General features: G+C 65.6%; 847 protein-coding genes, 6 tRNA genes, 3 rRNA genes, 15 pseudogenes and 2 riboswitches (2 of these 873 cut by a window edge). Of the genes and pseudogenes, 401 read left to right on the forward strand and 470 right to left on the reverse strand.

What is annotated here, in order from left to right; translation table 11 throughout:
* The 4 genes from MJO58_RS19585 to MJO58_RS19600 all read left to right on the forward strand — a co-directional run.
* Positions 1-1015, forward strand: partial view of an acyl-CoA dehydrogenase family protein gene (locus MJO58_RS19585; protein ID WP_090604818.1) — the 3' portion only. 134 nt of this gene lie to the left of the window's left edge; the window shows 1015 of its 1149 coding nt (coding positions 135-1149); its start codon lies beyond the left edge, outside the window; it ends in the stop codon at positions 1013-1015.
* Positions 1012-1953: an acyl-CoA dehydrogenase family protein gene (locus MJO58_RS19590; RefSeq protein WP_239720643.1), complete on the forward strand. Its 942-nt coding sequence runs from the start codon at positions 1012-1014 to the stop codon at positions 1951-1953. Before MJO58_RS19585 ends, MJO58_RS19590 begins: the two co-directional genes overlap by 4 nt.
* Positions 1950-3449: a class I adenylate-forming enzyme family protein gene (locus MJO58_RS19595; RefSeq protein WP_239720645.1), complete on the forward strand. Its 1500-nt coding sequence runs from the start codon at positions 1950-1952 to the stop codon at positions 3447-3449. Before MJO58_RS19590 ends, MJO58_RS19595 begins: the two co-directional genes overlap by 4 nt.
* Before the next feature lie 167 nt (positions 3450-3616).
* Positions 3617-5056 (forward strand): HNH endonuclease signature motif containing protein, encoded by a 1440-nt coding sequence (locus MJO58_RS19600; protein WP_239720648.1) that lies wholly within the window; start codon positions 3617-3619, stop codon positions 5054-5056.
* Here the strand turns inward: MJO58_RS19600 and MJO58_RS19605 are convergent.
* Entirely contained in the window at positions 5053-5565 is a 513-nt protein-coding gene (locus tag MJO58_RS19605; RefSeq protein ID WP_239720651.1) for a hypothetical protein, read from the reverse strand. The genes MJO58_RS19600 and MJO58_RS19605 overlap by 4 nt on opposite strands.
* Before the next feature lie 27 nt (positions 5566-5592).
* Positions 5593-10029, reverse strand: coding sequence for a cation-translocating P-type ATPase (locus tag MJO58_RS19610; RefSeq protein ID WP_239720652.1), 4437 nt, complete (start codon positions 10027-10029; stop codon positions 5593-5595).
* 194 nt (positions 10030-10223) lie between these two features.
* Here MJO58_RS19610 and MJO58_RS19615 point away from each other — a divergent pair, with 194 nt between their 5' ends.
* The 5 genes from MJO58_RS19615 (at position 10224) to MJO58_RS19635 (ending at position 15713) form a co-directional block, all read left to right on the forward strand.
* On the forward strand, positions 10224-10556 hold the full coding sequence (locus MJO58_RS19615; RefSeq protein ID WP_090604834.1) for a hypothetical protein: 333 nt from the start codon (positions 10224-10226) through the stop codon (positions 10554-10556).
* A gap of 120 nt (positions 10557-10676) precedes the next feature.
* On the forward strand, positions 10677-11705 hold the full coding sequence (locus tag MJO58_RS19620) for a hotdog fold thioesterase (RefSeq protein WP_090604837.1): 1029 nt from the start codon (positions 10677-10679) through the stop codon (positions 11703-11705).
* Positions 11706-11781: 76 nt separating this feature from the next.
* Positions 11782-12987, forward strand: coding sequence for an amidohydrolase family protein (locus MJO58_RS19625; RefSeq protein WP_090604841.1), 1206 nt, complete (start codon positions 11782-11784; stop codon positions 12985-12987).
* Positions 12988-13156: 169 nt separating this feature from the next.
* Positions 13157-13588, forward strand: coding sequence for an anti-sigma factor antagonist (locus tag MJO58_RS19630; RefSeq protein ID WP_239720655.1), 432 nt, complete (start codon positions 13157-13159; stop codon positions 13586-13588).
* A 160-nt stretch (positions 13589-13748) separates the two neighbouring features.
* Positions 13749-15713, forward strand: a complete 1965-nt coding sequence (locus tag MJO58_RS19635) for a SpoIIE family protein phosphatase (protein WP_239720658.1) — start codon at positions 13749-13751, stop codon at positions 15711-15713.
* On the opposite strand, the gene MJO58_RS19640 is transcribed toward MJO58_RS19635, so the two are convergent.
* The 6 genes from MJO58_RS19640 to MJO58_RS19665 form a co-directional block, all read right to left on the reverse strand.
* Positions 15710-16951, reverse strand: a complete 1242-nt coding sequence (locus MJO58_RS19640) for an acyl-CoA dehydrogenase family protein (protein WP_239720660.1) — start codon at positions 16949-16951, stop codon at positions 15710-15712. The genes MJO58_RS19635 and MJO58_RS19640 overlap by 4 nt on opposite strands.
* Positions 16948-18099, reverse strand: a complete 1152-nt coding sequence (locus MJO58_RS19645) for an acyl-CoA dehydrogenase family protein (RefSeq protein ID WP_239720663.1) — start codon at positions 18097-18099, stop codon at positions 16948-16950. Before MJO58_RS19645 ends, MJO58_RS19640 begins: the two co-directional genes overlap by 4 nt.
* A 120-nt stretch (positions 18100-18219) precedes the next feature.
* Positions 18220-19185 carry an alpha/beta hydrolase gene (locus MJO58_RS19650; protein ID WP_239720665.1) on the reverse strand — a complete coding sequence of 322 codons (966 nt, stop codon included), beginning with the start codon at positions 19183-19185 and terminating at the stop codon, positions 18220-18222.
* A 198-nt stretch (positions 19186-19383) separates the two neighbouring features.
* Complete coding sequence (locus MJO58_RS19655; protein ID WP_239720668.1) at positions 19384-20547, reverse strand: amidohydrolase family protein; 1164 nt, start codon at positions 20545-20547, stop codon at positions 19384-19386.
* Positions 20544-21590 carry an amidohydrolase family protein gene (locus MJO58_RS19660; RefSeq protein ID WP_239720670.1) on the reverse strand — a complete coding sequence of 349 codons (1047 nt, stop codon included), beginning with the start codon at positions 21588-21590 and terminating at the stop codon, positions 20544-20546. The genes MJO58_RS19655 and MJO58_RS19660 overlap by 4 nt, the downstream gene beginning before the upstream one ends.
* Entirely contained in the window at positions 21587-21946 is a 360-nt protein-coding gene (locus MJO58_RS19665; protein WP_090604861.1) for a Rieske (2Fe-2S) protein, read from the reverse strand. Before MJO58_RS19665 ends, MJO58_RS19660 begins: the two co-directional genes overlap by 4 nt.
* Before the next feature lie 183 nt (positions 21947-22129).
* On the opposite strand from MJO58_RS19665, the gene MJO58_RS19670 reads away from it, so the two are divergent.
* Both MJO58_RS19670 and MJO58_RS19675 read left to right on the forward strand, forming a co-directional pair.
* Positions 22130-23356, forward strand: coding sequence for a cytochrome P450 (locus tag MJO58_RS19670; RefSeq protein WP_239720673.1), 1227 nt, complete (start codon positions 22130-22132; stop codon positions 23354-23356).
* Positions 23353-24510 (forward strand): Zn-dependent alcohol dehydrogenase, encoded by a 1158-nt coding sequence (locus MJO58_RS19675; protein ID WP_090604867.1) that lies wholly within the window; start codon positions 23353-23355, stop codon positions 24508-24510. The genes MJO58_RS19670 and MJO58_RS19675 overlap by 4 nt, the downstream gene beginning before the upstream one ends.
* A 3-nt stretch (positions 24511-24513) precedes the next feature.
* Here MJO58_RS19675 and MJO58_RS19680 read toward each other — a convergent pair whose 3' ends face one another.
* Genes MJO58_RS19680 through MJO58_RS19695 form a run of 4 tightly spaced genes read right to left on the reverse strand, consistent with a single transcriptional unit; the run spans position 24514 to position 27960 of the window.
* On the reverse strand, positions 24514-25248 hold the full coding sequence (locus MJO58_RS19680) for an SDR family NAD(P)-dependent oxidoreductase (protein ID WP_239720675.1): 735 nt from the start codon (positions 25246-25248) through the stop codon (positions 24514-24516).
* Entirely contained in the window at positions 25245-25685 is a 441-nt protein-coding gene (locus MJO58_RS19685) for a VOC family protein (protein WP_090604873.1), read from the reverse strand. Before MJO58_RS19685 ends, MJO58_RS19680 begins: the two co-directional genes overlap by 4 nt.
* A 23-nt stretch (positions 25686-25708) precedes the next feature.
* Positions 25709-26929: a cytochrome P450 gene (locus MJO58_RS19690; protein WP_239723357.1), complete on the reverse strand. Its 1221-nt coding sequence runs from the start codon at positions 26927-26929 to the stop codon at positions 25709-25711.
* 11 nt (positions 26930-26940) lie between these two features.
* A complete protein-coding gene (locus MJO58_RS19695; RefSeq protein ID WP_239720677.1) occupies positions 26941-27960 on the reverse strand; it encodes an LLM class F420-dependent oxidoreductase in 1020 nt (339 codons plus the stop codon).
* Between the two features lie 142 nt (positions 27961-28102).
* On the opposite strand from MJO58_RS19695, the gene MJO58_RS19700 reads away from it, so the two are divergent.
* Positions 28103-29599 carry an acyl-CoA carboxylase subunit beta gene (locus MJO58_RS19700; RefSeq protein ID WP_239720679.1) on the forward strand — a complete coding sequence of 499 codons (1497 nt, stop codon included), beginning with the start codon at positions 28103-28105 and terminating at the stop codon, positions 29597-29599.
* 6 nt (positions 29600-29605) lie between these two features.
* Here MJO58_RS19700 and MJO58_RS19705 read toward each other — a convergent pair whose 3' ends face one another.
* Genes MJO58_RS19705 through MJO58_RS19720 form a run of 4 tightly spaced genes read right to left on the reverse strand, consistent with a single transcriptional unit; the run spans position 29606 to position 33824 of the window.
* Positions 29606-30649 (reverse strand): TIGR03857 family LLM class F420-dependent oxidoreductase, encoded by a 1044-nt coding sequence (locus MJO58_RS19705; protein WP_239720680.1) that lies wholly within the window; start codon positions 30647-30649, stop codon positions 29606-29608.
* The gene (locus MJO58_RS19710; RefSeq protein WP_090604887.1) at positions 30646-31023 is read right to left on the reverse strand and encodes a nuclear transport factor 2 family protein; all 378 of its coding nucleotides are present in this window, start codon (positions 31021-31023) and stop codon (positions 30646-30648) included. Before MJO58_RS19710 ends, MJO58_RS19705 begins: the two co-directional genes overlap by 4 nt.
* Complete coding sequence (locus MJO58_RS19715; RefSeq protein WP_239720681.1) at positions 31023-32171, reverse strand: PHB depolymerase family esterase; 1149 nt, start codon at positions 32169-32171, stop codon at positions 31023-31025. Before MJO58_RS19715 ends, MJO58_RS19710 begins: the two co-directional genes overlap by 1 nt.
* A 30-nt stretch (positions 32172-32201) precedes the next feature.
* Positions 32202-33824 carry a flavin-containing monooxygenase gene (locus MJO58_RS19720; protein ID WP_239720682.1) on the reverse strand — a complete coding sequence of 541 codons (1623 nt, stop codon included), beginning with the start codon at positions 33822-33824 and terminating at the stop codon, positions 32202-32204.
* A gap of 217 nt (positions 33825-34041) precedes the next feature.
* On the opposite strand from MJO58_RS19720, the gene MJO58_RS19725 reads away from it, so the two are divergent.
* Genes MJO58_RS19725 through MJO58_RS19745 form a run of 5 tightly spaced genes read left to right on the forward strand, consistent with a single transcriptional unit; the run spans position 34042 to position 38794 of the window.
* A complete protein-coding gene (locus MJO58_RS19725) occupies positions 34042-35034 on the forward strand; it encodes a Rieske 2Fe-2S domain-containing protein (protein WP_239720683.1) in 993 nt (330 codons plus the stop codon).
* Positions 35031-35669, forward strand: coding sequence for a cysteine hydrolase family protein (locus tag MJO58_RS19730; RefSeq protein ID WP_239720684.1), 639 nt, complete (start codon positions 35031-35033; stop codon positions 35667-35669). The genes MJO58_RS19725 and MJO58_RS19730 overlap by 4 nt, the downstream gene beginning before the upstream one ends.
* Entirely contained in the window at positions 35666-36286 is a 621-nt protein-coding gene (locus tag MJO58_RS19735) for a PaaI family thioesterase (protein WP_239720685.1), read from the forward strand. Before MJO58_RS19730 ends, MJO58_RS19735 begins: the two co-directional genes overlap by 4 nt.
* A gap of 19 nt (positions 36287-36305) precedes the next feature.
* Positions 36306-37970: an acyl-CoA synthetase gene (locus tag MJO58_RS19740; RefSeq protein ID WP_239720686.1), complete on the forward strand. Its 1665-nt coding sequence runs from the start codon at positions 36306-36308 to the stop codon at positions 37968-37970.
* Positions 37967-38794: an SDR family NAD(P)-dependent oxidoreductase gene (locus MJO58_RS19745; protein WP_239720687.1), complete on the forward strand. Its 828-nt coding sequence runs from the start codon at positions 37967-37969 to the stop codon at positions 38792-38794. The genes MJO58_RS19740 and MJO58_RS19745 overlap by 4 nt, the downstream gene beginning before the upstream one ends.
* Here MJO58_RS19745 and MJO58_RS19750 read toward each other — a convergent pair.
* Entirely contained in the window at positions 38791-40290 is a 1500-nt protein-coding gene (locus MJO58_RS19750; RefSeq protein ID WP_259608715.1) for a coniferyl aldehyde dehydrogenase, read from the reverse strand. The genes MJO58_RS19745 and MJO58_RS19750 overlap by 4 nt on opposite strands.
* Before the next feature lie 107 nt (positions 40291-40397).
* On the opposite strand from MJO58_RS19750, the gene MJO58_RS19755 reads away from it, so the two are divergent.
* From MJO58_RS19755 to MJO58_RS19770, 4 genes are all read left to right on the forward strand, one after another.
* Complete coding sequence (locus tag MJO58_RS19755; RefSeq protein WP_239720688.1) at positions 40398-41609, forward strand: cytochrome P450; 1212 nt, start codon at positions 40398-40400, stop codon at positions 41607-41609.
* 62 nt (positions 41610-41671) lie between these two features.
* Positions 41672-42889 (forward strand): CaiB/BaiF CoA transferase family protein, encoded by a 1218-nt coding sequence (locus tag MJO58_RS19760; protein WP_239723359.1) that lies wholly within the window; start codon positions 41672-41674, stop codon positions 42887-42889.
* Positions 42886-44034, forward strand: a complete 1149-nt coding sequence (locus MJO58_RS19765; RefSeq protein WP_239720689.1) for a thiolase family protein — start codon at positions 42886-42888, stop codon at positions 44032-44034. The genes MJO58_RS19760 and MJO58_RS19765 overlap by 4 nt, the downstream gene beginning before the upstream one ends.
* A 14-nt stretch (positions 44035-44048) precedes the next feature.
* Positions 44049-45278, forward strand: a complete 1230-nt coding sequence (locus tag MJO58_RS19770; RefSeq protein WP_239720690.1) for an amidohydrolase family protein — start codon at positions 44049-44051, stop codon at positions 45276-45278.
* Positions 45279-45285: 7 nt separating this feature from the next.
* Here MJO58_RS19770 and MJO58_RS19775 read toward each other — a convergent pair whose 3' ends face one another.
* The 11 genes from MJO58_RS19775 to MJO58_RS19825 all read right to left on the reverse strand — a co-directional run bounded on the left by MJO58_RS19775 (position 45286) and on the right by MJO58_RS19825 (position 57015).
* Positions 45286-45648, reverse strand: a complete 363-nt coding sequence (locus MJO58_RS19775) for a carboxymuconolactone decarboxylase family protein (RefSeq protein WP_239720692.1) — start codon at positions 45646-45648, stop codon at positions 45286-45288.
* A 55-nt stretch (positions 45649-45703) separates the two neighbouring features.
* Entirely contained in the window at positions 45704-46060 is a 357-nt protein-coding gene (locus MJO58_RS19780) for a hypothetical protein (protein ID WP_239720694.1), read from the reverse strand.
* Positions 46050-49043, reverse strand: a complete 2994-nt coding sequence (locus MJO58_RS19785) for an MMPL/RND family transporter (protein ID WP_239720695.1) — start codon at positions 49041-49043, stop codon at positions 46050-46052. The genes MJO58_RS19780 and MJO58_RS19785 overlap by 11 nt, the downstream gene beginning before the upstream one ends.
* A complete protein-coding gene (locus MJO58_RS19790; RefSeq protein ID WP_239720697.1) occupies positions 49040-49471 on the reverse strand; it encodes an MmpS family transport accessory protein in 432 nt (143 codons plus the stop codon). The genes MJO58_RS19785 and MJO58_RS19790 overlap by 4 nt, the downstream gene beginning before the upstream one ends.
* A gap of 201 nt (positions 49472-49672) precedes the next feature.
* On the reverse strand, positions 49673-49942 hold the full coding sequence (locus MJO58_RS19795) for a metal-sensitive transcriptional regulator (RefSeq protein ID WP_090604920.1): 270 nt from the start codon (positions 49940-49942) through the stop codon (positions 49673-49675).
* A gap of 212 nt (positions 49943-50154) precedes the next feature.
* Positions 50155-51348 (reverse strand): acyl-CoA dehydrogenase family protein, encoded by a 1194-nt coding sequence (locus tag MJO58_RS19800; RefSeq protein ID WP_239720699.1) that lies wholly within the window; start codon positions 51346-51348, stop codon positions 50155-50157.
* A 14-nt stretch (positions 51349-51362) separates the two neighbouring features.
* The gene (locus MJO58_RS19805) at positions 51363-52421 is read right to left on the reverse strand and encodes an acyl-CoA dehydrogenase family protein (protein WP_239720700.1); all 1059 of its coding nucleotides are present in this window, start codon (positions 52419-52421) and stop codon (positions 51363-51365) included.
* Between the two features lie 20 nt (positions 52422-52441).
* Positions 52442-53272: an amidohydrolase family protein gene (locus tag MJO58_RS19810; protein ID WP_239720702.1), complete on the reverse strand. Its 831-nt coding sequence runs from the start codon at positions 53270-53272 to the stop codon at positions 52442-52444.
* The gene (locus tag MJO58_RS19815; RefSeq protein ID WP_239720704.1) at positions 53269-54924 is read right to left on the reverse strand and encodes an acyl-CoA synthetase; all 1656 of its coding nucleotides are present in this window, start codon (positions 54922-54924) and stop codon (positions 53269-53271) included. The genes MJO58_RS19810 and MJO58_RS19815 overlap by 4 nt, the downstream gene beginning before the upstream one ends.
* Positions 54925-54936: 12 nt before the next feature.
* Positions 54937-56139, reverse strand: coding sequence for an amidohydrolase family protein (locus MJO58_RS19820; RefSeq protein ID WP_239720706.1), 1203 nt, complete (start codon positions 56137-56139; stop codon positions 54937-54939).
* A gap of 18 nt (positions 56140-56157) precedes the next feature.
* Positions 56158-57015 (reverse strand): enoyl-CoA hydratase, encoded by an 858-nt coding sequence (locus MJO58_RS19825; RefSeq protein WP_239720708.1) that lies wholly within the window; start codon positions 57013-57015, stop codon positions 56158-56160.
* Between the two features lie 293 nt (positions 57016-57308).
* On the opposite strand from MJO58_RS19825, the gene MJO58_RS19830 reads away from it, so the two are divergent.
* Positions 57309-57590, forward strand: coding sequence for a hypothetical protein (locus MJO58_RS19830; RefSeq protein ID WP_239720709.1), 282 nt, complete (start codon positions 57309-57311; stop codon positions 57588-57590).
* A gap of 98 nt (positions 57591-57688) precedes the next feature.
* The gene (gene mbp1 / locus MJO58_RS19835; protein ID WP_239720711.1) at positions 57689-57907 is read left to right on the forward strand and encodes a microaggregate-binding protein 1; all 219 of its coding nucleotides are present in this window, start codon (positions 57689-57691) and stop codon (positions 57905-57907) included.
* A gap of 90 nt (positions 57908-57997) precedes the next feature.
* On the opposite strand, the gene MJO58_RS19840 is transcribed toward mbp1, so the two are convergent.
* Positions 57998-59002 carry a dihydrodipicolinate synthase family protein gene (locus tag MJO58_RS19840; RefSeq protein ID WP_090604938.1) on the reverse strand — a complete coding sequence of 335 codons (1005 nt, stop codon included), beginning with the start codon at positions 59000-59002 and terminating at the stop codon, positions 57998-58000.
* Positions 59003-59036: 34 nt separating this feature from the next.
* Entirely contained in the window at positions 59037-59498 is a 462-nt protein-coding gene (locus MJO58_RS19845; protein WP_239720713.1) for an SDR family NAD(P)-dependent oxidoreductase, read from the reverse strand.
* A gap of 252 nt (positions 59499-59750) precedes the next feature.
* Between MJO58_RS19845 and MJO58_RS19850 the strand changes: the two genes are divergently transcribed.
* Positions 59751-60551, forward strand: a complete 801-nt coding sequence (locus MJO58_RS19850; protein WP_090604941.1) for a TetR/AcrR family transcriptional regulator — start codon at positions 59751-59753, stop codon at positions 60549-60551.
* Between the two features lie 15 nt (positions 60552-60566).
* Here the strand turns inward: MJO58_RS19850 and MJO58_RS19855 are convergent, their stop codons facing one another.
* From MJO58_RS19855 to MJO58_RS28980, 3 genes and pseudogenes are all read right to left on the reverse strand, one after another.
* On the reverse strand, positions 60567-61457 hold the full coding sequence (locus MJO58_RS19855) for an enoyl-CoA hydratase/isomerase family protein (protein ID WP_090604944.1): 891 nt from the start codon (positions 61455-61457) through the stop codon (positions 60567-60569).
* Positions 61454-62131 (reverse strand): hotdog family protein, encoded by a 678-nt coding sequence (locus MJO58_RS19860; protein ID WP_090604946.1) that lies wholly within the window; start codon positions 62129-62131, stop codon positions 61454-61456. The genes MJO58_RS19855 and MJO58_RS19860 overlap by 4 nt, the downstream gene beginning before the upstream one ends.
* A pseudogene (locus MJO58_RS28980) lies at positions 62131-62226 on the reverse strand (hypothetical protein); the annotation flags it as partial. The gene MJO58_RS19860 and the pseudogene MJO58_RS28980, both read right to left, overlap by 1 nt.
* A gap of 135 nt (positions 62227-62361) precedes the next feature.
* On the opposite strand from MJO58_RS28980, the gene MJO58_RS19865 reads away from it, so the two are divergent.
* From MJO58_RS19865 to MJO58_RS19890, 6 genes are read left to right on the forward strand one after another with little or no spacing between them, the layout of a single operon-like run.
* Positions 62362-63177: an enoyl-CoA hydratase/isomerase family protein gene (locus tag MJO58_RS19865; RefSeq protein WP_239720715.1), complete on the forward strand. Its 816-nt coding sequence runs from the start codon at positions 62362-62364 to the stop codon at positions 63175-63177.
* A 10-nt stretch (positions 63178-63187) separates the two neighbouring features.
* Complete coding sequence (locus MJO58_RS19870) at positions 63188-63994, forward strand: enoyl-CoA hydratase/isomerase family protein (protein ID WP_090604952.1); 807 nt, start codon at positions 63188-63190, stop codon at positions 63992-63994.
* A complete protein-coding gene (locus MJO58_RS19875) occupies positions 63985-64794 on the forward strand; it encodes an enoyl-CoA hydratase/isomerase family protein (RefSeq protein ID WP_090604955.1) in 810 nt (269 codons plus the stop codon). Before MJO58_RS19870 ends, MJO58_RS19875 begins: the two co-directional genes overlap by 10 nt.
* A complete protein-coding gene (locus tag MJO58_RS19880; RefSeq protein WP_239720717.1) occupies positions 64794-66269 on the forward strand; it encodes an AMP-binding protein in 1476 nt (491 codons plus the stop codon). The genes MJO58_RS19875 and MJO58_RS19880 overlap by 1 nt, the downstream gene beginning before the upstream one ends.
* Positions 66259-67824: a class I adenylate-forming enzyme family protein gene (locus MJO58_RS19885; RefSeq protein ID WP_239720719.1), complete on the forward strand. Its 1566-nt coding sequence runs from the start codon at positions 66259-66261 to the stop codon at positions 67822-67824. The genes MJO58_RS19880 and MJO58_RS19885 overlap by 11 nt, the downstream gene beginning before the upstream one ends.
* A complete protein-coding gene (locus MJO58_RS19890) occupies positions 67817-69343 on the forward strand; it encodes a class I adenylate-forming enzyme family protein (RefSeq protein WP_239720720.1) in 1527 nt (508 codons plus the stop codon). Before MJO58_RS19885 ends, MJO58_RS19890 begins: the two co-directional genes overlap by 8 nt.
* On the opposite strand, the gene MJO58_RS19895 is transcribed toward MJO58_RS19890, so the two are convergent.
* From MJO58_RS19895 to MJO58_RS19905, 3 genes are all read right to left on the reverse strand, one after another.
* Entirely contained in the window at positions 69340-69702 is a 363-nt protein-coding gene (locus MJO58_RS19895; RefSeq protein ID WP_239720721.1) for an Rv1352/Rv1906c domain-containing protein, read from the reverse strand. The genes MJO58_RS19890 and MJO58_RS19895 overlap by 4 nt on opposite strands.
* 76 nt (positions 69703-69778) lie before the next feature.
* Positions 69779-70087 carry a hypothetical protein gene (locus tag MJO58_RS19900; RefSeq protein ID WP_239720722.1) on the reverse strand — a complete coding sequence of 103 codons (309 nt, stop codon included), beginning with the start codon at positions 70085-70087 and terminating at the stop codon, positions 69779-69781.
* 1 nt (position 70088) lies between these two features.
* The gene (locus tag MJO58_RS19905) at positions 70089-70745 is read right to left on the reverse strand and encodes a DJ-1/PfpI family protein (RefSeq protein WP_090609485.1); all 657 of its coding nucleotides are present in this window, start codon (positions 70743-70745) and stop codon (positions 70089-70091) included.
* A 75-nt stretch (positions 70746-70820) separates the two neighbouring features.
* On the opposite strand from MJO58_RS19905, the gene MJO58_RS19910 reads away from it, so the two are divergent.
* Complete coding sequence (locus MJO58_RS19910) at positions 70821-71765, forward strand: GlxA family transcriptional regulator (RefSeq protein WP_239720723.1); 945 nt, start codon at positions 70821-70823, stop codon at positions 71763-71765.
* On the opposite strand, the gene MJO58_RS19915 is transcribed toward MJO58_RS19910, so the two are convergent.
* From MJO58_RS19915 to fabG, 5 genes are read right to left on the reverse strand one after another with little or no spacing between them, the layout of a single operon-like run.
* On the reverse strand, positions 71762-72466 hold the full coding sequence (locus MJO58_RS19915) for a GntR family transcriptional regulator (protein WP_090604974.1): 705 nt from the start codon (positions 72464-72466) through the stop codon (positions 71762-71764). The genes MJO58_RS19910 and MJO58_RS19915 overlap by 4 nt on opposite strands.
* Before the next feature lie 4 nt (positions 72467-72470).
* Entirely contained in the window at positions 72471-73664 is a 1194-nt protein-coding gene (locus tag MJO58_RS19920) for an acyl-CoA dehydrogenase family protein (RefSeq protein ID WP_090604977.1), read from the reverse strand.
* 20 nt (positions 73665-73684) lie between these two features.
* On the reverse strand, positions 73685-74884 hold the full coding sequence (locus MJO58_RS19925) for a CoA transferase (protein WP_239720724.1): 1200 nt from the start codon (positions 74882-74884) through the stop codon (positions 73685-73687).
* Positions 74881-76098 carry an acetyl-CoA C-acetyltransferase gene (locus tag MJO58_RS19930; RefSeq protein WP_239720725.1) on the reverse strand — a complete coding sequence of 406 codons (1218 nt, stop codon included), beginning with the start codon at positions 76096-76098 and terminating at the stop codon, positions 74881-74883. Before MJO58_RS19930 ends, MJO58_RS19925 begins: the two co-directional genes overlap by 4 nt.
* Positions 76095-76835 carry a 3-oxoacyl-ACP reductase FabG gene (gene fabG, locus MJO58_RS19935; protein WP_090609488.1) on the reverse strand — a complete coding sequence of 247 codons (741 nt, stop codon included), beginning with the start codon at positions 76833-76835 and terminating at the stop codon, positions 76095-76097. Before fabG ends, MJO58_RS19930 begins: the two co-directional genes overlap by 4 nt.
* 120 nt (positions 76836-76955) lie before the next feature.
* Between fabG and MJO58_RS19940 the strand changes: the two genes are divergently transcribed.
* The 3 genes from MJO58_RS19940 to MJO58_RS19950 all read left to right on the forward strand — a co-directional run bounded on the left by MJO58_RS19940 (position 76956) and on the right by MJO58_RS19950 (position 81016).
* The gene (locus tag MJO58_RS19940) at positions 76956-78146 is read left to right on the forward strand and encodes an acyl-CoA dehydrogenase family protein (protein WP_239720726.1); all 1191 of its coding nucleotides are present in this window, start codon (positions 76956-76958) and stop codon (positions 78144-78146) included.
* Entirely contained in the window at positions 78146-78967 is an 822-nt protein-coding gene (locus MJO58_RS19945) for a mycofactocin-coupled SDR family oxidoreductase (protein ID WP_090604998.1), read from the forward strand. The genes MJO58_RS19940 and MJO58_RS19945 overlap by 1 nt, the downstream gene beginning before the upstream one ends.
* 198 nt (positions 78968-79165) lie before the next feature.
* Positions 79166-81016, forward strand: a complete 1851-nt coding sequence (locus tag MJO58_RS19950; RefSeq protein ID WP_090605000.1) for a fatty acyl-AMP ligase — start codon at positions 79166-79168, stop codon at positions 81014-81016.
* A 6-nt stretch (positions 81017-81022) separates the two neighbouring features.
* Here the strand turns inward: MJO58_RS19950 and MJO58_RS19955 are convergent, their stop codons facing one another.
* From MJO58_RS19955 to MJO58_RS19980, 6 genes are all read right to left on the reverse strand, one after another.
* A complete protein-coding gene (locus MJO58_RS19955; protein WP_239720727.1) occupies positions 81023-82099 on the reverse strand; it encodes a phosphotransferase family protein in 1077 nt (358 codons plus the stop codon).
* 104 nt (positions 82100-82203) lie between these two features.
* Positions 82204-83943 carry an ABC transporter ATP-binding protein gene (locus MJO58_RS19960; protein WP_239720728.1) on the reverse strand — a complete coding sequence of 580 codons (1740 nt, stop codon included), beginning with the start codon at positions 83941-83943 and terminating at the stop codon, positions 82204-82206.
* Positions 83940-86555: an ABC transporter ATP-binding protein/permease gene (locus MJO58_RS19965; protein WP_239720729.1), complete on the reverse strand. Its 2616-nt coding sequence runs from the start codon at positions 86553-86555 to the stop codon at positions 83940-83942. The genes MJO58_RS19960 and MJO58_RS19965 overlap by 4 nt, the downstream gene beginning before the upstream one ends.
* Before the next feature lie 121 nt (positions 86556-86676).
* Positions 86677-87909: a fatty acid desaturase family protein gene (locus MJO58_RS19970; protein WP_090605025.1), complete on the reverse strand. Its 1233-nt coding sequence runs from the start codon at positions 87907-87909 to the stop codon at positions 86677-86679.
* Positions 87910-87920: 11 nt separating this feature from the next.
* Positions 87921-89048, reverse strand: coding sequence for a ferredoxin reductase (locus MJO58_RS19975; protein ID WP_239723360.1), 1128 nt, complete (start codon positions 89046-89048; stop codon positions 87921-87923).
* 147 nt (positions 89049-89195) lie between these two features.
* Positions 89196-89277, reverse strand: a tRNA-Leu gene (locus tag MJO58_RS19980).
* A 134-nt stretch (positions 89278-89411) separates the two neighbouring features.
* Here MJO58_RS19980 and MJO58_RS19985 point away from each other — a divergent pair.
* Positions 89412-90044 carry a GNAT family N-acetyltransferase gene (locus MJO58_RS19985; protein ID WP_090605031.1) on the forward strand — a complete coding sequence of 211 codons (633 nt, stop codon included), beginning with the start codon at positions 89412-89414 and terminating at the stop codon, positions 90042-90044.
* Here MJO58_RS19985 and mbtN read toward each other — a convergent pair.
* From mbtN to mbtL, 3 genes are read right to left on the reverse strand one after another with little or no spacing between them, the layout of a single operon-like run.
* Positions 90011-91180 carry a mycobactin biosynthesis acyl-ACP dehydrogenase MbtN gene (gene mbtN, locus MJO58_RS19990; RefSeq protein ID WP_239720730.1) on the reverse strand — a complete coding sequence of 390 codons (1170 nt, stop codon included), beginning with the start codon at positions 91178-91180 and terminating at the stop codon, positions 90011-90013. The two genes, MJO58_RS19985 and mbtN, sit on opposite strands and share 34 nt — an antisense overlap.
* A 1-nt stretch (position 91181) precedes the next feature.
* Positions 91182-92756, reverse strand: a complete 1575-nt coding sequence (gene mbtM / locus MJO58_RS19995) for a long-chain-fatty acid--ACP ligase MbtM (protein ID WP_239720732.1) — start codon at positions 92754-92756, stop codon at positions 91182-91184.
* Positions 92756-93004, reverse strand: a complete 249-nt coding sequence (mbtL, locus tag MJO58_RS20000; protein ID WP_090605040.1) for a mycobactin biosynthesis acyl carrier protein MbtL — start codon at positions 93002-93004, stop codon at positions 92756-92758. The genes mbtM and mbtL overlap by 1 nt, the downstream gene beginning before the upstream one ends.
* Before the next feature lie 136 nt (positions 93005-93140).
* Between mbtL and MJO58_RS20005 the strand changes: the two genes are divergently transcribed.
* On the forward strand, positions 93141-93536 hold the full coding sequence (locus tag MJO58_RS20005; protein WP_090609491.1) for a hypothetical protein: 396 nt from the start codon (positions 93141-93143) through the stop codon (positions 93534-93536).
* Positions 93533-93877, forward strand: coding sequence for a DUF3817 domain-containing protein (locus MJO58_RS20010; RefSeq protein ID WP_090605043.1), 345 nt, complete (start codon positions 93533-93535; stop codon positions 93875-93877). The genes MJO58_RS20005 and MJO58_RS20010 overlap by 4 nt, the downstream gene beginning before the upstream one ends.
* Before the next feature lie 11 nt (positions 93878-93888).
* On the opposite strand, the gene rdgB is transcribed toward MJO58_RS20010, so the two are convergent.
* The 8 genes from rdgB to clpS all read right to left on the reverse strand — a co-directional run bounded on the left by rdgB (position 93889) and on the right by clpS (position 99927).
* Positions 93889-94494, reverse strand: coding sequence for an RdgB/HAM1 family non-canonical purine NTP pyrophosphatase (rdgB, locus tag MJO58_RS20015; protein ID WP_090609494.1), 606 nt, complete (start codon positions 94492-94494; stop codon positions 93889-93891).
* 44 nt (positions 94495-94538) lie between these two features.
* Positions 94539-95318, reverse strand: a complete 780-nt coding sequence (gene rph, locus MJO58_RS20020) for a ribonuclease PH (protein ID WP_090605046.1) — start codon at positions 95316-95318, stop codon at positions 94539-94541.
* A 56-nt stretch (positions 95319-95374) separates the two neighbouring features.
* A complete protein-coding gene (locus MJO58_RS20025; protein WP_090605048.1) occupies positions 95375-96160 on the reverse strand; it encodes a cyclic nucleotide-degrading phosphodiesterase in 786 nt (261 codons plus the stop codon).
* Positions 96161-96229: 69 nt separating this feature from the next.
* Complete coding sequence (murI, locus tag MJO58_RS20030; RefSeq protein WP_090605051.1) at positions 96230-97045, reverse strand: glutamate racemase; 816 nt, start codon at positions 97043-97045, stop codon at positions 96230-96232.
* Positions 97042-97707: a rhomboid family intramembrane serine protease gene (locus MJO58_RS20035; RefSeq protein ID WP_239720733.1), complete on the reverse strand. Its 666-nt coding sequence runs from the start codon at positions 97705-97707 to the stop codon at positions 97042-97044. Before MJO58_RS20035 ends, murI begins: the two co-directional genes overlap by 4 nt.
* Before the next feature lie 260 nt (positions 97708-97967).
* Complete coding sequence (locus MJO58_RS20040) at positions 97968-98996, reverse strand: P1 family peptidase (protein ID WP_239720734.1); 1029 nt, start codon at positions 98994-98996, stop codon at positions 97968-97970.
* An 11-nt stretch (positions 98997-99007) separates the two neighbouring features.
* Entirely contained in the window at positions 99008-99595 is a 588-nt protein-coding gene (aosR, locus tag MJO58_RS20045) for an oxidative stress transcriptional regulator AosR (protein ID WP_239720735.1), read from the reverse strand.
* A gap of 26 nt (positions 99596-99621) precedes the next feature.
* Positions 99622-99927, reverse strand: coding sequence for an ATP-dependent Clp protease adapter ClpS (gene clpS / locus MJO58_RS20050; RefSeq protein ID WP_239720736.1), 306 nt, complete (start codon positions 99925-99927; stop codon positions 99622-99624).
* A 56-nt stretch (positions 99928-99983) separates the two neighbouring features.
* Between clpS and MJO58_RS20055 the strand changes: the two genes are divergently transcribed.
* Both MJO58_RS20055 and MJO58_RS20060 read left to right on the forward strand, forming a co-directional pair.
* On the forward strand, positions 99984-101291 hold the full coding sequence (locus tag MJO58_RS20055; RefSeq protein ID WP_239720737.1) for a nicotinate phosphoribosyltransferase: 1308 nt from the start codon (positions 99984-99986) through the stop codon (positions 101289-101291).
* Between the two features lie 45 nt (positions 101292-101336).
* Positions 101337-103352, forward strand: coding sequence for an ATP-dependent DNA helicase (locus MJO58_RS20060; RefSeq protein ID WP_239723361.1), 2016 nt, complete (start codon positions 101337-101339; stop codon positions 103350-103352).
* On the opposite strand, the gene glgP is transcribed toward MJO58_RS20060, so the two are convergent.
* Positions 103349-105964, reverse strand: coding sequence for an alpha-glucan family phosphorylase (gene glgP / locus MJO58_RS20065; RefSeq protein WP_239720738.1), 2616 nt, complete (start codon positions 105962-105964; stop codon positions 103349-103351). The two genes, MJO58_RS20060 and glgP, sit on opposite strands and share 4 nt — an antisense overlap.
* A gap of 234 nt (positions 105965-106198) precedes the next feature.
* Between glgP and MJO58_RS20070 the strand changes: the two genes are divergently transcribed.
* Both MJO58_RS20070 and glgB read left to right on the forward strand, forming a co-directional pair.
* Positions 106199-108289 (forward strand): alpha-1,4-glucan--maltose-1-phosphate maltosyltransferase, encoded by a 2091-nt coding sequence (locus MJO58_RS20070; protein WP_217493141.1) that lies wholly within the window; start codon positions 106199-106201, stop codon positions 108287-108289.
* A 24-nt stretch (positions 108290-108313) separates the two neighbouring features.
* Entirely contained in the window at positions 108314-110509 is a 2196-nt protein-coding gene (glgB, locus tag MJO58_RS20075) for a 1,4-alpha-glucan branching protein GlgB (RefSeq protein WP_239720739.1), read from the forward strand.
* Here the strand turns inward: glgB and MJO58_RS20080 are convergent, their stop codons facing one another.
* Both MJO58_RS20080 and MJO58_RS20085 read right to left on the reverse strand, forming a co-directional pair.
* On the reverse strand, positions 110510-111424 hold the full coding sequence (locus tag MJO58_RS20080) for a tetratricopeptide repeat protein (RefSeq protein WP_239720740.1): 915 nt from the start codon (positions 111422-111424) through the stop codon (positions 110510-110512).
* Positions 111425-111603: 179 nt separating this feature from the next.
* Positions 111604-112785, reverse strand: coding sequence for an acetyl-CoA C-acetyltransferase (locus tag MJO58_RS20085; protein WP_090605084.1), 1182 nt, complete (start codon positions 112783-112785; stop codon positions 111604-111606).
* Between the two features lie 78 nt (positions 112786-112863).
* Here MJO58_RS20085 and mce point away from each other — a divergent pair, with 78 nt between their 5' ends.
* Complete coding sequence (mce, locus tag MJO58_RS20090; RefSeq protein ID WP_090605087.1) at positions 112864-113331, forward strand: methylmalonyl-CoA epimerase; 468 nt, start codon at positions 112864-112866, stop codon at positions 113329-113331.
* A 16-nt stretch (positions 113332-113347) separates the two neighbouring features.
* Here the strand turns inward: mce and MJO58_RS20095 are convergent, their stop codons facing one another.
* A complete protein-coding gene (locus tag MJO58_RS20095; protein WP_090605090.1) occupies positions 113348-113644 on the reverse strand; it encodes an Rv1322 family protein in 297 nt (98 codons plus the stop codon).
* A 23-nt stretch (positions 113645-113667) separates the two neighbouring features.
* Positions 113668-114339, reverse strand: coding sequence for an endonuclease NucS (gene nucS / locus MJO58_RS20100; protein ID WP_239720741.1), 672 nt, complete (start codon positions 114337-114339; stop codon positions 113668-113670).
* A 117-nt stretch (positions 114340-114456) separates the two neighbouring features.
* Here nucS and MJO58_RS20105 point away from each other — a divergent pair, with 117 nt between their 5' ends.
* Together MJO58_RS20105 and MJO58_RS20110 are read left to right on the forward strand one after the other, a co-directional pair.
* Complete coding sequence (locus MJO58_RS20105) at positions 114457-116052, forward strand: adenylate/guanylate cyclase domain-containing protein (protein ID WP_239720742.1); 1596 nt, start codon at positions 114457-114459, stop codon at positions 116050-116052.
* Between the two features lie 12 nt (positions 116053-116064).
* Entirely contained in the window at positions 116065-116841 is a 777-nt protein-coding gene (locus tag MJO58_RS20110; protein WP_239720743.1) for a PIG-L deacetylase family protein, read from the forward strand.
* Here the strand turns inward: MJO58_RS20110 and MJO58_RS20115 are convergent.
* The gene (locus tag MJO58_RS20115; RefSeq protein ID WP_239720744.1) at positions 116838-118052 is read right to left on the reverse strand and encodes an MFS transporter; all 1215 of its coding nucleotides are present in this window, start codon (positions 118050-118052) and stop codon (positions 116838-116840) included. The genes MJO58_RS20110 and MJO58_RS20115 overlap by 4 nt on opposite strands.
* Before the next feature lie 90 nt (positions 118053-118142).
* Between MJO58_RS20115 and MJO58_RS20120 the strand changes: the two genes are divergently transcribed.
* A complete protein-coding gene (locus tag MJO58_RS20120) occupies positions 118143-119012 on the forward strand; it encodes a LysR family transcriptional regulator (protein ID WP_175364508.1) in 870 nt (289 codons plus the stop codon).
* Here the strand turns inward: MJO58_RS20120 and MJO58_RS20125 are convergent.
* A complete protein-coding gene (locus MJO58_RS20125) occupies positions 119009-119485 on the reverse strand; it encodes a VOC family protein (protein WP_090605102.1) in 477 nt (158 codons plus the stop codon). The genes MJO58_RS20120 and MJO58_RS20125 overlap by 4 nt on opposite strands.
* A gap of 262 nt (positions 119486-119747) precedes the next feature.
* On the opposite strand from MJO58_RS20125, the gene MJO58_RS20130 reads away from it, so the two are divergent.
* Both MJO58_RS20130 and MJO58_RS20135 read left to right on the forward strand, forming a co-directional pair.
* On the forward strand, positions 119748-121244 hold the full coding sequence (locus tag MJO58_RS20130) for a DNA-3-methyladenine glycosylase 2 family protein (RefSeq protein ID WP_239720745.1): 1497 nt from the start codon (positions 119748-119750) through the stop codon (positions 121242-121244).
* A complete protein-coding gene (locus MJO58_RS20135) occupies positions 121241-121732 on the forward strand; it encodes a methylated-DNA--[protein]-cysteine S-methyltransferase (RefSeq protein ID WP_239720746.1) in 492 nt (163 codons plus the stop codon). The genes MJO58_RS20130 and MJO58_RS20135 overlap by 4 nt, the downstream gene beginning before the upstream one ends.
* 46 nt (positions 121733-121778) lie before the next feature.
* Here the strand turns inward: MJO58_RS20135 and rrf are convergent.
* The 4 genes from rrf to murA form a co-directional block, all read right to left on the reverse strand.
* A 5S ribosomal RNA gene (gene rrf, locus MJO58_RS20140) occupies positions 121779-121891 on the reverse strand.
* An 89-nt stretch (positions 121892-121980) separates the two neighbouring features.
* A 23S ribosomal RNA gene (locus MJO58_RS20145) occupies positions 121981-125064 on the reverse strand.
* A 285-nt stretch (positions 125065-125349) separates the two neighbouring features.
* Positions 125350-126868, reverse strand: a 16S ribosomal RNA gene (locus MJO58_RS20150).
* The 16S, 23S and 5S rRNA genes sit together here, the layout of an rRNA operon.
* 380 nt (positions 126869-127248) lie before the next feature.
* On the reverse strand, positions 127249-128502 hold the full coding sequence (gene murA / locus MJO58_RS20155; protein WP_090605110.1) for a UDP-N-acetylglucosamine 1-carboxyvinyltransferase: 1254 nt from the start codon (positions 128500-128502) through the stop codon (positions 127249-127251).
* Positions 128503-128572: 70 nt separating this feature from the next.
* On the opposite strand from murA, the gene MJO58_RS20160 reads away from it, so the two are divergent.
* Positions 128573-129157: a cob(I)yrinic acid a,c-diamide adenosyltransferase gene (locus MJO58_RS20160; protein WP_239720747.1), complete on the forward strand. Its 585-nt coding sequence runs from the start codon at positions 128573-128575 to the stop codon at positions 129155-129157.
* Between the two features lie 20 nt (positions 129158-129177).
* Here MJO58_RS20160 and MJO58_RS20165 read toward each other — a convergent pair whose 3' ends face one another.
* The 21 genes from MJO58_RS20165 to argS all read right to left on the reverse strand — a co-directional run bounded on the left by MJO58_RS20165 (position 129178) and on the right by argS (position 150881).
* A complete protein-coding gene (locus tag MJO58_RS20165; protein WP_090605112.1) occupies positions 129178-129621 on the reverse strand; it encodes a DUF2550 domain-containing protein in 444 nt (147 codons plus the stop codon).
* A gap of 16 nt (positions 129622-129637) precedes the next feature.
* A complete protein-coding gene (locus MJO58_RS20170) occupies positions 129638-130003 on the reverse strand; it encodes a F0F1 ATP synthase subunit epsilon (RefSeq protein ID WP_090605115.1) in 366 nt (121 codons plus the stop codon).
* 29 nt (positions 130004-130032) lie between these two features.
* Positions 130033-131484 carry a F0F1 ATP synthase subunit beta gene (gene atpD / locus MJO58_RS20175; protein ID WP_090605117.1) on the reverse strand — a complete coding sequence of 484 codons (1452 nt, stop codon included), beginning with the start codon at positions 131482-131484 and terminating at the stop codon, positions 130033-130035.
* A gap of 23 nt (positions 131485-131507) precedes the next feature.
* Positions 131508-132428 (reverse strand): F0F1 ATP synthase subunit gamma, encoded by a 921-nt coding sequence (locus MJO58_RS20180; protein ID WP_090605120.1) that lies wholly within the window; start codon positions 132426-132428, stop codon positions 131508-131510.
* Positions 132429-132434: 6 nt separating this feature from the next.
* Positions 132435-134108, reverse strand: coding sequence for a F0F1 ATP synthase subunit alpha (atpA, locus tag MJO58_RS20185; protein WP_239720748.1), 1674 nt, complete (start codon positions 134106-134108; stop codon positions 132435-132437).
* 44 nt (positions 134109-134152) lie between these two features.
* Positions 134153-135493, reverse strand: coding sequence for a F0F1 ATP synthase subunit B/delta (locus MJO58_RS20190; protein WP_239720749.1), 1341 nt, complete (start codon positions 135491-135493; stop codon positions 134153-134155).
* Between the two features lie 7 nt (positions 135494-135500).
* On the reverse strand, positions 135501-136010 hold the full coding sequence (locus MJO58_RS20195; protein WP_090605129.1) for a F0F1 ATP synthase subunit B: 510 nt from the start codon (positions 136008-136010) through the stop codon (positions 135501-135503).
* A gap of 9 nt (positions 136011-136019) precedes the next feature.
* On the reverse strand, positions 136020-136265 hold the full coding sequence (locus MJO58_RS20200) for a F0F1 ATP synthase subunit C (protein WP_090609504.1): 246 nt from the start codon (positions 136263-136265) through the stop codon (positions 136020-136022).
* A gap of 83 nt (positions 136266-136348) precedes the next feature.
* Entirely contained in the window at positions 136349-137107 is a 759-nt protein-coding gene (gene atpB, locus MJO58_RS20205; RefSeq protein WP_090605132.1) for a F0F1 ATP synthase subunit A, read from the reverse strand.
* The gene (locus MJO58_RS20210) at positions 137100-137564 is read right to left on the reverse strand and encodes an ATP synthase subunit I (RefSeq protein WP_090605135.1); all 465 of its coding nucleotides are present in this window, start codon (positions 137562-137564) and stop codon (positions 137100-137102) included. Before MJO58_RS20210 ends, atpB begins: the two co-directional genes overlap by 8 nt.
* A 224-nt stretch (positions 137565-137788) precedes the next feature.
* On the reverse strand, positions 137789-139021 hold the full coding sequence (locus MJO58_RS20215; protein WP_090605137.1) for a glycosyltransferase family 4 protein: 1233 nt from the start codon (positions 139019-139021) through the stop codon (positions 137789-137791).
* Positions 139022-139062: 41 nt separating this feature from the next.
* The gene (locus MJO58_RS20220) at positions 139063-139716 is read right to left on the reverse strand and encodes an L-threonylcarbamoyladenylate synthase (RefSeq protein ID WP_090605140.1); all 654 of its coding nucleotides are present in this window, start codon (positions 139714-139716) and stop codon (positions 139063-139065) included.
* A complete protein-coding gene (gene prmC / locus MJO58_RS20225) occupies positions 139709-140554 on the reverse strand; it encodes a peptide chain release factor N(5)-glutamine methyltransferase (RefSeq protein WP_090605143.1) in 846 nt (281 codons plus the stop codon). Before prmC ends, MJO58_RS20220 begins: the two co-directional genes overlap by 8 nt.
* Entirely contained in the window at positions 140551-141624 is a 1074-nt protein-coding gene (gene prfA, locus MJO58_RS20230) for a peptide chain release factor 1 (protein WP_090609505.1), read from the reverse strand. Before prfA ends, prmC begins: the two co-directional genes overlap by 4 nt.
* 90 nt (positions 141625-141714) lie before the next feature.
* A complete protein-coding gene (rpmE, locus tag MJO58_RS20235) occupies positions 141715-141954 on the reverse strand; it encodes a 50S ribosomal protein L31 (RefSeq protein WP_085220951.1) in 240 nt (79 codons plus the stop codon).
* A gap of 258 nt (positions 141955-142212) precedes the next feature.
* On the reverse strand, positions 142213-144090 hold the full coding sequence (gene rho / locus MJO58_RS20240) for a transcription termination factor Rho (RefSeq protein WP_239720750.1): 1878 nt from the start codon (positions 144088-144090) through the stop codon (positions 142213-142215).
* Positions 144091-144358: 268 nt separating this feature from the next.
* The gene (gene thrB, locus MJO58_RS20245; RefSeq protein WP_090609506.1) at positions 144359-145294 is read right to left on the reverse strand and encodes a homoserine kinase; all 936 of its coding nucleotides are present in this window, start codon (positions 145292-145294) and stop codon (positions 144359-144361) included.
* A 97-nt stretch (positions 145295-145391) separates the two neighbouring features.
* On the reverse strand, positions 145392-146477 hold the full coding sequence (gene thrC, locus MJO58_RS20250; protein ID WP_090605149.1) for a threonine synthase: 1086 nt from the start codon (positions 146475-146477) through the stop codon (positions 145392-145394).
* Complete coding sequence (locus tag MJO58_RS20255; RefSeq protein ID WP_239723362.1) at positions 146474-147799, reverse strand: homoserine dehydrogenase; 1326 nt, start codon at positions 147797-147799, stop codon at positions 146474-146476. The genes thrC and MJO58_RS20255 overlap by 4 nt, the downstream gene beginning before the upstream one ends.
* 2 nt (positions 147800-147801) lie before the next feature.
* Positions 147802-149220 carry a diaminopimelate decarboxylase gene (gene lysA, locus MJO58_RS20260; RefSeq protein WP_239720751.1) on the reverse strand — a complete coding sequence of 473 codons (1419 nt, stop codon included), beginning with the start codon at positions 149218-149220 and terminating at the stop codon, positions 147802-147804.
* Positions 149217-150881: an arginine--tRNA ligase gene (gene argS, locus MJO58_RS20265; protein ID WP_090605158.1), complete on the reverse strand. Its 1665-nt coding sequence runs from the start codon at positions 150879-150881 to the stop codon at positions 149217-149219. The genes lysA (MJO58_RS20260) and argS overlap by 4 nt, the downstream gene beginning before the upstream one ends.
* A gap of 125 nt (positions 150882-151006) precedes the next feature.
* On the opposite strand from argS, the gene MJO58_RS20270 reads away from it, so the two are divergent.
* A tRNA-Arg gene (locus MJO58_RS20270) sits at positions 151007-151082 on the forward strand.
* A gap of 104 nt (positions 151083-151186) precedes the next feature.
* Here the strand turns inward: MJO58_RS20270 and MJO58_RS20275 are convergent.
* The 3 genes from MJO58_RS20275 to MJO58_RS20285 all read right to left on the reverse strand — a co-directional run bounded on the left by MJO58_RS20275 (position 151187) and on the right by MJO58_RS20285 (position 154870).
* Positions 151187-151831, reverse strand: coding sequence for a hypothetical protein (locus MJO58_RS20275; RefSeq protein ID WP_090605161.1), 645 nt, complete (start codon positions 151829-151831; stop codon positions 151187-151189).
* Between the two features lie 106 nt (positions 151832-151937).
* Positions 151938-154202 carry an arylsulfatase gene (locus MJO58_RS20280; protein WP_239720752.1) on the reverse strand — a complete coding sequence of 755 codons (2265 nt, stop codon included), beginning with the start codon at positions 154200-154202 and terminating at the stop codon, positions 151938-151940.
* The gene (locus tag MJO58_RS20285; RefSeq protein WP_139043323.1) at positions 154199-154870 is read right to left on the reverse strand and encodes a TetR/AcrR family transcriptional regulator; all 672 of its coding nucleotides are present in this window, start codon (positions 154868-154870) and stop codon (positions 154199-154201) included. Before MJO58_RS20285 ends, MJO58_RS20280 begins: the two co-directional genes overlap by 4 nt.
* A gap of 79 nt (positions 154871-154949) precedes the next feature.
* Between MJO58_RS20285 and MJO58_RS20290 the strand changes: the two genes are divergently transcribed.
* A complete protein-coding gene (locus tag MJO58_RS20290; RefSeq protein WP_239720753.1) occupies positions 154950-155684 on the forward strand; it encodes a hypothetical protein in 735 nt (244 codons plus the stop codon).
* A gap of 52 nt (positions 155685-155736) precedes the next feature.
* On the opposite strand, the gene MJO58_RS20295 is transcribed toward MJO58_RS20290, so the two are convergent.
* Together MJO58_RS20295 and MJO58_RS20300 are read right to left on the reverse strand one after the other, a co-directional pair.
* A complete protein-coding gene (locus tag MJO58_RS20295) occupies positions 155737-156717 on the reverse strand; it encodes a fatty acid desaturase (RefSeq protein WP_239720754.1) in 981 nt (326 codons plus the stop codon).
* Between the two features lie 113 nt (positions 156718-156830).
* On the reverse strand, positions 156831-157238 hold the full coding sequence (locus MJO58_RS20300; protein WP_090605172.1) for a hypothetical protein: 408 nt from the start codon (positions 157236-157238) through the stop codon (positions 156831-156833).
* 588 nt (positions 157239-157826) lie between these two features.
* On the opposite strand from MJO58_RS20300, the gene MJO58_RS20305 reads away from it, so the two are divergent.
* Together MJO58_RS20305 and MJO58_RS20310 are read left to right on the forward strand one after the other, a co-directional pair.
* Positions 157827-158603, forward strand: coding sequence for an aspartyl/asparaginyl beta-hydroxylase domain-containing protein (locus MJO58_RS20305; RefSeq protein WP_239720755.1), 777 nt, complete (start codon positions 157827-157829; stop codon positions 158601-158603).
* Between the two features lie 18 nt (positions 158604-158621).
* On the forward strand, positions 158622-159392 hold the full coding sequence (locus tag MJO58_RS20310) for an aspartyl/asparaginyl beta-hydroxylase domain-containing protein (protein ID WP_239720756.1): 771 nt from the start codon (positions 158622-158624) through the stop codon (positions 159390-159392).
* Here the strand turns inward: MJO58_RS20310 and MJO58_RS20315 are convergent.
* Positions 159389-159868: a hypothetical protein gene (locus MJO58_RS20315; RefSeq protein WP_239720758.1), complete on the reverse strand. Its 480-nt coding sequence runs from the start codon at positions 159866-159868 to the stop codon at positions 159389-159391. The two genes, MJO58_RS20310 and MJO58_RS20315, sit on opposite strands and share 4 nt — an antisense overlap.
* A 212-nt stretch (positions 159869-160080) precedes the next feature.
* Here MJO58_RS20315 and MJO58_RS20320 point away from each other — a divergent pair, with 212 nt between their 5' ends.
* Complete coding sequence (locus tag MJO58_RS20320) at positions 160081-160800, forward strand: metallophosphoesterase family protein (RefSeq protein ID WP_090605181.1); 720 nt, start codon at positions 160081-160083, stop codon at positions 160798-160800.
* Between the two features lie 9 nt (positions 160801-160809).
* Here the strand turns inward: MJO58_RS20320 and MJO58_RS20325 are convergent, their stop codons facing one another.
* The gene (locus MJO58_RS20325) at positions 160810-161286 is read right to left on the reverse strand and encodes a cyclic nucleotide-binding domain-containing protein (protein ID WP_175364511.1); all 477 of its coding nucleotides are present in this window, start codon (positions 161284-161286) and stop codon (positions 160810-160812) included.
* A 105-nt stretch (positions 161287-161391) separates the two neighbouring features.
* Positions 161392-161958 (reverse strand): carboxymuconolactone decarboxylase family protein, encoded by a 567-nt coding sequence (locus MJO58_RS20330; RefSeq protein ID WP_239720760.1) that lies wholly within the window; start codon positions 161956-161958, stop codon positions 161392-161394.
* A 45-nt stretch (positions 161959-162003) separates the two neighbouring features.
* Between MJO58_RS20330 and MJO58_RS20335 the strand changes: the two genes are divergently transcribed.
* Positions 162004-162792 (forward strand): SDR family NAD(P)-dependent oxidoreductase, encoded by a 789-nt coding sequence (locus tag MJO58_RS20335; protein WP_090605189.1) that lies wholly within the window; start codon positions 162004-162006, stop codon positions 162790-162792.
* 61 nt (positions 162793-162853) lie between these two features.
* Here MJO58_RS20335 and MJO58_RS20340 read toward each other — a convergent pair whose 3' ends face one another.
* Complete coding sequence (locus MJO58_RS20340; RefSeq protein WP_090605191.1) at positions 162854-163666, reverse strand: SDR family NAD(P)-dependent oxidoreductase; 813 nt, start codon at positions 163664-163666, stop codon at positions 162854-162856.
* A gap of 87 nt (positions 163667-163753) precedes the next feature.
* On the opposite strand from MJO58_RS20340, the gene MJO58_RS20345 reads away from it, so the two are divergent.
* The 4 genes from MJO58_RS20345 (at position 163754) to MJO58_RS20360 (ending at position 166357) form a co-directional block, all read left to right on the forward strand.
* Positions 163754-164743 carry an NAD-dependent epimerase/dehydratase family protein gene (locus tag MJO58_RS20345; RefSeq protein WP_090605194.1) on the forward strand — a complete coding sequence of 330 codons (990 nt, stop codon included), beginning with the start codon at positions 163754-163756 and terminating at the stop codon, positions 164741-164743.
* A gap of 11 nt (positions 164744-164754) precedes the next feature.
* Positions 164755-165330 (forward strand): TetR/AcrR family transcriptional regulator, encoded by a 576-nt coding sequence (locus MJO58_RS20350; RefSeq protein WP_090605196.1) that lies wholly within the window; start codon positions 164755-164757, stop codon positions 165328-165330.
* Between the two features lie 68 nt (positions 165331-165398).
* The gene (locus tag MJO58_RS20355) at positions 165399-165746 is read left to right on the forward strand and encodes a DUF732 domain-containing protein (RefSeq protein WP_239720761.1); all 348 of its coding nucleotides are present in this window, start codon (positions 165399-165401) and stop codon (positions 165744-165746) included.
* Between the two features lie 176 nt (positions 165747-165922).
* Entirely contained in the window at positions 165923-166357 is a 435-nt protein-coding gene (locus MJO58_RS20360; protein ID WP_239720762.1) for a hypothetical protein, read from the forward strand.
* A gap of 16 nt (positions 166358-166373) precedes the next feature.
* Here the strand turns inward: MJO58_RS20360 and MJO58_RS20365 are convergent, their stop codons facing one another.
* Complete coding sequence (locus MJO58_RS20365; RefSeq protein ID WP_090609510.1) at positions 166374-166979, reverse strand: DUF1345 domain-containing protein; 606 nt, start codon at positions 166977-166979, stop codon at positions 166374-166376.
* 406 nt (positions 166980-167385) lie between these two features.
* Here MJO58_RS20365 and MJO58_RS20370 point away from each other — a divergent pair, with 406 nt between their 5' ends.
* A complete protein-coding gene (locus MJO58_RS20370) occupies positions 167386-167685 on the forward strand; it encodes a DUF732 domain-containing protein (RefSeq protein ID WP_239720763.1) in 300 nt (99 codons plus the stop codon).
* Between the two features lie 19 nt (positions 167686-167704).
* Here the strand turns inward: MJO58_RS20370 and MJO58_RS20375 are convergent, their stop codons facing one another.
* From MJO58_RS20375 to MJO58_RS20385, 3 genes are read right to left on the reverse strand one after another with little or no spacing between them, the layout of a single operon-like run.
* On the reverse strand, positions 167705-168214 hold the full coding sequence (locus MJO58_RS20375) for an Rv2253 family sensor-like surface protein (RefSeq protein WP_217493142.1): 510 nt from the start codon (positions 168212-168214) through the stop codon (positions 167705-167707).
* 58 nt (positions 168215-168272) lie between these two features.
* The gene (locus MJO58_RS20380) at positions 168273-168803 is read right to left on the reverse strand and encodes a pyridoxamine 5'-phosphate oxidase family protein (protein ID WP_239720764.1); all 531 of its coding nucleotides are present in this window, start codon (positions 168801-168803) and stop codon (positions 168273-168275) included.
* Positions 168804-168833: 30 nt separating this feature from the next.
* Positions 168834-169430 (reverse strand): NUDIX domain-containing protein, encoded by a 597-nt coding sequence (locus MJO58_RS20385; protein ID WP_434086252.1) that lies wholly within the window; start codon positions 169428-169430, stop codon positions 168834-168836.
* Here MJO58_RS20385 and MJO58_RS20390 point away from each other — a divergent pair.
* Both MJO58_RS20390 and MJO58_RS20395 read left to right on the forward strand, forming a co-directional pair.
* Positions 169429-169800 carry a nuclear transport factor 2 family protein gene (locus tag MJO58_RS20390; protein ID WP_090605208.1) on the forward strand — a complete coding sequence of 124 codons (372 nt, stop codon included), beginning with the start codon at positions 169429-169431 and terminating at the stop codon, positions 169798-169800. The two genes, MJO58_RS20385 and MJO58_RS20390, sit on opposite strands and share 2 nt — an antisense overlap.
* Positions 169801-169936: 136 nt before the next feature.
* Positions 169937-171667 carry an NAD-binding protein gene (locus MJO58_RS20395; protein WP_090609513.1) on the forward strand — a complete coding sequence of 577 codons (1731 nt, stop codon included), beginning with the start codon at positions 169937-169939 and terminating at the stop codon, positions 171665-171667.
* On the opposite strand, the gene MJO58_RS20400 is transcribed toward MJO58_RS20395, so the two are convergent.
* Positions 171664-172542 carry an LLM class flavin-dependent oxidoreductase gene (locus MJO58_RS20400; protein WP_239723363.1) on the reverse strand — a complete coding sequence of 293 codons (879 nt, stop codon included), beginning with the start codon at positions 172540-172542 and terminating at the stop codon, positions 171664-171666. The two genes, MJO58_RS20395 and MJO58_RS20400, sit on opposite strands and share 4 nt — an antisense overlap.
* 68 nt (positions 172543-172610) lie before the next feature.
* Between MJO58_RS20400 and MJO58_RS20405 the strand changes: the two genes are divergently transcribed.
* Together MJO58_RS20405 and MJO58_RS20410 are read left to right on the forward strand one after the other, a co-directional pair.
* Positions 172611-173024, forward strand: a complete 414-nt coding sequence (locus MJO58_RS20405; protein ID WP_090605215.1) for a VOC family protein — start codon at positions 172611-172613, stop codon at positions 173022-173024.
* Between the two features lie 19 nt (positions 173025-173043).
* Positions 173044-173433 (forward strand): VOC family protein, encoded by a 390-nt coding sequence (locus tag MJO58_RS20410; RefSeq protein ID WP_239720766.1) that lies wholly within the window; start codon positions 173044-173046, stop codon positions 173431-173433.
* 10 nt (positions 173434-173443) lie between these two features.
* Here the strand turns inward: MJO58_RS20410 and MJO58_RS20415 are convergent, their stop codons facing one another.
* From MJO58_RS20415 to cysD (MJO58_RS20425), 3 genes are read right to left on the reverse strand one after another with little or no spacing between them, the layout of a single operon-like run.
* On the reverse strand, positions 173444-173926 hold the full coding sequence (locus MJO58_RS20415; RefSeq protein WP_090605221.1) for an Rrf2 family transcriptional regulator: 483 nt from the start codon (positions 173924-173926) through the stop codon (positions 173444-173446).
* A 55-nt stretch (positions 173927-173981) separates the two neighbouring features.
* A complete protein-coding gene (gene cysC, locus MJO58_RS20420) occupies positions 173982-175835 on the reverse strand; it encodes an adenylyl-sulfate kinase (protein WP_090605224.1) in 1854 nt (617 codons plus the stop codon).
* Positions 175835-176815 carry a sulfate adenylyltransferase subunit CysD gene (cysD, locus tag MJO58_RS20425; protein WP_239720767.1) on the reverse strand — a complete coding sequence of 327 codons (981 nt, stop codon included), beginning with the start codon at positions 176813-176815 and terminating at the stop codon, positions 175835-175837. Before cysD (MJO58_RS20425) ends, cysC (MJO58_RS20420) begins: the two co-directional genes overlap by 1 nt.
* A 190-nt stretch (positions 176816-177005) precedes the next feature.
* Between cysD (MJO58_RS20425) and MJO58_RS20430 the strand changes: the two genes are divergently transcribed.
* Positions 177006-177395, forward strand: a complete 390-nt coding sequence (locus tag MJO58_RS20430; protein ID WP_175364658.1) for a PaaI family thioesterase — start codon at positions 177006-177008, stop codon at positions 177393-177395.
* A gap of 35 nt (positions 177396-177430) precedes the next feature.
* On the opposite strand, the gene MJO58_RS20435 is transcribed toward MJO58_RS20430, so the two are convergent.
* The 8 genes from MJO58_RS20435 to MJO58_RS20470 all read right to left on the reverse strand — a co-directional run bounded on the left by MJO58_RS20435 (position 177431) and on the right by MJO58_RS20470 (position 185425).
* Positions 177431-177922: a beta-class carbonic anhydrase gene (locus tag MJO58_RS20435; protein ID WP_090605229.1), complete on the reverse strand. Its 492-nt coding sequence runs from the start codon at positions 177920-177922 to the stop codon at positions 177431-177433.
* Positions 177923-178053: 131 nt separating this feature from the next.
* Entirely contained in the window at positions 178054-179529 is a 1476-nt protein-coding gene (locus tag MJO58_RS20440) for a hydrogenase large subunit (protein ID WP_259608716.1), read from the reverse strand.
* The gene (locus MJO58_RS20445; RefSeq protein ID WP_239720769.1) at positions 179526-180998 is read right to left on the reverse strand and encodes a proton-conducting transporter transmembrane domain-containing protein; all 1473 of its coding nucleotides are present in this window, start codon (positions 180996-180998) and stop codon (positions 179526-179528) included. The genes MJO58_RS20440 and MJO58_RS20445 overlap by 4 nt, the downstream gene beginning before the upstream one ends.
* On the reverse strand, positions 180998-181660 hold the full coding sequence (locus MJO58_RS20450; RefSeq protein ID WP_090605238.1) for a hypothetical protein: 663 nt from the start codon (positions 181658-181660) through the stop codon (positions 180998-181000). The genes MJO58_RS20445 and MJO58_RS20450 overlap by 1 nt, the downstream gene beginning before the upstream one ends.
* Positions 181661-181670: 10 nt before the next feature.
* Positions 181671-182621, reverse strand: a complete 951-nt coding sequence (locus tag MJO58_RS20455) for a respiratory chain complex I subunit 1 family protein (protein WP_239720770.1) — start codon at positions 182619-182621, stop codon at positions 181671-181673.
* Positions 182622-182626: 5 nt separating this feature from the next.
* On the reverse strand, positions 182627-184573 hold the full coding sequence (locus MJO58_RS20460; RefSeq protein ID WP_239723364.1) for a proton-conducting transporter transmembrane domain-containing protein: 1947 nt from the start codon (positions 184571-184573) through the stop codon (positions 182627-182629).
* A 23-nt stretch (positions 184574-184596) separates the two neighbouring features.
* A complete protein-coding gene (locus tag MJO58_RS20465) occupies positions 184597-185076 on the reverse strand; it encodes an NADH-quinone oxidoreductase subunit B family protein (protein ID WP_090605241.1) in 480 nt (159 codons plus the stop codon).
* A gap of 4 nt (positions 185077-185080) precedes the next feature.
* A complete protein-coding gene (locus tag MJO58_RS20470) occupies positions 185081-185425 on the reverse strand; it encodes a lsr2/espR transcriptional regulator (protein ID WP_090605244.1) in 345 nt (114 codons plus the stop codon).
* Positions 185426-185654: 229 nt separating this feature from the next.
* Between MJO58_RS20470 and MJO58_RS20475 the strand changes: the two genes are divergently transcribed.
* From MJO58_RS20475 to MJO58_RS20490, 4 genes are all read left to right on the forward strand, one after another.
* Positions 185655-186632, forward strand: coding sequence for an ABC transporter permease (locus MJO58_RS20475; RefSeq protein WP_090605247.1), 978 nt, complete (start codon positions 185655-185657; stop codon positions 186630-186632).
* Complete coding sequence (locus MJO58_RS20480; RefSeq protein WP_239720771.1) at positions 186629-187576, forward strand: ABC transporter permease; 948 nt, start codon at positions 186629-186631, stop codon at positions 187574-187576. Before MJO58_RS20475 ends, MJO58_RS20480 begins: the two co-directional genes overlap by 4 nt.
* Entirely contained in the window at positions 187573-189423 is a 1851-nt protein-coding gene (locus tag MJO58_RS20485; RefSeq protein WP_239720773.1) for a dipeptide ABC transporter ATP-binding protein, read from the forward strand. Before MJO58_RS20480 ends, MJO58_RS20485 begins: the two co-directional genes overlap by 4 nt.
* A 61-nt stretch (positions 189424-189484) precedes the next feature.
* Positions 189485-191107, forward strand: coding sequence for an ABC transporter family substrate-binding protein (locus MJO58_RS20490; RefSeq protein ID WP_239723365.1), 1623 nt, complete (start codon positions 189485-189487; stop codon positions 191105-191107).
* On the opposite strand, the gene MJO58_RS20495 is transcribed toward MJO58_RS20490, so the two are convergent.
* The 3 genes from MJO58_RS20495 to MJO58_RS20505 are packed head-to-tail and all read right to left on the reverse strand — an operon-like array spanning position 191094 to position 196175.
* Entirely contained in the window at positions 191094-192344 is a 1251-nt protein-coding gene (locus MJO58_RS20495; protein WP_090605255.1) for an alpha/beta hydrolase, read from the reverse strand. The genes MJO58_RS20490 and MJO58_RS20495 overlap by 14 nt on opposite strands.
* A 46-nt stretch (positions 192345-192390) precedes the next feature.
* Positions 192391-195012: an AAA family ATPase gene (locus MJO58_RS20500; protein WP_239720774.1), complete on the reverse strand. Its 2622-nt coding sequence runs from the start codon at positions 195010-195012 to the stop codon at positions 192391-192393.
* Positions 195009-196175, reverse strand: coding sequence for a metallophosphoesterase family protein (locus tag MJO58_RS20505; RefSeq protein WP_239720776.1), 1167 nt, complete (start codon positions 196173-196175; stop codon positions 195009-195011). The genes MJO58_RS20500 and MJO58_RS20505 overlap by 4 nt, the downstream gene beginning before the upstream one ends.
* Positions 196176-196528: 353 nt before the next feature.
* Here MJO58_RS20505 and MJO58_RS20510 point away from each other — a divergent pair.
* Both MJO58_RS20510 and MJO58_RS20515 read left to right on the forward strand, forming a co-directional pair.
* A pseudogene (locus MJO58_RS20510) lies at positions 196529-197912 on the forward strand (HNH endonuclease signature motif containing protein).
* Between the two features lie 61 nt (positions 197913-197973).
* Positions 197974-198450, forward strand: coding sequence for a SixA phosphatase family protein (locus MJO58_RS20515; RefSeq protein ID WP_090609518.1), 477 nt, complete (start codon positions 197974-197976; stop codon positions 198448-198450).
* A 23-nt stretch (positions 198451-198473) separates the two neighbouring features.
* Here the strand turns inward: MJO58_RS20515 and MJO58_RS20520 are convergent, their stop codons facing one another.
* Positions 198474-198995 (reverse strand): DUF3558 domain-containing protein, encoded by a 522-nt coding sequence (locus MJO58_RS20520; protein ID WP_175364659.1) that lies wholly within the window; start codon positions 198993-198995, stop codon positions 198474-198476.
* A gap of 23 nt (positions 198996-199018) precedes the next feature.
* Complete coding sequence (locus MJO58_RS20525) at positions 199019-199528, reverse strand: DUF3558 domain-containing protein (RefSeq protein ID WP_090605272.1); 510 nt, start codon at positions 199526-199528, stop codon at positions 199019-199021.
* A 227-nt stretch (positions 199529-199755) separates the two neighbouring features.
* Here MJO58_RS20525 and MJO58_RS20530 point away from each other — a divergent pair, with 227 nt between their 5' ends.
* The 10 genes from MJO58_RS20530 (at position 199756) to MJO58_RS20575 (ending at position 212775) form a co-directional block, all read left to right on the forward strand.
* Positions 199756-201504: an ABC transporter ATP-binding protein gene (locus MJO58_RS20530; RefSeq protein WP_239720779.1), complete on the forward strand. Its 1749-nt coding sequence runs from the start codon at positions 199756-199758 to the stop codon at positions 201502-201504.
* Positions 201501-203405 carry an ABC transporter ATP-binding protein gene (locus MJO58_RS20535; RefSeq protein ID WP_239720781.1) on the forward strand — a complete coding sequence of 635 codons (1905 nt, stop codon included), beginning with the start codon at positions 201501-201503 and terminating at the stop codon, positions 203403-203405. Before MJO58_RS20530 ends, MJO58_RS20535 begins: the two co-directional genes overlap by 4 nt.
* 131 nt (positions 203406-203536) lie before the next feature.
* Positions 203537-203872, forward strand: a complete 336-nt coding sequence (locus tag MJO58_RS20540; protein WP_090605278.1) for a DUF732 domain-containing protein — start codon at positions 203537-203539, stop codon at positions 203870-203872.
* A gap of 161 nt (positions 203873-204033) precedes the next feature.
* Entirely contained in the window at positions 204034-204369 is a 336-nt protein-coding gene (locus MJO58_RS20545) for a DUF732 domain-containing protein (protein ID WP_090605280.1), read from the forward strand.
* Between the two features lie 340 nt (positions 204370-204709).
* Positions 204710-205444 (forward strand): LppX_LprAFG lipoprotein, encoded by a 735-nt coding sequence (locus MJO58_RS20550; RefSeq protein ID WP_239720782.1) that lies wholly within the window; start codon positions 204710-204712, stop codon positions 205442-205444.
* A gap of 90 nt (positions 205445-205534) precedes the next feature.
* Positions 205535-205891, forward strand: coding sequence for a DUF4189 domain-containing protein (locus tag MJO58_RS20555; protein WP_239723366.1), 357 nt, complete (start codon positions 205535-205537; stop codon positions 205889-205891).
* 159 nt (positions 205892-206050) lie between these two features.
* A complete protein-coding gene (locus tag MJO58_RS20560; protein ID WP_239720783.1) occupies positions 206051-206758 on the forward strand; it encodes a C39 family peptidase in 708 nt (235 codons plus the stop codon).
* A gap of 281 nt (positions 206759-207039) precedes the next feature.
* Positions 207040-208194 (forward strand): BTAD domain-containing putative transcriptional regulator, encoded by a 1155-nt coding sequence (locus MJO58_RS20565; protein WP_090605285.1) that lies wholly within the window; start codon positions 207040-207042, stop codon positions 208192-208194.
* Positions 208195-208437: 243 nt separating this feature from the next.
* Positions 208438-210252 (forward strand): serine/threonine-protein kinase, encoded by a 1815-nt coding sequence (locus MJO58_RS20570; RefSeq protein WP_090605288.1) that lies wholly within the window; start codon positions 208438-208440, stop codon positions 210250-210252.
* Between the two features lie 153 nt (positions 210253-210405).
* The gene (locus MJO58_RS20575) at positions 210406-212775 is read left to right on the forward strand and encodes an FHA domain-containing protein (protein WP_434086253.1); all 2370 of its coding nucleotides are present in this window, start codon (positions 210406-210408) and stop codon (positions 212773-212775) included.
* Between the two features lie 21 nt (positions 212776-212796).
* Here MJO58_RS20575 and MJO58_RS20580 read toward each other — a convergent pair whose 3' ends face one another.
* Positions 212797-212931, reverse strand: a complete 135-nt coding sequence (locus MJO58_RS20580) for a hypothetical protein (RefSeq protein WP_259608717.1) — start codon at positions 212929-212931, stop codon at positions 212797-212799.
* Positions 212932-213184: 253 nt separating this feature from the next.
* On the opposite strand from MJO58_RS20580, the gene MJO58_RS20585 reads away from it, so the two are divergent.
* The gene (locus tag MJO58_RS20585) at positions 213185-215074 is read left to right on the forward strand and encodes a serine/threonine-protein kinase PknH/PknJ (RefSeq protein WP_239720784.1); all 1890 of its coding nucleotides are present in this window, start codon (positions 213185-213187) and stop codon (positions 215072-215074) included.
* Positions 215075-215109: 35 nt separating this feature from the next.
* Here MJO58_RS20585 and abmR read toward each other — a convergent pair whose 3' ends face one another.
* Together abmR and MJO58_RS20595 are read right to left on the reverse strand one after the other, a co-directional pair.
* Positions 215110-215670, reverse strand: a complete 561-nt coding sequence (abmR, locus tag MJO58_RS20590; RefSeq protein ID WP_239720785.1) for an ATP-binding transcription factor AbmR — start codon at positions 215668-215670, stop codon at positions 215110-215112.
* A gap of 254 nt (positions 215671-215924) precedes the next feature.
* On the reverse strand, positions 215925-217115 hold the full coding sequence (locus MJO58_RS20595) for an adenylate/guanylate cyclase domain-containing protein (RefSeq protein ID WP_434086254.1): 1191 nt from the start codon (positions 217113-217115) through the stop codon (positions 215925-215927).
* Here MJO58_RS20595 and MJO58_RS20600 point away from each other — a divergent pair.
* Complete coding sequence (locus MJO58_RS20600) at positions 217095-217631, forward strand: DNA-deoxyinosine glycosylase (protein WP_239723368.1); 537 nt, start codon at positions 217095-217097, stop codon at positions 217629-217631. The genes MJO58_RS20595 and MJO58_RS20600 overlap by 21 nt on opposite strands.
* Before the next feature lie 6 nt (positions 217632-217637).
* On the opposite strand, the gene MJO58_RS20605 is transcribed toward MJO58_RS20600, so the two are convergent.
* Positions 217638-219026 (reverse strand): amidase, encoded by a 1389-nt coding sequence (locus MJO58_RS20605; protein ID WP_239720787.1) that lies wholly within the window; start codon positions 219024-219026, stop codon positions 217638-217640.
* A gap of 46 nt (positions 219027-219072) precedes the next feature.
* Between MJO58_RS20605 and MJO58_RS20610 the strand changes: the two genes are divergently transcribed.
* The 3 genes from MJO58_RS20610 to MJO58_RS20620 all read left to right on the forward strand — a co-directional run bounded on the left by MJO58_RS20610 (position 219073) and on the right by MJO58_RS20620 (position 224055).
* On the forward strand, positions 219073-219501 hold the full coding sequence (locus MJO58_RS20610) for an HIT family protein (protein WP_239720788.1): 429 nt from the start codon (positions 219073-219075) through the stop codon (positions 219499-219501).
* Positions 219502-219511: 10 nt separating this feature from the next.
* A complete protein-coding gene (locus tag MJO58_RS20615) occupies positions 219512-219964 on the forward strand; it encodes a nitroreductase family deazaflavin-dependent oxidoreductase (protein ID WP_239720789.1) in 453 nt (150 codons plus the stop codon).
* A 113-nt stretch (positions 219965-220077) separates the two neighbouring features.
* Positions 220078-224055 (forward strand): bifunctional diguanylate cyclase/phosphodiesterase, encoded by a 3978-nt coding sequence (locus MJO58_RS20620; RefSeq protein ID WP_239720790.1) that lies wholly within the window; start codon positions 220078-220080, stop codon positions 224053-224055.
* Here the strand turns inward: MJO58_RS20620 and MJO58_RS20625 are convergent.
* The 3 genes from MJO58_RS20625 to MJO58_RS20635 are packed head-to-tail and all read right to left on the reverse strand — an operon-like array spanning position 224052 to position 227097.
* Positions 224052-225095, reverse strand: a complete 1044-nt coding sequence (locus MJO58_RS20625; protein WP_239720791.1) for an LLM class flavin-dependent oxidoreductase — start codon at positions 225093-225095, stop codon at positions 224052-224054. The genes MJO58_RS20620 and MJO58_RS20625 overlap by 4 nt on opposite strands.
* Positions 225096-225133: 38 nt before the next feature.
* Positions 225134-226264: an FAD-binding protein gene (locus tag MJO58_RS20630; RefSeq protein ID WP_239720793.1), complete on the reverse strand. Its 1131-nt coding sequence runs from the start codon at positions 226262-226264 to the stop codon at positions 225134-225136.
* The gene (locus MJO58_RS20635) at positions 226261-227097 is read right to left on the reverse strand and encodes a uracil-DNA glycosylase (protein WP_239723369.1); all 837 of its coding nucleotides are present in this window, start codon (positions 227095-227097) and stop codon (positions 226261-226263) included. The genes MJO58_RS20630 and MJO58_RS20635 overlap by 4 nt, the downstream gene beginning before the upstream one ends.
* 72 nt (positions 227098-227169) lie before the next feature.
* Between MJO58_RS20635 and tap the strand changes: the two genes are divergently transcribed.
* The 4 genes from tap to MJO58_RS20655 all read left to right on the forward strand — a co-directional run bounded on the left by tap (position 227170) and on the right by MJO58_RS20655 (position 231699).
* The gene (gene tap, locus MJO58_RS20640) at positions 227170-228417 is read left to right on the forward strand and encodes a multidrug efflux MFS transporter Tap (RefSeq protein ID WP_239720794.1); all 1248 of its coding nucleotides are present in this window, start codon (positions 227170-227172) and stop codon (positions 228415-228417) included.
* 69 nt (positions 228418-228486) lie between these two features.
* Entirely contained in the window at positions 228487-229806 is a 1320-nt protein-coding gene (locus tag MJO58_RS20645; RefSeq protein ID WP_239723370.1) for an FAD-binding oxidoreductase, read from the forward strand.
* A 73-nt stretch (positions 229807-229879) separates the two neighbouring features.
* Entirely contained in the window at positions 229880-231121 is a 1242-nt protein-coding gene (locus MJO58_RS20650; protein ID WP_239720795.1) for a cytochrome P450, read from the forward strand.
* A complete protein-coding gene (locus MJO58_RS20655; protein ID WP_239720796.1) occupies positions 231121-231699 on the forward strand; it encodes a TetR/AcrR family transcriptional regulator in 579 nt (192 codons plus the stop codon). Before MJO58_RS20650 ends, MJO58_RS20655 begins: the two co-directional genes overlap by 1 nt.
* On the opposite strand, the gene MJO58_RS20660 is transcribed toward MJO58_RS20655, so the two are convergent.
* Together MJO58_RS20660 and MJO58_RS20665 are read right to left on the reverse strand one after the other, a co-directional pair.
* Positions 231696-232835 (reverse strand): acyltransferase family protein, encoded by a 1140-nt coding sequence (locus MJO58_RS20660; protein WP_090605352.1) that lies wholly within the window; start codon positions 232833-232835, stop codon positions 231696-231698. The two genes, MJO58_RS20655 and MJO58_RS20660, sit on opposite strands and share 4 nt — an antisense overlap.
* Entirely contained in the window at positions 232832-234550 is a 1719-nt protein-coding gene (locus MJO58_RS20665) for a DEAD/DEAH box helicase (RefSeq protein ID WP_090605354.1), read from the reverse strand. The genes MJO58_RS20660 and MJO58_RS20665 overlap by 4 nt, the downstream gene beginning before the upstream one ends.
* Before the next feature lie 123 nt (positions 234551-234673).
* Between MJO58_RS20665 and MJO58_RS20670 the strand changes: the two genes are divergently transcribed.
* Both MJO58_RS20670 and MJO58_RS20675 read left to right on the forward strand, forming a co-directional pair.
* Entirely contained in the window at positions 234674-235258 is a 585-nt protein-coding gene (locus tag MJO58_RS20670; protein ID WP_239723371.1) for an LppP/LprE family lipoprotein, read from the forward strand.
* Between the two features lie 58 nt (positions 235259-235316).
* Positions 235317-238721, forward strand: a complete 3405-nt coding sequence (locus MJO58_RS20675) for a TM0106 family RecB-like putative nuclease (protein ID WP_239720797.1) — start codon at positions 235317-235319, stop codon at positions 238719-238721.
* A gap of 1 nt (position 238722) precedes the next feature.
* Here the strand turns inward: MJO58_RS20675 and MJO58_RS20680 are convergent, their stop codons facing one another.
* Positions 238723-240654, reverse strand: a complete 1932-nt coding sequence (locus tag MJO58_RS20680; protein ID WP_239723372.1) for an MFS transporter — start codon at positions 240652-240654, stop codon at positions 238723-238725.
* 328 nt (positions 240655-240982) lie between these two features.
* Between MJO58_RS20680 and MJO58_RS20685 the strand changes: the two genes are divergently transcribed.
* The 4 genes from MJO58_RS20685 (at position 240983) to MJO58_RS20700 (ending at position 247526) form a co-directional block, all read left to right on the forward strand.
* On the forward strand, positions 240983-241771 hold the full coding sequence (locus tag MJO58_RS20685; protein ID WP_239720798.1) for a hypothetical protein: 789 nt from the start codon (positions 240983-240985) through the stop codon (positions 241769-241771).
* Positions 241772-241952: 181 nt separating this feature from the next.
* A complete protein-coding gene (locus MJO58_RS20690) occupies positions 241953-245669 on the forward strand; it encodes a multifunctional oxoglutarate decarboxylase/oxoglutarate dehydrogenase thiamine pyrophosphate-binding subunit/dihydrolipoyllysine-residue succinyltransferase subunit (RefSeq protein WP_239720799.1) in 3717 nt (1238 codons plus the stop codon).
* A 78-nt stretch (positions 245670-245747) separates the two neighbouring features.
* A complete protein-coding gene (locus MJO58_RS20695) occupies positions 245748-246614 on the forward strand; it encodes an SDR family NAD(P)-dependent oxidoreductase (protein ID WP_090609526.1) in 867 nt (288 codons plus the stop codon).
* 78 nt (positions 246615-246692) lie between these two features.
* Positions 246693-247526 (forward strand): SDR family NAD(P)-dependent oxidoreductase, encoded by an 834-nt coding sequence (locus MJO58_RS20700; protein WP_239720800.1) that lies wholly within the window; start codon positions 246693-246695, stop codon positions 247524-247526.
* A gap of 4 nt (positions 247527-247530) precedes the next feature.
* On the opposite strand, the gene MJO58_RS20705 is transcribed toward MJO58_RS20700, so the two are convergent.
* The 3 genes from MJO58_RS20705 to MJO58_RS20715 all read right to left on the reverse strand — a co-directional run bounded on the left by MJO58_RS20705 (position 247531) and on the right by MJO58_RS20715 (position 250777).
* The gene (locus MJO58_RS20705; protein ID WP_239720801.1) at positions 247531-248409 is read right to left on the reverse strand and encodes a glycine betaine ABC transporter substrate-binding protein; all 879 of its coding nucleotides are present in this window, start codon (positions 248407-248409) and stop codon (positions 247531-247533) included.
* The gene (locus tag MJO58_RS20710) at positions 248406-249602 is read right to left on the reverse strand and encodes an NAD(P)-dependent malic enzyme (RefSeq protein WP_090605371.1); all 1197 of its coding nucleotides are present in this window, start codon (positions 249600-249602) and stop codon (positions 248406-248408) included. Before MJO58_RS20710 ends, MJO58_RS20705 begins: the two co-directional genes overlap by 4 nt.
* 185 nt (positions 249603-249787) lie before the next feature.
* Positions 249788-250777 carry a malate dehydrogenase gene (locus MJO58_RS20715; RefSeq protein ID WP_090605374.1) on the reverse strand — a complete coding sequence of 330 codons (990 nt, stop codon included), beginning with the start codon at positions 250775-250777 and terminating at the stop codon, positions 249788-249790.
* Positions 250778-250993: 216 nt separating this feature from the next.
* Between MJO58_RS20715 and corA the strand changes: the two genes are divergently transcribed.
* Positions 250994-252088, forward strand: coding sequence for a magnesium/cobalt transporter CorA (corA, locus tag MJO58_RS20720; protein WP_090605378.1), 1095 nt, complete (start codon positions 250994-250996; stop codon positions 252086-252088).
* Between the two features lie 76 nt (positions 252089-252164).
* On the opposite strand, the gene MJO58_RS20725 is transcribed toward corA, so the two are convergent.
* The 6 genes from MJO58_RS20725 to MJO58_RS20750 are packed head-to-tail and all read right to left on the reverse strand — an operon-like array spanning position 252165 to position 257627.
* Positions 252165-252770, reverse strand: coding sequence for a suppressor of fused domain protein (locus tag MJO58_RS20725; RefSeq protein WP_090605381.1), 606 nt, complete (start codon positions 252768-252770; stop codon positions 252165-252167).
* Positions 252767-253948: an ABC transporter ATP-binding protein gene (locus tag MJO58_RS20730; RefSeq protein WP_239720802.1), complete on the reverse strand. Its 1182-nt coding sequence runs from the start codon at positions 253946-253948 to the stop codon at positions 252767-252769. The genes MJO58_RS20725 and MJO58_RS20730 overlap by 4 nt, the downstream gene beginning before the upstream one ends.
* A 4-nt stretch (positions 253949-253952) precedes the next feature.
* Entirely contained in the window at positions 253953-254792 is an 840-nt protein-coding gene (locus tag MJO58_RS20735; RefSeq protein ID WP_239720804.1) for a carbohydrate ABC transporter permease, read from the reverse strand.
* A complete protein-coding gene (locus tag MJO58_RS20740) occupies positions 254782-255624 on the reverse strand; it encodes a carbohydrate ABC transporter permease (protein ID WP_239723373.1) in 843 nt (280 codons plus the stop codon). The genes MJO58_RS20735 and MJO58_RS20740 overlap by 11 nt, the downstream gene beginning before the upstream one ends.
* Before the next feature lie 50 nt (positions 255625-255674).
* Positions 255675-257084, reverse strand: a complete 1410-nt coding sequence (locus MJO58_RS20745; protein WP_239723374.1) for an extracellular solute-binding protein — start codon at positions 257082-257084, stop codon at positions 255675-255677.
* Positions 257085-257099: 15 nt separating this feature from the next.
* A complete protein-coding gene (locus MJO58_RS20750) occupies positions 257100-257627 on the reverse strand; it encodes a YflT domain-containing protein (protein ID WP_090605392.1) in 528 nt (175 codons plus the stop codon).
* Positions 257628-257713: 86 nt separating this feature from the next.
* On the opposite strand from MJO58_RS20750, the gene MJO58_RS20755 reads away from it, so the two are divergent.
* The 5 genes and pseudogenes from MJO58_RS20755 to MJO58_RS20775 all read left to right on the forward strand — a co-directional run bounded on the left by MJO58_RS20755 (position 257714) and on the right by MJO58_RS20775 (position 262905).
* On the forward strand, positions 257714-258277 hold the full coding sequence (locus tag MJO58_RS20755; protein WP_090605395.1) for a DUF4190 domain-containing protein: 564 nt from the start codon (positions 257714-257716) through the stop codon (positions 258275-258277).
* Positions 258278-258336: 59 nt separating this feature from the next.
* A pseudogene (locus MJO58_RS20760) lies at positions 258337-259645 on the forward strand (magnesium transporter MgtE N-terminal domain-containing protein); the annotation flags it as partial.
* Complete coding sequence (locus tag MJO58_RS20765) at positions 259644-260153, forward strand: DUF1003 domain-containing protein (protein ID WP_239723375.1); 510 nt, start codon at positions 259644-259646, stop codon at positions 260151-260153. The pseudogene MJO58_RS20760 and the gene MJO58_RS20765, both read left to right, overlap by 2 nt.
* Before the next feature lie 183 nt (positions 260154-260336).
* The gene (locus tag MJO58_RS20770; protein WP_239720805.1) at positions 260337-261692 is read left to right on the forward strand and encodes a lytic transglycosylase domain-containing protein; all 1356 of its coding nucleotides are present in this window, start codon (positions 260337-260339) and stop codon (positions 261690-261692) included.
* Between the two features lie 46 nt (positions 261693-261738).
* The gene (locus MJO58_RS20775; RefSeq protein WP_239720806.1) at positions 261739-262905 is read left to right on the forward strand and encodes an Mrp/NBP35 family ATP-binding protein; all 1167 of its coding nucleotides are present in this window, start codon (positions 261739-261741) and stop codon (positions 262903-262905) included.
* Here MJO58_RS20775 and tatB read toward each other — a convergent pair.
* The 4 genes from tatB to sigE form a co-directional block, all read right to left on the reverse strand.
* Positions 262902-263306, reverse strand: a complete 405-nt coding sequence (tatB, locus tag MJO58_RS20780) for a Sec-independent protein translocase protein TatB (RefSeq protein WP_239720807.1) — start codon at positions 263304-263306, stop codon at positions 262902-262904. The two genes, MJO58_RS20775 and tatB, sit on opposite strands and share 4 nt — an antisense overlap.
* Entirely contained in the window at positions 263306-264832 is a 1527-nt protein-coding gene (gene htrA, locus MJO58_RS20785) for a serine protease HtrA (protein WP_090605409.1), read from the reverse strand. The genes tatB and htrA overlap by 1 nt, the downstream gene beginning before the upstream one ends.
* A gap of 147 nt (positions 264833-264979) precedes the next feature.
* A complete protein-coding gene (gene rseA / locus MJO58_RS20790) occupies positions 264980-265375 on the reverse strand; it encodes an anti-sigma E factor RseA (protein ID WP_090605412.1) in 396 nt (131 codons plus the stop codon).
* 129 nt (positions 265376-265504) lie between these two features.
* On the reverse strand, positions 265505-266257 hold the full coding sequence (gene sigE / locus MJO58_RS20795) for an RNA polymerase sigma factor SigE (RefSeq protein ID WP_090605415.1): 753 nt from the start codon (positions 266255-266257) through the stop codon (positions 265505-265507).
* 203 nt (positions 266258-266460) lie between these two features.
* On the opposite strand from sigE, the gene MJO58_RS20800 reads away from it, so the two are divergent.
* The 5 genes from MJO58_RS20800 (at position 266461) to MJO58_RS20820 (ending at position 271228) form a co-directional block, all read left to right on the forward strand.
* Positions 266461-267129, forward strand: a complete 669-nt coding sequence (locus MJO58_RS20800) for an O-methyltransferase (RefSeq protein ID WP_090609529.1) — start codon at positions 266461-266463, stop codon at positions 267127-267129.
* 239 nt (positions 267130-267368) lie between these two features.
* Positions 267369-268007: a TetR/AcrR family transcriptional regulator gene (locus MJO58_RS20805; protein ID WP_239720808.1), complete on the forward strand. Its 639-nt coding sequence runs from the start codon at positions 267369-267371 to the stop codon at positions 268005-268007.
* Positions 267997-268917 (forward strand): ABC transporter ATP-binding protein, encoded by a 921-nt coding sequence (locus MJO58_RS20810; protein ID WP_090605421.1) that lies wholly within the window; start codon positions 267997-267999, stop codon positions 268915-268917. Before MJO58_RS20805 ends, MJO58_RS20810 begins: the two co-directional genes overlap by 11 nt.
* A complete protein-coding gene (locus MJO58_RS20815) occupies positions 268917-270548 on the forward strand; it encodes an ABC transporter permease (protein WP_239720809.1) in 1632 nt (543 codons plus the stop codon). The genes MJO58_RS20810 and MJO58_RS20815 overlap by 1 nt, the downstream gene beginning before the upstream one ends.
* 5 nt (positions 270549-270553) lie before the next feature.
* Positions 270554-271228, forward strand: coding sequence for a methyltransferase family protein (locus MJO58_RS20820; RefSeq protein ID WP_090605425.1), 675 nt, complete (start codon positions 270554-270556; stop codon positions 271226-271228).
* A 9-nt stretch (positions 271229-271237) separates the two neighbouring features.
* On the opposite strand, the gene glgC is transcribed toward MJO58_RS20820, so the two are convergent.
* Positions 271238-272452 (reverse strand): glucose-1-phosphate adenylyltransferase, encoded by a 1215-nt coding sequence (gene glgC, locus MJO58_RS20825; RefSeq protein ID WP_239720810.1) that lies wholly within the window; start codon positions 272450-272452, stop codon positions 271238-271240.
* A gap of 216 nt (positions 272453-272668) precedes the next feature.
* Here glgC and glgA point away from each other — a divergent pair, with 216 nt between their 5' ends.
* Positions 272669-273832, forward strand: coding sequence for a glycogen synthase (gene glgA, locus MJO58_RS20830; protein ID WP_239720811.1), 1164 nt, complete (start codon positions 272669-272671; stop codon positions 273830-273832).
* A gap of 23 nt (positions 273833-273855) precedes the next feature.
* Here the strand turns inward: glgA and MJO58_RS20835 are convergent, their stop codons facing one another.
* The 7 genes from MJO58_RS20835 to log all read right to left on the reverse strand — a co-directional run bounded on the left by MJO58_RS20835 (position 273856) and on the right by log (position 279621).
* Complete coding sequence (locus tag MJO58_RS20835; RefSeq protein WP_003406247.1) at positions 273856-274023, reverse strand: DUF3117 domain-containing protein; 168 nt, start codon at positions 274021-274023, stop codon at positions 273856-273858.
* A gap of 213 nt (positions 274024-274236) precedes the next feature.
* Positions 274237-274752: a DNA-3-methyladenine glycosylase I gene (locus MJO58_RS20840; RefSeq protein ID WP_434086383.1), complete on the reverse strand. Its 516-nt coding sequence runs from the start codon at positions 274750-274752 to the stop codon at positions 274237-274239.
* A 59-nt stretch (positions 274753-274811) separates the two neighbouring features.
* Positions 274812-275168, reverse strand: coding sequence for a DivIVA domain-containing protein (locus MJO58_RS20845; protein WP_090605436.1), 357 nt, complete (start codon positions 275166-275168; stop codon positions 274812-274814).
* Positions 275169-275215: 47 nt separating this feature from the next.
* Positions 275216-276202, reverse strand: coding sequence for a glucosyl-3-phosphoglycerate synthase (locus tag MJO58_RS20850; protein ID WP_239720814.1), 987 nt, complete (start codon positions 276200-276202; stop codon positions 275216-275218).
* Positions 276199-277023 (reverse strand): dihydropteroate synthase, encoded by an 825-nt coding sequence (gene folP, locus MJO58_RS20855; protein WP_090609530.1) that lies wholly within the window; start codon positions 277021-277023, stop codon positions 276199-276201. Before folP ends, MJO58_RS20850 begins: the two co-directional genes overlap by 4 nt.
* 216 nt (positions 277024-277239) lie before the next feature.
* The gene (gene fadD6, locus MJO58_RS20860; RefSeq protein WP_239720816.1) at positions 277240-279024 is read right to left on the reverse strand and encodes a long-chain-acyl-CoA synthetase FadD6; all 1785 of its coding nucleotides are present in this window, start codon (positions 279022-279024) and stop codon (positions 277240-277242) included.
* A 33-nt stretch (positions 279025-279057) separates the two neighbouring features.
* Positions 279058-279621: a cytokinin riboside 5'-monophosphate phosphoribohydrolase gene (gene log, locus MJO58_RS20865; RefSeq protein ID WP_090605444.1), complete on the reverse strand. Its 564-nt coding sequence runs from the start codon at positions 279619-279621 to the stop codon at positions 279058-279060.
* Positions 279622-279720: 99 nt separating this feature from the next.
* Here log and MJO58_RS20870 point away from each other — a divergent pair, with 99 nt between their 5' ends.
* Positions 279721-281892 (forward strand): AAA family ATPase, encoded by a 2172-nt coding sequence (locus MJO58_RS20870; protein WP_239720817.1) that lies wholly within the window; start codon positions 279721-279723, stop codon positions 281890-281892.
* Here MJO58_RS20870 and dapE read toward each other — a convergent pair.
* Positions 281889-282965 carry a succinyl-diaminopimelate desuccinylase gene (gene dapE / locus MJO58_RS20875; protein ID WP_239720819.1) on the reverse strand — a complete coding sequence of 359 codons (1077 nt, stop codon included), beginning with the start codon at positions 282963-282965 and terminating at the stop codon, positions 281889-281891. The two genes, MJO58_RS20870 and dapE, sit on opposite strands and share 4 nt — an antisense overlap.
* Positions 282966-283003: 38 nt before the next feature.
* On the opposite strand from dapE, the gene dapD reads away from it, so the two are divergent.
* Complete coding sequence (dapD, locus tag MJO58_RS20880) at positions 283004-283957, forward strand: 2,3,4,5-tetrahydropyridine-2,6-dicarboxylate N-succinyltransferase (RefSeq protein ID WP_090609531.1); 954 nt, start codon at positions 283004-283006, stop codon at positions 283955-283957.
* Position 283958: 1 nt separating this feature from the next.
* Here the strand turns inward: dapD and MJO58_RS20885 are convergent, their stop codons facing one another.
* The 3 genes from MJO58_RS20885 to MJO58_RS20895 form a co-directional block, all read right to left on the reverse strand.
* A complete protein-coding gene (locus MJO58_RS20885; RefSeq protein WP_090609532.1) occupies positions 283959-285215 on the reverse strand; it encodes an MFS transporter in 1257 nt (418 codons plus the stop codon).
* Between the two features lie 114 nt (positions 285216-285329).
* The gene (locus MJO58_RS20890) at positions 285330-286754 is read right to left on the reverse strand and encodes an acyl-CoA synthetase (RefSeq protein ID WP_239720820.1); all 1425 of its coding nucleotides are present in this window, start codon (positions 286752-286754) and stop codon (positions 285330-285332) included.
* Positions 286755-286790: 36 nt separating this feature from the next.
* A complete protein-coding gene (locus tag MJO58_RS20895) occupies positions 286791-287699 on the reverse strand; it encodes an alpha/beta fold hydrolase (protein ID WP_090605455.1) in 909 nt (302 codons plus the stop codon).
* A 100-nt stretch (positions 287700-287799) separates the two neighbouring features.
* Between MJO58_RS20895 and MJO58_RS20900 the strand changes: the two genes are divergently transcribed.
* Complete coding sequence (locus MJO58_RS20900; protein WP_239720822.1) at positions 287800-288972, forward strand: cytochrome P450; 1173 nt, start codon at positions 287800-287802, stop codon at positions 288970-288972.
* Here the strand turns inward: MJO58_RS20900 and MJO58_RS20905 are convergent.
* Both MJO58_RS20905 and MJO58_RS20910 read right to left on the reverse strand, forming a co-directional pair.
* The gene (locus tag MJO58_RS20905) at positions 288969-291257 is read right to left on the reverse strand and encodes a CaiB/BaiF CoA transferase family protein (RefSeq protein WP_239720824.1); all 2289 of its coding nucleotides are present in this window, start codon (positions 291255-291257) and stop codon (positions 288969-288971) included. The two genes, MJO58_RS20900 and MJO58_RS20905, sit on opposite strands and share 4 nt — an antisense overlap.
* Positions 291254-292723, reverse strand: a complete 1470-nt coding sequence (locus MJO58_RS20910) for an aldehyde dehydrogenase family protein (protein ID WP_434086384.1) — start codon at positions 292721-292723, stop codon at positions 291254-291256. Before MJO58_RS20910 ends, MJO58_RS20905 begins: the two co-directional genes overlap by 4 nt.
* Positions 292724-292936: 213 nt before the next feature.
* On the opposite strand from MJO58_RS20910, the gene MJO58_RS20915 reads away from it, so the two are divergent.
* The 11 genes from MJO58_RS20915 to MJO58_RS20965 all read left to right on the forward strand — a co-directional run bounded on the left by MJO58_RS20915 (position 292937) and on the right by MJO58_RS20965 (position 301776).
* Positions 292937-294157 (forward strand): cytochrome P450, encoded by a 1221-nt coding sequence (locus tag MJO58_RS20915; protein WP_239720826.1) that lies wholly within the window; start codon positions 292937-292939, stop codon positions 294155-294157.
* 3 nt (positions 294158-294160) lie between these two features.
* A complete protein-coding gene (locus MJO58_RS20920; protein WP_239720827.1) occupies positions 294161-295378 on the forward strand; it encodes an acyl-CoA dehydrogenase family protein in 1218 nt (405 codons plus the stop codon).
* Positions 295375-295926, forward strand: a complete 552-nt coding sequence (locus tag MJO58_RS20925) for a MaoC family dehydratase (RefSeq protein ID WP_175364517.1) — start codon at positions 295375-295377, stop codon at positions 295924-295926. The genes MJO58_RS20920 and MJO58_RS20925 overlap by 4 nt, the downstream gene beginning before the upstream one ends.
* Positions 295923-296345, forward strand: a complete 423-nt coding sequence (locus MJO58_RS20930) for a Zn-ribbon domain-containing OB-fold protein (RefSeq protein WP_090605467.1) — start codon at positions 295923-295925, stop codon at positions 296343-296345. The genes MJO58_RS20925 and MJO58_RS20930 overlap by 4 nt, the downstream gene beginning before the upstream one ends.
* The gene (locus MJO58_RS20935; protein WP_239720828.1) at positions 296345-297445 is read left to right on the forward strand and encodes an acyl-CoA dehydrogenase family protein; all 1101 of its coding nucleotides are present in this window, start codon (positions 296345-296347) and stop codon (positions 297443-297445) included. Before MJO58_RS20930 ends, MJO58_RS20935 begins: the two co-directional genes overlap by 1 nt.
* Positions 297446-297456: 11 nt before the next feature.
* Positions 297457-297924, forward strand: a complete 468-nt coding sequence (locus MJO58_RS20940; RefSeq protein WP_090605472.1) for a MaoC family dehydratase — start codon at positions 297457-297459, stop codon at positions 297922-297924.
* Positions 297921-299087, forward strand: a complete 1167-nt coding sequence (locus MJO58_RS20945) for a lipid-transfer protein (protein ID WP_239720829.1) — start codon at positions 297921-297923, stop codon at positions 299085-299087. Before MJO58_RS20940 ends, MJO58_RS20945 begins: the two co-directional genes overlap by 4 nt.
* Positions 299088-299113: 26 nt before the next feature.
* On the forward strand, positions 299114-300184 hold the full coding sequence (locus MJO58_RS20950; protein ID WP_090605476.1) for a zinc-binding dehydrogenase: 1071 nt from the start codon (positions 299114-299116) through the stop codon (positions 300182-300184).
* A complete protein-coding gene (locus tag MJO58_RS20955) occupies positions 300181-300804 on the forward strand; it encodes a TetR/AcrR family transcriptional regulator (protein WP_090605479.1) in 624 nt (207 codons plus the stop codon). Before MJO58_RS20950 ends, MJO58_RS20955 begins: the two co-directional genes overlap by 4 nt.
* Before the next feature lie 242 nt (positions 300805-301046).
* Positions 301047-301520: a DUF5709 domain-containing protein gene (locus tag MJO58_RS20960; protein ID WP_090605481.1), complete on the forward strand. Its 474-nt coding sequence runs from the start codon at positions 301047-301049 to the stop codon at positions 301518-301520.
* A gap of 34 nt (positions 301521-301554) precedes the next feature.
* Positions 301555-301776 carry a hypothetical protein gene (locus tag MJO58_RS20965; RefSeq protein WP_090605482.1) on the forward strand — a complete coding sequence of 74 codons (222 nt, stop codon included), beginning with the start codon at positions 301555-301557 and terminating at the stop codon, positions 301774-301776.
* Between the two features lie 13 nt (positions 301777-301789).
* Here the strand turns inward: MJO58_RS20965 and MJO58_RS20970 are convergent, their stop codons facing one another.
* The 3 genes from MJO58_RS20970 to pruA are packed head-to-tail and all read right to left on the reverse strand — an operon-like array spanning position 301790 to position 305104.
* The gene (locus MJO58_RS20970) at positions 301790-302467 is read right to left on the reverse strand and encodes a DNA-3-methyladenine glycosylase family protein (RefSeq protein WP_090605484.1); all 678 of its coding nucleotides are present in this window, start codon (positions 302465-302467) and stop codon (positions 301790-301792) included.
* A 40-nt stretch (positions 302468-302507) separates the two neighbouring features.
* Positions 302508-303473 (reverse strand): proline dehydrogenase family protein, encoded by a 966-nt coding sequence (locus MJO58_RS20975; protein ID WP_239720830.1) that lies wholly within the window; start codon positions 303471-303473, stop codon positions 302508-302510.
* A complete protein-coding gene (gene pruA / locus MJO58_RS20980; protein WP_239720831.1) occupies positions 303473-305104 on the reverse strand; it encodes an L-glutamate gamma-semialdehyde dehydrogenase in 1632 nt (543 codons plus the stop codon). The genes MJO58_RS20975 and pruA overlap by 1 nt, the downstream gene beginning before the upstream one ends.
* Positions 305105-305188: 84 nt before the next feature.
* Between pruA and MJO58_RS20985 the strand changes: the two genes are divergently transcribed.
* The 8 genes from MJO58_RS20985 to MJO58_RS21020 all read left to right on the forward strand — a co-directional run bounded on the left by MJO58_RS20985 (position 305189) and on the right by MJO58_RS21020 (position 314896).
* The gene (locus MJO58_RS20985) at positions 305189-306799 is read left to right on the forward strand and encodes a PucR family transcriptional regulator (protein ID WP_239720833.1); all 1611 of its coding nucleotides are present in this window, start codon (positions 305189-305191) and stop codon (positions 306797-306799) included.
* 140 nt (positions 306800-306939) lie between these two features.
* Positions 306940-308418 carry an HNH endonuclease signature motif containing protein gene (locus MJO58_RS20990; protein ID WP_239720834.1) on the forward strand — a complete coding sequence of 493 codons (1479 nt, stop codon included), beginning with the start codon at positions 306940-306942 and terminating at the stop codon, positions 308416-308418.
* Between the two features lie 177 nt (positions 308419-308595).
* Complete coding sequence (locus MJO58_RS20995) at positions 308596-308952, forward strand: hypothetical protein (protein WP_139043327.1); 357 nt, start codon at positions 308596-308598, stop codon at positions 308950-308952.
* Between the two features lie 137 nt (positions 308953-309089).
* Positions 309090-309893, forward strand: coding sequence for a trehalose 2-sulfotransferase (gene stf0 / locus MJO58_RS21000; protein WP_090609536.1), 804 nt, complete (start codon positions 309090-309092; stop codon positions 309891-309893).
* The gene (cysD, locus tag MJO58_RS21005) at positions 309890-310804 is read left to right on the forward strand and encodes a sulfate adenylyltransferase subunit CysD (RefSeq protein ID WP_090605496.1); all 915 of its coding nucleotides are present in this window, start codon (positions 309890-309892) and stop codon (positions 310802-310804) included. Before stf0 ends, cysD (MJO58_RS21005) begins: the two co-directional genes overlap by 4 nt.
* Complete coding sequence (gene cysC / locus MJO58_RS21010) at positions 310804-312738, forward strand: adenylyl-sulfate kinase (protein WP_090605499.1); 1935 nt, start codon at positions 310804-310806, stop codon at positions 312736-312738. Before cysD (MJO58_RS21005) ends, cysC (MJO58_RS21010) begins: the two co-directional genes overlap by 1 nt.
* A gap of 146 nt (positions 312739-312884) precedes the next feature.
* Positions 312885-314033: a YeiH family protein gene (locus MJO58_RS21015; protein WP_239720836.1), complete on the forward strand. Its 1149-nt coding sequence runs from the start codon at positions 312885-312887 to the stop codon at positions 314031-314033.
* A gap of 170 nt (positions 314034-314203) precedes the next feature.
* Complete coding sequence (locus MJO58_RS21020) at positions 314204-314896, forward strand: GAP family protein (RefSeq protein WP_090605504.1); 693 nt, start codon at positions 314204-314206, stop codon at positions 314894-314896.
* Positions 314897-314906: 10 nt separating this feature from the next.
* Here MJO58_RS21020 and MJO58_RS21025 read toward each other — a convergent pair whose 3' ends face one another.
* The 4 genes from MJO58_RS21025 to fdxA (MJO58_RS21040) form a co-directional block, all read right to left on the reverse strand.
* The gene (locus MJO58_RS21025) at positions 314907-316154 is read right to left on the reverse strand and encodes an alpha/beta hydrolase (RefSeq protein ID WP_090605506.1); all 1248 of its coding nucleotides are present in this window, start codon (positions 316152-316154) and stop codon (positions 314907-314909) included.
* An 83-nt stretch (positions 316155-316237) separates the two neighbouring features.
* Positions 316238-318598, reverse strand: coding sequence for an amino acid permease (locus MJO58_RS21030; RefSeq protein ID WP_239720838.1), 2361 nt, complete (start codon positions 318596-318598; stop codon positions 316238-316240).
* Positions 318599-318698: 100 nt separating this feature from the next.
* Positions 318699-319799, reverse strand: coding sequence for a succinyldiaminopimelate transaminase (dapC, locus tag MJO58_RS21035; RefSeq protein WP_239720839.1), 1101 nt, complete (start codon positions 319797-319799; stop codon positions 318699-318701).
* Positions 319800-319841: 42 nt separating this feature from the next.
* Positions 319842-320168: a ferredoxin gene (gene fdxA / locus MJO58_RS21040; protein WP_090605518.1), complete on the reverse strand. Its 327-nt coding sequence runs from the start codon at positions 320166-320168 to the stop codon at positions 319842-319844.
* 438 nt (positions 320169-320606) lie between these two features.
* On the opposite strand from fdxA (MJO58_RS21040), the gene MJO58_RS21045 reads away from it, so the two are divergent.
* On the forward strand, positions 320607-320939 hold the full coding sequence (locus tag MJO58_RS21045; protein WP_090609537.1) for a hemophore-related protein: 333 nt from the start codon (positions 320607-320609) through the stop codon (positions 320937-320939).
* A gap of 158 nt (positions 320940-321097) precedes the next feature.
* Here the strand turns inward: MJO58_RS21045 and MJO58_RS21050 are convergent, their stop codons facing one another.
* The 3 genes from MJO58_RS21050 to mshB form a co-directional block, all read right to left on the reverse strand.
* A complete protein-coding gene (locus tag MJO58_RS21050) occupies positions 321098-323680 on the reverse strand; it encodes a bifunctional FO biosynthesis protein CofGH (RefSeq protein ID WP_420845372.1) in 2583 nt (860 codons plus the stop codon).
* A 117-nt stretch (positions 323681-323797) separates the two neighbouring features.
* Positions 323798-324262: a hypothetical protein gene (locus tag MJO58_RS21055; protein ID WP_090605525.1), complete on the reverse strand. Its 465-nt coding sequence runs from the start codon at positions 324260-324262 to the stop codon at positions 323798-323800.
* Between the two features lie 92 nt (positions 324263-324354).
* Positions 324355-325257, reverse strand: coding sequence for an N-acetyl-1-D-myo-inositol-2-amino-2-deoxy-alpha-D-glucopyranoside deacetylase (mshB, locus tag MJO58_RS21060; RefSeq protein WP_090605528.1), 903 nt, complete (start codon positions 325255-325257; stop codon positions 324355-324357).
* Positions 325258-325350: 93 nt separating this feature from the next.
* Between mshB and MJO58_RS21065 the strand changes: the two genes are divergently transcribed.
* On the forward strand, positions 325351-325968 hold the full coding sequence (locus tag MJO58_RS21065) for a TetR/AcrR family transcriptional regulator (protein WP_239720841.1): 618 nt from the start codon (positions 325351-325353) through the stop codon (positions 325966-325968).
* Positions 325969-325994: 26 nt separating this feature from the next.
* On the opposite strand, the gene MJO58_RS21070 is transcribed toward MJO58_RS21065, so the two are convergent.
* The 6 genes from MJO58_RS21070 to MJO58_RS21095 form a co-directional block, all read right to left on the reverse strand.
* Positions 325995-327809, reverse strand: a complete 1815-nt coding sequence (locus tag MJO58_RS21070; protein ID WP_434086385.1) for an ABC transporter family substrate-binding protein — start codon at positions 327807-327809, stop codon at positions 325995-325997.
* 121 nt (positions 327810-327930) lie between these two features.
* Complete coding sequence (gene typA, locus MJO58_RS21075) at positions 327931-329820, reverse strand: translational GTPase TypA (protein ID WP_239720842.1); 1890 nt, start codon at positions 329818-329820, stop codon at positions 327931-327933.
* A 138-nt stretch (positions 329821-329958) separates the two neighbouring features.
* Positions 329959-330351, reverse strand: coding sequence for a (deoxy)nucleoside triphosphate pyrophosphohydrolase (locus MJO58_RS21080; protein WP_090609538.1), 393 nt, complete (start codon positions 330349-330351; stop codon positions 329959-329961).
* 7 nt (positions 330352-330358) lie between these two features.
* The gene (locus tag MJO58_RS21085; RefSeq protein ID WP_090605538.1) at positions 330359-331291 is read right to left on the reverse strand and encodes a TIGR03619 family F420-dependent LLM class oxidoreductase; all 933 of its coding nucleotides are present in this window, start codon (positions 331289-331291) and stop codon (positions 330359-330361) included.
* 149 nt (positions 331292-331440) lie between these two features.
* Complete coding sequence (locus tag MJO58_RS21090; protein WP_139043328.1) at positions 331441-331638, reverse strand: hypothetical protein; 198 nt, start codon at positions 331636-331638, stop codon at positions 331441-331443.
* Between the two features lie 135 nt (positions 331639-331773).
* The gene (locus tag MJO58_RS21095) at positions 331774-332640 is read right to left on the reverse strand and encodes a cyclopropane mycolic acid synthase family methyltransferase (RefSeq protein ID WP_090605544.1); all 867 of its coding nucleotides are present in this window, start codon (positions 332638-332640) and stop codon (positions 331774-331776) included.
* A gap of 162 nt (positions 332641-332802) precedes the next feature.
* On the opposite strand from MJO58_RS21095, the gene MJO58_RS21100 reads away from it, so the two are divergent.
* On the forward strand, positions 332803-333087 hold the full coding sequence (locus MJO58_RS21100) for a 4a-hydroxytetrahydrobiopterin dehydratase (RefSeq protein ID WP_090609539.1): 285 nt from the start codon (positions 332803-332805) through the stop codon (positions 333085-333087).
* On the opposite strand, the gene MJO58_RS21105 is transcribed toward MJO58_RS21100, so the two are convergent.
* Positions 333084-334415, reverse strand: a complete 1332-nt coding sequence (locus tag MJO58_RS21105; RefSeq protein WP_434086255.1) for a mannosyltransferase — start codon at positions 334413-334415, stop codon at positions 333084-333086. The two genes, MJO58_RS21100 and MJO58_RS21105, sit on opposite strands and share 4 nt — an antisense overlap.
* 107 nt (positions 334416-334522) lie before the next feature.
* On the opposite strand from MJO58_RS21105, the gene MJO58_RS21110 reads away from it, so the two are divergent.
* On the forward strand, positions 334523-335209 hold the full coding sequence (locus MJO58_RS21110; RefSeq protein ID WP_239720846.1) for a hypothetical protein: 687 nt from the start codon (positions 334523-334525) through the stop codon (positions 335207-335209).
* A gap of 47 nt (positions 335210-335256) precedes the next feature.
* Positions 335257-336279 (forward strand): Rv1157c family protein, encoded by a 1023-nt coding sequence (locus MJO58_RS21115; protein ID WP_239720848.1) that lies wholly within the window; start codon positions 335257-335259, stop codon positions 336277-336279.
* Between the two features lie 25 nt (positions 336280-336304).
* Here the strand turns inward: MJO58_RS21115 and MJO58_RS21120 are convergent, their stop codons facing one another.
* Together MJO58_RS21120 and MJO58_RS21125 are read right to left on the reverse strand one after the other, a co-directional pair.
* Entirely contained in the window at positions 336305-336451 is a 147-nt protein-coding gene (locus MJO58_RS21120; RefSeq protein ID WP_084163488.1) for a DUF1059 domain-containing protein, read from the reverse strand.
* A 28-nt stretch (positions 336452-336479) separates the two neighbouring features.
* On the reverse strand, positions 336480-337061 hold the full coding sequence (locus MJO58_RS21125; RefSeq protein WP_090605555.1) for an HhH-GPD-type base excision DNA repair protein: 582 nt from the start codon (positions 337059-337061) through the stop codon (positions 336480-336482).
* A gap of 38 nt (positions 337062-337099) precedes the next feature.
* Here MJO58_RS21125 and MJO58_RS21130 point away from each other — a divergent pair, with 38 nt between their 5' ends.
* The gene (locus MJO58_RS21130) at positions 337100-337708 is read left to right on the forward strand and encodes a nuclear transport factor 2 family protein (protein WP_090605557.1); all 609 of its coding nucleotides are present in this window, start codon (positions 337100-337102) and stop codon (positions 337706-337708) included.
* A 35-nt stretch (positions 337709-337743) separates the two neighbouring features.
* Here the strand turns inward: MJO58_RS21130 and MJO58_RS21135 are convergent, their stop codons facing one another.
* Complete coding sequence (locus MJO58_RS21135; RefSeq protein ID WP_239720850.1) at positions 337744-337947, reverse strand: DUF5302 domain-containing protein; 204 nt, start codon at positions 337945-337947, stop codon at positions 337744-337746.
* 18 nt (positions 337948-337965) lie between these two features.
* Positions 337966-338409: a PPOX class F420-dependent oxidoreductase gene (locus MJO58_RS21140; protein WP_090605563.1), complete on the reverse strand. Its 444-nt coding sequence runs from the start codon at positions 338407-338409 to the stop codon at positions 337966-337968.
* Between the two features lie 35 nt (positions 338410-338444).
* Here MJO58_RS21140 and MJO58_RS21145 point away from each other — a divergent pair, with 35 nt between their 5' ends.
* Together MJO58_RS21145 and MJO58_RS21150 are read left to right on the forward strand one after the other, a co-directional pair.
* The gene (locus tag MJO58_RS21145) at positions 338445-338966 is read left to right on the forward strand and encodes a DUF1697 domain-containing protein (protein ID WP_239720851.1); all 522 of its coding nucleotides are present in this window, start codon (positions 338445-338447) and stop codon (positions 338964-338966) included.
* 33 nt (positions 338967-338999) lie between these two features.
* Entirely contained in the window at positions 339000-339836 is an 837-nt protein-coding gene (locus tag MJO58_RS21150) for a class I SAM-dependent methyltransferase (protein WP_239720852.1), read from the forward strand.
* Here the strand turns inward: MJO58_RS21150 and MJO58_RS21155 are convergent.
* Positions 339833-340201: an Rv1152 family transcriptional regulator gene (locus tag MJO58_RS21155; protein WP_239720853.1), complete on the reverse strand. Its 369-nt coding sequence runs from the start codon at positions 340199-340201 to the stop codon at positions 339833-339835. The genes MJO58_RS21150 and MJO58_RS21155 overlap by 4 nt on opposite strands.
* Positions 340202-340240: 39 nt before the next feature.
* Here MJO58_RS21155 and MJO58_RS21160 point away from each other — a divergent pair, with 39 nt between their 5' ends.
* Positions 340241-340957 (forward strand): SIR2 family NAD-dependent protein deacylase, encoded by a 717-nt coding sequence (locus MJO58_RS21160; protein WP_090609540.1) that lies wholly within the window; start codon positions 340241-340243, stop codon positions 340955-340957.
* Here MJO58_RS21160 and MJO58_RS21165 read toward each other — a convergent pair whose 3' ends face one another.
* Together MJO58_RS21165 and MJO58_RS21170 are read right to left on the reverse strand one after the other, a co-directional pair.
* Positions 340958-341602, reverse strand: a complete 645-nt coding sequence (locus MJO58_RS21165) for a class I SAM-dependent methyltransferase (protein ID WP_239720854.1) — start codon at positions 341600-341602, stop codon at positions 340958-340960.
* Positions 341603-341708: 106 nt separating this feature from the next.
* Entirely contained in the window at positions 341709-344033 is a 2325-nt protein-coding gene (locus MJO58_RS21170; RefSeq protein ID WP_239720855.1) for an MMPL family transporter, read from the reverse strand.
* Between the two features lie 302 nt (positions 344034-344335).
* Here MJO58_RS21170 and MJO58_RS21175 point away from each other — a divergent pair, with 302 nt between their 5' ends.
* On the forward strand, positions 344336-344467 hold the full coding sequence (locus MJO58_RS21175) for a hypothetical protein (protein WP_090605576.1): 132 nt from the start codon (positions 344336-344338) through the stop codon (positions 344465-344467).
* Between the two features lie 155 nt (positions 344468-344622).
* Here the strand turns inward: MJO58_RS21175 and MJO58_RS21180 are convergent, their stop codons facing one another.
* The gene (locus MJO58_RS21180; protein WP_090605579.1) at positions 344623-345387 is read right to left on the reverse strand and encodes a 3-hydroxyacyl-CoA dehydrogenase; all 765 of its coding nucleotides are present in this window, start codon (positions 345385-345387) and stop codon (positions 344623-344625) included.
* Positions 345388-345431: 44 nt separating this feature from the next.
* On the reverse strand, positions 345432-346523 hold the full coding sequence (locus tag MJO58_RS21185; RefSeq protein WP_090609542.1) for a CaiB/BaiF CoA transferase family protein: 1092 nt from the start codon (positions 346521-346523) through the stop codon (positions 345432-345434).
* Positions 346524-346644: 121 nt separating this feature from the next.
* On the opposite strand from MJO58_RS21185, the gene MJO58_RS21190 reads away from it, so the two are divergent.
* Together MJO58_RS21190 and MJO58_RS21195 are read left to right on the forward strand one after the other, a co-directional pair.
* Complete coding sequence (locus MJO58_RS21190) at positions 346645-347457, forward strand: enoyl-CoA hydratase (RefSeq protein ID WP_090605581.1); 813 nt, start codon at positions 346645-346647, stop codon at positions 347455-347457.
* 75 nt (positions 347458-347532) lie between these two features.
* Positions 347533-348852, forward strand: a complete 1320-nt coding sequence (locus tag MJO58_RS21195) for a DUF2867 domain-containing protein (RefSeq protein WP_239720856.1) — start codon at positions 347533-347535, stop codon at positions 348850-348852.
* Here the strand turns inward: MJO58_RS21195 and MJO58_RS21200 are convergent.
* Entirely contained in the window at positions 348849-349571 is a 723-nt protein-coding gene (locus tag MJO58_RS21200; protein WP_090605585.1) for a CPBP family intramembrane glutamic endopeptidase, read from the reverse strand. The genes MJO58_RS21195 and MJO58_RS21200 overlap by 4 nt on opposite strands.
* Entirely contained in the window at positions 349568-350710 is a 1143-nt protein-coding gene (locus MJO58_RS21205) for an NAD(P)H-binding protein (protein ID WP_239720857.1), read from the reverse strand. Before MJO58_RS21205 ends, MJO58_RS21200 begins: the two co-directional genes overlap by 4 nt.
* Positions 350711-350833: 123 nt before the next feature.
* On the opposite strand from MJO58_RS21205, the gene MJO58_RS21210 reads away from it, so the two are divergent.
* From MJO58_RS21210 to MJO58_RS21220, 3 genes are all read left to right on the forward strand, one after another.
* Positions 350834-351970: a type III polyketide synthase gene (locus tag MJO58_RS21210; RefSeq protein WP_434086386.1), complete on the forward strand. Its 1137-nt coding sequence runs from the start codon at positions 350834-350836 to the stop codon at positions 351968-351970.
* A gap of 24 nt (positions 351971-351994) precedes the next feature.
* Entirely contained in the window at positions 351995-352495 is a 501-nt protein-coding gene (locus MJO58_RS21215; RefSeq protein ID WP_090605591.1) for an isoprenylcysteine carboxyl methyltransferase family protein, read from the forward strand.
* Positions 352496-352568: 73 nt separating this feature from the next.
* On the forward strand, positions 352569-353585 hold the full coding sequence (locus tag MJO58_RS21220) for an NAD(P)/FAD-dependent oxidoreductase (RefSeq protein WP_239723378.1): 1017 nt from the start codon (positions 352569-352571) through the stop codon (positions 353583-353585).
* Here MJO58_RS21220 and MJO58_RS21225 read toward each other — a convergent pair.
* The 9 genes from MJO58_RS21225 to MJO58_RS21265 form a co-directional block, all read right to left on the reverse strand.
* Positions 353582-354385 carry a crotonase/enoyl-CoA hydratase family protein gene (locus tag MJO58_RS21225; RefSeq protein ID WP_090605595.1) on the reverse strand — a complete coding sequence of 268 codons (804 nt, stop codon included), beginning with the start codon at positions 354383-354385 and terminating at the stop codon, positions 353582-353584. The genes MJO58_RS21220 and MJO58_RS21225 overlap by 4 nt on opposite strands.
* Positions 354382-355530: a thiolase family protein gene (locus tag MJO58_RS21230; protein WP_096289731.1), complete on the reverse strand. Its 1149-nt coding sequence runs from the start codon at positions 355528-355530 to the stop codon at positions 354382-354384. The genes MJO58_RS21225 and MJO58_RS21230 overlap by 4 nt, the downstream gene beginning before the upstream one ends.
* Before the next feature lie 279 nt (positions 355531-355809).
* A complete protein-coding gene (locus MJO58_RS21235; protein ID WP_090605600.1) occupies positions 355810-357294 on the reverse strand; it encodes an aldehyde dehydrogenase family protein in 1485 nt (494 codons plus the stop codon).
* Positions 357295-357439: 145 nt separating this feature from the next.
* A complete protein-coding gene (locus tag MJO58_RS21240) occupies positions 357440-358660 on the reverse strand; it encodes a cytochrome P450 (protein WP_090605603.1) in 1221 nt (406 codons plus the stop codon).
* Positions 358661-358662: 2 nt separating this feature from the next.
* Positions 358663-359661 carry an SDR family oxidoreductase gene (locus MJO58_RS21245; RefSeq protein WP_239720860.1) on the reverse strand — a complete coding sequence of 333 codons (999 nt, stop codon included), beginning with the start codon at positions 359659-359661 and terminating at the stop codon, positions 358663-358665.
* Entirely contained in the window at positions 359654-360793 is a 1140-nt protein-coding gene (locus MJO58_RS21250; protein ID WP_239720861.1) for a spirocyclase AveC family protein, read from the reverse strand. Before MJO58_RS21250 ends, MJO58_RS21245 begins: the two co-directional genes overlap by 8 nt.
* Entirely contained in the window at positions 360793-361911 is a 1119-nt protein-coding gene (locus MJO58_RS21255) for an ABC transporter substrate-binding protein (protein ID WP_239720862.1), read from the reverse strand. The genes MJO58_RS21250 and MJO58_RS21255 overlap by 1 nt, the downstream gene beginning before the upstream one ends.
* 94 nt (positions 361912-362005) lie before the next feature.
* Positions 362006-362857 carry a CbbQ/NirQ/NorQ/GpvN family protein gene (locus MJO58_RS21260; protein WP_090605613.1) on the reverse strand — a complete coding sequence of 284 codons (852 nt, stop codon included), beginning with the start codon at positions 362855-362857 and terminating at the stop codon, positions 362006-362008.
* A 135-nt stretch (positions 362858-362992) separates the two neighbouring features.
* Entirely contained in the window at positions 362993-364657 is a 1665-nt protein-coding gene (locus MJO58_RS21265) for a nitric oxide reductase activation protein NorD (RefSeq protein WP_434086387.1), read from the reverse strand.
* A 231-nt stretch (positions 364658-364888) separates the two neighbouring features.
* Here MJO58_RS21265 and MJO58_RS21270 point away from each other — a divergent pair, with 231 nt between their 5' ends.
* The 7 genes from MJO58_RS21270 to metE all read left to right on the forward strand — a co-directional run bounded on the left by MJO58_RS21270 (position 364889) and on the right by metE (position 373785).
* Positions 364889-366043 carry an acyl-CoA dehydrogenase family protein gene (locus MJO58_RS21270; RefSeq protein ID WP_239720864.1) on the forward strand — a complete coding sequence of 385 codons (1155 nt, stop codon included), beginning with the start codon at positions 364889-364891 and terminating at the stop codon, positions 366041-366043.
* On the forward strand, positions 366040-367134 hold the full coding sequence (locus MJO58_RS21275) for an acyl-CoA dehydrogenase family protein (protein WP_239720865.1): 1095 nt from the start codon (positions 366040-366042) through the stop codon (positions 367132-367134). The genes MJO58_RS21270 and MJO58_RS21275 overlap by 4 nt, the downstream gene beginning before the upstream one ends.
* Positions 367134-367781: a nitroreductase family protein gene (locus tag MJO58_RS21280; protein WP_239720866.1), complete on the forward strand. Its 648-nt coding sequence runs from the start codon at positions 367134-367136 to the stop codon at positions 367779-367781. Before MJO58_RS21275 ends, MJO58_RS21280 begins: the two co-directional genes overlap by 1 nt.
* A 153-nt stretch (positions 367782-367934) precedes the next feature.
* Positions 367935-369236: a TetR/AcrR family transcriptional regulator gene (locus tag MJO58_RS21285; RefSeq protein ID WP_239720867.1), complete on the forward strand. Its 1302-nt coding sequence runs from the start codon at positions 367935-367937 to the stop codon at positions 369234-369236.
* 106 nt (positions 369237-369342) lie between these two features.
* Positions 369343-370185 carry an SDR family oxidoreductase gene (locus MJO58_RS21290; protein WP_090605631.1) on the forward strand — a complete coding sequence of 281 codons (843 nt, stop codon included), beginning with the start codon at positions 369343-369345 and terminating at the stop codon, positions 370183-370185.
* Positions 370186-370483: 298 nt separating this feature from the next.
* Entirely contained in the window at positions 370484-371122 is a 639-nt protein-coding gene (locus tag MJO58_RS21295; protein WP_239720868.1) for an SDR family oxidoreductase, read from the forward strand.
* A 2-nt stretch (positions 371123-371124) separates the two neighbouring features.
* Positions 371125-371366, forward strand: a riboswitch (cobalamin riboswitch).
* 148 nt (positions 371367-371514) lie between these two features.
* Positions 371515-373785 carry a 5-methyltetrahydropteroyltriglutamate--homocysteine S-methyltransferase gene (gene metE / locus MJO58_RS21300; protein WP_239720869.1) on the forward strand — a complete coding sequence of 757 codons (2271 nt, stop codon included), beginning with the start codon at positions 371515-371517 and terminating at the stop codon, positions 373783-373785.
* Positions 373786-373984: 199 nt separating this feature from the next.
* Here metE and MJO58_RS21305 read toward each other — a convergent pair.
* Positions 373985-375697, reverse strand: a pseudogene (locus MJO58_RS21305) (DUF3556 domain-containing protein); the annotation flags it as partial.
* A 121-nt stretch (positions 375698-375818) separates the two neighbouring features.
* Between MJO58_RS21305 and MJO58_RS21310 the strand changes: the two are divergent.
* On the forward strand, positions 375819-376034 hold the full coding sequence (locus MJO58_RS21310) for a hypothetical protein (RefSeq protein WP_090609544.1): 216 nt from the start codon (positions 375819-375821) through the stop codon (positions 376032-376034).
* 4 nt (positions 376035-376038) lie between these two features.
* Here the strand turns inward: MJO58_RS21310 and MJO58_RS21315 are convergent, their stop codons facing one another.
* The 3 genes from MJO58_RS21315 to prpD are packed head-to-tail and all read right to left on the reverse strand — an operon-like array spanning position 376039 to position 379564.
* Positions 376039-377157, reverse strand: coding sequence for a bifunctional 2-methylcitrate synthase/citrate synthase (locus MJO58_RS21315; protein WP_090605639.1), 1119 nt, complete (start codon positions 377155-377157; stop codon positions 376039-376041).
* On the reverse strand, positions 377154-378062 hold the full coding sequence (prpB, locus tag MJO58_RS21320) for a methylisocitrate lyase (RefSeq protein ID WP_239720871.1): 909 nt from the start codon (positions 378060-378062) through the stop codon (positions 377154-377156). The genes MJO58_RS21315 and prpB overlap by 4 nt, the downstream gene beginning before the upstream one ends.
* On the reverse strand, positions 378059-379564 hold the full coding sequence (gene prpD / locus MJO58_RS21325) for a 2-methylcitrate dehydratase PrpD (RefSeq protein WP_239720872.1): 1506 nt from the start codon (positions 379562-379564) through the stop codon (positions 378059-378061). The genes prpB and prpD overlap by 4 nt, the downstream gene beginning before the upstream one ends.
* Positions 379565-379683: 119 nt before the next feature.
* Between prpD and MJO58_RS21330 the strand changes: the two genes are divergently transcribed.
* The 3 genes from MJO58_RS21330 to MJO58_RS21340 all read left to right on the forward strand — a co-directional run bounded on the left by MJO58_RS21330 (position 379684) and on the right by MJO58_RS21340 (position 383767).
* Positions 379684-381099, forward strand: a complete 1416-nt coding sequence (locus tag MJO58_RS21330; RefSeq protein WP_239720874.1) for a short-chain fatty acyl-CoA regulator family protein — start codon at positions 379684-379686, stop codon at positions 381097-381099.
* Positions 381100-381264: 165 nt separating this feature from the next.
* The gene (locus MJO58_RS21335; RefSeq protein WP_239720876.1) at positions 381265-382629 is read left to right on the forward strand and encodes a flavin monoamine oxidase family protein; all 1365 of its coding nucleotides are present in this window, start codon (positions 381265-381267) and stop codon (positions 382627-382629) included.
* A 160-nt stretch (positions 382630-382789) separates the two neighbouring features.
* Positions 382790-383767, forward strand: coding sequence for a GGDEF domain-containing protein (locus MJO58_RS21340; RefSeq protein WP_239723379.1), 978 nt, complete (start codon positions 382790-382792; stop codon positions 383765-383767).
* On the opposite strand, the gene MJO58_RS21345 is transcribed toward MJO58_RS21340, so the two are convergent.
* Positions 383764-384276 carry a DoxX family protein gene (locus MJO58_RS21345; protein ID WP_090605649.1) on the reverse strand — a complete coding sequence of 171 codons (513 nt, stop codon included), beginning with the start codon at positions 384274-384276 and terminating at the stop codon, positions 383764-383766. The genes MJO58_RS21340 and MJO58_RS21345 overlap by 4 nt on opposite strands.
* A gap of 169 nt (positions 384277-384445) precedes the next feature.
* On the opposite strand from MJO58_RS21345, the gene MJO58_RS21350 reads away from it, so the two are divergent.
* Entirely contained in the window at positions 384446-386056 is a 1611-nt protein-coding gene (locus MJO58_RS21350; protein WP_239723380.1) for a pyruvate, phosphate dikinase, read from the forward strand.
* On the forward strand, positions 386053-386658 hold the full coding sequence (locus MJO58_RS21355) for a MarR family transcriptional regulator (RefSeq protein ID WP_090605652.1): 606 nt from the start codon (positions 386053-386055) through the stop codon (positions 386656-386658). The genes MJO58_RS21350 and MJO58_RS21355 overlap by 4 nt, the downstream gene beginning before the upstream one ends.
* Before the next feature lie 6 nt (positions 386659-386664).
* Here MJO58_RS21355 and MJO58_RS21360 read toward each other — a convergent pair whose 3' ends face one another.
* The 3 genes from MJO58_RS21360 to MJO58_RS21370 form a co-directional block, all read right to left on the reverse strand.
* Entirely contained in the window at positions 386665-387906 is a 1242-nt protein-coding gene (locus MJO58_RS21360; RefSeq protein ID WP_239720878.1) for a WS/DGAT domain-containing protein, read from the reverse strand.
* Positions 387907-388809, reverse strand: coding sequence for an alpha/beta fold hydrolase (locus MJO58_RS21365; protein WP_239720880.1), 903 nt, complete (start codon positions 388807-388809; stop codon positions 387907-387909).
* A 123-nt stretch (positions 388810-388932) separates the two neighbouring features.
* Complete coding sequence (locus tag MJO58_RS21370; RefSeq protein WP_239720881.1) at positions 388933-389412, reverse strand: VOC family protein; 480 nt, start codon at positions 389410-389412, stop codon at positions 388933-388935.
* 89 nt (positions 389413-389501) lie between these two features.
* Between MJO58_RS21370 and MJO58_RS21375 the strand changes: the two genes are divergently transcribed.
* Complete coding sequence (locus MJO58_RS21375) at positions 389502-390371, forward strand: alpha/beta fold hydrolase (RefSeq protein ID WP_090605665.1); 870 nt, start codon at positions 389502-389504, stop codon at positions 390369-390371.
* 8 nt (positions 390372-390379) lie between these two features.
* Here the strand turns inward: MJO58_RS21375 and gnd are convergent, their stop codons facing one another.
* Positions 390380-391408, reverse strand: a complete 1029-nt coding sequence (gene gnd / locus MJO58_RS21380) for a phosphogluconate dehydrogenase (NAD(+)-dependent, decarboxylating) (protein WP_090605667.1) — start codon at positions 391406-391408, stop codon at positions 390380-390382.
* A gap of 23 nt (positions 391409-391431) precedes the next feature.
* Positions 391432-392829 (reverse strand): glucose-6-phosphate dehydrogenase, encoded by a 1398-nt coding sequence (locus MJO58_RS21385; protein ID WP_239720883.1) that lies wholly within the window; start codon positions 392827-392829, stop codon positions 391432-391434.
* A gap of 123 nt (positions 392830-392952) precedes the next feature.
* Here MJO58_RS21385 and MJO58_RS21390 point away from each other — a divergent pair, with 123 nt between their 5' ends.
* Positions 392953-393771: an adenylate/guanylate cyclase domain-containing protein gene (locus MJO58_RS21390; protein WP_090605673.1), complete on the forward strand. Its 819-nt coding sequence runs from the start codon at positions 392953-392955 to the stop codon at positions 393769-393771.
* On the opposite strand, the gene MJO58_RS21395 is transcribed toward MJO58_RS21390, so the two are convergent.
* Entirely contained in the window at positions 393738-393923 is a 186-nt protein-coding gene (locus MJO58_RS21395; RefSeq protein ID WP_090605676.1) for a hypothetical protein, read from the reverse strand. The genes MJO58_RS21390 and MJO58_RS21395 overlap by 34 nt on opposite strands.
* Positions 393924-393944: 21 nt before the next feature.
* Between MJO58_RS21395 and MJO58_RS21400 the strand changes: the two genes are divergently transcribed.
* Genes MJO58_RS21400 through MJO58_RS21410 form a run of 3 tightly spaced genes read left to right on the forward strand, consistent with a single transcriptional unit; the run spans position 393945 to position 395806 of the window.
* Complete coding sequence (locus tag MJO58_RS21400; protein WP_239720884.1) at positions 393945-394736, forward strand: SDR family oxidoreductase; 792 nt, start codon at positions 393945-393947, stop codon at positions 394734-394736.
* Positions 394737-394750: 14 nt separating this feature from the next.
* On the forward strand, positions 394751-395122 hold the full coding sequence (locus MJO58_RS21405) for a carboxymuconolactone decarboxylase family protein (protein WP_090609548.1): 372 nt from the start codon (positions 394751-394753) through the stop codon (positions 395120-395122).
* 3 nt (positions 395123-395125) lie between these two features.
* Entirely contained in the window at positions 395126-395806 is a 681-nt protein-coding gene (locus MJO58_RS21410; protein ID WP_239720885.1) for a guanylate cyclase, read from the forward strand.
* Here the strand turns inward: MJO58_RS21410 and MJO58_RS21415 are convergent.
* From MJO58_RS21415 to MJO58_RS21435, 5 genes are all read right to left on the reverse strand, one after another.
* Positions 395803-396126: a putative quinol monooxygenase gene (locus MJO58_RS21415; protein ID WP_239720886.1), complete on the reverse strand. Its 324-nt coding sequence runs from the start codon at positions 396124-396126 to the stop codon at positions 395803-395805. The two genes, MJO58_RS21410 and MJO58_RS21415, sit on opposite strands and share 4 nt — an antisense overlap.
* A gap of 368 nt (positions 396127-396494) precedes the next feature.
* A complete protein-coding gene (locus tag MJO58_RS21420; protein WP_239723382.1) occupies positions 396495-397037 on the reverse strand; it encodes a C40 family peptidase in 543 nt (180 codons plus the stop codon).
* Between the two features lie 213 nt (positions 397038-397250).
* The gene (locus MJO58_RS21425) at positions 397251-397751 is read right to left on the reverse strand and encodes a nitroreductase/quinone reductase family protein (protein WP_239720887.1); all 501 of its coding nucleotides are present in this window, start codon (positions 397749-397751) and stop codon (positions 397251-397253) included.
* 160 nt (positions 397752-397911) lie between these two features.
* Positions 397912-398067, reverse strand: a complete 156-nt coding sequence (locus MJO58_RS21430; RefSeq protein WP_239720888.1) for a hypothetical protein — start codon at positions 398065-398067, stop codon at positions 397912-397914.
* A gap of 37 nt (positions 398068-398104) precedes the next feature.
* Positions 398105-398467, reverse strand: coding sequence for an Mtp family mycobacterial-type pilin (locus MJO58_RS21435; protein ID WP_090605693.1), 363 nt, complete (start codon positions 398465-398467; stop codon positions 398105-398107).
* 150 nt (positions 398468-398617) lie between these two features.
* Between MJO58_RS21435 and arr the strand changes: the two genes are divergently transcribed.
* Positions 398618-399028 (forward strand): NAD(+)--rifampin ADP-ribosyltransferase, encoded by a 411-nt coding sequence (arr, locus tag MJO58_RS21440; RefSeq protein ID WP_090605695.1) that lies wholly within the window; start codon positions 398618-398620, stop codon positions 399026-399028.
* 12 nt (positions 399029-399040) lie between these two features.
* On the opposite strand, the gene MJO58_RS21445 is transcribed toward arr, so the two are convergent.
* The 3 genes from MJO58_RS21445 to ychF form a co-directional block, all read right to left on the reverse strand.
* Positions 399041-399439 (reverse strand): VOC family protein, encoded by a 399-nt coding sequence (locus MJO58_RS21445; protein ID WP_090605698.1) that lies wholly within the window; start codon positions 399437-399439, stop codon positions 399041-399043.
* A 110-nt stretch (positions 399440-399549) separates the two neighbouring features.
* Positions 399550-399930, reverse strand: a complete 381-nt coding sequence (locus MJO58_RS21450) for a hypothetical protein (RefSeq protein WP_239720889.1) — start codon at positions 399928-399930, stop codon at positions 399550-399552.
* A 158-nt stretch (positions 399931-400088) separates the two neighbouring features.
* Positions 400089-401186, reverse strand: a complete 1098-nt coding sequence (ychF, locus tag MJO58_RS21455; protein WP_239720890.1) for a redox-regulated ATPase YchF — start codon at positions 401184-401186, stop codon at positions 400089-400091.
* A 132-nt stretch (positions 401187-401318) separates the two neighbouring features.
* On the opposite strand from ychF, the gene MJO58_RS21460 reads away from it, so the two are divergent.
* On the forward strand, positions 401319-402530 hold the full coding sequence (locus tag MJO58_RS21460; RefSeq protein ID WP_239720891.1) for a DUF6542 domain-containing protein: 1212 nt from the start codon (positions 401319-401321) through the stop codon (positions 402528-402530).
* 22 nt (positions 402531-402552) lie between these two features.
* On the opposite strand, the gene MJO58_RS21465 is transcribed toward MJO58_RS21460, so the two are convergent.
* Positions 402553-403551: a 4-hydroxy-3-methylbut-2-enyl diphosphate reductase gene (locus tag MJO58_RS21465; RefSeq protein WP_239720893.1), complete on the reverse strand. Its 999-nt coding sequence runs from the start codon at positions 403549-403551 to the stop codon at positions 402553-402555.
* Between the two features lie 89 nt (positions 403552-403640).
* Between MJO58_RS21465 and MJO58_RS21470 the strand changes: the two genes are divergently transcribed.
* The 5 genes from MJO58_RS21470 (at position 403641) to MJO58_RS21490 (ending at position 408149) form a co-directional block, all read left to right on the forward strand.
* Positions 403641-404246: a lipid droplet-associated protein gene (locus MJO58_RS21470; RefSeq protein WP_239720894.1), complete on the forward strand. Its 606-nt coding sequence runs from the start codon at positions 403641-403643 to the stop codon at positions 404244-404246.
* Positions 404243-405511: an exodeoxyribonuclease VII large subunit gene (gene xseA / locus MJO58_RS21475; RefSeq protein ID WP_090605713.1), complete on the forward strand. Its 1269-nt coding sequence runs from the start codon at positions 404243-404245 to the stop codon at positions 405509-405511. The genes MJO58_RS21470 and xseA overlap by 4 nt, the downstream gene beginning before the upstream one ends.
* A gap of 13 nt (positions 405512-405524) precedes the next feature.
* A complete protein-coding gene (locus MJO58_RS21480; protein WP_090609549.1) occupies positions 405525-405761 on the forward strand; it encodes an exodeoxyribonuclease VII small subunit in 237 nt (78 codons plus the stop codon).
* 61 nt (positions 405762-405822) lie between these two features.
* A complete protein-coding gene (locus tag MJO58_RS21485) occupies positions 405823-406929 on the forward strand; it encodes a 3-beta-hydroxysteroid dehydrogenase (protein WP_090609550.1) in 1107 nt (368 codons plus the stop codon).
* A gap of 68 nt (positions 406930-406997) precedes the next feature.
* The gene (locus MJO58_RS21490; RefSeq protein ID WP_239720895.1) at positions 406998-408149 is read left to right on the forward strand and encodes an AI-2E family transporter; all 1152 of its coding nucleotides are present in this window, start codon (positions 406998-407000) and stop codon (positions 408147-408149) included.
* Here MJO58_RS21490 and MJO58_RS21495 read toward each other — a convergent pair.
* Complete coding sequence (locus MJO58_RS21495) at positions 408130-408927, reverse strand: dienelactone hydrolase family protein (protein ID WP_090605719.1); 798 nt, start codon at positions 408925-408927, stop codon at positions 408130-408132. The two genes, MJO58_RS21490 and MJO58_RS21495, sit on opposite strands and share 20 nt — an antisense overlap.
* 11 nt (positions 408928-408938) lie before the next feature.
* A complete protein-coding gene (locus MJO58_RS21500; protein ID WP_090605723.1) occupies positions 408939-409610 on the reverse strand; it encodes a DUF4245 domain-containing protein in 672 nt (223 codons plus the stop codon).
* A gap of 80 nt (positions 409611-409690) precedes the next feature.
* On the opposite strand from MJO58_RS21500, the gene glpX reads away from it, so the two are divergent.
* From glpX to MJO58_RS21515, 3 genes are read left to right on the forward strand one after another with little or no spacing between them, the layout of a single operon-like run.
* Positions 409691-410776 (forward strand): class II fructose-bisphosphatase, encoded by a 1086-nt coding sequence (gene glpX, locus MJO58_RS21505; RefSeq protein WP_239720896.1) that lies wholly within the window; start codon positions 409691-409693, stop codon positions 410774-410776.
* Positions 410777-410811: 35 nt separating this feature from the next.
* Complete coding sequence (locus tag MJO58_RS21510) at positions 410812-412215, forward strand: class II fumarate hydratase (RefSeq protein WP_090605726.1); 1404 nt, start codon at positions 410812-410814, stop codon at positions 412213-412215.
* Between the two features lie 18 nt (positions 412216-412233).
* Entirely contained in the window at positions 412234-413253 is a 1020-nt protein-coding gene (locus tag MJO58_RS21515) for a hypothetical protein (RefSeq protein WP_090605728.1), read from the forward strand.
* A gap of 7 nt (positions 413254-413260) precedes the next feature.
* Here MJO58_RS21515 and MJO58_RS21520 read toward each other — a convergent pair whose 3' ends face one another.
* From MJO58_RS21520 to MJO58_RS21540, 5 genes are all read right to left on the reverse strand, one after another.
* Positions 413261-414721 carry an adenylate/guanylate cyclase domain-containing protein gene (locus MJO58_RS21520; protein WP_239723383.1) on the reverse strand — a complete coding sequence of 487 codons (1461 nt, stop codon included), beginning with the start codon at positions 414719-414721 and terminating at the stop codon, positions 413261-413263.
* Positions 414722-414835: 114 nt separating this feature from the next.
* Entirely contained in the window at positions 414836-415720 is an 885-nt protein-coding gene (locus MJO58_RS21525) for a polysaccharide deacetylase family protein (protein ID WP_090605731.1), read from the reverse strand.
* Positions 415721-415848: 128 nt separating this feature from the next.
* Positions 415849-417150 carry an RNA 5'-3' helicase PhoH2 gene (gene phoH2 / locus MJO58_RS21530; RefSeq protein WP_239720897.1) on the reverse strand — a complete coding sequence of 434 codons (1302 nt, stop codon included), beginning with the start codon at positions 417148-417150 and terminating at the stop codon, positions 415849-415851.
* Between the two features lie 243 nt (positions 417151-417393).
* Positions 417394-418221, reverse strand: a complete 828-nt coding sequence (locus MJO58_RS21535) for an acyl-ACP desaturase (protein WP_090605736.1) — start codon at positions 418219-418221, stop codon at positions 417394-417396.
* Between the two features lie 71 nt (positions 418222-418292).
* Positions 418293-419762, reverse strand: a complete 1470-nt coding sequence (locus MJO58_RS21540) for a glycine hydroxymethyltransferase (protein WP_090605741.1) — start codon at positions 419760-419762, stop codon at positions 418293-418295.
* A 129-nt stretch (positions 419763-419891) separates the two neighbouring features.
* On the opposite strand from MJO58_RS21540, the gene coaA reads away from it, so the two are divergent.
* A complete protein-coding gene (coaA, locus tag MJO58_RS21545) occupies positions 419892-420830 on the forward strand; it encodes a type I pantothenate kinase (RefSeq protein WP_090605744.1) in 939 nt (312 codons plus the stop codon).
* Positions 420831-420864: 34 nt separating this feature from the next.
* On the opposite strand, the gene MJO58_RS21550 is transcribed toward coaA, so the two are convergent.
* The 3 genes from MJO58_RS21550 to MJO58_RS21560 all read right to left on the reverse strand — a co-directional run bounded on the left by MJO58_RS21550 (position 420865) and on the right by MJO58_RS21560 (position 423903).
* Entirely contained in the window at positions 420865-421257 is a 393-nt protein-coding gene (locus MJO58_RS21550; protein WP_090605747.1) for a hypothetical protein, read from the reverse strand.
* 439 nt (positions 421258-421696) lie between these two features.
* Positions 421697-423067 carry a hypothetical protein gene (locus MJO58_RS21555; protein WP_239720898.1) on the reverse strand — a complete coding sequence of 457 codons (1371 nt, stop codon included), beginning with the start codon at positions 423065-423067 and terminating at the stop codon, positions 421697-421699.
* Between the two features lie 47 nt (positions 423068-423114).
* Complete coding sequence (locus MJO58_RS21560; RefSeq protein ID WP_090605751.1) at positions 423115-423903, reverse strand: (2Z,6E)-farnesyl diphosphate synthase; 789 nt, start codon at positions 423901-423903, stop codon at positions 423115-423117.
* Between the two features lie 108 nt (positions 423904-424011).
* On the opposite strand from MJO58_RS21560, the gene trhA reads away from it, so the two are divergent.
* Entirely contained in the window at positions 424012-424749 is a 738-nt protein-coding gene (gene trhA / locus MJO58_RS21565) for a PAQR family membrane homeostasis protein TrhA (protein WP_090605753.1), read from the forward strand.
* On the opposite strand, the gene MJO58_RS21570 is transcribed toward trhA, so the two are convergent.
* The 3 genes from MJO58_RS21570 to mca are packed head-to-tail and all read right to left on the reverse strand — an operon-like array spanning position 424746 to position 427922.
* Complete coding sequence (locus MJO58_RS21570) at positions 424746-426770, reverse strand: thioredoxin domain-containing protein (RefSeq protein ID WP_239720899.1); 2025 nt, start codon at positions 426768-426770, stop codon at positions 424746-424748. The two genes, trhA and MJO58_RS21570, sit on opposite strands and share 4 nt — an antisense overlap.
* Positions 426757-427053: a hypothetical protein gene (locus tag MJO58_RS21575; RefSeq protein ID WP_090605758.1), complete on the reverse strand. Its 297-nt coding sequence runs from the start codon at positions 427051-427053 to the stop codon at positions 426757-426759. The genes MJO58_RS21570 and MJO58_RS21575 overlap by 14 nt, the downstream gene beginning before the upstream one ends.
* Positions 427050-427922, reverse strand: a complete 873-nt coding sequence (gene mca, locus MJO58_RS21580) for a mycothiol conjugate amidase Mca (RefSeq protein WP_239720900.1) — start codon at positions 427920-427922, stop codon at positions 427050-427052. The genes MJO58_RS21575 and mca overlap by 4 nt, the downstream gene beginning before the upstream one ends.
* Before the next feature lie 123 nt (positions 427923-428045).
* Between mca and MJO58_RS21585 the strand changes: the two genes are divergently transcribed.
* Both MJO58_RS21585 and greA read left to right on the forward strand, forming a co-directional pair.
* Positions 428046-428480, forward strand: coding sequence for a DUF4307 domain-containing protein (locus MJO58_RS21585; protein WP_090605764.1), 435 nt, complete (start codon positions 428046-428048; stop codon positions 428478-428480).
* A gap of 214 nt (positions 428481-428694) precedes the next feature.
* Positions 428695-429189 (forward strand): transcription elongation factor GreA, encoded by a 495-nt coding sequence (gene greA, locus MJO58_RS21590; protein ID WP_090605766.1) that lies wholly within the window; start codon positions 428695-428697, stop codon positions 429187-429189.
* 12 nt (positions 429190-429201) lie between these two features.
* Here the strand turns inward: greA and MJO58_RS21595 are convergent, their stop codons facing one another.
* From MJO58_RS21595 to MJO58_RS21610, 4 genes are all read right to left on the reverse strand, one after another.
* The gene (locus tag MJO58_RS21595; protein WP_239720901.1) at positions 429202-430368 is read right to left on the reverse strand and encodes a cystathionine gamma-synthase; all 1167 of its coding nucleotides are present in this window, start codon (positions 430366-430368) and stop codon (positions 429202-429204) included.
* Between the two features lie 39 nt (positions 430369-430407).
* Positions 430408-431088 (reverse strand): RDD family protein, encoded by a 681-nt coding sequence (locus MJO58_RS21600; protein ID WP_239720902.1) that lies wholly within the window; start codon positions 431086-431088, stop codon positions 430408-430410.
* An 87-nt stretch (positions 431089-431175) separates the two neighbouring features.
* On the reverse strand, positions 431176-432594 hold the full coding sequence (locus MJO58_RS21605; protein WP_090605772.1) for a cystathionine beta-synthase: 1419 nt from the start codon (positions 432592-432594) through the stop codon (positions 431176-431178).
* Positions 432595-432673: 79 nt separating this feature from the next.
* Positions 432674-433741 carry an alpha/beta hydrolase gene (locus MJO58_RS21610; RefSeq protein ID WP_239720903.1) on the reverse strand — a complete coding sequence of 356 codons (1068 nt, stop codon included), beginning with the start codon at positions 433739-433741 and terminating at the stop codon, positions 432674-432676.
* A gap of 242 nt (positions 433742-433983) precedes the next feature.
* On the opposite strand from MJO58_RS21610, the gene MJO58_RS21615 reads away from it, so the two are divergent.
* Both MJO58_RS21615 and MJO58_RS21620 read left to right on the forward strand, forming a co-directional pair.
* Complete coding sequence (locus tag MJO58_RS21615; RefSeq protein WP_239723385.1) at positions 433984-434931, forward strand: SGNH/GDSL hydrolase family protein; 948 nt, start codon at positions 433984-433986, stop codon at positions 434929-434931.
* 93 nt (positions 434932-435024) lie between these two features.
* Positions 435025-436242 carry an acetyl-CoA C-acetyltransferase gene (locus tag MJO58_RS21620; RefSeq protein WP_239720904.1) on the forward strand — a complete coding sequence of 406 codons (1218 nt, stop codon included), beginning with the start codon at positions 435025-435027 and terminating at the stop codon, positions 436240-436242.
* Positions 436243-436430: 188 nt separating this feature from the next.
* Here the strand turns inward: MJO58_RS21620 and MJO58_RS21625 are convergent, their stop codons facing one another.
* The gene (locus MJO58_RS21625; protein WP_090605780.1) at positions 436431-437276 is read right to left on the reverse strand and encodes a Bax inhibitor-1/YccA family protein; all 846 of its coding nucleotides are present in this window, start codon (positions 437274-437276) and stop codon (positions 436431-436433) included.
* Positions 437277-437536: 260 nt separating this feature from the next.
* Between MJO58_RS21625 and MJO58_RS21630 the strand changes: the two genes are divergently transcribed.
* From MJO58_RS21630 to MJO58_RS21640, 3 genes are read left to right on the forward strand one after another with little or no spacing between them, the layout of a single operon-like run.
* Complete coding sequence (locus MJO58_RS21630; RefSeq protein WP_090605783.1) at positions 437537-438586, forward strand: enoyl-CoA hydratase/isomerase family protein; 1050 nt, start codon at positions 437537-437539, stop codon at positions 438584-438586.
* Between the two features lie 13 nt (positions 438587-438599).
* Positions 438600-439385 (forward strand): enoyl-CoA hydratase, encoded by a 786-nt coding sequence (locus MJO58_RS21635; RefSeq protein ID WP_239720905.1) that lies wholly within the window; start codon positions 438600-438602, stop codon positions 439383-439385.
* A 9-nt stretch (positions 439386-439394) separates the two neighbouring features.
* Positions 439395-441179 (forward strand): alpha/beta hydrolase, encoded by a 1785-nt coding sequence (locus MJO58_RS21640; RefSeq protein ID WP_434086257.1) that lies wholly within the window; start codon positions 439395-439397, stop codon positions 441177-441179.
* Here MJO58_RS21640 and MJO58_RS21645 read toward each other — a convergent pair.
* Both MJO58_RS21645 and MJO58_RS21650 read right to left on the reverse strand, forming a co-directional pair.
* Positions 441176-441616 carry a rhodanese-like domain-containing protein gene (locus tag MJO58_RS21645; RefSeq protein WP_090605788.1) on the reverse strand — a complete coding sequence of 147 codons (441 nt, stop codon included), beginning with the start codon at positions 441614-441616 and terminating at the stop codon, positions 441176-441178. The genes MJO58_RS21640 and MJO58_RS21645 overlap by 4 nt on opposite strands.
* Complete coding sequence (locus MJO58_RS21650; RefSeq protein WP_239720906.1) at positions 441613-442209, reverse strand: cysteine dioxygenase; 597 nt, start codon at positions 442207-442209, stop codon at positions 441613-441615. The genes MJO58_RS21645 and MJO58_RS21650 overlap by 4 nt, the downstream gene beginning before the upstream one ends.
* 113 nt (positions 442210-442322) lie before the next feature.
* Here MJO58_RS21650 and MJO58_RS21655 point away from each other — a divergent pair, with 113 nt between their 5' ends.
* Positions 442323-442778 (forward strand): lipoprotein LpqV, encoded by a 456-nt coding sequence (locus tag MJO58_RS21655; RefSeq protein WP_239720907.1) that lies wholly within the window; start codon positions 442323-442325, stop codon positions 442776-442778.
* A 102-nt stretch (positions 442779-442880) separates the two neighbouring features.
* Positions 442881-443912: a patatin-like phospholipase family protein gene (locus MJO58_RS21660; RefSeq protein WP_090605796.1), complete on the forward strand. Its 1032-nt coding sequence runs from the start codon at positions 442881-442883 to the stop codon at positions 443910-443912.
* A 48-nt stretch (positions 443913-443960) separates the two neighbouring features.
* Here MJO58_RS21660 and MJO58_RS21665 read toward each other — a convergent pair whose 3' ends face one another.
* The 9 genes from MJO58_RS21665 to MJO58_RS21705 form a co-directional block, all read right to left on the reverse strand.
* Entirely contained in the window at positions 443961-444830 is an 870-nt protein-coding gene (locus MJO58_RS21665; protein WP_239720909.1) for a patatin-like phospholipase family protein, read from the reverse strand.
* Between the two features lies 1 nt (position 444831).
* Positions 444832-445722: a class II glutamine amidotransferase gene (locus MJO58_RS21670; RefSeq protein WP_239720910.1), complete on the reverse strand. Its 891-nt coding sequence runs from the start codon at positions 445720-445722 to the stop codon at positions 444832-444834.
* A gap of 86 nt (positions 445723-445808) precedes the next feature.
* Complete coding sequence (locus tag MJO58_RS21675) at positions 445809-447443, reverse strand: long-chain fatty acid--CoA ligase (RefSeq protein WP_239720911.1); 1635 nt, start codon at positions 447441-447443, stop codon at positions 445809-445811.
* A gap of 134 nt (positions 447444-447577) precedes the next feature.
* Complete coding sequence (locus MJO58_RS21680) at positions 447578-448726, reverse strand: YncE family protein (RefSeq protein WP_090609556.1); 1149 nt, start codon at positions 448724-448726, stop codon at positions 447578-447580.
* Between the two features lie 389 nt (positions 448727-449115).
* On the reverse strand, positions 449116-449883 hold the full coding sequence (locus MJO58_RS21685) for a DUF427 domain-containing protein (protein WP_239720912.1): 768 nt from the start codon (positions 449881-449883) through the stop codon (positions 449116-449118).
* A 7-nt stretch (positions 449884-449890) separates the two neighbouring features.
* On the reverse strand, positions 449891-450163 hold the full coding sequence (locus MJO58_RS21690) for a DUF6295 family protein (protein ID WP_090605810.1): 273 nt from the start codon (positions 450161-450163) through the stop codon (positions 449891-449893).
* 12 nt (positions 450164-450175) lie between these two features.
* Complete coding sequence (locus MJO58_RS21695) at positions 450176-450943, reverse strand: dienelactone hydrolase family protein (RefSeq protein WP_090605813.1); 768 nt, start codon at positions 450941-450943, stop codon at positions 450176-450178.
* A gap of 108 nt (positions 450944-451051) precedes the next feature.
* Positions 451052-452635, reverse strand: a complete 1584-nt coding sequence (locus tag MJO58_RS21700) for an esterase-like activity of phytase family protein (RefSeq protein ID WP_090605816.1) — start codon at positions 452633-452635, stop codon at positions 451052-451054.
* Between the two features lie 65 nt (positions 452636-452700).
* Positions 452701-453495 (reverse strand): hypothetical protein, encoded by a 795-nt coding sequence (locus MJO58_RS21705; protein WP_239720913.1) that lies wholly within the window; start codon positions 453493-453495, stop codon positions 452701-452703.
* A 106-nt stretch (positions 453496-453601) separates the two neighbouring features.
* On the opposite strand from MJO58_RS21705, the gene MJO58_RS21710 reads away from it, so the two are divergent.
* The 3 genes from MJO58_RS21710 to MJO58_RS21720 all read left to right on the forward strand — a co-directional run bounded on the left by MJO58_RS21710 (position 453602) and on the right by MJO58_RS21720 (position 456324).
* The gene (locus MJO58_RS21710) at positions 453602-454822 is read left to right on the forward strand and encodes a class I SAM-dependent methyltransferase (RefSeq protein ID WP_090605818.1); all 1221 of its coding nucleotides are present in this window, start codon (positions 453602-453604) and stop codon (positions 454820-454822) included.
* A 129-nt stretch (positions 454823-454951) separates the two neighbouring features.
* Positions 454952-455281 (forward strand): DUF732 domain-containing protein, encoded by a 330-nt coding sequence (locus MJO58_RS21715; protein ID WP_090605820.1) that lies wholly within the window; start codon positions 454952-454954, stop codon positions 455279-455281.
* Between the two features lie 65 nt (positions 455282-455346).
* Positions 455347-456324 (forward strand): class I SAM-dependent methyltransferase, encoded by a 978-nt coding sequence (locus MJO58_RS21720; RefSeq protein ID WP_239720914.1) that lies wholly within the window; start codon positions 455347-455349, stop codon positions 456322-456324.
* A gap of 87 nt (positions 456325-456411) precedes the next feature.
* Here MJO58_RS21720 and MJO58_RS21725 read toward each other — a convergent pair.
* Positions 456412-456485, reverse strand: a tRNA-Leu gene (locus tag MJO58_RS21725).
* 357 nt (positions 456486-456842) lie between these two features.
* On the opposite strand from MJO58_RS21725, the gene MJO58_RS21730 reads away from it, so the two are divergent.
* The 6 genes from MJO58_RS21730 to MJO58_RS21755 all read left to right on the forward strand — a co-directional run bounded on the left by MJO58_RS21730 (position 456843) and on the right by MJO58_RS21755 (position 462315).
* Positions 456843-457775 carry a PE family protein gene (locus MJO58_RS21730; protein WP_090605824.1) on the forward strand — a complete coding sequence of 311 codons (933 nt, stop codon included), beginning with the start codon at positions 456843-456845 and terminating at the stop codon, positions 457773-457775.
* 53 nt (positions 457776-457828) lie between these two features.
* A complete protein-coding gene (locus tag MJO58_RS21735; RefSeq protein WP_090605827.1) occupies positions 457829-459004 on the forward strand; it encodes a PPE family protein, SVP subgroup in 1176 nt (391 codons plus the stop codon).
* A 141-nt stretch (positions 459005-459145) separates the two neighbouring features.
* On the forward strand, positions 459146-459442 hold the full coding sequence (locus MJO58_RS21740; RefSeq protein WP_090602180.1) for a WXG100 family type VII secretion target: 297 nt from the start codon (positions 459146-459148) through the stop codon (positions 459440-459442).
* Positions 459443-459490: 48 nt separating this feature from the next.
* Positions 459491-459775, forward strand: coding sequence for a WXG100 family type VII secretion target (locus MJO58_RS21745; protein ID WP_036469090.1), 285 nt, complete (start codon positions 459491-459493; stop codon positions 459773-459775).
* Between the two features lie 261 nt (positions 459776-460036).
* Positions 460037-460813: a response regulator transcription factor gene (locus tag MJO58_RS21750; protein WP_090605832.1), complete on the forward strand. Its 777-nt coding sequence runs from the start codon at positions 460037-460039 to the stop codon at positions 460811-460813.
* Complete coding sequence (locus tag MJO58_RS21755) at positions 460810-462315, forward strand: sensor histidine kinase (RefSeq protein ID WP_239720915.1); 1506 nt, start codon at positions 460810-460812, stop codon at positions 462313-462315. The genes MJO58_RS21750 and MJO58_RS21755 overlap by 4 nt, the downstream gene beginning before the upstream one ends.
* A gap of 136 nt (positions 462316-462451) precedes the next feature.
* Here the strand turns inward: MJO58_RS21755 and MJO58_RS21760 are convergent, their stop codons facing one another.
* Entirely contained in the window at positions 462452-463021 is a 570-nt protein-coding gene (locus MJO58_RS21760) for a DUF6611 family protein (RefSeq protein WP_239720916.1), read from the reverse strand.
* Between MJO58_RS21760 and MJO58_RS21765 the strand changes: the two genes are divergently transcribed.
* The 7 genes from MJO58_RS21765 to MJO58_RS21795 all read left to right on the forward strand — a co-directional run bounded on the left by MJO58_RS21765 (position 462992) and on the right by MJO58_RS21795 (position 473119).
* Complete coding sequence (locus MJO58_RS21765; RefSeq protein ID WP_239720918.1) at positions 462992-464581, forward strand: DUF2254 domain-containing protein; 1590 nt, start codon at positions 462992-462994, stop codon at positions 464579-464581. The two genes, MJO58_RS21760 and MJO58_RS21765, sit on opposite strands and share 30 nt — an antisense overlap.
* 232 nt (positions 464582-464813) lie before the next feature.
* Complete coding sequence (locus MJO58_RS21770) at positions 464814-464957, forward strand: hypothetical protein (protein WP_175364301.1); 144 nt, start codon at positions 464814-464816, stop codon at positions 464955-464957.
* An 85-nt stretch (positions 464958-465042) separates the two neighbouring features.
* Positions 465043-466713 carry a potassium-transporting ATPase subunit KdpA gene (gene kdpA, locus MJO58_RS21775; protein ID WP_090605840.1) on the forward strand — a complete coding sequence of 557 codons (1671 nt, stop codon included), beginning with the start codon at positions 465043-465045 and terminating at the stop codon, positions 466711-466713.
* Positions 466713-468860 (forward strand): potassium-transporting ATPase subunit KdpB, encoded by a 2148-nt coding sequence (gene kdpB, locus MJO58_RS21780; RefSeq protein ID WP_090605843.1) that lies wholly within the window; start codon positions 466713-466715, stop codon positions 468858-468860. Before kdpA ends, kdpB begins: the two co-directional genes overlap by 1 nt.
* 1 nt (position 468861) lies before the next feature.
* Positions 468862-469785, forward strand: a complete 924-nt coding sequence (locus MJO58_RS21785) for a potassium-transporting ATPase subunit C (RefSeq protein WP_090605845.1) — start codon at positions 468862-468864, stop codon at positions 469783-469785.
* Between the two features lie 12 nt (positions 469786-469797).
* The gene (locus MJO58_RS21790) at positions 469798-472377 is read left to right on the forward strand and encodes a sensor histidine kinase (RefSeq protein ID WP_090605847.1); all 2580 of its coding nucleotides are present in this window, start codon (positions 469798-469800) and stop codon (positions 472375-472377) included.
* Positions 472378-472438: 61 nt separating this feature from the next.
* The gene (locus MJO58_RS21795) at positions 472439-473119 is read left to right on the forward strand and encodes a response regulator (RefSeq protein ID WP_090605850.1); all 681 of its coding nucleotides are present in this window, start codon (positions 472439-472441) and stop codon (positions 473117-473119) included.
* A 111-nt stretch (positions 473120-473230) separates the two neighbouring features.
* Here the strand turns inward: MJO58_RS21795 and MJO58_RS21800 are convergent, their stop codons facing one another.
* The 7 genes from MJO58_RS21800 to mfd form a co-directional block, all read right to left on the reverse strand.
* Complete coding sequence (locus MJO58_RS21800) at positions 473231-474172, reverse strand: Ppx/GppA phosphatase family protein (RefSeq protein ID WP_090605853.1); 942 nt, start codon at positions 474170-474172, stop codon at positions 473231-473233.
* Positions 474163-474654, reverse strand: coding sequence for a DUF501 domain-containing protein (locus MJO58_RS21805; RefSeq protein WP_090605856.1), 492 nt, complete (start codon positions 474652-474654; stop codon positions 474163-474165). The genes MJO58_RS21800 and MJO58_RS21805 overlap by 10 nt, the downstream gene beginning before the upstream one ends.
* Positions 474647-475345, reverse strand: a complete 699-nt coding sequence (locus MJO58_RS21810; protein ID WP_090605858.1) for an FtsB family cell division protein — start codon at positions 475343-475345, stop codon at positions 474647-474649. Before MJO58_RS21810 ends, MJO58_RS21805 begins: the two co-directional genes overlap by 8 nt.
* A gap of 35 nt (positions 475346-475380) precedes the next feature.
* Positions 475381-476670, reverse strand: a complete 1290-nt coding sequence (gene eno, locus MJO58_RS21815; RefSeq protein ID WP_239720919.1) for a phosphopyruvate hydratase — start codon at positions 476668-476670, stop codon at positions 475381-475383.
* An 88-nt stretch (positions 476671-476758) separates the two neighbouring features.
* Positions 476759-477490 (reverse strand): lytic transglycosylase domain-containing protein, encoded by a 732-nt coding sequence (locus MJO58_RS21820; RefSeq protein WP_090609559.1) that lies wholly within the window; start codon positions 477488-477490, stop codon positions 476759-476761.
* Positions 477491-477759: 269 nt separating this feature from the next.
* On the reverse strand, positions 477760-478929 hold the full coding sequence (locus tag MJO58_RS21825; RefSeq protein WP_090605865.1) for a nucleoside triphosphate pyrophosphohydrolase: 1170 nt from the start codon (positions 478927-478929) through the stop codon (positions 477760-477762).
* 49 nt (positions 478930-478978) lie between these two features.
* On the reverse strand, positions 478979-482683 hold the full coding sequence (gene mfd, locus MJO58_RS21830; RefSeq protein WP_239720920.1) for a transcription-repair coupling factor: 3705 nt from the start codon (positions 482681-482683) through the stop codon (positions 478979-478981).
* A 120-nt stretch (positions 482684-482803) separates the two neighbouring features.
* Between mfd and lysA (MJO58_RS21835) the strand changes: the two genes are divergently transcribed.
* Both lysA (MJO58_RS21835) and MJO58_RS21840 read left to right on the forward strand, forming a co-directional pair.
* Positions 482804-484156 carry a diaminopimelate decarboxylase gene (gene lysA, locus MJO58_RS21835; protein WP_239720921.1) on the forward strand — a complete coding sequence of 451 codons (1353 nt, stop codon included), beginning with the start codon at positions 482804-482806 and terminating at the stop codon, positions 484154-484156.
* 130 nt (positions 484157-484286) lie between these two features.
* Complete coding sequence (locus MJO58_RS21840; RefSeq protein ID WP_239720922.1) at positions 484287-484946, forward strand: DUF1295 domain-containing protein; 660 nt, start codon at positions 484287-484289, stop codon at positions 484944-484946.
* Positions 484947-484980: 34 nt separating this feature from the next.
* Here MJO58_RS21840 and MJO58_RS21845 read toward each other — a convergent pair whose 3' ends face one another.
* Positions 484981-485574, reverse strand: a complete 594-nt coding sequence (locus MJO58_RS21845; protein WP_036472997.1) for a TetR/AcrR family transcriptional regulator — start codon at positions 485572-485574, stop codon at positions 484981-484983.
* A 228-nt stretch (positions 485575-485802) separates the two neighbouring features.
* Here MJO58_RS21845 and MJO58_RS21850 point away from each other — a divergent pair.
* The 8 genes from MJO58_RS21850 (at position 485803) to pth (ending at position 491874) form a co-directional block, all read left to right on the forward strand.
* Positions 485803-485874: transfer RNA gene (locus MJO58_RS21850), tRNA-Gln, on the forward strand.
* A 130-nt stretch (positions 485875-486004) separates the two neighbouring features.
* A complete protein-coding gene (gene glmU, locus MJO58_RS21855) occupies positions 486005-487492 on the forward strand; it encodes a bifunctional UDP-N-acetylglucosamine diphosphorylase/glucosamine-1-phosphate N-acetyltransferase GlmU (RefSeq protein ID WP_239720923.1) in 1488 nt (495 codons plus the stop codon).
* A gap of 102 nt (positions 487493-487594) precedes the next feature.
* Positions 487595-488575 (forward strand): ribose-phosphate diphosphokinase, encoded by a 981-nt coding sequence (locus tag MJO58_RS21860; protein ID WP_090605872.1) that lies wholly within the window; start codon positions 487595-487597, stop codon positions 488573-488575.
* Positions 488576-488923, forward strand: coding sequence for an arsenate reductase (glutaredoxin) (gene arsC, locus MJO58_RS21865; protein WP_239720924.1), 348 nt, complete (start codon positions 488576-488578; stop codon positions 488921-488923).
* Positions 488920-489570 (forward strand): LpqN/LpqT family lipoprotein, encoded by a 651-nt coding sequence (locus tag MJO58_RS21870; protein WP_239720925.1) that lies wholly within the window; start codon positions 488920-488922, stop codon positions 489568-489570. Before arsC ends, MJO58_RS21870 begins: the two co-directional genes overlap by 4 nt.
* 44 nt (positions 489571-489614) lie before the next feature.
* The gene (locus MJO58_RS21875; RefSeq protein WP_239720927.1) at positions 489615-490484 is read left to right on the forward strand and encodes an oxidoreductase; all 870 of its coding nucleotides are present in this window, start codon (positions 489615-489617) and stop codon (positions 490482-490484) included.
* 142 nt (positions 490485-490626) lie between these two features.
* Positions 490627-491286 (forward strand): 50S ribosomal protein L25/general stress protein Ctc, encoded by a 660-nt coding sequence (locus MJO58_RS21880; protein WP_090605880.1) that lies wholly within the window; start codon positions 490627-490629, stop codon positions 491284-491286.
* Between the two features lie 12 nt (positions 491287-491298).
* The gene (gene pth, locus MJO58_RS21885; protein WP_090605883.1) at positions 491299-491874 is read left to right on the forward strand and encodes an aminoacyl-tRNA hydrolase; all 576 of its coding nucleotides are present in this window, start codon (positions 491299-491301) and stop codon (positions 491872-491874) included.
* A 95-nt stretch (positions 491875-491969) separates the two neighbouring features.
* On the opposite strand, the gene MJO58_RS21890 is transcribed toward pth, so the two are convergent.
* The 5 genes from MJO58_RS21890 to MJO58_RS21910 form a co-directional block, all read right to left on the reverse strand.
* On the reverse strand, positions 491970-493607 hold the full coding sequence (locus MJO58_RS21890) for a fatty acyl-AMP ligase (RefSeq protein ID WP_090605886.1): 1638 nt from the start codon (positions 493605-493607) through the stop codon (positions 491970-491972).
* 339 nt (positions 493608-493946) lie between these two features.
* Positions 493947-494900, reverse strand: coding sequence for a 4-(cytidine 5'-diphospho)-2-C-methyl-D-erythritol kinase (locus MJO58_RS21895; protein ID WP_420845374.1), 954 nt, complete (start codon positions 494898-494900; stop codon positions 493947-493949).
* A 107-nt stretch (positions 494901-495007) separates the two neighbouring features.
* Positions 495008-495937, reverse strand: a complete 930-nt coding sequence (gene rsmA, locus MJO58_RS21900; protein ID WP_090605888.1) for a 16S rRNA (adenine(1518)-N(6)/adenine(1519)-N(6))-dimethyltransferase RsmA — start codon at positions 495935-495937, stop codon at positions 495008-495010.
* The gene (locus MJO58_RS21905; RefSeq protein ID WP_217493146.1) at positions 495901-497028 is read right to left on the reverse strand and encodes a resuscitation-promoting factor; all 1128 of its coding nucleotides are present in this window, start codon (positions 497026-497028) and stop codon (positions 495901-495903) included. Before MJO58_RS21905 ends, rsmA begins: the two co-directional genes overlap by 37 nt.
* Before the next feature lie 143 nt (positions 497029-497171).
* Positions 497172-498032 carry a TatD family hydrolase gene (locus MJO58_RS21910; protein WP_239720928.1) on the reverse strand — a complete coding sequence of 287 codons (861 nt, stop codon included), beginning with the start codon at positions 498030-498032 and terminating at the stop codon, positions 497172-497174.
* 18 nt (positions 498033-498050) lie between these two features.
* On the opposite strand from MJO58_RS21910, the gene metG reads away from it, so the two are divergent.
* Positions 498051-499613: a methionine--tRNA ligase gene (metG, locus tag MJO58_RS21915; protein ID WP_239720930.1), complete on the forward strand. Its 1563-nt coding sequence runs from the start codon at positions 498051-498053 to the stop codon at positions 499611-499613.
* A 121-nt stretch (positions 499614-499734) separates the two neighbouring features.
* Positions 499735-500100 (forward strand): PAS domain S-box protein, encoded by a 366-nt coding sequence (locus MJO58_RS21920; RefSeq protein ID WP_090605896.1) that lies wholly within the window; start codon positions 499735-499737, stop codon positions 500098-500100.
* Between the two features lie 24 nt (positions 500101-500124).
* On the opposite strand, the gene MJO58_RS21925 is transcribed toward MJO58_RS21920, so the two are convergent.
* On the reverse strand, positions 500125-500820 hold the full coding sequence (locus tag MJO58_RS21925) for a TetR/AcrR family transcriptional regulator (protein ID WP_239720931.1): 696 nt from the start codon (positions 500818-500820) through the stop codon (positions 500125-500127).
* Between the two features lie 126 nt (positions 500821-500946).
* The gene (locus MJO58_RS21930) at positions 500947-501627 is read right to left on the reverse strand and encodes a TetR/AcrR family transcriptional regulator (RefSeq protein ID WP_090605902.1); all 681 of its coding nucleotides are present in this window, start codon (positions 501625-501627) and stop codon (positions 500947-500949) included.
* Between the two features lie 494 nt (positions 501628-502121).
* Between MJO58_RS21930 and MJO58_RS21935 the strand changes: the two genes are divergently transcribed.
* The 9 genes from MJO58_RS21935 to MJO58_RS21975 all read left to right on the forward strand — a co-directional run bounded on the left by MJO58_RS21935 (position 502122) and on the right by MJO58_RS21975 (position 515365).
* A complete protein-coding gene (locus tag MJO58_RS21935) occupies positions 502122-503315 on the forward strand; it encodes a PPE family protein (RefSeq protein ID WP_090605905.1) in 1194 nt (397 codons plus the stop codon).
* Between the two features lie 81 nt (positions 503316-503396).
* Positions 503397-504113: a dTDP-4-dehydrorhamnose 3,5-epimerase family protein gene (locus tag MJO58_RS21940; protein ID WP_239720932.1), complete on the forward strand. Its 717-nt coding sequence runs from the start codon at positions 503397-503399 to the stop codon at positions 504111-504113.
* A gap of 29 nt (positions 504114-504142) precedes the next feature.
* Complete coding sequence (locus MJO58_RS21945; protein WP_175364302.1) at positions 504143-505615, forward strand: sugar transferase; 1473 nt, start codon at positions 504143-504145, stop codon at positions 505613-505615.
* 10 nt (positions 505616-505625) lie between these two features.
* Complete coding sequence (locus MJO58_RS21950) at positions 505626-507089, forward strand: flippase (protein ID WP_090605911.1); 1464 nt, start codon at positions 505626-505628, stop codon at positions 507087-507089.
* Positions 507086-509095 (forward strand): glycosyltransferase, encoded by a 2010-nt coding sequence (locus tag MJO58_RS21955; RefSeq protein WP_239720933.1) that lies wholly within the window; start codon positions 507086-507088, stop codon positions 509093-509095. The genes MJO58_RS21950 and MJO58_RS21955 overlap by 4 nt, the downstream gene beginning before the upstream one ends.
* A 255-nt stretch (positions 509096-509350) precedes the next feature.
* Positions 509351-511303: a hypothetical protein gene (locus MJO58_RS21960; RefSeq protein ID WP_239720934.1), complete on the forward strand. Its 1953-nt coding sequence runs from the start codon at positions 509351-509353 to the stop codon at positions 511301-511303.
* Between the two features lie 56 nt (positions 511304-511359).
* A complete protein-coding gene (locus tag MJO58_RS21965) occupies positions 511360-512763 on the forward strand; it encodes a tyrosine-protein kinase domain-containing protein (protein WP_090605920.1) in 1404 nt (467 codons plus the stop codon).
* A 2-nt stretch (positions 512764-512765) separates the two neighbouring features.
* A complete protein-coding gene (locus tag MJO58_RS21970; protein ID WP_239720935.1) occupies positions 512766-514337 on the forward strand; it encodes an O-antigen ligase family protein in 1572 nt (523 codons plus the stop codon).
* A gap of 128 nt (positions 514338-514465) precedes the next feature.
* On the forward strand, positions 514466-515365 hold the full coding sequence (locus MJO58_RS21975) for a WecB/TagA/CpsF family glycosyltransferase (protein WP_239720936.1): 900 nt from the start codon (positions 514466-514468) through the stop codon (positions 515363-515365).
* Positions 515366-515398: 33 nt separating this feature from the next.
* On the opposite strand, the gene MJO58_RS21980 is transcribed toward MJO58_RS21975, so the two are convergent.
* The 4 genes from MJO58_RS21980 to MJO58_RS21995 all read right to left on the reverse strand — a co-directional run bounded on the left by MJO58_RS21980 (position 515399) and on the right by MJO58_RS21995 (position 521721).
* Positions 515399-516442 carry a glycosyltransferase family 4 protein gene (locus MJO58_RS21980; RefSeq protein WP_239723388.1) on the reverse strand — a complete coding sequence of 348 codons (1044 nt, stop codon included), beginning with the start codon at positions 516440-516442 and terminating at the stop codon, positions 515399-515401.
* A 31-nt stretch (positions 516443-516473) separates the two neighbouring features.
* Positions 516474-518159: a hypothetical protein gene (locus tag MJO58_RS21985; protein WP_239720937.1), complete on the reverse strand. Its 1686-nt coding sequence runs from the start codon at positions 518157-518159 to the stop codon at positions 516474-516476.
* 12 nt (positions 518160-518171) lie between these two features.
* Positions 518172-520031 (reverse strand): putative bifunctional diguanylate cyclase/phosphodiesterase, encoded by a 1860-nt coding sequence (locus tag MJO58_RS21990; RefSeq protein ID WP_239720938.1) that lies wholly within the window; start codon positions 520029-520031, stop codon positions 518172-518174.
* Positions 520032-520164: 133 nt separating this feature from the next.
* Complete coding sequence (locus MJO58_RS21995) at positions 520165-521721, reverse strand: copper resistance CopC family protein (RefSeq protein WP_434086258.1); 1557 nt, start codon at positions 521719-521721, stop codon at positions 520165-520167.
* A 207-nt stretch (positions 521722-521928) separates the two neighbouring features.
* On the opposite strand from MJO58_RS21995, the gene MJO58_RS22000 reads away from it, so the two are divergent.
* From MJO58_RS22000 to MJO58_RS22015, 4 genes are all read left to right on the forward strand, one after another.
* Complete coding sequence (locus tag MJO58_RS22000) at positions 521929-522723, forward strand: FkbM family methyltransferase (protein WP_239720939.1); 795 nt, start codon at positions 521929-521931, stop codon at positions 522721-522723.
* Between the two features lie 126 nt (positions 522724-522849).
* Positions 522850-524040: an NAD(P)/FAD-dependent oxidoreductase gene (locus MJO58_RS22005; protein ID WP_239720940.1), complete on the forward strand. Its 1191-nt coding sequence runs from the start codon at positions 522850-522852 to the stop codon at positions 524038-524040.
* A complete protein-coding gene (locus MJO58_RS22010; protein WP_090605943.1) occupies positions 524037-524930 on the forward strand; it encodes an RNA polymerase sigma-70 factor in 894 nt (297 codons plus the stop codon). The genes MJO58_RS22005 and MJO58_RS22010 overlap by 4 nt, the downstream gene beginning before the upstream one ends.
* Before the next feature lie 48 nt (positions 524931-524978).
* Complete coding sequence (locus MJO58_RS22015; RefSeq protein WP_090605946.1) at positions 524979-526232, forward strand: aminodeoxychorismate synthase component I; 1254 nt, start codon at positions 524979-524981, stop codon at positions 526230-526232.
* Here the strand turns inward: MJO58_RS22015 and rsmI are convergent.
* Positions 526229-527068, reverse strand: a complete 840-nt coding sequence (gene rsmI / locus MJO58_RS22020; RefSeq protein WP_239720941.1) for a 16S rRNA (cytidine(1402)-2'-O)-methyltransferase — start codon at positions 527066-527068, stop codon at positions 526229-526231. The genes MJO58_RS22015 and rsmI overlap by 4 nt on opposite strands.
* Positions 527069-527093: 25 nt before the next feature.
* Between rsmI and MJO58_RS22025 the strand changes: the two genes are divergently transcribed.
* Positions 527094-528650: a dolichyl-phosphate-mannose--protein mannosyltransferase gene (locus MJO58_RS22025; protein ID WP_239720942.1), complete on the forward strand. Its 1557-nt coding sequence runs from the start codon at positions 527094-527096 to the stop codon at positions 528648-528650.
* 79 nt (positions 528651-528729) lie between these two features.
* On the opposite strand, the gene arcA is transcribed toward MJO58_RS22025, so the two are convergent.
* The gene (gene arcA / locus MJO58_RS22030) at positions 528730-529941 is read right to left on the reverse strand and encodes an arginine deiminase (RefSeq protein ID WP_239720943.1); all 1212 of its coding nucleotides are present in this window, start codon (positions 529939-529941) and stop codon (positions 528730-528732) included.
* Positions 529942-530027: 86 nt separating this feature from the next.
* On the opposite strand from arcA, the gene MJO58_RS22035 reads away from it, so the two are divergent.
* Entirely contained in the window at positions 530028-530666 is a 639-nt protein-coding gene (locus tag MJO58_RS22035; RefSeq protein WP_090605957.1) for an alpha-ketoglutarate-dependent dioxygenase AlkB, read from the forward strand.
* On the opposite strand, the gene MJO58_RS22040 is transcribed toward MJO58_RS22035, so the two are convergent.
* On the reverse strand, positions 530663-531316 hold the full coding sequence (locus tag MJO58_RS22040; RefSeq protein ID WP_239720945.1) for a DUF5642 family protein: 654 nt from the start codon (positions 531314-531316) through the stop codon (positions 530663-530665). The genes MJO58_RS22035 and MJO58_RS22040 overlap by 4 nt on opposite strands.
* A gap of 28 nt (positions 531317-531344) precedes the next feature.
* Positions 531345-532013 carry a DUF5642 family protein gene (locus MJO58_RS22045; RefSeq protein WP_239720946.1) on the reverse strand — a complete coding sequence of 223 codons (669 nt, stop codon included), beginning with the start codon at positions 532011-532013 and terminating at the stop codon, positions 531345-531347.
* A gap of 37 nt (positions 532014-532050) precedes the next feature.
* Between MJO58_RS22045 and MJO58_RS22050 the strand changes: the two genes are divergently transcribed.
* Positions 532051-533022, forward strand: a complete 972-nt coding sequence (locus MJO58_RS22050; protein ID WP_090605962.1) for a linear amide C-N hydrolase — start codon at positions 532051-532053, stop codon at positions 533020-533022.
* A 1-nt stretch (position 533023) separates the two neighbouring features.
* On the opposite strand, the gene pat is transcribed toward MJO58_RS22050, so the two are convergent.
* The 3 genes from pat to MJO58_RS22065 all read right to left on the reverse strand — a co-directional run bounded on the left by pat (position 533024) and on the right by MJO58_RS22065 (position 535941).
* Complete coding sequence (gene pat / locus MJO58_RS22055; RefSeq protein ID WP_239723390.1) at positions 533024-533974, reverse strand: acetyltransferase Pat; 951 nt, start codon at positions 533972-533974, stop codon at positions 533024-533026.
* 264 nt (positions 533975-534238) lie between these two features.
* On the reverse strand, positions 534239-534940 hold the full coding sequence (locus MJO58_RS22060; RefSeq protein WP_239720947.1) for a TIGR03943 family putative permease subunit: 702 nt from the start codon (positions 534938-534940) through the stop codon (positions 534239-534241).
* Positions 534937-535941, reverse strand: coding sequence for a permease (locus MJO58_RS22065; protein WP_434086259.1), 1005 nt, complete (start codon positions 535939-535941; stop codon positions 534937-534939). Before MJO58_RS22065 ends, MJO58_RS22060 begins: the two co-directional genes overlap by 4 nt.
* Positions 535942-536041: 100 nt before the next feature.
* Here MJO58_RS22065 and MJO58_RS22070 point away from each other — a divergent pair, with 100 nt between their 5' ends.
* Positions 536042-536791, forward strand: a complete 750-nt coding sequence (locus MJO58_RS22070) for a class I SAM-dependent methyltransferase (RefSeq protein ID WP_239720949.1) — start codon at positions 536042-536044, stop codon at positions 536789-536791.
* Here the strand turns inward: MJO58_RS22070 and MJO58_RS22075 are convergent.
* Both MJO58_RS22075 and MJO58_RS22080 read right to left on the reverse strand, forming a co-directional pair.
* The gene (locus MJO58_RS22075; protein WP_090609570.1) at positions 536788-537039 is read right to left on the reverse strand and encodes a hypothetical protein; all 252 of its coding nucleotides are present in this window, start codon (positions 537037-537039) and stop codon (positions 536788-536790) included. The genes MJO58_RS22070 and MJO58_RS22075 overlap by 4 nt on opposite strands.
* Before the next feature lie 284 nt (positions 537040-537323).
* On the reverse strand, positions 537324-537686 hold the full coding sequence (locus MJO58_RS22080; RefSeq protein WP_239720950.1) for an ArsR/SmtB family transcription factor: 363 nt from the start codon (positions 537684-537686) through the stop codon (positions 537324-537326).
* Between the two features lie 299 nt (positions 537687-537985).
* Between MJO58_RS22080 and mrf the strand changes: the two genes are divergently transcribed.
* The 11 genes from mrf (at position 537986) to MJO58_RS22135 (ending at position 547971) form a co-directional block, all read left to right on the forward strand.
* Entirely contained in the window at positions 537986-539185 is a 1200-nt protein-coding gene (gene mrf, locus MJO58_RS22085; RefSeq protein ID WP_350355900.1) for a ribosome hibernation factor-recruiting GTPase MRF, read from the forward strand.
* A gap of 181 nt (positions 539186-539366) precedes the next feature.
* Entirely contained in the window at positions 539367-540566 is a 1200-nt protein-coding gene (locus tag MJO58_RS22090) for a PPE family protein (protein WP_276553178.1), read from the forward strand.
* 21 nt (positions 540567-540587) lie between these two features.
* The gene (locus MJO58_RS22095) at positions 540588-541784 is read left to right on the forward strand and encodes a PPE family protein (RefSeq protein ID WP_239720951.1); all 1197 of its coding nucleotides are present in this window, start codon (positions 540588-540590) and stop codon (positions 541782-541784) included.
* Positions 541785-541790: 6 nt separating this feature from the next.
* A complete protein-coding gene (locus MJO58_RS22100; protein WP_239720952.1) occupies positions 541791-542141 on the forward strand; it encodes a DUF732 domain-containing protein in 351 nt (116 codons plus the stop codon).
* 179 nt (positions 542142-542320) lie between these two features.
* Entirely contained in the window at positions 542321-543319 is a 999-nt protein-coding gene (locus tag MJO58_RS22105; protein WP_090605970.1) for a metal ABC transporter solute-binding protein, Zn/Mn family, read from the forward strand.
* On the forward strand, positions 543319-544203 hold the full coding sequence (locus tag MJO58_RS22110) for a metal ABC transporter ATP-binding protein (protein ID WP_239720954.1): 885 nt from the start codon (positions 543319-543321) through the stop codon (positions 544201-544203). Before MJO58_RS22105 ends, MJO58_RS22110 begins: the two co-directional genes overlap by 1 nt.
* Entirely contained in the window at positions 544200-545117 is a 918-nt protein-coding gene (locus MJO58_RS22115) for a metal ABC transporter permease (protein ID WP_239720956.1), read from the forward strand. Before MJO58_RS22110 ends, MJO58_RS22115 begins: the two co-directional genes overlap by 4 nt.
* On the forward strand, positions 545114-546004 hold the full coding sequence (locus MJO58_RS22120; protein ID WP_090605979.1) for a metal ABC transporter permease: 891 nt from the start codon (positions 545114-545116) through the stop codon (positions 546002-546004). The genes MJO58_RS22115 and MJO58_RS22120 overlap by 4 nt, the downstream gene beginning before the upstream one ends.
* 25 nt (positions 546005-546029) lie before the next feature.
* Entirely contained in the window at positions 546030-546443 is a 414-nt protein-coding gene (locus MJO58_RS22125; RefSeq protein ID WP_239720958.1) for a Fur family transcriptional regulator, read from the forward strand.
* A gap of 115 nt (positions 546444-546558) precedes the next feature.
* Positions 546559-547701, forward strand: coding sequence for a GTP-binding protein (locus tag MJO58_RS22130; protein ID WP_239720959.1), 1143 nt, complete (start codon positions 546559-546561; stop codon positions 547699-547701).
* Between the two features lie 9 nt (positions 547702-547710).
* Positions 547711-547971 carry an ANTAR domain-containing protein gene (locus MJO58_RS22135; RefSeq protein WP_239720960.1) on the forward strand — a complete coding sequence of 87 codons (261 nt, stop codon included), beginning with the start codon at positions 547711-547713 and terminating at the stop codon, positions 547969-547971.
* Positions 547972-547980: 9 nt separating this feature from the next.
* Here the strand turns inward: MJO58_RS22135 and MJO58_RS22140 are convergent, their stop codons facing one another.
* Positions 547981-548238, reverse strand: coding sequence for a type B 50S ribosomal protein L31 (locus MJO58_RS22140; protein WP_239723393.1), 258 nt, complete (start codon positions 548236-548238; stop codon positions 547981-547983).
* Between the two features lie 169 nt (positions 548239-548407).
* Positions 548408-548761 carry an ArsR/SmtB family transcription factor gene (locus tag MJO58_RS22145; protein ID WP_090605987.1) on the reverse strand — a complete coding sequence of 118 codons (354 nt, stop codon included), beginning with the start codon at positions 548759-548761 and terminating at the stop codon, positions 548408-548410.
* A gap of 66 nt (positions 548762-548827) precedes the next feature.
* Between MJO58_RS22145 and MJO58_RS22150 the strand changes: the two genes are divergently transcribed.
* The 7 genes from MJO58_RS22150 (at position 548828) to MJO58_RS22180 (ending at position 556488) form a co-directional block, all read left to right on the forward strand.
* Positions 548828-550789, forward strand: a complete 1962-nt coding sequence (locus MJO58_RS22150) for a heavy metal translocating P-type ATPase (protein ID WP_239720961.1) — start codon at positions 548828-548830, stop codon at positions 550787-550789.
* Positions 550790-550850: 61 nt separating this feature from the next.
* Positions 550851-551357, forward strand: a complete 507-nt coding sequence (locus MJO58_RS22155) for a DUF732 domain-containing protein (RefSeq protein ID WP_239720962.1) — start codon at positions 550851-550853, stop codon at positions 551355-551357.
* A 95-nt stretch (positions 551358-551452) separates the two neighbouring features.
* Positions 551453-552298 (forward strand): mycofactocin-coupled SDR family oxidoreductase, encoded by an 846-nt coding sequence (locus MJO58_RS22160; RefSeq protein ID WP_090605996.1) that lies wholly within the window; start codon positions 551453-551455, stop codon positions 552296-552298.
* Positions 552299-552361: 63 nt separating this feature from the next.
* Positions 552362-552760 (forward strand): ArsR/SmtB family transcription factor, encoded by a 399-nt coding sequence (locus MJO58_RS22165; RefSeq protein ID WP_239720963.1) that lies wholly within the window; start codon positions 552362-552364, stop codon positions 552758-552760.
* A complete protein-coding gene (locus MJO58_RS22170) occupies positions 552757-553785 on the forward strand; it encodes a cation diffusion facilitator family transporter (RefSeq protein ID WP_239720964.1) in 1029 nt (342 codons plus the stop codon). Before MJO58_RS22165 ends, MJO58_RS22170 begins: the two co-directional genes overlap by 4 nt.
* A gap of 19 nt (positions 553786-553804) precedes the next feature.
* Complete coding sequence (locus MJO58_RS22175; RefSeq protein WP_239720965.1) at positions 553805-554887, forward strand: NAD(P)H-dependent amine dehydrogenase family protein; 1083 nt, start codon at positions 553805-553807, stop codon at positions 554885-554887.
* A 59-nt stretch (positions 554888-554946) separates the two neighbouring features.
* A complete protein-coding gene (locus MJO58_RS22180; protein WP_239720966.1) occupies positions 554947-556488 on the forward strand; it encodes a molybdopterin-dependent oxidoreductase in 1542 nt (513 codons plus the stop codon).
* A 4-nt stretch (positions 556489-556492) separates the two neighbouring features.
* Here MJO58_RS22180 and MJO58_RS22185 read toward each other — a convergent pair whose 3' ends face one another.
* The 3 genes from MJO58_RS22185 to MJO58_RS22195 form a co-directional block, all read right to left on the reverse strand.
* On the reverse strand, positions 556493-556693 hold the full coding sequence (locus tag MJO58_RS22185) for a hypothetical protein (protein WP_090606030.1): 201 nt from the start codon (positions 556691-556693) through the stop codon (positions 556493-556495).
* A gap of 102 nt (positions 556694-556795) precedes the next feature.
* Positions 556796-557260 carry a nuclear transport factor 2 family protein gene (locus MJO58_RS22190; protein WP_239720967.1) on the reverse strand — a complete coding sequence of 155 codons (465 nt, stop codon included), beginning with the start codon at positions 557258-557260 and terminating at the stop codon, positions 556796-556798.
* Positions 557257-558471 (reverse strand): cytochrome P450, encoded by a 1215-nt coding sequence (locus tag MJO58_RS22195; RefSeq protein ID WP_239720969.1) that lies wholly within the window; start codon positions 558469-558471, stop codon positions 557257-557259. Before MJO58_RS22195 ends, MJO58_RS22190 begins: the two co-directional genes overlap by 4 nt.
* A 193-nt stretch (positions 558472-558664) precedes the next feature.
* Here MJO58_RS22195 and MJO58_RS22200 point away from each other — a divergent pair, with 193 nt between their 5' ends.
* Positions 558665-559249, forward strand: a complete 585-nt coding sequence (locus MJO58_RS22200) for a TetR/AcrR family transcriptional regulator (RefSeq protein ID WP_090606040.1) — start codon at positions 558665-558667, stop codon at positions 559247-559249.
* Between the two features lie 120 nt (positions 559250-559369).
* Here the strand turns inward: MJO58_RS22200 and MJO58_RS22205 are convergent, their stop codons facing one another.
* On the reverse strand, positions 559370-560014 hold the full coding sequence (locus MJO58_RS22205) for a S1 family peptidase (protein WP_090606042.1): 645 nt from the start codon (positions 560012-560014) through the stop codon (positions 559370-559372).
* 600 nt (positions 560015-560614) lie between these two features.
* Between MJO58_RS22205 and MJO58_RS22210 the strand changes: the two genes are divergently transcribed.
* The 5 genes from MJO58_RS22210 to MJO58_RS22230 all read left to right on the forward strand — a co-directional run bounded on the left by MJO58_RS22210 (position 560615) and on the right by MJO58_RS22230 (position 565292).
* Complete coding sequence (locus MJO58_RS22210) at positions 560615-561310, forward strand: methyltransferase domain-containing protein (protein ID WP_239720970.1); 696 nt, start codon at positions 560615-560617, stop codon at positions 561308-561310.
* Between the two features lie 106 nt (positions 561311-561416).
* Positions 561417-562094, forward strand: a complete 678-nt coding sequence (locus MJO58_RS22215; RefSeq protein ID WP_420845437.1) for a TetR/AcrR family transcriptional regulator — start codon at positions 561417-561419, stop codon at positions 562092-562094.
* 174 nt (positions 562095-562268) lie between these two features.
* Complete coding sequence (locus tag MJO58_RS22220; protein WP_090606044.1) at positions 562269-563195, forward strand: haloalkane dehalogenase; 927 nt, start codon at positions 562269-562271, stop codon at positions 563193-563195.
* Between the two features lie 250 nt (positions 563196-563445).
* The gene (locus MJO58_RS22225; protein ID WP_420845438.1) at positions 563446-564720 is read left to right on the forward strand and encodes a molybdopterin-dependent oxidoreductase; all 1275 of its coding nucleotides are present in this window, start codon (positions 563446-563448) and stop codon (positions 564718-564720) included.
* Positions 564687-565292 (forward strand): hypothetical protein, encoded by a 606-nt coding sequence (locus tag MJO58_RS22230; protein WP_239720971.1) that lies wholly within the window; start codon positions 564687-564689, stop codon positions 565290-565292. Before MJO58_RS22225 ends, MJO58_RS22230 begins: the two co-directional genes overlap by 34 nt.
* A 50-nt stretch (positions 565293-565342) precedes the next feature.
* Here MJO58_RS22230 and MJO58_RS22235 read toward each other — a convergent pair whose 3' ends face one another.
* Complete coding sequence (locus MJO58_RS22235; protein WP_239723396.1) at positions 565343-566233, reverse strand: haloalkane dehalogenase; 891 nt, start codon at positions 566231-566233, stop codon at positions 565343-565345.
* Between the two features lie 133 nt (positions 566234-566366).
* On the opposite strand from MJO58_RS22235, the gene MJO58_RS22240 reads away from it, so the two are divergent.
* The 3 genes from MJO58_RS22240 (at position 566367) to MJO58_RS22250 (ending at position 568582) form a co-directional block, all read left to right on the forward strand.
* A complete protein-coding gene (locus tag MJO58_RS22240) occupies positions 566367-566942 on the forward strand; it encodes a TetR/AcrR family transcriptional regulator (protein WP_239720972.1) in 576 nt (191 codons plus the stop codon).
* 96 nt (positions 566943-567038) lie between these two features.
* A complete protein-coding gene (locus tag MJO58_RS22245; protein WP_239720973.1) occupies positions 567039-567923 on the forward strand; it encodes an alpha/beta fold hydrolase in 885 nt (294 codons plus the stop codon).
* A 77-nt stretch (positions 567924-568000) separates the two neighbouring features.
* Positions 568001-568582, forward strand: a complete 582-nt coding sequence (locus MJO58_RS22250; protein ID WP_239720974.1) for a DUF1330 domain-containing protein — start codon at positions 568001-568003, stop codon at positions 568580-568582.
* 609 nt (positions 568583-569191) lie between these two features.
* Here MJO58_RS22250 and MJO58_RS22255 read toward each other — a convergent pair.
* The 5 genes from MJO58_RS22255 to MJO58_RS22275 form a co-directional block, all read right to left on the reverse strand.
* On the reverse strand, positions 569192-569551 hold the full coding sequence (locus tag MJO58_RS22255; protein WP_239720975.1) for a hypothetical protein: 360 nt from the start codon (positions 569549-569551) through the stop codon (positions 569192-569194).
* Between the two features lie 166 nt (positions 569552-569717).
* Positions 569718-569996 (reverse strand): Lrp/AsnC family transcriptional regulator, encoded by a 279-nt coding sequence (locus MJO58_RS22260; RefSeq protein WP_239720976.1) that lies wholly within the window; start codon positions 569994-569996, stop codon positions 569718-569720.
* 308 nt (positions 569997-570304) lie between these two features.
* Positions 570305-571210, reverse strand: a complete 906-nt coding sequence (locus MJO58_RS22265; protein ID WP_239720977.1) for a 3-hydroxyacyl-CoA dehydrogenase family protein — start codon at positions 571208-571210, stop codon at positions 570305-570307.
* A gap of 8 nt (positions 571211-571218) precedes the next feature.
* The gene (locus MJO58_RS22270) at positions 571219-571992 is read right to left on the reverse strand and encodes an enoyl-CoA hydratase/isomerase family protein (RefSeq protein ID WP_239720978.1); all 774 of its coding nucleotides are present in this window, start codon (positions 571990-571992) and stop codon (positions 571219-571221) included.
* A 16-nt stretch (positions 571993-572008) separates the two neighbouring features.
* The gene (locus tag MJO58_RS22275) at positions 572009-573208 is read right to left on the reverse strand and encodes a 3-oxoadipyl-CoA thiolase (protein ID WP_239720979.1); all 1200 of its coding nucleotides are present in this window, start codon (positions 573206-573208) and stop codon (positions 572009-572011) included.
* Between the two features lie 87 nt (positions 573209-573295).
* On the opposite strand from MJO58_RS22275, the gene MJO58_RS22280 reads away from it, so the two are divergent.
* The 7 genes from MJO58_RS22280 (at position 573296) to MJO58_RS22310 (ending at position 581822) form a co-directional block, all read left to right on the forward strand.
* The gene (locus MJO58_RS22280; protein WP_239720981.1) at positions 573296-574039 is read left to right on the forward strand and encodes an SDR family NAD(P)-dependent oxidoreductase; all 744 of its coding nucleotides are present in this window, start codon (positions 573296-573298) and stop codon (positions 574037-574039) included.
* Between the two features lie 28 nt (positions 574040-574067).
* On the forward strand, positions 574068-574466 hold the full coding sequence (locus MJO58_RS22285; RefSeq protein WP_239720982.1) for a RidA family protein: 399 nt from the start codon (positions 574068-574070) through the stop codon (positions 574464-574466).
* Between the two features lie 143 nt (positions 574467-574609).
* On the forward strand, positions 574610-576190 hold the full coding sequence (locus MJO58_RS22290) for an AMP-binding protein (RefSeq protein WP_239720984.1): 1581 nt from the start codon (positions 574610-574612) through the stop codon (positions 576188-576190).
* A 148-nt stretch (positions 576191-576338) separates the two neighbouring features.
* Complete coding sequence (locus tag MJO58_RS22295; protein WP_239720985.1) at positions 576339-578693, forward strand: bifunctional salicylyl-CoA 5-hydroxylase/oxidoreductase; 2355 nt, start codon at positions 576339-576341, stop codon at positions 578691-578693.
* A gap of 2 nt (positions 578694-578695) precedes the next feature.
* On the forward strand, positions 578696-579841 hold the full coding sequence (locus tag MJO58_RS22300) for an acyl-CoA dehydrogenase family protein (RefSeq protein WP_239720986.1): 1146 nt from the start codon (positions 578696-578698) through the stop codon (positions 579839-579841).
* Between the two features lie 77 nt (positions 579842-579918).
* Positions 579919-580665, forward strand: coding sequence for an enoyl-CoA hydratase family protein (locus MJO58_RS22305; RefSeq protein ID WP_239720987.1), 747 nt, complete (start codon positions 579919-579921; stop codon positions 580663-580665).
* The gene (locus tag MJO58_RS22310) at positions 580665-581822 is read left to right on the forward strand and encodes an acyl-CoA dehydrogenase family protein (protein WP_239720988.1); all 1158 of its coding nucleotides are present in this window, start codon (positions 580665-580667) and stop codon (positions 581820-581822) included. Before MJO58_RS22305 ends, MJO58_RS22310 begins: the two co-directional genes overlap by 1 nt.
* An 11-nt stretch (positions 581823-581833) precedes the next feature.
* Here the strand turns inward: MJO58_RS22310 and MJO58_RS22315 are convergent, their stop codons facing one another.
* Together MJO58_RS22315 and MJO58_RS22320 are read right to left on the reverse strand one after the other, a co-directional pair.
* Positions 581834-582733: a PaaX family transcriptional regulator gene (locus tag MJO58_RS22315; protein ID WP_239720989.1), complete on the reverse strand. Its 900-nt coding sequence runs from the start codon at positions 582731-582733 to the stop codon at positions 581834-581836.
* 234 nt (positions 582734-582967) lie between these two features.
* A complete protein-coding gene (locus MJO58_RS22320) occupies positions 582968-583774 on the reverse strand; it encodes an alpha/beta fold hydrolase (RefSeq protein WP_239720990.1) in 807 nt (268 codons plus the stop codon).
* Between the two features lie 579 nt (positions 583775-584353).
* Here MJO58_RS22320 and MJO58_RS22325 point away from each other — a divergent pair.
* On the forward strand, positions 584354-585970 hold the full coding sequence (locus MJO58_RS22325) for a sigma-54-dependent Fis family transcriptional regulator (protein WP_239720991.1): 1617 nt from the start codon (positions 584354-584356) through the stop codon (positions 585968-585970).
* Between the two features lie 202 nt (positions 585971-586172).
* On the opposite strand, the gene MJO58_RS22330 is transcribed toward MJO58_RS22325, so the two are convergent.
* From MJO58_RS22330 to MJO58_RS22395, 14 genes are all read right to left on the reverse strand, one after another.
* On the reverse strand, positions 586173-587798 hold the full coding sequence (locus MJO58_RS22330) for an AMP-binding protein (protein WP_239720992.1): 1626 nt from the start codon (positions 587796-587798) through the stop codon (positions 586173-586175).
* Positions 587788-587916, reverse strand: coding sequence for a hypothetical protein (locus MJO58_RS22335; RefSeq protein ID WP_259608720.1), 129 nt, complete (start codon positions 587914-587916; stop codon positions 587788-587790). Before MJO58_RS22335 ends, MJO58_RS22330 begins: the two co-directional genes overlap by 11 nt.
* A 509-nt stretch (positions 587917-588425) precedes the next feature.
* Positions 588426-589073: a CAP domain-containing protein gene (locus tag MJO58_RS22340; protein WP_239720993.1), complete on the reverse strand. Its 648-nt coding sequence runs from the start codon at positions 589071-589073 to the stop codon at positions 588426-588428.
* A 16-nt stretch (positions 589074-589089) separates the two neighbouring features.
* A complete protein-coding gene (locus tag MJO58_RS22345) occupies positions 589090-589428 on the reverse strand; it encodes a DUF732 domain-containing protein (RefSeq protein WP_434086260.1) in 339 nt (112 codons plus the stop codon).
* Between the two features lie 56 nt (positions 589429-589484).
* Positions 589485-590138, reverse strand: a complete 654-nt coding sequence (locus tag MJO58_RS22350; RefSeq protein ID WP_239720994.1) for an Rv1363c family protein — start codon at positions 590136-590138, stop codon at positions 589485-589487.
* Positions 590135-590791: an Rv1363c family protein gene (locus MJO58_RS22355; RefSeq protein ID WP_239720995.1), complete on the reverse strand. Its 657-nt coding sequence runs from the start codon at positions 590789-590791 to the stop codon at positions 590135-590137. Before MJO58_RS22355 ends, MJO58_RS22350 begins: the two co-directional genes overlap by 4 nt.
* Positions 590755-592218 (reverse strand): MCE family protein, encoded by a 1464-nt coding sequence (locus MJO58_RS22360; RefSeq protein WP_239720997.1) that lies wholly within the window; start codon positions 592216-592218, stop codon positions 590755-590757. The genes MJO58_RS22355 and MJO58_RS22360 overlap by 37 nt, the downstream gene beginning before the upstream one ends.
* Position 592219: 1 nt before the next feature.
* The gene (locus MJO58_RS22365; protein ID WP_239723398.1) at positions 592220-593305 is read right to left on the reverse strand and encodes an MCE family protein; all 1086 of its coding nucleotides are present in this window, start codon (positions 593303-593305) and stop codon (positions 592220-592222) included.
* A gap of 50 nt (positions 593306-593355) precedes the next feature.
* On the reverse strand, positions 593356-594717 hold the full coding sequence (locus MJO58_RS22370; RefSeq protein WP_239720999.1) for a virulence factor Mce family protein: 1362 nt from the start codon (positions 594715-594717) through the stop codon (positions 593356-593358).
* On the reverse strand, positions 594714-596072 hold the full coding sequence (locus MJO58_RS22375) for an MCE family protein (RefSeq protein ID WP_239721000.1): 1359 nt from the start codon (positions 596070-596072) through the stop codon (positions 594714-594716). Before MJO58_RS22375 ends, MJO58_RS22370 begins: the two co-directional genes overlap by 4 nt.
* On the reverse strand, positions 596069-597097 hold the full coding sequence (locus MJO58_RS22380) for an MCE family protein (protein ID WP_239721001.1): 1029 nt from the start codon (positions 597095-597097) through the stop codon (positions 596069-596071). The genes MJO58_RS22375 and MJO58_RS22380 overlap by 4 nt, the downstream gene beginning before the upstream one ends.
* 54 nt (positions 597098-597151) lie before the next feature.
* Positions 597152-598648: an MCE family protein gene (locus MJO58_RS22385; RefSeq protein WP_259608721.1), complete on the reverse strand. Its 1497-nt coding sequence runs from the start codon at positions 598646-598648 to the stop codon at positions 597152-597154.
* A gap of 4 nt (positions 598649-598652) precedes the next feature.
* Complete coding sequence (locus MJO58_RS22390) at positions 598653-599510, reverse strand: ABC transporter permease (RefSeq protein ID WP_239721002.1); 858 nt, start codon at positions 599508-599510, stop codon at positions 598653-598655.
* The gene (locus MJO58_RS22395) at positions 599507-600316 is read right to left on the reverse strand and encodes an MlaE family ABC transporter permease (protein ID WP_239721003.1); all 810 of its coding nucleotides are present in this window, start codon (positions 600314-600316) and stop codon (positions 599507-599509) included. The genes MJO58_RS22390 and MJO58_RS22395 overlap by 4 nt, the downstream gene beginning before the upstream one ends.
* A 1196-nt stretch (positions 600317-601512) precedes the next feature.
* Here MJO58_RS22395 and MJO58_RS22400 point away from each other — a divergent pair.
* The 5 genes from MJO58_RS22400 (at position 601513) to MJO58_RS22420 (ending at position 607146) form a co-directional block, all read left to right on the forward strand.
* Complete coding sequence (locus MJO58_RS22400) at positions 601513-602622, forward strand: NDMA-dependent alcohol dehydrogenase (protein WP_239721004.1); 1110 nt, start codon at positions 601513-601515, stop codon at positions 602620-602622.
* Between the two features lie 67 nt (positions 602623-602689).
* Positions 602690-604138, forward strand: coding sequence for an aldehyde dehydrogenase (locus tag MJO58_RS22405; RefSeq protein ID WP_434086261.1), 1449 nt, complete (start codon positions 602690-602692; stop codon positions 604136-604138).
* Between the two features lie 145 nt (positions 604139-604283).
* Complete coding sequence (locus tag MJO58_RS22410; protein ID WP_239721006.1) at positions 604284-605195, forward strand: esterase family protein; 912 nt, start codon at positions 604284-604286, stop codon at positions 605193-605195.
* A gap of 125 nt (positions 605196-605320) precedes the next feature.
* The gene (locus MJO58_RS22415; protein WP_239721007.1) at positions 605321-605485 is read left to right on the forward strand and encodes a hypothetical protein; all 165 of its coding nucleotides are present in this window, start codon (positions 605321-605323) and stop codon (positions 605483-605485) included.
* Between the two features lie 248 nt (positions 605486-605733).
* Positions 605734-607146 carry an aldehyde dehydrogenase family protein gene (locus MJO58_RS22420; RefSeq protein WP_239721008.1) on the forward strand — a complete coding sequence of 471 codons (1413 nt, stop codon included), beginning with the start codon at positions 605734-605736 and terminating at the stop codon, positions 607144-607146.
* A gap of 180 nt (positions 607147-607326) precedes the next feature.
* Here the strand turns inward: MJO58_RS22420 and MJO58_RS22425 are convergent, their stop codons facing one another.
* The 11 genes and pseudogenes from MJO58_RS22425 to MJO58_RS22475 form a co-directional block, all read right to left on the reverse strand.
* Positions 607327-608925 (reverse strand): benzoate-CoA ligase family protein, encoded by a 1599-nt coding sequence (locus MJO58_RS22425; protein ID WP_239721009.1) that lies wholly within the window; start codon positions 608923-608925, stop codon positions 607327-607329.
* A 514-nt stretch (positions 608926-609439) separates the two neighbouring features.
* A pseudogene (gene paaZ / locus MJO58_RS22430) lies at positions 609440-610987 on the reverse strand (phenylacetic acid degradation bifunctional protein PaaZ); the annotation flags it as partial.
* Positions 610988-611149: 162 nt separating this feature from the next.
* On the reverse strand, positions 611150-611995 hold the full coding sequence (locus tag MJO58_RS22435; protein ID WP_259608771.1) for a 3-hydroxyacyl-CoA dehydrogenase family protein: 846 nt from the start codon (positions 611993-611995) through the stop codon (positions 611150-611152).
* A 26-nt stretch (positions 611996-612021) separates the two neighbouring features.
* On the reverse strand, positions 612022-612162 hold the full coding sequence (locus MJO58_RS22440; protein WP_239721010.1) for a hypothetical protein: 141 nt from the start codon (positions 612160-612162) through the stop codon (positions 612022-612024).
* Between the two features lie 237 nt (positions 612163-612399).
* Entirely contained in the window at positions 612400-612741 is a 342-nt protein-coding gene (gene fdxA / locus MJO58_RS22445; protein WP_239721011.1) for a ferredoxin, read from the reverse strand.
* Positions 612742-612761: 20 nt separating this feature from the next.
* Positions 612762-613790 carry an NAD(P)/FAD-dependent oxidoreductase gene (locus tag MJO58_RS22450; RefSeq protein WP_239721012.1) on the reverse strand — a complete coding sequence of 343 codons (1029 nt, stop codon included), beginning with the start codon at positions 613788-613790 and terminating at the stop codon, positions 612762-612764.
* 90 nt (positions 613791-613880) lie between these two features.
* A complete protein-coding gene (boxB, locus tag MJO58_RS22455; protein WP_239721013.1) occupies positions 613881-615302 on the reverse strand; it encodes a benzoyl-CoA 2,3-epoxidase subunit BoxB in 1422 nt (473 codons plus the stop codon).
* 4 nt (positions 615303-615306) lie between these two features.
* Positions 615307-617031, reverse strand: coding sequence for a 2,3-epoxybenzoyl-CoA dihydrolase (gene boxC, locus MJO58_RS22460; RefSeq protein ID WP_239721014.1), 1725 nt, complete (start codon positions 617029-617031; stop codon positions 615307-615309).
* A gap of 549 nt (positions 617032-617580) precedes the next feature.
* Positions 617581-618459 carry a PaaX family transcriptional regulator gene (locus MJO58_RS22465; protein ID WP_259608722.1) on the reverse strand — a complete coding sequence of 293 codons (879 nt, stop codon included), beginning with the start codon at positions 618457-618459 and terminating at the stop codon, positions 617581-617583.
* A gap of 52 nt (positions 618460-618511) precedes the next feature.
* Complete coding sequence (locus MJO58_RS22470) at positions 618512-619297, reverse strand: enoyl-CoA hydratase/isomerase family protein (RefSeq protein ID WP_239721016.1); 786 nt, start codon at positions 619295-619297, stop codon at positions 618512-618514.
* Between the two features lie 68 nt (positions 619298-619365).
* On the reverse strand, positions 619366-621885 hold the full coding sequence (locus tag MJO58_RS22475) for a DUF3376 domain-containing protein (protein ID WP_239721017.1): 2520 nt from the start codon (positions 621883-621885) through the stop codon (positions 619366-619368).
* 1032 nt (positions 621886-622917) lie between these two features.
* Between MJO58_RS22475 and MJO58_RS22480 the strand changes: the two genes are divergently transcribed.
* The 3 genes and pseudogenes from MJO58_RS22480 to MJO58_RS22490 all read left to right on the forward strand — a co-directional run.
* Positions 622918-623367, forward strand: coding sequence for a tyrosine-type recombinase/integrase (locus MJO58_RS22480; protein WP_239721018.1), 450 nt, complete (start codon positions 622918-622920; stop codon positions 623365-623367).
* Between the two features lie 919 nt (positions 623368-624286).
* A pseudogene (gene istA / locus MJO58_RS22485) lies at positions 624287-625505 on the forward strand (IS21 family transposase).
* Positions 625505-625669 (forward strand): annotated as a pseudogene (locus tag MJO58_RS22490) (AAA family ATPase); the annotation flags it as partial. The pseudogenes istA and MJO58_RS22490, both read left to right, overlap by 1 nt.
* A gap of 419 nt (positions 625670-626088) precedes the next feature.
* Here the strand turns inward: MJO58_RS22490 and MJO58_RS22495 are convergent.
* Together MJO58_RS22495 and MJO58_RS22500 are read right to left on the reverse strand one after the other, a co-directional pair.
* Positions 626089-627063, reverse strand: coding sequence for an amidohydrolase family protein (locus MJO58_RS22495; protein WP_239721019.1), 975 nt, complete (start codon positions 627061-627063; stop codon positions 626089-626091).
* 498 nt (positions 627064-627561) lie between these two features.
* On the reverse strand, positions 627562-628428 hold the full coding sequence (locus MJO58_RS22500) for a TrmB family transcriptional regulator (RefSeq protein WP_239721021.1): 867 nt from the start codon (positions 628426-628428) through the stop codon (positions 627562-627564).
* A 242-nt stretch (positions 628429-628670) separates the two neighbouring features.
* Between MJO58_RS22500 and MJO58_RS22505 the strand changes: the two genes are divergently transcribed.
* The 5 genes from MJO58_RS22505 to MJO58_RS22525 all read left to right on the forward strand — a co-directional run bounded on the left by MJO58_RS22505 (position 628671) and on the right by MJO58_RS22525 (position 634080).
* Positions 628671-629681 (forward strand): LLM class flavin-dependent oxidoreductase, encoded by a 1011-nt coding sequence (locus MJO58_RS22505; protein WP_239721022.1) that lies wholly within the window; start codon positions 628671-628673, stop codon positions 629679-629681.
* Between the two features lie 237 nt (positions 629682-629918).
* Positions 629919-631070, forward strand: coding sequence for an acyl-CoA dehydrogenase family protein (locus MJO58_RS22510; protein WP_239723401.1), 1152 nt, complete (start codon positions 629919-629921; stop codon positions 631068-631070).
* A gap of 38 nt (positions 631071-631108) precedes the next feature.
* Positions 631109-632224, forward strand: a complete 1116-nt coding sequence (locus MJO58_RS22515) for an acyl-CoA dehydrogenase family protein (protein ID WP_239723402.1) — start codon at positions 631109-631111, stop codon at positions 632222-632224.
* Between the two features lie 218 nt (positions 632225-632442).
* Entirely contained in the window at positions 632443-633285 is an 843-nt protein-coding gene (locus MJO58_RS22520) for an amidohydrolase family protein (RefSeq protein WP_239721024.1), read from the forward strand.
* A gap of 21 nt (positions 633286-633306) precedes the next feature.
* On the forward strand, positions 633307-634080 hold the full coding sequence (locus MJO58_RS22525) for an enoyl-CoA hydratase (protein WP_434086263.1): 774 nt from the start codon (positions 633307-633309) through the stop codon (positions 634078-634080).
* A gap of 193 nt (positions 634081-634273) precedes the next feature.
* Here the strand turns inward: MJO58_RS22525 and MJO58_RS22530 are convergent, their stop codons facing one another.
* Entirely contained in the window at positions 634274-634873 is a 600-nt protein-coding gene (locus tag MJO58_RS22530) for a hypothetical protein (protein WP_259608723.1), read from the reverse strand.
* Positions 634874-635070: 197 nt separating this feature from the next.
* On the opposite strand from MJO58_RS22530, the gene MJO58_RS22535 reads away from it, so the two are divergent.
* From MJO58_RS22535 to MJO58_RS22555, 5 genes are read left to right on the forward strand one after another with little or no spacing between them, the layout of a single operon-like run.
* On the forward strand, positions 635071-636462 hold the full coding sequence (locus MJO58_RS22535; RefSeq protein WP_239721028.1) for an aromatic ring-hydroxylating oxygenase subunit alpha: 1392 nt from the start codon (positions 635071-635073) through the stop codon (positions 636460-636462).
* The gene (locus MJO58_RS22540; RefSeq protein ID WP_239721029.1) at positions 636459-636980 is read left to right on the forward strand and encodes an aromatic-ring-hydroxylating dioxygenase subunit beta; all 522 of its coding nucleotides are present in this window, start codon (positions 636459-636461) and stop codon (positions 636978-636980) included. Before MJO58_RS22535 ends, MJO58_RS22540 begins: the two co-directional genes overlap by 4 nt.
* A complete protein-coding gene (locus MJO58_RS22545) occupies positions 636977-637204 on the forward strand; it encodes a ferredoxin (RefSeq protein WP_239721030.1) in 228 nt (75 codons plus the stop codon). The genes MJO58_RS22540 and MJO58_RS22545 overlap by 4 nt, the downstream gene beginning before the upstream one ends.
* A gap of 2 nt (positions 637205-637206) precedes the next feature.
* Positions 637207-638418, forward strand: coding sequence for an NAD(P)/FAD-dependent oxidoreductase (locus MJO58_RS22550; protein WP_239721031.1), 1212 nt, complete (start codon positions 637207-637209; stop codon positions 638416-638418).
* Between the two features lie 40 nt (positions 638419-638458).
* Positions 638459-639265, forward strand: a complete 807-nt coding sequence (locus MJO58_RS22555; RefSeq protein ID WP_239723404.1) for an SDR family oxidoreductase — start codon at positions 638459-638461, stop codon at positions 639263-639265.
* A 31-nt stretch (positions 639266-639296) separates the two neighbouring features.
* Here the strand turns inward: MJO58_RS22555 and MJO58_RS22560 are convergent, their stop codons facing one another.
* The 19 genes and pseudogenes from MJO58_RS22560 to MJO58_RS22650 form a co-directional block, all read right to left on the reverse strand.
* Positions 639297-640259 (reverse strand): LysR family transcriptional regulator, encoded by a 963-nt coding sequence (locus MJO58_RS22560; protein WP_239721032.1) that lies wholly within the window; start codon positions 640257-640259, stop codon positions 639297-639299.
* A 308-nt stretch (positions 640260-640567) separates the two neighbouring features.
* Positions 640568-641181, reverse strand: a pseudogene (locus MJO58_RS22565) (CAP domain-containing protein).
* Positions 641182-641243: 62 nt separating this feature from the next.
* The gene (locus MJO58_RS22570; RefSeq protein ID WP_259608724.1) at positions 641244-641621 is read right to left on the reverse strand and encodes a DUF732 domain-containing protein; all 378 of its coding nucleotides are present in this window, start codon (positions 641619-641621) and stop codon (positions 641244-641246) included.
* A 19-nt stretch (positions 641622-641640) separates the two neighbouring features.
* Positions 641641-642252 (reverse strand): hypothetical protein, encoded by a 612-nt coding sequence (locus MJO58_RS22575; protein ID WP_239721034.1) that lies wholly within the window; start codon positions 642250-642252, stop codon positions 641641-641643.
* A 50-nt stretch (positions 642253-642302) separates the two neighbouring features.
* Positions 642303-642893 (reverse strand): Rv1363c family protein, encoded by a 591-nt coding sequence (locus MJO58_RS22580; protein WP_239721035.1) that lies wholly within the window; start codon positions 642891-642893, stop codon positions 642303-642305.
* Positions 642857-644320 carry an MCE family protein gene (locus MJO58_RS22585; RefSeq protein WP_239721037.1) on the reverse strand — a complete coding sequence of 488 codons (1464 nt, stop codon included), beginning with the start codon at positions 644318-644320 and terminating at the stop codon, positions 642857-642859. The genes MJO58_RS22580 and MJO58_RS22585 overlap by 37 nt, the downstream gene beginning before the upstream one ends.
* A gap of 1 nt (position 644321) precedes the next feature.
* The gene (locus MJO58_RS22590; protein WP_239721039.1) at positions 644322-645461 is read right to left on the reverse strand and encodes an MCE family protein; all 1140 of its coding nucleotides are present in this window, start codon (positions 645459-645461) and stop codon (positions 644322-644324) included.
* A complete protein-coding gene (locus MJO58_RS22595; protein WP_239721041.1) occupies positions 645458-646792 on the reverse strand; it encodes a virulence factor Mce family protein in 1335 nt (444 codons plus the stop codon). The genes MJO58_RS22590 and MJO58_RS22595 overlap by 4 nt, the downstream gene beginning before the upstream one ends.
* Before the next feature lies 1 nt (position 646793).
* Positions 646794-648122, reverse strand: coding sequence for an MCE family protein (locus tag MJO58_RS22600; protein WP_239721043.1), 1329 nt, complete (start codon positions 648120-648122; stop codon positions 646794-646796).
* Positions 648119-649147, reverse strand: a complete 1029-nt coding sequence (locus MJO58_RS22605; RefSeq protein ID WP_239721044.1) for an MCE family protein — start codon at positions 649145-649147, stop codon at positions 648119-648121. Before MJO58_RS22605 ends, MJO58_RS22600 begins: the two co-directional genes overlap by 4 nt.
* A gap of 22 nt (positions 649148-649169) precedes the next feature.
* Positions 649170-650552 (reverse strand): MCE family protein, encoded by a 1383-nt coding sequence (locus tag MJO58_RS22610; protein ID WP_239721045.1) that lies wholly within the window; start codon positions 650550-650552, stop codon positions 649170-649172.
* A gap of 3 nt (positions 650553-650555) precedes the next feature.
* On the reverse strand, positions 650556-651404 hold the full coding sequence (locus MJO58_RS22615) for an ABC transporter permease (protein ID WP_434086264.1): 849 nt from the start codon (positions 651402-651404) through the stop codon (positions 650556-650558).
* Entirely contained in the window at positions 651401-652111 is a 711-nt protein-coding gene (locus MJO58_RS22620) for an MlaE family ABC transporter permease (protein ID WP_239723408.1), read from the reverse strand. The genes MJO58_RS22615 and MJO58_RS22620 overlap by 4 nt, the downstream gene beginning before the upstream one ends.
* A gap of 797 nt (positions 652112-652908) precedes the next feature.
* Positions 652909-654855 carry an acetoacetate--CoA ligase gene (locus MJO58_RS22625; protein ID WP_239721046.1) on the reverse strand — a complete coding sequence of 649 codons (1947 nt, stop codon included), beginning with the start codon at positions 654853-654855 and terminating at the stop codon, positions 652909-652911.
* A gap of 20 nt (positions 654856-654875) precedes the next feature.
* Positions 654876-655826, reverse strand: coding sequence for a beta-keto acid cleavage family enzyme (locus tag MJO58_RS22630; RefSeq protein ID WP_239721047.1), 951 nt, complete (start codon positions 655824-655826; stop codon positions 654876-654878).
* Complete coding sequence (locus MJO58_RS22635; protein WP_239721048.1) at positions 655819-658083, reverse strand: hydantoinase B/oxoprolinase family protein; 2265 nt, start codon at positions 658081-658083, stop codon at positions 655819-655821. Before MJO58_RS22635 ends, MJO58_RS22630 begins: the two co-directional genes overlap by 8 nt.
* Positions 658080-660218 (reverse strand): hydantoinase/oxoprolinase family protein, encoded by a 2139-nt coding sequence (locus tag MJO58_RS22640; RefSeq protein WP_239721049.1) that lies wholly within the window; start codon positions 660216-660218, stop codon positions 658080-658082. The genes MJO58_RS22635 and MJO58_RS22640 overlap by 4 nt, the downstream gene beginning before the upstream one ends.
* A 64-nt stretch (positions 660219-660282) precedes the next feature.
* Complete coding sequence (locus MJO58_RS22645; protein ID WP_239721050.1) at positions 660283-661425, reverse strand: alpha/beta hydrolase family protein; 1143 nt, start codon at positions 661423-661425, stop codon at positions 660283-660285.
* Positions 661426-661452: 27 nt separating this feature from the next.
* A complete protein-coding gene (locus MJO58_RS22650) occupies positions 661453-662343 on the reverse strand; it encodes a VOC family protein (protein WP_239721051.1) in 891 nt (296 codons plus the stop codon).
* A 189-nt stretch (positions 662344-662532) separates the two neighbouring features.
* Here MJO58_RS22650 and MJO58_RS28840 point away from each other — a divergent pair.
* A pseudogene (locus MJO58_RS28840) lies at positions 662533-662706 on the forward strand (LysR family transcriptional regulator); the annotation flags it as partial.
* A 3-nt stretch (positions 662707-662709) separates the two neighbouring features.
* A complete protein-coding gene (locus MJO58_RS22655; protein WP_239721052.1) occupies positions 662710-663432 on the forward strand; it encodes a LysR substrate-binding domain-containing protein in 723 nt (240 codons plus the stop codon).
* Positions 663433-664004: 572 nt separating this feature from the next.
* Here MJO58_RS22655 and MJO58_RS22660 read toward each other — a convergent pair.
* Genes MJO58_RS22660 through MJO58_RS22675 form a run of 4 tightly spaced genes read right to left on the reverse strand, consistent with a single transcriptional unit; the run spans position 664005 to position 668990 of the window.
* Positions 664005-665684 carry an amidohydrolase family protein gene (locus MJO58_RS22660; protein WP_239721054.1) on the reverse strand — a complete coding sequence of 560 codons (1680 nt, stop codon included), beginning with the start codon at positions 665682-665684 and terminating at the stop codon, positions 664005-664007.
* A 14-nt stretch (positions 665685-665698) separates the two neighbouring features.
* The gene (locus MJO58_RS22665) at positions 665699-666910 is read right to left on the reverse strand and encodes an amidohydrolase family protein (protein WP_239721055.1); all 1212 of its coding nucleotides are present in this window, start codon (positions 666908-666910) and stop codon (positions 665699-665701) included.
* 20 nt (positions 666911-666930) lie between these two features.
* Positions 666931-667401 (reverse strand): nuclear transport factor 2 family protein, encoded by a 471-nt coding sequence (locus MJO58_RS22670; protein WP_239721056.1) that lies wholly within the window; start codon positions 667399-667401, stop codon positions 666931-666933.
* Entirely contained in the window at positions 667398-668990 is a 1593-nt protein-coding gene (locus tag MJO58_RS22675; RefSeq protein WP_239721057.1) for an FAD-dependent monooxygenase, read from the reverse strand. Before MJO58_RS22675 ends, MJO58_RS22670 begins: the two co-directional genes overlap by 4 nt.
* An 83-nt stretch (positions 668991-669073) precedes the next feature.
* Between MJO58_RS22675 and MJO58_RS22680 the strand changes: the two genes are divergently transcribed.
* Positions 669074-669658 (forward strand): TetR/AcrR family transcriptional regulator, encoded by a 585-nt coding sequence (locus MJO58_RS22680; RefSeq protein ID WP_239721058.1) that lies wholly within the window; start codon positions 669074-669076, stop codon positions 669656-669658.
* A 183-nt stretch (positions 669659-669841) separates the two neighbouring features.
* Here MJO58_RS22680 and MJO58_RS22685 read toward each other — a convergent pair whose 3' ends face one another.
* The 9 genes from MJO58_RS22685 to MJO58_RS22720 form a co-directional block, all read right to left on the reverse strand.
* Positions 669842-669994: a helix-turn-helix domain-containing protein gene (locus MJO58_RS22685; RefSeq protein WP_239721059.1), complete on the reverse strand. Its 153-nt coding sequence runs from the start codon at positions 669992-669994 to the stop codon at positions 669842-669844.
* A 401-nt stretch (positions 669995-670395) separates the two neighbouring features.
* Entirely contained in the window at positions 670396-671277 is an 882-nt protein-coding gene (locus MJO58_RS28845; protein WP_350355901.1) for a protein rep, read from the reverse strand.
* Between the two features lie 251 nt (positions 671278-671528).
* A complete protein-coding gene (locus MJO58_RS22690; protein ID WP_239723409.1) occupies positions 671529-671888 on the reverse strand; it encodes a tyrosine-type recombinase/integrase in 360 nt (119 codons plus the stop codon).
* 54 nt (positions 671889-671942) lie between these two features.
* Positions 671943-672632, reverse strand: a complete 690-nt coding sequence (locus MJO58_RS22695) for a tyrosine-type recombinase/integrase (protein ID WP_239721060.1) — start codon at positions 672630-672632, stop codon at positions 671943-671945.
* Positions 672633-672722: 90 nt separating this feature from the next.
* A tRNA-Ala gene (locus tag MJO58_RS22700) sits at positions 672723-672795 on the reverse strand.
* A gap of 50 nt (positions 672796-672845) precedes the next feature.
* A complete protein-coding gene (sepX, locus tag MJO58_RS22705) occupies positions 672846-673871 on the reverse strand; it encodes a divisome protein SepX/GlpR (RefSeq protein ID WP_239721061.1) in 1026 nt (341 codons plus the stop codon).
* A 202-nt stretch (positions 673872-674073) separates the two neighbouring features.
* Positions 674074-674727 carry a GNAT family N-acetyltransferase gene (locus MJO58_RS22710; protein ID WP_217493147.1) on the reverse strand — a complete coding sequence of 218 codons (654 nt, stop codon included), beginning with the start codon at positions 674725-674727 and terminating at the stop codon, positions 674074-674076.
* A gap of 17 nt (positions 674728-674744) precedes the next feature.
* Complete coding sequence (gene glp / locus MJO58_RS22715) at positions 674745-676037, reverse strand: molybdotransferase-like divisome protein Glp (protein WP_090606066.1); 1293 nt, start codon at positions 676035-676037, stop codon at positions 674745-674747.
* 116 nt (positions 676038-676153) lie between these two features.
* A complete protein-coding gene (locus MJO58_RS22720) occupies positions 676154-677068 on the reverse strand; it encodes a UTP--glucose-1-phosphate uridylyltransferase (RefSeq protein ID WP_239721062.1) in 915 nt (304 codons plus the stop codon).
* Between the two features lie 76 nt (positions 677069-677144).
* On the opposite strand from MJO58_RS22720, the gene MJO58_RS22725 reads away from it, so the two are divergent.
* The 4 genes from MJO58_RS22725 to mscL all read left to right on the forward strand — a co-directional run bounded on the left by MJO58_RS22725 (position 677145) and on the right by mscL (position 679435).
* Entirely contained in the window at positions 677145-677750 is a 606-nt protein-coding gene (locus tag MJO58_RS22725; RefSeq protein WP_239721063.1) for a 5-formyltetrahydrofolate cyclo-ligase, read from the forward strand.
* A gap of 73 nt (positions 677751-677823) precedes the next feature.
* Positions 677824-678165 (forward strand): FmdB family zinc ribbon protein, encoded by a 342-nt coding sequence (locus MJO58_RS22730; RefSeq protein ID WP_090606076.1) that lies wholly within the window; start codon positions 677824-677826, stop codon positions 678163-678165.
* 66 nt (positions 678166-678231) lie between these two features.
* Entirely contained in the window at positions 678232-678909 is a 678-nt protein-coding gene (locus MJO58_RS22735) for an SAF domain-containing protein (protein ID WP_239721064.1), read from the forward strand.
* Positions 678910-678973: 64 nt separating this feature from the next.
* On the forward strand, positions 678974-679435 hold the full coding sequence (mscL, locus tag MJO58_RS22740; protein WP_239721066.1) for a large-conductance mechanosensitive channel protein MscL: 462 nt from the start codon (positions 678974-678976) through the stop codon (positions 679433-679435).
* Positions 679436-679468: 33 nt separating this feature from the next.
* Here the strand turns inward: mscL and MJO58_RS22745 are convergent, their stop codons facing one another.
* From MJO58_RS22745 to rpmF, 5 genes are all read right to left on the reverse strand, one after another.
* Entirely contained in the window at positions 679469-680029 is a 561-nt protein-coding gene (locus MJO58_RS22745) for a MogA/MoaB family molybdenum cofactor biosynthesis protein (protein WP_090606087.1), read from the reverse strand.
* Complete coding sequence (locus MJO58_RS22750; protein ID WP_090606090.1) at positions 680029-681588, reverse strand: S1C family serine protease; 1560 nt, start codon at positions 681586-681588, stop codon at positions 680029-680031. Before MJO58_RS22750 ends, MJO58_RS22745 begins: the two co-directional genes overlap by 1 nt.
* A 73-nt stretch (positions 681589-681661) precedes the next feature.
* Complete coding sequence (locus tag MJO58_RS22755) at positions 681662-683221, reverse strand: HAMP domain-containing sensor histidine kinase (RefSeq protein ID WP_090606093.1); 1560 nt, start codon at positions 683219-683221, stop codon at positions 681662-681664.
* Entirely contained in the window at positions 683221-683904 is a 684-nt protein-coding gene (locus tag MJO58_RS22760; protein WP_090609576.1) for a response regulator transcription factor, read from the reverse strand. The genes MJO58_RS22755 and MJO58_RS22760 overlap by 1 nt, the downstream gene beginning before the upstream one ends.
* A gap of 123 nt (positions 683905-684027) precedes the next feature.
* Positions 684028-684201, reverse strand: coding sequence for a 50S ribosomal protein L32 (gene rpmF, locus MJO58_RS22765; RefSeq protein WP_090606095.1), 174 nt, complete (start codon positions 684199-684201; stop codon positions 684028-684030).
* A 247-nt stretch (positions 684202-684448) separates the two neighbouring features.
* Between rpmF and MJO58_RS22770 the strand changes: the two genes are divergently transcribed.
* The 9 genes from MJO58_RS22770 (at position 684449) to MJO58_RS22810 (ending at position 696807) form a co-directional block, all read left to right on the forward strand.
* The gene (locus tag MJO58_RS22770) at positions 684449-686161 is read left to right on the forward strand and encodes an acyclic terpene utilization AtuA family protein (RefSeq protein ID WP_239721067.1); all 1713 of its coding nucleotides are present in this window, start codon (positions 684449-684451) and stop codon (positions 686159-686161) included.
* The gene (locus MJO58_RS22775) at positions 686158-687306 is read left to right on the forward strand and encodes an acyl-CoA dehydrogenase family protein (protein ID WP_090606100.1); all 1149 of its coding nucleotides are present in this window, start codon (positions 686158-686160) and stop codon (positions 687304-687306) included. The genes MJO58_RS22770 and MJO58_RS22775 overlap by 4 nt, the downstream gene beginning before the upstream one ends.
* 55 nt (positions 687307-687361) lie before the next feature.
* Positions 687362-688951, forward strand: coding sequence for an acyl-CoA carboxylase subunit beta (locus tag MJO58_RS22780; protein ID WP_239723410.1), 1590 nt, complete (start codon positions 687362-687364; stop codon positions 688949-688951).
* 5 nt (positions 688952-688956) lie between these two features.
* A complete protein-coding gene (locus MJO58_RS22785; protein WP_239721068.1) occupies positions 688957-690954 on the forward strand; it encodes an ATP-binding protein in 1998 nt (665 codons plus the stop codon).
* Positions 690955-692121, forward strand: coding sequence for an acyl-CoA dehydrogenase family protein (locus tag MJO58_RS22790; RefSeq protein ID WP_090606106.1), 1167 nt, complete (start codon positions 690955-690957; stop codon positions 692119-692121).
* A complete protein-coding gene (locus MJO58_RS22795; RefSeq protein WP_239721069.1) occupies positions 692121-692918 on the forward strand; it encodes an enoyl-CoA hydratase family protein in 798 nt (265 codons plus the stop codon). Before MJO58_RS22790 ends, MJO58_RS22795 begins: the two co-directional genes overlap by 1 nt.
* Positions 692919-692992: 74 nt before the next feature.
* A complete protein-coding gene (locus MJO58_RS22800) occupies positions 692993-693595 on the forward strand; it encodes a DUF1707 SHOCT-like domain-containing protein (protein ID WP_090609578.1) in 603 nt (200 codons plus the stop codon).
* A 362-nt stretch (positions 693596-693957) separates the two neighbouring features.
* A complete protein-coding gene (locus MJO58_RS22805) occupies positions 693958-695436 on the forward strand; it encodes a condensation domain-containing protein (protein WP_239721070.1) in 1479 nt (492 codons plus the stop codon).
* A gap of 3 nt (positions 695437-695439) precedes the next feature.
* Positions 695440-696807 (forward strand): WS/DGAT/MGAT family O-acyltransferase, encoded by a 1368-nt coding sequence (locus MJO58_RS22810; RefSeq protein ID WP_239721071.1) that lies wholly within the window; start codon positions 695440-695442, stop codon positions 696805-696807.
* Here MJO58_RS22810 and MJO58_RS22815 read toward each other — a convergent pair.
* The 6 genes from MJO58_RS22815 to MJO58_RS22840 all read right to left on the reverse strand — a co-directional run bounded on the left by MJO58_RS22815 (position 696784) and on the right by MJO58_RS22840 (position 704820).
* Positions 696784-698778, reverse strand: coding sequence for a vWA domain-containing protein (locus MJO58_RS22815; protein ID WP_239721072.1), 1995 nt, complete (start codon positions 698776-698778; stop codon positions 696784-696786). The genes MJO58_RS22810 and MJO58_RS22815 overlap by 24 nt on opposite strands.
* Entirely contained in the window at positions 698771-700156 is a 1386-nt protein-coding gene (locus MJO58_RS22820) for a sigma 54-interacting transcriptional regulator (protein ID WP_090606119.1), read from the reverse strand. Before MJO58_RS22820 ends, MJO58_RS22815 begins: the two co-directional genes overlap by 8 nt.
* A 53-nt stretch (positions 700157-700209) precedes the next feature.
* Positions 700210-701793: a bifunctional phosphoribosylaminoimidazolecarboxamide formyltransferase/IMP cyclohydrolase gene (gene purH, locus MJO58_RS22825; RefSeq protein ID WP_239721073.1), complete on the reverse strand. Its 1584-nt coding sequence runs from the start codon at positions 701791-701793 to the stop codon at positions 700210-700212.
* A 7-nt stretch (positions 701794-701800) separates the two neighbouring features.
* On the reverse strand, positions 701801-702430 hold the full coding sequence (gene purN, locus MJO58_RS22830; RefSeq protein WP_239721074.1) for a phosphoribosylglycinamide formyltransferase: 630 nt from the start codon (positions 702428-702430) through the stop codon (positions 701801-701803).
* Positions 702431-702501: 71 nt separating this feature from the next.
* Positions 702502-703929, reverse strand: a complete 1428-nt coding sequence (locus MJO58_RS22835) for a cell division protein PerM (protein WP_239721075.1) — start codon at positions 703927-703929, stop codon at positions 702502-702504.
* A 39-nt stretch (positions 703930-703968) separates the two neighbouring features.
* A complete protein-coding gene (locus MJO58_RS22840; protein ID WP_434086265.1) occupies positions 703969-704820 on the reverse strand; it encodes a DUF5336 domain-containing protein in 852 nt (283 codons plus the stop codon).
* Positions 704821-705100: 280 nt separating this feature from the next.
* Between MJO58_RS22840 and MJO58_RS22845 the strand changes: the two genes are divergently transcribed.
* Entirely contained in the window at positions 705101-705949 is an 849-nt protein-coding gene (locus MJO58_RS22845; RefSeq protein WP_090606134.1) for an LLM class F420-dependent oxidoreductase, read from the forward strand.
* A 22-nt stretch (positions 705950-705971) separates the two neighbouring features.
* Here the strand turns inward: MJO58_RS22845 and MJO58_RS22850 are convergent, their stop codons facing one another.
* From MJO58_RS22850 to sucC, 3 genes are all read right to left on the reverse strand, one after another.
* The gene (locus MJO58_RS22850; RefSeq protein ID WP_239721077.1) at positions 705972-707507 is read right to left on the reverse strand and encodes an acetyl-CoA acetyltransferase; all 1536 of its coding nucleotides are present in this window, start codon (positions 707505-707507) and stop codon (positions 705972-705974) included.
* Between the two features lie 141 nt (positions 707508-707648).
* Complete coding sequence (gene sucD / locus MJO58_RS22855) at positions 707649-708551, reverse strand: succinate--CoA ligase subunit alpha (protein ID WP_239721078.1); 903 nt, start codon at positions 708549-708551, stop codon at positions 707649-707651.
* A gap of 12 nt (positions 708552-708563) precedes the next feature.
* A complete protein-coding gene (gene sucC / locus MJO58_RS22860; RefSeq protein ID WP_239721080.1) occupies positions 708564-709727 on the reverse strand; it encodes an ADP-forming succinate--CoA ligase subunit beta in 1164 nt (387 codons plus the stop codon).
* Positions 709728-709991: 264 nt separating this feature from the next.
* Here sucC and MJO58_RS22865 point away from each other — a divergent pair, with 264 nt between their 5' ends.
* Both MJO58_RS22865 and MJO58_RS22870 read left to right on the forward strand, forming a co-directional pair.
* Positions 709992-711080 (forward strand): M23 family metallopeptidase, encoded by a 1089-nt coding sequence (locus tag MJO58_RS22865; protein ID WP_239721082.1) that lies wholly within the window; start codon positions 709992-709994, stop codon positions 711078-711080.
* Position 711081: 1 nt separating this feature from the next.
* Entirely contained in the window at positions 711082-711645 is a 564-nt protein-coding gene (locus MJO58_RS22870) for a hypothetical protein (RefSeq protein WP_420845377.1), read from the forward strand.
* Between the two features lie 75 nt (positions 711646-711720).
* On the opposite strand, the gene pcrA is transcribed toward MJO58_RS22870, so the two are convergent.
* On the reverse strand, positions 711721-714057 hold the full coding sequence (gene pcrA / locus MJO58_RS22875; RefSeq protein WP_239721084.1) for a DNA helicase PcrA: 2337 nt from the start codon (positions 714055-714057) through the stop codon (positions 711721-711723).
* 299 nt (positions 714058-714356) lie between these two features.
* On the opposite strand from pcrA, the gene MJO58_RS22880 reads away from it, so the two are divergent.
* Together MJO58_RS22880 and pgi are read left to right on the forward strand one after the other, a co-directional pair.
* A complete protein-coding gene (locus MJO58_RS22880) occupies positions 714357-714680 on the forward strand; it encodes a chorismate mutase (RefSeq protein WP_259608772.1) in 324 nt (107 codons plus the stop codon).
* 109 nt (positions 714681-714789) lie between these two features.
* Positions 714790-716454 carry a glucose-6-phosphate isomerase gene (gene pgi / locus MJO58_RS22885; protein WP_239721085.1) on the forward strand — a complete coding sequence of 555 codons (1665 nt, stop codon included), beginning with the start codon at positions 714790-714792 and terminating at the stop codon, positions 716452-716454.
* A 5-nt stretch (positions 716455-716459) separates the two neighbouring features.
* On the opposite strand, the gene MJO58_RS22890 is transcribed toward pgi, so the two are convergent.
* Positions 716460-717035 carry a TetR/AcrR family transcriptional regulator gene (locus MJO58_RS22890; protein ID WP_239723413.1) on the reverse strand — a complete coding sequence of 192 codons (576 nt, stop codon included), beginning with the start codon at positions 717033-717035 and terminating at the stop codon, positions 716460-716462.
* A gap of 85 nt (positions 717036-717120) precedes the next feature.
* Between MJO58_RS22890 and MJO58_RS22895 the strand changes: the two genes are divergently transcribed.
* Entirely contained in the window at positions 717121-718440 is a 1320-nt protein-coding gene (locus MJO58_RS22895) for an oxygenase MpaB family protein (protein WP_090606158.1), read from the forward strand.
* Positions 718441-718442: 2 nt separating this feature from the next.
* Here MJO58_RS22895 and MJO58_RS22900 read toward each other — a convergent pair whose 3' ends face one another.
* The 4 genes and pseudogenes from MJO58_RS22900 to cobF all read right to left on the reverse strand — a co-directional run bounded on the left by MJO58_RS22900 (position 718443) and on the right by cobF (position 720902).
* On the reverse strand, positions 718443-719192 hold the full coding sequence (locus tag MJO58_RS22900; protein ID WP_090606162.1) for an SDR family oxidoreductase: 750 nt from the start codon (positions 719190-719192) through the stop codon (positions 718443-718445).
* Positions 719193-719233: 41 nt separating this feature from the next.
* Positions 719234-719704: a zinc finger domain-containing protein gene (locus tag MJO58_RS22905; protein WP_239723414.1), complete on the reverse strand. Its 471-nt coding sequence runs from the start codon at positions 719702-719704 to the stop codon at positions 719234-719236.
* A gap of 150 nt (positions 719705-719854) precedes the next feature.
* Positions 719855-720097, reverse strand: a pseudogene (locus tag MJO58_RS22910) (DNA-formamidopyrimidine glycosylase family protein); the annotation flags it as partial.
* A 43-nt stretch (positions 720098-720140) separates the two neighbouring features.
* The gene (gene cobF, locus MJO58_RS22915; protein ID WP_175364525.1) at positions 720141-720902 is read right to left on the reverse strand and encodes a precorrin-6A synthase (deacetylating); all 762 of its coding nucleotides are present in this window, start codon (positions 720900-720902) and stop codon (positions 720141-720143) included.
* 198 nt (positions 720903-721100) lie between these two features.
* On the opposite strand from cobF, the gene MJO58_RS22920 reads away from it, so the two are divergent.
* The 4 genes from MJO58_RS22920 to MJO58_RS22935 all read left to right on the forward strand — a co-directional run bounded on the left by MJO58_RS22920 (position 721101) and on the right by MJO58_RS22935 (position 725225).
* Positions 721101-722006 carry an AurF N-oxygenase family protein gene (locus tag MJO58_RS22920; protein WP_239721086.1) on the forward strand — a complete coding sequence of 302 codons (906 nt, stop codon included), beginning with the start codon at positions 721101-721103 and terminating at the stop codon, positions 722004-722006.
* Positions 722003-723217 (forward strand): DUF4873 domain-containing protein, encoded by a 1215-nt coding sequence (locus MJO58_RS22925; protein WP_239721087.1) that lies wholly within the window; start codon positions 722003-722005, stop codon positions 723215-723217. Before MJO58_RS22920 ends, MJO58_RS22925 begins: the two co-directional genes overlap by 4 nt.
* Before the next feature lie 279 nt (positions 723218-723496).
* On the forward strand, positions 723497-724261 hold the full coding sequence (locus MJO58_RS22930) for an STAS domain-containing protein (protein ID WP_090606173.1): 765 nt from the start codon (positions 723497-723499) through the stop codon (positions 724259-724261).
* A gap of 97 nt (positions 724262-724358) precedes the next feature.
* Positions 724359-725225, forward strand: coding sequence for an LLM class flavin-dependent oxidoreductase (locus tag MJO58_RS22935; protein WP_239721091.1), 867 nt, complete (start codon positions 724359-724361; stop codon positions 725223-725225).
* A gap of 58 nt (positions 725226-725283) precedes the next feature.
* Here MJO58_RS22935 and MJO58_RS22940 read toward each other — a convergent pair whose 3' ends face one another.
* The 3 genes from MJO58_RS22940 to MJO58_RS22950 form a co-directional block, all read right to left on the reverse strand.
* On the reverse strand, positions 725284-726084 hold the full coding sequence (locus MJO58_RS22940) for an enoyl-CoA hydratase/isomerase family protein (RefSeq protein WP_239723415.1): 801 nt from the start codon (positions 726082-726084) through the stop codon (positions 725284-725286).
* A gap of 198 nt (positions 726085-726282) precedes the next feature.
* On the reverse strand, positions 726283-728223 hold the full coding sequence (locus MJO58_RS22945; protein WP_239721092.1) for a fumarylacetoacetate hydrolase family protein: 1941 nt from the start codon (positions 728221-728223) through the stop codon (positions 726283-726285).
* Positions 728220-730478 carry an ATP-dependent DNA ligase gene (locus MJO58_RS22950; protein WP_239721093.1) on the reverse strand — a complete coding sequence of 753 codons (2259 nt, stop codon included), beginning with the start codon at positions 730476-730478 and terminating at the stop codon, positions 728220-728222. Before MJO58_RS22950 ends, MJO58_RS22945 begins: the two co-directional genes overlap by 4 nt.
* 75 nt (positions 730479-730553) lie before the next feature.
* Here MJO58_RS22950 and MJO58_RS22955 point away from each other — a divergent pair, with 75 nt between their 5' ends.
* From MJO58_RS22955 to ku, 6 genes are all read left to right on the forward strand, one after another.
* Positions 730554-730847, forward strand: a complete 294-nt coding sequence (locus tag MJO58_RS22955; protein WP_239721094.1) for a hypothetical protein — start codon at positions 730554-730556, stop codon at positions 730845-730847.
* Positions 730844-731701, forward strand: coding sequence for an HAD-IA family hydrolase (locus MJO58_RS22960; RefSeq protein ID WP_239721095.1), 858 nt, complete (start codon positions 730844-730846; stop codon positions 731699-731701). The genes MJO58_RS22955 and MJO58_RS22960 overlap by 4 nt, the downstream gene beginning before the upstream one ends.
* A 59-nt stretch (positions 731702-731760) precedes the next feature.
* Positions 731761-733170: a mannitol dehydrogenase family protein gene (locus MJO58_RS22965; protein ID WP_239721096.1), complete on the forward strand. Its 1410-nt coding sequence runs from the start codon at positions 731761-731763 to the stop codon at positions 733168-733170.
* Complete coding sequence (locus tag MJO58_RS22970) at positions 733167-734069, forward strand: carbohydrate kinase family protein (RefSeq protein WP_239721097.1); 903 nt, start codon at positions 733167-733169, stop codon at positions 734067-734069. Before MJO58_RS22965 ends, MJO58_RS22970 begins: the two co-directional genes overlap by 4 nt.
* 147 nt (positions 734070-734216) lie before the next feature.
* Positions 734217-735299, forward strand: a complete 1083-nt coding sequence (locus MJO58_RS22975) for a GGDEF domain-containing protein (RefSeq protein WP_239721098.1) — start codon at positions 734217-734219, stop codon at positions 735297-735299.
* 160 nt (positions 735300-735459) lie between these two features.
* Positions 735460-736365, forward strand: a complete 906-nt coding sequence (gene ku, locus MJO58_RS22980; RefSeq protein ID WP_090609581.1) for a non-homologous end joining protein Ku — start codon at positions 735460-735462, stop codon at positions 736363-736365.
* Positions 736366-736381: 16 nt separating this feature from the next.
* Here ku and pstA read toward each other — a convergent pair whose 3' ends face one another.
* From pstA to pstS (MJO58_RS23000), 4 genes are all read right to left on the reverse strand, one after another.
* Positions 736382-737305, reverse strand: a complete 924-nt coding sequence (gene pstA / locus MJO58_RS22985) for a phosphate ABC transporter permease PstA (protein WP_090606200.1) — start codon at positions 737303-737305, stop codon at positions 736382-736384.
* Positions 737302-738273, reverse strand: a complete 972-nt coding sequence (gene pstC, locus MJO58_RS22990; RefSeq protein ID WP_090609582.1) for a phosphate ABC transporter permease subunit PstC — start codon at positions 738271-738273, stop codon at positions 737302-737304. The genes pstA and pstC overlap by 4 nt, the downstream gene beginning before the upstream one ends.
* A gap of 30 nt (positions 738274-738303) precedes the next feature.
* A complete protein-coding gene (gene pstS, locus MJO58_RS22995; protein WP_239721099.1) occupies positions 738304-739419 on the reverse strand; it encodes a phosphate ABC transporter substrate-binding protein PstS in 1116 nt (371 codons plus the stop codon).
* A gap of 185 nt (positions 739420-739604) precedes the next feature.
* Positions 739605-740717 carry a phosphate ABC transporter substrate-binding protein PstS gene (pstS, locus tag MJO58_RS23000; protein WP_090606205.1) on the reverse strand — a complete coding sequence of 371 codons (1113 nt, stop codon included), beginning with the start codon at positions 740715-740717 and terminating at the stop codon, positions 739605-739607.
* A gap of 235 nt (positions 740718-740952) precedes the next feature.
* Here pstS (MJO58_RS23000) and MJO58_RS23005 point away from each other — a divergent pair, with 235 nt between their 5' ends.
* From MJO58_RS23005 to MJO58_RS23040, 8 genes are all read left to right on the forward strand, one after another.
* Positions 740953-741744 (forward strand): SDR family oxidoreductase, encoded by a 792-nt coding sequence (locus MJO58_RS23005; RefSeq protein WP_239721100.1) that lies wholly within the window; start codon positions 740953-740955, stop codon positions 741742-741744.
* 43 nt (positions 741745-741787) lie between these two features.
* Positions 741788-742864 (forward strand): NAD(P)H-dependent amine dehydrogenase family protein, encoded by a 1077-nt coding sequence (locus MJO58_RS23010; RefSeq protein ID WP_239721101.1) that lies wholly within the window; start codon positions 741788-741790, stop codon positions 742862-742864.
* A 154-nt stretch (positions 742865-743018) separates the two neighbouring features.
* Positions 743019-744248, forward strand: a complete 1230-nt coding sequence (locus MJO58_RS23015; RefSeq protein ID WP_090606212.1) for an Nramp family divalent metal transporter — start codon at positions 743019-743021, stop codon at positions 744246-744248.
* A 128-nt stretch (positions 744249-744376) separates the two neighbouring features.
* Positions 744377-744697: a DUF732 domain-containing protein gene (locus MJO58_RS23020; protein WP_090606215.1), complete on the forward strand. Its 321-nt coding sequence runs from the start codon at positions 744377-744379 to the stop codon at positions 744695-744697.
* Between the two features lie 93 nt (positions 744698-744790).
* Positions 744791-745855, forward strand: coding sequence for a poly-gamma-glutamate hydrolase family protein (locus MJO58_RS23025; RefSeq protein WP_090606218.1), 1065 nt, complete (start codon positions 744791-744793; stop codon positions 745853-745855).
* A 19-nt stretch (positions 745856-745874) separates the two neighbouring features.
* A complete protein-coding gene (locus MJO58_RS23030; protein WP_090606221.1) occupies positions 745875-746699 on the forward strand; it encodes an LLM class F420-dependent oxidoreductase in 825 nt (274 codons plus the stop codon).
* 56 nt (positions 746700-746755) lie between these two features.
* Positions 746756-746828: transfer RNA gene (locus MJO58_RS23035), tRNA-Arg, on the forward strand.
* A gap of 173 nt (positions 746829-747001) precedes the next feature.
* Positions 747002-748270, forward strand: coding sequence for an HNH endonuclease signature motif containing protein (locus tag MJO58_RS23040; protein WP_239721102.1), 1269 nt, complete (start codon positions 747002-747004; stop codon positions 748268-748270).
* A gap of 238 nt (positions 748271-748508) precedes the next feature.
* Here MJO58_RS23040 and MJO58_RS23045 read toward each other — a convergent pair whose 3' ends face one another.
* The 4 genes and pseudogenes from MJO58_RS23045 to MJO58_RS23060 form a co-directional block, all read right to left on the reverse strand.
* The gene (locus MJO58_RS23045) at positions 748509-748970 is read right to left on the reverse strand and encodes a nuclear transport factor 2 family protein (protein ID WP_239721103.1); all 462 of its coding nucleotides are present in this window, start codon (positions 748968-748970) and stop codon (positions 748509-748511) included.
* Positions 748971-749157: 187 nt separating this feature from the next.
* A pseudogene (locus tag MJO58_RS23050) lies at positions 749158-749517 on the reverse strand (transposase); the annotation flags it as partial.
* A 62-nt stretch (positions 749518-749579) separates the two neighbouring features.
* A complete protein-coding gene (locus MJO58_RS23055) occupies positions 749580-750608 on the reverse strand; it encodes a fused (3R)-hydroxyacyl-ACP dehydratase subunits HadA/HadB (RefSeq protein WP_239721104.1) in 1029 nt (342 codons plus the stop codon).
* 221 nt (positions 750609-750829) lie between these two features.
* Positions 750830-751468, reverse strand: coding sequence for a TIGR03086 family metal-binding protein (locus MJO58_RS23060; protein ID WP_239721105.1), 639 nt, complete (start codon positions 751466-751468; stop codon positions 750830-750832).
* Between the two features lie 93 nt (positions 751469-751561).
* Between MJO58_RS23060 and MJO58_RS23065 the strand changes: the two genes are divergently transcribed.
* Together MJO58_RS23065 and MJO58_RS23070 are read left to right on the forward strand one after the other, a co-directional pair.
* Positions 751562-751957, forward strand: coding sequence for a MarR family winged helix-turn-helix transcriptional regulator (locus MJO58_RS23065; protein ID WP_239723416.1), 396 nt, complete (start codon positions 751562-751564; stop codon positions 751955-751957).
* Between the two features lie 247 nt (positions 751958-752204).
* Complete coding sequence (locus MJO58_RS23070; RefSeq protein ID WP_239721106.1) at positions 752205-752537, forward strand: hypothetical protein; 333 nt, start codon at positions 752205-752207, stop codon at positions 752535-752537.
* On the opposite strand, the gene MJO58_RS23075 is transcribed toward MJO58_RS23070, so the two are convergent.
* Positions 752504-753580, reverse strand: coding sequence for a GGDEF domain-containing protein (locus tag MJO58_RS23075; protein WP_239721107.1), 1077 nt, complete (start codon positions 753578-753580; stop codon positions 752504-752506). The two genes, MJO58_RS23070 and MJO58_RS23075, sit on opposite strands and share 34 nt — an antisense overlap.
* Positions 753581-753914: 334 nt before the next feature.
* Here MJO58_RS23075 and MJO58_RS23080 point away from each other — a divergent pair, with 334 nt between their 5' ends.
* Complete coding sequence (locus MJO58_RS23080) at positions 753915-755147, forward strand: EAL domain-containing protein (protein ID WP_239721108.1); 1233 nt, start codon at positions 753915-753917, stop codon at positions 755145-755147.
* Positions 755148-755152: 5 nt separating this feature from the next.
* Here the strand turns inward: MJO58_RS23080 and MJO58_RS23085 are convergent, their stop codons facing one another.
* A complete protein-coding gene (locus tag MJO58_RS23085) occupies positions 755153-757894 on the reverse strand; it encodes a winged helix-turn-helix domain-containing protein (RefSeq protein ID WP_239721109.1) in 2742 nt (913 codons plus the stop codon).
* Positions 757895-758532: 638 nt separating this feature from the next.
* Here MJO58_RS23085 and MJO58_RS23090 point away from each other — a divergent pair.
* Both MJO58_RS23090 and MJO58_RS23095 read left to right on the forward strand, forming a co-directional pair.
* Positions 758533-759756, forward strand: coding sequence for a sensor histidine kinase (locus tag MJO58_RS23090; RefSeq protein WP_239721110.1), 1224 nt, complete (start codon positions 758533-758535; stop codon positions 759754-759756).
* The gene (locus tag MJO58_RS23095) at positions 759753-760421 is read left to right on the forward strand and encodes a response regulator (RefSeq protein WP_090609584.1); all 669 of its coding nucleotides are present in this window, start codon (positions 759753-759755) and stop codon (positions 760419-760421) included. Before MJO58_RS23090 ends, MJO58_RS23095 begins: the two co-directional genes overlap by 4 nt.
* Positions 760422-760431: 10 nt before the next feature.
* On the opposite strand, the gene MJO58_RS23100 is transcribed toward MJO58_RS23095, so the two are convergent.
* A complete protein-coding gene (locus MJO58_RS23100) occupies positions 760432-761916 on the reverse strand; it encodes a glycoside hydrolase family 183 protein (protein ID WP_420845378.1) in 1485 nt (494 codons plus the stop codon).
* A gap of 367 nt (positions 761917-762283) precedes the next feature.
* On the opposite strand from MJO58_RS23100, the gene MJO58_RS23105 reads away from it, so the two are divergent.
* From MJO58_RS23105 to MJO58_RS23125, 5 genes are all read left to right on the forward strand, one after another.
* Complete coding sequence (locus MJO58_RS23105) at positions 762284-763699, forward strand: MFS transporter (RefSeq protein ID WP_276327225.1); 1416 nt, start codon at positions 762284-762286, stop codon at positions 763697-763699.
* 396 nt (positions 763700-764095) lie between these two features.
* Positions 764096-765355, forward strand: a complete 1260-nt coding sequence (locus MJO58_RS23110) for a PPE family protein (RefSeq protein ID WP_239723417.1) — start codon at positions 764096-764098, stop codon at positions 765353-765355.
* 145 nt (positions 765356-765500) lie between these two features.
* The gene (locus tag MJO58_RS23115; RefSeq protein ID WP_239721112.1) at positions 765501-766733 is read left to right on the forward strand and encodes an acetyl-CoA acetyltransferase; all 1233 of its coding nucleotides are present in this window, start codon (positions 765501-765503) and stop codon (positions 766731-766733) included.
* 1 nt (position 766734) lies between these two features.
* A complete protein-coding gene (locus MJO58_RS23120) occupies positions 766735-768261 on the forward strand; it encodes a carotenoid oxygenase family protein (RefSeq protein ID WP_239721114.1) in 1527 nt (508 codons plus the stop codon).
* Between the two features lie 37 nt (positions 768262-768298).
* Entirely contained in the window at positions 768299-768784 is a 486-nt protein-coding gene (locus MJO58_RS23125; RefSeq protein ID WP_090606260.1) for a VOC family protein, read from the forward strand.
* A 4-nt stretch (positions 768785-768788) separates the two neighbouring features.
* Here MJO58_RS23125 and MJO58_RS23130 read toward each other — a convergent pair whose 3' ends face one another.
* From MJO58_RS23130 to MJO58_RS23155, 6 genes are all read right to left on the reverse strand, one after another.
* Positions 768789-769223, reverse strand: coding sequence for a hypothetical protein (locus MJO58_RS23130; RefSeq protein ID WP_090606263.1), 435 nt, complete (start codon positions 769221-769223; stop codon positions 768789-768791).
* Between the two features lie 55 nt (positions 769224-769278).
* Positions 769279-770517, reverse strand: a complete 1239-nt coding sequence (locus MJO58_RS23135) for an SAM-dependent methyltransferase (RefSeq protein ID WP_239721116.1) — start codon at positions 770515-770517, stop codon at positions 769279-769281.
* A complete protein-coding gene (locus MJO58_RS23140) occupies positions 770498-770971 on the reverse strand; it encodes a type II toxin-antitoxin system Rv0910 family toxin (RefSeq protein ID WP_090606268.1) in 474 nt (157 codons plus the stop codon). Before MJO58_RS23140 ends, MJO58_RS23135 begins: the two co-directional genes overlap by 20 nt.
* Before the next feature lie 3 nt (positions 770972-770974).
* Positions 770975-771163, reverse strand: a complete 189-nt coding sequence (locus MJO58_RS23145; RefSeq protein WP_239721117.1) for an antitoxin — start codon at positions 771161-771163, stop codon at positions 770975-770977.
* Positions 771164-771305: 142 nt separating this feature from the next.
* Positions 771306-773690 carry a cation-translocating P-type ATPase gene (locus MJO58_RS23150; protein WP_239721118.1) on the reverse strand — a complete coding sequence of 795 codons (2385 nt, stop codon included), beginning with the start codon at positions 773688-773690 and terminating at the stop codon, positions 771306-771308.
* Complete coding sequence (locus MJO58_RS23155) at positions 773687-775267, reverse strand: serine hydrolase (protein WP_239721119.1); 1581 nt, start codon at positions 775265-775267, stop codon at positions 773687-773689. The genes MJO58_RS23150 and MJO58_RS23155 overlap by 4 nt, the downstream gene beginning before the upstream one ends.
* A gap of 44 nt (positions 775268-775311) precedes the next feature.
* Between MJO58_RS23155 and mug the strand changes: the two genes are divergently transcribed.
* Complete coding sequence (mug, locus tag MJO58_RS23160) at positions 775312-775842, forward strand: G/U mismatch-specific DNA glycosylase (RefSeq protein ID WP_259608725.1); 531 nt, start codon at positions 775312-775314, stop codon at positions 775840-775842.
* On the opposite strand, the gene MJO58_RS23165 is transcribed toward mug, so the two are convergent.
* Positions 775820-776938 (reverse strand): MBL fold metallo-hydrolase, encoded by a 1119-nt coding sequence (locus tag MJO58_RS23165; RefSeq protein WP_239721121.1) that lies wholly within the window; start codon positions 776936-776938, stop codon positions 775820-775822. The two genes, mug and MJO58_RS23165, sit on opposite strands and share 23 nt — an antisense overlap.
* Before the next feature lie 5 nt (positions 776939-776943).
* On the reverse strand, positions 776944-777675 hold the full coding sequence (locus MJO58_RS23170; RefSeq protein ID WP_090606285.1) for an enoyl-CoA hydratase: 732 nt from the start codon (positions 777673-777675) through the stop codon (positions 776944-776946).
* A 27-nt stretch (positions 777676-777702) separates the two neighbouring features.
* Between MJO58_RS23170 and MJO58_RS23175 the strand changes: the two genes are divergently transcribed.
* Entirely contained in the window at positions 777703-779220 is a 1518-nt protein-coding gene (locus tag MJO58_RS23175; protein WP_239721122.1) for an acetyl-coenzyme A carboxylase carboxyl transferase subunits beta/alpha, read from the forward strand.
* Between the two features lie 43 nt (positions 779221-779263).
* On the opposite strand, the pseudogene MJO58_RS23180 reads toward MJO58_RS23175, so the two are convergent.
* Positions 779264-780181, reverse strand: a pseudogene (locus MJO58_RS23180) (ATP-binding cassette domain-containing protein); the annotation flags it as partial.
* 228 nt (positions 780182-780409) lie between these two features.
* On the opposite strand from MJO58_RS23180, the gene prrA reads away from it, so the two are divergent.
* The 4 genes from prrA to MJO58_RS23200 all read left to right on the forward strand — a co-directional run bounded on the left by prrA (position 780410) and on the right by MJO58_RS23200 (position 784453).
* Positions 780410-781120 carry a two-component system response regulator PrrA gene (gene prrA, locus MJO58_RS23185; RefSeq protein ID WP_090609587.1) on the forward strand — a complete coding sequence of 237 codons (711 nt, stop codon included), beginning with the start codon at positions 780410-780412 and terminating at the stop codon, positions 781118-781120.
* A gap of 22 nt (positions 781121-781142) precedes the next feature.
* Complete coding sequence (locus tag MJO58_RS23190) at positions 781143-782483, forward strand: sensor histidine kinase (RefSeq protein ID WP_090606293.1); 1341 nt, start codon at positions 781143-781145, stop codon at positions 782481-782483.
* 132 nt (positions 782484-782615) lie between these two features.
* Positions 782616-782873, forward strand: coding sequence for a DUF2630 family protein (locus tag MJO58_RS23195; RefSeq protein ID WP_239721123.1), 258 nt, complete (start codon positions 782616-782618; stop codon positions 782871-782873).
* 2 nt (positions 782874-782875) lie between these two features.
* On the forward strand, positions 782876-784453 hold the full coding sequence (locus tag MJO58_RS23200) for a phytoene desaturase family protein (protein WP_239721124.1): 1578 nt from the start codon (positions 782876-782878) through the stop codon (positions 784451-784453).
* Here the strand turns inward: MJO58_RS23200 and MJO58_RS23205 are convergent.
* A complete protein-coding gene (locus MJO58_RS23205; RefSeq protein WP_090606301.1) occupies positions 784450-785742 on the reverse strand; it encodes a citrate synthase in 1293 nt (430 codons plus the stop codon). The two genes, MJO58_RS23200 and MJO58_RS23205, sit on opposite strands and share 4 nt — an antisense overlap.
* 182 nt (positions 785743-785924) lie before the next feature.
* Entirely contained in the window at positions 785925-786551 is a 627-nt protein-coding gene (pdxH, locus tag MJO58_RS23210; RefSeq protein ID WP_239723419.1) for a pyridoxamine 5'-phosphate oxidase, read from the reverse strand.
* A 115-nt stretch (positions 786552-786666) separates the two neighbouring features.
* Here pdxH and MJO58_RS23215 point away from each other — a divergent pair, with 115 nt between their 5' ends.
* Both MJO58_RS23215 and MJO58_RS23220 read left to right on the forward strand, forming a co-directional pair.
* Entirely contained in the window at positions 786667-787788 is a 1122-nt protein-coding gene (locus MJO58_RS23215) for a citrate synthase 2 (RefSeq protein WP_090606304.1), read from the forward strand.
* Positions 787789-787916: 128 nt separating this feature from the next.
* The gene (locus tag MJO58_RS23220; RefSeq protein ID WP_090606306.1) at positions 787917-788366 is read left to right on the forward strand and encodes a VOC family protein; all 450 of its coding nucleotides are present in this window, start codon (positions 787917-787919) and stop codon (positions 788364-788366) included.
* Here the strand turns inward: MJO58_RS23220 and MJO58_RS23225 are convergent.
* Positions 788363-790045: an FAD-dependent oxidoreductase gene (locus tag MJO58_RS23225; RefSeq protein ID WP_239721125.1), complete on the reverse strand. Its 1683-nt coding sequence runs from the start codon at positions 790043-790045 to the stop codon at positions 788363-788365. The genes MJO58_RS23220 and MJO58_RS23225 overlap by 4 nt on opposite strands.
* 17 nt (positions 790046-790062) lie before the next feature.
* Positions 790063-791088 (reverse strand): AurF N-oxygenase family protein, encoded by a 1026-nt coding sequence (locus MJO58_RS23230; RefSeq protein ID WP_090606311.1) that lies wholly within the window; start codon positions 791086-791088, stop codon positions 790063-790065.
* A 227-nt stretch (positions 791089-791315) separates the two neighbouring features.
* Between MJO58_RS23230 and serC the strand changes: the two genes are divergently transcribed.
* Positions 791316-792440 carry a phosphoserine transaminase gene (gene serC / locus MJO58_RS23235; RefSeq protein WP_434086266.1) on the forward strand — a complete coding sequence of 375 codons (1125 nt, stop codon included), beginning with the start codon at positions 791316-791318 and terminating at the stop codon, positions 792438-792440.
* Between the two features lie 207 nt (positions 792441-792647).
* Positions 792648-793397, forward strand: a complete 750-nt coding sequence (gene sepH / locus MJO58_RS23240; RefSeq protein WP_239721128.1) for a septation protein SepH — start codon at positions 792648-792650, stop codon at positions 793395-793397.
* Here the strand turns inward: sepH and MJO58_RS23245 are convergent, their stop codons facing one another.
* From MJO58_RS23245 to MJO58_RS23255, 3 genes are read right to left on the reverse strand one after another with little or no spacing between them, the layout of a single operon-like run.
* Positions 793398-793688: a DUF2537 domain-containing protein gene (locus tag MJO58_RS23245; RefSeq protein WP_239721129.1), complete on the reverse strand. Its 291-nt coding sequence runs from the start codon at positions 793686-793688 to the stop codon at positions 793398-793400.
* Between the two features lie 58 nt (positions 793689-793746).
* The gene (locus tag MJO58_RS23250; RefSeq protein ID WP_239721131.1) at positions 793747-794565 is read right to left on the reverse strand and encodes a TrmH family RNA methyltransferase; all 819 of its coding nucleotides are present in this window, start codon (positions 794563-794565) and stop codon (positions 793747-793749) included.
* Positions 794562-794993, reverse strand: coding sequence for an Rv0880 family HTH-type transcriptional regulator (locus MJO58_RS23255; protein WP_090606326.1), 432 nt, complete (start codon positions 794991-794993; stop codon positions 794562-794564). The genes MJO58_RS23250 and MJO58_RS23255 overlap by 4 nt, the downstream gene beginning before the upstream one ends.
* A gap of 130 nt (positions 794994-795123) precedes the next feature.
* On the opposite strand from MJO58_RS23255, the gene MJO58_RS23260 reads away from it, so the two are divergent.
* Together MJO58_RS23260 and MJO58_RS23265 are read left to right on the forward strand one after the other, a co-directional pair.
* The gene (locus MJO58_RS23260) at positions 795124-795399 is read left to right on the forward strand and encodes a DUF2530 domain-containing protein (protein WP_090606332.1); all 276 of its coding nucleotides are present in this window, start codon (positions 795124-795126) and stop codon (positions 795397-795399) included.
* Positions 795400-795420: 21 nt separating this feature from the next.
* A complete protein-coding gene (locus tag MJO58_RS23265; protein WP_239721133.1) occupies positions 795421-795876 on the forward strand; it encodes an SRPBCC family protein in 456 nt (151 codons plus the stop codon).
* Positions 795877-796082: 206 nt separating this feature from the next.
* Here the strand turns inward: MJO58_RS23265 and MJO58_RS23270 are convergent.
* Positions 796083-796865 (reverse strand): annotated as a pseudogene (locus tag MJO58_RS23270) (DUF3027 domain-containing protein); the annotation flags it as partial.
* 209 nt (positions 796866-797074) lie between these two features.
* On the opposite strand from MJO58_RS23270, the gene MJO58_RS23275 reads away from it, so the two are divergent.
* On the forward strand, positions 797075-798670 hold the full coding sequence (locus MJO58_RS23275; RefSeq protein ID WP_239723420.1) for an MFS transporter: 1596 nt from the start codon (positions 797075-797077) through the stop codon (positions 798668-798670).
* Positions 798667-799155 carry a DUF2771 domain-containing protein gene (locus MJO58_RS23280; protein ID WP_239721135.1) on the forward strand — a complete coding sequence of 163 codons (489 nt, stop codon included), beginning with the start codon at positions 798667-798669 and terminating at the stop codon, positions 799153-799155. The genes MJO58_RS23275 and MJO58_RS23280 overlap by 4 nt, the downstream gene beginning before the upstream one ends.
* 9 nt (positions 799156-799164) lie before the next feature.
* Here MJO58_RS23280 and MJO58_RS23285 read toward each other — a convergent pair whose 3' ends face one another.
* On the reverse strand, positions 799165-800169 hold the full coding sequence (locus MJO58_RS23285; RefSeq protein WP_090606356.1) for a glutathione S-transferase family protein: 1005 nt from the start codon (positions 800167-800169) through the stop codon (positions 799165-799167).
* Between the two features lie 265 nt (positions 800170-800434).
* Positions 800435-800842 carry a cold-shock protein gene (locus MJO58_RS23290; protein ID WP_090606362.1) on the reverse strand — a complete coding sequence of 136 codons (408 nt, stop codon included), beginning with the start codon at positions 800840-800842 and terminating at the stop codon, positions 800435-800437.
* Positions 800843-801007: 165 nt separating this feature from the next.
* Between MJO58_RS23290 and MJO58_RS23295 the strand changes: the two genes are divergently transcribed.
* From MJO58_RS23295 to MJO58_RS23310, 4 genes are all read left to right on the forward strand, one after another.
* On the forward strand, positions 801008-801412 hold the full coding sequence (locus MJO58_RS23295; protein ID WP_090606368.1) for a YccF domain-containing protein: 405 nt from the start codon (positions 801008-801010) through the stop codon (positions 801410-801412).
* Positions 801409-802488, forward strand: coding sequence for a GTP 3',8-cyclase MoaA (moaA, locus tag MJO58_RS23300; protein ID WP_239721137.1), 1080 nt, complete (start codon positions 801409-801411; stop codon positions 802486-802488). The genes MJO58_RS23295 and moaA overlap by 4 nt, the downstream gene beginning before the upstream one ends.
* Positions 802481-802768: a MoaD/ThiS family protein gene (locus tag MJO58_RS23305; protein ID WP_276327226.1), complete on the forward strand. Its 288-nt coding sequence runs from the start codon at positions 802481-802483 to the stop codon at positions 802766-802768. The genes moaA and MJO58_RS23305 overlap by 8 nt, the downstream gene beginning before the upstream one ends.
* Before the next feature lie 237 nt (positions 802769-803005).
* A riboswitch (cyclic di-AMP (ydaO/yuaA leader) is annotated at positions 803006-803182 on the forward strand.
* Between the two features lie 11 nt (positions 803183-803193).
* Entirely contained in the window at positions 803194-804021 is an 828-nt protein-coding gene (locus MJO58_RS23310) for a transglycosylase family protein (protein WP_239721139.1), read from the forward strand.
* A 30-nt stretch (positions 804022-804051) separates the two neighbouring features.
* Here MJO58_RS23310 and MJO58_RS23315 read toward each other — a convergent pair whose 3' ends face one another.
* Genes MJO58_RS23315 through MJO58_RS23330 form a run of 4 tightly spaced genes read right to left on the reverse strand, consistent with a single transcriptional unit; the run spans position 804052 to position 805697 of the window.
* The gene (locus MJO58_RS23315) at positions 804052-804477 is read right to left on the reverse strand and encodes a molybdenum cofactor biosynthesis protein MoaE (protein ID WP_090606384.1); all 426 of its coding nucleotides are present in this window, start codon (positions 804475-804477) and stop codon (positions 804052-804054) included.
* Complete coding sequence (locus MJO58_RS23320; protein ID WP_090606388.1) at positions 804474-804956, reverse strand: MogA/MoaB family molybdenum cofactor biosynthesis protein; 483 nt, start codon at positions 804954-804956, stop codon at positions 804474-804476. Before MJO58_RS23320 ends, MJO58_RS23315 begins: the two co-directional genes overlap by 4 nt.
* Positions 804956-805483 carry a cyclic pyranopterin monophosphate synthase MoaC gene (moaC, locus tag MJO58_RS23325; RefSeq protein ID WP_259608726.1) on the reverse strand — a complete coding sequence of 176 codons (528 nt, stop codon included), beginning with the start codon at positions 805481-805483 and terminating at the stop codon, positions 804956-804958. The genes MJO58_RS23320 and moaC overlap by 1 nt, the downstream gene beginning before the upstream one ends.
* A 13-nt stretch (positions 805484-805496) precedes the next feature.
* Complete coding sequence (locus MJO58_RS23330) at positions 805497-805697, reverse strand: hypothetical protein (RefSeq protein ID WP_175364529.1); 201 nt, start codon at positions 805695-805697, stop codon at positions 805497-805499.
* A gap of 82 nt (positions 805698-805779) precedes the next feature.
* On the opposite strand from MJO58_RS23330, the gene MJO58_RS23335 reads away from it, so the two are divergent.
* The 3 genes from MJO58_RS23335 to MJO58_RS23345 all read left to right on the forward strand — a co-directional run bounded on the left by MJO58_RS23335 (position 805780) and on the right by MJO58_RS23345 (position 811176).
* Entirely contained in the window at positions 805780-808032 is a 2253-nt protein-coding gene (locus tag MJO58_RS23335; RefSeq protein ID WP_239721140.1) for a helicase-associated domain-containing protein, read from the forward strand.
* Between the two features lie 92 nt (positions 808033-808124).
* A complete protein-coding gene (locus MJO58_RS23340) occupies positions 808125-809774 on the forward strand; it encodes a DNA repair helicase XPB (RefSeq protein ID WP_239721141.1) in 1650 nt (549 codons plus the stop codon).
* A 217-nt stretch (positions 809775-809991) separates the two neighbouring features.
* Positions 809992-811176 carry an FAD-binding domain gene (locus MJO58_RS23345; RefSeq protein ID WP_239721142.1) on the forward strand — a complete coding sequence of 395 codons (1185 nt, stop codon included), beginning with the start codon at positions 809992-809994 and terminating at the stop codon, positions 811174-811176.
* 140 nt (positions 811177-811316) lie between these two features.
* Here the strand turns inward: MJO58_RS23345 and MJO58_RS23350 are convergent, their stop codons facing one another.
* Together MJO58_RS23350 and MJO58_RS23355 are read right to left on the reverse strand one after the other, a co-directional pair.
* Entirely contained in the window at positions 811317-812462 is a 1146-nt protein-coding gene (locus MJO58_RS23350) for a thiolase family protein (RefSeq protein WP_239721143.1), read from the reverse strand.
* Positions 812463-812479: 17 nt separating this feature from the next.
* Complete coding sequence (locus MJO58_RS23355; protein ID WP_090606406.1) at positions 812480-812905, reverse strand: Zn-ribbon domain-containing OB-fold protein; 426 nt, start codon at positions 812903-812905, stop codon at positions 812480-812482.
* A gap of 212 nt (positions 812906-813117) precedes the next feature.
* Here MJO58_RS23355 and MJO58_RS23360 point away from each other — a divergent pair, with 212 nt between their 5' ends.
* On the forward strand, positions 813118-813411 hold the full coding sequence (locus tag MJO58_RS23360; protein ID WP_239721144.1) for a putative quinol monooxygenase: 294 nt from the start codon (positions 813118-813120) through the stop codon (positions 813409-813411).
* 5 nt (positions 813412-813416) lie between these two features.
* On the opposite strand, the gene MJO58_RS23365 is transcribed toward MJO58_RS23360, so the two are convergent.
* Complete coding sequence (locus MJO58_RS23365) at positions 813417-814400, reverse strand: LLM class F420-dependent oxidoreductase (RefSeq protein WP_239721145.1); 984 nt, start codon at positions 814398-814400, stop codon at positions 813417-813419.
* 120 nt (positions 814401-814520) lie between these two features.
* Between MJO58_RS23365 and MJO58_RS23370 the strand changes: the two genes are divergently transcribed.
* Positions 814521-814730, forward strand: coding sequence for a hypothetical protein (locus MJO58_RS23370; RefSeq protein WP_239721146.1), 210 nt, complete (start codon positions 814521-814523; stop codon positions 814728-814730).
* A gap of 48 nt (positions 814731-814778) precedes the next feature.
* Here the strand turns inward: MJO58_RS23370 and MJO58_RS23375 are convergent, their stop codons facing one another.
* Positions 814779-815315, reverse strand: a complete 537-nt coding sequence (locus MJO58_RS23375) for a TetR/AcrR family transcriptional regulator (RefSeq protein WP_239721147.1) — start codon at positions 815313-815315, stop codon at positions 814779-814781.
* 70 nt (positions 815316-815385) lie between these two features.
* Between MJO58_RS23375 and MJO58_RS23380 the strand changes: the two genes are divergently transcribed.
* Entirely contained in the window at positions 815386-816594 is a 1209-nt protein-coding gene (locus MJO58_RS23380) for an FAD-dependent monooxygenase (protein WP_239721149.1), read from the forward strand.
* Positions 816595-816647: 53 nt separating this feature from the next.
* On the forward strand, positions 816648-817505 hold the full coding sequence (locus MJO58_RS23385; protein ID WP_239721150.1) for an LLM class F420-dependent oxidoreductase: 858 nt from the start codon (positions 816648-816650) through the stop codon (positions 817503-817505).
* Between the two features lie 247 nt (positions 817506-817752).
* On the opposite strand, the gene MJO58_RS23390 is transcribed toward MJO58_RS23385, so the two are convergent.
* Together MJO58_RS23390 and MJO58_RS23395 are read right to left on the reverse strand one after the other, a co-directional pair.
* Positions 817753-819897: a 3-hydroxyacyl-CoA dehydrogenase NAD-binding domain-containing protein gene (locus MJO58_RS23390; protein ID WP_239721151.1), complete on the reverse strand. Its 2145-nt coding sequence runs from the start codon at positions 819895-819897 to the stop codon at positions 817753-817755.
* A 4-nt stretch (positions 819898-819901) separates the two neighbouring features.
* Positions 819902-821113, reverse strand: a complete 1212-nt coding sequence (locus MJO58_RS23395) for an acetyl-CoA C-acetyltransferase (RefSeq protein ID WP_239721152.1) — start codon at positions 821111-821113, stop codon at positions 819902-819904.
* 257 nt (positions 821114-821370) lie between these two features.
* On the opposite strand from MJO58_RS23395, the gene MJO58_RS23400 reads away from it, so the two are divergent.
* Positions 821371-822543: a pyridoxal phosphate-dependent aminotransferase gene (locus tag MJO58_RS23400; RefSeq protein WP_239721153.1), complete on the forward strand. Its 1173-nt coding sequence runs from the start codon at positions 821371-821373 to the stop codon at positions 822541-822543.
* Here MJO58_RS23400 and MJO58_RS23405 read toward each other — a convergent pair.
* From MJO58_RS23405 to MJO58_RS23420, 4 genes are read right to left on the reverse strand one after another with little or no spacing between them, the layout of a single operon-like run.
* Positions 822530-822982 (reverse strand): SRPBCC family protein, encoded by a 453-nt coding sequence (locus MJO58_RS23405; protein WP_090606426.1) that lies wholly within the window; start codon positions 822980-822982, stop codon positions 822530-822532. The two genes, MJO58_RS23400 and MJO58_RS23405, sit on opposite strands and share 14 nt — an antisense overlap.
* Positions 822983-823011: 29 nt before the next feature.
* Entirely contained in the window at positions 823012-823464 is a 453-nt protein-coding gene (locus tag MJO58_RS23410) for an SRPBCC family protein (RefSeq protein WP_090606428.1), read from the reverse strand.
* A 57-nt stretch (positions 823465-823521) separates the two neighbouring features.
* The gene (locus MJO58_RS23415) at positions 823522-824649 is read right to left on the reverse strand and encodes a CaiB/BaiF CoA transferase family protein (protein WP_090606430.1); all 1128 of its coding nucleotides are present in this window, start codon (positions 824647-824649) and stop codon (positions 823522-823524) included.
* A 5-nt stretch (positions 824650-824654) separates the two neighbouring features.
* Complete coding sequence (locus tag MJO58_RS23420) at positions 824655-825098, reverse strand: SRPBCC family protein (protein WP_239721154.1); 444 nt, start codon at positions 825096-825098, stop codon at positions 824655-824657.
* A gap of 64 nt (positions 825099-825162) precedes the next feature.
* Here MJO58_RS23420 and MJO58_RS23425 point away from each other — a divergent pair, with 64 nt between their 5' ends.
* A complete protein-coding gene (locus tag MJO58_RS23425; protein WP_239721155.1) occupies positions 825163-826878 on the forward strand; it encodes an alpha-keto acid decarboxylase family protein in 1716 nt (571 codons plus the stop codon).
* Positions 826879-826880: 2 nt separating this feature from the next.
* Here the strand turns inward: MJO58_RS23425 and MJO58_RS23430 are convergent, their stop codons facing one another.
* From MJO58_RS23430 to MJO58_RS23450, 5 genes are all read right to left on the reverse strand, one after another.
* Positions 826881-827057, reverse strand: coding sequence for a (2Fe-2S)-binding protein (locus tag MJO58_RS23430; protein WP_090606436.1), 177 nt, complete (start codon positions 827055-827057; stop codon positions 826881-826883).
* Positions 827058-827073: 16 nt separating this feature from the next.
* Complete coding sequence (locus tag MJO58_RS23435) at positions 827074-827697, reverse strand: fatty-acid--CoA ligase (RefSeq protein ID WP_090606439.1); 624 nt, start codon at positions 827695-827697, stop codon at positions 827074-827076.
* Entirely contained in the window at positions 827694-829202 is a 1509-nt protein-coding gene (locus MJO58_RS23440) for a FadD3 family acyl-CoA ligase (RefSeq protein WP_276553179.1), read from the reverse strand. The genes MJO58_RS23435 and MJO58_RS23440 overlap by 4 nt, the downstream gene beginning before the upstream one ends.
* 42 nt (positions 829203-829244) lie before the next feature.
* A complete protein-coding gene (locus MJO58_RS23445; RefSeq protein ID WP_239721157.1) occupies positions 829245-830435 on the reverse strand; it encodes an amidohydrolase family protein in 1191 nt (396 codons plus the stop codon).
* 90 nt (positions 830436-830525) lie between these two features.
* On the reverse strand, positions 830526-830948 hold the full coding sequence (locus MJO58_RS23450) for a lipoprotein LpqH (RefSeq protein ID WP_239721158.1): 423 nt from the start codon (positions 830946-830948) through the stop codon (positions 830526-830528).
* Positions 830949-831059: 111 nt separating this feature from the next.
* Here MJO58_RS23450 and MJO58_RS23455 point away from each other — a divergent pair, with 111 nt between their 5' ends.
* Positions 831060-831806: an enoyl-CoA hydratase/isomerase family protein gene (locus MJO58_RS23455; protein ID WP_090606450.1), complete on the forward strand. Its 747-nt coding sequence runs from the start codon at positions 831060-831062 to the stop codon at positions 831804-831806.
* A 38-nt stretch (positions 831807-831844) separates the two neighbouring features.
* Positions 831845-832249 (forward strand): Rv2576c family protein, encoded by a 405-nt coding sequence (locus MJO58_RS23460; protein WP_239721159.1) that lies wholly within the window; start codon positions 831845-831847, stop codon positions 832247-832249.
* Here the strand turns inward: MJO58_RS23460 and MJO58_RS23465 are convergent.
* Complete coding sequence (locus MJO58_RS23465; RefSeq protein ID WP_090606453.1) at positions 832165-832866, reverse strand: TetR/AcrR family transcriptional regulator; 702 nt, start codon at positions 832864-832866, stop codon at positions 832165-832167. The two genes, MJO58_RS23460 and MJO58_RS23465, sit on opposite strands and share 85 nt — an antisense overlap.
* A gap of 184 nt (positions 832867-833050) precedes the next feature.
* On the opposite strand from MJO58_RS23465, the gene MJO58_RS23470 reads away from it, so the two are divergent.
* Positions 833051-834346 carry a cytochrome P450 gene (locus MJO58_RS23470; RefSeq protein ID WP_090606456.1) on the forward strand — a complete coding sequence of 432 codons (1296 nt, stop codon included), beginning with the start codon at positions 833051-833053 and terminating at the stop codon, positions 834344-834346.
* A gap of 18 nt (positions 834347-834364) precedes the next feature.
* Here the strand turns inward: MJO58_RS23470 and MJO58_RS23475 are convergent, their stop codons facing one another.
* Genes MJO58_RS23475 through MJO58_RS23490 form a run of 4 tightly spaced genes read right to left on the reverse strand, consistent with a single transcriptional unit; the run spans position 834365 to position 836842 of the window.
* A complete protein-coding gene (locus MJO58_RS23475) occupies positions 834365-834661 on the reverse strand; it encodes a cytochrome C oxidase subunit IV family protein (protein WP_090606458.1) in 297 nt (98 codons plus the stop codon).
* The gene (locus MJO58_RS23480; RefSeq protein WP_239721160.1) at positions 834658-835257 is read right to left on the reverse strand and encodes a cytochrome c oxidase subunit 3 family protein; all 600 of its coding nucleotides are present in this window, start codon (positions 835255-835257) and stop codon (positions 834658-834660) included. The genes MJO58_RS23475 and MJO58_RS23480 overlap by 4 nt, the downstream gene beginning before the upstream one ends.
* The gene (locus tag MJO58_RS23485; RefSeq protein ID WP_239721161.1) at positions 835254-836069 is read right to left on the reverse strand and encodes a hypothetical protein; all 816 of its coding nucleotides are present in this window, start codon (positions 836067-836069) and stop codon (positions 835254-835256) included. The genes MJO58_RS23480 and MJO58_RS23485 overlap by 4 nt, the downstream gene beginning before the upstream one ends.
* A complete protein-coding gene (locus MJO58_RS23490; protein WP_239721162.1) occupies positions 836066-836842 on the reverse strand; it encodes a hypothetical protein in 777 nt (258 codons plus the stop codon). The genes MJO58_RS23485 and MJO58_RS23490 overlap by 4 nt, the downstream gene beginning before the upstream one ends.
* Positions 836843-836947: 105 nt before the next feature.
* On the opposite strand from MJO58_RS23490, the gene MJO58_RS23495 reads away from it, so the two are divergent.
* Positions 836948-837550, forward strand: a complete 603-nt coding sequence (locus MJO58_RS23495; protein ID WP_090606469.1) for a TetR/AcrR family transcriptional regulator — start codon at positions 836948-836950, stop codon at positions 837548-837550.
* A gap of 38 nt (positions 837551-837588) precedes the next feature.
* Here the strand turns inward: MJO58_RS23495 and MJO58_RS23500 are convergent, their stop codons facing one another.
* Positions 837589-837978 (reverse strand): hypothetical protein, encoded by a 390-nt coding sequence (locus tag MJO58_RS23500; RefSeq protein ID WP_239723424.1) that lies wholly within the window; start codon positions 837976-837978, stop codon positions 837589-837591.
* 211 nt (positions 837979-838189) lie between these two features.
* Between MJO58_RS23500 and MJO58_RS23505 the strand changes: the two genes are divergently transcribed.
* The 3 genes from MJO58_RS23505 to MJO58_RS23515 all read left to right on the forward strand — a co-directional run bounded on the left by MJO58_RS23505 (position 838190) and on the right by MJO58_RS23515 (position 840130).
* On the forward strand, positions 838190-838927 hold the full coding sequence (locus MJO58_RS23505) for an Rv1363c family protein (RefSeq protein WP_239721163.1): 738 nt from the start codon (positions 838190-838192) through the stop codon (positions 838925-838927).
* Entirely contained in the window at positions 838924-839529 is a 606-nt protein-coding gene (locus MJO58_RS23510; RefSeq protein ID WP_090606479.1) for an Rv1363c family protein, read from the forward strand. Before MJO58_RS23505 ends, MJO58_RS23510 begins: the two co-directional genes overlap by 4 nt.
* Before the next feature lie 79 nt (positions 839530-839608).
* A complete protein-coding gene (locus tag MJO58_RS23515; protein ID WP_239721164.1) occupies positions 839609-840130 on the forward strand; it encodes an Rv2253/PknI dimerization domain-containing protein in 522 nt (173 codons plus the stop codon).
* A gap of 55 nt (positions 840131-840185) precedes the next feature.
* Here MJO58_RS23515 and MJO58_RS23520 read toward each other — a convergent pair whose 3' ends face one another.
* From MJO58_RS23520 to MJO58_RS23565, 10 genes are all read right to left on the reverse strand, one after another.
* Positions 840186-841925 (reverse strand): MlaD family protein, encoded by a 1740-nt coding sequence (locus MJO58_RS23520; RefSeq protein WP_239721166.1) that lies wholly within the window; start codon positions 841923-841925, stop codon positions 840186-840188.
* Entirely contained in the window at positions 841926-843197 is a 1272-nt protein-coding gene (locus tag MJO58_RS23525; protein ID WP_239721167.1) for an MCE family protein, read from the reverse strand.
* On the reverse strand, positions 843194-844612 hold the full coding sequence (locus MJO58_RS23530) for an MCE family protein (RefSeq protein ID WP_239721169.1): 1419 nt from the start codon (positions 844610-844612) through the stop codon (positions 843194-843196). The genes MJO58_RS23525 and MJO58_RS23530 overlap by 4 nt, the downstream gene beginning before the upstream one ends.
* A complete protein-coding gene (locus MJO58_RS23535; protein ID WP_239721171.1) occupies positions 844609-845727 on the reverse strand; it encodes an MCE family protein in 1119 nt (372 codons plus the stop codon). The genes MJO58_RS23530 and MJO58_RS23535 overlap by 4 nt, the downstream gene beginning before the upstream one ends.
* Entirely contained in the window at positions 845727-846749 is a 1023-nt protein-coding gene (locus tag MJO58_RS23540; RefSeq protein ID WP_239721172.1) for an MCE family protein, read from the reverse strand. The genes MJO58_RS23535 and MJO58_RS23540 overlap by 1 nt, the downstream gene beginning before the upstream one ends.
* Positions 846746-847909, reverse strand: coding sequence for an MCE family protein (locus MJO58_RS23545; protein WP_239723425.1), 1164 nt, complete (start codon positions 847907-847909; stop codon positions 846746-846748). The genes MJO58_RS23540 and MJO58_RS23545 overlap by 4 nt, the downstream gene beginning before the upstream one ends.
* A gap of 123 nt (positions 847910-848032) precedes the next feature.
* Positions 848033-848878, reverse strand: coding sequence for an ABC transporter permease (locus tag MJO58_RS23550; RefSeq protein ID WP_090606499.1), 846 nt, complete (start codon positions 848876-848878; stop codon positions 848033-848035).
* Positions 848879-848888: 10 nt separating this feature from the next.
* Positions 848889-849707: an MlaE family ABC transporter permease gene (locus tag MJO58_RS23555; RefSeq protein WP_090606502.1), complete on the reverse strand. Its 819-nt coding sequence runs from the start codon at positions 849705-849707 to the stop codon at positions 848889-848891.
* 273 nt (positions 849708-849980) lie between these two features.
* Positions 849981-851186: a CaiB/BaiF CoA transferase family protein gene (locus MJO58_RS23560; RefSeq protein WP_239721174.1), complete on the reverse strand. Its 1206-nt coding sequence runs from the start codon at positions 851184-851186 to the stop codon at positions 849981-849983.
* Positions 851183-851380 (reverse strand): hypothetical protein, encoded by a 198-nt coding sequence (locus MJO58_RS23565; protein ID WP_434086267.1) that lies wholly within the window; start codon positions 851378-851380, stop codon positions 851183-851185. Before MJO58_RS23565 ends, MJO58_RS23560 begins: the two co-directional genes overlap by 4 nt.
* A gap of 278 nt (positions 851381-851658) precedes the next feature.
* On the opposite strand from MJO58_RS23565, the gene MJO58_RS23570 reads away from it, so the two are divergent.
* The 6 genes from MJO58_RS23570 to MJO58_RS23595 all read left to right on the forward strand — a co-directional run bounded on the left by MJO58_RS23570 (position 851659) and on the right by MJO58_RS23595 (position 856105).
* Complete coding sequence (locus MJO58_RS23570) at positions 851659-852360, forward strand: SDR family NAD(P)-dependent oxidoreductase (protein ID WP_239721176.1); 702 nt, start codon at positions 851659-851661, stop codon at positions 852358-852360.
* Between the two features lie 62 nt (positions 852361-852422).
* Positions 852423-852623, forward strand: a complete 201-nt coding sequence (locus tag MJO58_RS23575) for a ferredoxin (protein ID WP_090606517.1) — start codon at positions 852423-852425, stop codon at positions 852621-852623.
* Between the two features lie 14 nt (positions 852624-852637).
* A complete protein-coding gene (locus MJO58_RS23580) occupies positions 852638-854002 on the forward strand; it encodes a cytochrome P450 (protein ID WP_239721178.1) in 1365 nt (454 codons plus the stop codon).
* A 98-nt stretch (positions 854003-854100) separates the two neighbouring features.
* Positions 854101-854544: a hypothetical protein gene (locus MJO58_RS23585; RefSeq protein WP_239721179.1), complete on the forward strand. Its 444-nt coding sequence runs from the start codon at positions 854101-854103 to the stop codon at positions 854542-854544.
* 35 nt (positions 854545-854579) lie between these two features.
* Positions 854580-855536, forward strand: coding sequence for a DNA polymerase V family protein (locus tag MJO58_RS23590; protein WP_239721180.1), 957 nt, complete (start codon positions 854580-854582; stop codon positions 855534-855536).
* The gene (locus MJO58_RS23595) at positions 855533-856105 is read left to right on the forward strand and encodes a hypothetical protein (RefSeq protein WP_239721181.1); all 573 of its coding nucleotides are present in this window, start codon (positions 855533-855535) and stop codon (positions 856103-856105) included. Before MJO58_RS23590 ends, MJO58_RS23595 begins: the two co-directional genes overlap by 4 nt.
* A gap of 57 nt (positions 856106-856162) precedes the next feature.
* Here MJO58_RS23595 and MJO58_RS23600 read toward each other — a convergent pair whose 3' ends face one another.
* The 4 genes from MJO58_RS23600 to MJO58_RS23615 all read right to left on the reverse strand — a co-directional run bounded on the left by MJO58_RS23600 (position 856163) and on the right by MJO58_RS23615 (position 859924).
* Positions 856163-857347, reverse strand: a complete 1185-nt coding sequence (locus tag MJO58_RS23600) for an acyl-CoA dehydrogenase family protein (protein ID WP_239721182.1) — start codon at positions 857345-857347, stop codon at positions 856163-856165.
* On the reverse strand, positions 857331-858329 hold the full coding sequence (locus tag MJO58_RS23605) for an acyl-CoA dehydrogenase family protein (protein WP_090606530.1): 999 nt from the start codon (positions 858327-858329) through the stop codon (positions 857331-857333). Before MJO58_RS23605 ends, MJO58_RS23600 begins: the two co-directional genes overlap by 17 nt.
* A gap of 205 nt (positions 858330-858534) precedes the next feature.
* The gene (locus tag MJO58_RS23610; RefSeq protein ID WP_239721183.1) at positions 858535-859272 is read right to left on the reverse strand and encodes an alpha/beta fold hydrolase; all 738 of its coding nucleotides are present in this window, start codon (positions 859270-859272) and stop codon (positions 858535-858537) included.
* A gap of 7 nt (positions 859273-859279) precedes the next feature.
* Positions 859280-859924: a TetR/AcrR family transcriptional regulator gene (locus tag MJO58_RS23615; protein WP_350355902.1), complete on the reverse strand. Its 645-nt coding sequence runs from the start codon at positions 859922-859924 to the stop codon at positions 859280-859282.
* 52 nt (positions 859925-859976) lie between these two features.
* On the opposite strand from MJO58_RS23615, the gene MJO58_RS23620 reads away from it, so the two are divergent.
* The 6 genes from MJO58_RS23620 to MJO58_RS23645 all read left to right on the forward strand — a co-directional run bounded on the left by MJO58_RS23620 (position 859977) and on the right by MJO58_RS23645 (position 865110).
* The gene (locus MJO58_RS23620; RefSeq protein ID WP_239721185.1) at positions 859977-860363 is read left to right on the forward strand and encodes a carboxymuconolactone decarboxylase family protein; all 387 of its coding nucleotides are present in this window, start codon (positions 859977-859979) and stop codon (positions 860361-860363) included.
* Positions 860360-861268, forward strand: a complete 909-nt coding sequence (locus MJO58_RS23625) for an NAD(P)-dependent oxidoreductase (RefSeq protein WP_259608727.1) — start codon at positions 860360-860362, stop codon at positions 861266-861268. The genes MJO58_RS23620 and MJO58_RS23625 overlap by 4 nt, the downstream gene beginning before the upstream one ends.
* Positions 861269-861550: 282 nt before the next feature.
* Positions 861551-862642: an amidohydrolase family protein gene (locus tag MJO58_RS23630; RefSeq protein ID WP_239721186.1), complete on the forward strand. Its 1092-nt coding sequence runs from the start codon at positions 861551-861553 to the stop codon at positions 862640-862642.
* A 40-nt stretch (positions 862643-862682) separates the two neighbouring features.
* Positions 862683-863828, forward strand: a complete 1146-nt coding sequence (locus MJO58_RS23635) for an amidohydrolase family protein (protein WP_090606539.1) — start codon at positions 862683-862685, stop codon at positions 863826-863828.
* A 1-nt stretch (position 863829) separates the two neighbouring features.
* Positions 863830-864228: a Rieske (2Fe-2S) protein gene (locus tag MJO58_RS23640; protein WP_090606541.1), complete on the forward strand. Its 399-nt coding sequence runs from the start codon at positions 863830-863832 to the stop codon at positions 864226-864228.
* Positions 864229-864243: 15 nt separating this feature from the next.
* Positions 864244-865110, forward strand: a complete 867-nt coding sequence (locus MJO58_RS23645) for an alpha/beta fold hydrolase (RefSeq protein ID WP_090606545.1) — start codon at positions 864244-864246, stop codon at positions 865108-865110.
* A gap of 17 nt (positions 865111-865127) precedes the next feature.
* On the opposite strand, the gene MJO58_RS23650 is transcribed toward MJO58_RS23645, so the two are convergent.
* Positions 865128-865601, reverse strand: a complete 474-nt coding sequence (locus tag MJO58_RS23650) for a hypothetical protein (protein ID WP_239721187.1) — start codon at positions 865599-865601, stop codon at positions 865128-865130.
* 36 nt (positions 865602-865637) lie between these two features.
* Between MJO58_RS23650 and MJO58_RS23655 the strand changes: the two genes are divergently transcribed.
* From MJO58_RS23655 to MJO58_RS23695, 9 genes are all read left to right on the forward strand, one after another.
* Positions 865638-866939 carry an NADH-ubiquinone oxidoreductase-F iron-sulfur binding region domain-containing protein gene (locus tag MJO58_RS23655; protein WP_239721188.1) on the forward strand — a complete coding sequence of 434 codons (1302 nt, stop codon included), beginning with the start codon at positions 865638-865640 and terminating at the stop codon, positions 866937-866939.
* Positions 866936-867232, forward strand: a complete 297-nt coding sequence (locus tag MJO58_RS23660; RefSeq protein ID WP_090606554.1) for a ferredoxin — start codon at positions 866936-866938, stop codon at positions 867230-867232. Before MJO58_RS23655 ends, MJO58_RS23660 begins: the two co-directional genes overlap by 4 nt.
* Positions 867233-867418: 186 nt before the next feature.
* Positions 867419-867739 (forward strand): hypothetical protein, encoded by a 321-nt coding sequence (locus MJO58_RS23665; RefSeq protein WP_090606558.1) that lies wholly within the window; start codon positions 867419-867421, stop codon positions 867737-867739.
* A gap of 165 nt (positions 867740-867904) precedes the next feature.
* A complete protein-coding gene (locus tag MJO58_RS23670; RefSeq protein WP_239723428.1) occupies positions 867905-869530 on the forward strand; it encodes a thiolase C-terminal domain-containing protein in 1626 nt (541 codons plus the stop codon).
* The gene (locus tag MJO58_RS23675) at positions 869527-870417 is read left to right on the forward strand and encodes an alpha/beta hydrolase (RefSeq protein WP_239721189.1); all 891 of its coding nucleotides are present in this window, start codon (positions 869527-869529) and stop codon (positions 870415-870417) included. Before MJO58_RS23670 ends, MJO58_RS23675 begins: the two co-directional genes overlap by 4 nt.
* The gene (locus tag MJO58_RS23680) at positions 870414-871229 is read left to right on the forward strand and encodes an NAD(P)-dependent oxidoreductase (RefSeq protein ID WP_239721190.1); all 816 of its coding nucleotides are present in this window, start codon (positions 870414-870416) and stop codon (positions 871227-871229) included. The genes MJO58_RS23675 and MJO58_RS23680 overlap by 4 nt, the downstream gene beginning before the upstream one ends.
* Entirely contained in the window at positions 871226-872047 is an 822-nt protein-coding gene (locus MJO58_RS23685; protein WP_259608728.1) for an NAD(P)-dependent oxidoreductase, read from the forward strand. The genes MJO58_RS23680 and MJO58_RS23685 overlap by 4 nt, the downstream gene beginning before the upstream one ends.
* A gap of 120 nt (positions 872048-872167) precedes the next feature.
* Positions 872168-873373 (forward strand): cytochrome P450, encoded by a 1206-nt coding sequence (locus tag MJO58_RS23690; protein ID WP_090609595.1) that lies wholly within the window; start codon positions 872168-872170, stop codon positions 873371-873373.
* A gap of 10 nt (positions 873374-873383) precedes the next feature.
* Positions 873384-873584, forward strand: a complete 201-nt coding sequence (locus tag MJO58_RS23695) for a ferredoxin (RefSeq protein WP_090606577.1) — start codon at positions 873384-873386, stop codon at positions 873582-873584.
* 3 nt (positions 873585-873587) lie between these two features.
* On the opposite strand, the gene MJO58_RS23700 is transcribed toward MJO58_RS23695, so the two are convergent.
* The 10 genes from MJO58_RS23700 to MJO58_RS23745 form a co-directional block, all read right to left on the reverse strand.
* Positions 873588-873881 (reverse strand): DUF1330 domain-containing protein, encoded by a 294-nt coding sequence (locus tag MJO58_RS23700; RefSeq protein WP_239721191.1) that lies wholly within the window; start codon positions 873879-873881, stop codon positions 873588-873590.
* A 30-nt stretch (positions 873882-873911) separates the two neighbouring features.
* A complete protein-coding gene (locus MJO58_RS23705) occupies positions 873912-874100 on the reverse strand; it encodes a ferredoxin (protein WP_239721192.1) in 189 nt (62 codons plus the stop codon).
* Complete coding sequence (locus MJO58_RS23710) at positions 874097-875380, reverse strand: cytochrome P450 (RefSeq protein ID WP_239721193.1); 1284 nt, start codon at positions 875378-875380, stop codon at positions 874097-874099. The genes MJO58_RS23705 and MJO58_RS23710 overlap by 4 nt, the downstream gene beginning before the upstream one ends.
* A gap of 167 nt (positions 875381-875547) precedes the next feature.
* Complete coding sequence (locus MJO58_RS23715; protein WP_090606586.1) at positions 875548-876063, reverse strand: hypothetical protein; 516 nt, start codon at positions 876061-876063, stop codon at positions 875548-875550.
* A 32-nt stretch (positions 876064-876095) separates the two neighbouring features.
* Positions 876096-876689 carry a TetR/AcrR family transcriptional regulator gene (locus MJO58_RS23720; protein WP_090606589.1) on the reverse strand — a complete coding sequence of 198 codons (594 nt, stop codon included), beginning with the start codon at positions 876687-876689 and terminating at the stop codon, positions 876096-876098.
* A gap of 149 nt (positions 876690-876838) precedes the next feature.
* Positions 876839-878227, reverse strand: a complete 1389-nt coding sequence (locus MJO58_RS23725) for a mercuric reductase (RefSeq protein WP_239721194.1) — start codon at positions 878225-878227, stop codon at positions 876839-876841.
* A gap of 160 nt (positions 878228-878387) precedes the next feature.
* Positions 878388-879536: a thiolase family protein gene (locus MJO58_RS23730; protein WP_090606594.1), complete on the reverse strand. Its 1149-nt coding sequence runs from the start codon at positions 879534-879536 to the stop codon at positions 878388-878390.
* Positions 879537-879540: 4 nt separating this feature from the next.
* Complete coding sequence (locus MJO58_RS23735; protein WP_239721195.1) at positions 879541-880350, reverse strand: enoyl-CoA hydratase/isomerase family protein; 810 nt, start codon at positions 880348-880350, stop codon at positions 879541-879543.
* Positions 880347-881513, reverse strand: a complete 1167-nt coding sequence (locus MJO58_RS23740) for an acyl-CoA dehydrogenase family protein (RefSeq protein ID WP_090606599.1) — start codon at positions 881511-881513, stop codon at positions 880347-880349. Before MJO58_RS23740 ends, MJO58_RS23735 begins: the two co-directional genes overlap by 4 nt.
* A 117-nt stretch (positions 881514-881630) precedes the next feature.
* Positions 881631-882929, reverse strand: a complete 1299-nt coding sequence (locus tag MJO58_RS23745; protein WP_239721196.1) for an amidohydrolase family protein — start codon at positions 882927-882929, stop codon at positions 881631-881633.
* Positions 882930-883348: 419 nt separating this feature from the next.
* Between MJO58_RS23745 and MJO58_RS23750 the strand changes: the two genes are divergently transcribed.
* The 8 genes from MJO58_RS23750 to MJO58_RS23785 are packed head-to-tail and all read left to right on the forward strand — an operon-like array spanning position 883349 to position 889414.
* Positions 883349-883879 carry a carboxymuconolactone decarboxylase family protein gene (locus MJO58_RS23750; RefSeq protein WP_239721197.1) on the forward strand — a complete coding sequence of 177 codons (531 nt, stop codon included), beginning with the start codon at positions 883349-883351 and terminating at the stop codon, positions 883877-883879.
* Positions 883880-883897: 18 nt separating this feature from the next.
* On the forward strand, positions 883898-885175 hold the full coding sequence (locus tag MJO58_RS23755) for an aromatic ring-hydroxylating oxygenase subunit alpha (RefSeq protein WP_090606607.1): 1278 nt from the start codon (positions 883898-883900) through the stop codon (positions 885173-885175).
* Complete coding sequence (locus MJO58_RS23760; protein WP_090606610.1) at positions 885159-885482, forward strand: hypothetical protein; 324 nt, start codon at positions 885159-885161, stop codon at positions 885480-885482. Before MJO58_RS23755 ends, MJO58_RS23760 begins: the two co-directional genes overlap by 17 nt.
* Before the next feature lie 3 nt (positions 885483-885485).
* Positions 885486-886709, forward strand: a complete 1224-nt coding sequence (locus tag MJO58_RS23765; RefSeq protein WP_239721198.1) for a metal-dependent hydrolase family protein — start codon at positions 885486-885488, stop codon at positions 886707-886709.
* A complete protein-coding gene (locus MJO58_RS23770; RefSeq protein ID WP_090606616.1) occupies positions 886684-887115 on the forward strand; it encodes a nuclear transport factor 2 family protein in 432 nt (143 codons plus the stop codon). The genes MJO58_RS23765 and MJO58_RS23770 overlap by 26 nt, the downstream gene beginning before the upstream one ends.
* A gap of 10 nt (positions 887116-887125) precedes the next feature.
* Positions 887126-888232: an acyl-CoA dehydrogenase family protein gene (locus tag MJO58_RS23775; protein ID WP_090606619.1), complete on the forward strand. Its 1107-nt coding sequence runs from the start codon at positions 887126-887128 to the stop codon at positions 888230-888232.
* Positions 888233-888291: 59 nt separating this feature from the next.
* Positions 888292-889053, forward strand: coding sequence for an acyl-CoA dehydrogenase family protein (locus MJO58_RS23780; RefSeq protein WP_239723430.1), 762 nt, complete (start codon positions 888292-888294; stop codon positions 889051-889053).
* A gap of 46 nt (positions 889054-889099) precedes the next feature.
* Complete coding sequence (locus MJO58_RS23785) at positions 889100-889414, forward strand: DUF4190 domain-containing protein (RefSeq protein ID WP_239721199.1); 315 nt, start codon at positions 889100-889102, stop codon at positions 889412-889414.
* Here the strand turns inward: MJO58_RS23785 and MJO58_RS28985 are convergent.
* Both MJO58_RS28985 and MJO58_RS28990 read right to left on the reverse strand, forming a co-directional pair.
* Entirely contained in the window at positions 889411-889920 is a 510-nt protein-coding gene (locus MJO58_RS28985) for an acyl-CoA dehydrogenase family protein (RefSeq protein ID WP_434086388.1), read from the reverse strand. The genes MJO58_RS23785 and MJO58_RS28985 overlap by 4 nt on opposite strands.
* A 9-nt stretch (positions 889921-889929) precedes the next feature.
* Positions 889930-890586, reverse strand: a pseudogene (locus MJO58_RS28990) (acyl-CoA dehydrogenase family protein); the annotation flags it as partial.
* Positions 890587-890826: 240 nt separating this feature from the next.
* Here MJO58_RS28990 and MJO58_RS23795 point away from each other — a divergent pair.
* From MJO58_RS23795 to MJO58_RS23805, 3 genes and pseudogenes are all read left to right on the forward strand, one after another.
* The gene (locus MJO58_RS23795) at positions 890827-891477 is read left to right on the forward strand and encodes a TetR/AcrR family transcriptional regulator (RefSeq protein ID WP_090606627.1); all 651 of its coding nucleotides are present in this window, start codon (positions 890827-890829) and stop codon (positions 891475-891477) included.
* Positions 891478-891696: 219 nt separating this feature from the next.
* Positions 891697-891999 (forward strand): annotated as a pseudogene (locus MJO58_RS23800) (cytochrome P450); the annotation flags it as partial.
* 132 nt (positions 892000-892131) lie between these two features.
* Positions 892132-892971: a mycofactocin-coupled SDR family oxidoreductase gene (locus MJO58_RS23805; RefSeq protein ID WP_239721201.1), complete on the forward strand. Its 840-nt coding sequence runs from the start codon at positions 892132-892134 to the stop codon at positions 892969-892971.
* Positions 892972-892974: 3 nt separating this feature from the next.
* Here MJO58_RS23805 and MJO58_RS23810 read toward each other — a convergent pair whose 3' ends face one another.
* Both MJO58_RS23810 and MJO58_RS23815 read right to left on the reverse strand, forming a co-directional pair.
* Positions 892975-893391 carry a DUF5313 domain-containing protein gene (locus MJO58_RS23810; protein WP_090606633.1) on the reverse strand — a complete coding sequence of 139 codons (417 nt, stop codon included), beginning with the start codon at positions 893389-893391 and terminating at the stop codon, positions 892975-892977.
* Positions 893392-893400: 9 nt separating this feature from the next.
* The gene (locus MJO58_RS23815; protein ID WP_090606636.1) at positions 893401-893886 is read right to left on the reverse strand and encodes a MarR family winged helix-turn-helix transcriptional regulator; all 486 of its coding nucleotides are present in this window, start codon (positions 893884-893886) and stop codon (positions 893401-893403) included.
* A 106-nt stretch (positions 893887-893992) separates the two neighbouring features.
* Here MJO58_RS23815 and MJO58_RS23820 point away from each other — a divergent pair, with 106 nt between their 5' ends.
* Positions 893993-894832 (forward strand): SDR family NAD(P)-dependent oxidoreductase, encoded by an 840-nt coding sequence (locus tag MJO58_RS23820; RefSeq protein WP_090606638.1) that lies wholly within the window; start codon positions 893993-893995, stop codon positions 894830-894832.
* Here MJO58_RS23820 and MJO58_RS23825 read toward each other — a convergent pair.
* From MJO58_RS23825 to MJO58_RS23865, 9 genes are all read right to left on the reverse strand, one after another.
* Complete coding sequence (locus tag MJO58_RS23825; protein WP_239721202.1) at positions 894829-897240, reverse strand: CaiB/BaiF CoA transferase family protein; 2412 nt, start codon at positions 897238-897240, stop codon at positions 894829-894831. The two genes, MJO58_RS23820 and MJO58_RS23825, sit on opposite strands and share 4 nt — an antisense overlap.
* On the reverse strand, positions 897240-898247 hold the full coding sequence (locus MJO58_RS23830; protein WP_090606641.1) for an enoyl-CoA hydratase/isomerase family protein: 1008 nt from the start codon (positions 898245-898247) through the stop codon (positions 897240-897242). Before MJO58_RS23830 ends, MJO58_RS23825 begins: the two co-directional genes overlap by 1 nt.
* A 2-nt stretch (positions 898248-898249) precedes the next feature.
* Complete coding sequence (locus MJO58_RS23835; RefSeq protein WP_239721203.1) at positions 898250-899389, reverse strand: M24 family metallopeptidase; 1140 nt, start codon at positions 899387-899389, stop codon at positions 898250-898252.
* Positions 899379-900623 (reverse strand): M24 family metallopeptidase, encoded by a 1245-nt coding sequence (locus MJO58_RS23840; RefSeq protein ID WP_239721204.1) that lies wholly within the window; start codon positions 900621-900623, stop codon positions 899379-899381. Before MJO58_RS23840 ends, MJO58_RS23835 begins: the two co-directional genes overlap by 11 nt.
* On the reverse strand, positions 900620-901795 hold the full coding sequence (locus MJO58_RS23845) for an amidohydrolase family protein (RefSeq protein ID WP_090606649.1): 1176 nt from the start codon (positions 901793-901795) through the stop codon (positions 900620-900622). The genes MJO58_RS23840 and MJO58_RS23845 overlap by 4 nt, the downstream gene beginning before the upstream one ends.
* Before the next feature lie 65 nt (positions 901796-901860).
* A complete protein-coding gene (locus tag MJO58_RS23850) occupies positions 901861-903105 on the reverse strand; it encodes a cytochrome P450 (protein ID WP_239721205.1) in 1245 nt (414 codons plus the stop codon).
* 1 nt (position 903106) lies between these two features.
* A complete protein-coding gene (locus MJO58_RS23855; protein ID WP_239721206.1) occupies positions 903107-903301 on the reverse strand; it encodes a ferredoxin in 195 nt (64 codons plus the stop codon).
* Between the two features lie 11 nt (positions 903302-903312).
* Positions 903313-903978: a TetR/AcrR family transcriptional regulator gene (locus tag MJO58_RS23860; RefSeq protein WP_090609599.1), complete on the reverse strand. Its 666-nt coding sequence runs from the start codon at positions 903976-903978 to the stop codon at positions 903313-903315.
* 140 nt (positions 903979-904118) lie between these two features.
* Entirely contained in the window at positions 904119-904928 is an 810-nt protein-coding gene (locus MJO58_RS23865) for an SDR family NAD(P)-dependent oxidoreductase (protein ID WP_239721207.1), read from the reverse strand.
* Between the two features lie 150 nt (positions 904929-905078).
* On the opposite strand from MJO58_RS23865, the gene MJO58_RS23870 reads away from it, so the two are divergent.
* From MJO58_RS23870 to MJO58_RS23880, 3 genes are all read left to right on the forward strand, one after another.
* On the forward strand, positions 905079-905963 hold the full coding sequence (locus MJO58_RS23870; protein ID WP_239721208.1) for a hypothetical protein: 885 nt from the start codon (positions 905079-905081) through the stop codon (positions 905961-905963).
* A 64-nt stretch (positions 905964-906027) separates the two neighbouring features.
* On the forward strand, positions 906028-906786 hold the full coding sequence (locus MJO58_RS23875; protein ID WP_239721209.1) for an SDR family oxidoreductase: 759 nt from the start codon (positions 906028-906030) through the stop codon (positions 906784-906786).
* Positions 906787-906885: 99 nt separating this feature from the next.
* On the forward strand, positions 906886-908520 hold the full coding sequence (locus MJO58_RS23880; protein ID WP_239721210.1) for a multicopper oxidase family protein: 1635 nt from the start codon (positions 906886-906888) through the stop codon (positions 908518-908520).
* On the opposite strand, the gene MJO58_RS23885 is transcribed toward MJO58_RS23880, so the two are convergent.
* The 7 genes in view from MJO58_RS23885 to MJO58_RS23915 are tightly spaced (at most 20 nt apart) and all read right to left on the reverse strand, a layout consistent with a single transcriptional unit that may run on beyond the window.
* Complete coding sequence (locus tag MJO58_RS23885) at positions 908517-909335, reverse strand: alpha/beta fold hydrolase (protein WP_239721211.1); 819 nt, start codon at positions 909333-909335, stop codon at positions 908517-908519. The two genes, MJO58_RS23880 and MJO58_RS23885, sit on opposite strands and share 4 nt — an antisense overlap.
* Entirely contained in the window at positions 909335-910333 is a 999-nt protein-coding gene (locus tag MJO58_RS23890; RefSeq protein ID WP_239721212.1) for a cyclase family protein, read from the reverse strand. The genes MJO58_RS23885 and MJO58_RS23890 overlap by 1 nt, the downstream gene beginning before the upstream one ends.
* Positions 910311-911159 carry a coniferyl-alcohol dehydrogenase gene (locus MJO58_RS23895; protein ID WP_090606670.1) on the reverse strand — a complete coding sequence of 283 codons (849 nt, stop codon included), beginning with the start codon at positions 911157-911159 and terminating at the stop codon, positions 910311-910313. Before MJO58_RS23895 ends, MJO58_RS23890 begins: the two co-directional genes overlap by 23 nt.
* 20 nt (positions 911160-911179) lie before the next feature.
* A complete protein-coding gene (locus tag MJO58_RS23900) occupies positions 911180-912484 on the reverse strand; it encodes an LLM class flavin-dependent oxidoreductase (protein ID WP_090606673.1) in 1305 nt (434 codons plus the stop codon).
* Positions 912485-912502: 18 nt separating this feature from the next.
* The gene (locus MJO58_RS23905; RefSeq protein ID WP_239723431.1) at positions 912503-914212 is read right to left on the reverse strand and encodes an FAD-binding protein; all 1710 of its coding nucleotides are present in this window, start codon (positions 914210-914212) and stop codon (positions 912503-912505) included.
* An 11-nt stretch (positions 914213-914223) separates the two neighbouring features.
* Complete coding sequence (locus MJO58_RS23910) at positions 914224-915141, reverse strand: 3-carboxyethylcatechol 2,3-dioxygenase (protein WP_239721213.1); 918 nt, start codon at positions 915139-915141, stop codon at positions 914224-914226.
* Positions 915089-916441: the 3' portion of a bifunctional 3-(3-hydroxy-phenyl)propionate/3-hydroxycinnamic acid hydroxylase gene (locus MJO58_RS23915; protein ID WP_239721214.1), read on the reverse strand. It continues 372 nt past the right edge of the window; the window shows 1353 of its 1725 coding nt (coding positions 373-1725); its start codon lies off the right edge, out of view; the stop codon is at positions 915089-915091. Before MJO58_RS23915 ends, MJO58_RS23910 begins: the two co-directional genes overlap by 53 nt.

Below are 916441 nucleotides of genomic sequence, written 5' to 3' on the forward strand. Positions count from 1 at the left end.
CTGCAAGCTGCTGGCCGTCGAGGGGCTGTTGGCGCTGGCCTGGCCGAAAGAGCATGGCGGCGGGGGTGGTTCGGTCTGGCAGCAGACCGTGCTACGCGAAGAGATGTGGGCCCAGCACGAGCCCCGCGGTCCGCAATACATGGGCATCAACTGGGTCGGCCCGGCACTGATGCGCTATGGCACCGAAGAGCAGAAGACCAAACACCTGGCGGCCATCGCCTCCGGCGATGTGATTTGGTGCCAGGGCTTTTCCGAACCGGAGGCCGGATCCGACCTGGTCTCGTTGCGTACCCGCGCCGTGCCCGACGGCGACGGGTGGCGCATCACCGGCCAGAAGGTGTGGACGTCGTACGCTCAGATGGCGTCGTGGTGCGTACTGGCGACCTGCACCGACCCCGACGCGCCAAAGCACAAGCGGCTCACCCTTTTTCTGATACCGATGGATCGGCCCGGTTTGACGGTGCGGCCGATCCCGTCGATGTTGGGCCCGCATCACCTCAATGAGATGTTCCTCGACGATGTGCCGGCGTATCCCGGTGACGTGCTCGGTGAGCCCGGTGACGGCTGGCGGGTGATGCGCGAAGCGCTCGCGTTCGAGCGCGTCGGCATCGCACGCTACGCACGCTGCGAGTCGCTGCTGCACCGCATGCAACGCGAGCTCGGCGATGACTGGGACCGGCTGCCCGAATCACTTCGGGCCCGGTGGGTCCGGGCACTTGTCGACTTGCGAGTGGCCCGGCTGCTGGCATACCGCGCGGTGTCGCTGCAGGACGACCCATCGGCCGGGGCGGCGGCCAGCGCCGCTCGCATCGCGACCACCACCTGCGATCAACAGGTCGCCGAGCTGCTGTTCGACGTGCTCGGGCCGGTCGCGCTGGACAGCGGGGCGTCGTCGGCACTGCACGGGGCGATTGAAGACCATTGGCGCTACGCACAAGCAGCCACCGTGGCATCGGGCACCATCGAGGTGCAGCGCATGTTGGTGGCACGAGACGCTCTCGGAGAACGCCGGTGAAAACCACACTGCCACAAGATATTAGCGACTTCGCGGCGGTCGCCGCCAAACGGTTCGACCGGCTGGGCGGGCCACCGGCCGCCCTGCGGGCCGAGCAAGACGACAGCGTCCGGGACGCGGCGCGCGGTGCCCTGAGCGAGCTAGGCGCGTTCGAACTCGACGTGCGGTCCGGTCCCGACGACGTGTTGGCCGCGGCGGTGCTGTGCCAAACCGCCGGCGCGCACGCGCTGCCCTATCCCCTCGTCGAGGAGCTGCTGGCGATCGACGGTGCCCGGCTGGCCCTGGTCAACCCCGAGGCGCCGCGCATCGACCACGGCGACCTGCCCGGCGACTGGATCGCCGCCGACCTGGACGGCAATCGCTACCGGGTGCAGATCGCGTCGCGGACCAGCGCCAAATTGGGGCCGTTCCTGGTGCCGGCCACAATCAACGCAGCCGACGGGACAGTTCCGGCCGCCGACGTTAATCTTCATCTCGTGCTGGGATCATGGCGGATTCTGGGAGCGATGCAGCGCTCGCTGCAGATCGTCACCGACCACGTGCAGGCCCGCATCCAGTTCGGCAAGCCGCTGGCGGACTTCCAGGCCGTCCGGTTCGCCGTCGCGGATGCCTCCGTCGCGGTACGCGGTCTGCACGAATTGGCGAAGTACACCATTTGCCGGCCCGAATCGCTGCCGGTGCAGGTGCATTCCGCCGACGCGCTGGTGCTGCGGTTCAAGGCCACCGACACGGCACGGCAAGTGCTGCGCACCTCGCACCAGCTGCTTGGCGCCCTGGGCTTCTGCGACGAGTCCGATGTCAGCGTGCTAGACCGGCACACCCAGCCGCTGATCCGCCTTCCCCTGGGCGCCGAGGCGCTCGGGCTGCGCCTGATCGCCGACGTCCGCGACGGCTCGCTGGAGACCCTGTTCAGCGAACCGGTTTCGGAGCCCATATGACGACGGAGTCAGCCACGGCCGGGGTGACGCCGAACCCGTTCGAAGACGGAGTCCCGTTCGGCACCAAACTGGCCGAGCTCGCCGAGGAGCGGGGTGACCAGCCGGCGGTGACGACTGTCGCGCTGGACGGCACCGCCCAGACGCTGAGTTTTCGCGAGCTCGGCGCCCGCGCCAACCAGTGGGGGCGGGCCCTGGCCGCCCGCGGGGCCGAAACGGGTTCACTTGTCGCGCTTGCCATCCCAAACTCACAACATCTGGTGCTGGCCACGCTGGGGTGTTGGAAAATCGGCGCGGTCCCGATTCCCATGCACTGGGATCTGCCCGAATGGGAGCGGGATCGGGTGCGCGCGGTGATCGACCCCGCCGTCGTCGTCGACGAAGACACCCGATGGGAGTTGGATGCCCGGGCCGCCGGGGAATCGACCAGTCCCCTGCCCGAGGCCGTTTCCCCTCACGCCAACGGAATCTGTAGCAGCGGGTCGACGGGCGTACCCAAGGTGATCCTCAGTTTGGCTCCGTCGCTGTGGATACCGCAGCACGGCGAACCGTTTCTGTCCAACTGGACGCCGGTGGCCAAGCCACAGACCATCCTGGTGCCCGCGCCGATGTATCACACCAACGGCTTCGCGACCTTCCTGATGCTGCTCAGCGGCGACCATCTGGTGATCCTCGAAAAGTTCGATGCGGCAGTGTTTGTCGATGCGATCGAGCGCTATCGGATCACCAACTTTACGGCCACGCCGACGATGCTGGCGCGCATCGCGGCGCTGCCCGACATTCGGCAGCGCGACCTGTCCAGCGTCGTGTTCATCCTGCAGGGCGCCGCGGTGATGCCACCGTCGCTGCTGCACACCTGGTTCGATCTGCTCAGCCCCGAGCAGATCGTGACGGCCTACGGCATGACCGAGAATCTCGGCCTCACCGCGTTGCGCGGCGACGAGTGGCTGGCGCATCCCGGCAGCGTCGGTCGCGGTTTCCGCGACACCGAGATCCGGATCCTGGATGCCGACAAGAACCCGCTGGGCCCCGGCGAACACGGTGAGGTCTACCTGCGCTCGGTGATGAGCGCGGGCTACCGCTATCTGGGTGGGGCGCCGCCGCTGCCGTCGACCGACGACGGATTCCGGTCCGCCGGAGACATCGGGCATTTGGACGAGGACGGCTTCCTCTACATCGTCGACCGCCGGGTCGACATGATCGTCAGCGGCGGGGCGAACGTCTTTCCCGCCGAGGTCGAGTCGGCGCTCGCGGGGCACCCCGACATCGCCGACGTCGTGGTCATCGGACTGGCCGACGAACGGTGGGGACGCCGCGTGCACGCGGTGGTGCAGGCCGCCGAGGGCGTGGAGCTCACCGAGCAACATGTGATCGAGTACGCCAAAAACCGGCTGGCGCCCTACAAGGCGCCCAAGACGGTCGAGTTCGTCGACGCGATACCTCGGACCGCAGCGACGAAGGTCAATCGCTCGGCGATGATCAAGGCCCGGGAGGGCTGAGTTCGGATATGCCCCGCGGCGCGACGGCTGTCTCGACGGTGATCGCCGCATGGTCGGCGCGACTTCCGGCGATCATCATGAACCCGGCGACCGCGATCCCACCGATTACCGGAACGATCAGCAACCACCACCAAAGTTTGTCGGACCCGACTCGTATATTCAAACTTATGTTCGAGAGTTCCGAGGATGCCGCAGCCGTGATCGATCGGATCTGCGCGGCGTCGCTTGCGGAGAACCGGGCGGCCGGTGCGCGGCTTAAAGCGATCGGAGAACTCGACGTGCTGCGGCTGCGCGAGTGCGGGGAGCGGGAGTCCTGGGTGAGTGACACCTGGGACGCGATTTCGGCGGAGGTCGCGGCGGCGCTGAATATCAGTCAAGCGCTCGCCTCGAGTTATCTCAACTATTCACGCGCCATGCGAAATCGGCTGCCCCGCATCGGCGCCGCGTTGATCGCCGGAGAGATCAGCTATTCGACGTTCCAGACGATCGTGTATCGCACGGACTTGATCGCCGACTCCGACGTCCTGGCAGCAGTCGACGCGGAGCTCGCGAGGCGGGTACAACGATGGCCGTCGATGACTCGCGGCCGACTAAGCGCGGCGGTGGATCGAGTCGTCGCGCGGGCGGACCGCGACGCGGTGCGCCGCGTTCGCGAGCAGCAGACGGATCGCGAGTTCTCCCTCTGGGACGGCGGCAACGGCTTGACCGAGGTGTTCGGCCGACTCGTCACCACTGACGCCCGCGTGGTGGATGCACGGTTAAATGCATTGGTGCACAGCGTGTGTGACGGAGATACGCGCACTGTAAAGCAGCGCCGCGCCGATGCCTTGGCGGCGTTGGCGGCCGGTGCGGAAAGACTGCAATGCCGATGCGGGCAACCGACATGTCCGTCCGCCGCGTCACCCGCGCCGCCCAGTCCGGTGGTGATCCACGTCGTCGCCAACCAGTCCACCGTCGACGGCACTGCGCCTGAACCCGGCGCGGTCATCGGCACTGACACTCTGATCCCGGCCGAGCTGATTACGCAATTGGCCGAGTCGGCCAGGCTGCGGCCGCTGGTGCATCCCGGAACTGCACCGCCCGAACGCGGGTACGTCCCGTCGCGGGCACTGGCCGATTTCGTGCGCTGCCGCGATCTGACCTGCCGGTTCCCCGGCTGCGAGAAGCCGGCCACCGAGACCGATCTCGACCACACCATCCCGCATGCGCAAGGCGGCGCCACCCACGCATCGAACCTGAAATGCCTTTGCCGCCAACATCATTTGATGAAAACCTTCTGGGGGTGGCGCGATCGACAATTTTCCGACGGCACGGTGATCTGGACGTCGCCATCCGGGCGCACCTATGTGACCGCGCCGGGCAGCGCGTTGCTGTTTCCCGACTTGTGCGCACCCACCGCGGAGGTAACTGCGCACATTCGGCCCGGCCCCTGCACCGATCGCGACGCCATGATGCCGCGCCGGCGGCGCACCCGGGCCGAGAACCGCGCCGACTACGTCACCGCCGAACGACGCCGTAACCGGCGAATCCGGGACAAAAATAGTTCGGCCGCAACACAACTCATCTCACAGTGTCGCCCGCCCGACGGCGAGCCACCGCCCTTTTAGATGTGGTGGCCGAAGACGTCTTCCATGACTTCACCGACCGCCGCCAGCGAACGGCTGGAGTGCTGCTTGACGAGTACATGGCCACCCAGTACGACGAGCGCGATCGGCAGCTCGACGGCCCCAAATGCCAGCAGCGCAGTCAGTCCCGCGACGTAGACGATATCGTGCTTGTCGGGCCGGTGGAACTTTCCGATGGTTGGCAAGTCGATCGCCCGTGACTCCAGCTCCCGCAGGGTGCGCAGGCTCCGGGCACGCTTGGAGTTCGGGTGCGCCTCGGCGTAGGCCGCCCACCGCTGCGCGAAACTGGGTCCGAAACGGAGCTCTTCTTGCAGCTCTTCCTGTAGCTCTTCGTGCAACTCGTCGTGGAGCTCATCATGCAGCTCGTCGTGCAGCTCTTCGTGCAACTCGTCGTGCAGTTCGTCATGTAACTTGTCTGAGTCGGAATCCGTTGCAGCCGAGTTGATTTCGTCGGCGTCGTTGTCCTTTTTGTCTTCGTCCAGCGTGGTCATGTCAGTCTCTCTTCGTTGTGTCGTCGGTCAACCGGCTGGTGTGAGTTCCAGTTGGGGTGCCCGGTCACCCTTGGCGCCATTGCCGCTGTCCATACCCGGGAGCTCCTGGGCCCACGTCGTGAGCGAGCCCACCATGTTGTTCAAGACGTTGTCGGCCTCCCCGCCGTACTTCGAGACGCGTTTCCCGATCATCGACGCCATCCGGATCAACAGGTCCGGCTTGGCGGCCGTGAGCACGGTCAGCGCCGCGGCCGGGGCCACACCTTCGATCCACCCGAGCGGACCCAGCGGCACGCAACCGACGAGTTGGCTCAGACCCGGGGTAGTGATCAGTGCGGCCATCGCAACGAAAGTGCCTGCGACAGTGCTGACCACGAGCGGATCGCGCGAATCCAGCAACGTCTGCCCGAGCTGCGTGGTGACCAGGCCCACCAGACCGACCGTCGCCGCACGCTGCGGGGCGGCGCGGGTAAAGGTGGCCAGGCTCCACGAGGCGCTTGCTCCAATCGTGGTGGCGGCACCCCGGATAGCGACCGTCTCCATCAGATCGTCCATGTTGATCCCGCGCTCCGACGGCGGTCGCATGTTGCGCACCGCGCTCACCGCGACGGCCGTCGTGGGGAACACGTCGGTCAGGATGTTCACCAGCAGGATCTGCCGTGCGGTCAGCGGCGCCATGCCCCGGACCATCGTCCCGTACATGTTGAAAGCCACTTCACCGGCATTGCCGCCCAACAACATTCCAACCGCGGCCTGCGCCTGCTGCCACAGCCGGTGTCCCTCCTCGATCGCCTCGAGAAGGCTTCCGACGCGACCCTCGGTCAGCACCACGTCCGCGGCGCCGCGCGCCGGGTCGCTGCCGTGCGAGGACACACCCACGCCCACGGCCGCTGCACGGATGGCCGCGGCGTCATTCGCGCCGTCGCCCACCATCGCGGTCACGATCCCGGAATTGCTGATCTGCTGGACGATCTGGACCTTCTGCTCGGGCGACATACGCGCATAGATCACGTTGGTCTTGACGACCTCGGCCCGCTCGGCGATCGACAACCGCTCCCAGCGCGCCCCGGTGATGATGCAGTCCTCGGGGACGTCGAGCCCGATCTCGCGGGCGATGGCGCGGGCGGTGGCCGGGTGGTCACCGGTGATCACGCGCACACCGATGTCCCGCTTAGCCAACCCGAGCAGGAGCTCCCGGGCGTCGGACCGCGGTGTGTCGGTGATCCCGAGGAAGCCCAGCAGGCGAAGTCCGCTGCGGCACAACGGTTCCAGCCCCTTCTCCTGCGCGACCTCGAGCTCATCCTCCGTCAGCGTCTTGTCGGCGACCGCGATCACCCGAAGGCCCTGCGTCGCCATCCCGTGGACGTGTGCCAACAGCTCCTCGCGAAGGTCGTCGTCTTGACCCTCGACGCATGCCGAGAGGACGATTTCCGGTCCACCCTTGACCGCCAGGGTGTCACCGTCCAGTCCTGCCGCGTAGGCCCGGCCGGCGCGGAACGGCAATTCGCGGTCGCGCTTCGGCTGGCTTCCGGCCCGGTTTACCACCGCGGCGTCCGTCGCCTGCAGCGGAGCGTGCTCGGTCAGCGCCACCGGGGTCGCCAGCGCCGCTCGCTCGAGAATCACGTCCTCGTCGAAACCCGGCTGTGCGGAGATATTCGTTACCACCAACCGGTTTTCGCTGAGCGTTCCGGTCTTGTCGAAGCAGACCACCTCGACGCGACCCAGCGTCTCGACCGACCGCGGCGCGCGGACCAGAACGTTGCGCTCGGTCAATCGCCTGGCCGCCTCGCGCTGAGCCAACGTCGCCACCAACGGGAGGCCTTCCGGCACCGCGGCAACCGCGCAGTACACCCCGCTGGTAACGGCCTCCTTGATGCCCGATCCTCGCAGCAATGCGGTGGCGATCACGCCCACACCACCGGTGAGGGTCCACGGCAGCACTTTCGCGGTGACCGCGGCCAGTTGCGCGTGCAGCCCCACCTCGTCGCGCCGCCGCGGAGCCAGCGCCATGGCCCGGCCCGCCGCGGTCGCGTCGCCGACCGCGACGACCACCGCGCGACACACGCCGCTGAGTACGGTCGAGCCCTCATAGATCATGCAGGCGCGTTCGGCCAGCGGACGACCCGGCGTCGGTGCGGGGTGCTTGGTCACCGGCAACGACTCACCGGTCAGCGACGATTCGTCGACCTCGACCGCAACCGCGCTCAGCACCCGGGCATCGGCGGGGACCAGCTCGCCGGACCGGACCTCGATGATGGTTCCCGGCGTCAATTGCTCGGTGGGTATCAACTCGAACTGGTCGGCGCCGGTAACGATGCGCGCCGGCGGCGTCTGGGCACTGAGCATCCTGTTCAGCTGACGATCCGAGCTGAGGCGCTGCGCCGCGGCAATCGCGGCGCTACCAACGAGCACGATCCCGACGAGCACACCGTCCATCGGCGAACCGACGAGCGCGCTCGCCATGGCACCGGTGGCAAGGATCGGGGTGAGCGGATCCTGCATCTCGTGCCACATCGCGTCCACGACTTCTCTACCGCTGTCCGCGAATCTGGCGGCCAGCGCCTGCATCCCGGTCTTCGGCAGCTGTGCCACCGCAGCGACGGGACCGGTGGAGTCGGCGAGTTCAGGCCACAGCACCCGAATCTGTTCCTGCGCCTGGTCGGCATCCAGCGCATGCCATTCGGTGTCAGAGGCGGCGGCCGGATCGGGCTGCATCGCCACACCCCGCCCGATCACGTATCCGGGGATGAGCGCGATGGCGGCCGCCGCGATGCTGGGGCGCACGCCCGCTGCCCGAACCCCGGGCAACAGCGTCAGCGAACCCAGAAGCGTTCCGGCGGCCGCCAACTCGACGCCTCGCCGCGCGGCCGATTTGGCCGCGGGGATCGCATCGATAATTCGGCAGGCAACCTTCAGATTCGGGATCAGGACGTCGGCCGTCCACGCGGGTGCCGCCCGCCCAGCGGGCCAAACCCCCAGCGCGAGGTCCGCGGCCGCGAAGGCAAGCCGAAGGTCACGCCCGATCACGGCGACGATCTTCCCGTCGGCCTGCAATTGCCGGACCGCCCCGAAGATGGTGAGGTCGACGTCGTCGCTGTCGAACGGCAGCAGTTCGTCGAATGTCCCGCGCAGATGGCCAGCATCGGCCTGATCAACCGAGATGAGCCGGAGATCGGCGGCACGCGCCGCGGCCATCAGCGGTTCGGCGTACGGGTCGGCGTTGCGCGCCACCACGACCTCGAGGTCCTCCAGCTCGGGCAGCTGATGCGCGGGCGACAACGAGCAGCCGGTGTGCACGCCCGGGCCGAGCAGGCCGTCGTTGACATCCGTTTGGGCGCACTGCCATACCTTCGTGCGCAGTTCGCCGTCGACGCCGCTGATCTCGGCGACGCGCATGGTCTCACCGATCAGCACCGCGGGCTCGACGATCAGCACATCGACACCGTCGAGGCGGCGGATCGCGTCGGGTCGCATCACCAGGGTGTGGTGGTAGCGGTTCAGGCCGGCGCAGAACGTGGTGGCGAACGACTCACGGGCGTAGTTCAGGGCGCGCGGCGCGGCGACGATGACCGCCTCGCTGGCCAGCATCGCGCCGCCGCTGACGGTCAGGGCGATGGCGCCGGCAAGGCCCGCCGCGGTTGCTGCACGGGCGTAGTTCTCCGACGAGGTGTCCGGCACCGGGCGGGGCCGTGACGTTTCCGGGTGCGGGTCACACTGCGCGCTGAGCGCCAGGTGGGGTTCGTGCTCGTTCCAGGCTTCCACGGCCGACAGCGCCTCAATGAGGCGCAGGCTACGAAGGCACATGTCGGCGGCGATCACCGACGGGGTGTGGCCGAGCGACTGGGTGACGGCGGTGCCCAACGCGAGCAGTGCATCGGCGCGCCCGCGCCCGAGGGCCCGCTCGAACACCCGTCGGACGTCGGGCTGCGCCTCGGCGAAAGTGGTCGCGGCGGCGAAGGCCCGCGGCAATCTCGGCATCCGCGTCACCTGCAAGAACGTGGTCACGCCGAGCGAGATGGCCTTGGCCCCCAGCAGGCTCATCCGGTTGACGACCTCCGCGCCGTCCCCGGGGATATCGATCACCGGCAACCGGTCAGGAGTCCGTGGGGGCTCGTCAGCCGGCATGTTTCGATCGGCTTTGGCGGTGAAGGCCCGCTCGATTGCCTCCACCATCAGCGCCAAATCGTCTACGGTAGGCCCATTTTCGTCAATGTCGACGATCAGGCGCGACAGCGGCCAGTTCACCTGGGTGCGTGCGACACCGATGGTGCTGCCGATCGTCCTCTGCAGGACGGTCTCGTACTCGGACGAGCGGGCACCCTCAGGCATACGCAGCTCGATCCACCCCCGGCCATTGCCGGACCAGCGGCGGCGGGGACGGTCCCCGCCCAACAACTCAGCTGCCGCGGCTGCGCCGCCTGCGACCACCATTCGAAGCCCCGAGACGATCGGCTCGATGACCATAGTGCGCTTTACGCCCTCTCGCGATAGTTAGCTTTGACATTGCAGATTCACGCAGCAGACTCGTCGAAGTAGTACGTGCGTGCTACACCGTAAGGACTAAGAGGATCTAAGAGCGCGACTTAGAGCTTCCGAAAAGCAAACGGACGACAAATTATTGGCCACGCGCGCAACAATTCGAATCTTGGGAGGTCACAGTGACGCTCATCGAACGAGCCACGAAATCGGCGAACTCGGTTGCCGACCAAACGGTTTCAACAGTTAGCCAGATCGGGACCGCGGTCGCCGAGGGCGTCGTTGTTACGACGAGGGACATTCGCGCCGGAATGCGGGAGGGCCACATCCGCCCCCGGACCGCCGTCGTCGCCGCGGCCGTCGGCCTGATCGCCGTCGTCGAATGGCCCATTCTGCTCGCTGCCGGCGGTGTCGCGCTGCTCGCCAGCAAACTGAAGAAGCGGTCTCCCGAGCCCGAAACCGAGGGCGCAACCGTGATCGAGACGATCGACATCGAGACCGAAACCCCCGAATAGGCGTCCGCCCTCCCCCGGCGGCCGGGCACCCCGGCGGCCGACACCTCACGACGCCCTGGCCCGCGCGGTAACCTCATTCTCGACGCGCACGCATGCGCGACGGAAGGGGACCTAGCGCACATGACCGCCCCCAGCGATGAAGCCGAGGTGACGCGCGGCGACCGCTTCATCAAGACGGCCGTGGAGATCCTGCGTGAGACCGGGCGCACCGACTTCACCGTCCAGGAGATCGTCGCCCGCTCCAAGACCTCGCTACGGGCCTTCTACCAGCATTTCAGCAGCAAGGACGAGCTGCTGCTCGCGCTTTTCGACAGGACCATTTCGCAATCGGTTCAGACCTGGCGTGCCGAGACCGACGGGCTGGACAGCACATCCGCGCTGAAGCTGTTGCTCGACCGCATTAGCCAGCAACCGGAATCGAGCACGCAGGACAGCCTCAACCGGGCGTTGGGCCTGTATAACCAACATCTGGCGGAAACCCGTCCCCGCGAATACGCGCGCGTGCTATCCCCCTTACACCAACTGATTCGCGACATCGTCGGGCAAGGCATCACCGAGGGGGTGTTCAACCCGGGGCTCGATGTCGGCGCGTCGGCGGCCATCGTCATGCAGGCGATGGTGGGAGGGCAGCGGTTGCATTGGCTGGGCACCGAGTTGAACGGAACCCCGGTCGACGCCGGCCAGCTGTACGACTTCATCAGCCGCGCGCTCGGCATCCGCGACACCGACGACGAAACCGGCCCGCCCACCCTGGCCGAGCTGTTCGCCCAAATCGGCCTGCGGGCGGGCTCCCGCAACGGCGAATTCGCGATGACAATGCCGGTAAGTCCGAACGTGGTCAACACTTCTGGGGCGCTGCAGGGTGGGCTGATCGCCACCCTCGTCGACGTCGCGGGCGGCCAGTATGGGCTGGATTTTCTGGAGCCGGGCACCACCATGACGACCGCGGATCTGTTCGTCCGCTACCTGCGCCCGATCCGCCAAGGCGCCGCGTTCGCGGTGCCCCGGATGCTGCGCGCCGGCCGGCGGGCGATGGTCATGCAGGTCGACATCTACGGCGACGGTGACGACGAGGTGGCCGCGACGGCGACGGTGAATTTCGCCATCATCAACGGCGCGACACCCAAGGGTCTGCGGGCGGACACCTAACGCCGGTACACGGTATTGCGCAAGAGTGGTAACGTCATTACCACCCAACGAGAATCCAGCCCTCAAGGAGATCGCTATGCCGTCTCGCGAGCTTCCCTTCCCCGTATTCGACGCCGATAACCACATGTACGAGCCGCAGGAGGCGCTGACCAAGTTCCTGCCGGAGAAGCGCAAAAACGTCATCGACTACGTGCAGGTTCGCGGTCGCACCAAGATCGTGGTGCGCGGACACATCAGTGACTACATCCCCAACCCCACCTTCGAGGTGGTGGCCCGTCCGGGCGCCCAGGAGGACTACTTCCGCAACGGCTCGCAGGGCAAGAGCTACCGCGAGATCCTCGGCGAACCGATGAAGGCCATCCCCGCGTTCCGCGAGCCCGGCGCGCGCCTCGAGGTGATGGACGAGCTGGGTATCGACTACGCGCTGATGTTCCCGACGCTGGCCAGCCTGGTCGAAGAACGCATGAAAGACGACCCGGAGATGACCCACGACGTCATCCACGCGCTCAACGAGTGGATGCACGAGCAGTGGTCGTTCAACTACAAGGACCGCATCTTCGCCACTCCGGTCATCACCCTGCCGATCGTCGACCGCGCGCTCGAAGAGCTGGAATGGTGCCTGGAGCGCGGCGCCCGCACCGTTCTGGTCCGCCCGGCGCCGGTGCCCGGCTATCGCGGCAGCCGGTCATTCGGTCTGGAGGAATTCGATCCGTTCTGGCAGGCCTGCGTGCGTGCCGAGATCCCGGTCTCGATGCACGCCTCCGACAGCGGCTACTCCGAGCTGCTCAACATCTGGGAGCCCGGCGACGAGTTCCTGCCGTTCAAGCCGACCGCCTTCCGTAGCCTGGCGATGGGCCACCGTCCGATCGAGGACGCGTTCGGTGCCCTGATCTGCCACGGCGCCCTTTCGCGCAACCCCGACCTGCGGATCCTGTCCATCGAGAACGGCGCCGACTGGGTGCCGACGCTGTTCCGAGGCCTCAAGGGCGTCTACAAGAAGATGCCGCAGGCGTTCACCGAGGACCCGATCGAGACGTTCAAGCGGTGCGTCTACGTCAGCCCGTTCTGGGAGGACCGGTTCGCCGAGATCGTCAACATGGTCGGCACCGACCGGGTGGTCTTCGGATCGGACTGGCCGCACCCCGAGGGCCTGAAAGACCCGATCACTTTCGTCGACGAGCTCGCCGACTTCAGCGACGAGGACAAGGCGAAGATCATGGGCGGCAACCTGATGGAGCTGATGAAGGTCTCCCAGCCGGCCAAGAAACCCGTCAACGCCTGATCGGGGCCTGATCCCGTAACCACACGCAGCGCCCGCCTCCGAGCGACATCCCGTCCACGTTGTCGCTCGGAGGTGGGCACTTTTTTGTGTCCCGTCAAAAGCGGGACTATAGACGCGGCCTTCGACCTTGCTATAGAAAAGAATCTTCACTCCGGGTAAGGAGCGCACGATGAATCTGGCTCCGGTCGAATCATCAGTGACCAGAGTGACGCTAAGCCCCCGGCTGGTTTCCGAACTGGGCGATCCGCACAGCACGCTACGGGCGGCAACCCAGCGCAGCGGCGCGGTGGTGATCATCCGCGCCGGCGGCGAGGTCGACGCCTCCAACGAGCACACCTGGCGGGGGCTGGTCGAGGAGGCGGCCGCGGTGGCCACGGCACCGGGCCCCTTCATCGTCGACATCAGCGGCCTTGATTTCATGGGGTGCTGCGCGTTCGCCGTCCTGGCCGCCGAATCCGAACGATGCCGGGCTCGCGGCCTCGCATTACGGCTGGTCAGCTGCGACCCCGGCGTTGCGCGCGTCATCCAGGCGTGCAATCTCGGCGGCGTATTGCCCCTCCATCCGACCATCGACACCGCGCTGGCCACGTCGGTGGCCTGAGAGCGAGTTATCGAGGTCGCCGCCCGTTAGCAAACTGATGCGCTAGGTAGCCCCCAGCAATTGCTAATCTGATTACTTGCTTGTGTCGAATAGGACCGCGCATTGTTGGATTTCTCGGTCCAGAGAACGGCCCGCAGGCAGGCTCAGGAGGGACGGCCATATGGTGGCCGAAAAAGACTGGGACAAGATTGTTGGTGCGGCTGACGACGTGCGTCGCATCTTCGAAAAGGTCCCCGCGATGCTGATCGGTCTGGAAGGGCCGGAACATCGCTTTGTCGCGGCCAACGCCGCCTACCGCGCCCTGAATCCGGCGCTCAACCCGGTAGGCATGCTGGCTCGCGACGTGTATCCCGAGCTGGAGAGCCAGCAAATCTTCCAGATGCTCGATCGGGTCTACGAGACCGGCGAGCCGCAATCCGGGGCGGAGTGGCGGCTGCAGGCCGACTTCGAAGGAACCGGAGTCGAGGAGCGCTACTTCGACTTCCTCGTGACGCCGCGCCGCCGCAAGGGCGGAGCGATCGAGGGCGTGCAGATCATCTTCGACGACGTCACGGATCGCGTGCGGGCGCGGTTGGCCACCGAGGCCCGCATCGAGGAACTCTCCGAGCGCTATCGCAACGTCCGCGATTCCGCCATCGTCATGCAGCAGGCCCTGCTGGCCTCGTCGGTCCCGGTGGTCCCATTCGCCGACATCACCGCGCAGTACCTTGTCGCCACCGAAGACACCGCGGCCGGCGGCGACTGGTTTGACGCGATACCCCTCGGGGACCGGCTGGTGCTCGTCGTCGGCGATGTGGTCGGGCACGGCGTCGAAGCCGCGGCGGTCATGTCGCAGTTGCGCACCGCGCTGCGGATGCAGATATCGCAGGGCTACGGCATCACCGAAGCGCTCGAAGCCGTCGACCGCTTCCACGAGCACGTGCCGGGGTCGAGGTCGGCCACGTTGTGCGTGGGCTCGCTCGATTACGCCACCGGTGAATTCCAGTACTGCACCGCCGGGCATCCGCCGCCACTGGTGGTGAGCGCCGCCTCGGCCGCACGCTACGTGGAACCGTCGGGCGCCGGTCCGCTTGGCAGCCGCGTCGGTTTTCCGGTGCGCAGCGAAATGCTGGACATCGGCGATTCGATCCTGCTGTATTCCGATGGCCTGATCGAGCGGCCCGGGCGCCCATTGGGCGCCAGCACCGCGGAGTTCGCCGACTTGGCCGCCAACATCTCCGCCGGTGTCGGCGGGTTCGTCATCGATGCGCCGACACGAACCATCGACCGCATCTGTTCGGAGACGCTCGAATTGCTGCTCCGGTCAACCGGCTACAGCGACGACGTCACACTGCTTGCCGCGCAGCGCCGCACTCCCCCGGCTCCGCTGCACATGACGCTGGACGCGACGATCCACGCCGCACGTACCGTGCGCTCCCGGCTTCGCGGCTGGCTCTCCGAGGTCGGTGCCGACGCCGACGACATCTCCGACGTCGTGCACGCGATCTCCGAGTTCGTCGAGAACGCGGTCGAACATGGTTACGGCACCGAGGTTTCCGACGGCATCGTCGTCGAGGCATCGCTGTCCGGCGATGGCAACATGCATGCCTCGGTGATCGACCGCGGACAGTGGAAGGATCACCGTGAAGGTGAACACGGGCGCGGGCGCGGGCTCGCGATGGCCGAGGCGTTGGTTTCCGAGGCCCTCATCACCCGCAGCGACGCTGGGACGACCGCCAGCGTGACACACCGTCTATCCCGACCGGCCAACTTCGTCACCGACACGATCGTCAGCCGGGCCGCCTACCGCCGGGCCACCGACAACGAATTCGTCTCGACCGTGCGCGAGTCCGGCCACATCGTCGTCAGCGGTGACGTCGACTCCAACACCGCGTCCACTCTCGACCGCCTGATTGCCGTCGAAAGTCGTTCGGGCATAGCACCTTTGACGATCGACCTCAGCGCCGTCACCCACCTGGGGTCCGCCGGCGTCAGCGCGCTGGCAGCCGCCCGTGACCGGGCGTTGCGGCAGGGTGGCGACTGCGTGGTGATCGCCCCGCCCGGCAGCCCCGCGCATCACATCTTGTCGATGGTCCAGATACCCGTCAGCAGCGGCGACAGCGAGAACGTCTTCGCCGAAGACTAGTTCTTCCCGTGCCGCACCTGATTGAACGGCACCCCTCGGTCGGCGGCGTATTCGCGCGGAAAGCCCAGCACCCGCTCCCCGATCACGTTGCGCGCCATCTCGGTTGTGCCGCCTCCGATGGCGACGCTTTGGCGCACCAAATACCGCAGCCCGGTCTCTAGACCGTCGCCGATCTCCCCGACCACACCGGCTGCTCCCGCGACCGCCATCGCGGTGTCGAGGTCCACCTGTACGGTCTCGGCGTGGAACAGCCGAATCAGCGTGCCGGCCGCCGGTGGCAGCACACCGTCGCGGACATTGCGCGACACGTGATCGATCAGCTGCTCGGCCACCGTCCGGTGCACCAACGCCCGGCCGGCCATCTCCCGCACGCGTTCGTTGTCGGCCTGACCGGTCTTCTCTAAAAGCCCAACGTAGTCAACGGGATTGGCGTTGCCGCCCTCGCTGCCGCTGCCGCTGGCGAACTCCGAACCCTGGCCGACCGCCCGCCGCTCGTGGTACAGCTGACGTGAGGCCACCGTCCAGCCGCCGTTGACCTCCCCCACCACCGCGTCGTCGCCGACGTCCACGCCGTCGAAGAACTCCTCGCAAAACTCCGTGGAGCCGCTGAGCATTGTGATGCGGCGCAACGTGATTCCCGGGTGATCGATCGGCACCAGGAACATGGTCAAGCCTTCGTGTTTGGGCACATCCCAGTTGGTGCGGGCCAGGCACAGGCCGTAGTCGGCGGCGAACGCACTGGTGCTCCAGGTCTTGGCGCCGTTGATCACCCATCGGTCACCCTGGCGTTCGGCCCGGGTGATGACGCCGGCCAGATCCGATCCGCCGCTGGGTTCGCTCAGCAGCTGCACCAGCACCTCGTCACCGCGCAGCGCCGCGGCGATGTGCTGCCTCTTCTGCTCTTCGCTGCCGGTGTCGAGAAGGGTGGCGCAGCAGATGGTGAACGTCGGTATGTTGAGGATCAACGGCAGCTCGTAGCAAAGGGATTCGTCGTCGAACGCCTTCTGGTAGGCGTAATCCAGACCCAGGCCGCCGTATTCTCGCGGGAAGCAGATGCCGGCGAATCCGCCTTCGTAGAGCCGCTTTTGCAGTTCCCGGGCACGTTTCCAGGCGTCCTCGTCGTCGCGCGGCGCCGGCGGCGGTGAATCGGGGTCAATGCGCGGCATGTTGTCCGCCAACCACACGCGGGCGCGGGCGGCGAACTCTGCGACGGATTCGGTGATCTGGTCTTGCGTCATTTCGCGGTACGGCCGGCTTTCTCTGACTCATACACCCGCAAGTTATGTTCTTCCGGGGTGCCGAACAAGGAGCGGTACAACGTAACTCGCCTCAGGTAGAGGTGCAGATCGTGTTCCCAGGTGACCCCGATGCCGCCATGCATCTGCACGCAGCCCTGGACGATCCGCCCCGCCATCTCTGAGACGTAGGACTTCGCGACGCTGGCCGACAGGCTCGCGGCGGGTGAGCGGGCCGCGATGTCGGCAACCGCCGCGGCCGTGGTGGCGCGACATGCTTCCAGCCACAGCTTCATGTCGGCGAAGCCGTGTTTGAGCGCTTGGTAGGACGCCAGCGGACGGCCGAACGTGTGCCGGTCCAGCGCCCACTGAACGGTGAAGTCGAACACCGTTTGCACGACGCCGACCACCTCGGCGCATTGCAGCACCTGAGCGATCTGGCTCTGCCGGTCGATCAACGCCGCGGTCTCGGCGGCGCTGCCGATGCTCGCGGACGAGTCCACGACCACCCCGTCGAGATGCACACGCGCGTATTGCTTGACCAGATCGACCGACTGCTGCGGCTCGACCCGAACCCCGGGCGCGTCCGTCGGGACCAGGAACTGACGAACTTCGCCGCCGCAGCGCGCCACCACGAGCAGAAGGCCGCTCTGGGCGCCCGCCTCGACGCGGTCCTTGGTGCCATCAAGACGGTACGTGCGACAGCCCGCGTCGGTCTGGGTCGCGGTCACCGACGGGTCCAGCGGCTCCCAGCCGCGGCCGGGTTCCGAGACCGCCCAGGACGCAACGGTTTCGCCGGAGATCAGCGCCTCGATGACCGCCGCGTGCGACTGCGCATCGGCGCATTCGGCCAGCGCGGTGAGCACGACGCTGACCGGGTACAGCGGGCCGGGCGCGACGGTCTTGCCGAGCAATTCGGCGACCGAGGCCAAATCCTCGACACCGCTGTCCGAGGCGCTGCCGCCGCCCAACTCCTCCGGAACCAGCAGGCCGGTCCAGCCGAGCTCCGCGGCGCGCCGCCACCAGGCCGGGTCGAAGGAAGCCCCCGCCGCGTGCAGCTCCCGGACGCGAGACAGCGGCGCTTCCTTCTGCAGAAACGATTGGGTCGTCGAGACGAAGAGTGCCTTCTCAGGCGAGTCCACGGCCGTCATGACACCGACCGACCCTTCCACAGCGTTCGGTAGCCGTCGCCAAGAATCACGTTCTCGATATTAGCAAATGCCAATACCGTAAGCGCTACCGGAGTTCAGCCGTTACACGCGATCGAGCAGCTACATCGCGAACACGCGGCGCACCGACTGGGCGTGCAGGGCCCGGTTCTCTTCGGAGACGACCCAATCGGGCACCAGCGAATCGAATCCGTTGAATGTCGCCGCGATGACGTGCAATTCGGTGTGCACGAAGGCATGCAGCAGCCGGTTGGCGTAGTCGATGGCTTCGTCGCGGCATGGGTCGATCTCCGAGCAGCTGATGAACGTGGGCGGCAGGCCCTCCAGATTCGCCCGGTGCGCCGGAACATATTGACCACTGGCGCTGGCCGGACCCAGGTAGTGACCCCACGCCCGGCTCACCGCCGGACCGTTGAGCCCCGGCGTGCGCTGAAACTCGCGCCGCGACGGCGTGGCATCGCTGTCCAGCATCGGCTGGTGCAGGATCTGCATCCGGATCTGTGGCCCCTCGGCGTCGAACATCCGCTGCGCCAGGCTCGCGACCAGGGCGGCACCCGCATCCCGGCCCATCACGGCCAGCCGGCGGGAGTCGATGTTCAGCTCCGCGCAATTCCGGATGGCGTAGTACATACCCGCCTCGACGTCGTCGAGTGCCGCCGGAGCCGGATTCTCCGGGGCCAGCCGGTAGTCGACCGAAACCACCAGACAACCGCCCTCCCGAGCGAGCTCCACGCACGCCGCGTGGTCGGTGTCGAGGTTGCCGGACACGAAGCCGCCGCCGTGCGCGTAGACCAGCAACGGCGCTCCCGAGTCACCCTCGATGTGGCCTCGGTAGAAGCGGAGGTTCAGCTGCTGGCCGCCGGGTCCGGAGATCGAGCGGGTTTCGACGGCGACGCCCTCGGTGTCGACTGCCGCGGCACGCTCGGCCGCCGCCCGGTCGGCCTGCTCTCGTTCGGCGGCCAGTGTCTCGGCACGGAATTCGACGATGCCCACCTGGCTCGCGGCGTCGCGCAGTACCGGGTCGAGGCGGTTAATGCCTTGCGGGCGGGTCAGATCCGTTTGCGTCATACCCTCTCAACTTCCGGGTTCATGGTGCGGGCCGCCGTCCAGGCCTGGCGGGAGGCCATGTCGGAAACCATATTCAAGGTAGACCTGGTCAGCCACGAGCCGTCACACTGCCGCAGCCGCGTGCGGCCGGCGGCTTCGAGCGACGGGGACTTCTGGTGATATTCGCTGATCAGAGCCTGCGGAGCGGCCCGGCGCGGCTCAGCTCCGCGGCGCGGCGGGCTCGCCGGGGAGCGCCTGGACGGTCGCCGGCAACCCGTACAAAGCCGTTGCGTTGTCGCGCATGATCCGCTCCCGCTGGTCGGCGGGGAACCTGTTGATCGCGTACGTCGGCGAGTCATAGCTCCAATGCGGATAGTCCGTCGAGAACATGAGATTGTCGCCCAGGTCCATCATTTCCAGGTACTCGCGGAACTCTACGGTGTCGACGTCTTCCAAGGGCTGGGTGGTGAAGCGGACATGCTCGCGCACGTAGTCCGACGGACGGCGTCGTACCTGCGGCAAGTCGGCGCGGCGAGCCTCCCAGATCCGGTCCATCCGTGACATCACCGGCATCGCCCAGGTGAAGCCACCCTCGATGAAGACCACCCGCAGGTCGGGGTGCCGATCGAAGGCGCCGTCGAAAACCAGGCTCATCAGGTGCGAGACGTACAGCAGCGGCCAGGATGCGAAGAAGTCGTGCCAGTGCGCGGGATTGCCGACGGGATACAGCGGGATCAATTCGAACGGCGTCTGACCCATCAGATGCGTTGAGATCGGTAGCCCGTTGCGGGATGCGGCCTCGTACAGCGGATCGAAATGCGGGTTGCCGAACGGGATTCCGCGGGTCTGGGGTGTCATCAGCACCTGGGCCATGTAGGGGTGGCCGGCCCATCGCTCGACCTCGCGCGCCGCCTGCTCCGGGGTCTGCGCGCTGACGCTGATCGACCCGCGCCAGCGGCCGTGCGCGTTGTGCTTGTCCAGCCACACGTCGGCGAGCCAGTCGTTGTAGGTGGATTTGAGCACGTGCTCGGCCTGGGGTAGCTGGGCGTCGCACATCGGCTCCAGCGACGCGATGCTGACGCCCGCATCGACCAGCAGTTGCTTGGCGGCGTAGTCCGGGTCGCTGCCGGCGACCCCGCCGCCCGGCGGCCACGAGTCCATGCGCAGCGACGACGTCTTGAACGCATCCGGGGTGTCGTAGAAATACGACACCGGGCTCACCGCATTGCCGCTCGGCCAGATCTTGTCCACCCATTCGGCCGGCGCGTAGGACTTGAGCACATCGGTCGACACCGGCAACGGGTGGACGTCGGTGTCGACGATGGTGACCGCGATGTGGTCGTCGCGGCGGGTCTGCGATTCGACTCGTTCGATGGTGGTCATTGCGCTCGCTCCTTTGCTCCAAGCCCGTAAAGCTCACTGGCGTTTCGCCACAACACCTGCTCGCGCTGCGCTGCGTCGAGCCCCTGGGCCGCCACCTCGGGCGACGACGTCGACCAGTGCGGGTAGCTCGATCCGTACATCAGCAGGTCGGTCTTGCCACTGAATTCCATCCAGCGCTGCATGTGGGCCGCCTCGACAGGCCCGTCGAATGCCGATGAGCAGAACCGGACATGGTCGGGCAGGTATTCGCTGGGATACCGGTCGACCCATGGGGTTTGGTCGCGCATCGACAACCAGAAGGTGTCCAGCCGCCACATCAACGGGGTGAGGATGTCGTAGCCGCCGTCGGCGAAAACGAACTTGAGGCCGGGAAGCCGGCCGAACACGCCCTCGATGATCAGGGTGGCCAGATGCACGAAATAATTCAGCGGCATGAACGACGCATAGCCAGGGTAGGTGTGCGCGTGACCGGCGAACGTCGGGGCATGGTCGACGCCGTTGCCACCGTTGATATGCACCGCGACCGGCAGCCCATGCGCGGCCGCTGCCTCCCAGATCGGTTCGAACATCGGCTTGCCGTACGGCTCGCGGGACTGCATCGGAATGCCGACCTGCACCAGCTTCGGATGGCCGGCCAGGCGTTCGATCTCCGCGACGGCGCCACGGGGGTCTTCGGGGTTGACCCTGATCGTGCCCCGGAACCGGTCGGAGGTGTCGGGTTCGATCCATCGGTCCAGCAGCCAGTCGTTGACGGCGGCGCAGATGCCGGTGTTGAGCAGGTAGTCGGCGATGTTGCCGCGAGTCAACGGATTCAGGATGGCGTAGTCGACTCCGGCGTCTTCGAACAAGTGCCGACTGACGGTGTCGGGATCCGAGCCCGGGTAGTGCTCTGCGTAGAGGTCTTGGCGGTAGTCGCCCCCGGGCGCTTGGTACCACTGCTGTTCGACGTCGGGGACCGCGCGCAGTTGGTAGGCGTCCGGGAGGTAGCGCCGGATCTCGGCGTTGTAGCGGAAGTGCGGTTGCACATTGGTGTCGACAATCATGCGGTCACATACACCTGCCCATCGGTGACGTCGACTTCGTAGGTACGGATACGACGACGCGGATCGGCGACGCTTTGACCCGTAGTGACGTCGAATTCCCAGTTGTGCCAAGGGCATCGAACGATCTGCCCGTCGCGCACTCGACGGATCCCGCCGGGCTGCCCGGGCGCCGCTTCGGTAGTGCCTCCGAGCAGGCCCAGGCATAAGGGGGCGCCCTCGTGGGAGCAGTAATTCACGATCGCGTACAGCGCGCCCTGCACGTTGTACACGCCCACGCCGAACTTGCCGACATCGACGAGCTTCATCCCGCCGGGCGGGAGTTCGTCGACCGAGCACACGAATCGCCGCTGGGCCACCTGAGAATCACCGCCTCGTTGAACCAACCCGGATCAATACTGAGCCCGTTACGGTAACCATCACAAGCCTTGCTATTTATACTATGATAGCGAAAATCCGCTCGGAACACCCGCCGAAGACGCCGGGGCGGTCAGGACCCGGCCCGCGTCAACGGCCTTACCGGTTGCTCAGGAGGAGCGCTGATGCCCTTAAGCACCGACAACGTCGGCCCGCCCGTCACCCTCGATTACACCGGTGAAACCAGCCCCTATCCGTTCTACGAATACATGCGGCGCACCGACCCGGTCTGGCACGGCGCGCTCGGGGACCACTCCCAGATGCCCGAGGAGCTGCGGCCGAACGACGAGTGGGTGCTGTTCGGCTACGACGGTGTGTTCCAAGCCTTCCGCGACGACCGGATCTTCACGTCGGCCGCCTACGAGAAAACCATCGGATTGGTCATGGGGCACACCATTCTGGCGATGGGCGGCAAGGAACATCACGACCACCGCAGCCTGGTGGCCAAGGCATTTCGGGCTACGGCGCTAGAACGGTGGGAGCCGTCGGTCATCGGGCCGGTGTGCGATCAGCTGATCGACGAAATCAAAAACGACTGTCACGCCGACCTGGTCAAGGCGCTGACGTTCGAGTTCCCCACTCGGATCATCTCGGTGCTGCTCGGGCTTCCCCCGGAGGATCTCGACATGTTCCGACGGCTGTCGCTTGACCTCATCTCGATTCCGACCGACATCATGGCGGGGCTCAACGCCGCGACCGAGTTGCACGGCTACTTCCTCGAGCAGGTCGAGCAGCGGCGTCGAAAGCTCACCAACGACATCATCGGCGACCTGGTCGCCGCCGAGATCAACGGCGAGAAGCTCACCGACGACGCGATCATCGCATTCCTGCGCTTGCTGCTGCCCGCCGGACTGGAGACGACCTACCGTTCGTCGGGCAACCTGTTGTACCTACTGCTGACCCACCCCGAACAACTGGAGATGGTCCGGCAGGACCGGTCGCTGATCCCCGCCGCCATCGAAGAAGGTCTGCGGGTCGAGACGCCACTGACCATGGTCATGCGCACCACCACCGAAGAAGTCGAAATCGGCGGCAAGACAATCCCCGCCGATGCTCAGATCGACATGTGCATGGGCTCGGCCAACCGCGACGAAAGCCGTTGGCCCGACCCCGATCGCTTCGACATCCATCGGCCGCGCCAAGCCCACATCGCGTTCGCGGGCGGCATCCACATGTGTCTCGGAATGCACTTGGCCCGGTTGGAAACCCGGGTCATGTTGAACAGCCTGCTCGACCGGGTTTCGAACCTCAGCTTTGTTCACGACGACGGCACCGGCGAGGAGTCCAGGATCATCGGCCTGACCTTCCGGTCGCCGAACAAGCTTCCCGTCACCTTCACCCCCGCCGCATGAAAAGCCGCGCGGCGATCCTGCACGATGTCGGCGGGCCGTGGTCCGTCGAGGATTTCGAACTGGACGCACCGCGGGCCGGGGAGGTGCTGGTCGAAATGGCCGCGGCCGGGATGTGTCACTCCGACGATCACATCCTCAAGGGCGACATGTCGGCGCCCAACGAGATGCTGCGCTCGCTGGGATTGCCCACCATGTTCCCGATGATCGGCGGTCACGAGGGTTCCGGTGTGGTACGCGAAGTCGGGCCCGGCGTAACGGAATTCGTGCCCGGCGACCACGTGGTGATGTCGTTCGTCGCCGTGTGCGGACAGTGCCGCTGGTGCGCAAGTGGCATGGAGTACATCTGCGACATGGGTGCCGGCGTGCTGACGCCGGGCATGCCCACCGACGGCACCTACCGCCATCACACCGCCGAAGGCAAGCCGCTGGGTCATCTGGCCAAGGTGGGCGCGTTTGCCAAACACACTGTGGTGTCGACGAACTCGCTGGTGAAGATCGAGCCGCACCTGCCGTTGGTACCCAGCGCGCTGTTGTCCTGCGCGATACCGACCGGATTCGGCTCGGTGGCCAACCGCTCCAATATGCGACCGGGTGACACCGTCGTCGTGATCGGTGTCGGCGGAATCGGCACGGGTGCGATTCAGGGCGCCCGGGTCGGCGGCGCCGCGCAGATCGTCGCGGTCGATCCGGTGGAGTTCAAACAGAAGTCGGCGTTGCAGTTCGGCGCCACCCACACCGCCGCAGCCGCGGTCGAGGCCATGGATCTGGTGCGAGAACTGACCTACGGAGTCATGGCGGACGCCGTGGTGGTCTCGCCATCGCTGATCACACCCGACGACGTCCGCGACGCGGTGCGGCTCACCCGCAAAGGCGGAACCTGTGTGCTGACCGGGATGACCTCGCAGCTGACCAGCTCAGTCAAGATCGATCTGCAGGATTTCATCCTGTCCAACAAATCGCTCGCCGGTACCGTATTCGGTTCGTGCAACCCGAAAGCCGACGTCTTTCGGCTGGCCCGGCTGTACCAGTCCGGGCAGCTACAGCTCGACGAGATGATCACCCGGCGTTATCGACTCGATGACATCAACGACGCTTACGACGACCTGCTGAACGGCAAAATCGTCCGGGGCGTCATCGATTTCGGGATCGAATAGCTGCTACTTTCGGCGGCCTATCACTCGCTGCATCTGGCCATAGGAGTCGATCGGGCTGTGCAGGGAGAGGCCGCCGTCGGCATGCACGACCTGGCCTGTCACCCAAGGCAATTCGAGCACACCCACGATGGCCCCGGCCACGTCCTCGGCTTGGCCCAGGCCGCCTAGTGCGGTGCGTTCGGTCAACCCTTCGACCCAGCCGGGTAGTGCTTCCGGATTGGGCAGCATCGGCGTCCGGGTGACACCGGGCCCGACCGCATTCACCCGGATGCCGTGTGTCCCCCACTCCACGGCGGCGACCTTGACCAACATGTCCACGCCGGCCTTCGATACGCAATAGGCGCCCATGTCGCGATCGGCGATCGAACCGCTGATGCTGGACACCGCGACAATCGAACCGCTCTCCCCGGCATCGATCATGGCCTGGGCCGCCGCGCGGATCGTCAACCAGGTGCCGGTCAGATTGACCCCGATCACCCGCTCCCACTCCGCGGGTGACTGTTCGAGCAACACACCCGCCGCGCCGATCGCGGCGCAGGTAACCACGCGGGTGGGCACGCCATGTTCTTGCACGGTTCGTTCCATCGCCGCCGAGACTGCGATGGGATCGCTGATGTCGCAATCGATGTCGCCGTCGACCAAGTCCCACACCACGACGTCGTGGCCCAAGTCGTGCAGCCGCTTTGCGACTTCACGTCCGATGCCGGACGCGCCACCGGTGACCAGTGCGGTGCTCACTTCGCGCGTCCGATCAACTCGACGAGCACGCCGTCCGGCGCGGTGATCACCGCCATCGCGACCGTCCTTCCGTCCGGGGCCACGACATCGATGCGACGGACGCCATCGGTGAAACCCAAGGTCGCCAAGGTCTCGAGCGTCTCATCGACCTCGCGCTGCAACGAGAGCAACATGAAGCCGTGCCGCAGCGCAGTGGATTCCGGTAGTGCCGCGTCGGCGCCCGCCAATTCCACGAGTTCGACGCTCCCGCTGCCCGGTTTGTCCGGATCGCCGAGAAAGATCGACCGCAGCCGATCGGACGTAGCGCCGAACAGCTCCGGCCAATCGCCGGTGAACTCGTAGTCCATCAACTGGGTCAAGCCGAGGCCGTCGCACCAGAACCGAAGCGAGAGTTCGACATTGGAGGTGCAGATCGCCGAATGGTGGACACCGAGCACAAGTTACCTCCTGCGTTTGAACCTCAAACCAGCGAGTATCGTACCGGCAGGTGCTTGAGGCCGCCGACGAATGTCGTCGCAACCAGTTCGGGATCACCGGTCAGCTCAATCGATTTGAGCCTGGGCAGCAGCTCGGAGAAGAAGCTGTTGACTTCCATTCGGGCCAGCGCCGCGCCCATGCAGAAGTGCACGCCGTAGCCGAAGGCCAGGTGCTTGTTGGGATCGCGCGATATGTCGAAGCGGAACGGGTCGTCGAAGACATCCTCGTCACGATTACCCGACACATAGGACAGCAGCAGGGAATCCCCGGCGGCAATCGGCACTCCGCGAACCGTGGTGTCCGCGTTGGCGGTCCGCATGAATTCCTTGACCGGGGTGACCCAACGGATCATCTCCTCGGTGGCCAACGGCATCAGGTCGAGATTGTTGCGCAAGCGGTCGAGCTGGGCGGGATTCTCGATCAGTGCCTGCATGCCACCGGAAATGGTCGCGCTGGTGGTGTCGTGACCCGCGGTGGCCACGATCAGGTAGTAGGACACGGTGTCGATGTCGGACAGCGGCTCGCCGTCGACGCGGGCGTTGGCGATCGCCGAGGCAAGATCCTCGGTCGGGTTCTCCCGGCGCGACGCCGTCACGTCGTTGAAGTAGCCGAACATGTCGAGCAGTGCCGGGATCTGGTCCTCATTCGAGGTGCCGCGCTTGAATTCGCTGTCTTCGCTCCCGAACAGCTCCTGAGTGAGCTTGAGCATGCGGGCGAAGTCGGCCTCCGGGATGCCGAGCAAGGACATGATCACATAGAGCGGATAGTTCACCGCGACCTGCTGGACGAAGTCGCATTCCGGTCCGACGGCCAGCATCTTGTCGACGTAGATCCTGGCGAGTTCGTCGACGCGCATCTTCATCGCGCGCATGGCCTTTGGCCGAAACCAGTCCGAGCCGATCGCGCGTACCACCCGGTGCTGCGGGTCGTCCATGTGAATCAGCGTGCGCACCCCGGCGTTGGCTTGCAGCTCGTCGCCCACGGTGGTGGTCAGCACCGGGCGCGGCCAGTTGGTGAACTTCATATTCTCGCGCTCGATGTCCATGATGTCGGCGTGTTTGGTGATAGCCCAGAACGGCTTGTAGTCCGGCACCTCCACCCACGACACCGGCGCGGTGGCACGCAAGTGAGTCAGCGCCGCGTGCAGCCGCTTCTCGTCGGTGTACGCCAACGGATCTGCCAGAGACTTTCCGGCGTCGTCCATCGTCGTTGTGCTCACTGGCGAAACTCCTTCATTGCGGCGGTAATACAGGATTGAGAAGCGTCGTAGAAGATCGGCAGCACGCGATCGACGCCCGCACACCGGCTACGCAGCGCGGCTCCGACTCTGTCGACGGGACCGACGACGGCGAAAGCACCCAGCATTTCGTCGTCGATCAGCGCTCCCATCGCGTCCCATTCGCCTTGCTTGGAAAGATGATTCAGCTCGGTGTGCAGCTCGCCCCAGCCGTGCAATTCGAGCACTTTGCGGTATGCCGGCGTGGAGCCGTAGAACGCGATCTGCTTGCGGGCAGCCGTCATGGCCGTTTCCAGTTCGGCGTCGTTTTCGCCGGTCGCGACCATGACCTCGGCGCAGACTTCGAAATCCGAACGACCCCGTCCGGCACGCTGCGCCCCGCGCAACAGCGCCGGGACTGTCACCTCGTTGAGGTAGCGCTGCGAAACCATCGGGTGGCCGAGGTGACCGTCGGCGACCTCGCCGCACATCTCGGTCATCACTTCACCGACCGCCGCAATGAACACCTTCGGCACCGGGTACGGGTGCGGTTCCGGCGTGAACATCGGCGTCATGATCTTGTGGGTATAGAAGTCGCCCTCGAAAGTCAGCTTGGCTTCGCCGTTCCACGCCGACCAGATGGCGCGCAACGCGGAGACGAACTCGCGCATCCGGCGGGCCGGATGACTCCACGGCATGCTGAATCGCTTCTCGATGTGCGGCTGGATCTGGGTGCCCAAACCGAGAATGAAGCGGCCCCGCGAGTACGCCTGCAAGTCCCACGCGACGTTGGCGACGGTCATCGGATTGCGCGCGAACGCCACCGCGATGTTGGTGCCCAGTTCGAGCCCCGACGTGTGCTCGGCGGCCAGCAGCAACGGCAGAAACGGGTCGTGACTGGTCTCGGCCGTCCAGCCACCGTCGTAACCGCTCTGTTCCAGGTTGCCCACTGCTTCCACCACGCGGTCGAGGCGATTGGGGATGCCGCCGTCGATCTTGAGCCGGGAGCCGTCAGGCATGCGGGTAACTTTACAGTAAGCAATCCAGTATGTGACCCTGCAGATCTAGGGACGATCGTAAGCGCGGCGTAGCCGGGTGCAGCGGGTCGTCACCATTGGACTAGGCGCGCGCGATCGCATCCGCGAGAGGTAGGACTGACGCATGACAAAACCCCCGGATTGGGAGGAAACGCTCGAAGACCTCGCCCGTCGGCGTCAGCGCGCGCGGGGCATGGGCGGCCCGGAGCGGCTCGACAAGCACCGCGGCAAGGGCAAGCTCGACGCCCGCGCGCGCATCGAGCGACTCCTCGACCCGGGCACCTTCCGCGAAATCGGCACACTGGTCGGCGGCGAGGTCGCGGCCGACGCGCTGATCGTGGGTTCGGGCTCGATCAACGGCTCACCGGTGATGCTGGGCGCCGAGGACTTCACCACGATGGCCGGCAGCATCGGACCCGGCGGCAACTCGAAGCGCTACCGCATCGCCGAATTGGCGCTGCGCGACAAGACTCCGCTGGTGATGCTGCTCGAAGGCGCCGGCTTCCGCCCCGGCGGGGGACACTACGGGCGCGCCCCCACCGACCTGCTCGCGCAGGCGCAGTGCTCGGGCAAGGTGCCGACGGTCGCCGCGGTGTTGGGCCCCTCGGCCGGACATGGCGCGCTGGTGGCACCGGTGTGCGACTTCCGGATCATGAGCCGCCAGGGCGCGATCTTCACGGCCGGGCCTCCGGTCGTGAAAGAGTCGACGGGAGAAGATATTTCGAAGGAGGACCTGGGCGGACCCGGCACCGCGTTGCCCAGCGGAGTGATCCACAATGTGGCCGACGACGACGAGGCCGTCATCGCCGACATCCGGCGCTACCTGTCGTACTTCCCGCCGAGCGCATGGTCTTACCCCACCCCGCTGCCCCGCGACGAAGACAGCGAGCCACGGCCCACGCCGGAACTACTCGACATCGTGTCGCGCGACAACCGCCGCGTCTACGACATGCGCGCGGTGCTCGACGTGGTCTTCGACCGGCCGGACTGGTTCGAGGTGCAGCCGCAGTACGGCAAGGCGATCATCTGCGCGCTGGCCCATCTCGGTGGTCATCCGGTCGCGGTCGTCGCGAACCAGCCCAACGTGCTGGCCGGCTCCATCGACGCCGACGCCGCGGACAAGGCGGCGCATTTCATCATGGTGGCCGACTCATTCCACCTGCCACTCATCTTCTTTGCGGACAATCCCGGCATGCTGCCCGGAAGCCGGTCCGAGCGCAGCGGCGTGCTGCGCGCCGGGGCCCGGATGTTCGCCGCCCAGACGGCGGCCACCACCGTCAAGCTGCATGTGACGCTGCGCAAGGCATACGGGTTCGGCTCGATGGTCATGTCGCTGCTGGGTTTCGACAGCCAGTCGGCGACCTTCGCCTACCCCGGCGCGACGATGGGCGCCATGAGCGCGGCGGCGCTGGGCCGGGCTACGCACGCCGGCGAGGACGTCACCGCGAAGTTGCGTGACGCCGAGTTGCAGGCGTCGTTTCGCTCGGCCGAAAGCATGGGATTCGACGAACTCATCGATCCCCGCGAGACTCGCGACGCCTTGCTGGCTTCCCTGCTTCGGGGTCTGTCGGCCCGCCAGGCCGCCGCCCAGCCGGTGAGCCGGACCGTCATCATGCCGTAAGTGGTACTAGCCCCCCGCCCGGTAGGCGGCGACGACGGGCTCCAGCTCGTCAGGTGTCGCGCCGTGCATGATCAGCGCGTCGGCCCCGTATTCGAACTCCTTGCGGATGCGATCCGCACACTGTCGAGCTGAACCGGTCGCCGACGGCTGCAGCCACTCGTCGGGAATCAACGTCGCGATGTGCTCGATCTGCTCCGCCGTGGCCTTGTGGTCGATCCCGCCGGCGATCGAGGTGACGACGGAGTCGGCCCGGAAGCGTTCCAGCACAGCCGGATCCCAGTCGTTGGTCTGCACCATTAAGTCGCCGTACCCCTGCAGGTAGGTGGCCAGCCGGGCCACGGTTTTCTTCAGCCGCAGCTCTTCGGGAAGATGGTCACCGACCGTCGCGAAACACGACCACACCCGCACGCTATCGGGGTCGCGGCCCGCCTTCTCCGCCGCGGTCTTGACGGTTTTGACGCAGCGCTGCAACGTCTCCGGCGTGAAGTAGGTGTGCAGGATGACATCGTCGAACGCTCGTCCGCCCAGCGCGAGGGTGTTGGGCCCGAACGCCACCAGCGCGAGTCGGATGTTCTCGTCGAAGTCCGGATCGAGAAACAGGATCGGATATTTGCCCATCGGGCCTTCGTGGTTGAAGATCAGCTCGCCGCGGAACAGTCGGCGCATCACCTGGGCCCAGTCCTCCATCTGTGCCGTCGTGACCGCCGGGATGCCGAAGGCGCCGTAGATCGCGCCGATGCCACGGCCGATGCCCAGCGTGAACCGTCCGCGGGACAGCCGGTGCATCGTGGTCGCCCACGACCCGGTGATCAGCGGATGGCGGGTGTTGTGATTGGTTGCAGCAGTGGCGATCTGCATCCGGTTGGTCACCGCGCAGGCCGCCCCGACCAGTGACGACGCTTCCTTGACGTTCCAGCGCTCGGAGATGAACGCGGTGCCGAAGCCGAGCTCCTCCCCGCGGCGCGCTTCGTCCATCAAAGTCGCCGGGCCCTCACCTCCGGCGCCGGCCAGCAGGTAATAGCCCAATTCGTCGAGCACGCGATCAGTCAATTCCAAACTCCTTGGTGGTAGCCGCAATTCCAGACTTCGGTGATCCGGCCGGCAACAACGCGGAACACCTCGATGCTGGCGATGTGGGTTTCGTTGCCGTCGTTGGTGGTGATGGTCGAGTCGTAGACGATCGCGACGTGCTCGCCGTCCTCGTTGGCGATAACGACGTTGAGGTCAAAGTGCAATGACTCGACTTGCGCCCACATGTCGGTGACCCGGGCAACGGCCTCGGCATGAGTGAGTGTTCGTGCCGTACCAACCTCGTGCCGGATGACAGTGTCCCCCAACAACTCCTCGGCCAGTTCGATGTCGCATTCGTTCCAGACCACGAGGTTGTAGAGTTCGACGACTTCGCGCGCCGTCCGAACCGCCATCACCGCTGGGACACCGGTTCTGGCCCGTTTTGCGAGACCACCTCGCGCAGGAATCGATCGGAAACCTTTTGCACGCGCCGGGAGAAGATGTGACCCACGTGGCTGCCCTCGTACCAGTACAGCTGACCACCCCAGCGTTCCTGCAACGCGTCGGTGGGCTCACGCATCGCCATGCGGTCATGCCACGCCCCGACGATCAGCCGGCGCCGCGGCGGCGGTGCCGGATCGACCGCCAGCGGATCGATTACCGATGTCAGCTGCGCGACCACCGGGGACCCCAGCAGGTCCCGGAATCCGTCGCGCGCCGATCCCCAGCGCGAGAGGTGCCGGGCGATCATCGCGTTAAGCCCCAGAATCGGGGTGTACAGCGCCACCGCATCGATTTGGCGCTCCAGGTGCGAAACCAGTGCGGCGACCGGGGTACCCATCGAAATACCGGACACCACAACGGTACTGGCCTGCGGTTGGACCCAGCGCACCACGGCGCGTACCTCCGACACCGAGCGCATCATGCCCGCGACGTTGCCGAGTGGATCCATGTCGGGGTAGGCCGGCCATTCGCGGCGCCGGCACCCGTGGCCGGGCTGCACTGGCATCGCGACATTGAACCCTAACGTGTGGTGAATATGGCCGATGCGGGACAGCAACAAATCCTCGGTGCCGCCCTGACCGGCTCCGTGCACCCAGATCAGCCACGGCCGCGGCCGGTCGCGGTGACGGCACAAGTGCACCACCGCGCGCGCCGGACCACTGAGGCCCTCGGCCGCCAACGTCTCCGGGAGCTGCGGGTCGTGCTCGAACGTCATCCGTTCGTACGCCAATCCGCCCATCCGGTGTCGTCGTATCGACTTCACCTGCAACGGTTTTGGTGCGGTATGGGCACCGTCGATACCCAGCGTCGACAACTCCTCGGCCGCCGGTGCGCACGCGCTGAGCGGCCGGACCTCTTTGGTCAGGTTTGCGCCCAGCAACGTAAAGCCACTTAAGACAAGTTCGTCCAACATGACCTCGCCGAACTGGCGCACTCCTCGCCGCGAAGCCGGTACCCAGCCCGTCGATTCGTTGAGACCGGCGACAGTGCGGGGCAGCACCATGCCCAGTTCGCGGCCGATGTCGAAGGAACGTTTCACCAGCGAAAATCCAGCCATGCCGCTCACCTTAAACCAGCCCCGAATCAATCACGCCAACTTGAAACCGGCATATCCGGCGGCGGCGATTTCGTCGCAGCGGCGCCGATATTCGGGGATCCCACCGGTGTAACCCATGTACATCCGCTTCTTGCCGGGCACGTTGCCGCCGTTGTACCAGGAGTTGCAGGACGGGTGAACCAACACCGTGGGCTCGACGAGCGCGGTGGCGTGGTCGATCCATTCCTGTTGCGCGGTAGTCAGCGCCTCGATCGTGCGTATTCCGTTGTCGCGCAGATGCGCGATGCAATCACCGATCCACTCCACATGTTGCTCCAGTGCCGCGACGAAGTTCGTGGCGGCGCTCGGACTGCCCGGGCCCTGGATGGTGAACAGATTCGGGAAGCCGGCGACCGCCAGCCCGAGGTAGGACAGCGGCCCCTCGGTGGCCCAGAATTCGCCGAGCGACATCGCGTCGCGGCCCCGGATGTCGATGCGGGACAGCGCCCCGGTCATCGCGTCGAATCCGGTGGCGTAGATGATCACGTCGAGCTCGTACTCATCGGTTTCGGTGCGGATGCCGTTCGCGGTTACTTCGCGCATCGGTGACTTGCGCAGGTCGACGAGCGTGACGTTGTCGCGGTTGTAGGTCTGGTAGTAGCCCTGGTCGATGATGGGCCGCTTACACGCGAACGGATGCACCGGCACCAGCGACGCCGCCGTCTGCGGGTCCTTGACGATACGGGCCACCGCTTCGCCGTAGAGCCGGGCGGCCATCCGGTTGGCTTCGATGTCGAAGAAGATGTCGCTCCAGTTGAGCGCACCCATCACGCCGTTTTCCTCGATGGCGCGCAGTTGCTCTTCGCGCGATGCCGACTTGATCGCCGGGCTGCTCAGCATTTCCAGCAGGACGGAAAAGGCGCTCAGCCGCGCCGCCCCGATCGGGTGGGCCCGCTGGGCTTCGCGGATCTCGTCGTAGCGCCCCTTCAGCTCGTCGAGCTCGCCAGGCTCGAACCGGTGCACCCGCCAGGGCAGCGTGTAGGCGGGTGAACGCTGAAACACGCAGAGTTTCAAGGCTTGTTGAGCCACCACGGGGATCAGCTGAACTCCGGTCGAGCCGGTGCCGATCACGCCGACCCGTTTTCCGGTGAGGTCGAATCCTTCCTTGGGCCAGCGGCTGGTGAACAGCGAGGTTCCGGCGAATGTCCCCATTCCGGGGATATCGGGCTCCAGCGGCACCGAGAGGATGCCGGAGGCGGCGACGACGAACGGTGCCACGAAGGTCTCGCCGGATTCGGTGCGTACCAGCCACACCGCCGCGTCTTCGTCGAACTCCATCGCGACGACCTTGGTATGGAACGCAATATCGCGACGCAGGTCCAACCGGTCGGCGACGAAATTCAGGTACGCCTCGATCTCCGGCTGGGCCGGCATCGACTCGGTCCAGACCCATTCCTGCTGAATGTCTTCGGAGAAGCTGTAGGAGTACTCGATGCTTTCGATGTCGCATCGCGCTCCGGGGTAGCGGTTGAACAGCCAGGTACCCCCGACGTTGTCGGCCATCTCGAGCACTCGGGTGCGGATTCCGAGCTGCCGCAACCGATGCAGCATGTACAGGCCGGAGAACCCGGCGCCGATCACCAGGACGTCGACGGATCGATCCGCCTCAGGCATCGTCACCTCCGCTGATCCGCCGGGATCCGGCATCTTTGGTCTCCAGTGAACGGCCGCACCGCGCCGTGGATTTCCGGGGCTCTGCCAGCTCATCAGCCACCGAGACAACCGCCCGCGTCATCACGCTCCCTGCCGCGCCCTGGACGAACTTCTGAGGACCTGCTGAAATCTATACTGTAACGGGCTTAGTATCTAGCAGAACGTGGGAGGAGCCGCCGTGAAAGTCCCGTTTACCTGGAAGGTCACCGGGTGGTTTATGGTCGGGTGGTCCCCAGAGTTCCCCGCCGGCGAGGTTCGGCCGCTGCAGTACTTCGGCGAGGAGCTGGTCGCCTATCGAGACGAGTCGGGCGAGCTGCACGTGCTGGAAGGACATTGCAAACACCTCGGCGCCCACATCGGCCACGGCGGCAAGGTGGTCGGCGACTGCGTCGAGTGCCCCTTCCACGGCTGGCGCTGGGGCCCGGACGGCACCAACCGCTACATCCCCTATCAGCCGGACCGTCCGAACAAGGCGCTGCGGCTCAAGTCCTATCCCGTCCAGGAACAATACGACTGCGTATTCGTCTGGCATCACCCCGACGGCAAGGAACCGCAGTGGGAAATGCCGGACATCTTCCGCAAGTTCCCGCAGTTCGAGACGGATCCGGCCGGCTACTACCGGGCGTATCCGGAGTTCTCCCGGCGTGCCGAGCGCGAACCGGTGCATCCGCAGATCGTCGCGGAGAATGCACCCGACAGCGCCCATTTCGAGTACGTCCACCACGCGACGGTGACTCCGCGGGTGCTGGACTGGAAGATCGTCGACCAAGAATGGCAATTCATCGCGGGCTGGCCTGATGCGCGCAGCGACAACCCGGACGACCTCGCATTGCGGTTCCACAGCCACCTGTTCGGTCTCGGCGGGGCGATCAGCGTTTTCGAGGGCGCGCAGAACCATCGCCTGATCTTCACCTGCACGCCGGTCGACGACGAGTGCTCGGACCTGTTCTATTCGATCTGGTGGCCGCGCATCCCCGGTGATGACTCCGATGTACCCGAGGCCAAACTGCGCGACCTGATCGAAAAGCAATTCCTGTCCACCGTCTTCGACGACCTGCAAATCTGGCGCTACCAGAAGTACGTCGAAAATCCGGCACTGTCCAAGGTCGACGCGAAAGGCTATATGGCACTGCGAAAATGGGCGACCCAGTTCTACGACGTCCCGGCATGAAGCCACACCTCGCCGACCTCGTTGCTCCCGCACACACCGCGATCGTCGCCCAGGAGTGTCAGGGCGCCGTGATGGGCCCGGACGCGGGGCTGGCCATGCTCGCCGAGGAAGCACGCCGCGAGGCACTGCCCAACATCGTGCGGCTGTTGCCGGCGGCCCGGGCGGCCGGCGTGCATGTGGTGCACTGCCTGGTGCAGCGCCGCCCCGACGGGCTCGGGTCCAACCACAACGCCAAGATCTTCGCAATGAGCGGCGGCGACCAGGTGGACATCACTCCCGGTACGCCAGGCGCCGAAGTGTTGCCCGAATTAGGGCCCGATCCAACGGATTTGGTGCTGCGCCGCTGGCACGGGGTGGGACCGATGGGCGGCACCGACCTGGACGCGGTGCTGCGCAACCTCGAGGTGTCCACGATCGTCGTGGTCGGCGTTTCGCTGAACATCGCGATACCCAACGTCGTGATGGATGCGGTCAACGCCGCCTACCGCGTGGTCGTTCCCCGCGACGCCGTCGCCGGCATTCCCACCGAGTACGGTGCTGCGATGATCGCCAACACGCTGTCGCTGCTGGCAACGATCACCACGACCGACGACCTGCTCCAGATATGGCAGCAGCAGACGCAAGGATCCCCATGACCGACACGGCACCCACCACCCGCGGCGGGTTTCCCGACGTCAAGCCCGTCGCGGGTGCGCCCTCCGAGCTCGGCCCGTTCGTCGCGGCGCTGCGGCGACTGCAAGACCTGACCGTGTCCACCAACCCGGAACCAGCGCTGTGGGCCGCCGCGACCACCCACCTGCAGAACGCCTGTGCCTTGCTGGACGGTAACCAGGTTCCGGAGACCGAGGCGGTGGCCGGCCGGGTGCTGAGCCTGCCCGGGCTGGCCCACCCCTTGATGCCGCCCTGGCTGGTGACCGAATCCGGGCCCGACGGCGTGACGATGCAAGGACACTTCACCCAATCCCACGTGGGTGGCAACAATGCCGTGCACGGTGGCATGATCCCGCTGTTCTACGACTGGATGTTCGGCATGGTGGTCTCCACCGCGGGCATTCACCCGACCCGCACCGCCTACCTGCACGTCGACTACCGCAAGATCACCCCGATCGACGAACCGTTGATCGCCAAAGGACGAATCGGCAATACCGAAGGCAGGAAGGTCTTCATCTCCTCGACGATGACGTCGGCCGACGGGTCGCTGCTCAGTGAAGCCAACGGCCTGATGGTCCGCCTGCTACCCCACCAGCCCTGAGAGGCACTTGAAGGAAAAGATGTCAGACACCGCAACACAATTCACGGTCCCCGCCGTCGCCCGGGCGGTCGCGGGCGCGATCGGCGACCGCGAGCTGCTGATCCAGGGCGATCGGCGACTCAGCTACGCGCAGACCATCGAGCGGTCCAACCGTCTCGCGTCGTATCTGCACTCCCGGGGCCTGGGTGCTCACACCGAGCGCTCCGCGCTGGCCGGCCATGAGGTCGGCCAGGACCTGCTCGGCCTATACGCCTACAACGGAAACGAATTCGTCGAGTCGTTGCTCGGCGCCTTCGGAGCCCGCGTGGCACCGTTCAACGTCAACTTCCGCTACGTCAAAAGCGAGCTGCAGTATCTGCTCGCGGATTCGGGCGCGACAGCGCTGGTCTACCACGCCGCGTTCGCGCCACGGGTGGCCGAGGTCCTGCCCGACCTGCCGAAGCTACGCGTGCTGATCCAGATCGCCGACGACTCCGGCAACGACTTGGTGCACGGCGCAGTCGATTACGACACCATCATCAGATCGAGCCCGTCGACGCCGCCGCCGGTGCAGCACTCCCCAGACGACCTGTACGTCCTCTACACCGGCGGCACCACGGGGATGCCCAAGGGGGTGTTGTGGCGCCAGCACGACATCTTCATGACTTCTTTCGGCGGCCGCAATCTGATGACCGGCGAACCCGCCGGCTCGGTCGACGAGATCGTGCAACGAGCCGCCGGCGCCCCTGCAACCAAATTGATGATCTTGCCGCCGCTGATCCACGGCGCGGCGCAGTGGAGCGTGATGACCGCCCTGACCACCGGGCAGTCCGTCGTCTTCCCTTCGGTCGTAGACCATTTGGACGCCGACGACGTGGTCCGCACGATCGAGCGCGAACGGGTCTCGGTGGTGACGGTGGTCGGGGACGCGATGGCCAGGCCGTTGCTCGCCGCCCTGGAGAAGGGCCTGGAAAACGGGACAGCGGACGTGTCGTCGCTGGGCGTGATCGCCAACGGCGGTGCCGTGCTGACGCCGTATGTCAAGGAGCGCTTGATCGAAGCGCTGCCGAATGTCGTTGTGGTGGACGGTGTCGGATCCTCGGAGACCGGTGCGCAGATGCATCACATGTCGGCGTCCGGCGCGGTGTCCACCGGCACCTTCAACGCCGGACCCGATGCCTTCGTGGCGGCCGAGGATCTGTCGTCGATACTGCCGCCGGGACACGACGGAATCGGTTGGCTGGCCCAACGCGGTTACATTCCACTCGGTTACAAGGGCGATGCGGCCAAGACCGCCGCGACCTTCCCGGTGATCGGTGGTGTGCGGTATGCGATTCCGGGCGATCGGGCCCGCCACCGCGAGGACGCCAGCATCGAGTTGCTGGGCCGCGATTCGGTGACGATCAACTCCGGCGGCGAGAAGATCTTCGTCGAGGAGGTCGAAACCGCGATCGCGTCGCATCCCGCGGTGGCCGACGTGGTGGTCGCGGGACGGCCCAGCGAACGGTGGGGTCAAGAGGTGGTCGCCGTAGTCGCGCTGGCCGAAGGGGCGCACGCCGATGCCCAGGATCTGGTGACGCACGCCGCGCAATCGCTGGCTCGCTACAAGCTTCCCAAGGCGGTCGTCTTTCGCCCCGTCATCGAGCGCAGCCCATCGGGCAAGGCCGATTACCGCTGGGCCCGCGAGCAAGCGGCACAGGCATGAGGTATCGGGATCGTGTCGCCGTCGTCACCGGTGCCGGGTCGGGAATCGGGCGCGCCTTGACCTACGCCCTCACTCAAGACGGGGCGCACGTGGCGGCATCCGACATCGACACTGCGAATCTTGCTGAAACACAGGCTATCTGCCCATCCGGGCACGTCACCACGTATCAGGTCGACGTCGCCGACCGCGACGCGGTGTGTGCGCACGCGCAAGACGTCCGCCGCGACCTCGGGCCGGCGTCGATGCTGTTCAACAACGCCGGGGTCGACCTGTTCGCCAGCGTGGCAGACATGTCCTGGAAGGACTTCGACTGGCTCGTCGGGATCAACATCGGTGGCGTGGTCAGCGGGACCAAAGCCTTTCTGCCGCAGCTGATCGAATCCGCAACTACCCAGCGGCCCGCACGATTGGTCAACCTGTCCAGCGCGTTCGGCCTGATCGCGGTGCCCTACCAAGGTGCTTACAGCACTTCGAAATTCGCGGTCCGGGGATTCACCGAGGCACTGCGCCAGGAGATGATCATCGGGCGCCACCCGGTGACCGTGCATTGCGTGCACCCGGGCGTCGTTCGCACCAACTTTGGGACGAACATGCGCACCGCGCAGACCGAGGATCCCGAGCAGGCGGCGAAGTACTTTGGCCGGATGGCACTGACGTCGCCGGAGAAGGCCGCTCGGGCCATCCTGCGCGGAGCCGAGAAGAACCGCGCCCGAATCCTGATCGGACCCGACGGACGGGTGATGGCGGCGATGCCGCGGCTGCTGGGTGTCCGATACGCCGACCTGATGGCGTACGCCGCGAGGCTGAATCCCAACGCGCGCTAGGCGCGCGGGCTGCCCTGGAGACGGCGACGGGTGCGGGCCCGCGTCATGCGCATCATGGCGTCGGCATACATCCGCATCGACTTCCCGAAGGGCGGCGCGGCACTGCCGGTGACGCTGAACGGCAGATCGCTTCCCACCACCGACCGGTGGTGGCTGAATGCGTCGAAGCCGGCCTTGCCGTGATAGGCGCCCATCCCGCTGCGGCCCACGCCGCCGAACGGCGCGGCCGACGGAATCATCTGCGCGGCAAAGTCATTGCGAGCGACGCCGCCGCTGCGGGTGTTGCGAACGAAGTTGCGGAAATCGTCGTCGTCGGGCCCATACCAGTACGCCACCAGCGGCGCGGGTCGCGCATTGATGTAGTCGATGGCCTCGCCCAGGCGCGAATATCCCTTCACCACAAGGACCGGGCCGAAGATCTCTTCGGTGGCGATCTTCATCGTGTCGTCGATGTCGCGCACAATGGTGGGTGCGATCTTGCGGGAGCTGCGGTCGGGCAATAGCTCCCCCTCCGGCGCAACGGTTTCCACGGTAGCGCCGTTGGCGCGTGCGTCTTCGATCAGGCCGACGACCCGGTCGAAGTTGGCCTCATTGACACTCGAGCAGTAGTCGCCGTTGGCGACGATCTCGGGGAACATGCCGCGTAGCGTGTCGGAAGCGACGCCGACGAACGCGTCGATCTGTGCGTCGGGGACGAAGACGTAGTCGGGGCACACGCACACCTGTCCCCCGTTGACCATGCGGCCTTGCGCGATCCGGGCGGCGGACCGACGAATGTTGGCCGCGGGTGCGACGACGACCGGGTTCTTGCCGCCGAGCTCGAGGGTCACCGGGACCAGATTCTGCGCGGCCGCCCGTTGCACCAAGGCGCCGACCGAGGGCGAACCGGTGAAGAACAGGTGATCGAACGGCAGCGTCGAGAACATCGCCGCGACTTGCGCGCCTCCGGTGACGATGGCGAGTTCATCGGAATCGAAGTAGTTCGGCGCGGTCGCCGCCATCAATTCGGCGGTGTGGGAGGTGACCTCCGACATCTTGATCATCACTCGGTTGCCGGCGGCGAACGCGGTCGCGGCGGGCAGGATCACGAGATTGAGCGGGAAGTTCCACGGACCGATGATGCCGACCACGCCCAGCGGCGACGGCTGCACCTCGGCGCGCAGCCCGAACAGTGCCGCCGCGCGCATCAGCTTGGTCGCCCGCATCCATTGCCCAACATGGGATCTCGTGTGCTCAATCACCGATATCATCCCGATGACCTCGGTGAACAACGTCGCCGCCTTGGACCGGGTGCCGAAATCGGTGGCCATCGCGTCGACGAACGCGTCGGTGTTGTCGAGGACGAGGGCCATCAGTCGGTCGATCCGGTTGCGTCGCAGCGCCGGCGACGGCGGTCCGTCGGCGATGAATGCTCGGCGCTGCCCGGCCAGGATCGCGCCCAGATCCGCCCGCTGCTGATCGACAGTGCGGTCAGCGCGTTCATCGAGTGTGCTCATGCTGCTGCCGATCCTATGCCCATATTGTCTACTGTAATAATTACAGTACGATCTTACGTAACGACTGCCCGTTCGTGCTGAGACGGAAGAAGATGCTGGAGAGTTAGGTGACGACAAACGTTCACAACGCCGGCACCGGCGAGGAAACCGTCGATCTACGTGACCCCTATCCCTACTTCGCGCACCGGCGGCGTCAGTCGGGTGTCTTCCGCGGGACGGTCATGGATTACACCAGGACGCCCGAGTCCATGCTGCCCAAGAACGAGTACTCCGCGGTCTCGTTCAACGCGGTCAACACGGTGTTCCGGGAGGGGCGGGTGTTCAGCTCCAAGCCCTACGACAAAACGATCGGCCTGTTCATGGGCCCGACCATCCTGGCGATGGAGGGCAAGAAGCATCGCGAACACCGGAACTTGGTGTCGGCGGCGTTCAAGTCTCGCGCGCTCGCGCAGTGGGAACCGACGATCGTGCGGCCGATCTGCAACGCGTTGATCGACGAATTCATCGAAACCGGCAACGCCGACCTCATCCGTAACTACACGTTCGAGTTCCCCACCCGCGTCATCGCCCGGCTGCTGGGCCTACCGGACGAAGACCTCCCGATGTTCCGTAAGCGCGCCGTGCAATTGATCAGCTACCACGTCAATTACGAGAAGGCGTTCGAGGCGTCGGCGGCACTGAAGGATTACTTCGTCGAGCAGATCGAGCTGCGCAAGTCCACCCCCAGACCAACCCAAGACATCATCGGCGATCTGGTCACCGCCGAGATCGACGGCGAAAAGCTAAGCGACGAGGCCATCTATTCGTTCCTGCGGCTGCTGCTGCCCGCCGGACTGGAAACCACGTACCGGTCCTCGGGAAACCTGCTGTATCTGTTGCTCACCCATCCCGAACAGTTCACCGCGGTACAAGCCGACCACGCGCTGATCGGCCAGGCGATCGAGGAAGGCCTGCGCTACGAAACACCGCTGACCACCGTACAGCGGTTCACTACCGAGGACACCGAACTGGAAGGCGTGACGATTCCGGCGCGCGCGGTGATCGGAGTGTGCATCGGCTCGGCCAATCGCGACGAAACGCGCTGGGAGCGGGCCGAAGAATTCGACATCTTCCGTAAGGCCATCCCGCACATCTCGTTTGCCGCCGGCGAGCACACCTGCCTGGGTCTGCACCTGGCGCGGCTGGAGACGCGGGTAGCCGTCGAATGCCTACTGAGCCGGTTGACCAACTTCAAGGTACTCACCGACGACGACCCGCACATCCACGGCCAGCCTTTCCGATCGCCGACGGCGCTTCCCGTGACGTTCGACGCCAAGTAGCGTCCGCGGTTAAGAACGTACGGCCTGACGACGACGGAGTGGTGGGAGAAATGGTCAAGGTAATGCAGGGCATTCGTGTCCTCGAGGTTGCGCAGTTCACCTTCGTCCCGGCGGCGGGAGCGATCCTCGCTGACTGGGGCGCGGACGTGATCAAGGTTGAGCACCCGCTACGGGGCGATACGCAGCGTGGCTTCCTCAACATGGGAGGCATTCAGGTCAACCCCGAACGGCATCCGCTGATGGAGCATCCCAACCGAGGCAAGCGCAGCGTCGGGATCGACGTGTCCACACCCGGTGGCCAGGAAGTGATCTACGAGCTGGCCAAGACCTCCGATGTTTTTCTGACCAACTACAAGCCGTCTCAGCGACAACAGCACAAGTTCGACCTCGAGCACATTCGCGCGGTCAACCCGAACATCGTCTATGCCCGGGGTTCGGCCTACGGCGATAAGGGTGCCGAGCGCAACGTCGGTGGCTACGACGGAACGGCGTTCTGGACGCGCAGCGGTATCGGCTACGCGCTGACTCCAGAGGAGCTGGGAGGCGCACTGGGACAAGGCATCCCAGCGTTCGGCGATTCCATCGGAGGCATGTTCATCGCCGGCGGTATCTCGGCTGCGCTACTGCATCGCGAACGCACCGGTGAGGCGGTCGAACTGGACGTGTCGCTGTTGAGCACGGCGTGGTGGGCCGCCGGCGCCAGCATGACGCAGGGCATGGAGACCGGAGAGGTCATGCGCACACCCATGCCCGGTTCCGCCGGCGCGATGTCGGTGAATCCGTTCATGGGCAACTACGAAACATCCGATGGCGGCACGATCAACCTGTGCATCATCAGTCCGACGGGCCTTATCCGTGACACGTTCGAGCACCTCGGCATCCCCGAGGCCGCCGACGATGAGCGCTTCTCTGAGGTTCTCCCGTTGATTCAGAACGCCAGCGCGGCCGCCGAATTGATCGCGAAAGCTTTCGCCGCCAAGCCCTTCGAGTACTGGCGCCAGCACCTGAAGACGATGAAGGGCCAGTGGGCGCCGTTCCAGAGCCTGCTCGACCTTGCCAACGACGAGCAGGCGATCGCCAACGACATGATCGCCGAGGTGGAAGTCGCAGCCGGCGGAGCGCCGTTCAAGGTCGTCCGCGGGCCCGTCCAGTTCAACCACGAACCACTGGAAACCACCCGGGCGCCGCAGGCCTCCGAGCACACCGAGATCGTTTTGATGGAGATCGGGATGGATTGGGACCGCATCGAGGAACTCAAGAACGCAGGAGCCATTGCATGACGAATGACGTGGCGATCATCGGAGTGGGCCTGCACCCGTTCGGCCGATTCGAGGGCAAGTCGGCGATGCAGATGGGGGTAGACGCCATCCTCGCCGCGGTCGCCGACGCCGGCATCGCCTGGCAGGATGTCCAATTCGCCACCGGCGGCAGCTGGACCGTCGCCAATCCGGACGCGATCGTCGGCATGGTCGGGCTCACCGGCATCCCGTTCACCAACGTGTTCAACGCGTGCGCGACAGCGGCCAGCGCGGTCAAGGTCTGCGCCGACGGAATCCGGTTGGGCGACTACGACATCGGCATCGCGATCGGCTTGGACAAGCACCCGCGCGGGGCCTTCACCGAAGACCCGGCACTGGTGGGCATGCCGAGCTGGTATGCCCAGAACGGGCAATATCTGACCACCCAGTTCTTCGGCATGAAGGCCAATCGCTATCTGCACGAACATCACATCTCCCAGCAGACGCTGGCCAAGGTCGCGGCCAAGAACTTCCGCAATGGAGCCTTGAACCCCAATGCGTTTCGCCGTAAGCCGATCTCCGAAGAGGACATCCTCAACTCGACGATGCTCAATTATCCGCTGACCCAATATATGTTCTGCGCACCGGACGAAGGCGCCGCCGCGGCGGTGATGTGTCGGGCCGACGTCGCCCACCGCTATACCTCCAAGCCCGTGTACCTGAAGGCCGTGGAAGTCCGCACCCGCCGCTACGGCGCATACGAGGTCAACACCACCTGCGCGCCAGTCGAAGAAGACGTCGCACCAACGGTTTACGCGGCCCGCGCCGCGTTCGAGAAGGCCGCCGTGGCACCCGGCGATGTCGACGTGATCCAGTTGCAGGACACCGACGCCGGCGCCGAGATCATCCACCTGGCCGAGTGCGGGTTCTGCGAGCACGGCGACCAGGAAAAGCTGCTGGCCGACGGCGCCACCGAGATCAGTGGCCCGATGCCGGTCAACACCGACGGCGGGCTGATCGCCAACGGCGAGCCTATCGGCGCCTCCGGGCTACGACAGATCCACGAAATCGTCCGCCAACTCCGCGGTGAAGCGGGCGACCGCCAGGTGCCCGGGAATCCGAAGGTGGGTTTCACCCAGTTGTACGGCGCTCCCGGCACCGCCGCGGCGACCATCCTGACGACCTGACGGGGGACGATTCGATGGCTCAGTTCACCCAGGCGCCGATTTTCGACGCCGATCAACACATGTACGAAACTCCGGAATCGTTGACGAAGTATCTTCCGGAGCGCTACGCGCGGGCCGTTCAGTTCGCCCAGATCGGGCGTCAGACCCGAATCGTCATCAACAACAAGGTCACTGACTTCATCCCGAACCCGACGTTCGAACGTGTCGCGGCACCGGGCGCGCACGAAAAGTTCTTCGCCGGACAGAACGCCGACGGTCTCACGCTGCGCGAGATGCAGGGACCGGCGATCGCGGCGCCCGCCGCGACCCGCAATCCCGACGACCGGATCGCCGAACTCGACCGACAGGGCGTCGTCGAGGCCCTCAACTACCCCACGCTGGCCAGCCTGGTCGAGCACTCGTCGGCCGACGATCCCGAGTTGACGCTCGCGATCATCCACGCATTGAACCAGTGGATGCTCGAACACTGGACGTACAACTACCAAAACCGGTTGTTCTCCACGCCGATCATCAATCTGTCCGAAGTCGAGGCAGCCCAGCGCGAACTGGAGTACTTGCTGGACAACGGCGTTCGTGCCGCGTTGGTCAAACCGGGGCCGGTGAACGGGATTCACGGCTGGCGCTCACCGGCGCTGCCCGAGTTCGATCCCTTCTGGCGTGACGTCCAGGCCGCCGGGCTGCCGATCGTGCTGCACGCCAGCTACCCACCGTTAGACGACTACGTCGCCAAGTGGGAACCGCCACACACGCAGAACTTCATGGCGCAGAGCGCATTTCGCTGGATGACATTGGGCCACCGTGAGATCGCCGACATGATCACCAGCCTGATTTGTCACGGCACGCTGACCCGATTCCCCAAGCTGCGCATCGCCAGCGTCGAGAACGGCAGCTCGTGGATCTTCCCGCTGTTCGCTGACTTCGACGACCTGCAGCGCAAGATGCCGCAGAATTTCCCCGAGCACCCGCATGAGGTGTTCCGGCGCAACGTCTGGGTCAGCCCGTTCTGGGAGGGAAGCGTGGCCGATGTCGTCGACACGGTGGGCTGGGACCGGGTGCTGTTCGGCTCGGACTACCCGCATCCCGAAGGCCTGGCCGAGCCGAAGGGTTTCTGGAAGTACGCCGACGACATGGACCAAAGGCGCACCTACGACTTCATGGGCGACAATGCGCGGCGTTTCATGGGCCTGCCGATCGCCAATCCCGACCCGAACGCCACCAGGCCCCCGACATTCGCCAGCGCCTGAGCCGACTTCAGTTCACCGTCTGCGCATCGATGAATTCGCAGAACGCGTCATACGCACGTGCGCCGTAGATCGTCGCCGGTCCGCCGTGCATGAGAATGCTCACGCCAATAGCCTCTGCGGCTTCCGCTTTGGAAGCTCCGGCACGAACGGCTCCCTGCGCGTGCGAGGCGATGCAGCCGTCACACTCCGCCACCACCCCGATTGCCAACGCAATGAGTTCCTTCGTCTTGGTATCCAAAGCACCGGAAGTCAGCGCCGCCTTGCTCATTTCGCCAAATCCCCGGTACACATCCGGGATCATCTTGCGCAGCGCGCGGTGTTGCGGATTCAGGTCGTCCAACACTGCGTGATAGTGATTGTGATCGCTCATATACTCTACAATTCCCATACCCGCTGGGGTATTCCCGAAGGTTACCGCCGCCGCATTACGGGCGCGGCGGAATCGACGGCCCTGGCGTCTGGGACGGGCTGGGGCCTGCTGGGCTCATCATGCCACCGGGGCTCATCATGCCGCCGGTGCCCATCATTGGGCACCCGGTCATGCCGGGATGCATGCGGCCACCCGGCCAACCATCTCGATCCCAACCATGCCCATGACCCGAAGACCAGCCCAACATAAGTCCCGAGAAGAAGATCACCGCAACGACGAACACGATTCCGGCGACGATGACCACCCAGGCGGCGGCTTGACCTAGCCGGCTCGGCCGGTCGCGCGATTCGGCAACAGCGGGCTGCCCGGCCGTGGTGGCGCGAGGAGCCGCCAATTCAGATTCATCCGTCATGATTCGAATGATGTCCCATATCTGCCGCCGCCCGGTAGGGACCATCGGCCCCAATAGCGCCCGCCATCGCCGGCGCCGCAAACGTCTGCGAACCAAAAGGACGCTTGACCGCGGCCACCTCCTCGCCCAATAGAAGGGAGCGAACCAGCCGGCGCGGCCCGAAAGGCCGCAGCATCGAGCTGGCGGGTCGCGGACGCACGCGGATCGGCCACCAAAACCAGCGTCCCAGCAATGCCGCGATGGACGGCGTCATGAGCGAGCGCACGATCAGGGTGTCGAACAGCAGACCCAGACCAATTGTGGTGCCGGCCTGTCCAATAGAGCTCAGATCGCTGGCAGCCATTGACATCATGGTGAAGGCGAAGACCAGGCCCGCCGAGGTGACCACCCCACCCGTCTCGCCCATCGAGCGAACAATGCCGGTTTTCAGCCCGGCTCCGATCTCCTCTTGAAAGCGGGACACCAGCAGCAGGTTGTAGTCGGAGCCGACCGCGAGCAGGATGATCAACCCGAACACGGGCGCGATCCAGTTCAAATCCAGGCCTAAGAGATGCTGCCACACCAAGACCGAGAGGCCGAAGGCCGCGCCCAGCGACAACAGCACCGTACCGACGATCACCAGAGACGCGACCAGCGCCCGGGTGATGATCACCATGACCGCGAAAATTAGTGTCAGAGCGGCGATTCCGACGATCAACAGATCGTAGGAGGAACCCGACTGGATGTCACGGTAGATAGCCGCCGTCCCGGCGAGGTAGAACTTGGCATCGGTCAGGGCCGTGCCCTTCACCGCTTGATGCGCGGCGGCCAGTTCCGGCTTGACCGCAGAAATGCCTGCCGGGGTGGCCGGGTCGGCGTCATGAGTGATGATGAAGCGCGCGGCCTTGCCGTCCGGTGACAGGAAAAGCCGCAGGCCCCGCTGGAAGTCAGGATTCTGGAACGCTTCCGGCGGCAGGTAGAAGTAGTCGCCACTGCGAGATGCGTCGAAGGCCTGACCCATCGCGCTGGCGGTATCGGTCATCTGAGCCATTTGCGTGACCAGACCCGAGAAGCTGCTGTGCATGGTGAGCAGGGTCGCTTGCATCGATTTCGCGACCGCGATGATCGGTGGGAACTGGGCGAGCATCTGGGGCATGATCGCGTCGACGTTGCCCATGTCCTTGATCAGCGCGCTCATGGTCTCGCTGAACTTGTCCACACCATCGATCGCCTCGAACACCGACCTCGACGCCCAGCACACGGGGATGTTGAAACAGTGTTGTTCCCAATATAAGTAGCTGCGGAACGGTCTTGCGAAGTCGTCGAAATCCGCCAGATGGTCGCGCATCTCGTTCAGCGTGGCTTGCATCTCGCCCATGTCGCCGACCATGTGGTGCGTCGTGCTGCTCATCTGCCCGAGCAAACCCTGCATCCGCTCCATCGAGCCGACCATCGCGCCGAGGTCGTCGCTCATCGTGAGCATGTCGGCCGTGCGGTCCCTCATGAATTGGAGGTTCTGCTGGATCGGGATCGACTGGGCACTGATCTGGAACGGTATCGACGTGTGCTCAATCGGGCCACCCAACGGTCGGGTAATGCTTTGCACCATCGCGATCCCCGGGGAGCGAAAGACATCGTTGGCAATTCTGTCCAAAATGATCATGTCGCCGCTGTTCCGCATGTCGTGGTCGCCCTCGACCATCAGGACATCGGGATTCATGGTGGCGGCGCTGAAATGGCGCTCTGCGGCGGCATATCCGACGTTCGATGGCAGCGTGCCGGGTATATAGAAGCGGTCGTTATAGCTGACCTTCATGCTCGGCATGATCAGGATGCCAACGATCGCGATGATCAGCGAGGCGGCGAACACGGGGCCTGGCCAGCGGACCGTCGCGGTCCCAATGCGCCGCCACCCACGCGTCTTGATCATCCGTCTCGGGTCGAGCAAACCGAATCGAGTCGCGACCGCGACCACGGCCGGGGCCGCGGTGAGCGCACCCGCGACCACCACGAGCAATCCCAGAGCCGACGGAATCCCCAACGCCTTGAAGTACGACAGTCGCGCCAGGTGGAGGCAGAAGGTGGCGCCGGCGATCGTCAACCCCGAGCCCAAGATGATGTGAAAGGTCCCGCGAAACATCGTGTAGTAAGCGGTCTCTCGATCCTGACCGGCTTGGCGGGCCTCCTGATAGCGACCGATCAGAAATATCGCATAGTCGGTTCCCGCTGCGATCGCCAGCGAGGACAACATCGCGACGACGAACGTCGAGAAGCCCAACAGCCCGTAGTTGCCGAGTAGCGCGATAAGCCCTCTGGCCGTGCCCATTTCGAAACCGACCATGACGAGGACCAGCAGCACTGTGCTGACCGAACGATAGGCAATGAACAGCATGATCATGATGACCAGGCCCGTCACACCCATCATTTTGAGCATGCTCTTGTCGGCGGCCTCATTCATGTCGGTGGTGAGCGGTGCCGGACCCGTCACGTAGACCTTGATCCCGTCGGGCGGTGCTGACTTGTCGACGGTCTCGCGCACGGCTTTGACGGACTCGTTGCCCTGGGTGCTGCCCTGGTTGCCGGCCAAATTGAGTTGGACGTAAGCGGCTTTGCCGTCCCGGCTCTGCACGCCGGCGGCGGTGAGCGGGTCTCCCCACACGTTGTGCACGTGCTGCACGTGCCTGGGGTCGGCCAGCAGTTTGTTCACCAATCCGTCGTAATAGCGGTGCGCCTCATCTGCGAGAGGCTTGTCGCTTTCCACGACGATCATCGCGGTGCTGTCGGAATCGGATTCGTGAAAGGTTGCGCCGATCCGTTTCGCAGCGATCATCGCCGGCGCATCTTGTGGCGACATCGTCACCGCGTGGTTGCGCGCTACCGATTCGATCGGCGGCACAAGCACGTTCAGGGCAACGGTCAACAGCAGCCAAGCTATGAGGATCGGCACCGCGAACCTGCGGACAAACCGCATGAATTTCGGACGGGCATCGCGATCGGTGCTCATGCGGCTTTCACCAAACAGGAGGCTTGCGCGTCGCGTCCGGCCGAGGATTTCTCGTCTTTGACCTCGCCGTTGACCGTAATGCGGCACCCGATGCTATCGCTATTGCCCTGTGCCACCACGCTTGCGATTACCGCCGGCACCGTCGTGGTGACCGTCACTGTCCAGGGCAAGCCGGTGAAATTCGCCCATTCCGGCTGAGCCTTCTTATCGAGGTAACTCACGCTTCCCGCCGTGTCGCTGGGTCCGTACACCTCATAGGTCACCCGCTTGACATACGAAGGCTCAAGCGGTTCGGCGCTACTTCCGGTCGCCGTGAAGATCGCGTCGGAGCCGAAGACGCTGCGCAGCCGTGCGACGGCGACACCACCGACGGCAACCGCCACCACGACCACGATCGGCACCCATGTTCGTTTCAAGAAGGTCAACATCGGTGTGTTCTCTTCCGCCTCGTGTCGTCGGTTTCGCGCCAGGGCTCCCCCGCCCAGCCCCGAGCGCGAATCGGTACGTTATATACCCTACCCAGTATGGTATAGGAATAGACAAATGGAGATACTTTGCCCAGCTCAGGGCGCTACTGGTGGTTTCTCAAAATGCAGCCATGCGGTGGCTGCGCCAAAGAATCGACTGGGTCAGGCCAACGCGAGGAAGAGCTTCTCCAGCTCGTCTTCCGTCAACGGCTTCTTGCCCTTTGCGGCTTTTCCGGTTGTGCATTCGCGCATGCCCGTGGCCACGATTTTGAATCCGGCGCGATCGAGCGCGCGCGACACGGCGGCGAGCTGCGTGACCACGTCCTTGCAGTCGCGGCCCTGCTCTATCATCGAGATCACGCCCGCCAGCTGTCCTTGTGCCCGGCGCAACCGATTCAACACGGCAGCGATGCTGTCTTCGTCTCCAACCATCACGGTCCCCTCGCTTGTTATATGCCAATATAAGCCATCATCCCCCGGGGGGTATTCCGCAGTGCCGTGCAATGCCGTGCAGTGTCGTGCAGTGCCGTGCCGGGCGGCGCGCATACCTCCTCGCCCGCTCGAGTGTGACGTGGTGGCGGCGACACGCCGCCAAACAGCGCCGCCAGTTCACACTCGACGCGGGGTTGGTGTGTGGCGCGGGGTCAGGAAACCTTCTTGATCGGCGGTGAGTAGTTGGGCTTGCCCAGCCCGAGCGTGTACTGGCCGATCATGTTGCGGAACACCTCGAGGGTGCCACCGTAGATCCCGACCAGCGGCGCGAAGCGGTAGACGTATTCGGCGCTGCCGTCATCGGCGGCCCCGTCGGTGCCGAACGGCAGGGTCGACGCCGCGCCGTGGATGTCCATCAGGTCCGGGGAGATGTCACGCATCGTCTGCGCAATCGCGACTCGCCCGTAGATGTTCGGGGATGACAATGCCGCCTCCAAGCGGGCGACGCTGCGGCCCAACCGGTATGCGACCGATTGGTCGTCAACGAGCTTGCGCCCATTGGGATCCGGCCGCGCCACGGCCTGCACGGCGTTGTCGACCGCCAGGGCCATCGAACCGGCCTGGTGCATCATGATCGACGTGTCCTGCAAGCCGTCGGGCGCGGCCGCGACCGCGCCGTGCTCGGTGTTGAGCGGCTCGCGCAGCACCGTCCAGCCCGCGTTGACGTCGCCCAGCCGGTACTTGTCGTCGACGCGGACATCGCTGTAGTAGACGATGTTGGTCCGGTCGCCGTCCACGGTGCGGATGCCCTGGATCTCGATGCCCGGGGAGTCCAATGGCACCAGAAACATGGTCAGGCTCTTGTGCTTTGGCGCATCCGGGGCGGTGTTGGTGATCAGGAAGACGTACTGGCAGTTGTGCGCGCCCGTGGTGAACATCTTCGAACCGTTGATCACCCAGTTGTCGCCGTCGCGTACGGCGCGGGTTTTGCAGGTCGCGATGTCGGAACCGCCCTCAGGCTCGGTGTAACCGAGGCAGAGCCTGACCTCGCCGCTAAAGACACGCGGCATGACCTCGTCCTGCAGTTCGGCCGAGCCGAACCTCGCGACCGACCGGGCGACCATGGCGGTGGTCCCCCAAGTCACCCAAGGAACGTGGGCGCGGCGTTTCTCCAGCTCGTAGATGCGCCGGCGCACCCGACTGAATCCGCCCTCGGATTCCGGCTTCCATTCCCGCGCCAGATACCCCGCAGCCCCGAGTGCCAGATGCACACCCTCGTCGAAGTTGTCACCGGTCTCGCGGTCGCGCCGCAGAACTTCGTCAGTTACCTGGGTTTTCAGGAAGCTGCGCAATTCCTCGCGAAAAGCCTTGTCCTCGTCGGATAGCTCGACCCGGGAGAAGTCCATGTCTTGCTCCTGTCCTAGACGGCTGCCGCGGCGCTCTCGCGAGCGGTCACAATCTCGGCGACGCGTTTCGCGGTGGCACCCGGATCTCCGGCCGCCAGCGGCCATCCCCGGGCACGCACCAGGTAGGCCGTCGCCGCGGCTTCGGACGAAACACCAAGTCCACCTTGGATATGGACAGCCATGGTCGCCGCCTTGGCGGCCTCCTCCGCCATGAACACGAAAGCCGACGGCGCCAGCTCCGCCCGTTCCCGCGGTTCGTGGTCCAGGAACCAGGCCGCCCGCCGGGCCAGGTTGCGTCCGCCCGCAACGGTGATGGCCATGTTAGCCAGCGGATGCGAAATGGCCTGCAGCGTCGAGATCGGGACACCCAATGTGTAACGGGTCTTGGCGAATTCGGCCGCGATGGTCATCGTCTCCTCGACCAGGCCTACCAGGGCAGCCGCGGTCAGCAGTCGCCATTCGTCCAGTGCCAGTTCGTAGTTCGCCAGCGCTTCGGGCCCCTGCGCCACAACCGTGCGGGTGTCGGCGCCGGCCGGGTCGACCCAGGCCATCGGCAGCCGGCCGAGGTTGTCGACCTTGGCGGGCCGGGTCCCGAAGGTCAGGCGCACCACCTGATCGCCGTCGCGGACGATGATGTGGTCGGCGATCGATCCGGTCGGGATCAGCCGCAAGCCCGGTGCGCTGTCGATCCGCGCGTCGATGCCCACGAGCTGCTCACCGTCGGTGATACCGGCGGTATCTTCGCCCAGGCCGCCGAGCCGGCCCAGCAGCCGCGCCGCGCAGACGTGATCGACCCACGGAACAGGCGCCAGCGAGCGCCCGATCTCCTCGGCCACCAGCGTAAGGTCGACGAGCGTCGCCCCGTCGCCGCCGCAGGACTCGGGCAACGCCATCGTCGTCGCGCCCATCGCGCACAAACGCTCCCACAGGTTCTTGTCGAATCCAAAAGGTTCTGCGGCGCGGACCGTTTCGATGGAACAGTGGGTCTTGAAGAACTGCTTGTAGGCATTCTGCAGATCCACATGGTGATCGGACAGGCTGTAGTCCAGTCTGCGCAGCTCGAAGCGGTCCATCTCTGTGCTCCTGTCGTATCTCAGGCTCGGTCGCCGAAGAAAAACTCCTGTGCGTTGTTGTACAGGTAGTTGTCCAGTACCTCGGCGGGCAGGTCCAGCGCGCGGGCTTCGGGGATCACCCGGTGCATCCGCAGAACCGGCCAGTCGGATGCGTAGATCACCTTGTTCGGGCCGCGGGTCCGCATGTAGTGCAACAGGCTTTCCGGCAACCGCTTGGGCGACCACGCCGAGGTCATCAGGCGCAGGTTTTCATACTTGAGCATCAGCCTGATCGCGACATCCCACCATGGATCGGCGCCGTGGATCATGCACAGCTTGAGCTCGGGAAACCGCACGCACACCCGGTCGAGGTGAATGGGGTTCTGCACCTCGCCGGGAATCGGCGGCCCCGGAATACCGGTGTTGACGCATAGCGGCAGGTTGAGTTCCGCGCACTTGGCGTACAGCGGGTAGTAGACGGCGTCGCTGGGCGGGTACTGGCCGTCGGCCCAAAAGCTCGGTCCCACTACGGCATACGCGACCGGCAGGTCGCGCATGACAGCGGTCAATTCGCGCAACGGCCCCACCGGGCGCAACAGGTTCACACCACCCATGGCCAGCGCAAAACGGTCCGGCTTGGCTTCGACGAATTTGCGCGCGGTGGTCGACGGGCTGGCGAGGTTATCCATCAGGACGGCCTTGCGCACCCCGTGGGCATCCATTTCGTCGAGTAGCTCGGCCAAGTCGACCGGCGCGAACATCGACTGCGGGCCCTTGAAGTAGTCGTCGCGGACCTTGAGCATCCAGGTGGGCTGAGAGTCGACCTCTCCGAAATGCACGTTGACCAGGCAGTCGATCGCTTTGTCGTTCACGGTGACCCTTCTGCCTCGGCGCCGGCCAATGCTGTGACCGGAAGCTGTTCTGCGGCAGCCTGTTTAGCCCACCGGTAGTTTGGCTTGCCATTGCCGAGTCGCAGAACCTGCTCGACGAACAGAATGGCCTTGGGCGCTTTGAAGTGCGCCAGCTGCGACTTGCACAACGCTGCCAGCTCGGCTCCTTCGACGGTGGCGGCGCCCGGCGCCAGCGCGACCAGCGCGACGACTTCCTGGCCCCAGCGATCGCTGGGGCGCCCCACCACCAGCGCGTCGGCGACGCCGGGATGGGTACGCAGCACCTCTTCGACCTCTTCGACGAAAACCTTTTCACCGCCGGTGTTCACCACCAGCGAATCGCGCCCGTACAGGCGCAGGGTGCCGTCGGATTCGATACTGGCCCGGTCGCCGGGTATCACCACCCTGGTGCCTTCGATCACCGGGAAGGTGCGCTCGGTGGCCTCGGCGTCGTCGAAGTAGCCCAACGGAATCCGGCCGCTTCGTGCCACCCAGCCGATCTCGGGATCGCCGGGCGCCAAGAACCTGCTGCGATCCTCCGACACCACCGCTCCGCCCTCGCGGAGGTGAAAGGTCTCGCTCTGCGTGCCGCGCTGACTGTGCCCGAATCCCATGTTGCCGGATTCCGACGAGCCGTAACCATCGATGATGGTGACCTGCGGCAGCTTTTCCATCAACGCACGCTTGAACTTGGGATTCGTTGCGGCCCCGCCGGTGCCGATGCCATTCAGCGTCGACAGGTTGTAGGAACCTCGTTGCAGCTCGGCGACCAGCGGGCCGGCATACGCGTCACCCACCATGGTCATCATGCCGACCCCTTCGCGCTCGGCGGTCTTCCACACCGCGCGCGCGTCGAGTTTGCCCCGGCCGTCGTAGAGCACGGCGGTGAACCCGCCCATGATCGCCGCGAAGGCGGTCCACATGCCGGCGGCATGCATCAGCGGCGAGACCGCGAACCACGGCTGACCGCCGCCGCGTACCTTGGCATGGATCTCGTCGACGCTGGCGTGGTCGGCCCCGACCATCGATGCCACGTACATGTCGCTTTGGCGCCACAGGACGCCTTTGGGACGGCCGGTCGTTCCGCCGGTGCACATCATGATCAAATCGTCGGGTGATCCCGGCGCCGGATTGCCCGAACCGCCTTGTGCCAGTGCATCTTCCAGCGATACCGCACCGGGCAACTCGGCGGCGCCGCTGCCGTCGTCGATGGAGATCAGCAGCTCGGCACCGGGTGACGGCAGCACCTCGGCGCACCGCGCGCCCAGGGATCGGTGATAGATGATGCCGCGCGGCCGGACGTAGGAGAGTAAGTCGGCGATCTCCCGCGGCGAATAGCTGTAGTTCACGTTGACCGGAACCACGCGGGCTTTCAGGCACGCGATCACCGCGTCCGGGTACAGATCGTTGTACATCAGCAGCGCGACCCGGTCTTGGCCGCATTCCCAGCGGTTCAGCGTGTCCCGCTCACGGTGCGCCCCGAAACCGTTGGCGCTCAGGAAGTTCGCCAATCGACTGGTTCGTTCTGCCGACTCCGCGAAGGTGCTGCGGCGCGATCCGCACACCGTCATCACACGGTTGGGGATGACGTCGGCGATGGCATCGAGAACCGCCCCGACGGTCCATTCACTCACTGCCCGGGCCGCCTAGGCCGCCACGGTGGCTTTGACGCCGAGCAGATCTAACGCGTTGTCGCGCATAATCTTTCGGATATCCGACTCGCTGAAGGCGGTGAGTTCCTCGGCGAACGAAACCGGCGACTCGAGGCCTTCGCCGTGCGGCCAATCGGAGCCGAACAGGATCTTGTCGACGCCGATGACTTCGGCCAGCTCCGGTAGGTCGTCCTCGTAGTACGGGGCGATCCATACGTTGTTGCGCAACTGCTCCACCGGATCCTCGGGGAAGTCGCGCGGCTGGGTGTTGGCCGCCTTCTTCAGTCGCTTGACGAGCCGATGCACAAAGTACGAACCGTTTTCGATGCTGACCGCCTTCAGTTTCGGGTGGCGGGTGAACACACCGTGCACGATCATCGAGGCCATCGTGTCGTGAATGGCACGGTCGTCGAGGAGCACATTGTCCAACGGATCCTTGGCGCCAAACCCTTCGAACGTCGCCTTTCCGCCCCAGGCCGCCGCGATGTGCAGATAGCCGCTGTCGCTGAGATGGAATCCCACCGGCACTCCCGCCTCGGCCAGCCGGGCCCACACCGGGTCGTGGCTGGGATGCCCCAGCGACCGCGGCTTGACCAAGCCGGGCACCGGCGCCGGACGAACCAGCACCAGCTTGGCGCCGCGCGCCAACACGAAGTCGACTTCCTCGAGCGCCTTGACCGAGTCGGCCAACGAGATGATCGGGGCGGCAATGATTCGGCGATCCGGCCGGTCGAAGCCCCAGTCCTCGTCGAGCCACAGGTTGAACGCGTGCACCGATGCCATCGTCGCGTCGATGTCGTGCTTGAGCGCTTCTTCGACTCCGCACCCGAATGTCGGCAACATGAAGACGGTGTCGATGTCCTGGGTGTCCATCACCGTGATGCGAGCGTCGCGATTCTGGTACTCGGGGTGTTCGCCGAGCCGCTCGACCTTCATCAGCGACGCCGGATCGACACCCTCGGGAATCTCACCGCGGAACAACAGGTCAAGGCAACCGGGCACGATGATCGGGTCGAACGTGGGGTTGGGAATGAAGTGATTGACCTGGCCTCCGATGATGGCCAAGGTGCGCTTGCCCTGGGTGACCATCTGCACGCCGCGGCTCTTGAACGCCTTGTCCAGGTGGCGGGTGAACGCGTCCAGCGGTTCGTAGTAGTGGTTGTCGACATCAATCGCCTTGTAGCTCAAGCTATGCATGACCTTCCTTCCCGGGAACTACGCGTCTGTTGGGCTCAGCGAAGGAAACTTCGGGGGCCGCTTCTCGAGGAAACTCGTGATTCCTTCGATGACGTCCGGCCGCGACATCGCCTCGTGCACCAAGACTTCGGAACGGGCATTCGCGTCCACGACGTCGCGGATGTCGTCGCCGTAGACCTGCCGTTTGATAACGGCCATCGATGCCGGTGAACAGTGCTCGGCCATGTCCTCGGCGTACTGCACAGCCCGCTTCATCAGGTCGTCGGCCGCCACGACCTCTTTGACCAGACCCAGCTCGGCGGCCTCCTCGGCAAGAAAGGTACGCGCACTCAGCAACAGATCGAGCGCGATTCCCATGCTGGTCAGGCGCGGCAGAATCCAGGAGATGCCGAATTCGGCGATCAGTCCCCGGCGAGCGAACACGGCGCCGAATTTGGCCCCGGCAGCGGCGAACCGCACGTCGCACATCAGCGCCTGGGTCAGACCGATGCCGACACAGGCACCGTTGATGGCCGCGATGACGGGCTTACGCAGCGTGGTCACAAAGTGCGGCGGTCGTTCACCAACCAATTCGGCCAGGTTCGTCTCACCGGCCTTCTCCATCGATTCGCCGACCTTGGTCGCCTCGCTCGGCGCGCCCAGATAGGCGCCGGCGCAGAACCCTCTGCCCCGACCGGTCAGCACTGTCGCCCTGATCGCGGGGTCGGATTCGGCGCGGTCGACGGCGGCATAGAACCCGGCCGCAATGTCAGGACCCCACGCGTTGAGGCGGTCCGGCCGATTGAACGTCAGGATGGCGACGCCGCTGTCAGTGGTCTCGTACAACACCGCGTCGTCGGCTTGAGAGTCCTGGGAGGCGCCGTTGCTTGCGGACATCTTCCGCGGCACCTCCTCATGGGCTTGACGACGGATTTCAGTGGGCTTTGTACCCATACTGTATACCTATCGGTACCGCATTCCACAACTATCCCTGCGGTCCCGCGAACCCACGCCAAACAGCGGATTCGCGATGGGCGATCACGGTCCGGAAGGTCGCGGAGAGCGGGTCCGCGGAGGCGACGGGAAGCCGAAATCTTCGGCAACAAAGCGCACCGCGTTGTTTGGGATCGCGACTCGCCGGGTTACCGGCACGGAAGGACGTGAACATCTGGCAGCTAGGGGGACCAGTCGTGAAATCGACGATCAGGGCGGTCGTGCATCGGTTGAAGCAGGCGCGGTCCGCGCTGTTGAAGGTCGAAGCGGCGTGGGCGGGCACGCAATTCCTGCTTGGGTTGGGGCCGCTGGGCGTGCTGATCGCGCTCGTCTTGTGGGCACGACGGCGCCGAAACAACAACGAGCCGGCGCAGCCGGACACCCGAGCGCCGAACGCCACGGACGCCGAAGTCGAAGCCGACGGCAACGTACCGGTCACCGCGGCTTCGGCAGCTGCCGGAGATGGGCTGGCGCACTGACACTGTGGCGAGTGCCACGTACCGACAGTGTTTTCGCCCGTCCGGCGGTTGGGAAGAGGAAGTAATGGCACCCACTAGGCAGGAGGAGGGAATCGCCAATGGTTGACGTCATCAGGGGCGTCGTGGAAGACGTTGTCGGCAAGGCCAAGGAGGTAGTCGGTACGGTCGCGGGTCGCAACGACTGGATCACGGAAGGCCAGGCGCAGCAAGACAAAGCAGAAGCGCTGCGCAATGCCTCGAAGAAGGCGGCTGAGGCCGACAAGGCGCGCGCCGAAGCGAAAGTTCACAAGGCGCGTCAACGCGCCGAACAGAACTAGCCAACGTCCGCGTTCGCAAGGCCCGGTCACCCCCTCGGTGGCCGGGCCTTCGCATGGGCTTGGGGCACAACGGCTTTAGGCGCTCGGTTGTTAGTTGATCAGCCCGAGCTTGCGATACGCCGTCTCCATTTGGGCTTTGGCCCCGGGCGGCAGCTCGGCCTGCGGAGGCCGGGAATGCGGATAGGAGCCTATCGGCAGGCCCAATAGCGAAGCGGCGTACTTGAACGCCCCTCCCCAGTGGGTGAAGTAGTCCGATCGTCCCGGATAGCAGGTCCACCACGGACCAATGTCGAGATCGAACTGGTCCAGACCGGACTCGCGGCCGTAATCCATTGCTTCGAGCAGCTTGTCGGACATCACCAGATCCCAATACTCGGAAAACAGTCGCCGCTGTGGGGTCTCGAACAGGTATCCGGCGGTACCCAATTGAGCCGGGCAGACGATTCCGTCGCGCAGCCATCCGGCCCGATACACCGTCTTGTCGCATTCCCACACCGCCAGACCGGGCGCCAGTTCATGCAGCATCCTGCTGGCCGACGGTCGGAACGCGCCCTCCTTGGTGGCGCACACCGCGGGCACCTCGGCGTAAATGCGGGCGCTCTCGGCCGGGCTCAACACATAACCCGAGGACGGGGAATTGAACATGCCTAACGCGATATCCGTGCGGGCCGCAACGTATTTGAAGAAGCGCAGCACGCCCTCGCCGCCGTGTGCCTCCATCATCGGTGTTTGAATGTAGACGATGTCCGCGCCCGCCTCCTGGGCGTGCAGCGTCAAATCCAGACAGTCCTTCGCCGACATGGCCGCGGTGCAGGACTGCACCACCACATCGGGATTGATGCGACGCGCCTCCTCGATCGCCACTTCCAGCAGGCGCTTGCGCTCGCCGTTGGTCAGCGACCAGAACTCGGAAAGTCCGCTGGTGCACCACAACATCGGGTGCCCGAGATCACCGACGCAGTACCGCACCAGCGTCCGGTAGGCATCCCAATCGATGTCGTCGCCGTCGGGACCGCAAAACGGCGTGTAGAGGGAGTCTCCGATTCCCCGCAACGCTCCGCGCGCCCAGGTGCGCGCCTCAGTAGCTGTTGCCACGATCCACTCCTTTTGTCGGACAAGCGATTTGAGTTCAGGTGAAGTCGCAACCACCGTCGACGTTGACCTTGACGTTGGCGCTGGTAGGAGTTGCGCCGGATGCGAGAAATGCGACGACGGGCACACGGCGCAGCATTCCCATCGCGCCGTCTTCGACGGCCGCACGCCACTGGTCGTCGGTCAGATCTTCCAAGCCGCCCGGCGCTCCCGGCCCGACCGTATTGATCAGAACGTTGAGTTCGCCGTTGCATCGGGCGCACATCGCGGCGAATACCTTGTCGACCTCCGCGGCGTCACCGATGTCGACCGCAAACCCAACGGCGTCCGGACTGCCGTGTTCAGTGAGATCCGCCACTGCGCTGTCGATGCGGGCTTGAGTTCGACCGACCAGCGCCACCCGGGCGCCGTCGGAGGCCAGGCAACGGGACGCGGCCAATCCCGTGCCCCGGCTACCATCGACAACTACTGCTGTCGCATTCGCCAGACCTAGATCCATGGCGATTTCCGCGGCTCGTGCGCTGCGGCAGCCGATGGCTTGCGTCCGGTCATCTTTGCCGTCCAGCCTTGTATACCAAAAAGCCTACGATAGGTATTACAGTAGCAGATGGAAAAGCGCACGAGAGCCCGGTTGACGGTCATACCCGAATGGCGACACGCCTACATATACGCAGGTGGGAGTACATCTGCGGAGTAGATTTGGTGCAATCGGTGGCACGGTTTCCAGACCGTACGCGCAGGATACAGTTTGATGGAGGTGCCCGTAGTGGCAAAGCAAGCAACCGCTGATAAGCGTCAACGACGCGAACGCGGGTCCATCAACCCCGACGACATCATCAGCGGCGCATTCGAACTCGCCGAGCAAGTCTCAATCGACAACTTGAGCATGCCGCTGCTCGGCAAACACCTCGGCGTGGGAGTTACCAGCATCTACTGGTATTTCCGCAAGAAGGACGACTTGCTCAACGCGATGACCGACCGCGCATTGAGCAAATACGTGTTCGCCACGCCCTATGTCGAAGCCAGCGATTGGCGCGAAACCCTGCGTAACCATGCGCGCTCAATGCGTAAGACGTTTATGGGCAACCCAATTCTGTGCGACCTGATTTTGATTCGCGCGGCGCTGAGCCCCAAGGCGGCCCGACTGGGCGCCCTCGAGATGGAAAAGGCGATCTCCAATCTGGTCGAGGCCGGTCTCACGCCCGAAGACGCCTTCGATACCTATTCGGCGGTTTCGGTACACGTCCGCGGCTCGGTAGTACTGCAGCGGCTCTACGAAAAGAACCAGTCCTCCGACGTCGGCCCGCGCGCCATCGAGGACGCCGTCGCGATCGACCCCGAAAAGACTCCGCTGCTCGCCCAGGTAAGCCGGATAGGTCACCGGATCGGGGCGCCCGATGAAACCAATTTCGAGTACGGCCTCACCTGCATCCTCGACCACGCCAACCGGTTGATCGACGAGGGGTCAAAAGCCGCCAAGTCGACCGCATCGCGGCCGCGCAAGGCGACGAAGTCCGCCTCTCCGCGTGCCCGGGCAACTGCCGACCGCTAGGCGCGAATTCCGTTATTAGGCTTCGGGTTCCGGCACATGGAAGTGCTCGTCGCGTAGCCGGAACGCTTCCTTGGTGCCGTGCTGGGCGCGGGTTTTGACGAAGTTGAATTCGTCCGGCCCGAATTGCAGGTTGGTGCCGTAGGCGTGGAACAGATAGCTTGCGACTTCCTCACCGTTGTACGCCTGGGACTGCTCGACGAGGCGGAAGGCTTCCTTGGCGATCACAACTCCGTCGGCGGGCATCTTCGCGGCCTTCTCCGCCCAATACCGGGCGCGTGCGGTCACCGCGCCGGGATCGCATGTGTCGGTGAATATTCCGAGATGCTCGAGCTCGACCGCTTCGATCACGTCACCGGTCAATAGCAGGCGGCGGGCCAGGACCGGCCCCAACCGGTGGAAGAACATGTGCAAGCTGCCCAGCGCGGGTCCCAGGAAGCGCGTCGCCGGCATGCCGATCTTCGTGTCGCGCGCGATCACCGAGATGTCGGTCATCAGCGCCATCTCGAAGCCACCGCCCAACGCGTAGCCGGAGATCTCTCCCACCGTCACCTTCGGGAAGCCCATGAAGTTGTGGTAGAAGCTAAACGACTTGCGGTCCACCGCAAGTCGCCTACGCTGACTGGGCCGGCGCTTGGCCGCGGCCTCGTCGGGCGCCTTGGACTTGTCGCCATACCAGCCGTATGCGTTGTTCATGTCTGCCCCGGTGGAGAAGACTCCCTGCGCTCCGCGCAGCAACACCACGGTCAAATCGTCGTCGTCGGCCACCTGATCCAGGCAGCGGCCGACGGCTTCGCGCATGGTGGCGTCATAGGAGTTGCGCTGCTTGGGATTGTTCAGTGTGATCGTCGCGATCCGCTTGCCGGGATCGACCTCGAAAAGCACGCGATCGTCGTGCGGGGCGGTCATGTCGCGGATTCCTTTCGCCGCCTGCCGAATCTGTAGCCGGTCAGCTTGTCCGGTTGCGACGCCAGGGTGTTGACCTGGCCACTGCACAGCACATCGTCGCCGAGCAGCAGCCGTGCGGTCGACTCGATTCCCCGCTCGACCTGCGACCGGGCGATGTCGAACCGCAGCTCGGTCAGCAGCGGCGTCGGCCGCCGGAAGCTCACGTGCAGCGATCGCGTCTTGCCGGACAGTCCCATGACGCAACTGTGGTGCTGGATCACGCAGTCGAAGAACACCGACAGAAAGCCGCCGTGCACCAGTCCCGGCGGCCCTTCGTAGACGACCGGGAAAGAAACGCGACCCTCGGCGTTGTCGGCGTCGAGGTAGTCGAAGGAGTACTCGGGAAAGGACGGGTTGTAGGCGCCGATGTCGGTGGCGTGGTTGAGATAAACCCGCCGCCGATCGTCGTCGACCTCACCGATCCGGGGCGCGTAATCCACCGGCGCGGCGCTGGCGAGCTCGCCTTCCCATTCGACGAACTTCGCCAGCATCGCATCGACCGTCGGGTGCGGATGTTCCAGGGAGAGCAGCAGTGAGCTCAGCCGTCGCATCGCGCCGGCGGCCGCCACGGTTTGAGTAAGCGGCATCTCGCCGAATTTTGCGTCGTCGGCGCGTACCGGTGTCGCTTCGCCCATTAACGCCGCTCCTCTTCATCGCTCGGTGCTCCGCAAGCGGGTGGGGGTACCTCCCGCTTGCGGGGGCGTGCCCCCACTGCATCGTCGTCGGCGCGGCCCATGCGACCTTCTCCCACCGGGTGTGACCCGGTTGTTCCGTCGGCAGCGTTTCCTTGATAACTTATACAGCGTACCAATCGTATTGCCTACTGTATGGGTAACCGTATCGCTGAGAAAGGCCGGATCCGACGGTGAGTCACGACGCCGATGCGGCCGACGCCGAGGGGTCGGTGATCCCCCGCCGGGACGGCGCGATTCTGCGGCTGACTCTTGACCGTCCGCAGCGGCGTAATTCGTTGACCCACTTAATGATCGAAGCTTTGGTTCGCGCGCTGACCGAAGCCGCCACCGACGACTCGCTGCGCGCGATCCACCTGCGCGGCGCCGGGGAAGACTTCTGTTCGGGCGCCGACTGGGTCGCCACCAACAACGGACAGCGGCCGCGCACCGGGGACCTGGTGCGCCGGATTCCGCACGCCGCACACCGGCTGATCGAGCTGGTACAAACCATCCAGCTCCCGGTGGTCTGCACCGTTCGGGGCTGGGCGGTGGGTATGGGCTGCAATCTTGCTCTGGCCGCCGACTTCGCCGTGGCGGCCAACGACGCCGTGTTCTGGGAGCCGTTCATCGAACGGGGATTCAGCCCGGATTCCGGTGCAACCTGGCTGCTGCCCCGCCTGGTTGGGGTGGCGCGGGCCCGGCGCATGCTGCTGCTCGGCGAGAAGGTGAGCGGAGCCACGGCGGCCGACTGGGGGTTGATCCACCAAGCCGCCGACCCGGCCGACCTCGACGACAGCGTCGAGCAGCTGCTCGTGCGTCTTGCCGACGGGCCAACCGTCGCGCTCGGGCTGGCCAAGCAAGCCCTCAACTACGGCCAGCACGCGTCGCTGAGCCAGTCCATGACACAGGAGCTGTTCAACCTGGAACTGTCTTGTCGTACAAGAGATTTTAAAGAAGGCCTGGAAGCCTTTCGGCAACGACGCACGCCGAAATTCGATGGACGCTGAAGGGAACACTATGCCTGCGTTCGACACCATCAAATACGAGGTCGACGGGCACACCGCAACGATCACACTCAACCGGCCGGAAGCGCTCAACGCGCTGAGCCCGCACATGGTCTCCGAGCTGCGGGCCGCCTACCACGAGGCCGAAAACGACGACAACGTCTGGCTAACCATCGTGACGGGCACCGGTCGCGCGTTCTGCAGCGGCGCGGACGTCAGGGAGATTCCCGAAGACGGCAAGGTGATTTACGAGCGACCGTATCTGTCGACCTACGACCAATGGGAGGCCCCGCAGGAAGGTACTCCCCCGTTTCGCACAATGGCCAAGCCCGTGATCACCGCGGTGAACGGAATCTGTTGTGGCGCAGGCATGGATTGGGTCACCACGACCGACATTGTCATCGCATCCGAACAGGCGACGTTTTTCGATCCGCACGTCAGCATCGGGCTGGTGGCCGGCCGTGAATTGGTACGGATCTCCCGGGTGCTGCCCCGTACGATCGCCCTGCGAATGGCCTTGATGGGCAAGCACGAGCGGATGAGCGCTGGGCGCGCCTACGAGCTGGGATTGATCAGTGAGGTCGTCGAGCACGACCAGCTTTTGGACCGGGCCCGTGAGATCGCCGATATCGTCAACTCCAATGCACCACTGGCGGTTCGGGGCACCCGCATGGCGATCCTGAAGGGTCTGAACGTGCCGCTGCACGAGGCCGAGATCATGGCCGAAACCTTCCGCGAGCGGGTGTTGCGCACCGAGGACGCCGCCGAAGGCCCCAAAGCCTTTGTGGAAAAGCGCAAACCAAATTGGCAGTGCCGTTGAGTACCCCACGTTTCGAAACCATTCTCCTCGACGTCGACGCGAGCGACCACGTCGCGACCATCACGCTGAATCGTCCCGAGCAGCTGAATGCGTTCAACCGCCAGATGTGTGAGGAGATGGCCGAGGCATGGCGCACCGTCAAACTCGACGAGTCGGTGCACGCAGTGGTGCTGCGCGCCGCCGGCAACCGGGCCTTCAGCGCGGGGCTGGATATCAAGACACCCTACGGGCAACCCGAAAACGTATGGAATCATGAGGATCCCGGCGAACTGCTCAGCCCCAAGTGGCAGAAGTTGTGGAAGCCGGTGGTGTGCGCCGTCCAGGGCATGTGCACGGCGGGCGCGTTCTACTTCATCAACGAGTCTGATGTGGTCATCTGCGCAGAAGAAGCAACGTTTTTCGACTCGCACGTCTCGGCCGGCCTGGTCTGCGCGCTGGAGCCGATCGGGCTGATGCGCCGCATCGGCCTGGGCGAGACGCTGCGCATCGCCTTGATGGGCAATGACGAGCGGGTGAGCGCCGACACCGCGTTGCGGATCGGCCTGGTGTCCGAGGTCGTCGCGACCGGCCGGCTCTGGAGCCGAGCCCACGAGATCGCCGCGGCCATCGCGGCCAAGCCGCCGTCGGCGACGCAGGGCACCGTCAAGGCGATCTGGGAATCGCTGGACAAGCCCTACCGCGCCGCCTTGGAGCAGGGGTTGATCTACACCCGGCTGGGCAACCCGCTGGGCATCGCCGAACTGGCGGCGCAGCAGGATGCGGGCGGCAAGGCCGTCGGCAGCGATCCAAAGATTCGCTGATGGGCCAGCACCCGCTGAGTCGACGCATCGCCGACGTGCTGGATCTGCAGCCGAGCGCGCCCGCGATCGAGTACGACGGTCGATGGCTGTCGTGGGGCCAGATCGGCGATGCGGCGCGGCGCATGGCGTCGGTGACGGCCGAACACCGCGACAACCCCGCGATCGGGATGCTGCTGCGCAACCGGCCGGGCCAGGTGGCGGCGTTCCTCGGTGTGCTGGTCGGTGGTGGCACCGTGGTCACCATCAATCCGTCGCGCGGCGACGAGCGCACCCGAGCCGATATCGCCGCACTCCAACTGCCCCTGGTGGTCGGCGAGCCCGACGACCTGGCCACACTGGTCGCCCCCGGCACGCCGACCATGCCGATCTCCGGACGCCTCGCCGATCCGGGCGAATCGGTAGGGCACCACGACGGTCCCACTGCCGCAACACCAATCGCGGTGCGGATGCTGACCAGCGGAACGACGGGTCCGCCCAAGCGAATCGACCTCAGCTACGACATGCTGGCGCGCAGCGTGATGGGTACGGACCCCGATCAGGCGCCGCAGGAACTGCGCCGCGGTGTCGCGATCATGAACTCACCGCTGGTGCACATCGGCGGAGTGTTCCGGGTGCTGCAATGCGTCACCGAAGCGAGATCCTTTGTGTTGCTGGAACGCTTCGAACTCAACGCGTGGGCGCAGGCGGTGCGCACCCACCGGCCCCGCGCGGTGTCGCTGGTGCCGGCCGCGTTGCGGACGGTGCTGCATTCCGACCTCTCGCGCGCCGATCTGGACGGTATCCGCGCGGTCACCTGTGGCACCGCCCCGCTGTCGGCCGACGACGCCGACGCCTTCACCGAGAAATACGGCATACCCGTTTTAACTTCCTACGCTGCAACAGAATTCGGCGGCGGCGTGGCCGGCTGGACCCTGGCCGACCACCAGAAGCATTGGATCGCCAAACGCGGCAGCGTCGGGCGGGCCAACCCGGGCGCCCAGCTGCGGGTGGTCGACGATGCCGGCACGCCGCTGGGAGCCGACCAGGTCGGGCTGCTCGAGGTCAAGCCGGCACAGCTAGGGTGCTCGGTGCTGTGGATGCGGACCACGGATTTGGCGCGCATCGACGCCGACGGCTTCCTCTGGATCGTCGGGCGGGCCGATCAGGCGATCATCCGCGGCGGCTTCAAGGTGATGCCCGACGACGTCCGTGTCGCACTGGAGAGCCATCCGGCGGTGGCGGGCGCGGCCGTGATCGGGCGACCCGACGCCCGCCTCGGCGAGACGCCGGTCGCGATGGTGGAGCTGCGCGACTCCCCGGACACCGATACCGACGCATTGGTCGACTATCTGCGAACGCGGTTGGCCCGCTACGAAATTCCGACCAAGATCGCGATCGTCGGCGCGATTCCGCGCACCCCCTCGGGTAAAGCCGACCTGAGCGAGATCCGGCGCTACTTCGACGAATCCGCGGCGCAGCGCGATCATGCCCGGTGATTGGACGGTCGCCGAAGTCCTGCGACAGCAAGCCGGCGCGCGCGACAACCACACGCTTCTGGTGTGCGACGCAGAGCGCCTCAGCTATGCCGAAGCTGACGTCGCGTCGGCGGAGCTCGCTCGTGGGCTGATCGCCCTCGGCGCGGGCAAGGGGACACATGTGGGACTGCTCTACCCCAACGGCACCGAGTTCGTGGTCGCGATGCTGGCCGCCGCCCGGATCGGTGCGGTAGTGGTCCCGCTCTCGACTTTCGTCACAGCTCGCGAGATGCGCGAGCAGCTGGTCGACAGCGACGTCGAAATACTGTTGACCGCGCGGTCTTTTCGCTCCCACGACTACGCGCAACGATTGGCCGAGGTCCTCTCGGACGCCGATCTCGATTCCCGGTTGTTTTCACCCGCCGCCCCGCAACTGCGCCACGTCGCGATCGCTCAGGAGACGGTGTTCCGACGAGCCGGCACCGTCGACTCCGAGCTGCTGCGGGCGATGGAGGCCGACGTCTACGGCTGCGATCCGCTGGCGATCGTCTACACGTCGGGATCGACCAGTGCTCCCAAGGGCGTGGTGCACACCCATGCCGGACTGCTCGGACATCAGCGAAACCTCAACACGATTCGCGGGTTGACCGCGGCGGACAAACTGTTCTGCAATTCGCCGTTCTTCTGGATCGGGGGGTTCGCGTTCGGTCTGCTCGCCACCCTGGTGGCCGGTTCGACCTTGGTGTGCTCCAACGCCGTCGACGCTGGGGCGATGCTGGACTTGCTGGAAGCCGAAAAGCCAACGATGACCAACGGATTCGCGGCCGGCATCGCTGCCCTGGCCGACCACCCGAGCTACCCCGGGCGTGATCTGTCGTCGATGCGGCGCGGCAACCTCTACCCGATCATGGCCCCCGACACCAGGCCGGCCGACCCCGAGCTGCGGCACAACATGCTGGGAATGACCGAGGCAGGCAGTGTCGTGCTGATCTCCGGCGACGAATCCGATCAGCCCGAAGCCCGGCGCGGGTCATTCGGCAAGCCCGCACCCGGATTTGAGACGATGCTGATCAACCCCGACACGATGGAACACGTCGCCGTGGGAGAGGTCGGCGAACTCTGCATCCGCGGGCCGTATGTGATGCAAGGCTATTACAAGCGCGCGCGAGAAGAGTGCTTCGACGCCGACGGCTGGCTGCACACCGGCGATTTGGTGCGCACGGATCCCGACGGCTTCGTTTATTTCGTCGGACGCCTGGGCGCGATGATCAAAACGGCCGGCGCCAATGTCTCGGCGGCAGAGGTGGAGAAGGCCATCACCAAGGTCACCGGCGGGGCGCCGGCCTACGTCTTCGGCCTACCCGACCCGCGGCGCGGTCAACTCGTGGCCGCGGTGGTGGTCCGGCCGGACGGCGCCACGGCGTCCGACGACGCAGCGTTAAGCGAACAACTCAAATCCGAACTGTCCGTGTACAAGATCCCCAAACGGTTCATCAGCCTGCCGCGCGCCGACGTGCCGCTGCTGTCCAGCGGCAAGGTCGACCTGCCGCAACTCAGGAAGCTCTTCGATGCCTAGCACCATCGACCGGCTGGTCCGGCTTCGAGCCGACCACGACGGGGACACGCCGATGGTGATCGATCCCACGTCTCGGATTGGCTACCGCGAACTCGAGTCGACCACACGCGATTTGGCTGCAGCGTTCGTCGAAGCCGGCGTGGGCAAGGGCACCCGGGTCGGATTGATCATGCCCAACAGCGCCCGTTGGGTGCAGATCTCCATCGCGTTGACCCGCATTGGCGCGGTGCTGGTTCCGTTGAGTACCTTGCTGCAGGCCCGGGAACTCGTTGCGCAGCTGCGCGCCGCGGCGGTGCAGTTCCTGGTGAGCGTCCGCGAATTCCGGGGCCACCGGTATCTCGACGACCTGAAGGCGGTACCGCAGTCCGAACTGCCCGCGCTACGCCAGGTTTGGTCGACCGGGCAGCTTGACGACGCAACCGCGACCGCTCGCGCGCGCCAGATCATCGACGCCATGACCGCAACGGTCACCCCCGCCGACCCGCTGGTCATCATGTTCACCTCCGGCAGCAGCGGACCACCCAAGGGAGTCGTGCACTCCCATGGCAACGCGTTGGGCGCCGTACAGTCGGGTCTTGCGGCACGGTGCATCACTTCGCAAACCCGCCTGTATCTGCCGATGCCGTTCTTCTGGGTGGGCGGTTTCGGCAGCGGAATACTGTCCGCACTGCTGGCCGGCGCCACCCTGGTGACCGAAGAAATCCCTCGGCCCGAAACCACGCTGCGACTGCTGGAGCGCGAGCGCGTCAACCTGTTTCGCGGCTGGCCCGATCAGGCCGAAGCACTGGCCCGGCACGCGAGTGCGGCCGGCGTTGACCTCTCGGCACTGCGGCCGGGCAGCCTGGCAGCCCTGCTGCCCCCCGAGCAGCGGGCGCAGCCGGGAGCACGGGCCACGCTGTTCGGGATGACCGAGGCTTTCGGGCCGTACTGCGGCTACCCCGCCGACACCGACATGCCGAGGACGGCATGGGGCAGCTGCGGAAAACCGTTCGATGGCATGGAAGTTCGCACCGTCGACATCGATAGCGGCGAGCCCGTCGCGGCGGGAACCGCCGGCATGATCCAGCTTCGTGGAGCGCACACGATGCGCGGCATCTGCGGTCGCAGTCGCGAAGAGCTGTTCACCGCCGACGGCTTCTACCCAACCGGCGACCTCGGCCATCTCGACAAGGACGGATTCCTGTTCTACCACGGCAGATCCGACGACATGTTCAAAGTCAGCGGCGCCACGGTGTATCCGAGTGAAGTCGAGCGAGCGTTGCGCATGATCGATGGCATCGACAACGCCTTCGTCACCAATGTGCCAGGCACCGCGGGTGAGCGGGTGGGCGCGGCGGTGGTGCGCGGCGACCCGGGGGTGGACACCGAACAGTTGCGCGGCCAGGCACGCACGCTGCTGAGTTCCTTCAAGGTTCCGACGGTATGGCTGCTGCTGGACTCCAACGACGACGTTCCGCGTGGCGGCACCGGCAAGGTCGACATCCACCGGCTGCGCGAGATGCTGACCGACGGGTCTTAGGGCACCCGCGTCCAGGGTTGACAGTTCAGCGACTCGAAGGCCTTCACCGAAGTGTTGATATTCGCGAACATCGGGCCGATCGAGGTGTTCGTCTGCAGCACATGGTCCTTGTTCGCATCGGGCGTGCTGTAGGTGAACCATGAGCACATCGAGTCCTGGGTCGGCACGTTGTTGATCCACACGCCAAACGCCGAGCCCGACCCGCCCGTGTGGTAGAGACCCGGCGCGATGTCGGGCCCGACGACAAAGACACCATTGCCGGGGATCGGGTCGAGCAAATCCGCATGCGCCGGTGCCGCGCACGCGATCGCCGCCGCGGTGGCAACGAAGAGAGCCGATACCCGAAGCGTTGGAGTCATCTTCTTCTCTCCATTCGTTGCCCACCCTGATGGCAGCGTATGCCCGCCCCGCCCGAGCAACAAGAGATGGCGACGGCTACCGGCGAACCCCGGATACCGTCGAGCGTGGCAACCGGCCCGCGCGCGAGTGTCCGCTCAGGACATCACCGTGGACCAGCACGTCGAAAGCCAGATTCAGCCGCATGGGCCTGGTCACCGACTGACGCCAGGTGAGCCGAGTGCCACCATCCGTCGGCTCGCTCGTAACATCTTGCAACGCAACGGTTTCATCTTTGTAGGTCGCCGTTCCGGCGAGCCCATCGCGCAGCTGCGTGAACGCGTAGAGCACCGCCAGTGTCCCGATCGGGGTCTTGATCGTCACGTCCCAGTCCCCTTCGATGCTCAACCTAAACCTCCACTGGTTCTCGTCCCACGGGCCGCCATACGGTGCCCCGCCGCTCGTATTCGAAGAGTTCCTCCACGGCGTGGGCGATTCGAGGACCGTAGCAGCGATCGAGCAGATGCAGGGCCAGGTCGAGCCCGGACGTCACGCCGCCGGCGGTCACCAGATCTCCGTCGTCAACGACGCGGGCGGCAACCGGGTACACACCGGCAGCCTCGAGCAGACCCAGGCCCAAACGATGCGTGACGGCGTGCCGTCCTTCGATCAGGCCTGACATCGCCATCACCACCGAACCACCACACACCGCCGCCATGGTCACCTCGGGATTGGCAAATGCCTTGTGCAGCAGCGGAGTCAGTTCGGTCTGAGCCGCCCGTGCCAACAACACCGGGATGGTCTCGACGCCGTCATCGGGATCGCCGGCGATGGGTCCACTGGCACCGGGCACGATCACATACCCGGGTTCGGACGGATCGAGCACGGCGGTGGCGGTCAGCGCCAAACCGCGGGTGCCGCTCGTCACGCGGCGAGGGCCTTCCGCCGCCACCAATGTCACCCACAGCTCGCCCGCGACCATATCCGAGCCGGCGGAAAGAACTTCGAACGGCGCGATCACGTCCAACGGGTCAAACCCGTCGTACAACACAATTTGCGCATGCACCCGGCTATGTTCGCCGGTAGCGGTAACCGAGGCCAGTGGCTGGATTGCCACGTTGCGACGGTATATTGCCAAACCATGCATTCCGTCGCTGTGCTGGCCGAGCCCGACGCCATCGCGTTCGACCTCGCGATCGCGGTCGAGGTCTTCGGCCGGGTCTGGCTCGACAACGCAGCGCCGGGCTACCGGGTTCGAGTATGTGGCTGCGAGCCCCTGGTTGCAGCGGGGCCGATCCGGATCGCGACGGACTTCGGCCTAGCCGAGCTCGCCAACGCCGACACCATCATCGTGCCGGGCCGCAATGATGCCGCTGCTGCAGTCCGCGCCGACGTGATCGCAGCATTGAAGTCCGCTTACCACAAGGGAATTCGAATCGCATCGATCTGTAGCGGAGCTTTTACCGTCGCCGCGGCGGGCATCCTCGACGGCAAACGGGCGACCACGCACTGGCTTGCGGCGGAACTGTTTTCGGCGACCTACCCGGATGTCAGGCTCGATGCCGATGCGCTCTACGTCGACGAAGGCCAAGTCCTCAGCTCGGCCGGAGCATCGGCCGGACTGGATCTGTGCCTGCACATGGTCGCCCGCGATTACGGCTCTGCCGCCGCCGCTGACGCCGCCCGCCTGGCCGTCGCCCCGCTGCACCGCAGCGGCGGCCAAGCACAATTCATCATCCGCAATCGCCGCATATCCAACACCGAACTCGACGGCCTATTGATCTGGATCGAGAACAATGCGCACCTACCACTGACGCTGCGCGACATTGCCCGCCAGGCAGCCAGCAGCGAACGGACGATCAATCGCCGGTTCAAGCTCGAGACCGGTCAGACGCCCATGCAGTGGGTCAACAACGTTCGGGTCCGGCATGCGCAGCAGCTGCTGGAGAGAACTGCCGACAGCGTCGAAACGATTTCGCGTCGAGTAGGTTTCGCGTCAGCGACGAATTTCCGCGAGCAATTCCGTCGGCTGTCCGGAGTATCGCCGCAGAGTTATCGACAGACGTTTCGCGACCAAAGCAGCTAAGCCGTGCCGCTTCGATCTTGCTGAGGACGCGGGCCACTCACCACACCGCGCGCGACGAGGTGGTCGATCAACGGAACAGCACCGGCGGCAAGATGTTCCGACATCGCCGCGCGGGCACGTTTGTCGTCGTGAATCTCAAGCGCGGTCAAGATCTCCCGATGGTCCTTGATCGACTGGCTGGGCCAGCCCTCGATCGAGGGAAACACCGATTCGGGCGCGTATCTGGTGATCTGCGACATCAACTGAGCGAGTTTCGGCGAGTCCGCCGCGACGTTGATGGCCCGGTGAAACTCGTGGTTCAGCCGGACCGTTCGCTCGTGGTCATCGCCGGCATAGGCCTGTTCCAGCTGAGCCTGCAGCTGCTTAAGTTCATGCAGCTGCTCGGAAGTGATGTTGACCGCGGCCCGCGCGGCCAGCTCCCCACCGACATGTGCCTGCACGTTCGCGACGTCGGTGACGTCTCGGCCGGTGACCGGCAATACCACGAAGCCGCGGCGGGGCTGCTGGGCGATCAGCCCCTCGGCGCGCAGTGCGAACAGTGCCTCACGGACCGGCGTGACACTGATCCCCAACTCGGCCGCCAGTTGGTCCAGACGAATATAAGAACCCGCGGTATAGCCGCCGTCGAATATCCGCCCACGGATAATCCGCGCGACGTCCTCGGAAAGTTGAGGCCGCGCAGCGAAATCCGGAACGCTCATCTGCCTACACCTGGTATTCCGTCAGCAATCGCTTGCTGATGATGTTCTTCTGGATCTCGCTGGTTCCCTCGCCGATCAGCAAAAACGGCGCGTCGCGCATCAACCGCTCGATCTCGTATTCCTTGGAATAGCCGTAGCCACCGTGGATCCGGAAGCTTTGCTGGGTAACCTCGGTGCAGTACTCACTGCACAGGTACTTGGCCATGCCGGCAGCGACGTCGTTGCGCTCGCCCGAATCCTTCAGTCGCGCCGCGTTGACCATCATCAGGTGTGCCGCTTCGACTTTGGTCGCCATCTCGGCAAGCTGAAACGCGATGGCCTGGTGCTCGGCGATCGGCTTTCCAAACGTCTGGCGCTGTTGCGCGTAGCGCACCGCGAGCTCGAAGGCACGCAATCCGACGCCACACGCGCGTGCCGACACGTTGACCCGGCCGACCTCGATGCCGTCCATCATCTGGAAGAAGCCCTGCCCGGTGGTGCCCCCGAGCACATCGTCGGCGCTGGCCCGGTAACCGTCGAAAATCATCTCGGTGGTTTCGATGCCCTTGTAACCAAGCTTGTCTATCTTGCCCGGAATATGCAGGCCTGCAACGACTTCGCCGAATCCGACCGGCTTCTCGACCAGGAACGCGGTCAGGTTGCGGTGCGGTTTGTCCGAGCCTTCGTCGGTGCGCACCAGGACCGCCACCAGTGTGGAGGTGGCGCCGTTGGTCAGCCACATCTTCTGGCCGTTGATGGTGTACGTGCCGTCGGCATCGCGGCGGGCCCGGGTGCGGATCGCCGCCACATCAGAACCCAGCTCCGGCTCCGACATCGAAAACGCACCCCGGGTCTCGCCGGCCGCCATCCGGGGCAGGAACCGCCGCTTCTGCTCGTCGGTACCGTGCTGGCGCAGCATGTACGCCACGATGAAGTGGGTGTTGAGCACCCCGGATACACTCATCCAGCCCCGCGCCAGCTCCTCGACGCACAGCGCGTAGGTCAGCAGCGACTCCCCCAGGCCGCCGTACTCTTGCGGAATCATCAGTCCGAACAGGCCCATCTCGCGCATCTGGTCGACGATGTGCTGCGGGTAGGTGTCGGCGCGTTCGAGTTCGGCCGCGCTGGGGATGACTTCTTTCTCGACGAATTGGCGCACCGCGGCGATGATCTCGCTCTGGAATTCGGTGAGCCCGAGGGTTTGGGCGAGCTTGGTCATGAGCTGTATTTCCTTCCTGCTCAGCAGGCGACGGTGTTCGCGTTGGTGAGACGCTCGATGTCGGCGGTGGTCAGGCCCAGGCCCCGCAGGATGTCGGCGGTGTCTTGCCCCAGGGCGGGTGCGGGTGCGGGGCCCGGATGCGCACCGTCGAACGCGGCCGGCAGGCCCGGTGCCAGGTAGTCGCCCAGACCGGGTTGCCGCAGAGGCGAAAATAAGGGATTGGCAGTGACTTTCGGTCCGGAGGCAACCTCGGCGAAGGTGCGGTAGCGCTCGAACAACACCGTGGTGTCCGACAGCGCGGCGGTGATTTCGTCGGCGGTATGTTCGGCGAACCAGGTGGCGAACAGGCCGGAAAGCGCGTCTCGGTATCGGTAGCGATCACCCTCAGACCCGAAATCCACCCCCAGCGCCTCGGCGAGCGCAGACACCGCGGCGCCCGTGCCCGTCACCTTGAGCAAGTCGCGAAAGTGCTTGCCGGTCAACAGGACAACCATGAACCGGGCCCCGTCACAGCTGGTGAAGTCCTGCCCGTACTGACCATAGATGGCATTGCCCAGCCGCGCGCGCTGTGTCCCGTTGACTTGAGGTTCGGTCAACAAGCCGAGATTGGCGGCGGTGGCCAGCGCGACATCCTCCAACGCCAGGCTGATCTGCGCCCCGGCCCCGGACTGCTCGCGACGACGGACGGCGGTGACGACCGCCAACGCGGCGTACAGTCCGCAGCACACATCCCAGGCCGGCAACACGTGATTGATCGGACCGGCCTGATCGGCCGGGCCCGTGACGAGCGGATAGCCGATGCCCGCGTTCACCGTATAATCCACCCCGGTGGAGCCGTCACCGCGCCCGAGCAACTGGGCGTGGATCACGTCGGATCGCTTGGCTGCCAGCACATCATGGCTCAGCCAGGACAGGCCGGCGGCATTGGTCACCACAATCCCGTCGCCCTCGGTGATCAGCCGGACAACCAGTTCCTGACCCTCGGGCGAACGCATATCGATGGTGGCCGAACGCTTTCCCTTGTTCAGGCCTGTCCAATAGATCGAGGTGCCGTCCGCCGACAGTGGCCAGCGCTGGACGTCGGAAGCGCCGCCGATCGGATCGACGCGGATGACCTCCGCGCCAAGCTGACTCAGGGTCATGCCACACAGTGGTGCGGCGACGAAACTGGACACCTCGACCACGGTGAGACCAGCCAGTGGCAACCCGGGGGCGCTCATCGATGGCTGACCCGTTCGAAGATCGCGGCCAGCCCTTGGCCGCCGCCGATGCACATGGTCTCCAGCCCGTAGCGCGCCTGGCGACGGTCGAGTTCACGCGCCAAGGTGGCGAGCATCCGCCCGCCGGTCGCGCCGACCGGGTGGCCCAGTGAGATTCCCGAGCCGTGCACATTGGTTCGGTCGAAATCGGCGGCGCCGAACTTCCATTCTCGCGTCACCGCAAGGGCTTGGGCGGCAAAGGCTTCGTTGAGTTCGATGAGATCGATGTCGCACAGTTGCAAGCCGGCCTTGGCCAGCGCGGCCTCGGTAGCAGGCACCGGACCGATACCCATGACGTTGGGCGCCACCCCCGCCAGGCCCCACGACACCATGCGGACCAGGGGTGTCAGGCCATACTCGTCCGCCTTCTCGCGCGTGGTCACCACACACATGGCTGCGGCGTCGTTCTGCCCGCTGGCGTTGCCGGCCGTGACCGTCGCCTCCGGATCATCCTTCCGCAGAACCGGTTTGAGCTTGCTCAGCGACTCGACCGAGGTGTCGGCGCGGGGATGCTCGTCGGTGTCGACGACTTCCTCGACGCCGCGGGTGGCTACCGCGACCGGGATAATCTCATCGACCAGCACGCCGTCCTTCTGCGCGGCGACGGCGCGCTGATGCGACCGCACCGCGAGCTCGTCCTGCTCCTGGCGTGAAATGCCGTATTGGCGGCGCAGGTTCTCCGCGGTCTCGAGCATCCCACCCGCAACCGGGTAGCGACGGCCACCGGCGGTCGTGCGCCCGCGCGCCAGCCCGTCATGCACCTGGACGCCGTTGCGGGCGCCCCAACGCATGTCGGTGGAGTAGAAGGCGACGTTGCTCATGCTTTCGCATCCTCCGGCGACGACGAGGTCATGGTCGCCGGCGCCCACCTGCAGGCAGGCCTGAATGACGGCCTGCAGGCCCGACCCACAGCGACGGTCCACCTGCATGCCGGGCACCGTCACCGGCAAACCGGCGTCCAAGGCCACCACCCGTCCGATCGCGGGCGCATCGCTGTTGGGATAGCAGTGACCAAGGATCACGTCCTGCACGGCATCGGGAGCCAGCCCGGTCCGCTCCAGCAGACCTTTGAGCGCGGTGACCCCGAGGTCAACGGCGCTGAGAGACTTGAACATTCCGCCGTAGCGGCCGATCGGCGTGCGGACGGGCTCGCAGATGACGACCTCGGCACTCATAGGTGCCGGCCACCGGTGATTTCCATGACGGTGCCGGTCATGTACGACGACAGGTCGGATGCCAGGAACAGCGCCACGCTCGCGACCTCACTGGGCTCGCCGGCCCGGCCCATCGGCACCTCGGCGACCTTCGAGTCCCAAATCCGTTGCGGCATAGCCTCTGTCATGGCGGAACGGATCAAACCCGGCGCGATGGCGTTCACCCGCACGCCCAGGTAGGCCAACTCCTTGGCGGCCGCCTTGGTCATGCCGACGATGCCGGCCTTGGCCGCCGAGTAGTTGGTCTGACCGACCATGCCGACCTTCCCCGACACCGAGGACATGTTGATGATCGCGCCCCGCTTGTTTTCCCGCATGATCGCCGCGGCCAGCCGGGTGCCGTTCCAGGTTCCCTTCAAATGGACGTTGATGACCTGATCGAACTGCTCCTCGGTCATCTTGCGCATGGTGGCGTCGCGGGTGATACCGGCGTTGTTGACCATGATGTCCAGGCCACCGAAATGTTGCACCGCGGTCTGAATCAGGGCCTCGACGTCGGACGATTGCGTGACATCGCATCGCACCGCGACGGCGACGTCGTCACCGCCCAGCTGCTTGGCCACGACTTGGGTTTCCTCGAGGTTGACGTCGCCGAGCACCACGCGCGCGCCCTCGGCCACAAACCGCTCCGCGATGGCCAGACCCAGCCCCTGCGCTCCGCCTGTGATTACCGCCGTCTGACCTGTCAACAACGACATCTGGATCCACATCCTTCACTGTTCTCACCACCACCGGGCACGTTCCAGGCAAATATCATATTTGATATAGGATCCTGCCCTGGACCGGGGTGTCCGGCCCGGGAGAGGAGTGTGAAGCCAATGTCCATCGCCGAATCCGCGGAAGTCAGCGACGAGGACTTTCGCGAGATCCTGGCTCAGACAAGGCAATTCGTGCGCACCGCCGTCGTTCCCCGGGAACAGGAGATCCTCGACGAGGATCGCGTCCCCGACGACCTGCGCGATGAGGCCAAGAAGATGGGGCTGTTCGGCTACGCGATTCCCCAGGAGTGGGGCGGTCTTGGCCTCAACCTGATGCAAGACGTCGAGCTCGCGATGGAGCTGGGCTACACATCGCTGGCCCTGCGTTCGATGTTCGGCACCAACAACGGCATCGCCGGGCAAGTGTTGGTTGGGTTCGGCACCGAAGAACAGAAATCCCGCTGGCTGGCATCGATAGCCTCCGGCGACGTCGTCGCCTCGTTCGCACTGACCGAACCCGGCGCCGGATCCAACCCGGCCGGCTTGCGCACCAAAGCCGGTCGAGCCAACGAGGATTGGATAATCTCGGGCCAGAAGCGCTTCATCACCAATGCGCCCGTCGCCGATCTGTTCGTGGTGTTCGCGCGCACCCGCCCGGCCGACGAGCAGGGCCCGGGGATCGCGGTCTTCTTGGTTCCCGCGGACGCCGCGGGCGTCGAGGTGGGCGTCAAGGACGCCAAGATGGGTCAGGAAGGCGCGTGGACGGCCGACGTCAACTTCACCGACGTCCGCGTCGGACCCGATGCCCTCGTCGGTGGCAGCGAAGACGTGGGTTATCGGGCCGCGATGACTTCGCTGGCGCGGGGCCGAGTCCACATCGCCGCGCTGGCGGTCGGCGCCGCGACGCGCGCGCTCGACGAGTCCGTCGCCTACGCAGCCACCGCGACGCAGGGCGGTGAGCCGATCGGCAGCTTCCAGTTGGTGCAGGCGATGCTGGCCGACCAACAGACCGAGGTGATGGCCGGCCGCGCGTTGGTCCGCGAGGCCGCCCGGCTGTGGGTGACCGACGAGGACCGCCGGGTGGCACCGTCGTCGGCAAAGCTCTTCTGCACCGAAATGGCCGGCAGAGTAGCCGATCTCGCGGTGCAGATTCACGGTGGGAGTGGTTACATGCGTGGCGTTGCCGTCGAACGCATCTACCGCGACGTGCGCCTGCTGCGGCTGTACGAGGGCACCAGTGAGATTCAGCGTCTGATCATCGGTTCGAACCTGGTCAAGGCGGCCGGACGAGCGACGAAGAAGGAGCGCTAATGGCAGGCAAGCTCGAGGGGCGAGTCGCCTTCATCACCGGAGCCGCGCGCGGCCAGGGCCGCGCCCATGCGGTGCGCATGGCCGCCGAAGGCGCCGACATCATCGCCGTCGATATCGCCGGCAAGCTGCCGTCCTGCGTTCCCTACGACCCGGCGACAGAAGAGGACCTGGCCGAAACCGTGCGCCTGGTCGAAGAAACCAACCGTCGCATCCTCGCCTCGGTCGTCGACACTCGCGACCTGCAAGCGCTGCGCGAGGCCGTCGACGACGGCGTCGCCGCATTCGGACGCCTGGACATCATCGTGGCCAACGCCGGAGTGGCGGCCCCGCAGCCGTGGAACGAGATCACGCCCGAAGACTTCGGCCACGTGCTGGACATCAACGTGACGGGCACCTGGAACACCGTGATGGCCGGCGCGGACAAGATCATCGAAGGCGGACGCGGCGGCTCGATCATTCTGATCAGCTCGGCGGCCGGGGCAAAGCAGCAGCCGTTCATGGTGCATTACACCGCCAGTAAGCACGCCGTCACGGGGCTGGCCCGGGCCTTCGCGGCCGAATTGGGCAAGCACTCGATCCGCGTCAACAGCGTCCACCCCGGCCCGGTGAACACGCCGATGGGCTCCGGCGACATGGTCGAGGCGGTGGCCCGGGCGATGGAAACCAACCCCCAGCTGGCGCACGTCCTGACGCCGTTTCTGCCCGACTGGGTCGCCGAACCCGAAGAGATCGCCGACGCCGTCTGCTGGCTGGCCAGCGACGAGTCGCGCAAGGTCACCGCGGCCCAGATTCGCGTGGATCAGGGGTCCAGCCAATACTGACGCGTAACCCATTCCGAGCTGCGAAACGCGCCAACATATTTCACGCCGACAGCGGCGGATACCGCGACTCATTTCCGACTGAATCCGCTGATCATTACGGCTCCGTGATGTGATGTAGATCACATCGTTATGGAACGTCGCGGGCGACACACCCACCCGGTGGAGCAAAAGACTAAGAGGGTTACTTATTCTCTCAACATGGGACGGCCCCATTTGTCGATTGATGCTGTTGAGCCACCAGCAGCTGACATAAACGATTACGTCCGCGCCGACGGCACGATTGTCCTGCCCGACGGGTTGACGCTCACAGCGTTCTTCGATCAAAACCGGGCAGCATTCGGTGACCGTCCGTCATACCGGTTCGTCGACTACGCGAAAGAGCAGGACGGGCGCGTCCTCGAGCTGAGCTGGAACGACCTGTGGACCCAGGTCCGTTCGATCGGCGCTCGCCTGCAGCAAGTCGCCAAGCCCGGCGACCGGGTCGCGATCCTGGCTCCGCAGGGCCTGGAGTACGTGGCCTCTTTCTTCGCCGCGGTCCACGCGGGCAATATCGCGGTCCCGCTGTTTGCGCCGACGCTCGCCGGCCATACCGAGCGGTTGACCGCGGTGTTGGCCGACGCCCGGCCCGCCGTGGTGCTGACGACCACGGCGGCCGCGGAGTCCGTGCGCGAATCGCTGCGGACGCACCCGGTGGCCGGGCGGCCGCGCTTGATCGCGGTCGACGCGATCCCGTCGTCGCTGGCCTCGATGTTCGTCGAGCCGACGATCGGCACGGACGACATTGCCTATCTGCAATACACGTCGGGGTCGACGCGCAGCCCGGCCGGCGTCGAAGTCACGCATCGCGCCGTCTGCACGAACGTGCTGCAGATGATCCTGGCCGGTGACCTGCACCGAAACACCCACAGCGTGAGCTGGCTGCCGCTGTATCACGACATGGGACTGATCATGATCATGTTCCCGGCGCTGTGCGGTGGCGAATACCTGACGCTGCTGGATCCCATGGCCTTCGTGCGCCGGCCGTTCCGATGGATCAAGGAACTGAGCGCCGAGGCGGCCAACGGCCCGACGTTCGCCGCGGCACCCAATTTCGCCTTCGAGTTGGCCGCCGAGCGCGGGCTGCCGCCCGAGGGCGTGGAGATCGACCTGCACAACGTGGTCGGCCTGCTCAACGGGTCCGAGCCGGTGACCATCGCCGCCATCGAGAAGTTCACCAACGCGTTCGCGCCCTACGGCCTGCCCGCGACGGCGGTCAAACCGTCCTACGGCATGGCGGAGGCGACACTGGGGGTTGCCAGTACCCCACCGCATTCGGGATACAAAGCGGTCTACGTCGACCGTGCCGAGCTCGCCGCGGGGCGCGCGGTGGTCGTCGAGCCGGACGCCGAGGGTGCGGTCGCCTACGTGTCCTGCGGCCACCCGTTCCGTGACCTCTGGGCGGTGATCGCCAGCCCGGACGGCGGCGAGGTGCCGGATAGCTCGGTCGGGGAGATCTGGCTGCACGGCAACAACATCGCCCGTGGCTACTTCGGACGCGAGGAAGAATCGCAGCGCACGTTCGGCAACAAGCTGCAATCCCGGCTGGAGCGGGGCAGCCACGCCGAAGGCGCACCGGACAACTGTTACTGGCTGGCCACCGGCGATCTCGGCGTGTACATCGACGGCGAGATCTACCTGACCGGCCGGATCAAAGACCTCATCATCATCGACGGTCGCAACCACTACCCGCACGACATCGAGACCACGGTCAGCAATTCGTCGCGGGCCATCAGGACCGGCTACGTGGCCGCGTTCTCGGTGCCGGCCGACGCCGCCGACGGCGGCTCGGCCGAGCAACTTGTCATCGTCGCCGAACGCGCCGCGGGTGTCGGACGCGCGGATCCCGAGGCGATTGCCGCGGCCGTGCGGGCAGCGGTGGCACGCGAGCATCAGGTTCGGGTGGCCGACCTGCGACTCGTTGCCGCCGGCGCGATTCCGCGCACCACCAGCGGTAAACTCGCCCGCAACGCGTGCCGGGCCGAGTATCTCGACGGTCGATTCAACCGCTAACCGGGTTCAGCCGAGCAGTTCCAGCGTCCCCAGATCCCGCACCGCCCGGCAGCCGCGGCTGAGCATGGCCAGCACCATGTCGTCACCGCGTTCGGTGGAGGCGGCGAACGCGAACCCGAGCGCGGAGATCAGCAGGGCCTGCGGCATCCCGAGTCGGTAATCCCGCCAACATGTTTCGCGGTCGTAGCCGGTGACGCCATAGCCCAACAGCGCTTGATGATAGTCGTCGACGAGATCCTTCTCGATTTCCGACCGCAGCTCCGAATTCAAACTCGTTGCAGTGAAATACGCCAGATCGCGCGCGGGAAGACCCACGCCGAGCGTCTGCCAGTCGACCACGCTGACCCAGGTGTGCGCGGGGTCGAACAGCAGATTGTCGAGCCGGTAGTCACCGTGCAGTAGCGCGAAACGGTCCCGCTCGGCGGACAGCCATGGAGTCACCAACCCCATTGTCGCGGTGAAGGTCTCGCGGTCTTCCGCACTCATCCGGTCACCCAGCTTTTCCAGGGTGATGTCGGCGCTCATCTTCGCCACGTCGCCCAGGCCCTGCGCCCCAGCATCGTCGGGGCGGGGAAACGCCAGCCCGGGCAGATCCAGCCAGAACGGGTCGCACCAGCTGGGCCCGTGTAGGCCGGCGAGCGCCAGCACCGAGAGCCGCGCCTCCTGCTCGCCGCAGCCCGCGATCTGGTCTCCCTGCACGGCGGGCGCCTGGTCGGCCAGCAACAGCGCGTATTCCATGGCGTCGTCGGTGATCTGGCAGTAAAAGCAGCTCGGAGTCGGCACCTGGACACGGTCGGCCACCGTGGTATAGAACGCGCACTCGCTGCGGTAGCCGATGACGACGCGGTCGCGCACGGTGTCGTCTTGAGCGGGTAGCTTGATCACGAAAGTCTGTGGCAGCTCGCCCGCAGCGGCGGCGTATTGGACCGTCACGCGATAGGTCGCTCCGGTCTGGCCGGTGCCGATGGCCACCACGTCGACGTGAGACACCTCGACCGGTGCGTGGCGTTCGCTCAGTGCTGCGGATAGCCATGCGGGTGTCACATCGCCGGGGTACCGCGGAATCGACACCACAGCACTCATAAGCAACCATGCCTCCAGGACCGAACCAGCTGACTGACTGATCTACTGTAAGGCATTCGGCAAGTGCCACCCGCCCTGGTCTAATCGGCGACTTACTCAGCGACTTACTCAGAAACGATGTGCCAGTCGGCGGCCTCGTGCTGCTGGCGCCAGAATTCGCTGAATCGGCCACCCGCAGCGAGCAATTCGTCGATCGAACCGTCCTCGGCGACCCGCCCGTTGTCGACGAACAGCACACGATCGGCGTGGCGGATGCTCGCCAGCCGATGAGCGACGATCACGCGGGTGCGCGCCCGGGGGTCGGCGGTGAGCGCGTCGACCACGGCAACCTCGTTCTCGGTGTCCAGGGCGCTGGTCGCCTCGTCGACCAGCAGCACGGGAGCGGCCTTCAGCAGCGCCCGCGCGATGCTGACCCGTTGCCGCTCGCCGCCGGACAAGGCCGAGCCGGCCTCGCCGACGACGGTGTCGGCGCCGTCGGGCAACCGGTCGATCAGCTCGTCGACCCGGGCCAGTGCGACGGCGCGGTCGAACTGCTCCTCGCCCGCGGTCGGGTTGCCGGCGAGGATGTTGTCGCGGATCGTCCCGTGGAATAGGTACGGGTGCTGGAACACGACACTGCTGACCGCGCGGCGCGCCGGCGCGTTCAGCGTGGCGGCGTCGATGCCGTCGATGACGACGCGGCCGCGGGCCGGTTGGTGCAGCCCGGCGATCAGCGCCAGAATCGTGCTCTTTCCGGAACCCGACGGCCCGACGATCGCGGTCGTCGTTGCGGGCTCTAAGGCGAAGCTGACCCCGTCGAGCACCGGCGTGCTGGCGCCGTCGTAGCCGAAGGCGACGTCATCGAGCCGGATGCGCGGGGCGACCACAGCGTCCGGCAGGTCGGCGGCGCCTGCCGCCACGGCCGGTGCGGTGAGCACGCGACGGATGCGGTCGAGGGTGGCGCGGGTGCTCTCCAGCGCCGGTGCCAGCTCGCTGACGGTGGTGAACGGCTCCAGGTAGCGGGCGATCACGACGATCAGGGCCACCGCCTCCGCCGCGGTGAGCGTGCCGTTCATGGTCAGCGCCGTGGTGGCGCCGGCCAGCGCGATCAGGGCCAGCTGGCTGGCGACGCTGAACAGCAGCTGGCCCGGGATTTGCATGCCGAGCAGCCGCATCGTCGCGCTGTGTTGCTCGGCGAGCGCGGAACCCACCAGGCTGCGGGCCGGCTCGACCCGCCGCGCGGCCCGCAGCGCCTGCTGGGTCCGCGCGAACTCGATGATCCGTTCGGTGAGTGCGGTATTGGCGTCGCCGGCGGCCGCGTCGGCGCGGCGCGTCAACCGAAGCGACGCCCACAGCGCGCCGAGCAGCAGCGGCACACCGGCCAGCGCCGCCACACCGAGCGGCCACGAGATCGCCAACAGCGCCAGGCCGATGACCGCGGGCAGCAGAATCGACGTCGTCAGCGGCGTCAGCAGGTTGACCACCAAACCGACCAGTTCCGGGCCGGTTGCCGCGATCGCCTGACGGGCCGTCGCGGTGTTGTCTGCGGTGAACCAGTCCAGCCGAACCCCGGGAAGCCGGTCGGCCACGTCGTGCTGCGAATGGTCGAGCACCGCGAAACCCAAGTCGAAGCTGGTGCGCGCGGTCATGGTGTCGACGATCCATCCGGTGACGGTCGCGGCGGTCAGCCAGCCCAGCCACGCCAGTGCACGCTGCGGTGTGTCACTGAACAGTGCGCCCACCAGCGGGACGAGCAGGACGGCGCCGACAGCGCGCACCACGACCGAGATGAGCGCGAGTAGCCCGTAGGCGGTCACCTTCGCGCGGCTGTGCGCCGGCACGAGGCTTATCCAGGTGCGAATCATCGCGCGCCCTCCTGTGCCGCGCCGGTCGCGGCCACGGCAGTGCCCTGACCGGTATCCCACAACCGGCGATACCGGCCGTCGGCGCCGAGCAACTGCTCGTGGGTGCCGCGTTCGGCGACCTGCCCGTGGTCGAGCACGATGATCTGGTCGGCCCGGGTGATGGTGTGCAGCCGGTGCGCGATCACCAACACGGTCCGGTCGTGGGTCAGCCGGTTAAGTGCTTGCTGCACAAGGTATTCCGACTCAGGATCGGCGAAAGCGGTGGCCTCGTCCAGAATCAGGACTCCGGTGTCGGCGAGCATCGCGCGGGCGATGGTGAGGCGTTGGCGCTCACCGCCCGAGAGTGCGGCATTCGCGCTCAGCATGGTGTCGTAGCCCTGCGGCAGCCGCAGTATCCGGTCGTGGATCTGCGCCTCGCGGGCAGCGGCCTGGATCTGTTCGAGGGTGGCGTCCGGGACGGCCAGCGCGATGTTCTGCGCGACGGTGCCCTGCACCAGCTGAGTTTCCTGCAGCACGAACCCGACCCGGGTGTAGAGCTCATCGGCGGTCAACGACCGGATGTCTTGTCCCCCAACACGTATCGCGCCGTGATCGACGTCGTGGAACCGGGCCAGCAGAGCCGCCAGCGTCGACTTGCCGGATCCGGACGGCCCGACGAGCGCGGTCACCGTTCCCGGGCGAAGTTCCAACGAAACGTCCTGGATCACCGGAACCCCGGGGCGATAACTGAAGCCGACGCGGTCGAACACCACGGTGTCCACCATGTCGCCGGCCACCGCACCCGGCTGCTCCTGCACCCCGAGGTCTTGCTCGTCGAGCGCGATTTGCAGGCGTCGGGCGGCGAGCATTCCGGTGCGAATGCCGCCGAGCCCGTATGCGACGCCGAGCAGCCGGACACCGAAAGTGGTGCCCAGCAACAAGAACGGCAGCAGGTTGACCGGATCCATCCGGTGCGTGACGACCAGCAGCGTGCCGATCGCCGAGATCAGCCACAGGAAGGTGGACGGGCGGGTGGCCAGATCCATCGCGGTTTTCTTGCCGGCCAGCGGGCGCTGCCAGGCCACCAGGAATCCGACGTACTCGTCCAGCCGGCGCCGGAAGCTCGACGCGGCCGCGCCACCGAATACGCGGATCACCGGCTGACCCTCGAGGTAAGCACCGGCCTCGGAGGTCATCCGTTCGGCCCAGCGCGCCGACTGCGCGATCTTCGGGCCGGATTGGATCGACAGTGCCGACGCCATCACGAGATAGACCAGCACCGGTCCGAACAAGACCAGCGCCACTTGCCAGTCGACGGCAAACAAATACACCAGCACCGCCACCGGCGCGACGATCGCATTGACCGCGTCCGGGATCGCGTGCGTGACCAGATAGTGCAGCGACAGGGTGTCGTCGGTAACCAGCTGCTTGATCGAGCCCGACCCACGGGAGGTGAACCAGCCCAGCGGCAGCCGCGACATCTTGGCCAGCAATCGCGAGCGCAGTTCGCTGGCGAACCGGGCGTCGATCACGTGCAGCCATAGGGTGAGGGCGGCGCCCAGCAGCGTGCCCAAACCGAGCAGGAAGACGGCGGCAATTCCCACCTCCCACAACCGCGACGCCGCGGCGCCGGTCACCAGGAGACGGGCGAGCTCGACCAGCAGCACGAACGGCGTGAGCTGCACCAGCGTGATCACGGCCTGTAGCACGCCCGAGAGGATCAGCGCCGAACGCAGCGGCGCGAGTAACCGGCCGGCGGCCCGAGCGCGCCAGTTGCCGGGGTTCGCCGGGACGGCATCAACGGCGGTCGGTGCCGTGTCAGGCGGTGCCGCAACGCTTTTCGGCGTGGAGTCGTCGGCGGACGCCGAGTTGGTCGCCGCGTCGCCACCGCGGGTGGTGCCCATTTCGCGCCCGGCGCTCCAGTACGCCTGCGCGTGAACCTCGGACTTGGGAAAGCCGAAGGCTTCCTTCAGCCGCTTACGCACGTTCTTCAGGGTGGTGGCCTCGGGTGTCGCCCAGGCATACCAGTTCGACCAGTCGCGATCCTCGATGGCGTCGGCCAGCGATTTCTCGTCCCTGCGCGGCACCCAGTGCACCCGCAGCCGGGGATGCCGCGTGATCGGGATCGCCGTGTCGTGATCGTCGTGCTGCTCGAGGTACATCTCGATCGGTACGTCGTCGGGAATCGTGGCGACGATGCCGTTCATCCCGGGGATCGACGCCGAGTCGCCGATCAGCAGGTAACCGGCCGGCTGCTCTTCGGGCGGGTCGAACCGCGACGAGCCCATCAGCGACATCACCGCGATCGTGGTGCCGGGCTCGACGGTGCGGGCCCACGTCGAGGCCGGGCCAGCGGGTTCGTGCAACACGACGTCGACCGCGAAGCGGCCGGTCGGGGCATCGGCCTCGGAGATCGTGTAGCCGCGCTGGAACTCGGTGTCCGATCCGGCCGGGTCGGGGAACCAGAACCGCAGCCACGCGGCGGGCTCGGCCTCGACGTCGTCGAACAGGGTTGCCGACTCCATCCGGACCCGTACGAAATGCGGTGCGATGTAAACGGTTTCGAGCACGGTTGCGACGTGATCGCGCGCACCGAATCCGCGCAATATCGCGCCCTGGAACCCGCGGGCCATCAGCGGTCCTCTCCACCCTGGTCGTGATTCGCCTCAAACTAAGGGTTGCCTTACCATAGCTGAAGCCAGGAGAGCGGTCGAGGCACGGTCGTCCGGTACGCCGCGGGAGCGTCGCCGCGCGTCAGGGGGCGACTGGGGCCGCCTGCAGTTCGCGCAGGGCGGTGCGCAGGCCCCGCCGTTTGCCGGTCGCGGGGTCGACGAAGCTGTCCCTGAGCCCCTCGCGTACGCGGAACTTCAACTCGGAGTGAGTCTCCGGGGCATCGTCGGGCGTGCCCTTGAGCAGTTTGTCGGGCAGGGCGAGCTTGAGGATCGTCCAGAACGACTGCCAGTACTGCCGGCCAAGCGATCCGGTGGTGTAGGGCAGGTCGTACTTCTCACACAGCTCGCGCACCCGTACAGAGATCTCGGCATAGCGATTGCTCGGCAGATCCGGGAAGAGGTGATGCTCGATTTGATAGCACAGGTTGCCGCTGATGAAAGCCATCACCGGACCGGCGTGGAAGTTCGCCGAACCGAGCATCTGGCGCAGGTACCACTGCGCTTGCGTCTCGTTCTCGAACTCTTCTTTGGTGAACTTCTCTGCGCCGTCGGGGAAGTGACCGCAGAAGATGACCATGTAGGACCAGTAGTTGCGAATCAGGTTGGCGACCGCGTTGGCCCGCAGCGTGTGCTTCCAGTTACGTCCGGCCAACGCCGGAAACACGATGTAGTCCTTGCCGACCTGCCTACCGACCTTCTTGGCGATGATGCGCAGATCCTTGCGGACTTCGGCCCACGTCTTCTCGTGTCTGCGGACCCGGGAAAGCTCCAGCCCGTGCGCCGCCACACCCCATTCGAACAGGGTGCCCAGCAGCAGGTTGTAGATCGGGTTGCCGATCATCCACCGCGCCCAGGGCTCGTCGCGGGTGACCCGCATGATGCCGTAACCGACATCGTCGTCCATGCCGACGATGTTGGTGTACTTGTGGTGGATGAAGTTGTGCGACTTCTTCCAGTGCACGCTCGGTGAGGTTGTGTCCCATTCCCATTCGGTCGAATGGATTTCCGGATCATTCATCCAGTCCCACTGACCGTGAGTGATGTTGTGGCCCAGTTCCATGTTCTCGATGATCTTGCCGGTACCCAACATCGCCGTCCCGGCAACCCAGGCTAACCGATTGTTGCTGGCCATCAACAAGATTCGGGCACCGACGACCAATGTTCGTTGGAGGTGCACGGCTCGCCGGATGTAGCGGGCATCGCGTTCGCCGCGCGACTCCTCGATATCGGCGCGGATCGCGTCGAGTTCGCGTCCGAGCGCCTCGACGTCCTCGTCGCTGAGATGTGCGTATTGTGTCACGTCGGTAATTGCCATCGGATTCCTCCTCAGATCTTGAGAGTGCAGTCGCCGGATGCCGTCGAGATGCACGTCTGGATGCGGTCGCCCTCGCCGTGTTCGGTCCCGGACCGCAAGTCGCGGACGTGCCCTGCCTCTAGTGGGAGCACACAGGTTTGACAAATGCCCATTCGGCAGCCGAACGGCATCTGGATGCCAACTTTCTCGCCTGCCTCCAAAAGTGATGTGGCACCATCGATTTCGATCGACTTGTCGGATATCGCGAAGTTGACGGTGCCGCCTTCGCCGCCTTTGTCAGTGGCGGCGATGGTGAAACGCTCCATATGCAGCTGGTCGCTGTGACCCGCGTCCTTCCAGACCCGTTCGACGGTGTCGAGTAGGGCGGGCGGCCCACATGCCCACGTAGGGCGTTGTTTCCAGTCACCCACGATGCCGGTCAGGTCGCTGAAATCGAGGTGACCCGCAGTCTCGGTGAGCTGCAAGTGAAGTCGGTACCGGGGCTCACTGTTCTCGAGCTCGCGCAGTTCGTCGTGAAAAATCACATCGTCGGGCGTCGGTGCGGAGTGAATGTGCACAATGTCGGCGCTGTGTCCCCTCGACTTCAGGGTGCGCAACATCGCCATCACCGGTGTGATCCCGCTGCCGGCCGTGACGAACAGGATTTTCGCCGGTGGCGGGTCGGGCAGTGCGAACTCTCCCTTCGGAGTCGCCAACCGCACGATGGTGCCCGGTTCCACGCCGTTGACCAGGTGCGTGGACAGGAAGCCCTCGGGCGTCGCCTTGACGGTGATCGTGATGTTCTTGTTGTCGCGCTGCGGAATTGAGGTCAGCGAGTATGAGCGCCAATGCCACCGTCCGTCGATTCGCAGTCCGATGCCGACGTACTGGCCCGGCCGATATCTCCCGGAGAAGCCCCACCCGGGCTTGATGGTCACGGTCGCGGAATCCGCGGTCTCCGGGTGCACGTCGACGATGAGGCCGCGCAGCTCGCGCGCCGACCACAAGGGATTAAGCATCTTGAGGTAGTCGTCCGGTAGCAATGGGGTGGTCGCGCGGGCGGCCAATCCGCGGGGCACGTTGACCCAGGACTTGGCGGCGGTGACGCCCTTGGCGGGCGCCTTGCTCCATCGAGTCAGGCTGTGCAGCGTAGAACCCATACGTCGTCCCAACGTCTTGGTCGGATCACCGTGGATCGGCTGAGGCACGGTTCTCCCTCGGCTACCCGCTGTGATGTTCACTAAACACTTGTTCGCTGAATGACGCGGCTGCGATCGGATCCGGGCACGACGGCCGAACGCCGGGAGTGCGCAAGGGGGGACTCGAACCCCCACGTCCTAAGACACTGGAACCTAAATCCAGCGCGTCTACCAATTCCGCCACTCGCGCCCGGGCGTAGCGATAATACCGCTCCGGCGCCCGTACGGACGGAAGTCCGACCGCGGCCTGGCCGATCAACTCGAGCACGTATTTGGCATGCCTAACCTAACTCCGAAAGCCGGGTCGGGTAAGGTCAGCAAACGATGAACGGAGCCTCAAACACCCAGACCGATGATTCGTCGACCCAGGTGCTGAAGCGTGAGCGCAAGGATCTCTCCCAAGAGGTCCAGCGCGTTGGCCCGCTTCCGGTCCCCGCACTGGACTCGCCATACGGGATGCGCGCCGCGGTCAGCGGTGACGCAGAAATGGTGTCGGAGTGGATGAATCGCCCTCATCTCGCCGAGACCTGGGAGTACGCCTGGCCGGTGTCGCGCTGGCGCCAGCACCTTGATGCACAGCTCGAGGGGACCTACTCGCTGCCGCTGATCGCCGCCCTGCGCGGCGAAGAGTGCGCCTACCTCGAGATCTATTGGGCAGCAAAGGACATGATCTCGCGTCACTACGATGCTCATCCCTACGACATTGGGCTCCATGCGGCCATCGCGGATCTGAGGTTGGTCAATCGCGGCTTCGGCCCGCGGGTGCTACCGCGAATCGTGGCCAGCGTGTTCGTACAAGAACCGCGCTGCGAGCGGATCATGTTCGATCCGGATCACCGCAACACCACCGTGCGCCGGCTGTGCGAGTTCGTCGGATGCCGGTCGCTGGGTGAGCACGACGCGCCGAACCGGCGGATGGTGCTCTACGCGTTGGACCGTACAACCCAATCCTGGTAGCCGACGTGGTCGGCCTTCATGCCGGCCGCGACCAATTCCCAGAGCACTTCGTCGGTGCCGCCGCCGACCCGGGCCAGCTTCATGTCCCGCCAAACCCGGCCCAGCGGTGTTTCGTCGACGAGATAGCCGGACCCGCCGAAAATGTGCATACACTCGCCGATGACTTCTTCGCCGAGGCGAGCCGCGGTGACCTTGATGCCCGCGGCCGCCCGCAGATCCAGCCGCCCCGCAGCGGCGATGCCGTGCAGCGCGAAGCGCAGCTGGTCGACCCGCGCCTGCAGGTCGGCCATCCGCAGCCGCAACGCCTGATGCTCGAACAGCGTGTTGCCGAATTGGCGCCGATTCATCATGCGGGCCAACGTAATTCCGATCACCCGCTGGCACGACGCCGCGATCTGGCCGGCGATCGACATGCGCTCGTGCGCCAATCCCCAACTGATGGCCGCCAGCCCGGTGCCGGCCCGCGCGACCATCGCGTCGGCCGGGACCCAGGTATCGATGTGGACCGCCGCGGTGTCCAGCGGCCCGGCGCCCACTTTGTTGTAGGGCCGCTGCACGTCGACGTGTGTGGTCGGCACCGCCACCACGACGACGTTGCCGTGCCGGCTGGACGAGTCGTGGTCGACGCTGCGCGCCACGACCATGATGTGGTCGGCGATCGGAGACAGCGAGACGAACTTCTTGATGCCACGGACCGCGAAACCGCCGTCGTGCGAGCGAACCTCGGTTTCAACTATCTGCAGATCCGATCCGCCGGATTCTTCCGAGGCGCCGATGCAGAGCACGGCCTCGCCGCGAATCGCCTTCTCACAGATGTCCTTCAGGTAGTCCGATTTGCCGAACCGGCGCAGCACGGCAATGGCCGAGTCGTGCAGGCTGACGCCCACTCCGATACCGGCCGACGCCAGGTGGCCCAGCGCCAGGGCGAGTTCGATGAGCTTGCCGACGTCGGGTTGGACCTGGTCGGTCCACTTCGCGCTGAAGACATCGCTTGCTCCCAGATGCTCGATCAGCTTGCGCGGAAAGCGTTGCTGCGCTTCGGCTTCGGACGTCCAAACGATGACGCGGTCGTCGAACGCCTCGGCGAGCAGCGCGCGGTAGTCGGCATCGAAAACCGTCTGGCCTGTCGCGGTCACGTCAGTCCACCAGCTCGAGGGTGCGCCGCACTTCCAGCCGGCGCAGTTTGCCCGACGAGGTGCGCGGCAGGGAACCCGGCGACATGAAAACCACGTCGGCCGGCACGATGCCGCACACCGACGCGATGCGCTGAATCACTTCGGTGCGGGCCCGCGTCTGGTCATCACCTTTGAACTCGGCCGCGACGACCAGCCCGGGGCGAGCGGACCGCTCGCCGGTGCCCAGGGCGACTACGCAGCCTTCCCGTACCCCGGTGACCTGGGCGGCGATCAGTTCGATCTCCGTCGGGAAGATGTTGCGTCCCGCGATCGAGATGATTTCCTTGGCCCGGCCACACACGACCAGGCCACCGTCGTCGAAGAAGCCCAAATCGCCGGTGGGAAACCAGCCTTCGCGATCGATGGTCGGGTGCCCCAGGTAGCCATCCATCATCGACGAGCCGCGAATCTCGATCTCACCGATCTCGCGGTCCGCCGTGTCGGTGTAGCGATCGCTGGATACGACCCGGATTTCCATGCCCGCAAGCGCCTGTCCCAGGACGGCGTACTTGCGCGGACCGCGCTCGTCCGAGACGGTGGCGAAGGTCAATCCGGTACCGGGTGCGGGCAAGGCGACCGCGCAGGTGGACTCGGCAAGGCCGTACGACGGCGCCAGCGCACCGGCGTCAAATCCGAACGGCGCCATGGCTTCTGCGAACCGCGCAAAGCCGTCACAGTCCACCGGTTCGCCACCGTTGATGGCGACCCGCATGGCGCTGAGATCGACGCCGGACACCAGCGTCGCGTACTTGCCGAGGATGTTGTAGGCGAGGTTGGGTGCGGCGGTGAGCGTCGCACGGCTTTCCGAGAGCCACTTCAGCCAGTTGAACGGCGACGCGGAGAACGCCGTGGGAGAAGACAGCCACAGCGGCAGCCCGGCCATCATCGAGGCGAGCACGCAGGTAAGCCCCATGTCGTGAAACAGCGGCAGCCAAGAGCACACAACGTCGCGCGACGCATCGAAGCTGAATCGTTGATCGAGACCGCGCATGTTACTGAGCACCGCGCCCGGCGAAAGCATCGCGGTTTTGGGCGATCCGGTCGATCCCGCCGTTCCCTGCAGAATGGCCGGGCCAATCGGGTCGGCATGCGGGATACCCGACGCCGAGCGGTCGGTGCGCGCCGCAGTGGCGAGGTCTTCGGTGACAATGCCCGCGCGCGCAACCGCTCGCAGGCTTTCCAAGTGCGAGCCGTGGCTTAGCACCGCGCCCACCCCGATGCCGGCAAACCGGTGCAGCGTCGACTCCGCCCAGTACTGAGCGTCCGCACCTCGCACCGGTCCCGGCAGGATCGAGATGGCCGCGCCGGTTAGCCATGAACCCTGGATCGCCGCGATGAACTCCACGGTTGGCTCGCCGACGAGACCGACCGCGGCGGGTCGGTCATGGTCAAGGAGCCAGGCCGCAACCCCTTCGGCTAACCCGTGCACGTCCGGCCACGGGAGCCGTTTCCAGTCCGAGGTCTCCTTGTCGAAGACAGCCAATTCGGAGGTAGCGGTCCGCATTGACCGCGTGATCGCCGCCGCAAGTTGGCTCATTACGGTGTTTTCGCCGCGATCGCCGCGTCCAGATCGCCGACTGTGTCACAGGTCAGTAGTTCTTCCTCGGACAGCGCGACGCCGAGCCGCTCTTCGATGGCAACCATGCCTACAGCAAAGGCCACCGAATCCAAACCGACATCGTCGACCAACCTGGCGTCGGGCGTAACCCGGGCCATGTCGACGTTGAGGTCGTCACGCAGAATGCTTTGCAGCGCAGCGGTCACCGCGGCGGAAGAGGAGGCCATGGCGACGGACCTTACACGCCTAAGTAAGGCAAGCCTAGCCTTTTATTGAGCGTTGAGAGTTTCGCCACACCGGGTGCCCAGCGAACCCACCGCGCTGTTGTCACTGGGCGTCAAGAGCGCGCGGTACCGTCGAGGGGTGTCCAGTGAGGCCCGTCCGAAGCGCCATCACCGGCCCGCACTGATTGTTTTGGCGATCGTCGCGGCCGGTGGCTGCCTGGCCTTGGGCTGGTGGCAATGGACACGGTTTGAGTCGCCGTCGGGCACCTTCCAAAACCTCGGCTACGCATTGCAGTGGCCGTTATTCGCGTGGTTCTGCGTCTATGCGTACCGCAATTTCGTCCGCTACGAACAGGCACCGCCGCGGCCGCGCGACCACGGCGCGGTCACCGAGATCCCGGCCGGGCTGCTACCCGAGCGGCCCGCGCCCGCGCAGCAACCACCCGACGACGACCCCGCCTTGCGGGAGTACAACGCTTATCTGGCCCAGCTCGCAGCCCAAGATGCCGAAAAGCAGAACAGGACCACCGCATGACCACGCCCGAGACACCCTCCGAAACAAGCGTCTCCGCCGATCGCATCCGCCCAGCCCTGCTCGGCTACCGGATCATGACGTGGACGACGGGTCTGTGGCTGATCGCACTGTGCTACGAGATCGTCTCGCATCTGGTGTTCGGCCACGAGATCCGGTGGATCGGGATCGTGCACGGCTGGGTGTATTTCGCTTACGTGCTAACGGCTTTCAATCTAGCGATCAAGGTCCGCTGGCCGATCGGCAAGACGATTGGTGTGCTGCTGGCCGGCACCATCCCGCTGCTGGGCATCATCGTTGAGCACTTCCAGACCAAGGACATCAAGGCCCGCTTCGGGCTGTAGGCCGACCGCGCTCAGGCCAACGCGCGCAACGCCGGCAGCAGCAGCGCCAGCGCGCGACCACGATGCGAGGCCGCGTCCTTCTCCGCGGGGCTCAACTCCGCCGCGGAGCGCTCGGAGCCGCCCGGAATGAAGACCGGATCGTAGCCGAACCCGCCGTTGCCACGCGGCTCGCGGGCGATCGTGCCGGGCCACTCGCCGCGCACGACGACTTCGCCGCCGTCCGACACCAGCGCGCAGGCGGACACAAATGCCGCGGAACGCCGTTCGTCGGGCACATCACGCAACTGGGCAAGCAACAGCGCGGTATTGGCGGCGTCGTCGCCGTGAGTGCCCGCCCAGCGGGCCGACAGCACGCCAGGCATGCCACGCAACGCCGCGACCTCCAGACCGGAATCGTCGGCGACGGTCGCCAACCCGGTGGCCGCGAACGCATCCCGCGCCTTGGCCAACGCGTTGTCCTCGAACGTCGCACCGGTTTCCGGCGCCTCGTCGAAGGGCGCCACGTCGTTGAGCGACACCAGCGTCAGCCCCGAGAGCCCGGCGCCGTCCAGCACCCGGCGCAGTTCGGCCAGCTTCTTGGGGTTGCGGCTGGCCACCAGCAGCCGTGACGATCGCAAGGGCGGCGAAGCCGGGCGCGGCGGGTCGTCACCATCCGGCACGGTCAGCTGCCGAACGCCTTCGGCGCGTTCGGGCCTTCGGGCAGCACGCCCGGGTACGGCAACTCCAGCGCCTCGCGCTGGGCGGCGAACAACGTGTCGCAGGCCCCGAGCGCCATATCAAGCAGCTTGTCCAGCGTCGAGCGCGGGAAGGTCGCACCCTCGCCGGTGCCCTGAATCTCGACCAGGGTTCCGGTATCGGTGGCGACGACGTTCATGTCGACCTCGGCGCGCGAATCCTCCTCGTAGGGTAGGTCGACGCGGATCCTGCCGTCGACCACACCGACGCTGACCGCCGCGATCGCGCACGACAACGGCCGCGGATCCGACAGCTTGCCCGCCGCCGACAGGTAGGTCACTGCGTCGGCCAGCGCCACGTAGGCACCCGTGATCGCCGCCGTGCGGGTACCGCCGTCGGCCTGCAGCACATCGCAATCGACGGCGATCGTGTTCTCCCCCAACGCCGCCAGATCGATGCACGCGCGCAGCGATCGACCGATCAGCCGACTGATTTCCTGGGTGCGCCCGGACAGCCGGCCCTTCACCGATTCCCGGTCGGAGCGAGTGTGGGTGGCGGACGGCAGCATGGCGTACTCCGCGGTCAGCCAACCCAGGCCAGTCCCCTTGCGCCAGCGCGGTACTCCCTCGGTGACACTCGCCGTGCACAGGACTTTGGTCCCACCGAATCCGATCAGGACCGAACCCGCGGGATTCTCGGTGAAGCCGCGCGTGATGACCACTGGGCGAAGCTCGTCGTCATTGCGACCGTCTTCTCGTTTTGACACCCAATCACCCTAGCCACCCTGGGCCGCCGGTGCGTCACGCAGGCAGGTCGGCTGAATCAGACTCGTTCGGAGTGCCGAACGTCAAATGTCTCGTTGCACACCACGGCGTGCACGGGACCGTCGAACTCGGCCTTGGCCTCGCTGATCACGTCCTCCCGCGAGGTCCACGGCGGGATGTGGGTCAGCAGCAGCTCGCGGACGCCGGCCTGCGCCGCGACCCGGCCGGCTTCGGTGCCCGACAAGTGCAGGGCGGGCGGACGATCCGGGGCGTGCGTCCAGGACGCCTCGCACAGGAACACGTCGGCGTCGCGAGCCAGCTCGACGAGCTGATCGCAGACTCCGGTGTCCCCGCTGTAAACGAACGACGCTCCGCTGGGATCGGTGATTCGCAACCCGTAGGACTCGGTGGGATGTGCGACTATGCGCGGTGTCACGGACAGTGCCCCGACCTCGACCGGCTCGCCGTCGACCCAGTGATGGACGTCGAATATGTCCGAGCAGTCGTCGATTTCACCGCCGTACGGCGACGACGCGGCGCCCAACCGCGACCAGGTGTCGCTCGGGCCGTACAACATCGCCTTGCCGAGCGGACGCGACGACGGGTGGTAGCGGCGCCACACGAACAGCCCCGGCATATCCAGACAATGGTCGGCATGCAGGTGGGACAACAGCACGTGCACGGAAGCCGGGTCGGCGTGGCGCTGCAAGGCGCCGAGCACACCCCCGCCAAAGTCCAGGACCAGCGGCGGAGTGTCCGGAGCCCGAAGCAAATAACCCGACGCTGGCGAGTCCGGACCGACCACGCTGCCCGAGCAGCCGAGCACGGTTATTCGCACAGGCACTACTGTGCCATGCCCGGAAGCACCATGAGAAAAACATCGCGCGATTGATGTGATGAGAATCTCGGCGAGCTAGCCAATCGGCGAGTGGTGCACTGGCCGGACGCCGCTGACGGCTGGCCCCAGGAATCGCGCCGCCAGTTTGGTGAAGGCCTCGGGGTCGCCGGTGGCTTCGAAGTGTCGCGTCGCCGGCGCCGCGTCGTGCGGGCGCAGCAAATCCTGTTCGGTGAGCATCCGGAGCACTTCCTTCGCGGTTTCCTCGGCGCTGGAAACCAGCGTCACGTTTTCGCCCATGGCCAGCTGAATCAACCCCGACAGCAGTGGGTAGTGCGTGCAGCCCAGCACCAGCGTGTCGATTTGGGCCCGTTGCAGCGGCTCCAGGTATCCCTCGGCCAGGCCCAAGACTTGACGCCCGCTCGTCACGCCCCGCTCGACGAAGTCGACGAAGCGCGGGCAGGCCACCGCGGTGATCTCGGTGTCACGGGCGGCGGCGAACGCGTCCTGGTAGGCGTGCGACGTGATGGTTGCCTGGGTGCCGATCACGCCGATGCGGCCGTTGCGGGTGGTGGCCACGGCGCGGCGCACGGCCGGCAGGATCACCTCGACGACGGGCACGTCGTAGCGCTCGCGGGCATCGCGCAGGCAGGCCGCCGACGCGGTGTTGCAGGCGATCACCAACGCCTTCACGCCGCGGCCCACCAGATCGTCACCGATGGCCAGCGCGTGAGCGCGCACCTCGGGAATGGTGAGCGGGCCGTAGGGGCCGTTGCCGGTGTCGCCGACGTAGACGATGTCCTCGTCCGGCAATTGGTCGATGATCGCGCGAGCGACCGTCAGTCCCCCGACGCCGGAGTCGAAGACCCCGACGGGCGCCAAAGGTGAGCTCACGTCTTCAGCCGCGGCGCGTTGCCGGCTTTTCGCTTAGCCCGGGCCTTGCGCTCAGGAGCGGACAACAGATACGCGGCGACGACGCCTGCGATGGCGCCACATAGGTGACCCTGCCAGGACACCCCGCCGCATTGACCGAGCACCGGCATCGCGCCGAGCAGCACGCCACCGTAGATGAACAGCACCACCAGGCCGATGACGATGTCGACGAACCGGCGCACGAATATTCCGAAGACCAGCAGAAAGGCCAGCCAGCCGAAGATCAGCCCGGAGGCCCCGATATGGTCCGTCGGCCCGCAGTTGCTGCCCCAGTTGCCGATCAGCCAGGTGCCGAAGCCGCCCACGATCCACACGATCGCGGTCGCCCACACGAAGCGGGACAAACCGGCCAGCGTCATCAAAAATCCGAGCACTAGCAGGGGGACCGTATTGGCCATCAGGTGCTGCCAGTTGGCATGCAGCACGGGCGCGAAGACGATCCCCCACAGGCCGTCGGTTTCCAGCGGCCTGATGCCGTTTGCGTCCAGGGAATGCCGCGACAGTTGGTCGAACAGTTCGATCAGGTAGAGCAGCGCGACAAAGGTGAGGATCGTGGCCCCGCCCACCACCCACTCGGGCCGCTTTTTCCGTGTAGCGGGTACGCGTTGCTGTGCACTATTCATGCGCGCCGCTCCTCCTCATCGCTACGCTCTGCATCGTCGCCGGCCGGGCTCATGCGCGCCGCTCCTCCTCATCGCTACGCTCTGCATCGTCGCCGGCGCGGCTCATACCCATAACTGCACTTCTAGAGCGTCCTCGGCATCATCCAGGCTACCGGCCCAGGGGCCGGTCGTTGACCATCGCGGGAGATGGCGCTGCGGACGATCGGAGCCCTCGGCTGCGACGGACCGCCTCCACCACATCGGAGCGGATCACCAACACGTCAGCTCCCCGCCCGGAATGCACCGGGCAAGGTGTCGCGGTAGGTCGGTATTCCGGCGACCGACTCGGCCGACAACACCCCGACCAGCACCGCACGCGCCAGACAATCGGCCGCGGCCGCGCCCACCTCGGTGACCAGCCGCGTCTCCGGCGACATCGCCGCGGGCGCATCGGCCGGCGGGGGCACCTCAACCGCCCCGGTCGCCAGCGCGAACACGGTGTCGCCGTCCAGCGGGGTGTGCGCCGGGCGGATGGTGCGGGCCAGGCCGTCATGGGCGGCGATCGCGACGCGCCGGCACGCCGCGGAGCTCAGCGCCGCGTCGGTTGCGACCACCGCGATCGTCGTGTTGAGCGGTTCCAGCGGCGAAGGAAGCCGCGCGAGCGCCTCAATCTGGTCGGCCGGCGGCGGCGTCAACGCCAACTCCTTGATCGCATCCGCCATCCACGGCAGGCCGGTGGTCCGGTCGACGACCTCGCCGGCGGAATTGACCGCGACGACCGCGCCGACGGTGACGCCCGACGGCAGCATCGTCGACGCCGTGCCGATGCCGCCCTTGAGCACGCCGGCCCGAGCCCCCACCCCGGCGCCGACCGTGCCGACGGCCACCGTCGCGCCGGCGGCCTCGCAGGCGGCGTGGCCGAACTCCGCCGTCGGCCGGCAATCCCAGCCGCCGACCGGTAGGTCGAAGATCACCGCACTCGGGACGATGGGCACCAATCCGCCCTTCATCGCCACGCCACGCTCGTGTTCTTCCAGCCAGCGCATCACGCCGTCGGCGGCCGCCAAACCGTAGGCGCTGCCGCCAGCCAGCAGGACCGCGTCGACGAACCGCACCGAATTGGCCGGGTCCAGCAGTTCGGTCTCCCGGGTGCCGGGCGCGCCGCCGCGGCAATCGACCGCGCCGACCGTCCCCGGCGGGGTCAACACCACGGTGACGCCGGTGGCCCACCCGGCGCCCAACGCCGCGTCCGGATCCAGGCGCTGATAGTGGCCGATGCGGATGCCGCCGACATCGGTGAGCGCGTTCATCGGCCCCCGCGTCAAGATGACCGGGGCCCCATCAGCACCAACACCAGGTACTCCTGCAGCACGGTCAGCCACTGGTAGACGTCGAAATGGGTGGCCATCGGATGGTCGGCCGGCAGCCGTTCCGGCCCGTCCGGCCCGATTTCGAGCATGACTCCCAGCGCCAGCCGAATGTCGTTGACGGCTGAGATCCAGGCGTTGGCCTGGTCCTCGCTCAGCTCGAACCGTCCGCCACTATCCGGAATTGTGCGTAACAACTGCTGTGCCGCAGCACGTTTGGCGTCGATAATCTCCGGCTCGTGCAGACTGCGCAGCGCGGAGTTCAGGGGTGCTTGCGACCCGGTGCTCGACGAGTCCTCGTCGTCGGGCCGGAAGAAGTCCGGCAGCAGCCGGCGCAGCGTCGGGTCTTCAGGCGGTTCGGCATTTCCGGTCTTGATGCCGGTGATCTCCTCGAGTTCATCTGATGGCGAAGAGGATTCGCGCTCGTCGAGCAAGCCGATCAACGCGCCGACCAGATTCCTCAGCAGCTCCGCCTCGTGCGGAGCCAAGGAGGACCGGAAACGGGGACCCTCGGCGGTCTCAACCCGCTTCCATTTGCGCACTGGAAATCCCGGATGCCCCTCGGATCTCAGCGGTCCTGCTGCAGCGTCGCCCACAAACCGGCGGCGTGCAGCTTGGACACGTCAATTTCCATCGACTCACGGCTACCCGCCGACACCACTGCCTTGCCTTCGTTGTGCACCTGCAGCATAAGTTTGGTGGCGTGCGGCTCGCTGTAGCCGAACAACTTCTGGAACACATACGTCACGTAGGTCATCAAATTGACGGGGTCGTCCCACACGATGGTGACCCACGGACTGGCGGTCACCTCGACCGGAGCGGACTCGCGTTGCCCGGTGGTGCCGGGCTTGGTGGGCGCTGACGCAGCAACCATGGCCTCCAGGATACCGAGAGACCGGCCGCCCGCCGCCAGCCGTTACCGTTGGGAGAATGAACGAGCCGGCCTTAGCTGGGCTGTTAACCGATAAGTACGAGTTGACGATGCTGGCAGCGGCGCTGCGCGACGGCACGGCAGCGCGCCGGACCACGTTCGAACTGTTCGCCCGCCGCCTTCCCGCGGGTCGGCGCTACGGCGTGGTCGCCGGCACCGGCCGTTTGCTGGAGCTCTTGCCGCAGTTCAGGTTCGACGACGACGCGTGCCGGCTGATGGCGCAGTTCCTCGAGCCGGACACCTTGCGTTATCTCCGCGACTTCCGGTTCACCGGTGATATCGACGGCTACGCCGAAGGTGAGCTCTACTTTCCGGGCTCACCGGTGCTGTCGGTGCGCGGCAGCTTCGCCGAATGCGTGCTACTTGAAACGCTGGCGCTGTCGATCTTCAACCACGACACGGCGATCGCCTCCGCGGCGGCACGCATGGTCAGTGCGGCCGCCGGGCGCCCGCTGATCGAAATGGGATCGCGGCGAACCCACGAACAGTCCGCCGTCGCCGCGGCCCGCGCGGCCTATATCGCCGGATTCGCCGCGTCCTCGAACCTCGAAGCCGGGCGTCGCTACGGCGTACCGACCGAGGGCACCGCCGCGCACGCGTTCACCATGCTGCACACCGATGCGAACGGCCCCGACGAGCTCGCCGCGTTCCGGGCCCAGGTCGACGCGCTGGGCCCCGACACCACGCTGCTGGTGGATACCTACGACGTGACAACCGGCGTGACCAACGCCGTGGCCGCCGTCGGGGCGAGGCTCGGCGCGGTGCGACTGGACTCCGGCGAGCTCGGCGTGCTGGCTCGCCAGGTGCGCGAGCAGCTCGACCGGCTGGGCGCCACCCGCACCCGCATCGTGGTGTCCGGCGATCTCGACGAGTTCTCCATCGCCGCGCTGCGGGCCGAGCCGGTGGACAGCTACGGCGCCGGCACCTCGGTGGTGACCGGCTCGGGCGCCCCGACCGCGGGCATGGTCTACAAGCTGGTCGAAGTCGAAGGCATACCGGTGCAAAAACGCAGCAGCCACAAGGAATCCCAGGGTGGCCACAAAGAAGCGCTGCGGCTGTCCCGCCCGACCGGCACGATCACCGAAGAGATCGTGCATCCCGCGGGCCGGCCGCCGGCGACCACGGAGCCGTTCCGGGTACTGACCGTCCCGCTCGTCCGCGGCGGCGAGGCGCTTGCGAGCACCGGCCACGCGGCCCTGGCCGCCGCCCGGGACCTGGTGGCATCCGGGTTGCACAGCCTGCCCTGGGAGGGCCTGAAATTGGCGCACGGTGAACCGGCGATTCCGACGACGCGCATCCCGGTCTGATCGATACCGTCGAGCTAGCCGAATCCGCGGGCAACCAAGGGAGTTATCACGCCGGACCTCTCCGTGCCCGAGCTGCTGGCCATCGCCGTGGCCGCACTCGGCGGCAGCGACCGCAGCGGCCAGCTGGAGATGGCCGTTGCGGTCGCGCGCGCATTCGAAACCGGTGAGCACCTGGCCGTGCAGGCGGGCACCGGGACCGGCAAGTCGCTGGCGTACTTGATTCCGGCGATAGTGCGCGCGATCGCCGACGAGGAACCGGTCGTGGTGTCGACGGCCACGATCGCCCTGCAGCGCCAACTTGTCGACCGCGACCTGCCGCGGCTGGCCGAGTCGCTTGCCGACGCGCTGCCGCATCCGCCGCAATTCGCGCTGCTCAAGGGACGGCGAAATTATCTGTGCCTGAACAAAATTCACAACGACTCCACCGAAGAACCCGACGGCGAAGAGGGTCGGCCGCAGGAGGAGCTGTTCAATCCGATGGCGGCCAGTGCCCTGGGCCGCGACGTTCAGCGGCTCACCGCCTGGGCCTCGACGACGGATTCTGGTGACCGCGACGACCTCAAACCCGGTGTGCCGGAACGATCCTGGTCGCAGGTCAGCGTCTCGGCGCGCGAATGCCTCGGGGTGGCTCGTTGCCCGTTCGGCTCGGAGTGCTTCTCCGAACGTGCCCGCGCGCGCGCCGGTGTGGCCGACGTCGTAGTCACCAATCACGCCCTGCTGGCCATCGACGCGGTCTCGGAATCGACAGTGCTGCCCGAACATTCGCTGCTGGTGGTCGACGAGGCGCACGAGTTGGTCGACCGGGTGACGTCGGTGGCGACCGCGGAGTTGACGTCCGCCGCCCTCGGGGTCGCCGCGCGGCGGATCACCCGATTGGTGAACCCGGAACTGGTCGGACGCCTGGAGGCGACAACCGCGACCTTCGCCGCGGCGATCCACGACGCCATGCCGGGGCGCATCGATCACCTCGACGACGAGCTGGCGACATACCTGCGGGCACTGCGCGACGTGGCCAGCGCGGCACGCGCCGACATCGACACCACCAGCGACGCCAAGGCGGCCGCTGCGCGCGCCGAAGCCGTTGCGGCACTGAGCGAGATCTCCGATACCGTGTCGCGGATCCTGACGGCGTTCGGGCCCGCGATCCCCGATCGCACCGAGGTGGTGTGGCTGGATCACGAGGACAACCGCGGCTCGACGCGCCCCGTGCTGCGGGTGGCACCGCTGACGGTGGCCGGCTTGCTGCGCAACCATGTGTTCTCGCGGTCGACGACCGTGCTGACCTCCGCGACGCTGACGATCGGCGGATCCTTCGATGCGATGGCCTCGGCGTGGGGCCTCACAGGAACCGAGACCGGACCCGACGACGCGACGGACCGCCTGCCCTGGCGGGGCCTCGACGTCGGATCGCCTTTCGAGCACGCGAAGGCCGGAATCCTTTACGTGGCAAAACATCTGCCGCCGCCCGGCCGCGACGGCACCGGCTCGGCCGAGCAGCTGAACGAGATCGCCGAACTGATCACCGCGGCCGGCGGTCGCACCCTGGGCCTGTTTTCGTCGATGCGCGCCGCCCGGGCCGCCGCCGATGCCATGCGCGAACGGCTGTCCACGCCGGTGTTGTGCCAGGGCGACGACAGCACCTCGGCGTTGGTCGAGCAATTCAGTGCCGACCCGGAGACCTCGCTGTTCGGCACGCTGTCGCTATGGCAGGGCGTCGACGTGCCCGGGCCGTCGCTGTCGCTGGTGCTGATCGACCGCATCCCCTTCCCGCGTCCCGACGACCCGCTGCTGGGAGCGCGGCAGCGCGCGGTGGCCGCTCGCGGCGGCAACGGATTCATGGCCGTCGCGGCCAATCATGCCGCGCTGCTGCTCGCGCAGGGCTCGGGACGGCTGCTGCGCCGCGACACCGACCGCGGAGTGGTGGCGGTGCTCGACTCGCGGATGGTCACCGCCGGCTACGGCGGCTACCTGCGGGCGTCGCTGCCGCCGTTTTGGCAGACCACCAACGCCGAGCAGGTCCGCGGCGCCTTGCAGCGCCTACGCGACGCGTCCGACACCTAACCGGCGAGCGCGACCAGGCCGAGCTCGTTACCGGCGGCGAGCATCGGGTGATACGGCAGCACCCGAACGGTGTATCCGACCGCTCCCGCCACCGGCAACGAGGTCGTCGTCGTGAAGACCTGGTTGCCGCCTTCGGCCGTTCCGGTGTAGGACATTTCGACGGTGACCGGGTCCAGCAGCGCATCGCCGGAATCGACCCGGCCCACCACCGCCTCCACGGTGACCTCGTCGGGCGCCAGACCGGCCAGCTGCACGGTCGCGGTCAGCGTCAGCTTCGAGCCGAGCACCGGAGTATCGGGCAGACCGGTGGAGTCGACGTCGGTGATCGCGACCTTCGGCCACGCCTGCACCGCGCGCCGCCGGTAGTCGGCCAGCTCACGTGCGGCGCCGAAAGCGCCCTCGCCGGTGTCGGCAACGGCCGTGCGCAGCGACTGCGCCGCCGGCGTGTAGTACTGCTCGACGTAGTCGCGCACCATCCGGGAAGCCAGCACCTTGGGCCCGAGCGTTTGCAAGGTGTGCCGGACCATTTCGATCCAGCGCGGCGGCACCCCGTGCTCATCGCGCTCGTAGAACTTCGGCGCCACTGCTTGTTCGAGCAGGCCGTACAGGGCGCTGGATTCCAGCTCGTCGCGGCGCTCCTCGTCGCTCACGCCGTCTGCCGACGGTATCTCCCAACCGTTTTCGCCGTCGTACCATTCGTCCCACCAGCCGTCGCGGATGGACAGGTTCAACCCGCCGTTGAGCGCGCTCTTCATTCCCGAAGTGCCGCAAGCCTCCAGAGGCCGCAGCGGGTTGTTCAGCCAGACGTCGCAGCCCCAGTACAGCAGCCGGGCCATGGACATGTCGTAGTCGGGCAGGAACGCGATGCGGTGGCGCACCTCGGGACGATCGGCGAAGCGCACGACCTGCTGAATCAGGGCCTTGCCCCCGTCGTCGGCCGGGTGTGACTTCCCGGCGACGATCAACTGGATCGGGCGATCCTCATTGAGCAGCAGGCGTTCGAGTCGGTCGGGGTCGCTCAGCATCAGCGTCAGCCGTTTGTACGTCGGCACCCGGCGAGCGAAGCCGACGGTGAGCACGTCTGGATCGAAAGCCTTTGTGATCCAACCCAATTCAGCATACGGCGCGCCGCGCTCCAACCACGAGCGGCGCAACCGGCGCCGGACGTCATCGACCAGCAGCGCACGCAGTTGGGAGCGGATCCACCACAGATGGCCGGCGTCGACTTCCCGCAGCCGCAACCACACACCCGGATCGCTGAATGCCGCGTCGTCCGGCCCGGCCAGCTCGCGGCCGAGCTGCAGCCATTGCGGCGCCGCCCACGTGCGGGCGTGCACGCCGTTGGTGATCGACCCGATCGGCACCTCGGCGCGGTCGAATCCCGGCCAGAGTTCGTTGAACATGCCCCGGCTGACGCGACCGTGCAGCAGCGAGACACCGTTGGCGCGTTGCGCGAGCCGCAGCCCCATGTGCGCCATGTTGAACTTGGTCTCATCGTCTTCGGCGCCGAGCGCGAGCACCCGATCGGTTGGCACGCCCGGCAGCAACGCGGGCGTCCGATCGCCGGCAGCCTCGTCGCAGTGGTCGTCGAAGTACAGCTGCACCATCTCGACCGGGAAGCGGTCGATACCCGCGGGCACCGGCGTGTGGGTGGTGAACACGGTGGCCGACCGCACCACCGTCAGGGCGGTGTCGAAGTCCAGCCCCTGATCGGCGATCAGCTCGCGAATGCGCTCCACGCCGAGGAACCCGGCGTGCCCCTCGTTCATGTGGAACACCTCGGGAGCGGGCAGGCCTTCGATCGCGGTGAACGCGCGAATCGCTCGCACGCCGCCGATCCCGGCCAGGATCTCCTGGCGCATCCGGTGTTCCTGGTCGCCGCCGTACAGCCGGTCGGTGACGCTGCGCAGGTCGTGCTCGTTCTCGGGGACGTCGGAATCCAGCAGCAGCAGCGGAACCCGGCCTACCTGTGCCACCCAGATCCGCGCGGAAAGGCGCGCCGAGTCGGGCAGCGCCAGTTCCACCAGCGCGGGATCCCCGGCGGCGTCGGTGAGTAGCCGCAGCGGAAGCCCGTGCGGATCCAGCGACGGGTAGGTCTCGTTCTGCCAGCCTTCCGCGCTCAGCGACTGCCGGAAGTACCCCGAGCGGTAGTACAGGCCGACGGCGATCAGCGGCACGCCAAGATCGGACGCGGACTTAAGGTGATCGCCGGCCAGGATGCCCAGGCCACCCGAGTAATTGGGCAGCACCTCGGCGACGCCGAACTCCATCGAGAAATACGCGATACCGGTCGGCATCGCGATGCCGGCCTCCTGCTGTTGCTGATACCACCGCGGGCGGCTCAGGTAGTCGTTCAAGTCGGCGGACAGCTCGTCGAGCCACCGCAAAAAGCCCTCGTCGAGCGCCAATTCGTCGAGACGGGCGGGGTTGACCGCGCCGAGCAGCGCTACCGGATCGCTGCCGCAGTTCGCCCACAGTGTCGGATCGATGCTTGCGAACAAGTCTTGCGTTGCCTTGTCCCAGGACCATCGCAGATTGATGGACAACTCTTCGAGTGCGGCGAGCCGCTCGGGCAGGTGGGCGCGGACCGTAAAGCGGCGGAGAGCTTTCACGCAAGACAACCTTACTAAGGATTGGCGGGCTCGCAGGGTCAGTCTTCGACGGTCCCCCACCGGTCGTGTGTGACCAGACACTAGGGTGGGTACGGGTAGTAATTGGGGCCGCAAAGACGCCTCCCCAGTACACGAACTTTCCCCACGAGACGATGTTTCTTCAGCCGGCAGGCATACCGCGCCGCAGCACAATCCGCGGTTGGCCCGCAAACAATCGGACGGAACGGAGTGGTGGTGCCCGGTCGCGTCGAGATCGATAACGTCGCACCCGTAGTTTCTTGCGGCGCATACCCCGCCAAAGCGGTGGTCGGAGAGACGGTCCCAGTCAGCGCCGCGGTGTGGCGAGAAGGCCACGACGCAGTCGCGGCCACCCTGGTAGTCCGCTACCTGGGGCCGCGCTACCCGCAGGTCACCGAGACGCGCCGGGTTACCGCGGTCCAGGCCCCCGAGAAGCCACTGCCTGCGTTGGATGCCGAGCCCCGCGAGCGGGTCAAGCCACTTCAGCTGCCGATGACGATGGGCCTCGAACCGTTCGTGTTTCATGGTCAGTTCACGCCCGACCGGGTCGGGCTGTGGACCTATCGCGTGGACGGCTGGGGTGACCCCATCCACACCTGGCGGCACGGTCTGCTGGCCAAGCTGGATGCCGGCCAGGGCGAGAAGGAACTGTCCAACGACCTGCTGGTGGGCGCCGGTTTGCTCGAGCGCGCCGCCACCGGAGTACCGCGCGCCGATCGTGAGCCGCTGCTGGCCGCCGCCGCGGCGTTGCGTGCCGCGGGAGACCCGGTGACACGCAGTGCGCTGGCGCTGGCGCCTGACATCGAGGAAATCCTCGACACCTATCCGCTGCGGGAGATCGTCACCCGCGGCGAGCAGTACGGCATCTGGGTGGACCGGCCGCTGGCCCGCTTCGGCTCCTGGTACGAGATGTTTCCGCGGTCGACCGGCGGCTGGGACGCCAACGGAAAGCCGGTGCACGGCACGTTCTCGACAGCTGCCGCGGACCTTCCGCGCATCGCCGAGATGGGCTTCGACGTCGTGTATCTGCCGCCGATCCATCCGATCGGCAAGGTACATCGCAAGGGGCGCAACAACTCCCCCACCGCCGCTCCCGGGGACGTGGGATCGCCGTGGGCGATCGGTAGCGACGAGGGCGGCCACGACGCGATTCACCCCGAGCTGGGCACGATCGAGGACTTCGACAATTTCGTCGCCGCGGCCCGCGATCTGGGCATGGAAGTCGCCCTGGACCTGGCGCTGCAGTGCGCCCCGGATCACCCGTGGGCGCGCGAACACCGGCAGTGGTTCACCGAGTTGCCGGACGGCACCATCGCGTACGCGGAGAACCCGCCGAAGAAGTACCAGGACATCTATCCGATCAACTTCGACAATGATCCCGCGGGGCTATACGACGAAGTGCTGCGGGTGGTTCGGCACTGGGTTGACCACGGCATCAAGTTCTTTCGGGTCGACAACCCGCACACCAAGCCGCCCAACTTCTGGGCCTGGCTGATCGGTCAGGTCAAAGACTCCGATCCCGACGTGCTGTTCCTATCCGAGGCCTTCACCCCGCCGGCCCGGCAGTACGGCCTGGCCAAGCTCGGCTTCACCCAGTCCTACAGCTACTTCACCTGGCGCACCGCCAAATGGGAGCTGACCGAATTCGGCAACGACATCGCCGCTCTCGCGGACTTCCGGCGGCCGAATCTGTTCGTGAACACTCCCGACATCCTGCACGCGATACTGCAGCACAACGGCCCGGGCATGTTCGCAATCCGCGCGGTGCTGGCCGCGACCATGAGTCCGGCCTGGGGCGTCTACTCCGGATACGAGCTGTTCGAGCACCGAGCGGTACGCGAGGGCAGCGAGGAGTACCTCGACTCGGAGAAATACGAACTGCGCCCCCGCGACTACGCGGCGGCGCGCGCAGAGGGCCGGTCGCTGGAACCATTTCTGAAGCAGCTCAACGCGATTCGCCGGGTCCATCCTGCGCTTGAGCAGCTGCGCACCATCTACTTCCACGGGGTGGACAACGACGCGTTGCTGGCCTACAGCAAGTTCGACCCGGCCACCGGCGACTGCGTGCTCGTGGTGGTGACGCTCAACGCGTTCGGGCCTGAAGAGGGCACGCTGTGGTTAGACATGGCGGCATTGGGTATGGAGCCCTATGAGCGGTTTTGGGTACGCGATGAGATAACCGGCCAGGAATTCCAGTGGGGGCAGTCCAATTACATTCGCATCGATCCCGGACAGGCGGTCGCCCACATCATCAATATGCCGATCATCCCGCAGGAGTCTCGAAACACGTTGCTGCGCAGGAGGTAAGAGGGCCCGAAAGGGGATACCAGCATGAGTCGAACCGAGAGCCGAACCGATAGAACGCACCTGGCGCCTGACCCGGGCGATTTGGCCCGGCTGGTGAGCGGCACCCACCACAACCCGCACGGCATCCTGGGCGCGCACGAGTACGGCGACCACACCGTGATCCGGGCCTTTCGCCCGCATGCGCAGCAAGTCGTCGCGCTGGTCGGTGCCGACGAGTTCGCCATGGAGCACCTCGAAGCCGGATTGTTCGCCGTCGCGTTGCCGTTCACGAACCTGATCGATTACCGGCTGAAGGTCGACTACGGTTCCGGCGCGCACGTCACCGCCGACCCTTACCGCTTCCTGCCCACGCTCGGCGAGGTCGACCTGCACCTGTTCTCCGAGGGCCGGCACGAGCGACTCTGGGAAGTTCTCGGTGCCCACCCCCGCTCCTTCACCACGGCCGACGGCGTCGTCGACGGTGTGTCGTTCGCGGTGTGGGCGCCTAACGCCAAGGGCATCAGCCTGATTGGGGAGTTCAACGGCTGGACCGGTACCGAGGCTCCGATGCGGGTGCTGGGCTCCACTGGGGTCTGGGAGCTGTTCTGGCCCGGGTTCGCGACGGACGGCCTGTACAAGTTCCGGGTGCACGGTGCCGACGGTGTGGTCACCGAACGGGCCGACCCGTTCGCCTTCGCCACCGAGGTGCCGCCACACACCGCGTCGCGGGTGACGACGAGCGAGTTCACCTGGACCGACGCGGACTGGATGACGCAACGCGCCCAGCGCAATCCGGTGTTCGAACCGATGAGCACCTACGAGGTGCATCTCGGCTCGTGGCGGCCCGGACTCAGCTACCGCCAACTCGCCACTGAGTTGACGGATTACGTTGTGGAGCATGGTTTTACCCACGTAGAACTGCTGCCGGTGGCCGAGCACCCCTTCGCCGGATCGTGGGGATATCAGGTGACGTCGTACTACGCGCCGACATCGCGATTCGGCACCCCCGACGATTTCCGGGCGCTCGTCGATGCCCTGCACCAGGCCGGCATCGGCGTGATCGTGGACTGGGTCCCGGCGCACTTCCCCAAGGACGCATGGGCGCTGGGCCGCTTCGACGGCACTCCCCTCTACGAGCACTCCGACCCCAAGCGCGGTGAGCAACTCGACTGGGGCACCTACGTTTTCGACTTCGGTCGCCGCGAGGTACGAAACTTCCTGGTCGCCAACGCGCTGTACTGGCTCGAGGAATACCACATCGACGGTCTGCGGGTGGACGCGGTGGCCTCGATGCTCTACCTCGACTACTCGCGGCCCGAGGGCGGCTGGACCCCCAACATCTACGGCGGGCGAGAAAATCTCGAAGCGGTGCAGTTCCTGCAGGAGATGAACGCCACTGCGCACAAGGCCGCGCCGGGGATCGTCACGATCGCCGAGGAGTCGACGTCGTGGCCGGGCGTGACGCGGCCGACCAACCTTGGCGGCCTGGGCTTTTCGATGAAGTGGAACATGGGCTGGATGCACGACACGCTCGACTACATCAGCCGCGACCCGATCCACCGCAGTTACCACCACCACGAGATGACCTTCTCGATGCTATATGCGTTCAGCGAGAACTACGTGCTGCCGCTCAGCCACGACGAGGTGGTGCACGGAAAGGGCACGCTGTGGGGCCGGATGCCGGGAAACAACCACGTCAAGGCCGCCGGGCTGCGCAGCCTGCTCGCCTACCAGTGGGCCCATCCCGGCAAGCAATTGTTGTTCATGGGCCAGGAATTCGGCCAGCGCGCCGAGTGGTCCGAGCAAAACGGTTTGGATTGGTGGCAGCTCGACGAGCAGGGATTCTCCAACGGTGTACTGCGTTTCGTGCGCGACATCAACGCCATTTACCGCGGCCGTCCGGCGCTGTGGAGTCGCGACACGACGCCGGATGGCTATTCCTGGATCGACGCCAACGATTCCGGCAACAACGTGTTGAGCTTCCTGCGCTACGGCAAGGACGGCTCGGTCATGGCGTGCGTGTTCAATTTCGCGGGCGCCGAACATAGCGGCTATCGACTCGGCCTGCCCAGCGCCGGTCGCTGGCGCGAGGTGCTCAACACCGACGCGACGGACTACCACGGTTCCGGCATCGGCAATCTCGGCGGTGTCGACGCCACCGAGGATCCCTGGCATGGTCGGCCGGCCTCGGCGCTGCTGGTGCTGCCGCCCACGTCGGCGCTGTGGCTGGAACCCGAGTAATCAGTAGAGCGCGTTGGCGAGGTTTCGACGACCGACGATGACCTCGGGGTCGGCGGGATCGAACAGCTCGAACAACTCGATCAGCCGGGTTCGGACCCGGGTGCGCTCATCGCCAGATGTGGTGCGCACCAACGCCGTCAAGCGCTGGAATGCCGCAGTCACGTCCTGATTGAGGATCTGCACATCCGCGGCCGCGAAGGCCGCGTCGATGTCATCCGGGGCGGCATCCGCGACGGTCACCGCGTCGGGACGCTGTGCGGTTGCGCGGGTGAGGAAGTCGATCTGACGGATCGCACCCTTGGCCTCGACACTGTCCGGATTGGTGTTCAGCAACGCCTCGTAGGACTGCTTGGCCGCCTCGAAGTCACCGGCCTCCAGCTGCTGGCGAGCCTGGGCCAAGGCCGGGTCGACCTCGGCGTCGTCCTCGGAACCGGTTGTGCCCTTCAGCTTTCCGGCCGTCGCAGACAGCAGTTGGTCCAGCCACCGGCGCAACTGATCGGCGGGCTGCGAACCTTGGAAGCTGGACAGCGGCTGGCCGGCCGCCAGGGCGACGACGGTCGGCACGGCTTCGACGCCGAAGATCTGAGCCACCCGTGGCGCCACGTCGACATTGACGGTCGCCAGCGCCCATTTGCCGCCGTCCTGGGCGACCAGACCGGACAGCGTGTCGACCAGCTCGACGCAGGCCTCGCTGCGCGGCGACCACAGGGCGACCACCACCGGCACTTCGTCCGAGCGGATCAGCACCTCGGCTTCGAAATTGGTCTCATTGACCTCGGTGGTCCCGGGCCCCGCCGGCGTCGGCCGACCCGCGGCACCAGCGGCAGAAGGGCTCTGCTGAGCACGTTGCTTTAGACCGGACAGGTCGACCGCACCAGCAAGGGCGGGCCCGATCGAGGATCTCGGACGCGTCACGCCGTCAAGTCTGTCATGCGCGCCGACCCCCGATCCACCCGGTCGCGTGCGGGCTCAAGCATGGGCAATTCCAGCCGAAAGTCGGCCCCACCGAGGTCCCGGGTCGGCTCATGAGAGCAACATCACAACGCGCACCGGACCCGAGTTTCCAGCAACGCTGACCGGTGGTCAGCGTTGGGTTAGCCAGCCCGCAGAATCAGTGCGTCGCCCTGGCCCCCGGCGCCGCACAGCGCCGCGACGCCATAACCCGAACCGCGCCGCGCCAATTCCAGGGCCACATGCAGCGTGATCCGGGCGCCTGACATCCCGATCGGATGTCCCACCGCGATCGCACCGCCGTTGACGTTGACGATCTCGGGGTCGATTCCCAGCTCGCGCGTGGAGGCCAGAGCTACCGCCGAGAACGCCTCGTTGATCTCGACCACATCGAGCTGGTCAGCCGTGATGCCCTCGCGGCCGAGTGCCTTCTTGATCGCATTGGCGGGCTGGGACTGCAGCGTCGAATCGGGCCCTGCCACGACTCCGTGAGCACCGATCTCCGCCAGCCACGACAGACCCATTTCCTGCGCCTTGTGCTTGCTCATCACCACGACCGCGGCGGCCCCGTCCGAGATCTGCGACGCCGAGCCGGCGGTGATGGTGCCGTCGCTGCGGAAGGCCGGTTTCAGGCCGGCCAACGACTCGACCGTAGTGTTTGCCCGAATGCCCTCGTCCTCGGTGAACTGCAACGGATCGCCTTTGCGCTGCGGGATGTTCACCGGCACCACTTCGTCGGTGAAGACGCCGTCCTTCCACGCCGCGGCCGCCTTTTGATGCGACCGCGCAGCGAACTCGTCCTGCTCGGCGCGGGTGAACTTGTCGACGTCGTTGCGCTGCTCGGTCAGCGCGCCCATCGGCTGGTCGGTGAACACGTCATGCAGGCCGTCGTAGGCCATGTGGTCGAGCACCGTCACGTCGCCGTACTTGTAGCCCGCACGGCTGTCCATCAGCAGGTGCGGGGCCTTGGTCATCGACTCCTGGCCACCAGCCACCACGACGTCGAACTCCCCGGCGCGAATCAACTGATCAGCCAGTGCAATGGCGTCGATACCGGACAGGCACATCTTGTTGATGCTCAGCGCCGGGACGTCCCAGCCGATGCCGGCAGCGACCGCGGCCTGGCGGGCGGGCATCTGGCCGGCGCCGGCCGTGAGCACCTGGCCCATGATCACGTACTGCACCGCCGAGGCGGGCACGTTGGCCTTCTCCAGCGCACCGGCGATCGCGATCGCACCCAAATCGCTGGCCGAGAAATCCTTCAGCGAACCCATCAACTTGCCGATCGGGGTCCGTGCTCCAGCAACGATCACCGATGTCGTCATAACAACCTCCTAGCGGCGCATGGACGGCCCCTTCGGCCTCCCGGAGAAGCGCAATCTTTGCCGCCAGGTTACCGTTATGTGATGACGACCGATCAAGTTGACGCCCGTCAGATCTTGGCTACCTCGCTGGTGACTGCGATCGATCACGTCGGCATCGCCGTCGCCGACCTCGATGCGGCCATCGCCTGGTACCACGACACCCTCGGCATGGTCTTGGTGCACGAGGAAGTCAACGATGACCAGGGAATCCGCGAAGCCATGATCGCCGTGCAGGACGGCGAACCCGGCACGGCGCAGATCCAGTTGATGGCCCCGATCGACGAGTCCTCGACGATCGCCAAGTTCCTGGACAAGCGCGGGCCGGGCATCCAGCAGATGGCGGTCCGAGTCAGCGATTTGGACGCTCTCTGCGAGCACCTGCGGTCGCAGGGTGTTCGGCTGGTCTACGAGGCCCCGCGTCGCGGCACAGCGAACTCGCGGATCAACTTCATCCACCCCAAGGACGCCGGCGGCGTGCTGATGGAGTTGGTCGAGCCGGCTTCCTAGCCGCTCCTAATTTGTTTCACGACCACTTTCTGGTCGGGCTGCGCTTTGCCCGATTCGTCCAGCACGGCGTGTGCCAGTGCCGTCGGTCGTCCACCCCGCCCAGCGGTGAGTCCGTCGGCCACACCACCAGATGCGCTGTGCCGGAACGGATTTCGTGATCGCAGCCGGGGCAGCGATAGGTCTTGAGCGCACGCGCGGCCGCAATCGGGCGCACTTCGTAGTCGTCACCGTCGGGCCCGGTTTCCACCCGCCGCAGGGCCGGCGACAGCGAAGGCAGCTGTTGCCGACGGGGCGGGGTGCGGCGCCGAGCCATGCCGTCAAGTCTAATCGGGCAAATCAGAACAGCCGGTACTCGTCGCTGTCCATTCCCCGCATTTTGTCGTAATCCAATGTCAGACAACGGATCCCGCGGTCGATGGCTAAAGTTCGCGCCTGAGGCTTAATCTGCTGCGCGGCGAACACGCCCTTGACCGGCGCCAGCACGGTGTCGCGATTCAGCAATTCGAGGTAGCGGGTGAGCTGCTCCACACCGTCGATCTCGCCGCGCCGTTTGATCTCCACCGCCACCGAGCCACCGCGCTCGTCGCGGCACAGCAAATCGACGGGACCGATCGCCGTCATGTATTCGCGGCGCACCAACGTGTATCCCTCACCCAGCAGCTGGACGTGTTCGGCGAGCAGCGCTTGCAGATGCGCCTCGACGCCGTCCTTGACCAGCCCGGGGTCGACACCCAGATCGTGGCTGGAGTCGTGCTCGACCTCCTCGATGGTGATGCGCAGCTGTTCGCCCGCCTTGTTCTCCACCACCCATACCGGCGTCTCGCCGACGACCTCTTCGGTCAACCAGCACGGCGGACTCATCCAGTTCAACGGCTTGTAGGCGCGGTCGTCGGCGTGCACGCTGACCGAGCCATCCGCCTTGAAGAGCAACAACCTGCGCGCCGACGGCAGATGCGCGGTGAGCCGGCCAACGTAGTCCACGGTGCACTGGGCGATCACTAGACGCACCCGACTCACCTTAGAGCGTCGTCAACGAATTAGGCTGACGCCACCATGTCGGCCAAAAAGAGCATGTCGGCCAAAAAGAGGACGTCGGCCAGAAAGAGGACGTCGGCGAACAAGAGCATGGCGCAACGCCTGGGACGGGTGCTCGAAAGGGTCACCCGTCAGAGCGGCCGGTTGCAGGAGACACCCGCCTACGGTTCCTTGCTGCTCGGCCGGGTGAGCGAGAGCCAGGCCCGCCGGCGGGTCCGCATTCAGCTCATCCTGACCACCTTCATCCTGATCGCCAATCTGATCGGGATCGGCGTGGCCGTACTGCTGTTGGCGGTCGCGTTGCCGTCGCCCAGCATCTTTACCGACGCGCCGGCGTGGATCACCTGGGCCGTCGGACCCGGATACGTCGCCGTCGCGCTGGCGCTCGGCACCTTCTGGATCACCCACCGGACGACGGCCGCGCTGCGGTGGGCGATCGAGGAGCGCGCGCCCACCCTCAACGACGAACGCAACACCTTCCTGGTCCCGTTCTGGCTGGCGATGGGGGTGCTGGTGCTGTGGGGCGTAGGGACCGCGTTGCTGACGACGCTCTACGGACTGGTCAACAGCCTGTTCATCCCGATCGTGGGCTTCTCGGTGAGCTTCTGCGGCATCTTGGTGGCCACCGCGTGCTACCTGTTCACCGAGTTCGCCTTGCGACCGGTGGCCGCCCAGGCGCTGGAGGCCGGCCGCGTACCGCAGCGGCTGGCGCCGGGCATCATGGGCCGCACGCTGACGGTGTGGCTGCTCGGTTCCGGCGTGCCGGTGCTCGGCATCGCGCTGATCGCGTTCTTCGCGCTGGTGCTGCGCAATCTGACCGAGACGCAACTCAGCGTCGCGGTGCTGATCGTTTCGACCGCGGCGCTGATCTTCGGCTTCATCCTGATGTGGATCCTGTCCTGGCTGACGGCGACACCGGTGCGGGTGGTGCGCGCGGCCCTCAAGCGCGTCGAGCAGGGTGATCTGCGGGGCGACCTGGTGGTGTTCGACGGCACCGAACTCGGCGAGCTGCAACGCGGCTTCAACTCCATGGTCGACGGCCTGCGCGAGCGCGAGCGGGTGCGAGACCTGTTCGGCCGGCATGTCGGTCGGGAAGTCGCTCTGGCCGCCGAACGTGACAAACCCAAACTCGGCGGCGAAGAGCGCCACGTCGCGGTCGTGTTCATCGACATCGTCGGCTCCACGCAATTGGTGACCAGTCAGCCCCCGACCGAGGTCGTGCAGCTGCTCAACCGGTTCTTCGCGATCGTCGTCGAGGAGGTCGATCGGCACCACGGCCTGGTCAACAAGTTCGAAGGCGACGCGTCGCTGGCCATCTTCGGCGCTCCGAACCACCTCGACCGTCCAGAAGACGAGGCCCTGGCCGCGGCGCGCGCCATCTGTAGCCGGATGACCCACGAAATGCCCGAGCTCGAGGCGGGCATCGGCGTAGCGGCCGGACAGGTCGTCGCCGGGAACGTCGGCGCCAAGGAACGGTTTGAATACACCGTGATCGGCGAACCGGTCAACGAAGCGGCCCGGCTGTGCGAGCTGGCCAAGTCGCACCCGGGTCGATTGTTGGCGACCGCGGACACTGTCCAGGGTGCGAGTGAAAGTGAAAGTGCCCGTTGGTCTTTGGGTGAGACTGTGACACTGCGTGGACACGATCACCCCACCCGGCTGGCTTCGCCCGAACGCGGCGAGTAGCGGAGCTGTTCAGTGGCAACCCTGGTCGCCTTTCATGCGCATCCGGACGACGAGGTAGTCCTCACCGGCGGCACGCTTGCCGCAGCCGTGGCGGCGGGGCACCGCGTAGTCCTGGTGACCGCGACCGACGGACGGGTGAACGATGAGGACGATGACACCCGAATGGATGAATTGCTGACGAGCGCAAGCGTTCTCGGTGTGCATCGAGTCGAGTGCCTCGGCTACGCCGACAGTGGCTACGGGCCGATCTTCTACCCCGATCCCCCCGGCCGGATCAGGTTCGCGAGGGCCGGGGTCGAAGCGACGGCGCAGCGACTGGCCCCCATCCTGCGCGACGAGAACGCACAGCTGCTGCTGAGCTATCAGCCCAACGGCGGATACGGACACCGGGATCATGTGCAGGTCCATCACGTCGGCAAGCGTGCCGCCGAGTTGGCCGCGACCCCGCGGGTCCTCGAAGTGACGATGCCGCGCGAACTGCTGCGCCGCGTCTCCAATCTGCTTCGCTTGTTGCGACTTCCGGCACCCTACGATGCCGACACCCTACGCACGGCGTACGCGCCGCAAGCCACCATCACGCACCGGATCGACATCCGGCGGTTCGCCCGGGAAAAGCGGGATGCCTTTGCCGCCCATCGCTCGCAGATCGGCGGCGGACTCAACGCGTGTTTGTTCGGGTTGGTGATGCTATTGCCGCCGCAGGTCTTCGGATTGGTGTTCAGCCACGAATGGTTCGTTGATCCGGGCGCCCAACCGGGGACGGTGCGCCGCAATATCTTCGACCACTAGGACACCCGCACCGGCACAGCCGCTCTCACCAACGACGCCACCAGTAGCAGGGCAAGGATCAGCAGCGTTCCCACAGACCAGACGGTGGCCCGCCAGCCGCCCACGCCGTAGGCCAGGCCGCCCAAGCCGCCGGCCACCGATCCGCCCAGGTAGTAGCTGAACAGGTAGAGCGCGGAGGCCTCGGCGCGATCGCTGCGTGCCACGGCCCCCACCCAACCGCTGGCCACCGCGTGCGCGGCGAAGAAACCGCCGGTGAACACGCCGGTCCCGACGACGATCACCGGCAACGCGTCCGGCAGCGTCATCAGCAGCCCCGTCACGGTGATCGGCATCGCGCCACCCAGCACGAGCATGCGCCCCCGTCGGTCGGCGAGCCGTCCCGCCACGACCGACGTCCAGGTGCCCACCAGGTACAGCAGGAACAGCAGGCCCACCACCGACGGCTTCAACTCGAACGGCGCGGCGGCCAGCCGGTAGCCGAGGTAGTTGTATACGGTGACGAATCCGCCCATCAGCGTGAAAGCCAGGACAAAAAGCTTCAGCAACAACGGGTTTCGCAGATGCGTCAGCAAACGCTGGGTGGTCGCGCGGAGGCTCACCGGCTTCGGGGCGAAGAACTGAGACTTCGGCACCAGCAGGGCGAATACCACCGTCGCGGCCAACGTCGTCAACGAACACACCAACAGCGCGACCCGCCAGCTGCTGACCTCGAGCACCAGCGCCGGCACGATCCGTCCCGCGCAGCCACCGATCGTCGTCCCGGCGATGTAGCGCCCCATCGCCGATCCCAACGATGACGCGTGCACCTCCTCGGCCAGAAACGCCATCGCGACCGCAGGAATCCCGGCGAGCGCAACGCCCTGGGCCGCCCGCCCGACCAGCAGCACACCCAGCGTGGGGCTGAGCGGCAGCAGCAACCCGATCACGCTGGAGGCGACGCCCGAACTCAGCATCACGGTGATTCGCCCGTACCGCTCGGAGAGCACGCTGGCCGGGACGATGGACAAGGCCAGCATTCCGGTGGTGAGCGAGACCGTCAGCGCCGACGTGGCCGGGGAGATCCGGTAGTACACGGACAACGCGGGAAGCAACGCCTGCGTGCAGTACATGGCGGCGAAACTGGCCAGACCGGCGCCCACCAGCGCCGCGGTGATACGCCGGTATCCGCGGCTGCCGGCTTGGTGCGCGCTGGGAGTTGGGAGTTGGAGCATAGCCATGATGGTCCGCGCCGCCCGGGCCAATCGGAAATGAATTATTTCGGACATTATGATGCAATAGCAACATAAGCAGAGGTGGCAGGCATGGCCGATGGGGACTACGAGTGGTTCCTCACACTCGCCGAGCTGCAGCACGTCACGGCGGCGGCCCAACAACTGCACATCGCGCAGCCGACGCTCACGCGGATGCTGGCGCGCCTGGAACGGCGGCTCGGGGTGCGGCTATTCGATCGCCACGGCCGCCGACTCTCGCTGAGCACCTACGGCCGGATCTTCTACGAGCACGCGCGCCGGGCGCAGTTGGAGCTCGATTCGGCCCGACGCGAAATCGCGGATCTGAGCAACCCCGCGGCCGGTGAGATCCGGCTGGGCTTCTTGAGGTCGTTCGGATCCATCGTCGTGCCCCGTTTGATCGCGGCGTTCACGCAGACGTCGCCGCGTGTGACCTTCACGCTCGAGGAGGGGGCTGCCGAGCTGATCAACGACCGCGTCCTGGCCGGGATGATCGACGTCGGAGTGGTGTCGCCGCGGCCGAAAACGGCAACCATCGCTTGGCGCAGCCTGTTTCGTCAGCGCCTCGGCGTCGCGGTGCCCCACGACCACCGGCTCACCGACGCGCCAACGGTGTCCATGGCGGACCTCGCCGACGAGCCCTTCGTCGCCATGCATCCCGGATACGGCATGCGACAACTACTCGACGAGCTTTGTGCCGCAGCACAATTCCAGCCGCGCATCGTCCTGGAATCGGCGAATCTGAGCACCACCGCGGGGCTGGTGGCCGCGGGCCTGGGCATCAGCCTGACGCCGATCGATGGCAGTGAGCGTGCGCCCGGCGTCAGCGTGCTGCGCCTGGTCGACGCCGACGCCTACCGCGACATCGGAATGATCTGGGATTCGGCTCGACCGTTGTCCCGCGCCGCCCGGGACTTCGTCGCTTCCGCCGCGACGTCCTAGCCGCCGGGCCGCCAGAGCTCGACCGTGCTGCGCGCGCCGCCGGGCAGCTCGAGTATCTCGATGGGCGTGTCATCGGGGTCGTAAACGAAAAACATTCGCACACCACCGATATCGACGATTGGCTCGGTGCGCACAGCCGGATGCTGATGCAGCACCGCCTGGTAGGTGTCGTCGAGATCGGCGACGCGAAACGAGATGTTGGTATAGCCACGGTGCGGGCCGGCCGGGCTGGCCGGTACATCGCCGAGAAACAGCAGCTCGACCATGGCTCCCCCGATCAATCCGCCAACCATTCGGCCTTTCTGAGCCGCGCCACCGGTTACGGCATCGAGTCCGCCGCCCTCGAGTTCGACATCGAAGACGACGTCGATGCCCAGCACGTCGGTGTAGAACGCCAGCGACCTATCCATGTCCGAGACGCCGATGCAGACATGGGAGAAGTTCTCGACGGCGATGGGTTTCGGCTCGGTCATGCGGACTCCTTCGGGTACTTGCGGCGGTGCACGAACTGGGCTGCACGGAACTCATCGCAATCTGCGCGGATCCTCGTCATCATGGGCAGGGTCGACAACCCCACACCCCAGCGCGTCGTCGTTGCTGATCGCGCGGTAGCCCTGAATCAGGTCCATCGGCGGCTGGTCGATTATGACGCGGCACTGACCCGTTGGCCCGCCGGTCCACGATCATGTCGCTTTTCCGCCAGTCTTGTCGGCCCTCGGGTGTAACTGTGGAAGCGTGCACGACGATTTCGAACGCTGTTACCGGGCGGTCCAGTCGAAGGACGCCCGGTTCGACGGCTGGTTCGTCACCGCGGTGCTTACCACCCGCATCTACTGCCGCCCCAGCTGCCCGGTGCGTCCGCCGTTCGCCCGCAACGTGCGTTTTTATCCGACCGCGGCGGCCGCGCAGCGGGCGGGTTTCCGCGCGTGCAAACGATGCCGTCCCGACGCCTCGCCGGGGTCGCCCGAATGGAACGTGCGCGGCGACATCGTGGCGCGGGCCATGCGGCTCATCGCCGACGGAACGGTGGACCGCGACGGGGTGGGCGGTCTGGCCGCACACCTCGGGTACACGACGCGGCAGCTAGAGCGGCTGTTGCAGGCCGAAGTCGGCGCCGGTCCCCTCGCACTGGCGCGCGCGCAACGAAGCCAGACCGCCCGGCTGCTGATCGAGACGACCGACCTACCGTTGGGCGACGTCGCGTTCGCCGCGGGATTTTCCAGCATCCGCCAGTTCAACGACACCGTGCGCCTGGTCTTCGAAAGCACGCCGACCGACTTGCGCAAGCGCGCGGCGGCCCGGTCCGGGTCCTTGAGAGCCGGAGTGACTTCGCCTGGGACCGTGTGCCTTCGGCTGCCGGTGCGCACACCCTTCGCCTACGAGGGCGTCTTCGGACATCTGGCCGCAGGCGCCGTTACCGGTTGCGAGGAAGTGCGCGACGGCGCCTACCGGCGCAGCCTTCGGCTTCCGGCCGGCAACGCGGTGGTCGCGCTGACGCCGGCCGTCGATCACGTCCGCTGCCTGCTCGTGCTCGACGACTTCCGCGATCTCACGACCGCGATCGCCCGCTGCCGGCGGCTGCTCGACCTCGACGCCGATCCGGAAGCGATCGTGGACACCCTGAGTCGCGACCCGCTGCTGGCTCCTGTCGTGGCCAAGGCGCCGGGACAACGCATTCCGCGCGCGGTCGACGAGGCCGAACTCGCGGTGCGCGCGGTGCTCGGTCAGCAGGTCTCCACGAAGGCCGCACGCACCCACGTCGGCCGATTGGTCAGGGCCTACGGGCCAGAAGTCCACGACCCCGAAGGCGCACTGACACATGCCTTCCCGTCGATCGAGCAGCTCGCCGAGATCGATCCCATCCATCTGGCGGTGCCCAAGTCGCGGCAACGGACGATGACTGCGCTGGTCGCCGGGCTGCTCGATGGCAGTGTGGTGCTGGACGCCGGAAGCGATTGGGACGGCGCGCGCAGTCAGCTGCTGGCCCTGCCGGGGGTGGGCCCCTGGACCGCCGAGGTGATAGCGATGCGTGGTCTTGGCGACCCGGACGCGTTTCCCGTCAGCGACCTTGGGCTCCAACTCGCCGCAAAGGAGCTGGGCCTGCCGACGAATCAACGCAAACTCATTGAGCACAGCGCACATTGGCGCCCCTGGCGTTCGTACGCCACCCAGCATTTGTGGACCACGCTCGAGCACCCGGTGAACCACTGGCCGCCACAGGAGGCCGCATGATCCAGTACCGCACCATCGACAGCCCCATCGGGCTGCTGACCCTGGCCGGCCGCGGCTCGGTGCTGACCAATCTGCGGATGGTCGACCAGACCTACGAACCGAGTCGCGCCGGCTGGTCGCCCGATCCGGGAGCGTTCGGCGCGGCCGTCGAACAATTAATGTCGTACTTCGCCGGCGACCTCACGACTTTCGACATTGAACTCGAGCTGCGGGGCACCGAATTTCAGCGACGCGTCTGGACAGCGCTGCTGACGATTCCATATGGAGAGACCCGATCTTATGGAGAAATCGCCGAACAGATCGGGGCCCCGGGCGCCGCACGTGCGGTCGGACTGGCCAACGGTCACAATCCGATCGCGATCGTCGTGCCCTGCCATCGCGTCATCGGCGCTAATGGCAGCCTCACCGGCTTCGGCGGCGGACTCGGCCGCAAGCGCACATTGCTCGAATTGGAAAATCAGCGATCGACTTTAACGCTATTCGACTAAAAGAGAATGCAAAAATGCCCCCTTTGCAGGGGGCATTTTTGTGTATGTTCGGCGGTGTCCTACTTTTCCACCCGATAGGGCAGTATCATTGGCGCTGACAGGCTTAGCTTCCGGGTTCGGAATGGGACCGGGCGTTTCCCTGTCGCTGTGGCCGCCGTAACTCTATTTATTTTTCATTCAAGTGTTCTGGTGGGGGGTGTGGTATTCGGCGCGACTAAAAGTCACGAAAGAATAGTGGTTGCGATTGTGTTGGTAAGTTTTCGGCCGGTTAGTGCCAGTTCCCTGCACTCATTGCTGAGCTTCTAGGTCTGGCCTATCAATCCCGTGGTCTGCGGGGGGCCTTATCCCTCTAAAAGGGTGAGAAACCTGATCTTGGAGAAGGTTTCCCGCTTAGATGCTTTCAGCGGTTATCCTGTCCGAACGTAGCTATCCAGCAGTGCCTCTGGTGAGACAACTGGTGCACTAGAGGTTCGTCCGTCCCGGTCCTCTCGTACTAGGGACAGGTTTCCTCAAGTTTCTGACGCGCGCGGCGGATAGAGACCGAACTGTCTCACGACGTTCTAAACCCAGCTCGCGTGCCGCTTTAATGGGCGAACAGCCCAACCCTTGGGACCTGCTCCAGCCCCAGGATGCGACGAGCCGACATCGAGGTGCCAAACCATCCCGTCGATATGGACTCTTGGGGAAGATCAGCCTGTTATCCCCGGGGTACCTTTTATCCGTTGAGCGACACCCCTTCCACTCGGGGGTGCCGGATCACTAGTCCCGACTTTCGTCCCTGCTTGACGTGTAGGTCTCGCAGTCAAGCTCCCTTGTGCACTTACACTCAACACCTGATTGCCGTCCAGGTTGAGGGAACCTTTGGGCGCCTCCGTTACATTTTAGGAGGCAACCGCCCCAGTTAAACTACCCGCCAGGCACTGTCCCTGAACCCGATTAGGGTTCGAAGTTAGGTGTCCAATACGGTCAGAGTGGTATTTCAACAACGACTCCGCTCTAACTGGCGTTAGAGTTTCACAGTCTCCCACCTATCCTACACAAACAGTACCGAACACCAATACCAAGTTGTAGTGAAGGTCCCGGGGTCTTTTCGTCCTGCCGCGCGTAACGAGCATCTTTACTCGTAGTGCAATTTCGCCGAGTCTATGGTTGAGACAGTTGGGAAGTCGTTACGCCATTCGTGCAGGTCGGAACTTACCCGACAAGGAATTTCGCTACCTTAGGATGGTTATAGTTACCACCGCCGTTTACTGGGGCTTAAATTCTCCGCTTCACCTTACGATTAACGGGTCCTCTTAACCTTCCAGCACCGGGCAGGCGTCAGTCCGTATACATCGTCTTGCGACTTCGCACGGACCTGTGTTTTTAGTAAACAGTCGCTTCCCACTGGTTTCTGCGGCCGGTTCCCGCTCCCAGCGCAAGGCTGTTCACGGTAAGCCGGCCCCCCTTCTCCCGAAGTTACGGGGGCATTTTGCCGAGTTCCTTAACCATAGTTATCTCGTACGCCTTGGTATTCTCTACCTGACCACCTGTGTTGGTTTGGGGTACGGGCCATGTATGCGCTCGCTAGAGGCTTTTCTTGGCAGCTGAGGATCACCGAATTCGCCTCAATCGGCTATGCATCACCTCTCAGGAATATGAACGACGGATTTGCCTATCGTTCTCCCTACAGGCTTGCCCCAGTATTACCACTGACTGGTACGGCTACCTTCCTGCGTCACCCCATTGCTTGACTACTACCCACCCGGGTCCCACGCAGCCGGCGGTCTTCGCACCCCGAAGGGATTGATAGACCACCATTTGGGTGGTTAGCAGAATGGATTCGTCAGGGACGCTCATACACGGGTACGGGAATATCAACCCGTTGTCCATCGACTACGCCTGTCGGCCTCGCCTTAGGTCCCGACTCACCCTGGGCGGACTGGCCTGGCCCAGGAACCCTTGGTCTTTCGGCGGGCAAGGTTCTCACTTGCCTAATCGCTACTCATGCCTGCATTCTCACTCCCCCAAACTCCACCATCGGTCACCCGACAGCTTCTCTGCATGGGGGACGCTCCCCTACCCAACCTTGCGGTTGCCGCGGCTTCGGCGGTGTGCTTGAGCCCCGCTACATTATCGGCGCACAATCACTTGACCAGTGAGCTATTACGCACTCTTTCAAGGGTGGCTGCTTCTAAGCCAACCTCCTGGTTGTCTCTGCGACTGCACATCCTTTTCCACTTAGCACACGCTTAGGGGCCTTAGCCGGCGATCTGGGCTGTTTCCCTCTCGACGTACGGAGCTTATCCCCCGCCGTCTCACTGCCACGCTATACACCACGGCATTCGGAGTTTGGCTGACGTCAGTAACCTAGTAGGGCCCATCGGCCATCCAGTAGCTCTACCTCCGTGGTGAAACACGTAACGCTGCACCTAAATGCATTTCGGGGAGAACCAGCTATCACGGAGTTTGATTGGCCTTTCACCCCTACCCACAGCTCATCCCCTCAGTCTTCAACCTAAGTGGGTTCGGGCCTCCACGCGGTCTTACCCGCGCTTCACCCTGGCCATGGGTAGATCACTCCGCTTCGGGTCCAGAACATGCCACTCAAGCGCCCTATTCAGACTCGCTTTCGCTGCGGCTACCCCACACGGGTTAACCTTGCGACATGTCCCTGACTCGCAGGCTCATTCTTCAAAAGGCACGCCATCACTCCACAAGGAAGCTCTGACGGATTGTAGGCACACGGTTTCAGGTACTATTTCACTCCCCTCCCGGGGTACTTTTCACCATTCCCTCACGGTACTAATCCGCTATCGGTCATCGAGAAGTATTTAGGCTTACCGAGTGGTCTCGGCAGATTCACAGCAGATTTCACGGGCCCGCTGCTACTCGGGAGTTGATACAAGGCAGGTGCCGGGTTTTCGCGTACCGGGCTCTCACCGTCTGCGGCGGACCATCCCAGGCCACTTCCGCTAACCACGACACTTTCTGACTGCCTCCCAGCTAGGTAGAGCTGAGAAATATCAATCCCACAACCCCGCACACACAACCCCTACCCGGTTACACATGCATGCGGTTTAGCCTGTTCCGCTTTCGCTCGCCACTACTCGCGGAATCACTTTTGTTTTCTTTTCCTACGGGTACTGAGATGTTTCACTTCCCCGCGTTACCTCCCGCACCCTATATATTCAGATACGGGTAACACGACATAACTCGTGCTGGGTTTCCCCATTCGGAAATCCTCGGATCAACGCTCGGTTGACAGCTCCCCGAGGCATATCGCAGCCTCCCACGTCCTTCGTCGGCTCTCGATGCCAAGGCATCCACCATGTGCCCTTAAACACTTACGAACACAAAAACCAAAAGAAAAATTACACATTTTTGACGAACACGCAGCCCGAGGGCGTCGCATCCGTCTAGATGCTCGCAACCACTATTCAATGCTCAAACACCACACCCCACCACCAAGATGGAGGGACACCACGTCGACCAAAGTCGGCCGAGTGTTGTCTCAGGGCCCAATAGTGTGTCTGGCGATTGCCTGTTGTTGTGCACCCGGCCCTCGTCCACTACAGACGAGAACCCCTCACGGCTCACACTCCACCAATTGGAGTGTTTCTCGTGGTGCTCCTTAGAAAGGAGGTGATCCAGCCGCACCTTCCGGTACGGCTACCTTGTTACGACTTCGTCCCAATCGCCGATCCCACCTTCGACAGCTCCCTCCAAAAGGTTAGGCCACTGGCTTCGGGTGTTACCGACTTTCATGACGTGACGGGCGGTGTGTACAAGGCCCGGGAACGTATTCACCGCAGCGTTGCTGATCTGCGATTACTAGCGACTCCGACTTCACGGGGTCGAGTTGCAGACCCCGATCCGAACTGAGACCGGCTTTAAAAGGATTCGCTTAACCTTACGGCATCGCAGCCCTTTGTACCGGCCATTGTAGCATGTGTGAAGCCCTGGACATAAGGGGCATGATGACTTGACGTCATCCCCACCTTCCTCCGAGTTGACCCCGGCAGTCTCTCACGAGTCCCCGGCATTACCCGCTGGCAACATGAGACAAGGGTTGCGCTCGTTGCGGGACTTAACCCAACATCTCACGACACGAGCTGACGACAGCCATGCACCACCTGCACACAGGCCACAAGGGAACCGACATCTCTGCCGGCGTCCTGTGCATGTCAAACCCAGGTAAGGTTCTTCGCGTTGCATCGAATTAATCCACATGCTCCGCCGCTTGTGCGGGCCCCCGTCAATTCCTTTGAGTTTTAGCCTTGCGGCCGTACTCCCCAGGCGGGGTACTTAATGCGTTAGCTACGGCACGGATTCCAAGGAAGGAAACCCACACCTAGTACCCACCGTTTACGGCGTGGACTACCAGGGTATCTAATCCTGTTCGCTCCCCACGCTTTCGCTCCTCAGCGTCAGTTACTGCCCAGAGACCCGCCTTCGCCACCGGTGTTCCTCCTGATATCTGCGCATTCCACCGCTACACCAGGAATTCCAGTCTCCCCTGCAGTACTCCAGTCTGCCCGTATCGCCCGCACGCCGAGGGTTAAGCCCCCGGTTTTCACGAACAACGCGACAAACCACCTACGAGCTCTTTACGCCCAGTAATTCCGGACAACGCTCGCACCCTACGTATTACCGCGGCTGCTGGCACGTAGTTGGCCGGTGCTTCTTCTGCAGGTACCGTCACTTGCGCTTCGTCCCTGCTGAAAGAGGTTTACAACCCGAAGGCCGTCATCCCCCACGCGGCGTCGCTGCATCAGGCTTGCGCCCATTGTGCAATATTCCCCACTGCTGCCTCCCGTAGGAGTCTGGGCCGTATCTCAGTCCCAGTGTGGCCGGACACCCTCTCAGGCCGGCTACCCGTCGTCGCCTTGGTAGGCCGTCACCCCACCAACAAGCTGATAGGCCGCGGGCCCATCCCACACCGCAAAAGCTTTCCACCAAAAGGCATGCGCCAAAAGGTCCTATCCGGTATTAGACCCAGTTTCCCAGGCTTATCCCGAAGTGCAGGGCAGATTACCCACGTGTTACTCACCCGTTCGCCACTCGAGTACCTCCGAAGAGGCCTTTCCGTTCGACTTGCATGTGTTAAGCACGCCGCCAGCGTTCGTCCTGAGCCAGGATCAAACTCTCCAAACAAAAACTCCTCGATAGACGAGGTGTATTTCGAATCAGAGAAAATCTGACCTAACAAAAAGACACCATACTTACTGGCATCAAAAAACGACCATACCCACACACGGGGAGTGTTAAAAGTATGGTCAAAAAAACAACAACAAACAAAAACACCAAACACACTATTGAGTTCTCAAACAACACTCTTGCTTATTTCGCCCGCTTCGGGGCAACCCTGCCAGCTTAATACAGATCCGGCAGAGGCGTCAACCCCCAAATTTCTTGCGATCGTGGTGATCGCTGCGAGGGCAGCCGTGCCAGGTTAGTACCAATCCGGCGAGGGAGTCAAGCCCCGGTCTCGGTCTCCTTCGGGGGTGACCGCGCCTGTGGGGCACTGACTTTGGTTACTGTACCCGCTCGATCTCCGCTCCCAAAATCGCCAGGTTTTCGACGAACAGTGGGTAGCCGCGATCGATGTGAAAGACGTCGTGGACCTCGGTGTCGCCGTCGGCGACAAGCCCGGCTAGCACCAGGCCGGCGCCGGCCCGAATATCCGAACACCAGACCGGTGCGCTGGAAAGTTGCGGCAGGCCCCGCACCACGGCGTGGTGGCCGTCGGTGCGCGCGTCGGCGCCCAGCCGGATCATTTCTTCGACGAATCGAAAGCGCGCCTCGAAGACGTTTTCCGTGATCATCGAGGTGCCGTCGGCGATCGATGCCAGCGCAATCGCCATCGGTTGCAGGTCCGTCGGAAAACCGGGAAACGGCAACGTCGCAACGTTCATCGCCTTCGGACGCTCGTACTGCGTCACGCGAAAACTATTGTCTGTCTGGGTGACGGTGGCACCCGCGTCGTGCAATTTGTGCAGCACCACCTGAAGATGCGCCGGATCGATACCGCTGATCGAGATGTCGCCGCGAGTGATGGCAGCGGCGATCCCCCAGGTGGCCGCGACGATGCGGTCACCGATCACTCGGTGCTCGGTCGGGTACAGCCGCGGGACCCCGGTAATCGTCATGGTCGGCGAACCCGCGCCCACGATCTGCGCGCCCATCTGGTTGAGCATCGTGCACAGGTCGACGACGTCGGGTTCCCGCGCGGCATTGTGGATCGTGGTGACGCCCTCGGCGACCACGGCGGCCATCAGGATGTTCTCGGTGGCACCCACCGAGGGGAATTCCAATTGAATCTCCGCGCCGCGCAACGCATCTGCGTGAGCGACGACGCACCCGTGCTCGATGTTGCACGTCGCACCCAGTTGCCGCAGACCCGCCTGATGCATATCCAGCGGGCGCGAGCCGATCGCATCGCCACCGGGCAGCGCCACTTTGGCCCGCTTGCACCGGCCGACCAGCGGACCCAGCACGCACACCGAGGCGCGGAACTGCCGCACCGCGGCGAAGTCCGCGTCGTACTTGGGCTCGTCGGGTGAGGTGATGCGGGCGACGTCACCGTCGAGTTCGACGGTGGCGCCCAGGCCGCGCAGGACCTCGGCCATCAGCGGCACATCGAGAATGTCGGGGCAGTTGGTGATGGTGCTGGTGCCTTCGGCCAGCAGGGTCGCGGCCATCAGCTTGAGCACGCTGTTCTTGGCGCCCCCTACTGCGACTTCGCCGGACAACCGGTTGCCGCCGGTTACCACGAATCGCTCAGCCACCCGCGTCAGTCTAGTGAAGCGGTATCGGCTTGTCAGTCGGCTAACTCACTTCGCCGAGTACGGTTTGTTCATGGCAGTCCATCTGACCCGCATCTATACCCGGACCGGCGACGACGGCACGACGGGATTGAGCGACTTCTCCCGCGTGTCGAAAAACGATCCCCGCCTGGTGGCATACGCGGACTGCGACGAGGCCAACAGCGCGATCGGCGCCGCCATCGCGCTGGGTCGGCCCGACGCCGAACTCGCGGACGTGCTGACCCAGATCCAAAACGATTTGTTCGACGCAGGCGCCGATCTGTCCACTCCGGTGGTGGAGAACCCGAAATATCCTCCGTTGCGCGTCGCCCAGTCCTACATCGACCGGCTCGAAGAATGGTGTGACAAATACAACGAGCGGCTGCCGGCGCTGAATTCCTTTGTGCTGCCCGGCGGTTCGCCTTTGTCGGCGCTGTTGCACGTCGCCCGCACCGTGGTGCGGCGCGCCGAGCGATCCGCTTGGGCCGCAGTCGATTCGGCACCGAACGACGTCAACGTGCTGCCGGCGAAATACCTGAATCGGCTCTCGGACCTACTCTTCATCCTGTCGCGGGTAGCCAACGCCGGCGGCGAGGTGCTTTGGAAACCAGCAGGGAAGCCGGGCGGCGGCGCCTAAACCGGTTGAGCCACTTTTCATTAGATGCTGCGACGCCGTGCGCGCGGGGACGGACGGGACTCCAGCCACGACAAGAACGCGGTCAACGCGCCCTGATCGAGCGCGATTTCGTAACCCGACCGGCGTTCCTGCGTCGTATCGCGTAGTTCCAGCACCACGATCTTGTCGGTCATGATGTCGAACTCGTCGCCGCGCGGCGCGCGCCGAGCCACGATCTCGACGCCTCGCCGGCTCAGCCGGCGATCCGGCCAGAGCCGGACACTGGAGAGCCGGTAAAACGCGGCTTCACCTCCGCGATAACGGATTACGCCGTGCCGCCAGCCGTGACCCCCGACCGCCGGGATGTCGCGCATGATGCCGGCCGTTCCGCCCTGCCGGAGTTTCAGCAGCCGATAACTCAGCGCCAGTACCGCAGCTCCCAACACGACGACGAGCACGACCATGCCAACCATGGGCGCGCTCATCGCCTTGTCCTAACGGCTAGTCGATCGCGCCGACGGCGCGCAACCTCGCGCGGCCCCGGGCGGCAACACGAGGATCGTCGGACTCGGAGTCTTGCTTGGCGGAAGCCTCGTCGATCTCCGACTCGAATTCGGCGGATTCGGCGAGAATGGTCACGCTCTCCTCGGTCACCGACAAGAACCCGCCATCCACCGCGACCCGTAGATCGTCTTCGCCCTCGCGCTCGACGCGCACCATTGCGTCATCGACCAATTGGGCCACCAACGGGATATGGCGGGGCAGGATACCGATCTCGCCGGCGGTGGTTCGGGTGAATAGGAACGACGCCTCCCCCGACCAGATCTTGCGGTCGACGGCGACGATCTCAACGTTCAATTCAGCCACCTCACACCACCTTTCGACTCGGCCAGCTGCTAGAGCTTGGCACCGAGAGTCTCGGCCTTCTTCGCCAAGTCGTCCAGGCCTCCGATCAAGAAGAACGCCTGCTCGGGCACGTGGTCGAAATCGCCCTTGCTCAGCCGGTCGAACGCCTCGATGGTCTCCTTGACCGGGACCGTCGAACCCGGCTGGCCGGTGAACTGCTCGGCCGCCATCATGTTCTGCGACAGGAACCGCTCGATGCGCCGTGCCCGGTTGACCAGCTGCTTGTCTTCTTCCGACAGTTCGTCGATACCGAGGATCGCGATGATGTCCTGAAGGTCCTTGTACCGCTGCAGGATTCGAATGACTTCCTGCGCAACACGGTAGTGCTCGTCACCGACGACGCTCGGGTCGAGGATGGTGGAGCTCGATGCCAACGGGTCCACGGCGGGGAAGATGCCCTTGGAGAACACCGATCGGGAGAGCTCGGTGGTGGCGTCCAGGTGGGCGAACGTCGTCGCCGGCGCCGGGTCGGTGTAGTCGTCGGCCGGCACGTAGACCGCCTGCATCGACGTAATCGACTTGCCCCGCGTCGAGGTGATGCGCTCCTGCAGCTCACCCATCTCGTCGGCCAGCGTGGGCTGGTAGCCCACCGCCGACGGCATCCGGCCGAGCAGGGTCGACACCTCCGAGCCGGCCTGCGTGAACCGGAAGATGTTGTCGATGAACAGCAGCACGTCCTTGCCCGCCTCGTCGCGGAACCACTCCGCCATCGTCAGCGCGGACAGCGCCACTCGCATACGAGTACCGGGCGGCTCGTCCATCTGACCGAAGACCAGCGCGGTGTCCTTGAGCACGTTGGCTTCCTTGAGCTCGACCCAGAGGTCGTTGCCCTCGCGGGTGCGCTCCCCCACGCCGGCGAACACCGAAGTACCGGAGAAGTTACGGGCGATGCGGTTGATCATCTCCTGGATCAACACCGTCTTGCCCACGCCGGCGCCGCCGAACAGTGCGATCTTGCCGCCACGCACGTACGGAGTGAGGAGGTCCACCACCTTCAGTCCGGTCTCGAGCATCTCGGTGCGGGGTTCGAGGTCCTCGAACGCCGGCGGCTTGCGGTGAATCGACCAGTGCTCGAAGTCTTCTCCGTATCCTGGTTCGTCCAAGCAGTATCCCAGCGCGTTGAAAACGTGACCCTTGACGTCCTCACCGACCGGCACGGTGATCGAGTTGCCGGTGTCGGTCACCTCGACGCCGCGCACGAGGCCGTCGGTGGGCTGCATCGAGATGGTGCGGACCAGATTGTCACCGAGGTGGTTCGCGACCTCCAGCGTGAGGGTTTTCTTCAGCTCCTCGAAGGTGATCTCCGCGTGCAGTGCGTTGAACAGTTCGGGGACCGAACCCCGCGGGAACTCGACGTCGACGACCGGCCCGGTCACCCGTACCACGCGGCCGCTGGTGTCCGATTTCGTCGGCTTGTCGGTCTTCTCGGCAGTAGCGCTCATATCTTTTTCGCTTCCTTGGGGGGCTACTTAGCGGCGTCGGCGAGCGCATTTGCGCCACCGACGATTTCGCTGATTTCCTGGGTGATCTGGGCCTGCCGCTCGCGGTTGGCCTCTAACGTCAGAGCCTTGATGAGGTCGTCGGCGTTGTCGGTGGCCGATTTCATCGCCCGCTGACGCGATGCCAGCTCGGAGGCCGCGGACTCGAGCATGGACGCGTAAACCCGTGTGGTCAGGTACCGCGGGAGCAGCGCCTCGAACAGAGTCGTCGCGTCCGGTTCGAACGAGTACAGGGTGCGCGGTCCAGTGTCTTCCTCGACATACTCCACGACCAAGGGCGCCATCCGGTGGGCCACCGGGGTCTGCGACATCATCGACTTGAACTCCGAATACACGATGTGCAGTTCGTCGACGCCCGGGCCGTCACCGGCCTGCTGATCGTCGTCACCCCCGGCGCCCTTCATGAACGCCCCCACCAACGTCGAACCGATCTCCGCGGCGTTCTCGTACTGGGGTTGCTCAGAGAAGCCCGACCACGACTCGACGATGTCCCAGTTCCGGAAGGTGTAGTAGTTCTGCGCCTTTCGGCCCACGGTGTAGAGGACCGGTTCCTTTCCCTCGTCTCGAAGCTGGGCGAAAAGCTGCTCGGAGCGACGGAAGATGCCGGAGTTGTAGGCGCCGCACAAACCACGGTCGGAGGACACCACCAAAACACCGGCCCGCGTCGGGTCCGGGCGCTCGACGAGCAACGGATGGTCCAGAGCGGCTTCGCTGGCCAGGGTGGTGAGCATCCGGGTGATCTCGAAGGCGTAGGGCCGGGCGGATTCGAGCCGATTCTGCGCCTTGGGAAGGCGCGATGTCGCGATCAGCTCCTGGGCTTTGGTGATCTTCTTGATCGAGCCCGCGGAGCGGATCCGCCCGCGTAGTTCGCGAAGTGTGGCAGCCATGGTTAGCTACTTCTTGTCCTTCTTGGGCTCTTTCTTCGCGTCCTTCTCCTTGGGCTCCGCCTTTTTGACCTTCACGGATTCCTTGTCGTCGTCTTCCTTGGCCTCGGCGTGCTCGTCGGGCACCACCGAACCACCGCCGGTTGCCGCGAAGCCCTTCTTGAAGTGATTGATGGCGTCGGTGAGGGTCTTCTCGTTTTCCTCAGTGAGCTTCTTGCTGGTGCGGATCTCTTCGAGGATCTTGTCCTCGGAGCCCCGGATGTGGTCCAGCAGTTCGGCTTCGAATCGCCTGACATCCTCGACCGGCACCGAGTCCACATGCCCACTGGTGCCTAGGAACATCGAAACCACCTGCTCCTCGACCGGCAGCGGCTGGTTTTGCGGTTGCTTGAGCAGCTCGACCAAGCGCGCGCCACGCTCCAACTGCGCCTTCGATGTGGCGTCCAAATCCGAGGCGAAGGCGGCGAAGGATTCCAATTCGCGGTACTGCGACAGGTCCAAACGCAGACTTCCTGCCACCTCTTTCATGGCCTTGATCTGCGCCGCGCCACCGACTCGGGACACCGAGACGCCGACGTTGATGGCGGGCCGGACGCCCTGGTTGAACAGGTCGGTCTCTAAGAAGCACTGTCCGTCGGTGATCGAGATGACGTTGGTGGGGATGTAGGCCGAGATGTCGTTGGCCTTGGTCTCGATGATCGGCAAACCGGTGAGCGAACCGGCGCCGAGCTCGTCGGAGAGCTTCCCGCATCGCTCCAACAGCCGCGAGTGCAGATAAAAGACGTCACCGGGGTAGGCCTCGCGGCCCGGCGGGCGGCGCAGCAGCAGCGAGATCGCACGGTACGCCTCAGCCTGCTTGGTCAAGTCGTCGAACACGATGAGCACGTGCTTGCCCTGATACATCCAGTGCTGAGCGATTGCCGAACCGGCGTACGGCGCAAGCCATTTGAAGCCCGCCGCATCGGAGGCGGGTGCCGCGACGATGGTGGTGTAGTCCATCGCACCGCCCTCTTCGAGCGTGCGGCGCACGGACGCGATCGTGGTGCCCTTCTGCCCGATCGCCACGTAGACGCAGCGCACCTGCATCTTCTCGTCGCCGGTCTCCCAGTTCTGCCGCTGGTTGAGGATGGTGTCGACGCAGACCGTGGTCTTGCCGGTCTTGCGGTCACCGATGATCAGCTGACGCTGGCCACGCCCGATCGGCGTCATCGCGTCGATGGCCTTGATCCCGGTCTGCAGCGGCTCACTGACGCTCTGCCGTTGCACCACCGAGGGCGCCTGCAACTCCAGCGCGCGACGAGTCTCGGCTTCGATGTCGCCGCCGCCGTCGATCGGTTGGCCCAGCGGGTTGACCACCCGCCCGAGAAAAGCGTCGCCGACGGGGACAGACAGGACTTCGTTGGTGCGCTTGACTTGCTGGCCTTCTTCGACCTTCTCGAAGTCACCGAGGATCACCGCGCCGACACTGTGCTCATCGAGGTTGAGGGCGACCCCGAGGACGCCGCCTGGGAACTCGAGCAGCTCCTGGGTCATCACCGACGGCAGACCCTCGACGTGCGCGATGCCGTCTCCGGCATCGATGACGGTGCCGACCTCCTCGCGAGAGGTGTCGGAGGTGAAGGAATCTACATACTCTTCGATCGCGCTCTGGATGTCAGCAGCGGATATCGTCAACTCGGCCATAGCTTTTCGTCTTCCTACTTCGGTTATTGCTGACTAGTTCGTGTTCACTCGGGCAGTTGAGCCTCGGCCGCGGTCAGGCGAGACGAGAGCGTCCCGTCGATCACTTCGTCGCCCACGGAGATCAGGAGCCCACCCAGCAGTGCGGCGTCGGTCTGCAGCTGCACAGCCACCGGGTGCCCGTAGATGCGGCTGAGCACCTCGGTCAGCCGGGTCCGCTGAGCAGCGCTGGGCTCGGCCGCCGCAGTCACCTGCGCGACGACTTCGTTGCGGCGTGCCACCGCCGCTTCGGCCAAGAACATCACGGCGTCGTCGGCGGATTGACCTCTCAACAGCTCGATAGTCTGGGACAGCAGTGCATTCGTGATCCGATTGCTCTGGCCGGTCGCGCTTTGGAGCACACTGCGCAGCAACCTGACTCGGCCTTCCGCCGGAGCCCCGTACTCACCAAGCAGGACCGCTAGGCGCGGCTGCGCCTCAAGGATCCGGGCAAACCGGAACAACTGGTCTTCGACCTCGTCGACCCGATCCTCGCGCGCGGCGACTTCCAACAGCGCTTGGCGCGCCACATGTTCGACGGCGTCGATCAGATCTGCATTGGCAGACCACCGCTCCGAAACGGCCGTCCGCAACAACTCCAGAGTGGGATCGCCGACCTTGCCGGACAGCAGGCGCTCGAGCAACCTGACCCTGGGCGCGGCGTCTTCGGAAGGCAGGGTGAGATACCGGGTGACGACGATTTCGCCGTTCAGCATCTTGGCTACCGAAACCAGTTCAGCGGCCAGCTTTTCCAATCCGCGAGTGTCGAGATCCTTTGCGATGGCGTCGAACCGATCCGTGACGCTCTTGAGCGCACGCCGACTCGCCGAGCGCATCTTCGCCATCAAGGGGTACTTGACATCAGTCGCCGCGGGGGCCATGGCATCGAGCTCGTCCAGGAAGCGATCGACCGTGGACGATTGCTGCTGGGCGTCGGCCACGTAGCTGCGCACCAATTCCTCTGCCTGGCGCACAGATTCGTGCCCGAGCTCCAGCCGTAGTTGACGGCTCACCTGGGCCCGCAACAGCTCAGCCTGGCGCGCACCCTGTGCCTTGATCCGCTCCGCATCGATCTCGGCCTGGGCCTGTAGCTGCTCGGTAATCCGTTCCGCATCTACCTTGGCCTCTTCGACGACCCGCTCGGCGTCCGACTTGGCCTCTTCCACGGCCTTGCTATGGGCCGTGGTCGACTCGGTCAGCCGCTCGGCGGCCGCCGCCGAATCTTCCAATTGCTGGCGCACCGTGTTCTGACGTGCGGCCATCAAATTGCGCACTGGCGGAACGACATAACGCACCACCAGGAAAACGATGGCGGCGAACCCGATCAGCTGTCCAATAAACGTCGACATTGATTAGTTACCTTGTCGCAGCGGAAGTTGTGACGTCGACGCCGAGAATGCGACTGGCCAGCGTGGCCGACATGGTAGCCACGTTGGCACGCAAATCCAGTTCCACAGCGTCCCTTTCCCGCTTCAATTGCTCGCCAGCCTGCTGCAAAGTCGTTAACACCTGCTGCTCGGCGTTTGCGCGCGCCTCGTCAACGACCTTGCGGCCGTCGGCGCGGGCTTTGTCGCGGAACGACGACGCCTGCACTCGGGCTTCTTTCATCGCCTTCTCGTAGTCGGCCTGCGCGGCCTCGAACTGCTCGTTCGCCTTCTTGTTGTCGGTGGCGGTCTTGGCGACCATCGCGTCGCGTTCGCGCAACACCTTCATGACCGGCGGCACGACGAATGTGCCGATGACGGCCAGCACGATCAAGAAGATCGCCAGCACGAAAAAGAACGTGCCGTTAGGGACGAGGAAGTTGTTGCCTCCCTCGGCTACTAACTGGCTGGACGCCAGAACGCTGCGGCTCGCGTCACCCATCACTGCGAACTAGCCGACGGGGGTGGCGAAGACGAACAGCGCCATGAAGGCCAGGTTGATGAAGTACGCCGCCTCAACCAGACCGACGGTGATGAAGAACGGCGTGAACAACCGGCCTTGCGCTTCCGGCTGACGGGCAATACCCGCAACCAGTGCGTTACCGGCAATACCATCACCGATACCGGCACCGATTGCGCCGCCGCCCATGATAATTCCACCGCCGATGAGAGCAGCGGCAGCGACTTGGGGGTCCAGGGCCATTCTTATCCTCCTTATAACTGGTAGTTCTCTACCAGGCTTCTGTAATCGTGTGTGGCTCAGGCCAATTCAAGTTGGTCTCAGTCATGGTGATCCTCGATCTCCATGGCTTGGCTGAAGTACAGGATGGTCAGGATCGAGAAGATGAACGCCTGGATCGCGCCGACGAACAGGTCGAACGCTTTCCAGATCGCGTTGGGCGCCCACATGATGTAGGGCGGGAAGAGCGCGATCAGCGCGACCAAAATGCCGCCGGCAAATATGTTGCCGAAAAGTCGCAGCGACAACGAGATCGGCTTGGCGAGTTCCTCGACGAGGTTGATCGGCGCCAGGAACGCCACGTGGCCCTTGAGCACCGCAAGCGGGTGTCCCACGATGCCGCGACGCCAGATACCGGCCACGTGGTAGCAGACGAATACGAAAAGAGCCAGCGCGAGTACGTAATTGATGTCCGCGGCCGCCGAACTGAGTAACTCGGTGGTGCGCCCGGATTTGTCGGTGTACTGCAGCGGCAGCACCGACAGCCAGTTGGAGATCAGGATGAACACGAAGATGGTGACCGCCAGCGGCAGGACGAAAGGTGCGATCCGCATCCCGACGGCGGCCTCGATCTGGTCGCGCATCTGGACGGTGATCGCCTCCCAGAACAACTGAACTCCGCTGGGCACCCCGGTCGAGGTGATCTTCGCGCGCAGATAGAAGGCGAGTGCCAGGACGATCAGGGCAGCGATCCCGGTCGACAGGATCGTGTCGGTGTTGACGGTCAGCCCGAGCCAGGTGGCGTGGGTGTGCTCGCCGACCTCGATTGCGCCTTCGGCCAGGAACCTCGACTCACTCATCGCTGGTGTTACCTCTTTCGGTACCTTCGGATGCCGGCTCCGCCCAGTCGCCGGCGCGCAGCTTCTTCCATACCGGCAGGGCGGTCGACAGCACCAACACCACCTGGAAAAGGGCCAAGCCGAACACCACGCCCAAGCCGGCGGGCCGGAAAATGTAGGCAATGATCAGGCCGATGACGGTGATGATCGCCAGCCGAGTCGCTGAATTCAGCGCCATCGAGCTTTTCATCGGATGTTCTTTCGCCGTTATCGACGCAACGGAGCGACGCACCAGCAGCGCGTTGAGCAAACCCAGGAGCAGTCCGACGCCGAAGAACACGCCGACCATCAGATGACCGGAGAAAGCGGCGCCAGCTACCGCAACAGCGGTGATCGCTGCGCAAACCACCAGGAGCCGAGACGGATTGAATGCAACGGACGGAAACACCAACGGCGCGTCCTGCGCTGGTGTCGTCACTGCAGCACCTCAATCCGGCTTGGTGAAGCGGAAAACTTCCGACCGACTGATCGGTAGCCCGCCGAGCGTATCGCACGTCACAGAGGATTCACTCAAGGGGTATCTCCCTTAGTCGGTCGTCGATCGGCGCGGCCGGAAAACGGTCCGGCGGCCCGATTGGCCGGCAACCCTCACGATTCTTTTTGGGGTTCTACCAGCACCGTACCACAAGGTCAGCGGTACTACTACTGCCCGTCGTAGTCCTCGTCTGCGTAGTCGTCGCGGCGACGCAAGAGCGGGATCACCGTCGCGACGCCGGCAACCACGATGGCGCCCAGCATCACCGCGCCGGTATCGCGTGGGTTGAAAAAGATCGTGCTGGCGGCGCCGAACGCGACGATGCCGACCCACAAATAGATGAGCAGTACCACCCGACGATGCGAATGGCCGATCTGCAACAACCGATGGTGTAGATGCATCTTGTCCGGGCTGAATGCGCTGCGGCCCGCGCGGGTGCGCCGCACGATGGCCAGCAACAGGTCGAGCATCGGCACGAACATCACCGCGACCACCAGCAGGAACGGTGACAGCAGAGCAAAGACGTCACGGGCGCCGTAGGCATTTTGCGAGATCGGTCCGGCCGCGGTGGTGGACGCGGCAGCAAGCATCAAGCCGATCAGCATCGAGCCGGAGTCGCCCATGAAGATCTTGGCTTTGTGGAAGTTGTGTGGCAGAAAGCCCAGACAGGCCCCCGCCAGCACGACCGAGATGACGGCGGGCGGATAGAACAGTACGTCGCCGCCATGGTCGCGCAGCAGACCGACCGAGAATATGCAGATCGCCAGCGCGGTGATCAGCCCGAGCCCGGCCGCCAGCCCGTCGAGCCCGTCGACGAAGTTCATCGCGTTGACAATCGACACCGTCAGCGCCAGCGTCAGCAGGATCGACGACGCCTGGTCCAGCACGATGGTGCCGACGCCCCCGAACGGGATGTACAGCACGCTCCATGCGACACCCATCGTGACCAGCACGCTGGCGGCGGTGATCTGGCCGGCGAATTTCGTCAGGGCGTCCAGACCCCAGCGGTCGTCGATGAGTCCGATGCCCATGATCACCGCGCCGGCCACCAACACCGCCGGCATACCGGTGGAATAGACGAAACCGCGGGTGAGCGCCGGGAGCTCGGATGCCAAGAACACCGCGCAGAGAACACCGACGAACATCGCCAGCCCGCCCATGCGGGGGGTCGGCGTGACGTGCACATCGCGTTCGCGCGGATAGGCGACCGCTCCCAAACGAGTGGCCAGCACCCGCACCGGTCCGGTCACGAAGTAGGTGATGATCGCGGCCGTCAGTCCGACCAACGCCAACTCGCGCAGCGGGACCCCGGCGCCGCGGTCGGACAGGGCGTGCAGACCAGCGGCAATGCTGACGAGATTGCTGGCCGGGTCGCTAGACACCACGAGACCGTACGCCACCTTCCTGAGACCTGAGGTCTCGCTCCATCACCGTTGCGCCGCTAGGCGATTAGCCGTCCCGGGTCCATTCCAAGCACTTCCGCGATGCGCTCGACGCTGACCGGTCCGGCGCGCAACAGGCGCGGAGTCTCGCCGGTGAGGTCGACGATCGTCGAGGCGGCCTGCTGCTGCGAGGGTCCCGCGTCGAGATAGACATCGACGGAATCGCCGAGTTGGTCCCGCGCCTCGGCGGCGTTTACCGCAGGCGGGCGACCGGAGACATTGGCGCTGGATACCGCCATCGGCCCGACCTCGCGCAACAGCTCGATCGCCACCGGGTGCAAGGGCATCCGCAGCATGACCGTGCCACGCGCGTCTCCGAGATCCCACTGCAGCGACGGCGCTTGCGCCACAACCAGACTCAGCGCACCGGGCCAGAACGCGCGGATAAGTTCGCGAGCGCCGTCCGGCATGGTGTAGACCAGGCCCTCGATGGTGTGCCAGGAGCCCACCAGCACGCCGACCGGCATGTCGCGCCCGCGGCCCTTTGCTGCCAACAGCGCGGCCACAGCGCGGTTGTCGAAGGCGTCGGCGCCGATGCCGTACACGGTGTCCGTCGGCATCACGACCAGCCGGCCACCCTTGAGCGCCCCGACCGCCGATTCGATTCCAGCCGAACGCTGTTCGGGCTCAGCACAATTGAACAACTCAGCCACGAGCGCTCCTACAGGCAGTCACGAATCTTGGCCGGCCGGTGAGATCTTTCCGCGCCCGGATGTCTTCGAAAATCCCTGTGCACTGGATCAATTCGACAGTCCGCGACGAGGTGGTGTCATCGTGCTCGACGGCGAAAAGGCCACCGGGGCGCAGCCAGCGTCCGGCGAGGTCCACCACCGCGCCGATCACCGTCATGCCGTCCGGGCCGCCGAACACCGCGTGCGCCGGATCATGCTGGGCGACTTCGAGATCCAGCTCGACACCATCGGGCACGTAGGGCGGGTTAGCCACCACCAGGTCGACTCGTCCGTCCAGCTCGGGCAGCAGGCCTTGCGTGGTGACGTCGGCGCGAACCAGCTCCACCGCGGTGCCCTCCACATTGCGGCGCGCGTAGTCCAGCGCCGCCTCGGAGTCATCGACGGCGATCACCCGCGCCGCCGGCCAATGCCCGGACAGTGTCAGGGCCAACGCACCGGATCCCGTACACAAATCGACGATCACCGGCGCCGCGGCGAGGCACTGTGCGGTGGCCCACTCCAAGATGGCCTCGGTCTCCGGGCGCGGGATGAAGACACCGGGGCCGACGTGCAGCACAACCGGCCCGAATGCCGCGGTCCCGGTGAGATGCTGCAACGGCACTCGCCGCGAGCGGGCGGCGACGACGTCGTGGTATCGCACCAGGAACTCGTCGTCGATGGATTCGATCAAGGTCAGCCGACCGCGCTCGGCACCCGCCACATGAGCGGCCAACTCCTCGGCATCCCAACGCGCAGAATCGATTCCGGCCTCGGCGAGCACCGCCGCAGCAGAGTCGATTGCGCGCCGCAGGACGGTCATGCCTGTTGCAACCGGGCCTGTTTGTCGGCGGCACTCAATGCGTCGAACAGCGCATCCAGGTCACCGTCGAGAACCTGGTCCAGATTGTGTGACTTGAAACCGATTCGGTGATCGGTGATCCGGTTCTCCGGGAAGTTGTAGGTGCGAATCCGTTCGCTGCGATCCACGGTGCGGATTTGGCTGGCCCGGTCCGCCGACGCGTCGGCCTGCGCCTGCTCCTCGGCAAGTGCCTGCAAGCGGGCGGCGAGCACCTGCATCGCCCGGATCTTGTTCTGCAGCTGCGATCGTTCGTTTTGGCAAGTGACGACGATTCCGGTGGGCAGGTGGGTGATTCGCACCGCCGAGTCGGTGGTGTTGACGCCCTGCCCACCCTTGCCCGACGAGCGGTAGACGTCGATGCGCAGATCCGACTCATCGATCTGCACCTCGCCGACTTCCTCGGGTTCGGGGTAGACCAGCACGCCGGCCGCCGAAGTGTGCACGCGGCCTTGGGATTCCGTCACGGGCACGCGTTGTACGCGGTGCACTCCACCCTCGAACTTCAGGCGCGACCACACCCCGTCGACCGAGTCGCCCTTGCTGGCGATCGTCAGCGTCGCGTCCTTGTAGCCACCCAGATCGGAGGTGGTTTCGCCCAGCATCGTCACCGTCCAGCCATGCCGCTCGGCGTAGCGGATGTACATCCTGGCCAAGTCGGCGGCGAACAACGCCGATTCCTCGCCGCCTTCACCGGATTTGACCTCGAGCACGACGTCGTCGGCGTCATGGGGATCGCGCGGCGCCAGCATGTCGGTCAGTTGAGTGTCCAGCTCGGCCACCCGCGCTTGGAGCTCGACGACCTCGTCGGCGAACGAGTCGTCGTCGGCGGCCAGTTCGCGGGCGGTCTCCAGGTCGTCGCGCGCCGACTCCAGCTTGCGATGCGTGGCGACGATCGGGGCCAGCCGGGCGAACCGACGGCCGGCCTTGCGCGCCTCGTCGGGATTGCTGTGCAGTTCGGGGTCTGCCAGCCGCCGCTCGAGTTCGGCGTGCTCGGCAAGCAGCACGTCAATCGTCTGTACCGGCTGCGCCATCACACACCTCCTCCCCCGCCGTTTACCGCGAACGCAAACCGACGCCCGGCCTGCGCAAGTTGGTGCGCAGTTCGGGCGTCGGTAAGGCAGCTATTTGTCGGCCGATTCCTTGTCAGCTCCGGCCTTGCGCTTTCCGTAGCGCTTTTCGAAGCGCGCCACGCGGCCACCGCTGTCCAGGATCTTCTGCTTGCCGGTGTAGAACGGGTGGCACTGCGAGCAAACCTCGACAGTGATGTGACCGCCGTCCTTGGTGCTACGCGTCTGGAACGTGTTACCGCAACCGCAGAGCACGGTGGTCTCCCCGTAGGCGGGATGAATGTCAGCTTTCATGATGTCCTCTTCGATCGTTGTCGCCCTGGTCCCCGCAGGGATCCGGCCGTCGGGCGTAACCTCGGAACCGCAAGGCGGCCCCGGGCAGTCGACGCTCGATTATGCCAGGTCAACTACCTTCTCCCCAAACACCGAGATCCACCCGCACATTCCCGGCCGGATTAGTCGCGGCTCTTGCACCGAGACCGTAACCACCCGGACACCCGGGTGTCGGCTGCGTGGTTACCGGGAGCGCCTCGCGCGTGCAGCGTTGGGACGCTAGTCGTTGTCCATGTTCCCCGGTGTCGTCTTGGACACCTGGACCAGGAATTCGTAGTTGGTCTTCGTCTTGCGCAGCTGGCTCATCAGCAGGTCGATAGCCTGGTGCGAGTCCAGACCCGACAGCACGCGGCGCAGCTTGTGCACAATGCCGAACTCGTCGGGCGACAGCAACAGCTCGTCCTTACGAGTACCGGACGGGTTGACGTCGACCGCCGGGAACACCCGGCGCTCGGAGATCTTGCGGTCCAGCTTGAGCTCGGCGTTACCGGTGCCCTTGAACTCCTCGAAGATGACCGTGTCACCGGTGGAGCCGGTCTCGACCATCGCCGTGGCGATGATGGTCAGCGATCCGCCTTCTTCGATGTTGCGCGCCGCACCGAGGAAACGTTTCGGCGGGTACAGCGCGGTGGAGTCGACACCACCGGACAGGATCCGGCCCGATGCGGGCGACGCGTTGTTGTACGCGCGGCCCAGGCGGGTGATCGAGTCGAGCAGCACCACGACGTCCTTGCCCTGCTCGACCAGCCGCTTGGCGCGTTCGATGGCCAGCTCGGCGACGGACGTGTGGTCCGACGGCGGCCGGTCGAAGGTGGAGGCGATGACCTCGCCCTTCACCGAACGCGTCATGTCGGTGACCTCTTCAGGACGCTCGTCGACGAGGACGACCATCAGGTGGCATTCCGGGTTGTTCTTGGTGATCGCGTTGGCGATGTCCTGCAGGATCGTGGTCTTACCGGCCTTGGGGGGCGACACGATCAGGGCCCGCTGGCCCTTACCGATCGGCATGATCAGATCGATGACCCGCGTGGTCAGCCGGTCGGGAGTCGTTTCCAGGCGAAGGCGCTGGTTGGGGTAGAGCGGCGTCAACTTCTGGAAATCGGGACGCTTCTTGACGTCTTCGACCGGTCCACCGTTGACGCTGTCCAGGCGAACCAGCGGATTGAACTTCTGCCGCTGGTTGGGCTGCTCGCCCTCTTTGGGCACCCGCACCGCGCCGGTCACGGCGTCGCCGCGGCGCAGGCCATTCTTGCGCACCATATTCATGGACACGTAGACGTCGTGCGGGCCGGCCAGATACCCGGAAGTACGCACGAACGCGTAATTGTCGAGGACGTCAAGAATGCCGGCTACCGGTTGGACGACGTCGTCCTCGCGCAGTTCGGCCTCGCCGCCGCCCTCGCCCGAGCGCTCACCGCGACGCCGGCGGTCACGGAACCGGCGGCCGCGACGGCCCCCACGGCCGTCGCCGTCGTCGTCCTGTTGGTTCGAGCCGCCGCGGTTTTGCTGGCCGCCGGAGCCTTGCTGATCGCCGGAATCGGATCCGCGGTCGTCGTTCTTGGATTCCTTTTGGCCTTGGCCCTGGCCGCCGTCGCGCCGGTCGGCTTGGCCGCCGTCGCGCTTGTCGGCCTCGCGAGTGGCCGTGCCGTTGCGGCTCTGCGAGCCCTCGCCGTCGGCCTCATCGGCGGGGGTGGCCGATCCCGCGTCGCGGGAGGCGCCGCGCCGTTCCCGGCGTTGGCTGCCCTCGTTCGCCGAATCCTTCTGTTCCCCTTGGGCAGTCGGTTCTTCGGCGGCAGTTTTCTCTTGGTTCTTGTCCTGTTCGGACTTGCCGGTGTTCTCGGCCGGGGCGGCGGCGGATGTACCGTTGGCCTGTCCCCTGATTTCCTTGATCGCGGCGATGAGTTCGTTCTTACGCATCCCCGACGTCCCCTTGACGCCGGCCTGATTAGCCAGCGCACGCAACTCGGGCAGCACCATGGTGGACAGGGAGCCGGCCGAGACATTGGGTTTCACGTCCGGAGTGTCGGTGGTCACGGCGTTCGGCAGCTGATTGCTGTCGGTACTTTCCCCAGCCGTGAACAGGTCCGTATCAGTCACGGATTTCCTTTCTTCCCTCGATGATCACGTCATACGAGGGGTTCGTTGCATTCAGCTAAATTGCCGAGTGCGCCCAAAAATCGACTCTGCAACGGTGATCGCCTGGATGGGCGGAGAAAACGGCGAACCTCGTCCACGAGAAGAATTGGTGTTATCCCAGCGGCAAGGCAGTATGTATGCAGATGCAGATGACTGCGATTGCTGGACGATGCCGAGGATAGCCCGCATCTGTGCTTGAAGCAAGCAAACCCTCCGGTGAGCCTGTGGATTAACCAGCGACTGTGACACCCGGGCTCCAGCGAGCCCCTTCGCCGGCCGTCATCTCGGTGATGGTGAATCCGTTGGCAACGCCGCAGTCCAGCGCCTCAGGCGGCAACTCCGACTCGGTGGTCAATGCAATAACTGAGGGGCCCGCCCCCGAAAGCGTCGCTGACACATTAAGACGCCGCAGCAGCCGCAGATATTCCGCCGACGCCGGCATGGCGGGAGCCCGTTGCGGCTGATGAAGCACGTCTTCGGTGGCCGCCATCAGCAGATCCGGGCGTTGGGTCAGCGCCACCACCAGCAAGGCGGCGCGGCTGACGTTGAATCGTGCGTCCTCGTGGCTGACCTGGGCGGGCAGCAGCACCCGCGTCTCGGCGGTCGACGAACGCTCCTCCGGAATCGCGCAGAACAGCCGGATGTCGGGGTGCAGCGCCAGCGGGACGGCCGAGTAGGCCGGCGCATCGGCGGCCTCCTCGGTCCACGAAACCACCGCGCCGCCCAGCACCGCGGCCGCGGCGTTGTCCGGGTGACCCTCGAACTCCGAGGCCAACTGGATCAGCTGAGCCTCGCTGAAGGGGGTGGAATCCGTTTGCGCGACAAGGCCATTGACCGCGGCAAGACCGCTGACCACAGCCGCCGCGGACGAACCGAGGCCGCGGGAATGCGGGATGGCATTGCGGCAGTGCACCACCAGGCCGGGCGCACGGACGCCGGCGGCCTGCAGCCCGCGCTCGACGGCGCGCACCACCAGGTGCTCGGGGCCCAGCGGCACTTGTCCCGCGCCCTCGCCCTCGACCTCCACGACCAAGCCGGAATCGGTTGTCTCCAGGACGATCTCGTCGTACAGACTCAACGCGAGACCGATGCTGTCGAAACCCGGTCCAAGATTGGCGCTGGACGCCGATACCACAGCGCTGGCCACCAGTCCGGCGGGCAGCAGCTGATTCACCGGCACGGGCTCAGACCTGAAGCGTGCCGACCCGTCCCCCGCAAGCGGGTGGTAACCCCAGCGCCCGGCTTCGCCGCGCTTGCGATCGTCACGACGCGAGTCCCAACTTCTCGACGACGAGGACCGGATCCACCGGCAGCGGGGAAACGCTGGGCATATCCTTCAGCGCCGTATCGGGATCCTTGAGGCCGTTACCAGTGACCGTGCACACCACCGTCGACCCGCGGGGCACCCACCCGTCTTCGACAGATTTGAGCAGGCCCGCGATGCTGGCCGCAGAGGCAGGCTCGACGAACACGCCCTCGGATTCGGCCACCAGGTGGTAGGCCGCCAGGATCTCCTCGTCGGTCGCCGCCAGGAAGCGTCCATTGGATTGCTCCTGAGCCGCAACGGCGGCCGTCCACGACGCCGGCGAACCGATCCGGATCGCGGTGGCGATGGTCTCGGGGTTCTTCACGGGTTTGCCGGACACCAGGGGCGCGGCTCCGGCCGCCTGGGTGCCCAGCATGCGGGGCAGCTTCTCGAACACGCCGTCCTGGTGGTACTCGGTGTAGCCCTTCCAGTACGCGGTGATGTTCCCGGCGTTGCCGACGGGCAGCGAGTGGATGTCCGGCGCGGTACCCAGCGCGTCCACGATTTCGAACGCCGCCGTCTTCTGGCCCTCGATCCGCACGGGGTTGACCGAGTTGACCAACGAGATCGTCGGGAAGTCGGCGGCCATCTTGCGGGCCAGTTCCAGGCAGTCGTCGAAGTTGCCGTCGATCTGAATGATTCTGGCGCCGTGCATCACCGCCTGCGCGAGCTTTCCCATCGCGATCTTGCCCTGGGGTATCAGGACCGCACAGGTGATGCCGGCGCGCGCCGCGTAGGCCGCCGCCGACGCCGAGGTGTTTCCCGTCGATGCGCACAACACGGCCTGCTGTCCGCGGGCCACGGCGTCGGTGACCGCCATCGTCATGCCCCGGTCTTTGAACGAGCCGGTGGGGTTAAGCCCCTCGACCTTCAGGTGGACCGTGCAGCCGGTCTGCTCCGACAGCCGGGTCGCCGGGATCAGCGGGGTGCCACCCTCGAGCAACGTGATCGCCGTCCAGTCGGCGCCGACCGGCAACCGGTCGCGGTACGCGGCGATCAGACCCGGCCAGGGTTTGTGGACCGCGGTTCGTGGCGTGCTCATATGCTGGTTCCTTCCAATCTCAGCACGCTTGCCACACTCTGCACGACATCCAAATCGGCCAGCGCATCAACGGTTTCCGAGAGTGCGGCATCGGTCGCGCTGTGCGTGACCACCACGATACGGGCCCCCACCCGTCGCCCGCCCTCGTCCGCGACGCCTTCCTGACGAACCTCGGCGATGCTGACCTCACGTTTGGCGAATTCGGCTGCCACCGAGGACAACACACCGGGCTTGTCCGCGACGTTCATGCTGACGTAGTAGCGGGTGGAAATGAAACCCATTGGCGCAACCGGTAATTGGGCGTATTTCGATTCTTTCGGTCCGCGACTGCCCAGCACCCGGTTGCGAGCGGCCATCACCAGGTCACCGGTCACCGCGGATGCGGTCGGCGCGCCGCCGGCGCCCTGGCCGTAAAACATCAGCCGGCCCGCCGCCTCGGCTTCCACCACCACGGCGTTGAACGCGCCGTTGACGGTGGCCAGCGGATGCTCCAGCGGCACCAGGGCGGGGTAGACGCGCGCCGAGACCCGTTGCTGGCCATCGTCGGTCGTGATGCGCTCGCAGACGGACAGCAGTTTGATCGTGCAGCCCAACGCGTGCGCGGATGCGAAGTCGGCCGGCGTGATCTTGGTGATGCCTTCGCGGTAGACGTCGTCGGCGGTCACCCGGGTGTGGAAGGCGATGGACGCCAGGATCGCGGCCTTGGCCGCGGCGTCGAAGCCCTCGACGTCGGCGGTGGGATCGGCCTCGGCGTAGCCCAGCGCACTCGCGTCGGCCAGGGCGCTGGCGTAGTCGGTGCCGGTGCTGTCCATCGCGGACAGGATGTAGTTGGTGGTGCCGTTGACGATGCCGGCCACCCGGACCACCGTGTCCCCGGCCAACGACTGGGTGAGCGGGCGGATCACCGGGATTGCGCCCGCAACCGCCGCCTCGAAATACAAGTCGACATGCGCGTTTTCAGCTGCCTGAGCCAGTTCGCCGGTCGAGGTGGCCAACAGTGCCTTGTTGGCGGTGACGACCGACTTGCCGTGCTCGAGCGCGGCCAGGATGGCCTTGCGCGACGGCTCGACCGGCCCCATCAACTCAACGACGATGTCGACGTCTTCCCGCGAGACCAGCTCTTCGACGTTGTCGGTGAGCAGTTCGACGGGCACACCGCGGTCGTCCGCGACGCGCCGAACCCCGATGCCGCGCAGCGCAAGAGGGGCGCCGACCCGGGCCGCGAGATCGTCCGCGCTCGCCTCGATGATGCGGACCACTTCGCTGCCGACGTTGCCCAACCCGAGTACCGCTACGCCGACTGGTTTTCCATTCCCGGACACAGTCACCTCACTTCCAGACTCAGCAGATCGTCGACCGTCTCGCGGCGCAGGATCAGTCGGGCCCGTCCATCGCGAACCGCGACCACGGCAGGCCGGCAGATCATGTTGTAGCGGCTCGACAGCGAATAGCAGTAGGCGCCGGTCGCGGCCACCCCGAGCAGGTCGCCCGGTCCCAGATCGCCGGGCACCCAGGTATCGCGCACAACGATATCGCCGCTCTCGCAGTGCTTTCCGACGATGCGGGCCAGCGCCGCCGGTGCGTCGGTGACCCGGGACACCAGCCGGGCGTCGTACTGCGCGTCGTAGAGCGCGGTACGGATGTTGTCGCTCATGCCGCCGTCGACGCTGACGTAGCGCCGGATTGCCGTCGTGCTGACCTCGACGTCCTTGACGGTGCCAACCTCGTAGAGCGTGATGGTCCCCGGTCCGGCGATGGCCCGTCCGGGTTCGACCACCAGGCGGGGCGTGGGCAGACCAACGGCCGCGGCCTCATTGCTGATGATCGCGCTCAGCTTGGCCGCGAGTTCGGCCATCGGGGGCGGGTCGTCGGATGCCAGGTACGAGATGCCAAGGCCGCCACCGAGATCGACGGTCGAGATCTGTGCAGTCTTGTCCACTCCGAACGCAGCGACGACCTCCTGCAGCAGGCCGAGCACACGGCGCGCGGCCAGCTCGAAGCCGGCGACGTCGAAGATCTGCGAACCGATGTGGCTGTGCAGGCCGACCAGCCGCAGGTGATCGGTCGCGAATACCCGTTCCACCGCCGCCATCGCCGCGCCGCCGGCGACTGACAGGCCGAACTTCTGGTCCTCGTGCGCGGTGGAGATGAACTCGTGAGTGTGGGCCTCGACGCCGACGGTGAGTCGCACGAAGACGTCCTGGACGACGCCGGCCTCCCCCGCGATCGTTTCGAGGCGCTCGATTTCGGTCATCGAGTCCACGACGATATGGCCAACCCCGGCTTTGACCGCGGTCGTCAACTCCGTGACAGATTTGTTGTTGCCGTGCAGGGTAATTCGCTCCGGCGGGAAGTTGGCGTGCAGCGCGACGGCCAGTTCCCCGCCGGTGCACACGTCGAGGCAGAGGCCCTCTTCGTCGATCCAGCGCGCAATCTCGGTGCACAGGAACGCCTTAGCGGCGTAGTGGACATTAGCACCGCCGCCGAACGCCGCCGCGATCTCTCGGCAGCGGGAGCGCAAGTCGTCCTCGTCGACGACGAAGAGCGGAGTTCCATACTCCTGGGCGAGATCGGTCACCGGGACTCCGGCGATGACGGCCACCCCGGCGTCGTTGCGAACCATGTTGTGCGGCCAGACATTCGGCGCCAAGCCCAGCAGCTCCTCCGGCGACTGCGGCCGGGGTGGGCTGTCCGCATGACGGATTTCCTCGGCGTGCCGGGGACCGGCGGGATGGACGTTCACATTCTCTCCGGGGCGCTGACGCCGAGTATCGCCAATCCGTTGGCGATGACCTGCCGGGTGGCCTGGCACAACGCCAGCCGGGCGATGTGCAGGTCGCCGGGTTGTTCGTCGCCCTGGGGCAATACGCGGCACGAGTCGTAGAACCGGTGGTAGTCACCGGCAAGGTCTTCCAGGTAACGGCAGATCCGGTGCGGCTCGCGCAGCGACGCCGCGGTGTCGAGCACCCGCGGGAACTCGCCGATGGTGCGCAGCAGCGCACCTTCTTTGTCGTGGCTGAGCAACTCGAGATGGCCTTCAAAACCGGCACCGTCGGGAATCAGGCCGAGCTCCGCGGCGTTGCGGGCCAGCGCCGAGAGCCGGGCATGCGCGTATTGCACGTAATACACCGGGTTTTCATTCGACGCCGACGACCACAGCGCCAAATCGATGTCGATCGCCGTATCCACCGACGAACGGGTCAGGCTGTAGCGGGCGGCGTCGACACCGAGCGCGTCCACCAGGTCGTCGAGCGTGATCACGGTGCCGGCCCGTTTACTCATCCGCACCGGCTGGCCGTCGCGGACCAGGTTGACCATCTGCCCGATCAGCACCTCCACGGTCGCGGGGTCGTCACCGAACGCGGCCGCCGCGGCCTTGAGCCGCGCGATGTAGCCGTGGTGGTCGGCACCAAGCATGTAGATGCACAAGTCGAAGCCGCGTTGTCGCTTATCCAGGTAGTACGCGATGTCCCCGGCGATGTAGGCGGGTTTGCCGTCGCTCTTGATCACGACGCGGTCCTTGTCGTCACCAAAAGCGCTGCTGCGCAACCAACTTGCGCCATCCTTGTCGTAGATGTTGCCGGCCTCGCGCAGCCGCGCTATAGCTTCGTCGACGCGTCCGCTGGTGTGCATCGAGTCTTCGTGGGTGTACACGTCGAAGTCGGTACCGAATTCGTGCAGCGTCTCCTTGATGTGGGTGAACATCAGGTCGACGCCGATCTCGCGGAAGGTCTCGTGCATCTCGGTTTCGGGCAGGCTCAACACATCGGGTGCCTTCTGCAACACCTGGGCGGCGATGTCGTTGATGTAGGTGCCGGCGTAGCCGTCCTGCGGGGTGGGTTCGCCCCTGGCCGCGGCGATCAGCGAGTTGGCGAAGCGGTCGATCTGCGCGCCGTGGTCGTTGAAGTAGTACTCGCGCGTGACGTCGGCACCCTGCGTCGATAGCAGTCGACCCAGCGCATCGCCGACGGCGGCCCAGCGAGTACCGCCGATGTGGATCGGTCCGGTCGGGTTGGCCGAGACGAATTCCAGATTGATCTTGGTGCCGGACAGCGTGTCGGAGTATCCGTAGCGGTCGCCGGCGTCGATCACGTCGTTGACGACCTTGGCTTGGGCCGACGCCTCGAGGCGCAGGTTGATGAAGCCCGGTCCGGCCACTTCCGCCGACGAGATACCGTCGGCCGCGACCAGCGCCTCGGCCAGCCATCCGGCCAGTTGACGCGGGTTGGCGCCGACCTTCTTGCCCAGCTGCATCGCCAGGTTGCTCGCGTAATCGCCGTGTTCGGGATTGCGCGGTCGTTCCACCGTGACCGTCGCCGGCAGCACCGACGCGTCGAGGCCATGCTCGGCCAGCACCGCGGATGCGGTGACCTTGAGCAGCTCAGCCAGGTCAGCGGGGGTCACGAGCGTCCATCCTATTGGTTAGCGTGCCTACGCCTCGAATCCATTGCGATGTCAGCGCTGCCACCCGGATGCGTTAGTCTGTCCCGGATAGTTTGAAGCCCATTGGCGCAGTATCTATATCGTGCGCCCCCGTAGCTCAGGGGATAGAGCGTCTGCCTCCGGAGCAGAAGGCCGCAGGTTCGAATCCTGCCGGGGGCACCATCTGACCAGGCGATTCACCTTCCCCCAACCCCGGCGGCGGCAAACTACCCCTAGCAGTTCCCGGGCGACAGTCGAAACCTTCTACTTCCAGACCACTCGAGTGTTCACCCACCGCCCCCGTGGATGGCAATGATGGCCAATTGTGCGAGCGCGGCGGCCAGGGCGAGGATCAGGAACACCGAGACTCGCGGGCTGACATAAGCGCGCAGGAAGGGCTGGGTCGGGAAGGAGAAGGTCTCCGCGACGCCGAGCGGCTTGTATTTGTGAGCGGCCTCGAAGGCGGGATTGAGCACCATCTTGAGCATGTCACGGCGCGACCGGTAGCGCATAAAGCCGACGATGCTCCAGCCCGGATCGGGGCCGACCATCCAGGAATCGATGTAGCCGCCGACTTTGCGCGTCGCCAGCGCCGGATGGCCGCCGTGTCGTAGCAGCAGCGGCATGAAGGCCTTGGAATAGGCCCGCATCATCGCGTTCGCCGGCACCTCGGCCCCGGTGTCCGGATCGGTGACCGTGGTATCGGGCACGCGCACCAGATTGACCATGACGAATTCGCGGCCGTCGTCCTCTTCGAGGAAGGTGCGCACCACCGCGAGATCAGTCGCGCCGCCAGAGCCCCGCGCCTCGATTTGGGCCAGCATGGTGTCGATCTCGCCCTGCCGCAGCTTGCCGCGCCAATTGTCGTAGAACAGTCGAAAACCACCGTAGAGCGCGGCCGCCACCAGCCATACCCACCACCCGGGCATCATGGACGATCTCCCTTCGGGCGTTCAGCACCGTCCAATGCGCACGACCCTGCGGAGTCGGCTTGCGCAACACGTCGCCGGACACCAGACCGGCCAGCCGGGCAGCCGGTCATTGCCGGCTCATTTCGGCTGCCGCCTCGGCTCCAGTTGTGGCGAGATCCTGGTCATCGACGAGCTGGATGTCGAGTTCGTGGAGTTTCCCCGCGAATGCGAAAGGTGCCTGGTACCGGCCGGACACGGCCGATCCGTGGTTGTAGCCGATGCTGGCGCCGACCGACGAGATCATCATCATGACCAGCGGCAGCTCGACCGAGCCCGCCGCGTGGCCGTTGACCTGCACAGTGATCGACCCCGTCCGGCCCGCGCCCCGGCGCAGCCGCACAACCAGCGTCGAATCGCCGGCGGGGACGTCGACGGCCGATTCGACGATCGAGTGGTCATCGAACGCGTTGTAGTCGACCACGAGCTTGTCGTTCTGCACGAATACCGCGATGCCCGAGTTCTCGGTGCCGGTGGCGAACAGCACGCCGTCCTGACCCTGGCTTCGGGTTATCCGCGCGGTGAGGTCGAAGCTACGGCCTCCGATGGCGGCGGCCGCTTGTCCGGGCTGCGGGGACATCGGTGGCCGGTAGACGTAGTGCTGGTCGACGGGGTGGGGTGAGTTCGGCCGGAATCGGGCGCCGAACAGCTCAATGGTGCGGTCGTCGAGCGGGAGCACACCGTGCTTTTCGGCCTCCGCCCACCACAGCCGGATCAGTTCGCTGAGCCGCTCGGGCTGTTCGGCTGCCAGGTCGGTGCACTCGGACCAGTCTGTGCCGAGGTGATAGAGCTCCCAGCGTTCGGTGTCGAAATCGGCACCCGGGGTGTGCTTGCACACGGCTTTCCAGTCGCCGGCGATGATCGCGCGGCTGCCCATCATCTCGAAGTACTGGACGGTGTTGGCGGCTGGCGCGTCCGGGTCGTCGATGAGGCCGGCGAAAGAGTGGCCGGTGACCGGGAGCTGTTCGATGCCGCGGTAGTTATGTGGTGGTGTAACTCCGAGGAGGTCGTAGACCGTCGCGGCGATGTCGGAGACGTAGACGAACTGATCGCGTTTTGTTCCACGCTGATCCACGGCGATCCGGTCGGGGTAATGCACGATCATCGGCACGTGCACGCCGCCTTCGTGAGTGTTCTGCTTGTACCACTTGAACGGGGTGTTTCCGCACTGCGCCCAGCCCCACGGATAGTTGGTGTGGCTGTGCGGGCCACCGATGTCATCGAGGCGATGCATCACCGTCTCGGGCGTGTCGAAGATGCCGTTGAAGAATTTCATCTCGTGGAGAACGCCGTACGGTCCGCCCTCCTGGGACGCGCCGTTGTCAGCAAGTACCAGCAGCAGCGTGTTGTCGAGTTGGCCCAGATCGCGTAGGCCCGCGACCAGGCGGCCGATCTGGTCATCGGTGTGATCGAGGAACGCCGCGAACGCCTCCTGGAGCCGGCAGGCAAGCTTACGTTGGTCGTCGCCGAGATCGGCCCAGGCGTCCACGCCGGGGTTGCGCGGGGCCAGTTCGGTTTTAGCCGGCACGACGTCCGATTCGAGCTGGCGGTCAAACCACCTTTGCCGCAAGAGGTCCCATCCTTCGTCATATCTGCCGCGGTACTTGGCCAGGTAAGCCTCGGGCGCCTGATGCGGGGCGTGGGTCGCACCGAAGGGCAGGTAGAGAAAGAACGGCCGGTCGGGTCGCACACCGCGTGAATCCGACACCATTTTCAGAGCCTGATCGACTAGGTCTTGGGACAGGTGGTAGCCGTCTTCGGGCCGGGCGGGCGGTTCGATCGGGTGGTTGTCGCAGACCAGTTGAGGATGGAACTGGTCGGTTTCGCCCTCGAGGAAACCGTAGAAGCGATCGAAGCCGCGGGCCAGCGGCCACTGGTCGAAGGGGCCGGCCGCCGAGCACTGTTCCAACGGGGCGAGGTGCCATTTGCCGACGCAGAACGTCGCGTACCCCTGCTCGCGGAGTACCTCGGCCATAGTCGCCGCGTCGTTGGCGATGTGGCCCAATTGGTGCGGGAACCCGGTGCGGAAGTTCGACACCGACCGCATACCGACGGCGTGTTGGGATCGGCCGGTCAGTAGCGCCGCCCTTGTCGGCGAACACAGCGGTGTCACGTGAAAGTTGGTGAACTGCAGGCCATTTGCGGCCAGCGCATCGACGTGCGGGGTGTCGATGTCGGAGCCGTAACACCCGAACTGCGCGAACCCGGTGTCGTCGAGCAACACCACCACCACGTTCGGGGCGTCAACCCCAGGATGGGGTGGCTCATCGAACCACGGCTGCGAGTCGGCCACGGTGCGGCCGATGGTTCCTTCGAATCGGGACGCTCGGGTCATTCGGGGATGGTCCTTTCCTCGGAAGTTGGTAGCGGTGGCCACCCTGAGATCAAGACGCGTAGCCCCGACCGCCATGACCGGGCGATCTGTCGCGCAGACCGGCCGTGGGTCCTGGCCAACAGTTCGAACGCTTCCGGGGACGTCAGCGCGTCCAGCAGGGACACCAGATCTGAGGCGTCCGTCGTTGTCCGCCCTACGGTTTCGGGCTGGAAGCACTCCCGCGTCTGGGCCGCGAGCGCGGCACGGTTGTAGGCGACCGCCGCGGCCATCGTCTCGTAGTCCAGTGCGCGGATCCGTGCCAGCATCAACAGCGGTCCGGCTTGCTCGTAAAGGCTCACGCGATGGTGCACGAAGAACCGTATCCGTGCGTCGAGATCGGCACCCGGCGCCGGCCTGGCGGCGACCAAATGCGAATAGCGGGAACGGAATCGGTCCAAGGCCTGAACCTGCAGGTCGGCCAGGCCGTCGAAGTTGCGGAACACCGACGAGACCGATACACCGGCCCGCTCGGCGACATCGTGCGCCGACGGGGGGATCTTGCCTTCCAGGATCAGCGCGAAGGCCGCGTCGACCACCGCCTGCCGGCCGCGCTCGCGGCGCGCCCGCCGTCCGTCCGCTTGCGCGCCGCCCACATCACCGGGTTGGACGTCAACAGGTTCTGCCCTCACCTTGGCCAGACTAGATCGCGACCGGAGATATTGCTAGTCGCACTCGCAAAACATCACCGACGGTGCTTTACTTGCCGCCATGACGTCTCACCGACACCGGGTCGCCGCAACCCTGGGGATTTTCGGGGTGATCCTCATCGCAGTGGCCTGCGGCACCGGGCCGACAACCGCCCCGGCGGCATCGGTCACCGCCCGAGTTGTGGCGACCCACCTGCGGGGCAAACGGTACTGCGAGGTCCTTCTCGTCCGCGCGGGCCTGGCCGGGTTATCGGCTGATGTGTACAACTCCTATGGGCTCAACGACTGCCCGCAATCGCGTTGGGCGACACTGGATGCCGACAAGATCGCCGACGACAACGGCGCGCTGACCGCGGTACTCAGCGGACCGCGGTACTGGCTGGTGGACTCCATCGCCAAGGACGGTGCGGCAGGCCAAACCACGACCTTCGGCGGGATCGCGATGCGCAAGGATGCCACCGTCGACATCGGCAATCCGGTGACGGCCGCGCGGCCTTACACCCCGCACCTGGTGAATCGCGGGACTGAGTTCAACTTCGACGCTGGGCGGCAAGTCTACGAACTGGTGGAACCGAACGGGACGCGCTGGGTCATGCAGAGTTGGAGCCAGAAGACCGACCCCACACTCTCACCGGCCGATCTACCGGGTCTGGCATCCCGGCTGACGCCTCCGGCCGGATGGAAATACGACGTCCGGACCCTATCCGTACCGCTGCATGTCCTCACCACCACGACCAGCGCGTACGTCCTGCAGGACAACCTCAACAACAGCTACTCACGGCAGAACTCCACCTGACGCGGATTGGGTTTCGCCCCGACGTTGTCAACGCCCTTGTCTCCCTTTGGGTTTAGCGTTGCTCGGTGGAGTGCTCGACAACGTTGGGTTGACGAAGACCGGGCGCATCAGCCGAGATCGGGCCACGCAGTTGCCGCGCGGTGGCCGTGAACCAGCCGAGATGGAATTCGTCGCCGTCGGCCAAAAACGCCGAGCGGAGTTCGTACCACGGCAGGCCCGGATGCCGGTGATGCACGCCATGCAAATTGAATGCGAGGAGCAACCGTTCCAGGAGTCCGGGCAGCCGGAGGTTCAGCGCCTCCAACCGCGCGTCCAGGCGGGTGCCGTAGTGGTAGGCGTTGTCCGCGATGGAGATCAGCACCGCGCGGGCGACGAGCGCGGCGACGAGCATCCAGACGTGCCGACCGTAGGCGAAGCCCGCCGCCACGTACACCAGGACCACCGAAACCGCATCCGCACGGAACTCGCGGAGGTGCCGTCGGCTGATGCCCTCGAGCAACATGCCGGCGAACGTGTCGGGCGAATCGAGCAGGCGCGCCAGGTAGCGCCAGAGCCGGCGCGGCGCGGCGACGAGTAACACCGAAGCGGCCTCGATGACGTAAAGCCCACCGAGAAGATGCAGGTAGTAACCAGGAGCCGCGGCCGCCCAACTCGAGGTTGCCGGATCATAGATCTCGGTCCGTTCCCGGCGGGTCCGGTTGTAGCGGTGATGCAGGAGATGAGCGGACTTGAGCAGCACGAAAGGTGCACCATAGCCGATGGCAAGTACCCGCCCGAACCGGTCGTTCCATGGCCTGTGGCCGATCAAAGTGCCGTGGATGGCTTCGTGGATCAGCGACCAGAACGGCATTGAGAGCAGCGCGATCGGTACTAGCAGCCATCCGAAGGCCGCATCTGCCGGCAGCATCCAGAGCGGCAGGACCACCAGCTGGAGGACGAGGCCGGCCAGTGTCGCCACCACCACGCACGAGGTGACGCTGCCAGACCCACCGTCTTGGGTGGCCCGCCAGACCGACGAGTGGACTAGTGCCATTATCGCCTGCTCCCCTGTTCAGGATCTGTTGACGCGTGACGGAGCTGATTCGGTTCACCGTTGAACCGCTTGGTCTGACCTCGGCCTCGGTACGCATGGCTGCGGCCGCGCACTCAGCGAACGGATGCCCCGTGGGTGCCTGCGCCGCGCCTGGCTAGCACGAGCAGTGCACCGGCATAGAGGAAGTCGGACGCGGTGCCAATGATCACGGGCGGTGCAATAGTCACCACGATGTTCGGGGTGCCCGCCAGCGCATGGCCCAGATAGAGCCAAACCGCACTCAGTGTCGAAGTTCCGAGCGCGGCCAACCAGAAGCCGCGCACGGGATTCGACGGCCAGCGGAAAAGCCGTTCCAGGATCAGCGCCGCCACCAGGGTCGCGATCACGCTCAGTGCTAGCTGCGCGAAGCCCGCGTGCATCTCCGCGGCCAAGCCGAGCCGGTGGTGAGTAAACGCCGCCCAGCAACCGTATGCCACGCCCCCGATCAGCGCGGCCAACACTGGCCGGGCATGCTCGCTCATGCGCACCCGGCGACTGGCCCGTGCCCGATCGGCCTGAGCACTTTTGTGACAAGCAATTTGATGGAAGGTGTATTTACGGTACAAGAATTTATCGCGCCGAAAACTGCGGTACGCATGACAACCCTTTTTCTCGGGTACGTTAAGCATTGATTCAGCTTGCCGCTATTGCTTTCTTCGCGGATATCCTCGCACCGCCCCGGGTTATCCGCAACGACCTTGGCCTCCAAATCTTGCGTTTCGGGCGAGTGGTAGCCACCGGTGGGTAAGACAACCTGTCAGTCTCGTTGCCATTGCGTGGCCAGTCAGTGACGAAACGTGTTGGCATGTAAGTGTGTTGAGCGGCGGCCCAGGTTGCGGTTAGGGTTGGTGCGCAGCCTTCGAGGGTTGGCCATAACCGGCCCCTATGCATTTCGCTCGACGGTGTGTGCCGTTGACGTGATCGACCCACGCGACTAGCGTTTGGCCGTTCGACGATATGTAATGCGTGATAGTGGCGACAGAAAGGCTGAATTCATGGCACGTTCGGTCCGGCGCACCGCGGGTGTCGAAGACACTTTGAGCCGGCCTGGACTCGTGAATCGAGCGTTGATGGGTGTCGCCGAATGGGCTCAGGAGCTCAACGAGAAGTACTCGAAACTCGGTAATCGACCCGTGTATAACGTCGGCGACTTTCCGTGGGCGATGGACGTCGAGCGCGAGTGGCACCACATCCGCACCGAACTCGACAGCCTGCTTACCCGCAAGGAGGAATTGCCCGGCTGCCACGAGATCTTGAGTGAGCTGCGCTCGATCAGCACCGACCGCGACTGGAAAACGTTTGTCTTCGCCTGCTATGGCGCCAAGTCGGATGAGGCCATTCGTCGGTGTCCGCAAACCTGGCGCATCCTGCAGACGATCCCCGGCATGAAGACGGCGATGTTCTCGGTGCTCGAGCCAGGAAAGCACCTCAAGCCGCATCGCGGACCCTACAACGGCGTGCTGCGCCTGCACCTCGGCCTGCTCGTGCCGGACGCGCCGCCCCGCACGGTCGCGATCAGGGTGGACGACACAGTCTGCGAGTGGGACGAAGGCAAGGTCCTGATCTTCGACGACTCCTACGAGCACGAGGCGTGGAACCGTTCCGACGATACCCGCGTCGTGCTGTTCGTGGACTTCGTTAAGCCGCTGCGTTTCCCGGCCTCCTTCGTCAATTGGCTGCTCCTCAACATCGCAGCCTTCACCCCATTCATCAGGGAGGGGAAGAAGGCTCATAAGGAATGGGAGAAGGGCTTTTACCGAAACGGGGACTCGTTGGAGACTGGCGCGCCGTCAGCGCCCGCCAGTCTCCAACGAGTCCCGACGCACCGCTCGAGCCGCACGGTATAAGGCGTACGAGCGATCGGAATGTTCTCGAGGACAGTCGAATACAAGATGGTAAGGCTCAAGTCCGGCCGCGAACTGATCATCACCTTCGGCCTCTGGCTGTTACCGATCGTCGACCGGATCATGATGCGGTTCGCCGCAACTGAGGAATACCAGGTCTTCCCGAACGAGGTTTTCGCCTGGACGACCGACCTCGCCGAGAACTGGACCGCCATCCGTGACGAGGCGCAGGAGTTGATGCGCGACCCGATGGCCGTACCCGCGTTGCGCGACGTTTCGGTCGATCACGAAAAGATCGCGGTCGATGGCCGCTGGCGCTCCTTTTTCCTGTGGGGCTACGGGATCCGCAGCGACGTGAACTGCGCCCGCTGTCCAGAGACGGCGCGGGCCCTCGAGCGCATCCCGGGCCTATTGACCGCTATGTACTCGGTGATGCTGCCCGGCGCGCATGTGCCGCGCCACACCGGGCCGACCAAGGCCATCGTCACCGCCCACCTGGGCCTCATGGTGCCGCGCGACCGCCAGAAATGTCGGATGGCAATCGGCGACCATGAGGTGGTATGGCAAGAGGGCCAAATCTCGATCTTCGACGACATGTTCCCGCACGAGGTGTGGAACAACACCGAGGATCACCGCGTCATCTTGCTACTCCACGTGAAGCGCCCGCTGCGCTTCCCCGGCTCGCTGGTGCGCGACGCCTTGTTCGCGCTGTTGCGGGCGAGCCCGTTCGTGCGCGACGGGGTGCGCAACATCGAGCAGTGGCACGAGACGCAAACTGCCGCAACGGATTAACGGTGCGTCTTAGTCGTGACCGTCGACTGCCAGATTGTCACCGCCAGCAGCGTGATGAAGGCGACGGCGCCGAGCAACGCCGACAGGGCATGTGCAATCTCCCATGTCTGCCGAAAAGAAGTCCAGTCTGCAGGTAGCGTGCCCGGTGTCCAGCCGGCCACTTCGGCGTTCACCGGCCGGTTTCCGAAGTAGTAGCTGACTAGCGTGCCGAACAGGCACAGCGAGGAAAAGGCGGGCGCGATGGCGCCGCAGGGCCGCCGCCGCGACAACATGGCATCGCCCCCGCTGGCCACCAGGCCGACGATTTCGGCGGCGCCGCCGACGACGGCGAAGCCCCCGTAAAAAGTGTGCTGCACAATCAGCCAAGTCGGACCATCTAGCCCGCGGCTGCCCGGCGATTGCAAGACATGCGCCAGGGTCAGGCCGAAGACGAGCGAGCTGGCCAACAGACCGGTGAATCGAAGTGCTCTGTGCATTGGGGTCACGAAGCCGAGGTACCCGTTTGTGCTCGATTGCACGGCGCTCGCTGACATGCCAGCCGTAAGGACGGCGTCAGGCGAGTTGTAATCGGCTGTGCAGCAATGCCATTGTTAGCAGCTCTATCGGTCAGCGCAAATCCATCCGGCGGTCGGTTCGACTTCGCCACCCGCTAACCCGGCCGCCGCACCAGGACGCGTAGCCTGACGCCGTGCGGATTCTTGCCGCGTCCGATTTGCACTACCGCCTGGCTCACTACGACTGGCTCGTCGCGCAGGCACCCTCAGCGGACATTGTCGCGATCGTCGGTGATCTCGCTGACGCGGTCAGTGCCGTGCCGCTCGAGGTGCAGATCGTCGTGCTCGAACGCTATCTGGATCGGTTGGCAGACGTCGCCGCGGTTCTGGTTGTTTCCGGCAATCACGACCTGGACGGCCCTGGTGAACACGGCGAGCAAGTCGCCTCGTGGCTGCGCCGATCGCGGGCCGGGCGCTTCTTCTCCGACGGCCAAAGCGTCGATATCGACCGATACCGCTTCACCATGTGCCCATGGTGGGACGGCGAAATCACCAAGAAGGCGGTGGCGCAGCAGCTAGCGACGGCCGCCGTCGAGCGGCCCGAGTGCTGGGTCTGGCTACACCACGCGCCGCCTGCCGGCACAGTGCTGTGTAACGACGGGCGGCGGGTCTTCGCCGATGCGGATCTGGCGGCCTGGATTGCCCAGTACGAACCCGATATGGTCCTCAGCGGCCACATTCACCAGGCGCCATGGGTCAAGGGCGGGTCCTGGCACGATCGTCTCGGCCAGACCCTGGTCTTCAATGCCGGCAAGCAGGCGGGCATGGTTCCGCCGCACATCATGATCGACACCGAAGCCGGTACCGCCGACTGGTTCGGGGTGTTCGGCGGCGAATCGATCTGCCTCAAATAGCGGCGATCATCAGCCGTCGGGGTCGCGAACCGAGCCGGGCCGGACCGCCGCGTGGTGGTGCACCAACGTGTCGACGATCTGTCCGAGCATGCCCAGGTGGCCCACTTCGTCGGCCAACTGCTCCTTGACGTCGACGAGATAGCGGGTCAGGCCGTCCAGCCGCGACGCGGTCAAGCGCAGTACTGCCAGGGCGGCGCCGGGCCGTTCAGTAAGAAAGGTTTCCGGATCGTCGATGACGTGGCACTGCGTCTCGGAGCTCGCCCGAACGCTTGCCGTGGCCGGTTGACCGAGCACCAGCGCCATCTCGCCGAACACCGCGCCGGGAGTGTCAATCCGCGCGAAGGGCACATCGTCACGCTCGACCGTCACCGATCCGGATGTCAGGACGTAGAGGCGAGACGCCAGCCGGCCGGCTTCGATGATGAGTTCACCGGGTTGCCACGACTCTCGAGGGAGATCGGCGCACAAGGCCAGCAGGTCGCTCACTGCTGCAGTATGGATCATGCGCCGGGCTCACGCCCAGACAAATGTGGAACCATCCGCGTCGCACGAGGAAATACGTTGGCGTCGTTGCATTTTCGGCCCGCCGCCTCACACCGGCTTAGCGCTGTCGACCTGATCCCGGTCGTATGCGATGACCGGTGGCGAGTCGCCGTACACGTTGAGGGTGTGGATGAAGCGGTGCAACCCCATCACACCGGCACAGGTGAACCCAAGCTCGATGATCTGTGCGGCGGTGAAATGCTCGCCCAACCGCTTGTAGAACTCGTCGTCCATGGCGTGATGGTCGGCCGACAGCAGGTCGAGGAACTCGACCGCCATCTGCTCCTGCGGGGTGAGGTCGCCGTGGCCCGGTGCCAGCAGGCAGACGACGTCCTCGTCGGTGATCGACTCGTGCTTGCGCGATTGGCTGCAGGGTTCGCACTCACCGAGCTGCGCGCTGCGGATGCGCAATAACTCCAGGATCCGGCCGCCCAGCAGGGTGCCGGCGCCGAGGTGCGTTCGCGCCATGTTCACCTGTTCGAGCTGCGCGCTGCGATAGGCGAAGATCTGCAACGGCACCGGCGTCGCGTAGAGCCCGGCGGCAACGCCGGCATCGACGATTTCGCGGGAGTGCGCGCTGAGTTCTTCCATCGGGATTGGTGCAATACGCGGCATTAATTCAGGCTATCTTTTTTGTGCGGCACTGAAAAGGAGAACGCGATGTCCAGACTTGCCGGAAAGGTCGCAATAGTTACCGGAGGTGCCGGCGGGATTGGTGCGGCGACCGCGGCCGAATTGGCCCGCGAAGGCGCCGCCGTTGCGGTCGTCGATATCGACGAGGCCAAGGCCGATGGGGTAGCCGAGGGGATGCGGCGAACCGGCGCTCGAGCAATCGCCCTGGGCGGTGACCTCGCCGAGGAAGACGTGGCGAGGTCCGTGGTGCGGGCCACGGTGGCCGAGTTCGGCCGGGTCGATGTCCTGCACAACAACGCGGCGCTGACCGCCAGCAGCTTCTTGTCTCGCGACACCACGGTCTGCGAGATCTCGCTCGATGTCTGGCAGCGCTCGTTGCAGGTCAACCTCGGAAGTCAGCTGCTGATGTGCAAGTACGCCGTTCCCGAAATGCGCAGGGGCGGTGGAGGTTCGATCGTCAACATGTCGTCGGGCGCGGCGCTGTCGGGTGACCGCACCCGCTTGGCCTACGGCGTCTCGAAGGCGGGCGTGCACGCGCTGACGATGTATGTGGCCACCAGCGAGGGCAAGGGCGGCATCCGGGCGAACACCGTCGTGCCCGGCTTGATCATGACCGACGCCGTGCGCGCACACCTGTCCCCCGACATCGTCGACGGTCTGGGCCGAGCCACCCTGACGCCGTACGTCGGACAACCAAAAGACGTCGCAGAACTCGTTGTTTTTCTGGCTTCCGAGCAGTCCCGCTACATCACCGGACAAATGATTTCGATTGACGGCGGAATGTCAGCACATGTCGCAATGAATACCAGCGATTAATTAATCGCAGCATTTATCAACACAACCGCCATTGTGACCGGCGGACGTGAATTAACGAATTTTATTGAGTTGTCGGCCCGAGCGCGTATACACCGGTCTCCGGGTGGTGATACCAGCCGCTGGCGGCCTGCGTGCCACCGTCGACATGGATCGTTTGGCCGGTGATGTAGCTGGACATCTCAGACGCGAGAAATACTGCCGCGCCGGCCATTTCGTCCACGTGACCCGCGCGCCCCATCGGAACCGTGAGTCCGAAGCGCTGCTCGGAGCCCGGCGGCGCGATCGCCTTGATGCCCTCGGTCAGCGTGATATCGGGGGCCAGCGCGTTGACGCGGATGCCGTGCGGAGCGAGTTCGAGCGCGGCGGTCTTGGTGTAGTTGATGACGCCCGCTTTGGCGGCCGCATACGTCGCGTAACCCGGGGCGGCACGCACTCCCTCGATCGAGGTGACGCTGATGATGCTGCCGGGCAGTTTCTGCTCGACGAGGATGCGGGCCACCCGTTGGGTGCACAGGTACACATGGCGCAGATTCGACTTGTAGAGGGCGTCCCACCCGTTTTCGGTGGTCTCGAGGATCCCCGACCAGAAAACGCCGCCGGCATTGTTGACCAGGATCGTCACCGTGCCGAGCTGGCCCGACGTCTGCTCCAGCGCGGCGTCCACCGCGGCGCTGTCGCGCACATCGACGGGGATCCCGAGAGCACCGATCTGCTCGGCGGCGGACGCACACGTATCGGGGTTGCGCTCCCAAATCGCGACCCGTGCGCCAAATGCCTTCAGCCCGGCCGCGATGCCACGGCCGATGCCGGCGCCACCACCGGTGACGACGGCCACGCGATCGGTCAGGAGCACGCTGGTGGGATCGAGTGCCATGGCCTCGACTATAGAACATTCCCATTTCACGGTTTACAGTTCTCACTAAATATGTTCGATATGTAACGCAGTCCGAGGGAGGCCGCGATGGCCAGCACGATCTTCGTCACCGGCGCCACCGGTCAAACCGGCGGCAACGTCTGCCAGCAGCTGATCGAGCGTGGCGACCACGTCCGCGCCCTGGTACGCGATCCCGGCGCGGCCACCGCGCTGGCCGACATCGGCGTCGAATTGGTCAAGGGCGATATCAGCGACGCCGACGATGTGCGGGGCGCCGCCAAGGGCGCCGAGGCGGCGATCCACTGTGCCGCGCTGCTGGGCGGCGCGAGCCAGGACCTGGAGGATTTCCAGGCCGTCAACTTGGTCGGCACCACGAACGTCCTGGATGCGGCGAAGGCCCACGGGATGCGCCGGGTCGTCGCGCTGAGCACGGCCACCTTCCTCGATCTGAGCACGGGCGTCGATTTCGAAGAGGCGCCGGTGCTGAAGAACCCGCCCGGCGATCCCTACACCGTCACCAAGCTCGCCGCCTTCGAGGAGGCCCACCGGCGCGCGGCTGCCGGCGATGACGTGCTGACGTGTCACCCGGGCGCCATCTTCGGGCCCGGCCTGGTGGTGGAACGGGCATTGCACCGCACCAGTTTCAACCGGGTGCTATTGGCGGGTATGCGCGGAAAGATCAAGCGCTACTTAGCCTTTCCGGTGACCTGGGTAGCCGGAGCGGATGTCGCGAAGGGCTCGATCGCCGCTCTGGACGACGGGGTGGCCGGCGAGCGCTACCTGTTGGTCGGCCGGCCCGAGGACACCTTCAGCACAGCGGGCGGCATCAACCGCGCTTGCGAGGTCGCCGGAATCGACCACCGCGTCGAGGACCTCGACTACCGCACCGACCCCGAGGCGCTGACCGCCGAATTCGGGCCCACTTTGATGGCCATCGCGGAAGCCGCGGCGCGCAGCGAGCGCAAGCCCCGAACCACGACCAACCTGACCGCCCGTCGCCTCGGATACGCGCCGATGTCGTTTGACGATGGGTTGCGGCTGTTGATCTCGTGGCTACGCAAACTCGGCAAACTGTAGGGGCCGCCACGGTGTCGACCGCCGAATCACGCAGACCCCGTTCAGATCACGGAGATCTGTCCGACCGAATCCTGGACGCGGCGGAGCGGCTGATCTTCCGGACCGGCGCCCGCAAATTGTCGCTGTCGGACGTCGCGACGCTGGCCGGAGTGTCACGGCCCACCATCTACCGGTACTTCGTGTCCAAAGAAGAGCTCATCGACGCGATGGGAAAGCGCGAACGCCGTCGATTCAGTACAGCGATGGACGACGCGATGTCCGGAGTCGTCGGTGTCGCGCGCTTGGCGGCGGCGGTCGACGTCGTCGCGGGGTTCCTCGAAGCTCAGCCGCCCGGGCGGCTGCTCGACCTCGAGCCGGGTTTCGCGCACGACCAGATGGCCGCGGCACTACCCATGATCACCGAGGGGCTGGTTCGGGTTTTGCAGCGCTGCGCCCGCGAGGGGGCGCTGGCCGCGGCGGTGGATCCCCGCGACCTTGCCGGCGCTATCGCACGGACTGCCTTGAGCCACTACATATTTCCCGAAACTGATCGGGCCGCGGCTCGTCGACAGATCCGGGCCGCCGCGGGTCTCGCCGGGCGCCCATGATTGCCAAGGGAACTCAACGGCTATCCCGACTTTCTTTGTTCTTCATACGTTTGGCGCACAATGACTCCATGTCCACACCCGCCTGGCTGGTCAGAATTACCGCCCCCGCACTGGTTGGTGCCGCCCTGGTTGCGAGCGCACCGATGGCGACTGCCGATCCCGTCAATGACGGATACCTTGCTCAACTGCGCGCCGCCGGCCTGTCTTGGCCGCCGGGACACGAGGAAGCCCTGATCGGGATGGCCCAGCTCATCTGTGACGATCTCGGCTGGGGCTGGACGGCAGACCAGATATCCCGGGACGTGCACGCCAACTTGGACCCGAGAGGCATCGCGGTCGGTGACGTCGCAGCCATGGTCGGCATCGCGCACGCGACCTATTGCCCTAACCAGAGGTGCTGGGCGCCGCACTGCTGAGTGCCGCGGCCCGGCAGCGACGCATGTCGATTTCATAGAACCTTTCGGTACAGCCGACCAATTTGTCTTTCAATTCGATATGCGTTTCAGCGCAGAGCGATCCTCGCTATTAGTTTGCTGATACGTTCTCGTCAGGTGGCCGCGCGACGGTAAAACCACGACATGAGGGCATAAAGATGAGGATCAGCATATTCATCGCGGCGACTGCATTCTTTGCTGGCGTGGCCACGTTGCCGGTACCCCCAGCCAAGGCCGAGCCACTGGCCGCGGCCGACGACACGAGAATGAACGGCGTCTACCGCTACGCCGACGAGGACGGCGACACCGGAATGTGGACCATCAACACCACCTGCAAGCAGGTCTGCGTCGCGCACGTGACGACCGCGCCGGATCAAGGGTTCAACGCCCCGTTCATTGACGGCGAGTACAGCGTGACCCGCACCATCCCGGAGGCCGCGATCTGTGCGAACGACAACAGCTTGCATCCGGTCACCGTTCACCAATCATGGGACCCGCTGACGCTCACCGGCCTTGCCGTCTTCCTGGATAGCACCGCGCCCTGCGGCCTCACCGACCCGCACGACACCTTTACCCTCACGAGAATCGGCTAGCTGCACCAGGTTTCGATCACACCTTGGAGCCCAGCCCTGCGATCAAATTGATCGTGACCGCCAGGACCACCGCGCCCAGCAGGTAGGACACCAGGGCTTGTCGCAACACCGTCGCCCGGATGGACGTCAGGTTGATCTCGGTGTCTGACACCTGGTACGTCATGCCGACGGTGAAGGCGACATACGCGAAGTCCTGAAACCGCGGCGGCTCCGGATCATGGAAGTCGATGCCGCCGGGAACGCCGGAATAGTAGAGGCGCGCGTAGTGCACGGTGAATAGCGTGTGCACGGCGAACCAGGACGCCGCGACGCTCAAAACGCCGACGATGGCCGCTTGGAGGGCCTCGGCGCCGGAACGCGACCCGGCGGCCACCACATACCCGACACCGCCCAGGCTGGCCACGCTTGCGGTCAGGATGATCGCGTCGGCGAGCCAGCGGGTTGGGTCTTCTCGCGTCGCCCACACGCGGGTTTGGTCAGCGTCCATTCCGCGCAGGATGAGCTGCGTCCACACCACATACACTCCGGCGGCGGTGATCCAACCGACCAACGCATACCGCGAACCGAGGGCATGTCCCACCAGGAAGGCGACGACAACACCGAGCACCACGACCACGGCCATCCGAACCGCGACGGTGTCGCGGAACAACTTCACCAGGGACGTCACATTCCCGACCTAACCATTATCCGGTAGCGGCACTCGGGAGAAACTCCGAAAAAGATATGATTGCCGCCGGGCACTATTTCGCGAGTATGCGAAAGTTCCGGCATTTCATGTCGCAGCCTGGCCATTTGCTGAGAACCAGCATCGCGCGTCACCAATGGCCGCCCCCGCTTTGGCCTCGCAAGGCCCCGTAGACGCCGCGCCCAGCGAAGTATCCGTCACGGACATGGGGAGCCGGTTCGCGCCCGCGCGGCGGCAAGCATGGCGCGAGCCTTTGCCCGCTTCGTCAATTCGCCGCGCAGACCCGCGTCACGAACCGCATAATGATGCCGTTGCACCGCCCCTCCCAAACAAGGAGCCGACCATGATTTCTGCTCGCAAACTGTGCTTGTTGACGGTCCCCGCAATTGCTGCTGCCGCGTTGACCGTGGGCACCGGGATTGCGGTCGCCGACGATGACGCCTACCTCGCACAGATCAAGAAGATCGGCCTCACCGGGGACCCCACCGGGTTGATCCAGCTCGGGCACTTGATCTGCGTCGACCGCGCCGCCGGCGAGACCCCAGATCAGCTGGCCCAGGTGGTGCAGAGTAAGAACCCGGGGATCAGCCTCAGCGACGCAACCGGCGTTGTGAGCGCCGCGGAATCCAACTACTGCCCGTAACCAGGTGAGCGCGCCGCGGCTATTGCGGGCCCGCTGAAAACGCTGCCACCGGCATCTCCACCGTCCCGCGGCATGGGCCGCTGGCGATGTCGGTGTGCCAGGCGCCTCGCAGCGTCCCGTCCGGTTGCGGCGTGTAGAACGCCCACGACTTCGCGGGTGCCCAGACTTTCGGAACCCCTTCGCCCAGGTAGCAATCCCACTGAAAATCGAAGTGCTCCACCCAGCGGGCGCCATCCCATGTGTAGTGAGACGGCTGGGGCAACGTCGGGTTTTTCGGGACAGGCCCGTTCGTGGCGGTGGCGACGCACTTGCCCGACGCGCACGACGTCACGAAGACGTAGTCCGCGCTGAAGGTCGGTTCGGCTTGACCGGCTGCCACGCTGGTGCCGGTCTTGTTCACGGCGTACCTCACCAACGAGTACTTGCCGTTCCAGACCGGTGTCGCCGCGTGCACCGAGATCGCGGGTACCCCAAGGATCGCGACGATGCCGAGCACCACGGCCAGGTAACGCGAACACACCGTGCCCATGGTGCGGACTCGATGACGCGACGCGGTATCGGCGCGGACACGATCGGGCGGTAATGCCTCAGTCCAGGCGAAACTTCGTCGCGCCGAACGGTTCCGATGTGCCCATCGCGAACACGGCCGACGGCTGCGCGCGATAGACATGCCAGGGCGGCGGACCCGCCGACGGCGCACTGTACTCGGCCGTGAGCGCATCGCCGTCGACCCGGGCGGGCCACCCGGATTGAACGAAAGCCTCTGCAACAGAGGCTAATTCGTCGCCGTCGGTGATCTTTTCGGCGGTGCCCTCGAAGACGAGGTCGAATTGATCGGTGGCGATGCTGACCACACATCTGCGGTCGCGGGCCAGGTTACGAGACTTCCGGGTCGCGGATCCGGACGTGAAATACCAGCTGCCGTGGTGCGTGATCACCCCCACCGGCCGTACGTGCGGACTGCCGTCGGGATTGATCGTCGTGAGCCACGCCGTATGGCGTTGCGGACCACCGCTACCCGGCGCCTGCGTCAGTTGGGTGTCCAGCACCGCTTCCACCCGGGCCCACTCGATGGTCGGCGCTGCGTAGCCGTCGAGATTGCGCGCTCTGATCGTCATAACCTACTTGACCGGCACCGGCACCGAAACTCATCGCCCGTGCAGCAGGAACAGCCCGTAGGCCGCCACGGATTGCGAATCGGCGATCACGGCCGAGCGGATCATCTCCTCGACGTCTTCGCGGGCGAACCATGCGCTGCGCATGTCCTGCTCCTCGTGCTCGAGGGCGGCTTGACCCTCGGAGATCCCGGTGGCCAGGAACACCCAGCCCCGCTGACTGGTCATACCGGGAGCGACGTCGAGCAGGCCGAGTGCCTCGAACGACGTCGCGCTCAACCCGGTTTCCTCGCGCAGCTCGCGCGCTGCCAGCTCGGCGGGCTCGGTTTCGGTCAGATCGGGCGCCGTGCCCTGCGGGAACTCCCAGCGGCGCGCGCCCACCGGATAGCGGAACTGCTCGACGAGCCGGAATCGGCGTCCGTCATAGGGAATCACCAGCGCATACGTCGGCTTGTCCACCACGGCGTAGATGCCGGGGCTGCCATCGGGGCGGCGAATCTCGTCCTCCCGGAAGATCAGCCACGGATTCCGGTAGATCTCGCGCGATGCGACGCGTTCGATGAAAGCCACGTTGCAAGTATCACCAACCCGAAGCGACCGCCAGGGCGAACAGGTAGCGTCCGAAGCCATGCCTTCCCAAGAAGCCATCACCGAGACCGTCAACAGCTACCTCGCACACGTCGCCAGCGGCGCGACCGACGAGATTGTGAACCTCTACTCCGCCGACGCCACCATCGAGGATCCGGCCGGATCGGAAGTCCGGCGCGGCCAAGACGCGGTACGTGAGTTCTACACGGCGTTCCAAGATGCCAAGAAAGATACCGAACTCGCCGAAATACGGGTTGGCGGCAACGAAGCGGCGTTCTACTGGCACCTGACGCTCGATGCCGGTGACACCCGCACCCGAATCTCGCCCATTTCGCTGATGACATTCGACGACGACGCGAAGATCACGTCGATGCGGGCGTTCTGGGGACCTTCCGACGTTCGTGTGCTGTAGCGCAAAACCATTACAGCCCAAGAAAATACGGACCCAGCGCCGGGCTGGCCGTCGCCCCGACCGGTGTTGCGCTGGCAGAAATCGGCACAGTAGCCGATAGTCATAGCAATGCGACGTTCCGGGAGGCGGGGTGAGCATGCACGGCCACATCATCGTCAGCGGTGACGACGCGCTGGCGACGACGATCGCCGAGGAGCTGGAGAACGCCGGCGCCACCGTCGTCAAGCTCGTCGATGACGCGGTCGCCGACACCAAGGACGACCTCGTCGAGGCCGGGATCGTGCGCGCGGCCGCCGTGGTCTGCGCCGGGGATGACGACGCGATAAATCTCGAAATCGCTTTACTGGCAAGGCAAGCCAACCCGAATGTGCGCGTGGTCGCCCGGCTGGCCAACGATGTGCTGCGCGAGGCGGTTGGCGACGACAACGGTCCCGGCGCGATCCTCGATGTCGCCGAACTGGCGGCGCCGTCGGTCGTCGAGGCCTGCCTCGCGCACACCGCGCACCCTTTCGAGGCGGCGGGCATCGAGTTCCTCGTCGCGAACGGTCAGGCGCCCTACGACGCCACGCTGCGCGAGATCTACGCCGACCTGGCGCCGGTCGCGGTGATCCACGGCAAGAACTCGCCCGCGCCCGGGCTGCTGGAGGCATGTCCGGGCCGCGACCTGCGCGTCCGCACCGGCGACTGGGCCGCGATGATCGGCACCGTCGACGAACTGGCCGGGCGCGGTGTCAAGGCCCCGCGGCCCAACACGACCCGCACCCGCCAGCGCCGGCTTCGGCGGGCCATCGACGTCGCGCGCGGGCTGGCCAACGACGTCAACCCGATGTTCATGCGTGCGGTGGCCGCGGTGTTGACCGTGCTGGTTGGCTCGACGGTGTTGTTGCGCTACAGCTATCAGCCTCACGCGAAAATGAACTGGGTGGACGCGCTGTACTTCAGCACCGAGACGATCGCGACCGTGGGGTACGGCGACTTCAGCTTCCTCTCGCAACCGACGTGGCTGCGACTGTTCAGCATCGGTTTGATGTTCGGCGGCTTGATGACGACCGCCGTGCTGGTCTCGTTCATCGCCGACCTATTGATCTCCCGGCGATTCGAGCACACGGCCGGCCGACGGCGGGCCCGCCGCATGCGCAACCACATCGTCGTCGTCGGGCTCGGCTCGTTCGGCAGTCGGGTCACCGCCGACCTGCACGCGGCCGGATATGACGTCGTGGTGATCGAGCTGGACGAGAACAACCGCTACCTGTCGACCGCCACCGAACTCGAGGTGCCGGTGATCTTCGGCGACGCGACGCTGCGCCAGACGCTGGCGGCGGCCCGGGTCGAGACCGCGCGTGCGATCGCGGTGCTGACCCACGACGACATGACCAATATCGAGACCGGGATCGTGCTGCGCGAGATGCTGGGTCCACGGGTGATGCCGCACGTCATCCGGCCTGATGTTCCGATCGTGCTGCGGATCTACGACCGGTCGCTGGGCAACGCGGTGGCCGACCGGTTCGGCTTCAATACCGTGCGCTCGACCGTCGAACTGGCCGCGCCGTGGTTCATCGGCGCCGCGATGGGCCTGCAGGTGCTGGGGACGTTCTCGGTCGGTCAGCGCTACTTCATGATCGGCGGCATGCACGTGGCCGCGGGCAGCGAGCTCGATGGGATGCGGATGTTCGAAATGTCCACCCAGACCCGCGTCATCGCGATCACCCGCGACGACACCCCGGTCCAGCTGCATCCGCGCCGCGACGCCCGGCTGCGCGCCGGCGACACCGTCTACCTCGTCGGCCCCTACCGCGAGCTGGTCGCGACGCTGCAAAAGGGCCAACCCCCGCAGCCGGAGGTCGGCCGCGAGCGGCTACCGGCCTAGAGCCGCGCGGCCACGTCGGCGGCCCGGCGCACCTGGTCGACGTCGGAACTGGTCGGAATCAGCTGAACCTCGTCGGTGCCGATCTCCTCGAACTTGCGCAGCACCGCGGCCAGCTCGTCTTCATCGCCGGCCCAGCCGGTCATCGGGGCCATCGCGTCGACGTACTCCGCCGGGATCCAGTTCATGTAGCGGCGCAGGTGCCGATGCACCTGGGCGCGCGACTCGTCGGGCGTGCCGAAGGCGAACCAGAACGAGGTCAGCAGATGGGGTTTGGGCTTGCCGGCCCGCGCCCACGCTTCCCGCGTGACGTCGAAGAGCTCATTTTGCTTGTCGACATCCAGGTCCAGGGTGGTGCCGGCCAGCCCGTCGGCCCAGGCGGCCGCGCTGCGGATGGTCTTCGGCCCGATGCTGCCGACGAGCAGCGGCGGGCCACCGGGCTGAACGGTTGCGGGCCCGACCGGCAGCACCGACTCGGTGATCTTTTCGCCGGCCCATACCCGCTTCATCACCGCGACCCGCTCGGCCATGTCGCGCATGGTCTGCGATGCGGGGTCGGCGCCGACCGCGTGGTAGTCCTCGTGCCTGCCGCCCACGCCGACGCCCACGGTCAACCGCCCGCCGGACAGCATGTCGCCGGTCGCCAGGCCCTTCGCCAACATCACCGGATCGTGCAGCTGCGGCACGATCACCGTCGTCATCAGCCGCACTCGCGTCGTCCAGGCCGCGAGCGCACCGAGCAGCGTGAGGTTGTCCGGGTTTTCGAACGCGATGCGCTCGCCCCAGCACAGCGACGAGAAGGGGCCCTCGTCGATCGCGCGCGCCCAAGTCTCGAGCACCGTGGCATCCAAATCCGGCTCCATCACCGGCATCGTCATTGCTATCCGCACGACGGCATTCTGGCATGCCCTCAACATGTGGCCCCGGGAGTGGCAGCATGGGGTAAGTGACCTTAGCCAGTACCTCCATCGCACATGTTCGACTGACCGTCACTGATATCGAGCGATCGCGGCGGTTCTACGAGAGCGTGTTCGGTTGGCCGGTGTTGCTGGAACTTCCCGAAAATGTCGACGAGGCAACCCGCAACCAGTTCTCCTTCTTGTACGGCGGCGTCATCTACGACCTCGGCGGCACGCTGCTCGGACTGCGGCCGGTCGCATCCGATCGCTTTCACGAAGACCGTTGCGGTCTTGATCACATCGCTTTCCGGCTCGCCAGTTTGGACGAATTAGACTCTGCGGCAGCACATCTCGACGAAGTGGGGGTCGAGCACGAGCCGGTCAAAGATATCGGGCCGTCCTACATTCTGGAATTCCGCGACCCGGACAACATCGCGCTGGAGCTGACCGCGCCCAAGTAGGGGAATACTGGAAAGAACTATGTCCATCAGTTTCAACCACACCATCGTCGCCGCACGCGACAAAAACGAATCCGCGGAATTTCTCGCCGAGCTCTTCGAGCTGCCGAGCCCGAAGCCATTCGGCCCCTTCATGGTCGTCGCACTAGAGCACGGGGTGAGCCTCGATTACGCGGACGCCCCCGAGGGCGAGGAGATCCGGCGCCAGCACTACGCCTTCCTCGTCTCCGAGCCGGAGTTCGACACGATCTACGGCAAGATCCAATCGCGCGGCCTGCCGCATTGGGCCGATCCGCGGCAAAGCCGGCCCGGCGAGATCAACCACAGCGACGGCGGGCGCGGGGTCTACTTCCTGGATCCCGCCGGGCACGCCATGGAGATCTTGACCCGGCCCTACGGATCGGGCGGCTGAGCCGACCGGGCTAGTCGGCGCGTGGAGCGCCATGCCGCAGGCTCTCCTGGCCGCGATAGTCGTCGGCGAGCTTCGCGACGTGCTTGGGCAGGGTGCCCGACGCCACGTCGGCCAGCGTCGTCTCCTCCAGGACCGAGCGCATGCTGGCGCGCAGCGCACGCCACACATCGGCCAGGGGTGCCGTCGGTCCCGAATACGGCAGGTCACCCAGGCCGATGTCACGGACACTGGCCAGCGGCCCGTCGATGCAGCGCAGCACGTCGGCAATGCTGATCTCGCTACCCGGACGGGCCAGCTCGTAACCGCCGTCGCGGCCGCGGTGGCTACGCACCAAACGATCGGTACGCAGGTTGGTCAGGATGTCGACCAGAAACTGCGGCGGTATGCCCTGCGCTTGCGCCAAATCGTCGGTCTTGACCAGCGTGCCGCTGTCCGCGGTGGCGAGCTGAATCATCGCCCGCACCGCGTACTCCGCTTTTGCCGACATCCGCACGTTGAGGATTGTGCCACCATCGGCCCAATGCGATGCGCACGCTTGGGTCTGCTGGCTAGGAGCGCAACTCCAGCATGTCGATGACGCGCTGGGCCATCTCCTCGAGCGAACAGTCCGGAATCAACCGCAGATCCGGATTCTTGGGCCGCTGATACGGACTGTCGATACCGGTGAAATGCGTGATTTCGCCCGCGCGGGCTTTGGCATACAGCCCCTTGGGATCACGTGCTTCACACTCCGAAAGCGGGGTATCGCAGAACACTTCGAAGAACTCAAATCCCGCGTCGTCGTGCACTTTACGAGCCATCTCGCGATGCTCTGCCAGCGGACTGATCGCGGGCACCAGCACGGTCTGGCCGGAATCGGCGAGCAGCGTCGCGACATGAGCCAGCCGGCGCAGGTTCTCCGCGCGGTCGGCCATCGAAAAGCCCAGGTCGGCGTTGAGGCCGTGGCGCAGGTTGTCGCCGTCGAGAACATAAGCGGGAGTGCCCTTTTCGAGCAGCTTCTGCTCGACCAGCATCGCCACCGACGATTTACCCGCACCCGACAGGCCGGTGAGCCATACCGTCCGGCCACGAGCCGCCCGGTCTTCGGCAGTGACCAGTGACTTGTGCCGCACGGTGTTGGGGCTGGCCTTCTGCGCCGCGACGTCGCGCAACACCATGCCCGCCGCCACCGTGCCGTTGGTGTTCGGGTCGATCAGGATGAACGAACCTGTGCTGGCGTTGCGGGTGTACTCGTCGAGCAGCAACGGCACCTGCGTGCGCAGCGTTATGCGGCCAAGTTCGTTGAGCTTCAACGCCGTAGCACTCTTGTCCCGATGCAGGGTGTTGACATCGAGCCGGTAGTCCAGGGCGGTGACCCGCGCGCGTGTGGTCCGGGTGGTGTGCTTGATGACGTAATCGCGGCCCGGCTCGAGCGACGCGCCGTCGGCCATCCAGCACACGGTCGCGTCGAATTCCTGGGTGACCCTGGGCTGATTGTTGGTGCGGGCAATCATGTCGCCACGCGAAATGTCGATGTCGTCGGCCAGGCTCATCGAGACGGCCATCGGCGGAAATGCTTCTCCCACAGGGCCATTCGGGCCTTCGATCTCGGTGATACGGGTGGTCTTGCCGATCGGCAGCACCACCACCTCGTCACCGGGACGCATCACGCCGCTGGCCACCGTTCCGGCGTAGCTGCGGTGGTCGCGATGCTCGTGGGTTTGCGGCCGGATCACGTACTGGACCGGGAAGCGCACGTCGACCAGATTGCGGTCACCGGCGACGTAAACCTCCTCCAGGTGTGAGAGCAACGCGGGACCCTCATACCAGGGCGTCTTGTCCGATTTGGTCACCACGTTGTCGCCGTGCAGCGCCGACATCGGGATGGTCGCCACGTCCTGCACGTCCAAACGTGCGGCGAAGGCGTGGAATTCATCCTTGATCGCTTCGAATTTCGCTCTGTCCCAGTCGATCAGGTCCATCTTGTTGACCGCCAGCACAATGTGCTGGATGCCCAGCAGCGAGGCCAGGAAGGCGTGTCGTCGGGACTGCTCGAGCAGACCTTGGCGGGCGTCGACGAGCACGATGACCAGCGCGGCGGTCGACGCACCGGTGACCATGTTGCGGGTGTACTGAATGTGGCCCGGGGTGTCGGCGATGATGAATTTGCGTCGGGGAGTGGCGAAGTAGCGGTAGGCGACGTCGATCGTGATGCCCTGTTCCCGCTCGGCCCGCAGGCCGTCGGTGACCAGTGCCAGATCGGTGTAGTCGTGGCCGCGCTCTTTCGAGGTCTTTTCGACCGCGGCCCACTGGTCTTCCATCACGGCCTTGGAGTCGTACAGCAGCCGTCCGATCAGGGTGGACTTGCCGTCGTCGACCGAGCCGGCGGTTGCGATGCGGAGCAGCGTCGTCGGTGCAGCCATCAGAAGTAACCCTGCCGTTTCCGGTCTTCCATTCCAGCCTCTGAGATGCGGTCGTCCGCCCTGGTGGCGCCGCGTTCGGTCAGGCGGGACACCGCGGTCTCGGCGATCACCTCCGACACCGTCGCGGCCTCCGATTCGACGCAGCCGGTGCAGGTGACATCGCCGACCGTGCGGAACCGCACCGTCTTCTCCACCACCTGCTCGTCGGCGCGCGGTTGCATGTGGCGATGCACGGCCAGCAGCATCCCGTCGCGCTCGAAAACCTTGCGCCGGTGCGCGTAATAGATCGACGGCAGCTTGATTTTCTCGGCGCCGATGTAGGACCAGATGTCGAACTCGGTCCAGTTGGACAGCGGGAAGACGCGGATGTGCTCGCCCTTGTGGTGCCGGCCGTTGTAGAGGTTCCACAGCTCGGGACGCTGGGCCTTGGGGTCCCACTGGCCGAATTCGTCGCGGAAGCTGAACACCCGCTCCTTGGCGCGGGCCTTCTCCTCGTCGCGACGGGCCCCGCCGAACGCGGCGTCGAACTTGTTCTCGCGAATGGCACGCAGCAGCGTCACGGTCTGAATCGGGTTGCGCGACGGGATGGTCTCGACGACCCGGCCGGCGTCGATGTCCTCTTGCACCGACGCCACCACCAAGCGCACCCCGAACTCGTCGACGAGTTCGTCGCGGGTCGAGATCACTTCGTCGAAGTTGTGGCCGGTGTCGACATGCATGACCGGGAACGGCAGCCGCCCCGGGCGGAACGCCTTAAGCGCCAGGTAGAGCATCACGATGGAGTCCTTGCCGCCGGAGAACAGCAGCACCGGCCGCTCGAACTCCGCGGCCACCTCACGGATGATGTGGATGGCCTCCGCCTCCAACGAGCGCAGGTGGCTCAATTCGTACTGACCGGCCGCGGGGCCCGCCGTCACACCACTGGTCATGGCTTCCTTGTCCCAACCGGATATCCGGATAATCTTGGTAGAACTGACCATGTTTACGGTCATTGACGTTCATAGAACCAGCCCGGCCCGGCCGTGTCAATGTGCGGATCGGGCCGTGTGGCGCATCGGCCGAGCACCGGACACATCGCGCCAGGTTGCGGCCGCGGCCCTGTTGCCGGGCTCGGCGGTGCGACAGCATGAACGAATGACCACCTCCTCGGCTCCCCCCAGCGGGCGCGACGTGATCGCGCAGTTTCTGCCCCAATCGCCGTTCGTCGCCAAGCTGGGCATCGTTGCCGACGAGCTCGGCGACGAGGAAGTACGGCTACGGCTGCCGTGGGATCCCTCCAACGTCACCCTCGGCGACATGGTGCACGGCGGCGCCATCGCCACGCTCGCCGATCTCACCGTGATGGCGGCGGCCTGGTGCGGCCGGGAAGCACCGCCGGAATTCCGCGGCGTAACCGTGTCGATGGCGCTGGACTTCATGGCGCCGGCCCGGGCAACCGACGTGATCGGAGTGGGCCGGGTGCTGCGCAGGGGCCGGTCGCTGACCAACTGCGAGGCCGAGGTCGTCGATCCCGAGGGCCGGCTGATCGCCAAGGCCCTCGCTACTTACAAAGTCGGTTAGCGGGGTCGGTTAGCGGGGTCGGTTAGCGGGGTCAGCTAGCGGGTTATCTCCTCGAGCTTGCCGGTCGCCACGTCGAAGATGAAGCCGCGCAAGGACACCTGCTTGGTGACGAACGGGCTGTTTTCGATGCGGCGCAACGACTGCCGCACGTCCTCGGCCAGGTCTCCGAACGCCTCGGCCGCCCACGGCGGCTTCACGCCCGTCTCTTCTTGGATGGCGCGCTTGAAGTCGTCGTCGGTGAAGGTGAGCATCCCGCAGTCGGTGTGGTGAATCAGGATGACCTCCCGAGTCCCCAGCAGCCGCTGGCTGATGGCCAGTGAGCGAATGACGTCATCGGTGACGACCCCGCCGGCGTTGCGGATGACGTGGGCTTCGCCCTCGTTCAGGCCGAGGACGCGGTAGACGTCGAGCCGGGCATCCATGCACGCGACGACCGCGACGTGCTTGCTCGGCGGCAGCGGCAGTGGTCCGTTGAATGCGCTCGCGTATCCGGCGTTGTTCGCCAAGTAGTCATCGGTAACCGTCACGCAAGTCTCCTCGGATGGAATTTGCCAGGCAATCGGTGCCGCAGCATATCTCCGGCAATAGGCTCGGGGCTCTAGTTTTGCTCAGCGTTTTCTGAATGTCGTGGCGGCGGCCGGTGACGAGTCCGGGTCGGCTACAGGTCGTTGCCCGCGTAGGACTGGTTGAAGCTCTTGTTGGCCAGCGGGAAATCGGGAACGATCGTGTCGGCCATCGCCACGGGCAGCGCGGGCCAGTTGAACCAGGACGGGTCGACGATTTTGGAACGGGTGATGCGGTTTGTCGCGTCGATTTCGACGCGGTGCACGATGGTGCCGCGCCAACCCTCGACTATGCCGACACCACTACCGGGCGTGCCCACTGCCTCGGTGCCGGCACTGTATTCGATTGGGCCGCTGTGTGACTCGACAATGCAGCGGGCGAGGACAGCGGCCGCGGCGAACTCGTCGCGCCGCACGGTGTAGCGGGCCAGGACATCGCCTGCCGTCGCGCCAATTTCCACGACGGGCAGATCGACGGTGGGGTGCTCGACCCGGGCGTCGGTGCGAAGGCCGCTGGCACGGGCGACGTACCCCAGACAGCCCAGGGCGGAAGCGTCTTCGCCGCGAAGGACCGCGGTGCCGGCGAATCGGTCGTAGGCGACCGCGTTCGTCAGTGTCAGCGACGCGACCTCGGCCACGTCGGAGGCGAGTCGGTGAAGTTCCTCGGTGTCGGGAAGGCCTTGCAGCACAATGCCGCCCGGGCGAATGGCACCCCGTAGCAGCCGGTGGCCGGTGACCGAGGCGTTGAGCCGCAGCAGTCTTTCCCGGATGCGTTGAGCGTGCGCGTTGGCGATGGAGTAGCCGATGTCATTGGCCAGGGCGCCGAGATCGGCGGCGTGGTTATAGAGCCGCTCGAGTTCAACGATGAGCGCACGCAACCGGTGCACGTCGTCGGGTAGCTCGATGCCGAGGGCGTCTTCGACGGCGAGGCTGTGGGCCAGGGCGTGGGCGGCCGACGTATCGCCGCTGATGCGTTCGGCGAGATCGACTGCCCCATCGGCGGTCCGGCCGTGGAACAACTTCTCGATGCCGCGGTGGACGAACCACAGCCGAACTTTCAACCGCACGACGGTCTCGCCCGCCACCGAGAAGCGAAAGTGGCCGGGTTCGATCAGGCCGGCGTGAACCGGGCCGACCGGGATCTCGTACACCCCGGGTCCTTCGACGTTGAGGAACGGGAACGCCCCGGTGTCAGCGAATTCGGGCACGGGCCCCGGGTCGGTGCGCATCGGATGCCAGTCGGGCCAGTGCGCGTGACTGACCAGGCGGCGAAGCTTGGGGTGGCCGACGGGGCGGATTCCGTACAGATCCGCCATCTCCCGCTCGAATCGACTCGCCGGAAACGATACATAGGCCAGCGATTGGACGATTGGATCGTGCACGGGTACAACGCATTCAAGCTCGACGCGACGATCGGGGCGGCCGGCCAGGAACAGGTAGACGACACGCAGACTGTCTCCGTCGTCGTGTGCGGCGACCAAAGCCAGCCTGAAGGAATCGTCCAGCAGTTGTTCGGCCATTTCGGTGAGACCGCGCTGCGAAACCCTGTGCCGCAACCATGTTCGCCTCACCGTGCGGCTCCGACGTTGGTGCTGGCGGCGACTGTGAACAGGTCGGTGAGCGGGCCGGCCGTGACGCCCAGGGCGGCAGAGGCGGTGATGCCGAGGATCAAGACCGTTGCGGCCGTGGCCGGCACGGCAATCGATGGCGCACCCACCGCGGGCGCACCGAGTAGTAGTCGCCCGCAATTGCGGGCCAGAGCGGCGAAGGCGATCGCGATCAACAGGATCGCGACGCCCAGCACCCAGGCCAGCCGCGCGCCGGCCAGCGACCGCGCGATCGCCAGCTCGCTGGCGAACATCGCGAAAGGTGGCAGGCCCAGCAGCGCGATCAGGCCGGTGGCGAACGACAGGCCGATCAGCCGTGACCGGTGCATGACTCCGGTGATATCGGCGATCGCCGTCGAGTTGTGCGCGGCCTGCAAATGACCACCCGACAGAAACAACACTGTCTTGGCGATCCCGTGCGCGAGCACATGCAGCAGCAGAGCGGAGATCGCCAACGTGGTGCCGGCGGCCGCTGCGATCGCGATCAGGCCCATGTTCTCCATCGAGGAGTACGCCAGCATCCGCTTGATATCGCCGGTGACGGTTAGCATCAGCGCGGCGACCAGCAGCGTCGTCAACCCGACCACCAGCAGTCCGGTGCGCAGAAATGCGGGCCCGGTGGCGGCATCGATGATCGGCCGCAGTCGGATGAGCACCGAGAACGCGACCGACAACAGCACGCCACTCATCAGCGCGGACACCGGCGCGGGGGCTTGGCTGTGGGCGTCGGCCAGCCAGGTGTGGAACGGAAAGAGCCCGGCCTTGGCGCCGTAGCCGATCAGGAGTAGTCCCCCGGCCAGCCGCGCGACAGCGGGATTCAGGCCGCGGGCGTGTGCAGCCAGGACATCGAGGTTCAATGCGTGGGCGGCGGGCAGCCCGGCGTACCGGGCGGCGAAGTACAGCAGCACGGTTCCCAGGAACGCGACGGCGATACCAACCGAGCAGATCACGACGTACTTCCAGGTCGCTTCCAGCGCGGTGCGCGTGCGCCGATGCCCCACCAGGAAGGCAGTGATCACGGTGGTGGCCTCGATCGCCACCCACACCACGCCAATATTGTTGGCGCACACCGCGAGAACCATCGCCGCCAAGAACGCCGGTGTCAGTACACCGAACAAACGGGCGCCCCGCTCGTCGGTGTGGGCACCCGCCAGCTCGCCGTCGATATAAGAAACGCTCGCCCAGGTGGCCAGTGTGCCGACGATCCCGATGACGATGAGCATCGTCACCGTGAGCGCGTCGGTGCGCAGCAGGCCGCCGAGCGCGAACCGGGTACCGGATCCGACCCTGAATCCCATTGCGGCGCCGCACACCAGCACGGTGACTGCGGACAGGACAGTCAGTGCCGCAGTCACCCGCCGCCATCCACCGACCAGGGTGGCGATTGACGCGGCAAGTGGCGCGAGGATCGCGGTGAGCAGCAAGGTGGTCATCAGTCGTGCAGTTCCTGCAGCTTGTCCAGGTCGGCGTCGCCAAAGGTGTGTCGCAGCCGGCCGGTCAGCACGCCGATCACGATGACGGCCAAGAGCACGTCCAATGAGGCTCCGAGTTCGACGATCAACGGCACTCCCGCCGTAAGCAGGAAAGCCGTCGCGGCAATCCCGTTGTCTAGCATCAGGAATCCGACGGCTTGCGAGATCGCGTGCAGCCGGGTGGTCAACACGAAGAGCGCGATCAGCACCACCGCGAACGCGGCGGGCACGGCGTTGGTGCTCGGACCCGGTGCCAGGTCCACCACCGGTTGGGTGATCGCGAAGGCGGCGACGGTCAATCCGCCGGTAATCAGCAGCGAACCGGTGGTATTGATCAGCGGGGTGGCCTCGCGTCGCGACGCGACTTCGGCACCCACCACGCGGGCGAGCAGCCACGGCAACACCACCACGCGCAGCACCAGCACGACGACGGCGACCGCGATCAGTGCGACATCGTGGTCATGGAGGCCGCGCAACGCCGGAATCGCGGTCAGTGCCAGGCCCTGCCAGGCCAGCAGATGCACGATGGCGGGCAGATCGCGGCGCCAGACGATCAAGACCGCGGCCAGCACCAGCCCGCCCGCGGCGAAGTCAACCAAGGTCGAGAAGTTCGCGTCGGTCATGGCCGGGCCCTCATGTGCGCACCGTGAAGAAGTTGGCGGCAGTGACCGCGAGCAAGGCCAGCAGGAACGAACCCGCCAACAGTTCGGGCACCCGGAACAACCGGAGTTTGGCGATGAACACCTCGAATGTCGCGAGCAGCGCGGCCAGCACCGCGACTTTGACCACTATGGCCGCCATGGCAACCAGCACCTGAAGGGCGGTGGGCGCGGTGCCGGCAATCCCCCACGGCAAGAACAGGTTTGCCAGCAGCGCCAGCAGCACCGTGAGTCGCATCCCCGACGCCCACTCGATGAGCGCCAACCGGGGTCCGGCATACTCGAGGACCATCGCCTCGTGCACCATCGTCAGTTCGAGATGGGTCGCTGGGTTGTCGACCGGCAGCCGCCCGGTCTCGGCGACGATGACGATCACCAGCGCGACAAAGGCGAGCACGGCGGTCAAGGACATGACATGGTCGGGGTGCGCAATCGTATTCGTCACCAGCGCACCGAGATTGGACGATCCGGCCGGGATGGACAGCGCGAACACAGCCAGCAGGATCGTCGGCTCGACCAGAGCGGCGATGGTGATCTCGCGGCTTGCGCCCATACCGCCGAACGAGGTGCCGGTGTCGATGCCGGCAAGGGCGAGCGCCACCGTGCCCAGAAACAGTAAGCCAACCACGGCGAACAAATCGGCGCTGGAGTCCAGGGGCGACCCCGTGGCGACGATCGGTGCGATCGCCGCGATCAAAAGCGTGGTCCCGGCGACGATCGCGGGCGCGGCGATGAACACGATCGTCGTTCCCACCGGCGTGATCTGTTGCTTACCAAGTTGTTTGATCAGATCCCGCCAGGGTTGCAACAATCCGCCGCCCGCCCGGCCCTCCCAGCGGGCCCGCACTTGCCGCGTCACCCCGACCACCAGCGGCGCACCGAGCGTGATCAGGCCGAGCTGAGCCGCCCCCGCGACGTAGGACATCGCGTTCACTTGGCGGCCACCAACACGACCAGCACACCCAGCGCCCCGTAGGCCAGGTAGAGGTGCACGCTGCCGGTGTGGGCACGGCGCATCAGCCCGGCGGCGGCGGCGACCGCCTCGGCGATCGGGGTGTACAGACGCTGTTCAACGGCGTCGGTGATCGCGGTCCGGTAGGTGATCCGGTCGGCCATGAACCGTGACTCGGCCGTCTGGGTGACCTCGATGTCGGTATCGGGGCGCAGCACCTCACCGAAGACTCGCTGCAGCGGCTCGGCGAACGACGTTGCCGTGTATTGCATGCGCTCGGTGAGATCGTCTGCGCCGCAGGCCCATAACGGCAGGACGGCGGGCGCGGGGCGGCGCCGGAAACGCAACCGACCCAGCGCGGACGCCACCAGCGCGGTGGCAAGCACACCGGCGGCGATCACACCGGGTGCGATCGAACCGGGCATCCCTGGCAATCGAACCACGGTGCCGAAGTCGGTGAATCCCCCGTGGGCGAACGGCAGGCTCGCGACGATCCGCTGCACTATCGGCGCGACGAGCCCCGGCGCGACCGCAAGGATCAGGCAGGCGCCCGCCGCGGTCGCCATGCCGGCGCGCATGCTGGCCGGCGCCTCGCCCGCGCCGGCGGCCTGGCTCGAGCGGGGACGGGCGAAGAAACCGATCCCGAACGCTTTGACCATCGCGGCCACACTCAGGCCGGTAGCCAGTGCGACCACACCGACCGCCAACGGAGTGGTCAGCGCCACCGTCGGATCGTGTCCGGGAGCGGCGTGGATCAGGGACTGGACCAACAGCCACTCACCGACGAAACCGGCACCGAGCGGGAGTCCACACGCGCCCAGCGCGGCCAACCCGAAGAACACGGTGGTGGCCGGCATCCGGCGGGCCAGTCCGCCGAGCAGATCGAGATCTCGCACACCCGTGGCGACCAGCACCGATCCGGCCGACAGGAACCCGAGGCTCTTGAACGCCGCGTGCGCCATCAGATGCACCACCGCAGCGGCCGTGGCAATCATCGCCGGACCGTAGGCACCGGTGTCCACGAAAAGCTCGGCCGCACCGAGTGCCAACGTGACCAGGCCCATGTTCTCAGTCGTCGAATAGGCCAACAGCCGTTTGATGTCGGTCGCCACCGAGGCCTGCAACACACCGTAGAGCGCGGATACGGCACCGACGGCCATCAGCGCCAGACCCCACCAGCGGGGACCCGGCCCGAGTAACTGCAGGTCGAAGCGAACGATGCCGTAGATGCCCAGATTGACCATCGCCGCGCTCATCAACGCCGACACCGGGCTGGGCGCCTCGGGATGGGCGCGCGGTAACCAGGCGTGCAGCGGCACCAACCCCGCCTTCGACCCGAAGCCGACGAATGTCAGCACGAACACCGCCGTGCGCACCCCGCCGGACACGCCCTTCAGGTCGGCGAGCCGGTCGGATGCGCCGGCTGCCGACAACACCATGAGCCCGACCAGGATTGCGGCGAATCCCAGCTGGGTCATCACCGCGTACGACAGCCCCGCCGCGCGGACCTGAGGGCGGGTGTCGTCGGACAGCACCAGCATCAGCGACGTGATCGCCATCAGCTCCCACGCCAGCAGAAAGGTCGTCACCGACCCCGCGGCTGGCACCAGCGCCATCGTCGCGACGAACATCGGCAGCATCGCAACTGTGGCCCTGCTCAGCTGCTCACGCCGCGCGTACCCGATCGCGTAACAACCCACCGGGACCGCAACCGCGCCCGTGAGCGCCATGAAGAATCCGCCCAGCGGGTCAAGCTCGATCCGTACGCCGGACAGCGGAAGAAGCCAGTCGATATCTACCGCGCGGACCGATCCGAACATGCCAATTAAGCCCAGCCATACTCCGACGATGCCCATACCAGACGTGAGAATCCCACCGACCGCCGGACCAAAATCGTTGCGTGGCAGTGCTTTTGGCGTCGCCATCGCGGCAATGGTCGACGTGGCCGTCATTTCCCGGTCACCGACCGCAGGGCTGCAACGATTTCGGCCGGTGTCGGGGGGCAGCCCGCAATCTCGACATCGACTCCCACCACCTCACCGACCGCACCAGCAACGGCATAGGCATCCTTGAACACTCCTGTGTTCACGGCGCAGTCTCCGCACGCGATCACCACCCGCGGGCGTGGCGTCGCCTCAAGGGTGTTGCGCAGCGGGTCGGCCATGTTGCGCGTCACCACCCCGGTCACCAGCAGCGCATCGGCATGCCGGGGCGAGGCGACCAGTCGTGCCCCGAACCGCTCGGCGTCGTACACCGGCCCGAACGCGCCCGAAATCTCCACCTCGCATCCGTTGCACGAACCCGCGTCGACATGCCGGATCTGCAGCGAACCTCGCACTCCCGTCGGTGGTTCTATGGCCGGCGGCGGCGGCGCGCCCGCGGGCTCGACGACCCGGCCGACGCGAAGGATTTTGGCGAACCAACCCATGGTGCTAATTCGCCGAGCGGTCGGCGCGCAGATCCTCCAGCACCGCGACCCGGTCGGTGAGCACGCGGGCGAGTACCTCGCGCGCAACCGCGAGCAACTCGGCGATATCGGGCGAGGCGATCGAATAGGTCACGACATTGCCGTCGCGGTCGGCGACGACAACTCCTGCCCGACGCAACACCGCCAGCTGCTGGGACAGGTTCGACGCCTCCAGCCCGACGTCGGACACCAACAACTCCCCGACGGAGCGGTCCCGCTCCACCAGGAGCTCGAGAATCCTGATGCGCGCGGGGTGCCCAAGCGTCTTGAAGAAATCGGCTTTGAGCTTGTAGAGGGGCTTTGCTTCCACTCTTGCTCCTGAAGGCTTTGTCAATGCTGCAGTTCATCAATTGAAGAATTCATCATACGTGTATGTGCAGGTGCTGTCGCACGGTGGTCACCCCGCAGGACAAGCGGACAGCGCGTCGGCGGGTGCCTCCGCGCGAACCACCTCGGCGCGGCCGGCGCCCCGCGAGCCAAGCCGGGTGACGGCTCTCTCGCTAACCTGTCCCAATGCGATGCAAGCAGGCCCGCAGGACATGATCCGGTACCTCGCGCGGCGGTTCCTCAACTACGTCGTCCTGCTCGTGCTGGCGTCTTTCCTGACCTTCCTGCTGACCTCGCAGACGTTTCATCCGCTCGACAGCTTTATGCAGCGCCACCCGACGCCGCCGCCGGAGGCGATTCACGCCAAGGCCGTTGCGCTGGGCTTGGACAAACCGGTGGCAATCCGCTACGCGAAGTGGGTTTCCGGTGTGGTCCACGGTGACTTCGGGGTGACGGTGAGTGGTCACCCCGTCTCTCAGGAACTGTGGCGCCGGGTCGGGGTGAGCCTGCGACTCGTGGTGACCGGTTCGGTGCTGGGCACGCTGATCGGCGTCATCGTGGGCGCCTGGGGCGCGGTCCGGCAGTACCGGCTCAGCGATCGGGTGATCACCGTGCTGTCGCTGATCATCTTGAGCATCCCGTCCTTCGTCCTGGCAAGCCTGCTGATTCTGGGTGCACTGCGGATCAACATGCTCGCCGGTGTGGGAATCTTTCAGTACACCGGGGAGACGTCGCCGCTTGCGCCCACTGGAACCGTCGACGCGGTCATCGAACGCTTGCAACACATCGTGCTGCCGACCCTGACCCTGGCCCTGGGCGCAATCGCGGGTTTCAGCCGCTACCAACGGAATGCGATGCTCGACGTGCTCGGCGAAGACTTCATCCGGACCGCGCGGGCGAAGGGTCTGACCCGACGGCGGGCGCTGTTCAAACACGGTTTGCGCACCGCACTCATTCCGATGGCCACCCTGTTCGCCTACGGAGTGAGCGGGCTGGTCGTCGGCGCGGTGTTCGTCGAAAAGATCTTCGGCTGGCACGGCATGGGCGAATGGGTGGTGTCCGGAATCGCCACCCAGGACGCCAACGTCGTCGCGGCGATCACGCTTTTCTCCGGCGCGGCCGTCCTGCTGGCGGGGCTGTTGTCCGACGTCATTTATGCGGCACTCGATCCGAGGGTGCGGGTGTCATGACCCAAGAGACCGATCAAAACGTTGCTGGGCGCCCCGGCGTCCACCCGGTCGCCACCTTTACCTCGCGCCGAAACCTGTTGATTCGACGGTTTTTTCGCAACAAACCTGCGGCGGTGGCGCTGGTTCTGCTGGCGCTGGCATTCGTCGGTTGCTACGCAGTGCCGCCGCTATTGCCGTATAGCTATACCGATCTCGATCTGCACTCACTGCTGCAGCCGCCGTCGCTGCGACACTGGTTGGGCACCAACGCGCTGGGCCAGGACCTACTGGCCCGGACGCTGACCGGCATGCAGAAGTCGCTATTGATCGGTGTTTGTGTGGCGGTGATCTCGACCACCATCGCCGCCACCGTCGGATCGATCGCCGGCTATTTCGGCGGCTGGCGCGACCGAACACTGATGTGGGTGGTGGACCTGCTGTTGGTGGTGCCCAGCTTCCTGCTGATTGCCATCGTCACGCCGCGCACCAAGCATTCAAACAGCGTTCTGTGGCTCATCGTGCTGCTCGCGGCGTTCGGCTGGATGGTCAGCTCGCGGATGGTGCGCGGCCTGACTATGAGCCTGCGGGAACGCGAATTCGTCCGTGCGGCAAGGTATATGGGAGTGTCGAGCCGACGGGTGATCATGCATCACATCGTGCCGAACGTCGCCTCGATCCTGATCATCGACGCGACGCTCAACGTGGGTTTCGCGATCCTGGCCGAAACCGGCTTGAGCTTCCTGGGATTCGGTGTTCAGCCACCGGACGTATCGCTGGGCACGCTGATTGCCGAAGGCACTCCGTCTGCGACCACCTTCCCCTGGGTCTTCCTGGTCCCAGGCTCGGCGTTGATATTGATTGTGTTGTGCGCGAACCTCGCCGGTGACGGTCTGCGCGACGCGATCGATCCGGGTGTGCGGCCGTTCCGCCGCCGGAAGCGCGAGCCAATCGGGCGGCCGCAATGACGGCGCTGCTGGAGGTGACCGATCTCAGCGTCACGTTCGACACCGGGGCCGCGCGGGTGCCCGCGGTGCGCGGGGCGACCTACCACATCGATCCGGGTGAAGTGCTCGCGATCGTCGGCGAATCGGGCTCGGGCAAAAGTACCGCCGCCATGGCGGTCGTCGGGCTGCTGCCCGGATACGCCGAGGTCTCGGGTTCGGTCCGGTTGCACGGCCAGGAGTTGCTCGGGCTAGCCGACCAGGCGATGTCACGGATCCGCGGCAAGACGATCGGCACGGTGTTCCAAGACCCGATGTCGGCACTGACTCCCGTCTACACCGTCGGGGACCAGATCGCCGAAGCCATCCGGGTCCACCATCGCGACGTCAACCGGGCAACCGCGCGGGCCCGGGCCATGGAGCTGCTCGAGCTGGTGGGTATCGCGCAGCCAGATCGCCGGGCAAAAGCGTTCCCGCACGAGTTATCCGGCGGCGAGCGCCAGCGGGTGGTGATCGCGATCGCGATCGCCAACGATCCTGACCTGCTCATCTGTGACGAGCCCACCACCGCGCTGGACGTCACCGTGCAGGCTCAAATCCTCGATGTGCTGCGGACCGCTCGCGATGTCACCGGCGCGGCGGTGTTGATCATCACCCACGACCTGGGAGTCGTGTCGGAGTTCGCCGACCGGGCAATGGTCATGTACGCCGGACGTGAGGTCGAGATCGCCGCCGTCGACGATCTCTACCGGGACCGCCGCATGCCCTACACGGCCGGGTTGCTCGGTTCGGTGCCGCGGCTGGACGCCGCGCAGGGCACTCGGCTGGTTCCGATTCCCGGGGCACCGCCGAACTTGGCCACGCTAACCCCCGATGCTTGTCCATTCGCGCCCCGCTGTCCGCTGGTCATCGACGAATGTCGTTCGGCCGAACCAGCTCTGGTCAAGTTGTCCGAAGGTCACCGAGCGGCCTGCGTCCGCACCGACGACGTCGCCGGCCGCGCTGCCTCCGAGATCTTCGACGTGACAACTGCCCCGCCGGTCGTCGATATCGCGACAGACCAAGGCACAACCGTGCTGCGGGTCGCCGACCTCAGCAAGACCTACCCGCTCACCAAGGGCGTGGTATTTCGCCGGCGGGTGGGTGAGGTGCGAGCGCTCGCCGGCGTCAGCTTCACCCTGCGACAGGGCCGTACGCTCGCGATCGTCGGAGAGTCCGGGTCGGGCAAATCGACTGCTCTGCAACAGATCTTGGAGTTGAACGCGCCGCAGTCGGGATCGATCGAGGTTCTCGGCGCCGACGTCGCCGGGTTGAATCCGGAGAGCCGGCGCGCGCTGCGGCACGACATTCAGGTGGTGTTCCAAGATCCGGTGGCATCCCTGGACCCCCGGCTCCCCGTATCCGAAGTCATAGCCGAACCTTTGCAGGCCAATGGATTCCGGAAGGCTGACGCCGATGCACGGGTAGCCGAACTGCTCGACATCGTCGGTCTGCGTTACGCGGACGCCGCTCGCTATCCGGCCGAGTTCTCCGGTGGACAAAAGCAACGCATCGGCATCGCGCGAGCGCTGGCGTTGCAGCCGAAGATATTGGCGCTCGACGAGCCGGTGTCGGCGCTGGACGTCTCGATCCAAGCTGGGATCATCAACTTGCTACTCGACCTGCAGGAACGCTTCGGTCTGTCGTATCTGTTTGTCTCCCATGATCTTTCCGTCGTCAAGCACCTGGCGCACCAGGTGGTGGTGTTGTACCGGGGCGCCATCGTCGAGCAGGGCGACGGCGATGCCGTTTTCACCAACCCGCAGCACGAATACACCCGGCGACTGCTGGCCGCCGTTCCACGGGCGCAACCCGAAGGCGGCGCCGATTAGCATCTTGCGCGTGACACACCTACCGAGAGCCCGCAAGCTCGCGGCGCTGGCGTCGGCGTTCATGGTGATGGTTACCGGCTGCTCGAGTGGCTACCAGGACCTGCCGGCGACCCGGGCGGCTCAGGTCGGCGCTACCAGCGACATGAATCCGCAGGACCCCGCAACGCTGCAAGACGGTGGCAACCTGCGACTACCGCTGACGGAGTTCCCGGACAACTTCAACCAGTTGAACATCGACGGCAATACGTCTGACACCGGTGCGGTGCTGGCGGCCACGCTGCCCGGTGCCTTCATGACCCAGGCGGATGGCAGGCTGCAGCTCAACACCGACTACTTCACCGGTGCCGAGCTGACCGGGACCAACCCCCAAACCGTCACGTACACCATCAATCCCAAGGCAACGTGGAGCGACGGCACACCGATCACGTGGGAAGACCTCAGGTCGGAGGTCGACGCGTGCAACGGCCGCGACAAGAAGTACTTGATCGCCAGCCGGGCCGGGTTCGAACGGGTGAAGTCGGTGACCAGAGGGGTGAACGACCGGCAGGCGGTGGTCACCTTCTCCGATCCGTACGCCGAATGGCGCGGAATGTTCGCCGGCGGCATTCAGCCCCGCAGCATGACCGCCAACCCGGAGGTCTTCAACAAGGGCCAGCTGGAAGCTCCCGGGCCGTCGGCCGGCCCCTTCATCGTGTCCACGATCGACCGGACCGGGCAGCGCATTCAGCTGACCCGTAATCCGCGCTGGTGGGGCCGCAAGCCACGGCTGGATTCGATCACCTTCCTGGTGCTCGACGTCTCCGCCATCATCCCGGCGCTGCAGAACAAGGCGATCGACGCTGCCGGCATCACCACGCTCGACGATATGGTGACCGCCCAGCGAACGCCCGGCATCGTGATCCGCCGCGCGCCGTCACCAACCTGGTTCCACTTCACGTTCAACGGCGCCGCGGGTTCGATCATGGCCGACGAGCGGCTGCGACTGGCGATCTGCCAGGGCATCGATCGCCAAGCCATCGTCGACGTCGTCCAGCACGGCCTGAGCACTCATCCCGTGCCGCTGAACAACCACGTCTACGTGGCCGGACAGGTTGGCTACCAAGACAACAGCGCGCCAGGCGGTTTCAACCCGGACAAGGCCCGAAGAGACCTCGATGCCATGGGGTGGAAACTCAACGGCGCGGTGCGGGAGAAGGACGGCAAACAGCTCGTCGTTCGCGACGTACTTTTCGACGCGGCATCCAACCGGCAGATTGCCATGGTCGCGCAGAACAGCCTGGCGCAGATCGGTGTGAAGCTGGTACTCGACCTCAAAGCCGGCAGCGGCTTTTTCAGCCAGTACGTAGGCGTCGGCGATTTCGATATCGCCCAATTCGGTTGGGAAGGAAACGCTTTCCCGTTGTCCGCGCTGGCGCAGATTTACACCTCGGACGGTGACAGCAACTTCGGCAGGATCGGCAATGCCGCGATCGATGCGAAGATCGCCGAAACGTTGTCGGAGCTGGACCAGCACAAGGCGCGTGCTCTCGCCAACCAGGTCGATCAGATGATCTGGCAGGAGGGCTTCAACCTGCCGCTGTTCCAGTCGCCCGGGAACCGAGCGGTACGAAAGGATTTGGCCAATTACGGCGCGGCCGGACTGGCCGATGTGGACTACACCGCGGTCGGGTTTATGCGGACCTGAGCCGCCGCCACGGCGGTGTCACCACCGGCAGCGCACCCTCGGCGATCGCGGCGACCTCGACGGCCTTCCACAGCAGGCGCATCGCGGGACGGGCCGGCAGCGTGTCCAGCGCCGGTCCCCGGCCGGCAAGCTGGTCGACTTCGCCGCGGCACACCGCCTCGGCGATGATCAGTGCGGCGGGCTCACGAAAGTCCACGGCGCTGTGCGCCATCGTCGGCAACGCCAATAGCAGAGCATTCGGCACCAGCGATGCCACCTGCTCTGCCACCGCCCGCGGTGTCACCAGATCACGCCCGCCGGAGACCACGACCGTGGGCCAGGTGAACTTAGGCATCTCAGCCACCAGATCGTACGGCTCTGCTTCGAAAGTAGCTGTCTCGCTGATGATTTCACGCAGTGCTACGGCCGGATCGAGCGGCAGGCCGTCGGGCTGAGCCCCGTAGTCGAGTTCGCGGAACGCGATGCGGCTCACCAGATCGATTTCGTGACGGTACGCGACATTGAGACTCACGACGGCGGAGAAGCGAGACAGCATCCGCCACACCGTCGTTCGGCCGCTGAGCAACAGGTCGAGTTCTCGATCCAGCAGTCCTGGCCCGCCGTAGGCGTAGATGGTGGTGGCAATCTCCCCCGCCGTCCCGGCCATCACCCCGGCGTCGATCAGCTTGCGGACCTTGGGGGCCAGTGCGGCGGTTTCGGGAGTATCGCCGTCGAACAACAGACCGCGGACGGCGCGGCGGACGACCGCGATGTCGTGTCGTGACAGCAGGGGCGAATCCAGAATCATCGCGTGCACCCGGCCAGGATGGCGTACGCCGAAGCCTGCCGAAATATAACTGCCGTACGACGTGCCGTACATGACGGCGGAGTCCACATGGGCGTCGTCGAGCACCGCGGCGATGTCGTCGACTACCTGATCGACGGTGATCGCTTCCGGCGGCAGATCCGTGCCGGCGTCGTCGTGCCGCGACATGCCGATCCCCCGGTGCTCGATCATGATGATGTCCAGACCGGCGAGGGCGGCGCGACGCCGGAGCCCCTTGTAGACCTGCAGCGACGCCACTCCCGGTCCGCCCGGGATGACGACGAGCGGGTGGGCGGACTTGCGGCCGGTGCGCACGTAGTACAGATCGAACTCGTCGGCGCTGCCTGGGGATACCGGCCTGCGCACCGGTCGCACGCCGGGCATTCCCGCAAGCTTTTCGTGCATTCGGCGCCGTTTCGCGTTCATGGTCATCGCCGCCCATTCTGCCGGGGTTATTGGCGATCAGCAGCGCGGCGGGCTACACATTGAGGTCGATGCGGTGCGCACCTTTCACGCTGTCGTAACGATCGGGACTACATGTCAACACGATCACTTGGCCCTGCGCGCCGACGGTATCGAACACCTCGCCCATCTTGGCCAGCCGCTCGGGGTCGGTAAACCCGAGTGCATCGTCGACGACGACCGGAACGGCGTCCTCCTTGGCGACCAGCGCGGCACCGGCCAACCGCGCCAGGATCCCGAGTTGCTCCTTGGCCCCGCCGGATAGGGAGTCGTACGGCACCGTGATGCCGTCGAGTGTTCGGCTGCGGATACACAAGTCGGTGTCGACGTCGACCTCGAAGCTGGGCCCGAACACCGGGCGGCCGAGGCGTTGCAATTCGGTGCGGTAGGGCTCGACATAGCCCAGCCGGGTGGTGTCGCGATGGCGGGCCATCACCGAACGCAACAGCTCTGCGGCGCGGGCGCGGCCGCCGATCCGGGTGTGCTGATTGGCCGCGTGCTCACGCTCGACCTCCGCGGCGTCGAGCTTGCCCTGCCGGCCCTCGCTGCCGAATACCGAGAGTTCGATGGTGAGCTCGCGCAACGAGCGGGCCGCTTGTTCGTAGCTCGCCCCAAGCGACGTCGCGGCCTCGGTGGCCGCGGCCAATTCGGCGGTCACCGCATCGGGCGCCGCTGCGGCCAACGCTTCGGCGAGCTCGACAGCCTGACGCTCGGCGATCGCAGCGGCCCGCTGTCCGGCAGCTGCCGACGAAGCCAGGTCCTCGTCAGCCACCGAGGTACGCTCGACCGCCAGCTGATCGGTCGCCCGAGCGAGTTCGGCTCGTTGGATTGTCACTTCGTTGAGCAAAAGTGTTGCCCGGGTTGACGTTTCAGCGAGTTGTGCATCGGCGTCCGCGGCCGTCCGGCGACTGGCCTCGAATGCGGTTTCCGCGGCCAGACGAGCGGCCTGCGCGGCGTCGAGTTCGGCGCGAGCAGAGGCGGCATCGGTGGCGAACAGATCGGGCTCGGCCGGCTGGCCGGCGCGCAGTTGCTCCAGTCGCTCCCGGAGCACATCGATATCGTCGTCACCGCACAGTCCGGACAGCGTCGCGCTCAATTGGTCGCGGCTGCTTTGCAATTCGCGGCGGTGCTGGTCGGCCAGTCTCGCCGAGGCGAGGTCGGCGACCTTACCTTCGGCAAGCGCTTCCGTCAGCTCTTGTTGTGCCGCAGCATATTTGGCCTGTATGTCAAGTGTGGTCGCACCGGGAGTGATCCGCGCGGTCAGGACACCGGGAACCTCGACTTCGGTCGAGCCGGTGACCGTCGTCGACCAGGTGTGCCCTGCCGACAACGAGAGGCGTTCTCCCCCGACCGCGAGCTGGATGTCGGCCATGGCGGTGAACTCGACCGCCGCCGAGATCAACGCCAACTGGTCACCGGCGCGATCGACCGCCGCTGCGGCACTTTCGATTCGGCGCAGCACCTGTTCGGTGAGTACGACCTCGCAGAGCTCGGCACCGATCCGGTCACGGTCACGGTGGATGGCGTCGATCTTGGCCAGCCGGGTGCTCAACCGGTCGATCTCCTCGCGCTCGGCCAGCTGGTCGACGGCCCGGCGCGCCGATTCGACGCGGCTCTGCAGATCGGCCAGGACCTGCGTGGCCTGCTGCAACGCGGTACCGGCCGCCTCGGCGCCGACCTGCGCGACCGTCAGCGCATCGGCGGCTTGTTGGGCTTGCGCCTCGACCGCCGCGACGGCCGCAGTGCGGGTTTCGATCTCGGTGACCAAGCGCAACCGGCCCTGGTGCGCGGCGTCGGCCGCGGCGCTGGTCGCCGCGGCGGCGGCCGCCACCAGCTTGGCTTCCCGCGCTTGGCGGGTGAGTTCCGCGGCCTTGTCCGCGGCGGCCTGCGCGACGGCCAACCGCGGACCGGCCGCAAGCCGCAGCTGCGAGAGTTCGGCCACTTGTTCGGTCAGCACGGCATGGCGGCGCACCCGGTCGTCGACTTCGGCGACCGCCGCAGTGCACTCCGCAACCGCGGCGTCGGCGTCGGACAGTCGGGCGATGGCCGCGGCCCACTCACCGGTGGGCCGTCCGGTGGGGGTGAAATAGCGCGCGTACTCGGCGTCGATCCGCTCGATCAGCAGCGGCTCGTTGCCGGACAGGGCGGCCTGGTCACCGGCCGCGACGTCGAGTGCACGCGAAAGGGCATCGCAGCCGGAAAGATCCACCGCGGCCGTCGACGTGGACTGCAGCACGCGCTGGGCGTGCCACAGGTCGTTGTCCACCGTCTCGGCGAGCATGCTGCGGACCCGTTCGTGGGCTTCGTCGCCGGTCAGCTGCTCGCGGCGCGGCGCCAGCACGGTCAACTCCGTCTCGCACTTCTTGTGAAAGCGCTTGCGATAGACGAAACGGTAAGCGCCGCTGCTGATTTCGGCGGCTACCTCGGAGCCGACATCGCTGTTGGTAGGCTTGACCTGCTTGACCTCCTTCTTCGTCGACCGGTCCCGGGACTCCAGCAGCAGGTCGAGCGCCTCGATCATCGAGGACTTGCCAATCTCGTTGGCACCGCTGACCACGACCACGCCGTGGTCGGGAAACTCGATCTCGCGATGGCGGATTCCGCGATAGTTCGTCAGGACCAACCGGTGTAACTTCATGCCGACCTCCGGTCGGCATGCCGCACTTCTGTCGATGAGGTGAGGCGCAGCAAGAGCGCCAGTGCGCCCTGGGCGTCGGCCGCGGAGTCGGTGTCGTCTCCGCGCGCCGTGGCCACCAGCTCTTCTACGGCCGCAGCGGCGAATCCGCCGATTCCGAGATCGGTGAACTCGCCGTCGGCGGGTATCACCGCGAGGTCGGTGTGGCGTTCCCAGGTGCGCAAGTCGGCGAACAGCCGCGCGAATCTGTCCAGGCAGCCGTCCAGCGTGGCGCGGTCGGTGACCGTCAACGAACCCGTCAGTGCCAGGCGCACCACGGTGCGGTCCTTTTCGGTCATCAGATCGAGATTCATGTCCAGGTCGGCGATGTCGCGGCTGCTGTCGACCTGACGGTGCAAGGTGACAAACCGCCACTGGCCCACGTGCCGCGGCGTCACCGATACTTGGTTGCTTTCGTCGATGTCGACGACCAGGACGTGTCCGGGGTTGGATTCGACGTCATCGAAATTCGTGACTTCCGGCGACCCGGAGTACCAGACCCGGCCACTCTCGCCGACCTGGGTGAGCGAGTGCTTATCGCCCAGCGCCGCATAGTGAATCGCGCCGCGGGTCAGCGCCTCTTCGAGCCCGGCCAGCCGGATCAGCGACGGCTTTTCGCGATCGGGATCGAGCACGTCCACGCCGCCGTGGGCCACGAGCACCCGGGTGACGGGGCCGGCGTCTAGTCCCTCGGTGACCTCGGCGACCAGATCGGTGGTCGGCGACTTGGACCGCCATGGCGCGGCGACGATCTCGAGGCCCGGCCGCACTTGATGCGTGCCAGCCCGATCAAGCACGATCACGTTGTCCGGGCATTCCCGGGTGAACAACGCGCTGGTGAATACCGACGACGCGTCGAGCGGATCGTGGTTGCCGGGCAACAGGTAGACCGGAATACCGATGGCGCGCATGGCTTCCAGCGACTGCCCGATCACCTTCGGGTCGAGCTGATTGTGTTCGAAGACGTCACCCGCGACCACGACGAACTCGGCGCCCACCTCGGTCGCGAGGGCGCCCAGGCCGGCCACCGCGTCGCGTCGCGCCGCGGAATATCGCGGCTGGGCGTCTCCGGCCAGGAAGTGGCGGGTCATGCCCAGCTGCCAGTCGGCAGTGTGCAGGAATCGCATCCCGTCCCCCTTCGAAAGTGACATGGCTATCGAGGCACCGCGAGTCTAAGTGGGTTCACCGACAACTCTTGGGATGTGCACCGGCATGCCTTGGTCCATGTGACTTTTTGCCCGCCTCCGAGCGACAATGCTGCCGACTGGGGCCCGCGAAACCTCGTGTGTCACTTTGGTTTCTGCTCGAGGGTTTTTGGTGGAAGGCAGGTGGCCGACGGCGGCGGCGGCCCGTGTGTCGTTTTGCCTGCCTTTGAGCGCCAGTCGCCGTGTGTGCACACTGGTGAATTCTCTTGCGCCACTGTGGTTTCTGTAGTCACACCGCGCCGTTTTTTGTCGGTGGGCGGGTCTAGTTTCGGGGTATGAGTGCAGCGGTGGTGATCGATGGGGACGTCGTCACGGCGGCCTTCGACACGCTGGATGCCGCCCTGGACCAGGTCTTGGGCCTAGACACCGAGATGCTGTGCACCCGGGAGCGACTAGTGCTGCTGGGCCGCTACGAGAAGATCCGACGGCGCCATATGCGCGGGTGAGCATCCCCTGATCAACCAGCTCCAGCAGGAAGCGACCCCGGCGGAGTTGGGCGGCAAACTCTCCCACGCGATCGCGGAGTGGACGTTGATCAGCCGCGCCGAAGCCGGCCGGCGGGTGCGCGAGGCCGCTGATCTCGGTGAGCGCCGCGCCCTGACCGGTGAGCCGCTGGCGCCGGTGCTGGCCGCCACCGCCGCCGCCCAACGTGCCGGACAGCTGGGTTCTGGGCAGGTCGCGGTGATCCGGCGGTTCTACCACCAGTTGCCCGGCTGGATCGACGTCGAGACCCGCAGCCACGTCGAGGCGAAGCTGGCCCACGAGGGCACCCAATATCGTCCCGAGCAGTTGGCCGGGCTGGCCGACACGCTGGCCGATTGCCTCAACCCCGACGGCAACTACACCGACGACGACCGCGCCCGGCGCCGCGGGGTGACCCTGGGCCGCCAGCAACCCGACGGCATGTCGCCGCTGACCGGCTGGATCACCCCCGAAGCCCGCGCCACCCTGGAAGCCGTGCTGGCGAAACTGGCCGCCCCCGGCATGTGCAACCCCGACGACCACACCCCCTGCGTCGACGGCGCCCCGACACAGGATGCGATCGACCACGACCCCCGCTCACCCGCGCAACGCCACCACGATGGGTTGAACGCCGCCCTGCGCGCCCTGCTCGCGTCCGGCGAGCTCGGTCAACACCATGGGCTGCCGACCTCGATCATCGTCTCGACCACCCTGACCGAGTTGGAAGCCGCCGCCGGAAACGGCCGCACCGGCGGCGGCACCCGGCTACCCATCAGCGACGTCATCCGCCTAGCCCGCCACGCCCACCACTACCTGGCCGTCTTCGACCACAGCAAACCCCTCGCGCTCTACCACAGCAAACGCCTGGCCTCACCCGGCCAACGAATTGTCTTGTACGCCAAGGACCGCGGCTGCACCGCTCCCGGCTGTGACGTGGGCGGCTACTACTGCGAAGTCCACCACATCACCGACTACGCGACATGCCACAGCACCGACATCGACAACCTCACCCTGGCCTGCGGCCCCCACCACCGACTGCTGCGACCAACAGGCTGGACCACCAGAAAACACCCCAACGGCGACACCCAATGGATCCCGCCCCCGCACCTCGACCACGGCCAACCGCGCACCAACACCTACCACCACCCCAACAAACTGCTACGCGATGACCCCGACCCCGACGACGACGCGGCGTGACGGCCCTGGGGCGGGATTGATTAGCGTGAGTCGCGTGACTAGTGAGCGCACCCTGCTGCTGATGCGGCACGCGAAATCTGGATACCCGCCCGGCGTCGCGGACCACGACCGGCCGTTGGCACCCCGCGGCATCCGGGAAGCGGGGCTGGGCGGGGACTGGCTGCGGGGCCATCAACCCGCCATCGACGCCGTACTGTGCTCCACAGCTACCCGTGCCCGCGAGACCCTAGCCAACACCGGCATCGACGCTGCGGTGCAATACCTCGAGCGCCTCTACGACACCACCGCCGGCACGATCATCGACGAGATCAACAAAGTTCCCGACTCCGTCGACACCCTGCTGGTCGTCGGACACGAACCGACCATGTCGTCGCTGGCGCTCGGCCTGGCGAGTGACGAGGGCACGAATGAGGATGCAGTGCAGCGCATTTCAGAGAAGTACGCGACATCGGGGATCGCGGTGCTCAAGGTCGCCGGCGACTGGAAAGATCTGCAACGAGGCGGAGCCGCGTTGACCGACTTCCACATTCCGCGCTGACGCCCCGGGCCCGCTCCGACGAGCTAGGAATTCGTCGAGAGCGTCAGCTCCATCAGCTTGAGGGCCTGGCCGCAGGCATCGATGCCGGGTGCTTGCGGGTTGACCCACCAGCCGACGACACCGGCGGCGTCGCTGGCCACACCGCAGGCACCGTTCGGGTCGTCCGGGCGCATCACGATCGAACTCACACCGGCGATCGTCCGGGTTTCCACCTTGTACTTGAGGAAGTCGGCGACCTTTCGCTCTTCGCTCAGGCTGCCCTGCTCGAACCAGAACCGGGTGATGTCGATCAGGCCGGCCGGGTTGGCCGCCTGCCACCGGCAGATCGCGCCGACGAACGTGCTCTGAATGTCGAGCGGGTCGGCACCCACTGTCTTGGCCAGGATGTCGCTGGTGAGGACCTCACATTCCTTGAGCAGGTTCGGGTACTGCTGCTGGGAATTGTTGTTGCGCGGTACGCCGCCGGCGCCCGCCTTAACGGCGTTGCCCCCGATCGACCGCGAACAGCCGGTCAGGATCATCAGCGCGGCGGTCAAGATGACCATCGCCGTCCGGACACGTCTTGTCATCATTTCGAGTTCGCAATCGATTGACGAGTCAGTTCTTTGGCGATGTCACACGGCGGCGGGAAGGGCTTTTGGCTGAAGCTGATCGACCACTCGATGAAGTCGTCCTGGAACTGAATGCCGACCTCGCACAGCGAGTCGCCCAGGTTCGGCTCATTACCGACGGCGATGAAGCCGCCGTGGCCGTTGATATTGATGTCGTCAACGCTGGCGCGCGACAGCTCCTCGGTCTTGCGCTCACGCCCGATCGGGCTGCCGCGGTACCACGAGAAAGAGAAGTGCGGACCGAGGATGCCGCCGCCGGCCAGCCACTGGCAGCCCACGGAATTGCGCGCCGTGTTGATCAGCCCGCTGACCTTGGTCAGCTCGGCCACCTGCTGGTCGTTGATGCCTCCGCATTGCGGAAACATCGGTCCGTGGTGACCCTCGGCGTTGCCCGGCGTCGACGAGGACGTCCCACCTGGCTTGTTGTCGCCGGAACCCGAGCAGCCCGCAATCGCCGGGACGAACATCGTGATGGCCGCAAGGGCTAGCGCCGTGAGGTTACGACGCACCGCTACCCTGCTTCTGCTCAGCCTGCTGCTGGTCCACACGATGCACTGTAGCGGCAGCCCAGCGGGTCAACCACCGACGCGCCACCTGAACAGGCATTTCGAACTGTTTGCCGGACGTGGCGCGCGCACCCAACCGCCCGGGGTTCCTGCGCCCCACGACGTGTGCCGTATGCGACAGTTACCAAATGCTTCTGGCACTGCTGCGCCAGTACATCCGGCCGTACCGCCGGCTGGTGGCGGTGCTGATGGTGCTCCAACTGATCAGCACGATGGCGACGCTGTACCTGCCGACGGTCAACGCCGCGATCATCGATGACGGCGTCGCTAAAGGCGACACCGCGACGATCGTCCGGCTCGGCATGGTGATGCTGGCGGCCACCGGGCTGCAGGTGCTGTGCTCGGTCGGGGCCACCTACTTCGGCTCACGGGCCGGGATGGGGTTTGGCCGCGACTTGCGCCTGGCGATGTTCGAACACGTCACCACCTTCTCCGAGCCCGAGACTGCCCGATTCGGTGCGCCGACGCTGCTCACCCGCAGCACCAACGACGTCCGGCAGATCCAGTACCTGGTTCAGATGACGGGCACGGTATTGATCACCGCGCCGATCATGTGCATCGGCGGCATCTTCATGGCCATCCACCAAGAGGCCTCGCTGACCTGGCTGTTGCTGGTCAGCGTCCCGGTCCTGGCCGTGGCCAACTACTGGATCATGGCCCACATGCTGCCGCTGTTCCGCAGCATGCAAGCCCTGATCGACGGCATCAACCGGGTGCTGCGCGACCAGCTGTCCGGCGTGCGGGTAGTCCGAGCCTTCACCCGCGAAAGCTTTGAGCGCGAACGCTTTTCCCGCGCCAACAGCGCGCTGTCGAATGCATCCCTGACCGCTGGCAACTGGCAAGCCCTGATGCTGCCGGTGACCACGCTGACCATCAACGTGTCCAGCGTCGCGCTGATCTGGTTCGGCGGGCTGCGCATCGATCACGGCCAGATGCAGGTCGGCACGCTGACTGCCTTTCTGGCCTACTTCACGCAGATCCTGATGGCCGTGTTGATGGCGACGATGACGCTGGTGGTGCTGCCGCGAGCGTCGGTCTGCGCCGAGCGGATCACCGCGGTGCTGTCCACTCGTCCCGCCATCGCCAGCCCGCCACACCCCCGGCTTCCGAACGCGGGCAGGATCACCGGCGTTATCCGCCTGGACGGTGCGACCTTCACCTATCCGGGCGCCGACCACCCTGTGCTGCAAGATATCTCGTTGACCGCATTACCCGGCACCACCACCGCGGTCGTCGGCAGCACCGGTTCGGGTAAGTCGACGCTGGTGTCGCTGATCTGCCGGCTCTACGACGCGACCGACGGGGCGGTCCTGCTCGACGACCTCGACGTCCGCGACTACGACACCGAGCGGCTCTGGTCGGCGATCGGCCTGGTCCCGCAGCGCGGCTATCTCTTCTCCGGCACGGTCGCGCAGAACCTCCGCCTCGGAAAGGCCGACGCCACCGACGAGGAGATGTGGGAAGCGTTGCGAATCGCGGCGGCCGACGAATTCGTGCGGGAGCACGCCGACGGGCTGCGGATGCGCGTCGCCCAGGCCGGAACGAATTTCTCCGGCGGACAACGGCAACGGCTGGCGATCGCCCGGGCAGTCATCCGTCGCCCGGCCATCTACTTGTTCGACGACGCGTTCTCCGCGCTCGACGTGCACACCGACGCACAGGTCCGGTCCGCACTGCGGGAGATCTCCGGCGACGCCACCATGATCGTTGTCACACAGCGTATTTCGACCGCATCGCAGGCCGACCACATCGTCGTCGTGGATGACGGGAGAATAGTCGGCTCGGGCACCCACGAGTCGCTGTTGGGTGATTGCGCCACCTACGCGGAATTCGCCGACTCGCAGTCGGTTGGCGCCGGAGTAGGAGGAACGCAGTGACCACGGCGACGAACCGGGTCGCCCGGGAAACCGCTGTCCGCACCCGATCTCGCGACTTCTGGGGCACCGCGGCCCGGCTGGTGAAACGGCTTGCGCCCCAACGAACGCTGAGCATCGCGGTGATCGTCCTGGGCCTGACCGGCACGGTGATCGGCGTCATCGTTCCCCGAATCCTCGGTCACGCCACCGACTTGCTCTTCGACGGCGTGATCGGGCGTGGCCTCCCCGCGGGCATCAGCAAGGCACAGGCCATCGCCCAAGCGCGCGAGCGCGGGGACGCGACGTTCGCCGACCTGCTGTCGGGAATGAACGTGGTGCCCGGCCACGGCGTGGACTTCGGCGCGGTGGCGCAAACGCTGGCAGTTGCCCTGGTCCTGTACATCGTTGCCGCGCTCTTGATTTGGGCACAAGCCCGGCTGCTCAACGTCACCCTGCAGCGCACCATGGTCGCGCTGCGCGGCGAGGTCGAAGACAAGATCCACCGACTGCCACTGTCCTACTTCGACGGACGGCTGCGCGGCGAGCTGCTGAGCCGGGTGACCAACGACATCGACAACGTTCAATCCTCACTGTCGATGACGATCAGCCAGCTGCTGACGTCGATCCTGACCGTGGTCACCGTGCTGGTGATGATGCTGTCGATTTCGCCGCTGTTGACGCTGATCACGGTGCTGACCGTGCCGCTGTCGCTGCTGGCGTCCCGGGCGATCGCGCGTCGCTCGCACCGCCTGTTCGTGGCGCAGTGGACCAGCATCGGAGCGCTCAATGCCCACATCGAGGAGACCTACAGCGGGTTCACGGTGGTCAAGACCTTCGGTCACCGGGATGCGGCGCGCGAACAGTTCCGCCGCCTCAACGACGACGTCTACCACGCCAGCTTCGGCTCCCAGTTCTTCTCCGGTTTGGTGGCACCGGCCACGACATTCATCGGCAACCTTGGCTACGTCGCGGTCGCGGTGATCGGCGGCCTGCAGGTGGCCACCGGGCACATCACCCTCGGCAACATCCAGGCGTTCATCCAATACGTCCGGCAGTTCAACACGCCGCTGAGTCAGGTGGCCGGGATGTACAACACCCTGCAATCCGGCGTGGCCAGCGCCGAGCGGGTGTTCGAGCTGCTCGACGAGCCCGAGGAAGCGCCGGACCCCGCGCCGATGCCGCCCAATGGCCACGTCTCGCCGCCGCGCGGACGCGTCGAGTTCCAGCACGTGAGCTTTGCCTACCGCGCTGGCACGCCGGTGATCGAAGACCTGTCGATGACGGCCGAGCCGGGCAGCACCGTGGCGATCGTCGGACCGACGGGAGCGGGCAAAACCACGCTGGTGAACCTGCTGATGCGGTTCTACGATGCCGATTCCGGACGCATTTCCATCGACGGCATCGACATCACCACGATGAGCAGGCAAGCCCTACGGTCGCGAATCGGCATGGTGCTGCAAGACACCTGGCTGTTCGACGGGACCATCGCGGAGAACATCGCCTATGGACGCCCCGAGGCCGGCGCGGACGAGGTGGTCGAAGCCGCCCGGGCCGCCTATGTCGACCGCTTTGTCCAGACCCTGCCGGCCGGGTACCAGACCCGGGTCACCGGCGACGGCGCCAACATCAGCGCGGGCGAGAAGCAGCTCATCACGATCGCCCGCGCTTTTCTGGCCCGTCCACGGTTGCTGATCCTGGACGAGGCAACCAGCTCGGTGGACACCCGCACCGAGGCGCTTATTCAGCGGGCCATGCATGAGCTTCGCCGCGACCGAACGAGTTTCGTTATCGCACACCGGCTTTCGACGATCCGTGGCGCCGACCGCATCGTGGTGGTCGAGGCCGGGCGCGTCGTCGAACAGGGCAATCACGCCGAATTGATGGCCCGCCGCGGCGCCTACTACGCGATGACCAGGGCCTGAGTTGTCGGCCGGAGCGCGAACCTGAGACGTAACTGAAACGACGCCAAGAAGTTATAGAGGATCCCTTTAGAAGTGCGGCTGACGCTAGTCCCATCAGCACCCCAACCGCACACCTGAAAGGGATCACAGCAATGTTCACTCGCCGCATCAACACCATCGCCAGCACCATCATCGGCGCCGCCGCCATCGGGATCGTCGCGGTCGGCACCGCCGGCACCGCCGGAGCCACCACCACCGAAGACGCGTTCCTCGCTCAGATGGACAAGCTCGGCATCTCCTTCAGCTCGCCGGCGGACGCCATCAAGGACGGCCACAAGGTCTGCCAGGAACTCGCCGCCGGGAAAACGGGGACCGACATCGCCGCCGAGATCCTGCAGCAGACGGACCTGACCAGCCACCAGGCGGCCTACTTCGTCGTCGACGCGACCCACGCCTTCTGCCCGGCACTCGCCCCGCAGCTCACCTAACGCACCCACCCACTGGATGGGGGGTCCCGGGTCAACCGGGATCCCCCATTCGCCGTTTACGGGTCGGCCGGCGCCGGCCAAGCCTTTGAGAATCCTTTTAGGGGTGGGCGCGACGCTGTGTTCATCAGCACCCAGACCACACACCCGAAAGGACCACAGCAATGTTCGCTCACCGTATCCGCACAATTGCCGGCACCGCGATCGGCGCCGCCGCCATCGGGATCGCTGCGCTCGCCGGCGCCGGCGTTGCCGGCGCCACCACAGTCGACGACGCCTTCGTCACGCAGATGAGCAAGGTGGGGGTCACCTTCACCTCGCCCGGGGAGGCTGTCAACAACGGCCAGAAGGTGTGCCAGGCGCTGGCCTCCGGCGAAAGTGGCGTCGACATCGCCAACGAGGTCGTCGGCCAGACGAACCTGACCAGCAGCCAGGCCGCCCACCTCGTCGTCAACGCGGCCATGGCGTACTGCCCGCAGTTCGGCGGTTCGCTCAGCTGATCGCACCACCCGCAATGGGGGGATCTCGGTAACCGGGATCCCCCCATTTGCCGTTCGCGGGCACCCCGGCGGGCACCCATGCGCGCCGGAGGCGCACCGCGTTCGACGACATTGCCGCGTTCGCGACACCGAAGCCGCATTGGAACGCTTTGTCAATCAAGGTAATCCACGCCTGCGGTTGCGCATGTCCGGCTGCGCTGACTCATGGAGGCCCCGCGAACCGATTGGGACCTTCCGAACCCGACATCGGGCTCGCTAAGCTTCCAGGCCGGCTGTTGATTTGCTGCGCGGCGGTTGCTATGCAGTAAGCAGCTGTGGCCAATACTTCAAGGAGATGTCGATGAAGCTCTCGTCTCGCACTGTTACCGCCGCCGCTGCCGCCGCGCTCGCCCTCGTCCTCGCCATCGGTGGCTGCTCGAGCAACTCGAGCACCGGCAAATCACCCGGGACCACCGCCACCACCTCCAGCAGCGAGGCGGCCACCCTGCTCAAGCAGGCCTCCGACGCGATGACCAAGGTCACCGGGATGCATGTCAGCGTGACGGTCCAGGGGGACGTGCCCAACCTGCGGGTGACCAAGCTCGACGGCGACATCTCCAACACCCCGCAGACGGTTGCCACCGGTAGCGCGACGCTGCTGGTCGGCAAATCCCCGCAAGACGCGAAATTCGTCTACGTCGACGGCCACCTCTACTCCGACCTCGGGCAGCCCGGCACCTACACCGACTTCGGTAACGGCGCCTCGATCTACAACGTGTCGGTACTGCTGGACCCCAGCAAGGGGTTGGCCAACCTGTTGTCGAAACTGCAGGGTGGCGCGGTGACCGGCACCGAGCAGGTCAACGGCGTTGCGACCACCAAGATCACCGGCAACTCGTCGGCTGACGACGTCGCCACGCTGGCCGGCTCCAAGCTGACCGCCCAGGGCGTGACGACGGTGCCCACCTCGGTCTGGATCGCCTCGGACGGCTCCTCACACCTGGTCCAGCTTCAGGTCCATCCCACGAATGACACCTCGGTGACGCTGACGATGTCCGACTGGGGCAAGACGGTCACCGCCACCAAGCCCGTGTAGGCGCGTCTGGCCAAACGCGTGGAATCGCAACCCCCGGAAGACGTGGAAACCGCCGGACCGCCGGCATTCGGAAAGGAATCACCAATGAGGATGATTACTCGTCGCCGGCGGTTCACGGTGGCCGGTATGGCCGCTGCCGCCGCAATCAGCGTCGCGCTTGCTCCCGCGGCCGGTGCCGCCGATCAATACGGCGCGATTGCCTACTCCAGCAACGGTTCCTGGGGCCGCAGCTGGGACTACCCAACCCGGCCGGCCGCGGAGGCCACCGCGGTCAAAAACTGCGCCTACCCGGACTGCAAGGTGCTCACCAGCTTCACTGATTGCGGCGCCGTCGCGACCAACGGCAAGGCATTCCAGGGTGGGGTCGGCTCCACCCTGGCCGCCGCGATGAAGGACGCGCTGACCAAACTCGGTGGCGGCTCCATCGACACGTGGGCCTGCAACTAGCCCGAAACACCGTCTGAGCACGGTCTTTATCGCTGCGCGTACGCCGTTCGGCGGGGCGCGCGCGCACACCAAGAATTCGTGGAGATAACAAATAGGCCACGATCAGAGCCTTTTCTCAACCACCCCGCACTACCGCGGACGAGAAAAGGGGACACACCAATGAAGACCGCCAAGACCAACAAGATCAACAAGATCGCCAAGACCGCCACCCTGGCAGTCATCACCGGTGCCGTCGCGCTGGGATTGGCCGGACCCGCCGACGCGGCCGCCGGCACGATGTACGGCGATCCGGTGGCCGCCGCCAAGTACTGGCGCTACCAGAAATACGACGACTGCGTCCTGATGTCGAGCGCCGACGTGATCGGCCAGATCACCGGTAGCGAGCCCTCGGAGCGCGCCATCATCAAGCTGGCGCAAGCCACGCCGAGCGTCGTGCACCCGGGCTCGATCTACACCACGCCGGCCAACACCAAGAACCCGAATTCCGGTATGGGCACCAGCTTCGCGGACATCCCGACATTGCTGGCGCTGTACAAGATCGACGCGACTATCACCAACAAGGAGCACGCCGCCAAAGACGGCATCCTCGGCGGGATCGAAGGGCTCGAAGAGCAACTCGGCGAGGGCCACCAGGTCATCGTCAGCGTCAACGGAGAACTCATCTGGGGCCAGGCCGTCGAAAACAAGGACGACAACGGGAATCCCCGGGGCGACCACGCGGTGGTGGTCACCGGTATCGACACCGCCAACAACGTGGTGCACCTCAACGACAGCGGCACCAAGGACGGCCGCGACGAGCAGATCCCGATGGCGCTCTTCATGAAAGCCTGGGAGGCCAGCAAGCAGCTCATGGTATTCACCAGCTAGCCGGTCACGGTCGTCAAACCGGCGGGCAACCCCCCGAAGCACCCGCATCGGGTCGGCTGCCCGCCTTTTGCGTTGTCGGGGAATGCCAACCGGATTCGGGCGAGCCGTCGATGATCATGCTGTCAGGGAACGCATTTCAGCCGATGGCAAAGCCGAAGCCGCGGCACACCAATCGCCACCGGTATTACCGAATTCGGAGGGTTCGTATCACAATGTCAAGGAATGACACCGTATAGGCAGGTGACGCCGCGCAGAGATCCCGGAAGGGCTGGTTAGCGACGATGGTAGACAAAAGTCTCGAATTCGGCCTGCTCGGGCCGTTGGAGATGACTGTTGACGGCGCGATGGTGCCGTTGGGCACGCCCAAACAGCGGGCGGTGCTGGCCATGCTGCTGATGAACCGGAACAGCCCGGTCGGCGTCGAAAGGCTGATCACCGCCCTCTGGGCGGACGAGCCCCCGTCCGGCGCGCGGGCCAGCATCCACTCGTATGTTTCCAATCTGCGCAAACTGCTCACCGGCGCCGGTATCGACCCGCGGGTGGTGCTGGCCGCCGCGCCGCCGGGCTACCGGCTCGCCGTCGACGAAAACAGTTGCGATCTGGGACGGTTCATCACCGAGAAGACCGCGGGCGTGCAGGCCGCCGCGCTCAGCAGGTTCGAGCAGGCAAGCCAGCACCTGTCGACGGCATTAGCGCAATGGCGGGGACCGGTGCTCGAGGACCTGCGCGACTTTCAGTTCGTCGACACCTTCGCCACCTCGCTCGTGGAGGAAAAAATCCTCGTCCACACCGCCAAGGCAGAGGCCGAAATCGCTTGCGGACGTGGCGCCTCCGTGGTCAGTGACCTCGAAGTCCTGATCACCGAGCACCCCTATCGCGAGCCGCTGTGGGCCCAGTTGATCACGGCTTACTATCTGACCGACCGCCAATCGGACGCCCTGGCTGCGTACCGCCGGGTGAAAACGACACTCGCCGACGAGCTCGGGATCGACCCCGGCCCGACCTTGCGTGACCTGAACGAAAAGATCCTGCGCCAAGAGCCGCTGGACGCCAAGAAATCGGCCAGGACCACAGCGGTCGGCACCATCACCCTGCTGGACCAGCGCACCAAGGTCCCTGCCGGCAAGCCCGCCGCCTACCTGCACGAAGCATCGGGTCGCAGTTACCCACTGCGCATGGCAGAGACCCGGATCGGGCGTCTCAGCGACAACGACATCGTCCTGGCCAGCGCCAATGTGAGCCGCCATCACGCCGTCATCGTCGACACCGGCACCAGCTACGTCATCAACGACCTGCGGTCGTCCAATGGCGTACACGTGCAACACCAACGCATCCGCTCGGCGGCCACGCTGAAGGACGGTGACCACGTCCGGATCTGCGACCACGAATTCACGTTCGAGATCCCCCGGGGTTACAACAGCGACGCGTCGGACTGAATAGCGTTGTCACACAGCGCTTTTCATAGAAAAAGCCAGCATGGTCAATCACCACAAGGCTTTTCGCCGGACCCCGTCGATGAACGGTACGCGACCCGTCCGCGCGGGGATCTCGCGATTTGTCCCGCGGTCGAGTTCGCGACGGCCTACCGTGATGGTTGCTAGTCGCGGTGGTTAGGCGCGAGGATCTGCCCGTAATTGTTGATATCGTCGGCGGTCTGCGGTCGGTTTGGAGGATCAGCGATGAGCGAGGAGCAGAACTCGCGGGTCGGGACGATGTTCGGGCCCTACCACCTAAAGCGGCTGCTGGGCCGCGGTGGGATGGGCGAGGTCTACGAAGCCGAGCACACCGTCAAAGAGTGGACGGTCGCGGTCAAGGTAATGACCGCGGAGTTCAGCCGGGACCCCGTCTTTCGTGAGCGGATGCGGCGCGAGGCGCGCACCGCGGGCCGTTTGCAGGAACCGCACGTCGTACCCATCCACGACTACGGCGAAATCGACGGCCAGATGTTCATGGAAATGCACCTCATCGAGGGCATCGACCTGGACGACATGCTCAAGCGATTCGGCCCGTTGACCGCACCGCGCGCGGTCGCGATCATCACTCAAATCGCCTCGGCCCTCGACGCGGCCCACGCCGCCGGCGTCATGCACCGCGACATCAAGCCGCCCAACATCCTGATCACCCGCGACGACTTCGCCTACCTGGTCGACTTCGGCATCGCCAGCGCCACCACCGACGAGAAGCTCACCCAGCTCGGCACCGCGGTCGGCACCTGGAAATACATGGCGCCCGAACGGTTTTCCAACGGCAAGGTGACCTACCGCGCCGACATTTACGCGTTGGCGTGCGTGCTGTACGAATGCCTGACGGGCACGCCGCCGTATCGCGCGGCCACCGCGGGCGAGCTGGTCCGGGCTCACACGACCGACGCCATCCCGCAGGCCAGCGCGGTGCGCTCGGGCATCCCCAAGGCTTTCGACGCGGTGATCGCACGCGGGATGGCCAAAAAGCCCGAGGACCGCTACGCCAGCGCCGGCGATCTGGCGCTGGCCGCCCACGAGGCGCTCAGCAACCCCGACCAAGACCACGCCGACGACATTCTGCGCCGCAGCGTCGAGGCCACCCTGGCCGCCGAGATCAAGAGCGACCCTCCCCCGACCGCTCCCGCCACGGCACAACCGCCGCTGAGCACGCCGCCGGCACCGTATCCAGGCCGGAACTCCGGGCCGGTGCCGCCACACCACGCTCCGAGCCCGCGCCCCTGGGCACCCGAGAGCGGCCCGGTCCCGACTCCGAGCCAGCACGCCTCGGCCGGTGCGCAGTATTACCAAGGCACCAGCGGCAACTGGGGTCAAACGCCGCCGGGCGCACCCCCGCCTGCCGGCCCCACGAGCTGGGCGCTGGGACAGCAACCCCCACCCAAGCCGAAACGCAACCCCTGGCCGATCGTGATCGGAGCCGTTGCCCTGGTCTTGGTCCTGGTGCTCGCGGCGATCGGCGTCTACATCGCCACGAAGAACGACGACAACCCGCCACACCCCACCCCGACCCACACCACAACCCCGCCGAGAACCACGACGTCGACAACGACCACCACCACCACGACCACCCCGGCCGGCGACGTCGAAAGCCAGCTGCTCACCATGGTGCCCCCGGGCTACCCGAGCGGAGTGTGCACACCGGCCACTCCGAAACCCGACACCGTATGGTCGGATGCGCTGGCGGTAGTCGACTGCGACCAGAACACCAACCCGGGCGGCCCGTCTAAAGCCCGCTACGGACTCTTTCCGAATCCGGGCGTCCTCAAAAACGCAACGGACGCCGACATCAAGCTCCTGACGCTGGCGACCTGTCCCGGAGAAGCCAACAACCCGGAAACCTGGCAGCACCCGAATGACCCGAAGGTCGACGTCGGCGTGGTCGCCTGCGGCACCTACAACAATCACCCCAACATGGTGTGGAGCAACCAGGTCAAGTTGCTGCTGTGCGACGTCTTCGGCGACCCCCCGACCATCGAGGAGCTGCACACCTGGTGGACCAAATACGGTGGCTGACCCTGGCAGCTAAAGCTCAACCAGCCCAACGGCATTGCCAGCAAACTGCGCCCGAGGGGCCGAATAGCGCGAGGACCCCCCTGGATCAGCTATACAAGTGGTGGACGTGCTGACCGTTCTCGAGGCGGCCAGCTAACACAGCGGAGGCAATGCGTGGACGACAGGACCGACATGGTCACCACCATTCCCGGGCTGCAGCTGCGGGCGGGTGGGCGTACCTGGCAGGCCACCGGTGGCCGGTCCTGGAGCATTGGCCGGGCGCACGAGGCCGATATCCAGCTGGAGAACCCGAGGGTGTCGCGCCAGCACGCGGTGTTGCGGCCGACACCCGCGGGCTGGGTTCTGGTCAACCGCAGCAACAACGGAATGTTCATCAACGGGCGGCGAGTCGAGAGCCTGCCGATAACCCAGCCGATCACCGTCGTGCTGGGGTCGGCGTCCTCCGGGCAGGCGCTCGAGCTCAACCCGATCGCCCCACCGCCCAGCCCCGCTCGGACGCAAACCGTTGCGCCGACGACGGGGTCGGTCGGCGAGACCACGGTGGCCCGGCCGCCGACCGCGGTTTACCCGATGGACCAGATAACGATCGGGATTGGCCGGGGAACCGACAACGACGTCGTCCTGGACGACTTGCTGGTCTCGCGCCACCATGCGGTGTTGCGCCGCTCCGGAAATCAGTGGGAGCTCGTAGACAGCAACAGCGCCAACGGAACTTACGTCAATGGCAACCGGATCGCACGCGCGATCATCGGGCCCCACGACATCGTCGGCATCGGCCATCGGCTGCTGCACCTGTCCGGCGACCAACTCGTCGAATACACCGACACCGGCGACGTGTCCTACGAGGCGTCGAACCTGCGCGTGGTGTCCAACAAGGGCAAGGTGTTGTTGGCCAACGTCAGTTTCGCGCTACCGCAACGCTGCTTCATGGCGGTGGTGGGGCCAAGCGGGGCAGGCAAATCCACGTTGTTGAGCGCGTTGACCGGATTCCGCCCGGCCGGTAGCGGCGAGGTCCGATACGACAATCGCGATCTCTACCAGAACTACGCCGAGCTGCGGCACCGGATCGGCTTCGTGCCGCAGGACGACATCCTGCACACTCAGTTGACGGTGCGACGAGCGCTCAATTACGCTGCGCAGCTTCGCTTTCCGCAGGACGTCTCCACCCGGGAACGAAAGCAGCGCATCGAGGAGGTGCTGGGCGAGCTCGGGCTGGCCGCACACGCCAATCAACGGATCGACAGCTTGTCGGGCGGTCAGCGTAAGCGCACCAGCGTCGCGCTGGAACTGCTGACCAAACCATCCCTGCTGTTCCTCGACGAGCCCACCTCGGGCCTCGATCCGGGCTACGAGAAATCCGTCATGCAGACGCTGCGCGCCCTGGCCGACGACGGCCGATCCGTCGTGGTGGTCACCCACAACACCGCGCAGCTGAATCTCTGCGACCGGCTGCTCATCCTGGCGCCGGGCGGCCGGCTGGCCTACTTCGGTCCGCCGCAACAAGCGCTGAATTACTTCGGTTGCAACGACTTCGCCGATCTGTTCAACCTCCTCGAACACGACACCACGACCGACTGGACCGGCCGCTACGTCGCATCGCCCATTCATGGAGCCTTGACCGGACCGCACGCCGCGCTGAAGGCCCCGGCACCTGCCGCCCGTCCCGCGAAGCCGGTCGCTCAGCAGAGTGCCGTCGCCCAGTTCGCCACGCTGTGCCGTAGGTATCTGGCGGTCATCGCCGCGGATCGCCAGTACGCGGTGACGCTGCTGGTCCTGCCGCTGCTGCTGAGTCTTTTCGCGCACGCGGTCCCTGGCGAGGCCGGGCTGTCGCTGACCAAGGCCATCGAGACGAAGTCCACCCAGCCCTCGCAATTGTTGGTGCTGCTGATCATCGGCGGCGCCCTCATGGGCTGCGCTGCCTCCATCCGCGAGATCGTCAAGGAACGAGCCATCTATCAACGCGAGCACGGCATCGGGTTGTCGCGCGGCGCCTATCTGGCCTCCAAGGTGGTAGTCCTGACCGCGTTGACCACCGTGCAAGGGCTGATTCTGGGCTTCCTCGGGGTGGCCGGACTGCCGGCGCCGGATCAGGCCGTGGTCCTGCCTTGGCCCAGAGTCGAAGTGGCGGTGGCGGTCGTCGCCGTCACCGTGGTCTCGATGCTGATCGGCCTGCTGATTTCGGCGATGATCGGCAACGCCGACCGCGGCATGCCGCTGCTGGTGCTCGTGGTGATGGCCGAACTGGTGCTCTGCGGCGGCATGTTTGGGGTGAAGGGCCGCATCCCGCTGGAGCAACTGGCGTGGCTATCGCCGTCGCGCTGGGCCTATGCGATGGCCGCCTCGACCATCGATCTCGACGATCTGCGCCGCACCGCGGCCGGCGACGAAGACCCGCTGTGGGAGTACGACCCCGGCAATTGGTGGATGGCCGTGGCTGCCTGCGCCATCCAGGCGGTCGTGTTGATCGTCCTGATCGCGCTGCGACTCAGACAGCTTGACCCCCAACGCAAAGCGGCCAAGTGAGGCTTGGCCTACCCGTGTTGCCTACCCGTGTTTGGCCGCCAGGGCTAGCGCGCTGACCGCCCACCAGCCACACGTCAGCTGCACCGATAGCAGCCGATACCCGACGTAGTACACGCCGTACGACCAGAGTCGCTCGGTCCCGGTGCTGCTGAGCATCGACATCCCTTCGCTGTAACGCGCGTTCGTATGGAGAAAGGGTCCGGCGAGGTACTGCGGGGATCCTTGACGAATCCTTGGAACGCAACCCACATTTGGGGCTCCGATCGCGTCGGCGGCAGCACGCCGCCGTTTGCCGTCGTCGAGGGCCACGCCTACCGTCATGGGTGCTTGCCGGGCATTGCGGCCGCCGGGTTTGCGGGGATTTTGTTGATATGGTCGGCGGGTCTGCGGTTGGTTTGGAGGATCAGCGATGAGCGAGGGGCAGGCCTCACGCGAGGGCTCGACGTTTGGGCCCTACCACCTGAAACGGCTGCTGGGCCGGGGCGGGATGGGCGAGGTCTACGAGGCCGAGCACACCGTCAAAGAGTGGACGGTCGCGGTCAAGCTGATGTCGGACCAGTTCAGCTCGGACCCCGTCTTTCGCGAGCGGATGAAGCGCGAGGCGCGCACCGCGGGCCGTTTGCAGGAACCGCACGTCGTTCCGATCCACGACTACGGCGAAATCGACGGAAAAATGTTCATGGAGATGCGCCTCGTCGAGGGCACCGACCTGGACAGCTTGCTCAAACGCTACGGCCCGCTGACGCCGCCGCGCGCGGTCGCGATCATCACCCAGATCGCGTCGGCTCTGGATGCCGCCCACGCCGCCGGCGTCATGCACCGCGACGTGAAGCCGCCCAACATCCTGGTCACCCGCGATGATTTCGCCTATCTGGTCGACTTCGGTATCGCCAGCGCCACCACCGACGAGAAGCTCACCCAGCTCGGCACCGCGGTCGGCACCTGGAAATACATGGCCCCGGAGAGATTCACCAACGACGAGGTGACCTACCGCGCCGACATCTACGCGTTGGCGTGTGTGCTGCACGAATGCCTCACCGGAGCCCCGCCCTACCGCGCCGACAGCGCCGGTGTGCTGGTCAAGGCCCACATGAGCGATCCGGTTCCGCTGCCCAGCGCGGTGCGCGCGGGTATTCCCAAGGCTTTCGACGCGGTGATCGCACGCGGGATGGCCAAAAAGCCCGAGGACCGCTACGCCAGCGCCGGCGATCTGGCGCTGGCCGCCCACGAGGCGCTCAGCAACCCCGATCAAGACCACGCCGACGACATTCTGCGCCGCAGCCAGGAAGCGACCCTGCCCGGCAAGGAGAAACTCGAGCAGCCACCGACGATCGCGGGCACCGTGGCCGCGCCGCCCGCGCAGCGGCCCAGCACACCCCCGCCACCGGCGCCGTATCCGCGACCGAGTTCCACTCCGGTACCACCGCACCACGCCCCGAGCCCGCGGCCGTGGACGCCCGACAGCGGGCCGGTGCCCACCCCGGGTCCGCCCGTCTCAGGCCCGCAGTATTACCAAGGCAGCAGCGGCAACTGGGGTGGCCCGCCGTCGGGCGCCCACCCGCACGCGCAGCCCGTCGGCCCCACCCAGTGGAACCTGGGCCAGCCGCCCAAACCCAAGCGCAATCCCTGGCCGATCATCGCCGCGGCCGCCGTGGTGCTCGTGGTCGTGGTCAGCGCGGTGGCGATTTGGCTGATCATTCCCGATCCCAAGCCGCCACCGGAACCGATCGCGTCCACGCGGCTCAACTCGCTGCTGCTGAGCGCCTCGGATATCAACGCCATCATGGGCGCGACGAACATCCAGCCCGGCAAGCCCATTACGACGATGGGCACTTCGTCGATGACGGTCTCGATACCGGACTGCGAGGGCGCGCTCTACACGACGCAGGATCCGGTGTACGCCGGCAGCGGTTGGACGGGCATCTACGGATTGGTGTCCGCCGAGCCGGGCGACAACAACGACCATTGGGTCAACCAGGCGGTGGTGGCGTTTCCGACCGCCGACAAGGCCAAGGCGTTTCTGCAGGGCTCGCTGGACAAGTGGAAGAAGTGCGTCGGCCAGACGGTGACGGTGGACAATTCGGGCAAGACCTATCGCTGGACTTTCGCCCCCGTCCAAGGCAATTCGCCGAAGATATCGGTGCTGCAGACTCAGGAAGGGGCCGACGGCTGGCAGTGCGAGCACGCGATGAGCGTGGCGAACAATGTGATCGTCGACGTCAACGCCTGCGGATACCACATCAGCGATCAGTCCAGTCAGATCGCCGAAAAGATCGTCGATAAGGTGAACAACGCCTAGTGGCGCCAATACCTAAGCGGCACAGCGGTATTGGCCTAATCGGGTAGGTCTGGCCCCTGGGCTCGCAGATCGTCGACCGCCGACATCGCGTCGCGTAGCTTGGCCAACCATTCCTCGGTGTGTTCGCCGACGAGCTTGACCGACCACGCCAGCGCGTCGGCGCGCGACCTGGCGACACCGGCGTCCACCAACGTGTCGAGCACCTGGCGTTCCGGTTGTTTCAAACGTGTCATTACCGGAACTGCGATGTGGGTGAACAGGATTCGTTCGCCGCCGACCTCGAGTCCCCAGGAAACCTTGCGGCCGTAGCGATCCTGCGCCTCGTCGGCGATGCGCATCCGCTCGGAGCGGGTCTCCTCGCGGAACCGTGAGGCCCGGCCCTCGGCGCGCGCCTCGCTCTCCTCCGCCGTGTCCGCGAGCTTGCCGATGACGGTGATCTCTTCGCGGTCGACGACGACCGTCGGGTCGCCGTCGAACCAGCCTTCGGGCAGGCGTCCGGCGAACCATTCCGCCGCGCCGGTGGCATCGGGTTGCTGGGCTTGCTGCCAGCCCCCGGGGCGGCCGTACCGCCTGGAACTGTGATGATGCGATTTCATAATTACATGATTACACCGTTACACCGGTAATGGGCATCTGGTTCGCTCGCGGCGAACGCCAGCTGGCCGCGGAAGCCGGGTGGCCGTGGACCGGAAAACCGTTGATATGGCCCGCTCACAGGCGTATTTTTAACGACGAAGCAGGCCCGGAAGCGGCCGAGTCAAAGCGCCGGCAGAGGGGAAGGAGCCGGCCGCGTCGGACCGTGTCAGACGCCCCCCAGCGCCGCCCGGGCCTGCCTAAACGTGTAGCGAATTCAGTCGTCGTCGTGGGCGTCGCCGCGGCGCACCCGGAACAGCTTGACGTCGTTCTTGACGCCCTTCAGGCGCCGCGCGCCGGCAAAAGACGCGGAGAACTCCAGGGTTTCGCCGACGGCCTGCCATACCGAATCGGCGACCAGAACGGTGCCGGGCCGGGCCACGCCGGTGACCCGGCTGGCGACGTTGACCGGGCGGCCGAACCAGTCGCCGGCCCGGCTCACCGCCATCCCGGCGGCCACCCCCGCTCGCAGCCGGGGAAAGGAGTCGTCGGTATCGACGGTTTCGACAAGCTTCAGCACGACGTCGAGCAACGGCGCGGGCTCGGGACTGACGAACATCACCGCGTCCCCGATCGTTTTGATGAACCGCACCGGGGGGGCCGTCGCGTCGCGGGCCAGCCCGGCCAGCCGGCTGGCGAGTTGACTCAGCTCCTCGGGGGAGACCACCTCGCCGAGCCGGGTGAACCCGACCAGGTCGGCGAACGCGACGGTGACCTCGCGCGCGCCGGGCAACGGCTTGCCGGCGGCGCGCTCGGCGGCATTGATCGCCTCGGTCTCCATCATGTGGCGCAGCTGCATGAACAGCATCTGCTCGATCATCGGGCCGAGCTGCGGCCCGACCTGACTCACCAGCGCCTGGGACGCCTTGGCGATCTCCAGCTCGCTGGATCCCGGGCGCATGATCGCGGCCAGCGCGGCGTACCGCATCACCTCGGCGGCGTGGGACAGGCCTTCGGCGAGCACCCGAACCACCAGCACCACCTGGTCGGGATTGAGCCCCAGCTCCACGAAGCGCTGAGCGTAGGCGGCCGCTTCGCCGTCGGCACGCATGTGGATCGCCGCGTCCGGATCGTCCACCCGGGCCAGCCCGATCGCACGCTGCACGCGCTGCAGCAGCGTCAGGTCGATGTTGTGTTGGTTGCTGATCTCGCGTGCCGACACATAGGTCCCGTCGTCTCCGATCAGGCGACGGCTGGCCAGCAGCAGCGGCGGATTGGTGGCCCGAATCTCGTCGGTGGTGACGCCCTGTTCGAGTAGCCAGGCCACCAGCTCGGCGCGTTCGGTGCGCGCGTCGCCGTCGAGTCCGTCGAGCAGATCGTCAATGTTGGCACCGACCTCGTCGTCCACGTGGCCAACGTACAACGCGGACGGGCGATGATGGCAGTGATGCCCCCGCCGCTGCTGCATGGTTTTCCGCCCGTCGTCGACGAGCGCGCCCGGATGCTGATTCTGGGCTCGTTTCCCAGTGCCCAGTCACTGGCGGCACACCAGTACTACGCCAATCCGCGAAATGCGTTCTGGCCCATCGCCGGTGAGCTTTTCGGATTCGACGCGAACGCGCCGTACGAATCCCGCCTGGCCGCGTTGCAATCGCACGCGGTGGCGCTGTGGGACGTGCTGCGCAGCTGCCGCCGAGTCGGTAGCGCGGACTCCGCGATCGACCCGGAAGGCTTGGTGGTCAACGACTTTGCCGGGTTGTTCACCGACTACCCGGGGATCACCCGGGTTTACTTCAACGGCGCCAAGGCGGCCGAGATGTACCGCAGGCTGGCGCAGCCCGACGAGCGGCTCGAGTTCCAGCGGCTGCCGTCCAGCAGCCCGGCCCACGCCACGCGGCCGGGCGTCAAGCTGGCGGCCTGGCGGGCGTTGCTGGCGCCGACCGGGAGCACGTCGAGCCCGGACGAACCGGGTCGGCGCGATTAGACGCTGTCATGACACCGGCGGGCGGCGGTGCGCCCACGGTCGCGCCGCTTCGATCTGCGCGGACAGCGACAGCAGCGTCGCCTCATCGAACGGCCGGCCCACCAGCTGTACTGACAACGGCAGGCCGTCGCCGTCGAAGTCCCACGGCACCACCGCGGCGGGCTGACCGGTCGCATTCCAGGGCGCGAAGTACGGCACCTGCTGGGCGACCACCAGCAGCGTCGACAGGGCGCCGCGACGCCGATACGCACCGATGCGCGACGGACCGTCCGCGGTGCCCGGCGTGACCACCACGTCGACATCGTCGAAGATCGCCTGAATCTTGGCGTTCATGCCTTCCTCGGCGGCCCGCACGGCTTCCATCCTGCGGTCCGAGAAGAACGACCCCAGCCGCGCCAGCGTGCGGGTGCGGGCCTCGAGCCGCTCCGGGTGAGCCTGCGCGTCGGCGTCGTCGCAGATGCCGCGCAGATAGCGCGGTAGGAAGTTCGTGTAGAGCTGGGCCAGTGGATAGTCGGGATCGGCGGTGATGACCTCGTGCCCGAGGTCTCGAAGCAGCGCACCCGCCTGGTCGACCGCCGTCAGCTCTTCGCGCCCGACCCGCTGTGGGAAGGTAGGGATCTTGGTGCTCAACGCAATTCGCAGTTTGCCGGGATCACGCGACGCGGCGGCGGCGAACTCGCCCTCGGGTCCCGGGACCGTCGAGGTGGCATCGAGAAACAGCGCCGCATCGGCCACCGTGCGTGCGATCGGGCCGTTGACGGAGAGCCCGTACCAGGCGTTGTCGTGCGGTTCCAGCGAGACGCGATCGCGTTGCGGCTTCAGACCGAACAAGCCACACCAGGACGACGGGACACGAATCGAGCCGCCGCCATCGGATCCCAGCGCCATTGGGGCCAGCCCGGCGGCGACCGCGGCGGCGCTACCGCCGCTGCTACCGCCCGGGCTGCGCCCGAGGTTCCACGGGTTGCGGGTCGCGCCGAACGTCAGCGACTCGGTGAACGGAAAGATCATCAGCTCGGGCACATTGGTCTTTCCGATGATGATCGCCCCGGCCGCGCGCAACCGGCGGACCGCTTCCGCGTCGGAGGTCACCGGCGGACCGTGGCCGCCACTGCCGCACGCCGTCACCTCGCCGGCGACGTCGACGTCGTCCTTGATCGCGATCGGCACGCCCAGCAGCGGCAGCCGCTCGCCGGCGTCGAGGAGCTCCTGGGCGGCATGGGCGTCCTCCCGCGCGCTGTCGGCCAGCACGACGCGGTAACAGCGCAGGTCGCTGTCCAGACGAGAGATCCGTTCCAGGTAGACCTCGAGCAGGTCGACAGCGCTGATTTCACCGTCGGCGAGCATCCGTGCCAGTGCGCCCGCACCGGCGAATGCGACATCGCGAGCGTCCACTGCGGCAGCGTAACTCCCGGGTCGGCCCAGCCAGTACGGTGGCGACATGTCCTGCGTGTTCTGTGCCATCGTCGCCGGGGAGGCTCCGGCCATCCGGATTTACGAAGACGACGACTACCTGGCGATCCTCGACATCCGCCCGTTCACGCGCGGGCACACCCTGGTGATTCCCAAACGGCACACCGTCGATCTGACCGACACCCCGCCGCAGACGCTGGCCGAGATGATCACCATCGGCCAGCGAATCGCCCGCGCGGCCAAAGACACCGAATTGGCCGACGCAACCAACATCGGGATCAACGACGGCAGCGCGGCCTTCCAGACGGTGTTCCACATCCACCTGCACGTACTGCCCCGCCGCAACGGCGACAAGCTCTCGGTGGCCAAGGGGATGTTGCTGCGCCGGGACCCGGACCGCGAGACCACCGGGCAGATCCTGCGCGACGCGCTGGCACGCATCGACGCCAGTCAGTAGAACTGAGTTCATGAGCAACCTCACCACCCTGGAACGAATCTTTCTGGCTCCGCTGCTGCGCGTTCACGACTCGCTCTACCGGAAGACCGACGGCCGGATCGGCCACCACGTGCCGGGGATGCCGGACAGCCTGCTGTTGCACACGATCGGCGCCAAGAGCGGTCAGCAGCGCTCCTCCACCCTGACCTACGCCAAGGACGGTGAGTCGTATCTGGTCGTCGCGTCGTACGGCGGTAGCGACTCGGCGCCCGGCTGGTACCACAACCTGCGCAAGCGCCCGGAGTGTGAAATCAATGTCGGCCCACAGCGATTCGGAGTCACCGCGCGCAGCATCGGGCCGGATGACCCCGACTACGCGCGGCTGTGGCAGATCGTCAACAAGAACAACGCCAACCGGTACGAGGGCTATCAGAGCCGGACGTCGCGGCCGATCCCGATCGTCGCGTTAACGCCCACCAAATAGCACTAACCTGCACAAAAGCACCAGCTAACCCGGCTGGGGCGTTTATTCTGCCCTAGCAGTGGTGAAGCCTCCATGCGTTCACCCCGGGGAGGGACAGATCGGCTGGAGCGGCAATGAAGCGCTGGACGGGGATTCCGTGGCAGCGAATAGGGCTGTCCGCGCGCGTCGGTTGGCTCGTCGTCGCGGGATACGGCTTCGCCGGGGTACTGATCGTCATCGCGGACGTCCGGAACTTGGAAGGCGCCTACGCGACTCGTCCGGTCGACGAAATCGCCTTGGCGGCGAGTCTGCTGTTCGGTTCGGCATGTGGTCTGCGCGCGGCGCGCTTCGCCGACGGGCGTCGCAGACTCGGCTGGCTGGCCATGGTGACGGCCCAGCTGGGGTGGGCGATCGGCGAGCTCATCTGGGCGTTCTACGACGTGCGCTCACAGCTGGATCATGCGTCGCACCCGGCCGCGGCGGAGATCGTGCTGCTGTTGTGGCCGTTCGGCGCCTTGACGTCCTTGGTGGCGCTGTCCAACGTGTCTCGGCACAGCTCGCGGCGGCTGGTGCTCGACGGCCTGATCCTGGTCACCTCGCTGCTTGTCGTGTCGTGGGTTTTCGTGCTGGAAAAGCAGCTGCGCGACACCACCGGCTCCCGGACCGCGACGGTCGCACAGGTGGTCAATGACGGCATCCTGCTGACGACAGCGATCCTGATGCTGTCCCGGGGTCGCCCCGGTGAGCGACCAAGCCGCAGCCTGGCGGCCGCCGGCATCGCGGTGATCAGCATTGCGGACATCACGATGGTGTTCGACACCGGGATAGGCAGCTATCACGTCAGTGACCTGGGTGACCTGGGCCGAGTGGCCGGATTGTGCATGATCACGCTCGGCGCCTTGGCCAGCGTCGATGAGACCACCCAAGTCTCGGCGTCGCGCAGCGAGGTGTTGTCGCGCGCCCTGCTGTGGTTGCCGTACCTGCCGCTGGCGCTGGCCGCGGTCGTCGGCTTCGGCTCCATCGTCCGTGCCCAGCACGGGGTTTTGACAGCTCTGCTGGGCATCCTGGTCGGCGCGGTGCTCGTCCGGCAATTCATCGCGCTCACCGAAAACCAGGACCTGCTGTCGGCGGTCGCGCGGGAAGCGTTTCGGGACAGTCTGACCGGCCTGGCGAATCGGCCGCATTTCCTGCATCGCCTGGAAGACGCGGTCGCCGCCCGAAATGAAAACGGCGCACCGATTGCGGTGCTGTGCCTCGACCTCGACAACTTCAAAGCGGTCAATGACGGGTTGGGACACCCCGCCGGCGACGAACTTCTGATCCGGGTAGCCGGGCGACTCACCGCTGCCCTGCATGAAAACGGCCTCATCGCCCGCCTTGGCGGCGACGAATTCGCGGTGCTGCTCGAAGCATCGGTCGAGGAGGCCGAGGCCGCCGCGCACGATGTGCTCGAGGCGTTCAGCGCCCCGATCGTGATCGACGGCGTGCCCGTAGCGGTGCGACCCAGCATCGGCTTCACCGTGGCCACGGCCGCGTCGACGTGCACCGTCGACCAGCTGCTGCGGCACGCCGACCTGGCCATGTACACCGCGAAACGTGAAGGCGGCCAATGCGTCCGTAGCTTTGTGCCGGACATTCCGTTCTCCTATACGTTCCCGCGGTCGCCCGAGTCGGCGGTCTCGGCGGTCTCGGCGGTCTCGGCGTTGCCGGCCAAGCTGGCGGAGTGGGTGCCCGTTTCGGCCGCCGCCTCGGGCACATCCGGCTCGCCACGCACCGCGCGGGCAGACCCAAAGGCATCGAAGCCTGCCGTGACACCGGATCCGACCGACGGCCTCGGCTGGGCGCCGACGCCGATCCGGGTCGCCATGGCAATACTGGCGATTGGCGTGATCACGTTCACCGCCACCAGCCTCGCCGGTCTCAATACCAAGGACACCTTCTTCACCAATTTTCTGTATGCGGCGTTGAACCTGTTGGCGGCCGGGCTGATTGCGGTGCGTGCCTACCGTGTCGCGACCGACCGGCTGGCCTGGTTGCTGATCGCGCTCGGCATGACCAGTTCCGCGATCGGTGACGTCGTCTACCTGTTTCGGGTGCCTGACGGCCAGTCCCCCTCGGTGGCCGACGCCGAGTATCTAGCGTTCTACCCATTCGTCTATCTCGGGCTGCTGCTGCTGGTCCGGGCACGGCTTGCCGCCGTACCGATCCCGATCCGGCTCGATCCGCTGGTATGCGGTTTAGCCATGGCCGCACTGGGCGTGGCGCTGCGGGCCGGACCCTTCCACGCGGCGGCGATCCGGGCACCGGACACCGTCTTGGTGGGGCTGCTGTATCCGTGGGGAGATCTGGTGTTAGCGGCCCTGGCCGCCGCCATGCTGCCAATGGTGGGTTGGCGCAACGAATTCCGCTGGCTTCTTCTCGTGGCCGGGCTGGTTGGGTTCGCGCTCGCGGACACGGTCTACCTCTTCGAGACCGCCGCGAGCACCTACCGGGTCGGCACCACGCTGGATGCCGCCTGGCCCGCGGCATCGCTACTGGTGGCCATGGCAAGCTGGGCGTCCACGCCATCGACGCTGCCCACACTGAAACGCGGATTCGGCTCCTACACCGTGCCGGTAGTCTGTACGGCCGTCGCGCTGTCGGTGATCGTATTGGACGAAAACTCACGTCTCGCAACGGCTTTGGCGGCGCTGAGCCTCATTACGGCCGCCGTGCGGTTTTCGCTGACGTTGCGTGACGTCAGCATGATGGCCGAAAGCTACAAGCACGCCATGACCGACGAGCTGACGACGTTGCCCAACCGGCGTTCGCTGGCCACCGCGCTGACCTCGATGTCCGATTCGCCGTCGACTGAGCTCGACGCGGCGCTCAAGACGCCGTCCCGCAAGGCGCTGCTGTTGGTGAAGCTCTACGAGATCGACGAGATCAGCGACTCGCTCGGCCGCCGTTTCGGTGACGAGCTATTGCGCCACATCGCGGATCGACTGGCGAACACCGTGCGCCGCGAGGATCTCCTGGCGCGGGTGACCGATGACGAATTCGCGATCCTGTTGACGGAGGGATCCGACCTGATCGGCGCCCGAGCCCAAGCGGGTCGCCTGCTCGAGTCCCTGGGCGAGCCGTTCGCCCTGGACCCGCTTACCGTGCGGGTCGACGCGCGCATCGCTATTGCGTTGTGTCCCGACCACTGTGAGCATCCGCAGGAGCTGCTGAGCCGCGCCGAGGCAGCGATGCCGCACGCCAAATCCGCGATGGGCAAGATCGCGGTCTACGACTCCGCGTTCGAGGTGTACCGCGACACCGATCCCAACCTCATCGAGGAATTGCGCACCGCGCTGTTCGACGGTGCGGAACCGACGCTGTATTACCAGCCCAAGATCAACACCAGTGACGGCAGCGTGCACAGCGTCGAGGCACTACTGCGGTGGAATCACCCCATTCGCGGAGTGCTGCTCCCCGAGGAATTCCTGCCCGCCGCCGAACGGGCCGGGCTGATGCGCAAGATCGCTGATCGCACCCTCAAACTCGCTCTCACACAGATCCATTACTGGCGGGAAAAGGGCGTCACCTCGTCCGTCGCGGTGAACCTGGCAACGACCAACCTGCTCGACCTGGAACTCGTCGGTTCGATCGAAAGGCTGCTGTGGGCACGCAGTTTGCCCGCGGACGCCCTGATCGTCGAGATCACCGAAAGTGCGTTGGTCGACTCGGTGCGCTCGCGCAATACCGTGGCCGAGCTGCAGCGCCTCGGTGTTCGGATCTCGCTGGACGATTACGGCACCGGCTGGTCGTCACTGGCCCGCTTGCAGGATGTCTCGGTCGACGAGTTGAAACTCGACCGAATTTTCGTGGCGCGGCTGGCTCAGGACGCTCGATCGGTCGCCATCGTGCGATCCACCGTCGCGCTGGCCGACAGTCTGGGCGCGGACCTGGTGGCCGAGGGAGTCGAGGACGAGGTCACGCTGAGCGCACTGCAACGATTCGGCTGCATGATTACGCAGGGGTTCGTGCACACCCCGCCATTGCCGCCCGCCGAGCTCGAAGAGTGGATCAGGCACCATGTGCCCCAACGGAATCCGAGAAAGTCGGAGCAGGCCGGCGTAGCCGACTAGAACAGTTCCTTGGCCAGCAACTCCAGCGTTGCCACCCGCCCCGGCGCGGTGCGGGGGTCGGTGCCGCGACGAGCCGACGCGACGGGGTGCACCATCACCTCGTCGACCCCGAACCGCCCGGCCAGTGCGCGCACCTGTTCGGCGGCCTCGACCGGAGTACCGAGGACGGCACGCTGTAGCCCACTGTCGACGATGTGCTGCTGTTGCGCCGTCAGTTCGGCCACTTGGGCCTCTTCCACCAGCGGGACCGGGCCCAGCGGCTGTCCGGTCCGCAGCCGCGCCATCATCTGCAAGTTGGGCAACATCAATGCCGTTGCCTCTTCCCGTGTTTCGGCCACCGCGGCGTTCACCGTCAAGAATGTCACGGGTTCGGCGGTCAACGTGCTGGGCACAAACCGCGAGCGATAAATCTCGAGTGCCTCTTCGGTTCCTTGGCCGGAGAAGTGATGTGCGAACACATACGGCAACCCCTTGGCCGCCGCCAGATGCGCCGAGTACATCGACGAGCCCAACAGCCATAGCCGTGGTTCACTGGCCGCGGCCGGCGTGGCCTTGAGCCGGTAGTCGCCCGAGCGCAGCGGAACCAGCACGCCGCGCGCACTCATCAACGCCGCGACGTCGTCGAGGTATTCGGGAAAGTTCTCGATATCGCGATCTTGCTCGGCCGCTGAGCGGGCACCCCGCAACGCATACGACGTGACCGGGTCGGAGCCGGGCGCCCGTCCGATGCCCAGGTCGATTCGGCCGGGCGCGGCCGCTTCCAGCAGGGCGAACTGCTCGGCGACAGCCAGCGGCGCGTGGTTGGGCAGCATGACGCCGCCGGATCCCAGCCGCACCCGCGAGGTCTGGGCGGCCAGGTAGGCGAGCAGCACCGGCGGGCTGGTCGCGCCGACCGATGGCATGTTGTGGTGCTCGGCGACCCAGTAGCGGGTAAAGCCCAGCCGGTCGGCGATCTGCGCCAGCGCCACGGTGGCAGCCAGCGCGTCGCCGGTCGACTGGTCGGTGCGTACCGGGACGAGATCGAGGACGGAAAGACGCACGATGGCCTTAACGCATTCGGCGCGGGGTTCGTTCCCGGCTAGTAGTTGCTCGGCGTAATCGAATTCACGACGGCGTCGAACTGCTCCTGCGATATCGGGGCCCCGCCGGGAATGTTGTCGGTGGCCAGGAACTGGGTGCGTTCGGCATAGCCGTGAAAGCGCTTGAAGTAGTTGGTGAATGCGACCCCGTGGTCGACCCAGTCGCCCTGGGTGACGCGCTTGAGCTCGCCGGCCAGGATATAGGCGCCCAGCAGCGCCACGCTGGTCCCCTGCCCCGCCAGCGGGGAGCAGCAGTACGCGGCGTCGCCCACCAGGGCCACCCGACCGATCGACCAGTGGTCCATCACGATCTGCGCCATCTCGTCGAAGTAGAAATCCGGTGCGTCGCGCATGAACTTCAGCAGCTGCGGCCGGACCCAGCCGTCGCCGGACATCCGCCGCTCGATCTCGGCGAATTGGGCTTCGACGTCGGTGTAGTCCAGCCGCAGTTCGGTATCCATGAAACCCAACATGGCGCGCGCCTCGGTGTTGTCGCGGGCGCTGTAAACCCCGGCCATCGTGGTGTCGCCGTAGTGCCAAATCTGCCAGAAGTCCAGGTCCAGGAAATTGGGCACGGTGAAGATCGCGGCGTGCGTGCCCAGCCGCTTGATGAATCGCTCCTCGGGACCGAAAACCAACCCACGCACATTGGAGTGCAACCCGTCGGCGCCGATCAGCAGGTCGAAGCTGCGCGCGGGCGCACGTTCGAACGTCACATCGACGTTCTGGCCACGGTTCTGGACACCAGTGATGCTGTCGTCGAAGAGGTATTCGGTCGCGGGCTGCGTTGCCTCGTAAAGCAACTCGACCAAATCGTCGCGCAGCAGCTCGATGTCCGGGTTGTCGATCGGGCCACCGGTCGGCGTCGATTCGGTGTCACGGGACAGCTCGTTGCCGTCGCGGTCGACGACCGAAGAGCCGCGGATGCCGGTCTTGCGATCCGCCGCGGCGGCCAACAGACCCATGCGGTCCAGCACCGTCAGCGCCGGACCTCGCACATCGATGGCCTGCCCGCCCGGGCGCAGGCCTGGATGGCGCTCCACAACGGTCACCGAATAGCCATGTCGCCCAAGCCAATACGCCAACGTTGTACCGGCGACGCTGGCCCCGGAAATCAGAACTTCGGTCACTTAATCCCCGCCAGCTTCTTGGCTTCAATGAAGATATCGTCGAGCATTGCCGGAGTCAGCCTACCGGTGAACATGTTTTGCTGGCTCGGGTGGTAGCACCCCAGCAAACGCACGCCCGACGGTAACTCGGCGACGGCACCGTGGCCGAAGCGCGGCTTGGGCGTTGCGCGCGGCGCGGTGGCGCCCGGCAGCCGCAGCGCGATCTGCCAGCCGAACCCGCCGAGGGCGACGATGGTGCGCACGTGCTCGGACACCAGCCGCCATTCGGCTTCCAGCCAGGGCCAACAAGTGTCACGCTCAGCCGGGGTCGGGGCGTTGGCCGGTGGCGCGCATCGCACCGGCGCGGAAATGCGAATCTGCTTGGTTGCCAACCCGTCTGCGGCATCCACGCTGATCGGCTGGTTCACCAGTCCAGTCCGATACAGGGCGGCGTACAGCTGGTCGCCGGACCGGTCGCCGGTGAACATCCGCCCAGTTCGGTTGGCGCCGTGCGCGGCCGGCGCCAGCCCGACGATGAAGATTCGCGGCCGAAGCGATCCCCATCCCGGCACCGGCCGGCCCCAATAAGGCTGGTCGGCGAACGCGCGCCGTTTGACCACAGCGACGTCCTCACGCCAGGCGACCAGACGCGGGCAGGCGCGACAAACGCTGACCACGGCGTCCAGCTCGGGGATCGAGCCGACCGCACCGGCAAGCGCCCGAACCTGCGCCGCGTCGGCGGCCTGCGGGGTACTCGGCTCGGCCGGATCGCCGGGCCATCCGGTGCCGGGCTGCACCGGCGAATCGAACGCCAATCCGGTATTCGGATGAACAAGCACATGAACATCCTGCAGTCAGCCGGCGGTCAGCCCGAAATTCGGTGGCTGCCGCGATCGCTTTGGGGTTAGATTCTCCCGGCGATATTTATGACAAATTCCAGCCGCGGTCCGGCGCTTCTGATTCTGTTCGCCACGCTGGTGGCGACCGCGGGTACCGGCATTTCGTTGGTCGCTTTCCCCTGGCTGGCGTTGCAACATCGCGAGAGCGCGCGCGACGCGTCGGTCGTGGCCGCGGCGATGACGGTGCCCCTGGTGCTCTCCACACTGGTCGCCGGTACCGCGGTGGACTTTTTCGGGCGCCGCCGCATTTCGCTGGTCTCCGATTGGTTGTCCGGCATGGCGGTGGCCGCGGTTCCGGTGATCGCGTGGCTATTCGGGGCGAAAGCACTCAATGTCGCCGAGCTGGCCGTGTTGGCGTTCCTTTCGGCCGGATTCGACCCGGCCGGGACGACGGCGCGCCAGTCGATGCTGCCCGAGGCCGCCGCGCGGGCCGGCTGGTCGCTGGACCGCACCAACAGCGTGTACGAAGCGATTCTCAATCTGGCTTACATCGTGGGCCCGGGGATCGGCGGTTTGATGATCGCCACGGTCGGCGGCGTCAACACGATGTGGATCACGGCGGGCTGTTTTGGCTTGTCGTTCCTCGCAATTGGGGCACTGCGGCTCGAGGGCATCGGCAAGCCGCACCACGCCACCCGGCCCGACGGGTTGGTGTCCGGCGTCGCCGAGGGTTTGCGGTTCGTCTGGAACATGCGCGTGCTACGCACACTCGCCTTGGTCGATCTGGTGGTCACGGCGCTGTATCTGCCGATGGAAAGCGTGCTCTTTCCCAAGTACTTCAGCGATCGTCACGAACCCGCGGAGTTGGGCTGGGCGCTGATGGCACTCGGGGCCGGCGGCGTGACGGGCGCGCTCGGCTATGCCGTGCTGTCGAAATACGTGCGGCGGCGCACGGCCGTGCTGACCGCGACGCTGACATTCGGTGCCGCGTCGGTCGGGATCGCGTTCCTGCCGCCGTTGCCGGTGATCCTGGTGCTGTGCGGGCTGACCGGCTTGGTCTACGGGCCGATCCAGCCGATCTACAACTACGTGATGCAGACCCGGGCACCGCACCATCTGCGCGGTCGGGTGGTCGGGGTGATGACGGGACTGACCTTCGCCGCGGGTCCGCTGGGCTTGCTGGTGGCCGGTCCGCTGGCCGACACCGCCGGGCTGCGGGTCACGTTCTTGACGTTGGCGGTGCCCATCGTGGTGGTCGGCCTGATCGCGTGCGTGCTGCCGTCACTGCGCGAACTCGATCGCGCGCCGGAGTTTGCTGAGGATACCGGGCCGTAAAATCAGCACGTGAGCGCCACAGTCAATGAAGACACCCTGGCCGGCCTGATCGCCGACCTGCCCGACGGGATGGTGGTCACCGACCCGACCATCACCGAGGGCTACCGTCACGACCGCGCCTTCGACCCGGCGGCCGGCACACCGCTGGCCGTGGTCCGGCCGCGCTGCACCGAAGACGTGCAGGCGGTGCTGCGCTGGGCCACCGCCCACCGGGTGCCCGTCGTCCCGCGCGGGGCCGGCACCGGCTTGTCGGGCGGGGCGACGGCACTGGCGAATGGAATCGTGTTGTCGACGGAGAAGATGCGCGACATCACCGTCGACCCGGTCACCCGGACCGCGGTATGCCAGCCCGGGCTGCTCAACGCCGAGGTGAAGAGGGCCGTCGCCCAGCACGGCCTGTGGTATCCGCCGGACCCGTCGTCGTACGAAATCTGCAGCATCGGCGGCAATATCGCCACCAACGCCGGCGGCCTGTGCTGCGTGAAATACGGCGTCACCACCGACTACGTGCTGGGCATGCAGGTGGTGCTGGCCGACGGCACCGCGGTGCGGCTGGGTGGTCCGCGGTTGAAGGACGTCGCGGGGCTGTCGCTGACCAAGCTCTTCGTCGGCAGTGAAGGCACGCTGGGCGTCGTCACGGAGGTGACGCTGCGGCTGCTGCCCGCGCAGCACACGTCGAGCGTCGTGGTGGCCACCTTCTCCTCCGTCGAGTCGGCGGTCGACGCCGTGCTGGGGGTGGCGTCACGGATCCGGCCCGCGATGCTGGAGTTCATGGACGCGGCGGCGATCAACGCCGTCGAGGACATCTTGCACATGGACCTGGACCGTGGGGCCGCCGCGATGCTGGTGGCCGGCTCCGACGAGCGCGGCCGCGCCAGCGGTGAGGACGCCGAACTCATCGCCTCGATATTCGCCGAGAACAATGCAACGGACGTTTTCACTACCGACGACCCGGCCGAGGGCGAGGCCTTCGTCGCGGCGCGCCGGTTCTGTATCCCCGCCGTGGAGGCCAAGGGTTCGCTGCTGCTCGAAGACGTCGGGGTGCCGCTTCCGGCGCTGGGCAAGCTGGTGACCGGGATTGCCCGCATCGCCGCGGAGCGTGACCTGATGATCTCGGTGATCGCCCACGCCGGCGACGGCAACACCCATCCGTTGATCGTGTACGACCCCGCCGACGCCGCGATGGCGCAGCGCGCGCAGCTCGCGTTCGGCGAAATCATGGATCTGGCAATCGGATTGGGCGGCACCATCACCGGCGAGCACGGGGTGGGCCGGCTGAAGCGGCCCTGGCTGGACGGCTACCTCGGACCCGAGGTGATGGCGCTCAATCAGCGCATCAAGCAGGCACTCGACCCACTGGGCATTCTCAACCCCGGCGCGGCGATCTAGTTCTGGGCCGTGCGCTCGTGTCCCCCGCCGGCCGACAGTTGACATCTGACCGTCTGTGTCGTACGAATGAGACATGAGTGTGGTTATGTCTCACAACACACCGGTCAGGTTCGAGCTCGCCAACGCCGACACCTGGCCGAATCCGTGGCCGATGTACCGCGCGCTGCGCGACCACGACCCGGTGCACCATGTCGTTCCGCCCAAGCACCCCGAGCAGGACTACTACGTGCTGTCCCGGCATGCCGATGTGTGGGCGGCGGCGCGCGACCACGAGACCTTCTCCTCGGCCCACGGCCTGACCGTCAACTACGGTGACCTGGAAATGATTGGGCTGCAAGATAACCCGCCGTTTGTGATGCAGGATCCACCGGTCCACACCGAGTTTCGCAAGCTGGTGTCGCGCGGGTTCACGCCTCGCCAGGTGGATGCCGTCGAGCCCAAGGTTCGACACTTCGTCGTGGAGCGCATCGAGGGGTTGCGCTCGCACGGCGGCGGCGACATCGTCACCGAGCTGTTCAAGCCGCTGCCGTCGATGGTGGTCGCACATTACCTCGGTGTGCCCGAAGAGGATTGGACTCAATTCGACGGCTGGACGCAGGCCATCGTCGCGGCGAATACCGCCGAGGGCGGTGTCGCGGGCGCGCTGGAGACGGTCGGCGACGCGGTCGGATCGATGATGGCCTACTTCACCGGGCTGATCGAACGCCGGCGGACCGAGCCGGAGGACGACACCATCTCGCATCTGGTCACCGCGGGAATCGGTGCTGACGGTGACATCTCGGGCACCCTGTCGATCCTGGCGTTCACCTTTACGATGGTCACCGGCGGCAACGACACCGTGACCGGTATGCTCGGCGGTTCGATGCCGCTACTGCACCAGCGGCCCGATCAGCGAAAGCTGTTGGTGGACAACCCTGAACTAATCACCGATGCCGTCGAGGAGCTGTTGCGGGTGACCTCGCCGGTGCAAGGGTTGGCACGCACGACCACTCGCGACGTCGCGATCGGCGACACCACCATCCCGGCCGGTCGCCGGGTGCTGCTGCTGTACGGCTCGGCCAACCGCGACGAACGTCAATACGGGCCGGACGCCGGCGAGCTCGACGTCACCCGCTGCCCGCGCAACATCCTGACCTTCAGCCACGGTGCCCACCATTGCCTGGGCGCGGCGGCGGCCAGGATGCAATCGCGGGTCGCACTGACCGAATTGCTATCCCGCTGCCCGGATTTCGACGTCGATGACAATTCGATCGAGTGGGCGGGCGGCAGCTACGTGCGGCGTCCGCTGTCGGTGCCGATCACCGTGAAGTCCTGATGCCCGGCAACGACTGGCTTGCCTCGAGCCGCAGCGAGGCGGCGGTAGACCGCATCCTCGACGCGGCCGAGCAGCTCTATACCGAGCGCGACTCGGACTCGATCGGCATGAACGAAATCGCCAGGGCCGCAGGCTGTTCCCGCGCGACGCTGTACCGGTACTTCGACAACCGGGAGGCGCTGCGAACCGCGTACATCCACCGCGAGACGCACCGGCTGGGCCGCGACATCATTGAGCGAACCGGCGGCATCGAGGATCCCCGGGAAAAGCTGGTGGTGAGCATTCTCGTCACGTTGAGGATGGTTCGCGAAAGCCCGGCACTGGCGTCGTGGTTTGCCACCACCCGTCCGCCGATCGGTGGCGAGCTGGCCGGACAATCCGACGTAATCGCGGCCCTGGCGGCGGCGTTCCTGCATTCGCTGGGACCCGACGATCCCGGCGCCATCGAACGCCGAGCCCGCTGGGTGGTCCGGGTGATCGTCTCGCTGCTGACCTACCCGGGACGCGATGTCCACGAGGAGCGGGCGATGATCGAGGAGTTTGTCGTCCCGATCATCGCCCCGATCGGCACCCGCTAGGCGGGTACCCGGGTGAAGCGGTGCAGCAGCCACGCCAACGGGATCGTCACCACCAGCGTCGCGACGAACAGATAGAGCATCGGCCCGGTGTACACGTGGGCGCGGACGATGTAGACCATCGTGAATTCCATGGTCACCAGGTGGATCAGGAAGATCTCGTAGGAGATCTCGCCGAGCCACACCATCGGCCGGCTGGCCAGCAGCTGCGAGTACAGTCCCTCGTCGCCCAGGGCGAGCGGCGCCACCGCGAGCGTGGCGATCACCGCGTAGAAGACGGTCTTGACCACCGCCTCCCATGCCGATGCCGGGGACGTGGTGGGCGCGCCCCCGATCGGCGTGGACACGATGAAGTAGCAGACAACGGCCAGCGGGATGGCGGCGAACGCAAAGCACCGCACCCCCATCGCCTGTAACACCGTCAGCAACATGCCGCCCAGAAACCAGGCCAGGTAGGTCGGCAGCCAGAGCCTCGCGCCGTCGGGAAACCAGTGATCGACATGTACCAGGGCCACCCAGGCCGGGCTGATCAACGCCATGGCCAGCAAGGTGCCCACCAGCAGCCGCGGGCGCCAGGTGCGCCGACAGATGACCACCAGCAGCAGGTAGGCCAGAAACGGCAGCAGCGCATAGAAGGACGCCTCGACCGCAAGGCTCCACATCTGGGTGAGGCCCTGATGCAGGTACTTGCCCAGGTAGCCGTCGGTGTAGATCTGCGTCAACGTCAGGTTGCGGACCAGTCCCAGCCAGGAATGCCCTGGGTTCGGTCCGGCCTCGCGAAAGTGATACAGCACATAGGCGATCAGCACGGTGACGACGTAGGCCGGCATGATGCGCCGCACCCGGTGCCGCGCATAGCGACTCACCGACGGCGGTGCCCCGCCGTCGACGGCCGACTTCACCCAGGGACGGAACAGCAGGAAGCCGGACAGCACGAAGAAGATCGGCACGCCGATCTCCATCCGGGCGCCGACCAGGCCCCAATAGCCGTGCGTGTACTTGCCGGTGGTGTAGGCGGCGTGGGTGCCGACGACCAGGATCGCGGCGACCGCGCGGATACCGGTCAGGGAGGCGACCCGGTCGACGTGCGCGACCTGCTCGAGTCCGCCTTGGGCGTCCCGTTCGTCGGACAGGGTCATCCAGCGTCTTTTCTGCGCGGCTTGGGCCCACCGCGCCGGGGCTTATCCGAGGATATGCCGGACGAGCGGTCCGGCTTGAGATCGATCAACACACCCGAGATACGAGTTTTCTCAAGCTTTTTCAGCGTTGCCGCCGACAGCTTGACGGGCAACTCCACCAACGAGAAGTCGGGCCCGATGGCGATGTGGCCGAAATCGCTGCGGTGCAGCCCACCTTCGTTGGCGATGGCGCCGACGATCGCCCCCGGCCCGACCTTGTGCCGCTTGCCGACGGCGATCCGGTAGGTCTGGAACGAACGCATGCCCCTTGACTTTTCGGGACGTTCGCGACGCTCACCGTCACGCTCGGGCCGCTCGCGCCGCTGCCGCGGCGGTTCGGGCGACATCAAGAACTCTTCGCCGTCGCGGGACTGCACTGCCAACGCCGCGGCGATGTCGGCCATCGGGACATCGTGCTCGCGTTCGTAGTCCTGCACCAGCTTGCGGAACAGCTCGAGCCCCGGATTGCCCAGCGCGCCGGTGATCGAGTCGGCGAATTTCGCCACCCGTTGCGCGTTGACGTCCTCGACGGTGGGCAGTTCGGACTCGGTGAGGGTTTGGCGCGTTGCCTTCTCAATTGACTTGAGCAAATGGCGTTCTCGCGGCGAAACAAACAGCAACGCGGAGCCCGACCGCCCGGCCCGGCCGGTGCGTCCGATCCGGTGGACGTAGGACTCGGTGTCGTGCGGAATGTCGTAGTTCAGCACGTGCGAGATGCGCTCCACGTCCAAGCCTCTGGCCGCCACATCGGTGGCGACCAGGATGTCGATGGTGCCGTCCTTCAGTGCGGCGACGGTCCGTTCGCGCTGGGCCTGGGCGATATCGCCGTTGATTGCGGCCGCGGAAAACCCTCGGGCCCGCAGCTTTTCGGCCACCTCTTCGGTCGCCTGCTTGGTGCGCACGAAGATGATCATCGCCTCGAACGGCTCGACTTCCAGAATGCGGGTCAGCGCGTCCATCTTGCGTGGCCCGGCGACCTGAATGTAGCGCTGCGAAATATTCTCGGCGGTAGCGGTTTTCGCCTTCGAGGTGACTTCGAACGGGTCGTGCAGGTACTTGGTGGTGATCTTACGGATCGCCGGTGGCATGGTCGCCGAGAACAGGGCAACCTGCTTGTATTCCGGAGTTTCGCTCAGGATGCGGTCGACTTCCTCAGCGAAACCCATCGTCAGCATCTCGTCGGCCTCGTCGAGCACCAGGTAGTCCACCCGGGACAGGTCCAGCGTCGCGCGTTCGAGGTGGTCGATGACGCGGCCGGGGGTGCCGACCACTACCTGCGCACCCCGTCGCAGCCCGGCCAGCTGCACGCCGTAGGACGCCCCGCCATAGATCGGGAGCACGTTGAGCTGCGGCAGATGGGCACCGTATCGGCTGAACGCCTCGGCCACCTGCAGCGCCAGTTCGCGGGTGGGCGCCAGGACAAGGGCCTGGGTTGCTTTGTTGGTGACGTCGATTTTGGAAAGGATCGGCGTCGCAAAGGCCGCCGTTTTGCCGGTGCCGGTCTGCGCCAGGCCGACCACGTCCGAACCCGCCATCAGTGCCGGGATCGTCGCGGCCTGGATTCCGGTCGGCGACTCGTAGCCGACATCGGCGAGCGCCCGCACGACGTCGGGATGAATCTGCAGGTCGGCGAACGAAGTAGGGGCCGCTTCAGGCGTGCCGTCGGGGACTGTCATCGTGCAAGAAGTTTAGTGGTGACGGCGAGCACAGCGCAGCTGGGCGTGCGGGGCCCGTTGATTCGCGCGGCCGACACGGCCCGCGGCATGCCTGCCACACCGGCGCACGCGATGCCGGTACGGTTGCGCGATGTGTGGTGCCTACCGTGCCGTGTCGAGCCACTGACCGTCGGCGTCCTGCTCGCCGTGACGTTGTCCGGCTGCGGTTCGGGAGATTCGACGGTCGCCAAGACGCCGCAGGCCACCACGTCGACCGCGTCGATCACCGCACCCGCCACACCCAAGCCGACCGAAATCGCGTCACCGGGTTCGAGCGCGCCGGCCGACCCTTGCGCGGTCAATCTGGCGTCGCCCACGATCGCGAAGGTGGTCTCCGACTTACCCCGCGATCCGCGCAGTCAGCAGGCCTGGAACCCGGAGCCGATAGCCGGTAACTACAACCAGTGCGCACAGCTTTCCGCGGTGATCATCAAGGCCAACACGAACGCGGTCAACGCGACGACCCGGGCGGTCCTGTTTCATCTCGGACAGTTCATCCCGCAAGGAGTGCCGGACACCTACGGGTTCAACGGCATCGACGCGGCGCAGACCACCGGCGACACCGTCGCGTTGACCTATCCCAGCGGTATCAACGGCCTGAACACCGACGTCCGATTCCGTTGGAACGGCAACACCGTCGAGCTGATCGGCAACGGCCCCGGGCACTGACCCGGCATACCTTCGCAGAACCGCATCGCTGTCGGCCGCCTCACCTACAGTGGCTGCTGTGTTCGTCACCGACGGCAACATCGTGTACAGCGCGTCGGACCTGGCCGCGGCCGCCCGATGCGAGTATGCGCTGCTCCGGAATTTCGACGCGAAGCTGGGCTGGGGTCCCGTCGTCGACGTCGAGGACGAGCTGCTGGCGCGCACCGCCGCCCTCGGTGACGACCACGAGCGACGCGAACTCGACCGGCTGCGCGCCGAGTTCGCCGACGGCGTCGCTGTCATCGGACGTCCGGCCTACACGCTGGCCGGTCTGACCGCTGCCGCCGAGGCGACCCGGCGCGCGATCGCCAACCACGCCCCGGTGGTGTACCAGGCGGCGATGTTCGACGGCCGCTTCGTCGGGTTCGCCGACTTCCTGGTTGCCGAGGGCGAGCAGTATCGCCTCGTCGATACCAAGCTGGCCCGCTCCCCCAAGGTCACCGCGTTACTGCAGCTGGCGGCCTACGCCGACGCGCTGACCGGGATGGGCGTCGCGGTCGCGGACGAGGCAGAACTGCGGCTGGGCGACGGCTCGGTCGTGCGGTATCGCGTATGCGATCTGATCCCGGTCTTTCGGTCCCAGCGCGCGCAGTTGCAGCGCCTGCTCGACGAGCATCACGCCGGTGGCACCGCGGTGCGCTGGGAGGACGAGGGCGTGCGGGCATGTTTTCGCTGTGCGCTGTGTGTCGAGCAGGTGCGGGCGACCGACGATCTGCTGTTGGTTGCCGGCATGCGAATCAGCCAGCGGGACAGGCTGATTGATGCCGGGATCACCACGGTCGCCGAACTGGCCCGGCACTGTGGGCCGGTGCCCGACCTGGCGCCCGGCGCGGTGGCCAAGTTGACTGCCCAAGCGACAATACAAGTGCGCCAACGTGATACCGGTATTGCGCAGTTCGAGGTCGTCGATCCGCAGCCGCTGACGCTGTTGCCGGAGCCCGACCCCGGCGATCTGTTCTTCGACTTCGAGGGCGATCCGCTGTGGACCGCCGACGGGCACGACTGGGGCCTGGAGTACCTGTTCGGCGTGCTGGACGCCGCGGGGAAATTCAGCCCGCTGTGGGCGCACGATCGGGTCGGCGAGCGCAGAGCCCTGATCGAATTCCTGGCGATGGTGAAAAAGCGCCGCAAACGCCGGCCCAACATGCACATCTACCACTACGCGCCGTACGAGAAGACCGCGCTGTTGCGGCTTGCCGGACGCTACGGCGTCGGCGAGGACGAGGTCGACGACCTGTTGCGCAGCGGGACATTGGTTGACCTGTATCCGTTGGTGCGCAAGAGCATTCGATCTGGCGCCGAGTCGTTCAGCCTGAAGGCCCTCGAGCCGCTGTACATGGGGACACTGCTGCGTTCGGGCGACGTGACCACGGCCGCCGACTCGATCACCTCCTACGCCAAGTCCTGCGAACTGCGCGACAATGGTCGCGCTGACGAGGCCGAGACCGTGCTCAAGGAGATCGAGGACTACAACCTCTACGACTGCCGCTCGACGCAGCAGCTGCGCAACTGGCTGCTGGTGCGTGCCTGGGAATCGGGCGTCACACCGGTTGGCGCCCAACCGGTTTCCGGCGGCAACACTGTCGGGGACCACGACGAGCTGGCGGCCACACTGGCCGCGTTCACCGGGGACGCCGCCGTCGGCGACCGCACGCCGGAGCAGATCGCCGTCGCACTGGTCGGCGCGGCGCGCGGCTACCATCGGCGCGAGGACAAACCGTTCTGGTGGTCGCATTTCGACCGGCTGAACTTCCCGGTCGACGAATGGGCCGACAACACCGACGTATTCATTGCCGATCCGGCCAGCGTATCGGTCAGCGTGGACTGGCATACCCCGCCGAAGGCCCGCAAGCCACAGCGACGGGTGACGCTGCGCGGCGAGCTGGCCCGCGGTGACCTGATGCGCGACGTCTTCGCACTCTACGAGGCGCCGGCCCCGCCGAGCATGACCGACAATCCCGACCGGCGCGCGGCCGGACGGGCCACCGTCGTCGAGGTCGACGATCCGGCAGTGCCCACCGAAGTCGTCATCCTCGAGCGAATAGGTAGCGATGGCAATGCCTTTCACCAACTCCCCTTTGCGCTGACGCCGGGTCCGCCGCTGCCCACGGCCGCGCTGCGCGAATCGATCGAGTCTACCGCGATCGCGGTCGCCGCCGGGCTGCCACACCTGCCCCGCACCGCGATGATCGACGTCCTGCTGCGCTCGGCCCCCCGCACGAAAAGCCCACTGCCGCGCAGCACCGACACGATCACCGATATCACCGCGGCGGCACTGGATCTCGAGTCGTCCTACCTGGCGGTGCACGGGCCGCCCGGGACCGGAAAGACCTACACCGCCGCGGCCGTGATCACCCGCCTGGTCACCGAGCACGGCTGGCGCGTCGGCGTGGTCGCACAATCGCACGCCACGGTGGAGAACCTGCTCGACGCCGTGATCGATGCCGGGCTGGAACCCAGCCGGGTCGCGAAGAAGAAGTACGACCGCGACTGCCCGCGCTGGCAGGAGATCGACGGCAGCGAGTACGGCGCCTTCATCTCGGCGCAGGCCGGATGCGTGATCGGTGGTACGGCTTGGGATTTCGCCAACGCCAATCGGGTGCTGCCGGGCAGCCTGGATCTACTCGCCATCGACGAGGCGGGCCAGTTCTGCCTGGCCAACACGATCGCCGTAGCGCCGGCGGCGCGTAACCTGCTGTTGCTGGGCGATCCCCAGCAGCTGCCCCAGGTCAGCCAGGGCACGCATCCCGAACCCGTCGACACGTCCGCCCTCGATTGGCTGGTCGACGGTCAGCGCACGTTGCCCGATGAGCGCGGCTACTTCCTCGACCTCTCCTACCGGATGCACCCGTCGGTCTGCGCCGCGGTCTCCGAGCTGTCGTATGAAGGCCGACTTCATTCGGTCACCGAGCGTACCGCCAACCGCCGCCTCGACGGCTGCACGCCAGGCGTGCGCGTGATTTCGGTTCACCACCAGGGCAATTCAAACGAAAGCCCGGAGGAGGCCGACGTGATCGTCGCCGAGATCGGGCGCCTACTCGGGTCGCCGTGGACCGACGAGCACGGCAGGCGCGCGCTGACCGCCTCGGACGTGCTGGTGCTGGCGCCGTACAACGCTCAGGTGTCGCTGGTGCGTCAGCGGTTGGCCTCCGCGGGTCTGGACGGCGTGCGGGTCGGAACCGTCGACAAGTTCCAGGGCGGACAGGCGCCGGTGGTCTTCATCTCGATGACAGCATCGTCGGTCGACGAGGTGCCACGCGGAATCTCGTTCCTGCTCAACAGGAATCGGCTCAACGTCGCGGTCAGCCGGGCACAGTACGCGGCGGTGATCGTGCGTTCGGAGCTGCTGACCGAGTACCTGCCCGGCACACCGGCCGGCCTGCTGGAGTTGGGCGGCTTTCTGGCGTTGACGGCGACCGGGTGAGCTACCTACCCGAAGAATTCCGGCCGCGGCCGGTGGGATCGTCGTCCGGGCCGTAGCGCTGGCCCCGCGGTGCCCGAAGGGAGCCGTTCACGCGACGACCCGGCGACGGGGCGCTGCGATCGCTGCGCGTGGCCGGGCCGTGCCATTGCGGCGGCAGCTCGACGACTGGCCGGAACCGCTTGTCGCGATCGACGTGAGATCCATTGTGGGCGAAGCCAATCGGTTCGGATCGCGACCGCGGGTCATCGCGACGGCGGCGTCGCGGCTCGGCGGGATCGCTGTGCAGCTCCTCGGGTGGTGCTGCAGCGGCCCCGGGCGGTGCGGTGCGGTGCGGTGCGCTCGCGGCACGGGGCGCAGGCTCGCGGCCCTGCTCGCGGCGCAGGATGAGTTCGACATAGTCGTCGTCGTCATCGCGATCGTCGTCGTGGGACGGCGCGGCGGCCCTGCCCGCACGGGACATCATCGAGGACGCGAAGCCGACCAGGAACAGCGCGGCGCCGATCCCGAACAACGCAATGAACGCGGGCAGCAGCAGCGACTGCGACATCGCCGCCGCGAAGGGCTCGCGCACGAATTCCGGCAGTTGCAACGGACTAGCGCCATCGGCCGCATCGTGTTCGGACACGTCGGGCGGCATCTCGGCACCGGTACGCCACGCCATGAACGCCGCCATCGCGGCGCTGCCGAGTACCGCCCCGAGCTGGCGGACCGAGTTGTAGACCGCGGAACCGGTTCCGGCCAGTTCGGGTGGCAGATTGCGAGTCGCGGTGGCCGTCAGCGGCGACCATACAAACGCCATCCCGACACCGATCATGAAGAACGCCAACAGCATCCGCCAGATCGGCGTGTAGGGGGTCATCTCGAACGACAGCCAGGTCAATGAGATCGCCAGCACCGAAAAGCCGAACCCCAGCACGGGCCGCGGGTGGTATCGGTCGACGATCAGGCCGACAAACGGCGCGAGGCCGCCGTTGGCAATCGCCAACGGGGCGATCAGCAGGGCCGACAGGGTCGGCGACAGCCCGCACACCAGCTGCGTATAGAAGGTCAGCGGCAGCATCATCGCGGTCGCGGTGAACGAAGTGATGCCCACACCGAGACTGCACAGACTGAAATCGCGGTCGGTGAACACGTCCAGCGGGATCAGTGGCTCCCGGGTGTTCACCGACTGCCAGTAGACGAACGCCGAGACGAATCCGACGCCGGCCACGACCGTCGCCCAGATCCACGGCTGCCAATGAGCCGACTGGCCCTGCTGCAGACCGAACACGATCAGGAAGATGCCCACCCCGGACAGAGCGACGCCGACCAGATCGAACCGATGCGCCTGGGTGGGCAGCTCGGGAACCAGCCACACCGCCAGCGCCAGCCCGACGACGCCGATCGGGAGGTTGACGAAGAAGATCCATTCCCAGCCCAGCCCGTCCACCAGCAGGCCCCCGGCCAACGGGCCCACCAGGCTGGCGACGCCGGCGGTGGCGCCCCACAGGCTGACCGCGACCCCGCGCCGCTGTGGCGGGAAGATCCGCGTGATCGTCGACAACGTCTGCGGGGTGAGCACGCCGGCCCCGATGCCCTGCACCACCCGGGCGGCGATGAGCATGCCGGCGCTCCCGGCCAGTCCACACCACATCGAGGCGGCGGTGAACACCACCAGGCCGATCAGGTAGAGGTTCTTCGGGCCGTACCGATCCCCCAGCCGGCCGGCCACCGGCAACACCACCGCACATCCGAGCAGGTAGGCGCTGGTCACCCAGATGACCGCGGCGTAGCCGATATGCAAGTCGGCCATGATGGTCGGGTTGGCGATCGCGACGATGGTCGAGTCGACCATGATCATGAAGAACCCGATCATCATCGCGCAGAGGGCAAGCCACGGGTTTTCGCTGCTGCGCGGCCCCGAGGGGGCGAGGAATTTGCGCTCCGGCGCCATGTCGGCACGACTGGGCCCCGCGCGCCGGGTTCCCCCGGACGAGCCGGACGTGGCCCCGGAAGTGGCCCCGGTCATGCACTCACCTCGCTATAGCGCCCGACGACCGGTTCACCGCCGTGAGCAGGTGTGATAATGCCCGCACGCAGCGATCCCCAGCTGCAGCGGACAAACTGCCCGCATCGCCGCCGAGCTGTGTCCCGCCTGCATTATTCCGGGTCGGCCGGCCATCCGCCGTCCGCGGTCGGGTTGACGCGCATGAATGGCGGCTGGCGCCACGTTCAGCAAACTCGCGTTAGCCTGAAGAGACGCCATTCGCAGGAGATGCACTATGAGCACGCGACGCAATAGGTCAGGGCCCAGGTCCCTGAGACGAACCGAGCAGCTGCCGGCGGACGCCCCGTCCGGCCGCTCCGGCCGCCCGAAGGCTTCGACGCGCGCATTGGCGCAGGTCATCGAGCGCAGTTCGCGGGCCCAGGGCCCCGCCGCCGAAGCTCTGGTGGCCCGGCTGCGGCGGGCACACCCCGGCGCGAGCCCCGCCGAGATCGTCACCAAGCTGGAAAACCGCTACCTGACCGCGTTGATGGCCAGCGGTGCGGCGGTGGGTTCGGCGGCGACCTTCCCCGGGGTCGGGACGTTGACGGCGATGTCGGCGGGCGCCGGTGAAACCGTGTTTTTCCTGGAAGCGACCGCCATCTTCGTGCTGTCGACCGCCCTGGTCTACGGCATTCCCGCCGATCATTACGAACGGCGCCGCGCGCTGGTGCTGTCGGTCCTGGTCGGCGACGACAGCAAGCGGGCCGTCGGCGAGCTGATCGGTCCGGCGCGCACCAACGGCGGCTGGCTGGCCGAAGGCATGGCCTCGCTGCCGCTGTCGAGCTTGGGCCGGCTCAACACGCGCATGTTCAGGTACTTCGTCAAGCGGTACGCGTTGCGGCGCGGCGCTTTGATGTTCGGCAAGATGCTGCCGGTCGGCATCGGCGCCGTGGTCGGTGGCGGCGGCAATCGCATCGTCGGCAAGAAGATCATCCGCAATGCCCGCCAGGCGTTCGGCCCCCCGCCGGTCCGCTGGCCTAACCCCTTGCACGTGTTGCCGCCAGTGCGCGAGGCGAGCCGCTAGCCCTGCGCACCCCGGTTCCCAAGGTGTCGCTGGCGAATCAGCGGCGAAGGGTTAGCCTTTATGAGGCGGAAACGTACCAGTCCGCCGCGGGTGTGAGGTACCTCGTCAACCGAGGTGCGCAGAGTCGCAGGCGCCGGGGCAATGGGCTTGCAGAGCAAAGGAATTGAGGCGAACAGCGGCCGTGAGCAATAGCAGTTCACCATTCGGGCAAAACGAATGGCTGGTCGAGGAGATGTACCGCAAGTTCCGCGATGACCCCTCGTCAGTGGATCCCAGCTGGCACGAGTTCCTGGTGGACTACAACCCGGAGTCCCCCGCCGCAGCCGCCCAGGACGCGCCGAGCCAGGCTGACACGCAGCCCGCCGTGGCACCCAAGCCGGTTGCCGTCGCGGAGCCGGCCACCGCGGCGGCACCCAAGCCGGCCACCGCTGCGGCCGGCAACGGCGCCGCGACCCCGGCGCCCGCCGCTGCTCCTAGGCCCGCCCCGCCGCCGCCGGCCGAAGGCGACGAGGTGCAGGTGCTGCGCGGCGCCGCCGCGGCCGTCGTCAAGAACATGTCCGCATCACTGGACGTACCGACGGCGACCAGCGTCCGTGCCGTCCCGGCGAAGCTGATGATCGACAACCGGATCGTCATCAACAACCAACTCAAGCGCACTCGCGGCGGCAAGATCTCCTTCACCCACTTGCTGGGCTACGCGCTGGTGCAGGCCGTCAAGAAGTTCCCCAACATGAACCGGCACTACGCCGAGGTCGACGGCAAGCCCAACGCGGTCACCCCGGCGCACACCAACCTCGGTCTGGCCATCGACCTGCAGGGCAAGGACGGCAAGCGTTCGCTGGTGGTGGCCGGCATCAGGGGCTGCGAGACCATGCGCTTCGCGGAGTTCGTCTCCGCCTACGAAGACATCGTGCGCCGCGCCCGCGACGGCAAGCTGACCGCCGAAGACTTTGCCGGAGTGACGATTTCGCTAACCAACCCGGGCACCATCGGCACCGTGCACTCGGTGCCGCGACTGATGGCCGGACAGGGCGCCATCATCGGTGTGGGCGCGATGGAATACCCCGCCGAATTCCAGGGCGCCAGCGAGGAGCGCATCGCCGAACTCGGTATCGGCAAGCTGATCACCCTCACCTCGACGTACGACCACCGCATCATCCAGGGTGCGGAATCGGGCGACTTCCTGCGCACCATCCACGAGATGCTGCTCTCGGATGCGTTCTGGGACGACATCTTCCGTGAGCTGGGCAACCCGTACCTGCCGGTGCGATGGAGCACCGACAACCCGGATTCAATCGTCGACAAGAACGCCCGGGTGATGGAATTGATTGCGGCCTATCGCAATCGCGGACATCTGATGGCCGACATCGACCCACTGCGGTTGGACACCGGCCGGTTCCGCAGCCACCCCGACCTGGAAATCCTCAATCACGGCCTGACACTGTGGGATCTGGACCGGGTGTTCAAGGTCAACGGATTCGGCGGTCGCGAATATTCGAAGCTGCGCGACGTGCTGGGCCTGCTGCGCGATGCCTACTGCCGCCATATCGGCGTGGAATACACCCACATCCTCGAGCCCGAGCAACAGCGATGGCTGGAAGAGCGGGTCGAGACCAAGCACGTCAAACCGACGGTGGGCGAACAGAAGTACATCTTGAGCAAGCTCAACGCCGCCGAGGCTTTCGAAACCTTCCTGCAGACCAAATACGTTGGACAGAAACGATTCTCGTTGGAAGGCGCCGAAAGCCAGATCCCGCTGATGGACGCGGTGATCGACCAGTGCGCCGGGCACGGCCTGGACGAGGTGGTCATCGCGATGCCGCACCGGGGCCGGCTCAACGTGCTGGCCAACATCGTCGGCAAGCCCTACTCGCAGATCTTCAGCGAGTTCGAGGGCAACCTCAACCCGTCGCAGGCGCACGGTTCCGGTGACGTGAAATACCACCTCGGTGCCACCGGCATATATCTACAGATGTTCGGCGACAACGACATTGCGGTGTCGCTGACCGCCAACCCGTCGCACCTGGAGGCCGTCGATCCGGTGCTGGAGGGCCTGGTCCGGGCCAAGCAGGACCTGCTGGAACTGGGGCACGTCGACGGCGAAGAAGAACGGGCCTTCTCGGTGATGCCGCTGATGCTGCACGGCGACGCCGCCTTCGCCGGCCAGGGCGTGGTGGCCGAGACGCTGAACCTGGCGCTGCTGCCGGGCTATCGCGTCGGTGGCACCATCCACGTGATCGTCAACAACCAGATCGGCTTCACCACCGCGCCGGAGTTCTCGCGGTCCAGCGAGTACTGCACCGACGTGGCGAAAATGATTGGCGCGCCGATCTTTCACGTCAACGGCGACGACCCGGAGGCGTGCGTGTGGGTGGCGCGGCTGGCCGTGGACTTCCGCCAGAAGTTCCGCAAGGACGTCATCATCGACATGCTGTGCTACCGCCGCCGCGGGCACAACGAGGGCGACGACCCGTCGATGACCAACCCGTACATGTACGACGTCGTCGACACCAAGCGCGGGGCGCGCAAGAGCTACACCGAAGCACTGATCGGCCGCGGCGACATCTCGATGAAGGAAGCCGAGGACGCCCTGCGCGACTACCAGGGCCAGCTGGAGCAGGTGTTCAACGAGGTCCGCGAGGTGGAAAAGCACGGCGTGCAACCGAGCGAATCGGTGGAGGCCGACCAGCTGGTGCCCGCCGGGCTGGCCACCGCGGTGGACAAATCTTTGCTGGCCCGCATCGGTGACGCGTTTTTGGCCGTGCCGGAGGGATTCACCGTGCACCCGCGCGTGCGACCGGTGCTGGAGAAGCGCCGTGAGATGGCCTACGAGGGCAAAATCGACTGGGCCTTCGGCGAACTCCTTGCCCTGGGATCCCTTGTCGCAGAAGGCAAGCTGATCCGGCTGTCCGGTCAGGACACCCGCCGCGGCACCTTCTCCCAGCGGCATGCGGTGATCATCGATCGGCACACCTGCGCGGAGTTCACCCCGCTGCAACTGCTGGCGACCAACAAAGACGGCACCCCGACCGGCGGCAAGTTCCTGGTCTACGACTCCCCGCTGTCCGAGTACGCCGCCGTCGGCTTCGAATACGGCTACACCGTCGGCAACCCGGACGCACTGGTGTTGTGGGAGGGCCAGTTCGGCGACTTCGTCAACGGCGCGCAGTCGATCATCGACGAATTCATCAGCTCCGGTGAGGCCAAGTGGGGGCAGCTGTCCAACGTGGTATTGCTGCTGCCACACGGCCACGAGGGCCAGGGTCCCGATCACACCTCCGGCCGCATCGAACGTTTCCTGCAGCTCTGGGCCGAGGGTTCGATGACGATCGCGGTGCCGTCGACGCCGTCGAACTACTTCCACCTGCTGCGCCGGCACGCACTGGACGGCATTGCGCGCCCGCTGATCGTATTCACCCCGAAGTCGATGCTGCGCAACAAGGCGGCCGTCAGCGACATCCGGGACTTCACCGAGATCAAGTTCCGCTCGGTGCTCGAGGAACCGACCTACGAAGAAGGGATCGGCGATCGCAGCAAGGTCCGCCGGATCCTGCTGACCAGTGGCAAGATCTACTACGAGCTGGCGGCACGCAAGGCCAAGGACAACCGCGACGACATCGCGATAGTGCGGATCGAGCAGCTCGCGCCGCTTCCGAAGCGGCGGCTGAACGAAACGCTGGACCGCTACCCCGAGGTCAGCGAGTACTTCTGGGTGCAGGAAGAGCCGGCCAACCAGGGTGCCTGGCCGCGCTTCGGTCTGGAGCTGCCCGAGCTACTGCCGGACAAACTGACCGGAATCAAGCGCATCTCGCGCCGGGCGATGTCGGCGCCGTCCTCGGGGTCGTCCAAGGTGCACGCGGTCGAGCAACAGGAGATACTCGACACCGCATTCGGCTGAGAATCCTCAGTCACCGGCTGGACCTTCGCAGACACCGGTTAACCTCGACGCATGGGGCGGACTTTGGAAAGGGTGTACATGCAGAAGTTCGCCGGCAAGGTCGCCGTCGTGACTGGCGCGGGTTCGGGCATCGGTCAGGCGCTGGCCGTCGAGCTCGGCCGCGCGGGTGCGAGTCTTGCGATCAGTGATGTCAACACCGAAGGACTGGCGCAGACCGAAGAGCAGCTGAAGGCGATCGGTGCCCCGGTCAAGACCGACCGGCTCGACGTCACCGAGCGCGAGGCCTTCCTGGCCTACGCCGACGAGGTCAAGGATCACTTCGGCAAGGTCAACCAGATCTACAACAACGCGGGACTCACCCACATCGGCACCCTCGAGGTCACCGACTTCAAGGACATCGAACGGGTGATGGACGTCGACTTCTGGGGAGTCGTCAACGGCACCAAAGCCTTTCTCCCCCATGTGATCGCGTCCGGGGACGGCCACATCATCAACATCTCCAGCGTGCTCGGGGTGATGGCGCTGCCCGGTCAGGTCGCCTACGTCTCGGCCAAGTTCGCCGTCCGCGGATTCACCGAGGCGCTGCGCCAGGAGATGGCGGTGGCCGGCCATCCGGTGGGGGTGACCGTGGTACACCCGGGCGGCGTCAAGACCTCGTTCGGCACCAACGCCGTCGTTGCTGAGGGCATGGGCATCGACCACGACAAGATGCTGGAAAACTTCGATCAGCAGGTGGCCAAGACCACGCCGCAACAGGCCGCTCAAACCATCATCGCCGCGGTGGGCAAGAACAAGGCCCGGGTGCTGATCGGTGCCGACGCGAAATCCGCGGACCTGTTGGTCCGCGTGGCCGGTACGCGATACCACGAACTGCTGTTCGGTGGGCCGGGGCTGCTGGGCCGGCTGACGACCTTCGGGCGCCGGCTGCTGGCGCGCAAGCGCTGACAATCGGCAACCCGTCACTACCTGCGACCGCTGGTACCGGTAATCTCGAGGCAATCGTGGACAAGACGGAGGGTGCACATGCAGGGGTTTGCCGGCAAGGTCGCGGTGGTCACGGGCGCGGGTTCGGGTATCGGTCAAGCACTGGCCGTCGAGCTCGGCCGTTCGGGCGCCAGCCTGGCGATCAGTGACGTCAACGCCGAAGGACTGGCGCAGACCGAAGAACAGCTGAAGGCCATCGGCGCCCCGGTCAAGACCGACCGGCTCGACGTGAGCGAGCGCGAGGCCTTCCTGGCCTACGCCGACGCGATCAACGAACACTTCGGCAAGGTCAATCAGATCTACAACAACGCCGGCATCGCTTTCACCGGCGACATCGAGGTCACCCAGTTCAAGGACATCGAACGGGTGATGGACGTCGACTTCTGGGGAGTCGTCAACGGCACCAAGGCTTTTCTCCCCCACCTGATCGCCTCCGGGGACGGCCACGTCGTCAACATCTCCAGCGTGTTCGGGCTGTTCGCAGTGCCCAGCCAGGCCGCCTACAACGCGGCCAAGTTCGCGGTGCGGGGCTTCACCGAGGCGCTACGCCAGGAGATGTGGGTGGCCGGGCATCCGGTGAAGGTGACCACGGTGCACCCGGGCGGCATCAAGACCGGGATCGCGCGCAACGCCACCGCCGCCGAAGGAATCGACGCGGCCGAACTGGCCAAGGTGTTCGACAAGCGGATGGCCAGCACCAGCCCGGAGAAGGCCGCGAAGATCATCCTGGAGGGCGTTCGCAAGAACAAGCCCCGGGTACTGGTCGGCACGGACGCCAAGGTGCTCGATGCCCTGGTGCGGCTGACCGGCCCGGGCTATCAGCGGCTGTTCGGGCCCGTCACGCACCGGTTCCTGCCGAGCGGCAAGCGGTAGGTCCTCAGCGCCCCAACGGGTGTTCGCCGAGCCAGCCGCCGGCGACCGCCACCGCATCGGCACCCCCGGCGACTTGGCGGCGCATGTCGGCCAGCGCCGCGGTGTCGAGCACGCCCGCGACCTCGTTGATCGCCAGCACCTGCCGATCGGTCAGCGCGTTGCGGCGGTAAAGCGGCACCACGTTCTCCGCCCGGATCAGCGCCGGTTTGCCGTCGGCCAGTGGCACCAGGTCGCCCGGAATCGCGGGGTCGGCGGTGGTGGTCCACCCCGCGGTCAATTGCCCGGCCAAGATCGCCGCGAACATCGTTGTGCCATCCCGGAATTCACGGGGAGTGGGTAGCCGGCAGCTGCCGATCGCCGACGGCGCCGGACGGCCGGCCACGATCCCGACAACCAGCCCGTCGCAGTGCTTGGGCAGCGCGGAAAGATCCGCGCTGCGGTCCTGCCCACCCCAGGCCTTGGCGGTCGGTTGGGTCACCAGCAGCACGGGCTTGTCCTCGGCGGCGGTGGTGTAGTCGCCGGCGGCGATCCCCTCGGGCAGCGCCGACACCATTGCGCGGTAGACCTGAGCGTCGGAGGTCGCCGTGGCCCCGGGCTGCAGGATCTGCAGCGTCTGACCGGTGAAGGCGGGCGTGACGGTGAAGGCGCCGGAGTCCAGTCCCGCCATCGGATCGTCGGTGGTCTGAGCTTCCGCGGCGAAACCGTAGGACCGCAGTGCCGCCAGGTAGACGCCGGCCAGCAGCCTCGACATCGGATCGTTGCGGGACCCGACCACCAGAGCAGACGCATCGCGGTGGTCGCCGGGACCGGCCGAACAGCCGGCACAGGGCGAGGCGGCGAGCACGGCGGCAATCAGCAGCGCCGCGAGCTTGCCGATTCTCACGCCGAGGAGTCTGCCGCCCGCGCCACGGCTTGCGCCACTGCCTCGCCGACAGCGGGGTCCAGTGGGCTCGGCACGATCCGGTCGGCCGACAGGTCGTCGCTCACGACGGAGAAGATCGCCTCGGCCGCGGCCACCATCATCTTTTCGGTGATCCGCCGCGCCCCGGCGTCCAGCGCGCCGCGGAACACCCCGGGGAACGCCAGCACGTTGTTGATCTGGTTCGGAAAGTCGCTGCGGCCGGTGGCCACCACGGCGGCGTACTTGGCCGCGATGTCGGGATGGATCTCCGGGTCGGGATTCGACAGTGCGAACACGACGCAATCGGACGCCATCGTGGCGATGAGCTCCTCGGGCACCACACCGGCCGACACCCCCAGAAACACGTCGGCTTCCTTGAGCGCTTCCACCATGCCGCCGGCCAGACCGCGGGGATTACTGTTGCGCGCCAGGTCGGTCTTGACGACGTTCATGTCGTCGCGACCGGTGTGCAGGATACCGCGCGAGTCGAGCACGGTGATGTCCGAAACGCCCATGGCGAGAAGGAGTTTCGAGCACGCGACGCCCGCTGCCCCGGCGCCGGAGACCACCACCCGCATCGAGCCCATGTCGCGGCCGAGCGTCTTGGCCGCGCCCATCAGCGCGGCCAGCACGACGATCGCGGTGCCGTGCTGGTCGTCGTGCATGACCGGGCAGTCCAGCGCCTCGATGGCCCGTCGTTCGATCTCGAAGCAGCGCGGCGCCGAGATGTCCTCGAGGTTCACCGCACCGAACGTCGGCCGCAGCCGCACCAGCGTTTCGACGATCTCGTCGGGATCCTTGGTGTCCAGCACGATCGGGATCGCGTCCAGACCGGCGAACTGCTTGAACAGCGCGCTTTTGCCCTCCATCACCGGTAGCGCCGCCGCCGGCCCGATATCGCCGAGACCGAGTACCGCGCTGCCGTCGCTGACGACGGCCACCAGCCGGTTCGCCCACGTGTAGCGATCGGCCAGGGTGCGGTCGGCGGCGATCGCCCGACTGACCTGTGCGACGCCCGGCGTGTAGGCGATCGACAACGCGCGCTGCGTGTCCAGCGGGGCCTTCATCTCGACCGAAAGCTTCCCACCTACGTGGGCGTCGAAGATCTCGTCGTCCCCGATGGCGATCTGTGACGGCACGATTTCGGACACGCGCTCAGGGTACTGACTACCCATTAGTAGGCCTAATCGACTGGGTACTTGAGTGACGACCCGCCGCGCCCGGCTGCGCCGCGCTTGCGATCGTCACCGCCTCCCATTGACGACGACCCGCCGCGCCCGGCTGCGCCGCGCTTGCGGTCGTCACCGCGTTGCACTGGCGACGACCCGCCGCGCCCGGCTTCGCCGCGCTTGCGATCGTCTCAGATCAGCTTCAGCTCGGTGACCGCCGCGCGCTCGTCGACCAGCTCGGCGGTGGTCTTGTCGATGCGGCCGCGGGAGAACTCATCGATCTCCAGCCCCTGCACGATGGACCAGTTGCCGTCCTTGGTGGTCACCGGGAACGACGACACAATGCCCTCGGGCACGCCGTAGGAGCCGTCGGAGAAGACCGCCATCGACACCCAGTCACCATCCGGGCTGCCCAGCAGCCAGGAGCGGGCGGCGTCGACGGTGGCCGAGGCGGCCGACGCGGCCGAGGAGGCGCCGCGCGCGTCGATGATCGCCGCACCACGCTTGGCGACGGTCGGGATGAAGTCGTTCTCGATCCAGTTCTGATCGCCCACGACCTCGGCGGCGTTCTTCCCGCCGACCTCGGCGTGGAAGATGTCCGGATATTGGGTGGCCGAGTGGTTGCCCCAGATGGTCACCTTCTTGATGTCGGTGACGGCGGCACCGGTCTTTTTGGCCAGCTGCGAGATCGCGCGGTTGTGGTCGAGGCGGGTCAGCGCGGAGAACCGCTCCTTGGGAATGTCGGGGGCGTTGCTGAGCGCGATCAGTGCGTTGGTGTTGGCCGGGTTACCGGTCACGCCGATGCGGATGTCGTCGGCGGCAACCGAGTTCAGCGCCTTGCCCTGCGCGGTGAAGATCGCGCCGTTTGCTTCCAGCAGGTCGCTGCGCTCCATGCCGGGGCCGCGCGGCCGCGCGCCGACCAGCAGCGCCAGGTTCACGCCGTCGAAGATCTTGTTGGCGTCCGCGCCGATCTCGACGCCGGACAGCAACGGGAACGCGCAGTCGTCGAGTTCCATCACGACGCCCTCGAGCGCCTTGAGCGCGGGCTCGATCTCGAGCAGCCGCAGTTCGATCGGGCGGTCGGGCCCCAACAGGGAGCCGCTGGCCAGGCGGAACAACAGGCTGTAGCCGATCTGGCCGGCGGCACCGGTGACGGCGACCTTCAGAGGAGTTGCGCTCACGTCGTTGGCTCCTTATGGAGAAATTTCGGTCGTTTGGCTTCGGGTCGAAACTAGCGCACCCTTGCTGGCCGGAAATCTCCGGTCCGATGCCACGCGGAATTCACCGCGGCCCGTCCGGCAACCGATCCCGCGGCGCGCCTTGTCATTCGGTGTTTTACCAGTACGCGTACCATGGAGCACCGCTCTGCCGGACCTGCGGCGCGTTAGGAGGTTGAGGTGTTCGAGGGTTTCGACGCATTACCGGAAGCGCTTCGCACGATCGCGCACGAGCCGCGTCCGGAGCCCGTTCCGCAACCGCACCCCTCGGCCTTGGTCGACTGCGCGGTGTACGCCGAAGGCCACCGGCTGCCCGGCAAATTCGCCTACGCCGCCGCGTGCGCGAAGGTGCGCCAAATCGAAATGCTCGGGCACGAAGCGTTCGTGTGGGTTGGCTTGCACGAGCCGGACGAGGCCGAGATGCAGGAGGTCGCGGACGTTTTCGGGCTGCACCCGTTGGCCGTGGAGGACGCGGTGTGCGCGCATCAGCGGCCCAAGCTGGAGCTGTACGACGACACGCTGTTCCTGGTACTCAAGACCGTCAAGTACGTCCCGCACGAGTCGGTGGCGCTGGCCCGTCAGATCGTGGAGACCGGCGAGATCATGGTCTTTGTCGGCAGGGACTTCGTGGTCACCGTGCGCCACGGTGACCACGGCGGCCTGTCCGATGTGCGCAAGCGCATGGAGGCCGACAGGGAGCAGACGCGCCTGGGACCATACGCCGTGATGCACGCCATCGCCGACGAAGTGGTCGACCATTACCTCGAGGTGAGCAGTCTGGTCGAAGCGGACATCGACAGCATCGAGGAGGTGGCGTTCGCCCCAGGACGCACGCTCGACGTCGAACCGATCTATCTCCTCAAACGCGAGGTCGTCGAACTACGCCGGTGCGTGAACCCGCTGTCCAACGCGTTCCATCGCATCCAGGTGGAATACAAGGAGCTGATCTCCAAAGAAGTCCGGCGCTACCTGCGCGACGTCGCCGACCACCAGTCCGAGGCCGCGGACCAGATCAACAGCTACGACGACATGCTCAACTCGCTGATACAGGCGGCACTGGCCCGGGTAGGCATGCAGCAGAACTCCGATATGCGCAAGATATCGGCCTGGGCCGGTATCGTCGCGGTGCCGACGATGATTGCCGGCATCTACGGCATGAACTTCGAGTTCATGCCTGAACTGAAGTGGCACTGGAGCTACCCGGTGGTGGTCGGCATAATGACCCTCGCGTGCCTGTTCCTGTACTTCAGCTTCCGAAGGGTCAAGTGGCTCTGACGCGTCGGGTTCGCCGAGGGCGCCTCAGCCGCACAGTCGAAACCATCGACGAACACGCAACCGGGCGGGTGATCACTCAGTTTGGTTGTGCCGCACGCCGATTCGGATCCAGCACGTCGACCCCGTCACTCTGCCACGCCTGCCGCATGGCCTCGGCGCCTTTGAGCCGTACCCAAGCCGCCTCGGTCGCGGTGATCGGCGTCGCCGCGAGAAACGTCACCGGGTCGCGCGGCGGCTCCAGCGGTAGATCCGCAATGTCGCTGCGGCCCAACAGAACAGCCGTGAAGGGAACCCGCCGCGACGGCAATGACCACAGCGGCGAACCGAGATCGATCAGCGCATCAGCGACGAGCACCACGCCGTCGACGGCGGGCGAGGCCGCCAGTATCGCCAGGCTGCGGGCAATTCCAGTGGCCGGCCCCGGATCCCGCAGACAGAGCACGATCTCGGCGCGCGGGCCGCGCTGCGGGTCGACGACGATTTCGGTGGGATCGCCCATCGGGTGGCGCGAGCATCCCAGCGACACGTACTGCACCAAGCCGTCTTTCGCGCGGAACCGCAGCACCTCCGTCGGCTCGGCACCCAGGAACGTCACGCTCGCCGAGTCCGGCTCACCCCACCGTCCCGCCTTGGCGAAGTGATCGCACAGGTGAGCCCGTACCTGGTCCAGAATCTGGGTCACGTGGCGGGCACGGTCAGGTTCGCGCCGGAATCGGCGTCGAACACGGCGAGTTTCGCGGTGTCGAAGGCCAATTCGAACGTCTGGCCGATGACGGCCTTGGACTCGGCGGGAACCCTTGCCACGAACTGGTTTTCGACGACCTTCGACTCGGCGGCCAGCTCGTCGAGCTGCGCCGAATGCACGTCGCATCCGGTGGTGGTGAAGTACACATACTTGTCGGCGCCCAGCGATTCGACCAGATCCACCTTTGCCTCGAAGGTCGTCGCCGTGATGCGCTGGTAGCCGTCGATCAACGTGGCGTCCAGCAGGTGCTCGGGCCGCACCCCCACGATGACACCGCCAGGTTTGGGGTCCGGTTTCGGGTGCCCGGCAATCACATCCTGGACCTCCGGAGCCAGCACCACGTCACCGAAGGGCAAGGTCAGTCCGGACGACGTCAGCGTGGCGGGAAAGAAGTTCATCGGCGGCGAGCCGATGAAGCCGGCGACGAACAGATTCGCGGGACGCTCGTAGAGCTCCTCGGGCGTGCCGACCTGCTGGGCGACACCGCTGTGCATCACCACCACGCGATCTCCCAACGTCATCGCCTCAGTCTGGTCGTGGGTGACATAGACGGTGGTGGTGCCCAGCCGGCGCTGCAGCCGGGCGATCTCGCCGCGCATCTGCACCCGCAGCTTGGCGTCGAGGTTGGACAACGGCTCGTCCATCAAGAAGGCCTTCGGCTGGCGCACGATGGCCCGACCCATCGCGACGCGCTGCCGTTGCCCACCCGACAACTGGGACGGCTTGCGATCCAGAAGTTCGCTCAGGTCAAGGGTTTTCGCTGTTTCCTCGACCTTCTGCGCGATGTCGGCCTTTTTCATCTTCGCCAGGGTCAGCGGGAAGGCAATGTTCTGGCGAACCGTCATGTGCGGATACAGCGCGTAGGACTGGAACACCATCGCGATGTCGCGGTCCTTCGGCGCCTTCTCGTTGACGCGTTCGCCGCCGATGCGCAGCTCGCCCGACGAGATATCTTCAAGACCGGCAATCATATTCAGCGTGGTGGTCTTGCCACAGCCGGACGGCCCGACCAGGATCAGGAATTCGCCGTCGGCGATGGTGAGACTCAGATCGGCCACCGCGGTGTGCCCGTCCGGGTAACTCTTGTTGACGTGCTCCAGCACGATCTCGGCCATCGCGTTATCCCTTCACGGCGCCTGAGGTCAACCCGGCGACAATCCGTCGTTGGAAGATTAGAACAAACACGATGATCGGCACCGTAATCACGATGGCACCGGCCGCGATTGATCCGGTTGGTTCCTCGAATTGGGAGCTGCCGGGGAAATTCGCGATCGCCACCGGTGCGGTGATCGCCGCCTTGGTGGCGGTCAGCGACAACGCCAGCAACAGGTCGTTCCAGGCGAAGATGAAGACCAGAATCGCCGCGGTCACCAGCCCGGGTGCGGTCAGCGGGACGATGATCTTGCGCAAGACCTGGCCCGGCGTGGCACCGTCCATCTTGGCCGCCTTCTCCAGATCCCACGGGATCTCGCGGAAGAAGGCCGACAGGGTGTAGATGGAAAGCGGTAACGCGAAGGTGATGTAGGGCAGAATCAGTCCCGGCCAGGTGTCGAAAAGCCCTACCCAGCGCTCGATTTCGAACAGCGGCGTGACCAACGAGATGGCCGGGAACATCGTGATCAGCAAGGTGGAGCCGATCAGCAGCCGCTTGCCGGGAAAGTTCAGCCGGGCGATCGCATAGGCCGCCATCGCACCCAGCAACACCGCGATCGCCGTGGCGATCAACGCGATTCCGATCGAGTTGACCAGCGCCGAGGTGAAGACGTCGCCGCGAAAGATTCCGCGATAGTTCTCCAGCGTCACCGACGACGGAATCAGCTTGCCGTCCCGGACAGTCGACGTCGGCTTCAGGGACAGGCTGAGAATCCAGAGCACCGGCACCAGCGCGTACACCACGACCACCATATTGATCACGACCCACATCGCGGTGCGCCGCGCGCCCGCCGACTCAGCGCCCATCGACCTCACCACCCGGAGTCGCGGCGCCGAACACCTTGATAAAGATCAGCGCGATGACGCCGACGCAGACGAAGATCAGCACGCTGATCGCCGAGCCGAGGCCGACGTCGAAGCCCTCAAACAGGTTGTCGTAACCCAGGATTGACACCGAACCGGTGTTGTTGTTGCCCTCGGTCAGCACGTAGATGTTGTCGAAGATACGAAAGGCGTCCAGGGTCCGGAACAGCAGCGCGACCACGACCGCCGGTTTCATGATCGGCAGCATGATCCTGGTCAGCCGCCGCCAGGCGCCGGCGCCGTCGACCTGCCCGGCCTTCAGCAAATCCTCTGGCACCAGCGCCAGCCCGGCCAGCAGCAGCAGCGACATGAACGGCGTCGTCTTCCAGACCTCGGCGATCACGACGATGCCCAGCGAAGGGATTTGCTGGGTCAGCGGCGCGCTGCCATGCGGTAGCAAGTCGGCCAGATAGCCGGTGCCCGGCGTCCAGGCGTAGTACCAGCTGTAGGCGGCGACCACGGTCACGATGCCGTACGGCACCAGCACCGCGGTGCGAACGACGCCCCTGCCGATCAGGGTGTGATGCATCACCAGCGCAAGCGCCAGGCCGAGCACGAACTCGAGCGACACCGACACCACCGTGATCGCCAGCGTCACCGCCAGCGCCGTCCACCAATACCGGTCGGTGAGGATCGTCTGGTAGTTGCCCAATCCGATGAACCTGGTGTCGTTCGGGGTGGCCAGATTGTTGTGCTGCAGGCTCAGCCAGACCGCGTAACCGATCGGGTAGGCCGTCACCGCCAGCATCAGCGTCGCCGCGGGCGCAACGAGCATCAAGGCCAGTCGCTGCTCGGGTGGGCGATTCCAAAGTCGGGGCACCTGATTCACGGCAACAGGCCCTTACCGTCGATCGCCTTGCGCACCTGGATGGCGAGCTCGTCGGCGGTGCGCTCCGGGTCGATCTCGGTGATCGGGCTCAGCGCCGCCGCCAGCCGGATGGACACCGCCTGGTAGGCCGGCGTCGCGGGGCGCACCGCGGCGTCGGTCAATTGCTGGCGAATGATCGCGTACATCGGGTATTTGGTCTGGAATTGCGGATCGGTGTACACCGATGTCCGCACGGCCGGCAGGCCGCCGCTGATCGAAATGTACTTCTGGTTCTGCAGGTTGCGCAGGCACCGGATCGCCTCGAAGGCCTCGGCCTTGTGCCGGGTGGTGCTGGCCACCGCCAGGTTCAGCCCGCCGATCGTCACCTTGGCCGGCCGGCCCGCCGCCACACCGGGGTAGGGCGCGAAGCCGAACACCTTTTGGCTGGCCTGATACGCGATCTGGTATTGCTCGTCGCTGGGCACGAAAGTGCCGAACTGGTTGATGCTGCCGGCCAGCGCAGGATTCTGGTTGAGCGGAAGGAAGTTCACGCCGCCCTTGACCGCGTTCTCCAGCATCGACGCCATGACGTAGGGCCAGTTGACTTCCAACGCGGCGTTGCCCTGTTCGAGCGCCAGCCGCGCCGTGCTTGCGTCGGTACGATTGATCGACGGGTCGGCTCCCGGCGCGGTGGCCACCGCCTTGAGGATGCGCAGCGCGCCGACGGTGGCGGCGCGGTGTGCCGGGGTGTCAGTCAGGGTCACCTGCCGACCGTCGTCGGAGAGCACCTGCCCGCCGCCGCTGACCAGCAGCGTGTTGAACCACACCACCAGGCCCTCGTCCTGGTGGGCCTGCACGGCGATCCAGCTGGGTAACCCGGCAGCGTGCAATCGGGTCGCCTCGGCGACCATGTCGTTCCAATCGCGCGGTGGTTGATGCACCAAATCTGGTCGATACCATAACAATTGGGTGTTGGTCGTGATGGGCGCGGCGTACAGCCGGTGTTTCCAGCCAGCCGTGGCGAGCGGGCCCGGCAGCGTGTCGACGGTCGCGTCGGCCTCGGCCCGACCGGCCGGGTCCTCGGACAGCGGCAGCACCCAGCCCGCTTCGGCGAACTCCGCGGTCCAGATCACGTCCAGCGACATCACGTCCATCGTGCGGTCATGGCCGGCCAGCCGTCGGGCGTATTGCAACCGTTGCGCGCCAGGGGCTCTGGGGAGGCTGATGTGCGAAACGGTGTACCGGCCGCCGGCCTCCTGGCTGCAGCGCCGCGCGACTTCGTCGAACGTCGCGCCGTCGGCGGCCGGGGTGTAGAAGGTGACCACCAGGCCGCCGTGGCCGGACCCGCAGGCGGGCAACAGCGACACGGTCAGTGTCGCCAGCACGATTGCGCTCCATCGGCGCACCCGCCCGTGGCGACTCACCAGCAAGTTATCCGACCGTCAAATCGCCAGTCGGGCAAGCAAATCCCGGGCCCGCTCGGCGTTCTGCGGATCACAGAGTACGTCGTAGCGGCCGGCGACCAATTGCATCGTCGAACTGAAATCCCTGGTGCCACGGGCCATTGCGTACGGAACAGCGGAAGTGATCAAACCGAAGAACACCCCGGCGACCAAACCCGTCGCCAGCGCGCCCCACGGGTTGGGGCTGAAGAAGCCGAGCACCAACCCGATGAACAGCCCGAGCCAGGCCCCGCTGAGCACACCACCACCGAGCACCTTGGGCCACGAAAGGCGGCCGGTGACCCGCTCGACCTGCATCAGGTCCACGCCGACGATGGTCACCTGCTGCACCGGGAACTGCTGCTCGGACAGGTAGTCGACGGCGCGCTGCGCCTCGGCATAGGTGGGATAGGAGCCCACCGGCCAGCCCTTGGGGGGAGTCGGCAGCTGCGGCACACTGCGCCGGCCCGCGGCCGCGCCAGTGGGCGTTGCACCAGGGACTTGGCCAGGCTGGAAAGGACTAGTCATTGCGGCTCATTCTCCTACGCCGGGGCGGTAGTTTCACCTCGGCCCTCACACCCTATCGAGGCAGCCTGCACGCTAGGTTGAACACCATGACAGCTCCGGGCGGTGCCAGCGGAGAAGACGCCGCAAATCCGCACGCGGCGGGCGGGCAGCGTCCTGACCAGCCGGGATGGGCAGCACCCTGGAATCCCCCGGGCGCACCGCCACCAGCGAACTATCCGCCGCCGCCCTACCCCCCGCCCGGCTACATCCTCGACTACCCGCAGTTCACCCCGCCGTTCGGCTACCAGCAGCCGCCCGGCGCGCCGTCCTACCCGCCCGGCCCCGCGCAATTCGGCGCCCCACCACCCGGGTACGGTCCGTATCCCGGCGGCTATTACCCGGCGCCGGATCATCCGGGCGACTACTGGTCGCACGAGGGCGTCCAGTCCGGTACGAACGGGATGGCGATCGCGGCGCTGATCACGTCGTTTACCGGCTTGTTCTGCTGCGTTGGCGGGATCGTGGCGATCGTGCTCGGCACGATTGCGCTCGACCAGATCAAGCGGACCCGCCAAGACGGCTACGGCATGGCCGTCGCCGGCATCGTGATCGGCATCGCCACCCTGGTCGTGGCGCTGATCGTGATGATTTTCGCGGTGCATTCCCATTAGCAGGGCTCGCCAGAGCCGGTTCACTGCCATCGCGCGACTGGCTGCCTAGGCTCTCTCCCATGGCATCGGTCAACAGGGTGTACGTGGCGCGGCTGGCGCGGATGTTGGTGTTGGGCCCGATGGGCGAAAACTTCGGCCGCATCCGCGATGTCGTGATCAGCATCAGCATCGTCCGCCAGCAGCCGCGCGTGCTCGGCCTGGTCGTGGATCTGGCCACCCGCCGCAGCATCTTCATCCCGATTCTGCGCGTCGCCGCGATCGAGCCGCACGCCGTGACCCTGAACACCGGCAGCGTGTCCCTGCGCCACTTCGAGCAGCGTCCGGGCGAGGTGCTGGCGATCGGTCAGATCCTCGACACTCCCGTCACGGTCAACGACCCCGAACTGCCGGAATTGGTCGGGCGCGACGTCGTGATCACCGACTTGGGCATCGAGCAGTCCCGGACCCGCGATTGGCTGGTGACCAGAATCGCGGTGCGAAGCCAGCGACGGCTCGGCCGGCGTGGACCGGCACACGTCGTCGACTGGCAAAGCGTGCACGGATTGACACCGTCGGCGTTGGCGATGCCGGGTCAGGCGGTGGCGCAACTGCTCAACCAGTTCGAGGGACGCCGCGCGGTCGACGTGGCCGACGCCATCCGCGGGCTGCCGGTCAAACGGCGCACCGAGGTGTTCCAGGCCCTCACCGACGAGCGGTTGGCCGACATCCTGCAGGAGTTGCCCGAGTCGGAGCAGGCGGACGCGCTGTCGCACCTGGGCACCGAACGCGCGGCCGACGTGCTCGAGGAGATGGATCCCGACGACGCCGCCGACCTGCTCGGCGAGCTGAATCCGACGGATGCCGAGCTGCTGCTGGCCCGGATGGACCCCGACGAATCCGCCCCGGTGCGAAGGCTTTTGAAACACTCGCCCGACACCGCTGGTGGGTTGATGACGTCGGATCCGGTGGTGCTGACCGCCGACACCACGGTGGCCGAGGCGCTGGCCCTGGTCCGCGATCCCGACCTCACCCCCGCGCTGTCCTCGATGGTGTTCGTGACGCGCCCACCGACTGCCACGCCCACCGGGAAGTACCTGGGCTGCGTCCCGCTGCAGAAGCTGCTTCGCGAACCGCCGAGCGAGCTGGTCGGCGGAATCGTCGACAGTGATCTGCTCACCCTGACCCCGGAGACCACACTGGCCTCCGTGACCCGCTACTTCGCCGCCTACAACCTGGTGTGTGGACCCGTGGTCGACGACCAACGCCACCTGCTGGGGGCGGTCACCGTCGACGACCTGCTCGATCACCTGCTGCCGCACGACTGGCGCGCGCAAGCCCACGAGTTGACCGCCGCCGTCCGCGGCGCCGAAGCAACCGAGGGGGCCTCGTGAGCAAGTCGGCGCCGGTACGGCGGCTGTACACCCCGCGGACGTCGCGCGGGCTCTCACTGCGCGTGGATCCCGAGGCGGTGGGACAGAGCACCGAGGCCATCGCGCGCTTCTTCGGCACCGGCCGCTACCTGCTGATCCAGACCCTCATCGTGATCGTGTGGATCGCGATCAACCTGGCCGCGGTGAGTTTGCGCTTCGACCCGTACCCGTTCATCCTGCTGAACCTGGCCTTCTCCACCCAGGCCGCCTACGCCGCACCGCTGATCCTGCTGGCCCAGAACCGTCAGGAGAACCGGGACCGGGTGGCCCTCGACGAGGATCGGCGCCGCGCCGCCCAGACCAAGGCCGACACCGAATACCTGTCGCGCGAGCTGGCCGCCCTGCGGCTGGCGATCGGGGAGGTGGTGACCCGCGAATACCTGCGCGATGAGCTGGATGAACTACGCGCCCTGCTGGCCGGACGGGACGCGCAGATCCCGGCCGAGGAGCCCCCCACGCGCCGGTGATCACCTGGTCCGAACCAGGCACGAACCAAATCCGGACCACTAAGAGATCCCCTTGAATACCGAATCCACCATTGCGCCACTCCCGTCACAAGAGTTATGTATGGTGATCTAGTTCACGAGGCTAAGAACAGGTTTCCGGCAGCTCACAGGGTCTCCGGCGACCCACGTATCTAGGACGGTGGAGTGCGCATAGGGGGTCGCTTGGGTGCCCACCCGGCCGTCGCGGCGGTGCGGAAGTCGAGGCTTCCGGTAACCCGGGCTCAGGCCTTCAGCGTGGCGGTGATCAGTCCGTTGGTGTTCGCGGGTGCCGTCGGCGCCGCGCCTGAGCCGTTACACGGACACACGAAGAGCCCCATCCCGTCGGTGCATGCCGTCATCGCCCCGGTCGCCGCGGTCTCCCCGGCCGTCCCCGATCTGTCCGGACCGGTTCTCATCGCCATCGACCGGGCGCCGACGGCCTTCCACGTCGCGGCCGGCGCCTCCTCGGCACCGCCGCCGCCCAGGGTGGTGAATGCGCCTGGCGCGCTGGGCATTCCGATGATGGCGCTGACCGCATACCGCAACGCCGAACAGAAGATGTCGGTGTCCGACCCGGCCTGCGGCGTCAGCTGGAATCTGCTGGCCGGCATCGGGCGCATCGAATCCGGGCATGCCGGCGGCGGCGCCGTCGACGCCCGCGGCACCGCGGTCACCCCGATCTACGGCCCCTCGTTGGACGGCACCCTGCCCGGCAACGAGGTGATCGTCTCCAGCAGCGTCGGCAACCGCGTCACCTATGCCCGCGCGATGGGACCCATGCAATTCCTGCCGGGCACCTGGGCACGGTATGCCGCCGACGGCGACGGTGACGGCATCGCCGACCCGCAGAATTTGTTCGACTCCACGCTGACGGCCGCGCGCTACCTGTGCAGTGGCGCGCTGAACCTGCGCGACCCGGCCCAGGTCATGGCCGCGATCCTGCGGTACAACAACTCGACCGCCTACGCCCAGAACGTGCTGGGCTGGGCCGCGGCGTACGCCACCGGCGTGGTTCCGGTCGACCTGCCGCCGATCACTGGGCCGCCGCCCCCGCTTGGCAACGCTCACGACGAGCACCCCGAGGGCCTCGGGCCCGGCCTTCCGATCAACATGATCGGCCTGCCGCAGGACGACCCGATGGCGCGGATGCCGTTGATCGACCTGACCGGCCAGCAGCAGCAGCAGGCCAACCCGTCGTCGCCGATGTTCCCCTGGATGACGCCGCCGCCCAATACGTCGCCGATTCAAGGGCACATGCCGGGGTGCACGGTGATCTGCATCAGCTCGCAAACCCCGCCGCCGGGCGGCCCGCAGCTGGGGCCGCAGCCGTTCGCACCGCAGGCCCCGCCACCGCCAGCACCACAGCCGCCGAACGCCGCTCCGCCGTGGGCGCCGCAGGCCCCGCCAGCAGCACCACAGCCGTTCGCACCGGCCCCGCCAGCGCCGCAGCCGTTCGCACCAGCAACGCCGGCACCCGCCCCGGCCGCACCAGCTCCGGCCGCCGCCGTTCCGGCCGGCTGACGCCTGCCAGCCGGTCAAGAGCCGAACCCGCCTACACTCGGCGGTGATGTCCCGTCATGACTCCCCTGGTACCCAAGCTGACCTGACCGCAGCTATCCGCACGGCGCTGGGCAAGGTGATCGACCCCGAATTGCGGCGTCCCATCACCGAACTCGGGATGGTCAAGAGCATCGACGTCCAGTCCGACGGCGGCGTGCACGTCGCGATCTACCTGACCACCGCGAGCTGCCCGAAGAAGACCGAAATCAGCGAGCGCGTCAGCCAGGCCGTTGCCGACGTCCCGGGCACCGGCGCGGTACGGGTCAGCCTGGACGTGATGAACGACGAGCAGCGCACCGAGCTGCGCAAGCAGCTGCGCGGCCCGAATTCCGGGGCCGGCGAGCCCGTCATCCCGTTCGCCCAGCCCAGCTCGCTGACCCGGGTCTACGCGGTCGCGTCCGGCAAGGGCGGCGTCGGGAAGTCGAGCGTGACGGTCAACCTGGCCGCCGCGATGGCCGCACGCGGCCTGTCGGTCGGCGTGCTGGACGCCGATATCCACGGCCATTCCGTCCCCCGCATGATGGGCACCACCGACCGGCCCACCCAGGTCGAGTCGATGATTCTGCCGCCGATCGCCCACGAGGTGAAGGTGATCTCGATCGCCCAGTTCACCGAGGGCAACACCCCGGTGGTGTGGCGCGGTCCGATGCTGCACCGGGCGCTGCAACAGTTCCTGGCCGACGTCTACTGGGGCGACCTGGACGTGTTGCTGCTCGACCTGCCGCCGGGCACCGGCGACATCGCCATCTCGGTGGCCCAGCTGATCCCCAACGCGGAAATCCTGGTCGTCACCACGCCGCAGCTGGCCGCGGCCGAAGTCGCCGAGCGGGCCGGCAGCATCGCGCTGCAGACCCGCCAGCGCATCGTCGGCGTGGTGGAGAACATGTCGGGGCTGGTGCTGCCGGACGGCTCCACCATGCAGGTGTTCGGCGAGGGCGGCGGCGCGCAGGTGGCCGAGCGGCTGTCCCGCGCGGTGGGCGCCGACGTGCCGCTGCTGGGTCAGATCCCGCTGGACCCCGCGCTGGTCGCCGCCGGTGACTCCGGCGTGCCGATCGTGCTGAGCGCGCCCGATTCGCCGGTGGGCAAGGAGCTGCGCAACGTCGCCGACAAGCTGTCGTCGCGCAAGCGCGGCCTGGCAGGCGTGTCGCTGGGGCTAGACCCGACTCGGCGTTAGGTGGCGTCGCTGTCGAACGGCGCCGGACCATGGTGCCCAACGCCGAATGTCGGGCTGCCGTTCGGCCCCTCGGCCGACGGCTGTGGCGGGGTTCCCTTGACCGGCCGCTCGAAATTGCCGGTGAACAGCGAATCGTCGCCGTCCAGCAGGTGTTTGGTCAGCGCCGCCCGCGGCGACATGCCGCGCAGTTTCTGTAGCTCGCTCAGCGGGCCGCGCAGGTCGTCGAACTCGGGCCCGATGTCCTCGCGCAGCTGACTGGTGACGCCGGACAGGTAGTCACGGGCCTGACGCAACGCGGTCGACGCCCAGCGAATCGCGCCCGGAAGCCGTTCCGGGCCAAGGATTACCAGCCCGACCACGACGAGGACGAGCATCTCCCCCCAGCCGACGTTGGCGAACATCAGCCGCTGTCGGCGTCGGGTTTGACGGTCAGGGTGACGTTGCGGCCATCGCGGACCACCTCGACCGGGGCGTCTTGCCCGATGGTCAGCTGGCGCACGGCGACCACGAACTCGTCGGCGTCGGCGACCTTGCGGCTACCGACCTTGACGATGACGTCGTTTTCCAGGATGCCGCCCTTTTGCGCGGGGCTGCCCGCCTTGACGTTGGCGACCTGGGCACCGGCGGCGATCGAGTTGCTCACCGACCGGGTGCTGACGCCCAGCGTCGGGTGCACGATCTTTCCGTCTTTGATCAGCGTCTGCGCCACCGACTTGACCTCGTTGACCGGGATCGCGAAGCCGAGGCCACTTGCGCTGTCGGACAACGACTTTCCGGCGGTGTCGATACCGATCACCTGGGAATCCATGTCGATCAGCGGACCACCGGAGTTGCCGTGGTTGATCGACGCGTCCGTCTGCAGGGCGTCGATGACGGTGTCGGTGTCAGACCCCTCCCCCGACAACGGCACCGGGCGGTGCAGGGCGCTGATGATGCCGTGCGTCACGGTGCTGCGCAGGCCGAGCGGTGCACCCGCGGCGATCACCTCGTCGCCGACGCGCACCTTGTCGGAGTCGCCGAGCCGCGCCACGCTCAGGTTGTCGACGTTGTCGACCTTGAGCACGGCCAGGTCGGTCTTGGGGTCGCGTCCGACCAGGTTGGCCGGCACTTCCTTACCGTCGTTGAACACCACGGTCGTCTTGAACTGACTGGGGTTGTTGGCGGCCTCGGAGATCACGTGGTTGTTCGTGACGATGTAGCCGCGGCCGTCGATGACGACGCCCGAGCCCTGCATGCCTTCTTGTTCGCTCTTCGACTCGATGGTCACCACCGAGTTCGCGGTCGCGGCCGCTACTTTGGCGAAGCGGCCCGCGGGTTCTTCGGTGTTGTTGTTGGTCGACAGCGTCACCTTGGAGGTGGTGAAGGCCTCGACGACCTCGGCCGTCTTGTTGCCGATCAGCCCGCCGACCGCGCCGATCGCCAGCGCGATGACGAACAGGATGGTCAGGGCGAGGTAGGACACCTTCTTGCCGAACAGCACGTCGCGCACGCCCAGCTTGCCGGCGTATCCCGACGGCGTGTGCGCCGTGGTCTGGGCGACCGCCGGGGTCCCCAACGCCGCCGCGGCGCCCGGGTCCCGCCACGGATCGTCCGCCTCGTCCTCGTCGAAACCGTTCTGCTCGGCGGCCAGCGCGCTGGCGTCGATCGGGTGGCGCTGCAATGTCTCGGTGCCGCCGATGGGCTTGCCGAACGCTTCCTCCAGCACCGGGTCGCGGCGTTGATCGTACGGGCTGAACTCGCCTTGGTCCCGGTACTTCGACGGGCGCACTCGCTCCGCGACGAAGGATCCCTGCAGACCATCCGGGCGGCCGAACGCCTGACGCGCCGCAGGGTCGACCGGTGGCCGGGAAATGGGGCGCGGCGCCAAGCGGTTGGCTCCGTTGTCGCCGCCGTCTTGCCCCTGATGGGAACCTGGGTCGGAGGTCATGAATCCTCTACTTGAATGCTCGAAACGGGCCTCGCACGCCGGCCCCTGTACAGGGCGAGCACCAGGCACGGAATTGTCCGTGTCCACCCTAGTATCCCCGGTTGCTGAGCGGTCGGGATGAACCCACGAGCTGGGGCAACCCAGCTGTTACCGGCGCTTACGCTGGTCGCGCACATTGCGGTCAGCTAAACGCTCGGTCGGCCGCCCTGGCGTGTCGTCGGGCGGGTAATGCGGAATCTCCGAGAGCATTCCGAGCAGGGTGCTGGGGATGCGGATCGGGTGGGAATCGCGCAGCGCGGCACGCGCCCGGCTCTGGTCGTCGACCTCGGCCGCGCATTGCGGGCACAGCGAAAGGTGATGGGCCGCCCGCAGGTGGGCGTTCATCCGCAGCTCACCGTCGACAAACGCGGCGATCGCTTCGACGGACAGATGCTCGGTGGAGCCGAATTGCCGTGGCGCGCCGACCGGTGCGTCGCTCTGGGAGGCGAACTGTGCGGGGAGCCAGGAGAACGCTCGGCGGAACACATGTCCCCGGTCGGCCATCACCAGCTCCTTTCGCTGCCACGTACCCCTTGAATGTAGCGCGACAAGGTGCCCTGCACCGCTATGCATCTTGCGAAATCGCATGATTATCGGCCCGCAGGCAGTGTTGTGAACCGGTCCCGGCCGCTTCTAAGCCGATTGGGCGTGGGTTTCGGGCTCGGAATGCGCGGCCAGGTAGTCGCGCAAAGCCTGACGTCCGCGGTGGATCCGGCTGCGGACGGTACCCAGCTTGACGCCCAAGGTGGCGCCGATCTCTTCGTAGGACAGGCCTTCGATGTCGCACAGCACCACGGCGGCACGAAACTCCGGCGGCAGCGAGTCCAGCGCGGCCTGCAGGTCGGGTCCCAGGCGCGCGTCGTGGTAGATCTGCTCCGGGTTCGGCTCGTCGGCCGGGACCCGGTCATAGTCCTCCGGCAGCGCTTCCATCCGGATGCGGGCGCGCCGGCGCACCATGTCAAGGAACAAATTCGTGGTGATGCGGTGCAGCCAGCCCTCGAAGGTTCCGGGCTGATAGTTCTGCACCGACCGGAACACCCGGATGAATGTCTCCTGGGTCAAGTCCTCGGCATCTTGCTGGTTACCCGAAAGCCGGTAGGCCAGCCGGTACACCCGGTCGGCGTGCTGACGCACCAACTCGTCCCACGACGGCATCGTCGTCTTGTCCCCGGTCGCGTCGAACACTGCGGTGCCCTGCAAGCCGTCCGCCGGCTCGACCCATTCGTCGTCCGGGAGTTCCTGGGCGTGCGACATGGTGTTCGGGCTTAAAAGAGTGGTGTTGATCGAATCCTCCGAATGATGTGCCCTGCCGACTAGCGGCAGTTCGTCATCGGCAACACGCAGTTGCCAATCTGTATTCCCCGCCCAACGTCCTCCGCGTTCCATACCGTCACCGTCGCCTACCGGCGTATGCGCGGCATAGGAGCAATCTGAGGTTTGGCTGAGAAACCTTATCGTTACCTGCCATAAGCAGGGCATACCCGCGGCGGAGTGACTTACGCCGCCCCGGCATGGCCGGGCGTGTCGGAAACGGCTGGACTCGCCGCGCGCCTGACGGACTGCGCGAGCGCATGGAATACGCTGCGGGCATGGACGGCACCGACGAAGAAACCCCCGGCCAGGCGTTCCCCAGTCGGGCCGAATCGCTCTCCGCGCACGCGGAGGAGTCGATATCCGAGGACGCGATCCTGGCCGCCGCCCGGGAACGCTCCGTCGACATCGGCGCCGGGGCGGTGACACCCGCGGTGGGGGCGCTGCTGAGCCTGCTGACCAAGCTCAGCGGCGGCAAGGCCGTCGCGGAGGTGGGCACCGGCGCCGGAGTCAGCGGACTCTGGTTGTTGTCGGGGATGAGCGACGACGGCGTGCTGACCACGATCGATATCGAGCCCGAGTATTTGCGGCTGGCCAAGCAGGCCTTCTCCGAAGCCGGCATCGGCCCGTCGCGCACCAGGCTGATCAGCGGCCGCGCCCAAGAGGTGCTCACCCGGCTCGCCGACGAGTCTTATGACCTGGTGTTCGTCGACGCCGACCCGATCGATCAGCCGGATTACGTCGTCGAAGGCGTACGGCTGCTGCGATCCGGCGGGATCATCGTCGTGCACGGCTCGGCGCTGGGCGGGCGGGCCGGCGATCCCTCCGCGCGCGACGCCGAAGTGGTCGCGGTCCGGGAGGCGGCCCGTCTGATCGCCGAGGACGAGCGGCTGACGCCCGCGCTGGTGCCGCTCGGTGACGGCGTGCTGGCCGCGGTCCGCGACTAGCCGCGCCTTTCGCCCTTCGCCCGTCGCCCGTCGCCCGTCGGACTTCGCCCTTCGGACCAATAGGCGACCTTCACGAGCGATATCGCCGGCGATATCGCATATCCGGATCGGATGGTGGCCGCGACGGGGGCTGATGTGGCCCGATCGCACGCGAGCCGGCATCGGGGCGATTTCTTTTACGCATCCCTTACGGGGCGCCCCCTTGACCGTCGACTGAACACGCGTTTAATGTACTGAACATGCGTTCAGTCGACCTGACCGCCGCCGCCCGGATTCGGGATGCGGCGATCGAGCAATTCGGCCAACACGGCTTCGGGGTGGGACTGCGCAGCATCGCGGAGGCCGCGGGTGTGAGCGCTGCACTGGTCATTCATCACTTCGGGTCGAAGGAAGGCCTGCGCAAGGCCTGCGAGGACTACATCGCCGAAGAGATCTACAACAGCAAGTCAGAGGCGCTGCGATCCAACGACCCGGCAACCTGGTTCGCGCAGATGGCCGAGATCGAGGCCTACGCACCGCTGATGGCTTACCTGGTGCGCAGCATGCAAACCGGTGGCGAGCTGGCGAACATGCTGTGGCGCAGGATGATCGACAACACGTACGACTACATGGAGGAGGGCGTGCGGGCCGGGACGATCAAACCCAGCCGCGATCCGCATGCCAGGGCCCGATATCTCGGCATCACCGGCGGCGGCGGGTTTCTGCTCTACCTCCAAATGCACGACACCCCAACAGATTTGCGGGCCGTCCTGCGCGACTACGCCCGTGAGATGGTGCTGCCCGCCTTGGAGATCTACACCGAAGGCCTGATGACGGACCGCACTATGTATGACGCATTTCTGGCCGCCGATGATCAAGGAGAATCCCATGGCAGTTGATAGCGTCGCGCCCATCGAAATCCGAGACCTCACCAAGAACTTCGGTACGGTACGGGCACTGGACGGCCTCGACCTGACGGTGCGTCAAGGTGAAGTACACGGCTTTCTCGGCCCCAACGGCGCCGGCAAGTCCACCACCATCCGCATTCTGCTGGGCCTGGTGAAGGCCGACGGCGGAAGCGTGAAACTGCTCGGCGGCGACCCGTGGACCGATGCCGTCGAATTGCACCGTCAAATCGCTTATGTGCCAGGTGATGTCACGCTCTGGCCATCGCTGACCGGCGGCGAGACCATCGATCTGCTGGCCCGCATGCGCGGCGGCATCGACGACGTGCGACGCCGAGAGCTGATCGAGCGCTTCGACCTCGACCCGACCAAGAAGTCGCGCACCTACTCCAAGGGCAACCGCCAGAAGGTCTCCCTGATATCGGCCTTCTCGTCGCGGGCCAGCCTGCTGCTGTTGGACGAGCCCAGCAGCGGCCTGGACCCATTGATGGAGAACATCTTTCAGCAGTGCGTCGCCGAGGCGCGCGACCGTGGCGTAACGGTCTTGCTGTCCAGCCACATCCTGGCCGAAACCGAAGCGCTGTGTCAGACGGTGACCATCATCCGGGCCGGCCGGACCATCGAGAGCGGTTCGCTGGACTCGATGCGGCATCTCAGCCGTACCTCCATCAAGGCCGAAATGATCAGTAGCCCTGGCGATCTCAGTCGAATCAAGGGGGTTGAGGACGTCAGCTTCGAGGGGAAAACGTTGCGCGCACAGGTCGACAGCGAAAGCCTCGGGGAACTCATCCGGGTGCTGGGCGACGCCGGGGTGCGCAGCCTGGTCAGCCAGCCACCGACGCTCGAGGAGCTCTTCTTGCGCCACTACAACACCGGACGCAGCGAAAAGAAGGTCTCGGCATAATGAGCACTGTCGCACTGCAGCGTCCGGAACATGCTGCCCCGCAACGTGGTTCAGAATTCACTGGCACACTGGGCATGCTGCGCCTGTATCTGCGCCGCGACCGGATCTCGCTACCCCTGTGGATTCTGCTGCTGTCGCTGCCGTTGGCAACGGTCTACATCGGAAGCATCGAGAAGGTCTATCCCAGCCAGGCGGCCCGCGCCGGGTTCGCGGCGACCATCATGGCCAGCCCGGCCCAGCGCGCCCTCTACGGGCAGGTCTACAACGACAGCCTTGGCGCTGTGGGCATTTGGAAAGCCGGGATGTTCCACGTGCTGATCGCGGTCGCGGTCATTCTGACGGTGATCCGGCACACCCGGGCCGACGAGGAAAGCGGCCGGACCGAGCTGGTGGACTCGACCGGGGTAGGACGATACGCCAGCCTGACCGCGGCGCTGATCCTGTCGTTCGGCGCCTCGATCGCCACCGGCGCGATCGGCGCGGCGGGATTGCTGACCACCAACGTCCCGTCCGGCGGATCGCTGGCATTCGGCGCCGCGCTGGCCGGCTCCGGCGTGGTGTTCACGGCGGTGGCCGCGGTGACGGCGCAGCTGTCGGCGAGCGCGCGATTCGCCCGTGGTGCCGCCTTTGCGGTGCTGGGAGCCGCATTCACGCTGCGCGCCATCGGCGACGCCGGCTCGGGCAGGCTGTCCTGGTTTTCACCGCTGGGCTGGTCGCTCCAGGTGCGGCCGTACGCGGGCGATCGCGGGTGGGTGCTGCTGCTGCATCTGGTCACCGCGATCGCTCTCACCGCCGTGGCGTATCGGCTGCTGGCCGGGCGCGACGTCGGCGCGGGACTCATCGCCGAACGAGCCGGCCCGGCCACCGCCGCACCATGGCTGAGCAACGTCTTCGGGCTGACCTGGCGGCTGGACCGCGGCGCGCTGCTGCTGTGGACGGTGGGCCTGTGCCTGTACGGCCTGGTGATGGGCAGCGTCGCGCACGGCATCGGCGATGAGATCGGCGGCGGCGTGGCACGCGACATCGTCGCGAGGATGGGCGGCACCTCCGCGCTGGAAGAGGCTTTCATCGCGGTGGCGTTCAACATGATGGGCATGGTGGCCGCCGCCTTCGCCGTCTCGCTCACATTGCGACCGCACCAGGAAGAGGCCGGCCTGCGCGCCGAGACGACGCTGGCCGGTGCGGTGTCCCGAGCTCGTTGGCTGGCAAGCCATTTAGTGGCAGCCCTGCTGGGGTCAGCGGCGGCGATGCTGGTCGCCGGCGCAGCGGGCGGACTGCTTTACGGCGTCGCGGCCGGCGACATCGGCGCCAAGCTGGCCGTCGTGATCGGCACCGCGGCCGTGCAGTTGCCGGCCGTCTGGCTGGCGCCGGCCGTCACCGTCGTAATCTTCGGTGTGGCACCACGATTCACACCGGTGGCGTGGGGCGTGTTGATCGCGTTCATCGCCCTGTATCTGATCGGCTCCCTGGCCGGCTTCCCGCAGTGGGTCCTTGATCTCGAGCCCTTCGCACACGCGCCACGGGTCGGCGGCGACTTCACCGCCGTACCGCTAATGTGGCTGCTGGTCATCGACACGGCGCTGATCACGTTGGGAATCATGGCCTTTCGCCGACGAGATTTACGCAGTTAGGCGTCATGAAAACCGGGATTCGCCTGGCGGCATCGTCGGTGCTGGGAACAATCGCTTTGGGGGCGATCCTGTTCGCGCCCGCCGGAACGCTGGACTATTGGCAGGCTTGGGTTTTCATCGCTGTGTTCACGACTGCCACGCTAGTCCCCAGCATCTATTTAGCCCGGACCAATCCGGCTGCCCTGCAGCGACGCATGCACGCCGGGCCACGCGCGGAGACCAGACCGGCCCAGAAAATCATCATCGTCGCATCGTTTCTCACCCTTTTCGCGACGATGGCGTTCAGCGCGCTCGACCATCGGTTCGCCTGGTCGCCGGTGCCCGCATGGCTCTGCGTACTCGGCGATGTGCTGGTGGTGGCCGGACTGGGGGTCGCCCAGCTTGTGATCGTCCAAAACAGTTATGCCGCAGCTAATATCACCGTTGAAGCGGGCCAGACATTGACCACCGACGGCCTCTATGGATTCGTGCGGCATCCGATGTATGCCGGGGACACGGTCATGATGATCGGTATGCCCCTGGCGCTCGGCTCCTATTGGGGGCTGTTGTTCGTCGTCCTGGGCGCCGCGACGCTGGTGCTGCGCATTCTGGACGAGGAAAGAATGCTCACCGGGGAAATGCCCCGATACCGCGAGTACACGCAGCAGGTGCGCTATCGGCTGCTGCCCTACGTCTGGTAGCGCGAAGAACTAGACCCAGACGCCCTTGCCGACCGCGACCACGCCGCCGGAGCTGATCGCGAAGCGCTCCCGGTCCTTCTCCAGATCCACCCCGACCATTTCGCCGGGTCCGATCACGACGTTCTTGTCCAGAATCGCGTGGCGCACCACCGCGCCACGACCCACCCGGGCGCCGGGCATGATCACGCTGCCCTCGACGATCGCGCCGTCGTCGACCACCACGTTCGACGACAACACCGAGTTGCGCACCGAGGCTGCCGAGATGATGCTGCCCGCACCGACGACCGACTCCTGGGCGGAGCCACCGTTGACGAACTTCGCCGGCGCCAGGTTCTCCGTGGCGCCACGAATCGGCCAGCGCCGGTTGTAGAGATTGAACACCGGGTGCACCGACACCAGGTCCATGTGCGCGTCGTAAAACGCGTCCAGCGTCCCGACGTCACGCCAGTAGGCCCGGTCCCGGTCGGTGGCGCCGGGGACCTCGTTGTCGTTGAAGTCGTACACCGCGGCCATCCCGTCGTCCACCAGGCGAGGAATGATGTTGCCACCCATGTCGTGATCGGATTGGTCGTCGTCGGCGTCGGCGCGAATCGCGTCGACGAGCACCTTGGTGGTGAAGATGTAGTTGCCCATCGAGGCGAACGTCGTCTCAGGGTCATCGTGGGTGCCCGGCGGCTCCAGCGGCTTCTCGACGAAACTGCGGATCCGGCCGGAGTCGTCGGAGTCGATGCAACCGAATGCGGAGGCCTCGGTGCGCGGCACCCGGATGCCGGCGACGGTCGCGCCGGCCCCGCTGTTGATGTGGAAGTGGACCATCTGCTCGGGGTCCATCCGGTACACGTGGTCGGCACCGAAAACCACTATGTAGTCCGGGTCTTCGTCATAGATCAGGTTGAGGGATTGGTAGATCGCGTCGGCGGAGCCGGTGTACCAGCGCGGGCCGAGGCGCTGCTGGGCCGGCACCGGGGTGATGTACTCACCGGCCAGACCGGACAACCGCCAGTTCTGCGAAATGTGACGGTCAAGTGAATGCGACTTGTACTGTGTGAGAACGCAGATCCGCAAGTATCGGGCATTGACGAGGTTGGACAGCACGAAGTCGATCAGGCGATAAGCGCCGCCAAAGGGAACTGCGGGCTTGGCCCGGTCTGCGGTCAGCGGATACAGCCGCTTGCCCTCACCGCCGGCCAGGACGATGCCCAGCACGTGTGGTGCTTCCCTCATGACTCCAAACCTATCGGCCGGCACGAACCGCTGCCAGGGGTAATCCTCCTGGCCGCCGTTGCGACGGGCTGTCCGTCAAGGCATTTGGCAAACTTGACCGCCGCTCACCGTAATCGATTGTGCCGCCCGGCGCGCGGCGGCGGCGCCGGGGGAATTCACCAGCCGGTTTTCCATCCGACTCGCGAGCGGCGTCGCAAGCGAACTACGGTGCGGTGTATGCGGGTGGCAATGATGACTCGGGAGTACCCACCGGACGTCTACGGGGGAGCCGGCGTACACGTCACCGAGCTCGTGGCCCAACTGCGCCGACTGTGCACGGTCGACGTGCACTGCATGGGTGCACCGCGCCCCGGCGCCAGCGCCCACGAGCCCGACCGGCGCTTGCGCGACGCCAACGCGGCACTGTCCACGCTGTCGACGGATCTGGTGATGGCAAACGCCGCGGCCCAGGCCACGGTGGTGCATTCGCATACCTGGTACACCGGCATGGCCGGGCACCTCACCGCGACGCTCTACGACATCCCGCACATCCTGACGGCGCATTCGCTGGAACCGCTACGGCCGTGGAAGGCCGAACAGCTCGGCGGTGGCTACCGGATCTCGTCCTGGGTGGAGCGCACCGCAGTGCTGGCGGCCGACGCCGTGATCGCGGTGAGTTCCGGCATGCGCGAGGACGTGCTGCGGGTCTACCCGACGCTGGATCCCAGCCAGGTGCACGTCGTGCGCAATGGCGTCGACAGCGACGTGTGGTATCCGGCCGGACCGGCGGACACCGGGTCGGTGCTGGCCGAGCTCGGCGTCGATCCGAACCGGCCGATGGTGGCGTTCGTCGGGCGGATCACCCGGCAGAAGGGGGTCGGCCATTTGGTCGCTGCCGCGCACCACTTCAGCCCGGACGTGCAACTGGTGCTGTGCGCCGGCGCGCCCGATACCCCGGAGATCGCGGACGAAGTACGCACCGCGGTAGCCGAGCTCGCCAGCGTCCGCACGGGCGTGTTCTGGATCCGGGAAATGCTTCCCGTCGCGGAATTACGCGAAATACTTTCGGCGGCGACAGTTTTCGTGTGCTCATCGGTGTACGAGCCGTTGGGCATCGTCAATCTGGAGGCGATGGCCTGTGCGACCGCGGTGGTGGCCTCTGACGTCGGCGGAATTCCCGAGGTGGTCGTGGACGGTGTCACCGGTTCGCTGGTGCATTACGACGCCGACGACGCAAGCGGTTACCAGACGGGATTGGCAAAAGCGGTCAATGAACTCGTCGCGGACCCGGCGAAGGCCGAGCGCTACGGACGCGCCGGACGCCGGCGTTGCATCGACGAATTCTCCTGGGCGCACGTGGCTGAGCAGACGCTAGAGATCTACCGAAAGGTGTGTTCTTAGCTGCCCTCGGACGCCCGGGGGACTTAGCTGGTGACGCCTTTGAGTTCGTCGCCCAGGGCGGCGGCTTCGTCGGGCGTCAACTCGACGACGAGACGGCCACCACCTTCAAGTGGTACCCGCATTACGATGCCGCGCCCCTCCTTAGTCGCTTCCAGAGGACCGTCTCCGGTCCGGGGCTTCATCGCCGCCATCGAGTGCTCCCTCCAGATTCGAGTTGGCCCGTCCTCGCGAGCCTGGTCGGCGGCGAGCTAGTCCCGCCAGCGGATTTCCAGCCATACCCGACTTTGAACTGCCAAATCACCCCCCCATTGTTCCCTATTCCGCTCACTAAATGCACAAGACCCGTCCGTAACACCGTCCGCGGGGGTTTGGAGCGTGGTTTGCCGGGCCTATCGCCCGAGCCCTCATCGTGGTGAGGGAACCCAGCAATTACGGACGTGGTCGTCGACCATCCCGGTCGCCTGCATCAGCGCGTACGCGGTGGTGGGGCCCACGAACCGGAATCCACGGCGTTTGAGTTCCTTCGCCATGGCCTTGGATTCGTCGGTAGCGGAAGGGATTTCGGATTCGGAGGCGGGACGGGGCCGCGCCGGCGGCGCGAACGACCACAGCAGGTCGGACAGGTCTTCCGCGGATCCCAATTCGACCGCCGCGCGTGCGTTGGCAATCGTCGCGTCGATCTTGGCCCGGTTGCGGACGATGCCGGCGTCGGCCATCAACCGCTGCACATCGGCGTCGGTAAAGCCCGCCACCTTTTCGATCTCGAACCCGGCGAAGGCACGGCGGAAATTCTCGCGTTTGCGCAGGATCGTCAGCCAGGACAGGCCGCTTTGAAAGGCCTCCAGGCTCATCCGCTCGAACAGTGCCACCCCGCCACGCAGCGGGCGTCCCCACTCCTGGTCGTGATAGTCGCGGTACATCTCGAAGTCGGGCCCGGGCCGGCCCACCGCCCAGCTGCAGCGAAGCCGCCCGTCATCGGTCACGCCGGATCCTCACCCGGGGTGTCCTCGCCGTGGGCCGCGTCGACGGCCTGGTTGCCCGCTGCCGTCCCGGCCGCGCTGACCGCCGCCAGCTGACCCCGCAGCGCCTCGAGCTCGCGGGCCAGCCGATCCAGCACCCAGTCGACCTCGCTGGTCTTGTATCCGCGCAGCACCTGGGTGAACTTGACCGCGTCGACGTCGGTGCCCGTGACACCGTAAGCGGGCAGCACCGTCGCCGTCGTCCCCCGCGGCAGGGGCGGCAACTGCTCACCACGCCCGAACAGCAGGCTCGCCGCGCCGAACAGCACGATCGCCACCAGCACCAACACCACGATGTAGAGCAAGACCAACGCCACGGAATCGATAGTGCCCTATACCGCCGACAGGCCGGGGAGCGTGGGCCCTATTGAGGCCTAACCCCGTTCATCGGTGGCCGGTCGGCCAGCGACACCGGACGGGTGTGCTGGGTGTAGCCCTCGCCGTCGGCGAAGAACTGCGTCAGCCCGACCCCGGAGTCGGTGATGCCGCAGCGCGAGAGCAGGGTCGCGATGACCTGACGGCTCATCGCGCCCAGCTCGGCCAGCGGCCGGTTGCGGTGCGCCCGTACACCCAGATTGACCTGGGCGATCGCGTCCAGCCCCAACCGGTCGAAGGTGTCGACCAGCAGGCCGATCTCCACGCCGTAGCCCGGGGCGAACGGCAACGAGGTCAGCAGTTCGCGGCTGGCCGCGTATTCGCCGCCGAGGGGCTGCAGCACGCAGCCCAGCTCCGGTCGCAGCGCCGCCAGCAAGGGCCGGGCCACCAACTCGGTGACCCGCCCGCCGCCGGTGGCCGCGTCGCCGCCGGTACCACCCGGGTCGCTGACGTTCAGCGGTCGCCGGTAGAAGCTTTTGACCAGGTGAATGCCCTCGCCGATCAGCAGGGGACCCAGCAGCCACGGGACGAACATCGGGTGCGGGTTGATCAGGTCGGAGTCGACGAACACCACGATGTCGCCGCTGGTCACGGCCAGCGAACGCCACAACGCCTCACCCTTGCCCGGCCGGGTCGCGACCTCGGGCAACGCCTGCTCGCGGCTGACGACGCGGGCGCCGGCCGCAATGGCGCGGATCTCGGTCTCGTCGGTGGAGCCGGAGTCCAGCACGATCAGCTCGTCGACCAGCCCGCCACCGTCTCGGACCAGCGGCGAGATGCTGCCGACCACCGAGGCGATGGTTTGTTCCTCGTCGAGGGCCGGCAGCACCACCGAGACGGTTCGCCCGCCCTTGGCCTCTTCCAGTTGCTTGATCGTCCAGGTGGGACGGCTCCAGCTGCGATGCGACAGCCACTGCCGCGCCGCGGCGGCCCCGCTGCCGGTCAGCTCCCCGGCGACCAGGTCGGATGCCGTCATGCCAGTCCTCTCACGGTGCGTGCCGGCGGCCGGATGCCCTGGATGGAGGCGACCATTTCCAGCACCCGTCGCGTCTCGGCGACCTGATGCACCCGAAATACGCGCACTCCGGCGGCCGCTGCCAGCGCGGTCGCTGCCAGTGTCCCCTCAAGCCGTTCGGTCAGTTCCACACCCAGAGTCTCCCCGACGAAGTCCTTGTTGCTCAAAGCCATGAGCACGGGCCATCCGGTATTAACAAGTTCGCTCACGTGGCGCAACAGGATCAACCCGTGAAAGGTGTTCTTGCCCATGTCGTGCGTCGGGTCGATCAGCACCCGGTCGGGTGCCACTCCGGCGGCGACCGCCCGCTCGGCAGCGCCGGTGACCTGACGGATCACGTCGTCGACCACGCCGCGCGTGGTGGTGCCGAAGCTCACCCGGAACGGACGGGTGCGCGGCCGCGCACCGCCGGTGTGCGAACACACCAGGCCCACCCCGAGCTCCGCGGCGACCTCCGGCAGGGCCGGGTCGACGCCGGCCCAGGTGTCGTTGATCAGGTCCGCGCCGGCCGCGCAGGCCAGTCGGGCCACCTCGGAGCGCCAGGTGTCGACGCTGATCAGCTGGTCCGGGTAGGCGCCCCGCAACCATTCGATGAACGGCACCAGCCGGGCGATCTCCATGTCCGCGTCGACGTCGTCGCCCGGGCCCGCCTTGACCCCACCCACGTCGATGAGGTCGGCACCGTCGGCGACGGCCCGGTGGACGGCGGCCCGGGCGGCTTCGTCGCTGAAGGTCGCGCCCTTGTCGAAGAACGAGTCCGGTGTGCGGTTGATGATCGCCATGACCAGCGCGCGATCCCCCGCCACGGGTCGGCCGCACAGAGTTGACTGCACACGTCCATAGTGCCTGGTCCGTCGCTGGCCGGTGCGCTCCCCCAAGGCCTCAGCCTTGCGGTCGCTTACCGCCTCGACCTGATTGGCCGGTGCGCTCCCCCAATGCCTCAGCCTTGCGGTCGCTTACCGGCTCGACCTGATTGGCCGGTGCGCTCCCCCAAGGCCTCAGCCTTGCGGTCGCTTACCGGCCGCGACCTCGTCCGGGTATTCGTCGTAGTACGGCACATAGCCCTCGTCGCGGCCGGCCAGCACGTAGAGCGGATCCGCCACGTCGGGCCCGTAGGCCTGCTCGCGCAACTCCACCTTGCGGCTCTTGAACGTCGTGGTGTGCTCGAGCGTCTTGACCACGCGGATGAACAGCGGCAGCGCGTAGGCCGGCAGCTGCCCGTACACCGCACTGGCCAGCGCCTTGCCGTCGAACTGCGCGCCCTCGCGCAACTGGACCGCGGCCATCCCGGCACGTCCCCCGGTGTTCGGCACTTCAACGCCGAACACGGTGCACTCCTCGACAGCCTGGTCCGACGCCATCGCCGCTTCGACCTGCGTGGTGGCGACGTTCTCGCCCTTCCACCGGAAGGTGTCGCCGAGCCGGTCGACGAACGCGGCGTGCCGCATGCCCTGCGGGCTCATCACATCGCCGGAGTTGAAGTAACAGTCGCCGTCGCGGAAAGCGTTGCGCACCAACTTCTTTTCGCTCGACGCCTGGTCGGTGTAGCCGTCGAACGGCTGCAGCCGGTTGACCGGGCTGAGTAGTAGACCGGGTTGACCGGCCGCTACCTTGCGTACCCGGCCGTTCTCGTCGCGTAACGGGTCCCCGGTGTCGGGGTCGTATTCCACATACACCAGCGGCATCGGCGCGATGCCCGTGGAACCGGGCACGTTGAAGATGTTGATGAAGGCCGTGTTGCCCTCGCTGGACGCGTAGAACTCACATACCCGCGAGATGCCGAACCGTTGGGTGAAATCCTTCCAGATCTCCGGGCGCAAGCCGTTGCCGGCGATCAGGCGCACCTGGTGTTTGCGGTCGGTGTCCTTCGGCGGCTGGTTGAGCAGATAACGGCAGATCTCGCCGATGTAAATGAACGCAGTGGCCTGACTCTCGATCGCCTCGTCCCAGAACCGGGAGGCCGAGAACGACTTACCCAGCGCCAGCGTCGCCCCGGAGTTGATCGCCGACGACAGCGCCACCGTCAGCGCGTTGTTGTGGTACAGCGGCAGGCAGCTGTACAGGGTGTCGGAGCCCTTCAGCCGCAGCCCCAGTCCGCCGAACGCCGCCAGGGCCTTGAGCCAGCGCAGATGCGTCATCACGCTGGCCTTGGGGAACCCGGTGGTGCCCGACGTGAAGATGTAGAAGGCGGTGTCGCGGGCCTGCACGGCCCCCACCGAATCCGGGTTGGTGGCGGCCGCGCCGACCGCGAAGCGCTCCAGGTCTTCGATCGTCAGCGTGTTGGCGGTGGCCGCGGAACCGGACTCGGCGACTGCGCTGACCAGGTCCGTCTCCGCGATCAGCACCTTGGCGTCGAGCAATCCAAGGCTGTGCGCGAGCACCTCACCACGCTGGTGGTGGTTGAGCATTCCGGCGACGGCCCCGCACTTGACCGTGGCCAGCATGGCCAGCACCGTGTTGGGCGAGTTGCGCAGCATGATCCCGACGACGTCGCCGTGGCCGACTCCGCGCGCGGCCAGCACCGCGGCATACCGGTTGGCAGCCGCGTTGGCCTCGCGGTAGGTCAGCTTCTGGTCACCGAAGCGCAGGAAGACCTTGTCGCCGTAGCGGGCGGCGCGGTCCTGGAACACGCTGCCGATCGACCGGTGCGAGCCCGGCTGGGCCAATAGCCCGGTCGCCGCGCCGCGAAGGATGACCCGCAGGTCGGCCAGGACGCCCGGTAGTCCCGACGCGATGTCGGCCAGGCCGATCCGTCTGCGTGCTCCCCCGGCGTGATCGGACACGTGCTCCCTCGATTCCCCTTGACGCAGCCGACCTCAGACAGGGGCGCACGCCTCGATTGCGTCATACACCTTATCGACCAGCACCAGCGTGTCCATCGCCACCTGCGCGATGTACCCGCGGTCAACCAAGTCGTTCAGCCAGACCAATAAGCCCTCGTAGTGTCCCCAGGTGTCCAGCAGCACCACGGGCTTGTCATGCATACCCAGCGAGCCCGTCGTCCACGCCTCGAACAGCTCGTCAAGCGTGCCGATTCCACCGGGCAGCGCGATGAAGGCGTCGGAACGTTCTTCCATGATCCGCTTCCGGTCGCGCATGTCGTCGGTGACGATCAGCTCGCTGGCGTTCTCGTCGGCAAGTTCGCGGCGCACCAACTGGCGCGGGATGATGCCGACCGTCTTGCCGCCGCGGGCGCGCGCCGCACTGGCCACCGCGCCCATCGCCGAAATGTCGCCGCCGCCCCACACCAGGGTCCAGCCGCGGTCGGCGATCGCTTCGCCGAGTTCGCTAGCCAAATCAAGCAATTCGGGATGTGTCGGGCCGGACGCGCAGTAGACGCAGACCGCCCATTCGGGTGCGGATTCGCCGTCGGGGCGCATACCCGCCAAGGTAGACCAAAGCCCTTCGAACCGTGCACATATGGGGCTTTCGCGCCAGCTAGTCACCGGCGGGACACCGCGCCGCAATAAAATTCGGCGATGCCGATTCGATGGAACGTCCCACAGCACGCGTCCACGTTGGAACGACTAAATTCCGCTCTGGGTGACGGGTCGCGGCGCGGTGCGGTGGTGCTCGGTCCCGACGGTGTCGGCAAGTCGACCTTGGCGCGGTTGGCCGCCGAGAACTTCGCCGGCGGCAACCCGAGCACTTTCATCCGCTGGGTCACGGGCACCCCGACCGAGCGCGTCGTCCCGTTCGGCGCCTTCAGCCATATCGTGGACTTCTCCAGTTTCGGGGCCGACATCGGGAAGCCGGCCGCGTTGCTGCGGGCGGCCCGGGCATCGTTGAGCGGCGACACGCAGGGCGATCTGCTGCTGATCGTCGACGACGCTCACAATCTGGACATCCTGTCGGCCACCCTCGTGTACCAGCTGGCGCTGGCCGGCACCGCCCGGATGGTCGTCACCGCCCGCGCGGACGCCGCACCGGAGGCGATCGCCGCGCTGTGGACCGACGACCTGCTGGAGCGCATCGACGTCGACCCGCCCGGCGAGGCCACCAGCACGGCCGAGGTCGACACCTTCATCGCCGAGCTGCCCGCGGCCGCGCGGACGGTGCTCGACTATCTCGCCGTCGAGGAGCCGCTGTCGCTGGCCGATCTCACCGCGCTGGCCGGCGACGGCGCGGTCAGCGAAGCGCAGGAGTGGGGCGCGGCCGAAACCCGAGTGCGCGACGGGCACGCCGTGGCGGCATCTCCTGGCCGCGGAGGAGATCCGGTCGTCTACACCGCCCACCCGCTGTTCTCCGAGCGGGCGCGGGCCGCGCTGGGCGCCGACGGTGCCCGGCGGCGGCGCACCCAGTTGGTCGAGCTGCAGTCCCGGGATCCGTCGGATCACCTCAGCGACCGGCTGCGGCTGGCGTCCCTGGCGCTGGACAGCGATGCCCCGCAGCCGGTGGCCGAGGTCATCGACGCCGCACAGCAGGCGCTGCGGCTGGGTGATCTGACGCTGGGCGAGCGATTCGCCCGCTCCGCGCTGGCGCGCTGCCCGGACGGCCAGGCACTGGCCGCGCTCCTGCCGCTGGCGAATTCGCTGGCGTTTCAGGGCCGGGGCCGAGAGGCAGAGGAGCTGCTGGCCGCCGTCGACTCCGCCACATTGTCCGAAGAAGAACTGATGGCCTGGACCCTGCTTCGGGCGGCCAACCAGTTCTTCATGCTCAGCGAGCCGGAGCGGGCCACCGCGTTCCTGCTGACCATCCGCAATCGGGTCGACGACGTCGCTGGACGCCTCACCCTCGACGCGCTCAGCGCCACCTTCGCGATGAATGCGGGCAACCTCGAGGGTGCCGTCCAGATCGCGCACCGGGTGCTGGACTCACCGGCCGCCGACGACCAGGCGGTGGCCTGGGCCGCCAGCGCGGCCACGCTGTGTTCGGCGCGCCAAGGCCGGTTCGCCGACGTCGAACCGCTGGCACAGCGGGCGCGCAACGCCGAGCACCCCGGGCTGCTGCGGTTCACGGTCGGCCTGGGCGAGACGACAACCCTGCTGATGGCGGGCCGGGTCGAAACGGCGACCGAACTGGCGCAGCAATTCACCGATTTCGCCGAATTGCAGCAGCCCGGCCGGGCGATCGGCGAGGTGCTGCTCGCGCACATGCTGATCGCCGCCGGCCGGTTCGCCGAAGCCGCCGCGCTGTTGGGCCCGGCGGCCGCGGCCCTGGAACGCACCGGCTACTCCTGGGGGCCGCTGTCGCTGATGCTGCTGGCCACGGCGCTGGCCCAGCAGGGCGACATCGCGGCCGCAGCAAAAGCCATGAGCAGAGCGGAATCTCGGCATGGCACCAAGTCGGCTCTGTTCAGCCCCGAGCTGGGCGTGGCCCGGGCCTGGCGGCTGGCCGCCGCGCGCGACTCGCACGGCGCGATCTCAGCCGCCCGCGACGCGGCCCGGATGGCCGAACGGCGCGGGCAGTCGGCGGTGGCGCTTCGGGTCTGGCACGAGGCCGTCCGCCTTGGCGACATCCGCGCGGTGGATCCGCTGGCCCGGCTGTGCGACGAGGTCGACTGCGTGGCGGCACGGCTCGCGCTGGCTCATGCCAAGGCGCTGGCGACCAACGACGCGGACGCGCTGCGCGCGGTGGCCGAGGAGCTGACGGCGGTCGGTCTGCACGCGGCGGCCGCCGACGCGGCCGCGCAGGCCCAGCAGCGCGCTTAGCCGCCCAGGTAGCCCCGGAGCATGTCCACAGCGGCGGTGATCGCGGCGACGGCTACCCGCTCGTCGCGGGTGTGCGCCAGATTGGGGTCGCCGGGCCCGAAGTTGACCGCCGGGATGCCCAGCGCGGCGAATCGGGACACGTCCGTCCAGCCGTACTTGGCGCGCACCTGTCCACCGGCGGCCTCGACGAGCGCCTGGGCGGCCGGCTGCGACAAGCCGGGTAGCGCTCCCGCCGCTCCGTCGGTCTGTTCGATCCGCACGTCGATCCCGTCCAGCACGTCGTGCACGTGTTGCAGCGCCTCGGTGAGCGACCGGTCGGGGGCGAAGCGGTAATTGACCGTGACCGAGGCGGCGTCGGGAACGACGTTGCCGGCTACGCCGCCGTCCACCCGCACCGCCGAGAGGCCTTCGCGGTATTGGCAACCGTCGATGTCGACGGTCCGAGCCTGGTAGGCGGCCAACCGGTCCAGCACTGTACCCAGTTTGTGAATTGCGTTGTCGCCCAACCACGACCGCGCCGAGTGAGCGCGGGTTCCGGTGGCGCTGACCACAACTCGCAGCGTGCCCTGGCAGCCGGCCTCGATGTAGCCGCCGGTGGGCTCGCCCAGGATCGCGACGTCGGCGGCCAGCCAGTCCCGCAGCTCGCGCTCGATGCGGCCCAAACCGTTTGCGGCCGCGTCGATTTCCTCGCAGTCGTAGAGCACCAGCGTCAGATCGTGTGCCGGTTCGGCCACCGTGGCGGCCAGATGCAGAAAGACGGCGTCGCCGGATTTCATGTCCGAGGTGCCGCAGCCGTACAGCACGCCGCCCTCCGCGCCAATGCAGCGACGGCTGGGCAGGTTCTCGGCGACCGGGACCGTGTCGAGATGGCCGGCCAGCAGCACCCGCGACGGCAGGTTTCGCTGGGTGCGCGCCAGCACCGCGTTGCCGTTGCGGACGATCTCGAAGCCGGCGGTCTGCGCACGCAGCGCGGCCTCGACCTCGTCGGCGATGCGTGCTTCGTCTCGCGACTCGCTGGGGATGTCGACCAGCGCCGCGGTCAACTCGATCGGATCGGAATGCAAGTCCAGCACGCAACCAGGCTATCCGTCTGCTCGGCGCGGCAAGTAACCTGACCGCCGTGACTGGAGCTGCAGGTATCGGGTTGGCGACACTGGCCTCCGATGGATCGATCCTCGACACGTGGTTTCCCGCACCGGAACTGACGGAGTCGGACACCGGCGGCACGTCGCGCCTGGCGCTGTCCGATGTTCCGCCGGAGCTGGCTGCACTGGTCGGACGCGACGACGACCGCCACACCGAAACCGTGGCCGTGCGCACGGTCATCGGCTCACTCGACGATGTGGCCGCCGACGCCTACGACGCCTACCTACGGCTGCATCTGCTGTCTCACCGCCTGGTCGCGCCGCATGGGCTGAACGCCGGCGGCTTGTTCGGGGTATTGACCAACGTGGTGTGGACCAACCACGGACCCTGTGCGATCGAGGGTTTCGAGTCGGTCCGCGCGCGGCTGCGCCGCAAGGGACAGGTGACCGTGTACGGCGTTGACAAGTTCCCGCGGATGGTCGACTACGTGCTGCCCACTGGGGTCCGCATCGCCGACGCCGATCGGGTGCGCCTGGGCGCGCACCTCGCGTCCGGCACCACCGTGATGCACGAAGGTTTCGTCAACTACAACGCCGGCACGCTGGGCACGTCGATGGTCGAAGGCCGCATCTCGGCCGGCGTGGTGGTGGGCGACGGCTCCGACATCGGCGGCGGCGCGTCGATCATGGGCACCCTGTCCGGCGGTGGAACCGAAGTCATTTCGATCGGCAAGAGGTGTCTGCTCGGCGCCAACGCGGGCCTGGGCATCTCACTGGGCGACGACTGCGTCGTCGAAGCCGGCCTGTATGTCACAGCCGGCACCAAAGTCATTACACCCGAAGGCAAAACGATGAAGGCACTCGAGCTGTCCGGCGGCAACAATCTGTTGTTCCGCCGCAATTCGGTCAGCGGTGCCGTGGAAGTGGTGGCCCGCGGCGGTCAGGGCGTTGCGCTCAACGAGGACCTGCACGCCAATTGAGCTACAGCGACGTCCCGCGGGTTTCCGGCAGCAGATAAGTCGAGACCAGGCTGGTCAACGCGAGAGTAGCCAGCATGACCCCGATCGACCAGCTGCCGTAGGTTGCCAGCAGCGTCCCGGCGATCAGCGGCGGCAGCGCCCCACCGAAGACGCCGGCCAGATTGATCGCCAGTGCCGAGCCGCTGTAGCGGTAGCGGGTGGCGAAGAGTTCGGGGAGAAAGGCTCCGATGGGTCCGCTGCCGATCCCGGAGATCGCGAAGATGCCGACTATCGCAACCGCGTACAACGCCTTGTTGCCGGTGTCGATCAGGGGGATCACCAGGAACGCCCACGGCACACAGGCCGCCCAGCCCGCCAACATGATGCGGCGCCGGCCGAATCGATCGCTCAGAATGGCCGACGCGATCACCGACGCGATGCTCACCAGACCGCTCAGCACGCCGACCGACCAGATGAAGCCGCGCGTATAGCCCAGGTGTGTGTGCGCATACATCGTGAAATATGTGTTGCCCATGTAGCAGAACGCCATCGTGCACAGCACACTGCCGGCGGCCAACAGGATCTCGCGGCCCTGCAGGCGAAACACCTCGGCCAGCGGCGCTTTCGGCACCAGATCGCGTGACTTCTCCTCGGCGAACACCGGAGTCTCGTCGATGTTGAGCCGCACGTACAACGCCAGTGCGATCAGCACCGAGCTGAGCAGGAACGGGATCCGCCATCCCCACTGCAGGAACTCGGGGCTGTATTCGCCGATCGTGACGTTCACGCCGAGGAAGGTCAGGCTGCTCAGCACTCCGGCGACACCGCCGCCCAGCAGGGTGAACATGCCGTATAGACCACGTCGGCCGCCCGGGGCGTATTCGGCGCTCAGCAACGCCGACCCGGCCCATTCGCCGCCCACCGCAAACCCCTGCAGCAACCGCAGCCCCATCAGGATCAGCGGCGCCGCCATCCCGATGGACGCGGTGCTGGGAACCAGGCCGACGCTGACGGTGGCCACGGCCATGATCAGCAACGTGGAGACCAGCGTCTTCTTGCGGCCCAGCCGGTCGCCGAAGTACCCGAAGACGGCCGCGCCGACGGGCCGCGACAAAAATGCCGTGGCGAACGTTCCCATCGAGGCGATCATCGCCACGCCGGGTGTGAGGTTCGGAAAGAACACGGCGGGAAACACCAGTGCCGCCGCGGTGCCATAGATCAGGAAGTCGTAGAACTCGATTGCCGAGCCGACCAGACACGAGATCGCGACCCGCGCCATCGGGGTGGCGGGCGATTGGTCCGCGATCGTCGTCGCAGCACCCGCCGGGCGGATCGAGTCACCCATGGCACATCCTTACCTGTCCCTGTGTTTGCCTGCATACCAGAAACGGCGCTACGTCTCCTCGGACAGCAACTGCTTCTTGACGACCTTGCCCATCGCGTTGCGCGGCAACGCGTCCACGAACCGCACCTCGCGCGGCCGTTTGTGTATCGAAAGGTCCTGAGCGACATAGTTAATCAGCTCATCGGTGTTGAGATCGGAAGCGCCGACCACGAATGCGACGATGCGCTGGCCCAGGTCGTCGTCGGGCATTCCGACAACGGCCGCTTCCTGCACGCCAGGATGCCCCAACAGCGAGGTCTCGATTTCACCTGCGCCAATGCGATATCCGCCCGATTTGATCAGGTCAACCGATTCGCGGCCGACGATGCGGTGCATTCCCTCGCCGTCGATGACCGCGACATCGCCGGTCTGGTACCAACCGTCGGCATCGAAAACCTCCGCGGTGGCCTCCGGCCGATTCAGGTATCCGTCGAACAGGGTTGGGCCCCGAACCGCAAGCTTGCCAACGGTTTCCCCGTCATGCGCAACTGGGTCGCCTTCGTCGTCGAGCAGCCTGGTCTCGACGCCACTCAGCGGCAGGCCGACCCAGCCCGGGCGGCGCTCGCCGTCAGCCCGCGTGGACACCGTGATCAACGACTCCGAGGCGCCGTAGCGTTCGATGGGCCGATGCCCGGTCAGCTGTTCCAGCCGGTCGAACACCGGTACCGGAAGCGCAGCGCTGCCGGACACCAGCAGCCGTGCCGAACGCAATGTCTCGGCCGCCGCCTGATCGGCCGCCACCCGCGACCACACCGTCGGCACCGCGAAGTACAGGGTGCCACCGGACTCCGTGTGGGCCTTCGCATAGCCGGCCGGCGTCGGTTTTCCGGTGTGTACGAAGCGATTTCCGATCCGCAGCGACCCCAGCAGGCCCAGCACCAAGCCGTGGATGTGAAACAGCGGCAAGCCGTGCACCAGTACATCGTCGGGAGTCCACTGCCAAGCCTGGGCCAGCGCATCCAGGTCGGCGGCGATCGCGCGGCGGCTCACCACGACGCCCTTGGGCGCCCCCGTGGTGCCGGAGGTGTAGATGACCAACGCGGTGGCCTCGGGCGCCGGCTCGGGATAGCGATGCCAGGAGCGCGCGTGCAGTCGTACCGGGATGTGCGGCAGCCCTTCGGGCTCGTCAGGCTCAGGTCCCAACCAGGCCTGCGCACCGGAGTCGGTCAGCATGTGCTTGCGTTCGGCCGCGCCGACATCCGAGGGCACCGGCACGAACGGGACGCCGGCGATCAGGCAGCCGGTGACCGCCAGCACGGTCGACACGCTCGGGGTGGCCAGGACCGCGACCCGGTCCGCCCCGGCGACGCGTTCGGCCACCGACGTGGCACCGCCGACCAGGTCGCTGCGACTCAATACGGTGCCGTCGATCGTGACCGCGTCGGGGATGTCGGTGGCGGTCACGGCAGCGTGATTCAGCGATGCGAGCAGCACCTCAGCAGGCTACCGAGACTTGTCGGCTAGGCGCCGTCAGGCCTGTTCGTCCCATATTTTCATCAGCGTGGACAGGATCTCTTCGCCGCGGCCCAGCCCGGCCAGATGACTTTCGCCGGGCAGCACGAATAATTCGCAGTCTGCCAGCTTGGACGCCACGTGCTGGCCGTGGGCGAAGGGCACGATGTGGTCGCTGTCGCCGTGCCACCACCGGACCGGGACCTTGACCTCGTCGAGCTGGAATCCCCAGTCCCGGACGAACAGGATGACGTCGTTGAACGGCGCCGCGAGCTGTTTGCGGCTGCCGTTGAGCAAATCGTCGAGGAACATGGCGCCGAACTCGGGCCGGGTGAGCAGCCGCCGGTCGGCTTCCGGCGATATCGCGGCATACAGATACAGCGCGGTGTTCGCGACCGGACGGATGGCCCGGACCATCAGGCTGGCGCCGATCCGCAGCGGGTCGCCGCCCAGCCGCAACAGCGGTGCCACCCGCTTGCCCAGGTTCATCAGACCGCTGCTGATGCCGTCGTCGCCGACGAACGGAGCGACGCCCCCGAGCACACCGGCCGCCACGACGCGATCGGGCAGCACCGCGGCACAGGCGAGTGCGTACGGGCCCCCGCCGGACAGGCCGATGACGGCCATCTTGTCGATACCGAGGGTGTCGGCGATCGTGCGCAGGTCATCGGCGAACGCCCGGATGTTCTCGTAGCGGTGCGGCGTCGACGAGCCGATGCCCGGCCGGTCCAGGCCGATCAGCCGGATGCCGTGTTCTTCGGCGTAGACGCGGGCCTCGGTCGGAATTTGCCGGCGGGCACCCGGTGTGCCGTGCAGCCAGAACATCGCCCGCCCCAGCGGGTCACCGAATTCGGCGAACCCGATTTGGCGGTCGTCGCCGACGGCGACGTTTCCTTCTAGCTTGGGGCGGGCGATCTCGATGACCATCTCAGCAGCTTGGCATGTGACAAGCCGTTTACGAAAGGCTCACACCGGTGTCGCATCGCCTTCGGTAGGGTTTGCTCGACCGGGTCAGGGAGGCTTTGCCATGCAGAGTTCGTTTCCGTTGCACTCCCCCGACTTCTACGCGGGCGACCCCTACCCCGGCTACCGCGAGCTACGCGCGACGGCACCGGTGTGCTGGAACGACGTCGCCAAATTCTGGGCACTGCTGCGCTACCAAGACATCCGCTTTGTGTCGACGAACCCGGGGCTGTTCACCTCCACCCACGGCATCAACATTCCCGCGCCGGGCATGCCGAATCCTGTGCAGGAAAACAGCCTCATCTTCACCGACCCGCCGCGGCACCGGCAGCTGCGCAAGTTGGTCAACTGCGGATTCACCCGCCGCCAAGGCGACCTGCTCGAACCGGCGATCCGGGAGATTGTGGGCGGGTTGCTGGACGGCATCGAGCCCGGCTCGGTACACGACTTCGTCGACGCGATCGCCGCTCCCCTGCCGGCGCGCGTGATGGCCGAACTACTCGGTGTTCCGCGCGACGACCGGGAACAATTCCGGGCTTGGACGGATGTGGTGATCGCCACCGCCGGCACCAACCACGACCTCGACGCCTTCGAGGCCGCGGGCCGGCTCTACCACAGCGTCCGCCAGCTGGTCGCGGCCAGCCGCACCGCCGGTGGCGACGACGTGTTGGCGGTGCTTGCCGGCGCGCGGGCCGATGGGGTTGGACTCAGCGACGAAGAGCTGCTTGACTTTTCGTTCCTGCTGCTGGCATCCGGAATCGAGACCACCCGCAGTCTGCTCGCGCTCGGCACGTGCGCGCTGATCGCACACCCCGACCAACGACGGCTCCTCGTCGAGGATCCGGCGTTGGTCCCCGGGGCCGTCGAGGAGATGTTGCGCTGGACCAGCCCCGTGACGCACATGGCCCGCACCGCGACGACGAGTGTCGAGATTCGCGGTCAGCGGATCGCCGAGGGCGAGTTGGTGGTAATGCTGTACGGCTCGGCCAACCGAGACGAGGAAGTATTCGGTTCCGACGCCGAAGAATTCAAGGTTACCCGGAGTCCGAACCCGCACATTGCCTTTGGCTCCGGTGAACATGCTTGTGTCGGTGCGCAATTGGCCCGCCTCACGGCGACGGTGTTCTTCGGCGAGCTGCTGAGCCGATTTCCCGATGTGGGGCTGGCCGGCGAACTGGACCGGATGCCGGCCACCATGTTGCCGTTGGTGACCCGCATGCCGGTGCGGTTCGGCTAGGCACCCCGCACCCGTTCGCCGATCACCCGCTGATCACGCAACGCGGCCATCTCGTCGTCGGACAGACCGAGGTCACGCAGGATCTCGGTGTTGTGCTGCCCCAGTGTCGGCGGCGCGCTGCGGTGGTGGTGGTCCGGGCCTGGACTGATGCGAAACGGCCAGCCGGGATAACGGTGCGGGCCGGTGATCGGATGTTCGAACTCTTCGTAGAACCCCCGCGCGTCGAGCTGGGCGCCGATGAACTCGGGGTCATACATCTGCTCGCCGGTGATCACCTGCTCGGCCGGAATACCCTGCTTTCCAAGACTTTTGATGATGTCAGCTGGCCGTTGCGTGCGGGTCCAGGCGGCGACCAGGTCGTCGAATACGTCGTGGGCGATCGTCTCGTCGTCGGGCAGCGACACCGCAACCCACGCACCGTCGGCGGCGGTCGGATAGACGCCCTGCAGGTAGCCGCGCTGGCGATTGCCTTGCCGGGCGGAGACGACCCCGTTCATCGAGTACTCGATCACCGGCTCGGCGGTGACAGCCGCGGCGACCTCGATTTGGGCGACTTCGATCAGCTGCCCTTCGCCGGTGCGGCTGCGGTGTTCGAGCGCGGCGAGCAGCGCGACTGCTGCGTGCACCCCGACGATCGGGTCGGCCGGGCCTTGCGGATTGCACGGCGGCCCGTCGGGATAGCCGGTGACGGCCGACATGCCGGCGGTCTGCTCGAAATTCAGGGCCCAGCCGACGTAGTCGCGCCACGGGCCGGCCAATCCGTAGCCGGGCATCCGCACCATGATCACGTCGGGGTTCAGCGCCGTCAGCCCGTGGTAGTCCAGACCGAAGTTCTCCACCACGCGCGGCGAGAAATTCTCCACCACGACGTCGGCCGCAGCGGCCAGCCGGCGGGCGATCTCGAGGCCACGCTGGGAAGTCAGGTCGAGCGTCAAGTCGCGCTTGTTGAGGTTGGTGCCCTGCCAGATGGGACTGCGCTCATACCAGTCATCGCCCTCGTAGGCGAACGCCCCCGAGTAGCGGTGGCCGTCCGGCCGCTGGATCGATTCCACCTTGACGACGTCGGCGCCGAACGCGCCCAGGTAGCAGGTCAGATACGCGCCCGCCCAAAACGTGGTCAGGTCCAGCACCCGCAATCCGGCGAACGGCACCTCGCCTGCTGCCGGTGACAGCGATTGGCCCGCGGTGGACCACGGTTCGGGCCTCGTCCCTAGGCGCGGCGGCGGGCCCGGTTGCGGCACAGTCGTTTTCGAGAACCGGAAGGGCGGCCCGGGGCGTTGATGTGAATCGGATTCGACGAAGAATCCGCGCTCGGCGTACTGCGGGCAGTCCAGTACGCTGGCGCCGTCGTTGACCGGGGCGGCCGGAATGCGCAGCGCCTGGCCCAGTTCGACGATCTCGGCGACCGTCTGGGCGGCGAGCATCGGCTCGGCCTTGGCGAAGAATTCGTCGCGTTCGGGACCGCCCAACATGATCGCCAGCTGCTGCTCGCCGTACTCGGGCAGGCCGAGCATCGCGCACACGTCGAGCCAGTGCTGGCCCGTCAGGCAGTTGATGCCCACCCAGCCGTCGGCGGCCCGCACCACGCCCAGCATCGGTGCCGAGCGCATATTCGCCGGCAGCCCAAGTCGTTTCATCCGCTGCGCCATCAGCATCGGATAGGGCAGCGTCGACAACAACGCCTCGACCTGCGACACATCCACCTCGCGGACCCGGCCGGCCGAGGGCATCCGCAGCGCGGTCAGTGCTCCCAGCGTCCCGTAGGCCCCCGCGACGTATTCGGAGATCCGGCCACCGACCTGCACCGGTGGGCGGTCGGGATCCCGGCTACTGATCCAGCCCGATGCCGCCTGCACGGTCAGCGGCGTCATCGGCCGGTCCCGCATCGGCCCCGACTGACCGCAGTGAGAAATGCGCAGCACCACCAGGTTCGGGTTGAGCTTTTGCAGGGTGTCGACGCCGAGGCCCCAACCGTCCAGCGTTGCGGGCGCGAAGTTCTCCACCAGCAGATGCGCGCCGGCGATCAGTTCGCGGGCGGCCGCAACGCTTTTCGGCTCATCAAGGTCGAGGGTGGCACCGCTCTTGCCCGCGTTGAGGTATCCGAACAAGCCGCCGCATGCCGAGTCGGCATCTCCGAACGGGCCCCAGCGGCGCAGCGGATCCCCGGCGGGCGTCTCGATCTTGGTGACCTCAGCGCCGAGGTCGACGAAAAGCTTTGCGGCGTAAGGACCTGCGATCTGGTTGGCGATTTCGACGACGTGGAGCCCGGTGAGGGGTCCCGTCACGCGGGAACCCCGATGGCCATCTGTTCCATGTATTGATGGACGCCGATGAGGCCACCGCCCTCGCGGCCCAGCCCGCTCATCTTGAAGCCGCCGAACGGCGCGCCACCCGGGCTGCAACCGTTGACGGCGACCTGCCCGGTCCGGATCCGACGCGCAACCCGGGCAGCGCGGTCCACGTCGGCACCCCACACCGCACCGGAAAGTCCGTACTGCGAGTTGTTCGCGATCGCGATCGCATCCTGCTCGTCACGGTAGCGCAGCACGGTCATCACCGGACCGAACACTTCCTCTTGCGCGATAGTCGAATTCGGCTCGACACCGGTCAGGATCGTCGGCTCGAAGTAGAAACCCGAGTGCAGGCCGGGCGGACGCCGTCCGCCGGTCACCAGCTTGGCGCCCTCGCTGCGCGCAGTGGCGACGTGGGCCTCGACCCGATCCCGTTGCGCGGCGCTGATCAGCGGACCCATCTGCACGTCGGGATCGGTGGGGTCGCCCACCTTGACCGCCCCGGCCAGGGCGGCCAGTCGATCGACCACCTCGTCGTGCAGCGAATCGGGAAGCAGCAGCCGGCTGTGCAGGATGCAGGCCTGCCCGGCGTGCAGCGAGCAGCCGTCGAACAGCATCTGCTGCAGCATCTCGTCCGTGATCTCGGTGTCGTCGAGCACGATGCTCGCCGACTTGCCGCCGAGCTCGAGCAGCAGCCTCTTCATCGTGTCCCCGGCGGCGGACATGACCTGGCGGCCGACGACCGAGCTGCCGGTGAAGCTGACCATGTCGATCCGCGGATCGGTGGTCAGCAACTTGGCCGCCTCGACGCCCGACGGTGTGACCACGTTGACGACACCCGGTGGTATGTCGGTGTATTCGTCGATGATCCGCGCGAGGGCAAGTCCGGCCAGCGGCGTCAGCGGTGACGGCTTGAGCACGACGGTGTTGCCCGCGGCAAGGGCATGGTTGAGCTTCATCACGTTGAGGCAGTGCGGGAAGTTCCACGGCGTCAGCACCGAGACCACGCCCAGCGGCTGGTGGCGCAGCACCGTGGTTCCCGCGCCCATCCCGCTGACCTCTTGGTCGGTCAGCTGGGTGGCGAGCTGGGCGGCGTACATGGACATGAACCCGGCGCCGTCGATCTGCATCATGCGCTCGTTGGCGATGCAGCCCCACTCCACTTGAGAGAGCGCGAAGAAGTCATCGGCGTGTTTGATCAGGGCATCGCCGAGCTGACTGAGACACCCGGCGCGCTGCTCGGCGCTCATCGCGCCCCACGGTCCGCTGTCGAAGGCCTGCCGCGCGGCCGCGATCGCGTCGCCGACCTGCCCGATGCTCGGGTCGGGTGCGGTCGCGATCACCTGCTCACTGGCGGGGGAGATGTCGTCGTAGCGACCGTCGGCCGGCTCGACCCAGTTGCCGTCGATATACAGCTGGTAGGTGTCGACAAGCGTTTTCGGAGTCTGTAGCTCGGTCATCCGCATCCTCACCCGATCGTCGGTCATCTAAACACCTGGTGTACACCCATGCACCTGTGACGTCAATCACCAATCTCGTGAATTCCGAGCTATTACAGCGTTTTGCGCATGTATTGACAGCGTCGGGCAGGCCAGAGTAGACACAACGTCGCAGGACACATTGCGGCAATCTGTCGGATAGCGGTCCCGCCGGAGCGCTAGGGAGGCCACGCCGTGCAGACTCATCCGACGCTGCGATCGCCGAGTTTTCCCAGTGTGCCCAATTTTCCGCTGCACTCCCCCGACTTCTATGCCGGTGATCCCTACCCGGCGTACCGGGAACTGCGGGCCAGCGCACCGGTGTGCTGGAACGACGTCACCAACTTCTGGGCGCTGCTGAAGTACGAGGACATCCGCTTCGTGTCGAGCAACCCGGCGCTGTTCACCTCCACCAAAGGCATCAGCATCCCCGATCCGCAGGTTCCCGACCCGGTGCAGCCGGGCAGCCTGATCTTCACCGACCCGCCACGCCACCGGCAGATGCGCAAGCTGATCAACTCGGGATTCAGCCGGCGCCGGGTTTCGGTGCTCGAGGGAAAGATCCGCGAGATCGTGGCGGGCATTCTCGACGGCATCGAGGCGGGTTCGGTCCACGAGTTCGCCGAACAGATCGCCGCTCCGCTGCCCACCCGGATGATCGCCGAGCTCATCGGCGCGCCGCCCGACGACTGGGAGCAATTTCGGGCCTGGTCGGACGCGGCCACCGGCACGGCCGACCCGGAGATCGAGCTCGACCCGATGGTGGCGGCCGGGCAGCTCTACGAGTACTTCCAGAAGCTGATCGCCGCCCGGCGCATCCAACCGCGCGACGACTTGCTGTCGGTGCTGGCCGGCGCCGAGATCGATGAGCAAAGCCTCACCGACGAAGACCTGCTCAACTTCGCGTTCCTGCTGCTCGTCGCCGGCAACGAGACCACCCGCAACCTGATCGCGCTCGGCACGCTGGCGCTGATCGCGCATCCCGACCAGCGCCGCTTGCTGGTCGAGGACCCCACACTGATCCCGGCTGCGGTCGAAGAGATGCTGCGCTGGAACAGCCCGGTGGTCCACATGGCCCGCACCGCCACGGCCGACGTCGAGATTCGCGGTCAGCAGATCCGCGCCGGCGAGGTGGTGGTGATGCTGTACGGCTCGGCCAACCGGGACGAGGACATATTCGGTTCCGACTCAGAGGAATTCAAAGTGACCCGGCATCCGAACCCGCACATCGCGTTCGGGTGCGGTGAACATTCCTGCATCGGTGCGCAATTGGCGCGTCTGGAAGCAACCGTGATGTTCGAAGAACTGCTGCGGCGCTTCCCCACGATCGAGCTGGTGGGCGACGTGGACCGGATGCGGGCCACGATGGTGCCCGGGGTAAAACGTATGCCGGTGCGACTAGGGGTGGGTGACTGAGCGATGCAACTCGAGTACACCGCCGAGCAGCAGCAGTTACGCGCCGAGATCCGCAGCACGCTGGAACAGGTGATGACGCCCGAGCGCGCCGACGCGATCAAGGACCGCAACGAGGGCGGCCCCGAGATACGCGAGTGCGTACGCGCGCTAGCCAACGCCAATCTGCTCGGTGTGGGCTGGCCCAAAGAGTATGGCGGACGCGGTTTCTCGGCGCTCGAGCAATTCATCTTCGCCGAGGAGGCGCAGCGGGTCGGCGCTCCGATCCCGCTGGTGACGCTCAACACGGTCGGGCCGACCCTGATGCAGTGCGGCACCGAGGAGCAAAAGCAGAAGTTTCTGCCGTCGATCCTCGACGGCAGCGTCGAGTTCGCTATCGGCTACTCCGAGCCGGGAGCCGGCAGCGACCTGGCGTCGGTCCGCACGACCGCGGTTCGGGAGGGAAACGAGTACGTGATCAACGGACAGAAGATGTTCACCAGCGGCGCCGCATACGCCGACTATATCTGGCTGGCCGTCCGCACCGATCCGAATGCTAAGAAGCACAAAGGGATTTCGATTCTCATCGTGCCCACCTCGTCGCCGGGCTTCTCCTGGCAGCCGCTCCATACCATGCCGGGCGTCTCCACCTTCTACACGTTTTACGACAACGTGCGGGTCCCGGCGAGCGCGCTGGTCGGCGGCGAGAACCAGGGCTGGCAACTGATCACGACGCAGCTGAACTTCGAACGCGCGGCGCTGGGTAACCTCGGCGCACTCGAGCCGCTGTTCGACAAGACGCTGGACTGGGCCCGCACCATGCCGCTCGACGACGGGCACGTGATCGACCAGCCGTGGGTTCGACTGACACTGGCCCGGGTCGAAGCGCAGGTTGCCGCATACAAACTGGTGAACATGCGGGTCAACGCGGCGATGACGAAGGGCGTGCTCAATATGGGCGAGGCTTCGGCCGCCAAGGTGTTCGGCACCGAACTCACCCAGCAGGTCGCCCGCCAATTGCTGGAGGTGCTCGACCACAACGGACTACGCAAGGGCAACGACGCGCCACTGCGCGGGGCGCTGGAGTCCGCGTACCGGTTCGCGGTCATAAACACGTTCGGCGGCGGGGCCAACGAGATTCAACGTGACATCATCGCCATGGCGGGATTGGGCATGCCTCGAGCACCGCGTGACCTGCGGGCGCCCCAACCTGCTCAGGAACAGTCAGGAGGATCCAGCACGTGACCAACCAAGATCCCGAGTTCCTCGCCAAGTTGCGGGGCCTGGTGAACAAGCCCACCGGAGGGAGCGGAAAGCCTACGGTGGCACCGGATCCGGTGAATCAGCCGATGATCCGGCATTGGGCGTACGCGCTCGACGACATGAACCCGGTGTACCTCGATCCGGAGTTCGCGGCAGCATCGCGGTTCGGCGGCATCGTGTCGCCGCCGGTCATGCTGCAGACCTGGACCATGCCGTCGCCCAAACTGGAGGGCATCCGCGAGCGCGGCGGGGCACCGATGGAGATCACGGACAACCCCACGGCATTCCTGGACGAAGCCGGATACAGCAGCACGGTTGCGACCAACTCGGAATTCGAGATCGAACGCTATCCCCGGCTGGGCGACGTGATCAGCGCGACGTCGGTGTTCGAGGAAGTCTCCGACGAGAAGAAAACCGCGAAGGGATCCGGCTTCTTCCTGACCTGGGTGATCACGTACTGCGACCAGAACGGCGAAGTGCTGGGCCGGCAACGATTCCGGGTACTGCGTTTCAAGCCGGAGAACTCATGAGTACCCGACTGGCACCGGCGATCAGTCCGGACACCGAGTTCTTCTGGAACGGGCTGCGCGAGCACCAGCTGCTGATCCAGCGCTGCAAGGGATGCGCAACGCTGCGCCATCCGCCACGGCCCATGTGTCCCGACTGCCGTTCGCTGGAGTGGGAGGCCATCGAATCGTCGGGCCGCGGCACCGTCTACAGCTACGTGATGCCGCACGAACCCAAATTTCCGTTCTTCGAGTACCCCTACATCGTGGTGCTGGTGGAGCTCGCCGAGGGGGTGCGGCTAGTGTCGAATCTCTGTGACATCGACCCCGCGGACGTCACCGTCGGGATGCCGGTCGAGGTCTTCTACCAGTCCTTCGACGGTTCTGGTTCGGAAGGCCTTGTGCTGCACCAGTTCCGGCCGAGCAGCCAGGTAAACCCCTGATGGACTTCACCTTCACCGAAGAACAAGAGACCGTCAGCAAGGTGGCCCGCGACCTGTTTGCACGTCGCGCCACGCCGGAGCGACTGACCGAACTCGAAGCCGGCGAGACCCGCTTCGACCCCTTGCTGTGGCAAGAACTCGCGGCCGTCGACCTGCTGGGCACCGCGTTGCCGGAGTCGTTGGGAGGTAACGGTAGTGGCTTCGTGGAACTCGGCGTGCTGCTGGCCGAGGTCGGCTGGAGCGTGGCCCCGGTGCCGGCCTACGCGACCCTGGTGCTCGGCGCGGATCCGATTGCCCGGCACGGGAATCCGGAGCAACAACAGCGGTTCCTACCCGGCGTCATCTCCGGAACTCGCATCCTGACCGCCGGGCTGCACGAACCCGGTCGTTCCGACCCGCTCAGGCCGGCCACCAAAGCCGTTCGCGACGGCCAGAACTGGCGCCTGGACGGGGTCAAGGAACTGGTGCCGGCTGCCCAGCTTGCTGACACCGTGCTGGTGCCCGCCACCACCGACGACGGGCAAGCGAGCCTGTTCCTGGTGCCCAGCGACGCCCCGGGCGTCGAGATCCGACCGGTGCCGACCACCAGCCGAGAACCACATGCAGACGTATCCCTTTGTGGTGCAACAGTTTCTGACGCCGACCGGCTGGAAGGCACAATCGAATCGCTGCACACCCGGGCGCTGGTCGGGCTGTGCGCGATCCAGCTCGGCGTCACCGAGCGGGCTCTGCGGATCGCCGCCGAATACACCAGCGGGCGTGAGCAATTCGGACGACCGATCGGCAGCTTCCAGGCCGTACAGCAGCGGTTGGCCGACGCCTTCATCGACGTCGAAGCGATCCGCTGGACCGCCTGGCACGCGGCTTGGCTGATCGCGAACGGACGCCCCTGGCAAGAGGCGCGGCGGGCGGCCCGCATCGCGAAATTCTGGGCCGCCGACGCCGGTGCCCGGGTTGTCGCCACCGCCCAGCACGTCCACGGCGGCATCGGGATCGACATCACCTATCCCCTGCACCGCTATTTCCTCTGGGCCAAGCACAACGAGCTCGCCCAAGGCTGCGCCACCGCGCAGCTGGCCGGTATCGGCAGCACCTATTGACAAGGAATCCGATGACGACGACCGCAAACCGCACCACCACCTTGAAGTGGGCCGACATCAATGTCGGCGACGAGGTCAGCCCGCTCGAAATCCCGATCACCACAACGATGATCGTGGCCGGCGCGATCGCCTCGCGTGACTTCATGCCGGTGCATCACGACGTGGAGTTCGCGAAGAAGCAGGGCTCCCCCAACCTGTTCATGAACATCCTGACCACCAACGGATATTGCGTGCGCTTCCTCACGGATTGGGCGGGCCCCGAAGCGATGGTCAAGAATCTGTCGATCCGCTTGGGCGTGCCGTGCTTCCCCGACGATCCGCTGCGCTTCACCGGCAGCGTCACCGCCAAGACCGAAGGGACCGGCGGGGAGAACTTCGTCGAGGTGACCTTCCGGGGCGCCAACAGCCTTGGCGACCACGTCTCGGGGACGGCGATCCTCAGCCTGCTCGACGGAGCTTTCACAAAGGCCCAAGCATGAGTCGGCTGCCCGGAAGTTGCGCGATCGTCGGCATCGGCCAGACCGAGTTCTCCAAGGAATCCGGGCGCAGTGAACTGCAATTGGCGTGCGAGGCGGTCAGCGCCGCGCTCGACGACGCGGGCCTGACACCCGGCGACGTCGACGGCATGGTCACCTTCACGATGGACTCCAGCGACGAGATCGACATCGCCCGCAACGTGGGCATCGGCGACCTCAGCTTCTTCTCCCGCGTGCATCACGGCGGCGGCGCGGCGGCCGGCACCGTCGTGCATGCGGCGATGGCCGTCGGGACCGGGGTCGCCGAGGTAGTGGTGTGCTGGCGGGCCTTCAACGAACGTTCCGGGTTCCGGTTCGGTGGCAGCGGGCGCAACATGTCGGAGACACCGCTGTTCATGGCGCACTACGCGCCGTTCGGACTGCTCACTCCCGCGGCGTGGGTCGCGATGCACGCCCAGCGCTACATGTCGACCTACGGCGTCACCAACGAAGACTTCGGCCGCATCGCCGTCGTCGACCGCAAACACGCCTCTACCAACCCCGACGCATGGTTCTACCAGCGCCCGATCACGTTGGAAGACCACCAGCAGTCGCGCTGGATCGTCGAACCCGTACTGCGACTGCTGGATTGCTGTCAGGAGAGCGACGGCGGTGTCGCGCTGGTGGTGACCAGTGCCGAACGGGCGCGTGACCTGAAGCAGCCGCCGGCGATCATCACGGCCGCCGCACAGGGTGCGGCCGCCAATGGCGAGATGATGACCAGTTACTACCGCGACGACATCACCGGCCTCCCGGAGATGGGCGTGGTCGCCGACCGGCTGTGGCGTGACTCGGGCCTCAAGCCCCAGGACATCCAAACCGCCTTCATCTACGACCATTTCACGCCGTTTGTGTTCACCCAGCTCGAGGAACTTGGCTTCTGCGGGCGCGGTGATGCCAAAGACTTCGCCACCGTGGAGCGGCTGTCGCTGGGCGGGGAATTCCCGATCAACACCAATGGCGGATTGCTCGGCGAGGCCTACATCCACGGGATGAACGGCATCACCGAGGGCGTGCGGCAGGTCCGTGGAACGTCGCACAACCAGGTCGACAACGTCGAACACGTGTTGGTCACCTCCGGCACCGGTGTGCCGACCAGTGGCTTGATTCTCGCGCCGGCCGGGTGAGCGCGGGTCGTAGAGGGGAGGGCACCATGCCGAAACTCGCACTGTTGACCGCAGTCGGGGGGCCGATCGAGCTTGCCGAGTTTCCGTTGTCCGCACCGACGCCGGGAACCGCCGCACTCAAACTGCGGATGGCCGGGATCTGCGGATCCGACCTGCACATCTATCGCGGCGAGCTGCCACTGCCGTGTCCGTATGCGATGGGCCACGAAATGGTCGGCGAGATCGCCGAGCTCGGCGAGGGGTTGAGCACCGATGCGACCGGCAAACCTCTTGCCGTCGGCGATCGCGTTGTGGCGCCTTATTTTTGGTTCTGCGGCGAATGCCACGCCTGTGCGCGCGGCCGGTCGCACGCGTGCCAGAACCTGATGGCCGGTGAATACCGGACCCACGAGCAGACACCACACTTCGTCGGGGCCTACGGTGAGTACTACTACACCAGCCGACGACAACCGCTGTACAAGGTTCCCGAGGACATTCCCGACGAGGCCGTCGCGCCGCTCAATTGCGCACTGGCCCAGGTGTTGTTCGCGCTGCGCGACGTGCGGATGGGCGATAGCGTCGTGATCCAGGGCGCGGGCGGGCTGGGCATCAACGCCGCGGCCGTCGCGCGCACCGCGGGCGCCGCCGAGGTCATCGTCATCGATAAGATCGCCGCCCGCCTCGATGTGGCAGCCGATTTCGGTGCCACGCATTGCATCGACGCGAGCGGCATCTCGACCGCAGAAGTCGCCGAACGGGTGCGGGCACTCACCGACGGCATCGGAGCCGATTGGGTGCTCGAGGTCGTCGGGGTGCCGGGTGTCATTCCCGACGGTGTCTCATTCCTCAACAACAGCGGCACGCTGCTCGAGGTCGGCAATGTCGGAATGGGGCGGACCTTCGAACTCGACCCGAGCGCGCTGGTCTACGGCAACAAGTCGATCCGCGGCGTGATGCTCTACGACCCCGTCACCTTGGCGATCGGCTTGTCCTTCCTGCAGCACAGCAGTTTTCCGTTCAGCCGGCTGATGCCGGATCCGTTTCACCTGAGCGACATCAACGATGCGTTTGCCTCGGCGGATGCCGGCCTGGTGCCCCGGGGGGCGTTAGTCCCATGACTGCGCAGGCTTCCGCGTTGAGCGAGGCGACCGATACCCGCGAGCTGATCATCGAGTCGGCGTTCTCCTGTTTCGGCAAACAGGGCTTGCAGAAGGCGACGATCGTCGATATCGCCAAGCGGGCCGGGGTGTCGCGCAGCACCATCTACGAGTACTTCAGCGACAAGGCCTCGATCGTGGAGGCGTGCGCCGAGCACGCGTCGCAGCGTTTCTATCTCGAGATGACCAAGGCGATGGCCCGGGGCGGCACCCTCGAGGACAAGCTGTGTTCGGCGGCGGTGTTCGTGACGCAGGCGCGCCGAGTCATCTCCTCGGAGAAGTACTTTGACGAAGACGCAATCAGCCTGCTGCTGACCAAGGACGCGGCCGTGCTGTTGCGGGAATGCGTGGACTTCCTCTCACCCTATCTGTCCGCGGCCAAGCTGACCGGCGAGGTACGCAAGGACCTCGACATCGACGCAGCGGGCGAATGGTTCGCGCGAATTCTGTTCTCGTTGTTCAGCACCCCGTCGCCGATCCGGGATATGAACGACCCAGACGTCGTCACCGAATTCGTCTGCGCGCATGTGGTGCGTGGATTCACCAATGAGCGGGCGCCGAGTGTGCGCCGGCGGCTTTGAGTCTGCGTCGAGGGCGGCGACACACCAGGCCGGCCCACCCTGAGCGCACACTCAACGGCGTTCGTGCTCGAACATCGGACCTTAACCGCGCCGAGCGGCCTTTATCCCGGCTCAATACATGACTTTCGACCCTCGCGGCCGCGGCCCTCGTCATACACACTGCACATCATGACCACGGGCTGACCCCTGGATGGCGTAAGCCTGCCACGGGCACTGTTACCACGATTCAGGAGTACACGATCATGAGCACTCACTACGAGGCACGCCCTGCCGCAGGCGAATACAGCGCCGAAGACGACAACCAACTTCAGCCCGAAGACAGCCTCATCGACCGCGGTGTGGACGACATTCTCGACGAGGGCTATTCGCCGCCCGAGCAACCCTATGGGCCCGGTGCATTCGGCCCGTCTGAAACCATGGATCAGCTGCTTGGCGAGGAAGAACCGGATCCGGCGTCGCGACTCAATGTGCTGCTCGACGAGGCGGAGCGACAACGCTCCGACGAATCAGAGCGCGAAGCCGAATTTGCCCGGCGACGCGAGGTCGGTCGAGTCCGAGCGGGCCGGCTTATGGCGCCGGATCAGGGATCTGGCGACGACGCCGAGGCAGAGTTGGTCGCCGAGGACGTCGGCATCTGTGGCGGCGCCGCCTCTGCCGAAGAAGCCGCGGTTCACATCATCGACGACGAGATCGATGGCATCGAAGACGAGGATTAGCGAACCCGGCAGGTTGCGGAGGACTGTTTTCACCATGAAAATATGGGTCCAACTCGAGGGCCACGACGAAGACGACGAGTATCCGGACGACGCCACCTACGAAGTACTCACCGGCGGCGTCCTAAAGATCAACAGCGGCAACGACATTCACCTTTACGGTCCGGCCTACTGGCAAGAGGTCACGATCGACACCCGCCCCGCCGCTGCGCATGACGAGCAAGCCGAACGACTCGACGACGAGCTCAAATGGCAATGAGGCGCGTGCGGAGTCAGATCCCAGTATCGGCGGTGGTACCGGTCGACGGTGCGGCAGGGCCGAAGGCGTCCTGGAACAGGTAGGCGCTGGCAAGACTGCGATACGGCCGCCACGGCTCCGCGAGGCGGACCACCTCGTCTTGGCTGGGCAGATGGTCGAGCCGATAGGACCGCTGGATGGCCTTGCGCAGGGCGAGGTCTCCGGGCAGCACCACGTCGGGGCGCGCGAACGCGATGATCAGAAAGCCGTGCACAGTCCAGGGGCCGATCCCCGGGATGGCGGTCAGGCGCGTCTCGATCTCGGCATCGGACAGTCCGCGCAGCTCCCTGTCGCTGAGAGTGCCGTCGGCGAACTGGGCGGCGACGGTTCGCAGCGTGCTGATCTTGCGTCGCGACAGCCCGGTCTTGCGGAGCTCGTCGGGGTCGACGGCCAGCAGCTCGGCAGGGGTGGGGAGGTGTCCGTTGAAGCGGTCCTGAAGGCGGTCGAGGATATGGCGGGTGGCTGCGACGGATAGCTGTTGGCCGATGACCTGGAAGATCAACGTTGTGAACGCGTCCAAAGGCGGGAGGTCCGCCAGCCACGCGCGGGGGTCGAAGTCGGGGTGCTTGTCGATGAGGTGAGCCAGCACGGGATCGGCGTGGCTCAGATGGGTGCGGGCGGGGTCGGGCCGCTCGTCGACGACCGGGCTCATGGCCGTGACGCTACGCCTGCGCGGCCCGGTCTTGAGTGCCTCAGTGGCCGCGCTGCGCCAGCGCCCGTAGGAAGAACGTCAGGTTGGCGGGGCGTTCGGCGAGTCGGCGCATGAAGTAGCCGTACCACTGGGTGCCGAAGGGGACGTAGACCCGGACCTGATTGCCGGCATCGGCCAGTCGGCGCTGTTCGTCGTCGCGGATTCCGTACAGCAGCTGGTATTCGAATTCGCTTGAGCTGCGCCCTGATTGGCACACCAACTCCGGCACCGCCGCGATGATCCCGGGGTCGTGCGAGGCCACCATCGGATACCCCGAGCCGGCCATCAGCACCCGTAGGCAGGCCAGATAGGACTCGGTGACCTCGTCGCGGCCCCGGTAGGCCACCGCCGCCGGCTCGTCGTAGGCGCCCTTACACAGCCGGATCCGGGCCGCGGAAGCGGCGAACTCGCGGCAGTCGTCCAGCGTGCGCTTCAGGTACGCCTGCAAAACCGTGCCCAGCCAAGGAAATTCGGCTCGCAGCTCGCGGACGATGGACAGCGTCGAATCGGTCGTGGTGTGGTTCTCGGCGTCCACCGTCACCCACACCCCGGCCCGCTGCGCGGCGTCGCAGATCGACCAGGCGTTGTCCCGGGCGACCTTTTCTCCGTCGCGCTCCAGCGACTGCCCCAGCGCCGACAGCTTGACCGAGACCTCCAGCGGCCGGATTCCGTCGCCCGGGGAATCGAGGCGGCCCAACTTCTCGATCAGGTCGAGGTAGATTCGCACGGCGGCGTCGGCATCGTCGGCGTTCACGACGTCCTCGCCAAGATAGTCGATGCTGACCAGGCGGCTCGACTCACGCAGGGCGGCAACGCTATTCAGCGCGGATTCGATCGTCTCACCGGGTACGAAGCGGTGCACCACCTTGCGGGTGACCGGCAGCCCTTCGGCGGCACGCCGCAATCCCGGGCGCCGGCTGGCGGCCATGATCGCCGGCCGAAGGGTGTTGGCGAAGACGCCGGCCATTAGTCGGACCCCATGTGCGGGTAGGTGTATTGCGTGGCCGGGACGAACGTCTCCTTGATGGTGCGTGCCGACGTCCAGCGCAGCAGGTTCAGCACCGAGCCGGCCTTGTCGTTGGTCCCCGAGCCACGCGATCCGCCGAACGGCTGGCGCCCGACGACGGCCCCCGTCGGCTTGTCGTTGACGTAGAAGTTGCCGGCCGCGAAACGCAACCGATCCTGCGCGGTGAGCACCGCCTGACGGTCGTCGGCGATCACCGCACCGGTCAGCGCGTAGCGGGATCCCGTGTCAATCACGTCGAGGATGCGTTCGTAGGAATTGTCGGGGTAGACGTGCACGGAAAGCAGCGGGCCGAAGTACTCGGTCGAGAACGCCTCGTCGGTCGGGTCGTCGGACAGCAACACGGTCGGGCGCACGAAATAGCCGACGCTGTCGTCGTATTCGCCACCAACCGCGATCGTGACACCGGCCGCGCCCTTGGCCCGCTCGATGGCATTGACGTTCTTGGCGAAGGCCCGCCGGTCGATCAGCGCGCCGCCGTAGTTGGTCAGGTCGGTGATGTCGCCGTAGCTCAGCCCGGCCGTCGCTGCAAGGAACTCGTCGCCCATCCGCTGCCATACCGAGTGCGGGATGAATGCCCGCGACGCCGCCGAGCACTTCTGGCCCTGGTAGTCGAACGCCCCGCGAATCAACGCCGTGCACAACACCTCCGGGCGTGCCGAGGTGTGCGCGACCACGAAGTCCTTACCGCCGGTCTCGCCGACCAGTCGCGGATAGCTTTGGTAGCGGCTGATATTGGTGCCCACCTGCTGCCACAGCTGCTGAAAAGTCGCCGTCGATCCGGTGAAGTGGATGCCGGCCAGTCGCGGATCGGCCAGTGCCACATCGGAAACCGCGAAGCCGTCGCCGGTCACCAGGTTGATCACCCCGGGCGGCAAGCCGGCGGCCTCGAGCAGCTGCATGGTCAGATAGGCCGACAGTGTCTGGGTGATCGACGGCTTCCACACCACGGTGTTGCCCATCAGCGCGGGCGCGGTCGGCAGGTTGCCCGCGATCGAGGTGAAGTTGAACGGCGTGATCGCGTAGACGAATCCGTCCAGTGGGCGGTACTCGCTGCGGTTCCATTCCCCCGGCCCGCTGACCGGCTGTTGCGCCAGGATCTGACGGGCGAAGGCCACGTTGAACCGCCAGAAGTCGATCTGCTCACACGGCGAATCGATCTCGGCCTGGTAGGCGGACTTGGACTGGCCGAGCATCGTCGCGGCGGCGATCTTCTCCCGCCACGGGCCCGCCAGCAGGTCGGCAGCGCGCAGGAACACCGCGGCGCGCTCGTCGAAAGGCAGGGCTGCCCAGTCGTGCTTGGCGGCCATCGCGGCGTCGATCGCCGCCGTCGCGTCAGCATGCCCGGCGTTGGTCAGGATGCCCAATGTGGTGTCGTGGCGGTGCGGCGCGACGACGTCGATGCGTTCACCGTCGCCCATTCTGTGGAAACCGGCGATGACGTGCGGGAGTTCCATCGGACGGTCGGCCAGCGCGGCTAGCTCGGCACGCAGGCGAGCGCGTTCGGGCGAGTGTGGGGCGTAGTCGTGGACCGGCTCGTTGACCGGTGTCGGCACCTGAGTGATCGCATCCATGTTGCCCAGGATCCTCGGCGCAACCCGTCATTCGGTTAGCCGATCGGACAAGATATGCCGTCGGTCGTAGTAAAATCAGACAACATGCGGGTGCCGGGGGTCGGACTGGGGCAGCTGCTGTTGGCGCTGGATGCGACGCTGGTCAGCCTGGTTCCGGACGGTCGGGCCCCGCGCGGCCTGGACCTGCCGGTGCGATCGGCGGCGCTGATCGATTCCGACGACGTCCGGCTGGGCCTGGCGGCGGCCGCGAGCTCCGCCGATGTGTTCTTCCTGCTGGGTGTCGGCGACACCGAGGCGCTGCGCTGGATCGACAAGCAGGCGCGGGAGCACTCCCCGGTGGCGATCTTCGCCAAGGAGCCATCGGCCGAACTGGTGACCAAGGCGATCGCGGTCGGGTCGGCGGTCGTGGCCGTCGAGCCGCAGGCCCGCTGGGAGCGGCTCTACCAGTTGGTCAACCACGTCCTGGAACACCACGGCGATCGCAGCGATCCGACCGAAGACTCCGGCACCGATCTGTTCGGCTTGGCGCAGTCGCTGGCCGATCGCATCCACGGCATGGTCAGCATCGAAAACGCGCAGTCGCACGTGCTCGCCTACTCGGCCTCCAACGACGAGGCCGACGAGCTGCGCCGGCTTTCCATCCTGGGCCGGGCCGGGCCGCCGGAGCACCTGAAGTGGATCGGCCAGTGGGGAATCTTCGACGCGCTGCGGGCCGGTGGCGAGGTGGTTCGCGTCGACGAGCGCCCGGAGTTGGGTCTGCGTCCGCGGTTGGCGATCGGGATCTACCAGCCGCCGCCCGGGCCGCGGCGACCGCCGGTGTTCGCCGGCACCATCTGGGTGCAACAGGGATCGGCGCCGCTCGCCGACGACGCCGAGGACATCCTGCGCGGCGCGGCAGTGTTGGCCGCCCGCATCATGTTTCGGCTGGCGGCCAGGCCGTCAACGCATGCGCGACGGGTCCAACAGCTACTCGGACTGACCGACGCCGACCCGGCCGACGTGGCGGCGATCGCCCGCGAGCTGGGGCTGGCCGCCGACGGTACCGCGGCACTGATCGCCTGGGACGCAATCGACACCGGATCCCGACACGCGCGGCTGACCGACATTTTAGCGTTGAGCGCCAGTGCTTTTCGACGTGATGCTCAAGTCGCCTCGCGAGGCTCGCGAATGTACGTACTGCTGCCCGAGACGTCGACATCCCGGTCGGTGACGTCGTGGGTCCGCGGCACGATCAGCGCGTTGCGCGCCGAACTCGGTGTCGAACTGCGGGCCGCCATCGCTGCGCCGGTCGCCGGCCTGGCCGGCGTCGCCGCGGCGCGCAGTGAGGTCGATCGAGTGCTCGATAGCGCTGAGCGACACCCGGTTTCGATTGGCCAGGTGACGTCGCTGGCCGAAGCGCGCACCACCGTCCTGCTCGACGAGATCGTCACGACGATCGGAGCCGACGAGCGGTTGGTGGATCCGCGGATACGCGACCTGCGGGCGCGGGATCCCGTGCTGGCCGAGACGCTGCGGGTCTATTTGGACAGCTTCGGCGACATCGCCACGGCCGCATATTGGCTGCAGGTGCACCCGAACACGGTTCGCTATCGGGTGCGCCGGATCGAGAAGCTGCTGGCGACGTCGCTGGGCGACCCCGAAGTGCGGCTGGTCTTTTCGCTGGGGCTTCGGGTGCTGGAGCGCTCGAGCGGTTAGCGGCTTGGGGGCTGGGAAGCGGCGGCTGGCCGGGTTGGCGGCGGCCGCTGGCTGGCCGGGTTATGCACCGTCCGGTCTCTATCCACACTGCGGGAACCTGCCGGGCAATTGAGTCGGCGGCGTTCACTATATTCGAAACTATGTTCGATACTGATCGCGCGGTGGTGGCCAGGATCGCCGAATGCGCCCGGGCCGAAGCCGCGGCCGCGGCGCACAAGCTGCAGGCTATCGCCGAATTGGTGAGCCTGCGTGCCGACGGTCCGGTGGATCGCGGCAGTTGGTCGTGCGACAACTGGGATGCGATCGCTGCGGAAGTTGCTGCTGCACAGGGTATTAGCCACGGAACGGCATCCGGGCAGATGTATCTCGCAGTGGCGTTGCGCGACCGTCTACCCCGGGTGGCGGCCCTGTTCGCCCGAGGCGTCGTCAGTGCACGGATGGCAACCGCGCTGGTATGGCGTACCGACTTGATCACCGACCCGCGGACTCTGCAGATCGTCGACGCGGCGCTCGCCAGTGAGGCGGCGCGGTTCGGGCCTCTTTCGGTTGCCAAGAGCAGCCAGGCGATCGATGCCATCGTCGACCGCCACGATCCCGCGGCGGTGCGCCGTACCCGGGCCGCCACCCGCGGGCGCGATGTGGTGATCAGCCCCGCCGACAGTAACTCCGGCACCGCGGCGCTATGGGGCTCCTTGCTCGCAACCGATGCAGCCCTGTTGGAGCGGCGGTTGACTCAGATGGCGCACCAGGTGTGCGACGGTGACCCCCGCACGCTCGCGCAACGTCGCGCAGACGCGCTGGGCACGCTGGCCGCCGGTTCCGACCTACTGGCGTGCACATGCGGAGCACCCGAATGCCCAGCCGCCCCCGACACCGACCCACGAGCCAGCGCCGTGATGATCCATGTCATCGCCGGGGAAGCCGCCCTCGACGCCGCGGCGGATCCGTGCATCTCGGGTGAGCTCACAAGCCGCCCGCTCACTGCGGATACACCGCTGCGCATTGCGCTGGCCCCGGACCCCGAACCACCCGCGCCGCCCTGGACGCCCGCCGCCCACATCCGCGGCGGCGGGATGGTCCCGGCGCCACTGATCGCGGAACTCATCCGCAATGGCGCCAAGGTGCGGCCGGTGGTCCATCCCGCCGAGGCCGGTCCGGAGGCGGGCTACCACCCATCGGCGGGATTGCAGCGTTTCGTCCGGTGCCGGGATTTGACCTGTCGCTTCCCCGGCTGCGATCGCCCGGCGGAATGGTGCGATGTGGACCATACGGTGCCCTACCCGCTAGGGCCGACGCATCCGTCGAACCTCAAGTGTCTGTGCCGAAAACACCACCTTTTGAAGACTTTCTGGACCGGCTGGCATGACGAGCAACGGCCCGATGGAACGGTCGTCTGGACGACGCCGAGCGGACACACCTACCTCACTCGCCCGGGCAGTCGCCTGCTGTTTCCCACGCTGTGCCTGCCCACCGGCGAATTGCCCATCGCTCCAAGGAGTGACCGTCCGCCGGGCGGTCGCGGTGTCTTCATGCCGAAGCGTCGCCGAACCCGAGAACAAGACCGCGCATACCGCATCAACGCCGAACGCTCGCTGAATCGCGCGCAGTTGAACCTCTGAAATCGCAGTGCGCCTGCAGCTTTCGCGGCGGCCGCGACACCGGGGCTTGACCGGCGCATTCCGAAATGCGAAGGTCCAACCAGCGATAACGCAAAGCCGAGCACAGGAGGTTAGATGAGCGGTTCGAGTGCTCGAGGCGGGATAGCGAAAATGTTTGTGGCCCTGACAGTTATTGCCATGGCTTCGGCGGGAGCGCCGGCCAACGCAACGCCCGATGCGCCGGTCTTGCCCGACAAGTTCCGCTCCGATCTGCCCACTGGTCCCGACGATCCCCGATGCCTGCAGTATCCCGGGTTCGCCGCGTGTCAGGGCGGCCCGTACTGGGTGGGGCCACCGGCACCGTCCCCCCCGCCGGGACCGCCCACCGGTCCACTCGATCCCCAGTGCGCCTTGAATCCCGCGGATGCGGCGTGTGTGGGAAGCCCGTACCTTCCGCCGTCGCCGCCGGCAGCCCGGCCTGCACCCCCGCCGATCGAACCCCCACCGCGGGTGGAGCCGATTGCCCCGCCGCCCGTAATTCCGGGGCACATCTAGATCCGGCCAATCCCGCGCCAGATAGTGCTCACCAGCAAACTTGACGAGGGGGTCAAGCGAATGCGCTGCTGAGTTACGCTCAGCGTGAACGTAATTCTGCATGTTGCAGGGGATTTGCATCCGGTTAGGCTTTGCTGGTGGCAGAAAATCCGTCGTCCTATTTGGTGCTGGCTTCCCAGCGCAGTGGCAGCACGCTGCTCGTCGAATCGCTGCGGGCGACCGGCGTGGCGGGCGAGCCCCAGGAGTTCTTCCAATATCTGCCGACGACCAGCCAGGCGCCCCAGCCGCGGGAATGGTTCGCCGGCATCGACGACGAGTCGATTCTGCGCCTGCTCGATCCGCTCGACGAGGGAAAGCCGGACCTCGCGCCCCCGGAAATCTGGCGCGACTACATCCGCACCGTCGGCAGGACGCCGAACGGTGTGTGGGGCGGCAAGCTGATGTGGAACCAGACGCCGCTGCTCCTCGAGCGCGCCGATGGCCTACCCAATCGATCGGGCGATGGCCTGCTCGCCGCGATCCGCGATGTCGTCGGCGAGGACCCGCTGCTGGTGTATGTCTATCGGCCCGATGTGGTCTCGCAGGCGGTGTCGTTCTGGCGTGCGGTGCAGACCCGGGTCTGGCGCGGCCGGCCCGACCCGGTCCGCGATGCGCGTGCCACCTACCACGCCGGAGCCATCGCGCACGTCATCACGATGCTGCGGGCCCAGGAGCAGGGTTGGCGCAATTGGTTCGCCGAAGAAGACGTCAAGCCGATGGAGATCCCGTATCCGGTGTTGTGGCGCAATCTGACTCAAGTCGTGGGCAACGTTCTCGCAGAGTTGGGGCTGGATCCCAACCTGGCGCCCGAGCCGGTACTCGAGCGCCAAGCCGACAAACGTTCGGACGAATGGGTGGATCGCTACCGGGTCGACGCCGAACGAGAGGGACTACCGACATGACCACCACAACCGACACCCGCGTCGACGAATTGCGACTGCTGGAAGCAGAAGCGGTGCACATCATCCGTGAGGTCGTCGCCGAGCTGGAGCGCCCCGTCTTGCTGTTCTCGGCCGGCAAGGACTCGATCGTGCTGCTTCGTTTGGCGGAGAAGGCTTTTCGGCCGCTCCCGCTGCCATTTCCGGTCCTGCACGTCGACACCGGACACAATTTTCCCGAGGTCATCGAATTCCGGGACCGCAGGGTCTGCGGCGTTGGACACAAGCTGATCGTCGCGTCGGTGCAAGAGTCCATCGACAACGGCCGGGTCCCCGACCCCGGTCCGGGCGCCTCGCGCAACCGGGCCCAGACGCGCACGCTGCTCGACGCGCTGGAAGCCGGTGAGTTCGACGCCGCCTTCGGCGGTGCACGCCGCGACGAGGAACGCGCCCGCGCCAAGGAACGGATCCTGAGCTTCCGCGACGAGTTCGGTCAGTGGGATCCCCGCGCACAGCGTCCGGAACCCTGGTCGCTGTACAACGGCCGGATCAAGAAGGGTGAGCAGGTGCGGGTGTTTCCGCTGAGCAACTGGACCGAGATCGACGTCTGGCGTTACATCGAGCTGGAAGACCTTGAGATACCGTCGATTTACTACGCGCACGAACGCGAGGTGTTCGAGCGCGACGGCATCCTGCTGGCGGTCTCGGAATACGCCAGTCCGCAAGACGGCGAAACCGCAGCGACGGAATGGGTTCGCTACCGCACCGTCGGCGACCTGACCATCACCGGGGCGGTGCGCTCGCGGGCGACCGACATCGCCCGCGTGATCACCGAAATCTCGGCCGCAACAGTGTCCGAGCGCGGCGAGACGCGCGCCGACGACCGCACGTCGGCCGCCGCGATGGAAGACCGCAAGCGAGAGGGCTACTTCTGATGACAGCCACCGAGAAGGCGGCCGAACAAGCCGCCCAAAAGAACTTGCCGCACAAGGGCATCACACGTCAGCTGCTGCGCATCGCCACCGCGGGTTCGGTCGACGACGGCAAGAGCACGCTGATCGGGCGACTGCTGCACGACACCGACAGCCTGCCGCTGGACCACCTGGAGGCGGTGACGGACGAGGAGGGCATCGCCGACCTCGCCGCGCTGTCGGACGGTCTGCGGGCCGAACGCGAGCAGGGCATCACGATCGACGTCGCCTACCGGTTCTTCTCCACCGCCACCCGCAGCTACATTCTGGCCGACACTCCCGGACACGAGCGCTACACCCGCAACATGTTCACCGGCGCCTCCAACGCCCACGTGGCGATCCTGCTGGTCGACGCGCGCGCCGGGGTGCTGCGCCAGACCCGCAGGCATGCCCGGATCGCAAAGTTGTTGGGAATCAAGCACTTTGTGGCGACCGTCAACAAGATCGACCTGATCGACTTCGACGAGGCCAGGTTTACCAAGGTGGAAGACGAGCTGCGGCAGTTGGCGGCCCGCCTGGGCGAGGTGGACATCACGGTGATTCCGATCGCGGCCAAGCACGGCGACAACGTCGTACACCGTTCCGAGAACACACCGTGGTACGGCGGCCCCACCCTGCTGCAGTACCTGGAGGGCATCGAACTGGCCGCGCCGAACGCCGAACCGTCACGGCTGCGCTTGCCGGTGCAATGGGTTTCGCGACCCACCGCCGACGTGCGGCGCCGTTACACCGGACGGCTGGCGGCGGGAACGCTGTCCGTCGGCGACCCGGTGATCTCGCTACCCGCCGGCACCCGATCGACGGTCACCGCGCTGGACACCCTCGACGAGAAGCGCACCACAGGTGTTGCGCCGCTGTCGGTTTCGATCGAGCTGGCCGACGACATCGATGTGGGCCGCGGCGATGTCCTGGTCAGCGGGGCCGACGACGCGGTGCTGCCGGTGCCGGCTCGGGAACTGGACGCGACGGTGTGCTGGTTCGTCGACACCCCGCTGCGAGCCGGTGACCGGCTGGCCCTCAAGCAGACCTCCAAGACCGTGCGGGCCACCGTACAGGAACTGCACTCGAAGCTCGATCCCGAGACACTCGACGAACTCGACCAGCCGGTTGAGCTGGCGCTCAACGACGTCGGCACCGTGACTCTGCGAACCAGCTCGGTCGTCATCGCCGACAGCTACACCGACAACCGCGACAGCGGCGCGTTCATCCTGATCGACGAGACCACGAACGACACGGTCGGCGCCGGCACCATCATCGAGGCGCGAGAGGTGAAGCCGGGCACCCATCCGCGCACCGACATTCGCTGGCATCCCTCGGCGCTGGACCGCGGCCACCGCTGGCACGCCACCGGACAGGCCGGAGCGACGATCTGGTTCACCGGTCTGCCCGCGTCCGGTAAGTCCACCGTCGCGGTCGCCGTCGAGCGCGCGCTCGTCGAATCCGGCCGGGTGGCCTATCTGCTCGACGGCGACAACCTGCGGCACGGCCTCTCGGACGATTTGGGCTTCTCCCCCGGCGATCGGACCGAAAACATCAGGCGGGTCGGGCATTTGACTCGGCTGCTGGCCGACGCGGGCGTGGTCGCCCTGGCGTCGCTGGTGTCACCGCTGAAGTCGGACCGGGAGACCGCCCGGGCGCTCAACGACGCCGCCAAGCTGCCGTTCATCGAAGTGCACGTCGCCACCTCGCTGGCCGAATGCGAAAGACGGGACCCCAAAGGCCTTTACGCGCGGGCCCGTAAGGGCGAGCTCAAGGGTTTGACCGGTGTCGACGCGCCTTACGAAGCGCCGGAAAACCCCGACCTGGTGCTCGACACCTGCGGCGCCGACATCGACGAGCTCGCCGCCCAGGTCATCGCGTTGCTCAACGAACGCAGCCCGCAGCGGCCCGTCACCTAGATTCAGCGCGAGCTAATCACTTGGTCCGCGACGCCGGTCCCGGCAATATGCGGGCGTGAGTGATTGGCGCGAGCGGGTCGGCTCGATATCGGTGGACTGGTGGGCGACGCTGGTCGCCGGTGTGATCGTCGTGTTGGCGGTGGCCGATGCGCTGCCGAAGATTTCGTGGTGATCGCGTGAGTACCACTCGGGTCGAGCCGGAAGAAACACTGGACGAACCAACGTTTACCAGTAGGCAGCCGCTGGACTACGTGCCGGGGATCTTGCTGCTGATCGGCGTCGGCCTGCTGGGCAAATACGCTCAGATCTGGTGGAACACACTGGCCAAACACGAACACTGGCGGGTTCCCGACATCGAATACGTGTTGTGGGCCATCGTGATTGGGCTGCTGATCACCAACACCCTCGGCCTGCACCGGATATTTCGTCCGGGTGTGCAGACCTACGAGTTCTGGCTCAAGGTCGGGATCGTGGTGCTGGGGGCGCGTTTTGTGCTCGGCGACATCGCCAAGCTGGGCGCGATCAGCCTGGTCCAGATTCTGGTGGACATGACGATCGCGGGAACCGTCATCATCGTCGCGGCACGGGCCTTCGGGCTGTCGGGCAAGCTGGGTTCGCTGCTGGCGATCGGCACATCGATTTGCGGGGTGTCGGCGATTATCGCGGCCAAGGGCGCGATCCGGGCCCGCAACTCCGACGTCAGCTATGCCATCGCGGCGATCCTGGCGCTGGGCGCGGTGTCCCTGTTCGTGTTGCCGCCACTGGGACACGCGATGGGGCTTACCGACCACGAATTCGGTCTCTGGGCAGGTCTTTCCGTGGACAACACCGCCGAAACCACCGCCACCGGCTACCTGTTCTCCGACCACGCCGGCAAGATCGCGGTGCTGGTGAAGTCGACCCGCAACGCGCTGATCGGGTTTGTCGTCCTCGGTTTCGCGCTGTACTGGTCCGCGCGCGGACAGGCCGACGAGATCGCCCCCGGCGCAACAGCCAAGGCGGCATTCATCTGGCAGAAGTTCCCGAAATTCGTGCTCGGCTTCCTGGTGGTATCGGCGATCGCGACCGCGGGCTGGCTGTCGAAAGGGCAAACCACGAACCTGGCGAACGTGTCGAAGTGGGCGTTTCTGCTGACCTTCGCCGGTGTCGGGCTCAACACCGATTTCCGTCAAATCGCGCGCACCGGATGGCGTCCGCTGCTCGTGGCTGTGATGGGACTCACAGTCGTCGCGACGGTCTCGCTGGGCATCGTGCTGCTGACGTCGCGCGTATTGCATTGGGGCGTAAGCACCTAGCGCGGGCACATAACGACGGCGCCTGGCGAGGCGCAACAGGCCGGTCTGCGGGCCAGACGGTAACGTAATGATCATGCAGCACTCGTCCGTCGTTGCTCTGCTACGCGAACGCGCTGGTCTACCGGGTTCGGCTCGCACCACGTTGGACGCCCAGGCAGCCGAATCCTGACATGTGGATCACCCTCCTGGTCATGGCCTTCGCGATGAGCGTCGAGCCGTTCCGGATCGGCATGACGGTGCTGATGCTGAACCGACCCAGGCCCATGCTGCAGCTTTTCGCATTTCTCTGCGGGGGGTTCGCGATGGGCATGACCGTCGGGTTGTCCGTCGTGTTCGGACTTCAGCGCAGACTGCTGAGTTCTCCGCACGTAAGTTTGCCGAAACTTCAGATTCTGATTGGCGGTTCGGCACTGCTTGTTGCGGTCGTGCTGAGTGCGCAGGTCGTGTTGAGGGAGAAAGTCGGCCGCTTCAAACGCCCACCCGCCGACGAGCCCGACTTGCACGAGCATCACGGCTTGGGGCGGTTTTCCAGACGGCTACTGCACGGGCGTTCGCTGTGGGTGGCGGGGATGGCCGGTCTGGGAATCGCGTTGCCGTCCGTGGATTATCTCGCGGCGCTGGCCGCCATCGTGGCCTCCGGCACCGCGGCCATGACGCAGTTCAGCGCGCTGCTGATGTTCCATGTCGTGGCGTTCGCACTGGTGGAGATCCCGCTGCTGGCCTATCTGCTGGCGCCGGATCAGACGCGCGCCTGGATGGTGTCGCTACAAATCTGGATCCGTTCGCGGCGGCGCGTCGAGGTTGCCAGCCTGTTGGCCGCGGCCGGGTGTGTGCTGGTCTTCATCGGCATGCGCAGCCTCTAACCCCGGCCAGCTACCCGCACTGCTGACCGCGGCGCACATACATTTCGGCCAGGAACTGTTCGACTGCCACCGCGGCGTGCGCGGCGCGGGCCGAGCCGAAAATGTCGAACGCGTGCTGGGCCCAAGGCAACTCGGCATAGACCACGGGCTGGTTGCTGACCTCGCCTAGACGTGCCACGAAACTGCGGGCCTGTTCGACCGGAACCAGTGAGTCGTTGGTGCCGTGCAGCACGAAAAACGGTGGGGCGTCTGGGCGAACGTGAGCGATCGGCGACGCCGCGCGAAAAGGCTCGGCGATGTCCCCGCGGCTGACCTTGAAAACGTTCTTGGCCACCATCGCCGCCATCATCGGGTGTATCGCGGTACCGGTCGCGTTGAAGTCGTAGACGCCGTAGAACGGCACCGCCACGTCCACCCGGGTGTCGGCGTCTTCAAAGCCCGGCTGAAACCGCGGATCGTTGGGGGTCAGTGCGGCCAGCGACGTCAGGTGCCCGCCGGCCGAACCTCCGGTGAGCGCAATCCAGTCCGGGTCACCACCGTAGGAGGCGATGTGCTCTTTCGTCCATGCGATCGCGCGCTTGACGTCGACGATGTGATCGGGCCAGGTTGAGCGCGGGCTGAGCCGGTAGTTGATCGCCACGCAGATCCAGCCCAATTCGGCCAGATGGCTCATCAGCGGATGTGCTTGTCCCCGTTTGTTTCCCACCATCCAGGCACCGCCGGGAATCTGCAGCAACACCGGGGCCCGCCCGGTGCGGTCGAGGTCGGGCCGGCGCCAGATGTCGAGATGGTTGCGCGAGCCCGCCTCCCCGTAGCTGATGTCGCCGTCGTGCGCATAGTCACGGTAGATCCGCAGCATGCGGGCCGGACCGGGCCGCTTCGCGGTCGCACCGCCGGGCGCCGGGCGTTTCCACAGATCGCCGGACTCGGTTCGGCGCTCGGTTCCCAGTCCGGCGTCCAGCGCGGCCGCCAGCGGTTCGTTGGCCTTGTGCCCGAAGTGACGCAACACCAGCAGGCCCACCGCGGACACCGCCGACATCAGCCAGCTGATTCGCCGGACCCGCGGGGGTAGTCGGTGTGACAACGCTGCCAGCGTGGTGAGTTGGATCCCAAGCATTTGCAGCGGCAGCTCGGAGGCGAACACGCCATAGGCGAATGCGAATACCGAGCCGTATCCGCCCTTGCTCAACGGCCGATAACCGTTGGCGGTGAATACGAGGCTCACCAGGGACGCCAACGCGGCGCGCAGTCGCTTCATTGTTGTCCTTTCCGTGCGACGGCCCTTTCCGTGCGACGGACCTTTCCGTGCGACGGCGGGCTATGCCGTCACCACGTTAATGCTCAGGTTGTGCTGGTTTGTGAGGCCCCGGGCCGGCCGGCCTGCGCGGGGTCTTCCACGATGTGGTACATCGGATCGACCATCGACATCGGCCGATTGCCGCTCTGCTTGGGCTTGCCGGTGATGCGCAACAGCTGACCGGGCTGGATGTCGGCGCCCCCGTGCCCGGACGGGAAGACCACGCTGATCTCGCCGCTGTGATCACCGACCACGACCGACCGGATGGTGCGCCGGCCCTTGCTGGTGTCCTCGACCTCGCGGACCCGTCCTTCGAAGGTGGCGCGGCGCCCCGGGATCAGGCTCGCCACGGTGATCACCGAACGCGACGGATCGGGATGTTCGTAGGCGTCGACGTTCTCGTCCTCGCCACGGGTCACCCACTCGCCGAACTTTTCGAATTCGCGCGCGATCCGCTGTTCGAATCGTTGCGGGTATGCCTCCTCGATTCGCGACTGGACATCGTAGGGAACGATGGTCGCCGCGGCGTCGGGGATCATGCTGACCGCCCGGGCGATCTTGTCGGCGGTGCGGTCGTGCAGCAGCCGGCCCACCAACGGGTTATACGTGCGGCGCGGCAGCAGCGCGGTCACGTTGGTGTTCGGATGCTCGTCACGCGCCTTCGCGATGAACAGTTGTGCGGCGCGGATGACCCGCCGATCCGGGCAATCCACGACGCGCAGCCGGGTGTCGAGTTCGAAGTGATCCCAGCGCTTCCGTATCTGCGCGGCATAGGCGGCGTCGATCATGACGTGCACCGCGATCATTTCGTCGGCGCGTAATCCCTTGCCGTATCGCAGCGCTTCGACCACCGCCAGGTCGACCGAGTTCACGAACACAAACACCTTGTGCCGCGCGTATTTCACCAAATCTGGCCGGTCGGTGCGGAACATCTCGAGAATCGCGGCCTCCGCACGATATTCCTGATTCAGCCGCATCAGGACGAACACCAGCAGGGGGAACACGACGACGACCAGCCACGCGCCCTCGGTGAACTTCGCCACCGCGAAGATGGCGACCACGACCGTCGATAGGATTCCCGCGGAAAGGTTGATGGCCAACCGGGTTCGCCAACCGGGCTCGCGATGTGTCAGATGGTGCTTGGTCATGCCGTAGCCGGCCATCGAAAATCCGGTGAACACACCGATCGCGTAGAACGGCACCAGCGCGTTGACCGAACCGCCGGTCACCACCAGCAACACCACCGACAGCGCGGTCAGCGCGATGATGCCATTCGAAAACACCAGGCGGTGACCGCGTTTCATCAGCTGCCGGGGCAGGAAGCGATCCTCGGCGACGAAACTCGCCAGCGCCGGAAAGCCGTTGAAACTGGTGTTCGCACCGGTGAACAGAATCGCGGCCGTCGCCGTCTGAACCAGGATGAACAAGATGTTGCCGACCACCCCACCGCCGAACACGGCATGGGCGATCTGCGACAGCACCGACGGATATTCACTCTCGTACGGCGTCGCGTGCGTGGCGAACGCGAGATAGGCGACACCGGCCAGCAAGAATCCCAGGACGCTCGCCATCGCGGTGAGCACCCGACGTGCGTTGCGGCCCTGCGGCTTTCGAAAGAGGTCAACGGTGTTGGAGATGGCCTCGACACCGGTCAGCGACGAACCACCGTTGGCGAAGGAGCGCAGCAGGGTCAGGATCGTCGCGCCCATCACCAAGCCGTCGGCCTTGTGCACCGGCACCGTTCCGGGCATCTGCGCGGGGTCGTAGACGGGCAGATCGCCTATCAGCACCCGGCCGACGCCGACCACGATCGTCAGACCGACCATGACAATGAAGAAGTAGGTGGCGAACGCGAATTGCCATCCCGCTTCCTTCAATCCGCGCAGGTTCAGGAAGCAGATGAACAGCACCACGCCGACCGTGATCTGCAGGCTGTGCGGCCCCAGCGCCGGGATGGCCGACACCACCGCCACCGTTCCGGCCGCGGACTGCACCGCGACCGTCACGACGTAGTCGATCAACAGCGCTGCGGCGGCGACCTGGGCCACCCTTGGCCCGAAGTTCTCCCGCGCCACGATGTAGGAGCCGCCCGCGCGCGTGTAGGCCATCACGACCTGCCGGTAGGACGCGGTCACCAACACCAGGATCAGCAGGATGACACCGGTGATCGGAAGCAACAAGGCGAACGCCGCGAGGCCCGCCGCAGGCAGCAGTTCGATCAGGATCTGCTCGGGGCCATAGGCGGTCGACGAGATGGCGTCGGGTGAAAGCGCGCCCAGCGCAACCGGATTCGGCAGTTTTTCGCCTGCCAGCTCCTCGGTAATCAGCGGCTTTCCGAGAAAGAGACGCTTGGCGACGTCCTGGACCGACAGCGGGAGGCGCAGTTTGCTAGCCGAAGTTGTCACGACAACGTTCCTTACCCGAGAGCGAGCGGTTGGCTATTGCTTCGATGCATTCTGCCGGTTCGCCGGATTGGCGGCAGACGGACGCGGAGATTTCGCGTAATCAGCGCGCGGACGATGCGGTCAGCCGCTGGACCGCGGCTTCGATGCGCTCGTCGGTCGCGGTCAGCGCGACGCGCACATGTCGCCCGCCGCTCGGGCCGTAGAACTCGCCGGGCGCCACCAGGATGCCGTGGCCGGCCAACCACCCCACGCTGTCGCGAGAAGGCTCACCGCGGGTTGCCCACAGATACAGCCCGGCTTCGGAATGGTCGATCGCGAACCCGGCAGCGCGCAGCGCCGGTGCGAGAGCAGCACGGCGGCGGGCGTAGCACTCGCGCTGCACCTTCTCGTGGTCGTCGTCGTCCAGCGCGGCCACCATCGCGGACTGCACCGGTGTCGGCACGATCATTCCGGCGTGCTTGCGCACCGCCAGCAGCTCGGCGACCAGACCGGGATCGCCGGCGACGAATCCGGCCCGGTACCCGGCCAGCGACGAGCTCTTGGACAGCGAATGCACCGCCAGCAGTCCGGTGTGGTCGCCGTCGCACACCGCGGGATGCAACACCGACAGCGGCTCGGCGTCCCAGCCCAGGCCCAGGTAGCACTCGTCGGACGCCAACACGACCCGGCGTTCCCGCGCCCATCCGACGACCTTGCGCAGATGATCGAGGCCCAGCACGCGTCCGGTCGGGTTGCTCGGCGAATTCAAATAGACCAGCGCCGGCGACTGCGGGCCCAGTTGCGTCAAGGAATCCGCGCGGATCACCTGTGCCCCGGCCAGCCGGGCGCCGACGTCATAGGTCGGGTAGGCGAGCTCGGGAACCACGACCACGTCCGCGGGGCCGAGCCCGAGCAGCGTGGGCAGCCAGGCGATGAGTTCCTTGGTGCCGATCACGGGCAGCACGGCGTTCTCGGCGAGCCCGGTGACGCCGAAGCGGCGGCCCAGGGCCGTGACCACGGATTCGCGCAGCTCGACCGTGCCGGCAGTGGCGGGGTATCCGGGCGAGGCGCCGGCGGCCGTCAGCGCCTCCTGGATTACCGGCGCGACCGGGTCTACCGGGGTTCCGATGGACAGGTCGACCACGCCGTCGGGATGAGCCCCGGCCAGCGCTTTCGCCACTGCCAGGGTGTCCCAGGGAAACTCCGGCAGAGATGCCGACAAGGCAGGTCGGCCCCCCCTGGGCTCCTGCGCCACTGCGCCCCCTTAGTCTCCTTCGCCCTGCGGCGGCAGATCTTTGACCACTTGTGGGTCATTCTCGGTCATCCCGACCTTGGCCGCGCCCCCGGGCGAACCCAACTCGACGAAGAAGTCCGCGTTGATCTGGGTGTACTCGCTCCACTGCTCGGGCACGTCGTCTTCGTAATAGATCGCTTCAACAGGACAAACCGGCTCGCAGGCCCCGCAGTCGACGCATTCGTCGGGGTGGATGAACAGCATCCGCGCGCCCTCGTAAATGCAGTCGACGGGGCATTCTTCGATGCACGCCTTGTCTTTGATGTCGACGCAGGGTTGGGCGATCGTGTACGTCACGGACGTCTCCTCAACGTTTTCTCTTTGGACTGCTTCGTGTGGGCTGCTGTTAGCCTCGCTGCAGCACGTGCCGGCCGGGTAAGCAAAGCTTTCGGTTACTGATACTAGACGTTGCACATACACGTCAACCAGTTGGCACGCTACGGCCAACGCCAAGTTTCGTACGGTCAGTCTCGCAGCCGTGCGGATCGCTGCACCGACCATTCGAACGTGTCTACGCGATCGCCCACCGGTGTTCGACCAACGATTTGCGTCGTGTGACGAACGTCACCCCGCCGTTGATCGGCAGACAGTTACGTTCCGGGCGGGGCCGGCGAATAACCGTGAAACGAAAGAACGTCCGCAACGGCTGGTAGCCTCGTCCGAGACGGCAGCCGCTAGGGCAGATCACGTAGCCGTCGTTGGCTTTCAGAGATCCGGGGAAGGTGTCCAAGCATGATGACGCTGTCGTTAAGCAAACTGGCAGCCGCGGTTGGTGGTGCGGCAGTGGCGTTGAGCGCCGCGGCGGGGGTTGCTTCGGCAGACCCCATGGATCCGATCATCAACACGACCTGCAACTACGGGCAGGTGATGGCCGCACTCAATGCGAACGATCCGGCCACTGCTCAGGAGTTGAACGCGTCGCCGTTCGCGCAGAACTACATCCGGCAGTTCCTGGCCTCCCCGCCGCCGAAGCGCCAGCAGATGGCCGCGCAGATCCAGGCGATGCCGGCGGCCGCGAAGTACTTCAACACGATCCAGCAGGTCGCGGTCGTCTGTAACAACTACTGAGCCGACGTCGGCTCAGTAACCGCTGCGCAGTAGTCGCAGTCGGCCCAAAGCTTCCGGGCCGACGCGGCTGCAGATCCGCGACGCGGGCGACGTCCCCACAGCTCCAAGACGCGCGCGGCGACATCGGTGTACCCGGGCCTATGACAAGTAACGCTTAACTACGCGGCGAGCGGGCTGTAGTCGGTGGTGCGTTGACGCGCCGGGCGCCCGATGCCGTGGGCGATCGCGGTCAGTTCGGCCACCGTCTTCGCCGAGCCGTATTCGGAGCCGGCCATCCGCGAGATGGTCTCCTCCATCAGCGTGCCGCCCAGGTCGTTGGCGCCGCCGTTGAGCATCACCTGGGTGTGCTGGGTGCCGAGCTTGACCCAGCTGGTCTGAATTTGGGAAATGCGGCCGTGCAACATGATTCGCGCCAGCGCGTGTACCGCCCGGTTGTCGCGGTGGGTCGGCCCCGGGCGGGCCGCACCGGCCAGATACAGCGGCGAGCTCTGGTGCACGAACGGCAGCGGCACGAATTCGGTGAAACCGCCGGTGCGGTCCTGGATGTCGCGCAGCACGTTGAGGTGGCCGACCCAGTGCCGGGGACTGTCGACGTGCCCATACATCATCGTCGACGACGACCGCAGGCCCACCTCGTGCGCGGTGCTGACGATGTCGATCCACATCGAGGTGGGCAGCTTGCCCTTGGTGAGCACCCAGCGCACCTCGTCGTCGAGGATCTCGGCGGCGGTGCCCGGGATGGTGCCCAGCCCGGCCTCGCGCAGGCTGATCAGCCACTCGCGCACACTCAAGCCGCTCTTCGTCACGCCGTTGGCGATCTCCATCGGAGAGAACGCGTGCACGTGCATGGACGGCACCCGGGCCTTGACGGCGCGCACCAGGTCGGCGTAGCCGGTGACCGGCAGCTCGGGGTCGATGCCACCCTGCATGCACACCTCGGTCGCGCCTTCGACGTGCGCCTCCCAGGCGCGGTCGGCAACCTCGGCCGCGGACAGTGAATACGCGTCGGCGTCGCCCTTGCGCTGCGCGAAGGCACAGAACCGGCAACCGGTGTAGCAGATATTGGTGAAGTTGATGTTGCGGTTCACCACGAACGTGACGTCGTCGCCAACGGTGTCGCGTCGCAACGAATCCGCCAGCGCGGCAACGGCTTCCAGTGCCGGGCCGTCGGCGGTGGCGAGCGCCAGGTACTCGTCGTCGGAGCAGCCGGCAGGATCGCGCTCGGCGGAGCGCAGCGCGGCCAGCACGTCGGTGTCGATGCGCTCGGGGGCGTTGGTGTCCCTGGCGGCAAGCTCGTGCACGTGCGCGCGAATCGATTCCCAGTCGCCGAACGCACTGTCGAGATCGCTGCGGGCCTCGCTGTTGCGCCCCTGGGTGTCGATCGACGCATTGAGATCGACCCGCCCGCTGGATTGCGCGTCGTCGGGTTCCTGCCACGGCATGCCGGTGGGGTTGACGTCACGAGCCAGGCCGGTCGCCGGATCAGCCAGTGCCGCAACGTGGCCCTGCACTCGCGGGTCGATCCAGGCGGCGCCCGCTTGGACGTATTTGGGTTGCGCGGTCAGCCGCTGCACCAAGTCGAAGCCCGCTTCGGCGGTCACGGCGGCCAGCTCATCCAGGGCGGGCCAGGGTCGTTCCGGATTGACGTGATCGGGCGTCAGCGGTGAAACCCCGCCCCAGTCGTCGACTCCCGCGGCGACCAGCGCCAGGCACTCCTGCCGGGACACCAGATTCGGCGGCGCCTGGATTCGCATGCCCGGCCCGAGCACCAGGCGGGCCACCGCGATCGTCGCCAGGTAGTCGTCGATCCCGGCATCGGGAACGGCGGCCATCGCGGTGTGCTGCTTGGCCCGGAAATTCTGCACGATCACTTCTTGGACATGACCGAATTCCTTGTGCGACTTGCGAATCGCGTGCAGGGTGTCGGCGCGTTCGGCCAGCGTCTCCCCGATGCCGACCAGCAGGCCGGTGGTGAACGGAATCGACAACCGACCCGCATCGGTCAGCGTCCGCAGCCGCACCGCCGGGTCTTTGTCCGGGCTGCCGTAGTGGGCGAGCCCTCTCGTCTCGAAGAGCCGCCGCGACGTGGTCTCGAGCATCATGCCCATCGACGGCGCCACCGGCTTCAGCAACGACATCTCCGACCAGCTCATCACGCCCGGATTCAGGTGCGGCAGCAGCCCGGTTTCCTCCAGCACCCGGATCGCCATCGCGCGCACATACGACAGGGTCGAGTTGTAACCACGCTCATCGAGCCAGTCGCGAGCCTGCGGCCAGCGGTCCTCCGGCCGGTCGCCGAGGGTGAATAATGCTTCCTTACAACCGAGTTCGGCGCCGCGCCGGGCGATGTCGAGGATTTCGTCGGGCTCCAGATACATGCCCATGCCCCGGGCGCGAAGCTTGCCCGGCACGGTGACGAACGTGCAGTAGTGGCAGCTGTCCCGGCACAGATGCGTAACGGGGATGAACACCTTGCGCGAATAGGTGATCGGCAACCGACCGTCGGGGCCACGTCGGCCCGCCGACTCCAGACCCGCGTCGCGCACCCGCGCTGCGCTGGCACACAAGTCGGCGAGGTCGGCACCGCGGGCGGTCATCGCCACGGCGGCCTCGTCGACGTTGAGCGCCACACCATCGCGTGCCCGGCGCAACACCCGCCGCAATGCAGACGCGCTGGCCTTAGGCAGAATGACGGGATTAGGCAGAGCGGCGGGCTCCTCGCCCGGAGGCCTCGGTGTCACTGGCACCTTGGTGTAACTTCCCCACGATCGAATTTCATCCGCGTGTCCCAACAATCTGAATTTTCGGCAACCATAGCGGGTGCCGTACGCGCAACATTAGCGCCAGGCCGGGATGCGTCAGCCGTAGTGGTGGCCGCGCCGCAACAGCACCAGGACCGGTGGTGTCACCCCCAGCACGATCAGCAGCAGAGCGCCGTAAGCCATCAGCCCGCTACCGCCCAGGATGATGTCGTCGGCGGGACCGCCCATGCTGATCACCGCCACCGTCAGCAGCCATGTCCACAGCGGCAACGCCGCCGCCCGCGCCGAACGGGTCCAGCGGCCGGCGGCCCAGACCAGGGCGGCGTTGACCAGACCACTGATCAGTCCGCTGATCGGACAGGGGATCGTGCCGATATAGAAAGGCAGCAGCAGAGCCCCGGCTAGTGCGGATAAGACCCCATCGACGGCCAACAGGGCCAGCACCACGACGCGAATAGCGGGGTCCGTCGCGCCCGCATCCTCGATGGTCGCGGCGCGTGGCTTGGTTTCGGTCAGGTTGGGACGCTGTCGATGTTGGACAGAACGGAGCCGATAACCCACTGCAAGCTGTCGAGCCGGTCCTGCCAGTGCTGCAGGTTCGGGTCCAGGTCGGGGTCCATGCGAATTCCTTCCGTGGCTGCCTGCCTGGCAGCCTACCGCGTCGCGGATCCGTCGAGGTTCAGTCCAGCGAGCAGATCGGTCTCCCAGCCACGCTCGTCGCGGTCCCCGGCGGCACCGGCGACCAGGACGTAGTGCTCCTCGCCGAGGATCGGCAGCGCCATGTTGTTCGACAGGGCACAGGCCCGTCCGGTCGGGCCGACGACCACCTGCGTGGCGTGCGCGGCGAGTGCTGCGACCTTGGCGGCCAACGCATCCGGCGGCGTCGCCACGACGGCGTCGATCGCGTCGTCGGAGTATCCGAAGTCGAATTCCTCTTGGGGCGGTTTCACCCAGCCGGGCAGGAAATCGGCGGGACCCAGGGCGTCCCAGCCGGCCAGGAACGCATCGACGGCCAGCACCGTCCAGTAGAACTTTGGCACTTCCCAGGGCTCGCCGGGGTAACCGTCGCCGGCGGCCGCTGCCACCGCGGCCGTCGTAACGGTGTGGGCCCGAATGTGGTCGGGATGCCCGTATCCGCCGTTGGGGTCATAGGTGACGACGACGTGCGGGCGCAGCCGGCGAATGACCTCGACCAGCGCCCCGACGGCCTCGCGTTCGTCGGCGTCGATGAAGCGCTCGCGGCGCCGCTTCTCGGTGCCCGCCATGCCGGAGTCGCGCCAGCGTCCCGCGCCGCCGAGATAGATAGGTGCACCGATACCAAGTGCCTGCAATGCCGCGGTGAGTTCGCCGATTCGGTAGCCGCCGAGTTGGTCGGCACGATCGACCGCGAGCTCGGCCCAGCGTTCCCCGATGACCTCGCCCTCCTCGCCCAGCGTGCAGGTCACGACGCTCACCTCGGCGCCGTGCGCGGCGTAATACGCGATCGTGGCGCCGTTGCTCAGGCTCTCGTCGTCGGGATGGGCGTGGACGAACAACAGCCGCGGAGTCTCAGGCATGGACGCACCCTACCCGCCGCCGAGCCGGTAATCTCGGTCGTCGTATTGCACCAGGACCCACCAAATAGGAACGCCAGCGGCTACTATCGAGAAATGCCGCAAGCCACCGAGATAGCGCCGACGGGCGTCCGCAGCCGCCGCCGCGGTGAGGTGCTCGAGCGTGCGCTCTATGAGGCCACGCTGGCGGAGTTGGCGCAGGTCGGATACGGCGGGCTGACGATGGAAGGAATCGCCGCGCGCGCCCAGACCGGCAAGGCCGCGCTGTACCGGCGCTGGTGCAGCAAGCACGATCTGGTGCATGCCGCGCTGGTGTTCGCGCTGCCGCCGGTGCCCGAACCCCGCTCCGGCCGATCGCCCAGGGACGCCCTGCTGACGCTGTTCACCTCGCACCGCGACGTCCTGGCCGGCAAGACGGCTTTTCCCGGCCTGGACACCGTGCATCAGCTGCTGCACGAACCCGAGATGCGGGCCATCTTCGCCGACGCCGTGGTGTGCCCGCGGCTGCAGATTGTCGAATCGATCCTGCAAACCGCGATCGACGCCGGGGAACTCGATCCGGCCACGGTCACTCCGCTGACCGCACGCGTGGGACCGGCATTGATCAACCATCACTTCCTGTTGACCGGCGTACCACCGAACCGGCGCGAGCTGGCGCTGATCGTCGACACCGTGATCCCGCCCCGGGCATCGGCGTCACCGGCCAGTACTTAGGGCTCCTTAGGGCTCCTTAGGGCCCCTTAGGGCCCGGTTTTCACCCATTGCCCGGCGTCGCCGACGATCCCGACCGGCACGGCTCCGGAGAGGCTGACGTTCTGCACGCTCGGGCCCGCCCCGACGATCGTGGTGTCCTGCAGGATCGGCAACACCGTCGACATGTTCCACAGCCGCGGCTCGACCGCGGTGATCACATCGTTGATGCTCTTGGTGCCGTCGAGGGCGGCGTCGATGTTGGATTGGATGCTGCGGTCGCAGATCCCGGTCAGGTTCGACGGCGCCTGCACCAGCGCGCCGGGGTCGGGTGGACGACTCGGGGCCGTAGGCGCGGTGCTGGCCGGCGGCGCCGGTGAGGTCGAGACGACGGGTGTGGTCGTCGGCGGCGTGGTCGCGGTCGGTACCGCCGTCGACTCCAAAGCGGGGCAGCCGTAGCGCGACGCCAGCAGCGTCGCCAGGTTTCCACCGGCCTGGTGCCACCCGACGATCGCGTCCACCTGGTTGTTGTTCAGCGCGTCGCGATACAGGGTCACCGGATCCAGCGCCAACACCGACGCGGCGATGCCGACGTTGCGCAGTTGGTCGGCGGCGGTGTTGGCCACGGCCACCGAGGTCGCGTCGTTGGCCGCCACCCCGATCACCAGCGACAGCTGCTTGCCGTCCTTGCTGATCCGGCCGCGGATGACCTCCGGCGGTCCGGTGGTCGGGGGCGGGGTGGTATCGGGTGCGGGCACGCTGTTCTCCACCTGGTACCCGGCAGCCGAAAACAATGCCAGCGCAGCCTGTTTGGTCATCGCGGGCGGTGCGGTCGGTACATAGCCGGGGTCGCTGGGCGCCCGGATCTGGGCTTGGTCCAGCGAGATGGTGTTGTCGCTGCCGGCGCCCACGGCGGCAAGTAGATCGACGTCGAGCAATCCCAGAATCCCCTTGCGGACCTGGGTATCGGCCAGCTTGGGCTGGTTGGCGCGCAGCGTGAGCTGCATGACGCGCGGGCTCATGATCCGGGCGGTCCGCACGTCGGGGATGGCCGACAGCTGAGCGAACGACGCGGAGCCGCCGTGCACCTGGGCCACCTGGGTGTCGCCGTTGCGCACCGAATCCGCCAGTGCCGCAGGCGCTCCGGCCCGCCGGAACTGGATCAGCGCGGGTTTGGCGGGCGGCCCCCAATAGCGGTCGTTGCGGGCGATCAAGATCTCGTCGCGCTGCGGGTCGATGTTCTCCACCCGGAACTGGCCGCCGGTAACCGTCAGCGACCGGACCAGTCCGGCGGCGAAACCGCCCGGTACGTCCTTGACGATGTGCGCCGGCAGCAGATCGTTGAACAGTTCCTTCCACGCAGGGTAGGGCTGCGCGAAGGTGACGACGGCCTGCTTGCCGCCCTCGAGCGACTGCACACCGGTGATCAGGTCATAGCCGGCCGGATCGACCACCCCGGGCTGGGTGACCATTTGATGCCACAGATACCAGAAGTCGTCGGCACCGATCGGCGCGTTGTCGGTCCACTGCGCCTCGGGCCGGATCTTGTAGGTGACCGTGAACGGGTTCTGGTTCGTCACCTCGGCGGACACCAGCAGGGTCGGGTCCAGCTCCCACCGCGAACCCGTCGGTGTGTTGGGGTCGGGCACCGGCCGGAATGCGCTCGGCAACACCAGCGCGCTGATCGCCGCATTGACCGGTGACAGGTCGGAGAGTAGATGCGGGTTGAATCCGGCGCCGATCGAGTCGATGCCCATGATGATCTGGGTGACCCGCTGCGGGGGCGGCGGTGTGTTGTGCGGCGTATCGGTGCTTTGCGGCGCCGGCGGCGGGCTCACGGTGCAGGCCGCCAGGGTCAGGCCCATCAGTGCGAGCAGTACGGCGCCGATCAGCAAAACGTGGCGGGCCCGGTGCAGCACGAGCATCAGGGTATCGACCGCCTGCCCGGCGGCTTTTCGACTCCTTCGGGCGAAGGGCAACAACAACCTAGCCCCGAGCCTTCGCCCGCGCCTTGCTGCGTGCCCGCGAGGTGGCGTCCAGCTCGACCTTGCGTACCCGCACGATCTCCGGAGTCACCTCGACGCACTCATCGGCCGCGCAGAACTCCATGGCTTGCTCCAGGTCGAGTTCCAGCGGACGGGCCAGCGTCTCGATGACGTCGGCGGTCGAGGACCGCATGTTGGTGAGCTTCTTTTCCCGCGTGATGTTGATGTCGAGATCCTCTGCGCGCGGGTTGATTCCGACGACCATGCCCTCGTAGGTGTCCTGCCCGGGCTCGACGAAGAACTGGCCGCGGTCGGCGAGCTGAATCATGGCGAACGGCGTGATGGTGCCGGACCGGTCCGACACCAGCGAGCCGGTGTGGCGGGCCCGGATCTCCCCCGCCCAGGGCCGATAGCCGTCGAACACCGCGTTGGCGATGCCGGTGCCGCGGGTGATGGTGAGGAAGTCGGTGCGGAACCCGATCAAGCCGCGGCTGGGCACGATGAAGTCCATCCGAACCCAGCCCGCCGCGTGGTTGGTCATCTCCTCCATGCGGCCCCTGCGGCCGGCCATCAATTGGGTGATGGCGCCAACGAATTCCTCGGGGCAGTCGATCGTCATCGCCTCGAACGGCTCGTGCAGCTTGCCGTCGATCGTGCGGGTAACCACCTGCGGCTTGCCGACCGTCAGCTCGAAGCCCTCCCGGCGCATCTGTTCGACCAGCACGGCCAGGGCGAGCTCGCCGCGGCCCTGCACCTCCCAGGCGTCGGGCCGGCCGATGTCGACCACCCGGATCGACACGTTGCCGACCAGCTCTTGGTCGAGCCGGGCGCGGACCATGCGGGCGGTCAGCTTATGCCCGGACACCTTGCCGGCCAGCGGCGAGGTGTTGGTGCCGATCGTCACCGAGATCGCCGGCTCGTCGACGTGAATGCGCGGCAGCGCGTGCGCGTGGTCGGGATCGGCCAGCGTGTCGCCGATCATGATCTCGGGCAGCCCGGCGACGGCCACGATGTCCCCGGCGACGGCTTCCTCGGTCGAGGTCCGCTCGACGCCTTCGGTGACGAGCAGTTCGGTGATCTTCGCGGTGGAGATGACGGGATGGCCGTCGACCTCCCGCATCCAGGCGACCTGCTGGCCCTTGCGGATCCGGCCCTTGTAGATGCGGATCAGCGCCAAGCGGCCGAGGAAAGCCGACGCGTCGAGGTTGGTGACGAGCGCCTGCAGCGGAGCGTCCGGGTCGCCCTGCGGCGGCGGGATGTGGTCGAGCAGCACGTCGAAGAGTGGGTCGAGGTTGGTGCCCTCGGGGTTCTCGCCGTTGGCAGGTTCGGTGGTGCTGGCGATACCCGCGCGCCCCGACGCGTACAGCGTCGGCAGTCCGAGCGCGGCCTCTGCGGCCTTCTGCGCCTCGTCGTCAAGGTCGGAGGCGACATCGAGCAGCAGGTCATGGCTGTCGGACACGACCTCGGCGATGCGGGCGTCGGGCCTATCGGTCTTGTTGACGACCAAAATCACCGGCAGGTGCGCGGCCAGTGCCTTGCGCAGCACGAATCTGGTCTGCGGCAGCGGCCCCTCGGAGGCGTCGACCAGCAGTAGCACGCCGTCGACCATGGACAGCCCGCGTTCGACCTCGCCCCCAAAGTCGGCGTGGCCCGGGGTGTCGATGACGTTGATGACGGTCGTCGATCCGTCCGCATGCTTGCGATGCACGGCCGTGTTCTTGGCCAGGATCGTGATGCCCTTTTCCTTCTCCAGATCCCCGGAGTCCATCAGGCGCTCGACCGCGTCGTCCCCTCGATGTGTCAGCGCGCCGGACTGCCGGAGCATCGCATCGACGAGGGTGGTCTTGCCGTGGTCGACGTGGGCGACGATGGCGACGTTGCGGAATGGCACGTCGGTGATTCTGGCAGCGGTGACCCGTCAATGGCGAACCGAGCAGCTCATCCGGTGTGCATCCAGGGCGGTGAAATGGGCTCACGCGTGTCCGCTTCAGGTTCCCTCGGAGAGACGGGGCAGCTGTCGGGAGGTCACTCAGAGGATGCTGGCCAGGTCGGTTAGCCATCCGCGATCGGCGGGCACCCAGTCGACCTCGGCCAGTTCGGCTGCCGTGACCCAGCGCAGCGCCCGGTGGTCATGCGGGTGCGGTTCGCCGCCGGCCAGGCGCACCAGGTAGGCCCGCAGCGTCGTCGAGCCGTTCAGCGAAATGTCGTCGCCAAGTCGATCCCCCACCACCACGTCGGCAACGTCGAGGCCGAGTTCCTCGGCCAGTTCGCGGGCCAAAGCTTGCGGCTCGGTCTCCCCGGGCGCGACCTTGCCACCGGGAAGTTCCCATCGACCGGCTAACTCCGGTGGCCGGACGCGTTGGGCGACCAGCAGCGCGGAGCCACGGATGACGGCTCCGGCGACGACGATCTGGGTCGGCATCGGCAGCTCAGCCCGCCACTGCGCCCCGCACCGCTTCGACGAATGCACGCAGGTCGGTTTCCCGCTTTCCCAGCCGCAGTGGCCAGTGCGTGAGCCTTAAGTCCGTGACGCCAGCGTTCGCGAGCGCGGCCGCATCGGCGGCGACGGCGGCGAGATCCGGTCCGTCGTCGGCGTTCGCCTTGACCCGAAGCGAGCCGGTGACGCCGAAGCCGTGCGGGTCACCCCCAGCACCTTCCACCGCCGCGCGCATCCGCCCGATTCCGTCGGCGAGGTCGCGGGCGTCCTGACCCCAAGGGATCCAATACTTTCCGAACCGCGCGAGCCGGCGGGCGACGGCACGATTGACCGTCCCACTCACCCAGATCGGCACGCCGCCCGGCTGCAGCGGTTTGGGCATCTGGTGGATCCGATCGAAGGTCAACTCCGGCGACGCGTAGCTGACCTCGTTCTCCCGCCACAACCGCGTGCACACCTCGAGCGTCTGGTCCAGGATCGCCCCGCGCCGGTCGAAATCCACTCCTGCTACGTCGTATTCCTCGCGCTGCCAGCCGACGCCCACCCCGAGATCGACGCGGCCGCCCGAAAGAACATCCAGTGTCGCAACGGTTTTCGCGAGAACGGCGGCGGGACGCAGCGCAGCGAGCAGGATGTTGGTACCCAACCGGATGCGTTCGGTGCGGGCCGCGAGGTAGGTCAGCACGGTGAGCGGTTCCAGCCAGGGTCCGTCCGGCCCGGTGGGCTGGCGGCCGCCGGCCGTTCCCCCCACGCCGGGATCCGCGTAGGCGTCCATGTTCATGCCGAAGGCGATGTGCTCGGAGACCAGCAAGCGATCGAACCCGGCGCTCTCCAGCACGCGCGCCCAGTCAGTGAGGTGCTCCCAGTTCGCCGGCTCCTCGGCGGCGAAGGAGGGGATTCCCATCGACAGCTGTATGGAGGCCATTGCGACAAGTTAACCGATCGACGCCGGCCGCCCGCCAGTCGCATCGACCGCGGGGCGATCAGCTAGCGGCGCGGGTCGTCGGCTCGGCCGCGTGATCGGTTCCCGTCATCGAGCGGTCGATGCCGAAATATGTTGGACCACAGTTAGTATCAAGCTTTAGCGCGGTACAAGTCGTTCAGGTCAGCCATGATCAGCTTGGCGACCTCGTCGGCCCTCTCCGGGGTTTTGTACGGGCCGCCGATTTCGATGAAGACGCTCCATCCGCCGTCCGCATCGGCGAGGACTTTCACGGCGTCGGGTCGTTCCAGGTAGTCGCGGTGCAGAGCAATGAAATTCTCGGGCTTCATGCGGTCAGGGTAGGGCAGATCGGGGCATCTCAGCGTGCCGTTCATGCTCACGTACAGCAAAGTTCGCGTAGCAGACGGTTGCCTACCCGATAAGAACGGGCATTCGGCTCGAACTCATATGCGTCGCAACTCCATTCACTTACGTAGGGTGAATTGGTTGACGTCGATGTAGCCGTCCCGGAACGCCTCGGCGCACCCGGTCAGATACCGCATATAGCGCTGATATACCTCTTCGGACTGGATCCTGACCGCGTCGTCATGGCGTTCGGCCAGTGCGACGGCCCAATGGTCCAGCGTCCGGGCGTAGTGCAGTCGCAGTGACTGGCGGCGGGCCAGGTTGAATCCCATCTTCGAGGCGTGGAACTCCACCATTTCGACCGCGGGCAACTGGCCCCCCGGGAAGATCTCGCGGGCGATGAAGTCGTTGAAGCTGGTCTGCTCCTCGGTCATCGGCAGGCCGCGTTCGACGATCTGCTGCGCGGTCAGCATGGTGATCGTGTGCAGCAGCATCACCCCGTCGCCGGGCAGGGTGCGGTAGGCCATCGCGAAGAAATCGTCGTAGCGGTCGTAGCCGAAGTGCTCGAACGCACCGATGGAGACGATCCGGTCGGCGGACTCGTCGAATTGTTCCCAGCCCCGCAACAGCACCCGCCTGCTGCGTGGGGTGTCCATCGCGTCGAACGATTTCTGGACATGGGCGGCTTGGTGTTCGGACAACGTCAGACCGATGACGTTCACGTCGTACTTCTCGATCGCGCGGCGCGACGTGGCGCCCCAGCCGCAGCCGACGTCCAACAACGTCATGCCGGGCCGCAGGCCGAGCTTGCCCAGCGACAGGTCCATCTTGCGGATCTGTGCCTCTTCCAGGCTGATGGGCCGCAGGCGGTCGAAGTAGGCGCAGCTGTACGTCATCGTGGGATCGAGGAACAGCCGGAAGAAGTCATCCGACAAATCGTAATGGGCCTGGACGTCTTCGAAGTGCGGCGTCAGATTCTCTGTCATGGCGGCCACGTGCCTCCCTGAACTCCGGGGCCTTTACTTCTTCACGGTGTGTCCGCTGACCTCGTTCACCCCCGATTCCCCCAAAACGCCGGAGTCAAACGTTTGGGGCCGTGGCGTAACGTGGCAGCTGGCAAGGTTTTTCGCGTAGAAAGGTTTGCTGTGGTGGCCGTATTAACGGATGAACAGGTGGATGCCGCGCTGCCCGACCTCGACGGTTGGGAACGTGCTGACGGGGCATTGCGCCGCTCGATCAAGTTTGGAAGTTTCCTGGACGGCATCGACGCGGTGCGCCGGGTCGGCGAGCACGCCGAAAGTAAAAACCATCACCCGGATATCGATATCCGTTGGCGGACAGTGACTTTCGCCCTTGTCACACACTCTGAGGGCGGGATCACCCGCAACGACGTCGAGATGGCGCGCGATATCAACCGGATCGTCGGCGGCTAGCCCAGCGACGACGGCGCCCGTGGTTGCGGCCGCTGAGCCGCGGCCGAATCCGAGCGGGCGGCTCGTTTGCCGCAGGTGGCGATGACAACCAGGGTTGCCACTGCGGCCGCCGTGTATGCCAGCCCGGCCCAAGCGAAGTACCAGGGCCGGCTGATCTGCCAGATGTTCGGCTGAGCGAACAACAGCAACCACGGCACGCCGACGATGGTCAACGCCAGCCACCCCCAGCCCGTGACGCGCATTGCGGGTCGCGCGCGCGATGGCCCGTGAATCAGCCAGATCATCAGCGGCACCAGCCACACCCAGTGATGGGTCCACGAAATGGGTGACATCAGTAGCGCGAACATCTCGACCACCAGCAACTTGCCGAGCCGATCCGAGGAGTCCACGGCGCGCCACGCCAGGATGGCCAGCACCCCCGTCACGGCGATGGCGATCAAGACCAGCGGGCCGAAGCCGGCGTCGTGACCCAGGATCCGGGAAATACCACCGCGCCACGACTGGTTGATCGACGTCGCGATGGGCCCGACCCGGTGGGCATCGCCGAGCAGATCGGTGAAGTAATGGCGAGTCTGATCGCCGACGATCAACACCGACAGCGCGACGGTGCCGAAGAACACGACCGCCGAGAACGCGGCCGCCGCGAATCGCCGCACGCCAACCAAATAAACACCGGCGATCGCCGGGGTCAATTTGATGCCCGCCGCCGCGCCGACCAACAGTCCGGATAGCCACCAGCGCGTCGTGTAGATCGCCCAGAGCACCGCGAGCATCAGAAAGACATTGATCTGCCCGTAGTCGAAGTTGTTGCGCAGCGGTTCAATCCAGATCGTGATCGCGGTCCACGCCATCGCGACACGCCTGCCGCTGCCGGGCGGCACGCCGAGGAGTCGCTGGCTGATTCGAACCGAGACGTACAGCGCGGCCATCATCGCGGCCAGCCACAGAAAGGCCGCCAGGCCAAACGGCAGCAGGTGCAACGGGTAGAACACGATCGCCGCGAACGGCGGATAAGTGAACGGCAACGGGAAGTCCGGCGTGTGCTCGCTGTAGACGAAGTCGTACAGGGTGCCGGGGTGGTCGAGCGCGGCCGCGCCGCCGAGATATACGTGCAGGTCGACGAAGTTCGCGCCGTTGCGCGTCAGGTACGTCAAGGCGAGTCGTGCGGCGATGCTCACGACCAATAGCAGCGGCGCGAAGGAGCTGATCACACTCGCCAGCCGCCGGGACAGGGGTGCCGCCGGGGCGGCCACGTTGGTGTCTACCCGCCTGACTTTAGCGACCACGGCGGAAGCTGCGGTGTTGTCCGTCGTCCGGGTCACCGCCATCACTCGTATCGATAACGATCAAATAAATGCCACACGTGTCACTTGAGTCCCACCAGCATCAAAGTAGCTTCGGCTCCGTCACCTGTTGTCGATCCCTTGGGGGAGCAATGCCAAGCATCTGGACTTACGCGAAAGCCGCCGCCGTTGTCGTCGGTTCGTCTGCCGCCCTACTCACGGGCGGCATCGCCCACGCCGACCCCGTGCCGGCGGTTCCCGACCCCATGCAGAACATCCCGCAGCAGTTGATCGCTTCGGCGGCCAACGCTCCGCAGATTCTGCAGAACCTCGCGACCGCTCTCGGTGCGCAGCCGCCGCAGGCTCCGCCCCAGCCCGGTATCACCTTCCCGGGCCTGAGCTCGGCCGCACAGGCGCCCGCGGCGTCCGCCCCGGCGGGTATCCCGTCGATTCCGGGACTCACCCCGGCGACCGCTCCGACCGCCCCCACGGCGGCCAGCCCGACGGTCCCCGGCCTCAGCTCGCTTCCTGGATTGGGACAGACCACACCGGCGGCTCCCGCCGCGCCGGCGAGTTCCGGTATCCCGGGCCTGGGCTCGATCCCGGGCCTGACGTCACCGACGGCGCCTGCCGCCGCACCGGCGTCCGCACCCCAGGTGGCGAATGTGAACATGCCGGCGCTGCCCGGCCTGCCGCTGAACGTGCCGCCGAAACTGTCGCTTCCGGGCGACCTGACGTCGCTCGCCACGGGCGCCGTCCCGGGGACGCCGGCCGCACCGGCGGCCGCGGCCGCGCCGGCCGCTACCCCGCTGTCGCCGCTGCTCTCGGCCATCCCCTGAGCAGTTCGTTAAACGGCCAATCCACTACCTAACGACCGGAGGACATCGTGGCGAGCAATAGGATTCTGTCCAAAGGTTTGGCCGCGGTCGTGACGGCATCGGCTGCCGCGTTCGGGCTCTGCCCGGGCGCGGCAGCCGATCCGGCGGCACCGCAACCGACGCCGCAACAAGGCGCGACCCAGGGTCTGCCGGGCCTGCCCGCGCTGTCGCAGCTGAGCCCGATCATTCAGCAGGCCGCGACCGACCCCGGCCAAGCCACGCAACTGCTGATGGCCGCGGCTCAGGCATTCACCCATAACCCATCGGCGCCCGGGGAATCGAAGAACGTGGCCGCGTCGGTGAATCAATTCGTTCAGGAGCCGGGCGCCCCGGTTCCCGGTGCGCCGGCTCCGGCGCCCATCGCCGCCCCGTCCGAGCATGTGCCCGGTGCCGGCATCGTGCCGGGCGCCGAGGCGCATCTGCCGACGGGCATCGACCCGGTCCACGCCGCGGGCCCGGCCCCGGCGGCAACTCCCCCGGCGGGCACGCCGCATGCTCCGGTACCGGGCGCCGCTCCGGGTCCGGCTCCCGCGGCCGCACCCACACCGGCACCCGCACCAGTCGCGGCACCGGCCCCGGGCGCCGCCCCGGCGGCCGCGACGGCTCCGGGTTTCGGCCCTGACTCGCCGGTTACGCAGGACTTCATGTATCCCTCGATCGGCAGCAACTGCCTCGCCGACGGCAGTAACGCCATCGCGACCGCGCTCTCGGTGGCAGGACCGGCCACAATTCCGTTGCCGGGCCCGCAACCGGGCCAGACCGCCTACGTGTTCACCGCGGTCGGCACGCCCGGACCCGCCGAGGTGCAAAAGCTGCCGCTGAACGTCACCTGGGTGAACCTGACCACCGGCAAGTCCGGCACCGTGACGCTCAAGCCACGCACCGACATCAACCCGGAAGGGCCGACGACGCTGACCGGAATCGCCGACACCGGTTCGGGCAGCATCATGTCGACGATCTTCGGTCAGGTCACGACCAAAGAAAAGCAGTGCCAGTTCCTGCCCACCATCGGCTCGACCGTGGTGCCCTGAAGCCAACCCCGAGAAGGCGGACTGGCTAGTACGCCATGAACAGGATGGCGTCGCGGTCGTACTCCAGGCCCGGATGAACGCTGGACAGGTGAGCCTGGGTCAGCTCGACCAGTTCGTCCTCATCCTTGCCAACGATGGCTTCTCCGCACGGACACGTCAGGTGTGTCTTCACGTTGCCGCCCTTCCCTTCTGGTGACCTACTACTTAGCCGCCTTGGCGGCGGCCTTCATCTGCTTCTTGTAGGCACGCACTTCGCCCATCGATTCGGCGTCGACGATGTCGGCGACGGAGATGTGCGTGCCGGCCTTGCCGAACTGCCCGGCCGCCGCGCGCCAGCCTTTCGGCGTGACCCCGTACTGCTTGCCCAGCAGCGCCAGGAAGATCTGGGCCTTCACCTCACCGAAACCGGGCAGCCCCTTGATGCGCCGCAACAGCTCGTCGCCGTCCGGGTCGCCGGCGGTCCACAAGCCCGCGGCATCGCCGTCGTAGCGGTCCACGACGATCTGCGCCAGGGTCTGGATGCGCTTGGCCATTGATCCCGGAAACCGGTGTATCGCAGGCCTTTCCGAGCACAGTGCGGCAAACTTGTCCGGGTCGTAGTCGGCGATCTCGGCGGCCGAAAAACTCCGGGAGCCGCCCATCCGGTCGGCGATCTTCTTCGGTCCCGCGAAGGCGGTCTCGAACGGCACCTGCTGATCGAGCACCATCCCGATGAGCAGGGCCAACGGGTCGCTGGACAGCAGCGCGTCGGCGTCAGGATCCTGAGCGAGCCACAGTTTCACAGTCAACGACCAACCTTTCGCGCAACACCCTAGGACCGATGACCTATGTGTTCGACAGACTACCCACCGCAACGGCGCCGACGACCAGCGCGTTACCACCGAGCTATCGTGGCGAGGTGGTGGATGAAGCCAAATTGGCACTGCTGGTTGCCCGCGACGAACTGCATCAGCTCGTGAACGCCTATTGCCGGGCCGTCGACCGCGCCGACTACGACGCGCTGCGCGACCTCTACCACCCGGACGCGACCGATTCCCATGGCTCGTTCTCGTCGGGCGGCGTCGAGCCGTTCATCGCACAACTACAGGCGGCGCAGCCGTATGTGCGTGTCTCCCAACACAACATCACCACCACCAACTTCGTGGTCGACGGCGACGGGGCCCGTGGTGAGATCTACTGCCTGGTGTTTCACACCTTCGCCGGTCCCGAACACGACATCGACGTGATCATCGGCGGCCGGTACCTGGACACCTATATCCGCCACGACGGCCGCTGGAAGTTTCTGCAACGCACCATCGTCGCGGACTGGGCCTACCAAAACGACCCGTCCCAGGTGGACTTCAGCCATCCCAGCACCCGCGGCAGCATGCGCGGCAAGCCAGGCAAGGCCGACCCGTCGATCGGACTATTCGCACCGTCTCGCGGCTGAACTAAAAGCTCTGTCCGCCAACAACTCTGGGCAGACTAGCCGCCGCTCTTGCGGCGGAATTCCCGACGGCCTCCGCCCGCCGCGCCGTGCGCCCGAGCCTGCTTACCGCCACCGTCCTTGTGGTCGGATCCACCCGCGGACTTGGCCATCTTGCGCTCCAAGGCTTCGCGAAACTTGCGCTTGTTGTCGTCCTCGTCCTGCGCGGGCGGGGCGTCTTTTCCGGAAGTCTTGTCGGCCATATCGGCAGCCTAGCCCGACTACCGCTTACCCGGAGGCATCCCGTACAGGTGCGAGATCGGCAGCGTCAGCACCACCCGCCGATCGGTGACCATCGTGTGGCGGTATTCATCCCAATCAGGATGCTCACCGGCGATATTGCGATACAACGCAATCAACGCCTCGACGGTGTCGTCGTCGGGCGCGGCGGCCGGGGGCGTGAGCTCGGCGGTGCCTTCGGCCACCGCGTACGACCAACCGTCGTCGGAGTCGACCAGGATCGAGGCGCGCGGATCACGGCGCAAATTGCGGGTCTTGGCCCGCGGCTCGGTGATCGACACCCGGATTACCAACTCGCGCGGGTCGAAGTGGTAACTCACATTCGACAGTTGCGGGCGCCCGTCGCCTTTGATGGTGGCCAGCACTCCGAGCGAGTTCCCCGCTATCAGTGCCAGCAATTTATCGTCGAAGACTTGGCGTCCCATCCCCAAAGACTACGTCGCTCTGGTGCAATCGGATCATGACCAAGTACGCGGTGTTCCTGCGTGGCGTCAACGTCGGCGGCGTCAATCTGAAAATGGCCGACGTCGCCGCGGCCCTGACCGACGCGGGATTCACTGCCGTGCACACCGTCCTGGCCACCGGCAACGTGCTGCTGGAGTCGTCCGCCAAGGCGCCCGGGGTGCGCAAGAAAGCAGAAGCCGCGTTGCGCGAACGGTTCGGCTACGACGCGTGGGTCCTGGTCTACGACGTCGACGCGGTGCGCGCCGTCGTCGAGGCCTACCCGTACCAGCCGGAGGTCGACGGATGTCAGTCCTACGTCACGTTCGTCGCCGACGCGTCCGTGCTCGACGAGCTGGCGAAGTTGGCCAACGACGCCGCCCCCGACGAGAAGATCAGCCGTGGTGACGGCGTCATCTACTGGCAGGTGCCCAAGGGCAGCACCCTGGACAGCACGATCGGCAAGACGATGGGCAAGCCCCGGTACAAGTCGTCGACCACGACCCGCAACATGCGCACGCTGGCCAAACTGTTGCGGTGATGCCGGCGCCAAAGATCGGTAAGGTTTGTCCCGATGACCTCTGCCCGTGACACTCCCAAAGAGAAGGTCTCCCTCGGCGGCGTCTCTGAAACCGCGCTCCTGACGTTGAATGCGCGGGCGCAGGAAGCGCGGCGTGCCGATCCGCTGCTCGTCGACCCTATGGCGATAGCGCTGGCCGACTCGATCGATTACGACTTTGCCAAGTTCGGCCGGACTCGCCAGGACGTCGCGTTGCGCTCGCGGCTGTTCGACATCCAGGCCGCGTCGTATCTGGCAGCACACCCGACGGCCACCGTGGTGGCGCTGGCCGAGGGCCTGCAAACCAGCTTCTGGCGATTGGATGCGACACTCCCGGACGCCCAATTCCGTTGGCTGTCAATCGATTTGCCAGAGATCATTGATATCCGGACGCGGCTGTTGCCGACCTCTCCGCGGATGTCGGTGTGCACCCGGTCGGCCCTGGACTACACCTGGATGGACTCGGTCGACGAAACAGACGGCGTGTTCATCACCGCCGAGGGTCTGCTGATGTATCTGCAACCGGAACAGGGCATGGAGCTGATTCGCCAGTGCGCCAGCAGGTTTCCCGGCGGCCGGATGATCTTCGACCTGCCGCCGGCCTGGGTCTCCCGGGTGAGCCGGCGCGGCGTGCGAACCTCGACGCGCTACAAGGGTCCGCCGATGCCGTTCACCCTGTCGGCTGCCCAGGCGGCCGACCTGGTGAACACCGTGCCGGGAGTCCGCGCGGCACAGGATTTGCGGCTGCCGCCCGGGCGAGGTCGCGCGTTCAACGCCGCCGTGCGGATGATCTATCGCGCGCGCATGTTCCAAGCGCTGCGGCCGTGCTTGACGCTGCTGGAATTCGGCTAGCCCTCGTCGGGCACGGCCTCGAGGTAACGCAGCGCGTCGGCCTTGCCCAGCCCGAGTCCGCGAGCGACGTGGACGTACTCACGGGCCGCTGCCGCCATCGCCGCGTCGGTCGGGTCGTAGCGGGCGATGAAAGTGCCGAAGCGCCCACGAGTTTCGACAATCGCCGCTGTCTCCAGCTCGCGATAGGCGCGCGCGACCGTATTGACGGCCACGCCGAGTTGGCCGGCCAGCTCGCGCACGGTCGGCAAGCGGCTGCCGGGCGCCAAGGCGCCCTCCCGCACGCCATCGATGACCTGCGTCCGGAGTTGGTCGAACAGCGGCCGGCCGCCCTTGAGGTCGACCCGTAGCCATTCGCCCAGCTCCACGTATCCAGTATTACCCCAACCACCGCTATGTTGGTGGCTATGCGAGTGACGGTGCTCAGCGGCGCAGGGATCTCCGCGGAGAGCGGAGTGCCGACATTTCGCGACGACAAGAACGGATTGTGGGCCCGTTTCGACCCCTACGAGCTGTCCAGCACCCAGGGCTGGCTCAACAACCCCGAGCGGGTGTGGGGCTGGTATCTGTGGCGGCACTACCTGGTGGGCACCGTCGAACCCAACGACGGGCACCGGGCCATCGCCGCCTGGCAGGACTACGCCGAGGTCAGCGTCATCACCCAGAACGTCGACGACCTGCACGAGCGTGCCGGCAGCAATCCGGTCCACCACCTGCACGGCAGCCTCTTCGAATTCCGTTGCACGAGTTGCGATCTGCCCTATCACGACACCCTGCCCGAGATGCCTGAACCGGCGCTCGAGGTGCAACCGCCGCTGTGCCCCCGGTGCGGCGGGCTGATCCGGCCCGACATCGTCTGGTTCGGCGAGCAGCTGCCCGAGGGCCCGTGGAGCCACGCCGTCGAGGCGACCCAGGCGGCCGACGTGATGGTGGTCGTCGGAACCTCGGCGATCGTCTACCCGGCCGCGGGCCTCGCCGATCTCGCGCTCTCGCGCGGCGTCACCGTGATCGAGGTCAACCCCGAGCCCACCCCGCTGTCGGGCAGTGTCACGCTCAGCATCCGCGAGTCGGCGAGTCAGGCACTGCCGGGGCTGCTGCAAAAGCTGCCGGCCCTGCTGAAGTAACTAAGAGGGCCGGCGCGCTCGCCCCAGCAACAACTCCGATACCGGCATCGGCGACCACGCGGGCAGCGTCCACTCCCGCCGGGAGGTGTCCACCTCGAACCCAGCGTCGACGATCGCGCGTTCGGTATTGCGATGGGTGTGGCAGTTACCCAGGAATCGCGGCCACACCGTCCGGTCGGCGAACCGCTGCAGCCGACCGCGCAGACCGGCGCTGGCGACGTGCTCGAGATAGCGCAACTCCCCGCCCGGGCGCAGTAATTCGTACAGCCGCCGCAGCACCATCGCGGGATCGCGCACCGAGCACAGCACCAGCGAGCACACCACCGCGTCGAACGGCGCCCCGCCGCGGAACTCCTCCACGGTCTCGTTGGTCAGGACGACCGGAACGGACGCGGCCGCGGCGGCCGCCTGCGCACGGGCCGCCAGTCGCGGTTCGGGTTCCACGGCAACGACCTGCGCGACGGTCGCGGGGTAGTTGGGGAAGTTCGTTCCGATACCCGCACCGACTTCGAGCACCCGGCCCGACAGGCCCGCCAGGTTCTCCCGGCGCAGGGCCCGCACCGCCGCCGTCTCGTGAGCGGCGACGACCGGCCACACCCGGGCGAAGAACGGGTTCTCGAAAGTTGTTGTCGTTGCTGTTGTCATCCCCCACCTATTCGATTCGGAACGGGCCTCAGCATAAGCCACCCGGCGCGCGCAACTGGCGATCCCCAGCTTGGCCATCGGCGCTGCCCCCCGGCATCAGCCAAGCTCAACCGAGCTTAGTCACCGGTTCGGCGACCGGATAGCCGTTGTGCTCGAGGGAGGTCGCCACCGGCTCGCTCGGTGCGGCCGGTTCGGCCGGACCCTCGCTGATGCCGAACCGCTCGTGCAGCCGCATCAACGGCTTGGGTGCCCACCAGTTCCACCGGCCCATCACGTGCATGAACGCCGGCACCAGGACCATCCGCACCAGGGTCGCATCGACGAACACGGCCAGGGTCAGGCCCAGACCGAACATCCGCATGAACGACACGTGCGCGGCGATCAGCGCGGCGAACGACATCGACATCACCAGCGCGGCCGCGGTGATCACCCGGCCGGTGCGCGCGACGCCGTGCGCCACCGCCTCGTCGTTGGCGGCGTGCGCCTCTTTGGCCGTCGACGCCATTGGCCGGTACTGCAGCCAGTACTCGCGGATCCGCGAGATCAGGAACACCTCGTAGTCCATCGACAATCCGAACGCGATGCAGAACAACAACACCGGCATGTTCGCCACCAGCGTGCCGCTCGGCGTCGTTCCCAGCGCGCCGAGATGGCCGTCTTGGAAAATCCACACCAGCGCGCCGAACGCCGCGGTCAGCGACAGCACATTGCACATCAGCGCCTTCACCGGCATCACCACGCTGCCGGTGAGCAGGAACAGCAAGATAAAGGTGACCGCGGCCATCACGCCCAGCACCATCGGCAGGCGATCCGTCACCGCGGCGACGCTGTCGCGGTTGACCTGCGCCACGCCGGCCATCTCGACGGAACGGCCGGCGGGTCCGGGTACCTGATGCAACCGGTCGAGCTGGGTGTCGTTCGCTTGCGAGAACAGCGGTGCCGTGCTGCTGACGGTCAGGAAAGCGCTGCCGTCGACCAGCCCGGTGGCCCCCGCCGGTGGCCCCACCTGATTTCCGCCGACGAACGTTGCGCTCGGTGCCGATACCGCCGACACGTCCGAGACCCGCGACAACGCCGCGGCGTAGGCGTCAAGATCCGCCGGGCTCACACCGCGCGCATCGGGGATCACGACGGGCACCACCGTCGCGGAGTCGTGGGCGAAACCGGCGCGCAATCGGTCACCGACCTGATGCGACGACGTCGCAGGGGGCAACACCCGATCGTCCGGGAAACCCCACTTCACCGAGAGGAACGGAAGTCCCAGCAGTAGCAGCAGGGCGACGACGACCAGACCGACCGGCAGCCAGCGGCGCATCACGAACTTGCTCGACCGATACCAGAAAAGCAGCTCGACCGGCTTGTGCACGGCGTCGGGGCGGCCCAGCATCCGCCGTACCAGCCGGCGCACGTCCAGGGAATCCAGCCGGGGACCCAACAGCACGATCGCGGCCGGGGTGATCACGATGGACGCGGTCGCGACGAAGGCCACCGTGGCGACACCGGCGTAGGCAAACGACTTCAGGAAGTACATCGGGAACAGTGCCGTCGCCGACATCGACAAGGCGACGGTGACCGCCGAGAACAGCACGGTGCGACCGGAGGTGGCCATGGTCCGGATCAGTGCCTCGTCTCGGTCACCGCCCTCGGCCAACTCGTCGCGATAGCGGCTGACGATCAGCAGCGTGTAATCGATGGCCAACGCCAGGCCGAGTGCGGTGCTCAAGTTCAGCGCGAAGATCGACACCTCGGTGGTGAAGGTGACGAGCCGCAACACCGTCATCGAGCCGACGACGGCCAGCGCGCCCAGCGCCATCGGCAGCGCCGCCGCCAGCAGCCCACCGAACACCCAGACCAGCACCAGGAAGCTGAGCGGGATCGCGATGATCTCCATCATCAAGAGGTCTTCTTGGTTCTGCGTGTTGATCTGGGCGTATTGCATAGCAGAGCCGCCGGCGCGGACGGTGACGCCGTCACGGTCGTGGACGAATTGTTCGGACAGGGTTTGGGCGTTTTTTTGCGCGTCGTTTTCGCCGCCCTTGAGGTTGACCACGATCAACCCCGACTTGTCGTCCTTGCTCAGCAGGTCGGCGGCGGCTTGCGGCGGCGCGGTCCACGGGGAGGTCGCGTTGTAGACCAGCGGCGAGCGCTGCAGCTGGTTGACGAGATCGGTGCCCGCCGTGCGGGCCTGGTCGCTATTGGCGCCCGCGGGGGCGGTGACCAGGATCAGCATCTGCTGACCGCTCTGCCCGAACTTGTCGCCCAACACCTTGATGGTCCGCGCCGACTCGGAGTTCGGGTCCTGAAAACCGCCCGGAGCCAAGCTCTTGGCGACCGGCAAGCCGAAGACCGCTGCGGCGATGAACACCAGCACCCCGACCGCGATGATCCGGCGCGGCGCGGCGATGGCCAGCCGAGCGATCCTTGGCAGCATCGATGCTTCCTCCCCCGGTGGCATCCCGCAGGGCGCACACCATATTCGCGAAAACCTAGCCGCGGTAAGAGACAGGTGTCAAACAACTCCTTAACGAGCTACGGGGTACGAGCGCGATTGGTTCGATGCGGTTTCAAACCCGCGAACAGTAAGAGTCCGGCTAGAAAAATGGGGGCTAATTAAGCCGCTCACGGGCCGAATCCGCCTCTAGACCGCCGACAACCCTACTGGCGAGTAAATTGCCACCATTTTCCGAATCGTGACTCAAAGATTCCTTAATGGTTGCTCTTAGGCTCAGTGTCATGTGGATCGACGAAGCAAGCGCGGACGTCATCAAGGTTGACTTCGAGGCTCTCTACCACGGCGACGTGTTGGTGGAAGGCGAGACCTCCGAGCAGTTTGACGACTGGCAACCGCTCCCCAACGCGAGCTGACCATCATGAGCTTGCTGGCACGGCTACTCATGGCCGAACCCTCGGTCTCTCGTTGGTTCCGTCGATCCCACTGATCACTTTGCTAACAAAAACCCCCGCCGTGGCGGGGGTTTTTGCGTATGCGCCTCAAAAGCCTTTAAAAGCCTTTAAAAGCCTCAGCGCGGCGCCATCCGGATGGCGCCGTCGAGGCGGATGACCTCACCGTTGAGCATCGGGTTCTCCACGATGTGCACCGCCAGCGCGCCGTACTCGTCCGGGTCACCCAACCGCGCCGGGTGCGGCACCTGCTTGCCCAGCGACTTCTGCGCCTCCTCGGGCAGCGAACCCAGCAGCGGCGTCTTGAACAATCCCGGCGCGATCGTCATCACGCGGATGAGCTCGCGCGACAGGTCGCGGGCGATGGGCAGCGTCATGCCGACCACGCCGCCCTTGGACGCCGAGTAGGCGGCCTGGCCGATCTGGCCGTCGAAGGCGGCGACCGAGGCGGTGTTGATGATGACGCCGCGTTCGGGGCTTGTTTCGGGACCGAGCGGTTCGGTCTTGGCGATGCGCTCGGCGGCCAGCCGCAGCACGTTGAAGGTGCCGATCAAGTTGACCTCGACGACCTTCTTGAAGCCCTGCAGCGGGAACGGCCCGTCCTTGCCCAGCGTCTTGATCGCGTTGCCGATGCCCGCACAGTTGACGTTGATCCGCAGCGGGCCCAGCGACTCGGCGACGTCGAGCGCCTTGCTCACGCCCTCCTCATCGGTGACGTCGGTCGCGACGAACTTCGCGCGGTCGCCGAGTTCGGCCACGACCTCCGCACCCTTGAGGTCGATCACGACCACCTGCGCGCCGGCATCCAGCAGCCGCTTGGTGGTGGCCAGGCCCAGACCTGAGGCTCCTCCGGTGACGACGGCGACGGCGTCCTTGATCTCCATGCGAGTCCTTTCGTGATCCTGCCGACCAACTTGTTGGTCGGGGACTATACCCAGTCGTTGAGGATGTCCTCGACGTCGGTCACCGGCGCCGCGGGACGCGGCGTCTCCGGCGGGGTGCGAGAGAACCGCGGCGCCGGCAGCGGCTGCAGACCACCGTCGACTTCGTAGAAGGTGTTGCGCTCGGTGATGTGCGGCTCGGTCTGCACCTCGCCGAACGCCAGGATCGGCGTCACGCACGCGTCCGAGTCGGCGAACACCTTGGCCCAGTGGTCGCGGTCCTGGCTGGCGAACTTTTCGGTCAGGATCGCCCGCAGTTCGGGCCAGCGCCCGACGTCGTTCTGCCCGGGGATGTCGGCGCCGTCGAGGCCCAGGCCGGTCAGCATGGCGGCGTAGAACTGCGGCTCGATGGCGCCGACCGCCACGTAGCGGCCGTCGGCGCAGGTATAGGTGTCGTAATAGGGCGCGCCGCCGTCCAGCAGGTTGGTGCCGCGCGCGTCGGTCCACATCCCGGCGGCGCGCATCTGCCACATCATCTGGACCAGCACGCTGGAGCCGTCCACCATCGCGGCATCGACGACCTGTCCCTTGCCGGAACTCTGCCGCTCCCAGAGCGCGGACAGGATGCCGAGCAACAGGAACATCGAACCGCCGCCGAAGTCACCGACGAGGTTGAGCGGCGGCACCGGCCGCTCGTTGACCCGGCCGATCGAGTGCAAGATGCCGTTCAGCGAGATGTAGTTGATGTCATGACCGGCCTGCTGGCTGCGCGGGCCGGTCTGGCCCCAGCCGGTCATCCGCGCGTAGACCAGCCGCTCGTTGACCTTGGCGCAGTCCTCGGGTCCCAGCCCGAGCCGCTCGGTGACGCCCGGGCGGTACCCCTCGATCAGCACGTCGGCCTTGGCGATCAGCCGCAGGACGGTTGCGCGACCCTCGTCGGACTTGAGGTCGGCGGTCACCACCCGACGGTTGCGCATCATGGCGTCCTTCGCGACGCCACCGGAGCCCCCGGGGGTTTTAGACGGGCGATCGATGCGCACCACGTCGGCGCCCAGATCTCCCAGAATCATCGCGGCGTGGGGGCCCGGCCCGATGCCGGCCAGCTCCACCACCCTGAGTCCGTTAAGGGGCCCACCCAGCGGTCCCGCCATGGTCCACCGACCTTTCGTCTGCTCTGACTCAACCCGGTCGTTGGCATCTTCGCAGCCGCGCCCGACGGCCGCGCACCCCGGTCGCTTGCACTGTCGTTATCGTGAGCCCATGTCTGAATCCGTGCTCGATAAGCGGTCGTCCGTCGAAGGCCTTGCCGTCGCCTTGTCCGACGGCGTGCTGTCGGTGACCATCGACCGGCCCGACAGCCTCAACTCGCTGACGACTGCGGTGATCTCCGGGCTTGCCGACACCATGGAACACGCGGCGACCGACCCGCAGGTCAAGGTGGTTCGGCTGGGCGGTGCGGGTCGCGGCTTCTGCTCTGGAGCAGGCATCAGCGCCGACGACATGTCCGGCAGCGGCGGTGTTCCGCCGGACGAGATCATCGTGGAAGTCAACCGGCTGATCCGGGCCATCACCGCGCTGCCGCACCCGGTGGTCGCCGTCGTGCAGGGGCCCGCCGCGGGCGTCGGTGTCTCCATCGCTCTGGCGTGCGACATCGTATTGGCTTCTGACAAAGCATTTTTCATGCTGGCGTTCACCAAGATCGGGCTGATGCCCGACGGCGGGGCGTCGGCATTGGTTGCCGCGGCGATCGGCCGGATTCGCGCGATGCGGATGGCTCTGCTGGCCGAGCGGTTGCCGGCCACCGAGGCGTTCGCCGCGGGCCTGGTCAGCGCGGTCTATCCGGCCGAGGACTTCGACGCCGAAGTGGACAGGGTGATTGCGACGTTGCTGGGCGGGCCGGTGGTGGCGTATGCGAAGACCAAGGATTCGATCAACGCGGCCACGCTGACCGAGCTGGATGCCGCGCTCGAGCGTGAGTACCGCGGACAGGCGATCTTGCTGCGGTCGGCCGACTTACGCGAGGGTGCAACGGCGTTCCAAGAGCGCCGCACACCGAACTTCACCGACCGCTAGCACGGTTATCGGCCGGCGAAGCGGAAATCCTTGCTTGCGTCAGTTCCGAATGACTGACATCTGGGAAGGGGAACAATGCGCTGTCTGGTGACTGGGGCGACCGGCTACATCGGCGCCCGATTGGTGCCGCGTCTGCTCGATGAGGGCCATGGCGTGCGCGCGCTGGCCCGCGACCCAAACAAGTTGGCCGACGTGCCGTGGCGAGAGCGGGTCGAGGTGGCCCGTGGCGACCTGGGCGACGTCGATTCGCTGATCGAGGCGTTCGCGGACATGGACGTCGTCTACTACCTGGTCCACTCGATGGGCACATCGAAGAATTTCACCGCCGAGGAAAACCGCGCCGTCCGAAACGTCGTGACCGCCGCTCAACGTACCGGGGTGCGACGGGTGGTGTATCTGAGCGGGTTGCATCCGGAAAACCGGAAGCTCTCGCCCCATCTCGAGTCGCGCAAGGCCGTGGGCGAGGCCCTGATCGACTCCGGCATTGAGACGGTGGTGCTGCAGGCCGGAGTCGTCGTCGGGTCGGGTTCGGCGTCGTTCGAAATGATCCGGCACCTCACCGACCGGTTGCCGGTGATGACGACGCCGAAATGGGTGCACAACAGAATTCAGCCCATCGCGGTGCGCGACGTGCTCCACTACCTCGTTGCGGCAGCGACCGCACCGGTGCCGTCCTCGCGTACCTGGGATATCGGCGGACCCGACGTGTTGGAGTACGGCGACATGATGCGGGTCTACGCCGAAGTCGCCGGCCTGCGCCGGCGCTACTTGATCGTGCTGCCGTTCTTGACGCCCACGATTGCCAGCCTGTGGATTGGGACCGTGACCCCGATTCCGCCCGGCCTGGCGCGCCCGCTGATCGAATCACTGGAATGCGATGCGGTGATGCGCAATTCGGACATCGACACGATCATCGACCCACCGCCGGATGGCCTCATCTCTTACCGGCGCGCCGTCGCGTTGGCGCTGGACCGGGCGGCGTGTGGCCTGCCCGAAGCGAGTTGGGCGTCGGCAGACGCGAAGCCGGCCGACCCGTTGCCCAGCGACCCGGAATGGGCGGGCGACATCGTCTACAACGACGTACGGACGGCAACGACAAGCGCTGCGCCACAACAGGTTTGGGAGGACGCGCAGCGGGCTGCGAAAAACACCGGCCAGTGGAGCGTGGCCGAGAGCCAACCCGCAACCATGCTGCGGCTGCGCTATCGTCAGCGCTTGCCGGGATCGGCGTGGATGACTATCACGGTCGCCCCACAAGCCGGCGGCGGGAGCGCATATTCCCAACAGATGACCTTCGTGCCCCGTGGTGTGCCGGGGCAGATCTACTGGCGCGTGGCGCGGCCCCTGCACATCGCCGCAGCACGCGCACTGGCGCGCAACGTGATTGGCGGCTAGACGCCGAACATCGGCGGCAACGCCAGCACCATGATCAGACCCCAGAAAAAGTGGGTCAGCATCGGTGCGAGCACGCCGCCGCTGGCCCGTCGCTCCAGCGCGCACACGGTGCCGAGGATGACCGCAGCAAAGCCGAGCATCGGGTTGCCGGTGGCCAAGGTCACGCAGAGATACAGCAGGGTCGAAATCGCCACGGGTGCACGCCGGCCCAGCGCCGTATACAGCGCGCCCCGGAAAAAGACCTCCTCGGCGACGCCGTTGATCAGCGTGATCAGCACGATCAACCAGAACGACCCGTGGTGGGCATATTGCAGCACACGCGCGATCAACTCCGCGACGGGCGGAATCTCTCGGGCGATCAATCCGCCGACCAGGAAGAAGCCGCCGAGCAGCAGCCCGATCACCGTGCCGCTGATCACTGGACGCTGATTGCGCCCGCGCCAGTTGATGCCGCCCAGGTGCAGCGGCCTGGACAAGAACCCACCGACGATCCACACCGCCGCCAATACCAGGGTCAGCCAATAAAAGTTCGAGTCACCCGGAGCGCGCCGCAGCGAAATACCGAGCACCACAGCACCGACCACGAGCGTGATCGTGACGACGACACGGCGTCGCCGCACCGTCGACGGCGGTTCATTGTGTGGCACAGCAACATTGGTGACGGCGCGACGCAGCTCGGAGAACACGCTGGTGTGGTACGGGCTGGTGGCCTGGCTCATGCCGGACGTACCTTCGGGGTGAGAGTGAGCATGACGTCGAGGCTGGTGCGCAGCGCGCCGGCGACCGGGCCGGGCACCAGGTTGATCAGCTGCAGCGTGGGCCGCGCGATCGACGGGGTGATCGCCCGTGCCAGGCGACGGATGCGCAGGGCGTCCCCGCCGGCCCACCCGGGATCGGTGTCGGCGAGGTGATGCGGATCGGTCAGTGCGTCGACCGGCCGGGGGCGCCCGTTGCTGGTCAATGCCCGACGAATGGCGTCATCGATGCTCAGCAGGCCGCCGGGCGGGTCGGGTACCCGGTCGCGCAGGTCGCTGGCGGAGGCGACCATCGGGTGGTCGAGCGATTGCACCAGGTCGCCGGCCAGTCCCGGGGGAACCGGCAGCGCCAGCCCGGTGACCAGTGACGCCAGCGCGGTGTTCATTCGGCCGACCGATAGGGCGGTGTGCCACCGGCCCGAGACACGCGCATAGGTTTTCAGCAAGTTCCGGTAGGACGTGGTGTCCGGTCCGGCGATGTCGTAGGCGCCCGCGGGCACGCGCTCGGGGTTCGCCGCGGCGATCAGATAGTGCAGCACGTCGCGAATGGAGATCGGATCGATCGGATTGTCCATCCAGCTCGGCACCGGCAGCAGCGGGAACCGATCTCCGACATAACGCATCATCTCGAACGACGTCGAGCCGGCGCCGATGATCACCGCCGCGCCCAGCCACACCAGTTCCGGCCCGTCGGGCACCGTCAAGGCCTCGGCCACCTCGGCCCGGCTGGCCAGATGTTCGGATAGTTCGCCGTCGGCGGGCACGAAACCGCCCAGGTACACGATGCGCCGCACCCCGGCGTTGCGGGCGGCGGCCGCGACGTTGGCGGCCGCGGCCCGATCGGCGTCACGGAAGTCGGGCTGACCGATCGCGTGCACCAGGTAATAGAGCACGTCAACCGGACCCGCGGCGTCCATCGCCGCCTGCGCCGACACCGGATCCGAAGCATCCAGCCGGACCGGCGCAACGCGGTCGAACCAGCCGAAATGCTTGAGCCGCTCGGGGTTTCGGGTGGCGGCTACCACCTGGTGGTTGTTCGCGAGCAACGCCGTGACCAGACGTGATCCCACATAACCACTGGCACCGGTGACCAGAATCCGCATATACCTGACCCTATCCCGGACGGGCCGCGTCTAAACCCAATCGACCCAGCCGCGGAGGTGCACGCCGGCCGACGTCCAGCGGATGCCGGCAATGACCAGTGGTCATCATCACAACTATGAAAACTGAACAATGCAACCTACGGCACCGTAGCCCCATGCATGAACAACATTACGGGGGGCAGTTCGACATGCATCGGACTGGAAGCGTCGACCAACAACACAGCTCCATCAATCGCAGCAGTGGCAGTGAAGTTCCCAGAAAACCGGTACACCCAGGACGAAGCCATCGGCGCGCTGACCGCCTTCGCCGGCCCGGACTTTCAGCGGTTCGCGCTCAGCAGCGGGGTTGAGCACCGCAACACCGCATTGCCGCTGTCGCGATACCGCGAGCTGACAGGTTTCACCGAGGCCAATGCCGCCTATCTCGAAGTCGCTCTCGACCTGGCCGAGCAGGCGCTGCGCGCGGCGCTGGACGAGGCGGGCGTCGAACCGTCAGAGGTGGACGTCGTCTTTTCCACCACCGTGACCGGACTGGCCGTACCGACGGTCGAGGCACGACTTGCCGCGCGAGTCGGCTTGCGCCAGGACGTCAAACGCATTCCGCTGTTCGGTCTGGGCTGCGTGGCGGGTGCGGCCGGGACCGCCCGCATGCACGATTACCTGCGCGCCTTCCCCGATCAGGTCGCCGCGCTGCTCGCCGTCGAACTGTGCTCACTGACCATTCAGCGCGAAGACCATTCCGTGGCCAATCTGGTCGCCACCAGCCTGTTCGGCGACGGCGCCGGCGCCGTCATCGCAACGGGCGCCAACTACCCGGGCCGGCCTCGGGGCCCTCGGGTGCTGGCCACCCGAAGCCGGCTCTATCCCGACACCGAAGATGTGATGGGCTGGAACATCGGCAGCGACGGCTTCCGGATCGTGCTGTCGGCCGACGTCGCGAACGTCACCGAGAAATACCTGGGCGGGGACGTCCGCGGCTTCCTCGCCGACCACGGGCTGAAACCGCAGGATGTGTCGCGCTGGGTCTGCCACCCCGGTGGCCCGCGGGTGATCGAGGCTGTGGAGGAAGTGCTGGACCTGCCCGGGGATGCCCTTGATCACACCCGAAACTCGTTGCGCGAGAATGGAAACCTCTCTTCGGTCTCGGTACTGGATGTGCTCAGGGCGAACGTGGCCGATCCGCCACCGGCCGGTTCGCTTGGCCTCATGATCGCGATGGGTCCGGCGTTCTGCTCCGAGCTCGTTCTGCTGGCCTGGTAGCGGCGGACACGGGATAGTGGTGGCATGTACTACCTGCTGATCCTCGCGGTCGGGCTGGAACGCATTGTCGAGCTGGTGCTGTCCAACCGGAACGCGCAATGGTCTTTTGCCCAGGGCGCCAAGGAGTTTGGCAAGCCGCATTACATCGTGATGGTCGTCATTCACACCGCGCTATTGGTCGGTTGCGCCGTCGAACCGTGGGCACTGCACCGGCCGTTCATCGGATGGCTGGGCTGGCCGATGCTGGCCATCGCGGCGGCCAGTCAGGTGCTGCGCTGGTGGTGCATCACCACGTTGGGCCGGCGGTGGAACACCAGAGTGATCGTGTTGCCGGAGGCGCCCCTGGTGCGGCGGGGGCCCTACCGGTGGCTGCACCACCCGAACTATGTTGCAGTGGTGGCCGAAGGGTTCGCGTTGCCGCTGGTGCACACCGCGTGGCTGACGGCGGCGACGTTCACCGTCGCCAACGCGATTCTGCTCGGTGTGCGTATCCGGGTGGAGAACTCCGCATTGGGTTACACGTGAGCACACGCGCCGTCGACGATGCAGAGCGAAGCGATGTGGGGGCACCTCCCACTTGCGGGGGAGAGGATCGGCGATCATGACCTATGACGCCGACCTGCTGATCGTCGGAGGGGGGCCCGGCGGGCTCGCGACGGCCTTGCAGGCGCGCCGGCACGGGCTGTCGGTCATCGTGGCCGAACCGCGCGAGGATCCGATCGACAAGGCGTGCGGCGAGGGGCTGATGCCCGGCGGCCTCGCCGAGCTGACGTCGCTCGGGGTCGATCCGGCCGGCATGCCGTTTCGCGGGATCGCCTATGTCGACGAGCAGCGCCGCGCCGAGGCGTTGTTTCGCGCCGGTCCGGGCCGCGGCGTGCGGCGCACCACGCTGCACGCCGCGCTCGAGGCGCGCGCCAAAGAGCAAGACACCGAATGGTTCCGAACGAAGGTAACGAGCGTCGAGCAGGATGCGCATGGCGTGACCGCGGCCGGCGTTCGGGCGAGGTATTTGGTCGGCGCCGACGGCCTGCACTCGACGGTGCGGCGCAGCCTCGGCATCAAGGCGACGGCCGGAAGACCACGACGCTACGGTGTGCGTTGGCATTTCGCGGTGCCGGCCTGGTCGGAGTTCGTCGAGGTGTATTGGTCCCGATGGGGTGAGGCCTACGTGACGCCGGTAGAACCGGATCTGGTCGGCGTGGCAATCCTGTCGCAGGGACGGCCGGACCTGGGCTGGTTCCCGCGGCTGGCCCGACACCTCGAGGGAGCCAGCCGCGGCCACGCGCGCGGCTGTGGCCCGTTGCGCCAGGTGGTCTCGCGCCGCGTCGCGGGCCGGGTGTTGCTGGTCGGCGATGCGGCCGGCTATGAGGACGCGCTGACCGGCGAGGGCGTCAGCCTGGCCGTCAAACAGGCGGCGTCCGCGGTCGACGCCATCGTCAACGAGACGCCGGCGGCGTATGAGGCGGCGTGGCACCGGGTTACCCGCAACTATCGCTACCTCACCCGGGCGGTGGTGCTGGCCAGCACGCCGCGCGCGACGCGACGTGCTGTCGTGCCGGCCTGTGAACGCCTACCCGGGTTGTTCCGGTTCGGCGTCAACATTCTGGCGAGCTAACGCGCCTTCCAGACCGGCTCCCGTTTCTCGGCGAACGCCAACGGGCCTTCCTTGGCATCCTCGGATCTGATCAGGGTGCGCATCTCGTTGACCGTGCGCTCCCAGCCCACCTCGTCGCCGGTGATGACACCGTCGTCGACCCCGACGGCGATGCGCTTGCTGGCCTGCACCGACAGCGGCGCGTTCACGGTGACGCGTGCCGCCATCGCAAGTGCGGCATCGAGCACCGAGCCTTCCTTGACGACTTGATTGACCAGACCCCATTCCCAGGCGTCGGACGCCGTCATCGGTTCACCGGTCAACAGCAACTCCATCGCCACCTTGCGGGGCAGCTGATCGACGATGCGGAAGACACCACCGGCCGCGGCGATCAGTCCGCGTTTGACTTCGGGCAGACCGAATTTCGCCAGTTCGTGGGCGACGACCAGGTCGCTGGCCAACGCCAGCTCGGTGCCGCCGCCAAGCGCGGTGCCGTTGACCGCCGCGATCGTGGGTTTGTCGATGAAGTGTTGAACGTAACCGGCGAAGCCCCAGTCGGCATGGTCGGGGTGATACAGGTTCTCCCGGCGCGCGATCGCCTTGAGATCTGCTCCGGCGCAGAACGATTTGTCGCCGGCACCGGTGAGCACCACGGCCCGCACCCCCGCGTCGTGTTGCGCTTCTTCCAGCGCGTCCCCGACTCCGATGCTGACCGCGGCGTTGATCGCGTTGCGCGCCTCAGGCCGGTTGATGGTAATGACCATCACGGTGCCGCGGCGCTCAACCAGCACTGCCGGCGAGGCGCCATCAGCGTCCGTCACAGCAGTTCCACGATGGTCGCGTTGGCCTGGCCACCACCCTCACACATCGTCTGCAGGCCGTAGCGAATTCCCTTGTCGCGCATGTGGTAGAGCAGCGTGGTCATGATCCGCGCGCCGGAGCCACCGAGCGGGTGGCCGAGCGCGATCGCGCCGCCGTTCGGGTTGAGCTTCTTCTCGTCGGCGCCGATGTCCTTGAGCCACGCGAGCGGAACCGGTGCGAACGCCTCGTTGACTTCGTAGGCGCCGATGTCGTCGATCGAGAGCCCGGACCGCTTCAGCACCTTCTGGGTGGCCGGGATCGGCGCGGTCAGCATGATGACCGGGTCGGCTCCGGCCAGAGTGGCGGTGTGCACCTTGGCAATTGGGGTTAGGCCCAGGTCCTTGGCCTTCTCCGCGGACATGAACAACAGCGCGGCCGCACCGTCGGAGATCTGCGAGGAGTTCCCGGCGTGGATCACCCCGTCCTCCTTGAACGCCGGCTTCAGCGACGCCATCTTCTCCATCGGCGTCCCGCGCCGGATGCCCTCGTCCTTGAGCACCACATTGCCGTCGGCGTCCTTGATGCCCACGATCTGATCGTCGAATGCGCCGGAATCCTGTGCGGCAGCGGCCTTTTCGTGCGAGTCGAGGGAGAACTGGTCGAGCGCAGTGCGGTCGAATCCCCACTGCTCGGCGATCATTTCGGCACCCAGGCCCTGATTGGGGATCTGGCCGTCATAGCGGGAGATGAAGTTCTCCGGGTAGGGCCGCCCGCCGTTGGCCAGCGATGCGCCCATCGGGGTGCGCGACATTGACTCCACACCGCCGGCGACCACGACGTCGTAGTGCCCGGCGACCACACCGGCCGCGGCGAAGTGGATGGACTGCTGGCTCGATCCGCACTGGCGGTCGACGGTCACGCCCGGGACGGTCTCCGGCCACCCGGCGGTCAGCAGTGCGGTGCGGCCGATGTCGAGGGCCTGCTCGCCGGCCTGCATCACACAGCCCCAGATCACGTCGTCGACGATTTCAGGGTCGATGCCGGCCCTGGTGGCCAGTCCGTTGAGCACCTGCGCGGACAGCTCAGCGGGGTGCACCCCGGAAAGTCCTCCGTTGCGCTTGCCGATGGGCGAACGCACGGCCTCGACGATGACGGCTTCAGGCATGGTTAGGTCTCCTTTGACTCCGGTCTTGCCTCGATTGTCAACCAAGGGGTTGGGCGACCGAGGGGCGGGGGTGGTCTGGGCGCGCGAATTCGTTGGTGCGGTGGGGCAACGAGTGCGCGCGTGCGGTGACGACACGCCGACGGGCTCCGCCATGAGCGCAGCAGCGGATCCCTCCGCGCACGCGCCCGACCCGGCTGGCCGTCGACGTGAGAACTGAACAAATGTTAGGTCAGCTCAACCGTGGCGGCCATCAGCTAGGCGCGTGCGACCGCAGGCGCATCAGCCGGCCGGGTACGCCACTGACTTGATCTCGGTGTACTGGTCGAAGCCGGCAACGCCGTTCTGGCGGCCGATGCCGCTCTCCTTGTAGCCACCGAACGGCGTGTCGGCCGCGTATCCAGCACCGCCGTTGACGCCCATGAAGCCGGCCTTGATCCGACGGGTCACCGCAAGCGCGCGGTCGAGCGAACCCGCGAACACGTTGCCGGCCAACCCATACACGCTGTCGTTGGCGATCCGGATCGCGTCCTCCTCGTCGTCGAACGGGATGACCGAGAGCACGGGACCGAAGATCTCCTCCTGTGCGATCGTCATCTTGTTGTCGACGTTGGTGAAAAGCGTTGGCCGGACGAAGTATCCCTTGTCAAAGCCGGTCTCCGCGCCGGGGCCGCCGACCAGCGCCGTGGCACCCTCGTCGACGCCCTTCTGGATGTAGCCGTTCACCCGCTCGTACTGGCGCTGCGAGATCACCGGCCCGCACAAGGTGGCGGGGTCCTGTGGGTCGCCGCACGTGACGTTCTCGTAGATGTTCTTGAGGATCTCGACGCCTTCGTCATAGCGGGACCGCGGCAACAGCATCCGGGTCGGGTTGGCGCAACCCTGCCCGGCGTGCATGCACGGTGCGATGCCGACCATGCATGCCGTCGCGAAGTCGGCGTCCTCCAGCACGATGGTGGCCGACTTGCCGCCGAGCTCCAGGAACAGCCGCTTCATGGTGGCGGCGCCCTTCTCCATGATCCGCTTGCCGACCACCGTCGAGCCGGTGAACGAAATCAGGTCGACCTTGGGCGACAGCGTCAGTTCCTCACCCACGAAGTGATCCGACGCGGTGACCACGTTGACGACACCGGCTGGGATGTCGGTCTTCTCGGCGATCAGCCGACCGAGCCGGTTCGCGTTGAACGGGGTGTTAGGTGCCGGCTTGAGCACCACCGTGTTGCCGCTGCCCAGCGCCTGGCCGAGCTTGTTGAGGGTGACCTCGAACGGGAAGTTCCACGGCACGATCGCGCCGACCACGCCGACCGGCTCGCGCCACACCTTGATGGTGGTGTTCGCGCCGGTGAGGCTGATCACGCGGTCCCCGAGGTCGGTCTCCCAAGCGTACGAGTCGATCAGGCGGGCGGGATATTTCAGTCCGTCTGCCAGCGGGGCATCCAGCTGGGGCCCGAAAGTGATGGCGCGGGGCGCGCCGACCTCGAGGATCAGCTCCTCGCGCAGCTCGTCGATCTCGGACTCGATCGCCTCGTGCAGCTGCAGCAGGCAGCGCTTGCGCAGCTCCTTGTTGGTCGACCAGTCGGTCTCGTCGAAGGCGCGCCGCGCCGCGTCGATGGCCCGGTGCATGTCCTCCTTCGACGCGTCGGACACCTCGCCGAGCGATTCCTCGGTCGCGGGGTTGATGTTGGGGAAGGTGCCGGCCTGGCCGTCGACGAGCTTGCCGTCGATCATCATCTTCGGCTCGAACCGGACCTTTACAGTGTCAGCCATTTTTGTTCAGCTCTCTTCAGACTCGTGATCTTGTGACTCGTCCCTGCGGAGAGCCTTACTGGAAACTAGCCGATTGGCAACATGCTGCCTGCGGGCAGTCCCCTGACGTGCCATTACCGCACACTCGCACGACGTGATGACCGCGCTATTTCTGGGCGTCGAACAGCACCGGTACCGAGGTCGGCGACCGGAACACCTGCCCACGGATGTGTGGGTCGTCCCCGTCTGGGTCCAGCCGCAGATTCGGCAGCCGGTCCAACAAAAGGTTGATCGCGGTCCGCATCTCCAGGCGCGCCAGGTGCATGCCGAGGCAGACGTGTACGCCGTGCCCCCAGCCCAGATTCGCCTTGGCCTGCCGGTGGATGTTGAACGTGTTCGGGTCGTCGTAGCGATCCTCCTGCCGGTTCGCCGAACCGAGCATCGGCATCACGGTTGCCCCGGCCGGGATCGCCACGCCGCCGAGTTCGGTATCGCACGTTGCGACCCGGGTGATGGTCAGCAGGGGCGATTCCCAGCGCACACCCTCCTCGATGGCCTGCGGCAGCAGCGAGCGGTCGGTGCGGATCGCGGCCAACTGCGCGGGATTCGATAGCAGCGCCAACAGCAGGCTGCCCAACGACCGGTAGGTCGTCTCGACGCCGGCGGGCAGCAGCAAACGCAGGAAGGAGAAGATCTCTTCGTCCGCGAGTTTTTCCCCGTCGATCTCGGCGGCGGCGAGCGCGCTGATCAAGTCGTCCTTCGGCTCGGCCCGGCGCGCCTCGAGTATCGGGGCGAAGTACTCGCACAGTGCGGCCGACGCCGCCAGCCCACGTTCGGGGTTCATCAGCCAACTCAGCAGCGAAATCGACCACCGCTGGAACTGCGGGTAGTCCTTTTCCGGCAGACCCAACAGGCCCGCGATGATCTGGCTCGGATAGTCGAAGGTGAACTCCTTGACCAGATCCGCTTTGCCGTTGGGGGCGAACTTGTCGATCAGGCTGTTCGCCACCCGGCCGACTAACTCGTCCTGCCAGCGCGCTAATGACTTCTGCGAGAATGCTTTTGACACTAGCGAGCGCAGTCGTCCGTGGATCGGCTCGTCCATGCCGAGCATCACGCCCGCGCCGAGCACGGGTCCGAACGCGGCGATCACCGCCGACGAGGAAAACGTCTCGTTGTCGCGCAACATCTGCTGGATGTCCTCGTGCCGGTACACGATGAACATCGGCAGCGACTCCTCGTGCGGCAGCGCTCCCGAAGTCTCGAGTCGCTGCACGGGCTCCTCGCGGCGCAGCCGCGCGAGCTCGGTGTACGGGTCGCGCACGTCACCGGAGATTGCGTCGTCGAAGGCGCCGAAGTCCTCCAAGTCGTCGAATAGCTGTTCCATGGTTACCCCTCAGTCCGCTCATTTCCCTTGCGGCGCTTCGCCGCTAGTGAAGCCAAGCGCTGCAGCACCGGCTGTGGAAGCACGCGTGCGGCAAACACCATTGCCTTTTGGCCGGTCGTCAACGGCCATGCCCCGCCGCGCATCGACCCCTGTTTGGGAATGCCCAACACAGTCCGCGACAGGTGGTGCATGCCCGAGGCCGGGAGAATTCGATTGCAGGCCAGCAGCATGGACGCATCCGGCCCGACAGCGCGACGGCGGAACGGCGCCTCGTCAGCCAGCGCCTTCACCAGGCCGTCGGCGAACCGCTCCGGCGGCCGGGCCATCTTCATCGCAAAGCGCCCGCGGCTGTTCATCCTATGGTGCAACCGGGCATAGGGCCCCTCGAAATTGCGGTCGTCGGTAGTGCCTGCGTCCGTGATGATTTCGGTGTCGTAGGTGCCGGACACCAGCGTGGTGACACCCAGACCGAAGGGCGCGATCTCGCACGCCATGGATTCCCCCCACCGCTCCAGCGCGCCCTTGGCCGCCGAGTACGGTGCGGTGGCGGGCTGACCCCGTACCCCGGCCGTGCTGGCTACCAGCACGATGCGACCCTCGCCCGCCGCGCGCATGGCCGGCAACAAGGCCTTGGTGAGTTCGACCGGTCCCAGCACGCTGGTGGCGAACATCCGCTGCCACAGCGCCATATCGGTCTCCTCCACCATTCCGGCAGCGGAGATACCGGCGTTGTGTACCAGCGCATAGGGGGTGCCGACTGCCTCTTCGATTACCTTGGCGGCCACGGGAATCGACGCGAAGTCGGTGAGGTCGAGCTGCACCCCGATCAACCGGTCGTCGTCATCAGCGGCGCCGGTCGCGGCGCGCAGCAGTGGCATCCCCTTCTCGGGTGTGCGCATCGCCGCGACAACGCGCCACCCCTCGCGATACAGGCGCACGGCTGAGGCGAATCCGAGTCCGCGGGATGCGCCGGTGATGACGACCGAGCGTGGCTCAGCCATTCTTCCTCACGGTCGCGCAGGGGCCCTGGCCCGGCGGCGGCGCTTCGACGTGCGGCCGGCCATTCGGCTCGCCGCTCGCCCAGGTCGACCAGATGCCGACCGAATAGGGGCCCTGCGCCCCGGCCTTCTCGTAATAGCCCTGCGGGTCATACACTTTCGCCTCCGGATACGGCCATGGGCAGGCGACCGAGGTCGCCGCGTGGCTGACCTTGATGGCCCAGAACCAGGCGCCGTAGGCGAAGTAGGAGACGTTGATGATGGCGAACATCACCAGGAAGGTCCCCAGCACCGGGCGGCTCGGGAAGATCTTCGCCTTGGCGGCCAGCTTCTCGGCGACCGACTTACCGGTGTCATCGCGGTAGCAGAGGATCGCCGCGGGCACCATCACGAAGGTCACCGAGAACGACTCCCAGATCAGCGGGAATTGGAAGGTGGTGCCGGTGAACACCGATCCCCACGGAATCACCTGGGAGTAGATGTACATGCCGGCGTGCACGAGCTGAATTTCCAGCCACGCGTCGAAGAGGAAACCGATCACGCACGTCAGCAGGCCTAAGCTCCACAACGGGTGACGCGAGACGAATGCCGTCGGCCCGTACTTGGCCTGCAGCTTGCGCAGGATCCAGATCGCCGGAAAGTACGGCCCGAAATAGAAAGTGACATAGCCGAATACGACGAACGGCTCGACCGTCGGCGACAGCGACACCAGCGGCCAGGACTCCGGCCAGTGGATGAGGTCGGGGTTGTAGACCGCGAACGGCGACCAGTTCATGATCGGGTCCTGCCACACAATCAGCGTGGTGCACAGGAACATCAGCATGACCGGACTGCCCGGATTGCGGCGCCAGCCCCGGATGAACACCACCAGCAGCACCAGCAGCATGATGATCGTCGAGATGTGCAAGAAGGTGATGTAGTCCAAACCGAAGAGGAACTTCACCGGCCGCGGCCGGCCCTGCACGTTTGGGTTGGCAACCCGCGGGTCAAGAGCCACACGGCAGTTCGCGACGAAGAAGAGCGCAAAGGCCGCCAGCGCGGCACCGGCGATCCACCCGCCCCAGCCGCGCTTTTTGACGCCCGGCGCGGCGGGCTTGTCGGCTGCCTGCAACGGTGCTGATTGTTCCGTGGACATCAGTCTTCCTCCCCGAAGCGATCCACCAGATGCGAGTTGATGCCGTCGGCGTCGAGGGTCCGAGCCACCAGGTAGCCGGCGCCCATCCAGGCGCGGCGGGTCCATTTGCCGAACGACACTCGAGTCCCGGGTGCACCCGATGCGGCGGGCATCATCTTGACCCGCTCGAGGGCCTCCTTGACGCCACGGGGGCTGAGCGGATGAGCGTCGGTAAACGCACGCACAAGTGTCGCGGCAACGTCACGGTTCACCACGGTCACGCAGAACTCGGGGCGACTGCCGTCGTACTTCTTCGCGTAGGTGTCGAGGAATTCCTGGCCGATCCGGTTCGCCTCGTCGTACTGGTCGACGCCGGTCCAGCCCATGAATGCGTTCCACATGATCGGGTTGACCCATGCGTTCTGCCACGCGGTGGTGGTGAAGCGAGGTGGGTTCCAACCGAGCGCTTCGAGCGCCGGGTTGATGAAGACGATGCCGAATCCAAACCCGAGGTGCACGATCGCCTCGGCCTTCGCCTCGTGCAGCGTCTGCACCGCGGCGTTGATGTCCTGAGCCGTCTGGGCGATGGCAGCTTCCGCCACGATGCGAATCCCCTTGCGCCGACAGGCAGTTCGCAGGTTCTTCAGGTAGCTCTCACCGATCAGGCTCTGCTCGACCAGGACACCGATCTCGGCGAGTCCTCGTTTGGCGATGAGGTCGGCAAGGAAGATCGGCTCATCGGTCATGGACCCCTGAGGGAAGGCGAAGGTCCACTCGCCCAACCAGTCGTCGGTGCCGGTCACGCTAATCGCGGGCACCTTGAACCGGTCCTCGATCGCTTCCCGCAACGGCACGCAGTTGTCGGTGATGTTCGGACCGAAGACCACCAAGCAGCCTTCGTCGACCAGTTCGCCATACGCATCGATCACCGCCTTGACCGAACCCTTGGGCAGACCCTCCACCTCGCGATAGATCATCTGAACGGGACGGTCCATCAGGCCCTGGGCGACCGCCTCTTCGAAGATCAGGTCGAACGTCCGAGTGAAGGCGGCGAACAGATCTTCGGGAAACCCCGGCGGCAGCGTGAAGTCCATCAAGTAGCCGACCTTGATCGGCTCAGCGCTGCTTTCGTAAGACATCTGACCTCCGTGACGATCTGCTCACACGCAACGATTTCATGCCGACCTAATATTTGTTCAGACGGTAGCGGCGGCGGCGGGCAGCGTCAATCATCTATCCGCCGCCGCCCAGGTAGACCTCGACCATCTCGCCCAGCGCGCGACCCACGGCGACGTCGTCGGTGAGCGGCCCGGCGATCGCGGCGCGCGCCGCCTCGCCCATGGTCAGACCCTCGGCGACGAGCCTGCCCGCCGCGATCAGGACGCGGGTCGACGCGACCTCGCGCAGCCCTCCGGTTTCCAGGCGCCGGATGGCCTGGCCGAAACGCACCAGTTCGGCCGCGGTGGCGGCGTCCACGCCCGCTTCGTGCGCGACGATGCCCTCTTCCACATCGGCTGCGGGAAAACCGAATTCGATGGCAACCATGCGCTGGCGGGTCGAATCCTTGAGGTCCTTGAGCACGCTTTGATAGCCGGGGTTATAGGAGACCACCAGGCCGAATCCGGGTGCCGCGTCCAGGGTGATGCCGAGGCGCTCGATCGGCAGCTGCCGCCGGTGGTCGGCGAGCGGATGCAGCACCACGGTGGTGTCCTGCCGGGCTTCCACGACCTCGTCCAGGTAGCAGATCGCGCCCTCGCGCACCGCGCGGGTCAGCGGGCCGTCCACCCACACCGTCTCGTCGCCCCGCAGTAGATAGCGCCCGACCAGGTCTGCCGTGGTGAGGTCGTCGTGACAGGCCACGGTGATCAGCGGCCGGCCCAGGTCGTGGGCCATCGCCTCGACGAAGCGAGTCTTGCCGCACCCCGTCGGCCCCTTCAATACGAGTGCCAGACCCTGGCGGTAGGCCGCCTTGAAAATCGCCTCTTCGCCGCCGACCGCCTGGTAATAGGGCCGCACCCGAGCAGCACCGGCTTCCGGGTCGGGATCCGCACCGTTGCGACAAGCGATCCCGGACTCGTCGGTCATGACGTCCCTTCTGCCGATTGAATGGAGCCTATCCGGAACAGATGTTTGTTTCAAGTGCGTCGATGAGCGGCTTTGGCTTCAGGGTGCGTGCGCGAACTGTATTCGGGGACATGGCATCAGCGTGGATTCGGATGTTCAGGAGCTCACCCGCCGGCGAACCTCTGCCGAGCGCAGCGCCGACCGGAACAGCGGTCCGATCACCCGGGCGAGCTGATCCGGGCGGCCGATCGTGGCATGTGCGGTGCTGCCGAACACCCGGCGCAGCGCTGCCACGTCGGTCCCAGCGCCGACGGTCAGGCACACGCAGCCGGTCCCCCGCCGGCGGGCCTCGCTCAGCGCGCGGCGCGCGTCCGCGGCGCCGTATGCCCGCTCGTACCCGTGGTCGTAGGCGAGGCCGTCGGACAGCACCACAAGCAGCCGCCGAGACGTCCCGCCGCGCGCCTCCAGCACCGACGAGCCGTGCCGGATGGCCGCGCCGAGGCGCGAGTAAGCGCCGGGTTCCAGGCTGTTCAGCCGCCTGATGATGCGGGCGTCCAGATGCTCGTCGAATCGCTTGACGGGCACCATGGTTACCGCCTTGCGCCCCTGCGAGTAATAGGCGTAGAGCGAGACCCGGTCACCGAGGTCATGCAGCGCGACGGTCAGGTTGGCAATCGCCGCACGCTGTTGTTCGTGCACCGTGCGCCCGACCGTTCCGGGCTCGGCCGACGACCCCGATACGTCGAGAAGCAACAACACCGACAGATCACGCCGGCGCCGCAGGCTGTCCAGATATACCGACTCGTCGGGCACCGATCCGGCCCGCACCTCGACGCGAGCCTCGACGGCGGCGTCGATGTCGATGTCGTCCCCCTGCGACTGGCGGTGCCGACGATGCAGACCCATGCCGAGTCGCGATAGCGGCCGACGCACCCCGAGGGCGCCGTCGAGTGGCCCGGTCGCCCCAAAAGAGACGGCTTTGATCTGCGGCGCGACCTCCCGCACGGTGCACCAGTCGGGCCGGTACCGCTTGCGGACGACGTCCCATTCCGGATACCGGACGCCATCCGCCTCGGCTGCGGCGTCGTCGACGTCCTCGCTCGCGGTCGAGGCCAGCGACGACACGGCGTGCGCACCGCGTTTCCCGGAGTTCGTGCGATGCGTCGGGGCGTCCGCGCCGGGCGGCCCGCCGTTGCTGCTGCCGGCCTTACGCGTGGACGACAGCATCTTCTTCAGCCACTTACCGATGAAGCCGCCCCCACCAACCGGGCTGGTGAACAGGTCGGCGTCGTCGGAGTCGTCGACCTCGCCGTCATCGAGCTCCTCCAGCTCCCGCAATCCGTCGCTGCGCGGAACATGCCCGGGGGCTGCCCGCTCGTCTTGTTTGGTGACGCGGGCGCACGCGGCCATCACCTTGGCCGCACGGATCACGCCGAACTCCGATGCCGGGTCGTCCAAGGACGCTCGTCCGGCGGCCAGGTCCAGCGACGCGGCGGGCGAGTCACTGCGACTCGCGATGTCGCGGTTGCTCAACGACGCCAAAACCGTTGGTAGCAAATGCGCATTGGCGACCAGTGCGCGGTGGCCTTCGACCGCCAGGTAGCGCTTGGCCAACCGGGGATGACGAATCAACGACCCCACCACGTCGGGCACCAGGCTACCGGCCGCGATCATCGAAGCCTGCACGGCAATGGCCTCGAGCTGCACGCGGGCAGGTGCGGCCGCATCGACGTGAATCGTCTGACCGTCCGTCCATGTTGGTTCGCCGGGTGACAGCCCGGCGACCGTAACGGCCCGGCCCGCCAATGCGGAGGCGAGCATGCCCAGGGCCTGCAACCGCCCGGCACCACCGTCGTCTCTCACACAGTCCGCCTTGTTGACCAAATATCTGTTCCACCGTAAAGTCCGGCGTCACGGCAGTCAATGGATGGGTTGGAGAGATATCAGCCGCATTCCCAGCGCCCCGGTCGCGATAGATGTTGTTGACCAAAGAAATGCTCCACCGTAAAGTCCGGCTAAGTCGCAGTTAGCCACGACCAGAGTCAAGGAACAGTGGACTTCTCCTATCCGGCGGAATTGGAACAGTTCCGCTTCGAGTTGCGCGACTGGCTGTCCGCGAACCTGACCGATGAGCTGATCGCCGCCCGCCGGCCCTCGGGTCGCGACGACGCTTCATTCGAGATGCTGCGCGGATGGAGCCGCACGATGTCCGACGCGGGCTGGGCCGCCGTCTCCTGGCCCCGCGAATACGGCGGTCGCGGAGCGACGGTTCTCGAGCAGCTGATCTACACCGAGGAGACCACTCGCGCGCGGGCTCCGATGCCGCTCAACGTCATTGGGATGAACAACATCGCCCCCGCCATCATGCAGTACGGCACTGAAGACCAGAAGAAGACGCTGCTTCCCCGGATGATGCGCGCCGACGACATCTGGTGCCAGGGCATGTCGGAGCCCGAATCCGGGTCCGATCTCGCCTCGCTGCGCACCCGCGCGGTCCGGGACGGCAACGACTTCGTCGTCAACGGCCAGAAGATCTGGACCTCGCTCGGTCATCGGGCGCACTGGTGCCAGCTGTATGTGCGCACCGATCCCGACGCCCCGAAGCACAAGGGAATCTCCTGCCTGATCGTCGACATGAAGCTGCCCGGCATCGAGGTTCGCCCGCTCGTCACGCTCAACGGCGACACCGATTTCGCCGAGGTGTTCTTCCATGACGTACGAGTACCGGCCGACGCGTTACTCGGACCGCTCAACGGCGGCTGGCAGGTGGCCACCACCACGCTCAGCCACGAGCGGGCCGGGGCGGCACGGCTGTACGCCGAAATGCAGGTGCGGTTGGAAGAATTGGTCGACGACATCGCCGCGGAGACCGACGCGCTCGACGACCCGGTGACACTGCGTCGCCTCGGCGAAATCGCGGTCCGCATCAAGTATCTCGAGGTGCTCTGCCAGCGGTCGATCTCGGCGACGCTGTACGGCGGGTCGGAATTGACGGCGTTCGGATCGGCCAGCCTCGCCAAGACCGTGTGGGGTGAGATCGGACAGGACATGGCGGCGCTGGCCTTCGACGTGCTTGGTACCCGCGGCGACGACGCCGCGTGGGCGAACTATCGCCTCACCTCACGCTCGCTGACCATCGCCGGCGGCACCACACAGATCAACAAGAACATCACCGCGCAACGCGTACTCGGATTGCCACGCAAATGAACCTCGAACTCACCGACGAGCAGCTCGCGCTGCGCGACACCACCCGGCGCTTTCTTGCGGACAAGGCACCGATTTCGGGCCACGTACGCGGGCTGCTCGACGATCCGGCCGGTGTCGACGACGCGGTCTGGCGTGGCCTGGCCGACCTTGGCACCACCGGGCTGTTGGTGCCCGAGGAATACGGCGGTGCCGGGATGACGATGGTCGAGGCCGGCGTCGTGGCCGAAGAGCTCGGCGCTGCCCTGCACCCGGGACCGTGGCTGTCCACCGCGGTGGCTGCACCGCGCACGTTGACCCGGCTCTGCGACAGTGCCAGTGCCGCAACGCTTCTGGCTGGAATCGCCGACGGGACGACCATTGCCACCGTCAGCTTCCTGGACTTCGGGAACGTCGCGGTCGACGCATGCGGTAACGACGTGGTCCTGCGAGGCGAGCTTGGCGACGTACCCAATGCCGCGGCGGCCGACGTGCTGCTGGTGCTGGCCGAGGATGCAAACGGCACCGCGCTTTTCGCGGTGAACACCGACTCTTCGGCGGTTTCCGCAGCGCCCGAGCGCGGTATCGATCAGACCCGCAAGCAGTTTCGCGTCCAGCTCGACGGCGCGCCCGCGCAACGACTGGCCACGGCTGCACCGACCGATGTCGCCGCGGTGATCGACGACCTGCTGATCGCCACCGCCGCCGACGCGCTCGGCGCCGCCCGCGCGGTGATGGATCTCGCCGTCGAATACGCAAAAGTCAGAAAGCAATTCGGTCAGGTCATCGGGTCGTTTCAGGCGGTCCAGCACTTGTGCGTCGACATGTACGAGACGGTCGAACTGGCCCGCAGCGGGGTGGTCCACGCGCTGTGGGCCGCCGACGCCCTCGGATCCGACGAACGCCATCTCGCCGCCCTTCGGGCCAAGGCGTTCGCCGGGCGACTGGCGACCGTGGGCGACACCGCGATCCAGGTGTTCGGCGGGATCGGCTACACCTGGGAGCACGACGCGCATCTCTATCTCAAACGCCTGCTGAGCTGGAGCGCACTTCTCGGCAGACCGGACCGGTATCTCACTGAACTCGGTGCGCGCCTTGCCAACAGGAGTCACTGATGGACATCGAATACCTGCTGACCGCCACCCGCTCCGCGCGCAAGACCCTTGACCTCGACGCGACGGTGGATCTCGAGGACATTCGCGAGTGCCTGCGCATCGGCCTGCAGGCGGCCAACGGCTCGAACTCGCAGGCCTGGCGCTGGCTGGTGGTCGCCGATCCGAAGAAGCGCGAAAAGATCGCGGAGCTGTACCGCGACGCGTACCTCAAGCGGGTCGGCGGTCAGCTGCTCGCCGACCTGCTGCCGGGTGGCACGCCGGAGAGCCGGCTGATGTCGTCAACGGAGTGGCTGGTCGAGAACATGGCGAAGGTTCCGCTGTTGGTAATCCCAAGCTATCAGCCCTACTTGCCGCGTGTCGACGGCGACGAATCGTTTCACCTGGCCACGTTGTACGGGTCGATCTTCCCCGCGGTGTGGAATTTTCAGCTGGCCCTGCACACTCGCGGCTACGGCACCTGCGTCACGACCCTGCACCTGCACCACGAGCAGGAGGTGGCCGAACTGCTCGGGATTCCGCCGACCTTCGTCCAGGGCGCGCTGCTGCCAGTGGGCCGGCTGCGAGCGGGACATACCTTCTCCCCCGCTCCGCGACGGCCTCTCGACGAAGTGGTCGCGGTGGACAGTTGGGACGGTCCCGGGCTCTAGGGCCTTAGAATGGCTGTCACCGCTGTTAACAGCGCATTTGAGCCGCTTTCCGGACGGGCAATCTGATAGCCTTTAACAAAGATTTGGTTCGGCAGGAGGACGAATGCGCAGGTTGGCACCGTCGCAGTCCTCTCGACTTGTGACCCGTTAGCCATGCCCAAAGCCGAAACCTTGGCCAAGGGAAAGCGGGCCACCGATCGCCTTGGTCCGGCCGACAATTCCGGGACACGGCGCACCGAGATCCTGCAAACCGCCGCATCTTTGATCGCATCCTCGGGATTGCGAACCTCGTTGCAGGAGATCGCCGACGCGGCAGGGATTCTGCCCGGAAGCCTCTATCACCATTTCGAATCCAAAGAAGCGATCCTCATCGAGCTGATCCGCCGCTATCAGGACGACCTGCACCACATCGGGGAAAAGGCCCAGGCGAGACTGGACGACGCCGATTCGCGACCGCCCGCCGAGCAAATCATCGAGCTGGGATCGGCGGTCGCCAACTGCGCCGTGCACCATCGCGCCGCCCTGCAGATGTCGTTCTACGAGGGACCGAGCGCGGACCCCGAATTGATGAACCTGACCCGGAATCAGTCCGTCGCGGTGCAAGCGGCAATGGTGCAAACGCTGCGCGCCGGCCGGTGGAGTGGCTACATCAAGCCGGACATCGATCTGCCCACGCTGGCCGACCGCATCTGCCAGACCATGCTGCAGGTCGGGCTCGACGTCATGCGGCACAACTCTCCGCCCGACCAGGTGGCGGAACTCCTGTGCCGAATCATCTTGCAGGGCTTGGCCGCCCGGCCACCCACCGATGCGGCATTGGATCGGTCAGCCGCCTTCGCGGCCGCCAGCGCCGTCATCGAATCGTGGGCCGATGACAGCGAGGCCGATCCCAGCGACAAGGCCGCCCATGTCCGCGCCGTCGCACGAACCGAATTCGGCCGCAAGGGTTATGAAGCCACCACCATCCGCGACATCGCGTCGGCAGCGGGCCTTGGTACCGGCACCGTGTACCGGGTGATCGGTTCCAAGGACGAACTTCTCGACTCGATCATGGAATCGTTCGGGCAGAAGGTCGAGGCGGGCTGGGTCAGCGTGCTGCGCTCGGATGCCACGCCGATCGAGAAGCTGGACGCGCTGAGCTGGATCAACGTCAATGCGCTGGACCGATTCTCCGACGAATTCCGTATTCAGCTGGCCTGGATGCGGCTATCGCCGCCGACGGCGAATCCGGGCTGGTCCTATCCCACCCGGCTACGGCAGATGAAATCATTGCTCTCCGAAGGGATCCGCTCCGGCGAGATCCGTATCGACGCTCCCTCCACCGCGATGCTGGCGCGCTGCGTCATCAGCCTGCAGTGGATACCGGAGAACATCCTGCGCGATGTCGGCAAGCGGCCGGCGCTGGTGCACACCCGCGACACCGTTTTGCGCGGTGCCGCCGTGCGCGGCAAGTAAGCAAGACCGCCTAATTCAATCCGGACCCGCTATTGAGCCAAATAACTGTTACCCATACAGTTGAGCAGTTAGAACCTCGTTGGCTTTATCCGAGAAGGGGATTTCCATGACCATTGTCGATCGGTTGCGCTACGACGGCAAGCGCGCTCTCGTTGTCGGTGGCGCGACTGGCATGGGCGCCGCGGCGGCTAAGTCAGCAGCCGAGCTTGGTGCCGAAGTCATCGTGCTGGACTACGCACCGGTGGACTATAAAGTCGCCCAATCCGTCCAGGTCGACCTGCGTGATCCCGCCTCGATTGACTCCGCTCTCGACCAGATCACGGGTCCCATCCACGCGGTGTTCTCCGCGGCCGGCGTCGCCGACGGCACGATCGACTTGATGAAGATCAACTTCATCGGCCACCGCCATCTGATCGACCGCCTGCTGGAGCGCAACCAGCTTCCCAACGGCTCGGCCATCTGCTTCATCTCGTCGGTCGCCGGCATGGGCTGGGAGAACGACCTGGACCTGATGCTGGAGTTCCTGGAGACGCCGGACTTCGCGGCGGCCGTGGAGTGGTGCCAGGCACACGAGGCCGAAGGGATCAACCACTACGGGACCAGCAAGAAGGTGATCAACACCTACGTGGCCACCCAGGGCTACCCGCTGGCGAAGAAGGGCATTCGCATCAACGCGATCTGCCCCGGGCCGACCGACACCCCGCTGGCCCAGGCCAACGCGGACCTGTGGCTGTCGTTCGCCCAGGACTACCGCGATGAGACCGGCTCCAAGGTGCACACCCCGGAGCAAATGGGCGACGTGATGGCGTTCCTCAACAGCGAGGCCGCCTGCGGCGTCAGCGGTATCACCCTGCTGGTTGACTCCGGTCACACGATGGCCTCTATGACAGGTGCCTATGCGCCGGGCAAGCCGATCATCGACATCATCATGGGCAAGATCAAGCTCTAGATAGCGAGCGCGGCGTAGCCGGGCGAAGTCGGGTCGCCACCATCGGACCTAGTGGCGATCGCGAGCGCGGCGTAGCCGGGCGAAGTCGGGTCGCCACCATCGGACCTAGTGGCGATCGCGAGCGCGGCGTAGCCGGGCGAAGTCGGGTCGCCACCATCGGACCTAGTGGCGATCGCGAGCGCGGCGTAGCCGGGCGAAGTCGGGTCGCCACCATCGGACCTAGTGGCGATCGCGAGCGCGGCGTAGCCGGGCGAAGCGGGTCGCCACCATCGGACCCGGCCGCGCTACCGTCGGAGGCATGGCACGCGTCATCGTCTTCGGCGGACACGGCAAGGTCGCACTGCAGCTGGCTCGCATCCTGAGCGAGCGAGGCAATCAGGTGACGTCCGTCTTCCGCAATCCCGATCACCGCGACGATGTCGCCGCCGCCGGCGCTGAACCGGTGGTTGCCGACATCGAGCAGCTGGACACCAACGCGCTGGCCGAGCTGCTGCCCGGACACGACGCGATCGTCTTCTCGGCCGGTGCTGGCGGCGGCAATCCGGCGCGCACCTATGCCGTCGACCGTGACGCCGCGATCCGGGTGATCGATGCCGCCGCCCAGGCCGGCGTCAAGCGGTTCGTGATGGTGTCCTATTTCGGTGCCGGTCCGGATCACGGTGTGCCGCAAGATGATCCATTCTTCGCCTACGCGGAGGCCAAGGCCGCCGCGGACGCCCATCTGCGAGCGAGCGCGCTGGACTGGACGGTGCTGGGTCCCGGCCGGCTCACGCTGGAACCGGCGACCGGCAAGATCGTCGTCGGCGCGGGCCAGGAGGTTTCGCGGGCCGATGTCGCGCTCGTCGTGGCCGCCGCCCTGTCCGATGATTCGACGATCCGGCGGACCATCGGATTCAACAATGGAGACGTCCCGATCGCCGAGGCATTGGCGGGCTGACTAAACTTCTTCTCGCAACTGGTTTGCGTGCGCCGCACCCGCGGCGCAAGCATCGAGCGAAGCAAGCATTGATCACGCTTCGTGAGAGGGAACCCGGTGAGAATCCGGGACTGTCCCGCAACGGTATGCAGGAACGAACGCCGTCAATAGGCACTGGTCGCAAGACTGGGAAGCGACGGCCACTAGGAGCACCACCAGGTGCGCGCCTGCGAGTCCGGAGACCTGCCAGCTGTGCCGGGCGCGCCGCGCCCGGCGGCTCATCGCCTCGTGGAATGGGCGTTTGGCTGCAGCCGTTGGCGGTAAGTACCTGCAAGAAAAAGGGTGCTCACCGCGGCAGGATCGGCTGTACGTCCGCCGGCGGTGACCACCATGCCGATTGAAGGACGAATATCGTGACTCCCCAACCATTCACCGCAACTGTCGTCGGCTCTGCCCGCATCGGCCCGAAACGCGAACTCAAGCGCGCGACCGAGGGTTATTGGAAAGGCCGAACCAGCCGAACGGAACTGGAAAAGGTCGCCGCCACCCTGCGCCGCGACACCTGGAAGGGCTTGGCCGACGCCGGGTTGGACTCGGTGCCGGTGAACACGTTCTCGTACTACGACCAAATGCTGGACACCGCGGTCATGCTGGACGCGTTGCCGGCCCGGGCCGCACAGGTTCCCGACGACCTGGACCGCTACTTCGCCGCCGCGCGCGGCACCGCCGACGTCGCGCCGCTGGAGATGACCAAGTGGTTCGACACCAACTACCACTACATCGTTCCCGAGATCGAGCCGGCGACGAAGTTCACGCTGAACCCCGACAAGGTGCTCTCCGAGCTGAAAGAGGCTCTCGAGCAAGGCATTCCGGCGCGCCCGGTCGTCATCGGTCCGATCACGTTTCTGTTGTTGAGCAAGGGCGTCAACGGTGGTGGCGCGCCGATCGAGCGGCTGCAGGAGCTGGTGGGAATCTATACCGAACTGCTGAGCCTGCTCGCCGAGAACGGCGCGCAGTGGGTACAGATCGACGAGCCGGCGCTGGTCACCGACATCTCCCCCGACGCCCCCGCGCTGGCCGAAGCTGTCTACAACGAGCTGGGCAAGGTGAGCAACCGGCCCGCGATCTACGTCGCTACCTACTTCGGTGACCCCGGCGACTCGCTAGGGGCGCTGGCCCGCACGCCCGTCGAGGCGATCGGTCTCGACCTGGTGTACGGCGCCGACACCGCGATCGCCGCGGTGCCGGAGCTGGCCGACAAGACCCTAGTGGCCGGCATCGTCGACGGACGCAACATCTGGCGCACCGACTTGCAGGCGGCGCTGAGCAAGCTGGCCACGCTGCTGGGTTCGGCCGCCAACATCGCGGTGTCGACGTCGTGCTCCACGCTGCACGTGCCGTATTCACTGGAACCGGAGACCGGCCTCGACGACGCGCTGCGCAGTTGGCTGGCATTCGGCCAGGAGAAAGTGGCCGAGGTGGTGACGCTGTCCCGAGCGCTGCACGAGGGCCGCGACGCGGTCGCCAAAGAGATCGCGGCCTCCAGTGCCGCCGTCGCCTCCCGCAGAAAGGATCCGCGGCTGCACAACGATCAGCTCCGATCCCGGATCAACGAGATCGTCGCCACCGGTACGCACCGCGGTGACGCGGCGCAACGGCGGACCAGCCAGGACGAGCGGCTGCACCTGCCGCCGCTGCCGACCACCACGATCGGGTCGTTTCCGCAGACCGTCGAGATTCGCAAGGCCCGCGCCGCGCTGGTCGCCGGCGAGATCGACGAGGCCGAGTACGACAAGCGGATGAAGCAGGAGATCTCCGACGTCATCAAGCTGCAGGAGCAGCTTGGCCTCGACGTGCTGGTGCACGGTGAGCCCGAGCGCAACGACATGGTGCAGTACTTCGCCGAGCAGCTGGACGGCTTCTTCGCCACCAAGAACGGTTGGGTGCAGTCCTACGGCAGCCGCTGCGTGCGGCCGCCGGTGCTCTACGGCGACGTCATCCGCCGACAGCCGATGACGGTGGAATGGGCCAAATATGCGCAGTCCCTAACCGACAAACCGGTCAAGGGCATGCTGACCGGCCCGGTGACGATCCTGGCGTGGTCGTTCGTCCGCGACGACCAGCCGCTGGCCGACACCGCCAACCAGGTGGCACTCGCGATCCGCGACGAGACGGTGGATCTGGAGTCCGTCGGCATCGCGGTCATCCAGGTCGACGAGCCCGCGCTGCGCGAGCTGCTGCCGCTGCGTCGGGCCGATCAGGAGGACTACTTGCGTTGGGCCGTCGGATCTTTCCGGTTGGCCACCTCCGGTGTCGCCGACTCGACTCAGATCCACACGCACCTGTGCTACTCGGAGTTCGGCGAGGTGATCGGCGCGATCGCCGACCTGGACGCCGACGTCACGTCCATCGAGGCGGCGCGCTCACACATGGAGGTGCTGGACGACCTGAACGCGGTCGGCTTCGCGAACAGCGTGGGCCCGGGCGTCTACGACATCCACTCACCGCGGGTGCCAAGCTCCGGCGAGATGGCCGAGTCGCTGCGGGCCGCGCTGCAGGCTCTGCCTGCGGAGCGGCTGTGGGTCAACCCCGACTGCGGGCTCAAGACGCGCAACACCGACGAGGTGACCGCGTCGCTGCAGAACATGGTTGCTGCCGCGCAGGAGGTGCGCGCGGGGGTTTGACGGTCGATAGCGCCGAGCGTCACGCCAGCGTGGCGCTCGGGCTTCGGCGTCACTCTGGCGTGACACTCGGCGAGTTGTCCTGGGCCTTGTCCTGGGCCTTCTCCTTCTCCTCGGCCTGCACGTCGGCCTTCTCCTCGGCCTTCTCCTGGGCCTTCTCTTCGGCCTTCTCTTCGGCCTTCTTCTGGGCCTCAGACTCGGACAGGACCTGGACCGGCACCTGGTCGTCCCAGGGCTGCCGGGTGACCATGTCCGCGACTTTGACTATGCCGCGCTCGAATTCACCCGTCGCCGCGTCCACCAGCCGGTAGGACTGTGTCTGCTTATGGATCGGCTGGGCGTCGAGTAGCACGACCCGTACCTCACCCGGCAGGAAGCCGCAGCGCTGCTGCATCGCGGCGATCAGCTGCTCGTTGTGCATATGGCCGTCGCCGAAATTCCATCCGACGGCGGTGCTGCAGATCCGCTCCCCGTCGGTGATCACGTAGTCGTCTTCGTTCTGACCGGCCATCGCCCGATGCGCCAGCGTGAACAACGCCCGGCCGTGAGTGTTCATGGCGCGGAACGCATATCCGAGATACATCGGGATCTGCGCACGCTCCTTGCCGTACACCTTCTCCAGCTGGGCCGCGGGCATGCTGGCGATCGAGACGATGTTGTGGCTGATCTTCTTGTCCGCCGAGGCCTTGATACACCACAGCGTGGTGTCCCAGTTGCCCGCGTAATAGCGCATGCCGGGCAGGAACGAGATTTTACGCGGAAACAGATTGCCCGCGATCACGATTGAGGCGATGAACGCGATGAAAATCCCGACCAGCACGGGGTTTTTCAAATCGGTAAGTCCGGTATGGGTGTGGCCGACGAACAGCGCGAAGATGCCGAAGATCATGAACACGTTCCATTCCAACGGCACGCCCATCGGGATGGCCGACAGGATGCCGAAGTGGAAGATCACCATGATCGCGGCGGGTACCGCCGTCCACCAGCCGCCGTGCGCGACGAATAACGCGATGGGCACGCACATTTCGACGAAGGTGCTCACGTGGGCGAACACCCGTGACAACCGGCCGGGCCGCAGATCGTCGGGGAACTTCTCGAAGAACATCCGCTTGATGAACCGGGGCCGAAACACCGGGTTGTTGGACATCATCGTCGACATCACGAACGGAAAGTGCTTGTTCAGCTTGGATGTGGCGGCGCCGATCCAGATCACCATGAACACCAGCTTGGCGGCGACGATCATGTCGACACCGCCGAACAGGAACGTCACCGACAGCGTCGCGTACACCTCACCTCGGGCGGCCAGGAAGATGACCTTGTCGCGCAATCCCAGGATCCCGAGCAGCACCAGGATCAGCATGATCCGCCACGGGCGAATCATCCCGATGTGCGTGCCCAGCTCGGGTATCGGGCCGGTGCCGTCGGCGAACAAGGTCAGGAAGATCACCAGCAGCAGCAGTCCGTACAGCGCGTTGTCGACCAGGGTGCGGGCGGTGCCCTTGGTGCCCGGGACGCGCTGGGGCCACGGGGGCAGCCGGATGGTGTCGGGCCGCAGCCAATACAGGATCGACCCCAGCGGCGGATTGAACCGGTTGTTCAGCGGCCCGAAGCCGCACCCCAGCCCGACCACCTCGAAGAGCATCGTGTACAGCACGACCTTCTCGAACACGATCGGCTCGGCGTACCACGACATGACGTCGGTGAACGCCAATCCGCGCGTGGTGGGCACCGCCAACAACCAAGCGAACAGGATGTAAAGCAAGATCTTGGCGACGTAGAACAGATGCAGAACGACCGGTGTTCCGAAACCGACCTCGGCCCAATGTCGGGCCATCGGGCGGATCTTCTCGCTGCGGGACAGCTTGCTCCACTCGTCGATGTCGACCTGCGGCAGTTCGGGTTGGAGAAATCCCATGGTTCCACACCCTAGAACCTGTGCCGGCCAACCGCGTTGCGGATCGCGGATGACATCCTTTGCCCGCAGGTTCTCTGGCGGTTAGCGTGACGTAATGGCACCCGCTTAGGAGATGTCCATCATGAGCAGACTTCGGATCCTGATATCGGCCACCGTGTTCGCAAGCCTGGCGGTCGCCAGCGCCGGCACGGCGTACGGCCAGGCGCCCGCACCGGGTGATTCCTGCACGGTGTTGCATTCCACCACGCAAGACGCCAACGGCCGCACGATGTGGTGCAACCCAACCATGACCGGCAACCACAGCCTGGTCTGGCAGTACGGCGGGCCCGCGGACTAGGTGCTCAGCTGCGGGCCAGTACCCGCTGCTCGCGTCCCGAGTATGCGCTCAACGGGCGGATCAGGGAGTTGGCAGCGGCCTGCTCCATGATGTGAGCGGTCCACCCGGTGATCCTGCTCATCACGAAGATCGGCGTGAAGCAGCCGATGTCGAACCCCATCAGGTAGTAGGCCGGGCCGGTCGGGAAATCGAGATTCGGTTTGATACCGGTGGCGTCGAACATCTCGGCTTCCAGGATGTTGTACATGTCCAGCCAGCGCTGCCCGTCGCGCGTGGCCGCGACGCGGCTCAGTGCTTGCTTCATCGTCGGTACCCGTGAGTCACCGTTCTTGTAGACCCGGTGCCCGAATCCCATGACCTTCTCTTTGCGGGTGAGCTTGCCGCGCAACCACTCTCGGGCATTGCCCGGCTCGCCGATCTCGATCATGTCGTGCATTACCGCCTCGTTGGCGCCACCGTGCAGTGCACCCTTGAGCGCACCGATGGCCCCGGTGACGGCGCTGTAGATGTCCGATTGTGTCGACGTCACCACCCGCGCGGCGAACGTCGAGGCGTTGAAACCGTGTTCGGCGTAGAGGATCATCGACTGCTCGAAGGCCCGCACGATCGCGGGTTCGGGTACCTCGCCGAAGCACATCCGCAGAAAGTTCTCGGTGTAACCCAGACCGCTGTGCGGCGGGATCGGCGCCAGCCCACGCCGGCGTCGCATGTCCACCGCGACGATGGTGGGCAACACCGCGAGCATGCGCAGCGCTTTGGCCCGGTTCGCCGAGTCGTCGTCCTCCTCGGGGTCCTCGGCGCCCAGAAAGCTGACGGCGGTGCGTACCACGTCCATCGGATGGCAGTTGTCGGGCAGCTTGGTCAGCAGCGACAGCATCGACCGGTCGAGCCGGCGGCTGGCGCGCTCGCGCTGGCTGAACAGCGCCAGCTCTGCGTCGGTGGGCAACTCGCCGCGCCAGAGCAGGAATGCGACCTGCTCGAAACTGCAGTGCGCGGCCAAATCCTGGACTGGATATCCGCGGTAGGTCAGCGAATTGGTCTCCGGCACCACTTTCGAGATGGCGGTGGTGTCCACCACCACGCCGGCGAGGCCCTTCTTGATGTCAGCGGTCGGCGCGGTCATGACTGCATCCCTTCGAGCGTGAAATTGTAAGTGTTGGTGTCGAATTCGTTGTAGTCCCGGTAGCGCAGCAGCGAGTACAGCCGGCTGCGTTGTTGCATGCGATCCAGCAGATCGAATTGTGTTCCCGATGACTCGATTTCACACAGGCCCGCTTCGACCGCGAACATCGCCAACCGCAACGTGGTCACGGGGTAAATGACGACGTTGTAGCCGATGTCGGCAAGCTGGCGCGCGCTCAGCAACGGCGACTTGCCGAATTCGGTCATGTTGGCCAGCAACGGAACATCGACGGCGGCGCGGATCGCCTCGAACTCTGCGACCTCGGTCAGCGCTTCGGTGAAGATCATGTCGGCGCCGGCCTCGGCGTAGGCGCGCGCACGGTCGATCGCGGCGGGCAGACCCTCAATGCCGGCGGCATCCGTGCGTGCGCAAATGACGAAGTTGGGGTCACGCCGCGCGGATACCGCTGCGCGCAAACGCTTTATCATATCCTCGGCCGGGACGACGGCCGTGCCGTCCAGATGGCCGCAACGCTTGGGGTGGACCTGATCCTCGAGGTGGCATCCGGCCAGTCCGGCGTCCTCCAGGACGGTCACCGTGCGCGCCGCGTTCAGCGGCGCGCCGAATCCGGTGTCCGCGTCGATCAGCGTGGGCAGCTCGGTGGCGGCGGCTATCTGCGCACCCCGGCCCGCGACTTCGGTCAGCGTCGTCAGGCCGATGTCCGGCAACCCGAGGTCGGCGGCCAGCGCGGCACCGGACACGTAGACGCCTTCGAAGCCCGCCTCGGCGACCACCTTGGCCACCAGCGGCGAGAAGGCACCCGGAAGCCGTTGCAGCCGACCGGAATTAAGACCCGCCCGCAACGTGACGCGCTTGTCCCCGGCACCGGAGGAGGTGCCGATCATCGGAAGATCCCCGACGGGATCGCCGGCGCTTTGTCCAGCTCCCGCGGATGGACCACCACATTCAGCGCCCCCAACGCGCCGCCCTTCAGATCGGCAAGGGCGTCCACGGCAGACAAGAACCGTTGCTGCTCAGAGGTTTCCACGATATCGTCGGCGAGTTCGGTGAACTTGCGGATATACTGCTCACGCGCGAATGGCCGAGCGCCCAGCGGATGGGCATCGGCCACGGCCAATTCGTCGCAGATCACCTCGCCGCTCTTCAGCGTCACCTCCGCGCGCGCCCCAAAAGCCTTCTCGGCCGGATCGTTCGAGTGGTAGCGACGCGTCCACTCCGGATCCTCGACGGTGCAGATCTTGTGCCACAACGCGACGGTGTCGGCTCGGTGCGCTCGCTCCGGGGCATACGAGCGCTCGTGGTGCCAGCTGCCGTCCTGCAGCGCAACGGCGAAGATGTAGGGCAGCGAGTGATCCAGCGTCTCGCGCGAGGCGTTGGGGTCGAACTTTTGTGGATCGCCCGAACCGGTACCTATCACGTGATGGGTGTGATGGCTGGTGTGCAGCACGATCGTCGCAACCTGATCGAGGTCGCCGACCCGCTGACGCAGCCGGCGCGCCAGGTCGATCGGTGCCTGGCTCTGGTATTCCGCCGAGTGCTCCTTGGTATAGCTGTCCAGGATCGCGCGCTTAGGTTCGCCCGGCTCCGGTAGCGGCACCTGGTAGGTGTGGTCGGGACCGCCGAGCAGCCAGGCGATTACACCGTCCTCGCCTTCCCAGATGGGCGCCGGGGCGCCTTCGCCACGCATCGCGCGGTCGACCGCCTCGATGGCGATCTTTCCGGCGAACGCCGGCGCGAACGCTTTCCAGCTGGAGATCAGGCCCTTGCGGGATTGCCGGGTTGCCGTGGTCAGGTGCAGCGCTTGTCCGACCGCCTGATAGATGGTCTCGGTGTCCAGTCGCAGCATCGTCCCGATGCCCGCTGCCACCGACGGACCCAAATGTGCGACGTGGTCGATCTTGTGCTCGTGCAGGCAGATTCCCTTGACCAGATCGATCTGGATCTCGTAGGCGGTGGCCAGACCGCGAATCAGGTCGGCGCCACGCACGTCGAGCCGCTGGGCGACGGCAACCAGCGGCGGAATGTTGTCGCCGGGGTGGGAGTAGTCCGCGGCCAAGAACGTGTCGTGGAAGTCCAGCTCGCGCACCGCGACGCCGTTGGCCCAGGCCGCCCACTCGGTCGAGAAGTTGCCCTGCAAGCCGAAGACCCGCGCTCCCCGCTGCACCGGATGCGCCACCGCCTGCTCGCGCGCCACCGTGACGGGTCGCCGGATCACCGCGGCGGCGCTGACGGCGGCGTTGTCGATGATGCGGTTGCTGACCATCTCCGCGGTCTCGGCGGGCACGGCGACCGGGTCTGCCGCGACCTCGGCAATCTTGAAAGCCAGGTGCTCGCGGCGGGGGAAGTCGTCGGCGCTACGCCGGGTTCGCACGTCATGGATGCGCATAAATCGCACAGTACGCAGCCGGAGAAACGCGGTAAATCCCCTAAAAGAGCGTAATTTTGTGTCCTGATACCGGTGATTTTGCGAATCTTGTGAAAGGCGGTGAGCGTACCCTGTCGCAGATGGCGAAGACGTTCGCGGGTGCGCGGCTGCGCCGGCTGCGCGAAGAGCGGGGGCTGACTCAGGTCGCGCTGGCGCGCGCCCTCGGACTGTCGACCAGCTACGTCAACCAGCTGGAAAATGACCAACGCCCGATCACCGTCCCGGTGCTGCTGACTCTGACCGAGCGATTCGACTTGCCGAATCAGTACTTTGCGCCCGAGTCCGATGCCCGACTGGTCGCGGATCTGCGCGAGATCTTCGCCGAGGGACCCGCGACGGCGGGCCAAATCGAGGAGCTCGTTGCCCGCATGCCAGAGGTCGGCCAGGCGCTGGTGAATCTGCAGCGGCGCCTGCACGACGCCACGGCCGACCTGGAAGCGCTGCACAGCCGGGCCAACGCGGAGACATCCGCGGGACCCTCGCAGCCGATGCCTTTCGAAGAAGTCCGGGACTTCTTCTACGACCGCAAAAACTACATCGGGGATCTCGACCTCGCGGCCGAACAGTTGTTCAACCAAAACCGTTTGCAGACAGGCGGACTCGACAGCCAGCTGGCGGAGTTCGTCCGCGACCGGCTCGGCGTGACCGTGGTTATCGACGATGGTCAGGTCTTGAATCCCAACTCGAAACGACTGTTTCGCGCCGAGTCGAAGACCTTGTATCTGGCCCGGTGGTTGCATCCCGGCCAGCGCGCTTTCCAGTTGGCAACCCAGATCGCATTGCTCACCCAGGCCGAGCTGATCACACAACTCATCGACGGCGACGACCAGCTCAGCGATGATGCGCGGGGGGTGGCACAAATCGGGCTGGCCAACTACTTCGCCGGCGCGCTGTTGTTGCCCTACCAGCGATTCCTCGATGCTGCCGAGGCCATGCGCTACGACATCGACCAGCTGGCAAGACGTTTCGAGGTGGGGTTCGAAACCGTCTGCCACCGGCTGTCCACGCTGCAACGCCCGAGCGCCCGCGGTGTCCCGTTCATCTTCGTCCGGATCGACAGCGCGGGAAACATCTCGAAACGTCAGTCCGCCACGGCTTTTCACTTCTCACGCGTGGGTGGCAACTGCCCCCTCTGGGTGGTTCACCACGCATTTTCCCGTCCCGGCCAGTTCATGACTCAGATCGCACAAATGCCCGATGGACGCACCTATTTCTGGCTCGCCAGGACCACGTCGACAGAACCCAGCCGCTATCTCGGCCCGGACAAGACCTTCGCGATCGGGCTCGGTTGCGATGCGGCCCACGCCGAGAAACTGATCTACTCCGTCGGTATCGACCTCACCGACGCCGGGGCGATAGTGCCGATCGGCGCGGGCTGCAAGATCTGTGACCGGCCCGCGTGCCCGCAACGCGCGTTCCCCTACCTCGGCCACCCGGTGCACGTCGACCCACACTCCAGCACCGATCTGCCCTATCCGCCGATAATCCCGTGCTGAGCGGCCCCCAAAATTGTGGCCGGCCAACGCCTTTTGCATCGGCGTAAAAGACCGTCAGCGACGGCGGCCGGAATCGGTCCATGAATTCCGCGCGAACGGACTGCTGCCGGGTCGCGATCGGTGTAGTTTGCTGCTCAGCGAGGGCACGGCAACCGAGGAGCGGTCATGGCGGACGTCGATTATTGCGTGGTCGGAGCGGGTTTCGCGGGTTTGACGGCCGCGTTGCGGCTGAACCAAGCCGGGCACTCGGTGGCCTTGCTGGAGGCCCGCGACCGCGTCGGTGGTCGCACCTTCACCGTGACCCGCGACGACGGCGTATGGGTCGACCGCGGCGGCGCTTGGATCGGGCCGGGGCAGGACCGGATCTACGCGCTGATGCAAGAGTTTGGGGTGCCGGAGTACAAGCAGCACAACGACGGCGACGCCATGATGATCGTCGGCGGCAAAAAGCACCGCTACGGCGGCACCATCCCGTGGACGATGAGCCCGTGGGCGGTCGCCAACCTCGGGCTCGCCCTGGCCAGCATCGAGAAAATGGGCAAATCTCTTCCACGCGAAGCCCCGTGGGAGGCGAAGAAGGCCCACGAGTGGGACCGAATCAGCATCGGGCAGTGGATTGAAAAGAATTCCATGTCCTCCGAAGCCGCCGAGATGCTGGACATGGCCTTCGCCGGCCTCTACACCTCGGCCGCGTCGGAGACGTCGTTGCTATGGGGGTTGCTGCAGACGGCTTCGGCCGGCGGACTCACCTTCGCGATTTCGGGCAAGGGCGGCTCCCAGGATGCCCGCCCGGTCGGCGGCATGGGCGCCCTGCATCGCCCGATCGTCGCCGAACTCGGTGACGCGCTACACCTTTCGCAGCCGGTCCGGCAGATCAGCCAGGACGCCGACGGCGTGACGGTCACCGCGGCCGATCTGACGGTGCGGGCGCGGCGGGTCATCGTCGCGATCCCGCTGGCGGTCGCGACCTCGATCCTGTACGAGCCACTGCTCCCGGTGGACCGGACGTTCCTGCACCAGCGCATGGTGAGCGGCGCGGTGATCAAGACATCGGTCTTCTACGACGAGCCGTTCTGGCGCGCCGACGGACTATCCGGCCAGTCCGCCGCACCGGGCTCCCCGGCCTCTTTGACGATCGACGCCTGCACGGACACCGGGAACCCGGGCATCATGTGCGTCATCACCGAGGGGCCGGCTGCGCGCCGGCTCACACATCTCGACGAGGCCGAACAGCAAGAGATTCTGATCGGTCAGCTCGTCGATCGGTTCGGCAGTAAGGCCAAGGAGCCGCGAGAATTCCACCTGCAGAACTGGACCGTGGACCGTTACTCCGGGGGCGGGATGATCGGCCACGCCCCCACCGGCGTGCTGACCGAATACGGCTATACCCTGCGTCAACCGTGCGGTCGCATCCACTGGGCCGGAACCGAGAGTTCGGCCGTCATGTGCGGGTGGATCGACGGAGCGATTCGTTCCGGGGAGCGCGCCGCGACCGAGGTGGCCGCCGCCGAAACCGCCGCGGTCGGCTAGCCCCAGCACGCCTACCTGGTCAGCCCCGGCGTGCCCGCTCGACAGAGCAGTGCCACAATGGGCCGAATATCGGCATCACGGGGGCGTGACCAGGAGAGTTGACGGGATGGGTGTTAGCGTCCCAGGCCCGTTGGGTCGTCGATCCGCTCAGCGATATCGGCTGCGGCTACACGCCAGCGCCGGCAGCGGCTTCTACGCCAGGGAGCAACTTCGGCTGCTCCGAATCTACTTGGGCGGCACGACTTTTCTTTACACCTATGGCGTGACGTTCACTCTCTTTCCCATCCACAAGGGCCTGACCTACGCAAACCCGACCGGAGGCATCATCGCGGTCGTCCTCGGCGTCGCCGCACTGGTCTGGTTGGGCGTGCGTCCGGACCGGCCCGCGCCGGCGACCGCCGTTGCGATCGCGGCCACCCCGATCGTGATGGCCTTCCACATCTCGATCATCGCCGAGTTCGTCTGCCTGATCGCGCCGATCTTCCTGGCCATGTACCTGCGCGCCTTCCACTCCCCGCGTCGCGGGGGGATTCTGGTCGCCGTGCTGACCGGGGCGTGCGTCCTGGCTCTCGCGGTCGCACCGACGCCCAAGCTGGTGATCGACTACTTCATCTTCGTGATCGCCATCGTCGGTGCCGCCGAATCGTTCGGGTTGCTGATGCGAGCCCTGGTCGCGGCGGCGTGCACCGATCCCCTGACGCGTCTGCTCAACCGGGCGGGCTGGGAGATCGCCACGGCCGACCTGCTGGACCGCTCCCGTTCGGCGGCGATCACCATCACCGTCGTGGTGCTCGACATCGACAACTTCAAGACGATCAATGACACCCGCGGGCACTTGGCCGGCGACGAGCATCTGATCAGCCGGGCGGAATGCTGGCGAAAACTGGCGCCCGCCAATGCCGTTCTGGCCAGGCTCGGCGGCGACGAATTCGCGGTGTGTATCGCCGACGACGCGAACCTGGCACCGGGCAGTTCGGATCGGTTTGTCGCCGACGTCCGCCTGCACACCCCGGGCACCAGCATCGGCACCGCATCGCACAGCGCTGCGGGCGCCGACATCGCCGCGCTGTACGCAATCGCCGACGCGGCACTCTACGACGCCAAGCGCAAGAAGCTTCCGGGCGCGCTGGGGATCTAACCGGCTTGCTTGGCCGGCGGGCGGTAGAAGATCAGCAACTGGCCGATGGCGCCGGCCAGGCCGAGCACCACCGAGATCAGCAGGCCGTTCCAACCGATCAGCGGGTCGTTGATCCCGAAGATCGCCCAGTCCAGGCTGAGCCGGCCGGGGCCCAGCGTGGCGACCGCGATCGCGCTGATAGCCAGGACCAGGTTGTACTCCCAGCCCTCCTTGACGATGAAGAACCCGTTGTGGCGATGGACGGTCCAGGCCGCGACCAGCATCAGCGACACGAAGCCCGCCGCCGGGATCGGGGTGAGCAGCCCGGCCGCCAGCCCCAGCCCGGCGGCGATTTCGGTGGTGGCGGCCACGGTCGCGTGGAACTTGCCCGGCTTCATGCCGATGCTCTCGAACCAGCGCGCGGTGCCCGGTATCCGGCCGCCGCCGAAGAACTTGTTGTAGCCATGTGCGGCCAATGTCACGCCCAGCACCAGCCGCAGGATCAGTAATCCGACGTCATAGGGAGTCATACGTGCAAACCTAGATCATCGGCCGGACCGGATAACAGCAGCGGTGAGCGGCTGTGGCCGCCGATCAGTGTGGGAACATAGCGGGCGTTCCCGCGTACGCCGAACCAGCAGAGCCAGGAGGGGGTGCACCACGGCGCGTATCGCACGAGGCAACAGCACTCCCGAGAGTATCGGGCATGCCGCCACCTCCACCGACCACACCGTGGTGTTGCTGAACGGCGACGCGGACCATCCGCGGCAGATCCTGGGCAACAAGGGCCACGGCATCGAGGTCATGCGTCGGCACGGCCTGCCGGTGCCCCCCGCGTTCTGCATTACCACCGAGGTGGGTCTGCGTTATCTGGCCGAGCCCGCGGCGACGCTGAACGCGATCTGGGACGACGTACTGGACCGGATGAAGTGGTTGGAGACCGAAACCTCCCGCACGTTCGGCCGGGGCCCGCGGCCGCTGTTGGTCAGTGTGCGCTCGGGCGCCACCCTGTCCATGCCCGGCATGATGGACACGATCCTCAACGTGGGCCTCAACGACGAAGTGATGCGGGCGCTGGCCGCATCGGGGGCCGAGAAGTTCGCCCAAGACACCCGGCTGCGATTCACCGATATGTATCACCGCATTGTCGGCGGAGAATCGCAATCCGTTCCGTCCGACCCGTACGCGCAGCTGCGCGCGGGCATCGAGGCGGTGTTCGCGTCGTGGAATTCGCCGCGCGCGGTTGCCTACCGCGACCACTACGGCCTCGACGATCGCGGCGGTACCGCGGTGGTGGTACAGGCCATGGTGTTCGGCAACCTCGGTGCCAATTCCGGTGCCGGAGCGTTCTTCTCACGCAACCCGATCACCGGCGCCAACGAACCCTTCGGCGAATGGCTGCCCGGCGGTCAGGGCGACGACGTCGTCTCGGGGTTGGTCGACGTCGAACCGATCACCGCGCTGCGCGACGAGCAGCCGACGGTCTACCACGAGCTGATGGACGTCGCCCGCACCCTGGAGCGGCTCGGGTCCGACGTGCAGGAGATCGAGTTCACCGTCGAAGCGGGCAAACTCTGGCTGCTGCAGACCCGGGCGGCCGAGCGCTCGGCGCAGGCCGCGGTGCGATTGGCGCTGCAGCTACATCGCGAGGGACTCATCGACGCCACACAGACATTGCGTCGAGTGACCCCGGCGCACGTCGAAGCCCTGCTACTGCCCGCGCTGCAACCGGAAATGCGTTTGGCTGCACCGCTTTTGGCCAAAGGGCTGCCCGCGTGTCCGGGTGTGGTGTCGGGCAAGGCCTATACGCAGGTCGAGGAGGCGCTCGAGGCCGCCGACCGGGGCGAGCAGGTGATCCTGGTGCGCGACCACACCCGGCCCGAAGACGTGATGGGCATGCTGGCCGCCCACGGCATCGTCACCGAGATCGGCGGGGCCGCCAGCCACGCGGCAGTGGTCAGCCGCGAACTCGGCCGGGTGGCCGTAGTCGGCTGCGGCAACGGAGTGGCGGCAACGCTGGCCGGCAAGCAGATCACCGTCGACGGTCACGAAGGCGAAGTGCGCGAAGGCAATCTGGCCCCGACCTCGTGGTCGCAGACCGATACGCCCGAACTACGCGAACTCGCCGAACTGGCGCGACGGATCAGCCCACTACGCGCGCACGCCAGCGGCGACCATCCCAGGTTGGATGACACCTCCGACGCCGCGGTGCGCACCGCCCTGGAAAGCGGTCGTACCGACGTGCTTTCGGCCTCTCCACTGATCGTCATGCTGGCCGCGCTGCGATTGTCGAGCCAGGACGCGCCATGACCGAACTGGCCGTGCTGCAAGCAGTCCGGCTGAAGGGTCGCGTTAGTCCGGCCGATCTGAGCGCCACGCTAAACCAGGACGTCGGCGATGTCGCCGAACGGCTGACCGCGTCGGGCTTGCTCGTCGGCACGGCGACGTTGCGGATCAGCCAAAGCGGCCGCGACCGTCTGGACGCGCTGCTCACGCAGGAGCGCAACGGTATTGACGAGGCGGCGATTACCGCCGCTTACGACGACTTCCGAAGCGTGAACACCGATTTCAAGGCCGTGGTCACCGATTGGCAGCTCAAAGGCGGCCCCGCCGGAGAACCCAACGCGCATGACGACGTCGAGTACGACGCGGCGGTGTTGGCGCGCCTGGACGGCGTGCACGCCCGGGTGTTGCCGATCATCGAGGCTGTCGCGGCCCAGCTGCCGCGGTTGAAGGCGTACTCGGTGAAATTGGTTGCGGCACTGGACAAAGTCAAGTCGGGCGACATCGCCTGGCTGACCCGGCCGCTGGTCGACTCGTACCACACGGTGTGGTTCGAATGGCATGAGGAGCTGATCGGCGCCGCCGGGCTGAGCCGCGAGGATGCCGCGAGATCCGGTGATGCGCAGTAACCCTGGCTACAACGCGGCGTCGAGTAATTCCAGGTAGGCGTCGACGTCGGCGAGGACGGAGTCCGCCGTGTGGACGCTGATCGCAATGGTCTCGCCGATGCCGTGCACTCCGTGCGTCAGACCCATCGACGGGGACAGTCCCGGATAGCCGGCCGTCAGCACCACCCGCGCGTTTCCGAACCGCAGATCGGCGGGCCCGCGGTTGACGCTGGATACCACGGTGTTGCCCAGCACCTGCGCGGGCCGGGCGTCGGAGTTGAATCGTGAGACGCCCCAACGCAGTAGCGGGGCGGGTACTGCCGCGAATGCCCGGTCGCCCGCCCGCGTCGCCGGATGTTCGAATCGGCGCCGGCCGTTGGCCAGGTCGGTGGCGATCCGATCCAGCCGCGCATCCAGTTCCAGCCGTGGATAGAGTCCGACGACGACGTTGCCGAAGTGGTTATTCGCCTGCGGTACACCGGGTTTAGCCATCGGGATCTCCGCGCCCAACGAATCTGTCGGGGCGGGAAGCAACCGCGACAACGCGGTCGAAACGGCAGCGAGCACCGCGACCGTGACGCTGGGCCCACGTAGCTGCGAGCGGTGGCGCACCAGTGTGCGCATCGAACGGACACCGTCGGGGCGGGCATTGGTGGCAAGCGGCGGGCGAGTCCCGGCCCCCGGTACCAGCAGCCCCGCCCGGGTATCGCGGACCAGCCCGCGATGGCTCCAGGCCGCCTGGGCGGCTCGCCACGCGAAGATGCCCGGCCACCGCCGTGGCACCTCGGGCACCGGGGCCTCCCGGCCGAACAACCAGCCCGCCAGCGCCGCGCCGCGAACGCCATCGGCAAGCGCGTGCGGCGCCTGCAGCACCGCCACGGCACCCGGGTCGTCGGCACCCGGAATGCCGCGCACCGGCGTGAACACGTGCACCCGCCAGGGCATCCGGCGAAGGTCCAGCTGGCTATCGGCCCAGCCGGCGACCTCCGACAGGCAGGCCTGCCAACTGTGATCCGCCAGGTCGTGGCGCACCACCTGATCGGGCGTCACCGTGGTGGGAACCCACCGCGGATACGTCAGGGAACACCCATCCTCGACCCGCAGCCTCAGCGCGGGGCACGCCCGAGCCCGACGCCGGACCCCCTCGAGAGCACCGTCCACGTCGGCGGGTTCGCCCTCGAATGCGTAGAGCAGGAACTCGTCGCTGGGGACTTTGGCCGACATCCAGTAGAACTGCGCATCGACGGCCGCCATTCGGCGCGCAGTCATTCAGGCGGGTGAGCCGATGAAAGCCAGCACCCGCTCGGCGATTCTCTCGGGCTGTTCAAGCTGCAGGAAGTGCCCGGCGTGATCGATGATCGCCACATCGCTGCCGGCGGGCAGCACCTTTTCGGTCCAATGCGCGAAAGCCGCAGTCATACAACCGTCGTCGCGGCCGTGCAGATACAGCGACGGCAGGATCGGCGCCTCGGTCCACAGCCGGTTCAGTTCGGCGTACCGCTGCGGCGGCCGGGTGTTGCGAAGCGTGGCGCGGTAGGTCCCCAGCGCCGCGCGCCAGCTTTCCGGTGTTCCGATGGCGGCGTCGACGTGGCGCAGGTCCTCCTCGGCGCCGCGATAACCGGGAGACCACCGCCGCCACAACCGCGGCAGCACCCAGGACGCGGATCGCTCAGGCAGGAAAGGCAATTGGAAGTAGAACATGTACCAGCTGCGCAGCAGCTGACGAGGAATCTGGCGGGCCAGCCGGCCCCGCTCGCTCACCTGGCCGCGGAACGCGGCCGAGACCGGTACCGACATGATCACGGCCTTGGCGAACGGGCTGTTGGGCATCGCGGCCAGACCGGTGGCCGCCAGTGCGCCCCAGTCGTGTCCGATCACCACGTCGCGGTCGGTGCCGCCGGCGGCCGCACGCACCCGCAGCGCGTCGTCCATGATCGCGCCGACGTGATAGCTGCCGTCGTCGGGAATGGACGACGGCGCGTACCCCCGCATGAACGGTGCGACGACCCGCCAGCCGGCCGCGGCAAGGAGCGGGGCCAACTTGCGCCAGCCATAGGCGGTGTCGGGGAAGCCGTGCAGACACAAGGCGATCGGGGCGTCGGCTGGGCCCCAGGTGAGCGCCTTGAGGTCCGCGGGAGGGCCCGGCACGTCGATCCACCGCGGCTCGGTCATCTCGGGTAGTCCGCCATGTTCACTCCTGTTCGGCGCGTCCGCACGGACCAACCTAACGCGTGCGGTCCGGACTGCACCGACCGGAGCCGAAGAACGGCTAAAGCTGCACGGCATCAAAGGTTTTCAGTTCGATGCTTGCGCGGCCGCACGCTCGAGGTCGGCGATGATGATCTTACGCATGCCGTACATCGCCTGGGTCGCGGCCGTCGCACGGGCCGGATCGGGATGGCTCACCAGCTCGTAAAGCCGGATCGGGACGACCTGCCAACTCAGGCCGAAGCGGTCCTTGCACCAACCGCACTGCGATTCCTCGCCACCGTCGGTCAACCGGTCCCAGTAGTAGTCGACTTCGTCCTGGTCCTTGCATTCGATCGTGAAGGACACCGCCTCGCTGAAGGTGAAGTGCGGACCTCCGTTGATCCCGATGAAGCGGGTGCCGTCCAGCACAAAGGTGCCCGACAGCACCGAGCCGGGTTCGCCGGGTCCGGCGTCGGTGCACCGGTTGAATTCCTCGATTCGCGAGTTCGGGAACACCGAGATGTAGAACGTCGCCGCTTCCTCCATGTTGTGGTCAAACCACAGTGAGGGCGTGATCGATGGCATGGGCGTCTCCTCCGTTGTCGGGCGGTCGTCCCACGGATAGACCCCGGCGACCGCGAGAACTCATCGAGCCACTATGTAACGTCAGATCGATGAGCACCGTGAGCAGCAGTCCCCAGACCGTCAAGTTCGCAGGTGTGGACGGTATCGGCCTGGTCGCCGACGAATGGAACCGCGACGCTGCGATCGCGGGCCGACCGTCGATCCTGATGCTGCACGGCGGTGGCCAGAACCGATTTTCCTGGAAGAACACCGGCCAGGTCCTGGCCGACGCGGGCTACCACGTCGTCGCGCTGGACAGCCGCGGGCACGGCGACAGCGACCGCGCGCCTCGAGCCGACTACGCGATCGAAACCCTGATGGCCGACGTCTTGCACGTCCTCGACGCCATCGGAGGCCCGGTGGTGCTGATCGGCGCCAGCATGGGTGGCCTGACCGGCATCCTGGTCGCCGACAGCGCGGGACCGCAGCAGGTGACGGGATTGGTGCTGGTCGACGTGGTGCCGCGATACGAGAAGACCGGCAGCGCCCGCATCCGGGATTTCATGTTGACCAACCTGCATGGCTTCGGCTCTCTTGAGGAGGCCGCCGACGCCGTCTCCGCCTATTTGCCGTACCGGGAGAAACCGCGCAGCCCCGAAGGTCTGAAGAAGAACCTGCGACTGCGTGACGGGCGCTGGTACTGGCACTGGGATCCGGCCTTCATGACCGCACCCGGGGACGACCCGGAGCTGCGCACCGAGCACTTCGAGCAGGCCGCGGCCGATCTCAAGATTCCGGTCCTGTTGATCCGCGGCAAGCTCTCCGACGTCGTCAGCCCCGAAGGCGTCAAGCACTTCCTGGCGACGGTTCCGCGCGCGGAGTTCGTCGAGTTGTCCGACGCCGGGCACACCGCGGCCGGCGACGACAACGACGCCTTCAGCGACGTCGTGGTGGAGTTCGTCAAGCGGCTGACAGGCTAACCCCCCGGTCAGCCACCGACTCCCGGTTTCTCCGCGTGGCCGCCGAACTGCTTGCGCATCGCCGACAGCGCCTTGTTGGCGAAGTCGTCGAGGCTGCGTGACGCGAAGCGGGACTGCAACGCGGTGGTGAGCACCGGTGCGGGCACGCCCTCGTCGATCGCCGCGATCGCCGTCCAGCGGCCCTCCCCGGAATCGGAGACCCGGCCGGAAAACTCCGACAGCGTGGGCGATTCGTGCAACGCGATCGCGGTCAGATCCAACAGCCAGGAGCCGACGACGCTGCCCCGGCGCCACACCTCGGCGATGTCGGCAATGTCGAAGTTGTACTGGTAGCACTCGGGATTGGACAGTGGCGCGGTTTCGGCATCGCCCTTTTCGATACGCGTTCCGATATCGGCATTGCGGAGGATGTTGAGGCCCTCGGCGAGCGAGGCCATCATCCCGTACTCGATGCCGTTGTGCACCATCTTCACGAAGTGCCCGGCCCCGGATGGACCACAGTGCAGGTAGCCCTTCTCCGGTTGCGCGACCTCGCCGTCGCGGCCCGGCGTGCGCGGCGCCGCATCGACCCCGGGCGCGATGGTCTTGAAGAGCGGCTCGGCGTGCTCGAAGGCGTAGTCGTCACCGCCGATCATCAGGCAGTAGCCACGCTCGCGGCCCCAGACTCCCCCGCTGGTTCCACAATCGATGAGGTGAATCCCTTTCTCGGCCAATAGCTTTGAGTGCCTGAGATCGTCGCGGTAGTAGGAGTTACCGCCGTCGATCACGATGTCCCCGGACTCGAGAGTGCCGGCCAGCTCCTCGATCACCGACGTGGTGATGTTGCCCGCGGGCACCATGACCCAGACGACCCGTGGGGCGGTCATTTTCTCGGCCAGCTCGGCAACCGAGTACGCCGCGGTCATCCCCTTCTCGCTGGCCAGCGTCTTGACGACTTCCTTGTCGTGGTCGTAGACGAAGCCCTCGTGGCCGCCGTCGACGACACGACGGATGATGTTGGCGCCCATCCGGCCCAGGCCGATCATTCCGAGCTGCATTTCTGGTCTCCTTACTGTCCCGACTACGTTTGTGGAGGGAACCACGGGTCTTGCCAATGGTGGTGACCGCGGACTAACGCCTGCGCGGCCTCGGGCCCCCAGGACCCGGGCTCGTAGGGGTGGGTTTCGCCCGGCTTGTCGAGCAGCGGCTGGACGATGCGCCACGTCTGTTCGATGCTGTCTTCCCGCGCGAAAAGCGTGCGATCGCCGGTCAGCGCGGCGTGCAGCAACAGCTCGTAGGGTCCCTCGGCTTCACCCAGGTCGGTGGCGAACAACGAGTCCAGATGGACGTCGTGCCATTCACCATCGGCTTGGGCGGACAACTGCAGTCGCATCCCCGGCTCGGGATCGATGCGCAGCACGATCTGATTGGGCTCGGCCGTCCTGCGGTGCGGCAGGAAGGCCAGCTGCGGAACGCGGCGCAGAAACAGCCGTACCTCGGTGACCTTCTCCGGCAACGACTTACCGGCCCGCAGGAAGATCGGCACCCCGGACCAGCGCCAGTTGTCGATCTCGGTCCGCAGCGCGATGAAGGTCTCGGTCTGCGAATCCTTCGCCACCCCAGGGACATCGGTGTAGCCGTGGTACTGACCGCGTACGCAATGTTCGGGATCCAGCGCCGGGATCGCGCGGAACACCTCGGACTTTTTGTCGTTGAGGTCATCGGCGGTACCGCCGACCGGCGGCTCCATCGCCACCATCGCGAGGACCTGCAGCAGATGGTTTTGCACCACGTCGCGCAGCGTGCCGACCGCGTCGTAGAACCTGCCCCGGTCCTCAACGCCGAAGTTCTCGGCCATCGTGATGTGAATCTCCGACACGTTCTGGCGATCCCACAGCGCGGCCAGCGCCTGATTGGCGAACCGGAGGCATTCGAGCTCGACCACGGGCTGCTTGCCCAAGAAGTGATCCACCCGCAGGATCTGGTCTTCCTCCAGCACCGCGTGCAACCGTTCGTTGAGTTCGCGCGCGGATTCCAGGTCATGGCCGAAGGGCTTTTCCACCGCGACGCGTGCCCGCGCCACCAGACCCTCTCGACCGAGGTTCTCGACGATCGTCGCGAACAACGCGGGCGGCATCTCGAGGTAGTACAGCGGGCGATAGTCCGAACCGATCATCTCGGCCAGCCGGTGGTAGAGGTCGCGGTCGGTGACGTCGCCGTGAATGTAGTCCAAGCGATTAGCCAGTCGATCGAACACCTCGTCGTCGATGGTCTCCCCGGCGTCGTTGATTGCCGCGCGAGCCCGCGCGACGAGGTCCTCGACACTGATGTCGTCGCTCGCCACACCCAGGATCGGGCAGTCGAGTAGGTTGCGGCGCTCGAGCCGATACAGCGCCCTAAACGTCATCTTGCGGGCCAGATCGCCGGTAATTCCAAAGATCACCAGCAGGTTGGACGAATCACCACCGTCGTCGGCCAAGATCGAACCTCCCAAAAGTCACCAGTCGGTTCACTTGAGATTCACTACCCGGGGGTGATCGCACTCAACCCTAGACACTGCGGATAGGGCCGACAACCGGAAGCCGTCGCGCGCTTTGCAAGGATGCGTTACGTGGGTGATGCACTGCATATCGCGGTCTACGTCCTGGCCGGAGTTGCCGTGGTCGAAGCCTGCGCACTCGGGGTGATGTGGAGGTTGCTCGTTCGTAGCCGCGAGGAAGCCGAGGAGTTAAGGCAACGTGCCGACGCCCGCAATTGGCTGATATCCGGTGGTCGCGAGGCCGTCAAGACGATGTGGAACACCGCCAACGTGATGCGCAAGGAGGGCTTCGGCGCGGCGGTGCGCAGCAGCATAGAAGACCTTGCCGACTGGGCCGAAGTCGAGCGGCCCGATCTCGCCCGAGTCACTCCCGACGGGCGGGTGGTGATTCTGTTCTCCGACATCGAGGAGTCCACCGCCCTCAACGAGCGGATCGGCGACCGCGCCTGGGTCAAGCTGATCAGCTCGCACGACAAGCTCGTCTCGGGGTTGGTGAAGCGCCACTTCGGCCATGTGGTCAAGAGCCAGGGCGACGGCTTCATGATCGCCTTCGCCCGCGCCGAACAGGCGGTACGGTGTGGCATCGACCTTCAGCACGAGCTGCGCCGTGACGCAAAACGCAAGCGGCACGAGGAGATTCGGGTGCGGATCGGCATCCACATGGGCCGCTCGGTGCGTCGCGGCGATGATCTGTTCGGGCGCAATGTCGCGATGGCGGCGCGAGTCGCGGCTCAAGCCGTCGGCGGCGAGATCCTGGTGAGCGAGCCGGTGCGAGACGCGCTGCGCGACTGTGACGACATCTGGTTCGACGAGGGCCGCAACGTCGAGTTGAAGGGTTTTTCCGGCAGTTATCGATTGTTCGCCGTGGAGTCCTCGCGCTGAATATCGGACTCGGCCAGCCGCTGGTGCAGCCGGGAGCGGATTTCGTCAGGGGTGTAAGCCCGGCGTTTGCGTTGATCACGCACCACCAGCGCGCCCCCGGCGACGACACCGGCAACGCCGGCCAGGCCGACCCACTTCCAAATGCTGCGCATAGTTGACACGCTATTACCGCCATGGAAACCCTTCGCGACAAGGTCGCCGTCATCACCGGAGCGGCCAGCGGCATCGGCCGCGCCATCGCCTACACCTTGGCCGATCGGGGCGCCCGAATCGTGGCGGTCGACCGCGACGACGAAGGTGTCCAGCGCCTCGCCGAGGAGCGGGGCTCCGCGGTCGCGCCGCATCGCGCCGACGTGTCGGATCCCGAAGCGTTCGAAGGCATTCGGGATGCGACCCTGCAGCGGTTCGGCCGGGTCGACATCGTGGTTAACAACGTCGGTGTCCTGACAAACGGCCTGCCACAAGACATTCCCGCGGCGGAATGGCTACGCATCCTCGACATCAATCTGATGTCGGTGGTCCGCAGCAACGCCGCGTTCCTGCCGCTGCTGCTGGATCAGGGCAGCGGGCATCTGGTCAACACCGCGTCGTTCGCCGGACTCTTCACCTACTCCTACGACCGGATGCCGTACGCGGCGACCAAAGCCGCGATAGTACAGATCAGCGAAGGGCTGGCAATCTACTTGCGGCCCAAGAACATTGGTGTCACCTTGCTGTGCCCAGGGCCAGTGCTGACGAATATCGCGGCCGACGTGCCGACCTTCGGCGGCGGCGCGCCACTGCGCATTCCCGGCAACCAGTTCGACTTGGTCGACCCGGCGATCGTCGGGGACCTGGTCGCTGATGCGATCCTGCACAACCGGTTCTTCGTGCCCACTCATCCGCAAGTGGTCGAGGAGTTGCGCCGACGCCTCGAGGACTGGGATGGCTACATCGACTACCAGATCTCCCGAAAACCCTTATGAAAGGTGATAACCCGATGACCGATGCGCGCGCTCAGGGCCTGGAAGTCTTCAAGGAGATGCTGCCGGGCCTGATCCCGGACAACGCCACCAGCCTGCGTGACGACGGCGTTGCCGGCGAACTCCTCGAGCTGGGTCTCGAGCATGTCTTCGGATCGCTATGGACGCGGCCCGGATTGGATCGCCGCTCGCGCAGCCTGGTCACTCTGGGCGCGCTGATCGCGCTGCGCGCCTCGGAGGAACTGAAGGCCCATTTCCCGATCGCGGTGCGCAACGGGCTGACCATCGAGGAAATCGGCGAGGTGATCTACCACATGAGCGGATACGCGGGTTATCCGGCGGCCGCCAATGCGCGCGCTGTCGCGCGTGAAGTGCTGGCGAACTCCTAAGCCATGCTCACCCTTGACCAGGCGTTGATCGAGACCCGAACCGGAGACCTCTGGTTGTTCCGCGGCAAGACCGGGCCCGACCGGGCGATCCAGACGTTGACGAACAGTCCGGTGAACCACGTCGGCATGACCGTGGCCATCGACGACCTGCCGCCGCTGATCTGGCATGCCGAACTCGGCGACAAGCTCGCCGACATGTGGACCGGTACCAACCATCGCGGCGTGCAGCTCAACGATCTGCACCAGGCGGTCCTGCAGTGGAACGAGCGCTACCAGCAGCGCTGCTGGCTACGCCAGCTCACGCCGCATCCCAGCCGCGAACAAGAGGACAAACTGCTACGGGTGATCGCACGGATGGACGGCACCGCGTTTCCGACCACCGCGCGCCTGACCGGCCGGTGGTTTCGTGGCCGGCTCCCGACCATTTACGACTGGACAAAGGGAATCCCTTTCGTAGACAAGAAGGTTCGAGAGTCCACACAGCGACGCAAGGAAAGGCAACGCATGGGCCTGGAAACGGCGTACTGCGCGGAGACGGTGGCGATCACCTACGAGGAAATGGGATTGCTCAGCACCGAGAAGTACTCGAACTACTTTGACCCGGGCTCGTTCTGGAGTGGCGACACACTTCCTTTGGCGCCGGGGTATGCGCTAGGCGAAGAAATCGAAGTGGCCGTTGGCTAGTCGACCGACATCTCCCCCATCTCCGACCAGCCTGTCGCGTCGATCGTCTGACTGATGATCTTGGGTGTGGACCTCAGCGCCTGCGGGAGCTCCTGCATCGCCTGTTTGAAGTGATCGCTGTTGACGTGGACGCCGCCGGCGTCACCGTCGCGGAACGCCTCGACCAAGACGTACTCTGCCGGGTTCTCCAAGCTGCGCGACCACTCGAACCACAGGTTGCCCGCTTCGGCGCGGGTAGCCGCGGTGAAGGAGGCAACCAGGTCCGGCCAGCGGTCGGCCCAGTCGGGCTTGGTTTCGAACTTGACGACGATGAAGATCATTGCGGTCCCCGCTCGTGCTCGCAGCTCCCAGTGCGCCTGCCTGCCCGTCCTCGACGAGCAGCGCCAGGATATCGGGCTGCCTGGGCGTGCGTTGTGACGAAAGTGGCATTCCGGGTCCGTGTGACCGCCGTTTCACCGCGATAGCAAAGTCCGCCTAGAGGTCTTAATCGACTCCCAGGCGGACTTTGGTTTTGCGCTAATCGCATTTGCGCCGATGCACGGTCAGATGTGATACAGCCCACAGCGATGTGGTTTTATCGACTATTTCACTGACGCTCACTTATGCCACGCGCGCAACGCGATCAGTGTGATCCATGTCGCAGTCCTCCCTGCGATATTAGATAACGCGTGCACCATCCGATTCTTTATCAACTTGGAATTCCGGGATCGCCGGGCGGAGGCAATTCCGGGGCCGGCGGAGGCGGCATATCGGGTGCGATCGAACCAACCAAAACAGGCGGCGCGTCGGGCGGCGGCGGCGGTGCGTCCGGCGGCGGAGGCGGCAGACCGGGCAGCCCCATGGGTGCGCCGTCACCGTCCGCAGGCATCGGCAAAAACATGTGGTGGGTGAATCCGGGCTGGTAAGCGCCAGCACCACCGACGTGGACCCCGCCACGCTCGCCGCTGGACACCGGCGTGCCGTCCGGCAGAGTCACGGCCGTGTGGCCACCGTTCCAGCCGACAACCAACGCATTGGGAGCCGTTCCATATTGAAAGCCCCGTGCCAATAGCGCGGCTTCTTCATTTCCAGTATTAAATCGGTTTCCATAAACCGGTCTGTCGGTCGCGGCGTTGACAACCCACGAGACCAGCCCCGAACAATCGGTACCAGCAGGAGAATCTCCACCCACAATATAGGGCGTCCCGGATACCTGATTGATCAGCGACATCAACGATGCAAGAACAATCATGCGGAGGGACACTAGCAACAGGGTAGTTAGCAAGCCAAAATTTGTGGTGCGCGTCACGTGTCGATTAAATAATGGCCTGCACCGCACTACAGCAAATAAGTCACGAGGATGCACATTTCCCGAAACGGGTTTACGTGAACTCGCGAGTTGGTTGGACCATCGCCCGGTCGGTGTCGGCCAGCCCGCGCCGCGCGCGGGCGCAGTCCGCGAGGTCTAAGCCGGCTTGAGTCGGAAGACCGGAATCCGTCGCCCGAGGGCGGCGGCGTTGACGCGGTAGTCGGCGTAGTTGACGCAGACGTGCTCGGCAAGCGCGTACAGGCGCTCGTAGTCGTCGGGATCGGTGACCTCCACCGCGACGAAGTTCTCGTCGCCGAGTCGGCATTCCGGATGCGCCTTCAGGTTGTGGTACCACTGCGGATTCTTGGGCTGCCCCAGGTACGAGGCGACCAAGATCGCGTCGGGACCGTCATGGAAGTAGGCGAGTTGGTGCTCGCGCGGCTGGCCCGACTTGGCGCCCGTGCTGATCAAGGGTGCCGAAGAAAGTCCGCCCAGGATGGAGGGGTAGCGCCCGCCCGTGACGCGATACAGCCACGGGTCGATGTGCCAGAACAGGTGTCGCGCCATGAAGCCACCGGTCCGCGAGCGTCCGAAGCGTTCCAACACCCGATACCAGCGGCCGTACTCCACGGTCGGGTCGACATAGCGCAGCGCCATGCGGCGACTCTACTCATCGGCCCGGTAGGGTCCTTCTCGCCTGCCGCATCACTGCTGGCACGGTGCTCGGCAGATCCACCCGACTTCTGGCGAAGCCACGAATCGCGCGCCAGAACGACCAAATCTGGCAAGGCGTAGGGACTTTCGGCATCCAGGCCAGCTATTCCTTGGGTTCGTCGGTGACGAGGACGCCGCGTAGTCGCCGGGCCGGCTGGATACCAATGTAGCTGTGCGGGTTGGTATTACGCGTCATGTAGTAGATCGACTGGTACTCCCGTACCGCGAACTCGACGTGATTGACACCTCGCCACCGCATCACGCCTCCCCAGGAAGGCCTGAACGCCGCTGGTCTGCTAGACCGGCGTCCATATCCCGTTGTTGAAGAATCCCCACACACCGGTGGTTGGGTTCCACATCAAATGCGCCTGGGGGGCCCAGGCCGGCGGTGGCGGGGCCGGCGGCGCCCACGGCGGCGGAGGTCCCCAGGGGCCCCAACCCGCCGGGGCCGGACCTTGCCAGTCGTGGCACTGATTCCAGTCCCAGTGATAGTTGGTGCCCCAGGCCGGATCCCATTGCTGACCAGGGCACCAGTGGTTGGTTGGCGGCAGAGCAGGGGTGGCCCGGGCCACCCCAGCGGCGAGGCCCACCGCGGACAACGCCATCGCCGCACCGGCCGCCAGTCGAACCCACGGACCGGTCCGCTTTACCGTTGCCATCTCCTAAGAATGGTCGGCCCGCGCCGACACCGCTAGACGTTGAACCGGAATTCGGCCGGGATACTGCTAGCGGCAGTCTTACCGCCACCCATCGGCACGGCCAGCGCGCTGACCGTCAGAGCGGAGTCGCCGTCCGCGTAGCCTGTGCCGATGGATGCGACGCTCGACGAAGGTCCGTTCTTCCACGGAACAAAGGCCGAACTGATGGTCGGAGACCTGCTCAGGGCGGGCTTTCGTTCCAACTACCGGCCGGAAATCATCATGAACCATGTCTACTTCACCGCCCTGCGCGACGGTGCCGGGCTGGCGGCCGAGCTCGCGGCCGGCGACGGCATGCCGCGGGTGTATCTCGTCGAACCGACCGGTGCGTTCGAGGACGATCCGAACGTCACCGACAAGAAGTTCCCCGGCAATCCGACCCGCTCCTATCGCACCCGCGAACCGCTGCGGGTCATCGCAGAAGTCGACGACTGGATACGGCTGTCCCCCGAGGCACTTCAGGCGTGGCGCGACCGATTGGCCGCCCTGCGCGCCGACGAGCGCGGCGAGATCATCAACTGAGCCGGTTGAGAGTCACATCCCGAACTTCTTGCGGGCCTGGTCGGTGACGGGAGTAAACAGGTTGACCAGGTTTCCGTCGGGGTCGCGGAACAACAGCGCACGATTGCCCCACGGCATGGTCGTCGGCTCGGTCACGACCTCGCTCAACTGCCCGCGAAGGCGCGCAAACTCGGCGTCCACATCCTCGACGAGGAACTCCACGATCGCGCTGCGGTTGGCTGCCGCCTCAGCAGAGCCGACTCCGAATAGCGGCACGGTCTTGTCGCTTCCGATGGCCAGCGTTGCGACTTCGGCCGGAATCTCGGCGAACAGTTCGTTACCCCAGACCGCGGCGGTTCCGGTGACCATCTCGTAGAAAGCGACGAGCCGATTGACGTCTGCCGTGATGAGGCGCGTCGAAATGAACTTCATGAGGCGTCCTTGGATACTCGGGCAGCGCGGCCTGCCGACCGCGTCTTCGCGCCAGAGGCTAGCCAGCCCCTCCGACACGAGGGTGTCGTGTCCCGGTAGGTGCGGCTATCTCAATCCTTCCGCCTGTCCGCGGCTTCGCGAGCTAGTGCACCGGCACGCCGGTACGCGGCCAAAAACATGACGGCGATGCCCAGCTGGAGAGCCAGGGTCGGCACCATGTGAACCGGTCGAACCAGTCCGCTGGCCATTGCGTAGCCGCCCGCAGCGGCCAGTCCCAGAACGACCGGGCACACCGTGAGCAACAGGATCCCGCGCCGTGCGACCGGTTCCCGGTCGGCCCACACCAATAGCGCGGCCCAGCCAGCCATCAAAGCCGCACTCAGGCCGGCGACGTATCGGTAATCAGCGCCGGGCGCAAAGGGATTCACGCCGAGCATCGCCGCAGCCACACCGGGCACCAACAGCGGTATCACCATTGCGGCATCCACCACCGCCCCAGTCCAATACGCACAGTGCAGAAGAGCGTGGCTTCCCGGAACAGGCCGAACGCGGCTCATGCACGTACCTCCGATTCGGAGTGACGCTATTTCCACTTGAGGTAGTGGTCAAGCCGCTCGACGCAGCCATCTCCTGCTGGTAGCTGCCGCTGTTAGGCCTTGCTCTTGGACGTAGAGGTTGTTCCGAACCGGAATTCCACGACGTCGCCGTCGGCCATCACGTAATCCTTGCCTTCCATCCGAACCTTGCCGGCCGCCTTGGCCGCCGCCATCGACCCGGCCTCGACCAAGTCGTCATAGGACACGATTTCGGCCTTGATGAAACCCTTCTCGAAGTCGGTGTGGATCACCCCGGCCGCTTTGGGCGCGGTATCGCCCTGATGAATCACCCACGCGCGCGCCTCTTTTGGGCCTGCCGTCAGGTAAGTCTGTAGCTTCAGCGTGTGAAAACCGGCCCGCGCCAACGCATCTAGTCCGCGCTCGGTTTGCCCGATGGACTCCAGCAGCTCGGCGGCCGACTCGTCATCGAGCTCCTGGAGTTCGGCCTCGATCTTCGCGTCGAGGAACACCGCGTCGGCGGGTGCGACCATCGCGCGCAGCTCGGCCTTGCGGTTCGCGTCGGTGAGCACCGGCTCGTCGGCATTGAACACGTACAGAAATGGCTTGGTGGTCATCAGGTTCAGCTCGCGCAGCGGTGACACGTCGACACCAGCCGCGAAGAGCGTCTTGCCCGAGTCCAGCACGGCCTCGGCAGCGACGGCCGCCTCGTGTACGGGCTTGCGCTCCTTGTTGTTGCGGGCTTCTTTCTCCAGGCGGGGGACGGCTTTCTCCAATGTCTGCAGGTCGGCGAGGATGAGCTCGGTCTCGATCACCTCGATGTCGGAGCTCGGGTCGACCTTGCCGTCGACGTGCACGACGTCGTCGTCGGCGAACACCCGCACCACCTGGCAGATCGCGTCACACTCGCGGATGTTGGCCAGGAACTTGTTGCCCAGCCCGGCGCCCTCGGAGGCTCCCTTCACGATTCCGGCGATGTCGACGAACGTCACGGGCGCCGGCACGATCTTCTCGGAACCGAACAGCTCGGCCAGCTTGTCCAGGCGCGGGTCGGGCAGCGCGACGACGCCCTCGTTCGGTTCGATCGTCGCGAACGGGTAGTTCGCCGCTACCACGTTGTTGCGGGTCAGCGCATTAAACAGGGTCGACTTGCCCACGTTGGGCAGGCCCACGATTCCCAGGCTCAGGCTCACGGGGAACCAAGTTTAGGGCTCAGCGGCACGCTCGGGTGCCGCGGCTCATTTCGGGCGCGGCACCATGGCACGCCCGGCATCCCTAACAAGCTATTTACGGGCGTTTTCGCTCATTGCCGGTACGGTCTACATGTGTCAGAGCAGCGGGGAACCTCGGCAGTAGCAGCTGCCCATCGCTCGATCCACCCCGGCATTCCGGGAGTGCCGTCGTGGACAGCCTTGCTCATCGCCGTTACCGCGACTGCCATCGGGTATGGCATCGACTCCGGATCCGGTCACAAGGAGCTGACCGGCATCTTCGCGGGCCTCTATGTCGCAGGCTGCGTGGTGGCGGTGCTGGCCGTACGCCAGGAAGGCCTGTTCACCGCGGTCATCCAGCCGCCGTTGATCCTTTTCTGTGCGGTGCCGGGCGCCTACTGGCTGTTCCACGGCGGCAAAATCGGCAGCGTCAAAGATCTGCTGATCAACTGCGGCTATCCGCTCATCGAGCGTTTCCCCTTGATGCTGGGCGCCGCGGGTGGTGTGTTGCTGATCGGCCTGATCAGGTGGTATTTGGGGACGTCGCAGCGTCCGACCGCGGGTGAGGCGGCTGAGGACAGGACGGACACTCCAGCCGCCAACGTCGCGGAGAAATCGCCCTTCCTGCGGGCCGTCAGCGCGAAATTGAACTCGCTGCTGGGCGTCGCTTCGTCGGACGGCGAGACCGACGAAGAAGAACCCATCGATGCGCAGCGCCGCTCCACGAAAGCCTCGGCCAGAACCAGCCGCACGGAGCGCAGCGGCCGGTCCGCGGCAAGTTCCGCGCGAAGCCGGTCCCGGCACGCCCGCCCGTCGCCGCAGGAGGAGTACGACCCGGCGGACGAGCGGCCACGGCGGCGGCGACAGACCCCGCCGCGCGACTACGACCCCGCCGACCCGCCGCGCCGGTCCTCGCGGCGGCGTCCGCGACCGCAGGGCGATCCCGACCCGCGCGGCCAGTCGCAGCGGGAAGGCCGTCGGGACCCGCGCAGCCGCCGCAACCCCTACGAACGCCCGGCGACGCGCGGCAGCCGATACGAGGACTACGACCGCTACGATCCGTCGGAGCCGTTGCGCCGGTACCAGTCCTACGAGCCGTACGAGTCCTATCAGCCCGTGTCGGAGGCCCGGCGTGGGCACGCCGCGGCGAGCGGAACCAACGGCGCCAACCCGTCGCACCACCCGATTTCGCAGGTCCGCTACCGCGGATCGGGCAAATCCGACGAGCGCCGGGGTGAGCCGCGCGGGGATCGCCGCGGCCGGCCTCGGTCAAACGGCCGGCCACCGGAGCGTCCCCCGGCCGAATCCTGGGAGTACGACGCCTAATCCCGTGCCGTGAGCGGGAAGGTCAGAGCATCGACCGGATTTCCCGCGGCAGCGCGAAGACCAGCGTCTCCTGGGCCGTCGTCACCGGCTGCACCACGTCGAAGCCGGCCTCGGCCAGTCGCTCCAGCACACCGCGGACCAGCACCTCGGGCACCGACGCGCCGGAGGTAACCCCGACCGTCGTCACACCCTCCAGCCACGCCGGGTCGATGTCGTCGGCCCAGTCGACCAGGTAAGCGGCCGTCGCGCCGCCGCTCAGCGCCACTTCCACCAGGCGCACCGAGTTCGACGAATTGCGGGACCCGACGACGATCACCAGCTCGCACTCCGGTGCCATCGCCTTGACCGCGACCTGGCGGTTCTGGGTCGCGTAACAAATGTCGTCGCTGGGCGGATCCTGCAGTTTCGGGAAGCGTTGCCGCAACCGCTCGACGATCTCCATGGTTTCGTCGACCGACAGCGTGGTCTGCGAGAGCCACACCACCTTGTTCTCGTCGCGGATCGTCACGTCGTCCACGGAGGCGACCCCGTCGACCAGCTGCACATGGTCGGGCGCCTCCCCGGCGGTCCCGATGACCTCCTCGTGGCCCTCATGCCCGATCAGCAGGATGTCGTAGTCGTTGCGGGCGAAGCGCCGGGCCTCGTTGTGCACTTTGGTGACCAAGGGGCAGGTGGCGTCGATGGTGTGCAGGTTACGTTCGGCGGCCGCGGCGTGCACGGTCGGCGCGACGCCGTGGGCGGAGAACACCACGATGGCGCCCTCGGGGACCTGATCGGTCTCCTGGACGAACACCGCGCCGGCCTTTTCCAGGGTGTCGACAACGTGCCGGTTGTGCACGATCTCGTGGCGCACATACACCGGCGCACCATGCTTCTGCAGCGCGCGCTCGACCGTTTCGACCGCCCGGTCCACACCCGCGCAGTAGCCACGGGGCTCGGCCAGCAGCACTCGCTTACGGGCCGGATCGTTGGCTACCGAGCTGGATGCGCCGGGAATTCCCATGTCGACAGTCGGCGCCATGTGGTCCAGGGTACGTTCCGCCGACACGGGGTCGCCAGCTCGCGGCGCTGGGCTTGGCGTTAGCCGCTGCTTAGGGCAATCTTGGAGCCATGGCTTCTGCACCGTACGGGGTTCGGCTACTGGTCGGCGCGGCGACAGTCGCCGTCGAAGAGACCATCAGACTGCCGAAGACCATCCTGATGTATCCGATGACGTTGGCCAGTGAGGTCGCCCACATCGTGATGCGGTTCCAGCAGAATCTCGCGGAGCTGGTGATCAAGGGCGACTCCACCCTGGAATCCATTTTCCCGCCCAAAGACGAAAAGCCGGAATGGGCAACGTTCGACGAGGACACCGAAGTCGCCCTGGACAACTCGGGCGGGGGTTTCGCCGAATTGCCGGATGGCGCCGGGGGCGATCGGCGCGCCGAGGGGCGCTTCGCGCTGTACTCGGTCGCCGAGGCGCACGAAGACGCCAGCGCCCTGGTCAGGCCCACCGGGTCGAAGAAGTCAACGGCTAACCCGGCAGTTCCGGAGCCGTCGGTAGCAGCCGAACTCGACTATCAGACGCTGACACTGGCCCAGCTGCGGGCCCGAGTGCAGTCGCTGAACGTCGACGACCTCGAAGCCCTGCTGGCCTACGAGCAGGCCACCACGGCCCGAGCACCGTTTCAGACGTTGCTGGCCAACAGGATCACCCGCGCGTCCGCCAAGTGACCCGAGCGGCGAATTCGGAGGCCAACTCGGCGGAGAACCCGTTCCCGGTTCGTGCCGTCGCGATCCGCGTTGCGGGCTGGATCGACAAGCTCGGAACCGTATGGGTCGAAGGGCAATTGGCCCAGATCAACATTCGGGCCGATTCCAAGACCGTGTTCATGGTGCTGCGTGACCCGGCCGCCGACATGTCGCTGAGCGTGACGTGTCCGCGCGACCTGGTGCTGGGCGCGCCGGTGAAGTTGGTCGAGGGCACCCAGGTGGTGGTCTGCGGCAAGCCCTCGTTCTACACCGGACGCGGCACATTCTCGTTGCGGGTGTCCGAGATTCGCGCCGTCGGCGTCGGCGAACTACTGGCCCGCATCGAACGGCTGCGCCGGCTGCTGGACGCCGAGGGCCTCTTCGACCCCCGGCTGAAACGCCCAATCCCCTTCCTGCCGAACATGATTGGGTTGATCACGGGCCGAGCCAGTGCCGCCGAGCGCGACATCACGACGGTAGCCGGCGCCCGCTGGCCCGCGGTGCGTTTCGCGGTGCGCAACACCGCCGTCCAGGGCGCAGGCGCGGTCGCCCAGATCGTCGAGGCGCTCCTCGAACTCGATCGGCACGTCGAAGTCGACGTGATCGTGCTGGCTCGCGGCGGCGGCAGCGTCGAGGACCTGCTGCCGTTCTCCGACGAAACGCTGTGCCGCGCGATCGCGGCCTGCCGCACCCCGGTGATCAGCGCCGTCGGCCATGAGCCCGACAACCCGCTGTGCGACCTGGTCGCCGATCTGCGTGCGGCCACCCCGACCGATGCGGCCAAGAGGGTGGTCCCGGACACCGCCGCGGAGCAGCGCGGAATTCAGGAACTGCGCCGGCGCAGCGCGCAGGCACTGCGCAATTGGGTGTCGCGCGAACAGCGCGCGCTGGCCCAGTTGCGCAGCCGCCCGGTGCTGGCCGAGCCGCTGGCGGCGTTGACGGCTCGCACCGAGGAGATCCACCGCGCGCGCTCGGCGGTACGCCGCGACATCACCCGGTTGGTCGCGGCCGAATCCGATCGCGTTGGCCACCTGGCCGCCCGGCTGGCCACGCTGGGCCCGGCCGCGACCCTGGCCCGTGGGTACGCGGTGGTGCAGGCCGTCCCGGTGGATGGCCTGCACCACCGGGACGGCGTCATGCACGTGCTGCGCTCGGTCGACGACGCGCCGGCCGGCACCCGGCTGCGGGTGCGCGTTTCCGACGGCGCCGTAGCGGCGGTGAGTGAGGGGCTGACCGATGGTCGATGACAAAGACGGCGGCATGGACCAGGCGGAGGCCGAATCGGTGACGCCCATTAGTCAGCTTGGCTATGAATCCTGCCGCGACGAGCTGATCGAAGTCGTACGCCTCCTCGAGCAAGGCGGACTGGATCTCGATGCGTCGCTGGAGCTCTGGGAAAGAGGCGAACAACTCGCGAAACGATGTGAAGAGCACTTAGCTGGCGCCCGCAAGCGAGTGGAGGATGCACTGGCGGCCGGGCAGGGCGACGAGGCTTAGATCGACCCGTCTATGCAAAGCAAATGGAGCGACTTCTACGAAACTGGAACGTGTTTCAGTTATCCTGTCCGGCATGGGTGATCCATCACTGACAACCGAACTCGGCCGCGTCCTGGTCACCGGCGGCTCCGGGTTTGTCGGCGCCAACCTGGTGACCACCTTGCTCGACCGCGGATACTCGGTACGTTCCTTCGACCGCGCGCCTTCGCCGCTCCCCCCGCACTCGCACCTGGAAGTGCTGCAGGGCGACATCACCGACAAGGACAGCTGCGCGCGGGCGGTCGACGGCATCGACACGGTTTTCCACACCGCGGCGATCATCGAGCTGATGGGCGGCGCGTCGGTGACCGACGAATACCGTCAGCGCAGCTTTGCGATCAATGTCGGCGGCACCCAGAACCTGGTGGATGCAGGGCATGCCGCGGGGGTTCAGCGGTTCGTCTACACGTCATCCAACAGCGTCGTGATGGGCGGCCAGCCCATCGTCGGCGGCGACGAAACCCTGCCCTACACCACGCGATTCAACGACCTTTACACCGAGACCAAGGTCGTCGCCGAGCGATTCGTGTTGTCCCAGAACGGCGTTGACGGCATGCTTACGTGCGCGATCCGCCCCAGTGGCATCTGGGGCCGTGGCGACCAGACGATGTTCCGCAAGCTGTTCGAGAGCGTGATCGCCGGCCACGTCAAGGTGCTGATCGGCCGCAAGTCAGCCCGGCTGGATAACTCTTACGTGCACAACCTGATTCACGGCTTCATCCTGGCCGCTCAGCACCTGGTGCCCGGTGGCACCGCGCCCGGTCAGGCCTACTTCATCAACGACGACGACCCGATCAACATGTTCGAGTTCGCGCGGCCGGTGGTGGAAGCGTGCGGGCAGCCCTGGCCGCGAATTCGGGTCAACGGCCCCATCGTCCGGGCGGCAATGACCGGCTGGCAGCGGATGCACTTCCGGTTCGGAATTCCCGCGCCGCTACTGGAGCCTTTGGCCGTCGAGCGGCTGTACCTGGACAACTTCTTCTCGATCGCCAAGGCGTCCCGCGACCTCGGCTACCAGCCGCTGTTCACCACCGAGAAGGCGTTGGACGAGTGCCTGTCCTACTACGTGGACATGTTCGGCCAGATGAAGAGGCAGGCCGAGGCGGCCAAAGCCGGCGCCAAGCGATAGCGCGTACTGCGCCCAAGAACACCGCCTGGGGTTAAGGTTCAGCTCAACGGCGACGCGGAGGGCGGCGGATGAACACCGAATTCACGCTCACTCAAAAGCGTGCGCTGGCGGTACTCACATTGATCGCGCTGCTGTTCGGCGCGTACTTCCTGCGCGACTATTTCGTGCTGATCGTGGTGGCCGCCGTCGGCGCGTATTTGTTCACGCCACTGTTCAATTGGTTCAACAAACGTTTCGGCACCGGCCTGTCGGCGACCTTCACGTTGTTGTCGGCGCTGGCGATGGTCATCGTGCCGGTAGGTCTGTTCATCGTGCTGGCCGTCGTCCAGGTCTCCCGGATGATCGACAGCATTACCGGGTGGGTGAAGACCACCGACCTCAGCGGGCTCGGTGACAAAGTCCTGCACGTCGTCAACGACCTGGCGGCCCGAGTTCCGTTCCTACACATCACGATTAATCCGGAGATGCTGCGAAAGGTGATGGTTACCAGCGCGCAGAATGTCGGTCATTGGCTGCTGCAGACCTTACAGGGCGCCGCGGGAAGCGCCCTCGGAGCCATCACGTACGGCATCATCTTTCTTTACGTGTTTCTCGCATTGCTGGTGCATCGAGAGAGCTTGCGCACGTTGATCGGTCAGCTCAACCCGCTGGGCGAGGAAGTCACGGATCTCTACCTGAAGAAGACCGGTGCGATGGTGCGCGGCACGGTGTTCGGCCAGTTCGTCATCGCGTTGTGCCAAGGCGTTGCGGGTGCGGGGTCGATCTACATCGCCGGATTCCACCACGGATTCTTCATTTTCGCGATTCTGCTGACGGCGTTGTCGATCATCCCGTTGGGCGGCGGCATCGTGACGATCCCGTTCGGCATCGGAATGATCTTCTACGGCAACATCTTCGGCGGCGCGTTCGTGATCTTGTGGCATCTGGTGGTGGTCACCAACATCGACAACTTCTTGCGCCCCGTCCTGGTGCCGCGCGACGCCCGGTTGAATCCGGCGCTGATGCTGCTGTCGGTGTTCGCCGGTATCGCCATGTTCGGGCCCTGGGGCATCGTCATCGGACCGGTGCTGATGATCCTGATCGTGACGACCCTCGACGTCTACCTGGCGGTTTACCAGGGCGTCGAGCTGGTGAACCCGGACGACGACGCACCCGCGCGCCGCAGCTGGCTACCACGCCGGAAGGCCAAAGAGCCAGCGGTTAAGTCAGCCGCTCAGTGAGGAATTCGACGACTCGCTTGCGGGCCTCGTAAGCCGGCTGGCCGGCAATCTCACGGACCTCGTCGGTGAGCACCGAGTGGGCCATCTTGGCGAAACCGTGTTCGTTGCCCGGACGCGAATCGATCTCGATCACCTCGAACGCGTCGCCAAGTCGCTCCTTGAGCGCGGTGAAGCGGTCCCGCGGGGACATCCAGTCCTCGCTGAATCGCAGGCCGATGGCGCACAAACCGTCGTTGGCGGCACGCTCTGCGATCGTGGTCAACTCGGATTCGCTGAGCCCGGGATCGCGGCGACGAGTCGGGCCCAGCGGCAAGGGTACCGACGGCTGACTCAGCACCGGCGCCAGCACACTGTCGTCGACCGCGGCGGCCAGCGCGAAGCCGCCGGTGAAACACTGGCCGATCACCCCGACGCCCTTGCCTCCAGTGGACTCTTTGAGGTCACGGGCCAGGGCACGCAGGAACAACGACACCGGCCGCTGCTTGTTCGTCGCAAAGGCGGCGAATTCCTTTGCCACACATGCCCGTGCGACGACCGCGGCGGTGTAGCCTACCGTCTTGGCCTTGCCGGGCACCCCGAACAGCGATGGAATCGCGACCGTGAAACCGTTGTCCACCAGGTGATTACCCAAACCCAGCACACCGGGATGGGCCCCCGGTATTTCGGGAATCACCACCACCCCGGGGCCCGCGCCCTTGCGGTAGACGTCATGGGTGTAGCCGCCACCGGTAAACGGTGCCGCCACCCATCCGGACAAATCCGCTTCGGGTGCCCTCACGCGTGTCGCTCCTATCGGCTGGTCGGCAGGGGCGACTGCGACTGCGTCGCCGCCGCCAGCGTACGGAACTGATCGGCATTTGCGGCACCCGTGATCGCGATCTGGGTGGTTCCGCCCGGGCTGGTCAACCTGGTGGTCCAGACCGGCTCGGCGTCGGCGCCGCGGTCGCCGGATCCGCGATAGACGATCCAGTTCGTTCCCCCGACGTCGACCGTTCCGGTCGGATACGCCGACGGATGGATCGAGCCGATCAGCTTGTCCTCATCGGCGTTGCTCTGCGTCAGGCTCAGATACATTCCCGTCGGGCCGATGTATCCCACCGTCGAAGTGGCCGCGGCTAAGCGCTGACCATTGGCCATGCGCCCGTTCTCGATGCCGCTGCGGCCGCCGGAGTTGGGCTGCCAGCCCTCGGGCAGCTGCGGCATTCGGATCGGAAAGCCCAGCGTCTGAGCATCCGCGCGCAGGGCCGTCGCCGCGTCGTACGCCGGAATTGCGCCCTTGTTCGGGCCGGTCGGCTGGAACGAACACATCCCGACCATGCCGGCCAGCAGGATGCATCCGATCACCAGCGGTGCCAGCGACCAGAACATGTCGCGGCCGTCCTGAAGCAACCGGGGTTTGGCGGGCCTGGCCGCCGGTACCGGCTCACCGGCCTGGTCGGCGCTGGGCTGTTCTTCGGTCACCCCACGAGTATCCCAGCCCGCCGCGGGCAGCCACAGCCCAGATCTAGCGGACCGATCAGCTTCTGGGACAATCAGCAACCATGACAGCATCGGGCGGATCCGATTCGTCTTCGACCGCGACTTCGGGCTCCGACCCGCAGGTACGGACACGCCGCGAGGCCCCAGACCGCAACCTGGCGCTGGAACTGGTCCGGGTCACCGAGGCCGGCGCGATGGCCGCCGGCCGCTGGGTCGGCCGTGGTGACAAGGAGGGCGGCGACGGTGCGGCCGTCGACGCGATCCGTGAACTGGTCAACTCGGTGTCCATGCGCGGGGTCGTCGTCATCGGAGAGGGCGAAAAAGACGAGGCGCCGATGCTCTACAACGGCGAGGAGGTCGGCAACGGCGACGGCCCGGACTGCGACTTCGCCGTGGACCCGGTGGACGGCACCACGCTGATGAGCAAGGGCATGCCCAACGCGATCTCAGTGCTGGCGGTGGCCGATCGCGGCGCGATGTTCGACCCGTCGGCGGTGTTCTACATGAACAAGATCGCCGTCGGGCCCGAAGCCGCCCACGTGCTGGACATCACCGCGCCGATCACCGACAACATCCGCGCGGTCGCCAAGGTCAAGGACCTCTCGGTGCGAGACATGACGGTGTGCATTCTGGATCGGCCGCGGCACAGCCGGCTCATCGAAGACGTCCGTTCCACCGGTGCCCGAATCCGGCTGATCACCGACGGCGATGTCGCCGGTGCGATCTCGGCCTGTCGGCCCCAGTCGGGCACCGACATGCTCGCCGGCATCGGTGGCACCCCGGAAGGGATCATCGCCGCCGCGGCGATCCGCTGCATGGGCGGGGCCATCCAGGCGCAACTGGCACCCCGCGACGACGCCGAACGCCGCAAGGCGCTCGACGCCGGCTACGACTTGGACCAGATCCTGACCACCGAGGATCTGGTGTCCGGCGAGAACGTCTTCTTCTGCGCCACCGGGGTCACCGACGGCGATCTGCTCAAGGGCGTCAGGTACTACCCCGGCGGCTGCACCACCCAATCGATCGTGATGCGGTCCAAATCGGGAACCGTCCGCATGATCGAGGCCTACCACCGGCTTTCGAAGCTCAACGAATACTCCGCGATCGACTTCACCGGCGACAGCACCGCTGCCTACCCCCTGCCGTAACCGCGATAGCACCCCCAACGAAGAGGAACTCATTCATGGCCGAAAGCGCCGAATATCGCATCGAGCACGACACCATGGGCGAGGTGCGTGTACCCGCAAAAGCGTTGTGGCGAGCGCAAACCCAGCGCGCTGTGGAGAACTTTCCGATTTCCGGCCGGGGCCTCGAGCGCGCTCAGATCCGCGCGTTGGGCCTGCTGAAGGGCGCCTGCGCGCAGGTCAACTCCGACCTCGGGCTGCTGGCGCCGGAGAAGGCCGACGCGATCATCGCCGCGGCGGCCGAGATCGCCGACGGCAAACACGACGACCAGTTCCCGATCGACGTCTTCCAGACCGGCTCGGGCACCAGCTCCAACATGAACACCAACGAGGTGATCGCCAGCATCGCCGCCGCCAACGGCGTCACGGTGCATCCCAACGACGACGTCAACATGTCGCAGTCGTCCAACGACACCTTCCCGACCGCCACCCACATCGCGGCGACCGAAGCCGCAGTGCGCCATCTGATCCCAGCGCTCGAGATACTGCACGACGCGCTGGCGACCAAGGCCACCCAGTGGCAGACCGTGGTCAAGTCGGGCCGCACCCACCTGATGGACGCCGTCCCGGTCACCCTCGGCCAGGAATTCAGCGGCTATGCCCGACAGATCGAGGCGGGGATCGAGCGGGTGCGCGCCACGCTGCCGCGCCTCGGCGAGCTGGCCATCGGCGGAACCGCGGTGGGCACCGGCCTCAACGCGCCCGACGGCTTCGGCGCCAAGGTGGTCGAGGCGCTGGTCGCTTCCACGGGGCTGGCCGAATTACGCACGGCGGCAAACTCTTTCGAGGCTCAAGCGGCGCGTGACGGCCTGGTGGAGGCATCCGGTGCGCTGCGAACTATCGCCGTGTCACTGACCAAGATCGCCAACGACATCCGCTGGATGGGGTCGGGGCCGCTGACCGGTTTGGGCGAGATACAGCTGCCGGACCTGCAGCCGGGTAGCTCGATCATGCCGGGCAAGGTCAATCCGGTTCTGCCAGAGGCGGTTACGCAGGTGGCCGCCCAGGTGATCGGCAACGACGCCGCCGTCGCGGTCGGCGGCCTGTCCGGCGCGTTCGAACTCAACGTCTACATCCCGATGATGGCTCGCAACATCTTGGAGTCGTTCAAGCTGTTGAGCAACGTGTCAAAGTTGTTCGCCGAGCGCTGCATCGTCGGACTGAAGGCCAATGAAGACCACCTGCGCGAGTTGGCCGAGTCGTCGCCGTCGATCGTGACACCCTTGAACTCGGCCATCGGCTACGAGGAAGCCGCCGCCGTGGCCAAGCAAGCGCTCAAGGAGCGCAAGACGATCCGTCAGACCGTGATCGACCGCGGCCTGATTGGCGAGAAGTTGTCGATCGAGGAACTGGACCGCCGGCTAGACGTGCTGGCGATGGCCAAGGTCAAACCGGCGAAATAAAGTGGGGGTGGTTCTGCTATGACGGTTCCTCCAGGCGGTCCTTACGGCCAGGATCCGTACGGCGCGAATCCGTATGGGCAGGGCCCTTATTGGGGTGGCCCTCCGCAAGGAGCCCCGCCTCCGGGCGGAGGGCCCCCGTACCCGCCCGGCGGCCCCTACTCGGGGCCGCAGAGCGGTGCGTACCCCTACCCGCCGACGGGTCCGTTCACCAATCCCCAAGGCGGGATGGATCCTTCGTATCCGGGTCAGCCCTACGGTCAGACCGGGGCACCACAGTATCCCCCCGGCTGGCCGCCTGGCTCCTACCCGCCGGGACCGCCGCCGAACGGGCCTCGGTCGAACATGCCATGGCTGATTGTCGCCGGCATCGCGGTGCTGGGCGTCATCGCGCTGGTGGTGATCCTGGTCGTCAGTCTGAACAACGAGCCCAAGGCGCCCAAAGCCAATCCGTCGACGACGGCCGCGCCGACGTCGCAGCAGCCGGGTGGTTCCGGTCAGACGGCAAGCGATTGCACGCCGAATGTGTCCGGTGGCGACAAGCCCGCGGGCGGCGCACCGATCAAGGCAGGCAAGTTGTCGTTTCCGGCCAGCGCGGCACCCGGATGGGTGCCGTTCTCGGATGACCAGACTCCGAATCTCATTGGCGCAGTGGGGCTAGCCCAGGAGGTGCCGGGCGCCAGCCAATGGGTGATGCAGGCCGAGGTCGCGATCACCAACTTCGTTCCCAGCATGGACGTCAGCACGCAGGCCGCGAAGTTGATGAATTGCGTCGCCGAAGGCCCCGGGTATTCTAACGCCTCACCGACGCTGGGTCCGATCAAGAAGTCGTCGATCACGGTCGAGGGAATCAAGGCGGCCCGGGTGGACGCCGATGTGACGATCGCCGACCCCGCCCGCAAGGTGAAGGGCGACTCCGTGGTCATCATCGCCGTCGATACGAAGCCGGTCACCATTTTCCTGGGCGCAACGCCCATCGGCGATTCAGCCTCGGCGGGACTGCTCAGCCAGGTGATCGGATCGCTGAAGGTCTCGAAGTAAGGCGGTTTCAGGCCGGGCCCGCGGGCGCCGACACATGGGTGGCTTCGGAGCGGCCGCGCAGCACGGTGGAATAGCACTGCGCCCAGTGACCCCGTTCGGTCTCGTCGGCCCGGTCGATGGCCGCCGCCGAGCAGAGGATGCGCCGATCCGAAGTCTTGGCCAGATCCGCCAGACGCGCGGCCTCGTTGACCGCATCTCCGATCACCGTATATTCATACCGGTTTTCGGCGCCGATATTGCCGGCGAAGACCCGGCCCGCCGACACCCCGATACCGAAATCGACGGGGAGGCGGCGCAGTTGGGTACCCAGCGTGCGCGCCGTAGCCAATGCCGCCGACGACGGCTCGCCGGTGCGCAGCGGTGCCCCGAAGATCGCCAACGCGGCATCGCCCGCGAATTTGTTGATCAGGCCGCTGTGTTCGTCGACGGCGCCGACCACGATGCGGAAAAAGTCGTTGAGCACGTCGGCAACCTCTTGGGGCGGACGGCTTTCCGCGAGCTGCGTCGAACCCACCAGATCGATGAACAGCACCGCCGCCTCGACCACATCGCCCGACAGCGAGGCCCCCTCTTCGATGGCGCGCTGGGCGACGTCGGCCCCGACGTGCCGCCCGAACAGGTCGCGTAGCCGGTCACGCTCGGCGAGGCCGGCCACCATTCGGTTGAATCCCGTTTGTAGGCGCCCGATTTGGGATCGCTCGTACGCGCCGACGGTGGTGTCGATGTTGCCGCGCTCGACCTGAGCCATCGCGTCGACGACTTCGCCGATCGGGTCCGAAATCGATCGCGACGTCAGAATCATCGTGGGCAGCCCGAGCAGCAGCGCGGCCAGCGACACCACCAGGATCGGCACGTCCAGCGACGCGGACTTCTGGATCAGCCAACCGTACGTGCGCAGCACCACCAGGGTTGCGATGACACCGATCGGGAGGGCGCTGACCAGAAACCACAGCATGACCAGTCGCGCGAACACCCCGGGCACCGCCAGCCGGGGCTCGAGCCCCCGGGTCGCCGCGCCCATGATGGGGCGCAGGGTGCGTTGCGCGAGCAGCATTCCCGTGCCCGCGGCGGCCGGTCCACCCAGCACCACCCCGAGCACCATCGGCAGCAGCAGCGCGGCACCGCCGTCGAGATTGAGCAACACGAATATGGTGCCGGCCAGGCCCCAGGCTGCCAGCAGGATCGCCGTCTGGCGCCCAGCCAGCCTCATCGCGACTTCCCGTTGCGCCGTAGTGGGTTCTTGGCCGGCGGCATACCAGCGCAGCGTGGGAATGAGGCTGAAGACACCGGCAATCGCGACGCCGATGATCCCCGCCACCACCAGCAGCACCACGATGACCGTGTCTTTCTCCGCAAAGACGACGCTGGTGGTGGCGGACGTGTGCCCGCGCAGCGGAATCAGGATGGCGGCGACATCGATGACGGCGATGACGTAGGACAGGGCGAGATCGATCGCATACTCAACCAACAGCCTGCGAGCCGATTTGCGCTGCGCCGGCTCGGATGTCGCCGCCTGCTCGCGCGATCGCCGACTTCGCAGCCAGTCCGCTTTGCTCACCCTCTAAAGGTAGCCGCGCGGCGCTCACGCCCCGTTAGTTGGCCCACCCGAGTTCTGGCCGGGGATGTCGGTGATCGGGAAGTTCGGCATCGGCTTGGGCGACGGCGTGTTGGGCAGCGTCGGGATGTCGGCGGGCGGAATGTCGTGAAGTTCGTTGGCGGGCGGCCCGTTTTCGCGGCTGCCGTAGCTGCTGCCCGGGGCCCGCGCACCAAGCAGTTCGCTGACCGTCACCAGCCGGTAGCCGTTGGCCTTGAGCACCGGGATGAACTGGTAAACCAGGTCAACGGTGCTCGAGTAGGTGTCGTGGAACAGCACCACCGAGCCGGGCTTGATGTAGGTCATCAGCATGTACCGCGTCGCGGCGGTGTTCGAATCGTTTGCCCAATCGAAAGGGATGACATCCCAAAGGATTTCGGCCAGTCCATAGCGGGCGGCGGTCTGGCGCACATCGGGCGTGGACAGCCCGCCGGCCGGACGATACAGCGTCGGGGTGCGCCCGGTCGCGGCGTTGATCGCGTCGTTGGCCTTGGCGAACTGCGCGGCGACGTCTTCGGGCGGGATCGTCGTCATGTTGGGGTGTTCCCAGGTGTGGCTACCGATTTCCATGCCGGCGTCGGCGATGCGCCGGGCGCCGGCCGGGTTGGCGGCCACCTTGTTGCCGATCAGGAAGAAGGTGGCCTTGGCGTCTGGGATGCCACTGTCCTTCAGGACTTGCAGCAGCCGCTCGTCGAACGGGCTCGGGCCGTCGTCGAACGTCAGCGCGACACACTTGACCACCGAGCAGCTCAGATTGTCGGCGCGCGTCACGTGACCGGTCAGGCCACCGATCACCAGCACGGCACCGGCAGCCACGACACCGAACACGGTCCGCCAATAGCGCCAGGCTTGGCTGTCGGGTCGTTTCGGCACCCTGGAAGCCTACTCGCCCTCGCGGGTGCAACCTGGGCGTCGAGTGTGCGTCCAGGGCGTTCAAACGGCTCAAATCGCGCCGTCAGCGCGCACTCGACGCCCAGGTTGCACCCGCGCAGGCGGCCGCGTCAGTGCGGCCCGGCGATCTCCTCGAGCATCTCGGTGACCAGCGCCGCGATCGGCGAGCGCTCGCTGCGCAGCAGCGTGATGTGCGCGAACAGCGGGTGACCCTTGAGCTTCTCGATCACGGCCGCGACACCGTCATGGCGGCCCACCCGCAGGTTGTCGCGCTGGGCGATGTCGTGGGTGAGCACCACCCGCGATCCGGTGCCCAGCCTGGACAGCACGGTCAGCAAGACGTTGCGCTCCAGCGACTGCGCCTCGTCGACGATCACGAACGAGTCGTGCAGCGAGCGCCCGCGAATGTGGGTCAGCGGCAGCACCTCGAGCATGCCGCGCGACAGCACCTCCTCGAGCACGGCGGGGCTGGCCAGACCTTCCAGGGTGTCGAACACGGCCTGCGCCCAGGGGCCCATCTTCTCGCTCTCGCTGCCGGGCAGATAGCCCAGCTCCTGGCCGCCGACCGCGTACAGCGGACGAAAGACCACGACTTTGCGCTGGGTCCGCCGTTCCAGCACCGCCTCGAGACCGGCACACAGGGCCAACGCCGACTTGCCGGTTCCGGCCTTGCCGCCCAGCGACACGATGCCCACCGACTCGTCGAGCAGCAGGTCGAGCGCGACGCGCTGCTCGGCGGAGCGGCCGCGCAGCCCGAATACCTCACGGTCACCGCGGACCAGCTGGACGCGTTTGGCCGCCGTCACCCGGCCCAGCGCGTGCGAGTTGCCGCCCAGCAGTCGAATTCCGGTGTGGCATGGGAGGTCTCGCGCTTCGACCAGATCGATCTCGCCGTCGGCGAAGAGCGCGTCGATGTCCTCGGTCGCCGTCTCGATCTCCTGCATCCCCGACCAGCCGGAGGCCACCACGTCTTGCGCGTGGTACTCGTCGGCGGCCAGGCCCACCGCGGCGGCCTTGACGCGCAGCGGAATGTCCTTGCTGACCAACGTAACCCGCTTGCCTTCGGCGGCGAGGTTGGCCGCGCAGCTCAGGATCCGGGAGTCGTTGCTCTCGGTCCGGAAACCGGCCGGCAGCACGCTCGGATCGGTGTGATTGAGCTCGACGTGCAGCGTACCGCCCTGTGTCCCAACGGGAATGTTCTGATCCAGCCGCCCATGCTCGAGTCGCAGATCGTCGAACAATCGCAGCGACTGTCGAGCAAACCATCCCAGCTCATGGTGGTGGCGTTTAGCCTCCAGTTCGCTGATCACCACCAGCGGGACCACCACCTCGTGTTCGGCGAACCGACTACATGCCCACGGGTCGGACAGCAGCACGGAAGTGTCGATCACGTAGGTCCGGATTTCGGTCACGTAGCGCTCCTCGAGCGGGATAAGCCCGCGCGGACCCGCACAGGCATGTCGGCGGGAACTGCGACACCAGGACCGGGGCCGGTCCTTCCGTTGTGGTGACGGGAGGTGCCGCCCTGGCAGCTGAGCAAGACGCTGACCATCGAGAATGACGCTACTCTCGTCGCCGCTTCGCAGCAGCGCAGGCGCGCCGACACCGGGGTGTGATGCGGACCGCGAGCCGTGTGGTCGCTCGCGACGGCCGGCTCAGCCGCCGACGAACTGCCGGAGTTTGGGCTCGTCAGCGACGCCCCACGCGGTGATGCGGTCGGCGATCGCCTGGCGCAGATCGGCCGGTCCGAAAATTCCGGCGGCGGCGACGTTGCGCACCTTGTCCTCGTACGCGCGGATGTCGGCCCCGACGACCTGCAGTTCGGCCGCGCGCCTGGCAATCGCGTCGATCGTCTCGTCGCGGGTGTACGTCAGGCAGTGCGCGACGAGATTGGCGAAGAACAGCTCGTGGCGCACCTCGTCGCGGTGGATCCGGTCGATCAGCCCGGCCAAGATCGGCTCCTCGAGCTGGGCGGCCAGGTTGCGGGTGAAGACCGCGTGGGTGCGCTCGGTGAGCGCCATGTACACCAGGGTCTCCACCTGTGTGTACGTCTCGGCGCGGTAGCCCTGCATCAGGTACTCGACACGGGCCTCTTCGTTGGCGGTGGGGTCGACCTCGCGGGTGACCACCAGGTATTCGCGCAGCGCGATGGCGTGCAGGTGCTCCTCGGCGGTCCAGCGCCCCAGCCAGCGGCCCCACCAGTCCTCGAGAATGAAGTGCTCGACGAGCTCGCGGTGATGCGCCGCCAGGTCGTCCTTGAGCAGCAGCAGGATCTCGCAGGCGTCGGTGAATTCCCGGGGCAGCGTCATGCTGGACGGGTCCCAGTCGCGTCCGCCGAGGAAGGCGAAGTTCTCGCCCCGGTCGAACGGGACGTAGTCGTGAGCGAACCAAATGTCGTCGGTGGACAGGTGGCGGTCCATTTCGGCCTCGACGACCGGCTCGAGTTCTAGGGTCAGCGCATTAGCGACAGGTTTCTGTGCCATGCGGTTACTGTAACCGATAGACACAGGTTCAATAAAACTGTAGCGCCGTGTCGCGGCCGACAAGCGGAAACCTAGACCGTCAGGCCCGGGTACAGCGGATTGGCGGCCAGCAGTTCGGCGGCGGCGGCGTTGACCCGCTCGGCGGTGCCGTCGTCCAGTGCGTACTTGGCCTTGGAGCTGCCCTCCGGCGCCGTGTTGGCCAGCACGTCGATCATCAGCTCGGCCACCCGGTCGAATTCGTCCGGACCGAAGCCGCGGGTGGTCAGCGCCGGGCTGCCGAGCCGGATCCCGCTGGTGTACCAGGCGCCGTTCGGGTCGGCCGGGATGGCGTTGCGGTTGGTCACCACGCCGGCGTCCAGCAGGGCCGACTCGGCTTGGCGTCCGGTCAGGCCAAACGAGGTGACGTCGAGCAGCACGATGTGGTTGTCGGTGCCCCCGGTGACCAGCCGGGCGTCGCGCTTGAGGAAGCCGTCGGCCAGGGCCTGGGCGTTGTCGGCGACCCGCTGCGCGTAGGCCTGGAACGCGGGTTGGCGCGCCTCGGCCAGCGCGACGGCCTTGGCCGCCATCACGTGCGACAGCGGCCCGCCCAGCACCATCGGACAGCCCTTGTCCACGGCGTCGGCGTATTCGGGTTGGCACAGGATGAGGCCGCCGCGGGGTCCGCGCAGTGACTTGTGCGTCGTCGTCGTCGTGACATGGGCGTGTGGCACCGGGTCCTCGTCGCCGGTGAACACCTTGCCCGCGACCAGGCCGGCGAAATGCGCCATGTCCACCATCAGGGTGGCGCCGACCTCATCGGCGATCTCACGCATCGTCGCGAAATTGATCCGGCGCGGGTAGGCCGAGTAGCCGGCCACCAGGATCAGCGGCTTGAACTCACGCGCGGCGGCCGCGACGGCGCCGTAGTCGATGAACCCGGTCTCGGGGTCGGTGCCATAACTGCGCTGGTGAAACATCTTGCCGGAGATATTGGGCCGAAAGCCGTGAGTGAGATGCCCGCCGGCATCCAGCGACATGCCCAGCAGCCGCTGGTTGCCCAGCTGGGCGCGCAGCTTCTCCCAGCCCGGCTCCGACAAGTCGTTGACGTGCTTGACGCCGGCGTCGGCCAGGCCGGGCGCCTCGACCCGGGTAGCCAGGATCGCCCAGTAGGCAACGAGGTTGGCGTCGATGCCGGAGTGTGGCTGCACGTAGGCATGTGGCGCACCGAACAGCTCACGGGCGTGCTCGGCGGCGACGCTTTCCACGGTGTCGACGTTCTGACAACCCGCGTAGAACCGGTGCCCGATGGTGCCCTCGGCGTACTTGTCCGACAGCCAGGTCCCCATGGTCAGCAGCACCGCGGGCGACGCGTAGTTCTCGCTGGCGATCAGCTTCAGCGAATCACGTTGGTCAGCGAGCTCTTTGCGCGTTGCCGCGGCGATGCGAGGTTCGACGGACTCGACCACCTGCAGTGCGGCTCGATAGGCGGCGCTCGCGGTGTCGGCGTATTCGACGCCCGGTGACGTGGTGGAGATGGCGGTGTGGGTCGAGTCGGCTGACATGCGAACGAGACTAGTCGGCCGGCGACACCGGCGTGGTCAGCGGTTGGCCCAGCTGCCGTCCGATCCGTGATCCGTGCCTTTTGCCAGCCCAGCCGTCTGGCACATGATCGTCCCTGCCACACTGGCACTATGCCCCGGCTGAGCGAGCCGAGCCCATATGTGGAGTTCGACCGAAAGCAGTGGCGCGCGTTGCGTATGTCGACGCCGCTGGCCCTCACTGAAGAGGAGCTTGTCGGTCTGCGTGGTCTTGGCGAGCAGATCGACCTACTCGAGGTCGAAGAGGTGTATCTACCGCTGGCCCGGCTCATCCACCTTCAGGTCGCGGCACGGCAGCGATTGTTCGCTGCCACTGCGGAATTCCTCGGTGAGCCGCAGCAGAACCCGGACCGGCCGGTGCCGTTCATCATCGGCGTGGCCGGCAGCGTGGCGGTGGGCAAGTCGACGACCGCCCGTGTGCTGCAGGCGTTGCTGGCGCGCTGGGACCACCACCCGCGCGTCGACCTGGTGACCACCGACGGCTTTCTTTACCCGAATGCCGAGCTGGAACGGCGAAACCTGATGCACCGCAAGGGCTTTCCAGAGAGCTACAACCGCCGGGCGCTGATGCGGTTCGTCACCTCGGTCAAATCGGGCTCCGATTACGCGTGTGCGCCGGTGTATTCACACCTGCGCTACGACATCATCTCCGGCGCCAAACACGTGGTCCGCCATCCGGACATCCTGATCCTGGAGGGCCTCAACGTCTTGCAAACCGGTCCGACCCTGATGGTGTCGGACCTCTTCGACTTCTCGCTCTACGTGGACGCCCGGATCGAAGACATCGAACAGTGGTACGTATCGCGGTTCTTGGCGATGCGCAGCACGGCCTTCGCCGATCCGGCATCGCACTTCCACCACTACTCGGGCCTCAACGACACCAAGGCGGTCGCCGCCGCCCGCGAAATCTGGCGGTCGATCAACCGGCCCAACCTGGTCGAAAACATTCTGCCCACCCGCCCGCGCGCAACCTTGGTGCTGCGCAAGGACGCCGACCACTCCATCAACCGGTTACGGCTGCGCAAGCTCTGACGCCACGCGGTTAGGCCAACCAGGGCAGGGGTGCCTACGCGGGCAGCCGACGCACCCCCAGGTATTGCAGCCATGCAAAGGCCGCGGCGTAGGCGCCGGTGGCCAGCGTGGCGGCTACCCCGGTCGCGGTCATCGGCACCGCTTCGACGGCCACGACGCAGCCGAGCGTGACCACGACGTTCGCGATGACGACACCGACGCCGACTCCACGCAGGTCCGGCAAGCCCGTCAGGCTGTACACCACCAGGCCGTAGAGCACGAACAGGGCCCCGATGCCGTATTCCAGGTGGGAGCTCAGGTCTGCGATGAAGGCGATGGCGAGACCGCACAGCCCCGTCAAAGTGGCATCTGCACGCATGGCGAAACGCAACAACGAGTCGGTCGCGTCGTACAGGTGTCTGGTCGGTATGCCAGTAGCAGCGGACATTGGGTACTCCTCGCGATGACGGTTTCTGTCGAACTGGTTTGAGCGTCCCGCCGGAGCACTGCCATATCGACGCGTGACACTGCCAACTCCTGCCACGGAAGAAATGACCAGGGATTACCGCCAGATATTCCCGTGTTCGGCGGCGAATGTGGATTTAGCCGGCGACTGCTTCGACGGTGCCCAGCGGTGAGGCTGTATCGCCCAAGCCGACCGACATGATGCCGGACGAATTCGAGAGTCCGCGCGAATTGGACGGGCGAACGGTCGGCGAAAACATAAGTCCCCCTAACAGATTCGGATTGGTACCGGCGGCAGGGCGGCCGCACTTCCCCGTATTCGTTGCCAGTCCACCCGAAGATGGGACACGTCGCCATTACAACCGGCGTTGTCATCCGGGAAACGCAGGCTGTCCAGATAAGGCAGCAACGAGGGCGTCGAGCTAATCGCTGGGGACGGCGACGCGCCCGCGCAGATCAGCGGCGATGAGCCGGGCCGCGGCGTTTTGCCAGTTATGCAGCGAACGCTGCGGGACCTCGGTGACGAACCATTGCCAGGCCTGTCGTGCGATCGGATCCAGGCCCGAGGCGGTGGCGTTCTGCGCGTAGGCACGCACGCCGACGACATACGGGAAGTACAGCGAGTTGTAGTACCGCCACTCTTCGGTGGTTCCGAAATCGCCGCCGTCGCGCGGCTTCAACCGCGAAATGCCGTCGGCAAGCACGGCTTTGAGCTCGTTGGCGCGCTCGACCGGATGGTCGGGTGCGCCGCGAGCGGCCAGCCGTTCGTCGATCACCGGCAGCGCCGTCAGCGGGCTCGCGACCAGCTTGCTCAGGTCGCCATAGTGCCCCAGGGCGCGGCGGGTGAGCCTGACGAACGTGACGTCGTCGACGTCCGCGAGCGGATGCTGCTGGCGCAGCGGCAGCGCCGCCCCGGTATGCCGCAACGCGGCCCGATCTGCCCGCAGCGCAGGCGATTTCGAGAACGCCAGCCGGTCGAGCACCCCGGCCAGCGGATCCGCGAGCACTTGCACGGTGATCGCCACCGCCACGCTGGTGAACAGCAGCACGGTCAGCGCGGTCCGCGCGGCGGGGTCGTCGCGGGTCACCGCCAACCCGATCAGCGCCTGGCCGCCGAACAGCGCCGCCACCGCGACCGAGCCGGCGAACGAGCGGAGCATGTCGGCACGCAACGCCTGGCCTTCGTCGAACGCGTCCCACAGGGCGACGGCGATCCCGAGCCCGAGGACATCGCAGCTGGTCGACGCAAGCGCAACCCAGCTGGGCACCAGGCCCAGCGGAATGATCAGGATGGCGTTGCCCAACGCGAAGAACAGGGTCGCGGTGATGGCGAGCCCCACCGCCGGCCGCGGCCGTCGCGGGCGGCGCAGCGCGACGGCCATCGCGCCCAGAGTCGACACCGAGATCACCGCGAACATCAGCCAGTGCCCCGGCCGCAGCGGTCCGTCGACGCTGCCGGCCAGCATCGCCCCGAACAGGGTCAACGTGGCGACCCCGGCCACCAGCAGCAGCTCGCGGGTGCGCGCCCGCCAGCCGTCGGTAGGTCGGGACAGCTCGACGAGCACCGCGAACCACGCCACGCCGGGAATGGTCGCCAGGTAGATCTCGACTCGGCTGAGCAGCGGCGCGTACGCGGGGCTGGCGGTCCGCACCGCGTCCAGCGCCACCACGAGCGCGAAGCCACACAGCCCGATCGCCGCCAACACCAGGACGGGTTTTCGCGGATCACGGGCCGCCAGATACAGGCCCAGCCAGGCGCTCAGCGCGAACACCACCGCCGACAGCGCAGCCACCTACCCAGTGTGGCATGCGGGCGACCTGCGGCTTAAGACCCTTGCGGCTACTTGCCGTACCGGCGATTGCGCAGGCTGTAGTCGCGCAGCGCACGCAAGAAGTCGACGCGACGAAACGCCGGCCAGTGCGTTTCGCAGAACCACATCTCTGAATAGGCGCTCTGCCAGAGCAGAAATCCCGACAGCCGCTGCTCGCCGGAGGTGCGGATCACCAGATCGGGGTCGGGCTGCCCGGAGGTGTAGAGGTTCTCGGAGATGGCGTCGACGGTCACTGCCTCGACGAGCTCCTCGGCGGTGGCGCCGTTGGCGAGTTCTTTGCTCAACAACGCGCGCACCGCGCCGACGATCTCCTGCCGGCCGCCGTAGCCGACCGCGACGTTGACGTGAAACGGCGCGAGGCTGGGCGTGGACTCGACCGCACCGCGCAACCGGCGGGCCGGCTCGTCACCGAGCAGTTCCAGGTCGCCGACCGTGCGCACGCTCCACCGGTTGGCCGGCGCGCAGATCTCCTCGACGACATCGGTGATGACCTCGATCAGCCCGGCCAGCTCTTCGGGATCGCGTTGCAGGTTTTCGGTGGACAGTAGATAAACCGTGGCCATCTCGACGCCGGCTTCCTGGCACCATCGCAGCATCTCGGCGATCTTGGCCGCGCCCATCCGGTAGCCGAAGCTGACGTCCTCGTATCCCGCGTCGCGTGCCCATCGCCGGTTGCCGTCGCACAGCACGGCGATATGCCGCGGAAGCTCAGATTTCGAGCCGGCGAGTTCCTGCTTCAGCCGTAGCTCGTACACCCGATACAACGGCTCTTTGAGCCGCGGCGGAATGATCTCCACGAGGAACCACCCTACTGTGACCGGCAACCAAATCCGGACCGGAATTTCCGGCCAGCTCGGCGCAAGTCGAAGATCACCCTGCGCCGGCGAACGCTAACGTTGACCGATATGAGCACCAAGACCCGCACGGCCACCCAGCCGGAGCCCGAATCGCAGGGACTGGCGGCCAACGCCGCGCACCAGCTCGTCGACGGCGTCACCCGGGTACTGACCAAGCCACGGTTCCGCGGCTGGATCCACGTCTATTCCGCCGGCACCGCCGTCTTCGCGGGCGCGTCGCTGGTCGCGGTGTCCTGGGCGGTGGGCTCCACCCGGGCCGGACTGGCGACCCTGCTCTACACCTTCGCCACCATCATCATGTTCACCGTCAGCGCCACGTATCACCGCGTGCACTGGAGGTCCGCGACGGCCCGCAAGTGGATGAAGCGGGCCGACCACTCGATGATCTTCGTGTTCATCGCCGGCAGCTACACCCCGTTCGCCCTGCTGGCCTTGTCCCCCCGCGACGGGCACGTCGTGCTGTGGATCGTGTGGGGCGGCGCGGCGGCCGGGGTCCTGCTGAAGATGCTGTGGCCGTCGGCGCCCCGCTGGGTCGGAGTGCCGCTCTACATCCTGCTGGGCTGGGTGGCCGTTTGGTACACCGGCGAGATCCTGCACAATGCCGGGGTGGCCGCGATGGTGCTGCTGTTCGTCGGCGGCGCGCTGTACAGCATCGGCGGCGTTCTCTACGCGCTGCGCTGGCCCGACCCGTGGCCGTCGACCTTCGGCTACCACGAGTTCTTCCACGCCTGCACGGCGGTCGCGGCGATCTGCCACTACATCGCGATGTGGTTCGTGGTGTTCTAGCGCGCGGGCACGCCCAGGGCGGCGGCCAGCTCGGTCGACCGAGTCACCGGCAGATCGCAGAGACGGCCGCGGCACACGTAGGCGGCGTCGGCGCCCCGCACCCGGTCCCGGCCGACCAGCAGCGCCGACGTGTCCATCTTTCCGCCCATCACGATCGCCCCGCCGGGTGCGAGCCGGCGAGCGTCGGTCAGCAGGGGCGACCGCGGCGAGTGGCAGGCGATCGCGATCTGCAGCGGACCCCGGATCGCGGCTTCGGCCACGGAAATCCAATGCCCCGCCGACCGCGGGGCCTTGGCCAGCAGCACCGAGTGCGCGGCCAGCGCCTCGGTCGCCGCTTGCAGGTAGCGCGGCGCGTCGACACTGCCGACCAGATGCGCCGCGGTCAGCAGCGCCTCGGTGATCGTCGACGCGCCCGACGGGGTCGCCCCGTCCAGCGGGTCGGCCGGCCGCAGCATCAGCTGCTCGGCATCGTCGGCGGTGTCATACCAGCGGCCGGGTCGCTGCGGATCGGCGAAATGCGCGAGGGCGATGTCAAGCAACTCGCATGCCGCCGTCAGCCAGACGTCCTCGACGGTCAGCTGGTACAGCGCCAGCAGCCCGGTGGCCAGTGTCGCGTGGTCCTCCAGGATGGCGGCGCTCTCGCCGACCACGCCACCGAGGCTGGCCCGCCGCAGCCGGCCGCCGACCACGTGCAGGTCCAGCAATGCCGTCGCGCACCGCCGAGCCGCGCGGGCCAACTCGGGTTGTTCCAGGGCCACGCTGGCCTCGGCCAGCGCGGTGATCGCCAGCCCGTTCCACGACGTGACGACCTTATCGTCGCGGCCCGGTTGGGTTCGGGTGTGTCGGGCGGCCAGCAGTGCGGCCCGCACACGTTCGGCGCGCGGCGGATCGTCGGGATCGCCGGGCAACTGCAGCACCGATGTGCCGTGTTCGAAAGTCCCGGACTCGGTGACCGCGAAAAGCTCAGCGGCCCAACGGCCGTCGTCGGGACCGAGCACCTCGGTCAACTGCTGCGGCGTCCAGACGTAGGTCGAACCCTCACGGCCGTCGGCGTCGGCGTCCAGCGACGAAGTGAACATCTCGCCGTCGGCCAATTCGTCGAGCATGAATTGCGCGGTCTGCGCAGTGACCCGGCGCGCCAACGGATCTCCGGTGCGCCGGGCCCAGTGCGCGTAGGCGCGCAACAGCAGTGCGTTGTCGTACAGCATCTTCTCGAAATGCGGCACGACCCAAGCTTTGTCGACGCTGTAGCGGGCAAATCCCCCGGCCAATTGGTCGTAGATGCCGCCGCGCGCCATCGCATTGCCGGTGCGTTCGACGGCCTGCAGCGCTGACGCCGATCCGGTGCGCTCGTAGTTGCGCAGCAGCGCTTCGAGAACCGCGGACGGCGGGAACTTCGGCGCGCCGCCGAACCCGCCGTGCGCGGTGTCCTGGTCGCCGAGCACCACGGCGACCGCGTGATCACACAGTGCCGGGTCGACGTCCGGGCCGCCGGAAGGCGGCCCCGCGAGGGCCCCAGACATCTTGCGCAACTCGCCCGCGATGTGGTCGGACGCCTCCTCGACCTCGCCGCGGCGTTGCTGCCAGGCGTCGGTGACGGCCGAAAGAAGTTGCAGGAAACCGCCTTTCGGGTAGTAAGTGCCGCAGAAGAAGGGACGCCCGTCCGGGGTCAGGAAGCACGTCATCGGCCAGCCGCCGTGCCCGGTAAGCGCGACGGTCGCGTTCATGTAAACCGCATCGATGTCCGGCCGTTCCTCGCGGTCGACCTTGACGCAGACGAAGTTCGCGTTCATCGCCGCCGCGACCTCGTCGTCCTCGAACGATTCGTGGGCCATCACATGACACCAGTGACACGCGGCATAGCCGATCGAAAGCAGAATCGGCACATCGCGTTCGGCGGCATCTTCCATCGCCTGCGGCGTCCACTGCTGCCAGTGCACCGGGTTGTCGGCGTGTTGACGCAAATAAGGGCTGGTGGCCAGCCCGAGAGTGTTGGTGGACGACGAGTCAGCCGGGCTCATCGCCGGGTCCTGACACCGATCCGTTCGCCGGCCCGGTGGCCTCGTCACGGGGTGGGCCGACCGTGTCGGTGCCCTCGTCGGCCGCCTGATCGGGCTCGGGATGCCTGGGGTCGAAGGACTCGGGCACCTTCTTGAGTTGCTTGTTCATCGAACGCAGCAGAAACAAGGTGGCGATCAACAGCAGTACCACGACCAGCAACCCGATCGGACTGGCCTTGCCGAAATCAGGCCCGGTGTGCTGCGGTGTCCCGTCAGCGATCACCGTGAGCAAAAGGTGTCTCACGCGTGGTTCTCGATTCCGCTGAAGAGGTCGTCCTCGGGCAAAACGACGGGCACGCGGGAGCGCGCCAACTCGAATTCCTCAGTCGGCCACAGGCGCTGCTGCCAGGCGATCGGGGCGGCGAAGAAGTCTGCCTTCGGGTCGATCTGGGTGGCATGCGCGCGTAGCGCGTCGTCGCGCTGGCTGAAATATTCCGAGCACTCCACCCGCGTGGTCACCCGGGTCTCGAACGGATCGTGCTCGGGTTTCCAGTGCTCGAGCCACTTCTGGAACGGGGGCTCGTGACCGTGCTTGATCGCCTCGTCGTGTAGCAGTTGCATCCGCTGGCGCAGGAAGCCGTGGACGTAGTACAGCTTGGACACCGCCCAGGGCTCACCGGCGTCCGGGAACCGGGCATAGTCGCCGGCCGCCTCGTAGGCGCCGACCGAAACCTGATGGCAGGCAATGTGATCCGGATGCGGGTAGCCGCCGTTCTCGTCGTACGTGGTGATCACGTGCGGGCGGAACTCGCGGACGACGCGCACCAGCGCCTCGACGGACTGCTCCAACGGCACCAGCGCGAAGCAGCCGTCGGGCAGCGGCGGCGGCGGATCACCCTTGGGCAGACCGGAATCGACGAAGCCGAGCCAGGTGTGCTCGACCCCGAGGATTTCGGCAGCCTTCGCCATCTCGTCGCGGCGAATCGCGGCGATGTGCTCTTGCACGTCGGGCAGGTCCATCGCCGGGTTGAGGATCTCGCCGCGCTCGCCACCGGTCAGCGTCACGACCAGCACGCGATGACCCTCGTCGGCATACCGGGCGAGTGTGGCCGCACCCTTGCTGGATTCGTCGTCGGGGTGGGCGTGCACCGCCATCAACCGCAGTTCGCTCACGTGTCCCCTTGTCGGTCCGATGGTCTCCCCTCGAGCCTATAAGGACCCTATAATTCCAGTTTCTCCATGTTGCACGCTGTCGGTCGCCCTCCGGCAGCACACCAGCCCACACGTGAAACAGCGATGACCCAGACTTCCATTCCGCGGCCCGAGGCCCGCTACGGACGCTCGCGCCTGTCTCGGGTCTCGCGACGCCGGGTGGCGATCGCGCTGGGTGTGCTGGTTCTGGCGGCCGGCATCGGCATCGCGAGCGTCGGCTATCAACGGCTGGGAACCAGCGCTGTCTCGGGTTCGCTGGCCGGTTACCAGGTGGTCGACAACGAAACGGCGTCAGTCACGATCAGCGTGACGCGATCCGATCCGTCGCGGCCGGTGGACTGCATCGTGCGGGTCCGCGCAAAGGACGGCAGCGAGACGGGCCGCCGCGAGGTCCTGGTCGGGCCGTCCGCGCAGGCCACGGTGCAAGTCACGACGACCGTGAAATCGTCACAACCGCCGGCGATGGCGGACATTTACGGATGCGGCACCGACGTGCCCGGCTACCTGCGCGCGGCCTGACCACTCACAAAGGTGAAGCTCAAATGACGTCATCGGCTGTTTCCACAGTGGTAACATGGATGAATGCACGGTTCCTCCCGGGACCGTGTATTGCTGCATTAGCGGCCGTGAGCCCAACGGCACGGCGGCAAGGGGCGGGACACAGACACTCCCTTTACCGGAGTTCAGAAACTCACGCGGTTACGCGGAGAAATACGACGAGGAGCACGACAAGATGACGGACACTCAGGTGACCTGGCTGACCCAGGAATCACATGACCGGCTGAAGGCTGAGCTCGATCAGTTGATCGCGAACCGTCCCGTCATCGCCGCGGAAATCAACGACCGCCGCGAGGAAGGCGACCTGCGGGAGAACGGCGGCTACCACGCCGCCCGCGAAGAGCAGGGTCAGCAGGAGGCGCGCATTCGCCAGCTCCAGGACCTGCTTAACAACGCCAAGGTCGGCGAGGCGCCCAAGCAGTCCGGCATCGCGCTGCCCGGATCGGTGGTCAAGGTCTACTACGACGGCGACAAGTCCGACACGGAGACCTTCTTGATCGCCACCCGCCAGGAGGGCGTCAAGGAAGGCAAGCTCGAGGTGTACTCACCCAAGTCGCCCTTGGGTGAGGCCCTGATCGACGCCAAGGTCGGCGAGACGCGCACCTACACCGTGCCCAACGGCAACACCGTCAAGGTCACGCTGGTCAGCGCCGAGCCGTATCACGACTAATTCTGCTGCGAACTAACCGAGGGCTTGTTCGAGGTCGGCCAGCAGGTCGTTGACGTCCTCGATACCCACCGACAGCCGAACCAGGTCATCGGGAACTTCCAATTGCGAACCGGCCGTTGAGGCGTGCGTCATCGCGCTCGGGTGCTCGATGAGCGACTCGACCCCACCCAGTGACTCGGCCAGGATGAACACTCCGGTGGCGGCACAGAGCTTTTCGGCCGCCGCCCGGCCGCCGCGCATGCGCACCGACACCATGCCGCCGAAGCCTGACATCTGCCGCGCGGCGACGTCGTGCCCGGGATGGGTGGGCAGGCCTGGATAGAGCACCGCGCTCACCGACGGGTGCCCGGCGAGGAATTCCGCTACGGCCGAAGCGTTTTCGCTGTGCCGCTGCATCCGAAGCACCAACGTCTTGAGGCCGCGCATCGTCAGGTAGGAGTCGAACGGGCCCGGCACCGCGCCGGCCCCGTTCTGCAGAAAACCGAAGGCGTCGTCGAGCGCCTTGTCGTTGGTGACCAATGCACCACCCACCACATCGGAGTGCCCGCCGATGTACTTGGTCGTCGAGTGCAGTACTACGTCGGCTCCCAGCGTCAACGCCTGCTGCAGCGCGGGCGAGGCAAAGGTGCTGTCCACCAACACTTTTGCCGAATGCTGCTGGCCGATTTCGGCGATGGCCGCGATATCGGCGATGGACAGCAACGGATTCGTCGGTGTTTCCACCCAGATCAGCCGGGTCCGCGGCGTGATCGCGGCTGCCACGGCGTCGAGGTCGGACAGCGCCGCCGGTGTGTATCCGACATTCCACTGCGAGAAGACCTTGTCGATCAAGCGGAAGGTGCCGCCGTAGGCGTCATTTGGGATGACCAGATGATCGCCGGGCCGCAGCATGGCGCGCAGGGCACAGTCGGTGGCGGCCATGCCGGAGCTGAACGCTCGCCCGAAGGCACCGCCTTCGACGGCCGCCAAGGAGGCTTCCAGCGCGGCGCGGGTCGGGTTGCCGGTGCGCGCATACTCGAACCCGCCGCGCAGACCGCCGACGCCGTCCTGGGCGAACGTGCTGCTGGCATAGATCGGAGCGTTCACTGCCCCGGTCGCGGGATCCGGGCGGTAGCCGGCGTGGATGGCTTTGGTGGCCAGTCCCTTGATTGCGTGGTGTCCGCTTCGGTTTTCGCTCATCGCCATTCAGCCTAATGAGCGCCGGCTCGGCCTGACCCGTCAGATCGGCAGGACCACCGTCGTCAGGATCTTGTCGGCGATGGTCTGGCGTTTGGCATCCCACAGCGGGAACAGGAATCCGATGAAGCAGATGACGGCGTCGACGAAGTGGGCGAGGTCGCGCACCACGGACATCCCGAAGCCGATCGGCGCTCCGGTGGTCTCGCTGACCACCTTGATCTTCATCACGGTCTTGCCAAGGCTCGAGCCGGTGGTGCCCTGGCGGTAGCCCCGGTTCCAGAGCCAGTACGCCAAGCCCGCCAGCGTCGCCAACCACTGCGCCAGCTGGCCGATCGTCGAGGGCTGGCTCACGCAGTACTGGCTGACGTCGTACTGGGTGATGTCGGTGACGCAGGACGACTGTTGGGTGGCGTACATGATCCCGGTGCCGATGCCCTGCACGATCGCGTACGGCAGGTAGTCGATCAGCAGCGCCAGCACCCGGGTGAGCCACGGCGTGTACGAGTCCGGCGGCAGCGCCCGGACCGCCGGTCCGGGCGGCGGCGGGGCGTATCCAGCACCGGACGGCGGAGGGGGTGGCGGGTAACCGCCGTCGGGCGGCGGAGGCGGCGGCGGGTAGGAACCACCCTGAGCCGAGGAAGCAGGTTCGTACCCGCCAGAGGCCGGTTCATAGCCACCGGCTGGTTCAGGCGGCGAAGAGGGCGGCGGCTGATCGGTCATGGTGCAACCTTCCACTGCGGTTAGCTGAACTAGCCGCATTACAGTACCTGAGAAGCCGCCTGTCGCGGAGGCTGCGGACACTCGTCGTTAACGCCGCCCTGCCTGTACCCGAGGCCCATCCGACAGAAAGCCCAACAGGTCGTATCGGGTGATGACCCCGACAGGTTTGCCTTCCTCGACGACCATCAGCGCATCCCAGTCACGCAGCGCCTTTCCGGCCGCGCTGACCAGCTCGCCGGCACCGATGATCGGCAACGGCGGGCTCATGTGCTGGGAGACAGCGTCGGCTAATTTGGCGCGGCCCTCGAACACGGCCGAAAGCAGTTCGCGCTCCGAGACACTGCCGGCAACCTCACCGGCCATCACCGGGGGCTCGGCGCCGACCACGGGCATCTGGGACACGCCGTATTCGCGCAGGATGCCGATGGCGTCGCGCACCGTCTCGGTCGGGTGGGTGTGGACCAGGTCGGGCAGCGCGCCAGACTTGCCGCGCAACACGTCGCCGACCGTGGGCTGTTCGGTCGAGCCATCGAGGCGGGTACGCAGGAAGCCGTACGACGACATCCACGCGTCGTTGAAGATCTTCGACATGTAGCCGCGGCCGCCGTCCGGAAGCAACACGACGACCAGCGCGTCGGGCCCGGCTTCCTCGGCCACCTTTGCGGCGGCCACCACGGCCATCCCGCACGAGCCGCCGACCAGCATGGCTTCTTCCCGCGCCAGCCGCCTGGTCATGTCGAACGAGTCGGAGTCGGATACGGCGATGATCTGATCGGGCACCGTCGGGTCATACGCCGCGGGCCAGAAATCCTCGCCGACGCCTTCCACCAGATAGGGCCGGCCCGTGCCGCCCGAATACACCGACCCTTCGGGGTCCGCGCCGATGATGCGTACCGGTCCTGCTGGCCGGCCGCTCGATACCTCCTTGAGGTAGCGGCCCGCGCCGGTGATCGTCCCACCGGTGCCGATGCCGGCGACGAAGTGCGTGACCTTGCCGTCGGTGTCGGCCCACACCTCGGGACCGGTGGTCTCGTAGTGGCTGGCCGGGCCTTGCGGGTTGGCGTATTGGTCGGGCTTCCAGGCGCCGGGGATCTCGCGAACCAGCCGGTCGGAGACGCTGTAGTAGCTGTCCGGGTGCTCCGGCGGCACCGCCGTCGGGCACACCACGACCTCCGCGCCGTACGCGATCAGCACGTTGCGCTTGTCCTCGCTGACCTTGTCGGGGCAGACGAACACGCACTTGTAGCCGCGGTGCTGGGCCACCAGCGCCAGCCCGACACCGGTGTTGCCCGAGGTCGGTTCGACAATCGTGCCGCCCGGCTTGAGCAGACCGGCGGACTCGGCGGCGTCGATCATCTTCACCGCGATGCGGTCCTTGGAACTACCGCCGGGGTTGAGGTATTCGACCTTTGCCGCGACCGTGCCAGCACCGGCGGGGATGACGGAGTTCAGGCGAACCAGTGGCGTGCCGCCGATGATGTCACTGATGTGCTGCGCAATTGGCATGCGCTTATCGTCTCAGGCGTTTTCTGGCCGCGCACACCCGCTCTCGGTGCAATAGGGGCGGCCGTACGATGCCGAACGACTAGCCGGTGGCTTCGCGGATGTACTCCCCGATTTGGCGCAGCGAACGCACGGCCTCGGGCACCAGCGGCGCGGCCAGCTGGAAGTCGTGAACCTGGCCGGGCCAGACCCGTACCTCGGCCGGGACCCCAACGGCCGCAAGCCGGCTCGCCGCTAACCGCGCGTCGTACAGCAGCACCTCGGATCCCGACACATGGATCAGCGTGCGCGGAAGCCCGGGCTTGATGTGCTCAAGGGGTTCGTAGATCTCCTCGGCCTTGCCGTCGACGATGTTCTTCTCCGCCGCGCTAGCAACCAATTCGACGAGCGCATCGAATGCCTTGGCCCCGAACATCGCATCGGTCTTGATATTGGGATGCGTTTGCTTATATTCCTTTGCCAGTTGCAGTAGAGGCGAGATCGCCACCAGCGCCGCCGGCTCCTCGCCTTCGTCCTGCAGCTGTTGCGCGAGCGTCAGCGCGAGATAGCCGCCCGCGGAGTCGCCGGCGAGAACGATCTGGTCCGGCTGGTAGCCGCGCCGCCGTAGCCAGCGGTATGCGTCGTGACAGTCCTGCACCGCCATCCCGATCGAATGCTTGGGCAACAGCCGGTAGTTGACCACCAGGACGGGCGAGTCAGCAAACTTCGAGATCGATTCGACCACCCGGCCATGAGAGTTTGCTCCGCAGGTCAAAAACGCACCGCCGTGGAAGTAGAGCACCACCCGCCGGGTGCCGTCCGCGGGCAGCACTCCCGGAGCTCGGACCAGCTGAGCCGACGCATTGGGCAACTTCACAGTGTTTCGCACGGTGGCCGACACCGGTAGCACCGCTTTGGCCACAAGATCTATCAGACCCCACGGCCAGGGCAACGTGGGCGCGTAGCTGCCGGCCGTCAGAATCGGCCGGATTGTCACGCGTGATGCAAGCGTGGCTACTCGTCCCTGGACGCTGGGGCCGGATTCGAGGACCTCTACCGGTGCGCCGTCACTGATAGCGAATTTGCGTGCCTCGGCCCTGCGTGACTTCAGCAGGTCACGAAGGTGGGCGGCATTCCGGGGTGCACCGGAAACCTTGCTGGGTGCGGTCATGCTCGACACTCCTACGCCTTTGTAGTGCGATACAGCATGTGACGAGCAAGCCAAGCGCCCAGTTCAAATCGTGCGCCGAGTCGTTCAGCCAACCCGTTAAACTTAGCTTCGCAGGCATTTCTTAAAGGAACGTTTGAAGAGTCTGATTTGATACCACATCTGATTCACAACGTGACCGCTTTGTTTGTCGGCCGTCCGCGCAAACACGACAGCCGATCTAAAATGATCCCGTGACCGTGCGGGTGCCACGTCTTTCGACAATCGCCCTGGCCACGGCGGGCGCAGTCGCCTCGACAGGTACGGCCTATCTGGGCGCGCGAAACCTGCTGGTCGGCCAGGCGACGCACGCGCGCACGGTGATCCCCCGGGCCTGGGACATCCCGCCGCGCGCCGACGGCGTGTACAGCCCGGGCGGCGGACCGGTGGAACGGTGGCAGCGCGGCATGTCCGCGGACATGCACCTGATGATCTTCGGCGACTCGACCGCCACCGGGTACGGCTGCGCGAGCGCCGAGGAAGTGCCGGGTGTGCTGATCGCGCGCGGCCTCGCCGAGCAGACGGGCAAGCGTATTCGGTTGAGCACCAAGGCCATTGTCGGCGCGACCTCAAAGGGCGTCAGCGGGCAGGTCGATGCGATGTTCGTCGCCGGGTCACCGCCGGACGCGGCCGTGATGATGATCGGCGCCAACGACGTCACCGCCCTGAACGGCATCAGCCAGTCCGCGCGACGACTGGGCCGTACGGTGCGCAAGCTGAGTTCGCGTGGCGCCGTGGTGATCGTCGGGACCTGCCCGGATCTTGGCGTGATCTCCGCGATCCCTCAGCCGCTGCGATCGTTGGCGCACGCACGGACGCGACAGCTGGCCCGTGCGCAGACTGCGGCGGTGCGATCCGCCGGTGGGGTGCCGGTGCCGCTGGCCAACCTGCTGGCTCCCCAATTCCGGGCGACGCCGGAACTGATGTTCTCCGCCGACGGGTTTCACCCCTCGCCGACGGCGTACGCGCTGGCCGCCGCGCAGCTGCTGGTCGCGCTCTGCGATGCGCTGGGCGAAGAGATCGAGGGCCCGGTGCTCAACCTGGCCGCGCGCGCCGAGACACCCATGATTAGCGGCGGCCACACCCCGCTGAGCGCCATGTCGCGGCTGTGGCGGCGCCCGTCGCCCAGCGAGGCCGCCCCGTCGTCGAACTGACGAATCGGCACCGACTAGATTTGCCTCTAGCCCGTCGGGGTGGGTGTGCCACCCGTTTTTTCACGCGAGCGAAGCATCTTGGAGGGAACTGTCATGCCCGAAGCCGTCATCGTCTCCGCCGCCCGCTCGCCGATCGGACGGGCCATGAAGGGGTCGCTGGTCAGCATGCGGCCCGACGACCTGGCCGCCCAGATGGTCCGGGCCGCACTGGACAAGGTTCCCGCGCTCAACCCGCATCAGATCGACGACCTGATCCTGGGCTGCGGCCAACCCGGCGGTGAGGGCGGATTCAATCTGGCGCGGGTGGTCGCCGTCGAACTGGGCTACGACTTCCTGCCCGGCACGACCGTCAACCGGTACTGCTCGTCGTCCCTGCAGACCAGCCGGATGGCGTTCCACGCGATCAAGGCCGGCGAGGGCGACGTGTTCATCTCCGCGGGCGTGGAGACGGTGTCCCGCTTCGGCAAGGGCAGCGCCGACTCGTGGCCGGATACCAAGAACGCGCTGTTCAGCGAGGCGCAGGAGCGCTCCGCGGCCGCGGCCAACGGCGCCGACGAGTGGCACGACCCGCGCGCCGACGACGCCCTGCCCGACGTCTACATCGCGATGGGGCAGACGGCGGAGAACGTCGCACTGCTGACCGGCGTGAGCCGCGAGGACCAGGACCACTGGGGCGTGCGCAGCCAGAACCGCGCCGAAGAAGCCATCAAGAGCGGGTTCTTCGAGCGGGAGATCTCGCCGGTGACGCTGCCCGACGGCACCACGGTGAGCACCGACGACGGTCCGCGACCGGGCACCACCTACGAGAAGATCAGCGAGCTCAAGCCGGTCTTCCGGCCCAACGGCACGGTGACCGCGGGCAACGCTTGTCCGCTGAACGACGGCGCGGCGGCGCTGGTGATCATGAGCGACATCAAGGCCAAGGAGCTGGGCCTGACCCCGCTGGCCCGCATCGTGTCCACCGGCGTCAGCGGCCTCTCGCCGGAAATCATGGGGCTGGGCCCGATCGAGGCGTCCAAGAAGGCGCTGACCCGGGCCGGCATGTCGATCAACGACATCGACCTCTACGAGATCAACGAGGCCTTCGCGGTCCAGGTGCTCGGCTCGGCCCGGGAGTTGGGCATGGATGAGGACAAGCTGAATGTCTCCGGTGGCGCGATCGCCCTGGGGCACCCGTTCGGCATGACCGGCGCCCGGATCGCCGCCACGCTGATCAACAACCTGCAGACCTACGACAAGACGTTCGGCCTGGAGACCATGTGCGTCGGCGGTGGCCAGGGCATGGCGATGGTGATCGAGCGGCTCAGCTAGCTCTTTTCGACCGTTGCGTGTGCGTCCTGGGCGGCGAATGTGCGCCCAGGGCGCCGACACGCCGGGTCACCCCGCCCTAGGCGCACACCCGACGCGGCGGAGCAGCCGGCCGATGCGGCGCAGCAGGAACTTCCGCTACGAAAAAGCCGGCCTGCCCGAAGGCAAGCCGGCTTTTTTCCGGAGAGTAGCTAATCGTTCTGCAGGTAACTGAGCAGACGCAGGATCTCCAGGTACAGCCAGACCAGCGTCACGGTCAGGCCGAGCGCGATGCCCCACGCCGCCTTCTCGGGAGCTCCGGCGCGGATCATCTGGTCGGCCGCGTCGAAGTCGATCAAGAAGCTGAACGCGGCGATGCCGATCACGACCAGCGAGAACAGGATCGCCAGCGGTCCACCGCTGCGCAGACCCAGACCCGTTCCGCCACCGACACCGAACATGCCGAGCACCAGGTTGCCGATCATCAGGGCCAGCGCACCGAACATCGCGCCGACCACCCAGCGAGTGAATTTCGGGGTCACCCGGATGGCGCCGGTCTTGTAGACGACGAGCATCCCGAAGAACACCCCGAAGGTACCCAGGACCGCCTCACCGATCAGCGCGCCCGCGTTGACGTGTGAGACCTGGAAGTTGGCGAAGACAAACGAGACCGCACCGAGGAACAGGCCCTCGAGGACGGCGTAGCTGAGCACGATCCCGGGGTTGTCCTGCTTACGGCCGAACGTCGCGATCATCACGAGCACGAAACCGCCCAGCGCGCCGATCAGGGTCAGCGGCAGCGCCAGGGCGAAGTTGTTGGTCACCAGGAAGTAGGAGACGATCGCCGAGACAGTCAGCACGCCGAGCGTGATGCCGGTCTTGGTGACGACGTCGTCGATGGTCACCGGGCGGGTGGCCTTGGCCTCCTGGTACGGAGCCGTGTAGGGGTCAGTTTGGTAGTACCCCTGCTGCATCTGGGCCGCTCCAGTGCCGAATTGCGCATATCCGCCACTCTGCTTGGGCAGCGAACGAAATACCGGGTTGCTGGTCTCCCGCACCGTCGGATCCTCTCTTAAGACTGTGGCTCGAGCCGTGCGAACACTTGCTCAACGATCAGTCGCCTTCCCAAGTTCCCAACGGAACCGGTGTGCTCAGGGTATATCCGGGCTGGGTGGACTGTCGTCGGCTCAAACATAATCCTTACCCGCGGGCATCGCGTCGGTTGTCACGATCTAGATTGCTGGTCAAGGCCCAGAAGTCATCGCGGCGACACCCGGGGCACAGATTGCGACCAGCAAACACACTGAGAGGCGACGGCGTGACCGAAGGCGCGACCGAGGATTCCGACGAGATTTTGGCCCGTGTCGACAATGGCGTCGGCCTGATCACGCTCAACCGCCCCAAGGCAATCAACTCGCTGAACCAGACGATGGTCGACGTGTTGAGCCCCCTGCTGGCGCGCTGGGAAAACGACGATGCGGTGCGCGCGGTGGTGCTGTCCGGGGCCGGTGAGCGCGGGTTGTGCGCCGGCGGCGACGTGGTCGCGGTCTATCACAGCGCCCGCAAGGATGGCGTCGAGGTACGGAAATTCTGGCGCGACGAGTATCTGCTCAACGGTCAGATCGGCCGGTTCGCCAAGCCGTACGTGGCGTTGATGGACGGCATCGTGATGGGCGGCGGGGTCGGCGTCAGCGCGCACGGCAGCGTGCGCGTGGTCACCGAAACCTCGAAGGTGGCAATGCCGGAGGTGGGCATCGGGTTCATTCCCGACGTCGGCGGGGCGTTTCTGCTGTCCCGGGCGCCCGGAGCCCTCGGTCTGTACGCCGCGCTGACCGGCGCACCGTTTTCCGGGGCCGACGCGATCGCGCTGGGCTTCGCCGACCACTACGTCCCCCACGACCAGCTCGGGGCGCTGCGCCAGGCGATCGTCGACGACAGCGTCGAGAGCGCACTGGCCGCGCACGCAGTTGAGCCGCCACCGAGTGATCTTGTCGCGCAACGTCATTGGATCGACGAATGCTTTGCCGGCGACACCGTCGAGGACATCATCGCGGCGCTGCGCCGTCATGACGCCGAGCCGGCGCGCGACGCCGCCGACCTGATCGGCACCCGATCCCCCATCGCAGTGTCGGTGACACTGGAGGCGGTGCGCCGCGCCGCGAAGATGGAAACGCTGGAAGATGTTCTGGTCCAGGACTATCGAGTGTCGTCGGCCTCGGCGCGCTCCCACGATCTGGTGGAAGGAATTCGGGCGCAGATCATCGACAAGGATCGCAATCCGAAGTGGTCGCCGCCGGACTTCGCCGAGGTCCGCGCGGCCGATGTCGAGGCGTACTTCGCGCCGGTCGACGACGACTTGAGTTTCTAGAAAGGCGATTTGGATGAGCCAGACAACATACGAAACCATCGTGGTCGAGCGCGACGAACGGGTCGGGACCATCACGTTGAACCGGCCGAAGGCGCTCAACGCGCTCAACAGTCAGGTGATGAACGAAGTCACTAGCGCGGCAACAGAATTCGACAACGATCCGGGCATCGGCGCGATCATCATCACCGGTGCGGGCGGCAAGGCCTTCGCCGCGGGCGCCGACATCAAGGAGATGGCCGGGCTGAGCTTCGCCGACGCGTTCGGCTCCGACTTCTTCGCCACCTGGGGCAAGCTGTCCGCCGTGCGCACCCCGACGATCGCCGCGGTGGCCGGCTACGCGCTCGGCGGCGGCTGCGAGTTGGCGATGATGTGCGACCTGCTGATCGCGGCCGACAATGCGAAATTCGGCCAACCCGAGATCAAACTCGGTGTACTGCCGGGTATGGGCGGTTCGCAGCGCCTCACCCGCGCCATCGGCAAGGCGAAGGCGATGGACCTGATCCTGACCGGTCGCACCATCGGCGCCGAAGAAGCCGAACGCAGCGGCCTGGTGTCGCGAGTGGTGCCGGCCGACGACCTGCTGAGCGAGGCCAAGGCCGTCGCCACCACGATTTCGCAGATGTCGCTGTCGGCGTCGCGGATGGCCAAAGAGGCCGTCAACCGCGCGTTCGAGTCCACCCTGGCCGAGGGACTTCTCTACGAACGCAGGCTGTTCCATTCCGCCTTCGCGACCGAAGACCAGTCCGAGGGGATGGCGGCATTCGTCGAGAAACGGGACCCTCACTTCACACATCGCTAAGATGCTCTCGTGAGCGAGTCAGGTTCCGCGACCGCCGCCGACGACGAATCAATTGCCGGCGCAAACAAATTCGCGAGCCCGCCAAACGCCGCGGCAACGGGTGTCGCCACCGAACCCGAAGCCGAGCCGGAAAGCGCCGGCGAGCTGACGGACATCGCGACCAAGCCGTTTTGGGTGCGCCACTACACCTTTACCGGCACCGCGGTCGGTCTTATCTTCATCTGGTTCTCGCTGACGCCGTCGCTGCTGCCCCGCGGCGCGATTTTCCAGGCGTTGGTCAGCGGCTTCTCCGGCGCCATCGGGTATGGGCTGGGCGTCTTTTCGGTCTGGCTGGTGCGCTACCTGCGCACCAAGACCTACAGCCCGCCGCCGCCGCGGTGGGCATGGAAGGTGTTGATCCCGGTCGCCGTGGTGGGCCAGGTGCTGATGGCGATCTGGTTCCACGTCTGGCAGGACGACGTTCGCGACCTGATGGGTATCGCGCACCTGCAGTGGTACGACTACCCGATCGCCGCGATCCTGTCCATCATCGTGCTGTTCACCGTCGTCGAAATCGGCCAGGCCATCCGCGTTCTGGTCAGTTTCCTGGTGCGAAAACTGGACCGGATCGCACCGTTTCGCCTCTCGGTGACCATTGTGGTGGTCTTGCTCGTGACGTTGACGATCACCGTGCTCAACGGCGTGGTGCTCAAGTTCGCGATGCGCACCATGAACAACACGTTCGCCACGGCCAACAACGAGATGAGTCCCGCGGACGCGCCGCCGAAAAGCGCACTGCGCTCTGGCGGTCCGCAGTCGCTGGTGTCGTGGGAATCGCTGGGCCACCAGGGCCGCATCTTCGTCAGCGGCAGCCCGACAACCGAACAGCTGAGCAATTTCAACGGAGCCCCGGCCACCGAACCGATCCGCGCCTACGCCGGCCTGAATTCCGCGGATGGCATCACCGCGACCGCCGAACTGGCGGCGCGCGAACTGCAACGCGAAGGCGGCTTAGAGCGCGAAATCGTCGCGGTCGCAACAACTACCGGCACCGGGTGGATCAACGAGGCCGAAGCCTCGGCGCTGGAGTACATGTACAACGGCAACACAGCGATCGTCAGCATGCAGTACTCGTTCTTGCCGAGCTGGCTGTCGTTTCTGGTGGACAAGGAGAATGCCCGGCACGCCGGCCAGGCATTGTTCGAGGCCGTCGACCGGCTGATCCGGCAGTTGCCCGAGGGGCACCGCCCCAAGCTCGTGGTGTTCGGTGAGAGCCTGGGCTCGTTCGGCGGCGAGGCGCCGTTCATGAGCCTCAACAACGTCCTGGCCCGCACCGACGGCGCGCTGTTCAGCGGCCCGACGTTCAACAACACCATCTGGACGGACCTGACCGCCACCCGCGACGCCGGCTCGCCGCAGTGGCTGCCCATCTATAACGACGGCCACAACGTCCGATTCGTCGCTCGCCCAGGCAATCTGGACCGCCCGAAGGATCCGTGGGGCGCACCGCGCGTGGTGTATTTGCAGCACGCGTCCGACCCGATCGCCTGGTGGACGCCGGATCTGCTGTTCAGCGAACCGGACTGGCTGCGCGAAGGGCGCGGCTATGACGTGCTGCCGCAAACCCGGTGGATCCCGGTGGTGACTTTCCTGCAGGTGTCGGCGGATATGGCCGTCGCCGTGGACGTGCCCGACGGCCACGGCCATCGCTACGTCGCCGATGTCGCCAACGGCTGGGCCGCGGTGTTGTCGCCGCCCGGGTGGACGCCGGAGAAGACCCAGCGCCTGCGACCGCTGTTGCACGCCAACGATTAAAGCCAGCGGCGGGCGGGTGCCCCGGCATTCGCCAGCACCTCCAAATTGACCGGATCGCCGGCCAATTCGGCGAGCACACCGGCGCCGGCCAGCGCGTGATAGCCACCGACGACGTCGGTGGCCCGGTGCAGGCCGATGTCGAGCAGCGCGGCCGCCGCCAGGCTGGAGGTGTAGCCCTCCGAACACACAATCACCCACTCGACGTCGTCGCCGACGGCTTCGGGCAGGCGGGCATCACTGGTCGGGTCGCAACGCCATTCCAGGACGTTGCGTTCGATCACCAACGCGCCGGGAATCTCGCCCTCGCGGAATCGCTGCGCCTGCGGCCGGATGTCGACGAGCACCGCCCCACGCCGCAGTGCATCCGGCACCTCGGCGGCTCCAAGCCGGCGAAAACGCCGTCGGGCGGATCTCAAGACCACGTCAATACGGCTCATTGCGTCCCCTCCGGTTGGTCGGTCAGTTCGGTGCGCTGGCGGCGCAACCTGCTGTTCTTGGTGACCTCGTAGTACGACATCGCGCTCAGTGGCGGCGAGTACGCGTGCACGCTCAGCGTCGGTGCGACCGGTCGCTGGATTCCGGTGCCGGCCCCCGACAGCGGGCGCGCGACCGGCCTGGGCGCCCACACCACGTCGTGCACCCAGCCCAGCGGAAAGCCGGCCTGATCACCGGCGTCGAGCCGTCGGCGTCGCAAACTCGTTCCGTCCCAACGGAATTCATTCAGCGATCCGGACACCACCGTCAGCGCACCCAGTGACCCGCCGTGGTCGTGCAGTTCGGTGGGGTGGCCGGGAACCCAGCTGATCAGCCAGACGTCGAGTTCGTCGTCACCGTGGATGCGGGTGAACCAGCGCTGCGAGTCCGGGACGCCGCCGTCGGGCAGCAGGTGGTCGCAACGGCCGCTGAGCACATCGTCGGCGGCTTGATCGGTGGCGTACAGCAGGTCGGGAACCCGCAGCCGCGTGGGCCCCGCGGACGGCGACGCAACGGTCGGACGCAACGCAACGGAACTGGCGACAGACACAGACATGGGGAGAACTCCACAAGGGATCGGATTGGGCAAGGGCGGCGCGTTAAGGCCGACAACACTCGCAAAATCCGAAGCGCTCCATCACGGCCGCCAGTGTTGCATAGATTGAGGCGGTGTGGTCGTGCAGTCACCGCGCCCGGCGATGGGGTACACCCGTCGTGGCGGCCGGGTTGATCGCTGCGCTTTGGGTCACCGGGTGCTCGTCGGGCGGTGCCCCCGCGGGCAAGGTCACGTCGTCGGCCCCGACGTCGTCGCCCCGCCCGCAGGGTCCGGCTTCGGCGCCGCCCGGGACGGTCGGCCTGTCCCCCGCCGGGGTGACAACCAAGGTCGATGTCCCCGCGGAATCGACCGAAGAGGAGTACTACCAGGCCTGTCATGCCGCAAAGGTGTGGATGGACGCGCGGCCCAAGACCGGGGAATCCCAGTTCGAGCCCTATTTGGCCATGCTGCAAACCTCCCCATCAGCCAGCGCGGGCAGCTGGAACACCAGGTGGGTGGACCTGACGCCGGCCCGGCAGGCCGCGGTGATCACCGCCGCGCGGGCGGCCGCCAACGACGAATGTGACTAGCGCCCCGCGGCGCGGTTCGAACTCCAGCGCAATTGCGATCACGGATGAAAAAAGTGCCACCCCGACCCGGCGAGGGTCGCTTCCGGCACGCAAAATGTAGGGGTGTCTGGCGAAGCCGTCGAGCGTCGATCCTCACGTCCCCGGGTCGCCGTGGCACTCGGGAGTGGTGGCGCCCGGGGCTACGCCCACATCGGGGTGATCGAGGCGCTGCAGGAGCGTGGCTTCGAGATCGTGGGGATCACCGGCTCGTCGATGGGTGCGATGATCGGCGGTTTGCAGGCCGCCGGTCGGCTCGACGATTTCGCCGACTGGGCGAAGTCGCTGACGCAACGCACCATCCTGCGACTGCTTGACCCGTCGATCAGCGCGGCAGGGGTGATGCGGGCGGAGAAGATCCTCGAGGCGGTGCGCGACATCCTCGGCCCGGTCAGGATCGAGGAGCTGCCGATCCCCTACACGGCGGTGGCGACCGACCTGCTGGCCGGCAAGTCGGTGTGGTTTCAGCAGGGTCCGCTCGACGAGGCGATCCGGGCCTCGATCGCGATTCCGGGGGTGATCCCGCCCCACGAAGTCGGCGGCCGCCTGCTCGCCGACGGCGGCATCCTCGATCCGCTGCCGATGGCCCCGCTCGCGGTGGTCAATGCGGATCTGACGATCGCCGTGGGCGTCAGCGGCAGCGAGGTGATCGCGAAACGCGAACCCGAGCCCGGCGCCACCGTCGAGTTGCTGAATCGCATGGTGCGCAGCACGACTGCGCTGCTGGACACGTCGGCGGTGCGCTCGCTGCTCGACCGGCCCACCGCGCGAGCGGTGTTGAGCCGGTTCGGCGCGGACGCCTGGACGGAGGACTCGGGCGGCGACGACGGCGACGAACTCGTGGAGGCACCCGGGGTTCCAAAGCTGGGCAGCTTCGAGGTGATGTACCGGGCCTTCGATATCGCCCAGTCGGCGCTCACCCGCCACATGCTGTCGGCCTACCCACCGGATCTGTTGATCGAGGTGCCGCGTTCGACGTGCCGCAGCCTGGATTTTCACCGGGCCGCCGAGGTGATCGACGTCGGCCGGTTGCTGGCCGATCAGGCGCTGGATTCGCTCGAGCACGCTTCCGAGGATCCGCCGGCCATCGAGGCCTGATCACTGCGAGAGCCGTTGGGGCCGTTGGGATGTTGGAGGGCGTCTAGATCAGACGTTCAAGAACCGGGCGACGGCGTGGGCTTCGCGGCGGCCCTGTTCCCGTCCCGCCACGGCCGAGCTGACGCGACAGCGCGGGTCTAAGAGGTTGGGCCCGAACGCTTTCAACGAGTCGGTGTCGGCGAATACCCCGAATGCGCTGCCGTCGAACGCCGCGATTTCGGCGGCGGGCCCGGCGCCGAACGGCGATGGCGCGTCGGCCGCGGCCGGCACCAACACCACGGCCGCGTCGCAGTCGCGGGCGACGTCGAGGTTCACCGAGCTGGCCACCCCACCGTCCATGTATCGCCGGCCCGCGACCGTCACCGGCGGCCACGCTCCCGGTACCGCGCAACTGGCCGCGACCGCATCGACGAGCTCCACTTCCGATTCGGAGTCGAAGACCACCAATTCGCCGGTGGCCGTGTCGATCGCGGTGATGCGCAGCGTGCGGTGTGGCCAGTCGTGCGACGGCAGACGTTGCGCAATCACCTGGCGGCGCACCGACTCCGGGACGGTCTTGGCGCCCAGGGCCACGGCCCCGATCCGCTGCATCTGCTGACGGGTTCTGCCCTGCGTGTCGTCGTATGGCTCACCCAGGGCGGTCAGGAACAGTCCGGTGATGGTCTCGACGTCGACGCCGGAATCGATTTCGCTCGACGTCTCGGCGACTTGTCGATCGAACAGCGTCTCCAGCGTGCTACCGCTGCCGATCTGCGCGGCGACCGCCGAACCCGCCGACGTTCCGATCAGGACGTCAGAATCCAGCAGCAGCTGCGCCGCGGCCGGTGACTCGTCGGCGATTCCCTGCAAAATTCCTGTCTCCCAAGCGATTCCGGCTATTCCCCCGCCGGCCAACACCAGCGCGCGTCGAGTCGTCATGTCACAACTTCCGGGTGTTGGGCAGAGCGTGCTGCGCGTCTTCGACCGGCCCGCTCAGATCTTCCCGGCGCAGCAGGTGCTTCGGCGGGTCCGGCAGGATCATCGTCCGGTGGATCTGCAGGGACCCGTCGACGTGCAGCAATTCGCCGGGGTGCAGCAGACGCCAGCGCGGGTCGTTGTCCATCGGTTCGGTGGCCAGCACCACCGACGACTGGGTGCACAGCAGATCGGACTGCGCGTGGATTCGCATGGTACGCAAGTCAAACTCCGAGTCGGGGCTAGCGGCGGGCTCGCCGCGCCGGTCCAGCAGGCAGAGCTGGTGAGTTGCCGGATAGCGCATCGCCCACATGTCCGTGGCGGTGCACAGCAGCACGTTGACCGCATAGATCGGCACGTTGTCCGCAAGCCAGGTCATCGCCTCGGTGATGCCGGCGGCGACGTCGCCGCCCGCCGCACGGATCGACGCGGTCATCAACGCGAACACCCGCTCCGAATCGGTTTGCCCCAGCACCAAGTCGTCGGCGCCTACCTCGCGCAGCCGCTCGTCGAGGATCTCCAGTCCCTCGAGCACGCCGTTGTGCGCGAAGATCCGGCCGTCCTGCAGGAACGGGTGGGTGTTGCGGACATCGAGCGATCCGGTCGTCGCGTAGCGCACATGGGCGATGAACGTCGTACCGGTCAACCGGTGGGCTTCGGTGGCGAAGTCGGTGTCCTGCCAGGCCGCTATCGGCTCCTTGTACAGCCGCGGTTCGCCGTTCGCTTCGAAGACACCCAGGCCGGTGCCATCCGGATTCCGCCTGCTCTGCTCGGAAAGACTGTCCGGCGCGTCCAGCAGCCAGAAGGTCGCGGTGCAAGCGTGCGTCCCGGCGTGCAGGCCAAAGAGTCGACACATGGCTCGACGGTACCGAATACGGTTGCGGGGTCAGCGCGTCAACATCGCCGACAGGTCGCGCAGGGCTTGGCGCGCGGCGCCGGGGTTCAGTCGTGCGCCTCGGTGACCTCGTATCCATTGTCGGCGTGCCGGGCCCGGATGGCCTTCTTGTCGTACTTGCCCACGCTGGTGCGCGGGATCTCGTCGGCAAAGGCCCACCGCTCGGGCAGCCACCAGCGAACGACCTTGTCGGACAGATACATTCGCAATTCGGCGGCGCCGACCGACGCGCCCTCGTTGAGGACGACCACGGCCAGCGGGCGCTCCTGCCAGCGCTCGTCGGGAACTCCGACGACGGCGGCCTCGAGCACGTCCGGGTGACCGATCAGGCAGTTCTCCAACTCGACCGAGGATATCCACTCACCGCCGGACTTGATCACGTCCTTGGCGCGGTCGGTGAGGGTGATGAAGCCTTCCTCGTCGATGCGGCCGACGTCGCCGGTGCGCAACCACCCGGAGTCGAATCTGGACGCGTCCCGCCCGAGGTAGTAGGAGCCGGTGATCCACGGGCCACGGACTTCGACCTCACCCACCGCCCGGCCGTCATCGGGGAGCACCGTGCCGTCGTCGGAGACGATGCGCATCTCCACACCGCAGATCGGTCGGCCCTGGGTCGCACGGATGGCCCAGTGCCGTTCCTCCGGGGTGTCGATCGGCGGCCAGGCCAGCGTGGCCAGCGGCGACGTTTCGGTCATGCCCCACAACTGCCGGATCTGGACGTTGTACTTGTCTTCGAAGGTGTGCATCATCGACACCGGAACGGCCGACCCACCGCAGGCCACCAGCCGCAGCGACGAGATGTCGTGGTCGGGGTCCTTCTCCAGGTGATGCATCACGTCGTTCCAGATGGTCGGCACCGCGCCGGCCAGGGTGGGCCGCAGCTTCTCGATCATGTCGATCACCGACGGGGCGTGCAGATGCCGATCGGGAAGCACCAAATCGGCGCCCGCCATCAGGGCCGCGTACGGCAGCCCCCATGCGTTGGCGTGAAACATCGGCACGATGGGCAGCACCCGGTCGCAGGCCCCCACCCCGATCCCGTTGGTGCTGCAGGCGGCCATCGTGTGCAGAAAGCTCGAACGATGGCTGTAGACAACACCTTTGGGGTTTCCGGTGGTGCCGCTGGTGTAGCACATCGCGGCCGCCGATTTCTCGTCGAGGTCCGGCCAGTCGAATTCGGTCGGCTCGCCCTCGATCAACTCCGCATAGCGCAGCACCGTCTTGCCCGACTCCTGCAGCTCGGCGATGTCGCCGTCGCCGACGGCGATCACGGTATGCACGGTTTCGAGTTCCCGCAGTATCGGGGCGAGCAGTTTGGCCAATGACAGGTCCACCAGCACGACCTGGTCTTCGGCTTCGTTGGCGACGTAGGCGATCTGCTCGGGGAAGAGCCGGATGTTGAGCGTGTGCAGCACGGCACCCATCGACGGGGCTGCGAGGTATGCGGTGAGGTGCTCGGCGTTGTTCCACATGAACGTCGCGACGCGCTGGTCTGCGGTCAGGCCCAGGCCGCGCAACGCGTGTGCCAGTTGGGCGGCGTGGCGCCCCAGCTCCCGGTAGCTGGTGTGCCGGTAGCCGCCGTCACCCGTCGCCGTGGTGACCGTCCGGGAACCGTGGACGCCGCAGCCGTGCCGCATGATCGCGGTGATTGTCAGCGGGAAGTCCTGCATCGTGCTGTCCATCGATCTACCGCCTTACCGTCTCGGCGCGGCACCGCCTCATGGTCGGTCGGGCGAATGGTATCGCCGCGCCACACCATGGGAAACCGCATTCCCCGACAAAGCGTGTTGTACCGCGACCGGGACGGGGCAGAAACTCAGGCGAGCACGGGTTCGTGCGGCAGAAGGTCGGGCACCAGCCAGCCGGTCGTCGACAGCTCGGGCACGGCCGCGGCACTCTCGATGGCCAACGGCGTTGCCGACGCGATCGCCGAGACGCTCACCGCGCCGGAGTAGCCGGCGATGTAGAGACGGTTGCCGTCCGGGCTTTCCACCGCGCAGGACGGCTGCATCCCCGCTCCGAGTGTCGCGATCACGTCGTGGGTCAGCGTGCACAGCGCGGTGACGTTGTCGTCGCTGACCAGGTAGATGCGATCGCCGTCCGCGGACAGCGTCATCCCGGTGAGAATGCCGCCGATCTCGCCGACCTTGCGCGTGTTGGTGATTTTGTTGGTCCGGGTGTCGATCACATCGACGACGACGCCCACCTCGGGAGCCCAACTCGCCACGTAGGCGAGCGCTCCGTTGGGGCTCAGCGCGATGTCCCGGACGGGCAAACCGATCTCGACGGTGCCGATCACCCGCAACCGGGTGGGCGCGCCGGTGTCACGCGCCTTGCGCCAGCTGGCGCGGGCCGCGGCCTGCTCGGGCTGCGCTTTGGTGCCGATCACGACAAGCCGGCCGCCCGCGGGTCCGTTGACGCCCACGTACGCCCGTGATCCGTCGGCGCTGACCCGCACGCATTCCGTGGTGGCGGCGTCCGCGACCGTGATCGCGCGGACCTTGCCGGTCTCGGTGTCCAGGGCGGCCAGGCCGGCAACACCGTTGCCGTTGCGGCTGGCGTACACCCGGTGCCCGGCGGCATCGACCGCCAGATCGCTCACGCTCAGCGCAAGCGGATGCGATGCGACCACCTCGTTCGTGGACACGTCGATGACGTGAATCGAGTCGTAAGCCGTCGACGCCGTGCTGACGTATGCCCGGCCCATTCCCGAGCCGCCCATCGCGATGGCGAGCGGCTCGTTGACGCCGGCGACCATGTCGACGACCCGAAAAGTGTCGGTGTCGATGACCGAAATGCTGTCGGATCCATAGTGGGTGGCCACCAATCGGCTGCCGTCGCGGCTGATCGCGATGCTGTTGATCGGGCCGTTGCCGACGGCAATCTCGACGGCCACCGGGGCCATCGGCGCCGCATCCATCTCGACGATCTCGCGGGCGGCCTCCCGGCCGTTGGTTTCGCTCACGTTCGCACCGCCTTCGCTATCGAGGTCGGCCATCCGCGTGCACCGGTGGCCGTCATACGTGATGCGGCACCGGCGGCTGATGGATAACCGCATTTCAGCGCTGGAAAAATACGCTGGTCTGCACACATTTTACTAGCCGAATTTCGGCCAAAAACCATTGAAATCGGCACTGTCGGCTAAATCACCGTGCAGCCTCAGGCTCCGCTCAGGTGATAGTTACCGAGTATATACACGGCCACTCGCCAGCAAACAAACCTATAACGTTCCAAATGGCAATATATGCCTGTCAGCTATTACAACGGTAAGTATAGGATAAATACCCGGGTAAGAATTTATTAGGTTTACCGGCGGAAAGAGGGAAATGTCACATTTGCGATATGTCGGATCTATTAGCTGAACTTCGTCTTCGGCCTGGCCAGGCTGACGCCGTCGACGGCGATGTCCAGCTTCTCGTTGTAGAAGGCCACCAGTCCCGCGATCGGGCCGACCGCCGGCAGCGGGAAGTGATACGTCCACGCGAGGTCCGCGTGCACGGTGTCGCCGACGCGCACCGACCAGTAGCCGGACGTCACCCCTTTGTAGGGGCACTGCGTCTGAGTCGGGCTGGGCTCCAGATGCGCGAAGGAGACATCGGTGGGATCGATGTAATACCTTGTCGGCAAACCGGTTTCGAAGATCAGTACCGGCGATCGGGTGTCGGCCAGCACGACGCCGTCGCACTGCACCCGGATGTGGCGGTGCGAGCGCAGCGCGTCGACCCGCGTGTACGGATTGCGCGGGTGGACATAGATGGGCTCGTCTTCTTCGAACCAGCGCAACGCATCCCATTCGAAACGCACGGTGCCCGCCACTGGACTGTCGGCCTCGGCGTCGAACACCCGCGCGGCCGACGGATGCGTCTGGCCGGCCCCGACCAGGGCATGCATTCGCGACGGCCCGAATTGCACCTTCTGCGCGTGGTTCTCGTCGCGCAAGAACTCGGCGCGCACATCGGCTAACGGCACGTAATAGGCTGGGTAGTAAGGGATTTCCCACACGTAGCGGGCCGCGGTGGTGTCGAAGACCAGCTCGTCGCCCAGGAAGCCGCGGACCCGCCGCGGTACGGGCTCGATCCTTCCTCGGGCGGCGGCCGTCTGGGGATAGTCAGGCTCGGTCATGGCTCTCCTACTGGTCCTTGGATGCGAGGCCGGCCGGCGCATTCGCAATCGCGTTGTGGATGGCATCGGCCAACGCCAGGGCGCTTTCCGCGGTGAGTTCCAGCGCGACCCGCGCCGACGGACCCAGCTGCGGGTTGATCACGTCGATGTTGACGGTGTGGCCGTAGGGCGCGTGGACGGGGTGATCGACGTAGACGGTCGCGCGGTCGGCGCCGAACCATCCCGACGCGCCCTTGCCACTGCCATCGATCTCGACGTGCTCGGTCAGATATGTGCACATAGCTTGGCGGACCTAACCTTTCAGATGCGTGGCGAAGAACTCGTCAATGCGGCGCCAGCCGTCGACGGCCGCCTCGGGGCGATACGCGGGCCGGTCGACGGAGAAGAACGAGTGACCCGCACCCTCGTAAGAGTGGAACTCGTGTGGCTTGCCCAGCTTGGTCAGCTCGGCATCCAGCGTGGCCACCGCGGGCGGGGCCGGGAACTTGTCGTCGATTCCGAACAGGCCCAGCAGCGGACAGCTCAGCTTCGGCGCCAGGTGCAGGATCGGTTGCATGGCCTTGGGCATGCCGTCGGGCAGGTCCTCGACGACGAAGGCGCCGTAGCAGTCCACAGCCGCGTCAAACTCCAGCGAGCAGGCCGCGAGGTATGCGTGCCGCCCGCCCGAGCAGTGCCCGATCACACCGAACTTCCCGTTCGCGCCCGGCAGCGACCGCAGGTGCTCGATGGCGCCCGCCACATCACCGACCAGCCGCTCGTCAGGCACGCCGCCGGCCGCGCGTGCCGTCGCGGCCGCATCGTCGGGAGCCGCTCCAGGCGCCTCGCGGGAGTACAGATTCGGCGCCACGGCGTGGTAGCCATTGACGGCCAGCCGGCGAACGAACTCCTTGGTTTCCCGGTCGTATCCGGGCATGTGATGGATCCAGACGACCCCGCCGCGCGATCCTTCGGCGACCGGCTCGGAAATCGGAGAAGCGCGATAGGCCTCGATCTCATCGCCACCGTGGCCGGTGATGGTGATCGTCTCCGCGCGAATGGCATCTGGGCTGACCGAGTTCATCGAGATGCTCCTAACTGCCGCCATCGAGTGCGGAGCGCGTGCGGCTCGTCCGGATGCCGATGGGGTGGGTGCGCCCGCCGGAAACCAACGTATCCGAACTTCAGGGGCTCAGCCCACCTTGATGGGCACCGTCTCCGCCTCCATCGTGGGCGGCAGCTTCCTCATGTCGACGGTCAGAATCTCGCCGCTGTCCTGTGCACCGTTGGGCTGGATCTTGGGCTTGAGCGCAAACGGTGGGCTGGTGGAAATCACGCCGTCCAACCCGAAATCACTGTCGTTGGCGATCATTAACGTCTTTCCGCCGTCGGGGGTGATGATGCCTTCGATCTTGGCGTGTCCGAAGAAGTTCCCGGCAGCCGACAACGAGCGCAGCAGATCGGTGAGATCGAGCTTGAGCTTCTTGCCGGCCACCGAGATCCCGGCCGCGGCGAGTTTGTCGGTGGCCGCCTCGACCCCAGCGGTCCCGACAAAGGTTTCGATCGCAACATTGTTGATCAGCAACCCGCCGCGGTCGGCCTGATAGGTCGCACCGGACACCGTCTCGCGGGGACCGACGTCGGTGGCTCCGGAAATGTCGGCCAGGTAGATCTTCTTGTTGCCGTTCGGCTGTGGCTCGCCGTCAAGCTCGTCGACGAGAAACGTGGTGTTGCTGACCGCGGTGATTTCGGAGACCGCGACCTTGGTCTGCTGCGGGTTGGCCAGCGGGTAGAGATACTCGTGTACGTCGCTGTGGTTGGACAGTCTGACCGTCACGATGCGCGTCATCGGGACCGACGCCGCCGGGCCGACCAGTCCCGGGGTCTGCAGCCCCGACTGCATGACGCCGACCAGCGTCGTGCCGTCGGGGGTCAGCGTCAGGCCCTCCAGGCCCTGGTTCGGGCTGCGCAGCGACAGCTCCTTGGGCAGTGTTCCGTCGAACGGCGAAAGACGTTCCAGCTCTTTGCCATTGGCGTCGAAATGGACGATGAACGGGCCGTATTCGTCGGAAACCCAGAACGTGCCGTCGGACAACGCGACCAAGCCTTCGCCGTCCAGACCGTGATCCGAGGGCGGCAACGGCGCGCCATTGAGGTCGACCATCGACTCGCCGGCGGCGGCCTGCGGGTAGGGCAGCCCCACCAGCGGCGCGCCGTCCTTGCCCGACAGCGTGATGATCTTCTCGACCGATGCCACCCCGTCGGCGAGCTTGAGCTTGGCGATCTGCGGGTGGAAATCGGGTATGGGAAAGACGATTTCGTTCGGCGTACGCCCGGGAACATTGGGGCCGCGGTCGGTCAGGCCGTAGATCTCGTTGGAGCTGCCCGGCACCGGGGCGATTGCCGAACCATGCGCATTGGCCTGGACGGCGACGCCGCCGATGGTGGCCAGCGGCGGCAAATTCTCGGCATAGAGCTTGACGCTGGGCGTGGAGGTGAGGTGGAGCTGGTCGGTGCCGGTGAACCCGGCGTCCGGGGTGTAGATCATCGCGCCGTTGGGGCCGTAGGTGATGGTGCCGTGTTCGGGCTTGGCGTACGCGACCGGCGTATCCCCATCCGTCGCGGCCAGCATCTGCTCCGGGGTGATGGTCAACGCCTTACCGGCGGGCGTGCTCAAGTCCGGCTTAGCGCCCGACCCGGAATGGCCTGACGAGCAGGCAGCCACCAGGAGGAGCACGGTGACGGCAGCGACGGGCCAGATCCTCTTGGATGCCATGCAATCGACCTAACAAGTGGAAGTTGTCTCGCTGATGAATGTCACGCGAGCAGACGTCGCGCGCCCTACCCCTTCTTATCGCGCACCTTGTAGGACGACGGCCACGACTTGCGCGACTCGTCGCCGGTCAGCGGAGTTCCCATCCCCCCGACCTTCACGTTGTACGCCTCCTTGCCCGGGCCGACCTCGCGGTTCGCGTGTTCCTGGGCAAGGTAATACAGCTCGTCGATCGTCGCTTCGTCGTACGCGACGAACGAGGTTTCTCGGGCGAGGTCCTCGACCCCGACCAGCATCCGCTCCGGGACGTACCGCGACGCGAGCGCTGCGACACCCAGTAACGAATACGGGATCACCCAGTAGCAAATGAACAGCAGCGGGGTCTTGGTGTCCAGGATCGTGGCCGCTTGCCCCCCGAACTGCTCCAGCACCGGCGGGATCGCGGATGACACCGTCATACCGGCGAACGCGGCGATCCAGATCCAGGACAAGACATCGGTGATCCGGTCGAACAACTCGGTCTTGACGACGTCCGGGGGCTGCTCGGCGGCGGCGCACTCGCGCACGAACGACTTACCGACCAGCTGCCCGATCAGGGCCACCAGGAAGATCCCGCCGCTGCTGAGCGGCTGTATCCATCGATGCATGAACGTCTCGCTGAGCGTGAACGTCAGAACAGTCAGCACGGCGAACGTGGCTACCGCCCCGATCTCCAGGGTGCCGCTCGACTTACCGAGCGCGCGCCCGATCACAAACGCGGCGATGGCGATGGCCAGCGCGACCACCACCGCGGTCTTGAAGGGAACATTGCCAACAAGCACCCAGTAGATGAGCCACGGCGCGAATCCGAAGAGCATGCCCACGGTGGGCCAGTGTATGAGTTGCCCCTCCCACACCGGCGAGCACCGCCGCATCGGGGCCGTCAGGCATCCTGCGGCGACCGGGCAAACCCATTACATTGCGTCTGTAGTGAACGACGATCCGCGCAACGACGTGGTCTCCCGGCAATACGATCGGTGGCAGTACCCGCCCCCCATTGACGACCTCGAGGCCTACTCGAAGAACAACTGGGAGTGGTTCGACCCCTTCTGGGCGCACCGGGTGTTGTGGCCGGACCGCGGCTATCGGCCCGACCTGGACATTCTGATCGCGGGGTGCGGAGCGAACCAGGCGTCGGTATTCGCCTTCACCAACCGTGCGGCCAGCGTCGTGGCGATCGACGTCAGCCAATCGGCGCTGGATCATCAGCGGTATCTCAAGGACAAGCACGGCCTGGACAACCTGGAATTGCACCTGCTGCCGATCGAAGAGGTGTCGACGCTGGGCCGCGACTTCGACCTGATCGTGTCCACCGGCGTGCTGCATCACATGGCCGATCCGCAGACCGGCATGACGGCGCTGGCGGGTTGCCTGCGGCGCGAGGGCGCGATGGGGATCATGCTCTACGCCAAATACGGACGGACCGGGGTCGAGCTGCTGGAGTCGGTCTTTCGCGACTTGGGCCTTTCTCAGGACGACGCGTCGGTTCAGGCGGTCAAGGACATCATCGCGACGCTGCCCGCGGACCATCCCGTCCGCAGTTACCTGGCGGTGACCCGCGATCTGCAGACCGACGGCGCGCTCGTCGATACGTTCCTGCACGGTCGCCAGCGCAGCTACACCGTCGATCAGTGTCGTGATCTGGTCACCGCGGCCGGGCTCACCTTTCAGGGGTGGTTCCACAAGTCGCCGTACTATCCGCACGAAATGTTCACTCCGGCAAGCAAATTCGTGGATTACCTGACGAAATTGCCCGAGGCCGAACTGTGGTCGGTGATGGAGCGGCTGCAGACGGCGAACGCGACACATTTCTTCATGGCCTGTCGCCCGGACCGTCCGAAAGAGCACTACACGATCGATTTCACGACGAATGCGGCCCTGGACTATGTACCGATGTCGCGTACCGCGTGCCTGCTCTCCGATGCCGACCTGCTCGGACCCGGCTATCGGCTGCGACTCGACCCGGCTCAGCTGCCCTTCGCACAACTCGTCGACGGCCGCCGCAGCATCCGGGAGATCGCCGCCGGCGTCGCGCAGCGCGGTGGTGGCAGCATCGGCGAGGCGGAGGACTTGGCGCGCAAGCTATTTCAGGAGCTGTGGCGTCTGGACTTCCTGTCGATGGCCATTCCTGTGAGTGAGCACGGAGCGTAATAAGTTGTGCACGGCCGTATCTCGCGCCACGGGCTGGCGAGGAAAGCCGCGAAATCGGTTGTCGAGACATAATGTCAAGACGAAGTTAGGATTCTGGTCCTGCACGGTTCACATCAAGGGGGTCGACGAATGAAGAACACGGCATGGTTGGCGGGCCCGATCGCCGCCGTGGCGACCGGCCTTGTCGCCATCGCCGCTGCCCCGATCGCCCATGCCGACGGGGCGGATGACACCTACCTGCGCACGCTGCAGCAGCGTGGGCTCTCCTGGCCCGGCGGCCAGGACCAGATGATGATCAACGCCGGCCACGCGGTGTGTCAGGACTTTGACGCCGGGGACACGATGGCCCAGACCGTCGACGACGTGAAGAAAGCGCTGGGAGTGAGCAACATGGGCGCCGGCAGCATCGTCGGTGCGGCGGTTGCGGCTTACTGCCCGGAGAACCGCAGCAAAATGTAGAGCTGACCTCGCAGCTCCAGAGACGATTTCGCTTCCTGCGGATGGTCGCGAGCTAAGGTTGATCGGTGCTTGCCCTGGACACGATGGTCCGCGAAAAGCTGTTCATCTGTCCGCGCTGCGCTGGCGCGGTGCTCTCCGACGCCGGTTCCTGGCGATGCAGCAACACGTCCTGCAGATACGCCGAAGTGCCGTTCCCGACCGTCTCCGGGGTGCCGGCCCTCGTCGACTTCGAGCACAGCGTGGTCGACGCCGATCGGTTGCAGGCTTCTCAGGGCGCCTCCGATATCGCCCGGTCCGGGCTTAACCGCACACTGCGTGCGCTGGTACACCCCGCCAACACCGTCGCTGCGGCCAGCGTCGACCGGATGCTCGAGTTACTCCGGGCCGACGCTGCCGCGACCGGGCGACGCGCGCGGGTTCTCGTGATCGGGGGCGGTTCCCAGGGCGACGGCTTGGCGAAGCTCTACGGCGACCCGGATGTCGATCTCATCGCCTTTGATATCTACGCCAGCCCGATCGTGCAATTCGTCGCCGACGGTCACGCGATCCCGCTGGCCGACGCCTCCGTCGATGGCGTGGTCGTCCAGGCGGTGCTTCAGTATGTGCTCGAGCCGACGGTAGTCGCGAAGGAGATCCACCGGGTGCTGCGTGGCCGAGGAATCGTGTACGCCGACTCGCCGTTCATCCAGCAGGTCTCCGAGGGCCCTTACGATTTGACCCGTTTCACCGATAGCGGGCACCGCTATTTATTCCGCAGATTCGAACGCATTGACTCCGGATGTGTGGCCGGGCCCGGCACCGCTTTGCGTTGGTCGATCGACTATTTCGTCCGGGCGCTGACCCGCTCCCGCCGGCTTGGCAGGCTCGCGGTGCTCTGCTTTTTCTGGCTCAGCTGGATCGACCGCATCCTCGACCCGAGACACGCAATCGACGGGGCCAGCAGCGTGTTCTTCCTCGGCCGCAAAAGCGACGTCTCGATCACCGGGGCCGACATCATCGATTACTACCAGGGTGCGATGTCTGAGATCCACGGTCGAACCTGACGAACGGGCGCCGCGGCGACGGCGGTTGCACGTTCAGCTACGGTCCGGCGGCGTGGGCGAGCGCCCGGAACCACGCTCCAATTTCCGTGCCCCCAGTCGGACTCGAACCGACACTGGGCGGATTTTAAGTCCGCTGCCTCTGCCAATTGGGCTATGGGGGCCCCGGCGGCGAATCTAGCGCGCGAGACCCGATTGGCAACCACCGCGTCCCCCGAATTCGGCCAACTCCAGAGCGTGCGTGCCGGGTGCACTTCGCGTAAGATCCGCGCGCCGCGCTACTTACAGCTAATCGGCCCTTTGCGTCAGGTGACACCGCCGTGTCGACCGCCAGGACCCTGTTAAAACTGCCTGCGTCGTCGTTAAGACGCCGTAAACGCCCGTCACCCGCGCCCTTTCGATCGGGAACTTAGGCATCGGGGAAATTAGCCTTACGCCAGTACTCAGGGGCTGGTACGCAAACACTCAGGGTCGGTCCAAGGTTTCGGGTCGACGAGTTTCGAACACTAGAGGAGTAATGGATGTCATTCCTGACAACAGTGACTGAAGAGTTGCTTGCCGCGCAGGGGCAGCTGGAAGCGATCAATGCCAACCTTGCGGCGCAGAATGCCGGCGCCGCGGCCGCGACCACGGTTGTCGCTCCGGCCGGCGCCGATGCGGTGTCGCTGCAGCAGGCGGCGCTTTTCTCGGCGTTCGGCACCACCTACCAGACGACCGCCGCGGAAGCTCAGACCCAGCTGGAAACGTATACGACCAACCTGGGCACCAGCTCCACCAGCTACAGCGACACCGAGGCCAACAACGCGGCATCGGCCCTGCTTCAGTCCGCCGACCCCTCGCAATTCAGCCTGCTTGCAGATCCTGTTTCGCAGGTTCAGGCGGCCGGCCCCGGCAGCACCGGCCTCGACATTCTGCAGTACCTCCTGGGTGGCACCGGTAACTTCACCAACTCGGCGATGCTCGGCGGCATGTTCGGCCTCTCCAGCAACAGTGCCAACATCTTGAACATCGGTGCCGGCAACTGGGCTTCGGCCGCATCGAACCTCGTCGGTATGGCCGGTGGTGGTCTGCTCCCAGCCGGTAGCGACACGATCGGCGACGCGGCCGCGGCGGCGGGCGCCGCGGACCTGGCCGCCTCGACCACCCCGATGCCAGCAGGCATGGGCGGCGGTGCCGCGATGCCGGTGGTCGCCGGCATCGGCCAGGGCACCCTGGTCGGCAATCTGGCGGTACCGCCGAGTTGGGTCGGCGGTCAGGTCACTCCGGTGGTCGGGACCACCGCCACGCCACTGCACACCGTGGGCTGGACCTCCGCCGCGCCAGCGGCCGGCACCGGCACGCCGATCGCCGGCATGCCCGGCATGGTCACCGGCGCGGGACGCGCTTCCAGCGGCTTCGGTGCGCCGCGATACGGCGTCAAGCCGATCGTCATGCCGAAATCGACTGCCGTCTAGCGCTTTCACGGTTAACCACCAAGCGAATTCTTCGAACAGGAGCGAATACAAAAATGGTTATGGACTTTGCAGCACTACCTCCGGAGATCACCTCGACGCTCGTGTGGAGCGGCCCCGGCTCGGCGCCGCTGATGGCTGCCGCGACCGCGTACGCCAACCTGGCCGCCGAGGTGAGCACCACGGCAACCTCATGGGAGTCGATCATCTCGCTGCTGACCACCGAGGCGTGGACGGGTGGTGGGTCGGCCGCGGCAGCCACCGCGGCGCAGCCGATCGTGACCTACCTAACCGACACGGCGACCGCACTCGAGCAGGCGAGCTCCGCTGCGGCATCGTCGGCGGCGGCGTTCGAGGCCGCTCACGCGGGGGTGGTCAACCCCGCGCTGGTCTTCACCAACCGCGCGGAATTTACGGCCGCACTCGCCGGGCTCCCCTTCACCCTTCCGCAGGTGACGGAATTGGAGATGGAGTACTCCGAGATGTGGGTCCAAGACGCCACCGCAATGAGCGCGTACCAGGCGGCCAGTGACGCGGCCGCCGGGATGCTGCAGCCGGTGACCCCGCTGGCCTCCACCGTGGACCCGGCCGTGCAAGCCGCCGACGCCCCGGTCCAAGCGGCGGACTTGGCAGCACCCCAGGCGCTGCAAGCACTCGATCTGAGCTCGCTGACCGACGCGCTGCAACTTCCGTTTACCAGCAACAACCTGCTGCAGTCGATCGACGGCTTCCTCGGCACGCCTTCTGTGCTGAACGCCATCAACGGTGCGGTCAACACCGCGGCCTGGTTCACCATGATCACCATTCCGACCGCGGTGTCGCTGGGCCACGTTCTTGCCGGCGCCGCCGTGCCGGCGGCCGCGGTCAGCGACGTGGTGCCGGCCGGTGCGGGCGGCGTCATCGAGGGCGCCGTGGTCAGCTCGGTGTCACCGATGGCGGGTGCGGGAGGCCTGGGCAGCGCAGCGACGGCGAGCCTCGGTGGGGCGCAGACCGTAAGCCGTCTCTCGGTGCCGGCCAGTTGGGCGGCAAACGCTGCCCCGGCGACGGAGTTGGCGGCCGCGACCGCCCCGATCGAGGGATCGGGCTGGACCGCCGCCACCGAGGAAGCCTCGGTCATGGGCGCGCCCGGCATGCCCGGCATGGTGGCCGGAGCCAAGGGCGCCGGTGCCTTCGGCTCGGGTCCGCGGTACGGCTTCAAGCCGATCGTCATGCCCAAGCAGGTTGTCGTGTGACGGCCAAAATCAGGGACCACATGTAACTCGCCCGAGGCTGGCAGTTAACCGCTGCGCCGTAATCTATCCGCTGCGCGGCTACCACCGCGCCAAGACTTCCACCTACCGAAGGCATCACCCGAAAATAAGGAGAAAGGCAACATGGCAACACGTTTTATGACCGACCCGCACGCGATGCGTGCGATGGCGGGCCGTTTTGAGATGCACGCGCAGACGGTGTCGGACGAGGCTCGCAAGATGTGGGCGTCGTCGATGAACATCGCCGGTGCGGGCTGGAGCGGTCAGGCTCAGGCCACGTCGTACGACACGATGGGTCAGATGAACCAGGCGTTCAACAACATTGTCAACATGCTCCACGGCGTGCGTGACGGACTGATCCGTGACGCCAACAACTACGAGACGCAAGAGCAGGCCTCGCAGCAAGCCCTCGGCCACTAGCCGCGAAAACTACTGGATCCCAAAACTTTTCATTCAGGAGGATAGACGATGTCGATCAATTACCAGTTCGGAGATGTGGACGCGCACGGTGCCCTCATCCGCGCGCAGGCCGCTTCGTTGGAGGCCGAGCACCAGGCCATCGTGCGTGATGTGCTGGCTGCCGGTGACTTCTGGGGTGGCGCCGGTTCGGTGGCGTGCCAGGAGTTCATCACCCAGTTGGGTCGCAACTTCCAGGTGATCTACGAGCAGGCCAATCAGCACGGGCAGAAGGTGCAGACCGCGGGCAACAACATGGCCAGCACCGACAGCGCCGTCGGGTCCAGCTGGGCCTGACACACCCTTCGCTTCACCCGGGGCCGCACACCAATCGGTGTGCGGCCCCGTTGTATGTGCGCCATGGAACCCCCGCGCGCCTCGCGCTGTGTCGTTGCCGCCGGATTGGCCGGCCCGTGTGATCGGGTCGACGAAATTCGTTGAAGCACAACGCCGTTCGGCACCACGTCAGCGCCGCACTTGAACCCCGGACTCGGTAAGATTTGAGAAGTCTATGAACTCCGTGACAAGCGCTTATGCGCTTTGCGAGAATTCGAGGACATGACCGCCGTAACCTCCGGATACGCGGGTAGCCAGCGCCCCCGTCAAGCCATCCTTGGACAGCTGCCGAGGATCTATCGCGCCGACGGTTCACCGATCCGGGTTTTGCTGGTGGACGACGAGCCGGCGCTCACCAACCTCGTCAAAATGGCCCTGCACTACGAGGGCTGGGTGGTGGAGATCGCCCACAACGGACGTGAAGCACTGGCCAAGTTCGACCGGGTGACGCCGGATGTGCTCGTCCTCGACATCATGCTGCCGGACATGGATGGCCTGCGCATTCTGCAGCGGATCCGTGAATCCGACGTCTACACCCCGACGCTGTTCTTGACCGCACGCGATTCGGTGATGGACCGGGTCACCGGCCTGACCGCCGGCGCCGACGACTACATGACCAAGCCGTTCAGCCTCGAGGAGCTGGTCGCACGTCTTCGCGGGTTGCTGCGCCGGTCGAGCCAGCTGTCCCCGCCGGCCGCCGAAGCGCTGAAGGTCGGCGATCTTCGGCTGGACACCGCCAGCCGCGAAGTCACCCGCGACGGCACGCCGATATCGCTGTCGTCGACCGAGTTCGAATTGCTGCGTTTCCTGATGCGCAATCCGCGCCGTGCGCTGAGCCGCACCGAAATCCTGGACCGTGTCTGGAACTACGACTTCGCGGGGCGCACCAGCATTGTCGATCTGTACATCTCGTATCTACGAAAGAAAATCGACTCCGGCCGGGAGCCGATGATCCACACCGTGCGAGGTGTTGGATACATGCTGCGACCCCTGGAATGACGGGCCGGCGCAATACCCCTTTCTGGTTGCCCCGGTCGCTGCGCCGCCAATTACTGATAGGCGTATTAGCCGTTGTTACAGTGGTTTTGGTGTCTGTCGGCGTGGTCTCGGTGCTCAGCCTGCGCGGCTACGTCACCGCGATCAGCGACGCCGATGTCGCCGAATCGCTCGATGCGCTGAGCAACTCCTACACCCGATACCGAAACGGCGAGCACACCTCGGCGCACCGCCGCACTCCGCCGGTGGACCAGGCGATGCTGGAATTCACCGGACAAACACCGGGCAACCTGATCGCCGTGGTGCACAACCGCACCGTGATCGGGTCTGCGGTGTTCTCCGAAGACGAGCCAAAACCCGCGCCGCCCGACGTGATTCACGCGATCGAATCGCTGTCCTGGACCGACGCGCCGCCCAGGACCGTACGGCTCGGCAGCCTGGGCGCCTATCGCGTCGATAGCAGGCGCGAGGGATCCGATCTGCTGATCGTCGGGATGTCGGTGAAACTGGCCGACCAGATCATGGCCCGCAAGTACATCACCACCAGCCTGCTGATCGCGGCCGCCCTGGTGATCACCGCCGGGCTCACCGTCTGGGTGGTCGGCTACACACTTCGCCCGCTGCGCCGGGTCGCGGCGACCGCCGCGGAAGTCGCGGCAATGCCGCTCACCGGCGACGACCACCGGATCAGCGTGCGGGTCCGGCAGGAAGACACCGACCCCGACAACGAGGTCGGCATCGTCGGGCACACATTGAACCGGTTGCTGGACAACGTGGATAGCGCCCTGGCGCATCGCGTCGACTCCGACATGCGGATGCGGCAATTCCTCACCGACGCCAGCCACGAGCTGCGAACGCCGCTGGCGGCGATTCAGGGCTACGCGGAGCTGACCCGCCAGGACAGCTCGGCGCTACCGCCGACCACCGAGTACGCGCTGGCGCGCATCGAGTCCGAGGCACAGCGGATGTCCCTGCTCGTCGAGGAGCTGCTGCTGCTCTCGCGCCTGGGCGAGGGTGAGGACCTGCAGAACGAAGACGTGGACCTGGCCGAACTGGTCGTCAACGCGGTGAACGACGCAGCGGTCGCGGCGCCGACGCACACGTGGCTCAAAGACCTGCCCGAAGGCCCGGTCTGGGTGCGCGGCGACCACGCCCGGCTGCATCAAGCTGTCAGCAATCTGCACAGCAACGCCCGCCTGCACACGCCGCCCGGCGTCACGGTCACCACCGCAATCACCTACCACCGCAGCGATTCCGGCGCACCGCACGCGGAGTTGACCGTTGCCGATGACGGTCCCGGCATCGACGCGGATCTGCTCCCCCGGCTCTTCGAACGATTCGTCCGCGCGAACACCTCCCGATCCGACGGGTCGGGCATCGGGCTGGGCCTGGCCATCGTCAGTTCGATCGTCAAAGCCCATCACGGCTCGGTCAGTGCCGAATCCGCGCACAGCCGAACGGTGTTCCGGATGCGGCTGCCGATGATCGACGGTCCGAGCGCTTAGCCCGCGGCCAGTCTGGGTGTGCTCTCGCCGAGAGTGCGCTGGCGCTGCCGTGAAATTCGCTGTGCCACTTGCATTTCGAGAACGGCGAACACGGCCACTCCGCACGCAGGCGGGCACGGGAGTCCGCGACCGCACCTCAGACTTGGATCGCTGCGAGACGCTCGTAGGCTTCCCGCCAAATCCCCTCATGCTCGCCCGACGAGATCGCACCCACCTTGAGCAACCGGTCGGCGCGGGTCAACATGGTGGCCAAGCTCAGACCCTCGACGTACCTATTTAGTTCGCAACCGTCGGCGGCTTGGGGCATCAGGGCGATCGACACAGACCTGACCTGCACGCGAGTGGGTCCGGCCGTCAGGAAAAGCACAGCGCCGATGGTTACGTAGCAGCCGACGGCGAACGCCAGCACGGTGTCGGGCGAGGCCGCGACCTCGCCGAGCACCACCATGGCGATCAACCCGAGGGCAGCGCCACTTATCGGCCATCCCCGCCATAGCCGCGCCAATTGCCGATCGGCGACGCTGCTTCCGGGCGGATAGACGACCAACTGAAAGCGTTGCACCCCATATCGTCCGACCGTGGCAACAAACGATCCCCACGGGTGGGCGCCCTCGAGCAGTCGCGACCACCGTCCCCGCGCGGAAAGTTCCGTGCGGGTCGGCGGGGCCATGCCGGGTTGAGCAACTCGGTCGCGCGTGTCGTGCATGAAGCCAGATTGACGCCTTCGGCCCAAAGCGGGCTTTGGTCCAAACAGCATCCATACGATCGCTGTCCAAATCTTTACGGAACATTTTCGACCGGCGAACCCGGCCCGCGTTGCCCACCGGGACTTGCGCTTATCAGGGCTGGTCAGTTAGATAACCGCCGTGATAGAACGCTGCGCCGTGCGTTTGCCAGCGGCTGTGCCGATGTGATGCTAAGCCCCCGTCTGGTATGGCCGGAGTGGCGTCGAGAAGAGCTGCGCACCAATTTGTGGTTGGTTCCGGCGATGGTGACACTCGTTGCGCTCGGCCTTTTCACCCTGACGCTGTGGTTGGACCGGGCCACGTACCGGGGTGAAATCCGGCCGCCGGCATGGGTGATCAGCGGCACCGCCGATGCAGCGCGTCAGATATTGACCGCTATTGCGGCCTCGGTGATCACCGTCGTCGGCATCGTTTTTTCAATCACCATCGTGACGTTGACGCTGGCGTCGACGCAGTTCGGTCCGCGGATGCTACGAAACTTCATCCGCGACCGCGGCACCCAGCTCACGCTGGGAGCATTCGTGGCGACGTTCGTGTACTGCATTGTGACGCTCGTTTCGATCGGACCCGGAGATAACGGCGACTTCGTGCCCCACATCTCGATCACGACTGCTTTCGGCCTGGTTCTGATCGATGTCATGGTCCTGATCTATTTCATTCACCACATCGCCACCCAAATCCAGCTGCCCCAAGTGATTGCCGGCATCGCCAGAGATCTGGCCCGAGCCGTGGCGGTACAGAGTGAAGACCGACCGGAATTCGCGACCCGAGACCCTGCGCTAGGTCCTACGCTCGACGAGCTGCTCAGCAGAATTGAAACCGCCGGCACCGTCATACCCACTCCCAAAAGCGGTTACCTGCAATTCATCCGGCATCAGACGCTGGTACGCGTCGCCGCCCAGGCCGACGCGGTGATCCGGCTGCCTTATCGCCCGGGGCACTTTTTGGTCGAAGGCCGTGAGCTGGCCAGCGTATGGCCCGAGACCGCCGCCGAGCGGGTGGCCGACTACCTGGCGCGGGCTCAGGCAACCGGACCGCATCGCACCCTGACACAGGATGTCGCCTTCGGCGTCGACCAGCTCGTCGAAATCGCGATTCGAGCACTGTCTCCGGCCGTCAACGACACCTTCACCGCACTCACATGCATCGACTGGCTCGGCGACTGCTTGTGCAAAATTGCTCCGATATGGGCGCCAACTCAAGTTCATCGCGACCGCCGCGGCGTCATTCGCGTCATCTCCGATCAAGTCAGCTACGAGCGGCTGGTGCAACGATCGTTCGAGAAGATCCGGCAGGCCGGCCGCGGCATGCCGGCGGTGATGGTCCGTCAGCTCGATGCGTTAACGACGATCATGGCGCAAACGACCGACCCGCAGCGCGCCCAAGTCCTGACGGATCAGGCGGCCATGATTCAGCGTTCGAATGTGGAATCGGTTTCCGAACAGTCTGACCGCGCTGACGTCGAACGCCGTTACGTCGCCTTACTCGCCCTTCACGAAAAGCTTTGTCGCGAACCGTGATTGGTCGAGACGAATCCGACGTCGAGGCTCGGTATCACGGCGGTCGCGCGGGGAGAGGTCTGCCGGGCTCTGGGGCAGCGATCACACGCCCGAACGGAGCCATCTGGTTCGAACATACTGGCGTAAAGAAATCGCAAAGGTGCACTGCGGCGCCGTTAGGAAAGCATCAACCAATGGCCCTATCGGACTGGCCCCGATTAATTTCAAGCTGACCTTGCCTCCGAGGACTGCGGTGTGGCTGACTCGATGGGGTCCTTTCGTATGCACGCGTTCGGCGCGGAACGGAGACAAGATGGGCGTGTTGGCATTCGTCGTGCTCACGGTGGCGGTGTTCGCCGTGTTAGGCCTGGTGCAGAAGTTGGTCGAGCGGCTGTGAACTACGAAAATGTGGTCGGTCTAGTACTTTCCATCGTTCTCGCCCTGTTTCTCGGATGCGCCCTGCTGTTCCCGGAGAGGTTCTAGTGAGCACAACGTCCGCGGGGATCGTCTTTCTCATCGCTCTCGTCGCGGCCCTGGTTGCGGTGCATGTGCCGTTGGGCGACTACATGTTTCGGGTCTACTCTGCGGAGAAGGACTCCTCCGTCGAGCGGGTGATCTACCGGCTGATCGGCGTCGACTCACGCTCCGAGCAGACCTGGGGCGCCTACGCCCGAAGCGTCTTGGCATTCTCGTCGATCAGCATCCTCTTCTTGTTCGTATTCCAGCTCGTGCAGGGCAAATTGCCTTTGCACCTACATGATCCGGCTACCAAAATGACGCCGGCGCTGGCCTGGAACACCGCCGTCAGCTTCGTCACCAACACCAACTGGCAGGCCTACTCCGGGGAATCAACACAGGGTCATCTGGTGCAAATGGCGGGACTGGCGGTACAGAACTTCGTCTCGGCCGCCGTCGGCATCGCAGTAGCGGTTGCGCTGGTGCGCGGCTTCGCCCGGAGGCGCACCGGTGATCTGGGAAACTTCTGGGTCGACCTGGTCCGCGGCACGCTGCGCATCCTGCTGCCGATCGCGGTCATCGGGGCGATTGTGTTGATCGCGGGCGGGGCGATCGAGAACTTCCACCTCAACGACCAGGTTGTCAACACACTTGCCGGTACCCCACAGACCATCACCGGCGGCCCAGTGGCCAGCCAGGAAGTCATCAAAGAGCTGGGCACCAACGGGGGCGGCTTCTACAACGCCAACTCCGCGCACCCCTTCGAAAACCCGAATCCGTGGACGAACTGGCTCGAGATTTTCCTGCTACTGATGATCAGCTTTTCGTTGCCGCGCACGTTCGGACGCATGGTGGGCAGCACCAAGCAGGGCTACGCGATCGCCTCGGTCATGGGGACGCTGTACCTCATCAGCGTGTCGCTCATGCTGTGGTTCCAATTGCAGCATCACGGCACGGTACCGACCGCGACCGGTGCGGCGATGGAAGGTGTCGAGCAACGGTTCGGCATCGCCGACTCGGCCGTATTTGCCGACTCGACAACGCTGACCTCTACCGGTGCCGTCGACTCGTTCCACGACTCGTACACCAGCCTCGGCGGGATGATGGCGCTGTTCAATATGCAGCTCGGTGAGGTCGCTCCCGGCGGCACCGGCTCCGGCCTGTACGGCATGTTGATTTTGGCCGTGATCACCGTCTTCGTTGCCGGCCTGATGGTCGGGCGGACTCCGGAATACCTCGGCAAGAAGATCAACCCGCGCGAAATCAAGCTGGCGGCAAGCTATTTCCTGGTCACACCGCTGATCGTGCTGACCGGCACGGCGATTGCGATGGCGCTGCCGGGCGAACGCGCCGGCATGCTGAACACGGGCCCGCACGGGCTGTCGGAGGTCTTGTACGCGTTCACTTCCGCCGCCAACAACAACGGGTCCGCATTCGCGGGGATCAGCGTCAACACCAACTGGTACAACACCGCCCTCGGACTGGCGATGGTCTTTGGCAGGTTCCTGCCGATCGTGTTGGTACTCGCCTTGGCCGGGTCGCTAGCCAAGCAGGGCAGCACGCCGGAATCGGCGGGAACGCTTCCCACCCACCGGCCACAGTTCGTCGGCATGGTCGCCGGCGTCACGTTGATCCTTGTTGCCCTCACTTTCCTGCCCATGCTCGCGCTCGGGCCTCTCGCTGAAGGAATCCATTGATGACCGCGACCGTCGATTCGGCTGCGCCGACGCAGCCCTCACCCTCGCCCAACAAAAAACGGGTGCAGGGCGGCCTGCTCGACCCGAAGATGTTGTGGAAGTCAACGCCGGATGCGTTGCGCAAACTCGACCCGCGCACGCTGTGGCGCAACCCGGTGATGTTCATCGTTGAAATCGGCGCCGCCTGGAGCACCGTGTTGGCGATCATCAGCCCGACCTGGTTCGCGTGGTTAACCGTGGTTTGGCTATGGCTGACCGTGGTTTTTGCCAATGTCGCGGAAGCGGTGGCCGAAGGACGCGGTAAAGCTCAGGCCGAAACGCTGCGCCGAGCAAAAACCCAGACGATGGCCCGGCGGCTCAAGAATTGGGAAGCCGGCACGCCTGGAGTCGAGGAAGAGGTCGCCGCACCGCTGCTGCAGCAGGGCGATGTCGTCGTCGTCGAGGCCGGCCAAGTCATACCGGGCGACGGCGACGTCGTGGAAGGCATTGCATCGGTTGACGAATCGGCGATCACCGGTGAGTCGGCGCCCGTGATCCGGGAGTCCGGGGGCGACCGTTCGGCGGTCACCGGTGGCACCACCGTGCTGAGCGACCGGATCGTCGTAAAAATCACCCAAAAGCCTGGGGAAAGCTTCATCGACCGGATGATCGCGCTCGTCGAGGGCGCCAACCGGCAGAAAACCCCCAATGAGATCGCCCTGAACATCCTGCTTGCCGCGTTGACGATCATCTTCGTCTTTGCCGTCGCGACCCTGCAACCGCTCGCGATCTACTCCAAGATGAACAATCCCGGCGTCCCAAATACCGAGGCGCTCAACACAAATGGCGTTACCGGGATCGTGATGGTATCGCTATTGGTTTGTCTGATACCCACGACAATCGGCGCACTTCTGTCCGCCATCGGCATCGCCGGCATGGACCGGCTGGTTCAGCGCAACGTGTTGGCAATGTCCGGGCGGGCGGTGGAAGCTGCGGGCGACGTGAACACCCTGCTGCTCGACAAGACGGGCACCATCACGTTAGGCAATCGCCAAGCAGCTGCCTTCATCCCGCTCGACGGCGTCACCGATGAGCAGCTTGCCGATGCCGCGCAGTTGTCCAGCCTGGCCGACGAAACACCGGAAGGTCGCTCGGTCGTCGTCTTCGCCAAACAACACTTCGGGCTGCGCGCGCGCACCCCGGGCGAGCTAGCCCATGCCCAATGGGTGGAATTCTCAGCGACAACCCGGATGTCGGGTGTCGACCTCGACGGGCACCAATTACGCAAGGGCGCGGCCAGCTCGGTCTCGGAATGGGTGCGCAATCAAGGCGGCACGGTGTCGCACCAGCTCGGCGAGATCGTTGACGGGATCTCTGCCGGCGGCGGCACCCCCTTGGTCGTCGGTGAGATCCGCGACGGCGAGGCCGCAGTGCTGGGAGTCATCCACCTCAAAGACGTTGTCAAGCAAGGCATGCGGGATCGCTTCGACGAGATGCGCAAGATGGGCATCCGAACGGTGATGATCACCGGCGACAACCCGTTGACTGCCAAGGCGATTGCAGACGAGGCCGGTGTCGACGACTTCCTCGCCGAAGCCACGCCCGAGGACAAACTGGCGCTGATCAAGCGCGAACAAGCCGGCGGCAAACTGGTCGCGATGACCGGTGACGGCACCAATGACGCCCCGGCCCTGGCCCAGGCCGACGTGGGCGTGGCGATGAACACCGGCACCTCGGCCGCCAAAGAAGCCGGCAACATGGTCGATCTCGACTCAGACCCAACGAAACTCATCGAGATCGTCGAGATCGGTAAGCAGCTGCTGATCACTCGCGGCGCATTGACGACGTTCTCAATCGCCAACGACATCGCGAAGTACTTCGCGATCATCCCGGCCATGTTTGTAGGGCTGTTTCCCGGTCTAGATCTGATCAACATCATGCGGCTGCACAGCCCGCAGTCGGCGATCCTGTCCGCGGTGATTTTCAATGCGGTCGTGATCGTGGCGCTGATCCCGCTGTCGCTGCGGGGTGTGCGCTACACGCCGAGCAGCGCGTCAAAGCTGTTGAGCCGCAACCTCTATATCTACGGGCTCGGCGGAATCATCGCACCGTTCGTCGGGATCAAGCTGATAGACCTCGTTATCCAATTCGTCCCGGGGATGTCCTGACATGAAGTTTTCAAATTTCGTCCGCGTGCACTGGGCCGCCTTTCGTGCACTGCTGGTGCTGACCGTGATCACCGGCTTGGCGTATCCCGTGTTCATCTGGCTGGTCGCGCAGATCCCCGGATTGCACGACAAGGCGGAGGGATCGATTCTCACCGTGAACGGCAAGCCGATCGGCAGCCGGCTGATCGGTCAACTGTTCACCGACAAGGACGGCAACGCACTGCCGCAGTACTTCCAGAGCCGACCGTCGGCGGCCGGCACCGGGTACGACCCGACGTCGACGAGCGCGAGCAACCTCGGGCCGGAAAGCATCGTCGACACACCGGCCGACCCAGCGCAATTGGCGGCGGGGAAGTCCGCATCGGACGCAGGCTTCAAGCCGAGCCTGCTGACACAGGTGTGCACGCGTAGCGCTACCGTGGGCCAGCTGGAGGGTGTGGACGGTTCGCGTCCGTTCTGCACCGGCGGCGGAGTGGGCGCGGTGCTCTCCGTGATCGGCTCTCGCGACGCACGCGGAAACGTCACTCACCCCACCCAAGTGATCAGCGTCAACGAGCCGTGCCAGACGACGCAGACGCCGTTCCTCACCAGCTACCAGGGCGTGCGGGTGCAGTGCGCGAAGTACGGCGAGGACTACTCGATCGGCCAGATCGTGCCCATCCGTGGGGCCGCACCCGCCAACCCCTCCGTACCCGCCGATGCGGTCACCGCCAGCGGTAGTGGGCTCGACCCAGACATCTCGCCGGCCTACGCCGACATCCAGGTCGCCCGGGTGGCCAGGACTCGCCATGTCAGCCCCGATCAGATCAAGTCGGTCCTGGCTCAGTACCGCAGCGGCCGTGACCTTGGATTCTTCGGAGAGCCCACGGTGAACGTGTTGCAGCTCAACCTCCAACTCGACCGCAAATATCCGGTATCGAGCTGACGGCTTAGGGGGATGATGGTTGACGTGAGCGACGTCTCCCTCAAAGACCACCATCCCAAGCGCGGGGAGCTACGCATCTATCTCGGTGCGGCTCCGGGCGTCGGCAAGACGTACGCCATGCTCGGCGAGGCACACCGGCGCCTGGAACGCGGCACCGATCTGGTTGCCGCCGTGGTGGAGACCCATGGCCGCCGCAAGACGGCGGAGATGATCGAAGGCATCGAAACCATCCCGCCGCGGTACATCGAATACCGGGGCAGCACCTTCCCCGAACTCGACGTGCCCGCCGTGCTGGCACGTCATCCGCAGGTCGTGCTGGTCGACGAACTCGCCCACACCAATACACCGGGCAGCAAGAACCAGAAACGTTGGCAGGACGTCGAGGAACTTCTCGACGCCGGGATCAGCGTGATCTCCACGGTCAACATTCAGCACCTGGAAAGCCTCAACGACGTCGTCGCCCAGATCACCGGTATCGAACAGAAGGAGACGATCCCGGATTCGATCGTCCGCGAGGCCGCGCAGGTCGAGCTCATCGATATCACGCCGGAGGCGCTGCGGCGCAGGCTTTCCCACGGCAATGTCTATGCCCCCGAACGTATCGACGCCGCGCTGTCGAACTACTTTCGCCGCGGAAATCTCACGGCCCTCAGGGAATTAGCGCTGTTGTGGCTGGCCGACCAGGTGGATACCGCCCTGGCAAAGTACCGCGCGGAGAACAAGATCACCGATATGTGGGAGGCACGCGAGCGCGTCGTCGTGGCGGTCACCGGTGGTCCGGAATCGGAAACGTTGGTTCGGCGAGCATCTCGCATCGCGTCGAAATCCAGCGCCGAGTTGATGGTTGTGCATGTTATCCGGGGCGACGGGCTGGCCGGCCTGTCCGAGACCCGGATGCACAAGATCCGCGAACTGGCCAACAGCCTGGACGCGTCGGTGCACACCGTGATCGGTGACGACGTGCCTACGGCGCTATTGGATTTCGCCCGCGAGATGAACGCCACCCAGTTGGTGATCGGCACCTCGCGACGGTCCCGATGGGCCCGCATCTTCGAGGAGGGTATCGGCACGACCGTCGTCCAGCAGTCGGGCAAGATCGACGTGCACATCGTCACCCACGACGAATCCAAGCGGGGTTTTCATTTCGCGTCGTTTGCCCCTCGCGAGCGACGCATCGTGTCCTGGCTGGCCGCAATCATCGTGCCGTCGCTCATTTGCGCCGTCACGGTGACGATGCTGGACCCCTATCTGGACACCGGCGGGGAAAGCGCGCTGTTCTTCGTCGGAGTCCTGCTGGTGGGCTTGCTGGGAGGTGTTGCCCCGGCGGCCCTTTCGGCGGTGCTGTCCGGACTGCTGCTGAATTACTTCCTGATTGCTCCGCGGCACAGTTTCACGATCGCCGAACCCAACAGTGCCATCACCGAATTGGTGCTGTTGCTGATCGCTGTCGCGGTCGCGGTGCTCGTCGACTTCGCCGCCAAACGCACCCGCGAAGCCCGACTGGCGGCTCAAGAGGCCGAGCTGCTGACGCTGTTCGCGGGTTCGGTGCTGCGCGGCGCGGACCTCGAGACGCTGCTGGAACGGGTGCGCGAGACCTACTCCCAGCGCGCGGTGAGCATGCTGCGCGAGCCCAGCGAGGAAGACCGCGCCGCCGGCAAGAAGAGCTACATCGTCGCCTGCGTGGGCAAAGATCCTTGTGTGACAGTCGATTCCGCGGATACCGCGATCGAGGTCGGTGACGACGAATTCTGGATGCTGATGGCGGGACGCAAGCTGTCCGCCCGCGACCGCAGGGTGCTGACCGCGGTTGCCAAGCAGGCCGCCGGCCTGATCCGTCAGGGCGAGCTGGCCGAGGAGGCCAGCCGAACTGAGGCGGTCGTGCGCGCCGACGAGCTGCGGCGCTCGCTGCTCTCCGCGGTCAGCCATGACTTGCGGACACCGCTGGCGGCGGCCAAGGTCGCGGTGTCCAGTCTGCGCGCCGAAGACGTCGCCTTCTCCGCCGAGGACACCGCCGAATTACTGGCCACCATCGAGGAATCCATCGACCAGCTGACCGCCTTGGTCGGAAACCTGCTTGATTCTTCGCGTCTGGCAGCGGGCGTGGTCTGCCCGGACCTGCGTACGGTCTATCTTGAGGAATCCGTGCAGCGTGCGCTGGTCAGTATCGGCAAGGGCGCCACCGGCTTCTACCGATCCGCGATCGACCGCGTCAAGGTCGACGTGGGCGATGCGGTGGCGATGGCCGATCCCGGGCTGCTGGAACGGGTGCTTGCCAACCTGATCGACAACGCGCTGCGTTACGCGCCCAACTGCGTGGTTCGGGTCAACGCCGGGCGGGTCGGCGATCGGGTGCTGATCAATGTGATCGACGAAGGCCCTGGAATCCCGCATGGGGCCGAAGATCAGATCTTCGAGGCATTCCAGCGGCTGGGCGATCACGACAACACCACCGGTGTGGGACTGGGGATGTCGGTGGCGCGCGGCTTCGTCGAAGCCATGGGAGGCAGCATCGCGGCCGGCGACACTCCTGGGGGTGGACTCACCGTCGTCGTAGAATTGGCTGCACCGCCGCAACCGATTGGTGTCCGATGACCCGCTCCGGCAACGATGCAGTGGGGGCATCGCCCGCTTGCGGGGGAGAGGAGCGGCGCCGATGACCAGAGTCTTGGTGATCGACGACGAGCCGCACATCTTGCGCGCGCTGCGCATCAACTTGTCGGTGCGCGGCTACGAGGTCGTCACCGCGGCGACCGGTGCCGGCGCCCTGCGCGCCGCGGCCGAACACAAACCCGACGTGGTGATCCTCGATCTCGGCCTGCCCGATATCTCGGGCATCGAGGTGCTCGCCGGTCTGCGCGGGTGGCTGACGGTACCGGTGATCGTGTTGTCCGCGCGCACCGATTCTTCCGACAAGGTCGAGGCGCTGGACGCCGGGGCTGACGACTACGTCACGAAACCCTTTGGGATGGACGAGTTTCTGGCTCGACTGCGGGCAGCGGTGCGCCGCAATGCCGCGGCCTCCGAGTTGGACGAGCCGGTGGTGGAAACCGACGCGTTCACCGTCGACCTGGCCGCCAAGAAGGTCACCAAGAGCGGCGCCGAGGTGCACCTCACCCCGACCGAATGGGGCATGCTCGAGGTGCTGGTGCGCAATCGCGGGAAGCTGGTCGGCCGCGAGGAATTGCTCAAAGAGGTGTGGGGGCCAGCGTACGCCACCGAAACCCATTACCTGCGTGTGTATCTCGCTCAGTTGCGACGCAAACTCGAAGACGACCCGTCGCATCCCAAGCACCTGCTGACCGAATCCGGCATGGGCTACCGCTTCGAGGCCTGAGTGCGCTGTGGGCGTCTGAGTGCGCTGTGGGCGTTGAGTGTGCGCTTAGGACGGCGACACGCCGGGCCCGGCCGCCGTGGACGCACACTCAACGGCGTTAGCGCACAGCTGCTACGCGATCGACAGCACGATGCCGTCGAGGATGTCATGCTCGCTGACGGTCAGCTCGTCGATGCCGGCCCGGGCGCGAAACTCACGGGCCAGCTCCTGCACCACGATCGCGCCGCCCCCGATCACATCGGCGCGGCCCTGGTGCATCGGCGGCAGCGCGACGCGCTGTGCTTTGGTCATGCCGATCAGCTTCTCGCACACCGACACCAAGTCGTCGCCGTTGACCCGCGAAAGATGAATGGCCGCAGCATCATACGTCGTCATGTTGTGTGCCAGCGCCGACAGCGTAGTCATCGTACCGGCCAGCCCGACCCAGGTCCGGGCTGCCTCGACGGGCACGGACCGCAGCGCGGGCCCCAGCCGCTCGCGCACGAACGCACGCGCCGCATCCACTTCCGCAGCCGTCGGCGGGTCGGAGTGCAGGCAGCGTTCGGTCAGCCGGACACAGCCGATGTCGGCCGAGTAGCTCGCGATCACCTGGTCTGCGCCCAGCACGATCTCTGTCGAGCCGCCGCCCAAGTCGACGACAACGAAAGGCCCACGGGCGCTATCTAATTCACCGACCGCGCCGCGGAACGACAGCTCGGCCTCTTCGGCTCCGGTGATCACCTGGGCGACAGTGCCGGGCAGCACCCCGCCCAGCACCTCGGCGGTCATCGCGAAGAAGTCGTCGCGGTTGCTGACGTCGCGAGCGGCCGAGGTGGCAACCATCCGAACCCGCTCGACGCCATGGGCTTTCATCAGCTCCGCATAGTCGACGAGCGCGATCCTGGCCCGCTCGATCGCCTCCGGCGCGAACTGGCCCGTGGCGTCGACACCCTGACCCAACCGCACGATCCGGGTCTCGCGGTGCACGTCACGCAGCTGCCCGTCGAAGACGTCGGCGATCAGCAACCGAATCGAGTTGGTGCCGCAGTCGACACCGGCGGCTCTCAGTGCCACAACGCACCGTCCAGGACCGTGGCCATGGCCGGCTCGGCGGCCAGCAACGCGACCGCCTCGTCGCCGAGCGGATTGACCCCGGGTCCCTTGGCCAACGAATGCGCGATCAGCACATGCAGGCATTTGACCCGGTCCGGCATACCGCCGCCGGAGAACGTCGTCCCGAGCGGTTCGATCGCGTCGCGCTCGGCCAGATACGACTCGTGCGCGCGCCGATAAGCGGCGGCCAACTCGGGATCCGTGCCCAGCCGCTCGGTCATATCCCGCATCAGTCCCGTCGTCTCCAGCCTGCTCGCCGCGGCGGTGAGCGCCGGGTGCGTCAGGTAGTACAGCGTCGGAAACGGTGTTCCGTCAGGAAGTTTCGGCGCGGTCTTCACCACACCGGGCTCGCCGCTGGGGCACCGATAGGCGATTGCCAGCACACCGCGCGGCTCGCGACCGAGTTGGCGTGCCACCGCTTCCAGGTCGACACGATCAACCACCGGGAGTCGTGGGCTTCGGTGATTCCGGCGGCGGCGCGGGCTGGCCTGGTTCGGGCGGCGAGGGCGCTCCAGCGTTGGCCGGCGGCAGGTGCGGCGCGTCGGCGATGGTGTGCCACAACGAGGAGTACCACGGCGCATTGCTCGACGGCTTCGCCGTCTCGGCGCCCGGCTGGGGGGACGCGGACGCGCCGGGCGGAAGCTGGACCTGGAACGGCGTGTCCCCCGGCATCACGAACCCCAGGCGCTCACGGGCCTGCGCGGCGATATAGGCCGGATCGCCGAGCTTGACCTTCTTCTGTTCGAGGTCCGCGATCTGACGGCGCAGCGCCGCTTCACTGGCGTTCAGCTGGGCCATCTCGGTGCGCTGCGCGAAATAGGTGCGCACCGGTCCCGCGATCGTCAACGTCAGCACGCAGACCACGGCGGCCAGCACCGCCGCGCGCCGGGCGGTGAAACCGAGCCGCTGCTCGGATCGTTGCTCGACGGACTCGGCGATCTGCCGCTTGATGGGTTCGACGATGTGCTCGGCCGTCGTGCGGGCAGCGGCGGCGTCCTGCGCGAGTTTCGACGTGCGCGACGACGGCTTGGACGACGGTTTGGCGGCCCGACCCCGCCGGACCGAATCGCCGGCTTTCCCCGGGCGCGACGCCGGAGAGCGGCGCTTCGGGTCTGGCCGTTTCGCGTCGGGCATCGGACGCCTAGTCGCGTTTCCCGTTGACTGTCAAGCTATTTCATATCCAGTGCGTAGCGCGGGAAGGCCAGATCGCCGGCGTAGCGGGCGGCGTCGCCGAGGGCTTCCTCGATGCGCAGCAGCTGGTTGTACTTGGCGACCCGCTCGCTGCGGGCCGGCGCCCCGGTCTTGATCTGCCCGCTGCCGACGGCGACCGCCAGGTCGGCGATCGTGGTGTCCTCGGTCTCGCCGCTGCGGTGGCTCATCATCGTGCGATACCCGCTGTGGTGAGCCAGCGCGACCGCGTCCAGCGTCTCGGTCAGCGTGCCGATCTGGTTCACCTTGACCAGCAGCGCGTTGGCGGCGCCGCGTTCGATGCCTTCTTCGAGGCGCTCCGGGTTGGTGACGAACAGGTCGTCTCCGACGATCTGGACGCGGTCACCGATGGCTGTGGTCAACGCCACCCATCCGTCCCAGTCGTCCTCGGAAAGCGGATCCTCGAGGGAAACCAGCGGGTAAGTGTCGAGCAGGCTCGCGTAAAACTCGGACATCTGCTCGGCGCTGCGGGTCTCTTTCTCGAAGCTGTAACCCTCACCCTCAGTGAAGAATTCGGTGGCCGCCACATCGAGTGCCAGGGCCACGTCGGATCCCGCCTTGAAGCCGGTCGCTTCGATCGCCGACAGGATCAGGTCGAGCGCCGCCTTGGTGCCCGCAACGTCGGGCGCGAAGCCGCCCTCGTCACCCAGCCCGGTGCTCAGGCCCTGCTTCTTGAGCACCGACTTCAGCGAGTGGTACACCTCGGCGCCCCAGCGCAGCGCTTCCTTGAAGCTCGGTGCACCGATCGGCGCGACCATGAACTCCTGGACGTCGACCCCGGTATCGGCGTGGGCGCCGCCGTTGAGGATGTTCATCATCGGCACCGGCAGGATGTGCGCGTTCGGCCCGCCGAGGTAGCGGAACAGCGGCAGCTCGGCCGAATCGGCGGCGGCCTTGGCGACGGCCAGCGACACACCCAGGATGGAGTTGGCGCCGAGCCGGGACTTGTCCGGGGTGCCGTCCAGATCCACCAGCGCCTGGTCGACCAGCCGCTGGTCGTCGGCGGCCAGTCCGATCACGGCCGGGCCGATCTCGTCGAGCACGGCCTGCACGGCTTTGTCCACGCCCTTGCCGCCGTAGCGCTCGCCGCCGTCGCGCAATTCGACGGCCTCGTGCTCGCCGGTCGACGCGCCGGACGGCACCGCCGCGCGGGCAAAGGTTCCATCGATCAGGGCTACCTCGACTTCGACGGTCGGGTTACCGCGGGAATCGAGGATCTCGCGGGCCCCGACCTGCTCGATAATCGGCACTAGGATCTCCTTGCCTCAACGTGTCTGCTAGCTGATGCCTGCCCCGGGCCGGCCTTCAGCCTAAAGCCTGGGTCGGTGATTCATCCTTCTACAGCGGGTGACCCGCCGCGTAGGCGGTCGCCCAGTCCCGGACGGCGCGCGCGTAGACGCCCGAGTTGTTGTAGGCGCGCAGCGCGGTGACCCAGCCGCGGGCCGTCGCGAGATCCTTTCCGCGCCAACATAAGTACCCCGCCGCCGCCAGGGCGGCGTCGTCGATGTTGTCCGGGCTCAGCCGGCCGTCATTGTGGGCGTCCACCCCGTACAACCTCCAGGTCTCCGGAATGAACTGCATCGGTCCCATCGCGCGGGCTATCGCAGGCTGGCTGTCCGTGGTGTCTTGCGCGGCGTCGACAATGCGCAGGTTGCCACCGCTGCCGTCTAGCTGAACACCCCGGATGGGTGGATTGACATCCCCGTTGGGCGACAGCGTGGCGCCGCGATAGGTGCCGTGGTGGCTCTCGACCTGCCCGATGCCGGCCAGCGTGGTCCACGCGATGTGGCACTTGGGGTTTTCGACCTCGGCGACCCGGGCCGCGTACGCGTACGCCTCCAACGCGATGAGCGGGATCTCCAGGGCCGCGGCACGGGGTCGCGCCCAGTCCCGCAACTGGTCTGCGGGCCGGCCGCTGGCGTGAGTGTTCACCGCGGGCACCGGGTCCCCGAATGGCGGCGGCACGCCGGAGGGGATGAAGAGGCTGAGTTGCCAGGTGCAGCTGGAGGCCATGAGCATCGCGGTCGCGCCTATCACGGCGGACGCCCGCAACCAACGCCTCGGCGACACCACATTCCCCTTAACTTCCCCTACACCAACGTCACCCAATGATTATCGTCCCATGACCTATCGCCGTAACCGGTCGCGTTGAGCCGGCAAATGCGGTTTCAGCCGATTTCTCACTTAGCTGCCGCTCGCCTTGGCTAGCAAAGGGCAAACAATGCCGACCACCGGGATTCACCAACTCACAAGCCACATTACCCGGGTGACCACGGAAAACGGCAAACGTCGCGGCGATCGCTGGTCGGCAAAATCTGCGAGCACGGTGTAAACCGGCATCAGCCTCGGTCTCGGCTCCGCTTGGTGGCTTTGCCGGACTTCTTGGATCCCTTGCCGCTCTCGTCGTCCGTCTCGGCGTCCTGGGGCCCGTCGTCTGCGGACTCGTCGTCATCTTCGGACTCGTCGTCCCCGTCGTCTTCCGACTCGTCGTCCTCGTCGTCTTCCTCGTCCGCTGCCTCGAAACCCTCGTCCGTCTCGTCCGCTGCCTCGGGCTCGAGTTCGTCGGCCACCCCGGATGGCCAGTGCTCGCGCCACTCCTCCTCGGTGACCTCGCCCAGCGGGGCCACGTCGAACTCTTCGGGCACGCTGTCCCCGCGGCGCGTGGCGGCGATCGAGCGCTCGACCGCGCGCACCATGTCCACGAATTCCAAAACTGTTGTGCGCAGCACACTTTCCGCGTCGATATCCGTCGACACCGAGATAGAGGTGATGTCGGCGGGAATCAGATCGGCGGGCAAGCCGGCAGCATGAGCGCGCTGAATCACCTTCTGCGCCAGCGCTAACGCCGGCTGGCCGGTATGGACGTCGTCCATCACCGAATTGCGGGGTTTCTCAGCGGCTTTGCGCTCTTCCCATTGGGCCAGTTGCTCTTCCAGCGAAATCGTTTGGCCTGCGAGTACTCCCGGCACACGGTTACCCAGCTTTCGCATCAGCGTGGTGGCAACGTCGTCGATGTCGAACGGGAACTGCCGCGCCTCCTCGGCGATGCGGGCGTGGAAGAGCACCTGCAGCAATACATCGCCGAGCTCTTCGCACAGCGCCTCGGCGTTGCCGCTGCGGACCGCGTCCAGCAGCTCGTAAGTCTCCTCCAGCAGGAACCGGCGCAGCGAGTCGTGGGTTTGCTCGCTTTCCCACGGCCCGGCGGTGCGCAGTTTGTCCATCATCGCGACGGCGTCGACGAGACGTTCACCGCGCGGCGTGTCCGGCGCCGAGATCAGCCGAGCGCCGGCGGCGAGCCGCGCGATCACGGCGGGGTGCTCGGGGTCCGACGACAGCAACACCGGCGCCGGATCATCGGGGCCCCCGGTGTCCACCGGGCGCGCGGAGGACAGCGACCAGGGCACCGCGACGGGCATCTCCTCGGTGTACTGGATCTCACCGGTCAGGTACTCGATCGCCTCGACGGGCACCAGCGACGGCCGGCGGGGGTCGAACAACACGACGATCACGGGCGCCGTCCCTCCTCATCGCTAAGCTCTGCATCGTCACCGGCGCGGATCATCGCGCTTGTCGCTCCTCCCTGGTCATCGGCGCAGGTGACGAACTCGTTATACCAATTTCCTGCTGCGGTTTCCCTTGCAGGGCGGTCACCAAGTTGGCCACCATCTGCACCAACTCGACATCGCGAAGCCGCGGCGCGCCCACTCCGCCGGCTCGCGGGATCGGAACAGACACCGTGGACGTGGTGGCGCGGTAGTTGGCGGCCGGATACATCCGCTTGAGCCGCACCTGGGCAGAATCTAGCAGCGTAATCGGCGACAGCCGCAGTGTCGCCGCAGACGGGGCCGACACCTCGGTGATGCCGCAGGCACGGCACAACAGCCGCAACCGCGCCACGGCCACCAGCCGCTGAGCCGGTTCCGGGAGCGCCCCGTAGCGGTCGGTCAGCTCCTCCACGACGGCGTCGATGGCCGCGTCGTCGGGCGCGGCGGCCAGGCGCCGGTAGCCCTCCAGCCGCAACCGGTCGCTGGCGATGTAGTCCGGTGGCAGATGCGCGTCCACCGGCAGGTCGATGCGCACATCTTTGGGCTCCTCGGGTGTAGTAACCGTGTCACCGTCGGCGGCGGCCTTGTAGGCCTCGACGGCCTCACCCACCAACCGCACGTACAGGTCGAAGCCGACCCCGGCGACGTGCCCGGACTGCTCGACGCCCAACACATTGCCGGCGCCGCGGATTTCGAGGTCCTTCAGCGCGACCATCATGCCCGCGCCCAGCTCGTTGTTCTGCGCGATGGTCGCCAGCCGGTCGTAGGCCGTCTCGGTCAGCGGCACGTCCGGCGGATAGAGGAAGTAGGCGTAGCCCCGTTCCCGGCTGCGGCCCACCCGGCCGCGCAGCTGGTGCAGCTGCGAGAGCCCGAAGGTGTCGGCGCGCTCGACGATCAGTGTGTTCGCGTTGGAGATGTCCAGTCCGGTTTCGATGATCGTGGTGCAGACCAGGATGTCGTATTCGCGATTCCAGAACCCTTCTACGGTGCGTTCCAGCCGTTCTTCTGGCATCTGCCCGTGCGCGACCACGACCCGCGCCTCGGGCACCAGCTCACGGACCCGGGCCGCCGCCGCGTCGATCGAACTGACCCGGTTGTGCACGTAGAAGGCCTGGCCGTCGCGCAGCAGCTCACGCCGCAACGCGGCCCCGACCTGTTTGGCATCGTCCGGGCCGACGTAGGTCAGCACCGGGTAGCGCTCCTCGGGCGGCGTCAGGATCGTCGACATCTCTCGAATCCCGGCCAGGCTCATCTCCAGGGTGCGCGGGATCGGCGTGGCGCTCATGGTCAGCACGTCGACGTGGGTGCGCAGGCTCTTGATGTGTTCCTTGTGCTCGACGCCGAACCGCTGCTCCTCGTCCACCACGACCAAGCCCAGATCCTTCCAGCGCACCCCCGTCTGCAGCAGCCGGTGCGTGCCGATCACGATGTCCACCGACCCGTCGGCCAGACCGTCGAGCACGGCACGGGACTCGGTGGGATCGGTGAACCGGGACAGCCCCTTGACGGTCACCGGGAAGCCGGTCATCCGGTCGGTGAACGTCTGCAGATGCTGGTCGGCCAGCAGCGTGGTGGGCACCAGCACCGCGACCTGTTTGCCGTCCTGCACGGCCTTGAACGCCGCCCGCACCGCGATCTCGGTCTTGCCGTAGCCGACGTCGCCGCAGATCACCCGGTCCATCGGAATCGGCTTTTCCATGTCGGACTTGACCTCGGTGATCGCGGTCAGCTGGTCGACGGTCTCGGTGAAACCGAATGCGTCCTCCATCTCGGCCTGCCAGGGCGTGTCCGGCGCGAACGCGTGGCCGGCGCTGGCCTGCCGCTTGGCATATAGCGCCACCAGCTCGCCGGCGATCTCGCGGACGGCGCGACGGGCCTTGGTCTTGGTGTTTGTCCAGTCGCTGCCGCCGAGCTTGCTCAGCGCCGGCGCCTGGCCGCCGACATACCGCGACAACTGGTCCAGGGAGTCCATCGGGACATACAGCTTGTCGGTGTTTTTCGCACCGCCACCCCGGTTTTTGCTGGAGGCGTATTCCAGCACCAGATATTCGCGGCGGGCCCCGCCGACGGTCCGTTCGGTCATCTCGACGAACCGCCCGATGCCGTGCTGGTCGTGGACCACGAGGTCGCCGGCTGTCAGCGCCAGCGGGTCGACGGTGTTGCGCCGCTTGGCGGCCAGCCGCTTGCCTTCCGCCGACGTCGCCCGGTTGCCGGTCAGGTCGGTCTCGGTGATGACGACGAGGTTGGCGGGATCGCCCGGAATGATCAGGCCGTCGTGCAGCGGCCCCTTGAGCACCCCGACCACACCGGCCTTGGGCGCCGCACCCGAGTCCAGCATCGCGGCGGGGGTATCGGACTCGGCCAGCCGCTCCACCACCCGATGGGCAGTACCGGTTCCGGGGGCGACGATCACGGCGTGGCCGCCGGTGGACACGTGCGCGCGCAGCATCGCGAAGATGCTTTCGATGTCGTGCTGGTGGCCGCGGGCCGACGGCGCCGCCCGCACATCCAGCTCGACCGCTGCCTCGTCGGACAGCTGACTCAGCGTCCACCACGGGTGGCCGGCCCGGGCCGCGGCAGTCCGCACCTCGTCCAGTTCGGCGAAGCCCGACCCGCCCAGGTCCTCGACGTCGACCGGCGCTTGACCTTCCGAGGTGCCCATGGCCGCGACCGACCAGGCAGCCTCGAGGAATTCGCGGCCGGTCTTGATCAGGTCGGCGGCGCGGCTGCGCACCTTCTCCGGGTCGCACAGCAACACCGGGGTGCCCTCGGCCAGCTGATCGGTCAGCAGCGCGGGGCGCCCATCTTCGGGGGGCCGAAGGACGGGAAGCAGTGCTTCCATTCCGTCGACCGGGATGCCTTCGGACAGCTTGGCGAGCATGTCGGAGACACTGCCGGTGATCGCGGCTTCCCCTTCTGGCAGCCGTGCGGCCGCCAGGGCCAGCAGCTCGGCTGCCCGTGCCTTTACGTCGTCGGTCAGCAACAATTCGCGGCAGGCGACCGCGACGAGTACGTCGACCTCGACGTCCGGGATGGACCGCTGATCGGCGACCGCAAACATCCGCATCTCGCTGACCTCGTCGCCCCAGAACTCGACGCGCACCGGGTGTTCGGCCGTGGGCGCGAAGACGTCGAGAATGCCACCGCGAACGGCGAATTCACCGCGCCGGCCGACCATGTCGACCCGGGTGTAGGCCAGTTCGACCAGCCGGGTGATCACGCTCTCGAATTCGACTTCCGCGCCGACGCGCAGTGTGAGCGGTTCCACAAGACCCAGCTGCGGCGTCATCGGCTGCAACAGCGAACGCGCGGCCGTCACCACCACCCGCAGGGGTGGACCCAGCGTGGTGTCGTCGGGACGCGCCAGCCGGCGCAGCACCATCAAGCGGGTGCCGACGGTGTCGACGCCCGGCGAAAGGCGTTCGTGCGGCAGCGTTTCCCAGGACGGGAACACCGCCACCGCGTCGCCGAACACGCCGCGCAGTTCGGCGCTCAGATCGGCGGCTTCGCGCCCGGTGGCGGTGACCACGAGCAGCGGCCCGCGTCGCGCCAGGGCGCTGGCGACGAACAGGCGCGCGCTGGCCGGGCCGACCAGGTTCAGTTCGTCCGGCGCGGCGGCCGCACGCGCGGCCAGCTGCTGGAAAGTGGGCGCCGTCAGCGCTAATTCAACGAGCCCCGCGATCGGGGTTTCTGGGCGAGCAGGCCCCGGTGCGGTCATGATGCACCCATTCTAGGTGCGGCGAAAAATGCACAGAACAACGTCAATATTGCGTCCCGGGCCGTCAAGGGATCGTAAGGATTTCGCCATGTGGCGCTGACCGGTCGCACTTTTGAAGTCATGACATTGCTTGACATGCTGCCGTCCATCGGTCGGGCGGCGCCCCGCCGGCTGAATCCCGCGATCTGGCCTGTCACTACGCATTCCGACGAGCAAGGCCGGCTCTGCATCGGTGACGTCCCGCTGTCGGATATCGCTGACGAGTTCCACACCCCCACCTACGTGATCGACGAAGCCGACTTCCGTTACCGCGCCCGGCGCTACCGCAAGACGCTGCGCGGTGTCGAGATCGTCTACGCCGGAAAGTCTCTGCTGACGACGGCGGTGGCGCGCTGGGCGAGCGAGGAGGGACTGGGCGTCGACGTCTGCTCGTCGGGTGAGCTGGCCGTCGCCCTGGCCGGCGGCGTGCGGCCCGCGCGGATCGTCATGCACGGCAACGCGAAATCACCCGAGGAGCTGCGCGAGGCGGTGCACGCCGGGGTGGGGCGCATCGTGCTGGATTCCTGCATCGAGATCGCGTACTTGGCCGGCTGCGCCCGCAAGAGCCAGCCGGTGCTGATCCGGGTGACCCCGGACACCCCCACCTGGCAAGACGTCCCTGGCCATCGCGCGATCACCACCGGCATCAGCGATCAGAAGTTCGGGCTCACGCTGCACGGCGACCGCGCCGACGTCGCGGCCCAGCGCGTGCTGGCGCATCCGATCCTTGACCTGGTCGGGCTGCACTGCCATCTCGGCTCGCAGGTCACCGACGCCGCCCCGTATGGCGAGGCCATCCGCCGAATGATCGCCGCCATGGCCGACATCCGCGCCCGGCACGGCGTGATCCTCACCGAACTGAACATCGGCGGCGGCCATGCGATCCCCTACGTTCCCGGCGATCGCGAACTCGACATCGACGACCTGGCCGTCGTCCTCGAAGACGCGCTCGATGAGGCCTGCGCCGCCGAGCATTTCCCGCGGCCGACCCTCGTGGTGGAACCCGGTCGCGCGATCAGCGGCCGGGCCGGCGTGACGGTGTATCGCGTGTGCTCGGTCAAAACGCAACCGGGCGGGCGCACCTTCGTCGCGGTCGACGGCGGCATGAGCGACAACCCGCGGGTGTTGTTGTACGGCGCCCAGTACACCGTCACGCTGGCCAACCGCCATTCGGTGGGACCCAAGCAGCGGGTCACGGTCGCCGGCCGGCACTGCGAGGCCGGCGACGAGATCGCCCGCGATATTGAGTTGCCGGTGGACCTGCATCCCGGCGACCTGCTGGCCGTGGCGTGCACCGGCGCCTACCACCACAGCATGGCGTCGAACTACAACATGGTGTGCCGGCCACCGCTGGTCGCCGTCAAGGACGGTCGCGCCCGGCAACTGGTTCGCCGCGAGACGGTCGCCGACCTGCTCTCACGCGACTGCGGCTGAATCGGCCCGGCGCGGAAGCTACGCACGGCCGGGCCGATTCGATGCGCCATCGCAGCTGCTGACCGATGACCCCCGGCCGAAAGGCCTTCCGGCCCTGCCACCAACGCATTCGTCGCCCTAGCTTCGGGGCATGGCACTCATGCAGCCCACCGGCTTGTTCATCAACGTGCATAAGGCGCTGGTCATCCCGGTCACGGTGGCGGTAATGCTGAGCTTCAGTAACTTCTCGACCGCGATGTGGCTGTATCTGGGGATGCACGGCAGCTATTCGATTCTGTGGCTGATCAAGGGCCGCACCTACCCGGATCGTCGTTTTGCCGAGAAAGTGCCGATCTGGATCGGCATCGTGTTCGTGTTTCTGCCGCTGGCCGGCTACTACGCCGCGCCGATCCTGCTGGCCTGGCTCCACCCGAATGTGCCGGCCTGGGCAGCCGGCCTCGGCGTTTCGGTTTTCACCTTCGGCATCTTTCTGCACTACGTCTCCGACGCACAGAAGTACTACACCCTGCAGGTGCGCTCCGGTCTGATCGATACCGGCCTATTCGCCCGTACCCGCAATCCGAACTATCTCGGCGAAATCTTGACGTATATGGGTTTTGCGATCATCTCGTGGCACTGGATCCCGTTCCTCGTCAACTCCGCGTGGATCTTCGGGTTCTTCATCCGCAACATGATCAAGAAAGACCGCTCCATGTCGCGGCTTCCCGGATTCGCGAGTTACAAGGCCCGCACCGGCATGTTGCTGCCACGCCTGCTCCGGCCCGCAGTTCGGCCGGCTGCCGTCGAATAGTCCCCGCGGGGCCGGCTGATCGCAGGCCCGAGGCCTACTCGTCTTGCAGCCGGGGGTCGGATTCCAGATGAGTCAGGCCGTTCCACATCAGGTTGACCAGGTGCGCGGCCACGACTTCTTTCTTGGGCTCCCGGGTGTCGAGCCACCACTGCGCGGTCATCGACACCGAGCCCACCAATGCCTGGGCGTACAGCGGCGCCAGATCGGGGTCCAGGCCGCGGCGGGCGAAGTCGCCGGCCAGGATCGAGCTGACCTGGCCGACGGCGTCATTGAGCAGGCTGGAGTAGGTGCCGGTACTGATCGCCGCGGGCGAGTCGCGGATCAGGATGCGGAAGCCGTCGGTGCGTTCCTCGACGTAGGTGAGCAGCGCGAGCGCAACCCGCTCGACCCGGACCCGGGACCGGTTGTTGGTCAGCGACGAGGTGATCCCGTCCAGCAGCGCCGACATCTCCCGGTCGACGACGACGGCGTACAGGCCCTCCTTGCCGCCGAAGTGCTCGTAGACCACCGGCTTGGACACGTTGGCGCGCTGCGCGATCTCCTCGATGGAGGTGCCGTCGTAGCCGCGCTCGGCGAACAGCGAACGCGCGATGCCGATCAACTGGTGTCGGCGCTCGCTGCCGGTCATCCGGGCGCGTGGCGCGCGCACTTCTTTGTCCGGGGCTGCCACGTCACTCAGGGTATCGGTTTGGCCTGGTGAAATTGCCCGGGTTCGACTTCGAGCCGTCAATGGCTGCCGGGCCGTCGGGCCTGAATTGTCCGACTCCTCAGTCGACCGCAAGCGGTCCGCGTCGTCGTCAGACTAAAGTCTTGATGGCGCGGTTGGCGGTTAGCCGCCGTCGCCCGTGATCTGCAGTCCGTCGTGGTGTAATCGGCAGCACCTCTGATTTTGGTTCAGATAGTTCAGGTTCGAGTCCTGGCGACGGAGCTTCGGTTGCTGGTCTTGCCAGGGGCACGGGATGAGATTTTTTGCCACCAGTGCAGGTGAATGACAGTCTTGACGGCATGGCGGCGCTTGCGCGTTCCGCCCGGCGTGGGACACAGCACGAGGAGAGTCGATGTCGTTTCACGGTGACACCGCGGTCGTCGTGTTAGCGGCCGGGCCCGGCACCCGGATGCGCTCGGATACCCCCAAGGTGCTGCACGCCATCGCCGGCCGCAGCATGTTGTCGCACTCACTGCACGCGATCGCCAAGGTGGCACCGCAGCGGCTGGTCGTGGTGCTGGGCCACGAGCATCAGCGCATCGCCCCCATCGTGGCCGATCTCGCCGAGACCCTCGGCCGTCCGATCGACGTCGCCCTGCAGGACCGCCCCCGCGGCACCGGCCACGCCGCGCTCTGCGGCCTGTCCGCGCTGCCGCCGGACTACGCCGGCGTCGTCGTGATCACCTCGGGCGATACCCCGCTGCTGGACGCCGACACCCTGGCCGATCTGATCGCGTCCCACAACGCGGCGTCGGCGGCCGCGACGGTGCTGACCACCACGCTGCGTGATCCGTTCGGCTATGGCCGGATCCTGCGCACCCAGGACGACCCCCAGCCAGGCCAAGTGATGGCGATCGTCGAGGAGGCCGACGCATCCGACTCGCAACGCAAGATCGGCGAGGTCAACGCCGGTGTTTACGCCTTCGACGCCGCGGCGCTGCGCTCGGCGCTCGGCCGGCTGAGCTCCGATAACGCCCAGCAGGAGCTGTACCTGACCGACGTCATCGCGATCCTGCGCGGCGACGGCCGGCCCGTGCACGCCCGCCACGTCGACGACAGCGCGCTGGTGGCCGGGGTGAACAACCGCGTCCAGCTCGCGGCGCTGGGCGCCGAGCTGAACCGTCGCATCGTCGCCGCCCATCAGATGGCCGGCGTGACGGTGATCGATCCGGCCACCACCTGGATCGACGTCGACGTGACGATCGGCCGCGACACCGTCATCCACCCGGCAACCCAGCTGCTGGGCCGCACCCAGATCGGGGGCGGCTGCGTGGTCGGCCCCGACACCACGCTCACCGACGTCACCGTCGGCGACGGCACCTCGGTGATCCGCACGCATGGCGACTCGGCGGTGATCGGCGGCGGCGCAACGGTCGGCCCGTACACCTACCTGCGGCCCGGCACGGTGCTGGGCGCCGAGGGCAAGCTCGGCGCCTTCGTCGAGGTCAAGAACTCCAACATCGGGACCGGCACCAAGGTGCCGCACTTGACCTACGTCGGCGACGCCGACATCGGCGAGCACAGCAACATCGGCGCCTCCAGCGTGTTCGTCAACTACGACGGTGAGACCAAACGGCGCACCACGGTCGGCTCACACGTCCGCACCGGCTCGGACACCATGTTCGTCGCACCGGTGACCGTCGGCGACGGCGCCTACACCGGGGCGGGCACCGTGTTGCGTGACGACGTGCCGCCGGGGGCGTTGGCGGTTTCCGCCGGTCCGCAACGCAACATCGAGAACTGGGTGCAACGCAAACGCCCAGGCAGTGCCGCCGCCCAGGCAGCGGACAAAGCCGCTCAGCAAGCTACGACGGCTGCTGGGCCGTCCGAATCCGAATAGACACCATGAATTTGGTGCCTGGCAACCCGGCCGTCCTTCCGTACCATTCGCTACGTACGATGGGCATTTCCAATTTCGATCCCGAACGGCGAGGGCAGCACGGTGAGCCACGACTGGACCGATAACCGCAAAAATCTGATGCTGTTCTCCGGCCGGGCGCACCCCGAGCTGGCCGAGCAGGTCGCCAAGGAACTCGACGTCCACGTCACCGCGCAGACGGCGCGAGAGTTCGCCAACGGCGAGATCTTCGTGCGCTTCCACGAGTCGGTGCGCGGGTGCGACGCCTTCGTGCTGCAGTCGAACCCGGCGCCGGTGAACAACTGGCTGATGGAACAGCTGATCATGATCGACGCGCTCAAGCGCGGCAGTGCCAAGCGGATCACCGCCGTCATGCCGTTCTATCCCTACGCCCGCCAGGACAAGAAGCATCGCGGCCGCGAGCCAATCTCGGCCCGGCTGGTCGCTGACCTGCTCAAGACCGCGGGGGCCGACCGGATCGTGACCGTCGACCTGCACACCGACCAGATCCAGGGCTTCTTCGACGGGCCCGTCGACCACATGCGCGGCCAGACCCTGCTCACCACCTACATCAAGGACAACTACCCCGACGGCAATATGGTCGTGGTCTCCCCGGACTCCGGCCGGGTGCGCATCGCCGAGAAGTGGGCCGATTCGCTGGGTGGCGTCCCGCTGGCCTTCATCCACAAGACCCGCGACCCGCGGGTGCCCAACCAGGTGGTTTCCAACCGCGTCGTCGGTGAGGTCGAGGGGCGCACCTGCGTACTGATCGACGACATGATCGACACCGGCGGCACGATCGCCGGCGCGGTGAACCTGCTGCGCTCCGACGGTGCCAGCGACGTGATCGTGGCGGCCACCCACGGTGTGCTGTCGGAGCCGGCCGCCGAGCGGCTGGCCTCCTGCGGTGCCCGCGAGGTCATCGTCACGAATACGCTGCCGATCGGCGAGGAGAAGCGCTTTCCTCAGCTAACGGTATTGTCGATCGCGCCGTTGCTGGCCAGCACGATTCGTGCCGTCTTCGAAAATGGTTCTGTCACAGGACTATTCGACGGAGACGCCTAGATGGCTGCGGAGGCTGTCATCTACCACAATCCCAAGTGCAGCACCTCGCGCAAGACGCTGGACTTGTTGCGGGACAACGGTTTAGAGCCAGAAATTGTTCAGTACCTGAAGACTCCGCCGTCCCGCGCCGAACTGGAGAAGATGATCCGCGACGCGGGTATCGACGTACGCGCCGCGGTGCGTAAGCGTGAATCGCTGTATGCCGAACTAAGCCTCGTCGACGCGACCGACGATCAGTTGCTCGACGCGATGGCCGAACATCCCATCCTGATCGAGCGCCCGTTCGTCGTGACGGCCAAGGGCACCCGGCTGGCCCGTCCGATCGACGCGGTCCACGAGATTCTGTGAGACGGCACGCGGCCGCTGCCATCATTACCGCGCTGACGATCGCCGCGGTCGCTTGTGGGCCGAAAGCTCCTGACTACTCGACGGTTTGGACGACGAGTACGACGGCGACGGCTACCACCACGGTCGAGAAACCGGTTCCGTTGTCGCAGTATCTGAACAGCATCGGCGTGACGGGCAAGCAGGTGGCGCCGAGTGCCCTGACCGATCTGGTGGTGTCGATACCGACACCACCGGGCTGGTCGCCGTTCACGGATCCGCATATCACGCCCGAGACGGTGATCTTGGCCAAGGGCAAGAAGTATCCGACCGCGCGTCTGGTGGTGTTCGCCCTCAACGGAAACTTCGACCCGGAGCAGGTCATCAAGCACGGCAACGACGATGCCCAATTGTTCGAGAACTTCAAGCAATTGGACTCCTCGATGGAGCCCTACAACGGCTTTCCCTCGGCGATGATCCAGGGCAGCTATAACGGCGACAACGGTACCCGGCTGCACAGTTGGAACCGCATCGTGCTGCCGACCGGGTCGCCGCCGGCCAAGCAGCGCTACTTCGTTCAGCTCACGATCACCGGCCTGGCCGACCAGGCTGCCGCGCAGTCGAGCGACATCGACACGATCATCCACGGATTCGTGGTCGCCGCTAAGTGATCGGGCACTAGCCAAGCCGGAGCGGTTCACTAGGGTTGTCACTCATGACTGACTTGACCGCCGCCGATCTGCCGTCATTCGCCGGACGCACCGTGATTGTCACCGGTGCCAACAGTGGGCTGGGGGCGATCACCGCACGCGAGCTGGCCCGGGTCGGCGCGACGGTCGTCATGGCCGTCCGCGACCCGCGCAAGGGTGAGAAGGCCGCTCGTGACATGCGTGGCCAGGTCGAGGTGCGGCAACTCGATCTGCAGGCGCTGGCGTCGATTCACCTGTTCGCCGAGGGCGTCGACAAGGCCGACGTGCTGATCAACAACGCCGGCATCATGGCCGCCCCGTTCGCCCTGACCGCCGACGGCTTCGAGAGCCAGATGGGCACCAACCACTTCGGTCATTTCGCGCTGACCAATCTGCTGCTCCCCAAGCTGACCGACCGGGTGGTGACGCTGACGTCGATGGCGCACTGGCCCGGCCGGATCGACTTCGACGACATCAACTGGAAGAACCGGCGCTATTCGCCCTGGCTGGCCTACAGCCAGTCGAAGCTGGCCAACCTGCTGTTCACCAGTGAGCTGCAGCGCCGGCTCAAGCTGGCGGGTTCACCGCTGCGCTCCCTGGCGGCCCATCCCGGTTACTCGCACACGAACTTGCAGGGCGCCACGGGCCGCAGGCTGGGCGACGCGATGATGTCGGCAGTGACCCGGGTGGTTGCCACCAGCCCCGAGTTCGGCGCGCAGCAAACGCTGTACGCGGCGTCGCAGGACCTGCCCGGCGACACGTTCATCGGCCCCAAGTTCGGCTGGATCGGCCGAACCCAGCCCGTCAGCCGTAGCCGCCATGCCCAGGATCCGACCATCGCGACCGCGCTCTGGGAGGTCTCCGAACAGCTCACCAGCACCAAATTTCCGCTCTGAGGTGCCGATGCGCTACCCTGGCCGGGCGTCACGGCGAGGGTGACAGGCTTCGAGCCAGCACCGTTATCGACGGAGACCGACATTTGTCGCGACCCTAGCCGTGCCTGAAAAACTTCGGTACCGAGCACACAGGAGCGACACGATGGCTAAAAAGTCGGCAGTCAACCAAATCACCGCCACGGTGCGAGCCGAGACCGGCAAGGGCGCCTCCCGGCGGGCGCGCCGCGACGGCAAGATTCCCGCCGTCCTGTACGGCCACGGCGCCGACCCGCAGCACCTCGAGTTGCCCGGGCGCGAGTTCGCGGCCGTGCTGCGCCACTCCGGCACCAACGCGGTGCTGACCCTGGACATCGCCGGTAAGGAGCAGTTCGCGCTGACCAAGGTGCTCGATATCCACCCGATTCGCCGCAGCATTCAGCACGCCGACCTGCTGGTCGTGCGTCGCGGCGAGAAGGTGACCGTCGAGGTCACCGTCGTGATCGAGGGCGAGGCCGGACCCGACACCCTGGTCACCCAGGAGACCAACACCATCGAGATCGAGGCCGAGGCCCTGTCGATTCCCGAGCAGCTGACGGTGTCGGTCGAAGACGCCCCGCCCGGCACCCAGTTCACCGCCGGCCAGATCGCGCTGCCGTCGGGCGTCACCCTGGTCTCCGACCCGGACATGCTGGTGGTCAACGTCGTGAACGCGCCGACCGCCGCCGACCTCGAGGAAGAGGGCGCGGGCGAGACCGGCGAGGCCGCCGGGGCCACCGAGGAAGAGGCGGGCGAGGCCGAGGCCTCCGACGAAGAGTCCGAGTAGGCGGCCGTCGACGTGGCCGATCCTCTTTTGGTGGTCGGCCTGGGCAATCCCGGAGACAACTACGCCCGCACCCGGCACAACCTCGGGTTCATGGTTGCCGACCTACTCGCCGCGCGACTGGGCTCAAAATTCAAGGTGCACAAGCGCTCCGGCGCCGAAGTGGTCAGCGGCCGGCTCGCCGGGCACTCGGTGCTGCTGGCCAAGCCGCGCTGCTACATGAACGAGTCCGGCCGCCAGGTCGGCCCGCTGGCCAAGTTCTACTCCGTGGCGCCGGCCGACATCATCGTCGTCCACGACGAACTTGACCTCGACTTCGGTCGCATCCGGCTCAAGCTCGGCGGCGGCGAAGGCGGCCACAACGGGCTGCGTTCGGTGGCCTCGGCACTGGGCACCAAGGACTTTCAGCGGGTGCGCATCGGGATCGGTCGTCCGCCCGGACGCAAGGACCCGGCGGCGTTCGTGCTGGAGAATTTCACCGCCGGCGAGCGGCCCGAAGTCCCGACGATCTGCGAGCAGGCCGCCGACGCCACCGAGCTGCTGATCGAACTGGGGTTGGAGCCCGCGCAGAACCGCGTGCACGCCTGGTAATTCACGTTCAGTGCGCGTCCGAGGGTGACACTGCTCGGCGTGTCTCGAAAAGTCCGGGGCCGTCAGCGCACACTCGACCGCGTCGACGGAAACCGCTACCCAGTGACCAGAGTGACGGAGGTGGATCGGCGCAGCTTGCCCGACGGCGTCTTCGGGATGGTGCCCGGACCGAGCACCACGACGTTGCGGGGCCGCATGTCGACCTCTTTGAGCACCTCGCGGGCGACCTCGTGTTCCATCCGGCGCACTTCGGCCGGATCCTGGAACGCGTTGGACTCGACCGCGACGGCGAACGTCTCGCGCGAGTGGCCGGCGTCCAGGCGGACCGCCACGGCACAGCCCGGGCGGACGCCGTCGACGCGGCAGGCGGCCCGCTCGATGTCGGTCGGGTAGATGTTGCGGCCGGCCATGATGATGACGTCCTTGACGCGGCCGCAGACCACGATGTGGCCTTCTTCGGTGATGTAGCCGAGGTCACCGGTGTCGTACCAGCCGTGCTCGTCCTGCGCGGAGATGAAGCCGCCCATGGTCAGGTAGCCCGGGGTCAGCGACTCGCCGCGCAGCTCGATCACGCCGACGCCGCGCGGGGCCATCACGTTGCCCTGCTCGTCGATGATGCGCGCCTCGAGGTCCTTCAGCAGCGGACCGAGGGTGGCCAGCCGGCGGGTGTTGCCCTTGGACGCGGGTACGGCCCGGCGCAGGGCGGCCAGCAGGTCGGCGTCCACCTCGTCGACCACCAGGCCGGCGCCGCACGGTGAGAACGACACCGCCAGGGTGGTCTCGGCCATCCCGTAGGCGGGCAGGATCGCGTCGGCCCGAAGGCCGAACGGCTTACCCGCGTCCAGCAGGTCCTCGACGTCGGCCGGCTCGACGGGCTCGGCGCCGGACAGCGCGAAGCGCAGGGTCGACAGGTCGAAGTCGCCGGCTTTGGCCTGGCGGCGCAGCCGCTTGGCCAACAGCGCGTAGGCGAAGTTGGGCGCCGCGGTCATGGTGCCCCGGTACTTGTCGATCAGCTTGGCCCACAGCAGCGCGTCGCGCAGGAAGTCCATCGGCGTGACCTTGACCAGCTCCGCGCCGAAGTACATCGGAATGGTGAGGAAGCCGACCATGCCCATGTCGTGGAAACAGGGCAGCCAGCTGACCATCACGTCTTTGTCGATGTCGTACTGCGCGCCGATGAACATCGCCTCGGCATTGGAGTAGATGTTGCGGTGGGTGATCTGGACGGCCTTCGGCGAGCCGGTCGAACCCGACGTCAGCTGCATCAGCGCCAGGTCGTCCTCGCCCACCTCGACGGGGTCGATCGGCTCCGACGCCAGCAGGTCGGTGACGGTGAGGACCCTGATGCCCTTCTCCTCCAGCACCGGAATCGCGACGAGGAAGGGCTCTGAGACGATGACGACCTGCGCCTCGATCATGCCGATGACGTTCATCGTGTCCTCGGCCCACACGGCCAGATCCGTGCGCGGGGTGGGCTGGTGGAGCATGGTCAGGCTGGCGCCGCGCATCCACAAGCCCTGCGCGGTGGGGGCGATCTCTACCGGGTAGCCGGCGAGCACGCCGACGGCGTCACCGAGTCCGATGCCCGCGGCGGCCAGGCCGCCCGCGATACGACGCGCGCGCTCGTGGACCTCGCCCCAGGTGTGGCGAACAGGCTCGTGGGGTTCACCGGTGACCATGCCCTTCGTCGAGACGCGCGCGTTGTGGAACATCTTCTCGGTAAACCTGCTCACGCAAACCTCCTCGGTTCCGGCGCTATCCCCAAGGCCCGAATTTTCATGTTCCGCTCGCCGGGCAATACTTTGCAGAAGGCGCGCGAGCACAGTTGGGAAGCGGTTAGATCTCGAAATAGTGATTGGTCAGCAACCCCGTGTCCGGTTGCTCGATCAGCACGACGACCCCGACCCGCCAAGCCCGGCCAGCATCGAGCAATCGGCCGTCCACCGAGACTCCCGGCGGACGGCCAGACCGAATCCTCGAGCTGATCGGTGGTCATCATCGCGAGTTATCTTAAACTCCTCTTAAGTAACAACCCACCATTTCGGCAATTTGAGTCGGATTTCACAGCTTGTTCAGTCGTCGGTCATCGGCGTCGGGACCACGCGCGCGCCCGGCACCGGACCGCTGGCGACGCGCACCGTGCGGCACACACCGGCACCGGACAGGTGCGTGCCGACGTCCACCGCCGAGGCCGCTGACGTGCACAGAAACGCGCACGTCGGGCCCGAGCCGGACACGACGCCGGCCAGCGCCCCCGCCTCCGCACCGGCGCGCAGCGTACGCCGCAGCGCGGGATTCAGGCTGACCGCGGCCGCCTGCAATTCATTGCCCAGCAGCGGCGCCAGCTGCTCGGGATCGCCGGCGGCCAACGCGGCCAGCACTGGCCCGGGCTCGGCGAGCCGCGGCGTGTCCGCGGTTTCCCGGAGCCGGTCGAGCTCGCCGAACACCTTTCGCGTGAGCAGCTCGCCGTGGGCGAAGGCCAGCACCCAGTGGAAGGTGTTGCGGGACAGCACCGTGGCCAGCTCCTCACCCCGCCCGGTGCCCAGCGCGGTGCCGCCGTGCAGGGCGAACGGCACGTCGCTGCCCAGCTGAGCGGCCAGCATGCGCAGATCGCGGCGCGGCACATTGAGCTCCCACAGCGAGTTCATCGCGACCAACACCGCCGCGGCGTCGGCGCTGCCGCCCGCCATACCGCCGGCCACCGGGATGGATTTGTCGATCATGATCGAGACGTCGGGCGCGCGGCCGACGTGCTCGGCCATCAGCTCGGCCGCCTGCCAGGCCAGGTTGCGTTCGTCGGTGGGCAGCTGGTCGGCACCCTCGCCGACCAGCTCGAGCGACAAGACGTCGGCATTGCGCACGGTCAGCTCGTCGAGCAGCGACACGGCGTGAAACACGGTCGTCAGCTCGTGATACCCGTCATCGCGCCGATCGCCGACGGCGAGGTACAGGTTGACCTTTCCGGGCACGCGGACGGTGACGGACCCGGTTGGCACCCACTGCGCGGCGGTGCTGCCGTCAGACATGCGCAGTCTCCCAGCCAACCACCGCCACGGCAGCAGACTATCGCTGTGGCACGCGAACCACACGCAACGGCGCCTTACCAGCCCGACAAGCCCGACAAAAGGCGCAGTCAGCTGCCGGAAGCCTGCGGTTGCGCGGGGTCGCCGGACCGGCGCAGCAGCCGGACGAAGTCGTCGATGGACAGAGTCTCGCCGCGGCGAGCGGGATCAATGCTGGCCGCCAGCAAGCGATTTGCCGATTCATTGCCCGAGCCCGCCCACTCCGAGAACGCGTTGCGAGACGTCTTGCGGCGTTGCGCGAAGGCGATGTCGACCAGCTCGAATACCTGGCGCCGGAAGGCGTCGTCGGTGGGCCACGGCGCGCTGTCGTACCGGTCGATGCGGACCAGCCCGGAGTAGACGCGGGGCACCGGCCAAAACACGGTCGGCGACACCATGCCGCACCGGCGAACCCGCCCGAAGAAGCGCGCCTTGACGCTGGGCACGCCGTACTCCTTGCCGCCCGGCTCGGCGGCCAGGCGCTCGGCGACCTCGGCTTGCACCATCACGGTGACGGTCTGCAGGGACGGAAATTCGGCAAGCAGATGCAGCAACGCCGGGACCGCGACGTTGTAGGGCAGATTCGCGACTAAGGCTGTTGGGCCTGTCGGCCTTGGGGCCAGCTCGTCGCGCCGCAGGTTCAACACGTCGCGGTTGAGCACCGTCAGCCGCTGGATCTCGCTGTGTGAGTGCTGGCCGACGGTCTGCGGCAACCGCTCGGCGAGTACCGGGTCGATTTCGATGGCGGTGACGGTGGCGCCGCGGTCGAGCAGCGCCAGTGTGAGCGAGCCGAGACCCGGGCCGACCTCCAGGACGTGGTCGGCGCGGCCGATTCCGGAGGTCGAAACTATTCGCCGGACCGTGTTCGCATCGTGGACAAAGTTCTGGCCCAACGATTTTCGTGGCCGAAACTCAAGTTCTTTGGCCAGCCGCCTGATATCCGTTCGTCCGAGCAGCTGGATCGTCAGCGCGCACCAGCTCTTCCGCTGCACACCGGCCAGGCGCCCCAGCCCTGGCGCTCCCTGGTCACCTCGGCGACCGTGATCTGCTCCTCGCGGCTGGCGAGGTCAGCCCGTGGGGCAAACCGCAACCCGCCGTTGCGCTCCCAGGTGCTTTGATCGAACTGCACGCCGCCGTAATAGCCGTTGCCGGTGTTGATCGCCCAGTTTCCGCCGGCCTCGCAGCCGGCGATGGCATCCCAGATGGACCCATCGGTCACCGGCGGCAGCTCGGTGCCGGGCTTGGTGCCCACCCGCACCACCGAGTCGCGGGCCGGCGCGATCACGATGTTGGCGATCGGCAGCCGGCCGGTCTCGACGCCGTTGACCGTGGCCACCGCGTAGGTCACGTCTTGGGTGCCCGGGCTACCCGGGTCCTCGACAACCTGGCGGCTCATGTTCATGTCGGGGTCTTCGACCTTGCGTGCGTTGGGCGCCAACGGGACCCGCTCGGTGACCTTCTCGATGCGGTTACGCGTCACCTGGATCTGCATGCCATCGACGATCGGCGCCGTCGCGGCGGGCACCACCTGGTCGCTGTCTTGCAGCGGCGCGCCCGCGGCACTCAGCAATCCCGCGACGTTGGGCGCCGGCAGGTGCACCATGCGGACGTTGCCGCCGTCGTTGATCTGGACGCTCTTCGCACTGACCACCGGCAGGGCCATGCCGGCCAGCGGAACCCGGCTGGCGCGCGAGGCGGCTGCCGGGGCGGTGTCGGTCATCGCCAGCTGGGCCAGCGCCTCGTCGACGGTGGAGGCCGTCGTCCACACCTGCTTGGTTTCGCTGCCGTCCAACGAGATCTGCAGTGGCCGGCTGCGGCGCAGGGTGATCTTGTCCGCGTTGTGAATCTGCACGTCGGCGGCGGGGTACAGGTCGTCACGCTGGTCGACGACATAGCCGTTCTCTTCGACGATGTCGATCACTTTCGACTTCATCGTCGTCACCCGCATCGCGATGCCGTCGACGGTCAACGTCACCGTCTTGGATACCGAGACCGCGAAACCGCCGGCGAATGCGAGTACTAGAAGCAGCCCCGCTACGACGAGCCGCAACAGCGGCGATGGGGTCTGATGAAGCCTTCTCAGTACAGTCAACGTGCCTCTACCCCGACCTCAGCAACCACTTAACGACCTACCCAGCAACATTCGACAACAGTGCAATAAACCAATGATTCGATCACAAGACGGTAACGAACCGGTCAAGCTGGAGCAACTCCGGCACGAACGTGTTGTGCAAATCACCCGCCCGATTCGCCGAGTCCGTAGACCCGCGCGGTATTGCTCGTGGTGATTCGGGCTAGTTCCTCCGCCGGGCGATCGACCAGCTCCGCGATCGCACGAACAGTATAGGGAAGGCAATACGGCTCGTTGGGTGCACCGCGGTAAGGATGTGGTGTCAAAAACGGCGCATCGGTCTCCACCAGCAGCTGTTCGGCCGGTACCAGCGGCACGGCCTCGCGCAGCGCGCGCGCATTACGGAAGCTCACCGTCCCGGACAGGCTGACAAACCACCCGGCGTCGGCGCAGCGACGGGCCATGGTGCTGTCGGACGAAAAGCAGTGGAAGATCACGGTGTCGGGCGCGCCCTCGGCGTCCAGCACGTCGAGCACCGCGGCGTCGGCGTCCCGGTTGTGAATCATCAGCGGCTTGCCGCACCGCTTGGCCAGGTCGATATGCCACGCGAAGGCGTCCCGCTGCACATCGGGCGCGGCGCAGCCGTCCAGCCGACCGGGCCAGTAGAGATCGATCCCGGTCTCCCCCACGGCCACCACCCGGGGATCGGCCACCAGCCGCTCGATCTCGGCGCGCACCGCGTCATCGAGGGCGTCGGCGCGCGTCGGGTGTAACGCCACCGCGGCGTACACGCGCGGGTCCCAGTAGGCCGCCCGGGCCGCCCAGCGTGCCGAATCCAGATCGTCGGCGATCGTCACGACGGCGCCCACGCCCACCGCGGCGGCACGGTCGACGATGGCCACCACGCCGTCGGCGTCGCGGGCGCCGCATGCGTCGAGGTGGGTGTGCGCATCGATCAGGGGCGCCAGCGGCTCCGGCGCGGGCGGCGCTTCTCGTTTACCAGGTCGGCTGGAGCTCACGCGCACACAATAGGGTTAATCTCGATGAGGCCCTATTACGTCACTACTGCGATCGCGTATCCGAACGGCGCGCCGCACGTGGGTCATGCCTACGAATACATCGCGACCGACGCGATCGCCCGCTTCAAGCGGCTCGACGGGTTCGACGTGCGCTTCCTGACCGGGACCGACGAGCACGGCCAGAAAGTCGCCGAGACCGCGGCCGCCGCGGGGATTCCAACCGCCGAGCTGGCTCGGCGCAATTCCGATGTGTTCCAACGCATGCAGGAAGCGCTGAACATTTCGTTCGACCGCTTCATTCGCACCACCGACGCCGACCATCACGAGGCGTCCAAAGAGATCTGGCGGCGCATGCAGGCGGCCGGAGACATCTATCTGGCTACCTATTCCGGGTGGTACTCGGTGCGCGACGAGCGCTACTTCAGCGACTCCGAGACCGAGGTGGTCGACGGCACCCGCATCGCGACCGAGACCGGCGCGCCGGTGACCTGGAGCGAGAAGGAGCAGACGTTCTTCTTCCGGCTCTCGGCGTACGCCGACAAGCTGCTGGCCCACTACGAGGCCCACCCCGACTTCATCGGACCCGAGGTGCGGCGCAACGAGGTCGTCAGCTTCGTCTCGGGCGGGCTGACCGATTTCTCGATCTCGCGAACCACCTTCGACTGGGGCGTGCAGGTTCCCGAGCAGCCCGACCACGTCATGTACGTCTGGGTCGACGCGCTGACCAACTACCTGACCGGCGCCGGATTCCCCGACACCGATTCGGAGTTGTTCCGCCGCTACTGGCCCGCCGATCTGCACATGATCGGCAAGGACATCATCCGGTTCCACGCGGTCTACTGGCCGGCGTTTTTGATGTCGGCCGGCATCGAGCTGCCGAGAAGGGTTTACGCGCACGGGTTCTTGCACAACCGCGGCGAGAAGATGAGCAAGTCGGTGGGCAACACCATCGACCCGGTGGCGTTGGCCGAGGCGTTCGGCGTGGACCAGTTGCGCTACTTCCTGCTGCGCGAGGTGCCGTTCGGCCAGGACGGCAGCTACAGCGAAGAGGCCATCATCAACCGGATCAACACCGATCTGGCCAACGAGTTGGGGAACCTGGCGCAGCGGTCGTTGTCGATGATCGCCAAGAACCTCGACGGGGTGATGCCCGAACCCGGCGAGTTCACCGCCGCCGACTCCAGCCTGCTCGCGACGGCCGACGCGTTGCTGGAGCGGGTGCGCGCGCATTTCGACGAGCAGGCCATGCATTTGGCGCTCGAGGCGATCTGGCTGATGCTGGGCGAGGCGAACCGATACTTTTCGGCCGAGCAGCCGTGGGTGTTGCGCAAGAGCGAATCCGCGGCGGACCAGGTGCGCTTTCGGACCGTGCTCTACACGACCTGCGAGGCGGTCCGCATCGCGGCTCTGCTGGTTGCGCCGGTGATGCCGGAGTCGGCCGGAAAGCTGCTGGACCTGCTCGGGCAGGCCCACGACCAGCGAACGTTTGCCGCGGTCGCTGCGCGGCTAACCCCGGGCTCGGTGCTGCCGGCGCCTGCCGGTGTGTTTCCCCGGTACCAGCCGGCTTCCGAAAACGAGAACGAATAACGAATGGCAGCAACCGCCGTCAGGGCACGCGACAAGAAATATGTGCAACATGACCTCTGGCATAGACCATAATCGCTCTGTGGAGCGACGACAGAATCGGCACCAGCACAATCAATCGCCGATGACCACCTTGAAGCAGCTGCCTGCCCTGGTGGTGCTGGAGCGGATTCCGGTCCCGGTGCTGGCGGTCGGCGACGACGGCGCGATCTTGTTCACCAACACCGCATTCGCCGAAATGGTGGGCTACGAATCCGAAGAGGTGCTGGCGCTGCGCTTCGGCGAGGTTTTCCACCGGGCTCCTGACTCGGAATCCTCGCTGCTGTCGGTCGTCCATGCCCTGGCGAACGAGGTCGTCGAATTGGCACATAAGGACGGCTCGGTCGTGCGCGCGCTAATGAGCAAGTCGGTGGGAATGCGCGCCGACGATCGATTCGCCCTGGCGACCTTCCAGGACCTGACCGAGCAGCTGTGGGACGACGAGCACTAAGTCGAGCCGTAGCGTAGCGCTGAGCTAGCTGGTTTCGTCTTGCACCGCGGTCGTTTCGGCCCGGGCATGACGCATTTTTTCGCGAGCAAGAAATTGCCGGAAGTAAGGCTGCGACGGTTCCGAGACGATCCCCGGCAGGAGCAGCTCCCAAATCTTAGCCAGGCGCTCGACGCCGTCCCCAGCGCTCTTCTCGCTGTCGTGCCCGAATACCGCGTTGGACAGCAATCGCATTCCCAAGACAGCGCCGATGATCGACTCACCGATTACTGTTGCGTCGGCGTCTTTGCGCAGATCTCCTTCAGCGATTGCCCGCCGCGCCTCGGTAGCCATCAGCTCGATCATGTCCGTACAGAAAGACCCGGCAGCGGTGTTGAAGCCACCCAGGGTGCGGATCAAATCTTCAGCGGCACTGGCGATTTCGTCGGTGCTCAGCACTTTGACGATCGTGAAGGTGCCGTGCAGTAAGTTCTCGAGACCCGGTGATGACGACCCGCACACATCGCGGAAAGCGCTGAGCAGCTTGGCGGAGCCTTCCTCAATGATGGCTGACGCCAACGCTTCTTTGGAATCAAAATGATGGTAGAGGGCGCCCTTGGTCATTCCCGTGCGCTCGATGATCGCGCTCCACCCGGCGGCCGCATACCCGACCTCGCCGAACACTTCGATTGCGGCTGCGAGAATCTTTCGCCGAGTCGCTTCAGACCGAACCTCGCGCGCCATTGCCGCTATGCCTCCGGACCCTCATCGGTGCGCAGATTCTGTTGACCTCGTCTCACATTGCCTCGCAAGCAGATTAACAGCCGCAACAGCCCTATCGACTAACCCCCGCTAACCCACGCGCCGTCGCTACTCCGGCGACTCTTCGTCAGCAGAACTGGAGTTGATTGCGAGCATCGCACGCCGCCTGAGGAATTGACCGAAGTATTCGAAACGGTCCGGCTGCAGAACGCCCGTCAGGATAAAGGTCCAACACTTTTCCAGGTCGAGCAGGAACCGTTCGGGTTCATCCAGCGAGCTGGTTTGTCGCAGTCCCATGTGCAGGGACACCAACAGGCGCCCCACATCCTCTGGATCACACCGCTGATCGACGTCGCCTTCGGCGATTGCTTGCTGGACGACGGCGGCCAAGGATTTGACCCAGTCGTCCAATAACTTCGCCTGCAGACCCCGCGTCCGGCCCACCGACTCGACGAGGTTGAGACCCGCACGCACGGCATCGGTCTTGATGTCTCCAACGGCGATCAGGTACGAGAAGTCGATAAGGGTCTCGAGGCCCGACAGCCCCCGCTTCAATACTTCTTGTACAGCGCTGGCACCCGCGGCGGTCTGCATTTCGATGATCGCGACGGCCAAGGCGTGCTTCGACTTGAAGTGGAAGTACATGGCGCCCTTGGTCAGTTCAGCCTCGGCGAGGATGTCGTCGAGCCCGACGTCGTGGTAGGCGCGGCGCGCGAACTGGTGAGAGGCGGCTCTCAAAATCTGCCGCCGCGTCGCATCCGCGCGGCCATCGTGGGACTGGGAAGTCATCGGATCGGGGAACTCACGTTTGCGATGCCACCCGATCGCTTGTTGACGAGGCCAGCGTCCGCATCACGGTCTTCCGCCTCCCCAATGTCGATGCCGTCAAGCACCTCGCTGCTACAGCCGTCGAGAGCGAATACTCACCGAGTGTCTCAAGCGGCAGTTGGGCACTACTGAGGTTAGCAGTCCCGGCAGCCGCAGCTTCGGGTCGGCGATCTGCAACTTTAGATACCCACAGTCAAGATCACACCATTATTTTGGACTAAAGGTATGCTTTATACGCTACAATAGAGGTATCAGTTTGGTAGTCGGCTTAGGGGAAATCATATGTTGCTGGACACGATGCAGTCAGGTCGCCTGGCCGCGTTGGCCGGCACGCCCGGAATTCCCGACACGGCGACGATCGACGGAATGTCGGCCGCAACAGCTTACTCCGACGGTATCGTTCCAGGTCAGGCGCCGCCCAGCCCGTTGCGGCGGACTGACTCGGGGGATTGAACGTGGTCGATTTTGGCGCGCTGCCGCCGGAGATCAACTCCACCAGGATGTATGCCGGGCCCGGCCCGTTGTCGTTGTCTGCCGCCGCGACGGCCTGGGACAACCTCGCCGCGGAGCTGCATTTCGTCGCGAGCTCGTACCGGACGGTGATTGCCGGCCTGACCACCGGACGGTGGATGGGGCCGTCGTCGCTGTCCATGGCATCCGCCTTCGGTCCTTACGTGGCATGGACGACGGGGGCAGCCGCGCGGGCCGCCGAGGCGGCGGGCCAAGCCAGACTTGCCGTGGAGGCTTACGAGGCCGCGTTCGCGATGACCGTCCCACCTCCGGTGGTGTTCGCTAACCGCGCCCAACTCGCAACGCTGACCGCCACCAACTACTTCGGCCAGAACTCGCCGGCGATCGCGGCTAACGAAGCCCAGTACGGCGAGATGTGGGCGCAGGACGCCGCGGCGATGTACCAATACGCCGCGAACTCCGCGATCGCGACCGACGTAACACCCTTCACCGACGCACCACAAGTGACGGATACGAACGGGTTGACCTCCCAAGAGGTCGCGGTCGCCAAGGCTACTGGCCTCTCGGCAGGCGATCAGGCGGCGATGCAGAGCCTGGTGCAGACGGTGCCCTCGACCCTGGACGCGATGTCGACGCCGGTCAGCTTCGCGTCCACGAGTCTGCTCGGGGACACGGCCTCGGGATTGGCCGGCTTGGGGCTCGACCCGACAACCGTTTCCACGCTCAGCAACGTCGCGGCCATCTGGATCATGGCCGTGCCTACTCCGCTGTATGCGCTGTCCAGCCTCTTTGGCATCGCCCAGAGCAGCCAAGCCATGGGGATGGCCACTGTCCCCATCGGCGCCGACGCCGCCGCGGCAGGCGTCGGCGCCGCCGAAGCGGCCACTGCCGGCGCGGCCGGGCTGGGTAACGCGGGCGTGCTCGGCACCATGGGCTCGGCAGCCTCCTTGGGGCCGCTTTCGATTCCGCAGGGTTGGACGAGCGTGATTCCGCCGGCACCGGTCGGCGGCGCCGTGACAGCCCTGCCCGGCGCCGCGGCCGGTGCATCTTCGATGCCAAGCATGTTGGGCGGAGTGCCATTGCGGGCTCCGGGCAGCGGCGCAGGCCCCACCCCCGGGCCGCGCTACGGCTTGGTCCCCACCGTCATGGCACAGCCACCGTCCGCCGGGTACGGATAACCGCGCGAGTCTGCGGTGGCCACGCATGCGCAGCGGACGACTATTCGGCCCGAGGAGCGGCTGTCCCGAAAGGAGACATAAGTGAAGTATTCGCCTACGCGCATCGCGGGGGTCACGATCGTCGACATCGAACCCACCAGCGATCATCGCGGGTTCGTCTCGCAGTCCTTCTCCGCCCAGGAATTCGCCGAAATCGGGCTGATGGGCGATGTGGTGCAGACGGAAATATTGTTCAACCACACCCGGGGCACGGTGCGCGGCCTACACCGTCAGCCACCACCGTCCACCGAGGCGAGGCTCATTCGCTGCACTCGCGGTGCGATCGCCGAAGTCGTGGTGGACTTGCGTCCTGAGTCGCCCAGCTACGGCGATCACGTCATTGTGGAGTTGAGCGCCGACAACCACCGGGCGCTGTTCGTCCCGCCTCATTTCGCGCACGGATTCCAGACCCTGCGGGACAAGACCGAAGTAAGCATCCAGATCAGCGGCGCCCAGGCGCCCTCCGGCGCAGAGGGCTTTCGGTTCAGCGAACCGGAGTTCGGAATCAAATGGCCGCTGCCGGTCACGGTGATCTCCGAAGCGGACGCCAGCTGGCCGAAATTGGCGCCCGCCGGAAAAGACGTCGTCGTCAAGGTGGATGTCGACCGGCTGTTGGCCGAACGGTCGACGTGCGATCCCCCCGCTATCATGGCGCGCCCCGTGCGCTGGCCCGTTCACCTCAGCGAATACGGCTCGCCATCCGGAACGCGGTTCGCTATGGACGACCTTCGACATCACCACGAAACCGGGTCGGCGTAGCCATTTTTCAGTACCAGCCGACCGGCAGCGTGTCTGAAGCCGCGCTTACCTTGCCAACCACCGGTGGCCGCAACCTCCGTCGGTGGCAAAAGAAGTATGCGATCCGCGTGCGGGTCACCGACGCGTTGATCGTCACCGGCTCGGTGATGCTGGCGCAGTTGATCCGGTTCGGGGGTTCGCCATCGGCCTCCGGTTACGACGGCGCTGTGATGACGCTGTTCTCGGTTGTCTTCGCGCTGCTCTGGCTCTCGTCGCTCGAAATCTTTCAAACCCGCTCGACGCGCGTCATCGGTGGTGGCCTCGACGAATACCGTCGCGTGGCCCACGCGTCGTTCCAGACGTTCGGGATCATCGCGATCATCACGCTGCTGGCCAAGATCGAACTCGCCCGCGGGTACCTCGCCGTCGCGCTTCCGGTCGGCACGCTGGGATTGCTGGTCAGCCGCAACATGTGGCGCCGGTATGTCGGCCGCAAGCGCGCGCAGGGTGCTTACCAGACCAGAGTGCTGGCGATCGGGGACCGATCCGGTGTCGAGCACCTCGCCCGGGAACTGCTGCGTAACCCGAAAGACGGCTACGCCATGGTCGGCGTCTGCATTCCGGGATACGGACTGCCGCACGGCGAGACGCTCGAGGTCAGCGGCCAGGAGATCCCCATTCTCGGCGACGACACTCATGCGGCGGCCGGGATCTCCGCTTGTGGAGCGGACACCGTGGCGGTGGCCCGCACGGAGCAATTCGGGGAACAGCGCATCCGAGAACTGATGTGGCAGTTGGAAACCATGGATATCGACCTGGTGGTGTCGCCGGGGGTCATGGACGTCGCCAATGCACGATTGGCGCTGCGGCCTTACGCGGGCTTTCCGCTGCTGCACGTGGAAAAACCCCAATATGAAGAGACCAACCGCTTTCAGAAGCGAGCCTTCGACTTCTGTTTCGCGCTGGCCGCCATCGTCGTCACATTTCCGGTCATGCTCGTGTGCGCCGTCGCCATCAGGCTGACGAGCAAGGGGCCGGTCTTCTACCGAGCCGAGCGCATCGGCCTCGATGGCAAGCCATTCACGATGCTCAAATTCCGCACCATGGTCGACGGTGCCGACCAACAGGTCGAGGATCTGCTGGCGCGCAACGACAGCGCCGGGGGCGTGTTGTTCAAGATGCGCGAGGATCCCCGCATCACACGTGTCGGCAAGGTGCTGCGCAAGCTCAGCATCGATGAGTTGCCGCAATTCATCAACGTGCTCAAGCAGGACATGAGCGTCGTCGGCCCACGGCCGCCGCTGCGGCGCGAGGTGGACACCTATGACGTCGAAGCGCGGCGCCGGTTGCTGGTGAAGCCGGGCGTCACCGGATTGTGGCAAGTCAGCGGCCGTTCAGACCTTTCCTGGGAAGATTCGGTCCGGTTGGATCTGTCCTATGTCGATAACTGGTCGATGGCCGGCGATCTGATGATCGTCGCCAAGACCATCAAGGTCGTCCTGGTAGGCGACGGAGCCTACTGATGAAACAGCGATGACGGAACCGGTCGTCGACCCAGCGGTCACGCCGTCGGTGCCGCTGTCGAAAATTGCGCACGCCTACGCGATCCAGCTGATCTGCCGGGCGCTGGGAATGCTGGCGTCGGTCGTCTCGGTCGCGATGACCGCCCGCTACCTGGGTCCCGGACCGTACGGTCAGCTCACGATCGCGGTCGTCTTCATCGGGATGTGGTCCAGCCTGGCTGATCTCGGCATTGGGACCGTCATCGTCCGCCGGGTGACGTCCGGCCGGGGCGAGCTCGAGCGGCTCGTTCGGGTCAACAGCGGCCTGTCTGTGCTCTACTGCCTGCCACTCGCGGCGATGGCAGCGCTCACCGGATTGCTGATCTACCACGACCGTGACGTGCGCGTGATGCTCGTGGTGCTGTCCGGGCAGTTGCTGTTGATGACGATGACCACTCGGTTCGAGCCGGTCTTCATGGCCACGGTCAAGTTCTCCGCGGTGGCCATCTCCGACGTGGCCAGCCGGCTCGGCGTGCTGGCGGCGGTCTGCTGGCTGGTGGCCGGCCACGCCGACGTGATCTGGTTCGCGGTGATCCAGCTCATCCCGCCGGTCCTGCAGTTGCTGATCCAAGGAACCGCCGCGGCGCGACACGTTTCTCTGCGTCCCATCTTCGCGCCGCGGGAGACGGTGGAGTTGCTGCGGGAGAGCCTGCCGCTGATGGGCGTCATGGTGGTCGCCCTGGTGTACTGGCGCGCCGACGGCGTCCTGCTGTCGGTACTGAGCACTCATTCCGAGGTCGGCGTCTACGGGTTGGCCTACACGCTTGCGTTCAACACCGAGGTGCTGGCGATCTTCTTCCTCAAGTCCTCGCTGTCCACAGCCACCGAGCTCTTCTCCCGCGATGTCCCCGCGTTCGCCCAGTTCCTCGGCCGCAGCGTCGAATTGATGTACTTCATGATGGTGCCGGTCGCGGTGGTCGGCGCACTACTGGCCCGGCCGTTGATTGGCTTATTCGGTGACCAGGCCTTCGTCGCGCGCGGTACTCCTACCCTGGCACTGCTGTTGGTTGCGGCCGGATTGCGTTGCATCGCAAGCACTCTCGGACAGGGTCTGTTCGCCTCGCATCAACAACAGTTCTTGTTCCGGGTCTGGATCATCACCCTGGCACTTAACGTGGTGCTGAATCTTGTTCTGGCCCCGCGGTTCGGCGCTGTCGGTGCCGGTATCGCATTGGTGTGCACGGAGCTGTTCAGCGTGGCGGCCGCCAGCTGGCAACTGCGCCGCAAGTCCGGCTACCGCGAGCCGCTGGCATTCGTGCTGCGGCTGCTCGTGCCGACCGCGGCCGGCGTCGCGGTGGTGCTGTTACTCCCCCACCTGCACGTGGTGGTGGTGCTGCTGCTCGCGGCTGCCGTTTACCTGATCGTCAATCTGGCAATCGGGCCCGTGAAATGGTCAATGCTGGCCTCGCTCACCGGAAAAAAGATGCCGGCATGACCCGGGTAAGGGATCGGGCATATCTGAGACGCCCGACCGGTGATGCGGCGCCGCTGCCTTCCGCGCGGTCGCTCGCCGTGCTGATCGTGACCGACAAGAACCACGGCTCGTTAGAGAAATGTCTTGCCGGCGTCGCCGAGCAACTGCCCGAGCTGCCCGTCTATGTGTACGAGAACAGCGGTGATGGATCTCCCGGTCGCGAGGAGCTCCTGGTCCGGCACCCCGCGGTCCATTGGGTGCTGGGGTCGGCGCGGCTTGGCGTCGGTGCGGCGTTCAACGCACTGGTGGAGAATGCGCCGAGCGACGCGGACCTGCTGCTGTTGAGTCCCGCCACGCAGCTACGGGGACCGTTGACGCGCACCCGAGAGCTGCTTCGTCAGTCGCATGTGGCGGCGGTCTCGCCGATGGCGCATACCAGCGCTGCAACCGATCGGGTCCCATGGGACCACGCGATGCGCCGCCCCACGCTGCTGCGTGCCCTTGTTGGTGCCGCTGGATACTCGAATGCGCTACGCCGAACGCCGATTTCGGCCCGGTACCCGCACCAGCCCACCGAGTCGGACGGCGTCGACGGCTATATCGACAGCGGCTGCCTGGCGATCAGCCGCGCGGCGTGGAACACGATCGGCGGCTTCGACGAGGAGTTCTTCGGCTACGGCGCCGACGTCGATTGGCAGACGCGCGCCCACGCGGCGGGCTGGCAGATCCTGCTCGCCGATGAGATCGGCTTCGACACCGCCGATCCGGTGGCGGACTTCGGCGCGCTCGAGACAGACGCGATGCCCGACCTCCCCGACGACGAAGGCCGTCGCGACCGCGACTTGACGCGCACCAACACCGCGCTGGTCCTTGAGCACCGGATAAGCGTCCACCATGCGGACGTATACCTGCTCGGAACAACGCTTTTGGATCGGATACAGGCCCCGAAGCGAGCGGCCCGCCGGGCAGCGCGGCGCAACCGGGGCAACGGTCTGCCGACGATCGTGATCGTAACCAATCGTCTGGTGTTCGGCGGCGCCGAGCGGCAGAAGGCATTGCTGGCAGCCGAATTGGTTCGTCGCGGCTACCCGGTGACCATCGTGTGCGTACAACGGTTCGGCCCGATGATCGACGAAATTCCACCGAGCGTGCGGGTGGTACGCCAGCCCTGGTGGGCTCCGGTCGTCGACCTGCCCGAAGGTCCGGCGGTGTTGATCAGTGGCGACACCAACACCGAGACGGGCTTCGGCACACTATGGCGGGCCTCCGGCCGGCAGCGGCGCTGGCTGGTCGCCCCGCATACCCCTCCCGAGGAGCACGAGCCGATCTACTCGCGGCCACTAGCGGCCGCGATGTCGCGCTCGGACGGCTTTATCGTTCTGGCGCAACGACATTGGGATATGATCGCTGCACACCATCGGTTGACCGGGCGGCGCTTCGTGGCGCCCAACGGCGTCCCCTTCGAGGGAAAGCCGACCCAGCGGGTCCGCCCAGCGGATGCCCCGGTGCATTTGGTGATGCTTTCGCGGATCGTCGAGCACAAGAAGCCCCACCTCCTGGTCGAGGCACTCGCCGGCCTAACGGAATTGCCTTGGGAGTTATCGATATTCGGCGATGGTCCCGATCGAGCGGAACTCGAAGCCCGCACCCCCGCGGCGCTACGCGACCGGGTGCATTGGCGCGGCTGGTCACCCGGCCCCGAACATGCGCTGGCCGAGGCCGATGTGATGTGCCTGCCCAGCCGCCTGGAAGCGTTTCCGTTGGTGATCCTCGAGGCCATGGGGCGAGCCATACCGGTTGTGTCATCGGCGGTCTGCGCGGTTCCGGAAATGCTGGATTTCGGAAAGGCGGGCTTCCTCGTCGATCCCGTCACGGTGCAGGGCTGGCGAGAACGCTTGGCCAAGATACTGGCCGACCCGGCCGCGCTGCCCTCGGTCGGATTGCGTGGCTATGAGCGCATGCGCACGCACTACACCGTGGAAGCGATGACCGATGCCTACCTCGACGCGATAGATGCGGTCCTGTGAACGATTGCGACGCTCAGGTGGTGGACCGGCCGCGCAACTCGTATGCGCCACTACACCTTTCAGCAATGACGAAGCAAGTAAAGACGGTTTTGCCTCGCGCCGACCGCGTACCGGAAGGGAATTAAGATCAGCGACAAGCGGATTCGCGACCTGGAATCGGGCCGCGATGCTCATCGACGACCAGAAGCCCTTGTGTCCTCGCGCCTTGACAGCATCGGGCCTAATCGGCGTGACTCGGCTGCCTACAATGCAGCGATGATACGGAGTCTGCCGCGCCGGCTTGGAGCACTGGCCGGGGTCATCGCGATGCTTCTCTTGGTGGCGCCGCCCGCAACGGCGGACCCGCCCAGCGTCGGCGGGGCCCTGATCGAGGCTCCGACCATCCCGCTGCCCAATCTCGGCGCGCAGAGCACGATCGAGTTCTATCCCCACCGTGAGCTTTCCATCACCGGTCTGACGTTTGCGGTGCCCGAGGGACTGACCCCGGCCTCGTTGAACGCGACGCTCGAAATCCCGGTCAATCTGCGGTTCGGCAATCTGACGGTCACCCAGGACGATCGCACCATCAGCCGGTTGGAGTTGCCGACCAAGGACCAGACTCCAATGGTCATTCCTCTTGCCGGAACGAAGGTCACCGGTAATTCGGTCAGCCTCACCCTGACCGCGACGGTCCTTCCGCTGGAAAATTACTGCTGGGACCCGCTGACCCCGATCCGGCTCGTCAACGGATCGATCACGTTTACCGGCGGCGAAGTCGCACCGAAGACCATCGCCGACTTCCTGCCTCCGGTGATCCGCAAACTGACCATCGTCGTGCCGCCGAAGCCGACGCAGCAGGAGACCGACGCGGCGGTACAACTGGCGGCCGCCCTGGAAGACCGCTACGGCGGCCAGAATCCGCAAGTCGCGGTCGAAGCCCTCTACGACCGCAGCAGCACCGCGGTGGATCCGTCGCTCCCCCTCGAACGGCAGATCATCATCAGAGAGGGCCCGGAGAAGGGCCTTGCACTGCAGGGCACCACGGGCGTTCCCTCACTGGTGATCTCGGGGACCGGGGACGACCTCACCAACCAGACCCGTCTGCTGACCGATCCCTCGGTGAAGTTCGCCGACGGCGTCACCGCGGTGGCCGGACCGCTGCCGAACAAGCAGAAGCTGGCCGCCGATACCACCACGCTTGAACAACTGAATCAGACCGGGCTCAGCGCGGAGGACCTGTGGCCCGACGTGAGCATCAGCCTGGAACAGACCCGATGGGGCCATTCGCTCGACCACATCCGGGTGCACGTGCTCGGCTCGCACACACCGCTGCCCAACAATTTCGGCGGCGAAGTGCTCGCGTCGGTCGCCGGGCAGACGGTCAACCGCTGGCCGGCCGAGGCCAACGGCACGATCGATCACTGGGTGGACATTCCGGACAAGCTGCTGTCCCGCGCGACCAGCCTGTCGATCAAGGTGCACACCACTGGGGACGCCGGACACTGCGGCGAGTACCTCCCGATCACCCTGAAAATCGACCCTAAAACCGAGGTTCAGACCGGCCGTGCCGATCCGCCTATGCCGAAAGGCTTTCCGTCCATCCCGCAGTCTCTGATGACCCCACGCATTCAAGTCGGCATCACTGACGACGCGTTCAACGACACCGTGCGCGCGGTCCAGATCGTGGTCGGCCTGCAACAGATGTCCGCGGTGCCCCTGACGACCAAGGTCACCAGCCTCAAGCAAGCGATCGACAGCCACGACCCGGCGGTGCTGATCTCGGCCGGCGCGTGGCCGGTGCAGACGATCCCGCTGCCGTTCAACGCCGAAAACGGCAACATCACGATCGAGGGTTTGGATTCCGGGGGCGAGTCCGTCTCGCTCACCCTCGATCCCTCGATCCACTTCGGCTCGCTGCAAACCACATACGACGGTCACCGCTCGATTCTGATCGCCACGTCCAACGCTGCCCCTCAGCAGCTCGATGAATTGCTGCGGTGGCTGGCCGCCGAGCCGGGCCGCTGGTTCGGGCTCGACGGCCGAGAGGTTATCGACGTGCCCGGCAAAGAACCGATCACGATTGCCAATCCGCCCAGCGACATCGCGGTACCACAGCCCAAACACGAGGACGACTACACGTGGTTGTGGTGGATTGGCGGCGCCTGGGTGCTGGCAGTCGCGATCGGGGGCGGCGTGCTCGTGTACCGGGCCCGACGAAACTCAGTCTGAATCGGCGCGCTTTTAGCTAGAGAGTGCCCGGGTAGGGCATAGAGAGGTATCACCCGATGGATTTCCGCACCTTTGCCCGGACGCTTACCGTCCACTGGAAGCTTTTGGTAGGCGCCCTGCTGGCCTGTCTCGCCGGCGCCGCGGCCGTCACGGCGTTTCAGACGAGGGCCTACGAGTCGTCGGCCACCGTCCTGATCTCCTTTCCCGGTCAGACCGACCCGTCGCAGCTGTACTACGGCACCCAGGCCGCACAGGATCGGCTGCCGTCGTACGCGGCGATTGCCGGTGGACGCGCCATTGCAGCGCGGGCGGTCGCGCATTACGACCTCCCGATCAGCGCCGAGGCCCTGGTCAGCAAGACTCGTGTCCTATACATCCCGAAGTCGTTGATGTTCACCATCACCGTCACCGACACCGATCCGAATCGGGCCGCGGCGCTGACGAAGGCGATGGCCGACGAGTTCGTCGAGGTCGTCGGGACGTTGGGCGTGAATCCGAAAGGGACGCTCCCGCCGCCGCCGAGCGCCGACGGCCAGCCTGCGCCGCAACCTCAGACGATCGAGGCAATCCCGACCCGGGCGACGGTGGTCGAGCCCGCCACCGTGCCGAAGCATCCGATCAGTCCCGTGCCCACGCGCAACATGGGTTTGGGACTGGTGGCGGGGATCCTCCTCGGCGTCGGAGTGGCCTTGACTCGTGAGGCCACCGACCACAGCGTGCGCGATCGCGAAAAGCTTGAGCGGCTCTGCAATCTGCCCACCCTGGCCGAGTTGCCGGGGCGGCGCGGCACCGCGCCGCGCTTCGGCACCGACATCGCTTTCGACGACGCGGTCCGCGGTCTGCGCGCACGGATGCTGCGTGCGGCCGGCCCCGGAGCGAGCCGGGTGGTGGTGACGGCGCCGTTCGGCGGCGAGGGCACCACGACCACAGCCCTGAACCTGGCCAAGGCATCCGCCGAAGCCGGCGAGGACGTGCTGCTGGTCGAGGGAGACACCCGTCGACCCGTGATCGCCGGTCTGCTGAAAGTCGAATCGGGCGAAGGCCTGGCCAGCGCACTGGCCAACCCTGAAATCGCGGTCGAGGTGGTCAAGGCGACCCCGATCCCGAAGCTGTTCATGCTGGCGCCGCGCGCTGCCCGCCGTGACACTCTGCCCTGCAGCTCGTACCAGCCGGAGGTGCTGGACAACGTGATGCAGGAACTGTCCGCGACCTTTTCCCGGACGATCATTGACGGCCCGCCGGTGCTGGCGACGGCCGACTCGGGCATGCTGGCCGGCGCCGTACACGCCACGGTGTTGGTTGTCCGGGCGCGGCGCACCACCGAGGAGGAACTCGCCGACGCCCTGACCGCGCTGAACGCGGCCGGGGCCCGGGTCATCGGCACGGTGCTGACCGACGCCAAAGTGGCGCGGCACACCAGGGCTGCCGCCAAGGCTTACCGGGCAAAACTCGGCGGATAGGCATGATCAGGTACCTGCAGACTCGCCATCGCCTGCTAATGGCCGCGATGGTCCTGGGGGTGTTCCTGTTTTTCTGTTTCGCCTTCGGCGTGGCGTCGGTTCGTGACCCTTATCAGGGGATCGTGCTCGTCGGCGCGATGTTCGGCCTGGTCGTGTACTGGGCCCGACCGGAGGCGATGGTATGGATCGCGCTGTTCTATACCTTCGGGGCGCTGCCCATCGGACTGTACGTCGGCAAGGTCGTCGGCCCGACCACGATCTATGTCTGGCACGTCGTGACGTTGTTGGCGATCTTCTATCTGATCCTGCTGGTGCGGCCGCGGTTCTCCGACTACGTGCCACCGGGCATCTTCGTCCTGACCGTGCTGTTTTATACCGCGGTCGGGTTCGAGAACGGACATTCCGCCGAGGCGATCCTGCACGAAATGACGTGTCTCTTCGAGATGGTCGCCGGGTACATGCTGGCGCTGTTGATCGTCCACGGCGACTACATCAAGGGAGCGACGCAGACACTCGTCGCGACGCTGTGGTTTTCGGCGGTCATGGCGATCGTGAGCTCGTCGCTGGGTCTGCGCCTGACCGGACGCTTCGAAACTATCAGCGAATCGACCACCGGCGGCTCGGTCACCCGGCTGATCATTCCCACCACCGCGCCAGCCGTCGCCGTGCTGGCCGCGCTGGTCGCCGCCCAGGTCCTCGGTCGGGTCCGGCCCGCGACGTTCTGGGCGATGGGCGTGCCCTCGTTGATCATCTCGCTGCTAGCCTTTTCCCGCGGCACGCTGATCGCGATCGCAGTGGCCGGCGTCGTCGCGTTCTTGGCCAACCCCGGCTGGCAGGCGCTGCGGCGCTCCGCCACCTTCGCCGTCAGCAGCATGGCGATCATGGCGGCCATGGTGCCGGGCGCACTCTTTCTATTGCAGCATTCGAAGGCCGGAGCATGGCTTGCCCATCAGTTCGCCGGCTTCAGTCACCGTGTCCTGAGCGGCGTCACGGCCAGTTCGCTCGCCGTGGACGACTCGACGAAATATCGGCTGATCGAAAACGCCGACCTCACCCGCGCGATCGCCAAGGCGCCGATCTTCGGCCACGGCATGGGCTACGCCTACCGACTGGCCTTCGGCGAGGACTCGGGCAACGACCAGTTCAGCTTCGACAGCTTCACCGTGCTGCTGGGTACCACCTACGCCCACAACTTCTATCTGTGGTGGCTCGTCAAGGCCGGGGCGGTCGGCATGGCGATCTTCGCCTGGTTTGCGCTCCGGCCGGTGATCCGGGCGCTGCGCAGTACGTCGAAGCCGGCCAAGATCGCCGGCGCGGTCAGCGTGGGCCTGCTCGCCTTGAACATTGTCGGGCCAAATATCGAGGACACCCCGGATTCCGTGGTGTTCGGTATGGTGCTGGGCGCCGCGATGGGCCTCGCCAATATGGCCCGCACACGGCCGGATGAAACCTCCGACGCGAGGCCCGACGACGGCTCAGACGTCGCCGATGCGCCGACGGAACCGCTCCCGGTGCTGGTAGGGGTCCTGGAAGAGCCGGCGCGGTCGGCCAAACACTCACCGCAATCTCCCTGACATCAGGGATACCCGGGGTTGCCGATAGGCGCCTCAGTGATCCCTTGCCGCCTACGCCTTCCGTTATTAGCCAACTCACAGTTTGTTGATGTTGTCGTTACATACCTCTGGCATGTATTATTCCTTACATGCAAGCTTTCAGTTCGTCACCGATTAGCATCCTCGACGTCATCCGCGTCGAAGACGCTGGCGTGCGACCCGAGGGCGGCACGGGCCTTACCCTCCCGCTGCGGGAGACCCGGACTGACGCAGACGAGCGCAATATCGCGAACGACATCATCAACAGCATCACCGTGGTCAACACCGACGAGGCCGCCGACGCGTTGATCGACAAGTGCCTCACTTCTCGGACCGCTCGCATCATCTCGTTCGTCAACGCGCACGCATTCAACATGTGCGACCGCGACGGCGCCTTCGCCGACAGCCTGCTGCAGTCGGACGTGATCCTCCGTGACGGCATCGGCATGCAGCTGCTCTTCCAGAAGCTGAACATCGACGCCGGGCTAAACATGAACGGCACCGACCTGATCCCGCGGCTGCTGGACAGCGCCAAGGGTCAGACCGTCGGCCTTCTTGGCACCGCGGACCCGTACCTGTCGAATGCTGTCGACCAGCTCAAGCAGGCGGGCCACAACGTGATCGTCGCCCAGGACGGATTTCAGGACAAGGCGGCCTACCTGTCGCTGGTCGAGCAGTACCGGCCGAAGGTCATCGTCCTCGGAATGGGCATGCCGAAGCAGGAACTGATCGCCGCGTACCTGAAGGAAAACGTTACCTACAACCCGCTGATCATCAACGCGGGTGCGCTGATCGACTTCATCGGCGGCAAGACCAAGCGGGCACCGCGCTGGGTGCGCGAGGTCCACATGGAGTGGGTGTTCCGTCTGCTCAGCGAGCCGAAAAGGCTGTTCCGCCGCTACGTCGTCGGCAACGCCGTCTTCTTGAGCCGGTTCAGCAGCATTCGTGCAAGCTACGTCCCCGCACTCAACGTTCCGGCCGACCTCGAACTGGAAGACCTCGCCGGCTAAGCCTGGGTCATCCATCGCGGTTGGCCGACGGGCTCAGCGCCGGCTGCCCACCGCCTCGGTGAGCACTTTCAACAAGCGATCCGCCAGGCAATCGACGCTGAACCGCTGCGCGTAGTGCCGGGCCGCGGCGGCTCCGCGCCGCGCTGCAACCGCCGGATCGGCCAGCTCGTCGAACGCGGCGACCACCCCAGCGACGTCATCGACACCGATCGCCGGGCAGCCCGGCGGTTGGTATTCGGGCAAGGCGCCGGCCGTGGAAACGATCGGCGTGACACCCAGCTGCATCGACAGCACCTGCACCCCGCTCTGCGACGCACGCCGATAGTGCGCGATCGAACCCTTCGCGACCGTCAGCGTCTCGACGATCTCCGAGTAGCGGTAGCTACCGCCCCGGCGGCGCACGTGTTCGGGCAGCGCGCCCATATTGACTGAACCATCGCCGATGAGCACCAGGTTGTCGCCGCGCCAGCCGCCGCCGCCCACGTGTTGACGCCAGGCGTCAAGGACCAGATCGATGTTCTTGTACGGGTGCATACGACCGATCATGATGAAGTCGCGGCGTTCGTCGGGGCCCGCCAGCGGCGGCACCAACGCCGGATCGAGGTCGCTGGTCAGCGGCAAGACGTGGATACGGGTACCGCGCACATCGCGACGGTTGGCGATGGCCGCCGCGACATAGTCGCTGTAGGCGACCGTGGCCGCCGAGCGGGCTCCCCACCGGCCGAATAGGGCGTACTCGTACGCCGGCAGTTCTTCGATCGCGTCGTGGGGACGGTCGTCGTGCACCAGCTGGACCCGGGGAGCGCGTCCGGCCAGCGCGATCCATCGGGGATCGCGCACCAACTCGGCGACGACGACTTGCGGCCGAAACTGGCGGATGCGCCGCCACGCCGCGATGGCCGGCGGCCAGGTCGCGGCCGTGCGAAACCGCGGGTCGAGCACCACCTCGTAATCCCGGGCCGCGTCGGATTCCGGATGCAGGTCGCAGGTCACCAGCAAGACATCGGCGCCGCGCCGTCGCAACGCTTCCACCTGAACGCGCGCCAGTGGCCGCAACCACGGCGAGAGCCACAGCACCCGAAGGCCGCCTCGTGTGGGATCCGACACTTTACTTGCCGTCGGCGGATATCAGGCTGTCGCGCGGAATGTCAAGTGTCGCAATTGGATACAGCCCTGAGTTGTCGCGTCCGTCGCGTGCCAACTGCATGGGCGGATAGTTCACCACGTGCGTCGCATCGGGCTTGTGCTGTTGCCAGTCCACCGAGGCGCGCAGCGTGTAGTGCCCGGGTGCCAGGCCCCCGACGTCAACGTGCACCGTCTCGGTCGACGACGCCGGCACCGGCTGCTCGCGTGACTGGCTGGTGTCGTCTGAGACCAGCGATTTGAGGTTGACCGTTGCCGGAATCGTCCGCACCACCGTTCCCGAGAAGTCCACCAGCTTATAGCTCGGTGACCAATTCTCGGTGGCGGCGGCGGCTCCGTAATTAGTCCACACCGCCACAATCGTTGCCACTTTGCCCTGTATTGATTGCGATCCCTGCCGGGCCTCGACCGAATACCGGTAGCCGGCAGCCACGTTGGCCTGAGCCCACAGCACATACAGCTTCGGGTCCATCGCCGCATTCGATTCCCGGTCAGGGAAATTGAAGCTCGACGTCATCGACACGTGGTACCTGATCACGTCGCGCAACCCTTTTTCGTAGTAAGTCTGGGGGTTTGTGCCAGTGGGCAGCTGGCACCATTCGGTGATCAGCAGTGCGGTGGACAACCGCTGCTTGATCGCGTTCACGACCGCATCGTTGGATTTTACGTATTGCGAGTCGTTCGATTCGGCCCAGGTAGGCAGGGGTGCATACACCCCGAGGCAGTCTGCGCGGATCCCAACGGGCGCAGACAGTTTCTTCGTGGTGTCGTCGGCGAGCAATTGGCGCACGATCTCCGGATTGTCCGGCGCGGTGACTAGTTGGGTATGGGGAAACGCGTTCACGTTCGCCGCGACCAGCCGCCGAATGGCTGCCACGGTGATGCTCTGGTCGCGAAACTGGCTGTAATAGCCCAGCTTTGCGACGCTGTCGTCGGGCGCCGGGCCCGGTGCCCCCAGCGAATCACGTAAATAGGAGATGTGGTTTTCGCTGAAATCCCCATAGCCGGAGAACTCGAAGACGCTGAGCCGCTCATCGCGATCATAGCGGCGGCCGAGCGCGGCGAGGAGCTGCTCGAATGCGCCCAGATAGTTAGGGTCGTTCCAGTTCGGCACCACCTGGATCACGCCCGGCGCGGGCCCGGTCGTCGGATTTGCATAGTTGGCGGTGGCACCGGGGGTGGCGCGAACCCACTCGGGGACACCAATGTTCACGTTGTTCGGGTATGAGTCGTCGCAGCAGGAGTTGTAGGCCATAATCCGCAGCGTCATCCGCATGCCGCGGTCGCCAAGCTTGGCCAGTGCGTTGTCGATCACGCTGAAGTCGTATTTGCGATCGTCAGGGGCATCGGGTGGCAAGGTACGCGGGTCGGTGGGCTGTATCTGCCGCCAGAGGATTCGCAGGCTGGCATCGGACGACGCCGGCCAGGCCGGATACCGTTGTTGCGCCGGATTCCCTTGCGGGAAAAGCGGTTCCAAAAGGTCCTCGTACTGGCCACGCAACGGGTTGGGGATCTCCTGCGCATTCGACGGGATCACCGGACTTACCATCCCACGCAACGGACCGGTTTGCTTCTGACCACCACACCCATTGAGCAACAGCATTGCGAACACGGCAAGGACCAGTACCTTTTTGCTAATTTTTCCGACCATTCTCTTCTGAAGTTAGATTGCGCCCCGCGACAAGGCCTCACGATCGGCCAGGAATGGCATCGGCATCCAGCGCGCAGTGAACAACGCCTCCATCGCATCGCCGGGAACGGGTCTGGACAACAGGAATCCTTGCGCGCGGTGACACCCGTGCTGCATCAAAGTCAGTGCGGCAGCAGGGGTCTCGACTCCCTCGGCGACCAATTGCAAACCGAATGCCTCGGCGAGCCCGATGATGGCGCGGACGATGGCCAGGTCGCCGGCGTTGGTCCCCAGGTCGCGCACGAACCCGGCGTCGATCTTGAGCATGTCGACCGGCAGCTGCTTCAGGTGTGACAGCACCGCATAGCCGGTGCCGAAGTCGTCGATCGCCAGTTGCACCCCGACCTCTTTGAGCTCCGCGAGGGTATTGAAGGTCGCTTCGATGTCGTGCACGACGGCGCGCTCGGTGATCTCCAGGCACAGCGACCCGGCGTCGATACCGAACTCGTCGATCGTCTCGGCGACGCTGCGCACGAAGCCCGGGGTGATCAGCTGCAGGGGCGACACATTGATCCGCAGGGTGGCGCCCAGCCCCACGCCCTTGGCGCGCCACCGGCTGAATTCGGCACACGCGGTTCGCATCACCCAGCGGCCCAGCTCGCCGGCCAGATTGGTCGATTCGGCCACGCCGATGAACGAGTCCGGCAACAGCATCCCCCAGATCGGGTGCCGCCAGCGGACCAGCGCCTCGGCGGCCACCACCGCGCCGGTCCACAAGTCGAACTCGGGCAGGTAGTGCAGCAGTAGCGCTTCGCTGCCGATATCGCCCTGCAGATGCAGCTCGATGTCGTTACGGAAGGCGCTTTTGAGTGACATGTCGTCGGTGAACACCGCGATCTGGTTGCCGCCGGCACGCTTGGCGGTCAGCACGGCCTCGTCGGCACGGCGCAGCAGCGCGGTGCAGTTGTCGCGCTCCGGCATGCCGACGGCCAGCCCGATGCTGACGGTGCGGCTGATCATGTGGCCGCCGATTGCGATCCGCTCGCAGAGCATCTTCGACAGCCGGCGGGCGAACGACTCCGCGGTCTCCGGCGACATCGACTGCTCGGGCACGACGACGAACTCGTCGCCACCGAGCCGGGCGATCATGGCCTGGGTACCGGCACAGACCTGGATGCGCTGCGCGAAGACTCTGATGAACCAGTCACCGGCGGTGTGGCCCAGATAGTCGTTGATCGGCTTCAACCGATCGAGGTCGAGAAAAAGCACCGCGACGGGTCCCGGCTTTCCGGCGGCAAGCCGTCCGGACAAGTGCGCAACCAGCGCCCGGCGGTTGTACAGCCCGGTCAGGTCGTCGTGTTCGGCCAGATAGCGAAGCTTCTCCTCGGCGGCAAGGCGCGCTTGCAGCTGGGCGAACAAGGCGGCGACCGCCTCGAGCGTGTGGATCTCGGTTTGCTTCCACTTGCGGTCGCCGAACCGGACGAACCCGAGCACGCCGGTGGTCAGCTCGCCCGACACCAGCGGCGCGGCCGCCACCGAGGGAGCGCTGGGTTGCATGGGCCCCGTCAGCCAGCGCCACCGGGAACGCCGACCGGGCGATATCACCACCGGCTTCCTGCCCTGCTCGCACTCGGCGAGCAGAGCGTCGCCGTCGGTGTAAGAGACGACGGCCGTCGCGCCCGGATCCGCGACCTCAGCGCGCGGCGGGTACTCCGCGAACAGCACTGAGGCCCGCGACAACTCGTCGCGGTGCCGCAGAAAACTGGCGTCCAGGTTGAATTGCTCGACCAGCCGCGCGAGGACTTTTTCGCTCACCTCGGCCGCCGTGGACGCCGTGGCCTCCATCAGCGCAGTGGCGACCGAGGCCACGACCAAGTCCAGGCTGCGCGGCATGGAGACCTCCGATATGGGGCGCATGTCCCGGCCGAGCGGCCAGATTTGAGCAGGTCACGGAACGTATTAGTTAGCCAACCGTATCATGCACGACGCTTTTCCTCCGGGCTTACGCACGGCGTCGCGGGCGGTGTCAACTGTTAGTTGAGCTGGTGTTGTCGCGCGGGATGTCAAGGGTTGCAATCGGGTACAGACCCGAACCGTCGCGTCCGTCGCGAGCCAGCGCCATCGGCCCGTAGTTGACCACGTGCGAGGCGCCCGGCTTGTGTTGTTGCCAGTCCACCGAGGCGCGCAGCGTGTAGTGCCCGGGCGCCAACCCGGACAGGTCGACGTGCACGGTCTCGGCGGACGACGCCGGGACCGCCTCCTCCCGCGAGGGACTGGAATCGTCGTGCACCAATGTCTTCAGGTTGACCGTGGCAGGCAGCGTGCGAACCACCGCACCGGTGGAGTCGACCAGCTTGTAGTTGGGCGCCCACTGCTCGGTAACGGCCGCCGCGCCGTAGTTCGTCCACTCCACCGAGATGGCCGCGACCTTGCCTTGAATCGATTGCGATCCCGGTTTGGCCTCGACCGAATACCGGTAGCCGGCAGCAGCATTGGCCTGCGCCCACAACGCATACAGCTTGGGGTCCATCGCCGATGTCGAATCCCGGTCCGGGAAGTTCGCGCTCGACGTCATCGACACGTGGTATTTGACGACGTCGTGCAGCCCCTTCTCGTAGTAGCCCTTCGAGTCGGCCCCACCGGGCAGGGAGCACCATTCGGTGATCACCGGCGCGGAGCGCAGTCGCAGCTTGATCGCGTTGACGACCGCGTCGTTGTTCCGGACGTACTGGGAGTCACCGGACTCGGCCCAGCCGGGCAGCGGCGATCCGACGCCGAGGCAATCCGAGCGGATGCCGACCGGGGCGGACAGCTTCCTGGTGACATCGTCGGAGAGCAGTTCGCGCACGATCTCCGGGTTCTGCGGCGCCACCACCAACTGGGTGTGGCCGAAGGCGTTGACGTTCGCCGCGACCAGCTGCCGGATCGACGAGCCGCTGATGCCCTGGTCCCGAAACTGGTTGTATCCGGAGAATTCGAAGACGCTGAGCCGCTCGTCGCCGTCGTAGCGGCGGCCCAGCGCGGCGACCAGCCGGCCGAATGCGTCGAGGTAGTGCGGGTCGTCCCAGTTCGGCACCACCTGCGGGACCCCGGGGCTGTTCGGTGGCGGGGGGTAGCTGGTGGTTAGCGGCCGCGCCCAGTCGGGGACGGCAATGCCGGTGCCGTTGGGGACGGGGCTGTAGGCGGAGATACGCAGGGCGAGCCGCATGTTGCGGCTGGCCAGCTTGTTCAGCGCGTCGTCGATCGTGCTGAAGTCGAACTTGCGGTCATCGGGCGCCTCGGGCGGCAGCGTGGCGGGATCGGTGGGCTGCAACTGCCGCCACGAGATCTGCATGCTGGCGTCGTAGGACGCCGGCCACGCCGGGTAGCGCTGCTGGGCGGGATTGCCCTGCGGGAAAAGCGGATTCATCAAGTCTTCGTACTGGCCGCGCAGCGGGTTCGGGATGTCCGCCACGCTGGGCGGGATGGCCGGGCTGACCATGGCCGACAACGGCCCGGGGCTGTTGTGACCACCACAGCCGCTCAACACGAGCACCGCGCAGGCGCCAACCGCCGCCGCGCGTCTGCTCAGTGTCCGGACCACCTTGCGATGCTAGAGGGATGCGCGCCGGGGTGTGACTGGCGGCTCCGCCAGCCGGCAAGTCGGGTGCTGGCAAGTAGATGCCGCACTCGCAAACATTGGCGTACCGCGGTTTCGGCTACGCTGACGGCTGACAAATTGCTGGCGACCCGCGGCGCCCGATTCCGTCTAGCTTGCGGACGCCGGAAGACACCACTGGAGACGCACGAAATGCCCGTCGCACGCTCGGCCAAACGTTGGCTCGTGCCGGCGGCAACGGCTATTGCCCCCCAACTGTTCTGGCGGCGGAGGTATCGCGCCATGCAACGGCTGGGCCAATCCCGCCCGGACGTGCAGCTGGCGGCGTCGTTGTGCGATCCCAACCGGGTCTCCCTAGACATCGGAGCTGATGTCGGCGAGTTCACGGTCGCGATGTTAGCGGCGTCGCGGGCGGTAATCGCATTCGAACCCCGGCCCGCCCAGGCCCGCGCGCTGACGTCGATGTTCGACGCGGTCGGCGCCGACGTCCGGGTGGAAGCGGTGGCGCTATCCGACGAACCAGGCGTGATGAGCATGCGGGTGGTCGAATCCGAACCCGGTCGCAGCACCATCGACGCCGACAACAGCCTTGGCGACGTCGACAACGGCGGAATTCAGAGCATCGACGTGCCGGTCAAACGGCTCGATGATCTGCACTTGGACAACGTCGGCCTGATCAAGATCGACGTGGAAGGCCACGAACTGGCGGTACTGCGCGGCGCCGTTGACACCCTCACCCGCAACCAGCCAACAATTGTCGTGGAAGCCGAGGAACGTCATCACCCTGACGCCGTCGCCGGGATCACCCGGTTGTTGAGTGGGCTCGGCTACGTGGGTTACTTCGACGTCGATGACGCCCGGCGGCCCATAGCGGAGTTCGACCCAACACGTCATCAGGACCCGGCAAACGTCGGCAGCCGCGAGAACGGCTGGGCGGCCCGCGGCACCTACATCAACAATTTCACCTTCTTTCCCAAGAGCTCCTAGGCGGAGGTTGGTCCGTCCAGCTGAGCGCGTCAGTGATACAGCTCACATTCAACGGTCGAATTGTCACGCCCCGCGGTCCTGCGGTGTCTCCAGGGCACAAGCCCGAAAGAGAAATAGGAGACAGCAATGACCAACAGCACTCGTGTCGTCATCGTCGGCGGTGGATACGCCGGCACCCTGGCGGCCAATCGGCTGCGGCAGCGGCCAGAACTCGAGATCACGCTGGTGAATCCCCGTCCGGTCTTCGTCGAGCGGATTCGCTTGCACCAACTGGTCGCCGGTACCGGCGCCGCGACGGCCGACTACGGGTCGCTGCTGGGTGACGGGATCCAGTTGGTCGTCGACGCCGTCGAGCGGATCGACAGCGCTGCCCGTCGCCTGGAGCTGACCTCGGGCGCCGCGCTGGATTACGACTACCTGATCTACGCCGTCGGCAGCACCGGCGCGGTGCCCGCCCAGCTATCGGTGCCCGGTGCCGCCGAATTCGCCCATTCGATCTGCGACCTGGAAAGCGCACAGCGGCTGCGCTACGTGCTGGCCGACCTGCCGCGCAATGCTCCGGTCACCGTGGTCGGCGGCGGCTTGACCGGCATCGAAACGGCCTCCGAGCTGGCCGAGCAGGGCCGGCCGGTGACCCTGGTGTGCGGCGGCACGCTGGGGGCGTCGCTGAGCGCTCGGGGCCGGCGCTCGGTGACCAAGCAGCTGCGCCGGCTCGAGGTCACCAGCTGCGCATCGGTCGCCGTGAGCGAGGTCCGCTGGGACAGCGTGGTGCTCAGCGACGGCGCGGTGCTGCCCAGCGCGGCGACGGTGTGGACGGCCGGGTTCGCCGTGCCGGACCTGGCCGCCCGCAGCGGTCTGCGCACCGACGCGTTGGGGCGGCTGCTCACCGACGAGACGTTGACCAGCGTCGACGATGCGCGCATCGTCGCGGCCGGTGATGCCACCGCGCCCTCGGGCCGGCCGCTGCGGATGAGCTGCCAGGCCGCCGGGCCGTTGGGCGCCCAGGCCGCCGAGACGGTGCTCGCCCGGATCGCCGGCCACACCCCCACGCCGCTCAACCAGGCGTTCGTCGGCCAGTGCATCAGCATCGGCCGCACCGGCGGCACGCTGCAGTTCGCGCGCACCGACGACACCCCGGTGAACCTGGCCTTGGGCGGCCGGACCGCCGCCGCGATCAAGGAAAGAATCTGCCGGGGCACGCTGTGGGCCATCCGGCGCGAGGCCGCCAAACCGGGCTCGTACTTCTGGCTCAAGGGCGGTAGCCGGCCTGCTCAAGAGACCGGGCAACCGGCCGACGAGCAGGTCGCGATCAAATGATCGCGACCTGCGAGCATGCGCAGCGATTCACGCTGTTGCGCCCGTTGCTGTTCACCATCGCCTACGAAATCCTCGGCTCGGCCACCGAGGCCGACGATGTATTGCAGGACAGCTACCTGCGGTGGGCGGACGTCGACCTGTCGACGGTGCACGACACCAAGTCGTATCTGGCCCAGCTGGTGACCCGCCAGGCGCTCAACGCGTTGCGGGCCGGCGCCCGTCGCCGCGAGGAGTACGTCGGGCCGTGGCTGCCCGAGCCGTTGCTGCTCGACGACCAGGACCCGTCGACCGATGTCGTTCTGGCGGAATCGGTTTCGATGGCCATGCTGGTGCTGCTGGAAACGCTGAGCCCGGACGAGCGAGCGGTGTTCGTGCTGCGCGAGGTGTTCGGTTTCGACTACGGCGAGATCGCCGACGCGGTGGGCAAACCGGCGCCGACGGTCCGCCAGGTCGCACACCGGGCCCGCGAGCACGTGCGGGCGCGGCGCAAGCGCTTCGATGCTGACCCGCACCGCAACGCCGAGATCACCGCGCAGTTCCTGGCCACCGCGGCCAGCGGCGACGTCGACGGGCTGATGGCGATGCTGGCGCCGGACGCCACCTGGATGGCCGACAGCGGCGGCAAGGTGTCCGCGGCCCGACGGCCGGTCGTCGGGGCCGACCGGGTGGCCCGCGCCGTCGCCGGGCTGATGCGCAAGGCCGCGGCCGTGCTGCGCGCGGAGATGGTGACCTGCAACAGCGCCCCGGCGGTGCTGCTGTACCTCGGCGACCACCTCGAGGGCGTGATCACGCTGGAGATCATCGGCGAGAAGATCACCAACTTCTACGTGATGCGTAACCCGGACAAGCTGGTCGCGGTAGCGACCGCGCGCGACATCAGCCGCGGCTGAGTCGCGGAGCTCTGGGCGCGAAAATTCACCTTCTGTCAAGCTAGGGCGGTGCGGATTGACCGGCTTCCCAACCTCGGCGAGGCACCCGGTGTGCTGCGCGCGGTCGGGGATGGCGCCCGCCGACTCGGCTTACCCCCGCCCGCGGCACTGACCGGCGAGTGGTTCGGTGCGCTGGCGGTGATCGCGCCGAGCCTGGCCGTGGGCCCGGTGGATCCGGCGGGTGCCTTTGCGGTTCCGATGAGCTCGCAGACCCACGAGTCGCCCGCCGTGGGCGGTGGCTGGGTCGGCTACCTGTCCTATCCGGACGCCGGCGCCGACGGGCGGCCGCATCGCATCCCCGAGGCCGCGGGCGGCTGGACCGACTGCGTGTTGCGCCGCGACCGCGAGGGGCGGTGGTGGTACGAGAGCCTGTCCGGGGCGCCGATGCCGCGATGGCTGACCGCCGCGCTGGCCGCCAAGCCGGGGCCGGCGCGTGCATGCCGGATCGACTGGGACGTGGCCGATCGCGAGGCGCACCGCGGCGCGGTGCTGGCGTGCCTGGAGGCGATTCGTGCGGGCGAGGTCTATCAGGCGTGCGTGTGCACCCGGTTTACCGGGACGGTCACCGGGTGCTCGCTGGACTTCTTCGTCGACGGCGTCGCGCGCACGTCACCGGCCCGCGCCGCCTACCTCGCCGGCCCCCGCGGTGCGGTGGCGTCGCTGTCGCCGGAACTGTTTCTGCGCCGTCACGGCAGCGTCGTGATGTCGAGCCCGATCAAGGGCACCCTGCCGCTGGACGCCTGGCCGTCGGCGCTGCGCGCCTCGCCGAAAGAGGTGGCCGAGAACATCATGATCGTCGACCTGGTTCGCAACGACCTGGGCCGGGTGGCGCTCACCGGCACCGTCAAGGTGCCCGAGCTGCTGGTGGTGCGGCGCGCGCCGGGCGTGTGGCACCTGGTGTCGACGGTGTCGGCCCAGGTGCCCGCCGAGCTGCCCACATCGGCACTCCTGGATGCCGCCTTCCCGCCCGCCTCGGTCACCGGCACCCCCAAACATCGCGCCCGCCAACTGATTTCGCAGTGGGAATCGCATCGTCGCGGGATATATTGCGGCACAATCGGTTTGGCGTCACCCATCGCCGGATGTGAGCTCAACGTCGCGATCCGCACCGTGGAGTTCGACGACGCGGGCACCGCGGTGCTGGGCGTCGGCGGCGGGATCACCGCCGATTCCAACCCCGACGCCGAATGGCAGGAATGCCTGCACAAGGCGGCTCCCGTCGTCGGGGCGCCGTGCCCAGCCGCCGCGGCCGGCGTGGGTTAGTCCTCGCGGCGCGACCGCAGCACCTCGTCGTAGAGCTGTCGCGAGCGCACGGCCGGATGGGCCGCGGCCACCTCGTTACAGGCGTCCTTGACGCGAACCCCGTCGGCGACGAGCTCGCGCACCCGAGCCACCAGCGACGCCACGTCGGCGGGCGGCGTCGCGCCACCCAGCACGACGGTGATCTCACCGAGCACGCCGTCGGCCGCCCAGGCCGCCAGCTCCTCAAGCGATCCGCGCACCACTTCCTCGTGCACCTTGGTCAACTCCCGGCAGATCGCCGCGGGACGCGCACCGCCGAGCTGCTCGACGGCATCACTCAGACACGCCGCCAGCCGGCGCGGCGACTCGAAGAACACGCACGTGCGGCGCTCGTCGGCCAGCGAGGCCAGCCAGGTTTTGCGCGCCCCGCTCTTGCGCGGCGCGAAACCCTCGAAGCAGAACTTTTCCGCCGGCAGACCGGACACGGCCAGCGCCGTCGTCACCGCGGACGGCCCGGGCAAGCACGTCACTGCGACGCCGGCGTCGACACACGCCGCGACCATCCGGTAGCCGGGGTCGCTGATCAGCGGCATTCCGGCGTCGCTGACCACCAGCACCATCGCACCGGCCTTGATCTCGTCGACCAGCGCCGGCACCCGGGTGGCCTCGACCTGATCGAACATGCTGACCACCTTGCCGGTGATCGCGACGCCGAGCGCCTTGGCCAGCGTTCGCACCCGCCGGGTGTCCTCGGCCGCCACCACATCGGCCTCGCCGAGCGCCTTGATCAGCCGCGGCGAGGCATCCGACGGCTGGCCCAGCGGGGTCGCACCGAGCAACAGGCGACCGTGGGACATGACCGACAGCCTACGATCGACACCGATGCCTGCCCCGCCCAGCGAAGCCTCCGTGCCAACCGAAGAGCGCGCCGTGCCCGTCGTCAGCCCGGGGCCATTGATCCCGGTCGCCGATTTCGGGCCCGTCGACACCATCCGTGGCTGGGTGGTCACCGGCATCATCACCTTGCTGGCGGCCATCACCCGATTCGTCAACCTGGGCTCGCCGACCGATGCCGGCACCCCGATATTCGACGAGAAGCACTACGCGCCGCAGGCTTGGCAGGCGCTGCACAACCACGGCGTGGAGGACAACCCCGGGTTCGGCCTGGTGGTCCACCCGCCGGTCGGCAAACAAATGATCGCGATCGGCGAGGCGATCTTCGGCTACAACGGGGTGGGCTGGCGGTTCACCGGCGCACTGCTCGGCGTCGTCATGGTGCTGCTGGTGATGCGTATCGTGCGCAGGATCAGCCGCTCGACGCTGGTGGGCGCGATCGCCGGGATGCTGTGCATCTGCGACGGCGTCAGCTTCGTCGCCTCCCGCACCGCGCTGCTCGACGGCATCCTCGTCTTCTTCGTGGTCGCCGCGTTCGGCGCGCTGATCGTCGACCGCGACGAGGTGCGACGGCGAATGCACGTGGCGCTGCTGGAAGGCCGCAACACCGCAACCGAGTGGGGCCCGCGCCTCGGCGTGCGCTGGTGGCGGTTCCTGGCGGGCGTCATGCTCGGATTGGCTTGCGGGACAAAGTGGTCCGGCCTCTACTTCGTGGTGTTCTTCGGTTTGATGTCGCTGGCGTTCGACGTGGCGGCCCGCCGGCAGTATCAGGTGAACCGGCCCTGGCTGGGAACGCTGCGGCGCGACTTCGTCCCCACCGGATACGCGCTGGGGTTGGTCCCGATCGCGGTGTACCTGGCCAGCTATGCGCCGTGGTTCGCGTCCGAGACCGCGATCGAGCGGCACGAGGTGGGCCAGACGATCGGCCCGCACAGCGACTTCCCGTTCCCCGACGCCCTGCGCTCGCTGTGGCACTACAGCGCCAAGGCGCTGGAATTCCATGCGGGCCTGACGAATTCGGCGGGCAACTACCACCCGTGGGAATCCAAGCCGTGGAGCTGGCCGATGTCGTTGCGGCCGGTGCTGTACGCGATCGATCAGCAGAACGTCGGCGGCTGCGGCGCGCAGTCGTGCGTGAAGGCGGAGATGCTGGTCGGCACGCCCGCGATGTGGTGGCTGGCGGTGCCGGTGCTGCTCTATGCGTGCTGGCGCGCGTTCGTCCGGCGCGACTGGCGTTACGCCGTCGTCCTGGTCGGCTACTGCGCCGGGTGGCTGCCGTGGTTCGCCGACATCGACCGGCAGATGTACTTCTTCTACGCGGCGACCATGGCGCCGTTCCTGGTGATGGGCATCGCACTGATCTGCGGTGACATTCTCTATTCCCCGGGCCAGAGCGCGGAACGCCGGACGCTGGGCCTCATCGTGGTGTCCGGCTACGTCGCCCTGGTGGTGACCAACTTCGCCTGGCTGTTCCCGGTGCTCACCGGTATGCCCATTTCGCAACAGACCTGGGACATGGAGATCTGGCTGCCCAGCTGGCGCTAGCGGCTTTCTGCGTCGAGACTGCCGCTACGGCGGTGATTTCGCGTCATCCACAACGCTGGCGGCAATCTCGACGCGAAAACTAGAGGGCGTCGCGGGCGACCGGGCAGGACATGCACCGCGGACCACCGCGGCCGGTGCCCAATTCCGAGCCCGCGATCGTCAACACCTCGATGCCGGCGTCCTGCAGCCGGGTGTTGGTCTGCACGTTGCGCTCGTAGGCGACGACCACACCGGGCGCCAACGCCAGCGTGTTGTTGCCGTCGTCCCACTGCTCGCGTTCGGCGACGACGGGATCCAGGCCGGTGTCGATCACGCGCAGCTTGTCGATTCCCATCGCCCTGGCCGCCGCTTCCAGAAATGGCGTCTCGTCACCGATGTTCACGCCATCGCCCGCCGGCTGGATCGTGAATGCCGACAGCGTGTCGATGACGTTGGCGTACATGACCACCGTCTCGGTGTCGACCATCGTGCACACCGTGTCCAGGTGCATCTGCGCGCGCTGCTGCGCGATCGGCACGGCCAGCACGGTGTGCGCCAGGTCGTCGTCAAAGAGACTGCGCGCCAACGCTTCCACGCCGGCAGGGGTAGTCCGCTCCCCCACCCCGACCGCGACCACGCCCGGGGATAGCAACAGCACGTCGCCGCCCTCTACAGGTGCCGATCTCGACTCGTACGCCTTGCGCACCCCGGTGAATCGCGGGTGGTGGGCGTAGATCAGGTCGGTCAACGACGTCTCACGGATCCGCGCCCGCAGCGCCAGCGACGGGATCACCACCCGCGCGCCGATCCAGATCGACGAGTCCCGGGTGAACACCAGGTTCGGCAAGGGATCGATCACGAAATCCGCACCCTGATGCATGCGAAGCACCAGCGACACGTCGGTTCGGGTATCCGGCGGCAGCTCGTTGAACGTCATACCGGCCATCAGGATGTGCGCTAGCTTGGCCGGGTCCAGTCCACGCAGGTAGGCCGAAAGCTCTTGCGCCAGCGGCGCTCCCAGTCGGCGCGCATCCACGGCGGCGGCAACGCCCTGCATCCGGGCGGCGCCGCTGTGGTTGAGCGCCTCGGTCAGCAGGTCGGACAGCAGCAGCACTTCCACCCCGCGCGAACGCAGCAGCTCGGCGAACTGATCGTGTTCGTCCTGGGCACGGTCGACCCACGGCAATCCATCGAAGAGCAGCTGGTCGTTATTGCGCGGATTGAGTCGACGCAGCTCCGCGCCGGGACGATGCAGGATCGCCACCCGCAGCGCGCCTACCTCGGAATTCGTGCTGAGCTCGATAACACCCACAGCTAAACCGTAGCCGCGCGAAACAGGGTCGTCGCGTCACACCCGGGGCGCGCTGGTAGCCCGGCGAGTCCTGCTCAATCGAACGGATGTGCGATAGGCTGTGCGGCGTGGGGACCCAGATATCCGGGGTACAGGGCTCGCTGTTCGAGCACACCCAGCGACGACAACTCGGCGACGGTGCCTTCATCGAGATCCGCGCTGGCTGGCTCAGCGACGACCCGTCCGGTTCTCAAGACCTGCTCGACACGCTGTTGAACACCGTCGCGTGGCGAGCCGAACGCCGCCAGATGTACGACCGGGTGGTCGACGTGCCGCGACTGGTGAGCTTTCACGACCTGACCGTCGAGGACCCGCCGCACCCGCTGCTGGCGCGGCTGCGCCGCCGGCTCAACGACATCTACGCGGGCGAACTCGGCGAGCCCTTCACCACGATCGGACTGTGCTACTACCGCGACGGCTCCGACAGCGTCGCCTGGCACGGCGACACGATCGGTCGCAGCAGCACCGAGGACACCATGGTCGCGATCATCAGCCTCGGCGCCACGCGGACCTTCGCGATGCGCCCGCGCGGGGGCGGGCCGTCGCTGCGGCTGCCGCAAGCGCATGGCGATCTGCTGGTGATGGGCGGATCCTGCCAGCGCACCTGGGAGCACGCCGTACCGAAGACCGCGCTGCGCAAGGGCCCGCGCGTCAGCATTCAATTCCGGCCACGCGACGTGCGCTAGGACGTACGGATCGCGGCGACCGCCGTGACGAGCAGGTCGCGGGCGCGCTGCGTGTCGACCTTGGCGACGGGCTGGTCGGGCACGACGAGCGGGTTGGCGATCACGATCACCTGATAGTCACCGAATTGCGCGGAGTAGTCGTAGAGCTCGCCGGTGCGGGGACCGCCGGCGACCAGCGCCTGCAGGACGCGGTGCACGCCGAACGTGTGCGTCCCGTCGATGTTCGGCGCGTCGATGACCTCGAGCCCGCCGCGCACGCCGGTCCCGGCGAACGCGACCTTGGTGCAATCCTTGCCCGGGTCGTTGACGGGCAGCGGTTTGGAGGTTTCCACCGCGATCACGACATAACGGTTCCCGCTACCCTCGGCGGACACCGCGGCCATGTTGCCCTGCACGTCCGGCGGCATGTCGGGTCCGGCCGCCAACTTCGCGCAGTTGGCGGGGTCGAACTTCAGCCCCTCGGGCAACTTGCGGGCCGACAGCAGCTTGGGATCGATCGCCCGTTCCGAGATGTCGGTGACCTTGAACTCGGGCCCGAAGCTCGACTTCACACCGACGACCTTGGCGATGTCGGCATTGGTCGGGGGGGCATTCGATGAGCAACCGGCGAGCACGCACACCGCTGCGATCGCGCATACCAGCCTGGACACCGTGGCTAATCTACCCAAAGCCGGGCATTCAACCGCGCAACGTCGACACCGTTTTGACGAGCAGATCGGCGGCGAATTGCGGCGGCAACGCCGGCAACGCCGACCCCGGATCGGTGGTCACCGTGGTGAAGGCGTAGTAGCCGCCCAGGTAGGCGATGAATGTGTATGCCCGCGAATCGATTTCGGTGCCCGACTCAACAGCGGATTTGACGTCGACGATCATGCCGAGGGTTTGCGCGTCGTCGATGCGCGGCGGGTCGGTGAGCCGGACGCCGGCGGTGGTGCGCTCGGCCGTCATGGCCCACTGGCCGCAGGTGTCGACGACACTTCGGTCCAGGTCAACGTCTGGCAAAGCCACCACAGCCACGTTGATGACGCCGCCCGGACCTGAGGCGGACAGACCCTGCGCGGATCGGTCGTGCCCCTTGCCGGGATCGGCGAGGACGGCGCATGACGCGGGCCGAGACGTGGCGTTCGGGTCAAGACCCCAGACCAGCTGCGGCGAGGACGCGCTCGGAATGCCGGGCGTGGCCTCGTAATTGGGCGGGAGGTCGCGAATGACTCGCTTGATGTTGGCGGGGTTGACGGTGGTGGAGTGCGCCGACGGCGTAGGCGTGGCCGACGGCCGGTGTGTCGGCGCGTGGCTACATGCGGCCACCAGCACCGTGAGCACCGCACCAAACCAGAACGGCCGCATGCGAAGTTGATACCACGAGACGAGTAGCTTGACGCATGTGTGCACACGCGTCCTCTGGAACACCAACAAGCTGTCCGTTCTGACCGGCCGCAGCATGGACTGGCCAGAATCCACTGAGCCGATGATCGTGGCATTTCCGCGCGGACGCGAACGTGACGGCGGTGTGGCGGCCGGAAACACCGTCGTCGCACAGAATCCGCTGAAGTGGACCAGCCGTTACGGGAGCCTGGTCACCACCGTCTACGGCGTCGGCAGTTTCGACGGCGTCAACGAACGCGGCCTGGCCGTGCACGGGCTGTATCTGGAATCCACGGATCTGGGGCCGCGCGACCCGTCCAAGCCGGGATTGCACGTCGGACTGTGGACCCAGTATCTGCTCGACCAGGCCGCCACCGTTTCCGAGGCGCTGGTGTTGATGGACGGCATTCAGCTGGTGATGATCACCGCGCGCGGGTACGACGCCACCATCCACCTCGCGATCGAGGATGTGTCCGGCGATTCGGCCATCGTCGAGTTCGACCACGGTCGCATGGTCGTGCATCACGGTCGCGAGTACACCCTGATGACCAACGACCCAACTTATGACGAACAGCTGGAACTGCTTGCCAAGCAAGACTTTTCCAAGCCCGGCTGCGAGATGCCGCTGCCCGGTAACGTCAACGCGGTCGATCGGTTCCAGCGTGCGGCGTACTTTTTGGCACTGCTGCCCGAGCCGCGCGACACCCGGCAGGCAGTGGCCGGCGTGATGGCGATCATGCGCAACGTCTCGGTGCCGTTCGGCGCGCCCTACGAGGATTTCGGGATCTACAACACCGAATTCCGCACGGTCACCGACCTGACAAACCGGACTTACTTCTTCGAGCTGACGACCAGTCCGAACACGGTCTGGATCGAGCTGGACGGCCTCGATTTCACCGAGGGATCCGATCCGGTCGCGATCAACCCGTATGACGACGACCTGGTCGGTGACATCACGCCGAAGTTGACCGTCCACCAGCCGGTGTTCTGATTCAGCCCAGCGCCTCGATCACCTGCCGGGCGACGCGCTTGATCTCGTCGGCCAATTCACGCTTGATGCCCAAGTCGCGCCGCCGCGGCACGTCGATGACGGTGGTGATGACGCCGACATCTTCGCGTTGCCAGATCGCGCCGTGACGGTCCATGATCGCGCGCATCGGCAGATTGTCGGAAAGCATTCGCGCGGAGAACCTTTCGACCCCGTCAACCTTGGCGGCAATCGACAGCGCACCGATCAGGAAGCTCCCGATCCCCCGGCCCTGGTAGGCGTCGGCGACGGTGAACGCGATCTCGGCGACCGTCGGATCCTTTTCGTCGCGGACGAAGCGCGCATCGGCCACCGGGTCGTCGCCGTCGGTCACCACCCACACGAAATGGTCGACGTAGTCGACCTCGGACAGGTAGTGCATCAACGCCGGTGAGGGCGGCCGGGCCGTCATGAACCGCCGATACAGCGTTTCGCTGGAGAACTGGATATGGCCGTGCACGGTGCGCACGTCGTCACCGGGCAGCACCGGGCGCAGCAGCAGGTGGGTGCCGTCGCGCATCCGTATCGGGATGGGGGTGACGAAGGCGGCCAGCCGCTGGCGCACCATCCGCAGCAGCCGGGGCATGATGCCCGGGATGTGCACCAGCCGAGTGAACGCATCGTTGTCACCGATCCAACCGGTCAGCGGCTCGAGCGTGGTGACGGTCGCGATCCGGGGGCTATCGCGCAGCAGCGCGATCTCGCCGATGATCGCGCCGGCGGACGTCTGGCCGATCGCCACCGCGCCGTCGGCCCCGACGTGTCTGATCTCGGCGGCGCCCGAGGAGATCAGCAGAAACGACACGGCCTGCTCGCCCTGCTGCATCAGAATCTGTCCGGCCACGGCGCGCAGCGGCTGCAGGGTGGCCGCCAACGGCTCCAAGTCTTCGATGGCGCATCCCTCGAAGATGTCCATCGCGGCGAGTTCTTCCGCCCGCGCGCCGATCAGCTCGGCCACGGCGGCCCATCTTGCGGTCCGATTCGCTCAGGCTATGGCGTCGGCGGGCGGCGCAGCAACAACCAGGCGAACCGATGTCACGAGTTCCGTGGATCTTCGGCGCCATTGCGGTGAGAATCACAAGTAATGCAGCCAGCCAGGATCCAGCACTGGCCGAGCTGAATCGCTGCACCGACCGTGGCGAGCCCAACTGGCTAACCAGCAGGTTTGTCCTGCTTTGGACTAGGCGTAGGGGTTTGCCGGAGCGGGCACGGGCGTGACCGAGACGGCCCGCAGCGTCGGGATCGGCGGCGTGTGCGGCTGGCGCTGCGCGGGCGTAATCACGCCCTCCACCCGCAGCCACGTGTTGTCGGCGAAGTGCACCGTGCTGCCGCCGTCGTGGTCGCGCAGATGAATGCGGGCCAGTTGGGCGTCGGCAGCGCAACAGATGATGACGATGCGGGCCAGGTCAATTCCGCCGGGTTCGTTGAGGGCGAAACCGGTGACCGTGATCAGCCGGTTGTCCAGCGAGCCCGTGCTGTCGTTGGCCGAACGCACCACCGCCTCGGCCAGCGAGATCTCGGGCGCCCGCCCCGGCGGTAACGGCGGAAATGCCACGCGCAGAACGTCATTGGAGACGTTCGTCACCGTGGCGGCCTGGGGCCGCAAGGCCGGGGGCGTCACAAAGCACAGCACCACGATGGGCACGGCAAGCAACCACACCACGCCGCCGCGGTGGGCATGCCCGTCGTCGTGATCGCGTCCGCCGCGGCGGACGTCGCCGACGATGGACACCAGCGCGAGCACGATCAGCAGCGCGGCGGTGAGCACCAGCCACGGCAGCAGCGACGGCTTGACGTAGCGGGTGAACACGCCGGTGGCCACGATCAGCGCGATGCTCAGCCCGACCAGCAGCAGGATCGTGTTCTCGGTTTCACGCTTCATCGAGAACCGCCCAGCAGCAGCACGCCGACTCCGGTGGCCACCACGGTGGCCACGACGAAAGTCGCCGGGCCGAAGCGGGTGGCGAACGCCCGGCCGAACATGCCGGACTGCATCGCCAGCAGCTTGACGTCGACGGCGGGCCCGACCACCAGGAACACCAGCCGCGGAATCAGCGGCACCATCGTCAGGCTGGACGCCACGAACGCGTCGGCCTCCGAGCACACGGCCAGCGTGACGGCCAGCGTCGCCATCACGATGACGCCGAGAACCAAATGCGCGCCAACGTTTTCGAAGATCCACGGCGGCACCAGCACGTGCAGCGCCGCCGCGGCGGCGGCTCCCACCACCAGGTAGGCCGCCGCTTGCAGAAAGTCGTGCCGGGCCACCTCGCAGAACACCAGCCACTTCGAGTCGGCCTCCGGGCTGTGCGAGCCGTGCTGCGGGAGCCGGCGGGTGATCCATTCGGTGCGGCCCCACCGCGACCACGCCCAGCCCATCACCACTGCGGTCAGCAATGACGCGGCGACCCTGGCGATGACCATCTTCGGCTGACCCGGGAACGCGACGGCCGTCGCGACCACCACGACGGGGTTGATCGCGGGTGCGGCGAGCATGAACGTCAACGCCGCCGCTCCAGCCGCGCCGCCGTCGCCGAAGAGCCGCCGAGCCACCGGCACCGAGCCGCACTCGCAGCCCGGCAGCGCGGCCCCGGCCACGCCGGCGACCACGACCGCCGCGGCGGGTCGCCGGGGCAGCCAGCGCACCAGCCGTTCGGGCGACACGAACACCGCGATCAAACCGCTGACCACTACGCCCATGCCCAGAAACGGCAGGGCCTGGACGAAGACGCCGCAGAACACGGTGCCCGCGGTGGCCAACGCGTCGCTCTTCGCCACAAAGGCGCGCACCCAGGTCCCCGCGATCGCGAATCCCACCAAACCGAAGACCAGGACTTCCATGGACCCGAAGCTCGATTGACGCTCGGCTCTCACTGATCGCACCCGGGCTGAAATCTCATGACCATTGATGAAAACGATTATCACGCGCCTGGTCCGGCGCTCCCAGCCGACCCGCCGATACGGTCGGCTAGCCTGCAAGGCGATGCGCCAGGATCCGGTCGAGACGACCCGCGGCCTGATGAGCCGGACCGCCGAGCTGCGACACGGTTTTCTCGACGTGCTGGGCGAATCGACCAGTGCGCCGGTGCCGACCGTCGCGCAGCGCGCGATGAACAGCCCGTTCGTCGCGACGGTCTACGAACGGCTGTGGCGACCGACCGCCTTCTACGCCGCCAGCGGCCTCACCCACCGGGCCGAACAGCGCCGGGCGGCGTCGGCCCTGCAGCTGCCGACCGCGCACCGGCTGCTCGATGTCGCTTGTGGCCCAGGCAATTTCACCGCCCCCCTGGCCGCCGAACTGACCGACGGCGGCCTGGCGGTCGGATTCGATATCTCCGAGTCGATGCTGACGCGGGCCGTCGCCGACAACAGCGGGCCGCACACCTGTTATGTCCGCGGCGATGCCCGCATGTTGCCGTTCGGCGACGAAACCTTCGACGCTGTTTGCTGTTTCGGTGCGCTGTACTTGATGCCCGAGCCGTTCCGGGTGGCCGCCGAGATGGTGCGGGTGTTGCGGCCCGGCGGCCGGATAGCGATCCTGACCAGCTACGCCCCCGATGCGGCAGCGGTGCGGCACCTGATGACCGCGGTCGCGCGCATCATCGGTCTCACGGTGTTCGGCCGGCGCGACTTCGTCGACCTGTTCTCGTCGGCCGGGCTCGTCGACATCGAACAGCAGACGCAGCGCGTGGTGCAGTTCGTCGTCGCGGCCAAGCCGGCGGCAACGACCTAGGACGCCGCCTTGCCGACGCCGAGAATCCGGACGACCGGCGTGCCCTCTTCGCACTCCAGCACCCAGGGATCGCCGCCGTTGACGGGCTCGGAGATGAGCTTGTACATGATGGGGGTGCCGACCCGATGCGACCTCTGGGTGCATTCGACCTGGAACAGCCGGTAGTCGCCGTCTTCATCGATGGCCAACGAGAAACCCGGCTCGACGGATTCGACGGGAACCTTCTGCAGGTAGTACTCGATACTCATCTCCATCACATTAGAGCCGACACCGTCTCTAATCCCGTGTCGAAACACTGTCTTATCAAATGTTCAGCTAGATTTTTCCGACCTGGTCGGGACTGCGTTTGACGCCGCGCCTCACCCGGGCGCGGGGCGCCAGTGCCATCAGCGGGGCGGGTCGTCTCCCGAGTCCGGTTATCCGCCAAAGGACCTGTGATTACTGTTCTACATGCCGAGCTTGAGCGCGGCCCCGGCATCGACAAAGAGCTGCTGGCCGGTGACGTAACGCGACTCGTCCCTCTCCTGAGCGCTTAACCGGCCGTTCGGCTTCGATCAGGGATGCCCAACCGCAGGTGTTCGCTGTGGTAAATGGCTTGATCGAGTAGCTCGGAGACGTGGTTGTCATAGAGGGTGTAGATGATGTGGCGCCCGGCGCGGTTGCCCACGACCAAGCCGAGGTTGCGCAGCAGGCGCAGCTGGTGTGACACTGCCGACTGTTCCATCCCGATGGCGTCCGCCAGTTCGGCGACCGGCCGGGGTCCGTGGCGCAGTTCGATCAAGATCAGCAACCGGCTCGGTGCACCGAACGCCTGCAACATGGTCGCCACATGCTCGATGGCATGGGCGTCAAATCGCGAGGCCCGGCGATCGCGGCTCTCGGGTCCGTGTCCCATGGCCGAAAGCATACGTGACATGTGCCATATGAATACGTCTTCATGTTTGCTGGGAATGGCTGCCGAGGGTAGCCGTTGAACGCGAAAGTGGTTCACTGCTGCCGACGCCATTGACCTACCCGACGCATCAGTTGCGCGGCCCCGCGCCCGACGGCGCGAGCAAAAGCGTCTGCCACCTTTACCGCAGTGGCATCAGCCTGTCCCGAATGACCTTGACGTGAATAAGTTTCGACAACCGGTCTGCGAGGAGGTACCGTACGGACAATCACTAATGAAAACGATTATCAATAAGAGGTCCAATGCGGACACCCGTCATTCTGGTCGCTGGCCAGCAAGGCACCGACACGGTGGCGGCGGCCCTGCTGCGCACACCCGGGACACTGGTCGTAGAGCACCGCTTCGACGGTGATGCGGTGCAGCGGACGATGACAACCCTGCAACGCGGTCTGTCGACAACCTCGGAGGCCAAGCTCGAACTCGATCACGGGTGCCCGTCCTGCACAATCCGCAACGACTTGCTGGTGTTGCTGCGCCAGTTGCATCGCTGTGACGGCGTCGACCGCATCGTGGTACAGCTGGCCCCGTGGCTCGAACCCGAACCGATCTGCATTGCCATCCACCACGTTCGGGTACGCGTGGCACCCGGATACATCGATGGACCTGCGGCACTGGACGTGTCGATCGCGGCCGTGGTGGCCTGTGTCGATTCGTCGGTGTGGCTCAGACAGGTGCTCGGGGACGCTGTGCTCGACGACGGACGCTCCCGTGCCCAAGTTGTCGCCTGCCAAGCCGAATTCGCTGACCTCGTGGTGCTCAACCACGGCGACCCGTTGCTGGCCGCAATATTGCGTCGTCTGTCACCACGGGCACGCATTCATGTCGGCGCTGACGGCATCGAGCACGCCCTCGACAACCTGTACCGCGATGCCCGCCGCGGTCAAAGCGACGATCCGCACGCCCCGCTGCTGGCCGGACAGCCGCCGCTGGATTCGCGGGGCCCGATCAGCCTCATCGAATTCAATAGCCGGCGCCCGTTTCACCCGCAACGTCTCCACGCGTGTCTGGACCTGCTGTTAGATGGCGTCATTCGCAGCCGGGGACGGCTGTGGTTGGCCAGTGAAAACGAGCAGGCGATGTGGTGGGAATCGGCCGGTGGTGGATTGCGGATCAGTTCGGCCGGCAGATGGCTGGCCGCCTTGACGGGGCCCGAGCTTGCCAAAGTTGACGCCGAGCGACGTGTCTTCGCCGAGTTGCGGTGGGACGAGCAGTACGGCGATAGACACACGGCCATGACCGTTCTGGTGTACAGCGCCAACCCCGCCGAAATTCTCCGTGCTCTCGAAGGCGCGCTGCTTACCGACGCTGAATTCCGCTCGCCACAGGAATGGCTCGACTACGAAGATCCATTCGGTGACTGGCCGCAAGACCTGCGTGAAGCACTACCCGAACAGGGCCAAGACAGAACTGCCCGCGACACCCAATTCGAAGGCCGCCGATGAAACCCAATGTCCGCCACCACCATGACATCGCGGCTTCAAACGCAAAACCTAGCGCGAGGTCTCTGTCCCGGTCGGCCCTCGCCAGTTCTCAGATCGTCGACTCGGCGTGGACTGAATTCGCGTCGAACGCGGTCATCGAGCCAGCCAACGTAGCTGCGGGCCGGTAAGCGGAGGGGGAATCATGCTGGATTTTGCGGCGTTACCGCCGGAAGTCAATTCGACGAGGATGTATTCCGGCCCGGGGTCGGGGCCGTTGCTTGCCGCTGCGGCGGCCTGGAATGCCCTGGCCGCTGAAATGCGTTCCGCGGCAACCGATTACGAATCGGTGATTCGGGAACTGAGCAGCGCGGGTTGGATTGGTCCGTCGTCGGCGTCGATGATGGCGGCGGCCGCGCAGTATCTCGCGTGGCTCAACGCCACTGCTGCGCAGGCTGAACAGGCGGGGATGCAGGCTCATGCGGCCGCCACCGCTTTCGAGGCGGCGTTCGGGATGACGGTGCCCCCGCCGGTCGTTGCGGCCAACCGTACTTTGCTGGCGAACCTAGTGGCCTCCAACATTTTCGGGCAGAACACCCCGGCGATCGCGGCCACCGAAGCCCAGTATATGGAGATGTGGGCGCAAGACGCCGGCGCGATGAACGGCTACGCCACCGCCTCCAACGCCGCGGCGCAGATGACACCGTTCACCTCGCCGCAGACCAACACGACCCCTGATGCGGCAACCGGGCAAAACGAGGCGGTCTCTCAGGCATTGAACTCGGCGGCCGGCAATGCGCAGTCACTGCTGTCGGCGGACCCGGCCAATGACGTCAACGCCCTGGCCGCTCCGCAGGCGTCGGGATCGCTCTACGATTACCTGACGCAATTCTTCGGCAACACCAACAACACGGCCGCGGGCCAGTTCTTGAGCAGTAACTTTTTCGCTAACTCGATCCTGAATGGTTCGCTGGCCGGTGGCCCGTTTAACCCGCAATCCATCATTTCAACCGTCGAGGGCTTCAACTTCCTGCAGACCACGGCGACGACGCTGGGTGGTTTGGACGACTTCACCGGCGGTGCCGAGGCCGCCGTCACCAGCCTGAGCGCCAACTCGGTGGGGTCGGTCAGCGCGGGGGGCGCGTCGGCGGGAATCGGTAACGCGCATCTGGTCGGTTCGATGTCGGTGCCGCCGAGCTGGAGCAATGCGGCCACGATCAGTGCCGGTCAGGGGCCGGCGCCGGTCACCGGGCTCAGTGATATCGGGTCGGCCGGGACGCCGGCTGCGGGCGGGCCGGGTGGGGTGGCCGGGCCGCTGGGGGGCACCGGCAAGCGGTTGCGCCGCGCCATCCCCCGGTACGGGTTTCGGCCCGTGGTCATGCCACGTCCGCCGGCCGCCGGTTAAGAGACGTCAGGAGGAGATGTCATGCTGAACTTTGGGGCGTTGCCGCCGGAAGTCAACTCGGCCAAGATGTATGCCGGACCTGGATCGGGGTCGATGCTGGCCGCCGCGGCGGCCTGGAACGCGATCGCTGCTGAGATGCGTTCGGCGGCAAGTAATTACGACGCGGTGATCCGTTCGCTGGTCAGTGAGGGCTGGCTGGGTCCGGCGTCGGCGAAGATGGCGGCGGCACTGCAGCCGTATCTGCAGTGGATGAGCACCACCGCCACGCAGGCCGAGCAGGCCGGCGCTGCGGCCAACGCGGCCGCTGCCGCCTACGAGGCCGCGTTCGCCGCGACGGTGCCCCCGCCGCTGGTGGCCGCTAACCGCACGCTGCTGGCGAACCTGGTGGCTACCAACATCATCGGCCAAAACAGCGGGGCGATCGCGACGACCGAGGCGCAATACGGCGAGATGTGGGCCCAAGATGCCTCGGCGATGACCAGCTACACCACGGCGTCGCGGGCCGCCACGCAAATGACGCCGTTTAGCGACCCGCAGTCCGACACCAGCGCGGACGCAACGGCGTTGCAGGCCGATGCGGTGACCAATGCCAACGCCCTGGCCGCCCCGTTGGCCGCCGGCGCGGGAAACAACATATTCACGCCCGGCTCGGGTTCAGACACCACCGGACTTTCCGGGTTGCTGAACATTTTCAGCAATTCCAACCCGAATCTGCTGGGGGCTTTCCTCAACAACAACAGCGTCTCGGGCCTGTCGAACGCCTTTACCACCAACGGCATCCTGAACCCGACGACAATGATAGATCCCGCCGCGACAGCCGTCGCGAACGCCGCCGTACAAGGGGCGACCACCTCAGGGCTGGAGGACCTGGCCGCCGGCCTTGGTGGGGCGGCTGCGGTGTCCTCGACGACCAGCCTGCCGGGCGCGGCCGCCACCGCCGCAGTAGGGCAGGCCAGTCTGGTGGGGGCCCTGTCGGTCCCGCCGACCTGGGCCGGCAGCGGCGCCACCGTCAGCACCGTCGCGGCCACAACGCAGGTCGGCGCCGGGGCCTACCACAGCTTCGGCGCGGCCACCCCGATGGTGATGGAAGAAGCCGGAGCAGTGGGCATGCCCGGCGTGCCGCTAGCCGGCGTTCCGGGGGCGCACGAGGATGAATTCGCCGACCCGATCTACGGGTTCCGGCCCCGCGTCATCGGCCGCCCACCCGCCGCCGGTTAACGCCACATGAAAGCCCTACCGCTGCTGACAAGCCTCGCCGCCCTGATCGGCCTGGCCGCACCGGCCCACGCCGACCCCGCCGACGACGCCTTCCTCGCCGCACTCACCAACGCCGGCATCACCTACCACGACCCCGACCACGCCATCAAAGCCGGCCAAAAAGTCTGCGACCTCGCCAACTCCGGAACATCACAACTCGACATCATCCGCGACATCCGCGATCTCAACCCATCCTTCACCATGGCTAAGGCCGCCCAGTTCGCCAAAGCCGCCGCCATGGCCTACTGCCCCGAACGCCTGGCAACCGACAGCGGCGGCAACGATCCCCGCAGCGCCGGCACCTATCCCAACAGCTGAGCACAAGCGCCGGCTCTTCGTACGGAATGCTGTCTGCGTTCCGTGCACCGTGGGCGGACTGTGCAACCTCAATTCCCGTGTCTCGCAACCCGCGGCGAACCTGGCCGCACATCCGAGCGGCGGCCCCTGCCTTGGGTGCAAACCGCGCAGACAGGTGCTATGATCCAGCCGTATCGCTAATGAAAACCATTTCCAATAATGACAATGGGGAGCGCTTGGTGAAGAGACAATCTGCGCGGCGCAAGGTGGCAGTATTGGCGGCGGTAAGCACGGCCGCGATGCTCCTCGGCGGCGTTGCGTGTAGCACCAACAACGGGCCGCAAGCTGGACCCGGTGGCACCAGCAGCACCGGCACCGGTTCCAAAATCACGGTTGTCGCGACCATCAACGCGTGGGGCAGCATCGCCGCCCAGCTCGGCGGCGACCGAGTGCAGCAAACCAGCCTCATCACCAACCCCGACACCGACCCGCACAGCTACGAGCCATCGGCTGCAGATGCGCGCTCGGTCGCCGACGCGACGATCGTGGTTGAAAATGGCATCGGCTACGACGCGTGGGCCGACAAATTGGTCGCCTCCGATCCGAATCCGAAGCGCGCCGTTGTCAATGTCGGTGACACTGTGGGAGTCGGCGCGGGAGGCAATCCGCACCAATGGTATTCGCCTAACTCGGTCTCCAAGGTGGCCAATGCGATCACCGCCGCTTACAAGAAGGCGGACCCGAACGACTCGGCATATTTCGATCAGCAGAACTCACGGTTCCTCAACCAGGGCCTGTCCAACTACCACAGCTTGATCGCCACCATCAAAGCCAAATACGGTGGGGTGCCGGTAGGGGCCAGCGAATCAATCTTTGCTCCGCTCTCGGATGCGTTGGGGCTCAACCTGATTACGCCGCCAGAGTTCCTCAAGGCAATCAGTGAAGGCACCGATCCGTCACCGGCGGACAAGGCGACCATCGACCACCAGATCGCTACCAAGGCGATCAAGGTATACGTGTTGAACAGCCAAAACAACAACCCGGATGTGCGGGCGCAGGTCGACGCAGCCAAGAAGCAGGGCATTCCCGTCACTACGGTGACAGAGACTCTGTCACCGGCGAACACGTCGTTTCAAGATTGGCAATCCGCACAGTTGTCTGCCCTGGCGGATGCTCTGCACACCGCGACAGGACAGTGATGACCAGCGCACGCCCCGGACCCGCCGAACTGCAGGTCGACCGAGCCCCAGCGACCGAGGAGATCGCGGTCCGGATGCGCGGCGCTTCAGCCGTGGTGGGCGGCAAGACGGTGTGGTCGGATGTCTCCCTCGATGTCGCCGCCGGAGAGTTCGTCGCGGTACTCGGTCCCAATGGCTGCGGAAAGTCGACCCTGCTGAAAGTCCTATTGGGGCTGGCCCCGGCGCACGGCACGGTTGAGGTGCTGGGCGAGCGCCCCGGCCGGCGCAATAACCGGATCGGGAATCTGCCCCAGCGGCGCGCATTCGACGCCGCCGTGCCCATCCGCGGCATCGACGTGGTGGCCCTGGGATTGGACGGCGCGCGCTGGGGAACACCCATCCCCTTCTTGAGCCGGCTTCTCGCCCCGCGACGGTTCGCGGAACGTCAGAGACGGCTTGAACATGTAATCGAACTGGTCGGCGCGACGAAGTATGCCCAGCGCCCGATCGGCCGCTGCTCGGGTGGCGAACAACAGCGGCTGCTGATCGCACAAGCACTGATCCGTCAGCCGGAACTGATCTTGCTCGACGAGCCCCTCGATAGCCTCGATGTGCCCAGCCAGGCCGGGATCTGCGCTCTGGTGGGCGACATCTGCCGCCGCGAGCACGTCGCGGTGATCATGGTGGCCCACGACGTGAACCCGATCCTGCCGTACCTGGATCGCGTCATCTACATCGCTGGCGGGTCGGCCGTGATCGGAACTCCCGAGGAGGTAATCACCGCCGATCAACTCAGCGCGCTCTACGGCATCCCGATCGAAGTCCTCCACGACCGGGCCGGGCGCTTATTCGTCGTCGGCCAGCCCGACGCTCCTCCCCCGCAGACCGCGCGAGCCCAGGCATGAATCCGCAGCTGACCTGGAATCTGATCACCGACGTCCAGCAGATGTGGGCCTACCCGTTCATGGTGACCGCGTTTCGTGCCGGCACGGTCGTCGCCGTACTCGCCGGCGTGGTCGGATGGGTAATGGTGCTGCGCAAGGAAAGCTTCGCCGGGCACACGCTGGCCATCGTCGGCTTCCCCGGCGCCGCCGCCGCGGCGTGGCTCGGCGTGGCCACCGGCTACGGCTACTTCGCGGCCTGCATCGGCGCCGCAGCCGCGATCGCGTTTCTGCCCACGTCGAACCCGGCACGCGAGATGGGCGGCCTCAGTGAGGAATCCGCGGGAATCGGCACGATTCAAGCTCTCGCACTGGCGACCGGATTCCTGTTCGTCAGTCTCTATCACGGATTCCTCTCCGGGCTTACCAACCTGCTCTTCGGCACCATCGCCGGAGTCAGCGCCGAGCAGCTTCGGGTGCTGCTGATCGCCGCAGTGGTGTGCCTTGCTGTGCTGGCCGCGATCGGGCGTCCCCTGCTGTGGGCCTCGATCGACCCCGATGCCGCAGCCGCCAACGGCGTCCCGACCCGATTCGTCGCCGGGATGTTCCTGCTGGTGCTTGGCGCCGCCGCTGCCGGTGCCAGCCAGATTACCGGCAGCCTCTTAGTATTCGCGCTGCTGGTAGCTCCGCCCGCGGCCGCATTCCACCTCACCGCCCGTCCCGCGACGGGCATTGCGCTCTCGGTCCTCATCGCGGTCGCCGTGACGTGGGTGGGGATCGGTTGCGCGTTCTATTCTCCGTATCCCATCGGGTTCTGGGTGAGCAGTTTCGCGTTCGGCGTCTACTTGCTGGCGGTTGGCTACCGGGCGAGCGTCGAGCGGACACTACGGCGGATCGACCGACAGCGTTCGCCGATTCGTCCTGCGGTGGCGGCATGACGGTCCACGATGGGCCCGCCTACGCGTCCGGGCCACTGAGCGGCTTGACGAATATGCTCGCCCACCCCTTCATCACCCATGCGCTGGTGGCCGGGACTGCGGTGGCGGTGGTGTGCGGGCTGGCCGGTTACTTCCTTGTGTTGCGCGGCCAGGTGTTCGCCGGCGACGCACAAGGACATATCGCCTACACCGGCGCCATGGCGGCTCTAGTTGCCGGGCTCGACCCGCGCGTGGGATTGTTCGCCGCGACCATCATCGCCGGAATCGCGCTCGGCTTGATCAGCCGTCGTGGCGCCGACGATGTCGCCATCGGCTCGTTTTTCTCCTGGATACTCGGCCTGGGCGCGCTGCTATTGACGTACTACACCACCCATGGCAGCGGTAACTATGGCACAGCGAACGTCAATGTCTTGTTCGGCAGTATTTTTGGGATCAACGACCAGGCGAGTGCCGTGGCGCTGGCGGTCGCCACCGGCGTGGGTGTCGTGCTGATCATAATCGCGCGCCCGCTGCTGTTCGCCACCATCGATCCGGGCATCGCCCAGGCCGCCGGCGTTCCGACCCGGCTGCTCGGCTCCCTCTTCTTGGTCATCGTCGGCGTCACCGTCGCCGAGGCCACTCAAATCATCGGCGCGCTTGTCGTCCTCGGCCTGCTCGCCGCGCCGGCTGCAGCCGCCATGCGGCTAACGGCCCGTCCCTGGCGGGGGTTCTGCCTGTCTGCCGTCTTGGCCACCGCCGCGATCTGGATTGGCGTCACCATCGCCTACGCCGTTCCCGCGGCGCCAGCCACCTTCACCATCATGAGCGCCGCCGCGACCATCTACCTGATCGCCGCAGTGATCGGCACCCGAAGCCGCGAGCCGCGGTATGCGCAGGCGGCGCAGTAACAGCGAAAAGCCAAGGAGCGCAACGATGCCCGCACCTCAGGTGCGACGCCCGATCCGAATGACGTCCCAGCAACGAGCGCTACTCGACCTGCTGCATCGCAGCGACCGCTTCCGGGGGGCCCAACAACTCCATGACGACCTGCGTCAAGGCCGCGGCGTCCGGATTGGTTTGGTGACCGTCTACCGGATCCTGAACCTTTTGACTGACCTGAAAATCACCGAAACCCAGCGCGCCGAAGACGGTGAAATGTTATATCGGCTGCGGACCACTTCCGAGCACCGCCACTACTTATTGTGCCGACAGTGCGGGCATGCGATCGGCTTTACCGCAGACGAAATCGAAGCCTTCACAAGCAAACTCGCCCAACAACACCACTACACCGACCTCGCCCACGAGATCGACTTCTACGGAACGTGCCCACAGTGCGTCGAAATCTGAACGCGAGCGGTTAAGAACAGCACTTTGCCGACCACACCGCGAACGGGATCGCGCGGAATCCTTGAGGAATCAGCGCATCTTTGCCAACCTTAATGAAAATCATTATCATTAATGGGTGCCCCCGCAACACTATGCGCTGCTTCCCGTAACCGTGCTGTCCGGCTTCCTCGGAGCCGGAAAGACAACTCTGCTCAATCATGTCCTGGCGAACCGGGAAGGTCGGCGAGTCGCGGTGATCGTCAACGACATGAGCGAGGTGAACATCGACGCCGCGCTGGTCGCCGGAACCGGCTATCTGGACCGCACCGAAGAGAAGCTGGTCGAACTGACCAACGGCTGCATTTGCTGCACGTTGCGCGAAGACCTCATCGAGTCGGTAGCGCGCCTCGCAGCGGCCGGCCGTTTTGACTATTTATTGATCGAGTCGACGGGAATCTCCGAACCGATGCCGGTTGCCGCGAGCTTCAGCTGGGAGTTCGACAACGGCTTCAGCCTCAGCAGCGTCGCCAGGCTCGACACCATGGTCACGGTCGTAGACGCATCGACGTTCCTGCAAGAGCTGGCCCGCGGCGACGCGCTCGCGGCTCGCGACCTCGCCGTTGACGGCACCGACATCCGCACCATTGCCGACCTGCTCGTTGACCAGGTGGAATTCGCCGACGTCATACTGCTCAACAAAACCGATCTGGTCGGCGAAGACGTCTGCGCAAGGGTAACCGCAGTGCTACGGCGCCTGAATCCGTCGGCCCGCATCATGCCCACCAACCACGGCCGGGTGCCACTTGAACAAGTGCTGGGCACCGGGCTGTTCGACCCCGATCTCGCCGCGCAAGCCGCGGGCTGGGACGAGGAGCTGCGCGGCGGTCACACACCCGAAACCGAGGAATACGGGATTAGCAGTGTGACGTTCCGCGCACAGCGCCCTTTTCACCCAGAACGTCTGCAGGCGGCTTTGGAAGAATTGCAAGGGTTGTTGCGCAGCAAGGGTTTCTGCTGGATCGCAAGCCGACCCGATCTCGCCGCGATCTGGTCTCAGGCCGGCCCCAACCTGATGATCGAACCGGCGCAATACTGGGCGACCGCCGACTTCTCGCCCGGCCAGGAAATCGTGTTCATCGGGATCAAGCTCGACCGCGACCGCGTCCTGGGGCTGATGTCGTCGGCATTGCTGACCGACGACGAGTTCGCCGACGGCCCGCAGCACTGGACCACCTACCCCGACCCGCTGCCACCGTGGAGCGTCGCTCATGCCTACTAGGCAACAGTGATGGCCCACACCCACAGGTACCGTCCCGCCGACCACCGGTCGCGTCGCGAAATCGATATGGCCATCGGCGTACTGATGGGCATTCGGCGTTGCTCGCAAAAAGAGGCTTTGGACACGCTGGTGCGCGCCACGCGCGCCAGCGGGGTCGGAATCGGAGGGGTTTCGCGCACGCTGCTCGACGTCGTCAGCGAGGGCCCCGAACCATCCACCGACGACGCCATAGCGCATTGGAATGCGTTGCTTGAGCTCCCCAGCCGTTGAGGTCCGCCGTCAGCTGCGGTTGCCGTAGCGGCGGCGGAATTTCTCGACTTGCCCTGCGGTGTCGAGGATTCGGCGCCCTCCGGTCCAGAAGGGGTGCGAATCGGAGGTGACCTCAACGACGACAAGCGGATATGTCTGTACGCCCTGCGGCGTCTCCCACTCGATGGTGCGCGAACCGGTCATCGTCGACCGCGTGAGGAACGTCTTGCCGGTAGTGGCGTCCTGGAAGACCACGGGGTGGTAATCCGGGTGGATGTCGGGTTTCATCCTGGTTTCTCGCACCTTCATGTTGACAATCATTTTCATTAGAGCGCTCACCACGCTACCGTCACGCGCCAGCCTTGTCGACAAGCATTTTCAATAACCAATTTCGGGTAGGCCGCTGAGCGCTGCCAGTGCCGCAGGCCATTGCGGCAATGGGGTCCGACCGGCGAGCTCAGGCGGTCGTTTCGCTCGCGCCGAGGCGCAGGTGCTCGATGTGGTAGACGGCCTCGTCGAGCAGTTGAGCGACGTGGTTGTCGTAGAGGCGGTAGACGATGTTGCGGCCGTTGCGATCGCCGGCAACCAGTCCCAGGGCGCGCAGCAACCGCAATTGGTGAGACACCGCCGGCTGCTCCATGCCGACCGCCGTGGACAGTTCGCCGACCGAACACGGAGACCGCCTTAGCCGGGTGAGGATCATCAGTCGGTTCGGTGAGGCCAGCGCTTGCAGTGTCTCGGCGATCTTCACGGCCGACATCGAGTCGAGGGTGGCCGGTGGCGTCACCCTGCCGTCGACTCCGTGTCCCATCTCCCAATTGAAGCACGCGCCCCAACCGATATGACATATGTAGAGCTTTACATGTATACATGTACGATGACGTGTACCACCGCGCAGCCGACGCGCACACCCTCGTGGACCAGTGGGCCCGCACGCGTCTCGGGACTGTGGTCGGTCGCATCCGTCCGATGGGCGACGGTCGCTTTGGCCCTGTTCATGGCCGGGCTCGCGACGCAGTTGCTTGACGCTCCTACGTGGACGTGGTGGGGCTTGTACCTCGCCTGCTACCTGACCGGCGGCTGGGAACCGGGCTGGGAAGGCTTGCAGGCGTTACGTTCTCGCACGCTGGACGTCGATCTGCTGATGGTGGTCGCCGCCGTCGGCGCCGCAAGCATCGGCCAGATCTTCGACGGCGCACTGCTGATCGTCATTTTCGCCACGTCCGGCGCATTGGAAGACGCGGCGACCAAGCGCACCGAGGATTCGGTCAAGGGATTGCTAGACCTTGCACCCGATCGCGCGATGCGCCTCGACGCCGCCGGGATCGAAGAATCGGTCAACGCCGCCGACCTTCGTGTCGGCGATCTCGTCATCGTGCGCCCCGGTGAACGTGTCTGCGCCGACGGTGTGGTTGTCGACGGCGTCTCCGACGTCGACCAGTCGTCGGTGACCGGGGAGTCGATGCCGGTCACAAAGTCGGCCCACGACGAGGTTTTTGCCGGAACCCTCAATGGCGCTGGCGCACTTCGTATTCGCGTCGCCAAAGACCCCTCCGACACCGTCGTCGCCCGCATCGTTGCCCTGGTCGCGGAGGCGTCGGCCACCAAAGCAAAGACGCAACTGTTTATTGAGAAGGTCGAGCAACGCTACTCCGCGGGCGTCGTCGTGGCGACGCTCGCCCTGTTCGCGGTGCCCCTGATCCTCGGGGCCGACCTACGGTCCACGCTGCTTCGCGCGATGACGTTCATGATCGTGGCATCGCCGTGTGCGGTGGTATTGGCGACCATGCCACCGCTGCTCTCGGCGATCGCCAACGCCGGGCGGCACGGTGTGCTAGTCAAGTCGGCGGTCGCGATGGAGCACCTGGCCGCCACCACTGCGGTGGCCATCGACAAGACCGGCACGCTCACGACGGGGACACCGCAACTCACCGGCATCGCGGTGATTGAGGACCGCTGCTCAGATGACGACGTGCTGCGAATAGCAGCCAGCGCAGAGCAATTCAGCGAACATCCGCTCGGGCGCGCGATCGTTGCCGCCGCGCGCGCACGCGACCTGCCCTTGGCTGAAGCCACCGATTTCGCGGCCCTTCCCGGTCGTGGCGTGCGTGCGCGTGTCGCGCGCCGCAGCATCGAAGTGCTGAGCCCGCGGGCATTTCACAGCAACCCGGCCGCGGCGAGCGACCTGGAACGCCGGGGCGCCACGGCCGTTCTCGTCGTCGTCGATGGTGCGCCGGTGGGCGTTCTCGGACTCGACGACACCGTACGCCCGGGATGCGATGTGGTGGTCCGCGCAATCGCCGCGATCACCGCGGGACCACCGGTGCTGCTGACCGGTGATACCCGCCCGGCAGCAGAGCATCTGGCCGCACAGGTCGGGATCGTCGACGTCCGCGCCGACCTGCTGCCCGACGACAAGGTCGCCGCGGTGCGCCGGCTCCAGGCCGACGGCCACCGGGTGTTGTTGGTCGGCGACGGCATCAATGACGCGCCCGCCATGGCCGCCGCGCACTCCTCGATTGCCATGGGCCGCAACGGAGCCGACCTCACCTTGGAAACCGCCGACGCCGTAACCGTCCGGGACGAACTCGCCACGATCCCGGCCGTCCTTGCGCTGGCCCGTCGGGCGCGTCGGGTCGTGATCGCCAATTTGGCCATCGCGGCGGCCTTCATCACCGGACTCGTCGTCTGGGACCTGTTCGGCCGCCTGCCACTGCCCCTCGGCGTCGCGGGCCACGAGGGCTCGACCATCATCGTCGCTCTGAACGGATTGCGACTCCTGAGCGGCGGGTTTGGCCGATCGCTCCCGATGCACCCGGATCGTGATGTAACGGATTGACGATCGTTACCGAAGACAGGGGTAGTGCATGGCTGTGCACTTCCTGACTCCTAGGAGCGATATGACCGCACTGATGACGATCGGCCCATGGACTACCCGGACGGTTGGTCGCTGCGGCGCGGTTCGCGCAATTCGCCAGCCGACGCCACGGGCAGATCTCATCGATGCGGCTTGCCGGGCGGTGCGCCCATTGGCGGTTGCGGCCGGCATCCTCGCGGCCGCAGCGACGCTGCCTGCGCTCGCCCAGGCCGACACGTCCGGCGACGCAATCACCAGCGCGCTCAACGGCGCGGGAATCGGCAACAACGGCTCGCTGAGCAACACCATCGCCGGACTGGGCCAGTCAATTTGCCCATCCTTGGTAAAGCCGGGTGCGACGGTCGCGACCGTAGCGTCGCAACTGTCTGGGAAGACTGGGCTTTCGGCGACCATGGCCGGGCTGGTCACCAGCATGGCGATCCAGATGGAATGCCCGGGTGTGCTGAACTCGGTTGCCAACGGCAAGATGCCGTTCCCCCTGATGGGCGCCAACCCCGCGCCCACCCCGTTTCAGTTGCCCGGCCGCTAGCCCGCTTTGGGCTAGCGGAACCCGGCGGGGCACGAGGGCTCTCCGAGCAGGGCTATCGTCTCGGTGAAAGTCGTCGATCGGTAGGAAGGGTCACCATGACGAGCTCCGTTGGCAGAGTGGCCGGCAAAGTCGCGTTCATCACGGGTGCCGCGCGTGGCCAGGGCCGAGAACATGCCGTCCGCCTCGCCGAGGAAGGCGCCGACATCATCGCCGTGGATCTGTGCGGCGACGTCGAGGGCGTGATCTATCCGGGAGCCACCCAGGACGATCTCGACGAAACCGTGGCGCTAGTCGAGAAGTTGGACCGGCGCATCGTGGCCGCCAAGGCCGATGTCAGAAACCTCGTGAGCCTGCGCGAGGCGTTGCAGCGGGGAATCGACGAGTTGGGCCGGCCCGATGTAGTGATTGCCAACGCCGGCATCAGCGGCAGTCCCGCGCCCGCCGCGATGATCGAAGAAGCCGCCTGGCAGACGATGCTGGACATCAATCTCACCGGGGTCTGGCACACCGTCAAGGTGGCAATACCGCATATGTCCGACGGCCGCGGCGGATCGATCATTCTGGTGAGCTCAATGTTGGGACTCCGCGGTGGCGGGTACATGGCACACTACGCCTCGGCGAAGCACGGCGTGGTCGGATTGATGAACTCGCTCGCGAATGAGCTTGCGCCGCAGTTGATTCGAGTCAATTCCATCCACCCTGGCAACATACGGACGCCGATGATCGACAACGAGCAATTCCATCGCACGCTGCGGCCCGACCTCCCCAACCCCACGATGGACGACACGGCCGCCGTGCTCGGCCACTTCCATATGCTGCCGGTGCCGGTCATCGAGGCGAGCGCGGTCAGTAACGCCGTGCTGTTTCTCGCCTCCGACGAGTCGCAGTACATCACCGGCGCCGCGCTGCCGATCGATGCCGGGGCGGTCGCGAAGTTCTAATGGCACCGGTCACCGGGCGCATTTGCGAAGGCGGCATTCCGCCGCGTAAGTTACTATCTACGTATGCATGCAGATAGTGGCGCAGCTGAGCTTGCCGAGGATCAGGTCAGCCTGATCGTCGAGGTCTTCCGAATGTTGGCCGACGCCACCCGCATTCGGGTGTTGTGGGCGCTGACCGAGGGCGAGTCGTCGGTCAACGATCTGGCCGAAAAGGTGGACAAGCCCGCGCCGTCGGTGTCCCAGCATCTGGCCAAGCTGCGGATGGCTCGGCTGGTGCGCACCCGCCGGGCCGGCACCACGATCTTCTACAGCCTGGAAAACGAACACGTCCGCCAACTGGTCATCGACGCGGTGTTCAACGCCGAACATGCCGGTCCCGGGGTGCCGTCGCACCACCGCGGCGACCCGAACGTGCGGGGCATCACGACCGATCGCCGGCCACGAAAGGCCAACGCGCGATGAGCGATCACGGGCACGACGATCACGAGCACCCGAAGGGATTGCACGGCGCGATCAAGGAGGTTTTCGCGCCGCATTCCCACGATGCCGCCGACAGCTTGGACAGCGAGCTGGAATCCAGCGCCGACGGCATCCGCGCGGTCAAGATCAGCCTGCTGGTGCTGGGCGCGACCGCCGTTGCGCAGATCGTCGTGGTGATCCTGTCCGGCTCCATCGCACTGGCGGCCGACACCATCCACAACTTCTCCGACGCCCTGACCGCCGTGCCGCTGTGGATCGCATTTGCGTTGAGCACCAAGGCCGCAACCCGCCGCTACACGTACGGCTTCGGCCGGATGGAAGACCTTGCCGGACTGTTCGTGGTCGCGATGATCACGCTGTCGGCGATCATCGCCGGGTACGAAGCCATCGAGCGGCTGATCAATCCGCGGCCCATCGGGCACCTCGGCTGGGTCGCGGTGGCCGGACTGCTCGGGTTCATCGGAAACGAATGGGTGGCGCTCTACCGCATCCGGGTCGGACGCCGCATCGGCTCGGCCGCGCTCGTCGCGGACGGCCTGCACGCGCGCACCGACGGCTTTACCTCGCTGGCGGTGCTGATCGGCGCGGGCGGCGTGGCTTTGGGCTTCCCCCTCGCCGACCCGATCGTCGGCCTGCTGATTACGGTGGCCATTCTGGCCGTGTTGCGCACCGCGGTGCGTGACGTGTTCCGTCGGTTGATGGACGGTGTCGATCCGACGCTGATCGACACCGCCGAAGCTGCGCTGGCCGCCCGGCCGGGCGTGCGGTCGGTGCGCAGCGTGCGGATGCGCTGGATCGGGCATCGGCTACATGCCGACGCCGAACTCGACATCGATCCGGCGCTGAGTTTGGCTGCGGCACATCAGATTGCGCACGAAGCCGAACATGACCTGATCCACGCGGTGCCCAAGCTGACCACCGCGATGATCCATGCCTACCCCGCCGGCGGCACCAATGCGGCTCAGCAACATCGCGAGAGCGTCGCGTCGCACAGCCATCACCACTGAACGGTCGGAAGGGACACCGATGACAGAGCCGCTCCGCATCGTCGCATGGGGCACCGGAACGGTGGGCTCCGAGATGTTGACCACCATCATCGATCACCGGCCCGATCTCGAGATCGTTGGCGCCCGGGTGTATTCCGGCGAAAAAGACGGAGTCGACGTCGGCACCCTGGTGGGCCGCGACCCGATCGGCGTCGCGGCGACCACGGATGTCGACGCGATCATGGGGCTCGACGCTGACTGCGTGCTCTACACGCCGCGCAACACCAACCTCGATGAGGTGTGCGCATTGCTTGCCGGTGGGAAAAATGTTGCGACAACGGCATTCCTGTTCCATCCGCGCCGCATCACACCTGCCGATCGTCATCGAGTGCTCGAGGCCTGCCGGGCCGGCGACACGACGGTGCATGGCAGCGGGTTGAACCCCGGGAACCTCTCCGGCGCCCTGCCGCTGACGCTTTCGGGCATGTGCCGCACCATCGACAAGATCACGCTCCAGGAACGCGCCGACTGGTCGGTCTACGAAAGTACGTCAATCACGTTCGACAACATGCGCTTTGGCCAACCAGTCGAGGAGATCAGTCCACAAGCCAGCGAGTTCCTCGCCTTCAACAGCGGGATCTTCACCGAACAGGTCTGGTTTCTGGCCGACGCACTCAATGCCGACATCGACGAGGTCACCGCGACGGTGGAGGCGGTTCCCGCCCGGGAGGATCATCAGATCTTCGATCATGTGCTGCGCGCGGGAACCACCGCGGGGCAGCGGTGGAAGTGGTCGGGCCGGCGCCACGGCGAGGTGCTCGTCGAAATCGAGACGCTGTGGACCGTCGGCGGCGAGTACCCGGAGCACTGGCCCAAACCCCAGGACGGGTGGACGCTGACGATAGAGGGCGACCCCTCGATGCGGACCCACTTCTTCTGCCTGGCGAGCTTCACCCGCGCCGCGAGCATGGAAGAGCATGTCCGCTCGGCAAGCGTGGCCACCGGCATGCAGGTGCTCAATGCCGTCCCCGCGATCTGCGCCGCCCCAGCGGGCTTCGCCACTGCGGCAACGTTGCCGCTGATTCGCAGCCATGTCGGATTCGGCAACACAGCCAAGGCGTGATCGGCTGCCCGGCAGGCTTTTTGCGATACCTTAGCCGACACGCGAGTACAGTTACTCCGATGGCGGCCGCGACGTCGAATGAGCGAATGATCGCCGGGGTTGCTGCCGCGGCCGTCTCGCTCGGCGTGGCCGCGCTGGCGGGTATCCCGTTCGGCGCGCGGGCGGATGCTCGTGCCGCGATCGGCTCGGTGATCGTGGACCTGACCCCGGGGCCGGTCAAAGAATGGGCGATTCAGACCCTGGGCTCGCTGGACAAAATCTTCTTGGCGATCGTCGTGCTGGTGGTGATCGCGACGATCGCGGCGCTCGCCGGCAGCTTCGAATCCAAGCGGCGTCCCGTCGGCAGTGCGGTAATCGCCGCGGCGGGCATCCTCGGTTGCGCCGCGGTGCTATCGCGGCAGGGCGCGACGTTGCCCGACACGATACCCACGGTCACGGGCACCGTCTGCGGCGTGGCGACCCTGCGCTTTCTCACCCGCCGGTTCGGGCCAAAAGAACCGGCCGCCGACGACGACGGCGACGAGCCGGACGCACGCAGGCGCGCGCTGGTGGTATACGGATTGCTCGGATTCGGTGTGGTGAGCGGTGTCGTGGGTGCGGTCGTTTCACGATTGGTGCATTCGGTGGCCGCCGACCGCAACGCCGTCACGCTTCCGACACCGCGGGTACCGGCTGCACCGATACCCGCCGATGTGCAACCGAAAGGCGTCGCGCTCCCGAGCTTCATCACCGCTAGCGGCGACTTCTACCGGGTGGACACCGCGCTGAGCGTTCCCCAGCTGAGCCACGGCGACTGGCGGCTGCGCATCCACGGCATGGTGGACCGCGAGGCTACCTACAGCTTCGCCGACCTGGCCCGTTTCGAAGTCATCGAGATAGTGACGACGTTGACCTGTGTGTCGAATCCCGTTGGCGGAAAGCTGATTTCGACGGGGGTGTGGACGGGATACCGGGTGGCCGACCTGCTGGCGGCGGCCGGTGTGCACGTAAATGCCGACATGGTGCTCTCCACGTCGATCGACGGGTTCACCGCGGGCACACCGGTGCAGGCCCTCACCGATGGTCGCGACGCGCTGCTGGCGGTGGGCCTGAACGGTCAGCCGTTGCCGGTCGAGCACGGCTACCCGGCCCGGCTGGTGGTGCCCGGGCTCTACGGGTACGTGTCCGCCACCAAGTGGGTCGTGGACTTGGAGCTGACTCGTTTCGACAAAGCGAAGGCGTACTGGACGCGGTTCGGCTGGGCAGCGCAGGCGCCGATCAAGACCGAGTCGCGCATCGACGTGCCGACCGACGGCCAGAAACTGGCACGAGGAGCCGTCGTGTTCGGTGGGGTGGCGTGGGCACAGAATCGGGGGGTGCGGGCCGTGGAGGTTCGCATCGACGAAGATGGATGGCAGCCTGCCGAACTTGGCGCCAGCTATTCCAACGCGACGTGGCGATTGTGGAGCTTCCCGTGGCAGGCGAACACCCCTGGGAATCACAGCATTACGGTGCGCGCCACCGACAACTCCGGAGCCACCCAAACTGCGGATCAGGTTGGCAGCATCCCTGACGGCGCCACCGGCTGGCACACGGTGAACTTCACCGTGGCGGAGAACTAGCGAACTATTTCGACTTGAGTTTGCGCCAACTGAATACCGCGATGACGATGCCGATCACCACCGTGATCGGACCGATGATCGACCAGGTGGTGGTGTTGCTCATCGGGCTGCCACCCAACACCCCGAATCCCTGCAGCGCCCAGATCAGACCGAACAGCGCGACGAGTAATCCGACCGCGAATGTGACAACGAAAGCCCTACTCATACACCGAAGCCTAGGCGCCGCAGTCCAGATGGCCCACCCTCCGGCCCGAATGAGCCGGCTGGATGGTGAGTCGCAGATCATGAACACGCTTGGTCGGGCGCGCTACCGCCCACCCCCTTCATTCGCGATGTGGGCTCCCGCTCCGGCCTGATGTACGTCGGTTATGAGATGACTCAGTCGCAGCGACGCGAGCTTCCACACATCTCCGTGGCGCACCCATCGCTCGGTGTAGTGCCCGTAGCCGGTGACCGACATGCCGTCCTCGAACACGGCCCGGTCTTGCATTGCCCAAATCACTTGCGCCTCTTCTTCATTGAGGTCGATCTCGGGTGTATGGACCTGGTGAGCGGTCTTTGACCCGGCTACAAGGGATTGCAGTAGCGCCACTGTCTCGTCGCGTCCCACGGTCATTTGCGGCTCGGAATGTCCGTCACCCATGCCAAATTCGATGTCTTCGGTCATCAATGCCGCTAGGCCGGTCCAGTCCTGGGTGTCGAGGGTTCGGCAGTACTTGGCCTTGGCTTGGGTTAGCTCGTAGCAGGCAATCAACTCTGCTTGCTCGGTCATCTGACCGCCAGTTCGAGATGGTCGAGTCGGCGGACGAGGATGCTGGGCAGCCAGTGTCCGACGTCGGTTGCCTCGATCCAGGTCGTCTGTTCCAGCAGCGTCCGCAAGACGATCTGGGCCTCCAAGCGTGCCAGTGCGGCCCCGACGCAGAAGTGTGCGCCCTTGCCGAAGGTGATGTGCCCTTTGGCGCCGCTGCGGTCGAGCCGGAACTCGTTGGGTTTGTCGAACTGCCGGGGGTCGCGGTTGGCGGCCCCCCACATCAACAGCAGGCGCGAGTCGGCGGGCACGTCGACGCCGCCCAGCGTGGTGTCTCGTGTCACGTGGCGGTAGTGGCCGCGAAACGGCGACTCGTAGCGCAGCGTCTCTTCGATGAAAGCGCCCAGCAGTTCGGGATGGGCGCGGAGCTGTTCCTGGATCTGGTTCTGGGTCACCAGGATCCAGGCGGCGCTCCCCAATAGTGAGGCGGTCGATTCGCCCGCCGCGCTGAACAAGGTGAGCATGATCCCAAGCGCCGGGAACTGCTCCAGTTCGCCAGAGGCGTGGCGGGCGGCGAGGTCGCCGATGAGGCCCGGCGCAGGGCGTTCCCCGGCCCTCGCGAAGTGCTCCATCACATACCCGGACAACTCCACCGCCGCCACGCCCGCGGCTTCGAGTTGGGTCGGGCTCACGACGCCGTCCAGCAGAGTGGTGGTGGCATACCCCAGTCGGATCAGCATGTCGACGTCGTCGTCGGGCAGCCCAAGTAGGCGGGCGACCACCATCATCGGGAGCCGATTGGCCATTGCACTCATCCACTCGATCCGACCGTCGACCAACCCGTCGGACCACAGTTTGATCGCCGTGGCTTCGGCGAACCCCTCGATGACACGTATTCGCCTGGCCGAGAGGTGGGGCAGCAGCATCTTGCGGTGCGCGTCGTGCACGGGATCGTCCGCGGTGGCCAGGGCGTGCATCGGACCGCCGAGTGTGCCCATGTCGAACGGGGTGACGGTGCCGTCGTCGTGGTAGACCATCGTCGCGGTGAGGTTCGACGAGAAATCCTCGACCCGGTTGACGGCCTCGGTCACGGCGTCCCAGCCGCACACGGCGTGAAAGACTGAATCCCCGATGCGATGGACCGGCGCTATGTCGCGCATCCGGTCATAGAGCGGGTAGGGGTCCTGCAACGCCGCGGTGCCGAAGAAGTCCGTCGCGTCCGCCAAGAGGGTCATGCGCTCAGGGTGAATGCGGCGTGCACCTGCGTCAACGGTGTACAGCGAACATGCAAACCGAGTCGATACGAGCGCCGCTGCGCGCTTCTCAGGCCGATGAGCCGACCAGCGACTTCCCTGATAAATCGACTGGAATTCTTCTCACGGTGATAAAAATACTTTATGGGTTCTCGGCTCTGGATGAACTGAAACGATGGCGGATCAAGACTGGCTGATCGGTCGGGGGCGACACGACGAAGCCGCGGAACGCATCTACGCCGCAGCCGCCAACTTGATGTTGCGGCACGGCTACGACGCCTTCAGCATCGACGCTGTGGCCGCCGAGGTTCACTGTTCACCGGCGACCGTCTACCGCCACGCCGGAAGCAAGGCCGCAATCCGCGACGTCGTCCTGCGCCTGCAGGCCGAGCGCATCCTCGACTCGGTTCGGGAAGCGATCGCCGGGCTCACCGGTCCGGAGCGAGTCGTCACCGCCACCACGGTCGCCTTGCAGCGCCTGCGGGCTGATCCGCTCGCGAAGACCATGCGTTCGATGGCCGCACTCCCGGCCGAGGGCCTCACCGACTCACCCATCATCTCCCGCTTCGCGACCGAAATGGTGGGGCTGAGCACGCCCGATCCCCTTGCCGCACAATGGTTAGTCCGTACATTCCTGGCTCTGTGGTACTGGCCGCTCAAAGACGCCGATGCCGAAAGCGAGATGGTGCGGCGGTTCCTCGGGCCGCCCTACGCCGTCGACACCATCGACTCGGTGCCTAGCTCGTCGCCGGCGACGTAAAACTGAACCGATACGACAAAAAGTTGGCATATTCGGGGGTAACTACACTCCGTGACTTCACCACACCAGGGACGGCGTTCGTCAAACCTCAGTCCGCGCAGTCGGTTTGGTCGGCGCAATTCAGGGGAGAACGTGGATTCCCCACTTGCCGAGCAACGGCTGAACAAGTGTGAAGTACGTCGTATGGTCGTCACCCTCCGGTGAAGACATCAAGATGCCAACGGCACTCACGGTGCCGTCATCGTTCTTCACGAAGCCAGGACTCCCACTGTCGCCATGCAGGCTGTACACGCCAGCTTCGATCACATCGTTGTCGATTTCTGTAATCGCGCCGCACGTCTCACCGGTGACTGCACCCAGCTTGCAGAACGGCATGCCAACCTTAATTTGGTTGCGGCTCAACACATCTCGGACAATCCTGCCACCGACATCACCAATTGGGGCACCAACGCTTGGATCGAGGCGGATGATCGCAGCGTCCTTGTTGTCGCCTTCATTCTCGCTGGCGGTAATAATCCCGAGCGGGACGTTCTGGCCGTAAGTCCATACCGAACCGTCGTGGGCGTCGCAATGTCCACTGGTCAGCAAGTAGTAGTTGGCGTCGTTGCCTTGAGCCGCGAAACCCGCTGTGCACCTGCCGGTCTCATCATCGACTTCCACGCCGGGCATCGGCGGTCCTTCTGCCAGCGCCGAACTCGCGAACCCCGGGGCGGCCAGCACCATGGCACCGAATACCCCCAGCCCCCGCAACCACCGTATCGCCACGCCACTCTCCTCTGTGCATGTCGAGCCCAAATGTTATCAGCCAGCAAACGCCTGATAGTGAACAAGAACAAACTGCAGCAAATGTGCAGGCGGTGTCAGTAAGGCGACGGTCGGTCGGAGCACCCGTTGGGCCGCGTGCCGTGCAGTGGATCGCGGCGCACGGCTTCTTAGACCTCCCACGCTGGCGGTGGCCGCGAGAGGAGACTTGTCGCCGGCCGATACATATCCAACTTCAGACCCTCTCATGTACTGTCCGGTACAATGAAGTCTCTGTGACCGGCATCTGTGATTGGCGGCGAAGCAGCGGTGGATTGGGACCGAGTCGCAATTGTTCAGACGAGAGGACGTTCTGTGCCCGCGCAGGAAAAAGCAATTCGCCCTACAACACCCCACGATCGCATTCCTGCGGGGCGTCTGTATCCGTCGTAACCCAGCTCCGGTAGCGGCCCCCGCACGGCCGCAACGCGCGGCATATGCGGGCGCTGGCAGTTCGAAACGACCGCCGTTACTTACCGGCGAGGTTCGTCTGAGGTGCACCGATCCGCCGCAACCGACCCGCCCCTGGACCGGTATCGGTGCCGTAAGTGAGACGAGGACCGCATGACTCCCGAGGACATCAGGACGGCTACGGGACCGGTGGATCTCATCTATCGCGCCGGCGCAGCTGGCGCCGTGTGCTGGGCTCGCGACTATCGCGGGCACGTGCGGGAGCTGCCCATGGCCCGTTGGATCGGCGGACCGCACGCCAGCCACCGCGATCGGCTCGCCGATGGGCACGTTCTGCGGCACTGCACGGCGCGGCCAACCCTCGACCTCGGATGCGGCCCCGGACGATTCACCGCGTCGCTGCGAGAGCGCGGCTGGGCTGCATTGGGCGTGGACGCCTCACGCGCCGCCGTCGACCTGACACGCGATCGTGGTGGAACCGCGATTCACGCTGACCTTTTCGCACCGTTGCCCGCCGAAGGCTGTTGGGAACAGATTCTGCTCACCGACGGCAACATCGGCATCGGCGGAGACCCCGTCCGCATACTCAGGCGCGCCGTTGAGCTGCTCGCGCCCGGCGGAATCGTGGTCGCCGAGGTCGACCCGGTTACGACAGCGGCGTGTCGCGAAGTACTGCGCTGGGAAACCGAACATCATGTCGGGCAATGGTTTCCCTGGTCACGGGTCAACGCAGCCGCACTCGGCGACCTCGCCAGCACCGCTGGATTACTGGTCAGCAGTATCGTCGATTTCGATCACCGTGTGATCGCCGTGCTGCGCGTGGCAACGCCGGCCGGGAGGAGTGGTTAATGCACAAGACATTGGTTGGAAGCCCGTCTGTGACTGCCCTGGTCAGTGGCGGCGGCGCCGCTGACCGGCGCTGATTCGCAACTCTTATAGAGTGGCGATTGTGTCTGTGTCGGCGCGCTCCTCGACGGCACGCCCCCTGCCGGTAACGGAACGGGGGAGGCGCAGCCGTGCCGCAATCATCGACGCCGCGGCCATGCTGATGTATCAGCGCGGTGTGGGGCTGACCACCCTTGATGATGTGTTGGCCGCCGCCGGTGCGGGGAAGTCCCAGCTGTACCACTACTTCGATAGCAAAGCCGACCTGGTTGCGGCGGTGATCGAGAGGCAATTGGAGTTGGTTCTCGCCCAGCAGCCCACGTTGGAACACATCGACTCCTGGGAGGGAATCGATGGTTGGGTCCAAGGCATTCTGGCCGTACACAGCGCGCCGGGAGGCCCATTTGCCTGTCCCTTAGGGACGATGGCCTCGGAACTGAAGAACGACAAAATCTTTGCGCCGCTACTGGATGTCGCATTTCGCCGGTGGGAAGCCGCGTTGGCGAGGGGGTTGCAGAGGATCCAGGACCGCGGTGGCCTAGTCGCCGAGGCCGACCCTACGCGGCTTGCGACCGCGGTGATCGCCGCGTTGCAGGGCGGTATGCTCCTCGCCCGGGTCCGCGGCGATGTCACTCCCTTGCAGGACACGCTCGTCGGCGCGGTCGTGCAGCTGCATGAATGGGAACGCAAAGCCACCACGCGAAACCGGCGGGCCCGCCAACCGGTTCAGGAACATCCCGCCCGGTGAAGGTTCTGTCGGCGCGGTGTTAAACCTACCCAGAGCTTCCTGACGGCGTTATACCGTGCGGTACAGTCTCGGTGTGGTGCACGGGCTGTCAGAAGCCCCATCAACGGCGAGTCCGCGGCATGAGCCGAGTCCATCGCGCTCAACAGCCGAGGATGGCCGCGAAAGGAGCCGACCATGCAGGTCTTACGGACCCCCGATGAACGATTCAAAGCGTTGCCCGACTACGGATTCCAACCGCGCTACGTGGAGGTAGCTGCCACCGATGGAAGCATGCTGCGTGTGCACTACCTCGATGAGGGCCCACGCGACGGCGAAGTGATCTTGTTGCTGCACGGCGAACCGTCGTGGTCCTACCTATACCGTTGGATGATCCCGGTGCTCGCCGATGCGGGGTTACGGGCAGTCGCCGTTGATCTGATTGGTTTTGGGCGCAGCGACAAGCCTGCCAGTCGCGACGACTACACCTACCAGGCGCATGTGGACTGGACGTGGGCGGCCGTTGAGGCGATCGGCCTTGATGCGATCACCCTGGTGTGCCAGGACTGGGGCGGACTAATTGGCTTGCGCCTGGTTGGTGAACACCCCGACCGCTTCGCCCGGGTGGTGGCTGCAAATACATTTCTGCCGACTGGTGACATACATCCGGGAGAGGCATTCCTGGCTTGGCAGCGGTATAGCCAGGAGGCACCTGTGCTCAATGTCGGCCGGATTGTCAACGGCGCCTGCGTGTCCAAGCTGAGTGCCGAGGTCATTGCCGCCTACGACGCCCCGTTTCCCGACGAATCCTTCAAGGCAGGCGCCCGACAGTTCCCCATGCTTGTTCCGACCACCCCCGAAGATCCCGCCTCCCCGGCAAACCGGGCTGCCTGGGAATCGTTGCGCCAGTTCGATCGGCCGTTTCTATGCGCCTTCTCCGACTCGGACCCCATCACCCGCGGCGCCGATGCGGTGTTCCGCGCGCAAATCCCCGGTGCCGCAGGGCATCCCCCGGTAACCATCGCAAACGCGGGACACTTCCTCCAGGAAGACAAGGGTGTTGAACTCGCCGCCGCTGTGGCCCAGTTCGTCGAGGCCACTCCGCAAGCGAGCCGGTGCGGCTGAATACGAGATGACGTCCTCCATACCGTCGGCAGACGAACCAAGTCCTGCGTCGCGCCCGGTGCAGCCAGAACCCGACGACGCGACCGTGGATCCGGTTGCCGCGGCCGATGTGCTGGTGCCTGTTGGGCCCTCCTCGGATCAGCTGCCCGAGGTGGAGGCACCGGTGCCTGGTGGCACCAGCCATGGGGCGGTCGCGGAAGCCGACTCTTCCCTCGCCGGGCCGGGGGCCGGCTATGGATTCCCGGCGGCGTTGTGGCGTGCCCTGGACGATCATCCGCCGCCGGGTCTGTCGCGGATACGGTGGCGCAGTCCGCTGCGCGGGCCGTGGCTGACTTCGGTGTTCGGGGCAACGCTGCTGGTGGTGTTGCCGATCGTCATCGTGACCGGGCTGCTGTCGTACATGGCTTATGGGCCGAAGTACGGGCAGGCCATCCCGTTTGACGTCGGGTGGCTCAAGCTGCCCAGCTTCGACTGGCCGAGCAGCCCGTCCTGGCTGTACCGCCTGAGCCAGGGCCTGCATGTGGGTCTGGGACTGGTCATGATCCCCGTGGTGCTGGCCAAACTGTGGTCGGTAATTCCCCGGCTATTCGCCTGGCCGCCGTCGCGGTCGCTGGCTCAGGTACTCGAGCGGGTGACGCTGCTCATGGTGGTCGGCGGGATCCTGTTCGAGATCGTCACCGGAGTCCTCAACATCCAATATGACTACATCTTCGGATTCAGCTTCTACACGGCGCACTACTTCGGGGCGTGGGTATTCATCGCCGGCTTTGTGTGCCATGTCTGCCTGAAGTTGCCGACAATGGTGCGCAGCCTGCGGTCGCGGTCGCTGCGCTCGGTGTTCGGCACCTCGGTGGCCGACACGGTGCCCGAACCGCTCGACCCCGGCGGGCTGGTGGCACCCGACCCCGATCCCCCGACCCTGAGCCGGCGCGGTGTGCTGGCAGTCGTGGGCGGCGGCAGTTTGCTGGTCGGGGTACTCACCGCTGGACAAACCCTGGGCGGGTTCACTCGCAGTGCGGCCTTGTTGCTGCCCCGTGGTCGCAGCTATGGTAAGGGGCCCAACGACTTTCAGATCAACCGCACGGCTGTTGCGGCGGGCATCGACGCATCCGTCGCCGGAGAACAGTGGCGCCTGCACTTGTTGGGCGGCCCCGAACAGGTGACATTGGACCGCGCCGCACTGGACGCGATGCCACACCACACTGTGGAGCTGCCCATCGCCTGCGTCGAAGGGTGGTCGACCACTCAGACCTGGTCCGGTGTCCGGCTTTCCGATCTGGCTGCCGCGGCCGGGACCCCGCACCCGGCTTCAGCTGTGGTGTCCTCGCTGGAACGCTTCGGCGCTTTCAACCGCGCGATCTTGCAAAGCAACCAGATCCTGAACCCCGACTCGCTGTTGGCTTTTCAGGTCAACGGCGCCGACCTCTCGTTGGACCACGGTTATCCGGCTCGGATTATCGTTCCGGCGCTCCCGGGTGTGCACTGCACCAAATGGGTATCCGCAATCGAGTTCCGGGGGACCTGATGCGAGCACTCGGACAACGGGCGTCCCGTTTGTACGGAGATCGCCTGTTTCATCTCCTCGTGGTGCTGGCCGCATTGGCGTTAGGCGCCTACACGATCTCGGTGTTAGGGGTGCGAAACCTGTTTAACCCGACGGTGTGGTGGCAATCCATCGCCGTCTGGTTCGCGGTGGCCGTGATCGGCCACGACCTCATCCTGTTTCCGCTCTACTCGCTGGCTGATCGGCTCCTGTCCGTGTCGCGACGCTCACCGGTCGGCCACCGCGACTACGCCGCCGTAAATCCGTCGAGGCGCATCCCGATTACGAATTACCTTCGGCTGCCGACCCTGGCGGCGGCGCTGTTGTTGTTGATATTTTTGCCGGGGATCATCGAGCAGGGCGCACCCACGTATCGGGCCGCCACCGGGCTAACCCAGACGCCCTACCTGTCCCGTTGGCTACTACTCACCGCCAGCTTTTACGGTGCCAGCACAGTGTGCTACACGATCAGAACGCTGCTACAACAACGACGCTCGAATGAGGATCGTAGACCGCGTCACCCCGAGGCATCGAACCCGCCGCCCTGCAACTGACCTAGATCCCCTGCGCTATCGGCTCCGTCTGCATCGCTGGCTTTTGTGTTCTAGTCGTGCGACGTGGAACGCAGCTGCCGCACGAAATCAGCGACTGCGGTGCCGATCTGGTCGGGACTGTCCTCTTGAAGGAAATGCTTTCCTGGAACGGTGATTTCGCTTTGGTTGGGCCAGCAGCGGACGAGCTCGCGTGGGCGCCCGTTAAGGATGGTGCCCGGTTCGGCGTTGACGAACAACTTCGGAATATTGCTGGCCGCGAGCCAGTTCGCGTAGTCGTTCACGACGGCCACGACGTCAGCGGGCCGATCCCCAATCGGAATGTTGCGCGGCCACGACAACGTAGGGCGCCGATCTTCACCGGCGTTCAGGAACGGCCGTCGGTAGTGCGTCATCTCCTCTTCGGTGAGATCACGCAGGATTTGCGAGGGCAACATCGCTTCGACGAACAGGTTCTGTTCCAGCATCATCTGTTCACCCGCCGCGGAGAAGATGTCGAAGGCCGGCGCGTCGGCGGTGAAATCCGACGGCCGCAGCGGGGCGACGATGGCTTCCATGTAGGCGATGCCCTGCACGCGGTCACGGTGTTGGTTGGCCCAGTCGAAGCCAAGCACCGAGCCCCAGTCATGAATCACCAGGATCACGTTGTCGCCGAGGTCGAGCGCCTCCCAAAGCGCGAATAGGTAATCGCGGTGCTCCGCGTAATGGTAGCGGTCAGGTCCAGACGGGCTGAGCTTGTCCGAATGCCCCATTCCGATCAGATCGCATGCGATCAGCCGGCCTAGGCCTTCCAGATGAGGCATCACATTGCGCCACAGGTACGTCGATGTCGGGTTGCCGTGCTGGAACACAATCGCGTCGCCGTCGCCCTCGTCGACGTAGGCCATTTTGCTGCCGTGAATCTCGCGATACTTCAGTCTACCGAAAGGTGTTGTCCCGAAAATGATTTCGTCCCTCTCCGGTTCTTGATGCTTCGGTCCGAATCCGCCTGCGTAGGATAGCGAACTGTTGACTGACCGGTCAACTAGCGGTAGCGTCGGCCGCGTGCCAAAGCCGTCGGACACCCGTGAGCGCCTCGTGTCGGCGGCGGCCCGGTTGTTTCTGGAGCGCAGTTATCAGGCTGTCGGGGTGGACGAGATATGCGCGGCCGCCGATGCCCGCAAGGGCAGCTTTTACTATTACTTCTCGTCGAAATGCGACCTTGCCAAAGCGGTCATCGACCTGCACGCCGTCACGTATGCGGTACGGCTGGCCGACTTTGGGGACGACGACCCCGTTCGGCGCCTGCGGGCGATTCCCGACATGATCGGAGCCATTCAGGCCGATTTCGAATCGCAATTTGGTCGGGCCGTAGGTTGCCCGTTCGGCAACCTGGCAGCCGAGTTGTCCACTACAGACGACGCTCTGCGAACGCATATCGCACAGTGTTTCGCGGCAATGGAAGAGGGCTTGGCGCTGCTGTGCCGTCAGGCCGCCGCACGGGGGGCTCTTCGCGAAGGCGTCGATCCCGATCAATTGGCCCACCACTTGCTCGCCCAATACCAAGGCGTGACCTTGCTCGCCAAACTCAACGATGCTGGTGTTGCTGGTATCCCGACCGCGCTGCACGACTTTGTGGCCGCCTATCTCTCCGAGGGCGGACTTCCGTCATGAGGCGGCCCTCGCCGTCGCAACAGCCTGGGCCGGGCGCCGCGAGTGCGAAAATCCCCCTGGCAGCAACCAATTCATATGAGAGGCCAGCCGATCCCGATGCACGAGTTCACGGTGGACCGAAGTCTATATCCGTTCGAATCACGATGGTTTCACGGCCGCCGCGGACGAATGCACTACATCGACGAAGGTCACGGGACCCCGATCGTATTCTTTCATGGAAATCCGACGTGGAGCTTCCTGTACCGCAATATCATCACCAGACTTCGCGGCGAATTCCGTTGCATCGCCGTCGATTATCTGGGCTTCGGGCTCTCGGAGCACCCCCGTGATTTCGGCTACACCGTCGAGGAACACGCCGCCGCAGTTGGGGAATGGCTGGACCATCTCGATCTCGATGGGTTCATCACCATGGGGCAGGACTGGGGCGGCCCGATCAGCATGGCCATCGCCACGGAGCGTCACGCACGCGTCCGAGGCGTGGTGCTGAGCAATACTTGGTTTTGGCCCTCAGATGGGTGGCGACTCAAGCTCTTCAGCATCGTGATGGGTTCCTGGCCAATGCAGTATCTTGTCCTGCACCGCAACCTCTTTGTCGAATTTCTGCCCTTCGCCGTTTCCCAGAGACCAACCGATTCCGTCATGCGGCACTATCGCGATGTCCAACCATCATCGGCGGCACGGCGCGGCGTCGCCGAGTTCCCCAAGCAGATCCGCGCAGCCCGCCCACTGCTCGAACGGCTGGCCCGCGACGTGCCCAGCCGACTGGGCTCCAAACCCGCCTTGTTTGTCTGGGGCATGAAAGACCCGGCGTTCGGGCTCGCCGCGGTACTCCGTCAGTTACAAGACGCCTTCCCCGACAACGTGTTGATCCGCCTCCCGCAGGCAAACCACTTCATTCAGGAGGACGCACCTGACGCCCTCGCGGAAGCGATCATCCAGCGCTTCGGAGGAGCCGACGTCGAGGGAGAGGAAGGCAGATGAGCGAAACACCTGCTGCGAGCTGCAGATCGGGCGGCCCCGTCGCGATGCTGAATGCGCTGTGGTTTAGGCCTGGCGGAATGGAACTTTACGGACAATACGGCGAGGCTGTCCTTCCCATGTTGGCCGAGGCCGGCGCCGAACTATCGACCCCTTTTCTTCAAGTGGAGGAGTCACTCGAGGGTGGTTTTGATCCCGACTTGGTGGGATTCGTCCGGTACCCGTCGGCAACGGCTTTCGACGAGATGTGGCGTAGCGAACGCTATCGGCGTATCGCGCATCTACGCACCGACGCTGTCCACCGGGCGGTGCTCACTCGCTGTGCCATCGAGCCGGCGGACAGCGGTGCAGCAATGCTCGACAGCGGCATCGTCGTACTGAATATGCTCTGGTTCCACGAGGGCGGACGGCAGCGCTATGACGAATACCTTGCGGCGGCAGCGCCTCTGGTCGAAGCTGTCGCAGGCCGCTACGTTGTTCCCCGGTTCCTACCGGACCTGACCTACGATGACGACTTCCTACCCGATCTGCTTTTCCTGGGGAACTATCCGTCCAAAGAAGCGCTGTTCGACCTAGTGACAAACCCGGCGTACGCAGAGGTGGCCGAAATCCGAACGGCCGCGGTCCAGCGGTCAGCCACTACGATCCTGCGAGTCCCCTAGAGCGAGAAGGTCATCCGAGAGCCCGTGCCTCACGCACGGCGCTTACCCGGTGAGATCTATGCACGGCCAGAGCAGGCAGCTCTTGATGGCCGCAGCCTGCTTATCGCCGCCACGTCGGATTGATTTCGCCCGGTGGGGCATTGCCCCGGCTGGGACGCAGTTGACGCCGAATCGTGATGACTCCGATTTATCGGCCTTTTACCGCGGTTTTGCTTGTGGAGCTAAGGGGAATCGAACCCCTCCCATGACCAGGAAAATGCCGGTTTACCTGCATGTTCGCTCCGTATCTTTCCTATTCAGTCCCGTTCGTTACCTGCGGTTTTGTTCTCAGGTCTTGACGGCGTCAAGACTCTTGGCGACGTCGCCCTTCAAATTGGCGAGGTCTCTGTCGGTGTTTCGAGAACTTGAAATCAGGGTCGGTGAGACCGGTCTGCGGCGGCGACGATCACTACTCGCTGCGCTCCTGCCGCCGCCGCGACGTCGGCGTCAAGCCAGAGACTTGACCTGTGGCAACGCGGAAGGTGTTGATGGCATCAACACCTTCCGCACAATAGTTCCTGTTGGTCGACAAGCTGATGGCGGTGCGGTTATACGTGCGTTTGTCACTCCTCATTGGCCGGGCGCGTTCTGGTCTTCCACGACCGTCAACTTGATCTGCGCGTCCATCTGAACCCCCGTCCCCGCCGATGGCGACTGAGTCGCGATCTTCCACCACCCGAACGGGACAGGGGCGTTGATGGTGTCGTTCATTACGTCGTGGCCATCAGGCGCAATCGCAGAGATATTAGTGAAGCAGGAGGTCGTCGAGTCGGTCATGGTGTGCTCCATTGACCAGCCGGTCAACGTTGGCATCGGGATGGGCCAGTTGTACGTCTTCCTGCACACCTCCTCGGCGGTAATGCCATTCGCCACAGGCGCGCATCCAATCGTCGCGGCCACGATCGCCGCCGCAATAGCCACGATTTTCATCTCTCTCCTTGCCCGGCTCTTGCATTACGGCGATTCCCACAGTCAGCATCATCGCCCTGTTCTTACCGGCACCTCGCAAAACGGGAGTTCCCATGGCGCAAGCGGCCGGTCAACGACGGCCTCACCGACTTCGAGCAGACGCGTTCGTCTTCGTGCTCGCTAGAAGTCAGTCTGCTCCGATGGAGAACATGGCCTCTAGATCCAGTCGTGAGAAAGCTTGGAACGCAACATGAGTTCGTGTCGTGGCCACTCCGGGTAATTTAGCGATGCCATTGGGAATCACTTCGGCCACCTCGTCGAATTCTGCGACACGGACGATCGCTACCAGATCGAATTCCCCAGTCACGGAATAGACTTCGCTAACCCCTTTAAGGTCGCAAAGTTGTCGAGCTACTTCCGGGATCGCCTGTTGCCCGCAGTCGATCAATACGAAGGCCGTGACCATTGCCATCACCTTTATTTCCTTCTACCCGTGAACATGACCCGGACAGGCCCGATCTGTGCATAGCCGTACGCATCGCGCGTGATCGCAGCAGGCAAACCCGTTGAACTGCTGTCATCCGGAACGACAGGTGGACACACGACGGCGATGGATGTCCACCCGTGGCGCCGGACAGCACCGAGCCTGCTGGGCGTGAAAACATAGTCTGACATTACTTCAATCGCCGAGGACGGGCGGCCGCCAAAGCAACCGGATTCGCCGAACCGTTAGGTGTGGTTACGTTCTACGTGTCGGCGCGAGTTGCCCGGTGGCTACGAGGGCTGTGGTTGACCAGAATCGGGCCCAATCTTGCGTCCATTGCCGTCGTAGACGTACCAGCCGCGCCCCGTCTTGCGCCCGAGTTGGCCGAGCGCAACGAGCTCAATCACGCTCTTTGACGGTGCGTCGCGAGGATTTCCGGATTCGGCGAAGCGTGCACGCTTGGTGTAGTACCCGATGTCAATCCCCGTGAGATCCATGAGTTCGAAAGGCCCCATTGGGTAACCGAGCGCCGTTCGGCACGCGGTGTCAATAGCTTCCACGGACGCAACGCCGCTCTCGTAGAGGAAGATCGCTTCGTCGCGGACGGCGCCAAGAATTCGGTTAGCAATAAACCCGGGGATCTCCTTATGGAGGACGATGGGTGTTTTGCCTAAGCGGCGTACCAACGCCACCGCAGTTGCCAGTGTCATGTGTGCTGTGTCAGGACCGGTCACGATCTCGACGCCCTTCATCACCAACGCAGGATTGAAGAAGTGAACGTTACAGACAAGCTCCACACGCTCGGTGGCATCAGCGATCCTCGAGGGCACGAAGCCAGACGAATTACTAGCCAGGATCGCATGTTTGGGCGTTACTCGATCGAGCCGGTTGAATAGCGCTCGTTTGACCTCGAGATCTTCTACCGCGGCTTCGATAACAAAGTCAGCGTCAGTGGCCAACCTGGCGAGATCGGTGCCAAAAGTTAGTCGTTGATGGGCAGCATCTTCATCATGCTGATTGCGCAAGCCTTTGGCGACATCACGTGCACTGCGGTCGGTCAGCTCAAGGTATGCCGCCTCGATCCGATGTTGGTCGATGTCATGGCATGCCACCGTGAACCCTGCGCGTGAACACAGCAGTGCGATCTGTGATCCCATTGCACCGGCACCGACAACAAGCACACGCTCAATATCCAAGTCCCGCTCTACTTTCCGGTGAAGCTAGGGGGCCGCTTTGCTAAAAAGGCCTCAACCCCCTCGCGTTTGTCGTCGCTGTTGTAAAGCAGTGCTTGCGCAAGTCTTTCCATCATGAGGCCACTGCGCGAATCAACGTCAACTCCGGCGCGAACTACCAACTTGGCCAGACGTATGGCAAGCGGGCCTTTGGCCATGATGGTTGCTGCCGTCTCCTTGGCTGCTACCAGTAGGTCGGCATTAGGGACGACTCGCGAAACCAGACCTGTTTCCAATGCTTCGCCCGCAGACATGATCCGGCCAGTAAGGATCATGTCCAGGGCACGGCCGGGCCCGATGAGCCGGGCCAGCCGTTGTGTGCCACCAGCGCCGGGAAGGATCGCGAGGTTGGTTTCGGGGAGGCCGAAACGAGCAGTCTGCGAGGCGATCCTGATATCGCATGCCATTGCTAGCTCGCAGCCCCCACCGAGGGCATGGCCATTGATCGCCGCGATGGTCGGCTTGTTTAACGCCTCGATGTCATCAAACAATCGCTGCATGCGCGACTGGATCGCGGTCTCGCTGGTGTAGTCGCGCAGGCTCTCGATGTCAGCTCCGGCGGCAAAGGCACGATCCCCTGCGCCAGTGAAGACTACCGCCCGGACCCGGTCATCCTCCCCGGCTAAAGTAACCACCGAATGCAGCTCGGCCTGCATCTTCGAGTTGATCGCGTTGCGAACGTCGGGTCGGTTCATCATGACCACAGCGACGCCGTCGCAGTCTTTAACAATCAGATTTTCGTACATCGGTCTGGTCACCGCCCTATGCGGCCTCAAGAAGCACCGCGACGCCCTGGCCCACACCCACACACATGGTGACCAGCGCGCGACGCAGTTGCCGGTCGCTCATCTCGGTTGCCGCGGTCAGCGCCAAGCGTGCGCCGCTGGCCCCAAGCGGGTGCCCAAGTGCGATTGCCCCCCCATTAGGATTAACGTGCTCGGCGTCGTCTGGGAGTCCAAGGCCACGCAGCACTGCCAGCGCCTGGGCTGCAAAGGCCTCGTTCAGCTCGACAAGGTCGATGTCACCGATCTTCAGTCCAGAGCGGCCGAGCAACTTGAGTGTGGCGGGAATAGGGCCGATTCCCATCGTGCGTGGGGCCACGCCACTGGCCGCCCCCGACGTAAGACGCGCCAAGGGATTCAAACCATACTTCGCGACAGCGTCTTGGGAGGCAACCAGCACTGCGGCCGCGCCGTCGTTGATCCCCGACGAGTTGCCCGCAGTAACGCTTCCTCCCGGGATGATGCTTGGCAGCTTGGCCAGCTTGCTCAGCGTAGTTTCACGCGGATGCTCGTCGGCTGCGACTCGCTGGGCATCGGCACCTTGTCGCGGAACGTCGATCGGCGCGATCTCTCGGTCGAGTCGTTTCGAAGCGACCGCATCCGCGGTCCGCTGTTGGGACCGAAATGCGAAGGCATCCTGGTCTTCTCGTGATATTCCGTACTCATCGGCGACAATCTGGGCCGTCTCGGGCATCGAGTCGACGCCGAACCGTTCTCGCATACGCGGGTTGACGAATCTCCAACCGATGGTTGTGTCGTACTTCTCGGGGGCGCGCGCCCAGGCGATGCCGGCCTTCGGGGAAACAAACGGCGCCCGCGTCATGCTCTCCACGCCTCCCGCAATTGCAAGGTCAGCGTCTCCCGCGCGAACGCTGCGCGCGGCCTGGGTGATGGCGTCGAGCCCTGACCCGCATAGCCGATTAACTGTTGTACCGGGAACTTCTATCGGTAGATCGGCGAGCAGCACCGCCATGCGTGCGATATTGCGATTGTCTTCGCCTGCCTGATTTGCGCAGCCCAAGATGACCTCGTCCACGGCGCTCCAGTCGACGCTGGGCTCCAGTCGTACCAACTCTGCCACTACGTGTGCGGCCAAGTCGTCGGGCCGAGCGCCTGCCAACGCCCCTCCGTATCGACCGAATGCGGTACGCACGCCGCGCACTAAGAACGCTTCAGGCATATTTCCGAGCCACCTGCAAATATATCGCCATATTGACGATCGTAACGTATCCGTGGCATTGTCGGGAAGGTGTCAAACGAAGGATCGGTGTCCCTGGTGACCGGTGCTGGTCGTGGAATCGGTCGCGCGGTAGCGATACGACTCAGTTCGCACGGCCGCCGCGTCGCGCTGACCTCGCGGACGAAGGAAGAACTGAACGAGACGGCGCGGCTGTGTGCGGGCGAGGTGCTGGTACTACCAGCGGACATCACGTCGACCGCCGCCATCGATAAGGTTTTCGCCGCAGTTGAAAGTTATTGGGGGGCAGTGGAAATCCTCATTGCAGCCGCAGGGGTGTCGGCAGCGGCACCACTTGTGAAGACCACCGACACACAATGGGATCAGATGTTGGACGTGAATCTCACGGCACCGTTTCGCTGCATCCGGCGCGCCGCGCCGGCCATGATCGGTCGTGGCCACGGACGGATCGTGGTGATCGCTTCCGTCGCCGCGAAGAAAGGCGATTCCTACATCAGCGCTTATACCGCCAGCAAACACGGTCTGCTGGGAGTAGTGCGAAGTGCCGCCGCCGAACTGGCCACCAAAGGGGTCACCGTCAACGCAGTGTGTCCCGGATACGTCGACACCCCCATGACTGAGCGCACCATCGCCAATATCGCAAAGACAACCGGCCGCACAGTCGAGGACGCACGGGCGGCACTGCAAATGAAGCAACCCAATCGACGATTGGTGACGGTGGACGAGGTAGCCGACGCGGTGTGGCTGTGCGTTACCAACGCTGCCATCAACGGGCAGGGGATCACGGTCGATGGCGGCGGAGTTCAATCGTGACTGCGCACAACAGCTCCGGGAGTGCCGCATGAGTCTTGAGTTCATCAATCCGCCCGAACTCGGCACCCCGAAAGGTTTCTCGCACGCGGCGGTAGGTTCTGGGACGATCGTTTTTTTAGCGGGCCAGACCGCACTGGATGCATCCGGGCTCATCGTTGGTACGACCGTGGCAGAGCAGTTTGAGCGGGCCCTCGGCAACTTGCTCACGGCCCTTGCCGCTGCCGGAGGCAACCCCACCGACCTTGCGAGTTTGACTATCTACATCGTCGACATTGACGACTATCGGGCCAGTTCGCACGCCATCGGAGCCGTGTGGAAACAACTCGTTGGCCGCAGCTACCCACCGACAGCCGGTATTGGGGTGGCCCGCTTGTGGGACGCCGCAGCTCTTGTTGAGGTCCAAGGCATTGCCGTACTGCCTGATTAACCGCCGGACCAACCGGCGAAGCCAGCGGAAATATAGCGTAATAGTGATTACCGTTCCTTATACGAAACATCAGCTTGAGCCTCAGAAGGGATGCGATGAGACCGTCGCTTTCTGCCCACATCGACACCTTCTGTCGGGACAACATGCCGGCCAAGGAGCTGTGGCCCGAGCTGCTGTTCAACCTGCCGGGACTCCAATACCCTGCGCGATTGAATTGTGCCGTCGAGTTGCTGGACAAGGTCGCTGACCGTGTCGGCGCCGGCCAACCGTGTCTGCTGACGCCCGACGCGCCCGCGTGGACATACGGTGACTTGCGTCGCGTCTCAAACCAGGTCGCCGCGGTGTTGGTCGAGGACTACGGAATAGTCCCCGGTAACCGTGTTTTGCTCCGCGGTCCCAACAACCCGTGGCTGGTGGCCTGCTGGTTCGGGATCATAAAGGCCGGGGCCGTCGCAGTCACCACGATGCCGATGCTGCGCGAAGTCGAACTAACTAAGATCGCCAATGCGGCCAGCGTCGATTTGGCGTTGTGCGACGCACGCTTCACTGAGGCCCTCACTGCGTCGGGTGTCGCAGGCCTGCGAGTCGCCGAGTTCGGCGGCGACGCCGGCCTCACCACTGCGATCGAGAGCAAGGCCGCCGACTTCACGGCAGTCGACACCGCCGCGGACGATGTTGCGCTACTTGCGTTTACGTCAGGAACCACCGGTCGCCCAAAAGCCACGATGCACTTCCACCGCGACGTGTTAGCCGTCGCCGATACATTCTCAGCACACGTGCTCAAACCCGTCACTACTGACATCTTCACGGGTACTCCACCGGTGGCGTTCACCTTCGGTCTCGGCGGCCTCGTCGTTTTTCCGCTGCGCGTTGGCGCCGCAACGCTGCTTCTCGAAAAGGCAACACCAGACGAGCTCGCTGACCACATCGCCCAGCATGAGGTCACTATTTGCTTCACCGCGCCAACGGCGTACCGCGCAATGGTCGCCTCGGGCAACGCGCACAAGATATCGACGTTGCGCCGCGCGGTCGCCGCAGGCGAGCATCTTCCTGCCTCCACCTGGCACGCGGTCTTCGACGCGACCGGCGTTAAGCTCATTAATGGCATCGGAGCCACCGAGATGTTGCACATCTTCGTTGCCTCCCCCACTGACGAGATAAAGGTCGGCTCCACCGGCCGCGCCGTACCGGGCTACGCCGTCGCCGTCCTTGACGATCAAGGCAAACCACAGCCTCCGGGAACGCCCGGACAGCTCGCAGTCAAAGGGCCAACGGGATGTCGTTACCTCGCCGATGATCGACAAGGCGAATACGTTAAACAGGGCTGGAACGTCACCGGCGACACTTTTATTCAGGACGCGGACGGCTACTTGTGGTATCAGGCACGCAGCGACGACATGATCGTCTCGTCCGGCTACAACATTGCCGCTCCCGAGGTCGAAGAAGCTTTGCTGACCCATCCTGATGTTAGCGAGTGCGCCGTGGCCGGCGTGCCTGATATCGACCGAGGGCAGCTCGTGACGGCGTTCGTTGTACTGCGTGAGGGGGTCGACCGCGGCGCGCGAGTCGCAACCGGACTGCAGGATTTTGTTAAGCAACGAATCGCACCATACAAATACCCACGTCGCGTTGTCTTCGTAGACGAATTGCCCAAAACGTCAAGCGGAAAGTTGCAGCGCTCCCGGTTACCGGGCGTCGCACGGGATGGCGCGAAGCCGATCTAGCTGCAGTTAGTGCTCGCCAGGTACCCACCCACGGGCAGCGGCGGGCGCACCTCCCACGAGAGTATGCTGTTTTCTTGACGGCCGTTGGTTTTTAACAATATGATTCAAGTGTAGGCGGTACTGAGTGGGAGCGAATGTGCGTATTGCGGTGATCGGCGGCGGTCCGGGCGGCCTGTACTTCTCGGCACTAGCCAAACAGCTAGGCCCCGACAACGAGATCACCGTGTGGGAACGCAACGCGCCCGACGACACTTTCGGGTTCGGGGTTGTTTTCTCCGACGAGACTCTCGGCGGAATCGAGCACGCAGACATCGAGATCTATCGGCGGATGGAGCAAGAATTCGCCCGCTGGGACGACATCGACGTGCACTTCAGGGGTGAAACGATCACCAGCGGGGGCCACCGCTTCGCGGCCATGAGCCGCAAGCGGCTCCTCCAGGTTCTCCAGGAACGATGCGCCAGCCTCGGCGTCAGCGTGCATTTCTGCAGGGAAGCCCCGAGCGTGAGAATCCTTGCCGCGACGAGTGATTTAGTCGTAGCGTCCGATGGCGTCAACTCGACGGTGCGTTCGACATACGCTTCGTCGTTCGAGCCACGGCTGGACCGCGGTGCCTGCAAGTACATGTGGCTGGGGACAGACAAGGTATTCGACGCGTTCAAGTTCTACATTCGCGAAACGCCCTACGGCGTCATGCAGGCACACGGTTACCCATTCGATGCCACGGGCAGCACCTTCATCATCGAGATGAAAGAAGACGTCTGGCGCGCAGCAGGATTCGACGTCTTCGCGACACACGATTTCGCGCCCGGCCAATCCGACGAGAAGTCCATCGACGTGATCAAGGACCTGTTCGCAGACGTTCTCGACGGCCACGAGGTGATGGCGAACAACTCCAAGTGGTTGAACTTCACGACCGTGCACAGTGAGCACTGGCGCCACGACAACGTTGTCCTCCTCGGCGACGCCGCACACACCGCACACTTCTCCATCGGATCAGGCACCAAGCTCGCGATGGAGGATGCGCTGTCCCTGGCGGCCTGCGTGCACGAACACGACGACATTCCTGTGGCACTGGACGAGTACGAAACCGAGCGCAAGGCGGTTGTTCTGTCCACACAGCGCGCTGCCCGGGCAAGCCTCGAATGGTTTGAAAATCTCGGCCAGTACGTCGAGCAGCATCCTCAACAGTTCGCCTTCAACATCATGACCCGCAGTCGCCGGGTGACCTACGAGAATCTCCAGCTGCGTGATCCCGAATTCGTTGAACGCGTGAATGATTGGTTCACCGCTCAGCACCTTTCTCATCAGACCGACACGCCGCCCATGTTTCAGCCGTTCCAACTCGGCGATCTGCAGCTGGTCAACCGGGTGGTGGTGTCCCCGATGGATATGTACCGTGCCGAGGGCGGCATGCCTAACAAATTCCATCTGGTCCATCTTGGCGGCAAGGCGCTGGGCGGTGCCGGACTGGTCATGACGGAGATGGTCTGCGTGAGCGAAGCGGGCCGGATCACCCCCGGCTGCACTGGCATCTGGTCCGACGAACAAGCTTGGGCCTGGCGACAAATCACGGACTTCGTCCATGAGGATTCATGCTCGAAAGTCGGTATCCAACTTGGCCATTCCGGCCGCAAGGGCTCCACAAAGCTCATGTGGGATGGCATCGACCAGCCGCTCGACGAGGGCAACTGGGAGATCGTCGCCCCTTCGCCACTGCCATACAAGGCGGACGTGAATCAGGTGCCCCGGGAGCTGACCGAAGCGGACCTCGCCCAAATCACACAGGAATTCGTCGACGCGACAAGGCGGTCCGACGAGGCTGGCTTCGATCTGCTCGAGCTGCACTGCGCGCACGGCTACCTGCTCTCGTCGTTCATTTCGCCGGTCACCAACCGCCGCACCGACCAGTACGGCGGCGACCTAGCCGGTCGGCTGCGCTACCCGCTCGACGTGTTCCGGGCGGTACGAAAGGTGTGGCCAGAGAACAAGCCTATGACCGTGCGCATTTCGGCAACTGACTGGGTCGACGGCGGAATCACGGGCGATGATGCAGTCCTCATCGCCCAAGCCTTCAAGGACGCCGGCGCCGCCGCCATCGACGTCTCTTCGGGCCAAGTAACACCCGACGAGACGCCAGCCTTCGGCCGCTCCTATCAGACCCCCTTCGCGGACAAGATCCGCAACAACGTGGACATACCCACGATCGCGGTCGGTGTGATCTCGTCGCACGACGATGTGAATTCCATCGTCCTCGCCGGGCGAGCCGACCTGTGTGCCCTTGGGCGAGTTCATCTTTACGACTCGAACTGGACACTGCACGCCGCAGCCGAACAAGGCTACAGAGGCTCTGGCGCCGAATGGCCCAACGCCTGGAACGCCGGTCGGCGCAAACCCCAGACCGGCCGCACCGACGGCCCCAAGCCGCGCTTGGAACTGATCCGCGGGGGCGTGGCCGGCACCCGACATGAGCGGTGGCGGCCAGCCGAACAGGAAGGTCGATAACCGTGCTCAGCGCTGAGGAAAGCGCATACGCACAGCGGGTACGTGAGTTGGCACAGCGGGAGTTGCTGCCACTGGTCGACAAGTGCGACGAAGGCAACGTGAATCGCGCGCTCCTCGCGAAGATGGGTAGCCGCGGGCTGCTTCGCGACTTGTTCGGCGGATTGGCCGAGGAGCACCCGACCGTTGCGGCGGCGATGCGGCTGTGCCTGCTCCGCGAGACCCTTGCCGGTGTCTCCACCGGGGCGGAGACCGCGCTTGCCCTCCAAGGTCTCGGTTCCTACCCGATCCTGCAGTCCGGCAGACGCGAGACGGTCGAACGGTGGATTCCCGGGGTGGTGCGCGGCACCACGGTCGCGGCGTTCGCACTAACCGAGCCCGAGGCTGGTTCTGACGCAGCCGCTCTCGCGCTGACCGCGGCCCCCGACGGCGATGGCTGGCGATTGCGCGGGGAGAAGATGTGGATCTCCAACGCGCCGGAAGCCGACGTCTACACCGTGTTCGCCCGAACAACGCCGGACGCGGGCGCCCGCGGCGTCACGGCGTTCGCCGTCGCCGGCAATGCTGACGGCCTGTCCGGCGAGCACCTCGACTTGCTTTCACCGCACCCAATCGGCCAGCTTCATTTCGACGATGTCCGCGTCGAACCAACCGACGTCCTCGGCGAGGTCGACGCAGGGTTCAAGGTGGCGATGCGCACCCTCGACCTGTTTCGCCCCAGCGTGGGTGCCTTCGCCGTAGGGATGGCACAGGCGGCTCTCGACGTCACGCTCGAACACGTCGCCAACCGACATGCGTATGGCGCACCACTGGCGGCTCAGCAGTCGATCGCGCACCGACTCGCTGACCTGGCCACCCAGCTGGAGGCCGCTCGGCTGCTCGTCTATACCGCCGCACGCGCCTATGACGCCGGTGCCTCCCGCAGCGAAATTACCCGGCGCGCAGCGATGGCCAAGCTATTCGCCACCGAGGCCGCGCAGATCATCGTCGACCAGTGCGTCCAACTCCACGGTGCGTACGCCCTGCGGCGTGGTCACCTACTGGAGCACCTCTATCGCGATGTCCGCGCTCCCCGCATCTACGAAGGCGCATCAGAAGTGCAGCGCTCCATCATCTCCCGCGAGCTGTTCAGAGAAAGGGCGACACCGTGACCCGGTTCAGAGCATCCGTCCCGCTGACGACAACCTGGAAACACTTCGACTTCGCGATCGAGGGCCCCGTTGCCACCGTGACGCTGCGTCGTCCCGAGAAGTTGAATCCACTCACGTTTGAGAGCTACGCAGACCTACGCGACCTTATCGCGGAACTACCGCACCATAGCGGCGTCAAGGTTCTGGTAATTCAGGGCAAGGGGCGCGCGTTCTGCGGTGGAGGCGACGTCAACGAAATCATCGGCGAGCTGATCACGATGAAGGCCGCCGAACTGATGCAGTTCACGAAAATGACCGGCGACGTCATCCGCGCCATGCGCGAATGTCCGATCTCCATCATCGTCAAAATTCAGGGCATCGCGGCAGGAGCGGGCGCGGTCATCTCACTGGCAGCGGACTTTCGGATCGTGGGCCGGTCGGGACGTTTTGCTTTCCTCTTCACCAAGGTCGGGCTCTCCGGAGGTGACATGGGCGCGGCCTACCTACTCCCCCGTGTCGTCGGCTTCGGGCGTGCCACCCAGCTTCTGATGCTGGGCGACACAATCGATGCTGAGACCGCCGACCGCTACGGGCTTGTCTCACAGCTTGTCGACGACGATCGGCTCGACGATACGGTGACCGCTCTGGCCCACAGGCTGGCCAGCGGCCCGAGTCTGGCGCTGTCGCAGACCAAGTCGTTGTTGACGCGCGAGCTGGAAATGTCACTCTCGTCTTCGATGGAACTTGACGCGATGACCCAAGCACTGTTGATGACCACGGACGACCACGCCGAGTTCCACGCGGCATTCAACGCCCGCCGCCCACCAGCGTGGAAAGGACAGTGATGGACCCCCTCGATTTCCTGCAAAGCGACCACCTGCTCTCCGACGACGAGCGAACCATTGGCCAGACCGTAAGCGACTATGCGAAAGCCGAACTCGCGCCCTATATCTCGGACTGGTACGAGGCGGGCAAGATCCCGACCGAAATCATTCCGGCCCTCGGAAAGCTTGGGCTGCTCGGCATGCATCTCACGGGCTACGGGTGCGCCAACACAACAGCCACCGCCTACGGCGTCGCATGCCGGGAACTCGAGGCAATCGACTCAGGACTGCGCAGTCTGGTTTCGGTCCAAGGTTCACTCGCCATGTTCGCTATCCACCGTTGGGGCACCGAGGATCACCGCCAAGAGTGGCTCCCGCGGATGGCGGCCGGCGAGGCTATCGGCTGCTTTGGACTGACTGAAGCCGGCGCGGGCAGCGACCCTGGTTCCATGCGCACCCACGCGAGGCTTGACGGTGACGATTGGATACTCAACGGCTCGAAGATGTGGATCACGAGCGGCACGATTGCGGACGTCGCGGTCGTGTGGGCGCAAACCAATCAGGGTATCCGTGGCTTCGTCGTACCAACCGATACGCCCGGCTTCGCAGCGCATGAGATAGGCCGCAAGCTGTCCCTGCGGGCATCCGTTACGGCCGAGCTTGCCCTCAGCGACGTCCGGCTGCCCTCCACGGCGGTCTTTCCGGAAGTCCGCGGCCTGAAGGGACCACTATCCTGCCTGAACGAGGCGCGGTACGGCATCCTGTGGGGTGCGGTCGGAGCCGCCAGGGCCTGTTATTGCGAGGCCCTCGAATACAGCCTCCTCCGAACACAATTCGGCAAACCGCTGGCCGGGTTCCAACTCACTCAACGCAAACTCGTCGACATGTCGATCGCAGTTTCCAACGCCGCTCTGACCGCCGTCCAACTTGGCCGGCTCAAGGACACACACTGCATCACGCCTGAACAGATCAGCCACGGCAAGCTCGCCAACGTTCGCTCCGCACTCGAAGTCGCCCGCACCGCACGCGCAGTGCTCGGTGCAGCCGGCATCACTCTCGACCACTCGGTGATGCGGCACATGAACAACCTGGAGACCGTCTCGACCTACGAGGGCACCGAGGAGATGCACACGCTCAGTATCGGGCGAGCGCTGACCGGCATCGCGGCATTCCGCTGACCGCCCTCAACTCAGACAGGAGACGACTTGCGGTGACGAGGTTGCGGCGCATCGGTTCCCACACGCTTTCCGTGGATGATCTCCAGGGCGTGCTTCTGCGCCAAGGGGCGCAGTATTTTGTTCAACTCGCCGAACAACTCACCGGCCGCCTCACCATTCCATGCGGGTGGCAACAGCGATAGCGGCAGACCAGGATCGCGGTACGGAAGCTGACGCCACTGCGTCAGCATCTGCACGTACGTTTGAAACGCTTCCTCTGAGCTGAACCCTTCGGCCGACGACCGATACAGTGCCGAGCGATAGCGCTGCAGGAACTCTGCGTACAACTCGGCGAGTTCTTCCAGGTTCCACCAAACGTGGACCTTTGATCGAAGATCGCTGAACGCGAAGTATTCACCGCGGAAAATGTCGACGTACTCAAACAACCCTCTGCGTTGCAGGGCATGCCGCGTCTCGTGCGCAAGGTTTCCCGGCGCCAGCCACACGCCCGGCGCCACGGTGCCGAAGCCGAGTCGGGTGAGGCTCGATCGAAGAGAATGTCGTTTCTCGCGCTCGGATTCAGGCACGGAGAACACCACCACCACCCATCCGTCCTCGACAGTTGCTCTCCGGCGCTCGAAGATCCGCACGTCTCCCTCGGCGAGCACTTCCAACGTCGATGCAGAGACCGAGTAGCCCGCGACACCCCCACGGCGTTCGCTGAGCAGGACGCCGCGCCGCTTCAATCGAGAGACTGCCGATCGGGCGGCCTGACCATCACCGCCCAGATCGCCGATGAGGGCGACCACAGAAGCCACCGACAGCCAGTTCCCCTCGGCGCGGGCATAGAGGCCAAAAAGTGTGATGATCAACTGGGCGACGCGACCATCCCGGCCGCCACCGGTACGAGTCGATTGACCTCCTGCCGTCATATAAGCACCATACCGACGCAGGCGACGTCACTTGCCAACGGATAGCAGACGGACTGGATCTGTAGCGCGCAGGCGTGGCACCGACCCTCTCAGCTCGTTGCTACGCGCGAACCCACTTAGCTCACGAGCTAGAGCTGATACAGCAGCCCTTGCATGCATGTCATGGTGCGTATCGTCGTTGCCACCTGGACGCAAGAAGAGCATTGAGTCGCCCAGTGAGTGCGTCACAACAGGTCAAGGGAGAGTCGGCGCCGCGCGCACCGCCTTGGCGAATCCATCGGGATTCTCCAGATGCGTGAGATGCCCGGCACCGGGGATGTCCACGAGACGAAGGTCGGGCCGACGGCGAGCGATATGATTCCGCAGATTTGCGAACCACGGAAAGCTTTCCGCGCCAATCAACCACGTCAGCGGCACCGGTAAGTCAACTACAGCCCGGGCCGGCAAATATTCGACAAAGGTGCTGTACGGGTTGCCCCATTCGGCGAAAACTGGCCCGGAGTTTTTCAGAAGATACTCGCGAAGCTCGTCACCTGCTGAGTCATAGCCGTTTCCGCCGGAACGCAGGGAGGTCGCAAACCTGTAAAACGCCTCTAAACCATCGACTCGACGACCCAGCACTTGACCTGCCTTGAGGCGCAACGCGGTCCGCAAAGCCGGCAGGTTAGCGTAGCGAAGTCCGTGAAAAGGTGGCTCGACAACGCACACGGCGGAGAACAGTTCTGGGTTGTCTACCGCCGCCACAAGCGTTATGTTGCCGCCCGCGCTCCAACCGACAACTTTCGCTGGCTGCTGCGCAACTTGCTTGAGCAAAACCGCGAGATCACGAGCATGGATTCTGCTATCCCGAACCGGCCGATGGTGCGACCGTCCGTAGCCACGACGATCGTAAGTGATCACCCTGTGGTCGCTCGCCAAGTCATCGACGACGCAGTCCCACGTGGAGTGATCCGTCGATGCGCCGTGGACGAGAACCAGTGGAGGCCCATCGCCCGCGACTTGGTAGTGCAACGTAGCTCCCAGCGTGGCTAGCTCAGGCATTCCGTCTCCTCGGTGCGGTTTGGGCGAGCGTGAGTCGCAGCTCAAAAGACGAAGCCGCGCGTCTTACCGGACCGACGCATAGCCCGATCCTTGACCGAGCCACCCGAACGAGCAGGTCGCCACCTTCATGCCCTCCGCGGTTCAAATCATCGTCCACAACACCGCAGAGCGCGCTACACAGCAAGATGGTTGCTCTCAATTGGACCGGTCCGTCGCCATGTAGGACGTGGCGTATCGGCCCCCCGAGGCCCGGGGAAGCGGAGAGACGCCGGAACCGACGAATGTCTGACCACGAGTTGAAGTATGCCACGTTTACGTTACGATCGTCAATATGACAGCATATTGCATGCCTGCCAAACCCTGGTACCCACACCCAGCGTGCCGCCGCAAAGGTGTTCGTTTAGTCCAGCGCCTTCGCACGCAAATGAGTGCACCGCGGGTGGTGCATTCCTCCCGAACAAGTGGCGCCATAGCGTTCATCTGCGTTCAGAGGCGCGGTCCCGATCTGGTTCCGTTCAGGCGATGTTGTCGCGATCGACGGTTCGACGCACATCGCTCGAGTAGACCCGAGGGACATCCGTGAGCACAGAAGAGTGCTCGGTGCGGTCAATCATCACCACCTCGTGGCGGCGCGTCGCGATGACCGGACTGCGTCCATCGGCGTCGGTCGGTGATACCGCAACCGAGGCGGTGGACCTGGGCAGCAGATTCATACTCGCCTCCCGACCAGTGGTCGATGAGATAGCTGCTGAGCTCGTGGGAAGCCCCTATGCGGTCCTGCTCGCCGACCGCAAGGGGACCTTGACCGACCTTCGGTATGGCCAAAAGCCCATCCAAACCTTGCTAGAAGCCGGGGGCGCTATAGCGGGCCGTATTTTTCGTGAGGAGGTTACGGGAACGAATTCCATTGCAACGGCCCTTGAGATACGAAAAGGCTTGGCGGTGCGCGGCGAGGAGCACTATATCGAGTCGCTGAAGAGATTCAGCTGTTACGGCGAACCGATTATTCACCCGGTAACTCAGCGCATCGAGGGTGTCTTGGACATCACGTGCCTGGAGGAACACGACAATCCGCTCATAGCATCGCTCGTCCGGCGTTCTGCCCGACAGATTGGTGAGCGTCTACTGGATCAGACGTGTGAAGCCGAAAAGCGCGTTTTTAGCACCTTTAGACAAACAACAGCACACGAGAGATCACGTCCAGTGATCGCGGTTGGCGAAGACATCTTCTTGGCCAACGCCGCTGCGATGCAGATAGTTGAAGCGACTGATCACGCGACGTTACGTGCTATTTCTCTCGATTTCGTCGACAACGCGGAATTGATCAGGCATATCCAGTTGTGTTCGGGCCAGAGCGTAATTGCTTCGATCAACCCGATTCCGGGCACCGGCGCCGCGGTCTTCTCGCTCAGCCCGGAGCGGTCTGAGACGGCCCAGTGGCCCCCGAACGGCCGACGCCTCGACCCGGCGTGGACACTTATCTCCGGGGAGCCTGGGTCCGGCAGGACCACCACGGCGCACCAGGTCGCCGATGCATCCGCATGCTGGTTCGAAGCGGGAGACATCTTCGACATCGGTGAGCATGAGTGGGCGCGCCGACTCTCTGAAGCAGTCCACGAAACCTATCGCTCAGTCGTGATAGAAGCGATTGACGTGCTTCCAGAACGGTTAATCGCCCGAGTGTCCGAGCGGCTGCGGTCCACCCCCACCCGTGTCATATTCACGAGCAGCCCACCGGCTGGCCTTGGCCCAGCGCATGCGGCACTGGCCGCCCAAAGCCACGACACGATCGAATTGGTTCCCCTCCGGCAACGGCGTGCGGAGATTCCTGCGTTGGCCCACAACATTCTGAAGGGCTTCCACAACGGCGCTCAGATGCGTTTCACACCAAAGGCTTTAGAGGCATTGGCGGCTCACCATTGGCCGGGCAACTTTCACGAACTCAATGCAGTTATCACCAGGGTGGCACACGCGCGCCGCGCGGGCGACATAACCGTCGATGACTTGCCCGCGGCTTATCGCTGCGGACTTCGACGTCGGCTTAGCCCCATCGAGCAGGCCGAGCGCGACGCGATCGTACATGCTCTCCGCACGTCCTCCGGGAATAAGAAAGCTGCTGCACAGACCTTGGGTATCAGCCGCACAACACTTTACAAAGCAATTCGGTCATACGGAATCCTCACTCCCTCAACGTAAACCGGTACCCGCCCGGACGCCGACAGCGCGGACCGCAAAGGCTCAAAGAACGACACGCTTCTTGTTGCGCGAAGAGTCGGGCAGCGTCTTGCTCGGCTGCTCGACAACCCATCGGCCCCATATCTCACGCGGGTCGGGTATTTGCCTGTCGAAGGATGGATCAATCGCGTTTAACGGCCGCGCGCTCTTGAAACCGGGGTGGTCAGTTCAGACCTAGTATCCCAATCGCAATATCCCGCATCTCAGCTTTGCGGATCTTCCCACTGACAGTCATCGGGAAGTCTTCGACCACGTGGACGTAACGGGGAATTTTGTAGTGCGCTAGCTTGTCAGCGCAGAAGGCGCGCACGTCCTCAACCGTGAGGGGCGCGGCACCGTCTCTCATACGGATCCAAACCATTAGCTCCTCACCGTACTTTTTATCCGGGACACCGATCACCTGTGCGTCCAGGATGTCTGGATGGCTGTAGAGAGACTCCTCGATCTCACGCGGGTAGATGTTCTCCCCACCGCGAATCACCATGTCCTTGATCCGGCCGATGATGCTGACGTAGCCATCGGCGTCCATGATCGCCAAATCGCCCGTATGCATCCACCGCGCCGAGTCGATCGCCTCCTCCGACCAATCCGGCCGCTCCCAATAACCGAGCATCGCGGAGTAACCGCGCGTACACAGTTCGCCCGGTCTACCGCGGAGCACTGGAAGATTTGTTTCTGGATCGACGATCTTGATCTCAAGGTGTGGATGCACTGTACCTACAGTGGACCCCCGGCGCTCGATGGAATCGAGCGCTCTAGTTTGCGTGGACACTGGCGAAGTCTCGGTCATCCCATAGCAAATGGTGATCTCGGCTATTCCCATCCGTTCGATGACTTGCCTCATCACCTCTGCGGGGCACGGTGACCCGGCCATGATGCCGGTCCGCAGGCTGGTCAGGTCCAGGTCGTGGCATGCTGGTTCGGCCAGCTCGGCGATAAACATCGTCGGTACTCCGTAAAGCGAAGTGCACCGCTCTGAGGCCACGGCCTCCAGCGTGGCTCGGGGTTCGAAGGATGGGGCTGGCATTACCATGCACGCGCCGTGGCTCGTAGCTGCGAGATTTCCCATCACCATACCGAAGCAGTGATAAAACGGAACCGGTATACAAATTCGGTCGGCCTCGGAATAGCCACAGATCTCGCCCACAAAAAATCCGTTATTCAGGATGTTGTGGTGAGTCAGCGTGGCACCCTTCGGGAATCCGGTTGTCCCCGATGTGTACTGAATGTTTATGGGATCGTCGGCGCATAAGGTATCCATTACCGCCGCCAACCGAAGCGAGTCGGATCGCTGACCCGTCTCAAGCAGCTCATGCCAGTCATCAGTTTGCAAGAGCACAACACGCTTAAGGGCCTCGCATCGTGGACGAACCTCATTGATCATGGCAGCGTAGTTCGAGCTCTTAAACGCCTCGGCGGCGATCAGCATGGTGATACCGGCCTGGTTGAGTACGTACTCCAGCTCGCGTGGGCGATATGCAGGATTGATGTTGACCAGGATCGCTCCGATCTTTGCCGTGGCGTACTGGATCAGAGGCCACTCCGCGCAGTTGGGTGCCCAGATGCCCACCCGGTCGCCCTTGGCGATTTCCCATTGCAACAGACCCATCGCAAGTGTGTCGACGCTTGAAACGAACTCACGATAAGTCCAGCGGCGGCCGCACCAGCACTCAACGAGAGCCTCGCGATCGGGGAATAGTCGGGCCGCTCGATCTAGATTCTGTCCGATCGTTTCATACAGAAGTGGGACGTTGGCCACGCCCGAGGCATAACTTAGCTCAGTTGTCACGGGTGATGACGCCCCGGATGTTCTTACCGTCTCGCGGGTCCTGGTAGCCGTCGAGGTCGAGTTGGACATTCTCGAAGGGCTTAGGTGATTCGAAGAACATTGCCGCTTTCGTCGTCATTGTCTTGCTCCTTATCCTTCGCCGAGTCAGTGCGAACCCGGGGCCGGTACTGCGTGGCGAAAATGCAAGCCTGTCTGCGCGTGGCGTCAGCGATATGATGCTGGAGAATCAGTCAAGTCGGGTGTCTAATATCCGGACATTGACTCACATGCCCGCGTAGGTACGCACTGTGGAGCGCAGTCCGATACGCACGTCGAGGCGAACACGCGAAGAAATTACTCATCCATGTCAGGGCCAACCAGCCCGTAAGGGTTTGCCGTTGGCTCCCGGGCGGGTGTCTTCGCCGGCTGCGGAGATGCAGATGTTCAGCAGCTCGGTGGCCCCTGCCCCGTCTATAACCCTGAATCCCAAGGTGCTCGCAGTTTTTGGCCACGTTTCCTACCCCACGCCGACCGTCGGTTGTGATGTACATACCGCCTCCGACGGTGGCTGGCCGTGACCTCGGCGTAATCGGATCGCGCTCGCGCATCGCCTCGCTATGAGAAGTTGGGCGTCGACCGCGGTCTGGGCTATTGCGGCGGGTTAGCCGGTGGTGGGTAGACGCCGCGCAGGATCCAAGGCAACCAGCGGATGCCAAACTCGAGTTCGTCGCTGGCGTCGTAGTCGGGGCTGGGATCGGGCGCCACATTTTGGCCTGTCGTGTTGATTGCGTGCTGCGGCTGCCCGTAGACGGCCACCACCACCGTGCGGTCGGGGCTATTTTCTGACCACACCCCCATCTGGCTATTCGCACAGTTGGACATGATGGCGAAATCAGCTGGGTTGGAATACCACTGGTTGATTAGCTCGACGCCGCTGATGGCCAATGCGGGATTGATCGCCACCGTTTCAGCGACCTTACCCGGGTAGCCGGCCGCATTGGCGCGGTCTTGCGGGCTGGAGCCGTCGGAGCCGACGTCGCCGTCAAGGGCGCGGTTGTTCAACACATCTCTGCTGTGCCGCTGCGCAGCGAGTTGCAACTGGGGGTTGGGGCCGATGTCGTTAGTGCAACCTGCCTGGTGCTGCACAGTGAAGACGTTGGCGATCACACCGTCGTTGAGTCGCTTGTTGTTGAGTACGAGCGTGTTGATATCACCGTCGGCGTGCGCGACTGGGGCGCTCAGCAGGGCCCCGGCGGCGACAATTAGCGCAGGCAAGCCCACTAGGCGATACTGCATCTCATCTTCCTCCTTCTCAGCCGCCGGTTGTCGGCGGGCGATAGTGCGCCGCGGAGTTGCGGAGTTGCCAAATCAGTGCGGGGCAAAGCAGATTGACCGCATAGGAAACGAGATAGTTCGCCGCGAACTCGTCGCTGGGACCGACGTCGCGTTTCGTGGCATCCAGTATCTGGGCGTAGCTGTCGCCTCGACTGACCTCGTCGCAGATGCCGTGGCCATAGCCGAGCGCGTCGTTGTCGGGAAAGCTGTAGTGGCGTCGCACGGTGACGTCATAGAGGTATTCGACCTCTGGTGCCGGCGCGCCGTAGGCGCGTGGAGTAGCGCAGAAAGTAAGGGCCAGCGCGGCTGTGGCCACCGCGCAGGCAGTCGCTCTTACTCTGAAGTCGGGCGTCGGCCATTCCACTTGCGGCCTCACACGGGGGTGAAATCTGAGATGAGCCATCGTTGGCCAATCTTGTCCAGGGTTACTCGCACGCTGGATGCGGTGCTAGTCGGGGGATCCTCGCCGACGGCGACGGTCTGATTGACGAACACGAGGACCACGGCATGGTTTTCGGTCGCTGATACCGACGCCGCGGCCGGGACCGTGGCTACCGCTGAAATGTGCTTTTGTTTTGCACCAGGGATCACGACTTGGTTGACCAATGATGTGTAGGAATCGCGGAATCGGCCGGTCAGATGGTCCCCAGCCAGTCCGAGATCCTTGTCGATGGTGTCGGCCTTGTAGGAGAGCATCGCAATCGTGCTGTCGGTGGCTGCTCGCACGGATTCGCTGCGGGCGAGCGCGCTGTCACGGGCCGAGCCGTCCTGCCATTTCAAGTAGCCAGCGGTCACGGCCCCCACCAACGCCAACGCGGGCAGTATTCCGTAGGCGAGCGTCCGCAACCAGCGACCACCTCGCCGCACTTGCACAGGCGGGATGTCCGGCTCCTGGACCTGACTCGCGGCCTCGGTGCTCTCGCTGTTGTGCTGCACGTCGAGTGTTATTACCGGCTCAGCAGTGAATTCCGGCGCGGAGTCATTGTCGATGACGTCGTTCGCACGACGCGGATTGGGCCACCTCATGGCACGAACTCGACGTTAGATACCTTGGCGACGTCGCCGACCTTCTGCACCGAGACACGCATCCGCCACAACCGCACCGGCTGCTCGGCCGCAGCCGCACTCGAGGTATGCACCGATACTGCTACCAGCACCTGCGCCTGATCGCCTTGCTGGGACTCCAAGCCTGCCTCGGTGATCGTGCCGACCGTCTTGGACTGTGTCTTGTTGACAACGTCGACGAACGGTTGGGAACGTTTTTGAAATTCATCGTAGAAAGCGCCCGTCGAGGAATCCAAAATGCGCTTGATGTCGGCGTCGACCTCGGTGTAGTTGATAGTGGTCAAATTCAGTGCGCCTTGGCGACCGACCTGAAGAAGCAGGCTGCGCTGCTGCTGGCTTTGATGGTCTTGATGTAGTCGAAATCCAAGCCAGCCGATCAGCCCCGCAACCACCACGACGGCCGTCGTCGAGAGCGTAAGCGCCAGGCGGAGTTTCGATCCAGACTTCTCGGCGGAGGCGGGAGATGTCGTGGCTGCGTCGTGTTCGTCGTCGAAGGCCTCATCGCCGTCGAGCTCGGTTCCCTCGAGATCTACACCACTACTGCCTAGGTCGATCCGATCGGCTGGCGCCGACTCGGTCACCTCTGCGGCGGCGGTGTCAACATTGACTGCCATGTCTTCTCCTTCGGTGCCGTTTGAGCCAGATCCGATTGGGTGTATTGATGTCCATCCGGACCGAGATAGGTGCCGGTCTCCGGGTCATACCCGGCAGCCGGTATCGCGACCGGCGGCGGGCTGGGTCCGAGTACACCAGCCGGTGGTGGTGTGCCCGGCGGCGGCTGCGGGATGTCCTGGCCTGTGTAGGTGGCGTTGGGATCGCCCTTCCAGTTGTAACCGTCATTGAGTGGCACGTATGGCTCGTCGCTTTCACACAATTTCACGGTCGGGGCACGCTTACCGGGGCGGGTTTCGCACGGCAGGTTCCGCGCGCCGCGAACATTGAAAATGGAGTCTTGGGGAACGCGGCAGTAGATCTGACCGGGCGGACGAGCGGGAGAATCGACCTCACTTGGCGACCGCATCTGTTGGGCCGGCAGATATCCCGTGGTGCACGGGGGCGGTAAGTTCAGATTCAAATTGAACGACAGGTACAGGCCGCGGTAGGCCTGCTTCGTGTCACGGTTGGCGAGTCCAGCGCCCTGCATCATCTGCACCCCTGCAGGGAAGAGCACCAGAACCTCCTCGAGGTTGGGTTGGTAGACGAGTGCCACATCGGCGAGACTGACCAAGTTGGCCATGATGATCGGCAGGGTTGGCCGCAGTCGGTCCAGTAATTGGCGCAGTTGGTCCGCGGCGGCGGGCCCATCTTTCACAATGCCTCTCACGGAGTCATCTTGGGCTTGCAGCTGGCCAGTGATCTGAGCGAGATTGGAAGCCCATGCCTGGATCGAATCCGAGGTGTCGACTTGGGTATCGAGGATCGGCTTGGAGTGGTCGACAACTGTGGTGAGCGCATCCAGGTTCTTGCGGGCATCGATGGCCAAGGCGGTGCTCGATTTCACAATTCGCGACAATTCAGGGCCGAGACCACCAAAGGCGGTAAAGGATTCATCGATGGCGGTTTTGAGGTTGTCGTGCGGAATTGCCAGCAGACCGGTATTCGTCGCGCGAAGCAAGTTATTGATATCGGGGGGCACCGTCGTTCGGTCAGCGGGTATCACGCTGCCGTCCTTGAGGTTTGGACCGCCGGCACGCCTTGGTATGAGTTCGACGAAGTTTTCGCCTGCCGCGGTTTGGCTGTGCACCTCGGCATCGAGGTCGGCGGGAATTTTAACGGCCGACCGCAGTGACAAGACGGCATCGACACCGGTTGGGGTGAGTTGAACTGCGTCGACACGGCCGACTTCGGTGCCGCGGTAGGTGACGTTGCTGTTGGGATAGAGTCCAGCAGAAGTGTTGAGAGCCAGCGTAACTCGGTATTGCCCAATACCAAACAGCTGACCGGGCAGTCGGAGATATCCGAACATGACGATGCCTCCAGCCAGCAATGTGATCACCGAGAAGAAGGCCAGTTGCACCTGGACTCGCTTATTTAGATACACGTTAGGGCCCCTGGTCCCGGTGATATGGAACGGTGAGCGGGTTGGCTGCGGTGTAAGGGCTGGGCAATTGGCCGATGGTGCGGCCCCACTGCAGCTCCAGCTCGGTCAAGTTGCCTTCCCAGCGTGTCCCGGTGAATAACGCCGAATCGATGCGGCTGAGCGTTAGGTCAGCGATGACGGTGAGGTTGCCGTAGTCACCACGCATCCACTTGGTCAGAGTGTCCTTGGGGAAGGGGAATGTTGCGAGCAGGCCCAGCGAACGGGTGAGGGCGGGTCCGGCATTGGCCAGCGATTCAAGCACCGGGCCGAGATCCTTGAGTTCGGAAACCAGTGCTTCTTTGGTCTGACGGATGGAATCCGCGGCGATCGCGTTGAACTTCCCTAATTGGTCGACGGCTTCGATGAGGTCGTCCCTGTCTTTGTTCAACACCGCTAGTGCTTCGGGCAGGGTGTCAAGCGCCTTGTCCACCACAGGTTTTTGTGCACCGAACTGTCCGACTAGCCGATTGAGACTGTCGGTGGCGGCGATGATGTCAGTCGTTTGATGATTGGTGCGGCTGGTGAACGTGTCCAGCTGGTCCATCAAACTTCGCAGGTTGTCCTCGCGGCCACCGAACGCGGTACTGAGCGCTTTGGTGATGTCTTGGACCTGACCCAGCCCACCGCCGTTGAGCAGCAGCGAGACCGCCGCCAGGGTCTGCTCGGTGGAAGGATAGGCGCCACCCTGAGATAACGGTATTAACGAACCCTGGTGCAGCCTACCTTCGGGTGGTGCGTTCGTCGGCCGTCCCAGTTCGATGTGCAGTGACCCAAGCAAGCCGGTCTGACCGACCGAGATCGTAGAATTTGCAGGCATGTTCACGTCACCGTTGAGCCTGATCGTCAGCAACGCGTGCCAGGCTTGCCGTTCGATTCGGGTGACTGTACCGACGTTGACGTCACCGACACGGACGCGTGAGTTCTCTTGAATGTTGTTCACGTCCGGCATCTGGGCCTGGATGGTGAAGGAGTCGGGCCCGCGGCCCTGGGTGCCGGGTAGGGGAAGTGAGTTCAGGCCGTGCCACTCGCATGCCGACGCCAGTGGCATCAGGAGAGAAGCGGCCACGAATGCAACGACACGGTGCGCGCGGGAAGTCATCATGATCCGCTCCCGGCGGGCATCATCATGCCCGATAGGCCTGCAGCCGGATCGGTCTGCCTGGGTGAATTGACGGGCAAAACCGGTCCGTTGGTTGTCGCGTCGGTGGCAGGTGGCTGCGGGCCATCCGCCGGCGGAGGTGCTGACCCGACCGAACCGGGCAAAGCGTCTGGCTTTGCCTGTGGCGGAACATAATCCGGTCGCATCCAGTCTTCGCTGTAGGTCATTTCATTTGGTCGCGCGGCGGCGCCGACGAAGGGGTTGAGACCTAGAGGCAGGAAGTTGTACTGGCGGTTCTTGACGATCGGTGCCAAATACTGCACGCACAGCTTCGACGATTGCTCGGCGTTCAATCGCGATGCGGCTTGTATTGCGCCGCATAGGAAGCTAATCGGATCGCTGAAGTTGTTCAACGCAAGTATCCCGCTGAGAGTGCCTTGGGCAGGTTGATAGACGTTGATGAGGTTGCCCAGGTTGGTCGGCGCGATGTGGAGCGCTTGTTTGATGTCGTCGAGACTGTCGGTCAAGGCCCGCGATATCGAGGCGAGTTTCTCCGAAGTCGTGCCCAAACTGTTGCGGTTATCGGCAACGAATGAAGTGACTTGATTGACAGCAGAGTTGAAGTCCTTAACGGCGTTGGCGACTTCGTCGGGGTCGTTGGCTAGGAGTGCGGTGACCGACGCTAGGTTGTCGTTCAGTTGACGCATCAGGGTGGTGCTGTCTTGGAGAGCCGAGACCAGCGTGGACAGGTTCCTGACGCTGGTGAACGTGTCATCGCTGTGGTCCCCGAGCGACGAAAGCGCCTCGGAGAGTTTGATGATGGCATCGCGGATTGCCGGACCTTGCCCGCGCAAATTGTCGGCGGTGGTGTTGATGAAGGCGCCTAATGTACTGACTCCGCCAGGCGCTGTGGGCTGGAGGGTTTTGGTGAGGCGTTCCAATTGTGCGCGGAAGTCGTCCCATTCCACGGGAACGGCAGTGCGGTCTTCGTTAATGACCGAGTGGTCTGCCAGGGTGGGGCCAGTGCGGTAGGGAGGGGTCAGCTGGATGGCACGGGCGGTCACCAAGGTGGGTGAGAGGATCACGGCCTTGGCGTCGGCCGGTACTTTGTACTTGTCATCGACCCAGAACGTGATTTTCACTTGTGTGGGTTGCGGTTCGATTGCCTCAATCTTGCCCACGTTGACTCCGCGGATCCGGACATCGTCGCCGACGAACAGGCCGTTGCTATTGACGAAATAGGCAACGATGTTAGTTCGCGTCTTCGTCACCTCACGTAACGAAATAAAGCCTCCGCCAAGGGCTATCGCCACGAGTATGACAGCGAGAGCCACTCGAATCATGGATTGCCGACGTATCATCGTCCTGCCTCCCTAGACGAGACGGCGAATGGTGGGTCATTTGGACCGAGAACGTCCATCGGGAAAGGGTTCGGTACATCGAAGGATGCCTGCCCAGGTATGGGTGGCGCGGGTGGACCAGGTGGCGGCCCTCCCGGCGGCGGGACCGGCGGCGGTTGACGGTAGGGGTAGCAAGAAGGGCCGGGTAGCGGTACGCCGGGCAGACCACATAGCTGATCGCCAGGGTTGCCTGTAATGGCGTCAGGCAGTGTCCGATTCGGCTCCCCGCCTTGGCCGGTGCGCGGGTAGGGCATCGGCAGCGGTGGCGTGCCAGGCTGACCTGTTTGGGGATCGTGGCGCTGGGAGGGTGCTAGCACGTGAGGGTCCAAACCGAGATCTGAGAACGCGGCATCCACGAAAGGCTGAATGAACTGACCCGGGAACAGGTTCGCGAGATAGGCTTTGAAGAACGGGCCGGACGACACCGATTCGCCCAGCGCCATAACGTAGTCATTGAATCCCTTGATGGATTTTTGCACCTGAACCTTGCGGTCATCGATGATCGCCAGAACGCTATTTAGCTTGTCCAATGCTGGTTTCAACGAGTCGCGGTTTTCCGCAATGAGGCCTTGGATCTGCTGGGCCAGAGCAGAGATATTTCCCGAGAGGCGATCCAATGCCGCGCTTTGCGTACGCAGTTGTGCGAGAAGGGCATTGGTGTCATGGATGAGTCGCACAATTTGACCGGCGCGCTCGGCTAACACACCTGTGGCCTTCCGCGCGTTGGTGAGCAACGTGCGCAGCTGCGCATCGCGCTCATTGAGTGTCTGTGAGAAGCGCGCAACGCCGTCAACGGCGACTTTGAGCTGAGGCGGGGTGTCGTGGAGCGTGTCGCTCAATGTTTGCAACGACTTTGACAGCTGCTCGGTATTGAGACCGCTGATGGTTGCGGTGAGATCGCCGAGCGCATCAGGCAGCTGATACGGGGAGGTGGTGCGCTCGATCGGGATGACGCCGGACAGGCGGCCCTTTCCGCGCGGTGTAACGGTCAAGATCTTATTACCCAGCAAGCCGATGGTCTTGATCGCTGCTTCTGTCTGCTCACCAAGGCGGATGTCGTCGGCCACTGTAAAAGCGACGAGCACTCCGTGGGCTTCGAGGCTGACGCTTTTCACCTGTCCAGCCCGAAGGCCCGACACTTGCACTGGAGAGCCGGTGGTCAATCCACCCAGTTCGTCGAAGTATGCCGAATAGGTTGTGCCTGAGGAGAAGAAGGGCAGCTTGCTGTAATTGAAGGCGCCGACGATCGCGGTGATCAGTAGCGTCACACCGATGACGCCGATGACAATGAAGTTGCGTTCCCGGAATGGTTTCATCGAGGGGTACACCTGCCCGTGTCCTGGCCGGCGACCTTTACGTAGACCGGTTGGCCACCTTTGCCGTTGACCTTCAGCACCAGGTCGCATAGATAGAAGCTGAAGAAGTCGCCGCTGATTGCCTGGCGGCCTAGGACCTGGTAGGCGTCGGGCAACGTATTAAGCAGGTTGTCGAAGTAGTCGCGATCGGCAAGCACGGTTCCGGCTGCGCGGTCGGTCTCGCCGACGACTTTCTGTAACGGCGGTCGTGCCTGGCTCAATAGACTCGCGAGGGACGCCGCGCCCTCGTTGGAGTAGGCCAACGCGGTACTGAGGTCTTGCTTGCGGCCCTCGAGTCCATGCACGAGTTCTGAAAGGGATTGCACCGCCTTACCGAACTTGTCGCTGCGGTCGCCGAACGAGCCGAGCACCGTATTGAGGTTGACAACGACCTGGCCAATCAGGGCGTCTCGATCGGCCAATGTGTTTGTCAGACTTGCGGTCTGGACCAGGATCGATCCGATCGTGGCGCCCTGGCCTTGGAATGCGGCGATGAGCTGACTCGTCAGCGCATTGACTTGAGCTGGGTCCAAGGCCCGAAATAGTGGCCGGAATCCGCCTATTAGGGCATCGAGATCTAGGGCGGGCGCCGTTCGATCCAGCGGAATCGTGGCGCCCGGGGGCATCTTCTTGGTTCCACCGGCCCCTTCCTCTAGCGCCAGGTATCGACCGCCAATGAGGTTGTCATATCGAATCACCGCTTTAGTGCCTTCGGTTAGCACCACGGACTCGTCGGCGGTGAATTCGACCAGTGCCGTAGCGTCGTCTCTGATGCTGATGTGCTTGACTTTGCCGACCTCGACGCCGGCGATGCGGACGAAGTTGCCGCCCGCCAGGCCTGACACTGAAGTAAAGACGGCGTCGTAACTCTTTTCCTCCTGGAGTCGCAGTTGCGCAAAGATCGCGATAAGCCCAAATGCACCCAAGACGCACACGATCACGAAGATCGACAGACGCACCACCAAGCCTGACAGGTTACGTCGCATGGCAATTCACCTCCTTCGTTGATCGTTCGACGTGGACATGTGGCCTTGCCTGGATCAGGGCGGTGGTCGTTGATCGGGTGGTGCGGTCGGGATTTCCGACGGCGCTGGAGGTGGAGGCGGCGGCGGCTCGAACGCGTAGGTCGGTTGGGCCTGTGCCGGGAACGGAGGGCTAAACGGCTCCGCCCCGGGAGGTGGCGGCCCGGGTTCGTGCGGGCTCCCGGGTGGGGGTGCTGGCGGCAAACCGGGATAGAGCGGGGTTCCGTCCGGGCCGTAGAGCGAGGCTCCGTAGGGAGGCGCCCCGGGGTAGGGGATGGGTCCCGGCGCCGGCCCACCTGGGTGACGGATGCTGGGTGGTTCGGGAATCCCTCGGGTGACCGGGAAATAGTTGGCCCAACCGGGGAATCCGATTCCAGGGTTCGGGCGGATATCTACGCCACTGCCATAGCCGGTGTTGGTGACGAGATAACGCACCGGCCAGTTCTTGGCGACGTCGGGCAACGAGCCACAGCCCGGCTTACCGCCGGGTCCGCCCTTGGCGGCTGTGATCGGCAAATTCTGCGGGTACCGGTACGGGTCGTCGCCGAGGAGCAATGCTGCATCCATGATGACCGACTTGCCGTTATACCCTCCCGTATAATCCAACAGGCCCTTGTCCAGGGTGGTCTGGGCGCCTACGAGTAGGCAGGTCAGTTCGGGGTTGTACTTCATCAAGAGGTCGGCCGTTGGCCGCAGGGAGTTGAACCCCTTGATGAAGTTGTCTTTGCTTGGGCCCAATACGTTGATGCCGCTTTCGGAAAAGCCCGCGACTCCAAGCAGTAACGCGTCGAGTTGGCTGGCCTGGTTGGTGATGGTCACGCTGGTGGTGCTGACCGCAGACAATGTCTTGAGAATGTCCTGAGCGGCTGCGCTGTAGGTGTCGCTGACAGCCCTAACAGCGCGCCAGTCGTCGCGGATGATGTCGGTGCGTGGATTTAACGCCAAGAGAACCTCGTTGGCATCGGTCGTGGCTTCTCCGATGCGCTCGCCCTGGCCTCGTACACCTTCAGCCAGCGCGGAAAGTACTGCGTTCAGTTTGGCCGGGTCGATCTGCTTGATGAGATTGACGAGGTTCTCGAATGCCGTGTTCACCTCGACGGCAACGTTTTGGGCCTTTAGTACCGCCCCGGCCGACAGCCGTTGCACACTAGCCTGTTTGGGGTAGACGAGGTCAACGAACTTCGCGCCGAACAGCGACGTGGAGTCGATGCGTGCCTCGACGTTGGCTGGAATGTATTTGATTTGGTCGGGATCGATATCCAATCGAAGACTTACTTGATTCAAGCCACCCGTGACGGTGGCTACCCTTCCCACCTCGACGCCGCGCATCTTCACCTTGGCGTACGGTTCCATGACAAGCCCGGAGCGGTCCGAAGTCAGAGTCACCGGTACCGATGGCGTGAAGGATTGGTTGAATGCCGCGAGGCACACCCCCACGGCGACCATCACCGCGACCACCAGCAAGGCTGCCAACGCCTCCGAGGGAACCCGGGGTCTGTCCCTGCGCTTCGCCACCGCGTCACCCCGAGAAGTGGAAAAGACCGGTCTGGCCATATATCGCCAGAGAAGCGAACAGAATCAACAACGCCGAGGCAACCAGAGACGTACGGGTAGCACGTCCGACGGCCTCGCCGACGCCGGCCGGTCCGCCGCTGGCGGTGAAGCCATAATAGGTGTGTACCAACATGATTATTGCCGCTGCCACGATCGTGACGGCGAATGAACGAATTACATCACCGGGCACCAAGAACGTGTTGAAATAGTGGTTGTAGACACCGGCGGACTGGCCATATATGGCTGTGGTGCCCAATCTTGCTGCGCTGTAGGACATTATGAGCGCCACACTGTACAACGGGACAACGACGATTACCCCGGCCGCCAACCGCGTCGATGCCAGGTAGGCGATCGGGCGGACACCCATGACTTCGATAGCGTCGATCTCTTCGTTGATGCGCATGGCGCCAAGTTGCGCGGTGGCACCGGCGCCGATCGTTGCAGCCAGCCCGATCGCTGCAGTGACGGGCGTAATCACCCGACTGTTCAGAAAGGCCGATGCAAAGCCGACCAGGGCTTCGAATCCGATCTGCGAGAACTGGTTGTAGCCTTGTGCGGCAACCAGTCCGCCAGTTGACATCGTGAGAAAGGCAACGACTGCAACCGTACCCCCGATCACGGCAAGTGCGCCCGTTCCCAGGCTCATCGCCGCAACCTGCCGCAGCAGTTCAGCTCTGTACTTCACGACGACGTCGGCGAGCGACACGATGGTTTTCCCGTAGAACCTCGTCTGCTCGCCAAGTTGACACCAACGAGACCTCGCCCTGCTCAATCCGCGCTTTGCGCTCGGAAACAGCTGCGCGCCAATGACTTCAACGCTCATTTGACGACCTCGTATCCGATGGCAGTAGCCACAAGGTTGATAATGAACAACAGCACAAACGAAAACACCACGGTTTCATTGACCGCGTTGCCCACCCCCGCAGGCCCGTTGTGAACCGTCGTGCCCTGGTAACAGGCAACTAGGCCTGCTGTTAGTCCGAACAGCGTGGCCTTGATCATGGAGACCAATACATCGCTTATTCCCGTGATCCAGGTCATGCCAGCGACAAAGGCGCCGGGCGTAACGTGCTGGAAGAACACTGAAAAGAGGAACCCTCCTGTGAGCCCGGTCAGCGTCACCAGCGAGGACAGCAGCAACGACACTACGGTCGCGGCTAGCACCCGGGGAACCAGTAACGCCCTGATCGGGTCAATGCCCATGACACTCAGGGCATCGAGTTCTTCGCGGATTGTGCGTGCTCCCAGATCAGCGCACATCGCCGCGGCGCCGGCGCCCGCGATTACCAAAACCGTTACTAAGGGCCCAATCTGATTGACTGCGGCAGTGGCCGCACCACTGCCGCAATAATCGGCAGCGCCAACCTCTATCAGCAATACATTGAAGGCGAATACCGTGATGACGACGTAGGGAATCGACAGCATCAGTGCTGGGACCAACGACACCCGCGCCACAAACCACGTCTGCTCGAGGAATTCGCGCCAGGCGAACGGCGGTCTGAGCATTGCGACGAAGACATCGAGACTGAAGGCGAAGAACCCGCCGATATTGCGCAGCGGGGTCAAGGCTTCGGTGACAGTGATGCCCCGTCGCCAGCCTGCCGATTCGCTGACTTGGTTGATGGACATCGGATTACGCGTCTTCTCGTGGGGCCGGCGGGTCGGATGGTATGCAGCCGGGTGAGGAGCCGTATTCGACGGTAGCGGTCGTCACGAGTTGGTAGGTTCGGCGTGCATCACGCATTCTGTCTTCAGGAGATCGCTCCATCCGTATTTCGGCACAGCCCCGGCACAAGCCAAGGATTTTGACCGCTTGTGATCTATTTATGTTGCGCACCCAGGGATCCAGATCGTTGTCATTGCTGATAGCGTGCGCCGCGTGAAGTATTGACAGAATGCTCTGCACAGCAATGCGATGTGTGAGCGCGGCCAACACTTCAGCTGGTTGAGGTAGTCGCCTGAGACAACCACGACGGTGTCAACCGCACGGAGTTCGCTCCCCGCGTGGCGATAGCCTGGTTCTTCATCTCGTCCCGCCCTTCACTGATTCCACGCCGTACAACCGCAACTTGAGCGTCGCATGGCTAGAGTCGACGCGTTTGTTCAACTTCTGGACACTCGTTATGTGAGTTGACAGGCGGTTCACGATCGACGTTGTAGGCGGACAATCAACGAACGATCGCAGGTTGTCCCGAGGTGTTGCGGCGCACCGCTGCCCGATCGCGATTGACCTGGCGTTATGGCGGAAGTCAGTCGCAGACTGCACATTGCACTCGCAGGGTCATATCGATTGCCGCGGGGCTTGGCGTCGCCGTAGTGCCAGTCCCGACAGCGGCGCTCAGGACCGCCAGCACGTAGTAGCCGCCGCACGTGCCCAGAGGAGTGGTGTCAATTTGGTTGCCGCCCACTTCGATGATTCCCCGGTCGTCAGGCGGACCATGTCGGCGTCGGGTACGGGTCGACTGCGCGACCAGGGCGGTCGGCCAAGGGGTGTGTCCAGAAGTTAGACACCTGCGCCTAGTGCAAGGCCGGTATTTTCAGATTTGCTGCACGCCTGATCGCGCGTCAACTAGGGCATTTCGGTGGGAGGTGAATCTGCGACCTGCCGCTGCGGGGTCCGCGGTCAACAAGAGGGTCGCCTTTCCTTCTTGGCCCCGCTTGCCATCGGCGCCAAATTGCTGCATGAATGTTGTTGTAGCCCAAAACTTCCCGCCAATATGACGCAGGCCCGCCGCGATGTCGAGGGATGGAACCGAGCTGAGACTGTATGACGCCCCGCCGTTATGGCGACCGTGGAGGTCCGGCATTACTGTGGAGGAAACGACATGAAGACGCAAGCTGCCATCTTATGGGAGCGCGGGGGTCCATGGAGCGTCGAGGAGATCGACCTGGATTCCCCGCGGCATGGCGAGGTGCTCGTCGAGTTGGGCGGCAGCGGGTTATGCCACTCCGACGAACATGTACGCACGGCCGACCTACCCTGGCCGTTGCCGATGATCGGCGGTCATGAAGGGGCTGGGACAGTCGTCCAGACCGGAACCGGTGTGGGCAACCTGAAGGCCGGCGACCGTGTGATCTTCGGTTTCATCCCCGCCTGTGGTAGGTGTTCAGCTTGTTCGGCGGGGATGCAAAATCTCTGCGAGCTCGGCCAATTTCTGGGTACTGGAACGCAGATCAGCGATCACTCCAGTCGCCACCACGCGCGAGGAACCGACCTGGGGTTGATGTGTTTATTGGGAACATTCGCTCAGCACACCGTGGTCAGCGAAGCCAACTGCATCAAGATCGATGACGACATTGCCCTCGATGTGGCATGTCTGCTCGGCTGCGGCGTGGTGACCGGTTGGGGGTCGGCGGTATTTGCCGGTGGCGTACGGGCCGGCGACACTGCAGTCGTTATCGGTGTGGGTGGGATTGGCATCAATGCGGTCCAAGGGGCTGTATTCGCCGGAGCCCAGCACGTGATCGCTGTCGATCCTGTCGCGTTTAAGCGTGATAAGGCACTCGAATTCGGTGCGACACACGCAGTGAGCTCGAGCGACGAAGCGGCAATACTGGTCCAAGACCTCACCCATGGGCTCGGGGCCAACGCGGTGGTGAATGCGACCGGGGTGGGCGAGGGCCAGCAAATCGGGCACAGTCTCGCGATGACCGCCAAACGGGGTACCGTCGTCGTCACCAATCTGCATCGCGCCACCGAGGAGGTCGTGTCCCTCAACGCATTGGATCTGGTATTAGCCGAAAAGCGGCTTGTGGGTTCACTTTTCGGGAGCGCCAACCCACGCCTTCACATACCCAAGTTGCTCAGCCTTTACCGCAGCGGCCACCTCAAGCTTAACGAATTAGCTACTCGCACTTACAAACTCGATGATATCAATACCGGCTACCAGGACATGCGTGACGGTCGTAACCTGCGCGGCGTAATCAGCTTCTGACCATCGGCAGCCGGCTCCTTCGCCCGGCAGTGCCGCTTATGCAAGTCTCACAATGAAGGTGGCTGTTGTGGTTATTGAGTACGACTCGATGTTCATTGGCGGCCAGTGGCGGGCGCCGACATCAGATCGGCGAATCACTGTCATCGGCGCCAATGACGAATTGGTCTGTGGCTCTGTACCCGAAGCCCACGAAGAAGATGTCGACGCAGCAGTAACTGCTGCCCGCGAGGCGGTGCGCGATCGGGCAGGTTGGGCGCACTGGCCGGGAGCAAAGCGCGCGACATACCTGGAGCGTTTAGCCGATATCTTGGACGGGCGCTCTGAGGACCTTATCTCGCGCGTAAGCATACAAAACGGCATGCCTGTGTCAGTGGCTCGTCAACTCGAGGCGAGCTACCCGGTCGTTCTGCTGCGTTATTACGCGGATCTGGCGCGCGAGGAAGCGCCGATGGAACTACGACGTGGGCTGTTTTGCCCGGAGATCCTTGTTCGCCGCGAACCTGTGGGCGTAGTCGCGGCGATCGTGCCGTGGAACTTCCCCCAAACGTTGGCAGCGTTCAAATACGCGCCCGCGCTGGCGGCAGGTTGCACTGTTGTCATCAAGCCATCTCCGGAGACAGTGCTCGATGCATATGTCTTCGCGGAGGCAGTGGCCCAAGCGGGCATTCCGCCAGGTGTGATTAACGTAGTGCCTGCGCACCGTGAGGTTGGTAGCTATCTCGTGGGGCATCCCGGCGTGGATAAGGTTGCCTTCACCGGGTCGACGCCGGCTGGACGTACGATCGGGGAGGTCTGCGGACGGCTGCTACGACCGGCCACCTTGGAATTGGGCGGTAAATCAGCCGCGATCGTTCTCGATGACGCCGAACTCGACATGGAGACTCTCGGGCCGCAGCTGTTTAGTGCCACCCTGCTCAACAACGGCCAGACGTGCTTTCTTGGTACTCGGATTCTAGCTCCGCAGAGCCGTTATATCGAGATCGTCGACCTATTAAGCGATCTCGTCGCGTCGCTGACAATCGGAAACTCGCTCGACGAGACAACTCAGATCGGGCCGATGGCCACTGCACAGCAGCGCCACCGAGTCGAGAGTTACATTGCCAAGGGGCGCAGCGACGGGGCACGCGTGACGGTGGGAGGGGGTCGCCCCTCCGGATTCGACAAAGGCTGGTTCGTGGAGCCGACCGTGTTCGCTGACGTCGACAGCCATCACACCATCGCGCAAGAAGAGATTTTCGGACCCGTCCTGTCGGTGATCGCTTACACCGACGACAACGACGCAATCCGGATAGCCAATGACTGTGACTACGGCCTAGGCGGAACGGTATGGACAACCGATCAGGACCGCGGCCTCGCGGTCGCCCAACAGATCCAGACAGGCACTATCGGGATTAATACCTACATACCGGATCCGGTTGCGCCGTTCGGCGGTGTGAAAGCCAGTGGACTTGGACGTGAGTTGGGCCCGGAAGCGCTCGCTAGCTATCAGCAATTGCAATCGATCTATCTCGGCTGATGGGGACGACAGCAGCAATCGCGACGACGGATGTCGGCCCAATGAGCCGGTGGTACACCGATTCGTGCGTACTCTCAGGGCCACGCCGAAGGAAGAGCAGGAGCAAAGTTACCGTGCACAAAGCGATTAGTGATGAAGAGCAGATATGACCCAATTTCGGCGATGGTCAGCGTTTCTCGGGGCGTTCTGCGTTGCCGCGCTAGCATTCGGATTAGGCGGGGTGGCGCTGGGCGTGGGAGCCGTCGGTAAGGCCACCGCGGCGGCGTACGAGACGCTGATGGTGCCCTCGGGTGCCATGGGCCGGTCGATCCCGGTGGCCTTCCTGGGCGGCGGCCCGCATGCGGTGTATCTGCTGGACGCGTTCAACGCGGGTCCGGACGTGAGCAACTGGGTGACCGCCGGTAATGCGATGAACACGCTGGCCGGTAAGGGCGTCTCGGTGGTGGCCCCGGCCGGTGGCGCGTGGAGCATGTACACCAACTGGGAGCAGGACGGCAGCAAGCAGTGGGACACCTTCCTGTCCAGTGAGCTGCCCGACTGGCTGGCCGCCAACAAGGGCCTGGCGCCCGGCGGCCACGCCGCGGTGGGCGCCTCGCAGGGCGGCTACGCCGCGATGGCGCTGGCCGCCTTCCACCCCGACCGGTTCGGCTTCGCCGGTTCGCTGTCGGGGTTCTTGTACCCGTCGAGCACCAACTACAACGGCGCGATCCTGGCCGGGCTGCAGCAGTTCGGCGGCATCGACGGCAACGGCATGTGGGGGGCGCCGCAGCTGGGCCGGTGGAAGTGGCACGACCCTTACGTGCACGCCTCGCTGCTGGCGCAGAACAACACGCGGGTGTGGGTGTACAGCCCGACGAACATGGGCGGTGACGACGCCGCGATGATCGGCCAGGCGGGCGCGGCGATGGGCAGCTCGCGAGAGTTTTACGCGCAGTACCGCAGCGTCGGCGGGCACAATGGGCACTTCGACTTCCCCGGCGGCGGCGACAACGGCTGGGGCTCGTGGTCGGGACAGCTGGGCGCCATGTCCGGCGACATCGTCGGCGCTGTCCGCTAACCACGCGATACCGCTAGCAGACCCGACGGCGCAGCCGACCACCTGTTAAATCGCCTTTGTCGACGCCATGCTACCCAATGTCATTGTGCCAATTCGGTTTCGGATGCCGAAGTACTTGACAGTTCGTGGTCCGTCCCGACAAGGCGGAACTGAGCATCGATCGTTTGATTTTGGGCCGTCGCTATATCGTGCATGGCGCCAACCCCGAAGTCGTCGCCGACCTAGCGGGCACGATCCCGATAGCCGCGAACATCGACGCACGAACCGCGATTGATCTACGCCTTGCGTAATTCATTGCGCACCGCGATCGTCGAGCAGTCCAACCGGTATTGGTCGCAACCCTGATCACCTCGTTTGCAGCGATGACCAACAAGGCCTCCCCTGGCCAGGATGGCTGCCGGTGGGGTGTGTCCGCTTTCCGAACACCACTACCGCCGAACACCATCCAGAATCGTCAGTGTCCGGGTGTAGAAATCAGGAGCCGACGATGAGCGTTGAGATGCGGTCGATCCGAGTTGACTTGACGGCGGATTTTGTGATGACCATCGACGGGCGCCCTGCGGTTTCGCCCGACACCGAAGCGGTGTTCAACCCCGCGACTCGCCAAGTGCTGACTACGGTTCCGTCGGCGACACGAGAGCAGTTGGATGATGCCGTTGCCGGTGCAAAGAGAGCGTTTCCTTCGTGGGCCGGCACCGATCTGGCACATAGACAGGCGGCTGTATCAACGATCGGCGACCGGCTCGCCGAATATGCGAACGAATTCATGGAACTGCTTACCTTCGAACAGGGAAAGCCACGCCCGATGGCCGAGTGGGAGGTCTACGGGTCCATCGCGTGGTTCCGTGAAATCGCCAAGCAGTCCCTCCCCGAAGAAGTTATCGAGGACTCCAGCCGGCGACGAGTGATCACCAGGCACACGCCGCTGGGGGTCGTCGCGGCGATTGTGCCGTGGAACTTTCCTATTTTGTTGGCCGTGTGGAAAATCGCGCCAGCCCTGGTCGCGGGCAACACGGTTATCGTCAAACCGTCACCGTTTACCCCGTTGTGCGACTTGAAGCTGGTCGAGATCGTTCAGGATCTGCTGCCGCCCGGCGTGCTCAGCGCGGTGTCCGGAGGCGATGAGCTGGGTAAGTGGATGACGGCTCACGAGGAAATCGCCAAGGTCGCGTTTACCGGCAGCACCGAGACGGGCAAGCAAGTCATGCGTTCGGCGGCGGGAACACTCAAGCGAATCACCCTAGAGTTGGGGGGCAACGACCCTGCAATTGTCCTTGGCGACGTGAACCCCGAAAAATTGGCGCCGCAACTGTTTTGGGCCGCCTTCCAGAACAATGCTCAGTTCTGCAATGCCGCCAAGCGGATCTACATCCACGACAGCGTTTATGACGAGGTGCGTGATGCACTGGTCGCATACGCACAGACCGTGGTTGTCGGCGACGGCTCACGAGCCGAAACCCAACTCGGCCCGATACAGAACGAGCTGCAATACCGGAAGGTCGCCGAGTACTTCGAAGATTGCCGAGCCCATGGCTACGCCTTTGCTCTCGGCGGCCACATCGACACCGCCGCTGCGGGATGGTTTGTCCCGGTCACGCTAGTCGACAACCCTCCAGAAGATTCGCGACTGGTTGCCGAGGAACCGTTTGGGCCGATCGTGCCGCTGCTGAGGTGGTCGGACGAGACCGACGTGATATGCCGCGCCAACGACACGCCGTGGGGACTTGGTGCCAGCGTGTGGGGTCAGGACCTGGATGCCATCCAGCGGATCGCGCGGCAACTCGAGTCGGGAACAGTGTGGCTCAACGAAGTTCACCAGTACTCCCCGTATCAGGTCTTTGGAGGCCACAAGCAGTCTGGGATCGGCGCGGAGAATTCCCTATATGGGCTCGCCGAATACGCCAACTATCAAACGATCACGCTCAACAAAGTACGCGGGACGGTGGCGTGAAGGCCCCAGCGAGTTGGGCTCGTTGTGAGCCTCAGGCAAGCGGATTTCGGAGCCCACTTACCAAAAGCCCTGGGGAACAACGCACCTCCCAGAGGTGGCTCCGCCCGAGCTCGGGCGCTCCCGGCGCCCACGAGATGTTCAACCGATAACGACAGTGCTAGAGAACGCTTCTATCGGTCGCTAGGCCGATACTGCGCCGTCTGTTAGGACATTGGCTACCTGTTCGCGCAGTAGGTTACGGCGAACCTTGCCGGTTGGCGTCTTCGGGAATTGGTGCACTACTACCACCGCCCGTGGACGTTTGAAGGCCGCGAGTTCTTGGCGGCACCAATCGATAAGCTCTTCGGCGTCCACTGACCGGCCATCCCGGGCGACTACGCATGCAACCGGCTTTTCCAGCCCAGCGGCGTCTGGCGCAGCAACCACCGCCGCTTCGGCAACGCTGGGATGCTTCAGTAGCCGTTCCTCAACCTCGGCAGGCGATACCCAGATACCGCCGGCCTTGAGCATGTCACCACGACGGCCCAAACAGCGGTAGGAACCGTCACGACTTTGAACATAGGCGTCGCCGGTTTCAAGCCAATCCCCCTGGAACACTTGACGCGTCGTCTCAGCGCGACACCAGTATCCGGAAGCGATGGAAGATCCCCGAAGATATAGGGTGCCCGGCTGCTCGGGTGAATCAATCACGACACCGTCGTCATTGCGCAGCTGGACTTCATAACCGGGTACGGGTACACCCGATGAGCCGGGGACCACGTTGCCCGGCCTGTTCGACAAAAAGATGTGTAACGCCTCAGTCGATCCGATGCCGTCTAAGATTTCGACGCCAAATCGCTGACGTATCCTCCGGTAGAGGGTCGCCGGCAGGGGTTCGCCTGCCGAAATACCCAGGCGCACACTCGAGAATGTGTCGGGGTCTGGGTCGAACGCTAGCATCGAGGAGTAGAAGGTCGGCACAGCAAAGAACAATGTTGGTCGCGTGGTGCGGATCCTCTCGGCGAAGGCGGCCGGTGTTGGGCGCTGGCGCTCAAGAATCGTCGTTGCCCCTGCTGATAGAGGAAAGAAGCAGGTATTGCCGATTCCGTACGCGAAGAACAGTTTCGCTACCGACAGGCACCGGTCCTGGGGTCGAATCCCGAGGATCCCGACTCCGTAATTCTCGGCAACCAACCGGATACTACGGTGACGATGCATCGCAGCCTTCGGCGTTCCCGTCGTGCCTGAGGTATATAGCCATAACGCGGGTGAGTCGTCCCACGTGTTGTATGGCGCCAAAGTCGGCTCCACGCTGGCGAGTACGTCCCAGGGGTGTACCTGAACGCCGACCGGGATATCGCCTGTCACCACGTCGAACACCACATCGGTGATCTCAGGCGCGAGCGCGACCGCCGCGGACACCGCTGGGGCGAATTCCCAAGAGGCACAGAGTACCTTTGCCCGCGAATCGGCGAGCAGCTTGCCAAGCTCAGTGCCGGTCAGCATCGTTGACACCGGCGCCGGGACAGCGCCCAGATACATGATTCCCAGGATGGCCGTGAGTAGTTCGACGTCGTCTGCCATGCACAGCATGACCCGCTCTTCGGGTCGCACACCTAGCCGCTGTAAACCGGCCGCGACCCGATGAACAGCCTCGGCGAGATCCGCGTAGGTGAGCGTGCGCTCCGACGTGATGACGGCTGTGCGGGAACCGCGGCCTTCACGCAGGTGGCGATCCACCAGGTGCTCGGCGGCGTTGAAACCCACGTGCAGTGACGGCGCGGGCAACGTGGAGTCCATCAGGAAGCTTCTCCTAGATCGTCCGCCGAACCGATCGTCGTCGATTCGGGATGGGGGTCACCTTGCCGCTGCCCCCGCGCTACTAGTGCGGACATGCGCCGCCGGGGAATCCTTGATGACCGACTGCTGTCATTAGTTGTTCCTGTCCTTGCCCAACCTGAGGTAACTTGTTACACCTAATTGCAAGCCGCCAAATTTTTGTAGAACAATGTCTCGGTTCCGGCCAGCGGCAGCGCTGTGGTGCGCGCCGCCATGCGGACGTATTGCGAGAAGCCAACGATTGCCTGGCCCACCCAGATACGTCGCCGTAGAACCGGACACCAGCGCATCGTGCCAACACCGACCGGCGGGACCGCCAGCCCATCGCCGAATTGCACTGAGGGCCGTTGTCTGCGTTGCGTTTCCGGCCCCACTCGGTGGCCTTGCGGGGTACCTCTCCGGATCGGAACTTCCTTCGGTTCGCGTCCAACCGTCCAGATCACCAGAGAAAACGCGTCGCTGTTCACGGCGTCTCCTGCGCGAGACTGTTTAGCAGTGCCAGCGGGCCTTGTATTGCGGTGCGCTGCATGTGATGCAACACCGCGCGGATGCCGCCAAGCTCCTCGCCACCACCGGCGCGCCCTGGTCCGCCGTGCACGGTATGCGGCAGCGGCGACCCGTGGCCGGTGGATTCGGCGGCATCGTCGCGGTTCAGCACCAGCAGTCGGCCGTGCCATGGCGCCACGCCCAGCACAATGTCGCGGACGAAGTTCATGTCGTGGCTGACCAGTGACCCGGCCAGGCTGCCTGCACCGCGACCCGCCAGTTCGATCGCATGCACAGTAGCGCCATACGGGATGAGGGTGGTGACCGGACCAAAGGCTTCGACTTCGTGGGGGGTGCCTGCATCGGGGTCGGTGCAACGCAGCAACAGCGGTGGCAGAAATGCGCCACGGTCGGCGTCGGCGTCGATCAAGTCGACATTGTCGAGATCGCCGTAGACGACTTCGCATTCACCTGCCAGCGTGCTCACTGCACGGCGAACGTCGTCACGCTGCACCTGACTTGCCAACGGGCCCATGTCGACATCGTTGCGGGCGGGGTTGCCCACGCGGACCGCTGCGAGGCGTTCGCGCAGCGCCTCAGTAACGGGATCTAGCAGTCGCTGCGGCACCAGAGCACGCCGGATGGCGGTACATTTCTGCCCAGCTTTGACTGTCATTTCTGTGACGAGTTGCTCGATGTAAAGGTTAAACTCAGGAGTGTGGGGTACCGCGTCGTGGCCCAGGATAGAGCAGTTCAACGAGTCGGCTTCGGCGTTGAAACGCACGGCGTTGGTTACCACGGCCGGATGTGCGCGTAACGTGGCAGCCGTGGCGGCCGCACCCGTCACCGAGAGTAAATCCTGGCCGGAAAGCCCGCCGATCAGATCACCGGGCGGCGCGCACAGAAGTTGCAGCGCCCCATCGGGAAGCAGGCCTGATTCAGCGATCCGCCGCACCACAAGCTCGGTCAAGTATGCTGTCTGGGAAGCCGGCTTGACTATGCTCGGTACCCCCGCCAGAAATGCGGGCGCGAACTTCTCTAACATGCCCCACACCGGAAAGTTGAAGGCGTTGATCTGCACGGCGGCTCCGGTCAGGGCGGTGTAAATGTGTTGCACCCCAAAGGTCCCGGATTTGCCAATCCATTCAACGTCACCGTCGAGCAGCGGACCGACTGGCGGCAGCTCCTGGTTGCCCTTCTTGGCGTATATGAAGAGCACTCCGATTCCGCCGTCGATGTCGACAGCCGAATCACGTTTCGTGGCACCAGTTTTAGTGGAAAGCGCGTAGAACTCCTCACTGCAGGCGTTGAGATGCTTGGCCAAATCTTTGAGAATGGCTGCGCGCGTGGCGAAGTCGAGCTTGCCCAGCGAGGGTGCGCCGACGTGTCGCGCGTAGTCGAGCACGCCCTCGACGTTCAGGGCCTTCGTGGCGATGCGGGCTATTTCAGCTCCGGTTGAGGCGTCGTGGAGCGGACGTCCCTGGTCAGCGGGCGTGTACCAGCGACCGAGGAGGAAGCTTTGCAGGAGTTCGCTCATAGGAGTCCTTGCCTTGTAGGGATTTCCGGAATGTTGGGCCGATACAACGCTGCTCGCGTTGGAACGCAAACGACCATGCGGGGTTGGTGGGCAATAGCCTCGAGTGCTGCCTGGGTAGGATTCTCCGTTGCGGTGTGAATTGTTAGCCATGTTTGTGCACGCCTACCAGGTGTAAAAGCCACGGCCAGTTTTGCGACCAAGCTCACCGGCGGCCACTTTTTCGAGCAGAATCTGGGGCGGATCGAACCGGGGTCCATAGGCCCTCGCGAGGTTGGTGGCGATGTCCAGACGCACATCGAGGCCAACCAGGTCGGTGAGCTTCAGTGGCCCCATCGGATGTCGGTAGCCCAATTCCATTGCGCGGTCGATGTCCTCAGCGCTGGCGATGCCAGCTTGGAGCATGCGCATCGCCTCGAGCGCGATCACGACGCCCAAGCGGCTGGTGGCGAAGCCGGGCGCATCGTCGACGACGATGCGGCTTTTGCCGATCTGTGTCACCACCTCCTGCGCGGCGGCCAGCGTGGCGTCATTGGTGTGGCGACCACGCACGATCTCGACGAGTGGCATCGACCAGACCGGATTGAAGAAGTGCAGTCCGAGAAAGACTTCCGGATGACAAAGGGCGCCGGCCAGCTCACCGATGGCGATACCGCTGGTGTTGGTTGCTAACAGGGCGGGTCGGCGATGTTCGACCTCGGCGAGGACTACCCGTTTAAGTCCGGCGCGCTCGGGCACCGCCTCGATCGCGAGGTCCAGCGAGTCAGGCAAGTCGGAGATCGCGGCGACGAAGCGCAGCCGGCCTTCCAACGCCTCATGCATAGCAGGGTCGAGTTTTCCGCGCGCGCGTGCCCCGGCCGCCTGGTCGGCCAGCACCGTGCGGGCTGCTCGCGCCCGCTCGAGATTGGGCTCTACGATAGCGACTTCGCTACCTGCGGCAGCGAACACGTAAGCGATGCCGACGCCCATCGTCCCGGCGCCGACGACGCCGACTGTCTGAACCACAGTGATTTGACCCTCCTCGCACTACCACCGGGCTAGATATCCAGCCCGTCATAAACCTTCGCGGCATTGCTGTTGACACCTCGCAGCTCCGTGTCGGGCAGCCCGATCTGCTCACCCGCGTCGGTGTCGTGTGCAGTGCCCCAGCCCCATGCCAATCGGTGCCGGAGATCCAACTGCCCACCAAGCGGGCCAGATGAAAGTTGGCGTAATAGTCGGGGCAACTTGCGTCGCGCGAGCCCGACAGATCCAGACAGACATTTGGGGTTCTCAGAGCTAGGACTGCCGCGGTTTCGCACCACCAACCCAGGCCCCCTGGCGCGAAAACCAAATTGGGTGCAACGTCCACGATGCCCTCGAGTAGCCGCTGCGGATCGCCGCAATTGGAGCGCGACGCGGGAAGGATTGGAGGTTCAGGCGGGTTTGGCATAGGCCTGTACGAATTCGGTGTCGACGCCGATTGGGCCAGTGGTTGCCGATCCACCTGGCGCGCCTAGGGTTTCGTCTCGATCTGGCAGCGGCTCGGTGAAGAACCTCAAGGCGTCGCCGACGAACTCCTGCTGGTCCTCAGGTACCCGCCGATCCTGGGTGATGGCTTGCACGGGGCACACGGGCTCGCAGTTTCCGCAATCGATGCACTCCAGTGGATTGATATAAAGTTTGCGGCCACCTTCGTAGATGCAGTCGACGGGACATTCCTCGATGCAGGAGCGGTCCATCACGTCGATGCACGACTGGCCGATTACGTATGGCATAGGAAGCTTCCTTTCTGGCCTCAGGCGGGTATTGCCGCGGGGGCCGTGTCGGTGGAATGTCCTGGGAATAATGGCAGTTGGGGGTCGATGTAATGCGCCGCATTGTTGACCGCTGTGGCGGCCTCGCCGAAGCCGACGGCGATCAGCCGCACCTTGCCGGGGTAGTCGTTGATGTCCCCGGCGGCGAAGATGCCCGCAAGGGTGGTCTGCATCGTGGAGTCGACGGCGATGTGGCGTCGATTGTGGATTTCGATCCCCCACTCCAGCAACGGACCCAGGTTGGCCGTGAAGCCCAGGGCAGCGATGATGCGTTGGCAGCGGAGTTCATGGACGGTGCCGTCATTGATGGCGATCTCAACGCCGTGAATCAAGCGGTCGCCGTGGATCTTCCGGATCTGCGCGTTGGTGAGTATCTCGACCTTGGCTGCGGTGATGGCGGCGACCGTCGCTGGGTGGGCGCGGAAGGTGTCGCGCCGATGCACCAACGTGACTGAGCGGGCGATCGGCGTGAGCGCATGGGCCCAGTCGAAGGCGCTGTCGCCGCCGCCAGCGATGACCACGTCGGTGTCAGCGTAGTCGTCAAGGCAGCGTACAAAGTAGGCCAGGCCCTCGCCGGTGTAGGTCTGGGCGGCGGGCAGCGGACGCGGCGTGAACTTGCCGATGCCGCCGGTGACGACGATCGAACGGGCGTGCACGATCAGGCCCGTCGAACTGGTCACTGTGAATGTGGCTGACGATTCGCCGTTTTCGTGGCGCTGAAGGTGGTGTGCTGATTGACTGAGCAAATACACCGGATCGTACGGTGCTGCCTGCTCGATGAGTCGCTCGACGAGTTCGCGTCCGCGAATGGCGGTAAAGCCGGCGATGTCGAGGATGTGCTTTTCCGGATACATCGCACTGACCTGGCCGCCTGGCTCGGGCAGCGAGTCCATCACAGCCACCGACATGCCGCGAAAGCCGGCGTAGTACGTGGCGAACAGCCCAGCGGGACCAGCGCCGATGATAAGAATGTCGACGTTGGCCGCGGACGGTGTTTCTGCGGCGGGCATTGCTACTCTCCTGCTCCGTTGGGGCCATCCTTTGATTGGCGGTGCGTCGGTGCGCGTAGACGTCTAAAACCGGTGCACCGCGACGCTTGTTCAGGCCAGGTGGACGTAGTCGTATTCGAACGGTTGGCCGTTGATTCCTTGCACGGGCGGAGCGACCCAGCCGGCGATCTTGCCCGGCTCGTAGACGGGTTGCATCAGCGACCGCACGAAGGTTAGGTCTTCGTCGGTGGGTAGCCATTTGTTTTGTGCCTGCTTCCAGGCAGCCTCGTCCAGGATCGTGCCTGTCGGGCTGATGTGGTGATCTGCGTACACGCCGACAGCCCGGTTGAATCCGACATGCGGAAGGGCCAATTGGAAGTCGATGCCGTAGTCGGAGAGGATTTTGTTCCATCGTTTGATTCCGCTTTGGCAGTCGCTGATGTACTCCCCACGCAGGTCGAGGTTCAGCGCCAGCAACGCTGACAGCTCCTCTTTGCCCCACGTGCCGTCGCCGTTCGGGATGTCGAGGAATGCGCTGTCGTCGACCAGCAGGTGGTCGTCGCTTCGGCGCTCTTCCTGCCAACGTCCCTTCAAGCCGGCCGTGAAGTAGTTCGCCGCATTGGTCGAAGTCTCGCTACCGAACAAATCCAACGACACGCTGTAGTGGAAATTTATGTATTTCTGGATGATCCCCAGCGGAACACCACCGTGCCGCGCGATATCCATGGTGTCGTGTTCGCGAACTAGCTCGGCGCTTCGGGTGACTACACGGTCGACTCCGGTGGTGCCGACAAACATGTGGTGGGCTTCTTCTTTGAGCATGAACTCGCAGGTCCGCGACAGTGGATCGAACGCACTTTCCTTTAGCGTGCCCAGCTGATACTTGCCATCGCGGTCGGTGAAGTATGTGAACATGTAGAACGCTAGCCAGTCGGCGGTTTTCTCATTGAATGCCCCGAGGATGCGTGGCGAGTCCGGACTGCCGGAATTGCGATACAGCAACGCCTCTGCCTCCTCGCGACCCTCCTTGCCGAAGTAGGCGTGGAGCAGATACACCATCGCCCACAGGTGGCGGCCCTCTTCTACGTTGACCTGAAACAGATTTCGCAGGTCATACAGCGACGGTGCCGTCAGACCGAGCAACCGCTGCTGCTCGACCGAAGCGGGTTCTGTGTCGCCCTGCACAACGATAAGTCGCTGTAGGTCGGCCCTGTGCTCCCCGGGAATCTGCTGCCAAACGGGTTGTCCCTTGTTCTCACCGAAGGCAACACGGCGATCCGGCTTGGGTTCGGCCAGAAAGATGCCCCAGCGGTAGTCGGGCACGTTGACGTGGCCGAAGTGCGCCCAGCCTTCGCGACCTACGGCTACCGCGGTGCGCAAGTACACGCCATGCGTTTCCAGAGTGGGACCCATCTCGCCCCACCAGTTCAGAAACTTCGGCTGCCAGCCCTCCAACGCGCGCTGCAGTCGACGATCCGACGACAAATCGACGTTGTTGGGAATTTTGTCTTCGTAGTTGATTGATGTCATCATGGTTTCAGACCCGCTTCCTGTCGAAGGTTGCCGATTTGCCCGTACCGTAGCGTCGCAGCGCGCCTTCCGGGCCGGAGGCGTTGGGGCGGACGAAGATCCAGTTCTGCCAGGCCGAGAGTCGGCCAAAGATCTTGGTTTCCAGCGTTTCAGGTCCGACGAATCGATGATTGGCCTCCATGCCGGTGCACGCGTCCGGCGAGAGCGCGGCGCGGCCCTCGATAACAAGTCGGATTTCGTCTTCCCAGTCAATGTCGTCCGGAGCGTCGGTCACCAAGCCCAACTCGTTGGCCTGCGCGGGTGTGAGCGAATTGCCGATCTGTTTGTCCCGCAGCAGGTTCAAGTGATCATCATGGCCGTAAAACCTCGACTCAAGTCGCGAAAGGCCGTTGCCCATAGGGAAGACACCGAAGTTAGACACAGTTATCCGTAGGCTTGCCCGCTCCTCGCTGTCCTGGTCCTCTAGGCGAGGTCCGTCGAGGATGTACTGCCGATCACAGGCCAGTGCGAGTTCGGTCAGCATTCCGGAAAAGCAGCTGCCGGGCAGGATCTCGGCGATGAGGCTCCTGCTGGTGACGTCCAGACGCTTGAGGACCCGTTTGTAATACAGCAGGATCTCGTTGGCCAGCCAGTGTTCATCGTCCAGAAGTAGTCGCTCATACTCGTCGAGCACGCCGAACTCTCCTACTGTGCGCAAGATCCAGGTGCCGATGGCAGTTTCGTTGGTGCGCAGGCGCAGGATCAGATCGTCGAGTTCGCGAGTGACTGCAAGCGGCCAGAAGTCGCTGCCGAGTTCGACGGCCGAGCTCATATCAGCTGGCGCGGCAGCACGAGGTCCGCTCACGGTGATCGTCACCGTGGCGTTGGCGCGGTCGAACTTGGCCGTAACGTAGTCGTAGGCAAGGCTGTCGGTGCCTACGACCCGGCTCAGAGGCCTTAGCGTGACGCCTCTCGCATTCGATGGACGCCTTGAGCGGGAGGCGAATTCGACCGCACGGGCGTGCACAGTCTGCTCGAACTGCCGCGGCGCGGCTAGTTCATCCACCAACCCCCAGTGCACCGCGGTCTTGCCCCGCACGCCATCGGAGCGGGTTGCGAACACGTCGGCACGGTCCTTGCGCACCCGCCGCTTGTCTACCACTCGGGTCAGCCCGCCGGTGCCTGGCAGCACACCGAGAAGTGGCACCTCGGGCAGGGAAACCGCCGAAGAGTTGTCGTCGACGAGCAGAATGTGCTCGCAGGCCAACGCCAACTCGTAGCCTCCGCCGGCGCAGGACCCATTGACTGCCGCGAGGTAGATTTGCCCCGAATGCGCTGAGGCGTCCTCCATTCCGTTGCGTGTCTCGTTGGTGAACTTGCAAAAGTTCACCTTCCACGCGTGTGGCGAGGCGGCCAGCATGCGGATGTTGGCGCCGGCACAAAAGACCTTTTCCTTGCCGCTGGTCACTACGACCGCCTTGACTTCGGGGTGCTCGAATCGCAGTCGCTGGGTAGCGTCATAGAGCTCGATATCGACGCCGAGGTCGTAGGAGTTCAGTTTGAGCTCGTAACCGGGAACGAGCCCGCCATCCTCAGCGACATCGAGCACTAGCCATGCCACCTCGCCGTCGAGGCAAAGGTTCCAATGCCGGTACCGATCGGGGTGGGTGTCGAACGAAACCTCGGGTGACGGGGGCGTGTCGCCGAGCTCCGAAACATCGGACCTCTGCTCAACGTCGGTCGTAACTGTCATCGGTTCCTCCTGGGATCGGTAGAGCGTCCAGTTAGATCAACATACTACATATTTATGTCGCAACACAATAGTTATGTATAATATAAAGGGATGCTCGATCTGCTTCGGGGGAGTCGAGATACACTGCGGCAACGTCTAATAAGGGGTTAGGGCGGCGTAGCGAGGTCGGGTCGAGCCGCCGAGACCGATTTAGCTCCGACAGCTTGGTGGCCAATCTGCGGGGACGGTATGTGTAATGCCGGAGTTCCGATCAGGTTCGGTGCGCACGTGCACGCGATCTATGGCGTGGGCCCCGGTGCGTCTCGACCAATTTAGTCGTTTCGCGTCGTTAGGCCTCGTCTTCGGCTGAAGCCTCGCCGAAAGTCTCAAGCTGTCCCACCGGTACCTTCGTCACTGTCGGCACGTTGCGCCCCAAGCGCTTTGGCCTGCGCCGGATTGTTGCAGGACGCAGGGATCCGCGGCCAGGGTGCTGAATTTGTCGCCGGCCTGGCCCGGTTACACGGCGATCGCGGTCGGTAGCAACAATCCCTTATTGTGCTCGCCGGCCGGTCAATCCGCGTTGGCCGCGGCCAATTGGCTCCATCTCCTGCGGGCGGGTTCACGCCACTCAGCGTGCTTGGCCTCAAAGAGCGACGTTGCCGCGGTGCCGCTCCAGTGTGGGGGGAGTAGCACTCGCGGCAATTGCGGATCGAGAAACGGAAAACGGCGCCATTCATGAACCAGGCGGATCTGCGCAACCAAAATATCGTCGGCCGATCGTGGCTTCAAACCGGAGAAATCCTCAATGAACTCTCGGTAGTGGCACTCAACCTCAGCAAGGTCCCACGCCGCCAACACCATGTCGCTTTGATTCCCCAGCGCGCCGTACTCGGACACGAACGACAAAGCCTTATCCGATAGGTCGAGCCCTTCAAGGATTGCCTTGGCCTCGGCCGCCGCTTCAGCGTGCGGCGAAATCCACACGCCAGGCAAGGGGGAACCAAAACCCGCCCAGCTCAATTGGGTGCGCACTTTGTGCCGTAACGCGCGCATCGATTCCGGGATGGAAATCAAGACAACCAGCCACCGGCCGTCCCAGGACAATTCCCGGGAGCCGAACGAATAGATTCGGTTCGCGCCTTCCTCTAACAGCTCACGGCCAGCATCGGTCAGCGACCACCGCACTCGCCGGCCCACCCGATCGGAAGTCAACCAACCTTCGGAGGCTATCCGGCCTAGCGCCTGCCTGGCCGAGCCTTCCTCCACTCCAACCAGCCGGAGAGAATCCACAAGGGTTGCCGTCCATACAAGCTGGCCGAAGGGCAAAACGAATTCACCGAGGATCGTCATCAGCAGCGAGCGCGCACTGCCCTCCCCTACCTCGCGGCGCCTACTTAGCGCGGGTGTCGCTCCTGGCGAATCACCGCCACCGTCCGGCGCTACCGCCACCTGCAATCCTCACTTGTCGCTGTCCCAACCGATACATGAAGTGTCTCACCGATCACGCGTGCCGTGTCTCCCTCGCACGCTTGCTGTTGACGAATGCGCCCATTCGCTGAAACTTTTCGGCATCCTCGAACAGCACTGCTTGCGCCAACAAGTCGACGTGCGGATGGGCTGCCGCCGGCGCATCGACGGTGATCTTGGATAGCCGCAGTGCCTTCGCCGAACTCATGACCATCGTGTCGACCACACCATCGGCGGTTGAGAAGAGGTCCTCAGGCTCGGTCACGGCCAAGACTAGTCCGTGGCGCAGCGCATCCTCGGCGTCGAGCGTGCGGCCGGCAAGGAGAATCTGCTTGGCCACGCTCTCTCCGAGTAGCCTTACCAACCGAAACGCTGCGCCCGCCCCGGCAAGAATCCCTAGCCTCGGTTCGGGCTGGCCGAACTTTGCCCGCGCGCTAGCCACCCGAATGTCACACGCGTACGCTAGCTCAGCTCCGCCGCCCAATGCCCAACCGTCGATTGCTGCCACAGTTGGCATGGGCAGAGAACGGATACGCTCAAAGAGCCTGAGGTTAATACCTTTTAGCGCATCATCGCTGCGGCGGTCAAGCAGTTGGCGAATGTCGGCGCCGCCAGCGAAAACTCCGTCGCTGCCGCCCGTCAGTACCAGCACCTTCGGATCCGATTCCAATTCGGCGCACAGGTCGTGCAACTGCTCAACCATTCCAGCGTCAATCGCGTTGCGCTCTGCTGGGCGATGCAACGTCACCCACGTGCGGTCGACCCGGCGATCAACGAGCACAGAATCCCCGTCCACTACGTCAATCCGATCGCTCGCCACCAGACTAATATTAGACGATTTTGTGCCCATGCGACAGAGATTTGTAGACTAATGCCGGGCGTCCTGCCCTACGTACCCACGTCCCGAGTCTCGTCAGGTGAGCCAACCTCTGCTTCTGTTTCATCCGGGCCTCGTGATTTTGTGCCAGAACGATCGCGTGGCGGAGCGTCGTGGCGTGACGTCTGCGCGCGACGGCGCCGAGCATGGTATCGAAGTTCTGAGGGTAACTTCCGGCCGAAGACACGCAGTCCGATTCCTGTCGCCCAGCGGACGAATCTTGCTGTTCGTTTCAGCTTGGGAGACCGCCTGTCAGATGTGGGGAGGATGTGGTCCGCCTGACTTATTGTCCAGTCTGGCTGCAGCACCACCCGTAACCAGAATCCGGGCTTCCCCCATTGGTGCGATAGAGCCCATAGGGTGTCCTCGAGCTTGGCGAGTGACTTAGGTTCACGTCGAAAGTCGTTGACCAGCTGCGCATTCTCCACTTCGTATGCTTCTATTGCGCCTTTGGCGACGGCGTCGGGATCGGTGTCTTCGTCGGCCAGAATTCCGTCGATCAAGTCGCCGATAAGACGTTGCGCCTCAGCGGTATCGACGCCTGCCGTTGCTAGCAACTGCCTGCTGAGCTCGCTGGCAACGTCGAGTCGACCCCATAGCCAGTCGTGGTGCCGGCCGCGCTCGCTGGCAAAGGCGCCGAAGTGCCCGAGACGCTGTCCGTACAGCTTCTTGATTGGCCAATCCGATTGGCTAGGAAGATTTTCGAGCGGAATTCGGGACGCAGGTGCGGCTGCGGGCGTCACGTTGTGAAAGCGAAGCTCCGGCACGTCATAGTCTGCGCCGCCCCAATCTCGCCATCCGCTAAGGACTTCCACGCTCACGACGAGATCGAGTAAATCCGATGCCGAAACGTTGACAACCGCATCGTGGATCGCGTCGACAGCACCTTGCATGATCGTTCCGAGACGCACCGACAGTGACCCGCAATCAGATCCGTAAATTTTCTCAAGCGCTGGTGACCCGGTGGAGTACACACCACGCAGGTTGCGCAGTTGCACACTCGAGCTCATCACACTGGCTTTTTGGCCAGCGACAGCCGCGCGAATCACTTTGCCAAGCGCAACGACCTCGTCGAGCGCAGCGGCGACGATGGGCATTGCTTGTTCGATCCCAGCGGCAAGGGACTCGTCTGCCCCGGCGTGGAGCCTTGAGAGAGCCTGTCCATACCATCGAAGACAACGGTCGGCCCCGGCCGCACCCCAATGCCAGGAACCCTCTGACAGGGGTGGAAACGCTTCATTTGGCATACCAGGGACGACATTGGGGTCCAGGCTGGGCTCTGGTGGCGGCTGCAGCTTCGACGTCTGGGTTTCGCCCGACACCGCATACAGGTATCGCTCAAATGCCTCCGCTCGTGCGCGCCGGTATCGCTCGAACATTAACTCGACGGCCTGCTTGAGGTTGCTCAGGTCCTGGGTGTTTGGGCTCGCTAAGAATGACGAGATCATCTCGTGCGCTTGCGTTCTCGTCAGGCTCATTTCCTCGAAGATCAGATGCAGCGCGTCCAGGTCCAGACGCGCATCGGGCTCGCGGATCGCCGATAACACCGAGGCCAGTGTCTGTTTGATCGTCGGGGTGCCGGTGGCCGAAGACGCGGCACCGGCCGGTTGGCCGACGCCAGGTGTGATGTAGAGCATGACGCGGTCGTGTGGCTCGCCTATGGGCCGTTCCCGTAGCACGTCCAGCAATGGTTCGATCGGTGCGTTGTCGAGGACGCCGCCGTCGACCAGCCAACTGGGCCCGACGCGCGTGTCCTTGGGCACAACACGACGAGACTTCAGCTCTGCGGTTTCGTAGACGGGCGCGAACGCCACCGGAAACGACGCCGAAGCTCTCGCCGCCAATGTCAGTGCATCTAGATTCTGGTTGTTGGCCGTGAAATCGAAATGGTTGTGTCCCGACACCGCTCCGCGGATGGTGCTGCCGGACGCAGGAGATCGCCCATCAGGCGGCAGCTTGCGATCGAACTTACACACGCGCCGTCCGTCGCGCTGCGACATCGCGGCACCACTTTCTAGAGGCGTTTGCACCACCGTGCTATCCAAGGCGGTGGCGGTGATCAAAAGCGTGCAGTCCTGCGCGCGATCAGAATTGTCCTGCATCTGTGCGAGCAGCTCTTTTACCTGACTCTTGAGATAGTCGCCATCGAGAACGGAATGCGCGCCCTGCGGGTGTTGACGAACGAGGCGGGAGACGCTGAGAGCAGCTGTTTGCGTCCACACCGTGCGCATCAGTGGCATGTCTGCCCCCTTGGCGACTGCCGCGGCGAGCACTGTGCCGTTCAGACCGCCCGCACTCGTTCCCGCAACCAAGTCCACCACTGCTGTGCGCTTCGCTGCCTCGAGAATGGCTCTCCACGGATCCACGTCCCCGGCGAGCTCGGAGTCCGGCGCCTGCATGGAGGCAAGACGGATTCGATTCAGCTCGTGGATGACACCACCCATCCAGACAGCTAGGCTGACCCCTCCATTGAGGACCACGGCATAGCGGATCTGCTTGTGTGACCTAGCCGCCGGTTGCTGTGCCGTCATAGTCACCTCCGGTCTGCGTACCGTGTCCCTCCGCCCGCTCATCCTGACATGAGAGATCACCGCCGACCATGGCGTCGACTCGCGCATCTGCCGCCGAAGGACCAACGCGAAGGACGACTCGAAACTGTCTGCTGCGCGACTCTGGATTGCCAGCCCGCCGGTTCTGCGTCGCGGTACCAAACGGGTTTAGGCGACTGACCCGGGTTCATGCGTCCGCGCTGGAACAGCTCGCGCCGTGCCTGTGGGTGAGCGCACCTCCCCCACCTTACGGCTTCCATAGCCAGCCAACACGTCTCGGCCAAGGTGACACCGACCGACAGCCCACGCATAGCCCACCGGGGCCGCGCGCCGTACCGACGCCGGCCTTGAGCTGCGCAACCAGGAGATAAGTCGGCTGGTAGGGAGCGAGCTCGTCTGGCTGAATACACTCACCCGTAGGCCGGATGAGCCACGTCACCTCTGCTGGTGCGCCGCCCCGAACGGTGGGCTTGTGGTTGAAAGTGCCCGGTGGGCGCAACACGTCGTTGTCGGAGATTTTGGAATCGACCGCCCCAAGGTGAGCACCCAAAGCGCGGCATAGGGACTCGTGTTGATGCGGCGGAACGGATTTCGCCAACTTGACGTGCGCGTGGCCGTTGCCAGGTGATCCCGAACCCACGCTGAAGTCTCCCGGCAGCGCGGACACCTTCCTTATATCGAGCAGTCTCAAGAATGATATCGAGCAGTCTCGAGAATGCTTTCGGTGTGTTACGCCAAGTCCTGGGGCGCCGCGGTCGAGGATGGTCGCATCCCCCGCAATCCGTGCGACGGGGTGAAACTGCCTAAACGACACCACGCAGACCGCGGTTACCTCACGCATGCACAGGTGGCCACGCTGGCCGGTGCCGTCGACCGCGAGGCAGAGGTTGTCCGGTTCTTGAGCTACACGCGACTCGGGTGGGGCGAAATGGCAGCCCTTAGAGTCCAAGACTTCGACATGCTTCGACGTCGGGTGAACGTATCGCGCTCCGTCACCGAATCCGGTGGGCTGCAGTGGAGTACGCCGAAAACGCACGAGCGCCGATCCGTGCCTTCCCCGCCGCGCTCGCCGACGAGCTTTCCGCGCTAATGACGGCGAAGGACCGAGACGCATTGGTTTTCACCGACCAGCGCGGCGGCGTCCTGCGAAACTCCAACTGGCGAACACGAGTCTTCGAGCCAGCGGTAGAGAGGTGCAAGACGACTGACGGTAGCTTTCCGTCGATCACCCCGCACGACTTGCGACACACGGCGGCCAGCCTGGCCATCAGCGCCGGGGCCAACGTGAAGGCTGTGCAGCGGATGCTGGGTCACGCCAAAGCGTCGATGACGCTAGACGTCTACGCCGACCTATTTGACGAAGATTTGGACGCGGTAGCAGTCGGTCTGGACGAAGCGATTCGAGCCGCTGCGGACCAGTTGCGGACCGAGCAGTCCAAGAAGCAGAAGGCAGCTAAAATCTAAAATGGTCTTAGCTGCACGAAAATCAAGTGGAGCTAAGGGGAATCGAACCGCTGTTTCGACCAGGCGAAATACCGGTTTACCTGGATGTTCGTTTCATCTCGTTTCAATCCAGTCCTGTTTGTTACCTGCGGTTTTGTTTTCGAGCTTGACGGCGTTAAGAGCGGCCACCAACCGTAACGCGTCCTGCCCAGGGCCCCTATGCGCCCCACCGACCGTCATGTCGTTCATGCCGAGCCCGGAATCGCCTAGCCGGTTGGCGACGTGACGATGGTGAACCTTAAGCAGCGCGGGGCCGCGTTTCAGCTGATCGGACAACTACGCGAAAGGCAAAATGACGCAAGACGACCTTCGGTTCCGTGGAAGGCATTGGTGGCGTCAACACGTAGCCAGCATAAAACCGGGGAACGTTGTGCGAATGGTCGACCGCCTGCCTCCGTTCGGATCTACACCGCATGCAGGGAAGCAGTTTCCATGTACCGGAAGCGGTCCTCGAGGACGCTGGGGGCGATAGACCTCGCCCAGCCTTAGAACCCAGGTGGCGAACGATGGCGAAACCAGACAGGTTCGATGGTTGGTCGACGGTTTGCGACGGCTGGGCCCCGTTGCGGCATCGGAGCACCATCGCCATGGAGGAGGTCGGCGACCAGGACTGATTGGCCTGCAAGCCATCTATGGTCTTCGTAGCGCGAATAGAGGCACGAGGTTCCTGTCTCGACTCTTCGCGCCTACTATCTCTAGACCCAGCATGGGATTCAGAAGTTGCGGGGACACTTCTGATTTTGGTCCGGCATTGCCATGGATGGGACAGTTCTGATCAGGCTCGGAGCCGCTGGGCACCGAGAAGCTGTCGGTTCCGGTCGAAAAGTGAGCAGGTGATTCCGGTCGAAAGTGAGCACCCTTCGATTGGAGAGTGATCACTGTGGTGGATTGGGCCGAGATTCGCCGGCTGCATCGGTCGGAGAAGTTGTCGCAGGCTGCGATCGCGCGGCGGCTGGGTCTGTCACGAAATGCCGTGGCCAAGGCGCTGTGTTCGGATGGTCCGCCGCGCTATGAGCGGGCAGCGGTGACGACCTCGGCAAGGGCGCAAATCGAACCAGCGGTGCGGACGATGTTGAGCCAGTATCCGACGATGCCGGCGACGGTGATCGCCCAACGCGTTGGCTGGATGGGCGGGCATTCGTGGTTCGCGGAAAACGTGGCGCGGATCCGCCCCGAGTACGCCCCGGCTGATCCCTGCGACCGGTTGGTGCATCTGCCTGGTGAGCAGGTGCAGTGTGATCTGTGGCTGCCCGGTCGGGTGATGCCCGACCATGCCGGGGTGCTGCGGTCGTTTCCGGTGCTGGTGATGGTCGCCGCCTACTCGCGGTTTATCGCCGCGATGATGATCCCGTCGCGGATCACCGGGGATCTTTTGGCCGGCATGTGGCAGCTGCTTTCGCAGTGCATCGGCGCGGTTCCTCGAACACTGTTGTGGGACAACGAGTTCGGTATTGGTCAACGCGGCCGGCTCGCTGAAGGAGTGGCCGGGTTCTGCGGAGTGCTGGGGACCCGGCTCATCCAGGCCCGACCCTATGACCCCGAAACCAAGGGGCTGGTGGAGCGAGCCAACGGTTATCTTGCGACATCGATTCTGCCGCGCCACCGCTTCGTCTCGGCGCACGAGTTCAACAGCCAACTGGCTGACTGGCTGGCGCAGGTGGCCAATCCGCGCAAGCACGCCACCACCATGATGATCCCTGCCCAGGCTTTGGGCACCGATCAGCAGACGATGGCAGCGCTGCCGCCTCTGGCCCCGACCACCGGCACCACGACGACCACCCGGTTGAGTCGGGACTACTACGTCAACATCGCCGTTACAACGCCTATTCGGTGCATCCGGAGGCGATCGGCCGGATGATCACCGTGAGCGCATCACTGGATCGAGTTACGGCCCGCTGCGCAGACCGCGTGGTTGCCGATCACCAACGGCTATGGGGAACAGCAGGATTGGCCTCAGACCCCGAACATCTGGCGCGGCGGCGACCATGCGCGAGAACTTCCGGTACCGACCACCTGCCGGTACTCACCTCGACATCGAGGTCCAAGTCGCTGATCTGGGCGCCTATGACGCCGTGTTTGGGACCGGTGAGGTCGCCTGATGGCCCCCAAACGCGCCCCTGCTCCCGGTGAGGCCGACAAGCTGATTGCCCACCAAGCCCGGCTACTCAAAGCCCCGCGCATCGCCGCCCACTACGGGCGGCTAGCCGAGCAGGGCCGCGCTGCTAGCTGGTCATTGGAGGACTACCTGGCCGCCGTGCTTGCGTGGATCCAACGCCCTTGAATCCCAATCGCAAATCACCAGTGCTCATTTACGTCCCATTTCGAATATCGTGACGCCGCATTGCTGTGGCCCCAATCGAAAGACACCTGGATGTCTTGGCCAGTTAGACGATTCACCCGGCGGCCTCGCCAAGAGCGCATGCGCGCCGTCAAGCTGACCCGTCGCCACCACGGTTGCCTGTCTTTCGTCCGGGTTGTTCACGCGGGCGATTCGTGCCGACACCGCGGCGAGCGGCGGCGGCCTAGATAGGTCGTCCCGCATTGCTTTTGGCGTGCGCTTAGCAAGGCGAAGCTTTTGAGCGCCGCGCGGATTCGAGAAGCTGCCTAGCATGTGGTCAACTTCGCGGCTTCGTGCCATCTACAACTCAGTCCCGGTGGGCTTATCTGCAAACCAAGCCCGCTTCACGGATGAACCGGCTTGACATTCAGCAGAGACTCCGCGTTGCGGAAGCAGATTTTCTCGCGATCAGCCTCACTTAGCGGAGCATTCGCGATGAATTCACATGCCTTGCTGATGCTTTCGAAAGGATAGTCGGTGGCGAACAGAATGTGGTCGGCACCTAACGCCAGGATCGAGCACAGCAGCGGCGCTGACGAGACCGCACCACTTGTTGTGACGAACAAGTTGCGACGCAGATAGTGGGAGGGATACTCGAGCTGAAGCTCGATTCCATGTCGGTTATGAAAATCCCACCGTGAGTCGAGCCGCCACAGTACGTAAGGCAATCCTTCGCCCATATGCCCCAGCAGCAGTTTGGCGTTCGGATATCGATCGAAGACTCCTCCGAACACCAATCGCAGTGCGTGGGTGGCGGTATCAACTCCCCAGCTCCACATCGGTCCCTCGAGCTCTGGGTGACCAGAGAACACGTGGGATTTGTCGACACCGTTCGCCGGATGCAGGTACAGCGGCACGTCAAGGGCTTCCGCGCATTCCCACACCACGGACAAGCCCGGATCGTCCAGATAGACGCCTTGGGTGTGCGCGTTGACGAGGGCACCGCAGAGACCGAGTTGTGTCACGCCGCGTTCCAACTCGTCGGCTGCCTTCCCGGGATCTTGCAAAGCCAACGCGCAGAATCCGGAGAATCGGGTGGGATGCTCAGCGATGATCCCTGCGAGGAAATCGTTGACCGCTGTTGCCTTCGCGGTGGCAACCTTGGCGTCGGGCTCGGCCTGCAGACCCGGAGCGGTCAACGACAATACCTGGACATCCAAGCCGGCCGCGTCCATGTCCGGCAGGCGCTTCTCGGTGAAATCGGCTAGCCGACGACTTGCCTCCGCCCACGCACGCGTGCTGGCGATCGCCTTCGTGCTGGAGCTATAGTCCGCCAGTTCGGGGGTGAAGAAATGTTCTTCCAATGCGATTTTTCTCAACACTTCTCCTCACGCCGTGTCAGCAATCCTGCGCCGAGTTTTCGGCACGTTCGTCGTTGTCCGTGGGCGCCACCCACTCCGCGACGGCGGCGATCCGGATTGACCTCAAGCACGACATCACACGACCCGAACGACTTAATATTTCACCGTAATTCGCCAAGGCATCGGATTCGGGGCCGAGTGCGCCGACGCGGCCGCCGTGCACCGCCATCCACGGTCACTACCTCGTGGTGTCTTTGAGGCTATGGCAAATGCCCTGTGAAATACCAACGATCGTTTTAGATGGCGCAAATTGATGTGATCAATTGTTCGCGCCAGAACTTACGAGAGTGACAGCACGTAACTACCCGATCCGCCGGAACGGACGCGCCCGAACACGCCCGGCGACAAAATCGACTAGCGCATTGTCGTGCGCACATCAAGAGCACGATGTCCCTAGCCCCACTCAACGGCCACGGCCCAGGAGCAGGCCCGGACAGCACAAACCAGACTCACAGGTCAGCTCGCCACCGGCCTGCCCGGGCCTGATCGACGGCGCGGCTCGGCCTCGGTCGGCGAAAAGTCGCCAAGCCGCTCCAGCCCTGAACCGTATAGGGCCTGCAGTTCCCCGCGCAGGTCGGTGTATATTCGCTGGACAAAAATATCGTGGCGGATGTAGAGCTTGATTACACTTGCCAACGTGCGATCGTCGGCCACCAGCCCTTCCCAGGAATGCCCGTCGCGTGCGGTAGCCCACATCGTACGTTTCGAGTCGACGGTCATAGCGACGTGATGAGCCTGGTGGTGGGGATAGACGAATGCCTCCGTGCTGGCGTGCCGAAATACAGGTCCGGCATGTTTGAATGGTCGTTTTCCGAAATGGACAAGTATAACGTGGACACCCCGCCGCTCGGCGGCAATGACTGCCTCTGCCATCGGTTTCAATTCGTCCGTGTGGCCGGACAGATAGACCTTCGTCGTGGCGGCGTCAAGCAATGTGGTCGCCTGGTTGAGTACGGCTTGGCGCGACGCGATCTTGGTCATCGTGCACACGGCAAGCTCTTGGTGACCCTCTACGAGTTGATCCGCTTCGCGCCGTGAACGATCGATCAGTGACGCAAAGTCTGACTGCGCCTTATCAAGAACCTCGGCGGCGGGCACGGGCGCGAATCGTGCGGGATCGTCGCCGATACGGATTACGACGCCGCGCCGTTCGAGGCGCCGCAGCGTCTCATATGCCTTGGGTTGCGGGACGCTTGAAAGGTTGGCAAGCGAGTAACCGGTCTGCTCGCCGTGCAGAAGCAGGCTTACATAGGCTTGCGCCTCGTACTGCGTAAACCCAAGCGGCCGAAGCGAATCGACCATTGCGGCTTCACTCGTTGTCATACACGTCTCCCTCAATGTAGGCCCTCGGCGGAGGGTCACCGGCGGAGCCTGACCCTCCCCGCCTGCGGCTTGTCTACTAACTACGATTGTAATGAGCCGCGTGACATGGTCAATCGCCCAAGGCGCGAACGGGGCCCTCGTTGCTTATTAGCGGTAGTCACTACTATGGTAGGTAGCAGTGCGCTATCATCGGTGCTGGCCGCCTGATTCTGGCGGACCGGCGGGCAGAGAGGAAGAGCCTGATGCCACACAACATTGGCCTGATGCTTCACACAGCGGATATGAATTTCGATGAGATCATCCGCCTGGCTCAGCACTGTGAAGCCAGCGACTACCACGGATTCTGGCTGACCGAGGAGAGCGGCAAGGAGGCCTTTGCCGTTCTCGCGCTATTAGCCCAGAATACCGAACGAATTATTCTCGGTACCTCGATCGTCAATTTCTACAGCCGAACACCGATGTTGCTGGCTATGGGGACACGTACCATTTGGGATCTTTCTGGAGGCCGGTTCCACTTGGGGCTTGGCACCGGAGGTATTGGCTTTATGACACAGGGCCACGGCATCAAGATCGAGCGGCCGATTGCTCGTTCAAAAGAGGTGCTCGAGATCATCCGTGGATTTTTGTCGGAGCAGAGGTTCAGCTATGACGGCGAGTGGTTCAACGTCGACAACTTTCACCTACGAGAAGGCCCTATTGCAGAACATGTGCCAATCTACCAGGCTGCGCTCGGGCCTAAAATGATTGGAGTTGCGGCAAAATATTATGACGGTTTCATCAGTAATTGGCTGACGCCGCAATCGTTGCAGAACTATCGCGAGATGATCGCCAAAGGCTGCGCGCAGGTTGGCCGCGATCCTTCAGAGGTTAAGCTTCTGGCGCTTGAGATGGCCGCACCCGATAATTCTTCCGAAAGTAGGGATGCAATGCGTCGCGGATGTGCGTTTTATTGCGCATCCCCGCACTACGAGCACATTGCCGAGATCAGCGGCCTAGGTGACGATTTCCGTCGGGTGAAGGAAGTATGGGAGACGCGTGACTACGCCAAAGCAGCGTCCTACGTTTCCGACGAGATGCTCGAAACGTTCACGCTGACCGGCGACAACGACGCATGTAAGCGACGGATCAACTGGCTATTGTCCGAGGGCGTTTACCCAATAATCTACCCCGTTCCGCGGCATCACCTTAAAGCCGAGGATCACTTCACCACCGCCGACCGCGTCATTGAACTCCTGGAGGGCAGTCACGTATGACCGACGCTGTGTGCGCAATGACGCGGCGTTCTTTGTTGAACAGCAAGCTTCGCAGCCGAAAATTCCAGGTCATCGTTACTGCCTGTGTGCCGCATTTGTCCGTTCATCAACGTCGGGAAAGCGTCGACTATTTTAAATGCGTATTCAGGCGTTAATTGCGTTGCGGGTCCCAATTACAATCTACTATTCGGGGCGAGTTGTTGTCAGCATCAAAGCGGGCATAATAGGAGCAATCGTATGAGGTGCTTCGACGCGTTGTGCATGAACGAACCCGAGTTGGCGCAATTGCGGGCATCGCTGCGTGATTTTTTGCGCGCCGATTGCACCGAATTTGGATGGCGCCCGGCGGTCGACTCGTGGCTGAGCTGCTGGGACCCTGGATTCAGCGCGCGGCTCGGCGAGGCCGGTTTCCTGGGATTGACCATTCCCAAGCGGTACGGCGGTCGGTCCCTTGGGCACCTACATCGCTATGTGGTCATCGAGGAGCTGTTGGCTCACGGTGCGCCAATCGCCGCGCATTGGTTCGCTGATCGTCAGCTCGCGCCGGCTTTGCTGGCGTATGGAAGCGAAGTGCAGCGGCGGCAGCTCTTGCCGCTCATCGCCGACGGTCAACTTTATTCGGCCATCGGAATGAGTGAACACGCCGCCGGTTCGGATCTGGCAGCGGTCCAGACACGGGCCACCCGGACCGACGGGGGTTGGCTACTGCGCGGCACCAAAGTGTGGACCAGCGGGGCGCATCATGCACACCTGATTGTGGTGCTGGCTCGAACCAGCCCGGCTGATCCCCGGCATCGCCACGCTGGTCTGAGCCAGTTTCTTGTGCCGTGCGATACCGCGGGTGTGCGAATTGAGCCCGTCGTAATGATGTCTGGAGAGCATCATTTCAACGAAGTGACCTTTGACGACATGGTCGTGCCCGACTGCGACGTTCTGGGCACGATTGGTGAGGGCTGGCGCCAGGTGACATCAGAGCTTGCGTTCGAGCGAAGTGGTCCAGAGCGGTTTCTGTCGACCGCACCGTTGATTTTCGCCGCAGTTCGAGCCATCGCGAGCGCCGACGGCATGAATGAACGCAACACCCTCATGCAAGTGGGTGAGTTGCTCGCACGCATGATTTCGTTGCGCCAATTGGCAGTTTCGGTAGCGCGCATGCTGTCCGAAGGCGCAGACCCCCAGGCGCGGGCCGCCCTGGTCAAGGACCTTGGCACCCGATTCGAGCAGGAATCTGTCGATATCGTTGCCGAGCTTTTGAACTACGCCACACTGGCTGAGTCCTTGCGCACGATGTTGAACACCGCCTGGTTGCATCGGCCGATGTTCTCGCTACGCGGTGGCACCAACGAGGTCCTGCGCGGGGTCATCGCCCACGAAATGGCGCTCCGGTGAGCGCAGTTACGGCGCTAGCCGGCGGAGTCTTTGAAACCATCGCACCCGACGATGAGCATGCCGAGCTTCGGACGCTAGTCGGCGAGCTAGGTCGCCGGTCACTCGACGCGAAGGTAGGCCGGCGAGGTCTACCCGAGGCTCTCGACGTTGAATTATGGCGCAATCTTGAACAGACCGGATTGGCCCGCCTGACAAGCGACCCGGAACTTGGTGCCGGCGCAGCGGAGGTTGCGGTGGTATTGCGCGGGCTGGCGCGCTACGCCAGCGCAGTTCCTGTCGCAGAGACCGACCTGCTGGCCGGCTGGCTGGCCGGCCAGGCTGATCTGTCGCTGCCCCACGGGCCCACCACCGTGGCTATCGTCGATGCAGAAGTGGCCCGGGATCGCATCAACGGAACGGCCGTTGACGTACCCTGGGCGCGATCGGCTGCAGTGCTTCTCGCCGCGCAAACCAGCCATGGGTTATGTGTCGGCATGGTGGAAGATCCAGCAATCGAACAACACCATAATCTGGCCGGCGAACCTCGCGACCGGGTGACATTTTCTGTCGCAACTGACCGGTTGCACATCCTCGACCCTGCGGCCTGCGCCGAGTTGCAGTGCCGCGGAAGGTGGGCACGGTGTATGCAGGTGATTGGTGCGCTCGACGCGGCAGCCGAGCTGTCAGTGCTTCATACTACCCAACGAGTCCAGTTCGGCCGCCCACTGTCGGGGTTCCAGACGGTTCAACACACGCTTGCCGCCATGGCGGGACAGATCGAGCGGGCCCGCGCCACAGCGACCTTAGCCGTTGCCGCGGCGGCCGATTTCGGGTTCGCGGCCCCCGAAACTGAGTATGCGGTCGCCGTCGCCAAGGTCAGTTTGGGGCGGATCGTAGGACCTGTCACCGAAAGCGCGCACCAGCTGCACGGTGCCCTGGGCGTGACTCTCGACCACCCGTTGCGGTTGGCCACGCTGCGTGCGCGCTGTTGGATCGATGAATTCGGCAGGCCCAGTGACTACGCAGCACGGCTAGGTTCTGCGGCTTTGCTCGCCGATGACCCGTGGAACCAGGTTATCGGTGCGAATATCGGTGCCGCAGATGCCGCGCACGGCATTAGATTCCGATCGCGTCAGAGTCCTCGCGTATCGGGACTTTATGCCGAGGACGTTTGAGGCAAGAACGCTGCCGCGCGTCCTATCGAATTTGCGGGCTGCGTTTGGGCGGGATCTCTACTCGCGCAGGGCAATTGCCGCGACGTAGAAGCGCCTGAGCCGCCTAGCCCCTGATCTAAGCGCAAAAGTCGGACATTGCACCCTGGGCAGGCCAGAACTACACTGTTGATAACTACGACAGTAGTTATCATTCGAGTCTCGGCGAAAGGGCTTCTCCTATGCGCATCATCGACCTGCATTGCTACCCCAATACCGAGCCGCTAATACGAAGTCAGGGGCCATACGTCGAAGCGTTGAGTCGCTACTGGAAACGGAACTGGGTCGCCAAACAGGAAGACGAGGTCGTCGAAGATTTCAAGGCTGCTGGCGTGAGCGCGGTGCTCGTCGCCTTCGACATCGAATCGGTTGCGGGTACCGAGCCGTGCAGCAACGAGTATGTTGCGGGTTTCCGGGATCGGCATAAGGATGTGATCCTTCAAGCATGGGGTGCGGTTGACCCCCTAAAAGGTGAAGCCGCCGTTTCACAAGCAAAGTCGGCGTTCATCGACCACGGTCTGCTTGGCTTCCACTTCCACCCGATCATGGGGCATTACTCTGTCGACGACCGCGCGCTGTATCCGCTGTGGGAAACGCTCGCCAGTCTCAAATGTCCCGTGATGATCGATGCTGGGACGACTGGAATGGGCGCTGGGCTGCCAGGCGGACTGGGAGCAAAAATTCATCACGCCCATCCGCGCGCCATCGACACGCTCGCTGCTGACTTCCCGTCATTGACGATCATCGCAGCACACCCCGGCTGGCCCTGGATCGACGAGATGACAGCGGTTGCGCTGCACAAAGGAAATGTGAGTTGGGAGCTTTCCGGTTGGGCCCCAAAGTATTTCCCGGAGTCGCTGCGCAAGGACATTGCAGGACGACTCCGTAACAAAATCATGTTCGGCAGCGACTACCCGAGCATTCCTCATCAACGCCTCTTTAAGGAGTGGGCCGACTTAGGCCTTGCCGACGACGTAATGGAGCAGATTTTTCATGGCAATGCCGAACGAATCCTCGGGGTGTAGCCGGTGCCAGATTCAATACTGATGGCAGTTGAAGACCGTACTGCTGTCATCACCATCAATGAGCCTGATCGCCGCAACGCGATTACGATGCCGATCTCGTCGGCGCTGCGGGCCGCTGTGGAGGCCGCCGAGGCGGACCCCGCTGTGCACGCGCTGATTGTGACAGGTGCTGGCAAGGTGTTTTGCGCCGGAGCCGACCTTACCTCGTTAGGCACTGCCACCGAAGATGGTCTGCGGTGTATCTACGACGGTTTCCTGGCTGTCGCACAGTGCTCGCTGCCGACCATCGCCGCAGTCAACGGGCCCGCGGTCGGCGCCGGACTTAATCTGGCCCTGGCTGCCGATATCCGAATCGCAAGTCCCAGTGCGGTATTCGATCCACGGTTTCAAAAACTGGGGATTCATCCTGGCGGCGGCGCGACGTGGATGCTGCAGCGTGCCGTTGGGCCACAGGTCGCCCGCGCGTTAATCCTGTTCGGGCTGACGCTGGACGCAAAGGCAGCCGCGCACCACGGTTTGGTGCTTGATGTCGCTGAGGATCCGGTGGCTGCCGCGCGCCAACTCGCCGGAGGTCCTGCCGGCGCTCCGCGGGACGTCGTTATCGCAACCAAGGCGTCGATGCGCGCGACGGCCAATCCTGGCACGGTGGATCTTGACCAGCACCGCATCGCCGTTGAGACCGAGTTAAGCCCGCAGGCCGCATCGATCCTTTCGCCCGAGTTCGCGCAACGGCTGTCCGCCGCGCAACGGCTGTCCGCCGCGCAACGGCTGTCCGCCGCGCAACGGCGGTCATAGTGCCTCCGGTCTGAGTGGCTCACCGATTCTGTGGGCGGAGGTGGCTGCTGATGCGAGAATCTGGTCCGGCGCCGCATCCGAGCCGCCTCGTCTGACATCGTGACCGGTAGGTCAGCACCGATTGACTGGCCCGGCCGGGTTCTAGAATGACCTGCGACGATGACAGCAGACGACGCGGCTTGCGGGGTTCGCGTTACGATCCCGGCGTCGACGGTGCACCGCTAGAAGCAATCGAAGCCATGTTTGGCAACAGCGTATTCCCCTGACTCAAAATTTTTGGCAGGTCGCTAGTTGTAGATAACTGCGGGCCATTGCTGGAAGGTTGAGCGATGATTCGGTCGCGGCGCACCAAGATTGCAGCCGGTAAGAAGGCGAGGCTGGCATTGGCGGTTGCTTGCCGACGAGATGACGTTTGCTGAAGCGGCGCGCCGATGTGTCCTTGCTCCGCGGCAGGGTCTACCAAACAGCGTCCGTCGTGATGACCTCCGGCTACGGCACGTTCGCCGTCGAACGATTCTTCGGCCCGCTTAAATGCGAGCATCTGTTGCGCGGCTGCATCGGTGACTGCGACGCACTCGACATGGATGTCCGCGACTTCTGCATCATCTGCGACGCCATTTGACCCCTCCGGGCCCTCGCCGACTGCGCACCCCAGCCGGCCTGCCTCGACCCAAAAACCCGCCAACTTTTTGACACACGACGGTTTCAGTGATCGCACGGCGGCATACGCGCGCTGGGTATTGCCCCCTACGTGCGGTGACACCCGTTGTCTTCTGCCCTGGCGGGTCTTCATTGCGTAGTCGTATTCCACCGCAAAGTTTCCATTCCGAGGACATTGATGTGCTCAATGGGCACGATTGACATTGTCCGTTTCCGCTAATGTGTCCTGCGCCCTACCGTGGTGTCATCGGTTAGGTGCGTCACAGCGGCATGGCCGGTGTTTTTTACCGACAGATGTCGCCTTGTCAGGAGTAGTGAAAGTTGACCGTTATGGGCAAGATGCATGCAGCGCAGCCACTGAGCCCTCGACTCGAGAGAATGCTCGACCGGGTGGCGGGCGCACTCGAAGAGGAACTCCTCCCGGTAGAGATCTTCAACGACCAAGAGGTCTTTGAGGCCGAGCTGGATCGGATCTTCACCAACACATGGGTTTTCGTCGCCCACGCCAGCGAGATCCCGAACCCCGGTGACTTTGTCCAGCGTCGCATCGGCCTCGATCCGGTGATCGTGACCCGTGACGGCGACGGCGAGATCCACGTGCTATCCAACTACTGTCGCCACCGCGGCACGCAGGTATGCCAGACAGATACCGGTAATTCTCGGTTCTTCACTTGCCCCTACCACGGTTGGACCTACTCCAACAACGGGGATTTGGTCGGCACCCCAGCGATGCAACGAGCCTATGGTCGTCGGCTTGACCCGAAGCAGTGGGGTCTGCTTCGGGCCGCGAAGGTCGACTCCCGGCAGGGCTTCATCTTCGCGTCACTGTCCCCGGACGTGCCCTCGCTCGAGGAGTACCTTGGTGGCGGCGGCTGGATGCTCGACCTGATCACGGGTCTGCACCCGGACGGGATGCGTGTCGCAGGACCGCCGGAGCGCTACAAGCTGAGGGCCGACTGGAAAACCGCCGCGGAGAACTTCGCCGGCGACGTCTATCACCTGATGAGCCTGCACTTTAGCGTCGAGGAAATCCACCTCTTTGAAGGCCTGCGCGTCAACTGCGAAATCGGCCGCGCCTACGAGTTCGAGAATGGCCACAGTTTCATGGGCCACGCTTGGCCGACGGTGATCCATCCCGGGTACCTGTTGTGGGGCTACGGACCGGAAATTACCTCACGGTTCGACCTCTCAGAACTCGACGAGACCCAGCTCCATGTCGTCAACAATGAGCCGCCGACGGTGGGCACATTGTTTCCGAATCTCAGCTTTATCCGGTTCAATTGCCCGCTCGTGCCCGGTGGGCCGTATTCGGTGATGACAAGCTTCCGGCAGTGGCAACCCATCGCGCCGGGCGAGCTGGAGCTGTGGAACTGGCAGTTCGTCTGGAACTTCATGTCGGAGGAGGAAGCACAGCAGGCCTACATCACCGGCCAGTATGCCTTCGGGTCATCGGGGCTCTTCGAACAGGACGACACCGTGGCGTGGGAGGGCCTACCTCGGGTCGCGGCCAGCTCGTGGGCGCGTAAGGCGGGGCTACAGTTGCACTTTCAGCAAGGCAAAGACTCGGCGGTCGACCAATCGCGCGACCCGGAGTGGAAGGGACCCGGCCTGCGCCGCAATACCGGCTATGGCGAGCACAATCAGCTCGCCTTTTACCGGCACTGGCTAGAAGTCATGCGTGGGGGGACCGCGACGATCGCCGATGGAACGGAACTGACATGACTATTGCCGTCCCAAGCCAGGCCATCGACGCCCAGTTGCTTGCCACCGTCACCCAGTTCCTCGGCCTAGAAGCACGCCTGCTGGACGAGGGCAGGGAGGACGAATGGCTCGAGCTCCTCGACGACGAGGTGCTCTACGTCGTGCCGATCCGTCAGGCTACCGTGCCCCGGGCCAACGAGGTCGACCATGCCGCGTTCCGGCTGCGTGACACCAAAGCCCATGTGCGCACCCGCATTGAGCGGCTTCACACCGGCCACGCCTACTCCGAAATCCCGCCATCACGCACGTTGCGCATGGTCGGCAGCATCGAGATCACCGGGGTGCAAGCGGACGTAGTGTCGGTGACCAGCGCGGTGCTGGTCTATCGCCAGCGAGGAATCGATGCGCATTTCGATCTCATCCCGGCACGCCGCTACGACCGTATCCGAATCAGCGCACACGGTCCCAGGCTGCTTTCCCGGGAGGTAGTGCTAACCGAGACGAGCGTAGCCACACCGAACCTGGGGATCTTCTTATGACCGAGAAACCATTGGCCCACAGTGTGCACCTGGCGGTGGACGCTCAGCGCTGTCACTCCTTTGGCCTCTGCGTGGCCCTGCTGCCCCACGTTTTCGTTGTGCCGCCAGGAAGCCCCACTGTCATCCTGCTGAAAACCAGTGTCGACGAGCGTGACCGAGCCGACCTCGAAGAAGTTGTCCGGCAGTGCCCGACCCAGGCGATCTCGATTGTGGAGGGCCCCTAGCCGTGGGTCCGTCACTGCGCAATGTCGTCGTCGTCGGAGCGTCAGCCGCGGGTCTTGCAGCCGCTGACGGACTGCGCGAGGCTGGCTTCGACGGATCGGTGACGATCCTGTCTGCGGAAACGATCGCACCCTACGACCGGCCGTCCCTGTCAAAGTCGTTGCTAGCCTCCGTCGATGAACCACGTCTGCGCCAGCTTCGTACCGCCGACCATCTCGCCGCCCAGCGATTCGACCTCCGCCTGGGGGTGGAAGCGGCGGGGCTGGACATCGACCGTCGATATGTCGTGACCACCGACGGCGAGGCGCTGCCTTATGACGCACTGATCATCGCCACCGGTACCCGGTCACGGACTATGTGGACCGTGGAGGGTCGGCCGCTGCCCACGCTGCGCACCGCGGCCGACTTCGCAGTCTTGCGGCAAGCCGCCGCGTCGCACAGCGACGTCACGTTGATCGGGTCGGGGTTCATCGGGCTTGAGCTCGCTGCCGCCTTCCGGTCGCGGCGGGTCGATGTCACAGTGTTCGGACGGGCTAGCGTTCCTCTGGTCGACGTGCTAGGCCGTGAGATCGCTGCCGCGCTGCGCACTTTGCACGCCGAGCGCGGCGCTATCGTGCACTGCGGGCGCCAGGCTGTCGAAGTCTCTGGAGAACCCGGCGGTTACACGGTCCGCACCTCCGATGGCTATTGTCACCGCACCTCATATGTGATCGCCGGAATCGGGGTTGACCCGGAGACGGCATGGCTGGCCCGATCAGGTGTGGCCGTCGAAGATGGGGTGCTCTGCGACGCGGACGGACGCACCAGCGCGCCCGGGGTGTACGCCGCCGGCGATGTCGCCCGCTACGCTGACCCGACGGGCGGTCGCCGCGTGCGTATCGAGCACTGGACCAACGCTGTCGAACAGGGCCGCCACGCCGCACTCAACCTGGCGCGGGGAGAGCGGCGTCCGTTCGTCAGGGTTCCGTACTTCTGGACCGACCAGTACGACCGGAAGTACCACTGCTATGGCCACCGGTCGCCCCGTGACCATACCCGAGTCGTGGAAGGGACGCTCGACAGCGAGTTCATCGCTCTCTACGGCGACGGGACCCACCTCCACGGCGTTATTGCGTGCGGCTGCCTGACATCGCTGGCTGGGTATCGCCGACTGCTGCAGCGCCGGGCCAGCTATGCCGAGGCGATCGAATACACCACGATCGCGGCCTCGCTATGACCATGAAACATGAGTGAAAGAAGGAAATCGGATTATGCAAATGCTCAGTGAGCATGTCGTTCTCATCATCGGGGGCGGCTCAGGTCTTGGTCTAGGGATTGCTCGTCATTGCCGTGACGAAGGAGCCCAGGTCGCAGTGATGGAGGTGTCGGCGGAGAAAGTCACCGCGCTCAAGGAAGAATTCGGCGACGATATCTTGGCGGTGCAAGGTGATGTGACCCTCGTCGAGGACCTGCAGCGTTGCCGTACCGCGGTGGTCGAGCAGTTCGGCCGGCTCGATGCACTCATCGGTTGCCAGGGCATCTTCGACGGCAATGTGGCGCTGCGCGACGTCCCGGTCGAGAGCGTCCCCGCACTGTTCGACGAGGTGTTACGTATCAACGCGTTGGGCCACATCCTGGCGGCGCGGGTGTTCGTCGACTTACTCGAGCAGTCCGAAGGCGCCATCGTCTTGACCGCGTCGGTAGCGGCCTACGCTGCTGACGGAGGTGGCCTGATGTACACGGCGTCGAAGGGTGCAGTGGTCAGCATCATCAACCAACTCGCGTTCGAGTTCGCCCCCCGGGTACGGGTCAACGGCGTGGCGCCCAGCACCTTCACCAACAGTCAGTTGCGCGGGCCGGCAGCGCTGGGCCTGGAATCGCAAAAACAATCCGACATCCCCAAGGAAGACTTCTTGCGGTTATTCCTGTCACTCGTGTTGTTGCAGGAGCTACCAACCCCTGAAGACTTCGCTCCGCTGTATGCCTTCCTCGCGTCAAGACACAACAAAATCATGACCGGGCAGACGATAATCGCCGACCAAGGAATGTTCAACCGCGCGGTTCTGAGCAAAGGAGCAGCGTGACCGACGTCCGTGGTTGTTGCCGACGTTGTAGCTAATTGCGTCCGGTGCCCGGCGCTTGCGCCAACAGATCGACTCCTGCGGGACCACGAGTTGCCGTCGCCGTGGCCTGTCGACGCAGCTCAATCCTTAGCCACTTGTTTCCGGGCTCGCGCTCGGCACGTGGTGTCCACACCATGATCTCGGTGAGTGGCTTCAACTCGATAGGCGGTTCAAGCAGCCGCAGCCATGAAGCGGCGCCAACGGCAAGGGCGAGCCGCTCATGGATCAGTGTGATAAGCGGTCCGCCGCGCAGTAGGAATGGTGCGAGGCTAAATCCCGCAATGACCTTGGTATTTCGCGACACGCCCAGGAAGTCGAGCTGCATTTCGGCGATTGATGGGGTCCGACCTGAGCTGGTCGCCAGATACGGCAGCGTGCTGAACTGCTCCAGAGTGATCGCATCGCCGACCTGCTCGTTGGCGGCATCGACAGCGCAGACAAACCGGTCCTGATAGAGGACCTCATGTGGGTAGTGCGAATGCTGAACGAAGACTTCGCGCGGAATGAGCAGCAGATCGGCCAGGCCGCGTTGCAGTCGTTCAGCGTAGTCATCACCCGTGGGCGTGATGTTCAGTCGCACGTTGGGCGCCTCGTCGTGCAACGCGGTGATGAACGGATGCAGAAATGTCAGGGTTGTGCGGTCGCTGGCGATGATGTTGAACGTCCGATGGTCACTTGTGGGGTTGAATCCACGATGCTCGAGCACTAACTCAATCCGGGCCAGCGCTTCGCTGACCGGCTCAAACAGGGACTCTGCTAGAGGCGTCGCAACAAGCGCTTGTCCCTGCCGCACGAGGACGGGGTCGCCCAGCAGCTTCCGTAGCCGGCCGAGAGTGGTGCTCATCGCCGATTGCTTGACGTTGAGGCGGTGCGCCGCGCGTGTGACACTGCGCTCGGTCATCAAAGCGTCGAACGCGACAAGCAGATTCAAGTCGATCCGGTTGAGGTCGACCATCCGGTGCCTCCAGCGGTTCGTAACGGTCCGGTCAAATCTATCTCCGAGAAATGTTTACTTGTGCCAGAGAATCGATGTTGCGAGCTTTCAGCTTTGCGCCAGCGAGATCCCTACGCGGCGTTGAAGTCACCAGGGGGCTGGTGAGATATGAGGGCGTCGTGTCCTCGCTTTCTGGGCCCGGGGTGAGTCCACCATGGGTCGTGGCCCGTTTTCAAGGGGAAACCGGAGCCAGGGAAGTCTGAAGCTCACTGCGAACCGCGCCATCGTTTTAGCACCGCGGGTGTGCCCGCCAGCCTCGGCGGCCGCGGTTATGTAGGCGGATAGGCGGGGGGCGGATACGTTCCCCGCAGTATCCACGCAAACCAGTTCATGGCGTATTCGATCTCGTCGCTAGCATCGTAGTCGGGGCTGGGATCCATGTCGGTGTCCAATCAGTATGGGGATTCGGAAGCGCCACCTATGGCCTGCGGGATCACGTCGGGTGGCCATACACGGCGACCACCACGGTGCGGCTCAGGCTGTTCTCCGACCACACGCCCATGGAGCTGTTGGCGCAGTCGGACATGATGGCAAACGAAGGGGGGTTGTAATACCACTGGTTGAGAATCTCGATGCCGCTGATGGCTGCAGCGGGGTTGATTGCGACGGTCTCGGCGGCTTTGCCGTGAAACCCCGCGGCGTTGGCGCGGTCTTGCGGCGTGGAGCCGTCGGACCCGATGTCGCCGTCAAGGCTGCGGTTATTCAACACGTCCATGGTGTGCCAGTGCGCTGCCAGTTGCAGTCGCGCATCGATTTTCACGTCGTTGCTGCATCCAGCTTGGTGCTGGACCGTATAGACATTGGCCACGACGCTGTCGTTGAGCCGCTTGTTGTCGGCCCGGGCGCCGGGTATCGCCGCGACAGTGGGCATCAGCGACGCCATGGCCAGTGCTCGCACGGCTCTGGCCGTCAAGCGATACAGCTGGCGGCAGTTCGGTTGGGCCGTCATGGTGGCGGTGGTTGGTAGTGCGCGGCGGAGTTGCGCAGCTGCCAGATCAGGGCGGGACATAGCAGATTAACCGCATTCGAGACCAAATAATTGGTCGCGAACTCATCGTTGGGGACAACGTCATTCTTTACCTCATTCATGACTCGGCCGTAACTGTCGCCGCGGCCGACCCTGTCGCAGATCCCGTAGCCGTAGTTGACGGCATCTGTGGGGTTGGCGAAGTTGTAGTGCCGCCGCACCATCACGTCATAGACGTATTCCACCTCTGGCGCCGGGGCCGCGTACGCCGGCGACAGTAGGGCCGGCGCGATCGGGCCAACAGCAAGTGTTACTACTGCGATCGGTACGGCGCGCAAGGATCTCCAAATCTTCACCGGTTCAACACATTCCGACCTAGATCGGGTCGAATCCGCTGACTAACCATCTGGCACCGACCTTTTCGAGACTGACTCGGACCCGGGAGGCAGTGTTGGTGGGCGGATCGTTGCCCATGATGATGGTTTGATTAACGAATTCGAGCACAACGGCATGGTTTGCTGAACTGGACACCGGCGCGGCTGCCGCCACTGTGGCCGCTGCTGAGACATGCCTTTGTTTGGCGCCGGGAATCACCACGTCGCGGGTGAGCGACGTGTAAGAGTCTCTGAGCGGTCCCGTCAAACGGTCACGCGCCGCGCTGAGGTCCTTTTCGACGGTGTCCGGCCGGTAGGACAGCATGGCGACGGTGCCGTCTGTGGCGGCCCGAACGGATTCGATGCCGGCCAAGCTGGATTGACGCTTCGACAGATCCAGCCATTTCACATAGGCGGCGGTCAGCGCCAGGATTAGCGCCAGCCCGGGAAGAACGCCGTATGCCACGACCCGGCCCCAGGCGACGCGTCGGCGCCAGGTCCTTCGATTCTCCAGGGTGTCGTCGTCACCCCCGCCATGGCTGCCCGTCGGGCTGTCCTCGAAATCCTCGTCATCGGCGACGTTTTCGACGACTTCTTCGGTTTCGACCGACACGGGGCCCTCGCTTCCTTCGCGGTGTAGTCGTCGGCGTCGTAGGGCCGGCATCATGGCACGAACTCGACGTCAGATACTTTGGCGCCGTCGCCGAGTTTCTGAACGGCGATGCGCATCCGCCAGGCTCGTGGCTGTGGCTCGGCGACTCCCGCGGTCGATGTGTTGACGGTGACCGCGACCAACACCTGGGCGGAATCGCCCTGCTGGGATTCCAGGCCGGCTTCGGTGATCGAGCCCTGTGATTTCGATTGCGCCTGTTTGACGACATCAATGAAGGGCTGGGATCGCCTCTGAAAGTCGTCGCGGAACGCTCCGGTCGACAAATTTAGGATGCGGGCCACGTCGGTATCAACTTCGGTGTAGTCGATCGTGGTCAGGTTCAGCGCACCCTGGCGGGCGGTCTGCACAAACAGGTTGCGCTGCATCTGATCTCGGGTTGATTGATAGGCGCGATATCCCACGGTGCCGGCTACCGCGCCCAACGCGATGACCATCGTCAGGCCCACGGCGATAGCGAATCGCACGGGGCGTGGGTCCGGCCGCGCGTGGTCTGGGCGGTTGCAATCGGCAGCTTCGTCGGAACGTTCTTCGGCTGGGGCCTCGTCTAATTTCCCGTCGGCGGCATCAGCATTGATTGCCATGTCTGCTCCTTCGGTTTGGTTTGCGACAGATCCTGTTGGCTGTATAGCCGCCCGTCGGGGCCGATGTAAGTGCCGGTGGCGGGGTCGTATTCGGCGGCGGCGATCGGGGCTGGCGCCGGTGGGGGCGGTGCGTTGGCCGCGGATGGCGATCCTGGGGGCGGCAGCTGTGGGATGTCTTGTCCCGACAGGGTGGCGTTGGGGTCGCCTTTCCAGTTGTAGCCGTCATTGAGCGGTGCGTAGTGCTCATCGCTTTCACACATCTTTATGGTGGGAGCGCGTTTGCCCGGAACGGTCAGGCACGGATAGTTGCGGGCGCCTCGCACGTTGAACGGCGAGTCTTGAGGCACACGGCAGTACAGGTCACCGGCGGGTCGGTTGGGATAGTCGACAAAGGTGGGTACACGCTGCTGTTGTGGCGGCAAGAAACCGGTCAAGCACGGAGGTGGCAGATTGAAGTTGAGCTTGAAGTCCAGATATAGGCCGTTGTAGTCCTGCTTGGTGTCGTGGTTGGCGATCAGTGTGCCCTGCATGTTGGCGACCCCTTGCGGGAACAAGACGAGCAGCTGCTCGAGGGCCGGCTGGTAGGTGACGGCGACCTGCCCGACGCTGACCAGGTTGGCCAGCAGCAGCGGCAACGTGGGCTGTAGTCGCGAAATCAGCTGCCGGGCTTGCTCGAGCGCGGGCCCGCCGCCGCGCAAAACTCCGGCGAAAGCGGTGTCGGCTGATCGCAGCTGGCTGGTGATGTCGGCCAGATGCGCGGCCCAGGACTGGATCGCATCAGCGGTGTCGGTCTGTGAGTCTAGGACCGGCTTGGACCGGTCGATCAGCGCGGTCAGCGGGTCGAGGTTGGCTTCGGCATCGATGGCAAGCTGGGTGGATCCGTTTACCAGCCTGGACAATTCCGGGCCTAACCCACCGACGGCCGTGTAACTTTCGTCGATGACGGTCTTGAGGTTGTCTTGCGGGATGGCGGCCAACCCGCGGTTTGCGGCGTCCAGCAGCATGTCGATGTCGGGCGGCAACGCGGTCTCGCTTGCCGGGATCACGTCGCCGTTTTTCAACGCGGGGCCGGTCGCGGAGCGTGGCATCAGGTCGACGTACTGTTCGCCGACTGCCCACTGGCTGTGCACCTCGGCGCGCAGCTGAGACGGTATCGCAATGCCCGACTTGAGCAGCAGCTTCGCCTTAACGCCCGTCTCGGTGAGCGATACGCCTGTCACCTGGCCGACTTCAGTTCCGCGGTAGGTGACGTTGGCGTTGGGATAAAGCCCGGCAGATCGCGGCAATTCGAGGGTGACGCTGTAATGGCCGACGCCGAACAGCAATGCGGGGGCGTTAACGTACTGGAAGACCATGATCGCACCGGCCACCACCGAAATGACAGCGAAAAGGGCCAGTTGGAACTTGATGCGGCGGTCCAGGATCACCCTAGCGTCCTTGATCCGTGCGGTAGGCAGCCACCAGTGGGTTGCCGGCGGTAACCGGGCTGGGCAGCTGACCGATGGTGCGGCCCCACTGCATCTCGAGCTCGGTGAGGTTTCCTTCCCAACGGGTTCCGGTGAAAAACGACGTGTCTAGTCGGCTCAGTGTCAGGTCGATGATCATGGTGATGTTGGCTGCGTCGCCGCGGAACGTTTTGGCGACGTTTTCTTTCGGCCATGGGAAAGTGGTCAGTTCGCTGAGCGAACGGGTCAGCGCGGGGCCGGCGTTGGCGAGTGAATCAAGTACGGGGGCAAGGTCTTTGAATTCGGCGACCAATGCGTCTTTGGTCTTGTTAGCCGAGTCGGCGGCCAGCGCGCTGAACTTGCCGAGCCGGTCGAAAGCTTCGACCAGGTTGTCGCGCTGCTGATTGAGTACGGCCAGCGCGTCGGGGATCGTTCTCAGCGCCTTGTCGAGGACCGGTTTTTGGTCCGCGAACTGTCCAACCAGGCTGTTGAGGCTGTCCGTGGCCGCGATGATCTCTTTTTTCTGCGCGTCGAGGCGGCCGGAAAATTCATCGAGCTCAGAGATCAAGCTGCGCACGTCGTCTTCGCGACCGGCGAAGGCGGTGGAAAATGCGGTGGTGATGTCTTGGACCTGGCCGAGTCCTCCCCCGTTAAGCAAGATCGAAGCCGCAGAAAGTGTTTGCTCTACGGTAGGGCAGGCACCGGCATGCGATAGCGGTATCAGCGAGCCATTGTGTAGCCGTCCCTGCCTTGGCATACCCGTCGGCGGGGCCAATTCCACGTGCAGGGTGCCCAGCACGCTGGTTTGGGCGATTTTCACCTCGACGTTCGCGGGCAGTTCAACGTCGCCGTTGAGCTTCATGGTGATCAGCGCGTGCCAACCTTGCCGTTCGATCTTGGTGACAGTTCCCACCGTGACGTCGCCAACGCGCACCCGGGAATTCGGTTGAATGTTGCTGACGTCGGGTATCTGTGCTTGGACCTGATAGGCGCGCGGTCCCTCGCCTTGGGTGCCCGGCAGCGGCAATGAGTTGAGGCCCCGCCAGCCGCAGCCTGCCACCGCGCACACCGACACCGTCACGGCCACCGCGAGAACTTTGCGCCCCAGCACGTTTGCAGTCATGGAGAGCCTCCGGGAGGGGCCATCATGGCGGGCAACCCGCCGGCGGGATTGGTGGGCACCGTGGCTTCGGCAGTCGGCGGTGGGCTGGCCACCCCGGGCGTTGATGGCGCCGGTGTTGAGGCGGGCTCGCCCGCTGGTGGTGTGGCCTGTGGCGGCGGTGGTGGACGGAAGTCAGGCCGCATCCAGTCTTCGCTGTAGGTGACCTCGTTGGGGCGGGCCTTGGCGCCTACGAACGGGTTGAGGCCCAACGGCAGGAAGTTGTACTGGCGGTTCTTGATGATCGGTGCGAGGTATTGCACGCACAACTTGGCCGATTGCGCGTTATTCCACCGCGATGCCGCTTGAATCGCGCCGCACAGGAAGCTGATCGGGTTGGCGAAGTTGTTCAGCGAGAGGATGCCGGTGATGGCACCGTGGGCAGGATCGTAGATGTTGATGTAGTTCTGCACCACGTTGGGTAACACGTGCAAGGTCTGTTTGACGTCATCGAGGCTGTCGACGAGGGCCTTGGTGATCGATGCCAGCTTGTCGGAGGTGGTGCCCACTGCTTCGCGGTTGTCGGCGACAAACGTGTTTACTTCGCCAACGGCGCTGTCTAGGTCGGTCACCGCCTGGGCGATTGCGTTGGGGTCATCGGCGAGTAGTGCGGTGACCGCAGCGAGGTTGGTATTGAGTTGGCGCATCAGGTCTGCGCTGTCATGCAGGGCCGACACCAGGGTAGAAAGGTTTTTCACCGTCCCGAAGACGTCGCTGCTGTGATCGCCCAACGCCGACACGGCTCGCGACAACTTGATCAGGGTGTCGCGGATGCGTGCACCTTGCCCGCGCAAGTTATCGGCGGCGGTGTTGATGAACGACCCCAGCGGGCTGACCCCGTCCGGCGAGGTCGGCTGCAGGCTCTCGGTGAGTTTTTGCAGCTGCTGACGCAGGTCGTCGAACTCCACGGGCACCGCGGTGTGGTCCTCGGGAATCACCGACCCGTTGGTGAGAGTAGGGCCGCCGGCGTAGGCGGGGGTCAGCTGAAGCGCACGTGAGGTGATCAGTTTCGGTGACAGGATCACCGCGTTGACATTGGCGGGCACTGGGTATTTGTTGTCATACCAGAAGGTGATCTTGGCGCGCTGTGGCTGCGGTTCGATGCTGTCGATCTGGCCCACCTTCACCCCGAGAATCACCACATCGTCGCCGACGAAAATGCCGTTGCTGTTGTCGAAGTAGGCGGTGACCTGGGTTCTGCTGATCCTGGAAACCGAGCGCACGACGACGGTTCCCCCGATCATGGTCAGCACGAGCGCGATGCCGATGGCGATTCGGGTGTGGCGAGAAGCCATGTCAGCGCCCTCCTTGGGCGGCCGACGGCTGCGACGCCGGGGGCGCCTCCCCCGGCGCGGGCACGTATACCGGGGAGGGGGTGGGCTCCGGGATCGATGCCAGTCCCGGAGGTGCGAGCGCTGGCGGTCCGGGCGGTGGCCCGCCGGGAGCCGGTGCCGGTGGTGGCTGCCGGTAGGGATAGCGCGGGTCACCCGGGTTTCCGGTGATCGCGTCCGGCAACTTCACGTTGGGGGGACCGCCCTGGCCGGTGCGTGGGTAGGGCACCGGCAGCGGTGGCGTGGCGGGCTGGCCGGTCGGCGGATCGGTGCGCTGCGAGGGCAGTAAAGTAGCCGGGTCGAGCCCAAGATCGGAGAACGCCGCGTCGATGAAGGGTTGCAAGAACTGGCCGGGCAGCAGGTTGACGACATAGGCCTTGAAGAACGGTCCAGATGAGACGGACTCGCCCAGCGACATGGCGTACGCGTTGAGCAGTTTGATCGACTTTTGCACCCGCTCTTTGCGGCTGTCGACGATGGTGAGCACGCCGTTGAGCTTGTCCAGAGCGGGGCGCAGTTGGCTGCGGTTGTCGGCGATGAATCCCGACAGTTGTTTAGATAAGGCCGAGATGCTGCCCGAGATTTGCTCGAGCGCCGCGCTTTGGGTTCGTAGTTGCGCCAGCAGTGCGTTGGTGTTGACGATGAGGGCCACGATCTGGTCTGTACGCCCGGCCAGCACTGCGGTCACCTTGTTGGCGTTTTCCAGCAGGTTGCGCAGTTGGGAGTCGCGCTCATCGAGGATCTGCGAGAACCGGGCCAACCCGTCGAGCGCGGTTCGCAAATGTGGTGGGGTCTCGGAAAAGGTCTGTGCAAGCGTGGTCAGCGATGCGTTGAGCTGATCAGTTTTGAGGCCCTTAACGGTTTGGGTCAAGTCGCCCAGCGCATCGGGCAATTGATAGGCCGGGGTGGTGCGCTCCAGGGGTATCGGCCCGGACAGCTGGCCATCGCCGCGCGGGGTGATCTCGAGTACCTTGGCGCCGAGCAGACTCTTCGCCTTGATTGCTGCCTCGCTACGATCGCCCAGGGGAACGTCTTTGTCGACGTTGAATTTCACCAACACCCGCGCGCCCTCGAGTGCGACGCTGGTTACCGCCCCGACTTGAAAGCCCGACACTTGCACGTGCGCACCGGAGTCAAGCCCGCTGGATTCGGCGAAGTAGGCCGAGTACTCCCTTTTTTGCACGGTGAAGATCGGCAGCTTGTCGTATTGCAGTGCGCCGAGCACGATGGCTGCGGTCGCGGCGACACCGACCGCGCCAACTAGGGTGAGATTGCGCTCGGAAAACGACTTCACTTCGGTGTGCACCGCCCGCTGGCTTGGCCGGCTAGTTTGACATAGACCGGTTGACCGCCCTTGCCGTTTAGTTTCAGCACCGCATCACAGAGGTAGAAGGTGAAGAAGTCGCCGTACATCCCTTGGCGGGCGAGCGCCTGATAGGCCTCGGGCAGCGTGTTGAGCAGGTCGTCGAAATACTCGTGATCAGCCAGCACAAGGCTGTCGACCCGATCCGACTGTGCGATGGCGTCTTTCACCGATGGTCGCGCGTGGGCAAGCAGGTCGGCGATTGACCCTGCCGCGGCGTTGGTGTACGCCAGCGCCGTACTGATGTCGGTCTTGCGGGCCGCCAATCGCTGTGTCAGCTCGGCCAGTGAGGTGACGGTCTTGTCTAATTGACGGCTTTGATCACCCACCGAACCCAGGACCGTGTTGAGGTTGGCGATCACTTGCCCGATTAGCACGTCGCGGTCGGCCAAGGAGCTGGTCAGCATTGCCGTCTGGGACAGAAAAGAGTCGATTGCCGCGCCTTGCCCTTGAAACGCCTGAACGAGTTGGCCGGTCAGCGCGTTGACCTGCACGGGATCTAATGCCCGGAACAGCGGGTGGAATCCGCCGATGAGCGCGTCCAAGTCCAGCGCGGGGGTGGTGTGATCCAGTCGGATGGTGTGGCCGGGCGCAAGCGGCTTAGCTCCCGTCGGGCCTTCCTGCAGCTGCAGGAAGCGATCTCCGATCACGTTGTCGTAGCGGATCGCTGCCCTCGTAGCGTCGGTGAGCGCCACGCTGTCATCTGCGGAGAACCGCACGATTACCACGCTGTCAGGCCGGATCGCGATGCGCTTGACTTGGCCGACCTCCACCCCGGCGATGCGAACGATGTCACCGTTTTTGAGCCCGCTGACATTGCTGAACTCGGCGCTGTAGGTGCTCTCCCGCTGGAAGCGCAACTGCGCGAATACCATGAACAGCGCAAAGACGCATAGGCCGCAGACCACGACGAAGATCGTCAACCGCCACAGCGCTGCCCTCAGGTTGTCTCGCACGGCTGCATTCCTTTGCTGGCGCTCACGATGACGGGGTGGACGGCAGATCCGGTGGGGCCGGATCGTTCGGTAGTGGCGGTGGCGCACCGGGCGCTGAGGGGTATAGCGGAGCACCGTCGGGCGCGTACAGCGCCGCACCGTAAGGCGGGGAGCCTGGGTAGGGCATCGGTCCGGGCGCTGGTGGTCCTAGATTGCGGATGCTTGGTGGCCCTGGCGCCGCGCGGGTGACCGGCAAGTAGTCGATCCAGCCCGGGAATCCGATCCCGGGGTTGGGCCGGATATCGACGCCAGTTCCCCACCCGGTGTCGGTGACCAGGGCGCGCACCGGGTAGTTCTTGGACGCATCGGGTAGCGATCCGCAGCCCGGCTTGCCGCCCGGGCCGCCCTTGGCCGCCACCACCGGTAGGTTGTCCGGATACCGGTAAGGGTCATCCCCTAATAGGAAGGCGTCATCCAACACGATGCTGCGCCCGTCGGCCCCCCCTACCGCCTGGTTTCCGCCGTTGTCCAGCCACCACTTGGCGCCTTGCAGCAAACAGGTGTACTCGGGTTGATATTTCATCAGCAGATCGGTTGTGGGGCGAAGAGTGTTGATCCCTGCCTCCAGGTTGTCTTTGTTGGGCCCTAGCAAGTCGGTCCCGGTCTGGGAGAACCCGAGCACGTTGAGCAGCAACGTATTCAGGTCGGCTTGCTGTGCGGTGAGTGTCGCGCTGGGGGTGCTGGCCGCGTCCAGGGTGGCCAAAATGTTGTGTGCAGCGGCGCTGTAGCTGTCGCTGACCGCGGCTATTGCACGCCAGTCCTGGGCCAGAGTTTGCATCCTCGGGTTGATTTCGCGCAGCACATGATTGGCCGCCGTGGTGGCTTGCCCAATGCGTATGCCGTGGCCGCGCACCGCATCGGCCACCGCAGTCAGCACCGCGTTAAGCTTGGACGGGTCGATTTGGTGCAGCACATTGACGAGGTTCTGAAAGATGGTGTTGACCTCGGTGGTAACGTTGAGCGCCTCCAGCACCGCCCCCGCCGAAACATGTTGAACCGTGGGATGATCGGAGTAGATCAGATCGACGTATTTGGCCCCGAAGATGGTGGTGGCGCGGATACGGGCCTGGGTATTGGCCGGGATGTATTTGACTTGATCAGGAAAGAGCTGCAGTTTGAGGCGAACGGGCTCTTGGCCGCCTTCGATGCCGGCAACACGACCCACCTCTACGCCACGGAATTTAACTTTGGCCCCGGATTCCATGACCAGGCCCGCTCGCTGCGATGTCAGGGTTACAGGCACGTAGGGGGTAAGGGCTCCGGCGAATAGGACCGAACACAGCCACATGAAGCCCACTACGGCGACGACGAGCACCAGGGTCCACCACGCGGGGTGAAAGCGTCGGTTTCTTGCTTTGGTGACCACGCGCTACCCCGACAGGTTGAATCCGCCCGACTGCCCGTAGACAGCCAGTGAGATGAACACGGTCAACACCCCCGATGCCACCAGCGAGCTGCGAACCGCGCGGCCCACCGCCTCACCGACGCCGGCCGGGCCGCCTGATGCGTTGAAGCCGTAGTAGGTGTGCACAAGCATGATCACGATCGCCATAGCGACGGCCATGAAAAACGACCACACCAAGTCCATTGGGTATAAGAAGGTGTGAAAGTAGTGGTCGTAGACGCCGACCGACTGCCCGTAGATGGCGGTGACGATCACGCGGGCGGACAGGAACGACGACAATACCGCCACGCAATACAGTGGGATCACCACGATCACCCCGGCTACGACCCGGGTGGACGCTAGATATGAGATGGCGCGGATGCCCATGACCTCGAGCGCATCGATTTCTTCGTTGATCCGCATCGCACCGAGCTGGGCGGTGGCACCCGCTCCGATCGTTGCGGCCAACGCGATCCCTGCGGTCAAGGGCGCGGCAATCCGGACATTGAAATAGGCCGAGGCGAAACCGGTTAGTGCCTCAACACCAATGTTGTTGAATTGGTTGTAGCCGATCACGGCCGATATCGCCCCAGTTGTGACGGTCAAGAACGCCACGATCACCACGGTGCCCCCGACGACCGCAAGCGCACCAGTGCCTAGCCCCATTTGTGCGATCAGCCGCAGCGTCTCAATCCGGTAGCGCACGAATACGTCAGCGGTTGCCCTGAGGGTCTTGACGTAGAACTCGGTCTGGGTTCCTACCCGCGTCCATGCGGCGGCTAATTGGAGCGCTTTGAGCGTTACCCGCGGGAACCGCGCGCCTGCCACCGTCACAGTGTCACCTTGACGCCGACCGCGGTCGCGATGATGTTTATCGTGAAGAGCGCTACGAACGTGTAGACGACGGTTTCGTTCACCGCGTTGCCCACGCCGGCGGGACCGCCTCCGACAGATGTGCCCTTGTAGCAGGCGATCAGCCCGGCGGACAGGCCGAACAGCGCGGCCTTGGTGAGTGCTAGGACCAAATCGGGCAGCCGGGTGAGCACCGTCATGCCGGCGACGTAGGCGCCGGGGGTTACGTGTTGGATGAACACGGTGAAGAAGAACCCGCCCACAAGTCCGACCAGGATGACCACCGCAGACAGCAGGGTCGCGACGAATGTCGCCGCCAAGACGCGCGGCACCACCAGGATCTGAATCGGGTTGATGCCCATCACCTTGAGTGCGTCGATTTCCTCGCGGATGGTGCGCGCACCAAGGTCTGCACACATGGCGGTCGCGCCGGCACCTGCCACCACCAATACCGTGACGATCGGGCCTACCTGGGTCACCGTGGCGAAGGCTGCGGTCGTGCCGCAGTAGTCGGCGGCTCCGAACTCCAACAACAAAATGTTAAAGGTGAACACCACCACTACGGTGTAAGGAATCGCCAACATCACCGTCGGCAACAGCGACACCCGCGCCACAAACCACGCCTGGATCACGAACTCGCGCCACGCAAATGGTCTGCGCGGCATCAGCATCAGCGTATCCAACGCCATCGCGAAGAACCCGCCGACGCCTTGCAACGGTTTGGCCACCTGTGCGCCGGCTATCACGGGGCGCTCCTGTTCAATGGGCGATCAGTGTACGAGCCCGCGGGTATTCTGCCGACCCGCTGGCCTCGAGGCGAGAGCCTTTTGGCTGCGCAGCACTCGTGGTGCTCCATGCAGGTCTCTTTTCTTTGTCGGCGCGCTGATTGGTCAGTCGACGGCCCCTGATGGGCCCGGGTCGTTGAGACGCACTGACGCAACGGTATGACCTCCGCCACATCGGCGGAAACGGAGAATATCAATGCGGCTTATTGATGAGATCAATAGGGAATCGGGCTTTTTGGTCGTCGCGCCGACTCGGCGCTACCCGAAGGCCGCGCGCAGAGACTCTGGCGACATCACGTTGTCGCGCAGCGTGTTTGGGTTAGGGGCCGATAGTCGGCTGCTTGCCGACGTGCTGATTTGCGCGAGTCAATGCAGTCGCGTGCTGGGTTGGCGGTATTAGGAGTCCGAATGTCAATTCCGCCGCATTAAGCAAATGGTCTTGTGACGGTTGCACGCGCAGGCAGTGCACAGCCCTGAAGCCGTGGCGCACACGATGGCCCGACACGTTCACGGGCGGCTCCTCCGCCTCGAAACGAGAACTGCGATAACGCGTTCAGTGGATATCGCCATCGATCGTCCGCCGAAACTCAGTGGCGCTCGCGCACATCGCCGAAACCCAACCGAGGTCCCAAGGCCAGTCGGGTGCTCGCGTCGTCAAGTGACAGCAGTAGCGTCGTAGGCCACTTGTCCCTGAGGAGTAACTACCGCACCAGGCTTGGCGGGGTCGGCACCGTCGCATACCAGGCGAGAACGTCGGGGTTGTCGATGGCGCCGCGCTCGACGACTCTTTCTGGGTCGGCGCCCTGCAGTATCTTCTTGATGGGCACTTCAAGTTTCTTGCCGGTCCGGGTATGCGGGACGGCTGGGGTTGCGAAGATGTCATCGGGCATATAGCGCGCAGAAATCTCGTCACGAATCACATCCGCGACTCGGCGCTTGATCTCGTCGGTCAGCTCTATGCCGTCGGCGGGAACGACGAAGAGCGGCATCCAATAGCCGCCGTCGGGTAGTTCTACACCAACCACCAACGCCTCGGCGACTTCCGGGAGCTGCTCGACGGCTCGGTAAATCTCGGCGGATCCCATCCGAACGCCGTTACGATTCAGTGTCGAGTCCGACCGACCATGGATGACGATGCTTCCGCGCTTCGTTATCGTGATGAAGTCACCGTGTCGCCAGACTCCCGGGAACTCGTCGAAATACGCTGCAGTGTAGCGCGATCCGTCAGGATCGTTGAAGAAGCGTAACGGCATTGAAGGCATGGGTTGGGTGATTACCAGTTCACCGACTTCGTCACGCACCGGGCGGCCTGAGGTATCCCAGCAGTCCAACGCGACACCCAGGTAGGGAACCGATAGCTCGCCGGGCCACACCGGGACCGTTGGCGCTGCGCCCGCGAAGGCCGACGCCACATCGGTGCCACCGCTGATGGACGCCACCTGCACGTGCGCGCCAAGGTGATCGCGCAGCCACAGTGACGACGACGGCGGCAGTGGCGATCCGGTGATGCCGACGGTGCGCAGCCGCGATAACTGGTTGCGGCATGCCGGAAGCACCCCGTCTTTTATGCATCTCCGTACATAACCTGGGCTCATGCCCAGCAGCGTCGCCCCGGTGACGGCAGCGATCTTCCACAGCGCGTCGGATGCCGGGTAGGTTGGGCTCCCGTCGTAGCAGACGATGGTGGCGCCGACTAGCAATCCGGAGACCTGCATATTCCACATCATCCAGCTGGGGCTGGTGAACCAAAAGAATGTGTCGCGCGGGCCGAGATCGCTGTGCAGGGCGAGCGCTTTGAGGTGTTCGAGTGTAACCCCTCCGTGACCGTGAACGATCCCCTTCGGCGGACCGGTGGTGCCCGAGGAGAACAAGACCCATAACGGGTGGCCAAAGTCCACCGGATGGGTATGCCATTGGTGCCCGTCGGATTTGGTCACCGATGCCCAGTCCAGTGCGTCGCTGACCGGTCGCCCTAGTCGTGGTACCACCACCGTGGCGCGCAATTGCGTGAAACCTGTTTGAAGGGCCGTGATCTCGGCCCTCTTGTCCCATTCTTTGCCGGCATATCGGTAGCCGTCTGCGGTGACGAGAACCGTGGGATGCAGTTGGCCCAATCGGTCGATTGCGGCCTTCGCCGTGTAATCCTGCCCACACGAACCCCATACGGCGCCGAGCGCCGCGGTGCCGAGGAAGGCGATGACCGCTTCGGGGATGTTTGGCAGGTAGCCCACAACGTGGTCACCTGGCTGCACACCCAGTTCATGTAGTGCGCGAGCGAACGCCGCAGTGCGCTGGAGCATTTCAGACCAGCTGATTGTGCTGATCGCGCCGTTCTCACTTGCGTGGATGATCGCCGGGCGAATGCTATTGGCCTGCCTGGCTACGTAGTCGGCGTAGTTGAGCCGGGTTCCGGGAAACCATTGCACCGCGGGCATGGTGGTCCCGGCAAGTACTGTTCGTGGCGGCGGACCTACGTCGAAGTAGTTCCACAGCTCACCCCAAAAATCGGCGAGATTGTCAGTCGACCAGCGCCACAGCGAGTAGTAGTCATCCAAATACGTTCCGGTTCGCCTGGCAACGTGGCCGGCGAAGTCGGTCAGTCGAGCATCACGGACAGTCTGGTTGGTCGGCACCCACTGGGGCTGCATGATGAGAGCTGGCCGTAAGGTCAGGCTGGGGCGGCGAAGGCTGGTGGCTCGGTAGCTGGCTGTGGCGCGAGGCCCATCATCTGGCGGGCCTCTGCGGGCGTGGCTGGCTCCAGCCCAAGTTCGCGGATGATGCGCACCATGCGCTCGACGAGCATGACGTTGGTGGCCGGGACACCATGGACATACATCAGGTTGTCTTCCAGGCCTACGCGCACGTGGCCGCCGAGAAGCAAAGCGTGGGTGGTGGCCGGCAGTTGGGCTGCCCCGATCGCGCTGACGTTAAAGATGGATCCTTGCGGCAAGTGTTCCACCATCATCTGCAAGATCTTGGGCGTGTAGGGCAGGCCGCCTTGGAAGCTGCGATGGGCGCCGAGGACCATGTTGACGAAGTACGGCGGTTTATCGAGCCCTTCGCTGGTCAGGAGGGTGAAGTCCTGGAGGATATGAGACAGCTCGAAGACCTCCCATTCGGGCTTGATGCCGCGCTGCTGCATGGCTTCAGCAAGCCAGCGGCACCGAGAGGGCGGGGTGGCGAAGACGAGTTCTTTTTCACCGCGGGCCTTGGCGGCGACGGTGTGGGAGTCCAGGGTGCACATCTCGGCGCCAGCTTCGAGGCCTTTGATGCGTTCTTCGAATATGAGTTCCCACAGTCCATCATCGCGGGGTCGGATCATATCGCCGTGGATGCCGCCGCCGGTGGAGTTGTTGATGACGATGTCGCAGCGGGATCGGATCCGCTCGTTGATCGCGCGGTAAACCTGCGGGTCACAGGTTGCTTCGCCGTCTGATGCGCGGCGGGCGTGGACGGCGACGACGCTCGCACCGGCGTTCCAGCAGCGCACGACATCGTCGGCGATCTCGTCGGGCGTGACCGGCAGGTTGGGGGTTTCGCTTTTCAGCGCCATTCCGCCCGTCGGTGCGACTGTGACGATGACCTTCGGTGAACGTTCAATGGCGAAGGGATCAGGCATCGTTGCCTACTCCTGTGGTCGTGGCGATCAGGGCGTGGGTTGTCGATCCGGGCGTAAGGTCGAGGTCGAGATCATGGCTGGGCTCCTGATCGCGCCGGTGAATGTCCACAGCCAGCAGGTGTCCGGTGTGTGGGCAGACCCATCCGGTCGTTGCGAGGTCGGGGTGCAAAGTCTTGATTACAACTGCGGGCAGGGTGGGGACGACGCGTTTGGCTCCCTCCCGCCATCGCGTGCAGCCGGTGACCAGCACCGCGCCGTCAACGGTTTGCACACGCCATTCACCGGTAGCGCTGCGCACCAGCCGAAGCCGGTCCGACAGCGCGATCCACTGGTCGGCGTCGATACAGCCCACCGGCTGTGACGTGGGGTCGATCGGCGCCGTTGTCAGCGGAACATCCCCGGAGTTCTTACCGAGACGGACGGCGCGGATGTCGCGGCGTAGCTCGCGTGTGGCGTCCTCGTCGACGATCATGCCAGCGCCGTGTCCGTGAACCACGACGCCATAGATATCGTGGGCGGTCACCGGGCTTACCATGTCAAGGCGAACGTCGGTGGCGACCTCGTGGGGATCGCGATCCAGCGGGTCACCGATCCCACCGCCACCTTGCCAGGTGACCGCGAAGACGTCGGTATTCGTCAGGGTGAAGGCCCCCGGCTTAGGCCCGAGGCCGGTGAAACCGGCGACTTCCTGGTCGCTTAGCGGGTGCACCGAGGTTGCACGGCCCGCCGTGTCGGCCGGATCGGCGAGATGCCGTTGTCCGAGCGCCTGGCTGACGAGCCCGCCGGGACAGCCGCCCCCGAGTCCTGTCGAGTTCGGCACCTCGAGGCCGTGGGTCATCACCAGCGCTTCTGCGGTGTCGATCGTCACGCTGAGGGCGACCTCGGCGCCTAAGCCCCCGCGCCGTCGGCCCGCGCCGCCGCTGTCGCGAGCCAACCTGCGGTGCAGGTAAAAAAGAGGGCTCTTTTGCTCGTTGGATTCCACATCGGCGATCGATGGACACGGTGTGCTTAGGGGTCCGGCGGCGTTTGGTCCATCGTGGGCGGCGAACGCGCCGAATCCGCCGGCGATCGGATCCATCAGGTGCAGGCCGAAGAAATGCCCGTAGTGGTCGCGGCCACTGAGGTTGAACGTGGCCATGGTGCCGCTGCTGATGGCTTGTGCGCGTGCGGCGTAGCGTGGAGAGGCAGCGAGTAGCCGGTTCAATGCGCCGGCTACAACGTTGCTGACCACCCAGATCGTCTCGACTGTCGCGCTGCCGACGGGGGCCGGAGGCACGGCGGTGCACACCAACGCGTCGGGTGCGGTGACGGTAACCGGGCGCAGTAGGCCCTCATTCCACGGCAAACCGAATCCGAGTGTCGGGATCACTGCACCGGCTACACCGCCCATCAGCCCTGCCCGGGAGCAATTCACGAAACCGGGGGCCTGTGGCGATGATCCGGAGAAATCGAAGGTGAGGGCGTCGCCGCGTTTGGTCGCAACAAGGTCGACGGTGTAGAGGACGTCGTTGTGTCCGTCGTGTTCGAGAAAGTCACACACGCGCACGATGCCGTCGGGGATTTCGAGCAGTCGCTGCCGCATGCGGGTGTGGGCGTCGTCCACCATCGCGTTCATCACTGCTTGCACCGCGGCGGTCCCATATTGGGTGCTTAGCTCTTTGAGTCGCTCGGCGGCGACGTTGAGGGTGGCGATGAAGGCGCGGATGTCTAGCCCGACTTGGGCTGGCAATCGGGTAGCGGCCAGGATCATGTCGAGTACGTCCTGCCGTAGGGTCCCGCCGTCGACGAGTTTGACCGCGGGGATCCGGATGCCTTCTTGCCAGACTTCCCTGGCCTTCGGCGACCACGACGAGAAATCCATGCCGCCCATGTCTGTTTCGTGCGCCATCACGCCGGCCCAGGCGATCAATTCGCCATCCACGAGCAGTGGGGCGCACATCTGGACATCGTTTTGGTGCAGCGCCCCGATGAAAGGATCGTTGCCGATGATTCGGTCGCCGTCTTTGAGTTCGGTTCCCGAGTCCAGTAAGTGGCGGATGAGCGAACCGACCGGCGGTGCTTCGAATGTCACTTGATGGCCCATTGTGGCGAATGTGCCGTCGGGCAGGTAGAGGCCGGTGAAAAAGTCGCTTGCCTCGGTGACGGTGGGGCTTCCTGAGACTGCTTGCAGCGCCAACCGCATCTGGTCGGTGATGGCGACAAGTCGTCCTCGGATAACTTGTGCTACAACGGGATCAGTTATCACCGGCGCGTTCACGGTAGTGGCACCTCCACGTGGATGAGTCCGAGTTCGTCTGTTTTGGCCCGACCTTGGGGCGGAACCACCACTACGCATCCGCGCAATTCGATCAGGCAGGGTCCGTCTACAGTTTGCCCGGCGGCCGGCACGTCACATCGGTAGACGGTGGTCGGGGTGGGTTGCGTCGGGTCGTCGAATACGACGGGGCGCACGTCGACACGTTCGAGCGGCCTACCGGATGCGGAGATGGTAGCTGTTCCATATCGATTCGAGGCGACCGCGCGAACCGAGAGCAATTCAAAGCCTGCCTCACGGAAGCCTGAGCCGGCGCCGAAGAGCTTCTCGTAGTCGGCTTCGAACCGCTGCAGCAGCGCGGTGAGATCGGCTCGGGTTGGCTGCGGGTCGATCTCGACATCGAGATGGTGCGCCTGACCGTGGTAACGCAGGGCCGCGGTGCACGCGACGGTGGCTTGCCCGGGGTTGGGAATGGTGTCTAGTGCCCGATTTCGCGTCTCGGTCAGCGCCGACTGAACCAGGGACGCGAGTTCGTCGTTGGGTTGAGAACCGGGCAGGATCCGCGCGTAGACCGTCCGTGATGCCGTAGTACGCAGGTCACTGGTGCCCGCGCCGAACGCTGACTGAGCCGTCGCGGTGGCAGGAACGATGAAGCCGCTCATCCCGAGCTCGCGACATAGTGCCCAGGCGTGTGACGGTCCGCTGCCGCCGCCGACGACCAGGATGAACTCGCGCGGATCGTGGCCTCGTTCGATGGTTACTGAACGCAGCAGGTCGGCCATGGCCGCGTCGAATACGACACGGATCGCCCGTGCGGCGGCAACTGCGTCGAGGTGCAGGGGTTGGCCGATCTGCTCGGTGATGGCCGCAGCCGCCGCTTCGGCGTCGAGCCGGATACCCCCGCTGCCAAATTGGTCGGGGTCCAGCACTCCGAGGACCAGATCGGCGTCGGTCGTCGTGGGTAGCGTTCCCCCTTTTCCGTAGCACACTGGTCCCGGGTCTGCGCCGGCGCTTTGGGGACCGACGGTTAGGGATTCACCGTTCACGGTGGCGATGGAGCCGCCGCCCGCGCCGATGCTGGCGATGTCGACACCGGGGACATACATGTCTGCCCCGCCGAAAGTGACGTCTTCGCGAAGCAAAGGGACACCGTCGACGATGACGCCGACGTCGAAGCTGGTGCCCCCGACATCCATGGTCAACACGTTGAGGGCGCCCAGTTGACGACCCAGGGCTTGGCCCGCGACGACGCAGGATGCGGGTCCCGACAACAGGTTCGCCACCGGCGTAACAGTTGCGGCCGCCGCCGGCACCACGCCACCGGCGCTGGTGGTCATCATGATCGACGCGTTCATCCCGAGGTCTGCGAGCCGCCGACTGAGGTCGAACAGGTACTTTCCGGCAACCGGGCCCAGTGCGGCGTTAGCGACAGTCGTTGCGGCGCGGGCATATTCGCCGACAACGGGGGCGACGAGATGTGAGACGCTGATGAATGCGCGGGGCAGCTGCTGGGCGACGATTCGGGCGACCGCGAGCTCGTGGTCGGGGTTCTCGGTTGCCCATAGCAGACAGATTCCGACTGCTTCGACTCCCTGCTCGGCCAACGCGGTCATACTTTCACGCACCGATTGCTCCGCTAGCGGCACGATAATCGTTCCGTGGGAGTCAACGCGCTCTGCGACCTCGATGACCAGATCGCGTGGCACTAGCGGAGTGGTGCGCCCGCGCAGGAAGTAATCACCAAGTTCCAGACCACGCAGCGATGCGGTGCCGCGTCGCAGTCGTCCGATCTCGAGCACGTCGCCGAAGCCGGCGGTGGTGATCAGCGCGACTTTGGCGGCGCGTCCGGTAAGCAGTGCGTTGAGGCCGACGGTCGTGCCGTGTCCGAAGCGGGTGACGCGCTGGCATAATTCCTCGACCGGAATGCCGACGAGATCAGCCGCAAGTTGCACGGCATTGACGACACCGGTCACCACGTCGGGCGTGGTGGGTGACTTGCAGACCACCGAGCGGCCAGAAGGCGAACGCAGCCACAGGTCGGTAAACGTGCCGCCGACGTCCGTGCCGAGCGACCAGCCGGTGCCGTCACCGTCTAGGTCCTGCGAGCCACCGGTGGGGGCGGCTGACGTACTAGTCAACGTCGGTTTCTCCCTTGTCTTGGGGTTGCGAAGTGTGTTGAGGAATTCCGTGCGGGGCAGCGGCTCACAGATGCGCAGCGATCCAGTCGGCCAGGTAGTTCATTGGTACGGTCATGTTGTCGGCGCCGCAGTGCGCTGAGCCGCCTTCGTCCGCGGTGAAGATCTTCAGCTCGCGCACCGGTGCGTTGACGGCGCCCTCGTATTGGGCGTGGGCGTATTCGATAGGGATCTGGGTGTCGGTCTCGCCGTGCGTAACCAGGAATGGCACGGTGATCTTGTCGACGACGCCCTCTAAACTCATGGCCGGCACCCAGTCCATGAATTCCTGGAGGGAGGACTTGCCGAACACCCACTGGACATGGTCCCAGTAGTGCGGAACCGGCCGGTCTCCCTCGCGCGCCAGGCGGCGCTTCTGCAGTTCGCCCCAGTTGTAGTTGGCACTCCATACGGCGCAGAGGCTGAAACGCTTCTCAAACGCCGCCGCGCGCGGTGCGAAGTAGCCTCCCAACGACCACCCCATCATTCCCAGTCGGCTTCCGTCGACATCGCCGCGGGTCTGCAGGTAGTCCACCGCCGCACTGGCCCAGCGTTCGCTGTCATAGCACCCGGGCAGTTCTCGATACCTCAGCGCTTCACCGGTGCCGGGCTGGTCCACGATCAGCGTGGAGATGCCCTGTCGGGCCAACGCGTTCGCCATCCCGGAGCGGTAGACCATTTCCTTCATGCTGTCGAGGCCTTGACAGAAGACCATCGTGGGAGCGGGCCGATCGACGCCCTCGGCGCGGACGAACAGGCCAGGAAATGCCGCGCTATCGTATGGGATTTCGACTCGTTCGCAGTTCTCCCCGCCTCGCTGGATAGCCTGCGCGAAGGTGTCCATGGCCTTTTGGTATGCGACTTTGCGTGGTGCGTAGTCCCGTGCCTGCATGCGCTCAGCGATCAAGTAATACATTGAGGCGCGGGCATATCGCGCGGCAGCCGACATCTCACGGCCGGCGGTCGCGTCTTTTTCGGCGTATTCGATCAGCCCGTCGGCCATTTCCGACCAAGAGGCGAGGAAGTGCTCGGTGCCGACGTCGTCACCGTGGCCGGGGAAGTCGACGAGCGGCCTACAGGCCCGGTCGATCTCGGTCATCTGTCCCCCCGTACCCAGGGAGATGTTGACCGATAGACTCCAGACGTAGTTGTCGGCGAAGTACTTGAACACGTCACATCCTCACGATCGAAGCGGGGTTTAGACCGGCGAGGCTGTCCACAGCCCGGTGTCGGGCTCGTTGAACATCGCCGGGATCATCTGCTCGTGAACCGAGCCAGCCGTCCCCCACTGATCCATGGCCTCAGCTGTCCCAGCAAAGACCCGCGGCTGCCAGGTGTCCTCGTCAACTATCTCCTCTAGCTCAGTCGTGTACTCCACGACGTTGTTAGCGGGGTCGAGAAAATAGGCGAACGGATTGTCACCCGCGCTGTGGCGGCCCGGCCCCCAAATCGGTTTGCGTCCAGCTCGGATCATTCGGCCGGTTCCACGCATGTACTCGTCAATCCCGCGCATCTCGAAGGACACGTGGTTGAGTGCCACGTGCGGTCCTTTTGAGATGGCAAGGATGTGGTGCTGGGTTCTTGTGCGGAGGAAGCACATCATGTCCGCGGCCCAGTCTGAAAGCCGGAATCCGAGGTTTCTTTCATAGAACGCCTTGGTCGCCACAACGTCGGTGGAGTTGAACACCACATGGGAGAGCCGTTTGGGGATCGACTCACGTTCCTCGAGTGGCCGGAATGATCGCTGCGTGACATCGGCGGACACCTCGACGAGCCGCCCGTCGAGGTCAAAGAAACGGATGCCGTAGCCGCCGCCGGGGGTGTCGAGTTTGGCCGGCTCTCGGTCGAGTCGAACTCCGTCGGTGATCAGCCGCTCGGCGAGCGCATCGACCGCTTGCGCCGATTCAGCGCCGAAGGAAATCAGATCGAGTCGTTTGTCGCTGTCGGCTCGCAGCCGGATGATGTACTGCTCAGGGTCAGCTGGTGTGCCCAAAAATGTGACACCGCTGTCGCTGGCCACTTTCTCCAGACCCCATACGCCGGTGTAGAACTCGACTGCCTTCGCATAGTCGGGTACGGCGAGGCCCACGTGCCGTAGATGAGTTATTGGTCGCGTGGGCGCGGCTGATGAGGCTGCCTGATTCATCGGAATGCTCCCTTATATCGCCGGTGGCTCGACCGTAAGCGGGAACAACGGTCCGACACAAACAATGGCTCTCGATGCGATAGATTGATTCGATCAATAAGGCAGGGAGGTCTCTTGGTCGACCTGAATCGCGTGGACTTGAACTTGCTGGTCGCATTTGACGCGTTGATGGCCGAGCGAAGCGTGACCCGGGCGGCTCAGCGTCTCAACGTCGGCCAATCGGCAATGAGTTCCACGCTCGGGCGTCTACGCAAGCTGCTCGGGGATCCGATCCTCGTGCGGCAAGGACGCATTCTCGAGCCCACACCGTTGGCGGAGTCGCTCGCAGAACCAGTCCGCGATGCGTTGTCTTGCATCGACATACTGCTTCAACACCAGGGATTCAACCCACTGGTGGACCACCGGACCTTTTCGGTGATCGCAACCGATCGCACGATAGTGACATTTCTGCATCCCTTGATCATGGCCATGTATCACGAGGCGCCGCACGTGCGGCTCGAGATCACCCCGCCCGGCGACGACTACGCAGAGCGATTGCAGGGCGGCGACGCCGACGTGCTAATCATCCCCTGGGAGGTGTTCGGGCCGCACGTCAACTACCTACACGAGGTGCTCTACCACGACCGCTTCGTGTGCGCGGTCGACGCAGCCAACACCGATGTCGGCGAAACCATCACCCTCGAGCAGTTCAGCGCTCTGCCGTATTTGGCCACGAGCGCGCTTGGGGTGCCATCGTTGGCCGAAGTGCAGCTGGACTTGCTAAATATCTCCCGCAACACACAGATTAGTGCCGGTTTCAGCCTCGCGCGCCTACTACTTCGGGGAGGGCCCCTCATAACGGTCATGCATGAGCGACTGGCACGCGCCATCAATTTCGACAACCAGCTACGAATAATTGAGCCGCCAATGAAACTTCAGCCGCTCACCGAAATCATGGTATGGACACCACGAACCGACCGCGACCCGGGTAACCAGTGGTTGCGCGAGCAGCTGCGCATGCTCGCTGCGGAATACGAATCAAAAGCGGACTAATTCCTCGAATGTGGTCTTCCACTCTCGGGCGTTTACCGATCACTACCAAAGCGTGTGGTCGCGGCCAGTTTGGAGCGTCACATCGTCGCACCGACGACTCTGCACCTTCGACGGCCTATGCGCGCATCCTGCTTGGGGGTGGATCCTCCGGAGCCGCGATTGCCCATACGGTTCGTGGAATTCGCTAGGACGCCTGCGACTGAATGGCGGTGCTCCGAGCTATGACACTGGCCCGGTGGGATCGATGAATCGGTGACAATGTGCGCGACGGCGCAGCCCTGAGCAAGGACTTCATCGCCAGCATCGCCGAGCTCGGAGTGCTGGCGCCGATCACGGGTGTATGCGACCCGAGCGTTCCGAAGTGGTCCGCGTCCGCACGGCCAGCGCCGCACCGCGGTGTGAGACGAGATATGAGACATCGTCACCTGGGGCGATGCCACGGGGAGGGATTCCCGCAACCCCGTCTCTTTTCTTTAGAAATGAGACAGAGGACCGCTGTCGGACGGAGTTCAACTAAGAGCGCGCGGTCGATCATCATCGTCCGCTTAGCCACGGTGGTGGCGGACATGACGTCAATCCAACCTGGTCGCGTGGACGACGGTGCACGGCAGGTGAACGCGTCCGCTGTCGACGAGCGGCAGGATCACAGCCATCCGCTCGGCCATCTGGCGCATCTGCCTGCCCTGCGCGGGTGGCATCCGCTGCAGAACCTCGTCCGGCCAATCCCCGAAGCTACCGGAAAAGCCCGCGGCGTTGCCGAGCAAGGATGTGGGCCCGAGGAAATCGATCCGCCAACGGGCATCTGCGAGGGCCTGGCGGATCTCTTCTTCGGCGACGATTTCCGGCGCGATGACACCGTTGACGTTGTCGGCGGAGAAACAGTAGAGGAACAACCGCGCGCCCGGCCTGGTCGCGCGGCGCAGCGCGACCGGGTAGGCACGCCTGCCGGCGTAGTCCAGGCAGTGGTAGAGAGCACTGTCGATGACAGTGTCGAACTGTGCGTCATAACCAGCCAGTTCGGTGGCGTCGGCAACCTGGAAGCGCACCCGCGCACCGGCCGCGGCAGCGCGGGCCCGGGCCTGCTCGATCGCCGTCGGCGAACTGTCGAGACCGGTCACCGAGTAGCCGCGCTGCGCCAGGTAGATCGCATTGTCGCCCTGGCCGCAGCCGGCGTCGAGCACCTCCCCGCCGATCGCGCCGACTGCTTCGAGTTCCATCAGGCGCGGCTGCGCCTGTCCGATGTCCCAGGGAATCCCGGCAGGGGCGGCCGAGCCCGGGAATGCCGCCTCTCCGCGGTACAGGCGATCGTACAATTCGCGGTTGTGCTCGACGGCTTCCGCCGCAGGAAGGCTCACCCGGCGGGCGAATCGGGGGAACAGGGCACGGCTGGAGCCGGAAAGAATTGCGTCCTTTTGGATTTGGTCGAATCCGGGGTAGTCGGTGAGCTCTTTCAGGCTTTCGGCCACGCCCGGTTCGGACCGCATGGGGTAGTCGGAGCCGAAGAGGATGTGCGAGGCGTCGACGAGCTCGGTCAGGGCGGCGAAGACAGCAGGTGATGTCGAGAGCGCCAGGTCGTAGTACAGCGTGCGCAACGCGGCTTGCACCCGTATCGCGGACGGGGTGATGGCCCCGGTTTCGGCGGCCACGGTGCTGAGCCGGTATGCGAGGAAGGGCAGGACGCCGCCGGCGTGCGAGACGATCCAACGGATTCGTGGGAACCGTTCGATCTTGCCACGATATATTAGGTCGATCACCGCCCTGGCGGTGTCGAAGGGGAACTCGCACAACCATTCCGGGCGGTCGAACAACGGCACTCCGGCCGGCGGCTGGCCCGGATGCAGCAACACGACAGCGCCGCGGTCGTCGAGTTCGGTGAGGATGGAGTCCATGCGGTCGTCGCCGACGTAGATTCCCGCGTGGTTGCTGGGAAGGCATAAGCCATCCGCATGCAGTTCCGCGCAGGCGTACTGGATTTCGGCCGGGGCAGCGTGCGGATCCTCGGCCGGCACACAAGCAAGGAAGCCGTAGCGCGAGGGGTCGTGGCCGGCCTGCTCGGCAAGGGCGGTGTTGATCGCGCGCACCTGCGGGGCGGACCCGGACACCGGAAGCGACAGCAGGATTCCGCCGATGCCGACGCGGTCCATCGCCGCCCGGTCACTGTCGATGCTCCAGTCCGGCGCGGGCGTGCCCGCCGCCCGGTGCGCGTTGAGCAGGACGTGGTGGTGGATGTCGATGACGGTGCTCGATGCCATGGCGTGAACCTTTCTTAGTGCAGTCGGACGCCGCGGCGCCAGACGGCTTCGATGTTGAGGGTGTCGGAGATGTCTGCGGTGGGATCTCCCTTGACGAGCAGCAAGTCGGCGCGTGCGCCGTTGACGACGCGGCCGCGGTCGGTGAGTCCGAAGCGGCGGGCGGTCACCGACGTCGCGCTGCGCAGCGCCTCCACCGGCGACAGGCCGGCACGCACCAGCAGCTGCAGCTCTTCGTGCAGACTCGCGCCGTGCGCGGTTCCGCCGACGTATTCCACCGGGTGGGACACGTCGGTGCCGGCCAGGATGTCGACGCCTGCGCGATGCAAGGCGGCGACGGTGTTCAGGACGGTGTCCAGGCTGCTGTCGTGGAAGGTGTCGATGCTGCCGCGCAGTGTGCCCAGCCATGTCTCATCCAGTCGAGTTGCCACCCGCGGGTCGGCGGCCAGCGCTGCTCCGGTGTGGCCGAGGATCGAGGCACAGGTCACGGTCGTGGCGATCACGAATGCGCCGGAGCGCACGATCACGTCGATGAGCTCCGGGGTGGCGCCCTGGTCGAGGAAGACATGGGCGAGTCCGTCGACCCCGGCCGCGATCGCACGCTGCGCCGCGTCGGCGGTCAAGGTGTGCGCGAGCACGATCTTGTCGTGCTCATGAGCTGCGCGTACGGCTGCGCGCAGGATGTCGTCGCGAAGGACCGGGGTGCCCGGTTTGTCGAAGACCCGACCGTCCTCGACAAAGACTTTGATGTAGTCGCTGCCCTGCGCGACGCGTTCGGCGACGATCTCGGCGGCGCGCTGCGGGCTCGTCGCGTAGGGGAACTGACGTTCCTCGCCGGGACGCTGGTTGACCTGGGGTGGAATGAGCTCGTGCGGGTGGCCGCCGGGCGGGGTTATCCCCAGACCCGCCGAGCGGACGTCGGCGACGTCGTCGTGCTCATCGACGTAGGCGCTCTGCTCCGGTGACCAGAAGCCCTGCATTTCCAGTTCGGTGGTCACGCCGAATGTCAGTGCTATGCGCAGGAATTCCGGTTCGGTGTGGGTGTGCGCGTCGATGAGGCCGGGAAGCAGCGTCCCACCGTTGGCGTCGAACACGTCGATGTCTGCCGGCGGATGCGTTCCGACGTTGACGATCGTTCCGTCGTGGATCAGCACGCAGCTGTGGTCGGTGATGTTCTCGCCGTCGAAGATGCGTGCGTTGGCGATCGCGGTGAACGGATTGGTGCTCATGGTTTCTCCTGATCTCGTCGTCAGTGGCGGGGCGCGGAAGTCCCGGCCGGTATGCGAAACCCTTGTCCGATGTGGAGGGTCTTGATACGCCAACCGGCGGGTGTGCGCACATAGGTCATCTCGGCGCCCATATGGACCGTTCCGGGCCGGCCGTCATAGACCGACGCGATCCACAGTTGCCATCGGGCGGTGGCGGTGTCGGCGTCGGCGTCGACGGTGATGATCGGGTTGAGGAACGTGTGCATCGCACAGGTCACGCGGGCCGTGGCGGCGGGTAGTTCGGCGGCGATGGCCTGGGCGCCGACCGTGGTCCCGAAATCATCGCTGCTCCAACGTGCATCGGCGGTGAAAACTTCGCTGATGGCGGCCAGGTCAAGTGCCTTGCCGTCGTACCCATGGTTGATCGCGTCGGCGTAACGCGCCGTCACGATCTTGATAGCTTCGGTGTCTTCGATCCGGCACAACCGCTGTTCGACAAGCGATTCAGTCATGGCCGCGCCTCCGTGGGGCGGCGTGCGGCCGCGGCGACGTGCGCGAGGGTCTCGGTCAGGGCCCCAGCCGTGTCGTAGGGGGCCGTCGGCCAGCGCGCGGCGATGTAGCCGTCCGGCCGAACCAGGGTCGCGCCGGTGCGGGACAGTCCATAAGCGTCGAGAAACGCCTGCGGTCCAACAACTTTCGCCGGGTCGATAAGCTCGAATGTCGTGGGGACGCCGACCTCTTGAACAGCCTCGGCGACGGCGGGCGCCCAACGGTGATCCTCGGCGAGAACCGTCCAGGTCGCTCCGAAGAGGTCCAGGGTCGAGATGGTGTGGCCGTTATCGGTATGCAGCCACAGGTGCGGTGCCCGGGTGCCGGGCTGACCTGCCCACTGGTCGGGGCGCTGGGCAGGTGGCAGATCTGCCGGGGCACCGTCTATGGCGGCCGAGCGGTAGAGCTGGCCGAGTTCCATGGCGACGTCGTCGATGACGGGAGTGTCGCTCACCGGGCCGCTCAGGTGTGCCTTGTAGTCGGCTCGGGCGAAGATCTGTTCGTGGCGCAGCCACGCGATCGGTCGCCGTTCGGCGTCGTAGGTGTCCAGCAGCTGCGGTGTCGAGGTGCCGGCCAGGACGGCGGCGAGCTTCCACGCGAGGTTGTGGACGTCGTCGATGCCGGTGTTGGCGCCGTAGCCGCCGCGATTGGGGGGAAGCTGGTGGGCGGCGTCACCGGTCAGAAAGACGCGCCCACTGTTGAACCGGTCGGCGATCCGGGCCGCTAACTCCCAGCGTCCGGTGGTGAGAAGTTCGATCGGCAGATCGTCATCGCCGACGGCGCGCCGGATCAATCGGCGTTGCTCGTCTTCGGAGTAGTCGCGGTCTTCGGGGAGCATCAGCACCCACCGGCCGTCGCTGTAGGTCGTCAGGAACGTGTCCCAGCCGGGCTGACTGATCTCGAACTGCACCACGCCGCTTTCCAGGTAGGCATCGAGCGGGGCGCGGAACAGGATGCTGCTCTGCACCGACAGCAGTCCCTGCCCGCTGCGCCCGATACCGAGCGCTTCGCGGACCGGGCTGTCCGCCCCGTCGGCGGCGATCATGTACTGCGCGCGCAGCGCGTAGGGCGCACCGGTGTCGCGGCGGCGCACGGTGGCGCTTACTCCTTCGTCATCCTGAGTGAACGCGACGAGTTCGGTGCCCAGACGCAGGTCGGCACCCAGAGTGGCGGCGCGGTCCCGCAGGATGGGCTCGAGATGGTCCTGGGCGATCGCCGTCGTGTGCACCGGCGAGTACTCGATGTCTGGCCGTGATCCCGGTTGTGACCACGGATATTCCTCCTGCCAGTTACCGGCCAAGCTTTCGACCCGGGCGCGCCGCGGCGGGCCGCCGACATGTGCGGTGTCCGGAACGGAAATCCCCACCGCGCGAAAAAGCTCCAAGGTCCGGGCCGTATAGCCGATTGCGCGTGGGTGCTTGGAGCTGCCCTGATGACGTTCGACGAGCACGACGGGCACACCGCGCCATGCGAGGAACACCGCCGCGGACAGGCCGACGAGACTGCCGCCCACGACCAGCACCGGTGTCGACTCAGGATGTTCGGACGTCATCGCAATCTCCCTCCGTATCGCACCTAATAGCTTTATCCACTTAAATATTAGTATCACTGCAGTTCCCTACCTACACTGAGGGAGTGGATGACCTGACGGTGGGACGGCGTGCCCGCAAGAACGCCCAGACCCGGGAGGCGCTGGCGGCCACCGCTCGGCGACTGTTCCTGAAGAACGGCTATGACACGGTGAGCGTGAAGGACATCGCCGACGCTGTCGACATCTCGGTCCCCACGTTGTTCAACCACGTACCCGACGGCAAGGCGGCCGTCATCTTCGACGATGGCGCCGAACGGATGGACAGCCTGCTCGCCGCGGTGCGTGAGCGCCCGGCCGGCCAGTCGGTGATGTCCGCGCTACGGCAATTCATGAGCGGGCGCGGACCGTTCGTCGACAAGCCGTCGCCTGAGTTCCGTGACCTCACCGAGCTGATCCTGAAAACCCCTGCCCTGCGAGAGTATTCACGCAAGCTGTGGATACGCTGCGAAGCGCCGCTGGCCGGCGTCATCGCCGACGAAGTCGGGCGCGAACCGGGCGATCCCACCGTCCGCGCCGTCGCGCGCTACGTCCTCGAGATCCCCGAATTCGTCGGCACCGACCCCGACCCGCAGACCTCCCTGAACGCGGTTTTCGACCTACTCGAACACGGTCTGGATCAACGAAACTGAACCGCCGCGGCGAGAAGCCGACGTAATTCGCGCCGTTCAGCGGGGGAAAGCTGTTCCAGGACAAGGTACTCGGCGTCCTGCACAGCCGAGGACAAGCTCTGCATGAGGGCCGTGCCTTTTTCGACAAGGTGGTGGGTCGTGCACGACCGCTGGATACCGCATCGGGTCGTGCCACCAGACCGGTCATGCAAACTCTTCAAGGTCGCGTTCATCGTCTGGGGCGTGACATCGATCGCGCGCGAGTTCGGCGCTGGACATGCCGGGTGTCTCGACCAGCATGCGCAAACACACATATTCAGCGAGCGTCAGGGCGAACGGCTTGAGCGCGGCGGCCATTTCCGAGCGCTGCCGAAGTTCCAACTGGTAGAACAGCGAGCCAAGCGTTCTGGACCATATCAGTCATACTGACATATATATCAGGCGGACTGATATATATGAGTCATGTCCCGACCCCAGAACTTCGACTTTGACCCCGCCTACCGCGGAGAAGCACAGTGACGACACGTTGTTGTATGAACGTTGTAGTAAAGTTAGAGGATCTCCTTGCTCGCCAACGTTATTGGCGAGCGGCTCTCTTCCGTATCCAGTCTTCCGCACTGGTCAGCACCTCGCCTTGCTCGCAGCGGACATCACGCGCTAAACAACACAACCTCGATCTCCACATCGGGAGGTTGTAATCCGAGCCGATTCGACCCTCGAGGCCCCTCCCCCAGAGTGAAAGGTCGGTCGATCTGTGATTAGTTGGATGAACGCGCTATTAAAGAACGCGCTATTAAACAAGACTGTGGCCTACCGATACACAGCTCTTCGATGCCGGCGGAGGCGACGAACTGCACACGCTTTTTTTGCGAGACGGCCCTTGTGAATTCCTCCCACAAGGCAAGTCCTTGCCCGGTGGATTCCAGATGACTGAGGATGGCCATTGGCGATCGAGAGCCATTGGGGGAGGTGTGCATTGTGGTGCCGTTCAAGCAGTACGCAGCTAGCCGTTCTTCCGTGCCAGGCGTCATTGGTCGCAAGTCCTGAGCGTGTACGGACGCGCTCCCTCCCTTGCGAACGACGCCGGCGGCGAACCTCCTACCGACGCAGAGTTGCAGGCGATTGAGTTGAACCGCATCGAGTTCGACGTTAAGGAGGAGGATCACGTGAAAGTGAACGTTCCAACCGGTAGTTGGGCTGTATACGATCTCGGTGCACCGAAAGTATCCGCGGATACCGTAGATCTGCTTGTCCATAGTCCACACTGCACCGCGGGTGAGCGCTTTCCATCCTGCCTCTATTCGGTCCCAAAGCGTGGCGAGATCGTCACTGGGACAGTGGGATTGCGTAAGAGTCAGAAAAGCCACCGCTCCGCCGTCCGCTGTCCACGATCGCAACACGCGTTGGACCTTGCGCATCTGCGTTCGAGAAACGGCGTAGCCGCACGTGGGGCACAGCCACTTGCAGTTGCAGTTGCAGCGCGTGTCCAGGATCTCGCTGGACGAGCCCGCCGCGCCCTTCCCGAACCTGCGGCCAAAGGTCTTAAGTCCCCGGCGCATTGACAGACGCGCCCCAAACAAGCGCAATTTGTATCGTCGCCGCTTCGCGGCCGCAAAACCGCCATCAGTGTTCTCGGACATACATGCCCTCTCGCTGGTCTACGGCGACCGCTGGCCAAGGGGAGATTTTCTTCCCTCACCCTCTAGGGCCCGCAGCGATACAAACAACAGCGCGGCGCACCATTAGAGCTTTTGTGACCCGTGTGCCCGCGTGAAATGCCCGTCCAGCTAGCCCCATTCAGGACGAAGGTCGCCGCCGGAAACTACTTCGCGGGACACGTGACTCGAGTCGAGAGATTTGGCAAATCCGACCGCAGCGATCCTCTGCCGCTTTACGGCGATTCGAGTGCTTTGCTGACGACGTCGGCAACCACCCGGGACGACTGCCGATCCAGATGGCCGTAGCGGTCGGAGGTGGTCTGGATCGACTCGTGGCCGAGATGACGCTGCACGACCGTCAGCGGGACACCGGCCTGGATTAGCCAGCTGGCGTTGGTGTGGCGGAGGTCGTGTATACGCGGCTTTTTACTCAAACCATTTTCCCGGGCCCTAGCCACAGCCGGGACCCAAGCGTTGGTGTGGAAATTCTGTGCTCGCACTGGATCATCCGGCCCTCCGCGCCAGCCTCGTCCGGAGTTGGTGAAAACCCAGTTGCCGGACAAGTCCAGCTTGGCGAGAACGGATGCTCCCACGTCGACCGTGCGGATGGACCGCCTGGTCTTCGGCGGTCCCAACTGGTATCCCTCCTAGGGCACGTAGCGCCATGCCCGTTGGATCCGGACGGTGCCCTCAGCGATGTCGATATCGCCGGGCGTGAGCGCTGTGGCTTCCCCGAACCGAGCGCCGCTCGCTACCAGAAACTGGACGAGGGGCCGCCAATGAGAGCCAAAGCTGGAAAGCAAGATCCCGAACTCTTGGTGAGTCAGGAATACCATCTCGGCGGGCTCGTCGCGACGCAACCGATTTCCGTCACAGGGGTTGGCCGATATTTGCCCACCCCGCACCGCCGCATTGAGGACACCGGCCAGGAAGCCGTGCTTGTTCGACGCGGTCTTCGCGGAGCCGGTCAGGCTGTTGAGCCAGCTGGCAGTATCGGCGTTGGTTAGCGCCGTTAACGGCAGAGGTCCGATCTTGCTTGGCGCGATGTCGTTTACGATGTAGCGCCGGTACCGGGCGCGGGTTGCGTCATTAATCCCCGTCAGGTGGTCCACATGATGAGTGCACCAGCTGGCCACGGTGAAGGCGTCCGCGGACGGCGTGGTCGTTGCCCAGACTTCCAAGGCTTTCGCGGGGCTGGTCTCGTTGGCCAGCTCCTGAAATCTCACGGCCTCGGCGTGGTCGTTGAAAGAAGAGGAGGACTGCTTGCCGTTCAGCACATACAGCACCGAGGTATAGGTGCTTCCGTCGCTGCGATGGCGGATTCTGAGGCTGGCCACCCCCGGATTCTAAGCCCCCAACTTGACGGGAGCGTTGACGCCGAAATGTGATAACTCCGATTTATCGGCCTTCAACTGCGATTTTGCTTGTGGAGCTAAGGGGAATCGAACCCCTGACCTTCTCGATGCGAACGAGACGCGCTACCAACTGCGCTATAGCCCCTGACCGCTAGCAGGCTACCAGTTCTACGAAGGGGCCAGCACCGCCCGGCGCTACTGGCCGACGGCGCGGGGCAGGTCCCGGGGCCAGCCGTAGTTCTGCTGCGGCATCGCGTAGTCCAGGTGCTCGAAGATCGGGTCCTCGTCGTCGATCTCGAGGACCACCGCGCCGGGGCGTCGCAACCGCGACGGGACCACGTCGTAGTCGCGGTCGCGGGTGTTCTCCACACCGAAGCGGGCGCGAGCCATCCGCTGCGTGCGGCGGCGGCGGATTTTCTCCTCGATTCTGGTCTGCCGGCGCAGATAGCCCAGGTAGAGCAGTGTGATCACGGTGGCTACGCCGCATACCCACCATGCGGTCGGGCTGATTTCGAACGCTGCCGTCGCCGAGCCGACCAGGATGACGGCCATCACCATCAACACCTTCTTGCGGAAGGCGTACTTACGGGCGGTGACGGCGGCGGCGGTCTTGGTGTCGTAGCGGCGGCGACGCTGGGCGCTCGATGGGACCACCCGCTCGGGCGAACCCGGGTCCTCGTCCTCAGCCTCCGGCTCCAAACCGGACGAATCCTCGACGTATTCGTACTCATCGTCGAGGTGATCCTCGTCGGCTTCCTCATGCTTTTCCTCGTCCACTGGGGCGAGTTCGGGTTCGGTGGCCACGGCGCTGGCGCCCGACGGCAGTGCGTCGGAATCTTCCACGACGTCGACGTCCAGGTAGTCGGGCTCGGCCGGCTCGGCGGCCGCCATCCTCATCACCACCGGACGGGCGGGGCGCAGTTCCTCGGTCTCGGCATCGTGTTCGTCGTCGGCCTCGGCGAGGTCGTCGCGGTGCTCCGCGTCGTCAAGCTCGTCGTCGGCGGCGTCTTCCGGCTTCCAGTGTGGATCGCTGCGGTGACCCGAGGCCGGACCGCTGCGCCGCAGCAGGCGGGACCCGGTGCCGTTGAGCACCCTGGTCGCCAGCGCCACGTCGCTGGTGCGTCGCACGGCGTCACGCTTACTGATCAGCATCGGTACCAAGACGAACAACCAGAGCACCACGAGCGAGATCCACAACAACGACTGCGGGATGCTTGGCATGATTACCTGCTCCTTCTGGTCGAGATCCCCTACGAGGCCGATTGTTGACCTGCGCGGCCGGGACCTGCGACCAGCGCAATTACACACCTGTAATTTGCCTCAATCAAGCATCACACGCCACATATGTCACGTGAGCCACAGAAATATTGCGATTTGTCTATGGCGGCGGGTCGTCGAGCACGTCGGCGGAGCAGCAGCGCGACTACGCCCAGCGCGCGTGTCCGGCGCGGACCAGCGTCGATGCCACCGATCCGTAGACCTCCTCGGCCGTGATGGCCATCAGGAGATGGTCGCGCCACGCCCGGTCGACCTCGAGGTAGCGGCGAAGCAGCCCCTCCTCACGAAAGCCGACCTTGGCCAACACGGCCCGGCTGGCGACATTCTCCGGACGCACGGTGGCCTCCACCCGATGCAGCATGACCGGCCCGAAGCAATGGTCCAGGCCCAGCGCCAGCGCCCCGGTGGCCACTCCCCCGCCGGTCGCCGAGCTCGGCACCCAGTAGCCGATCCACGCCGACCGCAACGCACCGTGGGTGACGTTGCCGATCGTCAGCTGCCCACAGAACCGCCCGTCGAGCTCGATCACGTACGGCAGCATGCGGCCGTTGCGGGCCTCGGCACGCAGTCCAGAACACAACGCCGGCCAGGCCGCGACGGTGTGCCGCAACGCCCAGTCGCCGTCGGAGGTGGGCTCCCACGGCTCGAGATGCGCCCGGTCGGCCAACCGGTGGCGGCTCCACTGAGCGCCGTCGCGCATCCGGACCGCGCGCAACCGGACCACACCGGCCGCGACCCGCAGCGGCCCCACCGACGACGGCCAACCGGGGTGACGGGCGCTAGAGCGCAAGAGGTTCACGGGCGTGCGCAGTTGAGTCAGCCGCGCTGGGCCAGGAACGCGACGTCGACGATCTCACCGGTGCGAATCTGTTCGGCACCACTCGGAACCACAACTAGACAGTTTGCCTCAGCCAGCGTCGCGAGCAAATGCGAAGACGCCCCGGGAGCGCCGCCCAGCGCCTGCACCAGATACTCGCCGCTGTCCTGGTCGCGCATCAGCTGGCCGCGCAGGTAACCCTTGCGCCCGGCCACCGACGTGATCGGCGACAGCGTGCGGGCCTGCACGATCCGCCGCATCGGCTGGCGTTTGCCCAGCGACAGCCGGATCAGCGGCCGCACCATCACCTCGAAGACCACCAGCGCGCTGACCGGGTTGGCGGGCAGCAGGAAGACCGGCACACCGTCGCGCCCAAGCTGCCCGAAGCCCTGGACCGATCCGGGGTGCATGGCGACCCGGACGACCTCCATGTCACCGAGCTCGGACAACACCACCCGCACTGCTTCGGCGGCCGCACCCCCGACCCCGCCGGCGATCACCACGACCTCGGCGCGATTGATCTGCCCTTGGACGATTTCGCCGAGCTCCGCCGGGTTGTTGGGCACGATGCCGACCCGGTTGACCTCCGCGCCGGCATCCCGGGCCGCGGCCGCCAACGCGTAGGAGTTGACGTCGTAGACCTGCCCGTTGCTCGGCGTCCGCGAGATGTCGACCAGCTCGCCGCCCACCGCCATCACCGACACCCGCGGTCGCGGGTGCACCAGGACCCGCTCCCGACCGACCGCGGCGAGCAGCCCCACCTGGGCCGGGCCAATGATCGTCCCGGCCCGGACCGCGACATCGCCGGGCTGGACGTCGTCGCCGGCGCGCCGCACGTAAGCCCCCGACGGCGCGCCGCGCAGGATCCGCACCTTCGACGTGCCCCCGTCGGTCCACCGCAGCGGCAGCACCGCGTCGGCCAGCGTGGGCAGCGGCGCCCCGGTCTGCACCCGGGCGGCTTGGCGCGGCTGCAACCGGCTCGGCGTCCGCGCCCCGGCTTCGATGGTCCCCATCACCGGCAGGACCAGCCCCCCGGGGTTGTCCTCGTCGGCCATTGGCTCGCCGGTCTCGTCGAGCGACAGATCGCCGCCGACCTCGCCGATGCCCAGCACGTCGACGCTGCGCACCGCATAGCCGTCGATCGCGGCCTGATCGAAGCCGGGCAGCGGCCGCTCGGTCACCACTTCCTCGGCGCACAACAATCCCTGCGCCTCCGCAATGGCAACCCGTATCGGGCGCGGAGCTACCGCGGCCGCGGTTATCCGGGCTTGCTGCTCCTCAACCGAACGCACTCGCCGCGCCTCTCTGCCGTCACCGTGACGGCGCGCCGTATCGGGCCCGCTAGAACCGATCGAGCCCGATCGAGCCCGATCGCCCGGTCGTACTCCGGGCCCGGCATGGCGGCCGGCTACTGCTCGTTCAGGCCCAATCGCGCCACCAACCACCGCCGCAATTCCGGGCCGTAGTCGTCACGATCCAATGCAAAGTCAACCGCAGCCTTGAGGTAGCCGCCGGGATTTCCCAAGTCGTGTCGAGATCCGCGATGCACGACGACGTGAACCGGATGGCCCTCTTTGATCAGCAGCGCGATCGCGTCGGTGAGCTGTAGCTCGCCGCCGGCACCGTGGTCGATGCGGCGCAGCGCGTCGAAGATGGCCCGGTCGAGCAGGTACCGGCCGGCCGCGGCATACAAGGACGGGGCCGCGGAGGCCTTTGGTTTTTCCACCATGCCGTTGACTTTGAGAACGTCGGAATTGCCCGCACCAGGGATAGCCTCGACGTCGAAAACACCGTAGGCACTGATCTCCTCGGGCGTGACCTCGATGGCGCACAACACCGTGCCGCCGTACTCGGCGCGCACCTTGGCCATCGTCTCCAGCACGCCGGTCGGCAGCACCAGGTCATCGGGCAGCAGCACCATGACGGCGTCCTCGTCGGGTGTCAGCGTGGGCTCGACGCAGCCGATCGCGTGTCCCAGCCCGAGCGGCTCGGCCTGCACCACCGACTCGACCTTGATCAGCGCCGGCGCGCGACGCACCTTGGCCAGCATCGCCTTCTTGCCGCGGGCTTCGAGCGTGCCCTCCAGCACTAAATCCTCGACGAAGTGCGCGACCACGCCGTCCTTGCCCTCGGACGTGATGATCACCAACCGCTCGGCGCCGGCCGCGGCCGCTTCCTCGGCGACCAGCTCGATTCCGGGCGTATCGACGACGGGCAGCAACTCTTTGGGCACCGTCTTGGTGGCCGGCAGGAAACGGGTGCCCAGACCGGCTGCGGGGACGATCGCCGTGTATGGGATCGGGACTTCATCTGGCCGTGACATCGTTCACACCATAGCGCTCAGAGGGGTTGCCGCCGTTGCATGGCAGGCCGAATACCCGTGCTGTCATCGTTGATGCATGACGACTTCGACTAAGGCCGCATTGCGCGAGCAAGTGCTGGCGGCCCGAAGTCTGGTTGCCGGCGACGTGCATGCCGTACAGGCGCGGATGCTCAGCGAACAGCTCGCCCTCGCGGTGAGCAGGGACAGCACCGTCTGCGCCTACGTTCCGGTGGGTAGCGAGCCGGGTTCGATCGCGATGCTGGACATGTTGCTGCGGCACTCCGGGCGGGTGCTGTTGCCCATTGCGCGCACCGCCGGTGACGGCACCCCGATGCGGCTGCGCTGGGCCGAGTACCGGCCGGGCGAACTCGTCGTCGGCCGCTGGGGCCTGCTCGAGCCGCCGGAGCCGTGGCTGCCGGACTCGGTCCTGGCCGAGGCGGAGATGGTGGTGGTCCCAGCGCTGGCCGTGGACCGCCGGGGTGTGCGCCTGGGCCGGGGCCGCGGCTACTACGACCGGTCGCTGGACGCCAGGAACCCGCAGGCCCGGCTGATCGCGATGGTGCGCGACGAGGAGTTCGTCGAGGAGTTACCGGCCGATCCGCACGACGTGCCGATGACCCACGTGATCACCCCGGGCCGCGGCGTCGTGGCCCTGCGCGCGGGTGAAATCGCCCGGGAATGAGACGGATTTCATGGCTGTTTTAGCACTCAGGCACTGTAGAGTGCTAACAAGCTTATCTAACGGAGGTTATGGAGTGCCGACCTACAGCTACGCGTGCACCGAATGCGGCGACCGCTTCGACGTCGTACAGGCCTTCACCGACGACGCCCTGACCACGTGCAACAAGTGCTCGGGCCGACTGCGCAAGTTATTCAACTCCGTCGGCGTCGTGTTCAAGGGCAGCGGCTTCTACCGCACCGACAGCCGCGAGTCGGGCAAAAAGTCGTCGTCGACTGCGAGCAACGGGTCGTCGACCAACGGATCTTCCGAGAGTTCCAGCTCGACCGACAAGTCCTCGTCGAGCGAGAAATCCGGCTCCAGCGACAAGTCCTCGTCCAGCGCGAAGTCGACCACGTCAGCCGCGGCCTCCAGCTAGCGGGTTATCCACAGCACACCTCCAATTCGGGAACTTCGCGCTGCCCGCTGCACTTACCGTTGCGGCGTGGGAGAACCATTGCTGAACCCGGCGCTGCTGCACCGGATATCGGTATCGCTGCGCCCGGACTGGACCCGGACCGTACTGGCCCGCCGAGTGGCGGCGGGCGGGCTCGTCGTATTGGCCGGGATCGCGGCGGTGCGCTCGAATCCGGACGGCGATCGCGTCGACGCGGTGGTGGCCACACGTGACTTGACTCCCGGCGCGGCGTTGACCTCCGACGATGTTCGAGTCGAAAAGCGTTTGGCGACAACACTTCCCGATGGCTCACAAGCAGATCCAGGCGCGGTGGTCGGTTCGTTGCTGGCCGGTCCGGCGCGTCGGGGCGAGGTGCTGACCGACGTGCGCCTGCTGGGCAGCCGGCTCGCCGAGGCCGCGATCGGATCGAACGCCGCGCCGGGCGCGCGCATCGTGCCGCTGCATCTGGCCGACAGTGCACTCATCGACCTGGTGCGTGCCGGCGACGTGGTCGACGTACTGGCCGCGCCCACCGATTCGCAGCCGGGCACCAAGGCGGCCAGCTTGGTGGTCGCCACCGATGCCGTCGTGGTACTCGTGTCGCCGAAGCAGAAAGTCCAGACCGCCGACGGTGACCGCGTAGTGTTAGTTGCGCTGCCGGCCCGCGTGGCGAACACGGTGGCAGGCTCGGTGCTAGGGCAGGCAGTAACCCTCACCCTGCACTGAGTACCTGACTGCCGCTTGCCACAGAACCAGCAGCAAACTATGTCCAGCCCAGAAAGGACGTCGAATGCTCAAGGGGTTCAAGGAATTTCTCGCGCGGGGCAACATCGTCGACCTGTCGGTCGCGGTGGTCATCGGTACGGCATTCACCGGCCTGGTCACCAAGTTCACCGACAGCATCATCACGCCGTTGATCAACCGGATCGGCGTCAACCAGCAGTCCGATGTCGGCATCCTGAAGATCAGCATCGGCGGCGGCCAGACGATTGATCTCAATGTGCTGGTGTCCGCCGCGATCAACTTCGTCCTGGTCGCCGCGGTGGTCTACTTCTTGGTCGTGCTGCCCTACAACACTTTCCGTAAGCGCGGCGAGGTCGAGCAGGCCGACGACGCTCAGATCGTCTTGCTGACCGAGATCCGCGACCTGCTCGCGCAGACCAACGGAGGGTCTTCGTCGGGACGGCACGGCGGGACGGGCATCACGCCGCCGCCCGAGTACGGGCCGCGCGCGGACGCCGAGTCGCGCTAAGTTCCCGCGGTTAGGACGCTGCGCCGCGCGACTTTAGATCTCGAGGCTGGATAACTGCCCGATGATCTGCGCGGCGAGGGGATTCAGCGTCGCCATGCCGTCGCGCACCGCGTACCGGGAACCGGCAAGGTTGACCACCAACGTGCTTCCGGACACGCCGGCCAGACCGCGCGACAACCCGGCGTCGATGATTCCCGCCGACAGCCCGGACGCTCGGACGGCCTCGGCGATGCCGAGGATTTCCCGGTCCAGAATCTCGACAGTGGCCTCCGGGGTGACATCGCGCGGGGTCACTCCGGTCCCGCCCACCGACACCACCAGATCCACCCCACCGATCACCGCGGTGTTCAGCGCGTTGCGGATCTCGACCTCGTCGGCCGCGACCGCCACCACACCGTCGACGACGAATCCCGCCTCGGTCAGCAGCTCGGTGACCAGCGGCCCACTGTGGTCTTCTTCATCCCCGTGGGCGGTGCGATCGTCGACCACCACAACCAGAGCCCGGCCGACTACCAATTCCGCACCCGTTTCCATGGGTGCAACCGTATATCCGAGCTCGGACAGGGGCTCGTTCAGAGGCTCGTCGAGTCTCATCACTGATCCGCCTTGCCGAGCGTGACCTGCACGGTCCGGCTGCCACCGCCGGGATCGGAGAAGGTCAGCGATACCTTGTCGCCCGGCGCCTTGGACCGCACCGCGGCGACCAGCGCGTCGGCGCTGCTGATCGGACGGTCGTCGACCTTGGTGACGACCACGTTCTTGGGCACGCCCGCGTTCGCGGCCGCGCCGCCGGTCACGACGTCGACGACCTTGGCGCCCGGCGTGCTCTTGTCACTGGTCACCTGCACGCCCAGCGACGCATGCGACGCCTTGCCGGTGCTGATCAACTCGTCGGCAATGCGCTTGGCCTGGTCGACCGGAATCGCGAAACCGAGCCCGATCGAACCACTTTGGGCGTCCGGCGAATCCGACCCCAGAGTGGCGATCGCCGAGTTGATGCCGACCAGCTGCCCCTGCAGGTTGACCAGCGCACCACCGGAGTTACCCGGGTTGATCGCGGCGTCGGTCTGAATCGCGTCCAGCACCGTGTTCTGGTTGCCCGACTCCCCAGTCGTGGACACCGGCCGGTTCAGGGCGCTGATGATCCCGGTGGTCACCGTGCCCGACAGCCCCAGCGGGGAACCGATCGCCATCACGGGCTGGCCGACCCGCACATCCGACGAGGAACCCATCGCGATGGGGGTCAGGCCGGAGACACCCTGCACGCGGATGACGGCGATATCGCTGGTGGGATCGGCGCCCACCACGGTGAACGGCGCGGTGCGGCCGTCCGAGAAGGTCACCGTCGTTTTCGGTGCCGGACCACCCGGTCCACCGGGCGGCGGGCTGGCGGGCGGCGGGCTGCCGGGCGTCGGTCCACCCGGTCCACCGGGACCCTTCGGCGGGGCGGCGGCCGCGGCGATGACGTGGTTGTTGGTCAGAATCAGCCCGTCGGACGACAGGATGACGCCGGAGCCCTCTTCTGATGCCCGACCGATGTCGGTCTCCAGCATCACGACGCTGGGCACCACCTTCGCGGCGACCTGTTCGACGGTGCCGGGCGGCATGTTGGCCGCCGGAACACCGGGTGTGGCACCCGACGGTCCGCTGCCACCGCTGGCGGTGGTCGAGTGCGTCCCCAGTTCGACGACCGTGGCGGCGGCGCCGCCGATACCCGCCGACACCACCGCGATCGCCAGCGCACCCGCCACCAGCAGGCCGGCGCGGCCTCGCTTCTCCGGTCGCGGGGGCCCCATCGGCGGCAGCATGCCGGGGATGGGCCCCGTCCCGGTGGCTCCGGGAATCGGCCCTACTCCCGTGCCTCCATGAATCGGGCCCGCGCCGGTAGCGCCGGGGATGCGGCCCGGCCCGGTGCCGCCGGGTATCGCACCCGCCCCGGTGTCCCCGAACGGCTCATAGGGCCGGCGGTATTGCGAGGTCTGCGACGGTGGTGACTGCTGGCCTTGCTGGTACCGCCAGTCGTAAGGCTGGTTGTACGGTTGCTGGTGCCCTTGGGCATACGCGGGAGCTCCACCTGGTTCAAAGGGCTGGTTAGGCGCGCTGGGATATCCCGGCTGCTGCGGCGGTGGCGAATACCTCGGGTCATTCGTCATGTCGCTAAGTCGCTCTTCCTCTAATTGGGATGCAATCGAGCTCGACTTGCTCGATTGCCAACACTAACTGCATCTACCTTGCGCGTGCGGACTGAGAGTCCACTGAGATAACGTTCGCCGATTCCCGAGAGTTCGCTGCGTCGTCATCTGTGGGAACGGCGGGGTCGGTCTTGGCGTCGCGGGTGGTGTCGTCGCCACTGTCGGTCCCGGCCGTCGGGTAAGCCGACACCGGCAGTGGCCGACCGGGAAGCAGCACGTAAATCGATGTCCCCGGAGGATGGCCTCCCGGAATTGTGTCTTCGACCCGCAGCAGCCCGCCGTGGTTGAGCACCACCTGCTTGACGATGGCCAACCCCAGTCCCGAACCCGGCAGGGCCCGCGCCGTCGTCGACCGATAGAACCGCTCAAAGACCAGCCGCCGCTCGTGCGGCGGGATACCCGGGCCGAGGTCGGAGACGATCAGCTCGGCGTGCGACGGGTCGAGCTGGCGCATCCGGACACCGACGTGGCCGCCCGGCGGACTCCATTTCGCGGCGTTGTCCATCAAGTTCAGCGCCGCTCGCGACAGCCCGGCGTTGTCGCCGTAGACCTGCCATCCGATCACGTCGACGTCGAAATGAATGTCGTTGCGCCGCCGCCTGACTCGCTCCAGGCTGCGGTCGATGACCTCGGACATGTCGACCGGCTCGTGTACTACCTGGCCGGCGTCGTCTCGGGTCAGGTCCACCAAATCGCCTACCAGAGTGGACAATTCCTCGATCTGCGCCAGCACATCCGACCGCAGGTCCACCATCTCCTGCTCGGGCAGCCGCGGCGCCCCCGGTTCCATCGACGCCATCAGAAGTTCGACGTTGGTCCGCAGCGACGTCAGCGGGGTACGCAATTCGTGTCCGGCGTCGGTGACCAGCCGTGCCTGCCGTTCTCGCGACTCGGCGAGTGCGCGCAGCATTAAGTTGAATGCCTCAGTGAGCCTTGCTAATTCGTCGCTGCCGAACACCGGGATCGGCCGCAGGTCGTCGGTGCGCGCGACCCGCTCGGCCGCCTCGGTCAACCGGGCGACCGGCCGCAACCCGGCCCGGGTGACCATGCCGCCGGCCACGGCGGCGACCGCGACTCCGATGCCGCCGACGATCAGCAGCACCCAGCGCAGTTTCGTCATCACCGCCTCGGTCGGCCGCAGGCTCTTGGAGATGATCAACGAACTGCCGTTGGGCAGGTGGATCGCCAGGATGCGCTGGTCGGAAGCGGTACGACGGGACATGAACAGGTCACCGCGGATCACCGCCTTCTCCGGCGCATCCACGGGCAGCGTCTGGCCCGGCTGCTGGGCGGTGTAAATCGAGTGGCCCGGGTTCACCAGCATCGCGTTGACGTCCGAATACGCCGTGCCCTCGATCGCCTTGGCCGGGTCGGCGGCCAGCGATCCGCTGGCGATCAGCAACTGCGCGCGGCTGTCCAGCTGGTTGTCGATGTCGCTGTAGAGCGCCGCGGCGATCACCGCATAGACCGCGAACGCCATCAGCACGACAACCATCGCCACCATCGACATCGCCAGCAACATCACCCGCCACCGCAGCGACAACGAACTGGGGGCTCGCAGTGGTGCGCGCCGACGTCGTTGGAACCGGATCATCAGGGCGGCGTCTCCCGAAGGACGTAGCCGACGCCGCGCACCGTATGGATCAGGCGTGGTTCTCCGTCGGCTTCGGTCTTGCGGCGCAGGTAGCCGACGTAGACCTCCAGCGCATTGCCCGAGGTGGGAAAGTCGAATCCCCACACCTCTTCGAGAATGCGGCTTCGGGTGAGCACCCGGCGCGGGTTGGCGATCAGCATCTCCAGCAGCGCGAACTCGGTGCGGGTCAGGCTGATCCGGCGGTGCCCTCGGGTGACTTCACGGGTCACCGGATCCAACGCCAGATCGGAGAAGGTCATCGCGACCGACTCGGCGTCCTCGGGCTTGGTGCGGCGCAGCAGCGCGCGCATCCGGGCCAGCAGCTCCTCGAGGGCGAACGGCTTCGGCAGGTAGTCGTCGGCGCCGGCGTCCAGGCCGGCGACGCGCTCGGACACCGAGTCGCGGGCCGTCAGCACCAGGATCGGCAGGTCGTCGCCGGTGCTGCGCAGTTGGCGGCAGACCTCGAGACCGTCCAGCCGCGGCATCATCACGTCGAGCACCACCGCGTCGGGCCGGTTGCTGGTGATCACTTCGAGTGCCTCGACACCGTCATTGGCCAACTCGACGGAGTAACCGTTGAAGGAAAGCGATCTGCGCAGCGATTCGCGGACCGCGCGATCGTCATCGACGACAAGAATGCGCACGGCCACTAGTTTCGTCCTACGGCCTGAGAGCGGCCTGAGAGGCGCGCCGGGTATTTGCCGAGATGTCTGCCCGACGACGACGATGCGGGCCAGCAGGGCCCGATGAGGAGTTGGGCAATCCAGCTAGCGTCGGTCGAGATCGAGCAGGCCAAGGCGAGCCGCCTTGAGCAGTCGACGCGGCACCTTGTGCTTCTGGCCGGCCACGGTCACGCCGACGAGCTCGGGCTTTTCGGCCTTCCACTGCGAGCGGCGGCTGCGGGTGTTCGAGCGCGACATTCTGCGCTTGGGTACGGCCATGGTCGGGCCTTCTCCTCGATTTGGGTTTCGGGTCGGTGCGTCGCGCGGCATGACCGCTGGGGCCGACGGCGACGATTGCCCTAAAGAATAGTCGGTGACCTGCTGGTGGCCAAAATGGGCCACCCGGCCTGCGCGGCTATGACGGCAGCGCCGAGACGGGCATCCTTGACGTGACACCGGCGGTACCCGCTAACCTACCGGGTGGTTGGTTGGTCGAGCACCGGTAATTCCTGAATGGAGGACGCCAATGGCCTCTGGTTCTGGCTCATCCGGTGCTGTCCGGATCGCGAACTGCTCGGGGTTCTACGGCGACCGGCTCGCGGCGATGCGCGAGATGCTGACCGGCGGCTCCATCGACTACCTCACCGGCGATTACCTGGCCGAGCTCACCATGCTGATCCTGGGCCGCGACAAGATGAAACACCCGGAGCGCGGCTACGCCAAGACCTTCCTGACTCAGCTCGAGGACTGCCTCGGCGAAGCCCACGACCGCGGGGTGCGCATCGTCGCCAACGCCGGCGGCCTCAACCCCGCCGGACTGGCCGAGGCGATCCGCGCGCTGGCGCAGCGCCTGGGCATCGCCGCCCGAGTGGCCCACGTCGAGGGTGACGACCTGGGGCCCCGCGCGGCAGAACTCGGGCTGGGCACGCCGCTGACGGCGAACGCTTACCTGGGCGCGTGGGGCATCGTCGATTGCCTGGCCGACGGAGCCGACGTCGTCGTCACCGGTCGGGTCACCGACGCCTCGGTGATCGTCGGCGCGGCGGCCGCACACTTCGGCTGGGGCCGCACCGACTACAACGAACTCGCCGGCGCGGTGGTCGCCGGACACGTCATCGAATGCGGCGTGCAGGCCACCGGCGGCAACTACGCGTTCTTCACGGAAATACCCGACCTGTCCTACCCGGGCTTTCCGCTGGCCGAGGTCAACGCCGACGGATCCTCGGTGATCACCAAGCACCCCGGCACCGGCGGACTGGTCAGCGTCGACACCGTCACCGCGCAGCTGCTCTACGAGATCACCGGCGCCCGCTACGCCAACCCGGACGTCACTGCGCGGATGGACTCCGCCGAGCTCGGTGCCGATGGTCCGGACCGGGTCAGCATCAGCGGTGTGATCGGTGAGCCGCCGCCGCCCACGTCCAAGGTGTCGCTGAACAGCATCGGCGGATTCCGCAACGCGATGACCTTTGTGTTGACCGGGTTGGACATCGAGGCCAAGGCCGAGCTGGTGCGCCGCCAACTCGAGGCCGGGCTCACCGTCAAGCCCGCCGAGCTGCAGTGGACGCTGGCGCGCACCGATCACCCCGATGCCGACACCGAGGAAGCCGCCAGTGCGCTGCTGCACTGCGTGGTCCGCGACCCCGACCCCGCCAATGTCGGACGCCACTTCTCCTCGGCGGCAGTGGAATTGGCGCTGGCCAGCTATCCGGGCTTCCACGTCACCGCCCCGCCGGGCGAGGGCCAGGTCTACGGCGTCTTCAACGCGGGCTATGTCGACGCCACCCTGGTGCCGCACATCGCGGTGCACACCGACGGTACGCGCGTCGATATCCCTTGTGCCTCAGATACTTTGGAGTTGACGCCCGCCGCTGCACCGGCGTTGCCGCAACCGCTGCCCGACGGCCCGACCCGGCGCGCGCCGTTGGGCCGCGTCGCCGGTGCCCGCAGCGGCGACAAGGGCGGCTCAGCCAACGTCGGAGTCTGGGTGCGCACCGAGGACCAATGGCGTTGGCTGGCCAACACATTGACGGTCGACCTGCTCAAGGAGCTGCTGCCCGAGGCGGCGGACTGCGACGTCACCCGTCATGTACTGCCCAACCTGCGCGCGGTGAACTTCGTGATCGAGGGCATCCTCGGTCAGGGCGTCGCCTACCAAGCGCGGTTCGATCCCCAGGCCAAGGGGCTGGGCGAATGGCTGCGCAGCCGTCACGTCGACATCCCGGAAAGCCTGCTATGAGCATTTGGACCACCCCGGAGCGCGAACAGCTGCGAAAGACGGTGCGCGCGTTCACCGAACGCGAGATCCTGCCGCACGTCGACGAGTGGGAACACACCGGCGATCTGCCACGCGACTTGCACCGGCGCGCCGGGGCGGCCGGACTGCTGGGCGCGGGGCTGCCCGAAGCGGTCGGCGGCGGTGGCGGCGACGGCGCCGACGCCGTGCTGATCTGCGAGGAGTTCCACCAGGCCGGCGGCCCGGGCGGCGTCTTCGCCTCGCTGTTCACCTGTGGCATCGCGGTGCCGCACATGATCGCCTCGGGTGATCAGCGGCTCATCGACGAGTTCGTCCGGCCGACGTTGGCCGGAGAGAAGATCGGATCGCTGGCCATCACCGAGCCCGGCGGCGGTTCCGACGTCGGGCATTTACGCACCAGCGCGGTGCGTGACGGCGACCACTACGTGGTCAACGGCGCCAAGACCTACATCACCTCCGGGGTGCGCGCCGATTATGTCGTCACCGCGGTGCGCACCGGAGGACCTGGCGCAGCCGGGGTTTCGCTGCTGGCTGTCGAGAAGGGCACACCGGGCTTCGAGGTGAGCCGCAAGCTGGACAAGATGGGCTGGCGGTCGTCTGACACCGCCGAGCTGTCCTACGTCGACGCCCGGGTGCCGGTCGCCAACCTGGTCGGCGCCGAGAACAGCGGGTTCGCCCAGATCGCGCAGGCGTTCGTCTCCGAGCGGATCGGCCTCGCCGCGCAAGCGTATTCGAGTGCACAGCGGTGCCTGGACATCACCGTGGCCTGGTGTCGCGACCGCGAGACCTTTGGGCGCCCACTGATTTCGCGCCAGTCGGTGCAGAACACCCTGGCCGAGATGGCCCGTCGCATCGACGTCGCCCGCGTCTATTCGCGCAATGTGGTGGAACGCCAGCTCGCGGGTGAGACGAACCTGATCCCGCAGGTGTGCTTCGCCAAGAACACCGCCGTCGAGGCCGGCGAATGGGTGGCCAACCAAGCCGTTCAGCTGTTCGGCGGCATGGGCTACATGGCCGAATCCGAAGTCGAACGCCAATATCGGGATATGCGAATCCTGGGCATTGGCGGCGGTACCACCGAAATCCTGACCGCACTGTCCGCCAAACTGCTGGGATTCCAATCATGATTGCACCGCCTTCTTCTCATCGCTCCGCTCTGCATCGTCGGCGGTGGTCATGACCGTGCTGCAGTCCACCCTCGACCCGAAGGCGTCCAGCTACGCCGATGCGGCCGAAACCATGATCGCCAAGCTCGCCGAGCTCGACGTCGAGCACGGCAAGGCGTTGGCCGGTGGCGGCGAAAAGTACACCGAGCGTCACCACGCCCGCGGCAAGTTCACCGCCCGCGAGCGCATCGAACTACTGCTGGACCCGGATTCGCCGTTCCTCGAGCTGAGCCCGCTGGCCGCCTACGGCAGTTCCTTCACTCTGGGGGCGAGCGCGGTGGTGGGCATCGGCGCCGTCGAGGGCGTGGAGTGCCTGATCGTCGCCAACGACCCGACCGTCAAGGGCGGCACCAGCAACCCCTGGACGTTGAAGAAGATCCTGCGGGCCAACCAGATTGCGCGGGAGAACCGGCTGCCGGTGATCTCGCTGGTCGAGTCCGGCGGCGCGGACCTGCCCACTCAGAAAGAGATCTTCGTTCCCGGCGGCCAGATGTTCCGCGATCTGACCCGGCTCTCGGCGGCCGGCATTCCGACCATCGCGCTCGTCTTCGGGAACTCCACCGCCGGCGGTGCCTACATCCCCGGCATGTCCGATCACGTCGTGATGATCAAGGAACGCTCGAAGGTGTTTTTGGCCGGTCCGCCGCTGGTGAAGATGGCCACCGGCGAAGAGTCCGACGACGAGTCCCTCGGCGGCGCCGAAATGCACGCCCGCACTTCGGGTCTGGCCGACTACTTCGCCGTCGACGAACTCGACGCGATCCGGATCGGTCGCCGGGTGGTGGCCCGGCTGAACTGGCGCAAGCTCGGGCCGGTGCCGCGGCCGGTGACCGAGCCGCTGTTCGACGCCGAGGAGCTGATCGGCATCGTGTCGTCGGATCTGCGCATCCCGTTCGATCCGCGCGACGTGATCGCACGCATCGTCGACGGCTCCGAATTCGACGAGTTCAAGCCGATGTACGGCCCGTCGCTGGTGACCGGCTGGGCGACCTTGTGCGGCTTCCCGATCGGGATTCTGGCCAATCATCGCGGTGTGCTGTTCAGCGAGGAGTCGCAGAAGGCCACCCAATTCATTCAGCTGGCCAACCGCTATGACACGCCACTGTTGTTCTTGCACAACACCACCGGATACATGGTCGGCAAGGACTACGAAGAGGGCGGCATGATCAAACACGGGTCGATGATGATCAACGCCGTGTCCAACTCGACCGTCCCGCACATCTCGCTGCTGATCGGCGCGTCCTACGGCGCGGGCCACTACGGCATGTGCGGGCGGGCGTATGACCCCCGCTTCCTGTTCGCCTGGCCCAGCGCCAAATCCGCGGTGATGGGCGGTGTCCAGCTGGCCGGCGTGCTGTCGATCGTGGCACGCGCGGCCGCCGAAGCCCGCGGCCAGCAGGTCGACGAGGACGCCGACGCCGCGATGCGGGCCGCCGTCGAGGGCCAGATCGAGGCCGAGTCGCTGCCGATGGTCTTGTCCGGAATGCTCTACGACGACGGGGTCATCGACCCCCGCGATACCCGAACGGTCCTGGGAATGTGTCTGTCCGCCATCGCGAATGGCCCGATCACAGGGACGTCGAACTTCGGCGTCTTCCGGATGTGAGCCGCATGGTTTCTCGAGTACTGGTTGCCAACCGCGGCGAGATCGCCCGCCGGGTCTTCGCCACCTGCCGCCGACTCGGCCTGGGCACCGTCGCGGTCTACACCGAACCGGACGCCGCGGCGCCGCACGTCGCCGAGGCCGACGCCCGGGTGCGGCTGGCCAAGACCAATGACTACTTGAATGCCGAGGCCATCATCGCCGCCGCGCGGGCCGCGGGTGCGGACGCCATACATCCCGGCTACGGGTTCCTTTCGGAGAATGCTGACTTCGCGGCCGCCGTCGCGGACGCGGGCCTGACCTGGGTCGGGCCGCCGGTGGACGCGGTGCGGGCGATGGGCTCCAAGATCGAGTCCAAGAAGCTGATGGCGTCGGCCGGGGTGCCCGTACTCGACGAACTCGGCCCCGATTCGGTCACCCAAGCGCAGTTGCCGGTGCTGGTCAAGGCTTCCGCGGGCGGCGGCGGCCGCGGCATGCGGGTGGTCCGCGAATTATCCGCTCTGGCAGGCGAAGTCGCCGCGGCCCAGCGCGAAGCGCAGTCGGCCTTCGGCGATCCGACGGTATTCTGCGAGCGCTACCTGCCGACCGGCCACCACGTGGAGGTTCAGGTTCTCGCCGACAATCACGGCACGGTGTGGGCGGTCGGAGAACGAGAATGCTCGATCCAGCGACGCCACCAGAAGATCATCGAAGAGGCACCGTCGCCGTTGGTGGAACGCATTCCGGGCATGCGGGCCAAGCTTTTCGACGCCGCCCGGCTGGCCGCCAGCGCCATCGGCTACGCCGGGGCGGGGACGGTGGAGTTCCTTGCCGATGACTCACCTGGCCGGGAAGGCGAGTTCTTCTTCCTGGAGATGAACACCAGGCTGCAGGTCGAGCACCCGGTCACCGAAGAGACCACCGGGCTCGACCTGGTCGAACTGCAGCTCGCGGTGGCCGACGGTGAGCGTCTCGATGTCGAACCTCCTGCCGCCCAAGGCCATTCGATCGAAGCCCGGCTATATGCCGAAGATCCCGCGCACGGCTGGCAGCCACAGGCCGGCCTGGTGCACGCCTTCGACGTGCCCGGCAGCCGGGCAGAATTCGCCGCGCTGGGGCAGCGCACCGGAATCCGGCTGGACTCCGGCATCGTCGACGGATCGGTGGTGTCGATCCACTACGACCCGATGCTGGCGAAGGTGATCTCGTACGCGCCGACCCGACGTCTTGCCGCACTGGTGCTGGCAGACGCGTTGGCCCGGACACGACTGCACGGGCTGCGCACCAATCGCGAGCTGCTGGTGAACGTGCTGCGGCATCAAGCGTTCCTCGACGGTGCGACCGACACCGCATTTTTCGACACGCACGGCCTGGCGCAGTTGTCGGCACCGCTGAGCGACGAAGGCGTGGTGCGTTTGTCGGCCATCGCCGCGGCACTAGCCGACGCCGCTCATAATCGCGCGCGCGCCGCAGTGTTCGGCTCGCTGCCCAGTGGCTGGCGCAACCTCACCTCGGGCTATCAGGTCAAGACGTTCACCGACGACCAGAACAATAAGCACCGCATCGAATACCGGTTCACCAGAACCGGATTGGTGCTTGCCGCAGACGAAGCGGTGCAGCTGGTCTCGTCGGCACCCGACGAGGTCGTGCTGGCTGACGCCAACGGCGTGGCGTGCCGCTTCGCGGTTGCGCGCTACGGCGACGACGTCTACGTCGACTCGGCGCGCGGACCGGTTCATCTGAACGTAGTGCCCAGGTTCCCCGAGCCCGGATCGTCGGTCGCCAAGGGATCGCTGGTGGCGCCCATGCCCGGCAACGTCATCCGGCTCGGCGCACAGGTGGGCGACAGCGTCACGACCGGCCAGCCGCTGATTTGGCTGGAAGCGATGAAGATGGAGCACACCATTACCGCGCCGGCGGACGGCGTACTCCGCTCACTCAACGTCACGACCGGACAACAGGTCGAAGTCGGCGCCGTCCTGGCAATAGTCGAGGACCCTGAGAGCCAAGCAAAAGGAGATTCGTAAATGACGGATACCAGCTTCATCGAAAGCGAAGAGCGCCAGGCGCTGCGCAAGTCGGTGGCCGCCTGGGCGTCCAATTACGGCAGCGAGTACTACCTGAAAAAGGCGCGCGCACACGAGCACACCGATGAATTATGGTCCGAGGCAGGCAAACTCGGCTTCCTCGGGGTGAATCTGCCGGAGGAGTACGGTGGCGGCGGCGCCGGAATGTACGAGCTGTCCTTGGTCATGGAGGAAATGGCCGCCGCGGGCAGCGCACTGCTGCTGATGGTGGTCTCGCCGGCGATCAACGGCACCATCATCAGCAAGTTCGGCACCGAAGAGCAGAAGAAACGCTGGATCCCGTCGCTCGCCGACGGCACGCTGACGATGGCGTTCGCGATCACCGAGCCCGACGCCGGCTCGAACTCGCACAAGATCACCACTACCGCGCGCCGCGACGGCAGCGACTGGATTCTCAAGGGCCAGAAGGTCTACATCTCCGGCATCGATCAGGCGCAGGCCGTGCTGGTGGTGGCACGCTCCGAGGAAGCCAAGACCGGCAAGCTGCGTCCGGCATTGTTCGTGGTGCCCACCGACGCACCCGGCTTCAGCTACACCCCGATCGAGATGGAGCTGATCAGCCCCGAGCGCCAGTTCCAGGTCTTCCTGGACGACGTCCGGCTGCCCGCCGATGCACTCGTCGGGGCCGAAGACGCCGCGATCGCACAGCTTTTCGCGGGCCTGAACCCCGAGCGGATCATGGGCGCGGCGAGTTCGGTGGGCATGGGCCGCTTCGCGCTGGAGAAGGCTTCCGACTACGTCAAGACCCGCCAGGTGTGGGGAACCCCGATCGGCGCGCACCAGGGTCTGTCACACCCGTTGGCGCAGTGCCACATTGAGGTCCAGCTCGCCAAACTGATGATGCAGAAGGCCGCGACGCTCTACGACGCCGGTGATGACTTCGGTGCGGCCGAGGCCGCGAACATGGCGAAATACGCTGCGGCCGAGGCGGCTACCCGTTCGGTGGACCAGGCCGTGCAGTCGATGGGCGGCAACGGCTTGACCAAGGAGTACGGCGTCGCCGCGATGCTCGCCTCGGCCCGGCTCGGGCGGATCGCGCCGGTCAGCCGCGAGATGGTGCTGAACTTCGTCGCGCAAACCTCCCTGGGCCTGCCCCGAAGCTACTGATGGACAACCTCGTCGAATACGCCGTCGCGGGACCGATGGCTCGGCTGACGCTGAACTCACCGCACAACCGCAACGCGTTATCGACCACTCTGGTCAGCCAATTACACCAGGGCCTGCGCGACGCGGCGGCGGATCCGGTGGTGCGGGTGGTGGTGCTCGGGCACACCGGCGGCACGTTCTGCGCCGGCGCGGACCTCGGGGAGGCCGGCGCCGGCAACCCGTTCGACCTGGCCGCGGCGCGCGCCAACGAGATGACCGCGTTACTGCGCGCGATCGTCTCCTCGCCGCTGCCCGTCATCGCCGCGGTGGACGGTCATGTGCGTGCGGGTGGCTTCGGTTTGGTCGGTGCCTGCGACATCGCGGTGGCGGGACCGCGCAGCACCTTCGCGCTCACCGAGGCGCGCATCGGTGTGGCTCCGTCGATCATCTCGCTGACGCTGCTGCCGAAGCTGTCGCCGCGGGCGGCCGCGCGTTACTACCTCACCGGCCAGACGTTCGATGCCGCCGCGGCGGCGCAGATCGGATTGGTCACGATCGCAGCCGACGATGTCGAGGCCGCGGTGGCCGAACTGGTCGCCGATATCGGCCGCGGCTCGCCCCAGGGCCTGGCCGCGTCAAAGGCGCTCACGACGGCCGCGGTGCTCGAAGGATTCGACCGCCACGCGCAGCGGCTCACCGAGGAGTCCGCCCGGCTGTTCGTCTCCGACGAAGCCCGCGAAGGCATGCTCGCATTCCTGCAGAAACGTCCACCCCGTTGGGCCCCGCCCGCCGCCACCGACGATGCCGACCGCAATTAGGCATGCGTAGGAGGATGGTTGCGATTTAGCCAACCCTCTTGCAGCAAGAGATGTACGTCGTACGCTCGTGGATGATGAGCGATTCAGCGCAGAATGACGCGAAGGACGCGCGCGAGAATTTCTCGCGGGCGGCCGATACCGATCGCATACAGATTGCGCAATTACTCGCCTATGCGGCCGAGCAAGGCCGCCTGCAGCTCAAGGACTACGAAGAGCGTCTGACCAAGGCGTATGCGGCGACAACCTACGAAGAATTGGATCAGCTCCGGGCCGATCTACCCGGCGCACCGATCAGCCCACGCCGCGGCGGAAAGCAGAATCCGGCGCCGTCGACCCTGCTGCTCGCCTTGCTGAGTGGATTCGAGCGGCGCGGGCGCTGGAACGTCCCGAAGAAGCTGACCACGTTCACGCTGTGGGGCAGCGGGGTGGTGGATCTGCGCTACGCCGACTTCACGTCGACCGAGGTGGATATCCACGTGGTCTCGATCATGGGTGCGCAGAACATCCTGTTGCCGCCCGAGGTCAATGTCGAGATCCACGGCCGCGGCGTAATGGGCGGCTTCGACCGCAATATCGTCGGCCAAGGTACGCCGGGCGCGCCGAGGGTGAATATCCACGGCTTCTCGCTATGGGGCGGTGTGGGCATTAAGCGCAAAGCCCGCCGGCCCCACGGCTAGATCAACGCACGCACACCGGTCAGCCACAGCGGCCGCACCCAGCTACCTATGCGAGTGCGCGTATGCCCATCCGCTGGACCGGTTGGGGCCTAAAGGCTACTGGCAGCGTTCTGAAAATGCGTGGGATTGCGTATCTTCGCAAAACCACGAAAACGTGCCGCCCGTCGACTAGCGTCCAGAACAGCGGCTCAGGGGGTGCATGCGACGCCACAGGGTTGGGCCCCGATATCGGGAAAGCGCGTCGCAAGAAATTCCAGCGCGAAGGGTGTAATAAGGCTGCGCGAAAAACGATGTGCCAAACGTATTTCCGCCCCTCCCGTGCCGCTCACGCAATGTCGGCATTACGCACAGCGAGGCGCAAAATGGTCGCACTGGGGAACATCAACGAATGGCAACCGCCGCATGGTCCGCTGACTATGTGGACCGCCGTACCGACGGCGCATGAGGCGGCCCGCACCGCCCCGCGAAGCGGTCTTGCCCCGAGTTACCAGCAGGCCCAACACCTCTGGGCCGCGTTCCACGGCAAGGCCATGGACAGGCAGCTACCGCGGCTGATGGTCGTGGCGTGGGACATCGCCGGTACGTGCGACATTGCGGTTATGACGACGGCGGTCAACTCTCACGTCCGTCGGCACGACACCTACCACAATTGGTTCGAATTCGACGACGGCGTGATCGTGCGCCGTCCCATCGAGGACCCGGAAGCCATCGATTTGGTGCCCGTGTCGTGGGGGCATATGACCCCCGACCAGGTGCGCACCCATGTCCTGGCGGCGACCCGCGCAACGCTCGAATGGGGTTGCTTCAACTTCGGCATCATCCAGCACGCCGACTACTTCACCTTCTATGCCAGCGTCGATCATCTGCACATCGACGGCTTGTCCGCCGGGGTCATCTTCTTCGACATCCACCTGACCTACCTTGAACTGTCGCAGGGCGCGGCGCACCGGCCCGCCACGCCTGTGCAGCTCAGAAGCTACCGCGACTACACAGCTCGGCAACGCGAGAAGGTTGCGGACCTCACCCTGGAATCGCCGGAGATCAAGGACTGGATCACATTCGCACGCGACGCCGACGGTAACTGGCCGAGTTTCCCGCTGCCCCTGGGCGACACCTGGGCCAGCAGCGCCGGCGACTTGGTGACCGTCGAGTTGCTGGATGCCGCTGGAACGGAGGCGTTCGATGCCGCCTGCATCGCGGCTGGCGCCAGGTTCCTCGGCGGCGTTCTGGCCTGCACCGCGCTGGCCGACTACATCTTGACCGGCAACGAGATTCATCGCGGGTTCACCGCAAGGGACACCCGGACACCAGGCATCGACACGATGACGGTGGGGTGGTTTGCAAGCATGGTTCCGGTCGTCGTGCCGACCGCGGGCGGCTCGTTCCCCGAAGCGGCCCGGGCCGCTCAGAAGTCGTTCGATGCCGCCAAAGATCTTGCTCACGTGCCGGTCGAGCGAGTCTTGGAGCTCGCCACACCGGATCAACTGGGCATCAAGTTGCCCTCGCAGTTGCCGATGATGCTGTCCTTCCTCGACTTTCGCAAGATTCCACTGGCCGGGTTGTGGGCGGAGACGAACTTCGGTACCTACGGCGACAGCCTGTCCCATGGCGGAGTCAACGTCTGGATCAACCGGCACGCCGAGCGAACCACGGTCACGATCTCGTTCCCGGACAACGAGGTAGCTAGGGAGTCGGTGCACCAATACATCGCGACCCTGCATCGGATTTTCGCCCGCATCGCGGGCAAGGCCCTGGAACAGTCGAGCATCGTTGCGGCTGAGATGAATTCGGATGGCCTGTATGCCCTTTCCCCGACAGAAGACGACGGCGAGGCGGCTTAGAATATGAGCAATGTGCTGGACTTGGCCGACCAGACGCTCTTTCTCGGCGAGCGGGCCACCGCGACCACCAGTGTGTTGCAATGTATCTGGGTGTACGACCGCGCCGTCGACGTCGATGGTCTGCGGCGCTTCCATCACCATCTCGGCCGGGGACGGTTGTCACGCCGGATCGAACGTTCCCCCTTGCCGTTCGGCCGGCACCGCTGGGTATCCCCCGGCGACCGTCCCAGCCTCGAGATCGCCACAACGGCCCGGCCGCGTGACGAGATCGACGCGTGGCTCGAGACGCAGGCGAGCTATCGGCCCGACGCCGAACACGGACCCGGCTGGCACCTGGCCATGCTGCCGCTGACCGACGGCGGCGCGGTAGTGAGTTTCGTTGTCACACACTGCCTCACCGACGGCGTCGGGCTCTGCGAAGCGTTGGCCAACGCGGCGTGCGGGCACGACGACGCGATCATCTGGCCGCCCGCGGCGTCGCGGCGACGGTGGCAGGCGCTGTGCGAGGACGCACGCCAAACCGCGCGCGACACCGCGGATATCGGCCGTGCCGTCGTCGCCGCCGTGCGGATGGCCCGGCAAGCCAACGACGGATCCCCCGCCCCGTCATCCAAGCGTCCGCCCGGCGGAGGGGACCAAAACATCTCGCTGCCCATGGCGACGCTCTTCTTCGACGCCGACGAATGGGACGCCCGCGCACAGGCACTCGGCGGAACCAGCAACGCGCTCCTCGCCGGCTTGGCCACCCGGCTCGCCCAGCGCGTGGGCCGGGTGGCAGCGGACGGCTCGGTCAACGTCGGGATGCCGCTCAACGAGCGCGCTGCAGACGATACCCGCGCCAACGCGGTGATCAACGTCGACGTCACGGTCAGACCGGCGACCGCGGCGACCGGTCTGGGTGAGATCCGCGCCGCGATCAAGCAATCGCTGATCCGCAGTCAGGAGCTGCCCGACGAGCGATGGGCATTGCTGCCGCTGATCCCGCTGATACCACAGCCCGTCTTCCGGCGTCTGATCAGCGTGGTCACCGGCAGCGCCACCACGGTCGTGTCGTCCAACCTCGGCGCGATCAACCCGGCGGCCAACCGGCCGGATGGCACCGACGCCGACTACTTCGCGATGAAGTCGGTGTACCCGGGCGTCACCGCCGCGACGATGTACAACACGAACGGCGCGCTGGCGTTGTTGTCGGGGCGAGTGCACGGACAGGTGTTCGTCTCGTTCCTCGCCTATGAGCTGGGCCGCCACAACTCGAACGAGGATCTCCGAGAGCACATTTCGAACGCGTTGAGCGAATTCTCGCTGACCGCCACGGCGGGCTGGCGCACCGCCGGCGCGACATCGGAGCTAGCGGCGGCGCCGAGCCCGTAGATAATCGCCGACCACCGCGGCACCCAGGCCGTCGAGATCGGGCACCACGACGCGTCCCTCCACCCGTCGCGCGACCTGGTCGATGAATCGCGCCAGACCCGGGTCACTGCCCAGCCGGAAGATGGTGATCTGCGCGCCCAACCGCGCCATGTCGTCGAAGCCGCGCACGGTGTGCGCGATGGTCCGCGGGTGTGGCGGGTAGTCAAAAAACACCGAAGACCCGTCGCCGTCGACATCCTCGAGGTGTGCGGTCGGCTCGCCGTCGGTCACCACCAGCACCACGGGTTGCGCGTTGGGATGGCGCCGCAGATGACGGCCCGCCAGCGCCAACGCGTGATGCAGGTTGGTGCCCTGCTCGTAGACCCCCTCCAGGCCGGTGAGCTCGGCGGCCGTCACGGTCCGGGCGTATCGGCCAAAGGCGATGATCTGCAAGGCATCCGAGCGAAACCGGGTGGTCACCAGGTGGTTGAGCGCGAGCGCCGTCTGCTTCATCGGCAACCAGCGATTCTCCATCACCATCGAAAACGAGGTGTCGACCAGCAGCGCCACCGCGGCCTGGGTGCGCGTCTCGGTCTCGGACACCTCGACGTCGTCGACGGTGATCTTCAGCGCCGGGTTCACGCTGTCCAGCGTCGCGGTCCCGGCCTGCCGCAGCACCGCGTTGGTCAGCGTGCGGGGAATGTTCCACGGCTCGGTGTCACCGAACTGCCACGGCCGGGTCGCGCCGGTCAGCTCGCCCGCCGCCCCGGCGCGCCGCAGCTCACGGTCGCCTCGACGGCTCGAAAGCTGTTGTGCCACATCGCGTAACGCGGTCTCACCGAGCCTGCGCATGGCCTTGGGCGACAATCGCCACTGGCCGTCGGAGCCACGGTCCAAAAAGCCCTGATTGACCAGCGCCCGTTCCAGCTCCGACAGCGTCCGCGCGTCGATCGCGGCCTGATCGCCGAGCTGGCGCGCCAGCGCGTCCAGATCGACGTCGTCCATCGTGGCGCCGGGATAGCTCTGCGAAAGCTGGTCGGCCAGCTGCTCCAGCTCGGCGACGTCGGCCAGAGCCTGGGCGCCTTCGCCCATGCCGAACGGGTTGTCGCCGGAGAACTGCTCCGAACCCATCCAGTCCTCGCCCGGCCGGGCGGCCTGCAGGTTCGCGTCGAGGCGGTTCAACGCGTTCATCAGCGACGGAGAGCCAAATGCCTGCTGCGCCAACGCATCCAGCTCGGCGCGCTGGTCGGGGCTGAGGCTGTTACGGAACCGTTGCGCCGCGGCGGCCCGCTTGGCCAGCGAGTCCATCAGCTCGTCGATGTTGCGCGGGTTCTCCGGGAAGAACTCCCCATGCTTGTCCATGAAGTCGTCGAAGTCCGCACTCGTGTCTTCGCCGCGGTTGTGCTTGTCCAGCAGATCGTTGAGGTCGTCCAGCATGTCGTTGACGCGCTGGCGATCCTCGTCGGTGGCACCCGCCAGCGCCTCCTTCATGCCCGCGAAGCGCTGATCCAGCATCTCGCGGCCCAGCAGATCCTTGATCTGGTCGTACTTTTCGCGAGCCTCAGAACTGCGCCAATTGTACTCGGACAGTTCCTGGACCGCCTTGGCCGGCGAAGACGGCAGGGCGTCGAGCTGCAGTTCGCCGAAGCGGGCGTCGTCGTCGAGCGCGCGCGCCAATTCCTTACGCTCGGCCAGCACCGCCTCGTCGAGCAGCTTTTTGATATCCTGCAGTGTTCCGTCTAAGTTGTTGCGGCGCAACAGTTCCCGTCGGCGCCGGTTGGCTTCGGCCGCCAGCCGGTCGGCGCCGCGCATGTTCTCGGTACCACGGCGGAGCAGCTCGGACAGCGCCCGGCGCGGGGAGGTGCCGCCCATCACGTCCTGCCCGATCTGCTCGAGCGCCTCGCGCAGATCCACCGGCGGCGCCAACGGGTCCGGCCCGCCGGTGTACGCCGAGTAACGGGAGGAGTGCCCTGGCGAAATAGGCTTAGCCATAAACGGTTTGGCCCTCCCCGGATACCTTGTCGATTCTCTTGGCCAGATACAACGCTTCGAGCGCCAGTTCCAGTGCCGCGGCCCGTTCGCCCTCGGATTCCGCATTCAGCCGGTCGGCGATCTCTTCCACGACGGGCAGGCCCGGAACGGCGGCCAGCACGTCCTTGGCGGAGATGCGCTCGCCGGTGGTCACCGCGGAACCGGCTTCCACCGCGGCGACCAACGGGCCGACGTCGATGCCGCCGAGCGCGCGCGACGCGGTGTCGGCGGTCGCACGACGCAACAGATGCTCGAGCACCGCCTGTTCGCGGCCTTCCTCACCGGATTCGAACTCCAGCTTGCCGCGCAGCACGTCGATCACCGTGCCCAGGTCGACAACCCGGGCGACCGGGTCGGTCTCGCCGAGCATGGCGCCGCGATGGCGGGCCGATGCGGCGACGGTTTCCGCCGCGGCGATGGCGAATCGCGCCGAGACGCCGGATCGCTGGTCCACCGAGTTGGACTCCCGCAGGTAGCGGGCGAACCGCGCGATCACCTGCGTCAGGTAATCGGGCACCTGTGCGCTCAGGTGTGCTTCCTGAACGATGACGCCGACCTCGGCGTCGAGCTCCAGCGGGTAGTGGGTACGGATTTCGGCGCCGAACCGGTCTTTGAGCGGCGTGATGATGCGACCGCGGTTGGTGTAGTCCTCGGGGTTGGCGCTGGCGACCACCAACACGTCTAGCGGCAGGCGCAGCGTGTAACCGCGGACCTGGATGTCGCGCTCTTCCATCACGTTGAGCATCGACACCTGAATGCGCTCGGCGAGGTCGGGCAGTTCGTTGACCGCGACGATGCCGCGGTGCGCGCGCGGGATCAGCCCGTAGGCGATGGTTTCCGGGTCCCCGAGGCTGCGGCCCTCGGCCACCTTGATCGGGTCGATGTCACCGACCAGGTCGGCGACGCTGGTGTCGGGGGTGGCCAGTTTCTCGGTGTAGCGCTCGCTGCGATGCCGCCACTCCACCGGCAGGTCGTCGCCAAGGGTGGCGGCCCGGCGGATCGACTCCGGCGTGATCGGCGTGTACGGGTGCTCACCGAGCTCCGCGCCCCCGATCACCGGCGTCCATTCGTCGAGCAGCCCGATCAGCGCGCGCAGCAATCGAGTTTTGCCCTGGCCGCGCTCGCCGAGCAGAACGAAGTCGTGACCCGCGATCAACGCCCGCTCCAGCTGGGGCAATACGGTGTCCTCGAATCCCAGAATGCCCGGCCAGATGTCGTCACCCTCGGCCAGAGCGGTCAGTAGATTCTCGCGGATTTCCTGCTTGACTCCCCGCTCACGATGGCCGGCGGCACGTAGCTCGCCGACGGTTCGGGGCAAGTTGCTCGGTGATGTCACCACTCCACGCTACGTCGCGTCCCTAATGTGCGTCATGTGCACCGGGTTTAGTGCTCTCAGTGAGCGAAGTGACGCGCCCCGGTGAGGTATAGCGTGACCCCGGCCGCGGTGGCCGCGGCGGTCACTTCGTCGTCGCGCACCGAGCCTCCCGGATGCACGATCGCCTTGACGCCGGCGCGAGCCAGCGTTTCCAGTCCGTCGGGGAACGGGAAGAACGCGTCGGAGGCCGCGACCGCCCCACCGACTCGGTCCTCACCGCGGGCATTCCCTCTTTCGACGGCCAGCCGAGCCGCGTCCACCCTGTTGACCTGACCCATACCGACGCCGATAGTGGCGCCGCCGGACGCGATCACGATCGCGTTCGACTTCACCGCGCGACAAGTGCGCCACGCAAACACCAGGTCGCTCAACGTCGCCGGGTCCGCCGGCGAGCCGGCCGCCAGCGTCCAGTTGGCCGGGTTGTCGCCGTGCGCGTCAAGCTGATCGCGCTGCTGCATCAGCAGTCCCCCGCTGATCGGTTTCAGCTCGGAGCCACCGGCCAGCGGCTCGGAGGCCACCAGCACCCGGATGTTCTTCTTGCGCGTCAGCACGTCGAGGGCATCCGGCTCGTAGGCCGGGGCGACGATCACCTCGGTGAAGATGGTGCTTACGTACTCCGCCATCTCGACGCTCACTTCGGTATTCGTGGCAATGACGCCCCCGAAGGCGCTCAGCGGATCACACTCGTGGGCCTTGCGATGTGCGTCGGCAACCGACACCGACGAGATGGCGATGCCACACGGGTTGGCGTGCTTGATGATTGCCACACAAGTCTCTTCGTGGTCGAAGGCCGCCCGCCAGGCCGCGTCCGCATCGGTGAAGTTGTTGTAGGACATCTCTTTTCCATGCAGCTGCTCGGCCTGCGCCAGACCCGGCCACGCCGCCGGGTCCACGTACAGTGCGGCCTGCTGATGCGGGTTCTCGCCGTAGCGCAGCATCGCCGAGCGGCGCCAGCTGTGGCCGAACCACCGCGGGAAGGTGGTCTGCGGATGCTCGGGCGCCAGCGTCGACTCCATCCAGCTCGCCACGGCGATGTCGTACTCGGCGGTGTGCGCAAAGGCCAACGACGCCAGCTTCTTGCGCTCGGCGAGCGTGAATCCGCCGCTGCGCGTCGCCGCGAGCACCCCGTCGTAACCGAGCGGGTCGACGACCACCGCCACACTCGGATGGTTCTTCGCGGCCGCCCGGACCATCGACGGCCCGCCGATGTCGATCTGCTCGACGCATTCGTCCAGGCCCGCGCCGGAGTCGACGGTCTGGCTGAACGGATAGAGGTTGACGACGACCAGCTCGAAGGCGGCGATCCCGAGCTCCTCGAGCGCCGCGGCGTGTTCGGGCTTGCGCAGATCGGCCAGCAGTCCGGCGTGCACGCGCGGGTGCAGGGTCTTGACCCGGCCGTCGAGCACCTCGGGAAAGCCGGTCAGCTCCTCCACGGGTGTCACCGGAATCCCGTTGTCTGCAATGGTTTTCGCGGTCGATCCGGTCGAGACGATCTCGACGCCGGCCGCGCTCAGACCCTGAGCCAGTTCGATGAGGCCGGTCTTGTCGTAGACGCTGATCAACGCACGCCGAATCGCTCTTTTTGACTCGTCGGTGCTCATGCTGCGCTCATCCCAAGGTCGCCTTTCGTCCGGTCCAGGTCACGCCGCGGGTTGCGATCGCGGCCACCACGTCCACCAGCAGTCTGCGTTCGATGACTTTGATGCGTTCGTGCAAGGTCTCTTCGGTGTCGCCGTCGAGCACCGCAATGGGCTCCTGCGCCAATATCGGCCCGGTGTCCATGCCGGCATCTACCAGGTGCACCGTACAGCCGGTGACCTTCACACCGTAATCCAGCGCTTCGGGAACGGCATGCGCTCCCGCGAAAGCCGGCAACAGCGCCGGATGCGTATTCAGTGTCCGGCCGACGAATCGTGAAAGGAATTGCGGTCCAAGGATTTTCATGAAGCCGGCCGACACGATCAGATCGGGCGAGTGCGCGGCGGTGGCCTCGGTGATCGCAGCGTCCCAGGCCGCGCGATCGGGGTGGTCACCGAGGCGGACGGTGAACGTCGGCACCGAAGCGGCCGCGGCGATCTCGGTGGCCCGGCAGTCGCGATCCACGCCGACCGCGACCACTCGGGCCGGGTAGTCATCGACGGCGGCGGCCAGCAGGGAATTCAACAGCGATCCGGTGCCCGACGCCAGCACCACCAGTCGCGCCGGCGCGCTCGGGGGCACGCGGAGCGGTTCGACCACATCGCGAGCCTAGCCCGATGACAATGCGCGTCGCCCAAGCGACTCGAGGAGGACTCGGGCATTCTGGCCGGCTAGTCCGCGGGATCGCGCTCGGTCGCGCTGTGCTCCGGTTCGCTAGGCCCGGGCGCGTCGGCCGCGGGCTCGTCTAACGGCTCGCCGGGCAATGGCTCCCCCAGCAGCGGCTCGCCCAACGGCGGTTCGTCCAACGAGGGCTCGGCAAACTCCTCCTCGTCTTCGAGCAGCAGATCCTGCTCGACGGGCTCGGAGAATACGTCCGCGAAATCCTTCGGTTCTTCGGTCGGCGGTGCGGGCGCCCGCTTCTGTTCGGGCCGCCGGGGCCTGCTGAATCTGATGGGCCTGACCCCGCCGGTCATCACCACCGTGACCCAGCCGATGACCGCAAACCAGAAGAAGGTGCCGATCCACAGGGCGCCCTGGTCCACCCCGACGTCACCGAAGTTGCCCAGCCGGCCGCTGCCGCCGAATGCCAGCAGCGACATCACCAGCGCCCCGACCACCGCGGCGACCAGCAGCTTGGCCAGCGCGGGAAGCAGCGGGAGCGGACGTCGGGCGCACTGCTGGCCGACCGCCACACCCGACGAGGCTCCGACGATCAGCAGCGCCACCCACACCGGCCCCAGCGGCGGCGTCGGCGCCGCAGCCAGGACGGGCAGCGCCGGAATGTCACCGCCGAAAACGGTGAACGAACTGAACGTCGCAAAACCAATATGCGCACTGGACCCCACCGCGACCGCCGAGGTTCCGACGATGACGTTGGGGGCATAGAGCATCGAGAGCACGGTGAGGCTGAACTCGCCGAAGATGGAATCGGTGATCCCGTAGAGATCCTGCATCGTCGCCCAGTGCACGACCAGCGATCCGGCCGTCACGAAGCCGGAGAGTCCGACCAGCGCCAGCACGCCGGCGACCGCGGCGCGCAACGACTCGGCCAGCCAGAAGGGCAAGGACGCCGCCGCCAGCGCCCGCCGGCCGACCCGGGATCCCACTCCGATCGCGGCGCCGATGGCGTGCACCGTCGCCACGCTGGCGAAGGCGCGCAGGGCGCTGGGTGTCTGCAACTCGGTAAGCACCGTGGAGGCGTCGTGGATGACGGCCAGCGCGATCGCCGCGATCAGCAGAGGCCCGCCCAACGCCGACGCGACGACCCAACGGACCACGAGCCAGGACGAATAGCGGCTGGTGGCGCGCGCGGTGGTACGCGCGGTCGCCCACACCATGAACAGGATTGGCAGCAGCGGCAATACACCGAGCTCGCGGCCGCCGATCGAAATCGGCACCTTGTGCACCCCCAGCCAGATGCTGGCGATCGCCCCGAGCGCGCCGGTCATGTCGCTGTTGGCGATCAACAGCTGCAGCAGCGTGACCGCAGCGATGACGACCAGCGCCAGCACTGCCGGGCCGAACGCGACCCGGACGAGGTCGCGCGCCTGGCGAGCGCCCGCCGCTCGGTTGTCCCCGCTTTCCGACACCCTTTTCACTCTTGGCGCACGTGCCTTACGAGGCGCGAGAACCTGGGGTTAGGACGGGGCCGGTCCAGCGGGCGACTGATCCCCGGGCTGCTCGGCGGCACCCGTGCCGCCGACCGACGGGGGCGGGCTGAAGCTCGGGAAGCCGGTGGGCGGTGTCGAGGGGCCCTGCTGCGCGGCCGGTTGCGGCCCGGACTGCGGAGACTGGGCGCCGTAGCCGCCGGTCGGGATCGCACTCTGGGTCGGGGCCTGGCTGGCGGGGTTGTAGCCGCCGTATTGGGATCCGTATCCCGACTGCGGGTTGTGCTGCTGCGGGGTCTGCTGCCCGTAGTACCCGCCGTGCTGTTGACCGCCGTATTGCCCGTACTGACCGTATTGGCCGTACTGCGCGTAGGGGTCGTACTTGGGCCGCGGCGGCGGCGGGGTGATGACACCGGCGTCCAGCAGCAGCGCGACGACCGCGGCGACCGCCTGCAGCACGCTGGCCGCTACCAGCGGCCACATCGCCCAGCCGACGGCGAATCCGGACGGGGTGTTGATGACCTCGGCGATCGCCAGCAGTGCGCCGAGGGCGGCGACGGCCGCCACCACTCCCGAGTAGTTTTTGGCCTTCGGCAGCAGGCTCAACCCGGCGAGCAGCGCGGCCAACACGGCGACGAGCACCGCAGTGCCGGCGTCACCGGCGCGTCCGCCGGCAGCCGGACCGAGGTCGGAGCTGAGCACGAAGGTCGGCCCGAAGTTCAGCAGGTACACCGCCAGGCCGAGCACGACCACCGCGATGTTGACGTACAACGGCAGCTTGCTCTCGCCGTCGTCGGTCTTCGCGAACGAAGGGGTGGCACCGGGGTAGGAGCCACCGGGCTGCGCTTGCGGATAGCCGGGACTCCCGGGCGAGTAGGTCATGACTCCTCCTGTTGCTTCAAGTGCCTTCAAGACCTCGACAGGCGCCACCCCACCTTGCGGTGCGACGCTGTGCTTCCAGGGCCCGCCGTCAAATGCCAAGACGTGCCCGCGCCTGCGTTGCGCGCGATCGATCAACCACGCTAGCGCACGTTCGGGCGGGCGTGCCGGAGCGACCGGCCCCCGCGCGCGACCAGGGCGGATCACCGCGACACCCCGTCTTCGAGGCACTCGGCGGGGGGCGGGTTGCTCGCCGCAGGTAGAACACGTTCTAATTCTGGGCATGGATTACGGGCTAGTGCTTTTCACCAGTGACCGGGGCATCTCTCCGGCAGCCGCCGCCAAACTTGCCGACGACCACGGCTTCAAGACGTTCTACGTGCCGGAACACACCCACATCCCGGTCAAGCGGGAGGCGGCCCATCCGACCACAGGCGACGAGTCGCTGCCGGACGACCGCTACATGCGCACGCTGGACCCGTGGGTGAGCCTGGGCGCGGCGTGCGCGGTGACGTCGCGGGTGCGGCTGTCCACCGCGGTGGCGCTGCCCGTCGAGCACGACCCGATCACGCTGGCGAAAAGCATCGCCACGCTGGACCACCTCTCCGGTGGCCGTGTCAGCCTGGGTGTTGGATTCGGTTGGAACACCGACGAACTGGCCGACCACGGCGTGCCGGCCGGACGCCGCCGCACCTGCCTGCGCGAATACCTCGAAGCGATGCGCGCGCTGTGGACACAAGAGGAAGCCTCCTACGACGGCGAGTTCGTCAAGTTCGGCCCCAGCTGGGCGTGGCCCAAGCCGGTGCAGGCGCACGTTCCGGTGCTGGTAGGCGCCGCGGGCAACGAGAAGAACTTCAAGTGGATAGCGCGCAGCGCGGACGGCTGGATCACCACGCCGCGCGACTTCAACATCGACGAGCCAGTGCAGCTGTTGCAGGACACCTGGGCGGCCGCCGGGCGCGACGGCGCCCCGCAGATCGTGGCGCTGGACTTCAAGCCAGTGCCCGAGAAGCTGGCGCACTGGTCCGAACTTGGGGTGACCGAGGTGCTGTTCGGCCTTCCGGACAAGTCCGCAGACGAGGTCGCCGCCTACGTCGAACGTTTGGCGGGCAAACTCTCGTCGATGGTGTGAACGGGGGCGCTAGACCAGCCCGCTATCCCAGGGAAGCCCGGTTGCCGTTGTCGGTCGACCACACCGAGATCTCCGCCCCGAGCGGATCGTCGTCGCACATCAACGCGACGAGATCCTGGTCGTCGGTGGTGGCCATGAAGCGGGTGTCGTCCGCCGCGAGCCGGCCGACGATGATGCCGGTGCGGATCGGCCAGTCGTAGCGCACCGAGTACGTCTCGATCGTCGCGGCACCGTCGGGCGTTTTCGTGACCTCAACCTTCGGCAGCGCGTTGATCTGGGTATTCAGCGCCGCGCAGTTGTCGGTCCGCCAGTCGACGGGTGTGGTCGAGTAAATACCGACCGAGTACTTGCTCATGATGCCGCCGTTGGCACCAACCAGGCCGAATTGCCCTGGCCTGTCCCGCATTTGCGTGACCGTCTCGGCGATACCGTGCAGCGAGTAGCTGTTCCCGGGACCGCCGAAGTAGGGCAATCCGCCGGTCAGGGTCAGGCCGCGCGGATCGTCGCCGTCGATGCCGAGGGCTTCGCAGATGACGAACACCGGGAACGGAAAGCAGCTGTACAGGTCAAATGTGGCGATGTCGTCGGTGCCAATTCGGGCTACCCGCAACGCTTCTCGGACCGCATGAACCGCCGCCGGGCTGGCGCCGAGGTCGGCGCGATCCAGCATCGCCTGCTCGATCATGTCCGAGTGGCCGTGCAGATAAACCCACTTGTCCTGCGCCACACCAAGGCGGGTCGCCGCCTGAACGGACATCAGCACCGCCGCGGCGCCCTGGTTGACCTGATCGCGGGCGACCAGCAGCCGAGGGTACGGGTCACAGATCATCCGGTTGTCGTCGGTCACGGTAATGATCTCGTCGACGGACCGCTCGAGCGGCGATGACGAAAACGGGTTCTTGGCAGCCACTTTCGACATCGGGGCGAACAATTCGGCCATCTCGCGCCGATAGTCGGCCACGCTGTGACCGAGACGGGCGCGACGGGCGTTCTCCATCAGCCCGTACTGCACGGGCGCCCCGGTCAAGCCGTGCTGGATCGTGTAATCGTCGATGTAGCTGAAGATCTGGTGGCCGCGATCCTCCAGCTGACCCTCGACATGTTCGGTGAAATTGGGCTTGGCTTGCCCCTTCTCGGCGGCATGGCGCCAAAAGCGCGCCGTCGATCCCGCCTCCGAGCCCATGATCAGCACGACGTCGGCGTCGCCCGCGGCGATCGCGTTACCCGCCTCGGTGACCAGCTTCTGCGGACCCTGCCCACCGACGGGTTCGAGGACCACGCGGGCCGGGTCACCGCCGAGACGGTTCATCACCGAACGCGGGTAGTTGTTCGACTTGCCGAGCGCCGCCGGCATCGGCCCCGAGATCTCGAACTGCCGCAGCGCGAATACCGTGTCGACAGCCTGTGCAACGCCTTTGGCGCCGGTGTCGGCAAGCGCTTCCCGCACGGCCGCCGTCGCGAGGTCGACCGCCGACATGCCGCGATAGTCGGGGTCGTCGATGCGCTCGGTGAACTGGCCGACGCCGACGAGCACCGGAGTACGCGGATCCACCGGCATGACAAACCTCCTGGCAACTGTTAGTTCGTCAGGCTAACCGATGCCTAGCGCCAACACGAAACTACGGCCAGCCCGCGGATTCTCCTGAGATCGCGGCCTGACTGGGCCCCACCGGAGGTTGGGGGACAGTCTCGGCAAAAGCTAGAGGTTCTGCAGGATCTCCCGGGCCAGCGCCGCGGTCTCCGACGGCGTCTTGCCCACCCTGACTCCGGCGGCCTCCAGGGCTTCCTTCTTGGCGGCCGCGGTGCCCGACGAGCCGGACACGATCGCGCCCGCGTGGCCCATCGTCTTGCCCTCCGGCGCAGTGAATCCCGCGACGTAGCCGACCACCGGCTTGGACACGTTGGCCTTGATGTAGTCGGCCGCCCGTTCCTCGGCGTCACCGCCGATCTCGCCGATCATCACGATGATCTTGGTCTCGGGGTCCTTCTCGAACGCCTCGATGGCATCGATGTGGGTGGTGCCGATCACCGGGTCGCCACCGATGCCGATCGAGGTCGAGAAGCCGAAATCACGCAGCTCATACATCATCTGGTAGGTCAGCGTGCCGGACTTGGACACCAGCCCGACCGGGCCGGGGCCGCTGATGTTGGCCGGGGTGATGCCGGCCAGCGCCTCACCCGGGGTGATGATGCCGGGACAGTTCGGGCCGATGATCCGCGTCTTCTGACCCTTGTGGACGTTGTAGGCCCACGCATATGCGCTGTCCTGCACCGGAATTCCCTCGGTGATGACCACCAGCAGCGGAATCTCGGCGTCGATGGCCTCGATGATGGCGTCCTTGGCGAACTTCGGCGGCACGAACACGACCGACACGTTGGCGCCGGTCTCCTTCATCGCCTCCGCGACGCTGCCGAACACCGGCAGTTCGACGTCCTTGCCGACAGGATCGACGTGCGACACCGTGGTGCCGGCCTTGCGGGCGTTGACGCCACCGACCACCTGGGTGCCGGCCTTGAGCATCAGCGCGGTGTGCTTGGTGCCCTCACCGCCGGTGATGCCCTGGACGATGACCTTGGAGTCCTTGTTCAGGAAGATCGACATTGGTTGGCTCCCTTACTTGTTCGCCAGCTCGGCGGCTTTGTCGGCGCCCGCGTCCATGGTCTCGGCCTGGATCACCAGCGGGTGGTTGGCATCGGCGAGGATCTTGCGGCCTTCGTCGACGTTGTTGCCGTCGAGCCGGACCACGAGCGGCTTGTTGGCCTCGTCGCCGAGCATGTTCAGCGCAGTCACGATGCCGTTGGCGACGGCGTCGCAGGACGTGATGCCGCCGAACACGTTGACGAACACGCTCTTGACCTGCTTGTCGTTCAGGATGACGTCGAGACCCGCGGCCATCACTTCGGCCGAGGCGCCACCGCCGATGTCGAGGAAGTTGGCCGGCTTGACCCCACCGTGCTTCTCCCCGGCGTAGGCGACGACGTCGAGCGTCGACATCACCAGACCCGCGCCGTTACCGATGATGCCGACGGCGCCGTCGAGCTTGACGTAGTTGAGGTCGTGCTCCTTGGCCTTGAGCTCCAGCGGGTCGGTCGCGTCGCGGTCCTCGAACTCGGCGTGGCCGGGCTGGCGGAAGTCGGCGTTGGCGTCCAGGGTGACCTTGCCGTCCAGCGCCAGGATTTGGTCGTCCGGAGTGCGCACCAGCGGGTTGACCTCGACCAGCGTGGCGTCCTCGGCGACGAACAGCTCCCACAGCTTGGAGATGGTGTTGGCCGCGGCGTCGAGCACCTCGGCCGGCAGGTGGCCCTGCTCGGCGATGGACCGGGCGGTCGCCAGGTCGACACCGGTCACGGCGTCCACCGGGACCTTGGCCAGCCGCTCGGGCTTGGTGGCGGCGACTTCTTCGATCTCCATACCGCCCTCGACCGAACACATCGCCAGGTAGGTGCGGTTGGCGCGGTCGAGCAGGAACGAGATGTAGTACTCCTCGGCGATGTCGCTCGCCTCGGCCACCAGCAGCTTCTTCACGATGTGGCCCTTGATGTCCAGGCCGAGGATGTTCTTGGCGTGCTCGTACGCGTCGTCGGGTGTCGCGGCGAATTTCACGCCACCGGCCTTGCCGCGGCCACCTACCTTGACCTGCGCCTTGACCATCACCGGGGCGCCGACCTCGGTCGCGATTTCCTTCGCACCCTCGGCGGTGTCGGTTACACGACCGGGCGTAGTAGGTACGTTGTGCTTTACGAACAGTTCTTTCGCTTGATACTCGAAAAGGTCCATGAACTCACTGTCTTCGCTCGAGTTATTTGCAAGGCCTACAGCTCGGCGGTGCCGGAATCGGCAACTCGCACGGTGGAACTGTATCCACACTCAAACTGGCCGCTACCGCCGCATCCACCCATGTGGCACAGGTCACGACACGCCCGGGGCGGCCAAACGTGATCCAGTTCACAATCCGCCGCCGAGGTTGCCAGTCGGATCGGTAAACGGATAACGTCCTAAAGTCCAGATAACGTTATGGTCACGATACGAGGACATTTCAGCTTGTCCCAACACCGTCTCGCGCGTACTCCTGCGTTGTCAGGAGCCGGTCGCCGTCAACGCGACCAGTGGGCGCAACCGCACCAGAACGATGTCACCGAGATCCTGCCGTTGGACGGCTTCGACTTCGACGACCTGGACTTCGCGGACTCCGGTGAGCTCGACGAGCTGGATCTCAGCAACGACTCGACGTTCGATTACGAAGCACAAGTGCTGCTCGCTCCCGAGCTCGACGACCTCGATGAGATCGACGATCTAAGCCCGCTGCGATTGGCCGGCCCCGTCCCCGTGGCATCCACTCCCGTGAACGAAGGCCTCGCCCAGCTCGCCCTCAAGCTCGGCGCAGACCCCAGCTCGGCCGACGTCGACACCAGCGGGGTACGCCGCAGCGGACAGCACCGCAAGCAGCCGACCAGTGCGGCCAAAGGCCGCGTGCTGATCTCGGCGATGGCCGCGGGTGCGGCGGCCGCCGCAGCCCACACCGCGACCAGCCAGGCCGAAACCACCAAGGCCGAGACGGTGCTGACCGCCAACGCGTCGGCACTGACCGGCGGATCGAGCGGCAACGCGGCGCGCGGCGCCCAGGTGATCGCGGTCCAGCCGGCGGCCAACGCCGTGCATAACCAGGAGTTCGCCAAGGGCGTCGCCTTCGCCAACGACCGCGCCCAACGCGAGGCGCGACTGCAGCAGCCGTTGTACGTCATGCCCACCCACGGGATCTTCACCTCGAACTTCGGCTATCGCTGGGGTGTGCTGCACGCCGGCATCGACCTCGCCAACTCGATCGGAACGCCGATCGTGGCGGTGTCCGACGGGGTCGTGATCGACGCCGGCCCGACCGCCGGCTACGGCATGTGGGTCAAGCTGCTCCATGCCGACGGAACCGTCACGCTGTACGGCCACATCAACACCGCCCTGGTCAATGTCGGCCAGCGCGTGATGGCCGGCGACCAGATCGCCACCATGGGCAACCGGGGTAATTCCACCGGCCCACACCTGCACTTCGAGGTGCTCCAAGGCGGCACCCAACGCATCGACCCGGTCCCGTGGCTGGCCAAGCGAGGAATTTTCGTCGGCAATTACGCTGGTTGAGGTGACCGCGCCGAACGACCCCGGAACATCTGAGCCGCCCGCCGAATCACGAACACGGATCATTCGACGTGCCCCGAGCGGGCCGATGCCTTCGATCCCGGACAACCCGACCACGCACCTGCCGCGCCCGGCCGCACCCGATCAGGGAGCCACTCGCGCGGCAGCGCGCAGCGGCCTGCCGGACCGCCCGATCGATGAGCCGACTCCCCGGACTGTCGCCGCGGCCGCCGCGGTCAGCATCGTCAGCGGTTGGGCCACATCGGTGGTCGCTACGGATTTGATCGCCGGCTGGTGGCGGACCGATCGCCTGTTCTGCATCGCGATCGCCTTCCTGGCGCTGGTGTTCGCGACCGCAACCATCACGGGCGTGATCATGCTGCTGCAGCGTCGCGCGTTGGGCCGCTACCTGGTCATCACGGGAGCCGTGGTCGCGGTGCTGACCTACGGCGGCGTTTTCATCGCGGGCGCCCGCGTCGCCTGGATCGTGCACGCCTTCCCGGTGCTGCCGATCGCCAGCGTTCTGTTGGCGGTGCACCCGCACACCAAACGCTGGCTGCAGGGGTAGGCCCGTTCGTCGAACGTGCTCTGACGGCGAAAATGCGGCCGTTTTTCGCCGTGACTGCACGCTGGGCGCAATGGTTCAGAGCTTGCTGACCGGAGCGTGGTTGTGCATCAGCTTGACCCGCCCGGAGCTGCCGAAGTCGATCAGCGACATCGCCGATTCGCCGACGCCCGAGACTTCCTCGACGCGGCCCAGCCCGTACTTGTCGTGAGTCACGCGATCGCCGGGCGCCAGCACCAGCAGCGGCCGTTTGCTCGCCCCGGAGCGGGTGGGTGCCGCGCGCGGCGCACCGAACCGTCCGGCGCCGCTCACCGGCGCGCTATACGAGGGGGCCGGCGCGGTGCGTCGCCAAACCATCAATTCTTGCGGAATCTCTTGCAGGAAACGCGATTCCGGGTTCAGCATCGGCTGCCCCCAGGAGGAGCGGACGATCGCCCGGCTCAGATACAACCGTTGTCGGGCGCGGGTGATGCCCACGTAGGCCAGCCGCCGTTCCTCGGACAGCTCGGTTGGGTCGTCCAGCGCCCGCATGTGCGGGAACATTCCGTCCTCCCAGCCGGTGACAAACACCACCGGGAACTCCAGACCCTTCGCGGTGTGCAACGTCATCAGCGTCACCACGCCGGCCGCGTGCTCGGGAATCTCGTCGGTATCGGCGACGAGCGACACCCGTTCCAGGAATTGCGCCAGCACACCGGTGTCGGGCACGTCTTCGTCCGCTGGGGCGTCGAGCGCGGCGGCTCCTTCTGGTTCCAGGGCCGCATCGATGCTGAATTCGTGCGCGACGCTGACGAGTTCGTTGAGGTTGTCCAGCCGGGCCAACTCCTGCGGATCGGTCGAGGACTCCAGCTCCCGACGGTATCCGGTGCGTTCCAGCACCGCCTCGACCAGATCGCCGAGGTCGTCATCGAGGTGACCCCGTAGCTCGTCGAGCAACTCGACGAACCCCGAAATCGCCTTCTCCGCACGGGAATTGAGCATCGGAACTTTGCCCTCGGCGGCGGCGACCAACGCGTCGGCGAAGCCGGCGCCGGTGTTCTCGGCGTAGACCGCCAGACACGCCTCGGCGCGGTCGCCGATACCCCGGCGCGGGGTGTTGAGGATGCGCCGCATGCTGACCGCATCGCCGGGGTTGTCCAGCACCCGCAGGTAGGCGACGATGTCGCGGATTTCCTTGCGCTCGTAGAACCGCACTCCCCCGACAACCTTGTACGGGATGCCGGCGCGGATGAACACCTCTTCCAACGACCGCGACGAATTGTTGGTGCGGTAGAAGACGGCTACATCGTTATAGGTAATTTCACCCTGCTCGGCGAGCGCGTCAATTTCTTGAGCGACGAACCTGGCCTCGTCGTGCTCATTGTCGGCGACATAGCCGACGATCAACTCCCCTTCGCCGGCGTCGGTCCACAGCCGCTTCTCCCGGCGCCCGGAGTTGCGCGCGATCACCGAATTGGCCGCGGAAAGAATGTTCTGTGTCGAGCGGTAATTCTGCTCCAACAGAATGGTGGTGGCGTCCGGGTAGTCGCGTTCAAACTCCTCGATATTGCGAATGGTGGCGCCCCGGAAAGCGTAGATCGACTGATCCGCGTCGCCGACTACACATAACTCCGCCGGCGGCACGGCGTCGTCGGACGAATTGGCGTCCGTGCGCCCGACCAATTCCCGCACCAGTACGTACTGGGCGTGGTTGGTGTCCTGGTATTCGTCGACCAGGACGTGCCGGAACCGGCGGCGGTAGTACTGGGCGATCTGCGGGAAGGCCTGCAGCACCGCGACGGTCTCGCCGATCAGGTCGTCGAAGTCCAGCGCGTTGGCCGCCCGCAGTCGCCGTTGGTATTCGCCGTAGACCGAGGCGACGGTGTGAGCCAAGTCATCGGATCCGTCCGTGAGGTTGGACACAGCTTGGTCCGGATCGATCAGTTCGTTCTTCAGGTTGGAGATCGCGACGGACAGCAGCCGCGGCGAGTACCGCTTGATGTCCAAACCCATGTCGCGCCCGATCATCTGCAGCAGGCGCCGCGAGTCGTCGGCGTCGTAGATCGAGAAGTTGGAATTGAGGCCCTTGATCAGGGAGGCCTGGTTGCGCAGGATGCGAACGCACGTCGAATGAAAGGTGGACACCCACATCGCACGGGCGCGGTTGCCGACCAGCCGCACCACCCGTTCCCGCATTTCAGCCGCGGCTTTGTTGGTGAAGGTAATCGCGAGGATCTGCCCGACCCCGACGCCGCGTGCGGCGATCAGGTAGGCCACGCGACGCGTCAGCACCGCGGTCTTCCCAGAGCCCGCGCCCGCCACGATCAGCAGGGGCGAGCCCTCGTGTACGACGGCCTGGCGTTGTTGCGGATTGAGTCCGTCGAGCAGCTGGTCTATCTCGGCGGCGAGCTTGGCATCGGTTGCGTGCACAGTCATGTCTGCTTCAATTTACCGCCGACCACCGACGGCAAGTGCCCAGGCCACGGCCCCATTGCAGGGTCAAACGGGATCAACTTTTCGTTTTGCTCCCGGGTGTCCGTGGGTGTGGCACACTCGTTACATGGACAAAACGCAGCTCCATCGCCGCCTCTCGATCCTCGAGTGGCGTCGCCGATTTTTCTGTGGGTACCGGCCCGCGGTGCCCATGGTCTAGCTGTGATTGCTAGAGCCCTGTGGTCCGCCTTCCGGATTCAGGGCTCGAACTTTTTCCAGAGCAAGAAACGTTTTCAAGCCCAATAGCGACAAGACGAAAAAGAACAACACAAAACAACACGGGGGTAGCAGGGATGAGCGTCGAGATGATCGACATTGAACAGTTGGCGAACATTGAAGAGTTGCGCCTTGAGATCGACCGGCTGGATGCCGAGATTCTTGCGGCCGTCAGACGGCGTGCCGAAGTTTCGCGGGAGATCGGCCGCGCCCGGATGGCGTCCGGGGGGACGCGTCTGGTTCACAGCCGTGAGATGAAGGTCATCCAGCGTTACAGCGAGCTCGGCCCGGAGGGCAAGGACCTGGCGATGCTGTTGCTGCGCCTGGGCCGGGGCCGGCTCGGCCACTGACAATCCTCGATACCGGGATTATTTACCGCGAATTTCTTGTATTCCCGCGGCGAATAGTGCTGCCCGCTAGCGGTGGCTGTGGCCGGTAGCTCGGCACTAGGGTCGAACCATGACCTCCGTGCTCACCATCCCCGACATCACCGCCACTCCGGCGTGGGACGCCCTGCGTAGGCATCACGAGCAAATCGGCGAAACCCACCTGCGCCAACTGTTCGACGACGATCCCGATCGCGGTCGCGATCTGGCGGTGACGGTCGGCGACCTCTACATCGACTACAGCAAGCACCGCGTCACCCGCGAGACGCTGCGACTGCTGGTCGACCTGGCGCGGGCGGCAAATCTCGAAGAGCGCCGGGATCAAATGTTCTCCGGCGTGCACATCAACACCTCGGAGGATCGCGCGGTTCTGCACATCGCGCTGCGGTTGCCGCGGGATAAGGAGCTGGTTGTCGACGGCCAAAATGTCGTCGAGGACGTCCACAGCGTGCTGGATGCGATGGGCGATTTCACCGATCGTTTGCGCAGCGGCGAATGGACCGGCGCCACCGGCGAGCGAATTCGCACCGTCGTCAACATCGGCATCGGCGGTTCGGATCTGGGTCCGGTGATGGTATATCAGGCATTGCGCCATTACGTGGACGCCGGAATTTCGGCACGTTTTGTCTCCAACGTCGACCCTGCGGACCTGGTCGCAAAGCTCGCCGATTTAGACCCCGCGACAACGCTTTTCATCGTCGCGTCCAAAACATTCTCGACGCTGGAAACGCTCACCAACGCGACGGCCGCGCGCCGCTGGCTGACCGACGCGCTCGGCGACGCCGCGGTCTCAAAGCATTTCGTGGCGGTCTCGACGAACAAGCGCCTGGTGGACGAGTTCGGTATCAACACCGACAACATGTTCGGCTTCTGGGACTGGGTCGGCGGTCGCTACTCGGTCGATTCGGCGATCGGATTGTCGGTGATGGCTGCGATCGGCCGGGAGGCCTTCGCGGACTTCCTGTCTGGATTCCACATCGTCGACGAGCACTTCCGAACCGCGCCACTGGAGTCCAATGCGCCTGCCTTGCTGGGCCTGATCGGGCTGTGGTATTCGAACTTCTTCGACGCCCAATCGCGCGCCGTACTGCCGTACTCCAACGACTTGGCACGCTTCGCCGCCTATCTGCAACAGCTGACCATGGAATCCAACGGCAAGTCGGTGCGTGCGGATGGCACGCCGGTCACCACCGATACCGGTGAAATCTATTGGGGCGAACCGGGAACCAACGGTCAGCACGCGTTCTATCAATTGCTGCACCAAGGCACCCGGTTGATACCGGCCGACTTCCTCGGCTTCAGCCAGCCCACCGACGACCTGCCCACCATCGAGGGCACCGGCAGCATGCACGACCTGTTGATGAGCAACTTCTTCGCGCAGACCCAGGTGCTGGCGTTCGGCAAGACCGCGCAGGAGATCGCCGCCGAGGGCACCCCCGCCGAGGTGGTGCCGCATAAGGTCATGCCCGGCAACCGGCCGTCGACTTCGATTCTGGCCGAACGGCTTACGCCGTCGGTGGTGGGGCAGCTGATCGCACTGTACGAGCATCAGGTGTTCACCGAGGGCGTGGTGTGGGGCATCGATTCGTTCGATCAGTGGGGTGTCGAGCTGGGCAAGACGCAGGCCAAGGCGCTGCTTCCGGTGCTCACCAGCGACACCTCCCCGGCGCCACAGTCGGACAGCTCGACCGACGCCCTGGTCCGGCGTTACCGGACCGAACGCGGACGAGTCAGCTAGTCCTCTCAGGCAGTCGGGCTCATCACGTCGGACCCGAGTCGCCGCACAAAGGTCCGAAGGCGTTCCACGGTCGCGGTCTGCGGGTCAGACAGGTGGAGCCGTAGCAGTTCTCGACCGGAGGCGTGCAGGATCCGGGCGGTGTATTCGGGATCGTGCACGTGCGGGTTGATGCGCAGCAGTTCGCGGACGAAGAACTGCAGCACGACGGCTTCGGACTGGGCCAGCCGGGCGTACAACTCGGGCGGCGCCCCCTGCGGCGGGAACATGAACAGCCGCCACGTCGCCGGGTGGGCGTCGACGGCGGCCAGCACCCCGTCGAACGCTAGCACCAACGACTGGTCTTCGGCGACCCCTTCCAATCCGGAGATCGCCTCGGCGAACTGCGCGCCGGCCCGCGCCGCCTCGCGGTCGATCAGCTCGACGAACAGCCCGGCCAGGTCGCCGAACTTCTGATAGATCAACGAACGGTTGATACCGGCATGCGCGGCGATGCGTTGCGGCGTCGCCGCGTGGAAGCCTTCGGCGTCGACTATCGCGTGCGCGACGTCGAGGATCTGCTCGCGGCGCTCCTCGGCGCTCATGCGCCGCCTGGGGCTAGCCACGCTTGACAGCATAACTAACAACTTGTGAGTATTACTCACCGACTGTTAGTTAGCGGAGGGTGTGATGGTGCAGTACTACCCCGAACTCGCGAAGAGAGTTCGCAGCCAGCGCGACTTGCAGCCCGCCCTGTACGGCAACTTCGACTTCGACCAGCGGCCGGATCGCCTGGCCACGGAGCCCGACGTCGACACCGCCCTGCCCGCGTGGGTCGCCGACCGGGCGCCCATCCTGGCGGACGACCGCGTTGTCGAGTTGATGAGCACGGCCACCCTGCTCGGCGACGTCGTCGCCGATCCTTATGCGGCGCTGATGACCACGCACAGCGTCACGCACCTGATCGACATGCTCAAGACGGCCTGCCGCCACGGGCTCGAGGCGGTACCCGACGCACCCCCCGAGCTGGTGTCGTTCATCGCCGCAATGGAGGCGACCCCGCAGTGGATCGACTTCGATCTGGTACGCGAGGGCGCTCGGCAGGAACGCATTCCGGCGGCGCTGCTGGCCCCATTCATCACCCGCGGTGCCTTCGTCGCAACCTTCACCAACACCTATGCCGCGCTGCCGATGGCCCTGACCGGAGCCCTGTCGGGCAAGCGGGCCGCCCGACGGGTCAACGAGACGGCCAGCTTCTTCGCCGTCACCACCTTGCCCGGTGCGCTGGACCGCTACGGCCCCGGATTCGAAGCCGCGGCGATGGTGCGGCTGATGCACTCGATGGTCCGCTACAACGCACTGAAGAAATCCGACAAATGGGACACAGCGATCTACGGCATGCCGGTGCCGCAGGTCGACCAGATGCCGGCCGGGATGATCGGCCAGTATCTGTTGGCGCGCAAGGCAAGTCAGCAGGGCCGCACCGAATTCACCGCCGAAGAACGTGCCGTCGTCGAATTCGCCCGGTATCGCTGCTTTCTGCTCGGCCTGCCAGAAGAACTGCTACCGTCCGAACCCGCCGACATCATCCACGTCATGCACGCGCGCTCGGCATTGTTGCGGCACGGATTCGACAAGATCTGCCAAGAGCTGGTGCGCGGCACCATGGGCGCCTATCTGCGCCCCGACACCGCGCTGTTCGACCGCTGCGCCGACGCGGTCGAAAAGAGTTTCAGCAAGTTCACTTTCGTGCGCACGTTCTGCGGCGGCAATCGCGACGTCGCCGCGGCCATGGGTGTCTCACTCGACCCGACGGATCTGCTGCGCATCGCGCTGACCGCGCCGTTCATCCTCGGACGCTTCACCGCGGTTAGCCACGCCAGTCGCATCCCGGTGCTTCGGGACATTACCGACGCCTACGTGATCGGGCTGCTCAAGCTCCGGCTAAAAACCTACGGCAAGCCCGAATTCACTAGCGATGCAACGCATTACACGCCAGTCCCGCACTGAGGTCAGGCGAACGGTTTGGTCAGCGGCGGCGGCAGCACCCGCATCAGCTGCACCAGTGGCGCCCACGGCCACCGCGGCACCACCGCCCGGCCGGGCTCACGCTCGATCGCCGCGACCAGTGCCCGAACGCCAGTTTCGTTGTCCACCATCAACATTGTGCTCGCAGATTTGGCGGTCATCTCCGACTCGATGTAACCGGGCTCGATCGACGAAATTTTGATGGGACCCCTCACGTACTCGGCGCGCAGCGATTCACCCAGGGACGTCAGTCCGGCTTTGCTTGCGCAGTAGGCGGCTTTGATGCCGGGCACCCCCTTGTTGCCGAGGACCGACGAGATCAGCACCAGGTGGCCCGAGCCACTCTTGTGGAACATCTCGAGAGCCGTTTCGATCTGCACGAGCGCGGCCAGCAGGTTGGTCTCGATGGTCTTCTTGTTCGCCCAGAGCTTGCCGCTTCCCAACGGGGCTCCGCTGCCGATTCCGGCGTTGACAATGATGCGGTCGATGCCGCCCAATTCATCGCTGAGCTCGGCGAACACCTTCGGCACCTGCTCATGCTCTCGGACATCCAGCGCGGCCACCGCGATCTTGACCGACGGATACTGCTGCGAGAGCTCGGCTTTCAGCTCATCGAGCCGGTCGGTGCGACGGGCACACAGCGCCAGGTCGCGCCCTTTGGCGGCGAATGCACGCGCCATGCCGGCGCCCAGGCCGGAACTGGCGCCGGTGATGAGGATCTTCTGGCGAGTCACCCGGGCAGCATATCGACAGGTGTCAAGTTCGCCACGATCGGCTACTTGAGCAGCCGTGACATCCGCCGATCGGCCAACACCTTGCCGCCGGTCTGACACGTCGGGCAATACTGAAAAGACTTGTCCGCGAACGACACTTCCCGCACGGTGTCCCCACACACCGGGCAGGGCAACCCGGTGCGCGCGTGCACCCGCAACCCGGAGCGCTTCTCCCCTTTAAGCATCGCCGCGCCTTGGCCGACCGAGCGGTTCACCGCGTCGGTCAGCACCGAGATCATCGCGTCGTGCAGGGTGACGAGCTGTTCGCGCGTCAGCTTTCCGGCCGTGGCAAACGGCGACAACTTGGCGACGTGCAGGATTTCGTCGCTGTAGGCGTTGCCGATTCCGGCGATCACCTTCTGGTCGGTGATGACGGTCTTGATCCGCCCGGTATTGCCGGCCAGCACCCCGGCCAGGTCGTCGGCGCCCAGATCCAGGGCGTCCGGGCCCAGCGCGGCGATGCCCGGCACCAGCTCCGGGTCGTCGACAAGCCATACGGCCAGCCGCTTCTGGGTGCCGGCCTCGGTGAGGTCGAAGCCCGGCGCCTCACCCGGCGTGCCCAGGTGAACACGCAGCGCGATGGGTCCCTTGCCGGGACGCAGCGGGGCCGCGGCCAACCTGTCCGACCAGCGCAACCAGCCCGCGCGGGAAAGGTGGGCGATCAACAACAGCTTGCCGGCCTGCAGCCCCAGATACTTACCCCACCGGTTGGCTCCGGTGACGGTAAGGCCGTGCAGCGCGCTGATCGGCGGATCGAAGGTTTTCAGAACCGACAAGGCCCCGACATCGACGCGGCCGATCGTCGAACCGACGGCATGGCGCCGCAGATGGTCGACCAGCGCTTCGATCTCGGGCAGTTCGGGCACCTATTCAGTTTGCCGATCGCAGCTGTGCAGTGTCCATCGAGGCTCAGGACGGCCGTAATAAGTAGGTATCCATGATCCAGCCGTGCCGTTCGCGGGCCTGCGAACGCAGCGCCACGATGCGCGACCCCACCTCACCGACAGTGCCCGCGACCAGCAGCTCGTCGTCGGTACCCAGGTAGGCGCCCCACCAGATCCGGGTGTCGGCGGGGCAGGCCGCAAACGAGCAGTCGGCGTCGAGCATCACTATGACTGAGGGGCCCGAGCCGTCCATACCGTGCGCGCGGAGCTGGCGGCCGGTGGTGATCAACACGGGTTCGCCGACGTCGTTGAGCGGGATGCGGTGTCGCGCGGTGAGCGCCTGGACGGCGGTGATACCCGGGATGACGTCGAAGGTGAAGTCGATCTCGGCTGCGACCGCGTCGAGAATCCGCAGCGTGCTGTCGTACAGCGACGGGTCCCCCCAGGCCAGGAACGCCCCGACGCCGTCGGGGCCCAGCTCGGTGGCGATGGCCTGCGCCCAGATCCGGGTGCGCGCCGCGTGCCAGTCGGCGACCGCGTCCCGGTAGTCGCCCTGCTCGTCGGCCGGGCTGGACCGCTTCGGATCGGGCAATTCCACGAAGCGATAGCGCGGTTCGCGGATGAACCGCGCGCAGATCTCCCGTCGCAACGCGACCAGATCGCTTTTCGCCTGGCCCTTGTCCATCGCGAAGAACACCTGGGTGTCGTTGAGCGCCTCGATCGCCTGCATGGTCACGTAATCGGGATCGCCGGCGCCGATGCCGATCACGTGGATATGCCGACTCACCCGCTGCCTCCTCATGCTCGTTCCCCGTCACATTGCCGAATCGCAACCTCGAACACCTAGTCGGGGTCGCAAGTACCCAGTACCATGGGTACCGTCTGTAGCACCCGATGAAGGGACGCCAGCGATGACCCGCGCCGACACGATGCAGAGCCAAGCGATGGGGTGGGGGCACCTCCCGCTTGCGGGGGAGAGCGCGCCATGACTACCGCGGTGCGGCCGGACGGGCCGAGTCGTGAAGAGTTCTCCGAGCGGCTACTGAAGGGCTCGGTCAAGAAGTCCTACGAGCCGATCGTCGACATCGACTGGGATGCCCCGCTGGATCCGGACAAGTTCTATCTGCCGCCCCGGCTGGTCTCGCTGTACGACACGCCGATGTGGGACGAGATGAGCCGTGAGCAACAAATCGAGCTGTCCCGCCAGGAACTGGTCAACACGCTGTCGGCCGGCATCTGGTTCGAGAACATGCTCAACCAGTCGCTGCTGCGCACCATCCTGCACGAGGACCCGACGAGCCGGTCCACGCATTACAAGCTGACCGAGCTGGGCGACGAAACCCGGCACATGGTGATGTTCGGCAAAGCCATCGAGCGCATCGGCGCCAAGCCGGTACGCCCCCGGCGGTTGCACCGGATGATCATCAACTCCCTGCCGCTCGCGTTCCAATACGGCTCGATGCTGTGGGTGGCCGCCCTGATCGGCGAGGAGATTTTCGATTCGCTGCAGCGGCAGATGATGGACGATCCGGAGCTACAGCCAATCATTCAGCGGCTCATGCGAATTCACGTCACCGAAGAGGCCCGTCACATTCAGTTCGCGCGCGACGGCGCCCGCAAGCGGGCCCAGACCATGCCGCGGTTCAACAAATTGTTCATGGCCAACATCAACGGACTCGGCGGGTACTTCTTCCGTTTCCTGTTCAGCAATCCGATCCCCTATGCGCGGACCGGACTGGACCCCAAACGGGCACGCGCGCTCGCGCGCAGCAGCCCACATCGCCACGAGGTTCAGATGTCCGGATTCGCACCGCTCGCAGCGTTTTTGACTGAGATAGGCCTGCTGGGCCCGATCGCGCGTCGCGGCTGGAAGCGCACCAACTTTCTGTGAGCCAGCCGCAGGTCATTGTCATCGGCGCGGGAGCCCGGGGCCGGGGTGTGACAACCGAACTGCTCGCGGCGGGCATCACCGACGTGGTCGTTCTCGAAACATCACCGGTGATCAGCGCGCGGTTCGCCGACGACACCCACACCTGGGAGTTGCGCACCGCCGGGGGCAAGACGTCGCACGGCCGGGCGGTCGTCGCGGCCGATCCACCGATGCTCATCGGTTGGACACCGGAGCTGGCTGGGCGCAACGACTTTCACGGCGAATCGTTTCACGCGGCGCAGTGGAACGCCGATTTCGATCCGACCGGCAAACACGTCGCGGTCGTCGGCACCGACTCCACCGCCGGTTACTACCTGCCGCGACTGACCGCGGCGGCCGCCTCGGTCACCGTTTTCGCGCACCCGCCGCGCCGGATCGTCGCCGAATTGCCGTTGCCGCCAACCCGTGTCAAGCGCTGGCTGCGCCGCAAAGCCCTGGCGCCCTTGGGCCGCAGCCAATCTCGGCCTGCACGCGTAGCATCGCCCATCGCCGCGATCACCGCGTCGGGCATTCGCACCAGCGACGGTGTCGACCACCTCGCCGACGCGATCATTTACGGCACCGGGTTCACGATTACCGATCGGGCGCCCGAGCTGATCGGTAGCGGCGGCTTATCACTCGAGCAAACCTGGGCCGACGGCACCGAGCCGTTCCTGGGCGTCGCGATTCACGGTTTCCCCAACTACTTCTCGATCACCGGGCCGGATGTCGTCGCGCAAACTCGCTATATCGTCGAATGCCTTGTGTTGCTGGAAGGCGGCGGCAGCACCCGTATCGAGGTATTGCGCAGCAGTCAGCAAGTCTTCAACGAGCGCGCGCATTTCCAATCCACCCCGCCATTTCCGGTGGCTCGGATTTCCAAGGCGTTCGACCTGTCATCCGGCGCGCCCACCGACGATGCGAAGTATGACGGCAGCGCGACGCTGACCATCGCCGGCACGTCACTTCCGGTACGGGTGCGGCTGGCCGGACGCCTAGATCCGATCGACGGCCGTTACCACTGGCAGGGAACGCTCTTCAGCTCCGCGGCCCAGCCCCTACCGGACGAAGCACTCAAGCAGATCCGCGCGGCGACGCTGACGGTCGGCGAGCGCAGCGCGACGGCCCGCATCGTCGAACGGACGCCGTGGGGCACCCACGCGATCGCCGGCGTGGGCGCTCCCCCCTGGTGACGGAATCCTGAACGGCTCCGGATTCCCTCGTCTGGTGGCATCGATGCCACTGAACTAACGTGAGAAGTCTCTGCCGCCGGGGGGCGGTTCCTCATTCGGTTTGCCGGATGGGAATTCGAGGGAGCAGGAGATGGAATGCCGGAACGATACGTTCGGTCACTTTCCGACCGCGCTAGGATTCGGGTGCCCTAACCGCAATTTGGACACGCGCCCACAAACCGCTGCATCGCGAAGCGCGATAAGCAGGGATAATGTCCTAGACGGAAAGGAGTGCCTCTCGTGAGTGCGGTAGCTGAGTCGCCGAGCTCGCTGGCCGTTGCGACACGGACGGACGACTCGATCGCCGTCCTTACCGTCGGCGGTGTGCTTGACGCCGGCAACTCCGGGGCGCTGCGCGAGAGCATCTTCAAGGCAACGCTGGACGAGCCGACGGCCGTTATCGTCAACATCAGCGAACTCAAGGTGCCCGCGGAGTCGGCATGGTCGGCCTTCATCAGTGCCCATTTGCAGCTCGGCACCCAGACCAGAGTTCCGATTGTGCTGGTCAGCGCGCATCGAGCGACCCGCGACGCGCTCACCCGCAGCGAGGTAGCGCGCTTTATGCCGGTCTACTCGACCGAAAAGGCGGCCATCAAAGCGCTCGGCAAGCTCACCCGTCAGACCGTCCAGCGGGCCGATTCCGCGTTGCCCGCGAACCTGACCAGCCTGCGCGAATCACGCCGGCTGGTCCGCGAGTGGCTAACCGAGTGGAAGCAAACCGGGCTCATCCCCGTCGCGCTGGTGGTCGTCAATGTGTTCGTGGAAAACGTGCTCGAACACACCGGCAGCGTCCCGAAGATGCGGATCGAGACCGACGGCGAAACCGCGACCATCGCGGTATCCGACGAGAGCACTTCGGCGGCCGTACGGCTGCCGTCGCCGGACAAAGGCATCGACGTGTCGGGGCTGGCGATTGTCGACGCGCTCTCCCGCGCCTGGGGCAGCACCCCGACAGCGTCGGGCAAGACGGTTTGGGCAATCATCGGTCCCGAAAATCAGCTGTAGTCGGGCCGCTTCATCCCGTTATATGGGACCCGCCCGTAAGCCAAACTAGAACACGTTCTAGTGTCGTGTGACGGCCCCCACAAGGAAGGCGGATGACGTGCGCTTCACCTACGCAGAGGCGATGACCGACTACCGGTACTACATCCCGCTGGCCCAAGCCGCCGAGGCGGCCGGCTACCACGCGATGACGATCGCCGACAGCATCGCCTACCCCTTCGAATCCGACTCGAAGTATCCGTACACCCCGGACGGCAACCGCGAATTCCTGGACGGCAAGGAGTTCATCGAAACCTTCGTGCTGACAGGGGCATTGGGCGCGGTGACGACGAAGCTGCACTTCAACTTCTTCGTCCTCAAGCTGCCCATCCGGCCGCCGGCGTTGGTGGCCAAACAGATTGGCTCGCTGGCCGCCTTGACCAACAACCGGGTGGGCTTCGGGGTCGGTACCAGCCCGTGGCCGGAGGACTACGAGTTGCTCGGTGTCCCGTTCGCCAAGCGCGGCAAGCGCATGGACGAATGCATCGAAATCATCCAGGGCCTCACCAGCGGCGACTATTTCGAATTCCACGGCGAGTTCTACGACATCCCCAAGACGAAGATGACACCGGCTCCCACCCAACCGATCCCGGTGCTGATCGGCGGCCACGCCGACGCCGCGCTGAAACGCGCCGCCCGCCTGGACGGCTGGATGCACGGCGGCGGCGACCCGGAGGAACTCGACGGGCTCCTGGCCAAGCTCAAGCGGTATCGCGAAGAGGCCGGCAAGACCGGCCCGTTCCAGATTCACGTGATCTCGGCGGACGCCTACACCGTCGACGGCATCAAGCGGTTGGAGGACAAGGGCGTCACCGACGCCATCGTCGGGTTCCGCATCCCCTACATCAAGGGCAACGACACCGAGCCGCTGGAGAGCAAGATCCGCAACCTCGAGATGTTTGCCGAGAACGTCATCGCGAAGGTCTAGCGGCGGTCGCAAGCGCGGCGAAACCGGGCGAAGCGGCCCGCCGCCCAAAGCTCTGGCCTCACAGCGGATCCCACTTGGGAGCCCGCTTCTCCATGTGCGCCGTGGCCGCCTCGGCAGGGTTGTTCGTGAAGCCGCTGAGGATCTGAGTGCGATTCTCGATCTCGATGGCATGCCGCAAACTGGGCGCATCGAGCGCGACGTTGAGCCCAATCTTGGTCTGCCACACGCCATAAGCATTGTTCTCGGCGATCTCGCGGGCCTTGCGCAACGCCGCCGGCATCAGCTCGTCGGGCGCGACCACCTCGTGCACCAGCTTGATGCGGTAGGCCTCGTCGGCGTCGATGATCCGGCCGGTCAGCATCAACTCGCGCGCCACGCCGGCACCGACGATTTTCGGCAGCAGATAACTGGTGCCCATGTCCATCGACGAGAAGCCGGCCTTGATGAACACCGAGCCGAACCGGGCCTGTTGCGACGCCACCCGGATATCGCTGACCAACGTGAACGCCAGGCCGCCACCGACTGCGACGCCGTTGACCGCCGCGATCACGGGGATGTCCAGTTCGTAGATTCGGGTGTAGAGGTTGGCCAGCCGTACCTGAGCGTCGTAGTTGACCTTGAACGCCGGGGTTTGCCGGCCGGCCGGACGGGTCCAGGCCTGGCCAGTGCCGCTCAGATCTGCGCCGGCGCAGAATCCGCGTCCGGCACCGGTGATGATCGCGACCCGGTACTGGCCGCCGCTGAGCACGTCCAGGGCGGCGTCCACGCCGTCGATCAACGAACCGTCGATCGCATTGAGACGAGCCGGGCGGTTCAGGGTGATACAGGCGATGTTGTCCTCGAGAGTTTCCAGTTCCACGGCAGGCATATCGAAACCGTATGCGATGTCGTTGTTTACCGACTAGGCGCATCGCGGTTTCACCTCGACATGGGTGCCACCGCAGGCGGCTGCACGACCTCCGACGCCACAGGTTCTGCCGGAACTGCGGACGGCCGATCGGCAGGGCCCGGCATACCAACGTCGGCTTCGTAACCGCCGTCTTGAAGTAGCGCAAGCTCAGCCGCGTTTGGCCAACCACTCGGCCTGCATCACCAGCAACGCCATCGTTTCCAATTGTGGTGTGTCCGGGTCGAGTTCGCGATAGCGTTGGTAGACGTTGACTACCACTCGCTCGGCGTCCAGCCAGCTGGCGTACTCGCCGAGATCGATGGTGTCCGCGGCCTGGGCCCACGGCAGACCCTTGTCGTAGGCGGCCTTGGCTTGCTCGGCAACGTGCACGAGATAGCCACGGACGGCACGGATCCCGTCGGGGTCGGTCACCGGACCGTGCCCGGGCACCACCGTCGGAGCGTCCAGCGCGATCATCGCATCGCAGGCCGCGATCCAGTTGTCGATCGGGCCCGCCCACACGATCGGGGTGCAGCCGATGAACAGCAGATCGCCACCGAACAGCACTCCGGCGTCGGGCACATGCACCACCGAGTCCGCCGCGGTGTGCGCCGGACCCAGGTTCAACAGCTCGATCCGCCGGCCGCCGATCTCGATGGACAGTTCACGGTCGAACGTCTGGTCGGCGTTGCGCACTTTGATGCCACTGAAGTCGAAGGGCCCAAACCGGTCTCGCGTGTACGGCGTCGCGACCGGCCCAAGATTGGCGGTCTGCACCATGGCGAGCATCTCGGGCGCCATCCCGTGCTCGATCTCGTCGGCCGTGCCCTGCGCGGCGATGATCCGCACCGACGGGTCGAGCAGTTGGTTGCCGTGGGTGTGATCACCGTTGGAGTGAGTGATCAGCGCGTCAGTGATCGGCGCCCGGTCGGTGAACGAGCCCATCGCGGTCAGCATTTCGCGGGTCAACGCCAAGTCGAACAGGGTGTCGACCAGTAGTGAGGCGCCGTCGCCGCTGACCAGACCGGCGTTGCTCCAGCCGTAGCCTCCGTCCGGCAATGTCCACGCCCACACCCGATCTGCGACCTCGTGCAGCCCGCGGGTGTAGGGTACCCGCGCCGGCGCCCGGTTGACCCGGTTCGGTGCGGGTGCGGCTTCCGGATTCGGCCGGGGAGCCAACCGGTGCGGCGGGCTAGTGGCCCGGACGGTCTGCCGGGTCTCGCCCAAACCCTGCACCCGCAGCGTGACGACGTCACCGTCGCGCAGCCACCCGGGGAACGACTCCAGCCGGGTCAAGCTGAGGTGTTCGACCAGCGTGCAGGTCGGCACCGTGCCGGAGCCGATGACGTCACCGGGCGTGAGCTGTACACCGCGCGAAACGAAGGAGATGACTTCGCCGAAGCTCCAATCCATTTGGGCCGTCGAGCCCGATCCGATCACGTGATCGTTGACCAGTGCGGTGACCTGCAGGTCGAGCTTGCCAGGATTGGCGGGGTGGCGATACTCCTCGAGCTCATCGGGTGTCACCAAGTAGGGGCCCAGCGTGACTCCGCTGTCTTTGCCCTTGCCCTGTCCGATCGCGAGTTGGGTTTCCAGCTGCTGCAGGTCGCGCGCCGACCAGTCGTTGAAGATGGTGTAGCCGATGATGGCCTGTTCGGCCTGCTCCACCGTCAGATCTTTGCCGCTCGTTCCGATGACCGCGGCGATCTCCAGTTCGAAGTCCTGCCAAGCACTTCCGGGCGCCATAGGCGCATCGTCATAAGGCCCCAGAACGGTTGCCGGACAAGCGAAGTAGAACGCCGGGATGCGATACCAGGTATCGCTGAGGACCCGTGGACCGCCCACCGCTGCCTGGCAGTTGCGCATGTGGTCCAGAAAGCACAGGGAATCCCGGATCGACGGCGGCCGGGGGATCGGCGCCGCCAACACCACGTCATTCAGCCGCACCGGGTCGCGACGCTGCGCTTCCTCACCGGCCTGGCGCAGGCCGTCGGCACCGCGCGCGACGAGGTCGAGCAGCGTTACCCCCGGCGGCATCGGGTGGATCACATCGTCGGAGAGCACCCCGGTCTGCTCGCCGTCGGCTCCTCGAAAGGTCACCCATTTCATTCGCGCACCACCTCACTCGGCTTCTTGTCTGGTCGCAGTCCACGCCAACTCGGTTGGCGCAAGCGACCATCCGGCGTCCATTCGCTGTAGCGCACCTCGCCCACCAGGACCGGCTCGACGAACGTCACGCCCTTGGCGTCGCGGGTGGGCAGCCTGGCATCGAACGGGGATTCGTCGGTGTGCAGCGGCGCCAGCGTCTTTTTCAAGTTGGCCAGGTCACGCTCGGTGAAGCCGGTGCCGACCCTGCCCACGAAGTGCAGCCCGCCACTGCCCGGAATACCGACCATCAGCGAACCGATTCCGCTGGTGCGCCCGCCTTCTCCGGCCTTCCAGCCGCCGATGACGACTTCCTGTGTGCTCCAATGCTTGTCCTTGACCCAGGACGACGAGCGTCGGCCCGGCTGATAGGTGGAGTCGCGCTTCTTGGCGACCACGCCCTCCCAGCCGTGCTTGCGGGAATACTCGAGCGCCTGCGCGCCGTCGTTGCCGGGGACCAGCTCGGGAACGATGAGACTGGTTGCGCTGGCGAGAGTTTCCAGAAGTTTGCGACGGTCGGCGTACTTCGCCCGCAGCAGCGAGCGACCGTCCAGGTAAACCAGGTCGAACGCCCAGAACTCGATGCGGGTGGCGCGGTTGCGGTTCTGCATCTCGTTGAAGCTGGGTACCCCGGATTCGTCCAGCGCCACGATCTCGCCGTCGAGCACCACGTGATGATCGACCAGATCTTTTGCCAGCGAAGCTAATTGCGGATACTCCTTGGTGACGTCACGGCCGCTTCTGGACCGGGCTCGCACACTGCCGCGATCCGCCTCGATCAGCAGCCGGTAACCGTCCCACTTTCCCTCGAAGGCCCACTGGCCGGACTTGAGCTTAGCCACCGAACCATGCGTGGCGAGCATCGGAGCGACCTCGTCGAACTCGAAGACCTTCTGGTCTTTCATCCGGTGCGCCAGCCACTGGTCACCCTTGGTCTGAATCAGGGCGTAGCGTCCGGAAATTCGGCTGCCGTGCAGATTCACGATCACCTCGTCGTCGCGAAACTTCTCGGTGTCGTAAGTTCCGGAATCCCAGATGACCACCTTGCCGGCGCCGTATTCACCCTTGGGAATGTCGCCCTCGAACGTGCCGTATTCCAAGGGATGGTCTTCGGTGTGCACCGCGAGATGATTCACCGACGTCGTCTCGGGCAGGTTCTTCGGCACCGCCCACGACACCAGTACGCCGTCTCGTTCCAGCCGGAAATCGTAGTGCAGCCGGCGGGCATGATGCTCCTGGATGACGAATGTATTTCCCTGTCCTGCGGCAGGTTTCGCGTCAGGAACCGGCTCCGGGGTCTTCGCCGCGTCGCGCATGCTGCGATACTTCGTCAGCCGGTCCGCGACGGGTGCATCGGCATCCAGCGGCTCCAGCAGATCTCCGTCGCGGTCGACGCGGGTCAGCACCTCGTCGTAGCGCAGCTGCGTCAGCCCCGGGTCGTCGAGTTCCTCCCAGCTGCGGGGTGCCGCGACGGTCGGGTACTGTCTGCCACGCAGCGAGTACGGCGCGATCGTGGTCTTGGATCCGTTGTTCTGGCTCCAATCCAGGAATACCTTGCCGGCCCGCAGGCTCTTGGTCATCGTCGAGGTGACCAGCTTAGGCATCGATGTTTCCAGTTGTTGTGCAACGCGTTTCGCCAGTACGGTGGCCCCATTGCTGCTCACCGGCTCCTCCAGTGGCGCATAGAGGTGCAGTCCCTTGCTGCCGCTGGTGAGGGGGAAGGTGGTCAGCCCGATATCGGCGATCAGGTCCCGTACCGCCCGGGCCACCTCGGCCAGCTGCGCCATCGTGACGCCCTCACCCGGGTCCAAGTCGAACACCAATCGTGTTGCGGGCCCGGGCTTGAGTTCTTCGGCGTTTCTGCGGGTCCACTGCGCGACGAACCGCCACTGTGGCACGTGTACTTCCAGCGCCGCCTGCTGCGCGATCCAGGCCAGTCCGTCGACACTGTCGATGATCGGATACGTCGTCGTTCCGGACCGGTGGGTAATGCTGGCGCGCGGCAACCACTCAGGAGCCGAGGCAGCCAGCTGCTTTTCGAAAAACGATGACTGCTCAACGCCATTGGGCCAGCGCTTACGGGTGGCCGCACGGCCGGCGATGTGTGGCAGCATCACTTCGGCGATTGCGGTGTAGTAGGCGAAGACGTCGGACTTGGTGGTGCCGGCGGCAGGGTAGAGCACCTTGTCGGGGTTCGTCAGCTTCACCCGTGGTGCCATGAGAGTCAACCTACGCGTTTATACCGGATTAACTCCTTTGACCTCCGATTATCGCTCGCTACCGTCGACTTCTTTGTGACATCAACCACGATGTTGGCTGTTGCCGGTTGGGCTCGCTACATGCGCGGCCATGACCTCAACGGGCGCAAAATCACCCTCGAGGACTCGCAGGCGGTTCCGGTGGTTAGGTTGGCCAACATGGCAAGCAACAACCCCGATCCGCTGCTGGGCCATGAGATGTTCGCCCAGGTGCGCGGTGTTCCTGGTTTTGCCGACCGCCTGGGCGAGCTGATTGCCGATATCGACGAGCACGGCGTGGTGCCCACGCTGCGGGACGCGATGCGCAACGACGAGTTGGTGTCGCGATGAACAGCGCACTGACGCTCGTGCACGCCTTCGACCCAGCGCCGATCACCACCTTGCTCTGCGACGCCGACGACAACCTGTTTGCCTCGGAGCGGCCCGCGTTCGAGGCATCGACCGAGGTCGTGAATCGTTTCCTGGCCCGGTTCGGCGTCCCGGCTCCGCTCAGCCCGGAGGAGTTGCGCAAGCGGGCGGTCGGAAAGAACTTCCGTACCATCGCGCTCGACCTGGCGGTGCAGTGTGACGTCCCGCTCGAGCAGGCGTTGGCCCAGGGCCGTCCCGCCGCGGTGGTCGCCTCGGCCGGCGACTTGGCCGGCGGCAACGCCTTGTCCGTCGACGACCTCGAGGAGTGGGTGCGCGAGGAGCGCGAACGCGTCACCGCTCATCTGGCCCGCACCCTGACGCCCGATCCGCAGGTGCTCGAACCGTTGCGCGACCTCGCGGCGCACTACGCCCTCGCGGCGGTCAGCTCCAGCGCCACCAAGCGCCTCGGTGCCTGCTTCGCTGCCACGGGCCTCGATGCGCTGATATCGGAGTCGGTGAGCTTCAGCGCTGAGGATTCGCTTCCGGTGCCGACGAGCAAACCCGACCCGGCGGTCTATCTGCATGCCGGCCAGGCGCTGGGCGTCGCGTCCGAACAGGGGCTGGCCATCGAAGACTCCGTGGCCGGCGTTTCTTCCGCGGTCGCAGCGGGCTACCCCACCGTCGGTAACCTGATGTTTCTACTACCTGACGAACGGGATTGCCGCCGTGCAGAACTGATCGATGCCGGCGCAGTCGCGATCACCGAGTCGTGGCGTGCGCTAGCCGATTTCCTGCTGCTGTCGGCGGTGCCGACTGGCGGTTCACCGCTCGCGTAGGGGGCATCGGCCCCGGCAGTAGCGATCCGGGCGGTGGCCCGGGGAGGAGGTGGCCAACGATGGCCAGCGCAATCGATCTGAACAATGCGTCGCTCTCCCAGTTGCCGATCGACGCGCCGAAATACGACCGTGACGGCGTCAGCGTCGGTATCGCGCACATTGGCGCCGGTCACTTCCATCGCGCGCATCAGGCTGCCTACATCAATCTGCTGCTGCAGCAGGGCCTGGCGCACGAGTGGGGCATCTGCGGGGTGGGTGTCATGCCCGCCGACTGGACCATGCGCGATGTCCTGACCGATCAAGACGGGCTCTACACGCTGATCTTGGAGAACCCCGACGGCAGCCGGGACGCCCAAGTGATCGGCTCGATCGTCGACTATCGCTACGCCCCGGACGATCCGGAGTCGGCGTTGGAGGTTCTTGCCGCGCCGTCCACCCGGATCATTTCGCTGACCATCACCGAAGGCGGTTACCGCGATCCCGGTGGGCCGGCGTTCACGTTGATCACCCAGGCGCTCGCCCGGCGACGCGATCGAGGAATCCCCGCGCCGACGATCGTGTCCTGCGACAACATCGAAAACAACGGTGAGGTCGCCCGGCGTACGGTGCTGGCAAGCGCCGAACGCATAGACCCCGAGTTGGCGGCATGGGTGGCCGAGCACAGCCGGTTTCCGAGTTCGATGGTCGATCGCATCACCCCGGCAACGACTTTAGAGATGGCCGCGGAAGTGCGCCGCGACTTCGGCGTCAACGACCGGTGGCCGGTGGTGGCCGAGCCGTTTTCCGCCTGGGTGCTAGAGGACGAGTTCGTCGATGGCCGACCGCCGCTGGAGAAAGCGGGCGTGCTGATGGTCGACGATGTGCGCCCATACGAGCGGATGAAGCTTCGCCTGCTCAACGCGGGGCATCAGTGCCTGTGTTACTTCGCCCACCTCTGCGGTTTCGAGTTCGTTCACGAAGCGGCGCAGGATCCGTTGTTCGCCAAGTACTTGCTTGCCTACTTCGACACCGAGGCCATCCCGACGCTGCCGCCGGTGCCGGGGGTCGACCTGCATGACTACGGCCGCACCCTGATCGAGCGGTTCGCCAACCCTGCCGTGCGCGACACCGTCGCCCGGCTGTGTGCCTACTCGTCGGACCGCATACCGAAGTGGCTGTTGCCCGTCATCCGCGACAACCTGGCCAACGACGGGCCGATTCACCTGGCTTCAGCGGCCGTGGCCAGTTGGGCCCGCTACGCCGAGGGCGTCGACGAGTGGGGCGAGCCGTACGAGGTGCTCGACCAGCTGTCGGATTCGCTCATCCCGATCGCCCGGTCGCACCGCGAAAACGCATGCGCGTTCATCGAGATCATCGCGGTATTCGCCGACCTGTCCCATCAGCATCGGTTTGTCGAGGCATACCGCTGGGCGCTGGATTCGTTGCACAGCAAGGGAGCTCACGCGACGCTGGAAGCGTTGGTGCGATGAGGGTCCTGGTGATCGGCGAGTCGCTGATCGATATCGTCGAAGGCGACGAACATGTCGGCGGCAGTCCGCTCAACGTCGCCATCGGACTCAGCCGGCTCGGCCGCGACGTCGACTTCCTGACCCACATCGCCGACGACTCGCGTGGGCGGCGGATCGCGGATTACATCAAATCCTCTGGCGCACAGCTAGTTCCGGGAAGCATGACCGCCGCTCGCACACCGACCGCGACGGCGACGATCACCGAAGACGGATCCGCAACCTACACCTTCGATCTGGACTGGCAACTGCGCGGCACACCGGAAGTTCCCCCGCCGTTATTGGTGCACACCGGGTCGATCGCGGCCGTGCGCGAGCCGGGGTGCTTGGCGGTCGCCGCGCTACTCGACGCCTACCGGTTATCCGCCACGATCACGCTGGATCCCAACGTCCGGCCGTCGCTGATCGCGAACCGGGATCTGGCGCGTCAACGCATCGACAATCTCGTCGAGCGCAGCGACATCGTCAAGGTCAGCGATGAGGATCTGAGCTGGATCGATCCCGACCGCGAGCCGGAGCACACGGCCCGCGCCTGGTTGGCGCGCGGGCCCGCGATCGTCGCCGTGACAATGGGCGAAAACGGTTCGCGGGCGTTCTGCGCGGCGGGCGAGGCACACGTGGCCGCCAAACAGGCCGAGGTGGTCGACACCATCGGCGCCGGCGACGCATTCATGGTCGGCCTGCTCGACGCACTCTGGGAAATGGACCTATTTGGCGGCGAACGGCGGGCCGCCCTTGCCAAAATTCAGCTCGAGGAATTGACCGCGGCATTCGAGGCGGCGGGGCTGGTATCGGCGCTGACCGTCGGTCGCGCCGGCGCCGATTTGCCCGATCGTGCCGCCCTGCGCTCAATCGCCCTCTAGCCCCGGCGGTTTCACGCCGGCACCGCGGTACCCGAACTCGGCCGAATTCCAGCGTAAAGTCGGCTCGTCAAGTCGCAGCGCTGCCTGGACGCTGAGTCGGCAGCGGTCCAGGCGTTTGGCGAACACCAGGAGGTATGGACGAGTTCCGTGGCAAAGCAGCCAGACCAGTTCGACTGGATCAGTGCCTACCTGGACAGTCATGGCCTTCTGAAACAGTGGCGCAGGATATCGGCAGTCTTCATCGCGTCATTCACGGCGTTCCCGCTGATCATGCTCTGGAGCCCGGCCGGGCCCGCGGATCCGGTGACCCGAACGGTGACCCTCGTGGCGTCGGCGTTGGGGGTCACCGGCGCGAGCCTGCGGCTGAAACGCTGGCCCTCACGACGTCAGTCGAGCAGCTGGTCGCTGATCGCCATGGCGGGCATCGCAGCGGCACTGTTAACGCTGTCGAACCCATACGTGGGATTGATGTGTTGCACGACTTTCGCGATCCTGGGCGGCTACATCGCCTACTTCCACACGTTTGGCTACGTGCTCACCAACTTCGCCGTGGCGGCAACGTGCGTGGTGGTCCTGTCCTATCGCACCATCGCGGACACGGGCGACGTAGCGCTGACCGCCGCTTCCCTGATCGTCGTGGTAGGACTCAACATCGGCGTTCCGGTGGGCATGCAGTCGTTGGTGCATACGCTGCGAACCGATCTGCAGAGCTCCGGTCGTGACCCACTCACCGGCCTGCACAACCGGCGCTCCTTCAACAACTCGGCATACGAACTGATCCGGGTTCACCGCAACACAGCGGGCTCCTATCTGGTGGTCGCGGTCGTCGATCTCGACAACTTCAAACGGCTCAACGACACGCACGGCCACGCCGCGGGCGATCAGGCGTTGGTCGCCGTCGCCGCGGCGCTTCAGCAGAGCTGTCGCGCCACTGCCGTGATCGGACGGGCCGGCGGCGAAGAGTTTGTCGTCGCCGACATCAAGACCACGCCCGACCCCACGAGGATGGCCGAACGGATTTGCGACGCGATAGCCGCCATACCGTTTGACATCACCGCTAGCATCGGCACCTCTAGCGCGCCGCTGCGCACCGCCGCGATCACCCCGGCCATGGAGCTCATCGACGATCTGATCAGGACGTCAGACGCCGCTATGTATGAGGCCAAACGCGCCGGGGGCAATCAGGTTCGCCACTATTCCGGGGACGCGCCGCCGCCGGTGACGCCCTGATCAGATTGACGGTCAACAAGTTTCGCCGTTTCTTGGCCGCCGACCAGCAGTTGCGGCCCGGGACAATCCGCTCTGCAGCGACCCGGTGAAACCTGCTCAATCCCAGCTCACGGGCCTGTCGAGCTGTTTTGCCGGCGGTGGTATGGGCATACTGACTTACATGCGCTCCATCTGGAAGGGTTCGATCGCGTTCGGGCTCGTCAACGTGCCGGTCAAGGTATACAGCGCGACCGAGGACCACGACATCAAGTTCCATCAGGTGCACGCCAAGGACAACGGCCGCATCCGCTACCAGCGGGTGTGCGAGCTGGATGGCGAGGTCGTCGAATACCGGGACATCGCTCGTGCCTACGAATCCGACGACGGGCAGATGGTGGTGATCACCGACGACGACATCTCCACGCTGCCCGAAGAACGCAGCCGCGAAATCGAGGTGCTGGAGTTCGTCCCGGCCGCCGACGTCGACCCGATGATGTTCGATCGCAGTTATTTCCTCGAGCCGGACTCCAAGTCGTCCAAATCGTATGTACTGCTGGCCAAGACACTGGCCGAGACCGACCGCATGGCAATCGTTCATTTCACGCTACGCAACAAGACCCGGCTCGCGGCGTTGCGGGTCAAGGACTTTGGCAAGCGTGACGTTATGGTGGTCCACACCTTGTTGTGGCCGGACGAGATTCGCGATCCCGACTTCCCGGTACTGGACAAGAAGGTCGAGATCAAGCCAGCAGAGCTGAAGATGGCCGGGCAGGTGGTCGAGTCGATGGCCGAGGACTTCAATCCAGACCGCTACCGAGACACCTACCAGGAGCAGCTGCAGGAGCTCGTCGATGCGAAACTTGAAGGCGGAGAGGCATTTACCGCCGAGGAGAAGCCCAAAGAGCTGGACGAGACCGAAGACGTATCCGATTTGCTCGCCAAGCTGGAGGCCAGCGTGAAGGCGCGCTCCGGCGACGGAAAGGCGCCGGCGAAGAAGACGGCCGCCAAGAAAGCGCCCGCCAAAAAGACTGCCGCGAAGAAGGCGCCGGCCAAGAAGTCGCCCGCTAAAGCGGCGTCACGATCCTGATCTCTCAGGATCGCAATCAAGCCCGGGTGAAACTCTCTCCGCGCGGTCGCCCGGTCAAGAAGCGGAAGCCCGCGGCAACGAGATTGATGGCGGCCACAATAATGATCAACGTCAGCGCCGCGCCCCAGATCCGCAGGAAGCCCGCGTGCTCCGGATTGGTGAGCTCGGTGTAGATCAGCAGCGGCAGCGACGCCATATTGCCGTGGAAGACATCGAGGTTGATAGCCCGGCTGTAACCGACCAAGACCAGTACCGGGGCGGTTTCGCCGATCACGCGCGCGACGGCGAGCAGAATGCCCGATACGACGCCCGGCATCGCGATCGGAAAGACAATCCGCACAATCGTTTTCCATTTGGGAACACCCAACGCGTAACTGGCCTCCCGAAGTTCGTCGGGTACCAACCGCAGCATCTCCTCGGTGGACCGCACCACGACCGGCAACATCAGCAGGACCAGCGCCAGCGCCACGGCGAAGGCGCTCTGCTGAAAACCCAAGGTGGCGATCCACAGACTGAAGATGAACAGTGCCGCCACGATCGAGGGAACTCCGGCAAGCACGTCGACCATGAACGTGGTCACCCGCGCCAACCGTCCCGAACCGTATTCCACCAGCAACACCGCCGTCATCAAGCCAAGCGGCACGGCCAGCAGGGAAGCCACGCCGGCCTGCACCAGCGTTCCATACAGCGCGTGGTAAACCCCGCCGGCGAACTCCTCCGGCAGCACTCCGCGCAGCGAGTGGGTCCACCAATTCGACCGGGTGACGGCATACCCTCCCCGCTCGATCACCACCCAGAGCACCCAGACCAGCGGCACCAGCGCGACACCGAACGAAGTGAAGAAAAGCGTTGTCGCGATGTGGTTTTTGATCTTGCGCCGCATACTGACCGGCTCGACTACGGTGGCTTTGACCGGCTCACGCAGTGTCTCGGTGCTCATGCGTTGACCTTCCCGCCGGCGATCGCGCGGGCGGCAGCGTTGACCACGAACGTGATCACGAACAACGCGAACCCAGCTGAGATATAGGCCCCGGTCGGCAGCGGTTCGCTGAATTCGGATGCCGCGGATGCGATCTTCGAGGCAAACGTGTAACCGCCGTCGAACAACGACCAGTTACCGGGCCGGGCCCCCGCGCGCAAGATGATCAGCACCGCAACGGTTTCGCCCAGCGCGCGGCCCAGCCCCAGCATCGAGGCCGCGACCACACCGCTGCGACCGTAGGGCAGCACGGTCAATCGGACCACCTCCCACCGGGTGGCGCCCAGCGCCTGGGCCGCTTCCGTCTGGATGCGCGGGGTCTGGCGGAAGGCTTCTCGTGAAACCGAGGTGATGATCGGCAGGATCATCACCGAAAGCACGATGCCGGCGGTGAAGATGGTCCCGCCGCCCGCCAAGGACACGTTGCCCTGCTTGAACAAAAAGATCCATCCCAGGTTGCGATTCAGGAATTCGGCCACCGGCTCCAGTTTGGGCGCCAGCACGAATATTCCCCACAGTCCGAAGATGATCGAGGGCACCGCCGCCAAGAGATCAACCATTGCGGCGAACGGGCGCGCCAGCCGCGGCGGCGCATATTGGGTGAGGAAGACCGCGATGCCGATCGCAACCGGCACGGCCACCACCAGCGCGCTGGTCGCACTGAGCACGGTGACCATCAGCAAGTCGTGGATACCGAAGGCCAATTTCGCGGGGTTGCTGGTATCGAATTCGTTGCTGGTGAAGAAATTCGCGTGGTTGGCCTGCAGCGCTGGGATAGCGCGAATCAATAGAAATATCGCGATCAACGCGATCGCGATCACGATCGTGGAGCCGGCGGCGGCGGCGACCGACTTGAAAATTTGGTCGCCCCGCCGCACCACGCGTCGATTCACCGCCCCCGGGACAGGCTGTGTCGCGGGCGGACTCACGCGCAGTGTTTCGGACACCACAGCCTCAGGTCACGTGATCGCGTTGACGGCAGCCGACAGCCTCGATCCGAACGCGTCCGGAATCGGGATGTATCCGTTGTCCGCCAAACCATTCTGGCCGGGACCGATGGTGCTCTGCAGGAACGCCTTGACTGCCGAGCCGACCTGGGAGTCGGGGTACTTCGAGCAGACAACCTCATACGTCGCCAACACGATCGGGTACGCGCCCGACTGTTTCGGCCGGTAGAACGAAATCGTATCGAGGACCAGGTCGTTGCCCTGCCCGACGATCGCGGCCCCGGCGATCGTTTTGCCCACCGAGTCGCTGCTGATCGCCACCGGATCCGGTCCCGCCGACGTGACGACCTTGGCCATGTTCAGGTGTTGCCCCTGGGCAAAAGACCATTCGTTGTAGGTGATGGACCCCTCGGTGCTTTTGACGGCCGCACTGGTGCCGTCGTTACCCTTGGCGCCCTCGCCGACACCGCCGTTGAACTTCTTGCCAGCGCCCTTGCCCCACCCTCCGTTGGAAGCGGCGTCGAGATACTTCTGGAAGTTGTCCGTAGTCCCGGACTCGTCACTGCGGAACACGACGTGAATGGGCTCGCTTGGCAAAGTTGCGCCCGCGTTGATCGCTTGGATCGCCGGATCGTTCCACATGGTGATACCGCCGTTGAAGATCTTCGCCAGAGTGGGGCCGTCGACGTTCAGCGAAGACACCCCGTTGATGTTGAAAGTGACCGCGATCGGGCCGAACACCGTAGGCAGGTTCCACGCCGGCGACCCGCCGCAGCGCGTTTGCGCCGCCGCGTACTCATCGTGGCTCAACGGCGAGTCCGATCCGCCGAAATCGGTTTGACCGCCTGTGAATTCGTGGACGCCGGCACCCGAGCCGTTGGGCGTGTAGTTCAATGTCTGACCCGGGCAGGCCTGTTCGAACGCCTTGACGAAGCGCGTCATCGCGTTCGCCTGGGCTGTCGAACCGCTGGCCTTCAGCGTCTTGGCGCCACCGCAGGTCACCTTGCCCGACGGCGCACCCGATGTGGTACCGCCGCCGGTCGCGTTGTTGTCGCTGCCACATCCCGCGATAGCGAATGTTCCAGCAGCCAGCACCCCGACCAAGCCGCCAAACCGGTTGAGTTTCAATTCAGTTCCTCACCTTTACGATTGAACGCCGCAGCACTAGCCGCAGCTTACAAAACCAACCGTCTTCCTCGCGACCGGGAAGCTACAGTAAGAACAGGTTAACGTTCGGCAAAATTTGTCCCCGCCATCGCCTTTCGGCTTGGCGACCCACCCCGCTCGCCGTCGCAAACTCGAACGGCCTAGAATCACGAGACCGCGTTGACGGCAACCGATAAACGGAATATGAATGTATCCGGAACGCGAACATATCCGTTGTCCCCCAAGCCATTCTGGCCAGCACCGATGGTGCTCTGCAGGAACGCCCGCACCGCCGCACCGACCTCGGGATCGGGATACCTCGAGCAGACAACCTCGTAGGTCACCAAGACGATCGGGTACGCGCCCGGGTGATTCGGGCGATAAAACGAAATCGTGTCAAGCGCCAAGTCGTTGCTCTGCCCGACAATGGAGGCTCCGGCAATCGTCTTGCCCACGGACTCGGCGCTGATCGCCACCGGATCCGGCCCCGCCGACGTGACGATCTTGGCCGTGCCCAGGTGTTGCGCTTGCGCGAATGACCACTCGTTGTAGGAGATCGACCCGTCGTTGGCCTTGACCGCCGCGCTGGTGCCGTCGTTGCCCTTGGCGCCCTCGCCGACTCCGCCATTGAACTTCTTCCCCGCGCCCCTGCCCCATGCGCCCTGGGCAGCGGCGTCGAGATACTTCTGGAAGTTGTCCGTGGTCCCCGACTCGTCACTGCGGAACACGACCTGAATCGGCTCGGCGGGCAGGCTGACGCCGGGGTTGAGTTCCTGGATGGCGTGATCATTCCACCTGGTGATGCCGCCGTTGAAGATCCTGGCCGCGGTCTGACCATCGAGGGTCAGCGACGTCAACCCGTCGACGTTGTAGGTGATCGCGATCGGCCCGATCACCACCGGCAGCTGCCACGCCGGCGAGCCGCAGCGACGTTGTGCGTCGCCGTACTCGCCGGGCGACAGCGTCGAGTCTGAGCCCGCGAAATCGGTTTGATTGCTCGTGAATTCGCCGATTCCGGCACCTGAGCCGTTGGATGTGTAATTCACCGTGTGGCCCGGGCACGCCTGCTCGTACGCCTTGACGAACCGCGTCATGGCGTTGGCCTGGGCTGTGGACCCGCTGGCCTTGAGTTTTGGTTTGCCGCCGCAGACCACCTTCACCGGCGCCGCCGGTGTGGTCGTCTTCTCACCGACCGCGTTGTCGTCGTTGGCACACGCCGACGACATCACCGCAGCAGTGGCTAGAACGCACAGGACGGCACCAAATCGGTTGATTCTCAATTCAATCCTTCGTACGGACGAGACGATGTTCGGTGAATTCGTCAGCCATCGTCGCAGGCCATCGCGAGCGTTTGCAATTTCCGTCGCACCGCGCAGACGGCCACACCGACCCGGTAGGCGGACGTCGCATCGCCACTACGGTATGCCAAACTAGAACCTGTTCCAGAAATGCCGCGATCCGAGACGGTCGGTCTTGCTTCCGTTTCGGCCGACAACTCAACGAAGAGAGGCCGTAATGATCCTTGACAGGTTCCGTCTCGACGATAAAGTCGCCGTCATCACTGGTGGCGGCCGTGGTCTCGGGGCGGCCATCGCGGTGGCGTTCGCCGAAGCCGGCGCCGATGTGCTCATCGCCTCGCGCACGCAGTCCCAACTAGAGGCCGTCGCCGAACAGGTCCGTGCCGCGGGCCGCAAAGCCCACATCGTTGCCGCCGACCTGGCCCATCCCGAGGCCACCGCGAAGCTCGCCGAACAGGCCGTCGAGGCGTTCGGGAAACTGGACATTGTTGTCAATAACGTCGGCGGCACCATGCCCAACACGCTGCTCACCACGTCGACGAAGGACCTCAAGGACGCGTTCACCTTTAACGTCGCCACGGCGCATGCGCTCACCATTGCGGCGGTGCCGCTGATGCTCGAGCACTCCGGCGGCGGCAGCATCATCAACATCACCTCGACCATGGGCCGCCTGGCCGGGCGTGGTTTCGCCGCCTATGCCACCGCCAAAGCGGCGCTGGCCCATTACACCCGGTCGTCAGCGCTGGATCTGTGCCCGCGGATCCGGGTCAACGCGATCGCGCCCGGCTCGATCCTGACCTCCGCGCTGGACGTGGTGGCCTCCAACGACGAACTGCGCGAGCCGATGGAGAAGGTGACACCCATGCGCCGCCTTGGCGATCCAATCGACATTGCCGCTGCCGCAGTGTATTTGGCGTCGCCAGCCGGCAACTTCCTGACCGGCAAGACGCTCGAGGTCGACGGTGGCCTCACCTACCCGAATCTCGACATCCCCGTCCCGGACCTGTGATCCCGGCGAGCAGACACATCTTCGACCGCTAAAGGAGACAGTAATGCCCATCCCCGTCGTCCAGTTGGGCACCGGCAATGTCGGTATCCACGCACTGCGAGCGCTCATCACCAACCCCGAATTCGAACTGCGCGGCGTCTGGGTCTCGTCCGACGCCAAGGCCGGCAAGGACGCGGCAGAGCTTGCCGGACTTCCGGATTCGACCGGCGTGCTGGCCAGCACCGACCTCGACGCCGTGCTTGCCACCGGGCCACAGTGCGCGGTGTACAACGCACTGGCCGACAACCGACTGCCCGAGGCGCTCGAGGACTACCGGCGCGTCCTGGCGGCCGGTATCAACGTCGTCGGCAGCGGCCCGGTCTTTTTGCAGTACCCGTGGGAGGTGATTCCGGAGGATCTCATCAAGCCGCTGGAAGATGCTGCCCGCGAAGGTAATTCGAGCCTGTTCGTCAACGGCATCGACCCCGGCTTCGCCAACGACCTGATACCGCTGGCGCTGGCCGGCACCTGTCAGAGCATCCAGCAGATCCGATGCATGGAGATCGTCGACTACGCGACCTACGACAGCGCCGCGGTGATGTTCGACGTCATGGGATTCGGTAAGCCGATGGACGACCTCCCGATGCTGCTGCAGCCCGGCGTGCTGAGCTTGGCGTGGGGGTCGGTGATCCGGCAGATCGCGGCGGGCCTGGGCATCACGCTCGACGCCGTCACTCAGGAGTACGTCCGGATTCCAGCGCCCGAGGATTTCGACGTCGCGTCGGGGCATATCGCCAAGGGCACCGCCGCCGCGCTGCGCTTCGAGGTGTTCGGCATGGTCGACGGCAAGCCCGCTGTGGTCCTGGAACACGTCACCCGGCTGCGCCCCGACCTGCAGCCCGAGTGGCCGCAGCCCGCCCAGGAGGGCGGTTCGTATCGCATCGAGATCACCGGCGAACCCTCGTACGCCGTCGACATCTGCCTGGGCAGCCCGAACGGCGACCACAACCACGCCGGACTGGTGGCCACCGCGATGCGGGTGGTCAACGCGATCCCGGCGGTGGTGGCCGCCGCGCCGGGAATCGTGACGACCCTCGACCTGCCGCTGGTCACGGGCAAGGGGCTCTACCTGCCCGGCTGATCGAATGCACGGCACGAAACGGCGATCCGCTGGACGGCCGCGGCTGCGGGCACGGTAGGGGGCCACCCTGAGCCGGCGGGGCGCGGTTCGCGGGCGCGCGTTTATCGGATACCCTCACTTTTTTATTCGGTAATACGCATCGAAGGTCGATCAGTTGGCGCAGGGCACCAGGGCCTCGTTGAAAACAAGCTGGTATCTGCTGGGGCCGGCATTCGTCGCGGCGATCGCCTATGTCGATCCGGGAAACGTCGCGGCCAACGTCAGCTCCGGTGCGCAGTTCGGCTACCTGCTGCTGTGGGTCATCGTCGCCGCCAACGTGATGGCCGGCTTGGTGCAGTACCTTTCGGCCAAGCTCGGGCTGGTGACCGGGCGCTCGTTGCCCGCAGCGATCGGCAAGGAGATGAGCCGCTCGCTGCGGATTACCTTCTGGGCGCAGGCTGAAATCGTGGCGATAGCAACCGATGTCGCCGAAGTCATCGGTGGGGCGATCGCCCTGCGGATCCTGTTCGGTCTGCCGCTGCCGCTCGGTGGGGTCATCACCGGGGTGATTTCGTTGCTGCTGCTCTCGATCAAAGACCGCCGGGGCCAGATCATTTTCGAGCGCGTCATCACGGGCCTGCTGCTGATCATCGCGGTCGGCTTCGCGGCCAGTTTCTTCGTCGCCACGCCCCCGTCCGACGCGGTGCTCGGTGGATTGGTGCCGCGCTTCCACGGCGCCGAAAGCGTGCTGCTGGCCGCCGCCATCCTGGGGGCCACCGTGATGCCGCACGCGGTATACATGCACTCAGGTCTGGTCCTGGATCGGCATGGGCATCCCGCGTCCGGACCGGAGCGACGCTGGCTGCTACGGGTGACCCGCGTCGACGTGGTGCTGGCGATGGCCGTCGCCGGGACGGTGAACGCGGCCATGCTGCTGGTCGCCGCGATCAACCTGCAGGGCCACGACGACGTCGCGTCCATCGACGGCGCCTACGGCGCGATCCACCACACGCTGGGCCCGGTGATCGCGGTGCTGTTCGCGGTCGGGCTGCTCGCGTCCGGGTTGGCGTCGTCGTCGGTGGGCGCCTATGCCGGCGCGATGATCATGCAGGGTCTGCTGCATCGGTCGATACCGATGATGGTGCGCCGCTTGGTCACGTTGTGCCCGGCCGTGGCGCTGCTGGCCATCGGCCTCGACCCGACGCGCTCACTGGTGATCTCACAAGTCGTGCTGTCGTTCGGAATTCCGTTCGCGGTGCTGCCGCTGGTGAGACTGACCAGCAATCGCAAGCTGATGGGCGACGACACCAACCACCCGATCACGACGGCCATTGGCTGGGCGGTCGCAATACTGGTGACCCTGTTGAACGTGGTGCTGATCTACCTCACCCTGAGAGGGCACTGACAACCGAACGCGCACCGTCCAGCCGTTCCGTGTGGTTTGTCCGACGTTTCTCTATTCTTCATAGTCGCGCCGCTTTGGGCTCGCACACTTACGCGGCCTAAACGTGAATACGGAAGGAAACGCGTCAAATGCCGTCACCTCGCTGGCTGGCCAGACTTTCCGCGCCGCTCATCGTTGGCGCCGCCCTGGTCACGACCGCTACGGTCGCGGCCGCCGACACCGCCGACACCAACTTCCTCGCCCAAATGCGCACCCTGGGATTCACCTGGCCGCCGAATGAGGACGCCGACATCCTCTTTATGGCGCACCACATTTGCGCCGACCGGTGGAACGGCTGGTCGTCACAACAGATTGCCGACGACATCCACAACACCCTGGGCCCGCGCGGTATCAACTTCGGCGACACCACCGCCATGGTGAACCTCGCGGTATCGACGTACTGCCCCTAGGGCCGGCCGACCCACCTTCGGAGCTTGTTTTACATAGCTATACGAAGCACATAGGCTCACCTGGTGCCAGTTTGTGTGACGGTGAGCCGCTGAATGCGGGCGCGCCGGCATTTTTACTTCGCATATGGCTCCAACCTGTGCGTAAGGCAAATGGCCCGGCGCTGTCCCGACGCCACTGATCCGCGGCCGGCGGTGCTGCCCGATCACGATTGGCTGATCAATCAGCGCGGTGTGGCGACCATCGAACCCTTCGCCGGCAATCAGGTGCACGGCGTGCTCTGGCAACTCTGCGACCATGACCTGGCCACACTGGACAGCGCCGAGGGCGTTCCGGTGCGTTATCGGCGCGACGAGTTGACCGTGCACACCGGCGACGGCCCGGCACCGGCCTGGGTCTACATCGATCACCGGGTGACCCCGGGACCGCCCCGCCCCGGCTACCTGCCGAGGATCATCGACGGCGCAGTCCATCACGGACTTCCGCAACGCTGGATCGACTACCTACGGCGTTGGGATCCCACGCACTGGCCGCGCCCGGCATCCAAGAGATCGGCGTCTGGGCCTGGGCCCCAGTCACTTTCGGAGCTGCTGATGCAGCCGGGGGTGATCGAGGCCAGTGCGCTGCGGTCCCGGTTCGGCTTCCTGGCCATCCACGGCGGCGGCCTGGAAGAGATGACCGACGTCATTGCCGAGCGCGCGGCCGAGGCCGCCGGCGCGTCGGTATACCTGGTGCGCCATCCCGACCGCTACCCGCACCACTTGCCCTCGGCACGGTTCGATCCCGCCGAATCCCCCAGGCTTGCCGAGTTTCTCGAGCATGTCGACGTTGCGGTGTCGTTGCACGGATACGGCCGCATCGGGCGCAGCACCCAACTGCTGGCCGGTGGCCGCAATCGCGTGCTGGCCGCGCACCTCGCCAGACACATTCAGCTCAGCGGTTATCAGGTCGTCACCGACCTCGACGATATCCCGCTCGAACTACGGGGGTTACATCCTGACAACCCGGTAAACCGGGTGCGCGAAGGCGGAACACAACTCGAATTGTCCGTTCGCGTCAGGGGTCTCAGTCCGCGCAGCCCGCTGCCGGGATCTGATGGCCTGTCGTCGGTCACCTCGGCCCTGGTGCGGGGCTTGGCGGCCGCGGCTCGCTCCTGGTAATTATTCCTAGTAACGGAGGTTGTTGGTGGCCAAGGATTTTCGATTTGGCATGAGCATGCGGTTCTACAAGTCGCGCGAGGCGCTCCTCGAGAAGGCCAAACGCGCTGAGGACTGCGGGTTCGACATTCTTTGTGTGCCTGACCATTTGGGTGCCGCTGCGCCCTTTCCCACCCTGACCGCGGTCGCGATGGTCACCACCACACTGCGGCTGAGCATGTATGTGCTCAACTCCGCGTTCTACAAGCCGGCGCTGCTCAGCCGGGACATGCAAGGCCTGGACTTACTCAGCGACGGCCGGCTCGAGATCGGGCTTGGCACCGGCTACGTCCGGGAAGAGTTCGAAGCCGCGGAGATCCCCTACCCCAGCGCCGGTGCGCGGGTCGACTACCTCGAGCACATGACGAAGTACTTGAAGGAGCACCACCCCTCGACACCGCTGATCATCGCCGGCAACGGGGACCGCGTGCTGCGGATCGCGGCCCGCAACGCCGACATCATCGGACTGACCGGCTCGAAGGTCAACGACGTCGAGGACCCGTTCGCCGAACGAATTGACTTCGTCCGCAAGGCCGCCGGCGATCGGTTCGACTCCCTCGAACTCAATCTGGCGATCACGGCGATGCCACGCGACGGCGAGACCGAGCCCGACCTCAAGCTCACCCGCGCCTACGCACCGGAGCTCTCCGATGCGGAGATCCTGTCCCAGCCGTCGGTGCTCAGCGGTTCGCCCGCCGAGATCGCCGACACGCTGCGCGGCTACCGGGAGAAGTACGGAGTGTCCTCCTTCACCGTGCAGGACAACAACATCGCCAACTTCTCGAAGGTGATCGCCGAGCTGCGCTGACGCCCGTCGCGGCCAACGGGCCCAAGCCTGCCGTCACGGTAAGCTCAGGCCCGTCCGCCCTCGTAGCTCAGGGGATAGAGCACGGCTCTCCTAAAGCCGGTGTCGCAGGTTCGAATCCTGCCGGGGGCACAGCGTGGGGTGTATGACCTCGGGTGATGCCTGACAGTGTTTCGGCTGATGGTTGACAGTTACTTCGGTTGATCCTTGACACTCCCTGGATGCCCGAGGTGGGGCGCGGGTACGACGTTCTGGGGCACGGATCGACGCCGAAAGTTGTCGTACCCCGATGTGATGATGTCGTTATGTCTTCGACCATATCCGCCGGCACTGTGGCGGTGAGTCCTGGCGAGCGGCTGGAGGTGTTGTTCGAGGAGTTGGCGGAGTTGACGGGTCAGCGTAATGCGATTGATGGGCGCATCGTGGAGATCGTGGCCGAGGTCGATCGCGACGAGCTGTGTGGCGTGACGGGCGCGCGGTCGGTGGCGGCGTTGGTGGCCTGGAAGCTCGGTTGCTCGTCGGCAAATGCCCACACGATCGCCACGATCGCGGGCCGGCTGGCGGAGTTTCCCCGCTGCGCTCAGGGTATGCGGGAGGGGCGACTGTCGGCCGATCAGGTCGGTGTGATCGCGGCGCGGGCCGGGGCGGGAGCTGATGAGCACTACGCGGCGCTGGCAGAGGTCGCGACGGTCAGCCAGTTGCGCACCGCGGTCAAGCTGGAACCGCGACCCGAGCCTCAGCCGCAACCTCAACCTTCGATTACCAAAACCTGCGACGAGGAGTTCACGTGTTGGCGGATCAAACTGCCGCACCACGACGCCGCAAAGTTCGACGCCGCCTTGGCGTCTCATCGCGATGCGCTGATCGCCGAGTGGAAGCTTGCGCACGGCAAGGGTGACGGCGCGTCAGATCTGCGGCCGCCGGTGCCGGGCACTGTCGAGGCGTTGATGCGCCTGGTCGAGACGGGGTGGGACGCCGAGGCGGCCCGCCGCCCGCATGGGCAGCACACCACTGTGGTGGTGCACGTCGATGTGGAGCAGCGTGTTGCGGCGCTGCATTTGGGTCCGCTGCTGTCCGACGCCGAGCGCCGCTACCTGAGCTGTGATGCCAGCTGTGAAGTGTGGTTCGAACGCCACGGCGAGGTCATCGGTGCCGGGCGCGCAACCCGGCTGGTCAACCGGCGGCTGCGCCGCGCGCTCGAGTATCGCCATCCCACGTGCGCGGTTCCTGGCTGTGGCGCCACGCGTGGTCTGCACGCCCATCACATCCGGCACTGGGAAGACGGCGGCCCCACCGAGTTGGTCAACCTGGTGTTGGTGTGCCCGTATCACCATCGGTTGCACCATCGAGGCGTGATCACCATCACCGGCTCCGCGGACGCTCTCATCGTCACCGACCACACCGGCCGACCGCTCAGCCCGGGATCGCTGGCGCGCCCACCAACCCAACCCCCGCCCGCGGTCCCGCCATGCCCCGGGCCCACCGGCGAACGCGCCCACTGGTGGTGGTATGAACCCTTCGAACCAAGACCTTCACCGACACACAACCAGACCAATCACCCGGTCCCGTGCTGACCCTCAAACACACTGGGGCATAAAGAAATTCGTTCACGTCACCCGGCCGAGTGATTCGCGGTAGAACCAAGCCCACAGCCGTGGTGTAAGAGTTCGCTCGATCGCGTGACCCTTCGGGATGCAGTTTAGACGGTGAGGTGGTTACTGGTATCGCGACGACCGCGCTCCCCTCGCCGTGGCCGCGATGACGAGTCGCGACGAGTCTCTATCCTGCCTGCCTTGAATGGCCGCCGCTGACCTATTCGCGGTCGCGGCCGTCCAGGCCAAGTTGCCGCGCCATGGCGGCGGCGTCCCAGTACTCGCGTGCCCGACGAATCTTGCCGTCCTCGATCTCGCACACAAAGCAGACAGGTAGCTCGAAGGTGCCGACGGTGGGCTTGGCGTTTGAAACGTCGATGCCGTGCAGTCCTTGCCTCTTTTCGGAGGCAGTCACTTCGCCGGCGAGCGAAACGATGGTCACATATTCGACGCACGCCTCCCTGTCGGTGGCGAAGATGTGTGTCAGCCGCTTGTGACTTTTTCGGGAATAGGCCAGCCGGGCGAGGTCTTCCATGTCACCGTGGCCGCGCCAGACGACACCGGTTGGGGTTTCGAAAATCTCGACATCATCGGACATGTAGTCGAGCGCCGTCATGTCCTGGCGATTGTGGGCGTCTAGCCAAGCCTTGATCAGCTCGACGTTCGCCTGCACAGCGTCCATGCCCGCGCCTTCCGTCCGGAGCGGCGTCACTGGTCGCTCGATCGCGTGACCCTTTCGGGGTGCAGTCTAGGCGGTGAGTGCTGGTGTGGTGGGCTCCTGTTCGCCGGTAGTGGTTAGTGCGGCGCGGGATCGGGTCAGGACGTCGAGTCCGGGGTAGCGTCGGCCTTCGATCCATTCATCGTGTTGTTCGGCTAACACGGCGCCGGAAGAACGCCAGCCAGCCCGCGCCGTCCTCCGCTGACGACACGGCCACGCCCAGGATTTCTCGGTAGCCCTCGGCGTTGACGCCGGTGGCGATCAGGGTGTGCACCCCGACGACGCGGCCCGCCTCGCGGACCTTGAGCACCAGCGCATCAGCCGCGACGAACGTGTACGGGCCGGCATCGAGTGGCCGGGCGCGAAACGCCTCCACTGCCTCGTCGAGCTCTTTGGCCATCTCCGAGACTTGGGACTTGGACAGCCTTGTCACACCGAGGGATTCGACCAACCGCTCCATGCGCCGGGTGGACACTCCCAGCAGGTAGCAGGTGGCCACCACACTGGTCAGGAATGGCCACATCGATGGTGCCGGCGCGGCCACTTCCCTGGACGCAATTCGCGGAACCAACGTCAGCGGAAGCGGACGTGCACCGTGCCCAGACCGAAGATCTTCCGGCCGCGCGACTTCGCGCCGACAATGACGACCCCACTGCGGGTTTCGGGATCCAACGACTTGATCCGGCCGCTGTACTCGATATCCGCACCCTCGGCGGCCGACACGATCACGGGCTGGGACAGCCGCACCGCGTAGCGGGTCACCGCGCCGGGATCGCCGGTCCAGGTCGAGGCAAACGCGGCACCCAAACCAATCGTGAGCATTCCATGGGCAATCACGTCGGGCTGTCCCGCCATTTTGGCGAGGTTCTCGTCCCAATGCAGCGGGTTGGCGTCGCAGGCCACCCCGGCGTAGTTCACCAGGTCGCCGCGGGACAGTCGGGCGTGGTGCACCGGTAGCTCGTCACCGACTTTCACGTCATCAAAGGACGGCGTCCCCGGGGTGCGGGCCGCGCCTCCCTCGGAGATCCGAACCTCGTCCGCCGGGCGCACCGTCTTGTGGTAGCCCGCATCGGAATATTCGATTCCGGCGAGGTTGACGTCGTGCATCATCACTTTCTGAGCGGTCCCCCTGATCGCCGGATCGACATCCTCGGCGGTGACGCCGACGACCGTGGTGTGCAGGGTGTGCACCCGCTCGCCGGCCGAGTCGGTGAAGGTGTTGGTCACGGTGATCAGGTCTCTGCCGGCGAACCTGCGCACCGATGACAATTCGACGTCAATGTGCAGTTCGTCGCCGGCCACGATCGGCCGGTGCTGCTCGAACACCTCTTCGGTCTGCAGGTACATCTCGTAACCAATGACCACCGATTCGAAGAGGTGTCGGTTTGCCGCCATCGCCGGGGCCGAGGTGAACGTCAGCGGCGCCACCACGTCCGAATATCCCAACTCCGCGGCAGCGGCGACATCCCAGTGCGCAGGGTGATAGTCCTGCACGGCACGCGCGAATTCGCGCAGCTTCTCGCGGCCGACCTGATAGACGTCTTCCATCGCGTAGTAATGGCCGACCCGCGAATCGAGCGTCGACGAGTCTGCTGCCGTCATCAGTTTCCCCACCTGTTCTATTCGATTGAACCCTGAGGCCAACCAAAGAACACTAGCGTGCGGACACCATTGCAATACGCGCCGATACTCCTCGCCCCTAAATCGCACCGGACAACCCGAAACCGCTTCGCCAAATCGACTGGACGCCTTGGCCATCCGTCATCTTTGCGATGGCGTCAAACTAAATCTCTTCCAGCACCGGAATATTCACCCTGGCCGGATCACGCACCGGCGACCGCCGGGTGCCCCTGCGCCCAGTCCGGTCGACGGCCGAGATGGCGCAGAATGCGGTCGAAATCGTCGCCGTCCGGTGCCTCGAGTGCGGGCCCGAACGGCGCTCCCTGCCCGGCGCGGAATTCGCCGTCGGGCACAGCCAGCACCAGGGGCAGCGCCGCGGCAATGACGTCGGTGGGTAGCTCGTAGTGCAGGCCCAGCGATGCGGCGACGTCCCAGCCGTGGACGACATAGTCCACAAAATGAAAGCCCATCGCCATCGCGCCGGGAACCGCAGCGCCCTCGCCGAACTCGGGCAGCCCGAAAAGCGCCTCGCGCGTCCCATCTGCAGCGAATGCGTCGACCACGTCGAGTGCGGCATCGGCGTAGACGCGCGCATGATCGGCCCTCACCGCGTCGATGACGGCATCCGCATTCCAGTTCTCGAGATCTGCGCCCGCACCTCGCGCCGCCGCGGCGAATCCCCGATGTTGGACGGTCATATGGGCGAGGAGGTTCAGCAGTGTCCAATCTCTACAGGGCGTCGGTTTGGCGAAGTCGGCACGAGTGACGGCGTTGACGATGTCGATGGAGTGCAACACCGCGATGCGATGCAATGGCCGGATATCAGGTGAATTAGTAAGCATGAATACACGATATGCATCCGCTTACGATAGTGCAATGCCTATCATGGCGCGGTGGCTGAGACCTCGCCGGACCGGCGCCCTGACCTGGCCGCGATGCTGGCGCCGCTGCTGCGCGAGCTGATCGCGGCCGAGGAGCCGGTCCTTGCAGCGCACGGCATGACGATGTGGGGTTACGTCGTGCTCCTGGCGCTGGACCGGTCGTCGATGCGTTCCCAGGCCGCGCTGGCCGCGGCGATCGGCGCCGATAAGACCCGGATCATCCGCACCCTCGACGACCTGCAGGACGACGGCTACATCGAACGACGGCCCGACCCGGACGATCGCAGAGTGCGACTGCTCGCCATCACCGAAGCCGGTCGGCGCGTCAAGGACGCCGTGCAGAGCGAAATCCAGCGGGGCGAAGAACGCTGGCTCGGCGAACTCAGCGCCGACGAGCGAAGGATCTTCCTGCGGTCCCTCGAGCGGCTGACTCCCCGCGATTGGGGTTGACGCCGGGAACGCGAAATATTTGCCCACCGGAAAGGTCTGGCTACTAGGTACATCCAAACCATGCGGACTGCGCACACAGTGCGCTGGATCGCGCACTGTGCAGTAGGCCAGGACTCCTGGACGGGCATAGTCGATGGTCGTTCGGTCGGCCACGAGTGTGGGAGGAGGCGATTCGAGCTGAGCGCGGCGACACTCGCTGCGCCCTCGACGATCCCGCCGGCACCTCAACTTGCCGCAAGGCCCCGTCGTGAGGGATTTCCGGCGCGGGCTCGGCTCAGTGGTCAGCGCGATGATCTCGACCGTGAGCATGCAGTACGACACCCTCGACGACTACGAGTTCTCGCGTTTCTCCGCCACGATCGACGACCTGTTGTTCGCGTGCATGACCGGTCGTGGCGGAGCTCCTGACACCCTCGGTTCAGTCGAGCAGGCGGTGCGCGAACACGTCGCGCGGTACGCGAGCAATCCCGACCTCGCCTCGACCGGTGTCGGCCACTCGTTGGGCTGGTCGGTGCGAAAGAAGCTCGCAGGCAAAGTCGGTCTTCACTACTGGGCGGCGCGCATCAAGTCCGGGCAGTGACGGACCTGATTGCCCCCGGCGCGTTTGGCCTCGTACATCGCGGCGTCGGCGCTGCCGATCAAGTCGTCGATCACTTGCATGTCGGCAATCGCCGGAAGCTCAGCAAGCGGGATCGCGGCAGTCCCGATGCTGGCGGTGATCGAGAACGGAAGGTCGGCGACCGCTTGGCGGAGCTGTTCGGTCATGGTGGCGTGCTGCGGTGTGGCGGCGGTGTCGACAACGACGAATTCCTCGCCTCCGACGCGAGCAATCACCGCCGCGGGCCGGCAGTTCTGTTCGAGCGCCGAGCCGACCGCAACCAATGCCTGGTCGCCGACCGCATGCCCCTGGGTGTCGTTGATCTGCTTGAAGTTGTCCAAGTCGATGACCACCGTCACCAGATAGGTGCCCGGCGGCCGGCCCTGCAATGCCATCAGCTCCGACACCGCGTTGTAGAAGGAGCGCCGGTTGTGCAAGCCGGTGAGTGAATCGCGGTCGGCGCTGCGCAGGTCGTTACGCAGCGTATGCATCAGCGACAGAATGCCAAAGGGCACACCGACATTGAGCACCGCAACGGTAATCAGCCCGGCGCTGATCAGGGCTACGTCGCCGTCGGCGGTGATGAATCGATGTGCCAAGATCGCCGCGCAAATCACGGCCAGCACGAAGTTGGTGAGCACTAGACGAAGCGAGTGGAAGTACGCGATGAAGCCACCGAGCATGGCGAAAACCGTGCATCCCATCAGCCCGGTGTAGGGGTTGGATAAGCACAAGGATGCGACGGCAATGGCCGTCATTGCCGAAAACGCGAACAGGATCGATTGACGTCGGGTGGGCCAATGGAACAACCACAGGGTCGCGCCGACCACCCCCAGCACCGATATCGCGACCGAAATCGCCCGCAAAAGCGGCTGGGTGGGTCCGGTCGGGCTCCATAGCATGAGGGTCGGCAGCGCGCTTTGTGCGGCGATGGCAAGGAAATTTGATCTTTGCCAAACCTTCTGCAGATCGCGATTCTTCAAATAGGCGCTGAGCAGGTCATAGTGATCAGATTGCTTCACCATCGACCTGCTCGTCCCAATCGGGTGATGCAACGTCGTGCACCGGAATTGCCACGTGAAGAATTAAATACCTAAGACATTGTTGCCGCATTTCGGAAAACCGCATTCATCACTCGGGTGGGGCCACCTAGCGGAGTAGCCGGTGCGTGCGCTGGCAAGTAAACCGGGGACCGCGTCGCGGTCCACCCTACGAGGAGGTACGAGGCTTACCACCCGTTGGGGTGGCCAGAATGGGAAAAATGGGTAGTGATGCGATGAAACACGGCGTTCGGAGTTAGCGTTGAATTCATGACCGCTGGACGTTCGCGCAGGTAGCCCTGTGATAACCCCTGGCCCGATGACGACCGACACCCTCGACGAGGCGGTTACGGGTACAGGACTGGTCTCGGCATATCAGCAGGTCGTGACGCTGCCGAGCGAAACAGTCGTTGGCTATGAAGCGTTAGCGCGCTGGCCGAAGCTGGATAATCCATCGCCCATCGATGTGTTCGCCCGCGCCCAACAGACCGGCCGTTTGAATACGCTGGACGGCGCCTGCATTCGTGCCGCGGTCCGGGGCGCATTGTTGAGTACGTCGACTCCCGGAATGCTGCTGTTGATCAATTGCGAACCCGCCACGTCGCACGTCGACCTGGCGCAGGACGACGACGTTAGGCACGCCGCTTCGCGCTTCCGCCTCACGTTCGAAGTCACCGAGCGGGGATTGTTGATCAATCCGCGGGCACTGCTGCGCAAGGTCACGGCGCTGCGTTCGCTGGGATTCGCGATCGCGCTCGATGACATCGGCTCACACCCCGATTCGCTGGTGTTGCTCGACGTGCTGACGCCCGAAATCCTGAAACTCGACATGGGTTTGATACAGCACCAACCGGATCGGATGCAGGCCCGCACCGTTGCGGCCATCACCGCGCACCACGAACGGACCGGTGCCGTGATTTGCGCCGAAGGTATCGAAACCGAGGACCATCTGGAACAGGCATTGGCCTATGGCGCCACGCTCGGTCAGGGTATGCGGTTCGGCGGTCCTGGAGAGCTTCCGCACAAGCCACAGGCGTTCTCGTGGCCGGCGCGAAAGATGCAGCCTGCACCGACAAAAGTCGACTCGGCGAAACATGGCCTGGCAGAAGACGTTCCGACGACGCGGATCGTCCGCAAGGACACCGTCACCGAACTCGCCCGACACATCGGCCGGATAGCCGTCACCGCCGAAACCCCGCCGATGATTCTCTTCACGCTGAAAGACACCGACGACATTCACCAGATGTCCCAACAAAACCTCTCGATAGTCGCCGAAAGATCGCCCCTGGTAGCGGTTTTCGGCCAGCATCTGCCCGAGGAGCTGGGACCGCGGGTCCGGCAGGTGCGGCTCGATCCAGACGATCCGTTGACGCAAGAGTCCGCCGTCCTGGTGCTCGGGCCCGACACTGCGGCGGCGCTGATCGCACGCGAACGCACCTTCCCCGGATGCGGACCGGACTCAGATGAAGATCGCCGGTACGAGATGTCGATCACCTTCGACCGGGCCCGCGTCACGGCGGCAGCGCGAAGCCTGCTCGACCGGCTCGAGTGATCCGATCACGGCAGGATTTGGCGTCGACGCGCCTCCGCGATTGATTCGCCACGCCGCGCGACACCGAGCTTGACGTAGAGACCCTTGAGGTACCACTTGACGGTGTTGATCGTGACACCGAGGTTGCGGGCGATCTGCTTGTTTGTCATGCCGCGTTCCAGCAGACGCAGAATTTCCACTTCCCGGCCGCTGAGCCCTTCCTCGGGCAAGGAGTTGCGTTCCCCGGGCAGGCCGATCATCCGGATCGCCGCCTTCGGGGCGTCGGAGTGCGCGGTGGTCAGCAGCAATGACAGGTATTCGGCCGGCACCTCCGGCAGTTCGGCGTCCCGTCGACCGGTCCGGCTGGCTTCCCGAAGGCCGACAATGACATTCAGCAACTCGGGCCCGGCGTCGACGACCGTACGAAGTAGACCCGCGTCCGCACCGGCGATCAGTGCGGGCACCAGCTCTTCGGTAGCGGCGCACGCATCACCGGCCAGAGCCAGTGCCCTGGAAAGCGCTACGGTGCTGGCCACCTCGGCGTAGCGCGCGCCCGCATCGCGATTGTTCTGCCGGATCGTGGCCAACAGATCGATCGCTGCGTCGTGATTGCCGCGTGCACTGAGAATCTGCGCCTGCATCACCAGCCGGTAGTGACGCACGGCCATGGCGATGCTGTTGGCGCCCGACGGCATTTCGGTGTCCTGGCGGTCGAGGACGTCCTGCGCGCGGTCGATGTCGCCCGCTGCCACGTGCAGGCTTAAGCGCGCGCAGTCGAGGGCGGCGGATAACCGCGGCAGCGAGAGCAATTGTGCCGCTTGACATCCCTCGTCGAGCAAGGAAAAAGCGTCGTCAATGTCGCCACGCAGCACCTTGATGCGCGCCAGGGTGTTATAGGTCGCGATCATGAAGTCGGGGACACCGCTTTCCGCCCCGAGTTCGTGACATTCCTCCAAAAGCGTTTCAGCCGAGTCGATTTCGCCGCGTTCGTAGCACAGTCGACCTACCAATGCGCCCGCCAGCCGCGCGGCGTGTGAATGCTCGCCGGCCATGCTCCGCGCCAAATCACGGGCCTCGACATAGCGCTGTTCGGCGGTGTCCAGATCGAGCTGGGCGAACGCCGCCAGCCCGGCGAAGCATCGTCCGTACACGCCGGCAAACGGGCCGCTGGCCATTTCGTGAAATGGGTTGGCCCACTGTTGACGCGAGAGCGCCCTGTCGTAGGCGAAGGTATGGATGTCGACGAACGTGCAGATGTTCGACGAGACCGCCACCAGGAACGGCCGGCAGGCCGGCTTGTCCACGATGCAGGGCGCGACCAGAGCGGCAGCGCGATCGATGCGGTCGCGGTAGACGTCGGTACACGCCTGCACGACGTCGGCCTCGGCAAGGAGTCCGGCGGCTGCCGCATCGGTTGCCCCATCCAGGGCGGCGCGCACGTGATCCAGTGCGATCTGCGCGTCCTCGGCCCGCTGCAGCAGACAATTCGCCCACGCGATCGCGATTTGCAGCGTCGGCCTGGTCGGCACCAGGTCCTTCGGCAGCCTGTTCACCAGCCCGAGCAGGCTGGCCATCCGGCTGTGCTCGACGAGGTACATGGCCTGCTGTTCCACCAGATCGACGGCCTCGGTCTCGTCGCCCGCGGCCAGCGCGTGCGTAACCGCCTCGCTGAGCAGTCCCTGCTCGGAGAACCAGGCCGACGCGGTCCGGTGCAGGTTCACGATCCGGTCGGCATGATCGCGTTCCAGACGCTGGCGCAGGTATCCGCCGAAGAGGTGGTGGTAGCGAAACCACTCGCGGTTGTCGTCGAGTTGCATCAAGAACATGTCGCGGCGTTCCAGCTCTTCGAGGATGGCCTGTCCGCGAGGCTGCCCGCTGACGGCTGCCGCGAGGCCGCCGCAGAGTCGATCGCAGATCGAGGTGGTCAGCAGAAAGTCGAGCAGCTCGCCGGGCAGAGCGTCCAGCACATTCTCGGCCAGGTAGTCGCCGATCGAGTGGTGGCGGCCGGAGAAGCCGCTGATCAGCGCCGCGGCGTCCTTGGTGTTGCGCAGCGACAGGGTGGCCAGTTGCAGTGCGGCGATCCAGCCGTCGGTGCTGGACCACAGTCGCAGCACGTCGTCGCCCTCGAGCTCCAGCGCGTTGAGGTCGAGTAGGAAAGCCGCGGATTCGCGTGGGTCGAAGCGCAACTGCGTCGCGTCGATTTCGCTGACCTGGTCGCGCACCTTGAGCTTGCCGATCGCCGGTGTGCGGGTTCGGCTGGTCACGATCAGGTGCAGGTTGTCCGGGCCGACGTCGAGCAGGAATTCCAGTGCCGCGATCGTCTCGGGGTTGTCGATCAAATGCCAGTCGTCGAGCACAATCGCCACGGGCAGACGGTATTCCGCGACCTGGTTGACCAGCTCGGTCAGCACGTAACGCTGCGCGTCACGCGACTGCTGTTCGAGAAGATCCGCCAATTCGGCGCCCACCGTGGGCTCGACGCGACGGGCCGCCTCGATGAGGCTGCGCAGGAAGGAAAAGACGTCGTTGTCGTCGCGGTCGAGACTGATCCATGCCGTTGGAACGCCTTCGGCACGCAATTCGCGCTGCCATTGCATCGCCAGGGTGGTCTTGCCGAATCCGGCCGGTGCGTGGATCAAGGCCAAGCGCTTATTGCGGTTGGCCCGCAGCAGATCGATCAAGCGGTCGCGGGCGACGAGCTTGCCGAAGTAGGTTGGTGGTTGGATCCTGGTAGCGACGATCCGTGCGGAGCGCGTGTTGGTCTGCACCGAATACGCCTCCCCTCGAGCGGCTGCCGGCAATGCAGCGAGGCAACTTATCCGATCCCCCACCACATATTTAACCCAACTGCCCTCCCTCTGCCAGACCTGGGACTTCGGATCGGGTGATACGGCAGTCGCAGGCGGCCGGCCGCGGGCTCCTACTGCGGTCGCAGATCAAGATCGCACCTGAGCACGATGCGTGTGAATGACCGAAATTCGTAGCGTCGATGCATGACACAACACGAAGAGCGATCCGATGGCTGACATCGGCGCTGTGTGGCGGCGTCCGGCATCCGTCGAACGCGCATCGGTGACCGGCTGGTTTGCCGGGGTGGTTCTCCCCGCGAATTCAGCACAGGCTGGCGTCGGGTCTTTCCCGTTGCCGCGCAACAGTATTGGTCGGCTACTCGCGGACTTGATGGTAGGAGCCCGCGAGGCTGTCCGCAGTGCATTTCGGACCCGAGCGCCGGGCGGGCAACCCCAGCAGCGCTACCATCACCCGCGCCGCGAAGCTTTCATCGAGGACGCGGCGATGTCTCGCGAGATGTACCGACTGTGACAGGCTGGGATGTACTACCGGGGTAGGACATGGATGCCTGCCCCGGGGTGATGCCAACGACCCTCGCGCCCTTTACGATCAGGCCATGCCGGACGCGCTGAAGCGCCGCGTACAAACCTGGGCGCGCAGGAAAGAGCAGTTGCTGCCCTCCGGCTTCAGCATGACCGTCGTCGCCGGTTTCGACGCGATGATGGTTGTGGTGGGCAGTATCGCAGCCCTGCAGCGTCCCGCTTCCGAGTGGCCGATCGTGGTGATCGCGATGGTGATCGCGTTCAGCCCCGAGATCGTGTTCTTCTCTTTCGATCTCAGCGGCATCGTCAACAGGCACGAGGGCCCCACGCTTTGGGCGGCGTTCATGGTGGGGACCGCGATCCTGCTGTTCGCCACCCCCACGGCGATTACCGGCGATTTCGCCCCGCTGATGCTGACCCTGACCGTCGGCATGGTCAGCGCCATCACCTCGGCACGCGGCGGCGCGCTGGCCGCTGCTTCCGCGGCCGCCCTGCTAGGGTGCGCCGCGGCCATGCACCGGCTGAACACCCCGGCGCTGTATCTGGCATTCGTCGCAATCGGTTGGCTCGTCGGCTATCTGATGCGCACCCAGCAAGACCTCCTTATCAAACAGGGCCACATGCAGGACCAGCTGGCTCAGCACGCCGCGGCCGACGAACGCCGGCGCATCGCGCGGGAAGTGCACGATGTCATCGCACATTCGCTCAGCGTCACGCTGCTGCACTTGACGGGAGCACGCCACGCGCTCGAGCACGACGGCGTCGACGAGGACTCCGTTCGCGCCCTGCAGCGCGCCGAACACCTGGGGCGACAGGCGATGGCAGACATCCGGCGCACCGTCGGATTACTCGATGCCGAAACCATGGGACTCACCCCGGAACCGGCCGTCACCGATATCCCCACCCTGGTAGAGGATTTCAGCCGCGCCGGGCTGAATGTCAGCTTGGGTGTCAACGGATCTCTCGACGACATCTCGGCGGCCGCGGGACTGGCGTTGTACCGGATCGCTCAGGAGTCGCTGGCCAACGTCGCCAAACATGCGCCCGACGCGGCGACAAGGATCACTCTCACAGTATCGCGCACCGCGGCGACGCTGAACGTCGTCAACGAGCTGCCCGCCGCAACCGCCGAGCGGCCCGTCGAGCCAGGGCGCGGATTGCATGGGATGACGCAGCGCATCGAGCTACTGGGCGGCACAATCAATTTCGGCCCCAGCCGAGGCGGGTGGTCGGTGCATGCCAGCGTGCCGTCGAGCGCCCACGCATCCGACCCGCCGACGCGGATACCGGCTTCGTGAACGACGACAAATCTCTGGTGAATGCCCTGATCGTCGATGATCAGGAGTTGGTCCGCTCAGGCCTGTCGTTGATCCTGCGTGCCAAGCACGGCATCGTCGTGGTCGGCGAGTGTTCGGACGGCGACGAGGTTCCCGAGGCCGTGGCGTGCCATCGACCCGATGTCGTGGTGATGGATCTGCGCATGAAACGCGTCGACGGGATCGAGGCGACCCGGCGGCTGACCGAATCCGGCGGGCCACCGGTGCTCGCACTGACCACGTTCAATGACGACGAACTACTATCCGGCGTATTGCGCGCCGGGGCAGCAGGTTTCGTGCTCAAGGAGTCGCCGGCCGAGGAACTCATCCGCGCCGTTCGGGCCGTCGGCAACGGCCACAGTTACCTCGACCCAGCCGTCACCGCACGGGTACTGACCACCTATCGCGCCACGGCTGCACCATCGGCCGTTCCGGCCGTCTCGATCGACGAGCTCACTCCTCGCGAGCGCGATGTGCTCACATTGATTGCCAAGGGGCACACTAACGCTGAGATCGCCGACGAGCTATTCATCTCGGGCCTTACGGTCAAGACCCACATCGGTCGCATCTTCACCAAGCTCGGGTTGCGCGACCGCGCCGCCGCGATCGTCTTCGCCTACGAACACCGCATCATCGCCCCGTCTTGACGGCTGTGGTCTACGGCAGCACCGTGTGCATCAACATCACGTCGTACGCGGACCACAGCGACAGGTTGAAGTACAGGTCCCGACCCGACGACCAGGGGTGGATCATCGGCGCGTAGATGCCACCGGGCATCTGGAACGACGACACGAGCGGCTGCTCCGCGCTCCACGGTCCCGTCGGCGTCGGCGCGGTCCGCGCCACGACGTCGTTACTGCCGCCGTTGGTGTACAGCACCAGGTACTGCTTCAGGTAACTGTTGTACTGGGCTGACATCTCACCCACCGGCCCGGGCCAAAGTGGTGTTGCCGCACCAGGATTGGCGGCAACCCAGTGCCCGCCGTTGTCGCCGTTCCAGTATTGGTACTTGCTCAGGTCCGGCAGCTGCGCCGGGGGAACACGCGACAGGTATGCCGCACCACCTCGTCCAGACGGCGTTCCGAAGTTGTAGATATAGCCGTCCTGGCCCTTCATGAACGCGCCCATCTGAAAGTTCTCGTTGCCGGGGGTGTACCCGGCGCCGGGCACGGTGTCAGGCGAAGACGTGCGGATCGAACCGGGGAAGATCCCCCAGTTCTGGCCGTTGTCGTTGGATCTGGCGATGGCCGAATAGTTCGTCGACCATTCGCCGTCGCGGCCCCACTGCCGGATCGACATGTAGCTCATGTATTGCGTGCGGCCCAGCGACATGGCCGACGTCGGAATGATGCCCGTTTCGTGGCTCGCCTTGTGGATGGTGTTGACGACCTGCTTGGAAAGCCCGTTGGTCCAGACCGGCGAGCCGGAGTAGTTGTTGTTGGGCACACCGTCGGAGATGTGGATTCCCTGCGACAGATCATGGTCGTTACTGCGGAACAGCACGTTGTACCGCCATTGCTGTCCGCGAACCTTGCAATAGCCGAAGGTGTCACCGAAGGCCATCAAGGCCTGGCGGTTGGCAGGATCGCCGTTGTCCCAGATGATCCCGAGGTCCGTCCCGGAAATGCCGAAACGTTGCAAGGTCTTGTTCGGGCCGTTGGGCCCGGTCACCCAGTCGACCAGTGACGTCGGCGCTCCGGCGATCTGAGCCGGCGGCGCTGCCGCGTCGGGTGCCGGCTGTGGTGCAGCGGCGGGCGGAGCCGGGGGTGCCGCATTCGGCCGTAACGGCGCCGCATTCGGTGACTGCGGGAGCCCGGGCACCGGCGGGTTCGGCGCCGGCGGCGGCACCACGCCCGCCTGCGGAACCATCGGGGCCGAGTATCGCTGGCCGCCGCCGGTGGTCGGCTTGAGGAACGAGGAGATCAGCGGGCCCAACTTGGGCAGCGGCGCCTGGTCATTCGTGTGCGAGGGCCGTCGCCCGGTCGGCGGCTGGACGACCGGCTGGGGCGCGGGTATCGGCGCCTGAGCGGGAGGCTCGACGTTCGCGTCGGGCGCACCGCATGGTGTGGCGTTTGCTGACGGCGCGGGGCCTGCCGCGACGATGTAAGCGATAGCGGCCACCGGCACCAACGCTAGCGACATGGTCCGAAGAATCCCCGACAAAGTCATACCTTTCCAGGAGCGAGACGCCACATTGACGTACGCAGTTGGCTCATGTGACGATAGTGATTTAAGGGGCTTGTGTGACCAGTGATCAGCTAATAGGTATGCATCCGTGACCGTGTCGAAACCCTGGTTTCAAGCCATTCCAAGGTGGATTTGCTAGGGGCCCGTTCTCATCCCGCGGGCAACTGCGCAACGGCACACCGCAACCGCTGCGAAGTCAGACAATCCTGAGGCGCGGAACAAATTGCCATGGACAACCTGCGTTGCCAGGGCAGCCCAGGTACGCTCCCATGCGCAGCAAGCCCGTCATCGCGGGTGGGCAGTCCGCCAAGGAGGGCGAGCGGTGAGTACAGGTAACGGGTTGCAGCCCAAACGATTCGAAACCGGACGCGCTTACCTCAACCGAGTGGTCGCCGCCTCCATGGCCGGCACCGTCGTCGAATGGTACGAGTTCTTCCTCTACGGCACCGCGGCCACCCTGGTGTTCGGCAAAGTCTTCTTCGCCAAGGGCGGCAACGACCTCGATGCCATCCTGGCCGCGTTCGTGACCTACGCCGTCGGGTTTGCCGCGCGCCCCCTGGGCGGCATCGTCTTCGGCCAACTCGGGGATCGGTACGGACGCAAGAAACTGCTGCAGCTGAGCCTGGTACTGGTCGGTGCCTCCACCTTCCTGATGGGTTGCCTGCCTACCTTCGCTCAGATCGGATACTGGGCCCCGGCGCTGTTGGTGACGCTGCGGTTCGTCCAGGGTTTCGCCGTCGGGGGCGAGTGGGGCGGCGCGGTTCTGCTTGTCGCCGAGCACAGCCCGAACGCCAGCCGCGGCTTCTGGGCGAGTTGGCCGCAGGCCGGGGTGCCGGGCGGCAATATGCTGGCCACCGCGGTGCTGCTGGTTCTCACCTCGACCCTGTCGGACGCGGAGTTCCTCAGCTGGGGCTGGCGGGTGGCCTTCTGGTTATCCGCGGTCGTCGTCCTGATCGGCTACTACATCCGCACCAAGGTCACCGACGCCCCGATCTTCCTGGAGGCCCAGCGAGAGGCGGAGCGCGCCAAATCGACTCGCGCCGGCGTCCTCGAGGTGATAAAGCGTTACCCGCGTGGCATTTTCACCGCCATGGGACTACGGGTGGGCGAAAACATCATGTACTACCTGGTGGTCACCTTCTCCATCACGTATCTCAAGGTGCATGTGCACGCGAACACCAAAACCATCTTGTGGTGGCTGTTGGTCGCGCACGCGGCGCATTTCGCGGTCATTCCCTTTTTCGGGCATCTCAGCGATCGATTCGGTAGGCGCCCAGTCTATTTCGTCGGTGCTGTTGCGACCGCCACCTGGGGCTTCTTCGCCTTCCCGATGATGAACAGCGGCCACAATGCGGTCATCATGTCCGCGGTCGTCATCGGTCTGGTGTTCCACGGGGTGATGTACGCGGTGCAGCCGTCGGCCATGGCCGAGATGTTCCCGACCCGGATGCGGTATTCGGGCGTCTCACTGGGATATCAGGTCACGTCGATCGTGGCCGGGTCGCTCGCGCCGATCATTGCGGTTCGACTGCTCGAGATCTACAACTCGGCAGTGCCCATCGCGTGGTATCTGGCGGGCGCCGCCGCGGTGAGCGCGGTGGCCGCCGTCGCCGCCCGCGAGACGAAGGGCATCGACCTTGCCGAGGTGGATCGCGCCGACGCTCAGGGTGTGGCGGGTCGGTCTGCTCGGCCCCCGGAGGGACCCGAACCCACCGAGCTTGTCGGGGGGAGCGTCTAGGGCATAATGCGGCGGTGAGCAGGGGAAATCCCCGTTCGCACAGGTCAGAGGCGTCGCTACGAACCTCGTGACGAGCCTTTTGCCATGTTTGCCCGTGCCCGGGGATGGTAATGCCCCAACAGGGTGTGCGCGTCGGCCGGCCTACGCGCCCATCTAGGTCCCGTCGGTTCAGCCCGAGAGCCGACGGGTCCGCCATTTCTGGGGCAAATTCTGAACATCTGGTGTTGATCGCCAAACCCCGGCCCCGCCCGCACTCAACCAATTACCCTCCAGCTACCGAGTGTCCTCGCGGACGATCGGGAGTCTCTATCACAAATAAGGCCACTTGAAGGTTTGCCGGGCGGACAGCTGATCGAGCGCAAGGGCCGGATCGTGGCAGCTAAGGAGCCTGCTGCGGTGGATTTCGGCGTGTTGCCGCCCGACGTCAATTCGGGTCGAATGTATGCAGGTCCGGGCTCGGATTCGATGCTCGCCGCGGCGGCCGCGTGGGATGATGTGGCCGCCGAACTGAGTACGGCCGCGACTTCGTACCAGCAGGTGATTTCAGCGCTGACCGTCGAGCCATGGGTGGGTCCCGCGTCATCGGCGATGGCAGCCGCGGCCGCTCCATATGTGAGCTGGCTGACTGCTGCGGCGGCGCTCGCGCGGCAAACGGCTGCACAGGCCAGGACAGCCGCGGCGGCGTTTGAATCGGCGTTTGCGATGACGGTGCCGCCGACGCTCGTCGCAGCGAACCGCAGCCAGTTGACGTTGCTGGTCGCGACGAACATTCTGGGGCAGAACACCGCAGCGATCGAGGCCATTCAGGCCGAGTACGCGGAGATGTGGGCACAGGATGCGGCCGCGATGTACGGATATGCGGGGGTGTCGGCTGCCGCGTCGGAGTTGACGCCGTTTCCCCCGCCGGCGCCAAACACCGAGCCGGGTGGACAAGCGGCCCAAGCTGCGGCAGTCGCTCGGGCGGCAGGCGAAGCGACCGACACCCAAGCAGAGACGGTCGCGGAGATGTTCCCAGGTTCGGTGCTAAGCGGTTCATCCGCGGTGTCCACGCCGTCGAATGCGCTGACCTCCGGGCTAACGAGCCTCGCGCCGAACGTCAACCCGCCACTGTCCGCCTCCGCCCTTCAAATCTCCACCCCGATAGGTGATTTGGATGCGGTCGCCCTTTACATTGCCGCCGCCGCCACCGGCAGCCTCGCCTTGGCGATAACCAACACCACGCGACCGTGGCAGTCTTCCGGCAGCTGCAACGGCACTGGCAACGGCAATTCTGATGGTGGCGTGAGCCCGACCCAGGGCAATACGGTGAATTCGACGGAAGCGCTGCGGGCGGTGGGCCCGGGGGAAATGACCGGACCCGTGTACGCAGGCGTCGGCCATGCGAGCATGGTGGGCACGTTGTCGGTGCCGCACGGCTGGACCACCGCCGCTCCGGAGATACAGCTTGCCGTAGAAGCACTGCCCAGCGTCAGTCCCGTCACGGCCTCGACGTCATTCGACGGCAACGCGGCAAGCCTGCTCAGCGCGATGGCGCTGGCGAATTGGGCCGCACGCGGAACGGCCAGCGGTACCGGCAACCGCAAGAACACCGACGCCCCCGCACCGGCGGAACGCAAACCCACGGTGGTGGTGATACAGAAGCCGCCGCCGCCCTGAACCCGGCCGATCTGAAGCGGTTGCAGCTGAATCGCAAAGTCGTGCAACCCGTCCCGCCAGTCATAGTGTCGCCGATCGGGCACCGCGCGCCCCGGCACAGCGAAATTATTCATGGGCGTCACGCTGGTCGTAGTAGCGTACAGCTATGGACGACGGTGTCTGGATTCTCGGCGGTTACCAGAGCGATTTCGCTCGCAACCTCACGAAGGAGAACCGCGACTACGCGGCGTTGACCGAGGAGGTGGTCGACGGCACCCTCACCGCGGCCAAGATGGATGCCGCGGACATCGGCGTGGTCCACGTCGCCAATGCCTTCGGCGAAATGTTCGCCAGCCAGGGCCACCTCGGCGCGATGCCGGCGACGGTGTGTGACGGGCTCTGGGACACCCCGGCGTCGCGGCACGAGGCCGCCTGCGCATCCGGCAGCGTCGCGGCGCTGTCGGCGATCGCCGACCTGCGCTCCGGCGCCTACGACACCGCGCTCGTGGTCGGGATCGAGCTGGAGAAACCCGTGCCCGGCGACATCGCCGCCGTGTATCTGGGCGCCGCCGCGTGGACCGGACACGAGGGCGCCGACGCGCGCTACCTGTGGCCGTCGATGTTCGCACAGGTCGCCGACGAGTACGACCGGCGCTACGGCTTGGACGACAACCATCTGCGGGCCATCGCGCAGCTCAACTTTGCCAACGCGCGGCGCAACCCCAACGCTCAGACCCGCGACTGGAGCATCCCCGACCCGATCACCGCCGACGACACGACCAACCCGGTCACCGAGGGCCGGCTGCGCCGCTACGACTGCAGCCAAATGACGGACGGCGGTGCGGGATTGGTCTTAGTCAACGACGCCTATCTGCGCGACCATCCCGACGCACGCCCCATCGGCCGCATCGAGGGCTGGGGGCATCGCACCGTCGGGCTGGGGCTGCAGCAGAAACTCGACCGGGCCGCCCGGCAAGACAATGGGGACCCCTACGTGCTCCCGCACGTGCGCGCGACAGTGCTCGACGCGTTGGACCGCGCACAGGTGGCCCTCGACGGTATCGACGGGTTCGAGGTGCACGACTGCTTCACGCCGAGCGAGTATCTGGCAATCGATCACATCGGGCTGACCGGACCGGGCGAAGCATGGAAGGCCATCGAAAACGGGGAGATCCAGATCGGCGGGCGGCTCCCGATCAACCCCAGCGGCGGGCTGATCGGCGGCGGGCACCCGGTTGGCGCCTCCGGCGTGCGAATGCTGTTGGACGCGGCCAAACAAGTCAGCGGCGGGGCCGGTGACTATCAGGTCGAGGACGCAAAGACCTTCGGGACGTTGAACTTCGGCGGCAGCACCGCCACGACGGTCAGCTTCGTGGTGGGCACAGCCAAAGGCGCATGACATGGACCTCCAAAACGACGTTGAGATAGTCGGCAAGTTCTTGTCGACGCTGCCCGAAGACGACGACCACCCCTACCGGACCGGCCCGTGGCGGCCGCAGACCACCGAGTGGGACGCCAACGACCTGATCCCGGTGTCGGGAGAAATCCCGGCCGACCTCGACGGGATCTATCTGCGCAACACCGAGAACCCGCTGCATCCGGCCTTCAAGACGTATCACCCGTTCGACGGCGACGGCATGGTGCACGTGGTCGGCTTCCGCGATGGAAAAGCCTTCTACCGCAACCGTTTTATCCGCACCGACGGCTTTCTGGCCGAGAACGATGCCGGGGAGCCGCTGTGGCCGGGGCTGGCCGAACCGGTGCAGTTGGCCCAGCGTGAGCAGGGCTGGGGTGCGCGGACGAAGATGAAAGACGCGTCGAGCACCGATGTCGTCGTGCACCGGGGAATCGCACTCACCAGCTTCTACCAATGCGGCGATCTGTACCGGATCGACCCGTACTCGGCCAACACCCTCGGCAAGGAAAGCTGGAACGGGCGCTTCCCCCTCGACTGGGGTGTCTCCGCGCATCCGAAGGTGGACAACAAAACCGGAGAACTGCTGTTCTTCAACTACAGCAAACAGGATCCGTACATGCGCTACGGCGTCGTCGACGAAGCCAACGAGCTGGCCCATTACGTGGACATCCCGCTGCCCGGCCCGCGCCTCCCCCACGACATGGCGTTCACCGAAAACTACGCCATCCTCAACGATTTCCCGTTGTTCTGGGACCCGCGGCTGCTCGAACACGATGTGCACCTACCCCGCTTCTACCCCGATATTCCGTCGCGCTTCGCGGTGATCCCGCGCCGCGGATCGACCGCCGACATCAAGTGGTTCGACGCGGACCCGACGTTCGTGCTGCACTTCACCAACGCCTACGAGGACGGCGACGAGATCGTGCTGGACGGTTTCTTCGAAGGCGATCCGCAACCGCTCGACACCGGAGGAACTAAGTGGGACAAGCTGTTTCGCTTCCTTGCGCTGGACCGCCTGCAGGCCCGGCTGCACCGGTGGCGTTTCAACCTGGTCACCGGCGCGGTCAAAGAGGAGCAATTGTCGGAATCGATCACCGAGTTCGGGACGATCAACCCCGACTACGCGGGCGGCAGCTACCGCTACACCTACGCCGCCACCGGAAAGCCGGGCTGGTTCCTGTTCGACGGCCTGGTCAAACACGACCTGCACACCGGGGGCCAGGAGGGCATCTCGTTCGGCGACGGCGTCTACGGCAGTGAGACCGCGATGGCGCCGCGGGTGGGTGCGACGGGGGAAGACGACGGCTACCTGATCACCCTCACCACCGACATGAACACCGACGCCTCCTACTGCGTGGTGTTCGACGCAGCGCGGGTCGGAGACGGCGCGGTGTGCAAACTACAACTGCCGGAACGCATTTCGAGCGGAACGCATTCTACCTGGGCGCCGGGTGCCCAATTGCGCCGCTGGGAAACTGCCGAGTCGGCGGCATCGGCCGTGGGCCTGTGAACCCCCCGACTCGGCGACACGTCATCATGAGATGGCAATGAACTCCGAAAAGCCCCGCCGGACCACCCACTGGCCCATGCAGTTGGCCTCCATCGGCGCCATCCGTTTCGCACGCAGGTCGTCGAATTTCGAAGAGACCGTGCGGTTTTACCGTGAGCTGGTGGGCTTGCCGCTCTTCGAGACCTTCGAGGCCAGCTATGGCAGCAACGGCGCAATTTTCGGTTTGCCCAGCTGGAACCTGACGATGGAGATCGTCGCGGCCCCCGACGGCGACGTCGCCGTCGACCACCACGAACAGCTGTGCCTGTACTTTCCAGACGAGCGGTCTCAGCGCGCCGCGATCGCGCGCCTGCAGGACGCCGGGGTCGAAGAAGTGCAGCAGCATCCGTACTGGACAGCAACCGGTGCGGTGACCTATCGCGACCCCGACGGCCGCGAGGTGGTGTTCGCGCCGTTCGTGTTCGGGGTCAACGAGCCCACCGACAGCTCCATCTCAGGCAAACACGAGTTCCCGTCGCACTGAGGTCTCAACGCCCGGCGCGGCCGGCGACGACGGCGGCGATCAGCGACGCGACCGAGCACGCTAGGGCGCCGAGCGCGGCGATCCCGCCGACATATAGCCCGTATTCCGCCGAGACCGGCGGGTTGACGTTGAGTTTGTAGTACCACACCACCAGCGCCACGATGAGCAGCGAAATCACTAGCGCGGCAATCGAAGCAATCCGGACTGACAGGCCGCGGGCCACCATCGCCCCGGCGACCAGCAGGGCCGAGGACAGCAGCACGATCAGCTGGCCCGCGCCGAATCCCGGCGGAAGCTGCAGGCTGCCGTGTTTGCCACCGATCGCGCTGGCCCAGCCACCGCCACCAACCGACGTCGTCAGCCACGGCAGCCAGGCACTGGCCGAGACGACCAGGGCAAACAACGCCACCAGCCATCCAGGACGCAGGCGCCGGGTCATGGGTGCGACCTTAATAGCGCGCCGGACCGACCGCCCGCTCGCCACGCTCGGATCGTCAGGCCGGGGGTTTGACGGCGAGGATCTGATCCACGCCCATCCGGCCTTCCTCGAAGGCCAGCATGCCGCCGGCCAGATACAGCCGCCACACCCGCGCGACTTCCTCACCCAGCAGTCCCACGAATTCGTCGAAGCGCTCGTCCAGCGTTGAGATCCAGCACTGCGCGGTGCGGGCGTAGTGCTCGCGCATCGCCTGAACGGACGCGATCTCGAAGTCGCCGTCTTGCAGGTAGCGCAACGTCTGCCAGAGTGGTCGCATGTGCATGTCGGCTGCGATGTAGGCCTCGATGAACGCTCCCCCGCCCGGCGCTGCGTCGGCCCGTCGCGACATCTGCTGCAGCAGCAGCTTGCCGCCGGGTCGCAGCGCGCGGCCGAGGATCCGCACGTAGGCGGGATACCACTGCTCGCCTACGTGTTCGCCCATCTCGATGGAACCGACGGCATCGAAAACGCCCGCCCACGCCGGGTCATTGCCGAAGTCGCGGTAATCCTGCAGCCGAACCTCGATGCTGTCGGCCAGTCCCCGCTCGGCGGCGCGGGCTTCGATGAACTCCCGCTGCTGGGCCGACAGCGTGATACCGGTGGCGCGTACGCCGTAGCGCTGTGCCGCGTGCAGGATCAGCGATCCCCAGCCGCATCCCACGTCCAGCAGCCGCATGCCCGGTTCGAGCCCGAGCTTGCGACAGATCAGATCCAGCTTCGCGGTTTGGGCGTCGTGCAGCGACTGGCCTGTTTCGGTGAAATACGCCGAGGAGTAAGCCATGTGGCCGTCGAGCAGCAGCCGGTAGAAGTCGTTGGACAGGTCGTAGTGATGGGCGATCACCGCCCGGTCGCGCCGGCGGCTGTGCAGTCGCCCGGACACCCGCGCCTCGCTGGCCGGGGTCCTCGGCGGCGGCCCGAGCGCCCCGAGCCGCACCGCCCGCAAGGCGACCACCATCGCGCCCCACGGCGAGATCGAGACGCCGGGCCGCTCGCGCGCTTGACGCCAGGCCCGCCGCAGGCCGTCGACCAGGTCGCCCTCGACATCGATATCGCGGGTCACATAGGCCCGGGCCAGGCCGAGTTCGCCTGGACGCCAAAGCAATCGGCGCAATGCCCGACGGGAACGAACCACCAGGACCGGGCCATCCGGGGGGCCCGCCTCGCTGCCGTCCCAGGCGCGCAGTCTCACCGGCAGCTCGACACCGACGGTGGTTGCAAGCAGGTCCGCCAGACGGTCAGCGGCCGGCGCCACCATGTCCGTTGCGGCCGGGATCGGGAGCGGTGAACACGGTGACGAATCTTTCCAGGGATTCGTCGATGTCGCTTCTCAGTGCGGCGGCGACGATCATGCCGATCGGGCCGAACAGCGCGGGGCCACCGAGGTGCACGTCGAAGCTGACGACCGAGCCATCGTCCTTCGGCTTGACCTTCGCCAGCAGCTTGACCTTGACGCCTCCGACACCGTCGCCGTTGAGCGTCATGGCTTCGGGCGGCTTGTAGTGCACGATCGTCCACTTGATCCGGTTGAGCATGCCCTTGACCTCGACGATCGATTCGATGATCGTGCCCTTTTGCAGGTCGTCGGGCAGCTTGCTGCGCCACACCCGGTGGATGCTCAGCCAGTCCTGGTAGCGGGACAGGTCGGACGCGTGCTTCCAGGCCTGTTCGGGCGACAGGGGTACATCGATGGATCCGGAAAGTTTCGCCATGCGCTAGTCCTGTTGGTCGCCCTGAGCCTGAGACGCTGCGGCCTTCTTGGCCTCTTCGGCCACCTTGTGGATGGTGTCGGAGTACTTGCCCTCGGTCTTGTCGTCGACGAACTCACCGGCCTTGTCGATCGCGGTCTCGACCTTGTCGGCGTTCTGCGCCAGCAGGTCCTTTGCCTTGTCCAGGAATCCCATGCGCTGTCCCTTCCCCGCGGATCCCCGGAACCGCCGAGGATCCTGCTTTGCTGGTAGAACCCTACTGGCCGGGGCGCGGCGCCGAACGTGCGGCTGGCCGGGGGCGCGGCGCCGAACGTGCGGCTGGACGCACACTGGGCGATCAAACGTCGTGGGGAGCCCGCCACAGCCGCGGCTCGATGTGCAGCATTCTGGCCCGGATCCACCACGTCGCCTCGATCGCCAGGGCGCCCAATGCCCCGATCCCCAGCGCCGTCGACGTCACGGCAAGATTCGACGGGTCGAGCAGAAACTTATCCTGCGCCAACGGGATGCTGAAGATCGCGACGTACGCCAGGCCGCAGGCAGTGATCAGCGCGACCCGCCACCACTGGTAGGGACGCGCCACCACCGCCAGCACCCAGAGCGCGGTCAGCAGCAGCGTGATCAGCGCGGCGGTCGACGCCTGGTCCTGTTCGGTGAAGGTGGCATGCCTGCCCTGGTAGGCCACCAGGTAGGAGACGAAAGTCGCGGTGCCCACGATCAATCCGGACGGCAGCGCCGAGGTCAGCACCCGCCGGACGAAGCCGGGATAGGCGCGCTCGTTGTTGGGAGCCAGCGACAGGATGAACGACGGGATCCCGATGGTGAACCAGGCGGCGATCGTGACGTGGATCGGCTGAAACGGGTAGAGCAGCGGATCGGCCCCAAGTGGCTTCGCCAACAGGCATTCGATACCCACGAACAGCGCCAGCAGCACCGAGTACACCGTTTTCGTCAGAAACAGGTTGGCGACCCGCTCGATGTTGCCGATCACCCGCCGACCTTCGCCGACGACGTAGGGAAGCGTCGCGAACTTGTTGTCCAGCAACACGATCTGCGCCACCGCGCGCGATGCCGGGCTTCCGGCACCCATCGCCACGCCGATGTCGGCGTCCTTCAGCGCCAGCACGTCGTTGACGCCGTCGCCGGTCATCGCCACGGTGTGCCCGTGTGCTTGCAGGGCGTGCACGATGGCCCTTTTCTGATCGGGCCGCACCCGGCCGAAGGTGGTATAGATGTCCAGCGTTTCGGCCAATTCATCTGGCTGCGTTGGCAAACGGCGGGCATCCATCGCCTCGCCGCGTAGCCCGAGCTTGGCCGCGACAGCGCCGACCGATACCGCGTTGTCACCGGAGATCACTTTCACCGAAACATCTTGGGCAGCAAAGTATTCCACCGTTTCGCGGGCGTCCGGGCGGATCTTCTGCGCGAGCACCACCAGCGCGACGGGCGTAACCCGACCCGGAGCGTCCGGGTGGTCCACGGCGACGTCGGCGGCGCCTAGCAGTAGTACCCGCAATCCCTGGGCACCGATCCGTTCGGCCTGTGCGGCAGCGACCGAAGCCGGATCGAGCAGTACGTCCGGCGCGCCGATCACCCAGTTGCCGTGATCAGCGTAGGACACCCCGCTCCATTTGGTGGCTGACGTGAAAGGTGCTGTGGCCGTGACGATCCAGCCGGGCGACTCGTCAAAGCTCTCGGCGATCGCCCGCATGCTGGCATTGGGGCGGGGGTCGGCGGCGGCCAGCGCGGCCAGCGCGTCGGGCACAGCCTTGTTGCCGGTGAGTTCGACGACGTCGCAGACCCGCATGCCGCTTTCGGTCAGCGTGCCGGTCTTGTCGGCGCACACCACGTCGACGCGGGCCAATCCCTCGATCGCGGGCAATTCCTGTACCAGGCAACGACGTTGCCCGAGCCTGATGACGCCGACCGCGAACGCGATCGAGGTCATCAGCACCAGGCCCTCGGGCACCATCGGCACCAGTGCGCCGACCGTGCGCAGCACCGCCTGCCGCCAGCTCGCATGCGTGGTGGCGAACAGCTGCGTACAGATCGTCAGCAAACCGGCCGGCACCAACAGATAGGTGATGAACTGCAGAATCCGGTTAATGCCGTTGCGCAGTTCGGATTTCACCAGGGTGAACTTGCTGGCCTCCTCGGCCAGCTTGGCGGCATAGGCCGCCGGGCCGACCTTGGTGGCACGATAGGCACCCGTGCCGGCGACGACGAAACTCCCCGACATGACGGCGTCGCCGACGTCCTTGCCGATCGGGTCCGACTCACCGGTCAGCAGCGATTCGTCGACCTCCAGGTTGTCTTCCTCGAGCACCTCACCGTCGACGACGACCTGATCTCCGGGGCCGAGCTCGATGACGTCGTCGAGCACCACTTCGCTGGGCAGCAGTGTCGCGGTCCCGGATCGCCTGCGCACCAGGGGTTTTGCCTGACCGACGATCGCGAGGGCGTCCAGCGTCTGTTTGGCCCGGATCTCCTGAATCATCCCGATGACGCTGTTGGCGATGATCAGCAGGCCGAACAGCCCGTTGATGACCGAACCGGTCGCGAGCACAATCGCCAGCAGCACGCCCAGGATCGCGTTGATCCGGGTGAAGACGTTGGCGCGGACGATGTCCGCGGTGCTACGGGCGGCACGTGCCGCAACCGCGTTGCTGTGACCGTCGGCTAGCCGCTGCGCCACCTCTGCATCGGTTAGCCCGCGATTCATCGGGTGAACGTTCCCAGCTTGTCGGAGTCGTAGTATTCCAGGTTCAGGCTGTTCCCGGAAAACACAGCCTTGGAAATCGTTCCGGACGGCGCATTTTCATCGGTGATCGAGAAGGTGAAGGTGTCACCGTCCCAGTGTGTGAGTCCGAATGTCCGATTCTTCGGCCCCAGCGCGAGCTGAAGTTGCCCGTTGTTCTGGGTCACGACGGCCGGGCCCCAGTAGTCGCTGGCGTAGACGCCGACGTAGTCGGTGAGCGGCCGGGCCGGCGCGGGGTTCGCGGGGGCCTGCTTGCCGACCAGCGAGCCCTCGGCGTTGTTCATCCAACCGATCGCATGCTTGTACAACGCCGGCCAGTCCTCACGAATTTGGCCGTACTGCACCAGATCCATGAATTGGGCGGTCAGCGCTTCCGGAATCCCGTACGGCGCACCGTTGGTCAACGCGATGATGCCGATGTCTTCGGACGGCATCGCGACGAAGTTGGTCGCTGCGCCGGATGCGAAGGCGCCGGAATGGCTGTACTCGGTGCGTCCCGACGAGGTCACCGAGGTGTTGAAACCGTGACCATACGTCCCGGCCCGGGCTTTTGGCGATGACGCGGGTGACGATACGACCTGGGGCGTGATCGCGGGCAGCAGGGCTTCGGGCGAGGTGATCTGCTGCCCGTTGTAGCTGCCGTTGGCCATCACCATGGTCAGCCAGCGCGCCATGTCGTTGGTCGACGAACTCACCCCGCCCGCCGGCGTCTGCGCGTCGGGGTCACGCTGCAAGCGTGGCTCCCACTTGTCGCCAACCTTGACATGCAGCACCGCGCGGTTGGGCCGGGCCAGATAATCGGCGTACTTCGAACTCGTCGACGTCATACCCAGGGGGCGGTAGAGCACCTCGTCGGACAGGTCCTCCCAGGATTTGCCCGCGGCTGCCGCCACCGCCTCGGCGGCTGCGGTCAAGCCAAAGTTGGTGTAAGCGTAGCTACTTCGAAAAGGAGCCAGCGGCAGGTACTTCAGCCGCTCCAGCACTTGGCGGCGGTCGTACCCGAGATCCTCGAGCTTGTCGCCGGCGTGATCGGGCAGTCCGGAGCGGTGCGAGTACAGGTCGGCGATGGTCACATGGCCGGTGACGTAGGGATCCGACAGCGCAAACCATCCCAGCTTGGCCGACACCGGCGTGTCCCAGGTGACGACGTTGGTGGCCACTTCATGTGCGACCACGGTCGCGCCCACCGATTTCGACACTGATGCCAACTGGAAGACGGTATCCGCGTCGACCTTATTGTCTGGGCCGTTGCCTTTGGTCGCGTCCTTCACTCCGAAGCCCTTGGCGTACACCGTCTTTCCATCGCGGACAATGGCGACCGACAAACCGGGGACGCCGGTGCTGCGCATCAGGTCGTCGACCAGGCCGTCGACCTTCGCGATGGCGGCCCCGATGCGGCCGGCGGGAATATCCAGGCCCGACATTTCGTTGGGAGGCGCTTCAGACAACGTCGACAGCGGACTCGATATGGGATGACCCGAGCCACATCCGACCAGCGAGAGCAACAACACGACAGCGGCGAGGGCCGCGCGTTTCGTCATGCCCGCAGACTTTAGCGTGCTTGCCCGGTGGAAGTATCACCATGATGCATTATGAATCGGACATCCTTGCCCCGGGTCTCGACGTCGTCTTCTGTGGAATGAACCCGGCGGCGACGGCTGCCGCCGACGGGCACAATTTCTCGAATCGCAGCAACCGGTTTTGGCCCGTTTTGCATCTGGCCGGCTTCACCGAGACGCAGCTACGGCCCGAGGAGGAGCGCCGATTGCTCGACTACGGTTGCGGCATCACCGCGGTCGTTGCCCGGCCGACTCGAATGGCCAGCGATGTCTCGACGGAGGAGTTCCGCTACGCCCGAGCCGAGTTCGAAGCGAAGATGCGACGTTACGCGCCGCGCGCGATCGGCTTCCTCGGAAAGCGTGCCCTGGCGGCGATGACCGGCGTATCGAGAATCCCCTGGGGTCGCTATGCGCCCGGATTCGCCGACACCACGGCATGGGTACTGCCCAACCCCAGCGGCCTCAACCGAGGGTTCACCCTCGATGATCTGACTCGCGCATACGCCGAATTGCGTTGTGCGCTAACCGATAACGCTACAACCGCCACCACGGGTTGAATCGCAGCGGTCCGGACGGATCCAGCCGTTGCCCGGGGGCCGGAACCGCCACCGCGACTTCGGCGGCTTCGGCGGCCGCCAGCATCCGCTCGACCGGCTCGGCCCACGGGTGTGGTGCCAGCCGGAAAGTGCCCCAGTGGATCGGCACCATCAGGCCGGACCCGCCGGCCGTGAGATCTAGGTGGGCCCGGACCGCCTCTTCGGGATTCATGTGAATGTCGGGCCACCCCGGGTTGTAGGCGCCGATGGGCAACAGCGTCAGGTCGAACGGTCCGTGCTCGGAACCGATCCGCTCGAAGCTCTTCGTGAATCCGGTATCCCCGCCGAAATAGGCGCGGTGACTGGGACCGACGATCCCCCACGACGCCCACAGCGTGGTGTTGCGGTCCAGGAAGCGACCCGAAAAGTGGCGTGCCGGCAGGCAACTCAGGGTCAGCTCGTCGACGTGACCGCTTTCATTCCAGTCGAGTTCGACGATGCGATGCCCCGGAATACCCCATGCGCGCAGGTGGGCGCCCACACCGAGCGGGACGAAGAACGGCGCCCGCTGGGTGCGGGCCAACGCCATGACGGTGTCGATGTCGAGATGGTCGTAGTGGTCATGGCTGATCACCACGGCGTCGACGGCGGGCAGCGCTTCGAGCTGCATCGGCGGCGGATGCAGGCGCTCGGGTCCGATCACATTCGACGGCGAGCAGCGGTGGCTCCACACCGGATCGGTCAGCACCCGGTAGCCGTCGATCTCCAGCAGGGCGGTCGAGTGGCCCAGCCAACTGACGGCCAATCGACCCGGGTCGGCGTCGAAGGTCCCCGGTGCATTCAGCGGGATCGGCCCCGGCGGGCGGCTGTGGCCGCGTCGCCCCACGAACTCCCACGCGATCAGCGCAAACTGCTCGCGGTCCAAGTTGGCATCCGAGGCGGGGTCGAGGTTGACGAAGACGCCGTCGCGCACATTGGGCGAGTGCTGCGTCACGTCGCGGATCGACGACGGGTCGGCACCCAGCGCGGCCGGCGCCCCGTGTAGCGCACGCAACATCCACCCGCCGGCGGCAAGCGAGACCGTGCCGGCGGCCAAGCGAAGCGCTGCGGGCACCACGGCCGTCAGGCCCCTTGGAACCTGGGTGGCCGCTTCTCCACCCTGGCGACTTGCGCCTCGATCACGTCCTGGCTGCCCCAAGCCTTGTCGAACAATTCCTTGTGCACCGGCCAGGCCTCCTCGATCGAACCGTCGTCGTTGAGTACCCGCTTGGCATGCTGAATCGCCAGCGGCGCCAGCCCGCTGATCTCGGCGCCCCAGGCCTGCGCGTCTTCCAGCGTCCCGATCCGGTTGGCCATCCCGGTCTGCAACGCGGTCTCGGCGGTCAACTTCTCCGCCGTCAGCAGCATCGCCCGGGCCCGGCCGTGGCCGACCAGCGACGACAGCCGCCGGATGCTCCAATTATCCAGGGCCAGACCGTATTTCGACGTCGGGAACTGAAAGAACGCGTCCGGGGCGACGACCCGCAGATCGCATTGCATGGCCAGCTGCAAGCCCGCGCCGATGGCCGGGCCGTTGATCGCGCCGATCACCGGGATGGGAGCGGCGTCCAAGGCCTTGTGCAACTCGATCAGCCGGTCTGGGTAGTCGGCGGCGAACGCATCGCCGGACAGGTCCGCGCCGGCGCAGAACACCGTGCCCTGCCCGGTCAGCACGATCACGCGGGTGGATCCGTCACCGGCCTTCAGCACGGCCTCCCGGAGCTCGTCGACGAGCTGTGAGTTCAGGGCGTTGCGACGCTCCGGACGCTGCAACTCGATGGTCATTACGGCTTCGACCTGCGTGATACCGATCATGGCCGCCAGCCTATATAGCCTGACCGCGTGAGTCGCATCACGACCGAACAACTGCAGGATGCGGTGTTGGACGACCGCTCGTTTGTGAGCTGGGACAGCGCACCGCTACAGATACCGATCAGCAAGGCCTATGCGCGCGAGCTTGCCGACGCCCGGGCCGCCACCGGCCTGGACGAAGCGGTGCTGACCGGCGAGGGGCGAATACACGGTCGCCGGGTGGCGCTCGTGGTGTGCGAGTTTAGTTTCCTCGGCGGGTCGATCGGGGTGGCGGCGGCCGAACGAATCACCACCGCCGTGCAGCGGGCCACGGCCGAGCGGCTCCCGCTGCTGGCCTCGCCGAGCTCCGGCGGCACCCGCATGCAGGAGGGCACCGTCGCGTTCCTGCAGATGGTGAAGATCGCCGCGGCCGTCCGGCTGCACAAGCAGGCGCACCTGCCCTACCTCGTCTACCTGCGCAACCCGACCACCGGCGGGGTGTTCGCGTCATGGGGATCGCTGGGTCATATCACCGTCGCCGAGCCGGGCGCGCTGATCGGGTTCCTCGGGCCACGGGTGTACCAGCAGCTCTACGGCGAACCGTTCCCGAAGGGCATCCAGACCGCGGAGAACCTGCAGCGGCACGGGGTGATCGACGGCGTCGTCGCGATCGACGAACTGCGCCGGACGGTGGATCGCGCGCTGACCGTCATCGCCGACGCTCCCGAGCCGCCGCCCGCCGCGCCGCCCGTCGAATCGATACCCGATGTGCCGGCGTGGGATTCGGTGATCGCGTCGCGGCGACCGGACCGCCCGGGTGTCGGGCAGCTGCTGCGCCACGGCGCCACCGACCTGGTGCTGCTGTCCGGTTATGACGGGGTGGGGGCACTCCCCCGCAAGCGGGAGGTACCCCCACCCGCTTGCGGGGGAGCCGCGACCACCCTGTTGGCGCTGGCCCGATTCGCCGGCCAGCCCGCAGTAGTCCTCGGCCAGCAGCGCCTGACCGGTGGGCTGGTAGGGCCCGCGTCGTTGCGGGAAGCCCGCCGTGGCATGGCGCTGGCCGCCGAGCTGCGGCTGCCACTGGTGCTGGTGATCGACACCGCCGGGCCCGCGCTGTCGGCCGAGGCTGAGCAGGACGGGCTGGCCGGTCAGATCGCCCAATGCGTGGCCGAGCTGGTGACGCTGGACACCCCGACGGTGTCGGTACTGCTGGGCCAGGGCAGCGGCGGGCCGGCGCTGGCGATGGTGCCGGCCGACCGGGTCCTGGCCGCGCTGCACGGCTGGCTGGCCCCGCTGCCGCCCGAGGGCGCCAGCGCAATCGTCTTCCGCGACACCGCGCATGCGCCTGAACTTGCTGCGGCCCAAGGTATTCGGTCGGCCGACCTGTTGGGGTCCGGGATCGTCGACGCCATCGTCCCCGAGCATCCCGACGCCGCCGACGAGCCGCTCGAGTTCTCCCAGCGACTGTCGGCCGCGATCGCCGCAGAGGTGCACGCGCTGCGCGGCATCCCCGGCGACGAACGGATTGCCGAGCGGCTGCGCCGCTACCGCGGCATCGGATTGCCCTGAAGCACAACGTAATAGGCACTGATTGATGCTGGCGCGCCTGCGGCTAGATCTCAAAGTCTCTTGTTGCGCGGTCCGTGGCGTCGCCGACGGGTCTGCGACGGTCGGTCAATAGCCGGCGGTATCGCGGCACTCGAGCGAAAAGCTCTGCATGCCTGCCGACATGGGTGATCGTGGGCCCCGACGCAGCCTCGTCCAGGAACGCCACCCGATCCGCGAGCAGCATGGTGGTCAGCCGACGCGCGACGACGATGCCGGTGGTCCCCTTCAGCGCCACCCGCAGCGCCGCGGCGGTCTCGAACCCGGTATCCGCGTCGAGCCCGGACCGGGCCTCGTCGACCACCAGCAGTTTGGGCGTCGCGACAATGGCCCGGGCCAGGCACAAGCGCTTGCGCTGGCCGCCGGAGAGCCGCATGCCCTGTTCGCCGATGCGGGTGTCGATCCCGAACGGCAGGTCGTAGACGAACCGCGCCGCCGCGATGTCGATCGCCGCGGACAATTCCGCGTCGGTGGCATCCGGCCGGCCCATCCGGAGGTTCTCGGCTACCGACATCGAAAACACCGTCGGGTCCTCGAATGCCGTACACACGGCGCGGCGCAGCGACGGCAGCGACATATCCCGGATATCCGTGCCGTCCAGGAGTATCCGCCCCTCCGAAGCGTCATAGAGTCGGGAAAGCAGTGCTGTGAGTAGCGATTTCCCGACGCCCAGCGCACCGACCAGGGCCACCGTCTCGCCGGGCTGGACAGCCAGCGTGACATGACGAAGCAACCACTTGTCGCCCGCGACCGGGTCGGGCACCCGAAAGCCCACGTCGTGCAGCTCGAGGCGCCCGGCTCCGCCAGGTTGGGAGCTGGGTCCGCCGGCGATATCGCAGGGAGCATCGACGATTTCGGCGATGCGGCCCGATGCCGCCATCGCCGACTGGTTCATCGACAACACGAAGGCAGCTGAATCCGGCGGGCGCATTGCCTCAGTCACAACGATTCCGTCTCTGGAGTTCCGCAGTGGCACCGAACTCGAAGGCCCGCAACAACAACGCGGGCCAAGACCTCCAATGTCTTGGCCTGCCACCGGATTCGATCATGACACGGCGGTACCGATTGCCAGTCGCGGCGAAGACTCGAAAACGTAACCATTTGGGTACCGGGTCACTCCCCGATGACCCCTCCACTGCAACAATCCGGCAAGATGGGCGGCATGGACTCTGGCGTCAGCTCACCTCGCGTCTTAGTCGTCGACGACGACTCCGATGTGCTTGCCTCGCTGGAACGCGGCCTGCGGCTTTCCGGCTTCGAAGTGTCCACCGCCGTCGACGGGGCCGAGGCCCTGCGCAGCGCCACCGAAACTCGGCCCGACGCGATCGTGCTCGACATCAACATGCCGGTGCTGGACGGCGTCAGCGTCGTCACCGCCCTGCGGGCCATGGACAACGACGTCCCGGTCTGCGTGCTGTCGGCGCGCAGCTCGGTCGACGACCGCGTGGCCGGCCTGGAGGCAGGCGCCGACGACTACCTCGTCAAACCATTCGTGCTGGCCGAGCTGGTCGCCCGGGTCAAGGCGCTGCTACGCCGCCGCGGTGCGGTCGCATCGACCTCGTCGGAAACCATCACGGTGGGACCGCTGGAAGTGGACATCCCCGGCCGCCGGGCCCGGGTCAACGGCGTCGACGTCGATCTGACCAAGCGCGAGTTCGACCTGCTGGCGGTGCTGGCCGAGCACAAGACCGCCGTGCTGTCCCGCGCGCAGCTGTTGGAGCTGGTGTGGGGTTATGACTTCGCCGCCGACACCAACGTCGTCGACGTCTTCATCGGCTACCTGCGCCGCAAGCTGGAAGCCAACGGTGGCCCCAGGTTGCTGCACACCGTCCGTGGCGTTGGGTTCGTGCTGCGGATGCAGTAACGACGCGGTCGGCAGCACAGCCATGAATTTCCTGTCGCGGATCTTGGCCCGTACACCCTCGTTGCGGACCCGGGTGGTGCTCGCGACAGCGATCGGCGCCGCGATTCCGGTGCTCATCGTCGGCGCGGTCGTCTGGGTCGGTATCACCAACGACCGCAAGGAGCGGCTGGACCGTCGGCTCGACGAGGCCGCCGGTTTCGCGATCCCGTTCCTGCCACGCGGCCTGGACGAGATTCCGCGCTCGCCCAACGATCGTGACGCGATCATGACGATCCGGCGCGGCAGCCTGGTGAAGTCGAATTCCGACGTGACGCTGCCCAGGCTGGACGTCGACTATGCCGATACGTACGTGGACGGCGTGCGCTACCGGGTTCGCACGGTGGAGATCCCGGGGCCGGAGCCCACCTCGCTGGCCGTCGGCGCGACGTATGACGCCACCCTCGCCGAGACCAACAATCTGCACCGCAGGGTTCTGCTCATCTGCGGCTTTGCCATCTTCGCGTCGACGGTGTTCGCTTGGCTGCTGGCCTCTTTCGCGGTGCGCCCGTTCAAACAGCTTGCACAGCAGACCCGATTGATCGATGCGGGCGACGAGGCACCCCGGGTCGAAGTGCACGGCGCCACCGAGGCCGTCGAGATCGCCGAAGCCATGCGCGGGATGCTGCAACGCATTTGGGACGAACAGAACCGAACCAAGGAGGCACTCTCGTCGGCGCGCGATTTCGCTGCGGTGTCCTCCCACGAACTCCGCACTCCCCTGACGGCGATGCGCACCAACCTCGAGGTGCTCTCGACCCTCGATCTGCCCGACGACCAGCGCAACGAGGTGCTCGGCGACGTCATCCGGACCCAATCCCGCATCGAGGCGACGCTGACCGCGCTGGAGCGGTTGGCGCAGGGTGAACTGTCCACCTCCGACGACCACGTGCCGGTCGACATCACCGAACTGCTGGACCGCGCCGCCCACGACGCGACAAGGGTCTTCCCCGACCTGGATGTCTCGTTGGTGCCCTCGCCCACCTGCATCATCGTCGGGATGCCGGCCGGGTTGCGCCTCGCGGTCGACAACGCGATCGCCAACGCCGTCAAACACGGCGGCGCCACCCGGGTCCAGCTGTCGGCCGTCAGCTCGCGCGCCGGAGTGGACATCGCCGTCGACGACAACGGCAGTGGCGTGCCCGAAGGCGAGCGCCAAGTGGTGTTCGAGCGCTTCTCACGGGGGTCGACGGCCTCGCACTCGGGCTCCGGTCTCGGGTTGGCCCTGGTGGCCCAGCAGGCCCATTTGCACGGCGGGACCGCGTCGCTGGAAGACAGCCCGCTGGGCGGTGCGCGGCTGCTGCTGAGGCTGCCCGCCCCGAGTTAACCGTCGCGCTGTTCGTGGAATCGGCCCGGCGCCCCTGCTCGATTCCGGACCCTGACGCGTTCGTCTCGCGGGCGATATTGCAGCCTCCCGACCGCGCCCGTTGTCACCCGATGCGTCGGGCACACTAGAGCAATGGGCAGTAAACCGACCGACAGCGAGACCCTGGCGCACATTCGCAACCTGGTCGCCGAGGAGAAAAACCTGAGGGCGCAGCTGCAGCACCGCGACATCAGCGAGTCCGAGGAGCATGAACGGCTCCGGCGGGTCGAGGTCGAACTCGACCAGTGCTGGGACCTGCTGCGTCAGCGGCGCGCGCTACGCGAAACCGGTGGTGATCCGCGTGAGGCCGCGGTGCGCCCCGGCGACCAAGTCGAGGGCTACCTGGGCTAGCCATGTCCCTCGGTGACGCGCCGGATTGCGACCCGGATTCCGACCCGGATTGCGACGCCGTCGTCGTGGGCGGGGGCCACAACGGCCTGGTGGCAGCCGGCTACCTGGCCCGAGCGGGTCTCCGGGTGCGGTTGCTGGAGCGGTTGGGGCACATCGGCGGGGCCGCGGTGTCGGCGCAGGCCTTCGACGGCGTCGACGTCCGGGTGTCGCGGTACTCGTATTTGGTCAGCCTGTTGCCACCGCGCATCGTCGCGGACCTGGGCGCCGAAGTACGGCTGGCCCGGCGGCAATTCTCGTCGTACACACCCCAGCCGGCGACGGGCGGGCGTCGCGGGCTGCTGGTCGGGTCCCAGGAGTCGTTCCGCGCGGTCGGCGCCGCCGACGACGCGCACGGTTTCGCTGATTTCTACCGGCGCGCGCGCCTGGTGACCGAGCCGCTGTGGCCGACGCTGACCGAACCGCTGCGCACCCGCGCGCAGGCCCGCCACCTCGTCTGCGACGGCGATCCGGCGGCCGACGCGGCATGGCGGTCGATCGTCGACGAGCCGATCGGCTGCGCGATCGCCGACGCGGTGCGCGACGACCTGGTCCGCGGCGTGATCGCCACCGACGCGTTGATCGGCACGTTCGCGCGTCTCGACGATCCGTCGGCGAACATCTGCTTTCTGTATCACGTGCTCGGCGGGGACTGGGACGTCCCGATCGGCGGGATGGGTGCTCTGACGGACGCCCTGGCCGCCGCGGCTGTCCGTCATGGCGCCGAAATAGTTACCGGCGCAGAGGTTTACGGTGTGGAGCCGGACGGCCAGGTCCGCTACCGCCAGGACGGCGAAGAGCGCCGGGTTCGAGGCCGGTTCATTCTGGCCGGCGTCACCCCGACGGTGCTGGCCGAGCTGCTCGGTGAGCCGCCGGCACCGGTGGCACCGGGGTCGCAGGTGAAGGTGAACATGGTGCTGCGGCGGTTGCCCCGGCTACGCGACGACAGCGTCACCGCCGAACAGGCGTTCGCCGGCACGTTTCACGTCAACGAGACGTGGAGCCAACTGGATACCGCCTACGCACGCGCGGCCGCCGGCCAGCTTCCGGATCCGTTGCCGTGTGAGGCGTACTGCCATTCGCTGACGGACCCGAGCATCCTGTCGGCCGGGCTGCGCGAGTCGGGGACTCAGACGATGACCGTATTCGGCTTGCACACACCGCACCCGTTGATGGACACCTTCTCCCGCGAGCAGCTGACGGAGTCGGTGCTGGCGTCGCTGAATTCCGTTCTGGCCGAACCGATCCAGGACGTGCTGATGAGCGACGCGCAGGGCCGGGCCTGCATCGAGACGACGACCACACTGGACCTGCAGCACACGCTGGCGATGACGGCGGGCAACATCTTTCACGGCGCCCTGTCCTGGCCGTTCGCGGACGACGACGAAGCGCTCGACATCCCGGCCCGTCAATGGGGGGTAGCGACCGCCCACGAACGAATCATGCTGTGCGGCTCGGGTGCTCGCCGCGGCGGCGCCGTATCCGGCATCGGCGGGCACAACGCCGCAATGGCAGTACTGGCCTCGATGCCGCGGACCTCTTAGCGCGTGTCGATTCCGGCGTAGTCGCGCTCGGTGTAGCCGGTGTAGATCTGGCGCGGACGGCCGATCTTGCTGTCGCCCTCGTCGTGCATCTCGCGCCAGTGCGCGATCCAGCCGGGTAGCCGGCCGAGCGCGAACAGCACGGTGAACATCCGGACCGGGAAGCCGAGTGCCCGGTAGATCAGCCCGGTGTAGAAGTCGACGTTGGGGTACAACTTGCGCTCGATGAAGTAGTCATCGGTCAGCGCAGCCTCTTCGAGCTGCTTGGCGATGTCCAGCAGCGGGTCGCCGCCCAGCTTGGCAAGGATCTTGTCGGCCTGCTCCTTGACGATCCGGGCGCGCGGGTCGTAGTTCTTGTAGACCCGGTGGCCGAAGCCCATCAGCTTGACGCCCTCTTCGCGGTTCTTCACCTTGCGGACGAACTCGCCCACGTCATCGCCGCTCTCGCGGATCTGCTGAAGCATCTCGAGCACGGCCTGGTTGGCACCGCCGTGCAGCGGCCCCCACAGCGCGTTGATGCCACCGGAGATCGAGGTGAACAGGTTGGCCTGCGAGGACCCCACCAGCCGAACCGTCGACGTCGAGCAGTTCTGCTCGTGGTCGGCGTGCAGGATCAGCAGCATGTCCAGCGCGCGCACCACTTCGGGGTCGGCCTGGTACGGCTCGGCGGGCAGCCCGAACGTCATCCGCAGAAAGTTCTCCACCAGCGACATCGAGTTGTCCGGGTAGAGGAACGGCTGTCCGACCGACTTCTTGTAGGCATAGGCGGCGATCGTCGGCAGCTTGGCCAGCAACCGGATCGTCGACAGCTCGACGTCCTCGGTGTCCATCGGGTCCAGCGAGTCGGGGTAGTACGCCGACAGCGCGTTGACGGCGCTGGACAACACCGGCATCGGGTGAGCATTGCGCGGGAAGCCGTCGAAGAACCGCTTGAGGTCCTCGTGCAACATCGTATGCAGCTGGATTCGTTGGGTGAAGTCGGCCAGCTGGTCGCTGGTGGGCAGCTCGCCGTAGATCAGCAAGTAGGAGACCTCGAGGAAGCTCGACTTCTCGGCGAGCTGATCGATCGGGTAACCGCGGTAACGCAAGATGCCCGCGTCGCCATCGATGTACGTGATCGAGCTCTTGCACGCGGACGTGTTGACGAAGCCGTTGTCGAACGTGGTGTAGCCGGTCTTGGACAACAGCGGGCCAAGAGCAATACCGTCGGCGCCTTCAGTGGCTTTGACGATCTGCAGGTCGATCTCACCGCCTGGGTACTTCAGAGTTGCGGTGTCGTCGGTTTCGGCCACGAGAACCCCTTTGCGCTCTGGCTGGTATGGCTGCGCCTTGGCTAGGTGCGTACAGCTGAAGGTAGTCGTTATCGCGACGACGCGCCTGCCCGGGGTCTGCTCTGCTGACCTCGGGGCTTTCCTCGAGGTGAACCGCGCCTTATCGTGCGGTGTCAAGCCTCACAGCCGAGGGCCGTATGTGATCAGGGCTGCAGGCGTTCCACGCGACCGCCGGCGATCCGAATGCGGTTATGCAGCCGGTTTTCGCGGCCCTGCCAGAACTCCACCACCTCGGGCGCGATCAGGTATCCACCCCAGTTCGGCGGCACCGGAACACTCTCGGAATCGGCGAAGCGAGCGGTCACCTCGGTGAGCTGATCGAGCAGCGCCGCCCGGGATGCGATCGGCTGCGACTGCTGCGACGCCCACGCGCCCAGCTGTGAACCGCGCGGCCGCTTGGACCAGTAGTCCTCGGTGTCCTGCGGGTCGACCTTGGTCACCGCGCCGCGGACGTGAACTTGGCGCCCCAGCAGGTACCAGGGAAAGGTCGCCGACGCATGCGGCGTCTCGGCCAGCTCGACGCCCTTGGCCGAGTCGTAGTTGGTGAAGAAGGTGATGCCGGCCTCATCGACGCTCTTGCACAGCACCGAGCGACTCATCGGCTTGCCGTCCGCGACCGTCGCCAGCACCATCGCGTTGGGCTCGGAGACCCCGAAACGTTCGGCGTCGTGGATCCACGCCCGCAGTAGCGCAAGCCATCCGTCGTCGAGCCAGGAAGCGTCGAGGTCGGAGCTGCCGTCGCGCTCCGCCGACCCGTATTCCACGCGCATCCGCTGCAGGTGATCTCGGTCAGGTGAGGGGTCTGGTCCGGCCATCGGACCAATTTACCGGCGGTAGCTACCGGCCGGTAGCGTCGGCAGAAGGCCGAGGTGCAAGAATTTTCCTATGTCTGTGGTCCCGGAAAATTTTGTCCCCGGTCTCGAGGGCGTCGTGGCCTTCACCACCGAGATCGCCGAACCGGATAAAGACGGCGGCGCGCTGCGCTACCGCGGCGTCAACATCCAAGATCTGGTGAATCAGCAGGTGACATTCGGCGATGTCTGGGCTCTTCTGGTCGACGGTAGGTTCGGCCACGGTTTGCCGCCCGCCGAGCCGTTCCCGTTGCCGATCCACACCGGCGATGTGCGCGTCGACGTTCAGGCGGGCCTGGCGATGCTGGCGCCGATCTGGGGCTATAAGCCGCTGCTCGACACCGATGAGAACATCGCCCGCGACCAGCTGGCCCGGGCGTCGGTAATGGCACTGTCCTACGTCGCTCAGTCCGCGCGCGGAATCTACCAGCCGGCGGTGCCGCAGCGAGTGATCGATGAATGCCCAACCGTCACAGCACGTTTCATGACCCGCTGGCAGGGCGAGCCCGACCCGCGGCACGTCGAGGCCATCGACGCGTATTGGGTGTCGGCCGCCGAGCACGGCATGAACGCCTCGACGTTCACCGCGCGCGTGATCGCGTCCACCGGCGCCGACGTCGCCGCGGCGTTGTCGGGGGCGATCGGGGCGATGAGCGGTCCGCTGCACGGTGGCGCGCCGGCGCGGGTGCTGCCGATGCTCGAAGAGGTCGAGCGCACCGGCGATGCGCGTGGCCTGGTCAAGAAGATCCTGGACAGCGGCGACAAGCTGATGGGATTCGGGCACCGTGTTTACCGCGCGGAAGATCCGCGGGCGCGAGTACTGCGCGCCACCGCCGAGCGACTCAAAGCGCCGCGCCACGAGGTCGCGGTCGCGCTGGAGCAGGCCGCCCTGGCCGAGCTGCGCGAGCGGCGTCCGGACCGGGCGATCGAGACCAATGTCGAGTTCTGGGCCGCGGTCATCCTGGACTTCGCCCAAGTGCCGGCCAACATGATGCCGGCGATGTTCACCTGCGGTCGCACCGCGGGCTGGTGTGCGCACATTCTCGAGCAGAAGCGGCTCGGCAAGCTGGTGCGCCCATCGGCCATCTATGTGGGACCGGGCCCGCGCAGCCCGGAAGCCGTCGAGGGCTGGGACCGGGTTCTCACGCACGCGTAACCAACTTGTCGGTGCCCGGCGATTGAATGGTCTTCGCCGCGATGATTTTGCGTCGCGGGCGCAGTCAATAACCGTGAGCCAGTCTCCACCCCGGGGCCGGCGCGCGACACGACAGCAAGGAGACCCCCATGGCGATCAACATCGAACCCGCAGTAATCCCCCATCTAGTAGTAAGCGATTCCGCCGCGGCGATCGACTTCTACGTCAAGGCTTTTGGCGCTGAAGAGCTGGGGCGCGTACCGCGTCCGGACGGCAAGATCGTGAACGCCGCGGTGCGCATCAACGGCTCCACCGTGATGCTCAACGACGACTTTCCCGAGACGTGCGGCGGCAAGTCCATGACGCCCACCTCGCTGGGCGGCACCCCGGTCACCGTCCATCTCACCGTCACCGACGTCGACGCCAAGTTCCAACGGGCGCTGGACGCCGGCGCGACGGTGGTGGTCCCACTCGACGACATGTTCTGGGGCGACCGCTATGGCGTGGTCGAGGACCCGTTCGGTCACCGCTGGTCGATGGGACAGCCGGTGCGCGAGGTCAGCCCGGAGGACATCCAGGCGGCGATGGCGGGCGGTTAGCCCAGTAGCCGCGCCAGCAGCCGGCGTTTCGGCGCCGGTGGCGCAGTCGCCGCGGCCGCCAGCATGTCGGCGACGTCGGTGAACTTATTACGCGGGCGGCCGTCGTCGCTGCCGCGGGCGATCTCGGCGGCATCGATGGCGGCCCATCCCGCGGAGTCGACGACATCGGGTTGGCGGGCGTGCACCAGCCGGTCCAGCCCGTCGGGTTTGGTCACCGGGTCGGTCAGCGTGCCCGCGTTGTAATCGGCGACCAGCGACTGGACGGTCTGGACGGAACATGACTTGTTGGTGCCGATGAATCCCGTCGGTCCTCGCTTGATCCACCCGGCTACGTAGGCCCCGGTCACCGGCTGGCCGCACGCCGGGTCGATGACACGACCGCCGTCGTTCGGAATAACCGACCTCGACTCGTCGAACGGAAGATCGCGAATCTGCTTGCCGCGGTAGCCGATCGACGTCAACACCAGGCCCGCATCGATGCGGTGGGTGTCTTCGGTGCCGGTGACCGAGAACTCGACGCCGGTGGCGCGCTGCTCGCCCAGCACGCGGGCGGGCGTGAGTCGATAGGTCAGCCGGATGCGCGGGCGGGTGCGCGGAACCGACGCGTCGCCGAGCTTGCTCAGGATCTCGAGCTTGTTGCGGGTCAACGTGTCCGGCACAGCCGCCAGGTCGGCTTCGACCAGCTGGTGGTCTTCGGGATCGAGGACGACCTCGGAAGTCTCTGTTAGGCCGATCAATTCGGGCAGCGTGAACGCGGAATGGGCGGGCCCACGCCGGGCGGCGATGACGATCTCGCGGACCGCCGAATGGCGAAGCACCTCGAGTGCACGGTCGGAGATGTCGGTGCGGGCCAACTCGTCCGGGTCGGTCGTGAGGACGCGGGCGACGTCGAGGGCGACATTGCCGTTGCCGACGATCACCACGCGTTCGTGGCTGAGATCGACTGGGAGATCTGTGAAGTCGGGGTGCCCGTTGATCCACGCGACGAGTTCGGTGGCGGTGCCGGTGCCGGGCAGGCCCATGCCGTCGATGTCAAGCCGTCGGTCATCGGGCGCACCGACCGCGTAGAGGACGGCGTGATGGTGCGCCAGCAACTCGGCGTGGCTCAGGTGCTGGCCGACCTCGACGTTGAGATAAAACCGGAAGTGGCGATGCCGGGAGACCCGGTCGAAGAGCGCAGTAACCTTCTTGGTGTTCTGGTGATCGGGAGCGACCCCGGCACGCACCAAACCGTAAGGCGTGGGCAGCTTCTCGAAGACGTTCACCCGCACCCCGGGCTGGGTGAGCAGCTCGTCGGCCGCATACATCGCCGCCGGCCCGGACCCGACGATCGCCACGGTCAGCGGCCGGGGGCGGGCACACACCTGCGCGGCCGGGATCACCGGCGCCAGCTTCGATGTCGGCGGCAGCTTCACGTCGGCCGGCCGCTCCGGGTAGAACGACGCGTTGATTTCGACGAAAGGCAGCTGCTTGCCTTCCAGCCGGTTGTCGGGCGCGATCGCGCCCACCGGACAGGCACTCACACAAGCGCCACAGTCCACGCAGGCGACCGGGTCGATGTAGAGCATCTCCGTCGTCGCGAATCCCGGCTCATCCGGTGACGGGTGGATGCAGTTCACCGGGCAAGCGAAAACACAGGACCCGTCGTTACAGCACGACTGGGTAATAACGTGCGGCATAAAGGAACTCGCAGTGGTTACGCGGCCGGGACAGCGGACAGGTGCTGGCGCTGCGGCTCGCTGCGGTAGCGCGACGGCTTGCCGTTGATCTTGCAGATCCGCCACATCAGCCGGGCGGATCGGTTCTCCATCAGGCCGGTGTCGTAGGCCAGCATGCGCACATCACCGAACATGTCGGACAGCCACTTTCGCGATTCCGGCGACCGGAAGAACAGTTCCTTTTTGACCTCGCGCGGAATGTCGAACTCGCGCCAGAAAGACTTAGGCGGCACCACAATTGCCCGGCACAACATCTTCATGGTCAGCGGCAGGTACAGCGCCGTCCAGAACCGCTGCCTTTTGGTCAGCTCCGGCAACCGCTTCCGCAGAAATTCGTGCGCGAACGAGATGTGCCGCGCTTCCTCGGCCACGTGAATCGCCATCACCCGTTCCATGATCGGATGCAGCGACTTGCCCTCGCGCAGAACGTTTTTCTGCGTGTGATCGATGGGCTCCTCGCCGGCCAGCACACCGATGAAGAACGCCACCGGCAGCGGCCCGGCCACCAGCGGAACCAACGGTGAGAGCCACTTCAGCATCCGCGGCATGCCCGGGACGTCGGCGCCGATGCGGTTGACCATCTCCTGGAACATCATGGTGTGGTTGCACTCTTCGACCGATTCGTGCAAGCAGTACCGGTATTCCGGGGATCCATTCGGCACCCAGAACGTGTAGTTCATCAGGCCGCGGATCAGGATCGACTCGAAGTGCAGACCCACCTTCGCCACGTTCGCCTGGCGCCACATGCCGATCTTGATCTGGCGCTCTTGCGACTGGGCCTGATACCAGGGGTGGCGACCCAACGGGTCGGTCGCCGGCAGAATCCACCGCGGGTCGTTCTCGGTGACGGCGAACTCGGGTGACTCCCAGTCGATGTCGGTGTACGGGTTGAAGTTTCGCCGTACCGACCCCTCAGACAGTGTGGCGAGCATCTTGACGTACTCAGCGTCGTCGCGCACTTCCATCTTCTTGCGCCAACGCCGCACCATTCGTGTCCTAGCCATATCCAAGCCCTCCCCAGCGAGGTTTACATTTGGACGTCGTATGTCTAGACAGTACCGCAGGTACCGGGAACTGACTAGGGCCCCGACACCGCTGTTGCCTGACCGGTGGTCACCGGCTTCGTGTGGTATGTCTCACACTTTCCGGGCTTTGTGCTGTGTATGTAGCCCTCCGCGGGGCAGCACAAACAGCCCGCCCCCGCGACGTCGCGGGTCGGCTCACTACCCTGATGAGCATGGCTGACCAGCTCCAGATCCCCGCTGACCTCAAACCCCGCGACGGCCGCTTCGGCTGCGGCCCCTCCAAGGTCCGACCCGAACAATTACAGGCGGTGACCACCACCGCCGCCGCGCTGTTCGGCACCTCGCACCGGCAGGCACCGGTCAAGAATCTGGTGGGCCGGGTGCGCAAGGGGGTGTCGGAGCTGTTTTCCGTGCCCGACGGGTACGAGGTCATTTTGGGCAACGGTGGCGCGACCGCGTTCTGGGACTCGGCCGCGTTCGGGCTGATCGACAAGCGCTCGCTGCACCTGACCTACGGCGAGTTCAGCTCGAAGTTCGCCTCCTGCGTCGCCAAGAACCCGTTCGTCGAGGATCCGATTGTCATCAAGGCCGAGGCCGGCAGCGCACCCGAGCCGCAGACCGACCCGTCGGTGGACCTGATCGCGTGGGCGCACAACGAGACGTCGACCGGCGTGGCGGTCCCGATCAAGCGTCCGGCCGGATCGGGTGACGCACTCGTCGCGATCGATGCGACGTCCGGGGCCGGCGGCCTCCCGGTCGACATCGCCGACACCGATGCCTATTACTTCTCGCCGCAGAAGAACTTCGCCAGCGACGGCGGACTGTGGCTGGCCGTCATGAGCCCGGCCGCGCTGGCCCGGGTCGAGGCGATCGCCGGGGCCGGTCGTTGGGTTCCGGACTTCCTGTCGCTGCCGATCGCAATCGAGAACAGCCTGAAGGATCAGACCTACAACACCCCGGCGATCGGCACGCTCGCGCTGATGGCCGAACAGCTCGACTGGATGCTGGGCAACGGCGGACTGGACTGGGCGGTCAAGCGCACGGCGGATTCGTCGCAGCGGTTGTACTCGTGGGCGCAGGAGCGGCCGTACACCACGCCGTTCGTCACCGACCCGGCGCTGCGCTCCCAGGTGGTGGGCACGATCGACTTCGTCGACGACGTCGACGCCGCGGCGGTCGCCAAGACATTGCGGGCGAACGGGATCGTCGACACCGAGCCCTACCGCAAACTCGGCCGCAACCAGCTCAGGATCGCCATGTTCCCCGCGGTCGACCCCGATGACGTCAGCGCGCTGACGCAGTGCGTCGACTGGGTCGTCGAACGGCTTTAGTCCGGCGACGATGCGGCCCGGAACGGGCAGCCGCGGGGGCGGACGGTTCAATACCGCCCGTCACCGCCCGTCACCCGTCCGGCCATCGACGCGCAAACCGCCCAGCGTGTCAGCACAGGTTGTGGGCGTTAGCTGGACTAGAGTGCGGCACAGTGACGGGTCCGGAGAAATTGAAGCTGACCTGCACAAAGCCTGCGAGGAGAAGCCATGCGGGAACTCAAAATAGTTGGGCTCGACGCCGACAGCAAATACCTCATCTGCGAAAGTGATGGACTTGGGGAGCGGTTCAAGCTGGCGGCCGACGACCAACTGCGCGACCTGCTGCGCGGCGAAGTGACGCCGCCGGAGCAACCGCACCTCGACATGGAGGTCACCAACATGCTGAGCCCCAAGGAGATTCAGGCCAAGATCCGCGCCGGTGCCTCCGTCGAACAGGTGGCCGCGGCCTCGGGCTCAGACCTCTCGCGGATTCGCCGGTTCGCCCACCCGGTGTTGCTGGAGCGCTACCGCGCCGCCGAGCTGGCAACCGCCGCGCACCCGATGCTGGCCGATGGCCCCGCGGTAATGACCCTGCTGGAGACCGTCAGCGCCGCGATGGTCGCCCGCGGCCTGGATCCCAGCGGACTCAGTTGGGACGCCTGGCGCAACGAGGACAACCGCTGGACCGTGCAGCTGGCCTGGAAGGTCGGTCGCTCCGACAACCTGGCGCACTTCTTCTTCGTGCCCGGCGCCCACGGCGGCACCGTCACCGCGGTCGACGACGCGGCCAGTGAGCTGATCGACCCGGACTTCGAGCGCCCGCTGCGCCCACTGGCCCGGGTGGCCCATGTCGAATTCGAAGAGCCGGAGCCGGTCGCACCCACACCGGATCCGCCGGTGCACAGCCGCCGTGGCAAGCCGGTCATTCCAGCGTGGGAAGACGTGCTGCTCGGCGTGCGCTCGGGCGGGCAGCGCTAGCTACGACAGCGTGAGCGCGAGCAGCACCAGCCACGCGATCGTCACGCCTGCTCCCGCGCCCAGCACAAACCAGCGCAACACCGGCGTGCGCCGCCACCCCCACAGGGTCGGCGCCAGCCCTCCGGCAGCCACCACGTTGAGCCCGACCGCCAGCAGCGGATGCACCCGGACCAGCCCGAGACTGAGCACCACAATCGCGGCACCGGTCACCGCGGCGACATACCCCGCGACCGTCAAACCCGTTGCCCAGGGCACAGACTGGGCGGCGGGCTGGCCGAGTTTGTCGCTCACGCGCCGAGCCTAACCTGATTGCCCGGTTCCTCCTCCGGCCGCGTCGCGGCCCGCATCGTCACCGGGCGACCCGCTCGTAGAACGCCAACGCCGCGGCGGTCGCGACGTTGAGCGAGTCGGTGCCGCGCGAAATCGGGATGCGGACCTGCACGTCGCTGATCCGCAGCGTGGCCGGGGTCAGGCCCGGGCCTTCGGCGCCGACCAGCACCGCGATCCGGTCGTCGCGGGCGGCCGCCATCGCATCGGCCAGGGTGCACGCCCCGGCGTCCGGGGTCATCGCCAGCAGCCGGAATCCGGTTTCCTTCAGCGTGCCGAGGTCAGCGGGCCAGTTCGCCGAGCGGGCATACGGCACCAGTAGCGCATGTCCCATCGACACCCGGACGGCGCGGCGGTACAGCGGGTCGGCGCAGCCGCTGCCGAACACCACCGCGTCCACGCCCAGCCCCGCCGCGTTGCGGAAGATGGAGCCCAGATTCTCGTGATCGTTGACACCTTCGAGCACGGCGATCGTCCGCGCGCCCTCGACTAGCTGCGCCACGCTCGGCTCGGGCACCCGTCGCGCCGCGGCCAGTACGCCCCGGTTGAGGTGGAAGCCGACCACCTGCGCCATGACGTCGGCGGACGCACGGTAATACGGCGCCCCGGCTCCGGGCAGGTCGCCTTTGAGTTCGTCGAGCCGACGCTCGGTACCCAGCAGCGCGTGCGGGGTGAAGCGTGACGCCAGCATGCGTTGCACGACCAGCACTCCCTCGGCGATCACCAGACCTTTGCCGGTGGGCAGGTCTGGTCGCCGGTCGACGCTGTTGAGGTCGCGGAAATCGTCGAGCCGCGGGTCGTCGGGATCGTCGACGTCCTGGACATCCAGGCGCGGGCTCACGGGCTTTCGTCGACGAGCGCCAACATCAAGTCGGCCGCCTCGCGCAGGGTGGCGCGTTTGTCGCTGTCCATCGTCGCAAGCTGCTCGGCCAGCCACTCCTGGCGGGCGCGACGGGCCGCTTTGACCAATTCGGCGCCGGACTCGGAGACCGAGACCAGGACCTGCCGGCCGTCGACGGGGTGAGGGGTGCGGTCCACAAAGCCCTCGTCGGCCAGGGACGCGATCACCCGGGTCATCGACGGGGGCCGGACGCGTTCGCGAATCGCCAAGGCGCCGGGCGTCATCGCGCCCTCGTTGGCCAGGGTCGTCAATGCCGACAGCTGAGAAAGCGACACCGGAGCGGACGGGTTCCGGAACCGCAGTTGGCGCGCCAACCGCATAACCGCCAACGACAGGTCGGCCGCCAGCCGCGCATCGCTGTCAGGCATGGCGCGAGGTTACATCGGAAGTCGAGAATTGGGGCCGAGAAACGTCGAACGGCAGCTTAGGACGTATTCGCTGGGACACTGAGCGAATCCCGCGCCGCGGTGGCCGCGGCTGCGGGTTAGATTGATCGCGATGAGCGCCGAACCTGGCCGCAGTCCTGAGCCGCCACCGCTGCCACCCGCGCTGCTGCGGGTGTGGCCGTTCATCACAATCGGCGGCGTGGGCTGGCTGATTGCCGTGGCCGCCGCGTTTCTCGTTCCCTCTCTGGAGAGTTGGCGCCCGGTGACGCTGGCCGGGCTGGGAACCGGCGTGGTGGGTACGACGATCTTCTTGCTGCAACTCGCCGGAGCCCGTCGCGGCGAGCGAGGCGCGCAGACGGGTCTGGAAACCTTTCTCGACCCTAAATAGCTTCAGCCGGAAGGAAGCCCGATGGTGGCCCCGCTACTGCAGGCGCAGATCGACATCGACGCGCCGCCCTCCAAAGTCTGGGCCTTGATCTCCGACTTCCGCCGCATGCCGGAGTGGAGTCCGCAGTGTCGCTGGATGAAGTCGTTCGGACCGCTGCGTCCGGGCACCCGCACGCTGAACCTGAACCGGCGCTTGGGCCTGCTCTGGCCGACCACGGCCACGGTCGTCGAGGTCATTCCGGAGCAGAAGCTGGCGTTTCGGGTCGACACCAACCGGACGATCTGGAGCTATGAACTCGAGTCCACCGGCGAAGGCACCCGGGTAGTCGAGAGCCGGCACGCCGAAAACGGCCTCAGCGCGTATGCGAGCTTGTCGATCAACGCATTCCTGGGCGGGACGGCGAACTTCGAACGCGAATTGGTCGAGGGGATGAACGCCTCGCTGGCCAGAATTAAGGCCGCGGCCGAGGAAACCTAGTCGGGCGATTCGGTCGCGGATTCCGAAGCGGCATCCGCTGATGTTTCGGAGGCCTCCGGCGATTCCGATGGTTCGGCCGCGTCAACCCCAGCCTCCGGCGGTTCGGCCACGGCCTCGGGCGCCGCAGCGGACTCCTCCGGTGACTCCGCCGACACCTCGGGCGACTCGTCGGACGGCTCGGACGCCGCGGCCGGCGCCTCGGGCGGATCGGCCGGAGGCTCCATGACGTCCAGGACACCGTCGTCGTAGGGTTCGTATGCCGGCGAACCGCTGCCCGCCGGGGCGGGCGTGTCGGAATGCGCGCCGCAGCCGTACTGCTTGTCGACGATGTGCCCATCGGCGGACAGCTCGTTGCCGCACACGCCGAACATCGCGCCCAGCGATCCCTGCAGCGGCAGGAAGAAGCCGCAGTCGCGGCACACCCGTTTGGTGGACCGCGCCATCGCCGAGTCGGGGCCGTAGTCGCCGTGGTGCCAGCGCTCGGCGGCGTCGGCCCGGCCCCACAGACTCATCACCCAACGCCGGCCCAGCCCGACTTCGGCGGCGGTCTCGTCGACCTGTGGGTCACCGCTGGACATGAAGCCGGGAACCAGTCGCTCGTCGTTCGCCGCCGGCGGCAGCAGATCGCCGGGGCTCAGATCCCCCTGGCGTACCCGCTGGTCCCAGGGCACCCAATCGGGCGCCCGCAGCGACGTCGGCCCGGGAACCAGCACGACCTCGCTGATCGTGGCCCGGTCGGCGCCGGCATAAGCAGCGACGACGGCGGCCCACTGCCACCCGCGGTAACCGGGCAGGTGAGCCAGGAACCGGTGAGTGGCGGTGTTCGGGTCTTCATAGCTGACGCCCAGGTAGTCCCCGACCGCGTCGGGTCCGCTGAACTCCTCGACGGCCGCCCTGGCCTTGTCGACCGCATGCGTGAGCACCGCCGCCAACTCTTCTGGCCACTCGGCCACGGTTGCCACGGCGGATTCCTCGGCGGGTCGGGTCACACTGTCTTCTCCATGCATTGCGTCTCCAATACTAGGTTGACAAGCCCTGCCCGGTTGCCCCTCGGTATAAGTTGGCGAGCCACGCCCGGTTGCCCCCCGGTATAAGACAGAATTGATTTGTGTCTGGACGGCGGCGTGACGATCCGGGCCGTGCGCCCTCCAACTCGGGCCGCCGGACCCGTACTGGATCGACGAATCAGCACCCCGGCATGGCCAACTACCCCACCGACGACGCGGGCTATCGACGCACGCGCCGCCCACCTCCGCCGCCCAGTGCCAACCGCTACCTGCCGCCGCTGGGCCGGCAGAAAGAACCGAACCGCGACACTGCGCCCCCGCGTCGCGAGCCCTCGGGTGAACGTGAACGGATCACCGTCACCCGCGCCGCCGCCCTGCGCAGCCGCGAGATGGGCTCCCGGATGTATTGGATGGTCCAGCGGGCGGCCACCGCCGACGGCGCCGACAAGTCGGGGCTTACCGCGCTGACGTGGCCGGTGGTCGCGAACTCCGCGGCGGACTCCGCGATGGCCGTCGCCCTGGCGAACACGTTGTTCTTCGCCGCGGCCAGCGGCGAGAGCAAGTCGAAAGTTGCGCTGTACCTGCTGATTACCATCGCGCCGTTCGCTGTGATCGCGCCGCTGATCGGGCCCGCGCTGGATCGCTTGCAGCACGGCCGGCGCGTCGCGCTGGCGTTGTCTTTTGGGCTGCGTACCGCGCTGGCGGTGCTGCTGATCATGAACTACGACGGCGCCAGCGGCAGTTTCCCGTCGTGGGTGCTCTATCCGTGTGCGCTGGGGATGATGGTCTTCTCGAAATCGTTCAGTGTGTTGCGCAGCGCGGTAACGCCGCGGGTGATGCCGCCGACCATCGACCTGGTGCGAGTCAACGCGCGGCTGACGATGTTCGGTCTGCTCGGTGGCACCATCGTCGGCGGCGCGATCGCGGGCGGCGTCGAGTACGCCGGTGCGAACCTGCTCAAGCTGCCGGGAGCATTGTTCGTCGTGGTGGCGGTGACGGTGGCGGGCGCCTTCCTGTCGATGCGAATACCACGTTGGGTCGAGGTGACCGAGGGTGAAGTCCCGGCCACCCTGAGCTATCGCCAGGACAGCGAGCCGCTGCGCCGCAGCTGGCACAAGGAAGTCAGCGGGGCACTGCGACAGCCATTGGGCCGCAACATCATTACCTCGCTGTGGGGTAATTGCACGATCAAAGTGATGGTTGGGTTCCTGTTTCTATATCCCGCGTTCGTCGCGAAGTCGCACGAAGCCAACGGCTGGGAGCAGCTCGCGATGCTGGGCATCATCGGCGTGGCGGCCGGGCTCGGAAACTTTGCCGGCAACTTCACCAGCGCACGGTTGAAACTGGGCAGGCCCGCCGTGCTGGTGGTGCGCTGCACCGTGGCGGTGTGCGCGGTCGCATTAGCCGCCGCGCTGGCCGGCAGTCTGATGGCAGCGGCGATCGCGACCCTGATCACGTCCGCCGCTGCCGCCATCGGCAAGGCGTCGCTGGACGCATCCCTGCAAGACGACCTGCCCGAAGAATCCCGGGCGTCGGGGTTCGGGCGCTCGGAGTCGACGCTGCAGCTGGCCTGGGTGCTGGGCGGCGCGGTGGGGGTGATGGTCTATACCGAGCTGTGGGTAGGTTTCACGGCCATCAGTGCGATATTGATTCTGGGTCTGGCGCAAACCATCGTCAGCTTCCGCGGCAACTCGCTGATCCCGGGCCTGGGCGGTAACCGGCCGGTGATGGTCGAGCAGGAAGGCATGCCCCGCGACAGCGGCATGACGGCGGCGGTACCGAAGTGAAACGCGGTGTGGCCGTTACCCTTGCGGTCGTGGTCGTGCTGCTGGCCGCGGGCGCTGGAGTCGGCACCTGGTGGCTGCTGCGCGATTCGGGCCCGCAGCGACCGGAGATCAGCGCGTACTCGCACGGTCACACAATCCGGGTGGGGCCCTTCCTGTACTGCAATGTGCTCAACCTCAATGACTGCCAGCAACCGCAGGCTCAGGGCGAGCTGCGGATCACCGGCAGCTATCCGGTGCAACTCTCGGTCCCCGAGGCGATTTCGCGCGCACCCTGGCGGCTGCTCCAGGTGTATGAAGATCCCGCGAACACGTCGACCACCATGTTTCGGCCCGGCACCCGCCTGGCCGTGACGATCCCATCGGTCGACTCACAACGCGGGCGGCTGACCGGAATAGTCGTGCAGCTACTGACCTTGGTAGTCGACCAGGCGGGTGAACTGCGTGAAGCCCCGCATGCGGAATGGTCAGTGCGGCTGACGCATTGAACCCGGCGCCTACGCACCGTGGCCAATCGGCACCTGCTCGCCCTCGAGCGGCGGCCCGGGCGGCGTTCCGTCGCCGAAAGGCTTGCCGCCCAATGCCTCCCGGCCGTGTGCGGTAAGCCAGCTCGCCAGCTCCGGGCCCTTGGGCACGATACGGGTCGGGTTGATGTCGGCGTGCACGATGTAGTAGTGCTGTTTGATCTGCACGAAGTCGGTCGTGTCGCCGAAGCCGGGCGTCTGGAACAGGTCCCGCGCGTAGGCCCACAACACCGGCATCTCGCTCAGCTTGCTGCGGTTGCATTTGAAGTGCCCGTGGTACACCGGGTCGAAGCGGGCCAGTGTGGTGAACAGTCGCACGTCGGCCTCGGTAATGGTGTCTCCCACCAGGTATCGCTGATTGGTCAGGCGATCGCTCACCCAATCCAACGCGGTGAACAGCCGGTCGTAGGCTGCGTCGTAGGCCTCCTGCGAGCCGGCGAAACCGCACCGGTATACCCCGTTGTTGATCTCGGTGTAGATCCTCTTGCTGACCTCGTCGATCTCGGCCCGCAGCCGCTGCGGGTAGAGCTCGGGGGCACCATCGCGGTGCAACGCGGTCCACTCGGTGGACAAGTCCAGCGTCATCTGCGCGAAGTCGTTGGTGACGACGGCGCCCGTTCCGACGTCGACGATCGCCGGGACGGTGATCCCCTTGGGGTAGTCGGGGAAACGCTTGAAGTAGGCGTCCTGCAGTCGCGGGATCTTCAGGACCGGGTCCACGCCGCCCGGGTCAAGGTCGAACGTCCAGCTGCGCTCGTCGTGGGTGGGTCCACAAAACCCAATGGAGAGAACCCCTTCCAGGCCGAGCAAGCGCCGGACGATGATCGCGCGATTCGCCCACGGGCAGGCGCGCGCGACGACAAGCCGATATCGGCCAGGCTCGACGGGATAGCCGTCGCGTCCATCGGCGGTGATGCGGGTGGTGATGTAGTTGGTGTCGCGGGTGAACTCCCCTGCACCGGCAACGTAGGTGGCCATGCCGACGATTCTGCCCCAGTGGCAGTTATCGATGAACCCCGAACACGAACGGCGATCCAGACATTTGACTCGCCGCATGAATAAGCCGGCAACAATTCGTTGTCGACAAATGCTTTATCCCAACCACTTTCGCGGGTTCTTCGGCGAGCGCTCTCGCTTGCTCCTCGGTGACCTGCGCCGGCTGTACCATCGCAGCCTCGTCGCTAGCCGACTGTCGCCGGGAGTGAGCACCCAAACTGGGACGCGGTACTCGCTGCGCCAAGCGTTAGGCGTCGAGCTCTCGGGCCACGGCCTTGACCACCTCGGAGACCCGACGCGCCACCTTGCGGTCGGGGTAACGCCCCTTGCGCAGTTCGGGCTGCACGGTGCTCTCCAGCAGAGTGATCATGTCCTCGACCATGCCGTGCAGCTCATCGGGGCTGTGCTTGTGCTCGACAGGTGCCTCGCGCCGCGTCTTGGCAAGGGTGGGCGGTGGGTCGATCAGCTTGAGACTCAACGCCTGCGGTCCGCGCCGGCCGGAAGCCAACCCGAATTCGACTTTCTGCCCCGCCTTCAGCCCCTCCACGCCCTCGGGCAACGCCGACGAACGGACATAGACGTCCTCGCCGTCTTCCTGCGATAGGAAGCCGAACCCCTTCTCGGCGTCGTACCACTTAACCTTGCCGGTCGGCACTGGTCTCACCTGCTTGTCTGACGGAACTAACTAGGAATGGACAACATAAGACGCGTCCCGACTGTGCAGGACGCGATGCGGATTCAGATCCTACTCGGGTGGTTGCCGGACCAGCACCCCCGTTTCCGCCTCACTCGCTAGGCTGGCAGTACTGCTGGAGGAGATATGCGCCTGGTTCTGAACATCATCTGGCTTATATTCGGCGGCCTCTGGATGGCCGTCGGATACCTTGCTGCGGCGCTCATCAGCTTCTTGCTCATCATTACGATTCCGTTCGGATTCGCGGCGTTGCGCATCGCCTCGTACACGTTGTGGCCATTCGGCCGGACCATCGTCGACAAACCGACCGCTGGGAGCGGCGCCCTGATCGGAAACGTCGTCTGGCTGCTGCTGTTCGGCATCTGGCTGGCGATCGGCCATTTGGTGAGCGCGGCGGCCATGGCGGTGACGATCATCGGCATCCCGCTGGCGCTGGCCAACCTCAAACTCATCCCGGTGTCGCTGATGCCGCTGGGCAAGGAGATCGTTCCGGTCGGGGCGGGGGCCCCATTCGGGCGGGTGCCCGCATGACGCTGACCGCACTGGGTTTGCCCGTGGTGCCGAGCCTGACGGGCGACGCGCCCGTCGCCGGAATGCCGACGGACGGTCCCCTGCTCGACACCTACGGCAGGGCCGCCACCGATCTGCGTGTGTCGCTGACCGATCGCTGCAACCTGCGGTGCAGTTACTGCATGCCGGCCGAAGGTCTGGACTGGCTGCCCGGCGAGCAGCTGCTGCGGCTGGAGGAGCTGGCCCGGCTGCTGCACATCGCCGTCACCCGGCTCGGCATCACCAGCGTGCGGTTCACCGGCGGTGAGCCGCTGTTGTCCCGTCACCTCGAAGACGTGGTCGCGGCGGCGGCCGCATTGCGTCCCCGTCCGGAGATCTCGCTGACCACCAACGCCGTCGGGCTGGCGCGACGCGCGGCCACGCTGGCCGCGGCCGGGCTGGACCGCGTCAACATCTCGCTGGACAGCGTGAACCGGGAACGCTTCGCGGCCATCACGCGCCGCGACCGGCTCGCCGATGTGGTGGCCGGCCTGGCCGCCGCCAAGGCGGCGGGGCTGGCGCCGGTCAAAGTGAACGCTGTGCTGGATCCCGCCACCGGTCGCGAGGATGTCGTGGAGCTGCTGGGGTTCTGCCTCGAACACGGCTACCAGTTGCGCATCATCGAGCAGATGCCGCTGGACGCCGGGCACCGGTGGCGCCGGGATGCCGCGTTGACAGCCGACGACGTGCTGGCGGCATTGCGGCCGCACTTCCGGCTGCGCCCGGACCCCACGCCGCGCGGTTCGGCGCCCGCCGAGCTGTGGCTGGTGGACGCCGGCCCGGATACGCCGGCCGGACAGTTCGGCGTCATCGCCTCGGTGTCGCACGCCTTTTGCGGGACTTGCGACCGCACCCGCCTGACGGCCGACGGCCAGATCCGCAGCTGCCTGTTCTCCACCGAGGAGACCGACCTGCGCGGCCTGTTGCGCGGCGGCGCGCCCGACGACGCGATCGAGGCGGCCTGGCGCACCGCGATGTGGGCCAAGCCCGCGGGCCACGGGATCAACGACCCGAACTTCATCCAGCCCGACCGCCCGATGAGCGCGATCGGTGGCTGAGCTCCCCCTGGACATCGAGGACGCCGACGGCATCCAGGTGACGATCCGCTACTTCGCCGCCGCGCGGGCCGCGGCGGGCGCCGATTCGGAAACGGTGGTGCTGCGCGAGGGCGCCACGGTAGCCGAGTTGGTTGAGACGATCGCCGTTGCGGGTACCCGCCTGGCAACCGTGCTGGATCGCTGCTCGTACCTCTGCGATGGCATCGCGGTCCGCGACGAAACCCAACCGTTGCGCTCGGGTAACACGATTGACGTGTTACCGCCGTTCGCTGGCGGTTAATTTTGTGAGATAGCTCACGTAACGGAATGATAACGGGCCGGACACAGCCCGATATCGGGTTGTGGTGAGCTGGGCAAATCCCAGGTGTTCCTGCGTCTTTCGAAGATGTCCGTGCGGGAAACGCCGAGTTTCGCAGAAAGTGACGGGGCCAACAGAACCGGCTACGGTCTCCGGAGGCTCGCCAAGATCAACCGAGTGGCGGTCCTCCCTCACCCGTAGCGCCGAGCTCCATCCAATGGGCGGGGGACACCGAAACCTGGATGGAGACGGGGGACCCACCGGTCCGCCGGACTGGGGTCGCGTGCGACTCCTTGGGGTGAAGCCGACGTCGGCTCTCGCGAGACGACGGAGGCCGGGTGACCTCTTGAACCCGAACCCGACAGCTGACCTCGCAGGCGCGTCACGAGAGGAAAATTTCGGCGCGTATGAGTGGACGTCACCGCAAGCCCTCGACATCCAACATCAGCGTTGCCAAGATCGCCTTTACCGGGGCGGTACTTGGTGGCGGCAGCATTGCCATGGCTGGTCAAGCAGCCGCAGCCACGGATGGCGAGTGGGATCAGGTAGCCCGTTGCGAATCGGGCGGCAACTGGGGAATCAACACCGGCAACGGCTATTACGGCGGCGTTCAGTTCAACGCCGGCACGTGGGCCGCGCATGGCGGTGGCGAGTACGCCCCGTCGGCCCAGCTGGCCACCAAGGAGCAGCAGATCGCCGTCGCTGAGCGAGTTCTCGCGACGCAGGGCCGTGGCGCCTGGCCGGTGTGTGGTGGCCCGCTGTCGGGTCCCACGCCGCGCGAGGTCCTTCCGGCCCCGGCCGGCTTCGACCTGCCGGGCCTCAACGGTCCGCTGGCGCCGCCGCCCGCGGACGCGCCTGCGCCCGACGCTCCTGCACCGCCGCCCGCGCCGGTGCAGCTGGCGTCCTTCGACCAACCGGCACCGCCCCCCGCGGACCTGCCCCCCGCCCCGCCCGCGGACCTGCCGGCGCCGCCGGCCGACGCGCTGCCGCCCGCGCCGCCCGCCGACGCCCCACCGCCGGCCGACGCCCCGCCTCCCGCGGACGCGCTGCCGCCCGCGCCGCCCGCTGACACCCCGCCTCCGGCGGACGCCCCGCCGCCCGCCGACGCGCCCCCGCCCGCGGATGCCGTGCAACAGGCCACGAAGGTGGGCTACACGCAGAAACTGTGGGAAGCGATCCGCGGCGAAGACATCAACGGCAACGACGCCCTGGACTCGCTGGCCCCCGTCAGCTGACGCGGGCGGGCCGGCGCCGAACCGAAGGCGCTAGGCCGACCCCACCCATTCGTCGGTTCCATCGTCGAAAAACTGGTGCTTCCAGACCGGTAGCCGCGCCTTGATGGTGTCGACCAGTTGGGCGCAGGTGGCGAATGCTTCCTGTCGGTGATCGGCAGCAACCGCGGCCACCAGCGCCGCCTCGCCGATGTGCAGAACGCCGATCCGGTGGCTGGCCGCGACCGCGCGCACGCCGGTGGACGCCTCGCTCACCGCGGCCACCACCTCCGCCATCACCTGCGCGGCGGACGGATGCCCGGAGTACTCGAGCCGCAGCACCCGGCGTCCTTCGTCGTGGTCCCGAATCATGCCGACGAACCCAACGATGGCCCCGGCCGCGCGATGGCCTACCAGTTCTTCATGCTCGGCCAACGAGATCGGCTGGTCGGTCATCGCCGCGCGCAGGACGACCGTCATCGCTCGTGGTCTTTGCCCGCGATCTGGTCGAGAGCATGGTCGAGCACGTCGGCAAGCACCCCCAGCCCGTCACGTACGCCGCCGGGCGAACCGGGCAGGTTGACGATCAGGGTCCGATCGGCCACGCCGCACACGCCGCGCGACAGCACCGAGGTCGGCACGTTGGGCAGCCCGGATTGTCGGATTGCCTCGGCCAGTCCGGGAATCATGTAGTCGACCACCGCGACGGTCTGGTCGGGGGTGCCATCGGTCGGCGAGATACCGGTGCCCCCCGTGGTGAGGATGACGTCGACGTCGTCGTCGAGCGCCTTGCGCAGCGCCTCGCCGACCGGGTTCCCGTCGGCGACCACTTCCGGTTCCGTGGCCGAAAAACCGTGCTGCTCAAGCCATTCAGCGATGATTGGTCCACATTTGTCGGTATACACACCGTCGGAGGCCCGGGTCGAAGCGACAATGATGCGTGCGGATCGGGCGCCCATCAACGCGCCCAACTTCCGGTCTTGCCACCCTCCTTGCGGAGCACGCGGACATCATCGATACGGGCCGCCGGGTCAACCGCCTTGATCATGTCGTAAAGCGTAAGCGCGGCCACGCTGACAGAGGTCAGCGCCTCCATCTCCACGCCGGTACGGTCGGTGCTGCGCACCGTTGCCACGATCTCGATGTCCGACTCACCCACGGTGAAATCGACGTCGACTCCGGTGAGCGCGAGCTGGTGGCACAGCGGGATCAGGTCACTGGTGCGCTTGGCTGCCAGGATGCCCGCCACCCGAGCGGTCGCCAGCGCGTCGCCCTTGGGCAGACCGCCGCTGGAGATCAGCGCGACGACGTGCGCGGTGGTCCGCAAGGCGCCCGCGGCAACGGCGGTGCGCTTGGTGACTACTTTTCCGCTGACATCGACCATGTGTGCCGCGCCCCGGTCATCGAGGTGCGACAGCGCGTCCGGGCGGGATTCCTGGGACTGCCAGGCCTGCTCAGGTCTGGACGCCCCGGATGCCCCAGCCATCGGTGGCCAATGCCTACCGGTTGACGACCGTGACCGGGTGGACGTAAGGCAGGTGGTCGGATTCCACCGGGAACACCAGGTCACCGAACGGCGACAGCGCACCGGCGCGATCGGTCACCAGCTCGCTTACCGCATGGTCGTCGGGGTCCGTCGTCGGCCAGCCGTTGTCGACGTACCGGGTTTTGCCCGCCTTGCTCTCAGCAATGTCAGCCACGCCGTACATTCTGACAGGTCGCGCACCCGCGCGTAACGCTAGTCGGAATGCGGATCCGCAAGCTGCTTTACGCTGGTCAGCAATGACCGACAACACCCCGGATATCCCACTGGGGTCCTGGCTGGCCGACTTGCCCGACGAGCGGCTGATCCAACTGCTGGAACTACGGCCGGACCTTGCCCAGCCGCCACCCGGCAATATCGCGGCCCTGGCCGCGCGCGCCGGGGCCCGCCAGTCGGTCAAGGCCGCCACCGACGAGCTCGACTTCCTTCGGCTGGCGGTGCTCGATGCCCTGCTGGTGCTGCACGCTGACAGCACGCCGGTACCGACCGCCAAGCTGCTGGCGCTGATCGACGACCGCGCTCCCGAGGCCGACGTGATCGAGGCGCTGGACGACCTGCGGCGGCGTGCCCTGGTGTGGGGCGACGTCGCGACGCGGATGGCCGCCGACGCCGGCATGGCGTTGCCCTGGCATCCGGGGCAGGTAACGCTCGAGGACGGTTCCCGCACCGGCGAACAGATTTCGGAGCTGATCGACGGACTCAACCAGGCGCAGCAGGAGGTGCTGGACAAGCTGCTCGAGGGCTCTCCGATGGGACGCACCCGCGACGCCGCGCCCGGCGCCCCGGCGGATCGGCCGGTGCCGCAGCTGCTGGCCATGGGACTACTGCGCCGGGTCGACGCCGAGACGGTCATTCTGCCCCGCCACGTTGCGCAGGTGCTGCGCGGCGAGCAGCCCGGCCCGATGGAGCTGACCGAACCCGACCCGGTGGTGTCCACGACGACACCCGACGATGTTGACGCCGCGGCCGCCGGGGCCGTCATCGACCTGCTGCGTGAATTCGACGTGCTGCTGGAAAGCCTTGGCACCGTACCGGTTTCCGAACTGCGCAGCGGTGGTCTGGGAATACGCGAAGTCAAGCGCCTGGCCAAGGCAACCGGCATCGACGAGCCGCGGCTTGGCCTGGTGCTCGAGGTCGCGGCCGCGGCCGGGCTGATCGCCAATGGCATGCCCGATCCGGAGCCGGAGAACGCCGACGGCCTGTACTGGGCGCCGACGGTGGCCGCCGACCGCTTCGCCGCGATGTCCGCCGCCGAGCGGTGGCACCTGCTGGCCAGCGCCTGGCTCGATCTTCCGGGCCGCCCGGCGCTGATCGGCGGTCGTGGCCCCGACGGGAAACCCTATGCGGCCCTTTCGGATTCGCTGTACTCGACGGCCGCTCCACTGGACCGGCGGTTGCTGCTGGGGATGCTCGCCGAGCTGCCGGCGGGCGCCGGCGTCGACGCGACCACGGCGTCGGCGGCGCTGATCTGGCGGCGCCCACGCTGGGCCCGGCGCCTGCAGCCCGGACCGCTGGCCGATCTGCTTGCCGAGAGCCACGCGCTGGGCTTGGTGGGCCGCGGGGCGATCAGCACACCCGGCCGCGCGTTGCTGGCCGAAACCATCGACTTCTCCGCCACGGTCGACGCCATGGCGCGGGCCCTGCCCAAACCGATCGACCACTTCCTGATGCAGGCCGACCTGACCGTCGTGGTGCCCGGGCCTCTACAACGCGACCTGGCCGAGGAACTGGCGACGGTGGCCAACGTCGAATCGGCCGGGGCGGCGATGGTGTACCGCATCAGCGAGCAGTCGATCCGCCACGCCCTCGACGTCGGCAAGACCCGCGACTGGATGCATGCATTTTTCGCCAGCCACTCTAAAACGTCTGTGCCACAAGGACTCACGTATCTCATCGATGATGTTGCGCGACGCCATGGCCAGCTTCGCATCGGCATGGCCGCCTCGTTCGTGCGCTGCGAAGACCCGGCGCTGCTGGCCCAGGCGGTCGCGGCGGGCGAAGACCTGCAACTGCGGGCGCTGGCCCCGACGGTGGCCGTCTCCCCCGCGCCGATCGCCGAGATGCTGGCCACCCTGCGGGCCGCCGGTTTCGCCCCGGCCGCCGAGGATTCCACCGGCGCCATCGTCGACGTCCGTCCGCTGCGGGCGCGAGTGCCCACGCCGCAGCAGCGTCGGCCCTACCGCCCGGCACCGCGGCCGAACACCGAGACGCTGAACGCGGTGGTCTCGGTGCTGCGCAAGGTGACCACCGCGCCGTTCGGCACCAGCCGTGTCGACCCGGCGGCCGCGATATCGCTGCTGTCCGATGCGGCAAAGAATCAGGACACGCTGGTGATCGGCTACCTCGACGCCGCGGGCGTGGCCAGCCAGCGGATGGTGTCGCCGATCGCGGTACGAGGCGGGCAGCTGGTGGCGTTCGATTCGGCGTTGGGGCGGCTGCGCGACTTCGCGATCCACCGCATCACGTCAGTGGTGTCGGCGGGCAACGGATAATGGACTGATGCGTGCCAACGACGATGCTGGGGGCACCCCCAGCCGCACAGCGGCGAGGGGGCGCGCCGAGCGCAATGCGGAGGAGTGGCGCTATGTCTGACGGACCATTGATCGTGCAGTCCGACAAGACGGTGCTGCTGGAAGTGGACCACGACCTGGCCGACGCGGCGCGCGCCGCCATCGCGCCGTTCGCCGAGCTCGAACGCGCGCCCGAACACGTGCACACCTATCGCATCACGCCCCTGGCGCTGTGGAACGCCCGCGCCGCTGGGCATGACGCCGAACAGGTCGTCGACGCGCTGGTCAGTTTCTCGCGCTATGCGGTGCCGCAGCCATTGCTGGTCGACATCGTCGACACGATGGCCCGCTACGGCCGGCTGCAACTGGTCAAGAGCCCGGTGCATGGCCTGACCCTGGTGAGCCTGGATCGCGCGGTGCTCGAAGAGGTGCTGCGCAACAAGAAGATCGCGCCGATGCTGGGCGCCCGAATCGACGACGACACCGTGATCGTGCACGGCAGCGAGCGAGGCCGGGTCAAACAAATGCTGCTCAAGATCGGTTGGCCCGCAGAGGATCTTGCCGGATATGTCGATGGCGAGGCGCATCCGATCAGCCTGGATCAGGACGGTTGGGAGCTTCGCGATTACCAGCGGCTGGCCACGGACTCGTTCTGGGCCGGCGGCTCCGGAGTCGTGGTGCTTCCGTGCGGCGCCGGCAAGACGCTGGTCGGCGCGGCCGCGATGGCGAAAGCCAGTGCGACGACGCTGATCCTGGTGACCAACATCGTCGCGGCCCGGCAGTGGAAACGTGAGCTCATCGCGCGCACCTCGCTGACCGAGGATGAGATCGGCGAATACTCCGGCGAGCGCAAGGAGATTCGGCCCGTCACCATCTCGACCTACCAGATGGTCACCCGCCGCAGTAAGGGCGAATACCGCCATCTGGAGCTCTTCGACAGCCGCGACTGGGGGCTGATCGTCTACGACGAGGTGCACCTGTTGCCCGCACCCGTGTTCCGGATGACCGCCGATCTGCAGTCCAAGCGACGGCTCGGCCTGACGGCCACGCTGATCCGGGAAGACGGCCGCGAGGGTGACGTGTTCTCCCTGATCGGCCCGAAGCGCTACGACGCCCCGTGGAAGGACATCGAGGCGCAAGGCTGGATCGCCCCAGCGGAGTGCGTCGAGGTCCGGGTCACGATGACCGACAACGAGCGCATGATCTACGCCACCGCCGAACCCGAAGAGCGTTACAAGCTGTGCTCGACGGTGCATACCAAAATCGCTGTGGTCAAGTCGATTCTGGCGAAACACCCCAGCGAGCAGACCCTGGTGATCGGCGCCTACCTCGATCAGCTCGACGAGCTTGGTGCCGAGCTGAACGCCCCGGTGATCCAGGGCTCCACCAAGACCAAGGAACGCGAGGCGTTGTTCGACGCCTTTCGCACCGGTGAAATTTCGACATTGGTGGTGTCCAAGGTCGCGAATTTCTCCATCGACCTACCGGAAGCCTCAGTGGCGGTGCAGGTTTCGGGCACGTTCGGCTCGCGCCAAGAGGAAGCGCAACGGCTGGGCCGACTGCTGCGCCCCAAAGCCGACGGCGGCGGCGCCATCTTCTACTCCGTGGTGGCCCGCGACAGCCTAGACGCCGAATACGCCGCGCACCGGCAGCGCTTCCTGGCCGAGCAGGGCTACGGCTACATCATCCGCGACGCGGACGACCTTCTGGGCCCGGCGATTTAACGGCGACGAGCTGGCATCTATTACGCCGAACGTGCACTGGCTGCGAGATTTTCGGCGATTTCTCGCAGTGACAGCACGCTCGGCGAAGGCAGGCCGAAGTTCGGGACACTTCCCGGTGCCGGCGGGAGATGGACGTGGTCGCTCGTGATTTATATCTGTATGCAACTATTGCATAGTGCTATAGTGGAACCCAACTCCATCGGCTGCGGAGGTAGGCATGAAGATCGCCATCGTCGGTGCCGGCATCTCCGGCCCTACGCTCGCGTATTGGCTGTCGCACTATGGCCACGAGCCAACCCTGATCGAAAAGGCGCCACGACTGCGCACCGGAGGCTACGTCGTGGACTTCTGGGGCGGAGGATATGCCGTCGCCGAACGGATGGGACTCACCGCCGAATTGCATGCCGCGGGGTACGCGGTACGCGAAGTGCGACTGGTGGACCAGAATGCGCGAAGAGTCGGCGGATTTTCGACTGAACCGTTCCGGCAAAATCTCAACGGCCGATTCGTTACGATTCCCCGTGGTGATCTGGCGGCCATGATCTATCGCTCCATCGACCACCGTGCCGAAACTCTCTTCGGCGAAAGTATTTCGGCTATCACGCAACACGAGTCGGGCGTGTGCGTCACACTCGAGCACGGCGGACCACGACAATTCGACCTCCTCGTCGGCGCGGGTGGCATCCATTCGCCGGTGCGAGACTTGGTGTTTGGCCCGGAAGACCGATTTGTGACCGATCTCGGTTACCGAGTCGCGGCATTCGAAGCCGAGGGCTATCAGCCGCGTGATGAACTCGTCTACCTCGCCTACACGATGCCGGGGCGCATGGTCGCACGATTCGCAATGCGCGACGAAAAGACCTTGTTTTTCTTCATTTTCACCACTGACCATATGAGTGGGCCGGAACCACAGGATGTGTCGCAGGTGCGCCAGGTCCTGCGCCAAGTTTTCGGCACCGCCGGCTGGGAATGCCCAGAGATCCTCCACATGCTCGAGAGGGCCTCCGATGTGTACTACGACCGCGCAAGCCAAATCGTGCTAGACCATTGGTCGGACGGGCGAGTAGCGCTCATCGGGGATGCCGCGGCCGCGGTCTCTCTGCTGGCGGGCGAGGGGGCGGGTCTGGCGATGGTGCAGGCCTACGTACTGGCCGGCGAGCTCAATCGCGCAGGGGCGAATCACCAGAGTGCATTTCGCCGCTATGAACGGCAGTTGCGTCCGATCGTCGAGGCCAGGCAGCGGTCGGCGCGCGGATTCGCCACGACCTTCGCACCCAAGACGGCGCTGGGCGTGTGGACCCGCAATCTGGCGTCCCGACTGCTGAACATTCCTTGGCTGGCCGAGTGGGTCGTTCGGAGCGAATTCCGCGACGACGTCGAATTACCCGAGTACGTCGGATAACCGACGACGTGCGAGGCCCGGCGATTTAGAGCGACGAGCTGGCATCTATTGCGCCGAATGTGCACTGGCGGCGAAATTTTCGACGATTTCTCGCAGTCGCTGCACGTTCGGCGAAAACACGGGCCGAAGCGCGAGTGGATTTAGAGCGACAGTATCGTCGCCGACGCGGTGCCGGGAGCGCCGTAGACCTGCGCCAGACCGACCCGCGGGTTGCCGGGCACCTGACGCTCGCCCGCCTCGCCGCGCAGCTGACGCACCAGCTCGTGCACCTGCCGCAGCCCCGACGCACCGATCGGCTCGCCGTTGGCGATCAGCCCGCCGTCGGTGTTCACCGGCATCGAGCCGTGAATCTCGGTGGCCCCGTCGGCCAACAGTTTCTCCTGCTCGCCGTCGGCGCACAGGCCCGTCTCGGCCATGTGGATGACCTCGTTGCCGGCGTCGGTGTCCTGAAGCTGGGCGACGTCGACGTCCTCGGGCCCGATGCCCGCGGCTTCGTAGGCCGCCTTGGACGCGTACACCGTCGGCGAGACGTCCTCATCCAACGGGGCGAACGTGGCGTGCACCTCGTAAGCGCCGAATGTGCGGGTGCGGATCTCGCAGGCGCGCACATACACCGGCTTGTCGGTGTACTTGTGTGCGATGTCGGCGCGACACATGATGACCGCGGCCGCACCCTCGTCGGGCGCGCAGAACATGTACTGCGTCAACGGGTAATTGAGGACGGTCGAGTTCAGAATCTCTTCGACCGAAATCTCCTTGCGCCGGAAGGCATTCGGGTTCAACGCGCCATTGCGGAAGTTCTTGTTGGCCACCCGCGCCAGGGTTTCCCGCGAGATGTTGTGGTCGTGCAGATACTTATTGGCCTTCATGCCGAAGAATTTGGTGGTGACGAACTGCCCGTTCTGCGCGTACCACTGCGGCAGCGCCAGCTTGGCCGGGTCGTCGGTGAACGCCCCGCGCGGGTGCTTGTCCAAGCCGATGGCGATGCCGATGTCGTATTTGCCCAGCCGGATGGTGTCGGCGGTCTGCTGGATGGCGCTGGCCGCGGTGGCACACGCGTTGAACACGTTGGTGAACGTGATGCCGGTCAGCCCGACCAGTCGGGTCACCGCGTCGGGGTTGGACACCTCGTGGCTGCCGCCGAACCCGAACTGGATGTCCTTCCACCCCACGCCCGCGTCGGTGAGCGCAAATTGGATGGACTCGGCGCCCATCTGCATCGCCGTCTTCTCGAACCGGCCGAAGGGGTGCAGGCCCACGCCGATGATGGCGACGTCGTTGGTCATCTCGGATTCTCCTGGATCTAAACCGGCTGGAACGCGAACGTGATGATCTCGTTGCCGTCGGCATCGGTGGTAAACGGCACCATCGTGAGCTCGACCTGCTGGCCGAACTGCAGTTTGGCCGGATCGTTCTCGGTCAGCCGGCCCTCGACGCGGATCACCGCGTCTTCGCCCAAACCGAGCTGCACCAGACCCACGCCGAACGGCACGAAGTCCTTGCCGGTCGGACCGGCGTAGGGCGCCCCGGGCGGGAAGCCCTGGGTGGTCCAGGCGACCACGGTTCCGGTCCGCGGCAACAGCACGTCGCTCATCGAGCCGCCACTGCAGCGCGGGCACCGATCCTGCACCGGGAAGGTGGTGGCACCGCAATCACCGCACCTACTGCCGATCAGCTGCGGGTTCTCGTCGGGCCAGGTCGAGATCTCGGGAGCGAGTGCCTTCTGCATTGAGGGGTCCTCCAGGAACGTCCGCGGGGTGCGCCAAAGGAACAATTCTGACTGAACCGTATAACAGCCTTCCGAAAAGTGGAAACCGCATTCTCATAAGGTGCGGCGCCGATCAAATTCCGGAGGCGCCCGACTTCGCCAAGTGGGTCGACCGTAGGTTCAACGGTGTGCTCGCGGCGAGCGGCACCTAGTGACGATGCGAGGAGACGACGATGACGGTCATCGTGCTACTGGAACTGAAGTTCAAGCCCGACGAGGTCGGCGCCGGGCGTGAATTGATGGGCCGGACGCTGGAAACCACCCGGGCATTCGAGGGAAATCTCCGCACCGACGTCTGGGTCGACGAGGACGACGAAGCCCACTGGATCATCTACGAAGAGTGGGAATCGGTCGGCGCCGACGAGGCCTACCGCGCGTTTCGCGCCGGCGAAGGCAAGGTGACCCAACTGCCGCCGCTGCTGGCCGCGCCTCCGGTCAAGACGAGGTACACCACCACCGACGTCTGAGCGCGCTAGCCCAGGGCGGGAATGACTTCGCGCTCGAACAATTCGATGCCGGAGCGGTCGTACGCGGCCTCGGGGAAGTAGATGATCGCGTATTCGCAGCCGAGGTCGCGGACCTTGGTCAGCCGCTCGATCACCTGTTCCGTGGTGCCCATCGCCGAGTCGGGCAGGCTGCTGGTCATCGAATCCGCCAGGGACTCAGGCACATAGTTGACCAGCCGGTCGCGCACCCGCTGCCGGCGGTCTTTGACCTCGGGCTCAGACGTGCCGACGATGGCGGTGAAGTTGGCCGAACGCACGATCGCGTCGAAGTCGGTACCCACGTCGCGGCAATGCCCGGCGAGCACCTCCGACTTCTGGGCAAACGCCTCGGGCTCCGCCGTGAAGTTGGTGTACTGCGCGTACTGCGCCGCGATGCGCAATGTCACCTTCTCGCCTCCGCCGGCGATCCATAGTGGAATACCGTTGTCCTGCAATGGCTTCGGCTCGACGATCGCACCGTCGACCTGGTAGTGCTTGCCGTCGAAGCTGACTTTGCCGTCGCGCCAGGCGTCCCGCATGATCTGCACGCCTTCGTCGAGGCGGCCCAATCGCACGCCGGCTGACGGGAACCCGTATCCGTAAGCGCGCCACTCGTGTTCGTACCAGCCGCCGCCGATACCCATCTGGATGCGACCACCGGAGATGATGTCGGCGGTGGCCGCCACCTTGGCGAGGTAGACCGGATTGCGGTAGCTCATCGCCGTACACATTTGGCCGAGCTTGACGCGTGAGGTGGTAGCGGCGTAGGCCGCCATCAACGACCAGGCCTCGTGTGTCGCTTCCGCGCTCGGCATCGGGACGGTGTGGAAGTGGTCGTAGACCCACACCGAGTCCCAGGCGCTGCCGTCAGCGTAGGACGCCAAGTCCCGCATCACCGCCCAGTGTTTCGCCGGGTCGATGCCTACCAGATCCATCCGCCAGCCCTGCGGGATGAAGAAACCAAAGCGCATGATTAGCGACTCTAGCTCTCGTCGGGGCGAGTCGGAATGGCCCGGGATGCCACGTTCGCTCACAGCAGATTGCTATCCGCGCCCCAGCCTGTGCCTGGCACGACAGCGCTAAGTGAATGCATGGCAAACAAGGCGATACAACTGACATTGGCCGGCGCGGCACTAGCACTGTTCAGCGGTGAGCCGGCGACCGTGACGGCCGCGCCGCCCGGCGCCCGCATCGTCACCGTCGACGGCGATGAAAACTTCGTGAACGACAACGGCCACACCGCCGGCGACATCTTCCAGCAGAACGCTCAGGATCAAAGCACCGTGCAGGGACGCGGTTAAGTCAGAGGGCACCAAAACATTTGGCAATTCGCGCGTCCGGCCTTTTGCTCACCCGCCCAGCGCGGCGAATGCCGCGTCGACCGAAGTCGCACGCAACGCCTCATACCCGGTGTCGGGAAACTGTAGGCAGCAGTCTTGCAGTCCACCGAATGCTACGACCGCGCGGGTGGACTGCGCGAGCGTCGGTCGTGGCCCAAATACCTTCTTGCCCAATCGATCACGCCATGCCGGTACCTTGTCGATGAGGCCGAGGTCGGCCAGCATCGTCAATTCCGTAAGTACCAGCACGATGTACTGACGGTGCCGGTAATGGAAATCGAAATAGCCCTCCAACAATTCGCGCACGTCGATGTCGCGCCGGGTTTCCTGCTCGGCCACGAAACGCTCGCCGTCTTCGATCACCGGCATCAGGATGCTGCGCACCAGCTCTTCACGCGAGTTGAAGTGGTAGTACAGCGCGGGTTTGGTGATCCCCAGCCTGTCCGCGATGTCCTGCAAGCTGGTCCGCTGCACGCCTTGCTGAAGGAACAGCTCCCGGGCGACCTCTTGGATGCGCTGACGGGTATCGGACCGGGGCCTCGTCATCCGAAAATTCTAGCTGACTTACCGATAAGTAAGTGCTATGTTAGGGTCACCTAACCGCGAGGGAGTCGACATGCGGATTCTGATCTCGGGGGCGAGCATCGCGGGCCCCGTATTGGCGTACTGGCTTGCCCGCCGCGCCTTCGACGTCACGATCGTCGAGCGCGCACCCGAATTGCGCAAGACCGGCGGCCATGCCGTCGACCTGTTCCGGCCCGCCATGGAAATCTCGGCAAAGATGGGCGTGCTGCCGCAGATCGAGGCGCTGGCCACCGGGACGACCGCGATGACCATGTATCGCGAGGGCGTCGAGCGGCCGGCGCGCGTCGATCTCACGAAGGTCTTCGGCGCGTCTTCCGACCGGCACGTCGAGATCATGCGCGACGACCTCAGCGAGGCGTATTACCGCGCCGGCTGCGGCGACGTCGAGTACCTGTTCGGAGATTCGATCACGTCGATCTCGCTCGACGGTGAGGTCACTTTCGAGCACAATGCGCCACGCACCTTCGACGTCATCATCGGCGCAGATGGCCTGCACTCCAACGTGCGCCGCCTGGTCTTCGGCGAGGATGCCGGTCACACCCGGTTCCTCGGCGGCTACCTGGCGGTGGAATCGGTTCCGAAATCGCTTGCCCGCGAAGGGGAAATGGCCGTGCACATGGGCGCGGGCCGATTGACAGGGATCTACACCGCGCGGCCGCTGGACGACGCGCGCGCGTTGTTCATGTTCCGCAGCAAGCAAGAGCTGCAATATCACTACCGAGATGTGCTGCGGCAAAAGGAGTTATTGCGAACGAAATTCGCCGGAATGGATGCCGCGGTGGACGGTTGGCTCGCGGAGCTGGACCGCGCGCCGACGTTCTACTTCGACTCGATCATCCAGCTGGAGTTGGACACCTGGTCGCGCGGGCGGGTCGCCCTGGTGGGCGACGCCGGATACTGCCCCGGGCCGGCGGTCGGCGGCAGCACCAGTATCGCGGTGCTGGGTGCTTATGTACTGGCGGGCGAATTGGCAGCAGCCCAGGGCGATTACACGCGCGCATTCGCGGCCTACGAACGGGCGATGGCCGACGCGGTGCGGCGTAGCCGCGCGTTTGCGCGGGCGGCGGCCAAGACGATCGTCCCCAGTTCGCGGGCCGGAGTGTGGGGGCTGACGCGCGCTGCTCAGCTGATCTCGGTGCTGCCCGCCGGCGTCAGCAGGGCCATCGCTAAGTTGAACACCAACGGTGCCCGGCTGTACGACTCGATGGAGTACAAGGAATATGCCGACATCGACATTTGACGTCAAGGGCTACAGCGAAGCCGAAGTGCCTGGCACGAAAGGAGCGATGCGCGATGGAGCTTACCGGTGTGGGGATTTGGAGCAGTCAACTGCGCTACGGCGACCCAGCCGAATCCGCCGACGCCGCAGCAGAGTTAGATGAGCTGGGCTTCAAGGCACTCTGGATTCCGGACGTGGGCGGGCAGGTGTTCGACGCGGTCGGCCGGCTACTGGCCGCGACCAACCGCACCACCGTCGCCACCGGAATCCTGAACCTGTGGATGCATGCACCCACCGACGTCGCGGACAACTTTGCGGCGCTGACGGCCGAGCACGGCGACCGCTTCCTGTTGGGCATCGGCGTCAGCCATGCACCGCTGATCGACGCCGGTGAGCCGGGTCGATACCGCAAACCGCTGGCCGCGACGGCCACGTTCCTGGACGGACTGGACTGCGCACCCCAACCCGTTCCCGCCGACAAGCGGGTGCTTGCCGCGCTCGGCCCGAAGATGCTGACGTTGTCGGCAACTCGTGCCCGCGGCGCCCATCCCTACCTGGTCACCCCCGAGCACACCGCTTCTGCGCGTTCGACTTTGGGCGAAGGTCCATTGCTGCTACCCGAGCAGTCGGTCATCCTCACCGAGGACGCCGAGGAAGCACGCCGTATCGGAACCGACTGGCTGCGTTCCTATTTGGCGCTGCCCAACTACGCCAACAATCTACTGCGCAGCGGTTTCTCCGAAGACGATGTGGCACAGGTCAGCGATCGACTGTTCAACGCGATCATCGCGTGGGGAGACGAAGCAGCCATCCTGCGGCGGGTCGACGAGCACCGTGCCGCCGGGGCCGATCACGTCTGCGTCCAGGTGTTGTTGGCCGACCCGCAGGCCTTCCCCCGCGAGCAGTGGCGCCGCATCGCCGCCGCGATTTAGCGCCGTTTAGGCACACCGTTGGCGTGCGCGGCATCGAATCCGCGGCAATGGAACGACGATTCGCCCCCGCGCGGACGCTCACGTTACGCCGGAGACTGCCCGCCGGAGACGAACGGGAGCTCGATCGCGAGCAAAAGCCGGTTCGCTACCACCCTCTTTGCGTGCCGCGGCAGCTAGCCCGCCGCGGCCACACCGCGAAAAGCCCTCGAAACCAGCTTGTTTCGAGGGCTTTCGCGAAATACTGAACTTAGGTCAACGAATCCGGCGGCAGGAAGCGGTCGCCGTACTTGGCGGCCAGCTCGCGGGCCCGGGCCACGAAGGCTTCCTTGCCCGTTCCGCCGGCACCGGAGTAGCCGACGATGAACTGCGCGCTACCACCGGTGTACGGCGGGAACCCGATGCCCATGATCGAGCCGATGTTGGCGTCGGCAGTCGACGTCAGCACACCCTCGTCGAGGCACTTCTGGGTTTCCAGCGCCTCGGCGAACAACATCCGGTCGATCATGTCCTGCAACGGCGGCTGCGAGGAGCCCGACTTGAACGTGTCCCGCAAGCCGGGCCACAGGCGGGTGCGCTTGCCGTCCTCGTACTCGTAGAAGCCTGCGCCCTTGAGCCGGCTGGGCCGGCCGAGCTCGATCATCTTCTCGACGACCGCCTCGGCTGGGTGCGGCTCGTAGGTGCCGCCGGCGTCCTCGACACCCTTGCGGCTGGCGACGGCAATCTTGTGCATCAGCTCCAGGTTGAGCTCGTCGGACAGCTGCAGCGGCGGCGCCGGGTAGCCGGCCTGCGAACCGGCGTGCTCGATGCTGGCCGGCTCCACACCCTCACCCAACATCGCCAGCGCCTCGTTCACGAACGTGCCGATCACGCGGCTGGTGAAGAAACCGCGGCTGTCGTTGACGACGATCGGGGTCTTGCCGATCGCCAGCGTGTAGTCGAACACTCGGGCTAGCGCTTCATCAGAAGTCTTCTCGCCCTTGATGATTTCGACGAGTGGCATCTTGTCGACCGGCGAAAAGAAATGGATCCCGATGAAGTCCTCTTGGCGCTTGACGCCGGTCGCCAGACCGGTGATCGGCAGCGTCGACGTGTTCGAGCCCAGCAGTGCGTTGGGCTCGACGATGTCCTCGATCTCCTGGAACACTTTGTGCTTGAGGTCCTGGTTCTCGAAGACGGCCTCGATCACGAAGTCGACGCCCTTGAAGTCGGCGGGGTCCGCCGACGGCGTGATGCGGTCGAGCAGCGCCTTGCTCTTCTCCTCGGTGGTCTTGCCACGCTGGAGTGCTTTGGCCTCAAGCTTTTCCGAGTAATTCTTACCCTTCTGGGCGGCCTCGAGGCTGACGTCCTTGAGCACCACGTCGTAGCCGGCCTTGGCCGAGACGTAGGCGATACCGGCGCCCATCATGCCCGCGCCCAGCACACCGATCTTGTTGATCTTGACCGGCTCGATGCCATCGGGTCGCGAGCCACCACCGTTGATGTGCTGCAGGTCGAAGAAGAACGCCTGGATCATGTTCTTGGCGACCTGACCGGTGACAAGTTGGGTGAAATAGCGACTCTCGATGCGACAGGCGGTGTCGAAGTCCACCTGTGCGCCCTCGACGGCCGCGTCCAGGATGGCCCGCGGGGCCGGCATCGGCGCACCCTTGAGCTGCTTCTTCAGCAGCGCTGGGAACGACGGCAGGATGCCGGCCAGCGCCGGGCTGGACGGGGTGCCGCCAGGCATCTTGTAGCCCTTGGCATCCCATGGTTGGGTATGCGCTTCGGGGTTGGCCTTGATCCATGCCTTGGCGGCCGGCACCAGCTCCTCGACAGTCGGCAGCACCTCGTCGACCAGCCCGATCTCCTTGGCCTTGTCCGGCTTGAACCGGGTGCCCTGGGACAGCACGTTCATGAACGCGTTCTGGATGCCGAACATCCGCACACTGCGTGCGACGCCGCCGGCGCCCGGCAGCAGGCCTAGGGTGACCTCCGGGAAGCCGACGACGGCGCCCGGCACGTCGGCGATGATCCGGTGGTGGCAGGCCAGCGTGATCTCCAGGCCGCCGCCCAGCGCGGCGCCGTTGATCGCGGCGACGACCGGCTTGCCCAGCGTTTCCAGCGTCCGCAGGTCGCGCTTGGTGTTCTCGACCAACGAGAATGCTTCGCCCGCATGCTCGGGACCGATGTTGATCATCGACTTCAGGTCACCCCCGGCGAAGAAGGTCTTCTTCGCGCTGGTGATGACAACGCCCGTGATCGAATCCTTCTCGGCGACAAGCTTTTCCACCGCGCTGTGGATGGATTCACGGTATGCGTCGTTCATGACGTTAGCCGACCCGGTAGGGTCGTCAAGCGTCAGCGTGACAATGCCGTCGGCATCCTTGTCCCACTTAATCGTGTTGTCTGCCATGGCCTTAAACCCTCTCAATGATGGTCGCGACACCCATGCCGCCGCCGATGCACAGCGTGATCAGCGCGCGACGCGCGTTGCGGCGCTCGAGCTCGTCGACCATGGTTCCGGTGATCATGGCGCCGGTGGCGCCCAGCGGGTGGCCCATCGCGATCGCACCACCGTTGACGTTGAGCTTCTCGTCCGGGATGTTGAGGTCCTTCTGGAACTTCAGCACCACCGACGCGAACGCCTCGTTGAGCTCGAACAGGTCGATGTCGTCGATCGTCAGGCCGGCACGGTCGAGCACCTTGCGCGTGGCAGGCGTCGGGCCGGTGAGCATGATGACCGGGTCTGAGCCGCTGGTGGCGGTGGCCACGATGCGCGCCCGCGGGGTCAGGCCCTGGGACTTGCCCGCGGCCTCCGAACCGACGAGCACCAGCGCGGCGCCATCGACGATGCCGGAGCTGTTGCCGCCGGTGTGCACGTGGTTGATCTTCTCGACGTAGTGGTACTTCGTCAGCGCCACGTCGTCGAAACCGCCCATCTCGCCGACGCCGTCGAACGCGGTCTTCAGCTTGGCCAAGCCCTCCATCGTGGTGTCGGGCCGCATGTGCTCGTCGTGGTCGAGGATGACCAGGCCGTTCTGGTCGCGCACCGGCACGACCGACTTGGCGAAGTAGCCGCCCGACCAGGCTTCGGCGGCCTTCTGCTGCGAGCGCAACGCGTAAGCGTCGACGTCCTCGCGGCTAAAGCCCTCGATGGTGGCGATCAGGTCGGCGCCGATGCCCTGCGGCACGAAGCCGATCTGGTAGTTGGTTTCCGGGTCGGTCGCCCAGGCGCCGCCGTCGGAGCCCATCGGGACACGGCTCATCGACTCGACACCACCGGCCAGCACCAGGTCGTCCCAGCCGGAGCGCACCTTCTGGGCGGCGGTGTTGACGGCCTCAAGACCCGAGGCGCAGAACCGGTTCAACTGCACGCCGCCGGTGGTCTCGGGCAGTCCGGCGGCCAGCACCGCGGTGCGGGCAATGTCGCCGCCCTGGTCACCGACCGGGGAGACGACGCCCAGGATCATGTCGCTGATCAGGTTCTCGTCCAGGTCGGGGTTGCGCCGGCGCAGCTCGTCGACCAGGCCGACCACCAGGTTCAGCGGCTTGACCTCGTTGAGCGATCCGTTGCGTTGCTTCCCGCGGGGTGTGCGGATGGCCTCATAGATGAAGGCTTCTTCGGACATGTCGACTTCCTGTTCACAAATGGGGTTTCGGGTCCGTCTACGTGCACCCTAACAGGGGCTCCCGGCCAACCTGTTGGTTGGGCAGGTCGGTGCTGCTCGGGAGATAGCCAGGCCCCGACATCGCGCCCTGCGCGTCGACCGTACGCCCTGCGCGTCGAGTGTGCGCCCAGGGCGGCGACACGCCAGGAGGGTCCACCGCGAGTGCACACTCAACGCCGTAGCCGCTCAGTCGGGGAGCCCGCCTAAGCTCGACGACCATGACGGTGTCGCGATTGCGGCCCTACGCGACCACGGTGTTCGCCGAAATGTCGGCACTGGCCGCGCGCATCGGCGCGGTGAACCTGGGTCAGGGCTTTCCGGACGAGGACGGACCCCCGGCGATGTTGAAGGCCGCGCAAGACGCGATCGCCGCCGGTGCCAACCAGTACCCGCCGGGAATCGGCATCGCGCCGCTGCGCCAGGCCGTCGCCGCCCAGCGCAAGCGGCATTTCGGCATCGACTACGACCCCGACACCGAGGTGCTGGTGACGGTCGGGGCCACCGAGGCCATCGCGTCGGCGGTCATCGGCCTGGTCGAGCCCGGCTCGGAGGTACTGCTGATCGAGCCCTTCTACGACTCGTACTCGCCGGTGGTCGCGATGGCCGGTGCACACCGCGCCGCGGTACCGCTGGTTTCCGACGGCCGCGGCTTCGCGCTGGACATCGACGCGCTGCGGCGGGCCGTCACCCCGGCGACCCGCGCGCTCATCGTCAACTCGCCGCACAACCCCACTGGCGCCGTGCTGAGCGCGACCGAACTGGAGGCGATCGCCGAGATCGCGGTGGCGGCCGACCTTTTGGTGATCACCGACGAGGTGTACGAACATCTGGTGTTCGAAGGCCACCGGCATTTGCCGCTGGCCGGTTTCGACGGCATGGCGCAGCGCACCATCACGATCTCCAGCGCGGCCAAGATGTTCAACTGCACCGGCTGGAAGATCGGGTGGGCTTGCGGCCCAGCGCAACTCATCGCCGGGGTGCGCGCGGCCAAACAGTACCTCAGCTACGTCGGCGGGGCGCCTTTTCAGCCCGCGGTCGCTCTGGCGCTCGACACCGAGGACGCCTGGGTGGACGACCTGCGGCGCTCGCTGCAGGCGCGGCGCGACCGGCTGGCCGCGGGCCTGGCCGACATCGGTTTCGCGGTGCACGACAGTAACGGCAGTTACTTCCTGTGCGCCGACCCGCGGCCCCTCGGATACGACGACAGCACGACGTTCTGCGCCGCACTACCGGAAAAGGTTGGCGTGGCCGCTATTCCGATGTCGGCGTTCTGCGACCCGACCGCGCCGCATGCCGATCTGTGGAATCACTTGGTGCGCTTCACGTTCTGCAAACGCGACGACACCCTCGACGAGGCGATCAGACGCCTGTCCACACTCAAGACCGCTTAGAATCCTCGTCACCCAGCACCCGCTTGCGCAGGCCTTCCAGCGCGGCGTAGAGAATTTTGTTGCCCGCGGAGCGCACCCAGAACTTGGGCAGCGGTGCCCTCAGCTCGATCGTGAGGCTGAATCGGACCCGGGTTTTGTCGTCGCCCTCACGCTCCAAGTTGTATTCGCCATGTTGGGCGTGTTGCTGCGCGGTCTTCTGCGCATCCCACACCATCCAGTCGGGACCCCAGTGATATTCCACCATTTCGGTGTCGGCGATGCCGCTCACCCTGATCGTCATGCGCACGTGGTGCGGCAGGCCGTCGGGATAGCGGTCGACGACTTCGACCCGCTTGTGCAGTGGAGACCACAAGGGCACGGCATCCATGTCGGCCAGCGCCTCCATGATCGATTCCGGGGGCGCCGCAATGACAATTTCCGACGATGCGCGTATGGCCACTGCCTACCAAATTAGCAATGCAGACAGCATTACGGTGCTTTATCCGGACCGCCGCGCGCGACGAGATCACGCAGGCCCTTGATCGAGGCGTCGAGAACGTGTTCCATCGCGCGCCGCACGACGAAACCGGGAATGGGCCCGGCCGGTTCGACGGTGATGTCGAATCGCACCCGCGTCTTGTCGATGCCCTCGGGTTTGAGGTTGTATTCGACGTGCTGGCCGTGTTGTTGGGCCGTTCCCTTGACGTCGTACACCACCCAGTCCGGGCCCCAGTGGTATTCCAGCACTTCTTTGTCGCGCAGGCCCAGAATTCTGATGGTGGTTTTCACGTGGTGCGCACGGCCATCCGGATAACGGTCGACCACTTCGATCTTTTTATGCAGTGGCGACCAGGATTCCAGCACGCTGACATCCTCGAGCGCCCCCATGACCACGTCGAGCGGCGCATCAACTATGAATTCGCGTGATGCCTTTACAGCCACTGAGGTCAACCTAGCAATCCAGGTCGAGGCTGGAAACGTATTTAGGTAAGTAATTTGCTACCAGTTGATTTCGTCGATCGGTGTGGTGGCGGCCGGCGGCGGTCCGACGGGCCCGGCCGGTGTTCGGGAGAAACGCGGGGCGGGCGCGGCCTGCTCGACACCGTGGGCGGTGATCAGCGTCGACCGCGCGTTCAGATGTTCGTTGGTGGCGGCCTCGTTCCACGTCAGCACCGGCGTGACACAGGCGTCGGTGCCGGCGAAAACCTGGGTCCACTCGTCGCGTGTCCGGCTCGCGAAGCGCTGCGCGAAAGTGTCGTACATCTGCTGATACGAACCAGTTTCAAGCTGGCCCGGCACCTCGTCGGGCGACAGACCGAGCCCGTTGAGCAACGCCGCGAAGAACTGAGGCTCGATCGCGCCGACGGCCATGTACTTGCCGTCGGAGGTTTCATAGCAACGGTAGAACGGCGAGCCGCCGTCGAGCAGAAACGATTCGCGCTTATCGCGCAGGCTGCCAATTGCCTTCATGGTCCACATCATTTGGGCAAGCACACTGACGCCGTCGACCATCGCGGCGTCGACGATCTGCCCGCGGCCCGACCGCTCACGTTCGTACAGCGCGACCGCGATACCGATGAGCACCAGCATCGACCCGCCGCCGAAATCGGCGACCAGGTTCAGCGGCGGCATCGGCGGCCGGTCGGCGTAGCCCAGCGCGGACAGCGCACCGGTCTGCGACAGGTAGTTGATGTCGTGTCCGGCCGTCGACGCCAGCGGTCCGTCTTGTCCCCAGCCGGTGATCCGCGCGTAGATCAGTCGTGGATTGACCGCCGCGCAATCGTCGGGTCCGATCCCGAGTCGCTCGCAGGTGCCGGGCCGGAAGCAGTCCAACAGCACGTCGGCCTTGCCGGCAAGCTCGAGCAATGCGCCCGGGTGTGTCTTGACGTCGAGGTCGACGATCCGCTTGCCCCGGTGCAACAGGTCGCGGTCCTCGGCCGGCATCGTCAGGGGCGCTCTGTGGCGACCCGCCTCGCCCGGCTTCGCCGCGCTTGCGATCGCCACGGCGCCGGGGCGGCGCACCCGCACCACGTCGGCACCCAGGTCGGCGAGCATCATGCCCGCGTGCGGCCCGGGTCCGATGCCGCCGAGTTCGATGACTTTGATCCCGGCCAAGGGCCCGGTCACGGCGGCTACTTACCCTTCTTCACCTGCAGCACCCGCTTGCGCAAGCCCTCGGTTCCGGTATCGACGGTGCCTTTGATGGCACGCTTCAACACGAAGCCCGGCAGCGGCACCACGGGATCGACGCTGAGCTCGAACGTGACCAAGGTGGCGTCGCCCTTCGGCGTCAGTTTGTAGGAGGCATCCTGTGAGCGCTGCTGACCGGAGCTGATCAGCTTCCAGCTCACCTCGTTGTCGCCCCACGAGTACTCGACCACCTGCTCGTCGGTGATGCCCGCGGCCTTGACTTTCATCTTGACCTTGGCGGGGCGCCCGTCGGCGTCCCGCTCGAGAATTTCGACGCTCTGGTGGGGCGGCGACCATTCGGTCACCGAGTCGAGATCGGCGATGACGTCGAGGATCTCTGCGGGGCTGGCTTCGATAACAACTTCGCGGGTTTCGTTGATCGCCATGGCCCGCACGATAGCGAAACCGCGTCCGGCCGGGAGCGCTTTCGACCAGCGTAACGTCGACGTCGTGACTGCTACCACGCCCGACGCGGCGGCCGGCGCCGCGGATCCTGTCTACACCGTCGGTGACTACCTGTTGGACCGCCTTGCCGAGCTTGGCGTCTCCGAGATCTTCGGCGTCCCCGGCGACTACAACCTGGAATTTCTCGACCACATCGTCGCGCATCGCAGAATTCGGTGGGTAGGCAACGCCAACGAGTTGAATTCCGGCTACGCCGCCGATGGTTATGGCCGGCTGCGCGGAATGGCAGCTGTAGTAACGACATTCGGGGTCGGTGAGCTCTCGGCGACCAATGCGATCGCCGGCAGCTACGCCGAGCATGTGCCCGTCGTGCACATCGTCGGCGGCCCCTCCAAGGACGCCCAGGGAACCAGGCGGGCGTTGCACCATTCGCTCGGTGACGGCGACTTCGAGCACTTCTTCCGCATCAGCCGTGAAATCACCTGTGCTCAAGCCAATCTCATGCCGGCGACGGCATGCCGGGAGATCGACCGGGTGTTGAGCGAGGTGCGCGAGCAGAAGCGACCGGGCTACATCCTGATGTCCACCGATGTGGCACGCTTCCCCACCGAACCCCCCGGAGCACCGCTGCCCCGCTACACCGGCGGGACCAGTCCGCGCGCGCTGTCGATGTTCATCGACGCGGCACGCGAGCTCATCGGCGACAACCGGTTGACCGTGCTGGCCGACCTGCTGGTGCATCGCCTGCAGGCGGTCAAGGAACTCGAGGCATTGCTGACCGCCGACGTGGTGCCCTACGCCACGCTGATGTGGGGAAAGAGCCTGCGCGACGAGAGCTCACCCAACTACCTGGGGATCTACGCGGGTGCGGCCAGCGCACCGCAGGTACGCGCCGCGATCGAAGACGCACCCGTCCTGGTCACCGCCGGGGTGGTGTTCACCGACATGGTGAGCGGCTTCTTCAGTCAGCACATCGACTCCACTCGGACCATCGACGTCGGCCAGTACCAGAGCAGCGTGGCGGGTCAGGTGTTCGCGCCGCTGGAAATGGGCGCCGCGCTCGGGGCGCTGGCCGAGATCCTGACCGGGCGCGGGATCAGTTCACCGCCGGTCGCGTTGCCAGCGGGCCGACAGTCCGCAACCGGGGCCCACGCGCCTGCACGCGATCAGGCCCTGACTCAGGAGATGGTCTGGGACCGGCTGTGCAACGCGCTCACACCCGGCAACGTGGTGCTCGCCGATCAGGGCACCTCCTTCTACGGGATGGCCGACCACCGGCTGCCCAAGGGGGTCACATTCATTGGCCAACCTCTTTGGGGCTCAATCGGTTACACGTTACCCGCGGCGCTCGGCGCGGCGGTCGCGCACCCGGACCGACGGTCGGTGTTGCTGATCGGTGACGGCGCCGCGCAACTGACCGTGCAGGAACTCGGCACGTTCTTTCGCGAAGGGCTGTCGCCCGTCATCGTCGTGGTCAACAACGACGGCTACACGGTCGAACGGGCGATCCACGGCGAGACGGCGCCCTACAACGACATCGCCAGCTGGAGTTGGACCGACATCCCCAACGCGCTCGGCGTGGTCAACCACCTTGCATTCCGCGCGCAAACCTACGGCGAACTCGACGACGCGCTGACCGCTGCGGCGGGCAATCAGGACCGCATGGTGCTCGTCGAAGTGGTCTTGCCCCGCATGGAGATTCCACCGCTGCTGGTCGAACTCGTGCAGCCGATGTCACCGGATGGCAGCAGGCGCCGCTGAAATCAGCCCTTAGACCCGGGCTTTGACGCTTTGAGTATCGCCTGAATGGTGCGGCGACACCGACCGCAGTCCGCGCCGGCCCCACAGGCATGGGCGACGGCCTTCGTCGTCGATGCCCCGGCCTGGACCGCGTCAGTCACCGTGTGGCTGGTGATTCCGTTGCACAGGCAGACAAACATCGGGCGGTCGGTTCACTTAGCTCTCGATGCGCATGATGTCGGTGAACTGGCCGACGAACAGCGGAGGGTACGGGCCCACCCCCGCGCCCGCCATCCACTCGGCGGCGGCGTCGGGGTGTTCGATCCACCGCCGGGCGCTCTCCTCGTCGGGGAACTCCTGCAGGATCAATACCTCGTGGTTGTCGTCAAAAGCCTGGAATATCCAAGTCTTTCGGATACCGGCCGCAGTGAACCTGTCCATCGCGGAGTCGACGCCCGCGATCAGTGCCGGCACGTCGTCTACCGACGCGATGGCGGCCACCACCACGCCGGGCACCGCCGGAGACGAGGAAGGCGCCGGGATGAACCTGTCGACGATCTCGCCGGCGAAGACGGCCGGGATGTCTTCGACACCCGCCTCGTCGAACCAGTTGAAGAACACCCGCGATCGGAGCAGTTCCACGATCGGCTCACGGCTGTGCACGCCGATCATCACGAGCACGCGACCGTAGTCGTGCGTCGACGTGTAGACCAGGACGTGGTGTGCGCCGATGTCGGAGAGGGCCGACTTGTTTCGCTCGAGTAGCGGCCACACCCGGCCGGGATCCGGCACGCGATAGTCCGACGCAATCACCATCGAGTGGATGTCGCCGTCGGTCAACGAAGTTGGTCCTTCATCACTTTGCCGGTTGCATTGAGTGGGAGTGAATCAAGGAACTGTACCGCGCGTGGCACTTTGAAGCCCGCCATGCGGTCGCGACACCAACCGATCAATTCGTCGGTGCCCACGGCACCGTCGAGCACCACAAACGCCTTACCCACCTGCCCGAGTCGCTCGTCGGGTACGCCGATGACGGCCGCCTGCGCGACGGCCGGGTGACTGAGCAGGAAGCCCTCGATCTCGGCCGGGTAGGCATTGAAGCCACCGACGATGAACATGTCCTTTTTGCGGCCGACGATGCGCAGCCGCCTTCGCGGTGATCGCGAGTCCAGCGGAGCTGGGTGCGACGGGTCACCACCATCAGACCCGTCGGTGAAGTTTCCCAGGTCGCCGGTGTGCAGCCAGCCGTCTGCGTCGATCGCTTGCGCGGTGGCCGCCGGGTCGTCCAGGTAGCCCTGCATGACGCCGTAGCCGCGGACCAGCACCTCGCCGTCGTCGGCGATGCGCACCTCGACGTCCGCGCAGGGCACGCCCGCGGTGGTGGCAACGTCCTCGAAGGAGTCGCCGGGCAGCGACAGGGTGACGTTGCCGGCCTCGGTGAGGCCGTATCCGGTCATCAGGGTTTGGAACGGCAGTTCGTCGTGGATACGACGGACCAGCTCGACGGGGATGTCGGCGGCGCCGGTCACGCCGGCTCGCAACGTCGACAGCTTGGACTTGTCCGCCACCGTCAGCAACGAGTGATACAACGTCGGCGGGCCGGGAAGCATTGTGATGCGTTCGCGCGCAATGAGATCCACTACCGTGTCGACATTGAATACGGCGACCGGCAGCATCGTCGCGCCGCGCAGGAAGGATGTGACGAGTCCCGCCTTGAGGCCGAACGTGTGGAAGTACGGATTGATCTGCAAGTAGCGGTCGCCCTCGCGCAGATCCGCGAGCGTCGCCCACTCCTCGTACATGCGCAGCGTCTGACTGTGATTCATCATCGCGCCCTTGGGGCGGCCGGTGGTGCCCGAGGTGAAGATGATGTCCGAGATGTCGCTGCCGCTCACCGCGCGCTCGAACGGCGAACCGCTGGAAAGGAAGTCGGACTTCAGGTCGATGACCGGTGTCCCCGCGGGCGCGGTGTAGTAGTCGAAGCCCAGGAAGCCCTTCTGCACCAGGACGGCCTTGACTCCACTGCGGGCGATGATGTCACCGGCTTCTTCGGTCTTGAATCGCGTGTTGACCGGTACCAGCACCCCGCCGGCGGTGAGCAACCCGAACGCGGCGATGATCCACTCGGCCGAATTGGGCGCCCAGACGGCGACGCGGTCCCCCTTGTTGACACCGAGCTCCGCGAATGCACCTGCAGCACAACGGATTCGGTTGACGACCTCGGTGAATGTGAAGCGCAGCGGACCGTCGACGACTGCTTCTGCATCGCCGAAGCGGTCCGCCGCGCTCAAGACCATCTCGGGGATGGTCTGCCAGTCAGGCTCGATTGGCCAGCTCCACCTCATCGCGCTACGCGCTCTGCATCGTCGCCGACCGGCGGCCAGACGTCACACCGTGACGAGCCGACCGAGGTTGCCGCCCATGATCTTTGCCTGGTCCTCAGCGGGCAGGTGCGACAGTGCCTCGATGTAATAGGTCGGCTCCGCCAGCCCCTCGGGGTGTGGCCAGTCCGAGCCGTATAGCACCTGATCCACTCCGACGAGTTTGACCAGATCGTCGATGCCGTCCTCGAAGAACGGGCTGACGTGAATCCGGCTCTTGACCATCTCGACCGGGTCGCTCGGGAACGCCTCCGGGGCCTTGCGGAAGACCTCCGCCAGGCCGTCCAGCAACGGGGTCATCCACTTCGAACCGGCCTCGACGATCGCGACCTTCAGCTTCGGGTGGCGATACAGCGCACCGTGAATCACCCACGACCCCACCGAGTCCTGGATCGGCCGCCACTCGTTGAGGATGCCCATCGCGTTGGTCTGGAACGGCAGCATCTCCTGGTCGGCGCCATCCCACTCCGAGGTGTACCGGGAGTAGCCGCTGTCGCTGGAGTGCATGCCGACCAGCACGTCGTGCTCGACGACCCGCTCCCAGAACGGGTCGAACTCGGGCACCGCGAACGACCGCGGACCGCGGAAGCCGGGGACCGGCGCCGGGCGAACCAGGATGGCGCGGGCGCCACGCTTGACCGCCCACTCCAGCTCCTCGATCGCCTTCTCGACGATCGGCAAGGTGATGACCGGGGTGGTGAAGATGCGGTTCTGGTAGTTGAATCCCCAGACCTCATCCAGCCACTCGTTCAGCGCGTGGACCAAAACGTGGATAGCGACCGGGTCGTCACGCAGCCGCTCCTCCAGGAGGCTGGCCAAGGTCGGAAACATCAGGGTCTTGTCCAGGCCCAGCTCGTTCATCGTCTCCAGGCGAGGGCCGGGCTCGAAGAACGCCGGGATCGCGCGCATCGGCTCACCGAACAGCTCGCGCTTGCTCTTGCCATCTGGGTTGCCGTACTTGAAGTACTCCTCCCAGGCGCCCGGCCGGGCGACGACCTCGAATGTCGGGTTGGGAATGTAGTTGCTGATCTGGCCGCGGATCGCGATCTTGGTACGACCGTTGATCTGCACGTACTGGACGTAGTCCTTGTACTCCTTGGGCAGGAACTTGGTCAGCGCTTCCGGCGGCTCGTAGAGATGATTATCCGCGTCAAAGATCGGGAACGGGACGTCCACTTTGTGAGACAACTGGCCCATGAGATCCTCCTTTGCAATTTGTGAGAATACTATTCTCTACTGGGCCCGCTCCGCAAACGTGCACTCCAGTGGTGATCGCCACTCGGGGCGTCAGCAGGTCACGATGATCTTGAAAGGCGCCGACGCCGCTTCATTCGGCTTGTCGGCCTTGAAACCGTTGGCGGTGCCGGTGATCGTGAACTTGTCCCCAGACATGCTCATGTCGGCACGGGGGCCGTCGCCCCGGGCGTACATCCCGGTGAACCCAGCCAGATTTTGGATGCGCACCGACTCGGCAGACGGCGGTTGCGCCCCCTCGTCGATGATGATCTTGGCTCCGGCAAACTTCCCACCGATGTCGATCGTCCGGGTCCACTGCACTTGACCGCATTGCACGACGTGGAAACTCGCGTCATCACCGTTGACGGTGACCGATGCCGAGCTAGAGATCTGCGGCGCTGGTCGCGACGTGCACGCGCCGAGGCCGGCTACAGCGAGCACCGCGGCGGCCGCTACGACGATTCTGTCCTGCACTGGGCCACCTCTATCGTCGATATACAAACCGCATCGGCCTGCAGCGATGATGTTATTCTCGCCGCACGAGAATGCCAATATCGACGCCTCTTCCGAGGAGCAACTAAACGCATGCTGGACTTGGAGCTCGACAACGGGCTTGCGGTGCTCACCATCGACCGCCCGCACGCACGCAACGCGATCGCGCTCGACACCATGGACCAGCTGGAGAAGGCGCTCGATGCCGCGGCCGGAGCCCAGGCCCTGGTCATCAGGGGCGCCGGCGATAAGGCTTTCGTATCCGGTGGTGACCTCAAGGAGCTCAGCGCGCTGCGGACCATAGCGGAAGCCACCGCGATGGCGAAGCGGATGCGATCCATCTGCGACCAGCTGGCGAGCTTCCCGGCTCCGGTGATCGCGGCGCTCAACGGGCATGCCTTTGGCGGTGGCGCCGAAGTAGCCGTCGCCGCCGATATCCGAGTTGCCGCAAGCGACATCAAGATCGCGTTCAATCAGGTGACGCTGGAAATCATGCCGGCCTGGGGCGGTGCCGAGAGGCTGGCCGCTCTGGTCGGAAAGAGCAGAGCACTTCTTCTCGCGGGCAGCGGCCAGACGGTCGACGCCGCCGAGGCCGAGCGCATCGGGTTGGTGGACGCGGTCTTGCCGCGCGCTTCGTTCGAACAGGGCTGGCGTTCGATTGCCGCCGCGTTGGCCAACCAGCCCGCCACCGAGATAAAACGCGTAATCAGCGGCGTTTCGCCTGATGAGGCGATAGCATCCTTTGCACGTTTGTGGGTTGCCGACGCGCACTGGCAGGCCGCAGAGCGGGTAGTGAACCGAAACGCCAAGCCGCGACCGGCCGCCGGAGGAACGACATGAGCACCAGCGTGAAAAGACTACTGAGCATCGGATCGGCGATGACTATGGCAGTTTTGTCGGTGGGTGCCGGCCTTGCTGTGACCACGGCGCACGCCGACCCGACCGCCGGTCCGGTCATGCATCACGTCAAATACGCCGTCACCGCTGAGAATCCGATCTACACCGACATTTATTACTTGGACCACCAGCCGGACCGATTCTCCGATTACAGCCACAACCCCTACTTGTTCACGCCGCACGTCGACGTCGATCTCGGCCCGGGCAAACCGCCGTGGACCTACGACCTGGACATGACCAACCCCGACGCTTACGCGATGGTGGTGGCGAGCACGGGCACGGAGCCCGGTACGCCGGGGCTTCACTGTGTGCTGGCGGTGGATGGCGTTGTCGTCGTATCCAAGGACGGTCTCAAAGGCGTGCTCTGCTCGCTGCGCAACTGGTGAACCACCCAGACGTCGGGTATTCCCGGAATCGGCTGCGGCTCGCCTTCGAGCCGACGCAGGTGACTTTCGACTAATTCCACGGTTTCGGCGTGACCGGCGGAAATGCCCACCGCGTTTTCGAGCACCAGGAATCTCGACAAGCTGGACATGAGCACGGCAACCACCACCGGCGGCATCTCTTCGCGGTCCACGCCATACCTCTGCAACGCCGTGGTCACCGCTTGCCGTTGCTCTTCGCGGAAACGCTCGGCGTAGTAGGCGATTTCGGCTCGCAACTCCTTGCGGTGATTGGCCAGCGCCATGAATTCCAGCGAAATACGGGTGAATGCGGGGTCGGTGCCGAATCGCCACACCGCCCACAGCGGCTGGGGTGACTGCATCAGCTGTGCGTGCGCCTCGAGCGCTTCTTCACCGCGGCGCCGGAACACCTCGAGGAATAGCTCCTCCATGGTGCGGAAGTAATAGTGCACCAGCTGAGGTTTCAGCCCGGCCTTGTTCGCGAGGCGCCGCGACGTGACGGCGGCGTAGCCCTCTTCGATCATCAACTGTTCGGCCGCGTCGAGCAGCAGGCCGCGGTTCTTCGCGTCCGGCGCCCCGATCCTGCGGGCCGATGTCATGCCGCTACTCCGTCCTGTCCACGCTCACCTGGCGACCACGGGAATCGTAGCGCGGCGCGGCGTTGTGTCCTTGACCACGACATTACTGCCGTGCTAAGCAGGTGCTCAGCAGATTTCCGAAATCGGGGGTGGTGCCGCGTGCCGCCGAACCCACCGGTAGATCCAGCCCAGGGAGACGCAATCTATGAGCAACTATGAGTCGATCGACTTCTTCACCGATCAGTCTCTGGTCCCGGATCCGCACCCCTACTTCGACTACCTGCGCAGCGAAAACCCCGTGCTGCGGTTGCCGCACTATGGGGTCGTCGCGGTCACCGGCTACGCGGAAGCCACCGAGATTTACAAGGACCCGGAAACGTTCTCCAACATCGTCGCGCTCGGCGGACCGTTTCCCCCGCTGCCCTTTACTCCTACGGGCAGCGACATCAGTGCCCTGATCGACGAGCACCGCAGCTACTTTCCGATGAACGAGCACATGGTCACGATGGACCCACCGGACCACACCAAGGCACGCTCGGTGCTGGCCAAGCTGTTGACGCCGAGCCGGTTGAAGCAGAACGAGGAGTTCATGTGGCGCCTCGCCGATCGTCAGCTCGACGAGTTCCTGCACAACGGCGAATGCGAATTCATCGCCGAGTACTCCAAGCCGTTCGCCACGTTGGTGATCGCCGACCTGCTCGGCGTGCCCGAAGACGACCACAAGGAATTCCGCGTTGTCTTGGGCGCCGACCGGCCCGAGGCACGGGTGGGCGCCCTGGATCACGAGTCGGTCGGGATCAACCCCCTCGAGTGGCTCGACGAGAAATTCTGCAACTACATCGAGGACCGGCGGCGTGAACCGCGCGGCGACGTACTGACCTTCCTGGCCGAGGCGAAGTACCCGGACGGATCCACGCCTGAAGTCATCGAGGTCGTCCGCTCGGCCACCTTCCTTTTCGCCGCCGGACAGGAGACCACGGCCAAGCTGCTCAGCGCCGCCCTGCAAGCCCTGGGCGACCGGCCGGAAATCCAGCAACAGATTCGTGAGGACCGCAGCCTGATCCCCGCGTTCATCGAGGAATCGTTGCGGATGGAAAGCCCGGTCAAGAGCGACTGCCGACTTGCCGTGCGCGACACCAACATCGGTGGCGTCGACATCCCCGCCGGCACTGTGGTGATGATCCTGCCGGGTGCGGCCAATCGCGATCCCCGGCGGTTCGAGAACCCGCACGAGTTCGACTTGCGCCGCAAGAACGTTCGTGAGCACATGGCGTTTGCCCGCGGTGTGCACTCCTGCCCGGGCGGACCGCTCGCCCGCGTGGAGGGCAGGGTCTCGATCGAACGCATCCTGGACCGGATGCCGCACATCGAGATCGACGAAGCCCACCACGGGCCGGCCGCCGAGCGTCGGTACAGCTACGAGCCGACCTACATCCTGCGGGGCTTGAGCGAACTGCACCTGTCGTTCACGACCGCAGACGCGGTCGCACCCGTGGCCTGAACCACTCCTTGGCTGGAACTACGCGAGCTGCATTCCGACGAAATAGCAGCTGAGCATCGCGACGGCCATCAGCACTATCCAGGCGTCGGTCAGCCGGCAGAGCAGGACCGGTGCGCTTCGCACCTCCATGAACTCGCGAAAGATGATGCGCACCTTGATCAGTGCGATCACGATGACGCTCGCTGTCACCACCGCGCTGGGCTTCAGCGACCCGGCCTGACCCTCTGCCGAGTGGTCAATCCAGAGGTAGCTGAGCGTGAGCGACGCCAGAATCACCCACACGATCAGTAGCCGCTTGTTGAATTTCACGCTCACCTCACCACGTAGAGCAGCGCGAAAATCAGCACCCACAGGAAGTCGACGGTGTGCCAGTAGGTCGCGCACGTTTCCACGATTTCCTGGGATTCCCGCGGTTTTGTTGCCGCACTTCGCAATTGGTAAACGATGACGCCCAGCACAACGAAGCCGATCAGCAGATGGACGAAGTGGATGCCGGTGAGGAAGAAGTAGTAGGTGAAGAAGTCGTGGCTGTCCAGCCCGTTTCCGCTGTTGACCAGCCTGGCCCACTCGAACACCTTGACGAAGAGGAATACCGCGGCAACTGCGGCCGTGATGGACACATCACGCAGCGCCGCCCGGTACTCGCCGGCGCGCGACGACTGAACACACCGCGCTACCGACCACGAACTCAGCAGCAAGACGAGGGTGTTGAAAACTCCGATGCGCAGGTCCAGGTGCGCCTGGGCGTGTATGAAAAGCTCGGAGTTACGGGCGCGGGAGAACAGGTAGAAGCCGAAATACCCTGTGAAGACCAACGTCTCGAACAACACGAAGGCCCACATGTCGGGCTGACCGGGCACGAACCTGGCGCGCTGCCCGTTGTCGGTGCGGTCGGTCTTGAGATCGGTCATTGCGCGACAGCCTTTTTCCGCGGGAAGGGCGGCAACTGCCCGGCGCCGAAGTCTTCGCGCCGGATCATCCGATACAGCATGACGACGAAGGTGACTTGGTAGATGCCGAACACGACCATGTCCAGCCACCAGGCGATTTCGCCGTCCCACGCGAACACACCCCGCCGGAAGATCCAGCAGGGGGCGACGACGACTTCGGTCAGTGCGTTGCACAGGTTGAGATAGCCGAACCACTTGGGGAACACCCGATTCTTGTCGAGCAGGATCGCGACCATCCAGATCAGCGAGCCGATCAGGAAGACTCCCATCGTTCCGTCGAACGACAAGAAGGCGAAGTCGTAGAGCCAGCCGATCATTTCGGGGTTGCGTTCTGGTCGCAACGTCCCGACGATCAGCGCGATACACAGCAGCAGCATTCCGGGAATCGCACTGAGCGAGTAGATGATCAGATACGAGTACCCGAACGCGCGGCTGACCGACATTCGGCGCATCGAATATGCAATCAGGGCATTGTTCGTCGCGATCGCGCCGCTGATCGCAAAGATGATGCCGAAACCAAGAGGTATGCCGAGGTGGCGCTCGGAGAACCAGTGGACCTGCGTCGCGAGGTCCCAGGAGGGTTCCGGTGGCGGTTGAACTTGCGCGATGATGAAGAACACCGGGAAGAACAGGTTGTAGAAAACGACCAGCACCCACCACGCCAACCAGAGTTCACGCTTGGGGTTGTGGCGCAGGTGCCAGGCGATCCGGTGATGCAGCGGGCCGGAAGGGGGTGTTGCCGGCGAGGTCGGCGGTGTGATCACCGCACTCATGCGTCGACCAGTTCGTCTGGGCGCCCACGGTTCTCGGCGCGCTCGCGATAAATGGCCTGTGCCAATGCAACTCCCATCACGACGATCCAGACCGCGATGGCAACGTTTTTCACCCAGAACGACAGGAAGCCGTCCCACGCCAGCGGACCGGTCAGCGACACCCCGACGAAGGCTGCGGGCACCAGCGCCGCGGCGATCAGAAGGTTGAAGTGGGCTACCCAGCGAGGAAATACGGGTCGCGGCTGATCATCGAAATAGATTGCCACAGCATGGATCACACTCTGGCCGATCAGGAACGGGACCAGGATGGTGAAGGTCATCCAGCCGAAATCGTTGAGCAGCTGAGTCAGCTCCGGACTGCGCTCGGGGCGAAATGCGGCCAGCAGCCAGCAGACATTGGCGACGAGAAACAACGTCGGACCGCCGGCCACGCAGCCCAGCATCGCGTAGGAGAAGATCGGCGTCCGGTGTGCCATTCGGCGGATCTGCAGCACGATCAAGGCCAGGATCGGGACGAGGCACACGCCGAACCAGTTGAACACGATCATGCTGTACCGGATCTGCGGGATGTGGGCCGGATCCCGATAGAACGCGGCGACCTGTTCCGCCGGCATCGAGGGCGACATCGGCGGATTGAAGCCCGGAAACAGCACGAAGCCGGCGATCCACAGAATCACCGTGACGGGCAATGTCCACAGCAGAATGACCTCGCCGTCAGTAGGCCGCAGCGCCGCTCGTCGACTTGATGCATCTCCCCCGCCGATGTCTGTCATCGATGAATCCCTTCAGCACGAAATCGCCCTTGCTAGATTCGGCTCGTACCGAAGCTAGCCGGTCGGCTAGCCTCGGGTCAATAGCCGATCGTCTAGGCTCGTCCCGTGGGCACAGCAGGAGAGCCGGTCAGCGATGAAGCGCTGAGAGTTGTGGCCTACAGCCCTGCTAGAACGCGGGTACTCGATGCGGCGCTCGACCTGTTCGCGCAGCACGGCGTCAGCGGTACGTCGCTGCAGATGATCGCCGACGCCGTCGGGATCACCAAAGCTGCTGTATACCACCAATTCCGGACCAAGGATCAAATCGTGATCGCGGTTACCGAGCGCGAGCTCGGACGGCTGCTTCCCGCGCTGGAGGCAGCCGAGGCGCAGGGCAACGGACCACAAGCGCGGGATGCGTTGCTGGAGAGCGTCGTTGAAATGGCGGTTCGCGACCGCCGGCTGGTACGCACGCTGCAGTTCGATCCCGTCGTGGTTCGGCTGCTGGCCGAACACAAGCCGTTCCAACGCTTTATGGATCGGTTGTACGACGGACTGCTGAGCGACGCCGGCCTCGACGGCCGGATCGAGGCGGCCATGTTCTCCGGCGCCATCAGCACAGCTGTCATGCACCCGCTGCTGGCCGACATCGACGACGACACACTGCTCGAGCGGCTTACCAACATGATCAGGCGCTTACTCGGGCTGCATCGAGAAACCGTCCAATAGAACGTCCAGTAGAACGTGCAGTAGAACGTCCAATAGAACTAAGTGTCGGCGCGGATCCAGCTCATAATGCCGTCGTGGGCAAAACAGATCAGGAATAGGCCATCGGGCGCCTGTGCGACGTAGTTCTGGTAGTTCTGGCAGTTCGCGCCTTCCTCCTTGACTCCCGCCATCGGAGGTGATCGGAACCATCGCGGCTGATATCTCCTCGGCGAACCGCAGAACATCAGTCGACCAGGCTGCGAGGCGAAGGAGACGTAACCATCCGCGACACCGAAGGCGTAGTAGGTGGTGTTGTCACACGGCGCCCCGAGTACCACATGCGGCATGATGCCCGGCGTGCAGTCGGGGTAGTCGCAAACGGTGGGCCCAGCAACAGACGGCGGCGCCGCCAGCACACCGGTGCCGAGCAACGCGGCAAATACGGCCACGATTAATCGCACCCGATTACTTTGCCACACCCGAAAAGAAAATTCTCCTGCTTGGAGAAGATCGCCTGCGCGGGAACGACAATCCATGCCAGGACCCCGAACGCTATTGCGCCTCCTTTCCCGACGAGCGTGCATTTCCGCATGTAGACGCTCTGACCGCAGCCGCCAGATGAGGCCTTGCACCGAGTCCGAAGTGATAAGCTGCCTCTCCGTGCACGATCCGGACGGGCCCGACGCCGACGATTGTGGTAACCCGGCGGATGTGACCAATCCCGATGAACCACAATCGCGCTCAGGGGTCGACTCCGCGGTCCCGGCGCCCGCATCGGAAACGGCCACAGAAGTCGAAGTTGCCGAGGCTGAAGCGCGCGCCGAGGCGGCTAAGACCCGGCTGGCACGGCTGCGCCAGGCAGCAGAAGCCGATGCCCCAGATGCCAAGCAGCGCCGGGCAAAGTCGCTTCGCCGTCCAGCGCGCAAAGCAATAGCTGTTGGCGTGGGCGTCGTGATCGCCTGCGCAGCTGCCGGTGCGAGCGGTTACATGCTGTGGCAGCACCGCACCGTGACGCATGATCGCCAGCTCGCAGCGGAGTTTGCGGCTGCCGCCCGGCAAGGGATCACGGCGCTGATGTCGATTGACCCCGAGCATGCCAAGGCGGACGTCCAGCGCATGATCGATGCCACGACGGGGGATCTCAACGGCCAACTGTCGGCGATCTCGGTCCTCATGGTCAAAAAGGCCCAGGACTCCAAGATCGGCAGCAAGGTCACCGTCGAAGCTGTCGCCGTCGAATCATTGAGCGACAATTCAGGAGTCGTGCTTGTGGCGGCGAAAACCGATGCCACCGGGCCGGATAACGAGAAGCCGCCACCGGCCTTGTTCCGGCTGAGCGTCACCCTGAACCGCGACCACGGCCAGCTCAAGATGTCGAAAATTGACTACCTCTCATGACTGTCGAGCGTGGTCCGTCGTTGGGGGACACCGAAACAGCAACTGACGACCCGGAAATTCCGCCCGCCGGCAAAGCGGCACGCATGCGTCGGCTGCCAGCCATCGGCCGCCGGTTGTTGGCGAGGTGGCGTTCGATCATCGTGACGACGTTGGTCGTTGCGACCGTGGGGGTCGCTGTAGGTGTGTACATCGTCGTGTACCGGCCCGATCAGCGGGTCGACGATGCGGCGGCACACCGCGCAGTCCAGGCCGCGTCAGATGGCGCCGTGGCCGTGTTGACGTATTCCTATGACCATTTGGATCGCGACTTCGCCACGGCGAAATCGCATCTCACCGGCGAGTTTTTGGCCTACTACAGCAAATTCACCGCCGATATCGTCGGGCCGACGGCGAAGGAGGGGCACCTGACGACGTCGGCCAAGGTGGTTCGGGCCGCGATTTCGGATTTGCATCCCGATTCGGCTGTCGTGCTGATTTTCGTCGACCAGTCCACGGCCAGCATGCAAAAGAAAGATCCCGCGCAGAACAAAAGCGCCGTCGTGGTCACGCTGACAAAGGTCAACGGTTCCTGGCTGATCGCGAAATTCGAGCCGGTCGGGTGAGTGCGTCCCTAACCGTTACCTGGTCGGCCAAAACGGTGTAACGTCAACGCTCGAGAATTATGCGCTCTAGGAGTTCCTGATGCGTTCAGCGAAAACACTTACCACCGCAACGCTGGTGGCCACCACTGTATTTGGCGGATTGGCCACTGCCTCCACGGCCCAGGCAACAACCAAGGAAGAAGTGGCCATCAATGGGACGTATCACGTTACGTCCATCGGTGATTGGGCCCAGCGAAACGATCAATACTTCGGCGAGCCGACGGTCTACCAGACATGGACGATCAGCTCGACTTGCGAGTCATTCCAGGAATGCCACGGCACGGTGCGAAGCGACCAGGGATGGACCGCGCCCCTCTACATGAATGATGGGGAGATGTGGAAGGTGAGACGCGAAGTGCCGAATTGGGAGCGGTGCGAAGACGGTACCGCGTTCCCCGGACAGCAGACCTTCTTTTTCTACCCGGTAAACGAAAATGGGGGCTTTCAAATCGGATCGCGGACCTTGTCCGGCAAGGACAAGACGGTCGGGCCAAGCGGTGCCTGCGGGCAAAACCAGTGGCTTGATATCGCGATGCCGTTGCGACTGGATCAAGTCTCCTGACCAGGCGGGTCGTAGCTCCATCACCACCTTCGCTTTGCAGCCTCTTCATGCGGCGTCAGGTGGGAAGCATGTCCTTCCACGTCTTGGGCGCTTTCGCGGGCGCCAGATCCGACTGCTCGTATAACTTTCCGTCCGGACCGACGTAACGACCAGTGCGCGGATCGTACTTCGCTACCACGATCGACGGCGCGGGCTTAGATCCGTTGGCTCCGAACGCACTTGGCGCGGCCTGCGGCTGCCCACCGTCGACCTGATCCGGTGGTGCGGGCGCCGCGGGTGGTGCCGGTGGTGGCGGCGGTGTTGCGGGAAGCTCACCCGGCGCGGGGACGTCGAGTGGCGCGAACGTCGGGAGGTCCGCCGACATCGGCGATATGGGTCTCAGCGTTGGCCCCGACGACGGCGCCGGAGGTACCGCCGCTCCCACCGTGCCCGATGGTGGATTTTCTCCCCGTGGGCCCGCGGGTGTGCCACGCGGCACCGCTCCCGGCGGCAGCGGCGTTCCCCCGACGGGGGCGAAAATTCTTTGGTCGCCGGTGATCCGGTCGTCGGGCGGCACACCCTGGGAGAGCAGATTCGGATCCAACGGGTAGGGACCGAGGGTGTGCTGGCGCATCGCCAGCGGCATGAACGGCTTGTCGCTGTTGCAGATTTCGACAGTAGGCGCGCGCTTACCCGGGTGACCCATGCAGGGATAGTTGCGCGCACCGCGAACCGCCATCGGTGAATCCTGCGGAAGTTTGCAGTACAACCCGTCCGGGGTATCGATATCGCTGAGGTCGTCCGGGGATCGCCAGGTGTTGGGTGGCATGAAGCCGACCGTGCAAATAGGCGGATCGTCGATCGTTAAAGCGAAGTCACCCATGGCTTTACCGTCGGGATGGTTTTCGCCCTGAGCGGCCTGCTCGATAGCGACCGCCGACGGCAGCAACACCAGCAGTTGCTCGATCGAGGGGTGATAGGTGACGCCGATTTGCCCGATGGTGGTCAGGTTGGCAAGCAACACCGGCAGCGTCGGTTTGATTTGTTCGAGAAGCCGCGACGCTTCGTTCGCGGCATCGGGACCGTTTCGCAGGATGGTGCGGAAGTGGGAATCGTTGTTCGCCAACACATCCGTGATACCTGCGAAGCTACGTGCCCACGTCCTGATCGAATCGGTGGTCTGTGCCTGCGTATCCAAGAGCGGCCCAGTGTCTTCGGTGAGTGCCTTGGTGCGATCGACGACGCTGTTGGAGTCGCGGGACAGTGTCTCCGACGAATCGATCAGTGAGCCCAGGTCGTAACCGGAACCGTTGAAGCCCTGGAAGGTCTCGTCGAGCAATTGGCCGAGTTTGGTCTTCGGGATGCTGCCGACCAAGGCGTTGAGCTGCTCGAGCATCGGCCCGACCGCCTGCGGAATCGTCGTGTCGCGCGCGGCGATAACCGAGCCGTCGTGCAGGTAGGGCGGCGAATCGGTTTTGGGCCGCAGGTCCACATACTGCTCACCTACCGCGGAGACGCTGAGCACCTCCGCCGTCAGGTCCGCGGGAACTTTGGGTGAAGTGTTAAGGGACAGCGTCGCTTTCGCACCGGTCGGCGTCAAACCAACCGAGGTGACCTTACCCAGCTGAACCCCGCGGTAGGTCACATTCGAAAACTGGTACAGGCCACCGGTAGCCGGCAGCTCCAGCGTCACCGTCATCCGGCCGATGCCCAACAGGGTGGGCGCTTGGATGTAGAACAAGACCATCGCGATCACGCCAATGGTCCCGACGATCGTGAATATCCACAGCTGGAGCCGGACAAAGCGCGTGAGCATCTATCCACCACCTCCCGTCGGTGCCGTCGCCGGCGGCGGACCGGGCAGCGGTGGCGTTTGACCAAGACTCGCATCGGGCGTCTGTGCCGGCGGTGGCCCGGGCAGCGGACCAAATCCCGGCGGCGGCGCGGGCAGTGGCAGCGCATTGGGGTCAATCCACGGCGGCCGCACGGGGTCGTGCAACGGATCGAGGGTGTAGTTCATGCGATACGGGTCCCCGGGCTCCGGCACCACCGGCTCGTCCAGCTGGCCCCAGTGGGTCCCCAACAGCAATCCCTTCTTGAGCCGTGGAATCGACAGGTCGAGATCGACGTGCAGGTTGAAGTAGTCGCCGCGGACCGCGCGGTCGACGAAGTTCTGGGTGAACGGGAACACGAAACCCGCCGCGATCGCCATGCCGAACTCCGGCCCGACGTCGGCGAGCGCTTTGATGGCCGGCTCCAGGTTTTTGAGGTTCTTGACCAGGTCGTCCTGGACGTCGTTGACCAACCGGGAGGCCGTGTTGCTGAACGCCCGAAGGTGATCCAGCGCTTCCGTGAGCCGCGGGCGCTCCTTGATCAACACATCAAGGGCCGGCGGAATCTTATGCAGCGCCTCGGTCAACACGTCCCGCTGCGCGGCGAAGGTGCCTGACAGCCGGTTCAGTGCCTGGATCGACTCAACGATGTTGTCGCGCTGCTGATCCAGCGTCCCCACAAACGTGTCCAAACGCGTCAGCAGATCACGCGCCGCATCTGCATGCCCAGACAGCGCCGCCGAGAAGTTGTGTATGACCTCGCCGATCTGTCCCAGTCCGCCGCCGTTGACCACCGCGCCCAGCGACGACAACGTCTGTTCCGTCGACGGATACGCCGTCGACCGGCTCAGCGGAATCGTCGCACCCGGCTGCAGCCGACCCGTTCCCTGCTGGCCCAGCGGCGTATTGAGCTCCACGTGCATCGAACCCAGCAGGCTGGTCTGCCCCACGGTGGCCACCACATTGGCCGGCACCACTACATCGCGCTTGACCGAGATCTCGACGTCGGCATGCCAACCCTGCACCCGCATCTCTCCGACACTGCCCACGACCACGTCGTCGACCATCACCGGCGAATTCGACTCCATCGTGCCAACATTCGGCAACTCGACGTGATAGATGTTGGCCCCCGGCCCACGTCCGACCGCACCGGGCAACGGCAACGAGTTCAGGCCATGGAAGGCACATCCCGACGCCGACAACGCCACACAACAACCCACGACGAGCGCCCGTCGTACCGCAATCCGCGCGATCATTGTTGTGGCCCTTCGGCTGGCAGCAGCATGTCCGACAGGTTCGACGCCGGTGGTGGCGGCGGCGGCATCGGTGTCGACGGCGGGGGCGGCAGCGGCATCGCGGCGCCCGGTATCCGCTCCGGTGGCACCGCTCCCGGCGGTCCCACCGGATCACCCGGCAGGCCGGTGTAGGCCGACACCGCGGGCGGGATCTCGGCCGGTCCGGGTTTCGGGCCCTCGCCGCCGGGCGCCAGGCGCGGTTCGGTGTAGAGAATCTTGGACGGGTCCATGGACTTCTGCAGAATGAAGTTGATCGGCAGTGGCGAGTTGTTGAAGTTGAGCAGTCGCAATCCCGGACCGAGGAACAGGGCGCACAGCTTGCCCGATTCGACCGCGGTGACGTTTTCGATGGCGCCGATCTGGTCGCAGCCCGGAGCCGACAGCAGCAGCTGTCCGCCCCACGTGGGATTCGCGAAGTTCATCAATCCGAACCCGCCCACGATGGTTCCGGTGTCCGCGTTGTAGTCGTTGAAGAAGTTGCCGAGCGAATTCGGCGCGCCGTGCAAAATGTTCTCCAGGGCCATGTGGTGATCAACCAGGTTCTGTGTGACGTCGGCCAGCCTGGCAATCTGCTCACTGGTCTGGTCACGAGTCCCGGCGATGAATCGCTGCACCTCGCCGACCGCGGTCGACAGATCGGTCAGCGCCGCATCCAGATCGGATTTACTGTCGTTGACCACGCTGGTGAGCGTGGCCAGGCGATCGTTGAACTGCACGATCTGGATGTTGCTGTCCCGCAGCGCGCCGACGAAGGTCTGCAGGTTCTTGATGATGTCGACGATGTTGCCGCTGCCGTTGGCGAGGATCCGGGCGACCCCTGACAACTGACCGAGCGTCTGCCGCAGCTTGTCGCCGTTACCGTCGAGAGCGTTGGCGGCGCTGTCGATGAACCGGCCCACCGACGTGCCCGAGACACCGCTCTTGGGCCCCAAATCCGTTGCCAGCCGCATCAACTGGGTTTTGACCTCGTCCCATTCGACCGGGACCGCGGTCCGTTCGACCGGTATGACTGACCCGTCGTGCATGACCGGTCCGCGATCGCGATAAGCCGGTGTGAGCTGGACGTAGCGGGAGGCCACCAGGTTCGGGGCGACGATTACCGCCTTCGCATCCGCCGGAATGGGCACGTCGTGATCGACCTTGAGGGTCATCTTCGCCTGTGTGCCCTGCGGCGTAATCGATTCGATGTTGCCGACTTTGACACCCGATACCCGTACCTCGTCGTGGGGGTAGATCGCGGTGGCGGTGGTGAAATAGGCGGTGATCGTCTTCTGCCCGAAGAACGTACTACGGACGAGCACGGCAGCGCCGGCAACGATCAGCACGACCAGAGCGACCGCCGCGATGGCCGCCAGCCTTCTGCGCGGGATGGTCATTGTGATCCGCCGATCCGTCCGCCCAATGTACAGCCGGGGCACATCGGAATTGCGTTGTACGGGAAGGGAACCAGCGACCGAGGTACCGGCGAAGGGAAGCCGGGACCGCGAGAAGTGTCGAAGGTGCGGAAGCCCCAGAGATAGTCGAAGAACGGTTGGAAGATTTGCGGCGCAAGAAAGTTCGGGACGAACGCCGAGTAGGCGTACATGCTGGCGATGCCCTCACCGACCGTGATCTGGAATTTGGCCAGCCCCGGCAGTGCTTTGGCGATGTTGTCGCGGTTCTTCTCCAGTACCCCGAGCACCCTGTTCAGCCTCTCGAGCGTCGGCGCCAAGGTGGCCTCGTTGTCGTGCACCAACGCCGTCAGCTGCTTGGCCACCACTGATGTGTTGGCCAGCAGGTCCACGATCTCTTGTCGGCGTGCCGCCAGGACTTGCAGCAACGAGTCGGAGTTGAGGATGAGCTTGTTGACCTGCTGGCTGCGTTCGGAAAGAACGTTGGTGACGTCGGCAGCACTCTTGAAGAGCTCGCCCAGGTTCTTGTTGCGACTGTTCAGGGTTCGCGATAGCCGGGTGAGTGCGTCGAAGGCCGGCCCCATCTGGGGTGCGAGCTGGTCGAGCGTCGCCGACAACGTGTCCAACGACTGATTGAGCGCGGAGGTGTTGGTTCCCGCGGTGTCCGAAGTCAGGTCGCTGACCGCTTCAGTCAACGAATAAGGAGACGACGTGCGCGAGGCGGGAATGACAGTCAGCGGGTGCATCGTGCCGCTGCCGGCGGACTCCAAAGTCAGCATCCGCTCGCCCAGCAGCGAACCGGTGCGGATATGCGCGGTGGTCTCGGATCCGAGCAGGACGTCGCCCTTGGTCGTGAACGTCACCAGCGCATCGCCGTGCTGCAGCGACACATCCGACACCGTGCCGACCTTCATCCCCGACACGATTACCGGGTTGCCCGCGGCAATGCCGCCGGCTTCCGTAAACAGCGCCTGGTACCTGACCATCGTGGCCCATGAAATGAACCGGTCGGGCGACAGGCCCACCAGGATCACCAGCACCGCTAACACGACGCCGATGAATCCGGCCTTTACCCGGCCACCTCCGCGATACTTAAGCATTAGGGTTCCGTGCACCTTCCCGCATCAGACCTAAAGACGTTGGCATGCACCTCTTTGCCCTGAAGATCCGTCCCGCGGAGTTCCAACTGGCACAGGTAGTACGGGATAGTGGCGCCGGCGACGCCGAGTCGGACCAGCTTGCGGTAGTTGTTCGGCGCCTTCTGAATCGCGGCGTCGAGGCGGTCCTTGTCTCCATCGAGTATCGGAGCCAGCCGATTCAACTCCGCGATGGTGCCCGCCAGCGGTGGCCGCGCGCTGGACAGCAGACTCGCCAGCGAGGCGGTTCCCCGGTCCAGGGCGTCAATGGCGGACCCGATGGTGTTGCGGTCGTCCGACAGCCCACTGATCAGCTGCTCGAGGCGATCGACCGCGCCGGAGAACTGTTTGCCGTCCTTGGAGACCGTGCTGACTACGATGTTGAGGTTGTCGATCAACTGCTGCACCGTTTGATCGTTGTCCGCCAAGGCGTTTGAGAACGATGTCGTCTTGGCGAACAGCGACTCGAGGGTCCCGCCCTGGCCCTGGAAAACCTGCAACAGTGCTGAGGTCAGCGCGTTGACGTCGCGCGCGTTCAGGCCTTGGGTCACGGGTTTCAGTCCGCCCAGCAGCAGATCGAGATCAAGCGCCGGCTGGGTGCGGTTGACGGGAATCTGACCGCCGGCCGCCAGCAGCTTGGGCGAGCCGGGACCGTCGATGAGCTCGAGGTAGCGATCGCCCACCAGGTTGAGGTAGCGGACCGCCGCCCTGGTGCCCTCGGTGAGGGCGATGTTGCGGTCGGCGTCGAACTTCACCACGACCTTCTTATCCGGTTGCAGCGAAACGCTGTTGACCGTGCCGACCCGGATCCCGGCGACCCGCACCGACTGCCCCGGCTTGAGACGCGACACGTCGGTGAACACCGCCGAGTAACCGTTCGTCGAACCGGTCCGGTACTGACCGAAGATGAAGAACAGGAAAGCGGTCAGGATCGACATCACGACCGCAAAGATCCCGAACCTGATCAGCGTGGGGCGCATTCTCATCCGGGTTGTCCGATCTGAGCCGGGTTGCGTGGCGGACCGGCGATCGGCCCGTACAAGAGCTGTTTGAGCAGGTCGGAGTTGAGCAGCGTCTGCTGGTTTCCGTACCCGACGGGGTTGGCACCGGTATCGGTGATCAACTGCGGCGGGTTGGTATTGAACGGCAGCTTCGGCAGACCCACGCACCGGGGGCCGCCCGTCGCCGCAACCTTGGGCAGGTTCGTCGGATACCGATAACGTTCGGCGCCCAACGTGAGGCTTGCCGAGATGTTGATGCTCGGTTCCGACAACGGCGCACCGTGCCCAATTTGTATGAGCCCACCGAAACTACAGGTGAGCGCCTCGTGGTACTCGTTGAGCAAATCGGTGGTCGGCACCAGCAGGTGCATCACATCCGTCAGCGGCTGCCGGTTCTGGCTCAACACGTCGTTGCCGATGTCGGCCAGGCCGATCGCGCTGATCAGCAGTGCATCCAGGTTGTGCTGCTCCTCGACAATCGTCTTGCTGATCCGGTTCGTGTTGGACACGGTCCGCACCAGGTCCGGTGCGGCGTCGGCATAAGCATTGGACACCGCCGGCAAGACCTCGAAGTCATGACGGAATGCGGGAAGGCTCGGCTCCAGCCTCGCCAGGAAGGAATCCAAGTCGCTCAGGGCCTGGCCAAGCTTTGCACCCCGACCGCTGAACGCTTGGGCCAGCGCACCCAGTGATTCGTTGAGCTTCGGCGGGTCGATCTGGGAGAGCACCGACACCAATTGCTGGAATACCGTGTTGATTTCGACCATCACGTGCTGGCCCTGCAGCGTCTGGCCGCTGTGTAGCCGCTGCGTAGCGGGTTGGGCAGGTTCCACCAGCAGGACGGACTTAGCGCCGAACACCGTTGATGACGCGATGTCGACGAGCACATTGCTGGGAATGAAGTGCAACTGCGACGGATCCATCGCCAAGTGAATAGCTGCTTGGCCATTGGGCAGCGATTCGATCGAGGCGACCTTGCCCACCTGCACGCCGCGCATCTTGACCTTGGCGTCCGGGTTCATGACCAGGCCGGCGCGCTGCGAAATCACGGTCACCGGTACGGATTCGGTGAAGGAACCACGGAACAGACCCACCGCGAAGGCGAAGATGACGGCGACGACGACCACGGTGGCCAGGCCCGCCAGCGGGCGCGCGTAGGACTGGGCGCCGAAGTGACGCCCAGGCGACGCGGCGACAGGAGACGCGCTGCTGGCCGCTTCAGACCGGTCGATGGGACCGGGTCCGAATCTGTCTGTCACGTCTACCTCCTAACCGGACAGGTTGAAGTTGCCGTTCGTACCGTAAATAGACAGTGAGACCAACAGCGTTACCGACACCACGACGATCAGCGAGGTGCGTACCGCGTTACCGGTCGCGTTGCCGACACCGGCCGGTCCCCCCGAAGCGAAATAGCCGTAGTAGGTGTGAATCAGCAGGATGGTGAGCGCCATCAGGATGGCCTGCAGGAACGACCACAACAGATCGATCGGGTTCAGGAACGTGTTGAAGTAGTGCTGGTACAGACCCTGCGACTGTCCGAGTAAGAACGTCGTGGTGAACTGACTGGCCACGAACGACAGGATTACGGCGACGCTGTACAGCGGCGTGATCGCCATCATTCCGGCCATGATCCGGGTGCTCACCAAGTAGGCGATCGGCCGAATGGCCATGGCCTCCAACGCATCGATTTCCTCGTTGATCCGCATGGCACCCAGCTGAGCGGTCACTCCCGCACCGAAGGTGGCCGCGAGACCGATACCGGCGACCACCGGTGCCGCGATGCGCACATTGATGAATGCGGACAGAAAGCCCGTCAACGCCTCGATGCCGATATTGCCCAGCGACGTGTACCCCTGAATGGCCAGCGTGCCGCCCGCCGCCAGCGTCAGGAAGCCGACGATCACGACGGTCCCGCCGATCATCGCCAAAGTGCCTGCGCCCATGCTGATCTCGGCAATCAGCCGGATCACTTCGCGCCGGTAGTGGGTAGCCGCGAACGGCACCCCGGCGAGCGCCTTCCCGTAGAACAGGGTGTGGTCGCCGATCCGGCCCAGCGAGGCGACCGGCTTCTCGAATTGGCGGACCAACCGCGGATATGCAGCCCTCAGTGCCATTGGCAGGCCCCTACTTCGTCGTCATCTTGATGCCGATCGCGGTGACAACCACGTTGACGACGAACAGGGACATGAACGCATAGACCACCGTTTCGTTCACCGCGTTGCCAACGGCCTTAGCGCCACCGCCGGTGATCGACAGGCCTCGATAGCATGCGACCAGGCCGGCGATGAGGCCGAAAAGGGCTGCCTTGACGCATGAGATGACCACCTCGGGTACGCCGGTGAGCAAGGTGATACCCGCGGCGAAAGCCCCGGGATTGACGTCTTGCACGAATACCGAAAACACGTAGCCGCCAAGGACGCCGATGATGACCACGAGGCTGTTGAGCAGAAACGCCACCAACCCCGAAGCCAGCATGCGCGGGGTGACCAATCGCTGAATCGGGTTGATGCCCAGCACTTCCATCGCGTCGATTTCTTCGCGAATCGTCCGCGACCCGAGGTCGGCACACATTGCCGTGGCACCCGCGCCCGCCACGATCAAAACCGTCACCAACGGACCGAGCTGGGTGACAGCACCGAACGCCGCACCCGCACCGGATAGATCCGCCGCGCCCAGTTCCCGCAACAGGATGTTGAGCGTGAAGCTGACGAGGACGGTAAACGGGATCGCGACCAGCAAGGTCGGAGCCAGCGACACTCGCGCGACAAACCACGACTGCTCCAAAAACTCCCGCCACTGGAACGGCCGGCGGAACGCGAACTTGACCGCGTCGGCCGACATCGCGAATAACGCCCCGACCGCCTGCATAGGGCCCGAGAAGTCCCACTTCAGTTTCAGCGCAGGCAATCCCGTTGACCAGTGGTCAGCGCCCTTAGTCGCCATCCGCGTCAGTCCCTTCCCACGCTACGAGACCGACAGTCTTGTTGTTGCGCAACGGCTGCGGTAAATTCGGTTGAACGCCAACGTCGAAATGCCCACCGGGGGGCGGAAACCCGACCTTGAGCGCCGGCGAGACAGGCGCAACCAGCACGCACGCCAGTCCTCCGATCCGTCGCATGAGAAAGCGTCCGGTCATTGTGACTCATGCCACGCCCGTGCGGAGCAAAAAACGCATAACCGTTATCGAACACGCAAACATCTCAGTCAGCTCCACTCTCAGGTAACCGCGCCGGCGGTTTTGAGTTCGATAATGCGGTCCCAGTCGAATCCCAATTCCTGCAGTATTTCGTCGGTTTGCTCGGCGAATCCAGGTGCCGGCCCGGTGTGCGGTGCGGTGACATCGAACTGGACCGGGTTTGCGACCAGTTCGAGTTCGCCTGCCCGGACAACATATTCGTTGGCCCGGATCTGGGCGTCATCGACGGCCTGCAGCGTGTCTTGCACCGGTGCCCATGGTCCGGCCAGCGTGGCAAAGCGTTCGGTCCACTCGGCAAGCGTGCGGGTTGCGATCACCTTGGTCAAGATCTCAACTGCTTCTGCCGTATTCGCGGTGATCTGCTCGATGGTGGCAAACCGCGGATCATCGGCCAGCTCAGGCAGGTCAACATGCCGGCACACGTCGGCCCAGAATTTCGTCGGCTGCATCATCACAAAGGAGATGTAGCGGCCATCCGATGTCGTGTACAGCCCGACCAACGGGTTGTTGGGTGCCCCGTGCACACCGGGCGGCGGTGCTTCCAGTCGTTGGTTCAGGTGCTTGGTCAACGCGACGGTGTGACCCATCGACCACAGCCCGCTGCCCAACAGCGACACGTCGACGACGGAGGGTTCGGCGGTGCGCTCGCGCTTCAGCAACGCGGCCGCAATGCCGCCGGCGAGATTGGTCCCGGAAATCGTGTCGCCATAGGCGGGCCCCGGCGGCGCGATCATGCCGGGCATCCCCGTCGGGGTGATGGTGGCCGCCGTTCCGGCGCGGCACCAGAAGGCGGTCATGTCGTAGCCGCCCTTGGTCGCCTCTTCACCGCGCGGCCCCAGCGCGCTGCCGCGCGCGTAGATGATCGACGGGTTCACCGTGCGGATGTCGTCGACGTCGATGCCGAACTTCTGCCGAGCACCGGGCAGGAAGCTCGTCAAGAACACGTCCGAGCGGCGGGCCAACTCGTAGAGGACTTCCTTGCCCCCGGGAATCGACATGTCGAGTCCGATGCTGCGCTTGCCGCGGTTGGCGTGCTCGATGTTGGGATTCGGATCGCCCTCGACGCGCAGCATGCCGGTCTGCCGAAGTCCACGCTGCGGGTCGCCCGTCACCGCGTGCTCGACTTTGACTACGTCTGCCCCCCATTCGGCCAGCACTGCGCCCGCCGACGGGACGAACCCGTACATGGCGACTTCGAGAACCCGAATGCCTTCCAATGGCTTCATTTGCTGCCTCCCATCACCGGAACGGAAAGCAGGGCGCCGGCGTCCGGTGTGTGCCCGAGGACCTCGCCGGTGGCCGGATTGATCGAGGTGAATGTCTTGTCGCCCACCACGAGCCGGCCATCGATCCACAGTCGGCGGGATACCTCTGAGCTTGTCGTATCCGCTATGTCCGACACTGTGACCTGCACTGGCATTCGGCTCCTCTTGTGGCGGCGATCACGAAAATTTCATTCTCTTCCCGGGCGAATCTTACATTCGAGTCTCGAGAATTCAAGAAACTCATAGGAACGGGACAAGGTCACTGACCAGCGCCGCAAGGCCGGCAATGCAAGCGCATAACCGGCCTCAGCCCAGGCAGCGGCGCGTTTCGTCGGAATGTTGCACGCGACTTCGGTGCGAGAGTAAGGTTCTCATAATTGCGAAGGAGATTCTTTGTGACTGAGATGGCCGCAGCGCGCCTAGGGACCTTGGCGTGAAGACCGCGGTGGTCACCGGTGGCGGATCCGGCATCGGTCTCGCGGTGGCCCGTCGGCTGCGCGCCGACGGTCTGGACGTCGCCACCATCGATCTGAAGCCGGCTGACGCCGAGCTGTCGTTCACCGCCGACGTGACCGATCGATCCCAGGTGGATGCCGCGCTGTCGGCGATCCGCGCGCAATTGGGGCCGATCGCGGTTCTGGTCAACGCCGCGGGCCTGGATGGATTCAAGCGCTTCAGCAACATCACGTTCGAGGACTGGCAGCGCGTCGTCGACGTCAACCTTCACGGCGTCTTCCACATGACCCAAGCGGTGCTGCCGGACATGGTCGAGGCGGGGTGGGGACGGATCGTCAACATCTCGTCGTCGAGCACACACTCCGGCGCTCCTTATATGTCGCACTACGTCGCGGCCAAGTCGGCGGTCAACGGCCTCACCAAGTCGCTGGCTCTCGAGTACGGTCCCAGCGGAATCACGGTCAACGCGGTGCCGCCCGGCTTCATCGACACCCCGATGCTGCGCAGCGCCGAGCAACGCGGCTACCTCGGCGACATCGACGAAACCATCGCCCGGACCCCGGTGCGCCGGATCGGCAAGCCCGAAGACATCGCGGCCGCCTGCGCGTTCTTAATTTCCGAGGAAGCCGGCTACATCACCGGTCAGATATTGGGCGTCAACGGTGGTCGAAACACCTGAGCGACGTGGTCAGCCGGACTACCGTAACGCCAGCCACACCGCAGCCCCCAGGAGGAGACATCGTGAAGGTCTGGGTTGATTCGCAACGCTGCCAGGGTCACACCCTGTGCGCGATGATTGCGCCGGATTCATTCGTGCTCAGCGACATTGACGGCAGTTCGTCGGCGGTCAACGAGGTGGTGCCGGCCGACCAAGAGGACCAGGTGCGCGAGGCGGCGCACTCGTGCCCCGAGCAGGCGATCATGATCACGAACGAAATCTAAAGGGAGATAGCACCTTGAGCGTCGACGATGTGGTGAGCGACGGCGACCGGAACAAGCCGACGTACCACTTTGACCGAAACGCGCCGGAGTACCGGTCACAGTTCAAACAGATCACCGAGGAGATGCACGCCAAGTGCCCGATGGCGTGGACCGAGACGTACGGAGGGCACTGGGTCGCGGCCGGCAGCCACGAAGTCTTCGAACTCGCCCGTTGCCCGGTGGTCTCCAACGACCACGACATCCATAACGAACGCCGCGGGTACAAGGGCATCTCCATCCCGACGGCGAGCCGCGTCGCCGCGGTGCGCGGGGGCATCCTCGAGATGGACGAGCCCGACCACCGCACGTACCGCAACGTGTTGAACCCCTACCTGTCGCCGGCCGCGGTCAAGCGCTGGGAACCCTTCATCCACGACATCACTCGCGCGTGCCTCGACGAAAAAATCGAAACGGGCAGCATCGATTTCGTCGACGACCTGGCGAACGTCGTGCCTGCCGTGCTGACATTGGCGATGCTGGGCATTCCGCTGAAAAAGTGGGCGCTGTACAGCGAGCCGGTGCACGCGGCGGTCTACACGCCGGAGCACTCCCCCGACATCGAAAAGGTCACCGCGATGCACCGGGAGATGGGCCTCGACATGGTCAACAACATGATCGAGATCCGCGAGAATCCGCGGCCGGGCATCGTCAACGGGCTGCTGCAGTTGCGGATTGACGGAGAGCCCGCCCCGGATCTCGAGATACTCGGCAACCTCGGCCTGGTCATCGGTGGGGGCTTCGACACCACGACGGCGCTGACCGCCCACACCCTGGAATGGCTTTCGGAAAACCCTGCCGAGCGCGAGCGGCTGTCGAAGAACCGCGACACCCTCCTCGACTCCGCAACCGAGGAATTTCTGCGCTACTTCACCCCGGCCGCCGGTGACGGCAGGACCTTCGCCGACGACATCGAACTTGACGGCAATCATTTCAAAGAGGGTGAGCGGCTGTGGATTTCGTGGGCAATGGCCAATCGCGACCCCGCACTGTTCGCCGACCCCGACGAGATCATCCTGGACCGTAAAGGCAACCGGCACTTCAGTTTTGGCCTCGGTTTGCACCGATGCAAAGGGTCCAACGTGGCGCGTACGGTATTCAAGTCCATGCTGACGGCGGTTCTCGACCGGATGCCCGACTATCGATGCGACCCCGAAGGCACCGTCCACTACGAGACCATCGGCGTCATCCAGGGTATGCGGAAGCTGCCGGCGACCTTTACTCCTGGCACCAAGATCGGCGCGGGCCTGGACGAAACGCTGGACAAGCTGCAGCGCATCTGCGACGAGCAGCAACTGGCGCTGCCGGTCACCGAGCGTACGGACGTCGCCGTCATCGACTAGCAGACCGAGCAGCACCCGCCGTTGACTGCCGCGGTTTTTCCGAGTAGGCCTTTTCAGCATGGCCGCGCCTTATATTTGAGGCCAGCGCGTGTGCACAGATGGGAGACCCTCCGGTGAAGACTTTCGCAGCGAGCCTTGCGCTCGCCACGGCTGCTCTGGTAATCACGCCGACCGCCCACGCGGACATGTCGATTGGCAACTACCGGGTGGACACGCCCCGAGAAACCGGGCACCTCTGGGTCTGGGCCCTTGGGACGTGCACTCCTAAAGCGCCGGGATGCCTTACCATTCAGGCGGTTCCGCAACCCAACGGGCAAGCGGCACCGTGGAAGTCAGACGCTCACCTATCCAACGGCCGCTACACCATGACCGTTGATGTGCCCGACGGTGTTCGCTGCGTGGTCCAGTTCTTCCCGTCGCATGACGTCTATTCGTGGGATGCGGTGACACTCGCGGGTGAGGTCGTCTCCACATTCAACACGGGCTGCGGCGGCGCACCCGGGGGCAGCAACACCTATCCGTTCACGCTCGTGCGATGGTAGCCGCGTGAGACGTTCATCAACGGGGAGCAAGCACTTTGGCTGAGGCGAAGAAACCGCCGCAAGACGCCGCATCGAAAGCCGACACCATGGCGTTGATCGCGGAAGCCGAGGCCGAAGCCGCCGAAGCCGAAGCACTGGCCGCCGCGGCACGTGCCCGCGCCCGGGCCGCCCGGCTCCGCCGCGAACTGCAAAACGCGCAGGCGCAGGGCGCCGACACCAACGAAGAAGCCGATACCGCCGATGAAGCCGATACCGCCGAGGCGAAGATCGATGACACCGTCACCGACAGCGCGGAATCCGACACCGACAGCGAGGAATCCGACACCGACACGACCGGCGACGACGAAGGGCAGACCGACGAGGACGCGGCCGACTCCGACAAAACGGTAACCGACACCGACGTAACCGATACCGGCGCGGCGAAGATCGAGGAAGAAGCCTCCGACGAAACGTCCGAAGACACGGAACCCGGACTCGAGTCGGCCGACTCCCAGCGACGCCTGCGGTGGCCATCGCTGTCCGTGACGTGGAAAGCGGCCGTCATCCTTCTGATCTGCGTTTTCGTCGGGGCCAGCGGATTCATGGTGTGGCAGCATCATGAAACCACCCAGCGCAACCAGCGCATCGCGAACTTCGTCGCCGGGGCCAGACAAGGCGTCGTCAACATGACGTCCTTGGACTTCAATCGGGCCAAGGAGGACGTCCAGCGGGTGATCGACAGCTCGACCGGCCAGTTCAGGGACGATTTCCAGCAGCGCTCAAAAGATTTCACGACCGTCGTTGAGCAGTCCAAAGTGGTCACCCAGGGAACCGTGAATGCGGCCGCCGTGCAATCCATCGACGGGAATTCCGCGTTGGTACTCGTGGCGGCGACATCGCGGATCACCAACGCCGCGGGCGCCAAGGACGAACCACGAAGGTGGCGCCTGCGGGTGACCGTCACAGAAGACGGTGGGCAATACAAGATGTCCAAACTGGAGTTCATTCCATGAGCAAGGACGACAGCAGCGTCGATGCTGCCGACGACTCTTCGGACCAAACGGAACAGAGTGGGCGCAGCGGGCCACGGACGTGGCGCGGGGTGAAAGTCGTTCCCGTTGTACTGATTTTGCTCCTGCTGCTATCCGGTGGCGCGGCGACGTGGCTGTACTTCAAGCAGTACCGACCCGACGAACAAACAGACGCCAGCGTCGCGAGCGCGGTCGTGAGTTCGGCGTCCGACGGAACGGTCGCGCTGCTGTCCTACTCACCCGACACACTCGACAAAGACTTCGCCGCCGCCAAGTCTCACCTGTCCGGGGACTTCTTGTCGTACTACAACCAGTTCACCGAGCAGATCGTGGCTCCGGCAGCCAAACAGAAGTCACTGAAAACCAACGCCCGGGTGTTGGGGGCCGCGGTATCGGAATTACATCCGGATTCGGCCGTCGTGCTGGTGTTGGTCGATCAGAGCACCACCAGCAAGGACAATCCCGATCCGGCGATGTCGTCGAGCAGTGTGCTGGTGAGTTTGACCCGGGTCAACGGCAACTGGCTGATCACCAAATTCGACCCCGTCTAGGAGACCGTTGAATCCCGTTGCGATTAACGGCAACTCGGCGTCGTAGGCCAGGTTAGCTCAGCGTGGCAGGCCAAGCACGCGCTGGGCGATGATGTTGCGCTGGACCTCGGAGGTACCGCCGGCAATGGTGCCGGAAAAGCTTCGCGCATAGCGCTCGAACCAGCTGGCGAAATAGTGGTCGAGGTTCATGTGCGCGTACGGCCCAGTCAATCCCGGGTGCACGAGCCCGTCAGATCCCGCGGACGTCAGCGCTAGCTCCATCCCACGCAACTCGGCCTCGGACCCGAGCAGCTTGAGTACCGAGATCGCGGCCACGTCGTCTTCGCCGCGCGCCGCGCGGGCCAGCGCCACCGAACCCAACAGGCGCAGTGCCTGCTTGTCCATGATCGTGGACGCGTACTGATCGCTCTCGACCTCGGTGCTCGGGCGGAAGTCGTCGATCATGTTGTCGAGTCGATCGGCGAAACCCAGCCACATCATCGTGCGCTCGTGCCCGAGTGACCCGTTGGCCACCTTCCATCCCTGGTCGATCTCGCCGACCAGATTCTCCGCGGGCACCCGCACGTCGGTGAAGAACACCTCGTTGAAGTCCAGATCGTCGATTCCGCAGATCGACGGAAACGGCCGCCGTACCAGACCCGGGGTATCGGTCGGGATGATCAGCACGCTGATTCCCTTGTGCTTGGGCACATCTGGATTGGTACGGACGAACGTCAGCAGGACGTCGGCATCGTGGGCACCCGAGGTCCACACCTTCTGTCCGTTGACCACGAAGTGATCGCCTTCTGAATCAGAGGTGAGCACCGCGCGAGTACGCAACGACGCCAGATCGGAGCCTGCGCTGGGCTCACTCATTCCGAGGGAAGCCGTCATCTCGGCCCGCAGGATCGGCACCGCCCAGCGCCGCTTCTGCTCGTCACTGCCGAACGACAACAGTGATGCGCCAACGATATTCACGCCCTGTGGGTTGAAGCTGTGGTAGATCCTGCGCCGGCTGAGTTCCTCTAGATAGACGAACTGCTGAATGACGCTCGCATTGCGCCCGCCGAATTCCGGTGGCTGACTGGGCAGCAGCCAGCCGTTGTCGAACAACAGCCGCTGCCAGTCGCGTGCCCACTGCGGCATGTGCGAGACCGACCGTGGCCGCTCGAGCGTTTCGCTTGCGGGAGGCAGATTTTCGTCGAGGAAGGCTGAGAACTGCGCCCGGAACTCCTCGACGTCGGAATCAAAAGTCAGCTGCACGGTATTCCTCCGCGATCCGCGCCCGATGCTCGGCGGCGCCGCCGAGCATCAGTTCGCCCGCTTTGGCCCGTTTCAGCGCGAACTGCAGGTCGTTCTCCCACGTGAAACCCATTGCGCCGTGCAGCTGTAACCCGTGCCGGAATACCAACGACTGGCACTCCCCCGCCGAGGCTTTGGCCATCGCGGCCGCCAGCCGACGGCGCGGATCGTCGGTCGCGATCGTCAGCGCGGCGAAGTAGGCAAGTGCGCGAGCACGTTCCACCGCGACGTGCATGTCGGCGGCCTTGTGCTGCACGGCCTGGAAGGAGCCGATCGGTACGCCGAATTGCTGACGGCTTTTGACGTGCTCGAGCACCAGGTCGAGGATGCGTTGACAGGCGCCGACCATCGTGATGGCCATGCCGGTCAGCGCCAGATGATGAGCGCGTTCCGTGTCAACGGCCAGCCGCTCACTGTCGGGCACCCGGACCTCGGCGAACGACAGGTCGGCGACGTGCAGCACCGGGTCGAACACCGAGGCGCGCCGGGCCGAGACCGCACTGGCTGCGACGAGGAATACCCCCGCGTCGGTGACGACGGCCAGCCGGTCCGCCCGATCGCCATCCAGGACGTGGCGTGCGGTGCCATCCAGCACCCAGCCCTCGGCGTCGCGGTGCGCCGCGACACCGCTGTACACCGCGGTGCCTGACTGGTGTGGGTCGAACCGGTCGGCGACGAGCGGCGCGAACTGGCTCATCGTGGCCAGAAACGGCGTGGGATCGGTTGCGCGGCCGAGTTCTTCGAGCACGATGGCCAGCTCCACGGCGCTGTCCGATTCATTCAGCTCGGTCCAGCCCTGGTCGACATACGACTTCCACAGCGGGCTCGGGTCCACGCCATCCTCGGCGACGCTGCGCACCAACGAGGGCGGGCACTGCTTTGCGACGGCGTCGCGCACCGTGTCCTGCCACAGTCGCTGATCAGCATCGAACTCCAACAACATTGGGGCCGCCTCCTGTCGTCACCGCCAAGCGAGAATAACATTCTCTCTTCTGGAAGTAATAATCTCGATTTCGGCGTATGCCGTCGCAGCGCAGGCCCGCCCGCTTTCCACACGATGGCGGCGCCGAATGTGCACTCACTGCGAAAAACCGGCCGAAATCTCGCAGTGAGTGCACGTTCGGCAACTGGCGTGGGTAGCCGCAAGGTCACCGATGGGCCCGGCACCGATCGGCCAACGTGGTGGCCAGCCAGCGCGGGCGAGAGAACATCACGTCGTGGCAGGCGTCGACGCAGAGCATCGTGTCGACACCGCCCAGGGATTCGATCGCGCCGAGCTGCTGGCGCTGCGACAACGCTCGGTCGGCCAGCGTCATGATCCACGTCCGCGGCACCTCGCCCGGCAGGTCGCTGCGGTCGGCCGGTTCGAAGATGACGTTCGGCGATTCCAGGCACAGTCGCGACAGGGTCAGCGCGCGTTGCTCGCGCGTCATTCCGTTACAGAACGCGAAAAGCGCTAGCGCCCTTGGCATTGGGACCGACCGGCGGATCCGGCCCGCCGATCGCGCCAACGGGGCCAGGGGCCCGCGCAGCGTTTCCACCACCGACGCGCCCTGCGGTGGTACGAACGCGGCCAACAGGATCATCTCCCGCACCCGCGCGGCCCCGAGCTTGGCCACGATGCCCGGCACGGTCAGCCCGCCCATCGAATGCCCCGCGATCACAACGTCGCCAAAGCCGGCGGCGTCGATATCGGCGACCGCGGAGTTCACCCAGTCGGTGGTGGTGACGGCCGTCAGATCTGCCGGCCTGCCACCACGGCCGGGTAGATCGATCGCGAGGACCGGCAATTCCGGTGTCTGACAGGCTAATTCGGCAACGGTGAGATCCCAGCAATCAGCGGCATGGGCGCCCCCATGCACCAGCACCAGCCCGGGCCATGCCATCGCGAGTTCAGTGGCGCCGCAGGATGCCGCGCAGGAACAGGTCTACGGCGTGCTGCAAGTGGCGCTCCTCTTCTTCGGGACTGCGGTAGATCCCGCTGTCGGCCAGCCGCGCGGGTAGATGTTCGACGGCCGCGATGAAGTGGCCGGCGGCCAGCTCGAGATCGTCGATCTCGATGGCCCCGGCGGCCTGGTAGTGACGCAGTAAGTCCATCACCTGCCGGTGGCGCGCCGACCAGGTCATGGAATGCGCGCTGACCGCGAATTCCGGGAACCGCGCCGACTCGTTCATCGCGATCCGCTTCAGGCGCACGATGTCGGGATCGATCGCCCGCGCCAGACCGGCCCGACCCACCGCGACCAGGGCCGCCCGCAGGTCGCCGGCGACGAATTCCGCGGTGTCTTCACGCTCCATCCGCCGGGTGAGCGCCCAGGGAATGACGTCGAGGAAAACCGCACGCTTGTCGGGATAGCGCGCATAGAGAGTGCGCCGAGTGATGCCGGCCGCCTTGGCGATCGCGTCCATGCTGGTGCCGTCATACCCGTGCGTGACAAAAGTCGCGACGGCCGCATTGCGCAGCTTGTGTTGCAGCTTCTTGGCTTCGGCTTGCGTCGGGCGTCCACGCCGGGTTGTGGTGACCACGGAAATATACATTAACGTGTAGATAACCGGACGACGAACCGAGAAAGGCGCTAAAAGAGAGATCATGGATCGCGAAACGTACCAGCGCGGACTTGAAATCCGCTCGGCGGTGCTGGGTGAGGCGTACGTCAACATGGCACTCGCCGACGCCGACGAATTCTCCAAGCCGTTACAAGATCTCGTCACCGAATACTGCTGGGGCGAGGTGTGGGGCCGAGATGGCTTGCCCCGCAAGACGCGCAGCATGCTCAACCTGGCAATGATCCCAATCCTCAACCGGCCAAACGAATTACGAACCCATATCAAGGGTGCGCTGACCAACGGCGTGACACGCGATGAGATTTGCGAGATCTTCTTGCAGGTGGCCGTTTACGCGGGCGTTCCGGCCGCGGTCGACAGTTTCCGCATCGCGCGCGAAGTGTTCGCCAAGCTGGACGAGGACTCGTCGTGACCGAAATCGGCTTTATCGGGTTGGGCAACATGGGTTTTCCGATGGCGCACCGACTCATCGACGACGGCAACAACGTCATCGCCTTCGACACCAGCAGCGCGACACTCGACCGCATCGTCTCACTCGGTGCCCGCGCCGCGTCGTCGGCGAAAGACGTCGCCGACCGTGCGGAAACGGTGCTGGCCAGTCTGCCGTCGCCAGCGGTGTCGCTGGAGGTCGCCAGTGGGTCCGTGGGTGTGATCGCCGGCTCCCGGGTCAAGCGCTATGTCGAGCTGTCGACGGTGGGCAGCCGCGCGGCCGTGCGGATCCATGACCTGCTGGCCGGGCGGGCCATCGCCGCTCTGGACAGCCCGGTCAGTGGCGGCGTCGGCGGCTCCGAAAAAGGGACGCTTGCCCTGATGGTGTCCGGCCCGCGCAATGAATTCGACGTCATCCGGCCCATCCTCGAGGCGCTCGGCCGCCCGTTCTACATCGGGGAGAAGCCGGGGTCGGCGCAGACGATGAAGCTCGCCAACAACATCCTGGCGGCCAACGTGTTGGTCGCGACATCAGAGGTCGTGGTGATGGGCGTCAAGGCCGGTCTCGACCCGGCCGTGATGGTCGACGTTCTCAATGCGGGCTCGGGCGCGACAAGCGCCAGCCGGGACAAGTTTCCGCGTGCGGTGTTGCCGCGCACCTTCGACTACGGCTTTGCCACCGGCCTGATGGTCAAGGACGTACGGCTCTATCTCGACGAGGCGAAGGCACTGGGCGTGCCCGTCGACGTCGCCGAGACCATCGGCCGGCTCTGGGAAGTGGCCGCACTCGACCAGGGCGCCGACTCGGATTTCACGGCGGTCATCAAAGGGTTCGAGAAGGCCGCCGGCGTCACCGTCGGTGGCCTCGACGAGGGCCGGACGGCATGACAATGTTTGCCAACTCTGTAACGGCCGCGCGGCTGGCCCAGCGGCGGTAAGGCAATCTTGCCGGCTCGGAATCCGACTTCCAACGGGTGACGAGAATGGTATTATCCGCATCGAAGAACGACGATTGCTGTGATGGCGGCAATACCCGCGACTACCAGGACATATCGTTAACCGAGACGCTTACCGAAAATGCATTGATCGACAGCCTACGAGAATGTTAGATTATCTATCTTATGATCAGGTTTGCCTCACTTTGGCTACCCGAACCGAAGGGTGGCTGTCGTGATCGAACACGCTGACGGAACCAGCACACCGCTCGTCGACGCGAGCGTGCACATCTTCTTCCCGTCCAATAAAGCGCTGCGAAAGACCCTGCGTGAGCCGTTCAAGAGCCGCGGGTTCCCCGACTATGAGATGGACTGGTACGGCGCACCGGGCGGCGAGTACGTACCCGACGCCGAGGGCCCGGACGGTCAGTACCCCGGCTCTGATCCAGACTTCGTTGGCAACGAGCTGTTTTCGAAGCGCGGCGTGGACGTCGCGGTCCTGCACCCGATGGCCCGCGGCATCATGCCGGACCGGCACCTGGGCAGCGCGCTGCACGCCGCGCACAACGAGATGATGGTGACCAACTGGCTGGAGAACAGCCAGTACGGCGAGCGGTACCGCGGCACCATCCGGGTCAACCCCGACGACATCCCCGGCGCGCTGCGCGAGATCGAGAAGTGGCGCGGGCACCCGCGCGTGGTCCAGATCGGCGTTCCCCTGCAATCCCGCGAGGTCTACGGGAAGCCGCAATTCTGGGCGCTATGGGAGGCTGCGGTCGACGCCGGCCTGCCCGTTGCCGCACACATCGAGGTCGGCTCCGGCATCGCCTTTCCGCCGACGCCGTCCGGCAACACCCGCACCTACGAGCAGTACGTCAGCTTCATGGCGCTGAACTACGTGTACCACCTGATGAACATGATCGCCGAGGGCGTGTTCGAGCGCTTCGACGGCCTTAAGTTCGTCTGGGGCGACGGTGCCGCGGACTTCATCACGCCTTTCATCTGGCGGATGGACACGTTCGGCCGGCCACACCTCGAGCAAACGCCGTGGGCGCCGAGGATCCCCAGCGATTATCTGCCCGGTCACGTCTATTTCGTGCAGGGCAGCCTCGACGGTCCCGGTGACACCGAGTTCGCCGGTGAATGGTTCGGCTTCACCGGCAAGGACGACATGGTGATGTTCGGCTCGAGTTACCCACACTGGCAATGCGGCGATATCAAGAAGCTGCCCAGGGCGCTGTCCGCCGAACAGCGCGACAAGCTGTGCTGGCGAAACGCCGCGCAGCTCTACGGCATAGACATCCCCGCCGGAGTGGGCGCACAGTAGAAGCGGAAGCGGGCAGACCGCGCAAAACCAGGAGACCCAGATGACGTTGACACATTCGCAGGAGCGGGTTCCCGCTACCGAGCGCATAGCCGTGCGTTGCGTCGATTCGGATGTCCACCCGGCGCCCAAGCGCGGCGAGCTGGTGCCGTACATCCCCGAGCCCTGGCGCAGCAAGTACTTCCTCACCCGCACCGTGGGTGAGCAGATTTACTACGACGCCCCCGATTACGCGCACTCCTACGCGATGCGCGTGGACGCCTTCCCCCCCAACGGTGAATTCCCTTGCAGCGACCCGGACATGGCCTTTCGCCAGCTGATCATGGAGGCCGGCTCCGACATCGCGATCCTGGAACCCGCCGCCTACCCGGCGCGGCTGCCCGAAGCACAGCACGCGATGTCGGCCGCGTTGAACGACTGGCAGGCCAATCACTGGCTGGACAGCCACAACAACTGGCACGAGCGGTGGCGCGGTTCGATTTGCTGCGCCATCGAGGAGCCCGACGAGTCCGCGCGCGAGATCGAGAAGTGGGCCGGACACCCGTTCATGGCGCAGATCCTGATCAAAGCCGAGCCGCGACCGTCGTGGGGCCACCCGAAGTACGACCCGATCTGGGCAGCCGCGACCAAACACGACATCACCGTGAGCTGCCACCTGTCGCGCAGCCAGTTCGACGAGCTACCGATCCCGCCGGTCGGATTCCCCAGCTATAACCACGATTTCATGGTGACCTACTCGCTGCTGGCCGCGAACCAGGTGATGAGCCTGATCTTCGACGGCGTCTTCGACCGCTTCCCGACGCTGCGGATCGTCTTCGTCGAGCACGCGTTCACCTGGATCCTGCCGCTGATGTGGCGGATGGACGCGATCTACGAAGCTCGCAAGTCCTGGGTGGACATCAAGCGCAAGCCGTCGGAGTACGTCAAGGACCACATCAAGTTCACCACCCAGCCGCTGGACTACCCGGAAGACAAGACCGAGCTGACCCGCGCGCTGGAATGGATGGAATGCGAGAAGATTCTGCTTTTCTCGTCGGACTACCCGCACTGGACGTTCGATGACCCGCGCTGGTTGGTCAAGCATCTGCCCAAGCACGCCCGCGACGCGATCATGTACAAGAACGGCATCGCGACCTATCACCTGCCGGAGACCGTTCCGGTGCTCGAGGGTCAGGTCCGGGTGCTCTGAATTGTCAGAAGAAACGAAACGGCCCGAGCCACGCCTCGCCCAGGGCCGCGAGCACGTCGTCGCCACGGTAGACGAGATTCCGCCGGGCAAGCACAAGCTGGTACCGATCGGGCGTCACGGTGTCGGTGTCTACAACGTCAACGGCACCTTTTACGCCATCGCGAATTACTGCCCGCACGAAGGCGGTCCGCTGTGCTCGGGACGCGCCCGGGGACGCACAATCGTCGACGAATCCGTGCCGGGTGACGCCGTGATGGTGCGGGACCTGGAATTCATCTACTGCCCATGGCACCAATGGGGTTTCGAGCTGGCGACCGGCACCACCGCGGTCAAGCCGGAGTGGAGTATTCGCACCTATCCGGTGCGAGTCGTCGGCAACGACGTTCTGGTTCAGGCCTAACTACAGGAGAATCGCGTGCCATCAATTGAGATCAACGGGGGAAATGTTGTCTACGAAATCCTCGGTGACTCAGGCGATCTCATTGCCCTGACCCCCGGCGGGCGGTTCAGTAAGGAAATCGAAGGTCTGCGTCCACTCGCTGATGCACTTGCCGCGGGCGGCTACCGGGTGCTGCTGTGGGACCGGCCCAACTGCGGGGCGTCCGATGTGCAGTTCTACGGGCAGAGCGAATCGCACATGCGCGCCGAGACCCTGCACAAGCTGGTGACCGGGCTGGGCTTCGAACGGTGCATTCTCGCCGGAGGATCCGGCGGGGCAAGGGATTCCATGCTGACCACGATGCTCTACCCGGAGATGGTCACCAAGCTCGTGGTGTGGAACATCGTCGGCGGCATCTACGGCTCGTTCGTGCTCGGCTCCTTCTACATCATCCCCAGCATCCTCGCGGTGCGCGGCACCGGCATGGATGGCGTGATCAACGTGACCGAGTGGAAAGAGCGCATAGCGGAGAACCCGGCCAATAAGCAGCGGTTCCTCGACTTCGATAAGGACGAGTTCCTCAAGCTCATGCTGCGCTGGCTCAACGCGTTCGTCTCCAAGCCGGGACAGACGATTCCCGGTGTGGAGGACGAAATGTTCGACCGAATAAAGGTTCCCACGTTGATCATCCGTGGCGGCGAGAACGACATGGATCACCCCAAGCGAACGTCGCTGGAAGTCAGCTGCCTGATCAAGGGATCCAAGCTCATCGACCCGCCGTGGCCGGAGGATGCCTGGGAGCGTGCCTCCGAGGACCGCGCGGCGGGCCGGGTGAAGCACTTCAACATGTTCGACACCTGGGTGCAGGCGGCACCCCCGATTCTGGAATTCCTGGGCTCGTAATGGCGTCACACGGTGCATTACCGGGTGTAGATGTGGACCTCGCAGTTGAGCGACGCTTCCAGTGCCGTGTGGATCCGGCTCTCCGGAATACGGTCGAGGTCCGCCTCGCGCAACGTCACGTAAACGATGTCGAACCCGTCGTCGCCTGGCGTACGCACGATGTCACCGGTGAGCCCGAACCCGGACAGCACGCCGTGCGCGTCGTCGTCGGTTCCGCGGCTGACAAAGGTGATCACACCCGGGACGGGCGTATTGCTGAATACCTTGGCGCACAACTCGATTGCGGATTCTTTGGCCATGTCGCCGTTTTCGGCCGCGATGAGCAATTCGACTTCACGGCGACTTTCGGGCATGGACGCGAGGTTGTTCTCGACCACGCCGGCGCCGGCGTGACCCGCGATTTCCAGGAGCGCTGCCATGCCGTCACGTAGCTGCGCCGGCGTCAGCACGCCTTCCGGGTCGACGTTGACACGCACCACCGCAGTTCGCATGGGCGCAAGCCTAACTAAGACGATGGCAGGCCGGCGTTGAACACCACCCAGTCCACGATGATCACCACCGCCACCCTTCCCGGGTTCACACCACGGCTGCTGAACGCCCAAACCGGCAGAGAAGACCTGGCTGCATATCGACAGCTGGGCGGCTACCGTCCGCTCGCCGACGCCGACGCATTGCTCGGCGAAGTCGAAGCCAGCGGACTCGTCGGCCGTGGCGGCGCCGCCTTCCCGCTTGCGGTCAAGTTGCGCACGGTGCGCGACAACGGCCGTCTGATCACCGCTGCACCTGTCGTCATCGCGAATGGTGAAGAGGGAGAACCGGCTTCGGTCAAAGACCGCTGGCTGCTGCGCAACCGCCCGCATCTGGTGCTCGATGGACTGCGGTTGGCCGCGGCCGTGGTGGCCGCGGACCGCGCCTACGTGTATGTGTCCGATCCGGAGTCGGCGCACAGCGTCGAAAGCGCACTCGGCGAGCTCGATTCCGACACTCTCGGTGCCACGGTCCACGTGTTGACCGTGCCGCCCGGATACGTGGCCGGTGAAGAGACCGCCGCGGTTCGGGTGATCAACGGGGGCCCGGCCAAGCCAACCGACAAGCCGCCGCGCCCATTCGAAGCCGGCGTCGATGAGCTGCCCACATTGGTCAGCAATGTCGAGACGCTCGCCAATCTGCCTTACTTACAGGGCAACGGTTCCGCGGCGTTTCGTTCGCAGGGCACGTCGCTGTCGACCGGCACCTTCTTGGCGACGATCACCGGTGGCGGCAAGCCGCCGGTGCTCTACGAACTTCCCCACGGTCTGGCATTCACCGAACTGCTTGCACTGCACGGGATTTCCCCTGAAAGCGTGCGAGGGGCGCTGATGGGTGGGTACTTCGCCGGTCTGCTCAACCCCACGGTGCTGGAGACCACGCTGGACCACGAGACGATGCGGCGCCTCGGCAGCGGCCTGGGCTGCGGTGCGGTCTCGGTGATCACCGACGATTGCCCCGTCGCGGTCGCGGCTGCCGTGCTGGCCTATTTCGACCGCGAGAATGCCGGCCAATGCGGGTCCTGCTTCAACGGGACGGCGGCGATGGCGGCCGCCGCCGGTGCGCTGCGCGACGGCGCCGCAACGAAAGAAGACGTCGACCGGTTGCGCCGCTGGTCGGTGCTGCTGCGCGGGCGCGGCGCCTGCGCCACACTGGATGCCGCCACCAATGTGGCCGCCAGCCTGCTCGATCAGTTCCCGGCCGAAGTGACGGCGCATCTCGACAACACCTGTCCGGATTGCGCCGGTGGCGCGTTCCGCGCCGAACGTCCCTACGAGGCGCAAGCTCTGAGGCAAGCATGAAAATCCGTCTGGACCGCACCATTTGCGACGGCTTCGGAGTTTGCGCCAAATACGCGCCCGGATATTTCTCGCTGGACGACTGGGGCTATGCCGCCCTGATCGGGGACGGCACCGTGGCCGAGGCTGATCGCGACGCCGTGATGCGCGCACTGATGGATTGCCCGGTGCATGCCATCACCGAACTCGGTGAACGCATCTTCCCCGCCGCATCGCTACCGCTCACCGAGGCAGACGATCCGGCCGAGCACCTCAAAACCGAAGAGAACGAAGCCGAGTGGGGCTTCACCCGTTGAACTTTCCCGGCTCTGACTCATAGCCGTCCATGCAACTTACCCGCCGAGATGGAAGCTTCCGCGCGTAGTTCGTCGCGTTCCTCGACGAGCATCTGCCGACCCGCACACTGTTCGACGTGGTCGTGGCGATACGGAATAAGCTGAAACCAGTCGAGGCCAGGAAAGCTCCAAAAAAGGAGGCCCGCCATGGGGTGGTTTGTTCGTCGCCTGACCGCCGTTATTGCGGTCGTTTTCGGGGCAATGGCGGCGGCGGTGATCGGGGCTCCGGGAATCAGCTGGGCGCAGTGCGATGCGAACATGTCGTGGAATCAGGCGACTTTCGAGTGCAAACCGCCGCCGCCGGCGCCCGCGTGGTACGTAGCCCCGCCGGCATACGCGCCATCGTTTGCCGGGCAAGACGTGCCGCCCCCACCGCCGCGGCCGTGGTGGTCACCCAACGATCCGATGTGGAGCGTCGGCTTTCACCAATGGGGTGCCTATTTCAACGGCGTCTGGGTGCCGTACTGACGGCCGGTGGTCGTCGACCCGCCCCCGGACCACGCCGTCTGGAGCACCCGGCTTACCAGTGATAACGTAATTCTCCGATTCGTATAACGGTCCTACCGAAATGGCCGTTCGGCTCGCGGAGGTGACGTGTCAGCAGCACCGGGCCGCCCATTGCCCCTGGTCACGATGGAGAACGAGTTTTTCTGGACCTCGGGTGCCGACGGAAAGCTACGGCTGCAGGAATGTAAGGCCTGCAAATCCCTGATCCATCCGCCTGCGCCGGTATGTCGTTATTGCCGGTCGTTGGATATCGGGGTGCGCGCGGTTTCCGGCCAGGCGACGCTGGCCGGCTTCACCATCAACGAGCGGTTCAGCCTGCCCGGGCTGGTCGCGCCCTACGTGATCGCGCAGGTGGCGATCGCCGAAGACCCGCGGGTGCGATTGACCACCAACATCGTGGACTGCGAGCCGGATCAGCTCGAACTCGGTCAACAGGTCGAGGTCGTCTTCGAGCAGGTCGAGGACGTGTGGTTTCCACTGTTTCGACCGATCCCCGACGCCGGGCCCGCGCCGCTGCCGGTCGACGAGATCGCACCGGAACGCTTCGGCGACTACGTGCGCCCGATGCTCACCACCGACAAGTTCGAAGACAAGGTCGCGTTGACCGGGATCGGCATGTCATCGATCGGCCGGCGGCTGATGCAACCGCCGCTGGCACTGACAGTCCAGGCGTGCGAGGCCGCGATCGCCGACGCCGGCCTGAGCTACGCCGACATCGACGGTCTGTCCACCTACCCCGGCGCGATGAACGTCGGCGGGTTCGGGGAGGGCGGCACCACCGCTCTCGAGGGCGCGCTGGGCATTCGGCCGACGTGGCACAACGGCGCGATGGAAACGTTCGGCCCGGGCGGCTCGGTGATCGCCGCGATGCTCGCGGTCGCCGGTGGGCTGGCGCGTCACGTGCTCTGCTTCCGGACGCTATGGGAAGCCACCAACGGCGAACTGATGAAGCAGGGCAAGATCGCCCCGCCTCATGGATCAGCGGGCCGGATGTCCGGCTGGCAGATGCCATTTGGCGCCACCTCCGCAGCGCACACGTTGGCCATGAACGCGCAGCGCCACTTCCAGCGATACGGCACCACCAAAGAAACGCTGGGCTGGATCGCGTTGAACCAGCGCGCCAACGCCGAACTCAACCCGACGGCCATCTACCGAACCCCGATGACGATGGACGACTATCTCAACGCGCGGCCCATCACCACGCCGTTCGGCCTCTACGACTGCGACGTGCCGTGCGACGGCGCGATCGCCGTGATCGTCTCCGCCGTCGATGCGGCTCGCGATCTGGCCAAGCCCCCGGTCTTGGTCGAGGCGGTCGGGACGCAGATCGTCGAGCGACTCGACTGGGATCAGAGCACGCTGACCCACGAGCCGCAGGTGCTGGGCCAGGCGGCCCATGTGTGGACGCGCACCTCGCTGCGGCCCGCCGACGTCGACGTCGCCGAGCTGTACGACGGTTTTTCGTTCAACTGCCTGTCCTGGATCGAGGCGCTGGGCTTCTGCGGAATCGGTGAGGCCAAGGAGTTCCTGGACGGCGGCAAGAACATCGCCCGCGACGGCCAGCTGCCGCTCAACACGCACGGCGGCCAACTCTCGCACGGCCGCACCCACGGCATGGGATTGCTACACGAGGCGATCACCCAGCTGCGCGGCGAGGCCGGTGACCGCCAGGTCGCCGAGGCCCGGGTCGGCGTGGTCAGCAGCGGCGGCCTCACTCCCAGCGGCGTGCTCCTGCTGCGGGCCGACACATGAGCGATGCCGCGCCGACTCCGCGACCCCGGCTGGTGATCGTCGACGGGGTGCCGATGTCGGCGGTGGTCGCCGAAGTCCCTGACCCCAAGGCGGTGATCGTGGCCATCCACGGCGGCGGCACCACCGCGGTCTATTTCGACTGCCCCGGCCATCCGTCGTATTCGTTCCTCCGCACCGGCGCGGCAGCGGGATTCACCGTGGTGGCGCTCGACCGGCCCGGCTACGGCAGTTCGGCGCCCTACCCCGAGGCGATGGCCGAGGGCGACCAGCGCGTCAACCTGGCATACGGTGCGGTGCAGCGCATTATCGGCGAACGACCAAGCGGCGCAGGTCTGTTCGTGATGGGCCATTCGGGCGGCTGCGAGCTGACGATGCGGATGGCCGCCGACGCGCGCGGCGTCGATCTGCTCGGCATCGAATTGGCCGGCACCGGCCGCCACTATCACCCCGCGGCCAAGGAGATACTCAAGACGGCGACGCGAGAACGCCGCCCGTCGGGCATGCGCGACCTGTTGTGGAGCCCCGAGGCGCTGTATCCCCCCGAGGTCCTCGGCGGGGCGACGGTGTCACCATCGGCACCGTCGTATGAGGACCAGATGGTGTCGGACTGGGCCCGTCAAACCTTCCCAACGCTGGCCCCCGCCGTGCGGGTGCCGGTGCACTTCAGTATCGCCGAGCACGAAAAAGTCTGGCAGACCGACGATTCCGCGGTGCAGGAGATCATCTCGATGTTCTCCGGTGTACCGCGCTTCACCGTGCACCGGCAACCAAACGCGGGTCATAACATCAGCCTCGGCCACTCCGCCCCGCAATACCACGCGAAGGTCCTCGGGTTCGCCGACGACTGTGTGGCCGCGCGTTCAGCGGACGAAGAGGCCGCCGGATGAGAGTTGGATTCATCGGATTGGGCAGCCAGGGCGGCCCCATGGCCCGGCGGATCGTCGAGGGCGGCTTCGCGACCACGCTGTGGGCGCGCCGGCCCGCATCGGTGGAGCCGTTCGCCGACACCTCGGCGGAAATCGCGTCGTCACCGGCCGAACTCGCCGCCGGCAGCGATCTGGTCTGCCTCTGCGTGGTTGGCGAGGCCGACATCGAGGAAGTCGCCACCGGTGAACAGGGCCTGCTCGCGGGCCTCAAGCCGGGCACTGTGATCGCGGTGCACAGCACCGTGCACCCCAACACCTGCAGGTCACTCGCGAAAAAGGTTGGCAGTAGAGGTGTTTCGGTGATCGACGCCCCGGTCAGCGGCGGCGGTCCGGCCGCCGCCGAGGGACGTTTGATGGTGATGGTCGGCGGTGAAACCGACGCCGTAGAGCGCTGCCGTCCCGTCTTCGAAACCTATGGCGATCCCGTCGTCCACCTCGGCGAACTGGGCACTGGCCAAACCACCAAGCTGCTCAACAACCTGCTGTTCACCGCGAACCTGGGAACCGCGGCCACCGCCCTTTCGCTGGCGCAGTCCCTCGGCGTCGCACCGGAGCGGCTCGTCGAAGTCGTCTCGCGCAGCAGCGGAAACAGCTTCGCGCTCAATGTCATCGGCGGAAGCGGCGGCCTGGACCGGCTGGCCGGCTTGGCTGGCACGTTGCTGCAGAAGGACGTGCGGCTGATCGTCGACCTCGCCGAGGCGGCCGCCGCGCGCGGGGGCGCCGTCCTCGATGCGGCCGACGCCGCGCTGACACTGATGGATCACCCGAGGTGAAAGTCGGGTTCGTCGGAGCCGGACGGATGGGCCGTCCGATGGTGGCGCGTCTCGCGGCGGCCGGCCACGACGTCGGGGTGTTGGTCCGTGACGCGACGGATGACGTCAAGCGCCACGATCTCGAGCAGCTGGGCGCAACCGTGGTAAACGAGGTGACCGACCTCGCCGCGCCGGCCGATGTGGTGCTGGCATGCGTGTTCACCGACGAGCAGGTGCGCCAGGTCTGCCTGGACAGCCCGCTGCTGTCGGACATGCCGGCGGGCTCGATCCTGGTGGTGCACACCACGACCAGCCCGCAAACAATCGAGGCCATTGCGGCCCAGGCGGGCCATGTCGAGGTCGTCGATGCGCCGGTCAGCGGCGGCCCGCCCGACATCGCGGCGGGCACCCTCACGCTGTTCGTCGGCGGCACCGATGACATCGTGGCCCGGCTGCAAACGGTATTGGGCTGCTACGGCGACCCGGTGCTGCAGGTCGGCCCGCGCGGCGCCGGTCAGGCGGTGAAGCTGGTCAACAATGCACTGTTCGCCGGGCACATCGGACTGCTCGCGGAGTCAATCCGGCTGGGCGAGCGCCTGGGCGTTCCGGAATCGACGCTGCTGGGCGCATTGCCGCAGGGCAGCGCCACCAGCCGGGTGCTGGACCTGGTGGCAGCAACCGGCTCGATCGCGGGCTTCGTCGAGGTGGCCGGGGAATTCGTAAGAAAAGACGTGACCGTCGTGCGCGACATCGCCGCAGACCTGGGTAGCGACCTGGGTAGCGACTTCCATGCCCTCGACGACATCATCGAAGTCCTCAATGTCGGCGGAAACGTTTGACATGTCGACACTTCGGTTCTTCCCGGTTCGCGATGAAAGCGCTACCGTTAGCGTTACAGTCAGGCATTTAATCGTAACGGTTCCAGCCCGCCCCAACCCTCGCCGCTGAGGAGCATGTCAGTGACAAAACCGAAAGTTCTCTTTGATCCGTACTCCGACGAGTTTTACAACAATCCGTTCGAAATCTATGCGCGGATGCGCGAGGATGCGCCGTTGTACTACGACGAGAAAGAGGACTTCTACGCACTGACCCGCCACGTTGACGTAGCGGCGGCTTTCAAAGACTTCGAGACGTACTCCTCGGCGCGCGGCTGCGACCTGGCGATGGTGCGTCGGGGTGTCTCGCCCGAGCAGCGGTCGATCATCTTCATGGACCCGCCGGACCACCGCCACATGCGCAGCCTGCTCAACAAGGCGTTCACGCCTCGGGCCGTCCAATCGCAGCGCGAAACGATCATCGAGGTGATCGACAAGTACCTGGGCGCCTGCGACCCGGAGAATTTCGACGTGGTGCAGGACTTCTCCGGGCCGTTCCCGGTGGAGGTCATCACCCGGATGGCCGGCGTGCCAGAGGAATACCGCCAGCAGGTGCGGCACTGGATCGACACCAGCCTGCATCACGAACCCGGACAGATCGAGGTCAGCGAGGCCGGAATGCAGGCCAACATCGAGACCGCGATGTATTACTACGGTCTGATTCAAGAGCGGCGCGCGGACCCGCAGGACGACATGATCAGCAGGTTGATCGCGGCCGAGATCCCCACCGACGACGGTCAGCCCCGCAAACTCGACGATATCGAGATCTGTGGTTTCGCAACCCTGCTGGGCGGCGCCGGCGCCGAGACCGTCACCAAACTGATGGGCAACGCGGCGGTCATCTTCGCCCGCCACCCCGATCAGTGGCAGAAGCTGCAGGACGACCGCGAGAAGATCCCGGGGGCAGTCGAAGAGTTATTGCGCTACGAGGGGCCGGTGCAATACAACGTCCGCTACACCCTCAAAGAGGCACACGTCAGCGGCGGCGTGATTCCCCCCTTCAAGCCGGTATTCCTATGCGGAGCCTCGGCCAACCGCGACAGCGATGCTTTCACCGACGCCGACACGTTCGACATCGAGCGCGACCAGACCGAGGCGCAACATCTCGGCTTGGGATACGGCATTCACAGCTGCCTAGGTGCCGCTTTGGCCCGCTTGGAAAGCAGGATCGCGCTGGAGCGACTGCTGGACTTCATGCCGCGCTACGAGGTGGACTGGTCGGGGTGCAAGCGGGTAACCATGCAAAACGTTGCGGGCTGGAAGAGCGTGCCCGTCAAAGTCCTTCGATAAGGGGGCAACGATGACGAGGAAAATCGAGGTCGATTGGGGACTCTGCGAGAGCAACGGTGTCTGCATGGGCATCAACCCCGACATCTTTGAACTCGGTGATGACGACATGCTGACCGTTCACACCGAAGAAGTCACCCCGGAGAACGAGGCGGACGTGCGCGAGGCTGTCCGTCAATGCCCTCGGCAGGCAATCGCGATCGTCGGAGAGTAGCGGTCAGAATCCGGAGAGGATGACCGCGTTACAGTCGGCGGCTGCCTGGCGCAGTTTGGCAGCCTGCTGGTAGCCCTCGGATTCGTACCAGGCACGGGCGGCCTCGACGGATTCGAACTCCAGCAGGACGGTCTGGTCGCCGTGCCAGTCGCCCTCGATGACTTTGGGCGCGGGGTCCACCGCGAGAATGGTGGCGCCGCTCATCGCCGAGCCGACAGCCTTGCCGTAGGCCTTCATGCCCTCTGGGTCCTTGATGGCCTCGGTGAGGATGACGTACCCTTTTGGCCCGTTAGACACTGCGATCTCCTTATCCGCCGGTGTATTTCGTTACTTCTCGCTGATAGCCTGCTCGGGGCAGCACTCGATGGCTTCCTGAGTAGCGGCTTCCAATTCCGTTGGGACATCGGAATCTATCGCTTCTGCGTAACCGTCTTCGGTCAGGCTGAACACGTCCGGACAAAGCGTGAGGCACATACCGTGGCCGCGACAGCGTTGGTCGTCTACCCAAATTTTCATGCCAGCGTGAACTCCAAATGCAATTCAGTCAGGCCACGCAGAATGTAGGTCGGAACATATTGGTAGCGGCGGTCATTCGCCGGCCCGTGCATCTGTTCATTGATCCTGATGTCGGTCGTGCGATCCAGCAGCCGCTCGATCGCCACGCGGGTTTCGGCCCTCGCCAACGGCGCACCCGGGCAGCTGTGGATACCGCGTCCGAACGAGATGTGCTGGCGGGCGTTCTTGCGGGCCGGATCGAATGTGGTGGGATCTTCGAACCGGCGCGGGTCGCGGTTGGCCGCCGCCTGCACGATCATCACGGTGGTGCCGGCCGGCAGGTCGACCCCGCCGACATTGACGGGCCGCCGGTTCATCCGGAAGTCGCCCTTGACCGGGCTCTCGTGGCGAAGCGACTCCTCGATGAAGTTGGGCAGCAGGCTGCGGTCCTTGCGCAACCGCGCCTGGATGTCGGGGCGCTCGCCGAGTGTCTGCAACGCCGCACCCAGCAGCCGAACCGTGGTCTCCTGGCCCGCGGAGAAGACGTTCGCGGCAACCCGCGCGACGTCTTCGACCTCCGGTGTGGAGCCGTCGGGGAAGGTGGCGGTCGCCAGGCCGGTCAGCACGTCGTCGCGAGGGCTCTGTCGGCGGTCGCGAACATAGTCGGAGAAGAGGCCGTACAGGAATTCCAGCGGGCTGTGTGACAGCGATTCCTTTCCGGTGCCGCCAATGCCGCCACCCGCGTGCTCGGCGATGCCCTTGACGAATTTGTCGCGATCCTCCATGGGCACACCCAGCAGGTCGGCGATCACCAGCAGGGTGAACGGGCCGGCAAAGCCCCTGATCCATTCGCCGTGCCCGGGTGCCAGAAAGTCGTCGAGGGCCTGGTCGGCGAGCGCCCACATCGCGTCCTCGTTCTCCTTGAGGCGCTTGGGGGTGATCAGCCGCATCAGCAGCGAGCGGTGGTTGGTGTGGGTCGGCGGATCAAGGGTGGGCAGCTGGTCGCTGAACGGCAGCTCGTCGCGATGCTTTTCGATCAGGTCGGTGATGTCGCTGTCTTCGAGACCCTCCAGGCTTACCGGGAAACCGGGAAATGGGCCGGTCACCGAGATGCACGAGGACCAGGTGTCCGCATCGTTCAGCACGGCACAGGCCTCGTCCCAGCCGGTGACCATCGCGACCCCGTGGTGCGGTTCGCGGGCCACCGGACACTGCTCGCGCAGCGACTCGTAATAGGGGTACGGGTCCGCGATGAGCTCTTTGCCTCGGAAGAAGTCCATCTTGGAGAAGTCGTTCGTCATCTTGCTCCGTTCGAATCTCAGCAGTGAGAATGAGCCTCTCAGAGATGAGTATTAGATTTCCACACGGCGTGATCGTCGTCAACGACGGGTGCCGCTAAGCGGTCTGGGACTGGTCGACGACGTGGCGGAATCCCCCCGCAAGTCCGGCCGGACCGGCGCCTCAGGATTTAGCCGGCCGGGACCAGATCGGCAGCCACCGACGGACAGGCCAGCAGCCCGCTGCGGAAGTTCTCGGTGTGACCGATCGAGTATTCAGGCATCGCCGCGGCGGCCAGCGCCTTGGCCTTGAACGTCTGGGCGGCCATGCTCAGCCGGTGTTGCACCAGGCCAACGCTGCCATCGAGCTCCGCGGGCCAGGTGTCACCCCACAGCGTCACCTCGGTGACGCCGTGATCGAGGGCCTGCAAGACGCCCTGGCGCACCCGCGAATCGCAACCCAACAGATCGGCCGCGGCCGCCAGCGCCTGCGGCCGGGGACGGTCGTCGACCGACTCCAGCGTGCGGTCGAGGTCAAGGGTGCGAACCCCGATGATCTGCAGCGGCCGAAGATCGGAATGGTCGGCCAGGTCGGTGAGCAAGACGGTGACGTCCCACCCGGCCATCGATCGGTCGAACAGCCATCCCCCGGCGAACCGCACCACGTCGACCACGCTGGAGGCGACGACGTCGAGCCGGTACCTCATGTCGTGTTCAATGGCTTTTTCGGTCAGCTTTTCTAAGGCGTGAAGTCCCGCGCCAGAGTCTCGGCGTACTGCTTGAACACCTCGGTCAGAGGGATCGAAGGATCGAGCAACCATGTGGTTTCCATTCCGTGGACGAAGGCAAGTATCTCCACTGCCTTGATGGTGGGGTCTATGTCTGCGCGGTAACGGCCGTCGGCCTGACCGGTGCGGATGAGATCGGCGACGATGTCGACGGCTTGCCGGTGCCGGTCGAGCATCCGGTCGTGCAACGGGGCATCGGGAAGGATGTTCTCGACCAGCAGCACCGTGAACGTGCCGACCAGTTCGGGCGCGCGGTGGAATCGATCGGCGACCGCGGAGATCTGGGCCATCAGGTCGCCGGCGCGGTCGGCGTGCGAATCGTCGTCCTGATCGCGGGCGTCCAGGACCGCGTGCAGCAGCTGTTCCTTGGACTCGAAGTGATGCAGCAGCCCCGCGGGAGTGACACCGGCCTCGCCGGCGATCTGGGCCAGCGTGGTGTTGCGCCAGCCATTGCGAATGAGCAGCCGCTGCGCGACCGTGAGGATTCGCTGCTTGCGGTCCTCACCTTTGGCGAGAAGCGTGTCGTAACGCCGTGCGTCGGGCACCGGGCTCCTTTGACCGATTGGCGGACTGAACCAACCTCCTGAACACACAGTAGGTTAGTTCTTGGCGCCGCACTTGTCCAGGTAAAACGTGGTGCGGACCGAGTCGGGAGAGGCCGGCTATCACGCCCTGGCGGGCCGAGGGCACCGTGCTACAGCGCGGCGAACAACAGGTTGAGCGATTCAGCCATGGTGGGGTGGGTGAAGATAGTGTCACGCACCTCGGTGTAGGGCACCTTGCCCCGCATGGCCATCTGGACGACCGACATTATCTCGCCGGCCGAGTGACAGAACAGGGAACAGCCCAGAATCTGTCCCGTCTCGCGCTCGACGACGGCCTTGAGTACGCCTTTGGTCTCCCCGGCGGTGTTGGCGCGTGGGATCTTCGCGGCAGTCAGTGACGCCACGGCGATCTGATACCCCTGCGCCAGGGCCTGTTCCTCGGTGAGCCCTACGCGGCCTAGTTCGGGGTCGATGAACAGTGTGTATGGCATCAGACGTCCGGCCGTGGTACGCCCGGCGCCGTCCAGGACGTTGGCCAACAGGATCCGGTAGTCATCCCAGGACGCGTGAGTGAACAGCGGCCCACCGTTGCAGTCACCGATCGCGTAGACGTTCTCGGCGGTGGTCTCAAGCCGGTCGTTGACGACGATTGCCCCTTGAGGGCTTAGCTCAACGCCGGCGGCGTCCAAACCCAGCCCGGCGGTGTTCAGTGTGCGTCCGACCGCCACCAGAAGATGGCTGCACTGCAGCGTGTCCCTCCGCGCGTTGCGGGAGTAGGTCAGTTCGATGCCCGTAGCCGCCGCGGTGACGAAATCGGTTTCGGCGTCATCGAGGAACTCGATGCCGTCCTCCTGCAACACCTTTCGGACCTCGTCGGCGATATCGGGATCCTCCCGAGGAAGAAACCGAGTACCCCGCTGCACCACCACGACCTCGCTGCCCAACCGACGGAACATCTGGGCGAATTCCAAGGCGATGTAGCCGGCACCGATGATGGCCAGCCGGGTGGGCAACTCCGCCAACTCCATAATCGATGTGCTTGTCAGGTAGGGCACCGTCGCCAGCCCAGGGATCGGCGGGATCGTCGTGCTGCTGCCGGTGTTGATGTAGACACGGCCGCCCCGGACGAGGCTTGCCGAACCGTCCTCGGCGGAGACCTCGATCGTCCTCGGGCCGACGAACTTCCCGGTCCCGAAGAGGAACGTCATATTGGGGGTGCCGGTGAACAGCTTCCAGTGGGCGTCGACCATCCCTTTGACCACACTGCGTTTGCGATCGACGACCCCGGCGATGCTCGGACCGGCGGGCGGCACGTCCACACCGAATTCGGCTGCCCGGCTGGCGAGTTCGATCAGCTTGGCGCTGGCCACCATGGTCTTGGTGGGTATGCAGGCGACGTTGATGCACGTTCCGCCGATCTGGGCCTGTTCGATCAGGGCGACGTGGTGGCCGGCATTGCCCAGGGCCACGGCCAGTGACTTACCGCCCTTGCCCCCGCCGAGCACGACATGATCGAAGTCAGCGATTTGGTCAGTCACGTGGCGAGTTTAATCGCCGCAGCGGCGACTCGCGTTGCGAAGGATCCAACTTTGGGTGGAGCCTCACTACCGGAAAACAAGCAGCTAGGTGCGTTTACCGACTCGACAGCGTCCAGGCACCGGGCCTTCATGAAGGCGTCTGGTTGCCGACGGGAGCCACTCAGTCGAGCAGTTCAACCAGGGTGGCGTTGGCCGTGCCGCCGCCCTCGCACATGGTCTGCAGCCCGTAGCGAATGCCGTTGTCGCGCATGTGGTGCGCCAATCGGGTCATCAGCACCGCCCCAGACGCGCCCAGCGGGTGGCCCAGCGCGATGGCGCCGCCCAGCGGATTGACCAGGCTGGGGTCGGCCCCGGTCTCGGCGATCCAGGCCAGCGGGACCGGCGCGAAGGCCTCGTTGACCTCGAACGCACCGACTTCTGATAGCGAGACGCCGGCTTTGGTCAGCACCTTTTCGGTCGCCGGGATCGGCCCGGTGAGCATGAGCACCGGGTCCGCTCCCGTGACGGCCCCGGCTCGATAACGCACGAGGGGCGTCAACCCCAGATTCAGTGCCATTTCCGACGTCATCACCAGTAGCGCCGCGGCGCCATCGGAGATCTGCGAGGAATTGCCGGCGTGAATTACCCCGTCTTCGGCGAACGCGGGCTTGAGCGAGGCCAGTTTCTCGACGCTGGTCCCCCGCCGAATCCCCTCGTCGGCGTTGACGATCGACCCGTCCTCGACGAAGACCGGGACGATCTGCTCGGTGAACGCGTTGCCGTCCTGGGCAGTCGCGGCGCGCTCGTGCGACTGCGCGGAGTATTCGTCGAGTTGGGTGCGCGAGAAGCCCCACTTCTTGGCGATCATCTCCGCGGACAGACCCTGGTTGAAGGAGAAGTCGTCATAGCGGGCAAGGACTTTCGGGCCGTAGGGCATGCCGGTCGCCCGGGCCGAACCCAGCGGAACGCGGCTCATGACCTCGACGCCCCCTGCCACGACGACGTCTTGCTGGCCCGACATCACTGCCTGCACCGCGAAGTCCAGCGCCTGCTGACTGGAACCGCAGGCCCGGTTGACGGTGGTTCCGGGGATGCTCTCGGGCCAGCCGGCGGCCAGTACCGCGTAGCGCCCGATGTTGCTGGACTGATCGCCGACCTGAGACACGCATCCCCAGATCACGTCGTCGACGATGTCGGGCCCCATGCCGGCACGCTCGAGCAGTTCGTTGAGAACGACCGCGGACAGGTCGGCGGCGTGCATGCCGGACAGTCCGCCGTTTCGCTTCCCGACCGCCGTTCGCACCGCCTCTACGATGACCGTCTCGCGCATACCCCTACTCCTCTGTGTCAGGTTTCGACAGGGCCCAACGCCCAGTAAACGACGGCTCTCGCCGCTCTGCGAACGCGGCATAGGCGGCCGCCGCGTCCGTCGTCGCGAAATTGCCGATCTGCGCGCGCGCCTCGTTGGCCAGCGCGTCGCGCATGGTGCTGCTGGCGCCGTCGTTCAGCAGTGCCTTGGTCTGCGCGAGGGCGAACGGCGGACCGGCCGCGAGCCGGCCGGCGAGGCCGTCGACAAAGGCATCCACCTCCGCGGCGGGCACCACCCAGGTCACCAGGTTCATCGCGAATGCCTGTGCGGCGTCGATGGTTTCGGCCAGCAACGCGAGCCGCTTCGCCTGCTGCAGGCCGACGATTTTCGGCAGCAGCCAGGACCCGCCGAGGTCGATCGACAGACCGCGTTTCGAAAAGATTTGGGAGAACGTCGATTCCGGGGTCGCGACGACAAAATCGCAGCCCAGCGCCAGATTCCAACCGGCGCCCACCGCGACGCCGGTGACCTTGGCGACCGCCGGGATCGGCAGTTCGTGCAGCGCCAGCGCCACGTCGGTCAGGCGCTGCAGCTTGTATCGCGGATGCAGGTCGTCGGGGACCCCAATGTCGGCGCCCGAGCAGAAGCTGCCGCCGGAGCCGGTGAGCACCAGCGCACGCACGCGACGGTCACGGCCCGCGGCGTGCAGGGCGTCGCGCAGCGCAACCCACAATTCGGGATTGATCGCATTCTTGCGGCGCGGTCGGTTAAGCGTCAGGGTGCGCACCCCGTCGCTGTCCTCCGACAGCAGGACGGGTTCTTCGGTGGACGTCAATAGCTCCTCGGCAATTTCAGGACGTTAGCACCCAGGAAGTTCAGGATCATCTCCTGGCTGACCGGAGCGATCTTCATCAGCCGGGACTCACGGAAGTAGCGGGTGATGTGGTATTCCTCGGCGTAGCCCATGCCGCCGTGGGTTTGCAACGCCCGGTCGGCGGCGGTGAAGCCCGCATCGGCGCAGAGATATTTTGCGGTATTCGCTTCGCGCCCACAGGGTTTGCCGTTGTCGTACAGCCAGGTGGCCTTGCGCAGCATCAGTTCGGCGGCGTCGAGGCGGGCAAGCGAATCCGCGAGCGGGAACTGCAGGCCCTGGTTCATGCCGATCGGCCGGCCGAAGACCTCACGCTCGTTGCCGTACTTCACCGCTTTTTCCAGCGCCACCCGGCCGATGCCGAGCGCCTCGGCCGCGATCAGCATCCGCTCGGGATTCAGGCCATCGAGGATGTACTGAAATCCCTTGCCCTCCTCGCCGACTCGGTCCTCGATCGGTACTTCTAGGTTGTCGATGAACAACTCGTTGGAGCTGACGGCGTTGCGGCCCATCTTACGGATCGGGCGGACGTCGACGCGTCGGCGATCAAGATCGGTGAGAAACAGCGTCATCCCGTCGGTCTTCTTGGTGACCTCGTCATAACTCTGGGTGCGGGTCAGCAACAGGATCTTGGACGATTCCATCGCCTTGGAGATCCACACCTTGCGGCCATTGACGACGTACTTGTCGCCGTCGCGCTTAGCGAACGTGGTGATGCGCGAAGTATCGAGTCCAGCACCGGGTTCGGTCACACCGAAGCAGACGTGCACCTCGCCCGTCGCCACCGACGGCAGGGTGCGCGCCTTGAGGTCGTCCGAACCGTGCACCACGACGGGTTGCATGCCGAAGATGGACAGGTGGATCGCACTGGCCGCGTTCATCGCACCGCCGGCCTTGGCCACCTCCTCGAGCAGGATGGTCGCCTCGGTGATTCCGAGTCCGTGGCCGCCGAACTCGGTCGGGATCGTCATACCGAGCCAGCCGCCGTCGGCTATCGCCTTGTAGAACTCGGTCGGAAACTCGTGCGCGAGATCCTTTTCCATCCAGTACTGGTCGTCGAACTTGCGCGCGAGCTCAGCGACCGACTTGCGGATCAGCTCCTGGTCATCGGTCAGCTCAAAATTCATCCCGCTCACAGGCGCCTCCTTGTTTGGCGCGAGCAGTCCCCCGCCAAGGTGTCCCCAGCGCACTCGCATGATCACGGTCCGATGCGAGTGCGCTTCTGCTCGCCGGGGAACCGGACGTCAGTCCTTGTTGCCGGAAAGGGCTTTCGCGTTAGCCGCGAAGTCCGCGAAGGACGAGCCGGCCCGACTGTCCTTGTCGTGGCCCGCCGCCTTGATCGAGACGTCGTGTCCCTCGGCGGCCTTGCGCAGTGCACCGACGGTCGCCTGTTCGCGCGAAATGTGCGTGAAGGGGTCGAACGAGTACCACCGCATGGCGTTCTCGTAGGTCATCTTGTTGATGTCGTCGTCGGGAACGTTGTTGGTGGACAGCACATCCCACAGCTCTTCCGGCGCACCCGGCCACATCGAGTCGCTGTGCGGGTAGTCAGCCTCCCAGCAGATGTTGTCGATGCCGATCATGTGGCGCAGCGCCACTCCAACCTTGTCACTGATGAAGCAGGTCAGGAAGTGGTCGCGGAAGACCTCGCTGGGCAGCTTGCCCTTGAAGTCCTGGTGCGTCCAGGTGGAGTGCATCTCGTAGGTCCGGTCGGCGCGCTCCAGGAAGTAAGGAATCCAGCCGGTCCCACCCTCGGAAAGCGCGATCTTCAGGTCCGGGTACTCCTTGATCGGCCGCGACCACAGCAGGTCGGCGGCGGCCTGCACGATGTTCATCGGCTGCAGCGTGATCATCACGTCCATCGGCGCATCCGGCGCCGTGATGGCCAACCGCCCGGACGAACCGATGTGCACGTTCATCACGGTGTCGGTGTCCACCAAGGCCTTCCACAGCGGGTTCCAGTAGTCGTCGTGGAAGCTGGGATAGCCCATCGCGGCGGGATTTTCGGTGAAGGTCAACGCGTGCACGCCCTTCTTCGACACCCGGCGGACTTCGGCGGCGCACGCCTCGGCATCCCAGATCACCGGGATCGCCATCGGGATGAATCGCGCGGGGTAGGCTCCGCACCACTCGTCGATGTGCCAGTCGTTGTAGGCCTGCACCAGCGCGACCGAGAAGTCATGGTCGTCGGTGGCGAACAGCCGCCCGGCGAAACCCGGGAACGACGGGAAGCAGATGGAGGCCAGGATGCCGCCGGCATTCATGTCCTTGACGCGTTCGTCGACGTTGTAGCAACCGGGCCGGATCTCGTCGAGCCCGGTCGGCTCGATGCCGTACTCCTCCTTGGGCCGGCCGGCGACCGCGTTCAGCGCGACGTTCGGGATGACCGTGTCGCGAAACTTCCACATGTCCGAGCCGTCATCGTTGTGCACCAGCCGCGGTGCGTCGTCCTGGTACTTCTTCGACAGGTGGTTCTTGAACATGTCGGGTGGCTCGACGGTGTGGTCGTCGACGCTGATCAGCATCATGTCTTCTTTGTTCATGCGCTTCCCTCTCCATCGGGTCCGCGTGCAGTCTGCTCCAAGGGCATTGGCTGTCGTCTCGCACCGCTACCTCTGAAAACTAGCTTCTCGCCAGGTGAGAATCAACATCCACAGGACCGGACGAGCAAATCCGGGCACCGCTCCGGTATACCCCATTTCACCCCTGATTGCCCTCTCACGTGCAACTACGCGACCACCGAAAGGCCAGCACCGGGCCCGGGAACAAAGAAGAAACCAAAGATTTGTTCATCAATCACAGGACGGTGCCACCTCGTAGTCTCGACCTGCCGCTGCAGAGCGGCAAGCTTCTCGGCCAGCCGCGGCACACTACCCGTTGGCATTGACCAACCGAGCGAATCGTGCAAATCTGTTGGTTATAAATGAGAATCTGATTCTCTTTCGCCGAGAGGACACCGTTAATGCGCTTGTCGCCGCTGCCCGCGGATCAGTGGGACGAGGCTACCCAGCAGGCACTCTCGGCAATGCGGGGCGCAGACACCAATAACGCGCTGTCCACGCTGGCCCACCACCCGCCCCTGGCCAAGGCTTTCCTCCGATTCAACGTCCACCTGCTGATGACGTCGACGCTGCCGGCCCGCATCCGCGAACTGGCCATTCTGCGCGTCGCGCATCGCCGCGAGTGCGCCTACGAGTGGTCGCACCACGTCAGCATGGCCAAGGCGGAGGGCATCACCGACGAGCAGATCGACGACGTTCGGCGGGGCACGGCCGCGGACCCGTTCGATCGCACGGTGCTGACCGCGGTCGACGAACTCGAGGAACAGTCTCAACTGTCGGACCGGACCTGGACGGCGCTCGGTGAGCGCCTCGACGACCGGCAGCGCATGGATTTCGTCTTCACGGTCGGCTGCTACGCCCTGCTGGCCATGGCTTTCAACACTTTTGGCGTAGAGCTCGAACAGGCCGCCGAATCCGGCGGCAAGACCTAGACAAGAGAGGTTAAGAACGTGGCCCACTTCCCCAAGCCAGCCGCCGGCAGCTGGACTGAAAACTACCCCGAGCTGGGAACCGCGCCGGTCGACTACACCGACTCGATCGACCCGGCTTTCTTCGAGGCCGAACGCGACGCGGTCTTCAGGAGGACCTGGCTCAACGTCGGCCGGGTCGAGCGGCTACCCAAGACGGGCAGCTACTTCACCAGGGAACTGCCGGCGACCGGCAAGGGCACCTCGGTGATCATCACCAAGACCAAGGACGGAACGGTCAAGGCCTACCACAACGTCTGCCGCCACCGCGGAAACAAGCTGGTGTGGAACGACTTTCCCAACGAGGAGACCTCCGGCACCTGCCGGCAGTTCACCTGTAAGTACCACGCCTGGCGTTACAGCCTGGACGGCGATCTGACCTTCGTGCAACAGGAAGACGAGTTCTTCAACCTCGACAAGAGTCAGTACGGTCTGGCACCGGTTCGATGCGAGGTGTGGGAAGGCTTCATCTTCATCAACTTCGACGACAACGCGGCGCCGCTCACCGACTACCTCGGGCCGCTGGCCAAGAGCATCGAGGGCTATCCCTTCGGCGAGATGACTGAGACGTACTCGTACCGGGCCGAGGTCGGCAGCAATTGGAAACTGTTCATCGACGCGTTCGTCGAGTTCTACCACGCGCCGATCCTGCACCAGGGGCAGTACACCAAGGAGGAAGCCGCCAAGATCCAGAAGTACGGCTACGAGGCGCTGCATTACGAGGTGGCCGGCCCGCACAGCCTGCAGTCGACCTGGGGTGGTCAGGCGCCGCCGGCGGACATGAGCATGGTCAAGCCGCTGGACCAGGTTTTGCGCAGCGGTTTGTTCGGTCCGTGGGACAAGCCCGAGCTGATGGAGAACTTCGAACTGCCGCCGGGTGTCAACGTGAAGAAGGTGCCGCAGTGGGGCATCGACTCGTGGCTGTTCTACCCGAACTTCATGCTGCTGATCTGGGAACCCGGCTGGTACCTGACCTACCACTACTGGCCGACTGCGGTCGACAAGCACATCTTCGAATCGTCGCTGTATTTCGTTCCGCCGCGCAATGCGCGAGAGCGGCTGGCCCAGGAGTTGGCGGCCGTGACGTTCAAGGAGTATGCGTTGCAGGACGCCAACACCTTGGAGGCCACCCAGACCATGATCGGTACCCGTGCCGTCAAGGAGTTCCTGCTATGCGACCAGGAAGTCCTGATCCGCCACCTGCACAAGACCACCGGCGACTATGTGAAGGAGTACCAGCGCAATGGCGTTACCGTCTGAATTCGCCGCCCTGGAGCCGTTTTTGGAGTGGGATCTGGCCACCGAGCCCGAGCGCTATGCCAAGCGGCTGGCCTCGACGATGCCCGAGATGCAGGCGTTCTACGACGTCGCGTTCCCGAAGCTGAACGACGTGATCGCGTACTGCGACAAGTTCCCGCTGGACGACCTGCCGGACGACGCGAAGAGCCTGATGCACATCATGCAGTCGCTGGTGATGGTGTCGTTCCCGATCGAGGCATGGAAGCAGCCGCGGGTGCCCGACAGTGGCGCGGCGTGGGTCGAAGTCATTCGCGAACCGGTGATCTGACACGTGCAGACGCTCAAGGCCGCCGGGCTGCTCGACGTCGACGCCGGTGAGATCGTCTCGCCTGGCGTCGTAAAGATCGAGGACGACCGGATCGTCGGTATCGGTGGTGATCCCGAGGGCGACATAGTCGACCTGGGCGGTCAGATCCTGCTGCCCGGGCTGATGGACATGGAGGTCAACCTCCTGATGGGCGGGCGCGGCGAGACACCGGGGCTGTCCCAGGTGCAGGACGACCCCCCGACGCGGGTGCTGCGCGCGGTCGGCAATGCGCGGCGCACGCTGCGCGCCGGGTTCACCACCGTGCGCAACCTGGGCCTGTTCGTCAAGACCGGCGGCTACCTGCTCGACGTCGCACTGGGCAAGGCCATCGACGCGGGGTGGATCGACGGGCCCCGCATCATCCCGGCCGGCCACGCGATCACGCCGACGGGCGGGCACCTGGACCCGACGATGTTCGCCGCCTTCATGCCGGGTGCCCTTGAGCTCACGGTCGAAGAGGGCATCGCCAACGGGGTCGACGAAATCCGCAAGGCGGTGCGCTACCAGATCAAGCATGGCGCCCAGCTCATCAAGGTGTGCGTGTCCGGCGGCGTGATGTCGCTAACCGGAGAGGCTGGCGCACAACACTATTCGGACGAAGAACTGCGCGCGATCGTCGACGAGGCGCACCGGCGCGGGCTGCGCGTGGCCGCCCACACGCACGGCGCGGAGGCGGTCAAGCACGCGGTCGCGTGCGGTATCGACTGCATCGAACACGGGTTCCTGATGGACGACGAGGCCATCCAGATGCTGGTCGACAACGACCGGTTCCTGGTCACCACCCGCAGGCTCGCCCAGGCGATGGACGTATCCCGCGCTCCGAAAGAGTTGCAGGACAAGGCCGCCGAGATGTTCCCGAAGGCGGAAACCTCGATCAAGGCCGCCTACGAGGCCGGCGTGAAGATCGCGGTCGGCACCGACGCGCCGGCGATCCCGCACGGGAAGAACGCCGACGAGCTGGTCACCCTCGTCGAATGGGGGATGCCACCGCTGGCGGTGCTGCGGGCCGCCACGATCACCGCCGCCGACCTCATCAACAAGACCGACCGGGGCCGGCTCGCGTCGGGTCAGCTCGCGGATATCATCGCGGTACCCGGAAATCCGTTGGAAGACATCACCGTTACCCAGCGCGTCAGCTTTGTCATGAAAGGCGGCAAGGTCTATGTCAACACAGCCCAACAGAACTGACGATCTGGTCGAGATCCAGCAGCTGCTCGCCCGCTACGCCGTCACCATCACCCAAGAAGACATCGACGGCCTGATCGGCGTCTTCACACCGGACGGAACCTACAGCGCGTTCGGCTCCACCTACCAGCTGGACAGGTTTCCGGAGCTGGTAGCTGCCGCACCAAAGGGCCTGTTCCTCACCGGAACCGCCTTGGTCGAGAACCTCGACGGCGACTCGGCGAGCGGCACCCAGCCGTTGTGCTTCATCGACGGCTCCACGCACGACATGCGGATCGGCTACTACCGCGATACCTACGCCAGGACCGCGGACGGCTGGCGACTCAAGACCCGCGCCATGACGTTCATTCGTCGCAGCGGTGTGCACGACTCCGGGCGTCCGCACGCCATCGGCCGTCCGCAGCCATGAGAGCCGAGCCGTGAATGTCGAGCAGTTCCGGTCGGGTCTGCGTAAGTGGCTCGACGAGAACGACTTAACGCCCGGACCCGACCACTCGCTGCAGGGGCACATGCTGCAGTTCCGCCGCGTCAGCCGGGCTTTGTACGACGCCGATTGGATGCGCTACGGCTGGGCGGAAGAGGTTGGCGGGTTGGGCGGGCCGGCGTTGCTGCGCGCGATCGTCGGCGAAGAGGTGGTGGGCCGGCGGTTGGCCGAGCCCGGCCCGTATTCGATGCTCGAGGTGCTGACACCCACGATGATCGACTACGCCCCGCCGGAACTGGCCGCGGAGATGGTGCCACGGCTGCTGCGCGGCGAAGAACAATGGTGCCAAGGTTTTTCCGAGCCCGGCTCCGGCAGCGACCTGGCCTCGCTGACGACTCGGGCCGTCCAAGACGGCGACAACTGGATCGTCACCGGGCAAAAGGTCTGGACCAGCTTCGCGCAGTTCTCCACCCGCTGCGTTCTGTTGACCCGCACCGGACCCGGCCATGACGGCATCACCGCATTCTTCGTCGACCTCGACACCCCCGGCATCACCATCCGGCCGTTGCGCACCATGCACGGCGTCGACGAGTTCTGCGAGGTGTACTACGACGACGTGGTGATCCCGTCGAGCCGGATGCTCGGCAAGCCGGGCGACGGCTGGAAACTCGCGATGGACCTGCTCCCCTTCGAGCGGTCCACCTGCTTCTGGCAGCGCATCGCCTACCTTTACTCCCGTTTTGATGCGCTCATCGCCGAGGTGTCCGGCGGCAGCCAGCACCGCGGCCACGACGAATACGACCTGGGCGCAGCGTATCTCGCGCTGCACACGCTGCGCTGCCGCTCCCGTGCCACCCAATACCGGCTGCGCGACGGCGCCCGCCTGGGCCCCGACACCTCCATCGACAAGGTGCTGCTCGCCTCCGCCGAGCAGCGGCTGTACGACACCGTGCGCGATCTGCTGCCCGGCGACCTCGAGCTCGATGACACACCGTGGCGCTCGGAGTACCTGTACTCGCGCGCGTCGACCATTTACGGCGGGACCGCCGAGATTCAGCGCAACATCATCGCCCGCCGGCTTCTCGACCTCGGGAAGGAGTGATCGTGGACCTGGCCTCAGACTCCGAACTGCGGCTGCTGACCGAGTCGCTGCGCACCGCGATGGGCGGGGCTTGCGGCGCAAAGCTCGATGTGGCGTTGGCCGACCTCGGCTGGCACGACATGCTGGACGAAATCCCGAATATCGCAATACCTTTGGTGTTCCGACTGCTCGGCGAGACCGGCGCGCACGCGCCGGTGCTCAACGATGTGGTGCTGCGGGCGGCCGGACGGGCCCCCGGCGGCGTCACCCCGCTTCCGTTCGCCGGTGGCTCCTGGGTGGTTTGGAATCGCGAAGAGATCCCGAGTTCGGCGATCGACAGCGAGTTGCCGATACATCCCGTCGCAGAAGGCGATTCAGCTGCGCAAGCCGGGCTAGCCGCCGGTCGGCAAGCACTGGGCTGGTGGCTGGTGGGCGCCAGCCGTGCGATGCTCGCACTCGCGCGCCAGCACGCGCTGGACCGGGTGCAGTTCGGCCGTCACATCAGCTCGTTTCAGGCGATCCGGCACCGACTGGCCGAGACACTGGTCGCGGTCGAGGGCGCCGAAGCGACCCTGCACGCGGCCAGCACCGCATCGGATGACCCCGACGACCTGGCCAGCCTGCTGGCCAAAGCGGCGGCCGGTCAGGCGGCGCTGACCGCGGCGCGGCACTGTCAGCAAGTGCTCGGCGGTATCGGTTTCACCGCCGAGCACCAGCTTCATCACCACATCACCCGGTCGCTGATTCTGGACAACCTGCTCGGCAGCGCCCGAGAACTGACCTCGCAGGCCGGAGTAGCCTTGCGGGCCAAGGGATCTGCGCCGCGACTGGTGCAGCTGTAGCGCCCGCGAGTCGCGCGCGGGCGCACATTGCCTAGTATTGGCGTACATGCGCTATCCCGTGGAACATCGAAATCAGGCCGGCGTCGCTGCGGTGGTCCTGGGCGGGTTGGCACTCGTCTCCTGCTGGTTGCTGATCGGGGTGCCCTTGGGTATCGCGGCGCTGATCACGGGCGACATCGCCCGACGGCGAGCGAGTCGCGGAGAAGCCACCAATCCCCGGGCCGCGGTAGCGGGCATGGTGTTGGGGACGGTGGCAATCATCGCCGGGCTCATCGCGATCGGCTATTACTCCTGGCTGGACACCCAGGATCCCGACCATTTGCAGCGGTGCCTGGACGACCCCGCCACCAATAACTGCTAACCGCGAGGCAGTCCCAGGACTCGTTCGGCGATGATGTTGCGCTGCACTTCGGACGTACCGCCGGCGATGGTCGCGGCGAAGGTGCGCGCGTAGCGGTCAAACCAGCTGCCGTAGTGGCTGTCCAGGTTGAGCGGAGCGAATGGCGCGGTGACCCCGCGCAACACCAGTCCGTCGCCCCCCTTGGCGTTCAGGGCGTCCTCGCACGCGCGCTGCATCGCCTCCGAACCGAGCAGCTTGAGCACCGACTGCGCGGGAACATCTTCTTGGCCGCGCGCGGCTTTGGCCAACGTCGCCGACCCAAGCAACCGCATCGCGTAAAAATCCATCACCAGCGTGGCGTAGCGATCCCGCTGCATGGGTCCGGTTGGACTGGACTCGACCGTCATCGCGTGCAGCATGTCGGCGTAGTCCAGCCACAGCATGGCGCGTTCGTGGCCGAGTGAACCGGTCGCGACACGCCAGCCCGCGTTGAGCTCGCCCACCAAGTTCTCGGCCGGCACTCTCACGTCGGTGAAGAAGACTTCGTTGAAGTCGACGTCTTCGATGTCGCCCACCGAGGCGAACGGACGACACACCACGCCGGGTGTGTCGGTCGGAATCAGTAAAGCGCTGATTCCCTTGTGTTTTGGCGCATGGGGATCGGTGCGCACGAACGTCAGCAGCACGTCGGCGTGATGGGCACCCGACGTCCACACCTTCTGCCCGTTGACGACGAAGTGGTCACCGTCAAGCACCGCACGCGTCTTCAGCGAGGCGAGATCGGAGCCCGCACCGGGCTCGCTCATCCCCAGCGACGCCGTCATCTCCGCACGCAGAATCGGCACCGCCCAGCGCTGCTTTTGTTCCGGCGTGCCGAAAGACAACAACGATGCCGCGATGATGCCCACGCCCTGCGGATTGAAACTCTGATAGATACGCCGCCGCGACAACTCCTCGAGGTACACATATTGCTGCAGCAGCGTGGCGTTGCGACCGCCGAACTCCGGCGGGTTCCCGGGCACCAGCCACCCATTGTCGAACAGCAACCGCTGCCAGCGGCGGGCCCACTGCGGAATGTCCGAACTCGATTGGGGCCGTTCGCCCGTTTGCGCCGCGTCGAGCGGATTCGCGTCCAGAAAGGCCGCGAATTCCGCACGGAAATCCTCGACGTCGGTGTCGAAGGTCAGCTGCACAGCACTCCCTTGAGATTCGCTAGCGGGTGAATTTTCGGTAGATCCGGGTTTCCGCCGACGGCACGGTTCACTCTTGCGATTCCGCTTCTATACACACGTCTAGGAGAATAGTATTCTCGCAGCAAGAAAGTTACAATCTCCAACACCTGGTCCGAGAGGGGGTCGAGCGCAGCGATGTCACGGCGTTCTCCGGTAGAGTCCAATCATGTTCTTCCCTCGCGGCAATCGTCCGAGCCGTCCGTGACCAACCCAAGCGAAGAGCCGGCCTGGAAACAGCGCGCCGTCGAGCGATCGATAAAGACAGCGAAACTGCGTGCGGCGCAGCGCGTTCAGCGCTTCCTCGACGCCGCCCAGGCCATCATCATCGAAAAAGGCAGCACGGACTTTACCGTCCAGGAGGTCGTGGACCGCTCCCGCCAGTCCCTGCGGAGCTTCTACCTGCAGTTCGACGGCAAACACGAGCTATTGCTCGCGTTGTTCGAGGATGCGCTGAGCCGGTCGGCCGACCAGATCCGGGCCGCCACCGAAAGCCATTCCGACCCGCTCGAGCGGCTCAAGGTCGCCGTGGAGCTGCTGTATGAGGCCTCACGGCCGGACCCCACGGCCAAGCGCCCGCTGTTCACCGACTTTGCCCCGCGGTTACTGGTAACGCACCCCGCCGAGGTCAAGATCGCTCACGCGCCACTGCTGGCATTGCTGACCGAGCTCATGGAAGCGGCTTGTGACGCGGGCAAGTTGCGCGACGGGCTCAACCCGCGCCGCATTGCCGCGATGACGATGCAGACGGTGATGTTCATCGCGCAGTCCAGCGGCGGCTCCGACGATGCGACGATTCACCCGATCACCGCTGACGAGGTGTGGGACTTCTGCTCTGCCGGATTCGTCGGCTAACACTAGCCCGCGAAACACGTCCGGCCACCGCCTGACCTCAGCAAATAGCGCACGTCATTTGCCGGCGAGAATCAGGTTCTCTAATATCTAGAACTACAACTAGCCGAAACGGATTCGTCGTTGACACCCATCGCTGGGTGATGACACAGTTCAGTGGCGGCACCCTGCCCGCTCTGGGCACAGGTGCACGTGGTTCCTGCGAGAGGCGATTGATTACCCGTGACAGTCAGCGCGGCCAGCGATGTCTACTTTGACCCGTACGACGTGGGACTGATCGCCGATCCCTACCCGATGTTTGGGCGACTGCGCGACAAAGCACCGCTGTATTACAACGAGCAACACGACTGCTACGCACTGAGCCGGTTCGCAGACGTCGATGACGCCCTCGTCGACTACCAGACCTTCAGCTCGGCCCGGGGCGCGATCCTCGAGATCATCGAAGCCAACATCGACATCCCGGCGGGGACCGTCATTTTCGAGGATCCACCGATCCACGACATCCACCGTAAGTTGTTGTCCCGCTTCCCGGAGTGGGACGTCGACCTTTCCGAGTGCAAGCTTTCCCCGACATCGACGGTGCGGGGATGGGAGACAACGCCGGCTCAGCTCCACTGAGGCGTGCCGAAGAAAATCAAGTCAGGAATTGAGGTAGTGATGACTGGACGTGTTGAAGGCAAAGTTGCTTTCGTCACCGGGGCGGCGCGTGGGCAGGGCCGTGCACATGCGGTGCGGTTGGCCCAGGAGGGCGCCGACATCATCGCGGTGGACATCTGCAAGAAGATCGACACCGTGGATCTGATCGCCGCCTCCACGCCGGAGGATCTGGCCGAGACCGCAGACCTGGTGAAGGCACAGAACCGTCGGATCTACACCGCCGAGGTCGATGTCCGGGATTACGACGCGCTCAAGTCCGCTGTGGACACCGGCGTCGAGCAGCTCGGCAAGCTCGACATCATCGTCGCCAACGCGGGCATCGGCAACGGCGGCCAGACGCTGGACAAGACCAGCGAAACCGACTGGACCGCAATGATCGACATCAACCTCGGCGGCGTGTGGAAGACCGTGAAAGCCGGTGTACCGCATATCCTTGCGGGCGGCAACGGCGGCTCGATCATCCTGACGAGCTCGGTCGGCGGCCTCAAGGCCTATCCGCACACCGGTCACTACGTCGCCGCCAAGCACGGTGTGGTGGGCTTGATGCGCACCTTCGCCGTCGAGCTCGGCGCGCAGAACATCCGCGTCAACTCCGTGCACCCGACCAACGTGAACACCCCGCTGTTCATGAACGAGGGCACGATGAAACTGTTCCGCCCCGATCTGGAGAACCCGGGGCCCGAGGACATGAAGGTCGTCGGCCAGCTGATGCACACCCTGCCGATCGGCTGGGTCGAGCCCGAGGACATCGCCAACGCGGTGCTGTTCCTGGCGTCCGACGAGGCCCGTTACATCACCGGTGTCACGCTGCCCGTCGACGGTGGCAGCTGCCTCAAGTAGCGACTAGAACGGGCTGCTGTTGGACTGCCATTCCGCCTCTGCCGGCCGCGGGCCGTACCGGCGGGCGTAGTCCTCGTGCATCCGGGCCTGTTTCTCGCGGTTGATCACGTCGACCAGGTTCGGGTCCAAACCATGGACTGCCAATCGGTGACGGCGCCAAACCTTGTTCAGCGCAAAGTTAATCACCAACGCCCACGCGTAGAGGGGCACGGTCATCTCCGTGTGTACGTAGAGCGAGGCGGGCAGTAGCCAGAACGGGGCGAGCACGAGCAGGGGCGGTATCGCCCACCTGATCATGTGCCGGCGGATGGCTCCTGGGCCGGCCAGGTCATGCGCCACCCAGCTGCGCATCGAGTCGGGCAGGCGCCGGCCGTAGGCATAGCCGATGCGTTGCCAGAGATTGGGTTTCGCGGCGGTCATGGTGACTCCTCAGGATTGCAGTGCGCCCGCCGCCACGGCAGCCGCGTTGATTCGGGTCAGGACCTGGTGCAGGTTCTCGAGTTCGGCCAGTTCGACACCCAGTCGGGCGACGACGGCGGGCGGAATCTCAAGCGCGCGCTCGCGCAGGGCGATTCCGCGTTCGGTGAGCGTGACATCGGTGGTGCGTTCGTCGGTGACGTTCCTGGCGCGGGTGATCAAGCCAAGTCCCTCCAACCGTTTGAGCATCGGCGACAGCGTGGCCGACTCCATCTGTAGGGCGGCAGCGATCTGCTTGACCGACAGCGGGGACGCGGTCGCCGCCTTACGATGATCCCACAGCGCCAGCATCACCAGATATTGCGGATGGGTCAGCCCCAGCGGCTCCAAAAGCGGTCGGTACACCGCCAACACCGCGCGATTGGTCGTCGCCAACGCGAAGCACACCTGGTGTTCGAGGGCGAGCGGATCAATCTCGCGGGCGGTCAGCGTGGCCATACTTGCATAGTAGCCAAATAGTTAGCGCCCTATCTATACGAGACCCCTCACACCTCGATGAGACCGCGATCAGGTCGCCGGAGCGGGAGGAATACCCTCGGATTCCATGGACGGATTCGACGGACGCGGGGCAGTGATCACCGGCGGTGCAAGCGGGATCGGCTTGGCTACCGCCAGCGAGTTCGCCCGCCGCGGCGCTCGGATCGTGCTGGCCGATGTCGACAAGTCCGCGCTGGAACGTGCCGTGGCGCATCTCAAGAGCGAGGGCGTCGAGGCGCACGGCGTGGAGTGCGACGTGCGGCACCTCGAGGAGATGGTTCACCTCGCGGATGAGGCGTTCCGACTGCTCGGCCAGGTCGACATCGTCTTCAGTAACGCCGGTATCGTCGTCGCGGGCCCGCTCGTCACGATGACCCACGAGGATTGGCGCTGGGTGATCGACATCGATTTGTGGGGTTCGATCCACGCCGTCGAGGCGTTCGTTCCCAAGCTGATCGAGCAGGGCAAGGGCGGTCACATCGCCTTCACCGCATCCTTTGCCGGGCTGGTGCCCAACGCCGGCCTCGGGGCTTATGGAGTCGCGAAGTATGGCGTTGTCGGCCTGGCCGAGACGCTGGCTCGCGAGGTCAAGGACAACGGGATCGGCGTTTCGGTGCTCTGCCCGATGGTGATCGAAACGAAGCTGGTCTCCAACTCCGAACGCATCCGCGGCGCGGACGATGGACTTGCCTCGACGCCCGATCTGACGGAGGGCTTCGGGCCGCTACCGCCGACGCAGGATCAAGGTGTGACGGTCGACGAAGTGGCGCGGCTGACCGCCGACGCGATTCTGGCCAACCGGTTGTACATCCTGCCGCACGAGGCGGCCCGGCGCTCGGTCCAGCGCAGGTTCGAACGCATCGACCACACCTTCGACGAGCAGGCCGCCGAAGGCTGGAGCCACTAGCCCCACCGCATCGCGGGTGTTACGCCGATAACTCCGCTGGCTTCCAGGTCCGCGATCTCTGCCGGGCTCAAGCCCAGCTCCGCGAGCAGCTCATGGTTGTGTTGTCCCAGTGTGGGTGCGGGACGTGCGTGAAACAACCGCGGCCCGTGGGAGAATCTGATCGGCACGGTGCTGAGCCTCGCGCGCCCGCTCACTGGATGGTCGACTTCTTCGAAGAAGCCGCGAAACGTCAGCTGCTCCAACTCGGTCTGTCGATGGGGTTGCATGACCTTGGCCACCGGCACACCGGCATCCCAGAGCGTTGCCACGATGTCGTCGCGGGTGCGGTTCGCACACCAGGTGGCCAGGTGTTCGTCGATGGAATCCTGCTGCGCGCGCCGGCCGGCCTCGGTCGATAACGCGGGATCGGTTGCCCAGGAGGGTGATCCGAGTGCCCGAGATAACCTTTCCCACTGTTCGTCGGTGGCCACCGCGATGGCGACCCAGCTGTCGAGCCGGCCGAACTCGTCGATATCGGCACTGCGGTAGAGATTCTGGGGCACCGCCGTCGGTCCGTGGTTGCCGTCGCGCTCCAGCAGCGCCCCGTATGCCGAGTACTCGATGACCTGCTCGGCCGAAATGCTCAGCGCCGCATCGACCATCGCCGCTTCCACGAACACACCCTCGCCGGTGCGGCGGCGGTGCTCGAGCGCCAGCAGTATCGCGTTGAGCGCATGCACACCCGCGTTCGGATCGCCGATCGAATACGGGTCGTACGGCGTGCGATCCGGGTAGCCGGTGAGCCAGCTAACGCCGGACGCGGCTTCGATCACGTACGCGAATGCCGGGTTGTCGCGCCACGGTCCGTCGAGGCCGAAGCCGGGCATCCGCACCATCACCGCATCCGGCCGAATCGATTGAACAGCAGCGAAATCCAGACCGATCTGGTCCAGCACCCGAGGCGTGAAGTTTTCCACGATCACGTCGCACGTAGCGATCAAATCCCCTAGCAGCTCCCGGCCGCGCGCGCTCTGCAGGTCCAGCGTCAGGCCCTTCTTGTTGGTGTTCAGCGCCTCGAAGATCGGCGACTTCTCCCACCACTGATCCTCGGTGACCGGTATGCCGGCGATCAGCCGAGTGCCATCCGGGCGGCGGGTGGACTCGACGTGGATGACTTCGGCGCCGAGCATGGCCAGAAAGTGGGTGCCACAGGGACCCGCCCAGAACGTCGTCATATCCAGTACCCGAAGGCCGTTGAAGGGCAATCGTTTTGCCGTGCCGGTCGGCTCGGGCCGCGGCGACAGTTGCGCGGTGCGGTAATGCTCGGAGTGCTCACCCAGCCGCGGTGCCGGTTGCGGGCCGCGCAGTCGTGCGGGCCGCATCCGGTACGGGTGACCCGGCTGCTGGAAGCCGCCCGGATTCCGCACGAACGAACCGCGCTCCACGAATTGATCGAACGAGGTGACATTCGCGCCGTTGGCGACCGGGGCGTTGGGAATCCGGAATGCCGAGGCCAGTTCCCGGATTTCGTCGACCGGGGTCGCGGCCAGCCACTCGAAGATCTCGTCGGCGTAGACGTTGGCCAGCTCGGTGATCGATAGCGGCGACTGCTCATCGATCCACTCTGGATGACCCACCATCGCGCACAAGTCGAACCACTGCTGAGCTGTGCCACATCCCACATCCACCAGACCGTCCTTCGCCTGAGCCACTCCCGGAATGGTGGGCCGGCGGGCGTCTCGCCACGGGCGGCCGAGCAGTTCGAAGTAGGTCACCGGGTAGTAGGTCAGGCACATAATCTGGGTTTCCAGCATCGACAGGTCGAGCAATTCGCCTGCCCCACCGTCGATCCGGCGCCACCGCGAAGCCAGGGTAGCCACGCTTGCATAGACTCCGGCCAGGTACTCGCCGACCTGGCCGCCGACGAAGACGGGCGCCCGCTGCTGCTCACCACGCCCGAGCCCGACAATCCCGCCCGACCACGCCTGCAGCGTGAACTCGGTCGCGGCGCGGTCTCGCCAGGGGCCTTGGAGCCCGAACGGTGTGATCGCGGTGACGGTGAGATGCGGGTGGCGGCCATGGAGGGCATGCGGCGAAAACTCTGGGTGCTCAGCGACTTTCGAGCCAGTGGACCAGACCACCGCGTCTGACGATGCCAGCAACCGGTTCACCAGTTCGGCGTCCTCGCCTGCGTCGGCGACCACACTGTGTTTGCCACCGGCCAGGAAACTGAACAATGCGCCATCACCATCGGTCGGAATGTGGGCGCCGGATGCCGACCACCTGCGCAGCGGATCACCTTGTGGTGCTTCGACTTTGATGACGTCTGCGCCCCCGTCGGCCAGTAACTTGGTGCAGTAGGCACCCGCGATGCCGGTGGACAGATCGACGATCTTATACCCGGCCAGTGGCGGTTCGTCGGGCGCCACTATTTCTTTCTCTCCGCTTTGGCGTCCTTGGCGGCACGGGCCTTCTTGCGCGCTTTCTTGCTCAGCGCCCAGTCGTCGGGGAACTTGCTGTCGTTGTCTTTGACCGCCTCGCCCAAGCCCTGGTTCATGGCTCCGCCGAATACCGAGTCGAGCATCAGCTCGTCGCCGTCATCCGGGCGGACGCTGCCGCCCATCGATTCGAAGACGCCGCTGAGCATGCTGCCCAGGTACTCGCCCTGGAACTGCTTCATGATTTCGAAGAAGACCTTCTGCATGAACACCGTGTCGGTCGGGCGATTGCGGGCGCACGCCAGCGCGTACTTCTCCACTTCTGCCTCGAGTTCCTCTCGGGGCACCACGCTGTTGAGGAAGTTGCAGTCGTACATCTCATCCGCGGTGAACGCGCGCCCGGTGAACACCATTTCCTGGAATTTGCGGATGCCCATCGTCTGCGCCCACCACCACATGCGGGGACCCCAGCCGTAGTACCGAAACGACGGATGCCCGAACAACGCGTCGTCGCTGGAGATCACCAAATCGGCATCGGCCGCCTGGTAGAAGTGCCAGCCGTAACAGTAGCCCTTGGCCTCGAGAATGCTGATCTTCTTGAAGTCCTGCAGGCCGCGGATGCCGGAGTTCGGGTTGGCATACCACTGGCCCAGGGTGGCGCCGTTGCGAAACGAACCCGGTGGCGGATAACTGACGTCATCGGGGCTGATTCGGTATTCGGCGAGCCGTGGGCCTTGGTCGGCCGCATCGCGGACCCGCATGACCTCGGTCAGGTCCGCACCCGAGCCGAGATCGTCGTCGGCTCCGCGAATCACCAGAACCTTGACGTCGTCGTCAATACCGGCCTGGTGCAACAACTCCGCATAGCGCAGCCGTGCGGCGATCGTCGGCGCGTTGAGATAGTCCGGCCGGTCGAACGTGATCGTCGCGATTCGAGTCTTCGCATCTTTGTCATACCGGATGATCTCTTCGGCTGTCGGCTCCGCGGGCTCAGGCATGGCTACCCCTGCCAGGACGGGCTCGCGGTAAGCACTTCGGGACCGTCGGCGGTGATGAGGACCGCTTCCCGCCCGAATACTGCGCCGACTCCTTCTTCCCACACATAGCCGGTCACGGCGAGCACCATGCCCGGCTCCAACCGTTCCTCGGCCGCGGTCGAGGGCAGGTGTTTGGAGACGACGGGCGGGTCGAACCCCATGCCCAGGCCGCGGGCCACCGGCATCGGCGGCTCGGGCTCCCCGGCGCCCTGGTAAGCGGCCAGCAGTTCGGCCGCTCCGGCACCGGGCCGACAGGCGGCAATCAGCCTGGCCCACAGGCTTTCCCAGCGCCCGTACAACGCGGCGGCGCCGTCGGGTGCATGCTTGCGGTCGGCCGGCCAGGTCCGTCCGACCTCGCCGACATAGCCACCGGCCAGTACCCCGGCGGAGAACGCCACCAGGTCGCCGTCCTGGATACGGCCTGGAACTCGATCCGGGCCATCGACCCGGCGCCACGGGTGCTTGCGCGAAGTCACCCATGCGACATCTTGATTCGACGGCGTGCTCACTCCGCCGGCCGCCGATGCCTCCAGCAGGACTCCGGCCAATGCTTGTTCGCTGACCCCCGGCCGCAACTCCGCGACCGCGGCTGCCAGCGCCGACTCGACGACGGCGACGGAATGGCGCAGTGCCGCGATCTCCTCGGCCGTCTTGATCCGGCGTGCCGCCCGCATCGCAAGCTCGCCGTCCACCAGTTGCGCATTGGGGAACGCCGTTGGCAATAGTTGCGCGAAAACCGGTGAGAGTGCATCGGTTCCGACCCGTCGAGCGGTTGCCGCACCCGGGATTCGCTGCAACGCCGACATCGTATTCATCGGATTCCACGAGATGCCGTAGAGGTGCTCGTGCGGGATGTCCTCGGGGATGCCCTCGTCCCAGGTGCTCAGCAGATGCACCGCAGCGGTCTCGCGCACCAGCACGCAACTCGGACCGAACGGCCGGGTGCCGGCGACCCACAGTTGCGGCACGCCGGTCACATAACGGACGTTGGCTTGCCGGCCGAGGACCAGGACATCGAGATCGTGTGCCGCCATTTGCTCTAGCGCCCGCTGGCGACGGCCCGAGCGCAGCGTGCGCTCGTCGGGCAGGACTTCAGTTGCCATAAGGGTCGTAGGGGTAGTCGGTCAAACGAATCCAGCCTTCCTCGGTGATCACCAGGACCTCCTCGCTGCGGTAGCCGCCGGTGCCGTCTTCCCACACCACGGGCTCCAGGACCAGCACCATCCCGGCCTTGAGCACGAAATTCTCGTCGAATTCTTGGCCGAGATCCGTTCCGATCATTGGCATTTCGGCGGCGTTGACGCCAATGCCATGGCCCAGATAGAAATGCGGCAGCCACGGCTTGGAGCCACCATTGGCCTTGATCGCGGCCCGCCCCAGATCGGCGGCGGTGGCGCCGGCCCTGGCGACACCCAGTACCGCGCTCATGATCTCGAACCATTTGTCGAACTGCGCCTGCTGGCGCGGTGACGGGTCGCGGCCGACGACCCAGGTGCGGCCGAAGTCGGAGCAGTAGCCCTGGTAGGTGATGCTGACGTCGGTCCACAGCACGTCACCTTCGACCAGCTCGCGCTCGGTGCTCAGCAACGGCAGCGCCAGGTCGCCGTGCGTGGTCCACACGCCTTCGGCCTTGCTGGGCGGCATCACCTGCCAGATCGGCTCCAGCATGCTGGCGGTGGCCCCCAACTCGAAGGCACGGCGCAAAAAGCTTGCCGACAGATCGACCTGACGGATCCCGGGGGCCAGCTGCTTGTGGACTTCCACCATGGCTTCGTCGGTGATCCGGATCGCGGTGCGCAGGCACGACAATTCGTCCGCGGTCTTGACCGACTTGGCCGCGCCGACGATCGCCGCTGCGTCTACCGGAGCGCCGCTGGGGAACAACAGATTCGCGGCACGAGACATCGCGCCCGTGCACTCGTCGACCGCGATCACCGCTCCGGGCGGAATCAGGCCGGCAATCGTCCGCGCGAAATCGGCTACGCCTTCCTCGAATTCGAGGTAGACCGGGCCGTGCACGTGATCGGCAGGCAGGTCGGATTCGTGCGACGCTCCCTCCCGGAACGGCAGGAACAGGTGCGGCCATTCGTCGCCGGCGACAACCACGGCCACCGGTCGCTCGACGTAGGACAGCCCGGCATCGCCGAGTGGCCAGCTGGCGCCGGTAGCGTAGACCACCGCATTGTTGCCCAGCAGGATCATGGCGTCCACGCCACGTTCGGCCATCGCCGACCGCAGCCGGGCACCGGTCTCGCGACGCAGGCGAGGAAGGTCGGGGGTGTCGGGAATCACCAGTCCGTTACCGGTGCTGGTGCCCAGTTGCGCGAATGTCGTCACGACAGGCCCAAGAACTTCGTGATGTTGTCGCTGACGATCTTCTTCGCATTCGCCGGTCCGACGGCCTCGACGACAGACTTCAGCGATTTTTCGGAATAGCCGTAGGTGCTTTCGTTGTGCGGGTAGTCGCTGGACCACATGACCTTGTCCACGCCGATCTGATCGATTAGCTGCAGGCCCAGGGGGTCGACCATGAACGACGCGCTCATGTGGGCGTCCCAGTAGTAGCGCACGTCATGCTCCAGCTGCCGGTTGAACATGTGCTGGTAGGACCCCATCAGATGCTCGGCGTCTTGCAAAGCCCAAGGCACCCAGGCAATCCCACCCTCGAACCAGCCGATCCGCAGCCCGGGATGATCATCGAGAATTCCGGTGAAGAGATACTTGGCGAACTGCTCGCGGAAGCCGTCGATGTTGATCATCATGCCGACCACCACGCTGTTGAACTGGCACGGGGTTTTCGGCGGGGTTTCGCCGATGTGGTGGGTGATCGGAAGGCCGGCGGCTTCGATCTCGTCCCACACCGGCTTCATCGCGCTGCAGCCGTAATCGATCACGTTGCCGTCATCGTCCTTGCCCGGGTTCAGCGGCAGCAGGAAAGTCTTGAGGCCCAACGACTTCAATTCGGCCAGCGTTCGCTTGGTGCCTTCGGGCTCCCACCAGTTGATCAGGCCCGCCCCGTAGAAGTGGCCGTTGGAACGCTCCTGCAACTCGGCGATGTACTCGTTGTAGATGCGGAAGGCCAGTTCGCGAAGTTTCTTGTCCGGGTAGTGGAAAAGCGCCAGGATCGCGTTGGGGAACGCGAGCTCCTTCTCGACGCCGTCCTCGCGGAGCTCCTGGATCCGGGCCTCGATGTTCGTACTCGCGGCGCCGGGCAGGTCGTCGTACTGCATCAGCACGGCGCTGAAGTCGCCCGGCAGGAACGATTGTCCCTTCCGCCCGACTTGGTAAGCGCCGTCCTCATACCAGATCCGCGGCGCCTTGTCCTTCAGGTCGTCCGGGAAACGTTCGAAGAAGATGTCGTCGGCCAGCGAAATGTGGTTGTCGGCTGAGAAGACGACGGTCCCCTCGGGAAGCCCCACGTCGCTGCCCACGGCGTGGCCACGCCGATCCTTGGGAGCTCCGTAGCCTCCGGGCGGGTAGAGCGAGGCGGTGGTTGTCGGCGTTGACATTATGGACCCTCCATTCGGATCTGCATTGGAAGAGTGATCATCTCGGGCTGCTGCTCAATGGTCTGTCACCAGGTAACCGGGAGTTCGTAGACGCCGTAGGCCAGCCGGTCGTGCTTGAAGGGGATCTCTTCGAACGGCACGGCCAGTTTCATGGTCGGGATGCGACGCAGGAGCGTCTGGAACACGATCTGCAGTTCCGCCCGTGCGAGCTGCTGACCCACGCACTGATGGCGGCCGTAACCGAACGCGACGTTACGGTCGGCCCCGGCGCGGTGCACGTAGAGCCGATCGGGCTCGGGGAAAACGTCGGGATCCCAGTTCGCGGGTGCCAGGTCGATGATGATGCCTTCGCCGGCGCGGATGGTCTCACCGGCAATGTTTATGTCTTCCAACGCAACCCGGCGCTGACCGTTTTGGATGATGCTCAGGTACCGCAGCAGCTCCTCGACCGCGTTGGCGAGAATCTTGGGCTCTTCAGCATCGCGGATCACGGCTGCCTGGTCGGGATTCTCCAGCAGGGCAAGAACTCCCAGGCCGATCATGTTCGCCGTCGTCTCATGCCCGGCGATCAGCAATCCGGTGCCGAGCTGAGCGGCTTCTTTCACACTGAGCTCGCCGGCCTTGACGCGTTCGGCCAGATCGGAAACCGCGTCTTCCGCGGGGTCGTCCATCTTGGCTTCGACCAGCGCGGCCAGGTACTTGTGCAGGCTCATCGCACCCTTGGCGGTGTCGGCACCGGTGGCATAGCGCGCCAGCCCCATCGAGGCGTGCTCCTGGAACATCTCCGCGTCCTCGTAGGGCACGCCGAGCATCTGGCTGATCACCAGGGACGGGACCGGAAGGGCAATGGCGGCAACGACATCCGCCGGCTGCGGACCGGCCAGCATCGTGTCGATGTGGTCGTCGGTGATCTGCTGGATGGTGGGCCGCAGGCCTTCCACGCGCCGGAAGGTGAACGGTTTCGACAGCATCCGCCGATAACGCGTGTGCTCGTCCCCGTCGGCGGTGAACACCGACCGGGGTCGCTTATGCACGGTCGAGAGCATGCCTTCATTCCAGTGCGGGAAGCCGGGCACCCGGTCGTCGACACTGACCCGGGAATCGGAGAACAGTTCGCGCACCTGCTCGTAACCCGTGATGAGCCACGGGGTGCTGCCGTCCCAGATGCGGACCCGTGACAACGGCCGCTCATGGGCCAGGGCCATGACGTCCGGGGGCGGGGCGAACGGGCAGCGCTCGTTGCGGGTCATCGGGTAGTCGGGAATCTCGGAAACGGCCTCGGCCGTGCTACTCGTCAGTGCGTCTGACATGTCAGTCCTCGATGTCGATTGCCTGGGCTGGGCACGCCAAGGCTGCCTGGCGGGCCCCTTCGGTCTGCTCGGCGGACGGATGCTCGTTGAGCAGGATGACGACACCGTCATCGTCGCGCTGGTCGAATACCTCGGGTGCATTCATCACGCAGTTGCCCGAGGATGCGCAAATGTTCTGGTCGACAGTAACTTTCATCAGCTTGCTCTTCATTCGTACGGAGTGACCGGCGCCAGCCACAGGCCCACGATCGCGTCGATGAGGCCGAATGCGGCAGCGCGCCAAGAGGGCTGGGCCATCGCAGTGCCTGCGGCGAGCGCACGTTCACGATCGGCACAGGTGTGCATCAAGAGATTTCGGGCCATGATGTTGCGTTCGAAATGCACATCGGCCGGCAGGTTGGGCAGGCACCGGTTGAAACCGTCGACCACCTCAACCAGCGACGCCGAGCTGAGCGCGCCCTTGACCACGATGTTGTAGTAGGCCGGATCGGTCATGGCTTGCGCCGCGAAGCGCGCGTACCAGGTCGGGTTGCCGAGGTCCTCGAGGTGGTCGGTGAGCGGACGCACCAGGCACGCCACCCAGGCGCGCAACTCGCCCGAGTTGCCCGACGCCAGCAGGTCGGCCACCATCTGCTCGCGCAGCTCCTCGACGGGTCCGCGATGCTTCTCCTCGATGGCGCGCACCAGGTCGGCCTTGGTGCCGAAGTGGTAGCCCACCGCGGCGTTGTTGCCCTGGCCCGCGGCCTCGCTGACCTGCCTGTTCGATACCGCGAACATGCCGTGCTCGGCATATAGCCGCTCGGCCGCCACCAGGATCGCCTCCTGGGTGGAGCTGGCCCGTTCGGTGCGAACGGCCCTACCTGCCGCGGTCATTGGCCCAGTCAACCGCGCGGACCCGTTTAAGTCAAGCGCTTGATTTAAACGGGTCCGCGCCTTCACCGGGGCCTTCAGCGTCACGCTGCGGTCATGCTGGGCACCGAACGTGACCGCATTGTCGCGCTCGAGCCGGGACCTCATCCCTCGCGCCTCTTCGACGGGATCACCTTGCCGGCCGAGGTGCCCCCATCGACCGGCAGCACCGTTCCGGTGACATAGAGCGAGCGGTCGCCCGCGAAGTACAGTGCGGCCTGGGCGACGTCGTCGGTCGTTCCCTCACGCTTGAGCGGCCGGTCGTCTCGCATCCCCTGACGAATCCGCGCCTCGAACTGGGCCAGCTCCTCCGGGTCCATCCCGGCCGCCGACTTCCCCAGGATCGGTGTGGGAATGCTGCCCGGCGCGATCGCGTTGACCCGAATCTCGTAGCGCGCGAGCTCAATTGCCGCGGACTTGGTGAACTGGATGACTGCGGCTTTGGACGCGCGGTAGATCATCACCCCACCACCGGCCTGAATCCCGCCGATCGAGGTGAGGTTGATGATCGATCCGCCGCCGCTTTCGGCCATGTGCCGCGCGGCATCTCGGGTACCGGCCATCACACCGAGGACGTTGACCCCCATGATCCGGTGGAAGTCCGACAGGTCGTCGTCGAGCAATCGCCGCAAGGGGCTGGACACCGCCGCGTTGTTCACCATGACGTGCAGCCCGCCGAATTTCTCGACGGTGGTCGCGACCAGCGCCTGCACCTGTTCGGGATCCGAGACGTCGGTCCGGCTGAATAGCACGTCGGCGCCCAGCGTGTCGGCCAGTTGCTGGCCCATCTCGGCCTCGACATCGGCGATGACCACGCGCGCGCCCTCGGCCACGAACCGCTCCACAATGCCGCGACCGATGCCCGACGCCCCGCCGGTGACGATAGCGACCTTGCCATCCAATTCGTTAGCCACAAGGAGAGTTAATCGGCGCCGACGGCTTTAAGTCAAGCAGTTGATTTAAGATACCGAGCGTTGCGGGCAATCAGCAAACTTTTGGCATCGCTGGCTGCTGGCTAGTGTTTGGCGGATGAGCGAGCCGATGACCATCGGAGTGTGGCGTCGATGAATCCCGATACCTTCTGCACCTCCGACCAATGGAGCATGATCGCGTCGGCGGCCTCGACGTCACAGCTCGCCGGCGTGCTCGGCGGATTCCTGATCACCGCAATCGCCTTGCTGTTCGACCGCAGCAGCCGCGAAGGCGTGCACACCCTGGCGCTGTTCGCGTCGGCGGTGCTGATCCTGATGCTCGACAGCTTTCTGTTCAGTCTGATCAGCGGTGCTCACCCGCCGGACAACGGTGACCGGCAGGGCATCTGCGCCATCGCCTGGACGCAGGGCAATCTGGCGACCGGCATGCTCGCGGCGGGCACCACCGGACTGTTCGCCGGACTGGGCTGGATGCTGGCCAGCCACGCGGTGAACAAGGTGCCCGCCGACGATCCTGCGGACATCCGCGCCTACTGTTTCCTCGCCGACCTCGGCGGGTGGCTGACCTTCGGCGCCGCGATGGCGACGACGTTGATCATGAGCGAGACAAGCATCGACTACCTGCATTTCGTGCTGGGCCACCCACCAGCACTTTGGCTGACGGGGACGATCGTGACGTTCTGCGCGTTGGTCGTCTTGCTGGATTTCGCGGTGGTCTATCTCCGCACGAAGGCACTCAACCGCTCGCTGGCCAACACCGCCGAGCCAACCCAGTTGGCGTTGCGGTCGATCAAGGTCGCCACGGTGGGAACGCTTTTCCTCGCGGTCGCCGGTTCATGGCTCGCCGTCAGCCTGGCACGCCTTCCGATCGGCTGGCTGACGACCCCCAACCACGCGTTCGTCATATTCGTGTTCGTCCTCGCGCTGATCGTGCCGACGATCATTTCCACCGCGGCCTGCTATTCGGTCGCGAGCACCGACGACAGACCCGGCTGGCGCATCGCCCGCGGCCGGTAGGGGGTTCCGGGCGGGCAGCCCACCAGTCATGCTGAGTGCGGCAGTTCATCGGGAGGGCGTACTCATGAAGGTTCTGGTCGTAGGTGGCAGCGGGCTGATCGGATCGCAGGTTGTCGCGATGCTCACCGAACTGGGCCACGAAGCCGTCCCGGCCTCGCCGCGCTCGGGTGTCAATGCCATCACGGGCGAAGGTGTCGCCGAGGCGGTCGCCGGGGTCCACACGGTCGTGGACGTGTCCAATTCCCCGTCCTGGGCCGACGACGACGTGCTGGCGTTCTTCACCACCTCCACCCGCAACCTCCTTGAGGCCGAGCGGGCCGCCGGAGTGCAGCACCACGTCGCGCTCTCGATCGTGGGCGCCGACCGGCTGCCCGACAGTGGCTACCTGCGGGCCAAGGTCGCGCAGGAGAAAGTGATCGAGGAGTCGGGATTCCCCAACACGATCGTGCGGGCGACGCAATTCTTCGAATTCGTTGGCGGCATTGCGGATTCGCTGGCCGACGGCGACACGATTCGTGCGCCGCACGCAGCGTTCCAGCCCATCGCCTCCGCGGACGTCGCCTCCGCCGTCACCCGCGCGGCGATCGACGATCCGGCCGGGCTGATCAACATCGCCGGCCCCGACAAGCGAGGAATGGACGACTTCATTCGGACCTGGTTTGCCGCAACCGGCGATGCCCGTGAGGTGGTGACCGACCCGCAGGCTCGCTACTACGGTGCGCTGCTCGACGATCGCGGCATCGTCCCCATCGACGGGGAGCAAGTCACCATCTACCCCACCGGGTTCAGCGACTGGGCCGCTTCCCGGCAGCAATCCGGCTGATAGCGGCCGAAAATTCGTCGGCAATGGTTGCGTTCTGGCTAACTCCCTAGCACGGTATAACTCGCCGGGCCCGTACCGACCGACGACAAGGAGCGATCAATGCCGCTGCAGCCCACCAGTGGGGTTACCTTCGACGGGGCGCGGCTGACCCGGCGCGGCTTCATGGCGGCCGGCATCGCGAGTGGATTGACGCTGGCGGCCTGCGGTCATTCCACGTCCCAGGGCCTCAGCAGTGCCGACAAGATGGCGGCCGCGATCGCTGCCGCCGAGGCGGCGCGGCCGCACAGCGGGCGCACGGTGAACGTCGGCCTGACACCGCAGCTGACCCAGGTCGATTTGGGCGGACCGGTCGTGCGGACGCTAGCCTTCGGCGACACGATCCCTGGCCCGCTGATCCGGGCCAGGGTCGGCGACGAACTCGTGGTCAAGGTCTCGAACAAACTCGACCACGTGACATCGGTGCATTGGCACGGTATCGCGTTGCGCAACAACATGGATGGAGCGGAGCCGGCCACCCCGAACATCGAAGCCGGCCAGGAATTCACCTACCAGTTCTCCGTACCGAACTCGGGCACCTACTGGGCACATCCGCACACCGGCCTGGACGAAGACACCGGGTTGTACCTGCCGGTCATCATCGATGACCCCTCCGAGAGCAACTACGACGTCGAATGGGTTGTCGTCCTTGACGACTGGACCGATGGCGTGGGAAAGAGCCCGCAACAGCTCTACGAGGAACTCACGAACCCGAACAAACCCAGCATGTCCAACATACCGGCCGCACCCTCGACTACCCCGACCACCTCGACCACCTCGACCAGCCCGACCACCTCGACCAGCGAAACCACTTCGACGAGCCCGACCACGTCAACCAGCCCGACCACGTCGGCGGCGGCAATGCCGAATGCCCGGGTCGGAAACAGCGACCTGCTTGGCGGCGACGCCGGAGACATCGCCTATCCCTACTATTTGATCAACGGGCGAATTCCCGCGGCTCCCACCACCTTCAATGCCAAGCCGGGCCAACGGATCCGGATCCGCTTCATCAACACCGGCTCCGACACCACCTTCCGTGTCGCGCTGGCCGGCCACCCCATGACGGTCACCCACACCGACGGTTACGCCGTCGTGCCCAGACAGGTCGACGCCCTGCTGATCGGGATGGCCGAACGATACGACGTCATCGTGACCGCCGCCGACGGAGTGTTCCCACTGGTCGCAATGGCCGAGGGCAAGGGCGCGCTGGCGCGGGCGCTGCTGTCCACCGGCAAGGGCAGCCCGCCCGATCCGCAGTTCCAACCGGCCGAACTCAACCGGCGCGTAGGAACCATCGAGATGTTCACCGCCGCAACGCCGGTCATGCTGGGCCGGCCCGAACCGGGACAAAACCTTCCCGTCGTTCTGGGCGGCAACATGGTCCAGTACGACTGGACGATCAACGGCGAACCCTACAGCAAGACCAATCCGCTGCACGTTCAGCAGGGCCAGCGCCCCACCATCACGTTCGACAACACCACCATGATGTATCATCCAATTCACTTGCACGGGCACACATTCCAGTTGATCAACCCCGACGGGTCGCTGGGCGCCCGCAAGGACACCGTGATGGTGCTGCCCAAGCAGAAGATCCTGGCCGTTCTGGTGGCCGACAATCCCGGCGTGTGGCAGCTGCACTGCCACAACACCTATCACCAGGTCGCCGGGATGATGACCCGGCTGGAATACGTCTTCTAAGAGGCCAGGAACTCCAGCAGCAATTCGTTGACCGTTGCCGGCTGCTCGATCTGCGGGCAGTGGCCGGCGCCGTCGACCACCGTCGAGCGCGCCCCGTCGATCTGCTCGGCGATCTCGGCGGCCCAACCTCGCGGCAACAGCTTGTCCTCGCCCCCTTCGACCACCAGCGTCGGCACGCCGATGCGCTCGTAGGCTCGCCTGGTCGACGGGGTCGGGGGCCGCGACGAACCCGGGCGGCGGAATCGGGCCGCGGCCACCGCTTCCCACGCCCCCGGCGCGGTGCTCGATTCGTAGCGGCGGCTCACGTATTCCTCGTCGGCCGGATAGCCGGGATCGTGAAACAGGGCTTCGACGATTTGGCGCATCGCCTCTCGACTCGCGTCGTAATCCTGTAGCGCCTCAAAGTGCTTGTTCTGCTGGATTTCTCCGCCACCGCAGATGATCGTCAGGCTACGGACCGGCAGCCGCGGCGCCTCGGACGTGGTGTCGTTGAGCAGGTTGATCGCGCCCATCGAGTTGCCGACGAAATGCGCCGAGTCGATGCCGAGGAGCTCGCAGAAGCGGGCCACATGCCGTATCCGCATCCCCCGGCCGTCCACGAAGTCGATCACCTTCGCCGAGTTTCCATACCCCAGCATGTCCGGGGCCAGCACCCGGTAGTGCGCGGCGAGCGCGGAAACGTTGCGTTCCCAGCCGAGTTCGGCGCTGGCGCCGAACTCGCCGCCGTGCAGCAACACCACCGGATCGCCTTCGCCGGCCTCCAGGTAACCGGTGGCAAGGCCGTCGACCAGCATGGTCTTACGCGCGAAGTCCATCACTTGATCGCAATCGGGTTGACGGGAGAGCCGACCGCACCGACCACCCGCAGCGGCGGGGCGACGAGCTGGAACTCGTAGACGCCGTCGGCGGCGCAGTCTTCGGCCAGCGCGGTGAGATCCCAGTATTCGCCGAAGATCATGCCCATGTCGCGCAGGCAGAGCAGATGCAGGGGGAAGGTGACACCGTCGACTCCAGACACCAGGTCTTCGACCTGAAGGTTATCGGCGGCCACCGCCGCGATCTCGTGATCATGCAGCCACTGGGCACATCGCCAGTCCAGGCCGGAATAGCCTTCGGTCTTGTTCCCGGTCATCAAAAACCTTGTCCACCAGCCGGTCCGGATCAGCACGATGTCGCCCCGCCCGATGGTCACGCCCTGGGCGCGGACCACGTCGTCGAGTTCTTCCGGCGAGATCGGGTTTCCGGCCTCGAGGAACACCTCGGCACCGCGATGGCGGACCAAGTCCAGCAGCACACCGCGCGACGTGATGCCCTTGACGTCAACCTTGTCGATGCCGCAGTGGTAGGCGCCCAGGCTGGTCACCGAATCCGCCGCGAAGCCGTTGTACAGGTGATCGTCGTAGTAGACGTGGGACAGCGCATCCCACTGGCTTGCGGCCTGCAACGGCATGATGATGATGTCATCGTTGAAGCGGAACGGATTGTCGGCCGTCATGTAGCAGCTGAGCTGCTGAGCCACCGGGTTACGCGGCCAGCTCGGCCCATACTTGGCCAGCGTATTCACATCACCGCCGTCGACGGTCATGATGTGCACCGGGTTGTGCCGAAACTCGAAGGCGCCCTGCGGACCGGAGGCGCCGAAGTCGACGCCGAGCGCAAACACCTTGCCATGCTTGACTAGACCGGCGGCCTGCGCGACCTTGTCCGCGGTGATGAAGTTCAGCGTGCCGAGTTCGTCGGCGTCCCCCCAACGTCCCCAATTGGAGACGTCCCGGGCGACCCGCCGGAAGTCAGTCAAGTCGGCTCGGCTCATCTAGAGGGGCTCCTTCCTCGAGTTCACGAGCGATCGCCGCACCCACGTTTCCACCGTCGACCCAGATGATCTGTCCCGTGATGTAGCTGGCTGCACCACTATTCAAGAAGAGCAGCACCGCTGCCTGCTCGGCGGGGTCGGAAACGCGCCCCAGCGGCTTGGGAATGTCGTCGAGGAAACCCTGCCCGTATGCCGTCCGCAGCTGATCGAGTATCGGAGTCTCGGTGACCCCGGGGCCGGAGCAGTTGATGCGGATGCCTTTGGCGCCCAACGGCGTAGCACTGCGCATTGTGTAGAAGATGATGGCTTCCTTGGACAGTTGGTAACCGTTGCCCACCTCGTCGGGATTCGCGGCGCACCAGTCGATGCCCTCTTGCATCGTCGCGGTATTCAGCAATGGCGCCACCGCCGCCGCGTGTTCCCGATAGGCGGCGGCCGCGAGCGAGGACACGCTGACGATCGACGATCCCGCGGCCATTCTCGGGACCAAGGCCTCGGTGACCTGGCGGGTGCCCAGGAAGTTGATCGTGGCAACCAGTAACGGGTTGCCGATCCCGGAGGAGACACCGGCGACGTTGAACAGCGTGTCGATTCGCCCGCCGATGGACGCTACCGCGCCATCGATCGATTCCGGGTCGGCGAGGTCGACCTCATGAAACTCGTTGAGCTCGACCGACGGTCGCCGCTTGTCCAGGCCGATGATCTCGGCCCCGAGTTCGGTGAGCTGGCGCACCACATGTTCGCCGATGCCCGACGCGCATCCGGTCACCACCGCACGACGGCCTTGATAGCCGAGGTAACGCCACAACCCGTCGATCTCGCCCACGGCTCGATTATCTTCCGGCGCTACTTGTTTTTCTGTTCTTCCTTCGCGCGCTGAGCCGCCTGCACCCGGCCCTCGTTGATCTCAGCCATGGCCTCGGGAATCTCGCTGGCGGTGAACTTGTCGCGCCCGGTGGGCAGGCCGCCGAACGCGTAGGTTTCATCGAACAACGGGGCGGTCGACTTGGGCCGCCGCGCCTCGACCTTCTCGATAACCGGTGCCAACCGCTTGGCCTTGGCCGCCACCGCCTTCTGGTCCCGTTCGATGAACTCGGGCAGTACTTCTTTGCCCATCAGCTCAATGGATTCCATGGTGCCTTCGTGGCTGCGCGGGTTGAGCAGCAGGATGATCTCGTCGACGCCGCTCTCCTCGTAGCCGCGCAGGAATTCGCGCACGGTGTCCGGAGCTCCGATCGCGCCGCGGCCGGGTCCGTAGGCCAGCGTCGGGTCCTTTTCGACCTCTTCGAGGTAGCGTTCCCACACTCCGGTGCGGCCCGGGCTGTGCATTCCGGTGAGGTAGTAGTGCATGATCCCGAACGAGAAGAATCCACCGCCCTGCCCGAGTCGTTGCAGCGCCTCTTCTTCGGTCTTGGCGACCATCATCGACAAGTCGCCGCCGATGGCCAGGATGTTCGGGTTGATCTGCGGCGTGATGGGCACGCCGTTCTCCTCGAATTCCTTGTAGTAGCCGTTGACCCGGTCGGTCAGCGGCCCGGGTCCCGTGTAGGCGAAACTCAGTGCCCCAATGCACTTTTGGGCAGCCATCTGCACACTTGCCGGCCGGGTGCAGGCGACCCAGACCGGCGGGTGCGGCTTTTGCAGCGGTTTGGGGATGACGTTGCGAGGCGGCATCTGGATTTGCTCGCCCTTGAAGCCCGTGAACGGCTCTTCGATCATGCATCGGATCGCGACCTCGAGGGACTCCTCCCACTGCGCGCGCTTGTCGGCGGGGTCGACGTCGAATCCGCCGAGTTCACCGACCGAGGAGCCTTCCCCCGTGCCGAACTCGACCCGCCCGTTGGAGAGCAGGTCGATGGTGGCGACGCGTTCGGCCACCCGGGCGGGGTGATTGACTGCGGGCAACAGGTGCATGATGCCGAACCCGAGCCGGATGTTCTTGGTTCGCTGGCTGGCCGCGGCCAGGAAGATCTCCGGCGCGGTGGAGTGGCAGTACTCCTCGAGGAAGTGGTGCTCGGTCAGCCAGACGGTGGAGAACCCCGCCTTGTCGGCGGCCTCCACCTCGTCCAGGCAGTCCTGCAACAGGACATGTTCGTCATCGGGCGCCCACGGCCGGGGTAGCGCGAACTCATAGAACAGTGAAATTTTCATTGTTACCTCCTCAAGAGACTAGGCCTGGCTGGCAAGGTGTTTCGCGGCGACAAAGCCGAAGGTCATGGCGGGACCGATGGTCGCCCCGGCGCCCGCATAGCTGCGGCCCATTACCGGCGCCGAGGTGTTACCCACCGCATACAGGCCGGGCACGATGGCCCCGTCGGGCCGCAGCACTCGGGCGTATTCGTCCGTCCGCAGACCGCCCGAAGTCCCGAGGTCGCCGAGCACGATTCGGAACGCATAGTAGGGCGGATCACCCAACGGATACAGATTGGGGTTAGGCAGGGTCGGATCGCCGTAGTAGTTGTCGTAGACGCTGTCTCCTCGGTTGAAATCGTCGTCGTGGCCGTTGCGCGCAAGGTCGTTGAAACGAGCTGCGGTGGAGCGTAATTCGGTTGCCGGGACACCGATTTTGGTCGCCATTTCTTCCCAGGTGGTCGCCGCCTTGACCACGCCGGATTCCAGCCAGGCCTTCGGAATCTTGCGACCGGTGGGTACCGGAGCGCCGGGAATCTTCGGTAGCGGCAGGTGACCAGCGACGACGTAGCGATTCCACGACCGGTGATCGGTGATCAGCCAGCACGGGATGTGGGTGACACCGGACTCCTGCCCGTCGATCATCGCGTGACCGAAGTCCATGTACGGGGCCGCCTCGTTGATGAAGCGCTTGCCTTCGCCGTTGACAATGAACTGCGACGGCATCATCCGCTCGTTGAGCATGAATTGCATTCGGCCGTCCGGCCATTGGATGGCCGGGAACCACCATGCCTCGTCGAGCAGGTCGGTTGCCGCGCCCACCTTTTCGCCCGCGCGGATGCCGTCGCCCATCGCGACGGGGTTACCGAAGCTCCAGTCCTGGGACCCGATGCTCTCCAAAACGGGCAGCTGCTCCTTGCGCCAGGCAAGGTCGTGATCGAAACCCCCGGACGCCAGGATGACGCCGCGGCGCGCGCCGATCCGCTGCTTGACGCCGTCACGCTCGATCACCGCGCCGGTCACCGACCCGTCGACATTGGTGAGCAACTCGGTCATCGGCGCGTCCAGCCACAGCGGAATACCGCTGTCCCGCATCGCCAACCGCAACCGCGCGACCAGCGACTGGCCGATCGCGGCCATCCGCTCGTTGAAGGCTCTCGCCTTGAACATCCGCCAGAGCAGCTTCACCAGCACGCCCTTGCCGGCCCATGTCTGCCTGATCCGGTAGAAGGTCCGAAGGTCTTTGGGGCCCAGCCAGATTCCCCGGGGAGCAAGTGCCAACGGCTTGAGCATCAGTTGCTCGTCGGCACCCAGCTTCCGCAGGTCGATGGCCGGCACGTTGATGGTGCTGCCGAGCGCTGAGGCGCCCGGCAGTTCCGGGTAGTAGTCGGCATAGTCGGGCTTCCAGACGAATTCGAACCACCCGGAAAGCCGTTCGAGGAACTCGAGCATTTTCGGCGCCGACTCGACGTACTGCCGGATGCGCGCCTCGCTGACCAATCCCTCGGTGATCCTGAGCAGGTATTCGACCACCCCGTCGGGATCCGGACAGTAGCCCTCCCGGCATTGCGCGGGCGCACCGGGAACCCAGATGCCGCCACCCGACAATGCGGTAGAACCGCCGAAATACGGTGCCTTTTCGATCACCAACGCCTCGAGGCCGGACGCGCGCGCGGCCAGCGCGGCGGTCATGCCGCCACCGCCGGAGCCGACGATCAACACATCGACGACGTGATCGAAGCCGTTCACATCCGCACTCGTCATGCCGGCGTCGCCGTTCTGATCGCGAACCCGGCGATCAGTTCTTCGGCCGGTTTGTAGTAGCGCAACATCGTCTGATACGGGCCCGCGGTCTCCAGCGCGGCGAAAGCCGCTATCCAGGTGCGGACTTCGTGTGCGGAGGTGCCGCCTTCGTAGAGCACGTAGGCGTTCGACCAGAGGTTGAACTCTTCGAGCCGGCCCGCGTCGATGATCTCCAGGAAGCGGTGGTCCCACGCCGGATTCAGCGGTTGCAGGTCAGTCTCGCCACCGGCGAAGGCCTTGGCCGCCTCGATGACGGCGACCTGCCTGGCTTGCCGCTGCTCGGCCGTCATCGGCCGGCCGTCCACGATGCGCTCCAGCACCGCTTCCGGTGCCGTCGCCAGCGTCGGTACCGGCGGACTATGAGAAAGCCCACCGGACCCGATCACCAAGACCCGCTTGTCCAACGTGGCGAGATAGTTGCCGACGGCCGCGCCCAGCGTGCGGCATCGATGCAACGGTCCCAGCGGCACCGCGACCGCATTGACGAAGATCGGTATCACCGGACGCGACAGGGCGTCGCCGAAGAGTTTCTCCAGCGGCTGGACGGTCCCGTGATCCACGTCCATGCGGGCCGATACGGCCACGTCGATGCCCGCCTCGAGCACCGCCTCCGCGCACTGCGAAGCCAGGTCGGTCGGGACGTCGAGCGGACCGGCGTGCGTGCCGTAGTCACCGACTCCGTTGGCGTTCAAGCCGATACAGAACGGCGGCATCGCCTTGTAGAAGAAACCGTTGTAGTGATCCGGCGAAAAGATGACGACGAGTTCGGGATCGTAATCGCGGACGAATCCGGAAGCCTGCGCGATGGCGCCTTCGACGTCGTCAAGCAGGTCCCGCGACGGCCCCGGAAGATTCAGGAGCGGGCTGTGGGACATACAGCACAGAGCCATTGCCACTGTCGACATCACCCCCTCCCGGGATGAGGGTGAGGGCATCGAGCAGCGACGCGCTGAGATCGGGAGCAAGCTGGGCGATGCACGCACCCGCGATGCAACGATCTGGACGCAGGAACAGCACCGATTCGGAGTGCACGTCGAACCAGGACTTGAGCCCGCCGGTCCGGTCGCCCACGACGACGACATCCGGGTCGTCGTGCCCGGGCCAGTGCAGCTGCGTCTGCGGTCGCAACGCAACAAAACGGGCGCCCAACACTTTCCACTTCGCGAAGGCCTCGTCGCCGAGAATCTTGCGCGGGTTGTTGTTCCAGCACAGCACGGCGAACCAGGGACCCAGCACGTCGTCCAGCAAGACATCCTGCTGAGTCCGGGTATCGACCCGCGGCTGAATGAATAGCGTGCCGACCGGCGATTGCCCGCCGTGCGGGGCTTTGGGATTCACCGAGTGCACGACGGCCCCGTGCTCGTAACGTGGCATCGGCTTGAACCGCATCTCGAGTACATATCGCTTGAGCGTGGGCACAATTGACGCCGAACGCACCAGCAGGTTGCGCGCGGTGGCGACGCGGCGGTTGGTCGGCGAGATGACCCGGCCCACCATCGTGGAAAGGTCGATCATGGCCCGCGCGTGCTTGCGGCGCTCCACGTCATAGGTGTCGAGCAATTTGTCGTCGGCGCGGCCGTTGACCACCGCGGCCAGCTTCCAGCCCAGGTTGGCCGCATCCCGGATGCCGCTGTTGTAGCCCTGCCCCTGCCACACCGGCATCAGGTGCGCGGCGTCGCCGGCCAGCAGCAGCCGGCCGCTGCGGAACGCCCCGGCGATGCGCGAGTGGTGGGTGTACACGCGGCGACGGATCACGTCGACCCGGTCGGGTCGCGGCACCATCCGCGCCAGCATCTGCTCCAGGAACGCTGGATCCTCGGCCTGCTCGTCGGTCTCGTCGGCGTGAATCATGAACTCGAAGCGACGAATTCCGTGCCCGATCGAAATCGAGGCATACGGACGTTCGGGATCTGCGCCCACCTCGCTGTTCGGGTGACCCAACGGATCGTTGGCGATGTCGACCACCAGCCAGCGAGTCGACGACGTCGTCCCATCGAACGACACGCCCATCATCCGGCGGGTCATACTGCGCCCGCCGTCGCAGCCCACGACGAAGCGTGCCCGCACGGTGGAGCCTCCGTCCTCGCCGCCGAGCTCAACCGTGACGCCGTCGCCGGTTTCCTGGCAGGCCGTCATCGGCCGGCTCCAGCGCACCTCGACGCAGTCGAATCTGTC

The organism is Mycobacterium lentiflavum (genome assembly GCF_022374895.2).
GTDB classification, from domain to species: domain Bacteria; phylum Actinomycetota; class Actinomycetes; order Mycobacteriales; family Mycobacteriaceae; genus Mycobacterium; species Mycobacterium lentiflavum.

Excerpts from the sequence above, each read along its gene's own strand:
- MJO58_RS19595 (WP_239720645.1), top strand. The coding sequence starts at position 1,950 with ATGACGACGGAGTCAGCCACGGCCGGGGTGACGCCGAACCCGTTCGAA.
- MJO58_RS19600 (WP_239720648.1), top strand. The coding sequence starts at position 3,617 with ATGTTCGAGAGTTCCGAGGATGCCGCAGCCGTGATCGATCGGATCTGC.
- MJO58_RS19605 (WP_239720651.1), bottom strand. The coding sequence starts at position 5,565 with ATGACCACGCTGGACGAAGACAAAAAGGACAACGACGCCGACGAAATC.
- MJO58_RS19610 (WP_239720652.1), bottom strand. The coding sequence starts at position 10,029 with ATGGTCATCGAGCCGATCGTCTCGGGGCTTCGAATGGTGGTCGCAGGC.
- MJO58_RS19620 (WP_090604837.1), top strand. The coding sequence starts at position 10,677 with ATGACCGCCCCCAGCGATGAAGCCGAGGTGACGCGCGGCGACCGCTTC.
- MJO58_RS19625 (WP_090604841.1), top strand. The coding sequence starts at position 11,782 with ATGCCGTCTCGCGAGCTTCCCTTCCCCGTATTCGACGCCGATAACCAC.
- MJO58_RS19630 (WP_239720655.1), top strand. The coding sequence starts at position 13,157 with ATGAATCTGGCTCCGGTCGAATCATCAGTGACCAGAGTGACGCTAAGC.
- MJO58_RS19635 (WP_239720658.1), top strand. The coding sequence starts at position 13,749 with ATGGTGGCCGAAAAAGACTGGGACAAGATTGTTGGTGCGGCTGACGAC.
- MJO58_RS19640 (WP_239720660.1), bottom strand. The coding sequence starts at position 16,951 with ATGACGCAAGACCAGATCACCGAATCCGTCGCAGAGTTCGCCGCCCGC.
- MJO58_RS19645 (WP_239720663.1), bottom strand. The coding sequence starts at position 18,099 with ATGACGGCCGTGGACTCGCCTGAGAAGGCACTCTTCGTCTCGACGACC.
- MJO58_RS19650 (WP_239720665.1), bottom strand. The coding sequence starts at position 19,185 with ATGACGCAAACGGATCTGACCCGCCCGCAAGGCATTAACCGCCTCGAC.
- MJO58_RS19655 (WP_239720668.1), bottom strand. The coding sequence starts at position 20,547 with ATGACCACCATCGAACGAGTCGAATCGCAGACCCGCCGCGACGACCAC.
- MJO58_RS19660 (WP_239720670.1), bottom strand. The coding sequence starts at position 21,590 with ATGATTGTCGACACCAATGTGCAACCGCACTTCCGCTACAACGCCGAG.
- MJO58_RS19670 (WP_239720673.1), top strand. The coding sequence starts at position 22,130 with ATGCCCTTAAGCACCGACAACGTCGGCCCGCCCGTCACCCTCGATTAC.
- MJO58_RS19675 (WP_090604867.1), top strand. The coding sequence starts at position 23,353 with ATGAAAAGCCGCGCGGCGATCCTGCACGATGTCGGCGGGCCGTGGTCC.
- MJO58_RS19690 (WP_239723357.1), bottom strand. The coding sequence starts at position 26,929 with ATGGACGACGCCGGAAAGTCTCTGGCAGATCCGTTGGCGTACACCGAC.
- MJO58_RS19695 (WP_239720677.1), bottom strand. The coding sequence starts at position 27,960 with ATGCCTGACGGCTCCCGGCTCAAGATCGACGGCGGCATCCCCAATCGC.
- MJO58_RS19700 (WP_239720679.1), top strand. The coding sequence starts at position 28,103 with ATGACAAAACCCCCGGATTGGGAGGAAACGCTCGAAGACCTCGCCCGT.
- MJO58_RS19710 (WP_090604887.1), bottom strand. The coding sequence starts at position 31,023 with ATGGCGGTTCGGACGGCGCGCGAAGTCGTCGAACTCTACAACCTCGTG.
- MJO58_RS19715 (WP_239720681.1), bottom strand. The coding sequence starts at position 32,171 with ATGGCTGGATTTTCGCTGGTGAAACGTTCCTTCGACATCGGCCGCGAA.
- MJO58_RS19720 (WP_239720682.1), bottom strand. The coding sequence starts at position 33,824 with ATGCCTGAGGCGGATCGATCCGTCGACGTCCTGGTGATCGGCGCCGGG.
- MJO58_RS19730 (WP_239720684.1), top strand. The coding sequence starts at position 35,031 with ATGAAGCCACACCTCGCCGACCTCGTTGCTCCCGCACACACCGCGATC.
- MJO58_RS19735 (WP_239720685.1), top strand. The coding sequence starts at position 35,666 with ATGACCGACACGGCACCCACCACCCGCGGCGGGTTTCCCGACGTCAAG.
- MJO58_RS19740 (WP_239720686.1), top strand. The coding sequence starts at position 36,306 with ATGTCAGACACCGCAACACAATTCACGGTCCCCGCCGTCGCCCGGGCG.
- MJO58_RS19745 (WP_239720687.1), top strand. The coding sequence starts at position 37,967 with ATGAGGTATCGGGATCGTGTCGCCGTCGTCACCGGTGCCGGGTCGGGA.
- MJO58_RS19750 (WP_259608715.1), bottom strand. The coding sequence starts at position 40,290 with ATGAGCACACTCGATGAACGCGCTGACCGCACTGTCGATCAGCAGCGG.
- MJO58_RS19760 (WP_239723359.1), top strand. The coding sequence starts at position 41,672 with ATGCAGGGCATTCGTGTCCTCGAGGTTGCGCAGTTCACCTTCGTCCCG.
- MJO58_RS19765 (WP_239720689.1), top strand. The coding sequence starts at position 42,886 with ATGACGAATGACGTGGCGATCATCGGAGTGGGCCTGCACCCGTTCGGC.
- MJO58_RS19770 (WP_239720690.1), top strand. The coding sequence starts at position 44,049 with ATGGCTCAGTTCACCCAGGCGCCGATTTTCGACGCCGATCAACACATG.
- MJO58_RS19775 (WP_239720692.1), bottom strand. The coding sequence starts at position 45,648 with ATGAGCGATCACAATCACTATCACGCAGTGTTGGACGACCTGAATCCG.
- MJO58_RS19780 (WP_239720694.1), bottom strand. The coding sequence starts at position 46,060 with ATGACGGATGAATCTGAATTGGCGGCTCCTCGCGCCACCACGGCCGGG.
- MJO58_RS19785 (WP_239720695.1), bottom strand. The coding sequence starts at position 49,043 with ATGAGCACCGATCGCGATGCCCGTCCGAAATTCATGCGGTTTGTCCGC.
- MJO58_RS19790 (WP_239720697.1), bottom strand. The coding sequence starts at position 49,471 with ATGTTGACCTTCTTGAAACGAACATGGGTGCCGATCGTGGTCGTGGTG.
- MJO58_RS19795 (WP_090604920.1), bottom strand. The coding sequence starts at position 49,942 with ATGGTTGGAGACGAAGACAGCATCGCTGCCGTGTTGAATCGGTTGCGC.
- MJO58_RS19800 (WP_239720699.1), bottom strand. The coding sequence starts at position 51,348 with ATGGACTTCTCCCGGGTCGAGCTATCCGACGAGGACAAGGCTTTTCGC.
- MJO58_RS19805 (WP_239720700.1), bottom strand. The coding sequence starts at position 52,421 with ATGGACCGCTTCGAGCTGCGCAGACTGGACTACAGCCTGTCCGATCAC.
- MJO58_RS19820 (WP_239720706.1), bottom strand. The coding sequence starts at position 56,139 with ATGCATAGCTTGAGCTACAAGGCGATTGATGTCGACAACCACTACTAC.
- MJO58_RS19825 (WP_239720708.1), bottom strand. The coding sequence starts at position 57,015 with ATGTCCGCAAGCAACGGCGCCTCCCAGGACTCTCAAGCCGACGACGCG.
- mbp1 (WP_239720711.1), top strand. The coding sequence starts at position 57,689 with ATGGTTGACGTCATCAGGGGCGTCGTGGAAGACGTTGTCGGCAAGGCC.
- MJO58_RS19845 (WP_239720713.1), bottom strand. The coding sequence starts at position 59,498 with ATGGATCTAGGTCTGGCGAATGCGACAGCAGTAGTTGTCGATGGTAGC.
- MJO58_RS19850 (WP_090604941.1), top strand. The coding sequence starts at position 59,751 with ATGGAGGTGCCCGTAGTGGCAAAGCAAGCAACCGCTGATAAGCGTCAA.
- MJO58_RS19855 (WP_090604944.1), bottom strand. The coding sequence starts at position 61,457 with ATGACCGCCCCGCACGACGATCGCGTGCTTTTCGAGGTCGATCCCGGC.
- MJO58_RS19860 (WP_090604946.1), bottom strand. The coding sequence starts at position 62,131 with ATGGGCGAAGCGACACCGGTACGCGCCGACGACGCAAAATTCGGCGAG.
- MJO58_RS19870 (WP_090604952.1), top strand. The coding sequence starts at position 63,188 with ATGCCTGCGTTCGACACCATCAAATACGAGGTCGACGGGCACACCGCA.
- MJO58_RS19880 (WP_239720717.1), top strand. The coding sequence starts at position 64,794 with ATGGGCCAGCACCCGCTGAGTCGACGCATCGCCGACGTGCTGGATCTG.
- MJO58_RS19885 (WP_239720719.1), top strand. The coding sequence starts at position 66,259 with ATGCCCGGTGATTGGACGGTCGCCGAAGTCCTGCGACAGCAAGCCGGC.
- MJO58_RS19890 (WP_239720720.1), top strand. The coding sequence starts at position 67,817 with ATGCCTAGCACCATCGACCGGCTGGTCCGGCTTCGAGCCGACCACGAC.
- MJO58_RS19895 (WP_239720721.1), bottom strand. The coding sequence starts at position 69,702 with ATGACTCCAACGCTTCGGGTATCGGCTCTCTTCGTTGCCACCGCGGCG.
- MJO58_RS19910 (WP_239720723.1), top strand. The coding sequence starts at position 70,821 with ATGCATTCCGTCGCTGTGCTGGCCGAGCCCGACGCCATCGCGTTCGAC.
- MJO58_RS19915 (WP_090604974.1), bottom strand. The coding sequence starts at position 72,466 with ATGAGCGTTCCGGATTTCGCTGCGCGGCCTCAACTTTCCGAGGACGTC.
- MJO58_RS19920 (WP_090604977.1), bottom strand. The coding sequence starts at position 73,664 with ATGACCAAGCTCGCCCAAACCCTCGGGCTCACCGAATTCCAGAGCGAG.
- MJO58_RS19925 (WP_239720724.1), bottom strand. The coding sequence starts at position 74,884 with ATGAGCGCCCCCGGGTTGCCACTGGCTGGTCTCACCGTGGTCGAGGTG.
- MJO58_RS19930 (WP_239720725.1), bottom strand. The coding sequence starts at position 76,098 with ATGAGTGCCGAGGTCGTCATCTGCGAGCCCGTCCGCACGCCGATCGGC.
- fabG (WP_090609488.1), bottom strand. The coding sequence starts at position 76,835 with ATGTCGTTGTTGACAGGTCAGACGGCGGTAATCACAGGCGGAGCGCAG.
- MJO58_RS19940 (WP_239720726.1), top strand. The coding sequence starts at position 76,956 with ATGTCCATCGCCGAATCCGCGGAAGTCAGCGACGAGGACTTTCGCGAG.
- MJO58_RS19945 (WP_090604998.1), top strand. The coding sequence starts at position 78,146 with ATGGCAGGCAAGCTCGAGGGGCGAGTCGCCTTCATCACCGGAGCCGCG.
- MJO58_RS19950 (WP_090605000.1), top strand. The coding sequence starts at position 79,166 with ATGGGACGGCCCCATTTGTCGATTGATGCTGTTGAGCCACCAGCAGCT.
- MJO58_RS19955 (WP_239720727.1), bottom strand. The coding sequence starts at position 82,099 with ATGAGTGCTGTGGTGTCGATTCCGCGGTACCCCGGCGATGTGACACCC.
- MJO58_RS19960 (WP_239720728.1), bottom strand. The coding sequence starts at position 83,943 with ATGATTCGCACCTGGATAAGCCTCGTGCCGGCGCACAGCCGCGCGAAG.
- MJO58_RS19965 (WP_239720729.1), bottom strand. The coding sequence starts at position 86,555 with ATGGCCCGCGGGTTCCAGGGCGCGATATTGCGCGGATTCGGTGCGCGC.
- MJO58_RS19970 (WP_090605025.1), bottom strand. The coding sequence starts at position 87,909 with ATGGCAATTACCGACGTGACACAATACGCACATCTCAGCGACGAGGAC.
- MJO58_RS19975 (WP_239723360.1), bottom strand. The coding sequence starts at position 89,048 with ATGGGTTCTACGCTGCACAGCCTGACTCGATGGAGCAAGGCGCCCGCC.
- MJO58_RS19985 (WP_090605031.1), top strand. The coding sequence starts at position 89,412 with ATGAACGGAGCCTCAAACACCCAGACCGATGATTCGTCGACCCAGGTG.
- mbtM (WP_239720732.1), bottom strand. The coding sequence starts at position 92,756 with ATGAGCCAACTTGCGGCGGCGATCACGCGGTCAATGCGGACCGCTACC.
- mbtL (WP_090605040.1), bottom strand. The coding sequence starts at position 93,004 with ATGGCCTCCTCTTCCGCCGCGGTGACCGCTGCGCTGCAAAGCATTCTG.
- MJO58_RS20010 (WP_090605043.1), top strand. The coding sequence starts at position 93,533 with ATGACCACGCCCGAGACACCCTCCGAAACAAGCGTCTCCGCCGATCGC.
- MJO58_RS20035 (WP_239720733.1), bottom strand. The coding sequence starts at position 97,707 with ATGAATAGTGCACAGCAACGCGTACCCGCTACACGGAAAAAGCGGCCC.
- MJO58_RS20040 (WP_239720734.1), bottom strand. The coding sequence starts at position 98,996 with ATGAACGCGCTCACCGATGTCGGCGGCATCCGCATCGGCCACTATCAG.
- clpS (WP_239720736.1), bottom strand. The coding sequence starts at position 99,927 with ATGGTTGCTGCGTCAGCGCCCACCAAGCCCGGCACCACCGGGCAACGC.
- MJO58_RS20055 (WP_239720737.1), top strand. The coding sequence starts at position 99,984 with ATGAACGAGCCGGCCTTAGCTGGGCTGTTAACCGATAAGTACGAGTTG.
- glgB (WP_239720739.1), top strand. The coding sequence starts at position 108,314 with ATGAGTCGAACCGAGAGCCGAACCGATAGAACGCACCTGGCGCCTGAC.
- MJO58_RS20085 (WP_090605084.1), bottom strand. The coding sequence starts at position 112,785 with ATGACGACATCGGTGATCGTTGCTGGAGCACGGACCCCGATCGGCAAG.
- MJO58_RS20095 (WP_090605090.1), bottom strand. The coding sequence starts at position 113,644 with ATGGCTCGGCGCCGCACCCCGCCCCGTCGGCAACAGCTGCCTTCGCTG.
- MJO58_RS20105 (WP_239720742.1), top strand. The coding sequence starts at position 114,457 with ATGGCGCAACGCCTGGGACGGGTGCTCGAAAGGGTCACCCGTCAGAGC.
- MJO58_RS20115 (WP_239720744.1), bottom strand. The coding sequence starts at position 118,052 with ATGCTCCAACTCCCAACTCCCAGCGCGCACCAAGCCGGCAGCCGCGGA.
- MJO58_RS20120 (WP_175364508.1), top strand. The coding sequence starts at position 118,143 with ATGGCCGATGGGGACTACGAGTGGTTCCTCACACTCGCCGAGCTGCAG.
- MJO58_RS20125 (WP_090605102.1), bottom strand. The coding sequence starts at position 119,485 with ATGACCGAGCCGAAACCCATCGCCGTCGAGAACTTCTCCCATGTCTGC.
- MJO58_RS20135 (WP_239720746.1), top strand. The coding sequence starts at position 121,241 with ATGATCCAGTACCGCACCATCGACAGCCCCATCGGGCTGCTGACCCTG.
- MJO58_RS20160 (WP_239720747.1), top strand. The coding sequence starts at position 128,573 with ATGGCAGTCCATCTGACCCGCATCTATACCCGGACCGGCGACGACGGC.
- MJO58_RS20165 (WP_090605112.1), bottom strand. The coding sequence starts at position 129,621 with ATGAGCGCGCCCATGGTTGGCATGGTCGTGCTCGTCGTCGTGTTGGGA.
- atpD (WP_090605117.1), bottom strand. The coding sequence starts at position 131,484 with ATGAGCGCTACTGCCGAGAAGACCGACAAGCCGACGAAATCGGACACC.
- MJO58_RS20180 (WP_090605120.1), bottom strand. The coding sequence starts at position 132,428 with ATGGCTGCCACACTTCGCGAACTACGCGGGCGGATCCGCTCCGCGGGC.
- atpA (WP_239720748.1), bottom strand. The coding sequence starts at position 134,108 with ATGGCCGAGTTGACGATATCCGCTGCTGACATCCAGAGCGCGATCGAA.
- MJO58_RS20190 (WP_239720749.1), bottom strand. The coding sequence starts at position 135,493 with ATGTCGACGTTTATTGGACAGCTGATCGGGTTCGCCGCCATCGTTTTC.
- MJO58_RS20195 (WP_090605129.1), bottom strand. The coding sequence starts at position 136,010 with ATGGGTGACGCGAGCCGCAGCGTTCTGGCGTCCAGCCAGTTAGTAGCC.
- atpB (WP_090605132.1), bottom strand. The coding sequence starts at position 137,107 with ATGAGTGAGTCGAGGTTCCTGGCCGAAGGCGCAATCGAGGTCGGCGAG.
- prmC (WP_090605143.1), bottom strand. The coding sequence starts at position 140,554 with ATGACCGTCCTGCGGCGCGCAATCGACTCTGCTGCGGCGGTGCTCGCC.
- prfA (WP_090609505.1), bottom strand. The coding sequence starts at position 141,624 with ATGGCGCAGCCGGTACAGACGATTGACGTGCTGCTTGCCGAGCACGCC.
- rpmE (WP_085220951.1), bottom strand. The coding sequence starts at position 141,954 with ATGAAAGCTGACATTCATCCCGCCTACGGGGAGACCACCGTGCTCTGC.
- thrC (WP_090605149.1), bottom strand. The coding sequence starts at position 146,477 with ATGAGCACGCCACGAACCGCGGTCCACAAACCCTGGCCGGGTCTGATC.
- MJO58_RS20275 (WP_090605161.1), bottom strand. The coding sequence starts at position 151,831 with ATGATGCCCGGGTGGTGGGTATGGCTGGTGGCGGCCGCGCTCTACGGT.
- MJO58_RS20280 (WP_239720752.1), bottom strand. The coding sequence starts at position 154,202 with ATGACCCGAGCGTCCCGATTCGAAGGAACCATCGGCCGCACCGTGGCC.
- MJO58_RS20290 (WP_239720753.1), top strand. The coding sequence starts at position 154,950 with ATGACGTCTCACCGACACCGGGTCGCCGCAACCCTGGGGATTTTCGGG.
- MJO58_RS20295 (WP_239720754.1), bottom strand. The coding sequence starts at position 156,717 with ATGGCACTAGTCCACTCGTCGGTCTGGCGGGCCACCCAAGACGGTGGG.
- MJO58_RS20300 (WP_090605172.1), bottom strand. The coding sequence starts at position 157,238 with ATGAGCGAGCATGCCCGGCCAGTGTTGGCCGCGCTGATCGGGGGCGTG.
- MJO58_RS20305 (WP_239720755.1), top strand. The coding sequence starts at position 157,827 with ATGGGTGTCGCCGAATGGGCTCAGGAGCTCAACGAGAAGTACTCGAAA.
- MJO58_RS20310 (WP_239720756.1), top strand. The coding sequence starts at position 158,622 with ATGTTCTCGAGGACAGTCGAATACAAGATGGTAAGGCTCAAGTCCGGC.
- MJO58_RS20315 (WP_239720758.1), bottom strand. The coding sequence starts at position 159,868 with ATGCACAGAGCACTTCGATTCACCGGTCTGTTGGCCAGCTCGCTCGTC.
- MJO58_RS20330 (WP_239720760.1), bottom strand. The coding sequence starts at position 161,958 with ATGCCGCGTATTGCACCAATCCCGATGGAAGAACTCAGCGCGCACTCC.
- MJO58_RS20335 (WP_090605189.1), top strand. The coding sequence starts at position 162,004 with ATGTCCAGACTTGCCGGAAAGGTCGCAATAGTTACCGGAGGTGCCGGC.
- MJO58_RS20340 (WP_090605191.1), bottom strand. The coding sequence starts at position 163,666 with ATGGCACTCGATCCCACCAGCGTGCTCCTGACCGATCGCGTGGCCGTC.
- MJO58_RS20345 (WP_090605194.1), top strand. The coding sequence starts at position 163,754 with ATGGCCAGCACGATCTTCGTCACCGGCGCCACCGGTCAAACCGGCGGC.
- MJO58_RS20355 (WP_239720761.1), top strand. The coding sequence starts at position 165,399 with ATGTCCACACCCGCCTGGCTGGTCAGAATTACCGCCCCCGCACTGGTT.
- MJO58_RS20360 (WP_239720762.1), top strand. The coding sequence starts at position 165,923 with ATGAGGATCAGCATATTCATCGCGGCGACTGCATTCTTTGCTGGCGTG.
- MJO58_RS20365 (WP_090609510.1), bottom strand. The coding sequence starts at position 166,979 with ATGGCCGTGGTCGTGGTGCTCGGTGTTGTCGTCGCCTTCCTGGTGGGA.
- MJO58_RS20370 (WP_239720763.1), top strand. The coding sequence starts at position 167,386 with ATGATTTCTGCTCGCAAACTGTGCTTGTTGACGGTCCCCGCAATTGCT.
- MJO58_RS20375 (WP_217493142.1), bottom strand. The coding sequence starts at position 168,214 with ATGGGCACGGTGTGTTCGCGTTACCTGGCCGTGGTGCTCGGCATCGTC.
- MJO58_RS20380 (WP_239720764.1), bottom strand. The coding sequence starts at position 168,803 with ATGACGATCAGAGCGCGCAATCTCGACGGCTACGCAGCGCCGACCATC.
- MJO58_RS20390 (WP_090605208.1), top strand. The coding sequence starts at position 169,429 with ATGCCTTCCCAAGAAGCCATCACCGAGACCGTCAACAGCTACCTCGCA.
- MJO58_RS20385 (WP_434086252.1), bottom strand. The coding sequence starts at position 169,430 with ATGGCTTCGGACGCTACCTGTTCGCCCTGGCGGTCGCTTCGGGTTGGT.
- MJO58_RS20395 (WP_090609513.1), top strand. The coding sequence starts at position 169,937 with ATGCACGGCCACATCATCGTCAGCGGTGACGACGCGCTGGCGACGACG.
- MJO58_RS20400 (WP_239723363.1), bottom strand. The coding sequence starts at position 172,542 with ATGACGATGCCGGTGATGGAGCCGGATTTGGATGCCACGGTGCTCGAG.
- MJO58_RS20410 (WP_239720766.1), top strand. The coding sequence starts at position 173,044 with ATGTCCATCAGTTTCAACCACACCATCGTCGCCGCACGCGACAAAAAC.
- cysC (WP_090605224.1), bottom strand. The coding sequence starts at position 175,835 with ATGGCTGCACCGACGACGCTGCTCCGCATCGCAACCGCCGGCTCGGTC.
- cysD (WP_239720767.1), bottom strand. The coding sequence starts at position 176,815 with ATGGTCAGTTCTACCAAGATTATCCGGATATCCGGTTGGGACAAGGAA.
- MJO58_RS20445 (WP_239720769.1), bottom strand. The coding sequence starts at position 180,998 with ATGACCACCTTGCTGCTCACCGCGATCCTCGCGCCACTTGCCGCGTCA.
- MJO58_RS20450 (WP_090605238.1), bottom strand. The coding sequence starts at position 181,660 with ATGACCGACGCGAACTTCTCGACCTTGGTTGACTTCGCCGCGGGCGGG.
- MJO58_RS20455 (WP_239720770.1), bottom strand. The coding sequence starts at position 182,621 with ATGTCCTACGTCGCGGGGGCGGCTCAGCTCGGCCTGATCACGCTCGGT.
- MJO58_RS20460 (WP_239723364.1), bottom strand. The coding sequence starts at position 184,573 with ATGGCGACGCCAAAAGCACTGCCACGCAACGATTTTGGTCCGGCGGTC.
- MJO58_RS20465 (WP_090605241.1), bottom strand. The coding sequence starts at position 185,076 with ATGGGTTGGTTCGCCAAAATCCTTCGCGTCGGCCGGGTCGTCGAGCCC.
- MJO58_RS20475 (WP_090605247.1), top strand. The coding sequence starts at position 185,655 with ATGATCCGGTACCTCGCGCGGCGGTTCCTCAACTACGTCGTCCTGCTC.
- MJO58_RS20480 (WP_239720771.1), top strand. The coding sequence starts at position 186,629 with ATGACCCAAGAGACCGATCAAAACGTTGCTGGGCGCCCCGGCGTCCAC.
- MJO58_RS20485 (WP_239720773.1), top strand. The coding sequence starts at position 187,573 with ATGACGGCGCTGCTGGAGGTGACCGATCTCAGCGTCACGTTCGACACC.
- MJO58_RS20490 (WP_239723365.1), top strand. The coding sequence starts at position 189,485 with ATGGTGATGGTTACCGGCTGCTCGAGTGGCTACCAGGACCTGCCGGCG.
- MJO58_RS20495 (WP_090605255.1), bottom strand. The coding sequence starts at position 192,344 with ATGACCATGAACGCGAAACGGCGCCGAATGCACGAAAAGCTTGCGGGA.
- MJO58_RS20500 (WP_239720774.1), bottom strand. The coding sequence starts at position 195,012 with ATGAAGTTACACCGGTTGGTCCTGACGAACTATCGCGGAATCCGCCAT.
- MJO58_RS20505 (WP_239720776.1), bottom strand. The coding sequence starts at position 196,175 with ATGCGATTCCTGCACACTGCCGACTGGCAGCTGGGCATGACCCGCCAC.
- MJO58_RS20515 (WP_090609518.1), top strand. The coding sequence starts at position 197,974 with ATGCGGCACGCGAAATCTGGATACCCGCCCGGCGTCGCGGACCACGAC.
- MJO58_RS20520 (WP_175364659.1), bottom strand. The coding sequence starts at position 198,995 with ATGGTCATCTTGACCGCCGCGCTGATGATCCTGACCGGCTGTTCGCGG.
- MJO58_RS20525 (WP_090605272.1), bottom strand. The coding sequence starts at position 199,528 with ATGTTCGTCCCGGCGATTGCGGGCTGCTCGGGTTCCGGCGACAACAAG.
- MJO58_RS20530 (WP_239720779.1), top strand. The coding sequence starts at position 199,756 with ATGCTTCTGGCACTGCTGCGCCAGTACATCCGGCCGTACCGCCGGCTG.
- MJO58_RS20540 (WP_090605278.1), top strand. The coding sequence starts at position 203,537 with ATGTTCACTCGCCGCATCAACACCATCGCCAGCACCATCATCGGCGCC.
- MJO58_RS20545 (WP_090605280.1), top strand. The coding sequence starts at position 204,034 with ATGTTCGCTCACCGTATCCGCACAATTGCCGGCACCGCGATCGGCGCC.
- MJO58_RS20550 (WP_239720782.1), top strand. The coding sequence starts at position 204,710 with ATGAAGCTCTCGTCTCGCACTGTTACCGCCGCCGCTGCCGCCGCGCTC.
- MJO58_RS20555 (WP_239723366.1), top strand. The coding sequence starts at position 205,535 with ATGATTACTCGTCGCCGGCGGTTCACGGTGGCCGGTATGGCCGCTGCC.
- MJO58_RS20560 (WP_239720783.1), top strand. The coding sequence starts at position 206,051 with ATGAAGACCGCCAAGACCAACAAGATCAACAAGATCGCCAAGACCGCC.
- MJO58_RS20565 (WP_090605285.1), top strand. The coding sequence starts at position 207,040 with ATGGTAGACAAAAGTCTCGAATTCGGCCTGCTCGGGCCGTTGGAGATG.
- MJO58_RS20570 (WP_090605288.1), top strand. The coding sequence starts at position 208,438 with ATGAGCGAGGAGCAGAACTCGCGGGTCGGGACGATGTTCGGGCCCTAC.
- MJO58_RS20580 (WP_259608717.1), bottom strand. The coding sequence starts at position 212,931 with ATGCTCAGCAGCACCGGGACCGAGCGACTCTGGTCGTACGGCGTGTAC.
- MJO58_RS20585 (WP_239720784.1), top strand. The coding sequence starts at position 213,185 with ATGAGCGAGGGGCAGGCCTCACGCGAGGGCTCGACGTTTGGGCCCTAC.
- abmR (WP_239720785.1), bottom strand. The coding sequence starts at position 215,670 with ATGAAATCGCATCATCACAGTTCCAGGCGGTACGGCCGCCCCGGGGGC.
- MJO58_RS20600 (WP_239723368.1), top strand. The coding sequence starts at position 217,095 with ATGCCCCCGCCGCTGCTGCATGGTTTTCCGCCCGTCGTCGACGAGCGC.
- MJO58_RS20595 (WP_434086254.1), bottom strand. The coding sequence starts at position 217,115 with ATGCAGCAGCGGCGGGGGCATCACTGCCATCATCGCCCGTCCGCGTTG.
- MJO58_RS20610 (WP_239720788.1), top strand. The coding sequence starts at position 219,073 with ATGTCCTGCGTGTTCTGTGCCATCGTCGCCGGGGAGGCTCCGGCCATC.
- MJO58_RS20615 (WP_239720789.1), top strand. The coding sequence starts at position 219,512 with ATGAGCAACCTCACCACCCTGGAACGAATCTTTCTGGCTCCGCTGCTG.
- MJO58_RS20620 (WP_239720790.1), top strand. The coding sequence starts at position 220,078 with ATGAAGCGCTGGACGGGGATTCCGTGGCAGCGAATAGGGCTGTCCGCG.
- tap (WP_239720794.1), top strand. The coding sequence starts at position 227,170 with ATGACAAATTCCAGCCGCGGTCCGGCGCTTCTGATTCTGTTCGCCACG.
- MJO58_RS20645 (WP_239723370.1), top strand. The coding sequence starts at position 228,487 with ATGGTGGTCACCGACCCGACCATCACCGAGGGCTACCGTCACGACCGC.
- MJO58_RS20650 (WP_239720795.1), top strand. The coding sequence starts at position 229,880 with ATGAGTGTGGTTATGTCTCACAACACACCGGTCAGGTTCGAGCTCGCC.
- MJO58_RS20655 (WP_239720796.1), top strand. The coding sequence starts at position 231,121 with ATGCCCGGCAACGACTGGCTTGCCTCGAGCCGCAGCGAGGCGGCGGTA.
- MJO58_RS20660 (WP_090605352.1), bottom strand. The coding sequence starts at position 232,835 with ATGACCCTGTCCGACGAACGGGACGCCCAAGGCGGACTCGAGCAGGTC.
- MJO58_RS20665 (WP_090605354.1), bottom strand. The coding sequence starts at position 234,550 with ATGACAGTCCCCGACGGCACGCCTGAAGCGGCCCCTACTTCGTTCGCC.
- MJO58_RS20680 (WP_239723372.1), bottom strand. The coding sequence starts at position 240,654 with ATGGCGCCGGAGCGCAAATTCCTCGCCCCCTCGGGGCCGCGCAGCAGC.
- MJO58_RS20685 (WP_239720798.1), top strand. The coding sequence starts at position 240,983 with ATGAGCACGCGACGCAATAGGTCAGGGCCCAGGTCCCTGAGACGAACC.
- MJO58_RS20695 (WP_090609526.1), top strand. The coding sequence starts at position 245,748 with ATGCAGAAGTTCGCCGGCAAGGTCGCCGTCGTGACTGGCGCGGGTTCG.
- MJO58_RS20700 (WP_239720800.1), top strand. The coding sequence starts at position 246,693 with ATGCAGGGGTTTGCCGGCAAGGTCGCGGTGGTCACGGGCGCGGGTTCG.
- MJO58_RS20710 (WP_090605371.1), bottom strand. The coding sequence starts at position 249,602 with ATGGGTAGTCAGTACCCTGAGCGCGTGTCCGAAATCGTGCCGTCACAG.
- MJO58_RS20730 (WP_239720802.1), bottom strand. The coding sequence starts at position 253,948 with ATGGCCGAGATCGTGCTGGAGCACGTCAACAAGAGTTACCCGGACGGG.
- MJO58_RS20735 (WP_239720804.1), bottom strand. The coding sequence starts at position 254,792 with ATGGGCGCTGAGTCGGCGGGCGCGCGGCGCACCGCGATGTGGGTCGTG.
- MJO58_RS20740 (WP_239723373.1), bottom strand. The coding sequence starts at position 255,624 with ATGCTCGTTGCGCCCGCGGCGACGCTGATGCTGGCGGTGACGGCCTAC.
- MJO58_RS20750 (WP_090605392.1), bottom strand. The coding sequence starts at position 257,627 with ATGACTAGTCCTTTCCAGCCTGGCCAAGTCCCTGGTGCAACGCCCACT.
- MJO58_RS20755 (WP_090605395.1), top strand. The coding sequence starts at position 257,714 with ATGACAGCTCCGGGCGGTGCCAGCGGAGAAGACGCCGCAAATCCGCAC.
- MJO58_RS20775 (WP_239720806.1), top strand. The coding sequence starts at position 261,739 with ATGTCCCGTCATGACTCCCCTGGTACCCAAGCTGACCTGACCGCAGCT.
- tatB (WP_239720807.1), bottom strand. The coding sequence starts at position 263,306 with ATGTTCGCCAACGTCGGCTGGGGGGAGATGCTCGTCCTCGTCGTGGTC.
- htrA (WP_090605409.1), bottom strand. The coding sequence starts at position 264,832 with ATGACCTCCGACCCAGGTTCCCATCAGGGGCAAGACGGCGGCGACAAC.
- rseA (WP_090605412.1), bottom strand. The coding sequence starts at position 265,375 with ATGGCCGACCGGGGACATGTGTTCCGCCGAGCGTTCTCCTGGCTCCCC.
- sigE (WP_090605415.1), bottom strand. The coding sequence starts at position 266,257 with ATGGAACGCGGAGGACGTTGGGCGGGGAATACAGATTGGCAACTGCGT.
- MJO58_RS20800 (WP_090609529.1), top strand. The coding sequence starts at position 266,461 with ATGGACGGCACCGACGAAGAAACCCCCGGCCAGGCGTTCCCCAGTCGG.
- MJO58_RS20805 (WP_239720808.1), top strand. The coding sequence starts at position 267,369 with ATGCGTTCAGTCGACCTGACCGCCGCCGCCCGGATTCGGGATGCGGCG.
- MJO58_RS20810 (WP_090605421.1), top strand. The coding sequence starts at position 267,997 with ATGGCAGTTGATAGCGTCGCGCCCATCGAAATCCGAGACCTCACCAAG.
- MJO58_RS20815 (WP_239720809.1), top strand. The coding sequence starts at position 268,917 with ATGAGCACTGTCGCACTGCAGCGTCCGGAACATGCTGCCCCGCAACGT.
- MJO58_RS20820 (WP_090605425.1), top strand. The coding sequence starts at position 270,554 with ATGAAAACCGGGATTCGCCTGGCGGCATCGTCGGTGCTGGGAACAATC.
- glgC (WP_239720810.1), bottom strand. The coding sequence starts at position 272,452 with ATGAGGGAAGCACCACACGTGCTGGGCATCGTCCTGGCCGGCGGTGAG.
- glgA (WP_239720811.1), top strand. The coding sequence starts at position 272,669 with ATGCGGGTGGCAATGATGACTCGGGAGTACCCACCGGACGTCTACGGG.
- MJO58_RS20835 (WP_003406247.1), bottom strand. The coding sequence starts at position 274,023 with ATGGCGGCGATGAAGCCCCGGACCGGAGACGGTCCTCTGGAAGCGACT.
- MJO58_RS20840 (WP_434086383.1), bottom strand. The coding sequence starts at position 274,752 with ATGTACCGCGACTATCACGACCAGGAGTGGGGACGCCCGCTGCGTGGC.
- MJO58_RS20850 (WP_239720814.1), bottom strand. The coding sequence starts at position 276,202 with ATGACGGCATCCGACCTGGTCGCCGGGGAGCTGACCGGCAGCGGGGCC.
- folP (WP_090609530.1), bottom strand. The coding sequence starts at position 277,023 with ATGGCGATCATCAACCGCACACCGGACTCGTTCTTCGACAAGGGCGCG.
- log (WP_090605444.1), bottom strand. The coding sequence starts at position 279,621 with ATGCGCCCCGACGGCGAATCCGCACCCGAATGGGCGGTCTGCGTCTAC.
- MJO58_RS20870 (WP_239720817.1), top strand. The coding sequence starts at position 279,721 with ATGCCGATTCGATGGAACGTCCCACAGCACGCGTCCACGTTGGAACGA.
- MJO58_RS20885 (WP_090609532.1), bottom strand. The coding sequence starts at position 285,215 with ATGGCGCGGGTCGCGATCTCGTGTCTGGTCGGCTCGGCAATCGAGTTC.
- MJO58_RS20895 (WP_090605455.1), bottom strand. The coding sequence starts at position 287,699 with ATGGTCATCGAGATCGCCCGCCCCAAGCTAGAAGGAAACGTCGCCGTC.
- MJO58_RS20900 (WP_239720822.1), top strand. The coding sequence starts at position 287,800 with ATGCAGAGTTCGTTTCCGTTGCACTCCCCCGACTTCTACGCGGGCGAC.
- MJO58_RS20910 (WP_434086384.1), bottom strand. The coding sequence starts at position 292,723 with ATGACCGAGCTACAGACTCCGAAAACGCTTGTCGACACCTACCAGCTG.
- MJO58_RS20920 (WP_239720827.1), top strand. The coding sequence starts at position 294,161 with ATGCAACTCGAGTACACCGCCGAGCAGCAGCAGTTACGCGCCGAGATC.
- MJO58_RS20930 (WP_090605467.1), top strand. The coding sequence starts at position 295,923 with ATGAGTACCCGACTGGCACCGGCGATCAGTCCGGACACCGAGTTCTTC.
- MJO58_RS20935 (WP_239720828.1), top strand. The coding sequence starts at position 296,345 with ATGGACTTCACCTTCACCGAAGAACAAGAGACCGTCAGCAAGGTGGCC.
- MJO58_RS20940 (WP_090605472.1), top strand. The coding sequence starts at position 297,457 with ATGACGACGACCGCAAACCGCACCACCACCTTGAAGTGGGCCGACATC.
- MJO58_RS20945 (WP_239720829.1), top strand. The coding sequence starts at position 297,921 with ATGAGTCGGCTGCCCGGAAGTTGCGCGATCGTCGGCATCGGCCAGACC.
- MJO58_RS20950 (WP_090605476.1), top strand. The coding sequence starts at position 299,114 with ATGCCGAAACTCGCACTGTTGACCGCAGTCGGGGGGCCGATCGAGCTT.
- MJO58_RS20955 (WP_090605479.1), top strand. The coding sequence starts at position 300,181 with ATGACTGCGCAGGCTTCCGCGTTGAGCGAGGCGACCGATACCCGCGAG.
- MJO58_RS20960 (WP_090605481.1), top strand. The coding sequence starts at position 301,047 with ATGAGCACTCACTACGAGGCACGCCCTGCCGCAGGCGAATACAGCGCC.
- MJO58_RS20965 (WP_090605482.1), top strand. The coding sequence starts at position 301,555 with ATGAAAATATGGGTCCAACTCGAGGGCCACGACGAAGACGACGAGTAT.
- MJO58_RS20970 (WP_090605484.1), bottom strand. The coding sequence starts at position 302,467 with ATGAGCCCGGTCGTCGACGAGCGGCCCGACCCCGCCCGCACCCATCTG.
- MJO58_RS20975 (WP_239720830.1), bottom strand. The coding sequence starts at position 303,473 with ATGGCCGGCGTCTTCGCCAACACCCTTCGGCCGGCGATCATGGCCGCC.
- pruA (WP_239720831.1), bottom strand. The coding sequence starts at position 305,104 with ATGGATGCGATCACTCAGGTGCCGACACCGGTCAACGAGCCGGTCCAC.
- MJO58_RS20985 (WP_239720833.1), top strand. The coding sequence starts at position 305,189 with ATGCGGGTGCCGGGGGTCGGACTGGGGCAGCTGCTGTTGGCGCTGGAT.
- MJO58_RS20990 (WP_239720834.1), top strand. The coding sequence starts at position 306,940 with ATGTTCGATACTGATCGCGCGGTGGTGGCCAGGATCGCCGAATGCGCC.
- MJO58_RS20995 (WP_139043327.1), top strand. The coding sequence starts at position 308,596 with ATGGCTTCGGCGGGAGCGCCGGCCAACGCAACGCCCGATGCGCCGGTC.
- cysD (WP_090605496.1), top strand. The coding sequence starts at position 309,890 with ATGACCACCACAACCGACACCCGCGTCGACGAATTGCGACTGCTGGAA.
- cysC (WP_090605499.1), top strand. The coding sequence starts at position 310,804 with ATGACAGCCACCGAGAAGGCGGCCGAACAAGCCGCCCAAAAGAACTTG.
- MJO58_RS21015 (WP_239720836.1), top strand. The coding sequence starts at position 312,885 with ATGCGCTGCCGAAGATTTCGTGGTGATCGCGTGAGTACCACTCGGGTC.
- MJO58_RS21020 (WP_090605504.1), top strand. The coding sequence starts at position 314,204 with ATGTGGATCACCCTCCTGGTCATGGCCTTCGCGATGAGCGTCGAGCCG.
- MJO58_RS21025 (WP_090605506.1), bottom strand. The coding sequence starts at position 316,154 with ATGAAGCGACTGCGCGCCGCGTTGGCGTCCCTGGTGAGCCTCGTATTC.
- MJO58_RS21045 (WP_090609537.1), top strand. The coding sequence starts at position 320,607 with ATGACGCTGTCGTTAAGCAAACTGGCAGCCGCGGTTGGTGGTGCGGCA.
- mshB (WP_090605528.1), bottom strand. The coding sequence starts at position 325,257 with ATGCCTGAGACTCCGCGGCTGTTGTTCGTCCACGCCCATCCCGACGAC.
- MJO58_RS21065 (WP_239720841.1), top strand. The coding sequence starts at position 325,351 with ATGCCGCAAGCCACCGAGATAGCGCCGACGGGCGTCCGCAGCCGCCGC.
- MJO58_RS21070 (WP_434086385.1), bottom strand. The coding sequence starts at position 327,809 with ATGGGCCTGACCCTGGCGGCCTGCACCGTGAGCCCGCCGCCGGCGCCG.
- MJO58_RS21080 (WP_090609538.1), bottom strand. The coding sequence starts at position 330,351 with ATGCCGACCCAGATCGTCGTCGCCGGAGCCGTCATCCGTGGCTCCGCG.
- MJO58_RS21085 (WP_090605538.1), bottom strand. The coding sequence starts at position 331,291 with ATGGCCTCCATACAGCTGTCGATGGGAATCCCCTCCTTCGCCGCCGAG.
- MJO58_RS21090 (WP_139043328.1), bottom strand. The coding sequence starts at position 331,638 with ATGAAGCCCGAGAATTTCATTGCTCTGCACCGCGACTACCTGGAACGA.
- MJO58_RS21095 (WP_090605544.1), bottom strand. The coding sequence starts at position 332,640 with ATGACAGAGAATCTGACGCCGCACTTCGAAGACGTCCAGGCCCATTAC.
- MJO58_RS21105 (WP_434086255.1), bottom strand. The coding sequence starts at position 334,415 with ATGGCGGTGACCCGGACGACGGACAACACCGCAGCTTCCGCCGTGGTC.
- MJO58_RS21110 (WP_239720846.1), top strand. The coding sequence starts at position 334,523 with ATGCCAAGCATCTGGACTTACGCGAAAGCCGCCGCCGTTGTCGTCGGT.
- MJO58_RS21130 (WP_090605557.1), top strand. The coding sequence starts at position 337,100 with ATGACCTATGTGTTCGACAGACTACCCACCGCAACGGCGCCGACGACC.
- MJO58_RS21135 (WP_239720850.1), bottom strand. The coding sequence starts at position 337,947 with ATGGCCGACAAGACTTCCGGAAAAGACGCCCCGCCCGCGCAGGACGAG.
- MJO58_RS21140 (WP_090605563.1), bottom strand. The coding sequence starts at position 338,409 with ATGGGACGCCAAGTCTTCGACGATAAATTGCTGGCACTGATAGCGGGG.
- MJO58_RS21145 (WP_239720851.1), top strand. The coding sequence starts at position 338,445 with ATGACCAAGTACGCGGTGTTCCTGCGTGGCGTCAACGTCGGCGGCGTC.
- MJO58_RS21150 (WP_239720852.1), top strand. The coding sequence starts at position 339,000 with ATGACCTCTGCCCGTGACACTCCCAAAGAGAAGGTCTCCCTCGGCGGC.
- MJO58_RS21160 (WP_090609540.1), top strand. The coding sequence starts at position 340,241 with ATGCGAGTGACGGTGCTCAGCGGCGCAGGGATCTCCGCGGAGAGCGGA.
- MJO58_RS21165 (WP_239720854.1), bottom strand. The coding sequence starts at position 341,602 with ATGACAACAGCAACGACAACAACTTTCGAGAACCCGTTCTTCGCCCGG.
- MJO58_RS21170 (WP_239720855.1), bottom strand. The coding sequence starts at position 344,033 with ATGCTGCCAAGGATCGCTCGGCTGGCCATCGCCGCGCCGCGCCGGATC.
- MJO58_RS21175 (WP_090605576.1), top strand. The coding sequence starts at position 344,336 with ATGTGGATCGACGAAGCAAGCGCGGACGTCATCAAGGTTGACTTCGAG.
- MJO58_RS21180 (WP_090605579.1), bottom strand. The coding sequence starts at position 345,387 with ATGGAGATCAAGGACGCCGTCGCCGTCGTCACCGGAGGAGCCTCAGGT.
- MJO58_RS21190 (WP_090605581.1), top strand. The coding sequence starts at position 346,645 with ATGTCTGAATCCGTGCTCGATAAGCGGTCGTCCGTCGAAGGCCTTGCC.
- MJO58_RS21195 (WP_239720856.1), top strand. The coding sequence starts at position 347,533 with ATGCGCTGTCTGGTGACTGGGGCGACCGGCTACATCGGCGCCCGATTG.
- MJO58_RS21200 (WP_090605585.1), bottom strand. The coding sequence starts at position 349,571 with ATGAGCCAGGCCACCAGCCCGTACCACACCAGCGTGTTCTCCGAGCTG.
- MJO58_RS21205 (WP_239720857.1), bottom strand. The coding sequence starts at position 350,710 with ATGCGGATTCTGGTCACCGGTGCCAGTGGTTATGTGGGATCACGTCTG.
- MJO58_RS21215 (WP_090605591.1), top strand. The coding sequence starts at position 351,995 with ATGTACTACCTGCTGATCCTCGCGGTCGGGCTGGAACGCATTGTCGAG.
- MJO58_RS21230 (WP_096289731.1), bottom strand. The coding sequence starts at position 355,530 with ATGCCTGAAGCCGTCATCGTCGAGGCCGTGCGTTCGCCCATCGGCAAG.
- MJO58_RS21235 (WP_090605600.1), bottom strand. The coding sequence starts at position 357,294 with ATGGCTGACACTGTAAAGGTCCGGTTCGAGCCGAAGATGATGATCGAC.
- MJO58_RS21240 (WP_090605603.1), bottom strand. The coding sequence starts at position 358,660 with ATGGAACAGCTATTCGACGACTTGGAGGACTTCGGCGCCTTCGACGAC.
- MJO58_RS21245 (WP_239720860.1), bottom strand. The coding sequence starts at position 359,661 with ATGGCTGAGCCACGCTCGGTCGTCATCACCGGCGCATCCCGCGGACTC.
- MJO58_RS21250 (WP_239720861.1), bottom strand. The coding sequence starts at position 360,793 with ATGTCCACGGAACAATCAGCACCGTTGCAGGCAGCCGACAAGCCCGCC.
- MJO58_RS21255 (WP_239720862.1), bottom strand. The coding sequence starts at position 361,911 with ATGTCTTACGAAAGCAGCGCTGAGCCGATCAAGGTCGGCTACTTGATG.
- MJO58_RS21260 (WP_090605613.1), bottom strand. The coding sequence starts at position 362,857 with ATGACCGACGAGTCCGGGATCGCTTGTCGCAACGGTGCGGATCCCGAC.
- MJO58_RS21265 (WP_434086387.1), bottom strand. The coding sequence starts at position 364,657 with ATGCTCGCCTCCGCATTGGCGGGCCGGGCCGTTACGGTCGCCGGGCTG.
- MJO58_RS21275 (WP_239720865.1), top strand. The coding sequence starts at position 366,040 with ATGAACCTCGAACTCACCGACGAGCAGCTCGCGCTGCGCGACACCACC.
- MJO58_RS21280 (WP_239720866.1), top strand. The coding sequence starts at position 367,134 with ATGGACATCGAATACCTGCTGACCGCCACCCGCTCCGCGCGCAAGACC.
- MJO58_RS21285 (WP_239720867.1), top strand. The coding sequence starts at position 367,935 with ATGCCCAAAGCCGAAACCTTGGCCAAGGGAAAGCGGGCCACCGATCGC.
- MJO58_RS21290 (WP_090605631.1), top strand. The coding sequence starts at position 369,343 with ATGACCATTGTCGATCGGTTGCGCTACGACGGCAAGCGCGCTCTCGTT.
- MJO58_RS21295 (WP_239720868.1), top strand. The coding sequence starts at position 370,484 with ATGGCACGCGTCATCGTCTTCGGCGGACACGGCAAGGTCGCACTGCAG.
- MJO58_RS21310 (WP_090609544.1), top strand. The coding sequence starts at position 375,819 with ATGAGCAGACTTCGGATCCTGATATCGGCCACCGTGTTCGCAAGCCTG.
- MJO58_RS21315 (WP_090605639.1), bottom strand. The coding sequence starts at position 377,157 with ATGACCGCGCCGACCGCTGACATCAAGAAGGGCCTCGCCGGCGTGGTG.
- prpB (WP_239720871.1), bottom strand. The coding sequence starts at position 378,062 with ATGATCGGCACCTCCTCCGGTGCCGGGGACAAGCGCGTCACGTTGCGG.
- prpD (WP_239720872.1), bottom strand. The coding sequence starts at position 379,564 with ATGCGCATCCATGACGTGCGAACCCGGCGTAGCGCCGACGACTTCCCC.
- MJO58_RS21330 (WP_239720874.1), top strand. The coding sequence starts at position 379,684 with ATGGCGAAGACGTTCGCGGGTGCGCGGCTGCGCCGGCTGCGCGAAGAG.
- MJO58_RS21335 (WP_239720876.1), top strand. The coding sequence starts at position 381,265 with ATGGCGGACGTCGATTATTGCGTGGTCGGAGCGGGTTTCGCGGGTTTG.
- MJO58_RS21345 (WP_090605649.1), bottom strand. The coding sequence starts at position 384,276 with ATGACTCCCTATGACGTCGGATTACTGATCCTGCGGCTGGTGCTGGGC.
- MJO58_RS21355 (WP_090605652.1), top strand. The coding sequence starts at position 386,053 with ATGACCGAACTGGCCGTGCTGCAAGCAGTCCGGCTGAAGGGTCGCGTT.
- MJO58_RS21360 (WP_239720878.1), bottom strand. The coding sequence starts at position 387,906 with ATGACTGCGCGCCGAATGGCGGCCGTCGATGCGCAGTTCTACTGGATG.
- MJO58_RS21365 (WP_239720880.1), bottom strand. The coding sequence starts at position 388,809 with ATGACCGAGCCGCGGTGGATCGACGTGCCGGGCCCTCCCGCGGACCTC.
- MJO58_RS21370 (WP_239720881.1), bottom strand. The coding sequence starts at position 389,412 with ATGCCATCGATCACGCCCTCACTGTGGTTTGACCACAACATGGAGGAA.
- MJO58_RS21375 (WP_090605665.1), top strand. The coding sequence starts at position 389,502 with ATGAGCACCGTGAGCAGCAGTCCCCAGACCGTCAAGTTCGCAGGTGTG.
- gnd (WP_090605667.1), bottom strand. The coding sequence starts at position 391,408 with ATGCAGCTCGGAATGATCGGCCTGGGCCGGATGGGCGCCAACATCATC.
- MJO58_RS21390 (WP_090605673.1), top strand. The coding sequence starts at position 392,953 with ATGCGTTACGTGGGTGATGCACTGCATATCGCGGTCTACGTCCTGGCC.
- MJO58_RS21395 (WP_090605676.1), bottom strand. The coding sequence starts at position 393,923 with ATGCGCAGCATTTGGAAGTGGGTCGGCCTGGCCGGCGTTGCCGGTGTC.
- MJO58_RS21400 (WP_239720884.1), top strand. The coding sequence starts at position 393,945 with ATGGAAACCCTTCGCGACAAGGTCGCCGTCATCACCGGAGCGGCCAGC.
- MJO58_RS21405 (WP_090609548.1), top strand. The coding sequence starts at position 394,751 with ATGACCGATGCGCGCGCTCAGGGCCTGGAAGTCTTCAAGGAGATGCTG.
- MJO58_RS21410 (WP_239720885.1), top strand. The coding sequence starts at position 395,126 with ATGCTCACCCTTGACCAGGCGTTGATCGAGACCCGAACCGGAGACCTC.
- MJO58_RS21415 (WP_239720886.1), bottom strand. The coding sequence starts at position 396,126 with ATGATCTTCATCGTCGTCAAGTTCGAAACCAAGCCCGACTGGGCCGAC.
- MJO58_RS21420 (WP_239723382.1), bottom strand. The coding sequence starts at position 397,037 with ATGATTGTTCTTGCATCGTTGATGTCGCTGATCAATCAGGTATCCGGG.
- MJO58_RS21425 (WP_239720887.1), bottom strand. The coding sequence starts at position 397,751 with ATGGCGCTGCGCTATGTCGACCCGACCGTGGAGTACGGCCGCTGGTAT.
- MJO58_RS21430 (WP_239720888.1), bottom strand. The coding sequence starts at position 398,067 with ATGCGGTGGCGAGGTGTCAATCACGTCGAGTTCGCGGTACGGGAGTAC.
- MJO58_RS21435 (WP_090605693.1), bottom strand. The coding sequence starts at position 398,467 with ATGGCAACGGTAAAGCGGACCGGTCCGTGGGTTCGACTGGCGGCCGGT.
- arr (WP_090605695.1), top strand. The coding sequence starts at position 398,618 with ATGGATGCGACGCTCGACGAAGGTCCGTTCTTCCACGGAACAAAGGCC.
- MJO58_RS21445 (WP_090605698.1), bottom strand. The coding sequence starts at position 399,439 with ATGAAGTTCATTTCGACGCGCCTCATCACGGCAGACGTCAATCGGCTC.
- MJO58_RS21465 (WP_239720893.1), bottom strand. The coding sequence starts at position 403,551 with ATGGCGCCGACTGTCGACATGGGAATTCCCGGCGCATCCAGCTCGGTA.
- MJO58_RS21470 (WP_239720894.1), top strand. The coding sequence starts at position 403,641 with ATGGCTTCTGCACCGTACGGGGTTCGGCTACTGGTCGGCGCGGCGACA.
- MJO58_RS21480 (WP_090609549.1), top strand. The coding sequence starts at position 405,525 with ATGGACCAGGCGGAGGCCGAATCGGTGACGCCCATTAGTCAGCTTGGC.
- MJO58_RS21490 (WP_239720895.1), top strand. The coding sequence starts at position 406,998 with ATGAACACCGAATTCACGCTCACTCAAAAGCGTGCGCTGGCGGTACTC.
- glpX (WP_239720896.1), top strand. The coding sequence starts at position 409,691 with ATGACAGCATCGGGCGGATCCGATTCGTCTTCGACCGCGACTTCGGGC.
- MJO58_RS21510 (WP_090605726.1), top strand. The coding sequence starts at position 410,812 with ATGGCCGAAAGCGCCGAATATCGCATCGAGCACGACACCATGGGCGAG.
- MJO58_RS21515 (WP_090605728.1), top strand. The coding sequence starts at position 412,234 with ATGACGGTTCCTCCAGGCGGTCCTTACGGCCAGGATCCGTACGGCGCG.
- MJO58_RS21535 (WP_090605736.1), bottom strand. The coding sequence starts at position 418,221 with ATGGCACAGAAACCTGTCGCTAATGCGCTGACCCTAGAACTCGAGCCG.
- MJO58_RS21540 (WP_090605741.1), bottom strand. The coding sequence starts at position 419,762 with ATGTCAGCCGACTCGACCCACACCGCCATCTCCACCACGTCACCGGGC.
- coaA (WP_090605744.1), top strand. The coding sequence starts at position 419,892 with ATGCCCCGGCTGAGCGAGCCGAGCCCATATGTGGAGTTCGACCGAAAG.
- MJO58_RS21550 (WP_090605747.1), bottom strand. The coding sequence starts at position 421,257 with ATGTCCGCTGCTACTGGCATACCGACCAGACACCTGTACGACGCGACC.
- trhA (WP_090605753.1), top strand. The coding sequence starts at position 424,012 with ATGAGCACCAAGACCCGCACGGCCACCCAGCCGGAGCCCGAATCGCAG.
- MJO58_RS21570 (WP_239720899.1), bottom strand. The coding sequence starts at position 426,770 with ATGAGCCCGGCTGACTCGTCGTCCACCAACACTCTCGGGCTGGCCACC.
- MJO58_RS21585 (WP_090605764.1), top strand. The coding sequence starts at position 428,046 with ATGACCCAGACTTCCATTCCGCGGCCCGAGGCCCGCTACGGACGCTCG.
- greA (WP_090605766.1), top strand. The coding sequence starts at position 428,695 with ATGACGGACACTCAGGTGACCTGGCTGACCCAGGAATCACATGACCGG.
- MJO58_RS21595 (WP_239720901.1), bottom strand. The coding sequence starts at position 430,368 with ATGAGCGAAAACCGAAGCGGACACCACGCAATCAAGGGACTGGCCACC.
- MJO58_RS21600 (WP_239720902.1), bottom strand. The coding sequence starts at position 431,088 with ATGACCGATCAGCCGCCGCCCTCTTCGCCGCCTGAACCAGCCGGTGGC.
- MJO58_RS21605 (WP_090605772.1), bottom strand. The coding sequence starts at position 432,594 with ATGCCAATTGCGCAGCACATCAGTGACATCATCGGCGGCACGCCACTG.
- MJO58_RS21610 (WP_239720903.1), bottom strand. The coding sequence starts at position 433,741 with ATGACCGCACCCAGCAAGGTTTCCGGTGCACCCCGGAATGCCGCCCAC.
- MJO58_RS21620 (WP_239720904.1), top strand. The coding sequence starts at position 435,025 with ATGCCCGAAGCCGTCATCGTCTCCGCCGCCCGCTCGCCGATCGGACGG.
- MJO58_RS21635 (WP_239720905.1), top strand. The coding sequence starts at position 438,600 with ATGAGCCAGACAACATACGAAACCATCGTGGTCGAGCGCGACGAACGG.
- MJO58_RS21645 (WP_090605788.1), bottom strand. The coding sequence starts at position 441,616 with ATGAGCCGTATTGACGTGGTCTTGAGATCCGCCCGACGGCGTTTTCGC.
- MJO58_RS21650 (WP_239720906.1), bottom strand. The coding sequence starts at position 442,209 with ATGTCTGTGTCTGTCGCCAGTTCCGTTGCGTTGCGTCCGACCGTTGCG.
- MJO58_RS21665 (WP_239720909.1), bottom strand. The coding sequence starts at position 444,830 with ATGACGACTCGACGCGCGCTGGTGTTGGCCGGCGGGGGAATAGCCGGA.
- MJO58_RS21670 (WP_239720910.1), bottom strand. The coding sequence starts at position 445,722 with ATGTGTCGACTCTTTGGCCTGCACGCCGGGACGCACGCTTGCACCGCG.
- MJO58_RS21675 (WP_239720911.1), bottom strand. The coding sequence starts at position 447,443 with ATGGACAGCACGATGCAGGACTTCCCGCTGACAATCACCGCGATCATG.
- MJO58_RS21685 (WP_239720912.1), bottom strand. The coding sequence starts at position 449,883 with ATGACCGAGCCTGACTATCCCCAGACGGCCGCCGCCCGAGGAAGGATC.
- MJO58_RS21690 (WP_090605810.1), bottom strand. The coding sequence starts at position 450,163 with ATGTGCACATATCTGACCGAGCACGTCGAGATCGATGGCAGTGGCAAG.
- MJO58_RS21695 (WP_090605813.1), bottom strand. The coding sequence starts at position 450,943 with ATGAACTCGGTCAGCCCAGATGCCATTCGCGCGGAGACGATCACCATC.
- MJO58_RS21700 (WP_090605816.1), bottom strand. The coding sequence starts at position 452,635 with ATGGCATCCAAGAGGATCTGGCCCGTCGCTGCCGTCACCGTGCTCCTC.
- MJO58_RS21715 (WP_090605820.1), top strand. The coding sequence starts at position 454,952 with ATGAAGAACACGGCATGGTTGGCGGGCCCGATCGCCGCCGTGGCGACC.
- MJO58_RS21730 (WP_090605824.1), top strand. The coding sequence starts at position 456,843 with ATGTCATTCCTGACAACAGTGACTGAAGAGTTGCTTGCCGCGCAGGGG.
- MJO58_RS21735 (WP_090605827.1), top strand. The coding sequence starts at position 457,829 with ATGGTTATGGACTTTGCAGCACTACCTCCGGAGATCACCTCGACGCTC.
- MJO58_RS21740 (WP_090602180.1), top strand. The coding sequence starts at position 459,146 with ATGGCAACACGTTTTATGACCGACCCGCACGCGATGCGTGCGATGGCG.
- MJO58_RS21745 (WP_036469090.1), top strand. The coding sequence starts at position 459,491 with ATGTCGATCAATTACCAGTTCGGAGATGTGGACGCGCACGGTGCCCTC.
- MJO58_RS21750 (WP_090605832.1), top strand. The coding sequence starts at position 460,037 with ATGACCGCCGTAACCTCCGGATACGCGGGTAGCCAGCGCCCCCGTCAA.
- MJO58_RS21755 (WP_239720915.1), top strand. The coding sequence starts at position 460,810 with ATGACGGGCCGGCGCAATACCCCTTTCTGGTTGCCCCGGTCGCTGCGC.
- MJO58_RS21760 (WP_239720916.1), bottom strand. The coding sequence starts at position 463,021 with ATGCACGACACGCGCGACCGAGTTGCTCAACCCGGCATGGCCCCGCCG.
- kdpB (WP_090605843.1), top strand. The coding sequence starts at position 466,713 with ATGACCGCGACCGTCGATTCGGCTGCGCCGACGCAGCCCTCACCCTCG.
- MJO58_RS21785 (WP_090605845.1), top strand. The coding sequence starts at position 468,862 with ATGAAGTTTTCAAATTTCGTCCGCGTGCACTGGGCCGCCTTTCGTGCA.
- MJO58_RS21790 (WP_090605847.1), top strand. The coding sequence starts at position 469,798 with ATGATGGTTGACGTGAGCGACGTCTCCCTCAAAGACCACCATCCCAAG.
- MJO58_RS21795 (WP_090605850.1), top strand. The coding sequence starts at position 472,439 with ATGACCAGAGTCTTGGTGATCGACGACGAGCCGCACATCTTGCGCGCG.
- MJO58_RS21810 (WP_090605858.1), bottom strand. The coding sequence starts at position 475,345 with ATGCCCGACGCGAAACGGCCAGACCCGAAGCGCCGCTCTCCGGCGTCG.
- mfd (WP_239720920.1), bottom strand. The coding sequence starts at position 482,683 with ATGACCGCACCGGGGCCTGCTCGCCCAGAAACCCCGATCGCGGGGCTC.
- lysA (WP_239720921.1), top strand. The coding sequence starts at position 482,804 with ATGACATTGCTTGACATGCTGCCGTCCATCGGTCGGGCGGCGCCCCGC.
- MJO58_RS21840 (WP_239720922.1), top strand. The coding sequence starts at position 484,287 with ATGGCACTCATGCAGCCCACCGGCTTGTTCATCAACGTGCATAAGGCG.
- MJO58_RS21845 (WP_036472997.1), bottom strand. The coding sequence starts at position 485,574 with ATGACCGGCAGCGAGCGCCGACACCAGTTGATCGGCATCGCGCGTTCG.
- glmU (WP_239720923.1), top strand. The coding sequence starts at position 486,005 with ATGTCGTTTCACGGTGACACCGCGGTCGTCGTGTTAGCGGCCGGGCCC.
- arsC (WP_239720924.1), top strand. The coding sequence starts at position 488,576 with ATGGCTGCGGAGGCTGTCATCTACCACAATCCCAAGTGCAGCACCTCG.
- MJO58_RS21875 (WP_239720927.1), top strand. The coding sequence starts at position 489,615 with ATGACTGACTTGACCGCCGCCGATCTGCCGTCATTCGCCGGACGCACC.
- MJO58_RS21880 (WP_090605880.1), top strand. The coding sequence starts at position 490,627 with ATGGCTAAAAAGTCGGCAGTCAACCAAATCACCGCCACGGTGCGAGCC.
- MJO58_RS21895 (WP_420845374.1), bottom strand. The coding sequence starts at position 494,900 with ATGTCTGACGGCAGCACCGCCGCGCAGTGGGTGCCAACCGGGTCCGTC.
- metG (WP_239720930.1), top strand. The coding sequence starts at position 498,051 with ATGAGGCCCTATTACGTCACTACTGCGATCGCGTATCCGAACGGCGCG.
- MJO58_RS21920 (WP_090605896.1), top strand. The coding sequence starts at position 499,735 with ATGACCACCTTGAAGCAGCTGCCTGCCCTGGTGGTGCTGGAGCGGATT.
- MJO58_RS21925 (WP_239720931.1), bottom strand. The coding sequence starts at position 500,820 with ATGGCGCGCGAGGTTCGGTCTGAAGCGACTCGGCGAAAGATTCTCGCA.
- MJO58_RS21930 (WP_090605902.1), bottom strand. The coding sequence starts at position 501,627 with ATGACTTCCCAGTCCCACGATGGCCGCGCGGATGCGACGCGGCGGCAG.
- MJO58_RS21950 (WP_090605911.1), top strand. The coding sequence starts at position 505,626 with ATGACGGAACCGGTCGTCGACCCAGCGGTCACGCCGTCGGTGCCGCTG.
- MJO58_RS21955 (WP_239720933.1), top strand. The coding sequence starts at position 507,086 with ATGACCCGGGTAAGGGATCGGGCATATCTGAGACGCCCGACCGGTGAT.
- MJO58_RS21960 (WP_239720934.1), top strand. The coding sequence starts at position 509,351 with ATGATACGGAGTCTGCCGCGCCGGCTTGGAGCACTGGCCGGGGTCATC.
- MJO58_RS21965 (WP_090605920.1), top strand. The coding sequence starts at position 511,360 with ATGGATTTCCGCACCTTTGCCCGGACGCTTACCGTCCACTGGAAGCTT.
- MJO58_RS21970 (WP_239720935.1), top strand. The coding sequence starts at position 512,766 with ATGATCAGGTACCTGCAGACTCGCCATCGCCTGCTAATGGCCGCGATG.
- MJO58_RS21975 (WP_239720936.1), top strand. The coding sequence starts at position 514,466 with ATGCAAGCTTTCAGTTCGTCACCGATTAGCATCCTCGACGTCATCCGC.
- MJO58_RS21985 (WP_239720937.1), bottom strand. The coding sequence starts at position 518,159 with ATGGTCGGAAAAATTAGCAAAAAGGTACTGGTCCTTGCCGTGTTCGCA.
- MJO58_RS21990 (WP_239720938.1), bottom strand. The coding sequence starts at position 520,031 with ATGCCGCGCAGCCTGGACTTGGTCGTGGCCTCGGTCGCCACTGCGCTG.
- MJO58_RS22000 (WP_239720939.1), top strand. The coding sequence starts at position 521,929 with ATGCCCGTCGCACGCTCGGCCAAACGTTGGCTCGTGCCGGCGGCAACG.
- MJO58_RS22005 (WP_239720940.1), top strand. The coding sequence starts at position 522,850 with ATGACCAACAGCACTCGTGTCGTCATCGTCGGCGGTGGATACGCCGGC.
- MJO58_RS22010 (WP_090605943.1), top strand. The coding sequence starts at position 524,037 with ATGATCGCGACCTGCGAGCATGCGCAGCGATTCACGCTGTTGCGCCCG.
- rsmI (WP_239720941.1), bottom strand. The coding sequence starts at position 527,068 with ATGTCCCACGGTCGCCTGTTGCTCGGTGCGACCCCGCTGGGCCAGCCG.
- MJO58_RS22025 (WP_239720942.1), top strand. The coding sequence starts at position 527,094 with ATGCCTGCCCCGCCCAGCGAAGCCTCCGTGCCAACCGAAGAGCGCGCC.
- MJO58_RS22035 (WP_090605957.1), top strand. The coding sequence starts at position 530,028 with ATGTGCGATAGGCTGTGCGGCGTGGGGACCCAGATATCCGGGGTACAG.
- MJO58_RS22045 (WP_239720946.1), bottom strand. The coding sequence starts at position 532,013 with ATGCGGCCGTTCTGGTTTGGTGCGGTGCTCACGGTGCTGGTGGCCGCA.
- pat (WP_239723390.1), bottom strand. The coding sequence starts at position 533,974 with ATGGACATCTTCGAGGGATGCGCCATCGAAGACTTGGAGCCGTTGGCG.
- MJO58_RS22060 (WP_239720947.1), bottom strand. The coding sequence starts at position 534,940 with ATGAAGCGTGAAACCGAGAACACGATCCTGCTGCTGGTCGGGCTGAGC.
- MJO58_RS22070 (WP_239720949.1), top strand. The coding sequence starts at position 536,042 with ATGCGCCAGGATCCGGTCGAGACGACCCGCGGCCTGATGAGCCGGACC.
- MJO58_RS22075 (WP_090609570.1), bottom strand. The coding sequence starts at position 537,039 with ATGAGTATCGAGTACTACCTGCAGAAGGTTCCCGTCGAATCCGTCGAG.
- MJO58_RS22080 (WP_239720950.1), bottom strand. The coding sequence starts at position 537,686 with ATGGGACACGGACCCGAGAGCCGCGATCGCCGGGCCTCGCGATTTGAC.
- mrf (WP_350355900.1), top strand. The coding sequence starts at position 537,986 with ATGCGGACACCCGTCATTCTGGTCGCTGGCCAGCAAGGCACCGACACG.
- MJO58_RS22090 (WP_276553178.1), top strand. The coding sequence starts at position 539,367 with ATGCTGGATTTTGCGGCGTTACCGCCGGAAGTCAATTCGACGAGGATG.
- MJO58_RS22095 (WP_239720951.1), top strand. The coding sequence starts at position 540,588 with ATGCTGAACTTTGGGGCGTTGCCGCCGGAAGTCAACTCGGCCAAGATG.
- MJO58_RS22100 (WP_239720952.1), top strand. The coding sequence starts at position 541,791 with ATGAAAGCCCTACCGCTGCTGACAAGCCTCGCCGCCCTGATCGGCCTG.
- MJO58_RS22105 (WP_090605970.1), top strand. The coding sequence starts at position 542,321 with ATGAAAACCATTTCCAATAATGACAATGGGGAGCGCTTGGTGAAGAGA.
- MJO58_RS22110 (WP_239720954.1), top strand. The coding sequence starts at position 543,319 with ATGACCAGCGCACGCCCCGGACCCGCCGAACTGCAGGTCGACCGAGCC.
- MJO58_RS22115 (WP_239720956.1), top strand. The coding sequence starts at position 544,200 with ATGAATCCGCAGCTGACCTGGAATCTGATCACCGACGTCCAGCAGATG.
- MJO58_RS22120 (WP_090605979.1), top strand. The coding sequence starts at position 545,114 with ATGACGGTCCACGATGGGCCCGCCTACGCGTCCGGGCCACTGAGCGGC.
- MJO58_RS22125 (WP_239720958.1), top strand. The coding sequence starts at position 546,030 with ATGCCCGCACCTCAGGTGCGACGCCCGATCCGAATGACGTCCCAGCAA.
- MJO58_RS22135 (WP_239720960.1), top strand. The coding sequence starts at position 547,711 with ATGGCCCACACCCACAGGTACCGTCCCGCCGACCACCGGTCGCGTCGC.
- MJO58_RS22140 (WP_239723393.1), bottom strand. The coding sequence starts at position 548,238 with ATGAAACCCGACATCCACCCGGATTACCACCCCGTGGTCTTCCAGGAC.
- MJO58_RS22145 (WP_090605987.1), bottom strand. The coding sequence starts at position 548,761 with ATGGGACACGGAGTCGACGGCAGGGTGACGCCACCGGCCACCCTCGAC.
- MJO58_RS22150 (WP_239720961.1), top strand. The coding sequence starts at position 548,828 with ATGACGTGTACCACCGCGCAGCCGACGCGCACACCCTCGTGGACCAGT.
- MJO58_RS22155 (WP_239720962.1), top strand. The coding sequence starts at position 550,851 with ATGACCGCACTGATGACGATCGGCCCATGGACTACCCGGACGGTTGGT.
- MJO58_RS22160 (WP_090605996.1), top strand. The coding sequence starts at position 551,453 with ATGACGAGCTCCGTTGGCAGAGTGGCCGGCAAAGTCGCGTTCATCACG.
- MJO58_RS22165 (WP_239720963.1), top strand. The coding sequence starts at position 552,362 with ATGCATGCAGATAGTGGCGCAGCTGAGCTTGCCGAGGATCAGGTCAGC.
- MJO58_RS22170 (WP_239720964.1), top strand. The coding sequence starts at position 552,757 with ATGAGCGATCACGGGCACGACGATCACGAGCACCCGAAGGGATTGCAC.
- MJO58_RS22175 (WP_239720965.1), top strand. The coding sequence starts at position 553,805 with ATGACAGAGCCGCTCCGCATCGTCGCATGGGGCACCGGAACGGTGGGC.
- MJO58_RS22180 (WP_239720966.1), top strand. The coding sequence starts at position 554,947 with ATGGCGGCCGCGACGTCGAATGAGCGAATGATCGCCGGGGTTGCTGCC.
- MJO58_RS22185 (WP_090606030.1), bottom strand. The coding sequence starts at position 556,693 with ATGAGTAGGGCTTTCGTTGTCACATTCGCGGTCGGATTACTCGTCGCG.
- MJO58_RS22190 (WP_239720967.1), bottom strand. The coding sequence starts at position 557,260 with ATGACCGAGCAAGCAGAGTTGATTGCCTGCTACGAGCTAACCCAAGCC.
- MJO58_RS22195 (WP_239720969.1), bottom strand. The coding sequence starts at position 558,471 with ATGACCCTCTTGGCGGACGCGACGGACTTCTTCGGCACCGCGGCGTTG.
- MJO58_RS22200 (WP_090606040.1), top strand. The coding sequence starts at position 558,665 with ATGGCGGATCAAGACTGGCTGATCGGTCGGGGGCGACACGACGAAGCC.
- MJO58_RS22210 (WP_239720970.1), top strand. The coding sequence starts at position 560,615 with ATGACTCCCGAGGACATCAGGACGGCTACGGGACCGGTGGATCTCATC.
- MJO58_RS22220 (WP_090606044.1), top strand. The coding sequence starts at position 562,269 with ATGCAGGTCTTACGGACCCCCGATGAACGATTCAAAGCGTTGCCCGAC.
- MJO58_RS22230 (WP_239720971.1), top strand. The coding sequence starts at position 564,687 with ATGGGTATCCGCAATCGAGTTCCGGGGGACCTGATGCGAGCACTCGGA.
- MJO58_RS22245 (WP_239720973.1), top strand. The coding sequence starts at position 567,039 with ATGCACGAGTTCACGGTGGACCGAAGTCTATATCCGTTCGAATCACGA.
- MJO58_RS22250 (WP_239720974.1), top strand. The coding sequence starts at position 568,001 with ATGGAACTTTACGGACAATACGGCGAGGCTGTCCTTCCCATGTTGGCC.
- MJO58_RS22255 (WP_239720975.1), bottom strand. The coding sequence starts at position 569,551 with ATGAAAATCGTGGCTATTGCGGCGGCGATCGTGGCCGCGACGATTGGA.
- MJO58_RS22260 (WP_239720976.1), bottom strand. The coding sequence starts at position 569,996 with ATGGTCACGGCCTTCGTATTGATCGACTGCGGGCAACAGGCGATCCCG.
- MJO58_RS22270 (WP_239720978.1), bottom strand. The coding sequence starts at position 571,992 with ATGTACGAAAATCTGATTGTTAAAGACTGCGACGGCGTCGCTGTGGTC.
- MJO58_RS22275 (WP_239720979.1), bottom strand. The coding sequence starts at position 573,208 with ATGCCTGAAGCGTTCTTAGTGCGCGGCGTGCGTACCGCATTCGGTCGA.
- MJO58_RS22285 (WP_239720982.1), top strand. The coding sequence starts at position 574,068 with ATGAGTCTTGAGTTCATCAATCCGCCCGAACTCGGCACCCCGAAAGGT.
- MJO58_RS22290 (WP_239720984.1), top strand. The coding sequence starts at position 574,610 with ATGCCGGCCAAGGAGCTGTGGCCCGAGCTGCTGTTCAACCTGCCGGGA.
- MJO58_RS22310 (WP_239720988.1), top strand. The coding sequence starts at position 580,665 with ATGGACCCCCTCGATTTCCTGCAAAGCGACCACCTGCTCTCCGACGAC.
- MJO58_RS22315 (WP_239720989.1), bottom strand. The coding sequence starts at position 582,733 with ATGACGGCAGGAGGTCAATCGACTCGTACCGGTGGCGGCCGGGATGGT.
- MJO58_RS22320 (WP_239720990.1), bottom strand. The coding sequence starts at position 583,774 with ATGCCTGAGCTAGCCACGCTGGGAGCTACGTTGCACTACCAAGTCGCG.
- MJO58_RS22335 (WP_259608720.1), bottom strand. The coding sequence starts at position 587,916 with ATGACGACGAAAGCGGCAATGTTCTTCGAATCACCTAAGCCCTTCGAG.
- MJO58_RS22340 (WP_239720993.1), bottom strand. The coding sequence starts at position 589,073 with ATGCAGTATCGCCTAGTGGGCTTGCCTGCGCTAATTGTCGCCGCCGGG.
- MJO58_RS22350 (WP_239720994.1), bottom strand. The coding sequence starts at position 590,138 with ATGAGGTGGCCCAATCCGCGTCGTGCGAACGACGTCATCGACAATGAC.
- MJO58_RS22355 (WP_239720995.1), bottom strand. The coding sequence starts at position 590,791 with ATGGCAGTCAATGTTGACACCGCCGCCGCAGAGGTGACCGAGTCGGCG.
- MJO58_RS22365 (WP_239723398.1), bottom strand. The coding sequence starts at position 593,305 with ATGCCACTGGCGTCGGCATGCGAGTGGCACGGCCTGAACTCACTTCCC.
- MJO58_RS22370 (WP_239720999.1), bottom strand. The coding sequence starts at position 594,717 with ATGATACGTCGGCAATCCATGATTCGAGTGGCTCTCGCTGTCATACTC.
- MJO58_RS22375 (WP_239721000.1), bottom strand. The coding sequence starts at position 596,072 with ATGAAACCATTCCGGGAACGCAACTTCATTGTCATCGGCGTCATCGGT.
- MJO58_RS22380 (WP_239721001.1), bottom strand. The coding sequence starts at position 597,097 with ATGCGACGTAACCTGTCAGGCTTGGTGGTGCGTCTGTCGATCTTCGTG.
- MJO58_RS22390 (WP_239721002.1), bottom strand. The coding sequence starts at position 599,510 with ATGAGCGTTGAAGTCATTGGCGCGCAGCTGTTTCCGAGCGCAAAGCGC.
- MJO58_RS22395 (WP_239721003.1), bottom strand. The coding sequence starts at position 600,316 with ATGTCCATCAACCAAGTCAGCGAATCGGCAGGCTGGCGACGGGGCATC.
- MJO58_RS22400 (WP_239721004.1), top strand. The coding sequence starts at position 601,513 with ATGAAGACGCAAGCTGCCATCTTATGGGAGCGCGGGGGTCCATGGAGC.
- MJO58_RS22410 (WP_239721006.1), top strand. The coding sequence starts at position 604,284 with ATGACCCAATTTCGGCGATGGTCAGCGTTTCTCGGGGCGTTCTGCGTT.
- MJO58_RS22420 (WP_239721008.1), top strand. The coding sequence starts at position 605,734 with ATGACCATCGACGGGCGCCCTGCGGTTTCGCCCGACACCGAAGCGGTG.
- MJO58_RS22425 (WP_239721009.1), bottom strand. The coding sequence starts at position 608,925 with ATGGACTCCACGTTGCCCGCGCCGTCACTGCACGTGGGTTTCAACGCC.
- fdxA (WP_239721011.1), bottom strand. The coding sequence starts at position 612,741 with ATGCCATACGTAATCGGCCAGTCGTGCATCGACGTGATGGACCGCTCC.
- MJO58_RS22450 (WP_239721012.1), bottom strand. The coding sequence starts at position 613,790 with ATGCCCGCCGCAGAAACACCGTCCGCGGCCAACGTCGACATTCTTATC.
- boxB (WP_239721013.1), bottom strand. The coding sequence starts at position 615,302 with ATGATGACATCAATCAACTACGAAGACAAAATTCCCAACAACGTCGAT.
- boxC (WP_239721014.1), bottom strand. The coding sequence starts at position 617,031 with ATGACAGTTACGACCGACGTTGAGCAGAGGTCCGATGTTTCGGAGCTC.
- MJO58_RS22475 (WP_239721017.1), bottom strand. The coding sequence starts at position 621,885 with ATGACGGCACAGCAACCGGCGGCTAGGTCACACAAGCAGATCCGCTAT.
- MJO58_RS22500 (WP_239721021.1), bottom strand. The coding sequence starts at position 628,428 with ATGACAACGAGTGAAGCCGCAATGGTCGATTCGCTTCGGCCGCTTGGG.
- MJO58_RS22505 (WP_239721022.1), top strand. The coding sequence starts at position 628,671 with ATGCCACACAACATTGGCCTGATGCTTCACACAGCGGATATGAATTTC.
- MJO58_RS22510 (WP_239723401.1), top strand. The coding sequence starts at position 629,919 with ATGAGGTGCTTCGACGCGTTGTGCATGAACGAACCCGAGTTGGCGCAA.
- MJO58_RS22520 (WP_239721024.1), top strand. The coding sequence starts at position 632,443 with ATGCGCATCATCGACCTGCATTGCTACCCCAATACCGAGCCGCTAATA.
- MJO58_RS22525 (WP_434086263.1), top strand. The coding sequence starts at position 633,307 with ATGGCAGTTGAAGACCGTACTGCTGTCATCACCATCAATGAGCCTGAT.
- MJO58_RS22530 (WP_259608723.1), bottom strand. The coding sequence starts at position 634,873 with ATGAAGACCCGCCAGGGCAGAAGACAACGGGTGTCACCGCACGTAGGG.
- MJO58_RS22535 (WP_239721028.1), top strand. The coding sequence starts at position 635,071 with ATGGGCAAGATGCATGCAGCGCAGCCACTGAGCCCTCGACTCGAGAGA.
- MJO58_RS22540 (WP_239721029.1), top strand. The coding sequence starts at position 636,459 with ATGACTATTGCCGTCCCAAGCCAGGCCATCGACGCCCAGTTGCTTGCC.
- MJO58_RS22545 (WP_239721030.1), top strand. The coding sequence starts at position 636,977 with ATGACCGAGAAACCATTGGCCCACAGTGTGCACCTGGCGGTGGACGCT.
- MJO58_RS22555 (WP_239723404.1), top strand. The coding sequence starts at position 638,459 with ATGCTCAGTGAGCATGTCGTTCTCATCATCGGGGGCGGCTCAGGTCTT.
- MJO58_RS22560 (WP_239721032.1), bottom strand. The coding sequence starts at position 640,259 with ATGGTCGACCTCAACCGGATCGACTTGAATCTGCTTGTCGCGTTCGAC.
- MJO58_RS22580 (WP_239721035.1), bottom strand. The coding sequence starts at position 642,893 with ATGGCAATCAATGCTGATGCCGCCGACGGGAAATTAGACGAGGCCCCA.
- MJO58_RS22590 (WP_239721039.1), bottom strand. The coding sequence starts at position 645,461 with ATGACTGCAAACGTGCTGGGGCGCAAAGTTCTCGCGGTGGCCGTGACG.
- MJO58_RS22595 (WP_239721041.1), bottom strand. The coding sequence starts at position 646,792 with ATGGCTTCTCGCCACACCCGAATCGCCATCGGCATCGCGCTCGTGCTG.
- MJO58_RS22620 (WP_239723408.1), bottom strand. The coding sequence starts at position 652,111 with ATGGCGTTGGATACGCTGATGCTGATGCCGCGCAGACCATTTGCGTGG.
- MJO58_RS22625 (WP_239721046.1), bottom strand. The coding sequence starts at position 654,855 with ATGCAGCCCCAGTGGGTGCCGACCAACCAGACTGTCCGTGATGCTCGA.
- MJO58_RS22630 (WP_239721047.1), bottom strand. The coding sequence starts at position 655,826 with ATGCCTGATCCCTTCGCCATTGAACGTTCACCGAAGGTCATCGTCACA.
- MJO58_RS22660 (WP_239721054.1), bottom strand. The coding sequence starts at position 665,684 with ATGGCATCGAGCACCGTCATCGACATCCACCACCACGTCCTGCTCAAC.
- MJO58_RS22665 (WP_239721055.1), bottom strand. The coding sequence starts at position 666,910 with ATGAGCACCAATCCGTTCACCGCGATCGCCAACGCACGCATCTTCGAC.
- MJO58_RS22670 (WP_239721056.1), bottom strand. The coding sequence starts at position 667,401 with ATGACTGAATCGCTTGTCGAACAGCGGTTGTGCCGGATCGAAGACACC.
- MJO58_RS22675 (WP_239721057.1), bottom strand. The coding sequence starts at position 668,990 with ATGACGTCCGAACATCCTGAGTCGACACCGGTGCTGGTCGTGGGCGGC.
- MJO58_RS22685 (WP_239721059.1), bottom strand. The coding sequence starts at position 669,994 with ATGGCCGCCGCGCTCAAGCCGTTCGCCCTGACGCTCGCTGAATATGTG.
- MJO58_RS28845 (WP_350355901.1), bottom strand. The coding sequence starts at position 671,277 with ATGTCCGAGAACACTGATGGCGGTTTTGCGGCCGCGAAGCGGCGACGA.
- sepX (WP_239721061.1), bottom strand. The coding sequence starts at position 673,871 with ATGCCAAGCATCCCGCAGTCGTTGTTGTGGATCTCGCTCGTGGTGCTC.
- MJO58_RS22720 (WP_239721062.1), bottom strand. The coding sequence starts at position 677,068 with ATGTCACGGCCAGATGAAGTCCCGATCCCATACACGGCGATCGTCCCC.
- MJO58_RS22725 (WP_239721063.1), top strand. The coding sequence starts at position 677,145 with ATGACGACTTCGACTAAGGCCGCATTGCGCGAGCAAGTGCTGGCGGCC.
- mscL (WP_239721066.1), top strand. The coding sequence starts at position 678,974 with ATGCTCAAGGGGTTCAAGGAATTTCTCGCGCGGGGCAACATCGTCGAC.
- MJO58_RS22745 (WP_090606087.1), bottom strand. The coding sequence starts at position 680,029 with ATGAGACTCGACGAGCCTCTGAACGAGCCCCTGTCCGAGCTCGGATAT.
- MJO58_RS22750 (WP_090606090.1), bottom strand. The coding sequence starts at position 681,588 with ATGACGAATGACCCGAGGTATTCGCCACCGCCGCAGCAGCCGGGATAT.
- MJO58_RS22755 (WP_090606093.1), bottom strand. The coding sequence starts at position 683,221 with ATGATCCGGTTCCAACGACGTCGGCGCGCACCACTGCGAGCCCCCAGT.
- rpmF (WP_090606095.1), bottom strand. The coding sequence starts at position 684,201 with ATGGCCGTACCCAAGCGCAGAATGTCGCGCTCGAACACCCGCAGCCGC.
- MJO58_RS22770 (WP_239721067.1), top strand. The coding sequence starts at position 684,449 with ATGGCCTCTGGTTCTGGCTCATCCGGTGCTGTCCGGATCGCGAACTGC.
- MJO58_RS22775 (WP_090606100.1), top strand. The coding sequence starts at position 686,158 with ATGAGCATTTGGACCACCCCGGAGCGCGAACAGCTGCGAAAGACGGTG.
- MJO58_RS22785 (WP_239721068.1), top strand. The coding sequence starts at position 688,957 with ATGGTTTCTCGAGTACTGGTTGCCAACCGCGGCGAGATCGCCCGCCGG.
- MJO58_RS22790 (WP_090606106.1), top strand. The coding sequence starts at position 690,955 with ATGACGGATACCAGCTTCATCGAAAGCGAAGAGCGCCAGGCGCTGCGC.
- MJO58_RS22795 (WP_239721069.1), top strand. The coding sequence starts at position 692,121 with ATGGACAACCTCGTCGAATACGCCGTCGCGGGACCGATGGCTCGGCTG.
- MJO58_RS22800 (WP_090609578.1), top strand. The coding sequence starts at position 692,993 with ATGAGCGATTCAGCGCAGAATGACGCGAAGGACGCGCGCGAGAATTTC.
- MJO58_RS22805 (WP_239721070.1), top strand. The coding sequence starts at position 693,958 with ATGGTCGCACTGGGGAACATCAACGAATGGCAACCGCCGCATGGTCCG.
- MJO58_RS22810 (WP_239721071.1), top strand. The coding sequence starts at position 695,440 with ATGAGCAATGTGCTGGACTTGGCCGACCAGACGCTCTTTCTCGGCGAG.
- MJO58_RS22815 (WP_239721072.1), bottom strand. The coding sequence starts at position 698,778 with ATGGCTAAGCCTATTTCGCCAGGGCACTCCTCCCGTTACTCGGCGTAC.
- purH (WP_239721073.1), bottom strand. The coding sequence starts at position 701,793 with ATGAGCACCGACGAGTCAAAAAGAGCGATTCGGCGTGCGTTGATCAGC.
- MJO58_RS22840 (WP_434086265.1), bottom strand. The coding sequence starts at position 704,820 with ATGACCTACTCGCCCGGGAGTCCCGGCTATCCGCAAGCGCAGCCCGGT.
- MJO58_RS22845 (WP_090606134.1), top strand. The coding sequence starts at position 705,101 with ATGGATTACGGGCTAGTGCTTTTCACCAGTGACCGGGGCATCTCTCCG.
- MJO58_RS22850 (WP_239721077.1), bottom strand. The coding sequence starts at position 707,507 with ATGCCGGTGGATCCGCGTACTCCGGTGCTCGTCGGCGTCGGCCAGTTC.
- sucD (WP_239721078.1), bottom strand. The coding sequence starts at position 708,551 with ATGTCGATCTTCCTGAACAAGGACTCCAAGGTCATCGTCCAGGGCATC.
- sucC (WP_239721080.1), bottom strand. The coding sequence starts at position 709,727 with ATGGACCTTTTCGAGTATCAAGCGAAAGAACTGTTCGTAAAGCACAAC.
- pcrA (WP_239721084.1), bottom strand. The coding sequence starts at position 714,057 with ATGACTGTGCACGCAACCGATGCCAAGCTCGCCGCCGAGATAGACCAG.
- pgi (WP_239721085.1), top strand. The coding sequence starts at position 714,790 with ATGACCTCCGTGCTCACCATCCCCGACATCACCGCCACTCCGGCGTGG.
- MJO58_RS22890 (WP_239723413.1), bottom strand. The coding sequence starts at position 717,035 with ATGAGCGCCGAGGAGCGCCGCGAGCAGATCCTCGACGTCGCGCACGCG.
- MJO58_RS22895 (WP_090606158.1), top strand. The coding sequence starts at position 717,121 with ATGGTGCAGTACTACCCCGAACTCGCGAAGAGAGTTCGCAGCCAGCGC.
- MJO58_RS22920 (WP_239721086.1), top strand. The coding sequence starts at position 721,101 with ATGACTACCGCGGTGCGGCCGGACGGGCCGAGTCGTGAAGAGTTCTCC.
- MJO58_RS22945 (WP_239721092.1), bottom strand. The coding sequence starts at position 728,223 with ATGAAATGGGTGACCTTTCGAGGAGCCGACGGCGAGCAGACCGGGGTG.
- MJO58_RS22950 (WP_239721093.1), bottom strand. The coding sequence starts at position 730,478 with ATGGCACCACGGGTGAAGCTGACGAACCCCGACAAGGTGCTCTACCCT.
- MJO58_RS22960 (WP_239721095.1), top strand. The coding sequence starts at position 730,844 with ATGAACAGCGCACTGACGCTCGTGCACGCCTTCGACCCAGCGCCGATC.
- MJO58_RS22965 (WP_239721096.1), top strand. The coding sequence starts at position 731,761 with ATGGCCAGCGCAATCGATCTGAACAATGCGTCGCTCTCCCAGTTGCCG.
- MJO58_RS22970 (WP_239721097.1), top strand. The coding sequence starts at position 733,167 with ATGAGGGTCCTGGTGATCGGCGAGTCGCTGATCGATATCGTCGAAGGC.
- ku (WP_090609581.1), top strand. The coding sequence starts at position 735,460 with ATGCGCTCCATCTGGAAGGGTTCGATCGCGTTCGGGCTCGTCAACGTG.
- pstA (WP_090606200.1), bottom strand. The coding sequence starts at position 737,305 with ATGAGCACCGAGACACTGCGTGAGCCGGTCAAAGCCACCGTAGTCGAG.
- MJO58_RS23005 (WP_239721100.1), top strand. The coding sequence starts at position 740,953 with ATGATCCTTGACAGGTTCCGTCTCGACGATAAAGTCGCCGTCATCACT.
- MJO58_RS23010 (WP_239721101.1), top strand. The coding sequence starts at position 741,788 with ATGCCCATCCCCGTCGTCCAGTTGGGCACCGGCAATGTCGGTATCCAC.
- MJO58_RS23020 (WP_090606215.1), top strand. The coding sequence starts at position 744,377 with ATGCCGTCACCTCGCTGGCTGGCCAGACTTTCCGCGCCGCTCATCGTT.
- MJO58_RS23025 (WP_090606218.1), top strand. The coding sequence starts at position 744,791 with ATGCGGGCGCGCCGGCATTTTTACTTCGCATATGGCTCCAACCTGTGC.
- MJO58_RS23040 (WP_239721102.1), top strand. The coding sequence starts at position 747,002 with ATGTCTTCGACCATATCCGCCGGCACTGTGGCGGTGAGTCCTGGCGAG.
- MJO58_RS23045 (WP_239721103.1), bottom strand. The coding sequence starts at position 748,970 with ATGGACGCTGTGCAGGCGAACGTCGAGCTGATCAAGGCTTGGCTAGAC.
- MJO58_RS23055 (WP_239721104.1), bottom strand. The coding sequence starts at position 750,608 with ATGACGGCAGCAGACTCGTCGACGCTCGATTCGCGGGTCGGCCATTAC.
- MJO58_RS23060 (WP_239721105.1), bottom strand. The coding sequence starts at position 751,468 with ATGCTTACTAATTCACCTGATATCCGGCCATTGCATCGCATCGCGGTG.
- MJO58_RS23065 (WP_239723416.1), top strand. The coding sequence starts at position 751,562 with ATGCTGGCGCCGCTGCTGCGCGAGCTGATCGCGGCCGAGGAGCCGGTC.
- MJO58_RS23075 (WP_239721107.1), bottom strand. The coding sequence starts at position 753,580 with ATGGTGAAGCAATCTGATCACTATGACCTGCTCAGCGCCTATTTGAAG.
- MJO58_RS23080 (WP_239721108.1), top strand. The coding sequence starts at position 753,915 with ATGACGACCGACACCCTCGACGAGGCGGTTACGGGTACAGGACTGGTC.
- MJO58_RS23090 (WP_239721110.1), top strand. The coding sequence starts at position 758,533 with ATGCCGGACGCGCTGAAGCGCCGCGTACAAACCTGGGCGCGCAGGAAA.
- MJO58_RS23100 (WP_420845378.1), bottom strand. The coding sequence starts at position 761,916 with ATGTCGCTAGCGTTGGTGCCGGTGGCCGCTATCGCTTACATCGTCGCG.
- MJO58_RS23115 (WP_239721112.1), top strand. The coding sequence starts at position 765,501 with ATGGACGACGGTGTCTGGATTCTCGGCGGTTACCAGAGCGATTTCGCT.
- MJO58_RS23120 (WP_239721114.1), top strand. The coding sequence starts at position 766,735 with ATGGACCTCCAAAACGACGTTGAGATAGTCGGCAAGTTCTTGTCGACG.
- MJO58_RS23125 (WP_090606260.1), top strand. The coding sequence starts at position 768,299 with ATGAACTCCGAAAAGCCCCGCCGGACCACCCACTGGCCCATGCAGTTG.
- MJO58_RS23130 (WP_090606263.1), bottom strand. The coding sequence starts at position 769,223 with ATGACCCGGCGCCTGCGTCCTGGATGGCTGGTGGCGTTGTTTGCCCTG.
- MJO58_RS23135 (WP_239721116.1), bottom strand. The coding sequence starts at position 770,517 with ATGGTGGCGCCGGCCGCTGACCGTCTGGCGGACCTGCTTGCAACCACC.
- MJO58_RS23140 (WP_090606268.1), bottom strand. The coding sequence starts at position 770,971 with ATGGCGAAACTTTCCGGATCCATCGATGTACCCCTGTCGCCCGAACAG.
- MJO58_RS23145 (WP_239721117.1), bottom strand. The coding sequence starts at position 771,163 with ATGGGATTCCTGGACAAGGCAAAGGACCTGCTGGCGCAGAACGCCGAC.
- MJO58_RS23150 (WP_239721118.1), bottom strand. The coding sequence starts at position 773,690 with ATGAATCGCGGGCTAACCGATGCAGAGGTGGCGCAGCGGCTAGCCGAC.
- MJO58_RS23155 (WP_239721119.1), bottom strand. The coding sequence starts at position 775,267 with ATGACGAAACGCGCGGCCCTCGCCGCTGTCGTGTTGTTGCTCTCGCTG.
- mug (WP_259608725.1), top strand. The coding sequence starts at position 775,312 with ATGCATTATGAATCGGACATCCTTGCCCCGGGTCTCGACGTCGTCTTC.
- MJO58_RS23170 (WP_090606285.1), bottom strand. The coding sequence starts at position 777,675 with ATGATCGGTATCACGCAGGTCGAAGCCGTAATGACCATCGAGTTGCAG.
- prrA (WP_090609587.1), top strand. The coding sequence starts at position 780,410 with ATGGGCGGCATGGACTCTGGCGTCAGCTCACCTCGCGTCTTAGTCGTC.
- MJO58_RS23190 (WP_090606293.1), top strand. The coding sequence starts at position 781,143 with ATGAATTTCCTGTCGCGGATCTTGGCCCGTACACCCTCGTTGCGGACC.
- MJO58_RS23195 (WP_239721123.1), top strand. The coding sequence starts at position 782,616 with ATGGGCAGTAAACCGACCGACAGCGAGACCCTGGCGCACATTCGCAAC.
- MJO58_RS23200 (WP_239721124.1), top strand. The coding sequence starts at position 782,876 with ATGTCCCTCGGTGACGCGCCGGATTGCGACCCGGATTCCGACCCGGAT.
- pdxH (WP_239723419.1), bottom strand. The coding sequence starts at position 786,551 with ATGCGCGTGGAATACGGGTCGGCGGAGCGCGACGGCAGCTCCGACCTC.
- MJO58_RS23215 (WP_090606304.1), top strand. The coding sequence starts at position 786,667 with ATGTCTGTGGTCCCGGAAAATTTTGTCCCCGGTCTCGAGGGCGTCGTG.
- MJO58_RS23220 (WP_090606306.1), top strand. The coding sequence starts at position 787,917 with ATGGCGATCAACATCGAACCCGCAGTAATCCCCCATCTAGTAGTAAGC.
- MJO58_RS23225 (WP_239721125.1), bottom strand. The coding sequence starts at position 790,045 with ATGCCGCACGTTATTACCCAGTCGTGCTGTAACGACGGGTCCTGTGTT.
- MJO58_RS23230 (WP_090606311.1), bottom strand. The coding sequence starts at position 791,088 with ATGGCTAGGACACGAATGGTGCGGCGTTGGCGCAAGAAGATGGAAGTG.
- serC (WP_434086266.1), top strand. The coding sequence starts at position 791,316 with ATGAGCATGGCTGACCAGCTCCAGATCCCCGCTGACCTCAAACCCCGC.
- sepH (WP_239721128.1), top strand. The coding sequence starts at position 792,648 with ATGCGGGAACTCAAAATAGTTGGGCTCGACGCCGACAGCAAATACCTC.
- MJO58_RS23255 (WP_090606326.1), bottom strand. The coding sequence starts at position 794,993 with ATGCCTGACAGCGATGCGCGGCTGGCGGCCGACCTGTCGTTGGCGGTT.
- MJO58_RS23260 (WP_090606332.1), top strand. The coding sequence starts at position 795,124 with ATGAGCGCCGAACCTGGCCGCAGTCCTGAGCCGCCACCGCTGCCACCC.
- MJO58_RS23265 (WP_239721133.1), top strand. The coding sequence starts at position 795,421 with ATGGTGGCCCCGCTACTGCAGGCGCAGATCGACATCGACGCGCCGCCC.
- MJO58_RS23275 (WP_239723420.1), top strand. The coding sequence starts at position 797,075 with ATGGCCAACTACCCCACCGACGACGCGGGCTATCGACGCACGCGCCGC.
- MJO58_RS23285 (WP_090606356.1), bottom strand. The coding sequence starts at position 800,169 with ATGGCCACCTACGTTGCCGGTGCAGGGGAGTTCACCCGCGACACCAAC.
- MJO58_RS23295 (WP_090606368.1), top strand. The coding sequence starts at position 801,008 with ATGCGCCTGGTTCTGAACATCATCTGGCTTATATTCGGCGGCCTCTGG.
- moaA (WP_239721137.1), top strand. The coding sequence starts at position 801,409 with ATGACGCTGACCGCACTGGGTTTGCCCGTGGTGCCGAGCCTGACGGGC.
- MJO58_RS23310 (WP_239721139.1), top strand. The coding sequence starts at position 803,194 with ATGAGTGGACGTCACCGCAAGCCCTCGACATCCAACATCAGCGTTGCC.
- MJO58_RS23315 (WP_090606384.1), bottom strand. The coding sequence starts at position 804,477 with ATGACGGTCGTCCTGCGCGCGGCGATGACCGACCAGCCGATCTCGTTG.
- MJO58_RS23320 (WP_090606388.1), bottom strand. The coding sequence starts at position 804,956 with ATGGGCGCCCGATCCGCACGCATCATTGTCGCTTCGACCCGGGCCTCC.
- moaC (WP_259608726.1), bottom strand. The coding sequence starts at position 805,483 with ATGGCTGGGGCATCCGGGGCGTCCAGACCTGAGCAGGCCTGGCAGTCC.
- MJO58_RS23335 (WP_239721140.1), top strand. The coding sequence starts at position 805,780 with ATGACCGACAACACCCCGGATATCCCACTGGGGTCCTGGCTGGCCGAC.
- MJO58_RS23340 (WP_239721141.1), top strand. The coding sequence starts at position 808,125 with ATGTCTGACGGACCATTGATCGTGCAGTCCGACAAGACGGTGCTGCTG.
- MJO58_RS23345 (WP_239721142.1), top strand. The coding sequence starts at position 809,992 with ATGAAGATCGCCATCGTCGGTGCCGGCATCTCCGGCCCTACGCTCGCG.
- MJO58_RS23350 (WP_239721143.1), bottom strand. The coding sequence starts at position 812,462 with ATGACCAACGACGTCGCCATCATCGGCGTGGGCCTGCACCCCTTCGGC.
- MJO58_RS23355 (WP_090606406.1), bottom strand. The coding sequence starts at position 812,905 with ATGCAGAAGGCACTCGCTCCCGAGATCTCGACCTGGCCCGACGAGAAC.
- MJO58_RS23360 (WP_239721144.1), top strand. The coding sequence starts at position 813,118 with ATGACGGTCATCGTGCTACTGGAACTGAAGTTCAAGCCCGACGAGGTC.
- MJO58_RS23365 (WP_239721145.1), bottom strand. The coding sequence starts at position 814,400 with ATGCGCTTTGGTTTCTTCATCCCGCAGGGCTGGCGGATGGATCTGGTA.
- MJO58_RS23370 (WP_239721146.1), top strand. The coding sequence starts at position 814,521 with ATGGCAAACAAGGCGATACAACTGACATTGGCCGGCGCGGCACTAGCA.
- MJO58_RS23375 (WP_239721147.1), bottom strand. The coding sequence starts at position 815,315 with ATGACGAGGCCCCGGTCCGATACCCGTCAGCGCATCCAAGAGGTCGCC.
- MJO58_RS23380 (WP_239721149.1), top strand. The coding sequence starts at position 815,386 with ATGCGGATTCTGATCTCGGGGGCGAGCATCGCGGGCCCCGTATTGGCG.
- MJO58_RS23385 (WP_239721150.1), top strand. The coding sequence starts at position 816,648 with ATGGAGCTTACCGGTGTGGGGATTTGGAGCAGTCAACTGCGCTACGGC.
- MJO58_RS23390 (WP_239721151.1), bottom strand. The coding sequence starts at position 819,897 with ATGGCAGACAACACGATTAAGTGGGACAAGGATGCCGACGGCATTGTC.
- MJO58_RS23395 (WP_239721152.1), bottom strand. The coding sequence starts at position 821,113 with ATGTCCGAAGAAGCCTTCATCTATGAGGCCATCCGCACACCCCGCGGG.
- MJO58_RS23400 (WP_239721153.1), top strand. The coding sequence starts at position 821,371 with ATGACGGTGTCGCGATTGCGGCCCTACGCGACCACGGTGTTCGCCGAA.
- MJO58_RS23420 (WP_239721154.1), bottom strand. The coding sequence starts at position 825,098 with ATGGCGATCAACGAAACCCGCGAAGTTGTTATCGAAGCCAGCCCCGCA.
- MJO58_RS23430 (WP_090606436.1), bottom strand. The coding sequence starts at position 827,057 with ATGTTTGTCTGCCTGTGCAACGGAATCACCAGCCACACGGTGACTGAC.
- MJO58_RS23440 (WP_276553179.1), bottom strand. The coding sequence starts at position 829,202 with ATGAGGTGGAGCTGGCCAATCGAGCCTGACTGGCAGACCATCCCCGAG.
- MJO58_RS23445 (WP_239721157.1), bottom strand. The coding sequence starts at position 830,435 with ATGGGCCAGTTGTCTCACAAAGTGGACGTCCCGTTCCCGATCTTTGAC.
- MJO58_RS23455 (WP_090606450.1), top strand. The coding sequence starts at position 831,060 with ATGCTGGACTTGGAGCTCGACAACGGGCTTGCGGTGCTCACCATCGAC.
- MJO58_RS23460 (WP_239721159.1), top strand. The coding sequence starts at position 831,845 with ATGACTATGGCAGTTTTGTCGGTGGGTGCCGGCCTTGCTGTGACCACG.
- MJO58_RS23465 (WP_090606453.1), bottom strand. The coding sequence starts at position 832,866 with ATGACATCGGCCCGCAGGATCGGGGCGCCGGACGCGAAGAACCGCGGC.
- MJO58_RS23470 (WP_090606456.1), top strand. The coding sequence starts at position 833,051 with ATGAGCAACTATGAGTCGATCGACTTCTTCACCGATCAGTCTCTGGTC.
- MJO58_RS23480 (WP_239721160.1), bottom strand. The coding sequence starts at position 835,257 with ATGACCGATCTCAAGACCGACCGCACCGACAACGGGCAGCGCGCCAGG.
- MJO58_RS23485 (WP_239721161.1), bottom strand. The coding sequence starts at position 836,069 with ATGAGTGCGGTGATCACACCGCCGACCTCGCCGGCAACACCCCCTTCC.
- MJO58_RS23490 (WP_239721162.1), bottom strand. The coding sequence starts at position 836,842 with ATGACAGACATCGGCGGGGGAGATGCATCAAGTCGACGAGCGGCGCTG.
- MJO58_RS23510 (WP_090606479.1), top strand. The coding sequence starts at position 838,924 with ATGACTGTCGAGCGTGGTCCGTCGTTGGGGGACACCGAAACAGCAACT.
- MJO58_RS23515 (WP_239721164.1), top strand. The coding sequence starts at position 839,609 with ATGCGTTCAGCGAAAACACTTACCACCGCAACGCTGGTGGCCACCACT.
- MJO58_RS23520 (WP_239721166.1), bottom strand. The coding sequence starts at position 841,925 with ATGCTCACGCGCTTTGTCCGGCTCCAGCTGTGGATATTCACGATCGTC.
- MJO58_RS23525 (WP_239721167.1), bottom strand. The coding sequence starts at position 843,197 with ATGATCGCGCGGATTGCGGTACGACGGGCGCTCGTCGTGGGTTGTTGT.
- MJO58_RS23530 (WP_239721169.1), bottom strand. The coding sequence starts at position 844,612 with ATGACCATCCCGCGCAGAAGGCTGGCGGCCATCGCGGCGGTCGCTCTG.
- MJO58_RS23535 (WP_239721171.1), bottom strand. The coding sequence starts at position 845,727 with ATGCTTAAGTATCGCGGAGGTGGCCGGGTAAAGGCCGGATTCATCGGC.
- MJO58_RS23540 (WP_239721172.1), bottom strand. The coding sequence starts at position 846,749 with ATGAGAATGCGCCCCACGCTGATCAGGTTCGGGATCTTTGCGGTCGTG.
- MJO58_RS23550 (WP_090606499.1), bottom strand. The coding sequence starts at position 848,878 with ATGGCACTGAGGGCTGCATATCCGCGGTTGGTCCGCCAATTCGAGAAG.
- MJO58_RS23555 (WP_090606502.1), bottom strand. The coding sequence starts at position 849,707 with ATGGCGACTAAGGGCGCTGACCACTGGTCAACGGGATTGCCTGCGCTG.
- MJO58_RS23560 (WP_239721174.1), bottom strand. The coding sequence starts at position 851,186 with ATGAAGCCATTGGAAGGCATTCGGGTTCTCGAAGTCGCCATGTACGGG.
- MJO58_RS23565 (WP_434086267.1), bottom strand. The coding sequence starts at position 851,380 with ATGCCAGTGCAGGTCACAGTGTCGGACATAGCGGATACGACAAGCTCA.
- MJO58_RS23585 (WP_239721179.1), top strand. The coding sequence starts at position 854,101 with ATGGGAGACCCTCCGGTGAAGACTTTCGCAGCGAGCCTTGCGCTCGCC.
- MJO58_RS23595 (WP_239721181.1), top strand. The coding sequence starts at position 855,533 with ATGAGCAAGGACGACAGCAGCGTCGATGCTGCCGACGACTCTTCGGAC.
- MJO58_RS23605 (WP_090606530.1), bottom strand. The coding sequence starts at position 858,329 with ATGTTGTTGGAGTTCGATGCTGATCAGCGACTGTGGCAGGACACGGTG.
- MJO58_RS23610 (WP_239721183.1), bottom strand. The coding sequence starts at position 859,272 with ATGGCATGGCCCGGGCTGGTGCTGGTGCATGGGGGCGCCCATGCCGCT.
- MJO58_RS23615 (WP_350355902.1), bottom strand. The coding sequence starts at position 859,924 with ATGTATATTTCCGTGGTCACCACAACCCGGCGTGGACGCCCGACGCAA.
- MJO58_RS23620 (WP_239721185.1), top strand. The coding sequence starts at position 859,977 with ATGGATCGCGAAACGTACCAGCGCGGACTTGAAATCCGCTCGGCGGTG.
- MJO58_RS23635 (WP_090606539.1), top strand. The coding sequence starts at position 862,683 with ATGACGTTGACACATTCGCAGGAGCGGGTTCCCGCTACCGAGCGCATA.
- MJO58_RS23650 (WP_239721187.1), bottom strand. The coding sequence starts at position 865,601 with ATGCGAACTGCGGTGGTGCGTGTCAACGTCGACCCGGAAGGCGTGCTG.
- MJO58_RS23660 (WP_090606554.1), top strand. The coding sequence starts at position 866,936 with ATGAAAATCCGTCTGGACCGCACCATTTGCGACGGCTTCGGAGTTTGC.
- MJO58_RS23665 (WP_090606558.1), top strand. The coding sequence starts at position 867,419 with ATGGGGTGGTTTGTTCGTCGCCTGACCGCCGTTATTGCGGTCGTTTTC.
- MJO58_RS23670 (WP_239723428.1), top strand. The coding sequence starts at position 867,905 with ATGGAGAACGAGTTTTTCTGGACCTCGGGTGCCGACGGAAAGCTACGG.
- MJO58_RS23675 (WP_239721189.1), top strand. The coding sequence starts at position 869,527 with ATGAGCGATGCCGCGCCGACTCCGCGACCCCGGCTGGTGATCGTCGAC.
- MJO58_RS23680 (WP_239721190.1), top strand. The coding sequence starts at position 870,414 with ATGAGAGTTGGATTCATCGGATTGGGCAGCCAGGGCGGCCCCATGGCC.
- MJO58_RS23695 (WP_090606577.1), top strand. The coding sequence starts at position 873,384 with ATGACGAGGAAAATCGAGGTCGATTGGGGACTCTGCGAGAGCAACGGT.
- MJO58_RS23705 (WP_239721192.1), bottom strand. The coding sequence starts at position 874,100 with ATGAAAATTTGGGTAGACGACCAACGCTGTCGCGGCCACGGTATGTGC.
- MJO58_RS23710 (WP_239721193.1), bottom strand. The coding sequence starts at position 875,380 with ATGACGAACGACTTCTCCAAGATGGACTTCTTCCGAGGCAAAGAGCTC.
- MJO58_RS23715 (WP_090606586.1), bottom strand. The coding sequence starts at position 876,063 with ATGAGGTACCGGCTCGACGTCGTCGCCTCCAGCGTGGTCGACGTGGTG.
- MJO58_RS23730 (WP_090606594.1), bottom strand. The coding sequence starts at position 879,536 with ATGCGCGAGACGGTCATCGTAGAGGCGGTGCGAACGGCGGTCGGGAAG.
- MJO58_RS23740 (WP_090606599.1), bottom strand. The coding sequence starts at position 881,513 with ATGAATTTTGAGCTGACCGATGACCAGGAGCTGATCCGCAAGTCGGTC.
- MJO58_RS23745 (WP_239721196.1), bottom strand. The coding sequence starts at position 882,929 with ATGAACAAAGAAGACATGATGCTGATCAGCGTCGACGACCACACCGTC.
- MJO58_RS23750 (WP_239721197.1), top strand. The coding sequence starts at position 883,349 with ATGCGCTTGTCGCCGCTGCCCGCGGATCAGTGGGACGAGGCTACCCAG.
- MJO58_RS23760 (WP_090606610.1), top strand. The coding sequence starts at position 885,159 with ATGGCGTTACCGTCTGAATTCGCCGCCCTGGAGCCGTTTTTGGAGTGG.
- MJO58_RS23770 (WP_090606616.1), top strand. The coding sequence starts at position 886,684 with ATGTCAACACAGCCCAACAGAACTGACGATCTGGTCGAGATCCAGCAG.
- MJO58_RS23780 (WP_239723430.1), top strand. The coding sequence starts at position 888,292 with ATGGGCGGGGCTTGCGGCGCAAAGCTCGATGTGGCGTTGGCCGACCTC.
- MJO58_RS23785 (WP_239721199.1), top strand. The coding sequence starts at position 889,100 with ATGCGCTATCCCGTGGAACATCGAAATCAGGCCGGCGTCGCTGCGGTG.
- MJO58_RS23805 (WP_239721201.1), top strand. The coding sequence starts at position 892,132 with ATGACTGGACGTGTTGAAGGCAAAGTTGCTTTCGTCACCGGGGCGGCG.
- MJO58_RS23810 (WP_090606633.1), bottom strand. The coding sequence starts at position 893,391 with ATGACCGCCGCGAAACCCAATCTCTGGCAACGCATCGGCTATGCCTAC.
- MJO58_RS23815 (WP_090606636.1), bottom strand. The coding sequence starts at position 893,886 with ATGGCCACGCTGACCGCCCGCGAGATTGATCCGCTCGCCCTCGAACAC.
- MJO58_RS23820 (WP_090606638.1), top strand. The coding sequence starts at position 893,993 with ATGGACGGATTCGACGGACGCGGGGCAGTGATCACCGGCGGTGCAAGC.
- MJO58_RS23830 (WP_090606641.1), bottom strand. The coding sequence starts at position 898,247 with ATGCCTGAGCCCGCGGAGCCGACAGCCGAAGAGATCATCCGGTATGAC.
- MJO58_RS23835 (WP_239721203.1), bottom strand. The coding sequence starts at position 899,389 with ATGGCAACTGAAGTCCTGCCCGACGAGCGCACGCTGCGCTCGGGCCGT.
- MJO58_RS23845 (WP_090606649.1), bottom strand. The coding sequence starts at position 901,795 with ATGTCAACGCCGACAACCACCGCCTCGCTCTACCCGCCCGGAGGCTAC.
- MJO58_RS23850 (WP_239721205.1), bottom strand. The coding sequence starts at position 903,105 with ATGTCAGACGCACTGACGAGTAGCACGGCCGAGGCCGTTTCCGAGATT.
- MJO58_RS23855 (WP_239721206.1), bottom strand. The coding sequence starts at position 903,301 with ATGAAAGTTACTGTCGACCAGAACATTTGCGCATCCTCGGGCAACTGC.
- MJO58_RS23860 (WP_090609599.1), bottom strand. The coding sequence starts at position 903,978 with ATGACCGCGGCAGGTAGGGCCGTTCGCACCGAACGGGCCAGCTCCACC.
- MJO58_RS23870 (WP_239721208.1), top strand. The coding sequence starts at position 905,079 with ATGAATCCCGATACCTTCTGCACCTCCGACCAATGGAGCATGATCGCG.
- MJO58_RS23875 (WP_239721209.1), top strand. The coding sequence starts at position 906,028 with ATGAAGGTTCTGGTCGTAGGTGGCAGCGGGCTGATCGGATCGCAGGTT.
- MJO58_RS23880 (WP_239721210.1), top strand. The coding sequence starts at position 906,886 with ATGCCGCTGCAGCCCACCAGTGGGGTTACCTTCGACGGGGCGCGGCTG.
- MJO58_RS23885 (WP_239721211.1), bottom strand. The coding sequence starts at position 909,335 with ATGGACTTCGCGCGTAAGACCATGCTGGTCGACGGCCTTGCCACCGGT.
- MJO58_RS23890 (WP_239721212.1), bottom strand. The coding sequence starts at position 910,333 with ATGAGCCGAGCCGACTTGACTGACTTCCGGCGGGTCGCCCGGGACGTC.
- MJO58_RS23900 (WP_090606673.1), bottom strand. The coding sequence starts at position 912,484 with ATGAAAATTTCACTGTTCTATGAGTTCGCGCTACCCCGGCCGTGGGCG.
- MJO58_RS23910 (WP_239721213.1), bottom strand. The coding sequence starts at position 915,141 with ATGTCCCACAGCCCGCTCCTGAATCTTCCGGGGCCGTCGCGGGACCTG.